The following is an 891,567-nucleotide window of genomic DNA, read 5'->3' as shown; positions in this document are numbered from 1 at the left end:
GCCGCACTAGGTGCGAAATTATAAACAGCGGAGGAATAGGTCGGTACGCCCATAGCGCGATAAGACGGTGCGTAGATTTCCGCCGTTGGCATTCCGTTTAGAAAGACCAGCCGCCCGGACAATGCTGTCCGCATCGTCCAGAGATCCTCGGCATCGCCGACGCCGTCCTTCAACGCGATGAGGTTGGGGCATTGGTCAGCTAGTTTCGCTAACGTGGGTGGTCGAACGCGACCGTTAGCCCGGCTGTAGACGATGACACCAAGCGAGGTGCTCCGGCAGATAGCCGAAATATGAGCAAACAAGCCATCCTGAGATACCTCCGCCAGATAGGGCGGCAGCAACAGGATGCCATCAGCGCCGGCCCGCTCGGCAAGGCGGATTTGCTCGATCGCATCTCTTGTCGATCCGCCTGCCGCACCGAGAACCGGGACGCCTTCGGGGCGGGCAGCAACTGCTGTTTCAATCAAGGCTGCGTATTCGTCGCGGGTTAAAGAAAAGAATTCACCAGCCGCGCTTGCGACAAACAAGGCCGCGCAACCTTGGGCTCCCAGGAAGCGAACGCGGTCACCGAATGGCTGGGCCGCAAAACTGTCATCGGCCGCAAAGTCAGTCAGCGGGAAACCGAGCAGCCCGCAGGCGAGCGACGCCTTCAGGGCGTCGCAAGAAAGGGATGTGGTCACAACTGGCTCCACGTTTTCAGAAGGATGCCCTCCCGAGGATCACGCCCCCGGGAGGTTCGAACCGATCAGATCAGGGCTTCAGCCGGCCTGTCTTTATGTAGAAGGCGCGCTCACGCTCAGCCTCGGCATTCAAAGCCTCAGCGATATTGGTAGCCTTTTCGAGTGCGGGATCGAAATAGACGCCGAGCTTGGCGTATTCATCACGCAGGCTTTGCTCTTTCATTGCCGCCTTCACCATCGCGCCCAGATAGGCCTTGCGATCAGCCGGCGTTGCTTTTGGGACAACAACGAAACGGACCAGTGTCCAAAGATAGTCCTTGGCACCGAGTCCCTCGTTCAAGGTCGGGACATCCTTGAGATGAGCGAGCCGCTCTTCGGCCGCGACGCCAACACCGCGAACCTTGCCGGCATCCATATGCGGCTTCGCCTCCGCGTAAAATCCAAGGGCAACGTCAACATTATTGCCGAGCAGACCGACAACGCCCGCGCCACCGCTTTGGAAGGGAACGCGGAGGAATTTGGCGCCGGTGTTCGCCTCTACCTGCTCGATATTGTAGTCCCACATGCTACCGGGCACCGTCGCAACTCGGATCGTGCCAGGCTTTTCTTTGGCAGCTTCGACGATCTGCTTGATCGTCGCTCCTTTGAATGGGCCATCGCTCGTGACGAACCAGACCATTGGATCGCTGTTGAGATAACCGACCGGCTCGAGATCGGTGTGTGTCCAGCGACCCTGCGAACGCAGCATCGAGTCGCCCCAGACCAGATTGACCAGCATGCCGATGGCATAACCGTCAGCAGGCGCCTGGGTTGCCAGCCAGGCGTGGCCGACCATGCCGGCGCCGCCTGTCCGGTTATTGACGAGGACACGGCTGCCCGAGATCTGCTCCATCGTCTTGCCGAGGAGGCGAGCCGTCAGATCTGCACCGCCGCCGGCAGGATACACCACCGTCATCTCGATCGGCTGCGTCGGGAAATTAGCCGGCTTGCTTTTGACAAGATCAGCGTTGGTACCTTGCGCCAGAACCTGTCCGGCAACAGCCGACAAGCCGAGCGCCGCGGCGAACGCTATGCCTTTACTGATGAACTTCATCAAGAATTCCTCCCGTTTTGCGAGGCTTCAGGCCTCTTTTGATCATCAACGCCACGAGAACAAAGCAGATGGCGATGAGTCCGGCAGCGATGGGCCTTTGGATCATGATCATGATTCCGTCAGGCGACATCACCAGCGACTGGCGCAGCGACTGCTCGAGCAAGGGGGCGAGCACGAAGGCGATGAGAAATGGTGCAAGATCGTATTCGAGCTTACGCAAAACATAACCTGAGATGCCGAAGAACAGCATCACCCAGAGATCGAAAACGTTCTTGTTTGCCGAATAGGTTCCGACGACCGACAGCATCAGAACGATTGGGAACAGCACACGATAGGGCACGCGCAGCAACTGAACCCATAGACCCACCAGCGGTAAGTTTAGGATCAACAGGAAGACGTTGCCGATATACATGCTGGCAATGATCCCCCAGAACAAATCCGGGCGCTGCTGCATGAACAGTGGGCCGGGCTGGATCCCCTGGATGACAAGCGCACCAAGCAGAAGCGCCGTGACTGGCGTGCCGGGGATACCCAGCGAGAGAACTGGGATCATGCCGCCACCGACAGCGGCGTTGTTTGCCGCTTCAGGCCCGGCCACGCCCTCGATGGCGCCCTTGCCAAAGCGGCTTGGATCCTTTGCAAGACGTTGCTCGACCGCATAGGAAATGAACGATGCCGTGATCGGGCCCCCACCGGGCACGATACCGAGCAGGAAGCCGAGCCCGCTGCCCCGCAACATCGGCGCGAACGACGCTTTCCAATCTTCTCGGGTCGGGAATAGCCCTTTTATTTTTTCGGCGAGTAGAGTGTTTTTTGTGATCTTCTCGACGTTGGTCAAAATCTCCGAGACGCCGAACAAACCAATGACGATTGCAAGCAGATCAAGCCCACCGGAAAGATTGATGGAGCCAAAGGTGAATCGCTCTTGGCCATTGACGACGTCGATGCCGATCATCGCCAGCAGGACGCCAAGCGCGATCATCGTCAGCCCCTTCAACGTCGAGCCGCTGATCATATAAAGTGTGCAGACGAGGCCGAGCAGCATAAGCGCGACGTTCTCGGGCGGCCCGAAGCGCAACGCTATAGTGCCCAATATGGGCGCAAAGAATGTTAGCGCGATCACGCTGAGCGTACCGGCAACGAACGAGCCGAAGGCTGCGACGCCCAGCGCGGCGCCGGCACGACCCTGCTTGGCCATCTGATAGCCGTCGCGGCAGGTAACCACCGATGCGGCTTCCCCTGGAATGTTAAGCAGGATCGACGTGGTCGAGCCGCCATACATGGCGCCATAAAAAATCGCGGCGAGCATCACGACGCCTGCAACAGGCGGCAGGGAGAACGTGACGGGGAGGAGCAGTGCCAGCGCAGCCAGCGGACCTATGCCTGGCAGAACGCCGATCATCGTGCCAACAAAGCTGCCCAGCAGACAGAGCATCAAATTGCTCGGCGTCAGGATGACGCCAAATCCGGTCATGAGGCCCGAGATCGCTTCCATGGCATCAGAACCCCCAGGGTCCGCGCGGTAGCTGCAACTCAAGCAGATAACCGAACAAAAATAGTGTCACTGCGACGGAGACTACGGCGAGGAGGATGGATGATCCCCAGCCGCTCCGTTCCACGGTGCGCAAAAGGATCACCATCGTTATCACGCCGGCGACGGCGAAACCGAGGTAAGGGATTGCCGCCGACATAAATGCCAGCCCGGCGATCACCCCGGCGATGCGTTTCCAGCCGGTGCGGTCGGGCCATTCCAGGCCCGCGGCAGTATTGCCCTTGATCAACATCAGACCAACGCCACCCAGGCAGACCAGAATGCCGGCGACGAATGGAAAGAGGCCCGAATCCGGGCCGTACTGGCCGGTCAAGCCAATGCGCCAGGACAATGCGGCGGCACCCGCTCCCAGCAGGATCCACGTCAGATTGACCAGCCTCTCGATCATGATGGGCGACGACCGTGATAAGCGTCGTCAAGTAGAGCTTCCACGTCCTCGCGTGTAACCGGCCCTGGATTGAGCCCGTTGTCTGTCTCGACGGTTATTGCGGCAGCCCGTCCAATGTCGCTCTTTGCAAAGCCCACTTCTGCCAGGCTTTTCGGAAGCCCCGTTTTTTCAAGCAGATCGAAAAGGGATCTGCCGAGATTGGTAACGCCCATGGCCTGGGCCAGCCGTTCCAACTCTCTTGGCGCATGTCGCATGTTGTAAGCGGCAACATGCGGCAGCACGAGCGCATGGGAGGTGCCATGCGCGATGCCGAAAGAGCCGCCCAGCGTGTGTGCCACGCCGTGCTGGAAAGCAAAACCGCCGGTAAGCGCTGCCCCGGCCAGATACGCACCGTAAAGCAGGTCGGTTCGAGCCACGAGGTCGTCTGGTGCCGCGGCAACGCGAGGCATCGCACCGATCAGCACCGCCGCGCCTTCATGAGCGGCGGCCAGAATGATCGGGCTGATCGTTGAGACGTAGACGGAATCGACGCAGTGGGCGAGCGCGTTCATCGCACTTGCCATGCTGACATCGACCGGCAGACCGACGGAGAGTTCGGGGTCGTAGATCACGGTCCCAGCGAGCATGTTCAGGCTAGTATGCATACGCTTCACACCGTCGATGGTGATGCCGCAGAAGCCCGTCATCTCCGACCCGGAGTAGGTGGTAGGTATGGCAATGATAGGCTTGGCATATTCAAGCCCGATCCCCTTGCCGAGCCCGATCGATGCGCCCCCGCCCACACTGACGATGCAATCGGCCTCCATCTCGGCAGCCAATCTCCGACCCCGGCGGGCAAGTTCGATCGGAACCTGCGAAACGGCTTCAGGAATGACACCGCAGCAACGATCGCCCAGCAGGTTCACGACGCGCTGTGCCAGATCCTGTCGACCCGGCGTCGATACAACGACGGCACGTTTGGCACCGTGAGCGTCGACGGCCTCGACGACGCGGGTCAAGCTTCCGGCGCCGAAAATGATCCTCGAAGGCGTGGCGTTGTAAACCCCGCCCGGCGTTGCAAAGACGCGACGATTAGAGAGTGCTCGGTTCGTCATCGTCATCACCAGTCCACCACGGTACCATCGGGCAAGACTGCCGAGGCTGTGTGGATCACCTCTTGCTTGAAGGGGTGCTTGGCGGCCTCGCGCTCATTGACCTCCACCCCCAGCCCGGGGCCTTCGGGCACCGCCCAGGAACTGCCCGTGCGCTTCATCGGGACCGTGACGACGTCGTCATACCAGGGCACGGCGCCGCTCATTTCTTCCTGGATCACGAAATTTGGCGTCGAAACATCGAAGTGCAGCGCAGCCGCGCCCGCGAGCGGACCATTGGGGTTATGCGGCGCAACACCCATGAAAGCCTGTTCTGCAGCGGCCGCGATGCGCTTGCCCTCGAGGATGCCGCCAGTGTGGTTCAGGTCGGGCTGAACGATGTGGCAAGCCTTGGCAGCAAACAGCGGCTCAAATTCCTTGAACCCAACCAGCCGCTCGCCAGTCGCGATCGGGCAGCCGGCCCGCTCGGTGACGAGGCGCATAGCCTCGGTGTCGCCTGGAATGACCGGCTCCTCGCAGAACATCGGGTTGTACGGCGCCAGTTCCTCGATGAACTGGAGAGCGCCCGCGATCGAAGCCGGACGGCCATGGAAGTCGATCATGATGTCGACGCCGTCGCCAACCGCGTCGCGAAGCGTCCGCATGAGCCTGCCGACATGCTTGCGGGCCGGGATACCGACCGAGAAATGCGCGTAGGGAATGAACACGACCTTGAGCGCGTCGTAGCCTTGCTCGACCACTGCCAGCGCCTTCTCGCGTAGGGCGCCCTCGTCGAAGGTCTCGTAGACCGATTTCATATCGCCAAGGCCAAGATGCGTGTAGACCCGGACGCTCTCGCGGGTCTTGCCGCCCAGCAGACGCCAAACCGGCACATCAAGGCTTTTGCCGAAAATATCCCATAACGCGTGCTCGATACCGCTGATCGCCGTGGCACCAATGATCCCGAGCTTGTAATAGCTATGCTTGTTCAGGATGCGAACGATCTGTTCGATATCGCGTGGGTCTTTGCCGATCAGGAGAGGCTTCAGATCCTCGACTGCTCCGGTAACGGAGCGCGTCTTCCAGTTGAGGCTGGCTTCTCCCCAGCCATAAAGCCCGTCCTGATCCGTAATGACTTTGACGAAAATCCAGTTACGCATCTCGGCATTGACGACGAGAGTCTGGATGTCGACGATTTTGATAGGCTCGTTCACGATGTTTGTTTCCGGTTGGTGATCTCGGCCTCAGGCCAGACCTGATTGAGCAGCGGCTCGCCCGAAGCGAGACGACGAATGTTTTCGGCAATGATGCTGTAGCGTCGGCCGGGAAGAGCCGTCGTCCAGGCCGAAGAATGCGGCGTCGCCACTACGTTCGGCAGTTCGAGCAATGGGAACGCCGCTGGCTCGGGATTGTCGTCGGCCCCGACGGGATAGCGGTACCAAACATCCAGGATGGCGCCCCCGATCTCACCCTCTGCCAGCGCATTGTAGAGGGCAGCTTCGTCGACAATCTCGGCCCGCGATATGTTGATCAACACACTGGAGGGACGCATCGCGGCAAGTTCTGTGTTAGTGATCAGCCCGCGTGTGCTCTCATTCAGAGGGCAGGTCAGCGCGACATAATCGGACATGGCAAGGAGACGATGCAGCTGGTCAGGAGCGATCCGCTCGTCGACGAGCGCTCCGTGCTGTCCGATCGAGCGATCAAGCGTAGCGATACGCATACCGAAAGCACGGGCTCGCTCGGCGAGCGCCCGACCGATCCTACCGAAACCGACAATTGCCAGCGTCTTTCCCGCCAGTTCGCCATGCGGTTTCCGATTCCGATGCGCCTCACCCCAACCCTCTGCAGTGAACTGCATCTCCTTGGGGCGTATTTCCCATCCAAGCATGCTGTGGAGCACATACTCGGCGATTGGAATTTCGTGCTCGAATACATTGCAGACCTTGCAGCCCGCCGAGAGACTCGCCAGATCGACCCCATCAAGGCCGGCACCAGGCACGTGAAGTAGCGCAAACCGCGGAGCGCCTTGGGGCCTCCGGAATCGCAAGCTCACCACAACGTCGTCTTCGGCAATCTCCGCATCGAAATCATCCGAGGTAGCGGCCTCGCGAGGTAACGTGACGATCGACACGTTTGGTAGGAGCGGGGCAAGCACGGTCTTCTGGCGCCCTGCATCTCCGACTAAAACAACCTTCACGAGATGGGCTCCTTCGACAGGAGCGTCGAACAGCCGAACATGATCTGCGGACGGCGCTGCGAAACACCCATGACACTTTCCTTCCTTGGCGCGGCTCGACCGGCGATCGCCGGAATCTGAGCAGCTCCTCCATTCTCTCCTAAATCACTAGGACGCATCGGATCATTTAATGCCCGATGTTTCGTGCATAATGCACGATCCAGGTATCTGATCAATCCCTTTTTGTTGATTGCCAAGCCCCTAATATGCAAGGATTGTTTCGAGATAGGATCGTGCACGATCAGCGAGGGGCTTCAGGATGACGGTAAAAACGCTTCCACGCGTTCTGGTGAGGACGACCGTCTCCGAGCAGACCTATGAAGATATCAAAGCGCGCATTATCGACAGGGAGTTACCCCCCGGCGCTCGTCTGAACATCGATGCTTTGGCGCGGGAACTTAGTGTGAGCTCGACCCCGATACGTGAGGCTCTAGCGCGTCTTGAAAGAGAGCAATTGGTGTCGCTCGAACTGTATGCGGGCTATTCGGTTTTACCGCCGCCTAGTCCGGAGTATCTGGCAGGATTGATGGAGTTTCGCATTCTCTGGGAGGGGCACTGTGCGCTGGTCGGCGCGCCAAAAATGAAGTCAGAAACGCTCCGGTCGATGGAGCAATCTTTTCGGAAAATGAGTGGTATCCGGCGACTTGGCACAAAATATCGAGATTATCGAAAATTTACCGACGAAGATGCGCGTTTTCATCAAGCGATAATCGACAGTGCCGAAAATCCGGCTATGACTAAAATCTATGCGAACCTACACATTATCCTGCTTCAATCACGACTTTACTTGACAAGAAGCGCCAGCGGAGCTCCGTCGAAAGAAGTTTTATCAGAGCACGAAGCGATCCTATCGGCTTTCCTCACCGGCGACGGTATAGCAGCACAAAAGGCAATCTCTGATCACTTGCGGGGCGGAGGCCGGCGCCTTCAAGCAGTTCGCGCTTCGACCCCGCAAGCAATCGCCGACCCGAGAGTTCGCACAACGGTTTCCCTGTAAAGCGGCTTTGGGTGCAATGGCACAACGGCAAGATTGCGCCCAGCATGACCAATGCATACGCTCCCTCGGCACAGCACGCCTTTCGCTAAACTGACTGGAACACCTAATCGTTGAACCCGTGACTTCGAACGACGGCTCTGATCGCATCCGTTGTAACGGTGACGGCCAAGTCCAATACGCCTAGCGGCAGCGCGACAAAAATGTCTTGCGGGTTCACCGGCGCGAGGTGGTCAAGATGGCAGAGCCTGCCGGCTGCCAGGGCGTCATCGACAAGTTTAAGGGGCATAATGCCGACGCCAGCGCCCGCAGTTACCAATCGCACGATGGCAGACATGCTGTTGCACATGCTGAAGGAGGGCGGCTCTAACCCACACTCTTTGAACCACGTCGCGGTAATCGTTCCCAGGTTGGATGGGGGAGGTGTTATAAAAATCCGCTGTTCGGCGATGTTCTGTGGTTTGTGTAGCGAGTTCGCGACAGAAGGTGCGCTGATCCAGCCTACGCTTTGTCCCCCAAGCCTATCATAACGTAGACCCGGTAGGATCGGTGGGCTGGAGACCACGGCGACGTCTAGCTCGCCGGCGTCCAGCTTCAATGTCAGAGTGTGGCTGAGATCGACTACGACCGAGACCTCGAGGTCGGGATGGCGTTCCGCAAGGCTGCGCAAAAGTTCCGGAAGGCAAACGGCGGCAAAAGCATCCATGACGCCTAGCCGCAAGAGGCCTGTTACCTCCTGGCCGGCCCGCATCTGATGCTGCATCTCCTGCGCTAGCGTCAACAAGCGCTCGGCATTGACGAAGAAGGCCTGGCCAACCGGCGTCATACGCACTGGCTGGCTGCTTCGCGTCAGCAACGAACGACCAAGTTGTCGCTCCAGCTCTTTGACACGATACGTCACAGTCGGCTGTGCGAGCCGCATGCGGTCCGCCGCGGCGTGAAAATTGCGGAGCTTCGCCACCCAATAGAATGCCTCGATGAGCTTAAGGTTCAGCATGCATTGCCCGATCAAGTTTCTTGATCAAGCTAGGGATATTTTCGATTGGAATCCAGCCGATCACTGCGACTAGGCTTGCAGGATTGCCCTTATCTGATCGAGGTTTTCTGTGCCAAGCCTGCCCTTAGCCGAACTTGATGATGTCTCCGCGACCGTGCGCGCCTCCATCCTCGAAGATCTTCCGGAGATCGCCGGGATCGTCGACGACGGATTGCGTGAGAAGGTGATCAAGGCGTGGGCACTGTCGTTACGGGACTCATCATTCACACGCATTTCAGATATTCCGGGCGAGGGCGCGCCTAATCACTTTGTGCTGAAGACCGGAAGCCAAGAACTCCATCTGCGCGGCGTGGCTAGGCTGGCCGTGAACACCGTCGACGAGTTCCGCCGAACTTTCCCGCATGTCGAGGTCGACCGCGACATTGTTCTGGCCGGAGCCCTCTGCCATGACATCGGCAAGTGTTGGGAATGCGATCCTGTCAATCTAGAACGTTGGCAAGCCAGACCTGACCGGACCGGCTATCCGTCCCTGCGCCACTCCGTATATGGCGCACATATTTGTCTCGCCGCCGGACTGCCTGAAGCCATCGCTCATATCGCGCTGGGTCATTCTATGGAGGGCCAGCACATTAAGCTGAGCACCGAGTGCATGATCGTCCGCTGGGCGGACAACACCTGGTGGTACAGCGCGGCGACGTTGGGGTTGTGCCATTCCGATAGCCTCGCCGCTGCAGGCACCATGATGACGCCACGACCCCTGATGTGAAGCGGGATCTATGATCGATTATACCCTTACATTTGGTCCGGTCCTGCAGCGCTGGCCCCTGCTGCTGGAGGGGCTAACGCTTACTCTTCTCCTCACCGTGATCGGTGTTGTGGCGGGCACCGGCTTTGGCCTGATGCTGGCCTTAGCCCGTCGGGCGAAGGCCTGGCCGCTGCGATGGCTTTCGCGGGCTTATGTCGAGATCTTCCGCAACACTCCATTGCTCGTCCAGCTTTTCGTGGTCTTCCTGGGTCTGCCTTCGATCGGGATTCGGCTGTCGCCGGTCACGGCAGCCGCCCTTACCCTCGTGCTGAATAACGCCGCCTACACCTGCGAAATCATCCGAGCAGGGCTTGCGGCGACGCCAATTGGGCAGATCGAAGCTGCCAAGAGCCTGGCACTCCGGCCCTGGCAGACCTTGGCCCTCGTAGTACTGCCTCCTGCATTGGCGCGCATCTACCCGGCCTTAGTGAGTCAGAACGTGTTGCTGATGCTCTCAACGGGTATCACGTCAGCGATCGGCGCTCAGGAACTCACAGCTGCCGCGTCCGATATCAACTCTGACACATTCCGGAGCATTGAAGCTTTTGCGCTGGCTGCCGCCTTCTACCTGGCCCTGAATTATCTGCAGCGCCTGCTACTCTGGGCTCTGGGGCGCCCATTGTTCCGAAGCACAAGGTGGGCCTGACATGCGCAGCTTTGGCCCTAATGAAATGTTCTACATCGTCCTTGCGGCACGCTGGACGCTCCTTCTTGCGGCGTCGGCCTTGGCCGGCGGCGTCTTGTTTGGCGCCCTGCTCACGGCAATAGGGCTTGCCCGGAACGCCATTGCCCGCCACGGCGTGACCATCTTCGTCCAGTTCGTGCAAGGGACGCCGCTATTGATCGTATTGTTGCTCACCTATTTTGGGCTGAGCGCCTTAGGCTTTGATCTTGGAGCACTCCTATCCAGCGCGCTTGCCCTGACGCTTTATGCCGGCGCCTATTTCTCGACGATCTGGCGAGGCGCGATCGGCGCGGTGGGATCCGGGCAATGGGAAGGCGCTGCGGCGCTCGGGCTCAATCGCTGGTTTTCCTTCCGCTTTGTGATCTTTCCACAAGCACTGCGGATGGCCTTGGCTCCAACATGCGGCTTCACGGTCCAGCTGATCAAGAATACCTCGCTCGCCGCTCTTGTTGGGTTCGTCGAGCTCACCCGAGCCGGCCAGATCGCCAGCAATGCCACCTTCCAGCCACTTCTCGCCTTTGGCGTCGTGGCAGTCGCCTATTTCGTGATGTGCCTGCCATTCACGCTGCTGTCCGAATGGCTGGAGCATCGACATGCCCACCCTTAAAAAACGGAGAGCCATTCGATGACGAACGCCTTTGGAAGACCCATGCGCTCCATTGCAGCTGCGCTCCTTTTACTTGCCTCCGGCACCTTAACCACGAACGCGCAGACACTCGATGCGGTGCTGAAGCGCGGAAAGATACTGGTTGGAGTGAACATCGCATCACCGCCGTTTGGCACAACTGACGCTAAAATGGAGCCTGACGGCTACGACGTGGATATCGCCAAGATGCTGGCCAAGGACCTCGGCGTTGCGCTCGAGATCGTTTCGGTTACGAATGAGAACCGCATTCCGACGCTGCTGACGGGGAAGGCTGATGTAATCGCCGCGACCCTGCAGATCACCCCCGAGCGGGCGAAGTCAGTCCTCTTCACCTCGCCCTACGGCATGCACCAATCGATGGTAATTGGCCCGCCAGAGCTCAAGATCGCAAGTCTTGCTGAGCTCGCTGGCAAGCGCGTCGGCGTTGCGCGCGGCTCTGCTTACGCCAACATTCTTGCCCAAGCGAATATCCCGGGAATGCAGCTTATTCAATTCGCGGACGATAGTGCCAATCTCAACGCACTTGTCGCCGGTCAGGTCGATGCTGCCGGAACGGTCTCTTATCTCGCAGCCGAGTTGAAGAAGCGGTACCCGGAAAAAGGCTTCGATCAGAAGATCAAGCTTACCGACAACGTCTATGCGATGGGCGTTCGCCGCGGTGACCTCGACTTTCAACGCTGGGTGAACACTTTTCTGTTCGTGAACATCTTGAATGGCAAGATCGGGCAAACCTACGAGAAGTGGATGGGCGATGCCTGGAAGCCATTGCCGGCGTTTTAGTTCAGACTCGCTGCTGCCGTGGAGCCGACGAGCGCCGCCGCATCTATCAACCCGACGAGCAAGGCCTCAGAACAGCCCTTGCTCAGAATGTCGGAATGCCTGGCGGCGTTGGGGGCAGCGGTTCTGCATCCTTATTAGTGGCGGCCTCTTCGCCCGCATGCGGGTCGACCGAGATCGTGTTGAGGGAGGCGTCCGCAGGCTTTACTTCAGCGGACTTCACCTTCTCGACCTCGGCATCGGATAACTTGTTTCCTTCACCATCGCGCAGGACATGTTCCTTCTAGCTGCCTGCTGAACGAACCCGCGGGTCATAGAAGTTGTTCCAGCGCGGAGACCGTGGAGCGGCCATCCCTCTGGTTTGAGATCAGTAAGTGCCTTGCAACTTTCGTCCATCGCTATCTGATAGGACGAGTGCTCATGAACGATGCGCCAGCGGCTAACCGTGTCGTCAGGAGCCAGCTTTGCAGCCCGGCGATGGTTGCGAGATTGCCCATCGAACTCACTGTGATCCATGTTGCGTGTCGGACAACCCGACATTAAACTCAGGTTGTGCTGCGCCGATTTCAGCCGAGGCGCGCGATCGAGCGGAGTGACGGATGACCGAGGTTTTCATTGTAGCGGGTCAACGTACCGCAATCGGCGCCTTCGCCGGTGCGCTAAAGGACATCGCGCCGGCCGAACTGGCGAGCACGGTGGTCAAGGCGGCGATGGCGCGCAGCGGGACCGCCGCCGACGAGGTCGGGCATGTCGCCTGGGGCCAGGTCATCCAGACGGAGCCGCGGGACGCCTATATCGCCCGCGTCGCGGCCGTGAACGGGGGCATTCCGATCGAGACGCCGGCATTCACAGTGAACCGACTTTGCGGATCGGGGCTGCAGGCCGTCATTTCTGCGGCACAGACGATCTTGCTCGGCGATACAGATGTCGCTCTCTGCGGCGGCTCCGAAAGCATGAGCCGCGCGCCGTTTCTGTCGCAGGCCATGCGATGGGGCGTGAAGATGGGCGATACGGCGATGGTCGACATGCTCGACGGGGCGCTGCGCGATCCCTTCGGACGGATCCTGATGGGCGTGACGGCCGAGAATGTCGCCGCGCGCTATGCCGTCAGCCGCGAGGCTCAGGACGCACTCGCGGTCGAGAGCCATCGCCGCGCCTCGCATGCGATAAGGGAGGGTCGGTTCAGGGATCAGATCGTCGGCGTCGACATCAAGACCCGGTCCGGCCCCGTTGTTTTCGCAGAGGACGAGCATGTCCGCCACGATGTGAAGGAAGCTGATCTCGCCGGTCTTCGCACGATCTTCAAAAAAGAGGCCGGCTCCGTCACCGCAGGCAACGCCTCGGGCATCAATGACGGCGCCGCCGCGATCGTGTTGGCAAGCGCCGAGGCGGTCCGGCGCAGCGGCGCCACGCCGCTGGCGCGGCTCGTCGCCTATGGCCACGCCGGAGTCGATCCGAACTATATGGGCATCGGCCCTGTTCCGGCGACACGCGCGGCCTTGGCCAGGGCGGGGCTGACTGTTCGCGATCTCGACGTGATCGAGTCGAACGAGGCCTTCGCGGCACAGGCCTGCGCGGTGTCCCGCGAACTCGATTTCGATCCCGCCATCGTCAACCCCAATGGCAGCGGCATCTCGCTGGGTCACCCCGTGGGTGCGACGGGCGCGATCAACGTCGTCAAGGCAGTGCACGAACTGCGGCGCAGCGGCGGTCGCTATGCGCTTGTCACGATGTGCATCGGCGGCGGCCAGGGAATCTCGGCGATCTTCGAGCGCGTCTGAAACCCCTCGCAGAAGCCGAATAATCCAGCGGACGCATCTTCAATCTCTTGATCGTGCCGCAGGCAGATGGTAGCCTCGTCTCTGTCGGACAAGCGGACAATTGGCTCGAAGCGGATGTTAGCGAAAAGCGATGCGTCGATGACGGAAGACCGCAATGTCAGGCTGGAGCGATCCGGCGGGCATGTCCGGCTGTCGCTCATGCGCGAAGACAAGCTGAACCCTCTCGACTGGACGACAGTTCGCGAGCTCAAGCAGTCCGTCGAAGCGATCGAGGCCATGCCCGATGTCTTCGTCGTCAGCATCATCGGCAGCGGCCGCAGTTTTTCGGCAGGCGGCGATCTCGACGGCTATCTCAAACTCTACCGCGAGCCGGCGCAGTTCGCGGGTTTTCTGGACGATTTCTTCGCGATGCTGGCCGGCATCGAGAGCTCGCAGAAGATTTATGTCGCACTGATCAATGGCGTCTGCGTCGCAGGCGGGCTCGAACTGCTGCTGGCTTGCGACATCGTGCTGGCGGCTGATACGGCTCGGATCGGCGATGGGCACCTCAATTTCGGACAGTTGCCCGGAGCAGGCGGTTCGCAGCGCCTGCCACGTGCGATCGGCCTGCTGCGCGCCAAACACCTGATGCTCACCGGACAAATGCTCAGCGCCGCGGAAGCCCGCGAGATCGGGCTGGTCAACGAGGTCGTGCCCCATGCAGAACTCGAGCAGGCATTCGACCGGCTCATCGCGAAGCTCGCCGACAAGAGCCGTGTCGGCCTGGCATCGGCCAAGCATCTCGTCAACAAGACGCTGACGACGGATCTCGAGACCGGTCTGCGCTACGAGATAGACTTCGTGCTGAACTACGCGACGACGGTGCCGGACGCGACCGAGGGGCTGCTCGCCTTCAAGGAGAAGCGCAAGCCGTCCTATCGAACGTGACTGACAGCCGCGTTTGCGCCAGGCTTCGATGCTGGCGGCGCGGCCACCGAGAACCGACTTTGAAGGCCCGGGTACGGCGCAGCCGCACGACAAGAGGCCGATGACTGGGAAGGAAATGCCGATGAGCGATGATCGTCGCCATGAGAGCCGTTCTGACGACGAGCACGCGATTCTCATCCGCATGCTTGCCGATGCCGAACGGCTGTGCCGCACCGACGACCCGCTGCTTTGCGGGCAGGCGGCGCAGTTGCGCGGCCGCATCGCGGCCATGGTCGAGATCACCGAGCCACCGGCGACCCGGATCTCCGGTGCGAGCGCATGACGGGCCGACTGCAAGGCAGGGTCGCGTTGATCACCGGCGCCGGGTCCGGACTCGGCAGGGCCGTCGCGCAGCGCTTCGCGGCGGAAGGCGCGCGGGTCGTGGTGACGGACATAGCCGACGAAGCCGGCCGCAGCGTAGCGGCCGGGATCGGCGAGGCGGCGGCCTTCTGTCATTGCGACCACACTTCGAGCGACGACTGCAACCACGCGGTGACCTTCGCGCTGGAGCGCTTCGGCGCGCTCGATGTCCTGCACAACAATGCCGGCGGCCCGTTTACCGGCAGCTTCGAGACGATCGACGACGAGATGATGGAGCGCGTGCTGCGGGTCAATCTCGTCGGCGTGCTCAAGATGACACGCGCGGCGCTGCCGGCACTGCGCCAGAGCGCCTCGGGTAATCCCGCTGGCGCCTCGCTGCTCTTCACCTCCTCGCTTCAGGGTCTCAAGGCGAAGCCGAATTTCAGCCTCTATACGGTCGCCAAGCACGGCATCGTCGGGCTCGTGCGCAGCCTCGCGCTGGAGCTCGCGCCTCAAAACATCCGCGTCAATGCGATCTGCCCGACCGTTACGGAAACGCCGATGCTTTCGGCCTTCCTGCCCGGCATGGCGAATGACCGCGACGAGGCAATAAAGCGGTTCCGCGCGACGATTCCGCTCGGCCGCATGCCGGAGCCCGAGGATATTGCGGCGGCCGCCCTATTCCTCGCCTCCGACGAGGCCCGCGTCGTCACCGGTATCGCCCTGCCGGTCGATGGCGGCCAGATGGCGATGTGAGCAGTCCATGGCCATGAAATCAGACCCATTTCGCCTCGAAGGCCTCGCGGCGGTCGTTACCGGCGGCAGCGGCGGCATTGGCTCCGCCGCGGCCCAGGCCTTGGCCGAGGCAGGCGCAGATGTCGCTGTAATCGGCCGCAACCGGGTCAAGCTCGAGCACACGGCGAAGGCAGTGGAGGCGACGGGACGGCGCGCGCTCGTCGTGGAGGCCGACGTTACCGACGAGAACGCCGTCGCTGCCGCGCGGGACGCCGTCGTCGCTGCCTTCGGTCGGGTCGACATCCTGTTCAACAATGCTGGCGTCACCTCACCGAAGCTACTCGCCGAGACCTCCCTGTCGGAATGGCGCGATGTTGTCGACGTCAGCCTGACCGGCGCATTCCTGTGCTCGCGCGCCTTCGCTCCGGTGATGACCGGCAATGCCTATGGCCGCATCATCAATATGGGCTCGATCCTGTCGGGACGGGGCATGGCCAACCGCACGGCCTATTGCGCCGCCAAGGCCGGGCTCGCTAATTTCGGCGCGGCCATGGCCTTCGAACTCGGCCGTGAGGGCATCACGGTCAACACCGTCGGCGCCACCGTCATCGTCACCGATCTCAACCGCGATCTGATCCGCACCCAGCCGCAGCTGTACGACAAGGTCCTGTCACGCTCGGCGATAGGACGTCTCGGCGAGGTGGACGACGTCACGGGCCTGATCGTTTTCCTGGCGTCCCGTGCCGCCTCCTACATCACCGGCCAGACCATCTACGTCGATGGCGGCTATACGGCGGGATAGACGCATGGCGATCCAGCTTCTCAACGGCGTGGTCTATGGCGGTCTGCTCTATCTGCTGGCGGTCGGCCTCGTTTTGATCTTCGGTCTACGCGAGGTGGTGAACTTCGCTCATGGCGCGCTGTTCATGCTCGGCTCCTATATCGGCTACACGCTGGCCGCGTCGGGCCAATGGTGGCTTGGCCTCCTCGTCTCCGTCGTGGTCATGGCCGCTGTTGGCTGCATACTCGACGTGCTCGTCTTCCGCAGCCTCCGCAAGCACGACCATATCGTCACCGTATTGATCACCTTTGGCCTGCTGCTGATCCTCGAGACGGTCGTTACCGTCACCTGGGGCAAGGCATATCTGAGCTACCCCGTGCCGAGGCTGCTAGCGGGCACTATCGAGATCGCTGGGTCGCCGTTCCCGATCTACCGGCTCTTCATCATCGCCGTCAGTCTGATGGTCGCGATAGGCCTCGCGGCGTGGCTGCGCTTCACGCGGATGGGCCTCTATGTCCGCGCCGCCAGCACAAACGCGCATGTCACGTCGATACAGGGCATCGATGTCGACCGGCTGAGTCTTATCGTCGTCGGGCTCGGCACGGCGCTGGCGGGACTGTCTGGCGTGGTGGCCGGACCGCTCCTGACCCTGTCGCCGACAATGGGCAACTATATCCTGATCGATTCCTTCATCGTCGTCGTCATCGGCGGGCTCGGCAGCTTCGGTGGCGCCTTTATCGCGGCACTACTGATCGGCCAAATTCATAACCTTGGCGCGATCTACCTGCCCTGGGCCGCGACGATGCTGCCCTTCATGCTGATGATCGGAATCCTGATCTGGCGACCCACTGGCTTCGCGGGGTCGCGGACATGAGCCCGGTTGCCGACACGCCCGCGCTCAGCGGAGCCCGGCCCATGCCCAGGACGGCATGGATCGTCGGCGTAGCCGCACTGGCACTGGCTTTGGGCGTCGCCACGCCCTGGCTCGTCGCCTCGAAGCTCACGCTCTCGCTGACGACGCAGGCGATTTTCGATGCCCTGCTCGCCACCAGCGTCGGCTTCCTCATCCTTCAGAACGGGCGTGTGAGTTTCGGCCAGGCGGCGTTCTTCGGGCTCGGCGGCTATGCCTTCGGCGTCCTGGTGGCACGCCAGGCGATGGCGCCTGAGCTTGCCTTCGTGCTCGCGCTCGCCCTGCCGACGCTGGTCGCCTTTCTGCTCGGCATCGTCTTCGCGCGCATCACCGGCGTCGCCCATGCCATGCTAACGCTCGCGGTCGGCCAGGCCTTCTACGAAATTGCATTCCGCTGGCGCGAACTCGCCAAAGGCGATGACGGCATGTCCTTCGACCTGCCGCAACGCATCTTTGGCTTCGCCTCGAATTCCCTGCAGAACCCCGCCGTGATGGTCGTTATTTCTTGGTCGATCCTGGTACTGTCGCTTGCGGGGCTCGCGCTCTTCGCCAACAGCCGGATGGGGCAGATCGCCGCTGCCGTGCGCGACAACGAGGAGCGGGCACGGTTCATCGGTCACGACACCACGATCCCACCCGCGATCGTCTATGCGATTTCGGCATTCCTTGCCGCCATAGCCGGCCTGCTGCAGGCGACCTACAATGGCTACATCGCGCCGCAGATGTTCCACTGGAGCCTGTCGGGATCGGCGCTGATCATGGCGGTCGTGGGCGGCGCGCAGTTCATCATCGGCCCGGCTTTCGGAGCGGTCTGCTTCTTCTTCCTCAAGGACTTCGCCGGCCGCTTCGCCGAGTACTGGCCGGCGATCGTCGGCAGCGTCCTCGTCGCCGTCACACTTCTGATGCCGCAGGGCATTGTCGGACTGGCCTCCCGGGCCTGGACCCGACAGCGGAGCCGGTCATGAGCGAGAGCTTCGCGATCCAGGGCATCGGCGTCGAGCGGCGTTATGGCGGTTTCCGCGCCCTGAAGGACGTGGACATCGCCGTAAAGCGCGGCGAGATTCGGGGGCTGATCGGCCCCAACGGCGCCGGAAAGTCGACGCTGATCGATGTGCTCTCCGGCCGAGTGCGCGGCCAACCGGGCAAGGTGCTGCTCGACGGGCGCGACATCTCCACTCTGAAACCGCAGGAACGGCGCCGGCTCGGTCTCGCCAGATCGTTCCAGCGCACCAACATCTTCCCGGCGCTCACCGTCGAGCAGCAGTTGCGCATCGCCTCCTGGGCCGTGACCGATGCCGGCGTCGAGGAGGTCATGGCCGAACTCGATCTCACGGCGCTGGCAAGGATGCCGGCCGCGGAGATCAGCTATGGCGACCAGCGCCGTCTCGACCTTGCGCTCGCACTGGTCGGGCGCCCCAGCGTGTTGCTTCTCGACGAGCCGGCCGCGGGCCTCACCGTAGAGGAATCGCATGGGCTGGCGACGATCCTGCGCGACCTCGCCAATCGCTGGAACGTCACGGTGCTGCTCGTCGAGCACGACATGCAGGTGGTCTTCAGCATCTGCGACGCGATCACCGTGCTCCATCTCGGCGAGATGCTCGCCGAAGGCAGTGTGGCGGAGATTCGTGCCGACCAGCGCGTCGTCACGGCCTATCTCGGGACGGAGGCGTGATGTCGCTGCTCTCCTTCCATGATGTCCATGCCCTCTACGGCCAGGCCCGCATCCTCAATGGCGTCTCGTTCGACATCGCCGCAGGCGAGCGCGTCGCGCTCGTCGGGCGCAACGGCGTCGGCAAGACAACGGTTGTCAACACGCTCTGCGGGGTCACGCGAATTGAGCGAGGGCATGTCGCGATCCGCGGTAAGCCGATGCGCAACCTGCAGCGCTATACGGCTGCGCAGAACGGCATCTCGGTCGTGCTGCAAGGACGCGGAATCATCACCAACCTTACGGTCGAGGAAAATCTTTTGCTAGGTGCCGCCACCGGGCGGCGCGGCGCCTGGTCACTTGCGAGCGTCAAGGCGCTGTTCCCGATCCTTGAGGAACGCAAGGCGAGCCTGGGCCTCGCACTCAGCGGCGGCCAGCAGCAGATGCTGGCAATCGGCCGCGCGCTGATGGCCAATCCCGACCTGCTCATCCTCGACGAACCGAGCGAGGGGCTTGCTCCCGTAATCGTCGACGAGCTTGCCGACCTCCTCGTGCGCCTCGGCAATGACGGGATGGCCATCCTGCTGATCGAGCAGAGCGTCGGTCTGATCCGGCGCGTCGCCGAGCGCTTCTACGTGCTGTCCAAAGGTGCGGTCGCCGCCTCCGGCCCGCTCGCTGACGTGGGAGCGGAGGAGTTTCAGCAGCATATCGCGATCTAGCCAACCCGTCGAAGACACGGGCGAACACGGGCCCAACCGAGGCCGAACCCCTGGGAGGAATGAAAACATGTCCAAGACAGTGATGACTACAGGCCTGGCGCTCGCCGCCGCCCTGGCGGCGGCGAGCGCGGCAAGCGCGGCCGACCCGCTGAAAATCGGCGTTGCGACCGATATGTCGGGCACCTATGCCTCGCTCGGCGAGGAAGTGATGCGGGCGACCCGCTTTGCCATTGACGAGGCGAATGCCGCCGGCGGCGTCGACGGCCGCAAGGTCGAGTTCAAATCCTACGACACCGAGGCCAAGCCCGATCTCGCCCGCCGACAGGTCGAGAAACTAGTGATGGAGGGCTACCCCGTCGTCACCGGCATGATCGCCTCCGGCGAGGGGCTCGCCATCGCGCCGCTGATGGAACGCTGGGGCTCGATCTACATCTCGGTTGTCAACAAGGCCGACGAGCTGACCGGCGCCAACTGCGTCAAGCGCGTCTTCCGCGTCAACACTCAGTCGGCGATGGACGCCGCAACCGTGAAGCCCTGGCTGAAGGAGCGCAAGGAGAAGAAATGGGCGGTTGTCGCCATCGACATCGCCTGGGGTCGCGGCTCGGCGACGCTGTTCTCGGAAGCCGTCAAGTCAACAGGCAAGGAGCTGGTGGCGGAGCTTTTCCCGCCGGCCAACACCAACGACTTCGCGCCCTATATTGAGCAGATAAAGAAGGCTGGCGCCGAGGGGGTCTGGGTCGTTCTCGCAGGGCGCGACGCCATCAACTTCGCCCAGCAGTCGAAGCAGTTCGGCCTGACCGACGCGATCACCGTCGCTGGCGTCAGCTTCACCACGGACGGCACGGTGAAGACGCTGGGCGACGCCGCCAAGGGCGTCTTCGGCATCATCAACTACAGCTCGACGCTCGACACGCCGGAAAACAAGGCCTTCGTCAAGGCATGGACTGACAAGTACAAGGTCCCGCCGACCAATTTCGAGGGCGAGGCCTATCTTGGCTACCAGGTCCTCTTCCAGGCCGTGAAGGAGGCGAAGAGCGTCAAGACCGACGACATCGCCAAGGCGCTGCCCGGCAAGACCTATGACACGATCATGGGCAAGCTCGTCATGCGCGCCGAGGATCGCCAGTTGCTGAAGCCGAATTATTTCGGCGTGGTGGAAGCCGTCAACGGCGAGTTGCGGCCGGTGGTCAAGACGACGGTGAGCGCAGCCGATGTCGCACCGGCGGTGACCTGCAAGGCGAACTGACGGTCCATATTGCCGAAGAAGGCCGGGGCTTGCCCGGCCTTCTTGTCGTGCCGAACTTGGCGCAGTCGCCTCTAGCTGCACTCAGAACTCGTCTAGCGGCATCAGACCTGCTGTCGCGTTAAGCGTGGCGACGAACGCGAGCTGCTGTTTCGCCTTGGGCAGTTCGGCCTCGAAGAAATAACGGCAGGCCCGGAGCTTGCCGCGCAAGAACGCATCCGGCCCGTGGCCGCCGGCCCTGATCGTGCAGGCCTGATCGAGCCAAAGCCAACCGACCACGACATGCCCGAAGGCCGAGAGGAAGGTCGACGCGTTTATCAGCGCTCTGGCCGGATCGTCGAGCGCCGCGAGCAGAGCGATCGTCGCTTCCACCTCGCTCCAGAGTTGGCGTAGCGCGCCCGCGAGGTCTGTGAGATCGGGATAGCTGGCGGCTCTGCCTGCGGTGCGCTCGATCTCGCCCGCAAGCTGAACAAGTGCCTGCTCTCGATCGCGCAGGATCTTGCGACCGAGAAGGTCGATGGCCTGGATTCCGTGCGTGCCCTCGTGGATCGGATTGAGGCGGTTGTCGCGATAGATCTGCTCGACGTCAAAATCGCGAGTATAGCCGTAGCCGCCATGGATCTGGATCGCCATGTCGTTGGCGGCGAGGCCGAATTCGGAGGGCCAGCTCTTGGCGACCGGCGTGAGCAGGCCGAGAAGCGCCACGGCGCGCGCCTTGTCCTCGGCAGTCGCGGCGGTCGTCTCCTGGTCGATCAGCTCGGCGCAATACAGAATCAGCGCGAGCGCACCCTCGGCGTAGCTCTTCTGGGCGAGCAGCATGCGCCGCACATCGGCATGCTCGACGATCGGCCGCTGCTTCGCGGCCGGGACCTTGCTGCCGCCGACGAGCGGGCGCCCCTGCGGGCGCTCCCGGGCATAGGCGAGCGACTGGCGGTAGCCTCGCACGGCCAGCGCCGCCGCGCCGAGGCCGACCGAGATCCGCGCTTCGTTCATCATCTGGAACATCAGGGCCAATCCGCTCCCGGCCTCGCCGATTCGGTAGCCAATCGCACCTGCCTCGCCGCCCGGCCGATGGCGCGTACCTTCGCCGAAATTCAGCAAGCAGTTGGTCGTACCGCGATAGCCCATCTTGTGGTTGAGCCCGGCGACGGCAATGTCGTTGCGCGTTCCATCGGGCAGGAATTTCGGCACGGCGAAGAGCGAGATGCCGCCGACGCCAGGCAAGAGCGCGCCGGAGGCGTCGGGGATCTTCGCCAGCACGAGATGCACGATGTTGTCGGAGATGTTCTGGTCGCCGCCCGAGATCCACATCTTCGAACCCGACATCCGGTAGCGCGGCCCGAGATCGTCCTCGCCATCGACAACCGCGCGCGTCGTGATGTCGGCCAGCGAGGAGCCGGCCTGCGGTTCGGACAGGCACATCGTGCCGAGCCAGCGGCCTTCGATCTGCGGCAGGGCGAAGGTCTCGATCTGCGCCGACGTACCGAAGGCACAGAGCAGCCGCGCATTTGCCGTCGTCAGCATGACATAGGCGGCAGTCGCGATGTTCGCCGCCATGAAATGTGCCATCGAAGCCGTCTGAACGACTTTGGGCAGTTGCAATCCGCCGACCCCGCTGGCGAAATCGACGGCGAACAACCCCATCTCGGCCGCCGCCTTCAGCGACTGCCCAATCTCCGGAATGACGTGGACCGTCTCGCCCTCCAGCACCGGCTCGGTCTGGTCGGCCTTCTTGTAATGCGTCGCGAAATGCGAGGCTGCGAGCCTGGCGCTGACATCGAGCACCGCGTCGAAGGTCTCGCGCGAATGCTCGGCGAAGTGGGCGTGGGCGGTCAGCCGCTGTGCACCTAGCCAGTCATAAAGCAGGAAAGCGAGGTCGCGCTCGTCAAGATAACCCATATGCCGCCCTCACCTGTGCTGCCGGCCCCGGTCGAAGTCCGCGAAGCCCCTGCCTGTCTCGGCTAGTTCCTTCAGCAGCGGAGCGGGCGTCCAGTTGGCGTCGCCGTCGCGGCTGAAGGCGACGATCTCACGATAGATCTCGTTCAGGCCGACCGTATCGGCCCAGAACATCGGCCCACCAAGTGCCGCCGGGAAACCCATTCCCTGCGTGTAGGCGACGTCGATGTCGCCGGCGCGCTGCACCGTGCCGTCGGCCAGCGCGAAAGCGCCTTCGTTGACGATCGCATAGAGCGCCCGCTTGACGATCTCTTCGTCCGATATGACGCGGCGCACGATGCCTAACCGGGTCGACTCCGCGAAAATCATAGCCTCGACGACAGGATCGCTTTCCTTCTGCCGGCCGCCGGCCGCGTAGCGATACCAGCCAGCTCCCGTTTTTGAGCCGAGGCGACCCTTCTCGACGAGAAGGTCGGCGAGGCGCGAATAGCGCATCGCCGGGTTCCAGTCCATTAACTGGCGCTGGCGGACATGCGCAGCGACATCCTGTCCCGCCATGTCGATCATGGCGCAGGGGCCCATGGCGAGGCCGAAACCAGTCAGAGCCTTGTCGATCTGCTCGGGGAGGGCACCCTCTTCCAGCATCAGATCGACCTGGCGCAGATAAGGGTAGAGCAGCCGATTGGCGAGAAAGCCGTCGCAGACGCCGACGACGACTGGCGTCTTGCCGACCTGCCGGGCGAGCTTGATCGCCGTCGCCAGAACCTCGACATCGGTCGCGTCGGCCCGGACGACCTCCAGCAGCCGCATGACATGCGCGGGGCTGAAGAAATGCAGGCCCAGCACATCGGCCGGCCGCGAGGTCGCGCGCGCGATGACATTGACGTCGAGTGCGGAGGTATTGCTGGCGAGGATGGCGCCCGGTTTCGCGACCCGATCGAGCTCTGCGAAGATCGAGAGCTTGACCTCCATCTCCTCGAAAACCGCCTCGATGATCAGGTCTGCGGCCGCGAGCGCGGACATGTCGGTTCGCCCGGCGATTCGCGCCCGCCGTGACGCGGCCTCCGCCGGAGTCAGATCACCCTTCGTGACGGCACGGTCATAGACATCGCCTATCCGCTTCAGCCCGCGTTCGAGGGCCGATGCGTCACGCTCGATCAGCGTGACCGGCAAGCCTGCATTGGCGAAGACCATCGCGATGCCCGAACCCATCGTCCCTGCACCGATGACACCGACGGCCTCGATCGGGCGCGACTTCGTCCCCTTGCCGACGCCAGGTGCGTTGGCGGCCGCACGCTCGGCGAAGAAAAGATGCCTGAGCGCGCGCGAAGGCACGGAGGCCATCAGACGCAGAAAGAGGCTGCGCTCCTGCGTCAGCGCCTCGGCGAATGGCACCGAAGTTGCGCCTGCCATGCTGTCCAGCGCCGTCCGCGAGGCTTCCCCATGCGGACTTTTCGGCGAGATGCCTCGGCGAGCGGTCTCGATCGCTGCTGAAAGCCCCTGGGGTACCGGGCGCCTGGAGGTCGCTGTCAGCGCCGACGCGGCCAATGCATCGATCAGCGCCAGCGCCTCAGCGACGACATCTGCGCCGACGCGATCGACGAGACCAGCTTGAAACGCGTCGGTTGCATGGAGCGTACTGCCGGCGGCGATCATCTTCGCGGCCACATCTGGCTCGGCCACACGCGGCAGGCGCTGCGTCCCGCCGCCACCGGGCAGGATTCCGAGCTTGACCTCCGGCAGGCCTATGCGCGCAGTCTCGTCGGCCACCCGGCCATGACAGGCCAGCGCCAGTTCGAAGCCGCCGCCGAGAGCCGCCCCTCGCAGCGCGGCGACCACCGGGACGGGCGAGGCCTCGATGGCGGCATGGACGTCATTGGGATCGGGCGCCGTCGGGTCGAGACCGGCATCGAATTCCTGGATGTCGGCGCCGCCCGAGAAATTGGCGCCTGCACCCGTGACTACGACACCGGTGACGCCATTGATGACAGCGCGAGACAGCGCCGCGACGAGATCGCGGCGAACGCCGGCGCTCAGGCTGTTCACCGGAGGATGGGCAATGGTCAAGATGGCGATCGTGCCGGAGAGGTCCGTGCGGACGAGGCTGGGAGAAGTCATCTGGTATCGTCCCTCACCAGGCCCATAGGTCGGCTTGCTTGGCCAGCTCGAGGCGGGCAATCTGGTCGATATGAACCTCGTCAGGACCGTCGGCGAGCCGCAGCGTGCGGGCCAGCGCCCAGCTTTCCGCAAGCCCAAAGTCGCCGCTGACGCCACCGCCGCCATGGATCTGGATCGCCCGGTCCAGCACCGCCTGGGCCATGCGCGGCGCGACGACCTTGATCATCGCGATCTCGGCGCGGGCCGCCTTGTTGCCGACCGTGTCCATCATGTAGGCAGCCCTGAGCGTTAAAAGCCGCGCCTGTTCGATTTCCATCCGGCTTTGGGCGACCGCGTCACGCAGCATGCCCTGCTCGGCAATGGCCTTTCCGAAGGCGACGCGGCTGCGGGCTCGCGCGACCATCGATTCCAGCGCCCGTTCCGCCAGCCCGATAGCGCGCATGCAGTGGTGGATGCGCCCCGGCCCGAGTCTACCCTGCGCGATCTCGAAGCCGCGCCCCTCGCCCAGCAGCATGTTGGAGGCTGGCACCCGTACATCGGTGAAGGTGATCTCAAAATGGCCGTGCGGCGCATGATCGTAGCCGAATACGGTGAGCGGCCGCACGAGTTCGACGCCAGGCGTGTGGAGGGGCACCAGGATCATCGACTGGCGCCTGAACGGCTCAACATTTGGATCGGTCAGACCCATAAAAATAAGGATCTTGCAGCGGCGATCCCCAGCCCCGGAGGTCCACCACTTACGGCCATTGATGACATAGTCGTCACCGTCGCGAACGATGCGCGAGGTGATGTTGCGGGCGTCCGAAGACGCCACCTGCGGCTCCGTCATCGCGAAGCCGGAACGGATTTCGCCTGCCAGCAGCGGCTCGAGCCATAGCGTCTTCTGTTCGGCGGAGCCGTAGCGCGCCAGCACCTCCATATTGCCGGTATCGGGCGCGCTGCAGTTGAAGACCTCCGCCGCGATCGGCGAGCGCCCCATGATTTCACAGAGCGGCGCATATTCGAGGTTGGACAATCCGGCGCCACCGCCATGGTCGGGCAGAAAGAGGTTCCATAGACCCTTTGCCCGCGCCTTTGCTTTCAGCTCCTCCATGATCGGAGGGGAGACCCATCGGTCCTGACTCGAGGCTACCTGATCGAAATAGACGCGCTCGTTGGGATAGACGAATTCGGCCATGAAGGCGCCGAGCCGCGCGAGAAGGTCTTTCACTTTCGGGGAATGATCGAAATCCATCGCTCTCTACTCCGCTGGGCCCTCACATCCCTAGCTGATGTCGCCTTGTCGGACAATACAACAGAGACACGTCGCACAGCGCCGCGCGAGCGAACAAGCGAGTTTCCATCATAAATCTCTGATATATTTTGCTAATTAGCTGATTTTGACCTCCTTTTTGGCTGACATGGCTAGGCCTGCGGTGTTGTTGAGGGACTTGCTATCTGTCCGGTTGTCGGGCAGAAGACAGGTGTGGATCGCTGCAGGGCGCTTCACCACAGCGGCAAGGCGCGAGGGGTTCCGCGCCCTTTCAGGCGAAGGCAAGTCATGGGATCGGCTCGCAAATCCGCGTATGCGCTCAAGGACAAATACGCGATCGTCGGCATCGGCACGACCGACTACTCGGCAAATTCCGGCCGCACCGTCCGCGCGCTCGCCATCGAGGCCTCCGCCAACGCAATCGCAGATGCGGGGCTGAAACCCGCCGATATCGACGGCATCGTCAGTTACAACTTCAACGACTCGGCGCCCGCGATCGCGGTTGCGACCGGGCTCGACATCCCCAATGCCGGCTATGCGGTCGATTTCCTGGCAGGCGGCAACGCCGCCAATCTCATTGTCCTGTCGGCGGTCGCCGCCATCGAGGCTGGACTTGCCGACACAGTCGTCTGCTACCGGGCGATGAACGGGCGATCCGGCTTCCGGCTCGGCGGCGGGCGCGAATTCCGGGCGCTCGGACCAACGCAATACACCGCGCCCTTCGGTTGGATCACCTATCCCCAGGCAATGGCAATGTGGTGCCGCCGCTACCAGATCGAATACGGACTGACGCCCGAGCAACTCGGCAATGTCGCCGTAACACTGCGCGAGAACGCCGTCCTCAATCCGCGCGCCATGCAGCGCAAGCCGATGACGATGGACGACTATCTTGCCTCGCGTCCAATCGTCGACCCCTTCCGCATGTTCGACATCTGTCTGGAGACGGACGGTGCCTGCGCCGTCGTCGTGACCTCTGCCGAGCGCGCTCGAGACATGAAGCAGAAGCCGGTCTACATCATGGGCGGAGCGTATGGCGGCGGGCCGCAGCAGGGCGACGACCTGTTCGACTGCATTCGGTGGCCCGACCACTCCAAGAACTACAGCCACTACATCGCGGACGATCTCTGGCGCAGCGCCGGCATCGCGCCAAAGGACGTTGACGTCGCCGAAATCTATGACTGCTTCACCTACAGCATCCTGATGCAACTCGAGGGGCTGGGCTTCTGCGGACTCGGCGAGGCTGGCAGCTTTATTGCTGACGGCCACATCCGGCGCGACGGCAAGCTCCCGGTCAATACCCATGGCGGCCTCCTCTCGGAGGGCTACATCCATGGCTTCAACCATGTGATCGAGGCCGTGGAGCAATTGCGCGGCCAATCCGGCCCGCGGCAGGTCGCGGATGCGGAAATAGCCTTGACCACAGCGGGCGCCATGACCTGCGGCAGCGCGATGATCCTGAGGAGATAGGGCGATGTCGTCGGTCGAAGCCTATGAGAAGCCGATTCCCGTTCCTGATCCGGATTCGGCGCCGTTCTGGGCCGGCTGCCGCGAGAGCCGGCTGCTGATCCAGCATTGCGAGGCCTGCGGGCAAAATCAGTTCCCGCCGAGCAATCTCTGCGCCCATTGCGGCTCGCGCGGCTTGTCCTGGAAGCAGGCCTCCGGCAACGGCAAGGTCTTCAGTTGGATCGTGGTGCGGCACCCCGTGCCCAAGCCGGTCTATGCGCAGGACGTGCCCTACGTCGTCGCGCTTGTGGAACTTGCCGAAGGCGTGCGGATGCCCTCCAACATCGTCGGCTGCCCGGTCGATGATGTGGTTGCGGACATGCCCGTCAAGGTCATCTTCCGGCAGGTGACCGACGAGGTCGTCCTGCCGTTGTTCGAGCCTGCCTGAACGGGCCGGCTAACGGATGGCGGGCGAGGCGAGGACATCGCCCGTCCTCGAGCTTTGCGGGATACGGAAACGTAGCGGAACGAAGGCGATGAACTCCACCTCCGCCATCATCGCGCGCATGGGCGCACTCAGCCGCGAGGAAGTGCAGGCTCTGCAGCTCAGCAAGCTTCAGCGGCAGGTCGAGCGGCTTCACGCCGGGAGCGGCTTCTACCGCGAGCGTTGGGAGAAGGCCGGCCTGCACCCGCAGGATATCCGCTCGCTGGCGGACCTTCGGCGCATCCCGACGATGACCAAGGCCGATTGCCTGGCCGACCAGAACGAGCACCCTCCCTTCGGCCGCCGCCTCGGTATCGCGCGCGAGGACGTTGCGCTCGTCTGCATGACGGGCGGCACCTCGGGCCAGGGGCAGGAACTCTATGGCCGCTCGCAGCGCGACCTCGTCATGCAGGGCTATTTCCACCAACTCCCCTGGCACATCGTCGGGCTTCGACAGGGTGAGGTCGGACTGAACTGCGTCCCGTCCGGCGGATTGACGACCGGCGGGTGGGGACCCACCGAGGGCTTTCGCGCCGCGGGCGCGCTACCACTCACCGTCGGTGGCACGATGGGCACCGATGCCAAGATCGACCTGATGTGCCGCTTCGGCGAGGTCCATTTCGTCTATGCCTCGACCAACTATCTCCACACTCTGACAGAGGCGCTGCGGCGTCGCGGCATCGACCCGCGCAAGCAGTTCCCGACGATGAAGGCTCTCTTCATCGCTGCGGAGGGTTATCCGGTCGAATGGGCCCTCCAGATCCAGGACTTCTGGGGCGCCAAGCTGCATGAAGGCTACGGCAGCACGCAGGGTGCGGGTTTCATCTGCTCGACCGGTGAACAGGGCGTCGTCGCCTCCGACGGAAGCCGCGCGCCGATGCAGTGCTTCGACTGGCACGTGATCGTCGAGGTGATCGATCCCGACACAGACGAGCCGGTCAGGGAGGGCGAGTTCGGCGAGGTCGTTCTGACCAATCTCGACATCGAAGGCTCGGCCGTCATGCGCTTCCGGACGCGCGATCGGGTCCGCCTCCTGCCGCTGGCCTCCGCTGCCAACGGCCGCGCCTGGACATGCATCGAGAGCGGCACGATCGGCCGCTACGACGACATGATGAAGATCCGCGGCAACAATGTCTGGCCTTCCGCCGTCGATCTCGCCGTATTCGCCCATCACGAAGTGGCCGAGTATGTCGGCAGCGTCTTCGTCGACGAGAAGGGACGTACCGAAGTCCTGGTGAAGATAGGGCTCAAGCCCGAACATGCCGCGCTTGGCGACGAGGAACGCGCGGCAACTCTCAGGCGCATCCAGGCAGCAATCAAGGAACGCACCAACGTCCTGATGAAGACGGTCGAGGTCCCCCGCGCCGAATTGCCTTTCTTCGAGAACAAGGCACGACGCTGGAAGGACGAGCGTTCCAACGGCTACCAGTTCGCCGACAAGGCATCCTGACGCTATGACCGACAGCGCATCAGCCGCCACAACCGAGAGAGCGACATTCGAGGCGGCACTGCCCAGGTTGCGCGACGTGCTGCGTGACGCCGGCCTGCTCGCGGCGAATGACGCACTGGCAATAGAGCGCCAGTTCGCGGCCGGCCAGTCGAACCCGACCTATCTGCTGCGCGCCGGCGAACGACAGCTCGTCCTGCGCAAGCAGCCCTATGGCCATCTGCTGCCGCGCGCCCATGACGTCATCCGCGAGCACAACATCATCAAGGCGCTGCATGAGGCCGGCTATGCGACGCCGCGCCCGCTGTTCGCCGGCGATGACAGGGAGACCATCGGCACCAGCTTCTTCGTCATGGATTATGTCGCGGGCGCGGTGCATTCCGATCCCGCGCTGCCAGGGCATTCGCCGGCCGACAGGGCGTCCGTCTACCGCGCCATGGCCGAAGCCATGGCAGCGCTGCATCGCCTCGACCCGGAGGTCCTAGCGCCGGCAGGGGTCCGGCCGCGCGGCGATTTCATCGGCAGGCAGATCGGCGTCTGGCGCGGGGCCTATCTTGCCGCGCAGACGGAACCGGACAGCCGTATCGAGGCAGTCGGCCAATGGCTGCTCGACAACAAGCCGGCGGCTGAGAACATCCGCATCGTGCATGGCGACTATCGGATCGAGAACCTGATCTTCCAGGGCAGCGGGGTCGCGGCCGTGCTCGACTGGGAACTCTGCACGGTCGGCGAACCCTTGGCAGACCTCGCCTATTGCTGCATCTGGCACCACTTGCCGCACGACGTTTTGAACGGCCTCGCCGATCTCGACCTGCCGCGCCTCGGTATTCCGGACGAAGCGCAGTTCCTCGATGCCTACACCCATTCATCGGGCCTCGATGCCCGGAAGACGCATCGTTATTTCCTGGCCTTCGCTTTCTATCGGCTCGCCGCCATCCTGCAGGGCGTGTTCAAACGCGCGCTCGACGGAAATGCCGCCTCGCCGCAGGCGCTGGCGCGCGGCAAGGTGGCGGAACTCTGCCTGACGAGGGCGGCGGGGTTCGCGGAGCGCTCCTGATGGTCGAAGCCGGCCAACGCCGCGTCAGATCGCGGTGAAGCCGCCGTCGATCGCCAAGATCTGGCCGTTGACATGGGCGCCGGCATCGCTCGCGAAGAGCAGTGCTGCGCCCTTCAGATCATGCGGCCCTCCGAGCCGACCACGCGGCGTATGCGCCACGAGCTGCGCCTCGTGCTGTCCGAGCGTCGCGGCGGTGAGTTTCGAAGGGAAATAGCCCGGCGCCAGTGCGTTGACCGTGATGCCGAGCGGACCCCATTCGGCGGCGAGCGCGCGGGTGAAGTTGATCAGGCCACCCTTCGCGGTGTTGTAGCCGATCGTTCCAACGAGATCGGGATGATGGCCGCGCAGCCCCTCGATTGAGGCTACGTTGACGATCCGGCCGCGCTGCGCCGGGACCATCCAACGTTTCGCCACGGCTTGCGTCAGGAGGAATATCCCGGTGAGGTTGATCGCCATCACCTTCTGCCAGCCTTCAAGGGGATGATCGACGGTCGGTGCGCCCCAGGATGTCCCAGCATTGTTGACGAGGATATCGACTCGGCTATAGCGATTCGCGACCCAGTCGCAGAGCGTTGCTACGCCCTCGGCATGCGACAGGTCGCAGGCAAAAGCGGACGCTTCGGTGCCTTGCGCTTTGAGAGTGGCGACCGCTGTTTCAAGCTCGGCCGCCTTCCGCGCTACTAGAACGACCTGCGCACCGAACTCCCCGAACGCCTCGGCGATTTGCAGGCCAAGTCCGCGCGAACCGCCTGTGACAATGGCGACCCGGCCGGTCAGGTCGAGCAGGTCGTGGAGGGGACTAGACGACATGGTGGATGCTTTCGGCCCGGGTCCAGAGTGCACACGGCCCGCGTGTTGACCCCCGTGCATTTCTGTTGGACAAGTCAATAACCCGACATTGATCGAAAGCAAGCCCCGAGCGCTGCTACGGAATGGTGATGACGAAGCCGGACACACAGCGAGGCTTGGCCTTGGCGGACACCGTCGATGGCTGGCGCGTGCCATTCGTCATCGGGCAGGAACTGACCGCCGAAATCGCCTTCACGCCGCAATCGGTACGGGCATTCGCGACGTTGACGAACGACACCAACCCGCTCCATCACGACGCGGCCCAAGCTGCGAACACTCGGTTCGGTGGCCTAATCGCAAGCGGAACCCAAACGACTGGCCTGTTACTGGGCAGCCTTGCCAACCACATCTTTCCCGACAACGCCTCGCTCGGCCTCGGTTGCTCGTTCCAGCTCAAAAAAGCCGTGCCGGCCGATGCGATCATGACGGCGCGCTGGATCGTGCGGACAATCACACCAAAGCCGTCGCTGTCTGGCGTGATCATGACCCTAGATGGTGGCCTGTTGGGCGAGACCGGAGTTGCGTTCGTCGAAGCAACAGCAACGATCGCGGTTATGCCGCACGAGGCGTTACGTCGCGACCGGAATCGCGGGGCAGCCTAGAGGGTGCCTACTGCATCATTGCCGGCAGCGCGCGGATGCAGCGAAGGGGTCCGGGTTCGCATTGCCCGATCTTCCCTCGGCGAAAGACGTGCTATGGCGGGTTCCGAAACTCTCGCCGATCCTCGATAACCATGCCTAGTGATGGTAACGCCGTGACAAACCAGACCTTTAAGAAGCTCGACACCGCACCGGTCTACCGGCTGGTTTTCGACACGATCGAACAGCGGATCGTCAAAGGCGAGCTGAAACCAGGCGTCCTGCTGCCGACTGAAACGCATCTCGCCGAGCAATTCGGCGTCAATCGCTCGACGGTACGCGAGGGCATCCGCATGCTGGAGGAAAGCGGTCTCGTCCAGCGCAAATCGGGCCAGCGGCTGCAGGTCACCCTGCCGCACATCAACGCGACTGCGGCGCGTACGAGCCGCCTGCTGCGCCTGCATGAAGTCACGTTCCGAGAACTCTGGGAGGCCTCGATCGCGATTGAACCGGTCGTGGCCCGCTATGCGGCCGAACGCATCACGGCGCCCGAACTTGTCCAGCTCCAGCAAAATGTCGCGGAAATGGAAAAGGCGATCAACGACCATGTCGAAGTCGTCCGGCTAGACATCGTCTTCCACGACTTGATCGCCCTCGCGGCACGCAACCGCGCGCTTGGCCTCGCGCGGGAGCCGATCAGCCAGCTCTTCATGCCTGCGGGCAAGGCGATCCTGCCGCGTCTCAAAACACAGAAGCGCATTATCGACGCCCATCACGCTCTGCTGAAGGCGCTTAGGGAGCGCGATGCCGACGAGGCCGCTGCTTGGATGCATCGCCATATCGCAGACTTCAAGCGAGGCTTCGAACAGACGGGTCTCGATATCGACAGACCGCTCGAGAGTTTCTGAAGTTCCGGCATCAGTCAAAATTGCGCGGTTAGATCCTCATTCTTGACGCGCTTTTGAACTGCCTGAATCGAGTATATCGCCGCTCGGCCTTGCCGAAGCTGCGGGTCGCTGAGGCACCAGCCGTCCCGCCCTACTGCGCCGCCGTACCGAGCCGTCATACTGATCCGCACGCTTTCGCCGCAGCTGCGCGGGCCCGCGCGACGTGTCTGGATACCGCACTGCGCTGCGCATACCATGCCGCGCCTTCAGACTCGAACCTGTGACCTCTGCCTTCGGAGAGCAAAGTAGTGAATTGCTTAAGGGCCTTTTTCCACAAAGGCCCTGAGCTGAACTTGATGGGCTCGGTATCTTCGGTTCTCGCTCAACGCGAAGATGTGGCCCATAGCCGACGTCTGAAATGTCTGCTTGTGGGCAGTCGGTGAACCTGCTCCTCTCGGCGGCGTTTCCCACACGAGAGTGGGCCTATGCCTATCCCGTCGTTCCGCTCTCCCGGCGTCCTGGATTCATAGGAGTTCCTCGTCTCCGAGGCGATCCTTGCTCGGGCGTGGGGGACGTTAGCCTACGACAATGCGATCGCCGGCACGGATGAGGATGCCGCAAACGCGCACCTCGGCGGGATGTTGGCACGCCTATTGTCGGACCGCTCTAACTCGATAGACGACCTGTCGACGGCTGCGGTCGACGCGTTCCGGGCAATTAAGCAACTCAGGTAACCGGCCAGATCGGTAAAATGATACCGATCACATCCGAATCGAAAAAAGCTCCACGAGGCCTCTTGATCCTCCCCATGGATTGTATAATAAAATACAATCCATGTTACAGATCGTGACTTATCCCGGTTTAGGCGACGGGCCAAACCCCATGGGACCTGCGCCGCTTTCGCCGGCACGCTGGGGCGGCGACCATCTTTATATCTCCGGTCAGGTCGGGATCGTGCCGCAGACAGGGCAGGTCGTCGGGACAACGGCCGTGGAACAGGCGCGGCAAGCTCTCGCCAACCTTCGTTCCCTCGTTGAAGCCGCCGGATTGACGATGGCGGACGTCGTCAAGACCACGATATTCCTCGTCGATCTCGATGCCTTCCCGGACGTCAACGCCGTCTACCGCAAGTTTTTCCTTGCGCCCTATCCGGCGCGTTCGACGGTCGGCGTCATCCTGACGCCGCCTTCGCTGCTGTTCGAGATCGAAGCGGTCGCGGTGCGGCCCGGGTCCCAGCATCGGTGACGCGAACCCTCCACATCCACATCCAAGATGATTGCAGTCTCGAAGCGGGCCTGCGCGTCTCCGAAACGCAGATACGCGGGGCCCTTGCGGCCGCCGGCCTTGCCGAGGCGGCGGACTGGCCCTTGACCGTCGCCGAGGGGGCGGGCCCTCTCCCCGGCAATGCGAGCGATGCCGAGGTGCTGTTCACCACCACGAAGCTCGATTTTTCGAAGAGCGCCACGCTTGCGCCGAAACTAAAGCTCGTGCAGACGATCTCGGCAGGGGTCGAAGCCTATCTGAAGACCCTGCCAGCCGGCGTGACCTTGTGCAATGCTTCGGGCGTGCACGGTGCCAAGGGTGCGGAATTCATCCTCGCTGCGCTTCTGATGCTGAATTTCGACATTCCCCGTTTCGCCGACGACAAGGCCGTGCGCCTCTAGAAGCCCAGCTTCGGCCCGCCGATCGCCGGCAAGCGAGTGACAATGCTCGGTGTCGGAGCGATCGGGACAGCCGCCGCGCGCCGTCTGCAAGGCTTTGGCCTGTCGGTGACCGGCGTCACGCGCAGCGGCATGAGCGATGCGCCATTGAATCGCTGCGTTCCCGTCGCGAGCCTCGATACGGTCCTGTCGGAAACCGATTATCTGGTGTCGAGTCTGCCACTGACCGCGGCGACCGCCGGGCTGGTCAGCCGCCCGCGCCTCGCGATGCTGCCGGCGGGCGCCGGGATCGTCAGCGTCGGCCGGGCCAACGTCTTCGACTGCGACGCCCTGCTCGAGGCTCTCCACAGCGGGCATCTCGGAGGCGCCGTCCTCGATGTCTTTCCGTTCGAGCCGCTGCCCTCAGACAGCCGGTTCTGGACCGCGCCGCGGACGATCATCACGCCGCATTGCAGCCTGGACGACCATGTCGCCTATCGCGACGCCTGCCTGTCCATCTTCGCCGACAATGTCCGGCGCTATGTCGAAGGGACGCCGCTGCGCAACGTCGTCGATCCCGCCCTGGGCTATTGAGGGCGGCCGGCTTTACCCGGCTTCCGTCACTGGGACCAGCTGATCGGCACTGATGCCGTCGAGCGAGGCAGACCCCATCCAAGCCAGCATGGCCGCCAGTTCGTCGACCCATCGCAGCAGCAGATCCCGGGCGCGAGGCGCGCCCCCGCTCGCCAGCGCGGCCACTAGCGGCCGGGTGACAACCGCCAGCGACGCACCTGCCATGCAGGCGACGAGCACGTCGGTCCCGCTGCGCACGCCACCGTCCAGCAGCAGCGGCAGGCCGCCCTGCAGCGCGTCCCTGATCGCGGGCATCTGATCGAGACCTGTAACCCAGCGCGAAGATTGCCGCAGCCCGATATTCGAGACCACGACCGCCGCGGCCCCGGCATCGCGCGCCCGCACGGCATCCTCTGGATGCAGGATGCCCTTCAGGATCAGCGGCAGGCCGCGTTCGCGGCACAGCATCGCGACGGCGGCGATATCGCTCCAGCCCCATTGCGGGAAGGCCGGCAGCGCGGCGATGCCGGCGCCGGCCGATCCGATCGTGGACAGCTCCCGCCTCATCAGCTCCTCGCCGATGCTGAAGCCGCCGGGATAGAGCCCCGGCCTCGGATGGACAGGCGCCAGCACGGTCAGGACGAGCGCCGCGATGCCCGCTTCCGCGCTGCTGGAGGCCAGATCGAGAACCCGCTGCAGGGGCCCGGCGGCGCGCAGTTGCAGCCAGCACAGGTCGTGGACCCCGGTCAGGGCCTTCAGCGGCGTGACGGCCTCCTCCGATACCAGTAGCGGCAGGCGCAGGGCGTTCAGCACCGGCGCCAGGGCCGCGATGCCGCCTTCGCTGAACACCGTGTCTCCGGCATAGGCCCCCGCGACGATGGGCGCGCCATAGGCTTTTCCGAAGAGGACGACGGAGAGGTCGGGCGCGCCGGACCCGGTCATCACCCGCGGCAGCAGCCGGTAGCGGCGAAACGCCCGTTCGTTGGCATCCTCCTCGCCGGGCTGCGCATCGCGGGCGCGGCCGACCAGATAGGCGTAGACGGCCTCGCCCAATGCGGCCCTCGTCTCGTCGGCAAACGGCAAGGGCATCGTCACGCCTCCGGCAGCTCGAACTCGTCCTGCTGGCGTTCCTGGCGCAGATAGGCCTGGAAGGCAGGCGTCTGCGGATCGACGATGATCGAGGGCGGCCCCTGCTCGATCAGGGCGCCATCCTGCAGGAAGACAATATGGTCCGCCACCTTCGCGGCGAAGTCGATGTCATGGGTGCTGATGACCATCGTCATGCCGCTGCGGGCCAGTTGGCGGATGGTGGCGTTCACTTCGCGCACCAGCTCGGGATCCAGCGCGGAGGTCGGCTCGTCGAAGAGCAGGAGGTGCGGCTGGCCTGCCAAAGCGCGCGCGATCGCCACGCGTTGCTGCTGGCCGCCGGACAATTCATGGGGCAGGCGATCGGCAAATCCGCCGAGGCCGACCGTCTGCAGGGCGGCGTAGGCCTTGTCGCGGGCAAGCGCACGGCTTTCGCCCTGCACGATGGTCGGGATGCTCATCACATTCTCCAGCGCCGACATATGGTCGAACAGCGCGAAATGCTGGAACACGATGCCGACGCGGGATGCAGCCCTGTTGGCCGGCAGGGCACGGGCGGAGAGGGCATGCCCCCTGGGATCGGTGCCGATCCTGTGGCCGCTGACGGTGATCGACCCATTTTTGACGGGGCTGAGCGCGACGATCGACTTCAGCAAGGTGCTCTTGCCGGAACCGGACCGGCCGAGCAGGGCGACGACCTGGCCGCGCGGCACGGTGAGCGACAGGTCCTTGAGCACCGGCTTGGCGCCATAGGCCACTTCGAGGCCCGCGACATCCAGCACCGGCAGCGCGCTTTCGCTCTTGCCGACCCGCAGGGAGGCGAACAGGTCGAAGGGGCGCGGCTTCGGCTCGCGCAGCATGCGGCGCTTGGCCCGCCGGGCGCGGAATTCCAGCCCGAACCGGCTCTCCAGCCACCACTGCACGCACGCCAGCCCCGCCGACATCAGGATATAGATGCCGCCCGAGGCAGCGAGCACCGGGATGAACAGGAAGTTCTGCGAGACGATGGTCTGGCTGCGCATCGTCAACTCATTGACGCCGACCACCGAGGCGAGCGCGGTCGATTTCAGCAGGCCCACCGCCTCGTTGCCCAGCGTCGGCAGGATGGCACGCAAAGCCTGCGGGATGACGACGTGGAGCATCTCGTCACGCCGCGAGAAGCCGAAGGCCTGCGCTGCGAAACGCTGGTTGCGATCCACCGACGTGATGCCGCCGCGCATGATCTCGGCGCAATAGGCCGTCTCGTTGATCATCAGCGCCAGCAGCGCGCTGGCGAAGGGCGACAGCCGCAGGCCGAATTGCGGCAACACGTTATAGAGCAGGATGAGCTGCAGGAGCACCGGCGTGCCGCGCAGGATGTAGATATAGGTCTGGACCGGGAGGCGGATGAACCAGTGCGGCGAGAGGCTGGCCAGCGACAGAAAGAAGCCGATGAGCAGCCCGCCCGTCAGCGCGCCGACCATCAGCTGGATCGCGACGAGCGCGCCCTGCCAGAGGAAGGGCAGCGTCAGATACTGAAGAAACGGCTCCATCGGTCGGGCCAGCCCTCTCGTCCTGTCAGGTCCGTTACCGGTCAGCCCATATTTTCCACGGGCCGCTGGGCCTTGGCGCCCTGGCCCCATTTCTCGAGCAGCTTCTCATGGGCGCCGCTCGACTGGAGCACCTTGAAGGCATCGAGGATCGCAGACCGCATCAGGGCGTTGTCCTTGGCGATGGGGTAACCGTTGCGGATAGGCAGATCGACCGTGAAGGCCTCCTCCAGCTTCGGATCGAGCCTGGCCAAATTGCGCGCCACCGGTTTGGCCGTCATGTGGATGTCGGCCCGGCCACTCTGAACCGCCAGGATCGCGTTGTCGGTGTTCTGCACCAGCAGGACCTCGACCTTGGGCTTGCCGTCCGCCTCGCATTTCGCGCTCTGCTCGGGCGCAACATTATTGGCTTCATAGGTGCCGGCCGCTGCGGCGATGGTTACGCCACAGAGGGAGTCGAGCCCGGTGAGCTTTTTGGGGTTGCCCTTAAGCACGACCGAACCGTTGATGACCTGGTAGGACGAGATGAAGGCGACCTGCGCGATCCGCTGATCGGTGACGTAGATCGACGGGCCGATGTCGTAGCGCCCGCCCATGACCGAGGTCACCAGCACGTTGAAGGCGCCGAGCTGGAACTCGTAGGTGAAGCCGAGGCAGGCGCCCAGACGATCGAAGGTGTCGGGGTCCAGCCCTTCGAGCTTGGCCGGATCGGCAGCGCTGGGCGACTGGAAGCCCATATTGTAGCCACCGAGCCCGATCGTCAGCTTCTTGCCGACGAGCGAGGGATATTTCGCCTGCAGCGCCTTGCATTCCGGCATGGCGGCGAAGGCTTTCGCATCCGGCATGACGGGGCTGTCCGTTGGCACGTTCTGCGAATGGGCGTTGCCGATTCCAAGACTCATCAGCAGTGTGAATGGAACGAGACGGGAGGGGGACGGCATCGCTGATCTCCTCGGCGGGGTCGGTTCGGCGACAGGTGCTTCCGTCGCCTGCAAACATTCAGGGGATCGATCGAAGCGACCGCTATTCCCTTGACGCATTGTAAGATTGTATATAATCTTACAGCTGTCAATGAAGCGCCTGCTGAAATTCGCGCCATGATTAGGTTCGAGGCAGCAGGGCGACGACGAATCGCCCAGCAGGCCGACGCGACGATGCCGCGGCGCGCTAGCCGGGTGCGACGAGGCCAGGAACCGGCGCTTCGCCGACGCGGATCTGTGCGCGGCGACGCGTACGCGAAGAGACAAAAGGCAGGCATGTCGAACCCGATGATGAAAGATGCTGCAGGCCTCGCCCCCGACGAGTTCTCGTTCGAAGTCGGCACCTGGGAGGCGCCGCGCCCGAAGACGCTGGCAGACCATGCCTGCGAGGTCATTCTGGCCGCGGCCGTGCGTGGCGTGCTTCTCCCCGGGGACCGCCTCGTCGAGAAGGATCTCTGCAACATGCTCGGTATGAGCCGGGTGCCGGTCCGCGAGGCTCTGCGCACCCTCGAAAGCCAGGGCATCGTCACGAGCGAGCCCTATCGCGGCATTCGCCTGATGTCCGTCAGCCACGAGAAGCTCAACCAGATCCTCGACGTTCGCGCCGCGCTCGAAAGCCTGGCGTGCCGACGGGCGATCGAGGCCGGGTGCAACGACGCGCAAGGAGCTGCCCGGCTGCAACGGGCCGTCGACGAACTGCGCGCAGCGGGAGAGCGCGGCGATGTCTACGGCTTCGCCAAGGCCGACACCAATTTCCACCGGACGCTCTGCTCGCTGGCGGAGAACCCCATCCTCTCGGCCCAGTGGGAGACGCTGGCGCGCCAGCTCACGATCGTCTTCGGACTGTCGACGCTCGGCAAGCCGGTCGGGACCATCGTCGAAGAGCATCTCCTGCTGCTCAGCGTGTTCCGGTCCGGCAACCTCGCGGCGATCGAGGAGGCCGTGCGCCAGCACATTCTCGTCCAGCCGCACGAGGTCGATTTCGACAAGGTCATCGCGGAGCGCAGGCAGGCGCGGCAGAGCCGGCCCTCCGCCTGAACGATCCAGGCCGCTGCGGCCTCCCATTTCCTCATCGAAAGGCCCCGCCATGAAGATCGTCGACGTCGAAGCGTTCTACCTCAAGCTGCCCGTCATCGAGGAGCGCTCGGATTCGTCGCAGGACGCGCTGATCGTCCGGATCACCACCGATGCCGGCATCGTCGGCTGGGGCGAAGTGGATGGTTGCCCCTCGGTCGTCAAGGCGATCATCGAGGCCCCCTATTCCAGCACGTTGGTCACGGGCTTGCGGCAGGTCCTCATCGGCGAGAACCCGCTGGAGACGACACGCCTCTGGGAGAAGATGTACCGCGCGACGATCTTCTACGGTCGCGGCGGTGCGGTGTCTCAGGCGATGGCCGGCATCGACATCGCGCTGTGGGACATCAAGGGCAAGGCGCTGGGTCAGCCCATCGTGCAATTGCTCGGGGGCGCGATGCGCGACCGGATGCGCGTCTATTCCTCGAACATGTTCCAGTTCACCGTCGAGGACACGGTGGCGCGCGCCAAGGCGGCGATCGATACCGGCCATACCGGTGTCAAATTCGGCTGGGAGCCGTTCGGGCAGGACGAGCGGATGGATCTCGCCTATGTCGAGGCGATCCGTGCGGCTATCGGCGACGACAACGACTTCATGCTCGATATCGGGATGGTCTGGGATGCCAAGACCTGCATCCGGCGCGCACAGCTGTTCGAGCCCTATCGGCTGTTCTGGATCGAGGAGCCGCTGCACCCCGACGACTACAAGGGTTACGGGCGTGTCTCGGCCGCCTGCAGCCAGCATATCGCGGCGGGCGAGGAGGAGAGCTCGGTGACCGGGTTCGAGCGCCTGATCGATGAAGGCGGGATCGATATCGTGCAGATCGATCTGACCCGCTGCGGTTTTACCCAGGCGATCCGCATTGCCGACTATGCCGCCTCGCGCGGCCGCAAGGTCTGCAACCACAATTTCTCGACGGACATCAACACCGCCGCCTCGCTCCATTTCCTCTGCGCGATCAAGAACGCGCTCGTCATGGAATATTGCGTCGAGCCCGGCGAGATCTCGAGCAAGCTGGCACGCAATCCCGTTCGCATCGCCGACGGCTATGCGCATCTGCCGACGGAGCCCGGCCTCGGTGTCGAGCCGGACATGGATGTGATCGAGCGCTTCCTCGTCAGGGCTTAGACCGGCGCCTGGTATCGACCATAGCCTGGGAAGGCCGCTACCCGCCCCCGGTTCCAGACCGTCTGGCCGCGGACCAGGGTCCTGACGGGCCGGCCTGTGCAGGCCATGCCCTCGAAGGCCGTCCATTTCGCCTGGCCATGCAGGTCGCGGCCATGCACGGTCCAGCGCTCGGCCGGGTCGAACAGGCAGACGTCGGCGTCGAAGCCCGGAGCAATCGCGCCTTTTCGTGGATAGAGCCCGAAGCGCCGGGCCGGCGCCGTCGCGATGAGCCTGGCGAAATCGACCAGGGACATTCCCCGCTCGGCGACGAGATGGCTGAAGCTCATCGGCACCAAGGTCTCGATGCCGGTCAGCCCCATTCCGGCTTCCCAGATCGATGCATCGCCCGCGCGCTTCTGCTCGGGAAGATAGGGGCAGTGGTCGGAGGCCAGTATGTCGAGCGCGCCCTCGACGACGAAGCGGTTCAGCGCATCGACATTGGCGCGCGGCCGCAGCGGCGGACCGCAGCGGGCGTCGGCGCCGATCCGCACCAAGTCTTCCTCGTCGAGGATGAGATAATGCGGACAGGTCTCGGCGGTGACATCGACCGAGCCTCGCGCCTGCGCGATCAGGGCTGCGGCTCGCGCCGAGCTCAGATGGACGATATGGCAGGGCGCATTTAGCTCGCGGGCGAGAGCGATCACGCGGGCCACGGCCTCGACCTCAGCCAGCTCCGGCCCGGCCTGCGCATGGGCTCGGACATCGTGACGTCCCGCGGCCTTGAGCCGCGCGATGGCGCCATGAAGCATCGCCTGGTTTTCCGCATGGATGCCGATGACCGCGCGCAGCGGGCCCAGCAGCCTCATCGCTCGGGCCAGACCGTCATCGTCCAGCATTGGCAGGCCGCGATGGTCGGGCGCCTCGCCGCTGGCCGAACCGCTGCACAGGAAGGCTTTGAAGCCGAGCGCGCCGGCTTCGCGCAGGGCGACGAATTCCCCGTCATTGGTGCCGTCGAGGCCGGCCCACAACCCGAAGTCGACGACGCTGTTGCGGGCGATGAGATCGCGCTTGGCAAGGAAGGCCGCCAGTGTCGTCGCGGGCGGCGCGGAATGCGGCATTTCCAGGAAGGTCGTGACTCCGCCGGCTGCGGCGCCGAGGCTGCCATTCCGCAATTCTTCCGCCGAATCGTCTTGCGAGCCGGTGAAATGGACATGGACGTCGATCGCGCCAGGCAGCGCGACCAGGCCGCCGGCATCGATGCGCTCCGTCGCCGAGCCCGCGGCAGCGCCATGGCCGAGCGCCGCGGTCCGGCCGTCGCGAATGCCGATGAAGCCGGTGAAGCTCGCCGTCTCGGTGACGATCCGGGCGTTCTCGATCAGGACATCGAAGTCGCTCATGCCGCGATCTCCGCTGCCAGCAAGGTGTCGGGGGAAGGCTTGGTGCCGAGCCAGCCGGCCCGCTGCATGATGTCGGCAAAGGCGATCATGTCCGCCCGGGCGATCTGCGGCGTTGGGGAAAAGCAGCCCCAGCTTCGATAGGCATCGATGACATCAGTGAGCGCCCCGATCTCATAGCCGGGATAATCGTCGCCGACGAGATCCGCGATGCGCTCGGCCGGCAGCGTCGCGATATCACGCAGCGCGGCGGCGATGCCGTCGCGAAACCGCCGGAACAGATCGGGCTCGGCCGCCAACCGGTCGCTGCGCGCGATATAGGCGCTCCACGGCACGGCCGGCGTGATCTTTGCCATCGGATCGACGATCGTCAGGCGGCCGGCCGCCCTATCGGGGCCGAGCGCGTGCAGCGAATGGTGGATCACGATCGAGGGATCACCTTCGGCCCTCGCGATATCGTCGTCGAGGCACCCGCTTCCGGCCTCGATCGCGACCGCCGATTCGAGCCCGGCGACACGCAGGGCTTCGCGCAGGCACAACGTCGCGGTGATGACGTTGCCCGAATCGATCACCGTCTTGCCGGCAAGGCCGGAAAAGCCGCCGGCCACGGGGGCCGCGGCCGCCACGACCCATGGATTGGCCCGCACGAGGCCGCAGAAGCTAACGATGCCGTCCACCCCGTCTTCCAGCAGCTTCATCGTCACCATCGGTCCGCCGACGCAGGCATCCGCGAAACCATCAACCACCGGCCCGATCTGCCCGCCCATCGCGGTATGCCCGCCGGTCTGCGATTCGACGAAGGCGACGGCGATGTCCTCACGGCTGAAATATCCCGCGCGTGCGGCGAGATAGTGAGGCAGGTAGTAGACGCGCGCCTCGCTGGCGTCGCCAATGTTCAAACGCAGGGACTGCATCGCCGTCTCCATATCAATTGTATAATTGTATTCTATTTTAGGGCAATCGGAATACATTTTTGCAAGGCGAGATTTGTAGGGTAAGTGGAACGAGGCCCCGCGCGAAAGCCTTGGTTAGCGTCTGCCTCGATGCCGGCAAGGCGGCGGACGGATGACCCCGTCACGCACTCGCCTCGCGGGCTCAGGCGGGTGTCAGTCCCCGGAGGGCTTGCCGTCAGCCCGGTTGGACGATGGTCGTGACGACTAATTTGGAGCGCAGCGATTTGCCCTCCGCGATCCGCGCCAGACCTTTTTCTAATCGCTCAAGCTGATGCGGCTTGACCCACAGAGCGGCGCTCTGACGCAGGTCGGCGACTTTCCCCATGACGGCATGCTTTGGAATTCGGACACGCGGCCGACGTCTAAGATGGATCGGGAATGGCCCATTGCGGAACTTGGGAACGTCTGGTCACGGGCACTTCAACCAAGATTAATCCGGGTGACCGATTCTGCCCTGCCCAGCTTGCCAACACGCGGATTAGTGCCCCGGAATCAAAAAGCTAACGCAGTTTCCGAATTGAGACGCCTAAAATGGCGCGTATCGTTCGAGACATTTGGGGCACTCCTTCAAACCCCGCTGCAATCGCTGCGTCTTGAGGAGAGCGTCCGGCCTTGAGTTCTGCTATGGCCACCTCGCTCCGGAATTCCAGCAGTGACCGATAGGGTGTCCGTCCAGTTGCCGCGCGAAAGCAGCGCGTAAAATGGAACTTGCTCAGGCCGACGACGGATGCCATTTCGTCCAAGCGTATATCGCGCGCGATATTGTCCCGCAGAAACTGGCGCAAGCGCCGGATGTCATCTGGATGAAGCTGGCGCTCGTTAATTCTCGTCACATTCGCCGATTGGTACGCGGCAAGCTCCAAGAGGGCGACGTGCCCGAGCATGTCGATTACGAATTCGAGAAATGGTGGTGACTGGCGTATCGCGTTGGCGATTTTTCCAAAGGTCTGACCAAGTTGTTCGGACCGAAAATAAACGATCGGATTTTTAAGAAAATGGTCAATTTGAAGCGATTGGGGAATTGCTTTAGTATCAAGATATAAAGCGGTAAAAGATTGATCGCCTTTAGCAGGTTTGCACCAGCCGCGAGCAGGCGTTCCAGCCGGCAGGAACGTAAGAGTATTACGGAGATCTTGCGATCTATAAGATCGATCGCCATCCACCTGCATCAAGCCATCTTCAAATATAAGGCCGTGAAGGGCCAGGTAATGCGCGTCACCCTTGACGGCAAATTCATAATCCGCCGGGTCCTGCGCCTCCACATAGTCGGCTGTCAGGGCGGCGGATGGCACGGACACGCGGGACACGCGGCGCGCGCTCTCCAAGGTGAGGTCAATGAGAGTGCGGGTCTGCAAATAGAAGCGCGCTCCCTTCCGATCGGTGATCCAGAGTGGAGGATTCTTCGTACATTGACAACTTAAACAATTTCTGCCGGAAAGTTGACATAAATTGCGCTACGCCTTACCTAGCGAAAGACGTGCTATAATACCGTATTATCGTTTTATTTTCAGTAATATACACTAATTATAGTCCCATTTGGGACTATAATTTTCATCATACTTGATGGGCCTAAGTTTAATATTGTTATACTTTCTATTTGCTGCTTGCACTCAGTGGCGCATTTCCGACAGCTCCGAACGTTTATCTGCAAATTCGCGCATGTTCATTCTAAGTTAACCCGTTGTACATATGAATCGGCAGTAAGCGGTTGATCTCCCAAACGAGATCAGCTGTGTGATGACAGAAATTGCGGCTTGCAGGCGCCTCTCGCGGGTTGGCGCCTTCGAGATGCATGTTGCCGAAACGGGAAAGCACGAGATGTCGATCCGGAACTTCATCAATTTTGGCGTGCACACCGCCGAGGCCGAGGCCATAAGACGGACTCAGGCCGTCATCGAGTTTGAGCCGTCAGGGAAGATTATTTCGGCCAACGAGATGTTCCTCGGTTGCATCGGTTACAAGCTCAGTGAAATCAAAGGTCAGCACCATTCGATGTTCGTCGATCCGGGCGAACGAAATGGTACCGCTTACAATACGTTCTGGTCCGAATTGGCGGCCGGGAACTCTAAACAGGCCGAGTTCCTGCGCATTGGCAAAGGGGGTCGGCGTCTTTGGCTGCAGGCCATTTACATGCCCATCGTGGACTCGTCTGGGCGCGTGACCAAAGTGATCAAGTTCGCCACGGACATCACCGCGAACAAGACCAAGATCGCCAATCTGGAAGGTCAGCTGGCGGCGATCAACAAGTCCCAGGCCGTGATCGAATTTGACCTGAATGGCAAAATTCTACATGCGAACACCAATTTTCTGGCGTTGACTGGTTACTCGGCAGGCGAGATCGAAGGCCAGCATCATCGCATCTTCGTCAGCGACGACGATCGTGCGTCGCCGGCCTATGCACAACTCTGGGAAAAGCTACGCCGGGGAGAATTCGACGAAGGGCGTTATCGTCGCATCGGTAAAGGCGGCAAGGCTGTCTGGATCCAGGCGAGCTACAATCCTATACTCGACGCTCTCGGCAGTCCGTGGAAGGTCGTGAAGTACGCCACGGACATAACGGCTGGGAAAGAGAACGAAGACCAGATGACGTTTGCGATCGAACAGGTCGCGACGGTTGTCGAGGCTGCGAAAGACCGCGACCTGACGCGGCGGATCTCGTTGGCGAATCTCAACGTCGCCAACCAAGCGCTTTGCGGTGGCGTCAATGAGCTGATCGGAACCTTGTCGAGCATCGTGGGAGAGGTCGCTGTCGCCGCAGATGGGATCGATACTGCAGCCCGAGAAATCACTGCCGGCGCTGATGACCTGTCGAAGCGGACCGAGGAGCAAGCCTCCAGCCTGGAGGAAACGGCTGCAACGACCGAAGAACTTGCTGCGAGCGTCAAGGCCTCAGCGATGAACGCTCGTAACGCCGCGACGCTCGCCGAGGCGGCGACGAATGCGGCGCAGTCCGGCGGCGACATCGCCATGGAGGCTGTCAGAGCAATGGCGCGGATCGAGGATGCCTCGCAAAAGATCCAGGCCATCACGCGGGTCATTGATGACATTGCATTCCAGACGAACCTGCTTGCGCTCAACGCGGCGGTGGAAGCCGCTCGCGCAGGTGACGCAGGCAAGGGGTTTGCTGTGGTGGCAAGCGAGGTGCGTACGCTAGCTCAGCGGTCAGGTGAGGCTGCAAAAGATATCTCGGCTCTCATTTCGTCCTCAAATGTCGAAGTCAGCGACGGCGTCAAGCTGGTGCGCAAGGCGGGAGACGCTCTGACGATTATTCTCGAGACGTCGCAAAAAGTAGCCTCGACCATCGCAGATATTTCAGCCGCGAGCAGCGAGCAGGCGAATGGCATCGACGAGATGAGCCAGACGGTTGCGCATCTAGACGAGATGACCCAGTCGAACGCAGCTCTGGCGGAGGAAAGTGCCGCATCTGCCAACGCTTTGGCAGACCGTATCGCCCAGCTGAATCTCCTCGTCGCGGGATACCGCACCGAGGCGTCCGATGGGTCGGCATCGCAAGCTCCCCATCGCCTTCGTAAGCAGGTCGAGGCCGCGTTCTCGAAACCAACAGCGGCCAAAACACAGCAGCGCGGAACGGGTCAGCCGTCGAGAAAGGTTGTCAACTCGCGCGGAGCATCCGGATGGGATGAGTTCTGACAAGAACCCGCCTTAATCGATGACATCTCGCCTTGAGGAGCAACTTTGTGTTGAGAAGCGAACTCCTGCCCGAAATTTCTGGCGGGTTAGCGAATATGCCTCATGGCGACGCCTTTTCTCTACTGGTTCGTCTGGCCTCTGCAATGTTGGCGGGCGTCATTCTTTCATCCGCCAGGCGGGATCCCTCGCATCCTGTCCGGCGGTGCGCTGATGAACTAACAAAGCTCGGCTTTGCTGAACGGGTTCCGAACAGCTCCATAGAAGAGCTCGTTCAGCTCACTCAAGAGGTCGGTGCGCAGATCTGGCGGTTGATAGAGTTTCAATCAGATCCTGAACTGCGAGAAAACCTCTTGAGATTGGTGATGCCGATTTGCCTGCCGGCGGCCAGGCTCATTTAGCGTTTATCACGGGAGTTGCTTCGTCTCGCGCTCCACGACAATCGCGCGAGATTGGCTAAGGGCGACCGCCCGAAGCAAGATGTCGCACGGCCTAGTTAAGTTTCCGAAACGCCTCTCAAGGAAAAATTAAGGCTCGCGACCGAAGGGAGATATTGGGGATTTCGTACGCAGCTATTGGAGCCGACGTGAGCGCCTACCAATTGGTCTATTATTCCCGCAATACGATCGCCTCCGCATCCATGAGTCCATTGGACGCGCTGCGCAGCATCGTTACGGTATCGCAGGCGAACAACAAGAACGACGGTATCACCGGATACCTGATCTTTGACCGGACTTGCTTCCTCCAGATCCTCGAGGGCGAAAAGGCGCAGGTCTACTCGACGTTCCGGCGCATCGAGGCCGACCCCCGCCATCGCGACGTCGTTGTCATGGGCGCCCGAGAGGTGCCGGCCCGGCTTTTCCCGAACTGGACGATGGCCGGCGCCGTGCGCACGCTCGACCAGGACGAGATCTTCATGCGCTATGGCATTGGAAAGACGATCGTGCCGTCCAGGCTGAAGGCCGACACCGTTGTCGCGCTGGCTCAGGACCTTCTGGAATTCCACGCCGAGACCAAGGCTCGGGCGAGCGCCTGATTTGGTTGCTTGAGCGCCGTCGTGAACCTCGACCGGCCCAACGATGAACGTCTGGTTTTCGGCAAGCCCCCAAGGTCGGGAGCTGGCGCGGCGCGCCCCTCGAGCCCCTCTGCAGCTGTTTGTGGGTAATCTCATCGCCCCTGACTACGCCGCGTTATCGTTCGGCATTGCCTGACAGGGTCTTGGGCTCGCGCCGCCGCCCGATCGCCTGTTTGCTCCGCGACGGGACCTACCGGCCGTAATCTACAAGTAACCTCGGCAGCCAGAGCACCGTCGCCGGAAACAGCGAAATGATCACCAGCACGATGAAACCGGCGCCGAGGAACGGACCCAGTTCCCGGCTCTCCTCCTCGAGCGTCACATTGGCGAAGTTGGCGCAGATGTAGAGCAGGATGCCCACGGGGGGCGTGATCAGCCCCAGGCAGAGGTTGAACACCATCACCAGCCCGAAATGGACGAGGTCGATGCCCACCGCCTGCACCACCGGCACCAGCACCGGGATCAGGATGAACATCGCCGGCAGCGGCTCCATGAAGATGCCGATGATCAGCAGGAAGACGTTGATCATCATCAGGATGATCGTCGGATCCGAGGAGACCGAGGCGATCCAGCTCGCAATGGCGCGCGGCGTGCCCGAGACCGCCAGAAGCCAGCCGAAGCCCGACGACAGGGCGATGATGAACATCACCAGCGCCGTATCGAGCGCTGTCTGGACCAGGATCGGCCAGATCGTCTTGATGCTGAGTTCCTTGTAGACGAAGAAGCCGATGAAAGCGGCATAGACCACGGCGATGGTCGCGCTCTCGGTGACCGTGACGACGCCGCCGGTGACGCCGATCAGGATGATCACCGGCATCATCAAAGCCCAGCTCGCCGGGAGGATCAGGCGGGGAATCTGGCGAACCGGCACCGATTCCGAGACGGGATAGTTGCGCTTCACGGAAATCCAGTAGGCCGCGACCATCAGCGAGAGTGCCAGCAGCACGCCCGGCACGATGCCGCCGAGGAACAAGGCGATGATCGAGACGCCCTTGCCCGCCGACAGCCCGTAGATGACGAGCGGGATCGAGGGCGGGATGATCGGCCCGTTGACGCAGGCCGAAGCCATCAGCGCGGCGGCGAAGCCGCCGCCATAGCCCTGCTTCTTCATCGCCGGGATCAGGACCTTGCCGAGCGCCGAGGCGTCGGCCGCAGCCGATCCCGAGAGCCCTGAGAAGATCATCGCCGCCGTCACCGAGGTCAGCGCCAGCCCGCCGCGGAACCGGCCGACCATGGCATTGGCGAGATTGATGATCTGGTGGGTGATGCCGCCGCCATTCATCAGGTTGCCGGCCAGGATGAAGAACGGAATCGCCAGCAGCGCATAGGAATCGGCGCCGACGAGCGTGCGCTGCGCCAGGATCGACATCGGCAGCGAGCCATGCGCCATGATCGCGGCGATGGTGGCCAGCCCCATCGCGAACGCGATCGGGACAGAGAGCGCCAGCAGCAGGAAGAAGCTGCCGATCAGGATCGTGCTCATCGTCAGAATTCCCCCGCGACGCCGACAGGCTGCCTTTTCGAGGGATCGACGATCTTCTCGACGAAATAGAGCATCATCATCGCGCAGGAGACCGGCGCGGAGACGTAGAACCAGGCCGGAGTGATATCGAGCGCGCCATAGGTGTTGGGCAGGACGTCGATCGAGAGCTTCACGCTGTAGATGAACAGCACCGTGATGAAGATCAGGTTGGAGATCTCGATCAGCCAGAACATCACCTCCTGGGCGCGGCCCTTCAGCATGCCGATGAACATGTCGACGCCGATATGCAGCTTCTGGCGGTAGAGCACCGCGGCGCCGATGAAGGTGATCCAGATGAACAGGATGTTCGAGACCTGCTCGATCCACGCGATCGGCGCGTTGACGACATAGCGCCACCACACCGCCGCCAGCGTGATCAACACGATCGCCGCGACGCAGAGGCCGAGCGCGAATTTGGCGGTCTCGGTGACGATGTCCGATAGCCTGCCGATGAGCGCCTTCATGGAGAGCTCCGCTGTCTTGCCGGGTGGGCGTCGCGACGCGCTCGCGCGCTGCCCCGGCAAGAAGCCGAGGCGGCGCGCAGGCGGCATCGGGCTCTGGTCAGGCGATCTGGCCGATGCGGTCGGCCCATTTCTTGCCGGCAGGGAACTCGGTGGTCAGGTTCTTCACCGTTGCGGTGAAGGCCGCCTTGTCGACCTCGGAGATCACGATCTTCTTGGCCTTGATCAGCTCCAGGATGCGGACATCGTCGGCGATCACCTTCGGCCGCATCTCGGCCTCCATGTCGCGCGCCGCCTGGTCGACGGCCTTGCGCAGCTCCGGCGTCAGCTTCTGATAGGCTTGGTCGCCCATCAGGATGCAGTTGTCCTGCATCATGTGCTCGGTCAGCGAGAGATGCGTGTTGGCGTCGAAGATGCCGGAGTTGAAGGTCAGGCCCATCGGGTTCTCCTGGCCGTCGATCACGCTCGACTTCAGCGCCTGGAAGACCTCGGGGAAGGGCAGGGGTGTCGGCGAGGCCCCGAAGAGCTCGAAGGTGCGGCGCCACAGCGCCGTTTCCGGCACGCGGATCTTCAGCCCCATCATGTCGGCCGGGACCTTCACGACCCGGTTGCAGGAGAGCATGCGCGGCATGCGCGGGATCGCCCCCAGCGGCCTGAGCTTGCCGGCCTTGGCGATGTCCTCCTGGTATTCGGCCCGCATCGTGTCCCAGACGCGATCCTTGTGGGCGACATCCTTGAACAGATAGGGGTGGGTCCAGACCTCGGCCGGGCGATACCAGCCGGCGACGACGCCCTGGCCCGGTGTCGCGATCTGGATCGCGCCCTGCAGGACGGCCTCGACATGCTCGCGCTCGCCGCCGAGCGCGCCGCCATGATGGCTGGCGACATCGATCTGGCCCTTGCTGAGCTCGCCCAGGCGCTTGCCGAAGAAGTCGAGGCTGACGCCGATGAAATCCTGCTGCGAGGCGGCGTTGGCGCCGATCCAGCTGATCTTCTGGGCCCTGAGCACGCCCGGCATGGCGATCAGCGAAGCGCCTGCGGCAAGCCCGCGCAGTGCCGCGCGGCGTGTCGGAAAGAATCGTCCCTTGGTGGTCATGGTGTTTCCTCCTCTGTTGTCGTTCGGCCCGTTATCGGGCTCTGGGGTGTCGTGACGGGGCGCAGATGCGCGCCCCGTCACGGAATCGCTCACGCCGCCTAGGTATTGGGGCGTGCGAAGGCTGCCTCCATTTCACGCCGGACCTTCACGGCGGTATTGGCCGGGTCGTAGGCGACATCGCTCCATTTCAGGCGCTGGCCCTCGGCGATGTCGGTCTTGAGCTTGACGTTATGGGCCAGGCCAAGCGGCAGATAGCCCTGGTCGAGCGAGGCCGTAGCCGGGGTCTGCTTGCCCCAGACGCAGAACCCGCCTTCGCCGTCGAGCATCTCTCCGGCCTTGAGCGCACGCTTGGCGGTGGCGACGACGTCGGAGTTGAACATGATGGGAGCGCCGGTCGCTTCCTTGCGCAGGGCAGCCGACGCGACCGAGATGCCGAGCTCGAGCCCGATCATGTGGATCGGCCGGTAGAGGCAGGAATACTTGCCGCTCTTGTCGGGCAGCATGCTGTATTCGCGGAAGCACTCCTCGCTATAGGCGCTGTCGCTCTCGAACACGACATAGGTGCCCATTACCAGCGAATGCGGCACGTCCGTGCCGTCGCGATAGACCGAGGAGGTCACCTCGGTGACGCCCGCCCGTTCGAGCACGCCGCCATCGGCCTTGGGCTTGCAGATCTCGGCATGCTCGAAGCGCGTCGCCGGCGGGAACGAGAGCCCCTCGGCCTGCGAGTGCAGGCCCGTCGCGTTGCAAACCGCCGTCATCTCGATGCCAGACTTCGTGCCGTCGACGAAGGAATTGAACATCTTGGGATTGATCGAATTGCGATCCTTGATCTTCATGTATTTGTCGAGGATGTCCCAGACCGTATCGGGCGTCGACTGGTGGTAGGTCGGGTGGTAGCGCGTGCCCTTGCCGGCGCTGACGACCTTGAAGCCCGCCGCGCGAGCCCAGTCGACATGGTCGGCGATCAGGGCCGGCTGGTCGCCCCAGGCCAGCGAATAGACGACGCCGGCGGCCTTCGCCTTTCGCGCCAGGATCGGGCCGGCGACCGCGTCGGCCTCGACATTGACCATGATGATGTGCTTGCCGTGCTCGATCGCCTTGAGCGCGAAGGCGATGCCGGCGCCGGGATCGCCGGTCGCCTCGATGATCACCTCCACGGCGGGATGCGTGATCAGGCTGTCGGCATTGTCGGTGATGAGCGTAGCGCCGTTCTTGAGCGCGTCGTCGATCGTGGCGGCCGCGTACTGCGCGTCGGACCAGCAGGCGAGCTTGAGCTGGGACCGGGCTCGATTGGTGTTGAGATCCGCAACACCGACGATATGCATGCCGTCGGTATTGCGGGCCTGCGAGAGGAACATCGTTCCGAACTTTCCGGCGCCGATGATGGCGACCGTGACCGGCTTCCCGGCAGCCTTCCGTTCGAGCAGCATGCGATGCAGGTTCATGTCGTCTCAAGCCTTCCGCCCTGGGCCGATCGGGGATCGGCCAGCCTCATCGAGCGAGAAACCGACGAACGGGAAAAGCGTGCCGAGCCGCCATGGGCGGCCGGTCGCGACTGACGGGCGGACGTGACGTCGTCCGCCGATCTCCGCCTCCCGCCTGTCGCGGGCGACGTCTTCTCCCTGTCGTCAGCAGCTTCTTTTGGTGAGCTGCATTCCTCATTGACGAGTGCTAGCATGGCGGAATAAGCGAGCAATAACGAATAAGGATGCCGGTATCGATGAGCTGCATTCGCTGATGATCGGTGGATTGCCGCCTCTGCAGTGGCTCTCGACCTTCCGGGCCGTGATGGAGGCCGGCAGCTTTGCCGGTGCGGCCAAGCTCCTGAGCCTGACGCCGTCGGCGATCAGCCACCAGATGCGAGCGCTGGAAGGCATGCTGGGCCGCCAGCTCTTCCTGCGCGTCAAGCGCAGCGTCGTGCCGACCGAGGAAGCGCTGACCTACAGCGCCTCCATCGGGGAGAGTTTTGCCAGGCTCGTGACCGCGACCAGCCGCGTCGCATCGGGCGCCGGCGTGCGCCGCCTGCCGATCCACTGCTCGCCGAGCTTTGCGACATTGTGGCTGGTGCCGCGGCTCGGGCAGTTTCTGCGCGAGCACCCGGCGATCGACATCGCGCTCTACGCCAGCCATGAGCCGGCGCGGCTTGGCCAGGACGGTATCCTCGTCGACATCCAGTATGCGCGCCCGGTGCCGGAATCCTGCGAGGCGGTGCCGCTGGCCGAGGAGTTGATCGTGCCGATGGCGTCCGCGGGCTTCATCGCCGAGCACCGGCTGACGAACCCCGCCGACATCGCCCGCGTCCCGCTGATCCATTCACTGCGCTGCGTGGTGCCATGGGACCAGTGGTCGGCGCGGCACGCGCCGCTGGTGCCGCTCAACCCGCGCGGCCTGCAGTTCGACCGCGCCCATCTCGCGCTCACGGTCGCTGCGGATGGTCTTGGTCTCGCGCTCGAATCGACCTTGCAGGCGCACGACCATCTGCGTCGCGGCACGCTGGTTATGCCGTTCGGGGCGCTTGGGATTTCCGCGATAGCACATCGCCTGCTCTATCGCCGGGAAGATCGCACCAATTCCGACATCATCGCCTTCGTCGACTGGATCACTGGCATGCTGGCGCCTGAACGCCTACGGATCAGCGCGAACGTCCTATGACGGCGCGGGATCGGATTGCGTATCGTTCAGGCGGACTAGTTGAGACGCTATCTTGGTAGGGCTGGCGAGCGGCCGACCGTCTCCTTGTCGGTAAGGCATTGCAACTGCTTGCGGGGCGTTTGAGCGGAGCCAGGAATTGTCCGCGCCAGTACAATCTGTGTTTGGATGTCTGCTCTGCAGCAGGCTGCCAGAGTCAGCTTATGGCGCATTTCGCCGTTCTTCACTAACTATCAAATAAGAAATTTTAGCGCTTCGGCGACGGCCTTGTCTGCTGACATCCAGCGGCTGGATGGGTAGGGGCGGTCGCCCGGCGCTCAGCTCAAGATGATCGGCGATGAGGCACATCCCCCTCAGGCTGCTGCCGTGTGTGCCAAACAGCTCCCATAGCGGCCCGAAGGCCGTATCGGCCGCGTTGGTGGCCTCGCGATTGCCGGTCAGGGCGCGCGTCAGGCGCAGCGCTTTCACTGGCAGAAGGCCTGCGATGACTCTGTACCAGGCGTCCGCGCCCCGACAGCCATGGTTCCGATCACGCCATGAGCCTAGCTCGATCACGCTGCGGCGGGTTCCGTATCGCCGCGGTGCGTCCAATTGCCATGGATCGGAACAGAAGCAGAGGCGGGCCGTTCGCTGATGATCTGACCCACACGCCGTTAAGGAGCGATCTCATGGCCATGACCCTCAAGGACATCTCCGAGAAGATGCAGGACATCGACTTCTGCATGCTTTCGACGAAGACGACCGGGGGAGAGTTGGCCAGCCGGCCGATGAGCAATAATGGCGAAGTGGAATATGACGGCGATTCCTGGTTCTTTGCCTATGAGACGGCGGCTTTCGTCGGTGAGATCGCAAGCGATCCGAAAGTCGGCCTGACCTTTTCGGCCGGCAAGAGCCTGCTCGGGAAACCGGGCATCTTCATCAGCGTCGGCGGCGAAGCGAGCCTCGTTCGCGACAAGGCAGAGTTCGCGGCGCATTGGGTCGATGATCTCGAGCGCTGGTTTCCGGACGGGATCGAGACCCCGGGCATGATTATGCTGAAGGTCCGTGCGAGCCACATCCATTACTGGGACGGCGAGGACCAGGGCGAGGTCATGTTCTAGAACGCGGCGAACCCGATGAGGTACTAGCGCTCTTCTTGGCTCTCGGAATGCTGGTCGATCCTAAGAATGCGTTTTGACGGCCGCAGGTCGGAATCGATCGCCAGCTCACACCGATCTAGAACGTCCGCTTTTAGCGGCGAGCCAGGGTCCGCTAGTGACGCGAGGCGGCCTCGAGGCTCTCCACCACGAGAATGACCGGCTCCCTAAACCGAGCCGCAGAGGCTGCTTACGGTCAGCGTTCACGCCGGTAGTGCATAGCGACCGCGCCGTTGCGGAGCGGCTTCGCCGAGACCAGTCCTAGCCGTCGCGTACTGGGCAGCCCGCCCTCGTAGAGCGTCGTGCCATGGCCCGCGATCCTGGAAGAGGAGCCTGTACTCGTCGATCAGGTCCAACTGGTCCAGCGCGCGGTAGCGAGCTGGCCGCTCCCGAGCAGGACGCCCGCCGGGTCGCATCCTTGAGCCTCTGCACACCGAGCCGCAGGTCGCCGGCGACGTGATGGCTGTTGGTCCAAGAGAAGTCTTTGCGCGTCGCAGACACCACGAATTCGACTTCGCCTCCAGCTTCACCGCCCACTCACGGATCGCCGGCGGCGCCTCTACGTCGCCGCGAGCGACGGCCGGCCAGTAGCTCTCCATCATTTCATAGGTAACGCGGCCCCAAAGCATTGCCCGCCTTCATCCATGAGGCGAGTGAAGAACGCATGCGTCTCGTCGTCGGCGATGCCCTCCCGATGATCGACGCAGCCGTCCAGGGTGACGTTTATGCTGAAGGTCAAGAGTCCCATGCGACAAGCCTAAGCCATCCGCTCACACAGGGATATCGCTCGCGGCAACGTTCACCGCCGCCATGAACAAGAACAGCTTCCTACCAGGGCGCGGTGAAAAGCCGTGGCTGACCAGCACACACGGCCTTGGTGTCGCGGCAGAGGCGTCGCAGCCGAACGGCATCGGCCAGCCAGGAGTCGCTCAGGTTGTCGGTTGAGGAAGTCAGGCTCAATCCTGAGCGTCTGGCTTGAGGCGGACCAGGAATTGCCGCATTCTCCAATGGGCCCTGCATGAAACTCGGATCGAGGTCCATAGTTACGCTTTTCCCACGGAAGGTCGTCGCATGGTCAAATTTGCCCTCATTCTTATCAACCGAGAGCTGCACAGATTGCCGACGTGAATTCAGTCTGGCTTCGATGAAATCAGAGCTGTCGCCACATCCCAAAGCCGACGCGCGTTTGCTGCGTCGATGGCGTAAGGCGCAACGCCGCCGCTGAAATCCGTTGGCCGCCGCGAGACGACGGGAGCCTCGTTGCAGTCTTCGAAGTAGCGCCCACCGACGCCCTGGAGCAGGGGCGATGCCGCCAGCAGGACGGACGTCGAAGCGCCCTGCTGGGGCGTCTTCTGTAAAGCGGGCGGCGTCCTGAGTCCGCCGGTGTGCTTTTGCAGATTGGTCGCGATGGCGCCGGGGTTGAGGGCGTTGGCGAGGATACCGTCCTCTCTCCATCGACGCGTCGCTTCGACGGCAAGGAGCACGCATGCCGTCTTGGCCTGTCCATAGGCCACGAATGGCGCATAAGGCATAAAATCGAAGTGTAGATCGTCGAAGATGACGGGTGCGAACATGTTGGCGCTGGAACTGAGCGATACGATGCGCGCGTGACCTGCGGCGCGCATCGCCGGATGCAGTCCTAGGGTCAGCGCGAAATGCCCCAGGAAATTCGTGGCGAACTGCATCTCCCATCCCTGTGGTGTGCGTTCGAGTTCTGGGAGCGCCATGATCCCGGCATTGTTGACGAGAATGTCGAGCGGTCCTTGCCAAGCCGCGATGAACGCCTGGATCGACAGCGGATCGACAAGGTCGAGCGGAGCGACATGGACCCGCCGGTTTTGCGTCGACTGCCGGATCTCCTCGGCGATGAGCTCGCTGTCTTGTGGACGGCGGACTGCAAGCGTGACCTCTGCGCCCACGCTTGCAAGCGCGCGCGCTGTCTCGATGCCGATGCCGGAAGCGCCGCCCGTGACGATGGCGCGCTTGCCGGTCAGATCGACGCCCGCGACGACATCACTTGCGGTTGTCTGAAAGCCGAACGGGGTGGTGATGAGATCCATGATGGCGACCTTCGGTCAAGGAATTGAGGTTCAGCCTGCGACGCCAGTCGCGGTTCGCAGGCGGGCATTCTCGGCTTCGAGCGCCGCCATCCTGGCCTTGACCGGTTCCAGCATCGCGGCGATCTCGGCTTCGGTGAAACGCGGCGTGATGTGCTGCGGGCAGTTCCAGTCGAAGGCTTCGACCGAGATCGAGACGGCTCGCTCGACAGTTGCCGGGTAGTCGGCAAGGCCCAGGCGGGCTGCAAGATCCGGATCATCATTCGCATCGACGAGCCGCATGCGGCCAAAGATTTTCAGCCGCCGCCGATGCGCATAGTCCATCAGGAACAGTGAGACACGGTCGTTGCCGGCAACATTGCCGGTGGTGACGTATTGTCGGTTGCCGCGGAAGTCAGCGAAGCCAAGCGTGGTCTCGTCGAGGACCCTCAGGAAGCCTGCAGGCCCCCCGCGGAACTGGACATAGGGCCATCCCGTTTCCGAGACCGAGGCGAGATAGAATCCGTCTCGCGCCGTGATGAAGTCCGCCTCGTCGGGCCCGATCCGGTCGTTGCGAGGCGCGCCTTGCGGATCGAGCGTGCCATCGATCCGGGCGTATTGGGCAGCGCTTCCAAAGTGCCGGCGCGCGGCCTTCACAGCTGGGGTCGAGGCGATCTCCAGATATTTGTGCAGCATAACGGCCTCCTGAGAAGGGGTAGACCGGCGGCACCACCGGCCCGAGAAAGCATGTCCTTCGAAACCAACGGCGATCGGGAGGTTCAGCCCTGATGCGCCCATTCGGCGGCTAGCCAGCGCATCTGCCCGCCGTCGGAGACGATGTGGCCGAGGCCGGGAAACGGCATATGCGTCGCTGCGATCAGGGCTTTCTCCTCCGCTGCGCGCGGGAAGAAGCGCGCCCTCGTCGCCCGCGCAGCACTGGGGTCCTGTTCGAAGACGAAGCCGATATCGGCTGAGACCGGATGGAGAGAGGGATGGAAGAGCATGTCCGAAACCATCAGCAGGCTTTTGCCGCCGTCCTCGACGCGCACCCCGATATGACCGGGCGTATGCCCCGTAAGGTCGATGATCGAGACCCCGCGCACGATCTCACGCTCGCCATCGATCGCCTGCAATTTCGGGTAGAGGCGCACCAGATCGGCCGAGGCGTCAAAGCTGCTCTTCAGGAAATCCGGCGCGGCCGAGCGCTTGGCGGGGTCAGTCCAGTACGCGACATCGCGACGGTCGACGTAGATCTCGGCTTTCGCGAAATTGCGCCTGCCTCCCGCCACCAGGCCGCCAAGATGGTCGACATGCATATGCGTGACGATGACGGCGTCGATCATGTCGCGTGTGATGCCAATCGACTGCAGCGCCGAGGGCAGGTCGCCGGTCTTGCCGAATGCCCCGGCAGGCCCGGTATCGACGAGAATCCGGCGCTCGCCGTCCTCGATCAGGTACTGGTTGAAGACAGCCGGATGCCGCCGGGCTTGGCGGCGAACTGCGCATTAGCCGCCTGCTCGATCTCTCGCGGCGTGCGGCCTGTGAAAAAGGCGAAGGGCATATCCGCGAACCCGTCCGCAAGCGCAGTCACCGTGAAGCGACCAAGCTTGATCTGGGCGAGAGGCATGGCCGCCTTGCTGTCGACAGAGGCCTGACGGGCAAAAGCGCCCCCGACGGGCACGGCCACACCGGCTGCAAGCGAGAGTGCGGGAAGGGAGAAGGCAAAGGCGCGTCGGGACAGATCGGTCATCGGTGGCTCCTGCTGAAAAGGACTGGAAGTGTTCGGCTAAGCAAGAATCTAGACGTTCCTAATTTGCTGGAGTATCCTGAGAAATCGGAACGTTTCCTCCCGTATTATGAAAGGCTTCATGGATCGGCTGGACGCCATGTCCGTGCTGCTCGCCGTCGTCCAGGAGGGCAGCCTCTCGGCCGGGGCGCGCCGTCTGCGTGCGCCGCTCGCGACGGTCAGCCGCAAGGTCCAGGACCTCGAACAGCATCTGGGCACGCGCCTGCTGGTCCGAACCAGCAGGCGGGTTGAGTTGACGGACGCCGGTCGTGGCTATGTCGCGGCATCCCAGCGCATCCTGGAGCAGGTCGATGAGGCGGAACGCGCCGCGGCGGGAGAGTTCCGCGAGCCGCGCGGCGAGCTGGCCGTGACCGCGCCGGTCGTCTTCGGGCGTCGCCACCTCCTGCCAATCGCGGTGAAGTTCCTGTCCGAATACCCGAAGATCGATCTTCGCCTGCAGCTCAGCGACCGGCACGTCAACCTGATCGAGGAGCATCTCGATGTCGGCATCCGGCTCGGCCATCTAGAGGACAGCAGCCTGATGGCGACACGGGTCGGGCAGGTCCGTCGGTTGATCTGCGCCAGCCCGGATTACCTGGCGCGCCGGGGAACACCCGTCTCACCGGACGATCTGAAGGACCATGACGGCATCACCTTTCGCGGCTTCTCGGTTTCGCCGGAATGGCGCTACCGGGGCGACAACCCGCTGCTGTCGGTCGAGCCGTATCCGCGGCTTGCGGTCAACTCGATCGAAGCGGCAGTCGACGCGGCCGTCGCCGGGCTCGGGATCGCCCGCGTGCTTTCCTATCAGATCGTCGACGAGCTTCGATCGGGCGCGCTCGTGCCTCTCCTCGAGGAGTTCGCGCCGGAGCCGATACCCGTCCAGCTCGTATATGCGAGCCAGGGGCAAATCCCCGTCAAGATCCGGGCGTTCCTGGACTGGGCGGCGCCGCGTCTGAGGGACAGACTGACGCGCCTGTTGATCGCTGGGGTTCCAAGATAGGGTCCTCGTTGGTCGCAAAACCGGTAGTAGGTGAAGCGGCGGCCGTGCTTTTCAGGCCCGAGGCCCTTCTATTCTCTTAAGTGCGCGGTTGAGCGGTGTTCTTGAAATCATCGACATCGGTATGTCTGCTTGCGGGCAAAGACCCAATGTCAGGAAGTGGCGCAACGCGTCAAAACTCTGGCCGCCCGCGAAGCAATTTATCGCGCGGTCGTGCGGCGCGCCCTTATCTCAAGCCGCCGGCCAATGAAATTCAGCACGTAGCACATCAGAAAATAGACTGTGCCAGCGAAGAAATATCCTTCCCAGAGGACATTTCCCCACGAAACGTCACCAATGGCGAGCTGCGTCGATCCCAGCAGGTCGTGGACGCCAACGATGATCACGAGCGAGGTGTCCTTCGCCAGCGCGACCATCGTGTTGATCAGTCCGGGAAGCGAAATCGTCAGCGCCTGAGGGAACACGACGAGCTTCTGCGTGTTCCAGCGCGACAGTCCCAGAGCGTAGGCCGCCTCCCGACTGCCGGTCGGAACCGCATCTAGGCCGGCGCGAATGGCTTCGGCCATGTAGGACGAAGTGTAGAGGCAGATCCCGACTACGATCCGGAGGAACAGATTGGCGTCAGCGCCAGAGGGCAGGAATAGAGGTAGAAGGATCACGGCCACGAAGAGGATCGCGATCAACGGCACGCCACGCATGAACTCGACATAGACGGAAGCGATAGAACGGATCAGCGGCTTATCGGACCTGCGCCCCATGGCGAGCAGGCCCCCGAACAGAAAAGAGACGCCCACGCCAATTCCGAACAGTAACAGCGTGAGGGTGAGGCCGCCCCACTTCTCGACAGGCACGGCGGTCATGCCCGGAAGCCGACCACCGAAGACTGTAAAGCTCATGCTGACCGAGAGGGCGTAGATGGCACCAGCCAGCGCGATCTGATAACGTTGAGCTGCGGCGAAGGCACCGATGAGTCCGAGCGCGGTGACGACCATCGAGGCATTGACTTGCCATCGCAGCTCTTGCGGATAGAAGCCGTAGAAGAGCTGCCCGGCCTTCTGAGAAATGAAGACCCAGCAGGCCCCCACGCGCCGACAATCGGCGGGAGCGCTCCCGACGAAATCGGCGTTGAACAATGCCCAGTTCAGCAGCGGAATCCCGCCCCCGATCAGTACCACCAGAGCCAGGATCGTGACCAGGCTGGTAGGGCCGTCGGAAAAGCTGCGCCGAACGAAATCCACCATAGGATTTGGTGACGGCGGCCTGTGCACATTCATCAGCCCAGGCTGAACGGTCATCTGCCTTGCCCCGCCGCTTTCAGCCTGCCGGCATAGAGATGCATCAGTCCCGCCGCCGCCAGGCTGATGACGAGATAGACCGACGTCACGATGATAAGCGACTCGATCGCCTGTCCGGTCTGGGTGAGAACCGTCTTGCCCATGATCAGCATTAGGTCGGGAAAGGCGATCGCGGCGACGATGGCAGTCTGCTTGACCATGTTGACGTATTGATTGGTGAGCGGCGGGATCACCACCTTGATCGCCTGGGGCAGTATCACCAGCCTGGAGATCGCTCGCTCATTCAAACCAAGTGCCTGACCTGCTTCGGTTTGGCCACGGTCGATGCCCTCGATAGCGCCGCGCAGAAGCTCGGCGATGAAGGCGGAGGAATAGGTGCACATCGCGACGATCACGGCCATGAGCTCGGGGATGACCAGGCCGCCCCCCCTCATGCCGAGCCCGGCGCGCACCGGAACCTCCCACCGCGGAGCAGCGCTCACAACGAAGGCCATGAAGAGGATCAGGCCCGCGGCGAGAGCCAGATCCGTGCGTGCGAAAGCCGAAGTCGGACGCTGCCTGCGAACCCTACGCGATGCGATGATTGGGAGTGTTCCGACTGCGCACGCGACCAGCCATCCCCACCAGGCGAGTTCGGGCCAGGGCGTGAAGAGACCGCGATTGTTCAAGAACACCGCATTGTCGACTACGAAGCCGTTGCGGGCGTTAGGCATCGCCGAGAAAACGGCGAAGTACCAGAACAGCAGGTGCAAAAGGATCGGCGTGTTGCGGAACAGGCCGATATAGCCGGCAGCCAGATGGGCGGCCAAGGGGCTCTTCGAAAGGCGAAACGAGACGACCACTAGCGCAAGAAGCGTCCCGAGTACCATTCCGGTGACGGCGAGGAAGAGGGTGTTGGTGATCCCAACCAGCAATGCCATCCATAACGGGCTGGCGGAACTAAAGGGCAGGAGCGAGAAGGCGACGTCGAAACCGGCCGGGCGCGACAAGAAGGCGAAGCCCGTCGTGATCCCTCGGGCGCTGAGATTGCCCATCGTCGTCGACACGATGGACCAACTTCCGAACGCCAGGCCGCAGATGAGCGCGATCTGGACGAGCGTGCCGACCAGGTCGCCGTTCGAGCGCGTAACGCGCAGCCGGCTGGTCCTCGGCGCCGTGGCTTCGAGGCGCGCCTCCATATCGTTCACCAGCGATCGCGATGTTACTGGAAGGAAGGCGCGATTAGAGCGCCACCGTTTTTCCAGAGAGCATTCAAGGTCTTCTCGCGAGGAATGCTGAACTTGCCGCCGGAGCCGATATGGCGGTCGTAGATTTCTCCGTAGTTCCCGAGGGTCTTAATGATCCGATAGCCCCAGTCGTCGGACAAGCCGAGCATCTGGCCGAAGCCTCCCTCGGCACCCAGCATGCGGCGGACTTCGGCCGGCGCATTGGGATCGGCCTTCATCGCATCGACGTTCTTCGAGGTGACGCCGAATTCCTCGGCGGCGATCAGGACATAACCCGTCCAGCGCACAATATCGGCCCAGTTGTTATCGCCGTGACGCACGGTCGGGCCGTTCAGGGACTTGGAGATCGACTCTTCGAGGACGACGAAACCATCGGGATTCGAAAGCGCCGCCCGGTAAGCGAACAGGGTCGAACGATCGGAAGAGAACACGTCACAACGCCCCTTCTCAAAGGCGGCGAGGGCCTGGTCTCGCGCATCGAAGACCACGGGCTTGTAGGTCATCTTGTTTGACTTGAAATAGTCGGCAACGATTACTTCGGTCGACAGGCCAGTCTGCGTGCAGACGTTCGCACCGTCGAGATCCTTCGCGGATTTAGCGCCAAGCGATTTCGCCACCATCAGCGCGTGGCCGTCATAAAAGGTGAAGATCGGAAAATCGAGCCCGAGGCTGGCGTCGCGCGAGAAGGTGTCGGTGACGGCGCGAGAGAGAATATCGACCTGACCCGATTGCAATTGCGGGAAGCGCGCGGAGGGCGTTGCAGGGAGGAACTTGACCTTCTGAGCATCGCCCAGGGCGGCGGCGGCAACGGCATGGCAAAAATCGACATCGAACCCAGTGTATTTGCCCGCGGCGTCCGGTGAAAAGAAGCCGGCGAAATTCTCGCCGACGCCGCACAAAAGTTCGCCCCGAGCCTTGACGGCCGCAAGTGTCGTCTGCGCCTGGGCGCTACAATTCCATGAAACCAGCGTTCCGATGACGGCTGCGAAAAGACCATGACGCATGACAACTATCCCCTCTTCTGAAGGCACGAGGTGCCTTCGGCGTGCCTGATCCCGTACCAGAGCACTTCCGACCGTGCCCGTCACGATCGAAAACCTCCAGCCGATATGTCATGAGAACATGAAGGAACGGGCAGTTCGTTCGGCCTGGCAGTTGCTCAGAGACGCTTCATGACCGGATCGCGATAGCTATAGCCTGATGACAACGGCCAGCACCGTATTGGAATTCGCTGGCCAGCCGGCCGCGGTGCACATTGCGCCCCGAGCGCCTCCGTATCGCCCCGCGAGACTGAAGGCGAATACAGGGGTTAAGATGAGCGTGGCGACATCCTTATTTGAATGCGACGTGGCCATCGTCGGCGCCGGCTCGGCGGGCATTGCTGCCGCCATCGGAGCATCGAATGTCGGCGCGCGGACGATCCTGATCGAGCGCTATGGCTTCGCCGGCGGGGCCGCTACGACATCGTCCGTGCTCGCCTATTGCGGCTTGTTCGCAAACACTCAGGAGGCCACGCCGGTGGTGGGGGGCGCCGCCCTCGACGTTCTGAATGCGCTCGAGAGACTTGGCGTGGACGTAAGTCCTCGCCGCATCAAGTCGACAGGCAACTGGATCATTCCGCTGAATCCGGAAGCCCTCAAGATTGCCATCGACCGCGCGGCAGCCCGGCATGGCATCCAGATCCTCTATCGCGCCTCGCTTTGCGATGTCGCCGTCGCCGGCGGCAGGATCGAATCGATCGCGGTCGGAGGCGACTTTGGAGTGGCGCGCATCGAGGCCAAGGCTTTCATCGACGCATCCGGAGAAGGCAATCTCTGGCATCTTGCCGGACCTTCGCGACGCGGCGCTATTCTGAGAATGCAGCCGGCTTCCCTGCCCGTCAGGGTCGGCGGGGTCGATCGAGACTGGCAGACGTCCCGCGATGCGTTTCGGACGGCGTGCGGCTTCTACAACGCACAGGATCCGCTGATCCGGGCCCGCGACAATGGCGGTGTCGTGCTGGACATTCCCGGAAGTACGGAGGTCTGGTGGATGGCGCTGGATTTCGAGACCGACCCCACGGATGCGGTCGGGATCGGACAGAGCGAGATCGCGGCGCGCGAAGCGTCTTGGCATCTGGTGTCGGCGCTTCGGCACGTAGGCGGCCCGTTCCGGAACGCCTATGTCGCCTCGACCGGCCCGCAGATCGGGATCAGGGAATCCCGCAGGCCGACAACCGTAGGCCGCGTCGCTGCCGAAGAGATCGTGGCGGGCAGCGTTCCCGACGACACGGTCGCGCTCGGTGGCTGGCCGATGGAAATCCACCATTCTCCGGGCGTGCAGGAATATATCCATGTCGGCGGCAAGGGCTTCTTCGGGATAGCTCTGGACGCGCTGCGCGTGGCCGGCATCGCCAACCTACTGGTAGCCGGTCGCCTGATCGGGGCTGACAGCAAAGCCTTCGGCTCGATCCGAGTCATGGGCACGGCATTCGCGACCGGGCAGGCGGCCGGAGTGTCCGCAGCACAGATGGCGTCATCTTCCGAAGTGTTTTGTCTTCAGGACGTCAGAAGCGCACTGACCGCTCAGGGCGCCATACTGCTCGGCTGATCCCGATTGCCCGCAGATGTCGCATTCGCGAACCGGGAGAGCTCGCCCTCCACCTCGGCTCTCACCGCCTCCTTCAGCATCCGCCCGAAGGAGGACAGCCCGCGTTCGACATGGACATGGACGAAGACGTTCATTCTCGGCGCGTCCGGCAGTTTTCTGATCGCGAAACCCGCCCATTCGAAGCTCGCCGCGGTGAAGCTGTCGACGAAAGCGAAGCCCAGCCCGACTTGAACCATCTGGCAGGCTGCCTCGGCGAAGCGAACGATCGTGTCGGGTTCGTACCGAATGCCACGCGCCGCTAGATATTCCGAGATTGCTTGCCCATGCGGGGTGGTCGGTTCAAAACCTATCAGGCTGCCACGCAAGAGATCGGCGACATCGCTGACCGCATCGGCTGGATAGGCAGCGGCCTGGCCCTCCGGCAGGACGGCGACGATCTCGCCGGAACCCAGCAGCTGCGTCGACAGTGCGGGGTGATCCTGCTTAAAGAGGCCGACGACCATCTCGCCTTCCCCAAAGAGGAGATAGTCGTTCACCTGCGCCACCGACAAGGTATCGAGGCGCATGATGAGCTTGGGGTAACGCTTTCTCAACTTCAGCATGGCGCGCGGAACGATGCGGGCGGCCAGACTCGGAGACGATCCGATCCGCAGCGTCATGTCGTCTCCAGCCGACATCCTCGCCATGGAATGCTGCAGATTCTGGATGCTTTTGAAGATCGAGGCGACTTCGCCGTAGAGGATCGTCGAATTGTAGGTGGGCTGCAGCCTGCCTTTCGACCTTTCGAAAAGCGGCATTCTGGCCTGATCCTCCAAATGCCTGAGGACACGACTGACCACCGGCTGCGACACGTTCAGGACTTTTGCGGCACCGATGACCGAGCCGGTTTGCATCACGGCATTAAAGACTTCGATCTGTCGAAGGGTGAACATGCGCGCCGGCCTCGAAATGTCCCGAAGACATACGGTAGAGCGGAGAAGGTCGTTGTCAACGCCTTGCCTGCCGCCTAGGAAATCCGGACTCGAATGACGGAACCGGCCCTTGGCTTACTCGCAGATCACTGCCATCCAGCAGAACATTGCTCTCGATACGACAGCATTGGCCGCTTTGGACAGGGGCGCCCTGGTCCGATCGCATTTCTGCATGCAGCGCTCGGCCGGTAGCGGTTCCGAACCCGCATTCAGCTATTACGGGCTCGAGGTCGAAGCCATCAAATACGAAACGGCTGCGCGTTATGTCGGCGACAGCCATGATTTGCCGGGCTTGCCGCGTGACCTACCCTTTGGCGGGGGCGTATTCGCCTACTTCCCCTATGAATTCGACGGCAAGCAGCCGGATAGTTCCGGAGCAATTTTCTGGTTCGTACGCACGCTTCTGGTGATCGACCACGGGGGTGGCAAGGCAGTTCTGGTTCGCCTGATGTCCGGTGAATTCGACGATGCGGCGGAGCGACGCAAGCTCGTCGAGCTGTTTTCGACAATATCGTCTTCGGTGGTCGCCTCGCGTGCTCGCCCGGCGAATCAAGCTCCTCTTGACTGGCAAATCGACATCGCTGCCGCCGACTACTTCATTGCGGTGGGCAAGGTACAGGACGCAATCAAGCGAAACGAGATCTCGCAAGCTATCCTCTCCATCGGTTTGTCGAAATCGACGACAAGCTCGGTCGAGGAGGTTTTTGACGCTCTGCGCAAGCGACGCCCATCCCCGCATGTGTTCATGGTCAAATCGGAGTATCTCTCCCTCGTGGGCGCCTCTCCGGCGATGCATCTGCTGAAGCAGGGCGACACGCTGACCATCGAAACCGATGCGGGCACGCGCCAGATCGGGCAGAGCGCCGAAGAGACGGAAGCGATCAAGAACGAGTTGTTCGCATCGACCAAGGATCGCGAAGAGCAGAAGATGCTCGTGGACGAAACCTTGATGGACCTACGGGCGATCGCGATCGGCGGCAAGGTGTCGATGCCCGTTGAACTGGAAGTCCGGCAACTGGGCAACGTGATGCATCTTTTCACGGTTCTCGAGGCGCAATGTTCGCCGCGCCTGGGCGCTCTCGAAGCCATCACCGCATGCCTGCCGGCGGCGGCTGTCACCGGCGCGCCCAGGAAGGGAGCGATGGCCACCGTCCGGGCGGTCGAATCCAAGGACCGGGGTCCCTATGGCGGTGTTGTCGGCTTGATCGGCTTTAACGGCTCCGTCGATTCCGCCATCATCCTGCGCTCGGCCTGGCTCCGGAACGGCACGATATCGATGCGCTGCGGCGGCGGCATCACGCACGCATCCATCGCGATCGACGAATATAACGAGTGCCACAACAAGGCGCGCGCGATGATGGATGCCGTCGCAGAGGCTGAGCGCGGCTAAGCGCCTCCCCGAAAACGCATCGCGACCCGTAGAACAAGTTCCGAAGCGCGTTTTCGCGGGCGCTGGGCGATCTGGCCTGCCTATCAGCGTCCAACCCAGGAGAGGGACCATGCGGCAGATCGCGATTTCCGGCGCGACCCGGCTGAACCTGATCATCGGCGACCCGATCGTCCAAGTAAAATCGCCAGCGGGTCTTTCAAGAGCATTCGCGGCCGCCAGCCGCGAAGCGATCGTGGCTCCGGCGCAGATCGGCTCTGCGCAACTGGATGCGTTTATGGAGGCCCTTACCGCGATGGGAAATCTCGACGGCATCGTCGTCACCTTGCCCCATAAATTCGCCTGCTTGGCCCATTGCAGCACCATGAGCGACCGTGCCCGCCATCTTCAGGCCGTCAATGTCATGCGGCGGAACCCCGATCGCCGCTGGCATGGTGACATGCTCGACGGCCTGGGCTTCGTCGAGGCCGCGATCCGCAAGGGGTTCGATTTCGCCGGCCGCAGAGGCATTCTCGTCGGCGCCGGTGGCGCGGGCTCCGCGATCGGCCTCGCCTTGCTGGAGGCCGGCCTTTCTTCGCTCTCCGTCCATGACAGTGACACCGGCAAGCGCGACGTTCTCATTGCGAAGCTCGGCTCGCTCTCGCCGCATGTAGGCGCCGGTAGCGATGATGCGACAGGCTACGATGTCATCGTGAATGCCTCGCCCGCCGGCATGAAAGGTTTCGAGGCGACGGCTGTCGATATTGCGACAGTCGCGTCACATGCCTTCGTCGGATGCGTCGTGACGGAACCTGAGGTCACCCCGCTGATTGACCATGCAAGAAAACTCGGCTGCACGACGGTCACGGGCAGCGACATGTACGAAGCGCTCGAGGGGCGGATGCTGCGGTTCCTGATCGGCGAAGAGCCATAAAGGCACATAGGCCGCAAGGCTCCGAAAGGGCTGAGCCGAAGGCTCAAGGCGCAGGTTCGGGTACCACCCGCGCCTTGTCTCGGTTCAGCTGCCCGAAGACGTTTGCCTCGCCAACTTTCCAACGACGTTGTCGACGATCAACTGTCCGGCGCCCTGCCCAAGCGTCATGATCGACTCCGGGTGAAACTGGACTGCGGCCACTGGCTCGCTCTCGTGTTCGATCGCCATGACTACGCCATCCTCGGACATGGCGGTCACGATCAGTTCGCGCGGCAGCGCGTCCCTTTCGACATGGAGCGAGTGATAGCGGCCGACCGTCGCGTGATCGGGCAGACCCTGGAAGAGCCGTCCCTGTTTCAGGATAGCCATTCGCGACGGCTTTCCGTGCACGGGAACGGGCAGTTCTTCCAGTTTACCGCCGTAGGCCTCCGCCAGCGCCTGAAGACCTAGGCAGACGCCGAAGATCGGAATGCCACGGCTGCGTGCTTTGTCGATCGTGGCTGCGCAATCGAAGTCGCTCGGCCGTCCCGGACCGGGCGAAAGGACGAGCAGATCCGGGGCGATCCGATCGAGCTGCGCATCCGCGACCGGGGTGCGGACCGTAAACACGGTCGCTCCCGTCTGTCGAAAATAGTTGCCGAGCGTATGGACGAACGAATCCTCGTGGTCCACCAGAAGGACCGACAATCCCGCGCCCGGCAGCGACGTTCTCGCCCCAGAGGGCGCGTCTCTGGCGGTCTTCGCTTCCCTGATCGCCGCGATCATCGCGGACGCCTTCAGCTCGGTTTCGGCCTCCTCATCGGCGGGGTCGGAGTCGAAGAGGAGCGTCGCGCCCGCGCGGACCTCCGCGACACCGTCCTTGATGCGAACCGTGCGCAAAGTTAGCCCGGTATTCATGTCGCCGTTAAAGAACATCATGCCGACTGCGCCGCCATACCAGGCCCGCGCGCTCTTCTCGTTCTCCTCGATAAACCGCATGGCCCAGAGCTTGGGCGCTCCCGTTACCGTGACTGCCCACGCATGGCTTAGGAAGCCGTCGAAGGCATCCATGCCGTCCCGCAGCCTGCCCTCGATATGGTCAACGGTGTGGATCAGGCGGGAATACATCTCAATCTGGCGCCTCCCGATCACGCGGACCGAGCCGGGCTCGCAGATGCGACTCTTGTCGTTTCGGTCGACATCCGAGCACATCGTCAGCTCGGCTTCGTCCTTCTTCGAGTTCAACAGCTTGATGACCTGCTCGGAGTCCGAAATCGCATCCTGGCTGCGCTTGATCGTCCCTGCGATGGGGCAGGTCTCAATGCGCCGGCCGGTCACGCGCACGAACATCTCCGGCGAGGCACCCACCAGGTACTCGGCCTCCCCGAGATTGATAAAGAACGAATAGGGCGATGGGTTCGTAGCAGCCAGGTGGCGAAAGATGGCTGAGGGCGGGGTGTCGCATCGCTCGTAGAAGATCTGCCCCGGAACGACTTCAAAAAGGTCTCCACGCTTGAAGCTGCCCTTGGCCCGTTCGACCAGGCGCGCATATTCCCCCGGCTCGTGATCGCCCCGGGGCAGCTTCTTCGTGGATGGCGCGAAGGCGCGGGGCGGCGTGCCGCGGGACAGCCCGACAGTGCTCTCGCCATAACTGAACTCGTAGCGATCGACCCAGGCCCTCGCCGTGTAGTGATCGACCACGCAGATCTCATCGGGAATGAACAGCACCAGATCACGCTGCTCAGCAGGGCGAGCGAGCGTCAGCTCAATCGGATCGAACTGGAAGGCGAGATCGTAGCCGAACGCCCCGTAGAGGCCGAGATTGGAATCCTCCTTGGAAGAAAAGAGGGCGACCACCGCCCTCAGAACGGTAAACACGGAAGGGATGCGGGAACGGTCCTCTTCCGAGAACTCCTGATCGGGAACGGCAACCGTCAGCTCCAGCCGCTGCCCGTCGCAGCGCAAAACACGCACCTCGGAAAGTTTGCGCAGCGCCTCAACGATCGGGCGCAGCAGGATCTCGCCCCGTTGGTTCAGCGCTTCAAAGCACATGTCGCGCTGACGCACCGTAATCACGAGGGGAGGATCGACGATCGCCGTGTCCCACCGACGATAGCGGCCCGGAAACTCGTAGTTCGACGAAAAGATCGCGCCGCGACGTGTGTCCAGAGCGTCAACATAATCACTGATCGCCGTGGCATAGCCGATTTCACGCCGCGACCGATCGACGTTTACCCCGCCGGCCGAGCGATATCGCAGAGCTTCGCCTTCGATAACTTCATGGTCCATTTTGATGTCCTAGCGGTATGGAAGGCTGGGCGTTCCGGATGTTTCAGGCGCCGCTCTGGATCACCGAACAAAAAAGCCGCTCGGTAATCCCGGCGGCTCATCTTCCTCGACACAAGACGAAATGACGCACGGGCCGCCTGTTAGGGCCGCCACCAAAATCCATCGACGACATGGTTGGATATGCTCATGACATATGAGGCTAGCGCCGACATCCGGGCTTCGCAACTCGATGTCCGGCATCCCAATGCATTCAGCACCCGCGTCCCGACCAGATGAAAAATCCAAACAAGAGGGGCGTCTCGCGGCATGCCAATGTCCGGAATTTGGTCATTGGGTAAGGTCAGCTATTGGGGCAATTCATCTAGACTAGCCGATCCGGTTTTTTCGGATCGATCGAGATCGCACCGGCCAGCTTTGTAGGGCCCGTGTCACTAAAGCACCTCGCAACCCTTGTCGCTCACGCCGTCCCTGCGTTGTTCACGAACCTGGCGAGCAGCTGTATGAGGTCCACCTTCTGCCTCTTTGGCCCGACGATGAACTTGACCGAGTTACGACTCTTGCCCTCGCCTTGGCTAGTGATCCCCAGCATGCCCTCGGCCACCAGCTGTCGCTTCAGGCGCTTGGCATCGGCAGAACTTCCGACGATCGACACCATCATTTTCACTGTCAGCAGCAGGTTACCTCGCGCATCAAGGAAGGCGCCTTCGTGTTGAATGCGCTCGGCGGTCAAAGCCTGATCGAATGCGGGAAATTTTCCCGCTCTCTCCCTGATGAATTGCTTGAGCCGCTCCTCAGGGGAAAGCGGCGGGCCAACCGGAGTGGCGGTCGATTGCTGTCGGCGGAGGTAGGCTAAGCATTGGGTCAAAACCGCCTGGCCAAGGGTTGCGCGGCTCAGGGTGATGATCCCAAACCTACGGGCTAGGTCGATGGCGGCAAAGGCACGGCCGAAGGATCTCAAGGGGCGCTCGAACTCTGCACTTACCGGCCTCTTCATCGCACTGAGCAGCTTATCACGAAACAGTTTTTCCCGAGCTTCGACGTCTTTTTTGACCGCACGCGGATCCGTTCGGTGGGCTGTAATCAGCTTCCGTACAAATTCCGCCCCTGCCACCCCGTGATTCTTAGACGTGATTTTGTCCATCAATTGGAAAGTCTCGCCCAGCCCTCGCCCATGCAGGTCATCGAATACGCCGCTGTCACGATCCGGGACCTCAAGATCGATCATCCGATCGTAATGTTGGCGACCAAAGGGCTGACGCGCATGGGCTGACAGCTCAGGCATCGCATGGTTGGCTGTGATCAACACGACCGTGGAGAGATCAAGGGGGGCCTCCGATTCCGTCATGCGGCGCTTCGAACTACCCCCCTCGAATCTGAAGGCGATGTTGGCGATGAGCTCGCTGAGTTTGCGCAGGTCGCCTCCCGCGTGATGACTGGCCTCGTCGAGGAAGGCCAACATGTGTCGCCGCGTCGCCACCATCGGCTCCTGGCTGTTATCCGTGGCGTTGAGAGACATGCCGTATCCCAAGCGCGATGAAGCGTCGTCTTCTGCGTCCCATCCCCAGACCGCGCCGATAATTCTGCATATCGCGGTCTTGCCCGATCCGGCTTTTCCCGAGAGCAGGAAACTGGAGTTCGCCTGCCCACAGATCGCGTTAATTGGCCCGACGAACGCCAACGCCAGCAGAAAGATGAACAGCCGATTGCCTTCAGCGAAAGCCTCCAATTGCTGCCAACCTTGGAGGCTACCGGAGCGCCGGCATTGTCGCAGCAGATCTTCGGGCAGCCGCGCATCAATCCAGACCTGAGCGTCGGATGCCTTGGTCGCCACCACATCGTCCCCATTTCGAACGAAATGCCGGAAGTCGGGGCTGAAGCCAGGTCGCGAGAGAATGCGAATGGTGGGCTCCACTTTGGCGACGGTCTCGCAATCCTTCACGAACTTATTCCGGCTCGCTAGCGAAAGCAGTCCTGCTCCAAGGTTGTTCAGTCGCCCGACGACGCTAGGTAGATCCGCCACCGGACCGAACACGGGTCTGCTAGGGTCCTTCGTGGCGATAGCGACAAACCGATGTCGGCTCTCATCGACCGCAACTGCAAATGGTGTAAACGGTGTATTGACCGTTCGACGAAGCGGGGGCTCCTTTGATGGTTTTTTGTGATCGAGATTTTGCGATTTTATTCCATGCTTTGCATTTTTCATTGAACGTTTTGGCGTAACACTAACTCTTGTCGCGCATTTGAGGGATTTACTCATTTTATCTCCTTTCAAAGAACAATAAACAGAACTGTGTATACGGTGTATACGGTGTATTAGGTGTGAGGTAACGTAGTGGATTTCGTTGTGGCTTTTTGGCTGATCGATATTTTCTGTGTTTGCTGACTATTCGGGGCTCTCCTCCGTCAATGCCGGCGCGGGTGCGGGAACTGCGGCGCGATCGCGACGCTTTTCCTAGCGAGCCGGAGAGGGCGATGCGGGCAAGATTTCGCGCGACCGTTGAGCCGCAGCCCCCATCGCGACCGGGCGTGCACCGCAGGACAGGGGCAGATCGGGCCGCATTCCAGCAGCGCGGGAATCGACAGCTTCTGGCGATCGCGAACTGACGAGGCTGCGCGCCATCGCCACGGTCGGCTCTGCTCGCCACCGACCATGCCATCAGGCGCCACGATCGCTTCTGACTTTGGTTGGGGCTAGCGCGAGTTTGCGGCCGGCCCATCGGAGCCTCTGGAGAAACACGAACTCTTTAGGATCATGCCGACTCAGCCAGGCCAGCAGCTCTGACAGCGCGGCCTTCGGGATGGAATAGGCGCGGGCTCTGCGCGCGCCACCTTTTCCGGGCCGGTGATACAAGGGAAATTTGAGGCAATAGGAAAATTGCCGAAGCGGGTTCGTCACCTTCTCAATCTTGAGAGCTCCATCTCCGCCTGCTTTCCAAGCTTTGTCATCCAACAAGGCCAGGCTAGCTGCAGATGGGTCTCGAAGGATTAGGTGCGCATGCAGTAGCCAGCGCTTCGTCCTCGCGATGTAGGCAACCTCGACGTTGCCGAAAACAACCGTCGACGCCATGCCGGCACGTCGCAGATCCATCCGTAGTGCGTGGTTTTTCTTCTTCAGGTCGACCGAGGACAGCTGTCCTGTGGCGATTTCGGCGATATAGATCGTCGCAAATTTCAATTTTGGTGGGCCGATCTGGGCCGGCGCCGCAACTACGCTCACTGCCGCCGGCAATATCTTGCGGCGAAATAACCCTGTGCAGACAGCGCAGTAGGATTTTCCGCAGTGATCGGCGCTCGTGCACGACTCGAGATCCTCGCAGTAGCAAGCGAAGCCGGAACCGTGCTTCTTCCAACGCGCAACATTCTCGGCATTCTGCTTGATGCATTTTGCCCGACTCCGGAGTCTGAATGGCCGCGCCGAAGGGGGGATAGGGGCACTGTGCGCGTGACCGTTCAGATGCTCGTCACCGGGACACATCTTTGGCCTCACCAGCATCCGGCAATTCGTTCAGGAAGCGCTGCAGTTCAGACATAAGAATGAGGGTGCGTGCGCCGCACTTGCGGGGGCGAATGTCGCCTGCCCGGATGAGCCGATATACAGTGGCTCGACTAAGTGCACACGCGCGGGCGGCCGCTGGAACCGATAGCGCCAGCGACGCTGGGACGGGTGCGGTTGAGCACTCTTTGCTCACTGAAGTTTTTAGCGCAGTCGGCATACTGGCAAGATGAGCGCGCCAAAGCCGCGATACAACAAAAGAGAAAACTCAATTGCAATTCAGGAAAACTATTTCGCACGCTTCAAGTGCAAATCTTTGTATAAATCTGCGACTCTTCGCTCTATAATTTTGCGATCATATTTCCATTTGCTCTCGTCTGGTTCTGAAATTGAATATAAATCACAAATATTGTTGCTAATATATTTAATCGATAGTTCAGGGTTTTTAACATTCAATGCTAAGAATAGATAATCGTAAAACTCATCGTCGAATATCTTTGGTTTCTTTCCAGGCTTAGATTTTGTTGGCTCAATCAAAAGGACTTCCTTCAGGAAGGCTGCGTCACAGTTTGTCAATTCAACGCGAAAATCCCTGTTATAATTGCGTAATATCTTCCTCATTAACGTGTATATATCTCTTCTTTTGAAATTTCCGCCTCGCATTCCATCATCATTCAATTCGATGAGTTGTTTTAAAACAGGAAAACCTTCATTTAACTCATCAGATTTATAGCTATAGGAAAAGTCAACTGAATCGATCTCTGCTGAAATTGCCTCGATAACTGGAGATAATGTAAAAATTTTGACAGTTCTATTTCGATTGCTTGATGCATCAAATCGGCGTAAAACAATATTATTATTTATCGGTATTCTTACTCCGATTGATTGCTGTGTATTTAATGATAATTGAATTTTCTTTTCAAAAATCAACAGCATAGCACGCCTTCTTTTCGCGACAGAAATGCCTGAAAGTAGGCGATCAACCGTCTGATAGCCCGGAGTTGGCATGCTATATTCCTTCGCGTTCTGAGAAACAGAAGTTCTCCCAAGCTATCATGAGCTCGCGGCGCCGCTCAAACATGTCTCCTCGCCGATACGCGGCTTCGACTTTGTTCAGGATCGTGTGCGCCAAAGCCATCTCGGCAAGCTCCTGTGGAAACGATGTTTGCTCAGCGACCCAGTCTCGGAATGTGGACCGGAAGCCGTGGGGCGTGATATCGGCCCTTTTCCATCGCTTCAGCAGCGCAAGCATGGCGAAGTTCGACATCGGACTGTCGCTTTTCCCGGAATGGAATAGCGGAAAACGAGCCTTGTTTCCGGGGCCGAGGATCGCCAGAGCTTCCGGACCGAGTGGAATTCTGTGCTCGCGAGCTGCCTTCATTCGATCGGGGGGAATAGTCCACGTCGATTTCTCGTTATCAATCTCGATCCATGTCGCCCCAACCACCTCTCCGGTGCGCGCCGCTGTAAGGATCGTGAAGAGAAGGGCGCGGGCAGCCGTTGCGTCTGACGCCAGCAACTGCCTGACGAAGGCCGGGAGATCGGCATATGGTAGGGCGGGGTGATGCCTCACCTTTCGGACTTTGGTGCGCACCGGCAGCAACGCGTCGAGATGGCCGCGCCAACGGGCAGGGTTGTCGCCGCTGCGATAGCCCCGCACCGTTGCCCAGTTCAAAACCGCTTCGATCCGGCCCCGTACGCGACTGGCCGTCTCCGTCTTCGTCGGCCAAATTGGCTCCAGGACGCGCATGACCAGTTCAACATCGATCAGATCGACGGGCTTGTCGCCGAAAACCGGTCCTGCGTACCTGTCGAGCGTGCTTGTCCATTGGGCGCGGTGCTTGGGATTCTTCCACCCATGCTCATGGGCGGCGAGGAACAATTGCGTGCAGGCATTGAAAGTGGGCTGTGATGAAGTCGTCGGGCTGAACCTAGCCTTTCGCTCTTCAATCGGATCTCGACCATCCAAGAGTTCCTTCCGGCATGCCAAGGCGGCCTGGCGGGCTTCAGCGAGGCCGATAGTATGCAGAGGCCCTAACCCCATCGCGCGTGCCTTGCCTCGGCGCATAAAACGAAACAGCCAAGACTTCGCTCCGGTCGGTCCGATCTGTAGGTATAATCCTGCACCGTCTCCGTAGATCCCAGGCTCGCGCAGATTCTTGATGGCGATCGAGGTCAAGATTCCGATGCGCCTTGCCATATCATGACCCGCAAAATGACCCACAAACAACGATGAGATGTAGCGCGACACAATGAGACGTGTCGAGCCAAAATTGCAGGAACTTGGCCCGACATCGCCGATTTTGAGACAGACTGAGACGAGCTGAGATGGCGGAGGCGGCCTCCCTGTCCGCCATCATCCCGCTAAGGGTTTGATCCCAGCTTCCCCCATTCTTGTGCGGACTGCACCGGCTCTCTCGCCGTGTCGCCGCGCTATCAGGCCGGAAATCGTCTGCTCAGATAAGGCGAGCCCTTCAGCCCGAAACGCCATGGCTGTTCACGGGCTTTGCTGATTCCGACGCGTGGACCGGTGACGACCTCAGCTGCATAGGCGCGATCCTTCATGCAGAAGGGCTTTTTACTTACCGAAAGACCATCATGGCCGGCGTCGATCCCAAGCGCCTGGGTTAGGCGTCCGGGGCCTGTGCACAGGGCTTGCGCGCGGCCGCGCCTTCCAACCATATCGCCGAGGCCGGCAGTCGGCTCGAGCGCGCGCAGCAGGACGGCGCCGCCATCCTTCGCCACGATGTTGAAACACCAGTGAAGCCCATAAGACCGGTATACATACGCGGTACCTGCCTGGCCGAACATCGCGGCGTTTCGCGACGTCGGTCCCGCAAAGCTGTGCGACGCCGGGTCGTCGCGCGTATACGCCTCCGTTTCCACGATGACGCCGCCTACTCCTGCCACGAAGATGGAGACCCCGATCAAGCGGACAGCGAGTTCGGGCGCTGACTGATCGAAGGCCTCGACCGGAAACGGCGGCGGGGAGCGGTCGCTGTGGGGACCAGGTGTCATTGTATTCAGTCCACATTGCCACAGCGGCGCGATGTTCAAGGCGGCGTTACAGGCTTCTGCTTGCCTTGACCGCGCTCGACCATGCGATGAATGCCGGGATATGAGATTCGGCCCCGGTGTTCACGAAAGATCGCTCTCCTACGCGGAATCGCCTTCCCATCGGTCGCGCAGAACGTTCAGGCTCGATGCTGACACGGCGCCGTTTTAAATCACCCAACTTGCTGGGCTTCATCGACAGCTGCGACCGCCTTCCCGCCGGAATTGGTCTCAAGTTCCGGCGTCAGCCGCGATGATCGATTACTGTACGCCTGTGGCATTCTCAGGTAGCCGTGGACGAAAGAGTTCTCCTGCTCTTTAGTGATAGCGGATGCGACAGGGATAGATCATGAATATACATTCCGACAAGACCACGAACGGCGAGGCCGCCGCCAGGGCTTCGCTCGCCGGCTAAACGCCGATGCTTCGTGTCTTTTGCTTGCCACCGACATCCGAGACATCGGGTGTCGGCGAGCGGGGCAAAACCTCGAAGCCTTGGTGTGATCGGGGCGCTTGATCTGAAGGGCCCATTGCCCGATCTCGGTCAGATATCTCTTCAGTTTGTCGCCGCGTTGCTGCCACGGGCCATCGGCTCAGCGAACGCGGGCCGAAGGGCCGAAGGGCGTGCGCTCGAAAACGCATCCGCCTCGGCTCGCCTCGCTTGCTCAACGCTTCTGGTTGTAGACGTCGAGGCACACCGCGCCGAGCAGGACCAGGCCCTTGATCACCTGCTGGTAGTCGATGCCGATGCCCAGGATCGACATGCCGTTGTTCATCACACCCATGATGAGCGCCCCGATCACAGCGCCGGAGACCCGGCCAACGCCGCCATAGGCCGAGGCCCCGCCGATGAAGCAGGCGGCGATCACGTCGAGCTCGAAGCCCAGTCCCGCCTTCGGGGTCGCCGTGTTGAGGCGCGCTGCGAAGACGAGCCCCGCCAGCGCCGCCAGCACGCCCATGTTGACGAAGGTCAGGAAGGTCAGCCACTCGGTGCGCACACCCGAGAGCTTGGCGGCGCGCGCATTGCCGCCGACCGCGTAGATCTGCCGGCCGATGCTGGTCCGTGTCGTCACGAAGGCATAGAGCGCGATCAGCAGCCCCATCACCACCAGCACGTTCGGCAGGCCGCGATAGGAAGCGATGAGATAGGTCGCGTAGAGGATGATCGCGGCGAAGGCGAGGTTCTTGGCGACGAAGAAGCCCTGCGGCTCGACCGGGATGCCATGGCCCTGCTGGCGCGCGCGGCTCTTGAGATTGAGCACCACGAGCAGGATCGCGAGCGCGGCCCCGATCGCCAGCGAGGTCGGGTAGAGCGCGCCCGCTTCCGGCAGCAATTCGGGGATGAAGCCCGAGGACAGCTTCTGGAAGGTCGGCGGGAACGGCCCCAGCGACTGGCCTTGCAGGATCGCCAGCGCCAGGCCCTTGAAGACGAGCATGCCCGCCAGCGTCACGATGAAGGACGGGATCTTGAAATAGGCGACCCAGTAGCCCTGCGCCGCGCCGATCAGGGCGCCCAGCGCCAGGCAGATCAGGGCGGCCGGCACGAAATGCATCTCGTAGCGCACCATCAGTACGGCCGCGACCGCGCCGACCGCGCCCGCCACCGAACCGACCGAAAGGTCGATATGGCCGGTGACGATGACCATCAGCATGCCCAGCGCCATGATGACGATGAAGCTGTTCTGCAGGACGAGGTTGGTCAGGTTCAGCGGCCGAAGCAGCGTACCCCCCGTGACGACCTGGAAGAACAGCATGATCGCCACCAGCGACATCAGCATGCCGTAGTCGCGCAGGCCCGTTTTCAGGTGGCTTCCGGCCGGCCTCACAGGGCCCCCGCTCAAGGTTTCACTGCTCATGCTCTTGCCTCCCGTTGCGCATAATGGCGCGCATGATCTTTTCCTGGCTCGCATCGGCGGCCGCGAATTCGCCGACGAAGGCGCCGTCATTCATCACGCAGATGCGGTCGCAGATGCCCAGCAGTTCCGGCATTTCCGACGAGATCATGATGACGCCGCGGCCTGAATCCGCCAGCTCGTTGATGATGCAGTAGATTTCGTATTTGGCCCCGATGTCGATTCCGCGCGTCGGCTCGTCCAGGATCAGGACCTTGGGCTCGGTGAAGAGCCATTTTGACAGCACGACCTTCTGCTGATTGCCGCCCGAAAGCTGGCCGGCCTCCTGGTAGACGCTGGAGCTGCGGATACCCATCCGCGCGCGGTAGCCCTGCGCGACCTTGAGCTCGGCCATGTCGTCGACGACGCCGCCGGGCGCGACAGCCGCGAGATTGGCCAGCGTCATGTTCTTGCGGATGTCCTCCGCCAAGATGAGTCCGAGTTCCTTGCGGTCCTCAGTGACATAAGCGAGCCCGGCATCGACGGCCCGCCTCACGGTCGAGAGATCGACGTCGCGGCCCTCCAGCGTCGCCGTCCCGCTGATCTGGCGGCCATAGGAGCGGCCAAAGACGCTCATCGCAAATTCGGTCCGGCCCGCGCCCATCAGCCCGGCGATGCCGACGATCTCGCCGCGCCGGACATGGAAGTCGATACCCTTGATCATGCGCCGGCCGGCATCCTGCGGATGAAAGACGCTCCAGTCTTTGACCTGGAAAATGACTTCCCCGATCTTCGGCTCGCGCTTGGGATAGCGATGCTCGAGATCGCGATCGACCATGCTACGGATGATGCGGTCTTCCTCGACCGGGCCGGCGCGGCAGTCGAGCGTGTCGACGCTGCGCCCGTCGCGCAGCACGGTGATATGGTCGGCGACGCGCGCGACCTCGTTGAGCTTGTGCGAGATCAGGATCGAGGAGATGCCCTGCGTCCGCAGTTCGACGAGAAGATCGAGCAGCGCTTCGCTGTCGCGTTCGTTGAGGCTCGCGGTCGGCTCGTCCAGGATCAGCAGGCGGACATCCTTGGACAGCGCCTTGGCGATCTCGACGAGCTGCTGCTTGCCGACACCGAGATCGATGACGCGGGTGTCGGGCGCCTCGTTCAGCCCGACTTTGGCCAGCAGCGCCAGCGCGCCGCGATAGACGGCTCCCCGGTCAATCACCCCGAATGCGGTGGGTGGATTGGAGAGATAGATGTTCTCGGCGATCGACAGGAGCGGGATCAGCGCCAGCTCCTGATGGATGATGATGATGCCGAGCGCCTCGGAATCGTTGATGTCGCGGAAGCGTCGCTCCTCACCGTCGAAGACGATCGCGCCGTCATAGGAGCCGTGCGGATAGACGCCGCTGAGCACCTTCATCAGGGTCGACTTGCCGGCGCCGTTCTCGCCGACGACAGCGTGGATTTCGCCGGGTTCGACCGAAAACGAGACGTCGCTCAGGGCCTTCACCCCCGCGAACGCCTTGCTGATGCCCTGCATGGCCAGGATCGAGTTCATCATTATGCTCCGCCAAGTGACGGATCGGCGGCCCCGCCGGAAGCGGGACCGCGCGACCGCGGCACTTACTTGATCTGGCCGGCCTTGTAGTAGCCCGACGCGATCAGGATCGTTTCCCAGTTCGACTTGTCGACGGCGACCGGTGTCAGCAGGAAGGACGGCACGGTCTTGCGGCCGTTGTTGTAGGTCTTGGTGTCGTTGACCGACACCTCCTTGCCGCTGAGCATGGCATCGACCATGTCGGCGGTGACCTTGGCGAGTTCGCGGGTGTCCTTGAAGATGGTCGAATACTGCTCGCCTGCGACGATCGACTTGACCGAGGGCACTTCGGCGTCCTGGCCGGAGACGAACGGCATCTTCATCGAGCCCGAGCCGTAGCCGACGCCCTTGAGCGACGACAGGATGCCGATCGAGATGCCGTCATAAGGCGAGAGCACCGCGTCGATGCGCTTGTTGTTGTAGTAGGCGCTGAGCAGGTTATCCATGCGCGCCTGGGCGGTGGCTCCGTCCCAACGTAGCGTCGAGACCTTGTCCATGCCCATCTGGCCGCTGGCGACGACGACCTGCTTTGAGTCGATGAGCGGCTTCAGCACCGACATCGCGCCGTCATAGAAGAAGTAGGCGTTGTTGTCGTCGGGCGAGCCGCCGAAGAGTTCGATGTTGAACGGCCCCTTCGCCTCGGGCAGACCCAGCCCCTTCACCAGCGTCTGCGCCTGCAGGACGCCGACCTTGAAGTTGTCGAAGGTCGCATAATAATCGACATTCGGTGAGTTCCGGATCAGGCGGTCATAAGCGATCACCTTGGTGCCGGCAGCGGCCGCCTGCTGCAGGATGTCGGACAGGGTGGTGCCATCGATCGCTGCGATCACCAAAACCTTGGACCCCTTGGTGACCATGTTCTCGATCTGAGAGAGCTGGTTGGGGATGTCGTCCTCGGCATATTGCAGATCGGTGTTGTAGCCGCGTTCTTTCAGCACCTTCACGATGTTGTCGCCGTCCGCGATCCAGCGGGCGGATGATTTTGTCGGCATGGCGATGCCGACGGTGGGCTTGGATTGGGCCAGCGCAGGCCCCGCAAAGGCAAGCGCGCCCAGCGCGAGAGCGGAAAGTAGTGTCGTGATCCTGGGTGTCATCGTTTTCTCCTTGGGTTGAACTCATCGCCGCTTGATCGCGGTCTTGGTCGGGTTTTCATGGTCGCTGCGCGACTTTCAATGCGCCCCCAGCCTGACGCGCGGCTGAGCTCTTCCGACCGCGCCGGGCGTGAGTACGAAGGTCGCGCCGCCCTGCGGATCAGCGGCGCGTGCGGCTTCATCCTGCCCCTCCTGCGCGCTCGTGACCATAAGACGATCGAAGGCCCTGCCGACGAAGACCGGACAGCTCGGTTGGCGTGCCGGCACGGCCAGGCTACGCACGATCTCGCCCTGGCCGGTCAAGGCGTCGATGCGCGAGCCTCCCCAGCGCGCGACCCAGATCAGCCCCTCGGAATCCATCGCCGCACCATCCAGGCCTTCGCCGCCATCCGAAAGGCGCAAGGGCGTGGGCGCATCCGTAGGCAGTCCGGACATAGGATCGAGCGGCACCCGATAGAGCGCTTTCCGGGCCGTGTCGGAGAAGAACCCCTGCGTGCCGTCGGCCGAAAAGCAGATTGTGTTGGGGATCGTCAGCCCCTCGAAAAGCAGCACGACCTGGCCGCCCGACAGCGCATAGATCGACGCGGCGCCGTGCTCGGCCGTCTTGCTCATCATGCTGAACCAGAAGGCGCCGCCAGGATGCACGCCTGCATCGTTCGAGCGGGTCGTCGCGTCGTCGGCTTGGACGCCGCGAAACAACGTAAGCGCGCCGTCGCGGCGTTCACGCAAATAGAGGCCGCTCTCAGTGGCGACGATCTGTCGGTTCTCGTCGATGGCGGCCAGCGCCGAGGCCATCAGTGGTAGCTCATGGGTCGCAACGGCGCCGATTCCGAAATCGACCTCGAACAGCCTGCGCTCCAGAATGTCGAACCAGAAGGCAGTATCGGTCGCTGCATCATAGGCCGGGCCTTCGCCGAGATGGCAGCGCGTCTCGCCCAGCAGCACGGGAGCGGGCAAGACTGCCTGTGTTGCGTTCACCATGTGAAAGCCTCCACGCCCCGGCGCTTACCCAGCAGAAACGCATCTGCCACCAACTGCAGCGGCGCCAGGTCGACATCGCTCTCCCGCTGCGAAACGAGATGGACGAAACGGCGATAGAGCGCCGGATACTCCGCCTCCGGTTCGTCGACGAGCGCGCGGCCATCATGGTCGAGCTTCGCGCCGCCCGCCGAAAGCATCAGCGTTCCGCCTTCCGTCTCGATGCGCATGTCCCAGCTTTGCGGCCCGCTCTGCAGGAAATCGAACTCCGCCCGGATCGGCAGGCCGGTCTCGTCGGCAAGGTCGAGTTCGGCCGCGATCGGCGCCTCGCGGTTGGCGGGAAAGGCGAGCCCGGCAGCCCGGAGGAACACCGGGCGCGGCAGGATGCGGGTCAGGATTGACAGCGCGTTGATGCCGGGATCGAACACGCCGAGCCCGCCGGCCTCGAAGATCCAGTCCTGACCGGGATGCCAGACCCGCACATCCTCGCGCCAGTCGATCTTGACCGACAGTGGCCGGTTCGCGGCGAGAAGGGCGCGTGCCGGTTCGACGGCCGGCGCATGGCGGGAATGCCAGGTCGCAAACAGCGTCAGGCCCCTGCCTCGCGCGGTGGCGATCAGCGGCGCAAGCTCGCTGACCGTCGCGCCGGGCGGCTTTTCCAGCATGACATGCTTGCCGGCCGCCAGAGCGAGCGCGGCCTGTGCCCGGCGCACCTGCGGCGGGGTGCAGAGCGCCACCGCATCGACCGCGATATTGGAGGCAAATAGCTCTTCGAGCGTCTCAAAACACGGCACGCCGTCCAGCGTCGCATTGCGGCTGACGACGGCGGCGATCGCGATATCGCGCAGGCCCGCAACCGCGGGCAGATGCTGGTCGCGGGCGATCTTGCCCAATCCGACGATGGCGAGCCGCAGCATGGTCACTTGCCCCAGCGGAGAACGGCGGCATCGAGGCTTTTTGCAATCTCGATCAGCCCGGCCTGCGTCGCAGGGTGAGGCAATTCGAGCGGATGACGCAAGGCGGCCGATCCGATAATCCCGCCTTCCTTCATCAGGATCTTCGCAGCCGACAGGCCGGTCTGGCGATTCTCGTAGTTGATCAGCGGCAGCCAGCGCGCGTAAGCGGCAACCGCTTCGTCCCGGCGCCCTGCGAAATAGGGATCGACGATCTGGCGGATGCCGTCGGGATAGCCGCCGCCGGTCATCGCGCCGGTCGCGCCGGCATCGAGATCGGCCATCAGCGTGATCGCCTCCTCGCCATCCCAGGGCCCTTCGATCGTCTCGCCGCCCAGTTCGAGCAGCGTGCGCAGCTTGGCTGCGGCTTGCGCGACCTCGATCTTGAAATACGAGACGTTCTCGATCTCGCGGGCGAGTTTCGCCAGGAAGACGGGCGAGAGCGGCGTGCCGGCCACCGGCGCGTCCTGGATCATGATCGGGATCGAGATCGCATCCGAGACGCGGCGGAAGAAGGCCTCGATCGCCGCCTCGCCGACCCGGAAGGTCGCTCCGTGATAGGGCGGCATGATCATCACCATGGCCGCGCCCTTGTCCTGGGCCCGGCGCGAGCGCTCGGCGCAGACCGCGCTGCCGAAATGCGTCGTCGTCACGATGACCGGCACCCGGCCTGCGACATGGTCGAGCGCGGCGTCCATCACCGTATCGCGTTCGGCATCGGTCAGCACGAACTGCTCGGAGAAGTTCGCCAGAATGCACAGTCCGTCCGAGCCCGCCCCGATCATGAAGTCCAGGCAGCGGCGCTGGCCTTCGAGATCGAGTGTGCCGTCGTCGTGGAAGATGGTCGGCACGACGGGGAAGACGCCGCGATAGGGTCGGGAGGCTGCAGGCATGGCCGGGCTCAATCCTGGTTTGTGAGAAGGTGGGACGGGGCGACGAGACGATGCGGCCCGGGGAGCCGTCCGGAAGCATCGGTATGCGTCGCGCCGTGGCGGCGCAATCCATTGAAGATGACGCCGACCATGGCGTCGGCCGCACCCTCGATGTTGCGGGCCGCGATAGCGTCGACGATCTTCTTGTGCGCGATGATGACGATGTCCCGCTCGGGTTCCTCGACCGGCGCGCTCAGCAGAAAGGAGGCCCGCAGCGCAACGTCGATGACGCCGCCGACCGAGCGCATGAACGGATTGCCCGAGGCATTGGCGACCGCCACATGAAGCGCGAGATCGGCATCGGCGAACGCCACGGAATCGGACGGTTCGCGCTGCATCGCGGTCAGGCCCGCGCGCATCGCGGCGAGATCAGCCTCGGTCCTGCGCTCTGCGGCCAGGGCCGCCGCGCGCGGCTCGACCGCCAGCCGGATTTCGGCAAGATCGTCGAGGAAACGGCGGTCGATGCCGGCCTGAAGGTGCCAGGCCAGTAGATCGCTGTCGAACATGTTCCAGGCGGCCCGCTCTCGCACCACCGTGCCCACTCGTGCCTTGGTGGTGAGCAGGCCCTTGGCGACGAGCGTCTTCACGCTTTCGCGGAGCACGGGACGCGAGACGCCGAAGCGCAGCATCAGTTCGGCGTCGCCGGCGAGCTTGGAACCTTCCCTGGCGCGGCCGGCGATGATGTCCATCGCAACCATCCGTGCCACCTCGGCGTGGTTGGAGTGCTCCCGCCGTTCGGGAACCGCGACGATTCCGGGTTTCATGGCGTGGTCCCCTTTGCAGTGGCGCCCCGAACGGAACGGCGAGCGAGGGCCAGCGTCGCCTGCTGGAAAGCGATGAAGGAAAACAGCAGGACGCCGGTGACGATCTTGGTCCACCAGCTCGACAAACTGCCATCGAAATTGATGTAGGTCTGGATCAGCCCCTGCATGAGCACGCCCAGGAACGTCCCCACCATGAAGCCGTGCCCGCCTGTCAGCAGCGTGCCGCCGATCACCACCGCCGCGATCGTGTCGAGTTCGACGCCGACCGCCGAAAGCGAATAGCCCGACGAGGTGTAGAGCGAGAAGACGATGCCCGACAGCCCTGCCAGGAAGCTCGACAGGGCATAGATCGCAACCGTATGGCGCCCCACCGTGATCCCCATCAGCCCGGTCGAGACCCGGCTGCCGCCGAGCGCATAGACATTGGTCCCGAAGCGCGTCAGGTGCAGCACGATGCCGCCGGCCAGGAAAACCGCGAGCATGACCATGCCCACCACGCTCAGGCGGCCGCCGCCCGGCAAGCGGAACGCGAAATCGGAGATCGCACTGTAGAGGGGCGCCGTGACGGGGATCGACTCCGTAGACAACAGGAAGCTCGCGCCACGCGCCAGGAACATCCCCGCCAGCGTCACGATGAAGGGCGGCATGTCGAAGTGCTGGATCAGCGCCCCCATCGCGGCGCCAAACAGCGTCGCGACGAACAGCACGAGAATGAAGGCCGCGAGCGGCGGAATACCCCATGTCTCGATCGCCAGCGCGAGGAAGACCGTTGTGAACCCCACCACCGAACCGACCGACAGGTCGATGCCGCCCGAGATGATGACGAAGGTCATGCCCACCGCCAGAATGCCGAGGAAGGCGTTGTCGGTCAGCAGATTCGCGACCACGCGCGTCGACAGGAAGGCCGGGAACTGGAGCGCGCAGATCGCATAGCCGAGCGCGAAGACGCAGGCGGTGACGACGACGGGAAGATACCGCGTCATGCCGGCCTCCGGGACAGCAGCACGCCGATGCCCGACAGGCGCGGCGATTGCGCCAGCAAGACCAGCAGCACGACGACCGCCTTCACCACAAGGTTGAATTCGGGCCTGAAGCCGGCCAGCAGGATGCCGGTGTTCATCGCCTGGATGATCAGCGCGCCCAGCACGGCGAGAGGCAGGCTGAAGCGGCCGCCCAGCAACGAGCTGCCGGCGATCACGACCGCCAGGATGGCATCGAGCTCGAGCCAGAGCCCGGCATTGTTGGCATCGGCGCCCAGGATGTCGGCGGCGGCGACGATCCCCGCCAGCGCGGCGCAGAAACCGCTCCAGACATAGACGGCGATGGTGGTGAAGCGCGTCTCGATGCCGGCGAGCGTGCTGGCGCGTGCATTGGCGCCCGTCGCCTCGATCAGCAGGCCCAGCGCGGTGCCGCGCACCGCGATCACCGCCAATGCCAGCACGGACGCCGTCAGCACCACCGGCACCGGCAGGCCCAGGATCGCGCCCCCGCCGAACCAGGCGAGATCCGGCGACGTGAAGGTGACGATCCTTCCCTCGGTGATGAGCTGCGCGATGCCGCGCCCGGCGACCATCAGGATCAGCGTCGCGATGATCGGCTGGATGCCGAGCACGGCGACGAGGATGCCATTCCAGAGCCCGCAGAGCAGCCCGGCGCCCAGAGCCGCCAGCAGCACAACCGGCAGAGAATGCGTGTCGGCCAGTGTCGCCGCGATCGCGCCCGAGATCGCCATCACCGCACCGACCGAGAGGTCGATGCCGCGCGCCGCCACCACCAGCACCATGCCAAGGGACAAGAGCGCTACGGGCGCGCCGCGGTTGAAGACGTCGACGAAGCTGCCGAACAGGCGGCCGTCCTGCAAGCGCAGGTCGAAGAACTGCGGCGAGACCGCGAAATTAATCAGCAGAACGAGGATGAATGCCGCGATCTGCGGCAGCCCCTTGCCAGGCAGGCTGAGCTTCATCGGGATCGCTTCCTCACGCCGCGAGCAAGGGCGCATCGGCCGCGATCGCCTGCAGGATGGCGGTCACATTCACGGCCTCGCCCTCTAGCGCGGCGATCTGCCTGCGGTCGCGCATCACGATAACCCTGTCGGCATAGCTCACGATCTCCTCCAGCTCCGACGAGATGACGACGAGGGCGAGGCCTTCCCCACAGAGCTGCCGGATCAGGCGGATGATCTCGGCATGGGCGCCGACATCGATGCCGCGCGTCGGTTCGTCCAGGATGAGCAGGCGCGGCTCCGTCGCCAGCCAGCGCGCCAGCAGCGCCTTCTGCTGGTTGCCGCCCGAAAGCAGTCCGATCGGGCGCTCGGGGTCGGGCGGGCGGATGTCGAGCATGGTGATGAAACGCCGTGCGATCTCGTCCTGCTCGCGCCGCGAAAGCGGGTGCATAGCGCCGCGTCGCGCCTGCAGGGCCAGCACGATGTTCTCGCGAACTGTGAGTTCGGCGACGATGCCCTCGGTCTTGCGTTCCTCGGGGCAGTATCCAAAACGCTGCCTGATGGCGTCGCGCGGCGAGGCCAGGCGCACGGTCTCACCGTCGATCGTGAGGCCACCGCTATCGGCACGTTCGGCGCCGAAGAGCAGGCGCGCCGTCTCCGTGCGGCCGGACCCGAGCAGCCCCGCCAGGGCCACCACCTCGCCGCTCGCCAGAGCGAGGTCGAAGGGCGCGACATAGCCGGCCTTGCCGAAGCCCTCAAACCGGATCGCACCGCGCGCTTCGGGCGCGGCCTCAATGGCGGTTTTGGTGGCGCTCCTGGCCGGATGCTCCGACGCGGCCTCACTCAGCTCGCGGCCCAGCATCATCCTGATCAGCTCCATGCGCGGCAGCTGGGCCGTCTCGCGCTCGCCAACGAGCCTGCCGTTGCGCAGCACCGTGATGCGATCGGTGATCGCATAGACCTGATCAAGGAAATGGGTGACGAAGAGGATGCCGAGGCCCTTGCCGGCAAGGCCGCGCATGACGCCGAACAGGATATCGACCTCGTGCGCGTCGAGGCTGGCCGTCGGCTCGTCGAGGATAAGGAGACGCGCCGACATATCGACGGCGCGTGCGATCGCCACCAGATGCTGCACGGCGACCGAATAGTCGCCCAGCGGCGCGCCGACATCGATATCGAGGCCGAAATCGGCCAACAGCGCGACTGAGCGTCGCCGCATCTCGGCCTCGCGCACCAGCCCGAAGCGCGTCGGCTGTCGGCCCAGAAACAGGTTCTGCGCCACCGTCAGGTTCGGCAGCAGGTTGACCTCCTGATAGACCGTGGCGATGCCCGCCTTCAATGCCTCGTCGGCCGAACGCGGCGCGACCGCCGCGCCGTTCAGCGTCACCGTGCCGGCATCCCGTGTGACGACACCGGTGATGGCTTTGATGAAGGTCGACTTGCCGGCGCCGTTCTCGCCGAGCAGCGCATGGATTTCGCCGTGCCGCAGCGTGACGTCGACGCCGTCGAGCGCCGGGAAGCCCGCGAAGCTCTTTGAAAGACCACGCACGGCCAGGAGCGGCGCGGCATCGGTCGGCGACAGGGACATGGGCGCAGAACTCCACGGAGGCCGCGCCAATGGCGCGGCCGTGGGAAGAGGCTCAGGAGAGGGGCGTGCGCCCTCAGTAGCCGAGGTTCTTCTTGGAGTCGTAGACCTTCTGCGGATTGTCGGCGGCCGTGTAGAGCCTGGATTCGGTCTGGATCCATTTGGGCGGGATGGTGCCCTTGGCCTTGTAGGCGGTCAGCGCGTCGAAGGCGGGGCCCGCCATGTCGGGCGTCAGCTCGACCGTGGCATTAGCCTCGCCAGCCGCGATCGCCTTGAAGATGTCGGGCACCGCGTCGATCGAGACGGTCATGATGTCCTTGCCCGGCTTGAGGCCGGCTTCCTTCATGGCCTGGATCGCGCCGACCATCATGTCGTCGTTATGTGCATAGACGGCGCAGATCGACTTGCCGCCGCCCTCGGCCTTGATGAAGCTCTCCATCACCTCCTTGCCCTTGGCGCGGGTGAAGTCGCCGGTCTGGCTGCGGACGACCTTGATGTTGGAGGCCGAGGCGATCGCGGTGTCGAAGCCCTTCTTGCGGTTGGTCGCGACGCTGGCACCGACCGTGCCCTGAAGCTCGACGACGTTGCAGGGCTTGGAACCGACCGTCTTGGCGAGCCACTTGCCGGCGACCTCGCCCTCATGGACGCTGTCGGAGGTCACGGCCGTCAGATAAAGGTCCTTGCCTGCCGGATCGATATCGCGATCGAGCAGGATGACCGGGATCTTGGCTTCCTTGGCTTCCTTCAGCACGGCATCCCAGCCGGTCGCGACGACGGGAGCCAGGAAGATCGCGTCGACGCCCTGCGCGACGAAAGAGCGGATCGCCTTGATCTGGTTCTCCTGCTTCTGCTGCGCATCAGCGATCTTGAGGTTGATTTTGCGCTTCTTGGCCTCGCTCTTCGAGACCGACGTCTCGGCTGCGCGCCAGCCCGATTCCGAGCCGATCTGCGAAAAACCGACGGTGAGTTCCGCCGCGCTTGCGGCATTGAGACCGCCGGCCAGCGTGGTCGCGGCAAGCAGCGTTGTCATGAATGAAAAACGGCGCATGAGCTTCTCCCGGAAGATTATTGATCGAGGCGCCTCTATGTGCGCACCTCTGTTCTACCGGAGTCTTTTGAGCGTGTAAATAGTCATACTATCTTACTAATACGGCATTGGCATGGAACTGCGTCGGGCCGTGAAGAGCGCGCATACGATGATGGTGGGGCCCGAGCGGTCACAAATGCGCCGGCACCGCTCATACCCGCGGCCCCTTACCCTGGGAGACGGCGCCCATAGCTAGAAACGCCCGCAAATAGCGCGTCGGATCCCATATCGGTCATATCCGGCACGGCTTCCCCGGTGCCGGCCGCCTATGGGTCGGCGACGGCCGAATGCGAGCATGGGCTGAGCTATCGCAATACCCTTCAGATTATCGCTTTATCCTCGCGCCGTGACTTGCCCGACAAGTCCAAGACCGAGCCACTCAATCGCCCGCAACGACTAGCCTAGCCAAGGTCAAGCTTGTCGTCCGGTGATGAGCGATGTCCGCTATCGCGCATGATATTTGTTTCGTTCGACCTGCTTGGGCCGGTTCACAAAAATCTTCGATACGTTGGCAAATGTCTTTAATCGCCTCAAACTGAGAAAGGATTTGAATTCAGCGATCGGCAGAGCGGGGCTGAAATAATAGCCCTGCGCCACATTGGCCCCCTCATCGATCATGAAGTTCAAATCCGCGATCTTTTCAACACCCTCCACGACGGTAGAGAAGCCGAGGGCGCGTGCGAGTGACAAGATTGTCCGGACGATGGCCTGCTGCTCCGGGCTGGTCGCAACGTCGTGGACAAGGGATCGGTCGATCTTGAGCGTATCCACGCGCAACCGGGCCAAGGAGGACAGGTTCGAATAGCCAGTCCCGAAATCGTCGATCGCGAAGCGGATGCCCGATGAGCGCAGCTGGGACAGTTGTTGTTGAACGAGATGCGAGGACCGCATCGCTACCGTCTCCGTGATCTCCAGTTCCAGAAGCGAAGGTGCCAGGCCGGCTTCGGTGAGCAGAGCCTGAACGGTGGAACTGAACGTCGGGTCCTCCATTTGCAGGACCGACACATTCACCGCGATCCTGATCGGTGTTCCCGCGGCGGCCAGATCGCGCGCTTCGTTGACCGCACGCGTCAGGACGAAGAGTCCGAGTTCGCGAATCAGCCCAGCGTCTTCAGCAATGCCGATGAATCTCGAGGGCGCGATATCGCCTCGTTCCGGATGCGTCCAGCGCACCAGAGCTTCGGCTGCCTCGACGGCGCCGTCGGCAAGCGAAACCATGGGTTGGTAAGAGACGTGCAGAGCTCCCTGCTTCAGAGCGGCGCGCAAATCCTGCTCGATAGTCAGCCGCTCCTGCATGGCATCAGCGGCCTGCGCGGTGAAAAAGGCGTATGAACCCCGGCCCTGACGCTTGGCTTGGTACATCGCCATGTCGGCCTTGATCAGCAGATCGTCATAATCACGACCGTCCTGGCCAGACATTGCGATACCGATGCTCGTTCCTACGGTCATATGCGCGCTGCCGATAACATAGACGGCATCCAGCCGCCTGATGAGTGCTTCGGTACAGTCGCGTGCGGCGTCCGCGCCCCCCGCACTGCCGACGATTATGAGGAACTCGTCGCCTCCGAGGCGTCCTAGCCAGAACCGGTCGATCTCACCGCTCTGCTGACGTCGCTCAAAAAAATGGCTGAGGCGGGAAGCAAGCTGCCGCAGAAGCATGTCGCCCGTCTTATGGCCAAAGCTGTCATTGATCGCCTTGAACCGATCGAGATCGAGAAACAGGAAGGCGAGTCTGCCATCGTCGGACGCAAGCGCGGCGCTGCCATCGAGACGCATCTTCTCTCGATTGGACAGTCCCGTAACCTGATCGACGAAGGCCAGCTGCCCGATGCGACCCAGGCTCTCGCGCAGATTGGAGAGCATGACCTCGAACGCGAGACCAAGACTGCGCACCTCGCCGATACCTGTGGCGGTGAAGGGAATCTCGAGATCTCCATGCGTGACGGACGTTGCGGCCGAGGCAAGCTGCGGCAGGCCGCGGGTGACGCGCCTTACGCTCAACAAGACCACACCGACAAGGACGCCCAGAGATACTGCGGCCAAGATCAGGAACCAACGAAACAGGCTGTGGGCCTGCCGTTCGCTGATCGCCAACATCTCCCGTTGTGTTTCTTCGACCTCCGATGCCTCGACATGGGCGCAAATACGCAGACCGAGCAGGCTGGCCACACAGCGGGCAACGCGCTTGCTGCTTTCGTCCACGATCAGATGGTTTCCTCTCGTGTCGGACATCGGGGTGAGTTGAAGGCTGATCGGCCCCCCTGCAGAGACGATCCGGTTACTATCGAACACAACGACGCCAGCTCCGACGATGCCCGCGAACGATTCGAACGTCCTCTCAGAAGGAGCCAGCGTCCGCAATCCTATCAAAGCCCCGGTGACATCGCCAAAATCATCGAAAACCGGCTCGATCGCGAGATGGGCAATCGTGCGCCCCTTCGGCATTTCCAAAGCCTGTGTGAAACCCTCCGGGATCCGGTAGGTCGCGTAGATGGCACGGGGATCGTTTCGCCGATTATCGTCGAAGACTGACAAGATCGCTGGCTTCAGTCCCAATTTTTCCATGGCTTCAGACGCGGCCAGCAGATCCATGGCTCGGCTTGCGCCCGTTACAGTACCGGTGGCATTCGCCACGAGCACGGCGTGCAGTTCACCGGTTGCGCTGGCGGGGGCCAGAATGGCCTCGATCGCGACAGTGTTCGACGAGGCGACGGCCTTTACGATGTCCAGGCGCTGCGAGAGATAGCGTGTCTGGCGGTTGGCTTCGTTGAACAAAATGTTCAGCCGCGCTTCGGCGAGCCGTGCCTCGGCGTCAAGGCGCGTCGCGATCTGTTGGCGCGACATCTGGGCCACGGCGCTGCCTTGTTCGGCAGCGTCCTGCCTGAGGCGGACCCAGGACACGGCACCGATAAGCGTAAAGGTCAACACGCCCGTCAAAAGGACGATCCAAGCGAGGTGAACGCCGATATTGGTCCGTGTGACTCTGTCGCCCCACGCCGAGCGGACGCTGCGGGCGCGTTCGACCACTGGCGTCAAAACTGCTCGCAGCCAGACCGCGCCGCTCTTTTGAAAGGTGACGCGGGATCCCTTGGCGCTGAACCCGTCTTCTGGCACGAACCGCTCTCTGTTGAACGCAACATCCCATTCTCTAAAAGCCAAGGCTGAAATCTGCGTAAATTAATTGCGCAAAGAAAAAGGAAACAATGGCCGCTTCACTAGGGGGAATTAATTTACGCAGCTGTGCCAAGACTCTCGAAGTGCCCTAACGATGCGAGTTCCGCTGATGCGCTGCCTTGCTGTTCTTGTGCTCATTGGGTTTGCAACCGTTTGTCGTCCTGCAGGGGCCGGCGAACTTGTCGTCGTCGGTACCGGTGACGGCGTCGAGATGCTCCAGGCCATCGCTGAGAGCTTTCGGAAGGTCGAGCCGACGATCGCCGTCAAGGTGCCTCCGAGCATCGGGTCAGGCGGCGGCATTACCGCGGTCGGGTCGGGATCCGCAGCGCTTGCCCGTGTCGCCCGTGTTTTGACGGAGGCGGAGCGGGCGCGCGGACTGATCTATACGCCGGTCGCACGGGTGCCCAGTGCGATCTACGTCCATCCCGCAGCGGCGATCACGCAGCTCAGCTCACAACAACTCGCGGCGATCTACGCCGGCCGCATTGCCAACTGGAAGGACGTCGGCGGCGTCGATCAGCGCATCCGCGTCGTCAGGCGCGAAGAGGCCGACAGTACGCTGGTTGTCCTGCGTGCCACCATGCCGGGCTGGAAGAATCTCGAATTTACGGAGCGCTCGAAGATGGCGGTTTCCACGCAGGAATCGGTCGAGACGGTTCGCTTGACTGAAGGGGCCATCGGCTTTGGCCCCTATAGTCGGGCTCTCGATATCGGGACCAGGGTGGTGCTGATCGATGGGCTTCACCCTTCCGATCCCCGCTATCCCAGCAGCGTCGAGTTCGCCTATGTTCACAAGCAGGACGAGATCACGCCGGATGCTGCGAAGTTCATCGCCTTCACCACGAGCCCCGATATGACGCAGTTGATCCGCAGCTTCGGAGCAATCCCGGCGCAGCAGTGACCGCGATCCAACTCAAGACGAAGCCGGTCGCGAAGGGGCATCCCCAGAGTTGCGGCCCGAGAACAGCCCAAGAAACTTGTCCTTGAAGGATCGCTTCGTCGCCGACGCGACGAAGGCATCGGCATGGCAGGTTGCGCCTGCCGCCTCACAAAGCATCTGAACCGCGGCCACCATCTCGGGCGAGCCGGCGACATGAACCGTATCGTCAGCCCGCAACGCAGGCAGATGATCGGTCGGACGGCCGACCATGACACCCTCAAGCGTTGCGCCGGTGGCGGTGGCCACGACGTGTCCGACGCCGGTTCCAGCCAGCCAGGCCAGTGCGTCGGTCATATACAGATTGCGCGGGTCGCGGGCGCCTGCAATTACAACCATTTCCCGGGCCGGCTCGCGATATCGGGAAGCGCGGGCAATGGCCCAAATCGGCGCCCAACCTGTACCGGTCGAGATCAGGATGATGCGGCCGTTCCCGGGACGATGGAATGCGCTGCCGAAAGGACCGTGTATCGAAATCTTGTGGCCGACGGCGATGCTGCCGCCAAGATCCGCGGAGACGACACCGTCATCCAGCCGTCTGATCTGCAAGATGAGCTCGTTGCGCTCGCCCGTTCCGTCGTTGCGCAAGGTTGGACTGTAGTCGCGTGCGGGATAGCCGGCGAAGGTGCATTTGACGTATTGGCCAGGCAGATAGGCAAAGTCCCGCGCCAACGACAATGTCACTTCGAGAATGTCAGACGAGAGGGGCAGGATCGCGGTGACCCGGCCGGAAAGTTTGATCGGCTCTGGGACGGCGTCGAACTCGATCACCGCATTGCCGGAGATCCGGGCCTGGCAGGCCAGCACGGTATCGCCGCGCTGCGTGCCTCTGGCATCGATTTCGCCGTCATAGACCCGCACGCGGCAGGTCTCGCACTGTCCGGTGCTGCAGTCGTGCGGGATGGAGATGCCGGCGCCCATCACGGCCTCCAGCAGGACATCGCCGTGCGCGACGCGGATAGGCTTTCCATTGACGACGAGAGATGCCGGGGTGGCCATGCGGAAAGCCCTCGCTCTGCGCTCAGCGCGCCGGCTGCAGATCAGCGCAGTTCGAGAGTGATCGGCCGCGGATGCCGCGTATGGCGAGTCTGGGTATGGTCGAAAACGGAGACCCAGACATAAATCGGTGCCCCCGTTTCAAAATCGATATCGTAGCGGCTCCCGGTCTTGAGGTCCCGCGATGCCTCGAGTGTCCAGTAGCCGTCCATCCAGCGTGCCGCTGCCCGAATCTGGGCGCGGTCACCCTCATAATCCCCCATGATGATGACACCAGGCATCACCGTTCCCACCGGGATACGCTCATCGGCAGCTTCGCTGTAGGGCGCGCTGGTCGCCTCGGTCAGCCACCACACCGTGCCCTCCGCATGAATTGCGTCGGGGTTCTTCTCGTCGAAGGGTCCCAGCTTGGTCATGGTGGCGGCGGCGTCCAGCGGCAGGCGCCGCGGCTTGACGGGCCCCGCATACCCGCCCGGTCCCTCGAAGCCGAAGTTGTAGCTGTAGAAGGCCTTTCCGGGATCGTTCCAATAGCCGCCCTGGTAGCGGGCCCGCTGGGACGCCTCATCGGCAGTCGCTTCACGAGGGGGGCCGATATATTGGTCGTCCATGTAGCCCAGCAGGCCGCCTCGCGATGCCTTCCACTGCCACATGTCGATGACCGAACCGTCGGTGGTGTAGTGCAGCCCGCGCTGATTGAGTGAAGACGGCTTGTCCTCCAGCGGCTTCGGGCCAAAATGGGTTGCGCCGCCGCCGCCCAGGGCGTTCGAGCGGGAGAAGATAACGGCGAACTTGTCTTCGTAAAAATCAACGACATCCGCCTTGCCGGCATTCTCGCCGACGACATGCCAGCCATCCTGGCGCTTGACCAGAGGCAGGCGCGCCAATGAACGCGTCGGATCGTACCAGCGGAAGGCGAAGTGAATTTTGCTTCCGTCGTGGACGGCCCGGATCTCGACGGTCGATTCACCTTGGCCGCCGAGATTGGCGCCCTGCTGCGTTCTGACCCGAACGGGCCTGGCGTTACGCCAGACGGCATCGTCCAGCACGCCGTCGAGAACGGGGCCCGCCTCGGCTTTTGCCACCACCAGCGTATCGCGCGAGGTGTAGTCGAGGCCAGCCACGGCCACCGCAGCCGGCAACGCGACGATGCTCGCTATCAACAGGGGCCGCCGGCTGCGTTGGGCAATCGTGGGGACCAGCGCAGCCGGCCTGAAGATGCGCAGGAGCTGACGCCAGCCGCCATAGCCGAAATGGGCGACAATATGCGCCAGGGTATAGGCCAACATGCCGACCGCAGCGGCGAGATGGATCGACACCACCCATCCGCCAAATCCGAGATAAAGCAGCACGCCTGTCGTCGTCAGTACCACCACGAGGCCATAGAGCAGCCAGTGGAGCATGACGTTGATGCCGAGCCAGCGCGTCTTCCAGGACGGCAGCCGGATTGCCTTGATGCGGCGCCACTCTATCCGTCCGCCAAGGCCGCTCAGCCCCATATAAACCAAGTAGCCCGTTGCGGCGCCGAAGAGCGTCAAGCCGGCAAGGATGTGCACGCTCCAAATCTCGCCCTGCGGTAGTATCGGCGCCATCCATCGCGAAAACACGGCGTCCAGCGCGTCAGCTGAAATGCGCAAGCCTGTCGCAAGGCTGACCGTTGCGGCGATGGCGGCGATCCAGTGCAACACAACCGTACCGACATCGCTGGACGGCAACGCCTTTCTTGGCGCCATATCGCCGGCCGAGGCCTTACCCTCGGCGCGGTGGGACAGTCTGGCCGAAGAAGGGCCTGGTGATGGGGTTGGCCGCTCCGGCGAGTTCGTGATCTCGGTCATATGTCGCCTTGAAGCTGCAGCCAGACCGCAGCACATGGCGCGTCCATATCGGCAATAACCTCAACCGCCGATGCTGCACAAGCTCTCTGTTTCGATGATCGGCACCGCTCTATCACGGGCTGTGTATACCCCCGCGGATATGCATTCCAAGGCGCAGCGGTGAAGAGCGGTTCCCATAGGTCATCCTCTCGCTGACAACCCGGGGTTGATGATGCCCCGTCAGATTCCGGGACTACACCGCTGGCGCTCTTCGAGTGACAGACACGTAAGCGACAAAGGCTGTTCTCACGATTGATAGCGGGGTGCGGCATCCTCCGCCGCACCCCGCGCTTATCGCATCACGCCTGCGCTTTAGTCCCACTCAGCCCTTCTTCGGCGGCGAGGCGGGCCAGCTTTTGATCAGAGTGTCGTAATCGATCGTCTCACCTTTCGGCTTCTCGTTGGCGAGCTTGCGCTGGGGCGCCAGCGTGCCCGCCTTCTCGGCCTTGGCGAACCATTCCTCGGCCGTGGTGCGCGGGTTGAGCTTGGGGCCGCAATCGCCCTGCACGCCCGAGCGCTCGAGCCGCTCCATCACCGAATCCTGGGCGGCTGCGAGCGCGTCCATCGCCGCCTGCGGCGTCTTCGCGCCCGAGGAGGCGTCGCCAATGTTCTGCCACCAGAGCTGCGCGAGACGCGGGTAGTCCGGCACGTTGTTGCCGGTCGGGGTCCACTGCACGCGCGCCGGCGAGCGGTAGAATTCGACCAGGCCGCCGAGTGCGGGCGCGCGCTCGGTGAAGCTCTTGTCCCAGATATCGGTCTCGCGGATGAAGGTCAGGCCGACATGGCTCTTCTTCAGGCTGACCGTCTTGGAGACGATGAACTGGAGATAGAGCCAGGCCGCCTTGCGGCGCTCGACCGGGGTCGAGTTCAGCAGGGTGGCCGAGCCTGCGTCCTGGTAGCCGAGCTTCATGCCGTCCTTCCAGTAGGCGCCTTTGGGGGAGGGGGCCATACGCCATTTCGGCTTGCCGTCGGCGCTCATCACCGGCAGGCCGGGCTTGACCATGTCGGCGGTGAAGGCGGTGTACCAGAACATCTGCTGGGCGATCGAGCCCTGCGCCGGCACCGGGCCGGATTCGCCGAAGGTCATGCCTTGCGCCTGGGGCGGGGCGTATTTCTTCAGCCAGTCGACATACTTCACGATCGAGTAGACCGCCGCCGGACCGTTGGTGTCGCCGCCGCGCTCGATCGCCGAGCCGACCGGCCGGCAGCCCTCCATGCGGATGCCCCATTCATCGACAGGCAGGCCGTTGGGGATGCCCCTGTCGCCATTACCGGCCATGGAGAGCCAGGCGTCGGTGAAACGCCAGCCGAGGGAAGGGTCCTTCTTGCCATAGTCCATATGGCCGAAGACCTTGGTACCGTCGATTTCCTTGACGTCGTTGGTGAAGAACTCGGCGATGTCCTCATAGGCCGACCAGTTCACCGGCACGCCAAGCTCGTAGCCGTATTTGGCCTTGAACTTCTCCTTCAGGTCGGCGCGCTGGAACCAGTCGTAGCGGAACCAGTAGAGGTTCGCGAATTGCTGGACCGGGAGTTGGTAGAGCTTGCCGTCGGGGCCGGTGCCGAAGGATTTGCCGATGAAATCATCGACATCGAGGCCTGGATTGGTGACGTCCTTGCCGGGCCCCGCCATCCAGTCGGTCAGGTTCGTCGCCTGCTTGTAGCGGAAATGCGTGCCGATCAGGTCGGAATCGTTGATCCAGCCATCATAGATGTTCTTGCCGGACTGCATCTGCGTCTGGATCTTCTCGACCACGTCGCCTTCCTGGATCAGGTCGTGCGTCAGCTTGATGCCGGTGATCTCGCTGAAGGCCTTGGCCAGCACCTTGGCCTCGTATTCATGGGTGGTGATCGTCTCCGAGACGATGTTGATCTCCATGCCGGCGAAGGGTTTCGCCGCGTTGATGAACCATTCCATCTCCTTGAGCTGGGCGGCCTTGTCCAGCGTCGAGGGCTGGAACTCGCTGTCGATCCATTTGCGAGCCTCCTCGGGACCGGCCATGGCCGGTCCGGCGGCAAGCGTCAGCGCAAACAGGCTGGCGCCAGCCAAGCGGTGAAGATTTGTCCTGAGCGTCGTCATCATATCCTCCGGTGGTTTTGTGCGTTGCCGTCCCTTTTCGGGTTCGGTCGTTTCTTGTTGTTGGGCCTGTCCTCATACCCAGCGGAACACCGCTGCGGCATAGAGGAGCGCAAGGCCGGAAGCCCACCCCAGGGCCGGACCGACGAGGCCGAGCCAGGCGAGGTGAATGAAGGCGCTGCCGAGCAGCGAGATGAAGAGCCGGTCGCCACGGGTGGTGGCGATGCCCAGCGCGCCGACGCGCTCGGTCTCGGGGCGCCAGATCGCCAGCAGCGTCAGCAGGACGAGCAGCGAGGCGATGCCGGCGAAGAACAGACCGGTCTGCCAGGTCCAGGCCATCCAGGCGAGATCCATCACACCCTCCCCAGGGCGAAGCCCTTGGCGATGTAGTTGCGCACGAACCAGATCACGAGCGCGCCGGGGATCAGCGTCAAAACGCCTGCCGCCGCGAGCACGCCCCAGTCCATGCCGGCGGCCGAGACGGTGCGCGTCATGGTGGCGGCGATCGGCTTGGCGCTGACGCTGGTCAGGGTGCGTGCCAGCAAGAGTTCGACCCAGGAGAACATGAAGCAGAAGAAGGCCGCGACCCCGACGCCGGAGGCGATCAGCGGCAGGAAGATCTTCACGAAGAAGCGCGGAAATGAATAGCCGTCGATCGCCGCCGTCTCGTCGATCTCGCGCGGCACGCCGGACATGAAGCCCTCGAGGATCCAGACCGCGAGCGGCACGTTGAACAGGCAATGCGCCAGCGCCACGGCCCAGGGCGTGTCGAACAGGCCGATCGCCGAATAGAGGTTGAAGAAGGGCAGCGCGAACACCGCCGGCGGCGCCATCCGGTTCGAAAGCAGCCAGAAGAACAGATGCTTGTCGCCGAGGAAACGGTAGCGCGAGAAGGCGTAAGCCGCCGGCAGGGCGAAGGAAATCGAGAGCAGCGTGTTCAGCGCCACGTATTTCAGCGAGTTGAGATAGCCGTTATACCAGCTCGGGTCGGTGAAGATCTTGCGGTAGTTGTCGAAGGTGAAAACCTGCGGCCAGAGCGTCAGCGCGTTGGTGATCTCGGTGTTGGTCTTGAAGCTCATGTTGACGAGCCAGTAGATCGGCAGCATCAGCCCGACGAGGTAGAGGACGAGAATAAGACGACCGCCGCGCATCAGGCCCTCCCCGCGTTCGCGTCGGCCCTGGCGTCGGCCGCGGTCATGACCGTGTAGAAGACCCAGCACACGGCCAGAATGATCAGGTTGTAGACGATCGAGAGCGCCGCGGCCTTGCCGAGGTCGAACTGCCCGAGCGCGAGCTTGACCAGTTCGATCGACAGGAAAGTGGTGGAATTGCCCGGGCCGCCGCCGGTGACGACGAAGGGCTCGGTATAGATCATGAAGGAATCCATGAAGCGCAGCAGAACGGCGATGAGCAGGACGCGGCTCATCTTCGGCAGCTGGATGGTGCGGAACACGGCCCAGCGCGAGGCGCCGTCGATGCGGGCGGCTTGGTAATAGGCGTCGGGGATCGATTTCAGGCCGGCGTAGCAGAGCAGCGCCACCAGCGAGGTCCAATGCCAGACATCCATGATGATGATGGTGAACCAGGCCGCGATCGGGTCGGAAACATAGTTGTAGCGGATGCCGAGCCCGTTCACGGCGGCGCCGAACAGGCCGATATCGCCGCGGGCGAAGATCTGCCAGATCGTGCCGACGACGTTCCACGGGATCAGCAGCGGCAGCGCCATCAGCACCAGCGTCACCGAGACCTGCCAGCCCTCGCGCGGCATCGACAGCGCCACGACGATGCCGAGCGGAATCTGGATCGCCAGGATGATTCCCGAGAAGGCGAGGTTGCGCCAGAGCGAGTCGTAAAAGCGCGAGCCGAGGTCGCTCTTGGGGTCGAGCAGTTCGGAAAACCAGCCGACGCCGTTCCAGAAGAACTGGTTGTTGCCGAAGGAATCCTGCGTCGAATAATTGACCACGGTCATCAGCGGGATCACGGCCGAGAAGGCCACGATCAGCAGCACCGGCAGCACCAGGAACCAGGCCTTCTGGTTGACGGGCTTGCGCATGCTCAGACACCCTCCGTGGCTGGCGAAGCGGCATGGAGGGGCTGGCCCTGCACGAGATGCCCGTCGCAATAGATGTGGATCTGGTTCGGATCGAGGGCGAGCGCGGCCGAGTCGCCGTCGAAATTCGCCTCGTCGGGCACTGTCGCCGCCAGCGCCAGGCCATCCAGCTCGACGCGGGCGATGCGGACGCGGCCGATATCGTCGATCCGGCGGATCCGCACCGGCAGACCCTCGCCGCGCGGACGCAGAAGCGCGTATTCCGGCCGGATGCCGAGTTCGATCCGGCCGGCGTCGAGCGCGGGATAGGCCCGCACCAGCGCGATCGTCTGGCCGGCGAGGCTGGCGAGCGCGCCCGAAACCGCGCAGGGCAGGACGTTCATGCCCGGCGAGCCGATGAAATGGCCGACGAAGGTGTGGGCCGGATGCTGGAACAGTTCCTCCGGCGTGCCGGTCTGGACCACGCCGCCCTCATGCATGACCACGACCGTGTCGGCGAAGGTCAACGCCTCGGTCTGGTCGTGGGTGACGTAGATCATGGTCAGATCGAGCTTGCGGTGCAGTTCCTTCAGCATCGAGCGCAACTGCCATTTCAGATGCGGGTCGATCACCGTCAGCGGCTCGTCGAACAGGATCGCCGCCACATCGGGGCGCACCAGCCCGCGTCCGAGCGAGATCTTCTGCTTGGCGTCGGCGCCGAGATGGCTTGCCTTGCGATCGAGCACGCCGGTCAGGTCGAGCAGGCCGGCGATCTCGGCGACGCGGGCCTCGATCAGCTTGCGCTCGACGCCGCGGTTCTTCAGCGGAAAGGCCAGGTTCTCGCGGACCGTCATGGTGTCGTAGACGACCGGGAACTGGAAGACCTGGGCGATGTTGCGTGCCTCGGTCGGCAGCCTCGTGACGTCGACGCCGTCGAACAGGATGCGCCCGCGCGTCGGCACGACGAGGCCGGAAATGATGTTGAGCAGTGTGGTCTTGCCGCAGCCGGACGGACCGAGCAGGGCATAGGCCCCGCCCTGGCGCCAGACATGGTCGACTTCGGTCAGGGCATAGTCCTGCGGACCCTGCGGATTGGGCTTGTAGGCATGGGCGAGCTTGTCGAGCGTGATCTGGGCCATGGCGCTCTCACGCGGCCTTCGCGACAGCGCTGGCGGCAAGCGCCCCGCTCTCGTCGAACAGGAAGATACGGCGCGGATCGAGCCAGGCCGTCACGGCCGAGCCCGGCTCCAGCCGGCGCACGCCCGGAACCAGCGCAACGAGACGATGCGCGCCGAGATCGAGATGGACATAGCTTTCCGAGCCGGTGATCTCGGAAACCGAGACGGTGGCGGAGAGCGCGATCGCCGGAGCCGGCAAGGGATCGAGCGCCAGATGATGGGCGCGGAAGCCGATGCTATAGCGCCCGTCGGGCACCGCAGCGAAGGCGCCGGCGGCCGGCACGCTCGCGCCGGTGGCCAGCGTGACCTCGCCGCCGTGCTTGCGCCCGGACAGGACGTTCAGCGGCGGATCGGAGAAGACCTGCGCCGTCACCAGGTCATGCGGCTGGCGGTAGACCTGCGCGGTCGGGCCGAACTGCGTCACCTCGCCCTGGAACAGGGTCGCGGTCGCGCCGCCGAGCAGGAGCGCCTCGCTCGGCTCGGTGGTGGCATAGACGAAGATCGCGCCCGATTCGGCGAAGATGCGCGGCAGTTCCTCGCGCAGTTCCTCGCGCAGCTTGTAGTCGAGATTGGCGAGCGGCTCGTCGAGCAGCACCAGCTCGGCCCGCTTCACCAGCGCGCGCGCGATTGCGGTGCGCTGCTGCTGGCCGCCCGAAAGTTCCAGCGGCTTGCGCTGCAGATAGGGCTCGAGCCTGAGCAGGCCGGCGGCGGCCCTGACCCGCGCTGCGATCTCGTCGGCCCCGAGCCGGGCGACCCGCAGAGGCGAGGCGATGTTCTCGTAGACGCTCAGCGAGGGGTAGTTGATGAACTGCTGGTAGACCATGGCGACATCGCGCTTCTGCACCGGCAGGCCGGTAACGTCGCGCCCGCCGACGAGCACGCGGCCGGTCGTCGGCGCGTCGAGCCCGGCCATCAGCCGCATCAGCGAGGTCTTGCCCGCGAGCGTCGCGCCGAGCAGGACGTTGAGCGAGCCTTTCTCCAGCGTCAGCGAGATGTCGCGGAGTTGGCTCTCGCCGCCGCGCTCCAGGCCGACATGCTCCAGCGTCAGGCTCATGACCGGCTCTCCGCCTGCAAGGCCCGCGACGCGTCTTGGCCCGCCGGGGGATGGCGCATAAAGGCGTCGAGCGCCTCCCGCTCGGCCGGCGACAGCCGCAAGCCGAGCTTGCTACGCCTGAACAGCACATCATGGGCGCTCGCCGCCCATTCCTGCGCCATCAGATAGACGACCTCGCGCTCGGTCAGATCGGCTCCGAAAACGCGGCCGAGATCGGCCATGCCGGTCGCGCCGTCGAGAATGCGTTCCGCGCGCGTACCATAGGCGCGCACCAGCCGGCGCGCCAGATCGCGATCGAGCCAGGGGCGCCGGGCGCAGGTCTCGGCGACCAGCGCCTTGAACCCGTCGGGGGGGAAATCGCCGCCCGGAAGTGTCGCGGCCGCGGTCCAGGGCGCCGCGCGCAAAGTCGGCAGGGCAGCGGCGGATCTGGCGCCGGCGAGCTTGGCCACGGCGGCTTCGGCAAGGCGGCGCGAGGTCGTGATCTTGCCGCCGAAAACCGAGAGCATCGGGGCTCCGCCGTCCGGCTCGTCCAGCGTCAGCACATAGTCGCGCGTGGCTTCCTGCGCCTTGCTGGCGCCGTCGTCATAGAGCGGGCGCACGCCGGAATAGGTCCAGACCACATCCTCGCGCGTGATCGGGTGGCGGAAATAATCGCTCGCCGCGGCGCAGAGATAGGCGATCTCGTCCTCACCGGCCGCGACCTCAGCCGGATCGCCCTCGTAGTCCTTGTCGGTCGTGCCGATCAGGGTGAGGTCGTTCTCGTAGGGGATGGCGAAGACGATGCGCCCATCGGCGTTCTGGAAGATGTAGCAGCGCTCATGCTCGAACAGCCGGCGCACGACGATATGGCTGCCCTGGACCAGCCGGACCGAGGCCGGCCGGTTGCTCGGCACGATGCCGTTCAGCACATCGGCGACCCAGGGGCCGGCGGCATTGACGAGCGCGCGGGCGCGGATCGTGACCTCGGCACCGTCGGGGCCTTGGGAGGTGACCAGCCAATGCCCGGCCTCGCGGCGGGCCGAGATTACCTTGGTGCGCGGCAGTATGGTCGCGCCATGCTCGGCCGCATCGCGCGCATTGAGTACGACGAGGCGCGAATCCTCGACCCAGCAATCGGAATATTCAAAGGCCCTGGTGAAGCGCGGCTTCAGCGCTTCGCCCGCGGCATCGCGGCTGAGATCGAGCGAGCGAGCGGCCGGCAGCAGGCGGCGGCCGCCGAGATGGTCATAGAGGAAGAGGCCGAGCCGCAGGATCCACCAGGGCCGCAGGCCATCATGATGCGGCAGCACGAAACGCAGCGGCCAGACGATATGGGGCGCTGCCCGCCACATCACCTCGCGCTCGGCCAGCGCCTCGCGCACCAGCCGAAACTCGTAATGCTCGAGATAGCGCAGGCCGCCATGGATCAGCTTGGTCGAGGCCGAGGAGGTCGCGCTGGCGAGATCGCCCTGCTCGAACAGCACGATGGAAGCGCCGCGCCCGGCCGCATCGCGCGCGATGCTGCAGCCATTCACCCCGCCGCCGATGATGGCGATGTCGTAGACCGGACCCGTCACGCATTTCCTCCAGGCAGGCGGCTTCAGCGCCCTTCCTGAATCAGAAGCTAGCCAGTGTTTTCCTTGCGGGCAATGACAAAACGAAAGTGAAAACGAAAGTTCAACCTTCGTTTTCGATTGGTGCCTCCGGTCCAACGGTCTCAATCACGGAAATCCCGGTGACACGGCACAGTTCGCGCAGAGGTTCCGAGCTCATGCGGTCCGTGACGAAGACGTCGATATCGCGCAGATGGCCGATGCGGATCGGGGCGGAGCGCTCGAGCTTGAGGCTGTCGGCGACAAGTACGCATTGACGGGCGTTCTCGATGATCGCCTGCGAGACGCGAACCTCGCGATAGTCGAAATCAAGCAGGGCTCCGTCCGGGTCGATCGCGGAGGTGCCGATGACGGCGTAGTCGACCTTGAACTGGCGGATCAGATCGACCGCAGCCGAGCCGACGACACCGCCGTCGGAGCGCCGCACCGGGCCGCCAGCGATAATGACCTCGATGCGAGGATGCGGGTAGAGCAAGGTCGCGACATGCAGGTTGTTGGTGATGACGAGCAGGCCGCTATGGTCGGCGAGCGCACGAGCGACCTCTTCCGTGGTCGTGCCGATATTGATGAAGAGCGAGGCGTCGTTGGGGATCAGCGCCGCAGCGGCGCGACCGATCGCGATCTTCTCATCACGAGCAATGAAGCGCCTCGCCTCGTATGCAAGGTTCTCGACGCTGGAGGCCACGACAGCGCCGCCATGGACGCGCGACATGATGCGGTGCTCGCAGAGCTGATTGAGGTCCTTGCGGATGGTCTGCGCGCTGACATCGTAGCGCGCCGCCAAGTCCTCGACAGCGACGCGCCCCTGGCTGCGCGCCAGCGTCACGATTTCGCGCTGACGTGGCGTGATGGTCTCCATGGCAGGCTCCGGTTGGCAGGCGGCAGGCTGGCGGCAAGGAGGGTCTGCGTCAATCGTCAAGGCCGGGAGCGGCCAGACATTGCGGAGTTCCGCCAAGGTGAGGTTGCCCCCTGTTTTATTCAGCGCTGAGTCGTACCAAGCGCTTTTGGAGCCTGTTCGGAAGCCGTGGCGAAGGCCGTGGCGTCTGGCAGCCGAGTTGGGAGTAAGGGCGCGCGGTGCTGTCGTCGGTGCGCGAGTTGGCCCATGCGGTTCGGGCCTGCGCCAGGAACGAGAAGGGCGTCTCGTTCAGCAGTTCGTCACCCAAGCGGCCCTTGCAGCTTTCGATGCGCTTCTGCATCGGCTTGCCGGGCGCGATGGCGGGCCACTCGACGGGGGGCGACGTGCAAAACGCAGTAGCGCCAGGCTGGATTGGAAGCGGAGCGACGGCCCTTGTGAAGGGGTTCGAACCTCCGACCCGCGGTTCCGGAAGCCGCCTGCGCGGCAAGGCTCAGGGCTCAGAGGCTGATCGCCCGGGCACCAAAAACGGTGCCTATCCGGTATTTCTCCGGGCGGCAGTGGAGGACCTGCCGGCTTCTTGTCGTAAGTCTATGTTTTATTTAGAAAATGGCGCGCCCGAAAGGATTCGAACCTCTGACCCTCAGATTCGTAGTTTGAGGGCGGACGTTTCCGCAGCTTTTCCTTCGCCTTTGTATCTTTCCCAATTCGTTGATTTACAGCCGCTTATTTCATACCATGTATCCGTTGGCCCTCTCGGGCATGACGCAAGTGTGGCGACCCGGTGGCGACCCGTTAGTTTGGGAGGGCGATATGACAGCTGTGAAACTGACCAAACGTCTGGTCGATGCGTCCGAACCTCGCACGACTCGCTATGTCGTCTTCGATAGCGAAATCCGCGGCTTTGGACTGCGGGTATTCCCGTCCGGTAACAAATCCTGGATTTTCGAGTACCGAGCAGGAGACGGTGGCCGCCGCGCAGCCAAGAAGCGCATGACGATCGGGGCGGCTCACGAGTTCACACCGGACGAAGCCCGTAAAATCGCCGACAAGTTGCGGTCACGAGCAAAGGTGGGTGAGGATCCCGCCAAGGCCAAAAGTGATCACCGCGCGGCGCTGACGATCGCAGAGGTATCGGCTATTTTCCTACGCGACCATGTCGCGGCCAAGCGCAAAAGCCGGACTGAAGCGCACTACGCGGACATCCTGAACCGTATTGTCGTGCCTGCGATTGGGTCTTTTAAGGCAAAAGATGTGACGCGGGCCGATATCGCTCGACTGCATCTTTCGTGGAAGCGCACGAAATTCCAGGCCAATAGAATGCTGGCGGTGGTGGGCTCGATGTTCAGCTTCGCATCGAGCACTGGCCTACTACCTCAAGGCACAAACCCGGTTCAAGGTGTCGAGAAATACCCTGAGCATCGGCGAGAACGCTTCCTGTCGTCGCTCGAGCTCGCTCGCTTGGGCGATGCCATCCGTGAGGCCGAGACTTCCGGGATCCCATGGCAGGTCGATCCAGACAAGCAGGCTAAACATCTGCCGAAGGAGCAACGCGCGACTGTGATCGGCGAGCACGCGGCAGCGGCTATCCGACTCCTCCTTTTCACCGGCGCCCGTTTGAGAGAAGTGCTGCACCTTGAGTGGCAGCATGTTGACGCCGAGCGCGGGCTCCTGCTGCTGCCCGATTCCAAGACCGGCCAGAAGGCTGTTGTGTTGAATGCCCCCGCGATGGCCGTGCTGACAAAGCTCAAGCGCGTCGGACGATATGTGATCGCTAGCGAGAGCGCGGGGGCGGAGGATGAGAAGCCGCGTTCGGATTTGAAGCGCCCATGGACAGCAGTGTCTAAGCGGGCGGGACTGACCGGCGTTCGGATCCACGACATCCGCCACACCTTCGCATCATTCGGAGCGGGCGGAGGTCTTGGGCTTCCAATCATTGGAAAGCTCTTAGGCCACGTCGAGGCGCGCACGACCCAGCGCTACGCCCATTTGGACAATGACCCGTTGCGGCGCGCTGCCAATTCCATTGGCGCTTCTGTCGCAAATGCACTTGGCGAGAGCAACAACGGCGCGCATGTCGTGCCATTCCCCCAACGCGCGTCGCCGTGAGCGGTTCTCGTGACATCGCACGACGGGCCTGGTGGACCCGCTACCAGGCCCTTGCTTGGGTTATGCATCGCACCGAAGCCGCCGTTGGGCGAGACGGCCCATTCGGCGCGGAGCATGAGGGCGTCGCGCTACCTCCTATCGATGCCGGAGCACTCACGGCACTGACAGAGGCACTTGACCGGCCCTACCCGCGATATGGACGTTTCATCGTTGAGCCGGTCGACGCGGTGGCAGCGCTCGACGCGGCAATCGCATGTCGACATGTCCGCGAAAGCTCGCGCGGCGAACTTCGCAGCGCAGACATTCGGACGCTCTGGCCCAGCGCGGGGCCTGGCAATGCCCATAAGCGTCATCTGGAGCAGGCGCATGTCGATAGGCTCGCCCGGGCGATGCGTCAGAAACCAAAGCCAATCTCGGACCATCCGCGAATTGATCTGCTCAAAGCGCTAGCCATAGGCATAGGGTCTGAAGACCGTGAGCCTATCGTAAGTCGTCTCTTCGCCGAGGGACGCGATGTAGCCATTGGATCGATTGCGCTTATCTGCTGCACCTGTTCAAGGGACGTCAGATCGGATTGCGGCGCTGCCGAATTGTGCATTTCTGTCGAAGAGGCAGACAGGCAGCGGTGGAATGTTGGAACCTGGTTCAAAGTGGGCCGCCCGCGGACGCGGTGAGCCTGCCAATTGAAGTCGGCAATTTCCGGCTGCCGCCTGGTGTCTCCTTTGAATGCGCGCTGTCTCCCGGCGCCCGTTCACAGGAGAGCGACATTGAATACCAACTCCGACTATCTCGACACGCGATCAGCCGCCGCCTTTGTATCGATGGGCGAAAGCACTCTTGAGAAACTCCGTCTGACTGGCGGTGGCCCGAGCTACTGCAAAGTTGGCCGGCGGGTTCTCTATGAGATTGCGGACCTGCGCGCTTGGCTAGCGGCCAGTAAACGCCGGTCGACGTCCGACCACGCGCTTGAAGCAGCCTGATCCGTCCCCGTCACCTGCCCGCCGGAGCAAAAATGCCCGGCGCCGCCAGCACGCGGACACCGGGCAAAATTTAGGCTTTGCAGATGAACGATAAACCAGATTTGCCCTCTTCGGCAACTATAATTCCCTATCGTAAAAGCTTTTTATCGAGCGGTAGCGATGAGAGTGCAGTCGCGATGGCGCTCTATGAGCAATCATTGCTCTTGGCTTCCTGGGGGCTACCTGTGTTTCCGCTAAAGTTCGGCGCGAAGACACCAGCCATACAGAATTTTAGCTCAAGAGCGAGCCGCTCCCCTGCTGCCATTAGGAACATGTGGTTCCCGCCGATGGAAGACAGCCCCGCGCCTTTCAATATCGGCATCGCGACGGGTAATGGTCTATTTGTCGTCGATATTGATGACAAGAACGGTAAGGAGGGGAGCGCCACTTGGGCCGCCTTGGAAGCACTACACGGCGCGGCGCCCCCCACCTTTACCGTAAAAACACCGTCCGGCGGCCGCCATCTATACTTCAGAGTTGATCCGAGCGTCTGGATTCCGAACTCGGCCGGGAAACTCGGCATCGGTATCGATATTCGTGGTGATGGCGGATACGTCGTCGGGCCAGGCTCCGTCCTCAACGGCCGTCAATATGTTCGGGAGCCTAGCTGATGGTTCCTCAAGATGCGGCGGAACCGCGTATGGCCGTTCCGGCGCCAGGGTGGCTTTTGCCAGTGGTGGCTGGTGCCAGACCGGTAAGGTTCGATAGCGTCGAGGCACTCGAAGGCGTCGACCAGGACATCGCCATCGCAAGGGCCGACGACTGGTTACGGAAACACGCGCCATTATCGATCGAAGGCGACGGTGGCGACGCCACGGCGTATCGTGTCGCCGCTAAGGTGATGGACTTTGGGCTTAGCCCCGACGACACGCTCGACCTGATGCTCGGCTGGTGGAACGACCAGTGTCAGCCGCCGTGGGAAGACGAACGGTTAGGCGTCATCGTCAATAACGCGGCGCAGTACAGGCACAGCCCGATCGGCTCGAGCAGCGCCGATGTCGAGTTCGACCATGTCGAGCTGGCAACTACTTCCGAATCGGAAGCTGTTCAAAACGATGACGACATGCCCGTCACGTCAGGCAACAACCCGTTCGAATACCAGAGCGCAGCAGAGGCGTCGGCCATGGCGCTCACGCAGTCAGCCAAACCCCTCATCCGAGGGCTGCTCGACCAAGGCGCTATGAGCATCCTTTTTGCGCCGCCTGGCACCGGCAAGACGTTCGTTACCATAGACCTGCTCTACCACATCGCCGCGGGCAAGGAATGGGCGGGCAGAAAGGTCACGAAAGGCCTCGCGGTCCACCTGGCGGCCGAAGGAGGCGGCGGCGTGCGCAAGCGGTACAAGGCTTACGATGTGACCTATGGCTGCGCCGAGGATCTGCCGCTTGTGCTGATCTCGGTCTCCGCGGACCTCAGGTCAAATAAAGTCGATTGCAAAAGGCTGATCGCCACCATCAGGGCGGCCGAGGAGCGCTTTGACCAGCCCTGCAGCATCCTCGCGATCGACACGCTCTCCAGGGTGCTCGCCGGCGGCGACGAGAACAGCTCGGTTGATGGCGGCGCGCTTGTGAAGAACGTCGACGAGGTCAGAGAGGCATTAGGCGCACATATCATGTTGATCCACCATACCGGCAAAGATGCCAGCCGTGGCGGGCGAGGATGGTCGGGGTTTAAAGGCGCGGTGGATACGGAGATAGAAATCAAGGACGGGGCGATCCATGTGGACAAGCAGCGCGACAGCGAAAAGCCCAAGCCGATCCGCTTTCATTTGGAAAGCGTCGCGCTTGGGCTCGACACCGACGGCAACGCGGTATCGTCGGCAATAGCTCGGGTGGAAGCGTCGCGCGATGACGATTTTGCCGACGTTCTTACCCCAGCGCAGGAACGCATGTTGGCCGCGTTTAAATCCGCGGCGGCCAACAAGTACGGCGATCGCTATAGGCCAGGGGACGACGCTTTCGTGCTGTCATCGAAGGAATGGGACGCCAAATTTGACGAGGTGGGCTCTCGTCTTTCGCCAATTGGCGGGCGGTCCAGGCAGACTCTCGATACGCATCGGCTGGCGCTTTTGGAGAAATGTCTCGTCAAAAAAATCAAGCGTGCTCAGTGGGTTGCGACCCAATGACGAGAATGACGAGAAATGACGAGATTGATTTGAACTCTCCGAATGAAATGACGAGAGTTTCGGCCACCCTTAAGGGGGCCGAAACGTCGTCATTCGGGGTTCCGGGTAGCAAGCCGGATGCTTTAGCCCTTCACCCTGGTCGTGAGGCCCCGCCAGCCAAACCCCAAAAGACCATGTCGCGCGCCCTGCGGAATCGTACCCGTCACTTCATCAAGGGTGAGCGTTTCCTGTCAGTCGGGCGGGTGGTCATCGTACGTGGCAGTGACCTCGAGCCCACGAATATGGGCTTTCGGATCCGCCACTACCGCCTGGCGATGAAGTGCGAAGATTGCGAACTTCCCTTCCAGCAGTTGGCAACGCGCGCTGCGATCCGGCGCGACCAGCTCCGCCGCCGCTGCGAAAGGTGCAAGGCGCCCGGCAAGCCCACTCGCGCCGGTGCATTCTTGGCTCGCGAACGGCGCCGTCAGAAGGCCGCAGAGGCGGAGAGGCTCCGCCTGGACGCGTTGTACCTGCGCCGGATCCAGAAGCTCTCCGTGGCGATGGGGCAGCCTGTGCCGCAAGACATCAGCCTCGGCGACCTCCTACAGGCGGAGCAGCGCCAAATCCGCAAGACGCGGCAGGCTCTCCAGCGAACGGCCTGGCTGCTCGGCGTTCCGATGGCTGAAGTTCTCGCAATGGAGGTCGAGCGGCAGCAACGCCTTCGGCAACAGACCTTCTGATTCCTACCAGAACCGGCTGCCTGGACTCCCCTTGAATGGTCCGGCCACATGAGGCGTGATCCACCCGCCATAGAAGCCGCCAGGCTGCGGCGTCACTCGGCGGCCGTCGACCAGGCATTCATCGAACGGCTCGGCATAGAACGCGATGAAGTTGGCGAGGAGCTGGAATGCGGGCGTCGGCGACGGATACAGCCAGCCGACCTGCCGAAGCATTTCGCTTCCGATCTCGAGATCGACATAGCTGGCTTGCCCCTTCCATTCGCAGATGGAGCGATGTGGCGATGGTATGAGCCGCGCGTTGGCGATGCTGTCGGGCGGGAGATAGTAAGTCGGCGGATGGCTCGTCTCGATGACGCGAACCGAGTCCCTGGCCTCCGCGATCGTCTCGCCGCGATGACGGATCAAGATGTGGTGTGAGCACGCTTCTGCGACTGCCGGCCGCGGGAATGACCAGACGCTCTCCTGGCCTGGCCCGGTTGGTTCGGGGGTAACGTTCATTGGGGAAGCCCTCCAATCCACCAGGTAGGTAGGGCCGGCGCATGGGATGGAAAGCTCCTCGGCCGTCTCTGTATCGACGAGCGGACCCCTTGAAGCCGCACGCCGTCCCGGCCAGTCTACTCAGGCATGGCCGTCTCATACGATCTCAACCGCTTCGTCGCTGCGCAGGCTGATGTCATCGCCGACGCCCTGACGGAACTGCACGCCGGCCAGAAGCGCAGCCATTGGATGTGGTTCGTATTCCCGCAGTTGCGCGGGTTGGGCATGTCCCCGACGGCGCAGCGTTACGGGATCGCGGATCTCGACGAGGCCAATGCTTATCTCGCGCACCCGCTGCTCGGCCGCCGGCTCTTCGCATGCACGGACATCGTGCTTTCCATCGAGCGACGGACGCTCCAGCAGATATTCGGCTCGCCGGACGATATGAAGTTCATCTCCTGCATGACGCTCTTCGCCCTGGCCTCCAGAAACCCCCAAAGCGCATTCCGTGTCGCCCTCGACCGTTATGGCGGCGGGGCGCTGGATCAGCGTACGGTCGATATGTTGTCGGCCTGACCACGTCGGAATCCAAAAGTTTTGGAGTGAGCGCGGGAGCGGCCGCGCGCTCCAAACACCCCTTTTCAGCTCATTAGGACGGTCCGGCTCAAGGGTAGTTCTGGCCAAATCGTTTCGGATCCGTTATGATTTAACCTTGTGGTTAAGTATCTAATCCGGAGATCCGAAAAATGCCCCGTCCACCGAGCCGAACCGGCCTCGACGATGCAACGCAGCGAGAGCTCTGCTGGTGGATCGCCAAGGGCTGCAGCCCGGAGGAAGCCTCAAAGCGAGCAGGCCTTCCCAACTCGGTTCGAACCTATAACTTCGCCAAGACGCAGGAGTTTTCCCTCGTCCTGCGGCAGTCGCTGTCGAAGTATCTGGCCGACGACCTGGCGCCGAAAGCCATCAAGGTGCTGAGCGAGATCATGCTCGATGAAAAGGTGGCCGGCCGCGTGCGCGTGGACGCTGCCAAGGCCGTGCTCGATCGCGCTGGCTTCTCCTCCGCGGCCAAGCCGTCAGGCCCTGACGACCGGCTGCTGAGCCAGTACACCGTTGAAGAACTCGAGCGCCTGGTGGCCACGCTCGAGGAGAAGCGCGCCCTGGAGGAGGGCAAGCAGATCGACGGCGTGGTGGTCGAGGAGGAAGAGGCCGAAGAGGGAGAGGAGCTCGACCCATTAGCCTAATCATAAACGGGCGCTTTCCAGACCCATTACAAACTGCTTAATGGTCAAATGCGGTAACTTTCGAGGCTTCCTATGCGTAGCGTTTTCGGAGCCCTGCTGGCGATGACCTTGGCCTCCGCCTCCGCCTCAGTGCAGGCCGCGACACTGAAAAGCCTGACAACAAAGGAAGGCCGCGACGTCATAATTCTCGAGGGCGAAATTGCCGTCGGCGACACAGACTCGTTACAGCGGCTAATTAAGGCAGCAAACGACGCTGGCCGGACAGTATCAGGTATACGACTCAGCTCTCCAGGCGGTGATTTGGCCGAGGGGACCAAACTAGCAGACGCCGTGAAATTTGCGAAGATCGCATCTGTTGTAGCAAGCACGAAGAAGTGTGCGTCCGCTTGTTTTCTCATTTTCGCGGCGGGCAATGAGAAATTCGCAAGCTATACAAGCGAGGTTGGCGTTCACGGCGCCTCCGACCAAAACGGCAAAGAAACGGTTGGGTCGAACGCTGCAACTGTTACCATGGCTCGGATTGCCAGGGAGTTAGGCGTTCCTCACTCGATAATCGGTAAAATGGTGGTCACACCACCGACCGAGATGGTGTGGCTAACACTCGAAGACTTTCGATCAATGGGCACGACGATGACTGGCAAGCCACTTCAAGCTCGCCCTGACGCGCAAAGCAATGGTCAAGTGTCAGGAGATGGCTCGCGCGCATCGCTGCCACAGCAAACAAACCCTACTTCAACCACAAATAAAAAGCCGACTTGGGGCGAGCTGATCGAGATGGTCGTTGCTATTTCCAGTCAACAAAATGGGGGAAAGCCGGTAAAAAATCGGGTTTGCCAACCCGAGATCAAGTCATGCAGCACGGCCGTTTTCTATAAAAAGTCGGATGGATCGGATGCAATGATTAGGCAGGTGGAAAATGTTGCGGGATCAATCTTAAAAAGAGATATGTGCAGATTCAATACGTTTGGGGACATTAGAGTTTGCGTCGATTTTGATAGCAGTTCGGAAAGCACGAGCATGAAAGACGAAAAGGGCAATTGGCGCGGCGTCGATTAAGATCCCCGCGGACGGCAATGGGACGAGTAGGACCGAAACTTAAACTTCGTCACCTCGTGCCAATGGTCGGCGACCCCTGCTGTGAACGCAGTATCAAGGCCGCCTTATGCAACGAACAGGTCACTCACCGATGGCTCCTAATCGGATGCGGCGGACGCCGCCAACGCGGCCATGCGCGGCATGGATGCGACGAAGCAAGAGAAGGCCACCCGCCGCGGCTCGCTGACCGACGAGCCAGGGTGATTGGCCGGGCGCGTGGCAAAGGACGAGGGTGATGCCCGAACAACCGCGCGGACAGGAATGGGAGTATCACTGCGACCCGCTGTTCCTGGCGGATGTATCTGCAATGAGCCGCATCTTGAACACGGCAGCGCGCGACGGGTGGGAGCTTGTGTCGATCACGCCGCTTCCAACCAAGGACCCCGATCTGCCTTGGTCTGTGGCCGTCTATAAGCGCCCTTTGTAGGGGCGCGACAGCAAGGCTATGTTTCTTCTACATGGAGCCGCCGAGCATAGCTCTCGTCTTTCGTCTGAACAGGTTTTCCACATCCCCTTAGGACGATCTGGTTATGGCCTGCGGGTGTATCAAATTTGTGGAAGGCTTCAAATGCAAGTTGGCGGCGGCACAGCGCTGAGCGGACGGAAGAGGCGGATATGAAAGTTTTCATTAGCTGGTCCGGACCTAGCAGTAAGGCAATTGCCGAACTTTTGGCAGACACTCTTCCCGTAATCATCCAGACCGTAAAACCGTTTATATCTGTAGAAGATCTCCGCAAAGGTGGCCGCTGGCAGCTTGAACTTTCCGATGCTCTGGAAAGTACCGGCGTAGGGATCATCTGTATGACGCGCTCAAACCTCGAGGCGCCTTGGATCATGTTTGAGGCCGGAGCGCTTTCTAAGTCTGTTGCAGATAGCTGCGTGATGCCTCTCCTTCTCGGCTTAAGCCCAGCCGATATCCGCCCTCCGCTCAGTCAGTTCAACTTGACCAGAGCAGAGCATGACGATTTTCTACGTCTGGTCAAAACTATCAATGACCTAATGGGTGACTTGTCTCTGCCAGAGAAAGTGCTCATCAAATCGTTCGAACAGGCTTGGCCGGGGCTGAAGGAAGCGTTTGACGAGATCAGCGCGCAGGAAGAGATCATCAATCATAATGATGGGACGGTTCCTGCAAATCCTCTCGATGTCATCAGAGAATCGATGGATGAAATTCTGACCCTCGTACGTTCGCAAGCAAGCACGGCCTCAACCGCCGTCGATGCCGCTGCCATGCATAGGAAATTAGCAGCGAGCCGTGGTCATGCCGCGGATATCGGCGCCGATATTGTTTCTGCTCTAGCGATTTCAGGAAAAACTATCGTCGATCTGGAGGCTCGCCGCCGAAAAATCCTGACTCTACTGGTTCAGCTCGAAAACGCAGGGAAGCTGATCGTCGATGCCGCGGCTGCGCACCAGATCACGAACCTCACACATGAGATCAGCAGGACGCTCCATCCGATCTTCCGTGATCTGCTGGGCTCGACAGACGCCGATCTCTTAGCGGCCACCCACCGCACGTTGGGTAGGTAGACGGACGCAGAAGTCGCCAGAATGCCCCACGATCCGATAACGGGCGAGAGGAAGTAGGCTCGTTTGGGCCGCGGCAAGTATGGCTGCGGGTACGCGGGCCCTTCTCGCCCGCCTGTGAGCCGGCCAAAGCGCAGCGCAGACTGAGCGAGCATAGGGGCGGAAGGCACGAAGAGGTCGGCCGTCTCGATCCCCGTCTTGATCTTACGAACGCCGGTCCATTGAGGCGTCCAGATCCCGGCGAAGAACGCCAGCGGCCGGCTCTGGTCGAGTGCGAACCAAACATCCTGCTTCGTCGCGTGGTCGAATTCCGAAAAGCTCGTCAGCGGCACGACGCAGCGGTTCGCGATGCCGAGCCAGGGCTTCCAATGGGCCGACGTCGTATTGCGGACGTTAGTCGTGCCGCCGTCGGGCTCCATGCGAAGGAGCTCGTCAAAGTCTACCGCCTTGCCTTTGGCCCGGAGCTTGTCCGCGCGCTTGGTTGCTGCGTCGTATATCGCCCGCTTCGACGACGGCATTCCCCATCGCACCATGGCGAGCTCACGGACGCCGTCAGAGGCATTGCGCACGATCGGAGCGGGATAGTCAGGGAAGATGCCCGGCAGCGGCGGCAGGTTGCCGGTGGTGTCGCGCATAGCCCTGGCAAGTTCGCGGATCGCCTGCTGGCCCTTGGTCATGCTGTAGAGGTTGCACATGCGAGGTAAGCCTAACGATTATTATGAACTTGGGGATGGAATTGACCCGATGTTTGCAGTCGATCACATCGGTGTATGTTCGGTCTTACGTCAAAAATACTTGCCAAACGAAGGGCCTGGAAAAGCGCGGTCTCGCTGTCCGCGGGCATACTCATCCGCGACGAGGGCGACGGCGCATACTTTGCGGCCAGAAGGCTCAGTCGCAAAGCCCGCACAGAGCGGAATGAAAAGGCTGACCGCTTTTGGGGTGCTGTTGCCCGCGAGATCGCCGCACGGACAGGTAAAGTGATCGGCATGTAGGGCGGGCCGGAAACGGATTGATTGGCGTTCACTCGGCGTCGTGGTCCGGCAAGCTCATGACGGCTTTGGTCAGCAGGGTCGATAAGGACGACAGCCCGACTCGAATCGTTGCGTCCGTATATGTCGCGTCGCCAGATATCATGGTGCAGTGGATTATGACCACGCCATCATATCGAGTCATCTTGCCAATCTTAAATTTGGACCCGTAGGATCTTTGGCCCTTCGATGACAACTCAATGGTAATCGACGCAGTGTCGTTGCCAGCTGCATTTTGGGTTATCATCTCGAAACCTCATGTTTGTTGGGCTTCGGGATCGTAATCGCACGGAAATCAGACGCAACGGGTTCACACGAATATAGGATCAGGCCTGAAAATCGTATTCGTTGGCCAGCCGGTCGTAAGCGTCCTCCGCATCGGCATCGGCTCCCATTGCCCGGTTCACGTCGTCGATCGGAACCACGGCCCCGCCGAATTGCGAGTGAAACGCCCTGGCGTAGCGTGGGTCTTCGAAAGCTACTCGCACGGTGCGGTCGAGTGTCTGCAATATCCGGAACCCGAGCTGCCATTCCGTGCACCAGCTTTCGACTCGGCTTAGTCGTTCACCGTCTGCCGTTGGATCAAGTTTCAATTCCACTTGGTACGCAAACGTCATCACGCCCTCCCTACGACTGGCACTTCCTCGAGCCGCGTCGTGTATCGCGGCGAACGCATCTCGAACTTCGTGATCCATGCCTTGCGCTGGCGGGCAATGCCGGCAGCGGCCGAGAACACAGCGCCCGTGCCGTGCCTAGCATTGCAGGCGTCGAGGGCGTTCATGAGGCGGCTGCTTTTCTCTCGATCGAGCGCACCGATCAACGCACGCTGCGAAGCCTCGAGCGGCACGATGTCCACCGTCATCAGGCCGGCCTTGGCGTAACGATAGCCGCTTTTCCAAATGCGGCGGGCGCCCCACTTCGCCGCCCGGACCAGAACCAGCGTGTCATTGCTGGCTTCGGGGAAATCGACCGTCGTCGAGACAGATCGCGCCGGCCCTCGATCGTGCGGAGAGGTGTGGAAGAACACCGTCACATGATCCGTCGCCAAGCCGTGATGGCGAAGCTTCTCACCCAGCCGGGTCGCGTGAGCGGCGATTGCCTCCTGCATCATGTCCAGACACTCGACGCGGCCGGCGAACGACCGGGTTACCGCGCAACCCTTCCGCGTCGGCGCGACGGTCTCCAGGTCGATGCAGGGCTGCCCTCGCAGTTCATGGATGATCCGCTCGCCGACGACGGTCAGCGTCTTCCTGGCAAGCTTAGGGTCGAGCCGGGCGACGTCTGCAGCGGTCTTGCAGCCGAAGGCGTTTAGCTTGGCCTGGCTGGCCCTCCCGATGCCCCATACGTCCTCCAGGGCGACGAGAGGCAGCCACTCGCGCCGGCCCTCGTCGCTCGTCAGGTCGCAGACACCGCCGAGCTGCGGGGTGCTCTTGGCGATCTTGTTGGCGAGCTTGGCCAACGTCTTCGTTGGCCCAATGCCAACGCAGGTCGGGACGCCCGTCCAGGTCGAGACGGTCGTTCGCAGGTCGCGGCCGAGCTCTTCGCGATGTTGTGGCGCAACGGGCGTCAGATCGAGGAAGCTCTCGTCGATCGAGTAGACCTCAATGTCGGGAGCGAACCCCTCGTAGACCCGGTTCATCCGCCGGCTCATGTCGCCATAGAGCGTGTAGTTCGACGAGAACACGACCACGCCCTCGCGCTTGCAGAGGTCGCGAATCGTAAACATGGGCGCGCCCATCTTGATCCCGAGCGCCTTCGCCTCCGCAGTCCTGGCGACCGCGCAGCCGTCGTTGTTCGACAGGACGATGACGGGCCGGCGCCGGAGCTTGGGATCGAACACACGCTCGCATGAGCAATAGAAGCTGTTGCCGTCGATGAGGGCGAAGCTCCGGCTCATCGCCGGAAGCGCCGCACCGTGTTCGTCACGACGCCGAAAATATCGATCTCGGCATCAGCCCCTGGCTCGTACTCGGGATAGCGCCGGTTCCCGAAGGTAAGCGACGACCGCCCGCCGGCAATCCGGAATATCTTGATCGAGCGCTCGCCGTTCACATCCACAACCACCACATCGCCATCCCGCGGGACCAGGCTGCGATCGACGGTGATGAGGCTACCATCGAATATACCGACGTCGATCGCGCTGTCGCCGGCCACAGTCATGATGAAGGTGGCTGGCGCGTTCTGGATAAGGGCGCGTGACAAATCGATGGGCTGATCCTGGTAATCATCCGCCGGCGAGGGGAAGCCGGCTCGCACCGCGCGCAGGTAAACCGGAAGCAACATGGGCGGCCCGAGCCTGACGGGCGCTGCGGTCCATGGCTTCGCCATCGTCTCTACGCGATCCCCGTCGGTCGTGTGTCGAAGGGTTTGAGCAGACATCGATTGCGTTCCCCGAAATGAGAACGTAATGAGAACATAGCCGGCCGGGGAGTCAAGCCATGAACGTCGATACCTTCTTTCTGCAGCCCTTCAAGACGCACCGAAAGCGGCTAGTCCCGAGCCAGCGCGTGGCGTCCAAAACGAAGCATCACGCCCTACGGGACGGCGAGCGCCTCGGCCGCACGGCGGAGGGGTTGGCGGTCGTTCACGTCGTTGCAGATGACGACACCGGGGAAGTCAGCTCGATCGAAGTCCTGGCGCGCCATGGGCTGATCCCGGAGGAATTCGAAGAGCAGATCCGGGCGCTCTGAAAATGCGGACGGACCGCCAGTCGGGGCGGGAGGAAGACGCTTCTGGTGCTGCTTAGAAGCTGATCTCGAACGGTCAGACGGATCGCCGCCAGCGGAGGCCTCTCTCCGCTGGCGACTATTCCGCGAGACCCTGGGGTTCAGGCCCGCCGCAGCGTCCTGGAAAAATGCGCATCGGTTGTGATTCGAGCAAGGGGGCCGTCGCCTAGAGAAGGGCAACTAGCTTTTCGAATCGAGCGTTTGCGACCTGGACCTTTAACTTTGTCGCGCCGTTGATCGCCGAGACAATTGATCGCCGAGTATTTGTAGCGGCTTCCACCTGTAGGGACGTTGCCTTGGTCGATATGCAGACGACCTCACAAACGGCCAGCATGAGCGCAAGGTCTCCGCGAGCAAGCTCAGCGGTTGAAACCAAGTTGTCGTTCCGCATGGCCGTCTACCGATACCCTCGCCAGGAGATCGATCAATCGAGGACGGCGGGCGGAGTTCCGCAATTACCTTTGACAAGTGGTCTCGCGTCAGGTCGCGAGGATGAATATCTCCCCGGCATCCGCATCGTCGCGCACACCCTGAAACGATGCGTGCCGGAGCTTGCCCCTGTTTGGCGAAGGCTCGCCACCTAATCGACCCGTGCGACGGGCCGCTGTTGCCTCCAGTCCCGTATCGGCTATAGGCACACTCTATAGAGATTCTAAGAAGCATCGTCGGGGTTGACCGAATGAGCACGCCTACCGGGGGGAAGAGCGTTCTCGTCCTCGAAGATGAGACCATCATCGCGATGGACTTGGAAGGCATCCTGACGGACGCCGGCCTGGTGGTTAAGGCAACCTTGGCGACGTGCGCGGCTGCACTGGAATGGCTCGGCACGTACCACGCCGACGTTGCCCTCCTCGACATGCACCTGCTGGACGGATCGTGCGAGCCGGTGGCCAAGCGGCTGGTCGAGCTGGGTATCCCGTTCGTAATCTTCTCGGGTGGCTCGGATACCGACGAGACCCTCGACCCGATCTTTGCCAACGGAATCTGGCTGGAGAAGCCGGCGCCAGGCCAGAGGATCGTGACGGCTGTCTCTGAAGCGTTGTCTAGGCGGCCGCTTCCAACGCTTTCAGGAGATCTCGTTCCGCATACGGCTTCCTAAGGAAGGCGGTATCCCGCGGCATGTCCTCGATGTGCGGCATGATGCGGCCAGATGCCAGAATCAGGACCGCCGGTGGCCAGCGCCTCCGGATGGTGTGGATCAGCTTCAGGCCATCCATCGATCCGGGCATCTCGATGTCTGAGAAGACAACACGAATCTCGGGACGGGCTTCCAGGAGCAGGATGGCATCGTCTGCGTTCGAGACATCGACGACCTCGTAGCCCGCGTCCTCTACCATCGCGACCGTGTTCATGCGGATGATGGGCTCGTCTTCGACGACTAGGACCAGGATTGCCATAGCGAACTTCCGGTTGTGACAGTTAGCCAACTACCGCCGGAGATAGTTGTTGCCTGCCGATAGAAAGAATTGTCCGGGTTATCCTTAGCTCTCCGTTAATCGTCGCCCCCTGTGAAAGGCCGCTCGAATTCCGCTCACGCCCTCGTGTTTGGAATGGAACCAATCTGAGCAAGTGCCGTTTTCCCGGGCATCGCGGCACAGCCGCAACCCCATCGGGAGACCACCATGAAAAAGCTGATCATCGCTTCGTTGATCGCCACCGCGACCTCCTTCGGCGCCGTGGCCCAGACGTCTACGACCGCACCGACGCCGACCTCGCCGGTAGATGCCAATGCCCCGCTGCCGGGCGCCAACAGCTTCACCGAGGGCCAGGCGAAGAGCCGGCTGGAGGCCAACGGCTACACCAACGTGACCGGCCTGACGAAGGACGACAATGGCGTCTGGAAGGGCAAGGCCACCAACGCCGGCACCGAGGTTAACGTCTCGGTCGATTACCGCGGCAACATCGTCAAGAACTGACGGATGCCCCTCTCACCTAGACCTTTGGAGACCAACATGACCCGCACGCTTACTCGGTCCTACGGCGACTACGAAACCGCCCGCTCAGTTGTCGAGCGGCTTGAGGAAGCCGGCATTTCCAGCAGCAACGTCAGCATCGTCGGCCGCAATGGCGACGGTGAGACCAATGCCGAGGAAGGTGCCGGCATTGGCGCGGGCGTTGGTGGCGCAGCCGGCCTTCTTACCGGTCTGGGCCTGCTGGCCATTCCCGGCGTCGGCCCTGTCGTCGCGGCCGGTTGGCTCGCTGCAACCGCAGTCGGCGCAGTCGCGGGTGCAGCTGCGGGCGGCCTAGTCGGCTCCTTCATCAAGGAAGGCCACGACGAGGACGAAGCAAACTATTACGCCGAGACCGTCCGTCGCGGCGGCTCGGTCGTATCCGTCCGTGCAGAGGCCGATCAAGTGTTGAACGTCGAGGCGATTCTTGACGGAGCGAAACCGATCGATCGCACCGAGCGGACAGCTCAGTATCGCCAGGAGGGCTGGTCGCGCTTTGACGAAAACGCCGATCCCTACGATCGCGAGGCAACCGCGTCCGGCCGTATGACGCCGCCAGTCGTCTGATCTTCAACGCCTACGGACACCGAAGCCTCCGGAGAAATCCGGGGGCCTTTTCATGCTCCCCGCAAGCAGAGAAAAAGCGTAACGCTGGACTGAGTTGCGGGTCGATGCTTTCCGTCCCAGACCGGCGCCTGCATGTGAGCCGAGACCAACGGCTGTCCGATATCAGGCGCCGGGGCTGATCGGATCAAGCGCGTAGATCTGGCCGACGTCAGCATCGTCGCGCACGCTTTTGAACGATGCGTGCCGGAGCTTTCCGTCACCCGTCCAGGCCCTGAAATCGACCTCGGCGGCGAGCGTCGGTTCGACCCAACGCATTCCTTTGGTGGTCACGCCTGCAACTGCTGATTTCTCGATCAGGACGCTCATCAGGCGGCGCTTGAGCTCGGTCGCCGTCTTGGTTGTGAAGCCCGTCCCAACGCTCCCCACATATGCCAGCGTCTTGCCCTTCCGCGCTGCCAAGAGCAGGCGCCCGATGCCGCCGAGCGCCGCTGCAGATGGCTCGTAGCCGATGATCAGGAAAGTCTCAGACTGGACGCACTTGATCTTGAGCCAGTCCCCGCCCCGGCCGGACCTGTAGGGCGCGTCCAGACGCTTGGCGATGATTCCCTCAAGGCCCAGCTCGCAGGCGAGCTTCAGGAAGGGCGCGCCCTCGGAATCTACCTCTTCGCTCATTCTGATCGACGAGTGCTGCTTCCCGATCAGGTCTTCGAGCATGGCGCGCCGGTCCGCCAGCGGCATGGATCGAAGGTCGTGCCCGTTCAGATAGAGCAGATCAAAGGCATAGAGCAGCGCCGACGCTGAAGACCGCCTTCCACCTCGACCGCCAAGGGCCTGCTGCAGCGCGCCGAAGTCTGAGGCCCCCCGATCGTCCAGGACGACCGCCTCGCCGTCGAGAATGGCGCTGTCGACTTTCAGGTCTCGCATATCGTGAGCGATGGTCGGAAGCTTGGACGCTAACCGCTGTGGCGGCTCCGGCGGCGAATAAGCCAACCACACAATCTCTCTGACGGACGGAGCTCACTCGGTAGCCTCGGACCAACGCTCCTTTGCTTCGGCCGCTGGAACAATCAACTTCAACGTCTCGTCATCAAGGGCCACGACCAGCCCGATATCAAGGTAGTGATGCGATCCGCCTGATTCCGGGTCATTCTTTTTCAGCTTCAACAACTGCCCACTAAGACCATCGACAGTACCGACATGAGCACCGTCCGAGCCTACAACCTTCTGACCCTCTTTGATCTGTTCGACGAACATCATGACCGGTTCCTCCTCTGTTAAGCAAAGCGGCAACGGGAGGGAGGTGTGGAAGTTCCGCTGCGGGGGCGGGCCACGGAGGCCTTATTCCGGAAGTGGCGCGTTGCCGAGGCCAAGAAGTCCGCTGCTGGGGCAGTTTTCCGTAAATAGACATCTTTATACGAGCGGGCACGTGCTACCGAACGCATGCGCCTTGCGGACGCCGGCCAACGAACCTGTAAAAAGTTCGTCACGGGTTCAACAGGTGTAGTTCAGTGCGGCCCTGCCGCCATCGACATAGATCGTCTCGCCGGTGATGTAAGCGGCCTTCTCGCTGGCGAGAAAGGCGACGACGTCGCCGATTTCGCGCGCTGTGCCCAGGCGTTGCAGCGGCGTGCGCGACATCACGGTGGCAATTGCCTTCGGGTTGGCATTGACGGCTGCCAGCATGCTCGTGTCGATCGAACCGGGGCCGACGGCGTTTACACGGATGCCATGGGGCGCCAGCGCGAGCGAGGTCGCCTTGGTAAGCTGCATCACGCCGCCCTTGGACGCGCAATAGGCGGCGATCGTCGGGATCGCCAGAACTGCGTTGATCGACGACATGTTGACGATCGATCCCTTTGTGCCATTTGCAACCATCGCCTTCGCTGCGTGTTGGGTCGCCAGGAAGACACCAATCAAATTGATGTCGATGACCTTGCGGAATTGCTCCAGAGACGTCTCCAGGAAATCGCCGGGCAACGCGATGCCGGCATTGTTGACGAGAATCGAGATCGGACCGATCTCCTCGGCAATCCGGGCAAACAGCGCCGCGATCTGCTCGGGTTCAGCCATATCACAGACCATCCCGACGGCGCCGCCGCCCAGCCGCTCTGCAGCAGCCGTGACCCCCTCGGCATTGATGTCGGCGAGCACAAGACGTGCGCCGCTTTCGGCGATGGCTTCGGCGCAGGCATAGCCGATGCCTTGCGCGGCGCCGGTTACCAAGGCGATGGGTCTAGCGGTCATGATCTGTCGTCCTGCTGTTTGGCGTGGAGTTCGTAGTCGGGTTCGGCCGGTGTATTGTGATGTAGCCCGCGGCAAGATCGGCCAGGACGAGGTCGCGTGGCCTAGCATGTGGTTCGCCATACCCGCTGCCAAGGCGCTCTCCTAGGGCGCCACTTGCTGCTGTGGTGGAACGATATGCTCTGGGTCTGGTTCAGCATGACCAGGTAGAGCGCTGCCGGGTCCTGGACTCGCTCCCTCGATAGCATCTCAGCTTTTGCTGCCGCATCACGTCTGGTCGGATCACCTGATTTGGGACTGATGCAGCTACCACATCGTGCCGTTGTCGCGCTGATCGACGGGAAGCATTTCGAGCTTCATCGAGACTTCGCGACCTCGCGAATGAAGCAATGAGCAACTAAGGCGTGGCATTCGAGGCGCCTGCGGAAGCGGCCTGAAACGCTTGTCCCGCCTCCATGCGCGTAACTAGATTTCACACGTTAAGTAGTGCGGCAGCCAACGGGCCGCTATTTCGGTAGCGCCGAATGACGCAAGAGAGGGCAATCCGTCACTAACTGATCTACTCCCTGTCCAGACTCCGTCAGATATCCACGAGAACCCAGAGCACTGCGGCGTCCGTCGGCCCCTTCGAGGTCCACGTGTGCTCGGTCGTGGCATCGTAATAGACCGAGTCGCCCTTGTTGAGCTCGAGCGGCTCGTAGAGGCGGCTGTGAACGATGAGCGTGCCGTCAAGCACCGTAACGAAGATTTCCGCCTCGGACTTCGCCCAAGCCGGATATTCGTCCGGAGAACGCGCCGTCACCGTGGTCAGGATCGGCGTCGCGCGCTTGTTCTTCAGATCCGCGCACAGCAGAACGTTATTGCAGGTGCCCGTCGTGTGGCGGCTGCCGGCCCCAGCCCTGCTTATGCTCCGCCGCCCGCCGACGTTGCCGAGACTGTTGTCTTGATCCGTCAGCAGGGTCACCAATTCGATCCCCAGGCCCTGCGCAATCCGCTGCATGGTCGAGATCGTCGGCGAGAGCTCGTTGCGCTCGATCTTGGAGAACGCCGAAGCTGATACGCCGGTCAGCACGCTGACATCCTGCAAGGTAAGGCGGCGACTCTTACGCAACTTCAACAGCCGCGTGCCGATATCGACGCCGCCGCGCGCATCGACGCCATTGCGGTCATCGACCGTCCGCACCGGGTCGCGCTCGCTGAACGCGACCGTAGAATCGCCCGACATGCCCAACTCGGCAAGCGAAATCTCCGGCATTAATTGCTCCCTCTTCCGCGGCGCGACACGCCACACACTTAGACACGGCTTTCGCCGATGGGAAGTCGTCATGCCTCATGATGCATGAATTATCGGATCGGACAATTTATCCATTTTGATGTTGACAGCGCACTAATGCTGGATGAGGCTCGGCTTCCAATGACGTGCCGGCAAAACTCTGGCAGGGCCGGCGGGTTTCCGTCGCTCGCCAGGAGCGCCGCGCTTTACGCGCCAAGGGAGAACTCGGATGACACTCACGCCGGACCAATTGAGCGGTCTCTACACCGCGATCGTCACGCCGTTGACGCAGGACGGCGCCGTCGACATCACGGGGTTGCAGGCTCTCGTCCGCTTTCAGCTCGCCGCCGGCGCGGCCGGCATCGTGCCGATCGGTGGCACGGGAGAATATCCCGCCTTCTCGCGCAGCGAGCGTCGCAGCATCGTGTCGGCCTGCGTCGAGGCAGCCGCCGGCAAGCCGGTCATCCCAGGGGTGCTATCGACCGGGTTTGAGGACGCACTGGAGGCTGGCCTCGACTTTGCCGAAGCCGGAGCTGCCGCAGTGATGACGGTGACGCCCTACTACGCACCTGGAACCCAGGAGGGCATGCGCGCTTATTTCCGGCGCTACCGCGACGCGCTCGACCTTCCGGTGATGCTCTACCAGATTCCGCGCCGCACCACGGTCGCGGCGTTTGCCGACACAGTGCAAGCAATGGCCGAGGACGGCTCGATCATCGGCATGAAATACTCGTCCTACGACATGCCGGACTTCATCCGTACCGTGAAATACGCCGGCGACAAGATCGCGATTCTAAGTGGTGAGGAGCCGCTCTTCGCCACCCATATCGCGCTGGGCGCCAAGGGCGGCGTCTTGGCTTCGGCGACGATCTACCCGAAAATCTGGCTTGAGATTTTCGAGCTTGCCCGCCAGGGCAAGCTCCGGGAAGCCTTGAAGCTGCAAGACCGGATCGATCCCGTGATCGACTCGATCTATGTCGAAACCAATCCCGGGCCGCTCAAGGCCTATATGGAGCTTGTCGGCAGGCCTGTCGGGGGCGTGCGCCTGCCGCTGCTCGGCCCGAGCCCCGGCACGCTGGAGAAGCTCAAGGCCGCCGCGCAAGGCGCAAAAACCATCGATCTCGCCTGATCTGAAAGGACCCCCGTCGTGCTCGAGCGGCTGCGCGCCATCGTCGGAGAGAAGGGCCTGATCACCGATCCCGGTGAAATGGAACCCTGGCTGACCGACTGGCGTCAGCGCCGCCGCGGCAAGGCGCTGTGTGTCGTCTCTCCAGCGACAACGTCGGAAGTGTCGGCGGTGGTGACGCTGTGTGCCGCTCAGCAGCAGCCGGTCTTTCCGGTCGGCGGCAATACCGGCCTGTGCTTTGGGGCCGTGCCCGAAAGCGACCGGCTGGACAGGATCGGCATTGTGCTGTCGCTGCGCCGGATGAACCGCATTCGGGCGATCGATCGGGCTACAGGCATCGCGACGGTCGATGCCGGTGTTGTCCTCGGCGACCTGCATGAGGCTGCATCGGATGCCGGGCGCCAGTTTCCGCTGCATCTCGGCAGCGAGGGCAGCGCCCAGATAGGCGGCCTGATTTCGACCAATGCCGGTGGCACGGGCGTCGTGCGTTACGGCCCAATGCGAGATCTCGTCGCCGGGATCGAGGTCGTGCTCGCGGACGGGCGCGTGCTCACGGATCTGGCCGCCCTTCGCAAAGACAACACGGGCTATATGCTGCGCCATCTCTTTATCGGCGCGGAAGGCACGCTGGGGATCATCACCGGCGCGGCGCTCAAGCTGCATCCACAAACCCCCAATACGGCGCATGCCTGGGTTTCTGTCGCCGATCCGGCCGCTGCCGTCTTGCTGCTGACAGCGCTGCAGGAGCGCGCCGGCTCTTACATCCTTGCCTTCGAATTGGTATCCGCCTCGCAGTTCGAGCTGGTGCGCCGGCATGTCGAGCGGGTGCGCTTTCCCTTCGGCGAAATCCCGGCCTGGTCGGTGCTGATCGAACTCGGCAGCGAGGACACCACGACGGCGCTGAACGCCATCCTCGAAGAGGTATTGGGCGCCTTCCTCGAAACCAGCGCTATCGAAGATGCCGTCGTGGCCGCATCGGAGCAGCAGGCCGCCGATTTTTGGCATGTCCGACATTCGGTTTCGGAGGCTAACAAGAAAGAGGGCATCGGCATCGTCCACGACGTTGCCGTGCGGACATCTGATGCCGCCGCCTTCATTGCTTCTGCCGACGCCGTCGCCGCCAAGCGCTTCCCGCAGGCCGTGACACAGGTCGTCTGCCATCTTGGCGACGGCAATGTGCACTACATCCTGATGTTCCAGCGTGCGTTCTGGGACAGCTTGAACGACGCCGATGCCTTCGCGCTGGAGGTCGAGCGGGCGATCCATGATGCCGCGGCGGTCTTCGAGGGCACCTTCAGCGCCGAGCATGGCGTCGGCCGCAAGCTGACCGAGGAACTGTCCCGTCTCGCGGACCCGCTCCGCTACGAACTGATGCAGCGGGTCAAGTCGCTCTTCGACCCTCTGAACTTGATGAATCCCGGCGTCCTGCTCGCGGCGAAATCTGCTTGAGCAAGCCGAAAAATGATCCGCTGTCGCCTTCGATGAGGGGGGCGCAGGACCGGAGGCCCGCCAACGCTAGCGGGTGCCTGCCTCACTTCTATGCCGGGGCTCACCTTACATAAATCGGGAGAATGGACATGATTGCACGCAGAGATCTTGCAGGCCTGATCGGGGCCGGAGCAGTGGCAGCCACGGCGCTGACGCTGACCGCCAACAGCGCCAGCGCCCAGAGCGCGACGCAAAACACCTTCGACCGCGTCATGGCCAAGAAGAAGATGCGCCTCGGCGCAGTGACCTCCAGCGCGCCCTGGTTCATGAAGGACCCGGCGACGGGCAAATGGGCCGGCCATTTCTACACGATCGGCGCGGCGCTCGCTGCCGACATGGAGGTCGAGCTGGAACTCGTCGAGACGACCTGGGGCAACGCCGTCCTCGATCTCCAGGCCGACAAGATCGACATCATGTTCGGCCTCAACCCCACGCCGAAACGGGCCATGGCGGTGGACTTCTCCGGCACTGTCTACGACAGCGCGCTGGTCGTCATCGCCAAGCCCGGCTTCGAGCCCAAGAGCTGGGCCGACATGAACAAGCCGGAAATCAAGATCTCCGTCGATGTCGGCTCGGCTCATGACCAGATCGCCTCTCGGCTGTGCCCGAAAGCACAGATCACGCGCTTCAAGACCATCAGCGAGGCCATGCTGGCGCTGCGCAGCGGCCGCGTCGATGCCCAGTGCATCTTCTGGATGGGTGGCGTGCGCGCGGTAAAGGCCGATGCTGCCCTCGGCAAGGTGATCGTGCCCCAGCCCTTCTTCGGGTCGACATCGAACGCCGCGTTCCGTCGGGAATCCGACAAGACCTGGCGCGATTTCGTCAACACCTGGATCGTCTACGCGCGCGGCCTAGGGCTGGTTCGCGAAGCCGTCGTGTCCAGCCTCGAACAGGTCGGCGTGATGCCCGACGATCTGCCCCCGGGCATTACGCTCTGATGGCAGTAGGCTCCCCGCATTTCACGCGGGGAGCCGAACGCTACCATTCTTGGAATGGCACCGCGTAGCGGGCCGAGAGCTGCGCCGCAGCAGATTTGAGCATGGGTAGACGGCATGGCTTACACTTGGCATTTCGATGTGATCTGGGGCTACCGCTGGCTCTTCCTGACCGGCACTGCCGTCACCATCGGCCTGACGATCGCGATCGTCGTGCTCGGCATGGCGGTCGGACTCGTCGCCGGGATCGCCCAGATCTCGCGATCGCCGGTGCTGCGCTGGCTGTCCTGGGCCTATATCGAGATGTTCCGGCTGACGCCGCTGCTGGTGCTGCTGCTCTGGTTCTACTACGCGCTGCCGATCCTGACCGGCATCAAACTCGACGCGCTCTCCGCCGCGATCATCACGCTCTCGCTATATGGCGGATCGTTTTATGCCGAGGTGATACGGGGCGGCATCGTTTCGATCGAACCCGGCCAGAGCGAGGCCGGGCTGGCGCTGGGCATGACGCCGGCACGGGTGATGCGACGCATCGTGCTGCCGCAGGCGATCAAGCGGATGATCCCGCCGCTGATGAACCAGTCGATTATCCAGTTCAAGAACACCTCGCTGGTCTCGGTGCTGGCGGTGCCCGACCTGCTCTATCAGGGCCAGGTTGCGGCGATGGACACCTATCGCGCGCTCGAGGTCTATACCGTCGTCGCCGCGATCTACGTCGCCGTGCTTCTGCCGCTGACGGCAATCGTCAAGCGGGCGGAAAAGCAGCTCGCTCACAGCAACTGAGGCCGCGACGATGACATCAAAAATCGAGGTTTCCGGGCTGCGCAAGAGTTTTGGCGCTCTGACCGTGCTCCGCGACATCAATCTGGCGGTAGAGCCGGGCGCGGTGGTCGCGCTGATCGGTCCGTCGGGCTCCGGCAAATCGACGCTGCTGCGTTGCCTGAACCTGCTGGTGGTCCCCGAGGGCGGCCGGATCCGGATCGGTGAGAGCAGCTTTTCCTTCGGCGACGGCTCGAAGCTGCCCGGCGTGCGCGAACAGGCCCGCTTCCGCTCCAACACCGGCATGGTGTTCCAGCACTTCAACCTGTTCCCGCATATGAGCGTCCTCCAGAACGTCATGGAGGGGCCGCTCTCGGTGAAGAACATGCCGAAGGCCGAGGCACAGGCGCTGGCGCGACGGCTGCTCGCCAAGGTGGGCCTGAGCGACAAGGTCGACGCCTATCCCAACAAGCTCTCCGGCGGCCAGAAGCAGCGCGTCGCCATCGCCCGGGCGCTGGCGATGGAGCCCGAGGTCATGCTCTTCGACGAGGCGACCTCGGCGCTCGACCCCGAACTCGTCGGCGAGGTTCTGGGCGTGATGCGCGATCTCGCCGCCGAGGGCATGACCATGATCATCGTCACCCATGAGATGGGCTTTGCCCGCGAGGTTGCCGACCGCGTCATCTTCATGCGCGACGGCGTGATTGTCGAGGAAGGCCCGGCGCGCGAGATCATCGAGAACCCGACCCAGGACGCGACCCGCGCCTTCCTTAACCATTTCCACACCCGCGGCTGAGGCGGACGGGGGTCGTGACGCGCGAAACGCCCCTAACCGTGGCCGTCATCGGCGCCGGCATCGTCGGCCTCTGCGCGGCGCTGGAAATCCAGCGCGCGGGGCACCGCGTCGTGATCATCGAGCCCGACGAGCCGGGCGGGCGACAGGCCGCGTCCTATGGCAACGGCGCCTGGCTCAGCCCCGCCGCGATCATGCCGATCTCGGTCCCCGGGCTCTGGCGCAAGATCCCGCGGTTCCTGCTCGATCCGACCGGCCCTTTCACGATCGCCTGGCGCGATCTGCCACACCTAGCCTGCTGGCTGACGCGCTTCATACTGGCTGGACGAAGCTGGCGGCGCATCGAGACCTGCGTCGCGGCCCGCTACCCGCTCTGCAAGGGCACGGTGACCGACCATGCCGCGCTCGCCGACGAGGCGGGCGTGCCGCAACTGATCACGCGAGAAGGGCTGATCTTCGTCTATCGCGATCGCGCCGAGTTCCTGGCGGAGGCCCGCGAATGGCGGATGCGCGCCGCGCTCGGCGTGCGCTTCTCCGAGATTGCGGAGGCAGACCTGCGTCGTCTGCTGCCGCAGCTGGGGCCGGCCTATCGCTTTGGCGCGCGGCTCGACGATGGCGGGCAGGTGGCCGATCCCGGCGCCTATTGCCGCGCCCTGGCTGAACTGGCGTTCAAGCGCGGAGCCATGCGCGTCGCCGCAGGCGCGACCGGCTTCACCATCGCCGGCGGCCGGCTGAGCGCCGTCGAGACCGAGGGCGGACCCGTCGCCTGCGACCGGGCCGTGATCGCGGCCGGCATCGGCTCGCGCGCACTCGCCGTTCAAGCCGGCGACGCCGTCCCCCTGATCTCGGAGCGCGGCTATCATGTCGTGATACCCGATCCCGGCATCGCGCTCGCGGCGGGGCTGATGCCGTCCGACGGCAAGATGGCGGTGGTTTCGACACCGCAGGGCCTGCGCGTAGCCGGGCAGGTCGAACTCGCGGCCGTGTCGACGCCTCCGGACTGGCGCCGCGCCGACATCCTGCTCGGTTTCGCCCGCACCATGTTCCCCGCGCTCGCCGAGACCTTCGACAGCGCCACGATCGACCGCTGGATGGGCCACCGGCCCTCGACGCCGGACGGGCTGCCCTGTATCGGAGCAGCCTCCGCATGCCCGGACTTGTTCCACGCTTTCGGTCACGCCCATACCGGACTGATCCAGGCTCCGGCGACGGCCAGGCTGGTCGCGGCCCTGATCGACGGACGCAAACCACCCTTCGATCCCTCACCCTATTGTGCACGGAGATTCGGCGGATGAGCGACGGCCTGCTCTATCTCTCTCGCGGCGATGTCCAGGCGTTGGCGATCGCCCCGTCCGAGGCGCGCGCGGCCGTGCTGCAGGCCTTCCGGGACCATGCCGCCGGGCTGAACCAGAGCCTGCCCAAGAGCGCGCTCGGGCTCGGTCCCGGCCACGGCTTCCAGGCGATGACGGCAGCCTCGTCGGCGCAGGCCATAGCCACGCTGAAATGGGTCGCGATGGCGCCCGTCGCTCCCGACAGCACGGTGCCGGGCATCAATGCGTTGATCTGCGTCAGCGACTACGCCACGGGCGCCCTGCTTGCTGTGCTCGACGGCGACGAGATCACCCTGATCCGCACGGCCGCGCTGTCGGCTGCGGGAGCGTCGCGGCTGGCGCCGCCGGCCCCGCGCATGATCGGCTTCATCGGCTGCGGACTGCAGGCGCATGCCCATCTCGCCGCTTTTCTCGACCTCTACCCCGGGCTGGATTCCGCACTGATGTTCAGCCGCAGCCGCGCCTCGGCGCAGCGTCTCGCCGAGGCTGCTGCCGCGCGAGGCCTCGCCGCAGAGGTGGTCGATGATGTCGATAACCTGCTCGCACGCAGCGACATCGTGATTTCGATGGTTCCCGGCGCACCGGGATTGCGCCCCTTTCTCGATGCCGCGCGCATGAAGCCGGTCTCCTTCGCCTCGGCGGTGGATCTCGGTCGGAGTTGGCGCCCGGAGACGCTGACCGCCTTCGAAGTGCTCGCGACCGACAGCCTCGCCCAATCGAGCGCGCCGTACGACATCGACGGGCAGCCGGTGACGACGGTCCGTTTCCAGCACGATCTCGTCGGGCTGTCCGGCGCAACCCATCCCACGGCACCTGCCGGCCGCTCCCTCTTCTGTTTTCGCGGCTTTGCTCTTGCCGACCTCGCGCTCGCGCATCTGGTCCTCGGCAAGGCGCGCGCCGCAGGCATCGGCACGAGGCTGCCGCGATGACCAGACCTGCCTTCGCCCACATCCTGAACGTCGAGGACGCGCGCCGCGCCGCTAGGCGGCGGCTGCCGCATGGACTGTTCGAATATATCGACCGGGGCAGCGAGGACGAGATCTCGATCGCCGCCAACCGGCAGCGGCTCGACGCGATCCGCCTGTCGCCCTCGGTCCTTGTCGACGTGTCGCAGCGCTCGACCGCCACCGAAATCCTCGGCCAACCGCAGCCGATCCCACTTGTCATCGCCCCCACCGCCGCGGCTGGACTGGTCTGGCACGATGGCGAGATCGCGATCGCCAAGGCTGCCGCCGCCGCCGGCATCCCGTTCTGCGTCTCGACGCAGTCGATCACCTCAATCGAGCGCATCGCGGCGGAATCGGGCGCGAAGCTGTGGTTCCAGCTCTATGTCTGGAAGAACCGACAGCGCATGCTGGCGCTGCTCGACCGGGCCTGGGCGGCAGGCGCCGAGACGCTGGTGCTGACGGTCGATACCGCCGTCGGCCCCAACCGCGAATATAATCAGCGCAACGGCTTCGGCATCCCGCTCAAGGCCTCGGTGCGCGCCGGCGTCGACATGATACTGCATCCGCGCTGGACGGCTTCCGTGATGCTGCGCTCGCTGGTCGCCTCGGGCGTGCCGACCTATGCGCACTACCCCGACGAATTCCGCACCCAGCTTGGACGTACGGCCCTCTCCGACGAGCTGAACCTGGCGACGGACGTGACCTGGGAGGATGTCCGCCTGCTGCGCCAAAGCTGGAAGGGCAAGCTCGTCCTGAAAGGCATCCTACGCGTCCATGATGCCCTGACCGCGCTCTCCCACGGCGTCGATGCGGTCGTCGTTTCCAACCATGGCGCGCGCAATCTTGACTGCGCGCCGGGCCCGACGGAGGTGCTGCCGGCCATAGTCGAGGCGGTCGCCGGACGGATGGAGATCTTGGCCGATAGCGGCGTGCGCCGGGGCTCCGACATCGCTCGCTTTCTCGCGCTCGGCGCGAGCGGCGTCCTGATCGGCCGCGCGACGCTCTATGGCGTGGCGATCGGCGGTGCCGCCGGATCCGGGCGCGTGCTCGATATCCTTGCGCACGAACTCAATGTCACCATGGGCATGCTAGGCGCACACAGACTGGCCGATCTACGATGCTGATTACCGAAGCAGCTCGCTGGTATTCTCTCAAACTCGCGAAATTTTGTCTCCTTTTGGTAGGACTACGGGACGAGTGCAGTATGCCATGACACTGCGAGTAAATTTCGTCCAAAACAGTGCGCTGTGTAGATGCTATGCTCCGCGACACACGTTGGAGCCAAACAATGACGTTCCTGTACAAATCCGAAGTGGCTCGCGGTAATCACTGGAAGTCCATTTTCGCGACACGAGAGCCGAATCTACCCTTTCGGATGTGGCCCGATGTAGGTGATCCCGCGCTGGTTCGGTACATAGCGGCTTGGCTACCGCCAGACGACATTGCAACCGCATATCCAAACCTCGAAGTCTTATTCTCCGTCGGGGCCGGTGTAGACCAACTCGATTTGGACGCTGTGCCGTCGCATGTGAAAGTCGTTAGGATGCTCGATCCGAGCGTCCCTGAGATTATGGCTGAATATGTTGTCACCGCAGTGCTATCCTTGCATTGCGACGTCCTGACCCACGCAGCTCAGCAACAGAGCGGGATATGGAATCCGCTGCCGTCCCGCTCCGCGGGAAGCAGGCGCGTGGGCGTGCTCGGCCTTGGCCAATTGGGCAGACTTGCTTGCAACAAACTGGCTACCGCCGGCTTCCGGGTCGCCGGGTGGAGCCGCTCCCGGCACGAGATAGACAGTATCGAGACGTTTGTAGGGGCGGACGAGTTCGACGCGTTCCTGGGGCGGACCGACATTCTGGTTTGCCTTTTGCCACTGACACCGGCTACCCAAGGCATACTGGGCGGCAGTGTTTTTTCCCGCCTTCCACATGGTGCCATGATTGTGAATGTCGGGCGTGGTGGCCATCTTGATCAGGCCGCACTGTTGGCGGCTCTAGACAGTGGTCAAATTTCCGGAGCCGTGCTCGATGTGACTGATCCTGAGCCACTGCCTTCGAATCACCCAATGTGGCAGCATCCGCGCATTCTGCTCACCCCGCATATCGCGAGTGCCGCACAGCCGGAGACATCCGTAGAGGTTATCTTAGATAACCTTCAATTGCTTCGGGCAGGCAAGGATCCAATCGGATTGATTGATCGACAGCGCGGATACTGACGAAAGCGAGCGCCGTGAAGGTGGTAAGCAGCGTGGCAGCATGCAGTCTGACCTCGTTCTCCGACCGCTTCGTGGTGCAACGATCGCAGCGCTTAAACTCTAACCCAGCGCTGGGCCAGTTGGTATGTTCACCGTGCTAACGTCCCTGCAAACTCAACGTGGCCGTCGTCTCGAGCAATCGAAACCAAATTTAAACCCGATGACGTTGCCCCCGGTTTTTATCCAGCCTTGAGTTCGTTTCCGGCGGTTGTGGAGCCCGTCCGGGCTGGTGAAGCGACGGGCTCTGGCGCTGTGCTTGTCGCATAGCGCGGCGTCAGAGCTCGTCGCGGGGTGAAGGTCGAGGCGAAGACAGACGGCGTCTGCCACCCGAGCTGGGAGTGAGGGCGTTCGGTGTTGTAGTCTGAGCGCCAGTTGGCCAAGGCGGTCCGGGCCTGTGAGAGGGACGAGAACAGCGTCTCGTTCAACAGTTCGTCTCGCAGGCGGCCATTGAAGCTCGCGATGAAGCCGTTCTGCATCGGCTTGCCGGGCGCGATGTAGTGCCATTCGACGCTGGACTGATCCGCCCATGCCAGGATCGCGTTGCTGGTGAACTCGCTGCCATTGTCGCTGACGACCATCTTGGGCCTGCCGCGCCCGGCGATCACACGGTCGAGTTCGCGCGCGACCCGAATCCCCGACAGTGAGGTGTCGGCGAGCAGCGCCACGTTCTCTCGCGTGCAGTCATCCACGATGGCCAGGATCCGGAAGCGGCGGCCATCGGTGAACTGGTCGGAGACGAAGTCGAGAGACCAGCGCTCGTTGGGCCCGAGGGGCACCAGCATCGGCGCTCTGGTGCCGATGGCCCGCTTGCGGCCACCGCGCCGGCGCACCGCCAGCTTCTCCTCCCGATACAGCCGGAAGAGCCGCTTGTGGTACACGACATGGCCTTCGCGTTTGAGCAGGACATGTAGACGCCGATAGCCGAAGCGTCGGCGCTCGCGGGCGATCGCAATCATGCGATCCCGCAGAGCGCGATCGTCAGGGCGCGCGGATTGGTATCGGACGGTCATGCGGCAGCAGCCGATGGCTTTACACGCACGCCGTTCGCTCATCGCGTGATGCTCCACGAGATGCGCGACGGCTTTCCGCTCGGCAGCGGGCGTCACCATTTCTTTCCCAGCAGATCCTTCAGCGCGACATTGTCGAGCATCGCATCGGCCAGCATCCGCTTCAGCTTGGCGTTCTCGTCCTCCAGCGTGCGCAGGCGCCTGGCCTCCGACACGTCCATCCCGCCGAACTTCGCCTTCCACTTGTAAATGCTGGCGTCGCTCACACCGTGCTTGCGGCAGAGATCGGCGACCGAGACACCCGATTCCTGTTCCTTCAGGATCGCGATGATCTGCTCTTCCGAAAAGCGGCTGCGCTTCATGTTCTGGTCCTCTCAAGGGGCCAGAACGAACTTCAAACCGGATCAAGCCCGAGGGGCAACGTCACCGAGCGCATGCGCGCGACCGACTTCTGCGAGCCAAAACCACCGGACGGTCCGTTGTAAGGTTGGATGCTGATCTTCCGGCCGCTCGTCATCTCGGTTCGCCGTTGCGAAGAGCGAACGCAGCAGGTGTGGAACGTTTCGCGGCTTGAGGCGCGGCAAATCGCGCCTCAAGGTCTCGAGGTGTCAACTATCAGAATGTCCGCTGGAGATTCAGCCGCCTGTAAGAGGATTTTGAGTTTGCTTAGGACATATCCTTCGCGCCACAAGTGCGCGCAACTGGCCGAGGTTTTCCTGCGTCTTAACAAGTGGCCAGCCGGCTTCCATCAACAATACCTGCGCAGGAAAGCCGTCCCCTTGTGGCCTCCAATGCTCTTCTGTGTTCGGCCAGCGTCATGCGAGCATGAACTGCGCGGTCAATTGCGGCTCGGCGAAACCCGATAGCTCTGTGACAAGGGCTGCGATCTCATCGATCTGCTTCTCCACAAGATCGAACGGCACGGCCTCGCCGCGCAGTTCGAACTCGGCCTGTACGTCATCGACCGAGTCATGGCGGCGGGGGAACGTATCGAGCCAAGCGTGATAACCGGCGACGAAGAGCGTCGTCAGATCGGCCACCGGCAAAGTTCGAAAACGGCGTCCCCGCAAGGCGTACGCCCGCTGGCGGTCTGTTGCGATGGACATGATCACTCCTCCCCTTCGTTAGTCTGCCGGGCGGCCTCTTCCCAATTCAGGATCTTGCGCATCTTGGAGGCCCAGACCGTCGGGTTCTCCGGAAGCTCCTTCGAGAGGAGATGACGGGCGACTGCCGGATCGACTTGGCTACGTGCCACTAGGTTGACGACCTCGTTGTCGCGGCCCTGCAGCAGCGTGCCGAGCCCGACCTTGATGTTGCGGGCGGTGTTGCCGCCGCGGAAGCCGCCCTGGACCGTACGCAGGCCAAGCTCGAGCACGCGCATCGCAGCAGCCATGTTGCTGGCCGTCGGCGAGCCGGAGGTGCCCTGTACCGTCGCGAGGAACTCCCGCGGTTCCAGGACGCGGCGAGCGCGCTGAAGCGCCTGCATTGCCGACGCGTCGTCCTTCCACGCCGCGGCGATGACGCGATCGAGGTCAGGATCCTTCTCGAGCCCGACAAGCTTGGAGTAGGAGGGAGGCAGGCCACCATCGGTCGTCGCTTGCCGGTTGGTGTTGGTCACGCGATCGGCCAGATAATCGGCCAAGGCACGACGCAGGCTGTCCGTGCCGCCGGGCACCTTCTCGATGCGGGCGGCAAGGTCAGCCATCTGCGCCGGCGGGTTGCGGCTCCCGATGATGGCCTGGACGCCCTTGCGGCCGCTGGTGCCCATCACAGTGGCCAGCGCACTGTCGGCGACCTCGGCGTCGGTAAGCTTCAGCCGCCCCTTCACCGCCTCGACGGCCTGCGTGAAGCCATCCTCCAGCGCTTTGCCGGCGCGGGCGCTGGCGATCATGGAGTCGAACTGCACTTTGCTCTCGGGAGCGTGGGCCAGCACCGGGCCGTACTCGTCGATGAACTTTCCCAGCCGTCTCGGGCTGACTTTGCCGTTCTCGACGATCTTCTGCGCTGCGAGCCCGACGAGGAAGTCTCGACGCGCCTGTACGATTGTCATCGGGTCGCTCGAGGTCTCCATGACGCGGTTGAGCGATTGCATCCCCTGTATGCCGCCCGGCGCCGGCGGCTTGATGAAGCGGCCGGCCGTCTGCTCCGGCGGCGTAAGCGTGCGCCCGGTGAGATCACCGCGCTCCTTGCGCATGTCACCATAGATTTCGACCACCGGGTCGCCGGGACCGGGCGTCCGATAGCGAGCGTTGAACTCGTCTCCGGCCTGCAGTCCCTTCGCCAGGCGCTCCGCCTGCGGCGTCCCGCCTGTCTCCGCATAGCCGCGTAGCTGCTGGTTGATGGCGGTGCGGAGCCCGTCCACAGCTTCGCGCTGCTTGATCGCCGACGTGTTGCCGTTGCCGATCGCCTTCGCGTAGGTGTCCGACAGCTGCGCCAGCTCAGGCCTCAAATCGTTGAGCTCGACGAGGGTCATCTCTGCGATGCCGCGCGTCTCCGTGCGCGTGATCGGGGCGCCGCTGGCGTCCAGGATCGGGCTCTCGACGGTGACGTCGTGCGGGCGCCTGCCGGCGAGCTCCGATGCGCCTGGCACGCGCTTGCGGAAAGCATCAGGCAGGTTCACGCCGGCCGCGAGGGCGCGATCGGCTGCGTCGAAGATCGGGGTTGCGTCGAGCCGAACTTCGTTGGTCGGGTCGATGGTCGAAGAGCGTAGAGCGTCGGCCCGCTTGGTACGCAGGTTCCGCATGTCTCCTGTGATGACGCTGTCCATCTTCTGGCTCGCGGTCGTCTGGCGAGTGGCAGCCCCGTCGGTCAGAGCAGCGCCTTCGGAAAACCGCTGGGCGCCGATGCTTTCCTGGCCAGCTTGCGTGCGGGCAAGGTCGGCCTCGACCGGTCGGCGCATATCCGCAGCGACCTGGCCGGCGGCTTTTGGGAACTGGTTCGGATCGGCGCCATCTGGCCCCATCCCGCGGATCTGCTGACCGGCGTAGGTATTGATCTCACGATCGCGTTCGAAGATTGGCGTCGCTGCCGGAGTGGACGTGTTGCGCACGCCGCGCTCGACCCGCGCCAAGCCAACGTTCTCGGAAATCTGGCCGGTTGTCGGCACGGGCGCGCCCATCGCGACGAACTCGTCGGCGTTGCGGCCGATGGTGTCGGCGGCCTCTCGCGCAGCGGTCGAGCCGCCAGCTTCCGCCTGCAGGAACTTCGCAGCGTCTCGCGACGTCGCCTTGCTGACATAGGAGCCGTCGGGATTGAAAGGGAGGTCGCGATCCGGCCGGCCGGCCGTCGCCCAAGCGTAGGTTGCCTTGGGGCCGAGCGTGAGCGCATCGCTCAGCGAGGTAGCGCCGACGCCGCCAGCCAAGCCGGCGAGCAACGACGTGAACGGCCCGCGATAGTCCTCCGGCAGCATCGTATCTGCTGCAGCCAGGCCGGTGCCGGTTCCAACACCAGCGACGGCATCCCGCGCGACGGCTTTGCTCGCATGCTGCCCTTCATAGGCGTCGAGCAAGGCGTCGGCGATCCGGGGCTTGTCGGACGGTGCGCGCGAGGCGGCGACACTGCGAAGGCCAAGTCCCTGCAGCAAGCCGGCAAGACCGAACCGGGTGGCCTGGTAGGCCGTCTTACCGCGGGCGTCCATGCTGTCATAGTCGAGCGGCTCGACGCCGGCCGCGGTGGCAACCTCCGAAGCGCGATCGGCGATCCAATCGCTGCCACCGACGGGCTTTTCGATGAAAGGCGCGACGTGGTTGCGCGGCTGGCCGGTGATCGCGCTCTTGATCGCGCCAGGGGTGTTGATGATGCCACGAGTGGCATTGTGGAGCGCCGTGGCCAGATCGACGGGCATTCCCGCGAGGTCAGCCGCAGTGCGAGCGCCGCCTTGGATCGCCGCCTCGACCGGCGCATAGCCGCGCTGGTCGAGCGGGACGCTGGACGCCTTGCGAGGGCCTTGGCCTAGCGCCTCGTACTTCGCGTCGTCCTGCCGCGCCTCCTCAGCGCGCTTGGTCGAGTTCTGCCAGAACGGATCCGTCGCACGCTGCTGCGGCGTTGGCCGCGGCGCGAAGTTCGGCGGCTGAAATGCAGCGAGGGGAGCTGACGGGGCTTGCGTGTCAGGAGCGCGCTCAGGCGGACCCCCGTACTCGCGGCGCATGACCGCGGCCATGGCGTCATCGGACATGTCGAGCGGGAACTCGACGATGTCTCCGTTCGGGGCCTGGATTCGCTGAAAGGAGCCTTTCGGGGCGCTCGGCGGAGTCGACAAGATGCTGATGATCTCGTCGTCGGTTGCGTCGCCGGGCACCTGAAGAGTGCGGCCCTCAAACTCGATAAGGCGATCAGGCTTCGCTGCAGCGGCGGTCGCAAAAGGATCGTGATCCACCGGAACATAGGTCGGCTGGCGCGGAGGGACTAGCTGCGTGGAGTTGAAGAGAGGCTGCGTCATCGCGACCTCACGAGCGGTTGTTGTGAGGGGAAGTGACGAACTCCACGTCCAGGGGCACGCCGTAGCCTGTGGCAGCAAAGAAGGCGTTTTCGCTGTTAAAGGGCGCCATCAGCACGTCGCCGTCGTCCATGAGAACGCCGCCATGGCAAGCGCCGCCGCCATAGGTGCCCGGCGTCGACCGCGCGTTGTTGCTGCCAAGGTCGATGATCTTGCCGACGGTGCTCTGGAATGGCACGAGGAAGAATCGACCATCCGGCAGCGCTACACCGCCGGCGAAGTTGGCAACTCCGGCGTCGCCGACATGGGCTGGGAACGGCGTAAGAATATCGGAAACGAAGTCGTAGATTGCGGGCATTCCGTGCTTGTGCGGAAAGAGCATCACCTTCGTGTCGTCGATAAGGGCGCCCCCGAAGAAGCTCTCCGAGGCCGGAAACTGCTGCGCACCCAGGGTCGTCGCGTTTGTGTCGGGATCATAGACCGCCGCTCGACTTGCGCAGTGAGGCACCATGAGCACCTTGCCGTCCGGCAGCGCGACACCGCCGGCGTAGGACATGCCACCACCGATCTCGTCGGAGCCAAAGGACCAGGTCGTCTCGGATTCGAGAAATACGCCTACGCGAGATGCGTTATGCGGGACGAAGACGGCCAGTCCGTTCCTGGTTACGACGACGCCGGTATACGCGCTGTTGCCGGGCAGATCGGTCTTTAGCGTCTCGACCAGCTCCCACGACGGATTGTAGGCGATCAAGCTCGTCGAATTGTGGGGCGCCATCATGATTCGGCCGCTGGGCATCAAGGCGCCGCCATTATGAGCACCAGCCCCGGCATATGCGCCGCCGGGCGTGACGAATTTGCCGGTGCGGGAGCGATAGATCCGGGCGGTGGCGCTTGAATACGGGACCAGAAAATAGCTGCCGCTATCTGGCATTCGGACCACCGCAGAGAACGAGTTGCTGTGAGCTCCAGGCATCGGATCAGGATGGACGAGCTTTGCTGCCGACGGCTTGATCAGATCGGACAGACGTTGGCTCAACCCTTCTTTCGCGGAGGCGTAGGCAGAATAGCCTTCCGCGAAATGTCCGGGCGCCGACGTCCATGGAGGGAACGATGCGCGAGACCCGTCGACCCCTCGGTCGCCCTTCTCGCCCCGCTCCCCCTTCGCGACAACAACGGTCTGCTCAATTTGGCTAGCGACCTCCGCGCTGACGCGGGCGTCGATAATCAAGTCGATGCTGCTCATGCCATGATCTCCTCGAGTGTCAGGGATGATGAAAATCGGCCGATGCCAGCGGCGTCGGTGTCAGTGAGCGTGCGGTTCACATCGAGCCGACCCGGCGACTGGAGGATGAACTGCACCCTGTAGGTTGTGGCGATCGTCGCGCCCGGTGCGTCGATGATCTCGGCGGTGACGACCTGAATGCTGTTGCCGTCCGATACCCGTGTCGTCCCCCCAAAGGCGGAAACGCGGTTCGATGCAGCCGTGCCGCCCCCGACGTTGGCCGACGCGCGCACAAGTGCGAAGGCCGTTGCATTGACGTCGGAGAAGGCTTGTAGGCGAGGGACCGCCCTGATGAGATTGGCGCCGGAGCCAGGAGTAATATCGACCGTCAGACCGGTGACGTCCGTCAGGACTCCGGCAGTCGTGGACGTGAAAGTGCCGGGCAGGACGACATGGCGACGGTTCCCTGTCGGCTCGCCGGGGCGGGCCACGCCGGGGCCGAATAGGACGGTGCGGGTGGGAGCCGAGTTCCAGGAGCCGGCCGTGGTGAGGCCGCTATCCCAATCGGCGAAACCGACCAGGCAGATGAATTTCGAGGTAAAGGCGGTGTCGGAGTAGATCACCTGCGCGCTGTCGGCAGCACCGGCGCCACCCTCCGCCGTGCCCGAGAATGCCGACCACTCCGCCAGCGACATGACATTGGCTGACGTCGCGGAGGTGGCGGTGGTCTTGACGATGCCCAGCCGGACCGCGCCGGCATCATCCGCCGCCACGATCCAGATGCGGAAGGGGGCGCCATTGCTCGCGCCGAGCGTCGAGCCGCTCGACGCCGTGACAGAGAGTGCCGCTGTGACCGTGCGGACGACAAAGCCACCGGTGCCATCCTGGAAGACGAAAAGAGCGGGGTCTGAGGCGGAAGGGTCGCTGCCCGCCAGCGTCTTCAGTGCAAAGGTCTCCGCACCACCGGTGCGTGTCTGAACAATCTTACCATTCAACACGCCCGCCCGCGCAGGCACTGCAGAACTCGCCAGCCTGAGCGCGTCGATATACCCGGCAGCCATTTTGGCTCGGCCCGTAGCGTTGGCGCTCAGCGCGCCATCGGCGATCTTCGCCGTCGTGACGTTAGCATCGACGATCTTCTGCGTGGAGACGGCGCCATCGGCGAGCTTCGCCGTCGTGACCGCGAGGTTCTGGATTGCTGCGGTGCTGACACTATTGGGGCTGATCGCGAGAGGGGTGATGTCTGCGATGGCATCCCAGAAGGTCGCATTCGGCGGTTGATTTGCACCCGATGAGAGGTGCGACGACTTGGCCTTGTAAAAAATCGAGCCGACCGCGACGCCGTCGCTGATGAGGTAGTTGATGCCCGACGCCCACGTTCCGCGGAACGTGAATCCGATCGAAAGCGAATTGGAGAGCGAGTCCTGCGTGACGTTGCCATTCTTCAGCGCGCCATCGTCGCGCTGGATCTTCGCCAGCGCCACCAGCGTCTGGTCGAACGTCAGCTTGACGGCATTCAGCTCGTTGTCGACCTCGTCGCCAGGCAATGGCGACGTCGGCTGCTGCGCCTGATAGTCCTGGAAGTTGAACTGGCGGTTGTAGGGTGTCGGCTGCGCCATAACGGTTCTCGCCTGTAAAATCAGGACCTGGCGCGGCGAAACCAGCGAGAACGCCCACTGTCGCTAGGATAACATGCCTTCCGTGGAGACGAAACTCCCATCCTTCGGAATCTCTGAAGGCGAGGGCAGGAGACAGAACGCTACGCGTTGTCGCCTCTTTAGCCAGTCATATTTCAAGTAAAAATCACTAAAGGAGACAATATAGCCATTTGTAAGCGTGTTGACTCAAAATATCAGAAATACTAGATGAATAAAATCAGAGAAAATCGAGGCAGGGGCGATGAAGCCAGACCAAGATAAGAAGATTGCCAGACTGACAACCAGGGAGGGAAAGTGGTGGAATATACGTTTCTTCGATCGTAGGGTTCACGATTTTGCGCTGATAGATTTGAAAACTGACAATCAGGACGTGGCGAGAAAGCTGTATTATTGGTGGCTCTTTGAGGAATTAGAGCAAGCAACGATTTCTGCGCCGCGGCCTGTCATGGGTATGTCGGTGCACCGAGCCATTTCTGATTTTATGTCTGCGCCCGACATGAAAACTGATAATTCAGATGAAAAAATTGCGATATACTTGAAGTTGATAAATGGGTTTGGCCAAAAATCCTTGCAGGAGATTAGAGATAAAGACTGCCTTTTTTATGCCGAAAGCCGCATTTCAGAACTGGTAAACGACAACACTACTGAGATTCAGCTGCGAGAAATCCACTATCAAATTCGAAAAGAGCTACAATTACTCAGAAAGATCGCGCGATACGCTAGAAGGTGGCAGAGGATAATCGAAAATGACATGCCGGACATCACCTTGAACGTTGACCCGTCACACATGACTTACCGCCAGTTGATGAGGCCGATCCAGACGACGAAATCGAGAAGAAGAGTAGGGGAGCTCGGCCCTTGGGCGTATGTGCAGCGAGCGATGACGCGCCGTTTGATCCTGGCTCGAAAGCTCGGGTAGGAGTTAGCCATCCGAGGTTTTCAAAAATCGGAAAATTTGGCGAGCGGCCTCCGGGCGTCGCGGACCATGTGGGCCGCCCCCTCCCCAGGGGGTGGTATCGCGTTTTAGGGAGCGGGGGTCAGATCGCCTGGCCGCTGGTACCGAACGCCTGCGCCCTTTGCGTCCTCTGGGATGAACTCAAGCCCCGCGACCTCAAGCGCCTGGCCCAGCCGCTCCCATGTATCAGGGTAGCCTTTTGAGCGGCCATTCTCGAAGCGGGTGATCGTCATGGCTGACACCCCTGACATCTCCGCGAGGTCGCGCACGCCGATTTGAAGGGCTGCGCGGGCCATCCGGCATTGGCTAGGCGAGATTTTCATTTCCTACCTGTTGACACGGTAAACATGTTAGAGCATGTTTACAGGGTAATCAGGTTGTCTGATTATCGCAACCCCTAGGGACATACGCCATGACCGCTCAGCTCTCCCTCGCTTCCTTCGCCCCCGTCGCAAACATGACCTCTTCGATGCTCTCCCTGGCAGAAAAGCAGCTGCGCGAGCTGAATTCCGCTCTAGAAGAGACCGGCACAGAGGCTTCTGACGCAATCTGCGATGAGCATTCGGCACTGGTGGAACTGTCGCTGGCACTGCCCGCCGAGACAGATTCCGACCGCGCAGCTCAGGTCCGCATTCTATTGAACCACGTCATGCCGGCAAGCTGGCTCGGTGAAGATGAGGATTTGGATTGGCACAACGCGATGGCCCGTCGCCTTCTGCTGAAGTTTGCAGGCCTCGACCCGATGGTCGATCCTACAGGCGTGTGAGACCACGGTATCAAGCAAAAGGGCCGGTCCGTAAGGGCCGGCCTTTTTCATATCTAGCGACGCATTTTAGCGGGCCGCGGCGACCCCGTGGCGACCCGACCGCAGACACGCAAAAGGCCGCTCTCGCGGCCTAAGCAAATACGACGTAATTTCAGGAAGTTAGTTGGCGCGCCCGAAAGGATTCGAACCTCTGACCCTCAGATTCGTAGTCTGATGCTCTATCCAGCTGAGCTACGGGCGCGTACCGATCGACACGCGCCTTGGCCGCGTCGTTTCGATGGTGGCGGAATAGCTGCTCGCTCTCGACTTGGCAACCCTGAAAAGTCGGTTTCGTCTTCCGGAGCATCCAGAGACTGAAGCATTTTCATGCGAACCTGCCGGCAAGGGATCCGTCCCCGCCGCGGCGGCCTTCAATCGTCTCGTATGATGATCGGCTTTGCCGCCTCGCCCGCGGTGATGTCTTGCCGGGCAAGGCGGGTCCTGCGAATCTTGGGCAGTTTTTCCGCGATTCCATAAAGCTGCTCGCGGCGGTCGATTTCACGCCAGACATCGTCAGGTGCGATGCCGAGTTCGCTCCAGAGGACGACCAGATTGTAGACGAGGTCGGCGCTTTCCAGGATCACACGGCCACGGTCGCCCTGGACTGCTTCGAGACCGACCTCGACGGCTTCCTCGGCCAGCTTCTTGGCCATCTTCGGCACGCCCTCGCTCAGCAGCTTGGCTGTTCGCGAGAAGGCCGGATCGCGTGAGCGGGCGGCAAGGACGGCGGCGTGCAGCCGGTGAATCGAATCAGCCATCTGGCCAGAGTCATCCTGCGACATGAGAGTTTCGTGACGATCGGGCATGGTGGCACGAGTTGGACGCGCCCGGTCAGTCCGCTGCGAAGGGAGCAAAGAACCTTGCGACCTCGGTGTAGACGTCGCGCTTGAACGGGATGATCAATTCAGGCGTCCGCTCCAGCCTGTCCCAGCGCCAGGCATCGAATTCGGCCTTGTGTCCACCTGCCGGACTGAGGATGTCGATCTCCTTTTCGTCGCCCTCGAAGCGGAAGGCGAACCATTTTTGCACCTGGCCGCGCCAACGGCCCCTCCAGGCTTCCTTGCCGATATCGACGGGGAGGTCGTAGCTCAGCCAGCCCGGCGCCTGCGCGAGCAACGTGACGGAGGTGACGTTGGTCTCTTCCTGCAATTCGCGGCGCGCCGCCTCGAGCGGGGTCTCCCCCTTGTCGATGCCGCCCTGCGGCATCTGCCACTCATGGTCGGGGGCGACATGCTCGCGTAGCGCCTTGTTGGCGCGACGGCCCAGGAACACCAGCCCCTGACGATTGAACAGCGCCAGCCCGACGCAGGGGCGATAGCCGTATGGGGGTTTTTCGGTCATGGCAGCGAGCCTGTCTTGCCGGGGTCGCGCAGTCCGCGTGCGGCGCTGACGGGAACGAGTTGCAATCCCTTGCCCTCCAATGTCGCGGCCCAGCGCGCGATCCGTTCGATCGTTACAGGCAGGGCGCTGGCGGCTGCGATGGCGACGCCCCGTTCACGGGCGAGCGCTTCGAGCCTGTCGAGTTCCTTGTCGATCGCGTCGGCGCGCGCGACGCTGTCGATGACGCGGTCGACCTTGAGTGCTGGAATCTGGGCGCGCGCGGCCGAGGCCGCAAGCAGGCTGCGCGAGGAGGAGCCGTCATCGACGACCATCAGCCCGCGCCCGGCGATTTCGCGCAGCACGGGGGACAGCGCGGTCTCGTCGGCGGTCAGGCGGCCGCCGAGGAAATTGACGATGCCGACATAGCCGGTGAAGCGGCCCAGCAGCCATTGCAGCCGTTCGCCGTTTTCGGCCGCCTTGGGACCGGCCAGCAAGGTGTGGGGGCCGGGGTCGTTGTCGGGATAGTCGAAAGGTTCCATCGGAACCTGGAGGAAGACCTCGTGACCGGCGCCGCGGCTGCGCTGGACGGTGCGTTCGAGATCGGCGCCATAGGGCGCAAAGGCGAGCGAGACCGGGCCGGGCAATTTCGCGATCGCGTCTGCGGTGCCGCTCTGGCTGATGCCGAGACCGCCTACAAGCAGCGCGATGCGGCCGGCGGGTCTGGTCGTGGGCTGCGGGCCGAGCGGGCGGGCATAGACCTGCAAAGAGGTCGAGCCGTCGGGGCCGATCCTGGGGAGGATGCCCTGGCGGGTGCGTTCGACGAGGCGGTTGTCGGGGGCAGGGGCGAGCTTGATCACGCCTTCCGCGTCGGGGACGGTGATGACGATGCTGCCCGGCGCTTCGGAGCCCGGCCGGACGACGGTGACGCCCGATTCGGTTTCGAGTTGGCCTGCGCTGGACTGGGAGCGCGGAGCCGGGGCGGGGCCCGGCTGGGGAGCGGAGGCGACCTGCGCCGGCGCGCGCTTCTCGATCGGGGCGCTGGCGATCGGCTCGCCGCCATCGGGATCGCGGCTGACGGCAATGTAGACAACAAGGACCAGAAGTGCTGCCGAGACGATACCGGCGGCGGCGCGGGCGGCCAACCGCAGCCACGGCCTGCCCGGCGTGGCGATACGATCCTGGCCGAGTGGCCGATTGATCTCGGTGAGCGGCATTCCGGCCAAGGGCAGCCGTCCTCAGCTAGTCGAACCGGACCCGAATCAGCGGCCCGCCAACGCTCATCTTGGCGGTTGCGGCGGCCGCCGTCGAGAGCGGCCGCATATTCGGCCTCAGCCTTCAGTTCGGCTTGGGGGCGTCGGTCGTGGGCGCCGGGGCGGCGGCGTCCTTCTTGACGCCGCGCAGCAGGTCGAGCGCCGCGATCAGCTGCGTGTCCTTGGTCGGGTCGTTGGGAACGTAAGAGGCCGAGCCGGACTGTTCGTCCTTGCCGTCGCCGGCCTTGAGATGGCCCTTCAGCGCCGCCTCACCCTTGTTCTCGGTCAGCTTGTCCTTCAGCTCGGCCGGGATGTCCTGGATGACCTCGATATCGGGCGTGATGCCCTTGGCCTGGATCGAGTTGCCCGAGGGGGTGTAGTAGCGCGCCGTGGTCAGGCGCAGGCCGCCATTGCCGCCGAGCGGGATGACCGTCTGGACCGAGCCCTTGCCGAAGGAGCGCGTGCCCATGATGGTGGCGCGCTTATGGTCCTGCAGGGCGCCGGCGACGATCTCGGCCGCCGAGGCCGACGAGCCGTTGATCAGCACGACGACGGGCTTGCCCCGGGTCAGGTCGCCTGCCTTGGCGTTGAAGACCTGGGTCTCCTCGGCGTTCCGGCCGCGCGTCGAGACGATCTTGCCGCGCTCCAGGAAGGCATCGGAGACCAGGACCGACTGATCGAGACGGCCGCCGCGGTTATTGCGCAGATCGATGACATAGCCCTTGACCTTGTCAATGCCGATATCGGCATTGACCTTGTCGATGCCCCTGCGCAGGCCCTCATAGGTCTGCTCGCTGAAGGTGCCGATGCGGACATAGCCGACATCGGCCTCGACACGCTCCTCGACGGCCGGCACGACGATGGTCGAGCGGGTCAGGGTGAATTCGAGCTGGTCGGGCTTGCCCGGCCGCTCGATCTTGAGCTTGACCTGCGTGTTGATCAGGCCGCGCATCTTCTCGACGGCCTGAGTCAGGCTGAGGCCCTTGACCTCGTCGCCGTCGATCTGGCGGATAATGTCGTTGGTCAGGATTCCGGCCTTGGAGGCGGGCGTGTCGCGGATCGGCTTGGCGACCTTGAGGACGCCTTCCTCCATCGTGACCTCGATGCCGAGCCCGCCGAACTGGCCGCGCATGTCGGTGTCCATGTCGCGGAAGCTCTTGGCGTCGAGATAGCCGGAATGGGGATCGAGCGACGAGACCATGCCATTGATGGCGGCCTCGATCAGCTTCTGTTCATCGGGCTTCTCGACATAATCGGTGCGGATCTTCTCGAAGATGTCACCGAAAAGGTTCAGGCTGCGATAGACCTCGGCCGAGGCCGCGACCGCGCTGGTCGAGGAGAACAGGCGCGTCTGTGTGACGACGCCCGTGAGGCTTGCGCCCACCACCGCGCCGGCGAATACGAGAGAAACCTTGCGCATCATCCGCCAGCCTTTTCGCCTTGCGATTTCGTCCACCACGGCGTCGGATCGACCGAAACGCCGTCTTTTCTGAATTCGATATAGAGCACGGGTTGCCCGGCTCCAGAACCCGTTATCGAGGCAGCAGCTTCCGACGTTTCGCCCATCACTGCAACCGGTTCTCCCGCGAGAACGAATTGATTCAGTGAAACATCGATACGCTGCATACCGGCCAACAACATATAGTACCCGCCGCCCGCGTTCAGGATCAAGAGTTGCCCGAAGGAGCGGAACGGACCAGCATAGACCACCCAAGCGTCAGAAGGCGCCGAAACTAGGGCGCCGGGCCGGGTGCTCAGCGAAATCCCGCGCGTCGTGCCGCCGGTTGTGTCGTTTTCGCCAAAGCCACGCAATTGTGAACCCACTGCCGGCAAGGGAAGAAGGCCGCGCGCCTCGGCGAAGGCGATCTTGGGGCCGAGGCGGGCCGGATCCTTGAAGGCGAGCGCCGCCATGCGCTGGCGCTGCTCGCGCGTCTCGGATTCGAGCGCCGTGCGGGCCGAATCGGCGGCGCGGCTGGCGACGGATATCTCCTTCTCCATGCGCTCGACGAAATCGCGCAGGCCCTTGGCCTGGGCGGCGAGTTCGCCGTCGAGCCCGCGCTGGGTCTCGGCATCGCGGGTGGCGCCGGCCTCGCGCTCGCGCCTGGCCTCGACGAGGGAGGCGAGACGCTGGCGCTCGCCGGCGAGGTCCTCCATCTCCGACGACATCGCCTTGCGTTCGCTGGCAATGCCGTCCCGCAGACGAACGAGTTCGCCGAGATCGGTGCCGAGGATCTCGATCTCCTGGCGCAGGTCGGGGACAACGGCGCCGAGCAGCATCGAGGCGCGCACCGCTTCGAGAATGTCCTCGGGCCTGACGAGGACGGCAGGCGGCGGGCGCCTCCCGATGCGCTGCAGCGCGGCGAGGACTTCGGCGATCAGGCCGCGCCGGCCCTCCAGCGAGCGGCGGATCGCGGTCTCGCTCGACTGCAGCAGGCTCAGCCGGGATTCGAGCCCGCTGACCCGCCGTTCGATCGACTGGGTGCGGGAGGTCGTGTCGAGCAGCGCCTTGTTCAGCGCGGCCCGGTCGGCACGGATCGCCGCGATCTCGGCATCGAGCTTGGCGCGGCGCTCGGCATTGCCGGCGAGGCGCTGCTCGATCGCCTTGAGTTCGACCTCGCGCGCCTGCTTCTCGACCCGCTTCTGCTCGGCTTCGCGGGTGAGCTGGTCGGGATCGGGGGAGGGGGATTGGGCGGCCCCCGGTCCGGACGCGAGAAGCACCGCCGTCATTGCGAGCGCAGCGAAGCAATCCAGAGGTATGCGCGAGACGCCTGGATTGTTTCGCTGCGCTCGCAATGACGGCAGGCCGGCAGGGGCAATTGCCAGCCCGTGCCATCTGCGAATCAGGGAGCGCCAGTTCGTCATGCGCGATGATAGGGGTGTCCGGCGCCGATCGTCAGTGCCCGGTAAAGCTGTTCGAGCACCAGCACGCGCACAAGTTGATGCGGAATCGTCAAGGCGCCGAAGGCGAGCGTGATGTCGGCGCGGCTTCGGATCTCGTCGGCGAGGCCATCGGCGCCGCCGATCACGAGGCTGGCTGATGCCGTGCCGGCGTCGCGAGCCGCCGCGATCCTGTCAGCGAAGGCGTCGCTGTTCAGGCTGCGGCCGCGTTCGTCGAGCGCGATCAGCAGACCGGGCTGGAGTTTTGCGAGGATCGCCTCGGCCTCGTCGCGCTTGCGCTCGTCGGGCCGTCGGCCGCGGCTCTCGGTGATCTCGACGATCTCGGGCCCGCTGAAGCCGAGCCCGCGTCCCAGCGCGAGCGCCCGCTCGCGATAGCGCTCGCAGAGCTCGCGCTCGGGTCCATCCTTGAGACGCCCGACAGCGATCAGGGCAAGGCGCATCGCGCGATGCGCTTCAGCTCACGAGCCGCTCATTGGGCCGGTCGGCGCCCCACATCTTCTCCAGATTGTAGAACTGGCGCACTTCCGGACGGAAGATGTGAATGATGATGTCGCCGGTGTCGATCAGCACCCAGTCGCAGGCCGGCATGCCCTCGACCTTGGGCGTGGGCAGGCCGGAGCCCTTGAGGGCTTCGACCAGGCTGTCAGCGATCGAGGCGACGTGACGGTTCACCCGCCCGGACGCGATGATCATGGCGTCGGCCAGAGAGGTTTTTCCGACGAGGTCGATGACGGTGACGTCCTCGGCCTTCATCTCTTCGAGAACATGGATTGCGAGGGCTATGCTGTCGGCGGACGGGTTGTCCGACACAGCAGCCTGGGGAAGCGGCATGGGCTCGGCCTCACCAAGGGTTTGACGGTTCAGTTCCGTATCCTCACATGACGACGCGCTCGGAGCGCGACATCATCAAAATACGCCTGACGGGGCTGAAATTCAATCGGATTTAGCCTGTTGCCGCAATTGGGTGGAGGAGAGCGCCGAGCGCCGCCCATGCAGGACGATCCAGGCCGGTGCGCAGGCGCCGGCAAGCGCCGCCGCCTGGCTTTCCGAGATCCGCCAGCGCGACAGCCAGCCGGCGGCCGGCGAGGCGATGGAGCGATGGGTCGAGCCCGGCCGGTCGATCACCGCGATCGGCATCATCCGGGCGATTGCTCGCCACTCGTTCCAGCGGTGGAAGCTGGCGAGATTGTCGGAGCCCATCACCCAGACGAAGCGCACGCCGGGACAGCGCAGCTTCAGCGCGCGCAGCGTGTCGGCGGTGTAGCGGGTGCGCAGGCGCGCCTCGATGCCGGTGACGTGGATATGGGCATGGTCGGCGACCTCGCGGGCGAAGCCGACGCGCTGCGCGAGCGGGGGAAGGGCGGCATTGTCCTTCAGGGGATTGCCCGGCGTCACCAACCACCAGATCCGGTCGAGCTGGAGCCGTCGCAGCGCGGTCAGGCTCGCCAGGCGGTGGCCGTCATGGGCCGGGTTGAAGCTGCCGCCGAACAGCCCGATGCGCAGGCCCGGCGCATGAGGCGGCAGCCGCAGATATTCCTGCGTCGCAACGGGAGGCTGGCTCACGGCCGGATCTGGCCATCGCCATGGACGCGGTACTTGAAGGAGCAGAGCTGCTCGACACCGACAGGACCGCGCGCATGCATGCGGCCCGTGGCGATGCCGATCTCGGCGCCGAAGCCGAATTCGCCGCCATCGGCGAACTGGGTCGAGGCGTTGTGCAGAACGATCGCGGAATCGACCTCGGCGAGGAATCGGCGGGCCGCCTCGGCATCGGCCGTGATGATCGCCTCGGTGTGGTGCGAGCCGTAGCGCTCGATATGGTCGATCGCCTCGTCGAGCCCGGCCACCAGCTTCACCGCGATGATGCGATCGAGGAATTCGGTCGCCCAGTCCTGCTCCGTCGCAGGCGTGACGCGGGCGTCGACGGCTTGCGTCGCCCCATCGCCGCGCACGGCGCAGCCGGCGTCGAGCAGGGCTTTCACCAGCGACGCGAGATGCGTCGCCGCGCAGGCTTCGTCCACCAGCAGCGTCTCGGCAGAACCGCAGACGCCGGTGCGCCGCAGCTTGGCGTTCAGAACGATCGCCTGGGCCATGTCGAGATCGGCCCGCTCATGGATATAGACATGGCAGTTGCCGTCGAGATGGGCGAAGACCGGCACCCGCGCATCGCTTTGGACGCGGGCAACGAGGCTCTTGCCGCCGCGCGGCACGACGACGTCGATCGCGCCGTCGAGACCTTTCAGGATTTCGCCGACCGCCGCACGGTCGCGCGTCGGCACGAGCTGGATCGCGTCGGCCGGCAGGCCCGCCTCCTCCAGCCCCTGCCGGAGCGCGGCGGCGATTTCGGTCGAGGTGCGGAAGCTGTCGGAGCCTGCTCGCAGGATCGCGGCGTTGCCGCTCTTGAGGCAGAGCGCGCCGGCATCTGCCGTGACGTTTGGCCGGCTCTCGAAGATCACGGCGATGACGCCGAGCGGGGTCGCGACGCGCTCGAAGCGAAGCCCGTTGGAGGCTTGTGTCCACTGCGCCAGCACGCGACCGACGGGGTCGGGCAGCTTTGCGATATCGGCGACGGCGTGAGCGACTTCGGCAAGGCGCTTCTCGTCCAGCATCAGGCGGTCGATGAAGGCGGCGTTCTGGCCGGCGGCCTTCGCCTCGGCGATATCCTGGGCATTGGCGGCGAGGATGGCGGCGGCGCGCGCGGTCAGGGCGTTGCCCATCGCGTGCAGCGCAGCGTCGCGCTGGGCAGCCGGCGCGAGCGCCACGGCACGCGCAGCGGCGCGGGCACGCCGGCCAAGCGCGTGCATCAATGCCCCAACATCGTCCGCATCGTTTGTCGCGACTATGCGGAGCGTCTTATCGCTCGTCATTTGGTGAACCTGCCATTGCCTGATCCACGCAACCTTAGCCGAGCCCGAGCGCCATGTCGTCCCGGTGGATCATCTCGGCGCGGCCGGGATAGCCGAGGATCGCCTCGATGTCGCGCGAAGCCTTGCCGATGACGCGCGCCGCCTCATGCGCATCATAGGCGACGAGCCCCCGGCCGAGCACCGCGCCTGCCGTATCGCGGATCAGGACGGCGTCGCCGCGCGCGAATTCACCCTCGATCCGGCTGACACCGACCGGCAGCAGGCTCGCTCCGCCGCGCAAGGCGCGGGCCGCTCCGACATCGACATGAAGCGAGCCGCGCGGCTCCAGCGAGCCCGCAATCCAGGTCTTGCGCGCCGTGGCGGGCGTGGAGGCGGTCAGGAACCAGGTGCAGCGGGCGCCGGCGTCGATCGCGGCGAGCGGGTTCTTGGCCCGTCCGTCGGCGATCAGCATGTGGGTGCCGCCAGCTGCGGCGATCTTGCCGGCCTCGATCTTAGTGCGCATACCGCCGCGCGAGAGTTCCGACGCCGCACCGCCGGCCATGGCGTCGATCTGCGGCGTAATGCGCTCGACCAGCGGGATATGGCGGGCCGACGGGTCGCTCGCGGGTGGCGCCGTATAGAGCCCGTCGATATCCGAGAAGAGTATCAAGAGGTCGGCGCCGGCCATGGTCGCGACGCGGGCGGCGAGCCGGTCGTTGTCGCCATAGCGGATTTCGGTGGTGGCGACGGTGTCGTTCTCGTTGATCACGGGAATCGCGCGCAGGTCGAGCAGGCGGCCAAGCGTCGCTCGGGCGTTGAGATAGCGCCTGCGTTCCTCGGTGTCGGCGAGCGTCAGCAGGATCTGGCCCGCGGTCAGGCCGTGATGGCCGAGGGCCTCCGACCAGGTCCTGGCCAGCGCGATCTGGCCGACGGCCGCCGCCGCCTGGCTTTCCTCCAGCCGCAGCGGCCCGCCGGGCAGGCCGAGCACGGTGCGGCCGAGCGCGATCGCGCCCGAGGAGACGACGAGCACATCGGCGCCGCGCAGATGGAGATCGGCGAGATCCTCGGCGAGTGCCGCCAGCCAGGCCTGGCGCAGGCGGCCGCGCTGGCGGTCGACGAGGAGGCTGGAGCCGACCTTGACGACGATGCGGCGGAATTGGCTGAGGGACGGCGTTGTCACGAGGCGACCGGTTGGCTTGAGCAGGCGTTATCGCCTTGGCTGTTGGCGAAAACCGGAGCGTTGTAAAGTGTCTGCGCCGTGGTCGCCGGGGCGAGGATCGACGCTCGACAGACGGTTTGGATTGACAAGCGGGTTTCGAGCGCCCATATGACGGCGGTCGATATTTAGGCCGAACGACGTGGCCCCGCGCATGAGAATGCGCCTGCTGACGACCTTCCTGCTCAAAAAATCGAAAACACCGGTGCGTGAGGTTTCACGCACTTCCATTCTACGCAGCGAAGGAATTCGTCATGAGCGTCGGTACAGTCAAGTGGTTCAATTCTACCAAGGGTTTCGGCTTCATTCAGCCGGATGATGGCGGCCAGGACGTGTTCGTCCACATCAGCGCCGTCGAGCGCGCCGGAATGCGCGATCTCAGGGAAGGTCAGAAGATCTCCTTCGAGCTCGTGCAGGACAAGCGCTCGGGCAAGATGTCGGCCGATCAGCTCCGCGCCGAGTGAGGCTTTAAGCCGCTTCGGCGGGCATTGGAATCGGGTTCGGCGACCACGGATGTACTGGCGCTTTACCCCTCTCGCCCTCGACGATGCGGCATGACGAAGGGTCGGGGATCATATCCCGGCCCTTTTTCCGTCATTTGAAACAGGAGACACAGGCATGCAGGTTCTCGTTCGCGACAACAACGTCGACCAGGCCCTTCGGGTTCTGAAGAAGAAGATGCAGCGCGAAGGCGTGTTTCGCGAGATGAAGCGCCGCTCGGCTTATGAGAAGCCTTCCGAGAAGCGCGTCCGCGAGAAGGCCGATGCCATCCGCCGCGCCCGCAAGGTCGCCCGCAAGCAGATGCAGCGCGAAGGTTTGATCGCCGCCCCGAAGGTGAAGCCGAAGCCGGTCCGCGCTGGAAGCCCAGCACCTGCGCGTTGATTTCTATACCATTCCGACGCGATTTGGATTATTGCGCGCTCGCGGGCTGCAAATCCGCCCGTGTGAACCCCTAGAAGGCCGACCTTGAAGAACCCGAACGACCGTAGCTTTACTGATCGCCAGTCCAATTCCGCCGCAGCCAAGAAGGCGCTCCTGGAGCGCTTCAAGTCGCGCCCGGGTCCGGATGACCCGATCATGCAGCAGCGCCGCGCGGAACGCGAGGCCGTCGCCGTCGCGCGTGCCGAGCGCGAGGCCGAAAAGGCAGCCGCCCGCGTCGAGGCCGAACGCCTTGCCGAGATCGAGCGCGTCCGTTTGGTCGAGGAAGAGCGCCTGGCCGAAATCGCCCGCGAGGTCGCCCGCAAGGCCGAACAGGCCAAGCGCGATGCCGAGCGTCCGCGCAAGGTGCTGCTCGAGGCCGTGCAATATGCGCAGCTCCGGGCCGCCGGCAAGGGCGGTCGTCGCTGACCTGCTGAACAAGCCCGGCTGACGGGGTTCTCGCTCGCGCCGACTGGCGGCAGGGAGACTCGGCAGTCTCGACGTTTCCGGCCCGGGGTGTTTTACCTCAGGCCGGCGTGACACGCCTCCTCTCAAACCGTGATCGGAGCGAGCCGCCATGGCGACGCGAGGACTCTCCCCAGACGAGATCAAGCGGCGGGCCCAGATGGCTTTCGACAAGGCCGACGCCCGCAAGCAGGAAGCTTCCCGCGCCATGGAGGCCGAGCAGTCGGCCCGCGACGCGGTGCTGCAGAAGACCGCACGCCTGCGCGCGCAGCGTCTTGCCAAGGAAGCCGCCGAGGCGGAGACGGCCGCGATCGTTGCATCCGAGCAGGCCCAGGCGAAGGCCGAGATCGTCGAGGCGAAGGCCGCCGCAAAGGCCGCCAAAACCAAGACCGCCACGGACAAGGCCGCCAAATCGGCCGAGCGCGTGGCTAAGGCTGCAGAGAAAGCTGAGAAGGCCGCCAAGCGGGCCACAGCCGAGTAATCGGCGGCGACTGCGCCGTCCGCTTCGATACAATTCAGGCGGTGACGAATTTCAGTGCGATGCCGTTGAGGCAGTGACGCTTGCCGGTCGGGGCCGGGCCGTCGTCGAAGATATGGCCGAGATGGCCGCCGCAACGCCGACAATGCACCTCCGTGCGGCTCATGAAGAACGATCTGTCCGTTTTCGTCGCGACCGCATTGTCGAGCGGCGCCCAGAAGCTCGGCCAGCCGGTCCCGCTGTCGAATTTCGTCGTCGAGGCATAGACGGCCAGGTCGCAGGCGGCGCAGTGGAACGTGCCGGCACGCTTCTCCTTGTCGAGCGGGCTCGAACCGGCGCGCTCCGTGCCCTCCCGGCGCAGGACGTCATATTGCGCCGGTGTCAGAAGCCTCTTCCATTCGGCGTCGGTCCTGGTCACCTCGAAGCTGCCCTCGACGGCGGCGGAGGCGTCGAACAGGCCCAGCCCATAGGCGGCCGTGCAGGCGGCGAGCGCCGAGGCCGTCGATAGAAGCAGGTTGCGTCTCGTGATCATGATCGGACTCCAGACCTCTTACCGATAACGCATTGCGGTCAACGGAGATGCAAAGCGGAGCATCACGAGGGCGTTACGCAGGGCGCGGCCGGCTTCAGCGGTCGAGACGCTTGTCCTGCCCGCAGCGGAACGTCCCGCCGTTTTCGTCGGCAAGGCGCCGTGCCTGCGCATTAGCATCCTTGCCGCGGCCATCGACGCTGCCGACGATGCAGGAGACATCGTCCTGGCCGATCCTGTGGACGACAAGCCGGGTCACGTCGAGGTTTCCGATAGTCTTGCCCGCCTTGTAGCGCAGGATCGCGATCTGCGGCCGTCGCCCCTTCGGGCCGCGCCATTCGATCGTGGTTCCGGCCTCGAAGAATTCCAGTCCTTCAAAGAGGGATTCCCCGATCGTCCTCTTGCCAAAATTGACCGATGTCGAATCGGCCTCGGCCGTCCAGACGATCCGGATGCCGGCGGGGCCAATGCAGGTGGTCTCCATCAGGTCGTTTCCGGCGGGAGATTTGCGGCAGGCCTCGTAGTGATGACGCGTGTAGCTGCTCACCATCTCCTGTGCCGCCAGCGGCGAGGCCGTCAGCACACCGGCGAGTGCCGGTCCCGTCCAGCGCAGCGCTGATCCCATTCTCTGTACGTGCCTCGATTGGAGTCGGACGGTCATCAAGCGCGCCTGGTCTCCGATAGGCAAGCGGCACAGTTATTTTCATCGGCGCGTGATTTTTTTCGAGGCGTCCGGCGATTTCGGTTCAGAGCCAACCAAGGCGGAAACATGGCGAATGGGTCGCCGTCCTGGTCAACCGGAGAACGACAATGACACCGATCAAGAAGAGCCTGGCCGTCGCCGTCACCGCCCTCGCCCTGGGCGCTTCCGTCTTCACTTCGAGCACCGCGCAGGCTGGTCCCCGCTACGGCTGGGGCGTCGGAGCTGGCGTCATCGGAGCCCTGGCCGTCGGCGGCATGCTCGCTGCGACTGCACGTCCGGCCTATGGCTACGGCTACGGTCATGGTTACGGCTACCGTCACGGATATTACGGAAACCCGGTCTATGTCAGCGACGGTCCCGCCTATCGCTGCCGCATGGTCGAACGCGTGAACTACTATGGCGAGGTCGTCGGCCACCGCCGGGTCTGCCGCACCTACTACTGAGCGCGACCCCGCTCCATCCCCATCAGATCCGGCCTGTCGGCGCCCCCGGCAGGCCGTTCCTTTTTCAGGTGCCGAGACCTATCAATCGCCTGTCGGCCAGATCAGGTCTTCCAAATCGGTCAATCGATTGATCCGGTGTTCCCAGCCTTCGATGCAGATATGGCGCATGGGATCGCTAGCCCGATGCAGGAAGATCAGCGTCAGCAGGCGCCGCCTGACGATGGGATCGACTGCGTCCCCATAACCGAAGCCCCGTAGCAGGCTGCACACACGCCCCGGCCGTCCCGCCGCCATGAAGGCGCTCGGGCCGAGCAGGTCATATTCGCGCCAGCCCGTCATGACATCGCCGAAGTCGATCAGCCCCGCGAGTCCCCATCGGCCGTTGGTCTTACCGAGAAGGAAGTTTTCAGGGATGTATTCGCCGGTCAGGATGACGGGCGGAGCATCCATCGGAATCAGCGTCGCGGCGTTCTCAAGAAGCGCGTCGAGATCGGCGAGATATTTTTTCGGGAGTCCCAGGCGGACATGGCGCTCGCGGCAGCCCGCGATCTGCCTTTCGATGAATTCAGGCCAGCGGGGCTCGATGCGTGTGAGTTCGCCCAGGGGCACTGAGTGCACCTGCGCGATCGTCTCGCCGATCTGCTGCAGGACGCGCTCCTTCTGCTCTTCGGGAAGGCCACGCCAAGCCTGCGAGCCGAGGATGCCGGCCAACCGCGTGATGACGAGATAGGACCAGTCGTCCGCCCCGCCCTCCGCTACGATCTCGGGGATCGGGAGGTCCAGCTTCCCCCGAAGCTGTCGCAAGGTGGCGCGCTCCGAGACGAACTGGCTGCGATAGATCGGCGGAAAGACCTTCAGGATCAGCGCGTCGTCAAGCGCGATGACGAGGTTCGTGCCGGTCGCAAACGAGAACGGGTTGACCACCGCCAGTCCGTGATGGTTCGCGATGGCTTTGGCGACCGGCAGCCAGTTCGCCCTGTCGGATCTCCAGGTACGGAAGGCGCCGCTGCTCGCCACGGTCGGGAAGATCTGCATGGGTCCGCGTTGGTCCGTGCGCCATGTAAGGCCGATGCTTTAGCCGGGTTCCGGATCGCCGCGGAAGGCAAAAATTTCACCATGACCTTCGCGGCTGCCGCGCCTGCTGCCCAAAACGCGGCATGACGGCGTCGCGCAGCTCCATCCCGCTTGACCTTCGTCGCCGCATCGGACTGATGTCGCGACATGGCCCGGCCAAAACTTCTCTTCGTCGCGACCGAGGACTGGTTCTTCGCCTCGCATTTCCTGCCGATGGCGCGGGCGGCGCGCGAACTCGACTACGAGGTCGTGGTGATCGCCCGCGAACGCCAGCATCGCCGGGTGATCGAGTCTGCCGGCGCCAGGCTGATCGCGCTGGAGGCGGAGCGCCGCAGCCTCGATCCGCGCGCGCTGTTCCGCCAGGTCAGGACGCTGCGGCGCATCATCGCCGCCGAGCGGCCCGATATTTTGCACTGTATCGCGCTGAAGCCTATCGTGCTCGCCGGTCTCGCCGGGAAGCTCGCCGGCATCGAGCGGCGCGTTTATGCGCTGACCGGGCTCGGTTTCCTCGGTGCTAAGCGGGGCGCGCTCGCAAACGCGGCGCGGCTCGGCACGAGGCTTTGGCTGCGGCAGGCGATCGATGGGCCGCAGGTTCGGTTCCTGTTCGAGAATCCGGACGACCCGGCGATGCTTGATCTCAAGCCGCAGCAGGCGACCAAGGTCGTGCTGGTCGGCGGGGCGGGCGTCGATCCGCTGATCCTGATGCCGATGGCGATGCCGCCGTCGCCGCCGCTGAAGATCGCGCTGGTGGCGCGGCTGCTCTGGTCGAAGGGCGTCGATCTGGCGGTCGAAGCGGTTCGGATTGCGCGCAGCCATGGCGTGCGCGTCGAACTCACCATCCATGGCGCGCCCGATTTCTCCAATCCAAGGGCGATTCCTGAAGCGACGCTGACGGAATGGGCGGCTCGGCCCGGGATCACCTGGGCGGGACCGACGCGCGATATCGAGGGCGTCTGGCGCACGCATCATCTGTGCTGCCTGCCGTCGCGGGGCGGGGAGGGGCTGCCGCGCACCATTCTGGAGGCCGCCGCCTGCGGGCGCGGCATCCTGACGACCGACGTGCCGGGCTGTCGCAGCTTCGTGCGCGACGGCATCGACGGGGTCGTGGTGCCGCCGGACGATGCCGCCGCGCTCGCCAAGGTGCTGGTGGCGCTCGCCGGTGCGCCCAATCTGGTCGAGCGCATGGGAGGCAGCGCCCGCGCGCGGCTGCTCGAAGGCTATACCGAGCGCGACGTGATGGATGTGGTGAAGTCGCTCTATCGCGAGCTTCTGGGCAAGCCGACGACGGATCTCGCCGCGTGAGCGCGCCCATGGCGGCGCTCGACCGGCGCGGCTTCATCATGGCCAATACCTGTCTGCTGCCCGTGCCGCACGCGCCGGAGATCAGCCTGCATGTGGCGCAGGAGGCGACGGAGCTGTGGCAGAAGACCGAGGACGAGTTGGCGGTGATCGGACTGCCGCCGCCGTTCTGGGCTTTCGCCTGGGCGGGCGGGCAGGCGCTGGCGCGCTATCTTCTGGACGATCCCGGCGTCGTCGCCGGTAAGCGCGTGCTCGATTTCGCCAGCGGCTCGGGGCTGGTGGCGATCGCGGCGGCGAAGGCGGGCGCGGCCAGCGTCACGGCAAACGATATCGACGCCTTCGCGACGGAGGCGATCGCGCTCAACGCAGACGCGAACGGCGTTGCCGTAGACGTCCTGCTGGACGACATGGTCGGGAGCGACGCCGGCTGGGACGTGATCTGCGCCGGCGATGTCTGCTATGAGCGCGACATGGCAGAGCGCGTCGTCGCCTGGCTTTCGGTCTTGTCGGCGCGTGGGGCCACGGTGCTGATCGGCGATCCCGGCCGGAGTTATCTGCCTCGCGACAGGCTGGTCCCGCTGGCGAGCTACGAGGTGCCGGTGACGCGGTCGCTGGAGGATGCCGAGATCAAGCGCAGCACGGTCTGGCGGCTGATGGTGTGATGCCGCGATGCCGCCTCAGCTGATCGCTTCCTTCAGATCCAGCGTCGCGACCTTTCCGATCGCCTCGTAGTTGCGCTTGAGCCAACGTTTCGCCGCGGCCCGGCCGATGTCGCGCAGGCGGAGCAGGAAGTCCCAGTCGGCGTTCATCCGCGACGACGAGGTCAGTTCCGCCAGCGGCGAGCCGCCGTCGATGCGGTGCATCAGCACGCGCTTGTATTCGTCGGTCGGCAGTTTGCCGGCATCGACGAGGCGGTTGACGAACTCGATCGCGCGCAGCTCGCGCAGCAGCGAGGCATTGAAGGTGATCTCGTTCAGCCGGTCCTGGATGTCCCGCGCCTTCGTGGGCAGATCCTTGCGCTGGAGCGGGTTGATCTGCACCAGCATGATGTCGTCGCAATGAGCCTCGTAGAACAGCGGGAACAGGGCCGGATTGCCCATGTAACCGCCATCCCAATAGGCTTCCTTGCCGATCTCGACCGCCTGGAACAGCATCGGCAGGCAGGCCGATGCCATCAGGTGGTCAGGCGTCATTTCCGGGCCGTTGAAGACCTTGATCCTGCCGGTGCGGACATTTGTGGCGGCGATGAAGAGCTTGACCTCCGCGCAGGCCCGGACCTTGTCGAAATCGATTAGGTCGGCTATCACGCCGCGCAAAGGATTGATGTTGAGCGGGTTGATGTCGTAGGGGCTCGCCACCTTCGAGAACATCTCGAACCAGATCAGGCCCGGCGGCGTGCCGCTGCTGCCCCAGGCGCCGAGCATGGTGTCGATCAGCGAGCGCTCCGAGCCGCCATATTTGCCGTCGACGCTGATGGCGCGCCAGAAGGTCTCCAGTTTCGTCCGGGCTCCATCGGCGCCGCCCTCGATCCAGCCTTCGCATAGCACGACGGCGTTCATGGCTCCGGCGCTGGTGCCCGAGAGCGCCTCGATGGCGAGCCGGCCATCCTCCAGGATGGCGTCGAGCACGCCCCAGGTGAAGGCGCCGTGCGCGCCGCCGCCCTGGAGCGCCAGCGACACCGTCCGCTCGGCTTTCGGGCCGGCGAGGCCCTTGACCGTCTGCGTGCTGGCCTTGCGTCGCCCGGTCATGCCGCAGTCCAGCCGCCATCCATCGGCAGCGTCGTGCCGGTGATCGACTTGGCGGCGTCGGTGCAGAGGAACACGGCGAGCGCCGCCACCTGCTCGACCGTGACGAATTCCTTGGTCGGCTGCGCCGTCAGCAGCACATCGTTGATGACCTGCTCTTTGGTCAGGTTGCGCGCCTTCATGGTGTCGGGAATCTGCTTTTCGACCAGCGGCGTCCAGACATAGCCCGGTGCGATGGCGTTGACCGTGATCCCTTGCGTCGCGACTTCGAGCGCGACCGTCTTGGTGAAACCGGCGATGCCGTGCTTGGCGGAGACATAGGCGCTCTTGAAGGGCGAGGCGACGAAGGCGTGGGCGGATGCCGTGTTGATGATGCGGCCCCAGCCCTTGGCCTTCATCTTCGGCAAAGCGGCGCGGGTGGTATGGAAGGCCGAGGACAGGTTGATCGCGATGATCATGTCCCATTTCTCGATCGGGAACTCGTCGACCGGCGCGACATGCTGGATGCCGGCATTGTTGACGAGGATGTCGATCGCGCCGAATTCGGCTTCGGCCGCCCCGATCATCCCGGCGATCTCGGCGGGCTTGGTCATGTCGGCGGAAGAGAACAGCACCTTGACGCCGAATTCGCCCGCGAGGTCGGCGCGGAGCTTTTCGGCGTCGGCTGGCGGCAGGATCCCGTTGATCACGAGATGGGCGCCTTCGGCGGCGAGTGCGCGGGCATAGGCGAGCCCGATGCCCGAGGTCGAGCCTGTGATGGCGGCGCAGCGGTCTTTGAGGAACATGAGCGTCAAGGCTCCTGACATTGCGAAGAGAAATGCTTAGGTTGGGCGCAAGATGAAGGATAAGCCACCGATCCGAAAGGGTCACGGAACCGTGCCGGGTCTTCTATTGCAACGCAACATGACCGAAATGCAGCCGCACCCGAGCGATCACGATCATGCGCATCATGACGGCCATCGCCATGCCGCCGACGACGGAGAAGCTTGTCGGCACGCGCATGACCACCGCCACCATGCCGCCGAAGCGCTAGCACGGGCCGAGCGTATCTGCGGCGAGCGCGGCCTGCGCCTGACGCCGATCCGCCGTCAGGCCCTGGAGGCGCTGCATGGCGACCATCGGCCGGTCGGGGCCTATGACCTTGCGGACCGCATCTCGCCGCCCGGCGGCCGGCGGCTGGCGCCGATCTCGATCTATCGCGCGCTCGATTTCCTGGTCGAGCAGGGGTTCGTCCACCGGCTCTCCTCGCGCAACGCCTACCTCGCCTGCCTGCATGGCCATGGCGCCGACGAGGTCGTCGCCTTCCTGATCTGCGAGGGTTGCGGCGGTGTCGACGAGGATTCCTCGCCTGCCATGAGGAAGGCGGTCGCGGCCATCACGACGGGCCGCCAGTTCGCGGCTTCGCATCAGGTCGTCGAGATCGTCGGACGGTGCGAGCATTGCCGGAGCGCAAAGCCATGAATGAACGGGTCATGCTCGATTGCCTGCCGGACCAGGCGGGTCCGCAGCCGCGCCGGGCGACGGTTCCGGTCATGGTCGGACACGTGGCCGTCGGCGGGGCTGCGCCGATCGTGGTGCAGTCGATGACCAATACCGATACCGCCGACATCGCCGGCACGGTCGCGCAGGTCGCGGCGCTGGCCCGGCAGGGCTCCGAACTGGTGCGGATCACGGTCGATCGCGACGAGGCCGCCGCCGCCGTGCCGAAAATCCGCGAGCGGCTCGACCGGGTCGGCATCGATGTGCCGCTGGTCGGTGATTTCCACTATATCGGGCACAAGCTGCTGGCCGACCATCCGGCCTGCGCCGAGGCTCTGGCGAAATACCGGATCAACCCCGGCAATGTCGGCTTCAAGGACAAGAAGGACCGCCAGTTCGGCCAGATCGTCGAACTTGCGATCAAGCATGGCAAGGCCGTGCGCATCGGCGCCAACTGGGGTTCGCTCGACCAGGAACTGCTGACCGCGCTGATGAACGAGAACGCCGTCTCGGCCCGGCCGCTCGATGCGCGCACCGTGATGCGCGAGGCGATGGTGCAGTCGGCGCTGCTGTCTGCCGAGCGGGCCGAGGAGATCGGACTGGCGCGGGACCGCATCATCCTCTCGGCGAAGGTGTCGGGTGTTCAGGACCTGATCGCGGTCTATCGAACGCTGGCGAGCCGCGCCGATTATGCCATCCATCTCGGCCTGACCGAGGCCGGCATGGGTTCGAAGGGCATCGTCGCCTCGTCGGCGGCGCTCGGCATCCTGCTGCAGGAGGGGATCGGCGACACGATCCGCTTCTCGCTGACGCCGGAGCCGGGCGGCGACCGAACGCTCGAGGTCAAGGCGGCGCAGGAACTGCTGCAGACGATGGGATTCAGGGCGTTCGTGCCGCTGGTCGCGGCCTGTCCCGGCTGCGGGCGCACGACCTCGACGGTGTTTCAGGAACTGGCGCGCGACATCCAGAGTTGGATCTCGACATCGATGCCGGAGTGGAAGACGCGCTATCCCGGCGTCGAGGCGCTCAACGTCGCGGTGATGGGCTGCATCGTCAACGGGCCGGGCGAATCCAAGCACGCCGATATCGGCATCTCGCTGCCCGGCACGGGCGAGGAGCCGACCGCTCCGGTTTTCGTCGACGGCAGGAAGGTTGCAACTTTGCGGGGACAAGGCATCGCCGCCGAATTCAAGACGATGGTCGACGGCTACATCGAACGGCGCTATGGCAGGCGGGCTGATGCGGCGGAGTAGAATGACTTGTCCTGCAACGAACGCATGGCCGCGCCTTTGCGCGCCGGCCCCGGTGTGCTAGAGGCCCCGGCCTTTCGCTGCACTGCAGCATCCGCGGAGATCCCCTATGGGGCATGACAACCCGAATCCGCCGACCTCGCGGCCGGAGGATTCTCGGTTCGGCCTCGATGACGGCCATGGCCGTTCCGGGCACGGCCACTCGACCAACAGCTACGCCGCGCTGGCGCTCGGGGCGCTGGGCGTCGTCTATGGCGACATCGGCACGAGCCCGCTCTATGCGCTGCGCGAGACCGTGCTGGCGGCGACAGCCGCTCATGGCGGGCTGGGCACCGCGGTCGCCGGCGCGCCGGTGCCGCGCGACATCGTCATCGGCGTGCTGTCGCTGATCCTGTGGTCGCTCGTCATCGTCGTCACGCTGAAATATGTCCTGCTGCTGATGCGGGCCGACAATAATGGCGAAGGCGGCATCCTGACGCTGGTCGCGCTGGCCCAGCGCGGGCTCGGGCGGGCGCGCGGCGGCGTTGTATTGTTCCTCGGCATGGCCGGTGCGGCGCTGTTTTATGGCGACGCGGTGATCACTCCGGCGATCTCGGTGCTGTCGGCCGTCGAGGGCATCAAGCTGGTCACGCCGCTGCTGAACGACTATGTCGTCACCATCGCGTCCGTCATCCTGATCGGCCTGTTCCTGGTCCAGAGCGGCGGCACCGAGAGGGTCGCGAATTTCTTCGGTCCGATCACGTTGGTCTGGTTCTTGGTGCTGGCCGGGCTCGGTATCTACCATATCGCCGATGACATCGGCGTCCTGGCCTCGGTCAACCCGTACTACTGCCTGCGCTTCTTCCTTGACCACCCGACGGTGTCGCTGGCCGTACTCGGCTCGGTCTGCCTGGCGGTGACCGGCGCCGAGGCGCTTTATGCCGATATGGGCCATTTCGGCCGCGGTCCGATCCGAAGCGCCTGGATCTGGGTGGTCTTCCCCTCGCTATGGCTGAACTATCTCGGCCAGGGTGCGCTGATCCTCTCGGATCCGACCGCCATCGACAATCCGTTCTACAAGCTCGCCCCGGACTTCCTGATCCTGCCGCTGGTCATTCTGGCAACGATCGCCACCATCATCGCGAGCCAGGCGGTGATCACCGGCGCCTTCTCGCTGACGCGGCAGGCGGTCCAGCTCGGCCTGCTGCCGCGGCTCGAAATCCGCCACACCTCGGAGCATACCTCCGGCCAGATCTACATACCCCGCATCAACTGGCTGCTGCTGCTGATCGTGCTGCTCTTGGTCTGGTCCTTCCGCTCCTCCTCCAATCTCTCGCATGCCTATGGCATCGCGGTCTTCGGCACGATGGTGGTGAGTTCGCTGCTCGCCTTCATCGTGATCCGCCGCGTCTGGGGCTGGAGTCTGCTCGCGACGGTCGCCCTGATCCTGCCCTTCCTGATCATCGATATCGCCTTCTTCGCCGCCAACATGCTGAAGCTGTTCAGCGGCGGCTACATGCCGGTGCTGCTGGCGATCGCCTTGGTCATGCTGATGTGGACCTGGGTGCGCGGCACCAAGATCCTGTTCGACAAGACGCGCAAGACCGACGTGCCGCTGCTCGAACTCGTCGGCATGCTCTCCAAGAGCCCCCCCGTCCGGGTCAAGGGTATGGCCGTCTTCCTGACGAGCGACCCCGAGACGGCCCCGGCCTCGCTGCTGCACAACCTGAAGCACAACAAGGTGCTGCACGAGCGCAACGTCGTCCTGACCGTGCGCTCCACCGACACGCCCCGCATCGCCGAGGAGGAGCGCGTGCGCCTCTCGCGTATCACCGACGACTTCTGGCGGGTCGATCTGGTCTATGGCTACATGGAGAGCCCCAACGTGCCCAAGGGGCTCGCGATCCTGCGCAAGCAGGGCTTCAAGTTCGACATCATGTCGACCTCGTTCTTCCTCTCGCGCCGCTCGATCAAGGCCTCGCCGCAATCGGGCATGCCGGTCTGGCAGGACAATCTCTACATCTCGCTGACCAAGAGCGCGACGGACGCCACGAGCTTCTTCCAGATCCCGACCGGTCGGGTGGTCGAGGTGGGCACGCAGGTGACGGTGTAAGGAGCGGGCCCGGCGCGTGACGGACGCTCAATCGAGAATGCGCGTCTCGTAGGCGTAGAGCCGGCGGAAGCCGAGGCTTTCATAGAGGCTGATCGCAGGCGTATTGGTCTGTTCGACCTGCAGATACGCGCTCTGCGCTTCCATCGCCCTCGCCCATGCCATCAGGCCCGACACGATGCGCCGGCCAAAACCCTGGCCGCGATGGTCTGCACCGACGACGATTCCGCCGATCTCGGCCATGCCGCGTTCGGCGACGCTCATGCCGTAGGCGATCGGCTCACCGGCCACGAGGAGTGTCGCGAAGGCGGCCGGCAGACGGATCTTCTCGACGATCGCCGCCAGATTGCCGGCATGCGTCTTGACGCCGGTCTGGTTGGCGGCGACGCCGGCAATCCAGTCGGCACTCGGGCCGGCCTCGATCTCGATTTCGGGCTCGATCGTGGGCTCGATGCCGTCGAGGGCGGCGATCATGCCGAACGAGGCATCCTTTATCGTGAAGCCCCGCGCGAGGACGCGCGCGCGTGTTTCGGCTCCCACCAGCGGGGTTAGCCGGATACACGGCTGCAAGCCGTCGGCCCGATAAAGCTCCTCGATCAGCGCGAGCGTGTCGTCGTCCATTTCCGCGCCGGCGGCGATCGGCGAGGCGGAGTTCGCCCGGCCGGAATAGCCGCTGGCGAAGCGCACGACCCAGTCGCCGATCAGCAGCGTCGCGGGTGCGGGCCAGGCGTTGACGATGCGCCGTTCGCAGGCGAGCACCAGAGTTGAATCATCGGGTTGTCCAGACGCCGTCATGGCGTGCCTCCGCTCTTCAGCGTCGTCGTCTTGCGCGGCGTCGGGCGCCAGCCCGGCGGCGCCATCTCGAAACCCGAAAAGGCAAAGCCCGGCGCAACCGTGCACCCGACCAGCGTCCAGGCGCCGAGCGAAGTCGCGCTCTGCCACCAGCCGGCCGGCACCACGAATTGCGGGCGCTGGCCGGTCCGCAGGTCGGTGCCGAGATGATGCGCCGAGGCGTCGTGGCCGTTGGGCGAGACGCTGATGACGAGCGGGGCGCCCGCATAGTGATGCCAGATCTCGGCGGCATCGACCCGGTGCCATTCCGACGTCTCGCCGGTATCGAGCAGATAGTAGATCGCAGTGGAGAAACCGCGCCCTTCCGGGCCGGCCTCGTCGCGGAAGGTCTCGCGATAATGGCCGCCTTCGGGGTGCGGCTTGAGTTCGAGCAGACCGATCACCTCGGCTGCGCTCAGGCCGTCCAGGGACGATGTCATGCGCGATCCCTCACAAAGCCTTCGATCTCAGAACGTGTTCTTGGCTTCGCGCAGGGCCGCGAAGACCTCTCCGGCCGGCGCGCCGACGAGGCCGACGGCTGCCGCCAGCGGGCCTTCTCCGGCGCGGAAGAACGGGTTCGTCGCCTTCTCCTCACCGACCGACGTCAGGGCCCAGAAGTGGCCCTCCGCCTTGGCTGCCTCGGCTTGGGCCAGCCGCGCCGAGAGGGCAGTGTTGGCCGGGTCCATCGCGATGGCGAAGCGGGCATTGGCCAGCGTGTAGTCGTGACCGGCGATCAGGCGGAGATCGTCGGGCAGCATCATGATACGGCTGAGCGAGGCCCACATCGCCTGCATCTGGCCCGGCTGGACACGGCCGCAACCCATGACGAAGACGACGTCGCCGACGAGGGCGAGCTTGCCCTGCTCGCTGACGAAGGTGAGGTGGCCATCGGCGTGGCCGGGCGTATGCCAGACGTCGAAATCGAAGCTGCCGAACCCGACCTTGTCGCCTTCGGCGACGATGCGATCGATCGGGGCCGAATCCTGCGCATCTGCTGGGCCGCAGACGTTTGCGCCGGTCGCCTGTTTGAGTTCGTCGACGCCCTGGGTGTGGTCGAAATGCGCATGGGTGACGATAATGTCGCTGATCGTCCAGCCCTTGGCTTTGGCCGCGGCCAGGACGGGACCGGCATCGGGAACATCGACCGCCGCGCAGGCTTCCGTCGCCGGGTCGTAGATCAGCGCGCCGGCATTATCGCTGAGCGTGCGGAAGATCTGGATGTCGATGGGCATGTCAGGCTCCGGGGGCGGGCAGTCGGCAGTCGGGACTTTACTGAAGCAGCGCCACGATACGATCAAGCACCTTGGCCTCAGGGCACGGACGAACTGCCGATGCCGATGCCCGCCCTTGCGTCGTCGCCTGCCGCACCACATCTTGCGCGGCCATGGCTCTCGATGTCGTCGATCTGCGTGCCTTCTATGCCAGCCCGCTCGGCCATGTGGCACGGCGGTTCGTCGGCGGCGCGATGCTGCGCTTCTGGCCCGATTGCGAGCGTCAGCGCGTTCTCGGAGTGGGCTTCTCGTCGCCTTATCTGTCCGTGCTCGGCGTCGGAGCCGAGCGCGTGCTCGCCTTTATGCCCGCCGCGCAGGGCGTGGTGCACTGGCCATCGGAGGGACCGTCGGCCTCGGCGCTGGTCGAGCCGACGCTGCTGCCCCTACCCACGGCCTCGATCGACCGGGTCGTCCTCGTGCACGCGCTGGAGGAGACCGAGAGCCCCGACGATCTGCTGGAGGAGGTCTCGCGGGTGCTGAGCCCCGGCGGCCGGATGCTGCTCGTCGTCCCCAATCGCGGTGGTTTGTGGGCGCGGATGGATGGTACGCCCTTCGGCCATGGCCGTCCGTTCAGCCGCTCGCAGTTGGAAGCGCTGATGCGCGCGGCCGAGTTTTCGCCGGAGCACTGGGCCGAGGCACTTTATGTGCCGCCGCTTCGGCGCAGGCTGTTCATGCGCTCGGCGCCCGCCTGGGAGCGGATCGGTGCGGGGCTGTCGCTGCCTTTCGCCGGTGTCCATGTCATCGACGCCACCAAGCAGTTCTACCGGCGGGTGCCGTTGCGGGCGACGCGGCGCAGTTTCGCCTTCCGGCCGATTCTGCTGCCACAGCCGACGCCGGCTCCGCGGCTGAGGGACCAACCCGATGCCGGCTCCTCGGGTTGACAAGCACGCGGGCGCGCGGCCAAGGTCCGCCGCTTTTCGCGAGCCGGTCCCTCCCTTTGCCGCCGTGCGGACCCTCACCAGCGGAATCTGAACTGGATCACGATGCGTAGCTACCTTGATTTCGAGAAGCCCGTTGCCGAACTCGAGGCGAAGGCCGACGAACTGCGCGCCCTGGAAGCGAAGGGCGAGGGCTATTCGCTGTCGGAGGAGATCGGCAAGCTCGACGCCAAGGCCAGCCAGGCGCTGAAGGATCTCTATGCCCAGCTTACGCCCTGGCAGAAGACTTTGGTCGCGCGCCATCCGCAGCGGCCGCATTTCAAGGACTACTGCGCCGCGCTGATCGACGAATTCACGCCGATGGCCGGCGACCGTGCCTTCGGGGAGGACGAGGCCATCGTCGGCGGCTTCGGGCGTTTTCGCGGTGAGCCCGTCTGCGTCATCGGCCAGGAGAAGGGCTCGACGACCGAGACCCGCATCCGGCACAATTTCGGCATGGCCAAGCCCGAAGGCTACCGCAAGGCGGTCCGCCTGATGGAACTGGCCGATCGATTCGGCCTGCCTGTGCTGAGCTTCGTCGATACTGCAGGCGCCTATCCCGGCATCGAGGCCGAGGAACGCGGCCAGGCGGAGGCGATCGCGCGCTCGACCGATGCATGCCTTGGCCTGCGCACGCCGAGCGTGGCGCTGGTGATCGGCGAGGGCGGCTCCGGCGGCGCGATCGCGATCGCCGCTGCCAGCCGCGTGATGATGCTGGAACACGCGATCTATTCGGTGATCTCACCCGAAGGCGCGGCCTCGATCCTCTGGCGCGACACGGCCCGGGCGCAGGACGCCGCCACCGGCATGAAGATCACGGCGCAGGATCTGCTGAAATTCGGCGTCATCGACCGGATCGTGACCGAGCCGATGGGTGGCGCGCATCGCGATCCCGATGCTGCGATCGGGCGCGCAAGCGACGCCATTGCGTCGGCGCTTTCGGATTTCGCAGGCGTGGAGCCCGAGGCCATCGTCGCGCGCAGAGCGGAGAAATTCCTGGCGATCGGACGCAATCTGTGATGCCGGCGTGCCACGCCGGCGGATGGCGAACGTCAACGCGTCCTTAACCATATGGCCATCTCGCGGCGGCCTGTGGTAAGGAACGGTCAACGCTAACGCTTCTACAACCTAGCAGCCGGCACAATTTGGCCGTGTTGCATGGTCAAAGCTCGGCTCTCTGGCCGGCCGTTGGATGGGATTGACGACGTGGCATTCAAGCAACTCGCGCTCGTGGCTTTTGTTTCATTGTCCCTGGGCGCCTGCGAGGAAGACCGCTATCGCGGTTCTGCCCGCCACAACATCCCGATCCCGTCGGCGACCTACGCGCTGATGTCCGAGAAGGGCATGAACAAGGATCAGCCGATCCTGATCCGCTCCTACAAGAAGGAATCGGAGCTCGAGGTCTGGAAGCGCAAGGCGAACGGCCAGTACGCGCTGCTCAAGACCTATCCCATGTGCCGCTGGTCGGGTCAGCTCGGCCCGAAGGTCCGCGAGGGCGACCGGATGGCTCCCGAGGGCTTCTACGCCATCACGCCGGCGCAGATGAACCCCAACTCCTCCTATTACGTCTCCTTCAACATGGGCTATCCCAACGCCTATGACCGGGCCCATAACCGCACCGGCGCGCATCTGATGGTTCACGGCGCGTGTTCCTCGGCCGGCTGCTATTCGATGACGGACGACCAGATCGGCGAAATCTATGCGCTGGTCCGCGAGGCGCAGAACGGTGGCCAGAAGGCCATGCAGATGCAGGCGTTGCCGTTCCGGATGACGCCGGAAAATCTCGCCAAGCACCGGCTCGATTCCAACATCGCCTTCTGGAAGAATCTGAAGGAAGGCACTGATTATTTCGACGTGACCGGGGACGAGCCTGCGGTCGCTGTCTCGGGTGGGCGCTACGCCTTCAATAGCGGCGGCGCCGATTCGTCCGTTATCCAGGCCGTGCAGCAGAAGCGCCAGCAGGACGAGATCCAGGTCGCCGCGCTGGTCGCCAAGGGCACGCCCGCCGTCAAGCTGCTCTATGACGACGGCGACAGCCATAGCTCCTTCAAGCAGGCACTGCTCTCCGGCGGCTCGGATTCGCTGAACCGGACAGCGACCTGGGCCTCGCGCGATGTCGGCGTGAGCCGGCCGGATGCGATCTCGGTCGGTCCGCGCGTGGTAGTGCTCGACGACAGCGGCAAGGCGAAGACAACCGTTCGTGCCGATTCGGCCGATAACGACGCCGTGCTTGCAGCGGTCGCGGCTGCTGCCGCAGAGCCGAAGGCGGAGCCGGTCAAGGCTGCTGCACCTGCGGCGTCGGCCGCGACGCAGATGGCCAAGGTCCTTCCCGGCGCCGCTCAGCCTGCTCCAGTCGCTTCCAGCGCCGCTGCTGCGCCAGTCGCGGTCGCGCAGGACGAGCGGCCGTTCTACCAGCGGGCTCTTGGCTTCGTGCCGCTGATCGGCGGTTCTGTTCCGAAGGAGCCGGTCCAGTCGGCACCGATCGCCTCCGTCGGGCCGTCCGCGCCCGCCAATGTGCGCGCTCCGCTGCCGCCGCGTCGTGCCGACAGCTTGCGCACCACGCGTCTCGACGAACGCGCTGCGGCCTTCGCGAGCCAGCCAGCCGCCCGTTGAGGGCATACGCCACGCCGCATATCCGGCGTGGTCGAAATGCAACAATCCCCTGCTTTGTTGGCGTCGCCTATCTGATGGGCGCAAAAATGCCGACCCACTGGGCTTTTGCCTCATTTCTGAGCTGATCGCCTAAAAGCCCGGCTTGCCGAGAATGGCATTTCGCTGGCTTCATTGTGGCGGAAGCGCGGTGGGTCGCGCTGAGTCCTGGCGGAGCTCGATGATGGCTTTTGATTTTTACCGTTCTTCAGTGGCTGGCATTGCCCTGTCGCTTGTCGCGTTCGCGGGAGCTGCGCAGGCTTCGGATCTTCCGAGCAAGAAGGGCGCACCTCTCGCTCCCGTTCCGCCGGCGATCACCTGGATCGATGCGGCGATCAGCATCAAGGGCGTGACCGACTATAACTTCCGCGGTATCTCGCAGACGGATCGCAAGCCCGGCGTGCAGGGTTCGGTCGAACTGCAGTTCTACGACAACCTGTTCTATGCCGGCGTGTTCGGCGCCAATGTCGATCTGGCCACCAGCCCCCCGGCGGAAATCGACTTCTTCGGCGGTATCCGTCCGAAGTTCGGTCCGCTCAGCTTCGATCTCGGCGTGATCCAGTACTACTATCCGAACGAGAAGCAGTATATCGACAACGCGGGCGTGATCTGGACCCCGCGCAACACCGATTTCACCGAACTCGTCGGCAAGGTCTCCTATAACTGGGAAGACAAGGTGACGGTCGGCGCCAACGTCTTCTATGCATGGGATTGGCTCGGTACGGGTGCCAACGGCACCTACGCCTCGGTGACGGCCAAGTACACCCTGCCGTTCCTCGAAGGCCTTGCAGTCTCCGGTGAGTTCGGCCGCTACTGGCTGGGCACCACGGATGCCTATCTCGGCTCGATCCGGCTACCCGATTACAACTACTGGAACGCCGGCCTCTCCTACACCTACAAGAACCTGACGGCCGACCTGCGCTACCACGACACCAACCTGTCGAAGACGAGCTGCTTCCTGCTGACCTCCGACCCTCGCGGCATCACCCGCGGCAATGCCGGCGGCATCTACGGCTCGAAGTGGTGCAACCCGACCGTGGTCGCGACCTTGTCCTTCGACATCACCGCGAGCAGCATCGGCATCTTCGCGCCGAAGTGAGACCGTTCGTTCGGCTCTGAGAACACAAAAGGCCGCTCGCGAGAGCGGCCTTTTTCATGTGACGGGGCGGGCGGTGGCAGACGCCGAACGTCCTTCGTCCTTGCGACTACGTCCAGCCCATAAGTTCGCGCCGCACCGTCGCCTCCAGCGCGTCGATGCCTTCCTGCGAATCGTTCAGGCAGGGCAAATAGGCGAATTTTTCGCCGCCATTGTGCATGAAGAATTCGCGGTTCTCGACGTCGAGCTCCTCGAGCGTTTCCAGGCAGTCGGCCGAGAAGCCAGGGGCGACGATCGCCAGTGATTTCGTGCCGGATTTCGCCAGCGCGATGACGGTTTCGTCGGTATAGGGCTTCAGCCATTCGTCCGGCCCGAAGCGCGACTGGAACGTCAGGCGGAAGCGCTCGGCCGGCAGTCCCAGTTCCTCGCGCAGCAGCCGCCAGGTCTTGGCGCAATGGCAGTGATAGGGGTCGCCCTTGAGCAGATACTCCTTCGGCATGCCATGGAAGGAGCAGAGGATGACCTCCGGATCGAAATCGAGCTTCGCGAGCGAACCGCGCATCGAGTCGGCCAGCGCTTTGATGTAGGCCGGGTCGTCGTGATAGGGCGGGGCGACGCGGACAGCCGGCTGCCAGCGCATCGTCATCAACGCGCGAAACGCCTGGTCGCAGGCGGTCGCCGAGGTTGGGGCGGCATATTGCGGATAGAGCGGCACCAGCAGGATACGGTCGCAACCCTGGTCGAGCAGGGCCTTCAGCCGGCTCTTCACATCGGGGAAGCCATAGCGCATCGCCCAGTCGAAGACGACGCGATCACCCAGCAACGGCTGCAACCGCGCGGCGAGCTGTTCCGTCTGCGAACGGGTAATCGTCTTCAGCGGTCCCTCGTCACGGTCGTTGTTCCAGATCGAGGCGTAGTCCTTGCCTTTCCGGCCGGGCCGCGTCGTCAGGATCACGAGGTTGAGGAGCGGCCACCAGAGCCAGCGCGAGGTCTCGATGACACGGCGGTCGGAGAGGAATTCCCTCAGATAGGCGCGCATGGGCCAATAGCTCGTCCCCTCCGGAGTGCCGAGATTCATCATCAGCACGCCGATGCGTCCGGGCCGGATTTTGGGATGATCCGAAGGGATCCGGACAGCCTGCGTTGCGGCGGCCGGCGTGGTCTCGACTGTCATCGTAGGGCTTTCCATTTCCCTGTGATTTAGAGGAGTTCCGGCTTTCGTCCAGTCATTAGCTGCCTTTCGCGCGGGGGTGCGACATCGTCGAACGGTCGTGGCAACGCGGCCGGCGCGATGGGGCTAGTCTTCGCGTGGCAGGCTTTGCTAGGTTTAGAACACAATCAAACAGAGGCGCGAACCCATGAGCCAGTTGACCCGCCGCAAGGCGCTTGGCGTGCTTGCCGCTCCCGCCGCCATGGCTGCGACGACACCGGTGGCGATGGCGCAGATTCCGGCTCCCGCCTTCACGCTGCTGCTCGTCAACGACATCTACAAGATGGGCGACGACAGGGGCAAAGGCGGCTTCGCACGGGCCGCCGGCATCGCCAGGGCGGAGCGAGCCAAGGGCGTGCCGATGCTGTTCTGCCATGCCGGCGACTGCTACTCGCCCTCGCTGATGTCGGGCTTCGACCAGGGCGCGCATATCGTGGAGATGCAGAACAAGATGGGCATCGACGTGTTCGTGCCCGGCAACCACGAATTCGACTTCGGCAAGGAGAACTATCTCAAGCTCACCGCCGCCCAGACCTATCCGACCTTTGCCGCCAATCTGCGCGATGTGGCGGGCAATGCGCTGCCCGGCCACAAGGATTCGCAGATCTTCGAACTCGGCCCGGTTAAGGTCGGCGTCATCGGCACGACCTACGATCCGACGCCGCAGCTCTCCAATCCCGGCGATCTGAAATTCTCATCGACGATGGAAGCGTTGCGGCGCGAGGCGCGAGCGCTGAAGACGCAAGGGGCCGACATCCTCGTCGCCGTGGTCCATGCCGCCCGCGGCACCGACAACGAGATCGTGCGCTCGCGCCTCGTCGATATCGTGCTGACCGGCCACGATCACGACCTCGCCATCGCCTATGACGGCAAGGTCGTGATGGTGGAGTCCAACGAGGAGGGCAACTACGTCACCGCAATCGACATCGCGGTGACGATCACGGGCGAGGGCGCCGCGCGCCGCGTCGCCTGGACGCCGACCTTTCGCGTCAACGATTCCCGGGCCGCGACGCCCGATCCGGATGTCGCAGCCATCGTGAAGGGCTACGAGACCGAGCTGTCGAAGGAGCTCGACATTGATGTCGCTAAGCTCGCGGCGCCGCTCGATTCGCGCACCGGCGTGATCCGCACGCAGGAAACCGCGATCGGCAACCTCGTCGCCGATGCGATCAGGACCTCGACCGGCGCGCAGCTCGCCATCACCAATGCCGGCGGCATCCGCGCCAACAAGCAATATGCCGCGGGGCAGACGCTGACGCGGCGCGACGTGCTCAGCGAACTCCCGTTCGGCAATGCGACGGTGATGGTCGAGATCACCGGCAAGGACGTCAAAGACGCGATCGAGAATGGGCTGAGGGATGCGCCGCAGGGGGCGGGCCGCTTCCCGGTTGTCTCCGGCCTGAGCTTTGAGGCGGATCTCAAGCAGCCGCAGGGCTCGCGCGTGACCACCGTGACGGTCGATGGCAAGCCGATCGATCCTGCGGGAAAATACACTGTCGCCTCGAACAACTTCATGCTGGAGGGCGGCGACGGCTATGCTGCGCTCGGCCGGGGCAAGACGCTGATCGGCCTGACCGACGGCAAGCTGATGGCCAATGAGGTGATGGTCTATCTGCGCCGGCTCGGCACGGTCGACGCCAGGGTCGAGGGGCGGGCCGTTCTGAAGTGACAGGCCGTCTGAGATGAGCGGCTATGAGGCGGCTCTGGCCGCCTTCCTGTCCTCGCCGGCTTCGCAGGGCTGGCGCGATCTGGCTGTGTTCGCGGATGGCACCGCCGCACGAGCCTGCGCTGCGGCCGACGTGGAACGGGCGGCGGGCCATGTCGTGGCGCCTGCGCCGGACAAGGTCTTCGCAGCGCTTGCGGCGACGCCATTCGATGCCGTGCGCGTCGTCATCCTCGGCCAGGATCCCTATCCGACGCCGGGCCATGCCAATGGACTTGCGTTCTCCTATGTCGGGCCGACGCCGCTCCCGCGCTCGCTGGTCAATATCCGGCGCGAACTGAAGGACGATCTCGGGCTCGCCGCTGCCGCGACCGGCGACCTGACGCGCTGGGCGGTGCAGGGCGTGCTGCTGCTCAACACCGCGCTTACCGTGCGCGAGGGCGCGGCCAAGGCCGGCTCGCATCTGGCGCTGGGCTGGGGCCGGGTCACCGACGCGATCATCGCTGCGGTCTCGGGCAAGCGGCCACATGCCGTGTTCGTGCTTTGGGGCAAACCGGCGCAGGCCAAGCGCGCCTTGATCGAAGAGACGCGGCATCTGGTGATCGCGAGCGCCCATCCGTCGCCGCTCTCGGCCAGACGGGGATTCTTCGGGTCGCGGCCGTTTTCAATGGCGAATGAGTGGCTGGCGGCGCGAGGGGAGAAACCCATAGACTGGTGAGTCGCTGGAAGAACCCCTCTCCCGAAGGGAGAGGGGCAGGGGTGAGGGGATGGCCCATCAACAAGGAAAGCGCAGCCCTAACCGCTCGACAGTTCAGGCAAATCCCGAAACGTCCGTCACCTCCCCCTGCCCCCTCCTTACAGGAGAGGGGTTCCTCGTGCCTCATTCTGATGACGTGTGCCTATCCCACGGGCCTCTCATCCGCGATCACCTTGCCGTCGTTCGGTAAGGCTCCCAGCGGCAGCACCTCGACCGTACCTTTCAGCTTGGTCACCTGCTGCAGGCTCAACGAGACGGCGTCGATCAGCCCGGCCGGCTCGGCATAAATCTCGGCCCGAAGCGTCATCGTATCGACCTCGTCGGCGCGGCCCACGACCAGGCGCAGCTTTGCGATCTCGGCATGGCGCTTTGCGATCTCGGCAACCTGCTCGGGCCTGACAAACATGCCCTTGATCTTGGCGGTCTGGTCGGCCCGGCCCATCCAGCCCTTTATGCGCGTATTGGTGCGGCCGCAGGTGCTGGCGCCGGCGATCACGGCGGTGAGGTCGCCCACGGCGAGCCTGATCTGGGGATGATGCGGATCGAGATTGGTGACCACGATTTCGCCGACCTCGCCCTGCTCCACCGGGTTGCCGGTGCCGGGACGGACGATTTCGACGATCAGGTTCTCGTTCAGAACCATGCCGTCTCGTGCCGAGGTCTCGTAGGCAATCACGCCGACATCGGCCGTCGCATAAAGCTGGTAGGCATCGATGCCATGGTCGCGGACCCAGGCCTGCAGCGACGGCGGGAAGGCCGCGCCCGAGACGACCGCGCGCTTGATGCAGGAGATGTCGATGCCGCGCGACTGCGCCGCTTCGATCAGGATCTTGAGGAAGTCGGGCGTTCCAGCATAGCAGCCCGGCTGGTAGGCGGCGATCACCTCCATCTGCTGCTCGGTGTTGCCGGGGCCGGCCGGGATGACGGCGCAGCCGAGCGCGCGGGCGGCCGAATCCATGATGAAACCGCCGGGCGTGAGATGATAGCCGAAGGTGTTGAGCACCACGTCGCCACGGCGGAAGCCGGCGGCATGGAGCCCGCGGGCCGCGCCCCAGGGATCACTGCTGGTGCCTTCGGGCTCGAAGATCGGGCCCGGAGAGGTGAAGAGCCGGCCAAATGAGCCGAGCGGCGCTGCGACGAAGCCGCCGAAGGGAGGGCTGAGCTTTTGCAGTGCTGGCAGGTCGGCCTTGCGCAGGATCGGCAGCGTCGAGAGGGCGTTGCGATCGGTGATCTGCGCCGGGTCGATGTCCTTGAGATGCGCCGCATAAGCCGGGGCCCTCAGGGCGGCGGCCAGCACGCCCGGCAGGCGGGCGAAAAGGTCCGCCTCGCGCGCCTCGGGCGAGCGGGTTTCGAGATCGTCGTGGTGCTCGGTCATTGCTATCGCCTCTGCGTCACTCAAAACGCTGCTTTCCATTCAGCGTCGTCATTCCGGACAAGCTGCGCAGCCACGCCGATCCGGAATCCATCATCGGGCGTCGCAGCTGAATGGATTCCGGGTCTCCGCTTTGCTGCGCCCGGAATGACGGAGAGGGTCCCAAACCCGTCACGACAGCCAGCGCTTGCGGCGCTTGTAGCTCTTGACCTCGCGGAACGACTTCTTGTTGCCCTCCGCGACACCGAGATAGAATTCCTTCACGTCCTCGTTCTCGCGCAGCATGCTCGCCTGCCCGTCCATGACGATGCGGCCGGTCTCCATGATGTAGCCGTAGGTGGCATAACGCAGGGCCATGTTGGTGTTCTGCTCGGCAACGAGGAAGGAGACGCCCTCGTCGTCGTTGAGCCGGCGAACGATCTCGAAGATTTCCTCGACGATCTGCGGCGCCAGCCCCATCGAGGGCTCGTCGAGCAGGATCATCTTCGGCTTGGACATCATGGCGCGGCCGACGGCACACATCTGCTGCTCGCCGCCCGAGGTGTAGCCGGCCTGCGAGGAACGGCGCTGCTTCAGGCGGGGGAAGAGCTCGTAAATCTTCTCCAGGTCGCGCTTGATCGCGGCGTTGCCGTCGCGGCGGGTGAAGGCGCCGGTCAGCAGGTTTTCTTCGATCGAGAGATGGCCGAAGCAGTGCCGACCCTCCATCACCTGGATGCAGCCGCGGCGGACCAACTCGCTGGGCGACATGCGGTCGACGCGCTCGCCCTCGAACACGATCGAACCTTTCGTGACCTCGCCGCGCTCGGCCTTGAGCAGGTTCGAGATCGCCTTCAGCGTCGTCGTCTTGCCGGCCCCGTTGGCGCCGAGGATCGCGACGATGCCCCTGCGCGGCACATGCAGCGACACCCCCTTCAGCACGAGGATGACGTGATCGTAGATCACCTCGATGTTGTTCAGCGAGAGGATGTTGTCGGTGGTTGTGGCGGCGGCGGTCGGCTGGTCAAGTGTGGTGGTGGACATAGTGCGCTCCTGCCCTTCTCCCCCTGCGGGAGAAGGTGGCTCGGCGAAGCCGAGACGGATGAGGGGTCGCACCGACATCTCCTATTCTGGAGACATCGGCGTTCTGACGCGCAGCGCGACCCCTCATCCGGCGCTGCGCGCCACCTTCTCCCGCAAGGGGAGAAGGGGAGCGTTGGCTGGCGACGCAGCTTACTGCGCCGCCAGTTCATATCAGGACGACTTCTCGCAGGGCTCGGCGCGCTTGGGCCAGTTGCCGGCCTTGTCGGTGTAGTCCTTGGCGTTGGCCTCGATCAGAGGCCGGACCTCGTCCTTGAGGGGCTCCAGCCACTCGCCGGGCTTGGTCCATTTGGTGCCGTCCCACTCCGCGACATAGGCCTTGCTGTGGCCGGAATGGTCGGTGCAGGAGATCGTGGTCGGCGTGGCGAAGCCTTCCATGCCGATTTCCTTCAGGCGGGCCTCGGTGATGTTGAGGCTCTCCAGGCCGCGGCGCATGTCCTCGCCCGTGACGACCTTCTTGCCCGTCAGCTTCTGGGCGTTGCGGATCGCCTCGACGACGAGCATCGAGTTGTAGACGCCGCGGTTGTAGAGGTTCTCGCCGACCTTTTCCTTCGGCGCGAGGCTCTTGCCCTTCTCCACGACGAATTTCTGGATGTCCTGGATGACGGGGAAGTTCGTACCCGCCGCGTTCAGGTTGAGCGACTTGTAGCCCTTCGCCTCCGGTCCGCCGGCGCGCGCGTCGTCGTCGCCACCGGCCCACCAGACGCCGACCAGCTTGTTGATCGGGAAGTTGTTCTTGATCGCCTCCTTGACCGCGGTCGGGTTCATCGCGCCCCAACCCTGGTTGTAGAGGTAGTCGGGCCGGTCGCGGCGGATCGAGAGCCAGAGCGAGCCCTGGTTCTGCATGTCGGCGGCAGCCACGGGATAGAGCTTGAGTTCGAAGCCGTATTTCTTGGCGAGGTTCTCGAGAACCGGGATCGGCTCCTTGCCGAAGGGGGCATCGAGATGGATCAGGCCGAGCTTCTTGCCCTTGAGCTTGTCCATGCCGCCGAGTTCGGCCGCCATGTGCTTCACCATCAGCGAAGCGCCATCCCAGTAGGTGAAGGGCGGGATGAAGACCCAGGGGAAGTTGGTGCCGTCGGCCGAGGCCGAGAGGCCGTAGGCCATCGACAGGATCGGGATCTTGTCGATATGGGCGCGCGGGATGGCGGCCAGCGTCGCACCGGTCGACCAGGGCGAGTAGACGATCGTGTTCTTCGACTTGGCCTGCTCGTAGCACTCGATCGACTTTTTGGTGTCGTAGCCGGTCTCGCATTCCTCATAGACGATCTTGACGCCGCCGACGCCGCCGTCGCGCTCGTTGATCATGGTGATGTAGTCGCGCATACCGTCACCGATCGGGATGCCCGAGCCCGAGAAGGGGCCGGTGCGATAGGCGTTGTTGGCGAAATAGACGCTGTCCTGGGCATTGGCCGGGGTGCTGACGGCACCGGCGGCGAGGAGCGCGCCGAGTGCGGCTCCCTTCAACATGGCGGTCTTCTTCATCTTGCTTCCTCCGTGGTTGCACCGGCTCCTGGCCTGGGGGCCGGCGCCGTCTCCGTTGCGCCTGCGGCATTGTGGTCCGCGCAGGTCGTCTTCCCGGGCCATCTCCATCAATAGGGGAACGGCCACGTCCTCAGTTTCTGCTTCCCGATCTGCCAGAGGCGCGCCAGCCCATGCGGCTCGACGATCAGGAAGGTGATGATCAGCGCGCCGACGAGCATGAAGGTGACGTGCTCGGCTGTGGCGCCCGCCAGCGGAATGCCGATCGCCGGCAGTCCGAATTTCAGGATGGTCGGCAGGCTGGCGATGAAGGCCGCCCCGAAGAAGGAGCCGATCAGGGAGCCTAAGCCCCCGATGATGACCATGAACAGGATGTTGAAGGAGAGGCGGATGTTGAACACGTCGGCTGCTTCGCCTCCGCCATACCAGAGGAAGATCATCATCGCGCCGGCGACGCCGGCGTAGAAGGATGACACGGCGAAGGCGAGCAGCTTGGCGTTGAGCAGCTTGATGCCCATCAGTTCGGCGGCGATGTCCATGTCGCGCACCGCCATCCATGAGCGTCCGAGCTTGCCGTGGACGAGGTTGGAGGCGAACCAGGTCAGCACCACGACGAGGCACAGGCAGACATAGTAGCGGGTCTCGGGCGAAGCGCTGGCGCCGGTGATGGCGATGCCGAAGAGCGTGCGCTGCGGCACTTCGATGGCGCCCGATGCGTTGTAGTTGAACAGCCAGGGCACGCGCACGAAGGCCCATTGCAGGAAGAACTGCGCGGCCAGCGTCGCCACCGCGAGGTAGAAGCCCTTGATCCGCAAGGAGGGCAGGCCGAAGAGCACCCCGATCGCCGCCGAGAACAGGCCCGAAAGCAGGATCAGGACGATGATGTTCACGCCGGGGAAGAACGTCGTCATCTTGTAGCAGGCATAGGCGCCGACCCCCATGAAGGCGGCGGTGCCCAGCGAGATCAGGCCGGTATAGCCCGTCAGGATGTTGAGCCCGATCGCGGCGAGCGAGAACACCAGGAACGGAATCATCACCGACGCGATGACAAAGTCGCTGGCGAAAAGCGGGATGGCGATGAAGGCGACAAGCAGGATAACGGCGATCCCGACCCGGTCCTGCCAGATCGGGAACACCGCCATGTCGGCGGAATAGGTCGATTTGAACTGGCCGGCTTCGCGGTAGAACACGGTGTCAGCCTCTCAGATGCGTTCGATGATCTTGTCGCCGAACAGGCCCTGGGGCCGGAACAGCAGGAAGCCGAGCGCGATGAAATAGGCGAGCCAGCTCTCGATGCCGCCGCCGATCAGCGGCCCCCAGTAGAACTCGCCGAGCTTCTCGCCGATGCCGATGATGAGCCCGCCGATGATGGCGCCGGGGATCGAGGTGAAGCCGCCCAGGATCAGCACGGGCAGCGCCTTCAGCGCGACGATCTCGAGCGCGAAGGAGACGTCGGAGCGCGCGCCCCACATGATGCCGGTGATCAGCGCGACGATGCCGGCGGTGAACCAGACGATGACCCAGATCTGGTTCAGCGAGATGCCGACCGAGAGCGCCGCCTTGTGGCTGTCTGCCACTGCGCGCAGGGCTCTTCCGATGCGGGTGTACTGGAAGAACAAAGCGAGCGCCGCGATCATGACCGAGGCGATGACGGCGGCGGCGATGTCGATCTTCTGCAGCGAGACGAGTCCGCCCAGGATCTTCAGGTCGATCGCGCCGCTGGGCAGATAGAGCTGCTCGGTGATCATGCGCTTGGGATTGCCGCCAAAGACGGCCTCGCCGAAACCGATCAGGAAATAGGTGATCCCGAAGGTCGCCATGAACAGGATGATGTCGGGCTGGTTGACCAGCGGACGCAGCACGACCCGCTCGATCGTCACAGCCAGGACGAACATCACGCCGAGCGTCAGGATGATTGCGAGGAACGCCGGCACGCCCATCTCATGGAGCCCGACCAGCGTCAGGGCCGAGAACACCACCATGATGCCCTGCGCGAAGTTGAACACGCCCGAGGCCTTGAAGATCAGCACGAAGCCGAGCGCGATCAGGGCATAGAGCACGCCGGAGACGAGCCCCTCCCAGACGGTCTGGGCAAGCAGGTCAGGCGCTGCGGCCATCTGGTCGAACGGATCGATGAAGATCTTGTAGAGCGTGCCCGAGCCGTCGAGCCGCGCGCCGAGAATGGCGGCGGCGACGATGGCGGCAAGGATCAGGGCGGTCTTGATCCAGCCATTGGTGAAGAGGTTCGGCACGGGCCGCGCGGCGACGTCGCTCATGGGTTCGCTCCCTTGCGCCCGACACAAAACGCGGCGTCATCCCGGACCAGCCGCGCAGCGGCGCCGATCCGGGATCCATTCCGGAACCCATCCGGAAAGGTTCCGGAATGGATCCTGGGTCTCCGCTTCGCTGCGCCCGGGATGACGGCGGCGGTGGGCCGATATGAGAGGCGAGCGTTCATCAGTGCGCCACCCCCAGATAGGCGTCGATGACCTTCTGGTTCGCCTTGACCTCGTCGGGCGTGCCGTCGGCGATCTTGCGGCCGTATTCGAGCACGACGACGCGGTCGGAGAGGTCCATCACCACGCCCATGTCGTGCTCGATCAAGGCGATCGTCGTGCCGAACTGGTTGTTCACGTCGAGGATGAAGCGGCACATGTCCTCCTTCTCCTCAAGGTTCATGCCGGCCATCGGCTCGTCGAGCAGCAGCAACTCGGGCTCCATGGCGAGCGCGCGGCCGAGTTCGACCCGCTTCTGCAGGCCGTAGGGCAGCTTGCCGACGGGCATCTTGCGGATGTGCTGGATCTGCAGGAAGTCGATGATGTCCTCGACGACCTTGCGATGCTCGATCTCCTCGTTCATCGCCGGGCCGTGGCGCAGTGCCTGCCAGAAGAAATTTCGGTTCATCTTCAGCGTGCGGCCGGTCATGATGTTGTCGAGCGTCGACATGCCCTTGAACAGGGCAACGTTCTGGAAGGTGCGGGCGATGCCGGCGGCGGCGGCGCGATGCGGCTTCATCCGGTCGCGACGCTGGCCCTTATAGGTGATCTGGCCTTCCTGCGGATGGTAGAAGCCGTTGATGCAGTTGAGCATCGAGGTCTTGCCGGCGCCGTTCGGCCCGATGATGGCGCGGACCTCGCCCTTGCGGATGTCGAAGGAAACATCCGAGATCGCCTTCACCCCGCCGAAGCGCAAGCTGATGTTCTCGATCGAGAGCAGGACCTCGCCCTTTGGAGCGCGCAAGGGTTCGCCGGTCACGTTCATGGCTTCCGCGTTCATGCCGCCCTCGCGGGAGTCGGTGCGGTGGCGGGATAGATCGTCGCGTCGCGGACCTTCACATTGGCCGAAATCACGCCCTTGCGGCCATCCTCGAAAGTAACCTCGGTCGAGATGTCGGCCGCCTGCGAGCCGTCATAAAGCGCGTCCACCAGCGGGGCGTAGCGCTCGGCGATGAAGCCGCGCCGGACCTTCTGGGTGCGGGTCAACTCGCCGTCGTCGGCGTCGAGTTCCTTGTGCAGGATCAGGAAGCGACTGATCTGGGCGCCGCCCATCAGCGGCTCGGCAGCGAGCGAGCGGTTCACCTCGTCGATGTGCCTTGCGATCATGTCGTAGACGAGATCGTGGCCGGCGAGCTCCTGATAGGAGGCGTAGACGACATTGTTGCGCTCGGCCCAATTGCCGACCGCCGTCAGGTCGATGTTGACCGCGACGGTGGCGTAGTCGCGGCCCTGGCCGAAAGCGACGACCTCCTTGATGTTGGGATAGAATTTCAGCTTGTTCTCGATGTATTTCGGCGGAAACAGGTCGCCGTTCGAGAGCTTGCCGACATCCTTGGCGCGGTCGATGATCTTGAGATGGCCGGTCTCGTCGAAGAAGCCGGCATCGCCCGAGCGGACATAGCCGTCGGCCGTCATCGTCTCGGCGGTCTTCTCGGGATCCTTGAAATAGCCGCCGAAGATCGAGGGCGAGCGGTAGAGCACCTCGCCATTGTCATCGATGCGGATCTCGACCAGCGGCGCGGGACGGCCGACCGTGTCGGCCTTGATCTCGCCATTGGGCTGCATGGTGATGTAGACGCCGGCTTCGGTCTGGCCGTAGAGCTGCTTCAGGTTGACGCCGATCGAGCGGTAGAACTTGAAGAGTTCGGGGCCGATCGCTTCGCCCGCGGTGTAGCCGACCTTGATGTTGGTCAGGCCGAAGCGATTGCGCAGCGGGCCGTACACAAGGATATCGCCGAGCGTGTAGAGCACGCGCCCGCCGAGCGGCACGCTCTCGCCGTTCAGGATCTTCTCGCCGTATTTTTTCGCGACGCCAAGGAAGTAGTGGAACATCTTGCGCATCAGCGGGCCGGCATCCTCCATGCGCACCATGGTGAGCGTCAGCATGGTCTCGAAGACGCGCGGCGGGGCGAAGGCGTAGGTGGTGCCGACCTCGCGGCGATCGTCGATGACGGTCTCGGGGCCTTCCGGGCAGTTGACGCAGAAGCCGGCGATGATCGCCTGCGCATAGGAGAAGACATGATCGCCGACCCAGGCGATCGGCAGATAGGCGATTATCTCGTCGCTCTCGTTCAGCCCGTCGAACTGGCAGCCGATCTCGGCGGCGGTGATGACGTTGAAATGGCTCAGCATCACGCCCTTGGGGCGACCTGTCGTGCCCGAGGTGTACAGGATGATGCCGAGATCGGAACCGGAGCCCGCATCCTTCTCACGGTCGATCGCAGCGCCGGCCTCGGGGCTCGCGGCGATCGCCTCGCGGCCTGATACGATGACCTTGTCGATCTCGTGCAGCTTGGCGTGGTCGTAGTCGCGCAAGCCCCGCGGCTCGTCATAGAGCATATGGCGCAGGTTCGGCAGGCGCTCAGTAATGGAGAGGATCTTGTCGACCTGCTCCTGGTCCTGCACGCAGGCGAAGACGGCCTCGGCATGATCGAGCACATAGGCCATCTCGTCGGCGACGCTGTCGGCATAGACCGGCACCGGCACTGCGCCCAGCCATTGGGCTGCAGCCATCGACCAATAGAGCTTGGGCCGGTTGTAGCCGATGATCGCGACCTTGTCGCCGCGCTTCAGGCCAAGCAGCTGCAGGCCCTTGGCGTAGGCGCGGACATGCTCGGCGACCTCCGCCCAGTTCCAGCTCTGCCAGATGCCTAGATCCTTGTGCCGGAACGCGACGCGCGCGCCACGCTGCTGCGCGTTGCGGATCAGCAGTTTTGGAAAGGTATCCGGCTGGCCGGCGCTTGCGCTTGCCACGATCGTCCATCTCCACCCTGTCGGGCCGCTGTCGGTGCAGCGACCTCGTTCTGGACCGTTCTCGATCCTTGTCGTTGATGCGAGCCTCGCAGCCGCTCATGACCTTTGCAAGGCAGGGCTTGACAGACAATTGGTCTTTTGGAGACTATTGTCTTGGGGAAGTGGTTTTTGGACGTTTTGCACTTGATCGTGACATCGTCCCCCTCACGCCCCGTAGCGTGCCAGCCGCTCCAGATCCAAAATCGTTACGCTGCCATGGCCGACCTCCAGCAGGCCGAGGCCGGCCAGTTTCTGCAGCCCCTGATTGGCGATCTGGCGTGACATGCCGGCGAGCAGCCCGAGTTCCTCCTGGCTCACCTCCAGCGTCCTGCCCTGGTCGGGATAGAGCGTCGGGTTGAACAGCCAGGCGAGATTGCGGGCGAGGCGGCCGGTCGAATCAAGCGTGCGTTCCGTTTCGGCCAGCGCGATGAACTGGGCCAGCCTCTCGTTGAACTGGTGGACGAGGAAGCGGTTGAAGGCGGCCGAGTGCTCGAACAGCCAGAGGAAGGTCGACCGCCGCATCAAGGCGAGTCTGGTATCGCGCAGGGCGACGAGTTCGTAGCGGCGAGGCTCGGCCTTGATCACGGTCCCCTCGCCGAACCAGGCGCCTGCGCGCATCCCAGCCAGGGTCGCGGACTTGCCGGTCTTCGATGTGGTGGACATCTTGACCAGCCCCTCGGCAATGCCGGTCCAGGATTCGAGCCGATCACCGACATGGCAGATATTGGCGCCCTTGCCATAAGTCTTGAAGGTGATGCCCCGGCGCGCCTCCTCGAACTCGTCCGCCGTCAGGTCGCGCGACCAGGCGGCGATGGCGCGAAGGTCTTCGGGGGTGATCAAGGGCGGGAATGTCCTTCCTGGCTGATATCTCAATATGGAGTGCTGGCATTGCAGAACTCAAGAATCCGCGCCGTTGCCCATTACGTCAAATGTCCCGAATTGCAGGATCGCCCTTGGTCATCGACCATCACGGCGTTCGCTTAGCCCACAGTTCGAAGGAGGGTGCCACGATGATACTTATTGGGGTCAATCGCTCGCCTTACACCCGGCGCGTGGCTATCACGCTCAAAATCTATGATGTCTCGTTCGAACAAAGTGCGCTCTCCGGCTTCGGCAATCGGGCCGAGGTCCGAACAGGTAATCCACTCGGACGCATACCGACCTTGATTCTGGAAGATGGCGAGACACTCGTCGATAGCGGCGCGATCATCGACCATCTCGACGAGGTATATGGTCGAGAGCGTTCATTGACGCCGTCCTCGGGGCCCGATCGCCGCGCCGTATTACGAATGGCGGCGATCATGATGGGTGCGTGCGACAAGGGCCTTCAAGCTGCTTACGAGCGCAACCACCGGCCCTCTGAGAAAGTGCATCAACCCTGGATCGATGACTGCATGGCGCAGATGACAAACGCGCTCGTTGCAGCCGACGCGGTGCTGGCAGGTGGCCAGTCATTCTTACTGCTCGGACGCCTTACTCGGGCGGACGTGGCTGCATTCGTCGCCGAACGGCTCGCGCGCGGCCTTGGTGTCGATACGGAAACGCAAATGCCATCTCCGCGACAGCTCACGAGGCGTCTGTCCGAGGTGCATGCTTTTCGATCGACTGAACCTTGAGGCAAAGGCGCGAAGGTCTTCGGGGGTGATCAAGGGGGGAATGTCCTTGGGTGCAGACCGACACTATAGAGCGCGTTAGCGACTGGATTCGAGATCGGGCGCCTGAGCACGGGGAACCCTCTCCCGTAGAGAGAGGGCAGGGTGAGGGGTCGGGCCTTAGACGCTGCTGCCGTATCCTACCCACCGCTTCCTTGATGTTACTGGTCCAAGGGCCTTCACCTCACCCCTGCCCCTCTCCTTACAGGAGGGGTTCTTCCAGCGCCCTACTCCGCCGCTTTCGGCATCGCCAGCGCCGCGGCCGAGCCGTCGCGGAGCCTCGCCAGCAGTTCGGCCTCCTCGGCCTTGGCGGCCTTGAGGTGGCGCTCCTTGACGTGGCCGAAGCCGCGGATCTTTTCCGGGATCGCGGCCAGCGCAACGCAGAGCGCGTGGTTTTCGGCCGACAGCTTGCCGAGGATGTCTCCGAGCAGTGTCTCGTAGTCGGCGATCAGCCGGCGCTCGGTCTTACGCTCATGGCTGTAGCCGAAGATGTCGAACCTGGTGCCGCGCAGACCCTTCAGCTTCGACAGCATCCCGAAGGCGGTCATCATCCAGGGGCCGAAGCTCATCTTGCGCGGGACGCCGGTGTTGGGATCGACCTTCGCAAGCAACGGAGGGGCGAGATTGAACTCGTAGCGCAGCGGCTTGCCTTCGGCATCGGTCGTCTCGAAGGTCGCCTCGACCTGTTTCTGGAACGCGCCGTCGGCATAGAGCCTGGCGACTTCGTATTCGTCCTTGTAGGCCATCAGCTTGAAGAGATAGCGCGCCACCGTCTCGGCCAAAGCGCTCTGGCCGGGCAGGGCAGCCGCTTCCGCCGTCTGGACGCGGGCGACGAGGTGGCGGTAGCGCGCGGCATAGGCGGCGTTCTGGTAGGCGGTCAGGAACGTCACCCGGCGCGCGATCATCTCGTCGAGCGATTCCGAGATATGGCGCGCCTGCGTCGGGGCCTTGGCCTCGGATAGGGCGGCGAGCAGGGCTGCAGGATCATGCGCGGCGCGGCGGCCGAGTTCGAAGGCCTGCTTGTTCATCGGCACAGCCTCGCCGTTCAGCTCGATGGCGCGCAGCAGCGCCTCGCGCGAAAGCGGCACGCCGCCGAACTGCCAGGCGTAGCCGAGCATGAACATGTTGGCGGCGATGGCATTGCCGAGGAAGGCGACGGCGGCTGCGGTCGCATCGACGAAATGCGTGCGGTCGCGGCCCGAGGCCGAAAGGATCGCGCGCTTCAGCCGCTCCACCGGCAGCGAAAAATCGGCGTCCCGGGTGAAATCGCCGGGCATGTTCTCGGCGGTGTTGACGACGACGGTCGAAGCAGCCGGCTTGATCGAGCCCAGCACCTTCTTGGAGCCGGTAACGGTGAGGTCGCAGCCGAGCACGAGATCAGCTTGTCCGGCCGAGACGCGGATGGCGTGAATCTCCTCGGGCGTCGGAGCTAGCTTGACGTGGCTGAAGACCGCGCCGCCCTTCTGGGCGAGGCCGGCCATGTCGATCATGCCGCAGCCCTTTCCCTCCAGATGGGCCGCCATGCCGAGGATTGCGCCGATCGTGACCACGCCGGTGCCGCCGACGCCGGTGACGACGACGGCGAAGCTGCGGGTCAGAGCCGGCACGATCGGCTCGGGGATTTCGCCCGATCCGAAGGCCGAGGCATCGAGCTTGCGCGGGGCGGCCTTCTTCGGACGTGCACCATGCACGGTGACGAAAGAGGGGCAGAAGCCCTTCACGCAGGAGAAGTCCTTGTTGCAGTTCGACTGGTCGATCTGGCGCTTGCGTCCGAATTCGGTCTCCAGCGGCTGCACCGAGACGCAGTTCGACTGCACGCCGCAATCGCCGCAGCCTTCGCAGACGAGTTCGTTGACGATGACGCGCTTGTCGGGGTCGGGATAGGTGCCGCGCTTGCGGCGGCGGCGCTTTTCGGTGGCGCAGGTCTGGTCGTAGAGCAGCAGCGAGACGCCGGGGACCTGGGCAAGTTCGCGCTGGATCGTGTCGAGATCGTCGCGATGGCTGATCGTGGTGCCGGGCGGCCATTGCGTGCCGGAGGGGTATTTGTCCGGCTCGTCGGTGACGACCGCGATGCGCTGGACACCTTCGCCGGCGATCTGGCGGGCCATCTGGTCGGGGGTGAGGTGGCCTTCGGCCTGCTGGCCGCCGGTCATCGCGACCGCATCGTTGTAGAGCAGCTTGTAGGTGATGTTGACGCCGGCCGCGACCGCCCAGCGGATCGCGAGCGAGCCGGAATGGGTATAGGTGCCGTCGCCAAGATTCTGGAAGACATGGCTGCGGGTGGAGAACGGCGCCTCGCCAATCCAGTTCGCGCCCTCGCCGCCCATCTGGGTGAAGCCCACCGTGTCGCGGTCCATCCACTGCACCATGTAGTGGCAGCCGATGCCGGCATAGGCGCGCGAACCCTTGGGCACGACGGTCGAGGTGTTGTGCGGGCAGCCCGAGCAGTAATAGGGCGTGCGTTTCGCGACTTCCTGCGCCTCGGCCAAACGCCCTTGCGCCTGCGCGATCTCCTCGAGCTTCTCCCGCAGCGCCGGGTCGTCCTGATATTGCAGCAGCCGCGCGCCGAGCGCGATCGCGACGTCGTTGGGGTCGAGCGCGCCATGGACCGGGAACAGCCACTCGCCGTTCTCGTCCTTCTTGCCGATCACCATCGGCTGGTGCTGCGAACCATAAAGCTCCTCGCGGACCTGGACCTCGATCAGCGAGCGCTTTTCCTCGACGACCATGACGAGGTCGAGCCCGGCGACGAAGCTCTTCAGTTCCGAGGGGTCGACCGGCCAGGGGCAAGCGAGCTTGAACAGGCGGATGCCGAGATCGTTGGCGCGGACCTCGTCGATGCCAAGTTCCTCGAAGGCCTGACGCACGTCGAGATAAGATTTGCCGACGGTGATGATGCCGATGCGCGGCTGCCTGCCGCCCGAGGTGATGGTCTGGTTGAGCTTGTTGGCGCGCAGATAGGCCAGCATCGCGGCGCGCTTGTGGATGTGGAGGCGCTTCTCCTGGTCGAGGAAATCGAGTTCCCGGCGGATGCTCAAGCCCCCCGGCGGCACCTCGAAATCATCGGGAATCACGATCTTGACGCGGTCGACCGAGCCATCGACCGAGGCCGTCGACTCGATGTTGTCCTTGACGCATTTGATCCCGACCCAAACCGAGGCGAAGCGCGACAGCGCCAGACCATGGAGCGAATAGTCCATGATCTCCTGAACGCCGGCCGGGTTCAGGATCGGCATCATGCGGTCAACGAAGACGAATTCGGTTTGGTGGGCGTTGGTCGAGCTTTCGGCCGTGTGGTCGTCGCCCATCAGGCAGATCACGCCGCCATGGGGGGAGGTGCCGGCCATGTTGCCGTGGCGGAAGACGTCGCCGGTGCGGTCGACGCCGGGGCCCTTGCCGTACCAGAGCGCGAAGACGCCGTCATATTTGCCTTCGCCCTGGAGCTCCGCCTGCTGCGTGCCCCAGACGGCGGTTGCCGCGAGATCCTCGTTCAGCCCCGGCGTAAAGACGACATCGGCGGCTTTCAGGTGCTTGGCCGCCCGCGTCAACTGCTGGTCGAGGCCGCCGAGGGGCGAGCCGCGATAGCCCGAGACGAAGCCGGCCGTGTTCAGCCCCGCGTGCTTGTCGCGCTCGCGCTGGACCATCAGCATGCGCGCGATCGCCTGCGTGCCGTTCAGGAAAATGCGTTGTTTGGAGAGATCGTATTTGTCGTCGAGCGCGACCTCGCGCAGCCCGTTGGCGCGGTCTTTGCCGTCCGATGTCGCAGCGTGCTGAATCTCGGCCATGGCCGACCTCCCTCGATCGTCGCGTTTCCCAGAATATGGGGCCGGTTGATCCCGCCTCCAAGCTTCACATCGGGCATCGCCAGATACGTCAGTAATGCTGACATATCTCAGAGGCGGGGTCAATCACTCTGGGATCGTTCCAGCCTGGCGCGCATCGACAGCGGCCTGCCGCGATTTGGCCCCGTTTGCGAGAGAAGGCTGGTGGGCGTCACAGCCGGTGCGACGCCCGCATTCACGATGCGTTAACCATGCCCTGCCCAGGCTTTCCGTCTCATGCGAAGGAACCGGCCGTGAAGTGTTGTGCCATCACCGCAGCGCTTATCGCGGGCGTCGGCGCTTTGCCGTTGCTGGCCGGGCCGGCAAGCGCTCACCCTCATGTCTTCGTTTCGGCACGCACCCAGATCATCTACGGAGCTGGCGGCACGGTGACGGCGCTGCAGCATGTCTGGAGCTTTGACGAGGCCTATTCGGCCTACATCACCCAGGGGCTCGACAAGAACGGCGACGGCAAGCTGACGCCCGACGAACTGACGGAACTCGCCAAGGTCAATATCGAATCCCTGCCCGAGGTCGGCTTCTTCACCATCGCCAAGGCCAATGGCAAGGTTCAGGAATTCGGCACGCCGACGCAGGCGAGCCTCGCCTTCGAGAACAAGATTCTGACCCTGACCTACACTCTGCCGCTGAAGACGCCGGCGGTCGCATCCCGCTCCTTCGGCATCGAGATCGGCGATCCGAGCTATTTCGTCGCGTTCGACATCGTCGATGCGCCCGATGCGGTCACCACCCGTGATGCGCCGAAAGGCTGCGTCGTGCGCGTCGCAAGACCGCCCAAGCTCGATCCCGCCACGCAGCAGAAGCTCGCCCAGGAAGACGTCACAGCCACGCCCGACACGAGCGGGCTGCAGGTCACGACGCGCGCGCTGGTGGCATGTCCCTGAGTTTTCCACCACAAACCCAAAGCCCTCATCCTGAGGAGCGGGCGCCAGTCCGCGTCTCGAAGGATGCTCCAGCGCGCTCTGGATCCTTCGAGACGAAGCCTTCGGCTTCTCCTCAGGATGAGGGCTGGTGGGGCCGGGGAGGGCGGTTTCGACGGCTGCTGATCGCCTTGCTCGCGCTCGCTCTCGTCGCCGGCGCGCTGACGCTTGTGGCGATCGTCATCACCAGCGTCAGCCCGCCGCCACCGCCGCCGCCGCGCAATCCCTTCGGGGCCGGACTGCCGCGCGAGGCGCTGCCCTCGACGACGGGGATCGGCGGCGTTCTGCTGGCCTGGCAATCGACCTTCTACCGCGACCTGACCGCCGCGCTGAAGGCGATTGCGCAGAGCCCGGCCGCATTGTGGAGCCTGCTGGGTCTCGCCTTCGGCTATGGCGTCTTCCATGCCGCCGGCCCAGGCCACGGCAAGGCGGTGATCTCGGCGTATATCGTCGCCGACGACCGCAGCTTGTGGCGCGGCGTGGGCCTGAGCTTCGCAGCGGCGATCCTGCAGGCGCTCGTCGCCATCGCGCTGGTCGCGACGCTGACGCTCGCCTTCAGGACAACGGCGCAGACGATGACGATTGCCACCACCGCGATCGAGCAGACGAGCTTTGCGCTCGTGGCGCTGGTCGGGGCCCTTGTGCTCTGGCGCAAGGCCGGCGCGTTGCTGGCGCTCGGAAATGGCGTAGGCGCGCATGATCCGTCCTGCGACCATGTCCATATGCCGACCCCCGATGAGACCGCGCGCCTCGGCGGCTGGCGTGAGATCGCGGGCGTGGTGTTCGCGGCGGGTCTGCGTCCCTGCGCGGGCGCGCTGATCATCCTCGTCTTTTCCGCCTCGCAGGGCCTGCTCTGGGCCGGCATCGCCGCGACCTTCGCCATGGCCCTCGGCACGGCGCTGACCACGGGCGCGCTTGCGGCGCTGGCGGTATTCTTCAAGTTTGCCGCCTTGAGGCTCGCAGGCGGCGGCTCGCTGCGTGGCGCGCGCGTAATCGCAGGGCTCGAGGTACTGGCGGCCGCGTTCGTGGCAGTACTGGGCGCGGCGCTGTACCTGGGCCTATGGATCGGCGGCATGGGGAACTGACGCCGGCTAGCCCGAGCGCCGTCATTCCGGGGCGACCCGAAGGTCGAGCCAGGAACCCATAAACACAGGTCTTGCCAGTCAAGCGCCCGACCTCATCGACTTTTCCGGTATTGGCAGTGCGTATGGGTTCCGGGCTCTTCGCTGCGCGAAGCCCCAGAATGACAGGGGTTCGGCAATGCGCTCCTCAGCGGCCGTGCTTCTCCAGAAACGCCTCGACCGGGAGCGCCCGGAAATCCTCCAGCGCCTCGCGCAGCCTTGCGTGCTCCCAGTCCCACCAGGCCAGCGCCATTAGCCGCTCGGCGATCGGCTCGGGAAAGCGGCGCCTGATCGGCCGGGCCGGATTGCCCCCGACGATGGTGTAGGGCGGTACATCCTTGGTGACGATCGCGCCGCCCGCCACCACCGCGCCGGTGCCGATGCTGCGGCCGGGCAGGATAATGGCGCCATGGCCGATCCAGACGTCGTGGCCGATCGTGACCGGCGTCGAGCGGCGCCAGGCGAAGAACTCCGCATCGTCCTGCGCATCCTCGAAATAGGCCGAGGCGCGGTAGGTGAAATGCGACTGGCTCGCCCGTTGCATCGGGTGGTTGCCGGGGTTGATGCGGGTATGGGCGGCGATCGAGCAGAATTTCCCGATCGTCGTGTAAATGACATTCGCGTCGTTCACGACATAGGAGTAATCGCCCATGGTCGACTCGACGAAGGCGGTGCGCGCGCCGATTTCCGTATAGCGTCCGAGCGTCGCCTGCCGCACCTGCGCGGTCGGGTCGATCACAGGTTCCAGCCCCAGTTTCCTAGCTGCCATGTCGTCAGTCTCTCCCGATCTGTCCGTGAAATACCAGGGCGCGCTCGTGCTGGTCGTCGGCCCGTCCGGGGCCGGCAAGGACACGCTGATGGACGCCGCGCGTGAGGCGCTGGCGGATGATGGCGGTTTCCATTTCGCGCGCCGCCTGATCACGCGGCCGGCGATGGCCGGTGCAGAGGACCATGACAGCTGCGACGAGGCGGGCTTCGCCAGCGCCGAAGCGCGCGGCGAGATGGCGCTGAGCTGGCGGGCGCATGGGTTGTGCTACGGCATCCCCGCCACCGAGCTCGCCGGCATCGCCCAGCGCCAGGTCGTGATCGTCAACGTCTCGCGTGCGGTCATCGCTGCGGCGGAGGCGCTGGCCGAGCGTATCGTGGTGATCGAGATTACCGCGCCCGACGCCGTGCTGGCGAAGCGACTCGCGGCGCGGGGTCGCGAGAGCGAGGCCGATATCGCCGCGCGCCTTGCCCGCGAGGCGCCCTTGCGGACCAAGCAGGCGAAGCTGGTGACGATCCAGAACGACCGGACGGTCGCGGAGGGGGCGGCGGCGTTCGTGGCGGCGGTGCGGGAACTTGCGGGCGTCGAAATCGCCTGAGCGCTTCCCTTGACGATCTGACCTCGTCGGATTGCAGTGGTCACCGGCGATCATTCCCGCACCGTCATTCCGGGCGCAGCGAAGCGGAGACCCGGAATTCATTGTAAGGCACTGCGATGTTCTATGATGGATTCCGGATCGGCGCCGCTTCGCGGCTTGTCCGGAATGACGGCGCGCTGGATATCGTCATCTGTCATCGACATGGTGAAGCTCTTGTCAGCCAGGCCCCTAGACCCGCCCAGGCCGATCCATCAACCCAGCAGGACCGAATCGAGCAGGCGGAAGCGGCTGTCGCGGGTGTCCTGCTTGAATAGGGCGATGCGGTCGATCGCGACCGGGCCTGCCGGTACGCTCGCGGCATAGGCCTGCGCCAGCGCTTGCCGCGTCGGCGCGACGGCGTCCGGCGGCAGCGAGCCCGTCAGCGTCATATGGAAGCGGAAGGCGTCGCCAACATAAGGATAGCCATAGGCTTCGAGATAGGCCCGGTGCGCCGGGGTCAGCGGCGATTTCAGCCGGCGCGCCAGATCGGATTCGCTCAACGGCGCCCGGAAGGGCTCGTAAGCCTGGACCAGCGCGAAGGCGAAGCGCTGCAATGCGTCGCTCTGCTGGACGGGCGTCAGCGCGATGAACGGGCCGAGCGCGGTGACGGTCAAGCCTGAGAGCGGGACGGGGTCGAGGCCCGAGGCGTAGTTGTGCGCGAAGGCACGCAGCTGGCCCTCGCTGCGGCCCGAGGCTAGCTCGAAGGGCGCCTTCAGCGTGCCGTGGAAGCCATACCGGCGGGGCTCCGCCGTCAGGTCGGGCCAGGTTGACGCGTCGCAGCCGGCTGGCACGGCGAAGGGAATGTCCGCACCCGTCAGCGCGTCATAACCCAGGGTCGCGCTGCCGAAGCGCCAGAGCTCGCTGTCGGCGGACGGGGCGTAGTAGACGGCGTAGCGCGGCCCGCTCAAAACGCGCGCTGCCCCTGTGACCAGACGGTGGCGATCACCGGCGTCGGTCCCAGCGCCCTGAAGCGGACGAGGTCTGCGCGCAGCCCAGGCTTGAGATGGCCGCGATCCTTCAGGCCGAGAATATCGGCGACCTTCCAGGTCACCATGCCCATCGCTTCAGGCAGGCCGATGCCGTGGTCGGCATACAGCTTCAGCACGGCCTGAAGCAGGCTGGCGGGGACATAGTCGGAGGAGAGCCCGTCCAGCAGGCCCTTCTCGGCCAGTTCCGAGACCGAGACGCCGCCCGAATGCGAGCCGCCGCGCACGACGTTCGGCGCGCCCGCGACCGTGGCGAGCCCGCGCTGCCTGGCGAAGGCCGCGGCCTCGAGCGTGGTCGGGAATTCCGAGATCACGGCGCCCGAGGCGATGCCGGCCTCGACATGGTCGAGCGTGGTGTCGTCATGGGTCGCGATCGGAATGCCGCGCGAGCCGAACATCTCGACGACCGCGCTCCAGTTGCCGGAGACGTTGGCCGCGCCTTCGGCCTGCCGCAGCACGACATCCTCCTCGAATTCGGACAGCGTCTTGCCGTTGCCGAGCGCGTAGGTCTTCAGGTCCTCGATATTGCGCCATTGGCGCTGGCCCGGCGTGTGGTCCATCAGCGAGACAAGCTGGACCAGTTCGTCGTCCTGGTAGGGCTCGATGTCGCGCAGCAGATCCGGGCTCGTCAGTTCGCAACGCATGTGGATGCGGTGGTCGATGCGGAAGACGTTTTCACGGCGCCCGTCGGCCAGCGCCGTCATCACATCGGCGAAGATGTCCTTGCGGTAGTCCTTGGCCGAGAAGGGCGTGCCGGCACAGATGGCGTCGTAGACCGTGGTGACGCCGGCCGCCGCCATCTGCGCGTCATGGACAAGCGCCGCCGCGAGCCCGTTCGGCCAGAAGACCTTCGGGCGCGGCATGAAGTGCTTTTCCATGTTGTCCGTGTGCATCTCGACGAGGCCCGGCGCGACATAGTCGCCGCCGATGTCGATCGCGCCCGGCAGGCTGGTGCCGCCTTGGTCGACGGCTGCGATGCCGTTTTCGTCGAAGACGATGGTGCCGGTGACGACCTCGTCCTCGAGGATCAGCCTGGCATTGGTGAGAATGGTCTGCATCAGGCGGCCTTCCGGAAATCGGTGATGTCGAGATAGCGCGTCGCGACGGCCTCGCGCACGGCCTCGTCATGGAAGATCCCGACGATGGCCGAGCCCTTCTGACGTGCTTCGGCGATCAGTTCCACCACCACGTCGCGGTTGGCAGCATCGAGCGAGGCGGTGGGCTCGTCGATCAGCATGACGGCCGAGGGATCGACGAAGGAGCGGGCGATGTTGACGCGCTGCTGCTCGCCGCCCGAAAATGTCGCCGGCGCGAGATGCCAGAGCCGCTCGGGCAGGTTCAGCCGGGCGAGCATGGCTTTGGCCCGCTCGCTCGCCTCCTCGGGCGAGACGCCGCGCGCCAGCAGAGGATCGCGCACGATGTCGAGGGCCGAGACGCGCGGAATGACGCGCAGGAATTGCGAGACGAAGCCCAGCGTGCGGCGCCGGATGTCGAGCACGGTGCGCGGCACGGCGGCGACGATGTCGATCGGCCGGCCGGCATGGGTGATGTGGATATGGCCGGAGCTTGGTCGGTAATTGCCGTAGAGGATGCGCAGCAGGCTCGACTTTCCGGCCCCGGAGGCGCCGGCCAGCACCAACGCTTCGCCAGCCGCGACGCTGAAATTGACGTCGTCGAAAACGGGCAGCCGGACGCCGCCCTGATTTTGCAGGGTGAAGGCCTTGGCGACGTTCTCGACGTGAATCATCGTGGTCATGGTGTCAGTGCCTTGTGCCGGCGAGGTGACGCGTGTGTGACGGGGAGCTTGTCATTCCGGGTTCTTCGCGGCGCGAAGCCCCGGAATGACAAGGGGAGATCTCAAACACTCAGCACCGCCGAGGTCAGGAGCTGCGTATAAGCATGATGCGGGTCGTCCAGCACCTGGTCGGTCAAACCCTGCTCGACGACATGACCGTCCTTCATCACCATCAACCGGTCGGTGAGGAGCCGCGCCACGGCAAGGTCGTGGGTGACGATGATCGCGGCCAGACCCAGATCGCGGACCAGCACGCGCAGCAGGTCGAGCAGCTTGGCCTGCACCGAAACATCGAGCCCGCCGGTCGGCTCGTCCATAAAGACCAGCTTCGGCTCCGAGACCAGCACGCGGGCGATCTGCAGGCGCTGCTGCATTCCGCCGGAGAACTGGCGCGGGCCATCGTCGATGCGGCTTTCCGAAATCTCGACGCGGGCGAGCCAGTCCAGCGCTCGCTCGCGGATCTGTCCGTAATGCCGGTCGCCGCGATCCATCAGGCGCTCGCCGACATTGCCGCCGGCCGAGACGTCCATGCGCAGACCGTCGCGCGGGTTCTGGTGGACAATGCCCCAGGCCGTGCGCATCAGGCGGCGGCGCTCCTGCTCGGGCACGGAGTAGATGTCGAGCGGGGTGCCCGAACCCCGGAACAGCACTTCTCCTGCGTCGGGCCTGTCGATGCCGGCGAGGCAGCGCAGCAGCGTCGATTTGCCCGAGCCCGATTCGCCGACGATGCCGAGCACTTCGCCCGGCCAGAGGTCGAAGGAGACATCGGCGCAGCCGATACGCTCGCCATAGAAGCGGCTGACGTCATGGACCGAGAGCAGAGGAGCGGGGTCGAGCGCGGTTTCGGGCGGGGAGATGTGAATGGTCATGGCTTCGCCTCCGTCACCAACCCGCTCGCCGCCGCATCGCCCAGCATTGCGCCGCGATGGCCGGCTTCGCGGCGCGTCTCGCAATGGTGGCTGTCGGAGCAGACGAACATGCGCCCGCCCCGGTCGTCGATCACGACCTCGTCGAGATAACTGTCGCCCGCGCCGCAGAGCCCGCAGGGCTCATTCCAGCTCTGGATGCGGAAGGGATGGTCGTCGAAATCGAGGCTCTTCACGCTGGTATGGGGCGGCAGCGCGTAGATGCGCTTTTCGCGACCGGCTCCGAAGAGCTGCAATGCCGGCGACATGTGCATCTTCGGATTGTCGAATTTCGGGATCGGCGAGGGCGCCATGACATAGCGGCCATTGACCATGACAGGATAGTCGTAGGTCGTCGTCACCTCGCCGAAGCGGGCGATGTTCTCGTAAAGCTTGACCTGCATCAGACCGTATTCGGCCCAGGCGTGCATCTTGCGCGTCTCGGCCTCGTGCGGCTCGAGCTTGCGCAGCGGCTCAGGCATCGGCACCTGATAGACCATGATCTGCCCGGCGCTCAGCGGCGCCTCGGGGATGCGGTGGCGGGTCTGGATGATCGTCGCCTGATTCGTCGCCTCTGTAGTGCGCGCATCGGCGGTGTGCTCGAAAAAGCGCCGAATCGAGACGGCGTTGGTGGTGTCGTCGGCACCCTGGTCGATTACTTTCAGCGTGTCGGCCGGCCCGATGATAGCCGCCGTCACCTGGATGCCGCCGGTGCCCCAGCCACGGGCGAGCGGCATCTCGCGCGAGCCGAACGGCACCTGATAGCCGGGCACCGCCACCGCCTTGAGCAGGGCGCGCCGGATCATCCGCTTGGTCTGTTCGTCGAGATAGGCATAGTTGTAAGCCGGCTTTGTATCGTCGCCGGGCACTGTCTGGTGAAGCGTCATTCGGCTGCCTCCTGCAGGGGCTCGTCCTTCGCCAGCCGCGCTTCCCGCTCGCGGCGGATGCGGCGGATGAGGTCGAGTTCGCCCTGGAAATCGACGTAGTGGGGCAGCTTGAGGTGCTCGACGAAGCCGGCCGCCTCGACATTGTCGGAGTGGTACAGCACGAACTCGTCCTGCTGGGCGGGATAGGTCGCCGCCTCGCCGAACTCGCGGCATTTCAACGCCCGGTCGACCAGTGACATCGACATCGCCTTGCGTTCGGCATGGCCGAAAGCGAGCCCGTAGCCGCGCGTGAACTGCGGCGCGACCTCCTTCGAGCCCTGGAACTGGTTGACCATCTGGCATTCGGTCAGGGTGATCTCGCCGAGATCGACCGCAAAGCCGAGTTCCTCGGGCACGAACTCGACCGAAACCTCGCCGACGCGGATCTCGCCGACGAAAGGGTGGCTGTTGCCGAAGCCGCGCTGGACCGAATAGCCGAGGCCGAGCAGAAAACCCTCGTCGCCGCGCGCCATGGACTGCAGGCGCACATCGCGATCGGCGGGGAAGGAGACCGGCTCGCGGGTGAGGTCGAAGGGACGCGGATCGCCGTCGGGCGGAACTTCCGGCTCCATCAGGCCCTCGGCGCCGAGGATGTCGGGCACGCGGGGCATGTGGGAGGCGAGGGGCTCTTCTCCCTCCCCCCGCTTGCGGTGGGGAGGGCCGGGGTGGGGGGGAGAGTTCACAGGCTTCGACGTTGAGGCAAGTTCTGCACGCCCCCCCATCCCTAACCCTTCCCCACCGCAAGCGGGGGGAAGGGGACTGCCGGCGTCGCGTTCCCCATCCATCAACCCGAAATCGAAGAGCCGATGCGTATAATCATAGGTCGGCCCCAGCACCTGCCCGCCCGGCAGGTCCTTGTAGGTCGCCGAGACGCGGCGGCGGATCGCCATCCGGGCGGTATCGACCGGCTCCGACGAGCCGAAGCGCGGCAGCGTGGTGCGATAGGCCCGCATCAGGAAGGCGGCCTCGATCACGTCGCCCTGCGCCTGCTTCAATGCCAGTGCGGCAAGGTCGGCGTCGTAAAGCGAACCCTCGTTCATGACGCGGGCACAGGCCAGGCCCTGCTGCTCGCGGATTTGCGCGACCGAAATCTCGGGCACGGCCTCGTCGCCGCGACGCGCTTCCGCGACGAGATCATGCGTGGCGAGGATTGCGGCTTCGCCGCCCTTGACCGCGACATACATTACGGAAGCTCCAAAACTTGCGTCGAGCGCGGCAGGCCGATGACGGCGCCGCCATGGCTCAGCACGAGATCGACGCCGAGCGGATAGAGTTCGGCATTGGCCGCGACCTGTTCCCAGAAATCCTGCGGCAGGCCTTGCGGGGCGATCGTACGGCGGCCGGGGATTCCTGGTCCTGCCAACGTCACGGCGTCGCCGCCATCGAGGCCGGCGCACTGCACGATGACCGTGGTCGAGCGGTCGGGGAATTGGTCCGTACCGGGATTGAAGGCCGAAAGAGGCACTTCGTCGCTCGCACCGTCGATGACGGCGAAGCTCGCGGCGGCCGGATCATCGACAAGCGTTGCGCCACAATGGAAGCGCAGCCAGGCGGCCGCCGGGCCATTGCGCAGGATCTCCGGCAACCAGATGGGCGTCTCGTAGTCGGCCAGCGTCAGCAGTGCGATGGCGGTCGCCGCATTCAGGCCGTCGGGCGGGGCGAAGGCGCCGGCGACGTCCTGCGCGAGGCCCGGTTCCGACAGTGCCGAGAGAAGCGCCCGGAAGGCGGCCTGCGACTGGAAGACCGGGTCGGCGAAGCCCGCCGTGATAAGCGTGTCAGTCGTCATCAGGCGCTCCGAACCAGCGTGAAGAAATCGACCTTGGTCGCGGCGGCCTTGCGCGAAGCGAGGTCGCGCGCCGCCATCTGGCGCGCCGCGAGATCGGCGATGCCCCGCGTGAGTTCGCTACCTTGCGCCTCGCGCTGCAGGCGCGCATCGAGGATGGCGGCGAGCCGCGCCTTGCGGCCGTCGCGGCCGAGCGCATAGGAAAAGCCCATCGCGCCGTCGTCGAGCCTGACGACGCAGCGGGTCACCGTGGCCTCGCCTAGGTTGAAGCGCCGGCCGGCGCCGCCAGCGCGTCCCTCGACCATGACGGTGCCGGTCTCCGGTGCTTTAAGCACCTCATGGGCCGGCAGTTCGGGGCCGGCCAGGGCCTCGATCTCGCTGCGCGAGGCGCGCGCGAGGATCGCCATCCAGTGTCGTCGCGCGGTCGTGTCGGACATCGTCATGGGTCGTCTGGTCACTCGTTAATGTCTAGACTATGATAGAGTCGTTGCGAGCAAAGGTCTATACATTTTGCATGAAATTCTGATGACAGCCGATGCTGCCGAGGATCGCGGCACGGCCTGGCGGCGGATCGCCGACGAACTCGAAGCGGCGATCGGGCGGGGCGACTACGCGGTCGGCGATACGCTGCCGGCTTCGGTCGCGCTGGCCGAGCGCTACGGCGTGCATCGTCACACCGTGCGGCAGGCCTTCCGGCATCTGGCCGAGCGGGGGCTGGTGACGGTCGCGCGCGGACGCGGCACGCAGGTCAGCGCACCGCGTATTCCCTATGCGATAGGCCGGCGTGTCAGCATGCGGGCCAATTTTAGTCGGATCGGCATCGCGGCATCGCGCCGGCTGCTGTCGACTGCGCGGATCGAAGGCGATGCCGAGACCTGCGGGGTGCTGGGGCTGCAGGCTGGCTCGCCGCTCTGGCAGACGCAAGGCCTGAGCCTGGCCGACGGCACTCCGATCGGAACAGGGACGCACTGGCTTTCGGTCGCGCGCTTCCCGGATTTCGACGAGGCCTTCGCACAGGCCGGCGCCTCGATGACGGCAGCGCTCAAGGCCTTCGGCGTCGCCGACTATGTCCGCCTTTCGACGCGGCTGACGGCACGGCTCGCCAGCGAGCGCGAGGCGGCGCTGCTGGAGATCGAGCCGGGCAGCGCCGTGATGGTCTCGGCCGCTGTCGATGCCCTGCCGGACCTGACCCCGATCCATCTGGTCAACAGCGTCTTCGCCGGCGAGCGCATGGAGATGGTGGTGGAGCCGTTCAGCGAGGAGGCGCGCTAGCCGCCAAATCGCCCAGCCGCCAAGTTCCGGAGCCGGAGGTTCTTGCGCCGACGGAGGTTCGGCGCGATGCTTCTAACGGGAACACGCGACGCAAGATCGCGCGGAAACTGATCCGAGGAGAACGTCGTCATGATTCATTTCACCAGGCTGCTGCGCGCGGCTGTTCTCGTCGCGTCCTGCGGCATCGCGGGGCTCGCGCTGGCCGCGGATTATCCGGCCCCCAAGCGCGGGGTCTGGATCGCGAAGGACTTCCGCTTCAATACGGGTGAGACCCTGCCGGAGCTGAAGCTCGGCTATGCGACCGTGGGTGAGCCGACGGGCGAGCCGGTCGTGATCCTGCATGGCACGGCGGGCTCAGCGGACAGCATGCTGAGCCCGATCTTCGCCGGCGAGCTGTTCGGGGCCGGCCAGCCGCTCGATGCGAGCAAGTACTATATCATCATTCCCGACGCGGTCGGGGCGGGTGCGTCGTCCAAGCCGTCGGACGGCATGAAGGCGCGGTTTCCGCGCTACAACTACGAGGACATGGTTACGGCGCAGCACAGGCTGGTGAGCGAAGGCCTCGGCATCCGCCATGTCCGGCTCGTGCTCGGCAATTCAATGGGTGGGATGCAGACCTGGATGTGGGGCGTTAAATACCCCGATTTCATGGACGCGCTCGTGCCGATGGCGTCGCAGCCGACGGAAATGTCGAGCCGCAACTGGATGATGCGGCGCATGATCATCGATGCCGTCCGCAACGATCCGGAGTGGAAGGGCGGCGAGTACACGGCCCAGCCGCCGGCGCTCCGGATCGCCAATGTGTTCTTCGGCATCGCGACCAGCGGCGGCACGCTCGCCTTCCAGCAGATGGCGCCGACGCGGGAGGCCGCCGACAAGCTGCTGGACGAGCGGCTGAAGGCGGCTTTCAACGCCGATGCGAACGACTTCCTCTACCAGTGGGATTCCTCGCGCGACTACAATCCCGCGCCCAAGCTGGAGGCGATCAAGGCGCCCGTGCTGGCGATCAACTCCGCCGATGACGAGCGCAACCCGCCTGAGGCCGGCATCATGGAGCGCGAGCTGAAGCGCCTCGGGAATGCCAGGCTGTTGCTGATCCCGGGCAGTGCGGATACGCGCGGCCATGGCACCACGGGGCTTGCCAGGTTCTGGGCGAAGGATTTGGCAGACTGGCTGCCGACCGTGCCAAAGCGGTCGGCCGGCGGCAATTGACGAAGGCTTACCGCTTGCGTCGTCAGACCGCCCGCTGGCCGATGATCGCGAAGCGCAGCTTGCTCGAGAGGAAGTCGATCGCCGTCACGGCCGCCAGGATCAGCAGGATCAGGAAGGAGACCTGCTGCCATTCCAGCGTCCGGATGGTCTCGGCGAGATAGAGCCCGATGCCGCCGGCGCCGACGATGCCGATGATGGTCGAGGAGCGGGTATTGGATTCGATGTAGTAGAGTACCTGGCTCGCGATCACCGGCAGCACCTGCGGGATCAGGCCGAAGCGGATCTCGTGGAGCTTGCCACCGCCAAGCGAGGTCACACCCTCGACCGGCTTGCGGTCGGCCGATTCGATCGCCTCGGAATAGAGCTTGCCGAAGGCGCCGAGATCGCTGGTCATGATCGCGAGCATCCCGGCGAAGGGACCCAAACCCACGACATTGACCCAGATCAACGCCCAGATCAGCGCATCGACGCCGCGCACAGTGTCGAGCGAGCGGCGGGCGAGGAAATGGACGATCTTGTTGGCGACGACGTTGCGGGCGGCGATAAAGCCTAGCGGGAAGGCCAGGATCGCCGCGAGGATGGTGCCCAGGAAGGCGATCGCGATGGTCTCGAACAACGCCTTGACGAAGAGGGTGGCGCGGGCCAGCGAACCGGGATCGGGCGGCAGCATCAGCACAACGAAGGTGCCGAGATTGCCGAGGCCGGCGATGATCCGCGCCAACGAGACTTCGAGCGTGGTCAGGCCGTAGACGAAAAGCCCGAGCAGCCCGGCGACGACTACCAGCGTCACCAGCCGTGTCCGGAGCGAGCCGTCGATGGCGGTCTTGTGGCGAGCGACGAGCGCGGCGCGGTCGCCGGTCGAGAGAGCGAGCGTCATCGGCCGTGCTCCAGGCTCAGCAGCGCATGGCGCAGGCGCTCGGTTCCGTAGTCGATCAGCATCACGGTGACGATGATCAGCAGCAGGATCGCGCTGATGTCGCTGAAGTAGAATTTGCGGATGGCCTCGATCAGGTCCTGGCCGATGCCGCCGGCCCCGACGAAGCCCATGATAGAGGCGCCGCGCACATTGATCTCGAAGCGCAGCAGCGAATAGCTGGCGAAGTTCGACAGCACCTGCGGCACCACGGCGAAGCGGATGGTCTGCCACCAGCCGGCGCCTGTCGCGGTCAGGCCGTCGACCGGCTTCATGTCGATGTTCTCGACCACTTCCGAGAACAGCTTGCCCATGGCGCCCATGGTGTGGATCGCGATGGCGAGCACGCCGGGCAAGGGCCCGAGCCCGAAGGCGATGACGAAGATCAGCGCGAAGACGATTTCGGGAACAGTGCGGCTGAATTCGAGGAAGCGCTTGGTGGCAAAGCGCAGCCAGCCGGATTTGCCGAGATTGGCAGCGGCGACAAAGCAGAGCAGGAAGCCGCCGACCGCGCCGATGATCGTGCCGGTATAGGCGATCAGGATGGTTTGCCAGAGCAGCTTCAGCCAGCCTTTCCAGCCCCAGTACCATTCGGCGAAATCGGCACCCAAGCTGTTCCAGCGAAGGACGGGCATGGTCTCGAGAATGTATTTCGGGAAGCGCCAGGCGTTCTGCGCGAATTTACCGGGATCGACCTCGGAGCCAATCGCTGCGAGCCAGACACAGGCGGCGAAGATCGCAACGCCGATCAGGGTCTGCCGGCGTTTGGCCGACATCGCCTTTCGGTAGGTCTCGGAATGAGCGCGGATTTTGGGATCGGCGCTATCGAGGGCGAGGGTCATTCGGCTGTTGCCTTGCCGCGTGAGGCGCGGGAAACCCCTCTCCTTTAAGGAGAGGGGCAGGGGAGAGGTGACGGCCCTTGGAGCAGAGTGGCTTAGCGGACAGGGACGCTGCGGTCAGGGCGCAGCCCGAACTTCGAGCGGCCTTCGCCTGACCCTGCCCTCTCCCTCCGGGAGAGGGCTCCCCGTGTTTTACTCTGAGAGGGACGTGCTCCTGACTTACGACGCTTTCTTGCGGCGCAGCGCGTCGACGAACTTGTTGAGTTCGATGATCGGCTCATAGGCCTTGTTGTCGATGGCGACGAGCGGGCCCTGCTTGCCTTCATAGATCTTGTCGAAGGCGACCTTGTCCTGGGTGGCGAGGTTCAGGACCGAGTCGCGGATTTTGGCCTTGAGGTCGGTCGGCATGTCCGTGAGATAGGCCATCGGCGAGTTCACGATCTGCTCGGATTTGTAGATGATCCGGAAATCCTCGGCCTTGACCATGTTCTTGCGGGCCATGCGCAGGAGGTTGGATTCCTGCTCGTCGTTCCACCAGTTGGCGGCGACGTCGACCGTGCCCTGACCGAGCGCGATGACGGCGTTCTCGTGGCTGCCTGTATAGACGACCTTGGAGAAATAGGTCTCCGGGTCGATCTTCATGCCGTCGAGCGCAAAGCGCGGCACGTTGTTGCCCGAGGTCGAGTTAGGATCGACGAGGCCGAGATTCTTGCCCTTCAAATCTTCGATCTTCTGGTAGGGCGAATCCTTCTTCACGTAGAAGACCGAGTAGTAGCCCTTGGTGCCGTCGATATTGGTCTCGATGGCGAAGGCGTCGATCTTGGCGCCGGTCATCAGGGCGCGGGCGAAGGAGGAAGGGCCATACATGCCGATATGGATGTTGCCGGCGCGCTGGCCCTCGATCAAAGCGGCATAGTCGCTGGCGATGCGCAGCGTGACCTTGGTGCCGAGCTCCTTGGCGAGGTAGTTGACGAAGGGGGTGTAGCGCTCGACGACGCCCGAGGCGTTCTCGGCCGGGATGATTGCGAAGACGATCTCGGGATATTTCGCCTTCCAGTCCTGGGCAAGGGCGGGGGCCGCAAGCGATGCGGCGAAGCCGGCAGCGGCAAGCGTGAGGGTATGACGACGGGTCAGCATGGTGTGCTCCTGTTGCAGTCGGTTCGTGTTGTGATCTTCAGGCGTTGGCAGAGGCGATAGTCGACTCAGGCGGCATTCTGCTTGGCGCGCCGGGCTTCTTCGCCGGCGATGACGTCGAGCGCGTCGAGTGCTTCGGCGCCGGCATCCCTGGCCTCGATGCCGTAAAGCGCGGCCGCGACCTCACTGGTCAGCTGATGCGGCGGGCCGTCGAAGACGACCTTGCCGGCGGCCATGCCGATCAGCCGGTCGCAGTATTTCGACGCGATATCGAGGTGATGCAGGTTGCAGACGACGGTGATGCCATCCTCGCGATTGATCCGGAATAGCGCGTCCATCACCACCTGAGTATTGCGCGGGTCGAGCGAGGCGATCGGCTCGTCGGCGAGGATGATCTTGGGCTCCTGCACCAGGGCGCGGGCGATGGCAACGCGCTGCTGCTGGCCGCCCGAGAGCGTCTCGGCGCGCTGGGACAGCAGATGGCCCATGTCGAGCCGCTCCAGCGCGGCGATGGCGCGGATCTTGTCGTCTTGCGAGAAATGCTTGACCAGGGTCAGCATGGCGGAGCGGTGGTTCAGCCGGCCGAGCAGGACATTGGTCAGCACGTCGAGGCGGCCGACAAGGTTGAACTGCTGGAAGATCATCGCCGTGTCGCGGCGCCAGGCGCGCAATGCCGCGCCGTGCAGTCCCGTAACGTCGCGATCCTCCGAAAGGATGCGGCCCGCGCTGGGCTCGGCGAGGCGGTTGATCATGCGCAGCAGCGTCGACTTGCCCGCGCCCGAGCGGCCGATGATGCCGACCATCTCGCCTTTGGGGAGGTCGAGCGTGACATTGTCCACGGCAGCCTTATCGCTGAAGCGCTTGGTCAGGCCTTCGATGCGCAGCATGCCGGGGTTCCGCTCGCCTGCCGGGCGCGACATTGCCCGGCGGCTTGTGGCCGGGCGGGGTCGCGCTCCTGAACAGGATGATCAGCTAGACAGAGCAGATGACAGGGTGGTGACAGGGCCGAGCGGCGTCGACATCCATAGCGATGTCAGGCGCCGCGCAGCAGCATGTCGACGCAGGCGCCGACATAGGCCTTTCGCTGCGCGGCCGGGACCGGCTTGACCCCGAGCAATCCGCGAATCTGGTGGAAGCCCCGCAACATTCCGACGAACTGCTCGGCCATGACCCTGGCCTGCTTCGGGCCGACCGGCTGCTTCAGGCCGTCACCGATTTGTGATCGCTGTGTGAGCAGGGTGGCAAGATCGTCGATCATGCGCAGGGCGCCCGCTTCATAGGCGGCGCGGCCGAGTTCCGGGAACTGCGAGGCGGCGCTGACGATGAGCCGGTGCAAGTCAAGCGAGGCGGGGTTTGTCATCATCGCGAGCGCATCCTCGCCGAGGCGCAGCAGGACGCTGCGAAGGTCGCCATGTCCTGCCGGCTGCTTCAGCGGAATCGTCAGCTTTTCGGTGAGTTCGGCCGAAATCGCGCGAAACAGGGCCTTCTTGTCGGCGAAGTGGCTGTAGATGGTCTGCTTGGAGACGCCGGCGCGATGCGCGATCTGGTCGAGGCTGGCGCGCTCGAAGCCCTCCGCCAGGAACATTTCCGACGCGGCCTTGGTAATCGCGTGGTGCTTGTCGGGACGCGATTTCTCCGCTGGCAAGCGCCTTGCTTGCTCTCCGGTCGCGACCGGGTCCCGGAGTGAGGTTGATTCAGCCATGCTTCCGCCCATATGGTCTCTTATCAAACTGGACCGTCCAGTCCAAGTTAGTCACGCTGCCCCGGAGCGTCCAGTCCTATGAAGCGGTTTGCCCTTCTCCTTCTCGTGGCCGGCCTGGCCGGTGGCGGCTATTATGGCTACCGCCATTTCAGGGCCGGTGCGGAGCCGACACAGGCGCGCGCCGCGACGGCACCGCAGACCACGGGCGTGCCCATCGAGATCGGCAAGATCGAGGTCGCGACCGTCAACGAGGAGGTCGAGGCGCTCGGTACCCTTGCGGCGGATGAATCCGTGGTGATTGCGCCGGAGATCGCGGGTCGCGTCATATCGCTCGGCTTCAAGGAAGGCGAGCGTGTCAAAAAGGGACAGGAGCTGGTCAAGCTCGACACAGCCATCCTCGATGCGGAACTCAAGCAAGCCCAGGCGGATCTGAGCCTGGCGCGCGACACCTTCCAGCGCAACCAGTCGCTGGTCCAGCGCGGCGCGGGCACGCAGGTCGCGCTCGAACAGGCCACGGCCCAGCTCGCCTCCAACGAGGCGCGGGTCCAGCTCTCGCAGGCCAAGCTGGCGCAGTCGACGATCGTGGCGCCTTTCCACGGTGTCGTCGGCCTGCGCTCAGTCGGCGTCGGCGATTATGTCTCCGTCGGCAAGACGCTGATCACCCTGACCAATATCGACCCGATCAAGGTCGATTTCCGCGTGCCCGAAATCTTCCTGTCGCGCGTCAAGGTCGGCCAGCCGATCCAGGTCAAGGTCGACGCCGTGCCGGGCCGCGATTTCGAGGGCAAGATCTTCGCGATCGACCCGGTTGTCGACATCAACGGCCGTGCCATCCGGCTGCGCGCCGCGATCCCCAATGCCGATCTGGTGCTGAAGCCCGGCCTGTTCGGGCGCATCGTCATCGTCGTCGATCAGCGCGAAAACGCCCTGATCGTGCCGGAGACTGCGGTGGTGCCCGACGGTACGGGCAAGATCGTCTACATCGTCGAGAACGGCAAGGCCAAGCGCGTGCCCGTCCAGCTCGGGCGACGCCTGCCCGGCAAAGTCGAGATCGTGAAGGGCCTGACAGCGCAGATGCAGCTCGTTAGCGCCGGCCAGATGCGGCTGCGCGACGGCGCGACGGTCTCGATCAAGAACGCGCCGGCGCCGGTGCAGACCAGCGCGCTGCCGGTCGCGCAGCCATGAGCCTGTTCGAGCTCTTCGTCCGCAGGCCGGTCCTCTCGACCGTTCTGAGCCTGCTCGTCGTCCTGATCGGCATCGTCTCCTATGGCCGGCTGACGGTGCGCGAATACCCTAATATCGACGAGCCGATCGTCTCCGTCCGCACGACCTATGTCGGCGCCAGCGCCGAGATCATCGAGACCCAGGTCACCCAGATCCTGGAGAACTCGATCGCCGGCATCGAGGGCATCGAGATCATCTCCTCGACCAGCCGCCAGGAGAGCAGCAACATCTCCGTGCGCTTCCGGCCAGATGTCGACCCCGACGTCGCGGCGTCGGACGTGCGCGACCGGGTCGGCCGCGTGCGCGGCCGCATGCCGACCGAGATCGACGAGCCTATCATCGCCAAGGTCGAGGCCGACGCGCAGCCGATCATGTATCTGTCGCTGACCAGTTCGCGGCACAACCCGCTCGAGCTGACAGACTTCGCCGACCGTTTCATCACAGACCGCGTCCAGAACATCACCGGCGTCGCCGAAGTCCGCATCCAGGGCGAGCGGCGCTACGCCATGCGGATCTGGCTCGATCGCTCGCGCATGGCGGCCTATGCCATCACCGTGCAGGAGATCGAGGCGGCGCTGCGCTCGCAGAACGTCGAGATCCCCTCGGGCCGGATCGAAAGCAACAACCGCGAATTCACCGTGCTGTCGCAGACCAGCCTGACGACGCCCGAGCAGTTCGGCGAGATCGTGGTCAAGGACGTCACTGGCTTCCCGGTGCGGATGCGCGACATTGGCCGGGTCGAACTCGGCGCGCTCGCTGAGCGCAATGCGGCGTGGTTCTCGGGCAAGCCATCGGTCACGATCGGCATCGTCAAGCAGGCCACGGCGAACCCGCTCGACGTGTCGTCGGGCATCACGGCCGCGCTGCCGGGGATCACCGAGGATCTGCCCGACGGCATGAGCATCGCGACCTCCTACGACACCTCGATATTCATCGATCGCTCGATCAAGGCGGTCTACACCACGATCGCCGAGGCCGTCGTGCTCGTCGTGCTGATCATCTTCCTGTTCCTGCGCTCGCTGCGCGCGACGCTGATTCCGCTCGTCACGATCCCGGTCTCGCTGATCGGCGCGTTCGCGCTGATGTATGCCTTCGGCTTCACCGTGAACACGCTGACGCTGCTCTCGATGGTGCTGGCGATCGGGCTCGTGGTCGACGACGCGATCGTGGTTCTGGAAAACGTCCATCGCCATATCGAGGACGGCATGGAGTCGAATGCGGCGGCGATCCGCGGCATCAAGGAGATCGCCTTCGCGGTCATCGCGATGACACTGACGCTGGTTGCCGTCTATGCGCCGATGGCGTTCTCGACGGGTCGTACCGGCAAGCTTTTCGTCGAATTCGCGCTGACGTTGGCGGGCGCCGTGCTGGTCTCGGGCTTCGTGGCGCTGACGCTGACGCCGATGATGTGCGCCAAGCTGCTCAAGCACGAGAGTTCGCATGGCTGGCTCTACAACCTGCTCGAACGCGGCTTCGATGCGATGTCGCGCGGCTACAAGCGGTCCCTGCGCGCGGCGCTGTCGGTGCGCCCGGTGATCGTCGTGCTGGCGCTCGTGGTCGCCGGCGGCAGCTATTTCTTCTTCACAAGCCTGCGCTCCGAGCTCGCGCCGGTGGAGGATCGGGGCACGGTCACGGCCATCGGTGTCGCGCCGGAGGGGGCGACGTTGGCCTTCACCGCCGATTATGCCCGCCGCGTCGAGGATTTCTTCTCGAAGCTGCCGGAGGTGCAGAACTATCTCGTTATCGTCGGTTTTCCTGATGTGACGCGGGCCATCGCCTTCGCCCGGCTGAAGCCGTGGGAGGAGCGCGGCCGCAAGCAGCAGGACATCGTCGCCGATATCAACAAGGGCCTGTCGCAGATTCCCGGCATCCGGCTGTTCGCGACGAACCCGCCTTCGCTCGGCGGTGGCGGCGCCAATACGAAGCCGGTCGAATTCGTGCTGCGCTCGGCCGAGCCCTACGAGCAGATCAAGGGCTATGTCGACCAAGTCCTGGCCGAGGTCTCGGGCTCGCCGGTGCTGACCAATCTCGAATCGAACCTGATCCTCGACAAGCCGCAGCTGAAGGTCTCGATCGACCGGCAGCGCGCTGCCGATCTTGGCGTCGGCGTCGACGTCATCGGACGCACTATGGAGACGCTGCTGGGTGGACGCCAGGTGACGCGCTTCAATATGAACGGCGAGCAATACGACGTCGTCGTTCAGGTCGAGGGTCAGGATCGCAATACGCCCCAGGCGCTGCAGACGATCTATCTGATGGGCCGCAATGGCGCGGTCGTGCAGCTGTCGAGCCTCGTCAAGATCGAGGAGAACGTCGCGCCCAAGGAGCTGATCCGCTTCAACCAGCTGCGTTCGGCGACGATCACGGCGGTGCCAGCGCCCGGCTATTCGCTTGGCGACGCGCTGGCCGTGCTGGAGCGGGCGGCGGCCAAGGTGCTGCCGACCACGGTGCAGATCGACTATTCCGGCCAGAGCCGCGAATTCAAGCAGTCGGGCTCGTCGATCGCGATCGTCTTCCTGCTGGCGCTGGGCTTCATCTATCTGGTCCTGGCGGCGCAGTTCGAGAGCTTCGTGGATCCGATCGTGATCATGGTCTCGGTGCCGCTGTCGCTGACGGGCGCATTGGCGGCGTTGTGGTTCACCGGCGGCACGATGAACGTCTACAGCCAGATCGGCCTGATCACGCTGGTCGGCCTCATCACCAAGCACGGCATCCTGATCCTCGAATTCACCAACCAGCTGCGTGAAGAGGGCAAGGAGATGGTCGATGCGCTCGTCGAGGCGGCGGAACTGCGCCTGCGCCCGATCCTGATGACGACCGGCGCGATGGTGCTGGGCGCGGTGCCGCTGGCGCTGGCCTCGGGTGCCGGCGCCGAAAGCCGCTCGCAGATCGGCTGGGTCATCGTCGGCGGCATGAGCTTCGGCACGCTGCTGACGCTCTATGTGGTGCCGGTCGCCTACACCTATCTCGCGCGCAAGCAGCGGGTGGTGCAAGGCGAGGCGGCCGCACATCAGGCGCATCCGCAACCGGCGGAGTAAGCGCTGTCGTCATTCCGGGGCTTCGCGAAGCGAAGAGCCCGGAACCCATAACCACGACGTTTCTCGATACAACGACGCCGTTGTCGGCTTTTTTGGGGACGGCCGGTGGTTATGGGTTCCGGGCTCAGGCCTGCGGCCTGCCCCGGAATGACGGGATGGTTCTACTGCAGCCGCACCGAGACGCTCTCGCTCGCGCCCGTTCCGTCGATGACCGAGATCCGGACGAAGCCCTTGCCGCCGGGCTGCCAGGTTGCCTCGCGCCGGCGCGTCGGTTCCAGCACCGGGGCGCCGTCAACCAGCCAGGTGTAGGGCGGCGCGCCGCCTGCGACCTTGAGGTTGAGCTGGCCCCTGCCGTCCATTCCCGAGCCGGCGAGGTCGATCCTTGCGCCCTCGGGCGGGAAGGCGAGCCTGAGCGCAGGCGTTGTCATGGCCGCCACCGTCTTGGGCACGTCCTGACGCAGATGGCGCAGCGGCGGCGGCAGATGCGCCGCATTGGAGACGATCGCGTCCGGTGGCTGCGGGAAGGGGCGCGGATCGATGCCGAGCCGCGCGAAGGCGTCGAACAGGATCGGCGCTGCGACGACGCGCCCGACGAGGCCTGGCACCGCGCCGTTGTCGGCCCGGCCGACCCAGACGCCGATGGTGTGCCTGCGGTCGAAACCGACGGCCCAGGCGTCGCGATAGCCGTAGGAGGTGCCGGTCTTGTAGGCGATGCGGCCGGGCACGGCGTTGAGCGGAGCCGGCGCGCCAAGCAGGGTGTCGGCGACGTACCAGGCCGCGACGGGGTCGACGAGACGGGTTGCATCGGTCTCATTCAATGGAACCACGCCGTCATCCCGGGCGGAGCGCAGCGTAGACCCGGGATCCATTCCGGAACGGTTTAGGCATGGATTCCGGGTCTCCCTGCGGTCGCCCGGAATGACGGCGCGGGGACAATTGCCGTCCCTCACCCTGAGCGCCGTCATCCCGCCGCCCCGCGCCAAGCCGACATAGAGCCGCGTCAGGTCCTGCAGCGTGATCCCCAGTCCGCCGAGCCCCACCGCGAGCCCCGGTGCGCCGCCCTCCTTCGGCATGGCGATGGCCGCACCCGCATCGCGCAGGCGCGACAGGAAGCGCTGCGGACCGACCGCCGAGAGCAGCTCGACCGCCGGCACGTTGAGCGAGAGCTGCAGAGCCCGGCGCGCGCTGACCATGCCCTGGAAGGTCATGTCGAAATTCTCGGGGACATAACTGCCATAGCGCGTCGGCCGGTCTTCCAGCATCGTCTCGGGATGGGCGATGCCGTTGTCGAAGGCGAGCGCGTAGATGAAGGGCTTCAGCGCCGAGCCCGGCGAGCGCAAAGCGCGCGTCAGGTCGAGCGAGCCGGCGCGCTCGGCCGCGAAATAGTCGACGCCGCCGACAGAGGCACGGACCTCGCCGGTCTCGTTGTCGACGGCTAGGATCGCGATCGAGAGCTGGGGGCTAAGGTTCTGGGCGCGCTCGCGGGCGAGATTTTCGAGATTGGCCTGCAGCCGCGCATCGATCGTCAGGCGATGGACGGGGTCGCCGTCCGCCTCCGCCACGACCTGTTCGGCGACATGGGGCGCGAGGTTCGGAAACGGTTTTCGCGTGGTCGGGATCGGCTCCTCGCGTGCGGCGGCGACTTCCGATACGGTTGCGAGTCCGGCCGCCTCGACACGGGCGAGCACGCGCTCGCGGGCCTTGCGCGCCGCCTGCTCGAAGCGGTCCGGCCGGCGCGTCTCGGGCGATTGCGGCAGCGCGACGAGGAGCGCGGCCTCGGCGGTCGAGAGGCGCTTGGGCTCCTTGCCGAAATAGGCGAAGCTCGCGGCGCGGACGCCTTCGAGATTACCGCCGAAGGGCGCGAGCGTGAGGTAATGGTCGAGGATCTGCGTCTTGTCGAAGCGCCGTTCGAGTTCGAGCGCGCGCATCGCCTGGCGCAGCTTGGCCGAAGGCGAGCGCTCCTCGCGCGGCTCCAGCAGGCGCGCGACCTGCATGGTCAGCGTCGATCCGCCCGAGACGATCCGGCCGTTCGCCAGCATCTGGCCTGCGGCGCGCAGCATGCCGAGCGGGTCGATGCCGGAATGGCTGTCGAAGCGCCTGTCCTCATAGGCCTTGAGCATGGCGAGATAGCGCGGATCGACGTCCGCGCTCGTGACGGGAAGCTTCCAGCGGCCGTCCTGCGTCAGGAAGGGGCGCAGCAGTTTGCCCTCGCGGTCGAGCACCACGGTCGAGCGTTCGGATGCGGCGGCGAGGTCGAGCGGCGGGAGGGTGGTGGCGTAGTGGTAGAGGGCGGCGGTGGTTGCAGTGACAATCAGAGCGCCGACGGCGACCGCGACCTTCAGTTTGCGTAAGCGTCGGGCGCGTCCTTCTCCCCTCGGGGGAGAAGGTGGCAGCGCGAAGCGCTGACGGATGAGGGAAAGGACGCGCAAATCCGGCAAGGTTTTGCCTTCCCTCACCCCAGCCCTCTCCCCCAAGGGGAGAGGGGGCTCGGTCGAGGCTCGTCGCTCGGTCATCGCTTCAACGCGCCGACGCCACATCCACCGTCCCGAACGCCGTGCGTCCGAAACGATCCGGCCGGTACATGTCCTCGATCACGGCGGCGGGTGCGACATAACGGCCGGGCGAGACGGCCCGGGCGATATAGGCCACCGTGAAGGCAAGCTTCTGGTTGGAGCCGCCGGTGCGGTCGAAGGCCGCGACATAGCGGTCGTCGCGCGCCTCGGTGTGGACCGGAGAGACCTCCTGCTTGAGCCAGTCGAGGCCTGCGACAGAGGCGCCCTCGGTCAGGTTGGCGTTCTCGATCTCGAGCCCGGCGGGCACGGGGTCGACCAGCAGCAGCCGGCCATAGCGGCTGGCGTTTTCGGTGACCGTGAGCGCGATGACATAACGCTCGTTCTGGCGCAGGCGGGCGGGGTCGGCGCGCTCGCCCTTCATCGTGTAGATCACGCGCTCCAGCCCGAAGCCCTGGTTGAGCGCTGGCTCCGCACCGGTCGGGATGCCCGAGACGGTGATCACCGCTTGCGCCGCGGCCGCGCCCGGATTGGCGACGGTGAGCGACTTCGCCTCCAGCGCCTCGGCGGAGATCGTGCGGTAGAGCGGGCCCTTGCGCTCGGTACCATCGACGACGAGGGACATGCCCTCGGCGTCCTTGGCCAGCGCCTGGGCGGCGACGACCATCCACATCTGCTCCTGCGTCGAGGTGTAGCGCGCGCCCTGGCGGGCATTGTCGACGATGGAGGCGGCGCGGGTGATGTCGGCGCGCTCGCCATTGGCCTCCGCGATCAGGGCGAGCACGCCGGCCCCGTCGCGAAGACGGGTGCCGTAATCGGGCCGCGAGAGCCCGTCGTCGCGGACCTCCTGCAGGCTCGAAAGCGCGCTGGCGAAGGCGGCGCGGCCGCGGCCGCGATCGCCCAGCAGCGAGAGCGCCGCGCCGATCTGCCCGCGTGCGAGAGGCGTCGCGAAATCCCGAAGCTTGTTGTCGGCCAGATAGCGCAAATCGCCCATCACCGGCCGGCCGTTGCGGGCCAGCACATAGAGCGCGTAGGCGATGCCGGCGGCCTCCTCCTTGACGATCTCGCTGGTGTTGACGACCTGGTTGCGCAGGCGGTCGAGCGCGAGGTTGAAGGCGATCTGCGGCACGGCGAACTGGCGCTCGCGGGCGCGCGTCAGGAAGTCGACGACGAAGGCGTCGAGCCAGAGATCGTCGCCGCCGACGCCCCAGAGGCCGAAGGAGCCGTTGCCGCCCTGCCTTGCCAGCACACGCTCGATCGCGCCGTTGACGCGCTCGTCGGCGCTGTCGTCGAGCGCGAGGTTCTCCATAGAGGCGAGCTTGTTGACCGAGAGCAGAGGCAAGGCGCGGCTCACGGTCTGCTCGGTGCAGCCATAGGGATAGCGGTCGAGCGCCTTGAGCAAAGCGGGCACGTCGAGCGAGGCCAGCGGCGAGACCGATACCGAGACCTGCCCGGAATTGGGCACGAGATCGGCCATCAGATCCGAGGAGACCGTGATCGCGCCGCCATTGCCAGGGATCGGCCGCACGATCCGCCGCGCGATCGTCGCCGCCGAGGGTTGGACCCTGACGGCGAGGTTCTGCACCGTACTGAGCCCGCCCGGCCCGCTGATGCGGACATCGAACTCGGCCCGACCGAGGCCCGCCGCCGTGACGGGAATCGTCATCTGGGTCTTGGCGCCTGCCGCGAGCTGGATCGTGCGGCGCGTCGCGTCGGCCGCGACCAGCACCGGCCCGCGCACGTCGAGATCGACGACGTATGCGCCCGCCTGTCCCTCGACATTGTCGATCTGGAGATGGAAGCGCGACTGGTCGCCGATGGCGAGGAAGCGCGGCAGCGTTGCCTGCGCCACCACTTGATCACGCACGATCACCTCGGTGCTGGCCTGTCCGGTGCGGCCGGCCGACCAGGCCACCGCCATGACGCGCAGCGAGCCGTTGAAGGCGGGCATATCGAATTCGATCCGCGCCATGCCGTCGGCGCCGACCTTGACCACGCCGGAATAGCGCGCGACCGGCTCCTGCGTCGGCTTTTCGCCGGCGAGCGCGGGTGCCCCGTCGCCGCCGCTGCGGATCGCGCCGCGCACGCCTTGCATGCCGTCGATCAGATAGCCGTAGAGATCGCGCAGCTCATGGCCGATCTGGCGCTGGCCGAAGAAGAACTGGCTCGGATCGGGGCTCTCGAAACGGGTCAGGTTGAGGATGCCGACATCCACGGCGGCGACCGTGACGAAAGCCTCCTCGCCGGCGCGGGCGCCGGTGACCTTGACCGGCAGCGTCAGCTTGGAGAGCGGGCGCACCAGTGGCGGCGCGCCGAGATCGAGCGCCAGCGTGCGGTTCTCCTTGCCGATCTGGAACCAGCTCAGGCCGATGGCGCGGCCGGGCAGGCGCTGGGCGGCGGTGTCCATCGGGCGATGCGCGAGGACGACGAGATAGGCGCTGGCGCCCCATTCGGCCTTGACGGGAATGCTCGCGGTCGCGCCGCCGCCGGCGATATCGATCGTCCTGATCTCGTTGACGCGGTCGCCGATCACGGCGAGCGTCGCCTTGCCGGCAAAGCGCGGCGCGAGGCGTACCTGCATGGTCTCGCCGTCGGCATAGGAGCCCTTGTCCAGCGAGACGTCGAGCACGTCGGGCGTATCGGCGGTCTTGTCGGCTTCGTATCCGACGGTGAATGAGACCGAGGTCTCGGTCGAATCCGGGCCATCGGCCGCAACATCGAGCCGGTAATTGCCCCATTGCACGGCGGCCGAAATCGTGGCGGGCGCATTGGCGCTCACCGCGACCTCCCCATCGGCGACGCGGCGGGTTTGCTTGATGCCCTCATAGTTCCAGCGGCCGTCCTGGAAGAACCACTGGTAGTTGCGCGTGACCTTGGACAGCGTCCATTTCACGCCTGGCCGCGCCAGCCGGCGGCCGTCGCCATTGGCCATGATGACCTCGAAGCCGGCAGTCTGGCCGTTGCCGATCTCGCCCTCCTTGAACAGCTTCCTGACGCCGATCGCCGCGCCCTTGGGCACGATCGGCAACGTCAAGGAGCGGGCGATGGCGCGCCCGCCCGGCTCACCGACGCGGATGGTGAACTCTGCCTCCAGCGGGCGGTTGGTCTCGGGCTGGGCGACCGGGTTGGAAACGGTGACCTTGCCGGCGGCGTCGGTCTTGGCGCTCTCCTCGAAATCGCTCTGGACCGATTGGAACTCCTCGTCGGTGAGGCCGACCTGATAGCCGGCGAAGCCGGGAATCGCGCTCTGGCCCGCAGCCCGGATGGTCATCGAGCCGGTGACGTCGAGCTCGGAGCCCGGCGCGCCGTAGAGATAGCGTGCGGAAACGTCGATCTCGGCCGGCTGGCCGGCCTGCAGCACCGGCGCCTTGGGCGCGAGCGTCAGCTCCAGCCGCTCCGGCACATAATCCTCGACGAGGAAACTGATCTCGCCGATCGCCGGTCCCTTGGGATCGGCATAGGCCTGGACCCGCCAGGTCCCGGTGGCGGCGCCCGCGATCAGCGGGATCGCATGGGCGCGCCCGCCGGCGCCCTGATCCTCGACCTGGCGGCGGCGATATTCGACGCCGTCGGGTCGCTTGACCGCCAGCGTCAGGGCTAAGCCGGTAACGGCCGCGCCCTTGGCGTCGCGCAGCAGGCTGGTCAGGTAGACGGTCTCGCCGCCGCGATAGACGCCGCGTTCGGTGTAGAGAAACGCGTCCAGCCCCTCGGGCGCGACGCGGCCCTTGACGCCGCGGTCGGAGAGATCGAAGGCTGTCTGTTTGAGGTCGAGGAAGCCGTAATCCTCTCCCAGCAGGGCGGTGACGAGGCCCGGCGCATTGCCGCCCTGGCCCTTGCCCAGCCCTGCGTCGAAGCGGGCATAGCCGTTGGCGTCCGAGCGCACCGTGCCGAGGATCTCGTTGTTGCGCGCGACGAGGCGCAGCTCGGCATTCGCCACCGGCGCGGCATCGGCGAGCGAGCGCACCAGCACATGCACGCCGTCGGGGCCGGAGAAGGAGGTCAGGCCAAGGTCGGAGACGACGAACCATTGCGTGGCGCGGGTCGAGCCGTCGTCGTAATCGCCGCCATCGCCGTCCGAGGCGGACGCCGCGACCTTGCCGCCCGAAGGTTTGGCGAACATCACATAGACGCCGGGCTGCAGCCGCCCGACAGCCTCGATCACCGGGAAGGCGGTGATCACGTCCTTGTTCAGCTCGGACTTCACCTCCATCGAGCCCGTCCAGACGGTCTGGCCCTTGTCGCTGGCGATCTGCTTGGACTGGTATGAACCGAGTTGACCGAGAAAATCGTCGGAATGGACCGAATTGATCAGGTTACGGTCGCCGATCCGCATGACTTCGAGATCGAGCCGTTCGGCATTGACCGAAACGACGGGCACGCCCTGCTGGCCGGTGCGCGGCAGCACGTAGTTCTTGCCGGTGAAGCGAACCGAGGGCGTGCGGTCGCGGACATAGACCTCGTAATCGGCCGATTTCGTCAGCTTCTCGTCGGGGATCGCCGAGGGCACGCCCTGGCGGATGACGAAGGCGTAGCGCTCGCCATGGCGCAAGCCATCGACGCAGATCTGCTTGTCCTCGGCGCTGACGGCGAAATCGCCGCGACCGCCGGAGATGGCGACATAGGGCGCGAAATCGATGCGGCCGCGCGCCAAAGGTTCGGAGAACTGAAAGCAGGCGCGGGGGGAGGCGGCGTCGGTATCGACCTTGTTGCCGGTCAGGCGGAAGCCGCGCATCTCGCGCAGGGTCTCGTAGGCCGTGCGCAGGGAGGCATTGTCGGCCAGATCCAGGCTCAGCCGGTAGGTGGTGAGGGCCGGGCGCCAGAGCTCGTTCTTTTCGAAGGTGCGGGCGAGCACGCCCAGCGATGCGGCCTCCTCGGGCCGAGAGGTGGCGCGGGCATAGGCGAGATAGGCGGCCGTGGTCGCGCGCTCGCGCAGCTCCCAGCGCTCGCGATAATCGCGCGGTTCGATCGCGTTGGCGGCGCTGGCCATCAGGCGCCAGCCGGCGGCGTTGTTGGGCTCCGCTACAACGGCGGCATTGGCCTGAGGCAGGGCGGCGCGGGCATCGCCGCGCGCGAGCGCCGCCGTGCCGTCACGCAGGGCGACCGCGGCGGGCCGGCCCGTCGAGACCTCGCGCTTCAGTCGCTCCTCGAGCCGCTGGCCGTCGGCGGCGAGATCGTTGCGGACATAGGCCTTCTGGGCCAGCGCCGGAGACGCCGCGAGCGCAAGGCCGGTCAACAGCGCGAGACGGGCAAGCAAAGTCATGGCGTTCTCCTCCGGACGGTCCGGTCGCGCGGCAGGCTATCACCGGCGTCCGGCGGTGCAATCCGAAAGGTGGTCGCGGATGACCGGGCGAGCCGTTTCTTCCCTTCTCCTCCTGCGGGAGAAGGTGCCCCGAAGGGGCGGATGAGGGGTCGCACTGCGCTGTCCGTCCCGCTGTGCTTGTTCAAACGATCCACGGAAAGGCCAGTGCGACCCCTCACCCCCCCCTCTCCCGCAAGGGGAGAGGGGGCGCGTGGTGGTTGCGGAGCCAGGCGATCTGACGCTCAATGCGGCGTGTTTGGTTCGGGCCGGGGGATGCGTGATGATTGTCGCGAAGGGATATCGTTTCGGGAGCCTCGCCCGATTGCGGCTGTCGCTGGCCGCTCCGATCCTGATTGCGTTGCTCGCTCCCGCCACGGCGCAGCCCGCGCCAAGTCCCCAGATCGCTGTGGCCCAAGCGAGTTTCGAGAGCCTGCCCGAGGCGGAGCGCAAGGCGATCCAGACCGATTTGATCTGGGTCGGGCTGCTCAATTCGGCGGCGAGCGGTGCCTATGGACCGCTGACCTTCCGGGCCATCAACACGGTGAAGGCCGCCTCACGCGGCGTCCCCGACGGGATGCTGACGCCGGGCGAGCGGCGCGTGCTGGCGCAGCAGGCGCAGGCCGCGCGCGACGCGACGGGCTTCAGACTGATCGTCGACGAGCGCACCGGCGTGCGGATCGGCATCCCCGAGAAGGTGCTGCCCCGGCGCGAGGCGACGCCAACCGGCGGCAGCCGCTGGCAGAGCGGCGACGGCCGGGTCACGCTCGATGCGACGACAAGCCCGCCCGGCGAAAGCCTTGAGGCCCTGTTCGAGAAGGCCACTGCCGTCAACGCCAACGTGCCGGGGCGCAAGATCACCTATAAGCTGCTGCGGCCGGACTTCTTCGTCGTTACCGGCGAGACCGCGACCGGCAAATTCTATCGCCGGCTGGCGGCCGGGCCGCAAGGGCTGCGCGGCTTCTCGATCGGCTACGAGAAGACGCTGTCGGCGGCCGTCGATCCGCTGGTGATCGCGATCGCCAGCAGCTTCGAGCCGTTCCCGACCGGTCCCGCGCCGTCTTCGGCTCCTGCGGCGGTCGCCGCTGCGGCAGCGCCGCCGATCGTTGCTGTCGTGGCGCGGCCGATCGAGCGCTTCGGCGTCGCGCTGGCGCTGTCGGACAAGCTCGCGCTGACCGCGATCGTCGCGATCGAGCCCTGCCGGGGCGTGCGCGTCGGCGGACGCCCGGCGCGGCTGCGCTTCAAGGACGATGCGAGCGGGCTGGCCGTGCTCGATCTCGACGCCGGCACGCCCAACCCGGCCCCGGCACTGCGGGCGGAGGCGCTCGGCGAGCGCGAGAGCGTGGTGCTGGTCGCGTTCGGCGACGATGTCGGCAAGCGCGCAGCCCAGGCCCTGCCGGGACAGAGCGTGCGGGTCACGACGGGCTCTGCCGTGTTCGCGCCGCTGCAGCCGGGCCAGGCCGGCAGCCCGGTCTTCGACCGGCAGGGGCGGCTTGCCGGCCTCGTTACCGCCAATCCGTCCGACAAGGTTCTGGTCGCCGGCATCGCGCCGCAGCGGTCCTATACGATCGCCGATACGACCGCGCTGCAGGCTGTGCTTGCGAAGGCGGGCGCGACGCCCGGCAGTGCCACGACCGGGCCAGATCTCAGCACCGGCGCCGTGATCGACAGGGTCGGCAAGGCCGTGCTGCCCGTCTCCTGCGGCCTGTAGAACGAGCCCGAAGGGGAGTTGTCTGGGGCGCCGCAATCGGCTCTGATAACGCGTCCATCAAAGAGCGCCCCGCCATTGGTCGAGGAGCGCTCGAACTTAAATCGATTTAGGGAGAAGACCCATGACGAACGACATCAACAGACGAACGATTCTGAAGGGCGCGGCTGCAGCCGGCGCGACGGGCCTGATCGCCGGCCCGGCCATCGGACAGGCGAAATATCCCAGCCGCCCGGTCACGCTGATTTGCCCCTGGGGAGCGGGCGGCGGCACCGATGCGACGGCGCGCATCGTCGCGCAGCTTCTGGAGAAGGATCTCGGCCAGCCCTTCAACGTGGTCAACAGGACCGGCGGTTCGGGCGTGGTCGGCCATTCGGCGATCGCGACGGCGGCGCCCGACGGCTACAATATCGGGATGCTGACGGTCGAGATTTCGATGATGCATCATCAGGGCCTGACCGAGCTGAAGCCGACGAGCTATGTGCCGCTGGCGCTGATGAACGAGGACCCGCCGGGCGTACAGGTGAACGCCGCCAGCCCGTACAAGGACATCAAGGCGCTGGCGGATGCGATCAAGGCGGCGCCGCACGGCAAGATGAAGGCCTCGGGCACCGGCCAGGGCGGCATCTGGCATCTGGCGTTGATCGGCTGGCTCGTCGCCATGGGGCTGAAGCCTGACCATGTCGGCTGGGTGCCGTCGAACGGCGCCGCGCCCGGCATGCAGGATCTCGCAGCCGGCGGCCTCGACATCGTGACCTGCTCGGTGCCGGAAGCGCGCGCGATGATCGACGCCGGCAAGGCGAAGTCGCTGGCGATCATGGCGACCGAGCGCAACCCGATGTTCAAGGACGTGCCGACGCTGAACGAGACGCTCGGAATCAACTACTCTGTCGGCGCCTGGCGCGGCATCGCCGGCCCGAAGGGCATGCCCGCCGAGATCCAGGCGACGCTGGTCGCTTCGCTGAAGAAGGCCTTCGACTCCAAAGAGTATCAGGACTTCATGAACTCGCGCGGCTTCGGCATGAAGTTCGCCGACCAGGCCGGCTTCACCAAGTTCATGGATGAAGGCGACAAGGCGATGGCCTCGGCCATGAAGGCGGCGGGCCTGGCGAAGGCCTGAGCCGAAGGCTTCGTCCCGGCTTGTCCGGAACGCGTCATTCCGGACAAGCCGCATAGCGGCGCCGATCCGGAATCCATCATAAAGCATAGTGCCTTGTGATGGATTCCGGGTCTCCGCTGCGCTCCGCCCGGAGTGACGGCGCCCTTGGTTCCATCCGCCCCGCGATGGCGCGTGATGCCAGGCCGCTCTCGCAAATCGAGAAGGTTTCCGAATGCAACTGTCCGACCGTATCACCGGTGGCGCGATCGCCACGCTCGGCGCGGCCGCGTTCTTCTATGGCTCGAAGCTGCCGCCGGTGCCCGGCCAGCAGGTCGGGCCGTCGGCCTTTCCCATGGTCGTCGGGGCGGGGCTGGCGCTCTGCGGCGTCCTGATCGTCTTCGGCGTCGGGCGGCATTTCGAGGAGGTGGCCGAGGCCGACGTCGTCAGCCATTCGGCGCCCGAGATGCTCGAGCCCCTGCCGGCCTGGCGCTCATGGCTGGCTCTGCTGCCGCCCGGCCTCGTCTTCTTCTACGCGCTCGCTTCGGAGGCGCTCGGCTTCCTGCCGACGGCGGCGATCATGGTGCTGACGGCCTCCTTCGCCTTCGGAGCGAAGGCGAAGCTCGCCGTGCCCCTGGCGCTGGTCGCGCCGCTCATCGTCAACCTGATCTTCCTCAAGCTGCTGCGCGTGCCCCTGCCTGGCGGCCTGCTGCCTTTTCCGTGGTGACGCGCCGATGACCAACACCATCATCCAGGCCTTCGGGCTCGTTTTTGCGCCCGACGTGCTGATTGCGATCCTGGCATCGGCCATCTACGGGCTGGTAGTCGGCTCGCTGCCCGGCCTTTCGGCGACCATGGCGACGGCGCTGCTGGTGCCTGTCACCTTCTACCTGTCGCCGATCGCGGCAGTGGCGACGATCATCACCGCCTCTGCCATGGCGATCTTTTCGGGTGACATCCCCGGCTGCCTGCTGCGCATTCCCGGCACGCCGGCCTCGGCCGCCTATACCGACGAAGCCTATGCCATGACGCGCAAGGGCCAGGCGGAGACGGCGCTGGGGATCTGCCTGTGGTTTTCTGCGCTGGGCGGCATCGCCGGCACGCTTTCGCTGATGATCCTGGCGCCGGTGCTGGCAGAATTCGCGCTCTCCTTCTCGACCTATGAGAACTTCTGGCTCGCGCTGCTCGGGCTGATGTGCGCCACGCTGGTGGCACGCTCCTCGCCGATCAAGGCGATCGCCTCGATGCTTCTGGGGCTGCTGATAACCTGCATCGGCATCGACAATCCCGGCGGGGTGCCGCGCTTCACCTTCGGCACGGTCGACCTGCTCGGCGGCATCGAGCCGATCCCGGCGCTGGTCGGCGTCTTCGCGCTGGCCGAGGTGATGCGGGCCCTGACCGAGCGCGAACCGCCCAAGCTACCGCATCGCCGGATGGGGAGCATCCTCAAGGGGCAGTGGGAGCTGACCAAGAAATATCCCAAGCAGCAGGCGCGCGGAAACGTCGTCGGCATCATCATCGGCGTGCTGCCGGGTGCGGGCGCCGACATGGCGGCCTGGGTCAGCTACGCCATGGCCAAGCGTTTCTCGAAGACGCCGGAGAAGTTCGGCACCGGCCATCCCGAGGGGCTGATCGAGGCCGGCGCCAGCAACAATGCCTCGCTCGCCTCGGGCTGGGTGCCGGCGCTGCTCTTCGGCATTCCCGGCGACACGATCACCGCGATCGCCATCGGCGTGCTCTACATGAAGGGCCTCAATCCCGGCCCGTCGCTGTTCACCGAGCAGGCGTCGAGCATGTACGCGCTCTACATCATCTTCATCCTGGGCAACATCATCATGATCCCGCTCGGCATCATGATGATCCGGGGCGCGAGCTTCGTGGTCGGTGCGCCGCGCTCGGCGGTCATGCCGGTGATCATGGTGTTCTGCGCGGTCGGCGCCTTCGCCACCGCCGGCAACAACCTGTTCGCGGTCTACTGCGTTGCGTTCTTCGGCCTGCTCGGTTTCACGATGGAGAAGAACGGCTATCCGGTCGCGGCGCTGGTGCTCGGCATCGTCATGGGCACGATGGTGGAACAGAGCTTCGTCACCTCGCTGATCAAGTCGGACGGTTCGATCCTGCCCTTCTTCAGCCGGTCGGTGTCGAGCGTTCTGGCGGCCATGACATTCGCGGCGCTGCTCTGGCCGGTATTCTCCTGGTCGATGGACAAGCTGAGGGCGCGGCGAGTAGCAGCGGCGTGAGGGGGCGAACTGCGCTTTCCGGACTTGATCTGCCGACACCGCCGATGGCGTGTGTGCGACCCTTATCCTGAGAGTCCGTGCGATGAACTGAACGATTTCAGTGATTTCTCATATCGCTTCACGCCGACGGACTGTCATTCCGGACAAGCCGCTTTAGCGGCGCCGATCGAGTATCCATGCCGGAATGGAGGCATCGAGAGGTTCAGGCTGGGGTTCCGGGGCTCCGCTGCGCTGCGCCTGGAACGACGGCACCTGGACGACAAACATTCACGGCGCCGTCATCTGCTGCGCCGCTGGGCGTATCATCAGGGATCAGGTAACGATCAGACGTCACGACACCGATCAGCGCTTCAGGAAGGCGGCGAAGGCGGCCTGGGCCTCCGCCGACAGCAGCCGTTCTCCGAAGAGCCGCCCTTCGGTGGCTATGGTCTCGGCGACGGCCGGCGCCTGGGCGCGCTTCAACAACATCTTGGTCAACGCGACCGACTGTGGCGGAAGGGCCGCGAGCGCTCTTGCTTTCTCGATCGCCAGTGCGAGCGCGCCGCCCTCGGGCGTGACGGCGTTGAGGAGTCCTGCCTCATGGGCAATCTCCGGGCCGAAGGCCTCGCCCAGCATCAGCAGTTCGGCAGCACGCTTGCTGCCTGCGATTAGCGGCAGGAGATAGGAGGAAGCGCCCTCCGGGCTCAGCCCCAGCGCCACGAAAGGCATACGGAAGGATGCGCCCTTGCCGGCGAAGGCGAGGTCGCAATGCAGCAACATGGTCGTGCCGATGCCGACGGCGAAACCCTCGACCGCCGCGACGATCGGCTTCTTCGCCGTCGAGAGGACGCCGAGATAATCCATGGCGACGCGGGGGCCGGTCTCCGCGGCTCCGGCAAAATCCTTGATGTCGTTGCCGCTGGTGAAACAGCCACCGGCGCCGGTCAGCACCATGGCGCGGATGTCCGGGTCGGCTTCGGCGGCGGTGATCGCGTCGATCAGGCCCTGATAGCAGGCGCGATCGAGGGCGTTCTTGCGCTCGGGGCGGTTCATCGTGATCTGGACGATGCCGGGCAGAACGGTTTCCGTCAGGATACTCATCTCGGGTCCCTCGTCAGGATGCGCAAAGCTGCGCCTTGGCCGTGGCGTACTCGGCCTTGAGCCGGTCGATCACGATGGTGACCGGCGGCGCATCGTCGATCAGGCCGACGCCCTGGCCCGAGCCCCAGATGTCGCGCCAGGCCTTGGCCGTGCCCGCGCCGAAGCTCATTTTGGTCTTGTCGGCATGGGGCAGGTTGTCGGGGTTCAGTCCCTGCGCTGCGATCGAGGGCTTGAGGTAGTTGCCGGGCACGCCGGTGAAATAGGGCGTGTAGACGATGTCGGCGGCGCTCGTGCCGACGATCATGTCCTTGTAGCCATCGGCCGCATTGGCTTCTTGAGACGCGATGAAACGCGTGCCGATATAGGCAAGATCGGCGCCCATCGCCTGCGCCGACAGGATGGCCGAGCCGGTCGCGATCGCGCCCGAGAGGACGATCGGGCCATCGAAGAAGCGCCTGACCTCACCGACCAGTGCGAAGGGGCTGAGCGTTCCGGCATGGCCGCCGGCGCCAGCGCAGACCAGGATCAAGCCGTCGACGCCGGCCTCCAGTGCCTTCTGTGCGTGGCGTATCGTGGTGACGTCGTGGAAGACGAGCCCGCCATAGGAGTGGGCGGCCTCGACCACCTCGTTGGGCGCCCGCAGCGAGGTGATGATGATCGGCACCTGATGGCGGACGCAGGCCTCCATGTCGTGGATCAGCCGGTCGTTGGAGGCGTGGACGATCTGGTTGACGGCGAAGGGCGCGATTTTTCGCGTGGGGTCGGCCGCCTTCGCCGCCGCGAGTTCGGCCTTGATGCGGGTGAGCCAGAGGTCGAGCTGGTCGGCCGGGCGCGCGTTCAGCGCCGGAAAGGAACCGACGACGCCGTTGAGGCACTGCGCGATGACGAGCTCCGGCCCCGAAACGATGAACATCGGCGATCCGATGACCGGAAGGGAGAGATTGTCGGAGAGGGAGGCGGGGAGGGCCATGGCGGTCCGTTCCTGGTCAGGCGCATCTCGTCTTGCCCGGATCCCTCCGGCGCGGCATGAGCAGCAGGCTTGCCATGGGGTTTCGCGGCCGGTCAAGGATAGGTCCAGTTTCGTACTGCAGTACGAATGTCCACAACTGGCCTCGCTGTGACGGGGCAACTTGACAATCTCGACCCGGCACACTTCCTAACAATGGCAATGCAGACGCTCGTTCTGCAATGCAGAACAGTTCATGACGAGGAATATGCCCATGGAGATCGCCCGGCTCGCCCTTCGCGGCCCGATCGCGATCGTGACGATCGACAATCCGCCGGTCAATGCGCTGGGCGCCGGCCTGCGCGCCGGACTTGCCGATGTGCTCGCCAAGGCGGCGAGCGATCCAGCGGTCGAGGCGATCGTGATCGCGGCGGCGGGGAAGGCCTTCATCGCCGGGGCCGATATCTCCGAGTTCGGCAAGCCGCCGGCCAAGCCGCTGCTGCCGGATGTTCTCGACGCCATCGAGAACTGCGCCAAGCCGGTCGTCGCCGCGATCCAGGGTGTCGCGCTCGGTGGCGGGCTCGAGGTCGCACTCGCCTGTCACGGCCGGGTGGCCGCGCCTGCCGCCAAACTCGGCCTGCCCGAGATCAAGCTCGGCATCATCCCGGGCGCCGGCGGTACGCAGCGCCTGCCCCGGCTGATCGGCGCGGCTAAGGCCTTCCCGATGATGCTGTCGGGCGAGCCCGTTTCCGCCGACGAGGCCTCGCGCCTCGGGCTCGTCGATATCGTCGCGCTTGGCGACGTGGTCGAGGCGGCGGTCGCGCTGGCACAGGATATGGCGAAGGACGACCCTCGCCGTACGGGCGATCTTGGTGAGGCGTTGACGCCGGCCGATCGGGAGGCGTTCGAGGCAGTGGCGGCCGAAGCGACGAAGAAATCCGGCGACATGCCCAATGCGATGGCATTGATCGAGGCGGTGCGGGCGGTTTTCACGATGCCCTTCGCAGAGGGACTGGCCGTCGAGCGCGCGCTGTTCATGACGCTCGTCGCAGACGACCGCTCGAAGGCGTTGCGCTACGTCTTCTTTGCCGAACGCGACGCCGCCAGGGTGCCCGGCATCGGGGCCGACGTGAAGCCGCGTCCGATCGCGACGGCCGCCGTGATCGGGGCCGGTACGATGGGCGGTGGCATCGCGATGTGCTTCGCCAATGCCGGCATCCCGGTGACGCTGATCGAGACGCAACAGGCGCAGATCGACAACGGTATGAACCGCGTCGCCGCCATCTACGAGATGTCGGTGACGCGTGGTTCGCTGACGCCGACCCTGCGCGACCAGCGGCTCGCGCTGATCACGCCGGCCGTCGGACTTTCGGCGGCGGCGCAGGCCGACATCGTGATCGAGGCCGCCTTCGAGGAGATGGGCATCAAGCAGCAGATCTTCGGCGAACTCGACAGGATCGCCAAGCCCGGAGCGATCCTCGCCAGCAACACCTCCTATCTCGACGTCCCGACGATCGCCGCGGCGACGAAGCGGCCCGCCGACGTGCTCGGAATGCACTTCTTCAGCCCCGCCAATGTCATGAAGCTTCTGGAGATCGTCCGGCCGGCGGGCGTTGCCGACGATGTGGTGGCGACAGCCGTGGCGCTCGGGCGCAAGCTCAACAAGGTCCCGGTCGTGGTCGGCAACGGCTTCGGCTTCGTCGGCAACCGGATGCTGGAGGCGCGCACGCGGGCCGCCGAGCGGCTGCTGATCGCCGGCGCGCTGCCGCATGAGGTCGATGCCGCGCTAACCGGCTTCGGCTTCAAGATGGGCCCGTTCGCGATGTCGGACCTTGCCGGCAACGACATCGGCTGGCGCACGCGGAAGTCGCGCGGCACGAAGGCTGCGGTCGCGGATGCGATCTGCGAATGCGGCTGGTTCGGCCAGAAGACGGGGCGGGGCTATTATCTCTACCCGGAGGGGGCGCGGACAGGCCATCGCGATCCGGAGGTCGAGGGCCTGATCGCGCGGATATCGCAGGAGAAGGGCGTGACGCGGCGCTCCTTCACGCCAGACGAGATTTTGGCTCGACTGCTCGACCCGATGGTCAACGAAGGAGCGCGCATCCTCGAAGAGGGCATCGCGGCGCGGCCGGGCGACATCGATATCATCTGGCTCAACGGCTACAACTGGCCGGCCTGGCGCGGGGGACCGATGCACTGGGCCGACACGGTTGGGCTCGACACGATCGTGAAGCGCCTGGAGGCCCAGGCCGCCGAGAGCGGGGACAAGAGCCTCGAACCGGCGCCGCTGCTGCGCAGGCTCGCCGCCGAGGGCAAAAGCTTTTCGGAGATGAAGGCGCAGGCTGCGTGAAAACGGTTTGACCGGCGCCACACGCCTCTTTCCAGGACAGGACGTTCCACGCTCATGACCGAAGCCGTCATCGTCTCCACCGCCCGCACGCCGATCGGAAAGGCCTATCGCGGGGCCTTCAACCAGACCAAAGGCGCCGACATGGCCGCCCATGCGATCAGGCACGCGATGCTGCGGGCGGGCGTCGAGCCGGATGCGGTCGAGGAGATCGTGCTGGGCTGCGGCTACCCCGAAGCCGCAACCGGCGGCAATGTGGCGCGTCATGCGGCTCTCATCGCGGGGATTCCAGTCCAGTCGGCCGGCGTCACCGTCAGCCGTTTTTGCGCGTCGGGGCTGGAAGCGATCGCCCATGCGGCGCGGCGCGTCGTGATGGACGGCGTGCCGGTCGCGGTCGGCGGCGGCGTCGAGTCGATCTCGCTGGTGCAGCCGGTGGTCAGGCGCGAGCTGACCCAGAACGACTGGCTGATGCAGCACAAGCCCGAGATCTACACCTCGATGATCGAGACGGCCGACAATGTCGCAAGCCGCTACGGCATCTCGCGGCAGGTACAGGACGAATTCTCGCTGGAAAGCCAGCGCCGCACGGCCTCGGCGCAGCAGCGGCGGCTGTTCGACGACGAGATCGTGCCGATGAGCGCGACGATGGCCGTGACCGACAAGGTGACCGGCGACGTCCGGCAGGAGGGGGTGACGCTCGCCAAGGACGAGGGCAACCGGCCCGAGACGACACTGGAGGGGCTGCTCAAGCTGAAGCCCGTGCGCGGCGAGGAGCAGTTCGTCACCGCCGGCAATGCCAGCCAGCTTTCGGACGGGGCCTCGGCCAGCGTGGTGATGTCGGCGCAGGAGGCGGCGCGGCGCGGTTTGTCGCCGCTGGGCATCTTCCGCGGTTTCGCCTCGGCCGGCTGCGAGCCCGACGAGATGGGCATCGGCCCCGTGTTTGCCGTGCCGCGCCTGCTGGAGCGCAACGGCTTGAACGTCTCCGATATCGACCTGTGGGAGCTGAACGAGGCTTTCGCGTCTCAGTCGCTTTATTGCCGCGATCTGCTCGGCATCGATCCCGACAAGGTCAACGTCAATGGCGGTGCAATCTCGATCGGCCATCCCTTCGGCATGAGCGGCGCCCGGCTCGTCGGCCATGCGCTGCTGGAGGGCCGCCGCCGCAAGGCGCGATACGCCGTGGTGACGATGTGCGTCGCCGGCGGCATGGGTTGCGCGGGGCTCTTCGAGATCAACCAGGGCTGATTGGGGCCGCTGATCTTCTCGGGCACGGCTTGGCCGCTCCGGCAAAGTCTACCGCATCGTCATTCTGGCCGCGTCATGATTGTGACGTGGCTCCCGACATAGTTTGCTGCAACGCCGCAACGTGGCTCTGGAGGCCGGCTTTGAGCTCTGGATTGTTTGCCCTGCTCGACGACATCGCCGGCATCGCCAAGGTCGCAGCCTCATCGGTGGACGATGTCGTCGCGCAGGCGACGAAGGCCGGCACCAAGGCCGCCGGCATCGTCATCGACGATGCGGCGGTGACGCCACGCTATGCCGTCGGCTTCGCGGCTGCGCGCGAATTGCCGATCGTTTGGCGGATCGCGCTCGGTTCGCTGAAGAACAAGCTGTTCTTCCTGCTGCCGGGCGCGCTCATCCTCGCGCTCGTCGCGCCCTGGCTGATCACGCCGCTGCTGATGGCCGGGGGCGTCTATCTTTGCTACGAGGGCGCCGAGAAGATCCTCGAACTTGTCGTGCCGCATGCGCATGCGGCACCGACCGATACCGGCGAGGCGGTGCTCGATCCCAAGCTGCTCGAGGAGCAGAAGATTGCCGGGGCGATCAAGACGGATTTCATCCTGTCGGCCGAGATCATGGCGATCACGCTCGCCTCTGTGTCGACCTCCTCCTTCTGGATGCAGGCGGTGGTGCTGGCGGTGGTCGGGGTCGGCATCACCGTCCTTGTCTACGGCGTCGTGGCGCTGATCGTGAAGGCCGACGATGCCGGGCTCGCGCTTGCGCAGCGGCAGTTTGCACCGGTGCGCCTGCTGGGCCGGGGCCTCGTCATCGGCATGCCCTATTTTCTGACCGCGCTCGGCTCGGTCGGCACGGCGGCGATGCTCTGGGTCGGCGGCGGCATCATCATCCACGGACTGGAAGAGTTCGGCTTGACCGCACTCGGCCATGCCAGTCATGAGCTTGCGGTGGCTGCCGGGGCAGCGTTGCCGCTGGGCGGTGCCGTCGAATGGTTCACCGGGGCTGCGCTGTCGGCCGTGTTCGGTCTGATCGTCGGCAGCATCGCGATTGTGGCGATGCATTACCTGGTCGAGCCGCTGCTGAAGCGCGTGCGCAAGACCGGCAAGCCAGCTCAAGCCGCATAGAGCCTCAGTCGAGCCAGGTCGTGAAGCCCTCGACCGGCTCGCGCTCGGGCACCAGCGCGTTGGCCGGCGCGTCGGGATCGGCCTTACCGATGGCGATGCCGCAGACGACGACTTCGCTGTCGGGAATGGCGAGTTCGCGCCGCACCACGGGATGGAAGCGCGCGAAGATCGCCTGCGGGCAGGAGTTCAGGCCGTGGCCCTGGGCGGCGATCAGGATGTTCTGCAGGAACATCCCGAGATCGAGCCAGGAGCCGATTTCGAGATCGCGGTCGATCGTCACCATCATCGCGACCGGCGCGCCGAAGAAGCGCAGATTGGCCGCCGTCTGGCGCTTCATGCCCTCGGTGTCGCCCTTCTTGACGCCGAGGAGGCCGTAAAGGTCCCAGCCGACCTTGCGGCGGCGCGAGAGATATGGCTCGACGAAGGTCTCGGGGTAGTAGCGGTATTCCTCCGCTGGCGGCAGATCGGGCGAATCGAGCGCAGCGATCAAGGCCGGTTCCAGCCGGGCCCGTGTCCGGGGACCGATAACGCGCACCTTCCAGGGCTGCATGTTGGTGCCGCTTGGGGCCTGGGCGGCGACGTCGAGAATGTGGCGGATGAGGGCGGGATCGACCGGATCGGGCAGGAAGGCGCGGATCGCGCGGCGGGAGGTGATGGCGTGATCGACGGCTTGGGCTGGCGTCATGGCTCGTTCTCCTCGGCCGTCGTTCCGGGGCATCGCGAAGCGATGAGCCCGGAACCCATATCCGCCATCGTGATTCATATGCGCACCATCGCTGCCGCCCTATCCTGAACGAACTGCGGAGCGGATATGGGTTCCGGGCTCGGCCCTGCGGGCCGCCCCGGAATGACGGGAGCGCATCATCCCGCCCTGCGCGCCTGGACAAAGGCTGCGTGCTCGCTGACCAGATCTCCGGCCAGCGCCTTGGCGATCAGGGCTCGCGTCTCGGGGATGCCATAGATCGCCACGAAGGAGCCGAAGCGCGGGCCCTGATCCTCGCCGAACAGCACCTGGTAGATCGCCTTCCACCACTCGCCGGAGACGCCGGGACGGTCGGGCGTGGCGTTCTTGGCGGCGAGGTTCTGGTAGCGCGGGATCGCGCGGGCGACGTCGAGCGCGGTGTCCTGGACGGTTTCGGCCGAAGCATCCGTCGGGAGCGCCGCGAGCGCTGCATCCAGAGCGAGGAAAGCTGCCCGCTCGGTCTCGTCGGCAGCGCGATAGTTTTTCGCAGGCTTCACGAAGTCGCGGAAATAGGTGATCGCGTAGCCCACGAGTGCGTCGAGGCGAGGATGGGTGACCGGCGAGATCGACGGTGCGTAGCGCTGCAGGAAGCCCCAGAGGACCGCCTTGTCCTCGGAATTCGCCACCGCGACGAGGTTCATCAGCAGGCCGAAGCTGACCTGCGTCCTGACCGCATTGTCGCCCTCGCCGGAGGCGACGACCTCCGGCTGCGGCGGCTCGCCGCCGTGGATGTGCCAGACTGGGTTGCCGAGACGGTTCTTCCAGTCCTGGCGCTCATAGCCGTTGAGGAACTGCAGATATTCGTCCGCCGCGCGCGGGATGACGTCGAAATGCAGCTTCTTGGCCTCGCGCGGGCGCGAATACATGAACAGCGACAGGCTTTCCTGGCTGGCATAGGTCAGCCACTGGTCGATGGTCAGGCCGTTGCCCTTCGACTTGGAGATCTTCTGGCCGATCTCGTCGAGGAAGAGCTCGTAGACGTAGTGCTGCGGCGCCGGCGCACCCAGGATCTCGCAGATCTTGTCGTAGATCGGCGCGTTGGTCTGGTGGTCCTTGCCGAACATCTCGAAATCGACGCCGAGCGCATACCAGCGCATCCCGAAATCGGGCTTCCATTGCAGCTTCACATGGCCGCCGGTGACCGGCAGCGTCGTTTCGGTGCCGTCTTCATCCGCGAAGGTGATGGTGCCGGCCCTGGCGTCGACCGCCTTCATCGGCACATAGAGCACGCGGCCGGTGGTGGGCGAGATCGGCAGGAAGGGCGAATAGGTCGCCTGGCGTTCTGCGCCCAGCGTCGGGAGCATCACAGCCATGATCCGGTCGTAGCATTCGGCCGCGCGGATCAGTGCGGCGTCGAACCTGCCGGATCTGTAATAGTCGGTGGCGCTGGCGAATTCGTAGTCGAAGCCGAAGGTATCGAGGAAGCGACGCAGCATGGCGTTGTTGTGGTCGCCGAAGCTCTTGTGATCGCCCCCGAACGGGTTGGGCACCGCGGTCAGCGGCTTGTGCAGATGCGGCTCCAGAAACGCTCGATCGGGCACGCCGTCGGGGATCTTGCGCATGCCGTCCATGTCATCGGAAAAGCAGAGCAGCCGTGTCGGGATTGCGTCCTGCGTCAGCACGCGGAAGGCGTGGCGCACCATCGAGGTGCGTGCGACCTCGCCGAAAGTGCCGATGTGCGGCAGGCCCGAGGGTCCGTAGCCGGTCTCGAACAGCACTTCGGTCTTGCCCGATTTCTCGATCCTGGCCACGAGTTTGCGCGCCTCCTCGAACGGCCAGGCGGCCGAACGCTGGGCGGCGTCAACAAGGGCGGGATCGAAGGCGGGCATGACGGGGCTGGTCCTCTCCAGGCAGGAACGACAGAACGATATCGCTCAATTACGAGTTAACGAGGGAGGGGCTTTCGCAGATCGGCAAGGCTGCCGTCAATGCGTGACGACCTGCGCCGGCCGCGGTTGTCGAACCGGCCGGTCGGTATAGGCTGGCATCCGACGATGCCTGAAAGGATACCGCCTTGGATCGCTCTCTTCTCGACCGGCTGACCGTCTGGCGGCGTCATCTGCATGCCCATCCGGAGCTTTCGCTATACGAGACGCAGACCAGCGCCTTCGTGCAGGAGAAACTGGCCGAGATGGGGATTCCGTTCGTCGCAGGCGTCGGCGGCAACGGCGTGGTCGCCACATTGACGCGCGGTACGTCGGACCGCTCGGTCGGACTGCGGGCCGACATGGATGCCCTGCCGATCAATGAGGCCAACGACCTGCCCTATCGATCGGGCACAGCCGACGTGATGCACGCCTGCGGACATGACGGGCACACGGTGTCGCTGCTGGGCGCGGCCGCGCTGCTGGCGAAGGACGAGAGCTGGAGCGGCACCGTGCAGTTCCTGTTCCAGGCCTCCGAGGAGAATGGCGCTGGTGCACGCGCCATGATCGCCGATGGGTTGTTCGAGCGCTTTCCGATGGAGCGCGTCTTCGGACTGCACAACTGGCCGGGACTGGAAGCCGGGACGGTCGCTGTGCATCGCGGACCGGTGATGGCCGAGCCCGGGCGCTTCACCATCACGCTGCACGGGTCGGCGGGACACGCCGCGAAACCCGATCTGACGCGCGACCCGATCGTGGCGATGGGCCATCTGATCGTGGCGCTGCAGACGATCGTCTCGCGCAACATCGATCCGATGGAGAGCGCGGTCGTCTCGATCGGTCAGGTGCATGGCGGGCTGGCACCCAACCAGATTCCGACCAGCGTCTTCATCAACGGCACCTACCGGACCTTCAAGCCTGCGGTACGCGACCGCGTTCTGCAGCGCCTGCAGGCGATAGCCGAGAACATCGCCGCGACTTTCGAGATGCGGGCCGAGGTTGCGTTCATTACGGGTGGTCTAGCGACGATCAATACGCCGCTGGAAGAAGAGGTCGCGGCGACAGCCGGCGCGGTCGCTGGTCTTGCCGTGCGCCGCGACATGCCTGCCAGCAACACCGGCGAAGATTTCGCTCACTATCTCCAGCACCGGCCTGGTGCCTATGTGTGGATCGGCAACGGGCCGGTGAAGGATGGCGGCGAACTGCACAACGACCGCTACGACTTCAACGACGCCATCCTGCCGGCGACCGCGGGGTGGCTTGCCGCCGTGGCGCGACAGGCGCTGGAGGGGGAGCTGTTGAATGTGCAGCCCGTCGGCAGAACGTCAGACGACGAGCGCCGTCCTTCCGGATCGGCGCCGCTTCGCGGCTTGTCCGGAATGACGGCGCGTGGTGTTGGAGATGTTGATGTTGCTGTTCAGAACGGGCTGACCGGGAAGAACCTCAGATAGAGCCTTGTATAGGTGCCGTCGTCCCAGAGCGTCTGGAGGGCGTAGTCGAGGCTGCGCTTCAAAGTGGGATCGTCCTTGCGCAGCAGGAAGGCGACGCCTTCGCCGAAATAGCCGCTTTCGAGGAAGGGGCCGCCGGTGAAGGCGAGTTCGGCGCCGGCGTTGCTGGCGAGCAGCAGCGAGAGCGCGATGCCGTCGGCGAAGACGAATTCGGCCTCGCCGCTGCGCAGGGCTTCGATCGCGCCGGGGAGCGTGCCGGTCTCACGGCGCTGTACGAACGGCATGAGCCGTTCGAGGAAGGCCTGGTGGGCGGTGCCGCCGATGACGGCGACGCGCTTGCCCTGCAGGGTCAGTGGATCGAGCTCGGCCTGGGCGTTGCCGCGCGTGGTGAGCAGGCGGGCGCTGCCGCGGAAATAAAGATGGCTCGCGGCAAAACGGGCGCGCAATTGCGGGTTCAGGTTGATCGCGGCGGCCAGCACGTCGCCGCGCGCCTCGGCGAGCGAATCGAGCAGGGTGTCGAAGCGTCGCGCTTGCACCGTGCAGGTCCAGCCGAGCCGTTCGCAGGCGGCGCGCGCGATCTCCACCGAGAAGCCGGTCAGGGTCCCGTCGGGGGCCGCGAAATGCAGCGGCGGGTATTCGTCGTCGGTCAGGAAGCGCACTACGCGCGGTGGGCCGGGCTCGGGGCGGTCGAGACGGATGCGCTGGTCCCAGAAATTCGGGATGGTGACACGCGATTGCGCCGTGGCGTGGCCGGTGGCCAATGTCGAGAGTGCAATGATGATGAAGGCGAGCCGGCGGATCATGGCCGCATCTGGCGCGAGGTAGCGTGAGCGATCAAGAGGTTTGTCTTAGATCGATATTGCTTCATCGAACGCGGGCGTCATTCCGGGCAAGCGGCGCAGCTCCGGAATCCATCATAAGGTTCCGTCGCTCCCCTACGATGGATTCCGGGTCTGCGCTTCGCTTCGCCCGGAATGACGGCCGGGTTTTATGTCGAGAGGTTGGTTCTACGAAGCCAACCCGGCCGCCGTCGCCTTCGCTCCGTTGTCGAAAAGGGTCGCGAGATGCTGCTGCACGGCCTGAGTGAAGCGCTCCTCGCGCGGCAGATCGGGGCCGAAGATCGCTTCGATGCCGAGCAGGGCCGTGCTCAGCGCGGCAGCGTTGCGTCCCGCGCTCGCCGCGCGCGCGGCGAATTCGGCTGCCAGCGGATCGCGGACGTCGATCGTTGCTCCACTCTCGTCGGTGCCGGAGACGTAAGCCATCCAGGCGGCGACGCCGAGCGCGAGGTGGTCGATCGGGGCGCCGGCCTTCAGGCGCTCGCGGATGGTGCCGAGCAGGCGCTGCGGCAGCTTCTGCGAGCCGTCCATGGCGATCTGCCAGGTGCGATGGCGGATGGCCGGGTTCTGGAAGCGGACGAGCAGTGCGCTCGCATAGTCGGGCAAAGCGACGCCTTGCGGCGCCGGCACGGTGGGCATGATCTCGGCCCAAAGCCCCTGCAGGAAGCGGGGGAAGACCGGGTCGTTGCTGGCATCCGACACGGTTTCGTGCCCGGCGAGATAGCCGAGATAGGCCAGGCTCGAATGGGCGCCGTTGAGCATCCGCAGCTTCATGAACTCGAACGGCGCGACCTCCGAGACCATCTGCGCGCCGACGTCCTCCCATTTCGGGCGGCCGGTGGCAAAAATGTCCTGGATGGCCCATTGGCGGAACGGCTCTCCGATGACGGGGGCTGCGTCCTCTAATCCGATCAGCCCTGCGACCTCCGCGATGTCGGCGTCCGTGGTGGCCGGCACGATGCGGTCGACCATGGTCGCTGGAAAGGCGCCGTTGGCTTCGATCCAGGCGGCGAGGCGGTCGTCGCGCAGCGCCGCGAAGTCGCGCACCAGGCCGGCCAGCACCTTGCCGTTGGCGGGAAGATTGTCGCAGCAAAGCGCGGTGAAGGGTCCGAGACCGGCGGCATGGCGCGCCTTCAGGGCTGCGACGAGCAGACCGATGGCCGAGCGCGGCTTGTCCGGGTTTGCCAGGTCGTGGACGATGTCGGGATGGTCGGCCTTGAGGCGGCCCGTCGCCGGGTCGTGGCAATAGCCCTTCTCGGTCACGGTCAGCGAGACGATGCGGGTCTCGGGCGCAGCCATCCGCGCGATCAGCGCGGCCGGGTCTTCGGGCGCGACCATGATGTCGAGCAGGCAGCTGATAATGCGCAGTTCCGGGCCGGCCGGGCTGCGCTTCAGCAGGGTATAGAGACCGTCCTGCGGTTTCAGCCGGTCACGCTGGTCGGGGCGCTGCAGGCTCGCGCCGACGATGCCCCAGGGGCCGATGCCGCGCTCCAGCACGTCCTCGGTGTATTCGCAGAGGTGGCCGCGCGCGAAGGCGCCGAGCCCGAGATGGACGATGCCGGGCGAAAGGTTCGCGCGGTCATAGGCGGGGCGGCGAACCGCGGCGGGAAGGGAGGACAGCGTCCTCGTCGTCAGTCTCGTCAACGGAATACGCCCGGCAGCCAGAGGGAGAAGGCGGGAACGTAGGTCACGAGCATCAGCACCGCAACGCTCGCGCCGTAGAAGGGCCAGATCGTGCGCATGCTCTCGCTGATCGAGACCTTGCCGATGGCGCAGGCGACGAACTGGACCGAACCGACCGGCGGCGTGTTCAGGCCGATGCCGGCGTTGAGGATCAGGATCACGCCGAAATGCACCGGATCGACGCCGATGGCTTTGACCACCGGCAGGAAGATCGGCGTGCAGATGATGATCATCGGCGCCATGTCCATGAAGGTGCCGAGCACCAGCAGGATGACGTTGATGAGCAGCAGGATCATCAACGGGTTGCTGGAGATCGACTGCATCAGCTCGATGGTCGCCTTTGGGACCTCGAGGAAGGCCATCAGCCAGCCGAAGGAACTCGCCGCGCCGATGACGAGCAGCACCATCGCGGTGGTGCGGACAGCGCCGAGTGTGGCGTGGGTGAAGCCTTTCAGATCGAGCTCGCGGTAGACGAAGATCGTCACCAGCAATGCGTAGATCACCGCGACGCAGGAGGATTCGGTCGCGGTGAAGACGCCCGAGCGCACGCCGCCGAAGATGATGCCGATGAGGAGCAGGCCGGGCACCGCCACGACGAAGAGGCGCGCGACCGTCATGAAACCGGGGAAGGGATCGGCGGGATAGCCGCGCCTGACCGCGACGGCCCAGGCCGCGACCATCAGTGCCAGGCACAGCATCAGCCCCGGCACGACGCCGGCGGTGAAGAGATCGGCGATCGAGATCGTGCCGCCGGCCGCCAGCGAGTAGATGATCATGTTGTGCGAGGGCGGGATCAACAGCGCGATGATCGCGGCGTTGGCCGTGACATTGACGGCATAGTCGGCGGCATAGCCGCGCTTGACCATCTGCGGGATCATGATGCCGCCGACGGCGGAGGCATCCGCCACGGCCGAGCCGGAGATGCCGCCGAAAAGCGTGCAGGTGATGACGTTGACCTGCCCGAGGCCGCCGCGCAGATGACCGACGAGCGAGGAGGCGAACTGGATCAGGCGGTCGGCGATGCCGCCGCGGATCATCAGGTCGCCCGAGTAGATGAAGAACGGGATCGCCAGCATGGCGAATGCATTCATGCCGGTCGACAACTGCTGGAAGACGACGACGGGCGGAATGCCCATGTACAGCACCGTCGCCATCGAGGAGAGGCCGAGGCAGAACGCCACGGGCACACCCATCAGCAGGAGCACGGCGAAGGATGTGAAGAGGATCGTGATGGCCATCGATCAGGCCTCCCCGCCAAGGCCGTTGGCGTTCAGCGGCATGGGAGCGAGTTCCTCTCCCGTGAAGAAGAGGAGCAGCTTCTCGATGGAGAAGAGTGCGATCAGGGCGCCGCCGCCGATGATCGGGACATAGTCCCAGCCCTTGGAGATGCCGATCATCGGCAGCCTGTCACTCCAGACCTTGGCGGCGAGCTCGGTGCCGTACCAGACCATGGCGAAGGCGAAGAGCGTGACCAGCGCCTCGTTGGCGATGACGAGGGCGGCCTTCCACTTGCCACGCGTGTAGTGCAGGCCGACGTCGAACCCCATATGGTCGAGTTCGCGCACGCCCACGGCGCCGCCCAGCAGAATGAACCAGAGCATCAGGAACAGCGAGACCGGCTCGCCCCAGGTCGGCGTGGCGTTCAGGATATAGCGCCCGAACACGGTCCAGGCGACGATGGCCGTCATGGCGATAAGCCCGATCCCGGCGGCGAGCAGCGCGAAAAGGCTCAGGCGCGCATTGATGCGCGTCAGCAGTCGGGCGAGACCGATCATGAAGATGTCCTGACGAGATGAACAGGGAGAGCTAGCCGGGCAACGACCGCAAGGGGCGTGCCCGGCCAGCAAAAGCGGGTTACTTGACGGCCTGGATCTTGGCGACGAGGTCCTTCATCGCGGCATCCGTGACGAACTTGTCGTAGACGGGCTTCATCGCGTCGCTGAATGCCTGCTTGTCGACCGCGTTGACCACGGCGCCGCCGGCCTTGACCTTGGCTTCCGAGGCCTTCTCGCGGGCGTCCCAGAGCTCGCGCATCTTCAGAACCGACTCCTTCGCCGCGACCTTCATGATCTCCTGGTCTTCCTTGGACAGCTTGTCGAAGGAGCGCTTGGAGATGACCAGCACCTCCGGTGAGAGCGAATGCTCGGTCAGCGAGTAGAACTTCGAGACCTCGTAGTGCTTGGTCGATTCATAGGACGGCCAGTTGTTCTCGGCGCCGTCGATGACGCCGGTCTGCAGCGCCGAATAGACCTCGCCGAAAGCCATCGGCGTGGCGTTGGCGCCGAGGGCGGCGACGAGCGCCACGAACATGTCCGACTGCTGGACGCGGATCTTCATGCCCTTCATGTCGGCAGGTGTGTTGATCGGGCGCTTGCCGTTATAGAACGAGCGCGAGCCGGAATCGTAGAAGGCGAGACCGATGAGGTCGTGCTTCTCGAATTCCTTGAGGATCGAGTCGCCGATCGGCCCGTCCATCACCTTCCGCATGTGCTCGACGGAGCGGAAGACGAAGGGCAGCGACGGCACGTTCGTCGCCGGGATCAGGTTGTTGAACGGCCCCATATTGATGCGGTTGATGTCGATCACGCCGAAGCGGGTCTGCTCGATCGTGTCCTTCTCGTTGCCGAGCTGGGCCGAGTGGAAGACGTTGATCTTGAGGCGGCCCTTGGTGCGCTCGTCGAGAAGCTTGCTGAGGTGGCGGACGGCCTCGACGGTCGGATAGTCGGTCGGGTGGATATCGGTCGAGCGCAGCGTGGTTTGTGCGTTCGAGGCCGTGGCGAACGATGCGAAGAAGGCTGCGCCGGCAAGTGCAGCCAATGTGCGTCTGGTCATCATGATGGGTCTCTCCCTCGATTGTTGGCGCCGGCTTATTCCGGTCGTTATTGCCCCGTTCGGGAGCCTTGCCGGCGCTTGCCGGCAGGCTGGTTTCAGAGAAATTCCTTCCGCATGGGCGTGAAGGAATCGATCAACTGGCCGGCCTTAATGGCGACGACGCCGTGGATGAGGTCGGCCGGCACGAAGAAGGTATCGCCCGCCGTCAGGCGTTCGGTCCTGCCGTCGATCGTGACGTCGAAGCTGCCGCTCTCGACGTAGGACGCCTGGCGATGCGGGTGCTGGTGAGCCTTGCCGACCGCGCCGGCCTCGAAGACGACGCGCACCACCATCAGGTCCTCGCCATAGGCCATGATCTTGCGCTTGACGCCGGGTTCGGTCGGTTCCCAGGCGAGTTCGGCATCGTGCTGGAAGAAGGAATCGAGATGGTCGGTCATCGGGCGAGCCAGCCTCCGTCGACGGGGATAATGGCGCCGTGCATGTAGGCTGCGGCGTCGCTTGCGAGGAAAACGGCCGCGCCGCCGATGTCGGACGGCTTGCCCCATCGCGCAGCCGGGATGCGGGCGAGGATCGCGCCGTTGCGGTCGGGGTCGGCACGCAGGGCTTCCGTGTTGTTGCTCTCGATATAGCCGGGCGCGATGGCGTTCACATTGATGCCCTTGCCCGCCCATTCGCAGGCCAGCAGCTTGGTAAGACCGGCCAATCCGCTCTTGCTGGCGGTGTAGGAGGCGACGCGGATGCCGCCCTGGAAGGAGAGCAGCGAGGCGATGTTGACGATGCGGGCGCCGCGGCCCGCCTCCACCGCCGACTTCGCGAAGGCCTGGGCCAGGAAGAACGTCGCCTTGAGGTTGACGTTCATGACCTCGTCCCAGTCGCTTTCGCTGAAGTCGAGCGCATCGGCGCGGCGGATGATGCCGGCGTTGTTGACCAGGATGTCGAGCGGGCCGGCGAGGCCTTGCGCCTGCGCGATCACCTGCGGCGCGATGCCCTGCTGCTGCAGATCGACCTTGAGGGCGAGACTGGCGCCGCGGGCATCCGCGATCAGCGCCAGCGTCTCGCTCATGTCGGAGCGCCCGGCTGCGACGACGGTCGCTCCCGCTTCAGCCAGCGCCAGCGCGATACCCTGGCCGATGCCGGTATTGGCGCCGGTCACCAGGGCGCTGCGGCCGGTGAGGTCGAAGGGCGAGGCCATCATCTCAAGCTGTCCACGGGGGCGGGGTCCATGTCGGTGAACTCGACATTGTCGCCGGCCATGGCCCATACGAAAGCGTAGTTCGAGGTGCCGCAGCCGCAATGGATCGACCAGTTCGGTGCGATCACGGCCTGCTCGTTGGCGACCAGCAAATGTCGCGTCTGCGTCGGCTCGCCCATGAAGTGGAAGACGCGATGGGCCGGATCGAGATTGAAGTAGAGATAGGCTTCCATACGCCGGGTGTGGGTGTGGCAAGGCATCGAGTTCCAGACCGAGCCCGGCTCCAGCGCGGTCATGCCCATCACCAGCTGATTGGTGCCGGTGGTGTTGGGCATGATGTATTGCCGGATGGTGCGCTTGTTGGAGGTCTCCGACGAGCCGAGATGGATGGTATTGGCGTCTGACTGGCGGATGAGCTGGTGGGGCGCCTCGCGATGGGCGGGCGCGCTTGTCAGGTAGAACTTGGCGGGGTTGGCGGCGTCGGCGCTGGCGAAGGAGACGTCTTTGGCGCCTAGGCCGACATAGAGCGCGTCGAGACTCGGCAACTCGAATGTTGTTCCGTCGACCGTGACGCTGCCGGCACCGCCGATATTGATGACGCCGAGCTCGCGCCGCGCCAGGAAGAAGGGAGTGCCGGTCGGTGCGAACGGGTCGAGCGTCAGCGGCTTGGCAGAGGGTGTCGCGCCGCCGACGATCATGCGGTCGTAGTGGCTATAGGTCAGCGTGACCTCGCCGGGCACGAAGATGCGCTCGATCAGGAAATCCTCGCGCAACGTTTCCGTCTCGTAGCGCCGGACATCGCGGGGATGGGCAGCCTGGCGTTCGTCGATCTTGGTACCGGTCACAGGCGATAGGCCTCCTTGGCCAGTCGGTAGGCGAGGTCATGGGCGACTTCGGCGGCCTCGTCCTCGCCCAGCCTGTGCTCGGCGACGAGCTTGGCGAGATAGGCGCAGTCGCAGCGTCGGGCGACGTCGTGGCGGGCGGGGATCGAGAGATAGGCGCGGGTGTCGTCGTTGAAGCCGACGGTGTTGTAGAAGCCGGCGGTTTCCGTGGTCAGTTCGCGGAAGCGCAGCATTGCCTCCGGTGCATCGAGGAACCACCAGCCGGGTCCGAGCTTCAGCGCGGGGTAATGGCCGGCCAGCGGCGCGAGTTCGCGCGAATAGCTGGTCTCGTCGAGGGTGAACGCGATGACGGTGAGGCCGGGTTCGTTGCCGACGGCATCGAGCAGGGGCTTCAGCGCGGTGACGTAATTGGTCTGGCTCGGGATGTCGGCACCCATGTCGCGGCCGAAGGTCTCGAACAGATGTGGATTGTGGTTGCGCGAGGAGCCGGGGTGGATCTGCAGGACGAGCCCGTCGTCGAGGCTCATCTTCGCCATCTCGGTCAGCATCTGGCCGCGGAAGAGATCGGCATCCTCGGGTGTCGCCTTGCCCTGCACGACCTTGGCGAAGATTTGCTCGCACTCGGCTTTCGAAAGGTTCGCGGTTCGGGCGGTGGCGTGGCCGTGGTCGGAGGAGGTCGCGCCGCGCTCCATGAAATAGGCGCGGCGCTGGCGATGGGCGGCGAGATAGCCGGTCCAGCCTGTGACGTCCTCGCCGGTCAGCTCGCCGAACTGGTCGAGATTGGCGGCGAAGCCCTCGAATTCGGGATCGACCACGCTGTCGGGGCGATAGGCGGTGACGACCTTGCCGTCCCACCCCGACGCCTTGATCATGTCGTGCCATTTCAGCGGATCAAGCGCGCCTTCCGTGGTCGAAATCGCTTCGATGTTAAAGCGCTCGAACAGTGCGCGCGGCCGGAATTCGGGCTGCTCCAGCTTCTCGGCGATGCGGTCGTAGATCTTGTCGGCATTGGCCGGGCCCAGCCGCTCATGGATGCCGAAAATCGTCTCGGCCGCGTGCTCGAACCAGAGCCGGGTCGGGGTGCCACGGAACAGAGGCCAGTGGCTGGCGAAGAGCCGCCAGATCGCGCGCGGATCGGTCTCGACCTTGCCGCCGTCCTTGCGGGCGATGCCGAGCTTCTCCAGCGGCACGCCCTGCGAATAGAGCATCCGGAAGATGTAGTGGTCTGGCTTGACAAAGAGCGTCGCGGGATCGGGAAAAGCTTCGTTCTCGGCGAACCAGCGCGGGTCGGTGTGGCCATGCGGCGAAACGATCGGGAGATCGCGGATTCCGGCATAGAGCCGGCGCGCGATTCCCCGCGTCACGGGCTCGGCAGGAAAGAGGCGATCATCGTGCAGCAGCATGGAATGGCATATCCTTTGGCCGCAAGACGGCGCGGCGTAGGCGACTGGGCGCGATGAATATACTAATATACTAGCTTGTCAAAGGGCTGCATGGTAGCGCTTTAGTCGACAGCGACTGTGTTTGTGCGAGGCTGCGTACGAACGAGAATCGCGAGTGGACGGGGCCGAGGCGATGGCGGATCAGATTTTCGGGCAAGAGGCGCCCGGCCCGCTTCGCAGCGAGCGACGCCCCCAGCGCCGGGGCATGGCGGCGCCGACCCGGTCGACGGCAGCTTCCGTCGTGCAGGACGCCTTGCGGCAGGCGATCCTGGCGATGCAGATCCCGCCGGGTTCCGCGCTGGTCGAAAAGGATCTGACCGCGCGATTCGGGCTGAGCCGAACGCCGGTGCGCGAGGCGCTGATCAAGCTGCGCGAGGAGGGGCTGGTCGAGGTGTTCCCGCAGGCCGGGACCTTCGTCGCCCGCATTCCGGTGGAGGCCATTCCAGAGGCCGTGTTCATTCGGCAGGCGCTGGAATGCGCGACGGTCGAGCTGGTCGCCGGGATTGCGACGCCCGAGATCATCGCGGGGCTGGACGCTGTGATCGCGCGCCAGCATGTGGCCTTCGACGACGGCGATCAGGAGCGTTTCCATCTCGAGGACGAAGTCTTCCACGAAACGCTCGCCATGTCGGCCGGCTATCCCGGCATCTGGAAGCTCGCGCAGGCCGCCAAGAGCCAGATCGACCGCTGCCGGCGGATGACGCTGCCGGTTCCTGGCCGCATGGCGATGGTGATCCGCGAGCACCTGTCCATCGTCGATGCGGTGAGGCGGCGGGACGGGCCGGCGGCGCAGGCCGCGATGCGCAAACATCTGGGCACCCTGCTGCCGGACCTTCTGCATCTGCGCGCCACGCATCCCGACTATTTCGCCTGAGCGACCTGCGCGGCGCGCGGCTTGCTAGAGACGCCGACAATGCGTGTTGTGGGCTGCGCGGCGCATCGCGCTTCACCGCTTTCAGGACGAGGCCGACCGATGACCAACCCTGCTGACCTGAGCGCTGCCGAGATGCTCGAGGCCTATCGCAGCAAGGCGCTGTCTCCCGTCGAGGTGACGGACGCGGTCATCGCCCGGATCGAGGCCTGCGAGCCCAAGGTCAAAGCGCTCTACGCCTATGACCCCGTGGCTGCACGTGCCGCGGCGCGGGCATCCGAGGGGCGGTGGTCGAAGGGAGAGGAGCTGCCGCTCGACGGTGTGCCCGGCACGATCAAGGAAAACATCGCAACCAAAGGCACGCCGATGCCGATCGGCACGGCGGCACGCGATCTCGTGCCGATGCCCGAGGATGCGCCCGTCGCGGCTCGGCTGCGTGAAGCGGGTTTCGTCATGCTCGCCAAGACGACGATGCCCGATTACGGGATGCTGTCGTCGGGGCTCTCCAGTTTTCACGAACTCGCGCGCAATCCGTGGGATCTGTCGAAGAATCCGGGCGGGTCATCGGCGGGTGCGGGCGCTGCGGGCGCCGCCGGCTACGGGCCTTTGCATATCGGGACCGATATCGGCGGCTCGGTCCGCCTGCCTGCCGGCTGGTGTGGGCTCGTCGGCCTGAAGCCGAGCTTCGGGCGCGTGCCGATCGATCCGAGCTATTACGGCCGCGTCGCCGGGCCGATGACGCGCACGGTGGCCGATGCGGCGCTGATGATGCGGGAGATTTCAAAGCCGGATTCGCGCGACGGCATGAGCCTGCCGTTTCAGGAGATCGACTGGCTCTCGCTCGATCTCGATCTGAAGGGCGTGACAATCGGCCTACAGCTCGACCCCGGCATCGGCATCGCGGTCGAGCCGGAGACGAGGGCCGCGATCGAGGCGGCGGCGAAGGCCTTCGAGGCGGCTGGCGCCATCGTCGAGGAGGCGCCGGCCTTCCTGACCCGGGAGATGCTGGACGGGCTCGACGATTTCTGGAGCCAGCGCGCCTGGGCCGATATCGGCGCGCTGACGCCGGAGAAGCAGGCCAAGGTGCTGCCCTATATCTTCGAATGGGCGAGGCGCGGCGAGGCGCTTTCGGGCGAGCGCGTGTATCGCGGCATGAGCCAGATGCTGGCCATCAAGGACGCGGCGCTGAAGCAGAGCGCGCCCTTCGATTTCGTGCTGTCGCCGGTGGCGCCGGTGCCGAGCTATCCCGCCGAACTGGCCTCGCCGATCCACGACCCCGACAAGCCGTTCGAGCACATCTGCTTCACGCTGCCTGCCAACATGTCCGACCAGCCGTCGGTCTCGGTCCATGCCGGGCTGACCAAGGGAGGGCTGCCGATCGGCCTGCAGATCACGGGGCGCCGCTTCGACGATCTTGGTGTGCTGCGGATGGCGAAGGCGTGGGAGATGCTGCGCGGCGGCGACGTGCCTTGGCCGCGCTTGGCGTAGTCAGCATGCGTTCTGAATTGGCATATCTCGCCCCGTAAAATGCGCTGTCATCCCCGGGCTTGACCCGGGATTCATTCCGGAACGGTTCCGGCATGGATCCCGGATTTCCGCTTCGCTGCGTCCGGGATGACGGCGTGTTTCGATGGCACAGGCAAAAGCTTCCTGTCGGACGCTAGCCCTTATCGATTCCGACGCTTCAGAACAGGGCCGTCGGCGCCAGCTGGGCGACGAACATCAGGGCCAGGGCGGCCAGACCCAGCACTCCGCCGGTCCAGGCGAGCAGACCGATGCCCGTGATGATCGCGGCCGAGGAGATCACGATCGCGATCTGCAACAGACCGGAGACGATATCGTATTTGTCGTCGCGGGCGCTGGAGATGTCGCGCTGGGCTTCGGCCGCCTTGGCGCGCACGATCAGCTCTTTGCGACCCTCATTGGTCTCGGGCTCGGATTCGTAGCGGGCGATCGTCGCCTTCCAGCCATCGATGCGCTTCTGCAGGCGCTCGCGGCTGGTGGGGTCGGTCGCTGCGGCCAGATCGACCTCCATCGCCTCGGCCGCTGTGCGCAACGTGGTGCCGCGGATGGTCTTGGCCTGGAAGAAGGCCCAGAGATTCGAGGCCTCGACATTCTTGGCCAGTGCATCCTGCTCAGCGTTCTTGCCGCCGATCTCGGAGAAGGCGAGCATCAGCGCGAGCACGGCGATGAGCAGCCCGACGCGCTGGTTGCCGCCTTCGGTGATGTCGGTCGCTGCCGTAGCCATTATCTGATTCGCCCCCTGTAAATCGCAGGGCGGGAATGACCTTGTTGCATGGCGAAATCAAGCGGGGCGAAATCGAGCCAGCGCCTAGTCCGGCGCACTCAACGGCCGGCGCGCGGATGGGCGGCGTCGTACGCCGCCATCAGGCGGGCCGAATCGATCTTCGTGTAGATCTGCGTTGTCGAAAGCGAGGCGTGGCCGAGAAGCTCCTGGATGGCGCGAAGATCGCCGCCGCGTCCGAGCAGATGCGTGGCGAAGGAGTGGCGCAGCGAATGCGGCGTCGCCGATGAGGGCAGGCCGAGTGCGCCGCGCAGGCCCTCGACCGCGAGTTGGATGATGCGTGGCGACAGCTGGCCGCCCTTGACGCCGAGGAAGAGCGGCCCGTCCGGCGGCAGGCGCCAGGGGCAGAGCGCGATGTATTCTGCAATCGCCGTGACGACGGCCGGCAGTACCGGGACCATGCGCGTCTTCTGGCCCTTGCCGATGACGGTCAGCGTATCACCGGCACTGGTCGGAGCCTGTTCACGGGTGAGCGACAGCGCTTCTGAGATGCGCAGGCCGCAGCCATAGAGCAGCGCCAGCACCGCGGCATCGCGAGCCAGGACCCAGGCCTCGCGTTCCTCGCCGGCGCGGATATCGGTCTGCGTGACCGCCTTGGCGGCGCGCGCGTCGAGCGGACGCGGCAGGGATTTGCCGATGCGCGGGCCGCGCGTCGCGGCAAAGGCGGCGGCCGTCAGCTTGCCGGTGCGTTCGCCGAAGCGGGCGAAAGAGCGAAGGCTCGCGAGCTGGCGCATCAGGGTGCGGTTGCCGACACCCTCGCGACGGCGCTGGCCGAGAAAGGCGCGCAGGTCGAAGGGCTTCAGCGCCGCGATGTCGGCGAGCGAGGGTGTGCCGTCGAGATGACCCTCCAGGAAGGCCGTGAACTGGCCGAGATCGCGGCCATAGGCTTCGAGCGTTTTTGGCGAGAGCCGGCGCTCATAAGCGAGATGGGCGAGCCAGTCGCGGCGGAGGGCATCGAGGTCGGTCATGGGCGCGAGCATGACGCTCCTGCCTTAACAGGCTCCGAATCGATGCTAGACACGCGCCATGAGCGAAGCGGAGACATCGACGGAGAGCGGCGACACGGCCGATGTGCTGATCCCGCTCGGGCTCGACCAGGCCTACAGCTATGCCATCCCGCCGGGCATGGCGCTTGCGCGGGGCGATGTCGTGCAGGTGCCGCTCGGGCCTCGCGAGACCGTCGGCGTGGTCTGGAGCCTGGGTTCGGGGCGCGGCGGCAACCTCAAGAAAGTCGTCGGCAAGCTCGACATGCCGCCGCTCGACGCCGCGCTGATGAAGCTGGTCGACTGGGTGGCGTGGTATACGCTGGCGCCGAAGGGCTCCGTGCTGGCGCTGGCTTTGCGCCGCCCGCCCGATGCGACGCCGGAGCGACCGAAGCTCGGCGTCCGGCTGATCGGGCCGCCGCCACAGCGCATGACGCCGGCCCGCGCAAGGGCGATCGCGGCGGCCGAAGGCGGGCTGCTGATCGGAAAATCGGCGCTGGCCGAGGCGGCCTCCGTCGGCACGGCGGTGATCGATTCGCTGGTCGATGCCGGTACCTTCTCGGTCGAGGCGCTGTCCCGCGAGGCCATTGCCGCGATTCCCGATCCCGATCATGCGCAGCCGGCGCTCTCGGACGACCAGTCGGTGGCGGCGGCTGCGCTCGTCGCCTCGGTCAAGGCGGGGATCTATGGCGTCACCCTGCTCGAAGGCGTCACCGGTTCGGGCAAGACCGAGGTCTATTTCGAGGCGGTGGCGCAGGCGATCCGGCAGGGCCGCCAGAGCCTGATCCTGATGCCGGAAATCGCGCTCACCGCGCAGTTCATCGACCGTTTCGAGGCGCGCTTCGGCGTCAGGCCGGGGCTGTGGCATTCGGCGGTGACCGGGCGCAAGCGCGAGCGGCTGCAGGCGGCCATCGCCAGCGGCGAGGCGAAGGTCGTGGCCGGAGCGCGCTCGGCGCTGTTCCTGCCTTACAAGGATCTCGGCCTGATCGTCGTCGATGAGGAGCACGAGGCCGCCTACAAGCAGGAGGACGGCGTCAGCTACCATGCCCGCGACATGGCGGTGGTGCGCGGGCGCATCGAGAATGCGCCTGTCATCCTGACTTCGGCGACGCCCTCGCTGGAGACGCGCGTCAATGCCGAGCGCGGCCGCTACGTCCATCTCAAGCTGCCGGAGCGCTTCGGCGGGCGCACCTTGCCGACGCTCGGGCTGGTCGATCTGCGCCGCGACAAGCCCGAGCGCGGGCGCTGGCTCTCTGGTGCGCTGGTCAAGGCCGTGCAGGACAATCTGGAGGCCGGCGAGCAGTCGTTGCTGTTCCTGAACCGGCGCGGCTATGCGCCGCTGACGCTGTGCCGCGACTGCGGGCACCGCTTCCAGTGCCCCAATTGCTCGGCCTGGCTGGTCGATCACCGCTTCCGGCGGGCTCTGGTCTGCCATCATTGCGGCCATGTCGAGCGCCGCCCGCATGAATGCCCGCAATGCCATGCCGCTGACAGCCTCACCGCCTGCGGGCCGGGCGTCGAGCGGTTGGCCGAGGAGGTGGCGACGCTGTTCCCGCAGGCGCGCTCGATCGTGCTGTCCAGCGATTTTCCCGGCGGCACGGAGCGGCTGAAGACCGAGCTGATGGCAGTGGCGAACGGCGAATTCGACATCGTCATCGGCACGCAGCTCGTGGCCAAGGGCCATAACTTCCCGGGCATGACGCTGGTCGGGGTGATCGATGCCGATCTCGGCCTGACCTCGGGCGATCCGCGCGCGGCCGAACGCACCTTCCAGGTGCTGCGGCAGGTGACGGGCCGAGCCGGACGCGGCGAACGGCCGGGCCGGGCGCTGCTGCAGACGCATGATCCGACGCACCCGGTGCTGAAGGCGCTGATCTCGGGCGATCCCGAGCGCTTCTATGCGGCCGAGACGGCCTCCCGGGAAGCCGCCGGGCTGCCGCCTTTCGGGCGGCTGGCGGCGTTGATCGTCTCCGCCAATACGCAGGCCGAGGCCGAGGGCCATGCCCGCGCGCTGGCGCGCTGCGCCGAGCCGCCGGAGGGCGTGTATGTGCTCGGACCGGCCGAAGCGCCGCTGGCCGTGCTGCGCGGGCGCCACCGCATGAGACTGATCGTCAAGACACCACGCGAGGTGAACCTGCAGGACTATCTGCGGGTCTGGATCAAACGGGCTCCGAAGCCGAAGGGGTCGGTGCGCGTGGCGATCGATGTCGACCCGCAGAGTTTCCTGTAGCAGCCAGCGACATGATGCCGCTCAGGCCAGTTCGAGGCGCAAGGTTCGACCCATAACCCTCGCCGCGCGGCTCAATGTGTCGAGGCCGACGTCGCGCTCGGGATCGAGCACGCGCTCGACCTGCGAGCGGCTGGTGTTCATGCGCCGCGCCAGCTCGGTCTTGGTCAGTCGTTTCATGCGCATCTCCATGTCGAGCTGGAGCGCGATGACGCGCTTGATCGCCCGAAAGGTCACCTCTTGATTGGTCCCTTCCTCGTCGAGCCATTGGTCGAGGGTCGTGAGTTCATCGACGGAGCGTCTGTCGCTGCTCATGATCGCAATCCTTCTCAATCCTGAAATTCGCGCATGCGCTTGCGTGCGAGATCGATGTCGGCAGGAGGGGTCTTCTGCGTCTTCTTGATGAAGCCATGAACGACGACGAGCGCCTTGTATGCACTGGCATGGAAGAAGATCAGCCGCGCCTCGCGTTTCGAGGGGAGGGAGCTTCGAACTTCCCAAAGCCCGGCGCCCAGATTGTCACAGAGCGGCAGGCCTATGGGAAAACCGATCTGGACCATCCGCAGATCTTCACCGATGACCTTTCGATCGGAGAGGTTGAGAGACTTGATCCACTCCAGAACCAATTCACGTCCTGAACCTGTTTTATAAAATCGAACGTTGTGCACGGGTGGAAAGTCCGGCGCTGAATGTCGAGCCTGATATAGTCCAATTCGTACCATATACGGTTCATCGAGACAAGCCGCGTTCAAGAACGCGCATCTTGCGGTTGAGTGATCCGTCATGGCAGCCGACATTGCCTTTCGAGGGTCAGTCAGAGATTTGAACTGACGGGCCTCCCATGGCCGCTTCGGGTTGCGCACCCCCAAACCACATGCTAGTGCACCGCCACATTTCGGACGAAAGGCGCCCTTGCTCGCCTTTTGCTCTACGGGATACATCGCAGCGCCGGGACGATGCACTCCGCCCTCGAAAAGAGGGTCGCCGGTGCGGTTCCTTGAAACGAGAGACGTGACGCGTGGCTGAAGGCGGATCGCAGGATCGGACACTGGTTTCGGGCGTCGCCGGGCGCTACGCCACGGCGCTCTTCGAACTGGCGAGCGAGGCCAACGCCATCGACGCCGTCTCGGCCGATCTCGATACCGTCACCGCCATGCTCGCCGAGAGCGCCGATCTGCGCCGGCTGATCGAAAGCCCCGCCTTTTCGGCCGAGGAGCAGACGGCCGCGATCAACGCCGTGCTGGCGAAGGCCGCGATCGGCGGCTGGGCTGGCAAGTTCATCGGCCTCGTCGCCAGCAAGCGCCGGCTGTTCGCATTGCCGGGTATGATCCAGGGCTACAAGAACCTCGTCGCCGAGGCGCGCGGCATCGTCAGCGCCGAAGTCACCGTCGCCGAGGCGCCGACGCCCAAGCGGCTCGACGAGATCAAGGCTGCGCTCAAGGGCGTCGCCGGCAAGGATGTCGATTTGCGCGTCAAGGTCGATCCGGCGCTGATCGGCGGGCTCGTCGTCAAGATGGGCTCCCGCATGGTCGATGCCTCGCTGAAAACCAAACTCAATTCAATTCGTCTTGCCATGAAAGAGGTCGGCTGATGGAAATCCGCCCCGCTGAAATCTCCGCGATCCTGAAGGCCCAGATTTCGAACTTCGGTTCGGAGGCTTCGGTCACCGAGGTCGGCCAGGTTCTCTCCGTCGGCGACGGTATCGCCCGTGTCTACGGCCTCGACAAGGTTCAGGCCGGCGAGATGGTCGAATTCGAGAGCGGCGTGCGCGGCATGGCGCTCAACCTCGAGAGCGACAATGTCGGCGTCGTGATCTTCGGTTCCGACCGCGAGATCAAGGAAGGCCAGACGGTCAAGCGCACCGGCGCGATCGTCGACGTGCCGGTCGGCAAGGAACTGCTCGGCCGCGTCGTCGATGCGCTCGGCAATCCGATCGACGGCAAGGGCCCGATCAAGGCGACCCAGCGCTCGCGCGTCGACGTCAAGGCGCCCGGCATCATCCCGCGCAAGTCGGTGCATGAGCCGATGGCGACCGGCCTCAAGGCGATCGACGCCCTGATCCCGATCGGCCGCGGCCAGCGCGAGCTGATCATCGGCGACCGCCAGACCGGCAAGACCGCCGTGGCGCTCGACACGATCCTGAACCAGAAGGCCAATAACGAAGGCACCGACGAGAACCAGAAGCTGTATTGCGTCTATGTCGCGATCGGCCAGAAGCGTTCGACCGTCGCCCAGTTCGTGAAGGTGCTCGAAGAGCGCGGCGCGCTGGAATATTCCATCGTCGTCGCTGCGACAGCCTCCGACGCCGCCCCGATGCAGTTCCTGGCGCCCTTCGCCGGCTGCGCCATGGGCGAGTATTTCCGCGACAACGGCATGCATGCCGTGATCATTTATGACGATCTGTCTAAGCAGGCCGTCGCCTATCGCCAGATGTCGCTCTTGCTGCGCCGCCCGCCGGGCCGCGAGGCCTATCCCGGCGACGTGTTCTATCTCCATTCCCGCCTGCTGGAGCGCGCCGCCAAGATGGGCGACGAGGCCGGCAACGGCTCGCTGACCGCGCTGCCGGTCATCGAGACCCAGGCCAATGACGTCTCGGCCTACATCCCGACCAACGTGATCTCGATCACCGACGGCCAGATCTTCCTTGAGACTGACCTGTTCTACCAGGGCATCCGACCGGCCGTGAACGTCGGCCTCTCGGTGTCGCGCGTCGGCTCGGCCGCGCAGACCAAGGCGACCAAGAAGGTCGCCGGCAAGATCAAGGGCGAACTCGCCCAGTATCGCGAAATGGCCGCCTTCGCCCAGTTCGGCTCCGACCTCGACGCGGTCACCCAGCGCCTGCTCAACCGCGGCGCCCGCCTGACCGAACTCCTCAAGCAGGCGCAGTTCTCGCCGCTGAAGATGGAGGAGCAGACGGTCGTGATCTATGCCGGCGTCAACGGCTATCTCGACCCGATTCCGGTCAACAAGGTCCGCGCCTTCGAGGACGGGCTGCTGGCGCTGGTGCGCGGCAAGCATGTCGACCTGCTCAACGAGATCGGCAAGACCAAGGATCTTTCGGACGCGAACGCCGCGAAGCTGAAGGATCTCGTCACGGATTACGCGAAGTCGTTCAGCTGATCGTCATGAGCTGAGCGCAGCGAAGCAATCCAGCCTCGCTGCGCAGACCTTCTGGATTGCTTCGTCGCTGCGCTCCTCGCAATGACGGGTAGGGGATCAAGACCGGATGCCGTCCCTTAAGGACCTACGAAACCGCATCGCTTCCGTGAAGGCGACGCAGAAGATCACCAAGGCCATGCAGATGGTCGCGGCTGCCAAGCTGCGCCGGGCGCAGGCGGCGGCCGAGGCTGCGCGCCCCTATGCCGAGCGCATGGAGACCGTGCTGGCCAATCTCGCGGGCGGCGTCTCGGGTTCCAGTGCGCCGAAGCTGATCTCCGGCACGGGTTCCGACAAGGTGCATCTGCTGGTGGTCTGCACGGCCGAGCGTGGCCTGTGCGGCGCGTTCAACTCGTCGATCGCGCGTCTGGCGCGCGACAAGGCCAATGCGCTGAAGGCCGAAGGCAAGACGGTCAAGATCATCTGCGTCGGCAAGAAGGGCTATGACATCCTGAAGCGCCAGTTCGAGAAGGATATTCTCGAAGTGATCGACCTGCGCGCCTTCAAGCAGGTCGGCTTCGTCAATGCCGAGGGCATCGCCCAGAACATCTTGGCGCGTTTCGCCGCCGGCGAGTTCGACGTCGCGACGCTGTTCTTCTCGCGGTTCAAGTCGGTGATCTCGCAGATCCCGACGGCGCAGCGCATCATTCCCGCCGAGATTCCGGCGGAAGCGCCCAAGACCGACGCGGTCTATGATTACGAGCCCGACGAAGGCGAAATCCTGGAAACGCTGCTGCCGCGCAACCTCACGGTGCAGGTCCTGCGGGCGATCCTGGAGAACGCAGCCTCCGAGCAGGGCGCGCGCATGTCGGCGATGGATTCCGCCACGCGCAATGCCGGCGAGATGATCAAGAAGCAGACGCAGCTCTACAACCGCTCGCGCCAGGCGATGATCACCAAGGAACTGATCGAGATCATCTCCGGCGCGGAAGCGCTCTAGACGCCTTAAACGGCCGGCGCGGCATCAAGCCCGCAGGCCATTTCGACAAGCTGAACGCGCATCGAGGTTTTTGAACCATGGCCAAAGCCGCAACCAAGACCACCAAGACCGACGCCGCCGCTGAGAAGCCCGCCAACACCGGCACCGGCCGCGTTGCGCAGGTCATTGGCGCCGTCGTCGACGTGCAGTTCGACGGCGAACTGCCGGAGATCCTGAACGCGCTCGAGACCAACAATCTCGGCAACCGCCTGGTTCTCGAGGTCGCCCAGCATCTCGGCGAGAACACGGTGCGTACCATCGCGATGGACTCGACCGAGGGTCTGGTCCGCGGCCAGTCGGTCACAGACACCGGCTCTCCGATCATGGTTCCGGTCGGCGACGAGTGCCTCGGCCGCATCATGAACGTCATCGGCGAGCCGGTCGACGAGGCCGGCCCGATCCTGACCACCAACACCCGCGGCATCCACCAGCCGGCCCCGTCCTATGCCGACCAGGCGACGGACGCGCAGATCCTCGTCACCGGCATCAAGGTCGTCGACCTGCTGGCGCCTTACGCCAAGGGCGGCAAGATCGGCCTGTTCGGCGGCGCCGGCGTCGGCAAGACCGTGCTGATCATGGAGCTGATCAACAACGTCGCGAAGGCCCATGGCGGCTATTCGGTGTTCGCCGGCGTCGGCGAGCGCACCCGCGAGGGCAACGACCTCTATCACGAGATGATCGAGTCCGGCGTGAACAAGAAGGGCGGCGGCGAAGGCTCGAAATGCGCCTTGGTCTACGGCCAGATGAACGAGCCTCCGGGCGCCCGTATGCGGGTCGCGCTGTCGGGCCTCACCGTGGCGGAAGACTTCCGCGACAAGGGCCAGGACGTGCTGTTCTTCGTCGACAACATCTTCCGCTTCACGCAGGCGGGCTCGGAAGTGTCGGCGCTGCTTGGGCGCATCCCGTCGGCGGTGGGCTATCAGCCGACGCTCGCCACCGACATGGGCAACCTGCAGGAGCGCATCACCACCACCAACAAGGGCTCGATCACCTCGGTGCAGGCGATCTACGTCCCCGCCGACGATCTGACCGACCCGGCGCCCGCGACCTCCTTCGCTCACCTTGACGCCACGACCGTGCTGTCGCGTTCGATTGCCGAAAAGGGCATCTACCCGGCGGTGGACCCGCTCGACTCGACCTCGCGCATGCTGTCGGCCGCGATCGTCGGCGAGGAGCATTACGCCATCGCCCGCCAGGTTCAGCAGATCCTCCAGCGCTACAAGGCGCTGCAGGACATCATCGCGATCCTGGGAATGGACGAGCTCTCGGAAGAAGACAAGATCTCGGTCGCCCGCGCCCGCAAGATCGAGCGCTTCCTGTCGCAGCCCTTCTTCGTCGCCGAAATCTTCACGGGATCGCCGGGCAAGCTCGTCGCGCTGGAAGACACCATCAAGGGCTTCAAGGGCCTGGTCGAAGGCAAGTACGATCACCTGCCGGAAGCCGCCTTCTACATGGTCGGCTCGATCGACGAAGCCATCGAGAAGGCCCAGCGCCTGGCGGCCGAAGCGGCGTAACAACATACGCCGTCATCCCGGACAAGCGGCGCAGCCGCGCCGATCCGGGATCCATCATAAGGCCGCGCGCTTTACGATGGATTCCGGGTCTTCGCTGCGCTCCGCCCGGAATGACGGTGGAGGGAGACAAAGACGATGGCCACTTTCAAGTTCGAACTCGTCTCGCCCGAGCGCATCCTGTTCTCGGGCGATGTCGTCAGCGTCATCATCCCCTCGATCGAGGGGGAGATGACCATTCTGGCCGGCCATGCGCCGCTGGTCGCGACGCTGAAAGCGGGCATCGTCTTCGCCCAGACCGATGGCAGCAACGGCAAGGAATTCTTCGTCAATGGCGGCCTCGTCGAGGTCAACCAGAGTTCAACGACGATCCTGGCCGAGCAGGGCCGCTTCATCGAGGACGTCGACAACGTCGTGCTCGACGCCGAAATCCTGACCGCCGAAACCAAGCTCGTCGGGGCGCAGGACGAGGAGGAGCGCAAGCGCCTCCACGACGTGCTGGTGCAGCTGCGCGAGTTCAAGGGCGTGTTCGCGGACCGCAAGGCGGCGTAAGCGCATTCTCCCGATCCGGAATTTCAAAGGCCGCGCAAGCGGCCTTTTTCATGCGAACCGTGCGAAGGCCGCCACGACCTGTTCATAGACCGGGCGCTTGAACGGCACGATCCGACCTGGCATCTCAGCCAGCGGAAGCCAGGCCCATTCGCTGAATTCCGCAGGCTCGTCGCCATTGGGTCGGCCGATGTCGACCTCGCTGTCGCAGCCGTCGAAGCGGAAGGCGACCCAGCGCTGCCTCTGGCCTCTGAAGGCGCAGAGGCGGTGCGGCGGACCGGCATAGGGCGGGAAGTCGTAGGCCCACCATTCCCGCGTCGCGGCGAGGAAGAAGGCCTTCTCGATGCCGGTTTCCTCGGCGAGTTCACGCCGCGCGGCGGCGACGATCTCCTCGTCGGCGTCAATGCCCCCTTGTGGCATCTGCCAGTCGAAGCCGGGCTGGATGACCTCGGGGCCGGCACTGTGGGAACGGCCGGCGAAGACCAGCCCGTCCCGGTTGAGCAGGACGATGCCGACATTGGGGCGGTAGGGGAGCGGAGCAGTCATGCTCATCGCCTAACACGTCATTGCGAGCGCAGCGAAGCATCCAGGGGGCGTGGGCCCTGCTTCCCTTGGATTGCTTCGCTGCGTTCGCAATGACGATACTCACTCCCCCATCGCGATCAGGCTGGCATTGCCTCCCGCGGCCGCCGTGTTCACCGTGACCGTCTGCTCTGTCGCAAACCGCATCAGGTAGTTCGGCCCGCCGGCCTTGGGGCCCGTGCCGGAGAGGCCGTGGCCGCCGAAGGGCTGGACGCCCACGACCGCGCCGATGATGTTGCGGTTGACGTAGATGTTGCCGGTCGAGAGCCGCTTCACGACCTCCTCGACGGTCGTCTCGATGCGCGAATGGACGCCGAGCGTCAGTCCGTAGCCGGTTGCCTCGATCGCCTCGATGACCTTGTCGAGCTGCCCGGATTTCCAGCGGACGACATGCAGGATCGGGCCGAAATGTTCCTGGCTCAGCTCCCCGACGGATTTCAGCGAGATGACGTGGGGGGCGACATAGGTGCCGCCGAGCGCAGGAATCTCTCCGGCCCATGCGACGCGGCCGAGCCTGGCCATCGCCGCGACATGGCTGTCGAGCCGGGTCTTTGCCGCCGCGTCGATGACCGGGCCGACATGGGTCTCAATGGCGCGTGGGTCGCCGAGCGTGAGTTCGCGGGCGGCGCCGGTGATCATCTCGACCATCTTGTCGGCGACGTCCTCCTGCACGACGAGCAGGCGCAGCGCCGAGCAGCGCTGCCCGGCCGAGCGGAAGGCCGACATCACGACATCGTCTGCGACCTGCTCTGCGAGCGCGGTCGCATCGACGATCATGGCGTTGAGGCCGCCGGTCTCGGCGATCAGAGGAACGATCGGACCGTCCTTGGCGGCGAGTGCGCGGTTGATGGCGCGCGCCGTCGCGGTCGAGCCGGTGAAGGCGACGCCGGCCACGGCGGGATGGGCGACGAGCGCTGCGCCGAGTGCGCCGTCTCCCGGCGTCAGATGCAGGGCCGAGACCGGCACGCCGGCCTCGTGCAGCAGGCGGACGGCCACCGCCGCAATCAGCGGCGTCTGCGGCGCGGGCTTGGCGACGACGCTGTTGCCGGCGACCAGGGCGGCGGCGATTTGGCCGGCGAAGATCGCCAGTGGGAAGTTCCATGGGGCGATGCACAGGAAGGCCCCGCGCCCGCGCAGGATCAGGCGGTTGTCCTCGCCTGTCGGGCCGGGCAGAGCGATCGCCGCCGCGAATTTGGCTTCCGCCTCGGCGGCGTAGTAGCGGCAGAAATCGACCGCCTCGCGGACTTCCGAAATCGCATCGTCGAGCGTCTTGCCCGCCTCGGCCTGAAGCAAGGCGAGCAGCAGGCCGCGGCGCTCCTCCATCAGGTCCGCCGCCTTGCGCAAGGCGGCGGCACGGGTCCGGGCCGGCGTCGCGTTCCAGGCCGGGAAGCCGGCCTTGGCGGCTTTCATGGCATGGTCTGCGAGCGCGGCGTCGGCGGGAGCGACCGTGCCGATCGTCTTGCCGTCGATCGGCGAGAGGACAGGCTGCGGCTGCCCGCCTGCCGGCTTGCCGTCGATAATGGCGCCGGCAGGCGGGAAGGACTTTTCCGCTGCGGCGGCAACCTCGGCGAGGAGGGCGTCCAGACTCCCGGCATGGCCGAGTTCGACGCCGGCCGAGTTCTTCCGCGATGGGCCGAAGAGATCGGCCGGCAGCGGGATGCGGCGGTGACGGGCTGCGCCGGTATTGCCGATGATATCGGCCGGCGGAACCAGCAGTTCCGCGACGGGCACGTCAGGGTCGCCCGAGACGCTGACGAAGGAGGAGTTGGCGCCGTTCTCGAGCAGGCGGCGTACCAGATAGGCGAGCAGGTCCTGATGCCCGCCGACCGGGGCATAGGTCCGGCAGGCGAAGCCTGCCTTGTCGCCGAGCAGCTTCTCGTAGAGCGCCTCGCCCATGCCGTGCAGGCGCTGAAATTCGTAGTTCTCGGCATCGCCCGCCATCTCTGCGACGGTGGCGACGGTGAGTGCGTTATGGGTGGCGAACTGAGGGATGATGCGCGGACGCAGCGCCAGGAGTTGCGCGGCGCAGGCCTCGTAATTCAAATCGGTCATCGCCTTGCGCGTGAAGACCGGATAATCGGCAAGGCCGCGCTCCTGGGCGCGTTTCAGCTCGGTGTCCCAATAGGCGCCCTTGACGAGGCGCACCATCAGGCGCCGGTCATACTGCTCGGCGAGTGCCGCGATGTGGTCGATCACGGCCGAGGCGCGCTTCTGATAGGCCTGGATCGCCAGCCCGAAACCGTCCCAGCCGGCGAGCGTGCCATCGGCCATCACGGCGGCGATGACGTCGAGCGAGAGCTCGAGCCGGTCGGCCTCCTCGGCATCGATGGTGAAGTTCAGGTCGTATTGCTTCGCCTGCCGGGCGAGCGCGACCACCTTCGGCACGAGTTCGGCAAGGACGCGCTCGCGGTTGGTGGCGTCGTAGCGCGGATGCAGCGCCGAGAGCTTGACCGAGATACCCGGCCGGTTCGGCAGCGGCTCGTTGCCGGCCGAGCGGCCGATGGCGTCGATCGCGGCCGTATAGGAGGCGAGGTAGCGGTCGGCGTCTCCTTGCGTGCGCGCACCCTCGCCGAGCATGTCGAAGGAGTAGCGGAAGAGCTTGCCGCTTTTCGAGCCGGCGCGTTTTAGAGCCTCCTCGATGGTCTGGCCGAGAACGAAATGGTTGCCCATGACGCGCATGGCCTGCCGGGTCGCGGTGCGCACGGTCGGCACGCCCAAGCGCTTGGCCATGCTGCCGATGATGCCGGTTGGCGTTTCGCCCGGCTGGATGACGCGGGCGGTGATGCCGAGCGCCCAGGCCGAGGCCGAAACCAGGAAGGCGTCGGACTTCGATTCGTGATGGGCGAAATCGCCCTGGCCGAGCTTGTCCTCGATCAGCCGATCGGCGGTCGCGGCGTCGGGCACGCGCAGCAGCGCTTCGGCGAGAACCATCAGCGCGAGCCCCTCCTTGGTGGAGAGCGAATACTCGCGCAGCAGTTCCTCGATGCCGCCCAAGCCCACCTTGCGGGTGCGGATCGCCTCGATCAGCCCGGTCGCGCGTGCGTCGATCCGCGCCTTGGCCGCCGGCTCGCGCCGCGCGCCGGCCAAGAGCCTGCCGGCAATCACGCCATCGTCTTCGGCATAGGTGGGACGGAAGGCGGGCGTTGTGGCGGGGACGGCCATGGAGTTGGCTCCGGATCGAACAGCGACGGGATGATCTGAAGCATCAGGCCGATCGGGCCGCATATCAATTGGCTATTTCCGGCAATATGCCTCATAGATCGCTGCATTATCGATTTATGGCAAAGAATTATCCCGTGCTCGACCGAACCGACCGCCGTATCCTCGCCCTTCTGCAGTCCGACGGCCGCATTGCCGGCGTCGAGATGGCCGAGAAGGTCGGGCTGTCGCCGACGGCCGTGGGCGAGCGGCTGAAGCGCCTGACGCGCGAAGGCTACATCACCGGCTATCGCGCGACGCTCGATCCGCTGAAGCTCGGGCTGAACCTGCTCGTCTTCGTCGAGGTCTATCTCGACAAGACCACGCCCGACGCCTTCGAGCGCTTCGCTGCCGCCGTGAAACGCGCGCCCGAGGTGCTGGAATGCCACATGGTCGCCGGCGGGTTCGACTACCTCGTCAAGACGCGGGTCGCCGACATGAACGCTTATCGCCGCTTCCTCGGCGAGGTCCTGCTGGCGCTACCGGCGGTGCGCGAGACGCGGACCTATGCGGTGATGGAGGAGGTCAAGACGGACGGGGCGCTGCCGGTCTGAGAGCGGCGACGATCATGATCCCATGCCGATTTTTCAGGCATATGGCCATTGGCCGCAACGCTTTGCGCTTGACCTGCCGGGATGTTCCTCCAGTCTGGAATTCCTACCGTTCGGCATGATGCTTGCTCGTCCGGTCTCGACAAATCGCGGCCTTGCCGCCCGTCCGGAGTTCGTGATGTTCAAGGTTCTGCAAGCCGTCGCCACATCGTTTTCGAGGCGGGACGTCGTTCGTCTGGCTACGGCATCGGCGCTGACGGCCGCCGCGTCCTTCGCCGGCTTGCAGAATGCGCAGGCCCAGACGCCGGTGCGCTTCACGCTCGACTGGCGTTTCGAGGGGCCGGCCGCGCTGTTCCTGATGGCGTTCGAGAAGGGCTATTTCAAAGCCGAGGGACTCGACGTCACCATCGACACCGGCAACGGCTCGCGCGAGGCGATCCCGCGCGTGGCGTCGGGCACCTACGATGTCGGCTTCGGCGACGTGAACTCGCTGATCCGCTTCCGCGACGAGAACCCAAGCGTCGATCTCAAGGCCGTGATGATGGTCTACGACAAGCCGCCTTTCTCCATCGTCGCGCGCAAGAGCCGCGGCATCACAGCGGATGTTAAGACGCTCGAAGGCAAGAAGTTCGGCGCACCGGCGGCGGATGCGGCCTTCGCGCAATGGCCTATCTTCAAGACGGTCAACAAGCTCGACGACAGCAGGATGAAGCTGGAAAATGTCGGTTTCCCGGTGCGCGAGCCGATGCTGGCCTCGGGCGAAGTCGACGCCGTCTTCGGCTTCGCGCCGTCCTCCTACATCAACCTGAAATCGCGCGGCGTACCGGTCGACGATATCGTGCTGATGCTGATGGCCGATTACGGCGTCGAGCTTTACGGGAACGTCGTGATGGTCTCGCCGAAGTTCATGGCCGAGAAACCCGAAGCGGTACGCGGCCTGCTGCGGGCCATTACCAAGGGCGTCAAGGATACGGTCGCCAATCCCGGCCTCGGCGCGGAACTGGTGATCAAGCGCAACGACGTCGCCAAGGTCGAGGTCGAGCTCGAACGGCTGAAGATGACGCTAGACCAGAACGTGATGACTCCTTACGTCAAGGCGAACGGGTTCGGCGGCATCGACAAGGCGCGCTGGGAGCGCGCGCTTGAACAAATCGCGCTGACCTTCACCTTCAAGGACAAGGACAAGGCGGGCGACGCCTTTGTCGATACCTTTCTGCCTGCCTCTGCGGAACGGGTGTTCTGAGCGCGACGTCTGCCGTCTTGATAAGCCGTCATTCCGGACAAGCCGCGCAGCGGCGCAGTTCCGGAATCCAGCATAGAGCACCATCGCGCCCTACGATGGATTCCGGGTCTCCGCTGTGCTGCGCCCGGAATGACGGCGTTTCCTATGAGAAAGGGCTTTCTTGACCGCCTTCGTCGAACTTCACGAGGTCACCCATGTCTATGGCGGCGGGAACGGGCCGCCGGCGGTCGAGGGGCTGTCGCTGAAGATCAGGGAGGGCGAGTTCGCGGCGATCGTCGGGCCGTCTGGCTGTGGCAAGTCGACGATGATGAAGCTCGCCACCGGGCTGCAGCGGCCGAAATCCGGCACGGTCGTCGTCGCCGGGCGCGAGGTCGTCGAGCCGATCAAGATCACCGGCATGGCCTTCCAGAACCCGGTGATGCTGCCCTGGCGGACGACGCTGCAGAACCTGCTGCTGCCGCTGGAGATCGTGCAGCCGCATCGCTCTCGCCTGCGCCGCCACAAGGCGGAGTATGTCGCACGCGCCGAAATGCTGCTGGAGACGGTCGGGCTGAAGGGCATGGGGGCGAAGTTTCCGTGGCAGCTCTCGGGCGGGATGCAGCAGCGGGCCTCGCTCTGCCGCTCGCTGATCCATGAGCCGAAGCTGCTGATGCTGGACGAGCCCTTCGGAGCGCTCGATGCCTTTACCCGGGAGGAACTCTGGTGCGTCATCCGCGACTTGCATGCGCAGCGCGGCGTCACCGTGATCCTGGTCACTCACGACCTGCGCGAGGCGGTGTTCCTGGCCGACCGGGTCTTCTGCATGTCGGCGCGGCCCGGCCGGATCATCGCGGAGCGCGAGATCGGCTTTGCCCGTCCGCGCGATCTCGACATCACCTATACGCCGGAATTTGCCGGCATCGTGCAGGAACTGCGCGGCCATATCCGCGAGGCGAGGGCGGCGGCGTGAGCGGTTTGACATTGACCCATGCCGTCATCCCCGGCGGAGCGAAGCGCAGACCCGGGATCCATTCCGGAACGCCGATCAATGAGGTTCAAGAATGGATTCCGGGTCTCCCTTCGGTCGCCCGGAACGACGGCAGGCATGTCATTGAGCGCAGGATCGAGCGCCCATGACCCGCTCGACCTGGCTGAAGCTCGCGCCCTATCTCTTCACCATCGCCTTCTTCGCGATCTGGGAGATCGCCTGCAGGGCGCTGTCGATCTCGAGCTTTGTACTGCCGCCGCCCTCGGCGGTGTGGGGCGCGCTGGTGCAGTACCAGAAGCCGCTCTACACCAATGCCTTCCATACGCTCTGGATGACCTCGCTTGGCTTTGGCCTGTCGATCGTGTTCGGGCTGGGGCTCGGCCTGCTGGTCGGCTCATCGAAGCTGATCTATGCTGGCCTCAACCCGCTGCTGGTCGGGTTCAACTCGATCCCCAAGGTCGCCGTGGTACCGATCCTGGTGATCTGGTTCGGCGTCGGCTGGCTGCCGCCGGTGCTGACCGCCTTCGTGATCTCGTTCTTCCCGATCGTGGTCAATGTCGCGACGGGCCTGGCCACGATCGAGCCCGAGACCGAGGATGTGCTCAAGGCGCTTGGTGCCAGCCGCTTCGACATCATGACCAAGGTCGGGATCCCGCGCTCGCTGCCCTATCTGTTCGGGGCGCTGAAGGTCTCGATCACGCTGGCCTATGTCGGCTCGGTGATCGGCGAGCAGAACGCCTCCAATCTCGGCCTTGGCAACCTGATCACGCGGGCCTCGGCCGATTTCAACGTGCCGCTGATCTTCGCCGCCCTGATCGTGCTGGCCGTGCTCGGGGTGTTTCTCGTGGCGATCGTCGACCTCGTCGAAAACCGGATGACCGGCTGGGCCAAGCGTTCGCAGATGGGGAATGTGTGAGGCTTTCGTCATTGCGAGCGCAGCGAAGCAATCCAGAGTCGTAGAGCGAGACCGCTGGATTGCTTCGCTGCGCTCGTAATGACGACGAGGTGACAGAATAGAGCGTCCTGCTTATCGTGCCGCGCCTTTTCCGCCGGACCCGACAGCTTGATCCTTCCCGAATTCCGCGACTACGACGCGCTGCGTGCCCAATTCCACTGGGCCATCCCCGAGCGCTACAACATCGCCGTCGATATCTGCGACCGCTGGGCTGCCATCGACCCTGGGCGCACCGCGATAATCGAGGTGTCGCAGGACTGGCAGGCGACCCCGGTCAGCTTCGGCCATTTGCGCGCGCAGTCGAACCGGCTCGCCAATGCGCTGCGGGCGCACGGCATCGCGCGGGGCGACCGGATCGCGATCCTGCTGCCGCAGGGCAGGGCGGTGCTGACCGCACATCTGGCGGCCTACAAGCTCGGCGCCATCGCCGTGCCGCTGGCGGCCCTGTTCGGCGTCGATGCGCTGGCCTATCGCCTGGGCGATGCCGGGGCGAGGGTGCTGATCACGGATGCGGTCGGGCTAGCCAAGGTCGGGCAGATCACAGAACCGCTGCCTGAGTTGGCGCTGACGGTCTCGACCGACGGCGCGCAAGGGTCGGCGCTCGGCTGGGACAGTCTCCTGTCGGCGGCAAGCCCCGACTTCTCGGCCGTCGATACCAGCCCCGACGATCCGGCGCTGATGATCTACACCTCCGGCACGACCGGCAATCCCAAAGGGGCGCTGCATGGCCACCGCGTGCTGCCGGGCCATCTGCCGGGCGTGCAGATGCCGCACGAGTTCATGCCGCAGCCCGGGGATCTCGCCTGGACGCCGGCGGACTGGGCCTGGGCCGGCGGGCTGCTCAACATGCTGCTGCCCGCCCTGCATTTCGGGATCGCGGTTGTGGCGCGCCCGGTGACGCGCTTCGAGCCGGAGGAGGCGTTCCGGTTAATGGCCCAGATGAGCATCCGCAACGCCTTCGTGCCCCCAACCGCGCTCAGGATGCTGCGCAGCGTCGAGCGGCCGCGCGAGCGCTTCGACCTGAAGCTGCGCACGGTCGCGGCCGCGGGCGAAGCGCTCGGCGCGGAGACGCTGCATTGGGGCCATGAGGCGCTGGGGCTGACCATCAACGAGGCCTATGGCCAGACCGAATGCAATCTCGTGCTGGCCTCCTGCGCGGCGATCGGCGTCAGCCGGCCCGGCTTCATAGGCAAGGCGGTGCCGGGGCATGAGGTGGCGATCATCCGACCGGATGGTTCGGTCTGTGCGCCAGACGAGGAGGGGCAGATCGCGGTGCGCCGCCCCGACCCCGTAATGTTCCTCGGTTATTGGAACCGTCCCGAGGCGACTGCGGAAAAGTTCGTCGGGGACTGGATGACCACCGGCGACCAGGGCGTGCGGGATCGCGACGGATATGTCCGCTTCATCGGCCGCGACGACGACGTCATCACCTCGTCGGGCTATCGGATCGGGCCCGGCGAGATCGAGGACTGCCTGCTGAAGCATCCTGCCGTCTCGCTCGCCGCCGTTGTGGGCAAGCCCGATCCCTTGCGCGCCGAGATCGTCAAGGCCTTCGTCGTGCTTAAGGCGGGTCTTGAGGGCTCGCCGGCGCTGGTAGAGCAGCTGCAGGGTTTCGTGCGGGCACGGCTCTCGGCCCATGAATATCCGCGCGAGATCGCCTTCCGCGACGAGTTGCCGTTGACCACGACGGGGAAGATCATAAGACGCCTGCTGCGCGCCGAGGGGTGAGGGCAGCACAAGGCGTCATTCCGGGGCGGCCCCGGAGAGGCGAGCCCGGAACCCATAAACTCGGATAGTGCCGATGAAGCGCGAGGGGCGCTCGCGTCGTCTTGTGGCCGTCGTGTTTATGGGTTCCGGGCTCTTCGCTGCGCGAAGCCCCGGAATGACGGTTGCATCGTCAAACCCTCTCGGCGAGCCCAGTATCATTGGCGGCAGGGCGATGCGTCTGCCCGAGAAACGCCGCCCAGAGCCGCTGGACCACGGCCGCGTCGATGTCCTTGACGATCAGGACGAGCCGCGAGCGCTCGTCGTCGTCGGGCCAGGCGTCAAGGAGGAGCGGTGGGTGCATGATCTGCTGCACGGCATGGACCAGCAGCGGCTGGCCGGGATGCTCGACCAGCGCCACGAGCCCCTTCAGCCGCAGCAGTTTCGGACCATGGGTCGAGCGCAACAGCGTCCAGAACAGGTCGAAGGTTGCTTGGGCGATGGGGGCGTCGGCGGTCAAAGTGAAAGCGCGGATGCTGTCGTCGTGCCGGTTCACATCGTGATGGTGGCTATGGCCGTGATGGTGATCGTGGCCATCGACGCTGCCCAGGGCCTCATGCGCCAGCCATTGGCTCAGGGCGGCGGGTCGTGAAGCAAGGTCGTAGAGGCCGGCTCCGACGAGCGCCTGCGCCGGTGCATCGGGTGATAGCAGGACGATGCCGGGGTTCAGCGTCTCCAGCCGCTCGCGCAGTTCCGCGACGGCCTTGGCGTCGGAAGCGAGATCGGTCTTGGTCATGACGATGCGATCGGCCGCGATCACCTGCTTTCGCGCCTCGTCATGGGCGTCGAGCGTCGCCATGCCGTTGATGGCATCGACAAGGGTCACCACGCCGTCGAGCCGGAAGCGCATGGCGAGATAGGGGTGGTTGATCAGGACGTTGAGGATCGGCGCGGGATCGGCGAGCCCCGTGGTCTCGATCACGACGCGTTCGAACGGGACGATCCGGCCATTGTCTTGGCGGCGCAGCAGGTCCTCGAGCGTGACGATCAGATCGTCGCGGATGGTGCAGCACAGGCAGCCCGAGGCGAGCAGGATCATGTTCTCCTCGATGCCCTCGATCATCAGGTGGTCGAGCCCGATCTCGCCGAATTCGTTGACGATCACCATGGTCCCGGCGAGCGCGGGATCCTTGAGCAGGCGGTTGAGCAGCGTCGTCTTGCCGGCGCCCAAAAAACCGGTCATCAGAGTAAGCGGAATGGGCTGCGGTCGTGATAGGGGGGCGGTCATCGTCGCGCTTCTCGAAGGTCACGCCGCCGCCAGCGGGCGTCGCTTTTGTTCCAGTATTACATTGGCCATGATCGCCGCGACCACAAGGGCGCCGCCGGCATATTGAGGCGCGCCGACGCGTTCGCCGAGCACGATCGTCGCCAGCAAGACGGCGAAGACGGGCTCGGCGCAGAAGGCTAAGCCCGCCGGGCCGGGAGCGACCCGGGCCAGAGCCATGACCTGCAGAACGAAGCCGATCAGATAGCCGCCGAGCGTTACGGCCACCGGTCCCGGAGCCAAGGCCAAGACGGACGGTGGCAGGAAGCCCCCCGTCAGCAGCAGCACCACGGTCGTGACCGGCAGGATGATCAGATGCGACCAGAACAGTTTCGGCAGCAGCGGCACGCCGGAACTGGCGGAGCCCGCGAAGAACTGGGTTGCGGCGAGGAGGCTGGCGGCCATGGCCAGCGCCAGTCCGCGTGGATCGAGTCCGTTCCAATCCGGCCCGACCACCATCGCCACGCCGATGAAGGCCGCGATTGCGATCAAGAAGCGATCCAGGCGGAAGCGGACCGGTGTCAGCAAAGGCTCGGCGAGTACGATCAGGACAGGGAAGGTGTAGAAGACCACCGCCGCGACGGTTACGGGCAGGAAGGCGACCGACGAAAGATAGGCCGAGCCGACGAGCGCGCTGGTGATGCCGAAAAGGAGCAGCGCCCCGCGCTCTCCACGCGGCGCCGACAGCGTGGCACGCCAGAGCAAGGCAGCGCCCGCGACCAATGCGAGCATGATGAAGACACGATAGAAGACGAGCAGAGGGCCGCTGATCCCGACGGCGCCCGCCAGTTGCGCGCTGACGATGTTGGTGCCGAAGGCGGCCGCCGAGCATAGGGCCAGGGCGATGCCATGCCGCCGCGTCGTGCTGGCCTGCTCCGGGTTCAAGCGGCTGCGCTCAGGCGTCGTCGCTGGGCTTGGATTTTACTTTGGTCTTTACAGCCGGTTTGGCGGCGTGCGGCTTCACGGCTGCCTGCGACGGCTTGGCTTTCACGGGCTCGACCTTCTGCGAGGACGGCTTCGCGAGCAACGGTTTGGCGGGCAGACGGGCCGAGGGCTTGATGCCGGCCGCTGCGCCCGGACGCAGGCTGGTCGTCGTGGCGCCGGACTGCATCGCGCCCTGAAGGCGAAGCGGCGATTCGGATCCAGCGTCCTGCGCCTCGCCTGCGCCCGTGGGCGCGAAGGCCGTGGTCGCACCCGGGATGGCGCCATTGCCCGAGCTGGTGCGCCGCGCGTCGCTGAACAGACCGGGTGCCGTGCCGCCGAACAGGCCGCCGACCACCGGCGCACCCGGTGCGATCACAGGTGTGGCGCCGCCGCGTGCGATCTGGGTATCGGGCTTGCCGGTCACATTGGCGGCCAGCGGCGCGGACGCCGAGCCGGGCGTACGCCCGAAGGCGACCGGAACCGGCATGGTTTCGGCGCGGGGGCCGAGTATGATCCGGCCCGACGGAGAGCGGGTCAGAACGGGACTGGCCACCGGGGTCGCAATGGCTGCAGCCGAGCGCATCCCTCCGTCGTTGGAGTTGCCGCCGATATCGCCGGCCGCCTGATGGGCGATCGGTCCGGAGGTATCGACATCGTCCGCGAGTGCCGCACCGCCGCCCTTGCGCCGGACATCGTCGCACACGCTGTAGGCACGACCGCCCGTGCCGGCGGGCAGGCTGGCGACGCTCGTGCCGAACCCGCCCCATTTGCCGAAGCCGTCATCGAGCAGTTGTGCCGCCTTGACCGTGCGCTCCGCGCCAGAGAGTGCGCCGAGCACGACCGCGATCAGGGTCCGGCCGCCGCGTGTGGCCGTGGCGACGACATTGAAGCCCGAGGCGCAGACGAAGCCAGTCTTGAAGCCGTTGATGCCGGAATAGCGGCCAACGAGCCCGTTGGTGTTGTGCAGAACCTGCTTGCCGAGCTGGACCGAAGCGGTGTTCCAGTAGTCGGCATAATCGGGAAATTCGCGCATCAGCGCCATGGCGAGCACGGCAAGATCGCGCGCGCTGACCTGCTGGTCGGGATGGTGCCAGCCATTGGGATTGACGAAATGGCTGTCGCGCATCCCCAGACGAGCCGCTTCCGCATTCATCATGCCGACGAAAGTCTCGACGTCGCCGCCGACACCTTCGGCGATGACATAGGCGATGTCGTTGGCCGACTTCACCATCATGATGCGCAGCGCGTTATCGAGCGTGATCTCCTGCCCGGCCTTGATGTAGACCTTGACGCGCGGCTGGCTGGCGGCGCGCTTTGAGGCCGGGATCGGGGTCTCGAGTCCGAGACGGCCCTCGCGCACGGCTTTGAGGGCGAGATAGGCCGTCATCATCTTGGTTGTGGAGGCAGGGTGCCAAGCCTGGACCGCGTTTTCGCTGGAAAGAACCTGTCCGCTCGCGGCGTCGACCACCAGGCTGGCGCCGGCCATTGCCGGGGCAGTCGCGGCGAGACCGAAGACAACGGCGGCGGCTAGACGAAATCGGATCATCGGGCTGGTCTTGAACCTGTCTGGGTGAGGCGTCGAACGAGACGGGTTCAACGCGACGCGTGCGGCAATTTCGAGACGGCCGGGACGATCGGTCCAGCCATTGACGCATACCTACCCCCGACGCAGCGATTTGCCTAGCCGGGACGGCAGGTCCAAAAGCCTTGACCACCATTCCTGCGCCCCGTCCGGACCGAAACCCGCGTGAGCCTTGCCCTTCTCTGGATACCCGCGACGATCGCGGCCTCACTGCTGCAGACGGCGCGGAACCTCACGCAGCGCTCGCTGACGGAGGTGATCGGCGTCGTCGGCGCGACGCAGGTTCGCTTCCTGTTCGGCCTGCCCTTCGCGCTGCTGTTCCTGGTGCTGGTGTGCCTGGCGAGCAACCGGGCGCCGCCCCAGATCGGCCAGGGCGCGCTGGCCTTCACGCTCTGGGGCGCGCTGACGCAGATCGCTGCGACGGCCCTGATGCTGGCTGCGATGCGCGAGCGCTCGTTTTCGGTGACGACGGCCTACACCAAGACCGAGCCGGTGCAGGTCGCGATCTTCGGCGCACTGCTGCTGGGTGATGCGCTCAGCCTGCCCAAATTCGCCGCCATCGCGGTCGCGACGGCGGGCGTCGTCGTTGTCTCCTGGAAGCCGGGCGAGAAGCTGACGGCCGCGGGCCTGCGGCCGGCCCTGCTGGGCATCGGGGCCGGCGCCTTCTTCGCGTTCTCGGCGATCGGCTTTCGCGGTGCGATCCAGGCGCTGCCGGAGGGCGGTTTCTTTATCCGTGCCACGACGATCCTGGCGCTCGGCCTGACGTTGCAGACGGTCGTGCTGACGCTCTACATGCTGGTCGCCAACCGGCCGGCGCTGATCCTGAGCCTGCGCAACTGGCGGCGGTCGCTGTCGGCCGGTTTCCTCGGGGCAGCGGCCTCGCAATGCTGGTTCATCGGTTTTTCGCTGACCAGCGCAGCGAATGTCCGCACGCTGGCGCTGATCGAGGTACCGCTCGCGCAGATCGCCTCACGGCGGATCTTTGCCGAGGGGACGAGCCGCCGAGAGATTCTCGGCATGGCGATGATCGTGGGTGGGGTTGGCGCTTTGCTCCTGCTGGCGATCTGAGAGTGGTCCGCATCATGGTCCCTCTTTCCGTGCACTCCGGAAATGCGCAGGTGCCGGCTTGCAGGGCGAGCTTGCGAAGCGCAATTAGACTGAAAAGTTCGGGTTTTAGGGAGAGAAAGCCATGAGCGCTGCGATCGTCGGTTGGGCCCATACGCCGTTCGGCAAGCAGGATGCCGAGACCATCGAGAGCCTGATCGTGCGGGTCGCCACCGAGGCGCTTGTCGATGCCGGCATCACCGCCGACCAAGTCGACGAGATCGTGCTTGGCCACTACAACGCCGGCTTCTCGGCCCAGGATTTCACAGCCTCGCTCGTGCTACAGGCCGATCCGGCGCTACGCTTCAAGCCGACCACCCGCGTCGAGAATGCCTGCGCCACAGGCTCCGCCGCCGTTCATCAGGGCGCACGCGCGATCCGGGCTGGCGATGCCAAGATCGTGCTCGTCGTCGGCGTCGAGCAGATGACGAAGACGCCGTCGGCCGATATCGGCAAATTCCTGCTCAAGGCCTCGTATCTCGCCGAGGACGGCGAGACGATAGGCGGCTTTGCCGGCGTCTTCGGCAACATCGCCGCCTCCTATTTTCAGCGCCATGGCGACCAGTCGGACGCGCTCGCGATGATCGCGGCCAAGAACCACAAGAACGGTGTCGAGAATCCCTATGCGCAGATGCGCAAGGATTTGGGCTTCGAGTTCTGCCGCAACGAGAGCGAAAAGAACCCCTATGTCGCCGGCCCGCTGAAGCGCACCGATTGTTCGCTGGTCTCGGACGGAGCGGCCGCGATCGTGCTCGCTGATACCGAGACCGCGATGGGATTGCGCCGCGCCGTCGGTTTCCGCGGCGCCGCCCATGTCCAGGATTTCCTGCCGATGTCGAAGCGCGACATCCTGAAGTTCGATGGCTGCGCGCTGGCCTGGAAGCAGGCGCTGGGCGAGGCAGGTATCGCACTCGGGGACCTGTCCTTCGTCGAGACGCATGACTGCTTCACCATCGCCGAACTGATCGAATACGAGGCGATGGGCCTGACCAGGGAAGGCGACGGTGCGCGCGCCATCAAGGAAGGCTGGACCCAGAAGGACGGCAAGCTGCCGGTCAACGTCTCGGGGGGACTCAAGGCCAAGGGGCATCCGATCGGCGCGACCGGCGTCTCGATGCATGTGCTCAGCGCCATGCAACTGACGGGTGAGGCGCCCGAGGGGATGCAGGTGCGCGACGCCAGGTTGGGCGGAGTCTTCAACATGGGCGGGGCCGCGGTGGCGAACTATGTTTCCGTGCTCGAGCGGATCAAGTGATGCGCGCGACGTGACCGTCTTCTTCGCGCTGCTGCCGGCCTATTTTCTCTCGATTTTCTACCGGTCGTTTCTGAGCGTCATCGCCGATCCGGTGATGAGCGATCTCGCGATCGGCCCGCGCGAGTTCGGGTTTCTGGGCGCGGCCTGGTTCATCGCCTTCGCGGTTTCGCAGTTCCCGATCGGCTGGGCGCTCGACCGGCTCGGGCCGCGGCGGACGGTTGCGGCGGCGATGGCGATCGGCTCCTTCGGCGCTTTCCTGTTTGCCAGCGCGACGAGTGCTGCGGCCGGCACCCTGGCGATGGCGCTGATCGGTATCGGCTGCGCGCCGATCTTCATGTCGGCGCTGTTCCTGTTTGCGCGGACCACGGCGCCGGCGCGCTTTGCCTTCCTCACCTCGGTCTTCATCGGGCTCGGCTCGCTTGGAAACCTCGTCGGCGCGGCGCCGCTGGCGATCGCGGCAGCGCGTTTCGGTTGGCGGACCTCGATGCTGACGATGGCCACCTGCTTTGCGGCGGCGACGCTGTTGGCGGCGCTGTTGCTGCGCGACCCGCCGCGTGCCGAGCAGGCATCGGGCAAGACCGAGGGGCTGATCGAGGGACTAGCCAGCATCGTGCGCCTTAAGCCGCTCTGGCTGCTCGCGCCGATCACGCTGACGGGCTACGCCGTTCTGGCGACGGTGCGGGGCCTCTGGATCGCGCCGTTCATGAGCAGCGTGCACGGCTTCAACGCCGTCAGCGCCGGCAATGCCGCGACCGCGATGGCGCTGGCCATGGTTGCCGGTGCCTTCTTTTATGGCGGACTGGAAAAGGTCGCGGGGCGGATCAAACCGCTTGTCCTGTGGGGCACGGTTGCGACGGGTTTCGCCTTCGCGCTGCTGGCGCTGGCGGGTTCGGCTTCGGCGGTGTTGGCGATCGTCGTGCTTTCGGCGATCGGCGCGATCGGCTTCACCTATGCCATCCTGATGGCACATGCGCGCCTGTTCTTCCCGCCGCATCTGCTTGGACGCGGCATGACGGCGGTGAATTTCCTGTTCATCGCGGGCGCTGCGCTCGTGCAGTCCGGTTCGGGCTGGTTCATCGCGGCGCAGCGTGGCGCCGGCCTCGACGCGGCGGCGACCTTCGCCAGTCTGCATTGGCTTTTCGCGGCCCTGCTGCTTGTCTCGGCCGCGGTTTATGCGTGGGCGCCCGAGCGAGCGGAGGGCTGAGCACGGAGCCGCTGTTTCTGCCGATCGCGGATAGCCAGGCTTGCGCAAAAGCCGCATAAGTATTACCTTTTTGATCAAGTAATACTGGAGGTGACATGGCAACCACTGTTACAAGCAAGGGTCAGGTTACAATTCCTAAAACAGTGCGGGACCTGCTCGGCATCCAGCCGGGCAACGCAGTGGATTTCCGAATGGAAGCCGATGGTCAGGTCGTGCTGACAAAGGTCACGGGCGCGGCGGCCGTCGATCCGATCGACAAATGGCGCGGCAGCGCCGCGCCGGGACCGAGCACTGACGACATTATGGCGATGTCGCGCGGCGAGCCGTGACGACGACGCTCGTCGATTCAAACGTCTTCCTGGACCTGATTACCAACGATCCGGATTGGGGTGGTTGGTCGACGGGCCGACTGCGCATGGCAATGAAGACCGGCCGATTGGCTATCGTCGATGTCGTATATGCAGAGCTTTCGGTCGGGTTCGACGATGTCGAAACGCTCGATGCGATGCTGGCTGATTTCAAAGTCGCGATCGGTTCGATATCGAAGCCGGCTCTGTTCATGGCAGGCAAAGCGTTCGCCCGCTATCGCGCGGCTGGAGGACTGCGCACCGGTGTCCTCCCCGACTTTTTTATCGGCGCGCAGGCCGTCGAGCTGGGGCTGCCGCTGCTGACGCGCGACGCAAAGCGCTACCGGACCTATTTTCCTTCGATCGTACTGATTACCCCCTGAGATCGGACGCCGTTCAAGCCTCCCCCGGTCCCCGCGCCAGAATCGCGAGCGCGTGCACGCCGTCGGCGAGTTCCTGAGCCAGGGCGGCATTGACGAGGCGGTGGCGCTCCAGGCGGCTCTTGCCGGCAAAGGCCTCGGACACGATATCGACCCTGAAATGGGTTTCGCCGCCTTCGCGCCAGCCGCCATGGCCCTGATGCTGGTGGGATTCGTCTATGACATTCAGGCGCTTCGGCGACAGGGCGGCTTCCAGCTTCTTGATGATCCGTTCAGCCATTCCGGTCATGATCGCGACATTGTCCTGATGATGTTGGCCTGACGAGCGTCGTCCGACGATCGTTCGACCGGCGTCGGCGGGCGGGACATGCGATCTTTGCATGTTGCGCCGCACTTGCCGGTTTCCCCTTCGAGTCTCATAACCGTTCGATCATGAACTTCAACTCGCGCCTGTTCGACCGCATCAGGATCGGCCCTTCCGAGGCGGAAGCGGTCGAGGACATTCCTGCCACGGCCTGCGACCATCCCGGCTGCAAGCGGCCGGGCGAATTCCGCGCGCCCAAGGGGCGGGGCCGGGAGGGCGAGTTCTTCCGGTTCTGCATGGATCATGTGAAGGCCTACAACGCGACCTACAACTATTTCGCCGGGATGGATGACGCGGCGCTGCAGGCTTATGCCAAGGATGATGCGATCGGCCATCGCCCGACCTGGAAGCTCGGCGTGAACTCGAAGGCAGCGCGCATGTCGCAGCGCGGCCGCGTCGCTGGCGGCAAGGAAGAGCCGGACGTCCAGGACGCCTTCAACATATTCGGTGCACGCCGGACACAGGCCGCCGCCAATCCCGAGCCGCGCGTCGGCGTGGTGGCACGCAAGGCGCTCGACACGTTGGGCCTCGACGACACGGCCGATTCGGTGGCGATCAAGGCGCGCTACAAGGAACTGGTGAAGCGCTTTCATCCGGACGCCAATGGCGGCGACCGCTCGCGCGAAGGCACGCTTCAGGAGATTCTGAAGGCGTATGCGCAGTTGAAGTCAGTCGGGATGGCTTAGGATCGCGCTTGTCGTTCCGGGGCGGCTCGAAGAGCCGAACCCGGAACCCACGACCGGGTGATGCCATCCACGCCCAGTCGATCGCGCTCGCCCGGTGGTGGGTTCCGGGTCCTTCGCTGCGCGAAGTCCCGGAATGACAAGCGGGTTACCGCTCTTTCGCCGCCAGCCCCGCGACATCGGCGATGATGCCGTCGAGCTCGAAATTCTTCGGCGTATAAACCGCAGCTACCCCCATGTTGCGTAGCGCGTTCTCGTCGTCGGGCGGGATGATGCCGCCGACCACGACCGGGGTGGTCATGCCCGCGACCCGCAGCCGAGCCGTGACATCGCGTACCAGCGGCAGATGCGAGCCCGACAGGATCGAGAGCCCGATGATGTCGGCTTTCGTCTCCTGCGCCTGGGTGACGATCTCCTCGGGCGTCTGGCGGATGCCGCCATAGCTCACCGCCATGCCGGCATCGCGGGCGCGGACTGCGATCTGCTCGGCGCCGTTGGAATGGCCGTCGAGGCCAGGCTTGCCGACGAGGAAGCGTGGGGGACGGCCGAGCTTTTCGGTCGCGCGGGCGACGGCGGCCTTGACCGTGGCGAGGTCGGAATTGTCGCCGAGCTTGCCGGTATCGACGCCGGTCGGAGCCCGGTACTCGCCGAAAATCTCGCGCAGGGTCTGGGCCCATTCGCCGGTGGTGACGCCGGCCTTGGCGCAGGCGATCGAGGCCGGCATGACGTTTCGCGCTTCCTTCGCCGCAGAGGCGAGTTCGGCGAGCGCGGCTTCCGAGGCCTTGGCGTCTCGGGTCGAGCGCCAGGCCTTGAGCCGGCCGATCGCCTCCAACTCGACTGAATCCGGCACGGTGACGACATTGCCTTCGCCGGCCGAGAGCGGGGAGGGCTCGCTATTGGTGAACTTGTTGACGCCGATGACGATCTGCTCGCCGCGCTCGATCGCCTCGATGCGGCGGGCGCCGTTCTCGACGAGCGCCTGCTTCATGTAGCCGGTCTCGATGGCGGCGAGCGCGCCGCCCATGTCGTCTATCTTCGCCAGTTCTTCCAACGCGGCCGCCTTGAGCTCGGCGACCTTGGCGTCGATCACGGTGGAGCCGTCGAAGATGTCGCCGAATTCGAGCAGGTCGGTCTCGTAGGCCAGCACCTGCTGCATCCGCAGCGACCATTGCTGGTCGAAGGGCCGCGGCAGGCCGAGCGCCTCGTTCCAGGCGGGAAGCTGTACGGCGCGAGCGCGGGCCTTCTTGGAGAGCGTCACCGCCAGCATCTCGATCAGAATGCGATAGACGTTGTTCTCGGGCTGCGGTTCGGTGAGGCCGAGCGAATTGACCTGCACGCCATAGCGAAAGCGGCGCATCGCATCGTCGGCGACGCCGTAGCGGCCAAGCGTGATCTCGTCCCAGAGTTCGACGAACGCGCGCATCTTGCAGAGCTCGGTGACGAAGCGCATGCCCGCATTGACGAAGAAGGAGATGCGCCCGACGACCTCGGGGAATTCCTCGGCCGAGACCTCGGGCCGGGCCCGGATCGAGTCGAGCAGCGCGATCGCGGTCGCAAGCGCGAAGGAGAGTTCCTGCACCGGCGAGGCTCCGGCCTCCTGCAGATGGTAGGAGCAGACGTTGGTCGGGTTCCATTTCGGCAATTCGCGGGCCGTGAACACGACGATGTCGGTGGTCAGCGCCATCGAGGGGCGCGGCGGGAAGACATAGGTCCCACGCGAGAGGTATTCCTTGACGAGGTCGTTCTGGGTCGTGCCCTGCAGAAGGTGGCGCGGCGCGCCCTGCTCGTCGGCGACCGCGATGTAGAGCGAGAGCAGCCAAGCCGCCGTCGCGTTGATCGTCATCGAGGTGTTCATCTGGGCAAGCGGGATATCGGCGAAGAGCGCCCGCATGTCGCCGAGATGGCTTACGGGCACGCCGACCTTGCCGACCTCGCCGCGCGCCAGCACATGGTCGGGGTCGTAGCCGGTCTGCGTCGGCAGGTCGAAGGCGACGGAGAGCCCGGTCTGACCCTTGGCGAGGTTGTTGCGATAGAGCCTGTTGGACTCCGAGGCGTCGGAATGGCCGGCATAGGTGCGGAAGATCCAGGGCTTGTCGCGCGGTGTGGGCTTGTCTCGTGACGCGGATTTGTCGCCGATTGGGCCGATGGCGTTCATGGCCGCTCCCCCTGCCGTTTCACCCTCGAACATATGCAATCTCAATGTTGCACTGCGGGGTCAATAACGCCAGAGCCGGGCGAATGTCGCTTGCGACGTTAGGCTATGGAGACTTGCGCAACAGCTTCAGTTGCGGCCTTCCGGCAGGCGCGGGAGCGGCATGAACTCGACGCCCTCCTCATGCAGCATCCGGGCATCCTCGGGCGTGGCCTCGCCATAGATGGCGCGGCTGTCGCTCTCGCCATGATGGATCTTCAGGGCCTCGTCGGCGAAACGCTTGCCGACGTTTTCCGCGTTCGTGGCGACATGCTGGTGCAGCGCCGCGAGCATGGCGCGCATGGCGACGTCCTTCTCGCTGATCAGGGCGAGGGGAGCCGGCGCCGGGGTGGCCGGGGCCTCCGTCACGGTCGGGCTTTCCTCGGCAGGCGCGGCGATGGCCTGTCTGCCGCGGTCGGTGCGGGCGACGTTGGGCGCCATGATGGCGCGCTCGACCTTGGCGCTGCCGCAGACCGGGCAGGCGACGAGGCCGCGCTTCGCCTGCTCGTCGAAGCCCGCCGAGGTGGAAAACCAGCTTTCGAAATCATGGGTGTGGTCGCAGACCAGGGCGTAGCGGATCATCGCGGTCCAATCGGGCGACTGGCCGCCGCAGTCCCGGCAGATATGTATGTACCGGGCAGGTGCAAGCGCCTCATGCCGCCAGAAGCTTGTCGAGTTCGCCGCGCCTGTCGAGCGCATGGATGTCGTCGCAGCCGCCGACATGCTTGTCGCCGATGAAGATCTGCGGCACCGAGGTGCGCCCGCCGGCCTTTGCGGTCATGGCCCGGCGCAGCTCCGGCTCGCCGTCGACGTCAATCTCGTCATAGGCGGCGCCCTTGCTGTCGAGCAGCGACTTTGCTTCCTTGCAGTAGGGACACCAGGAGGTCGTGTAGATCGTCACCGGAGGCATGGCGGGTTCCGCGATTGTTGCAGCGCACCTCAATATAGGGTGCTGTCATCCATCCGTCACGACCCTCGCGAAGATCAGCACGTCGACAGCGCTTGCGCCTGCCCGCAGCAGGGCGCGGGCGGCGGCGTTGGCGGTCGCGCCCGTCGTCAGCACGTCGTCGACGAGCAGGATGCGGCGACCCTCGATCAGAGGCCGGTTGGGTGGTGGGACCCTGAAGGCGCCCTGCAGGTTGTCGGCGCGCTGGGCCCGCGTCAGGCCGACCTGCTGGCGTGTGCGCTTGACGCGCGACAAGGCGGCCGGCGCGAGCCTGACGCCGCTCTCGCGCGCCACGATGTTGGCCAGCGCCGCCGACTGGTTGAAGCGACGGCTCCACAGGCGGGTGCGGTGAAGCGGCACGGGCACGATCAGGTCGGCCTCGGCCAGCAGTTCGCGCCCTGCCCGGGTCATCATGCGCCCGAGCGTCAGCGCCAGTTCGAGGCGGTCGCCGTATTTCAACCGGTGGACGAGGTCGCGCGCCGTGCCGTCGAAGCGGCAGACCACTCTTGCCCGGGCGAAGACCGGAGGATCGGCGATCGCGGCCGGCGAGACAAGCCCGGCGCCGAGATCGACCGCGAAGGGCGTGCCCAGCCGTTCGCAGTAAGGGCGCTCGATGAAGCCGATGCCGGACCAGCAGGCAGCGCAGAGCGCCTGCGCCTCGCCGGTCGCGGCATGGCAGGCGACGCAGCTCGGTGGATAGATGACCCCGATCGCTGCCTGGAAGCCGTCCCGCAGCATTCGCCTGCCATGGCCAAGCAGGCGGGAGCGCATCGCGGTGTCTGGAAAGAATGACCTCTTCGATGGCATTTCGCCGAGACGGATTATCTTCGCCTGTTCTTCCGTTTGGATCATCCAACCATTCTGATGCAAGCCGCCGTTTGCGACCCTGTCATCTTCGCCGCGGGCTCCTATCTGAGGGCGATGCGAGGCATCACTCGTCATGAGTCCGACCACATATCCGATTGTCCGGCCCACGCCTCGCCGACCGACGCCAGCCGTCATCCGAAGGATCGATCCATGAGCCCATCCGGCGACAAGACCCCCGCTTTATTCACGCCGCTTCGCATCGGCGACATCGAACTCAAGAACCGCGTCGTGATGGCGCCCCTGACGCGCAACCGTGCGACGAAGGGGGATGATGCCCCCAATGCGCTGAATGTCGAGTATTATCGCCAGCGCGCGGGCGCGGGCCTGATCATCACCGAAGGCACGCAGGTCTCGCAGCAAGGCCAGGGCTATGTCTGGACACCAGGCATGTACAGTGAGGCCCAGCTCGCCGGCTGGAAGGCAATCACCGAGGCCGTTCATGCGCAGGGCGGCAAGATCGTCGCTCAGCTCTGGCATGTCGGGCGCGTCAGCCATGTCTCGCTGCAGCCGGACAACGAGGCCCCGGTCGCGCCGTCGGCGCTCCAGGCCAAGACCAAGACCTATATCGAAAGCGGCTTTGCCGAGGTCTCCACCCCGCGCGAACTGGCGAGCGAGGAGATTCCCGCCATCATTGCCGAATTCGTCGAGGCGGCAGAGATCGCCAAGCAGGCCGGGTTCGACGGCGTCGAACTGCACGGCGCCCATGGCTACCTGATCGACCAGTTCCTGCGCGACGATTCCAACACGCGCACCGATGCCTATGGCGGCTCGGTCGAGAACCGCGTGCGCTTCGCCATTGAGGTCGTCGAAGCGGTGGCCAAGGTGTTCGGCAAGGGCCGCGTCGGCATCCGCATCTCGCCCGTGAGCCCGGCCAACGATGCGCGCGACAGCAATCCGCAGGCGCTGTTCCTGCATCTCGTCGAGCGGCTCAACGAGACGGGCATCGCCTTCATCCATGTCGTCGAGGGCGCGACACGCGAGGCGCGCGACTATCTGACCTTCGACTATGCGCCGCTGCGCAAGGCCTTCAAAGGCGTCTATATTGCTAATAACGGCTTTACGCGCGAGCTTGCGATCGAGGCCGTGGAATCCGGCGCCGCCGACGCCGTCGCTTTCGGACGCCTGTTCATCGCCAATCCCGATCTCGTCGAGCGGCTGGAGCAAAACGCGCCGTTGAACACGCCTGTCGTCGAGACCTTCTATGGCGGCGACGCCAAGGGCTACACTGATTATCCTGCGCTCACCGGCTCGGGAGCGACGGCGGCCTGATCGCGCAGCGTCTCGCAGGGGCGGGGATCGCGATCATCCCCGCCTCTTGCCGGCCGGTGCGAAAAAGCGGTTGCGGAGCCGAGCGGCTGCGACTAAAGAAACGCCCTCGACCAGCGCGGACTACCTGCGCTGCGAGTTATGCTCCATTCGTCTATCGGTTAGGACGCTGGCCTCTCACGCCGGAAAGAGCGGTTCGATTCCGCTATGGAGCGCCACAACTGGGCTGTACCGTGATCCGGCCCGCAGTTGTTGCCGGAGGCACTGTCGCCGCTTCAATCTCCCATCCGATGCTCTTGATAATCCGGGTTCACCTGCGCTCGCGCGGTCACGAGAGCCGCCGGTCGCGGAGGTCGAGGATTCTTTCGCAGATGGCGTGATGCTCAGCGAGCAGGGTCTGCAGGGGCGTCTGAGGTCGGAAAGCCCGCGTGTCCTGGTCCCATTCGGATTCTTCGATCCAGGCTTCGATCGCCTCCTGCGCAGCTTTGATATGGATTTCCGCCGGGGCGGCGGCTTCCTCGCCCGACTCCTCCGCGATCCTGAGCGCGATCGCCTGTCGAAGCGTCTGTTCCCGGTCGAGAAGCGGCTCGAGTTCGTTCGTGTATGCCATGGGATCGCGTTCCGGCTGCTGCCGGCATAAAGCGGCTTCCCGCCATCATTGGCCGGTAAGGCTGGCCTTGTCGATGACGTCAGAGGTCAAACATACGACCCCATCCCCTGACCGCGCCGGCGTCGATGCCCGCCGCCTTCAGAGCTGCCCAGACGCCGGCTGCGGTCGAATCGATGACGGGGAGGCCGGTTTCGGCCTCGATCTGCGCGATGGCCGGGGCGCCGTTGAAGTTCGTGCAGAAGATGACGACCGCCTGGGGAGCGCCGTCGCTCGCGGCGGCGCGCGCCATTCCGGCGATCTCGTCGGGGGCCACCGCGCCATAGGAGAAGTTGTCGCTCAAGCCGGCATGGCGCTCGCCGGCGAGTTCAAAGCCCTTTGCGGCGAAGCTCGCGATGCTCCTGGCCTGTCCGTCCTGGGTATAGGGCGTCACCAGCGCGATCCGAGTGACGGAGAGCCGGCGCAGCAGGTCCAGCGTCGCCAGCGCGGCGGTCACGGCGGGAATGCCGGTCTCAGTGGCGATGTCGGCGCAAAGGCGATCGTCAATGTCGAAGCCATGATCGCCGCCCTTGGAGCCGTTCCAGCAGATCGCGCCGGGCTGGGCATGGCTCAGCAGTTGCGCGGCCTGCAGCATGACCGGCCAGTCATAGGGGCCCGCCGCCGCCTTGTCGGGGCTGGTGTCGCCGAAGACCGGGATGCGTGTGAACAGCGGAACGACGCCGGCAAGGTCGGCGCAGATCGCCTGCGTCACCCGCTCGACCGTCCGGTTGCCCGACGGGACGATCGTTGCAATGGCGATTTCGGCTGTCATGTCGGCAGGCTCCAGGTCGGTGCGCGCCATTCAAGATCAGTTCGCCGGGATTCGCGAGGCCTATGGCAGCGGCGCGAGAACTCTTCGAGGTGCCGGTCGTCGGCACGGTGGAAGCGGATATTGCCGCTGTCGGCAGGACGCCGAGGCTGAGGTTTGCCGGCGGTAGGCAGGGCCGGAGCGGCTGGTCGGAGTGTTAGACCCCGACCGAACAGGTCTGCCCGCCATCGACCGGCAGGCAGACCCCGGTGATGAACTTCGCCTCGTCGGAGGCCAGGAAGACCGCTGCGTGGGCGATGTCCCAGGCCGTGCCCATCTTGCCCATGGGCACGAGGGCATCGCGGGCCGCGACCATCTCCTCAGTCGAGGCGTATTGCCCCGAAATCTGTTTGTAGATCATCGGGGTGTCGATCAGGCCCGGCATGATGCAGTTCGCCCTGATGCCCTGCCTTGCATATTGCATGGCGAGCGCGACCGTCGCCTGGTTCACGGCGGCTTTCGTCGCGTAATAGGCGAAATAGGGGTAGCCGACCCAGCGGATCGCGGCGATCGACGAGATGTTGACGATGGCGCCGCCGCCGCCGGCCAGCATATGCGGGATCACCGCTTTCGAGCAGCGGTAGACCGGGCCGAGATTGAGGTCGATCGCCGCCTTGAACTGCTCCTCGGAGAGCTCGACCGGCCCGCCCATATGGGTGACGCCGACATTGTTGTGCAGGATGTTGATCCGGCCGAAGCGCGTCATCGTCGCAGAGACGACGGCGTCGATCGAGGCCTGCTGCGTGACGTCGGCGGCCAGCGCGATGGCGATGCCTCCCTCGCCCTCGATGATCCCGGCGGTCTCATCGGCGGCCGCCTGGCTGATGTCGATGCAGGCGATGCGGGCGCCCTCGCGGGCGAAAGCGACGGCGGCGGCCTTGCCGTTGCCCCAGCCGGCGCCGGAGGAACCGGCACCGAAGACGATGGCGATCTTGCCCTTCAGGCGGTCGGCCATGGTGGTTTTTGCTCCGTCCAATTTCCAGTGTCATTCCGGACAAGCGGCGAAGCCGCGCCGATCCGGAATCCATCGTCAAGCGCCGTGCCCTACGATGGATTTCGGGTCTTCGCTTCGCTGCGCCCGGAATGACGGCGCGTGTTGGAATCGATGAGCCTCAGCTCAGTGTGCTGCCGACTGCCTTCTCCAGGATCGCCCAGGCCTCGTCGCCGTATTTCTTCTTCCAGTCGGCATAGAAGCCGGCCTTGCGCAGCGCCTCGCGGAAGGGGGCGGCGGGCGCCTCGTTGTAGACCATGCCTTTGGCGACGAGGTCGTCCTTGAGGTTGGCGTTGAGCTTGGCCACGTCGGCACGCTCCAGCATCGCGGCGGCGTTGAGGTTCTTTGCGACGATCGCGCGCAGATCCTCCGGAAGGCGCTCCCAGGCGCGCTTGTTGCCGAGGAACCAGAAGCCGTCCCACATGTGGTTCGTGCCCGAGAGGTATTTCTGCACCTCGAACAGTTTTGCCGTCGAGATGATGGCCATCGGGTTTTCCTGCCCGTCGACGATCTTGGTCTGCAGGGCGGTGTAGACCTCCGCAAAATTGATGCTGGCGGGGGCCGACTGGAAGGCAGTGTACATCGAGGTCCAGAGCGGCGAGACCGGCACGCGGATCTTCATGCCCTTGAGATCGTCGGGGGTGGCGATCGGTCCCTTCGAACTCGTGGTCTGGCGGAAGCCGTTGTCCCAGATCTTGTCCATGACGACGAGGTTGGCCTTGGCGATCTGGCCGCGGACATAGGCGCCGAGTTCGCCGTCCATGGCTTTCCAGACGGCGTCGTAGTTCGGGAAGGCAAAGCCGATGCCGCTGACCGAGGCGTTGGGGACGAGCGTCGAAAGGATCAGCGGCGACAGCGTGAAGAACTCGACGCCGCCGGAGCGGACCTGGCTCAGCATGTCGGTGTCGGAGCCGAGCTGGTTGTTCGGGAAGACCTGGATGACGACGCGGCCCTTGGTCTCGTCCTTGATCTTCTCCATCGCCTCGTTTGCGCGGATGTTCATCGGGTGCGCGACAGGCAGGTTGTTGGCGTATTTATAGGTGAATTCGGCGGTCTGGGCCTGCGAGCGGCCGATGCTGAATGTGCCGATGGCGCCAGCGGCGGCGGTCCCCTGCAGCAGGGTGCGGCGTGAGATGGTCATGGTCATTTCTCCCTGGGTCGTTTGTTTTTGGTCGCGTCGAAACGTTTTCAGCTGAACGTCATTCCGTCACCCTCGCCGTCATTCCGGACAAGCCGCAAAGCGGCGCCGATCCGGAATCCATCATAAGGCAAGACGGTGCCTTGCGATGGATTCCGGGTCTCCGCTTCGCTGCGCCCGGAATGACGGATACGGGGGTGTGAAAAGCTGCTGCCATCCCTAAAGCACCCATGTCGATAGGCCGGGGATCACCGCAATGATGACAAGGCCGGCGAGCAGGGCGATCAGATAGGGCCAGATCGCGCCCATCGCGTCGTCGGGCGAGACGTTGCCGATCTTGCAGGCGATGTAGAAGCCGATGCCGATCGGCGGCGTCATCAGGCCGATGTTCATCGCGGTGACCACCACCATCGAATAGTGCACGTCGTTGATGCCGAGATTCTTGGCGATCGGGAACATCAGCGGCGCCATCAGCACGATCGCCGGCAGGCCCTCCAGAACGCAGCCGAGGATCATGAAAACGACGATGGTAACGGCCATGAAGGTGAGCCAGCCGCCGGGCAGGCCGACCATGACATTGGCGAGATCGCGGGCAAAGCCGGTCTGCGTCAGCGCCCAGGCCATGGCGAGCGCGGTGCCAAGGATCATCAGGATCGCGCCCGAGAGCGCGGCCGTCTCGACCAGCATGGCGTAGAACTTCTTCCAGCCGATGCCGCCATAAAGCACGATGCCGACGATCAGCGCGTAGAGCACGGCGATGGTGGAGACTTCGGTCGCGGTTGCGATGCCGCCGCCGACCGCGCTGCGGATGATGAAGGGCAGGATCAGCGCCGGGCCGGCGATCAGCGCGGTCTTGCCGATGAAGGCGGCCGGGGCGCGGCGCACGCCCTTCATGTCCTCCTTGCGCGCTTTCCAGCGCGCCAGCACCGCCAGCGCCAGCAGCAGCACCATGGCGATGGCGAAGCCCGCATTGAACAGGCCCGCGATCGAGACGCCGGCGACCGAGCCGAGCACGATCAGTACGATCGAGGGCGGCACGGTGTCGGCCATCGCCGCGCCCGTCGAGAGCAGCGCGATCAGTTCCTTGGGCTGGTAGCCGCGCCGCTTCATCTCCGGGAAGAGGGCCGGGGCCACGGTCGCCATGTCGGAGACTTTCGAGCCCGAGATGCCGGAGACGAGGAAGAGCGATCCGAGGAGGACATAGGACATGCCGGCGCGGACATGGCCGAGCATCGAGGCGAGGAAATCGACGATCGCCTTGCCCATGCCGGTGGCGTCGAGGATGCAGCCGAGCATGACGAAGATCGGCACCGAGAGCAGGATGATGCTCGACATGCCCTCGTCCATGCGGCCGACCATCACGATCATCGGCACGCTGGTCGAGAAGGCGAGGAAGCAGAGCGTCCCCATCCCGAAGCAGAAGGCGATCGGCACGCCGGCGACGAGGCACAAGGTCACCACGCCGACGAGGAAGATCAGGATGTTGAAGTAGCCGAGCCCCTTCAGCGCCGGCATCAGCAGCCAGAAGGCCCCCGCCGCAACCGCGATGATCGCGGCGGCGAGCAGCAGGTCCGTCAGGCGCGAGGTCCTGACCGCATGGCGCAGCGCCAGCAGCGACATCAGGATGATGCCGACGCTCAGCGCCGAGACGCGCCAGCTGTTGGGGATGTTGAGCGCCGCCGAGGTGACGAAGCTCTCCTCGATCGCATAGTCGATCGCGGGATAGATCATCGCCAGCAGGAAGGTCGCGACCACGAGCAGCGCCAGCGTCTGGACGAATTCGCTCAGGCGCCTGGGCATCATGCCGACGAAGAGGCTGAGCCGCAGATGCTCGTTGCGGTCGATCGCGATGGCCGAGCCGAGCATGGCGAGCCAGAGGAATGAGATCGAGGCGACCTCGTCGATCCAGATCACCGGCAGCGAGAAGACGTAGCGCGAGGTCACGCCCAGCAGCAGGACGCAGATGATCAGCGCAACGAGAGCTGCCGCGACGATCTCGACGGGGCGCATGATGGCGGAGCCCGGACGGACATCCTCCGCACCGATCGCGCCCTGCGGCAAGGCGATGCTGTCGGCAACGTCGACCATGGCGCCGGCCTAGATCCGGCTGGCCGCACAGGCCGCGATTGCGGCGGGCGGCGCAGTCGGATTCGCACCCGCAAGGCGGGTCGCCTGTAACGACATGGTCCTGATCCTCCCATTCGCGCCGATCTTATGCTTGTTGATCAGCTTTCGACGCGGTCCACACTGTGATTGGCATCACGTCCGGACGGGCGGCAGATTACACGAGGCAAACCGCATTGCAATCCGCAAAGGGTGCCACTACGCTTCCTTCCTAAGAATAGGGTCCAGATCATGGACCTGTCGAGGATACCAAGGTGGAGCAACTCCCGGAAGCGCGCGCCGAGCTGTCGGGCTCGCAGAGCGTCGATCGCGCCTTGCAGCTGCTGGCATTGATCGGGCGCGAGCCGACGGGTGGCCTGCCTTTGAGCGCGATCGTCCTGCAGAGCGGGCTCAACAAGCCGACGGCGCGGCGACTGCTGCTGGCGCTGATGCGGGCCGGTCTCGTCGAGCAGGAGCCTGAAACGCGGCAGTACTGCCTTGGCGAGGAGGCCTTCGTGCTCGGCGTACTCGCGGCGCGCCGGCACGGGCTGCTCGAACTCGCCATGGAGAGCCTGCGGCGCCTGTCGGAGGTGACCCGCGATACAAGCTTCCTGTCGGTGCGGCGCGAAACCTATACGGTCTGCCTGCATCGGGAGGAGGGGACCTATCCGGTTCGGACCCATGCCCTCCAGAGCGGCGACCAGCATCCGCTGGGCGTCGGCGCCGGCTCGCTCGCGCTTCTGGCGGCGCTACCCGACGATGATGTGGACCGCGTCATGACCGCCAACGAGCCGACGTTGCTAGCCCGTTATCCCGGTTTCCCGCCGCCGCAGCTGAAGGCCGATATCGCGCTGACCCGCGCGCAGGGCTTCTCGCTCAACCCCGGCCGGCTCGTCGCCAGTTCCTGGGGGATCGGTGCTGCTTTCCGCTATCCCGACGGACACGTCGCCGGTGCTTTCAGCCTGGCGGCGATCGACAGCCGCATGCTGCCGGACCGGCAGAGCGAGCTTGCCGCTCATCTCGCCAAGGAGGTGGCGCGGATGGAGCGGCTGCTGGCGCAGATGTTCGGATCCAAGCGCGTGCCCGGCGAGCGGTCCTTGCCGCCGCTGCGCGCGAATGCCGAAACCAGGAGTGCCTGACGTGACAGCATCCCCATCCAGCGTACCCAAGGGCGGGCTCGCGCCGATGTCGAAGCGGGTGATGAACCTCGCCCATATCGCCAGCCAGAATTCGCGCCGGCATGGCGACAAGCCGGGGTTTATCTGGGGCGAGCGGGTGCTGAGCTGGCGCGAGATCGATGCACGCGTCTCCGCCTTGGCCGCCGGCCTCGCGTTGCGCGGGATCGGCAAGGGCGACCGGATTCTCATCCACTCCAAGAACTGCGACACCATGTTCGTCTCGATGTTCGCCGCCTTCCGGCTGGGGGCAGTGTGGGTGCCGACGAATTTTCGGCTGCTGCCCGACGAGGTCGGCTATCTCGCCACGTCCTCGGGGGCCAGGGCGTTCATCTGCCACGGCGATTTCCCGGCACATGCCGCGGCCGTCGCCGCATCGAGCCCGGCGCCCGACTTCATCTGGCGGATCGGCGACGGGGATTTCGGCGAGGACGATGCCGATGCCGTGATCGCGCGCCATGCCGGCGAGAGCGTCGCCAACGCCGCGGTCGGGCATGACGATCCGTGCTGGTTCTTCTTCACCTCCGGCACGACCGGGCGTTCCAAGGCCGCCGTGCTGACGCATGGCCAGATGGGCTTCGTGGTGACGAACCATCTCGCTGATCTGGTGCCCGGCGCGACCGAGGCCGACGCCTCGCTTGTGGTCGCGCCGCTGTCGCATGGAGCGGGCGTGCACCAGCTGGTGATCGCGGCGCGCGGCGCGCCCTCGATCCTGCTGCCGACCGAGCGCTTCGACATCGACGAGGCCTACCGCCTGATCGCGAAATACCGGATCAGCAACATCTTCACCGTGCCGACGATCCTGAAGATGCTGGTCGAGCATCCTGCCGTCGATGCGCACGACCATTCGAGCCTGCGCTACATCATCTATGCCGGCGCGCCGATGTATCGCGAGGACCAGAAGGCGGCGCTCGCAAAGCTCGGCAAGGTCATCGTGCAGTATTTCGGACTGGGCGAGGTGACCGGCAACATCACCGTGCTGCCGCCAGCGCTGCACGAGCCGGAGGACGGCCCTGATGCCCGCATCGGCACCTGCGGCTACGAGCGCACCGGCATGGAGGTGCAGATCCAGGATGATGACGGCACCGTGGTCGCGCCCGGGGTGCAGGGCGAGATCTGCGTCATCGGTGTCGCCGTCTTCGCCGGCTATTACGACAACCCCGAGGCCAATGCGAAGTCCTTCCGCAATGGCTGGTTCCGCACCGGCGATCTCGGCCACATGGACGAGCAGGGCTTCGTCTACATCACCGGCCGGGCGTCGGACATGTACATCTCCGGCGGCTCGAACATCTATCCGCGCGAGATCGAGGAGAAGATTCTGACCCATCCCGCCATCGCAGAGGTCGCGGTGCTCGGCCTGCCCGATCCGGTCTGGGGCGAGATCGGCGTCGCGGTCTGCGTGCCGCGTGCGGGCGCCACCGCGAGTGAGGCCGAGATCGCCGAATTCCTGTCGGCGAAGATCGCGCGCTACAAGATGCCCAAGCGCTTCTTCTTCTGGGAGGCGCTGCCGAAATCCGGCTATGGCAAGGTGCCCAAGCGCCTGGTGAAAGACGAGCTGGAGGCGCGCGGAGAGCTGGAATGGCTGCGGAGCCCCAAATCGTGAGGCGGATCGCGCAACCTGGACCCGCCGGGCCCGAGCGCATCCAGTGGGTCGAGAGCCATGGCCTGCGCTTCGATATGCAGCTGCAGCCGGGGCTGACGCTGCTGGAATCGGTCCGGCGGAGTTTTGCGGCGGCCGGCTTCACCAGCGGCGTGGTACGGGTCGAGGGGCTGGCGCTCTCGCCCTTCGCCTATGTCATGCCGGCGCTGTCGAAAACGCCCGAGCATGCGGCCTTCTACAGCGACATCTTCCGTCCTGCCGGCATCGCGCGCGTCGAGACCGGCACGATGACCTTCGGCGTGCGCGACGGCGCGCCGTTCTTCCATTGCCATGCGCTCTGGACGGAGGCCTCTGGCAAGCGCAGCGGCGGGCATATCCTGCCCGACGAGACGACGGTGGCGGAGGCGATCACGCTGCCCGCGGTCGGGCTCGACGGGGCGGGTTTTGCCGCGAACCCCGACCCCGAGACCAATTTCAAGCTGTTCGGGCCGGTCCGGGCCGAGCTTCTGGGCGCGACGCGGGAGGGGCGGTTCTTCGCCGTGCGGGTGCTGCCGAACATCGATCTCGCCACGGCGCTGGAGCAGTTCTGCCGCGAGCGCGGCGTGGTGCGCGCCACGATCCATGGCGGCGTCGGCAGTACGATCGGTGCGCGCTTTGACGATGGCAGGGTGGTGGAGAATTTCGCCACGGAGGTCGCGATTGAGGCCGGCCATGTCGTGATCGAGGTAGGGGAGGCTAAGTCGGAGATCGACGTGGCGCTGGTCGATTATACCGGCGCGATGGCGCAGGGCCGGCTGCAGCGCGGCGACAATCCGGTGCTGATGACGTTCGAGCTGGTGCTGGAAGCGGGGTAGCACGCGACTGTGCCGATCCAGACGGCCGTCATTCCGGGCGCAGCGAAGCGGAGACCCGGAATCCATCCTAGAGAACCGAGGGTGCCTTACGATGGATTCCGGATCGGCGCCGCTGTCGCGGCTTGTCCGGAATGACCCGCGTTGAGTCTGATCAAGACTGTCGCTTCCTCGCCACCTCCAGATCGCGCAGATCCTTGCGCCTGATCTTGCCCGTCGCGGTCATCGGCAGTTCGGTGACGAATTCGATCTCGCGAGGATACTGGTAGGCGGCCAGCCGCTCCTTCACGAAGGCCTGGATTTCGGCTGCCAGCGCTTCCGAAGGCTCGCTGCCGGGCTTGGGCAGCACGAAGGCCTTGACCACCTCCGTTCGAACCGGGTCGGGGCTGCCGACGACCGCGACCATCAGCACGGCGGGGTGGCGGATGATGCAGTCCTCGATGTCGCCCGGCCCGATGCGATAGGAGCCCGACGAGATGATGTCGTCGTCGCGACCCTGGAACCAGAAATAGCCGTCTTCGTCGCGCGCGCCGGTGTCGCCGGTGACGAGCCAGTCCCCGACGAATTTCGCCGCGGTCGCCTCCGGCTGGCGCCAGTATTCCAGCATCATGACGGGATCGGGCCTTGCGACCGCGATCAGGCCCTGCTCGCCCGGCGGCAATTCCTTGCCGTCGGGCGAGATCACTGCGACGCGATGGCCCGGCACGGCGCGGCCCATCGAGCCGGGCACCACGGGGAAGAGGCTCGCGCAGTTCGAGACGATCAGGTTCGCCTCGGTCTGGCCGTAAAACTCGTTGACCTCGAAGCCGAAGGTGTCGCGGCTCCAGGCCAGCATATCGGCGCCGAGCGTCTCGCCGCCGGTGCCGATCGAGCGCATGGCGTAGCCGAAGCGCCGGGGGTTCTGGACCTGCCGCATCAGCTTCAGCGCCGTCGGCGGCAGGAAGGCGTTGCGGACCCTGTGGCGGGCCATCAGGTCGAAGGCGGCCTCCGGATCGAATTTGCGGGCGCGCGCGGCCAAAACGGGCACGCCGAAATAGAGGCTCGGCAGCAGCACGTCGAGCAGGCCGCCGGCCCAGGCCCAGTCGGCCGGGGTCCAGAACAGGTCATCCGTCTGAGGGAAGAACTCCTGCGGCAGTTGCACGCCGGGCAGGTGGCCGAGCAGCACGCGATGGGCATGGAGCGCGCCCTTCGGCTTCCCGGTGGTGCCGGAGGTGTAGATGATCAGGGCCGGGTCTTCGGCCCGCGTGTCGGCCGGCGTGAAGTCGTCCGAGGCTTTCGCCATCTCGTTATGCAGATCGAGGTGGCCGGCTCCGCCGATGACGAAGATGCATTTGAGATCGGGCAAAGTGTCGCGGATCGCCTCGACCTTGCCGATGTTCTCCATGTCGGTAATCAGCGCGCTGGCGCCGCTGTGCTGGAGCCGATGTTCGAGCGCGTCGGGTCCGAACTGCGTGAACAGGGGCAAAGCGATGGCCCCCATCTTGTAGATCGCCATATGGGCCATGGCCGTCTCGGGCCGCTGCGGCAGCAGGATGCCGACGCGCTCGCCCGCGGCGATGCCGTGGCCGTGCAGCATGGTAGCGATGCGGTTCGAGCTGCGTTTCAGCGCATCGAAGCTGGTCGTGGCGACTCCTGTGTCAGGGTCGTCGTAGATCAGCGCCAGCCTGCCGCTGCCGTCGGCATGGCGGTCGCAGCAAGCGGTGCCGATGTTGAAGTGCTCGGGGATCCGCCAGGCGAAATGCTCGGCGGTTTCGGCATAGGTCGCACGGCGCTCCAGCATCAGTCCTGCTCCGGCCGGCGCTTCATCAGGAGCTTGAGATGGCCGGTCTGGACCTGCTCGCCACGCTGATTGAAGACGTCGAGTTGGAGCGTCACCACGCCGCGATCGGGTTTTCGGGAAGGCTTCTTGTCCACTGCCTTGACCACCGCATGAACCGTATCGCCGATCCTGACCGGGGCGGCGAAGGACCAGTGCAGGTCGAGCAAGCCCATGGTTGTGGCATCGATCAGATTCTGCTGCGATATCAGGCCGATCGCCATCGCCAGAGTCAGCGGACCATGGGCGATGCGCTCGCCGAATTGCGTGCCGGCGCAGTATTCGGCATCGACATGGAGCGGGTTGAAATCGCCCGACAGTCCGGAAAACAGCGTGATGTCGCCTTCGCCGACGGTGCGGCCGCGCGTGACGATGCTCTGTTCCGGATCGAAATCCTCGAAGTAAAGGCCCATCGTCTCCATCCCGTTTTCTGGTTGCCGCAATTAGGCGCGCGATCGGGCGCTGCTGACAATATCGTCGGCCGGCGTTTTTGCTCACGGCAGGTCTGCGGCAATGGCGAGACGGATGGCTCAGGGGCGGCGAGTAAGAAGGGGCTCGTTCCTGCCGGCAGGGCATAAGGATGACATTGGGCCTCCGTTCGCGTTATACTGTTCGTATAACGGCCAGAGGATTCTGCCATGAGCGAGACTGTAGCGTCGCCGGAAGGCGAACCCGTTTCCGATGTCGTGCAGCTTCGCAAGATCGGGAACTCGGTTGGATTCATCCTTCCCAAGGAATTGCTGGCGCGTCTCGATCTGACGGAGGGCGACAGGTTCACCGTCGTCCGGCAGCCGGACCGCGAGGTGAAGCTCGTGCCGCATGAGGATCTTCATGCACGCACGATGGCGATCGCTCGGGAAGCGATGAAGCAGTATGCTGGCGCTTTGCGTGAGCTGGCCAAGTGAGCGAGCCGACCTGGCTTCTGACGAAGGCCGTGATCGACATCCATACCGAGCAACTTGCGCAGTTTGGCGGGCCTGACGGGGTGCGCGATATCGGCTTGCTCGAATCGGCCCTGGCGCGACCGATCAACCGCCATGCCTATGGCGAAACCGATCTTGCGGCGCTGGCAGCGAGCTATGCTTTCGGTATCGCCCGCAATCATCCCTTCATCGACGGCAACAAGCGCGTTGCGCTTCTGGCCATGGTTACCTTCCTTGGTTTGAACGGCGTCGCGCTTGCTGTCACCAACGAGGCCATTGCCGCCGCCATCCTCGCGCTCGCGGCCGGCGAGGTCGACGAGGATGGGCTCACCCGCTGGATCCGCGACAACTGGCCCAAGGACTGAGCCTGCGTGACCACCCCCATCTGGATCGAGGCCGCGATCAACGGCCCTTGGGGCATAGAGCGCCAGCCGGGAATCCCGTTCACGATTCCCGATATCGTCGCGGACGGCATCGAGGCGGACGAGTGTGGCTGAGGTGAGGGCTGATCTGGCGGCGCGCGGGTGAGGCGATAGGCTGCACTGGCAACGACGCAAGTCCGGCCTACATGCTGTCGAAATCTCGGCCCTAAACCTGAGCGCCCCATGTCCGACCACGACGCCGAAGCCAATCGCTTTTCCGCCCGTGCGGCGCGCTATGCGCGTGTCGGGGCCAATGTCGGCGGGGTCGCGGCGCGGATCGCGGGGGCGCGACTGTTCGGCATCGAGGGGCGCAACGCCTCCAATGCCGAGGCGCTGGCCAAGGCGCTGGGGGGCCTGAAGGGCCCGATCATGAAGGTGGCGCAGCTCGTCGCCACCATCCCCGACGTGGTGCCGCCCGAATATGCCGAGGAGCTGCAGAAGCTGCAGTCGCAGGCGCCGCCGATGGGGGCTGCCTTTGTCAAGCGACGGATGATGGCCGAACTCGGGGCGAACTGGCGCGAGCGCTTCGGCGAGTTCGACCTGAAGCCGGCGGCTGCGGCCTCGCTCGGGCAGGTGCATCGCGCGACCACGACGGAGGGCGTCGCACTCGCCTGCAAGCTGCAATATCCGGATATGGAATCGGCCGTCGAGGCCGACATCTCGCAGCTCGAAATCCTGTTTGCGCTGCACCGGCGCATGGACCCGGTGATCGACACCAGCGAGATCGCCAAAGAGATCGGCGCGCGGGTGCGCGAGGAGCTGGATTACGTCCGCGAGGCGAAGCATGTCGCGCTGTATCAGGATATCCTGAGAGACACGCCTGAGGTACGCGTACCGGCGCTGGAGGCGTCGCTGTCGACCAGGCGCCTGCTGACCATGCACTGGCTCGAGGGCGACCGCATCCTCGACCACAAGCAGGATGCGCAGGAGACCCGCGACCGCATCTCGACGGCGATGTTCAAGGCCTGGTGGCGGCCCTTCAGCCATCACGGCGTGATCCATGGCGACCCGCATCTGGGCAACTACACGGTGTTCTCGGAGGACGGCGCGCCGCAGGGCATCAACCTGCTAGATTATGGCTGCATCCGGATCTTCCCGCCGAGCTTCGTCGGCGGCGTGGTCGATCTCTATCGTGGCATTCTGGAGGGCGACGAGGCGCGCGTCGTCCATGCCTACGAGACCTGGGGCTTCAAGGGCCTGACCAGGGAGCTGGTCGATACGCTGAACATCTGGGCCAAGTTCATCTACGGGCCGCTGCTGGAGGACCGTGTCAGGCGTATCGCCGAAGGGGTCAGCCCGGCGGAATACGGCCGCAGGCAGGCCTTCGAGGTGCACCAGGCCCTGAAGAAACGTGGGCCCGTCAAGGTGCCGCGCGAGTTCGTCTTCATGGACCGGGCCGCGATCGGATTAGGGGGCGTCTTCCTGCATCTGGATGCCGAGCTGAACTTCCACCGGTTGTTCGAAACCGAGATCGAGCACTTCGAAACTGCGGCCGTGGCGAGCCGGCAGCAGGCCCTGCTGGAGAAGAATGGTCTGTCGCGGCCGGAATAAACGGAAGAATTTTGCCGCCTAGGCCGATTTACAGGCAGGGCGGCGTGACATAGCGTCCCCGCGGCTCGCGTTGCGGCAGTTGCCGGTCGCGGGCGGTCTTCCACTCCGTTGCCGACCCGCCAAGGGTGCGCTACAGGGCATGAGACCCAAACGTATCCAGGATATTCTTCATGGCCGACCACGGACACCACGCCGGCGACATTCCGCAGATGGACTACGCCGAGCACGAGCGCACCTATCAGGGCTTCATCCACTTCGCCGAAGTCGGCACCGTGGCCTGCCTTGCTATCGTCGCGGTGCTCGCGGTCGGCGGCACCAAGCACGCCTGGGGCGTGGCGCTCATCGGTACGCTGTTGACCCTGATCACGGCCGGCGTCGGGCTTGCGTCGAAGTCGATCGGCTGGAAAGCTCCGGCGGTTCCGTTCGTCTTGATGATGCTCGCTCTCGTCCTGCTCTGAAGCCTTCGTCTCCACGTCCAGCCTGAGAGGCCCCGCCCCGCCATGCGCATAGCCGTGCCAGCCGAAACGCAAGGGGCGGAGACCCGCGTCGCCGCGACGCCGGAAACCGTCCGCAAGTTCATCGGCCTCGGGGCCGAGGTCGTCGTCGAGACGGGGGCAGGCGTTGCCTCCGGCATCAACGACGCGGATTACGAGGCCGCCGGTGCCACGATCGCGAAAAGCGCGACTGAGGCGCTGGCCGGCGCCGCCATCGTCCTGAAGGTCCGCCGCCCCGGTGAGAGCGAGATCGCCGGCCTGCCGGCGGGCGCGCTCGTGTTCGGCATCATGGATCCCTATGGCAGCGAGCCGGCGGTGGCCGCGCTGGCCAAGGCCAATGTCGCGGCTTTCGCGATGGAGTTCATGCCGCGGATCACTCGCGCCCAGGTGATGGACGTGCTGTCTTCGCAGGCCAATCTCGCGGGCTATCGCGCCGTGATCGACGGTGCAGCCGAATATGGTCGCGCCCTGCCGATGATGATGACCGCGGCGGGCACGGTGCCGGCTGCGCGCATCTTCATCATGGGCGTCGGCGTCGCCGGCCTGCAGGCCATCGCGACCGCGCGCCGCAACGGCGCGATCGTGACCGCGACCGATGTGCGCCCCGCCACCAAGGAGCAGGTCGAATCGCTGGGCGCGAAGTTCCTCGCCGTCGAGGACGACGAGTTCAAGCAGGCGCAGACATCGGGCGGCTACGCCAAGGAAATGTCGAAAGAGTATCAGGCGAAGCAGGCGGAACTGACGGCCAGCCACATCGCCAAGCAGGACATCGTCATCACCACCGCGCTGATCCCCGGTCGTCCGGCTCCGAAGCTGATCTCGGCTGCGATGGTCGAGAGCATGAAGGCGGGCTCGGTGATCGTCGATCTCGCGGTCGAGCGTGGCGGCAATTGCGAACTCGCCAAGCCGGGTGAGGTCTTCGTGACGCCCAACGGCGTCAAGATCGTCGGCCATCTCAACGTGCCCGGCCGCCTGCCGGCGACCTCGTCGCAGCTCTACGCCAAGAACCTGTTCGCCTTCGTCGAGACGCTGATCGACAAGGCCGAAAAGAAGCTCGCGGTGAACTGGGACGACGAACTGGTGAAGGCGACCGCCCTGACCAAAGACGGCGCGGTGGTCCATCCGAATTTCGTGCCCAAGCCCGCACCTGTCGAATCCGCGCCTGCCGTCGAGGGGAGCGTTTAACATGGCCAATCCGACACCCGAACTGGCGGTGGAACAGGCCCGCTCCGCCGCGGCGCTCGCCAGGCAGGCGGCCGAACTCGCCGAGAAATACGCCGAGCAGGCTGCCCATGCGGCAGGAGCCGCGACCGGCGTCGATCCGACGGTCTTCCGGCTCGCGATCTTCGTGCTCGCCGTCTTCGTCGGCTATTACGTCGTCTGGTCCGTGACGCCGGCGCTGCACACGCCGCTGATGTCGGTCACCAATGCGATCTCCTCGGTCATCGTCGTCGGCGCGCTCCTGGCGGTCGGCGTCCAGGCGGCGCCCGCACTCGGCGACGGACCGATCTGGGCGAAAATCTTCGGTTTCGTGGCGCTCGTGCTCGCCTCGGTCAACATCTTCGGCGGCTTTCTCGTCACCGAGCGGATGCTGTCCATGTACAAGAAGAAGGGCTGAGCGCCGATGGCCGCCAATCTCTCCGCCCTGCTGTACGTCGTCTCCGGCGTCCTGTTCATCATGGCCCTGCGCGGGCTGTCGCATCCGACGACGTCGCGCCAGGGCAATTTCTACGGCATGGTGGGCATGGGCATCGCCATCGCCACCACCATCGTGTTCTTCCCGCCGGCCGGTTTCTCGGGCTGGCTGCTGGTCGTGGCGGGCATCGCCATCGGCGGCGGCATCGGCGCGTTCATGGCCAAGCGCGTGCAGATGACGCAGATGCCGCAGCTCGTGGCATTCTTCCATTCTCTGGTGGGTCTCGCGGCCGTGCTGGTGGCAGCGGCTGCGCTTTATGCGCCCGAGGCGTTCGGCATTGGGCTGGTCGGCCATATCAAGGGCGCGAGCCTGTTCGAGATGGGGCTGGGCGTCGCCATCGGCGCGATCACCTTCACCGGCTCTATCATCGCCTTCCTCAAGCTCGACGGGCGGATGAGCGGCAAGCCGATCATGCTGCCGCAGCGCCATGGCATCAATATCGGGCTCGGCGTCGCGCTGGTCGTGCTGCTGCTGCTGTTCATCAAGACAGAGAGCCATGTCGTCTTCTGGCTGATCGTGCTGGTCTCGTTCGCGCTCGGCGTGCTGCTGATCGTTCCGATCGGGGGCGCCGACATGCCCGTCGTCGTCTCGATGCTGAACTCGTATTCGGGCTGGGCTGCGGCTGGCATCGGCTTCACGCTCGGCAACATGGCGCTGATCATCACCGGCGCGCTGGTGGGTTCCTCGGGCGCCATCCTGTCCTACATCATGTGCAAGGCGATGAACCGGAGCTTCATCTCCGTCATCCTCGGCGGCTTCGGCGGCGATACCGCCGCTGCGGCGGATGGCGCGGTCGAGGCGCGGCCTGTCAAGCAGGGCTCGGCCGATGATGCCGCCTACATCATGAAGAATGCCGGCAAGGTCATCATCGTGCCCGGATACGGCATGGCGGTGGCGCAGGCGCAGCACACGCTGCGCGAGATGGCCGACCTGCTCAAGAAGGAAGGCGTCGAGGTCAAATACGCCATTCATCCGGTGGCTGGCCGCATGCCCGGCCACATGAACGTGCTGCTGGCGGAAGCCAACGTGCCCTATGACGAGGTCTTCGAGCTCGAGGACATCAATTCGGAATTCGGCCAGGCCGACGTCGCCTTCGTCATCGGCGCCAACGACGTCACCAACCCGGCCGCCAAGACCGACAAGGCCTCGCCGATCTACGGCATGCCGATCCTGGACGTCGAGAAGGCCAAGACCGTGCTGTTCATCAAGCGCGGCATGGCGGCCGGTTATGCCGGCGTCGAGAACGAGCTGTTCTTCCGGCCCAACACGATGATGCTGTTCGGAGACGCCAAGAAGGTCACCGACGACATCGTCAAGGCCATGGCGCACTGAGCGCCCGCTGTCGTCATTCCCCTGTCGCTAAAGACCGGCTTCGTGCCGGTCTTTTTCGTTTGGAGCTAATTTCGTGACACTGTCGATCCGCTGCATGCAGGCAAACGATCGCGAGGCCGTCATTGGCCTGCTGCTCGAACTCACGGCGCATGAAGCGGCGCTGAGCTATGACCGTACCACCGGGCTCGATACGGCGGCGGCCTGTCTGGACGATGATGCCGATAAGGCGAGCGAGACTGGCGGGGCGCAGTTCGTTGCCGATATCGAGGGCCGCGTTGTTGGTTATCTGGCCTTGCAGCTTGGCCGAGCCGGTCCCTACGTCCAGGAACACTGGCGTGATCATGTTCATATCGAGAATATCGTCGTCGCGAGCGGCCATCGGAAGGCCGGGATCGGCCAGGCGCTGCTGGCCGAGGCAGAGCGCTTCGCCCGCGCCGCTGGCCGCAAGGTTCTTCTGCTTGGCGTGCTTCCGCGCAACGACATCGCACTCGCCGCCTATCGCCGCGCCGGCTTCGGAGAGCTTTCCATCGAAATGGTCAAGGTTCTCGATTGAGCGTCGCGTCTTCGCCATTCTGACGCGCGAGGGTCAGCCATGAAATGGATCGGCCGTCTGCTCTTTTCCGCTATAGCGGTCTATGCTGCAATGCTCGGCCTGCTCTTCGTCAAGCAGCGCGAACTGATGTATCCGCGCAATCCCGTCCGTGCCGAGACGGCCGGGGTCGATCTGCCGGCGCTGGAGGAGACCACGCTGACGGCGGCTGATGGTGAGCGGCTGATCGCCTGGATCGTGCCACCGCGCGCCGGCAGGCCGGTGCTGCTGTTCTTCCATGGCAATGCCGGCAATTTCGCGAGACCTGTCCAGCAGGCGCGCTTCAAGGCGCTGACGGAGGACGGCACGGGGCTGTTCGCGGTGAATTATCGCGGCTATGGCGGCTCGACTGGAACGCCGACCGAGGCCGGCCTGCATCTCGACGCGCGCGCCGCTTATGGCGCAGCCGTGGCGCGCTTCGGCGCGTCAACTCTGATCGGCTATGGCGAATCGCTCGGCACCGGCGTCGTGCTGAAGCTCGCGTCCGAAGTCCCGCTCGTAGCTGTCGTGCTCGAAGCCCCCTATCTTTCGACCGTCGCCGTCGCGCAAGGCGTCTATCCTTTCGTGCCGATCTCGTTCCTGATGCAGGATCAGTTCCGCTCGGATGCGGTGATCAGCCAGGTACGGACGCCGCTGCTGGTGCTGCATGGCGAGCGCGACCGCGTCATTTCGTTCGCGCAGGGGCAGGCGCTTTACGGTCTGGCGAACCCGCCCAAGCGCTTCGTCCGTTTTCCGTCAGGCGATCACGAGAACCTGCCGTCGCACGGTTCGGTTCCCGAGATCAGGCGCTTCCTCGCGCAGGTCGCGGATGGAACGCTGCAGGGCTCGGACGCCGTGACGATCGGCCCCTGAGTGCGGACCGGCTCAGCTGCGGAAGAGGCCGCCGCCGCCGAGACGGCCCTGGCCGGCGCGGGCGGTGGCGTTGCTGCTGTCGATGCTAAGCGCGCGCTGGTAGTTCTCCATCGCCTCGTTCTTCTTGCCGAGCTTTTCGCTCGCCAGGCCGCGCCCGGCCCAAGCCTCGGCGTTGCGGTTGTCGACGTTGAGCGAGGCGGTGAAGTCCTCGATGGCAGCGTCGAACTTGCCGACGGCGATCAGGCTCTGGCCGCGCGCGGTGTAAGGGGGGGCGGTGTAAGGATTGCGGTCGATCACCGAGTCGAAATCGGAGATCGCGTAGCGATGCTGGCCTTCCTTCTGGTAGACCAGCCCGCGCGCATGGAAGGCCTCGGCCGATTCCGGGTTGAGGCGGATCGCGGTGTTGAGGTCGGCCAAAGCCTGCTGGCTGTTGTTCTGGGCGCGCAGCAGGTTGGCGCGGCCGACATAGGCCGGTGCGTAGTTCGGATTGGCCGTGGTCGCGCGGTTGAAGTCTGCGAGCGCGGCATCGTTGCGGCCACTCTGGCGCAGGGCGAGCGCGCGGTTGGTATAGGCCGAGGCGAGATTGGGATCGATCTGCACCGCCTTGGTGAAATCGGCGATGGCATCGGAGAAGCGGCCGACGCGGGCATAAGCGGCGCCGCGCGTGTTGTAGGCGTTCGGGTCGTTGGGATTGCGCGAGATCACCTCGCTCAACGAGCCGATATTGACGCTGGCGTCGGCTGCCGAGTTCATGTCGATCTCGGCTACGCCCTGCTGCGAGGCTGCGCCGGGGACCGTATCGCAGCCCGCGAGAAGGAGCGCCGCGCTCGCCGCCGCGATCAGGCTCGTGCTCCGGATCAGGGTCTTGCCGCGGTTCAGGGTGCCGCGATTGATGCTCTGGATCATGCGTCGTGGTTCCGTGCCTTGACTGTCGCGCGACTCCGTGGCCGTCGCGACGTGATTGCGCTCCCCCGACCGAAAGCGTCTCCGCTGAGAACGCCTGTATCCTGCCAACACTTGGTTAATGGCGCTGAAAAAGCAACAGCGCCCGGAGGGGGCTCCAGGCGCAGTCGGTCTTATCGTCGATTCGCGGAGCCCAAGGGGCTTCCGCGTGTAATCAGGGGCGCTTGGGCTTGGCGACGGGCGCCGGCAGCAGGCCTTCGCGCTGCAGCTTCTTGCGCTGCAGCTTGCGGGCGCGGCGCACGGCCTCGGCCTGCTCGCGAGCCCGCTTCTCGGAGGGCTTCTCGTAATGGCCCCGAAGCTTCATCTCGCGGAAAACGCCCTCGCGCTGGAGCTTCTTCTTGAGAGCGCGGAGAGCCTGATCGACATTGTTGTCGCGAACGAGAACCTGCACGTGAGTGTCCGTCTTTAGCGGGTTGGTCGAAAAAATCGGTCAGCGACACTGCGACGCAGATCGCTCGAAGGATCGTGCGGATAACAGAAATTGTTTTGGCTGTCCACGCCGGAAAGCGTGGAAAATCGCTGAAAACAACGTGCCCGCCAAAGTTCGCCCACAGCCTCAGCCCTGCTCGGGCCAAACTCGCGTGACATGGCCCATCTTGCGGCCGGGCCGGGCCTCGCGCTTGCCGTAGAGATGCAGGTGGGCGCCGGGTTCTGCCAGCAGCTCGCGCCAGCGCAGGGCCGCATCGCCGATCAGGTTTTCCATCTCGACACGACCGCGCCGCTCGGGCGAGCCGAGCGGAAAGCCGCAAACGGCGCGGACGTGCTGATGGAATTGCGAGGTCTGCGCGCCTTCGCTGGTCCAGTGTCCCGAGTTGTGGACGCGCGGGGCGATTTCGTTGACGACGATGCGCTCGCTGTCGCCCTCGCCGACCACGAACAGTTCGACTGCGAAGACGCCGACATAGCCGAGTGCCGCGCCAATCTGCCGCGCTGCCTCGATGGCGGCCCCGCTTGCTGCCGGCGAGACGCGGGCCGGGACACGCGTGAAGGCCAGGATATGGTCGCGGTGCTCGTTCTCGCACAGATCGAAGGCGGCAAAGGCGCCGTCCTTTCCGCGTGCGGCGACGACCGAGACCTCGCGCGAAAACGGCACGAAGCCTTCCAGGATCGCCGGAGAACGGCCGATCTCCTCATAGGCCCGCGCGATGTCGCTGTCCGGCGCGAGCTTGACCTGGCCCTTGCCGTCATAGCCGAAGCGGCGCGTCTTCAGGACCGAGGGTCGGCCGAGTTCGGCCACGGCAACTTCGAGATCTGCAAGCGAATCAACGGCGCGGAATGGCGCGACCTCCAGGCCCAGACCGGCGATGAAGGTCTTTTCGCTGAACCGGTCCTGCGTCACCGCCAAAGCGCGGGCGCCCGGGCGCAATGTCGTGCGCGCGGCGAGGAAGGCCGCGGTCGAGGCCGGAACGTTCTCGAATTCGTAGGTTACGACATCGACGGCATCGGCGAAACCGGCGAGCGCAGCTTCGTCGTCGTAATCGGCGATGGTCTGTGCGGCGGAGACGTCGAAGGCGGGGCTTTCAGGGTCGGGGCAGAAGATATGGACGCGAACGCCGAGATCGGCGGCGGCCAGCGCCAGCATTCGGGCAAGCTGCCCGCCGCCCAGGATGCCGAGTATCGCGCCGGGGCTCAAGCCGGGGAAGTCGTCCGCGCTCATGCCTCGTCCCTGCTGGGCCGATCCGCGATCGCGGCACTCTGGCGGGCGCGCCAGGCATCGAGGCGCCAGGCCAGCGCCTCGTCGCCGAGCGCCAGCACGGCGGCTGCCAGGAGCGCGGCATTGACCGCACCGGCTTTGCCGATGGCAAGCGTGCCGACCGGAATGCCGGCCGGCATCTGAACGATCGAGAGCAGGCTGTCCTGGCCAGACAGGGCCTTGGATTCGACCGGGACACCGAAGACGGGCAGGGGGGTCAGCGAGGCGGTCATGCCCGGCAGATGGGCCGCGCCGCCCGCGCCGGCAATCACCACCTTGAAGCCGTCCGCTTTGGCGCCCTTGGCGAAAGCGACCATGCGATCGGGCGTGCGGTGCGCCGAGACGATGCGCGCGTCATAGGCGATTTCGAGAGCGTCGAGCGTCTCGGCGGCATGGCGCATCGTCGCCCAGTCGGACTGGCTGCCCATGATGATGGCGACGGGCGGGGGAGAGGTGGCCATAAGACGGATCGCTTCCGCGGCTCGGGAGAGGAAGCGCGCGATCTAGACCGCGCAACGCTGCGGAAGCAAGCGGGCAATCGGGATTTTCGCGCTTACGCGATGATATCGGGCGTCAGTGCGTCCTCGATCTGGGCGATGCGGTCCTTGAGGTAGAGCTTCCGCTTCTTCAGGCGCTGGACCTGGATCTGGTTGATCGCGCCGACGCGTTCCAGCGCGTCGATGGCGCTGTCGAGATCGCGATGTTCCTCGCGCAATCGTGCCAGTTCCGTCGTGAAGGCTTCCACCTCCTCCACGCTGAGCTCGAATCCCATAAGCCATCTCATCATCGCCGCGATTGATCATGACTATGCTGAGACGCCGGGCGCCCCGCAAGAGCGCGGAGTGTCCTGCGTAAACGCGACGCGTCATATTCGCGTCTTCTCGACGAGGGCTCGTTCATGATCACGGAAAGTCATGGTGCGGCGCGAGACTGCCCCGCAGACGTGAAGCCGGCTCTGTGTCAGACTTGTCCCCGTCAACCGATCATCAGGAGGATCCAGATGTCGCTGCAGACCCATCTCGTCGAACTCGAACGCAAACACCGCCAACTCGAGGCAGCCATTGCCCAGGCCGTGGCCAGCCCCTCATCGGACGATCTGAACGTGGTCGAGATGAAGCGAAAGAAGCTGCTGCTGAAGGAGGAGATCGAGAGGGTGAGGCAGGCCGTACCCGGCCAGACCTTGCATTGAGGGCGTCACCGGGCTGATGCGGCCCGGATTTTCCATTGCGTTTCGTGAGAATCGGCCGGTCCCGAGAGGGGCCGGTTTTTCGTATGGGGTGAGACGGTGGAGAGGTCCGGGGAGTTTGACATGGCTACGCGGAGAAAATCTCCGTATCGCGAAGGGCCAGTTCAGCTTCCAGCCTCGCTTCAAGCCGAAATGTCGCGGCCTTTTTGCTATCTTTCATGGGCTAAAATTACAATTTTTACTTCCGAAAAAAAGACAAGGTAAATTACTATTTCTGAAGAACGAGCGTCACAGCACGTGCGATGATCAAGGGGTCAGCAAGGAGACACACCGTGAACCTCGCAAATCCAAATCCCCAATTTACCCGACATGCCCTTCGACGCTGTGGTGCACGAAGCATCCCGTTGAATCTGGCTTCCCTTCTCATCGAACATGGCGACATCGCGCATCATGCCGGAGAAGGCGCTGTGACGATACGCATGAGCGGCGACACTGCAATGATGCTCATTGCCGAAGGTTTCGACCCGGATGCAGTCAAGCGAGTTCGGGCGCTTGCCGCCGTCTTGGGTCGAGAGGGAGTCGTTACAGTCCTGCGTCCTGTGGGACGAGCGGGAAGGCGATATCGGCGCCAGTATGCCACGCGCGCCAAAAGGAGCGCAATATGAAGAATGGCGCCGATTTTCCTGATCGACCCGAAACTCAAGAAACTCGTGAGCGCGAAGCAAAAAGACTACGTGAGGTTATTGCGCAGAAGAGGATCAATTTCAGGTCCGGCGAATGCGAACGCGCCGCATATAATCTGGATAAACTTATAACGGAACACGGCAATAGGCGAGGTAGGAAAGGTATTACAGAAATCTGTCGTGAGATCTGGCATGAGCATGAAAATCCAGCTCAACGCCGCAGGGACCTTCGCCAATGCAAGAAGCCGAACAAGATTGCAGAATACGCTAAGAAAATTGCAAACGCCATTTGTGAACCCGAGGACGATATTTTGCTTCTGGCATTCCGTGGCTCCAGTCTTGATGACGCGGTTAGAGCAGGCGAAGTCGAACCGGAACTAAATGTCTTCTGGAGCATGTTATCGGAGACGCTTCAGACTCTCGCTTGTCAGGTCGCACGTGTCGAAAAGCTCCATGCGCACATTGAGTGCATGACCGTTCTCCCAGGACGATATGACCTCGCAGCAGAACAGATCTTTCCGTCATCAAGTTCGCTGCTTAGAGGTCCGCTGGCAAATTGGTTGGAGCATGTGGAAGATTTTCCTCTCATTCCATCCATTGTCTTATTTACTGAGCCTAAATCTATTACGATGCAGTGCATTGTTACTGTCCATATTACAAATCAATCTATCCCCGTTGACTTGACGATTCTGCGTGAGGTGCGTCTAGCCGTTGGCCCAGCTGATGACCGTCACTCTCCCGCAGCCCTATTCGAAATTCGCAGTGTGCTAGAGTTGATCGGCCCGGACGGGCCGCTGCATATCCGTAAACCTTGGCTGTATCTCGATGAGCTGTATGATGAGGTCGAGATCGAGCTCGCTGGGAAATGGCATAGGGTGAACGTGCCATTTATGGAGGGAAATCTTTCGCTGCGCAGCGACGGGCCCTTTGGCCTACGGTTCCCCGCCGAGTTGGAGCCCGATCAGGGTGAGCACAACTATGTCGTTTGGCTTCCTGTAACTGCAGGAACGTGCCGGGAAGTACTCCTTCGCCCATGCGAAGAAGTGGTGCTCGATCCCCAAATGGCGGGGCTGGAAGATAGGCGTTTGGAATCGTTTTTGCCGCCGGGATCAGTTGCTGCGGCGATCGAGGCGGCCCTGCATGTCGATGGGCCTAGCGGGCTACCCGAGCGCCTACGTGCCGACACGGTTCGTATTATTGCAATCGGTCGGGCTTGGGCGAGCTTTCGAACTGATCAGGTTGGCGTCGTACATCGCAATTTGCGCAAAGAGTGGGAAAACTGGTCATGAAGGCGTCGTTCATTAGCGGTTCCGGTCGGTTGAAGACCGCTCTGCGAACTTATGAGCGAGACACCGACGCATTGTTCGTAAGGCTGCTTCGATCCCGCTCGGAGGTCGCCGCTCATTTTTCGAGAGGGGCGTGTGTCCAAGGTATTCTTGGCGTTTGCGATGTAAAAGCGCAGGTGCGTCACGTCGCCGGAACAGGTTCTATCGATATCGTAATGGATTTTCGAGGCGGTCCGTTACTGTTAATCGAGAACAAGATAGACGCTGCTTACAGTATCACCAGAGACGGACATGGCCAGCCCCAACGCTATCAAAGGAGCGTTGCGGCCTATCGAGGCTCCGGTCGCGAGGCCTATTCGGTCCTTCTTGCGCCAGCACGCTATCTGGCCAGCAGCCGGTCCGGCAAGATGTTCGATGTCCGCATTGCCTACGAGGATTTCCTAGAGCATGTTGGCAGTGATGATCGCGTGCTTCTTGAATCGGCGATCCGGCAAGCCGAGGCGCCGTATGAACCAATGCCTAATGCTGGCGCGATCGACTTCTTCGCGGGAATTCGTCAGCTAATTGTTGATCGCTTTCCCGATCTGGCTATGAAGCACAATCCTAACGCTGATGGCGTCAGGCCGGACGCATCACGGACGGTTTATTTCGATGTCCCTCGAACGTTGGTCCAGCACGCAGAGGTCGCGCGCCCCAGGATGTCGCTACAATGCTGGGATAGTTCGGCACGCTCCGCGTCGGTAAAGATCATGTTGACGGGTCGCGCTGCAATGGTGGACTCCCTTGTCGCTCCTCAGAACCTTGTGGACACTGGTGCTTATCTTCGGCGAGCCGGGCACTCTCTAGGCATTGTGATCGATACCCCTCGCCTCGAGACACAGAGGGCGTTTGTTGACCAAGTGGACGATGTTGCAGAAGCTTTGGAAGCCGCTCTCAGATTACAGCGCTGGTGGAATGAGAACGGAAACCAACTAAAGAGATGGGAAGCGGACAAAACGGAGTAGGATTGTGAAAAATGGAATCAAAAGGTATTGAAGCGAACTTCTCCAAACGCACGGCTAAAGCCTAACCGCTTCTGCAGATCTTGAAGTGGCTTAACTTCGGCTCCTCACCCCGAGCCGAATCTCGATCCCGCTCACAACCCCCGCGCCATCTCCCGCAGCCTGAACTTCTGGATCTTCCCCGTCGAGGTTTTCGGCACCTCGGTGAAGACCACCGTGCGCGGGCATTTGAACGAGGCCAGCAGGCCCTTGCACCAGGCGATGATCTCTTCCTCCGTCGCCGTCTTTCCGGGCTTGAGCTCGATGAAGGCGCAAGGGGTTTCGCCCCATTTCTCGTCGGGTTTCGCGACCACGGCGGCGGCCTGCACGGCCGGATGCTTGTAGAGCGCGTCCTCGACCTCGATCGAGGAGATGTTCTCGCCGCCCGAGATGATGATGTCCTTGGAGCGGTCCTTGAGCTGGATGTAGCCGTCGGGATAGCGCACGCCGAGATCGCCGGTGTGGAACCAGCCGCCCTCGAAGGCGGCTTTCGTCGATTTCGGGTTCCCCAGATAGCCCTTCATCACGACATTGCCGCGCATCATCACCTCGCCGAGCGTGGCGCCGTCGCGGGGGACGGGTTGCATCGTGTCGGGGTCAATCACGTCGAGCCCTTCGAGCGCCGGGTAGCGCACGCCCTGGCGGGCCTTCAGCGCGGCCTGCTCGGGGGGCGGCAGCGCGTCCCAGTCGCGGTTCCATTCGTTGACGACGGCGGGTCCGTAAACTTCGGTCAGGCCGTAGAGATGCGTCACCTCGAAGCCGGCCTGCTTCATCGCGCCGAGCACGGCCTCGGGCGGCGGGGCGGCGGCGGTGAAGAAGGCGACTTTCTGGTTGAAGTCGCGCTTTTCCCCGGCAGTCGCGTTGAGCAGCGTCGACATCACGATCGGCGCACCGCACATATGCGTGACGCCATGGTCGGCGAGCGCGTCGTACATCGCCCCGGCCCGGACCTGGCGCAGGCAGACATGGGTGCCCGCCAGCAGCGAGATCGTCCAGGGGAAGCACCAGCCATTGCAGTGGAACATCGGCAGCGTCCAGAGATAGACCGGGTGCCTCGCCATGCCGCCGGTCAGGACGTTGGAGGTCGCCAGCAGATTGGCGCCGCGATGGTGATAGACCACGCCCTTGGGGTCGCCGGTGGTGCCGGAGGTGTAGTTCAGCGCGATCGCGTCCCATTCGTCTGAGGGCATCGCCCAGGCGAAGTCGGGATCTCCCCCAGCGATGAAATCCTCGTATTCGATGTTGCCGAGGCGGTCGCCGGGGCCGTCATAGACAGGGTCGTCGTAATCGATGACGAGGGGCCTGGCCTCGCAGAGCGCCAGCGCCTCGCGCATCGTCTTGGCGAACTCGCGGTCGATGATGACGGCCTTGGCCTGCCCATGGTCGAGCGAGAAGGCGATTATCGCCGCGTCGAGCCTGGTGTTCAGCGTGTTGAGCACGGCGCCGCACATCGGCACGCCGTAATGGCATTCGAGCATAGCCGGCGTATTGGGCAGCATGGCGGCGACGGTGTCGTTCCTGCCGATGCCGTGCTTCGCCAGCGCCGAGGCCAGGCGCCGCGAGCGGGCATAGAACTCGGCATAGCTGCGGCGCAGCGGGCCGTGGATGATGGCAATGTGCTCGGGGAAGACGCTCGCGGCGCGCTCCAGAAAGGGCAGCGGCGTCAGCGGCTGGAAATTCGCCGGGTTGCGGTCGAGATCGGTGTCGTAGGCGCTGGCTGTCACGGATGGCCCCCCAAGGCTGGCGCTTTGGTCTAGCGGCCCTGCGCCTTCCTGGTAATCCATCCTTTTTTCCGAGAGGGCGCAATCCTGGCGTGATTCAGCTGATCAGATGCAAGCCCCGTATGCCGTCGAAGACCAGCTTGGCGCCGACCGCCAGCAGCAGCCAGTAGATGATCGTGTAGAAGCGCTCGGCCGGCACGCGGCGCACCAGCCAGACGCCGGCGAAGGTCGCTGCCACCGCGACCGGTAGCAGAGCAAGCGACGCGGTGAGGTTCTGCGCCGAGAACTGGCCGAGCGCGATATAGGGCCCGACCTTGATCAGGTTGATCATGGCGAAGAAGATCGCGCCCGTGCCGACGAAGACGGCAGGCGGCAGTCGCTGCGGCATGACATAGATCTGGAAGGGCGGGCCGCCGGCATGGGCGATCATGCTGGTGAAGCCGCAGATCGCGCCCCAAAGCGTGCCGGCGCCGAAACCGGCCCGCCTGACCTTGGCCTGCGCACCGGCGAGCCCCAGCAGGTTGCGCATGGCGAAGCCGATCGAAATCATACCGACCGCGAGACCGACCGCCGCGTCCGACACCTTTGCCGCCAGGAGATAGCCGGCGAGGATGCCGATGAGTGCGCCCGGTAACAGCGTCGCAAGGATGCGCCGGTCGAACTCGCGGCGATAAGACCAGACCGTGACGACATCCTGCGAGATCAGCAGCGGCAGCATGATCGCGGCCGCCTGTACCGGCGAAACGACGAGGGCCATCAGCGGCAGCGCCAGCAGGCCAAGTCCGGCGAAGCCGCCCTTGGACAGGCCCATCAGGATTACGGCCGGCACCATCGCGGCGAAGAAGGCGGGATCGAGCAGCATCAGAGCGCGGGAAAGCCGTGCGAAAGTCTGAGGGTGCGGCGCTTGCGCCAGGCGGCCTTAGTGATCACGATCCCGCGCAAAATCCGCCCCCGCCACTGTCGGCCCGATGCGAGGGTTTAGGCCCAAAGCCGGCCAAGAGGAACGCGCATCATGAATGCCGAGCATGCACGCAACGCCCCGCATGCGGGCCGCTATGCCGAGGCTTATGCCCGGTGGCAGGCCGATCCGAAGGGTTTTTGGGCGCAGGCCGCGCAGGCCATCGAATGGATCAAGCCCCCGGCAACGATCTTCGACGCAACTTTGGGCATCTATGGGCGCTGGTTTCCCGATGCGACCTGCAACACCTGCTTCAATGCTCTTGACCGGCATGTGCGCGACGGGCGGGGCAAGCAGCCCGCGCTGATCCATGACAGCCCGGTCACCGGGACCAAGGCCGTCTTCAGCTATGCGCAAATGCTCGACGAGGTCGCGGTGCTGGCGGCTGTGCTGCAAGATCTCGGTGTGGGCAAGGGCGACCGCGTCATCCTCTACATGCCGATGATTCCAGAGGCGGTCTTCGCGATGCTGGCCTGCGCGCGGATCGGGGCGGTGCATTCGGTCGTGTTCGGGGGCTTCGCGGCCAAGGAACTGGCGACGCGGATCGACGATGCCCTGCCGAAGCTGATCCTGGCGGCGTCCTGCGGCATCGAGCCCGCGCGCGTGGTCGAATACAAGCCGCTGCTGGATGCGGCGATCGATCTTGCCGCGCACAAGGCCGATGCCTGCCTCGTGCTGCAGCGGCCACAAGTCGAGGCCTCGATGCATGTCAGGCGCGACCGGAACTGGCGAGCGCTGGTCGCTGCCGCCAAGGCCAATGGGCGCAGGGCGGATTGTGTTGAGGTCGCGGCGACCGACCCGCTCTATGTACTCTACACCTCGGGCACGACAGGCCGGCCCAAGGGCGTGGTGCGCGACAATGGCGGGCACATGGTCGCGCTGAAATGGAGCATGGACAACCTCTACGACGTCAGGCCCGGCGAGGTGATGTTCACAGCGTCCGATGTCGGCTGGGTCGTCGGCCACAGCTACATCGTCTATGGGCCGCTGCTGCAGGGTGCGACGACGATCCTCTACGAGGGCAAGCCGGTCGGCACGCCCGACCCCGGCGCCTATTGGCGCGTCGCGGCCGAGCACAATGCTGTGGCGCTGTTCACCGCGCCGACCGCGTTTCGCGCCATCCGCAAGGAGGATCCGCAGGCGAAGCATCTGGCGGGGCACGACCTGTCGCAGTTTCGGGCGCTGTTCCTGGCCGGGGAGCGGGCCGACCCCGACACGCTGAACTGGGCGGCGGACGTGCTGAAGGTGCCGGTGATCGACCATTGGTGGCAGACCGAGACCGGGTTCTGCATCGTCGGCAATCCGATCGGGCTGGAACGCCTGCCGGTGAAGCCGGGTTCGCCGAGCGTGCCGCTGCCGGGCTGGGAGGTCAGCTGCCTCGACGAGGGCGGCAGGCCCGTGCCGGCAGGAACGATGGGCGCGATCGTGCTCAAACTGCCGCTGCCGCCGGGTGCGCTGCCGACGCTGTGGCAGGCGGATGATCGCTTCGCAGAGGCCTATCTCTCGACCTATCCGGGCTACTACAACACCTCGGATGCGGGCTATATCGACGAAGACGGCTATGTCTTCATCATGGGCCGGACCGACGACATCATCAACGTCGCCGGGCACAGGCTCTCGACCGGCGGGATGGAAGAGGTGCTGGCCTCGCATCCGGCGGTGGCGGAATGCGCCGTGATCGGGATCAGGGACGCGCTCAAGGGCGAGCTGCCTTGCGGCTTCGTGGTGCTGAAGTCCGGCGCCAGCCAGAGCCATGCCGAGATCGAGACGGAACTGGTGGCGCTGGTGCGCGACAGGATCGGGCCCGTGGCCGCCTTCAAGCTGGCCCTGACGGTCGGCCGGCTGCCGAAGACGCGGTCGGGCAAGATCCTGCGGGCGACGATGAAAAAGATCGCCGATGGCGAGGATTACGCTATGCCGGCGACGATCGAGGACGCGACGGTGCTGGACGAGATCGCCGTCGCGCTGAAGGGCAGGGGGCTGGGTTAAAGTCTGCGCCGTTTTCACGGACCCACTTGTCATCCCGGACACGCTGCGCAGCAGCGCCGATCCGGGATCCATCATAGGCAGGACGGCGCTCTATGATGGATCCCGGGTCAAGCCCGGGATGACGATGTGATTGCGTATGCTTCGTCGCTTCTTCGCAAGGGCGAACCTTGCAAGTCGGGTAGCCGCAGGCGACTCAGCCCTCGTCTTCGTCGGCCGGGCGCTTGATCTGCTTGAGCTTGGAAAAGACGGAATCGACGTCGATGGCGGCCTCTTCCTCGCGCTTGGGCTTGCCCATGTCGGCGAAGGTCTGGCTCAGCGGCGCCTGGGCCGGAGCGGTCGTCTCCTCGGCCGAGAGCAGGGTCGAACCGACCTCGACGGTGGCGGCCGGACGGTCCTTGGCGGCGCGGCCGACCTCGAAATCGAGATCGATTTGCGAGCACAGGCCGAGGCTGACCGGATCGATCGGCGACAGCGTCTGGGCGTTCCAATGGGTGCGGTCGCGAATCTGGGCGATGGTCGACTTGGTCGTGCCGATCAGGCGGATGACCTGGGCGTCCTTGAGCTCGGGATGGTTGCGCAGCAGCCAGAGGATCGCGTTGGGGCGGTCCTGGCGCTTGGACACCGGAGTGTAGCGCGGGCCCTTGGACTTCTTCATCTCGGGCACCTTCACCTTGCGCTCGGCGAGCTTGAGGTGGTGGGCCGGGTTGGCGGCGGCGCGCTCCAGCTCCTCGCGGGTAAGCTGTCCCGAATTGATCGGATCGAGGCCCTTGATGCCGGCGGCGACCTCGCCATCGGCGATGCCGCGCACTTCGAGCGGGTGGAGTTTGCAGAACTCGGCGATCTGCTCGAAGGTCAGGGAGGTGTTCTCGACGAGCCAGACCGCGGTGGCTTTCGGCATCAGAGGGGGTAGTGACACGGGAAACTCTCCTGAATCTCGAAAGCCGGTCCGAAGACCGGAGCAGCGTCGCGGACAATAGCTCTCAGGCGCAGACCGGCCTTCCCGGCCGGCCATCCAAATCATCGACGATGAGCGGGATAGCGCGCGTTATAGGCAAGGCGATGGCGGCTGTCCACGGAAAGCGTCGGCCATCAGTATTGTTCGATTGATACCTCTGCCGTCATCCCGGACGGAGCGCAGCGGAGATCCGGGATCCATCATAGAGCACCGTCGGCGCCTTACTATGGATCCCGGATCGGCGCGGCTATGCGGCTTGTCCGGGATGACGGTGGTGGTTCATGAGGCAAGCTTCGGCCATCGGGTCTCAGAGCGTCAGCACGATTTTGCCGATATGGGCGTTGCTTTCCATCAGGGTGTGGGCAGCGGCGGCCTCGGTGAGCGGGAAGGTCTTGAACATCACCGGTCTGCACCGGCCGCTTTCGATCAAGGGCCAGACCTTCGCGTGAAGTTCTGACGCAATCGCGGCCTTTTCGGCGATCGTGCGCGGGCGCAGGGTCGAGCCCGTATGGGTCAGCCGCTTCATCATCAGCCGACGGAAGTCGGCCTCGGCCTTGGGACCGTTGAGGAAGGCGATCTGGACGATGCGGCCACTGTCGGCGGCGGCGTCGTAGTTGCGGTTGATGTAGTCGCCGCCGACCATGTCGAGGATCAGATCGACGCCGCGGCCGCCGGTGGCTTCCTTGGCCGCCTCAGCGAAATCCTGCTCGCGATAGTTGATCGCGTGATCGGCTCCGAGATCAAGGCAGGCCTGGCATTTTTCGGCCGAGCCGGCGGTGGCGATCACGGTCGCACCGAATGCCTTAGCGAGCTGGATCGCCGTGGTGCCGATGCCCGAAGTGCCGCCATGGACCATGAAACTCTCCCCGGATGTCAGGGCGCCGCGCTGGAAGACATTGGTCCAGACGGTGAAATAGGTCTCCGGGATCGCGGCGGCCTCGGTCAGGGACAGCCCGGCAGGGACGGGCAGGGCATTGCTCTCGTGCACGACCGCGTATTGAGCATAGCCGCCGCCGGCGACCAGTCCGCAGACCTTGTCGCCGAGGCTGAAGCGGCTCGTGCCTTCGCCAAGCGAGACGACCTCGCCGGCGATCTCGAGGCCTGGAATGTCGGAGGCTCCGGCAGGCGGCGCGTAGCCGCCCTTGCGCTGCAGCACGTCGGGACGGTTGATGCCGGCGGCCGCCACCGCGACCAGGATCTCGCCGGGACCGGGATGCGGCACGGGCCGGGTCTGCGCGTGCAGGACGTCCGGGCCTCCGGGCGCATCGAAACCGATCGCGGTCATGGTCTGGGGAAGCTGGGTCATGGCGGCCTTCGGTCCTGACGGGTAGTCTGCGAAGAGTGGAGTTGGCGGCGCGAGGCGTCTAGTCTGCCGCCAGCGAAGGCCGAATGTGAGGAAGCCATGTCGATCTTTCCAGATGACGACCGTCCAAAGCCGAAATCCGTGCACGAGATCGGGCAGGATTTGTCGGCGCTGTCGCTCGAAGAGATCGACCTGCGGGTCGCGGCGCTGACGGCGGAAATCGAGCGGCTGAACGAGGCGCGAATCAAGAAGGACGCCTCGCGCTCGGCCGCGGACGCCTTCTTTCGCAAGTCGGGCTGAAGCCCGGCCGCGTAGGCCGTGTCCGGAAAGAAGACAGTGCCGGATCGGCGACTTAACGGTGCCTTAACGATTCCAAAATATGAATCGCATCGTCCGGTTTGTCTGGATGTCGAGTGGCTCCTGCCCACTCTGTTTGACGCCTCCCTGTTGACCTTCGAGCCGCCTCAGGGCGGCTCTTTTTTCGCCTGCTCGGCGCTGTTAAGGTTAACGCGATCTTACCGCAGCGTCGCGGCGTCATCGGCTCTATCCTTGCGACGTTGACGGCATGGTTCGTGGCGGCGTTTCGCCTGCGCACGGTGTTGTGTCGATGAGGAACGTTGCGATGAACGATGTGCTGATGCTCGAACGCCCGGTGGATGAGGGCGCGATCTCCTTCGGCCAGAGCTTCGTCAAATCCGACGCGTTCATGGTGCTGTTTCGCGAGGGGATGGGGCTGGTCGAGCAGACGGCGGCCTATCTCGACGAGACCGGACGGGCGGAGTCGGCGGCGCTGCCGCGCGACGTTGCGCTGACCTATGCGACCGAGAGCATGCGGCTGACGACGCGGCTGATGCAGATCGCGTCCTGGCTGCTGGTTCAGCGGGCCGTGGCCGAAGGCGAGATGACGACCGCCCAGGCCCATGCCGAGAACAACAAGTTCAAGATCAGCGATGCCATGGTCGTGCCGGTGCGCGAGGAGGCGGAGCGCCTGCCGCAGACGCTGCGGGACCTGATGACGCATTCGCTGCGGCTGCAGGAGCGCATCCGCCATCTCGAAAGCCAGATGTCGGGCTCCGCGCGATCGCAGGACAATCCCGTTCAGGACCAGCTGGCCCGCCTGCAGGCGCGGCTCGGCCTCAGCCGCTAAGCGGCTCGTGCGCCGCGGCCAATCGCCGCTTCAACGCAAAAGGCCCGGCCACAGCGGCCGGGCCTTTTGCATGATGGTCGAAGGCGATCGCGACCGATCGCCGCCCAATCACTTCTTGCCGAGAGCGCCGAAGGCACCAAAGCGCGAATTGAAGCGCGAAACGCGGCCGCCGCGGTCGAGCATCGTCTGCGAACCACCGGTCCAGGCCGGGTGGGTCTTGGGATCGATGTCGAGATTGAGGGTGTCGCCCTCCTTGCCGAGCGTCGAACGGGTGAAGTATTCGGTGCCATCGGTCATGACGACCTTGATGGTGTGATATTCGGGATGGATGCCGGTCTTCATGGCGAAATCCTCAATCGGTACAAACGGGCCAGCGGCGTTCGGCGGACAAGATCGCTGCGGGCGTGATGAGCCGGCCCGTCGAATAATTCGTATGAGCCTGTCGTGAAAGTCGCGTGCACATATCGCAGCCGGGCCGACAGCGCAAGCAGGACGGGATAAAGCAGGTGGCCAAGGCCGACACAGACGACACCAAGCCGCGTCCCGATTTCAGCCTGCTTTCCTCGTTCTGGCCCTATGCGCTGGCGCAAAAGGGCCGGATCGGGCTGGCCCTGCTCGCCCTGGTGGTCGCCTCGGCGGCGACGCTGATCCTGCCGCTGGCGGTGAGGCGGGTGATCGATGTCGGCTTCTCCGGCGGCGAGCAGCAGATGGCCAACAGCTATTTCCTCATGCTGGTCGGGATCGTCGCGGTTCTGGCGATCGCGAGTTCGGCGCGGTTTTATCTGGTGATGACGGTGGGCGAGCGCATCGTCGCCGATCTGCGCTCCGACGTCTTCGCGCATCTGACGAAGCTCGAGCCCGCCTTCTTCGATTCGAGCCGGTCGGGCGACCTCGTCTCGCGACTGACGGCCGATACGACACAGATCAAGTCGACCTTCGGCTCGACGGCTTCGATCGCGCTGCGCAACGGCATCATGGTGATCGGCGCGCTGGGGCTGATGGTCTTCACGAGCCCGCAACTCTCGGCCATCGTCATCGGCGCGATCCCGCTGATCGTCGTGCCGCTGGTGCTCTCGGGACGCTCGGTGCGCCGGCGTGCGCGGGCGGCACAGGACCGGCTTGCCGATACCTCCGCCTTCGCCTCCGAGGCCGTGGGCGCGATCCGCACGATGCAGTCCTTCGGCGCTTCGGAACAGACGGCCGCACGGTTTACCGCGGCCTCGAACGAGGCCTTCGACGCTTCGCGCGCGGCGACGGCCTCGCGCGCGCTCCTGTCGGGCGTGGCGATCTTCCTGGTCAGCGCCAGCGTCGTCTGGGTGCTGTGGACGGGCGCGACCGAGGTGTTCGAGGGCCGCATGACCGGCGGGCGGCTGTCGCAGTTCATCCTCTATGCGGTGCTGGCGGCGAGTTCGCTCGGCCAGCTCTCCGAGGTCTATGGCGAGATTTCCGCCGCTGCCGGCGCGGCTGGCCGGCTCGGCGAGATCCTGGCAATGAAGCCTGCCATCGCCGCACCGCCGCGTCCCAGATCGATGCCGCAGCCCTCGCGCGGCGAACTCGCCTTCGAGCAGGTTTCGTTCAGCTATCCGGGGCGGACGGCGTCGGCGCTGTCGGGGCTGAGCTTCACGGTGAGGCCGGGCGAGCGGGTCGCGCTGGTCGGCCCCTCGGGCGCCGGCAAGAGCACGGTGCTGCAGCTGGCGCTGCGCTTCTACGATCCGGCGGCCGGCCGGGTTCTCGTCGACGGAATCGCGGGGCCGGAGGCCGATCCGGAGGTCTGGCGCGAACGCTTCGCGCTGGTGCCACAGGAGCCCACCGTCTTCGGCGTCTCCGTGCGCGACAACATCGCCTATGGGCGGCCGGGCGCGACTCTGGCCGATGTCGAGGATGCGGCGCGGCTGGCCGCCGCCGACGGCTTCATCCGGGCACTTCCCGACGGCTACGACACCATCGTCGGCGAGCGCGGCGTGACGCTATCGGGCGGGCAGCGCCAACGGCTGGCGATCGCGCGGGCGGTGCTGAAGGACGCGCCGATCCTGCTGCTCGACGAGGCGACGAGCGCGCTCGATTCCGAGAGCGAGCGCGCGGTGCAGGATGCGCTCGATGCGCTGATGCAGGGGCGTACGACGCTGGTCGTGGCACACCGGCTCGCGACCATCCTGTCCGCCGACCGGATACTCGTCATGGACGAGGGCCGGGTCGTGGAGGAGGGAACCCATGCCGAACTCAAGGCGCGCGGGGGGCTCTATGCAAGGTTGGCAGCCCTGCAGTTCGGGCTGGAGGCGGCGTAACGCGCTCCGACGGTCATCGGCCTTTCAAGGTGTCGCGCACGATCGGGACGACCTTCGTGCCGTAGAGTTCGATGCATCGCATCATCAGCTCGTGCGGCAGGGAGCCGGCGCTGTATTTCAGCTGGAAGCGGGACAGGCCCAGCGCCCCGACCGTCGCCGCGATCTTGCGCGCGACCGTTTCGGGCGATCCGACATAGAGTGAGCCGCCTGCGATCTCCTGGTCGAACTCGGCCCGGGCCATCGGCCCCCAGCCTCTTTCGCCGCCGATACGGTCACGCATGCGCTTGTAGTGCGGCCAGAATTCCTCGCGGGCCTGCTCGTCGGTATCGGCGACATAGCCGGGCGAATGCACGCCGATGGGCTGGACCTCTGCCTTCATCTGCAGGAAAGCGCGGTTGTAGAGATCGACATAGGGTTTGAAGCGCGCCGGATCGCCGCCGATGATGGCGAGCATCAGCGGCAGTTCGTAGCGCGCGGCGCGGACGACCGATTCCGGGCTGCCGCCGACGCCGATCCAGGTCTTCAGGCGGCCTGTCTCGATCGGCGGGAAGACGCGCTGATCGGTGAGCGGAGGACGCGTCGAGCCCTGCCAGGTCACCGACGGCCGACTGATCAGTTCCGCGAAAAGGTCGAGCTTTTCCTCGAAGAGCGTCTGGTAGTCGGCGAGCGCGAAGCCGAAGAGTGGGAATGATTCGGTGAAGGATCCGCGGCCCAGGATGACCTCGGCCCGCCCCTGCGACACCGCATCGAGCGTCGAGAAGCGCTGGAAGACGCGGATGGGATCGTCGGAGCTCAGCACCGTCACGGCCGATCCGAGATGGATGCGGCTGGTTCTGGCCGCGATCGCCGACAGCACCATTTCCGGAGAGGAGACGGCGAAATCGTCGCGGTGATGTTCGCCGATGCCGAAGAAATCGATGCCGACGCGATCGGCGAGGACGCCTTCCTCGACGAGGTTTCGAATGACGACGGCATGAGGCAGAAGCTCGCCGCCCGTGTCGGCCGTCACGTCGCCGAAGGTGTCGAGGCCGAATTCGAGATGCTGTGTCATGCCCGCGATCTAGCGAGGCGGCATCGACGGTTCAATGGCCTGTTGGGAGGCGGGGATTGCGGGCTCGCCCTAACGCATTGGCAAAGATGCATAGTAGGCTGCCAGCGCCCCGATTTCCTCGATCGACATGGCGCGGGCCATGTAGCGCATCTCCTTGTGGACGCGCTTGCCAGTGCGGAAGGCCACCATCTGGTTGAAGAGATAGCGCTCATTCTGCCCGGCGAGGTGGGGTACTTCGGTGTCGCGGGCGATGCCGTCGAGGCCATGGCAGGCGGCGCAATCCTCGACCGTGGTGCGACGCGGCTCCGCCTGTGCGGCGCCTGAGATCGCGAGGCCGATTATGAATGCGAGAACGCAGGTCGTGGCAAGGTGGGAGCGGCCTGGCTTCATTGCGTTGCCCTGGTCCGAGGCGACTGGCGCCGTCACCGCTCGGTGATCTTGAACTCGATGCGGCGGTTGCGGCGCCAGGCCTCGTCGTTGTTGGCGACATCCAGCGGCTGGAACTCGCCGAAGCCGGTCGCGGCGATGCGGTCGCTGGGAAGGCCGCGCGTGATCAGGTATTCGACGACCGCGATGGCCCGACCGGCCGACAGGCTCCAGTTCGACGGGAATACGGCCGAGCGGATCGGGCGGTTGTCGGTGTGGCCGTCGACGCGCAGGATCCATGGGATGTCCGGCGGCATCTCGCGGGCGAGATCGACGAGGATCGTCGCCAGCTTGTCGAGTTCGGCCCGGCCCTCGGGCTTGAGGACGGCCTGGCCGACATCGAAGAAGACCTCGGACTGGAAGACGAAGCGGTCGCCGACGACGCGGATGTCGGGGCGCGTGCCCAGGACCTGGCGCAGGCGGCCGAAGAAGTCGGAGCGGTAGCGCGCCAGTTCCTGGACGCGCTGGGCCAGCGCGACGTTCAGCCGCGAGCCGAGCTCGGAGATGCGGGTCTGCGATTCCTTGTCGCGTGCTTCGGAGGCGCCGAGCGCCTCTTCGAGCGCGGCGAGTTGGCGGCGCATCGCGACGATCTGCTGGTTGACCATCTCGACGGTCGCCTGCGCGCGGGCCGAGAGCTGCTTTTCGGCCTCGAGCGCCTTCTGGGCCTCGGAAAGCTGGGCCGGGGCGGTGCTGGTCTGCGATTCGAGCAGGCCCTGGATGCGGCCGCGTTCGCCCTGCTCGCGGGTCAGGGTCGACTGCAGCAGGCTCAGGCTTTCCTGCGCCTGGCGGTTCGAGGAGCGCTCAAGCGCCAGCAGATCGGTCAGTTCCGAGATCTGGCGGTTGAGCCGTTCCAGCGCCGTATCCTTGCCGGTCAGCTCCTGCGACAGGAAGAACTGGCCGAGTACGAAAACCGAAAGCAGGAAGACGATGCCGATCAGCATCGTCGAGAGGGCGTCGACGAAGCCCGGCCAGAAATTGACGTCGTCGCGGCGGTGGGCGCGGGAAAGGGCCATCAGATCATGGCTCCGTGACGTGGTAAGCGGCGAGGCGCTCGATCAGGCGCTTCATGTCCTTCTCGCGCGCGGCCTGCGCCTCGACCCAGTCACGGATCAACTGCTGCTCGGAGCGCATGTGCTGGACGAGACCCTGGACGCCCTCCGCAAGATGGGAAAGAGCCTGCGCCGAGGCGCGGTTATTGGCGCTACCCTCCGCCATGGCGGCGCCGAGCTTGTCGAAGCGGTCTCCGAGCATGTCGCCGGCGCCGGTCGGGATGCCCGCGCCGGCGAAGCTTGCGGCTATACCGGTGCGCGTGCCGAGCCAGCTTTCGAGTTCATTGCGGAAACGGCGCTGGGCCTGTGCAACCTGAAGCTCGAGGAAGCCCAGGATCAGCGAGCCGGCGATACCGAAGAGCGAGGAGGAGAAGGACAGGCCCATGCCGGCCAGAGGCGCGGCCAGACCGGCCTTGAGCTCGTCGAAGAGCACGCCGGCTTCTGCGCCGGTGCGCAGCGACTTGATGACGTTGCCGACGGAGGAGACCGTGTCGAGCAGGCCCCAGAAGGTGCCGAGCAGGCCCAGGAACACGAGCAGACCGCCGAGATAGCGCAGCACTTCGCGGCCGTCGTCGAGGCGAACCGCAACCGATTCCAGCACGGTCGCGGCCTGGGCGGGGGCGAGGCTGCGGCTATCGAGCGCCTGGACCACGACGGAGAGCGGGGCGATGACCTGGCGGCGGTCGATCTCGGCCCGCAGCGGGGCGGCGGCGAGCCGCGTGGTTGCGCCGGCCTCGCGATAGAGGCGCCAGAGTTCGGCCAGTGCCAGCAGCACGCCGACGAAGAGCGAGCCGAGGATCAGGCCGTTGAGGCCTGGATTGGTCATGAAGGCAGTGACGAGACCACCCTGCAGGATGAAACCAAGGAAGCCGATCAGCGCCAGAAACAGCAGCGTCCGGATGATGTAGCGCAGCGGACGCGAAAAGCGTGTCTCCTCCCGCGCCGTCGCGACCGTGTCCTCTCCGGCCGCCAGGTCCTCATTCGCCATGCTTCGTGTTCCGTTCGTCTTCCGCCGCGCCGGGGACTGTCGCCTCCGGCGCCGTCATGATCAAGCTTGAATGGTCAAGGATGTGCATCAAGCCGTCTTCAGCGCGGCGCGCAAGGATTGCTCGCCAACTTCGTTACCGCAGATGATGTCCTTCGCCTGTGTCGGCTGCTTGCCGTCGAGCGTGCCGAAGGTGCCGCCGGCCTCGCGGATCATCACGGCACCGGCCGCGAAGTCCCAGGTGTTGAGGTTGCGCTCCCAATAGCCATCGAGGCGCCCGGCTGCGACATAGGCGATATCGAGCGCGGCCGCGCCCATGCGGCGGACATTGGCGAAGCGCGTCATCACCGCCCCCAGTTCGCGCAGGAAGAGCGGGTGGCCGCCCTTGCCGATATGGGGAACGCCCATGCCGATCAGCATGTCGGCGGGCTCGCGGCGCCCAGAGACGCGCATCCGGCGGTTGTTGACATAGGCGCCCTTGCCCTTCTCGGCCATGAACATCTCGTCCTTGGCGGCGTCGTAGATGACGCCGGCGATGAACTGGTTGTCGCGCTCGAGCGCGACCGAGATGTTCCAGTGCGGGATGCCACGGAGGAAATTGTGGGTGCCGTCGAGCGGGTCGATATGCCAGCGATTGCTCTCGTCCGTGCCGGCGACAGTGCCGGCCTCTTCCATGACGAAGCCGTAACCCGGACGCGCCTTCTCCAGCGCCGCACGGATGATCTCCTCGGCCTTGGTGTCGGCCTTGGAGACGAAATCGCCCGGGCCCTTGGCGAGGACCTGCAGGTTCTCGACCTCACCGAAGTCGCGCTTCAGCGAACGCGACGCCTTCATCACGGCGTCCGTCATCACGGTCATCAGGGGGGAGCGGATCATGGATACCTCGTGCGCGCCGGACCGGCGCAATCCCTTCAGCCTCATCCTGAGAAGCAGGGCCTAAGCCCTGCGTTTCGAAGGATGCCCCAGAGTGCGCTGGCGCATCCTTGAGACGGCCGCTGACGCGACCTCCTCAGGATGAGGGCTCTTCATGTCAATCTTTGTTCAGCCGGTCACTTGCTCGTCTGGCTGGGCGCCGTCAAGGCTGCGCCCTCGATCCGCGTGGCCGCGAGCATCGCGGCACGGCCCTGCTGCTCGGGGTTGAGACGGTCGAAAAGCTGCTCCAGGGCCGGGTCGGCGATGCCCTGGGCGCGGGCTGCGAGATACCAGGCCGCAGCCTCGATCGAGTCGGGAGGGATGCCGCGGCCGGTCTGGTAGAGGCGTGCGATGCGGTTCTGCGCGACCGGATTGCCCTTGCCGGCGGCGCGCAGGAACAGCTTGGACGCGGCCGTCTCGTCGATGGCGACGCCGGTGCCGTTGAACAGCATGATGGCGTATTCGATCATTCCGGCGACATTTCCGGCTTGCGCCGCCTGCGCCATCCATTCGGCGGCCTTGGCGTCGCTCTGGGCCATGCCGCGGCCTTGCCTGGCGAGAATGCCGAGCGCGTGCATCGCATCGCCCGTCCCGGCCCTCGCGGCGATCTCGAGGCAGGCGACGGCGCGAATGTCGTCCTGCGTCCGCCCCGTTGCCAGCAGCGTCAAGGCGAGGTTGTAGTTGGCGCCGGCATGGCCGGCTGCGGCGGCGCGTTCCAGCATGGCGCCGGCGCGGGCAGGGTCGGGAGCGCCGTTGCGCGGGTCGAGCAGGGCCATGGCCCAGGCATAGACGGCGTTGATGTCGCCGCGCGCCGCCGCGCGCTCGTACCATTCGGTCGCCGTGCGGGCATTGGGAGCGACGCCGAGGCCCAGGCGATAGATCTCGCCGAGCAGCGTCATGGCGGCCGCATCCGTACTGTCGGCCTCGATCCGCTTCAGCGCTTCGGTCTGGGCGCGGCGATAGTGCCCGGTCTGGTAGGCGGCATAGGCGAGGTCGGTCTCGGCGGCATCTGCCGTCGCGAGCGGGCCGACGACCAGCCCGGCGAGCCAGAGGCTGCGCCAGGGCGTGGTCATGATGCCGCCTTGCGGGCCACGCGCTCGGCGATCGCGGCGTTGGCCTGCTCCACCAAAGCGCGGATGTCCTGCCCGTCGGCGAAGGCCCAGTCGCCGAGCGCGATGAATTCGGCGCCGGTCTCGACCAGAGCCGGGACCGATTCGGCATCGGGCGCATAGGCGACGCATGGGGTCTCGAAGATTTCGGCCCACCAGCCGGCGCGCTCGATGACGGCCGCCAGAGGGGGCATCGAGCCGTCGGCGCGCGGCTCGCCGAACATGACGTAATCGACCCCGGCCTCGCCGACATCCATCGCGTCGTGGCGCGCGCGCAGATGGCCGGCGCCGATGATCCGCTCGTCGCGCAGGCTGGAGCGCGCCTCGGCGATCGCTTCGGGACCCTGCGTCAGGTGCACGCCGTCGGCGCCGCCGCGCGTGGCGACAAGCGCCGTGCCCTCGACCACCAGCGCGACATTGCTCGCCTGGACGGGGCCGGCGAGGCGCTTGACGGCCTCGATGCGGCTGCGGTCGTCGCCCTCGGCGAGGCGCAGCACGACGGCCGCGACATCGCCGCCGGCAAAGGCCTGCATCAGGCGAAAGGACATCGCCTCGGCGTCTGCCACCGGGGGCGTGACGAGCATCAGGCGGGTGCGTGTGGTCTGAGTGGTCATGATTTGCTGCGCAAACGGCCCGCAGCAAAGTCCAATGTCAAGACCGAAAGCCCTGCGACCAGGCTCCAGAAGGCCGAGCCCACCCCGAAAAGCGACAGGCTGGAGGCTGCGACGGCAAAGGCGATGACGGCGGCGAAGCGTTCCCTGTCGGAGGACATGGCCTGGCCGAGCGCTCCGGTGAGCGAGCCGACGAGGCCGAGGCCCGCCACCGCAACAATGAGTGCCTTGGGCATGGCAAAGATGAGCGCGAGCAGGAGCCCGGCGCAGGCGGCGATGGCGAGATAGGCGAGCCCGTAGATTATGCCGGCCTTCCAGCGCTGGGCTGGGTCGGGATGCGTGTCGGGGCCGGTGCAGATCGAGGCGCTGATCGCGGCCATGTTGACCATGTGGGCGCCGAATGGCGCTGTCAGGAGTGAGGCCAGCCCCGTCGCGAACAGGCTGGCTGTGACGGGAGGTGGATAGCCTGCCGCGCGCAGTACGGCAAAGCCCGGCAGGTTCTGCGCTGCCATGGTGACAAGATAGAGCGGGACGCCAACGCCGAGCATGGCTGCCATATCGAGGCGCGGTGTGACGAATTCGAGGCCGCTCAGCGCCAGCGGGCCGGCAGGCCAGCTTGCCAGACCGAGGCCGAAGCTGATCGCGATGCCGGCGATCAACGCAGCGATCACGCCGAGAAACGGGCTGATCAGCCGCGCCACCAGGAAAACCGCGAGCAGGGGCAAGACGAGGCCGGGGGAAAGCCGCATCTCGTCGAAGACGGCGACGACGAAGCGGAAGATCACGCCGGCGAGCATCGCCGAGGCGATGGGCATCGGAATCTTCTCGATCAGCGCACCGAGCGGGCGGAAGGCGGCCGTCAGCATCATCAGCACGGCCGAGAGCAGAAAGGCGCCGACGGCGGACGCCATGTCGAGGCCCGTGGTCGCCGCGATCAGCGCCGCACCCGGCGTGGACCAGGCGCAGATCATCGGCATCCGATAGCGCCAGGACAGCCAGATGCCGGCGCCGGCCTGAGCGATGGCGAGGCCGGCGATCCAGGAGATCGCCTGGCCGGGCGTCGCGCCGACGGCCTGCGTCGCCGCCAGCACGACGGCAACGGAGGCGGCGAAGCCGACGAAGGCTGCGACAAGCGCGGAAAAGACGATCGACATGGGAAGGAGCTGCGACCGGAGGACGGGATGCGCGCTTCAACCAGAAAAACGCTCCTGCTGGAAGGGCTTGCAGGGCAGCCGGCCATGAGTGCGGCGCCTGCCACCGGTCACGAAGGGACAATATGTGGACGAGGTAGCTGTCGCAGCCGGCGTGGCTGCGGCGCCATGATCGTCATGCTCGCCCTTGTGGCGAACATTCCCGTCTTCGTCGCAAATCTCGACGAGCGAAGACGTGGATGGTCGGGACAAGCCCGACCATGACGGAAAACGTTCGTGGCAGCCTTTACGCCGCCTTCTGCGTCCCGAAGGTCGGGTCGAGTTCGCCCTTGGCGTAGCGCTTGGCCATTTCGGCGGTGGTCGCGACGCGCTTGATCTTGCTCGCCTGGCCTGCGGTGTTGAACTCCTGAAGGCGCAGCGAGCAGAGCTTCGTCATCGCCTCCATCGCGGGCTTCAGGTATTTGCGCGGGTCGAACTCGCCGGGATTCTCGGCGAAGATCTTCCGGATCTGACCGGTCATCGCCATGCGGTTGTCGGTGTCGATGTTGATCTTGCGCACGCCGTGCTTGATGCCGCGCTGGATCTCCTCGACCGGCACGCCCCAGGTCTGGGGCATCTTGCCGCCATACTGGTTGATGATGTCCTGAAGGTCCTGCGGGACGCTCGACGAGCCGTGCATGACGAGATGCATGTTGGGCAGCTTGGCGTGGATTTCCTCGATGATGTTCATCGCCAGGATCGCGCCGTCGGGCTTGCGGGTGAACTTGTAGGCGCCATGCGAGGTGCCCATGGCGATGGCAAGCGCATCGACCTTGGTCTCGGCGACGAACTTCACCGCCTCCTCCGGATTGGTCAGGAGCTGGTCGTGGCTGAGCTTGCCCTCGAAGCCGTGGCCGTCCTCCTTCTCGCCCTCGCCGCTTTCGAGCGAACCCAAAACACCGAGCTCGCCCTCGACGGAGATGCCGCCGAGATGGGCCATCTCGACGACCTGCCTGGTCACGCCGACATTGTAGTCCCAGTCGCCGGGGGTCTTGCCGTCGGCATGGAGCGAGCCGTCCATCATCACCGAGGTGAAGCCCGCCTGGATCGCGGTCATGCAGGTCGCGGCTTCGTTGCCGTGGTCGAGATGCACGCAGACGGGGATGTGCGGATAGATCTCGGTGACGGCGTCCATCATGTGCTTGAGCATGATGTCGTTGGCGTAGCTGCGGGCGCCGCGCGAAGCCTGGATGATGACGGGGGCGTCGGTGGCGTCAGCCGCCGCCATGATCGCGAGCGCCTGCTCCATGTTGTTGATGTTGAAGGCGGGCACGCCGTAGTCGTTTTCGGCGGCGTGATCGAGCAGTTGGCGGAGCGTAATACGGGCCACAGGCGGTCCTCCCGGTGTGATTAACGGTTCGGGAAGGATTTAGTGCGGATGCGCCGCGGGCGCAAAGCGAAACCGGCGATCGAGGTGAATCAGCGGACCCGGGCTTCGAGAACGCGCACGCGCTCCTCGACGGCGGCCAGTTCCTCTACTAAATGCTCAGCGTCAGGACGGCGTCTACATGGCGAAGCCTAGCGCCGTCGTTGCATCAGCGCTGCGACACGGTCCCCAAACCGCACAAGGCGATCGATCTCGGGTGCCGTCATCGGCTCCTCGCCGTACCCGTTCCGCATCGCTGCAACCAAAGCCTCGCGCCGTTGGCGTGCCTTAAGCCTGACTGATTCCGGCCAGTGCTCACGCTGGTTCATGCTGTTCAGCTTGGCGCGTCGCAACGCAGCCATCTCTTTCCGGATCGCCGCCCGGATCGGTATGCCGATATCGTCTAACCCGTCGCCCATGGCCGGATCATAATCATGGCCTGCCGCAAGGACAATCTGAAGTTGTGTTCAGCCCTTCCGCAATGCCTCGACACCCGGCAGGGGCTTGCCTTCCATCCATTCGAGGAAGGCGCCGCCCGCCGTCGAGACATAGGTCAGGTCGTCGGCAATGCCGGCATGGTTCATCGCCGCGACCGTGTCGCCACCGCCCGCAATCGCGACCAGTGTGCCGTCCTTGACGCGCTGCGCCGCAGCCTTGGCGACCGTCACGGTCGCAGTGTCGAAGGGCGGCAGTTCGAAGGCGCCGAAGGGGCCGTTCCAGACCAATGTCTTCACGTGGTCGAGCTTGAGCACGACCTCGGCGACGCTGAGCGAGCCGGCGTCCAGGATCATCTCGTCGGCGGCGACGTCGTCGATGGTGACGACGCGGTGGCCAGGATGGGCCTTGAATTCGCGGGCGACCAGCGCATCGACCGGCAGGATGATCTCGCAGCCGGCGGCCTTCGCCTTCTCCTCGATCTCGCGGGCGGTGGCGACGAGGTCATGCTCGCAGAGCGACTTGCCGACATCGACACCGCGGGCGGCGAGGAAGGTGTTGGCCATGCCGCCGCCGATGGCGAGCACGTCGACCTTCTTCACCAGGTTGCCGAGCAGGTCGAGCTTGGTCGAGACCTTCGCGCCGCCGACGATCGCCATGACGGGCCGGGCGGGATTGTCGAGGCCGGCCGAGAGGGCTTCCAGCTCAGCCTGCATCGAGCGGCCGGCATAGGCCGGCAGGACATGGGCGAGCCCTTCCGTCGAGGCGTGGGCGCGGTGGGCGGCGGAGAAGGCGTCGTTGACGTAGAGGTCGCCATTGGCGGCCAGCGCCTGGACGAAGGCGGGGTCGTTCTTCTCGTCGCCGGCATGGAAGCGGGTGTTTTCGAGCAGCAGGACCTCGCCGTTCTTCGCGGCGGCGACGGCCTTGGCAGCGTCGTCGCCGATGCAGTCTTCGACGAAGATCACGGGCTTTTCCAGCGCATGGGCCAGCGCGACCGCGACGGGTTTCAGGCTGTCCTTGGCGTCACGACCCTTGGGCCGGCCGAAATGGGCGAGCAGGACGACCTTGCCGCCCTTCTCCGCGATCTCGCGGATCGTCGGCAGGACACGGTCGATGCGGGTTGCGTCGGTGACCTTGCCGTCCTCCATGGGGACGTTGAGATCGACCCGGACAAGCACGCGCTTGCCGGCGAGATCGGCATCGTCGAGCGTTTTGAAATTCATCGCAGGATAAGTCCCGGAATGACGCCCGGCACGCCATATCGGAGCACGAGCACGGTGAGGATGACGGTGACAACGGCTGTGATCAGCCCGGTCAGGAGCAGGGCGCCGAAGCGCGGCGTGGCATCGACCCGTTCGCGCAAAGCTGCGACCTCGGCCGAGATGCCGGCGAAATCCATCGCGCCGGCGGCGGTTTCGACCTTCTGAGCGCTGCGCTCCAGCGAGGCTTCGGCGCGGGTCAGCACGGCCTCATAGCGGGCGAATTTCTCCTCGATGCGCGCGGCCTTTTCCTCGATGCGGGAGAGCTGGTCGAGCTGGCGCGGCTCTGCGACCGGCTTCGATTCGATCGCGACGGGAGCGCTGGCCGAGGCCGGCGTCGCCGCAGGCACCACGAGAACCGGCTCTGCGGTGCTGGCCGGCGTCTCGACGGTCGGCTCGATTTTGGCCATGGGGTATCCGTTCATGCGAGGAAAACGCGGCAAAGCCGCGCCGTTCGGGCGCGGCTTTGCGATGGCCGTGTCGTCAGAGCAGCTTGCCCATGGCGACTGCGGTGTCGCTCATGCGGTTCGAGAAGCCCCACTCGTTGTCGTACCAGGCGATGACTGAGACGAACTTGTCGTCCATGACCTTGGTCTGGTCGAGCGCGAAGGTCGACGAAGCCGGGTCGTGGTTGAAGTCGATCGAGACGTTGGGCTGGTCGGTGACGGCCAGAATGCCCTTGAGCGGGCCGCGCTTGCTGGCCTTGATGATCGCGTCGTTGACCTTCTCGACCGTGGTCTTGCGCTTGGCGAGGAACTTGAAGTCCACCATCGAGACGTTGGGGGTCGGCACGCGCACCGAGGAGCCGTCGAGACGGCCCTTGAGCTCGGGGATGACGAGGCCGATCGCCTTGGCGGCGCCGGTCGAGGTCGGGATCATCGAGAGGGCTGCGGCGCGGCCGCGATAGAGATCCTTGTGCATCGTGTCCAGCGTCGGCTGGTCGCCGGTATAGGCGTGGATCGTGGTCATGAAGCCCTTGTCGATGCCGACGACGTCATGGAGCACGCGCACGACTGGCGCGAGGCAGTTGGTGGTGCAGGACGCGTTCGAGACCACGACGTGGTCGCTCGTCAGCGCGCCGTCATTGACGCCGAAGACGACGGTGAGATCGGCGCCGTCGCAGGGAGCCGAGACCAGGACGCGCTTGGCGCCGGCCGCGAGATGGGCCGAGGCCTTCTCCTTGGTGGTGAAGATGCCGGTGCATTCCAGCGCGATATCGACGCCGAGCAGCTTGTGCGGCAGATCCTTGGGGTCGCGCACGGCGGTGACCTTGATCGGGCCGCGGCCGACATCGATCGTGTCGCCGGAGACCGTCACCGTGCCGGGAAAGCGGCCATGGACGGAGTCGAAGCGGAAGAGATGGGCGTTGGTCTCGACCGGGCCGAGATCGTTGATCGCCACGACCTCGATGTCCTTGCGCTTGGACTCGATGATCGCACGCAGGACGTTGCGCCCGATACGGCCGAAGCCGTTGATCGCCACCTTGACCGTCATCTCAAACATCTCCTTGCCCGGTTCACGGCGCCTTCGCCGTCATTCACGGGGGAAATCGTCCAGAACGGAGCGCAATGCAAGAGCGCCCCGCGCATATCGGCGGTTATGACGCGTTATGGTTATGGCGCTTCATGGCCGCATCGACGACGGCCTCGGCCGTGATGCCGAAGTGCTTGTAGACATCCTTGTAGGGTCCGCTCGCCCCGAAGGAGTGCATGCCGACGAAGCCGCCGTCATGCCCGATGACCGCATCCCAGCCGAAGCGCACGCCGGCCTCGACCGCGACCTTGATCGGGGCATCGCCGATGATCGCGCTTTGCGTCGCCTCGTCCTGCTCCAGCAGCAGTTCGAGCGAGGGCACCGAGACGACGCGCGCCCTGACGCCCTTTTCGGCCAGCAGCTTGCGGGCGGCGACGGCGAGTTCCAGCTCCGAGCCAGAGGCGAAGAGCGAGACCTGGGCCTTGCCGCCTTCGGCCGCGAGCAGTTCGTAGCCGCCCTTGGCCGAGCGGTTGGTCGCGATGGCGTCCGTGCGTAGCTGGGGGAGATTCTGGCGCGACAAAGCGAGGACCGTCGGCCCGTCCAGGCGCTCCAGCGCGAGCTGCCAGGCCTCGGCGGTCTCGATCGTATCGGCGGGGCGAAAGACGCGCATCTTGGGCATGCTGCGCAGGCTCGCGATCTGCTCGACCGGCTGGTGGGTCGGGCCGTCCTCGCCGAGGCCGATCGAGTCATGGGTCATGACGTAGACGACCGGCAGGCCCATCAGCGCGGCGAGCCGCATCGAGGGGCGGGCATAGTCGGCGAAGACGAGGAAGGTGCCGCCTGCCGTGCGGAAGCCGCCATGCAGCGTGATGCCGTTCATCGCGGCGGCCATGCCGTGCTCGCGGATGCCGTAGCGGACATAGCGGCCCTTGGGCGTCTTCGGCGTAAAGTCCTCTGCCGTCTTGGTGCGGGTGTTGTTGGACGGGGTCAGGTCGGCCGAGCCGATGACGAGTTCCGGCATCAGCGGCACGATGACCTCGAGCGCCAGTTCCGAGGCCTTGCGGGTCGCGACGGTTTGCGGGGCGGCGATGAGCGCCTTCTTATGGGCGAGGATCGCTTTGTCGAGCTTAGCCGGCACTGTGTGAGCGAGGCGGCGGGCGAACTCGTCGCGCTTGCGCTGCGAGAGCGCATCGAAGCGGCTCTGCCAGTCCGTGTGCGCTGCCTTGCCGGCTGCGCCATGACCGCGCCAGGCCTTCAGCACGTCGGCTGCGATCTCGAAGGGACCACCGGTGATGCCCAGCGCCTTCTTGGCCGCGGCGAGTTCCTCGGCGCCCAACGGCTCGCCATGAGCCTTGGAAGTGCCGGCCTTCTTGGGCGCGCCGAAGCCGATCACGGTCTTGCACGCGATCATGGTCGGCTTGTTCGATTTCTGGGCGCGGCGGATCGCGGCTTCGATCGCGTCCGGATCATGGCCATCGACGCGCTCGGAGCGCCAGCCGCAGGCCTTGAAGCGGGCGACCTGGTCGACCGAGTCGGAAATCGTCAGCGGGCCGTCGATCGAGATGCCGTTATCGTCCCACATCACGATCAGCTTGTTGAGCTTGTGGTGGCCGGCGAGCGCGATCGCCTCCTGGCTGATGCCTTCCATCAGGTCGCCGTCGGACGCCAGCACATAGGTGTGGTGGTCGACGACCTTCCTGCCGAATTCGGCGGCGAGCATGCGCTCCGCCATGGCCATGCCGACGGCGGTGGCGAGACCCTGGCCCAGCGGGCCGGTCGTGGTCTCGATGCCGGCGGTCATGAAGTTCTCGGGGTGACCCGGGGTCTTCGATTCGAGCTGGCGGAACTTCTTCAGGTCGTCGAGCTCCATGCCGGGAACACCGGTGAGATAGAGCAGGGCGTAGAGCAGCATCGAACCGTGGCCGGCCGAGAGCACGAAGCGGTCGCGGTCGGGCCAGCGCGGATCGGCGGCATCGTATGTCATGATGCGGGTGAAGAGCACGGTCGCGACGTCGGCTGCGCCCATCGGCAAGCCGGGATGGCCGGACTTCGCCTGCTCGACGCCGTCCATGGCAAGGCTGCGGATGGCGTTGGCCAGCTTGTCGTGCTGGGTGCGGTCGGTCGATGTCATGGCGTCTTCTGGCTCCCGCGGGCGGTTGGGGCAGGGCCGCCATCGGCCCTCGCCCTGGGCGGGTCGAGGGTGGCGGCGCGCCCGATCCGGGCATCAGGTCGATTGGCGGCTGGATTAGGATGCCCGCTCCGCACAAGTCAATTCACTCCGCGCGACGCATTAGCGGGAGTCGTTCCCACCTTCGTCAATGCCAAGCCTGAGCAATCAGGCCCAAGCCTTTGGTATCGGGGCTCCTTGCGGGCCGTGCGATTCACGCTTCGTGGAGAGATGCGTTAAAGGTTTACGAATCGTATGAGCCGGCTTCATTCGAGGGGAGACCGACGATGGCGAGCCTGAAGCTGGAGAGCGCCCTCGCGCGACTCGACGGGGCGCTCGGTCAGCTGGAAGCCGCGGCGCGGCGGCGAACCGAATCCGAGCGCGGCCGGGCCAATCTGGAAACCGAGCTGACCCTGATGCAGGACGACCGGGCACGGCTCGCCGCCGAGCTGGACGGCGCCGTGGCGCGTCTCGGGCATGTCGAGAATGCCGCCGCCGACGTCGATCACCGGCTTGAACGCGCCATGGGCGTGGTCAGCGCCGTGATCGCGCGGGCGCAGGCTGCCGCCGATCCCATCGAGCACTGAGCGGGGAGCGCCATGCCGCAAGTCAACGTCACGATCGCAGGCAAGGCCTACCGCATGGCCTGCGGCGAAGGCGAGGAACAGCACCTCGCAGGACTAGCCCAGCTCTACGACGGCAAGATCGACGAGATGCGTCAGGCCTTCGGCGAGATCGGCGACATGCGCCTGCATGTCATGGCCGCCCTGATGGTCGCCGACGAGGTGTTCGAGCTGAAGCAGCGCGTGGCGACGCTGCAGAACGACATGGCGGCGATCCAGGGCGATGCCGGCGCGGCCGACCAGCGCCTGAGCGAGGTCGAGGACAAGGCGGCCGAGGCGCTGACGGCGGCGGCCGAGCGGATCGAAGGCATCGCGCGCAGCCTGATCCCGAGCCCCGTGGGCTGACGCCTGCCATCCAACCGATGCGAGACCGAACATCCATGACCGACAGATTGCGGGTTGCTGTTCTCCTGGGCGGACAATCCGCCGAGCACGAGGTCTCGCTGCTGTCCGCCGGGAATGTGGTGCGGGCGATCGACAAGGCGAAATACGAGGTGGTGCCGATCCTGATCAGCCGGAGCGGTGAGTGGCGGCTGCTCGAACTGCAGAACGGCGTCCTGCCTGAGCCCATCCCTGAGGTCGGCTCCGAGATCTGCCTGTTGCCCGGTGGACGAGGCCGGCTGCTCAGCCTGCCGAAGGGCGGCAAGCCCGAGGAACTGGCGGCAGTCGATGTCCTGTTTCCGGTCCTGCACGGGCTGAACGGCGAGGACGGCTCGGTCCAGGGACTGGCTGCGGTCGCGGGTGTGCCTCTGGCGGGGTGCGGCATCCTGGGATCGGCTACGGCCATCGACAAGGATATCGCCAAGCGCCTGCTGCGGGAGGCCGGGCTGCTGGTGGCGCGCTCGATCACCGTGCGGCGCGGCGAGACACCGTCCTTCGAGGAGGTCAGCGAGGCGCTCGGCCTGCCGCTCTTCGTCAAGCCCGTCCGGCAGGGCTCGTCGGTCGGGGTCAGCAAGGCGACGACGGCGGACGAATTCCAGGCCGCACTGGCCGAGGGTTTCAAGTTTGACCAGAAGGTACTGGTCGAAGAATTCATCCAGGGGCGCGAGATCGAATGCAGCGTCCTCGAACAGGCCGGGGCTGAGACCATCGTCTCCGTGCCGGGCGAAATCATGCCTGCGGCCAGCCACGGCTTCTACACCTACGAGGCCAAGTATCTCGATGCCGACGGGGCGGAGATCAGCATTCCCGCCGACCTGCCCGACGATGTCGCGGAGCGGATCAGGGGGCTGGCGCTGCAGGCGTTCCATGCACTCGGCTGCGACGGCATGGCCCGCGTCGATTTCTTCGTGCGGCCGGATATGAGCGCCGTGGTCAACGAGATCAACACGATCCCGGGCTTTACCGATATCAGCATGTATCCGAAGGCCTTGGCGGCCAGCGGCATCGCCTATCCGGACCTGATCGACCGGGTGATCCAGCATGGGCTGGCGCGGGCGAGGGCAGCGGAAAGCCCGGCCAGGTCCTGATCGTCCCCAACTCGCCACTGGCGCTTTGCCGGCGTAGTCCTTACATTGGTTGGGCTGGGCTGCCTGGTGCGTGCGAGGAGTGTATTCCCGGGCCCATACGACTCCCTAGGGAGCTGTCCCTGTCTGGGTCCCTGGACCCGGACACACGGCACCCACCTACTTTAGTAGGTGTCCCGGGATCGAAATCTCCACGGCCAAGGTGGCTCAGCACTTTCCATGATCGAGCAGTTTTCCAAGACCGCCGCCAGCCGCAAGGCCGCCTTGCGCGATGCAGCGTTGTCGCGCCGCGATGCGCTGGAGATCGACGACCGGCTGGTCTGGGACCAGGCGATCACGGAGCGGGTGCTGGCTTTGCCGGTCTTCTCCAGCGAGGACATCGTCTCCGCCTATTGGCCGATGCGGTCCGAGGCCGATCCGCGGCCGATCATGGAAGGGCTGCATGAGCGGGGATTGCAGCTTTGCCTGCCCGCGATCGTCGACAGGCGCATGATCTTCCGGCGCTGGGCGCCCTATGAGCCGATCGTGCCCGGCGGGTTCGGGACATTGGTGCCCGAGCCGCACCAGCCCGAGATCGCGCCGACGATCCTGCTCGTGCCGCTGGCCGCCTTCGACCGGCGCGGTTTTCGAATCGGCTACGGCAAGGGCCATTACGACAGCAAGCTCGCCGAACTCGGCCCGGTGACCAGCATCGGGCTCGCCTACGGTGCGCAGGAGATTGCGGCCGTGCCGGACGAGGCGCATGACCGGCGGCTCGACTGGATCCTGACCGAAGGCGAGACCATTCGCTGCGGTTGATTCCAATTGTCATTCGCGCGACGGAAGATTTGTCGCAGCCATCGAGTTTTCTCCCATGCGTTTTCTCTTCCTCGGCGATGTCGTCGGCCGGCCCGGACGGGTCGCCGTGCAGGAGCGCCTGCCGTCGCTGCGTGCTCAGTGGCAGCTCGACTGCGTCGTCATCAACGGCGAGAACGCGGCGGGCGGCTTCGGCATCACCGAGACGATCTGCGACGAACTGCTGGCGGCCGGTGCGGATGCGGTGACGCTCGGCAACCATTCCTGGGACCAGCGCGAGGCGCTGGTCTTCATCGAGCGGCAGCAACGTCTGGTCCGGCCGGCGAATTATCCCGCCGGGACGCCCGGTCGCGGCGCGGCCGTGATCGAGGCCCGCAACGGAGCGCGCGTGCTCGTGGTCAACGTGATGGGGCGCATCTTCATGGACGCGCTCGACGACCCTTTCGCCGCCGTCGAGCGCGAACTCTCCGCCTGTCCGCTCGGCGAAGTGGCCGACGCCGTCATCGTCGACTGTCATGCCGAGGCGACGAGCGAGAAGCAGGCGATGGGCTATTTCCTCGACGGCCGGGCCAGCCTCGTCGTCGGTACGCATACCCACGCGCCGACGGCCGATACGCGCATCCTGCCCGCCGGCACCGCCTTCCAGTCGGATGCCGGCATGTGCGGCGATTATGATTCGGTACTGGGGATGCAGAAAGACGAGCCGGTCCGCCGCTTCCTGCAAAAGACGCCGGGCGCCCGGCTGGAGCCGGCGACAGGCAAGGGCACATTGTCGGGAGTCGCGGTCGAGATCGACGACCGGACGGGCCTGGCGCTCTCGGTCTGGCCGGTCAGGCTAGGACCGCATCTGAGCGAGGCGGTGCCGACGCCCTGGCTTCCGGCCTGACATCGAGCCGGCTTGCCTGCCGGCGAAGGCGACGCCTATAAGGCCGCTCTATCCGTTCCGGGGCATCCGAAGGCGCCGCGGGCGGCGATCCAGCAATACGAGAGCAGAGGCTGAATTCCCATGGCCGGCCATTCCCAATTCAAGAACATCATGCACCGCAAGGGCAAGCAGGACGCCGTGCGCGCCAAGCTGTTCTCGAAACTGGGACGTGAAATCACCGTCGCCGCCAAGATGGGGATGCCCGATCCCGCGATGAATCCGCGCTTGCGCATGGCGGTGCTGGCAGCCCGGGCGGAAAACATGCCCAAGGACAACATCCAGCGCGCCATCAACAAGGCAGCGGTTGGAGAGGGCGACAACTATGACGAGGTTCGCTACGAGGGCTATGGGCCGGGCGGGGCCGCCGTCATCGTCGAGGCGCTGACCGACAACCGCAACCGGACCGCCTCGGCCGTGCGCTCCTATTTCACCAAATCGGGCGGGGCGCTGGGCGAGAGCAATTCGGTCTCGTTCATGTTCAGCCGCGTCGGCGAGATCAGCTATCCGATCGAGACTGGCGACGCCGACAAGCTCATGGAGGCCGCCATCGAGGCCGGGGCCGACGACGTGATCAGCGACGAGAATGGCCATCTCATCCTGTGTGCGTTCGACAGCCTGAACGAGGTCTCGAAGGCGCTGGAGGCAACGCTCGGCGCGCCGGCCTCCGCCAAGCCGGTGTGGCGACCTTCGACGACCGCTCCGCTCGACGAGGAGAAGGCGGCTTCGATGATGCGGCTGATGGAGGCGCTCGACAATGACGACGACGTCCAGAACGTCTTCGCCAATTTCGAGATCGCCGACGATGTGATGGCGAAGCTGGGGGCCTGAGGCGCTTCCCTTTTCGTCATGGTCGGGCTTGTCCCGGCCATCCACGTCTTTGCTGGTCGAGCGCTACGCCCGAGACGTGGATGCTCGCCACAAGGGCGAGCATGACGGCGCGGTCAGCGCCCCACCACCGCATCCCACAGCGGCAGGCTGACCAGCGCGCTGACGAAGATTACCGCATAGGCGATGCGACGAAACGTGATTTCGTTCGCCAGGCGGAAGCCGTGCGTTCCCGCCCACATGCCGGCGCCATAAACCGCCATCAGCGGCAGGGCCATCAGCAGCGCGGTCATCGTCAGGATGCCGTTGCGCCAGAGGATCGCGCCTGAGATCAGCGTCGAGACGCCGAAGAAGGTCTGCAGGTTGGCGCGGGTCTGGTGCCGGTCGTTGCGCTGGGCGCCGAGCCAGAACACGGCCAGCGGCATGCCGCCGATCGAGGCCATGCCGTTGAACAGGCCCGAGAGCACGCCGACGCCGAGCGAGAGGGGGATGCCTGGCCGGCCGTGATAGCGCCAGCCCGAGGCCATCAGCGCGACCGCGGCCAAGATCAGTACGGCCAGAATCCAGCGCATCGTCTCGCGGTCGAGCCAGATCAGCAGCCAGATGCCCGCGGGCAAGGCGAGCGTCGCGGTCAGCAACAGGGGCGCGACCTCGCGCCACTCGGCCTGTCTGGCATTGCCGGCGGCGATCGGCAGGGCGAAGGGCGCATCGATGCACCAGATCAGCCCGAGCGCCGCCACCGGTCCGACGACCATCGAGGCGAGCGGCATGAAGACCATGGCGAAGCCGAAGCCGGTAAAGCCGCGCACCAGTCCGCCCAGCAGGGTCGCCGCCAGCAGAACGGAAATCCCGGCGGACGAGATACCGGGGAAGAGGTCGGTGATGAGAGCGGGCATCGACTCGGGGAACGGGCGCCGGAGGCTGGAAACCTACCATCGGGAAAGCGGGGATCGGATCAAGCCTTTCCTCGTGATGCGACCAATGCGTTCCGCTCATCGATCGTCATGACGGCCATGGAACGGAGCATGTCTGCGAGCTAGGCTCCGCGCGACATGGCAGCTCCGATTCGCATTCTCGGTCTCGACCCCGGCCTCCGCAAGACCGGATGGGGCATCATCCTGTCGGAGGGCAGCAAGCTCGGCTTCGTCGCCTGCGGCTGCGTCGAGAGCGACGAGAAGCGCACGCTGGCCGAGCGGCTACGGCAATTGCACGACGGGCTCGCCGGCGTGATCGCGGCCTGGACGCCCGACGAGGCCGCGGTCGAAGAGACCTTCGTCAATCGTGATCCCCAATCGGCATTGAAGCTCGGCCAGGCGCGCGGCATCGCGCTGGTGGTGCCGGCGCTGGCGGGGCTGAGCGTCGCGGAGTATGCGGCGAACCTCGTCAAGAAGACGGTGGTCGGCGTCGGCCATGCCGACAAGAAACAGGTCCAGATGATGATCCGCGTGCTGCTGCCGAAGGCCGAGACGACGAGCGCCGATGCGGCCGATGCGCTGGCGGTGGCGATCTGCCATGCGCAGCATCGCGGCATGCGCAATCTCGCGGTGCAAATGAGGGCGGGAGGCAGTCCGGTATGATCGGCAAGCTGAAGGGGCTGATCGATTCCTATGGCGAGGATTTCGTCATCGTCGACGTGCAGGGCGTCGGCTATGTCGTGCAGTGCTCGTCGCGGACGCTGCAGCGCCTGCCCAAGCCCGGCGAGGCGGCGGTGCTTTCGATCGAGACGCATGTGCGCGAGGATGCGATCCGGCTCTACGGCTTCATGTCCGACAACGAGCGCGATTGGTTCAGGCTGATGCAGGTGGTGCAGGGCGTCGGCGCCAAGGTGGCGCTCGCCATCCTCTCGACCTTCGAGCCCGGTCAGCTTGCGACCGCGATCGCGACCAACGACAAGGCGGCGGTGGCGCGCGCGCCTGGCGTCGGTCCCAAGCTGGCCCAGCGACTCTGCGCCGAGCTCAAGGACAAGGCGCCGGCCTTCGGGCATATCGATCCGGGCGTCGCGCAGCTGGCCGGCGCGCTGGAGGACCGCAAGCTGCCGCAGCCGGTAGCGGACGCGGTCTCGGCGCTGTCCAATTTGGGTTATCCGCAGGCGCAAGCGGTCGCGGCGGTGGCTGCGGCGGCGCGGGCGGCAGGCGATGGCGCAGGAACGGCGCAGCTGATCAAGCTCGGGCTGAAGGAGCTGGCGAAGTGAGTGACGGCGGCCTGACGATCATGCCGGTCGACGACAAGTCCGAGTTCCTTGCGGTGATGCTGGCGAACTGGGGATCGCACAGCATGATGATCGATTTCACCGTCTATGACTGTGCCACGCTCGATCTGCTCGGCGTGGCTGGCGAGGACGGACGGTTCAAGGCCTATGCGAGCTGGACGATGCGCGACGATGTCGCACTGCTTTGCGCCCTGCATTCGCTCGTGCCGGGACAAGGTGTGGCCGTCACCTTGCTGAAGGCTGTGCAGGACGCGGCGCGGAAACGCGGAGCGACGCGATTGAAGGCGATGCTCACCAACGACAACATGCCCGGACTCGCCTTCTACCAGAAATGCGGATTCCGCTTCTCGCGGCTCCATATCGAAGCGATCGACAATTTCCGGTCGGTGGTTCCGGCCATCATCCGGACGGGCTACATGGATATCCCCATCCATGACGCGCTCGAACTGGAGATCGCGCTTTGAGCGAGCCGCGCCGCCTCGTCACGCCAGAACGCCGCGACGACGACAGCGAGACCTCGCTGCGGCCGCTTTCGCTTGCCGATTTCACCGGGCAGGCGGCGGCGCGGGCTAATCTCCAGGTCTTCATCGAAGCGGCGCGGACGCGGGGCGATGCGCTCGACCATGTCCTGTTCGTCGGGCCGCCGGGCCTGGGCAAGACGACACTGGCGCAGATCGTGGCGCGGGAACTCGGCGTCAATTTCCGCTCGACCTCGGGGCCGGTCATCGCCAAGGCCGGCGATCTCGCGGCGCAGCTGACCAATCTGGAAGAGCGCGACGTGCTCTTCATCGACGAGATCCACCGGCTGAATCCTGCGGTGGAGGAGATCCTCTATCCGGCGATGGAGGACTACCAACTCGACCTGATCATCGGCGAGGGGCCGGCGGCGCGCTCGGTCAAGATCGACCTGCCGAAGTTCACGCTGGTGGGCGCCACGACGCGGGCGGGCCTGCTGACGACGCCGCTGCGCGACCGCTTCGGCATCCCGATCCGGCTGCAGTTCTACACGGTCGAGGAGCTGCAGAGCATCGTGGCGCGCGGGGCGCGCGTGCTCGGCATCGGCATGACCGAGGACGGCGCCAACGAGATTGCGCGGCGGTCGCGGGGGACACCGCGCATCGCGGGACGGCTGCTGCGGCGGGTGCGCGACTTCGCCATCGTCGACGGCGACCCGCAGATCACGCGCGCCGTCGCCGACAAGGCGCTCGGACTGCTCGACGTCGATGCGATCGGGCTCGACCAGATGGACCGGCGTTACCTCACCACGGTGGCGATCAATTTCGGCGGCGGGCCGGTCGGGATCGAGACCATCGCGGCCTCGCTCTCGGAACCGCGTGACGCGATCGAGGAGATCATCGAGCCCTTCCTGCTGCAGCAGGGTTTCATCCAGCGCACCCCGCGCGGGCGGCTTCTGACGCCGCACGCGTTCAGGCATCTCGGGATGCCCGAGCCGAGCCGGGAGGCGGCGCAGTTCGGGCTATTTTCTGATGATGGAGAACAGTTATGAGCGGACCAGAGCTTGGCGTTCTTGAAAGAATTCCGCTCAAATCACTATGGAGCGGAGAGGCTACTGATTTTACCCCTTGGCTGGCACAAAACCTCGATAAGCTAGGCAACCAGATTGGAATGGAGCTAGAACTTGATGGTATAGAGGTCTCTGCTGGCGATTTTTCAGCTGATATTGTTGCCAATGAGATAGCTACAAATAAAAGAGTGATAATTGAAAATCAATTCGGGAGTACAGATCATCGACATTTGGGCCAAATTATTACATATGCATCTATGCTAAATGCATCAGTCATAATTTGGATTGCCGAAAAATTGCGACCAGAACATAAATCTGCAATCGATTTTCTTAATAGTAATTTTAAAGACGGCTTATTATTCTATGCGTTAGAGGCTTCTGTTGTTAGAATTGAAAATTCAAAGCCTGCATTTTTACTTGATCTTGTTTCGGAGCCGGTTCGGCAGAGCCTTGGAGATGGAGCTATCAGTCCGGCAATTTCCGAGACGAGAGAGAAATATAAGCAGTATTTTCAATATTTGATCGATGAACTTAGGGAGAAGCACAAGTTCACAAATGCAAGAGCTGCGCAGCCGCAAAATTGGTATAGCTTCTCGTCTCAGAATTCTCGTCTTTTCAAGTACGGAACTAGCTTCTCGCAAGGTGGAAAAGTGCGCGCTGAGGTCTATCTTGATTGTGACAACAAGGAGCAGAACGAGGCCATTTTTGATTGCCTGTTTGCAAAAAAATCCCAGATCGAACTTAAATTTGGCGCGCCCCTAAATTGGGAAAGACTTGAAAAGAAAAGGGCTTGCAGGATTGCAATTTACCGTGATGGCGATATCGAATCTGATACAGATACGCTTGTTGAAATAAGAAAATGGCGATAGATAATCTATTGAGATTTAAATCTATTTTCCCCGATTTTGTAAGCGCATGTTCGGTTCAGACGGTTAAGCTGGATTCCGATACGCTGAAAGAAGTCAGCGCTTTGCCTCTTGGAGACGTATCATGAGATTGGAGCATCGAGTTCTGATTGAACCCCTGTCGAGAGCAAACGGCAGTGGCTATTTGGCCACCGTTCCCGATCTGCCTGGCTGCATGTCCGATGGCGACACGCCCGAAGAGGCGCTCATCAATGTGCAGGACGCAATCCTGTCCTGGATCGAGGCAGCCACCGAGCTTGGCCGGGAGGTACCCCTGCCGACACGCACGCTGACTGCCGCGGAGTGATCGCCAAAGGCTGGTTCGCGCGATCTACGACAACTCGTCTGCCCGCGAGATCACCTTGCCGAGCAGGCCGTAATCGATCGCCTCGCGGGTGTTGAGCCAGAAGTCGCGCTGCGTGTCGTGCCTGATGCGTTCGGGAGTCTGCCCAGTCGCATCCGCGAAGAGATCGTCGAAGCGTTGACGCATCAATTCAAGCTGGCGGGCCTGGATGCCGATGTCTGAGACCATGCCGCCGACGCCGCCGCTGGGCTGGTGCAGCAGAAAGCGCGTGTTCGGCAGGCAAAAGCGGTTGCTTCTCTCGGCGCCGACGAAGATCAGCGCGCCGGCGCTGGCGACCCAGCCGCTGCCGATGGTGCGCACCTCGGGCTTGATGAACTTGATCACATCATGGACCATGTCGCCTGACTCGACATGACCGCCTGGCGAACTGATGAAGACGTTGATCGGAGCGTCGCCGTCTTCGGCCAAGGCGAGTAGATGCGCGACCGTGTTCCGCGCCAGCTTGTCGTCGATCGTGCCGGTGATCAGAACGTGACGACTCTTGAAGAGCAATTCGGCGATGCCACTCTGGATCGGATCGCCCTGATCCGGCTTCTTCTCGAACATCTGTGCCATAGCTGCATCCCCCTTCTATGACGATGCTACGGTGATTCGACTGGGAAGCAAGGCGCGGCGAGCGCAGATATCGGACTGATGGACTGAATGACCGCCTCACACCTCCTCCCCGTCCGCGTCTATTACGAGGACACGGACTTCTCGGGCGTCGTCTATCACGCCTCCTATCTGCGCTTCATGGAGCGCGGGCGTACCGAGCTGATCCGCTCGCTCGGGGTGGCGCAGCGCGAGCTGTTCGATGGCGAGACGGCGCTGGGCTTTGCCGTGCGCAAGATGACCATCGACTTCCTGAAGCCCGCCGTGATGGACGACCTTTTGACCGTCGAGACCCGCTCAATCGCGGCACGGGGAGCCACGATGGACGTGGTCCAGCGGGTGCTGCGCGGCGAGGAGGTGCTGGTGACGGCGCAGGTTCTGGTCGCCTGCGTCGGCGGCGGCCGGGCGCGGCGCATCCCCGACGGGCTGCGGCGGCGGCTCGGGATGCCGGAATAGGCTATTTCATGTTGGTCTTCAGGAAGAACAGCATGATGGTGAGGATGTACATCAGCGAATTGGCGATGCTCAGGATCGTCGTCTTGAAGGCGGTGGCGGCGTCGATCCGGGCCGAGACGCCGTTGAGGCTCTCCTGAAGCGTGGTGAGCTGCCGGCCGGCGTCGGCGATCATGCCGCTCTCGAAGGACTGGAGCTGCTGAACCATTTCGGGTTGGCCGTATTCCTGCTGGACGAGTTCTTCATAGGGGCTCATGCGCGCCTTCCAGCCATCGGGATAGAGCGTCGCCGCGACACGGCGCATTGAGCCCTGCGCGTTCAGGCGGAACAGCTTGTCGAGCGCGTAGCGCAGCCGCTGATCGCTGTCCTGCCCGGCCATGACGAGCAGGAGCGAAGCGCGGTCGAGCTGGTAGCGTTCGACGTCCCGGGTGAAGAGGTCGAGCTGCCTCGAGGTTTCGGTCATCTTGTCGCGCTGCTGGTTCAGTTCGGCGATCTCGGCATCGACCGATCGCGACATGGCGTAGGAGCCGATCGCGGTCAGGATCGCCGGCGATGAGAGCAGGATCGCGGTCAAGGTGGCGCGGTTCCAGACGAAACGCCTGAAAAAGCTGCGCGCCCGCGCCATCAGCGCCATGCGAAAGCCCCCCTATGCCAACGCCCCAAGAGGCGGACCCATGCCTTCGTGCCAGATTGTCAGCGCAGATGGCCCTCGTCGAGCATGGCGTCGATGGACGAATGTGCGGGACGATGTTAGCGCTCGATACATGAGCTGGAAGCGCAACAACCCCGATCCGCCACGCGGCTATCACCATGGCAATCTCAAGGAAGAGCTGGTCCGGGCCGCGCTCGGGCTGATCGGCGAGAAGGGCCCCAACGGGTTCACCTTCGCGGAAGCCGCGCGCGTCGCGGGCGTTAGCCCCGCCGCACCCTACCGGCATTATCGCGACAAGGATGCGCTGCTGGCCGATGTCGCGGCACGTGGTTTCGAGGTTTTCGAGGCGGCGCTTGCCAAAGCGTGGGATCAGGGCAGGCCTGATCCGGAAACGGCGTTCCAGCGGCTCGGCCGGGCCTATCTCGCCTTCGCCCATGACGAGCCGGCCTATTATTCCGCGATGTTCGAGGCCGGGGTGCCGCTCGACGCCAGTCCGGAGCTTCGCAGTGCTGCTGACCGGGCCTTCCAGAATCTGCGGGCGGCGTCGGAGGCGCTGATCGCGCTGCTGCCTGTGGGCAAACGCCCGCCGGCGCTGATGATGGCGCTGCATGTCTGGTCGATGTCGCATGGCGTGGCGGCGCTGTTTGGCCGGGCCGACGGCGGCAGGCGGCCTTTGCCGATGTCGGCGGCGGAACTGCTGGAGGCGGGGATGCTGATCTATCTGCAGGGGCTCGGGATCGGCGGCGAGAGACGGGGCTGAGTCCGCGCCGTCATTCCGGGGCGACCCGCAGGGTCGAGCCCGGAACCCAGAAGCTCCGGAGCGTTCCGAATAGATGCCACGTCGTCGATGCCCGGTCTGGCCAGGCCTGCGTTTATGGGTTCGCTGCGCGCTGCCCCGGAATGACGGTGTGGTGCCGCCCGAGCCGTGGCCCGATCCGGCATCTTGACAACGCGCCGCCCCACATCCATTTATGTAAATGTGATTTACATTCACGCTTTTCGGGAGAGGGATCGATGCCGATCGTCGCGAAACTGGACGAGTTTGGGAAAGGGGCCTGGATCGCTTTCGCGGTTCTCGGCTTCTTCCTGTTCTGGCCCCTGGGTCTGGCGACCCTGGCCTTCATCATATGGAGTGGACGCATGGGTTGCGGTCATGCCGGCGCCGGCCGGTACGAATACAAGATGAGCCGTCTTCAGGAGAAGATGGAACGCCTGCGCCAGCGCATGGGCGGCCAAGAAGGCGGTCTCGGCGGCGGCTTCGGTGGCGGCGGCTGGCATCGCGGCCCGTCGAGTGGCAACCGCGCCTTCGACGAGTACCGCCAGGAGACTTTGCGCCGTCTGGAGGACGAGCAGCGCGAGTTCCAGGACTTCCTGGGCAAGCTGCGCATGGCCCGCGACAAGGCCGAGTTCGACCAGTTCATGGCCGACCGGCGCAGCGGCGAGGGCACGGTCCAGACCGCCGCCTGATCGTCTCGACTAAGGACCAGCATAATCGTCGCGCCCGCCCCGGATCCTCCGGGGCGGGCGTCGTCATGTCCGGGCTGCGGCGAGCGACCGCATAGCGGGAATGACGGCGTATACCCGGCATTAACCTTGCCGGAGGCTTAACTCGTTACGAACACGCGTTCCGCGTGAAACCCCGTTTGCGCCCATCTTTCGCCGGATTCAGGGGCGATTGAGGGCACTGGCAGTTTCCCCGGATCGCGGATCGGGCGGCGGCGCGGGTTGTCCCGTGACGCGTGCGGCAGGATTGCGCCGTTGCAAAAGCGCAGCGCCTGCCGAGGCAGAAGGACGACGAGATGAATCCCGCCGATGTCGCGCAAGCGGCCCCGCAGATCGACATGTCGTTCTGGACCCTGTTCTGGCACGCCCATATCGTCGTCAAGCTCGTGATGATGGGCCTGCTCGGCGCCTCCGTTTGGTGCTGGTCGATCATCATCGACAAGACATTGCTCTATCGCCGCACGCGCAAGGGCATGGATGCCTTCGAGGAGGTGTTCTGGTCGGGGCGTTCGCTGGAAGAACTTTATCGCGATCTCTCGACCGGCCCTGTCAGCGACATGTCCGCCGTCTTCGTGGCGGCGATGCGCGAATGGAAGCGCTCCTTCGAGAATGGCGGGCGCTCCGTCGCCAGCCTGTCGCAGCGCATCGACAAGGTGCTCGACGTGACGATCCAGCGCGAGACCGAGCGGCTCGAATCGAAGCTGCTCGTGCTCTCGACGGTGGCGTCGGCTGCGCCCTTCATCGGCCTGTTCGGCACGGTCTGGGGCATCATGAACTCGTTCACCGCGATCGCGGTATCGAAGAACTCGTCGCTTGCCGTGGTCGCTCCCGGTATCGCCGAGGCGCTGTTTGCCACCGCGATCGGCCTGTTCGCCGCCATCCCGGCTCTGATGGCCTACAACAAGCTGCAGTCCGAGGTCGCCAAGGCCACGAACCGGCTGGAAGCCTTCGCCGACGAGTTCTCCGCGATCCTGTCGCGGCAGATCGACGAGCGGCTGGCGGCTTGAGGGGCTGATCGCATGGGCATGTCAGCAGCAGCCGGAGCCAAGTCCGGCGGACGACGGGGCCGGCGCCCGCGCCGCCACGGCGCCATCGCAGAGATCAACATGACGCCGTTCATCGACGTCATGCTGGTGCTGCTCATCATCTTCATGGTCGCGGCGCCGCTGATCGCGACCGGCGTGCCGATCGACCTGCCGCAGACCGGCGCCAAGCCGATCAATGTCGATCAGAAGCCGGTGACGATCGCGATCGACGGCAAGGGCCAGATCTTCCTGCAGGACCAGCCGACGCTGGAGCCGGATCTGGTGATGAAGCTGCAGGGCCTGGCCAAGGACGGCTTCGACCAGCGCATCTATGTGCGCGGCGACAAGATGGTCGATTACGGACGCGTCGCATCGGTGATGTCGACGATCACGTCGGCCGGCTTCAAGCGCGTGGCGCTGGTTACAGAGCCTTCGGCGCGCTGACGATTTTGCAAGCGAGAGTGTGCAGGGCGTGAAACTGACGACCTCCGAACCGGGCATGGTGATGTCTGCGCTGGGCCACGTGACGTTCCTCGTCGCGGGGCTGCTGGCGTTTTCGTCGCCGACGCCCCTGCCGGAGAACGAGGAAGCGATCTCGGTCGAGGTCGTCGATCCCTCGGCGCTGAACCAGGTCACGCGCGGCGAGCGCAAGGCCGAGAAGGTCCAGGAGCAGCCGATCCAGCGGGCCGAGCGCAAGTCGGAGATCGTCGAGCGCAAGGAGGCAGGCGAGGCCAAGGTCGATGCGCCGGCGCCGCCGAGCCGCCCCGTCGAACTGAAGACGGCCGACGACAATGCCGCCGCGCCGCTGCCGCCTTCCCGGGCCGCGCTGCTGCCGAAGGCCGAGCCGACACCGAAGCCGCCCGAGCCGGTGAAGCAGCCGCCGCAGAAGAGCGAAGCGCAGGCCCAGGCCGAACAGCGCCGCGAGGAACTGGCGAAGCTCGCCGAGGAGGCCGAGATCGCCTCCAAGGCCAAGCAGGCCGAAGAGCAGGCCAAGGCCGCCGCCAAGGCGAAGTCCGAAGCTGATGCGCAGGCGCGCGCCGAGGCACAGGCCAAAGCCAAGGCCGAAGCTCTGGCCAAGGCCGAGGCTGCCGAAGAGGCCAAGGAGAAAGCCGAAGCGGCTGCCGCGAAGGCGAAATCGGAAGCCGAGGCGAAGGCCAAGATCGCTGCGGCCGCCAAGGCCAAGCAGGAGGCCGAAGCCAAGGCGAAACGTGAGGCCGAGATCGCCAAGAACTTCAACCCGAACGACATCGCCAAGCTGCTTCAATCGAAGGAGCAGGCGCAGTCGACCGGCTCGGCTGCGCCGCAGGTCAACCGCACGGCCTCGCTGGGCACCGAGCGCGGCGCCTCGCAGAAGCTCAGCCCGTCGCTGAGGGCGCAACTCGTCGGCATCATCCAGGACCAGCTGCTGAAGTGCTGGAACGTGCCGATCGCGCTCGCCAATGCGAAGGGCGCCGTGGTGCCGCAGGTCCGGATGAAGCTGAACACCGACGGGTCGCTGGTGGGAACGCCGGGCGTCGTCAACTCGTCGTCGGACCCGCTGTTCAGGGTCGCCGCCGATTCGGCGCTGACCGCGACCCGCCGTTGCGCGCCCCTGCGCATTCCGGCCCAATTCGCCTCCTATTATGACGACTGGCGTGACGTCGTCGTCAACTTCGACGCAAGGGACGTATTGTGACCCAGATCCTCGCTGAGACCCTCACGGCTGAGGGCGTTCGCCCCGTCGCCACCGGGCTGTCGCGACGCCGCGCTCTCGTGCTCGCCGGCGCTGCGCTCATGGTGCCGGCCGCCGCCCGCGCCGAACTCGTCATCGACCTGCGCGGCGGCTCCTTCCAGCCGATGCCGATCGCGGTGGCCGATTTCGCTGGCGACAACGGCGTGCTGGTCTCGGGCGTGATTTCCAACAACCTGAAGCGCTCGGGCTATTTCACGCCGATCGACAAGGCGCGCCATCCCGACCGGAATCCGCCGTTCGATTCGGCGCCGCAGTTCGACGCCTGGAAGGCGGCCGGCGTCCAGGCGCTGGTGACGGGCCGCGTCTCGCGCGACGGCAGCGGGCGGATCAAGGCCGAGTTCCGGCTCTGGGACGTGACCACCGGCACGCAGACCGACGGCCAGCAATATTTCACCGACCCGAACAATACGCGCCGCGTCGGCCACATCATCTCCGACGCGATCTACACTAAGGTCACCGGCGTCGGCGGTTTCTTCGACACGCGAGTCGTCTTCGTCGATGAATCCGGGACCAAGGAGAACCGCCGCAAGCGTCTCGCCATCATGGACCAGGACGGCGCCAATGTGCGCTACCTGACCGATGGCACCGTCTCGGTGGTGACGCCGCGCTATTCCCCGGTCTCGCAGGAGGTCACCTACATGTCGCAGCGTTCGGGCGAGCAGCCGCGCGTGCATGTGCTCAACATCGAGACCGGCCAGCGCCAGATCGTCGGCAACTTCCCGGACATGACCTCGAGCCCCCGCTTCTCGCCCAACGGCGCCCGGATCGCGCTCAGCCTGCAGCAGGGCGGCAACGCCAATCTCTATGCCATCGATATCGGCTCGCGGACGACGACCCGGCTGACTTCGACGGGCGCGATCGACACCTCGCCCTCCTATTCGCCCGACGGCGCGCAGATGGTGTTCGAGAGCGATCGCGGCGGCTCGCAGCAGCTTTATCTGATGGGTGCCGGCGGCGGGGAGGGCAAGCGGCTCTCCTTTGGCCAGGGCTCCTATTCGCAGCCGTCATGGTCGCCGCGCGGCGATCTGATCGCCTTCACCAAGCGCACCAGCGGCGGATTCGCCATCGGCGTGATGCGGGCCGATGGGACGGGCGAGCGCCTGCTGACCGAGGGCTTCCACAACGAGGCGCCGAACTGGGCGCCCAACGGCCAGTATCTGATGTTCTTCCGCGATCCCGGCGGGCAGTCGGGTGGCAAGCTCTACATGGTCGACATCACCGGGCGCGTTGAGGTGCCGGTTCCGACGCCAGCCTTCGCCTCGGACCCGACCTGGTCGCCGCTGCTGACGGCGGCGCGGTGAGGGCGCCGTCATTCTGGGGCTTCGCGCAGCGAAGAGCCTGGAACCCATAAACGCCTACCCTGCGCAATTGGTCGATGTCATCGTCGCACTCAATCCGTTTCGACCGGAGCCTATAGGTTCCGGGCTCAGGGCTGACGGCCTGCCCCGGAATGACGAGGTAGTGGTTCCGACTCACATCCTTCGATGTCGTTCGCACCGCCGTAATGCGCTGCGATGCCAAATTGCAACGCTTTGTTGAAAGCCAGCTTTCGCCATATTTGGTTAACCATACGCCGCAATGCCGCCACTTCGCCTTGATTTGGCAAGGTCTCGTTTAGGTTGATGCATCATTGATGAGGTGTGTCATTTTCATCCGTGAGCCAGTCTCGCAGGATCGATCGTCCCGGAGTCAAACCATGCTCGCCACCCTCTTCGCCAGCGGCCGCGCCGTCCGTTTCGCCGCCGCCATCGCAGCCACGCTCGCGCTCGGCGCCTGCGCCAAGGATCAGAACGCCGACGGTTCGGGCTTCGGGGCCGGCGGCGCCGCCACGCCCGGCAGCGCGCAGGACTTCGTCGTCAATGTCGGCGACCGCGTCTTCTTCGAAACCGACTCCACCGACCTGACATCGACTGCGACCGCAACGCTCGACAAGCAGTCGGGCTGGCTGCAGCGCTATCCGCGCTACACTTTCACGGTCGAAGGCCATGCCGACGAGCGCGGCACGCGCGAATACAACTTCTCGCTCTCGGCGCGCCGCGCCCAGACCGTGCGCGACTATCTCGCCTCGCGCGGCATTCCGGGCAACCGGATGCGCATCGTCTCCTACGGCAAGGAGAGGCCGGTCGCGGTCTGCAACGACATCTCCTGCTGGTCGCAGAACCGCCGCTCGGTGACGGTGCTCGACGGCGCGGGCGGCGTCTGAGTTTTTCCTGCCATAGCTTTCAGAGATTGACCGGGACCGGCGCTTTCCGCAAAGAAAGCGCCGGTCTTTTCATATTTTAGCCGTGGTGGCCGTGTCTTCTGCGACTCTTCTTTTCTGCAACCTGGTTCTTCGATGATGGTTCGATCCTTCCTGTCGCGCGCCGGCCGCCTGATGCGTCTGCCGCTCTGCGCCCTTGCGCTGGTTCTCGTCGCGGGACCGGCAGCGCAGGCACAGGATGCGGCCGACCTCGTGGTGCGGACGTCGCGCATGGAAAACCAGCTGCGCCAGCTTTCGGGCCAGATCGAGCAGCTGCAGTTCGAGAACCGTCGCCTCAGCGAACAGCTGCGCAAGTTCCAGGAGGATGTCGAGTTCCGCCTGAACGAGCGCGGTGGCGGTGCTCGCGCTCCGTCGGCGGCGCCGGCTCCCGGTAATGCGGCTCCTCCGGCCGGGGCGCAGCCTGCGCGTCCGCGCCGTGGCGATGCCTTCGATCCTGCGAATCAGCAAGGCGCCGCCGGCGCGCCGCGCCAGCTCGGTGACCTGATCGACGAAAGCGCTCCGGGGAGCGTCCAGGGGCAGGGCCCGCTCGACCTCCAGGGCGTCGGCCGCAATGTGCCGCAGGGAGCGCTGCCGGCGGGCGCACCGCGCGGACCCAGCGTTGCGGCAGCCGCAGGCGGTCCAGCGTCGGCGAAGGAGGCCTACGACCTGGCCTATGCCTCGATCCTGCGCAAGGAATACGAGCAGGCGGAAATGGGCTTCCGGCAGTTCCTGCAGAGCTATCCGCGTGACCGGCTGGCGGTCGACGCGACGTTCTGGCTGGGCGAGACCTATTTCCAGCGCCAGCGCTTCCGCGAGGCGGCCGAACAGTTCCTGAAGATCTCGCGCGAGAGCCCGCGCACGGCTAAGGCGCCCGACAGCCTGCTGAAGCTCGGCATGTCGCTGAACGGGCTCGGCGCCCGCGACCAGGCCTGCGCCACCTATGCCAAGGTCGGCGTCGATTATCCCGCCGCCTCGAACGCGGTGCGTCAGGGCGTCGAGCGCGAGCGCCGCCGCTCTGGCTGCGCTTGAACGGGGTCGCGCCGGCCGCTTTCGACGAGACGCCGGTTTCGGCTGGCGAGGCCGAGACGCTATTTGCTCCGCTCGAATGTGAGACGGGCCTTCTCGTCGCCGTATCGGGAGGGCCGGATTCCGTCACTCTGTTGGTTTTGCTGGCGGAGTGGGCGCGAGCGTCCGGTCGGCCCAAGCTTCATGCTGCCACTGTCGATCATGGCCTTCGGTCTGAAGCGGCTGACGAGGCGCGGCTAGTCGAAACGCTCTGCCAAGGGCTGGAGGTTTCCCATGACATTCTCAAATGGGAAGGACCGAAGCCCTCGTCGGGCCTGCAGCTTCGTGCCCGCGAGGCACGCTACCGCCTGCTGACGGCGCGGGCGCGGCAGCTGGGCGACGCGGTTCTCGTCACCGCTCATACGCTCGACGATCAGGCCGAGACGATCTTGATGCGGCTGGCGCATGGATCGGGGCCGACGGGCGTTCTCGGAATGCGGGCGCGCAGCCGCAAGGCGGATATCCTGCTGGCCCGGCCGCTGCTTGGGGTATCGAAAGCCCGGCTGCTGGCGACCTTGCGCGAACGCGGGCTGCCCTTCGCCGAAGATCCAAGCAATGAAGATCGCCGTTTCGAGCGGGTGCGCTGGCGTGCGCTGATGCCCTTACTTGCGAGCGAGGGTCTGAGCGCCCGGCGGCTGGCGACCTTCGCTTCGCGGCTGGCACGTCTCGAACAGGCGGTTGAGGCGCGAGCGACAGGGCTTTTCGCGGCGAGTCTTTTGCCTGCTGCACCCCCGAGTGAGGAACTGTGCCTGGACCTTGCGCCTGTCCGCAATGAGCCCGACGAAATCCTGCTTCGGATGCTGGCCATGGCGCTGGCGCGGCTCGATGGTGATGCTGCCGGCTTTGCGCGGCTGGAGCGGCTGGAAACCTGCGGTCTGGCGCTGGCTGCGGCGCTCCGGGCCGGCTTAGCCATGACGCGGACATTATCGGGATATGTCTTGTCCTTGCGTCGCGACGGCGTGCTTCGCTTCCGCCGCGAGGCATTGCGCAGACGCGGCGTTCACCCTGCGTCGTGATGAGTTCGCGCGTTAAGGCTGTTTCCCTTGGCAAGGGGGGCTGTCGCACCTAGATTAGGCTGGTAAACCCTTGGCCCCGACGCTTCGACGGTGGCCCGATCGGACTGGTGATGAATCCGAACTTCCGCAATTTCGCCCTCTGGGTGGTGATCTTCCTGCTCGTTCTGGCGCTTGTGACGCTGTTCCAGAGCCCGAGCCAGCGCGCCAGCACCAACGAGATCCCCTACAGCCAGCTCATCAACGAGTCGGAAGCGGGCCGGATCGCCAATGTCGTGGTGGCGGGGCAGGAGATTTCCGGCACCTTCTCGGATGGCCGCAGCTTCGTGACCTATGCGCCATACGGCGATCCGGCCTTGCTGAAGACGCTGGCCCAGAAGGGCGTGCAGGTCTCTGCCCGCGCCCCTTCGGAAGGCACGCCGTGGTTCATGGCGCTGCTCGTCAATTCGCTGCCCTTCGTGATCTTCATCGGCCTGTGGATATTCATGTCCCGGCAGATGCAGAACGGCGCCGGCCGGGCCATGGGCTTCGGCAAGTCGAAGGCGAAGCTGCTCACCGAGGCGCATGGCCGCGTCACCTTCGAGGATGTCGCCGGCATCGACGAGGCCAAGGAAGACCTCCAGGAAATCGTCGAGTTCCTGCGCGATCCGCAGAAGTTCCAGCGGCTGGGCGGTCGCATCCCGCGCGGCGTGCTGCTGGTCGGCCCTCCGGGCACCGGCAAGACTCTTACGGCGCGCGCCGTCGCCGGTGAAGCCAATGTGCCGTTTTTTACGATCTCGGGTTCGGACTTCGTCGAGATGTTCGTCGGCGTCGGCGCCAGCCGCGTGCGCGACATGTTCGAGCAGGCCAAGAAGAACTCGCCCTGCATCATCTTCATCGACGAAATCGACGCCGTCGGCCGTCATCGCGGCGCCGGTCTCGGCGGCGGCAATGACGAGCGCGAGCAGACGCTGAACCAGCTTCTGGTCGAGATGGACGGCTTCGAGCCGAACGAAGGCGTGATCATCATCGCGGCGACGAACCGGCCCGACGTGCTCGATCCCGCCTTGCTGCGTCCGGGCCGCTTCGACCGGCAGATCGTGGTGCCGAACCCCGATGTCGCCGGCCGCGAGAAGATCCTCAAGGTCCACGTTCGCAAGGTGCCGATCGCTCCCGACGTCGATCTCAAGATCCTGGCGCGCGGTACGCCGGGCTTCTCGGGCGCCGACCTGATGAACCTCGTCAACGAGGCGGCTTTGCTCGCGGCCCGTCGCGGCAAGCGCATGGTGACCCATGCCGAGTTCGAGGATGCCAAGGACAAGGTCATGATGGGCGCCGAGCGCAAATCCATGGCGATGTCCGAGGAAGAGAAAAAGCTGACCGCCTATCACGAGGCCGGCCATGCGATCGTCGGCCTCTACGTCCCGGCCGGCATTCCCGTCCACAAGGCGACGATCATTCCGCGCGGTCGTGCGCTGGGCATGGTCAAGTTCCTGCCGGAGGGCGACCGCTACTCGATGAAGTACAAGGAGTTCACCTCCCAGCTCGCGGTCGCCATGGGCGGACGCGTCGCCGAGGAGATGACCTTCGGCATGGAGAACGTCACCTCGGGCGCGACCGGCGACATCCAGCAGGCGACGAAGATGGCCAAGGCCATGGTCACCCAGATGGGCTACTCGAAGGAACTCGGCATGGTCGCCTATGGCGACAACCAGGAGGAGGTCTTCCTCGGCATGTCGATGGGCCGGACGCAGAGCTTGTCCGAGGCGACCGCGCAGAAGATCGATTCCGAGGTGCGCAAGCTGGTCCACCAGGGTTATCTCGACGCCACCGCGATCCTGACCGAGCATCACGAGCAGTTCGTTTCGGTCGCGGAGGCGCTGCTGGAGTTCGAGACGCTGACAGGCGACGAAATCCGCGACCTGATCGCCGGCAAGCGCCCGGTGCGCGATACCGACGAAACCCCGCACGCTCCGCGTGGCTCGGCCGTGCCGAGCGCCGGCCGCGGCCGCAAGCGCGGCGAGCCGGATGCAGGCCTGGAGCCGCAGCCTCAGGCTTGAAACGCCTCCTGCCAAACGACGTCACGAAAAGCGCCCTCGCGGGCCGCTTTTTTGTTGGAACCCGCTGTTCAGCGGCAGTCCCGGACGGGGGTACGCTTGAGCCGGAAGACGTCGTCGCCCTTGAGCCGGTTGAGGCTGCGGTTGGGGCCGCCGGCACAGCCGCCCGACAGCGTAAAACGCTGGCTGCCGCCCTTCTTGCCAATCAGGATGGTGTCCGCATCCTCCAGCGTGACGGCGAAGCCGCCGCCGTCGCAACTGCTGGCGGAGCAGTAGATCTCGCCGCCCTCGCGCGTGGTGCAGTTCGGTCCGCCTGCGAAGCGTGTGGCCTTGGTGTCGCGGTAGGTGACGATGATGGCGCTGTAGGCCGTGCGCCCGTCCTTGCTTCCATAGCGCCTCGTCCAGTCGTCTTCGAGGCGCAGTATGGGATAGTCTCTTAGCAGCCGGATCGAGGTGACGCTCTGCTGCGGGTTCGCGCGCAAATGGGCCTGATCGTAGAAGCGCGCGTAGCAGATCGGTTCGTCGCGGGGGAAGAGCTTGTCCAGGGGGCCTGAATCGGACTGGGCCAGCGCCGGAGCGGCCAGGGCCGCCACCAGCAAGCCGGCGTATGCCGTTGTTTTCGGAAGCTGCCGCATCATCGGCACTCCTCGACAGGGGCACGTTCGAGCACGAAGACGCGGTCACCGCCTGCATCGCCCAGCCAGACGACATCACTGTCGCTGTCGCAGCGCCGCCCCAGCCCGACGGCATCAGTGATGAAACGACCCTTGACCGTGCCGCCGATGCGCAGCGTCACGCGGTCGGCGCTTTCGATCACGACATCGAGCGAGCCGCGGCCGCAGGTCGAGCCGCATTGCAGGATGGTCTTGCCGTTAGAACCTTCGTCGGCATCGCGCGAATGGCAATCGAGCGCTTCAGGGCCGGCGCCGGCACCTGTTCTGGTGCGGGTGCTCAGGCGCAGGCCGATCTGGGGAGCCTCGGGGCCGTCGATCGCCTCGCGCTTCAGTTCGGTGGGGCCTCGGGAGAGTTCGATGCGGATCACGGTCTGGTCCGGGTTTCGGGCGAGATGGGCGGCATCGTAGACGCGGCGGAAGCAGCCGGCCTTGCCCTTCGGAAGGGCCAGTCGCTTCGTCTCCGTCTGTGCGGCCGCGTCGAGCAGAGGCGTGCCGACAAAGCCAGCAACCATCATCGAAAGAAGGACAAGCCTGCGAATCATGGATGTCGTGCCCGACCCAGAGAACAAGGCTATCATGCTGCTGGCGTTGGGACAGGACATGTTCGGTCACAAATCGTGACGAGCCGGCAAGGAATTGCGGATATAAAGCAGGTTGTATCGCGCCCATGCCGGCGCTTGGACGAACCGACGATGACACGCAAATATTTCGGAACCGACGGAATCCGCGGCCGCGCCAATGGCGTGATCACGCCAGATCTCGCGCTCAAGGTCGGACAGGCGACCGGGCTCGCCTTCCGTCGCGGCGAACATCGCCATCGCGTGGTGATCGGCAAGGATACGCGGCTCTCTGGCTACATGATCGAATACGCCATGGTCGCGGGCTTCACCTCGGTCGGCATGGACGTGATGCTGCTCGGACCGATGCCGACGCCGGCGGTCGCGATGCTGACGCGCTCGATGCGCGCCGATCTCGGCGTGATGATCTCGGCGTCCCACAATCCTTATGAGGATAACGGCATCAAGCTGTTCGGGCCGGACGGCTACAAGCTCAGCGACGAGGTCGAGTCCGAAATCTCCGCGCTGATCGATTCCGATCTGTCGGTGCGGCTGTCGGATTCGCCGACGCTTGGCCGGGCGAAGCGCATCGACAGCGCACAGTCGCGCTATATCGAGTTCGCCAAGCGCACCCTACCGCGCAATATGAGTCTGGAAGGGCTGCGCATCGTGCTCGACTGCGCCAACGGCGCCGGCTACAAGGTCGCGCCCGAAGCGCTCTGGGAGCTCGGGGCCGAAGTCTTCTCGATCGGCGTCGAGCCCGACGGCTTCAACATCAACAAGGATGTCGGCTCGACCGCGCCCGCGGCGCTGAGCCAGAAGGTGCGGGAGCTGCGCGCCGATGTCGGCATCGCGCTCGACGGCGACGCCGACCGCGTCCTGATCGTCGACGAGCAGGGCCAGTCCGTCGATGGCGACCAGCTCATGGCCGTGATCGCGCGCAGCTGGCATGAGGATGGCCGGCTGACGCAGCCCGGCATCGTCGCCACCGTGATGTCTAATCTCGGGCTGGAGCGCTATCTTGCCGGGATCGGGCTGAGCCTGGCTCGCACGGCGGTGGGCGACCGCTATGTGCTGGAGCATATGCGCGCCCATGGCTTCAATCTCGGTGGCGAGCAGTCGGGCCATATCATCCTGTCCGACTATGCGACGACCGGCGACGGGCTGGTGGCTGCGCTGCAGTTGCTGGCCGTGGTCAAGCGGCAGGACCGGCCGGTCTCCGAGGTCTGCCATTGCTTCGAGCCGCTGCCGCAGATCCTGAAGAACGTGCGCTACAAGCAGGGCAAGCCGCTGACCGAAGCGCCGGTGGTGAGCGCGATCGCGGCCGCCAAGCAGATGCTGGGCGAGGGCGGGCGCCTCGTCATTCGCCCGTCGGGCACCGAGCCGGTGATCCGGGTCATGGCCGAGGGCGACGACCGCGATCTGGTCATGCGCGCGGTCGACGACGTCGTCGATGCTGTGACGAAAGCGGCAGCGTAAATATCAGGTCGTCATTCCGCGAACGTCATTCCGGACAAGCCGCGCAGCGGCGCCGATCCGGAATCCATCCTGGGGCGCTGTCGTGCCTTACGATGGATTCCGGGTCTCTGCTTCGCTGCGCCCGGAATGACGTGGTCTTCCCAATGTGAAACGAACTCGACGAGTTCCGCAGTCCGAAGCCCACACCCCCCGATCATGTTTAAGAACTCATTTACCATAATGCCGACCCTTCACACTCTCTTGAGGTTAATTCTTAGGGTTAAGCGTCGTTTAAGAAATCCATGTCACGCTCTGTCCTGTCGGTAACTCGCGCGAGCTGCGTTCTTGCGTCGCGCAAACTCGAAGGACACTGCCATGGGCAGCCTGAAAACTCTCGCGCTCGCAGGCGCCATGGCCGTCGGCGCGTCTGCGCTCGCCAATGCCGCCGATCTCGGCTATCCGCCTCCGCCCCCGCCCGAACCCCTGGGCCTGAAGGGCTCGATCGGCAGCGGCTGGTATCTGCGCGGCGATGTCGGCGTGAGTGCGACGCAAATCGGGAAGTACGAGCAGGAGGAAGTGAGCGCCGTCGGAGGCACATTCTTCGGGGCGACCAAGAATGCCACCGCCTTCTTCGGCGGCGTCGGCATAGGCTATCGATTCAACAACTGGTTTCGCGCCGACATCACCGGCGAGTATCGCGGCGCCGGCTCCATCGGCGTCACTGACAAATTCTTCAATGCAGGCGTCAATGGCGAGCAGACCAATACCTACAAGGGCAATCTGAGCTCGATCGTCACCTTGTTCAACGCCTATGTCGACCTGGGAACATGGAACTGCCTGACGCCCTATCTCGGCGCCGGTATCGGTTATGCCAGCAACTCCGTCTCCGGCCTGACGGATCAAGGCGTGCAGAACGACACGCGATTCCTCAATCTGTATGTTCCGACGCTCGGTGTTGCGAAAACCGGCAGGGAATCGGGCCTAGCCTGGGCGCTGATGGCTGGCGTTGGTTATGAGGTGAACAAGAATCTGACGCTAGAGCTGGGCTATCGCTACCTCAATCTTGGCGATGCAAAATCGGGGAGCATCTACAACGCCTTCAACGGCGAGGTGTCGCGTCCGCTCAAGGTCAAGGATATCGACAGCCACGACTTCCGCATCGGCATGCGCTGGAACTTCGGCGAGCCCGATTGCTGCGGCCCGAAGGAGCCTCCGATGGCGTATGCGCCGCCGGTCGTGCGCAAGTTTTGAGCGATACCGCCTGCAAACAAGAACGGCGCGGGGCGAAAGCTCCGCGCCGTTTTGCTTTGCAATAGCTGGGAACCTCAGCGCAGCAGCGATGTGCCTGTCATCTGCGGCGGCTGTTCAAGCCCCATCAGCGCCAGCAGCGTCGGGGCAACGTCGCCGAGACGGCCGTCCGCGAGGCCAGACGCGCTGCCGCCGATGAGCATGACCGGGACGGGGTTCGTGGTGTGGGCGGTGTGCGGCTCGCCCGTGACGGGATCGACCATCAGTTCGGCATTGCCGTGGTCGGCGGTGACGAGCAGCGCGCCGCCGGCACGGCCGATCGCCTGAGCGATGCGGCCAAGGCCTGCATCGACCGTCTCGACCGCCTTGATCGCAGCTTCCAGAACACCGGTATGGCCGACCATGTCGGGATTGGCGAAGTTGAGGATGACGAGGTCGTAGCGGCCGGAGTCGATCGCCTCGACCGCCTTGTCGGTGAGGTTGGGCGCCGACATTTCAGGTTGCAGGTCGTAGGTCGCGACCTTGGGAGAGGCGGCCATGACGCGTTCCTCTCCTGGATAGGGCGTCTCCTCGCCGCCATTGAAGAAATAGGTGACGTGCGGATATTTCTCCGTCTCGGCAAGGCGGATCTGGCTGAGCCCGGCTTTCGAGACGGTCTCGCCAAGCCCGCCTGCCAGTGTCTGGGGTGCGAACAGCGCCGGCATCAGCGGGTCCAGTTCGGCGCTGTAGGAGGTCATGCTGACGGCGCAGGCGAGAGCGGGGCTGCGCGGGCGGACAAAGCCCGCGAAGTCGGGCTGAAGAATTGCACCGGCGATCTCGCGGATGCGGTCCGAGCGGAAGTTGAAGCTCAGCAGGCCGTCGCCGTCGCACATCCCGGCATAGCCGCCGATCACCGTAGGGACGATGAACTCGTCATTGACCCCGGCGGCATAGGCGCTGGCGATGGCGGCCTGCGCATCGGCGAAAGGCTTGCCCTCGCCGAGCACAATGGCGCGCCAGGCCTGCTCGACGCGCTCCCAGCGGTTGTCGCGGTCAAGCGCGTAATAGCGGCCAGAAAGGCTTGCGATCACCGCCTGCGGCGGCAGGGCAGCCGAGAAGTCGCGGACGAAGCCCGCCGCCGATTGCGGCGGGGTATCGCGGCCATCTGTGAAGACGTGGACGCGCACCGGAATGCCATGAGCGACAAGGATCTTCGCCAGGGCCACTGCATGGTCCTGATGGGCGTGGACGCCGCCCGGGGAGACGAGGCCGAGCAGATGGCAGGCGCCGCCGCTCGCCTTCAGCGCCGCGATCAGGCCGCTGGCCTCGAGGGATTGCGCGATCGAGCCGTCCGCGATCGCCTGGTTGATGCGCGGTAGGTCCTGCATCACCACGCGGCCGGCGCCGAGATTGAGGTGCCCGACCTCGGAATTGCCCATCTGGCCCGGGGGAAGGCCGACGTCGAGCCCCGAGGTCTTCAGGAAGGCGCGCGGCGAGGAGGCCCAGAACCGGTCGAAATTCGGGGTATGGGCGAGGCGCACGGCGTTGTTCTCGCTCTCCTCGCGCCAGCCCCAGCCATCGAGGATCATCAGCATCACGGGGCGGATCGGCATCGGAGTTCCTTCGCGGGCGAAACGGCTGTGCGCTCTGCCCGATATCACGGCGGGAGGGTGTGGGCGAATTGGCTCCGGTTTGCACCGGGATCATGGCGGAAAACACGTTCTTGATGGGCAGTGGTGGCCGGAGGTGCCTATGGTCTGTCATGGCAGGGTCCAAGGTGCTGCCGGCCACCGGAGACGACAACCGTGATCAAGTTCTACTATCACCCCTCGCCGAACCCCGCGAAGATCGCGCTCTTCCTCGAAGAGGCTGGCGTCCCTTATGAATTCGTGCCCGTCGATACCCGCAAGGGCGATCAGTTCAAGCCGGAATTCCTGGCGATCAATCCCAATGCCAAGACGCCGGCGCTGACCGACGGCGACGTCACCATCTTCGACAGCAACGCGATCCTGCTCCATCTCGCCGAGACGACCGGCCAGTTCCTGCCGGAAAACACGCCGAAGGCGCGGGCCGAGATGCTGTCCTGGCTGATGTTCGTGGCCACCGGCATCGGGCCCTATTGCGGGCAGGCAGTGCATTTCTCGCGGTTCGCGCCGGAGAAGGTCCCCTACGCGATCAACCGCTATGCGCGCGAGGCCGAGCGGCACTGGGGCATCATCGACGCGCGGCTGGGCAAGCATCGCTATATGCTCGGCGAGACCTATACGCTGATCGACATGTCCGTCTGGGGCTGGGCGACGAGACTCGCCTTCGCGATCGGTGACGATTGGGCCACGATGTTTCCGAACGTCAAACGGCATCTCGACGAGATCTCGGCGCGGCCCGCCGCGCAGCGTGCGGCCGCGCTGAAGGACAGATTCACCTTCAAGACCGAATTCGACGAAGAGGCGCGGAGAATCCTGTTTCCGCAGAATGCTCATCTCGTCAGCCGACAAGCGTGAGCAGCAAAGTTTCCGCGCGCCGGAGGCTCTACTATCGGAACGACGTCAAGGCGGCGGTCGTCTTAAGATAAATTTAACCAGCAGAGCCGCCGTCCGGGTGTTCGCACGAACCTGATAGAGGATCCGGTACGTCGTAACGATTAACGCAGCTTAACCGTGTGCCGAAACCTCAACGCCCAATGTCGATCACATAAAGTTGATTATACGTAACGCCGGTTGGATCAATTGCAGGCAAGTGTTGCGGGGATGTCATAGCGTAAAGCCTATGGATCATTCACTGAAGACGAACGCGACCAATCCGCCCCGACAGGCGACATACAAGTGATACGGAGTCGATTTCGATGACCAAGGGTATTCTGTCCGCCATCGCGCTGGTGGCTCTGGGTGGCACCGCCTTCGCGGCCGACCTGCCGTCGCGCAAGGGCCCGGTCTATGCGCCGGTCGCCCCGATCTTCACCTGGACCGGCTTTTACGTCGGCGTAAACGCCGGCGCCGCTTTCTCGACGATCGACACCACTCTGTCGGGCACCGCTGCCAACACCATCGGCAACGTCGCCGCGCTGCGTCGTCCGGCTTCGCTTTCGACCGACAAGACCGGCTTCATCGGCGGTGGTCAGATCGGCTACAACTATCAGATCGGCAGCTTCGTCCTCGGCGCCGAGGCCGATTTCCAGTACACCGACCTGAAGGAAACCCGCTCCTTCCTCGGCACCAGCGGCGCCACCTCGGTGTTCCGCAACGAGATGGAGTATCTGGGCACGGTGCGTCTGCGCGCCGGCTACGCGGTCGACCGCTTCCTGGTCTACGCGACCGGTGGTCTCGCCTATGGCGAAGTCAAGAACAACGCGACCTTCTTCAACGCGGCCCTTCCCGGCCAGGTCGACTATCTGGGTTCGCGCAGCGACACGCAGATCGGCTATGCCGTCGGCGGCGGTGTCGAATATGCCTTCAGCAGCAATCTCTCCGCCAAGGCCGAATACCTCTATTACGACCTCGGCAAGAAGAACACCGGCGTCAACCTGACCCCGGTCGGCCCGGCCGGCGGTTCCTATGTCGCGCGCAACGAGACCTCGGGACACATCGTCCGCGCCGGCCTGAACTACCGCTTCAGCACCTATTGAGCCGTCGATCCTTCCAGGACTGACAGAAGGCCCCTGCCAAGGCGGGGGCCTTTTTCGTTCGGGTCATCGTCGGCCGACTCAGTCCGCGTCGTCGCCGTCGCGCAAGGCTTCGAGCGGGGCATCCAGCGTGAAGATCACGCCGCTGGACGGGTAGGCAGTCTCGCTGCGGCCGAGCACGGAGGGGAACGTGCGCTCGATCAGGCGCGAGCCGAAGCCCCGGCGCGTCGGCGTCGTCACCGGCGGGCCGCCCTGTTCCTGCCAGCGCAGGCGGAACTGGCGCTCGCCATCGATGTCGTCGATCCGCCAGGTCAGCGTGATCTGGCCCGATGGGTTCGACAGCGCGCCGTATTTGACCGCGTTGGTGAAGAGCTCGTGCAGGATCAGGCTCAGCGCCAGGGCAGCCTTCGGCCCCAGAACGACATCGGGTCCACGGATGATGAAGCGGTCGGGCTCGCCTTGAATGCCAAGCACGCTGCCGACGATGTCGGCGAGCGCCGCATTGGCCCAGTTGCCACCGACGAGCAGGTCGTGCGCCCGCGACAGCGCGGCCAGGCGACCGCTGAAGATCTCTCCCGCCTGTTCGAGCGAGGTCGCGCTGCGCAGGGTCTGCGAGGCGATGGCCTGCACCATCGCCAGCGAGTTTTTCACCCGATGCGACAGTTCCTGCATCAGGAGACGCTGCTGCGCCTCGGCCTCCTTGCGCTCGGTGATGTCGAGATGGGCGCCGATGAGCCGCAGTGCCTTGCCGGTCTCGTCGCGTTCGATCTGAGCCAACGCCTGGATCCAGCGGACGGCGCTGTCCGAGGGCCGAATGATGCGGTACTCGGCCTGGTAGTCGCGCGCCGTGCCGGCGATGACCTCGCGGAAATGGCTCTCGATCATCGCCCTTTCCTGCGGATGGATGCGGCGCACCCATTCCTCGTGGCTTTCGTTCATCGCCTCGGGTGGCAGACCGTGGATAAGCAGGTATTCGGGCGAACGCCTGTTCCGGAAGCCGTCGCGCAGATCGACCTCAAGTCCGCCGACCTTGCCGATCTTCTGGACGCGCCCCAGTTCCTGCTCGCGCCGACGCAATTCGGCCTCCGCCTCGTCTCGCGCGCGCAGAGCCAATACAGCCGCCGTCGTCTCGGTAACGATGGCGAGGATGCCCTCGACCGTGCCGGCCGCATCGACGACGGGGCTGTAGTCGATCGTCAGCCAGACATCCTCGGCCGCGCCATTGCGTTGCAGCACGAGCGGCAGGTTGCGATAGGACAGGGCCTCGCCGCGATGCAACGTCGCCAGCACCTCGCCGTGAAAATCGGTCAGTTCCGGCCAGGCGTCGAAGATGCTGCGGCCGAGAATGAGCGGATGACGGGAACCGGCGATGACGGCATAGGCGTCATTGTATATCTGGATGCCGGTCTCGCCCCAGGCCAGGGTCATCGGAGCCGGCGACAGCAGGACAATCTGCGCGGCCGCCTTCAACGCATCCGGCCAGCCCGAGGGAGACCCGAGCACGCTCTCTGCGCCGGTCCAGCGACGCAGCAGGCCGCCGACCTCGCCGCCGCCAACCGGCCAATCCTGCCCCGCCATCCGTATCCCCCAACCCAGCCGTCGTCCTGCGCCGGCCATGAGCCCGTCATCACAATGATTGCCATCGCACCGACCGCGCAGCAAGGCCGCCCGCTCCGGACGTTTCCCAACAGAGCCGACTAGCAGAAACGTCCGCTTCCCGATGCATCAAATGACATATGGACCTCCGCCTGCAGGTGCCCGCGCATAGCAGGAAAGCAGTGGCGGTTTCGCCGCTTTCGCGGCAGTCTCGGTGAAACGATTCCGTGCCCGCCTGTCCAGGCTTCGGGGCGCCGCCGAGGGGATGGGATGCCGACCGATATCGAGATTGCACGCGCGGTCAGCTTGCGGCCGATCGCGGCCATTGCCGAGGCCGCCGGAATCCCACAGGACGCTCTCAACCCTTACGGCAAGTTCATCGCGAAGGTCGATACGACTGCGATCCCGGATTTCGCGGTCAGGCCCGACGGCAAGCTGATCCTCGTCACCGCGATCAGCCCGACGCCGGCCGGCGAGGGCAAGACCACGACGACTGTCGGTCTCGGCGACGGGCTCTCGCGCATCGGCAAACGCTGCATGATCGCGCTACGCGAACCTTCGCTGGGTCCCTGCTTCGGCGTGAAGGGCGGGGCTGCCGGCGGCGGCCACGCACAGATCGTGCCGATGGAGCAGATCAATCTGCATTTCACCGGAGATTTCCACGCCATCACCTCGGCGCACAACCTGCTCGCGGCGCTGATCGACAACCATGTCTACTGGGGCAACGGGCTCGGGCTCGATACGCGCCAGATCACCTGGCGCCGCGTCATGGACATGAACGACCGGGCGCTGCGCTCGACCGTGTCCTCGCTCGGCGGCGCCGGCAACGGATTCCCGCGCGAGGACGGCTTCGACATCACGGTCGCCTCGGAGGTGATGGCGATCTTTTGCCTGGCGAAGGATCTCGCCGATCTGGAAGCGCGGCTCGGCCGCATCGTCGTCGGCAGGCGACGCGACAAGACGCCGGTCACCGCCGCCGATCTCAAGGCGACCGGCGCGATGAGCGTGCTGCTCAAGGACGCCGTCATGCCCAATCTGGTGCAAACGCTGGAGGGCACGCCGGCCTTCGTCCATGGCGGGCCGTTCGCCAACATCGCCCATGGCTGCAATTCGGTGATCGCGACCAGGGCCGCGCTCAAGCTCGCCGACTATGTCGTCACCGAAGCCGGCTTTGGAGCCGATCTCGGGGCGGAGAAGTTCTTCGACATCAAGTGCCGCAAGGCGGGTCTGAAGCCCGCGGCCGCGGTCGTCGTCGCGACCGTGCGCGCGCTCAAGATGCATGGCGGCGTCGCCAAGGAGGCGCTGGACCAGGAGAACCTCGCGGCGCTGGAGGCGGGCCTTGCGAACCTTGCCCGCCATGTCGAGAACATCCGGAAATTCGGGGTTCCGCCAATCGTGGCGATCAACAACTTCTCCGGCGACACGGCGGCCGAGCACGCGCTGATCGCAAGCTTCTGCCGCAACCATCTTGGCGTCGAGGCAGTGATCTGCCGGCATTGGGCCGAGGGCGGCGCGGGCACCGAGGATCTGGCCCGCAAGGTCGTGGCTCTGGCCGAGGGCGGCGAGGCCGATTTCGCGCCGCTCTATCCCGATGCGATGCCGCTCTGGGAGAAACTGGAGACGGTGGCACGGGAGATCTATGGCGCGGCGGGGCTGTCGGCGGACGCCAAGGTGCGCGCCCGCTTCGCCGAACTGGAGGCGGCCGGCCATGGCCACCTGCCGGTCTGCGTCGCCAAGACCCAGTACTCCTTCTCGGCCGATCCGACGCTGCGGGGAGCCCCGTCTGGCCATATCGTGCCGGTGCGGGAGCTCAGGCTCTCGGCCGGTGCCGGCTTCGTCGTGGCGATCTGCGGGGACATCATGACGATGCCCGGCCTGCCGCGCGTGCCCGCGGCGGAGCGGATCCATATCGATGCGCAAGGGCGGATCGAGGGGCTGTTCTAGGGCTGGGCTCGGCTCGCTTGAACGCCGCATTGGGGAATTCTTAGAATGTCGGGCAACACATTCAGGGCGAGGCTGCACAGCTTCCAGGAGACACCGAAACGATGACATCCGGCTCGGCAGGGGCAGGGCTGGCGCGTGGCCTCAAGGCCCGTGTGCTCGGCTGGACGCTGGCGATCCTGATCGCCGTCGCGCTCCCCGCAGGAGCCGCCTTCGTCTGGATCGTCGACGGCACGGTCGTGAAGCTCGGCACGCTGTTTGCCGAAAAGCAGATCCTGTTCGACCGCTATCGCGGGCTGGAATCGCTGATGCGCGAGGTCTCCCTGGCAGAGACCGTTGCGCGCGCGCCTGCCATCCTCGAATGGGCGCAGGACGAGAACGACCCCGACAAGGCGCGGCGCGGCCTGGCCGAACTCGAGCATTACCGCCTGTCCTTCAAGGACCAGAGCTATTTCGTGGTGCTCGACGGCTCGGGAAACTACTATTTCAACGATAAGGACAATACTTACGAGCACGACCGCAAGCGCTATACGCTCTCGCGCGAGAAGCCGCGCGACGGCTGGTATTTCAAGACGGCGGCGCTCGGCAGCGGCTGCCATCTCAATGTCGACCATGACGACAATCTCGGTGTCACCAAGGTCTGGATCAACTGCATCATCCGCAGGGCCGACAAGGTGCTGGGCGTCATCGGCACGGGCGTCGATCTGAGCCAGTTCATCCGCGAGGTCGTCGATATTCCGCAAACCGGCGTGCAGAGCATGTTCGTCGACCGGACCGGCGCGGTACAGGCGCATCGCGATCCCAAGCTCGTCGATTTCCACAGCCTGACCAAAGACATCAAGGCGAAGCAGACGATCTTCCGCCTGCTCGACCGCGACAGCGACGCCAAGGCGCTGGCGGCGATGATGGAGCAGGTGGCGCAAGGTGGAGCGCTGGTCCAGTCGCGTTTCATGCAGATCGACGGGCACGAGGTGCTGGTCGGCGTCGGGTATCTCGACCGGCTGGGCTGGTTCAACATCACGCTGATGGATGTCGACAAGATCATCGACCGCAGCCTGTTCGTGCCGATCGCCCTGCTGCTCGGCACCATGCTGCTTGCGGCGGCGGCGCTGATGACCCTGCTGTTCAAGCGCAGCGTGCTCGACCGGCTGGCGCGGGTCGAAGGGGCCGTGCAGCGGGTCAAGGCCGGCCGGTTCGACGATGTCGTGCTCGACCGGGGGGATGACGAGATCGGGCGGCTGTCGCTTGCCCTGGGCGAGATGGCGCAGGCCGTCGGCGACAACACGAGCCGGCTGGAAGAGGCCGTTCGCGAGCGCACCGAGAATTTGGAGCGTCTCGCTCATCTCGATCCGCTGAGCGGCATCTTCAACCGCCGCGGCTTCGAGCAGGCCTTCGCGAGCGAGCAGAACAGGGCCCGGCGCAACGGTCGCCAAACCGGGCTGCTGCTGATCGACCTGGACGAGTTCAAGCCGGTCAACGATGCCCATGGTCACCAGGCCGGCGATGCGGTCATCGTCGAGATCGTGCAGCGCATAACGCGGATCCTGCGCAACTACGACATCTGCGCGCGCTGGGGCGGCGACGAGTTCATCGTGCTGCTCAGCGACACGAGTTTCGCGGCGCTTTCGACGGTCGCCGCCAAAATGGTCGCCGCCGTCAATGCCACGCCGATCGTGCTGGCCGATGGTCAGGCCGTCGCCATGACGGTCAGCGTCGGCGCATGTCTGCTCGCGGCTGACGAATCCCTGACCAGCGGTGCAAGCCGCGCCGACATGGCGCTTTACGTTGCCAAGCAGAGCGGTCGCGACACCTTCACAGTCTATGATCCGGCCCCGCAGGACGAGCGGCGGCAGCCACTGCTGAAAAGCAGCTGACTCAGCCGAAGGCCAGCTGCACCTTCATCGCCTTCGACTTGTCGGCGGCGAGATCGAAGGCCTCGACAGCGCGATCGACGGGAATCGATGCGGTCAGCAGCGGGGACAGGTCGATATCGCCCGAGCCGATCATCGCCACCGCCCAGTCGAATTCCTCGTGGAAGCGAAACGAGCCGCGCAGGTCGAATTCCTTGGCGACGAGCACGTTCATCGGCAGCGTGAAATTGCCGCCGACGCCGATCTGGACGATGATTCCGCCCGAGCGCACGACATCGAAGGCTCCTGTCAGCGCATGCTGGTTGCCCGAGGCTTCGAACATTACGTCGAAGGCGCCTTTTTCCGCGCCGTACTCCGCCTTCAGGCGGTCGGGCTCGGCCATGGTGTTGATCGCGGCGGTCGCGCCCATATCGAGAGCCGTCGGCAGCGGGCCGTCGACGACGTCGGTCGCGACGATCTCCGAGGCGCCAGCCGCCTTGGCCGCGACCACGGCCAGTATGCCGATCGGGCCCGAGCCTGTCACCAGCACGCGCTTGCCGAGCAACGGACCGGCGCGCTTGGCGGCGTGCAGGCAGACCGAGAGCGGCTCGGCGAAGGCTGCCATCGCCGCCGTGACACCTGGCGCTACCTTCACCGCCTGACGCTCCTCGACGACGAGGATGTCGCGGAAGCCGCCCTGGACATGGGGAAAGCGCATCGCCGAGCCGTAGAACAGCATGTCGGTGCAATGCTGCTGCTGGCCCATCTGGCAATAGCGGCAATGGCCGCAGGCGCGGCTGGGATTGACGGCGACGCGGTCGCCCGGCCTGACGCGCGAAACCTCGCCGCCGACCGCCTCGACCGTCCCGGCGATCTCATGGCCGAGGATCAGCGGCTCCCTGACGCGGATCGTGCCGAAACCGCCATGCAGGTAGTAGTGCAGGTCCGAGCCGCAGATGCCGCCGGCCTCGATCCTGACGCGGACATCGAGCGGACCCAGATCCGGGGCGGTCGTCGCCTCGACGCGCAGATCCTTCTCGGCATGGATGACGACGGCACGCATGGCGGTTCTCCCTGCGCAAGGCTTGGCGGTGGTCACGCGCCCTGCGATTGTCTAATCGATTGAAGACTGCTTACCGAAGTCCGGGCTTTGCGCGCAAACGAAACCTGCGCAGGTCCGACCCGCCCGTCATGGAGAGATGCCGATGTCGCTTTCGCTGTTCAGCCTCGAGGGCAAGATTGCGCTGGTCACGGGCTCCGGCCAGGGCATCGGCCTCGCCATCGCGGAGGGCCTGTCGGAGGCCGGCGCACATGTCGTCCTGAACGGGCGCAACCGGGCCAAGCTCGAGGCGGCGCAGACGGTGATCGCGGCCGCCGGCCGCAAGGTTTCGATCGCGCCCTTCGACGTCACCGACCATGCGGCGGTGGAAGCGGGGGTCGCGACGATCGAAGCCGACCTGGGCCCGATCGACATCCTGATCAACAATGCCGGTATGCAGAAGCGCGCGCCGTTCACCGAGTTTCCGGTCGAGGGCTGGCATGAGGTGATGGCGACGAACCTGCACTCGGTGTTCTACGTCACGCAGGCGGTGACGAAGCGGATGGTGCCGCGCAAGCGCGGCAAGGTCGTCAGCATCGGCTCGGTGATGAGCGAGCTCGGCCGCGCCACGATCATTCCCTATACGGCCTCCAAGGGCGCGGTGAAGATGATGACGCGGGGGCTGGCGGCCGAACTCGGCAAGCACAACATCCAGGCCAATGCGATCGGGCCGGGCTATTTCGCGACCGAGATCAACAAGGCGCTGATCGCCGACGAGGCTTTCACGGCCTGGGTCTGCAGCCGCACGCCCGCCGCCCGCTGGGGCGAGACGAAGGAGTTGGTCGGCGCGGCGATCTTCCTGTCCTCGGCGGCCTCGGATTACGTCAACGGCCATCTGCTGATGGTCGATGGCGGCATGACGGCGGTGGTCTGAAGCCTGCGTCAACCGCGCCCTGCCGGGTCCATAGACGGCGTGGTCTCGCCGCCATCGGTGCTTTGGCGCGCCTTGTCGGCACGCTCCTCGAACTCTTGCCGGATCGCCTCGATCTTGTCCTCGTCAAGTTCCTCGAGGTCGAGCAGTTCCTCGCGCGCGCCTTCGAGCCTGACGATCAGCTCGTCGAGCTTGATCTGCATCGCAGCGGTGTCGCGGTTCTGGCTGTTCTGGATGATGAAGACCATCAGGAAGGTCACGATCGTCGTCGAGGTGTTGATCACCAGCTGCCAGGTGTCGTTGAAAGCGAAGAACGGCCCCGATAGGCCCCACAGCACGATGATTGCGAAGGCGCCGCAGAAGGTGACGGGCTTGCCGGCCCAGCGCGCCGTCGCCTGCGACAGCCGGGTGAACAGTGAACGGTCGGTCAAGAGGTCGGAGCGAGATGCCATGGCGGTGTTTCCCCCGGACCCGCCTCGGGTCCGGCAGACCTAACGCCGCCGCAGGGGCTAGCGTTCCGACGCCGTCTCCCGTCAGGCCGTCACGAGCCTTTGCGCGTGCCAGGCGATGTGCTGGGCCATGAAGGTCGAGACGAAATTATAGGAGTGGTCGTAGCCGTCGCGCATGTGGAGCTCGAGCGGAATATCGGCGGCGGCGCAGGCGACTTCGAGCAGCCAGGGGCGCAGGCCCTCCTGAAGAAACCCGTCGGCGCTGCCCTGGTCGACCAGGAGATCGGGCAGGCGATGCCCGTCTGCGATCAGCAGGGTCGAGTCATAGGCCCGCCAGGCCGCTTCGTCGGAGCCGAGATATTTCTCCAGCGCCGGGCGCGACCAGCCCGCCGTCGAGGGCTGGCTGATCGGCGCGAAGGCCGAGACGGAGCTGTAGCGCTGCGGGTTCTTGAGGCCGAGCGTGATGGCGCCATGGCCACCCATGGAATGGCCGAAGATGCCCTGGCGGCCCATGTCGAGCGAGAAATGCTGCGAAACGAGATCGGGCAACTCGTCGCGAATGTAGCTCTCCATGCGGTAGTTCTTCGCATAGGGCTCCTGCGTAGCGTCGAGATAGAAGCCGGCGCCCGAGCCGAACTGCCAGTTGTCCGGCTCGTCTGGAACACCTTCGCCGCGCGGCGATGTGTCGGGGCAGATGATCGCGATGCCGTTTGCGGCGGCCGCGGCGCGGTACTCGCCCTTGTCCACGACGTTCTGATGCGAGCAGGTCAGTCCCGAGAGATACCAGAGCAGCGGAACCGGCCTGTCCTCGATCTGCTGCGGCAGGAAGATCGCGAAGGTCATCGGACAGGCGCATGCCGCGCTGTCATGGCGATAGACCCGCTGCGAGCCGCCAAAGGCCTTCGAGGAGGAGAGGAGTTCCATGCGGTTTCCTTCTGGATGCTGCGCGACGCCTGTCATTCCGGGGTGGCCGAAGGCCAAACCCGGAACCCACGACCGGGCGAGCGTGCTCGATCGCGTTGTCAAAGGTACGACCCAGTCGTGGGTTCCGGGTTCAGCGCTACGCGCTGCCCCGGAATGACACCGGGTGTTGCCTCATCGCTGAGGCCCGAACGCGGCGCTCAATACACCACCACGCTCCTGATCGACTTGCCTTCATGCATCAGATCGAAACCGTGATTGATCTCGTCGAGCGACAGCTTGTGGGTGATCAGGTCGTCGATGTTGATTTTGCCCTCCATGTACCAGTCAACGATCTTTGGCACGTCGGTGCGCCCGCGTGCGCCCCCAAAAGCCGTGCCCTTCCAGACCCGGCCCGTGACCAGCTGGAAGGGACGGGTAGCAATTTCCTTGCCGGCTTCGGCGACGCCGATGACGATCGACTCGCCCCAGCCGCGATGGCAGCATTCGAGCGCCTGGCGCATGACGTCGGTGTTGCCGGTGGCATCGAAGGAGAAATCCGCGCCGCCGCCGGTGAGATCGACGATCGCCTGCACGACCTTGTCGTTGCCGACCTCCTTGGGATTGACGAAGTGGGTCATGCCGAACTTGCGCGCCATCTCCTGCCTGGCAGGATTGATATCAACGCCGATGATCTTGTCGGCGCCGACCATGCGCGCTGCCTGCAGCACGTTGAGGCCGATGCCGCCCAGCCCGAAGACCACGACATTGGCGCCGGGCCAGACTTTCGCAGTGTAGATCACCGCGCCGATGCCGGTGGTGACACCGCAGCCGATGTAGCAGATCTTGTCGAAGGGAGCGTCCTCGCGGACCTTGGCCAGCGCAATCTCGGGCAGGATGGTGAAGTTCGCGAAGGTCGAGCAGCCCATGTAGTGGAAGACCTCACCGCCATCGCAGGAGAAGCGCGAGGTACCGTCCGGCATCACACCCTTGCCTTGCGTGGCGCGGATCGAGGTGCAGAGATTGGTGCGGCGCGAGAGGCAGCTTTTGCACTGGCGGCATTCGGGCGTGTAGAGCGGAATGACATGGTCGCCGGCCTTGAGCGTGGTGACGCCCGCGCCGACCTCGCGCACGATGCCGGCGCCCTCATGGCCCAGGATCGCCGGGAACTTGCCTTCCGAATCCAGTCCTGACAGCGTGTAGGCGTCGGTGTGGCAGATGCCCGTCGCCATGACCTCGACCAGCACCTCACCGGGCTTGGGGCCGCCGATCTCGACGGTTTCGATGGTGAGCGGCTTGCCCGCTTCCCAGGCGACGGCGGCGCGTGTCTTCATCAGTCCAGTCCTTGCAAGATCGGTCGGCACCCAGCAAAGCGCTGCGGTGGCCTATCTAGGGCTGGCCGGGGCTGGATTTGTCAACGCATAGCGTCGTCATGCTCGGGCTTGACCCGGGCATCTTGTGAAGGACGAAGCGCCAGCAGCAGAGTTCTGCTGGAGATTCACGGGTCGGCGCCTTGCGCCGCCCGAGAATGACGGGAGGGGGCTCAGAAGCTATACGCCGCCTTCACCTTGACGAGGTGCTGGCTGAAATTGGTCAGGTCGAGATCGCCGGGCTCGCCCTTGGCCTTCCCGGCGACCTGAATGTTGTAGGCGGCCGAGATCGCGAACTGCTTGGTCGCCTGCCAGAAGACGCCGGGGCCGGCGAAGGTGGCGTAACCGGCCTCCTTGCTGAAGCCGAGCGTGTCGTAGGCGCGTTGATGGCGGACCTCGCCGCTGAGATAGACGCCGTCCAGGACCTGCCAGGCCAGCGAGCCGCCAATGGTGAAGGTCGAGGAGCGCTGGTAGGGATCGGGGCCTGTCCAGGTCAGGTCGTGCGAGAGGTTCAGCGCGGCATAGAGCTTGCCGGGGACCAGCGTCTTGTCGGCGAAAAGGCGCAAGCCCGTGTTGTAGGTCGTGAAGCGGCCGGCTCCCTCGGGGTCGATCCGGTTGAAGCTCGGGTCGATCACGGCGGTCAGGCCGATGCCGTGCAGGTCGCGGCCGAGGATCTTGTACTTGGTCTCGATGCCGGCGCCGATGCTGGTGGAATCGGCGCTGACGCCGCCGAAGGAGGCCTGCGTCGTGTTGCCCAGCAGATAGGGGCCTACCTCGAGGCAGGGCAGCAGGCCGTATGAGCCCTGAAGCTGCGCGCCGTGGCTGTCGAGCCTGCCGCCACGCGTGCCATAGCCGCCGCCATAGGTCAGGCTCGGTCCGAACGAGCCTTTTTCCGCCACGTCCGAGCCGGTGGTGAAGCCGAAGGCGTCGGTCGGGATGCCCTCGCTTTCGCTGCAGGCCGACATCACCGGCGGCGCTATGGGAGCGCCTTTGCGCGACGGCAGATCGGCGGCAAACGCGCCCGATGCGGCGATGGCGGCGAGAACGGCGGGGGCGAGGGATTTGAGCATGGTGTCGATTCCGGGAGGAGCGATGGAGATCATGCCCCGGTTCGCCTGGCACGGCGAGAGCCTGTAGCCGCTCGATAATGTAATAGTGTTTCATGTTGCATTGCCGCAACAGAGCGCTCAGGCGCGGCTAACGGCGGCGAGCCTGTCATAAACGCGCGGGGCGATTTCGCCCAGCTGCGCCACGGGCTTCCAAGCTGCGGCATGGACCTCCTCGATCTGGGCGACGAGCGGCAGGGCCGGGTCGGCGAGGAAGAGATACTGCAGATCATGGTGGACATGGTCGGGTTCGGCGCGAGCCGATTTGCCGGGTACGTCGTGACTTTCGATGGCGAAGGGCAGGTCGCTGCCTCCGTGCCAGGGATGCAGGGCCAAGCCCTGCACGCCGGTCTCCTCGACCGCCTCGCGCGCCGCCGAGAGGTGGAAGGCATCGGCGGATTCCCAGTGACCGCCGGGCTGGAGCCAGCGGCCGATCGTGACATGGTCGATCAGCAGCACCTGGGCATGGTCGGGCGAAAGCACGATCGCGCTGGTGGTGACGTGGCCGGGAAAGGTCGTGCGCAGGTCGAGCGCATGGCCCTGCGCGATCTGCCAGCGCAGCAGCGCGAGATGCTCGCGGGGGCCGGCGACCTCGGCGCGGTAGCGGGCAACCGTATCAGCCAGGCGCGCCAAGAACAGGCCGGTCATGGCGTCCGCAACCTGTAGCGCTCGAAATCGCCGTTCCTGCGGCCGTCATAGCCGATCAGGATCTCGATCCGGCCCGGCGCTTCCGACAGCAGCGTCACGGTCTCCGCCTTGCCGTCGCGGACGCCGCGCAGGGTGCCGAGCGAGGTTGCGGCGTCGGGCCGGGCGGGGTCGAGCAGCAGGAGTTCGTAGGGCAGGTCCTGCTCCTGCGCCGGGCCGACGAGCATGAGCAGGCGGCCGTCGCTGAGCGCTGCGAGATCGCGGATGCCGCGGCCGCGGCCGACGGGACAGGCGACGACGACGGGTGCGGCCGTGGCCGGCTCGGTGCCGGGCGCGAACAAGGCGCTGAGGCTCGCGCCGACGAGGAAGGCGCGGCCGTCGAGCGAGGGCGCGCGCAGGCCGGCCCAGAGCCTGTCGCCGACCACCGCGATGCCCTCGATGTTGAGGCCGTTCTCCTCCATCAGCCGCTTGCCGAAATAGGGCGCGGCCGGCCCGGCCCGGCGCAGCATGTCGCCCAGCCGGTAGCTCAATTCGACGCCGGTGGCCGGCGCGCCCGCGCCGTCGACCCGGACGCGGGCGAGATGGAACGACGAGAGCCGGAACTCGCCCTTGCGGCGCGAGCAGCCATGCGAGCCCGCGACATAGAAGGCGCCATCGGCATAGGCGACGGCCTCGCCGTCCAGTTCCGCGAAGGCGCCGGGCGCGCCGCAGAGCGCTCCCGGCGGGCGGCCGAGCGCCGCAGGCGAGGCAGCCTCGCCCAGGATCGGCAGCGTCGCCCCCGGCGTGATCCGGTTTTCGGCGATCTGGGCGAACTGGGCGAAGCTGCCCTCGTCGTTGATCAACAGGCAGCGCCGCGCGCCGCTGGGGCCGGGCATACAGGCAAGCCCGCTGACATCGGTCGCCGCCTTGCCCTTCTTGCCGGCGAAATCCCCGTTCGCGCTCAGCCGGCCTTCGGGGACCAGCGTCTGGGTGCGCGCCGGCGCGGCGCAGAGCCATGCGGCGATGACGAGGAGAGCGAGGGCTGGCCGCATGATCCGGTTTCCGTGTCGAAGCCGGATAGAGCGCGGTCGCCGGGCGGATGTCAAAGCAGCGTCGCCTTGGTTGGCCTCACCGCGCCCGGCGCCTTGCGAGCAGGCCAAAGCCCCGCCCGCGCTTTGGCGCGTCGGTTGGTGAGGGGCGAGCGGAGCGCCGCGAGGCGCGGGGTAGAGGTCCGCAACCATTGAGCCAGGTCGCGGCGCGGAGGGATTGAGCCACCCTCCGCACGCCCCGTGGCGCTCCGCTCATCGGCGATTTCAGTCTCCGGGCCGCGCTTATTCGGATTTCGGGAGTTCGATCTTCAAGCTCGGGTGCCAGTTCGCCTGAGGCTTGTCGCGACCTTCGCCGTCAATTCGTCGTCCCGTCATCCTTCCAGCGAGCTCCTCGCACAGGGATCGTAGTATCCCCAGGGCGGTGCCCCGAAGCCTCCCGGAAATGGATCGTGACTCCACCCGCAGGCGCCGCCCCCACCCCCACCAACGGCACACCTCCGGATGGCTGCCCCTCGGGGATGAGGTGGTGGGATTATGGATGCAGTGTGGATGCCGGGGATTAATTTGATCCGCCCGCTCGAAGATGAAGCGCGAGGAACCCCTCTCCTGTAAGGAGAGGGGCAGGGGAGAGGTGTCGACCCTTCGACGAGTGAGGCACAATGGCGACCGAGCGACAGGATTTCGCCCGAAAACTCCGCCGGCAATCGACGAAGCCCGAGGACATCCTCTGGAGCCTCCTGCGCGCCCACCGTCTCGACGGGCTGAAGTTCCAGCGACAGGTGCCGCTGCTCGGCTACACCGTCGATTTCCTCTGCTTCCAGCGCAAGCTCGTCGTCGAACTCGACGGCAAGCAGCATGATGCCGAGTGTGATTATGATGCCGCGCGCGCCCAGGAGATCGAGCGCCATGGCTTCATGGTGATCCGCTTCCGCAATGAGCTGGTTTTGAATGACCGCGACGCCGTCGTTACTGCCATCCGAAAAGCCGCTGGAACCTCGACGGAGAACCCTCTGCTGTAAGGAGAGGGCAGGGTGAGGTGTCGGACGTTTTCTGCGTGAAGCTCGGTTTGGTAGCGGTGAGGTTTGTGCCCCACTGGTCCAGGGGCCGACACCTCTCCCCTGCCCCTCTCCTTACAGGAGAGGGGTTCCCCGCACCTTTGCTTAGAACGACTATGTTGGCTGCTAACCCAAGTTGCTCAGGTTTGAGCTCTATGCATACTGCCAAGGGTTGGCTGTGGACGCATCAAAGAATGCGATATCCAGCGGAGACCGCTCATGGCGCATAGCCGCCAAGGACTTTGCCTTCTGGATGATAGCCTTATTTGAATCAGTTTTAACGTCGCCAAACAGGCTAATGTATATCTTTTTGCAGCGCCCGGACCCCAATCTTCGTAAGATATGATCGTCGTTGTCGGCGAGTGAATGGCCTAGAATAAAGAAGCAGTGCCGCCCCTGTTGTGCGTTGGCTGTGAATTGCTTAAATCCTTGGTACAAATATGCATTGTGGCGTATTTTATTTTTCTTCTGAGCGCTCGATCCTTCTGAAACAAAAAGCGGAAATTTGTTGGCGTTCATCGCCTTTCGGGCTTGATCAATAAGTCGATCATTTGTTCTTATCCAAGTAAATTTCTGAAGTTCGTTCCCGGCATCGAACAAGTGCAGGGCGCCATGCAAAAAATGTATCCTTGCGCTGTGCGCGTTGACCTCGCCCTGCCACACTACATAATCAGCCTCTGGGTCATCTTCGTCGTTCCCGAATCCGTCGTTTGTCGACATGTTGACGGGAGTGCCGAATGGGTCGTCTTCGTGCATCAAAGTCCAATACAACAAGAGATCGTAATTCAGGGTGAAAATCTGACCTTCGTTTGGCCGCCCGAGGAAAAGGTCAAGAAACCGACGACACGACCAGAATTTAATATCTGGGATTTCGGCTGGTATGTTAGGGTGGTGGCCTGCGATCGTTGTTAAGAGTATTTCTTTTAGAGCATGGGCATCCGATCGCATTCTTGATGGAGCGTCGATGTGTCCTGGCGTGTATATGCCTGCCAGCAAAGCGCCGGATTCAAGATTTTTAATAGCAAGTTCGAAATCTTGCGTTCCGAGAACCTTGAAAACCTCAGCGAGTTCCGGGTGTTTGGAGAGATTGGCAGCTTTGAACAGAGATCCATAATGAAATATATCGGGACAACAAGCGATACTAAAACCGTTTCCCAAAAGTAGATGGCGCCTAGTGAACTGCATAGAATCGGCTAGGGCCTGCTGGAAACTAATGACATCGACCACGATAATGCCTCGTTGACCGCCATAATAAAAACACCGGAGCCCAAATCGGGATTCAGGTCAACCTATGAGTGTCTCGTTTAACAACAGAAATAACACGAGTGAGACCAACCGGCATCTGCGTGAGGCCGGAGACGAGCCCGGTCGGATGTCGAGGCCAAGCCAGTGAAGGTTCTTCGCCCAAAACAGATAGAGCTTGGCCTCGATGAAAGTAATTTGCCGCCGGTAACATTATAAAAAAGGGCGCCACCTCTTTGGCAGCGCCCTCACACCCTCAAATCCTCAACCCCTCACAACTTCCCATAAGCCGGCACGGTCAAGAACTCCGCGAACTCCGGTGCCAGCGACAGCTTCGAGAACAGCTCGATCGCTTCCGGGAAGCGGCCCTTGGCGTAGGCTTCTGCGCCGACCTCGCCTTTCACCCGCTCCATCTCCTCGGCGAGGCAGCGCTTGAACAGGTCGGGGGTGACCTTGGTGCCGCCATCGACCTCGACGCCGTAGCTGACGAACTGCCAGATCTGGGCGCGGCTGATCTCGGCGGTCGCGGCGTCTTCCATCATGTTGTAGATCGGCACCGCGCCGCGGCCGCGCAGCCAGGCTTCGAGATACTGCACGCCGACGCGGATGTTCTCGCGAAAACCCTCTTCCGAGCGCGTGCCCTCGTGGACCTCCAGCAGGTCCTTGGTGCCGACATTCACGTTCTCGCGCAGCTTGTCGAGCTGGTTTGGCTGCGGCATCAGCCGGTCGAAGACCTCCATGGCGACGGGGACGAGGTCGGGATGGGCGACCCAGGTGCCGTCATGGCCGTTGCCGGCCTCGCGCTCCTTGTCGGCCTTGACCTTGGCGAAGGCGGCGGCATTGGCTTCCGGGTTGTTCTTGACCGGGATCTGGGCTGCCATGCCGCCCATGGCGAAGGCGCCGCGGCGGTGGCAGGTCTTGATCAGCAGCAGCGAATAGGCGTTCAGGAAAGCCTTGGTCATGACGACCTGCGAGCGGTCGGGCAGGACATAGGCCGGGTTGCGGGCGAGCTTCTTGATGAAGGAGAAGATGTAGTCCCAGCGGCCGCAATTCAACCCGGCCATGTGGTCCTTCAGCTCGAACAGGATCTCGTCCATCTCGAAGGCGGCGGGCAGGGTCTCGATCAAGACTGTCGCCTTGATCGTGCCGAGCTTGAGGCCGAGCGCGTTCTGGGCGGCGACGAAGACGTCGTTCCAGAGGCGGGCTTCGAGATGGCTTTCGAGCTTGGGCAGGTAGAAATAGGGACCCGAGCCTGCCGCCAACGCGGCCTTGGCGTTGTGGAAGACATAGAGGCCGAAATCGACCAGGGAGCCTGAAGCCGTCTCGCCGTCGATCTCGATATGGCGCTCGGGCAGATGCCAGCCGCGCGGGCGGATGATCAGAACGGCGGGCTGGGGCTTAAGCTTGTAGGCCTTGCCGGTGGTCTTGTCGGTGAAGTCGATGGCGTTGGCCCAGCGGTCCCTGAGGTTGAGCTGGCCCTCGATCATGTTGGCCCAGACCGGCGAGGAGGCGTCCTCGAAATCGGCCATGAAGACTTTAGCGCCGCAGTTCAGCGCGTTGACGATCATCTTGCGGTCGACGGGGCCGGTGATCTCGACGCGGCGGTCCTGCAGGTCGGCCGGGATCGGGGCGACCTTCCAGTCGCCTTCGCGGATGTGGCGGGTCTCGGCCAGGAAGTCCGGGGTCTCGCCGGCATCGAAGCGCTTCTGGCGCTCGATACGGAGCGCCAGCAGGCGCTTGCGGGTCTCGTTGAAGCGGCGGTGGAGGTCGGCGACGAAGGCCAGCGCGTCAGGGGTGAGGATCTCGTCGAAGCGAGGGCCGAGCGCGCCGGTGATGACGACGCCCTTGGGCAGGGGGCTGGTGGTGGTCTCGACGGCCGACATGCGCGTGCTCCCGGTGATTGGCGTGCTGCTTTGCTGCCCGAGACTATGGCGCAAGCTGATTGGCTTCGGAAGCGCATGGAATGAGGGAGAACCTGTTCCAAATTGGAAACAATCGGTCAGCCGGCGGCGGCTGGCTGTCTATCGCCCTCCGAGTTCGGCGAACCTCTCGATGAATCGGGCTTGCGCTGCTTCCGTCGAGAGCGGTTCGAGCCAGGCGGTCACCGCGCGGGGCAGGGGCTGGGGACGGCCGAAATAGCGCAGGGCTTCCTCGCGGCCGAAGCCGGCGAGTTCGGTAGCCTCCAGGAAGGCGGCGATCTTGTCGGCGTCCTTTGTCTTGCGCCTGAGGATGGCCGGCGTCGTCGCGGGCAGGCCGAAGCGGAGGTGTATCGCGGCCAGCAGGCGCAGTTCGACGCTCTTGTAGGCGTCGCCCATCACCACCTTGAAAGGCGAGATCATGTCGCCGATGACGTATTCCGGGGCATCGTGCAGCAGCGCCATCAGCCGCCAGGCGTCGCTCCAGTCCGGGTTGAGATGGGCGGCGATCGCCTCGACCAGTAGCGAATGCTGGGAAACCGAGAACGAGTGGGCGCCATGGGTCTGGCCGTTCCAGCGCGCGACGCGGGCGAGACCATGGGCGATGTCGGCGATCTCGATGTCGAGCGGAGAGGGGTCGAGCAGATCGAGTCTTCGCCCTGAGAGCATCCGTTGCCAGGCGCGGGGCGGTTCAGGGGTGCGGGCCATGTCAGGCAGCAGGCCGCGTATCGCGTGCGAACTGGGCGCATTCCTGCCAGCGGAAGCAGCCGGTGAGGTGGTCGTTGACCAGGCCGCAGGCTTCCATGAAGGCGTAGACGATGGTCGGGCCGCAGAAGGTGAAGCCGGCGGCTTTTAGCTCCTTGCCCATGGCCTCGGAAATCTTCGTCTTCGTCGGTACTTCCTCGTGGGTGCGAAAGGCGTTCTGCATCACCCGGCCGTCGAGATGCTTCCAGAGGAAGTCGGCGAAGGGCTCGCGCTCGCTGATGGCGAGATAGGCGCGTGCGCTCCTGATCGCGCCCTCGATCTTGCCGCGATGGCGGATGATGCCGGCGTCGCCGAGCAGCCTCTGGACATCGGCCTCGGTGAAGCGGGCGATCGCCTCGGGCTCGAACTGCGCGAAACCGGCGCGGAAGGCGTCCCGCTTTCTCAGGATGGTGATCCAGGACAGGCCGGCCTGGAAGCCGTCGAGGATCAGCTTCTCGAAGAGCGCGCGCGAATCATATTCGGGCACGCCCCATTCGGTGTCGTGATAGGCGAGATAGAGCGGGTCCGTGCCCGGCCAGACGCAGCGGAACTTCCCGTCGGGGCCTTCGATGGCGGCGCGGCCGGTCATGCGGCGGCCCCGAACCCTGCTTCGCCGGGGAAGAGGAAGCGGGCGAAGGCCGGTTTTTCCAGCGCGAAGGCGACGCCGCCACCCAGCAACGGCAGCCCTTCCGCCAGCGCGTCCGCGACGCGGTCCAGCCGCAGCATGGCCAGCCCGCGTCCATCGGCGCAGGAGCCGATGCGGCCGAGCGTTTTCGTGCCCGCCGTCGCCTCGACGCCGTCCTCGGGGACGACGCCGTCCGAAAAGATCACCGGGACGATGCGGGTGCGGGCGGTGCCGCGATGCTGCATGCGCGAGACGACCTCCTGGCCGACATAGCAGCCCTTCTTGAACGAGACGCCGTTGAGCTGGTCGAGCAGCGCCTCGTGTGGAAAGGCGTCGCCATAGACGAAGTCCTTGCCGCCATCGGGTACGCCGAGGGCAATGCGGCGGGCGTGATAGCTGGAGGCGTCATCGCCGGCGATGGCCGCAATGCCGGCGCGGTCGGTGATGGCGCGCTGGCCCAGCGCCGGCAGGCGCGGATCGGTGTAGACGAGCCCGCTCTCGGACGGCAGCAAGCCGCCATCATCGGCGGCGATGACGGCGCTCGCTTCGCTGAGATCGTCGAGCGCCACCTTTGCACGCAGCTTGTAGAGCTTCAGGCGCTTCATCAGGTCGGGAACCAGCAGCAATGGAGTATCGAGCAGGAAGCCGCCGCCCTCGTCTTCGGCGACCGCGACGATCAGGAAATCGCAGATGATCTTGCCCTGTGGTGTCAGGAGCGCGCCATAGCCGGCGCGTTCGGGCGTGATCGTATCGATGTCGCAGGTGATGACGCCTTGCAGGAACTCGCGTGCGTCGGCGCCGCTGACGCGGACGACCCCGCGATCGACCAGTTGGACTGGGGGCATTGGGTTCTGGCTCCACACCGGATTCTGAGGCCGACCCGATAGGTAGGCGGCTCGAGCCGTCTTCTCAACTCGCCTGCGCGCGATCTTTCCGCTAACTCCCTTCTCATCTGCCTCGTGAACCACGCCGTCATCCCGGACGCAGCGAAGCGGAGATCCGGGATCCATCATACAGCGCGACAGTGCCTTACGATGGATCCCGGATCAGCGCGGCTTCGCCGCTTGTCCGGGATGACGACGTGGTTCAGGAGCGAAATCGCCAGCTTCAGGAGACCCGCCATGCCGCAGACCTATGACGTGATCCTCAAGGGCGGCACGGTGGTGAACCATGACGGGCGCGTTCAGCGCGACCTCGGCATCAGCAAGGGCAAGATCGTTGTGCTCGGCGATCTGTCGCGTGCATCGGCGGGCGAGACGGTCGATTGCACCGGCCTGCATATCCTGCCCGGCGTGATCGACAGCCAGGTGCATTTCCGCGAGCCGGGGCTCGACCATAAGGAGGATCTGGAGAGCGGTTCGCGCGCGGCCGTGATGGGCGGCGTCACCACCGTCTTCGAGATGCCCAACACCATCCCGCAGACGACGACGCCCGACGCGCTCGCCGACAAGATCCGGCGCGGGCGGCACCGGATGCATTGCGATTTCGCCTTCTGGGTCGGCGGCACGCATGAGAACGTCCGTGATGTGCCGGAGCTGGAGCGGTTGCCGGGCGCGGCCGGCATCAAGGTGTTCATGGGCTCGTCTACCGGCGACCTGCTGGTGGAGGACGATGCCGGGGTGGCGGAGATCCTGAAGCGGACGCGCCGGCGCGCCGCCTTCCACTCCGAGGACGAGGGCATGCTGCGCGAGCGCATGGGCCTGCGGGTCGAAGGCGATCCGTCGAGCCATCCGGTCTGGCGCTCGCCCGAGGTAGCGCTGACCTGCACCAAGCGGCTGGTCAGGATCGCGCGGGAGACGGGCGCGCGGGTGCATATCCTGCACATCTCGACCGGGGACGAGATGGAGTTCCTCAGGGATCACAAGGATGTCGCGACCGTCGAGGTGCTGCCCAACCACCTGACGCTGGTCGCGCCCGACTGCTATGAGCGGCTCGGAACCTATGCCCAGATGAACCCGCCGATCCGCGACGACGGTCATCGCCAGCGCATCTGGTGGGGGGTCGAGCAGGGCATCGTCGATGTGCTCGGCTCGGACCATGCGCCCCATACGCATGAGGAGAAGCACCACGCCTATCCGGCAAGCCATTCCGGTATGCCCGGCGTGCAGACGCTGGTGCCGATCATGCTCGACCATGTGAATGCGGGCAGGCTGACGCTGGAGCGTTTCGTCGATCTCTCCAGCCATGGCCCGCAGCGCATCTTCGGGCTTGAGGGCAAGGGCCGGATCGCGGCCGGCTACGATGCCGACCTGACCATCGTCGACCTGAAGCGCCGCGAGACGATCACCAACGCCTGGGGTGCGTCGAAATGCGGCTGGACACCCTATGACGGGGTCAGCGTCACGGGATGGCCGATCGGGACCTATGTGCGCGGCGCCAAAGTGATGTGGGAGGGCGAGCTGGCGACGCCGTCCCGAGGCGAGCCGGCGCGCTTCCTGGAAGCGCTGCCGCGGGGCTGACCTACACGGCTCTGACCGGCGACGCGTTCTGCCCCAGATGCGCGATCGCGGCTGCAACTCCGCCTGCGCCATGGGACACGTCGAGCGCCTGCAGGGCCATCTCGAGCGCGCCCAGCGTGCCGAGCACCATCGGCGCGTTGACGTGACCCATATGGGCGATGCGGAAGCCCTTTCCGGTCAGGTCGCCGATCGCGGCGCCGAGCGTGACGCCGCAGACCGCTTGGACATAATCCGTGATCGCGCTCGCCTCGACACCATGGGTGAGGACCGGCGTGACCGAGACTGCGCGCTGAGCCGGCTCGACGACGTTGAAGGACAGCGCGCCGCCCTCGGCCCAGCGCGAAACGGCGGCGTGGGTCGCGCCCGCCAGCAAGGCGTGGCGATGCCAGATCGCCTCCAGCCCTTCCTCGAAGATCATGTCGAGCGCCGCGCGCAGGGCAAACAGCAGGTGCTCGGGCGGCGTGCCGCAATGCTTGAGATAGTGCATCTCGCCGAGCCGGCTCGTCCAATCCCAGTAGAGCGTCTTTAGATCGGCGCTCTGGTGAACCCGCATCGCCTTGTCGTTGGCCGCCACGAAAGCGAGGCCCGGCGGAGTCATCAGCCCCTTCTGCGCCGCGGACATGGCGACGTCGATGCCCCAGTCATCCATCTCGAAGGGCATGCAGGCGACGGATGCTACGCCATCGACCATGAACAGGGCTGGATGCCCGGCGGCGTCGATCGCCTTGCGGATGGCGGGGATGTCGTTGGCGACGCCCGACGCCGTGTCGATCTGCACGACCAGCACGGCCTTGATGGCGTGACCGGTGTCGCGGCGCAGGCGCTCCGCGACGGCGGCGGGATCGACCGAAGCGCGCCAGGAACCCGTCATGACCTCGACATCGACGCCCATGAAGCGGGCCATCTCGCCCCAGCCGATGGCGAAGCGGCCGCTGGCCAGCACGAGGACCTTGTCGCCGCGCGAGAGCACGTTGGTCAGTGCCGCCTCCCAGCCGCCATGGCCGTTGGCAGCGTAGATGAAGGTCTGGCCCTTCGTCCGGAAGACGCGCTTGAGATCGCCCAGGAGCCCGTCGGTCAGCGCGATCATGCCGGGATCGTTGAGTTCCTCGGCCGGCCGCATCATCGCCTGGAGTACGCGATCGGGAATATTGGTCGGGCCGGGAATGGCCAGCAGGGCGCGACCGTTGGCGACGCTCATGAAAGACTCCTGTTGCGGGTTCGCCCGGGGGGGTGAAGCGGCATGGCCGAACGCCAGCGCGCCTGAATGGGCCGGACGCGCGCATTCGTAAAGACGCCGGCCTCGACTTGCGGACGCCTTTTTTACCGGCTCGGGCCGGCGCGCCCGGAAACCTCGCCAAGGACGGGTTCCGGCAAGCGTCGTGGCGGATGATCAGCGGCTCGCCGATCCGCTCGCGATATCGTAACGTCAGCCTGTCTGGAACTTGCGAGGGGCCGATGTCCGAGATCGAGTTTGATCCCGCCGCTCTGTTTCAGGATGTGGCCGGTCGGGCCACTTCCTTCCGTCGAGCGATCGGCGGGAGCCCGCAGCGCCCCCTGGCGAACTACCGCGAGATGACCGCGATCTTCGAGGGGCCGACGCCCGAGCAGGGCGCCGAAGCGGAGCAGGTGATCGACGAACTCGCGCGCAAGGCCGAGCCGGGCCTGCACGCCACGACCGGCCCGCGCTTCTTCGGCTGGGTCATCGGGGCGTCGCATCCGGTCGGCGTCGCGGCCGACTGGCTGACCAGCGCCTGGGGCCAGAACTGCGGCAACCACCAGGCCGCTCCGGCCGCCGCCGCGGCCGAGGCAGCCGCTGCCGCCTGGCTGCTCGATATCCTCGCCTTGCCGGATGACTGCTCCGTCGGCTTCGTGACGGGTGCGACGGTCGCCAATTTCGTCTGCCTCGGCGCCGCGCGCGGCGAGGTGCTGCGCCGTGCCGGCTGGGATGTCGAGGCGGCCGGCCTGTTCGGCGCGCCGCCGATCCATGTCCTGATCGGAGACGACGCCCACACGACGGTGTTCTCGGCGCTGCAACTGCTCGGGCTGGGTCATGACCGCGTGATCCGCGTCGCGACCGACGAGGCCGGGCGCATGAAGGTCGAGGCCTTCGCCGAGGCGATGGCTGGTTGCGACGGCCCGATCATCGTCCTGCTTCAGGCAGGACAGATCAACACCGGGGCCTTCGATCCGTTTCCGGAGATCATCCGCATCGCACATGCCAGGAGCGCCTGGGTCCATATCGACGGAGCCTTCGGACTATGGGCGCGCGCCTGTCCCGAGGTTTCAGCGCTGGCGACGGGGGCGGACCTTGCCGATTCCTGGGCGACCGACGGGCATAAATGGCTCCAGACGCCCTATGATTGCGGCTATGCGATCGTGCGCGACAGCCGCGCCCATCGCCGGGCCATGACGGCGAGCGCGAGCTATCTGCCCGAGGTCGCGGCCGGCGAGCGCGATCCGTCGCATTTCGTACCGGAACTGTCGCGCCGGGCCCGTGGCTTCGCGACCTGGGCGATGATCCGCCATCTCGGCCGCAGTGGCATCGCCGCGATGGTCGCCCGGCATTGCGCGCTCGCGCGCCACATGGCGGCGCGGCTGGGGGGCGAACCCGGCATCGCTGTCCTCAACGATGTCGTGCTGAACCAGATCATCGTGCGCTTCGGCGCGGACGAGACGCCTGAGCGCGGCGACGCCCTGACGCAAGCCGTGATCGCGCGCGTCCAATCTGACGCGGAGTGCTTCGCCGGTGGAGCGCGCTGGCGCGGCCGCTGGGTGATGCGGCTCTCGGTGATCTCCTGGCCGACCGGCATCGACGACGCCGACCGCACGGTCGATGCCATCATCGCCGCGTGGCGCGCTTGCAAGGGGGGCTGAACCGAAGCGTCCGAACGTTTTTCAGAGTGCTGTCGTGGGCGGTGCTATCAATCCGAGGAAATGACGGGCCGCATGGCTTTCGTAAGCGTCGCGGCGGCGGATGAAGAGGGTTTGCACGATGCCGTCGCCGTCTTCGATCGGATGCCAGCGCAAACCGTCGCGCTGGGCGGCCTGCAGGACCACGGCGCGGGGCAGGAGCGTGATGCCGACGCCCGCGGCGACGCAGCCGAGGATGCCGTCGAGCGTGCCGAATTCGAGGCGGGCATAGGCCGGCAGGCCAAGCCGGGCCATGACCTGTTCGAGGCGCTGGCGATAGGAGCAGCCGGTCTTGAAACTGAGCACGGTCAGGCCGGCCGCCGCGCCCTCGCGCAGGCCGGCGAGATCGGCGATCGCAGCGGGCGTGACCAGCCCAAGCCGCTCCTCGAAGGCGGGCGTCGCGACTATGTCGGCATGATCGATCGGGCCGGAGACGAAGGCGCCGTCGATCTCGCGCTTCGCCACGGCCTGCAGAAGATCGGCCGTGGGACCTGTGCGCAGGCTCAGTTTCACCTCCGGATAGGCCTTGTGGTATTCCGCCAGGAGCGGCGGCAGACGGACAGCGGCCGTGGTCTCCATCGCGCCGAGATGCAGGGTGCCGCGTGCTCCCAGATCGTCGCGCGCGGCGACTTTCGCCTCGGCGAGCAAGGAGAGCACGCGTTCGGCATAGGGCAGCAGACGCTCGCCGGCCTCGGTCATCGACATGCCGCGGCTGTGGCGCTCGAACAGCGGCAGGCCGATCTCGTCCTCGAGCGTGCGGATGCGCATGGTCACGTTGGACTGAACGGTATGGATTTCACGCGCGGCCGCGGTGATGCCGCCACTCCGTGCGACGGCCATGAAGGTGGTCAGCTCGGTGACGTCCATTGCCGGCGTTCTCTATTATGGATCGATCCTATCTCGATATATCATTTTTCGCGAATGAGGAAAGACGCTAGTCTGCGCGCGATCTCGATACCCCAGGAGCCATGCCATGACGATCACGACTCGCCTGACCCGCCTGCTCGGCGTGACGCATCCCGTGATGCTCGCGGCTATGGACGTCGTCGCTGATGCGAGGCTGACCTTGGCCGTTTCGGAAGCCGGCGGCTTCGGAATCCTGGGCGGTGGCTATGGCGATGCCGGGTGGCTGGAGGCCGAACTGCCGGTGCTGGTTGCGGGCCGGGCCTCATCAGGTCTGCGCTTCGGCATTGGCTTCATCACCTGGAGCCTGGCGAAGCAGCCGCACCTGCTGGACATCGCGCTCGACGCGAAGCCCGACGCGGTCTGGCTCTCCTTCGGCGATCCGGAGCCTTTCGCCGGCAGGATCAAGGCGGCCGGCGCGCTGGTGATCTGCCAGATACAGTCGGTGGCGATGGCGCGCGATGCCGTGGCGAAGGGGGCCGACATCGTCGTGGCCCAGGGTGCGGAAGCTGGAGGGCATGGCGCGTCGCGCGGCACCTTCGCGCTGGTGCCGGCGGTGGCCGATGCGGTCGGCGACAAGGCGGTCGTCGTCGCGGCGGGCGGCGTCGCCGAGGGGCGCGGGCTCGCGGCAGCACTGATGCTGGGGGCGGAGGGTGTCGTGGTCGGCACGCGCCTCTATGCCAGCCTGGAGGCGGCGGGCCATGGCGCGGCGAAGGAGCGGATCGTGGCCGCCTCGGGCGACGACACCGTCCGGGGACTGGTCTTCGACATCTCGCGGCAGAATGTCTGGCCGGCTCCGTTCACCGGGCGCTGCCTCGTCAACGATCATTCCAGGCGCTGGACCGGGCGCGAGGTCGAGTTGATGCAGAACGTCGCGAGCGAGATGCCGCGCTATCTGGCCGCCCGCGCAGCCGGAGATTTCGATACCGCCGCCGTCATCGCGGGCGAGAGCGTAGCGCTGGTACACGACATCGCGCCGGCGGGCGTGATCGTGAGGGAGATGGTCGAGAAGGCGGAGGCGCTGCTGGCCGTCGGTCAGGGCGGTTCGGTCAGGGTCGGGGCCTGACGCTTCTCAGTGGCGGGTGCCGGCGCTGAAGGCGCCGCCGCGCAGCTTGCCGGGCAAGGCTTCGGCGAAGACGGCGGCCGCCTCCTCGCCATAGGTCTCGACGAGGGTCCGGAAAGCGACGAAGAGCGCGGCGTGAGCAAGCGCATCGCTGTCGAGCCCGTCCTGCTGGGCTTCGGCGAAGGCGTCCTCGACATAGCCATAGGCGACCCGTCGCGCGTCGCCGTAGTCGTACGACAGGCTGGGGTCGAGCAACTGGTCGTCGGAGAGGAAGGACATGAAGGCAAAGACTCTGCGGCGTGGTGCATAGGGCCGACGCAACCCACCCTCGCGGGTGCGCTCCGCAGCGATCGAAGGCCACCGATTCATAAATGTCATGAACGGTCCGCGCCAGCGCCGCCTTTAAGAAAGGTTAATTTGGTGGGGAGAATGCGGGCGCTGTCCGTGCTCAGCCGCCATAGCGTCCGGCGAGCGTCCGGGCCAGGCGTTCTCCCTCGGCTGCGAGACGGCTCGAAGCCTCCTGACTGCCATCGGTGCAGGCGCGGTGAGTCGCGGCATAGGCCCGGAAGCCCCGGTTGTAGGCGCTGGTCAGGCGGTCGCGCCGCATCGGGGTGCGTCCCTCGGCTTCGAGTAGCGCAGCCATGCGCTGGCGCCAGTTCTCGGCCTCAGGCGCTGCGCAGAGTGTGCGCAGATAGGCCAGCGAGCCCATGATCTCGGCGAGCTTGAGCAGTTGCGGCTCATAGGGCGGGGGCGGGGGCTCCGGCGGCGGTGCGGGCGGCTGCGCCGGGGCTGCTGGACGCTGTGTCTGCGCCTGGGCGGCGGCGAGCGGCGCCACGAGCGACAGCGCAAGCAGGGTCGCGAGCCATCGCGTCCTGGACGGGAGGATGCCGCGCGCCATCAGGCCTCCGGCGTCCCCGTTCCGGACAGGATCGCGGCGGCACGGCGCAGCACGTCGCCGAGTTCGCGTGTGGTCGGCAGGCCGCCGAGGCTCAGCGGGTCGGCCCACATCACGGCGCCGGCCTCGGGACCAGGCCTCGGCTCGCCCGAAAGCCATTCGCCGACAAAGGAGGCGACGACGAAATGATGCGTGACGGCATCACCGGCGTCCCGACCGAAGATCTCGACATGGCGGTTGAAGCCGACGATGCGGGCTTTTACGCCGACCTCTTCCTCAAGCTCGCGCAAGGCGGCCTGTTCCAGCGTCTCGCCGGCCTCGACCTTGCCGCCCGGCAGCGACCAGAGCCGATCGGCCGGCGGCTTGGTGCGGGTGGCGAGCAGCACCTTGCCGTCGCGGAACACGGCGATCGACGCTGCCAGCACGGGGCGCGTGGGTGCCTTGCCGGCAGCGGGAAAACGGATGACCCGGCCAGTTTCGTTCATCGCGGCAGGCTCCCGCTCACACGTGCTGCCCGCCATTGATATGAAGCTCCGAGCCCGTGACGTAGCTCGATGCGTCGGTGCAGAGGAAGTAGATGGCCTTGGCGACCTCGTCGGTCTTGCCCAGCCGCCCGAGCGGCAGGGTCGCGACGATCTTCTCGGTGCCGGGCGAGAGGATGGCCGTATCGATTTCTCCTGGAGAAATCGAGTTCACCCGGATGCCGAGCGGGCCGAAATCGGCGGCCATCTCGCGGGTGAGGCTGGCGAGCGCAGCCTTGGAGGTGGCGTAGGCGGCCCCTGCAAAGGGGTGGACCCGGGAGCCCGCGATCGAGGTGACGTTGACGATAGCGCCCTTGGCGAGTGTCAGTTCGTCTAGTAGGCCGCGCGCGAGCATGATCGGCGCAAAGAAATTGACTTGGAAGACCTTGTGCCAGTCGTTGAAGGAGGTCGTCGCCGCTCCCAGCCGTCCGCCCTTGGGGCCCTTGGGCGAGATGCCAGCATTATTGACCAGCGCGTTGAGCTTGCCGCCCTCGGCCGCCAGCCGCTTCTTGATCTCGGCGATGCCGCGCATCGTGTCCTCGGGGTCGCCGAGGTCGATCTGGACATGGTCGTCGGCGCCCGAGGGCCAGGGGCATTTGTCCGAGAAGGCCTGGCGGGAGCAGGACAGGATGCGCCAGCCGGCCATGGCGAACTGCATGACGGTGGCATGGCCGATGCCGCGGCTCGCCCCGGTCAGCAGCATGACCGGGCGCTTGCCGGCTTCGGTCTTGGGGAAATCGAATTTCGGCATCGCCATCGGAGCGGTCCTCAAGGATAAAGCCGCGTCCGCGTCCACGGTTCACCGGGCGCGGGACGACGGAACACGACGCGATCGTGCAGACGGAACGCGCCGTCGCGCCAGAATTCGAGATAGACGGGCGCGATCCTGAAGCCGGTCCAGTGGGGCGGGCGCGGAATCTCGCCGAGCCCGAACTTCGCGGCGTGGATGGCGACGGCCTTCTCCAGCGCGAAGCGGCTTTCCAGCGGCCGCGACTGCTGCGAGGCCCAGGCTCCGATCCGGCTGTCACGCGGGCGCGACCTGAAATAGGCGTCGGCCTCGGCATCGCTGACCACCGAGACCGGGCCGCGGATACGGACCTGACGGCGCAGACTCTTCCAATGGAACAGGCCCGCCGCCTTGCCCTGGCCGAGCAGTTCCTCGCCCTTCTGACTCTTGGTGTTGGTGTAGAAGACGAAGCCCTCGGTATCGAAGTCCTTCAGCAGCACCATGCGGACATTGGGCAGCCCCTCCGAATCGACGGTCGAAAGCGCCATGCCGTTGGGGTCGTTGGGCTCGGAGTGCTTCGCTTCCTCGAGCCATGCCTGAAACAGCGCAAAGGGCTCGTCGGCCTCGGTGAAGTCACCGGTCGTTAACCGTTCCACGTGTCTAATCCTCGATGAATTCGATGAGCGTCGGGCGAGCGCGAGCGGTGTTGGGCGAGTGACGGCAATCCTATATAGGTCAACGGCAAAGCCGATCCAAAGCCTTCATCGACGGTGCGTCCCCATGCGCCTGTCGCGTGTCGCTCTGCTGTGCGGGCTGGGCCTGGCGAGCGCCGGCTGTTCGGTCTCTTTTCCGATTCTGGGTCTGTCGAGCAAGGCCGATGACGAGGTCGTGCAGACGACGGCCTCGACATTGCCTGTGAGCGGGCCTTCCCGTGCCGGCGCGCTCGCGTCGCTGTCGTCCGAGATCGGGCCGGAGGACATGCGTCGCGCCGACGGCGCGATGGCCGTGGCGCTCGATCCGCAGGGGAACGGGGCGGCGGTCTCCTGGGACAACCCGCAAAGCGGCATCAAGGGCGCCTTCACACCGGTCGGCGGGCCGTTCCTGCGCTCCGACGAAATCTGCCGCGCCTTCATCGCCAGCGTCCAGACCCAGACCAGGCCGGTCCGGCTGCAGGGCACGGCCTGCCGGCCGTCGGGTGGCGAATGGGCGGTCAAGGATACGCAGCCGTGGAAGGGCGTCAGCTGAGCTGCGCCTCATCCTCACGGCCTTCTCACGATGTTGAGCCGGGATGTTGCGTTCGGGCCACACCATTCCCAGATATCCAGACTTGAAGTGGGCAGCCGCCCGTCGTGGCGGCTGCACGTCCATGTCGAATGAATGGGGTTGATGAATGCGCGATCCGTATCAGGTCCTCGGCGTCACGCGCGCGGCCAGCGAGGCCGAGATCAAGAAGGCGTATCGCCGCCGCGCCAAGGATCTGCATCCCGACCGCAACCAGGACGATCCGAAGGCGCAGGACCGGTTCTCCGAACTGAACAGCGCCTATGAGGTTCTCGGCGACGACGCCAAGCGCAAGCAGTTCGACCGCGGCGAGATCGACGCCGACGGCAAGCCGAAATTCCAGGGCTTCGAGGGCATGGGCGCCGGTGCCGGTCGCGGTGGTCGGAGCGGAGGCTTCGAATACCATTTCGGCCAAGGCGGCTCGCCCTTCGGCCGCGGTGGCCAGGAGGCCGGGTTCGACCCCTCCGAAATCTTCGGCTCGCTGTTCGGCGAAGCCGCGAAGCGCACCGGCCGGGGGCGTGCGGCGGCTTCCAAGCCGGCCGACCAGAGCTTTACGCTAGAAGTGACGCTGGCCGACGCGACGGCGGGCGCGACCCGGCGGGTCAAGCTGCCCGGCGGCCGCGAGGTCGAGGTCACGATTCCCAAGGGCGTCGGCGACGGCAAGGTGATGCGGCTGCGCGGGCTCGGCCAGAGCGATCCGCAGAGCGGCGAGGTCGGCGACGTGCTGATGACCGTCAAGATCAAGGCGGATCCGCGCTTTGCCATCGAGGGCAACGATCTGCGTACGCGCGTGTCGGTGCCGCTGGCGCGGGCCGTGCTCGGCGGGCCGATCCATGTGCCGACGCTGACGGGCACGGTCGAGATGAACATCCCGCCGCTGACCGGCACGACCAAGCAGTTCCGCCTGCGCGGCAAGGGGCTGAAGGGCGAAACCGGCGAGCAGGGCGATCTCTTCGTTGCGATCGATATCGAGATGCCGGCGGCCGATGCCGAGCTGACGGCGTTGATGAAGGCGCGGGTGGGGTAGGGAGTATGCGGGGACGGCTTACGGCTCGTAGCCGAAGCTCGTCCGATCCGGTCAAGCTCTCACTCTTGGCACTTCCCGGGCCTTGGACGCGGCAGGTTTCGGGGGGTCGAGTACGTGGCGACCTCGGCATGTTGGTGGGGATCCCGATGGCCGGATCCGGTTGCGGATGACCGTCAAGCCGCAGGCACGATCGCTGCTGCGGCGGCACGGGACCAGAGGTCTCGAATGCCCTCTGGGGTCGAGTAAGTTCGCGCGCCGCACCACCTTAAGGGTTAGTTATGCATTGTGCAGTGTTGTAATATGAAAGGCATTTGGGTCGAGGGAGCAGATTATGTCGCAGGCTCAAGGAAGACCAAACTTTCCCGGCCCGGTGCTCGCTCAACGTATATTGATTATTCTAATCGGTATCTGCGCTGCGTTTCTGATTTTTATTTGTGCTGGCGTGTATTGTTGGCGGATTCAGGCAGGGTTGGCCGCTGAATTTCAAGATACTTTTCGTAGCAAAATCGAGCTTGAGCAAACCAGGGGGCTCTTGCACGCCTTCGGGGAGGATATTGTCGCCGCAACCGCTGCTGCTGCCGATGCTGAGGTGGTCGGACGCCATCTTGCCAGGGTCGTAAACAGGGCGCGAGATATACAGGGTCTGGTCAGTTCCTGGTCGAAACCATCGTCCACTTCAACGACCATGGATAGAGCGCTTCGGGAACGCCTGGGCAAGCTTGCCGACCAGCATCTCGACCTCGCGACGCGTGCGCTCGGCAATCTTCGTCTGCCCGTGCCGATCACAGCCGCAATGAAGGCGGAGCGGTTCGACATTCAGGTCCAACTCGACGAATTGATCATGAAGCTCTCCAGACAGGTTTTCACTGTCGAGCGGATGGGCCGGTCGCTTGTCGAGGCCGCCCTGCCGATGTTTCTGGCAGGACTGGCAGGGATTGGCATGGCGGCCGCAGCGACACGACACCTGCTACTCCAGTGGGCTCGCCCGTTCGCAGAGCTCGCAGGACTGGCGTCGCGCGTGACCGAGGAGGATGTGACCGTGCATTTTCCCCATCTGAGGCGAAAAGACGAGATCGGAACCCTGGCCCGGATCGTTGTTCTGCTTCAGGATCTGATTTCCCGGAACTCGGATCTGAAGAAGGCGGCGAAGCTGGCGAACAGGGCGGAGGGACTGGCGACCCAAAGGGAAGCCATAGCCGTCACACGACTGGCGAAACTCAGCGAGAATCTCCCGCACGGCGTTCTGCTGGTCGATCCCAAGGTCGGCATATCCGTCAACAACGTTTACATGCAGATATACGGGCTGCCGGCCGCCATGGCTGGCGGAGGATCGTTCGAGATTTTGCTCGATCACCACGCCAGGCTGGGCCTGCTGTCGGCTCCTGCACTTGCCTACGAAGCCGTTGCGGCAGACCGAATGTCGGCTGGCCGCGCCCTTGTCCATCAGGCGAGGCTGACGGACGGTCGCACCATCAAAATTCGGGAGCGCCCGCTTCCGGGCGGCGGCTGGCTTTCGGTTCACGAGGATTTCACCGAACAAGGCAGGCTTCATCGCCAGCTTGAGCGTGCCGAGCGCTTTCTTGTGCAGGTATCGGACAATATCGGCGAAGCCATTCTGGCGCGCGATCCCCAGACCCGTCAGTACATATTTGCGAACAGGGCGGCGGAGAAGCTGCTTGGCGTCAGACGGGATCTTATCCTGGGCAAGACGGCAAGGGAGGTCCTGGGCGACTCAGCGGCAAGCCGGATCGAGAACGACGACGAATTGCTGATCGGAAAAGTAACCGCCGAAACCGAGGACGAATACTTCATCGAAACGCCGGAAAACGGGAGTCGGAAAGTCGCCGTGCGACGCCTTCGCATGTCGGCGGGCCGGGGCGACGCCGATTGTCTTCTCAGCGTTATCCGGGATCTGGCCCCCGCTGCACTGTCCGCGGCCGAGAAAGCGGCACCGTTCGCGGTCGGGACATTGGAAGCGGCTCGGCAGTAGGCGCAGGACACCCTCGATAGCGCTGATAAAGGCAACGGCGGGGCCGGGCGGCGGCGAAGGGCCACTACGACCCTTTGCGGACCCAATGCTGTTTGGGTTCGTGGCTCATGGTCGCCCTGAATATCAGAGTCTTGTTGTCGCCCAGTCGGTGACAGGCTGGGCACGGCGACAGGTCCGGTCTCGACCAATGCCCTCGCCTGACGGAGCAGGACGACCCCGCCAATTCCGGTTTCCTCTTTTCGGCGTCATGTTCTAAGAGACCGCTCCGCTTCGTCCAGTTCGAAGGTCTCCGATGCCTGACGCCCATACTGCCACAGTTCCGACCGCCAACCTCCTCAAGGGCAAGCGCGGCCTGGTCATGGGCGTCGCGAACAACCGTTCGATCGCCTGGGGCATCGCCAAAGCCGCGGCCGATGCGGGCGCGGAACTCGCCTTTACCTATCAGGGCGATGCGCTGAAGAAGCGCGTCGAGCCGCTGGCCCAGCAGCTCGGCGGCCATGTCGTGGGTCATTGCGACGTCACCGACCCGGCCTCGATCGATGCGGTGTTCGCGGAGATCGAAAGGCTCTGGGGCAAGCTCGACTTCGTCGTCCACTGCATCGCCTTCTCCGACAAGGACGAGCTGACCGGGCGCTATGTCGAGACCAGCGAGGCAAACTTCACCAAGTCGCTGCTGATCTCCTGCTATTCCTTCACCGCCGTGACCCAGCGCGCCGAGAAGCTGATGGGTGACGGCGGCGCGATGCTGACGCTGACCTATTACGGTGCCGAGAAGTGGATGCCGCATTACAACGTCATGGGCGTTGCCAAGGCGGCGCTGGAGGCGAGCGTTCAATATCTCGCGGCCGATCTCGGTCCCTCGAAGATCCGCGTCAACGCGATCTCAGCCGGCCCGATCAAGACGCTGGCGGCCTCGGGCATCGGCGATTTCCGCTACATTCTGCGCTGGAACGAATACAACTCGCCGCTGCGTCGTACGGTGACGATCGAGGAGGTCGGCGAAACCGCCGTGTTCCTGGTTTCCGACATGTCGCGCGGCATCACCGGCGAGATCCTGCATGTCGATGCCGGCTATCATGTGGTGGGCATGAAGGTGCCGACCGCGCCGGATATTACGCTCGACAAGGGCGAGTGAAGCGACCGGCTCGGAGAGCGATCCAAAGTCGGCATCATCCGCGATCAGTTGATCGACTTGATGCTTCCGAAGATAGCGTCGAGTTCGTTGCCGTGGGCCTCGCGCTCTTCGTCCGATCCCCAGACCGTCAGCATGATCACGCGGTTCTCGCCCGCCGGCAGCAGGATGAAATCGACTTTGGTCGGGCCGTTCTCGTCGGTGGTGCGATACTGGAAGACCGTCGCCGGGATGCCGTTCAGGGGCGCATCCGCCTTGATCGGCTCGACCTTCTTGATCTTGTTTTCCTTCATCCAGGCATCGTTGGTCGCCATCATCTTGTCGATGTTGCGGGCGTCGGCGAACTCAACCGAAAAGAAGACCGACTCGTCCTGCGGGCGGGCGGAGTAGCCGTAGCCGATCGCCTGGGTCTTCCAGTCGTTGGGTACGGTGATGGTGACGGCGGGGTTCTTGGTGGGAACCGCGAAGTTCTTGGCGAAGGCTGGCGCGATCATGAGAAGCGCGGCGACGGCCGTGGCGACTGGGCGGGCGATTGTCATGGTCGGGTTCTCTAGGGCCAGGCTCCGTCTGTCACCTGCAGCGCCTTTTTCCTGCGCTCATGAGCGGAGCGGCGCAATCCGGAGCTGCCGAAACGTCAGGTGAGAGTTAATCGTCTCTTCCGCTGCCAAGCGCCTGTCTCAGGCGCTCTGTCGCCCCCGTATCGCGGCGGACCGTCGAGTCTGCGAGGGCGTCGCGAAGGGCGTCCGTGCTGCTGCCGCCGATCGGAAGTGCCGGCGCGATCTCGGCCAGCGGCGCCAGTACGAAGGCGCGCTCGGCGATGCGGGGGTGGGGCAGTTGCAGACCCGGCTCGTCGATGACGGCATCGCCATAGGTCAGGATGTCGATGTCGAGCGTGCGCGGGCCCCAGCGCTCGCCGCGTTCGCGGCCATTGGCGCGTTCGAGTTCCAGGCATAGCGCCAACAGCTCGCGCGCCGCCAGATCCGTCTCGATCAGCACCGCCATATTGAGGAATTCGGGCTGGTCGAGCTTGCCCCAGGGAGCTGTGCGGTAGACGCTAGATGAGCGGACGGAGGCGATCGCGGGGTGCCGTGCCAGCCCCTTCAGCGCGGCGGCGAAAGCGGCGACGGGGTCGCCGAGATTGCCGCCGAGGCCGAGCGCAGCTTCAACCACCACGCCGATAATCCAGCTTGATACCCACGCTGCCCAAGGTCGCATGGATCGGCGGGGCAGGCTTGCGCAGCGTCACCTCGACACGGGTCACCGCCGAAAAACCGTCGAGGACGGCCAGCGCGACGGCGCGCGCAGCGGCTTCCAGCAGGTTGAAGCGGCGGGCGGTGAAAGTTTCCGTGACCACGGCGACGACCGTGCCGTAGTTCACGGTGTCGGCCAGCGCGTCGCTGACCGCGGAAGCACGCAGGTCCGTCTCCAGCACCAGATCGAGCACGAAGCGCTGCCCCAGCCGCTCTTCCTCCGAAAAGAACCCGTGATAGGCGTAGATATCCAGCTTTTCGATCAGGATGCTGCCGGTTTCGCTCATGATGTCACCTTTGCCGGCTCGCGGATGGCGGCCCAGACCTTGAGCGCGTCGGAATGGCCGCGCACGTCATGCGCGCGGATGATGGCTGCGCCCCGGCTGACGCCGAACAGATGGGCTGCGATGCTGCCGGCGACGCGCTCGGCGGGGACAGTCTGGCCGGTGATGCGGCCGATCGTCGATTTGCGCGAGGCGCCGAGGAGGACCGGACAGCCGAGCTCGGCCAGGCGATCGAGGTCGCGTATCAGGGACAGGTTCTGCGTCTGGGTCTTGCCGAAACCGATGCCGGGATCGACGACGATCTGGCTGCGCGGCACGCCGGCTTTCGTGGCGATCACGATCGAGCGTTCAAGGAAACGCAGGACATCGTCGAGGATATCGATGCCGGCGTCGATCGTCTCGCGGTTGTGCATCAGGATCATCGGGGCGCCATGGCGGGCGGCGACGTCGGCGATGGCCGGCTCGCGCTGGCAGCCCCAGACATCGTTGACGATTGCCGCCCCGGCCTTCAATGCGGCGTCGGCAACCTGCGCCTTCGATGTGTCGATCGATATGGGCGCAAAGCTCGACCCGCTCAGGCCCCCGATGACTGGCAATACGCGCGCGATCTCGGTCGCAGCGTCAATGGCGGCATGGCCGGGGCGGGTCGATTCGCCGCCGATGTCGACGATGTCGGCGCCTTCCTCGACCAATGTCCGGGCATGGGCGAGCGCGTCGTCGACGCTCTGCAGCAGCCCGCCGTCGGAAAAGGAGTCGGGGGTTACGTTGACGACGCCCATCAGCAGGGGCCTGGCGTCGAGGTCGAGCCTGCGACCATCTGGCAAGACAAGGGCTGTCAAGACAAGGGCCTGGGCCATTTCAACAATCTGCAGCGGCGGAGTGCCGCCTATACACAGCCACGCGGAGCGGGCCAACCGAAAGCGTCCGCGTCTGGCCCATGGCAGCAACGCATGGCCCATGCACGCGGCCGTGCTTTGACGCCGTGACCGCCAACGTGCATGAGCCCGGCATGGTCCCGATCAGCCTCCCGCACCGCCTTATCCTCGTCCGTCACGGCGAGACCGACTGGAATCGCGAAGGGCGGCTGCAGGGCGGCCAGGACATTCCGCTGAACGATCTCGGACGCCGGCAGGCGGTGGAAGCGGCGCATCGGCTGCGCGAACTCGTGCCCGATTTCGCAGCGCTCGACTTCATTGGCTCGCCGATGCTGCGCGCCCGTGACACCATGGACATCCTGCGCGCCGAACTCGGGCTCCCGGCGGGCGGCTACCGCCTCGACGAGCGCCTGCGCGAGCTGACCTTCGGCGACTGGGAGGGGCGGACCTGGCGCGAAATGCGCAAGACCGACCGCGAGCTCGCCTCGGCGCGGGAGCGCGACAAATGGGGTTTCGTACCGCCGAATGGCGAGAGCTACCGGATGCTGGCCGAGCGAATCAGGCCGGTCCTGACCGAACTGACGGCTGAGACCGTCATCGTCAGCCATGGCGGCGTGGCGCGCGCGGTGCTGGCCCTAGTCGGTGCGGTGTCGCCGCAGAAAGCAGCTCTGGTCGAGATCTGGCAAGGCAAGATCCTCGTCGTCACCGGAAATCGGGCCGAATGGGTCTAGGCGGACATCCGCTGCACGCGACCCGGCGACACCGCGCCTCAGGCGTTCATCGCGGGTTCAGTCGTGCTTTTGCACGAGTGGCGTGCTAGCAGGACGCCGAGCGGCGGCGGCTGGCTCGGCCGGGGGGCACAGCCGGATTTCCGTATCGGAGATGCGGCGTTCCGGATCGAATTGAAGGTGCGGCTCAGCTCGGGAGGTCATGTCGGACGGTCGCACCAGCGGGCGACTCCATGACGCCTCCCGGATGCGGCCGCAGCAGGGCGCATGAACGATATCAGCACCATCCCGGCGACCGGAACGGTTGCGGGCGCGCGCCCGCTGGCGATGCTGGCAGGCGAGAAGCGGCCTGATCTGCTGCGCGACGAGGTGCTGGGCGAAATCCTCGCGGCGAGCGTGGCGGCGCGCGGCGCCCATCCCGCGCTGGTCGATGCCGGACGCAGCCTGAGCTATGACGAGATCTGGGCGCTGGCAGGACGGCAGGCGCGTGGCCTGGCGCGGGCCGGTGTCGGACCTGGCGACATGGTCGGCTTGTGGATGCCGCGCGGCATCGACCTGCTCATCGCCCAGATCGCGATCACCCGGAGTGGTGCCGCCTGGGTGCCCTTCGATGCCGAGGCGCCGGTCGACCGGATCGCGACCTGCCTGATCGATGCCGCCGCCAAGGGCATCGTGACCGCTCCCGAATGGAAGGGCAGGGCGGAGGCGACCGGCTGCACGGTCTGGGCCCCCGACGAGCTCGCCGCCGGCGACGACGGCGCGGCCATGCCGGCAAGGGCTGCTGGGCTGACCCAGCAGCATCCGGCCTATCTGATCTACACCTCCGGCTCGACGGGAACGCCCAAGGCGATCGTCATCAGTCATCGCAACATCTGTCATTTCCTGCGCTCGGGAAACGCCTTCTATGGCGTCGGGCCGGACGACATCGTGTTCCAGGGCGCCTCGGTCGCCTTCGATCTCTCGATGGAAGAAATCTGGACGCCCTATCTCGTCGGCGCGACGCTCTATGTCGCGAGCCCGGAGACGATGGGCGATGCCGAGAGGCTGCCCGGCATCCTGACCGAGGCCGGCGTGACCGTGATCGACACGGTGCCGACACTGCTCGGCATCCTGCCGTCGGATGTGCCGTCGCTGCGGCTGATCCTGCTCGGCGGCGAGGCGCTGCCGCCCGCCATCGTGCAGAAATGGTCGCGTCCCGGCCGGCGCATCCTCAACACCTATGGTCCGACCGAGGCGACCGTCGTCGCGACCGCGGCCGAGGTCCTGCCCGGGGAGGTGGTCACCATCGGCCGGCCGATCGCCAACTACACCGCCTATGTCGTCAGCGAGGGCATGAAGCCGGTGGCGCCCGGCGAGCAGGGCGAGTTGCTGATCGGCGGTCCCGGCGTCGCCAAGGGCTATCATGGACGCCCCGAGCTGACGGCGGAGAAGTTCATCGCCAATCCCTTCGGCGGGATCGACGATCCCGTGCTCTACCGCTCGGGCGATGCGGTCAGCCTCGACGACAATGGCAACATCGTCTTCCACGGTCGCATCGACGACCAGATCAAGATCCGCGGCTTCCGGGTCGAACTCGGCGAGATCGAATCGAAGCTTGCCGACGAGCCGGGCGTCAACCAGGCGGCGGTGGTGATGCGCACCGACGAGGAGATCGAGCGGCTGGTGGCCTTCGTCGTGGCCGAGCCTGGCATCGCGGTGGACGGGGCGGCGTTACGCGCAGCGCTGCGGGACAAGCTGCCGCCCTATATGGTGCCGGCGCATTTCGAGGCGGTCGGGTCGCTGCCGCGCATGGTCTCCGGCAAGATCGACCGCAAGATGCTTAAGGCCGCGCCCCTGACGGCACCTGCGGCCGCCGGCGAGCAGGAGCCGCCGCGCAATGCGACCGAGGCCGCCCTGCTGGAGGCGGCCAAGCGCGTGCTCGGTGCGGCGTCGCTGCCGCTGGAGGCCGATTTCTTCGTCGATCTCGGCGGCCATTCGCTGCTGGCGGCACGCTTTATCTCGATCGTGCGCGAGACGCCGGCCTATGCCGGGATCACGCTGCAGGACGTCTATGGCGCGCGCTCCTTGCGCGGCATGGCGGCATTGCTCGACGGGCGTGGCATCGCCGAGGCGCAGGACCTCTCCTTCACGCCACCGCCCTTCCTGCGGCGTTTCCTGTGCGGGCTGGCGCAGGCTGTGGCGCTGCCGGTGATCATCGGGCTGTCGACCGCGCAATGGCTCGGCATCTTCGTCACCTACATGCTGCTTTCGGGCGAGAACCTGCCGCTGCCCGGCCAGATCGCCGCGCTGCTGGGCGTCTATGTCGCGATCACCATCGTCACCGGCTTCATCGCCATCGCGCTGAAATGGATCGTACTCGGCCGCACCAGGCCTGGTGAGTATCCGCTCTGGGGCGTGTATTATTTCCGCTGGTGGTTTGCGGCGCGCGTCGCCGGGCTGGTGCACATCAAATGGCTGCAGGGCACTCCGGTGATGCGCGTCTACTGGCGCCTGCTCGGCGCCAAGGTCGGGCGCGACGTCATCATTTCCGACTATGAGGCCGGCGCCATCGACCTGATCGAGATCGGGGCCGGCTCGGCCTTCGGGTCCAAGACCACCTTCGCCAATGGCGAGGCGATCGGCGACAAGCTGATCATCAGCAGGATCACGATCGGCAAGGACGTATCGGCCGGCGCCTCCGTCGTCTTCGGCGGCGGCTGCGTCGTCGGCGACCATGCCGAGATCGGCGACCTGACCGCGATCGCGCCGGGCACGCGGATCGGCGAGGCCGAGATCTGGGACGGGTCGCCCGGCCGCAGGATCGGCACCGTCGATCTGGCGTCCCTGCCGCCGCAGGCAGAGGCGAGCCCGCGCCGCCGCGCCGCGATGACGGCGTTCTACGTCTTCATGCTGATCGTCGTGCCGCCGATCAGCCTGCTACCGATCTTCCCGGCCTTCTGGCTGTTCGACCAGATCGACGACTGGATCGCGAGCTGGTCGGAGATCAGCTATCTCTGGTACCTGCCTCTGCTGACCTGGCCGACCGCGATCGGCCTGATCGCCTTCACCGTGCTGCTGATGGCGGGCTTGCGCTGGGCGATCCTGCCGCGCGTGACCTCGGGCTCCTACTCGATCCATTCGGGCTTCTATGCGCGCAAATGGACGGTGGCGCTGGCGACCGAGGTGACGCTGGAGACGCTGTCCTCGCTGTTTGCGACGATCTACATGCGGGCCTGGTATCGCCTGATGGGCGCGCGCATCGGCAGCGGCGCCGAAATCTCGACCAATCTGTCGGGACGCTACGACCTTACCGGCATCGGTGCCGGCAACTTCATCGCCGACGAGGTCGTGTTCGGTGACGAGGACATGCGGCGCGGTTATATGCGCCTCGACATGACACGCACCGGCGAGCAGGTCTTTGTCGGCAACGATGCGGTGGTGCCGCCGGGCGCGATCATCCCCGACCGGGTGCTGATCGGCATCAAGTCGAAGCCGCCGGCCAACGAGCTGATGTCGGCCGGCGACACCTGGTTCGGCTCGCCGCCGATCAGGCTGCCGACGCGGCAGAAGGTCGATCTCGGCGCGGACTGGACCTACAAACCCTCGATGCGCAAGCAGGTGGCGCGGGGGCTGTTCGAGGCGCTGCACACCTCTTTTCCGGCGATGCTGTTCATCACCTTCGGCACGATCGCGGTCGATCTCGTATTGCAGCAGAAGATCAACGAGCAGGACTGGCTTGGGCTCGTGCTGTCCTTCATGGGCGTCGCGGTGCTGATCGCGGTGACGCAGGCGCTGATCTGCGCCGCGATCAAATGGCTGATGATGGGCGTCTACAAACCGGTGATGAAGCCGATGTGGTCGTTCTGGGCGATGCGGACGGAAGCCGTCGCGGTGATGTATTGGGGGCTCGGCGGCAAGGTGCTGTTCGACTATCTGCGCGGCACGCCGTTCCTGCCCTGGTTTCTCAAGCTGTTCGGCGCGAAATACGGCCGCGGCGTCTGGCTCGATTCCACCGACATCACCGAGTTCGACTGCATCGAGGTCGGCGATTTCTGCACCGTCAATGCGCATTCCGCCCTGCAGACGCATCTCTACGAGGACCGCGTCATGAAGGTCGGGCGGGTGAAGCTCGGCCGGGGCGTCTGCGTCGGGGCCGGTGCGACCGTGCTCTACGACACCCATGTCGGCGACTTCGCCCAGATCGGTCTTTTGACCGTGATCATGAAGGGCGAGAACCTGCCGGCGCATACGCGCTGGGAGGGCGCGCCGGCGGTGCCGGCGGCGGCTGCGGTGCATGTGGCGGGGTAGGGCGCGTCGTCATTGCCCTCCGCTTTCGTTGCGGCCCGCTCCCGATGCCGCACCGAGTTCGCTGAAATCATGGGATTGGAGGAACCCGGCCCAGCCGCCGGGCCAGTTCACGGCGGCGGACAGGAGTTGGCTCCATTGCGTGGCAGGGGGCGCGACATGGCCGTTGCCCCAGTTGCCGTGCACGAAGACAGCCCGTGGCGCATCTCCCGGTGGAAGCGCGGCGCGGAATGGTTTCTCCTGCAGTTCGACGTGATCGTCCGTGCTGTTCTGACAATAGATGACGTAGTTCGGCACTCCGCCGGCATAGAGATCGGGCAGAGATGAATCGATCTCAGTCTGCAGGACGCGCTCGACCGCGTCGGCGCCGGATGCGCCGAAGCAGGCTCTGCAATAGGCGGCTACCGCCGCCGGGTTGAAATTGCCGATGATCGTCTGCGGGTTCGACGGCACGCACAGCGAGTCCGGGAAGAAGTAGGAATAATAGAGCGAGGCGAAGCCTCCTCCCGACGGCCCGGTGAAGATCAGCTTCTTCGTCCCGAGGCGCTCGATGATTGTCTTCAGGATCAGAAGCAGGATCGGCTGAACCGGGCAGCCCTTTCGACCGGCAAACCAGGCAAGCGGGACTTTCGCATTCGTGTACAGGGCCGGATCGGACACCAGAATGACGTTCGCATCCGCCCCCGCCAATTTCTGGCCGGCGAAGAAAGGCAGCTTGACGTCGGCCCGATTGGCGATGGCCGCGTGAAACACGACAACCGTGGCGGATGATTTCCGGTCGTCCAACAGCACGTCGAAGAATGTCCGGAGCGCCTTTATCGAATAAATCCCACTGGGGGCGCTTTTAGTCGCGAGGAAATTTTCGAGATTGTCGAAATAGTGGACGGGCCGATTCCAGCGTTTCACATCGCGGAATTGGGACGCATTGTTGGAACTGAACAGTGCGTCACTGATGACCATGGGCCTTGGAAGCAAACAGGTCGTCGCGTAGTCCACAGGCTTGCGTGCGACCAGGCCGCCGAGTGCGATGCGCGCCGGGCCAGCTACCTTCTCGTTGGGTTCTACGCTCAGCGATATGACGCCGTCCTGTACCGCGACCGGCTTCAGCCAGGGGTAGATTCCGAAAATGAAGCGTTTGGGGTCGGCGCCGGAGTAGGCGTTGTTGATATTGAGGCTCGCCGTATCGCCAGATGCGATATCGAGCGTGCCGCTCGTGTTCGCCCAATCCACACCCATGCCGATGATTTCGAGATCGGGGTCGGCGACCCGGCATGGTGTCGTCCCGCGAATATCCGCGACGCCGGCGGCGAAGAGTTTCGTCTTGCGATATCCGATGAGGCTGGGGTCGACCTCGAGTTTGTCGATTCCCAGGTAGCTGTAGGTGAAGCCCGAGCCGATCGCTTGGCGGCCGGGTGCCCTGACACGATGGGCGATGAGCAGCCCCTCAAGGAACGAGGCGGCAAGCGACGCCGCGACATCGCGTGTCAGATGCATATCATCTTTGAACAACGTCGTTATAGGCTGACCGTTCGAATGCACGAAATCAAGATAAGCGTATCCGTCAAAGACAGGCAGATTGAATTTCTTTGATATTTCAAGATATAGATTTCTGATTTCGCTATTTTTTGTTTTATACAGTGACAATACAGGCAGGATAAATAGAGCCGGCAGGCAGTTTTTCTCCAAGATTTTGACAACTGCGTCTTCGACTGCCGTGCGGATTATTTCAGGGGATGAAATTTTTGCCGCCAGTTGGTTGCCATCGTTGACCGCAAAATCGAGAACGCAGATGTCATATTGCGAGAAGTCAATGAGTGGCGCCATCATCGAAAACATGAGACTGGAAGAAAAACCCAGTGCGTGTTTGTCGAATTTTTTGAGATACTTGCTTTCCGAAAACGCGCGGCTGTAGCCGTCAGCGAATACCGCGTTCGATGTTCCGATAAGACAGAGGCGTGGCATTTCAATTCTGTCGGACATATACGATCTTGCCTTGCGAACGGAGGCGGATTTGGTGCGATAGCGCCAAACTTCGTTTATCGCGCAAGGCCGCGAGGTCGTCGAGGCCGGCAACTGCCGCTGATCCGTTAAGGGCCAAGATTGATTATCGAAGCCTTACCGACCGCCGGACCGGAAACGGCGGCTCCCGGACTTTTGCGTGATCGATAAAAATCGAGCCATGCAATGGGCACATGTTTCAGTCATTTATGGGTGACATGATGCAGTCTTAACGAATCGGAGTTTTACCGGATGCCTCGTGCGCGGATCGGATTGGTCGGATATTTCGGCTACGGCAATTACGGGGACGAGCTGTTCCTCGACGTCTATCGAAAGTATTTTTATGATTGCGAGCTGGTCATCATTCAAGATAGCCTGACGCATCCGCATTATACGCAGGCGTCCTACGATAAGATCAAGGGACTCGATGCCATCATCATCGGTGGCGGCGATCTGTTCATTCCGAAATATTTCGCGACGAATTATTTCGATGACCATTTCCTGGAGAAGCCGATCTTTTACCACGGCGTCGGCGTGCCGCTCTGGATCGGCGAAGATCCGCAGGTCATCGAGAAGATGGCCAAGTTCGTGCAGCATCCGAACGTCAAGAAGATCAATGTCCGCGACACCGAGAGCGTCGAGTGGGTCAAGGCCAAGCTGAAGCCGACGGCCCCGATCGACTACAGCGCCGACATGGTGTTCTCGCTGGATTACCCGGTGGTGAAGCGCGACCCGAAGAAGAAGGTCTTCGGCCTGGTCATGCGCAAGCTGACACCCGGGGCGACGCGCTGGGACCATATCGCCCAGCTTTGCGACCGGGCGCGCGGCTTCGGCTACGAGATCCGCAACATCGTGCTCGGCACAGGCATGATCCGCGACGACGATCTCGAGGGGCTGAAGGAATTCGACTATCCGCACATGACGACGGTCGATCCCAACGACCTTGACCAGCTGACCAAGGAGATCGCCGCCTGCGACGTGATCGCGAGCACGAAATTCCATGGCTGCGTCGTCGCGACCGCCTACGGCATTCCGGCGATCACGCTGACCACCACCGACAAGTTCAACAGCCTCTACAAGATGATCGAGCGGCGCGACCTGATCGGCCACTATATCCATCCCGACATCGCCGAGCGGTTGCCGAAATACATGGCGCCGATCCCGCGCGCGACGGTGTCGGCCCTGCGCGGCGCCGCTCACAGCTCGATGATGCGGCTGCGGCGCGAAATGCTGAACGAACTGCGCTGAGCCCGTCGGGCCGCGTACAGGACGAGGAGCGGAATCCTGCGGTTGAAACTTTTACGCGGCGCGATCCTGGCATTAGCCATGGTCGCGTCGGCCTTGCCGGCTTCGGCCCAGGATGCGGCCTGCCGGCTGGATGCGGTCCCCTGCTGCGACTGGCCGGCGAAGACGGTTTCGGCGCAGCCCGCGCCGCCGGCTTTCGGCACACAGGTCTGGCCTGCCACTCTGGTGCAGAGCCCGGCCTCGGTCGACCGGCTGCTCGCGCTGAAGCCGCATCATCTGCGGTTCTCCCTGGGGCCGAGCTGGCGGCGCCAGCCGGCGCTACGGCAGGAGATGAGCGATACCGAGCTCGATATGGCTGTGGCGGCGGGTTTCGCGACCATGACCAATGCGGACAGGCACGCCGCAGTCATGCGCGACATCGTCGCGCGCAGCCGCACAAAGCTGCATCTGATCATCTGGGAACCGCCGCCTTTGCCGGGCGAGCCCGATTTCACCAAGCCCAAGGCGCCGACCTGGCGTGTCATGAAGCCGGAAAACGTGTCGCTGGCGGCGCGCTTCTACGTGGCCCATCTCAAGGCCATCGCGGAGGCGGGTGTGCCGCTGGACGCGGTCGAGCTGTCAAACGAGCCGGACGGTAGCTGGGCCATCAAGATCTTGCCGGCCGATTACCTGGCGCTGGTGCGTGCGGTCCGCGGCGAAGCGAAGCGTCGCGGCGTCGCGCTGCCGCGCATCTTCGGTCCCGGTACGGGCCGGATCGCCGAGGCCCAGCCGTTCTTCCGCGACAAGGCCATCGCGCTCGGCATCCTCGACGCGGTCGACGTGGTCAGCCTGCACGCTTGGGACGATGCGGCAGGCATGGACCGGTCGGCCGAACTCGACAAACTGCTGGCGCGCTTTGCCGAACTGGGGCGCAAGCCCGAGATCGCCATCACCGAATTCGGGGTCGGACGGCCCGACATCCTCGACAAGACCCAGCGCATGAATGCCCGCAACCGGGGCGACGACAATATCGGGCTCACCGAAGCCTATGCCGGTTACAGTACGCGCGACCTGATGCGCCTCTATGCGGGCAAAGTCGGCATTGTGATCCAGTGGGAGTTCCAGGACCAGTCCTGGGGCAAGGGCAGCATGGGCCTGCTCGACGTCAAGGGACAGGAGAAGCCGGTCTACCGCGCCATGCGGACGCTGGCGGAGCGGCTCGACGCCGACCGGCCCGACGCGATCGAGACCAGTCCCGACGGACGCGTCGCCTTGCTGCGCAAGGCGGGGAGGGACAGTCTGATCGTGTCCAATCCCAGCCGGGAACCGCTCGACATCATGCTCGCGAACCGCAAACCGGCAGCGTCCAAGCCGGCGGCCGGGATCGCAACCTGCGCCGGAACCTCGGGAACAGGGCTGCGGTTGCCGGCCGAATCGGTCACGGCGATCCCGCTGGCACCGCATTGAAGCGGCGCCGGCCTCGAAGCGCGGCACGGATGCATCCGGGCAGCCGGAATGTCAGCGATTTCTCAACCCTTATCGAAGCAAGCTGGTCCACTCGGACGGGCAATCGGTATTCCGGCCACATCCGGGGCTTGATCTGGTGATCATAGGACGTAGACACGAATATCTGAATCGAGGCGGATGCTGGCGAGGACTTCGCTCGTTTGGCACCATGTCCCGCGGACGACGCATCGGAGGCTGCTGAGGCAATATGAAGATCTGTATCCTCGGCAACTGCCAGGCACAGCACATGGAAATGATGCTGGCGACGGCGCGGCGCGACATCGAGGTCGTGCGCCTCGACCCCGTCTTCATGATGACCGCCGAGCACAAGGACGGTGTCTATGCCAAACTGGCAGAGGCCGATTTCGTCTTCGCGCAGCGCATCTCCGACGAATTCAAGATGGACTGGCTCTCCAGCGCCGAGATCAAGAAGAGCTTCGGCGACAAGGTGACGATCTGGCCGAACATCTATTTCGACGGCTATTTTCCGGGCGTGCAGTACATCTATCTCGGCGGCTGGGGAAAACTGCTCGGCCCGCTCGGCGACTACCACTTCGAGCAGATTTCCGCTGCGCATCAGCGTGGCGCGACGATCGCCGAGGCGCAGGAGGCGTTTTCCGAGGAGCCGCTGTTCCAGAAGGCGCCCGATCCGTTCGGCCGTTCGCTTGGGCAATTGCGCGCCCGCGAAACCGATGTCGACGTGCCGATCTCGGATTTCATCGGGGATCACCTCGCCGCGCAGCGGTTGTTCTACACACCAAATCACCCCCTGAATGATCTGCTCGGCGAGATGCTGCGCCGGCTGACCGAGCGCGTCGGTCTCGAATTCGAGGTCGACAAGGCGGTGGCTGCGCCCTACCGACTCGACGAGTGCTACATCCCAGCGAGCCCCGCGATCGTGCGCAAGTTCGGGCTGCCCTTCGACGGCGAGCCGGCCTATCGCGGGCGCACCGTGCTCTCGATCGCCGACCACAAGGTCGAACTCGGCGAGATCCAGGTCTATTCCGTCGAGGCGCTGACCGAGGCCTTCTATCGCGTCTACGACGTGGTGCGCGGCCGGGCCTGAACCCCCCATGCCGGGGCGCATCCTGCGCGGGCATTCTCCCGCATATGGCTTGCGCGGAGCTTTTCACACCCTGTGATTGTGTGCACTGCAGCGGGGCTTTGCGGCGCCTGACGTGTCGTATCCGCAGCCGCCTTGCGGCTTTTTGCGTGACGGCCGGCCCGGCGAAGTAAGCGGGAAATCAAGCAACCTCGCAGGATAGCGATGGTCTTGTGCGCCGCACACAGGCCGTTTCGCGTGACTTAAAATGCCGCGAATCACCCCGACGACCCTCTCCTAAACCGCAACCGGCTTGGCCGAACGGGGCCGCCGAGCGCCACGCTCCGGGACCGTTTCAGGTTGCGTGGACAGCCTCGGAGGTTCCCCAAAATGTGCCCAGTTGAGGTTTTTTGGTCACTGAATCTAACGAAAAATACCCTCCGTCGTAAGAATCTGTGGAGAAACTTAGAGTCGAGTCGGGCCTTGCGAAGGGCGCCATCAGCGTTAAAAAAATTTTAACCATATTATTAAAATTTTAACCAAATGTTACGTATCGTCGCTTGGGCGCGCGAATCACTATTGAGTCAAATTCGATAGTATTAGTTTTTATTAAAACTTTTACTTTTTGACTTATACATTGGTTTTTAGGGAAATTTGGGAACCCTAAGGTCAAGAATCGTTAGCCAAGACGTAGCCGTGAGGCGAGTTGTCGCGCCTTAACCCTTTACCGCGACGCACCATGCTGCTACGACGAATTACCAATTTCCCCCGCCGGCCTCGTGCCGATCCGATTTACAAAAAGAGGTGGATGACAGCATGGCGATCTATAACGGCGACGATAGCGGCGAAGACATCATCACCGGCGGCGGCAACGACGTCATCAATGCCAAGGGCGGCGACGATACGGTGTTCGCAGGCTCGGGCGACGATGAGGTCGATGCTGGAAGTGGCGACGATACGGTCTACGGACAGAGTGGCGACGATACGATCACGGGCGGCCAGGGCGCCGACAAGCTGTATGGCGGCTCGGGCGACGATGACCTTTCCGGCGGTCAGGGCACCGACAAGATTTATGGCGGCTCGGGCGATGACGCGCTGACGGGCGGCCAGGGTGCCGATGCTCTGTTCGGCGACTCCGGTGACGACTCGCTGTTCGGCGGCGAGGGCGGCGACGAGTTGAACGGCGGCCAGGGCGACGACGCGCTGTTCGGCGGCCAGGGTGCCGACGTTCTCAATGGCGGCGCCAATGACGGGTCGGATGACATTCTGTCCGGCGGGTCGGGCAGCGACACCTTCGTCTTCGACGGCGACTTTGGCGGCGATATCATCACCGACTTCAGCGCGAACGATAAAATCGATCTCACCAGCTATCTCGGCAGCGATGAGGTCACCTTCGATTCCGATGGCGACAACGTTACCATCACCGTTCCGGGCAAGGGCACCATCACGGTGCTGAACGCCACCTTGGAAGACGTCATCGCGAACACCGAGATCGCCTGCCTGATGCGCGGCACGAGCGTGTCGACGCCGAACGGTGAAGTCGCCGTCGAGCAGCTCGTCGCCGGCGACCTGGTCGTGACCGTCGATGGCGTTTCGGCGCCGGTGAAGTGGATCGGCCGGCGCGCTTATGGCCGGACCTTCGTCGCAGCGGGCAAGAACATCGCCCCCGTGCTGTTCACCGCCGGTTCGCTCGGCGAAAACGTTCCGGTCCGGGACCTGTTCGTCTCGCCGGAACACGCCATGCTGGTCGACGACGTCCTCGTCCCCGCCAAGCTCCTGATCAACGGACATTCGATCCGTCAGGTCGCGGACTTCGACATGGTCGAGTATTTCCATGTCGAACTCGACACCGCCGAGGTGCTGATCACCAACGGCGCTCCGACTGAAAGCTATGTCGAACACGGCAATCGCCGGATGTTCGCCAATTACGACGATTATGTCGCCGCGTTCGGCGACAGCGGCTCGGAAGCACGCAAGTCGCGGCGCTTCTACGAGGTCCATGGCGGGGCTGCGCTCGACGCAATCCGGTCACGCCTGAATGTCGAGGCCTCCGCGGCCGCCTGAACCACCTACATCATCAGCTATGCCGGGGAGAACCCGGCATAGCCAGACACCCGACATCGACATCCCGAGCCGGAGCCCAGCCTCCGGCCCGCAGGCGAACTGCGTCGATTTTTAAGCTCTTACTGATTTGTTGCTGGAAAAGGAGGGTTCGATGAGCGAAGTTTCTGCATTCGGAGGCTCCTTGACCGACACGCGGACCTTGCGCGTCGGCGCCGGACTGTTCGTCCTGCGCTATGTCCGTTCAAGCGCCGGAAGCCAGGCGCCCGCGGTCGCGATTTCCGCTCCTCCGGGATCCAATGTCGATATCCTTGCCGAGAAGAGCTCGAGCGCAGCGTGGCTTGCGAAGGTCGGCGATGCGGTCGTGATCCGCTCCGAGCGTGAATCGTCCATTCTGGCGACGATCGAGCCCTTGCGGCGTGGCGGTAGCCGCGACGCCGAATTTGTTTTCGAACGTCTCCACAATGGATTGCGTCAGCCGCAGGTCAACGGGCTGGCGTCGGACGAACGCCTCGGGTCGCACAGTTTCCGGCCCGACGACATCAGCATCCTGGCGCATGTCGCGCGCCGGGGCGATCTTACCATTCCGGCCGGCGACTGGGTTTGCGGGCCGCAACTGCCAATGGCGATCGAAGGCTTCGAGTTGCGCTGGCGCAACCGACCGGCAGGCGTGGACCTGCTTGCCGGGGCGACCATCAAATCGCGCGAATTGAAGACGATCGCTCCGCTCGGATCCGGCCACTTCGTCGGATCCCGCGGCAAGGCCGCTCCCCTGAGCGGTCTCACCATCGCCCTGACCGGGCCGGACGCAGGCTCCTATGTGCTGCGTTGCGATGCGGTCTTCCTCGGCTCGTCAGTGATTTCGAAATCAGGACGGACCATCGAGCTTTCAGGCCCCACGGGCATGGAGCCTCTCGTCGGGCTTCGCCTCTTCGTGGTGGCGACCAGCGATAATAACGAAACGACTGCAGGGCGGAATCAAATCCCAACCAGCAAAGTCGCATCCATCCGGCCGAGTACGGCCTCATCAAACGATACTGGCGGGTTCGGTTCAGCCGGCCGCGTCCGGGTGTTCCGGACGTCCCGCGCCAGAGCGACGATCTGAAAATCTAGCGACCAAGTTTCTCCGAAAGGACCTTTCTGATGGCGACATACGACTATACCGAGACACAATTCTCCGACCTCCTCGATGATTCGGGCGTTTTCTCCGATGATGCGCGGGCCGGCATTCTGCAGGCGCTCGAGGACGCAGGCGTGTTCGACACGCCCTCGATTGCCGGCGAGGCGGCTCGCACTGACCTCATCGGCGGCGGTGACGGCCCCGATGCGGGTGCCGAGACCAAGGTCTATACCGATCCGACCGATGGGCCGCAGGTTCTCGATCCGACGGCCAAGGGCTTCATCTTCACGACCGATGACGCCGTCGACGCCACTCTCGACGGCAGCGGCGAGAAGGTCATCGCCACCGCCGGTGGCGACGACACGATCCACAGCGACGGCACCAGCAGCGACTACATCGATGCCGGCGACGGCCAGAACACGGTCTATGCCGGCGCCGGCAACGACACCGTGATCGGCGGCGAGGGCGACGACTTCGTCGATGGCGGCACCGGCAACGATTATATCGACGCTGGCGAGGGTGATAACTACCTGCTCGGCGGCACCGGCGCCGATACGATCATCGGCGGCGAGGGCAACGACACGATCCTCGGCGGCAGCGGCAACGACGTCATCAACACCGGTGACGGTGACAACTACGTCGAAGGCGGCTCCGGCGCCGACTCGATCACTGGCGGCTCCGGCGACGACCTGTTCCTCGGCGACTCCGGCGACGACACCATCGTCGGCGGCGGCGGCGACGACACCATGGAAGGCGGCAGCGGCGCGGATGTGTTCTTCGCTGGCGAAGGCAACGACACCGTCATCGGCGGCAGCGGCACCGACACGCTCGACACCGGTCACAGCCTGCAGGACATCACGGATACGGTCGACAACGGTGGCAGCACCACGATCGTGTTCAACGATGGATCCTCGATCACCTACTCGGAAATCGAGACGATCATCTTCCACGAGAACAACACCTGATCGCCGCTTGCGATCTGACGACACCAACGGAGAAAGAGCCCGAAAGGGCTCTTTCTTTTTATGTGGCCACGGTCCGGCCGCCGCTGGCTAGGCCCGTATCGTTCTGAAATACTGCCGCCGATGAGATCATGGTCGGAGCTTTACGAGGATCCGGTGCAGCTCAGCACGCATTGGGGGCACCATCGCATCTTCGCGCCCAATGCCTATCGGATCGTCCGGCAGATGCAGGCGGTGCCGGTGCTGCATACGGAAGCGATTCACCTGGCGACCTGGTTCCCGCTGTGCTGGGCGCGCACCGATGACGGCCCCGTGCTCGTCGCCCTGCGCAGCCTGCTCGATGGCGGGCTCGGCTTCACCTCCGAAAGCCGCAAGAGTTCGGCCTCGCTGCCGATGGCGTTCCAGGCCTTTCCCGTCGCGGTGCCGAGCCCCGACGACATCGCGTCCCAGGTCATCGCGGTCGATCGCGTGATCGCCGACCAGCCGACCGATGCCGGCGCGCCCCTGATCGCCGACAACGGCAAACTCAGCCGTGCCGCGCTGATGCGTGCCGGCACGGCGCTGACGCTCGGCCGAATCCTGCCCTCGACGCTGCGTCTGACGCGGGCGATCGACGAAGCGGGCCTGCTCGAACCCTGGCCGCTGAAGTTTCCGGTGCCCGGCGCGCCCGACATCGTCTTCGACGGTCTGATGGTGATCGCCGCGTCGCGTCTCGACCGCGGCGTCATGTTCAACCTGATCGAGCAGCACGGCCCAACAGCGGGACTGTTCATCGCTGCCCAGCGGATTTCGCTGTTCCAGATCGGCAAGCTGCTGAACTCCGCGAAGATCGCGATCGCCAACCGTCTGCGCGCGGAAAAATCCGTGGCGAAGGCCTGAAGCGCATGGTCGAGATCAAGCCCCCGTCCTCCCATCTGCGCGCATCGGGACGCGTCATGGTCCATGCCGAGCCGGGGCGCCGCCCATGAGCGCGATCGACATCCAGTTCCTGTCGCTCGAGGAAGCGGCGCTGGCGAACTGGCTCAGGCCGGTCCGGTTCGACTTCCTCGATTCGCTGATCATCATTCCGCTCGGCGACACCGAGATCCTGCATCTGTCGCATTACATGCCGATCGCCGTGGCGCTGATGCCGGTGGGGCCGCGCGTCGTCGGCCTGGTGCATTCCGCGCTTCTGACCGGCGCGCTCGTGACGCCGGAATGGCGCTGGCGCGCGCCCTATGTTCCGATGGCGCTGCGCTGCCTGCCGTTTCGCCGGCCTTTCGAAAACGACCATGAGTCCGTCGAGATCGCGCCTTCGCTTGCGCTGGATGCGAGCGGCGACAAGGGCTTCGGCTTTTGGGACGCGCCCGGCAAGCCGCTGCCGGAGTTCGATGCGATCCTGATGATGCTGGATCGGCTGGGGCGCGGCGTGCGGCGGCTGTCCAATACCGCCCGCATGTTGCTGGCGGCCGATGTTCTGACCCCGCTCTCGGTGACGCCCAGCGAACAGATCAGCGCCCTGCTCGTCGCCAGCCGCGAGCGGCTGCTCGCACTGCCGCCGGTCCGCGCCGCCGCGCTGACGGCCGATTCCTGTGCCGGATACGAGCTCGCAACCGCAAGCATCTTCTCGCAGCGCTGGCTGGTGAAGGGCATCATCCAGGACGAACCGATGGTGCCGGCCTCGCCTTATCAGACGCCATTGGAGCCGGCCCACGAGGTCGGATTGCGAACCGGCATCGACCAGCCGATACAGATGGACGATAGTGCCTTGTTCTCGATCGAGGCTTTCCTGGGGACGACAGACCGCTGACCATGATCCCGCTCGACGTCCTATTGATTCACAACAATTTTCCGGGCCAATTCCGCAATCTGACCAAGAGCTTCGCCGAGATGGGCGATGTCCGCGTCAGGACCATCGGCGCGCGCCAGGCACCCGGGCTGCCCGGAATCCCGATCGAGCGCTACAGCTTCGCGGGCACCGAGCTGGGCGGGGTCCATGCCTTCGCGCGGCGATTCGAGATCGAGTGCCGGCGGGCCGAGCAGGTGATCTACGCGGCCAATACGCTCAAGCTGTCGGGATTTTCGCCGAAGCTGATCTATGTGCATCCGGGCTGGGGCGAGGCTCTGCCGCTGCGAGCCCTGTTTCCCGATGCGATCATCGCGGTCTATGCGGAGTTCTTCTACCGGCCGATCGGCACCGATGTCGGCTTCGACAAGGAGTTCGCGCAGTTCGGCATCGACGGCGAGACGCGCGTGATCCTGCGCAATGCGGCGACCCTGCTGGCAATGGCCGACGCCAATTTCGCGATCGCGCCGACACGGTGGCAGCGCAGCGTGTTTCCGGCCGAACTGCATCCGAAGATCAGCATCGTGCATGACGGGATCGATACCGAGGCGCTGCGCCCCGATCCGGGGCCCGCTCCGGCGCAACAGATGCTGGGCGGCCAGAGCTTCGGCGAGGGCGACGAGATCGTGACCTTCGTGGCGCGCAATCTCGAGCCCTATCGCGGCTTCCACATCTTCATGCGCGCCCTGCCGGCGGTGCTTAGAGCCCGACCGAGGGCCCGCGCGGTCATCATCGGCGGCGATCAGATCTCGTATGGTGTGGCGCCTGTCGGTCATACAAACTGGCGCACCGCCATGCTGGCGGAGCTGGATGGCCAGCTGCCGCTCGAACGCATCCACTTCATGGGCAAGATGCCATATGCGGATTATCTGGCGATCCTGCGCCGGTCGTCGGCGCATGTCTATCTGACCTATCCCTTCGTTTTGTCCTGGTCGATGCTGGAGGCGATGGCGCTCGAATGCCTGATCGTCGGCTCCGACACGCCGCCGGTCAGCGAAGTCATCACGAACGAGAGGAACGGGCTGCTGGTACCGTTCTTCGAGCGCGAGGCGCTGTCGGATACGATCGTCGCGGCGCTGGCCCATCCCGAGCGCTATCGCGAGCATCGCAAGCGGGCCCGCCGGACCGTGGTCGAGCGCTACGACTACCAGCAGGTCGCGCTGCCGGCGCATCTGAAGCTGATCCATGAGCATGTCTTCTTCACGCCCTGGGCCAAGGCGAGGGAAGACGAAGCCGAGATCACCTCGCCGCGCTTCGGCTGAGGCGTGCGCCGGCTCTCAGGCGTGCGTGAAGCCCTCCACCCAATCCCAGAGCCGTCTGGCGATCTGGTCCACCGGATCGCTTGGGTTAAGGCGGAGCAGCCGGGCGTCGCTGTCCTGCCCGTCGGGGGCGAGGATCGCGACAGGAAGTCCCGCGGAGAGCCAGGCTTCGAGGCGAGGGTCGCCGAGGCCGAATCGCGTCGTGTTCAGAAACAGAGCGCCAGCCCCCGATCGTGCGAGCCAGCCGTCGAGATCGTCGTCGGGAATCTCGCCGGTGGCGAAAACCGGATGGCCCGCCATCAGCGTCAAGGCATCGGGCGGTTCCTCCAGCAGGCAGAGGCCATGGCCGGTGTTGCGCCGGCGCAGCTCGCTCAGAAGCGCGTCGTGCCGGGTCAGAGCGTCGGCGTCCGGCATCGGCTGGAGAACTGCGAGAAAGCCCTCGCCGGATCGTCGAGGCGCCATGCTGCGTCGCGGCGATGGCAGGCGATGCACCGCCGGACCGGGCAGAATCGTTTCGATGAGCTGCGCCATCCTCTCCGTCGGCGCGATGAGGTCGGCGGCCAAGATGTTGCGGCCTGACGCCTGAGACAAGGGGACTTCCGCCAATACGACCGTTTCGAGCCAGCCGAGCCGCCGTAGCGCCGTTTCGACCGGACCGGGCAGGCTGTGGGGATCGACCGCCATGACGCGTCTGGGCTTCAGGTCGCGGAAATAGCGCTCCAGTTCGAAGACGCGGTCGGGAGCGGAGCCCTCGCCCGGTGCTGATCGGCAGCCTGCGTTTTGGGGAAAGCCGCCATCGGGTGCCGAGAGGTTCACGGCGAAGCCGTCGCCATCAGGCGAGACCGTCGCGACGACGAGGCGGCGATCGGTGTCGGTCAGGCTTGCCGCGATGTGCTCGCGCAGCGCAGCGGGCAGGGGCGGGGTGACCAGCAGGTCGAACTCCGGCCCTTGCGCCAGCCAGGCCTGTTCGAGCCGGCCGATCGCCGGCTTCAGCGGGTCGGCGAGCACAAACTGTTGCGATTGGTGCCGATAGTCAGGATGGGAGCGCGCCAGCAGCGGCAGGTTGCGCCGCACCAGGGCGCGCTTCTCCGATTTGAACGAGAAGGAGCCGTGATGGCCGACATAGACGTCGGTGGCGCAGACATTGCGGAAGCCTTCGGCCGCTGCCTTGAGGCAGAACTCGACATCCTCGTAATAGCCCCGGCCGAAGGCGAGCGAGAGCGGACCGATCCGGTCGAGCACCTCGGATTTCACATAGAGGCAGAAGCCGATGCCATTGGGCATGTCGACATAGCCGCCGCCATTGACGGTGCTCGCGAGCGCATCGAGCGCCGCGATCTCGTCGTCGGACGGCATCGGGTTCGCCCGGAAGCGCCGGGGCAGGCTGGTATCCTCGCCATTGTTGGAGAGCGGGGTCACCGTGCCGATCATGGCATCCGACAGTGCCGCTATGCGCAAGCGGTCGATCGCGCCGGGCGGCACGATGGTGTCGGCATTGAGCAGGAGAACATCTTCGTCGGGGCGCCGGAGCGCGAGGGCGCGATTCACGGAAGCTGCGAAACCGAGATTGAGCGGGTTGCGCAGCAGGGTGATGCGGCCTTCTTCCGCCAGGGCATCGAGCACCGCCGAGACTCCGGGCGTCGGCGCCGCATCGTCGATCGCGACGATGCGGAACGGGAGCGAGGTCGGGGGGCTGCGTCGCAGGCTCTCGAAGCAGGCCGTCACCGCCTCGACCGCGTCATAGACCGGCAGCAGGATCATCAGGCCCGGCTCGGCCGCCGGTCGGGACGATGATACGGCTGTGGGCAATGCCGGCGCCGGTACCACGCGCCTGACGATCGTCGGTTCGACCAAAGCCCGGAGGTTTTCGATCGTGATCGAGACGGCGGTCGCGTCGACCGGCCAGCCGAAGGCGACGGGAGCGGTATGGGCGAAAGGCGCGGCCTCGACATCCGCCTGGGCAGGGACCGACAGGCGGCTCCTGGTCGTGCCGTCGTCGATAGCGAGGGTGACGCGGTCGTCTCCCGTCCAGAACAGGCGGCCGGTCACCCCGTCGCTGCCGGGAGCCAGAATGGCCAGGCAGGAGAAGCCGTCGGCAAGCAGCTGCGCGCCGAGCATGGCGGCATCGACATCACCGGGTTGCCGCAGTAGCGCGCGGACCGCGCGCTCGCGCGCTGCCGGATCGGTACTGCGCAGCCGCGACTGGTTGACCATGCGGTGTTCAGGGTCGGCCAGCGCAGCCGCCTCGAAATCCTGCCGTGCCGCGGCCGGTTCGCCCATCGCGGCAAACGCCGCGCCACGCAGCATCAACGATTGCGCATCGGCGCCTTCGCCGAGGCGGACGAGCCGGTCGGCCAGCATCCAGGCGGCTTTCGCATCTCCGGTCTTTAGGAAAAACAGGGTCTTGCGCGCCAGATCGACGACATGGCCGTCCGGCGTCAGATCGAGGCCCTCGACCAGCCGGTGGATCAGGCTGGCTTGCCGTCGATCGTTCGGGATGCTCATTCCTGGAAGTTCAGCCCGTTCCCGGCGAGCGTGGCGATGCCGGCCTCGACATCGGCTTGCGGCGCGAAGGCGACGGCCCAGAGATCGAAGCCCGGCATACGCTTGGTATAGGCCGCGCCGAAGCCGGCTTCGAGCAGCAGGCGACCGAGGCGCAGATCGGTGAAGCCGGTCTTGTGAGCCATGTATTCGTTGCCACGCGCGACCGAGGCACGGTGGCCAAACAGCATGTCGAGGGGCGTGATCGGGCCGGCCGGCGAGACATAGGCAACGTTTTCGAGCCCGTCCTTCAGCATCGCCTCGGCGACGGCTTCGAGATCAGGGCAACGCATCAGGAAATAACCGTCGGGCCGCAGCACCCGCAGAAACTCCGCAAAGGCCAGCGGCACCTCATGATCGTAGAGGTGCTCGACATTGTGCGAGGACCAGACCGCATCGACGCTGGCGGTGGGTACGGCGCCACGCATGTCGACGGTCGAGCAGATGATGTCGGGCTCGACCTTCTCGTCGACGTCGAGCCGAATCTCATGCCACTGATTCGCATCGCGAAAGGTCTGATGGAGACGGCGGATCGCTTTCCCGCCGCAGCCGACATGGAGCACATGCCGCATTGTCTTGGGCCGATGCTGACGCGAACCCGCAGCCGAGATGGCATTTTCAGACAGGAGGCTCGACACGGACTTCTCCGAAGATATGCGGCGACAACCCCTTCCAAGGGCCGGACACCGTAGACATTCGGCCGCCTGATCGCAAACCGCCGGTCGTTATCCCAATCGACGGGACCCACCGCAAGATCGGGGTCGGTTTCGGGACCGTTTCCGGGGATCGAGAGGTCGGCCGAGACAAGCCTGGTTTGCAGGGCCGCGCCGCCCATTCGCGATATCCGGTGAAATTCGTTAATACTGCGAACACTTTATGGCTGTAATTGAGGGTATCGCCATGGCGCGATGCACCTGCTGATGCGAGATTTTAAGTCATGATCGAGGCCAGACGCCGGGTTTTAAACGGAGTTGCCCGATCGACCCTGCCGGCGCTGCGCCGGGCCTGCCACCTAGGCGCCTTATTTGATGCAGTGCAGCAAACATGCTATTTCACCATGAGAGAAATTCGCCAGCCGGCGTTTCTATGAGCGATTTGAATAAAATCGATTCAGTATGTCGGCGCAGAATGAGAGAACGCAATTAAATGTCTTCAAGAAAAGACAGCGCATTGCGGAGCGAAATTCGGCAGTTTATGCCCGCATTGGGTAGCCTGGTTTTCTTCTCCTTCATCATTACGCTGCTGTGCCTGATTCCTTCTCTTTATATGATTCAGATATTTGACCGTGTCTTGCAGAGCCGGAGCATTTCGACTCTGCTCGCATTGGCTTCGATCGTGATTGTGCTGACCATCATCTGGACCGCACTCGAGATCATCCGCCAGCGCACGCTGCAGCGCATCGCGGTCGCATTGGACGAGAAGATCAGCGCTCGAGTCTTCGACGCGCTGAACCGGCAATCCGATCTTCTGCCCGCGGCCCAACGCAATATCGTGGTGCAGGATCTCAACGTGCTGCGCGACTTCGTCGGCGGCAACCTGGTGATCCAGCTCCTCGATTTCATCTGGGTGCCGATCATTCTGCTGGCGGCCTTCCTGTATCACCCGATGCTTGGGCTCACCGTCCTGGTGCTGACGGTCATCGTGGTCATCCTGGCGCTGCTCAGCCAGAGCCTGGCGCGCGACGACAGCCGTCGCGCCGCCTCTTCGGGGGTCAACGCAGCGGAGTTCGGACGCTCGGTGATGCAGAGCGCCGAGGCGACCCGTGTCATGGGGATGCTGCCGCGCCTGGTCGGGCGCTGGCGCGACCAGCAGCGCGATTCGCTGGGCTGGCAGGCAGCCGCCGTCCAGAGAACCAAAGTCGTTACCGGCATCATGAAGTGGTTCCGGCACATCTACATGCCGGTTCTGCTCACTGTGGGCGCGATCCTGTATCTCAACGAAGAGATCGGAGCCGGCGTGACGATCGCCTCGACGCTGCTCGCGGGGCGCGCGGTTCAGCCGGTCGATTCGATCGCCAGCAGCTGGCGGGTGTTCTGGAACGTCAAGATTTCGGCCGATCGCGTCGATGCGATCCTGGACGTCGCGGCGCGCATGTCGGACAAGATCGTTCTGCCCGATCCTGCCGGCCCGCTGGTCCTGTCGCGCGTGATGGCGACGCCGCATAATCGCGATGTCGTCGTGCTCAGCGATGTTTCGTTTGCAGTCGATCCGGGCCGCGTCGTCGGGGTGGTGGGCGCGAGCGGGGCAGGCAAGTCGTCGCTCGCGCGCGTCCTGACCGGGGGCTGGGGCATCAAGAAGGGCTCGATCAGCCTGGACGGACACCAGCTCTCGCATTGGGATCAGGACCGGCTCGGGCGATTCGTCGGCTATGTGCCGCAAGATGTCGAGATGCTGCCCGGTACGGTGGCGGAGAACATCGCGCGCTTCGAGGCGCTCGGCGGCGACAACGACGCGAAGGTCATCGAGGCGGCGCAAGTCGCCAATATCCAGGACATCATCGGGCGACTGCCGAACGGCTTCAACACCAAGCTCGGTCCCGATGGCCATGTGCTGTCGGGCGGCCAACGCCAACGCGTCGCGCTGGCGCGCGCGGTGTTCGGAAATCCGCGCCTGCTCGTACTCGACGAGCCGAACTCCAACCTCGATTCGATCGGCGAGAAGAGCCTGGGCGAGACGATCATCACGATGCGCGACCGCGGCGCGATCGTCATCCTGATCACGCACCGCATGAACATGCTGACCTATTGCGACGACATTCTCGTGCTCAATGCGGGCACCGTGCACACATTCGGACCCAAGGAACATGTTCTCGACCGCTTGTCGGGTTATCGCCCGGGGAAGGATGCGATCAACGCGATCACGTCGCCGCCGATGATGCAGGCGAGCTGACGATGCGGGTTTTGGGAAACGCTGGTCGCCCTGGCGGACAAGGACGATGAACGTGAAGAACACCGACGGCATGAAAAAGTCCGGTAACGGGCAAGGCAAACGTAGCGGATCGCGCGCGCTGGTCCCGGCCTCGGCACGGGCCGTGTATGCGCGCATCTCGTCGCTGTCCGATTTCATCAAGAGCCAGCGCAGCGCTGCCGATGCGGCGGAGCCGGGCCAGATCGTGCCCATGCGCCCGAAGGGCTCCGCTCCGCCGGCGTCCGCCGAATGGCAGCGCTCGTTGCGCGCGGGTTATTTCGTGATCTTCGGCGGCCTCGGCCTGTTCGTGGTCTGGGCGATGGCGACACGGCTGGACGGCGGCGCGCTGGCCTCGGGCGTTGTCGGCTCCGAAACCAACCGCAAGACGATCCAGCATCTCGAAGGCGGCATCGTGCAGGATGTGCTGGTCCGCGACGGCCAGCAGGTTACGTCGGGACAATTGCTGATCAGGCTCGATCCGACGCGCCTCGACGCGCTGGGCGATCTCTACGAAAACCAGCTCGCCATCATCATGGCGCAGGAGGCGCGGCTGATCGCCGAGTTCGAGAATCGCGACATGGTCGTCTTTCCCGAACTCGTGCTGAAGCGGGCCAATGATCCGGCGGTCATTCCCGTCATCTCCGACCAGAAGCGCCTGTTCGAAAGCCGCCGCAATGCGGTGCAGCGCAACACGATGATCGCCGAATCGCAGATGGCGCAGGCCCGACAGGAGATCGCGCAGGCGGCGATCGACATCGATACCTCAGCCGCCACGCTGACCCAGATCGTCGACGAGCTGGAATCCCTGCGGCCGCTCTTCAAGAAGCAGCTCATCCCGCTGACCCGGATTGCGACGCTCGAGCGCGAGAAGCTGCGGCTGACCGGCGCGGTCAATAACGGCAAGGCGCTGACCCTGAAGCTGAAGGAGCGGCTGGCCGAGGTGGAGCTGAAGCGCCAGCAGGTGCAGCAGGACTACAAGCAGGAGGCCTCGACCCTCCTCATCGACGTGCGGCGTCAACTGAGCGATGTGCGCCAGCAGATCCTGCTGACATCCGACGGCAAGCGCCGCGCCGAAATCCGGGCACCCAACGACGGCACCGTGCAGCAGATGAAGGTCTTCACCGTCGGCGGCGTGGTCAAGCCGGGCGATGCGCTGATGGAAATCGCGCCTGCCAATGACGATCTTGTCATCCGGGCCAAGGTGAACCCCAACGACGCCGACCGCGTCACCATCGGTCTGAACGCGGAGATCCGGTTTCCGGGTTTCCACTACTGGGGCAGCCGGGCCATTCGCGGCGCGGTCCGCTCCGTCTCGCGCGACCGGATTCTCGACGAAAACGGCAGGGACTTCTATTTCGCCGCCGAAGTGCTGGTCGACAAGAAGACCATTCCGTTGGAAGTCGTCAGCAAGCTTTCGGCGGGCATGACCTCGGACGTGATCATCGTCACGGGCGAGCGCACGGTGGCGAGTTATCTCGTCCAGCCGCTGATGGACCGCTTCGCGCGCAGCCTGCGAGAGCGATGAGCGGCATGGCTGGGGATGATGCAAGGCGCAGCCGTCCACGCGCCTCGAAGAAAACCGACATGGCTGCGGCGACGCCAGTTGTGCGCAAGCCGCGGACCGTCAAGGCGAAAGCGTCTGCCGGCAAGGCAAGGCAGGCAATGTCGCAGCCTTTCCTGCCGGTTCGGCTGGCGGCACTTGGCGACGACCAGATCGGTCCCGCCCACGTCGCGCTGAAACGCGACGGCGTAGTCGAGCGGCATTTTCCGCCGTATCGTTTCACGAACTGGCTGCGGATCATGGCCCCCTGGGTCGTGCTGCCCGAAACGCGTGTGTTCGAACTGCCGGGCGCGACCAGCGTCGGCGTAGCCGCCGGGCTTGATCCGGTGCTGGCCCTGGCGGGCAAGATCGATGCGGTGCTGATCTGCGCCGGTCTTCACGATTGCTTTGCCACGATGACGGGAACCGCGCCGCCACCGGCCGAGACGGCAGCGAGTTTCGAAACGGTGGCCACGAAATTGCTCGATCGGGGCATGACGCCGATCTTCGTGGTGCCGCCACCCTGCCCACAATTTGCCAATGGCCTGTTCGCCGATCGCTACATCGCGATCGCCGCGACGCTGCGCCGGCTGGCGCGGCAGGACAAGCGGATCGGACTGATCGACGTGGCGCGCGTGCTGGTCGGCGAGCGCGCCCATGGCCAGGAGCCCGATCCCCGATTCGCCACCGGCGATATGGCGGGTACGTTGACGCCGGCGGGCGCTTTCAGGCTCGCACAGGCGGCGGTCAAGGCTCTGGCCGGGATGTCGCCGCGCCTGTTTCCGGGCAAGGCGTTGCCGGGTACCGCGCCCGAGACGCCGCATGATGCGCTGAACCCCAACCCGACGCTTGCCGGCACCACGGGCACGCTGGCGGGAGAAGGCGTTTCAGGCGTCTGCGCGGATGGCTTCCTGCTGGCGGCACATGGTCTTTCGGGACTGACGCTGTCGGCCGAGTCCGGGGTGTCCGACGCGAGACCTGCCGGCCAGCGCCTGCGCTTCGGCGGGCGCTCTTCCTCGAGCTGGGGGTTGGTCAAGCTGTCCCAGTCGATCGACGGCGCGCAGCTGGCGTCGCTGGCACCTGGCGACGTCATCGACGCGGAATGCGCATTCGCGCTGCAGGCGCCGGTCGAGGGTATCGCCTCGGTCTCGCTCCAGCTGACGCCCGTCTGGCAGAGCGGCTATTGCGCCCATGTTTCCGGGCACTATAGCGGGGATGCGGGACTTCCCGAGGCCCATGCCGGCGTCTTGAGCGTGCCGGGCTTCACCGTGTCGGCGCCGCTGACGAAGCTCGGCATCTCGCTGGTGGTCAACATCCGTCCGGGAGCCGACATTCCCGTTTCCGGTCTTCTCGACGTCAGGCGCATCGTGATACGCAAGAGACTTGCGTCGCAACCGCCAGCGTTCCCGGAAGGCCGTTCCGCCGATCTTCCTTCAACATCGCCATAGGGTGACGATATGCTGGCTCCAACCCTCGAAAAACTGCGGGTCAACGGTGCCGTTTTCCGGGCCCTGCGATTGTCCTGCCTGACCAGCTTCACGATGGACGAGGATGTCGGGGCCTATCTCTGCGGCATCCGGATCGGACTCAGCCGCATCGAGGGCTCCTTCGAACTCGGCGACGTCATCGAGTTCCCGATCGATTATCTGCCCTGGGTCGAGCTGCCGGCCGATATCCGGTTGGTGACGACGCGCGACAATATCGAGATCGCCGGTCCCTATCGGCTTTCGACCCGCGACGAGGCGATCGCGCTCGTCGGGATGGGAGAGGTCAGGGTCGAGAACCTGACGATCGAGCAGGGCATGATCCGCGGCGTCGCGGTGAACCGCGTCAATGGCCTGCTGCATCCGCAGATGTTTGCCCGCATCAACGGGCTGGTGCCGCGCACGATCAGCGTCGAGCCGCCGCGTCTGCTCGACGATGGCGGTGCCTCGTTCCAGTTCGCAGCCCAGCTGCACCCGGCCGATCTCGGCGAGAACGGCCTCACCGCCGAGATCTTCCTGGTCGGGCAGGATGCGGCCCTGACGTCGATCGCCTATCGCCGAGCCGATGTCGACGATCTGACCAAGCGCATCGTCGAGTTCGAGACGCAGCTGTCGCAGGTGACGAAGTCGACCGCCTTCAAGTTCAAGACGCTGAATTCCGACGTGACCGCGCGCATGGACGTGCTGCAGCAGCGAATCGACGCCTTCATCGAATATGCGGCCTCCTTCATGTTCGACCGCGTCGCCGCGACCGAGGTGCCGGTCCAGCCGGGCGCGGCTCCGTTGCCCCCCGAGCTGCGCGCCAAGGTCGATTCCTTCCTCGACACGATCCGGGCCGGCTCGCCCAAGGCGGCCGAACTGGCTGCGGGCGAGGTTGCGCCCAAGACCGTAGCAGTGCCGCTGCGCTCGCCCTCCTATTCCTTCGGCTGGTACGATGTCGAAGAGGAAGGCGGCGTCGAATTCCGCTGGATGGCAGGAGAGGCGATGGTGTTCAATCCGCAGCCGGAGCGGGAGGTCGTCGAGGTCGCGGTCAGTCTCGTGGGCGTCTATGGCGCCGAGAAGCCGCTGATCCGCGCCGCTTTCGACACCAAGGCGGTCAACGTCGTGGCCGAGCGCGGCAAGACCCGCAAGGCGCCATGGCGGCTGCGGCTTTCGGCCGGCGCAAGCCTGCCGGGCCATCCCGGCCTGACCTGCCAGGCGCTGTCGCTGTCGAGCATGTTGACGAGCTCGCCTGCCCATGTCGAAGGCAACAGCGACAGCCGAATGCTCTCGATCGCCGTGTCGGAGGTCGTCTTCACCTACGCCGCCTGATTTGCGACCAGGCACGAGACGCGGGACTTATCCCCGGCGTCTCCGGCGGCCTCATGATGGCTCCAGTCTCATCTGGACCTTCGGGAGGCGACCGGTGCCCAATTCCTACGATCTGCAGAAAGACCCCAACGCGCTGCTCGCGCGCAACGCGATCTCGCCGGCCGGCGACCTCGTGCCGATCACGCCGGCCGACGGCGCCGATCTTGCGATCTATGCCAAGGCTCTCAGGGTCTTCGTGCCGTTCTCGCTGGCCGAGGCCTCGCTGCGCGTCACGCCGGCGCTCGCTGCCGATGATGCCGCCACCGTCACGCTGAAGTTCAGCGCCGGCACCAGCTACGAGCCGCTGAGCGTGCGTCGGGTCTGGTCGACCGGGACGACGCCTGGCCTCGACATTCACGCCTATACGGTGTGACGCCATGACCAGCTTCGGATATGGCCGCGTCAGCCGCTCCGCCCCGACGATGGGCGCGGCTCCCACCATCGCCTTCGCGGGCGACAGCGTCACCTATGCCAGCATCAGCCAGGATACGGCGACGCTGACCGCCAATTTCGTGCAGGGGCCGGGCTTCTGGGTGCCTGCGCTGGCGCATCAGCGCGTGCGGACGCGCAAGGACCTGAATTTCGGCGTCAACGGCGAGACCTCGACGGGGTTGCTGGCGCGGATCGACGCGATCTGTGCCTGCGACGCTGACATCGTCGCGGTCAAGATCGGCACGAACGACGTCAACACCGCCGGCCCTACCACGCTGGCGACCTACAAGAACAACATTACGCAGATCCTGCGGCGGCTGCTGGCGGCGGGAAAGCTCGTCATCGCCATCTGCCCACTCAATCGCAGCCTTGTCAGTGCGACGGCAAGACCGCTGTTGCAGCAGATGATCCGCTGGGTGCGCGAGCTGCAATGGCGCGGCTACCGCAATCTCTACGTGGTCGATCCGAACATCTTCTGGACCGACCCGCTCTCGCCGACGTCCGCGCCGAAGACCTATTACGACTATGACGGGCTGCATCCGCGCGGGCTCGGCAGCTATTTTGTCTGGAAGCCGGTCGCGGATCTGATCCGGACGCTTTATCCGACGGTCGCCGTCAACCCGGTCGTCTCGATCGCCGATGTCTACGAGCCGGACTGGAATCCCTCGGGCAATCTGCTGCCGAACGGGATCATGGATGGATCGGTCGCGGTCAGTGGCAGCGGCGGGCCGACCTTCAACGGCAGCGGCATGGCGGCCAGCACGACGATCCTCGGCAGTGCGGGGACGGGCGGCGTCATCACCGGCCTGACCGTGGCCTGCTCGAAGGCGACGCTCGCCAACGGCCTGCCGGCGCAGCAGATCGCGATCAGCGGCACCGGAACGGGCTCCGGCGCGTCGCCGGGCTCGGGCATCATCGTCCGGCAGAGCGTCGTCTCGCCCGCCACCAAGATGGCTGCCGGAGATACGATCGAAGCGCTGGCGACGATCGAATGGGACGGTGTCGGTTCCCAGAACATCGCCGGTCTCCGCGCGAGGCTGCGCACGGTCGAGGGCGGCACCGCCTATGACGTGGTCGATGGCTGGGATTCGATCGCCGACCTGCTGCCTTCGGTGAACGACAGCTGGACGCTGCGGACGCCGCCGCTACTCCTCACCGCCGCGCCGAGTTCCGTCGAGCTCTCGATCTGGGCGACGCTCAGGAACCAGTCCTCCGCGACCTTCGCCGGCACGTTCCGGGTCGGCGCGCTGCATGTCGGAAAGGTGATCGCGTGATGCTGTTTGCACGAATTCAGGATCAGACCGGACCGTTCGACGGGCTGAATGGCGTCGTCGTCGATATCTGGGAAGCCGAGAGCCGGGAGGAGCTGGAGGCGCGCGTCGGAGCCGAGGTGGCGAGGGAGTTTGTCGAGGCGCCGCATGGGGAGTGTCGCGGGTGGCGGTATGAGGAGGGTGCGTTTGTCGATGCCGACACACTTCGTCATCCCGGACGCAGCGAGGCGGAGATCCGGGATCCATCGTAAAACTCACGGTGCTCGATAATGGACCCCGTATCGGCGCGGCTACGCCGCTTGTCCGGGATGACGTCGCGTTTTCTGGAAGGGCGTTACCGGCTCATGCCGAGAGTTCATTCAGGCTCACGCGCTCACTCGACGACCATCTCGAACCGGATGGAATAATGGTCGATCGTCGCGGGTACCTTGTAGCCTTGGCCGGCGAAGACCGAAGCCTCGCCGCTTGATGCAACCAGTTGCCCCCGGGCGGAAGCCCAGCCCGGCACCGGGGGCTGGCCTTGCGCATAGCGCAGGCGCATGTCGCGGCCGCTCGGGGCGCGGTCCAGCATGATCGTGACCTCCGAGGGGCCGGTGATCGCGACGCTCTCGATTTTCGCGGGGCTGCCGGGATCGACGAAGGCGAAGCCGTAATCGGGCGCGGGCGCAACCCAGCGTTCGTCCCATGACAGGGCTGCGCTGCCCGCCGGACGCTGGAAAGCGAGCGTGATCCTGCGGCCGTCGCGGCGGGCCTGCACCGGGTGGAGCGGCTGGAAGGGCTGACCCGCCAGGACGCGGCGGCGATAGACCTGCGCCAGCACGTCGCCTTGCATCATCCGGCCCTCGGCGGTCTGGTGGATGTTGTCGGATAGAGGGAACTGGTACATCGGGGCGGCCAGCACCGTGTCCTCCGGCCGTGCCGAGGCGACGTCCCATTGCGCCAGTTCGACGCCGTTGGCGACGACCTTGCCGTTGCTGCCGGCGTTGGTCTGCAGCAGCATCGCCAGCGGCGTCCGGTCCTGGCCGGCGGCGTCGCGCAGGGCCGGCAGCACCTCGTCTAGAAAGGCCCCCAGGGCGGCGCGATAGACGTTGCGCGGGCCGGGTCCGGCCTCGCCCTGCACGAAGACCAGTGCCTTGACGCTGCCTCTGTGGCCGGCGCCCTGCAGCACCTGCGGCGCGCGCTGCGCAACCGCCATCAGGTTCTGCCAGGAGGTCGTGCCCTTGACGAAGGCCGGCAGCGGCTGGCCGCCATACCAGACCGTGTGCATGAAGAGACCGGCCGGCGCCGGACCGGCGGCGAGCGCGAACCCCATCGCGGTCGCCGGGAAGGGGGCATAATTCGGGTGGTCGGCGACGGGGCCGAGGCCGGTGAGCTTGCCCGGATCGACGAACGCCGTCCCGTAGAGCTGGCGGCCGCTGGCGAAACTCAGGATGCGCGGACCCGGCGGGTGCGTCAGTACCGATTTCGACGTGCCGCTGGCACCGGCATTGGACTGGCCGTAAAACAGTATGGCATCGAACGTCGTCGCCGCTGGGAGCGTTTGCGCACGGCCCGGCAGCGGGCGCGGCGCCTCCGCCCGCGCAGGGCTCGCCAGCGCGAGGGTGAGGCCCAGCGCAAGCGCGCGGACTGCGAGCAATGGCAGCGAGACCAGGGCTGACGGGATCTTCATCTCAGCTTCGGCTCCGCATCTGCGCGATCTGGTCCAGCCGGGCTGCGACGCCCCGCGCCACCGGGTCGAGCCCATAGGCGGCATCGACGAAGGCGCTGGCGCGGCGGCGCATCGGGCCGTCGGTGGTGAGATTGTCGCGGGCACGGCGAAGCTTGTCGGCTGCGTCCGCGATCGAGGGCTCGGCCCAGCCGCTGCCCTCCCAGAAGACGTATTCGTCGGCCACGACCGGCCGCAGCGCATAATCGACCGGATAACCGCGCGTCGCGTCGAGGAAGGAGCAGTTGCCCGACCAGTTCGTCGCGACCACGGTGGTCTGGAGGAGCATCGCCTCGGCGATCACGCGGCCGAAACCTTCCGAGCGATGCAGCGAAACGAAGCAATCGACGGCGGCGATCAGGCCGCAGACCTCGCCCCGGCTCAAGGGGCCGTCGATCAGGACGTAGCGGTCGTCCTCGCCGAGACGATTTTCCAGTTCGGCGAAGGTCTCTGGATGCGATTCGGCGTTGAGGGTCTTGATCAGCAGGCGCTCCGGGCCGCTGCGGTCGGGGAAAGCCTGCTCGAAGGCGGCGATCGCGGCATGGGGGTTCTTGCGGGCGATGTAGGAGTTGAAGTCGAACATCGTCAGGAAGACGATGTCGTCGGGGTGCAGGCCGAAGCGGGCGAGATCGACCGGCGTGACCTCCGGCGTGTTGAGATAGGGCGGCATCAGGAAGACGGGCTTGTCCGTCAGGCGGCCGTAGACGTCGAGCAGGAATTCGCTCGAGGCCCAGATCTCGTCGACGAGATCGAAGACGAAGCGCCAGTGCTCGGGCAGGCTGGTCAGTTCCCACGGCCAGTAGCCGATGTTGTAGCGGCCATGGAACAGGTTCTCGCCGCGCTCGACATGCAGCCGTGCCGTCTCGAAGGCGGTAAGGGCGAAGATATTGACCGGAAACAGCGGGCGGTCGGTGTAGAGCAATTCGGCGCCGTAGCTGGCAGAGGTCGCCGTCTTTTCCGGCAGCGCGACATTGTAGACGGCGCGCGGCACGCCGGCCCGGTTGACCACGGCGGCCAGCGCACGCGCATCCTCGCCGATCCCCAGCACGCCGTCGCTGAAGCCGATGATGTTGACGCCGTCGAGGTCGGAGCGGTCGGCCAGCGGAGGGACCGGCAGCCAGCCGCCGAACAGGGCGGTGGTCGCCTCCGACAGACTGGTGCGGAACTCGGGCGTCGGACGTTCGCCCTCGGCCTCGAAGCGTCGCCGCAGGGATTTGTCGCGCAGCAAAGCGTAATAGGCGGCGCGGCTGAGCGAGGGGTTCAGGCCGGCGAAGCGCGGATGCGGCTGCAGCAGTTCGCGCTGCTCGCGGGCCGTTATGAACATCGCCAGCCCGTATTCCTTGACCGCGTCGCTGTAATACCAGGCATGGAAGCGGTCGAGGTCGGAGCCGAGCGTTTCGCGCACATCGGCGCGCTGCAGCAGGACATAGGCCGCAAGCCGGCTGACGTAGGGCGGCAACGGCGCCGACAGGAAGGCGAGGAAGGCGGGAGAGATATTGACGTGCTGGTAGGTCCGGCGGCCGTCGAGCGCGAACCAGAGCAGGAAGCGCGCCGCCTTGCTCTCGACCAGCGCCGCCTGGCCGCCGCGGCTCGCATTGCGGAGCAGGAAGATCGCCTTCAGCGCAGGATCGGCCAGAACGATGTCGACTGCGCTCGTCACGGGCGGCGCCCGCCGGGCAATCCCCTGTCAGGCCGCACTCTGTCGAACTGCCTTTGGCGGCTGCTGCGGCCGGCCCGCCCGGATGAGATTTGCAAGTCTGTCATAGTCGCCCGTCACTCCGGCCATGTAGCGCGAGAACACCGTATAGCTCTGGCGTTGCAGCTCGTCGCGCAGCGTTTCCGATTTGACATAGGCGCGCATCGCATCGGCGAATTCCGCGATGCCACTGAGCCGGTGGAAAGGATGGTCGCTGGCAATGCCCTCGAAAGCGTCGGCCGTGCCGATCACGGGCTTGCCATAGGAGAGCGCCTCGATCGTCTTGATCTTCAGGCCGGTGCCGCCGATCATCGGGTTCAGGACGCATTGGACGTTGTCGTAGAAGTCCTCGAGCTTGTCGACCAGGCCCATGCGATAGGGCTTCGAATCGAGCGTCAGGCGCTTGCGCGAGATCGATCCGGCCAGCACCCAGTCCATCGGCTCGCCCTCGCAGAGCGTCTTGTCTAGGGTGACGAGCGAGGTGACGTTGAAGGGGTTGGCGCTGCCGAGATAGCCGAAGGTGAAGGACGGGTCGCTGCGGGGCTGGCGCAGCAGGAAATGCGGCTCGGCGGGGTGACCGACCGTGATGATCTCCCCGGGGACACGGCGCCTGATCGCGGCGGTCTCGTTCTCCTGGATGCCGATGACGACGTCGGCCCGGGCGAAGCCGCGATTCTCCTCCTCCAGCGTGGTGAAGAACCAACGCGGCTCCATCCTGGCCTCCTCGGCGACGCGATGGCGATCACCGAACAGGTCGTGCGTGTCGAGGATCTTGAGCGGCCCATCGAGGCGCTCGAACAGCTTCGACATCCAAACGTAATTGACGATGACGGCGTCGTAGGCGTGGCGTTCGCAGACCGACCTGACCTGCTGGCACAAGGCCTCGGCGCACCAGTCGTCGAGCCCCCAGGTGCGGGCCATGGACGCCTGCTGCAGCGGCAGCGACTTCATGAAGATGAAGCGGTTCCAGAACCGTTTCATCTCCTCGGCCTGGTCGGGGCTCAGCCCTTCCATGCCGTAATAGAAGAAATCGGGGATGATGCCGCGGGCGCGCAGCTGCACCGCGACGGCCTGGATGCGGGCGGCATTGCCCTGCATCGCGGGATGGGACGGGATCGGCGAGACGACGAGGACGGAGCGCTGGGTCATGGCCGGGCGATCATGAGGTCAGGACGATCTTGTCGATGCACAGGCCGAGCAGGCGCCCGCTGTTGCCGTCGGCCACCATCTTCGGCACGAGCAGCGTCAGAATACGGTAGTCCTCGGAGGGCGGCAGGTCGATCACGACCTTGCCGCTGTTCTCGGACCAGCGATCGAGCGCATGGGGGACGTGGCGGCCGTCGATCTGCGTGATCATCGCGTCGATGTTCTGGCGCTCCTCGGTGCGGATGACGAAAATCTCCAATGTGCCGTGCGGCCGGCTGGTCGAACCCGGGATCACCAGGCGGAAATGCGAATCCGGCCCGGTCCAAAGCCAGGAATAGTGCAGATCGCCCTCGCTGGTGTAGCCGCCATCATGAATGAAGGAGCGTGCCGCCAGCGTCATGGTCGACGGGTCGGCGTTCGAGTCGGTGAATTCGCGGGTGATGCCGCCGGGCATCGCCGAGGACGGCCCGGCCTCGGCCGCGCCATCGGTGGCGACGGGCAGGAGCGTATCGGGGACCAGCAGCACGCAGCTCGTCCCGGTGCCGGTATGCTTCAGCAGCGCTGGCGAAAAGCCCCGGAACCCGCCGGACTGGAAGGCGTCCTGCTCGGTCTGGCTGTGCGGGAACGGCACGACCAGGGCCGTCGCCTCCTGCCTCAGCCGTTCGGCGATGCCGGAGGCTTCGGTCGCGCTGTCGAAGAAGGCGACGAGGCTGACGCCGCGCAGGCTCGCATCGAGATGCGAGGGCGGCCAGGAGAAATCGTCGCCCGCCCAGTCGACGACGACCAGCGGATGGTGCCCGCCATGCTGGCGGAACCTCGCCAGGAAATCATGCTCGAGGCGGGAGCGGGGGCCGAGCAGGACCTGGGTCGCGTCGCCGCCTGCGATCGCGATCGAGGTACAGCGCGGAAAACTCAGATCGACGAACTGCACGGGGCCGATCAGCGCCGCGATCGCCTGGACGAGATTCAGCGGTCCGCCAGCCGCGTCCGCGGAGTTTGGCTTCGACTGGAGCTTGTGTTCGAGCGCGCTGGCTTTCCTCATCCGTGCACCGTGCCGCTGATCAAAAGCCCGATCGCGCCGGGGCCGGCCGGCGTGGCCAAGGCGGGGACATAAGCGGCCTTGATGGTGGGCCGGGGTTCGCTTGCGACGAAGCGCACGGATTCGATCGCCAGATGCGGGCCAAGCGCCCGGCGCAGGAAGGAGGGCTGGCGCAGGGCCTCGGAGGCGAACTGATCGGCTGAGGAGAACCACAGGATCAGCTCGAACGGTCCAGGCGATTGCCCGAACAGGGCCGGCAGCGCCGGGACCTGGCCGTCGATGTCGATGGCTATCTTCGCAGCCGGGCGCGGCCGCGCAGGCTCCGAGCTGATGGTGGGCTGTTCCGCATAGCTGGCCTCGATAACGTCGAGATAGCGGCGGGCGACCGATGGAAGCGAGAGCGTCGTCTGCGCGAAAAGGCGCGCCCGTTCCCCGAAAGTCTCGCGAATTTCGCGTGAATCGATCAGGCCGGCCAGTGCACGGACCAGCGCCTCGACCGTGTCGAAGACGGGGATCTGGACTGCGATGTCGCGTGGGATCTCGGCATAGGCGGCGGTGTCGTTGACGACGCAGCAGCGGCCCGCCGAGAAGGCGCGCGCCAACGTGCCCGAGCTTTCGCCGACCGAAGGGAAACGCAGATTGACGACGATGTCGGCGGCGACGATGTGAGTGTCGAGCATGTCCTCGGCGATGTAGCCGGTAATTTTTGAGACCTCTCCCAGTCCCGGCCTGGCCGCGATCGCCGCGCCAAGATCATATTCGGACGGGCGTTCCTCGCCGGCATGGATCCAGCGGAAGGCGCGGCCCTGCTGCCGCAGCTTGTGCAAGGCATCGACGAGCCAGTCGAAGCGCTTGACCTTGGTGGCGAAGCCCGAGGTCAGGATCAGGATCTCATCGGGCGCGATGCCGAGCGCGGCGCGTGCCGCCTCGTGGTCGGTCACCTTCAGCTTCGGGGCGAAGTGGGGGATGACGGAGATTTTGGACGCCGCCTGCGCGCCATGCACCGCTGCGAGTTTGCGGCGGGCATATTCGGAATGGACGATGACGCTGCGGGAGAGTTTCAGAACCTCTCCGACCATGTCGAAGAGGATGTAGTTGGCCGCCGTCTTGACGCCATCCTCCTTCCAATGCCGGGCATAGGTCTCACCGAGTTCGCGTGCCGGATTCTGCATGTGGCGCAGGATCGACTCGAGCCGGGGCGAGGCGAGCTCGTACAAATAGAGCAGGCTGAGATCGTGCAGCGAGACCACGCCGCCATGGCGGCGCAGCGCTTCCAGCACGAAGATGTGCCCGCCATTATTGCCGATCTGGTGCAGGACCGCCGATTGCGGGCCGAAATGACGAAAGGACTGCCGGGGATCGCGCAGTTCGACGCCATCAGGCAGGTCAGGCAGCGGCTCCTGCGAATAGCAGGCGCATGGAACGATCCTGACCATCTCCTCGAGAAGCATGGCCGAATAGTCGGCAATCCCGTTCCGGGCCGGCGGCAGCGGCGTGAACCAGTTCAGAGAGCCGATCATTCTTCAGAAACGCCCTCATCGAATGCCCGGCTGCCGCGATCTATGCTGCAGTGCAGCTTAGGGGAACACCCCGGTCGGTCAAGCCGTCGCGGCTTGCCGGCGACCGGCCGTTCCCAGGACCTGCCTGAGCCGCCGTGCAACGCCCCGGCCGGCCGAATCGCTTCAGCATACTGCCATATATCTGAAGGGCTTGGCTGCATCGCACCCTTGCCTGAGGCGCGTATTTCTGCGTGTGATGGCGGCGCAATCATACCCGGAAGTCTTCCCGGCAGATGCGCGGCGGCGGCGATGCGGACATGGTGATGGCTAACGTGGTTGACGGCGGGTAAATCGCGTAAAAGGGTCTGCGCAGGCGGTGGCGAAGTTGTGTCCGTAAGGAGCAAGGCAAGCAGGGTGGGTGGATGATCGACCTGTATCGGCGCAGCGGGCGCCCTGGCGAGGTTGAACTGGCCCTGCGCTCCTGTGGGCGCTGGTTTGGCGGAGTGGCCCTGTTTTCCGGCCTGGTGAACCTGCTTTATCTGACCGGCTCGCTCTACATGCTGCAGGTCTATGACCGCGTGCTGACAAGCCGTTCGGTCGCGACGCTGGTGGCTTTGTCCCTGATCGCGCTGGCCGCCTTCCTGCTGCAGGGGGGGCTCGACGGGCTGCGCTCGCGGATGCTGGCGCGGATCGGCGCGCGTTTCGACGAGATGCTGGCGCCGCGTGCCTATCAGGTCGTCGCCGACCTGCCGCTGAAAGGCGCGCGCGGGGGCGAGGTCGTCGCGCCGGTGCGCGATCTCGACCAGATTCGCAGCTTTCTCTCCGGATTGGGCCCGACCGCCCTGTTCGACATGCCGTTCATGCCGATCTTCCTGATCGTGACCTTCCTGCTGCATCCCTGGCTCGGCTGGCTGACGGTGTGCGGTGGTGCCGTCATCATCGGGCTGATGCTGCTGACCGAGCGCCGCAGCCAGCCTCCGGCCCAGGCTCTCGCCGATATCGGCGCGCGCCGGCACGGTCTCGTCGAGGCGACCCGACGCAATGCCGAGGTGGTTGCCGCGCTCGGGATGCGCCGGACTTTCCTCGACCGCTATACAAGGATCAGCGAGCGGCATGTCGCCGAGACCCTGCGGGCCAGCGATGTCATCAGCGGGCTCGGCTCGATCGCAAAGGTGTTCCGCCTCGTCCTTCAGTCGGCCGCGCTGGGGCTTGGCGCGTTCCTGGCCATTCGCGGCGAAATCTCGGCCGGCTCGATCATCGCCGCCTCTATCCTGACCTCGCGGGCGCTGGCGCCGATCGAGACGGCGGTCTCGCATTGGAAGGTGTTCGTCGCGGCCCGGCAGGCCTATCATCGGCTGGAGCAGAGTCTCGCGCTTGTGCCGGCGCCCGAGGAACGCCTGCCGCTGCCGCCGCCGGTGAGGTTCGTCGCGATGGAAGACATCGTCGTGGCGCCGCCGGGGCATTCCAAGCCGGTCCTGCTTGGCGTCTCGATGCGGCTGTCGACCGGTGACGCGGTCGGCATCATCGGCCCGACCGGATCGGGAAAATCGACATTGGCGCGTGCGATCGTCGGGGTCTGGCCGCCGCTGAAGGGAAGCGTGCGCATCGACGGCGCCGCGCTCGACCAATGGGGCGACCAACTCGGTGCCCATGTCGGCTACCTGCCGCAGGATGTCGAGCTGTTCGACGGCACGGTGGCCGAGAACATCGCCCGTTTTACCGCCAATCCCAGCGCCGCCTCGATCATCGCAGCAGCCACGTCGGCGGCGGCGCATGAGCTGATCCTCACGCTGCCCAAGGGCTACGATACGCGGATCGGCGAGGGCGGCGCCGCCTTGTCGGGCGGGCAGCGCCAGCGCGTTGGCCTCGCCCGGGCGCTCTATGGCGACCCCTTCCTCGTCGTGCTCGACGAGCCCAATGCCAATCTCGACAGCGAGGGCGACGAGGCGCTGAACGTCGCCATCCGCTCGATCCGCGCCCGCGGCGGAGTCGCGATCGTGATCACGCACCGGCCCTCGGGGCTCGCCGCCGTCAATCTCGTCGCGGTGCTGAAAGAGGGCCGCATCACCGCGTTCGGTCCGCGCGACGAACTGCTGCAGAGCTTCGTCCGGCCAGTCCCGGCCAGCGTCCCGCCGCCCGCGCCCCGCATGGTATCCGCATGAGCGTAACGAATGCCGGATCGCCCGATGCCGCCGTTTCCGGCAAGATCGACTATGCCGAGTCGCTGCGGCAGCAATTGCGCCTCGGTCTCATCGTGATCGGTGTCTTCGTGGGCACGCTCGCGCTCTGGTCGGTGACGACGACCCTGCAGGGCGCGGTCGCCGCCAGTGGGCAGTTCGTCGTCGCCAGCGACGTGAAGAAGGTGCAGCACCCGACCGGCGGCGTCGTCGGCGAACTGCTGGTGCGCGAGGGCCAGCGCGTCAAGGCCGGCGACATCGTGCTGCGGCTCGACGAGACGGTCGTGCGGGCGAACCACCAGATCCTCACCAAGCAGCTCGACGAGTTCTCCGTTCGCTCCTCGCGGCTCGATGCGGAGCGGGACGGGCGCCAGACGCTGACGCTCTCACCGGACATCAAGGCGCGCGCGGGCGAGCCCGACGTCGCGCGGCTGATCGCGGCCGAGACGCGGCTGTTCGAGGTGCGCCGCATGTCCCGCGACGGGCAGCGCGCGCAGCTGCGCAAGCGCGTCGCGCAGCTGCATGACGAGGTCATCGGGCTCGCGGCGCAACAGGGCGCCAAGGAGCGCGAGTCCGAGATCATCAAGATCGAACTCGAGGGCGTGCAGGAGTTGTACAAGCGAAAGCTGATCCAGCTGACGCGGCTCAGCGCCCTGCAGCGCGAGCAGGCCAGCCTCGAAGGCCAGCGCGGGCAATTGATCGCCAACATCGCGCAGGCCGAGGGCAAGATCGCCGAGATCGAGCTCCAGATCATCCAGATCGACGAGGATCAGCGCGCCGAGGTGATGAAGGAGCTCCGTGAGATCCAGGGCCGCGAGGGCGAACTGGTCGAGCGGCGCACCGCCGCGCAGGACCAGCTCAAACGGATCGAGCTGCGCGCGCCCAACAGCGGCACGGTGCACCAGCTCGCGATGCACACCGTCGGCGGGGTGCTGCAGGCGGGCGAGGCGGCCATGCTGATCGTGCCCGGCGACGACGATCTGCAGCTCGAAACCCGGGTTGCGCCCGGCGACATCGACCAGATCAGCCCGGGGCAGATCGTGCGGGTCAAGGTCCAGGCCGGCAACCAATCGACCAATCCCGAACTCACCGGCACCGTCGCCCGCGTCAGCGCCGACACGACCCGCGACGAGCGCCAGGGCCTCGTCTACTACACCGTCCGGGTCGAGATGCCCCGGCAGGAGTTCGAGCGGCTGGCTCCGATCAGGATCATGGCCGGAATGCAGGCCGAGGCGTTCATCGAAACCGTGCAACGTAGTCCGATCGGGTTCCTGATGAAGCCGATCCAGACGCAGATGGGCCGCACCTTCCGCGAGCGCTGAAAATTATCGGCCTCTGATTTTACACCATCCCCTTGCCGGCGTCGGAACCTCGACGCGCCTGTCGCGCCCGCAGCGTCAGGATCGCGGCCAGCGCGAGACCGATGACGAGGAAGGACACAGCCGTCGTGACCGTTCCCAGCGCGTAGATCTCGGGCGTGGTCACGGTCGAGGTCAGGGCCTGCAGTTCGAGCGGCAGGGTGTTCTTCTCACCGATCGCCTGTGAGGAGCGCGCGATCTCGTCCCAGGACAAGGTGAAGCCGAAAAGACCGACGCCGATCAGCGACGGCAGGATCACCGGCAGGATGACATGGGCAAAAGTCTGCCAGGGCGTGGCGCCCTGGTCGCGCGCCGCTTCCTCCAGCCTTCCGTCGAAGCGGTTGAAGATCGCGAACATGATCAGGAGCCCGAAGGGCAGGGCCCAGGTGAGATGGGCGCCGAGACCCGAGGTGAAGATGCCCATGGCGGTGTTGTAGCTGTCGGAGATGAAGGCCGGCGCATGGGCTTTGACCACCTCGTCGAAGAGGCGGAACTGCAGGGCGATGCCGAGCGAGGTCACGATCGAGGGCACGATCAGGCTGGCGATGGTGACGTAGAAGAGCAGGTTCTGGCCGAAGAAGCGCTTGCGGAAGGCGAGGCCCGCCAGCACCGAGAAGACCATGGTGATCACCATCACGGTCAGTCCGAGCTGAAGCGAGCGCCAGAAGGCGGATTTGATATCGACGATGCCGCCGCCCGCCCAGAGCCGTCCGAACCAGTGCAGCGAGACCCCGTTCATCGGGAAGGTCATGCCGCCGGTCGGACCCTGGAAGGAGAGCACGAAGATCGCGATCATCGGGCCGTAGAGGAACAGCACGAAGAGGCCGAAGAAGGCGGCGAGCCAGTAGAAGGAGGCGGGACGTCCCTCGCGCATGGCTCAAAGCTCCTTCCTGATATCGACGAAGCGGTTCAGCGCCGTGATGATCAGAAGGGTGATCGCGAGCAGAATTACGGCGTTGGCGGCGGCGGGCGGGAACTGCAACGCGTTCAGCCGCGTCTCGATGATCTTGCCGGCCGAGGCGATCTGCTGGCCGCCCATGACGCCCACGGTGATGAAATCGCCCATCACGATGGTGACGACGAAGATCGAGCCGATGACGATGCCGGGCTTGGCCAGCGGGATGACGACGTTCCAGAGCGTCTGCCAGCCGCTGGCGCCGGCATCATAGGCCGCCTCGAGCAGGCGCTTGTCGATGCGCGCCATCGAATTGAAGATCGGGATCACCATGAAGAAGGTGAATAGGTGGACGAAGGCGAGCACCACCGAAAACTGCGAGAACAGAAGCCACTCGATCGGCTGCTTGATGATCCCGAGATTGATCAGTGCCGTGTTGACCAGCCCGTTGCGGCCGAGCAGCGGCACCCAGGAGATCATGCGGATGACGTTGGAGGTCCAGAACGGGATCGTGCAGACCAGCGCCAGCGTCATCTGCATCGTGACCGAGTGGACGTGGAAGGCGAGGAAATAGGCGATGGTGAAGCCGATCACCAGCGTCAGCGCCCAGACGATCAGGCAGAACTTCACCGTCGAGAGATATGTGCGCAGGATGGTGCAGAGCTCGGGCAGCTGGTCGAAGCAGCCCTCGAAGGTCTCGACATAGGAGCGCGTCGTGAAGCTCGGGATGATCGCATAGTCGTTGTAGTCCCAGAACGAGACCATCACGACGAAGAGCAGCGGGATGACGAAGAAGAGCGCGAACGCGCCTGCGAAGGGCAGCGCCTGGAGCCAGGCCGGCGGGGCGTAAGCGGATCTGGTTGCTGGCATGAGCTTGGCGGTTCTCGTCCTGGGCTGGTGGTTGCGGGCAGACCTTGCTCCACCCTCCGCGTCATCCCGGACAAGCGGCGTAGCCGCGCCGATCCGGGATCCATCCTAAGGCTTTACGGTGCTCTATGATGGATCCCGGATCTCCGCTTCGCTGCGTCCGGGATGACGGCGCTTTTTCATCAACGGGGAAGCAGGCTCACGCGGCGATGAACTCGTTCCACTTCCTGACCATGTAGTCGTTCTCGTCCATCACCGCGTTCCAGCAGGCGACGTTGCCCATGCGGTCGTCATAGGAGCCGCCGTCGCGGGTCGCGCCGGCCTTTTCCAGAAGCGAGCCGTCGGGGCCCTTGATGTCCTTCTCGGCTGCCTTGCCCTCCATCCAGTAGGCCCACTCATAGGGCTCCATGTTGGCCTTGGCGGTGGAGAGGACGGCGGAATAGTAGCCCTGCCGGTTGAGATAGGCGCCCGCCCAGCCCGACAGGAACCAGTTGACGAATTCATAGGCGAGTTCGGCCTTGCGGCCGGTGACCGACTTGGACAGACAGAAGCCCGAGGCCCAGGAGCGATAGCCCTCCTTCAGCGGCTGGAAGGTGCAGGCGATGCCCTTGGTGCGGACCGCCGTGACGGCCGGCGACCACATCGACTGGATCACCGTCTCGCCCGAGGCCATCAGGTTGACGCTCTCGTTGAAGTCCTTCCAGAAGGCGCGGAACTGGCCGCTCTTCTTGGCCTCCGTCAGCACCTTCATGGTCAGGTCGATCTCGGCCCGGGTCATGTTGCCCTTGTCGGGATATTTGTAGAGGCCGGCGGCCTCGACCACCATGGCGGCATCCATGATGCCGATCGAGGGGATGTTCAGGATCGAGGCCTTGCCCCTGAATTCGGGGTTGAGCAGTTCCTTCCAGCTCTCGATTGGGCGCTTGATCAGGTCCGGCCGGATGCCGAGCGTGTCGGCATTGTAGACCGTCGGGATCAGCGTCACCCATTGCGTGACGCTGGAGGCGAACTTGGTCGAATTCTGGCCCTCGACGAACATCACCTTCTTGGGCGCGGTGCCCTGGTCGCCGATGACCTTGCCGTTGGGCAGCTGGCCCTTGGTGAAGACCGGCGTGATGTTGTCGAATTCCTTGATCTTGCGGGCGTCCATGCCGAGGATGTTGCCCGACGGAACCAGCTTCTTCAGGCTGAAATACTCGGTGTCGAGGACGTCGAACGAGTTCGGCTGAGTGATCACGCGCTTGGTTACGTCGTCGGTCGTGGCCGAGATGTATTCGATGGTGATGCCGGTGTCGGCCTTGACCTTCTTGGTGATGTCGTCGGCCTGGTTCACCGCGGTGCCGAGATAGCGCAGCACCTTCGGCTCCTGCGTCCAGACGGCCGGAAAGCCCGTGATCGCGCCCGAGCCGGCGGCGAAGCCCGCAGTTGCGCCGGCGCCCTTCAGCAGCGTGCGGCGCGAGACGCTTTTCGTATCCTTTGTCGTCCTCGTCATCGTTCTCTCCTCCTCCTTGGTTTGTTCAGGCAGCCGTTGCCAGTCGGTGGATGTCGGCCTCGTTCCAGCTCACGGCGACCATGTCGCCGGGATTGAGCGGCTCGGCGTCGAAGACGGCCTCGCTCAGATTGGCGGTGAGGTCGGAGGCGAAATCCGCCTGCAGCCCGATCTGCACATAGGAGCCCTGGTATTCGACGTCGCTGACGACGGCGGTGCGGGCCGCGCCCTGCACGGCCTTGGTCAGGCGCACCCTGTCGGTCCGGACCGCGATCGAGCCGCTGGCATCCGAGACGATGTTGTGGCCGCCGATGAAGCGGGCGATGAAGGCGGTCGCGGGCGCGTTGAAGACCTCGCGCGGTGTCCCGGCCTGTTCGATCAGCCCCTGGTTCATCACCACCATCAGGTCGGCCAGCGCCATCGCCTCGTCCTCGCCATGGGTGACGTGGATGAAGGTGATGCCGAGTTCCTTCTGCAGCTTCTTCAGCTCGGCGCGCATCTTGATGCGCAGGAACGGGTCGAGCGCTGAGAGCGGCTCGTCGAGCAGCAGGATCTGCGGCTTGGTGATCAGCGCGCGGGCGAGCGCGACGCGCTGCTGCTGGCCGCCGGAAAGCTGGGCCGGCAGGCGCTCGGCGTAGCGCTCCATGGCGACGAGTTCGAGCAGGCGCATTGCCTCCGCCCGGCGCTCGGCCTTGGCAAGGCCGCGCATCTTCAGCGAGAAGGCGACATTGTCGACGCAGGAGAGATGGGGAAAGAGCGCGTAGCTCTGGAACATCATGGCCGTGCCGCGCTGGGCGGGGGCCAAGTCGGTGACGTTGGTGGGACCGAGGATGATGTCCCCCTCGCTGACCGCCTCATGTCCGGCGATCATCCGCAAGGTCGAGGATTTGCCGCAGCCTGACGGGCCGAGCAGGCAGCAATAGGTACCAGCCTTGACGCGCAGATCGATCGCATCGACGGCGACCGTCCCGCCATAGCGCTTGGTGACCTGGACGAGTTCGAGATCTGCGCCGCGCACACGCACCTCCTGGGTGAGGGCAAGCGCCTTACAAGCACCGTGCCAAGGCGGCGTCCGAAGCTGTGAGGCCTCCGCAGGCCCCAGATGGCGGTGAAGCTTTGTCTTGAACGTCTGGCGGCAACAGGCTGCCTGCAAGCCAGGCATCTGCACAAGGAAATTGCATCAAGGCGTTTCGGACGCCCATGCGGGCTGTCCACGGGCTCTTGGTATCAATCCATTCCGATCCATCGCCCCTCACGCGAGGACTGCACGGCCCGTTCGATGAAGCGTACGCCGCGGGCCCCGTCCTCGACGCCGGGATAGTCCGCCTCCAGCGGGTCTGCGATGCGGCCGGGCTGGCGGGCACGGATGTCGGCTACGATGCCGCGATAGACGTTGGCGAAGGCCTCGATGAAGCCTTCCGGGTGGCCGGCCGGGATGCGGCTGGCGTTCTTCGCGGCCGGGCTCAGCCAAGGCGAGCCGCGCGTCAGGATCATTTTTGCACCGTCGAGCCGGTAGTGGACGAGCTGGCTCGGGCGTTCCTGACGCCACTCCAGCGTCCCCAGCGTGCCCGAGACGCGCAGGCGGAGATCGTTCTCCAGCCCGGCATTGATCTGAGAGCAGACCAGCACGCCGCGCGCGCCGCCATGGAAACGCAGCAACATGCTGGCGTCGTCGTCGAGCGCCCGGCCGGGCACGAGGGCGGCGAGATCGGCGACCAGCGCTTCGATCCGAAGCCCGGTCACGGTGGCGACGAGATTTTCGGCATGGGAGCCGATATCGCCGAGCGCGCCGGCCGGGCCGCTGCGAGCGGGGTCGGTGCGCCAGCTCGCCTGCTTCTGGCCGTCGCGCTCCAGCGCGGTGGCGAGCCAGCCCTGATTGTATTCGACGACGACCTTGCGGATCGTGCCGATGGTGCCGTCGCGGACCATGTCGCGCGCCTGCCGGACCATCGGGTAGCCGGTGTAGTTGTAGGTGACGCCAAAGACGGTGCCCTGCGCTGCCACGGCCTTGACGAGCGTGTCAGCCTGCGCGGCCGTGTGGACCAGCGGCTTGTCGCAGACGACGTGGAAGCCGGCCTCGACGAAGGCCTGCGCGACCTCGAAATGAGTGTCGGTCGGCGTGACGATCGAGACGAAATCGACGCGCTCCTCCGGCAGGCGTTTAAGCTCGTCGTTTAACAGATTCTGCCAGCTGCCATGGTTGCGCCCGGTCGCAAGCCCGAGCGCCCGCCCGGAGGCAATGGCACGTTCCGGCGTCGCGGAGAGCGCTCCGGCCGTCAGTTCGCCCAGTCCGTCGAGTGCGATGGCGTGCCTGTGCACCGCGCCGATGAAGGCGTCGCGCCCACCACCGATCATCGCATAGCGCAGCTTGCGCGGGGTATCCTCGCTCATGGGCCGTCCATCGTCAGAGAGCGGCCGCCGCTCAAGCGGCGGCCGCGGGAAAGGCGCGCGTTCAGAACGGCGAGTCGGCGTAGTAGAAGTCCTTGGCGTTGGCCTTGTCGATCAGCACCGAGGGGATGATCGTGGTCGCCGGCAGCTTCTCGCCCTTCAGCCGCGCCTCGGCCGTCAGCTTGATCGCGTCGTAGATGAACTTCGGCGAATAGCTGACATTGGCTCCGATCCGGGGATCGGAGCCGTCGAGGATGACCTTGACCATGTCCTTGGCGCCGGCGCCGCCGAAGATCAGCTTGATGTCCTTGCGGCCGGCCTGCTCGATGGCGCGCATGGCACCGAAGGCCATGTCGTCATCGGCAGCCCAGAAGGCGTCGATCTCCTTGAAGCGGGTGAGGAAGTCCTGCGTCACCTTGAAGGCGTCGTCGCGGTTCCAGTTGGCGAATTTGGCGTCGAGCAGCTTGATGTCGGGATAGGCTTTCAGCACGCCGGTGAAGGCGTCCATCCGCTCGGTGTCGAGCGTTGTCGGAATGCCGCGCAGCGCCACGACATTGCCTTTGCCGCCGAGCGTCTTGGCGATGTACTCGGCCGGAATCTTGCCGAAGGCGGTGTTGTCGCCGGCGACATAGGCGTCCTGCGCTGCGGTGTCGGTCAGGCCGCGATCGACGACCGTGACATAGGCGCCCTTGGCCTTGACGTTGGCGACCGGCCGCGTCAGCGCCGCCGACTCGAAGGGGAAGACCACGAGCGCGTTGATCTTGTTGACCGAGCTCAGATCCTGGAGCTGGTTGGCCTGCTCAGTCGCGTTGGCCGCTGTCCTGATGGTGATCTTCAGGTCCTTGTGCGCGGCTTCGAGATCCTTCTTGGCCTGGTTGGCCCAATAGTTGATGCCGCCCATGAAGCTGTGGGTGGCGGCGGGAATCGAGACGCCGAGATTGACCGGGTCGGCGGCAAACGCGGGGAGTGCCGCCGAGAAGGCCAGCGCTGCGATGGTGGATTTGAGAACGTTACGCCTGTTCATGGACATGTTTCCTCTCCTTTTATCGGATCGCCCTAGCGGCGGCCCTTCTGCAAAAACGCGACTGTGATGATGACGAAGCCCTGCACGGCGGCGTTCAGATAGACGCTGATGATGCTCGTCAGATTGAGGATGTTGCTGATCACCGAGAGCAGGATCGCGCCGATGACGGTGCCGACGATGCTGCCCGAGCCGCCTTTCAGCGCGGCGCCGCCGACGATGACGGAGGCGATCGCCTCCAGCTCCCAGAGCAGGCCTGTCGTCGGCGAGGCCGAGCCGAGGCGCGGCACATAGAGCAGCGTCGCGATGCCGACGCAGGTGCCCAGCAGCATGTAGGTCAGGATCTTGATGCGATCGACATCGACGGCTGCATAGCGCGCGACCGTCTCGTTGGAGCCGATCGCCTGGACATAGCGGCCATAGGCGGTCTTGTTCAGGATCAGCGCGCCGACGAGCGCCACCAGCAGGAAGACCCAGACGGGAACGGGCACGCCGAGCGCGCTGCCGTAATAGACCGGCGCGTAGAGGTCCGCGAGGTTGTTGGAGAGCGTCAGCGCGCCGCCATCGGCGAAATAGGTCAGATAGGCGCGGAATATTCCGAGCGTGCCGAGCGTGACGATGAAGGGCTCGATCCTGCCTTTCGAGATCAGCAGCCCGTGGATCAGCCCGAAGCCGGCGCCGAGCAGCACGGCGAGGCCCGCCCCGAGCAGAACTGCCAGCAGCGGCGAGCCGAGTGCCGGACCGGCCCAGTTCATGAACATGATGACGCAGCCGGCGATCAGCGCCGCCATCGAGCCGACCGAGAGATCGATCCCACCCAGGATGATGACGAAGCACATCCCGACCGCGATGATGCCGATGAAGGCGGTGCGGGTCAGCACGTTCATCAGGTTGTCGGGCGTGGCGAAATCGCCGTTGAGCAGCGTCCCGACGATGCAAAGCATGACGAGACCGACGATCGGGCCGAGGCTGCCGAGCGTTTCCGACCAGGACGCCTTCGCGTCCGTCCGGCGCGATCCGGTCTCGGATGCCGTGGCTTGCGGCTCAGGCTGCGACATGTCGCGTCCCCGTGGCATGAGCGATCATGATGTCTTCCGTGAGTTCGTCGCCGGTGAGGGTCGCGACGATGCGGCCCGCCCGCATCACGGCGACGCGATGGCTGAGCCCGATCAGTTCGAGCAGTTCCGACGAGATGACGATCACCGCCAGCCCCTGCTGGGCGAGACGATTGATCAGGAAGTAGATCTCGCGCTTGGCCCCGACATCGACGCCGCGCGTCGGCTCGTCGAGGATGACGACGCGAGGATCGGGGTGCAGCACCTTGGCGAGCGCGAGCTTCTGCTGGTTTCCGCCCGAGAGCGACGAGGTCCTGACGGTGTGAGAGCCGGCGCGGATGCCGAATTCGTCGATGGCCCTGGCCAGGGCCTGCTTCTCCGCCGAGGGGTCTAGCCATGGCTTGGCATAGCGCTCCAGCGCCATCAGCGTCAGGTTCGGCCGAAGCTGGAAGTCGACATGCAGGCCCTTGCCCTTGCGGTCCTCGCTCAGATAGCTCAGCCCGCGCCGGGTCGCCTCGCGCAGCGAACCGATCGTCAGCGGCCGGCCCTCGATCTCGACCTCGCCCGTCGCCGGGCGCAGGCCGAGGATGCCCTCGAAAAGTTCGGTGCGGCCGGCCCCGACGAGGCCTGCGAAGCCCAGGATCTCGCCGGGCCTGACCTCGAAGCTCGCATCCTGCGCCCAGCCAGGCACGTCGATGTTGCGCGCCCGCATCGCGGGCCCGCGCGTTTCGTCCACCGTCAGCCGCGGCGGGAACAGGTCGGCCATTTCGCGCCCGACCATCATCGTCGCCATGGCGTGGCGCGTGATCGAGGCGGTCTCGGCCCGGCCGACAAGACGGCCGTCGCGCATGACGAGGATCTCGTCGGTGATCGCCTCGACCTCGTCGAGCTTGTGCGAGATGTAGATCACGGTGACGCCGTCTGCGCGCATCTGGCGGATCAGCCCGAACAGGCGGGCGGCTTCGGACGGGGTGAGGGTCGCCGTCGGCTCGTCCATGATCAGCAGGCGCGCCTTGCGGGAGAGGGCCTTGGCGATCTCGACGAGCTGCTTTTCGGCGACGATCAGCCGGCGCACCGGCGTCGCGGGGTCGAGGTCGAGCCCGACCTGCCGCAGTGCGGCCTGCGCCTCGCTGCGCATGGCGCTCTCGTCAAGGAACCAGCCTTTTCGCCGCTCATGGCCGAGGAAGATGTTGCCGGCGACGCTGAGATCCTCGGCAAGGTTGAACTCCTGATGGATCAGCACGATGCCGAGATCTTCGGCGTCGCGGGAGGTCTTGAACGAGACCGGTTGTCCGTCGATGGCGACGCTGCCTTCGCTCGGCTGCTCGTAGCCGGCGAGGATCTTCATCAGGGTCGATTTGCCGGCGCCGTTCTCGCCGAGCAGGCCGTAGACGCGGCCGGGCTCCAATGCGAACGAGACGCCGTGCAGCACCTGCACCGGCCCGAAACGCTTGACGATGTTGTCGAAAGCGACGGCGACGCCGGCGCGGTCCTGCACGGACGGGTTCATGCGGCGGCCCTCCCGTTGCGCAGGGCCTCGCGCATGGCGAGCACGCCTGCCCCGATCAGCCCGGCCTCGTCGCCGAGCGGCGCGTAGGTGACTTCGAGATGGCGCGTCGAGAGTGCGAGCGAGCGCTGGTTCACGCTCTGCCGGATGGCGGCGAGGAACATCGGGCCGATGGCCGAGACGCCGCCGCCGATGAAGATGTGCGAGGGGTTGTAGAAGTTGACCAGCGCCGCCAGCACCTGGCCGATCAGATGGCCGGAGCGCCTGACGACCGCGTCGGCGGCGGCGTCGCCCGCCCGGCTCGCCGCGCCGACATCGACCGCCTCGAGCCTGCCTCCGGATTTCAGCCGGTCCGCGAGCCAGGGACTGTCGCCGGCCTCGACGGCCTCCAGCGCCATCGCGACGATCGCGGGAGCGGCCGCCATCGCCTCGACGCAGCCGCGGTTGCCACAGCGGCAGAGTGGGCCGTCCGGGTCGATGCAGATATGGCCGATATCACCGGCTGAGCCGGTGGCGCCACGATAGAGCTCGCCGTGGCAGACGATGCCGCAGCCGATGCCGGTGCCGATCTTGATGACGAGGAAATTCTCGATCTGCCGGTGCAGCCGCCACAGCGCGCCGAGCGCCATCAGGTTGACGTCGTTGTCGACGAACACCGGAGCCGGCGTGACCTGGCGCATGTCGTCGCGGATCGAGAACGAATCCCAGCCGGGCATCAGCGGCGGATTGACGAGTTGGCCGATGGCGAAGTTGACCGGCCCGGGCACGCCGATGCCGACGGAAAGCACGTCGTCGGGCGAGAGGCCATTATCGGCGAGCATTCTGGGCATCAGCGCCCTGAGCCTGGCCATGATCGGGCCGGGGCCGGCCTGGACGTCGGCCACCTGCGAATGCCTGGCGACGATGGAGAGGTCGGGACGCAGCAGCGCGAGATCGAGGCTGGTCGCGCCGATATCAACGCCGAAGACGATGCCGATGCCGGCGTGGATACGCAAGGTCTCGGGGCGGCGGCCGCCGGTCGAATGCTGGACGCCGACTTCGTCGAGCAGGCCCTGGGCAAGCAGTCCGGCGGTGATCGCATTGGTCTTGCTGCGCGAGAACTGGAGCGTCTCGGCGAGCGTATGGCGCGCGCATCCGCCCGACCAGAAGGTCGCCTCGAGCAGCGTGAGCTCGCTTGGGCTCAGTTGGTGCCAGGGCAGGGCGATGTCCGCCTCCCGATCGTTTCCTCAGGCGGCCTTATCTGGCCGCTCCGTGATCAGGCTAGGCGAAGCGCGTAGCCGGGCTCAAGGCCGAACTTCGACCTATATCAAGCCGAAGAGAGACGAAAGCGAGGCCACCATTCTGTCGATCAAGGGCTGGACGAAGCGCGCGCCTGTGCGCAACGTCCGGCCCGCTCTAATTTTTGAAGAAGGCCATGCCCATGCCCGCGACGATGAAGGGTCCCGCGATTTTTCTCGCCCAGTTTGCCGGCGACGCCGCGCCGTTCTCGTCCTGGGGGGAAATCACCCGCTGGGCGGCCGGATTGGGTTATCGCGGCGTCCAGCTGCCGTCCTGGGATGCGCGCTTCCTCGATCTCGCCAAGGCTGCGGAATCGCAGGATTACTGCGACGAGATCGTCGGGGTCGCGGCCGAGAGCGGCGTCGCGATCACGGAGCTGTCGACGCATCTGCAGGGGCAGCTCGTCGCCGTGAACCCGGTCTATGACGCCGCTTTCGATGCCTTCGCGCCGGCGCATCTGCATGGGAAACCGGCCGCGCGGCAGGAATGGGCGGTGGCGCAGATGCAGCTCGGCGCGGTCGCGGCGCGGCGGCTCGGCCTGAAGGGGACTGTGAGCTTCACCGGCGCGCTGGCATGGCCGTTCGTCTACCCCTGGCCGCAGCGGCCGCCCGGCCTCGCGGATGAGGCCTTCGCCGAGCTGGCGCGGCGCTGGCGCCCGATCCTTGATGCATACGAGACCGAGGGCGTCGATGTCGGCTTCGAGGTGCATCCCGGCGAGGACGTCTTCGACGGCGCGACCTTCGAGCTGTTCCTCGACCGGCTCGACGGTCACCCGCGTTGCCGGATCAACTACGATCCGTCGCATTTCGTGCTGCAGCAGCTCGATCATCTCGCCTTCATCGACATCTATCACGAGCGGATCAGCGCCTTCCACGTCAAGGACGCGGAGTTTCGGCCGACAGGGCGGCAGGGGGTGTATTCCGGCTACGCGCCGTGGATCGACCGTGCCGGGCGGTTCCGCTCGCTCGGCGACGGGCAGGTCGATTTCAAGGGCGTGTTCTCGAAGCTCGCGCAATACGGCTTCGACGGCTGGGCCGTGCTGGAGTGGGAATGCGCGCTGAAGCACCCCGAGGATGGCGCGCGCGAGGGCGCAGCCTTCATCGCCGACCACATCATCCGCGTCACCGAGACGGCCTTCGACGATTTCGCCGGCGGCGGGCAGGACACGGGTCTTGCACGCAGGATGCTGGGGCTGGAGTGACGGGGGCGGCGGCCGTCAGGTCCTGGCCGTCAGGGCTCCGGCGCCCACGGGATCATCTGCAGGATGTTGCCGCCGAGCTGAGCGAAGGCGCGCTGGCGGCATGAGAAGACGATGATCTGCTGATTGCTCGCCTGCCGGTGCAGGGCGTCGAACATGCGCTCGATCCGGTCGTCGTCGGAAAAGACCAGCGCATCGTCGAGAATGACCGGGGCCGGCTGGCCGCCGCCGGCAAGGAGACGGGCGAAGGCCAGCCGCGTCAGAACGGCGAGCTGCTCGCGCATCCCGCCACTCAGGACGCCGACGGGCTCCTCCAGACCGTTGCGGCGGACGGTTTTCGGCAACAATGTCTCCTCGTCGAAGGTGACGGTCGCGTCCTCGAACAGCAGGCCGAGCAAAGGGCGCAATTCGCGCATCACCGGCGCGAAATAATGGTCGCGGGCGTCTGCCTGCGCCGCCTCCAGCACGGCGCGCAGCCGCGTCAGCAGCGCCACCTCCCGTTCGAAACGGGCCACGCGCTCGCCGGCCTCGGCCAGCTTCTCGGCGGCCTCCTGCCAAGCTTCCTCGACGGCCTCGTCGGCGCGGACGCGGATCTGGCCGTTGAGGCCGGCGAGGTCTTCGCGCAACGCGGCGGTCCTCGCCCTGCTGGCCTCGATGACGGATTTCATGCGCGCGAGCTTTGCCTGCGCGGAGGCGAGATCGGCGGCGCCGGCTTGCAGGGCTTCGACGCGCTGCTGCGCCGTCGCGAATTCCTGTTCGGCCATGGCGAGAGCGCTCGCGAGTTCTGCCTCGCGCGCGGCGCGGCCGGCTTCGGCACCCAGCGCGGCGCCGAGACTCGCCAGCTCCGATTGGGCTGCGACAAGAGCGGTTTGCGCCTCGACGAAACCGCTGTCGGCCGCCGCGCGCAGCGGCTGCGCCTCGCGCGCGGCATTGCGGGAGGCCGTCACGCGGGCTTCGGCTGCCGCGAGCGCGGCGCCCGCAGTGACGGGGTCGGCCTTGATCTCGATCGCACCGGCGCTTTCGGCGGAGAGCCGCGCGATCTCCTCGCGCTGTGCGAGCAGGCCGGTCGGCGCCAGCAGGGCGAGTCGCTGCTTTGCGAGTTCGAGGGTGGTCTTGCGCTCACCCGCCGTGGTCGCGCGCCGATGGGCTTCAGCGAGGTTTTCAACGCCGAGCGAGGCCAGCAGCGCGGCGCGTTTCGCCTCGGTAGCCGCCAGCTTGTCGTGCCCGCTCCCGCCTTGCTGCAGCCTGAGCGTGACGCTGCCGATGCCGGCGATTTCCAGCGCCGAGCCGGCGGTCAGAGGTTTTTCCTCGCCGTCGGCGAAAGTCGTGCCATCGAGGCTGACGGCGCCTGTCACGCCATCGCGATAGGCGACGCGGACCAGCGGCGCTCGCATCGCTGCGACGGCGCGCAGGCCGACGATGTCGGTTTCGAGGGCTGCGATCTCGCGCAGGGTGGCGGGCGGCAAGGCGAGCGCCTTCAACTCGGCTTCGATGGTTTCGATTTCCATCCGCGCGGCTTGCGCCTGCGCGTTCGTCGCCTGAAGCGCGGCGAGGCTGGCGCTCGCGGCGCGGGCACGCAATGCCTTGTCGAGCCGCGCCAGCAGGTCGCGCGCCTCGCGTTCCTCGCGTTCGGCGGCCTCGACCGCCTCGGCGGCAGCCTGACTGGCGCGGGCCGTCTCGCCCTGACGCTCAAGCGCCAGATCGCGCCTGCCAGTCGCGTCGCTTTCGAGGTCGCGCAGCGCCGCGAAGCGGGCGAGGCCTTGCCGATAGTTTTCGTGGATCAGGGCCGCCGCATCGCGGCGATTGCGTGCCAATGCGGCCTGCGCCTGCGCCGTCTTGAGGGCGTCGCCATGCGCGCTGGCGGTTTCCCAATCGGCCTGCGCCTGCTTCAGGGCCCCGTGCCGGGCGGCGTCCTCGTCGGGGTTTTCGAGTTCGGCCAGGGCAGTCTTGACGGCGCGGCGCTTGTCGAGCGCGTCGCGAAGATCGCGCATCTCGCTGGCCAGCTGCCGTTCGGTCTCAGTCAGCCGCTCGCGTTCGTCTAGGGCCTGCGCATAAGCGCCGCCCGTCTTAGGCCGGCCGCTGCCCGTCACCAGCCGCGACAGTTCTTCCTCGCATGCCGCCAGCGCCTGCGCCATGCGCCGGCCGCCGGTCAGCGACTCGACCTCGCCCTGGACCGAGGTCAGCACGGATTCGCGGGCGCGCTTCTCTCCGTCCTCGTCGCTCTTGGCGCGTCTCTCGATGCCGGTCACGCCCTGGCGCACCCAGAGCAGGCCGGCGGGACCGGCGGTTCCGCCCTGGACCAGCGAGGCGATGAAGCGCTCCGCCTCGTCGGCCTGCGCGATCAGGCGACCCGAGCCGATCTCCCGCACCATGGCGCGCTTGCCGCCATAGAACTGCTTGGTCAGGCGGAACGGCCCATCCGCGGTCGCGATGTCGGCCTCGACCAGCGGACTGCCGCCGCTATAGGGCCGCAGGGCCTGCACGGCGCCGGGTGTGCCGGAATGGGGCTGGAAGAACAGCGCGTGCAGGGCGTCGAAGCAGGTCGACTTGCCGAACTCGTTGACCGCGCAGAGCACGTTGACGCCGTCGCCGATGCCCTCGACGGCGACGCCGCGGCCGGCGAAGCGCCGGACATTGTGTAGGCGCAGCGCGGTCAGCTTCATGGCTGCATCGCGTCGCAATAGGAGAACAGCCGGATCAGCGCGTCGCTCGCGATCTGGCGTTCGCCGCTCGAACGGTTCTCGTCGCGGCTTTCGGCCAGCAGCAGGTCGGCGGCCTGCCGCAGCGCTCCGGCGCGGTCGATCGCGTCGAGATCGTCGCTCTCGCAGTCCGTCGCCAGCGCCTCGGCCTCTAGCAGCATATGGGCGAATTCCGGCGCGGCGGCGGCAACGGCGCCGTTGAGCGCCGCGCGTGCGGTAGGGCGCGCGCGTCCCGTAGCCACCACGCGCAGGAGGATCTGCCGGCGGGCGGCGCCCGATGGCAGCTGCTGCGCCAGCACTTGGGCCGCATCGTCATTGGAAAGAAGTTCCAGCGGCAGCGTGCGCCAGTCGAAGCTGCCGGTCTCGACGGGCTCGACCTCCGGCAGGGCGCCCGCGCCGGGGAGCGCGACCAGCAGCGCGCGGCCGGGTCCGTCATGCTTGAAGCGGTCTTGCTCGGGCGCGCCGCTGTACCAGCTGCGGGCGTCGATGCGGATCTGGCCGTGCCAGTCGCCGAGCGCCAGATAGTCGAGGCCGGCGCGCGCGGCGCGGTCGGGCGCGATGATCTCGAGCCCGCCGCCTTCCTCCGAAAAGCTCCGGATGGCGCCATGGGCGAGACCGATTCGCAGCGACCCCTCGGCTGTCGCTGCTGCGTCCATCCAGTCGGTCAGGTCGCGGCCGGGACGACGCGTCGTGCAGGGTGCAGGAAGCAGCACGACGCCGGGTGCCAGTTCGATCGGCTCCGGTTCCGTCGCCAGCAGGACATTGCCGGGGAGGGCGGCGCGTGCGGCCGACCACAGTTCGTCGGCGAGCAGCGAATCGTGATTGCCGGGCAGCATGATCCAGCGCAGCGGCGCATGACCCGCCATGGCCGCCAGCGCCTGGCGCAGCATGGCCGGGCTCGGGGTCTCGGTATCGAAGCAGTCTCCGGCCAGCAGTATCGTGCCCGCGCCGCCGGCGCGCGCCTGCGCGGCCAGCCGGTCGAGCACGGTATGGCGCGCATCGCGAAGCCGGCCGCGCAGATCCTCCGGCATGGTGCCGAAGCGCTTGCCGATATGCAGGTCAGAACTGTGGATGAAACGGAACATAGCGTCTTTGATGGGGGCGGGCCAGCCTGCTCGCCTCGGTTCCCCGAACTGATAGACGAAAATGGAGCCTCGTGCGCCTTGCGCGCGCGTTGTCGTGTCAGCTTATACCCATGGTTTTCGAGACCGGACGATGCAAACGGAGAGGTTCAAGAGCCGCTCAATATCAGCGCTTGTTCTGCAAGGCCCGCTTCAGGCCCCTGATCGCAGCCTCCGGCGTGGTCACGACGCGCAGGCCCGTCGCCCGCTCGATGGCGGGCCTGGCACGGGCGAGCGAGAACTGGCCGAGGATCAGCGTGTCGATGCCCGACAGGCGTGCTGCCACCTCCGCCACCAGCCGGTCATGCGTGGTACCATCCCCCGCCTTCAGTGCGGCGAGCGCGCCATCCACGACGACACCGGTGACATCGACGGGCTTGCCGGCCATCTCCTCGAGTTCCCGCGTCAGCGAGGGCAGGGACGGGGCGAAGGTCACGATCAGGCCGATCCGCCCGCCCAGCGCCAGCGCCTCCGCGAAGGCCGATTCATTGGGCCGCAACACGGGGATCGGCAGGTCGCGCTTGACCGCGTCGATGGCCGGGCCAAAGGCGGAACAGGTGAAGAGGATGGCTTTAGCCGGCCCAGCTGTGCCTTCCGTCGCCGCCGCATAACGCCCCAGCGTCAGGAAACGGTCGGTCATCGCCTCATCCAGGCTGCCGCGTGCGGCAAGATCGGTCGCGAGCGAGGTGTCGAGCAGGTCGAACGCCTCGGCTTGCGGCCAATGCGCGGCGAAGGCGGCCCGCGCCGGCAGCACGGATTCTTCCAGCGCATGAACGAGCGCGATGCGGGGTGCAGGCGTGGTAGGTTCAGTCATCCTGTCCAATGCCCTGTCATTCGCTGACGAGCGTGCGTGCCTTCAGCAGCGCAAGCAAGCCCTCGTCGCGGCGCGCCTCCAGATCGGCGATCGAGCGGCCGGCCGCTTCCTCGGCGACGCCGGCGACGATCTTCGCCTGGACCTCCGCATCGAGGGACGGGCTGCCGAGCGATTGCCAGCGCCGCACCTGGCTCGGCCCGAGATGGGCGAGATAGCCGGCGATGCCGCCCTCGCCGCCGCCGAGATGGTAGGTCATGTGCGGCCCCATCAAGGCCCAGCGCAGGCCCGGCCCGTTGCAGAGCGCCGCATCGATGTCGGCGACGCTCGCCACTCCCTGCTCGACCAGATGGACCGCCTCGCGATAGAGCGCCGAGGCCAGCCGGTTGGCGATGTGTCCGGGCATTTCGCGGTTGAGGACGACGGGGCGGCGGCCGAGCGAACGATAGAAGGCTGCCGCCCGCGCGACGACATCAGGGTCGGCGCCGACGATCTCGACCAGCGGGACGAGATGGGGCGGGTTGAAGGGATGGGCCACGACGATCCGCTCCGGCCGCACGCAATCGGTGACGATGGCGCTGCGGACGAGGGCCGAGGTGCTGCTGGCGATGATCGCGTCGGGTGACAGCAGATCGTCGATCTCGGCCAGCAGCTTGCGCTTCACGACCTCGTTCTCCGGCCCGTTCTCCTGGACGAAACCGGCGCCATCGAGCGCCGTAGCGAGGTCGCTGGAGAAGGAGACGTTGCCGGCCCCGGCCAGCCCGAGTTCGGTCAACTGGGTCCGGGCCCGCTCCACATAGGCGAGGAAACGCGCTTCGGCTGCCGGAGCGGGATCGTAGGCCGAGACGGTCACACCATGGGCGCTGGCGAGCGCCGCCCAGCTGGCGCCGATCATGCCGGCGCCGACGATGGCGAGATGCTGGGCGGTGTCGCTCATGGCTTGTTCCCGGCGCTGCGCCGCCTGGTCATTCCGGCTTCAGACCGGTGGCCTTGATCAGGTCGCTCCATTTCTTCATCTCGCTGTCGATCAGGGCCGCCGCCTCAGTCGGCGTGCCGGGCTTGGGCGTGACGCCCTGGAGCTTCATCGCCTCCAGCGCCTTGGGGCTCTTCAGAGCCTTGCCGATCTCGGCATTGAGCTTGTCGATGACGGGCTGGGGCGTGCCTGCGGGCGCCAGCACGCCGAACCAGGAGCCGATCTCGAAATCGGCGAGCCCCTGCGAAATAGCGGTCGGATAAGTCGGCATGAAGGGCGAGGGCTCGCGACCGGTGGTGGCGAGCGCCTTCAGCGTGCCGGCGTTGACGTGCTGCAAAACCGAGGGAATCGTGTCGAACATCACCTTCACCTGACCACCGATCATGTCGGTCATGGCCGGCCCCGAGCCGCGATAGGGCACATGGCCGAGCTTGGTGCCGGCCTTGGCGTTGAACATCTCGCCGGCCAGATGCTGCGGCGAGCCGTTGCCCGAAGAGGCATAGTTGAAATCGTCGGGCTTGGCCTTGGCCAGGGCGATCAGTTCGGGGATCGTTTTGGCCTGGACGGAGGGATGCACGACCAGCGCGAGGCCGACCGTGCCGGCAAGGGTGATCGGCGCGAAGTCCTTCCTTAGGTCGAAGCCGGGCTTGGCCTGCAGCCCCATATTGATCGAGTGGCTGGTGAGTGCGCCCATCAGCAGGAGGTAGCCATCGGCCGGGGCGCGGGCGACGGCGGCGGCTCCAACACTGCCGGCCGCGCCGGCCCGGTTCTCGACCACCACGCGCTGCGGAAGCGTCTGCGAGAGTTCCTCGGCGATCACCCGGCCGATGATGTCGGTCGCGCCGCCAGGCGCATAGGGCACGAGCAGCGTGATCGGCTTTGTCGGATAGGCCTGCGCCAAGGCAGGGCCGGCGAGGGCGAGCGACAAAGCGGCGAGCGCGCCCGTCAGGACAGAACGGTTGAGCATGGACGAAATCCTCCAGTGGGGTGACGGGCCGGTTGGTCCTGCCTCGACGATTCAGGGCCGTGCGGCGGTCGGTCAGCAGAAGTCGAATCGCAGCCCTCATCGGCCTGCAGCACAGTGGTCATGTTTAGATGGCGATACCAGCGCGAAGCTTGCGCGACATGGGCCGGCAGCTGCCACTCGCGTTTGCGTCGTTCCAGTTCGGCGTCGCCGACGAGCCACGCGATCTCGCGCGCCTTGGCGTCGAGCCGAAACGGTCAAAGCAGGGCGCGGAGTTCCTCCTTCTTGACTTTCCCGGTCGCCGTCATGGGCAGTGTCGGCACCAGCCGGATTTCGGGGACCTTGTAGGATGCCATGCGCGCACGGCACCAGGCGCCGAGCGCCGCTTCGTCCAGCTCCGACGCGTCGTCGGCCAGCGCGATGAATGCGACAGGCACCTGCCCGTACTCGGCATCCTCGCGGCCGATCACGCCCGATCCCGCGATGCCGGGATGCTGGCCGAGCAGTGCCTCGAGCTCGGCAGGAAACACGCTCATTCCCTTGACCTTGAGCATCTCCTTGCGCCGGCCAAGGAAGTGCAGATAGCCTTGCTCGTCGATGACGCCGATATCGCCGGTGTGCAGGAAGCCGCCACGGATCGCTTCGGCCGTCGCCTCGGGCCTGTTCCAGTAGCCCTTGAAGAGGGAGGGTGTGCGTACGCAGATTTCGCCCGTTTCGCCGAGGGCTACGAGCGAGCCGCTATCGAAATCGCAAATCTTGAAGTCCGTCCCCGGCACGGGCAGTCCGACGAAGACCGGCTGCGACAGCAGATCGAAATCCGCGTCCTGCATACCGATGGTGAACGTGTCCATGGTGTGCGTCTCGGTCATGCCCCAAGCCGCCTCGATCATGTCGGCGCCTGTGAGAGCGCGCCAGCGGGCTCGGAAATCCGGGTTCAGCTTCTTCACGAAAGACGAGACCCGGACCTTTCGGAGCGAGGTGAGATCGAAGGCGGCCGCCTGTGGATGCTCCAGGATCTCGACGGTGTTGTCGACGAGCAGATAGGCGAAGCTCGCCTTGTAACGCTCGACCGCCGTCATGAAGCCGACCGCGTCCCAGCGCGCCATCAGCACCACCGTGGCGCCCGCGACGATGGGGAACAGCAGCCCGGTATCCTCCCCGGCGATCCAGAAGATCGGCACGAAATTCACGACGACGTCGTCGGGGGAGAGGTCGAAGCTGGCAGCCAGACCAGTGCCGGCGGTGTAGAGCATGTCGCGCTGCGTGTGAACGCAGCCCTTGGGCATACCCGTGGTTCCGCCGGTGTAGTTCAGCGCGGCGACGGCATCGAGATCGGGCTGAACCACCGGAGCCGGTGTGTCCACATCGCCGAGAGCCGGCAGCAGGTCGATCGCATCGTCGCAGGCGATCCGCGGCTGCAACAGAGCCTGCGGCACGGGCATGGTCGGCTTGGCCGGCAGCATCTCGGCGAAGCTCGTGACGAAGACGGTCTCGACCGGGGTGTCCGCCCGGACCCGACGGAGCAGTGGCATCAGGCTGTCGAGGGCGACGATGATCCGCGCCCCGGTGTCGTTAAGTTCGAAGGCGAGCTCAGTCTCGCGAAACAGCGGGTTCACCGGCACATGGACCGCGCCGAGCTTGAGGATCGCGAAGAAGGCGAGCATGAATTGCGGGCTGTTGGGCAGGAACACGGCGATCCGGTCGCCGGGCCTTGCGCCATGGGAATGGAGCAGGGCCGCGAAGCGGTCGCTCAGATCGTCGAGTTCGCGATAGCTGATCTCGCGGCCGTAGAAGATGCAGGCCGGCTTGTCGGGCTGGCGCCTTGCCCATTCGCGCAGATGGTCGCTGATCGCGATCTCGCCGAGCGGGTAGCGCGGAGTTCGCGGCACCCCGGCGGGCCATGCCTTGTCGTGCAGCAGCCGCAGCCTGGCAAAATAGGTCGCTTCATCCATCGCCATGTCCCGCGTTCGCCCGAGGGTTACTATAACCAGTCAACCCAGAGTATCCGCGTTTGTCTGGCATCGCATCGGCAAAGCGATGCTCTGGCACCAGGACCGGACACGGAAGGCGTAGATGTGTTCCGGATGTTTGAGAAACGGGCCATGTCGGCCAGGAGGGCCGCATGTTCCGCCTGAGCTTGGACCCCTGTCTTGCCGAGGAGGAGGGCAACCGCCACTGATCGGCCCAGCCCAACAGATCGCCTTGCGATCGGAGAGGACTATGAGATGCGGGTTGGTCCATTTGTTCGAGGAGGGCGACCGCCTCCCTGCGGATCGTCTCGCGGTGGAGGGGTGCCATGCGATCGAGCGTGCGGTAGGGCATCGCAATTTTCTGCTTATGGTGGCGGACGCAGGTCGTTTCCTCGGCGACCTCCACCATCAGCGCGACGTCGTTATCTGCCATGCCTTCGAGCGAGGAGAGATCGCGACTAAGCTGATCGCCGAGAATGAGGACAAGGGTTTTCATCCTGCTGTCCGCCGGATGCGTTGCGCTTCGTTGCGGCATCGTTCCGAACAGGTCGACATCGTTTCCCAGACGCGCTTCCATTTCTTGCGCCAGGCGAACGGCCGTTGACAGACAACGCAAATCTTCGCCGGCAGGTCACCCTTACGCAGCATCTTCGGCATTATCAGCACAATCCGTTCTGATGCGTTCAGCTCCCAATTCGGAGCTTCCATGCCATCTCATGCGTTGTCGCCGGCAATCGCAGCGATGACGGCGTCGGTGACCTCCCGTGTTGTCGCCTTCCCGCCGAGATCGGGCGTGTGGAAGGCCTGGTTCGCGGTTACGCGCTCGATCGCGCGCATCAGCCGCGCGGACGCCGCCGGCTCGCCCAGATGGTCGAGCATCATCGTCGCGGTCCAGAAGGTGCCGATCGGGTTGGCGATGCCTTTGCCGGCGATATCGAAGGCCGAGCCGTGGATCGGCTCGAACATCGAAGGGAAGGCACGCTCCGGGTTGAGATTGGCCGTAGGCGCAATGCCGAGGGAGCCGGCCAGTGCGGCCGCCAGGTCCGACAGGATATCGGCGTGGAGATTGGTCGCGACGATGGTGTCCAGGCTTTGGGGCTTGATCACCATGCGCATGGTCATCGCATCGACCAGCATCTTGTCCCAGGTCACGTCGGGAAATTCGGTGGCGACTTCCGCGGCGATCTCGTCCCACATCACCATGGCATGGCGCTGCGCGTTCGACTTCGTGACGACGGTCAACAGCTTGCGGGGGCGCGAACGGGCGATGCCGAAGGCGTAGCGGATGATGCGGGCAACGCCCGAACGCGTCATCATCGATACGTCGGTCGCGACCTCCTCGGGAAAGCCCTTGTGGACACGCCCGCCGACGCCGGCATATTCGCCCTCCGAGTTCTCGCGCACGATCAGCCAGTCGAGCTCGGGCCCCGAGACCGAGCGAAGCGGCGAAACGATCCCGGGTAGGACGCGGGTCGGCCGGACATTGGCATACTGGTCGAAGGGCTGGCAGATCGCGAGCCTGAGGCCCCAGAGCGTGACGTGGTCGGGCACGTCAGGGGCGCCGACAGCACCGAAGAAGATCGCGTCGTGGTCCTTGATCTGCTCGCGCCCGTCGGCCGGCATCATCATCCCGGTGCGCTTGTAGTAGTCCGAGCCCCAGTCGAAATGGTCGAAGGCGACGCCGAAGCCACCGTCGCGCGTCGCCAGTGCCTCCAGCACTTCGATGCCGGCTGCGATGACCTCGATGCCGATGCCGTCTCCCGGGATGGCCGCGATCTTGTAAGTCTTCACAGATGCCTCCCGAATGCGCTTCGGCACTTCTTTGCGAGCGAACCAAACGATAGTCAATATTGCATTGCAGCTTCCATGGAAGTTGGTATGTTTGCTATCGAGGAGCCACGGATGGCGGTATTGAAGACAGCCGAGCCGATGATCGAGCGGGCGCCGAGCCTCGTCGAAGGCGCTTATCTCGCATTGAAGGCCGCGATCCGCGACAGCGTCTTTCCCCCGGGCCATCAGGCCTCGGCGGCCGAGCTCGCGCTCAAACTCGGCGTCAGCCGCACCCCGGTGCATGAGGCAGCGCTGCGTTTGCAGGAGGAGGGGCTGGTCCGCATCCTGCCCAAGCGCGGTATCCTGATCTGCGCGCTGGTGCCCGACGATCTGCGGGAAATCTACGAGGTCCTGATCGCGATCGAGGCCAGCGCGGCGGAGTTGGCGGCGCGCTTGCCGGAGGCGGAGCGGGCGTCGCTCGCCGATGCTCTGGCGGCGGCGACGGACGCGATGGCGAACACGCTCGCCGGAGGCGACCTCGGCAGCTGGGGTCATGCCGACGACGCCTTTCACCGGCTTCTTGTCGAGCGCTGCGGGAACAGCCGTTTCCTGCGGATCGTCCAGACCGTCACCGATCAGTCCCATCGCGCCAGGATGGTGACCCTGCGGCTGCGGCCTTCGCTCCCCGTCTCGACGAGCGAGCACGTCGCCATGATCGAGGCGATCCGCGCCGGCCGTTCGGAGGCGGCGCGCGACGCGGCGCGCCATCACCGTGTCAGGGCCAGAGACGAATTGCTGCCTTTGCTTGCGAGCGTCGGCCTGAGACATCTATGAGGCGCAACGACAGACGACCCTAGAGCAGATCGCGGATCACGCGACGCAAACCCGGAGGAAACCATGCTGAGACGATGCCTGATCCTGATCGCGGCACTTGCCGCGCCGCTGGCGCCCGCGCTGGCCCAAACCTATCCAAACCGGGCGATCACGATGATCGTGCCCTTCGCCGCCGGCGGCACGACCGACGTCATCGCCCGCATCGTGTCGGACCATATGGGCCGCACGCTGGGGCAGTCGATCATCGTCGAGAACGTCGCGGGTGCGGGCGGCACGACCGGCTCGCTGCGCGTCGCCCGCGCAGCAGCCGACGGCTACACGCTGATCATGGGCAATCTCGGAACGCATTCGGCCTCGGTGGGCCTCTATCCGAACCTCGCCTATGATCCCCGGACCGATTTCGCGCCGGTCATCAATACGGCGGGCACGCCGATGCTGATCTCGGCACACAAGGATTTTCCGGCCAATACGCTGCAGGAATTCGTGGCCCTGCTGAAGGCCAACCCCGGCAAGTACAATTACGGCCATGGCGGCATCGGTTCGACCTCGCATCTGACCTGCGTCTACTTCCATTACCTGATCAAGGCGCCGGTCCAGCAGGTGCCGTTCAGGGGCTCCGGGCCGGCGATGAACGCGCTGCTGGCCAAGCAGCTCGACTATGTCTGCGACCAGTCCGTTAGTATCGTGCCGCAGCTGACCCAGTTGAAGACCTATGTCGTGGCGACGCCCAAGCGGCTCGACGTGGCCAAGGACGTGCCAACCAGCACGGAAGGCGGCCTGCCCGAATTCCAGGCCGTCGGGTGGAACGCGATCTTCGCGCCCAAAGATACGCCCAAGGAGATCGTCGATCGGCTCAACACGGCCGGCCGGGCAGCTCTTGCCGATGCCGGCGTCCGCGCCAGACTGCTCGAACTCGGCTGCGACATCCCTGATGATGCCGGCCAATCCGCCGCGGCGCTGGGCTCACATGTGCGCGCCGAGGTCGATAAGTGGACACCGATTATCAAGGCCGCGGGCGTGACAGCGCAGTGATGACACCAGATTGATCTCGATGGCCGGGATAAGGGTGGCGTGCCAAGCGCCAGGTGCGTTCGTATCGCGCGTCTCTTGTCAGGCAGAGGCCGCGCGGTAGCTGGGCATCAAACACGCGTCGCCCCGCGGTTGAATGACTTCATCAACGATCGTCTCCAATTTTAGCGTTCGTTGGCACGATGTCGTTCGCATTCGGTCCTAGACCATCGGCACGACCGCCAGATTGCGCAGGTGCCATGTACAGAACACTGTCGTGCTTGACCGATGACCATGCCGCATGGGTGCTTCCCTTGTCGGCGCTGGTTTGCTGGGTGTCGTGCCATACAGCGTTCGGCCTGCTCAAACAGGCACGCGAAAGCACGGGCTGGGCCGCTTTCATCTGGTTGGCCGCCACCGCTGCCGCTGCGGGCGCAGGCATCTGGAGCACGCATTTCATCGCCATGCTCGGCTACGCTCCGCCGCTCAGCATCGGCTATGATGTGGGCCTGACGCTGGCATCACTGGGCGTCGCCATCGCGACCGCTTTCGGCGCCGCAATGGTAATCCGAACTGCTTCCAGTTCCACCGCCATTGTCGCCAGCGGCATCATCCTGACCTCAGGCATCGCCGCGATGCATTTCACCGGGATGGCGGGCGTTCGCATTCCCGGCCGCTTCGTCTGGGACGAGGCGCTCGTCGCGGCGGCGCTCGCATCCGGGACCGTTCTGACCTGCGCGGCACTGTTCGTGTTCACCCGCCGGCCGACCCGCTACCCTCGCGCGGTTGCCGCGACACTTTTGGCCGGCGCCATCGGGACCTTGCACTTCGTGTCGATGGCGGCAGCGCGAGCGGTACCGGACCCGTCGATCGCGGCTCCCGACGACGGGCTCGCACGCGGGGCGCTGGCAGTCGGCATAGCGGCAGTGATGTTGACGATCCTGGCGTTCTCCGCGCTCACCCTGTTCGCCGACCGCCTCAGGCGGGTCAACCGCGCCCTGGCATCGCATGGCGCGGCGCTGCGCGTCAGCGAGGAGCGTCTGGCCCGGGCGCTGGATGCGGGAAGCGACGGCCTGTGGGACTGGAATATCAGCACCGGCCAAACCTGGCTCTCCGACCGCTGGCTGACGATGCTGGGCTACGAGCCGGGAGAACTCGAGGGTCATGTCCGGACCTGGCAGCGCTTGGTCCATCCGCAAGACGAAGCGAAAGCCCTGGAGCTCCTGCAAGCCCATTTCGACGGCCACTCGCCGGTCTACGAGTTCGAGCATCGCTTGCGCCGAAAGGACGGCAGTTGGGGCTGGGTGCTGGCACGCGGAAAGGTCGTAGAACGCGACAATCTTGACCTGCCCCAGCGCATCGTCGGCACGCATATCGATATCGAAGGGCGCAAAATCGCTGAACAGCAGATCGCTCATATGGCGCGTCACGACGGGCTGACAGGTTTGACCAACCGGACCTCCTTCCACGAACTGCTGCGCTTGGCATTGCGCGAGGCTGCCGATGCCGGCGGCGCCTGCGCGGTGATGTGTCTGGACCTCGACGGCTTCAAGATGGTCAATGACACGGTCGGTCACATGGCCGGGGATGAACTGCTGAAGCTTGTCGCTGCCAGGATCGCCGAGCGCATACATCCAGCCGACACGGTGGCGCGACTGGGCGGCGACGAGTTCGCCGTTCTGGTCAAGAGCAACCCGACTAATGAAGGCCTCGGCAGCCTGGCCAAGGAGCTGATTTCGGCCGTAGGAGAACCCTTCGCCTATAGCGGACAGACCATCGAGGTCGGCCTCAGCATCGGCATCGCGCGCGCGCCGCAGGACGGTCTCGTCGAGCAGCTTCTTTTCAGCCGGGCTGATCTCGCACTTTACCAGGCGAAGGCCGAGGGCCGTAATTGCTATCGCATTTTCGACGCCGCGCTGGACGAGGCCATCACGAGGCGACGCGAACTCGAACGCGATCTCCGAATGGTCCTGGCAAACGAGGGGCTGGAACTTCACTATCAGCCGCAGGTGAGGGCCAGTACGCGCGAGCTCGTGGGCTTCGAAGCGCTCGTCCGTTGGCGGCACCCGGCGCGCGGCTCCATACCGCCCAGCGAGTTCATCCCGCTGGCCGAGGAGACCGGTCTGATATCGGCGCTCGGAGAATGGGTCTTGCGGACTGCCTGCAGCGAGGCGGCAGGCTGGGCACGGCCTCTCAAGGTCGCGGTCAATCTGTCTCCCCGCGAGTTCCAGCAGGGCGATCTCCCCGACCTCATCCTGGGAATCCTGACCGAGACCGGTCTGTCGCCGAACCGTCTGGAGATCGAAATCACGGAGACGGCGATCTTCGCCGATATGGGTCGCGCGCTTTCGATCCTGCGGCGGCTGAAGGCGCTCGGAATCAGCATCGCGATGGACGACTTCGGAACGGGCTACGCTTCGCTGGCGACCTTGCAGGCCTTCCCCTTCGACAAGATCAAGATCGACCGCTCTTTCATCGGACAGGTCGAAGTCAGTCCGCAGGCCGCGGTCATCGTTCGCGCCGTCCTGGGACTGGGACGCAGCCTCGGCATCTGCGTCGCCGCGGAAGGGGTCGAGACCATCGACCAGATGCGGTTCCTGGTCGACGAGGAATGCGAGGAGCTTCAAGGCTATTTGTTCGGGAAGCCACAGCCGATCGGGAGCTTCGCGGAAGCCATCGATGGCCGGGAAGCGTTCGAAGGCGCGATCGCACCGGCCCCCGTTCGCTCTGCTGCCGCGCAGATGGCCTTCGCATCGTGAGACGCCGGCAGGTCTGACCACCTTGGGAGAGTTCGGAGTCGCCGCTGTGGGTCGCTCAGGCAAACGCGAGCCGGTGCGAACAACGATGCAGCTCACCCGATACAAGAGTGGAGCCAGCGAAAACACCGCGCAATTGGTTGCGGCCATTGCCCCTCACGGATCCTCCGCCTCGAGGCCGGCCATTCGCGCTCGCAGTCGCGGCACAGCCCAGTCCAGGAAACATCTCACCTTCAGCGGCAGCAACTCGGCCTTCGGATAGACGAGGTTGACCGGCAGCGGCTCCGGCGCGAACTCCGGCAGCAGGACCTGCAATCGGCCGAACCGCAACTCGTCCGCCACCTGATAGGACAGCACGCGGATGATCCCCAGATCGGCCAGGGCTGCCTGGATGGCCGCGTCCGTCGTGTTCACGGCCAGCCTTTGGTGCGGCTCGACCGCGAAGGCCGCACTGTCTCCCCGGTAGCGCCATTCCGGCGATGTGGCGAAGCCCTGGAAGCTTATGCCGTCGTGCCGCGCCAGATCCTCCGGCACGCGCGGAACGCCGTGCCCGGCGAGGTAGGCGGGGCTGGCGCAGATGACCCGGCGCACCGTGCCCACTCGCGTGGCAATCAGTGCGCTGTCCGCCAAATGCCCGATGCGCAGGGCCACATCGACATGCTCGTCCACCAGACTGACCTGCTGGTCCGCTAGCATAAGACGCAAGGTGATCTCCGGCTGCGCCGCCAGGAAGCTCAGCGCGATCGGCATCAGGTGGAGCTGTCCGAAGGCGATCGGCGCGGTGACATGCAGCGCGCCGCGCGGCGCACTGTATTCGCCGGCGGCCTCTCGCTCGGCCTCCTCCAGCTGTCCGAGGATACGCCGTGAGGCGGCGACATAGGCGCGGCCCGTATCGGTCAGGGCAAGCCCCCGGCTGGTGCGTACCACCAGCCGGGTGCCCAAATGCCGTTCGAGTTCCGCCACCTTGCGGCTGACCGTGGCAAGCGGGACGCGCAGGTGCCGCGCGCCGGCTGAGAGGCTGCCCGCTTCGACAACGGCCAGCAGCACCGACATAGCCTCGAACCGGTCCATCGTGCCTTCCATAATGTGGGAGGGTAGCTCCCAAAACCGCAGGATACTGCTTCCGGGATGGAGGTTCTAGACCTGCGGCCAGGCGAGCGGGCCGGTCCTGAGGACGCGCCCCGGGTCGCGTCAGCGGTCAGAAGGAGCAAGTCATGACTAACCTGTCCCGCAGGGCCTTCGCGAGCGGCCTTCCTCTCGGCATCCTCGGCGGCGGTCTCCTGCCACTCCTCGCCCCGACCGGGAGCGCTGCGGCAGTCCCCGCGGCGGCCAGCGTGACGCCCCTGGCGCAAATCCGGATCGGCCGCTTCACCGTGACCGCGCTGACGGATGGCTATGCGGACATGCCCTACAGCTATTTTCCAGGACGCACGGCCGCCCAGGTCGAACAGGCCGCCGCGGCGCAGTTCGTTGCCCGGCCGAGCGGCGTCCGCTTCGTGTTCAACCAGTATCTGATCGAGGACGGTGAGCGCAGGGTGTTGCTCGATGCCGGGCCGGCCGGCTCGATCGGGCAGACGGGCGCGCTGCCGCAGGCGCTTGCCGCGCTCGGCCTGCGCCGCGATCAGATCGACGCGGTGATCGTGACCCACATGCATCAGGACCACATGGGCGGCCTGATCGCCGGCGGGCAGAACAACTTCCCCAATGCCGAACTTTACATCGACCGGCGCGACGTCACCCACTGGACCGACCCGGCGAAGCGCAACGGTGCCCCAGATTATCTGCAGACCAGCTTCCAGATGTCGACGGATGTCGTGCGCCTCTACCCGCGGCTGCAGGCGATCGACGGCGAGCGGGAGATCGCGCGCGGCATCTCCATCATCGATCTGACCGGCCATACGCCCGGCCATATCGGCGTGCGGATCGAGGACGCCGGCCAGAGCCTCATCATGGTGTCCGACATGCTTTTCCCCGTGGTGCACCCGTTCGCCACGGATGTAGGCTTCCTGTTCGAGCAGGACCGCGCGGCGGCACAGGCTATGCGAGACCGCTTTTTTCCGCGCGCCGCGGCGGAAGGCGCGCTGATCGCAGCGACGCATATGCCCTTCCCCGGGCTCGGCCGGGTCGTCTCCGACCGGGGGCAACTGCGCTGGCAGGTAGCGGACTGGGCCTTGCAGAGTTGAGCGGCTGGCTGTGCCGGAGGGCGGCCGCGCGCCACGGTCCGCCCTCCGGCCGCTGCCTGAAAGCTGACATCCGCGCTGCGCGGCCTCGCCTGGTTTCGGCGATCGCTTCTGCTCAGGCAGATTGGCCTGTCACCGGATGTCTACGCGCCGGTCGTCGAGTGAGACGCGTTGACGGGTTTGGATTCGGGAGAGCCCTTCTGGCGTAGGAAAATCGAAAGGACGACGATCACCCCCGTCGACAAAAACTCCGACTGCCAGTTTTGGAAGGACTCAAACCAAAACCTGCTGTCGAGAAGATAGGCGCCTGCCCCCTGAAGCGGCTGGCCATGCAGCAGGGCTTCCGCATTCGCCGCGCGCAGGCTGCCCCAGAAATGGAGCCCGAGGGAAATCACGAATAGCAGCAATAGAACGATGCCCAGCGAGCGCTCATAGAGCGCACGTATCCAACCACCCTGGCGCGCCGCCCAGGGACTGTCAGGCCCCAGCGGGACTTCATCGTCCCCACCCTCGGGGTCCTTCGATTCCGCTGATCCGCGCTGCACCAGCACTGCCGTCAGGATGACGTAGGACGCCATCTGCAGAAACTCGCTTTCCCAGTTCTCGAACAGGGTCGACACGAAGGACCCACTGGTGAGGTACTCCGCGAAGAGTGCCGGCGTCATGTCGTGGCTGAGACGCTCTTGATTGTGGGCGTGCCAACCTGTCCAGGCCATCCCGACAACGCTGATGACGAACAGCACCGTCAACGCGATCGTCAGGCCGTTGTCGCGGAGAGTGATTCCCCTGGAGTGTTGCGGGCGCATTGGCTCTCCTTCCGCGTCGGGCCGCAGGCATCGGCCCTTGTCAATTCGGAACCGAGAGCTGTGTTCCTTCGGCTGCAACCAGGTCATCACCGTCTTAGTCGCCGCGTTGAGTCTGGTGGCCAGACAATACCCGCAGCAGACGACCAAACCGGATCTCCATGTCGGAGTTCGGAAGTGTCGATTGCTGCTCCATTGGTGCTCCTTCGCGCATTCCCCCGACATGCTAGTCTACGAGCCGCGCGCCATTCTGCTCGACGAGCCCCTCTCGAACCTCGATGCGAAACTGCGCGACGAAGCCCGCTATTTCATCCGCAAGCTGATCCTCGATCTCGAGCTCTGCGCGGTCATCGTCACGCATGACCAGAGCGAGGCGCTGGCGATGTCCGACCGGGTGATCCTTCTGAAGGACGGCGCCATTCTCCAGGAGGGCACGCCCATCGAGATCTACGAAAATCCGCGCGACCGCTATGTGGCGGAGTTCCTCGGTTCGAACAACCTGCTTCATGGCAAGGCTCGCACGGAGGCGGGCGGCGCGACCTCCATTCACGGCGCGGACTGGCAGCTGACCGGACGGGCGCAGGACGGCATGGCATCCGAGGCTGCGGTCGCGGTCGTGCGAGTCGACAAGGTGCGTATCGTCGACGGCCCCGGCCAGAATCGCGTTCCCGTCGAAATCGAAGCCCGCATCTATCTCGGGCAGCACTGGGAATATCGGATGACGCTGGGTGACGCGCCTCTGCGCGCCTTCGGGCCGTTATCTAAAGGTGCCGGGCCTGCCTGGTGCGAGTTCCCGTCCGAGAGCGTATGGATATTCGCCGACCGCCCGTCGTCATAAAGCGCACGCTACCGGGCGAAACGCGCCAATTGCGGACGTTGAGACGATGCCAGGAAGCGGACCTTGTCCGCGGGCCGAAAAGCCACGATCCGGTTTCCGTATTGCAGCGTAAGCCGACTGAACAACCACCGGATCATCCTGTCGCCTTCCATCCGACTGCGATATCCTCCCGCTATGAAGCTTAGCCAGAGCATACGGTTCTGCACATCTGCCGACGGCACTCGCATCGCAGTTGCATCGTGCGGGGAGGGACCGGTGATCCTGCGCGCGGCGCATTGGCTGAGCCACGTCGACTACGACCTCGAAAGCCCGGTCTGGCGCCCCTGGCTTCAGGCGCTTTCAGCTCGAAGCCGTTTCGTGAGATACGATCCGCGCGGCAGCGGCCTGTCCGAGCGATATGTCGCCGATCTTTCGATCGAGGCGTGGAACGCGGACCTGGATGCCGTGGCGGAGTCGATCGACGAACCGCGCTTCGTGCTTCTCGGTCTCTCGCAGGGCGGCGCGCTCGCGGTCGCCTATGCACTCCGTCATCCCGAACGCGTATCGCATCTGGTTCTGCTCAACGCGTATGGCCAAGGCGGAAGGGTTCGCGCGCAGACGGAAGCCGAACGACTGGAGGCTGAGACGCTGGTGAATTTCATCCGTATCGGGTGGGGGCGCGACAATCCGGCATTCTGCCAGTTCTTCACCAATCTCTTCATCCCCGACGGAACACCCGAACAGCATCGCTGGTGGGGTGATCTCGAGCGCGTCACCGCGAGCGCGGACGTCGCCGCTCAACTGCTTAGCAATATGCAGGGAATCGATGTGGCCGAACTTTCCAGGACAATCAGCGTCCCGACCTTGGTACTCCACAGCCGCGGCGACATGCGCGTGCCGTTCAGCGAGGGTTGCAAGCTCGCGGCCGCGATCCCTGGCGCGCGCTTCGTGCCGCTCGAGAGCAAGAACCATGTGCTGCTGCCGGATGAGCCGGCCTGGGCGGTGTTTCATGCTCAACTTGCCGCCTTCCTCGGCTGGGATCAGCCTGCACAGCCGCGTGCTATCGTTCAAGCCGGCCTGACGGCTGCCGAGACGGCTATCCTGAAGCTCATCGCAGAGGGGCTCGACAACCGGGCGATCGCGCAGAGGCTCGGCAAGAGTGCCAAAACGGTGCGCAACCAGTTGTCGGTGATCTTCAGCAAGCTCGGCGTGCATAGCCGGTCCCAGGCGATCGTCCTGGCACTCGGCGGCGAGCAACCCTCGACCGGTTGACGCCGAGCGCGGGACATCTGTCCTTCCGATTAGCCGCATTTTTCCGCCCGCGCGGGACCGCGGCCACATGCGCGGCGACCAGATGGCCCTCATCCTCCAAGCCTGCCGGACCCGGCTCAGGGCAAGGAGGATCCGCCATGACCCAACTCGACGAAGCCACCCTCAACGAACTCGTCGGCCGCGTGCTCGGCGATATCGGCGGAGCGGTCAGCGTGCCTCTGGTTCGAATCGGTGACGCGCTCGGTCTCTACAGGACGCTGAAGGAGATCGGCCCGGCGACCGCCGACGAGCTTGCCGAGGCAGCCGGATGCGCCGCCCGCTATGTGCGCGAGTGGCTGTCGGCGCAGGCGGCATCCGGCTATGTGCGCCACGAAGGCGGGTCGTTCTCGCTGACGCCGGAGCAGTCCTTCATCTTCGCGGAGCCCGATAGCCCGGTCCACCTGATCGGTGCGTTCGACACGGCGGCGGCGATGGTCGAGAACCAGCCGAAGGTGCAGGCGGCGTTCAAGACCGGACGCGGCGTCGCCTGGGGCGAGCAGGCGGGCTGCATGTTCTGCGCGGTGGCGCGGCTGTTCCGTCCGGGTTATGTCAACGCCCTCGTGCAGGATTGGCTGCCCGCGCTCAACGGCGTCGTCGACAGGCTGAAGGTAGGCGCGACAGTCGCCGATGTCGGCTGCGGCCACGGGCTCTCGACCATCCTGATGGCGCAGGCGTTCCCGAAATCACACTTCACCGGATACGACTTCCACCCCGCGTCGATCGCGGCCGCCACCGCTCATGCGCTATCGCACGGGCTGACGAATCTGACATTCGAGGTCGGCAGAGCGCAGGACTTCGGCGGCCGCGACTTCGATCTGATCACCTGCTTCGACTGCCTTCACGACATGGGCGATCCGCAAGGCGCCGCGTCGCATATCCGCAAGGCGCTGAAAGCCGGCGGCACATGGATGGTGGTCGAGCCAATGGCTGGCGATGCGCTCGACGACAACATCAATCCGGTCGGACGCATCTACTACTCCGCGTCGACGATGATCTGCGTGCCGACATCACTGGCGCAAGAGACCGGCCTCGCGCTGGGTGCTCAAGCCGGCGAGCAGCGGATCGCCGAGGTGATCCGCTCCGGCGGGTTCGGGCAGGTGCGCCGCGCCGCAGAGACGCCGCTCAACATGGTACTCGAAGCGACCTAGGCCGGTGCGGATGGACGCCGCTCCCCCAGCTTTCTCATCGCTCGCACCATTCCCGGAGCGATCCGATGATGTTTGTGGTTGTGTCAGGGCGGGCCACGCTCGCCATGCCGATGTTTGTCGTCGCCTTCCCGAACTCACTCAGGAGAGTCCGTCATGCTGAGGCGCATAAGATCATGATCGAACAAGGCAGCGCCTGGGCAATACTGGGGCTCAACGACAGGGGCGAGAAGCCGGGAACATCGGCTTTAGGACGTTGGCTGCACGCAGAGAAGGACAGCACGGACGAAGGCAAGATCAGATTCACCAGCGACAGCAAGGAACACCTGTACTGGGAGTGGAAGTCCGAATCGCTGCCACGATGCTGATCGGGTCGAAAATGCTGCGTGCATCACACAAGGCCGGCGAAGAGGAGTATTGCCAGATCCTGATCACCATGGCCGGTATTCGGCTGAATGCGGAGGGCAAGTTCAGGGGCGGCGGCAGCGAGGGCGCCGGTAGCGGAAAGAGCGTCCTGACATACAATGTCAGCCCATACTTCGAGACGGGCGCTACGAATGGACGGTCGTTGCCTACTGAAGCTCAGCGCCCTGGCTGTCAAGAACGCCGCGCAGGATGTGGTAGCGCACGCCGGGCAAATCCTTGCTGGTGCCCTGATGGCATGGCGTAAACGCCGTGTCGCTCCGGCCAACATCTGCACTATGACGACCTGAAGCCCTATTCGAACCACATTGGCACGATGGAAGCGACAAGCAGAAGTCCAAGCACGATGTTTAAAGCACGCCAATGTGCGTCGGACCGCAATAGCTTCCCGAGCACGAGGCCGGCTGCACACCAGAGCATCAGCGAGAGGCTCGACAATACAACGAACACCACGCCAAGCGCCAACGCGAGTTGGGAGGGGGTCTCCGCAAGTGCCGCGTAGGATGCCGCCGCGCTCAGCGTCATCGCCCAGGCCTTGGGATTGATCGCCAGAAGTCCGATGCCGCCGAGAAAGCCGACCGGTTGGGCGACGTTTCGTTCAAGGTCGGGCCGCCCACCTCGTGCCGTTCGCCATGCGAGCCAACCAAGATAGCCCGAGCCGACCGCTTTCATCGCGGTCTGCATGATCGGCTCGCGAAGCAACAAGGTCACTAGGCCAAGTGCGGCAAGGGCCGCCATCGTGCCGAGCCCGACCGAGATGCCTGCCAGCAATGGGATTGATCGAAGGAAGCCGAAATTTGCCCCTGACGCGGTCGCCAGCGCGGTTGCCCCGCCTGGGCTAATCGTCGCAACGAAGACGACGAGCGGCGCGAGGGTGATGAGCATGGGAGCGCTTCCGATGGGGATTCCCGCCACTTACCAGATGCATCATTGCCTCGATATCTAATAGTTGCAATACTAAAAATTAGCGCTCCTAATACTATCATGCGCAACCTCGATATCTCGCTGCTCCGGGTCTTCGTCGCGGTTTCCGAACTTAGGAGCATGACTGCGGCCGCCAATCTCCAGGGAATGACGCAAGGCGCCGTCAGCCAGAAAATGGCGCGGCTCGAAGCCTTAGCGGGTGCGAAGCTCTTAACCCGTGAAAAACGGGGCCTCGTACTCACTCCGGCCGGTGAGCGCCTTCTCGGCAATGCGCGCCGCATGGTCGGTCTCAACGACGAGATGTGGTCGGAAATGACGGGCGGTGTCGTCGAGGGAGCGCTTCGGTTCGGCCTGCCAAACGACCTCGTCGCGTTGTTCGTTCCTCTGCTGAAAGGGCTCGTCGAATCCTATCCCAAGGTCGATCTCCAACTGCATTGCGGCTCCTCCGGCGACCTCAGCCGCCACATGGTGGAAGGGCGGCTGGATCTTGCCGTGCTGGAAGAGCCTCTCGGCAACGCCGGCGGCGAGTGCCTGTGGATCGATCGCCTGGTTTGGGTCGGCAAGGCGGGCGGAACCGCGTCCATGCGCGACCCGCTTCCGATTTCGCTCGTGTCCGAGACCTGCTCGTTTCGGCCCGCCATCCTTGCTGCACTGAAGGCGAGCGACCGCGAGGCCCGCACCGTATTTGAAGGCGGCGGTCTGGACGCCGCTCTTGCGACGATCCGCATGGACATTGCCGTTTCGGCCTGGCTAGCGTCGACGGTGCCGGCCGATCTGCGCGTTCTGGCAGAGGGAGCGGGCCTTCCTGCTCTTCCCTCCTATGCCATCACACTTCATCGAGGCGGCCGCGCGTCTTCCGGGCCCGCGCAAGAACTCGCGCGCCAAATCCGTGACGGCCTCAACCGGCCGCAGCCCGCCTATCTCGCCTGAAACCAAGCGGTGTGCGCCTGGAACGTTGACTCGACTCCGCTGGCATCCGACTCGCCGAACCTATCAGGTTTTGGAAAACGAGCGCGTTTTTGGCTTGGACTCAGCCCGCCGCCCTTGGCGATCTGACCGATCTCAATAGGTGCAAGATCGTCGCGACCGACAATCAGGCCGACGCGGAGGACTCTCAGCGCGCCGTCGCAGGCGAGCGGAACTGGTATGTCGATGATCTCAACTCCAAGCACGATTTCCTGCGCGCGGGCCGATTCCAAGGTCTATCTTCATGATCGGCGCGCCTAGCGGGACATCAACGGCCTGTCCGCTAGCGAGAATCGGATTCCACCGTGAACGCCGACCGCTCGCCGCGACGCTCTCGCCGTCCAAACACGCGAGAACTGCATGGCGACCTATCGGCGGCTGAAGCGTTTCAAGCCTTGACGGTCGGGCCTCGAATCACGGCGTGGCGCGTCTCCATCGCTGCGGATAATTCGCCAGGCGATGGTGAGGTATCCGCGATGTACTCGAGAAGTGCGGGGGTAAAATTCAGATGCTCGGCCATCATCATGGTTGCGCGCTGGCAATCGCGGGCCAGAGTGGCTTCCATCAAAGCTTTATGCTCGGCCTGGATATCGCGCCCGCGTCGGGCAGCCGGGACCGACAGGCGACGATAGCGCTCGGACTGCGCGTAAAGCAGTTCCCGCAGCCGCAGCAGCCAAGGACTGTCGCAACTCGCAACCAGCGCTTCGTGGTATTCGCGGTGAGCGGCCGTCCAATCATCACTGAGACGCTTCTCGTCGCCCGCGACGCGTTCCGGCGTGCGCGAAAGGCGGTGGAATGCCGCGACCACCTGCGTCTCCCATTCGATCCCTCCGCACGCGATGGCGCGTTTCAGGCACAGGCTTTCGATCTCGATGCGCGTTTGCGTCAGATCGCCCAGATCCGCCGCGGACACCGAAGCCACCTTGAAGCCTCTCTGTGCTTCGGCGACTACCAGCCCCTCGGCCGTGAGGGCGGACAGCGCCTCGCGCACGGCCCCGAGGCTGACCCCGAGCCGAGCGCAAAGGTCGTTGACCTTGAGCCTTTCCCCCGGCTCCAGCCGACAGGCGAGGACGTCCGCCCTAAGCGTCTCGTAAACCGCCCTCGTCAGGCTCGGCGCCGCAATTCTGCTCGTCATCGCAATCTCCACGCCCCAAGTTAGAGCAAGATGCATCATTATGCAAAAAATATATTTTTATTGACTCGATGGATTTTGGCTTCTAGCTTCCGTGCAACATCAAAAAGGGGCCGGAGGAAAACATGCGCCTTGCCACCCTCGCCGTTGCCGGACGAACCTTCGTTGCCGCCCGCAAGGGCGACGCCTACATCGATCTGACCGTCGCTGCCCCTGATCTGCCGGCCGATCTCAGCCTGCTGCTCGAGGACTGGGTGCGGACCGCTGCGAAAGTTCGCATCGCCGTCCAGGCGGCGTCGTCCGCCGCGGTCGTCGACACGGCGCGCGCCCGCTTCCTTCCGCTGGTGCCCAATCCCGGGAAGGTGCTCTGCCTCGGTCTCAACTACCTGGACCACGCCGCCGAAAGCCATTTCGACAAGCCGGAATGGCCCGTGGTGTTCGCCCGCTTCATGTCCTCCATTGTCGGGCAGAACGAGCCGTTGGTCGCCCCGTCCGTGTCAGCGCAATTCGACTATGAGGCCGAGTTAGCGGTGGTGATCGGCAAGGCCGGCCGGGCGGTTTCGCGCGAGAACGCCCTGGACCTCGTCGCCGGCTACAGCGTGTTCAACGACGGTTCGATCCGTGACTATCAGTTCAAATCGAACCAGTGGACGGTGGGAAAGAATTTCGACGCGACCGGCGCATTCGGCCCGGAATTGGTCACCGCCGACGAACTGCCGGCAGGCGCGGCGGGGCTGCGCATCTCGACACGGCTCAACGGGCAGGTCGTTCAGGACGCCAATACCTCCGACATGATCTTCGGAGTGGCGGAGACGCTTTCGCTCCTGTCCGAGGCCATGACGCTTCTGCCCGGCGACGTGGTCGTGATGGGAACACCCTCCGGCGTCGGCCTCGCGCGCAAGCCCCCGTTGTGGATGAAGGCGGGCGACATCTGCGAAGTCGAGATCGAGGGTGTCGGCCTACTCTCCAACCCGGTCGTGTCCGAGGCGGACGCCGCGCGCCACGCCGCATAGGAAGACGTTCGATCATCTCAAAGCCGGCCCAGAAACGGCAGATGAAGACATGCGGGCTCAGCCCCAAGGAAGTATTCAATGACGCATCTCATTCGCCAAATGGGCCATGTCGCCTTCTCGACCCCGGACCCCGAGGGCTCGGCGGCCGATCTGGTGGACATCGTCGGCCTCAGGGTTTCCGGTCGGGAGAAGGACCGGGTATTTCTCACCTCCAACCAGCGCCATCACGAGGTGAGCTTCGTCGCCGGCGACATTCCCGGCGTCGTCGCGGTCGGGTTGGAGGCCGTCGATGCCGCCGCGGTGGACGAAGTGGCCCGGCGAGCCCGTATCGAGGGGTTCGACATCCTCGACGATCGTCCGCTAGGCCCGCATATCGAGCGGGCCGTACGCTTCGCGATCCCTTTCGGGCTGGTGCTGGAGGTGCATTCCCCGGTGGCGCGCACCGAACCGCAGCGCCATATCGGCCCCGGCGCCCGCGCCAAGCGCATTGAGCATGTGAACTTCAAGGCTCCCGACGTGCTCGTGATCCGCGACGTGTTCACCAAGCTCCTGGGCATGAAACTGTCGGATCGCACAGCTGGCGACGAGTTCAACTGGTTCCGCTGCCATGACGGCTACCACCACACATTGGCGGTGTTCCGTGGCGAGCCCTCCGTCCATCACTATGCATTCGACTTCCATTCCCTCGAGGACCTCTCGGGCATGGCCGACGGTCTCGTGGTGAAGGACCGATCCTTGCTCTGGGGCCCGGGGCGGCACGGCGCGGGCGGCAACGTCTTCCAATACTACGTCGATCCCAACAATTGCGTGGTCGAGATGTCGGTCGGCATGGACCGGATCGACAGCGACGCCCTGTACGAGGCCCGCACATGGGAGATTTCGCCTAGCCTCGCGGACCGTTGGATCAATCTGTGGGGCTCCCCCCGCCTGCGGCCTTCACCGAACCCGGCCTGCCTTTCGTGACGCCGAAGGCGAGCGCGGTCGCCGCCTGACTCCAAGCCCTGTCCGCGCGGCTGCGGCCGCGCGGAAGACGACCGGTCCCTGGGCCGGAACGACAACGCGCTTCCGGTTGCCGGAGGACGCGAACGAAGCCGCTCAGCGGACGTCGAGGAGGAAATCATGGCCAACATCACCAGACGGACCCTTACGGGCCTCGCCTTGAGCGGGCTCGCGGGTGGGCTTCCGACCCGGGCATTCGCCCAGGCGACGGGATCGCCTGCGCCAGCACCCAGCGGCGAACCGATCCGCATCGGGTATTCCATGTCGTTGACGGGCCCGCTCGCGGGCAACGGCCGCCCTTCGCTTCTCGCTCACCAGATCTGGGCGGAGGACGTGAACGCCCGCGGCGGTCTGCTCGGACGCCCGGTGAAGCTGGTCTATTACGACGACCAGAGCAGCGGCTCCCTAGTCCCGGGCATCTACACCAAGCTGCTCGACGTGGACAAGGTGGACCTGCTCGTGTCCGGCTACGGCACCGCGATGATCGCGCCGGCCATGCCGGTGGTGATGCAGCGCGAAATGGCCTTCGTCGCGCTGCTCGGTTCCGCCGCCAACGACGCCTTCAAATACGACCATACCGTCAACATCAGCCCGGTTGGCGGCAAGATGCAGGAGGACTTCGCCAAGGGGTTCTTCGATGTGGCCGTCACCGCAAGCCCGCGGCCGAAAACCGTCGCGCTCGCCGGTCTGGATGGCGATTTTCCCCAGCGTGCACTGCAAAGCGCCCGGGCGCAGGCCAAGCTGAACGGCATCAAGGTCGTCTACGACCGCTCCTATCCGCCCTCGACCGTGGATTTCTCTCCCATCGTCCGCTCGATCCAGTCGGCGAAGCCCGACATCGTCTTCTTCGCCTCCTATCCCGCGGACACGGTCGGCCTGTTGCGATCGGTGGCGGAACTCAAGCTCGGCGCGACCGTACTCGGCGGCGGCATGATCGGGCTGCAGATTACCGGCATCAAGTCGCAGATGGGCCCGGCGCTCAACAATCTGCTGTGCTGGGACGTCTATGCGCCCGAGCCGACCATGCAGTTCGACGGCATCACCGCTTTCCTGAAACGCTACCGGGAGGTGGCGGTACGCGAGAAGGTCGAGGCCCTGGGCGTTTATGCGCCGCCGCTCGCCTACGCGCAGATGCAGGTGCTGGAGCAGGCGGTACGCCGGGTCGGCAAGATCGACCAGGCGGCCATCGGCGCCGACTTCCACGCGAACGATTTCTCGACCGTCATCGGCGAGCTTTCCTTCGACAAGCTCGGGGAATGGAAGGTCGAGCGGAACCTGTACGTCCAATACCAGGGTGTCCAGGGCAACGACATCGAGCAGTTCAAGCGACCCGGCGTACAGGCGATCCTGTATCCGTCGCACCTGCGCTCGGGCGAACTGCGAACGCCGTTTCCGGCTCCCGCTCCCTGACCCCTTCCATCAGACAAGAACACCAAAGAGGAGGATTCCATGAGCACACCAGTCAGCAGCCCCGTCGTGACGGCCGAGGAATTGGTCGCGATCAGCAAGGAACGCGGCTTCCTCGCCAAGCAGCTCTACGTGGTTTTCACCACTCCCAACCACGGCATGGGCCCGGTGATGGAGAACCTGCAGAACCATCTCGACTACCAAGGCTCCTGGAACGTAAAGGCATCATGTTCGCCGCCGGACCGCACTGGACCGACGACGAACAGCGATGGGACGGCGAGGGCATGGTGGTGGTCCGTGCCGCCTCGCTCGCCGAAGCACAGGCGGTCGCCGCCGCCGACCCGATGCACCAGAGCGGGGCGCGCAGCTACCGTGTCCGCCCCTGGCTGGTGAACGAGGGCACCATCACGGTTCAGCTCGACTTCGCCACCGGCCGCTTCACCTTGACCTGACGGGCGGACCCCAATCATGGAAATGGACTGGTCCCTGATCCTGAACGCCATCGCATCCGGGTTGCTGCTCGGCAGCCTCTACGCAGTGGCGGCCGTCGGCCTTGGCATCTCCTTCGGCATGCTCGACGTGGTAAACATCGCTCATCCGGCGATCATGGTGGCGGGCGCGTTCGCGGTGTCGTTGCTCGCCTCGGCTACGGGGATGGATCCACTGCTCCTGGCACTGGCGCTGTCGCCGGTCTTCTATCTCGCGGGCACGGCGCTCTATCGGACGTATTTCAACCTGTTCGAGCGGCGAGGTGACGAGGCGATCCAGGGGCTCGCCTTCTTCTTCGGTCTCATGTTCATCATCGAGGTGCTGCTGATGATGGGCTTCGGCCCGGACCAGCAGTGGGTCGAGGCGATCTATGCGGCGGGCTCGATCCAGCTCGGTCCGCTGGATCTGCCGCTGCGCATGCTCGTGCCCGCCGCGGTCTCGCTGGCCGTGATCTGCGTGTTGATGGTCTTCCTCAAACTCACCTTTCTCGGTCGTGCCATCGCCGCAGTGGCGCGCGATCCGGAGGCCCTGCGGTTTCTCGGCATCGACCCCATCCGCATCAAGCGCATCGCCTTCGGCCTGTCCATCGCACTAGCCGTCGTCGCGGGCGGGGCCCTGGTGGTCGTTCAGCCGGTCGAGCCATTCACGGGGCATCTCTTCATCGGCCGGGTCTTTGCCATCGTCATCATGGGCGGCATGGGAAGCTTGCCGGGGTGCGTGCTCGCCGCCCTCATCTTCGGCGTGATCGAGAACCTCACTGCCACGCTGCAGGGGCCGTCCTGGTCGCCAGCCGTAGCGTTCGGTTTGCTCCTGCTCGTCCTCGCCTTCCGTCCCCAGGGACTGTTCGGGAGAACAGAATCATGACGAGCCTCAGCCTTCCTGGTCCTGCCATCCAGCCCTGGGGCCGACATCTCGTGTCGTCCGTCCTCGTCCTCGCCCTGCTCACCACGAGCCTTCGCCTCGTCGGCCACGAATACGGCTACTACGCGGGTTATGTGATCCTGCAATATGTGGTCCTGGCGACCGCCTGGAACATTCTCGGCGGCTACGCCGGATACGTGAATTTTGGCGCCGCCGCCTTTTTCGCGGCGGGGGCCTACTCGACGGTCGTGCTGCATAAGGCCTTCGGCCTCGGGCTTCTGCCGTGCATCGTGGGCGGCGGCATCGTCAGCGGCCTGATGGGGCTCGCCACCGGCTATCTCACGCTGCGCCTGCGCGGCGTCTATTTCTCCATCGCCACCCTGTCCCTTGCCGTGCTGCTCCAGACGCTCGTCGTGAACTGGTCGTATGTGGGCGGGGCTAGCGGCACGTACTTGATACGTCCGCGTCAGGTCGCGCCGTTCGTGAGCTATGGCGAATACCTGTTCGTGATCATGTTGGTGATGGCGCTGGCTTCGATAGCGATCGCCTCCACGATCGAGCGTTCGCGGCTCGGCTTGGGACTCGCCACCATCCGCGACGACGAGCGTGCCGCCGAAGCAGCCGGTGTCCCCACGTTGAAACTGAAGCTGGTCGCCACGGTGATCAGCGGCGCCCTCATGGGCATGGCCGGCGCACCACTCCCCTACTACAGTTCCTATCTCAACCCCGAGTCGGCCTTCGCGCTCTCCTATACGGTGAACGCCATGGCTATGCCCCTGATCGGCGGCACCCAGAGTTGGATCGGCCCGGTCATCGGGGCCTTCCTCCTGGGCTCCCTCCAGCAGATCGCCACGGTGACGATCTCGTCGTCAGCCAACATGCTCATCGTCGGCGGCGTACTCGTGGGGTTCGTGGCGCTGGCCCCGCGCGGCATTCTCGGCTGGGTGGCCGGCCGGAGGGCGGCTCGATGACCACCCTCCCGATCCTGCATGTCACCGGACTTGGAAAGCGCTTCGGCGGGTTCGCGGCTCTCGACGGCATCGAGTTCACCGTGGCGCCAGGCGAGCGGGTTGGCCTGATCGGCCCCAACGGCTCCGGCAAGAGCACCTTCGTCAACTGCATCGCGGGTGGATACCCCGCCCACCTGGGCGAAGTGGCGTTCGATGGACGGCCGCTGAACGGGCTTGCGCCGCATGCGCGGGCACATCGCGGCCTCGCGCGCACTTTCCAGCTGCCCCGGCCGTTCCGGAGCCTCGACGTGCTGCAGAATGTCACCGTGCCCCTGCGCTTCTTCGATACGACGCAGACGGAGCGCGCGGCGCGGCAGCGCGCCGAGGAATGCCTGGATCTGGTGGGCCTTGCCGGCAAGCTCGGCAGCATGCCGCGCGATCTCACCCAAGTGGACTTGCGCAAGCTCGAACTGGCACGCGCCTTCGCCGCCAATCCGCGCCTGCTCATCGCCGACGAGGTGATGGCGGGGCTGTCCAACATCGAGGTGGACCAGATTCTCGATCTCCTCCTCCGCCTCAACCGGCAGGGCACCGCCGTTATCCTGATCGAGCACATCATGCGGGCCGTGACCGCATTCTCCGAACGTCTCGTGGTGTTCGTCACCGGCCGCAAGATTGCCGACGGCTTGCCTGTCGACGTCCTCGCGATGCCCCAGGTGGAGGCTGCATATCTTGGAAGCTAGCTCTCTCGAGGTGACAGGCCTGTATGCCGGCTACGGCGCGGTGCACGTGCTCGACGACGTCAGCGTGCGCGTGGACGGTGGCGAGGTGGTCGCACTGCTGGGCACCAACGGTAACGGCAAGACCACCCTCATGCGCTGCATCATGGGCCTGGTGAAGCCGTCGCGCGGTGGCATCGCCGCAAGGATCGACGGCCGCGTCGTCGATCTCGTCGGCCGCGCGCCCGAGGAAATCGTCGAACTCGGCATCTCGCTCGTGCCCGAGGGCCGCCGCCTGTTTTCCGACCTCACGGTCGAGGAGAACCTCGTGCTGGGCGCCTATCGCGCCGAGGCGCGGCGCAAGCTGAGGGCCAATCTCGCATTCTGCTACGAGAGTTTCCCCCGCCTCGAGGAACGCCGCCGCCAGAAGGTCGGCAGCATGAGCGGTGGCGAGCAGCAGATGGTGGCGATCGGCCGCGCCGTGATGTCCGCACCGCGCATCCTGCTGGTGGACGAGCCTTCTGTGGGCCTCGCTCCCGTCATGGTCAAGCAGACGATCGAAAAGATCGGCGAACTGAAGCGACGCCTCGGCCTTACCGTCCTGATGGCGGAGCAGAACTTCACCCAGGCCGTCCGCATCGCAGACCGGGGCTACGTCCTGGTTCATGGCGCGATCGCCTTCGAGGGGATGTCCCCGGAAGCGCTGAGCGACAACCACCTCGTACGCCAATTCTATCTCGGTCTCTGAAGGGAGAAACACATGCTCTTTGCCATACACTGCCTGGATCAGCCGGACGGGCCGGCCTTGCGCAAGGCCCACTACGACGCCCACCAAGCCTATCTGAAGCAAGTTCAGGTGCGCTTAGTCATTGCCGGCCCATTGGAAGACAGTGCCGGAACGACCGCCATCGGCAGCTTCCTGCTCATCGAAGCGAACTCTGTGGAAGATGCGGTCGCCTTCAACCAGGGTGATCCTTTCTTCAAAGCGGGCGTCTGGCAGCGCGTCGACATCAACCGCTTCAACAAGCGTTGGGACGACCGGGCGAACTGAGCCCGGACGTTCCGGTCTGTGCTCGACCCAAGGTGAGGTGACATGACGGAGCGGCTGGATATCGCCTGGGTCGGCCTCGGTGAGATGGGCTCTCGAATGGCGCCCCGCCTCGCGGCGGCCGGTCACCGGACGACGGCGTTCGACGTGAATCCGGCGGCCCTCGGTTCGGCTGCGTCGAGCGGCTTGGTTCCGGCATCCTCCCTGGCCCAGGCGCTCGACGGCAAACAGGTGGCGTTCTCCATGCTTCCCCATGACGGGGCTCTGCTGGAGATCGCCTCGGATGCCTGCGACATGCTCATTGAGGGCGCCGTGTTCATCGACATGAGCACGGTGTCGCCGAGGGTCTCGGCGAAGATCGCTTGCGACCTGGCCGCCCGGGGCATCTCCTATCTGCGCGCGCCGGTTTCGGGCAGCACCGCGCTGGCGGAGGCGGGCAAGCTCACTGTCATGGTCTCGGGCCCGCAGGCGGCGTTCGATCACTGCCGCAGCCTTCTCGATGTTCTCGGTCGTAGCGTGCACTATCTCGGTGGCGCCGACGAAGCGCGCACCGCGAAGCTGGTGATCAACACGGTCGTTGCCGGTCTCAATCAATCGTTGGCGGAGGCGTTGGACCTAGGTCGGCGTGGCGGTCTGGATTGGGCGGACATGCTGGAGATGCTCGGACAGAGTGCGGCGGCCTGCCCCTATGTGTGCTCAAAGCTGGACAAGCTCAAGCGAAGGGAATGGTTGCCAGCTGCGGCTACCATCAATCTTCTTGCGAAGGACGTTCGTCTGATTCTGGATCTTGCTCGCGAGACCGGAACCTATATGCCGGCAACCACCACCGCCGGCTCTGTACTGAGCGCCATGGAAGGGCGGGGCTGTGGCGCCTTGGACATATGCTCGGTCGTGTCCTTCATGGGAGCCATGGATGAGGTGGAGCGCGGCCCCGACTAGCATCGCGTCGGGGCCTTGGAGTGCCGATGTCGTACGTCTAAGTCGTGACCGATTGCGAGTCCGACGGGCCCGTACCAGGTGCGAATTCCATGCTGTCGTTCGGGTCCGTCGCGCTGTCGTGTCAAACGGCACGCAATGTTCGGCGCCGCTCACAGTGTGCCATAAGGGTGCTCCATCGCTGATTGCGGCAACGATGGTACCGGCCTCGTTGCGCCGCCCATAGCTTCTAAGCCGCTCTCGCGGCAGGCGCTGCAGCACGTTCAGCGCTGAGATTTCGCAGGTGACGCGAGTTCGTCTGCAAACGGTGGACAAGCGAGCCGGAACGATTCAGCCTCGATCCAATCCACCAAATGCTGGGACTGAACACCCAGACTAGCATTAGCGGGCGTTCATCGCGGTTTGGATTGCGTTGGACATGATCTCTAGACCGCGATCGATCTCGGCGTCCGAGACCGTCAGCGGCGGGGCGATCCGGAAGACACCTCCCATGCCGGGCAGCTTGACGATGTTCATGCTGAGGCCCAGGCGCATGGCCTCGTCCATGACCCGGGCCCCGAGTTCGAAGCCCGGCGCCTTGGTCTGCCGATCGGTCACGATCTCAAGCCCGAGAAGGAGGCCGCGCCCGCGCACGTCCCCGACGCATTCGAACTTCTGCTGAAGCGACATCAATCCATTCCGAAGCCTCTCGCCGCGCGCGACCGCCTGCGCGACCAGACCGTCGCGTTCGACCACATCGAGCACCGTCACGCCCACCGCGGCCGGCAGAGGGTCGGAAACGTGGGTCGTGTAGAACAGGAACCCGCGCTCATGGGCCTTCTCCTCGATGGCCGCCGTGGTCATGACGGCGGCGAGCGGCAGGCCGGCGCCCAGCGTCTTCGACAATGTCAGGATGTCGGGCGTGACGCCGTCGCGCTGGAACGCGAACATGTCGCCCGTCCGGGCGATCCCTGTCTGCGCCTCGTCGAGGATCAGCAGCATGCCCCGCTCCTGGCATTTGCGCTTCAGCGCGGCGAGATAGCCCAAGGGGAGTTCGAGAATGCCGCCGCTCGACAGGATCGGCTCGGCGATGAACGCTGCAAGGTTGCCGGTCGACTGGCTGTCGATCAGGCAGAAGGCGTCGTCGAGCTCGGCCTGCCAGTCGTTGGAGCCGTCCGGATGCGTGAAGCGCGGGCGGTAGGAATTGGGTGCTGGAATGACGAAGGATCCGGCAGCCGCCGGACCATAGCCTTTCCGGCCGGCGCTGTAGGTCGCCGAGGCCGCCGCGCCCGTCATGCCGTGCCAGCTCTGCGCGAAGGCGACGATTTCATGCCCGCCGGTCACCAGCTTCGCCATGCGAATGGCCGCCTCGTTCGATTCCGCCCCCGTGGTGAGGAGCTGTACCCGCTCGAGTTCGGGAGCCAGCGCGGCCAGGCGCGAGGCCAAATCGACGACCGGGCGCGACAGCATCCCGCTGAAGAGATGGGCGACCGAGCGCATCTGCCGGTCCACCGTCGCGACGATGTCGGGATGGGTATGGCCGAGCACGGCGCTCATCTGGCCCGAGGTGAAGTCCAGGATTGCGCGGTCATCGGCATCGTAGACGAAACTGCCCTGCGCCCGTTCGACGATGATCGATTCAAAATCGGGCCCATAGCGCGTCAGATGCGTGTTCGCGGCAGCCCAGAAGGCGGGATCGGCGTTCAGCGACATGGGATCACCTCGGAAACGGGAATTTTCCATGATTAGTTGCACGTGTTGCACTGCGCAAATTGATAGTCTTTCAAGCGGATATCGATTATTTTGATGGCATGGCCACGCTTGACCTCGCATTGCTGCGGAACTTCGCTGTCATCGCGCGCACGGGCTCGATCAGCGTCGCGTCCTTGCAGATCGGGCGGACGCAGTCGGCCTTGAGCATGCAGATGCAGCGTCTCGAAGCGCTGACCGGCCAACCTCTCCTGCACCGCAGCGGATCGGGCGTGCGGCTGACCACGGCGGGCGAAAAGCTCCTGGCGCATGCCGAGTCTCTCATGGCCAGGCACGACGAAATCCTCGCCGACATGCGGGGAACCGGGCTTAAGGGTTCGGTCAGCCTCGGCTGCCCCGAGGATTACTCGATCGCGTTCCTGCCCGATCTGCTCCGTGACTTTTGTGCCCTGCATCCCGAGGTCGAGTTGCGCATGGTCTGTGCGCCGACCTCGGAACTACGCCCGCTCCTGCATCGGCGGCAGATCGAGCTGGCGCTTGTCTCGCTCCCGGATCCCGCCAGCGCCGAGGCCATCCGCAGGGAAAACTTCGTCTGGGTCGCAAACGAGGCCCAGCCAGACATCCTTGACCAGGCTATCCTCCCCCTGGCGCTTTCCGCGCCGATGACGCTCGATTACCGGGCCGCTTGCGACGCGATGCAGGCCGCCGATCGCCGATACAGGGTCGCCTTTGCCAGCAACAGCCTGGCCGGGCTCATCGCCATTGCCCGCTCAGGGCATGCCATAAGCGTTCTGACCCAGACGGCCGTTCCGCCGGATCTCCATATCGTCACGGTCGGATTGCCGCCGCTTCCCGCGATCGGGATTGCGTTGGAATTCGCCGAGCTGAGGCCGTCTTCCGCAGCAAAAGCGTTGGGCGACCACATTCGAGCCGTGCTGCCCACCCTGCGACGCGATGCTGCCTCGATCTCTCCCTCAGGTTATCCTCTGCCTGAGCCTGCCGTGCTCGGTATGTGAACCAAGCAAAAAGACGGACGAATTATCATCGCCTACCAGCCTGCATCTCGGCTCAGCCCCTCGGCCATGCTCATCGGCTGGTTGCACAGCGTGAGGACCGGCGCGACCACGCCGTATAGGGCAAGACTGATGTAGCCGAGGCTCAGGAAACTCAGCGCGAAGGCCACGATGAAACCCAACAGCAATGCCTTCATCGCCCAGAGCCCGCGGAGGAGCGCCTTCAAACCGCGGCTCCGTATGGCGCGACCAAGGCGCTAATCGAGACTTGGAATCGCATCACAGACGGCGGCAATACAGTCGCCGGTGGCGCGCAGTCCGTTAAACACGACGCTTCCGAGTTCGACAATCTGACCGGGACTGTCAAGCTGCGTGGCAGTGTCGCCAGCGCGGCTTCGGGGCCTGTCAATCGGAGGCAGGTAGGCATTGTGTGGCTGCAGAGACCGTCGTTATCGCTCATTTTTTTATGTTCATTCTGTATCATAAAGAGCATATATTAATGTTCAATATCACTTGATACGCTCATATAGAAATGCTAATTATATTGCCGATAGGACACATATTCATGAAGCTCAACCAAGCCACCTTGGCACGCAAGCAGCTGGAACGACGTGTCGCGCCATTGCGCGACCTCAACGTCGTCGCTCCACCTCGCGGCTGGATGAGAGCCATCCGCGAAGCTCTGGGCATTAGCACACGGCAGCTCGCCGCTCGCATGAAGGCCGCTCCCTCCCGCGTCCCTGCAATCGAGAAGGCGGAAGTCTCCGGCGCGACGACGATAAGGACGCTGCGCGAGGCAGCCGCGGCGATGAACTGCACGTTCGTCTACGCCTTCGTCCCTACCAAGCCCCTCGACGAAATCCTGCGAGACCGCGCCGCTCACAAGGCCGGCCGAGACATCGCACGCCTCGACCACACCATGCGGCTGGAAAACCAGGCACTCCTGAAGTCGGACCTCGATGACGAGCGGCGCCGCATGATCGACGTCATTCTCTCAGGCTCATCTCGTAGCCTTTGGGACGACGACTGATCGCCATGCCCGACCCGCTATTCGAGGAGGACGATGCCGCCAATACGCCGTTGACCGCTGAGGAACGCGAGCAACTCAGCCCAGCCTACATCACGTTGCGACATGAGTTGAACGAGGCCGAGCAGGTCAATATCAGCCACGCGCTGCGCTGGGCCATGTCGCGCAAGCACAATGTTCTTGATCAGGACTTCCTGAGCGACTTGCACAGACGCATGTTCGGCGATGTCTGGCGCTGGGCCGGGCAATATCGCACGACCCCGCGCAATATAGGCGTCGACGCCTATCGCATTGCGATGGACGTCCGGCAGCTCGTCGACGATGCGCGCTATTGGATCGAACAGGGGACCTATCCGCCCGACGAAATCGCCGTACGGTTCAGCCATCGACTCGTCGCCATCCATCCTTTTCCCAATGGCAACGGACGGCTCTCTCGCCTCGTCGGCGACCTCCTTGCTCGCCAACTCGGCCAACCTGTCTTCTCCTGGGGGCGCACGAACTTGATCGACGCAGGCGCGACCCGCGCTGACTATGTCGAGGCGCTGCGGGCGGCCGATAACCACGATATCGACCCGTTGCTTCTCTTCGCCCGCTCCTAGTCTAATGGATTGATCAAAGAGGCCCGGTTGAGATTCCACGTCGGCGCCCCGATGTCTTCTATGAGCTTGCTTTGCACCCATCGGTAGGCCGATATGCAGTCGGCGCCGGGACCTGTCAGGGCTTCACGAAACGATAGGCGAAGCGATCGGTCTCGCCCTTGATCGAAGGGTCGAACACCTTGATCGAGTGCGCATCGTCCTTGTTCGCCATCATGGTGCTCTGCGCATCCAGCAGGAAGCCGGCCGCCTCCACCTCCTCGCGGACGGACGCGGGGTCGATCCGATGCAGCGTCTGGGTATCGCTCGTGCCTGACCCTGCAACGGCGGCGTGGTCGACGATGACGTAAAATCCGCCGGGCTTCAGCCGCTCGTATACGGCACGATTGAAGTCGGCGGCCATCGCGCCCTTGGCCTGGATCAGCGCGGTGTGAAGATCGTGGTAGAACAGGTGCATCCACACGACATCCGCTGGCTGCGTGACGTCGAGCATCGCCACGAGGTTCGCCGACACGGCTTCGACATTCGCTCGGCCCGGCTCCTTCGCCAGTGCCTTCATCTGGCCGACCGGATCGTTCTTGAAGTGGGCGACTTCGGCCGGCACGAAGCTGTAGACCCGTCCTTCGGGTCCCGCGATGTCGGAGAAGAGACGGGTCCAATCGCCGTCGCCGGGGTAAACGTCGATGACGGTGGAGCCCACATCGACGCGCGCGAACTTGATCAACTCGGATAGCTTGGCTTGGTCGTACATCTGGATCTCCATTATGGTTGGCATTCGACGAGCGAGCGGCACGAGGGGGCGATCCACGATCGATCCACAGTTGACCCCGCTCGATGGCCGCTCAAGACCAGCGCTACGGAAGCCCGGACGCGTCCATCTGCGAGGCCCGGGCCAGCGCTTGCGTGTCGATGTACTCCCGGATGCTCGTCAGTCTGCCATCCCGGACCGTGATGGCAAAGATCCAGTCGTCCTGGCACGTCTTGTTCGTAGCTTTGATCTTTCCGCTAGCGAAGCCGACGACCAGGACACGGTCTCCCTGCGCCACGAACTCCCTGGGTTCCGTGGATGTTTCTATCGACCCGGATGCCGTCTCGAGCAAGTCCGCCAGCCCGGCGTGTCCGCGGTGCGTTCCGGCCAACGGCCAGTCCTCGCCCGGAATGATCCACTCGATGTCTTCGGCGACGAGCGCCAGCAGACCCTCCCTATCGCCGCGATCGATCGCGGCGAAGAAGTCCTTCACGGTCTGGACGTTCTGCTCGGTACTCATGGCATTTTTCTCCATCTCTCGGTCGTGGCGTCCTTCAGTCGAACTTGACCAAGTCCTTGAAGATCAGGCGGCCCCAGCTTTTGCCGTGGGCCTGCACGAGCAGCCCACCTTCTGAAAGCGCGCCAAGCTTGATCGGTGCGAAGCCCAAATTTTCCGCGAGCGCGCCGATCTGCGTCGCGGCGTCGTCATCGTCGCTCGTCAGGAACACGACTCGCCTGCCGCCATGCGCGGCCGGATCCTGTTCCAGGACGGCAGCGACCGGATGGTTGAAGCCCTTGACCAGCCTGCCGCCCGCGAAGGCCTCCTCGACGACCTTGGCCGAAGGCCGTCCGCCCAGGTCCTCGGCGGACACGCCGTAGGCATTGGTCACATCGACGATGATCTTGCCCTGCCAGCTCGGCAGCGCCTTCGCGACATCCGCGTGCGATTGGAAACGGACAGCCAGGAAGATGACGTCCGCCCTGACTGCCTCCGCAAGTGTTGTGGGGGTGATCCCAGGTCCGATGGCGGCCGCTGCCGATGTAAAGCTTTCCGGGTCGCGCGTGGTTGCGACGGATACGGCGATGCCGCTTCGGGCGAATGTCCATCCACCGATGGACATTCCGCCGGAATGCGGCGCGTGACTTGCTAAGGTCAGGCGAGATTGAGAGCGGGGTAGTCGATGTAGCCCTCGGCGCCGCCGCCGGCGTAGAACAAGGGCACACGCGGTTCGTTGAGCGGGGCGCCCTGCTTGAGGCGTGCGACGAGGTCGGGATTGGCGAGCGCCATGGTGCCGAGAGCTTCCATGTCGGAGAGACCTGCCGCGACGTCGGCCCCGACCTGCTCGCGCTTGCGGCCCGGGCGGTTGACGATGAGCACGCCTCCGAAGGCCTTACGGATGTCTGCCAGGAGCGCTTCGTTGCCGATGTGCAGGACATGCAGATAAGCGATGCCGAGCTTGTCGAACTCCGCCGCCAGGTAGCGGTAGAGATCGTCGTTCGCGTTCCCTTCCGCGATGCCACCGGTGGGGAGGCCGGGAGACAGCCGGATCGCGGTCTTCTCAGGCCCGACCGCAGCGACGATTGCCTGCACGACCTCGATGGCGAAGCGCGCGCGGTTCTCGAGCGAGCCGCCATAGTCGTCGGTGCGCTCATTGGCGTTCGGCGCCATGAACTGATGCACCAGATATCCGTTCGCGCCATGGACTTCTATGCCGTCCGCACCCGCTTCGATGGCGCGCGCGGCGCCATGAGCGAAGTCGGCGATGGTCTGCCGAACTTCGTCGGTCGTGAGAGCGCGGGGCTCCGGAACCGGCAGCATACCCTTGCTGGTGAACATGTTTTCACCGGGCGCGATCGCCGAAGGAGCGACCGGCTGGCGATGATGCGATGTGTTCTCGGGATGGGATCTGCGGCCGACATGCATGAGCTGGACGAAAAGCTGACCGCCGGCCTCATGGACGGCGTCAGTCACCTTGCGCCATCCGGCAACATGGTCAGCGGTGTAGATTCCGGGCGTGTTCAGATAGCCCTGCCCATCCTGGGACGGCTGGGTGCCTTCGGTGATCAGAAGACCCATCGTTGCTCGCTGTGCGTAATATTCGGGTGCCATGTCGCCGGGCGTGCCATCGGGCCTGGCCCGGCTGCGGGTCATCGGCGCCATGGCGAGGCGATGCGGCAGCTGCGAGGCGCCGATTTTGATGGGGGACCAGACATCGGTCATGGGTGTTCTCCTTGTTACCGGATGATGGGGGAGGCGAGGGTCAGAGCTTGCCCTCAGCGAGCATCGCGCGGGTGCGCTTCAGCGTGGACAAAAGGGCAGCCCTGTACCCCTTGTCGCTGTCGAACTGGGCCTGCTCGGCCTGTTCCTCGGGGCCGTTCGGCGCCTTGTCGCGCAGTCCGAGGTAGCAATAGAATTTCAACTGCAGCGCGCCCGCTTCATCCTCGAACAGCTCGTTGACGATCGCGCCTTCGCGCGGCCCGGTGGCCTGGAAGAAGGTGACCTTGCGCTGCGGCTCGAGCGTGATGATTTCGCGCAGATCGGCGCCGGCGATCGTTGCGTCTCGGACGAAGTGCGTTGCGCTTTCCTCCGTGACGTCGCAGCGGGTGCAGAGGCCGGGCGGGAGGAACAGGCGCGCATCGCGCGCCTTCAGTTCCAGACCCTTCCAGATTTGCTCGCGGGTGAGTGTGGCTTCGCCCTCCGGGTTTACCGGGACGGTGGCGGTCGAATAGATCATGACGATGATCCTTGTCCGTGTGGTTGGAATGGTGGATGTCAGCCGGCGATCTGGGCGACGTAGTCGCGGTAGGAGCGCAAGCGGCGCCCTAGCAGAGTGGTCAGCCGCTCAACGTCGCCGGCATCGGGGAGCATGCCGTCGGTTAGGAAGCGCTCGGCCATCAGGCGCATGTCGAAGGCCATCCAGCTCGGCATGAACTGGCGCAGGTTCTGCTCGAAGCCGGCGGTGTCGTTGCCGGGGAACGCGATCGTGCGGCCGAGGACTTCGCTCCAGATGGCGGCGGCGTCCGTACCGGTCAGCGTATCGGGACCGACCAGATTGATGCGGTTGAGCGGCAGCGGCGTGGCCGACTGCTCGCGGCGGATCAGCTCGATCGCGGCGATCTCGCCGACATCGCGGGCGTCGATCATCGCGAGGCCCTTGTCGCCGATCGGCATCGGGTAGATGCCGTAGCCGGTGACCACGTCCTTGATCGTGATCTCGTTGTCCATGTAGTAGGCCGGCCGCAGGATGGTGGCATTCAGGCCCATCTGCTCGATCATGCGCTCGACGCCGAACTTGCCCGCGAAGTGCGGCACGTTCACGTAGATGTCGCTGTGGATCACCGAGAGGTAGACGATCCGCTCGATCCCGGCTTCGCGGGCGACATTGAGCGCGATCAGCGCCTGGGTGTATTCGTCGGCGACGACCCCGTTCAGCAGGAACAGCGTCGAGACGCCGGAGAAGGCGCTGCGCAGCGAGTCGACGTCGAGCAGGTCACCTTGGACCAGCTCCACACCGGCCGGGAAATTGGCCTTGGACGGGTCGCGGACGAGAGCACGCACATCGGCGCCACGCTGGACGAGCTGTTCGACGACGTTGCGGCCGACATTGCCGGTCGCGCCGGTCACGAGAATGGTCATGGGGTCTCTCCTGGGTTGAGCCATTTGGCTGTCCCGAATTTAGCGATCCACATCCGCGCCAATAGACGCTATATTTGGACAGACCGTCTCGCTGGTGGAACGCATGGACCTCCTCGCCCTCGCCGACTTCAATCTGGTCGCCCGCCACGGAGGGTTCGGGAAAGCCTCCCGAGCCGCGGGGCGTCCAAAGGCGACGCTGTCGCGCCGCGTCGCGGAACTGGAGGCGAGCCTCGACTTGCGCCTGTTCGAGCGTGGCGTGCGCGCCCTGAAGTTGACCGAGGAAGGACGGGCGTTGTCCGAGCGGACGGGCCAGTTGCTGACCGAACTCGACGAGACGGCGGCGGCCATCGCCTCGGGTGGAAACTGTCCGCGCGGCCGGTTGAGGATCAGCGCGCCTTTGCTCTTTTCCCAGACTGCGATGGGCAAGCTCGCCGCAGGCTTTGCGCTGAAATATCCCGAGGTCCGGCTCGAGGTCACGACCGAGGACCGGTCGGTCGACATGATCGAGGAAGCCTATGACCTCGTCATCCGGGTCAACCCGGAGCCGGACGAGAGCCTCGTCGGGCGGGTCTTCCTGCGCGATCGGCTGGTGGTGGTGGCGAGCCCGAAACTGGCGCGGCCTGTCGATGGATCGGCCGTTCCGGTCGTCGTGCGCGGCCCTGCCCGCCAAGGTGAAGTCTGGGACGTGACGACATCAAGCGGGACATCGCGGATCTCGGTCAACCCAATCCTGAGCCTGTCGTCACTCATTATGGTCCGGGACGCGGTGCGAATGGGGGTCGGAGCCGGACGTCTTCCCGTGTCGCTGGTAAGTCACGATCTCGCTGACGGGATGCTGGTCCATTGGGGCGATGTGGGAGGACCGGAGATCGCCCTGTGGACGCTCTATCCGACCCGCCGCCTGCTGAGCGCCCGCGTCTCGGCCTTCCTCGACCATCTGAGGCAGGCATTCCCGAAAGGGACGCCTGACGAGCTGGCTGCCTATGTCGGTAGATGACAGCCCGTTCCGGACAGCGTAGGGCGCAGCAGCTCGCACGGCACGCGCCTCGCCGCGGTCAACCGGCAGGCGCTGCAAACGCCGGCCAGGCCGCCTGACGTGCAACTACGCCGCCGCCGGCAGCGGCTTGGACTCGAACTTATAGCTGCGTTCGTACCGCCCAAAGCTCCGGAAAGAACGAGCGGTCCAGCGCGCTCTTCAGGAAGCCGACGCCGGAGGAGCCGCCCGAACCGCGTTTGAAGCCGATGATCCGCTCCACCGTCTTCATGTGCCGGAAGCGCCATTGCTGGAAGCGGTCCTCGACATCGACGAGCTTCTCGGCAAGCTCGTACATCTCGAAATGGCGCTGCGAGTCGCGATAGATTTCGACCCAGAGGTCGCGAAGCCCCTCATGGAAAACATGCGGCTCGGAGAGGTCGCGCGCCAGCAGTTCGGGCGGCACGGCGAAGCCGCGGCGGGCGAGCAGCGCGAGCGTCTCGTCATAGATGCTGGGCGCGTTCAGCGCCGCCTCGAGCTCGGCATGGATCGCTTGCTCGTGCCGGTGCGGTAGCAGCATCCGCCGGTCCTTGGCGCCGAGCCGGAACTCGACTTTGCGGTAGCGGTAGGACTGGAATCCGGAGGCCTGTCCGAAGGCGCCGCGGAAGACCAGGTAATCGGCCGGCGTCAGGGTCGAGAGCACATCCCAGGCCGAGTTCAGCTGCTCCTGCACGCGGCCGACCCGGGCGAGCGCCTTCAGTGCCGGGCCGGTGTCGTCCGCCCGGATCGAGGCAATGGCGAGATCGAGCTCCTTGTCGATCAGGTGCAACCAGAGCTCCTGGACGTGGTGGATGGTGATGAAGAGATGCTCGTCATGGGCCGTCGTCAGCGGCCGATGGGCCGAAAACAGCGTCGCGAGGTCGAGATAGGAGGCGTAGGTGACGCGATCGGTGAGGTCGACATGGAGGTCGTCGCCGACGCGGCTCTCTGGCTTTTCCGTCATGGTGCGCACTCCCGCAGGCGGGCGAGCAGCGCATCGACATCCTCGGCCGCGTGATAAAGCCCGAAGCCGACCCGCAGCCGCATGCCGCGCACGTCCGTGACGATACCGGCTTCGTGCAGTCGCCGATACCAGCCCTGCGCATCGGGGTGCTCGAACGTCAGGAAGTTTCCGCGCGCTTCTTCTGCAATGGGGACCACGAGGCGGTCGGGCGACAGTGGCCCGACACGTTGCTTTTCCAGCCCGGCAGCGAAGCGCTCCTGCAAGGCGACCGAATGAGCATGTACCGCCGCGGCGTCCAGGCTCTGTTCATCGAGCCAGCGCAGCGAGGCCCGCATGCGGTAGAGGCCGGAGGGATCGAAGGTCGCGCCCATGAAGCGGCTGCCGTCCTCCGCATAGGCCACCGTACCGGGCGCGGCCGACAGCGCGCTGAAACCCGCATACCAGCCAGTATTGCGCGGGCGCGGCGCGAAGCCGGGCGGGCAATGCATGAAGCAGGCGCCCTCTCCGGCCATCGCATATTTATAGCCGCCGGCGACGTAGAAGGCGCGATCGGCGACCGCCGACAGATCGGTCGGGCGGGCCAGATAGCCGTGATAGCCGTCGATCACGACGAGGCGGCCGGGAGCGGACAGCCCGTCGACGAGGCCCACGAGATCCAGCAGCGCGAAGCCCGAGCCGAACAGCACCTGGCTGACGAAGGCGAGGTCGAAATCACCGCTCTTGGCCGCTGCGATCAGCCTGTCGCCGAGCGTCTCGAACGGCTCCGGCGCGATCGCCGTGTGCTCAACCAGCCCGTCCTCGGCGAGCCGCGCAATCTGGCGGCGGAAGGAGTGGAACTCGCCATCCGTCGAGAGGATGCGAACCGGGCGGTCCGGCGGGCAGGCCGAGAGCAGCCGCAGTAGGAATTCATGCGTATTGCCGGCCGAGACCAGCGTCGTCGGGTCGCAGAGGTGGAGGTGTCGCGCGATGCCGGCGGAAACCTCCGACCAGACTGGCCCCAGCACCTCGCTCCATTTGTCGTCGATCAGCCGCGCCGCATCGTCCCAGGCGGCGAGCTGCGCCTCGCGGGTTACGTCCGGCCAGCAATGGTGGCTATGCGCCGCGAAATGCAGGCGCCGCGGATCGGACCGCAGGAAATGCGTGAAATGCGCGCGCAGATCGCGCGGGCCGGTTCCGTTTGCGCTCTGCCCGGCCAGGCTCATGCGGCAAATCCGAGATCGTTCCGATGCAGCCGCCCGCCCTGCATGATCAGACGCAGATTCTCCTCCGGCTTGGACAGCAGCGTGATGTCCTTCAGCGGATTGCCCTCGCAGACGATCATGTCGGCATGGGCGCCGGGCCGGATCGTGCCGAGCCTGCCGCTCTGCTGGAGAATCTCCGCATTGACCGTCGTGGCCGAGCGCAGGATATCGGCCGGCTTCTGGGTCCGGCCTCGAATGGTGAACTCATAGGACTGGGCGTATTCCATCTCGCCCATCAGGTCGGTGCCGAAGCCCATCCGCGTGCCGGCACCGGCGCAGATGTCGAGCATCGCGATGCCGGCTTCGTTCACCATCGCCAGCTTAGCCATGACGACGGGAGAGAGCCCGAGCTTGACGCCATGTTCGGCGGTGACCTCGTAGCAGACAAGGGTCGGCACCACGAAGGCTTCCAGCGACGCGACCAGCTTGGCCGTCTCATGGTCGATGAAATTGGCGTGCTCCACCGTGCGCACGCCAGCCTCGACGGAATGGCGCACAGCCTCGCTGGTATAGGTGTGGGCGCAGACATATTTGCCGTGACGGCGCGCCTCCTGCACCGCCGCGGCAATCTCCTCTCGCGTGAACTGGATGGTTTCCAGCGGATCGCTGGGGGAGCCGACGCCACCGCAGGCCATCACCTTGATGTGGTCGGCACCCTTGCGGAGCTCGTCGCGGGCGACGCGGCGCATCTGCTCGACGCCGTCGGCGATGCGGTGCACGAACATGAAGGCGTTGGCGTTGCGGTCGATATCGTAGCGGTCGTCGGTGCGCCGGCGATGGTCGCCATGCCCCCCGGTCTGGGAGATGCCCGGTCCACCAACGAAGAGGCGCGGGCCCGGAACGAAGCCCTGCGCCACCGCGTCGCGGATGCCGACATCGCCGCCGCCGGTGTCGCGCACCGTGGTGAAGCCACGATCGAGCATCGCCTTGATCCGCGGTACGGCCCGCGCCGTCATCTGGGTCAGGGGCACGACCTCGTTCTTCGAGGCAGCGAGGCTGATCGCGAAGACATGGACATGCGCGTCGATCAGGCCGGGCAGCAGGGTGCGGCCACCGAGATCGATCACCTGGGCGTTCGCCTCCTTGATCGGCGCCTGCTCGACCGCCTCGATCCGGCCGTCCACCACCAGCACCTCGAGCCCGGGCACGGCCTCGTCGCCATGCCCGTCGAAAACCAGGCCGTTACGGAAAAGGGTGGCAGTCATGAGGCGTCTCCGGGGCGTTCAGCGAAGCTTGGGGTCGAGGCTGTCGCGCAGCCGGTCGCCGACGATGTTGATCGAGACCAGCAGCAGGACCAGCGTCAGTGCCGGGAAGATGACGAGATGCCATTCGCCCGAGAAGAGGAAGCCGTATCCGGTGCGGATCAGAGTGCCGAGCGAGGGCTGCGTTGGCGGCAGGCCGAAGCTAAGGAAGGACAGCGTTGCCTCGGCCATGATCGCGAAGGCGATGTCGAGGGTCGCGAGCACGAAGACCGAGTTGAGCACATTGGGCAGGATCTGGCGCAGCATGATCGAGACATGGCCGCGCCCGCCCAGCCGGCAGGCGGCGACATAGTCCTTCTGGCGCTCTGTCAGCACGGCGCCGCGCACGAGGCGGGCGAAATGGGGCCAGTGCGAGATGCCGAGCGCGAGAACGACGATCGGCAGAGCCAGTGCCGCGCGCCTGTCACCCGGCAGCAGCGACTGGCTGACGCCGCCGATCAGCAGCGCCAGCAGCATGGCGGGAAAGGTGAACTGGATATCAGCGATGCGCATGACGATGCTGTCGACCCAGCCGCCGAAATAGCCGCTGACAAGGCCGGCCAGCGTGCCGACGCTAGCCGAGATGGTGACGGCGAGCAGGCCTACGAGCAGCGAGATCCGCACGCCGTAAAGGATCAGCGAGGCGAGATCGGCGCCCTGGCTGTCGGTGCCGAGCAGGAAGCGCGAGTCGCCTCCCGGCATGAAGGCCGGCGGCAGCTGGCTGTCGAGCAGGTCGAGCGCCGCGAGGTCGTAGGGGTTGCTCCGGGCAAGCCAGGGGGCGAACAATGAGGCGAGCACGATCAGAAGCAGTACCAGCGCCGCCAGCGTGGCGACCGGCGAGGCCATGAGCCGCGCAAGAAGCCCGGGGCCGCGCGGCGGGACGGATGCCGTGGGCACGGTGACGATCTCGCTCATCAGCCCGCCCGCTCCGCCACCGACTTGATCCTGAGCCGCGGGTCGGCGGCGGCATAGAGGAGGTCGACGACCAGGTTGATGCTGACGAAGAACAGGCCCGTCACGATCAGGAAGGCCGAGATCAGCGGCACGTCGGTCTGGGCCAGGGCCTGCAGGAATAGCAGCCCCATGCCGGGCCACTGGAAGACCTGCTCGATCACCACCGCGAAGGCGACGAGATAGCCGAGCTGGATGCCGCTGACCGTGATGATCGGGATCAGCGTGTTGCGCAGCGCATGCGAGAAATGCACGCTCCGCTCCGGCAGGCCGCGGGCGCGGGCGAAGCGGATATAATCGGTGCGCAACACGCCCATCATCTCGGCGCGGGTGAGCCTGGCAACGAGCGCTACCTGGCCGAGCGCAAGGCTGACCGCTGGCATGATCAGGGATTTCAGCCCCGACGCGGTCAGCAGCCCCGTGCTCCAGAAGCCGAGCTGCACGACGTCGCCGCGCCCGAAGGATGGCAGCCAGCCAAGCAGCAGCGAGAAGCAGACGATCAGCAGGATGCCGGTGATGAACGTCGGCACCGACACGCCGATGACCGATGAGGTCATGACGACGCGCACCAGCAGGTTCTGCGGATAGGCCGCCGCGAGCACGCCGAGCAGCACGCCAAGCGTGAGCGAGAGCAGCAGCGCCGTCAGCGCCAGCTCGACGGTCGCCGGGATGCGCTCGGCGAGCAGGTCGGCGATGGGACGCTGCGCGCCGTAGGAATTGCCGAAGCGGCCGCCGAGCAGGTCGCCGAGATAATAGACGTACCGCAGGACCAGCGGGTCATCGAGGCGCAACCGCTCGCGCAGCGCGGCGCGGTCGGATTCAGCCGACTCAAGCCCAAGGATGCTGGCGACGGGGTCGCCGACGACATTGCCGAGCAGGAAGGCGAGCACGCTGACCACGAACAGCACGAGCAGCCCGTGGCCCAGCCGGCTTAGCACGAAGGCGATCATCGCGAAAGCGCTCCGGTCGGGAGGGCCGCGGTCGAAGGCCTCTCGCGCGTCACGGCTTGACCACGACGTCCTTGAGCATCACGGCGGAATCGGCGCGGGGAGCCACGGCCACGCTCTTGCGCATGCCCCAGGTCAGCATCGCCTGGTGCAGATAGACCGCGTGGACCTGCTCCTTGCCGATGGTCAGGCCGCGCCGGTAAAGCTCGGTGCGCTTGGCCGGGTCGAAGGTCCGCACCAACTCGTCCGTGACGGTGTCGAACTCGGCATTGCTCCACAGCGCCCAGTTGGTGCCACCGGTACCCTTCTCCTTGTTGCGCGTCGCCATCAGCGACACGAAGGTGTCCTGGGTGTCGCCGGAATTGCCGGCGGCGCCGATGAGGTGAAAAGACGAGCTCGGGCCGTTGACCAGCATCCGGGCGAATTCCGGCCAAGGCATGCCTTTGACTCGGGCCTCGACGCCGATCCGGGCGAGCATGCTGGCGGTAGCGCGGCAGATTTCCTCGGTGTTGACATAGCGCGCCAGAGGGCAGTTGAGCTGGGTCACGAAGCCTTCGGGATAACCGGCCTCGGCGAGCAGCGCCTTGGCCTTGGCGGCGTCGGTCGGCCAGCGGATGTCGAGATCCTTCTGGTAGCCGCCGAAGCCCGCCGCCGAGGCGGTGCCGACCACCACCGCATGGCCGCGCATGATGCGGTCGACGATCAGCCTGGCATCAACCGCCTGGGCGAAGGCTTGGCGCACGCGCAAATCCTTGAACGGGTTGCTCTTCAGGGGCTGACCAGCCTTGTCGAAGGTGTCGAGGGCGACGTCGCGGGTGCCGTCCATTTCTAGCTGCATCACGAGCTGCTGCGGCGCCTCGGCGACCAGAAAGTCCGGCGTCGAGCGCACCCGCTCGACATCCTGCAGCGGGAGGTCGGTGATGAGGTCGAGTTCCTTGGAGAGCAGCGCCGAGACGCGCGTCGGCGCCGACGCGATCGGCGTGTAAATGGCGCGCTCAAGATTACCCGGGAAGCTCCCCCAGAATTTAGGGCTCTTCTCGAAAGTCGTGCGGGTGCCGGGCTCATGCGACACCAACCGCATCGGCCCCGTGCCATTGGCATGGCGCAACGTATGGGCCTCGGTGCCGACGGCGCCGAGATCCGGTACCTTCTCGACATTGTTCTCCCTGGCCCATTTGGCCGACATCACGAAGAGGCGCACCATTTTGCGCGGCAGGATCGGGTCCGGCTGCTGCGAGACAACCTCTACGCTGGTGTCGGAGACCACCTTCGCCTCCTTGATGCCGCCATAGAGCGCCCGGTAGAGCGGGGCCTCCTTCTGCCGCATGATCGAGAAGGCGACGTCCTGCGCCGTTAACAGCGCGCCGTCATGGAAGGTCACGCCCGGCCGGATGGTGAAACGCCAGATGGTCTCGCCCGCCGGCTCCCAGGCCATGGCGATGCCCGGCTCCGGTTCCATCGCGTTGGAAAGGCCGACGAGACTGTCATAGACCTGTCGGACTAGCGAGGCTGTAACGAAGTCGTTCGTCGCGTGCGGGTCCATCGTCAGCGGCGGCGTAGTGCCGCCATAGCGCAGCGTGTTCGCGGTCGCGGCGGCGACCGTCATCGCCAGCAAACAGCAGGCGGTCGCGATGCGGAGAAAGCGCTTCATGCCGAGGCCCCTCTTCTTGATTTTTCAAGATTGACTCCTTTTTTGCCCAGTTCGATCATCGGTGCAACGTTTGAAACATGAGCTATTGTGCGGGGCCGCAATGGGTTGCGAAACTGCCGGGAGTCGATGCCTGATGCGCCACTGCCGATCGATCGTGACAGCGATGGCACGGCGGTGAGCGAGATCGCGCAGGCGCCCGAGGCGTCCCCGGCATTCTCCGCCGATCCAATCCCCCTCGTCAGCGTCCGCGACCTCGTCGTCACCTTGAATTCGGCGGCTCCGGTCCAGCTCGTGCGCGGCGTCAGCTTCGACATGGAGCCTGGCGAGATTCTCGGGGTTGTGGGCGAATCCGGCGCCGGCAAGTCAATGATCGGCACAGCGCTGACCGGGCTCGTCGCCTCGCCGCTGGCGATCACCGGCGGCGAGATCCACTATCGCGGGCGGCGCATCGACGGGCTTCAGGGCGAGGCGATGCGCAAGCTGCGCGGTCGCGAGATCGGCGCGATCTTCCAAGATCCGCTGACAGCGCTGAACCCGGTCTTCACGATCGGCAGCCAGCTCGTCGAGACCATCGGCGAGCATCTCGGCCTGACAGGCCAGGCTGCCCGCGCAGAGGCCATCTCGCTGCTCGCGCAGGTTGGCATTCCGGACCCGCACGGGCGGCTCGACAGCTATCCGCACGAGTTCTCGGGCGGGATGCGCCAGCGCGTCGTCATCGCTCTGGCGCTGGCCGGCCGGCCGAACCTGATCATCGCCGACGAGCCGACGACCGCGCTCGACGTCTCGATCCAGGGCCAGGTCATTGAATTGCTGCGCGATCTCTGCGCCCGGCGCGGCACGGCGGTCATGCTGATCACCCACGATATGGGCGTGATCGCGGCCCTGGCGGACCGGGTTGCGGTACTCTATGCCGGGCGCATCGTCGAGATCGGGCCGGTCGCAGAGGTGATCGACCGCCCGCGCCACCCATACACCCAGGGCCTGATGGATTCTATTCCCGAACTCGGGCGGCGGCTGCCGCGGCTGCGCCAGATCATCGGCGCCATGCCGCGCCCGGACGCGCTGCCGCCAGGCTGCGCCTTCGCGCCGCGCTGCCCGACGGTGATCGAGGCGTGCAACCAGGCGGTTCCGGCCTTCGACGCGGACGGGCCGCATCGAGCCGCCTGCATCCGCACGGATGCGCGGGTGCTGGCGGCATGACGGCCTCCCAGCTGATGGTCGCGGAGCGGCTGTCGCGCCATTTCGACGTCTCGCCTTCGTGGCTGACGCGCAAGCTCGCCGGCACGCCGCGCCGCATCTTGAAGGCGGTGGACGATGTCTCCTTCGCGATACCGAAGGGCGCAACGCTGGCGCTGGTCGGCGAATCCGGCTGCGGCAAGTCGACCGCGGCGCGCTGCATCGCCGGGTTGCTGGCGCCGAGTTCGGGCGCAGCGCGCTATCGCGACACCGACATGCGTGAGGTCGCCAAAGGCCGCGCGGGCTTGCGCCGCGAGGTGCAGATGATCTTCCAGGACCCGTACGGCAGCCTTAATCCGCGGCTCCGGGTCGGCCGGACCATCGCCGATCCGCTGGTCGCGCTCGGGATCGCTGGCTCGCGGGCGGAACGGCGCGAGCGCGTTGGCCAGCTGCTGCGCGAGGTCGGGCTCTCGCCGGCCGATGCGGAGAAGTTCCCGCACGAATTCTCGGGCGGCCAGCGCCAGCGCATCGCCATCGCCCGCGCCCTGGCGAGCAAGCCCGCCTTCGTGATCTGCGACGAGCCGACCTCGGCGCTCGACGTCTCGATCCAGGCGCAGATCCTCAACCTGATGCGCGACCTGCAGGACGAGCATGGGCTGACCTATCTCTTCATCAGCCACAACCTGGCGGTGGTCGACCACATGGCCGACCGGGTGGCGGTGATGTATCTCGGCCGGATCGTCGAGAACACCACGCGCGAGCAGCTCTTTTCGGCGCCTGCCCATCCCTATACGCGCCAGCTGATCGCCGCCTCGCCTTCGGCCGGCGCCATTGGCAAGCGACACGAGCCCATGCGGGGCGAGGTGCCGAACCCGGCCAACCCGCCGGCGGGCTGCAGCTTCCATCCGCGCTGCCCGGCGGCGACCAACATCTGCCGCAGCGAGCGACCGGAACTGCGCTCGCTCGGCGACGCCCGCGAGGCCGCATGCCATCATGCCGAGGCGCTGGCATGAGCGGACGCGGCAGGCAGAAGCGGGCCGCCGGCCCGGCGTGAGACACGGTAGATCGTCAGGCCCCGCCGATCTTCCAGCATCATCAGGGGCGCGAGCATCAGAGACCGTTCATGCCGACCGTACCGGACCGCATTCTCCTCGCCCCCGATCTCGAGATCTCGAGGATCGTGATGGGCCTCTGGCAGGTGGCCGACATCGAGCGCGAAAGCGGGCCGATCGATCCGGATCGCGGCGCCGAGGCGCTGGCCGCCTATGCCGCCGCCGGCTTCGACACCTTCGACATGGCCGATCATTACGGCACCGCCGAGATCCTCACCGGCCGACTCTACGAGCGGGTCGCGGACGGCTCCCTACCGGGACCGCGGCCGCGCGCCTTCACCAAATGGTGCCCAGCGCCTGGTCCGATGACGGCCGAGATCGTGCGCGAGGGCATCCGAAACTCACGCGAACGCATGCGGACCGACCGCATCGACCTAATGCAGTTCCACTGGTGGATGTACGAGCATCCCGGCTATCTCGACGCGCTGATCGAGATGGCGCAGCTGCGCGAGGAAGGGCTGTTCTGGCATATCGGGCTGACGAACTTCAACGCCGACCATCTGCGCCTGCTGCTCAGCCACGGCCTGCCGATCGTCTCGAACCAGGTCTCGTTCTCGCTCCTCGATCGGCGCGCCGCCGGCAATCTCGCTGCGGTCTGCGAGCGCTACGGGGTGAAGCTGCTAGCCTATGGCACGCTCGGCGGCGGCTTCCTGACCGAGCGCTGGCTTGACAAGCCCGAGCCCACCTCCGCCGACATCGCCGACTGGTCCAAGTCCAAATACAAGCGCTTCGTCGATGAGATCGGCGGCTGGCCGGCGCTGCAGGCGATCCTTGGCGCCGCGGGCGCGATCGCGCGCAAGCACGGCGTCTCGATCGCCAATGTCGCGACCCGCTGGGTGCTGGAGCAGCCGACCGTGGCGGCGGTGATCGTCGGTGCGCGGCTGGGCGAGCGCGAGCATCGCGCCGACAATCTCAAGCTCTTCGACTTCGCGCTGGACGAGGAGGATCACGAGCGGCTGAACACCGCCTTTGCCACGACCAGCCATCCGCCCGGCGATTGCGGCGACGAATACCGAAAGCCGCCCTTCCTGACCGCGTCGGGCGATCTCAGCCATCATCTCGACGGGTTTCCGAAGATCTACGCCGCCGCGCCGGTTCCCGGCCGCCCGGATGCCGGGCGCGTCGACACCGGCAGCATCTGGGAGCCTCTCGCGGGATACAGTCGCGCCATGCGCGTCGGCAACCAGATCACGGTTAGCGGCACCACGGCGACCCATGGCAGCGGCATGGTCGTCGCGCCGGGCGATGCCGCCGCGCAGACGGCCTATATCCTCGATAAGATCGCCGCCAGCATCCAGGCGCTCGGCGGCCGCCTCGAGGACGTGGTCCGTACGAGGATCTACCTCACCAATGCCGATGAATGGGAAGACGTCTCGCGCGTCCATGGTCGCTATTTCGGCGAAATCCGCCCAGCCAACACCATGCTTGAAGTATCGCGACTGATTGGCGACGGCTATCGCGTTGAGATCGAAGCCGATGCCGCGCTGCCTGACAGGAGGTGACACGCTGAACATCTGTCACTAGTCGGTATAGGCCAAGCGACGTTTCGGCTAATTCCGAAATGCATCGCCCGAAACCGGAAGCTCTCAATGATCGCAATGGGCCAACTCCGGAAGCTCCACGTCGCTGGATCGAGGTGTGCATCGATCGCTCGCTGGCAGCTTCTCAGCCCCCTCTACAATCGACTGGACTTCACGGGCACGGCACGCATTGGTGTCGCTGGCGGCGCGGAGATCACGCGCTGGTCTTCTGAGGTAACCCTGCCGGCTTAGCGCCGAGGCGGGGTCGCGGTGGTTACGGGGATGACCCTGTCGCGACCGCCAGGAGACCGCCATGTTTCGCCGAACCCGAAAGACCATTAGCGCACCACCCGTAGCCCAGACGATCGCTCCTGAGCCGGTCGCCGTTGAACAGACGGACGAGGCTGCGGGTACGCCTGCCGACGTCGCCTCTGCCGAGGTGGCCCGCCTGCCCGCACCGCCCCGGCGCTATAGCAAGCTCGGCATCGTGCTGGGCCTGCTTCAGGCTGATGGGGGCGTGACCTTGGCCAAGCTGGTCGCAGTGACAGACTGGCAGCCCCACACGACGCGGGCGGCCCTGACGGGCCTGCGCAAGCGCGGATATCCGATCGCCATGGAGAAGGTCGTCGATGCCGATGGCGCCAAACGGTCCATCTACAAGATCACGACGAGCAGGTACGATGAGCACGGTGTCGCGCAAGCGTGGTCCCAAGCCCGTCGTCCGGAACCTGGTCGACGAGGTGGCTGGCCTGATGACGCTCAGCTTCGATGAGCTGCGGGCACGCTTTCGCCGGCTTTATCGGAGAGCGGCTCCCGCCTGCCTGTCACGCGATCTGATCGGACGGCTGGTCGCCCACCGCCTGCAGGAGCAGCAGTTCGGCAAGCTCGATGACGAATTGGCACGTCACTTGGCCAGGCTTGCACGGGGCCACGTGACCCGGCGGCGCATCAAGACCGGATCGGTGCTGGTGCGCGAGCACGACGGCGTCAGCCATGAGGTCGTGATCGTGCCTGGTGGTTTCCTCCGCATGACTGGGCGACCCACCGCATCCTCGTGCACTGACAGCCAGTCGCAACATCCGATCAGCCCGCCGCTCGCCGGCGGGCTTTTTTTGTCTCCCGCGACGAAGTCGAACCGGTCTGGTGGATAGCTGCTGCGAACCGGTCTGCGCCCAATCCCAGCGGACTTTCAAAAGAGGGGGGCCCAGACCGGGCCGGGAGAATCGGCCAGATTTGGCGGATCCGCCAGCCTGATCGGCGCGCAGACCGACCCCGCCCGCTGACCCACGACACCGTCGCAGGAATTGCTCAGGCGTCCAAATCTCTGGTTCAGGCATGATGCGTGGCTGACGACGCAGTCACCGGGCAACCGGTCTGGGCCAATTCGCCATGGCGGCTGGCGTCCAGCTTCACTGCTCTGAGGGAAGTCTGCAGGGAAAACGTGGTTGGAAGCAGGACCTGCTGACCTGACTCGCCCGAAACAAGGAAAGTACTCTCCTTTTGTCATTTATTATCAGGTACTTGCGCGTCTCTCACGCATTCCCTATCTGTCATCCCGTCTAACGGCAGATTCCTTCGGGAGCATTCGAAAGACAGCCCTCGGCCCAATCGGGCCGAACCACCGCGTATCGCGGTGAACGTCGCCGGGATTTCCTCGGTGCGTGGGCTGACCCTTGCTCTGAAGGACCAGCGTTATGAGTGACAACCCCCGTCGTAAACCCCGCATCTCGACGAAGAAAGCCCGCTGCGCGTCTGCGCCGCGTCAGGACTCGATGAAGGCCGCCGAGGCGGCTAAGACGGTCGAGGCGATCTTCCACGATATGAACCTCGCGATCGAGCACGTCCCGATCGGGAGCCTCAAACTCTACAAGCGCGCCTTGCGTGACCACTCGCCCGCCTACATCGACGAGCTGAAGAGCTCGATGAAGACGCTCGGCGTGGTTCAGCCGCTCGTGATCGATGCCGACGGCGAGATCATCGGCGGCAGCGGGCTGTACAAGGCGGCTCGCGCGCTGAACTACAAGACGTTGCCGGTGGTGCGGATCAGCCACCTCGATGACGCGCAGAAGCGCCTCTTGCGCATCGCGCTGGGCCGGCTGGCTGAGAAATCGAAGTGGGACAAGAAGCAGCTCGGTCTGGAGTTCGGCGAACTGATCGAGATCCAGCACACCTTGGAGCTGGATCTGGATCTCGTTGTCACCGGCTTTGGCATGCCCGAGATCGATCAGCTGGTCCAGGTCGCTTTGGTGGGTGGCGAAGACGCGGCGGATGAGGCCATGCCGGCTGAGGTGCCCAAGAACCCGGTCAGCCAGCTCGGCGATATCTGGCTGCTCGATGAGCACCGTTTGATCTGCGGCGATGCGCGTGACCCGGCGGTCTATGAGGCGCTGCTCGGTGACAAGCGCGCCGCGATGGCCATCCAGGACGCCCCCTACGACGTCGCGATCTCGGGGAACGTCGCCAAGTCCGGCAAGCACCGCGAGTTCGTGATGGGCTCGGGCGAACTCGGGGCAAACTTCCTGCCGTTCCTGATCGCCTTCCTGACCGCGAGCACGGCCTTCCTGGTGCCGGGCGGGTATCAGTACTGCTTCATGGACTGGCGCCACATGGCCGAGATGCTCGCAGCCGGGGAGGGGGCTGGCCTAGAGTTGAAGAACCTTTGCGTCTGGAACAAGGGGGCGGGCGCGATGGGCTCGTTCTACCGCTCGCAGCACGAACTCGTCTTCGTGTTCAAGGACCCGCGGCAGTCGGGCGTCAACAATGTCCAGCTCGGTCGCTTCGGTCGGAACCGCACGAATGTCTGGGACTATCCGGGAGCGCCGAGCCTGCGCAAGGAGCTCAAACTCCATCCGACGCCCAAGAACGTCGCGATGATCGCGGACGCGGTTCGCGACGTCACCCACCGCAACGACATCGTTCTCGACAGCTTCTCGGGCTCGGGCACGACGATCATCGCCTGCGCCAAGATCGGACGGTGGGCGCACGTCATCGAGCTCGATCGGGGCTATGTCGATGTCGCTGTGCGCCGCTGGGAGGTTTGGTCGGGCGGCTGCGCCCGCCACGCCACCACCGGCTTGAGCTTCGCCGAGATGGCCGATCTCAGGCGCCGGCAGGTCGCGCCCCCGACGAGGACGGACGCCCCGCCCGCCTTCACGGTGCGCCACCGCTCGCGGCAGGTTGCGTGAGGTGACATGCCATGACCCGCACGATCCCCAAGGCCCCCAAGACCTCCAAAATCCTGAAAATCCCGAAGATCTCCAAGATCCTGAAGACGACTGCCGCGACCGACTATGAGGTCGGTCGCGGCAAGCCGCCCAAGGCCTCCCGGTTCACGAAGGGGCAGTCCGGCAATCCCGGTGGCCGCAAGAAGGGCAGCCTCAATCTCAAGACCATGTTTTGCGAGGCACTCGAGGCCTCCATGGAAATCACTCAGCACGGCAGAAAGCGGACAGCGCCGACGTTAGAGGCTCTCATGCACTGCTACATCCAGGAGGGTTTGCGGGGAGACTGGCGCGCTATCGAGCGTCTGTTTGAGCGCTACAAGGGATACGTTGACGCCGACGTCGAGCAGGTCGAGGAACTGCCGGAGAACGACCTGGTCCTGCTGGAGCATGGTTTTGCGCGGATGGGCCAGTCTCGTGATCACGCCCAGCAGGATGAAGGGCACGATCATGACTGATCGCGCCACTCAGTTGCGGGCGTTCCTGCGTCAGGACCTGACCATCTTCAGCCGGAAGGTGATTGAGACGCTCGAACCGGGCACACCCTACCTGCACAACTGGCACATCGAGCACCTGTGCTGGCAGCTGATGCGGGTCGCGCGTGGCGACCTGCACCGTCTGATCATCAATGTCCCGCCGCGGTCGATGAAGTCGATCACCGTGTCGGTCGGCTTCCCGGCCTGGCTGATGGGTCAGGATCCCACCAAACGCATCATCTGCGTGTCCTACGCCGAGGACCTCGCGCGCAAACTCTCGATCGACACGCGCACGGTGCTTTGCAGCCCCTGGTACAAGAAGACGTATCCGAAAATGCGGCTGGCTGCGAAGCGCCCGCCCAACTTGGAACTGATCACGACACAGCAGGGCTATCGCCTCGCTTCTGGTATCAACGGCTCGATCCTGGGTCGTGGGGCGGACATCATGATCATCGATGACCCGATCAAGGCGACCGATGCGATGTCGGAAAAGGAGCGGCGGCGGGTCAACGAGGCCTTCGACAACACGCTCCAGACCCGGCTCAACGACAAGCGCACCGGTGCGATCGTCATCATCATGCAGCGTCTGCATGAAGACGACCTCACGGGCCATGTCGTTGGCCGGGACGACTGGGAGGTTGTCTCGATCCCCGCGATCGCGACGGAAGCCAAGACCTACCAGCTCAGCGACGGGTCGGGGCACGTCTATGCCAGGCCCGCCGGCGAGGTCCTCCACGCGGCGCGCGAACCTTCGACCGTGCTGGAGCAGATGCGGCGGTCGCAGGGGTCACTCACCTTCTCAGCGCAGTATCAGCAGGCCCCGATCCCGCCCGAAGGAAACATCGTCAAGCGGCAGTGGCTGCGCACCTACACCCAACCACCCAAATCCTTCGACTTCACCGTGGCCAGCTGGGATACCGCCTCGACGCTGTCGGACACGGCGGACTACTCCGTCGGCACCGTCTGGGGTGCAAAGGGGCTCGACTTCTACCTGCTCGATCTCGTGCGCGAGCGTCTCGAAGTGCCCGACCTCAAGCGAGAAATCGTTCGCCTGTCGAAAGCCTGGAAAGCCGATCAGACCGTGATAGAAGACACCGATATCGGCCGCGCAATCTCGCAGGATCTGCGGCGGTTGCGAGAATGCCGTCCCATCCTGATCAAGCCGAGGTACGACAAGCAGACACGCTTCATCATGCAGTCGGCCCGTTTTGAATCCGGCCAGGTTCACGTGCCCGAAGAGGCGCCTTGGCTCGCCGCCTGGCTCAACGAACTGCTCGCGTTCCCCAATGGACGCCACGACGACCAGGTCGACTCCACCAGTCAGGCACTTAGCTATCTCGCTGGGCGCATGCACCCGCTGCACGCTGCCGAGGTGCCGCGACAGCGGCCCCAGAGCGTGCCCAGGCCCGCTGGATATACGCGGGTGGCGCGCACGCCATGATTGGACAGGCTGCAAGTAACCCGTAGGCCCATTCGACGACATCCGTGCCGCGTCGCCTCAGGAATGCTCCCGACAGCAAGGCGCTTGTTTATGGGATCGATTAGCCGGCAGCGGATGAGCGAAGATCACCAAGCGGATTTCGCCGGGTGGAGCCTTATGTCGCGTCCCGCTTCCTTCAGCCCTCGGCGTCCATTGCGTGCAGTTTCTCGACGCGGCGGCGCATATCGACATCCGTCGAGAATTCGGCCGCTAGGAACGAGGCGATCAGGTCGCTCGCCAGCCACGGGCCGATGATCTGCGCGCCGACGCACATGACGTTCACGTCGTCATGCTCCACGCTCTGATGGGCCGAATGGACGTCGTGGCAGACGGCGGCGCGGATGCCCTTCATCTTGTTGGCAGCGATCGAGGCGCCGACGCCGGTGCCGCAGACCATGATGCCGCGCTCGACCTCGCCCGAGGTCACCTTGCGCGCGACCTCGCGCGCAATGTCGGGGAAGTCGACCGGCTTGTCGTCAAAGGAGCCGATATCGACGACCTGGTGCCCGAGCGTCTTGATATGCTCGATGACATGTTTCTTTAGGGACCAGCCGGCGTGGTCCGAACCGATGACAAGGCGCATTGCACTATCCTTTTTTCCGGGGAGGGTGCCGGCGGGCATGAGGACGCGCCGCCGGCAGGTCGTGGGGTCAGCTCCGCATGTTCTCCGGCAGCTCGGTGCCGTGGAATTTCTTGTAGATCGCGTTGAGCTTGCCGTTCTTGAGGTTCTCCTGAACCCAGGCGTCGAGCTTCTCGAGCAGTTTCGGCTCGCCCTTCTTGATGCCGATGGCGAGATCGAAATTGGTGATCGGGACCTTCGGCTCGAAGACGCGGGCGGGGGCCTTAACGCCGATCTGGCTGACGATCGTCGCCGATGTCGCGACGCAATCAGCCTGGCCAGAGATCGCCGCCGTGACCATCGTCGCGTCGTCGTCGTAGCGGGAGAGCTTGAGGTCGCGCTCCTTCATGTTGGTGAGCGTCGTGTCCTGGGTGGTGCCGCGGGAGACGCCGATCGTCTTGCCCTTGAGATCCTCCCAGCTCTTGACCTGTTCCGATTTCAGGCAGCCGACGACGGATTGCAGCGCGGCATATGGCTTCGAAAAATCGACCACCTTGGCGCGCTCGGGCGTCACCGACAGCGTCGAGATGATGATGTCGGCCTTGTTGGTCTGCACGTTGGGGATGCGGGTCGCGCCGGTTGTCTGCACGAATTCGAGCTGGAGGCCCCAATCCTTGGCGAGCAGTTCGGCCGTCTCGACATCCGAGCCGGTTGGCTTCATCGCGCCATCGATCATGCCCGAGGGCGGGATCGCGAGATCGGTCGCGATTCGGATCTTCTTGGCCTTCATGATGTCGTCGAGCAGGTCGGCCCTGGCTGCCTGACAGGACAGCATGGCCAGACCTGCTGCGACCAGCGTGGTGGTGAGCGTATTGCGTGTCATCCTTGGATCTCCCGTGTTTTTGTTGGTCTAGAAGCCCGTTCCGACGAACTGGGCGAGTTCCGGCGTCGCCGGTGCGGCAAGGATCGAGGCTGTTCCCGTCTCGTGAACCCGGCCGGCATGCATGAACACCACCTTGTCGGCGATGCCTTTGGCAAATCCCATCTCGTGCGTGACCATCACCATGGTCATGCCGTCCGCAGCGAGGGCCTCGATGACCCGGAGCACTTCACCGGTCAGTTCCGGATCGAGCGCCGAGGTCACCTCGTCGAACAGCATCACCTTGGGCTGCATGGCCAGCGAACGGGCGATCGCCGCTCGCTGCTGCTGGCCGCCGGAAAGCTGCTCGGGATAGGAATGAAGCTTCTCCGCGAGCCCGACCTGCGCCAGGACCGCCGCGGCGCGTTCGCGGGCCTCGGCCTTCGCTATCCGCTTCACCGAGACCGGTGCCAGCGTGATGTTCTGCTCAATGGTGAGATGGGGGAACAGATTGTAGCTCTGGAAGACGATGCCGACGTCCTGCCGCAGCGCGCGCAGATCGACATCGGGCGCATCGACCCGGTGCCCGCAGACCTCGATCTCGCCGCGGTCGATCGTCTCGAACCGGTCGATGCAGCGCAGAGCGGTGCTCTTGCCCGAGCCGGAGCGACCGATCAGGACAAGCACGTCGCCGCGCTCGACCGAAAATTCGACGCCGTTCAGCACTTTCAGGGAGCCGAAGCTCTTGTGAACGTCCTTCAGGGAGACCACTGGGCGATCCTGCGTCATGGCGTCATCTGCCTCGTCAAGCCGGTATGAGTTTCGTGCGACCATCGCCCATACGGCGCTCGAGGCGACGGCTGAGGAGCGAGATCGGGAAACAGAGGGCGAAATAGATTACCGCGATGATCGCGTAGATCAGGAAGGGCTCGAACAGCGAGTTGTTGATGATCTGGCCGGAACGGGCGAGTTCGACGAAGCCCACCACCGAGGCCAGCGAGGTGTTCTTGATGATCTGCACCATGAAGCCGACGGTCGGCGGCGTCGCGATGCGCATGGCCTGCGGCAGGATGACCTTGAGCATCCTCTGGGTCCGGCTGAGGCCCAGGCCCTCCGCCGCCTCCCATTGCGGTTTGGGGACGGACTGGATGCAGCCGCGCCAGATCTCGCCGAAATAGGCGCCGACATAGATCGTCAGCGAGGCGCCTGCCGCCATCAGGGCCGAGATCGAGAAGCCCAGCGCGGCAAGGCCGAAATAGCCGAGGAACATGATCACCAGGAGCGGCATGCCCTGGATGAGTTGGACATAGGCCCCGCTGGCGAGCCGGATCGCGCGGCTCGGCGAGACGCGAGCGAGCGCGATCAGGAAGCCCAGCAGCCCGCCGCCGATCAGCGCCATGGCGGACAGCCCGATCGTCCACAGCGCGCCATGGCCGAGAAACAGCAGGTGATTGGCATTGAGAGATCCACCCATCGCCGCCTCACAAAGCCGTGCCGAGGCGCCGGCGCCGCGGGAACAGGGCAAGGCCCAGCGCCCAGAAGCAGGCCCTCAACACAAGCGACAGCACGACATAGACGAGCGCGACCAGGATGTAGGTTTCGAAAGCTCGGTAGGTGTCCGACTGCACGTAGTTGGCCACCGCCGTCAGCTCCTCGGCCGAGATCTGGGAGGTGACGGAGGAGGCCAGCATCAGCAGCACGAACTGGCTCGTCAGCGCCGGATAGACCTTCTCGGCAGCCGGCAGCAGGATGACGTGCCAGTAGATCTGGAAGCGCGACAGGGCCAGGCCCTCCGCTGCCTCGATCTGTCCCGTCGGGATCGATTCGAACCCCGCACGCATGATCTCCGCCGTATAGGCTCCGACATTGATGGCGAGCGCGGTGGCTGCGACCGAGAAGGCCGAGAATTTAAAACCGACGCTGGCGAGGCCGAAATAGACCAGGAAGATCTGCACCAGCAGCGGCGTGTTGCGGATCGCCTCGACATAGACGGTACAAAGGCTGGTAATGAGGCGGCTGCGGCTGTTGCGGCCGACCGCGCAAAGCGTGCCGATGACCCCACCCGACACGATCGCCAGAAAGGCCAGCTGCAGCGTCATGATCGCGCCGTCGCGGAACAGCGGCCAGCGCTCGATGACGACGGAGAAGTCAAGATTGAGGCCCATCTCAGCGGCTCCGCCGTCAGGCCCGGTTCGTCATGCGGTCATAGACGCGAAACAGCGCCTGGTTGCCATTCGCCCCCTCGCCATGGGCACGCGCCTCGATGTACTGGCTGGTTACCAGCGCCGTCCCCGGCAAGGGCACGGACAAGGCCTGGGCCTGCTCCTGCACGAGCCGAAGATCCTTCAGCATTAGATCGATCCGGAAACCGGCGCCGACGTCGCCCGCGATCATGGCGGGCCCCAGCTTGTCCAGCATCCAGGATGCAGCCGAGCCGCCGAGCAGGACGTTGCGCAACTGCTCGAGATCGACGCCGGAGGCGCGCCCGAGCGCCATCGCCTCGCAGATTGCCTGGATGTTGATGCCGCAGATCAACTGGTTGCAGAGCTTGACCGCCTGACCGGCCCCTGCCGCGCCGACATGGGTGATCGTCGTCCCCATGGCCCTGAAATAGGGTTCGGCGCGAGCGAAGGCCTCCGGCTCCCCGCCGGCCATGATAGAGAGCGCCGCGTTCTTGGCACCAAGCGGCCCGCCGGACACCGGCGCGTCGACGAAATCGGTGCCTGCCGCCTTGAGGTCGGCATGGATGCGGCGGACCGCGACTGGCGAGATCGTGCTCATGTCGACGATGAGCCGCCCGGCGGGCGGAAATGCCAGCAGCCCCTGCTCGCCATAGATGACCTCTTCGACCTGCGGCGTGTCGGGCAGCATGGTGATGGCGATGTCGGCGCCCTCGGCTGCCTCAGCTGGGTTCGTCGCTGCGGTCGCGCCTGCGGCCACAGCCGCATCGACAGCGCTGCCGACGACGTCGAACGCCGTGACGGCGTATCCCGCCTCGATCAGATTGCGCGCCATCTGGCGCCCCATCGTGCCGAGCCCGATGAAGCCGACGCGTCCCTTGTCATCTCGTCCCATGGTCTTTTCTCTTTTTAACGCTTGAAAGTCGTTGCGCGAAGCGGATGCCGGCTCGCGTGACGCGCCTCCGAGCACGTATCCTAGCTGGCGTTGGCCTCGATCCTGTCTCCGTCCCCGAGCGCCGCGCGGCGCCTGTATTCGTCGCCGATAGCGAAATGCCGCCGCAGTGTGCTCTCGGCGCGATCGGGATCGCGGGCCACAATGGCATCGAAGACCCGCTTGTGGTCGTCGATGAGATAACTCTTCATCGATCCGAACATCTGCACCAGCTCGCGCCGGCTGCGGTGCGAGCGTGTGAGCAGCGCCGCCATCGAGTCGTGCAGGACGCAGAGCGTCTCCGATCGAGAAGCCAAAACGATGGCGCGGTGAAAGTCGAAATCTGCGACGCTGCCGGCATCGGCTTCGTCCATCGTCGCGCCGATCCGCACCAGCGACCGCTGCAGTCGCTCGAAATCAGCGATCATGGCGCGCTCGCAGGCCAGGCGAACCGCTTGGCATTCGATCGCGATGCGAGCTTCCATGACGTCGTCGATGAGATCGGCCTGTTGCGCCAGCGCCAGTGCGAAGAAGTCCTTCAGCATGGAGATGTCGGGTCGCTTGACGACAGTGCCGATGCGATCCCGGATCTCGACGATGCCTAGCATGTGAAGCGCGCGCAGCGCCTCGCGCACAATCGGACGGCTGACGCCGAGCTGCGTCGCGAGCTCACGTTCGGCGATCACCCGGTCGCCTGGCTTTAGGGTGCCATCCAAAAGGCGTTCGCGCAGGAAGGTGAAAACCTTCGCGAACCCCTTCGTTCCCTCGACAGCTTGAACGTCCATCCCAAGCTCACATCTTCTTTTTCTGGTCATACCAATACGATGACCAGAAACTCGCGTCAATTGCATCCCCCATAGCGCAATATCTCCCTGTGCTGAGTGAGTGTGGCTGAGAGCTTGCCGCTCCGGGGCTGCGAAAGCGCACGACGGGAGGCCCACAATTGTGAGGAGGCGCCGAACATTGACCCCGCGAGTTCTGCCTTTAACTCACTGACTTCAATGGCGAATTTGCGTTCGCAAAAGGGTCACGCCCGGCGTCGCGCGTTACCCCTTTCCCAAATAAAATAACCTCATAAATTGAATGACTTAGTTGATATTTTGATGTGGGGTCACGCTTAGGTGCTGAATCACACGATCACCGCCCGGACCATATCCAATCGCGATCAGAAAGGCCTTGCGCGGCAACTGAGCCGCGAAGGCGCCGACGACGGGCGCGACGGTGACGTAGGCGATCATCTTGATCGCGAGCGCCGTGCCAAGCACCGTACCGGCCTTGTAGCCGGCGAGGTTGAAGGGGAGTAGCCCGAGCGCGACCGTCAGCAGCCCCGTGCCCAGCAAAGCGATGACCTGCGCGAGGAAAAGCCGGGCATAGGTGCGGATGGCGAGAACGGCGAGCATGGGCTGCTCCCTCAGAGGCCGGCAGCGCGGGGAAGCGCGAGCCAGCCATGGATGGCGACGTAGAGCCTGACCGCGATGATCAGTCCGCCGGAGAATAAGGCGCGCGCCGGGCGAGCGTGGAAAGCCAGGTGAACCGGCTCGACGCATGGCGCATGCTGATGGTGGCGGCGGCGCCGACTTTGACCAGCGTGATGGCGAGCCCGATCGAGAAGCAGAACACCAGCGCCGCGCCGAGCGTGATCTCCTTGAGCTGCAGGCAGAGCAGCAGCACCGTAATCGCGGCGGGACATGGGATCAGGCCTCCTCGGGCGCCTCGCCGGCGATGCTCTCGATCGCCTCGCGGCGGCGCTTGATGTGCCGGTGCGCCGCCTGTTCGTCGAAGGCGACGGGTGAAACCGTCGGTCGAGCGGGAGAAACGCGTGCGAGCATGTCCACCTGATGCTTCGAAGGCGACACGGACCTTCTCGCCGTTGTCGCAGCCGAGTTCGAAGCCGTCCGAGCACCAGCGCAAGGTTGGATTGATCGACTGCGATGTGGCCATCGTGACGACGCGCCTCGACGCCGCCGGCATGGCGCTGCAGGAGCAGACCGTGGGCCTTCATGAAACACCCAATCTCGGTGTCCACGAAACCGGCAGCAGGCCAGAGCTCAGTCAGCGTGAACGGTAACGTGATCAACTGCCCAGCAAGCGCTTCTGCCTCGGCGAGATGTCCCCGACGCTCCAGTGAAAATGCTGCTTGTGAACGAAGACCCATCCGCCGGTCAGGTGTGTATGCTTGGCTAGCCGCTCCATCCAGGGGCCGGCCTCGTGGTCTCCGACAACGCTTCCTCCTCCCATCAGTGAATAGTATCGACCTAGCGTTTCGCCATATTGCATCCGGTCTAGGACTTTCTTCGGCACGCTGGCGTCTGCTTTCCCCTTCTTAAGCATCGCTTGTCTATCGATGTGCTCAAATACCCGCTGTGTGGGGCCGCGAAGCCAGTGCCCCACCTCGTGCGCAGCAGTGATCTGACCGGTCTTGCCGTCGACGCTTCGTGACTTTCCGAACTTGAATTCCCGATGTGTGAACTGCACGCTTTCGTTCGAGATGCGCGTCATTTGATCGCGAAAACGCGTGCCAGCTCGCTTGAGATTGATCACCTCGATCACCGCTTGAGCCGCCTCAGCGGTCTCCACCAGATCGATCTCTAGCGCCCCCTGAACGTGAGCAGGCATCTTTGGGTTGCCAACAAGCCGTTTGAAGTCCGCATCGCTAAGTTTGCTATCGGCCGAATGCCCTTCTGAGGGGAGAAACAGCATCTGGTTGCCCCAAGCGTTCTCAACCGTATGCTTGAAGCGCCGACGAAACTCGCTCCACTCGCTGAGCAACCATGTCTGGCAATCGACCATGGAGCCATTGGCGTCCATCACTTTGCCATGCTTGCGATTATGAGCCACAGCTGCGAGTTCTCGGGGAGGTAGGGGGCGCAGAGCTGCACCCGGTAGCTGCGCGGCGCGGCTCACCTTCGCCCAACCGGACGTTGGATCAAGTGGAACGAGCCTGACTTTCAAAATAAGCGTCAACCGTGCGGGACGCCCGGCACCTGCGAAATCAAATCGGGTGTCGTAGTTCTTGCCCTTGATGAAAGCCTGGATTGCCATCTAACCAGTTCCCTAGCGCAGACCCTATCGGATCATCAGCCATCTCAGCCTCCCCGCTTGCGCCCGCCACAGGCGCGGAAAATTCGGTTTAGGCTGCGAGAGCGACTCCATCATCATCTAATCGTTGTTGCCTTCGGAGACCTCATTCCGCCGCCCTGCACTCCATCCTGATCATGCTGCCGGGGAGAGCCCTTCAATTGGAGATCTGACGGGCAAGGCCGACGCCATTAAGTGCATCGCGTTAGTCCTCAACGGGGCGTGCCCTTATCATCGAAGTCGACCCATTTTTCCACCACAGCGACGAGGCCTTTCAGTTCTTCCTCCGCTTTGGCGCCACCCGAACTGCTGGCGAGCTCGGCGATGCGCCGTGTCGCGTCTGCATACTCATCCAGCGTGGTGATCGGTTTGAGCTCGTTGGCTTGCGGCATTTCTTCTGGAAGGACCGTTCCAGATATGGGCGTGAACGTGTCCTCCGAAGGCTGCGGCAGGCACTTCGTCTTCCAGATTTCTAACGACTCGACCAACGCAAATAATTCGGCTTCCTCCGAGCTACCTTCGTCGCACCCGGCCAGATCAAAAATGCGCTCTTGAACCCGGTGCGCGTTTAGTTCGTCTTCAATCGGGAGCATCGGGATGGCGACCTCCTCGGCCGGTCTGGACATTCAACGGCTACGCACTGGTCGTGGACCAGGGTCTGACCTGCTCTTACGCCCGAAAGCCTCACGGTCGTCACTCCCATACGGCGCGTCTAGTTCATTGGGTCCTGATGACGACATAACGGGCGACCAAATTGCCGCCGGTCTATGCCACTTGGCGAAAAGCCGAGCCCAAAATGCGACGGGCGTCCGCTTTAATGCATAGGCGGTCATCTGCAGCTCCATCGTGTTTGCGGAACAAACATGAGCGGAGGTCACATGTTCCCGCGCCGGATACCAAGTCGATTGCTGCAAGTTGCGAGGAACAACTTCCAGTGGCGCGCAATGCGGGGACAAGGCGATGCACTGGCCGGTAACGACCGCATTCCGCACTCTTTCGATACTTGAAAACATGCGGGAACCAAGGCCCGTCAAACCTGTTTTCGAACATGCCCATGGGCATGTTCAACGGAGCAGTCAGTATGGCTACGCCCGCACAATCAGCGTTGACAGTTGGTGACTCAGTGGTGCTCCCGTTCGGCGTTAACGACCGTTCTGGCGGCAGCTATTATGACGTCCTGGGCGAATTGCCCCTCTCGGCCGTGGACGGCGAGCGACGATACCAGTTGCGCGGCGCGGATGGGTGCGTGCGAGTGGTTGGAATTAGTTTAATTAAAAAATGCTTGGAGTTTGGTGCAACCAAGATCGAACTTTGACGTTGAAGCTCCGGAATGGAGCCAGGAATGTTAAATACGTTCGATGTGCAGACTGTTGTACGGGTTGTTGGCAGCCCAGACGCGTCGCATACGAACCACGACTCTCGCTTTGTAGAAAACGGCACTTTTAAGCGCCATAGGCGTCGCCACGGTAACCTGGCTTGGTGGGATCGGCTGGCTGCTTTGGTCGCTCGTGCTTTAACTGCGGGTATGCTGATGGCTGGCCGTCGGCTGCAGGCTCGGTCGGGCTAAGCGCTCAAAACTGCACCGATTTAATTTAAAGGGCCGGTAGCGTTCGAAGCGGATATTTGGGCACCTGAGTGGCCGACGCAGAAATCGAAGTGCAGAAAGTCTATGATGCGGATCGCCTTCGTCATTCAATCGCATAAGTGCCTGGTTCAAATCGAGCATCTAGTCCAGCGCCTACAGGGATCATCCCAAAATCATGTCGTCGTCATCAGCCATGACGGCACTTCCGAAGAAGTCGGCCTGCTTTCGCAGCTGAGAGGCGTAACGAAAGCATTTTCGGCAGTGGGCGGCCGGGGAAGTTTCGGATTGGTCGACGGATTTTTAAAAAGCTTACGTTGGCTCTATGAGAATGAGATTGAATACGACTGGTTGGTCATGATGAGTGGCCAAGATTATCTTGTTCGTCCGCTCGCCGATTTGGAATTTAAGCTGTCATCCTCACATAAGGACGGCTATTATTATCATTTCCGTGCTGATGACCTCGACGAAGCGACCTCTGGGATAATGAGTTGGCCGCTCAAGGAAAGCCGCGATCGATATTATTTCCAGTAACAAGCATTGACGCCCGATATAGGAAGGCTAGGGCAAATCCTACTCAAGCTTACAAAAGACGTAATTAATTCATCTCATAACTTTAGGTTGACGACAAGCTATGGTCTCATGCTGGGGCGTCGCGCCCCGCAAACACCATTCGATCATGGTCTCCATTTGATCGGCGGCAGCTTTTGGATGACAATCCGGAGAGCTTGCGCGGAATATCTGCTCCAATTTGTCGAGAGTAATCCAGATATCGTAGCATATTACCAGCGGACGCTCGTGCCTGATGAGTCCTTCGCGCACACAGTCCTGTTTAACAGCAGACTCTTCAATATCTCGAAGGAAGAGCTGCGGTACTATGATTTCTCTCGCAGTCGTCATGGGAGATCGAAGATAATCAACGACAGCGACATTCCGAGCCTGATCCAGTCAGGGTTCTATATTGCTCGGAAATTTGATATTGAAACCCACCCTGGTATTTTGAACCGGGTCGATGTGGCGATTGAGAAATCACAGCTCCGAGTCTTGGCCTGAGTTTCGTTTCGCTCCCGACATTTGGATCCTACTGAATACCCGCGGACTCGTGCCCCCGGTAAATTTGGGTTCAAGCGACACTTGCGCCCCGCGCCGCTGCTGATGCATGCTTCATTAGAATGAATCCAATGAATGTAGTGCTCACAGGTCTTATATGCCTTTCCAAAACCTCTTAGCCGAGCCGGACGTGTTGTCAGCGCTTAAAACCGCATTCGATGAGGCATGGACCGCGATCGAGCTATCCGTTGATCCGTTGGCTCAAGCTAAAGATCGTGAGTATCTGGGCTCAATCATCGTCGGTCTGTGGAAGATGGGCGAGACCGACATGCTCGCAGCCAAAGCTGTCATCAAGTTCCGGGAGACACCGCGCAATTGCATATCAATGCCGACATCAGAAAAGAGCAGGAGTAGCGAGTGAACCCGCCTGGTCTATGGATTGTCGTAGCGATCCCCATACTGCTGACGGTTTTTACGCTCGTGTTGCGACGCGTAACCCGGCGTGATCCACCATCCGAACAGGGCTGGGGCTCGAAGCAAGAAATTGAAGGTACAAAGTCGCGCGACCAGCCGTCTGACTAATTGCCTCGTTCCCGGCCACACCTCTGTCATATGGACCTGCTCATCTAACCGACATATGAATGCCGAGATCGGCGGCTAGCGTGCCACTCTTCCTTCTTTTGTTTTGTTGAAGCGTTGCCGGCCAGCTCGGAGGCTCATTCGACTACGAGGGGTCCCCAGGCGGCCTGATTGTCACGCTCAGACTCTAGGCGGCCAGATTGGCTAACTAAGCGGCGCGCCTGACAGCTGCCATGACCAATGCCTCGGAATACGGTTTGCGGAGGAAAGTGACCTCGCTCGGCATCTCGGACGGTTGAGGCCGAATGCGCCCCGAGGCGATAATCAAAGTTACCCATGGCCAGCGGTTGCGGACAGCGAATGCAAGTTTCAATCCGTTGATGCTCCCGGGCATTTCGATGTCGGTAAAGACGACATTTATCTCGGGATGAGTCTCCAAGATACCAATTGCATCGTCGGCGCTGGTCGCCTCGATGACCTCAATGCCTGCCTCCTCGATGAAACCGGCCGCATCCATACGCAGTATGGGCTCATCTTCCACGATCAGTACGACAGGCTTTGGCATTTTACGGCGCTTTCGGCTGTGAGCCAAATAAACTAGCGCCAGCGTGCGTTAGTTGCATCCAATAGCTAAAATTGCGCCTGTTATCCTTAGCGCTTCGTAAATCACGCCAGAGCGACGGAGCGCCGATCCCGCGTTCCTTTTTTATCCCGGCTCGCACCGCGCTAGAGGGACTGCAGACTGCTTAGTTGTGAAGCGAACTTACGGATCTGGCGGCGGTGGATGAATCGCTAGCCTTGCAAACTGTTGTTTCAACGGTTTCGCCGCGGTCGTTTAGCCGTTTCCAGCGCTTCAGCTCTGACTGAAAATAGTAGGTCGGCATCCCGCTCTGGGTCGCAACGAGCTTCTGGTTGTCGACGATGTAATGCCGCTCCTTGCCTTCGATTTGAACGGTAGCCCGTCCCGTAGTCTCACTATGATTAATCACCACAACACCATCATCGAATTTGCAATTGAAGGTTAGGCTCGTGGCTTCGGAGTGGGTTGCCAGAAAAATCGTGATCGGTATGAGCAGCGCTGCCAGTCTCGGGTTCATAGCGGCCTCCAAACATGCCCAGTGGGATCGATACGTCGTAACCGCAACAAGGTTCCTGGAATCGGCATCTGGCGCGTAAGTAGCGTTAAAGCGCCAAGCCCGCGTCCCCCCATAATGTCGCCAGATCACGCTAACCCCCTCATTATGAACGGCTATTCATGGAACTGACGCTTTGGACCGCAGTTTAGTTTGCGACTGAGGGGCAACATGTCCTCGAAAGGGAGAAGACCATGATCAAGAACATCGCACTTATCGCCGCCCTCGCTCTCGTCCCCGCTTCTGCCTTCGCGCAGTCCAACTCTGGCGCTGCCGGTGGCGCAGCCAGCGGCGCGGCCACTGGTGCTGTCGGCGGTGCCATCGTGGGTGGTCCTGTCGGAGCCGTAGTGGGTGGCGTTGGTGGTGCCGCTGCTGGCGCGATCGTCGGTGGCATCGCAACCGAGAACCGCACCGAGTTCCGCACCTACGTGGAGGAACAGAAGGTGCCTTCGGTAGCGTACCGCGAGAAGGTCGTCGTTGGCGCGACGTTGCCCGACACGGTGACCTATCGCGAAGTCCCGGCCAAGTATGGCAAGACCGAATATCGCTACACCGTGATCAATGACCAGACGGTCCTGGTCGAGCCCAAGACCCGCAAGATCGTTCAGATCATCGAATGATCAAATAGAGCCCGCCCTGGACGGGGTGGCTCCTTTCGGTCGGTTACCTGATCAACCAAGGAGACAACGCCATGTTACGGCCTTTCCTGATCGCCGCTGCCGTTGCGGCTACCGCCGTGTTCAGCGGTCCCGCTCAAGCGCAGGTCCAATTCCAGTTTGGAATCGACCGGCCGGGTTATGATGGTCCGCGCTATCACGAGCCCCGTGGCTACCGCTTTGCCGGGGAACGACGCGGCTTCCGAGGTCCCGTCTTCGACGACGATGACGATTGCCGCATGGTCGTAAAGCGTCGGGTCAATCGCTACGGCGAGGTTGTCGAGCGCCGGATGCGCATCTGCGACTAATACAGCCGTCGGTACAGCGGGTTGGATTTGGGACAGACCTAACCCGCCCGGTCATCAATCCAAACGGCGACTGTTCACGCGGAGATACCAATGCGAAAGTTCGCTCTTGTTGCGGTGGCCATGCTGGGCCTGGGATCGATCACGCCATCGACTTCCCAGGCCACCCCGGTGGCGGGTCTGACAGCCATCGAGATGCTCGACCACGTCGAGCAGATCAAGAAGGATGGCCACAAGTTCAAAGACCACAAGGGTTGGAAGGGCTCGCGGCACTGGAATCGGGGCTATGGGTCCGGTCGATACTACGGCGGTCCCCCGCCGCACGCTCGGGCCTATGGGCGGCGCGCTCGTGACTTCCGTTATTACCGCTATTGAAAAAATTGCCCGCGACAGTCTCGGTCGCCCGAGATCGTCGCTGCGCTAACTTCACATTGAACGGAGTAGCCTATGCCCGAAGGCAGGCAGGCCCTACGGCAGGCGTTCAGGCGATTTGAGCAGGAGGTGCCGCTCTGGGTCGGCGCTGGGCTGCGTTGGCTTCGGCACCCAGCATCGCGCTGGCTCCGTATACCCGCGGGTGGGCTGCTCGTGCTCGGCGGCGTGTTTTCGATTCTGCCGGGGCTTGGCATCTGGATGCTGCCCCTCGGGCTACTGCTCCTCGCCGCTGATATCCCCTTCCTGCAAAAGCCTGTCGCGCGCTTTACCTTGTGGGGCGCTGACAAATGGGCTCGGCTTCGGCATCGGATCGCTCGTAAATAGGCGCGGCGAAACGGCGAAGAGACCTGGAGGCGGCTATGATCTCGGCCTACCGTATCTGCCCAGAAACGGCAGATCACCTCGTTTCAAACACTCTCGCGGGTACCGATCCGATCCTCGAACAACATTCCGTTTGGATCGACCTGTTCAATCCGATCCCGGATGAGGATAAGCTGGTTGAGAAACATCTCGGAATTTCGATTCCGACGCGTGAAGAGATGCACGACCTGGAGCCCTCGGAAATTATCTACACCGAGAACGGCGCTCACTACATGACAGCGCGGGTCATATGCCGGTCAGACACAATTGTCCCGAAGCTCGCAGATGTGACCTTCATCCTGACGGAGAAAAGCTTGGTCACTGTTCGTTACGACGAGCCCGGCGCGTTCGGAATTTTTCTCAACCGCGTTGCCAAGCCCGGCGGAAGCGGGAGTGCACCTGCCGCCGTTTTGGAGGGGCTGATCGAGGCCATTCTCGATCGGGCGACAGAGGTTCTTCGCGGCGTGGGGGATCAGATCGATGTGTCGGCTCGCAGCGTATTCAGCGAAAAAGCGGCGTCAGTGGAGCAGAACGGAGCCTATCAGGGCGTCATCCGCAAAATCGGACAGTACGAACACCTCATCTCGAATGTCAGCGAGAGCATGGTCTCAATCGAACGCGTGCTGCTCTTCTTGTCCGCGAATTTTGTTCGCCCCAAAAAGATTTCAGGCGGGTTTACGCCAGAATGGCGGACGATCATTCGAGATGTCCAAGCCATCGAGGAACACGCGACCTCGCTATCAACAAAACTTCAGTTCATGCTCAACGCCACATTAGGTTTGGTCGGCCTGGAGCAAAATAAGATCATCAAACTCTTTTCCGTCGTTTCGGTCGTCATGATGCCGCCGACGTTGGTTGCTTCGAGTTACGGGATGAATTTCAAGCATATGCCAGAATTGGATTGGCGGCTGGGATACCCCATGGCGCTTGCCATGATGGTCGTCTTCGCGATCCTTCCTTATCTCTTCTTCCGATGGAAAAAATGGCTCTGACACTTGGCCCTGCTACCGCGTCGTGGCTATCGCGGTATCCGGCACAAAGACCGCGTTGGCGAGTTGTTCGACAGGCGCTCATAGAATTGCGTCAGCCGAAAATATGGGAGGATAACCATGCTTGATCCCCAAAAATGGTCGCCTGGCGGGGCAACCGAGTTGGAAAAGGACGCGGTAAAGGCAATGCGGATGAAGGAAGACGCCAGTTCCCCGACGCTCTCGGCGGCGTAAGATTGGCTCGCTGAGGATTTGCATTTAGCTACGGCACATGACTACTTTAGGAAGATCCGAGCAGAGTGGGTAAACAATTTAGGAGATAACATGAGTAATCCTACAGGAGATGCGTTGCTTACTGAAATTAATGCTCTGCGGGAGCGCGTGGTCGAGTTGGAGGGGATCGTTGTGGGTTTTCTACAATGTCCAGAGATTGCCGAGTGCGCGCCCGAGGATAAAGCCTCTGAAACAGATACTCTCGAACGCCGCGCCCGCAGCCTTGGAGTGTCATGATAAACACATCGAGAACCTCGTTCCGTCGTGGCAGATCCTCTAGTCGCAAAGGCTATGCGCCTTAACCGCAGGAGCCATAGGAAGAGCGTGTGCCGGAATTTCATAGCCGCCCAGATAGACGATAACGGCTTTCGGCCTTCCTTTCGAGACCAGTATGCGCAGGCGCGCGCGGGCGCCAACCGCCCCGCCTTATCCTTATGGAGGCGAGGATATGTGTGTTCCTCGCCTGCACCTGCGCCGCGTAGGGATGTTCAGGATATGTCCCCGGACAGACCTGACAAAAACTCACAAAAAATGGCGCGGAGATTGCCGATGCGGTGAGAAAAATCAGGACCAGCGAGGCTTGGGCCGAGCAACCCGACGGCGCGGTTGGCGCTTATTTCGACAGCTGATTTTATTCTTGAAGGTATGACGATCCGACCTCTGAAGCGTCGCGCGTCCTCGGCCCACTGGCCGTCAGCGCTCCGCGCTGCTCCAATCAAGTCGGTCGTTTTGGTCGTGCACGCTCAATCTTTCGACCTTCCCTGCGGCGGCCGGGGAACAGGCGCCATCACGAGGGGTTGGGTCGACTAGCCATGTAACCCCAAGGAACGTTATGAACACCCTCAAAACCGTATCATTGGCTGTGCTCCTGGCGACCAGTGCCATGACACCGACCTTCGCGCAAACGGCAGCGGCCCCCGCTTCGGCGACGATGCCCACTGCGTCCAAGCCCGACGCCGACATGGCGGAGGTTCTTGCAGTACTTGCCGGCCTTGGCGGTAAGCCGATCGAGACCTTGGAGCCGACCGAGGCGCGCAAGCAGCCGACGCCCACCAATGCCGTTATCAAAATCGCTATAGACAAGAAGCTCGGCGTAAAGCCGCACGAAGGTCTCAAGCTTTCTAACAGCAGTTTTGCTGACATGGGCAGTCTAAAGCTGCGCTGGTACGTGCCCGAGAACGCGACGAAGGAATCCAACCTGCCTATCGTCGTTTACTTCCGTGGCGGCGGCTGGGTCATCGCCAATCTTGAAGTCTATGACTCGACGCCGTCCGCACTGGCGAAGAAGACAGGTGCGGCCGTGGTCTCTGTCGATTACCCAATGGGTCCGGAGAACAAGTTCCCGGCCGCACATGACGAGGCGATCAAGGCCTACAAGTACATCCTGAAGAACGCCCAGAGCTGGGGTTACGATGCCAACAAGATTGCATTGGTTGGCGAAAGCGCCGGTGGCAACCTGGCGATCAACACCGCTATCGCCGCCCGCGACCAGAATCTGACCAAGCCGGTTGCCATCGTCGCGGTTTATCCCGTCGCGACAACAAGCCTGGATACGCCCTCCAAGAAAGAACAGGCCAATGCCAAGCCGCTCAACACGCCGATGATGGCCTGGTTTGTGAAGCATATCATCAAGAGCGAGGCCGACACGAAAGACCCGCGCCTCAACCTCATCTTAGCTAACCTGAAGGGCCTGCCGCCGACGACGGTGATCAACGCCGAGATCGACCCGCTGAAGTCGGATGGGGACCTAATCGTGGCGAAGCTGAAGGAAGCCGGCGTCGAGACTACCCATAAGCTCTATACCGGCGTCACGCATGAGTTCTTCGGCATGGATGCCGTGGTCGCCAAGGCAGCCGAGGCGCAAAGCCTCGCGGTCACTCAGATCAAAAAGGGGTTTGGTAGCATGTGACCGCCGATCCCGTCGCTCGATTGCGTCAACGGCCCCAGGTGGGGCCGTTTTCTTTGCGTGCAGACCTGGTGCGTATCTCCCGCATTGCAAATCATCTGCGCCGATCGACCTGTCGCAGTGGCGTCTTTGGTTTGAAGTTTTTTCATTCGTCTGTCAGCGAGCAAAACGCTCTCGACGCCCAACGAGTCGGAACAAAGGCCCTTGTGCGAACTTTCTGACTGCAAGCGTGAGGCGAATCGTCGCTTCGGGCAGATCGAACGCAGGGGCATGATATGGGCATACTTTGGACCATCGTGATTGGTTTCGTAGCCGGCATTGTAGCAAAACTTCTCATGCCCGGATCCAACGAGCCATCAGGCTTTGTATTGACGACCATACTCGGGATTGTCGGTGCCTTCGTCGCTACTTTCTTGGGACAGGCTCTGGGTTGGTACAATCCAGGAGAGGGAGCCGGTCTCCTTGGAGCTGTAATAGGAGCAGTCATAGTGCTCTTTGCCTGGTCGTTCCTCTCCAATCGCAAAAGCGCCGTATAGCCCGCAAGGATAGGAGAACGACTATGAGTAGCAATGGCTTTCCATCAATGACGGCGCTTCTCGGACTTCTGGCGGTTGCTGGATTTCAGAACCGAGACAAGATTTCGGAGTGGTTACAGAACAGCCAGCGTAACCCAGGCCAGCAGCCCAACTCGGATATGCCACGGGAGGCCGGCGGTATACTGGGCGGCCTTGGAGGCTTAGCAGGCGCTGGAGGGGTCGGCGGTCTGCTGTCGGGCGGTTTGGGCGAGCTTATGGATCGGTTCAAACAAGCCGGACAAGGCTCAACGGCCGATTCATGGGTGCAACATGGTTCAAATCAGGAAGTTGCCCCTAATGATCTGGAAAAGGCGATCGGCCCCGATGTCATCGACACCTTGATCCGCCAGACAGGCCTCTCGCGTGATGAGCTATTGGCGAGGCTATCTCGTCAGCTCCCTGATGCGGTTGACCGTTATACTCCCGAGGGGCGTATCAGCACTTCCTAGGCTGAGCCAAGTGGTTCTTTTGGCTGCAAACCGAGTTGGACGCACGCTGAGGCAACGAACTTCTCATTTGCACTAGGGCCGACATTTTTCGCCGGGCGTTACATTAAGCTGGCCTGTGCCGTTAGGAGATTTCAGTATGATCAACAGTCGCTATGTGACTCTCTTCCTTGGCGGGGCCAGCCTCATCGCAAGCGGGCTGATCTACTTCGGTCTGATGAGCAGCTTCCGGCTGATCCCCGTTTTCTTTCTCATCCTGTTTGGCCTGATTGCGATCAATGCAGCCCTGGTCGCAGAGGGACATAAGCACTTAGGCCCGGAGGGGACTGGAGATCATATTTGAACAAAGATGACACACCCATGTCGCAACGGCATCTTGCGTTTTGGGCATCTCGCCGCGCGACGTGCGTGAGCGGAACTCGATGGAATGTCGCCTGCTCGCTCTCGCGATGCTCGGAAGACGCCTGGCAACAATTACGGCTCCCGCACTTCGAAGTTCGCTGCTGACGCCTTCGATGCTGCAACAGTGAGGGAATCGACGCCTTCTGGCTGACCTTCAAAAACTGGATTTGGGACAGAACGGGGTGCCGTTTCGAAGCCAATTCAGCCCGACTTCCGCATAGCGCTCACCGCCACCGAGTATCCCGCTCGACTATCCTCATTTAATATTCTTGCCACCTTTACTAGAAGGAAAGCAGCGCTCCTGTGGGTTCAATGGCTGAACCACCCGAATGTCGCTGGTAACTTCAGGGCGTCGGTGCCGATCCGCGTATCTGACCTGCCACTGCGTTTTTCCTCCACGGCGATTTAGAGTCCGGCCTTTCTCAAGGACGGACAGATGAAGCGAGCACGGTTACGGAAGAGCAGATCATCGCGGTTTTGCGCGAGCATGAGGCCGGGGCGAAGACCGCCGATCTGGCGCGCAAGCACGGTGTCTCCGAGGCGACCCTCTACAACTGGAAAGCGAAGTTCGGAGGGATGGACGTGTCCGAAGCCAAGCGTCTGAAGCAACTTGAGGACGAGAACGCCAAGCTGAATTGTCCCAGCGCTCGCGGCGCAGCAGGACGTGCACGCGTCGGTATCCGTACCGGACACGCGTCTCGCAGATCGCCTTGATGCGGGCAGCGAAGCCGGCCTGATCGGTCTTGCGGGATCGGTAGTGGAAGGTGGACCGGTCGAACTCCAAGGCGCGACAGGCGCGCCGGATCGAGACCGCCCATTCCGTGCTGATCACGCTGACGAGCTTGCGCTTGCGATCAGGCCTTAAAGCTTTCGGCGGATGACATCCTGAAGCATATCGCGATCGAGCGAGAGGTCAGCGACGAGCTTCCTCAGCTTGGTGTTTACAGCGTAAACCCGTTCCGGGTTTATCGCGACGTCCTCGAGTTGCTTCAGCCGCCGCATCTCCGGCGGCAACAGCCCATCATACTTCTTCTTCCAGTTGAAGTAGGTCGCCTGGCTGATCCCGGCCCTGCGGCAGATCTCCGCAACCGGCGTGCCATCGTTGCCTTGCTTGATGATGAACGCCTTCTGCGCGTCCGAGAACTTCGATGCCTTCATCGTCTTCCGCTCCTTCCAGCCGAAGGATTTTGACGCGGAAAACTCCAACTTCAAACGGTCCAGTTTGCGGGGGTCGGATCACAGGATATGGACCATGCGGCGCAGCCGTTTTAGCGAAGATCAGATCATTGTGGCGCTGAAGGAGCACGAGGCTGGGAGGAAGACCCAGGATGTGTGTGCAAGCACGGGATAAGTGACGCGACGTTTTAGAAATGGAAGGCGAAGTATGGATGACCGCCTCGGAGACGCTCAGCGCGGCATTCCTGCCAATCCGCCCTGTCCTACTTCGTCGTGGCTCGATAGGGGTGGGGGCCACACCGGCTGCTCACCGGAGGCCGCCTGCTCCAGGCATGCTTTGCTAGCGCCACGCATGGTGGTCTCGATCCGGTCTGCGAGCGAAACATCGGCCTCGTCAGGCGCTCTCCGCTCAACCGCGAATGCGGCTAGGACGATGGAAGTCGATGGCATCCTTCTTCGCAGGCGTTTGATCGCATAGCGCATATGTGCGCCACTCTGGCTTCCCAGATAACAAAGTCCAACGAGGGCGGGATCCGATTGCGCTAGCGCTGACAGATGCGTGCTCGTTAGGGCGTCGGACGATAGCACGCGGGTCGCCAAGCCATGTTTGCTGAGGATCTGCGACCACATCAACGCCGCCGCTTCATCGAGGCTGGATTGCGCCGCAATCAACACTACACGGCCTTCACCACGGAAGGCGGGTTTCATCTGGGCATCCGTTAGGATCGGAAGATCCGCGGCGCCTTCCGCCTCCTTGGTCTCAGCAACCGCCGCGCCGGCTTCGGCGTCCGTGGTAACCTCACCCGAGGTAGGCGCGCGGTCCTCGTGATCGGCTAAAGTGTCCACGACCTCGCGCACAGTGTCCAGGATTTGCACTTGCCGCTCGATATCGAGGGCGCCGCGCGTGACGTCCGCTGCCGCCAGACGCAGCCCCTCCAACGCGACCTCATCGTAATAGGCCGACAAGGACCGTTCCTTCAGGACCTCCTCGGCCTTGTCGGCGGTTTCTGCGGGATCTCCAGCTAATACGCGCTGGTAGAAGATCTCGGGAGCCGACAATGGCGGGCGGTCGCCCAAAAGTACGTCCAAAAATTCGAGATGTTCGACATGTCGCCCGAGCACCACGAGGCAGACCGTCAATGGCGTAGCAAGGACCAGCCCGATCGGGCCCCACAGCCAGGTCCAGAATGTGGCCGCGACGACGATGGCGACAGGAGAAAGACCAGTTGATCGACCCGTAACGAGCGGCTCGATGACGTGACCTGCAAGAGGCTCCGCGATGAGAAAGAGAGAGGCCGTCCAGGCGAGCATGGTCCAACCAGGATCGACGGCGGCGGCGATCACCATCGGGAAGATCGCCGACAGAATCGCGCCGACGTAGGGGATAAATCTGAGGATAGCGGCGAGGATCCCCCACAGGAGCGCACTGGGAACGCCGATCAGCCACAAGCCCGTTCCGATGAGCAGCCCGAAGCCGGCGTTCAGCAGCAACTGCGTCAGAAACAGCCGGCTCAGCCGCTTAGCGGCGTCGTCGAACGCGGCGGTCGTCTTTTGAAGATCGCTCGTCCCAGTCAGCCGGATGAAGCGGTTCCGCAGGTCCTCACGCTGGAGAAGTATGAACACGACGAAGATCAGCACGATACCGGTCGTGGCGATCGGATGTATGAGCGGCGTCAAGAATGCTCGCAGGGTCGCAAGTGCCCCCGGCGGCGGCTGATGGACTTCGACAGGGATGGGCTTGTTGTCGGGAGGCGTCGACGGCAGGCGAGCTTGTGGCAGGCTCTCGGGCCTATCGAACTCCTTGCCGAGCTCTTGGAGGACGTCGACCGCGCGCGAGAGCACGTCTGTCCCTGGGCCTGCGCCCTTCAGCGAGGCGATCTTCTCTCGCATATTACTTTGATAGATCGGCAAGTCGCCTGCCAATTGCGTGGCTTGACCAACCATCGCCATCGTCAGGCCTGCAACGGTCGCGAACGCGCATGCGACGACGGCGATCACGGCGACCGATCGAGGTAGCCGGATTTTTTGGAGCAGCTTGACGAGAGGCGCGAGGACGAAGCTGAACAGGATGGCGAGGGCCAGTGGCACGAAAACTTCGCGGCCCATATAAAAAACGGCGATAATCAAGGCGCCTGTCGCAACACCTCCTAGTGCTCCCGGCACCGCATCGACATAACGTGGCGCGGCCGCAGGCGACATCTTGAAGCCGTAGGATCGCGTGCTGTAGGTCACAGTGCCGTAGTCCTTTATCACAGGTGATGGGCGGGTCCGGATCGATGGAAATTTCAGACGTAACCAAAGGATAAATGGCTCCGGTCGTCAGAAGCCGGCACAGGATTAGATCTGTGAGACGCTCATCCAGCCCGACAATGGGGGCAACTTCTTGAGACCACGGCTAGTGGCGTCAGCGTCAGGGTGCCCCCAACCGAAAGGAGCCCACCCCGAACGAGGTGGGCTCCATTTGATCATTCGATGATCTGAACAATCTTGCGTGTCTTGGGCTCGACCAGGACGGTCTGGTCGTTGACCACAGTGTAGCGATATTCGGTCTTGCCGTACTTGGCCGGAACCTCGCGATAGGTGACCGTGTCAGGCAGGGTCGCACCGACGACGACCTTCTCCTTATACGGGACAGAAGTGACCTTCTGTTCCTTCACATAGGTGCGGAACTCGGTGCGGTTCTCAGTTGCGATGCCACCGACGATCGCGCCAGCAGCGGCACCACCTACGCCACCGACGACGGCTCCGACAGGCCCCCCGACGATCGCTCCGCCAACAGCACCCGTGGCTGCGCCGCTCGCGGCTCCACCGGCAGCGCCTGAGTTCGACTGCGAGAATGCAGTTGCGGGAACGATGGCGAGGGCGGCGATAAGAACGATATTCTTGATCATGGTATTTCTCCCTTTGTGAGCATGTTGCCCCTCAGTCGCAATCTAAACTGCAGACCAAAGCACCAGTTCCATGAATAACCGTTCATAATGAGTGGGTTAGCGCTGCTGCGGTGGCTTTGCCTTCGTCCAAGGGAAGACAATCGACTGCTTGATGCACACGCATTTAAAGGGTGGCCACTCAGAGGAACCTTTGAGGTAGGCGAGGCTTATCGCACTGACTGCTACCCTTTGGAGGCAACATGATCTCACATATCGCGGTTCTATTACTGCCACTTGGCCTAGCGCTGGTCGCTGAGACGGACCCCGTCCCGCACCCGGTTTACACTTGTAAATTCGAAGCCGGGCAAATCGTCATCGAGCAAGCCGAGCCGTCGGGGAATGTAACCGTCGAAGTGAATGGGCAAGCTCGTCAATACGTCATGGACAAGCTGAAACTTGTCCCGCGCGACCAGGGCTTGCCTTCATTCCTTTTCCAACCGGATTTGAAGCGTTGGCAGTGGCTCAACGATCAAGGCGAGCCGATCGAGAGCACGACGTGCGCCGAGAAACCCGCGCTCAAGGCAGGCTAATAAATAACAAAAGCAAGAGCCCGTCCATACTGCATGTCGCCAGAATGCGTCCCCATGAACCGAGACGATACATCTATCTATCGCAGGGCGCCGCCTACAAATGGGCCCGCAGAGAGTTGGGATCGGCTATGATCGGCCATAACCTTGGCGCCTTGGTCCGTGCGCCGGGGCAGTAGACACTATTTATCAACGCCCGAGGCGAATTCCCGCGAAAGACGCGGGTATCACCGGTGTTTGAACCGACGGGAGCAGTTGCGGCATCATGGCGGCTTAATCTGCTGCGGACCTGCGCGTCATCATTCTGTGACCAATAACAAAACTGAGAGCGATTACGCCTCCTACGACCGGAACATTCCAATTCGCTGCCGAACCGGCCAGTGAGGCGGCCTGTCGTGATCTTGAAAGCTTGGCGATGATTGGGGCTGACACCAATGCCGCCTGCGCCCACGGGACGGGCGGGGACGGACGTGGTTTCTTGCCAATGTAGACAGCTACCCCACCGCAAATTATTGCGACAACCAAGAGGCCTCCTGCAACCCACCAGCTGGCCGCGACCGCACCCTGTGAAGACATCAGGTAGCTGTAAAGGGCATTGAGGCCGTAGCCCGCCGCGCAGATGACCATCAGCGCGGCGAACACGTAGAGACCGGCAATCGTGGCAGTGCGCCTCACGACATCCGAAATCCTCATTGTGATGTTTTCCCCGATTGACGCGAACATGGCTTAGCGAGCCGCCACAATACCGACGAAAAAGCCGACCGCCATCGCGATGCCAAGGGCACGAATGGGCCGGTCGTTGATCTCGTCGGCAATAAGGTCGCTTAGCTTGTCGGTGTCGACGCCAACGGTGCGCCGCTTATCGTCGATGCTGGTGACAACCTCCTTCGCCCCACGCGTAAGGCTAGCGGTCGTTTCCTCGGCGTGATCAATGAGCTTGTCGGTAGTTGAGGTTGCCGAGCCGCCAGCTTGGTCTCGGTCGTCCTGACGCGGCTGGGGCTGCGGAGTAAAGGGATATGCGTTCGACATACTGAAGACCTTTGGCTCAATGGCCGTAAATTCGAGAAAGTCTCGCTCGAGCTGCCCTTTGACCTGGTGAAGGCTTGGGTTAGGCCGATCAGTTCGGGTAGATCGTCTAAACGCATACGGCACAGGCCACGGCGACGAAGATCCGGTCCCCATATTGCGAGCAATCGGTCTATCGCGACGCCAAGAACCCGAGAATAGCGCCCGCGGCCAGAGCCCAGGAGACAGCTATCAACGGCCGCGCGCGGATTTCGTCTGCCAGCATGTGCTGGAGTTCCGTCACGCGCTCGCCGGCTGATTCCGCTATCTCCTCAGTTTCATCAACAACCCACTCCGCAAGAGAACTGCTGCCTGCCGTCACAGGGGCTTGAACGGACACAGGGTCGCTGGCCGGAAATGTGCCCTCTAGAGCTGCGCTGAGTTCGGCGTCTGGGTCCCTGTGCAAAGCAGCATGGCGTTGCGCGCGCTGCTCCAGTTCCAAACTCTCTTTGGCGGGGTTATCCGATGGCATGTGCTGTCTTTCGATTACTGGTCCTGCCCGATAACGAAGACACTTGGGAGTAGTTCCCGAGGGTGCCGTTACCCAAGTCGATAGATGTCGCTCCGGTTGCCAAAGGCCGTCCTACCCCTTGCGGTCCGCAGCATCAGCGCCCCGCATACCAACCGGCATGGGAGCGCCTTTTGTCGTATCGCGATCCGTCTGGCGCTCTGCTTCCGAGTTCAGCTCCGCGCCGACAAGAACGATGGTTGCCGACAACCACATCCACGTCAGAAGGCCGATGACGGCGCCGACGGTGCCGTAGGTCTTATTGTAATCCTCGAAATTCGCGACGTACCAAGAGAACAACATCGAGGCGACGAGCCACCCCACGCCGGCAAAAAGTGCTCCAGGGCTGACCCACGCCCATTGCGCCTTGTCGCGGCTCGGCCCGTAACGATACAGCACCGCCAGCCCGAGCAGCAGAATGCCGATCAGAACGGGCCAGCGCCCGACTGCAATCAACCACTCTGCGGCGCCGCCTAGATAAAGGTAATCCAGCACAACCGGGATGACAGCGATTGCGCCGATGGCGCCAAGCAGGAAGAACAGGATGCCAAGCGTGAACGCGAGCGACACCAGGTTCAACTTGATGAAGCCGCGCTTCTCATCCTCGCCATAGGCGACATTGAGCGCGTCGAAGATTGCCTTTACGCCCGCGTTGGCGCTCCAGACTGCCAATGTCAGGCTGATCAGAAGCGCGATGCTGAGCTTTGTGTCACCGCCGGCCGCGATACGTCCGATCTGCTCTCGCAGGAAATCCGTCGCACCAGCCGGCAGGAAGCCTTCGATCGATGCGAGCTGATCAGTGATGGTCCCAAGATCGGCAACGAGCCCATATAGAGAAACAAACGCGGTCAGTGCCGGAAACAGCGCCAGAAGGGCGTAAAAGGTCACCCCGGCTGCGACCGCGCGGACCCGGTCTTGATTGACCTCGTGATAGGTGCGGCGAGCAATCTCCCACCAGCCCTTGGCAGGGATTTCGGTCGGCGCTTCGGCGTCGGACCCTAGCTGGGTGCGATGCGCCGTTTTCGCTGCATGTTTGTCGTCTCGTGGACTTCCGCTCGTCCGACCCAAACGGGAAACCACATAAGCCGACGCAACACCGAGAGCGGCAGCCAACCCCAAATCCCTGATCCATAGACTTTTGCGCACGACCGGCCCTCCGTGCCGGGGCAAACGCCAAACCGGAAGAATGGTTGCTGCTAAGTTCGAAACGACGGGCGTAGCTTCCGACAACACGTCAGCTACTGGTTATGAGTGACGTGCTCCCGATTTTCCCGCCGGTCATAAGTTAGGTCCGGCTTCGTTTTGGCCCTGTCGGGGCCGGGTTGCGAACATCGATGGCGCGAGGCCGCCGAGGCTCGAATGGGGTCGATGACCGAGGCCAGCGAAGCGGAGCCAGCTGCCTATCCACCTGGCAAATGCTAGTTTGATTCAGCAGCGCCCGGATTTTCAGCGGGCCTAGCTGCCGCATCAATCTTATTGGCAGTCAGGTTTAGAGCGCGTGCCATCTCTGACCCGCTTTCGTTTTCTGCAGCTACAGTGCGTACTACGGCGGCCAGCCGCCGTAGTAGCTCCGCTTTGTCGTCGGGCGCGGCGGACATGGCCCTACCAAGCGCCCATCCGAACATCTCGAAGACGCATTTTGACCGTTTCGCCCGATAGCTGGTCGTCTCGGTTATCAGTCATCATACTGAACCTTCCCGGCAACCGCGCAGGTCCGAGGGACCAAGATCACCCAACAAGAGCGAAAAGGCCGATGGCGATGCCGGCAATTCCGAGGAACATCGACCAAACGGCAATCCAAGCCGGAATGTGGATCGCGGGATCGGCATTCCCAAAATACCACCGGAGCTTTCCCGCCAGCCCTGCACGCTCAATCACCAGCTCAATCTTTTGACCCTTGGAAACGCCGAGCTCGGTCCGCACTTCGTAGTCCAGCAAAATTAAGTTTTGATCCAGCTCATGCCCAAGTACGAAACGAGAACCGACTTACCGGATGCGGCGGTTAGAACAACGATGCCGGGTCGACGACTGACGCCCGAGCGCTTCTTATGATGCACCCGAACGCGCCCGCGGCCGATATCGCCTTCTTGAGCCGGGCCTACTTCAAAACTGGTTGGACCGCTCATTCCCATTTCCTAAACCGCACGCCCGATCGGGGTCTCCTAATATCGGTTTTACGGCGCTCATCCCAAGCCATATCGACCCGCATGGCACCTTCCCGGATCACGTGGCGGCGACAACGTCTTGCTGTCCAGCCTCATAAACGTAGTCGCGGATTACGAACTCGCGGAACAGCCGCATCATTTCGAGCGTCATCGGCTGATCGCCGGCAACCAGTGCTTTGATATACTCGATACCCTCGCGATGACCAACCCACCGTGCCGTTGACTGTTCCGGTGAACTCACCTGGGACGTTCCGGCGCGGCTAGGCTGCGGGACGCGCCCGCACTAAACTAACGGGCGAGAGCGAGAAGAAGTTGGGGGTGGCAATCGAGTGACAGCCACGCTGCCAGCAAAGAAGCTACAGCATCACGTCCTGCGTCACGGTCGAATTCAGTGCTGCTGATCAAGCTACGAGACGCCCTCGGCGCCACCCTTGCAAACATGCCGGTCGCCGAGCTTGTGTTCGCATCGATAGCCGTCTGCTTTGTTCTGTGGGGTCTATCGGACGTTTTGGGATTCATCCGCTATGACGGCAAGCGATCCACGGTCGTCACCGCTGGGGCAGGTAAAATAGCACTCGGCGCGGTGGCGTTGGCGATGCTCACACCCTATGTTTGGCCGTCGATTTGATCAACGCGAACCCAGCTCACTGCTGCAAAACTTGGTCGAACCCACGCAAAATTGGACGACAGTCTATTAGTTCGGATGGATCGTCTAGACGCAGGTCAACAAGTGTTTCGTTATTCGGGGCCGGCAACGTTTGACGTGCAGATCTTACTGCGGTTTCAGTCGGGGATCTTCGAAGCCCTTTTGAACGGTCCCCCTCCGCGCAGATAATCCACGACATGAAACCCTGTTGACTAATGAAATCCTCGATTTGGCAAAAAATAACGGCGTTCAAAATAATCGCGGGCCCAGGACAGACGCCGGCGAAGCCTCCTACCGATGCGGCCAGCGGCCATTGAGGAAAACCGCAGTTGCCTTGGAAACACGCGCTTATAAGCGTTAATCCACATCTACGCCGGGGCCGGCAGCTTTAATGCTGGTGAAGGCTGCTCCAGGTGCCTCGAAAATGCAGCTGAAGCCTTCCGCGCCGTAGCGCATCTGAGCCTTGCCGCCCAGCTCTCCCGCCAATACCCGCTCTATCATCCGCGAGCCGAATCCTTGTCGGTTTGGCGGACTTGCAGGCGGCCCCCCACGTTCGACCCAGCGGAGCCTGAACATGCCTTCCGAGAGGCCCCAATCCACCTCGACAACGCCGTCCGGTACGCTCAAAGCTCCATACTTCACGGCATTGGTGCATAGCTCATGGGTAGCCATGGCGAGACTGAGCGCCGCCTCCGAACTCAAAGCGATCGGCGGACCGTTGAGCCTGAACCGGGCTCCGCGGTCCGCCTCGAAAACGCTGGTTGCACTCGACAGAGCCTCCATTACGGTGGCTGCGTCTGCCCGGTCCAGCACTAGCAGTGCCTGGGCATTGCCCAACGCCGTCAGTCGTTCGTTGAACGTCGCCAAGCTAAGCTTGAAGTCACTTCCGCTTCGGAAGGTTTGACTGGCGATTGCCTGGACCGTGGCCAAGAGATTCTTCACCCGATGAGAGAGCTCGTGCGTGAGCATAGTGCGGTGTTGCTCGCCCTGTTCACGTTCGACCCGCGCCCGGTTTAACTCGTCCATGTAGGCATCTATTTCCGCGCCTAGCGCCTCGATGTCGCCCTGATCCGCGGTCATCTGCGTACGAAGATCTTCATTTCCTGCCCGACGGCCGGCAATCGTTTCAGAAATTCGCAGCACAGGCCCTCGAAGAAGGCGGTTTCCAAGCAGCCAGCCGAGCAGGATCGAGACCCCACCCGCGCATAAGCCGATAAGCAGGTTGCGGCGCGTGGCGGTGTTGACCGCCGCGAATGCGTCGTTCCGTGAGATGCCGGCGCTGACGTACAAGCCTGTCGGCGCCTCTGATACCGGCACATAGCCTAGGACGCGATCGGTCCCATCCTGACTCCTAACGTTTACAGTGCCAGCTGTATCGGCCGTCAGTAGGGATTTGAACTGGTCAGGGATTTTGTTGCCAACAAATCGATGCGGCTGTGGCTCGCGCGCGAGTATGGTGCCGTTACGGTCGGCTATTGTCAGCGAAGCATTGTCCGCTAGTTTGCGGGCCCGCAAGCTCGCCCCGAGCCAATCGAGGTCGATCGCGGAAACAACTACCCCCACGGCATTATCGCCTGCCATGATAGCAAGGGCGAACGGAAGTGACGGTTTTCCGGTAACACGACTGACCGTATATTCGCCGATGACCATATGGCCTTTGGCAGCGAGCGCGTCCTGAAAATACCTGCGGTCACCAAAAGATGTCGTGGTAACGAGACCATCCGATCGGCAACGCGAGTATCCGTCCTTATCGAACACTCCGATGGCCGTGAAGTGGGGTAGGGTTGGTTTGAGTTCACCAAGGTACCGTGTGCAAAGCTCCTCGTTCAGGCTGGTAACTACTGGAGCTTTTGCGATGGCTTGCAGGACCCCCTCTGCGCCGGCGGCGAGTCGGTCCAATTCGATAGCGGCCTGCCGCGCCACGCTCAGGGCAAGCTGTTCGACTTCACGCTGCCGGCTATCCCGCAGCGTGTATTCGGAATAGGCGAGCACGCCTAGTACCGGCAGCAACGTCGCCCCCGTGATAGCCAGCGTGCGCAGGCCCAGCGATAACCTCACCTGTAACTTCCCCGCCGCCGATACATCTAGTGCGGTTCAAGTAGCACTGGCAGGTCCGGTGGCAAAGCGTCATCGGCCAAACCTGCCGTGAAGCAGCGAGCGCGCAGGATCTTGATAATTGGGACGCGTTGACGATCATCCCGGTGCCCTGTTGTCAACGTAAAGGCTTAGCTGGTATTCACGCAGACTGCGAACTGAGCCGCCCGGGACGTCCGATTACCTAGAGTTGAGACAAGCATGACGTCGATAGCTTTGCTACTCGTGGAGGACGAGACCCTGATCGCGCTCGACCTGGAAGATGCTCTCACCCACGCAGGATTCGAATGCGTCGTCACCAGTTCCGGCCAAAAAGCCCTTGATGAGCTCGAAAAAGACGCGAGCCGGTTCAAAGGAGTACTGACGGATATCCGGCTCGGCCAAGGTCCCAGCGGCTGGGATGTAGGCCAACGCGCCCGCGAGCTGGTGGCGGAGATGCCCCTAGTTTACATGAGCGGGGACAGCTCCGGAGAGTGGGCCTCAAAAGGCGTCCCGAACAGCCTGATGATCCAGAAACCCTACGCGCTGACACAGGTCATCACCGCCATATCGCAGCTCATCACCGCAGCGGGCATGAGCAAAGCCGGCGCGCCGCCTGCCTAGATAGCTGATCGTCAGTGCCGCTATACAAGGTCGCAGATATGAAGATCAGAGCCGCGCGGCGATATATCTCTCACGATGCAGTCTATGTTGGCGTTTAAATGCGCCAGGATTACCTGGCCTTTTCTTGTTAATGCGAACGCGGGCCTGGCGGTGACGATGTACAACTTTCTCCGACAAAGCCTTGATTCGGACATTTGATCAAAATCAGCCAAATCGGGCATGCGGCGGTTGAGCAAAGGTCGACATTCGAGCCTGTGGCCGTCACACGACGTCGATCGCGGCTTATGGCCTATTCTTTTAATTCGGAAGACCAGCCGAAATCGACGAAATCGGACCGATCATCATAGCAATTATTGCCATAGGCTCGCAAATAGGCATTGCGGCGAGCTTGGTCGTAAAAAACTGCGGCAGGATCGGCGGTATCACGCTCGAACCGGCTCTGAGTTTCCCGGGAGACCAGGCTCGGCAGGATATCAAGACCTTGCGGCACCGATCTTCCCTCTAACCAATCGGCGGCGTGTTGAGCTAGAGCATAGCCAAAGATGGGCGAAGCCAAGCTGACGCTGGCCTTATAAGGCCCGCCTTTTTGCATCTCTGCGAAGGCTTCTGGCTCGCCGTCGATGCCGCCGATGAACTGGTCGTCACGTGCGAGACGCGCTTCGCGCAGCGCCGCTAACGCCCCAAGAACGACGGTGTCGGCTCCAAGAACGACATCGACGCGCGAATGCGCAAGCAAGATTGTCCGCATGGTCGCCTGTCCGCCATCTTTATCGACGGTCTTCGGCGAAATGTCAGCGATGACGCGCGCCCCGGGGACAGACTTCAGAGCGGCGCGGATCGCCACAAAGCGCTGCGCGAGGAACTGGTTCGAATCATGCGTCAAAAGGACGACCCGAGCTTCGCCGCCCAATCGGGTCCGAATGTAAGCCGCAGCGGCATCTCCGAGCGCCTTGCCGGTCGCCAATTGAGGTGCATTGAGAATCGTCGTCGCCGGAGGTGGCACGATCGATCCGACATATCCCCCTTGCGCGATGAACTCCCTGATCACGGGCGCAAGAGTGGCGACGTTGATTGGAGCCGCAATCAGTGCACCGACACGATCGGCGAGCGCCCGGCGAACGTGCCCGACCATAGCGTTTGGATCGTTGTCGGCTAGAGCGATCTCAAATGCGAGACCCCGTTGCTTGGCGGCCAGTGCCATCCCGCGCGCCGCGCCTTGGACAAATTGGCGCTGATTGTCCTGCGCGAACACCAAGACCTTACTGAGCCCAGGCGGGACCGTGCACCTCGGAGCATCAGGGTTGAAGTTGCCGAATTTTTTCGGCGTGGTGATGCCGCGAGGTGCCTCTTGCGATCTCCCTATGGACGGAAACGTGGGACCCAGCCCCAGCGCCCCTAAAACCGCCCTGCGCGAGAGTGTCATGCAAATGCTCCGACGAGTCCTGGGGTGGCGCCGCCGCGCTAGGCGGGTTCGACAGACATCACGAGACGGGCTTCCGTTCCCGGATTGCGGCTAACATAATCGACCTCTGCCTTGAGCGACCGCGCGATGGTCGTGACGATCTTGGAGCCCACGCCGGTGCCTCGCGTCGGTCCGCCGGTCGACATGCCGATACCATCATCTTCGACCGCGACGAGGAGCTTGTCATCGAGCTTACGCGCGAGCACCCGAACTTCGCCAGTCTGCCCGCCATAGGCGTATTTGAACGCATTGGTGACCCATTCGGTGATGATGATGCCTAAGCTGATACTAGCATTGGTCGAAACGCGGACCGGTTCGATCTCATGTCTGATCGAAGCGCCAAATCCTCCTGAAGCAAGTGTTTGCTCGAGCTGCGCCAACAGCGCGGTCATGTAGGTATCCAGTGCAACCGACGTGACGTCCCCGGACGTGTAGAGGTGCTTGTGAATCTCTGCGATGGCCTGGATGCGGGAGCCAGTCTCATCCAAGGCGTCCTTGGCGGCTTTGTCCGGGATCGCCTGGCGTTGCAGGCGGATGAGAGCGCTGACGAAAGACAGGTTGTTGGCAACGCGGTGATTGACCTCCGTCAGAAGAACCTCAGCCCGATCTCTTGCCCGAACGAGATCGTCGGTTCGCTCCGCCACCTTGAATTCGAGGCTGGAATTCGCCCTTGAAAGCTCATCGCGGGCCTGCACGATCTCGCGGGTATAGCGCGTGAAGGTGACGACAACCCCGATGACCACTCCTAGGATCAAGAGGCTCGCCAGAATTGTCCCGACGCGAAGCGCCAGGATATTTGTAGTCTGAGTGCCCAGGCGGTCGGTCAGGGCATCTTCGGCTTCGATCACGATGGCGGAAAGAAAGACTTCAACCTCATCCATCAAGGCCTTTCCTTGATTGGTCGCGATGGTTGTCGACGCCTCAGCGACGGTGCCCGCATTTTTGGCCCGCATTGTGCTGTCGAGATCACCGATCCTCTGATCGACCAAAGCCTTCAGCCGCGGCAACATGGCCTGGAAGCGGCCGCTCGAAGCAAGATCTTTCGTCAGCCTCGCAATTTCCTCTTGCGCCACGAGCTTGGCGTTCTCGTACGGCGCCAGGTAGATTTCATTGCTCGTAAGCACGTAGCCTCTTTGGCTTGACTCCGCGGCGAGCAGGGCCTCTCGCACACCGACAGCGCGATTGCGGAGCAAACGCTGGTCATCAACAATCGCAGCGTCGGTCTGGGCTCGCTGGCTTAGCCAGACGGTTGCGCCGACGAGACACAACAGGGCGGCCGCCGCGGTGAGCAGAAAAATCAGAGTGGACGTGACGAGAAATCGTTGTGAGATCGGCATTCCGTCGCGCCTCAAATCCAAGCGCGGCTATCCCGAATAGCAAAACGAGGGTTCATTCGTTCCCACGATCAACAGCGCCGCGGGACTGTAGCGAGAACGGGGCAGCGAGCAATGCCATTTCAACGCATACGCCTGCCGCAGCCTTATTAATCAATCCGGTACCAATGCCGCTTGAAGGCATTGTCACGGGAATGGGCGAATTGAGCCTGGCCGGTTAGGGTAGGGGGCATGCAGCCGAATTCTTACGCCCGTCACCAGTTCCCGCCTGAGATTATCAGGCACGCCGTGTGGCTCTACCTGCGGTTCACCTTGAGCTACCGCGATGTCGAGGAGTTGCGGCGGACACTCTTCGCTGATGCTTGGCGGAACCTATCCACCTTTGCGCTGGAACATCTCCTATGACCCGCTGGTTCGCGCAGCATGCAGTTAGAAGGACCATGTCATGCGCGACGGTGAAGGAAACAAGTTATCGGATGCCGAGGTCGAGAAGGTGAAATCCGCTGAGGTAAAGCCTGCGGATGGCTCGCTCAACAAGGTCTCGGTAGATCTGCAGGTGGGCGAAAAGGCAGCGACCAATACGGACGCGGAGCCTATGCCCCCGACGCCGCCAGGGATTCCGACATTCTGAGCAAGTGAGACCAACTGCCCCGTCGTGTTGCCCTCGGCACGGCGGGGTTTCTGTTCAATGTCGCCACTGTGCATCCATGCAGGGTGAGCCGTAGCGCGGAGAGGCGGAAGCAGCCCGCGCGGTTCCCCTAGTCAAGCTTTCCTCCCAATGATCGGATTGGAGCGTCCCAAGCTTCGCAGGACATGCAGGGCATCAAGCGCTGCTATGTCTTAAGACATGGCGTTGATGCGCCCGTGTTGTTTATCGACCCTAGACGCCACAAGCGTTAGGGTTGGGCAAGGCGGCGCTTCAACAGCTCGTCTCGTTCGGGTCGTCGATGACCTTGGACTACGGCGGGAGCCCAGTGTGACTGAGCCATTGGACAAGCAGGCCCTGACAGGCGTTATCGGGTTGGACGACGTTCTTGGGGGCGGGTTGGAAAGGCGGCGCCTGTTCCTTCTTGAAGGCAACCCTGGTACGGGCAAGACTACCGTTTCGATCCAATTTTTGTCGGCCGGGGCAAAGGCGGGCGAACGCTCGCTCTACATCACGTTGGCTGAAACCGAGGAGGAATTGCGCGCCGGCGCCGCCTCGCACGGGCTGGATATGGCCGGCATCGACATCTTCGAACTCGTACCCCCCGAGATCCTCCTCGACGAGGATCAACAGCAGAGCCTCCTCTATTCTTCGGACCTGGAACTTGGCGAGACCACGAAACGCATCTTTGAAGCGTTCGAGCAGGTCCGGCCCGACCGTGTGGTGCTGGATAGCCTCTCTGAGATTCGACTACTTGCCCAGAGTTCGCTGCGTTACCGACGCCAGATCCTGGCGCTCAAGCATTACTTCGCCAGACAGGGGGCGACTGTGCTGATGCTCGATGACCTCACCACCGACGTCAACGACAAGACGGTGCACAGCGTCGCCCATGGCGTGATCCGCCTTGAAGAGACGTCGCCCGAATACGGGGCGGACCGCCGTCGCCTTCGCGTCACAAAATATCGTGGCCGGCGCTATCGCGGCGGCTATCACGATTTCTCCATCCTCACTGGCGGCGTGCGCGTGTTCCCGCGTCTCGTTTCTGCTGAGCACAAGACGAAGTTCGTCCGCGACGTACTGAAGAGCGGCTCACCCGAACTCGATGCATTGTTAGGTGGCGGCATCGAGCGCGGATCAAGCGTGCTAGTGCTCGGCCCTGCGGGCACGGGAAAGTCGCTCCTCGGCCTTACCTTCATCCAAGGCGCCGTGGCTCGCGGCGAGAGCGCGGCCTTGTTCGTTTTCGACGAAGAGCTCGGGCTTCTGTTTGATCGCGCCAAGAACCTTGGCATCGATCTGCAGGGAATGGTCGATGGGGGCCAATTGTTCGTCGAGCAGGTGGATGCCGCCGAGCTGAGCCCGGGCGAATTCTCCGAGAAAGTGCGCCGATGTGTGGACGAGCATGGCGTCAGGACGGTGATCGTCGATAGCTTGAACGGATATCAGGCCGCCATGCCGCACGAGCAAGCCCTTGTTCTGCATATCCACGAGCTACTTCAATACTTAAACAGACAAGGCGCGACAACCTTCCTCACCGTCGCCCAGCACGGGCTCGTCGGGGACATGAAGTCGCCTGTGGATGTCACATACTTGGCTGACACGGTGATCCTGATGCGTTATTTCGAGGCTCTCGGGCGGGTGCGAAGAGCAATCTCTGTTGTTAAGAAGCGCACGGGCAAGCATGAGGACACTATCCGCGAATACCGAATCGGCGGTCACGGGATCACCCTCGGCGAGCCCCTGGTCAACTTCCAAGGCGTGCTGCGGGGCGTGCCGACCTTGGTTGGCGATAATGCAGCGCAGGCCCAGGTAGACCAGGCGTGAAGCGGTCGACTTCTTCAGAACGTGCGCTGGTGCTGGCTCCCCGTGGGCGGGACGCGGCCATCGCCGTTGCCATGCTAGGTGAGGCGGGCACGGACGCCAAGGCCTGCGTCTCGCTTCCGGATCTCGTCGCGGAACTCGACGTCGGCGCGGCAGTCGTAGTGGTCACGGAGGAGGCGCTGGCGACCGCCGATCTCAATCCCCTCGCCGCGTGGATCGCGGACCAGCAGGAATGGTCGGACCTCCCCTTTGTGCTCCTGACGGCCCAAGGGGGTGGGTTGGAGCGCAACCCGGCCGCGCACCGTTACCTCGACTTGCTCGGCAATACGACATTTCTGGAGCGCCCGTTTCACCCCACGACCTTGGTAAGCCTGGTTCGCGCCGCTCTTCGCGGTCGGAGGAGGCAGTATGAGGCACGGGCGCGAGTCGAAGAGCTTCGCTTCTTGAGTCAGCTGGACGAGGCAATGCGAGGCGCAAGCGACGCGCCAGCCGCAATGCTGACGGCGGCTACGCTGCTTGCAGATCGCCTTGGCGCTTCCCGATGCGCTTACGCCGACGTTGACTCTGACAACGACCGCTTTTTCATTCGCAACGATTACGCTGCACCGGGAATCGCGAGTTCGGCCGGAACGTACAGTCTTGACCTGTTCGGTCCCCGCGCTGCGGCCGAGATGCGTGGCGGGCACAGGCTGGTGGTCCGCGATGTCGCTGCCGAACTCGCTTTAGGCGAGGGACGCGAGATGTTCCTGGCGATCGGCATCTGCGCAGTCGTTTGCTGTCCGCTGGTGAAGGACGGTCGCCTGGTCGCAATGATGGCGCTCCATCAAAGTAATCCGCGCGACTGGCAAACGAGCGAACTGGCCCTTGTGCAAACCATTGTGGACCGCTGCTGGTCGCACGTCGAACGGGTCGGCGCTGAGGCCCGCCTTCGCGAAAGCGAGGAACGGTTGCGACTTGCGACGGAACATGCCGATATCGGCTTCTGGGACGTGGACCCCATCCACGACCAGCTCGTTTGGCCTGCCCGTGTGAAGGCCCTTTTTGGAATCTCCGCGGACGTTCCCGTGTCCATGCAGGATTTCTACGACGGCCTGCACCCGGACGACAGGGAGGCAACGAGCGCGGCCTACGCCGCTGCAGCGGATTCGACACGACGCGCGCTTTACGACGTGGAGTATCGGACTATCGGTAAAGAGGACGGGGCGCTGCGATGGGTGGCAGCCAAGGGCCGCGGCGTCTTCGAAGGCGACCGCTGCATCCGGCTCCTCGGCACGGCCATCGACGTGACCGCGCGCAAGGCTGTCGAGGAGCAATTACGCCACCTAAACGAGACCCTGGAGCAGCGGGTTATGGACGAGGTGGCCGAGCGGACCAAGGCTGAGGATGCGCTTCGCCAGGCGCAGAAGATGGAAGCTGTTGGGCAGCTTACGGGCGGAGTCGCCCACGACTTCAATAACCTGCTCACGATCATCAAAAGCTCGACCGACCTACTCCGACGACCAGGTCTCGCCGAGGAGCGGAAAAGTCGTTATGTCGACGCAATCTCAGAAACGGTCGACCGCGCCTCCCGGCTTACGGGCCAGCTGCTCGCCTTCGCACGCCGACAGCCGCTCAAGCGTGAGGTTTTCGACGCTTCGGAGCGCGTTGGCGCCATCGTCGACATGCTGAACACGGTCGTGGGTTCGCGCATCCGCATCGCTACGGAACTCGGTGCCCAGGCGTGCTTCGTAGAAACGGACGCGAGCCAGTTCGAGACGGCCCTGGTCAACATGGCAGTCAATGCCCGTGACGCCATGCAGGAGGAAGGCACGCTTTCCATACGGGTATGGCGTGCCGCGAGACTGCCCACCGTCACACGAAAAACCGCCCCTTCCGAAGACCACGTCGCCGTCTCGATCACCGATACCGGCCACGGCATACCGCCCGAGAAACTGGATCAGATCTTCGAACCCTTTTACACGACCAAGGAAGTCGGCAGAGGCACGGGTCTCGGGCTTTCCCAAGCCTACGGTTTCGCCAAGCAGTCCGGCGGCACCCTTGCAGTTGAGAGCGAGGTAGGGCGCGGCACCACATTCACCCTATACCTTCCTCTGGTAAAGCGTCCGGCCGTAATTGCCGAGCGATCAGTGGCCGCTGATGCCGAGGCGCCTAAGAAGGGCTATGGACGCCGCGTGCTGGTGGTGGAGGACAATGTCCAGGTCGGCACCTTCTCGACCCAGCTTTTACAGGACCTCGGGTACGAAACCACGTGGGCGGCGGACGCTAACGAGGCGCTTCGACTGATCGAGGAAGTCGATGAATTCGACGCCGTTTTTTCCGACGTGGTGATGCCGGGAATGAGCGGCGTCCAGTTGGGCCAGGAAATCCGGCGCCGCCGTCCGGGCCTGCCCGTCGTGCTCACGTCCGGCTACAGCCATGTCTTGGCAGAAGAAGGTCGACATGGCTTCGAGCTATTGCAAAAGCCATATGCTGCCGAGGAACTGTCCCGTGTTTTACGCCGGGCGACGCGTCGGGGGCAGCGTTAGGGCACGGAAGACGCAGCTACGAAGCGAGGCATTCTTTCAGCGCCTGTTCGACGTTTTGTATCGCATAGGGTTTTGGGAGCACCACACATCCTGTCGGCAGTTCGGCTGAAGTTGCATAGTTGCCGTAGCCTGTCGCGACCACGACAGGTACCCCTCTTTCGCGAAGGGGAAGCGATCAATGGATGCGCCAGCGCCGCCAGGCCGTCGAAGCCCTTGCGCATATCGGTCGGCCCCATGGCGAGATAGACCCGCATCCCGGCGGGGATCGCGATCATCGCCGGTCCAGCACGTCGAGCACCCGCCGCAGCGCGTCCGCGTCGACATCGCGATCGACCCGTAGCCTACGGCCAGAACCGAGCGCGATCTCGATGATGCCGGACGAACGACGGCTCCGGCGCGCGGGCTCCGCGACAGCGACATCGGAAACCGGCGTGGGCGTCACGTCGGTCACGACAGGAGCCAGTTCGACCGGCAGCAGAAGCGGCGCCGGGCTGTCACCGCCCAACTGCCCCAGCTTCGCCTGACGCCGCCATGTGAAAACCAAGCTCGCCGCGACGCCGTTGCGCCGCGCGACATCCGTCACCGTCACGCCAGCGGCGAAACTCTCCTCGACGATCCGGACCTTGTCCTCATAGTGCCAGCGCCGCCGCCGCTCGATCGTGCCCAGAACCTCCGCCCGAACCATCGCCATGACCTTAAAGCTAGACTTAAGGTCGCACCGTTCGGGAAATGCCACCCACCGCGCAAGGCGGCCGAGACCGGACGGTTACCTCCTCAGCCTGGTGTAGTGGTCTGTAGGCGCGAGCCGTTCGGTCTCGCCAGTCCGCATTCGAATTCGGCGCGCTCCTCGAAACGTATTGCATAGCCACGAGGTCGATCGCGGCTGCGAAATTGTTCTGCGCGTTAGAAGTCTCCGAAGCCCTGATGAGCGTCGAGCCAGGCGCAGTGGTCCAGGTGGCTCTGCCAGCCTTGTTGGCCGACATGGGCTAGGCAACGCTCGAAGGCCGGCGGAAGGCGGTCAGCGCCTGCTCGGGAGTACTGGCCCAGCCCGGCTGTCCTGGCGGCTTAGGATCAGGGTCATCGTCACAGCCTTCAGTTTCGGCAGCCAGGATTTTATACCACACCGCCTTTCCGAGGCGTCAGTCTGACTCATTTTGCCGCAGGAACTATCGCTCTCAATTATTGTTCACCTCGGCGATTCGAGGCTGACAACACGACATGGCGAGCAGCAATGACCGATAGCGATGAATTGAGCCTTGCTGAGTTGTCGGCGATTGTGCGCGCTCAGATAGCCAGCATCGAGGCTCTGACAGCGAGCCTGGACGCTGTTTCCGGCCTTGCGTTGGCATTGCAGCAGGGCAAAGCGACCAACGGGTCTGAGCAGTCCTTCCTGCAAGTGCGCACAAGCCATGCACGGGTCGAACGGTCTGGCAGCGATGCTGACTTCCTCGACACCGTAAAATTTGTTTGGTGACGTGCAGCCGATCCAAACCAGGCCCGGCCATCGACCGCGCAATGAGCGTTGCGCATTACCAGCCTGACCATCTCGTTGCCCGAAGATCGGCCAGCGCATGGTCAAGCGATCGAGGTCTGCACGCGACCGAGCAGTCACTAGCGGTCTGCGCTGCCTAGGCATCTCCCCGATTATCGGGACGCAATTTCTGATGCCGGTGTGACCTATCTGCACTGTCGCAGAGGCATCAAAAGGACAAAAACTCCTGACAATGGCAACGCCGTGCTGAAAAGCCGAAAAAGCACGCGATTTCGCGCGTGGGTCGGCGGCGTTTAGTCCGTAGACAGGAGGCTAGTCCGAATGTTGATGTACATCACCCGTTTCAACCTGGCTCTCGCGAAGCTTGGCATCCCTCCAGAAGCGCTCCCTTGCGACAAGCGAGTCGAATTCCAGAGCGCTGGCATCAAAGCGGGCCGGACACCGCATGAAGCAGCTCTCGTCCTGCTTGCCGATTTGTCAGAAACCATCCGAGCTGGAGCCACTCCTGCCCCGATCCCGAGATGGGTGAAACGAGGCAAAGTTGATCTCGCCGACGCCGCGATAGAGACCGCGATTGGCGATATCGGGTGGGATCCAGTGGCCCTGCGCGCTTGCACGCATCGAGTGATGCAACACAGTTGAACTTGGCGATACAAAGTGCAGTCGCAGTAGGACGCAGGGCATCGTCGGGGGGCGCCGGCCATCGGCAGCGCCCAGTTGGCTCTAAACATGTCGCCGAAGGAAATTTTGGGTCCGACTGACCGCATCCGCCAGCGATACGAGCGAAAGTCCATGCCCCTCCCCGGAATAGATATGGCTATCTACGAGCCCGCCTTGCGACTTGATTAAACGCTCGATCGACGCTGCGTTCGACGCGGGGACGATACGGTCAGCATCGCCGTGAAGGATGAGAGTTGGAGGAAGTTTGTTGCCGTCTTCCAAGTCTGCCGGTTGGAAACCAAAATACTCTACGACCGCGCGTATTCTGGTGGATCGAGCTGCAAGCCCAAGGGCCAATGCGCCCCCCAGGGAAAACCCAACCAGGCCGATGCGTCCCGACGCTGGCTGCTCATCCAAAATAGATTCGATCGCTTGTCTCCAAACGACGAACTTTGTGCGGATCTCGCTAAATCGAGCACGGCTATCCCCGGTTGCCTCAAAATAGCGCGGCACGAGGACGGTATATCCAGCCGAGACAATGGTCTGCGCGGCGAACTCGTAGCGGCCGCTGTTCGTCAGGCCATCCGACCCATAAAGCAGGATGATTGTCGGCCGTGAACCGCCTCCTTGTCCGAAGCGGTCCACCGTAATGCCAGGTTGGGCTTTGACCGCTGTGACGGCTCCGGCGGCAGATAGGCCAACCACGAAATCCCTCCGGCGCACGTTGCTCATTCGGCAGCCCAACGCTCCTTCGCCTCGGCCGAAGGCAGCCGCCAAGCGTGCGCGGACAGCAACGACCTGGCTGTCCGCTTTTGGAAGGCTGTAGAGCGAGAAATTTCAAGCAGGACGGCGCCGGACATCTGACGGATCGTATTCAATTCCGCTTTACGGCAATGGTGATTGCCTGCGATCTCGACAGGAAGAAGCTGCTTCATCCGTCGCATCTCGCAGCCTGCCGTTATGGTAGGCTCACAATAGGCATCCGCTTCCTAAACGGTAACGGTGGTTGGAGGCTCATTTCGGTCGATCGCTAGCGGCCCAGGATATCCGTCATCGAAGATTCGAATCGCGCGACCAGTCCACCCGGCAGCCAGCGTTTATCCACGCCGCCCTTGCCGATTAGCCCCATCTGAATCAGCCGGGAACCGAAGCTGCGCTTGGTCGGCTCGCTCACGGTCGGGCCACCTGTTTCCTCCCAAGTAACCCGCAGCGCAGGCTGGACGCCTTCTGTGTCGATCGTCCATAATAGGTCGACCTTGCCATCAGGAACGGAGAGGGCTCCGTACTTGGCGGCGTTCGTCGCCAGCTCATGCAGCAGCAGGGATATCGACACAGTTGCTTTAGGGCCGAGCTCGACAGCGGGGCCATACGCGGAGATCCGTCCGCCATCGCCATGGAGGTCGAGCATTGGGCCCACGACCTTGAACAGCGACGCCGCCGCCCAATCCTGTTGAAGCAGCTGGTCGTGGGCAACGCCCATTGCCCCGATCCTTCTGGCGAAGGCTTCCACCGCATCACGCTCGGTTACGCCCTTCAGCGTCTGGCTTGCGATGGCCTGCACCATAGCCAGCGTGTTCTTCATCCGATGGGTGTGCAGGGCGGTGACAAAACCATCCATTGGAGCGCCGCCGTTTGTGGTCGCGCGGGCGGCGTAAAAGTCGGCCACTGGATAGGCTGATCCCTTTTGGGGTTGGCGGGGATGTTCGCTGTGGAGGTCTACGCGGCGGTTCGTGATTTTGTTTTCATTCAGGGGAAGAGCCGTCGCGAGGCGGCGCGTGTTTTTGGTCTGAGCCGCGAGACGATCGCAAAGATGTGCCGGTTTTCGCTGCCGCCGGGGTACACGCGAACGAAGCCTGCCGAGAAGCCGAAGCTCGGCCCGCTACTGCCGGTGATCGACGCGATCCTGGAGGCTGACCGGGGCGCGCCGGTGAAGCAGCGCCACACGGCGAAGCGGATCTTCGAGCGCTTGCGCGACGATCATGGCTTTGCTGGCGGCTACACCGTGGTGAAGGATTATGTGCGGGTCGGCCGGGCGCGAGGGCGCGAGACCTTCGTGCCGCTGGCGCATCCGCCCGGGCACGCTCAGGTCGATTTCGGCGAGGCGATCGCCGTGATCGGCGGGGTCCGGCAGAAGATCCATTTCTTTTGCATGGACCTTCCGCAGTCGGATGCCTGCTTCGTGAAGGCCTATCCCCGCGAGACAACGGAAGCGTTCCTGGACGGGCACGTCTCGGCGTTTTGCTTCTTCGATGGGGTGCCGCTGTCGATCCTGTACGACAACACGCGCATCGCGGTGGCGAAGATCTGCGGCGACGGCAAGCGCGAGCGAACTCGCGCCTTCACCGAACTGGTCAGCCATTACCTGTTCCGGGACCGCTTCGGCCGTCCCGGCAAGGGCAACGACAAGGGCAAGGTCGAGGGGCTGGTGAAGTACGCCCGCTCGAACTTCATGACGCCGATCCCGGTGGTGGCGAGCTTCGAGGCGCTGAACGCCAGACTGGCCGAGCAATGCCGCCTCCGGCAGGGCGAACGCGCCGGACGGCATGCCGGGACGATCGGGGAACGGCTTGTCGCCGATCTGGCGGGGTTGCGCGACCTGCCGGCCGTGCCGCTGGAACCGTGCGAGAAGCGCAGCGGCCGGGTCTCATCGACCGCATTGGTCCGCTACCGCTCCAACGATTACTCGGTGCCGACCGCTTATGGCTTCCAGGACGTCATGGTGAAGGGCTTCGTCGACGCGGTCGTGATCCTGTGCCGCGGGGCCGAGATTGCCCGTCACCCGCGCTGCTACGGCGAAGGCGTGTTCGTCTCCAACCCGCTGCATTATCTCGCTCTGATCGAGACCAAGCCCAATGCACTCGACCAGGCGGCGGCGCTGCAAGACTGGGCTCTGCCCGAGGTCTTCCAGCATCTGCGCCATCTGCTGGAGGCGCGTATGGGCAATCGCGGCAAGCGCGAGTTCATCCAGGTGCTGCGGCTGCTGGAGGCGTTGCCGCTTGAGGTCGTGACGTTCGCCGTGACCGAGGCGATCACGCTCGGCGCCATCGGCTTCGACGCGGTCAAGCTGATCGCGCTGGCGCGGATCGAGCGCAGGCCAGCTCGTCTCGACCTGTCGGCCTATCCTCATCTGCCCAGGACGACGGTGAGGACGACCTCGGCTGCCGACTATGCCGTGCTCCTGCCGGAGGAAGCGGCATGACCGGCACCACCAGCGACGCGATGCCAACGGGAACGACCAGCAGCACGCCCCAGGTCCTCCTGGCCCACCATCTCAAGCAGCTCAAACTGCCGACGGTGCTGCGCGAGTATGACAAGGTTGCCCGCGAATGCGCGCGTGATGGTGTCGATCATCCCCGCTATCTGCTGCGCCTGATCGAGCTCGAACTCCTTGATCGCGAGCGCCGCACGGTCGAGCGGCGCATCCGGGCAGCGCGGTTCCCGGCGGTGAAGAGCTTCGACACCTTCGACTTCGCCGCCATCCCTGGCCTCAACAAGATGCTCGTGCTGGAGCTGGCGCGCTGCGGTTATCTCCTGCGCCGTGAGAACATCATCGCGCTCGGCAACAGCGGTACCGGCAAAACCCATGTCGCGCTGGCGCTTGGGCTGGCGGCTTGCCAGAAGGGCTTCTCCGTCACGTTCACGACGGCGGCCTCGCTGGTCAACCAGTTGCTGGAGGCCCGCGACGAGAGACGCCTGCTCAAGCTTCAGCGCGATCTGCAGGCGGTCAAGCTGCTGATCGTCGACGAGCTCGGCTATGTACCGTTGTCGCCGACCGGGGCCGAACTCCTGTTCGAGACGTTCTCGCAGCGCTATGAGCGCGGCTCGACCATCGTGACCTCGAACCTACCATTCGAGGACTGGACCTCGATCCTGGGATCGGAGCGTCTCACAGGCGCGCTGCTCGACCGGCTCACCCACCACGTCAGCATCCTGGCAATGAACGGCGACAGCTATCGGCTGAAGCAATCTGCCGGCCGACGGCGCAGCCTCGCCGTGGCGGAGCAAAACCAGGCCACTGCTGAGCACGTCGATCCCGAAACCGGAGAGATCACCACAGGCTAATCAGAAACGAGCACGACGATATGCAAAGGGCCCCGATCGGGGCCCTTTGCATATCGTCCGCCCGCGCCGCCACTGGCCTGCTTTGACTCCGCCCCGATGGCCTGGAATCCGACCGCCGTTGACACATGAAGCTGTGATGAGTCCGTCACATTGCCGAACATTTTGGAATGCATGGCCGGGCTTGATGCGTAGATCACATAGTGAGACTGTGGCGTCGCTTGACGAAGGTGATTTCCAACGAGGGCCGGCATCGTGACTTTGATCGAAGAGATGGCCGGCATCCGACCTCAATCGCCACTGGCGGAGGCGCTGGCGTCCCGCGCCGACATCCTGCGGCTGAGCCAGGCGAGCCATGACGCGGTCCTGTTGCCGAAGGATTCCGGCGGTATCAGTCACGGATTGCGTGCAGCGCTCGCCGCCCGCATGGCGCGCCAGAATGATCAGACCCCCTTGGCCGCGCATTACGACGATCTGCTGCGCCGTAGCGGCGAGATCGAAGCGAGCCCGGTTTCCGCGGCCGATCAGCGGCGCGTCGCCGTGATCGTGGCGCATGCCGATCTGCTGACGCTGCGCCCGCGCGAGGCGACGCGGCGCGACATCGAAGCGCTGACGGAAGCCGGCATCGAAGACCCCGACATCGTGCGGCTCGCGGAACTGGCCGCTTTCGTCAACTACCAGGCCCGCGTCATCAAGGGTCTTCAGGTCCTGCGAGGCGTCAAGTGACCCGCATCCTGCACAAGTTCACCGTCAAGGTCCCGGTCTGGTCGCCCTATATCGTCCCGGTGGATCTCGCATCCGCCACGCCCGAGCAGAAGGCGGCGATGCAGGTCACGCCCTCGAACAAGGGCGTCTCGACATATGTCCTGACGCTGGCGCACGACCCGGAATCGCTTGCAGTCCGTTCGCCGCTCTTCAACCAGATCATGTACGGCAAGGACGGCCTGTCCTCCGCGGAGCGGGAGCTCGGCGCCGTCGCCGCGTCCGTCGTCAACCGTTGCATTTATTGCGCGGCCGTCCACGCATCGCGCTTCAACGGCCTGACCAAGCGCCCCGACGTGATGGACGCCATCTTCAAGGATGAGCGCGACGCCAAGCTGGAACCGCGAGAGCAGGCGCTATTCGATTTCGCGGCCCGGCTCTCTGAAACGCCTGCCGCCCTCGACGATTCAGCGGCAGCCCAGCTGCAGGAGGCCGGGCTGAGCCCGCTGGAAGCCGTGGACCTCGTCTTCTCGGCCGCGATCTTCGGCTGGGCCAACCGCCTGATGCATACGCTGGGCGAGCCGACCGAGCCTTGACGCTTTGGCGTTGGTCTCGAGCCGGCTTAGCCCGTGTGCGTGACGGGGCTGGACGACGAGATCGACCTTACGATGTCGATCACATTAGACGAGTCGATGGCTAGCCACATGGATCTGAGACAACTCGAGGCCTTCGCCGCCGTCATGTCCGCTGGGAGCATCACCGGCGCTGCACGTCTGCTCGGACGGTCGCAGCCTGCGTTGACGCGTCTGATCCAGGACCTCGAAGCCTCCCTCGGCTTCGACCTGCTTCATCGGTCCGGTCCGCGGGTTACGACGACCGAGAAAGGCTTGCGCTTCTATCAGGAGGTGGAGCCGGTCATGGCCTGGCTTCGGCAGCTGCGCGAACGGGCCGAATCCATCGCGCTCGACAAGCCGCGCTCGCTGTCGATCGCCTCGATCGCCTCCTTCGCCGTCGGGATGCTGCCGGCCGTGCTCAGGCGTCTCGACGCGGCCGGACTGCCTGACCAGGTCCACATCCGGACGTCGATCGCCGAGCAGGTCGTGCACAACGTCGCGACGCAGGTGTCGGAGATCGGCATCACGAGCCTTCCCGTCGACCATCCAGCTCTGGAAATCCACTGGATCGGCGAGGCCCCCTGCGTGGCTGCCGTCGCCGCGGACGACCCTCTCGCCCAGGCGGATCGGATTCCGCTGGCGGCCCTGAACGGCCGGCGCCTGATCACCATGGCTAACCCGTTCCGCTGGCGCAGGCGGGTCGATCTCGCGCTGCGCCGACAGGGCGTGACACCGGCGGCCATTCTCGACACCAACACATCCAACACCGCCATCATGTCGGCGCGCGCAGGGCTGGGCATCGCGATCGTCGAGCCGGTAATCGCCTATGGGATGCCGGTGGAGGGTATCGTGATCCGGCCGATCGACGTCACGATCTCCTTTCTGTGGGCAGTGGTCACGCCAAACGGACGCCCTCTCACCCCGCTCGTCTCGGGCCTGATCGACGGGCTGGCCGAAATTTCGCGCGAGACCATCCCTGGCTTCGTCATGCACCCCGCAACCGCGCGCGACAGGCTGACCGCCGACGTGTTCGGCTCGGCCGAGGCCGTCGTCGATGGGCCTTGATCGAGCCGCCGGGCGGATCATGCGGTGCGGTCGACCGTCCCCATCTGACATGAAGGCGTTTTGTCCATGCGCGTAGGCATTCTCGGCGCCGGCGGCGCGGCATTCGGTGCCGCAGCCCAGCTCTCTCTCGGGGGGCACCGGCCGACGCTGTGGTCCCCGTCGGGGCGCGGGACGGCCGAACTGGCGGCGGGTGCGCCGCTGCGCGCCACGATGGCGATCGAGACGAGCTTCCATCCCGGTGTCGCCCACAGCGCCCGGGAGGCCATCACCGGGTCGGACGTCGTGATCCTGGCAATGCCGGCCAACGCTCACAAGATGGCGCTCGAGGCCGTAGCCGAGCACCTGCGGGACGGGCAGGCGGTCATCATCAGTTCTCACGCCTCGTTCGGTGCGCTCTATCTCTCGAAACTGCTCGCGCAACGCCGGATCCGGGCGCCGATCATCGCCTGGAGCACCACCTTGACCACCGGTCGCAAGACCTCGCTGGCCGAGGTCAAGGTCAATTCCCTGCGCTCCAGGATCGACATGGCGACGGTTCCCGAAACGGCGCTCGACGAGGGCCACGCGCTATGCACGCAGCTGTTCGGTGATCGCTTCGTCATTCGCGACGGTCTGCTTGCGATCGCGCTGAGCAATCTCAACCCGCAGAACCATCTCGCGATCGCGCTCTTCAATCTGACGCGGATGGAGCATGGAGAGGTCTGGGGTCAGGCGCAGAACGTCACGCCTGCCGTGGGCCGGGTCATGGAGCAACTTGATGGCGAGAGGCTTGCGATCGCCGACGCGTTCGGGCTGACCGTACGCACCATCCGAGAGCACTACGCGTTTTCATATCAGCTGCCAGTCGCGGGCATCGCCGAGATGAACGCGGAACTGCACAGGCGCGGCCAAGGCGGATTTGGTCCCGCAACGCCCGACAGTCGTTATGTCCTAGAGGATGCGCCTTTCGGGTTGTGGCCGACGATTTTGCTCGGCCGCCTCGTGGGGCAGCCGGCCACGCTCCACGAAGCTGGTTTGACAATGCTCTCTGGGGCGTATGGCCGTAATCTTGCTGAGGAGAACGACCTCCTGCCAGAACTCCGCTTCGCACAAATGTCCCGCGAGGCACTTCAGGAAAGAGCGCGGTCCGGCTTCTAAAGCTCGTCCCGGTCGTAGAGGCCTTGGAGTATCCGAGCGACCTGAGGCCAAACTGCGCGGTCGAGCGAGGCGTCTCACTCCTATCGCCAAACCGTTATTTTAGTCACTACCAGGAAGCAGACGTTTCGGAGGTCCGCAAAGGGCCAACTCCAGAAGCGCCGGGCGCTGGATCGAGACGCGATCGACGCTTGCTGGCAACTTTGACTACCCCCGACAATCGACTGGACTTCACGGGCACGGCACGCATTGGTGTCGCTGGCGGCGCGGAGATCACGCGCGGGTCTTCCAAGAGTACCCTGCCGGCTTGGCGCCGAGGCGGGGTCGCGGTGGTGACGGGGTGAGCCCGTCGCGACCGCCAGGAGACCGCCATGTTTCGCAAAATCCGGAAGACCTTCAGCGTACCATCCGTTGCCCAACCCACTGATCCTGAGCCGGTCGCCGTTGAACAGACGGACGAGGCTGCAGCTACGCCTGCCGACGTCGCCTCAACCGAGGTATCCCGCCTGTCGTCAGCTCCTCGGCGGGACAGCAAGCTCGGCATAGTGCTGGGGCTGCTCCAGGCCGATGAGGGCGTGACCCTGGCCAAGCTGGTCGCCGTGACAGACTGGCAGCCGCATACGATGCGGGCAGCGCTGACCGGTTTGCGCAAGCGCGGATATCTGATCGCCATAGAGAAGGTCGTCGATGCCGATGGCGCCAAGCGCTCCGTGTACCGGATCACTGAGGGGCAGGTGCAATGAGCATGGTGCTGCGCAATCATGGGACCAAGCTTGCCGTCCCTGGCCTGGCTGACGAGGTGGCAGGCCTGGCTGCGCTCAGCTTCGATGAACTGAGGGCACGCTATCGCCGGCTGTATCGCAGGGCTGCTCCGGCTGGCCTGTCACGCGATCTGATTGGACGGCTGGTCGCCCATCGCCTGCAAGAGCAGCTGCTCGGCAAGCTCGATGACGAGCTCGCCCGGCACCTGGCCAAGCTGGCGCGAGGCCACGTGACAAGGCGGCGCATCAAGACAGGCTCGGTGCTGGTACGCGAGCACGATGGCGTCAGCCATGAGGTCGTGATCGTGCCGGGCGGCTTCCTCTGGAACGGCGAGACGCATCCTAGCCTCTCGACGCTGGCCAAGCGCATCACCGGCACAACCTGGAACGGTCCACGCTTCTTTGGCCTGCGGCAGCCGCAGGCGGCGAGGGTCGCACCATGATCCGCGAACCCGCAACCAAGCCGCAGCGCTGCGCGATCTACACGCGCAAGTCGACCGAGCATAATCTCGATCTCGCCTTCAACTCGCTCGATGCCCAGCGAGAGGCCTGCGAGGCCTATATCAAGAGCCAGGCCCATGAGGGCTGGAGCTTGGTCGAGGACCGCTTCGACGATGGCGGCTTGTCTGGCGCCTCCTTGGACCGCGCAGCCCTGCAGCAGCTTCTGGATGCGGTGCGCGCCAGGCGCATCGACATCATCGTCGTCTACAAGGTCGATCGCCTGACGCGCTCGCTTGCCGACTTCGCCAAGCTTGTCGAACTCTTCGACGAGCAAGGCGTCTCCTTCGTCTCGGTGACCCAATCCTTCAACACCACGACGAGCATGGGCCGGCTCACACTCAACGTGCTGCTCTCCTTTGCCCAGTTCGAGCGGGAGGTCATCGGCGAGCGCGTCCGCGACAAGATTGCAGCATCCAAGACCAAGGGGCTTTGGGTCGGTGGCCCAATCCCGCTGGGCTATCGCAGCGAGAAGAAGCAACTCGTCATCGTAGAAAAGGATGCTGCGCTGGTGCGGCGGATCTTCCAGCTCTATCTCGACCTCGGCTCGGTCGGCGCCGTCGCCGAGACCCTTGACCGAGAGGGCATTCGCACCAGGCTGGGACATGGTTTCCGGGTCGGCATGCTCGCCCATCTGCTCAAGAACCGCTTCTACCTTGGCGAGATCGTCTGGCGCGAGGTCTCCCATCGTGGTGCCCATACCCCGATCGTCGCCCCCGAAGTGTTCGAGGCCGTGCAACGTGGTCTCCACACTGCGGCCGTCGCGCGAAAGGGCAGGGCGGCCAACACCGTCTTCACCCTCGCAGGTTTGCTTCATGACGATGCAGGACACCGCATGAGCCCGAGCCACTCCCGCAAGAAGGGCGCGCGCTACCGCTACTATGTCTCGCAGGCGCTGCTCCAGCATCGCAAGGCCGAGGCTGGATCGATCGCCCGCATCTCGGCCCCGGAGATCGAAGCTGTGGTACTTTCTGCCAGCCCACGCCTCGACGAGATCGCAAAGGTATCCCTGCACCGCGATTGTCTGGTCATCGAGCTCCTGTCACCCGGCAACGCCGGTACGAGCGCCATCACAGTGCCGTTCGCCTGGCAACCGCAGGGTCGGCGCAAGGGTGTCGCACATGAGTCTGCGCAAAAGCCTCGCCTCGATCATGACTCCGCGGAGGCAGTCCTCACCGCGATCGCCCAGGCGAAGCGCTGGATGACACAGCTGATCGACGGCTCGGTCGCCTCAACCGATGAGATCGCCACTCGTGAGGGAGTCGGCGAACGCAATATCCGCAAGCTGCTGCCGCTCGCCTGCCTCTCGCCCAACATCATTCGCGCGATAGCCGATGGCACTGCTCCGGCCAATCTCACCATCAGTCGGCTTTCCGCAGCCTTGCCGCATGATTGGGCGACCCAAGAACACCGCATCCTCGTGCACTGACAGTCATCGCAAAGCCGATTAGCCCGCCGCTTGCCGCCGGGCTTTTTCGTCTCCCGCGACGAAGTCGAACCGGTCTGGCGTAAAGCTGCTGCGAACCGGTCTGCGCTCAATCCCCGCGGACTTTGAAAAGGGGGGTGCCCAGACCGGGCCGCGAGAATCGGTCGAATCTCGCGGATCCGGCAGCCTGACCGGCGCGCGCAGACCGACCCCGCCCGCTAACCCCCGACACCGTCGCAGGAATTGCTCAGCCGTCCAAATCTCTGGTTTAGGCATGATGCGTGGCTGGGGCGGGAGGATTCGAACCTCCGAATGGCGGTACCAAAAACCGCTGCCTTACCACTTGGCGACGCCCCAACGCGCCGCTGCCTTCTAGTGCGCGTCGTGGCGGCGCGCAACCTGTCGTGACGGGCTATGGCGAAGGGCGTCTGCAGGGAAATCGGCAGGACAGGCTGCGCGCGCTGTTGCATCGCCGCGATGCGCTGGCTATAAGCCGGCCACCAGTTGATCGGAGTGTAGCGCAGTCTGGTAGCGCACTACGTTCGGGACGTAGGGGTCGCAGGTTCAAATCCTGCCACTCCGACCATTGGTCTAAAGAGGGCAGGCGTTTCCCGAAGAACGCTTGCGCACCCGAACGCCGACGATTCCGTCGGATTTTTCGACCTTCATGAAAACGCGTTTCGTCGATGGTCCGGCCGTCTGGACAGATGCAAAGCCGTGTTTCCCTTTCGCGCGGCGTGCTCTACCGTCCCGCCTCCGGCAGCATCGGTGCAGCGCATGAAACGAATCGTCATCATCCTCGGACTTCTCGGGCTCGCGACGAGCCTCAGCGCCTGCGACAAATGCGGCGACTCGGTCAAATTCTTCCAGGGGCCGAGCACGAGCTGCGGCGATACCAAGCCGGCCAGCTGATCGCGCCAATGGTTGCAAGGCATGAAAAAGCCGGGGTCGCAGCCCCGGCTTTTTCGCGTTCGGAAGGTTGTTGGAAGCTCAGCCGCGGCGGCCGAGCACCGACCAGCCTGCGCCGACCATGCAGGCCGCGAGCGCGACCTTGACCGCGTCGCCGATCAGGAAGGGCTGGACACCGTAGGCAAAGGCCTTGGCGAAGCCGATGCCTGTGACGCCGCCGGCCATCTGGGCGCCGAGGCCGAGCCAGAGGAAGCCGAGGGCCAGCATCGTGACCTCGGCGGCGACCAGCCCCGTCACCAGACGCAACAGCGAGGCGCCGCGCGCCGCGGCCCAGCCGGCGATGGCTGCTGCGGCGACGAAGCCGAGGAGAAAGCCACCGGTCGGTCCCACGAGATAGAGCGGGCCGGCGGCGACAGGGGGCGTGTTGGTGAAGACAGGCAGGCCGGCGAGGCCATAGGCGATGTAGAGTGCGACGGTCGCCGCGCCGAGTCGCGAGCCGAAGGCTGCGCCCAGGCCGAGCACTGCCAGCGTCTGCAGCGTCATCGGCACGGGCCAGAACGGCACCTTGACCTTGGCAGCGGCGACCATCAGCAGGCTGCCGGCGATGGCGAGCGCGACATTGCGGGCGAGGACGGCGCGGCGATCCGTCATGGCTGGCAGCAGCGCATCGACAAGGGTCGGAGCGTCGAGGGATTGCGTCTGGGCCATTGGCGTTCGTCCTGTTCCGGGGTCGCGCGACGCGACCGACTGTCTCCAGTCTATAGAAAATGCGGCCATGCCCGACAAGCCGCTCCCGTTCCCGCCGCGTAGGGCTTTTCCCAAAACCGGTTCCCACTTCCACGCTTCATGCTTTAGGGGTGCCGGAACAGGCAGACGGCAGGTAAGCACGGCATGAGCGACGAAATCGCATTCGACCGCAGCACGACGACGGTTCCAGCCGGCGCGGTCGTTCAGCTTTCGCCGCTCGTCCGGCGCGTCATCGCCGGCAACGGCGGCCCGATGACGTTCACCGGAACCTGTACCTACATCATCGGGCGCGGCACGGTCGCGATCCTCGATCCCGGGCCCGACGATCCGGTTCATATCGGCCGCGTGCTCGCGGCGGTGGCGGGAGAGACGGTGAGCCATGTCGTCGTGACGCATACCCATCGCGATCATTCGCCGGCCGTACCGGCGATCAAGCTCGCGACAGGCGCGCTCGTCGCCGGCTGCGGGCCGCACCGGCCGGCGCGCGAACTGGCGCTCGGCGAGACCAACCCGCTCGATGCCGCCGCCGACCGCGACTATGCGCCCGATCTCCCGATGGCTGAGGGCGATGCGATCGAAGGGCCGGGCTGGCGGCTGGAGGCGATCGAGACGCCCGGCCATACCGCCAACCATGTCGCCTTCGCACTGCCACAGGAGGAGAGCCTGTTTTCCGGCGACCATGTCATGGCGTGGTCGACCACGATCGTGGCGCCGCCCGACGGGTCCATGGCGGCCTATATGGCCTCGATCGAGAAGCTGCGCGGGCTGGAGCATCGGCTGTACTGGCCAGGCCATGGCGGGCCCGTGACCGAGCCGCAGCGTTTCCTGCGCGGGCTGGTGCAGCATCGGCGCCAGCGCGAAGCGGCGATCCTCAGCCGGCTCGCGGCCGGGGACGAGCGGATCGCGGAGATGGTGCCGCCAATCTATCAGGGGCTGCCGCCGGCGTTGCATCGTGCGGCTGCGCTGTCCGTGCTGGCGCAGCTGGAGGATCTGGTCTCGCGCGGGCTGGTGCTCTGCGACGATGCGCTACCCTTGCCGGACAGCCGCTACCGCCGGGCGTGACCCTCAGCGGGCGTCGTTCAGCAGATCGACCTCCTCGGCGAAGGTGGCGATCCGGGCGGCGTTGGCGCCCAGATCATGGCTGCCGATGCGCGAGGCCGAGCGGATGTCGATGCGGCTGCCGTCGGCGCGCGGGCGTATCCGGATGGTGATGTCGTCGGCGAAGCGTAGGATGCGGGTGCGTGCGACCGCCTCGATGCGGCCGGCCCCCGTGCGGCCGCCGGGACGCGTTGATTCCAGCACCTGCCAGCCCTGGGCCAGCGCGGCGCGCCTCGCGATGTCGAAAGCGATGTCTGCGGTGACCTCCAGCACGATCGGCAGGGTTTTGGGATAGGCCTGTCGCTGCAGGCGGCGGCGTTCGGCCGGCATGTCGGGCGGCAGCAATCCCCTGCGGGCGTCGAGCGCGACACGCGAGCGGCTGAAGGCCGGTGGATCGTCGATATCGGTCGAGATGTCGTTCAGCGCCGGCAGCGTCGCAAGCTTGAAGGCGCCAAAAGCGGCCGGAGCCAGCATCAGCAGCGCCAGCACGAAGGCCTGCGCTGCCATGCCGACGCCGCGATGCCCGGCTTGCCAGATCCGGACGAAGGCCATGATCGCCATCAGCAGCGCGAGCAGCACGAGCCCATAAGCGCCCGCGACCGGCACCAGTCCCTGCACGCTGGGCTGGGACAGCCGGAACACCAGCAGCGAGAGCAGCAGCATGGCGAGCGCGAACCAGGCCAGCCGCCGGCTCCACATAGCGGCGCGCGAGACAGGTTCCTCGAAGACGAGACGGCGATGCATGGCTCATTCAGTGGCGTGCGGTGAGGGGGAAGGCAAGCGGGGCGAGTGCCTAGCGAGGGTGCTCGGCTTGAGGACCCTGAGGGGTGAGCCGGCTTGTGCGCAAACCAGACGTGCGCCTGGCGCACGAGGCCTCGGGAGGTTGTGTCAAAGTCCATTGACTGTCGTCGATGAGCGCTTCTGCAGCCTTGTCTCGCGACGGGCCCGCTCCGATGTCCAGCACAATTTCGAGATCATAATGGTCGGGAACAGGATCCGGCGGATGGAACCATCCATCGGCCCTGCGCAAATGCTGATCGCGCATCGATGTCGGGGCGATCTCGCTCCTCCGGCCGCTTCGATCCACAACCAGCACCTGAATCGTCAGCCGCAACCAAAAGTATTCCACCAAACGCGATTCCAGACTGCCGGAAGGGGAAAGGCGGCTTCCTAACTATTCTTTGTTCATCCGGTTTTTGGGTTGCAAAGGTATTGTTAACGATCGCGCGTCCTGCCACAGATTGTGCATGGCGGGGGTCAGCACGAACGTTGCGCGGCTCTGTTCCCACGCGAAATCGCATGGCTGCAGGCCGAGTCGGACAACAGGACTATACAGCTTTCTGGTTGCCGCCCTTGGGCGGAAACTTCCAATCTCAATCAAAAAGGGCAGACCTATGCTGTATCGGCCGCCGGAAAATTTTGATTTTAACAATAATCGCTTTCGCAGGGCGCGCTTCGCGCGATTTATGAAGTTGGTAGAAGCCGTAAACGCTTCAGGTAATCATTGTAAAATCATCGATGTAGGCGGGGTCCCGGAGTATTGGGAAACTTTCCACGAAAGTTGGAAAAATAACAATGTCAGTATCGAAGTTCTGAACATCGTTCAACTTCACTCGAACCATCCAGCGATCAAGTGTGTTGTTGGAGACGGTTGTAGTATGCCTGAATTTTTGGATGGTCAATTCGATGTTGCTCATTCTAATTCAGTTATCGAACACGTTGGAAGTTGGGAGAATCAGAAGAGAATGGCTTCTGAAATCTCACGCATTGCGAAGAGATACTTTGTCCAAACGCCGAATATCTGGTTTCCTGTTGAGCCGCATTTTCGGGCTCCGATTATCCATTGGCTGCCCGAGCAGATGCGTGCTTGGATCATCATGCGACGAGCTTTAGGTTTCCATAAGAAGGCGAGTTCGATGGATGAAGCAATGGCTTCGGTGAATGACGCGAAACTGCTTGGCCGCAGTCAACTGCAGGCGCTCTTTCCAAATGCTTCGATTCAAAACGAAAACCTGCTGTTCTTTGTGAAATCGATAATCGCGGTTCGAGATTAGGATGCGTCCTCTTCAGTAGCACTCGTCGTGTCGATCAGGTTGTGCAGCTGCTTCCGGAGGGCTACACTGGCCGTCATACGATCTGAGCTACGTGATCGACTTTGCATTTTTGCTGTCGATGATCGGAGGCACGCTGTGAACGGCGCTAAGGGAACGGATCGACTCCCGCGACGCATTCCGCAACAGAAAGCGGACTGGCACGTTCATACTATCGCGCAATTGCACGGAGATCTGGATTCGCACCTGCGGGGCTATCTGGCCTATTTTTTGGAGAAGGCTGCTCGCAAATCCTTACTTTCGACTCCGTCGAGCAACCAGAAAAGTCCGGACGAGCGTCATTCACCTGGGAATTTGTCTTGGCGCTGTAAACTGCGCCGGGTTTTTCAGAGGCTCTGAATATGTGGAGCCCTTCTGGAAGATCATCGACGTATTTCTGCGGGCTCGCGATGCGCCGGTCCCGCTGCCGGCCCAGCACCAGTTCGACATCCTCGATAGTCGGGGATCGGCGCGCGCAGAACCAGCGATAAACGGTGATTCTGCCCGATGGCTGCGGGTCATCTCGAAGGCCCCATAAGCTGCTGGAGGCTTTGGCAGCATATTTTGTCGCCCGCATTCGATCATTCTCGTCTGCGCGTTCGTCGTCTGCGTGATCGTCCGCGCCGTTCCATTGGCGGCTGCCGAGTGGTCCCAGCCGGCTATCCGCATCGTGTTTCGGTACCGCCAGTTCGATGTCCGGCTCGCCGACCGCAGGGCGAACAGCTTTCGCGTCGAGATCGACGGCAAAGCACGGCGGCTCCACACAGCGGCGCGCGAGACAGGCTCCTCGAAGACGAGCCGGCGATGCATGGCTCATTCAGTGGCGTGCGATGAGGGGGAGGGCAAGCGGGGGGCGGGTGTTTGCCTGCCGATGTCAAGCGGCTCCGGGCCCAGTGTCTGCATTAACCGATACCGCATCTGTTCTGCCGAAATACTCGCGCAGACGGGTGAATTTCGGTACGATTCTTCATGGGCATCGAACTGCCCCGCGATCATTTCTCGACCTAGAAAGCCGGCCTCATATGGTTGTAACCATACAGTATCTTCGCGGCCTGGCGGCGCTTTTGGTCGTTTACACGCATCTGAGCACGCAATTGAGCCGTTTCCCCGGGCGTGCGGGCCTGCCAAGCGTCGAAGTCGGCTATTGGGGCGTGGATATCTTCTTCGTCATAAGCGGCTTCATCATGTACATCACGGCGATTCATATCGATGAATCGCCGAAACGCTTCCTGCTCAAGCGGGCCGTTCGCATCATTCCGCTCTATTGGGCGGTGACGTTGTTTCTCATCGTCTGTGCATTTCTCGTCCCCAATGCGTTGTCGACGGTGAAGCTGGATCTGAAACACGTCATCGCGTCGTTCCTGTTCATACCGTGGCCCAATCCGGGTTATGCAGGGTATTGGCCGGTCCTGATCCCGGGGTGGACGCTAAATTACGAGATGTTCTTTTATCTGATCGTTGCCGTCAGCCTCCTTCTCGTCAAAGATCTGAGAGTTCTGTTTGTCCTCATTTCGATCTCGGCCATTGTTTGCGCCGGTATGATCGTCAACGAGGGTGGCATCTTCTCGTTTTACGCGCACAATATCATCCTGGAATTCGCGCTGGGTGTGGTCGTCGGCTATGTTTTCAAACGTCAATGGCGTCTGGGATTGCTTGCGGGTGCGTTGTGCGTCGCGGCCTCCTTCATGATGGTCTTCCATCTGGCCGATTCGAAGGAGATTCCCAGGATCATATCCTACGGTCTACCCGCCGTTCTGCTCGTCATTGGGTTTCTGGAGTTCGAGACCCTGGCGAAAGCTCATATCGTCAGGCCCGCCGTCTATCTCGGCGACATTTCGTATTCTCTATATTTGACCCATGTTATCGCCCTGCCTGTGCTGACCGCGGTGTTCCTGCAGGTCCTGAACCGCTTTCACTATGATCTGTCAGCGATATACCTGCCAGTGGCGGTGCTGGTTGCCGTGATGGCTGGCGGCCTTACATATGCGCTCGTGGAGATGCCGCTGACGCGTCTTCTGCAGGCTCGGCTAAGAACCCGCAGCGTTCGACAAGAGGTCTAGAATAATGTCCTGCCTGCCTCGACTTCGATCGGTGACGCCCTATGCGATCGCCCTGATGCTCGTCTGCTTCCCTTACGCCCAAGGCGCCGGCGCTGCCGAGTGGAAGCAGCCGGGCGTCGAGATCGTCGGGCGGTATGCTCTCGATGCCGACGGGAAGCCGCGCTTCGGCTGGCCGGGCACCGCCATCCGTATCCAGTTTCGCGGCAGCAAGCTCGATGTCACATTGTCGGACGACGGGAAGAACAGCTATCGCGTCGAGGTGGATGGCAAGGACGCGACGCTTCAGCTGAAGAATGGCAGTCATGCGTACCGGCTTGTCGATGAGGGTGTCGAGGCGGTCCATCATGTCAGGCTGACGCGGCGGACCGAGGGATATGAGGGCAGCACGACCCTGGTCGGAGCCTCTACCGATGGGTCTTTTCTGGATCTGGACAGGACCATCCGAAAGATCACCGTCATCGGCGACTCGATCTCGGCCGGTTTCGGTGTTGATGGGGCGGGCCCCGAGTGCGAGGCCGGGGCCGCCAATGGCAATCAGACCGCGACCTATGCGGCGCTCGCGGCGCGCGACCTGAAGGCGGACCTGCTCGCCCTGGCCTGGTCGGGGCGCGGCCTTACGCAGAATTACGATCGCTCGAAGACGCAGGTCATGCCGGACTTTATCGAGCAGCTGGTGCCGGGCGAGCCGGCGCGTGCGGTGCTGGCCGATGAGCAGCCCGATGTCCTGATCGTCCATCTCGGTTCGAACGATTATGCGCGTGGCGCGCCCGAGGGGGATTTCCGGCAGGCCTATGTGAGCTTCCTGGAGCGCATCCGCAGGTCCTTTCCAAAAGCGCAGATCTATGGCGCGATAGGGCCGATGCTGGCGCCCGAGATGCTTCAACTCGCCAGATCCGCGATCGAAAGCGCCGTCGCCAGCCGCGTCGCGGCGGGCGATACGAAGGTGGGCGCGCTCTTCTTTCCCAGTGAGACGATCGCGCAAAGCTGGGGTTGCAGCTGGCATCCCGGAAAGGCCGCCCAACAGCGGATGGGCGCGCAGCTTTCGGAGCGGATCAAGCGGGATATGAAGTGGTAGGCTGTGGGCGGGCCCTCTGGCGTGCCTGCTGCTCCCCGCGTCCCGACGGCAGCCTTGCCCGACGGCCGACGGTCTTGTTACGGCTCTCTTGACGCTATCGCTAAAGCTTGCCGACGCGGTCTATATGGCTTCCACCAACGCGCGCCGAGTGCTCTCCGCCTGCGCTTGGGATGAAAAACTCGCGCAGCGCTACACAATCGGCTAGTTCCAGATCACGACGTTACGAGAGCGCCAGCCTGTGTCCACCTCGAATCCCGCCCCGGGCGCCGAACTCGTCGATCCCGATCGTGTCTGGTTCCGCTTCATGCGGCTGCATCAGCGGCTGCTCGGCCAGATGACCGGCCGTATCCGCGCACTGGGGTTGTCGATCCCGCAATTCGACCTGCTCTCGACGCTGACCGAGCGCGAGGGCATCAGCCAGAGCGAGTTGGCCGAGCGGCTCTACGTCACCAAGGGCAATGTTTCCGGGCTCGTCGATCGCATGGTGCAGTCAGGCCTGGTCGAGCGACGGGCGATCGCGGGCGACCGCCGATCCTATGCCATGCATCTGACGCCAGAGGGACGGCGGCTCGCCGAGGCCGGCATCGCGGCGCAACGCGACTTCGTCGCCGGCACGTTGGGACAGGTGCCGGGGCGGGATCTGGAAGAACTTAACCGTCTCGTGCTGGTCTGGCGCGATCTCTCGCGTGCCTTGGACAAAGGCTAGCAAGACACCCGCAGCTGGTCGATCGCCCTCGCGCCGCTGGCGCCGTGACGACGTAGCCGAAAATGGTGCGCCGGTGAGGGTCCTGCGCCAGAGTCTGCAGCGATCTGCAGGAAAATCGCTCAGCGCTTGCGCGGAGGGCGGTCTATGCTCGCATAAGCCAGCCATAACGACCGGAGCCGAGCCATGCTGTCCAACCTAGCCGTTCGCGATATCGAGACCCTCGTCCATCCCTATACCAATCTGGCGACGCATCGGGAGGTCGGCCCGCTCGTGATCGAGAGCGGCAAGGGCGTCTATGTCTACGATTCCAGTGGCAAGGAATACATTGAGGGCATGGCGGGCCTCTGGTGCACGGCGCTGGGCTATTCCAACCAGGAACTGGCCGAGACCGCCTATGAGCAGATGAAGAAGCTGCCCTTTACCCATATCTTCGGCGGCCGCAGCAACGATCCCGCGATCGAACTAGCCGAGAAGCTGAAGGAGATCGCGCCGGTCCCGATCTCGAAGGTGTTCTACGGGGCTTCGGGCTCTGACGCCAACGATACGCAGGTCAAGATCGTCTGGTACATGAACAATGCGCTGGGCCGGCCGCAGAAGAAGAAGATCATTTCGCGGCTGAAGGGCTATCACGGCGTCACCGTCGCCTCGGCCTCGCTGACCGGCCTGCCCAACAACCATATCGACTTCGACCTGCCGCTGCCCGGCATCCTGCACACCTCCTGCCCGCATCACTACCGCTTCGCCGAGCCCGGAGAGAGCGAGCAGGACTTCTCGTCTCGGCTCGCAGCCGAACTCGAGGAGATGATCCTGCGCGAGGGGCCCGATACGGTCGCCGCCTTCATCGCCGAACCGGTGATGGGCGCCGGCGGTGCGATTACCCCGCCTGAAGGCTATTTCGAAAAGATCAACGCGATCCTGGCGAAGTACGACATCCTGTTCATCGCCGACGAAGTCATCACCGGCTTCGGCCGCACCGGCAACATGTTCGGCACGACGACCTATGGCCTGAGCGCCGACACCATCTCCTGCGCAAAGCAGATCACCTCGGCCTATTTCCCGCTCAGCGCCGTGATGATGAACGAGAAGGTCTATGAGGTTCTCGTCGATCAGAGCCGCAAGATCGGGACTTTCGGCCATGGCAACACCTATGCCGGCCACCCGGTGGGCTGTGCGATCGCGGTCAAGACGCTGGAGATCTACCAGCGCGATAAGATCGTCGAGCATGTCCGGGCCGTCGAACCCACCTTCCTGCGTCGCCTTGATAAGCTGGCCGAGCACCCGCTCGTCGGCGAGGCACGCGGCGTCGGTCTTATCGGCGCGGTCGAACTCGTCAAGGACAAGCAGACCAAGGCCTCCTTCGAGATCAAGAAGGGCGTTGGTGCCAAATCGGTCGCCTTCGCGCTCGAGGAGGGGCTGATCCTCCGGGCCATGGGCGACCGCGTGGCGTTCTGCCCGCCGATGATCATCACCGAGGCCGAACTCGACGAGATGTTCGACCGTTACGAGCGCGCGCTGAACAAGACGCTGAACTGGGCCAAGACCGAGGGGCTGCTGGTCGCCTGAATCATAGTCTTACCTCCAGCAATATGCCGGTGGTCAGCGCCACAAAGAGTCCTTGATCGCGCCGCTCCGGCGTCCAGATCGGCGGGCACATTGGCTTCGCCTGAGGGGAACGGAAACTTGCCGGTCGCTTCGGGTTGCGTGAATTTACGGCCTGACCCGTCCGACCGATTGATGAAAAGGCCCGTGGAACAAGATTCATATCCACGGCGTTGTATGAGCGCCTGAAGGATCAACCATCCCGGCTTGCCGGTGTCCTTCGGAACAGCTTGGCCTACCGCTCTTCGTAGAACCTTCGACGAGACCCTTGATATCCGACCGGCGCAGAGTCCTCCAACTCTCGCCGGTCTTTTTTGTCTACCGTCGATTCAGGTGACGATGACCTTCGTCCCCACGGGCACGCGGTTGAACAACTCGATCACGTCGATGTTGCGCATCCGGATGCAGCCCGACGAAGCTGAGCGGCCGATCGTCTCGGGTTCGTTCGTGCCGTGGATGCGATAGAGCGTGTCGTGGCCGTTCTGGTAGAGATAGAGCGCGCGGGCGCCGAGGGGATTGTCGGGGCCGCCTTCCATGCCGCCGGCGCGGGGCGCCAGATGCGGCCAGCGCGCGAGCATCTCGGCCGGCGGGGTCCAGCGCGGCCACTCGGCCTTGCGCTGAATCACGGCCTCGCCCGTCCAGCCAAAGGCCTCGTCGCCGGTCGCGACGCCGTATCGGATCGCCTTCTTGTTCGGCAGCACGTAATAGAGAAACTTCGCCTTGGTATCGACGACGATCGTGCCGGGCGCCTGGCCGGTGGGGTCGGAAATCTCGTAGGGCAGAAAGGGAAGATGGACGTCGAAGTTCGGGACCAGCGCGATGTACTCAGCGTCGCGCGCCGAAAGCGAGGGCGCGTTCACGGTCTTGTATTGGCAGGCGCCCAGAAGGGTCGACACGGCCAACGCAACCATCACAGTCTGTTTCATGACTTCACACCAGAGCGGCCCGAGGGCGACCTTTATGATGAATCCGGGGTTAACGCTTCGTATCAGCCCGAAATCAACGCGATACAGCGCGCTTTCCGAAGCTCTAGGGCCGAAACGAGTAGGGCGCAATCGCGTTCCCTTTGTGGCGGCTGATTTGCGCGGTTGTGCCGCAATAGTGGCAAAGCAGATACGTCGGTTCACGCAAGCCACGCGCCCCAAGGACGTGTTTCAGTGACGACCCTGCTTGTTACCCATGCCGCCAGCCTGCGCCACGCGACGCCTCCGGGGCATCCCGAACGTGCCGATCGGCTGCGAATCATCGAACAGGTGCTGGAGGACGAGCGTTTCGCCGGCCTAGGCCGTATCGACGCGCCGCTGGGCACGCTCGAACAGGTGACGCTGTGCCACCCACGCGACTTCGCCGAAGCGATCGTGGCGGCCTCGCCGGAGAGCGGGCTGGTCGCTTTCGATGCCGATACGCTGATGTCTCCCGGTACGGTGGAGGCGGCGCTGCGCGGGGTCGGCGGCGCGACCCACGCGGTCGACGAGGTGATGCGGGGCAGGGCGGCCAACGCCTTCTGCGCGCTGCGACCGCCCGGACACCATGCCGAAAGCAGCAAGGCGATGGGGTTCTGCTTCTTCAACAGCGCCGCCATCGCCGCCCGCCACGCGCAGACGATCCACGGCGCCGAGCGCGTGGCGATCGTCGATTGGGACGTGCATCACGGCAACGGCACGCAGGAGATATTCTGGGACGATCCGAGCGTGCTCTACGCCTCGACGCATGAGATGCCGCTCTATCCCGGCACAGGCGCGGCCTCCGAACGCGGGGCGTATGGTACCATCGTCAACGCGCCGCTGCGGGCCGGCGACGGCTCGGAGGTGTTTCGCGAGGCCTTCGAGAGCGCGCTGCTGCCGCGCATCGAGAGCTTCCAGCCCGACCTGATCATCATTTCAGCAGGCTTCGACGCACATTGGCGCGATCCGCTCGCCAACATCAACCTGAAGGAGACCGACTTCGCCTGGGCGACGCAGAAGCTGATGGCGATCGCCGACCGGCATTCCGGCGGGCGCGTCGTCTCGGTGCTGGAGGGGGGCTACGATCTGGAAGGGTTGTCGAAATCGGTCGCGGCGCATGTCATGGCGCTGATGCGGGGACAGATCACCAGAGGGATCACGATCGAAGACTGCGAATCATAACTTTGATTTGCAATCCGCTTAGCGCCGGCTTCCTGCATAATGGCAATTCGTTTATGCTTGGGTCGCATGAACCTGCAAGATATTCGAGCCTTCGTGGCGGCTGCTGAGACCGGCTCGGTTAACCGGGCGGCCACACGGCTAAACCTGACGCAGCCGGCGACTACCCGGCGGATCCAGAACTTTGAGGCTGCGATCGGAGACGATCCTCTGTTCGATCGCTCGGTAAAGCCGGCAGCGTTGACGGCGCTCGGCAACCATGTGCTCGAGCATTGCAGGCGCGTTCTCGCAGCAGTCGCCGAGTTGGAAGCCTGCGCGACGCGCACGGCCGACCCTGCCGGCGAGTTGAGAATAGGCGTCGCCCATGGGCTGGGCGAGATGGTCCTGACGACACCGCTCGATGCCTTGCGCCGGAGCTTTCCACGCATTCGGCTGCAGGTCGGCTCGAACTGGAGCTCAGCACTCATTGAAGACATACGCGGCGGTGCGCTCGATTGCGCCGTGGGGTTGTTGACGGAGGCCCACACCGTTCCAGCCGGCCTCCTACGGATTTCGCTCGGAGCCGAGCACGTGGTCATCGTTTCAGCCTCCAGATCTCAGACCCGGCGGGACGGCAGCCCTTGGCGGCTGCGCGATCTGTCGGGAGAAAGCTGGTTCCTTAATCCCCCGGGCTGCGGGTGCCGTGCGGCGCTGGTCAGATCCTTCGATCGGCAACAACTACCGCTGCAGATCGGAGCTGAAATCTTCGGGGAAGACCTTCAACTGTCGCTACTCTCCCACAGCGGTGGCTTGGGCCTCGTGCCACGCCGGCAGCTCGAGGACAGCCCACACCGTCACGGTCTGCACATCCTCGATGTGAAGGATTTCGCCTTGCCGGCGACGGTGACGTTGATCCGCAATGCAATACCGGGACGTTTCGATCCTGCGATCGAATTGCTGACAGAGGCGATGAAAGCCAAACTCGACCATCGATCAAATCTGGCATAATCATAATTTTATATATGCATTTGATTTATATTATGGTGAGGCGCACCTTCCGCTGACATCGCGAGCGCTGGCCCAACGAGCCGCGATCCCGTTCCGCTTGCAGAGGTTCTTGCCGTCATGATCGTCACTATATTCCGCTCTCGCCTCAACCCGGGCGTTCAAGACGAATACGGCCCAGTGGCCAAGAGCATGAGCGAACTCGCCCGGGGCATTTCCGGCTACGTCTCTCACAAAGGCTTTGTCGCTGAGGACGGCGAAAGGGTGACGATCGTGGAGTTCGATTCCGAGGAGGCGCTCAGGGCGTGGCGCGTTCACCCAGAGCATGCAAAGGCCAAAAGGCGCGGGATCGAAAGCTTTTTCAGCGACTACAGATTCCAGATCTGCAGTGTTATTCGGGGTCGCGCATGGTCCGCCAAAGTGGCGGACGCGAAATGACAAACCGACCCATCGTCACGTCGGAGTTGATCGCTCGCCATCGCCATATTGCCCATACACTGCGCAATGCCGCGATCCGCACGGCGATATTATATGCTCTTAACGCCTCTCTGAGGCTACTCGTCCGGTCGGGGACTAATCATGGCGCCGTATTCAAAGCCATCGCGAGCGGGCTTATTCCAGCGGCTCCGTCCCTGCGATCTCGATGCCGAAGCCGCTTAGTCCCACGAAGGAGCGGGCCGAGGCGGCGAGGTTGACGATCGAGCCGACGCCGAGGTCGCGCAAGATCTGGGCGCCCAGGCCGATCTCGCGCCATTGCTGGGAGCGTTGCGCGTCCGAGCCGTCCTCGACGCTCTTGATCGGCACGCCGGCCGAGCCGTCGCGCAGATAGATCAGCACGCCGCGTCCGTCCTGCTGGAAGCGCTTCAGCGCGCACTGGATCGAACTTGCGCCGCCGAGCACGTCGGAGACCACATCGGCCCGGTGCAGCCGGGCCGGCACCTTCTCGCCATCGCCGATCTTGCCCATGACGAAGGCAAAATGCTGCGTGTCCTCGAAGGGGGTGATGTAGACATGGCCCGTCATCTCGCCGAAGGCGGTCTTGACCGGGAAGGAATGCACCCGCTCGACCAGCTTCTCGCGGGCCTGACGATAGGCGATCAGATCGGCGACGGTAATCTGCTGCAGCCCGTGCTTCTGGGCGAAGGCCGTGATCTGCGGCCCCTTCATCACCGTGCCGTCGTCATTGGCGAGTTCGCAGATGACGCCGACCTGCGGCAGCTCGGCGAGCTTGCAGAGATCGACGGCGGCCTCCGTATGGCCCGAGCGCATCAACACGCCGCCATCCTTCGCGATCAGCGGGAAGACATGGCCGGGCCGGACGAAATCGGCCGCGCCCATATTGCCGTTGGCGAGTGCGCGCACGGTGTTGCAGCGCTGCTCGGCCGAGATGCCGGTGGTGAGCCCGTGCTTGACGTCGACGGTGACGGTGAAGGCGGTGCCGAGCGGAGCGTCGTTGCTCGACACCATCGGATCGAGCCGCAGCCGGCGCGCCTCACCCGAGGTCAGCGGCGCGCAGACGATGCCGCAGGTGTTGCGGATGATGAAGGCCATCTTCTCGGGCGTGCAGAGCGAGGCAGCGACGATCAGGTCGCCCTCGTTCTCGCGATCGTCGTCGTCGGTGACGATGACGATCTCGCCGCGGGCGAAGGCTTCGATGGTTTTCGTGACGTTGCTGGACATGACGGCCTCGCGCGGCCCGACAAGGCCGAGAAAATCATTGGGGGTGACGGCGCCGCCCGTTGCTGCGGCGATGCGCTCGGCGCTTTCGCGCGAGATCCAGGCGCTCTGGTCGTTGCAGAGCGCCGTGACGCTGGCCGGCGACAGCCCGACCTGCCGCGCAAAGGCGCTGCGGCCGGTCTTGTTCTGGGTGAGCCAGGCGTCGAGTTTCATGGGAGGAAGCTAATGCGACGACGTTTCAGTTGCAATGAAGGATTCTCAAAATTTTGGTGTGGCTGAATATCTCTGTCATGATCATCCTCATCGCTTGGGACGACGTGTTCGTCACAAGACGTAGGGTTCGCGTATTCCCGGATCGTCCGCTGGGAAGTCCTTGGTGTTGCGGGTCACAAGCAGACGTCCGGTGGTCTGAGCCGTGGCCCAGATCACCGCATCGGGTAGTTTGATCCGGTGCGTTCGTCGCAGCGCCACCGCACGGCCGGCGATCTGATCGTCAAGAGCGATGACTTTGAAGCCTTCGAGAAAACGCCGGGTCGGATCGACCAGATCGGTACCCGCCCCGACCATCACCTCCATCCAGGTGATGATGCTGACGGCCCGGCTTTCGAAGCGCTCGATTTCCTCGCGGGCCTGGGGGACGGCATTCAGGTGATCGATCAGGATATTGGTGTCGAACAACGCGCCTACCATTCGCGACGCGCCTCCTCCTGATAAGCCAGGCCGTCAACCTTGCGCTGACCCCACAGACCAAAGCCGTCCTCGACCTGTTCACGATGATGGCGGTCGAGATAATCGTCGATCGCGGCCCTGATCAGGGCCGCACGGGATAGCCGCACCCGTCTCGCGATGGTGTCGAGGGCTTCGACCTGAGCATCGTTCATATCGATCAAGGCACGCATCGGGTACTCCAATGATATGCCATACGCATATCATATATCGCGATGCTTTTGAAAGAAATAAAGACTGCTTCAGAACGTCAATCCTGAAACGGCCAACGCGGCTCCACGACACCCACCTGCGCGCGATGGCGCATGAAATGGTCCGCCAGGACGCAGGCCACCATCGCCTCGCCGACCGGTACGGCGCGGATGCCGACGCAGGGGTCGTGGCGGCCCTTGGTGAACATATCGGCCTCGCCGCCCGTCCGCGTCACCGTCGCGCGGGTCGCAAGAATCGAGGAGGTCGGCTTGACGGCGAAGCGCGCCACGATGGGCTGGCCGGTGGAGATGCCGCCCAGGATGCCGCCTGCATGGTTCGACAGGAAGAGCGGCGCGCCGTCATTGCCGGCCCGCATCTCGTCGGCGTTCTGCTCCCCCGCAAGCTCGGCTGCGCCGAAGCCGTCGCCGATCTCGACGCCTTTGACGGCATTGATGCTCATCAAAGCGGCGGCGATCTCGGCGTCGAGCTTGCCATAGATCGGCGCGCCCAGGCCAGCTGGCACGCCCTCGGCGACGATCTCCAGCACGGCGCCGATCGAGGAGCCGGATTTGCGGATGCCGTCGAGATAGGCCTCGAACAGCTTTGCGGCTTTAGCGTCCGGGCAGAAGAACGGGTTGCTGGCGACCTCGTCCCAGTCCCAGTTGGTGCGATCGATCCTGTGCGGTCCCATCTGGACGAGCGCGCCACGCACGACCATGCCGGGCACGACCTTGCGCGCGATGGCGCCGGCCGCGACCCGCATCGCGGTCTCGCGCGCCGAGGAACGCCCGCCGCCGCGATAATCGCGGATGCCGTATTTCACGTCATAGGTGAAATCGGCGTGACCGGGTCGGTACTTGTCCTTGATCTCGGAATAGTCCTTCGAGCGCTGGTCGACATTGTCGATCATCAGCCCGATCGAGGTGCCGGTCGTCACCTGCACGCCGTCGCTTTCACGTCCGAAGACGCCCGAGACGATCCGAACCTGGTCGGGCTCCTGCCGCTGCGTGGTGAAGCGCGACTGGCCGGGTCGCCTGCGGTCGAGTTCGACCTGGATATCGGCCTCGCTCAGCGGCAGCAGCGGCGGGCAGCCATCGACGACGCAGCCGATCGCGGGACCGTGGCTCTCGCCGAAGGTGGTGACGCGGAAGAGATGGCCGAAGCTGTTATGGGACATGGGAGCCGGATGCGGTTGGACCGCTGCCTCTTAAGCGCTATCGCGCGGCTAAGAAACCCTCCGCGTTCGCGAAGCCGGCTTGCCAGACCTCACACAGCGTTGCGATAGGCCTTCCGGCTGATCACGGTCCGCACGAGGATCGCGATGTCGAGCCAGAACGACCAGTTGTCGATGTACCAGTGGTCGTAGGCGATGCGCCTGGCCATCTTGTCGTCGGTGTCGGTTTCGCCGCGCAGGCCGTTGACCTGGGCCCAACCGGTGATGCCGGGCTTGACGTTGTGGCGGCGGGCATAGAGCGCGATCTTGCGCTGGAACTCGTGATCATGGGCGAGCGCATGGGGCCGCGGCCCGACCAGCGACATCTGGCCGGCGATGACGTTCAGCAATTGCGGCAGTTCGTCGAGATTGAAGCGCCTCAAGACCTTCCCGATGCGGGTGATGCGGACGTCGTTCTGCGTCGCCTGACGGATCACGTCGCCGTCGTCGGTCGTCGTCATGCTGCGGAACTTGAAGATCCGGAAGGTCTGCTGGTTGAAGCCGTGGCGGCGCTGCTGGAACAGCACGGGTCCCGCCGAGTCGAGCTTGATCAGGACCGCGATCAGCGCGAGCACGGGCGCAATGACGATGAGCAGGGCGGTCGCCGCCACGACGTCGAAGATGCGCTTGGCTGCAACCTCCAGTCCCGACAGCGCCGGCCGCGTCAGACGCAGACTGGCGAGCGAGCCGACGCGCACGATATGGGGATTGTCGAAGCGGTCCATGATCCGCTCGGGCGCCAGGTGGATGGCGACCGGAAGGTTCATGAAGGCGTCGATGCAGGCGTCGATGGTCTCCTGGTCGGACCAGGGCAAGGCGATGAAGACGGCGTCGGGGCGCAACTGCCGGCAGCGGGTGGCGGCGGCGGCGAGATCTGCCGCAAGCGCGGCGGCGGGGTCGTTGATGCGGCGGGCATCGTTGCTGCGAAGCAGGGCAACGTCGGCGATGGCGAAGCCGATGTTCCAGGGTTGATGGCGCGAGACGAAGGACATCACGTCCGGCTCGCGACCGATCAGGAAGATCCGCTCCGTGGTGATGCGCCCGGTCTTGCTCGCCATCGAGATGGTGCGGACCATGACGCTGCGCGCCAGGGCGACGAGCGGAACGCCGGATAGATAGGTCGCCAGCACGACGGCGCGGGAATACTGGTCGATCTTGGCCAGGAAGATGATGGCGACGAAGGCGACCATGGTGACTGTCCAGACGAAGAAGGCCGAAGCGATCTGCCCCTTGGTCGAGAGGTAGTGAGTGAGCTGGTAGCGCCCCTGCATCACGTTGGTGAAGACGAAGATGGCGGTGATCATGACCGCGAGTTCGGACGTAATCCGAAGATCGACGGCGGCCTCATAAGCGACGAGGTGATAGACGAGCGAGGTCGCGAACACGATCGTCAGCACCGTGACGGCATCCGTCAGGCCGATGATCACGCCAAACCAGTGACGCCACAGATTGGCGCGCTCCTCGCGGGTGGAAGCGGCGCCAAATGTCCGCTCGTCGAAACTCAGAGCCATTCAAACCACTCCTGCGACGCCGGCGCTCCGGAACGAAACAGGTTCGCTCGTCCAGACGCCTTGCGAGGGTGAAATGGCAAGGCCTATGCCCGCATCGGATGCGCCGAAATCGGCCAACAGAGCCTGGAATGCCGCAGAATCGGGGTGTTTTCGGGCTCACGGCTCTGCCGTGCCGGATAGCCGAAATAAAGGCATGGTGCCTTTATGGGACATCTGGCGTGGCCGTGCCGCCCGGCGCGTTATCGCTTTGACCAATCCCAGCGGTTATGCTTGAGCCGCCGCCTCGCGACGAGGGCGAATCTCTTGGAGCCGCATGGCGTGTTTTTGAAGTTTCTGGTTACGGGCGGGGCGGGTTTCATCGGCTCGGCGGTGGTGCGCAAGTTGATCGGGGAGACGGCTCACAGCGTCTGCGTGGTCGACAAGCTGACCTATGCCGGCAATCTCGCTTCGCTGGCGTTGGTGTCAGGCAGCAACCGCTTTCGCTTCGAGCAGGCCGATATCTGCGATGCTGCGGCCATGCAGGCGCTGTTTGCTGATTTCGCTCCCGACGTCGTCATGCATCTGGCTGCCGAGAGCCATGTCGATCGCTCGATCGACGGGCCGGACGACTTCATCCAGACCAATATCGTCGGCACCTTCGCGCTGCTGCAGGAGGCGCTGCGGTATTGGCGGGGGTTGGCGGAGGATCGGAAGGTGGCCTTCCGTTTCCATCATATCTCGACCGACGAGGTCTTCGGCTCGCTGGGCGACGAGGGGCTCTTCCGCGAGGACACGGCCTATCAGCCGAACTCGCCCTATTCGGCCTCGAAGGCGGCCTCGGACCATCTCGTGCGGGCCTGGCACCACACCTATGGCCTGCCCACGGTGATGACCAACTGCTCGAACAATTACGGGCCGTATCACTTCCCCGAGAAGCTGATCCCGCTGATGATCATCAATGCGCTGGAGGGCAAGCCGCTGCCCGTCTACGGCTCCGGCCAGAACGTGCGCGACTGGCTCTTCGTCGACGATCACGCCGATGCGCTGCTGCTGGTGGCGCAGAAGGGCGTTCTCGGCGAGACCTACAATATCGGCGGGCACAACGAGATGGCCAATATCGAGGTGGTGCGCGCGATCTGCGCGATCCTCGACGAGTTGCGGCCCGATCCGGCGGGGCCGCGAGAGCGGCTGATCGCCTACGTCACCGACCGGCCGGGCCATGATGCGCGCTATGCGATCGACGCCGGCAAGATCGGCCGCGAGCTCGGCTGGACGCCGAAGGAGACCTTTGAGACAGGCTTGCGCCGGACGGTGGCCTGGTATCTCGACAATCCGTCCTGGTGGGGCGACATCCGGTCGGGCGTCTATCGCGGCGAGCGGCTCGGCTCCGGCTGAGCCCGCTACCCGAGCCCGCCCTTCCAAACGAAAGCGATCCACCATGCTCAGCGTCGAAGCCACGGCCCTGCCGGATGTGAAGATCATCCAGCCCAGGAAGTTCGGCGACCATCGCGGTTTCTTCTCCGAGGTCTACAACCGGCAGGCCTTCGCCGCGGCCGGGATCGCGCTGGAGTTCGTGCAGGACAACCATTCGCTGTCGGGTGCGGTCGGCACGCTGCGGGGCTTGCATTTCCAGTCGCCGCCCTTCGCGCAGGACAAGCTGGTGCGGGTCACCCATGGCCGCATCCTCGACATCGCCGTCGATATCCGCCGGTCGTCGCCGACGTTCGGGCAGCATGTATCGATCGAGCTGTCGCGCGAGAACTGGCGGCAGATGCTGGTTCCGGCCGGTTTCGCCCATGGCTTCGTCACGCTCGAGCCCGATACCGAGGTGATCTACAAGGTGACGAGCCTCTATTCGGCCGCCGACGATCACGGACTCGCCTTCGACGATCCGGCGCTGCAGATCGACTGGATGCTTTCCCATGACGGACTGACGCTGTCCGACAAGGACAGGACGCATCCGCGGCTCGCCGACCTGCCGCGCTATTTCGACTGAGAGGATGCTGGGGCCCGTCATGAGAGTTGTCGTCACCGGACAGAACGGACAGGTCGCGCTGGCGCTCGCCGAGCGGGCCGCGGCGTCGGGCATCGATCTCGTCGCGCTGGGACGTCCCGCATTCGATCTGGAGCGGCTTGAGACGATCGCGCCCGCGCTCACGGCGGCAAAGCCCGACGTGATCGTCAATGCCGCGGCCTACACCGCTGTCGATCTCGCCGAGAGCGAGAGCGGGACGGCGCACAGGGTCAATGCGGAGGCGGCCGGCATCGTCGCTGCGACCGCCGCCCGACTCGGCGTGCCGGTGATCCAGATCTCGACCGACTATGTCTTCGACGGGTCGCTCGACCGGCCCTATCGCGAGGACGACCGGACCGGGCCGGTCTCGGCCTATGGCCGCTCCAAGCTCGGGGGCGAGCAGGCCGTGATCGCGGCGACCGACAACCATGCGATCCTGCGCACGGCCTGGGTCTACAGCCCCTTCGGCAAGAACTTCGTGCGGACCATGCTGCGGCTCGGCGCCGATCGCGACGAGGTCGGCGTCGTCGCCGACCAGGCCGGCTCGCCGACGAACGCGCTCGACATCGCCGATGCGGTGCTCGGCGTCGCCCGCAATCTTGTGGAGCGTCCAGGCGATCCAGCGCTGCGCGGCATCTTCCATATGGCGGCGCAGGGCGAGGCCGTCTGGGCCGATGTCGCGGAGACCGTTTTCGCGGTCGCGACCGCGGCTGGCAGGACGCCCGTGCGGGTGACGCGCATCGCGACGCGGGACTACCCGACGCCGGCGCGGCGACCGGCCAATTCGCGGCTGGATTCATCCAAACTCGCCCAAGCCCATGGCGTGGCCCTGCCCGAGTGGCGCGGCTCGCTGCGGGCCTGCGCGGAGCGGCTCATCGCCGCGGAACAGACAGGACGGATATCATGAAGGGCATCATTCTGGCCGGCGGCTCCGGCACGCGGCTGCATCCGATGACGCTGGCGATGTCGAAGCAGCTGCTGCCGGTCTACGACAAGCCGATGATCTACTACCCGCTGACGACGCTGATGCTGGCGGGCATCCGCGAGATCCTGATCATCTCGACGCCGCACGACGTGCCGCATTTCCAGCGGCTGCTCGGCGACGGCTCCGAATGGGGGCTCGACCTCGCCTACGCCGAGCAGCCGACGCCGGCGGGCCTGGCGCAGGCCTATATCATCGGGGCGGATTTCGTCGGGTCGCAGCCCTCCGTCCTGATCCTCGGCGACAACCTGTTCTACGGCCACGGCCTGCCGGAGCGGATGCAGGCGGCCGGCGCCCGGGCGACCGGTGCGACGGTCTTCGCCTATCATGTGCGCGATCCGGAACGCTACGGCGTGGTTTCGTTCGACAAGGCCGGCAAGGCGATCTCGATCGAAGAAAAGCCCAAGGCGCCGAAATCGAACTGGGCGGTGACCGGGCTCTACTTCTTCGACGCCCAGGTGATCGACATCGCCGCCAACCTCAAGCCCTCGGGGCGCGGCGAACTCGAGATCACCGACGTCAACCGCGTCTATCTGGAGCGCGGCCAACTCTCGGTCGAGACCATGGGCCGCGGCTTCGCCTGGCTCGACACCGGCACCCCCGACAGCCTGCTCGAAGCCGGAGAATTCGTCCGCACGCTCGAGAGCCGCCAGGATCTGCGCATCGCCTGCCCGGAGGAAATCGCCGCCCGGCAGGGCTGGATCTCGCCAGCGCAGCTGGAGGTCGTCGGAGCAAAGCTCGCCAAGAGCGAGTACGGCCAATATCTGTTGCGCATCGCCAGAGAGCTGTCGCGATAGGGCCGACCGGCCGACTTATCCCCGGCGCGTTCGGTCGGGCCGATACTGGCTTCGCATGTCGCGCCACCATGGTGCGGCCAACCCTTGCGAGGCCCCATGACCGCAACCGCGCGGCTCGACCTGCCCCTGCTTGCCGCAGGGCAGGCACAAAAACACGTCACCCATAACGATGCGCTGATCCGGCTCGATGCGTTGGTGCATCTCTCCGTCACGAGCCGCACGGAAACGGGCCCGCCTGCCGTGCCGAGCGAGACCTCGGCGTACATCGTGCCGGCTGCCGCAACCGGTGTTTTCGCCGGGCATGAGGATGAGGTCGCACTTTTCGAGGATGGCGGCTGGAGCTTTCTCGAACCGCGACCGGGCTGGCAGGCCTGGGTCGCCGACGAGGCCGAGGAGCAGATCTGGACCGGGACGATCTGGCGTCGGGCAAGCCCGATCAGCAGCGAGGGCGCCGAACTCTGGGGCGTGAACGCGACCGCCGATGCGGCGAACCGGCTGGCGGTGGCGTCGCCGGCGAGCCTGTTCAATCATGACGGCGCCGGCCATCGCCTGACGATCAACAAAGCCGCGGCTGGGCAGACTGCGAGCTTCGTCCTGCAGGACGGTTTTTCGGGCCGGGCCGAGATCGGGCTTGCCGGCGACGACGATCTCCATCTCAAGGTCAGCGCCGACGGATCGAGCTGGACAGAGGCGCTGATGGTCGATCGCTCCAACGGGCAGGTCTCGCTGCCGGCGACGCCATGGGCGGCGCAGCCCAATCTGCTGGTGAATGGTGACATGACCATCAACCAGCGCGGCTTTTCCGGCGGCGCGCTGGGTTCCGGGGCCTATGGCTTCGACCGCTGGAAGGCCGATGCGGCTGGAACCAGCCTGTCCGTCAGTGGGTTTTCGATCACGCTGAGTTCAGGTGCGATCGTGCAGATTGTCGAGCCGCTTCTGTGGGGCATCGCATCCTTTGCCGGCGTCCCGCTGACGCTCTCGGTTGAGGGCTTGAGCGGCGGCAACCTGACGGTCGGGATCGGCAGCGTCTCCGGCGCGATAACGGCCGGAAGCGGTCGGCGCTCCGTGACGTTGACGCCGGCCGTCGGCGATACCGTGCGGCTGGCACCGGCGGCGGGCGCGGTCGCGTTCCAGCGCATCAAGCTCGAATTCGGGCGGCATGCGACGCCGTGGCAGGCCCGGCCGCTGCCTCAGGAGCAGGCGCTGGCACGGCGCTATCACTGGCGCGTCGAAGGCACCTATCTGTTCGATGGCTATCAGGCGGCGGGGCAGGCCGTGACCGAGTTGATCGTGCTGCCGACATCGATGCGGGCAGTGCCGAGCGCGTCGTTCTCCGTCGTCTCGCAGGGCAACATCAACGGCGGCGGCACCGACCGCGGCATCGACACTCTGACCGCCGGCTCCGCCCGGATGCGGATGGCCGCGGCGGCGACGGGACGGGTGTTCGCGGAGTTCTCCGATATCGTCTTCGACGCGGAACTGTAGGTCTCCGCTCACGCCTTGAAGACGGTGTCCGCCGTCAGTCCGTTGCGGGCGCAGACATTGCGTGTATCGACGACGAGCCGGGCGTGGCACACGACGAGGCTGTAATCGACGTCGTCATGATCGGTCGCGATCAGGACGGCGTCGTAGTCGGCCAGAGTCTCTGCAGTCAGGGGCTGGCTCTGGCGGCCGGTCAGTCCGGCATGCTCGCGGGTCGGCCGGATCGTCGGGATGTGCGGATCGTGATAGGTGGTCGTCGCGCCGCGCTTCTCGATCAGCTCGATCAGTTTGAGCGAGGGGCTCTCGCGCATGTCCTCGATGTTCTTCTTGTAGGCGATGCCGAGCACCAGGATTTTCGCCTCGCTGAAGGCTTTGCGCAGCTGGGTGTCGACGAGCTCGGCGAGCCGGTCGACGACGAGATAGGGCATGTGGGTGTTGATCTGCCCGGCGAGCTCGATGAAGCGGGTGGCGATGTCGAATTCACGCGCCTTCCAGGTCAGGTAGAACGGGTCGATCGGGATGCAGTGCCCGCCGAGACCGGGGCCCGGATAGAACGGCATGTAGCCGAAGGGCTTGGTCTTGGCGGCCTCGATTACTTCCCAGATGTCGATGCCCATCGCGGCGTAGACCTGCTTCAGCTCGTTGACGAGCGCGATGTTGACCGATCGGAAGATGTTCTCGGTCAGCTTCACTGCCTCGGCCGTCGCGGTCGAGGAGACCGGCACCGTCGAAACCACGAGCGCCGAATAGAGCGCGTCCGCCATGGCCAGCGCATCGCCGCCGTCGCCGCCGACTACCTTGGGGATATCGGAGGTGCCGAAGCTGGCATTGCCGGGGTCCTCGCGCTCGGGCGAGTAGGCGAGGTGGAAGTCCTCGCCGCTCTTCAGGCCGCTGGCGCGTTCGAGGATCGGCCGCATCAGCTCCTGCGTCGTGCCGGGATAGGTCGTTGATTCGAGCACGACGAGCTGGCCCGCCCGCAGCGTCGCCGCGATCGCCTGCGTCGTGGCGACGACGAAGGACATGTCGGGCTCGCGATGACGGTTGAGGGGCGTCGGGACTGCGATCAGCAGGGCGTCGGGCTCACCGAGCCGAGCGAAATCGGCGGTCGCTTCGAAGCGGCCGACGGCGACCGCATCGCGGATCGGCTCCGACGGGATGTGCTTGATCGCACTCCGGCCGGCATTGACCAGCCCGACGCGGTTCTCGTCGATATCGAAGCCGACGACGCGAAAGCCCTGACGCAGCGCGGTCAGCACCAGCGGCAGTCCGACATAGCCGAGGCCGACGACGCCGATCACCAGCGAGCTGTCGCGGACCTTGTCGATGAAGCGCGTCGCGGTCTCGGAGGGCATGGCATCACCGGTTGGGCTGTCGGGGCGAGCGACCGGATGTTTCAGATGCGACTTGGGGCGTCAACCGATTGCGGGATCGCTCGAGCGTGGGATCAGCCGGCTCGGTCAATCGCGATAGACGCTTTTCACATGAGCGTTGATCGCAACGATGTCGGGCAGGGCGCCACCATTGCGGGCGGCGAGATGACCCTCATGCCAGTACCAGTCGTCGAAGCCGACATTCAGCCGTTGGTAGCCGGCCTCTGCCAGCAGAGTGTGCATCTGTTCGCGACGCGGCTCGACGAAATTGTGCTCGATCGTGAAGAGCGCAATCGGATGGCGGGCGAGGTCGATGCTGCGCAGGATGTCGAGCTCGGAGCCTTCGGTATCGAGCGAGACATAGTCGAAGCCGGTTCCTGCGGCTGCGTCCATCGTCGCCATCTCGTCGAAGGTGACGGTCTCGACGGTGATCAGTCCTCCCGTACTGATCGCGTTGCGGCGGTCTTTTGCATAGCCGTCGGCCTCGGCGTATTCGGCGAGCGTGCCGATCTCCTCGGATGCGACGAAGGAAAGCCGTTGTCCGCTCTCGCGATAGACAGCCTTCTCCAGGCAGAGCGCCGTGCGGCTGGCCTTCAGCTTCGTGAACAGCAGCGGATTGGGCTCGACCAGCACGCCGCTCCAGCCATGGTCGGTCTCCAGGAAATAGGTGTTGCTGTGCAGGACGCCGTCGAAGGCGCCGATCTCTGCGAAGCGCCCATCGCGGCGGCCCATGCACATGGCCAGCACCCAGCGCTCCTGCTCGATCTGCGAGTTCGTGGGGGCGTCGAAGGCGTCGCGCCAGTGCGGGCGGGGCAGCGAAGATGGCGTTTGCGGCAAGGAGACGGTTCTCGCGGGATGCGGATCGGAGCGGGGTCGGGACCATGCCTCGCGCGATGTCTGCGGTCGAGGGTGGCTCGCGCGGTTTTGAGACCCTCGCGGCCGCAGTGGCTGGCCCGCTTCTTGCTGAGATTTTCGTGCCGGCCTGTCGATAGCGGCAGCGCGTGCGGACCGAACTTTGGAGGGCAAGATGGGCGTTCAGGACGACATGGCTTCCACTCAAGGCGTAGAGTTGCAGGATCAGGGCTTGAGCCTCGAGCGGCGCAGCCTGTTCGGGCTCGGTCTCGCGGGGGCTGCGATCGGCGGCGCCGCGGCCGCCAGCCTGCTCGCGCCTTCGGCCGCGCTTGCGCAGACGGTGACCAAGAGCAAGCTCTACACCATCAAGGAGCGCGGCAAGCTCATCGTCGGCACGGGCAGCACCAATCCGCCCTGGCACTTCCAGGATGCCAGCGGCAAGCTCGTCGGCATGGACATCGATCTCGCCAGGCTTCTGGCGAAGGGTCTGTTCGACGACTACGAAAAGGTCGAGTTCGTGCTGCAGGGCTCGGATGCCCGCATCCCGAGCCTCGTCACCGACAAGGTCGATATCGTCGTGCAATGGATGACCGTGACGGCGGGCCGGGCCCAGCAGGTCGACTTCACCATTCCCTACTACCGCGAGGGCGTCGGCCTGATGCTGCTGGCGCGCGGCGGCAAGTACAAGGACTATGCCGAGATGAAGGCGGCCGGCAAGGCGGTCACCGTTGGCGGCATGCAGAACGTCTTCCTCGAGCAGTGGATCCATATGGCGCTGCCGGAAGCCAAGGTCGACGCCTTCGACAGCCCGGATTCGGCGATGCAGGCGCTGAACGCGCGTCGAGTCGATGCCTCGATGCAGGACCAGTCGGCCATGCGCTGGCTGATGCAGCAGGCGCCTGGTCGGTTTGCGGATTCAGGCTTCGGCTGGATGCCCAATTCCTACGCCTCCGCTGTCAAGCCCGGCGACCCGACCTGGCTGAACTGGGTCAACACGGTCTACAAGGAGGCGATGCTGGGGGTCGATTTCGACTATTTCGCCGCGTCCTACAAGAAATGGTTCGGCATCGAGCTTCCGATTCCCAAGGTCGGTTTCCCGCAAGAATTCGCCTGATGGCTCTGGCCAAGCCGGGTCTGGTCGGCGCTTGCGCCGGCCGGCCCGGTGCCGCACTGCGTCGGGAACAGTCACGGCCATCATGATCGACTACCATTTCGACTGGTCCGTCATCGCGCGAAACTCCGGCAAGCTGGGCGATGCCCTGCTGCTGGGCTTAGGTCTCGCGGTCGTCTCGCTTCTGATCGGCTGCGTGATAGGGCTGCTGGCGGCTTACGCGCGCGTCTCGGGCAAAAGATGGCTCTCGGCGCCGGTCTGGGCCTATGTCGAGTTCATCCGCTGCACGCCGCTGCTGCTGCTGATCTTCTTTTTGTATTTCGGCCTCCCCGAGTTCGACATCAGCTTCCTCGACAAGACGCAGAGCTTCGTGTTGTCGCTGTCGCTCTATGCGGGGGCCTATATGTGCGAGGTCTTCCGCGCGGGCCTGGCCTCGATCCCGAAGCAATATGTCGAGGCCGCGAAGGCGATCGGGATGCGGCCCGTGCAGCGCCAGGTCTATGTCGTGCTGCCGGTGATGTTTCGCATCACGCTGCCCTCGATCGGCAACAACCTGATCTCGCTGTTCAAGGATACGTCGCTGGCGGCCGCGATCGCCGTGCCGGAGCTGACCTTCACGGCGCGGCAGATCAACGCCAACACCTTCCGCGTGATGGAGGTCTGGCTGACCGCGAGCGCGCTCTATCTCGCCAGCGCCTATCTCATCGCCATGGTTCTGCGGCTGCTCGAGCGCCGCTACGCGTCGATCCGCTGAGGTAGCCATGGATTTTTCGATGGCACCCGGCACTTTCCTGTTCGAGGCCTGGCAGGCCCGGCAATCGCTTTTGTCGGGGCTGGGAGTCACCCTGCTGAGCTCGGCCCTGAGCATCGTCATGGCGACGGTGCTGGGGCTCGCTATGGGCGTGGCGCTGACTTTCGGCTGGTGGTGGCTCAGGCCGCTGGCGCGGCTCTATGTCGACGTGATGCGCGGCCTGCCGTTGCTCGTGCTGATCCTGTTCACCTATTACGGACTGGCGCTGTTCGGCATCAACGTGCCGGCCTTCTGGGCCGGCGTGATCGCGCTCGGCGCCTTCGCCACGGCCCATGTCGCCGAAAACTTCAGGGGTGCGGTCCAGTCGGTTCCGGCCGGGCAGATGGAAGCGGCCAAGGCGATCGGTCTGACCTTCGGCAAGCGGCTGACCTATGTGATCCTGCCGCAGGCGGTGCGGCGGATGCTGCCGCCCTGGGTCAACACCGCGCTGGAGATCGTCAAGGGGACGACACTGCTCTCGATCATCGGCGTCGTCGAACTGCTGCTTTCGGCGCAGCAGGCGATGGCGCGCAATTACATGATCATCGATTTCTACCTGCTGACCGCGGCCCTCTACGTCGCGATCAACTTCACGCTCGCCCAGCTCGGCGCCACGCTGGAGCGCCGCTTCTCCTATCTGCGCTATTGAGACAGGACGCGCCTGCGATGACAGAGCCAGCCCTTCTGCAAGCCCGGGAGGTACGCAAAACCTTCGGTCAGATCGAGGTGCTGAAGGGCATCGACCTCACCGTTCGGCAGGGGCAGGTGGTCTCGCTGATCGGGGCCTCCGGCTCGGGCAAGACGACCTTCCTGCGCTGCATCAACCTGCTGGAGGAACATGATGGCGGCGAGATCCTGCTCGACGGCGATCCGGTCGGCTACACCATGGCCGGCACGCGCCGGAAACGGCTGAGCGAGACGAAGATCTCGGCACAGCGGGCGCGGCTCGGCATGGTGTTCCAGCAGTTCAACCTGTTCCCGCATCTGAGCGCGATCGACAACGTCATGCTCGGCCTGACCAAGGTGCAGGGCAAGAGCCAGTCCGAGGCAAAAGACATCGCGCAGCACTGGCTCGGGCGCGTCGGGCTGGCCGACCGGGGTGGGCACTATCCCTATCAGCTATCGGGCGGTCAGCAGCAGCGCGTCGCGATCGCGCGGGCCGTGGCGATGCAGCCGCGCCTGCTGCTGTTCGACGAGGTGACCTCGGCGCTCGACCCCGAACTCGTCGCAGAAGTGTTGAGCGTGATGCAGGGGCTGGCCGAGTCGGGCATGACGATGCTGCTCGTCAGCCACGAGATGATGTTCGTGCGCGACGTCTCCAACCACGTCGTCTTCCTCGACCAGGGGAAGGTGGCCGAGGCCGGGGCGCCGGCCGAGATCTTCGGCAATCCGCAGAACGACCGGCTGAAAAGCTTCCTCGGTCGCTTCCACGGGTTGTTCGGGCGGGGCTAAGGGGCGCCTTGCTCAGGCCGCCACATCGGGCGGGCAGGGGGGCATCTCGCGCAGGAATTTGTAGCGGCCGTTCTGCTTGATTGCGTCCAGTTCATGAGAGATCAGCCCCGAAGGCTGGATCTTCTCGACGGCGATCTCGTCGGCATCGAGGCTCAGGACGAGAAAGGCGCAGGCTGGGTCGCCCGTATGGCCATGGCTGCCGGCAAAGGCCAGGGCCGGCGCCCAGAGATGGCGCACGCCATCGACGATGCGATCCCGATGCGTGTGAAGATGGCCGCTGACGATGAGCCGGAGATCGGCGCCACGCAGGCGTTTCATCAGCTCCTGCCTTGGCGCGGGCCCCATCGATGCGATGGTCGGGACCGTTTCGTCCGGACTTTCGACGAAGAGCGGCTTGTGCAGGAACAGTGCGATGCGGCTGCCGACGCTCTCCGCCAGCGCCGCATCGAGCCAAGCGTTCTGCTCTGCTTCGCGCGCCAGCCCCGAGCCGAAGAGCTGGGCGTTGAGGCCAAGCAGCGTCCAGCCATCGAGGGGCTTCATCCAGCGATCGGGGCCGATGGCGGCGTCCCAGCGGGCGAGCCGGGGCTCGTTGACGATCTGCTTCAGGTCCTGGCCGGGCGGTTCGTCTCCGACGTCGTGATTGCCCGGCAGCGGCAGTACGGTTCCCGGCAGGCCGCGCAGCGCCGCCGCGGCGAAGGCCATCTCCGCGTCGCTGTCGGGGCCGTCGATGCAGAGGTCGCCATTGACCACGGTGCAGGCGGCGTCGATCCGCGCGGCGGAATCGCGCGCCAGAAGCCAGTTGTCCCAGAAGAAGCCGTGCGTCGGCGAGAGGTGCGGGTCGGAGAGAACGATGACGCGGTTCATGCGGGCCTCAGGCGAAGTCGAGGTTGAAGGCGCGGAAGTCCATGTAATAGAGCGGATAGTGCGTCCATTTCACGCTGCGGCGCTTGGCGAAATACTCGCGCACGGGATAGAGGATCAGGGCCGGGGCTTCAGCCTCGTACTCGTCCATGAGGCGCAGCCAGAGCCGCTTGCGCTCGGCCGGATCGGTTGCGAGGCGCAACTCGTCGCTGATGGCGTTGAAGGTCGTCGGTTGCCAGAAGCCCGATTTCTGCAGGAAGTAGTCCTTCGACAGATGGACCAGAAGCCCGCCGCCGAGCGGGTCCGGAAAGCGGAAGGCAATCGAGGTCGGCCGCACGTCGGCGCCCGGATTGACCAGCTGCGCCAGGTTCTCGATCGTCTCGAGGCGGCTCTTGACGCCGACGGCCTCCCACATCTGCTGGATGACCTGGACGGCGAGCAGCATCTGCAGATAGTAGCCCGGCGTGATCCGGATGACGATTTCCTCGCCCTTGTAGCCGGCCTGGCGCAGCAGTTGGCGGGCACGCTCGGGATCGTGGGTAAAGCCGCGACGATCGCCGTCGTAGAGCGGGCCGAAGGAGGGCGTCTGCAGCGCCGCCATGCGCTGGAAGCCGGCACCCCAGAGCGACTGGCCGATCGTATCATAGTCGACGGCGTAGTTCAGGGCCTGACGAATACGGGCATCCCGCAGGACCGGGTTGCGCGTGTCGTAATAGAGGATGTGGGCGAATTCGAGCGGCACGTCGACGGCCTCGAACGTCTTGTTGCCTGATAGCGTCTGCGCCTGCTCGGGGAGCAGGTTGGTGATCAGGTCGAAATCGCCGGCATGGAGCCCGGCCAGCCGGCTCGACGCCTCTGGAACAACCGTGAAGACGATCTGCCGGGCCTTGGGACGTCCCATCCAATAGTCGTCATGGCTTTCAAGAACGGCGCGCTGATCGCGCTGGAAGGAGGCGACGCGGTAGGGTCCGCTACCGATCGGCTTCTGGCGGAGGCCGGCGATGCCCTGTTCGCCATAGGCCCTGGCCGAATGGATCCAGCCGCCATAGGCGGCCAGACGCTGCGGCATCACCACATCGGGCGTCTTGGTGCGCAGAATGACGGTGTCACGCCCTTCTGCCTCGACCGAGGCGAGATGCCCGAAATTGACCCGCCCCTCATGGTGCTGAACCTGCGCCCCATACATTCGCTCCGGCGAGAAGGTGGAAAGCACGTCGTCGGCGCTTAGCACGGTCTCGTCATGCATCCGCACGCCCTGGCGAAGCTTGACCTCCCAGGTCAGCGGGTCGCGCTGGCGCAGCGAAGTGGCGAGATGGGGCACGAGCTTCTGCCCGCCCTCGTCCGCCTCGCGCAGGAAGTCGCGGCGCCACAGGGTGTCGAAGACGTTGTAGGAGATGCGCAGGCCGACATTGGAGATCGATTCGAGCGGCTCCAGCGTCGGCGGCAGAGCCTGGACGGCAACGCGCAGGATCGGCCGCGTGTCGCTTTGGGCCCTCACGAGCCGGGGCAGCAGGGCCGGGGCGGCGATGCCTGCGGCCAGCAGATGACGACGGGTGACCATGGCTTGGCTCCTTGCGGGAGCGGCAAACTGGTCGCCAGCGTTGACAGTGAGATGACGGATTCTAGTGAATTTCCGGCTCGGGGATTTTGGCGGTGCCCTCGAGATAGTCGAAGTCGCAGCCCTTGTCGGCCTGGCGGATATGAGCGGCCGACATCTTGCCGTAGCCGCGGGGATAGTCGCGGTCGGGCGGCGACCATGTCGCTAGTCGCGCTGCGATTTCGGCGTCGGTCAGGTTCACCGAGATGGTTCGCGCCTCGACATCGACGCTGATGACGTCGCCGGTTCTAACCGCCGCGAGCGGGCCCTTGACGTAGGCTTCAGGCGCGACGTGGAGCACGCAGGCGCCGTAGCTGGTGCCCGACATGCGCGCGTCCGAGATGCGCAGCATGTCGCGCACGCCCTGCTTCAGCAGCTTGCGCGGGATCGGCATCATGCCCCATTCCGGCATGCCGGGACCGCCGACGGGGCCGCAATTCTTCAGCACCATGATGTGGTCGCGCGTGACGTCCGTATCCTCATCATTCACGGCCCGCATCATCGCGTCGTAGTCCTCGAACACGATCGCCGGACCCGAATGCTTCAATAGATGAGGCTCGGCGGCCGAGGGCTTGATGACGCAGCCATCGGGCGCGATGTTGCCCTTGAGGACGGCAAGGCCGTTGGCGGTCGAGACAGCCTTGTCGAGCGGGCGGATGACGTTGTCGTCATAGACGGTGGCGAGCGCGATGGTTTCCGCAAGCGGCTTGCCGGTGACGGTCATGGCGTCGGTGTGGAGCTTGCTTTCGAGCTGCTTCAGCAAGGCGGGCAGGCCGCCGGCATAGAAGAAATCCTCCATCAGGAATTCGCCCGAGGGCCGCAGATTGGCGATCACCGGGACTGTGCGGGAGAAAGCATCGAAATCGTCGGGCGTCAGGCTCACGCCGGCACGGCCGGCCATGGCGATCAGGTGGATGATGGCGTTGGTCGAGCCGGCCACCGCCATATGCACGGTCAGGGCGTTCTCGAAGCTCTCGCGCGTGAGGATGCGGTCGGGCGTCAAATCCTCCCAGACCATCTCGACGATGCGCTTGCCGCTGGCTGCCGCCATGCGGGGATGGGCGGCGTCTGCGGCCGGAATGGCGGAGGCGCCGGGCAGGGTCAGGCCCAGCACCTCGGCATGGCTCATCATGGTCGCGGCGGTGCCCATCGTCATGCAGGTGCCGTGCGAGCGGGCGATGCCACTCTCCATGTCCTTCCACTGGTCGTCGGTGATGTTGCCGGCTTCCTTCTCGGCCCAGTATTTCCAGACGTCGGCGCCCGAGCCTAGCACCTTGCCGGCCCAGTTGCCGCGTAGCATCGGGCCTGCCGGCACGAAGATGAAGGGCAGGCCGGCGCTGCAGGCACCCATGATCAGCGCCGGGGTGGACTTGTCGCAGCCGCCGAGCAGCACCGCGCCGTCGAGCGGGTGGGAGCGGATCGATTCCTCGGTCTCCATCGCCAGGAAGTTGCGATAGAGCATGGTGGTGGGCTTCTGGTACTGCTCCGAGACCGACATCACCGGGATCTCGACGGGGAAGCCTCCGCTCGCCCAGACGGCGCGCTTCACCGCATCGGCGCGGTCGCGCAGATGGGTGTGGCAGGGGTTGATCTCGGACCAGGTGTTGATGATGCCGATGACCGGCTTGCCCATGAACTCGTCATGGCCGAAGCCCATCTGCAAGGCCCGCGAACGATGGCCGAAGGAGCGCAGATCGCTGGCGCCGAACCAGCGCTTCGAGCGCAGGGTGTCGGGCGTCTTGCGGGGGTGGGTGGTCATGGCGTGTCCTCGGGTGGTTTTTTGTCGTTCAAAACGATGTGTCATTCCGGGGCGGCCCATAGGGCCGAACCCGGAACCCACGACCGGGTGAGACGTCCTGACGGGGCTGAAGGGCTCGCCCGGTCGTGGGTTCCGGGTTCATCGCTGCGCGATGCCCCGGAACGACAGCGGTATCACTCCGCCGCGATGCGGACCGGGTTCCAGCCGGAGACGATCTGGCGCAGTTCAGCCTTCTCGGCGGCGTTCAGCTCCGGCAGGCCGGGCAGGCGCACCGGGCCGACATCGGTTCCGAGCAGGCCGAGCGCTTCCTTCACCACGGTGACGTTGGCGCCGTTGCCGTATTTCGTACGCAGGGTCTCGAAACCGGCGATGGCGTCGACCTCGATCCGGGCGGCTGCGTAGTCGCCGGTCTCCAGCGCGTGCCAGACGGCCAGCGAGCGCTCCGGTGCGACATTGATCAGGCCGGAGGTGAAGCCGCGCGCGCCGAGCGCATAGAAGGGCGCGGCCCAGCCCTCGGCGAGCCCGCAGATCCAGTTGGCGGACGTCCCTTGCGTGGCGCGCACGCATTCGGCCAACAGCATCATGTTGCTGGAGGCGAATTTGACGCCCGCGACATTGGGATGTGTCGCGACGCGAACCAGATCCTTCACGCCGATCGCGTCGGAGCGGATATAGGCCACGAGCGGGATCGTCAGCGCCTCGGCGATTGCGATGATGTAGTCGGCCTGCGATTGCGGCGCGGCGAAGGGGTCGAGCGGGTGGTGGACCATCACCGCGTCGCAACCGGCACCGGCCGCGAGCTTCCCGGTCGAGACCGCCTCGCGCAGCGAACGGCCGATGCCGGCTGTGACCAGCGCCTTGCCGGCTGCCGCTTCGGCTGCCACCGCATGGCTGCGCACGACCTCGTCGGTCGTCATCGGGTAGAACTCGCCGGTGTTGCCGGCCGAGACGATGTTGTGAATGCCGGCCTGCGCGATGCGGGCGACGATCCTGCCCGTCACCGCCCAATCGGCCTCGCCATCGGCGCTCCAGGCCGTGACATGCACGCCCGAGATGCCGCGCAAGGCGCTGCGAACCTTGCCGTGGTTTTCCTGGTCATTCGTCATAGCTTAGTCCCTCCGCATCGGCGCCGAACACCTGCCGCACATGGCTTTTGGCCGAGCGGACGATGTGGCGGCGCATTCGTTGTTCGGCCAGCGCCGGCTCGCGTGCCCTGAGCGCATCATAGATCGATCGGTGTTCCTCGAAACCCTGCTCGCGCTCGGCCGGTTCCGAGAGCAGCGCGATGCGCTGGGCATGGTCGTACATGCGCTGGCCGTCTAGGCGGCGTTCGAGATAGGTGCAGCCGGAGATGCGATGGATCGCACCGTGATAGGCCTCGTTCAGTGTGACGAGGTCTTCCAGCGCGCTGTGGGCCGTCGCGTGCTGCATTTCCTCGATCAGCCGGGCCATCCCGGCGATGTCGGGCGCGCCGATCCGGTTGGCGGCGATATGGGTCATGACACTTTCGAGCGCGGCACGCCCCAACGCCATCTCCAGGGCCTGCCGGGCCGAGAACTCGACGAAGACACCGCGCCGCGCCTCGGTGCGGACCAGCCCCTCGCTCTCCAGCTTGCGGATCGCGTCCTTCACCGGCGTCGTGCTGACGCCGAGCATCTCGGCGAGATGGCGCTCGTTCAGCCGCTCGCCATTCCTGAAGCGTCCCGCGACGATCGTCCGGCGCAGGCGCTCATGCACATGCTCGCGCAAGGAGCGCAGCAGATGGGGAGCGACAGGCTCTATGGCGCCGAATTCGGACATACGCGTTCCAGGACGATGTGACGGCCGGCCGATGACATCCTGGCGGACGCCCGGTCAAGCTTGGTCGCCGCATCAAACACCACAAACTGCAAGAATCGGCAAGTCTGAAATTTCAGATTTCAATTGGTTTTGGACGTGCTATGTCGATGGTCGAGAGGCCCGAGCAGGGCCCATACGAAAGGTGGCCGGCCAAAGAGCCGGTCTGGAAACGCAAATGGAGGATAGCCTGATGATTTCGAGCCGTCGCAGACTGCTTGCCGCCGCCGCCTGCCTGGCTGTTCCGCTGGCGATGCCCGCCCTGGCCCAGCCGGCCTACCCGTCCAGGGTCGTTACGATCGTAGTGCCCTTCGCGGCGGGCGGGACGACCGACATCCTCGGCCGGTTACTGGCCGAGCGCCTCGGCGCGCGGATGGGCGGGCGCTTCATCGTCGAAAACCGCGCCGGAGCCGGCGGCAACACCGGCGTCGCCGCCGTGGCGCGCTCGGACCCCGACGGCTACACGCTGACCATGGGGACTGTCTCGACCCATGCGATCAATCCCGGCGTCTACACCAAGATGCCCTACGACCACATCAAGGACTTCGCGCCGATCTCGCAGGTCGCGAGCGTGCCGAACATCCTGATGGTCAATCTCGATCTGCCGGCCAAGACGGTGCCGGAACTGATCGAACTCCTGAAGAAGAATCCCGGCAAATACTCCTTCGGCTCCTCTGGCGCCGGGACTTCGACACATATGGCGGCGGAGTTGTTCAAGGTCTCGACCGGCACCGATATGGCGCATGTGCCATACCGCTCGAGCGCGCAGGTGACGCAGGATTTGTTGTCGGGCCAGATCCAGGTCTCCTTCGACAACATCACCATCGCCTGGCCGCATGTCGAGGCCGGCAAGATCCGGGCGCTCGCCACCGCGACGCCGGAGCGGCTCGCCGTCGCCAAGGATCTGCCGGCCCTGGCAGAGTTCATTCCGGGCTATGCCGCAACCTCCTGGCACGGCTTCTTCTCGCCCTCGGGCGTGCCCAAGGACATCGTCGCGAAACTGTCGACCGAGACGCAGGCGATCATGCGCGAGCCCGCCGTGATCGAGCAGATGAAGAAGCTCGGTGTGGATCCCGTCGGCTCGACGCAGGAACAGTTCGCGGCGCACATCGCGGCCGAGACCAAGCGCTGGGCCGAGGTGGCGCAGAAGGCCAATGTCAAGATCGAATGATCGACATAACCAGCGTCTGGAAAGTGCGCTGTCATCCCGGGCGCAGCGAAGCGGAGACCCGGGATCCATGCCGGAATCGTTCAGGAATGGATCCCGGATCGGCGCGGCTGACGCCGCTTGTCCGGGATGACGGCGATGAATGTTGACGTATTGCAGACAAGGACCGCGCCCAGCATGACCATCCTTACCGACGAAAACCGCACGAAACTCAAGCGCGTCTCGACCGCGACGCTGACAACCGCCCTGTTCAAGCGCGGCTTCCGCAACGTCTTCATCCAGGATGTGAGGCCGCTGGGCCTGAAGGACGGGTCGATGGTCGGAGAAGCGTTCACGCTGCGCTACATCCCGGCGCGCGAGGATCTCGACCATCTGGGCATGTTCGAGGGGACGCAGCATCCGCAGCGCCGCGCGGTCGAGGATTGCCCGCCCGGCCATGTCATGGTGATCGACAGCCGCAAGGATGCCAAAGCCGCCTCTGCCGGCGGTATCCTGGTCTCGCGGCTGATGCAGCGGGGCGTCGCCGGGATCGTTACGGATGGCGGCTTTCGTGACAGCCCGGAGATCGCCGGCATGGCGATCCCGGCCTATCACAATCGCCCGAGCGCGCCGACCAACCTGATCCGCCATCACGCGCTCGACATCAACGCTCCGATCGCCTGCGGCGATGTCGCGGTCTATCCCGGCGACATCATGGTCGGCGACGGTGAAGGGGTCTGCGTCATCCCGGCCCATCTCGCCAACGAGGTCGCGCCGGAGGTCTACGAGCAGACGGCCTATGAAGACTTCGTCGCCGAGCGCGTGCGGGGTGGGCAGGGCATCTTCGGGTTGTACCCGGCCAATGCCGAGACCAAGGCGGAATTCGCGAAATGGCGGCCGGGCTGGTCGTGAGCGCAGGCCGGACACTCAACTGAACGACGGCGAAGCCGGCCGCGACACGGGCTGCCAGGGACGCTGCCCATGCGGCGCGTCCCGCCATGACCAGAACGATAAAAAACGTGGAGGGAACAATGGTTGAAACGTCACGTCGTCATCTGCTCGCCGGTGGCCTTGCTGCCGCGGGCTCCGCGCTGGCAGGTCCTGCGTTGGGACAGGCCTTTCCGTTCAAGCCGAACCAGCGCTATCCCGACCCCTCGGTCGAAATCCTCGACCCGAGCTTCGGCAAGTACCGGATCTATTCGAGTTCGGTCGAGCAGCTTGCCACCGGCATGCGCTGGGCCGAGGGGCCGGTCTATTTTCCGGAAGGACGCTACGTCCTCGTTAGCGACATCCCCAACAACCGGATCATGAAGTTCGACGAGGCGAAGAACAGCTTCACGGTTTTCCGCGAGAACGCCAACTTCGCCAACGGCAATGCGCGCGACCGGCAGGGCCGCCTGATCACCTGCGAGCATTCGGTGACACGTCGCGTCACGCGGACCGAGAAGAACGGCAAGATCACCGTGCTGGCCGATGTCTTCGAGGGCAAGCGCCTGAACGCGCCCAACGACATCGTTGTCAAATCCGACGACACGATCTGGTTCACCGATCCGCTGTTCGGCATCAACGGCGAATGGGAGGGCGCGCGCGCCAAGTCCGAGCAGGCGACCACGAACGTCTATCGCATCGGCCCGGACGGCAAACTGAGCGCCGTCGTCACCGACCTGCTCAACCCCAACGGGCTCGCCTTCTCGCCGGACGAAAAGAAGCTCTATGTCGTCGAGTGGCGGGGCACGCCCAACCGCAGCATCTGGAGCTTCGACATCGATGCGCAGGGCAAGGCGTCGAACAAGACGAAGGTGGTCGATGCCGCCGATTTCGGCGCGCTCGACGGCTTCAAGGTCGATCGCGATGGCAATCTCTGGTGCGGCTATGGCAGCAACGGGGCGCTGAACGCGGAAGCTGCCGAGATGGGAGGCCGCAAGGTCTTCGGCCTGAGGGGCAAGCCGGAAGACCTCGATGGCGTCATGGTGTTTAGCTCGGCGGGCAAGCCGCTGGCCTTCATCCGCCTGCCGGAGCGCTGCGCCAATCTGTGTTTTGGCGGCCCCAAGGGCAACCGTCTCTATATGGCGAGCAGCCACTCGCTCTATGCGCTTTATGTCGAGGCGCATGGCGCGGTGTGAGCGGTGCCGATGTCGGCTGCGGCGGCGTCCGCCGCCGCAGCCGACTAGCCATGCCAGCGTTAACCGCCGCTTGAGACCTCTCTGCAAGGGTTGCAACTCACCCATGCGTTGGAGTTGAGCGTGGCCATGACAGAGCAGACCCTCCGGCCATGATTGCCGGCGCGACCTGGCCGACACGCTATGACGCCTGGGTCAACCGTCAATTCGGGATGCCCCGGCTCGACGACGCCGATGCGGCTGCGCTGCGCATGGCGCAGGCGGAGATCTTCGCGCGCGTTCTTCCCGCCATCCTGATGTCCAATCTGCTCTCGGCTGTCGTCGTCGCGATCGTCGCTATGTTTCATGGCTGGCTGTGGTTTCCGCTTGCGTGGAGCGCCTGCGTGATCGCCGGCGGCCTGCTCGGCATCCTGCGAATCTCGAAGATCAAGCAACGCAAGCGCGAGGATGCGCCATCGGCAAGGTTCAACGACCGGATCCTGGCCGACTCCGCTCTCATGGCCGCCCCTTGGTTAGTGATGGCAGTCGTCATCAATCCGACCGCCGTGCCACAGATGGAGGTGCTGACGTCAACCCTGCTGGCAGGGGTGGTCTGCGCCGGTACCTTAACCATGGCGAGCATGCCATCTGCCGCGCTCCTCTTCGCGGTTTTGATCCTGGGAGCGCGCATCGTTCATATCGCGCTGGCGCCGCTCGACCACATGATAGAAAATCTGATGTTACAGGTGATCTATGGCTCGGTTATGCTGGTTTCCCTACGCAGCATGGGGCAGATCTTCATCGATCGCGTCCGCGCCATCCACAGCGCGCAGGCGCTCGGGTTGGAGGCGCAGGCTCAGGGGCGTGTCGAAGAGGCGCGGCGCGAAGCCGTAGAGCAGCAAGCCGAGACGTTCCGGCGCGAAATCGGCGCTATTCTGCAGCCCGTCTTCCAGTCCGTCGGTCACATGAATGGCGCCGCCGAGCAACTCGTCGCAATCTCGCGACGTTCGCAGGATCAACTCGCCGGCGTGCTGACGACGGTCGGCGAGGCCAGGACCGACATCGCCTCGGTCGAACTCTGCTCGTGTCGTCTCACCGATACGATCTCCCTGATCCGCAACGAGGCCGACCGGACCACGCAGTTGGTACGAACGGCCGCTGCGGATGTCGCGGCCTCCGTGGCCGTCAAGGCGCAGCTCACGCAGGCGGTGCGCGATATCGGCGAGGTGTCGGAACTGATCCGGAAAATCGCGGCCCAGACGAATCTGCTGGCCCTCAACGCCACGATCGAAGCGGCGCGGGCCGGTCTTGCGGGGCGCGGCTTTGCGGTCGTCGCGACTGAAGTGAAGGGGCTGGCTGCCCGAACGGAAGCGGCGACGAAGGAGATTTCGGAGCGCATCGCGGAAGTCCGGGGCGCGACCGAGCGGTCGATGGCCGCCGTCATGAACATCAGCGTCTCGACCGAAGCGATCGTGGGGGCGACCGGCGGCATCGTCGTGGCTGTCGATCAGCAGGCCGAGGCGATCCGCACCATGGTGGATTTGCTTTCGCGTACCGTCAGGGAAACGGAGCAAGCGGCCGGTGCTATCGATATCGTCGTAGCCGATGCGGCGCGCATCATGGGCAATGGCAGGCAGGTGTCCGAGGCGGCGGCGGAGGTCGATGTCTCCGCGCGACGGCTCGACGAATCCGTCGCCCGGTTCTCGCGCGACGTCGTCCGGGGCTGATCAGCCGGGCGTCCCGACGCCGTAGAATTCGCGATACCAGGCAACGAAGCGTCCGATGCCGGTCTCGATTGGCGTGTCCGGCCGGAAATCCACCCGCGCCGTCAGGTCGGCGACGTCGGCATAGGTCGCCGGCACGTCGCCGGCCTGCATCGGCTGATGCCGTTTGATCGCGGGCTTGCCGCAGGCGGCCTCGATCACCGCGATGAAGCGGTCGAGCCGGACCGGCGTGTGGTTGCCGATGTTGTAGATGCGCCAGGGCGCAGCGGCCGTCGCCGGGTCGGGCCGCGCCTGATCGAAGGACGCGCCGGGCTCGGGCGGCATCGAGGCGAGCCGGACGATCGCCTCGCTGACATCGTCGACATAGGTGAAGTCGCGGCTCATCTGCGCCTCGGCATAGACGTCGATCGGACTGCCTTCGAGGATCGCCTTGGTGAACTTGAAATAAGCCATGTCAGGCCGGCCCCAGGGGCCGTAGACCGTGAAGAAGCGCAGGGCCGTCGCCGGAATGCCGTAGAGATGGGCGTAGGAGTGCGCCATCAGCTCGTTGGCGCGCTTGGTGGCGGCGTAGAGCGAGACCGGATGGTCGGCGCCATCATGCTCGCTGAACGGCGTCCTGGCATTCGTGCCATAGACCGAACTCGACGAGGCATAGATCAGGTGGCCGACCGGGTTGTGCCGGCAAGCCTCCAGCACCGAGAGGAAGCCGTCGAGGTTCGAGCGCGCATAGGCGCGGGGATTGTCGAGCGAATAGCGCACGCCGGCCTGTGCGGCGAGGTGGATCACGACGTCGGGCCTGTAGGCGGCAAAGCTCGCCTGCAGCGCGTCGTAATCGGCGATGTCGAGCTTCTCGAAGGAAAAGCCGTTGCGCGGGGCGAGCCGGTCGAGCCGGGCCTGCTTCAGGGTGGGGTCATAGTAAGGGGTCAGGTTGTCGATGCCGAGAACCTGGACGCCGCGTTCCAGCAGAGCCTGCGTGACATGGAAGCCGATGAAGCCAGCAGCGCCGGTCAGCAGAATCCGTTGTGGTGAAACTGTCGTGATCAAACCGGCAGCCTGCGCCCGATGGACGCTTCAGGGCTCTTCCCGGGCTCGGATTCCGGAGCGGAAGAGCGTGACAGCGACAACTCCCGAGCCAGCGAGGGAATGTGACAGATCGCCGGCCTTGTCAATGAATCGGGCGGCTGCGAAAGCTGCCGCCCGTCTGTCCGCAGGAGGCTGAATCGTGTCGCCCGTCCCGACCGCTCCGCTCCCATCGCGAGGTGCGGGGGCGCTGCCTCTCATCGCCGCACTCGGCGTGACCCAGGTGATCGGCTATGGCGCGCTCTATTATGCCTTTGCGGTTCTGGCGCCACGCATGACCGCGAGCTTCGGCTGGGCCCCGGAATGGACCTATGGCGGCCTGGCTTTGGGCCTTCTCGCCGGCGGCATAGCCGCGCCGACGACCGGCCGCCTGATCGATCGCCATGGCACGCGCCTCGTGATGAGCATCGGTTCGGCGTTGGCGGGGCTTTCGCTGCTGGCGCTGGCGGAGGCACGCGGCCCGGTCGGCTATTTCTCGGCAATGATCGCGCTGGAGGTCGTGTCGACCATGGTGCTCTACGATGCGGCCTTCGCGGCCCTGACGCAGGCCCGGGGAGCGGGTGCGCGCCGGGCGATCAGCCAGCTTACGCTGATCGGGGGCTTTGCATCGACGCTGTTCTGGCCGTTGACGACCACGCTGCTCAGCCAGTTCGACTGGCGGGATATCTACCGGACCTATGCCGTGTTCCAGTTCGGACTGTGCGTGCCGTTGCATCTGTTCCTGCTGCCTGGCCAAGCGCGCCGTTCCGCGAGCGCGGCGCCGCCGCGGCCATTGGGCGGTGGGGCTCCTCGCATGTATCTGGAAGGGGACGCGCGCCGCTCCGCCTTCCTGCTGCTGGCGCTCGCCTTTTCGCTGCAGGGCTTCGTCGTCTCGGCATTGTCGATCCACATGTTGACGATGCTGCAGGGTCTTGGTCTGAGCGCTGCCGTCGCCGTGACGATCGGCGCGATGGTCGGCCCTTCCCAGGTCGCCGGGCGGCTGGTCGAGATGCTGTTTGGTGCAGCTCTGGAGCCGGTGACGACGGCCTGGACCTCGGCCGTGCTGATGCCGCTCGGCCTCCTCCTTCTGCTGTTTGGCGGCACGACGCCGACGCTGGCCGGGCTCTTCGCCATCGCCTTCGGGATAAGCATGGGGCTGGCCTCGATCGTGCGCGGAACGGTGCCTCTGCAGCTCTTCGGCCCGGCCGGCTATGGCGCGATGCTGGGCAAGCTGTCGGCTCCGGGGCTGGCGGTGAGGGCAGCCGCGCCGCTCGTCTTCGCCGTGCTGATCGAGCGGGCCGGGCACTCGCCCAGCATCCTGCTGCTCGTGGTCATGTCGGCGCTTGCGGCCGTTGCTTTGTTCGCGCTTTCGCGGAAGCTCGCCTGACGGCAGGTGTTTCGAAACAACCGTCCTTATGACCGAAGCGCGGCCTCAACGCCTGCCGAGATGGCGAAAAGCGCCCGGTCGCCGCCGGTCTCGCCAGTCAGCATCAGCCCGACCGGCGCTTCGCCTACCGCATGGCATGGCAGGCTGATCGAGCAGCGATCGAGGAAATTGCCGAGGCTCGGATTGCGCAGCAGCAGCCCGTTGAGGCGGAAATATTCGGCGTCCTGCTCCAGTTCGTCGAGACGCGGCGCGACGACGGGACAGGTCGGCATCAGCAGCGCATCATAGCCGGCTGTCGCGGCATCCATTGCCGCGATGATCTCGCGGCGTGCCTTGATGAGGTCGAGATAGTCGGCGGCTGGAACCTGCGCGCCGAGCGCGATCCGGCTGGCGACGCGCGGATCGTAGAGCTCCTGCTTCGCCGCCAGAAGTTCCCGGTGCCAGGCAAAGGCCTCGGGCGCGGCGAAGCCGCCCTTGCTCGTCGCGCGCCCGATGGCGTCGAGTGGCGCGAAATCAACATCGGTGATGATCGCTCCGAGCCGGCTCAGTCTGCCGATCGCCTTGTCGAAGGCAGCCGCGACCGTCGGATCCATACCGTCACGCACGATTTGGGCGGGGATCGCGAGACGCAGCCCGGCAACGAGGCGTGCCGCCGGAGGGGAGGGCAACTCGCCAGCCAGCACGCCATCGACGATGGCGCAGCAGGCGACGCTGGGCGCCAGCGGGCCGAGTGAATCGAGACTTCCCGACAGAGGCACGACGCCGTCGAGCGGCACGCGCCGGGCCGTGGGCTTGTAGCCGACGATGCCGCAGAGTGCGGCGGGTATGCGGCACGAGCCGCCGGTGTCGCTGCCGAGCCCGACCAGCGCCATGCCGTCCGCAACCGCCACGGCCGAACCTGAGGAGGAACCGCCGGGGATGCGTTTCGAAGCCCGGTCCCAGGGGCTGAGCGGGGTGCCGTAATGCGGGTTCGCGCCGATGCCGGAATAGGCGAATTCCGTCATGTTGGCGCGGCCGATGGGAATGAAGCCCGCTGCCAGCATCCGCGCGATCGTGGGCGCGTGGGCTTTTGCCGGCGCTGCGTCGGCCAGCGCGCGCGAGCCCGCCATCGTGCGTTCGCCGGCCACGTCGTAGAGGTCCTTCACCGCGAAGGGGATGCCGGCGAAAGGGCCGGGCGCTCGGCCGGCGCGGCGCAGCGCGTCGTGTGCGTCAGCCGAGGCACGCGCGGCGTCTGCCGAGACCGAGATGAAGGCGCGCGAGCCTTCACCGGCCGGATCGGCGATCTTGGCGAGGCAGTCTTCGACGAGGGACCGTGCTGTGAAGGTGCCGTCCGCAAGAGCTTCGGCACAGTGCTGCAGCGTGTGCATGATCGTCGTCTTCCCGGCGTGACTCGAACTCTCGGCTTATCGCCGCGTGGCCGAGAAATCCATGCACGCCGGTGCATGCGCCGAACTCGCGAAAAAGGGAGAGCGGACGATGATCCGCTCTCCCTTGCGTGTATCAGGAGCCGTCAGCCTTTGACGAAGGCGAGCAGGTCGGGATTGATCACCTCTGCATGGGTGGTCAGCATCCCATGGGGGAAGCCCGGATAGGTCTTCAGCGTGCCCTTGGCGAGCAGCTTGACCGAAAGCCGGCCGCTGTCGTCGATCGGGACGATCTGGTCGTCCTCGCCGTGGAGCACGAGGGTCGGCACGGTGATCGCCTTAAGATCTTCTGTCTGGTCGGTTTCCGAGAAGGCCTTGATGCCCTCGTAATGAGCCAGCGCGCCGCCGATCATGCCCTGGCGCCACCAATTCTGGATCACACCCTGAGAGATTTTCGCGCCCGGCCGGTTGAAGCCGTAGAAGGGACCCGACGCGACGTCGAGATAGAACTGCGCGCGATTGTCGGCGAGCGCCTTGCGGAGGCCGTCGAACACTTCGATTGGCAGACCGCCGGGGTTTTTCTCGGTCTTGAGCATCAGCGGAGGAACGGCGCTGACGAGCACGGCCTTGGCGACGCGACCCTGGGGCTGGCCGTGTTTGGCGACATAGCGCGCCACTTCGCCGCCGCCGGTCGAATGGCCGATATGGACCGCGTTGCGCAGATCGAGATGCTCGAAAACGTCCGACGCATCGGCGGCATACTGGTCCATGGTGTTGCCGGTGCTGACCTGTGTCGAGCGGCCATGGCCGCGCCGGTCATGGGCGACGACGCGGTAGCCGTTGGCGAGGAAGAACAGCATCTGCGCGTCCCAGTCGTCCGAGGACAGCGGCCAGCCATGGTGGAAAACGATCGGCTGGGCCGTCTTGGGGCCCCAGTCCTTGTAGAAGATCTCGGTGCCGTCCTTGGTCTTCACGAAACCGCTGCTCATTTTCGTCTCTCCTCTTGAAAGCTGGTGGGGTGGTTGGTTCTGGGCAAAGGCCTCTGACGGAAGCCACGTCGCGGCAGCGATGCCGGCGACTCCGGCGACGATGTCGCGCCGCGTGAGATTGGGATTGGGGTCCAGATTCGACATGGCCGACCTAGCGTGCCCTGGCGATGGCCGGCCGCTCGGCGCTGGTGCGGCTCATCGGGCCGAAGCTTCTCGTTCCGCAGTCCCGGTCAAACGTCCCGAGGCATTTCGTCGTCTTGATCGTGCTCATTCTTGTCTCCAGAGCGGGTTGACGATGAAAGCTAGGATGATGGTTCGCGATCGAACATCCTACGTTCGCTTCGGTGGCCTATACGAAGGTGTTGTGTCAGCTTGACTGCGGGGGCGCTTGCAATGCGCGGCTGTGATCGAGCGCAGCCGCAAGGTAGCGGGCGATGGCATCGCCGTCAGCGGGCTTGTCGAGATAGGCGCAGGCGCCCGCCGCCATGACGCGGCTTCGCGTTGCTTCGGTCGGGAAGGCTGTCATGAAGATCATCGGGAAGCTGCGGCCGGCTGCGATCAGTTCGGCCTGCAGCTCGTCCCCCGTCATCTGCGGCATCTGGATGTCGGATATCATGCAGTCGGGGTCGCCGATCTCCCGATCGTTCAGGAATGCGGGCGCCGAGGCATAGCTGCGGACGTCGTAGCCGAGCGAGCGCACGAGGCTGGCGAGCGAGGTGCGAACCCCGTCGTCATCGTCGATGATCGCGATCGTGGGAGAGCCGGTCATAGGCAAAATCCTTCGCGCGTTTAAGTCGCCCGAAGGGAGCGTCCGATGCGCGGCTGCGATCCTGTATGGACCCCTGCCGCGACCCTGGAAATCATACACTGGTTTGGAGGCGACACCCCTCAAGGTCGGGAAATGCCGAGCGCTTCCGCCTTGCGCACGAGATCGGCGAGCGAACGCACCCCCATCTTCCGCATGACGTTGCCGCGATGGATCTTCACCGTGATCTCGCTCAGGCCGATCATGCCGGCGACCTGCTTGTTCATCAGCCCCGACACGACATGGGCCAGGACCTCACGCTCGCGCGGCGTCAGCGTCTCATATTCGGCGCGAAGGTGATTCTTCGCGTCGGCCTGCGTCCGTCTTTGCTTGTCGCGCTCGATCGCTGCGGTCACCGCGTCGAGCATGTCCTGATCCCGGAACGGTTTGGACAGGAAATCGACGGCGCCGGCCTTCATCGCCCGCACCGTCATCGGGATATCGCCATGACCGGTCATGAAGATGATCGGCAGGTCGATGCCGTGCCTGGCGAGCTGATCGTGAAAATCCAGCCCGCTGATGCCCGGGAGGCGTACGTCGAGAATCATGCAGCCCGGCAAGTCCGGAAGCGAACCCTGAAGAAGTTCTGCCGGCGATCCGAAGAGCCGGGTCTGAATGCCGATGGACCGGAACAGGCTGTCGAGGGATTCGCGAACGGCAAGGTCGTCATCGACGACGATGACGACGGGCTGACTTGGGGGTGTGGAGGCGGCGGCCCTCGCCGATGTCTGCCTGATCATGGTGTCATGCCGTCCTGCGATACCGGGAGCGTGACCTGGAAGGTCGCGCCCTGGCCCGGCGCGCTCTCGACAGAGAGTTTGCCGCCATGAGCTTCCGTCGTCGTCCGGCAGATCGCAAGCCCCATGCCCATCCCCTGCTGCTTGGTCGTGAAGAAGGGGTCGAACAGGCGAGCCAGATCGCCTTCGGCGATGCCGGGTCCGGAATCGCGGATCGTGACCGTAAGACTGTCGGGGGTCGAGCGTGTCGCACCGATCGAAAGCAGGCGCGGCCCCGCCTGGTCGGCCATCGCCTGTCCGGCATTTACCATGAGGTTGACCAGAACCTGCTGGAGCTGAATCCGGTCGCCCATGATCGCCGGCAGTCCGGACTCGATCTCGATGCGCAGTTCGACGCGTTCGCGCGTGAGTTCGCGCTGCACGAGCTGGCTCGCCTCCTCGATGATCGCGGCTATGCCGAGCTCGCTTTGCTGTGCCGGTGCCTTCTTGAGGAAAGCGCGAATGCGCTTGACGATCTCGCTGGCCCTGCGTCCTTCCGAGACGATGCGTCCGATTGCCGTTTCGACCTCGTGCAGATCGGGCGTTTCGCGGCGCAGCCAACGCATCCCGGCCTCGCCGCTGGTCACGACCGCCATCAGCGGCTGGTTGACCTCATGGGCGATAGAGGCCGTGAGTTCGCCCAGCGTCGCGACGCGGGCGGCATGGGCGAGCTCGGCCTGCGCTGCGAGTACGGCATCCTGGGCCTGCTTGCGCTCGGTGTTGTCGATGACGAAAACGAGGACGTTGCCGTCGCCGTCATCGACGCCGGGAAAGGTGATCGCAAAGAGCACCGGGACGCGGCGCCCGTCGATCCCGACAAGTTCGGTCTCGCCCTCGTGGAAGGCATCGCCTCGGGCGAATGCCGCCAGCGCTGCGGCGAAAGTCCTGTCGGTTTCACACAGGATATTGTCGACCGATTCAAGAAAGCGGGATGAACTGTCTGCCGCAACCATCGAAAGAAATGCGGGGTTCACATCGACGATCTTCGTCAGCTTGCGGGCACGTTCGATAAAGTCCGGATGGCTGGCGAGATGCGCTCCGAGCGCCGTCGCGTTCGCAAGGCCAAGGGCGTTCAGTTCGGCCCTGATGTCGCTCCAGTCCTCCTGGACGACGCCGATCCGGCTGGCGTCGAACATGCGGCGGTAGCGCCGCTCGCTCTGGACGAGGGCGGCATGGGCTGCCTGGCGACTGGTGACATCGGTGTGCGTTTCGAGCACGCCCATGGGCCGGCCGAGCTGGTCGCGCTGCACGGCCCAGCGGCTCTCGACGATCAGGGTGCTGCCGGTCCTGGTCCGCTGTTCGAGGGTGCCGTCCCAGCGCCCCGTCCCGAGCAGGGCTGCCTCGATCGTCTCGCGTCGCTCGGCATAGCGTGTCTCGAGCAGTTCATCCGCCACCCGGCCGACCGCCTCGCGAGACCGCCAGCCATAGACCTCCTCGGCCGTGCTGTTCCAGAACGTGATCACGCCGAAACTGTCTCTCACGAAGATCATGTCATGCGAGAGGTTCAGCAGCCTGGCCTGAGCGGAGAGCATATCCGTCGCGCGCTGGTTCTGGAGCGCGAGAGCAGCGGTGATGCCGATCGCCGACAGACTGACGAGCGCTCGCAAGGTCGGCGAGCCGGCATGGGTCAGTCCGTGGCTGTCGACATAGGCCGCGACGGTGAGCAGGATGCTACCGGCGGCGGCTACGACAATGTCGCCACGCCGCGATGTCCGCGCGGCGAGCAGGACAACGACGACATAGAGAACGGCCACCGCGCCTTCGAGCGGGGTCAGCGTATCGATCAGGAAGATCCCGAGCGCGAGCAGCGCGGCTGCGACGCGTAATGCGGTACGCGTCATGCGCGATCCCGATGTCGAGCCCACCTTTCCGGCCTTGCGTGGCGAAGGCGGACGCGGCGGTCGCGGATCGACGAGCGCAAGAGACGACATAAACAGAATCTGCCTTGGAGCGTGGGAGCTTCCCAAGCTGGAACGTAGGTCATCGTGCCCGCCCGCGCTTGAACATTTTCGTCATCCTTGGCCGGAATTCGTCAGCCGGGACGTTCTGACCGACCCGGGCGGCCGGGAACATCATACAGGGGTTTAGACTGCATGGCGGCACTGCCGGCCGGGATTGCGACATGCGCCTCGGCGACGGCCTTACGGGCGCCGGGACTAAACCGACGTATGAGGCAACGAAACGATCGGCCGATACAGGCGAGCCACGCACCCCCTTATTCTCCACTCCATCGGGCCATCAGGCCCGGTCCTCCGGAGAGCCTCTTCCCGGTGGTCCGCAACCGTCGCGGCAGCCTCCACCATGGCCCGCCGGGTTCAGGAGATCCCTCATGACCGATCTTTCCCTTCAGCTTCGTAGAACCGCTGCCCTGCGCACGCCGACCGATCTCGGTGCGCAGGCAACGACGGACATCGCCGCTTCGCTGACCGGCCTGCTCGCCGACATGTTCGCGCTTTATCTCAAGACCAAGAACTTCCACTGGCATCTCTCGGGGCCGCATTTCCGTGACTACCACCTGATGCTCGACGAACAGGGCGACCAGATCTTCTCGACGACGGACGCCATCGCCGAACGGGCCCGCAAGGTCGGCGGCACCACCCTGCGCTCGATCGGCCAAATCAACCGCATCCAGCGCCTGCTCGACAACGATGCCGATTATGTCACGCCGCAGGACATGCTGGCCGAGCTCGCCGACGACAATCGTCGGCTGACCGGCTTCCTGCGTGCGACCCATGGCGTCTGCGAGAGCCACAACGACGTCGCCTCGACAAGCCTGATCGAAGTCTGGATCGACGAGGCCGAGCGTCGCAGCTGGTTCCTCTACGAGATCACACGCCCGGCGCGCTGAGCTCGGCCGTCCCATCTCGCAATTCCATTCGATCGCTCGAGAAGGCTTGCCATGTCCCAGTCGTACCCCGCAACGGCGCTGCCCCCCGGAAGCGCCGCCCCGGCCTTCAATCTGCCGGTGACGCCGGACCAGAAGGTCTCGCTCGACGATCTGCGCGGCAAGCCGGCGATCCTCGCCTTCTACCCGGCCGACTGGAGTCCGGTCTGCGGCGACCAGATGGCGCTCTACAACGAGATTCTTCCCGAATTTCACCGTTTAGGGGCCCAGCTCGTCGGCATTTCGGTCGATGGCGTCTGGTGCCATGCGGCCTTCGCCGAACAGCGCAAGCTGCATTTCCCCCTGCTTGCCGATTTCGAACCCAAGGGCGCGGTGGCGCGAAGCTACGGCGTCTACCGGGACGGGGAGGGGACGACCGAGCGGGCGCTGTTCGTCCTCGACGCCAAGGGCGTCATCGCCTGGAGTTTCGTCTCGCCCCTCGGCATCAATCCCGGCGCCGACGGCATTCTCGATGCGCTGGACAAGCTCGCCTCACCATCACTTTCCCAGGGAGTTCAATCATGAGCCGCCTCTCCATTCCCGTCGGCCCGCAGGATCACGCGCAGGGCCCGGCCGATGCTCCCGTGACTCTTGTCGAGTACGGCGACTACGAATGCCCCTTTTGCGGAGAGGCCTACCCGGTCATGAAAGCCGTCCAGCAGGCCATGGGCCAGGAGATGCGTTTCGTTTTCCGCAATTTCCCCATCGCCGAACTGCATCCTCATGCCGTTCGCGCCGCCGAGTTCGCCGAGGCGGCGGCGGGGATCGGCAAGTTCTGGGAAGCTCACGACATGCTGTACGAGAACCAGACCGCCCTGAGCGACGACGACCTCCTCGCTTACGGAGTCCGGCTCGGCCTCGATGCCGCCGCGGTCGCGGAAGGGTTCGACGGCCGCTTCGACCAGAAGATCAAAGGCGATTTCATGGGCGGCGTCCGAAGCGGCGTGAATGGAACGCCGACACTCTTCATCAACGGCTTGCGCTACGACGGCGATCGCGATGTCGAGAGCCTGGTGGAAGCCCTGGGCCAGGCCGTGCACGCCGGCGAGCGGCCAGCAACGTCCCGCCGATAAAAGCCGAACCGGTCGCAACGCGAGCGTGGCGGGGCTGGCGGCGAAGGATCTTGCGCCGCCGGCCTTGCCTTTATGCGTTTTCCGGGCGGGCAGCCGACATAACTGCCGGCAGGGGTGTGTGCTCGGTCTATCGCTGCAGCCTCATGCCGCCGGGGCCCTGCCTGTCCGGGACGACCGCGTCGGCGGATTGAGATAGAGGAAGTGCCGCACGACCGGGCCGTTCTCTCCGGCATGGAAGCGCGCGAGCCGCTTCTGCAGGTCGGCGTCCGCCCTGGAGACGCGTTTGTGCTGGCGCAAATGCTCGGCCCAGGAGGAGACTATGAACCATTCCACCAGCTTCTCGGGGTCGGCGGTGTCCTCCGTGACGCCCCAGTCATAGGCGCCGTCGCGACGGCGTTCGACCGATAGTTCGTGGATCGCCTTGACGAAGTCGTCGCGGTCGGCGGCGGGCACATGATATTCGATCAGGATCAGGACGGGCCCCCGGTCGTGTTCGACGGCGGCGGCGACGAGCGGCTCGGGCCAATGGTTCGATGGCGCCAGATCGGCTTCGCCGGTGGGAAGCTTGACGCGGTGCATGACGAAGGCAGCGACCAGAAGCGCCGCTGCACCGATAAAAAGGGTTCCGCTGATGCCTGCGGCTTCGGCCACGGCGCCCCAGCCGAGGCTGCCGGCCGTCATCGCGCCGTTGAAGACGGTCAGGTAGACGGCAAGAGCGCGGCCGCGCACCCAGTTGGGCAGGATTGCCTGAGCCACGCCGTTCAGCGTCGTCAGCGCGATGATCCAGGCCGCCCCGAGCAGCAGTAGGATCATGACCGCCAGCCATTGCGGCGGCCCGAAGGCGAGGGCGGTCATCACCGCCGCGGTCACGATGCCCGACAGCAGCAGCAGGCCATCGGCGTCGAGCCGGGCGCGCAGGCGTGGCAGCTGCAGCGCGCCGATGATGGCACCCGCTCCGACCGCTCCGAGCAGCACGCCATAGAATCCGGCACCGCCACCAAGCAGGTTGCGCGCGACCAGCGGCAGCAACGCCCAGACCGCACTGGCGCAGGTGAAGAAGATCGCGGCGCGTAACAACACGACATGGAGTTCGCGGCTCGCCTTCGCATAGCGCAGGCCGGCGACGAAGGCCCCGGTGAAACGCTCTGTCAGTGCATCGTCGGCATTGGGCGCGCGCTTCCACCAGATCAGCGCGCCGATGACGACGACATAGCTCAGGACGTCGGCGCCATAGGTGAAGCCGGCGCCGAGCCCCGCAAGGATCAGCCCGCCGAGTGCAGGGCCGATGGCGCGGGAGATGTTGATGCCGAGCGAGTTGAGCGCGACCGCGCTCTTCAGATTGGGCTTCTCGACCAGTTCGGGAACGATCGCCTGCCAGGTCGGTGCCATCAGCGCGGCGCCAATGCCGCCAAGGAAGGTCAGGCCCACCAGCGAACTGACGCTCAGGAGCCCGGCGGTGGACAACAGCATCAGCGAGAGGCTGACGCAGCCCAGCAAAATCTGGATCGCGATGAGGAATTTGCGGCGGTCGAGAATATCGGAGAGAACGCCAGCGGGAATCGCGAGCAGGAAGATCGGCAGCGTCGCCGCCGCCTGGACAAGGGCCACGGCGGCCGGTGCGCCCGAGAGGTCCGTCACCAGCCAGGCGCTGGCGACGTCGCGCATGAAGCTGCCGACATTGCCGATGATCGTCGCAGCCCACAGCACGGCGAAAACGCGCCGACGCAGCGGCGCAAAGCTGGAGGCGGGCGCCGGCTTGGTCTCTGGCGCGTTCATGGGCTGGCCTCGTCACGCAGATCGTGCCAGGCGACAAGCAGGAAGCTGCCGATCAGCCCGAGATGCTCGAAGAAGGCGTTTGTCGCCATCATCCGCTCTTGGCCGATCGGCATCTCCCAGAAGCGCAACGCCACGAAGGTCGCCATCAGCGTAAAGCCTGCCAGGCCAAGCGCCGCGAGCCAGCGCAGGATGCCGGCAAGGATCAGGGCCGAGGCCGCGAGCTCGAAGGCGATCACGGCGACTGCGAAGACGGGCGCGGGCGAGAGGCCGAAATGGGTCATCTCGGCGATCGCGCCGTTGAAATCGAGGATCTTCGTAACCGGACCCTGGATATAGGCAGCGCAGAGAAGGAGCAGCGCGAGCCAGCGGACCGACGGCGTCGTGAGCGCGGCGGCGGATTGTCTGAACGCTGTCACCTTCAGACCGCCCAGCAGGCGCAGCCGAGCGCGCCCCAGAAGCTCTTGAGATCGGCGATGGGCAGCTTTCTGGCCCAGGCGCCGGCATGGTCGTGGCCATGCACGCCGCAGTCGGTGGCACAGCCGCAGGAGTTCATCGCGGTGCGGCGCAGGGAGTTCTTGCCGGCACCGTCCGGCTCACCCCAGGCGCCGTAGCCCTTGAAGGTCCGGACCGGCGACCAGTCTGGCATGGCGGGCGGCGGGGCGCTCTCGTCGAGCTTGGCGAAGTCGCCCGCGCCGTAGACGACCTTGCCGCCGACGACGGTCAAAAGGGCCGAGATGTAGGAGATCTCATCATCCGGGCAGGAGAAGAAGTCGCGGTCGGGCACGATCAGATCGGCGAGCTGGCCGACCGCGACGCGGCCCTTCTTGCCCTCTTCGTTGGAGAACCAGGTGACGTTCTCGGTCCACATCCTGAGCGCCGTCTCGCGGTCGAGGCAGTTACGTTCCGGCGTGAGGCGCAGGCCCCCCACGGTGCGCCCGGTGATCAGCCAGGACAGCGAGACCCACGGGTTGTAGGAAGCGACGCGGGTGGCGTCCGTGCCGGCCGACGTTTTGATGCCCTTCTCCAGCATGCGGGCGACCGGCGGGGTCGCCTCGGCGGCTCCCAGCCCGTAGCGCTCGACGAAGTATTCGCCTTGGAAGGCCATGCGATGCTGCACGGCGACGCCGCCACCCAGCGCCGCGATCCGGTCGATCGAGCGCTCCGAGATCGTCTCGGCATGGTCGAAGAACCAGTTTAGGCCCTTGAGGGATACGTCCTGGTCGACCTTCTCGAACACGTCGAGGGCGCGCGAGATCGTCTCGTCATAGGTGGCGTGCATGCGCCAGGGCCAGCGGTTCTCGGCCAGGATGCGCACCACGCCTTCGAGATCGTCCTCCATCTCGGCGGGCATATCGGGGCGTGGCTCTCGGAAATCCTCGAAATCGGCGGCGGAGAAGACCAGCATTTCGCCGGCGCCGTTATGGCGGAAATAGTCGTCGCCTTGCTTGTACTTGGAGGTCTTCGTCCAGTTGAGGAAGTCGTCCTTCTCGTGCTTCGGCTTCTGCGTGAACAGGTTGTAGGCGAGGCGGACGGTAAGGTGGTTCTCGTCGGCGAGCTTCTGGATGACGGCGTAGTCGTCGGGGTAGTTCTGGAAGCCGCCGCCGGCATCGATCGCGCCGGTAACGCCAAGCCGGTTCAACTCACGCATAAAATGGCGCGTCGAGTTGACCTGATAGTCGAAGGGCAGCTTCGGTCCCTTGGCGAGCGTGGCATAGAGGATGCCGGCATTGGGCTTTGCGAGCAAAAGCCCGGTCGGGTTGCCGTTGGCGTCGTGCGTGATCTCGCCGCCCGGCGGGTTCGGCGTATCCCTGGTGTAGCCCACGGCCCGAAGCGCAGCGCCGTTCAGCAAGGCGCGATCATAGAGATGCAGCAGGAAGACCGGCGTGTCAGGCGCCACCGCGTTGATCTCGTCGATCGTCGGCAGGCGCTTTTCGGCGAACTGATGCTCGGTGAAGCCGCCGACGACGCGCACCCATTGCGGCGGCGGCGTCACCGCGACCTGGCGCTTGAGCATGTTCATCGCATCAGCCAGCGAGCGCACGCCGTCCCAGCGCAGCTCCATGTTGAAGTTCAGCCCGCCGCGGATGATGTGGAGATGGTTGTCGATCAGGCCGGGCAGCGCGCGCTTGCCCTTCAGGTCGATGATTTTCGTCTCCGGGCCGGCATGTGCCATGACCTCGGCCTGGCCGCCGACGGCGATGAACCGGCCGTCCTTGATCGCGACCGCGCTTGCCGTCGGGTTCGAGCGATCGAGCGTGGTGATCAGTCCGCTGTGGAAGATGAGATCGGCGGTCATGATGTCGGTAGTCATGGGCTTGTCTCCAGTCGTCGAAGCGGGCCCCGCGGTGGGGGCAGAGGAGGTAGGGCCAGACAAAGCGAGGTCGCCGAGAACTGCGCGGCGTGTGGGCATCAGCCGCGCTCCTCGGAGCGGGTGTCATCGCGATCTGGCTTCGCGCCCTTCGGCAAATCGCCGAACATGTGCGGCTTGACCTGATGCAGCCAGGACTGCGCCGGCGGCTCCTTGCCCCAGAGGCTTTTCACCAATGGCGGCAACTGCTCGCCCAACAGGATGCCGAGCAGGCCGACCAGCGCCACGACCGGCGGCGCTGGCGAGCGCACATTGATCAGGGCGTAGATGACGCCGACCAGAAGGCCGGCGCCGAGGGAGAGCATGTACATCTTCAACGTGATCTCCCTGGTCGCCGCCGCGAAGGGCAGTCAGGCCTCATGCGCGTTGAACATCGACTTTGCGTAGATGATGCCGAGGCCGTAGGCGCCGCCGACCTTCTTGGCGATGCCGGTGGTCATCTCATAGGTCTCGGTGCGGGCCCAGTCGCGCTGCAGTTCGAGCAGGTATTGCAGTGCCGTCATCGGCCGTGCGCCGGCCTGGATCATGCGGTCGATCGCGCATGTGTGCGCCTCGTCCGAAATGTCTCCGCAAGCGTCGGCAATGAAGTAGACCTCATAGCCCTGCGCCAGCGCCGACAATGCCGGCCCGACGATGCAGACGCTCGTCCACAGGCCGGCGAGCACGATGCGATCCTTGCCGATCTCGTTGACGCGGGCGATGACGTTGGCGTCTTCCCAGGTGTTCATCGAGGTGCGGTCGATCAGCTTCTGGCCGGGGAAGGCGCTGGTGATCTCCTCGTACATCGGACCGGAGAAGCTCTTCTCGGCGACGGTCGTCAGGATGGTCGAGACGCCGAAACCGGTTGCCGCCTGCGAGACCAGCGCGGCGTTGTTGCGCAGCAGCGTCGCATCGATCGACTTCGTCGCGAAGGACATCTGCGACTGGAAGTCGATCATGATCAGCGTGTGATCCTTGGGGCTGACCAGCGTCGGGCCGGGGGTGGGTGTCGCCTTGATTGCCATGGTAAGTCCTGCCTTGCCGAAGATGGATTTCGCGCCGGCAAGGTGCTGTCTGCCAGCCCGCCCGTCTTGTCTGATCGAACGATCTTTTGACGATTGGCGCGATGGCGTCGGTCGACAGCGTTGCCAGCTGCTGCGGTCACGGTCGCGCGCAGGTCCAAATTCCCGCGACTTTATCCAAGACAGGCAAGGCGATCCGGTAGTCCGCTGCGATCGGCAGGGGAGATCGCTATGTTACGAGTTGATGTTGCAGAAGCGGCCCTGCGTAACCCATCGCGTTTCGGTTGAGGCGCATATCGGCAATGCCTGGACGAGGCCTCCACCACATAACGGCCGTCTCCGCGAACATGTCGCGCAACATGGCCTTCTACACCGGCGTTCTGGGGCTGCGACTGGTAAAGCGGACCGTGGCGCACGAGGACCCCGGCGCGCATCACCTCTTCTACGGAGGGCGGACCGGCGCTCCGGGCACGTTGCTGTCGTTCTTCTCATGGTCCGGCGCGACGGCTGGCCTGCGCGGGGCAGGCGAGGCCGAGCAGATCGACTTCAGCGTCGGGCCTGATAGCCTGTCCTGGTGGGAGGCGCGGCTGGCTGCAGCGTCGATCGGCTCCAGGCGGGAGCGCTCCTCTTTCGGAGAGGACAGCCTCGTCCTGGCGGACCCGGACGGGACGCCGCTCGCGCTCGTTGCTTCCTCCGTCCCGGATGACATGCGGTGGGAGCATCCCGAGATCCCGGCGGAGTGCCGTATCCATGGCGTCGGAGGGCTGATCCTGAATGTGCGGAGCATGCCCGAAATGGCCGCGATCCTGGTCGATGTGCTCGGCTTTTCCGAACTGGCGCGCGCGGGCGGGCAGGTCGCGCTTGCGGCGCATCCAAACTCCGGCGGCCGGATCTGTCTCCGTGAGGCCGGCGTGAAGACACGGGGCCGGGCAGGGGCTGGAACCGTTCACCACGTCGCCTTCCGAGCCCGCGATGCGTTCGATCAAGCGAGAATGGCCGAACGGCTCCGCTCGCATTTCGGTATAGCGGTCAACCCCGGCAAGGACCGATCCTACTACCAGTCGATCCATTTTCGGGGTCCGGACGGCACCCTCATCGAGATCGCCACGGACGGACCCGGCTTCCTCATCGACGAGGACCTTGATGTGCTGGGCGAGCGCTTGGTCCTGCCCGCCTTCCTGGAGCCCCGCAGAGGCGAGCTGGAGGACCTTCTGCCGCCGTTGCAGGGCGCGCCCGGAGACGAGGAGGGCGAAGATCCTTGAGCAGGGCTAGGCGGGTCCGCTCGCTCTTAATGCGGCGGGCAACCGCTCGGCCATGAAATCGAGGAAGGCCGAGAGTTTTTGCGACGGTCCACGGCCAGATGGCCAGACGGCCGAGACGCCGCGTTCATTGCGTGTCTCTTCGGCCAGGATCTGCCGGAGCGTCCCTGATATCAGGTGCTCATGCGCCCAGAAGCCGGGTACGCAGGCGATGCCATGTCCGTGCAGCGCCGCGGCGATCAGCATGGCATTGTGATCGACCACGAGCGTGTCGGTCAGTCTTGCGCTGCGCTCGGCGGCGTCCGGACCCAGAGGCCAGTCATAGAGCCGGCATGTCGAAGCGTTGCGGCTGCGCAGACAGGCATGGCTCTCGAGAGCATCGAGAGTGTCCGGCGTATCGCGGCGAAGGAGGTAATCCGGCGACGCGGCAAGGACGAGGCGGAACGTCCCGAGGCGCCTTGCCCGCAGGCGGGAATCCTGAAGCTCGCCGATCCTGAGAACGACGTCGAAGCCTTCCTCGACGAGATCGACCACCCGGTTGGTATAGCTGAGTTCGAGCGAGACCAGCGGGAAAGCCTGGATGAAATCGAGAAGGACGCGGTTCCACTGCTCGCTGACCAGCGGCAGGCTGACCCGCAATTTGCCCTGCGGGGCTTGCGTCGATCGGGAGAGGTCGGCCTCCGCTTCTGCCACCTCGCTCACTGCCGTGCGGCACCGTTCGAGGAAGCGAAGGCCCTCGGCGGTCACGCTGATGTTGCGATTGTCACGGTGGAAAAGCCGCACGCCGAGACGCTCTTCCAGCCGGAGGACGGCCTTTCCGACCGCCGAGGGGGACAGTCCCAGCACGCGAGCGGCTGCACCGTAGCTGCCCGAGTCCGCGACCTGAACGAAGACAGTGATGCCCGAGAACAGATCCATGCGGAATTTCCTTCCGTGTCATGCGGCATGGCCGGGCGTTTCGTGCCGCTCTTCAGTCCGCTAGACTAAAGTCTAATGGAGGTGAAGAGAATGCCCCGCGCGCTGCCGGCTTCACACGACCCGAAACAAGAGGCGAGCGGCTTCTTCGGCCGGCGCATAGCCGATCATCTCGAGATGCCGGGCGACCAGATCGTCGATTTCAGGCCGCAAGGCGAGCTTGCGCTCGCCGTGACGCGTCTCTCCTGTGCCCGGCAGCGCCGCGAACGGACGGCGCCCGTTGCCATGGAGGCCGCCTTCTCGATCCTCCACCAGCTCGACGATCTCGACCGGCATTCCTGCTGGCTCGGCGGGAGGCAGCGCTATTCCGACGCGTTCGGTGCAGGCACGGTCAGCGTGATCGATCTGCGCGACGGGCCTCAATGCGAGTTTGGCGGCCAGTTCGACGCACTTCAGTTCTATGTACCCGCACAGGCCCTGAACGATATCGCCGACCAACACGGGGCTCCCGCGATCTCGACGTTACGATGGAAGCGGGACGTGCCCGACTCCATCGTGACCGGGCTTTCCCATGCGCTCATCCAGGCGACGGCCGAGCCGGGCGCCAACAGCCTTCTGGTCGATCAGCTGTCTCTCAGCCTGCTCACGCATTTTGCCGAAAGCTATGGCGGATTGCGGCGAATCAGGCTGCCGGAGAACGGTGGACTGGCGATGTGGCAGGAGCGGCGGGCCAGGGAGATCATGCAGGCGCGGCTGTCGTCGGAGCTGACGATCGCGCAGGTCGCTCAGGAATGCCGGCTGACGCCCAGCCATTTCGCGCGTGCCTTCCGGCGCAGCATGGGCCTGGCTCCCCACCGCTATCTGATGGAACTGAGGGTGGACGAAGCGAAAAGGCTTCTGGCCCAGCCGCATCTGCCCCTCGCCGACATCGCGCTGATCTGCGGCTTCGGCGACCAGAGCCATTTTACGCGGGTCTTCCGCCAGGTGACCGGCGCGAGCCCCGGAGCCTGGCGCCGGGCCAGGGAGGTCGGATAGCCAGGCCGGCGGCGCGCGGGTTCCGGACCCACGCAATCAGACCGATCGCAGGTTCCCGTCAGCGTGTCGCTTCGACCGGTCTCGGTTCCGGCGGTTCGAAAGCCTGGATGGGCGGCAGGTTTCCGTCGAAGCGCTCGACCTGGACCGTCGTCAGCTGCCCGGTGCAACCCTGTGCGAGAGCCGAGGTGCCGACGTCTCGCGTAAGGACGTTTGGATTGCCGTGCACGCAGAGCGGCTTGTCCTCGTCGGGATCGACGGGATCATACCAGGCCCCCGTGGGTAGCTGGATTACGCCCCGGCGGATGCCTTCGGTTACGATAACCGCCGCGAGACAGGCGCCGCGGTCGTTCGAGATGCGGATGATGTCGCCGTCGCCGACGCCACGCGCGGCCGCATCTTCGGGATGCATCCGCGCGACCTCGCGGCACCGGTGCTTGGCGTCGCTGCTATGGCCACCGAAATCGAGCTGGCTGTGCAACCGCGTGCGCGGCTGGTTCGCGACGAGGATGAAGGGCGATGCCGCGTCGGGCACATTCGTCGCCCCGAGCCAGGTGGGGTGGCCCGGGCAGTCCGCCTCGCCGAAACTGGCGATCGTTTCGGAATGGATTTCCAGCTTGCCGCTCGGCGTCGGCAGGGGACGGCCCGTCGGATCGTCGCGAAAGGCGTGCAGGCGACCGCCATCGTCGGGCTGCTGCGGCAGTTCGTAGCCTTCGCTTGCCCAGAACTCGGCGAAGCTTGGTGCCGGCAGGCCCTGCTGTGCGAGCGCTGCCCGTGTCGGCTCGTAGAGATGCTCCAGCCATTGGCGCACCGAACGGCCTTCGGTGAAGGCCTGCGCCGTGCCCAGTCGCTCGGCGAGGCCGGCGAAGATCGCGTAGTCGTCGCGTGCCTCGCCATAAGGTTCGGCCACGGGATGCATCGGCACGAGCAGCGGATCGTTCGAGTTGCCGCCGATGTCCTCGCGCTCCAGCGTCATCGTGCAGGGCAGAACGATATCGGCGTGACGGGCGGTCGCGGTCCAGGCGAGTTCGTGGACGACGAGGGTGTCGATCTTCGCGAAGGCCTGCCGGAGGCGGTTGAGATCCTGGTGGTGATGGAAGGGATTGCCGCCGGCCCAGTAGACCAGCCTGATATCGGGATAGGTCCGGGTCTGGCCGTTGTAGCGGTATTGCGTACCGGGGTTCAGCAGCATGTCCGAGATGCGCGCGACCGGAATGAAATCGGCGACGGCGTTGCGCCCTTGCGAGAAGGTCGGAATTGGGGCGGCGTTGTAGCGCCGTCCGTAATAGGCGATGGCGCCCAGCCCATAGCCATAGCCTCCGCCGGGGAGGCCGATCTGGCCGAGCGCAGCAGCCAGGACCATGCCCATCCAGACCGGCTGCTCGCCATGCTCGGCGCGTTGGAGCGCGTGCGCCACGACAACGAGCGCGCGTTTGCCGTGGAGCCGCTTTGCAAGCGCCGTGATCGTATCGGCCGACACGCCTGTGATGCTCGCGGCCCATGCCGCGTCCTTGGGTTGCCCGTCGCTCTCCCCGAGCAGGTAGCGCTCGAAGATCGGCCAGCCGACCGTGTAGCGTTCGAGGAAGTCTCGATCGTGCAGGCCGTTCACGACGAGCGTGTGGACCAGCGCCATCATCAGCGCGGTGTCGGTGCCGGGGATGCTGGAGACCCATTCGGCGCCGGCCTCCTCGGGCAGGTCCCCGCGCAGCGGGCCGACCAGCACGAATTCGCAGCCCCTGGCCCGCGCGCGATCCATCGCGCCGCGCTCGACATGCTTGCTGATGCTGCCGCCGGCGACCATGCTGTTCTTCAGCGCCATGCCGCCGAAGGCGATCACGATCTCGCTGTGATCGGCGATCTGCTCCCAGGAGACGTTGCGCTTCACCAGATCCTCGTAGTCGCCGATGATGTGCGGCACGAGGACGGCGGAGGCGCCCGACGAATAGCTGTTGACCGAGCGGACATAGCCGCCGGTCGAGGTGTTCAGGAAGCGGTGGATCTGGCTCTGCGCATGGTGGAAGCGGCCGGCGCTCGCCCAGCCATAGGATCCCCCGAAGATCGCGCCGGGTCCGTGATCGTCGCGCACGCGGCTGAGTTCGGCGCCCAGCAGATCGAGCACGGCGTTCCACGACATCGCGACATAGTCGTCGCGGCCGCGCCGGTCGTCGGGACCCGGACCGCGCTCCAGCCAACCACGGCGCACCATGGGCTGCGCGATCCGTGCGCGGTGACGCAATGCGGCGGGGAAATTCTGGATGATCTCGTTGGGATCCGGGTCGCCTTGATGCGGGCGGACTTCGAGCTGGCCGTCCTGCATCCGCGCCGAGAACACGCCCCAATGGGACGTGTGGGGCCGGAAGGTTTGCTCGGGGGCAGGGTCGCTGGCATCGAGCGTGGTGCTCATGGCGTCATCTCCGATACCGGCGCGTTATGGCGAAGGGCGGCTGATCCCAAGCCCGTTCCGAACGCAAGGCTCATGAACCGGAAGCCGGCTGATGTGTAGGCCGATAATCGCTGCGGTGCATTGCAAAATCCTGAGCCTATCTCACGCGCCAGGCTCAGGCTTCGTTCGGCGTCACGAGTTGGCAACGGGCGGCGGCGGAATCTCGCTGCCGCCAGAGTAGCCGGTGGATGAAGCCATCGGAAGCGAGGGACTTCGTTTGGCGCTACGTCGCGCCACGTGTGTTGACGTAGAGTCCATAGAGCGACTGGCTTGCCGCCATGAACAGGCGGTTGCGCTTCGCGCCGCCAAAGCAAAGGTTCGCACAGCGCTCCGGCAGGCGGATGCGCCCGATCGCCGTGCCCGCCGGGGTGAAGATCATGACCCCGTCCAGATCCTCGCGGCCCATCCCCCAGCCGCACCAGAGATTGCCGTCGACATCGAGCCGGAACCCGTCCGGCGTGCCGGGGCCTGCGTCGATGAAGGGGCGGCGGTTGGCAAGCGTGTCGCCCTCGACGTCGAAGGCGAGGATCAGCCGGTTCGGCACCGCGCGTGATTCGACGATGTAGAGGATGCTCTCGTCGGGAGAAAAGGCGAGCCCGTTCGGGCCGCGCAGATCTTCGGCAACCACAGAAAGCGTACCGGTCGCGCCATCGATGCGATAGACGTTCTGTAGCAATTCGGGCTCGGCGCGGTCGCCTTCATAGTCGCCGGCAATGCCGAAGACAGGATCGCTGAACCAGATCGAGCCGTCCGATTTCACCACGACGTCATTGGGCGAATTCAGGCGCTTTCCCTCGTGCCGATCCGCCAGAATGGTGATCGCTCCGTCGAGTTCGGTGCGGGTGACGCGACGCCCGCCATGCTCGCAGGTCACGAGCCGGCCCTGCCGGTCACGCGTATTGCCGTTGGCGAAATTCGACGGCTTGCGGAAGGTCGAGACGTTGCCGCTCTCTTCGTCCCATTTCAGGATGCGGTTATTGGGAATGTCGCTCCAGAGCAGATGGCGGGCATCGCCGAACCAGACCGGCCCTTCGCCCCAGCGGCAGCCGGTCGCAAGGCGTTCGACGGCGGCGCTGAACAGGCGATAGCGGTCGAAGGAGGGATCGAGGCTCTCGATACGGATGTCGGGATAACGTTCCGCCTGCTGCCAGCTCATCGGGACATCGCTTCCAACAAGAATCAGGGTTGCTTGTCTTCTGGTAGCATGAAGTCGAAATCGCAGCCCTGGTCGGCTTGCGTGATCGTATCGTGGAACAGGCGGGCATAACCGCGCCTGGCCCAGTCGGGCCGGCCCGGGACCACGAGGGCGGCATTGCGGCGTGCCAGTTCCGCCTCGTCGACGAGCAGGTCTATCCGCCTTGCCGGCACGTCGAGCCTGATACGGTCGCCGGTCTGGACCAGAGCGAGCGGGCCGCCGACGGCCGATTCCGGCGTGATGTGCAGCACGATGGTGCCGAAAGCCGTGCCGCTCATGCGCGCATCCGAGATCCGCACCATATCCTTGACGCCCTGGCGGCCGAGCTTCTTGGGGATCGGCAGGTAGCCGGCTTCCGGCATCCCCGGTGCCCCTTTGGGCCCGGCGTTCCGCAGGACAAGAATGTCGTCGGGGCCGACATCGAGATCGGGATCGTCGATACGCGCGGCCATGTCGGTGACGGAATCGAAGACCATCGCGCGGCCCTCATGCGTCAGCAGGCGCGGGGTTGCGGCCGAATGCTTGATCAGCGCCCCGCGCGGGGCAAGGTTGCCGCGCAGGACTGCCATGGCGCCCGTCGGCTTGATCGGCGACAAGGGCGAGCGAATCACGGTCTGGCCCGGCACGTCTTCGGCAGCCGCGACGACATCGCGTAGCGTGCCGCCTGCCACGGTCGGCGCATCGAGGTCGATCAGGTCGCCGAGCTCGCGCAGCAGCCTGGGCATTCCGCCAGCATGGTGGAAATGCTCCATGTAGTGGTCGCCCGAGGGCTTGAGGTCGATCAGCACCGGCACGGCGCGGCCGGTTTCGTCGAAGGCCTCCAGATCGATCTCGACGGAGACGCGGTTCGCCATCGCGGTCAGGTGGATCAGCCCGTTGGTCGAGCCGCCGATCGCCTGCAGCACGACCTGCGCGTTGCGGAAGGCGGCAGGCGTCATCAGTTCGCTCGGACGCGGACCGCCTGATACGGCGATTTCGGCAGCGCGCTTGCCGCTCGCTTCGGCCAACCGGAAGCGTTCGGCATGAGGCGCGGGGATGGTCGCGCTCATCGGCAGCGACAGCCCCATCGTCTCGGTGATGCAGGCCATCGTCGAGGCCGTGCCCATCACCATGCAGGTGCCGACCGACGGCGCCAGCCGCCCGTTGACGATCTCGATCTCGGCCTCGTCGATCTCGCCGGCGCGATGCGCGCTCCACAGTCGCCGGCAGTCGGTGCAGGCGCCCAGCACTTCGCCCTTGTGATGACCGACGACCATCGGGCCGACCGGAATGACGACTGTCGGCATATCGACGCTGGCGGCCGCCATGATCTGGGCCGGCAGGGTCTTGTCGCAGCCGCCGATGATGATGACCGCATCCATCGGCTGAGCCCGGATCATCTCCTCGGTGTCCATCGCCATCAGGTTGCGCAGATACATCGAGGTCGGGTGGGCGAAGCTCTCATGGATCGAGATCGTCGGGAACACCATCGGCATGGCGCCGGCCAGCATGACGCCGCGCTTGGCCGCCTCGATCAGCTGCGGGGCGTTGCCGTGGCAGGGATTGTAGTCGCTGTAGGTGTTGGTGATGCCGACGATCGGCCGGTTCAACGCATCGTCGGAATAGCCCATCGCCTTGATGAAGGCCTTGCGCAGGAACAGGGAAAACCCGGCATCGCCATAGCTGGTCAGCCCCTTGCGCAACCCCTTGGCCATGTCCCGTCTCCTCCGCGGCCGATCCACGCCAGCCTTTCTTCTCGTTTGACCATAGCCTGCCAGATTGTCAATAACCTATGGAGACTTGCCATCACATGAGCGATCCAAGCGCCGATTTCTGGATTCTGCTACCATAGTTATTGACAATTGATGCTTCCGCTGTTTCATTCCGCGCAATCAAAAAATGAAACCGGAGGAGGATCGCGATGACCAGGGGAAGTCTGTCTGCCATCATGTTGGGGGCCGCGCTGCTGGCCGGCACCGCCGCCGGCGCGCAGGAGCCAAAGCAGATCACGATGTGGTCGAACTGGCCCGACGAGCCGGCCAAGAAGGACTGGGTCTCGGCCCGGGTTAAGGACTTCGAGGCCGCCAACAAGGCCTGTTCGGTGAAGCTCAGCTTCATTCCAAAAGCCGACATCTACACCCAGGCGAAATCGGCCGTCCGCACCGGCCAGGCGCCCGACATCTTCTACATGGAGCCCGACCAGCCGGAATTCCTGGCCGGCGGCTTCCTCGAGCCGCTCGACGATCATATCGACCTGAAGGGGCTGGAAGACTGGGCCAAGCCGGCCTGGACGTCGAAAGGCAAAGTCTACGGCCTGCCGGTCGAGGCCTATACGGTCGAGCTCTACTACAACAAGGATCAGGTCAAGAAGGTCGGCGTCGAGGTGCCCGCCTCGTCCCAGCTGACACAGGCGGGCTTTCTCGACCTCGTCAAGAAGGGCGCAGCGGCCGGCATCACCCCGGTCTCGCAAGGCGTCGGCGACCGTCCGTTTCCCGGCGCGCTGCTGACCTACGAGTCCCTGCTGCGCAAGCTCGGCAAGGACGACTACGGCAAGCTCATGGCCGGCGAGCTCTCCTACAAGGATCCGCGCATCGCCGAGGTCATGGGGTGGATGAAAGAGCTCGTCGACGCCGGCGCCTATCCCAAGAGCTTCGCGACGCTGAAGCTCGGCGAGTCGCATTATTATTTCTACCAGAAGCCCGGCGCGCTGACCTTCCCCGATCCGAGCTGGTTCACCGGCCGTGCCTTTGCCCCGGCCGAGAGCGGGGGTATGCCAACGGATTTCCCGCTCGGCATCATGCAGTTCCCGGCGATGGACAAGGGGGCCTGCCCGACCTGCAAGACGCTCGCGGTCGCCGGCAGCTACGTCCTCTATTCCAAGAGCAAGAACAAGGACTGCGCCGGCGCGCTGCTCAAGTCGATGGCAACGGTCGAGAACGGCACGAAATGGATGGAGCAGGTCTCGCTGCAGACCGGTCTCAAATCCGATCCGGCCAAGATCAAGTCGCCGCGCGAGGCCTATTTCAAGGAGCTGAACGCGCGCAACGAAGGCGTCGACTACTTCTTCGGCACGCCGCTGTTCCACTACCGGGCCAAATGCGCGGAGACCTTCACCCAGGTGATGAACAACGCGTTCCCGGCCGGGCTGATCAGCGTCAAGGACGCCGCCGAGAAGATGGACGCGGCCTGCCTGAAGGGCTGACTCGGACATGACCGACGTGGCCACCATCGAGGCTCCAGCGACGGCGCGCGCCCCAGGCGCGCCGTCGGGAGCGCGAGCCTCCGACCCCAGGCGCACAAGCTGGCCCGTCCTGGTCGTCTTCGTCGCGCCCGCTCTGCTCGTCTATTTCGGGCTGACGGCCTATCCCGCCTTCCGGACGATCTATGACAGCTTCTTCACGATCGAGGGGCTGGAGCGGATTCCCGTCGGGCTCGCCAACTACAACGCCCTGCTGCAGGACGAGACCTTCTGGGTCGCGGTCCGCAACACCTTCGTCTGGGCCTTCGTCGCGCCGGTGCTCGACGTCGCGACCGGCCTGCTTCTGGCGCTGGCGCTCTATGCCGGCGTTCCCGGCGCCCGCTTCCTGCGCATCGCCTGGTTCACGCCGGTGCTGCTCTCCTATGTCGTCGTCGCGATCCTGTGGATGTGGATCTACAATTACGACTGGGGCGTGGTGAACGTCGGCCTTCGCGCTGTCGGGCTCGACAGCCTGACGAAATCCTGGCTCGGCGACCCGAACTTCGCGCTCGCCGCCGTCATCGTCACCCATGCCTGGAAATGGGCCGGGTTCAATATGGTGGTCTGTCTGGCGGCGATCCACTCGCTGCCGTCCGAGGTGCTGGAGGCGAGCGAACTCGACAATTGCGGCTGGGCCGCCAAGCTCAGGCACATCATCGTGCCGATGCTCAAACCCACGCTGCTGAACCTCTACGTGCTCGCCTTCATAGGCAAGATGAAGGTCTTCGACCTCGTCTGGATCATGACCGGCGGCGGCCCGCTCTGGGCGACCGAAACCGTCTCGACCTATGTCTACAAGCGCGCCTTCAACTGGAACACCTTCGATCTCGGCTACCCGTCCGCGATCGCGACCGTCTGGTTCGGCGTCGTCTGCGCGGCGGTGATCCTGCTCAACCGGGTCTTCCGATCCAAAGACCGTCTGGAGTATTGACCGTGCGCGTCTCCCCGATGATGCCGCGCCTGTTCGGGCGCGGGGCGCTCACCCTCGTGATCGTCGCCTATACGGTCTACACGCTGGGTCCGTTCCTGTGGCTCGCCACCATGTCGGTGCGCACCACCGGCGAGATATCGGCCGACCATTACGCCTGGCCCCGGGTCTTCCACTGGGAGCAGTTCCGGATCGCCTGGGTCGATTCCGACTTCGCGACCTATTTCTGGAATTCCGCCATCGTCGTGATCAGCGCGGTGGCGGTGGTGACGCTGGTGGGAGCCGCCGCCGCGCATGCGCTGGCGCGCTACCGCTTTCGCGGCAACCGCCTGATCTACGGCATCCTGTTCTCGTCGATCATCTTCCCGCCGCAGATCACCCTGATCTCGCTCTACCAGATCCTGGTCGACTACAACCTCTACAACAGCCTGATCGGGCTGACGCTGGTCTACATCTCGCTGCAGCTGCCGCTGACGGTGTATCTGCTGGAAGGCTTCTTCGCCCGCATTCCGCAGGATCTGTTCGACGCGGCCAAGATGGACGGCTACGGCGACATCGAAATCTTCCGCCGCATCGTCCTGCCGATCGGCATGCCGGCGATCGCGACGACGCTGATCCTGAACTTCATCCAGCTCTGGAACGAGTTCCTGTTCGCGGTCGTGCTGATCACCGATCCCGACAAGCGCACCTTGCCGATCGGCATCCGCGCCTTCATGGGCGACCATTTCCAGGACATCGGCATGATCGCGGCCGGCGTGATGATCTCGGTCATCCCGGTGATCCTGGCCTACGCATTCTTCTCGGAAAAGCTCATCCGCGGCATGACCGCCGGTGCGGTCAAGTAGAGGTCATCATGGCAGTCGTGCAGCTCAGCAACATCTGCAAGCGCTATGGCGGGAGTGGACCCGTGGCGGTCGACAATGTCGACGTCACCATCGGCCATGGCGAGTTCATGGTGCTGCTCGGTCCTTCGGGTTGCGGGAAATCCACAACCTTGCGCATGATCGCGGGGCTGGAGACGATCTCGTCAGGCACGCTCTCGATCGACGGGCGCGTCGTCAACGAGGTCGCTGCCAAGGACCGAGACATCGCCATGGTGTTCCAGTCCTACGCGCTTTATCCGCACATGACCGTTGCCGAGAACCTCTCCTTCGGGCTGCGCCGCCGCAACATCGACCGGGCCGAGATCGACAAGCGAGTCAAGGAAACGGCCGGCATGCTGGGCCTGGACACCCTGCTGGAGCGCAAGCCCAATGCGCTCTCGGGCGGGCAGCGCCAGCGCGTGGCGCTCGGCCGGGCCATGGTGCGCGAGCCGATCGTCTTCCTGTTCGACGAGCCCTTGTCCAATCTCGATGCGGCCTTGCGCGTCAACACCCGCAACGAGCTGATCCGGCAGCATCACCGCCTCGGCGCGACGATGATCTACGTCACGCATGACCAGGTCGAGGCGATGACGATGGGCACGCGGATCTGCGTGATGAACGGCGGCAAGGTCGCCCAGATCGGCGCGCCGCTCGATGTCTATTGGCAGCCGGCCGACACCTTCGTGGCACGCTTCCTCGGCTCGCCGCCGATGAACCTGCTGACCCTTCGCGCGGGCTCCGATGCACGCATCGACAGCCAGGCCGTGCAGGCCCCGCTGGCGCGCTGGTCGCCGGCGGCCCTCGCACCGCTCGCCGGCCAGGATGTCGTCTTCGGCGTCCGGGCGGAGGATTTGCATCTGCAGGCCGAGGCCACCGGCCCCGACCACGGCCGCATTCGCGGCAAGGTCTTCGCGGTCGAGCCGCTCGGGGCCGAGACGCTGCTCGCGCTCGAAGTCGAGGGCGGCTTCGAATGCACCGCCCGCCTGCCGCGCGACACCCGCGCCGATATCGGCGACGTCGTCGATCTCTACTTCAAGCGAGAGGCGAGCTATCTCTTCGACGCCGCGACCGGCAAGGCGATCGCGCCGATGCAGACCGCGATCGTCGACGATGCCCGCCGCCGCCAGAACCAGGGCGTCCATTGACCGCCCCTTTGCGCATCGGGCTCGTTGGAGCCGGCTGGGTGACGCAGCATCATCTGCGCGCCTGGCAGACGCTAGCCGGCCGCGCCGAAGTCGTGGCGATCGCCGACCCCTCGGCGCCGGCCCGCGAGGCCCGCGCCGAAGCTTTCGCCATCCCCAAGACCTATGCCGACGCCGCCGCGATGCTTTCGGCCGAGCGGCTCGACGCTGTCGATATCGCGGCGCCCCGCGCGGTCCATGCCGATCTCGTGCGTCTCGCCGCCGCCCATGGTGTGGCCTGCCTGTGCCAGAAGCCGCTGGCGCCGACGTATGACAAGGCACGCGACCTGGTCACGGAGATTGACGGCCGGATCCGGCTGATGGTCCATGAGAACTGGCGCTTCCGTGCCTGGTATCGCGAGATCGCCGGCTGGCTCGCAGCCGGCAGGATCGGTGCGCCCTTCGCCGCACGGCTGTCTTTCGTCACCAGCGGCACCTTGCCCGATCTCGATGGCCGCTATCCGGCTCTGGAGCGCCAGCCTTTCATGCGCGGCGAGGTGCGGATGCTGGTCTCGGAAGTCCTGATCCATCAGATCGACACGCTGCGCATGCTGCTGGGGCCGCTAGAAGTCGTGGCCTGCACGATGAACCGCATCTGCACCGCTCTCGTCGGTGAGGACACCGCGATCATCCAAATGCAAGGTCGCAACGGGCTCGGCATCCAGATATTTGCGACCTTCGCCGCCCATGGCCACCCTGCCGTCGCCGCCGACAGGCTCGAGATTCTCGGACCCAAGGGTTCGATCAGGCTGGATGGCGGCGCTCTCTCGCTTGCGGGAGCTGATGCAACGACGCAGAGTTTCGATCCGGACGCGACCTACCAGGGCTCATATGACGCGACGATCGCCCATTTCGTCGATCGGCTCGATGACGGGCAGCCATTCGAGACCGCGCCAGAGGACAATCTTCAAACACTGCGCCTGGTCGAGGACTGCTATCGCCTCGCCGGGCGCCTGGAGGCCCGCTGATGTCGGAGATGGACGTCCAGGGTGTCGCGACGCTGCGCCGCGACGATGTCGACAAGGTGATCGCGTGTCTCGAGGAGGACATCATCTTCGGGCGGCTTGAACCCGGCCTGCGACTGACCGAGGACATGCTGATGGCGCGCTACGAAGCGTCCCGGCATTTCGTGCGGCAGTCGCTGGTCGAGATGGAACGGCGCGGGATCGTCCGGCGCGAGAAGAACATCGGCGCGACCGTCCGCTCCTATTCGCAGGCCGAGGTCCGGCAGATCTACGACGTGCGGGAGATGCTGACGCGGCAGGCCGCTTTGATGGTCGAGCTGCCGGCATCCCGGAGCCTGCTGGACGAACTGCGGCGGCTTCAGGACATCTATCGAAAGCGCGCCGAGGAGGGCGATCTTCGCGGCGTTCATGACGCCAACGACGCCTTCCACATCGCGCTCTTCGAGGCTTGCGGCAATCCCTATCTGGTCAGGACGCTGCAGGACTATATGGACCTGACGCTGACCATGCGCGCCAAGAACCTGGCGAACGCCGACGGCCTGCGCCTGTCGATCAGCCAGCACGAGCTGATGATCGAACTTCTGCGCGGTCGCGACGCCTGGGCGTTCGCGCAGCTCTGTGTCGATCACATGCAGACCAGCAAGGCGGACTATCTGCGGCGCGTGGCCGTGGCGGACGAATATGACGGCGATGCCGTCCGGTACCGCCATAACGGATGAGGCGGCAATTGGGTTCGGATTGAAAAGATCTCGGCCCTGCGCAGGTTCCAGGTCGAGGTAGCTTGCGTCCGCTCTCGATCCTGACCGGCAATGGAGGCCTGTTCCTCGGTTTCGAGATGGAGCGCGGCGCCGACGGAGCGTCCAAACCGGCTTCATCGAGAAGGTTTCTCCGATCCAACTCAAAATGCGAAAAACGCAAAGATGATCCAATGCAGGGGCCGGCGGCACGGCTAATGTCATGCGCCTTTCCAGGAGCCCCGCATGTCCCCGACGATCGAACGCGTCAACAGCAGTGAGCGCCTGCCGACCGAAGCCGACGTCGTGGTGATCGGCGGTGGTATCGTCGGTGCTTCGGCTGCCTATTTTCTGGCGAAACGAGGCCATTCCGTCGCGCTCGTCGAAAAGGGCATCGTCGGCGGCGAACAGTCGAGCCGGAACTGGGGCTGGTGCCGCAAGCAGAACCGCGATGCGCGGGAATTGCCGCTCGCCCTGCGCGCGATGGAACTGTGGGACAGGTTGGGCGGAGAGATCGGGCGCGACGTCGGCTTTCGCCGCAGCGGGCTTGTCTATGTCAGCAACGACGCTGCCCAAATCGCCCAGTGGGACAAGTGGCGCGAGATCGCGCGGCAGTTCGATATCGATACCCGCATGCTCTCGGGCGGCCAGATCGCGGCCATGGCCGGCATTGCCAGCAAAAGCTGGCTCGGTGGCGTCCATTCCGTGACGGACGGCAAGGCGGAGCCGGCGCTTGCCGCGCCCATCATAGCCGATGGCGCGCGCCTGAACGGGGCAACGCTCCATCAGGGCTGTGCGGCGCGTGGCATCGACATCAGCAATGGTGCGGTCGCGGGCGTCATCACGGAAAAAGGCACGATCAGGACCCGCTCGGTCATTCTCTCCGGCGGCGCCTGGGCATCGACCTTCTGTCGCCGTCACGGGATTGCCTTCCCGCAGGCGAGCGTCGTCCAGACGATCCTGCGTACGGAGATCGCGCCGCAGTTCATGGACGCGTTGTATACGCCCGACTGTGCACTGACGCGCCGGCTCGACGGCAGCTACACGATAGCAATCAGCGGCAAGGCCAAGCTGGAAGTCACGCCGCAAGGCCTGCGCTATGCCCGCGACTTCCTGCCCATGTTCGTCCGGCGGCTGAAGGCACTGGAGCTCGGCATCGGATCGTCGTTCTTCAAGGGTCCCGAAGCCATGGGAAGCTGGGCCTTCGACCAGGAGACACCTTTCGAACGCATCCGCATACTCGACCCGGCTCCCAACCGCAGCACCGTCACCCAGACGATGACACGGGCGCGCGCGCTCTATCCGGCCCTCCAGGATGTGGCCATTCGCGAAAGCTGGAGTGGGTGCGTCGATTCGACACCGGATGCGGTGCCCGTGATTTCGCCTGTCGCCGGGCTGAGAGGCTTCGTCCTGGCCGCCGGCTTCAGCGGCCACGGTTTCGGGCTCGGGCCGGCAGGAGGGCATCTGGCCGCGGACCTCGCCGTCAACGATACGCCAATCGTCGATCCCTATCCCTTCCGGCATTCGCGCCTGCTCGATGGGAGCCGGGGAGAGATCGGGGAGTTTTGAGCGTTTGGCGTCTCGGTCATGCGATTCCGGTGGGGTCATCGCGCCTAAACGAAACATCGCGCACTCAAGTCAAGGTTGAACAGATGAAGCCTTCGATCCTCGTTCTGGCCCGGGCCGGCGGTAACCCCGTCGCGACTCGCTTCACCAAAGGCGGACTTTCGGCACAGGACCCATTCGCCGACATCCGCGAGATCGCCTGGAGCGACGAAGGTGGCATCGCGGCCGGGCGCGTGCCGTTGGAAAGCAGGCGCGACGTGCGCGATTTCCCGCATATCGAAATGCTGGTGGTCGAGACCGGGTCGCTGACGCTGACAAGCGGTGCGACCGCGCTGGTGATCGGCCCCGGTCGCGGCGCCGTGATTGCGCCAGGTACGGATTTCACAGCGGAAGGCACACCCGGTACGCGCTTCAGCTTCTGCAGCGCTGCCGTCCCGGCGGAGCTGCCGGCTGGTATCTTCGAGCTGGGGCCCGATGCGCCGCTCGCGCCGTCGAAGCCGCCGCCGGCCGACATGCTCGAAAGCGAGATGCCGCAATGCCGCAGCTCGCGGAAGTTCGACGACACGCGCGCGGGCTTCATCGCCGGAACCTGGGATTCGACCGCGTACCAGCGCAAGATCCGCCCGCATCCCGTCCATGAACTGATGCATCTGATCGAGGGCTCGGTCGAGCTGACCGGCAGCGATGGCGAAGTCACAAGGCTCGATGCCGGCGATTGCGGTTTCATCGCGCGCGGTGCCGATAACCGCTGGGACAGCCGCGGCAAGGTGGCGAAGTTCTACGCGGTGCAGGGGTAGGGCATCGCGCTGTCCGCGCTGGGCTTCGGCGGCGAAACGTCCGTCGTCAGCGTGGCAGGGACAGTGTTTTGTTCCTGGCGCTCAGCCTGGCACGACGGCAACGGCGTCGATCTCCACCAGGAAGCCATGGTGGAGATCGGTCACGGGTACGACGGTGCGGGCCGGGCGCGCATCGCCGAGCAAACCGGCATAGACCGCGTTGAAACGCGGCCAGTTGGCCACGCCGACGATATAGGCGGTGACCTTGACAAGATGCTGCGGCCCGCCGCCGGCGGCTTTCAGGATCGCCAGCATGTTGGCGATCGCCTGCGTGGCCTGCGCCTCGAAATCCTCACCGAGGCAAGGACTTCCATCTGCCCTGATCGGAAGCTGCCCGGAGACATAGAGGTGCCCTCCTGCGACGACGCCTTGCGAGTAATGGCCGGCGGGGGCCGGGGCGAAATCCGTCGAGATCGTGACGATTGAAGGGCTCATCGCGGTCACCAGCCCCCGAACCGCTGCCATCGCGCCTCGACGATATCTGAAGCGCCGCGCACCACATGATAGGCCTGGTGCTGGGCCGAGGTCGCGCAGGCGTGGTTGGGAAGAATCCGTACCCGGTCTCCAAGGCTCAGCTCCGGCAGCACGCCGTCCGATCCCGGCCGAACCGCGACGATGCCATGTTCCTGGTTCGCGCCCGTCACGATGACGTCCGCATAAGGCACACCCGCGATGTCGCAGACGATGCCATAGCCCTGATTGACGGCCTGCCTGGAGGTGCCGCGATCCTGCGACATGGCCATCCAGCCGGCATCGATTACGATCCAGCCCTTGTCGCGCTGATGGCCGATCACAGTGGCCAGGACGGAAACGGCGATATCCTCGACCTTGCAGACGCCGATGCCGGTCATCACCAGATCGAAGAAGACGAACACGCCGGCGCGCATCTCGGTGACGCCGCTCAAATCCTCGGCGAAAAAGGCCGTCGGCGTCGAGCCGACGCTGACGACGGGGCAGGGCAAACCCGCCTCGCGGAGGATCGCGGCGGCATTCACCACCGCACGGCGCTCCTCTTCCGCGCATCGGCGCAGGGCCTCGGCGCCGCGTGCGGAGTAGCTCTCGCCGGCATGGGTCAGCACCCCGCGCAACTCGGCGCCCTCGGCCAGCGCCCGTCCAATCCCGACGAGCAGCGCCGCGTCCGTCGGCAGCACGCCCGAGCGATGGCCGTCGCAGTCGATCTCGATCAACGCCGGAATCGCGCTCCCGGCCTGCCGCGAGGCAGTCGCGACCGCTTGCGCCTGTTCGATCGAGTCGAGCACGACGACGATATCGACGCCCTTGGCGCGCAAGGCGAGAATCTGCGGCAGCTTCGAGGGTGCGATGCCGACGGCATAGATCAGATCCGTCACCCCGCCATCGGCGAACTGCGTCGCCTCCTTCAGCGTCGAGACGGTCGCCGGACCTGCCGGAGATGTCATGACACGGCGCGCCGCTTCGATCGACTTCGACGTCTTGAGATGCGGGCGCAACGAGACGCCCAGTCGATGCAGCCGCTCTCGCAGCCTTGCGACATTGGCGTCCATCCGCTCGAGGTCGAGGACGAGACAGGGTGTCTCCACGTTCCGCAGCGTCGCCGACGCCCCCTCCTTCGTATCTATCCAGCCGATCGTCGCGGCATCGTCCATCGTCTGGGTCTCCACATGCATCGCCACGTCAGGTCGTTGCCGCCGCTGGGACGGCCCGTGTTTCATGTCGGCGCGCCCTGGCAAGGCCGCGCCCCAAGCGAGGGTCAGGCGCCGTAACCGACGATCGCCTTCGTCTCGAGATATTCCTCGAAGCCGGAAGTGCCGTATTCGCGCCCGTTACCGGACTGCTTGTAGCCGCCGAAGGCCGCATGACCGTCCCAAGCCGGATAGTTGATATGAACCTGGCCGGCCCGGATTCGTGCCGCGAACCGTCTCGCGCGCTCCAGGTCCGCGGACTGAACGTGCGAGCCGAGACCATAGACGGTGTCGTTGGCGATCCTCAGAGCTTCCTCTTCGTCGCTATAGGGAATGATTGTCAGGACAGGACCGAAAATCTCCTCGCGGGCGATCCGCATGTCCGGGCGGACTTCCGAGAAGATCGTCGGCCGGGCAAAATAGCCCCGGCTGAGATGGGCCGGCCGGCCGAGGCCGCCGGCCACCAGCTTGGCGCCTTCGGCAATGCCTGCTGCGATCATCGCCTGAACGCGGCCATATTGCGCTTCGTTGGCGATCGGCCCCATCGTCGTCGTCTCGGCGCGGGGATCGCCGACCTGGATATCGGCCGCTGCCGCAGCCGCCAGGGCCTCCACCTCCCCGAGGCGCGCCACCGGGACGATCATCCGCGTCGGCGCGCTGCAGGACTGGCCGACATTTCGCATGCCTGCAAGCACGCCCTTGCCGACACCGATGGCGAAATCGGCATCGTCCAGAAAGACGTTGGGCGACTTGCCGCCGAGCTCCTGCACCACCCTTTTGACCGTCGGCGCGGCGGACTGCGCGACCAGAATGCCGGCCCGAGTCGATCCCGTGATGGAGATCATGTCCACCTGGGGATGAGCGGAGAGCGCGGCGCCCACGGATTCGCCCGTGCCATTGACGAGGTTGAAGACGCCCGGCGGCACGCCGGCGTCATGGATGACGTCGGCGAAGAGAAGCGCGCTGTATGGCGAGAGTTCGCTCGGCTTCAGGACGACCGTGCAGCCAGCTGCGATCGCGGGCGCAACCTTGGCCGTAATCTGGTAAAGTGGCCAGTTCCACGGCGTGATGAGCGCGCAGACTCCGATAGGCTCCTTGGCGGTGGCCGTCGTGCCGTTGAGCGACCGGAACCGGTATGAGCGCAGCACGTCCATCGCGACGCGAACGTGCTCGATGGCATAATGCACCTGCGTCGCGCGCGCGAAGCCGATGGCCGCGCCCATCTCCATCACCAGCGCGTTGGCGAAGAGATCCGCCCGCTGCTCGATGAGATCCAGAATTCGGCCGAGAAGACCTAGCCGCTCCTCCACCGACGATTGCGAGAAGGAGGCGAAAGCCCGGCGGGCGGCCTCGACGGCGAGGTCCACATCGTCGGGGCCGCCGAGCGCGATCTGGCCGATCATGTCTTCTGTAGCGGGATCGACGACGGCCCGCGTCAGGGCGAGCGTCGATGCGCGCCAGACGCCGTCGATATAGAACTGGTCGGCATGGCGGATGGGCATGGCGGCTGTGCCTTTCCAGTTTGGGCTTCTGGATGTTGGTCGGGGCCTGCGGGAGGGCGCTAGCCCAAAGCCTGGCTGACCAGCGTGAAGGACTTCGCCGCGCTCGCCTGCCGGTCCGCGCCCCGGGTCATCTCGACGCTGCGATCGACATTGTGAAGGCCGGAGCCTTCCAGGAAGTCGGCGAAGACGCCTTCCGCCCTGGGAGTATCCATACGCAGGAAACCGCCGGCGTGTGCCTGCACATGCGGGCTCGCCAAGCCGATGGCTTCGGCGTCGCTCGCGCAGACGATCGGACCGACGACATGGCCCCGGCCGAAGCGTCTGCAGATCGAGAAGCCCGAGACTTTCCCCGCCTTTTCCCTGACGAACGCCGTCCCGATCTGTTTGAGGGCGGTCAGCAGCACGGTGCGGTCGCCGCACGTCGCCTCTGCGTCAAGCGCGATGATCGCCGGCCAGTCCTCGTCGCGGGCGGCTCTGACCGTCGGATCGAGTGCGACTGCGTTGGATGTCGCGATGCCCTGGTGCTGGGTGACCGACCCGGTGACACGAAAGCCCATCTGCTCGTAGAGCGGGCGACCTGCTTGCGTCGCCGTCAGGCGTATCGTCCTGTCGCCGGCGAAGGCGATCAACTCGGCCATCATCCGCCGTCCGGTGCCTTTTCCCTGCTGGTTGGGCATGACGATGACCATGCCGATCGTCGCAAGCTGCCCGCCATAGGGCCACCACATCGCAGACCCAACCACTTCGCCTTCGGGATTCATTGCGACGAGGCCTTGGCCGACCTTGTGGAACAGTTGCCAGTCCTCCAATCGGTGCGGCCAGCGCACTTCGACGGACAAGGCATGACAGGCCTGGATATCGGCCGCTTCCATCGGGCGAAGTGTGGCCGGGTCCATCGGGACTTCCATTGTCGTCGCTTCGGCAGATCCTCCAGCGCTCATAGGCCGAGCAGTCCGGGGAGGGCGCGGATATCGGCAATCTCGTGAGTCGAATAGAAGGGGTTGGATGGCTCGTGGCCGCGATTGACGAAGACCCGGGTGCCGAAGTGCATGTCGTGGGCCGTCATCAGGTCATAGCGGAATGAGGAGGAGCAATGCATCACCTCCTCGGGACGGGCGCCGAGCACGTCGAGCATGAACTCGAACCCCTGCATCTGCGGCTTGTAGGCGCCGGTCTCCTCGGCGGTGATCACCTTGTGGAAGGGGCAGCCGATCTTCTCGATCGAGGGCGGTATCAGATCGACCATGGAATTGGTCAGCCCGACGATCGGAAACGCCTTGGCGACGCGAGCCAGCGCTTCGGGAACGTCGGGATGGGGACCCCAGGTCGGAACGGCGGCATAGACAGCGTCGGCGTCGCTCTCGCGATAGGCGATGCCGTGCGCCCTGGTGGTGCGGATCAGCGCGTTGGCGACCACGTCCCTGTAGGGCTTGAAGGCGCCGAGCACCTCATCGAGGCGATAGGAGGAAAAATCGGCGATGAAGGCGTCCATCTTCTCTTGCGGGACGCGGTCCGCATAAAGCCGGCGCGCGACCGGCGCCATCTCGAAATAGATCAGGGTGCCGTAGCAATCGAAGGTGATGAATTTCGGTCGAAGCGTGGCCATCGAGATCTCCGGTCATCACGGACGAGGTGTCTCGTCTCGCTCGACGCGATAATACCGGCCTGTCGCCACAGTCTCATCCTGAATGCAGGTCCTTCCGGACTGCAATCCTGTGGTTCGAGCCACCGCTTTCGGCAGAATTTGCCGTCGGCCCGCGCCCCCGGCGCCGACGGGGGTAGCACGTCCCCACGACGTCACGCAGCGTCGGCTTCCATTTTCCGCCGGAGAGCGTTGGCCTTTTCCAGCGTACGGACGGGATCCCCGAAATGGCGTTCCAGTTCGGCGAGAGCCGCCTTGGCATCCTGACCGGCGATGAGATCGGCCAGAAGCTGGTGCTCGTCCAGCAGTGCGGCGTTCTCGCGATAGCCGCCCATCAGCATCTGGAGACAAAGGCGCGTTTCGGCCTGAAGCGTCGCGAAGGAGCGCGACAACCGCTCGCTGCCCGCAGCGTCTACGATAAGGCGATGGAACTGCATGTCGAGTTCGGCCAGCAGGGGCCATTCCCTGCGTTTCATCGCCACCTTCATCTGCTTGACGATGGCTTTGAGGCCGTTGACCACGACGGTCCGGTCCGGCATCCGCATGACACGCGCCATCGCCAGGAGTTCGAGGGATTTCCTGACGAAATAGATGTCGATGAGGTCATCCGTCGAAAGCTCTGGCACGAAGACGCCGCGATGCGGCTCGGAACGGAGCAGCCCCTCCTGTATCAGGCGCTGGATCGCCTCCCGCACAGGGCCACGGCTGACGCCGTACGAGCTGGCCAGTTCCATCTCGTTGAGCTGCGCGCCGAGGGGAAAGGTTCCGTCGATGATCGATGCGCGGATCTGCGCTGCGGTCTGTCCCGACAACGTGGTCCTTACCAGCGTCTTCGTAGCCCTGGGGTTCTTGTTCGCCGCTGTGCCCGCCATCATTCCTGCCTGTCGCATCCCAGTTCTACAATCCTAGTGTAGGACGTCCTGAATTCGATAGTAGGCACCCACAAAGGGCAGGAACCAGGGCGAACCGAAATGGCCTGGAATGGCTTTCCATTCCAGGCCGGCGAAGGGGTTGTTCTGTACCCGCCCGTCGAGCACCTCGGCCATCACGGTCCCCATATGGGTCGCCATTTGCGTGCCGTGCCCGCTGTATCCCATGGAGTAGAAAACCCCGTCGCGCTCGCCTGCGCGTGGCAGCCGGTCCGATGTCATATCGACGACCCCGCCCCAGCAATAGTCGATCCGCGCATCCGCAAGTTCGGGGAACACCCGGGCGAGCTCACGACGCAGGACCTTGCCGCTCTTCTGGTCGGACAAGGGATTGGAGACTGCGAACCGGGCACGGCCTCCAAATAGCAGGCGATCGTCCGGCGTTATCCGGAAATAGGTGCCGACGTTCTTGGAATCGGTCGCCATGCGCCGGGTCGGCATGAGCTTTTCGATCGTGTCCGGGGGCAGCGGCTCGGTGACGATGATAAAGGAGCCGATCGGAACGACACGCCGCCGGATCCAGCCGAACGGCCCGCTGTCGGAGACGCCCGTGGCGAGCAGCACCTGTCCCGCGCGGAGCGAGCCTCGCGGAGTGCTTATCTCGTGGGCGGTGCCTGCCAGGCGCTTCATCTTCGTGACCATGGCGTGCTCGAAGATATCGGCTCCGCGCGAAGCGGCAGCCTTGCCAAGGCCGCGCGCAAACCGGCCGACATGCATCCCTGCGCTCTTCTTGAAGACCAGCCCGCCATGGAAGGCGTTCGATCCCACCTCCGCGCGCAACGCATCCGGCCGCACCAGCATGGTGTCTGGATCGGCGTGTTTCGAGAGCACCTCGAAGGTTCGCTGCAGCTTGTCGAAATGCTCGGGCTTGGCTGCGAGCTTGAGTTTGCCGGTCCGCCTGAAATCGCAATCGATGCCTTCCTCCGCGACCAGCCGTTCGACGGTATCCACGGCCGTGTCGTAGGCGTGGTAGAGCGCGGTGGCGCGTTCCGCGCCAAGCGACGCCATCGCGGATCGAAAATCCAGTGCGAAGCCGTTGTTGCATTGCCCGCCATTGCGGCCGGATGCTGCCCCTCCGATGTCACCGGCCTCCAGAAGCGCAACGCGCGCGCCTTTCCGGGCAAGGCTCAACGCCGCCGAAAGGCCGGTGAAACCACCTCCGACGACCGCCACGTCATAGTTTCCGGTCACGGGGCCCGCGACGCCGGCTGTGAAAGCCGGGGCCGTATCCATCCAGTAGGATGCTAGCTTCATATGTCGCCTATCAGTGGGTGGTGATGTGGCCGAGGCCGGAGAGGCTGCCGCCATCACCGGCCGTTACGTGTTCTCGCCGATGCACGAAACTAGCACTCTGTATGATTGTTGACAATCAGAACGAAATGGTGATTGTGGTTTTTGGTGGGACGGGCGTTCGTAAACGAGCGGCATTGCAGCATTTCGTGCGCAGCAGCAGGAGCGTGCGACCCCGTTCGATAACCGCCGGTCAAGGGCGGATGGAGCCAATCAGTCAGGGGAACGACGATGCCAAACAGAGATGCGGACGCCTTCGAGGCGCTCCACCCAAGCGACCGCCGCAGGCTTCTCGAGAGCATCAGGCACGGCGCCAACCGGCGTGACGTCCTCGCCATGCTCGGCTTCGGCGGGATGGGCCTGGCCATGTCCGGCGCCGTCCTCGGCGGCGCGACGCGTGCTTTCGCGGCTGAACCCAAGCGCGGCGGCTCGATCCGCGTCTCCGGCTATGCCTCCTCGACGGCCGACACGCTCGACCCGGCCAAGACGTCCAACGCCACGGACTATGTCCGCTGCAATTTGTTCTACAACGGCCTCACCCGCATCGACGAGACCGGTACGCCGCGGTCGGCCCTCGCGGAAAGCTTCGAATCCAACGATGCCAAGGTCTGGCTGTTCAAGCTGCGCAAGGGCGTCACCTTCCATGACGGCAAATCGCTGACGTCCAAGGATGTGCTTTTCTCGCTCAAACGGCACGCCGACCCGTCGGTGGGCTCGAAGGCGCAGAAGCTCGCCTCGCAGATGGCCGAAATCGTCGCGAAGAGCGGCGACGAAATCCAGATCACGCTGACCGGCCCGAATGCCGATTTTCCGGCTATTCTCGGCACCAGCCAGTTCCTCATCGTCCAAGATGGGACGACCGATTTCGCCAAGGGGGTTGGGACCGGGCCGTTCAAACTTGCCGATTTCCGGCCGGGTGTCCGCTCGCTGGCTGTGCGCAACCAGAACTACTGGAGCAATAACGGCCCCTATCTCGATCAGATCGAGTTCTTCGGCATTGCCGACGAGCAGGCCCGCGTCAACGCGCTGATGTCGGGCGACGTGCAACTGGCCTCCGCGATCAACCCGCGGTCCTTCGCCGCGCTCAAGGGTGCTGGTGCTTTCGAACTGCTCGAGACCAACGCAGGCAACTACACCAATCTGATCATGCGTCTCGACGAAGGGCCGGGCAAGAACCCCGATTTCGTCCTCGGCATGAAGTACCTGATGAACCGCGAGTTGATCCGCTCCGCCGTCTATCGCGGCTATGCCGAGATTGCCAACGACCAACCGATCCCGGCTTCCAACCGGTTTCACGCTGCCCTGCCGCAGCGCCCCTTCGATCCGGAGAAGGCGAAATTCCATTTCGGGAAGGCCGGTGTCATCGGCTCGACGATCCCCGTCGTGGCCTCGACCGCCGCCGACAATTCGGTCGAGATGGCGACGCTGATGCAGCAGGAGGCCCGCAAGATGGGCGTCACGCTCGAGGTGCAGCGCGTCCCGTCCGACGGGTACTGGTCGAACTACTGGATGAAGTCGCCGGTGGGCTTCGGCAACATCAACCCGCGCCCGACCGCAGATCTGCTCCTCAGCCAGTTCTATCTGTCGGGTGCCGACTGGAACGAGTCGCGCTGGAAGAACGAGAAGTTCGACGGCCTCGTCGTTGCCGCGCGCGCCGAGCGAGACGAGGCAAAGCGCAAGCAGATCTATCATGACGCCCAGGAACTCATCCACGCCGAGTCCGGCGTCGCCATCCCTGTCTTCAACACCAATATCGACGTTCATTCGAAGGCGTTGAAGGGGCTGAAGCCGATGACGACAGGTCCCCTGATGGGCTACGCCTTCGGCGAGCACGTCTGGCTCGACGCCTGATCCGGGCACGGGAGCGGAATGGCAGCAGCAGAGTGCCATTCCGCTCGGCCTGGTCGGACGCGCCAGGTCTGACCGAGGCGTAGCGCGTCTACGGGATCCCGGTGGGTCGATTGGCTGGATTGCAAGGAACAGCCTCATGAACAGTCGGATGGGCCGGCTCATCGCCAATCGCCTGCTCGTATCGGTGGCGACGCTGCTCTTCGTATCCATCGTCGTCTTCGGTGCGACGCAGCTTCTGCCCGGCGACGTCGCGCAGGCGATCCTCGGCCAAAGCGCAACGCCTGAAGCGGTGGCCGGGCTCCGCACGGCTCTGGGCCTCGATCAGCCTGCGTTCCAGCGGTTCGTCTTCTGGCTCGCCAATCTCGTCACAGGCGATGCGGGCATCTCGCTGGTCAATCGGCAGCCCATCGGCGACCTCATCTGGAAGCGCTTGTCGAGTTCGCTCACTCTTGCCGGCATCGTCGCCGTGTTTGCCGTACCGATCGCGCTCTTTCTCGGCATCACCTCGGCCGTGTGGCGCGGGTCGATCTACGACCGGCTCGTCGGGATCGTGACCGTTTCCATCGTCTCGGTGCCCGAGTTCCTGGTCGCGACGCTGGCCGTGCTGGTCTTCGCCGTGCACCTGCAATGGCTGCCGGCGCTCTCGTTTCTCCCCGCCTCGGCGACATGGCCGCAGTTCCTGCGCGCGGTCGCGATGCCGGTGATGACCCTGTCCTTCGTCGTCATCGCGCAGATGGCGCGCATGACGCGCGCCGCCGTGACCGATGCGCTCCGCTCTCCCTATGTCGAGATGGCGGCGCTGAAGGGCGCCAGCCCGGCGCGTATCGTCATGCGCCACGCGCTGCCCAATACGGTCGGCGCTATTGCCAACGCGACAGCCCTCAGCCTGTCCTATCTGCTCGGCGGCGTCATTATCGCGGAGACGATCTTCAACTATCCCGGCATCGCCAAGCTGATGGTCGATAGCGTGGCCATGCGCGACATGCCCGTGGTCCAGGCCTGCGCGATGGTGTTCTGCGCGGTCTATCTCCTGCTGGTGACGACGGCCGACATCGTCGCGATCCTGTCCAACCCGAGGCTGCGGCACCCATGAGCGACATTGCTCACGATCCTCTTGAGCCGGCTCCGCGAACGGCGCCACGCCCCGGTTTCCGCATCAATGCAACCGGCGCGTTCGGAGCCGTCATCCTGGTCTTCGCCGCCGGCGTCGCGCTCTTCGGCGGCCTGGTCGCGCCGTATGACGCCGGTGAGGTCGTCAATTTCGAGGCCTTCGGTCCGATCAGCGGGCAATTTCCGCTCGGCACCGATTATCTCGGGCGCGACATGCTGAGCCGCGTCCTGCTCGGGGCGCGCTACACCGTCGGCATCGCCACGCTCTCGACCACGCTCGCCTGTTCCTGCGGTATCCTGCTCGGCCTGCTCGCAGCCGTCATCGGGGGCTTCGGCGACGCCGCCCTGTCGCGGACGCTCGATGCGCTGACCTCGATCCCTTCGAAGATGATGGCGCTGGTCCTGGTCGCCGGCCTGGGTTCGTCCATGCCGGTCCTGATCCTGACGCTCGCCTTCATCTATGTGCCTGGCTGCTTCCGGATCACGCGCGCGCTTGCCGTCAACATCGCGGCCGAAGACTTCGTGCTGGCAGCCAGGGCGCGGGGCGAGCGCCGGGGCTACATCATGCTGCGCGAGGTGTTGCCGAACATGACGGGGCCGCTCCTGGCCGATTTCGGCCTGCGTTTCGTCTTCGTCGTCCTGCTGCTGTCGAGCCTGTCCTTCCTCGGCCTCGGCGTTCAGCCGCCGCAAGCGGACTGGGGCTCGCTCGTGCGCGAGAATATCGGCGGTCTGCCCTATGGCGCTCCGGCGGTCGTCATGCCCGCCGTCGCCATCGCGGTGCTGACGATCGCGGTCAATCTCCTCGTCGACAATCTTCCCGGCCGCCGTCAGGCGGGAGCGGAAAAGGCCTGACATGACGAAGACCTCCACGACCGATCGCGTCAGCGTCAGGGGACTGCGCGTCGTCGTTGATGCCCCCGGCGGCGGCGAGACGGCGATCGTCGACGGCGTCGATTTCGAGATCCCGCGCGGCGAGGTCCTGGCCCTCATCGGCGAATCCGGCTCGGGCAAGACTACGATCGCGCTGGCCACGATGGGGTATGCCCGCAGCGGCTGCCGCATCCATTCCGGTTCGATCGACGTGTTCGGCACGCAAATCATCGGCCTTCCGCAGTCGGAGCTCCGACGGCTGCGCGGCAATCGTATCGCCTATATCGCACAAAGCGCGGCCGCCTCCTTCAATCCCGCGCGCACCATCATGGCGCAGGTTATCGAGAGCGCCCTGATCCACCGATCGATGACGGCCGACGCCGCCCGGGCCAAGGCGCGTGCGCTATTCGCCGAACTCGCATTGCCTGACCCGGACACGATCGGCGATCGCTTCCCGCATCAGGTCTCGGGCGGCCAGCTCCAGCGGCTTCTGGCCGCGATGGCATTGCTCAACGATCCCGATCTGGTCATCTTCGACGAACCGACCACGGCGCTGGACGTCACGACGCAGATCGAAGTTCTGCGTTCCTTCAAGAAGGCGGTGCGCGACCGCGGGTCGACCGGGATCTACGTCTCGCATGACCTCGCGGTCGTCGCTCAGATGGCCGACCGCATCGCCGTGCTGCGGGACGGCCGGCTCCAGGAGGTCGGCGATGTCGCGCAGATCGTCTCCGCGCCTACCCATCCCTATACGCGCCAGCTGCTCGCCGCAGCCGAGCCGGCCAGCCGCAAGGCGCCTGTGTCCGGCGGCGTGACAGCCAGTCCGGCCGAGCCGATCCTGGAGGCAACCGGCATCGTCGCGGGCTACGGGCCGCCCGGTCGCGGCGGGATTCCCGTCGTCAAGGCTCTCGACAATGTCGGCTTCCGTCTCGCCCGAGGCAAGACGCTCGGCATCATCGGCGAGTCCGGTTCGGGCAAGTCGACACTTGCGCGGGTCGTGTCTGGCATCTTCCCACCGGCCCGCGGGACCGTGAAGCTTGGCGGCAGGGAACTCCCGAAGGATCTCGCGCAGCGCTCGCTCGACGACCTGCGCCGAGTCCAGATCGTATTCCAGAACGCCGACACTGCGCTCAATCCCGCACAGACGATCGGCCAGATCATGGAACGACCGTTGCTCTTCTACCATCGCATGGCAGGGGTCGAGCGCACCAGACGCCTCGCCGAGCTCCTCGACATGGTGCGTCTGCCTGCCGCCGTCGCCGGCCGCCTGCCGAGGGAATTGTCGGGCGGACAGAAGCAGAGGGCCAGCCTTGCCAGGGCGCTGGCAGCCGAGCCCGACGTCATCCTCTGCGACGAGGTGACCTCGGCGCTCGACACGGTGGTTGCCGAGACCGTTCTCGATCTTCTTGCCGAGCTTCAACGCGAGTTGCAGGTCTCCTACGTCTTCATCAGCCACGATCTGGGCGTCGTCCGTGCGATCAGCGACGAGGTTCTCGTGCTCCAGCACGGGCGCATCGTCGAGACCGGCCCGACCGAGACGCTGCTGGCCGATCCGCGTGAAGACTACACGAAGCTGTTGCTCTCCTCGGTGCCGGAACTGCGCACCGGCTGGCTGGACGACGTCACCGCAAAGCGCACGCCAGCAATGCTTCAGACCACTCAGGGCGCCCCAGCGCATAGCTGACGGCACTACGGGTGACCATACGACGCGCCGGTCGGCCTCGGCGACCCTGGGGATATCGACTCCCAGCCCCAGCGCGGCCATCGACATCACCGTCAAGGCCTTGCGGCCGCCGCGATCCCCGGTAGCAGATCGGCGGGTGGCGCCGGCCGGCAGCACGATATGCCGTTGCCCCATGCCAATAGGGCAGGGCGTGTCATCCGCGCCTGCCATGCGATGCCGACAGCATTGTTGCCTGACTCTAGGCTGTTGCGACGCGGGCTACGCCGCCAGCAAGCCGGAGCCTAGTTGATGCAAGAACCAGTTTGCCATCCCGGTGCCATGCCGGGCCGCAGGGTCACTCCCGGCATTGCGCGCGCGCTCGGTCATATCGAACGGAATTTCACAGATAGCGTCTATCTCGAAGAGCTCGCCGCGCTGGCGGGCTTGAGCGTCTGCCGTTTCGTCACGGTGTTCAGGATGCAGGTCGGCCTGACCCCGCATCGCTTCATCTGCCATCGCCGCATCCGCTATGCGAAGGCGCTGCTGCGCGAAGGCGTGCCGATGGCGCAGGTGGCATTCGACGTCGGCTTCTTCGACCAGAGCCATCTCTCGCGCCATTTCAAGAACATTTGCGGCATCACGCCGGGCCGCTATCTCCGCGAGCTTGGTGGCGCGTCCCAGCACCGGGGGGCCTCGCGGCGCGGTTATCCCTACACCGCGATGCTCCGTCCGGACGATGCCTTTTCCAGCCGTTCTGCTCAGACCAAGGCCTCCCTGCCATGACCGTCAACTCGCTCGAAGCCCTCGACCGCAAGCACTGGGTTCACCCCGTCGCCTCCTGGGCGGGCCATGAGAAGCGTGGCGTCACCATCATGAAATCGGCCAAGGGGGCCTTCATCACCGATGCCGACGGCCACGAGTTGATCGACGGCTTTGCCGGGCTCTGGTGCGTCAATGTCGGCTATGGCCATGAGAGCATCGTGCAGGCGGCCGCGACGCAGATGCGCGAACTGCCCTACGCCACCGGCTATTTCAGCTTCGGCAGCGAGCCTGCGATCCGGCTGGCCGCAAAGCTCGGCGAACTGACGCCCGGCGACCTCAACCACATCTATTTCACGCTCGGCGGCTCGGACGCCATCGACAGCGCGCTGCGCCTGATCCGCTATTACTACAACGTCACCGGGCGCCCGGCGAAGAAGCAGATCATCTCGCTGGAGCGCGGCTATCACGGTTCGAGCTCGACGGGCGCCGGCGTGACCGCGCTGCCGGCCTTCCATCTAAATTTCGACCTGCCGGCCGAGGGGCAGCACTACATCGCCTCGCCTTATCCCTATCGCAATCCGGCGGGTTCTGATGACGCCGCCGTCATCGCGTCGAGCGTCGCGGCATTGCGTGCCAAGGTCGCTGAGATCGGTGCCGACAACGTCGCGGCCTTCTTCTGCGAGCCGGTGCAGGGTTCGGGTGGCGTCGTCGTGCCGCCGCGCGGCTGGCTGAAGGCGATGCGCGATACGGCGACCGAACTCGATATCCTGTTCGTGGCCGACGAGGTGATCACCGGCTTTGGCCGCACCGGCCCGATGTTCGCCTGCGAGGCCGAGGGCGTCGTTCCCGACATGATGAGCATGGCCAAGGGCCTGACCTCGGGCTACGCGCCGCTCGGCGCACTCGCGATCAGCGAGCGCATCTTTCGCGCGATCGCCGACAATGCCCCGGCCGGCGCGCCGATCGGCCATGGCTACACCTATTCCGGTCACCCCGTCAGCGCGGCGGTCGGGCTCGAAGTGCTGCGGCTCTATGAGGAGGGCGGCATTCTGGCGAATGGCCAGCGTTCGGGCGCTCATTTCGAGGAACGTCTCGCCGCGCTGGCCGACCATCCGCTCGTCGGTGAAGTCAGGTCTCGCGGACTTCTCGCCGGCGTCGAACTCGTTGCGGACAAGGCGACCAAGGCCAAATTCTCCCGCGAGGCGAAACTTTCCGAGCATCTCTTCGCGCGCGGCTATGCCAATGGCGTGATCTTCCGGGCTTTCGCCGACGACATCATTGGTCTGGCTCCGCCCCTGTGCTGCAGCGAAAGCGAGATCGATCTGATCGTCGATCGCCTGCGCCAGACGCTCGACGAGGTTTTCGCACTGCCGGAGGTCAAGGCGGAACTGCGTTGAACCGGATCCTTCCGGCATGATCCGCGCTTTGCTCCGCTGCGCCGAACCGTCTAAGCTCATGGAGTTGGCGGCACGGCGGCGCGGAACTATCGCAGTGATGAGGATATCGTCGTGACACCGGGCGTGCGGCTCGACCGCATCGACATGAAGATCCTGGTCGAGCTCCAGAACAACGGCCGGATGACCAACGTCACGCTGGCCGATGCGGTGGGGCTTTCGCCGAGCCCCTGCCTTCTGCGCGTGAAGCGGCTCGAGCAGGCAGGTTACATTTCCGGCTATGGCGCCACGATCAATCTGCAGAAGCTCGGCGAGACGATCACCGTCTTCACCGAAATCACGCTCGCCGACCATACCAAGGAATATTTCATTCGCTTCGAGACCGCCCTGCGTCGCGTCGACGAGGTGGTCGAGTGCCACATGGTCAGCGGCGGCTACGATTATCTCGTGAAGTTCGTTACGCGCGGGCTGACGCATTATCAGTCGCTGATCGAGACGATGCTCGACCGCAATATCGGAATCTCGAAATATTTCAGCTACATCGTCATCAAGACGCCGATCCAGAAACCGGGTTACCCGCTGCCGGCGCTGTTCGACACCTAAGCTAAGCGCCTCGCCTGCAGTGCCTCACCCCAGCGCCTGATTCACCACCCCGAACGTCCGGACATCGCCCTGCGCGCCGTGGCTGCGGCCACGGATCATCGTGGTGACGCTGTCGAAGATCGGCATCCCGCAGTCTTCGAGAAAGGCGCCGAACAGACCCTGCTCCTGCGTGGTATCGACCCGCAGGAACGCGCCCTCATGCGCCTCGACATGAGGGCGTGTCAGCGTGATCGCCATCGCATCGTCCTGCGCGACGATCGGTCCCACGACATGACCGCGCCCGAAGCGGCGGCACATCGCAAAGCCGACGGGTTTTTCGTTACGCTCCATGATCGTAACGGATGACTGGGCCAGCAGGGCTTCGATCACCCGCGTTCGATCGGCGCCATAGGCGAGCCGGTCGAGCGCTACGATCGCGTCGAGATCGCCGGGCGCGGCGATGCGCACGGGCTCGGTCGGCCCGGGCAGCGGCTTGGCCGGTTGGACGCGGCCCTGGTGTTGGAATATCCGCCCGACCGGCTCGAAGCCGAGCGATCGGTAAAGCCGATACCCGGCCTTCGTCGCGTTGAGGCGCAAATCGCGCGGGCCGGTCTGCGTGAAGATGGTGTCCATCAGCTGCCGGCCGGCACCCTGCGCCTGCAGGCGCGGCGAGGTGATCACCATGCCCACCGTCGCAAAATGCTCGCCGAAAGGCCACCACATCGCCGAGCCTAAAGCGCGGCCGATGGTGTCGCAGGCCACGAAACCGTGCCCGACCGAGAAGACGAAGCGCCAATCCTCCGGTCGATGCGGCCAGGCGACGCCGACCGAAAGCTGATGTGCCTGCCCCAGATCGGCCTCGGTCATCGGCCTGATGGCGTAGTCGTAGTCCAGTCGTCGCTTGGGCGTTCTGTAAGCCACCGCTGCGGGCCTCATCTGGAATAGAAGCTCAATATAGGTCGGGCGGCAGCTTTCGAGAATAGTAAAATTCATACAATACAGCAGCTTAAAACGATGCAAGCTGGCGGTGCGGGGTACGTTGCCGGTCGCGCCGGGGCCGACGCAGTTGGATGCGGGGGCCAGCCAAACTCTCGGCCGAGCGACAGGGGTAGACATGGCACTGCTTTACAAATCCGATCCGGCACGCGGCATCGAATGGGCGAATATTCTGGCGCAAAAGGCTCCGGAGCTGTCGTTTCGGATCTGGCCCGAGATTGGCGACCCTGCCGAGATCCGCTATTTCGTCGCCTGGATGCCGCCAGACGATCTGGCGACGCGGTTTCCGAATCTGGAGCTGCTGATCTCGGTCGGCGCCGGGGTCGATCATCTCGACCTGTCGAAGCTGCCGCCCGACCTGCCGGTCGCGCGCATGGTCGAGTCCGGCATCGTCGATGGCATGGTCGAATATGTCTCCATGGCCGTGCTTGGGCTGCACCGCGACCTGATCGACTATATCGCCCAGCAGCGGGATGAGGTCTGGAAGCAGATCCGGGTCCGCCCGGCCTTGACGCGACGCGTCGCCGTGCTCGGGCTCGGCATGCTCGGCGAGGCCTCCTGCCGGATGCTCAAAAATTTCGGTTTCCAGGTTGCCGGCTGGAGCCGCTCGCGCCGAGAGATCGAGGGCGTGACCTGCTTTGCCGGCCCTGAGGAACTGCCGGACTTCCTCGCTCGCGCCGACATCCTGGTCTGCCTGCTACCGCTGACCGACGAGACACGCGGAATGCTCGATGCCGAACTCTTCGCGCAACTGCCGAAGGGGGCCAAATTGGTGAACACTGGCCGTGGCGGGCATCTCGACCAGGATGCGCTGCTGGCGGCTCTGGACAGCGGCCAGATTTCGGCGGCGGTTCTCGATGTGGCGACGCCCGAGCCTCTGACCGAGGGCCACCCGCTCTGGCACCATCCGCGCGTGCTGATCACGCCGCATATCGCCAGCATGACGCAGCCGGAGACCGCGGTCGAGGCCGTGCTGGAAAACCTGCGGCGCCATCAGGCGGGCGAGCCGCTGCTGGGCCAGGTCGACCGGAAACGGGGCTACTGACGCCAGCCTTCGCATCCCCATGTCACAGCAACCGAAAATAGCGCAGCCTTCCACTATCGTGGCAGTATCAGGCGACCTCGCCCACGACCCAATCCGCAAGCACCGTGCAGGCGTCGAGGAAATCGTCGATCTCCATCGCTTCCAGCGGGTTGTGGCTGCCATGCTCATTACGCACGAACAGCATGGCGATGGGCACGCCCGCCGCCGCGAAGGCTGCGCAATCATGCGAGGCGGGGCTGCCGAGCCGCATCGTTGGGATGCCGTGGCGTCTGGCCGCGCTCTCGAATTCGGCCGCGATCCCCGGATCGACGGGCCCGACGGCGGCGCTGGCGCGGGCACCGAGCGCGAAGGTGACGCGCCGACGCGTCTCGATCTCGGCGATGGCGTCGAGCATCCGTCGTTCGACGCGTTCGAGCACGGCCGGGTCGTAGGCGCGCACGTCGAGGCTGAAGGCGAAGGCGCCCGGCACCGTCGTCATGCCGTGGAGGGCGGGATCGGTGTGGAAGCGCCCGAAGGTCACGGCGAGCGGTACCCCGGCCGCCTCCTCCTCTTCCCAGATCCGGTCGAGCGTCATGGCCAGTTCCGCCCCCGCCATCGCGGCATCGCGGCGGAAGCGTCGCGGCGTGCCGACATGGTCGTGCCGGCCGATGATGCAAGCGTCGGGATAGCGGAAATTGCCGGGAACGCCGCTGCAGATCGCCACGGGCAGCTTCGACGCGACCAGGCTCGGGGCCTGCTCGATATGGACCTCGAGGAAGGCGCGGATCGAGGCGGGGTCGAGATGGCGCTCGCGGCGCCGGATCGCATCCGGGTCGCCGCCGCAGGCGGCGATGCTGTCGGCAAGCACACGGCCGTCATCGATGCGCTTCGACGACAAGGCGCCTTCAGGAAGCGTGCCCAGCGCTGAGCGGCTGCCGATATACGAGACCTGGAACCAGACGCTCTCCTCGGCGCGCACGCCCATCGCCGTCACGTCGCAACGCGGCTGGAGGCCGAGCGCTCGCAGCGCATCGATGACGACGAGCCCCGCAATGACGCCGGCGGCACCGTCGAAATTACCGCCATGGGGGACGCTGTCGAGATGCGAACCCATCAGGATGCGGGGCGCTGCAGGGTTGCTGCCGCGCAGCGTGACATAGGTGTTGGCTGCGAAGTCACGCGTGACGTCGAGCCCCCGCGCCTGCACGTGCTCGGCGAGCAGGCGATGGCCGAAATTCTCGCCCTCGCCATAGGTGTCGCGCATGATGCCGGGATCGCCACGGCTGCCAGCGGCCAGATCGTCGAAGAACCGTTCGATCCAGGGACGCTGGGCTGCGATGGCGGCCCTTAGGGCGTCTGATGTGGCGGCAGGCATGGTCGGTCCATCGATGACATGGCGACGGTTGTGCCTGGCGCTGTCTTGGACGATCACGCGGCCAGCGTCGGGACCATGGGACTGTCTGTCAGCCCGCCTCCCTGCACAATGGCAGGCGCTATGCTGAATTCCGGGGTGACATTTGCTCGTTGAATACTGCCGCCGAATCCTCCGCGCAGCCAAGCTTGGTCGCGGTCTCGGCTGCGATCAGGCGGACCTCGCGCAGGAAAGCGTCCGCCGCGCGCGAAATCGGGCGCTTGCGCGAGCGAATGACCGAGGCCGTGATCTGCGAGGCCGGCGTGAAGCGGCGGATAGCGAGATTCTGGTGGCTGCTGAAGCCGGGCGACAGAGGATCGACGATCGCGACGCCTACGCCGCTCTCGGCCAGCACGCAGGCTGTGTTGCAGTAGCGTACTTCGACGGAGAACCGGAACGGCTCGCCCGCATCGGCGAAGGCCTTGCGCAGGATCGTGCCCATGCGCGTGCCCTGCTCGAGCGCGATGAAGTGCGACTCGCGCAGATCCTGCGGCGTGATCATCGTCTTGGCGGCGAGCGGGTGGTCGCGGCGCATGACGCAGACCATGTCGCCGGAGAAGAAGGTCTCCGCGTCAAGGCCGCGGTCGTCGCCAAGGCCCATGACGAAGCCGAGTTCCGCGATGCCGGTCTCGACGCTCTCGACGACGTTCTCGAAGCGCCTGATGTCGAAGGAGACGCGCACCTTCGGGCGCTTGGCCAGGAAGTTGCGCAGGGCCGGCGGAATGACGCCGTAGCCGAGCGGTGGCGTGGCGATGATGCGAACATGCCCGGCGCGGTTTTCCTTCAGATCCTGCACCTTCGCCTCGAAAGCGGCATGAAGCATGAAGATCGGGTCGGAATCCTGGCATAAGCCGCGCGCTTCGGCGGTCGGAAACAGCCGGTTGTTGATCCGCTCGAACAGCGGAAACCCGACCTGGCTCTCGAGATGCTTGATCGCATTGCTGACCGCCGGTTGGGAGAGGCCGAGTTCGTGGGCGGCTCTGACCGTGGTCTCGCAGCGAACGACGGCGCGCAGCAACTCGATCTGGCGAAGATTCATTATGTGCGCCCCGAATAGAGTCAGTCGACCCTATTCGATCAGCAAATCATGTGCCAGTTTCGACAGCGGCGTAGGGCGAACGCATGCTCAGGCTTCGCCGAGCAACTCGTGCAAGAAAGTCTCGGATTCGTGCTCGGCGTCGACCGGGGAATGACAGTCTCAAGCCCAGGGCAGGCTCGGCGGCGAGAGCTCGTCCACGGAGCGGCCGGCCCAATCGAGTGACGACGCCTTGGCCAACGCCCGGCGCTGCGCTTCCTCCAGACCGGCCGATGCCGCCTGGTAGTCCATCGTCGCGACCTTGCCGCTGGCCACGACCTGCCTGCCCTGGACGAAAACATGGGCGACGGCGCGGTCGGCGGCGGCGTTGATCAGGCTCTTCAGCGGATCGCGCGTCGGGCGCATCATCGGATGGGTCAGGTCGACCATGACCAGATCGGCCTGGGCGCCCTTGGCGATGCGGCCGATGTCGCTGCGGCCGAGCAGTTTCGCGCCCCCCAGCGTCGCCGCGCGGAAGACCTGTCCGGTGGTGACGACGGCATGGCTTTCGCCGGCGATGCGGGCGTAGACGCCGGCATGGCGAAGCTCCTCCAGCATGTTGTGCGGGAAGCTGTCGGTGCCGATGCCGATATTGACGCCGGCTTTCAGGTAGCGGCCGAGGTCGCGCAGCGTGAAGCCGCGCCGCCCGAACACCGTCGGGCAATGCGCGACGGAGGTGCCCGTCTCGGCCAGCCGACCGAGATCGGTGCGCGTCGGCCAGCGCACCCAGGGGTGGTCGTCGAGGAAGATGGCGTGAGCGATGGAGGCGTTGGCGCCGAGGAAGCCGACGCTGTCGAGCCATTGGATCGGCGAGAGGCCGCTGCGGCGGACCATCTCGTGGAATTCGGTGATCGACTGCCCCGCATGGGTCTGGATCGGAATGCCGCGTTCGGCTGCGGCCGCGATCGAGGCGCGGAACAGGTCTTCCGTGCAGGTGTCGATCTGGGCGGGGCAGGCCATGCCGGAAAGCCTGCCGGAGTCATGCGCCAGTGCCGCGTCGATGACCTGGAAGGCCTCTTCCATCGCCTTGCGTCCCGCCAGGTCGTCGAGTTCGTATTCGACGGTGTAGCCGTTGCGGGTGAACCAGCGACCGTTGCGGTACATCGGCGCCATCACCATGCGCAGTCCAGAAGCCGCGGCGCGGTCGAGCCAGCCCTCGCTCGGGAATGAGAGATCGACCAGCGTGGTGACGCCCGACATCAACAGTTCCGACCATGCGACATGGTTGAGATGGGGGATGCCTTCGGCATCGGCGCGGAAGAGCCAGAGGAATTCGTAGAGCGAGGAGTTGTAGAGCCTGGGCGTGCCGACCTCGTCGGTCATGCCCTTGTTGCCGGGCTCGCTCGACGGGTGGGAGTGGATGTCGACGAGGCCGGGCATGACCATGAAGCCACGCCCGTCGATCTCGCGATCGGCTTCGCCTGCGAACCCTTCGCCGACGTGGAGAATGCCGCTCTCGTCGAAGACGACGTCGAGATCGCGGCGATAGACATGGTCGTCCGCCGCAGGATCATAGGTGATGGCGACATCGGCGTGGCTGATGCGGGTGGTCATGATCGGGCGATCCTCAGGGACGTCAGCCGGTCTATGGAAAGGCGTCGTGCTCGGGGTTGACCCCGCTGCAGAAGGACTGAATGGCTTAGAGCCCTGCCGCCTTTTCCTGCGCGACGAAATGCTCGGCGATCTCCTTGCCGGTCGCGATCCAGACGTCGCCGTAGTCGCGGGCGCGCGCCAGGAAGTCGCGCATGATGCCCAGCCGCATCGGCCGGCCGGAGACCTGCGGATGCATCACCATCGAGACGAGGCCACCCCATTCGCGCGTCTGGTCGAGTTCGTCGTTCCAGATCGAGAGCACGTGCTCCTTGGGAAACATCGGGCGCGGCGAGAAGCGCTGCGAAAGCCCATAGAGCCAGTCGTCGAAGGACATGTTGACGGGCAGTTCGACCGGGCCCTTCGAGCCGTCGCGTAGCGTGTGGCGATAGGGGCGGATGTCGTCGCGGAACGACGAAGAGTAGGCGATGCCCTTGTCTCGGAGATAGGCGAGGAGTTCGTCATAGTTCTCGCCCGACGGCGCGCGATAGCCGACCGGTACGACGCCCAGTATGCGCCTGAAGGACTCGAACGTCTTGTCGATCTCCTCCTTGTCGACGGAGAAATCGTCGGGGTCCGGGCGCTTGTGCGAATAGCCGTGATGGCCGACCTCATGGCCGTCCTTGACGATCGCCTCGCACATCTTCGGGTGGACGTCGACGACCCAGCCCGGGATGAAGAAGGTCGCCTTGATCTCGACCGAGCGCAGGTAGTCTAGGATCTTGGGAACGCCGACACGCTCCTCGTAGCCGCCGAAGGAGAGCGTCACCAGCCGATCGGTATTCTTTGGGTCGTATTGCAGCCAGGCTGTCTCGGCATCGACGTCGAAAGCAGGGAAGACCGCACATCTGTTGCCGTTGGGCCAGGGAAATTCGGGCGCGGGATCGGAGAGGTTGGCGATGCGGTGGGGGAAATCGGTGGCCATCGTTTCGTCTTTCAAAAGAAAGGCCGCCGAACGGGACCGTCCGGCGGCTCATATGTCGATCCGATTCAGGGCTTGGCAGCGCCGTTGATCATGAGCTTGTCGACCTTGGCCTCCGACAGCTCCCACTTCTTCAGGACTGCGGCGTAGCTGCCATCCGCGAGCATCTCCGTGAACGCCTTGGCGACGGCGTCGCGCAACTCGGTGTCCTTCTTGGCGAAGGCGATGCCCTGGTACACCGTGGTGAAGGGCGTGCCGAGGATGGCGTAGACGCCCTTCTCCTGGTCCATCAGATAGGGCAGCGTCTCGCTGCCCTGCACCGCCGCGTCGAGCCGCTTCTGGCGCAGCTGGGTGCGGGCATCGGCGGAACCTTCCGTCCCGACGACCTCGAGCGCGGGCTTGCCCTTGTCCTCGCAGGTTTCCTTGCTCCATTTGGCCATCTCGCCGGGGAAAGAGGTGCGGCGGCTCGCGCCGACCTTCTTGCCGCAGAGCGCGGCAAGGTCCTTGAACTCGTCCTTGCGGTCGGCGTTCGTGTAGAACTGAGCGCCCGAGGCCAGGTAATCGACGAAATCGAGGGTTTCGCGGCGGGCCGGCAGGTCGCTCATGCCGCTCAGGATCATGTCGACGCGACCGGTCGTCAGTGCCGGGATCATGCCCTCGAAGCTGATCTCCTCCCACTTGATCTCGACGCCCAGCTTCTTGGCGAGCGCGTTGCCGAGGTCGATATCGAGACCGGTCAGCGTGCCGGTCTTGGGATCCTTGAATTCCAGCGGCGGATAATTCGGGACGTTGGCGACGGCGATCGTCTTCTTGTCGAGGATGCGCGCGGGCAGGGCCTGGGCGGATACCGCGGAGACGCTGGCCAGAAGGGCGGCGGCGGAGGCCGCGAGGAGGGTGGATTTCAGCATGGTGTTCACCTGTTTCTAGTGCCGGACGGCGTTGATGAAGGCTTTCGTTCTCGGCTCTCGCGGGTTGGCGAGAATATCGGCGGGTTTTCCGATCTCGACGATCTGTCCCTGATCCATGAAGGCGACGCGGTGTCCGACATCGCGGGCGAAGCCGAGTTCATGCGTGACGCAAACCATGGTCATCCCGGTCCCGGCGAGGTCGCGCATCACCTTGAGAACCTCGGCGACGAGTTCCGGATCGAGGGCGGAGGTCGGTTCGTCGAAGAGCAGCAGTTCGGGGCGCATGGCCAGCGAACGCGCGATCGCGACGCGCTGCTGCTGGCCGCCCGAGAGCTGGGCGGGATAGGCGTCGCGCTTGTCGGCGAGGCCGACGCGCTCCAGCAGCGACAGCGCATGTTCGCGCGCCTTGCCCGGGTTTTCCTTCAGGACCTGGACCGGGCCTTCGGTGATGTTCTGCAGCGCGGTCAAATGGGGGAACAGGTTGAAGCGCTGGAAGACCATGCCGATCGAGCGCCTCTGGCGTGCGATGGCGCTGTCATCGAGTTCGTAGAGCTTGTTTCCTTCGCGGTGATAGCCGACGCGCTCGCCCGAGACGAAGAGCGCGCCGCCGTCGATGCGTTCGAGCTGGTTGATGCAGCGCAGGAAGGTGCTCTTGCCCGAGCCGGAGGGGCCGATGATGCAGACAACCTCGCCCTTGTGGATGGCGAGGTCGATGCCCTTGAGAACCTTGAGCGTGCCGAACTGCTTCTCGACCTTCTGGGCGAGAACGAGCGGAGCGCCTGCGAGATGATCGGCGTCGATGGCGACGGCGGGGATGGAGGCGGGAACGGCGATCGTGGTCATGGGCCTCTCCTCAGCGCCCCGGCGAGCGGGCGACGCCGCGCTCGAAATACGCCTCGACCCGGCCCTGGATCAGGCTCAGCACCGTGACCACGATGAGGTACCAGAAGGCGGCGACGATCAGCAGTTCGATGACGCGCGAATTGGCATAGTAGATGTTCTGGGCGCTGTGCAGGACCTCGGCATACTGGATCACGCTGGCGAGCGAGGTCAGCTTGACCATGCCGATGAATTCGTTGCCGACCGGCGGCACGATCACGCGCATCGCTTGGGGCATGATGATCCGGCGCAGGAGCTGCAGCCGCGTCATGCCGATCGTCTGCGCCGCTTCGTATTGTCCCTGATCGACCGAGAGCAGGCCGGCGCGCACGACCTCGGCCGTGAACGCGCCCTGCTGGATGCCCAGGCCGAGCAGCGCCGCGACGAAGGGTGTCATTACCTCCACGGTCTTGACGGAAAACAGGCCGGGAATGCCCATGGTGGGAAAGATCAGCGCCAAGTTGAACCAGAGCAGCAGTTGAAGCAGCGCCGGCACGCCGCGAAACAGCCAGATGTAGCCGAGCGCCGTCGTCGACAGCACGGGGTTGCTGGAGAGCCGCATCACGGCGAAGACGACGCCCAGCGTGATCCCGACCAGCATCGCCAGAATGGCCATGACGATGGTGTTGACCAGTCCCTTCATGATCACCGGAACGGTCAGGAATTCGGCGACGTAATTCCACTCGATCTGCCCGACGACAAAAGCGTGGACGATCGCGGCGAGCGCCAGGCAGACGAAGGCAGCGCCGACCATCCGGCCATAGTGACGGCGCGGGACGACGACGAGGGTTTCAAGCTCTGCGGTCATTCTGCCTCGAACGGTGATGGGGCCAACCCTCGGTCTTGTCAGGCCAGAACCGGCTTGATGCCGAGCCGCGATCATATCGAATGATCCGCCGCAGGCGAGCGGCCAGCGGCGGGAGCGCTATGATTTATCGGCGCCGTCTATTCGCCGACTGAATAAAACATGCCGGGCCCTCTCTGCGCGAGGGCTCCGTCTCACTGGCCGGCGTCGATTGAGACCTCCGAGAGTGTCTGTCGTTCGAGACCGTAGGTCTTCAGTGCCTTGGCATAAGCGCCGTTCTTCATCGTTGCGGTCGTCGCCTTGGCGACGGCGTCGCGCAATTCGGTCTGCGCCTTGGTGAAGGCAAAGCCGAAGAGCGTCTTGTTGAGGGTATCGCCGATGAGGGCGTAGGCGCCGGGCTCGTCGGTCATCAGATAGGCGACGTATTCCGGCCCGAGTACGGCGGCGTCGAGGCGACCCTGCTTGAGGTCGAGGCGGGTCGCCGACGCGCCCGCCGTGCCGCTCATGGCGATGGCGGGCTTGCCGGCGGCGACGCAGTTCTTCTCGCTCCAGGCCGTGGTGACCGGCATGTAGCTCGTGGTGCGCGGGGCTCCGACGGTTTTGCCGCAGAGGTCGGCGCTGCTCTTCAGTTCACCGGTCTTGGTCGCCAAGCTGAAGGGCTGAGCGCCGGTGGCCAGATAGTCGACGAAAGTGAGTTTTTCGCGCCGTGACGGCAGGTCGCTGATCGCGGTACCGATCATGTCGATGCGCCCCGTGGTCAGCGATGTCATCAACTGTTCGAAGCTCATCTCCTCCCATTTCACGGGGATGCCGAGTTCCTTGGCGATTGCGGTGACGAGTTCGACGTTGAAGCCGACGCGCTCGTTCGTCTTGGGGTCGCGATAGGCCATCGGCGGGTAGGTGGATTCGATCCCGACGACGATGTGCCCGGCTGTCTTGATCGCAGCGGGCAGGGCGATGCCATTGTCTTGGGCGAGGCCGCCGCCTTGCAAGGCGATGGCGGCACCGAGAGTCAGGGCGCCGGTCGAAAGCCATTTGAACATGCTTTTGGCTGTCATGATCGTTCCCACATTTTTCGCTTCAGCTTGAAAGACCTGCGAGCACTTGAGGCGTCTCGACGGTGCTCGTCTCGCAAACGATCATAGTTGGCATTTGGCGAGCCACGAGCCGAAGCGATGCTGCTCGGCTATTATATTTATTCTGCCGATATTCAGCGCTCTTATATCCGGCCGGTCGGAATGACGCTCTCTCACGGGCGGTGCGCGAGCATGAGGGGCCGTGCATCCAGCCTGCATGCGAGTACGGTCCAACAATCCATTCGGGTCGGATCGCCGGGGCAAAAACCGTCATCGAGACTAGAGCCGGCACGGCAACACGCAGCGCCCGCGCTCGACTAAGAATCTGATTTACTTGAAGAAAAATGATGGTAGCGGGAGTGCGTAGCAACCAAAATAGCTACACCGGAACGGACCAAGATTTACGTATTGTTTCCGTGGGTTCGTGGGATGCATCGCTTGCAGCTTGACGTCGATTGGCCCCGTGCTTCGAAGGCGCGGTGCGAGCCCTCTGGATCAATCCGGCGTCAGCGGACGTTTTTTCCAAAGCGCCAGCCAACCCAAATCGCCAAGATCATGATCCCGGTTACGGTGAGAAGCAGCACCCGAACAGTCCTTCAGCTGCACCTCGATACTCCTGTTTCGAGATGCAGCTCAATCTGTGCGAGTGGGATTAGTAAAGGCTGTGTAACGGGGGTCGTCGAAAGCACGGCCTTGTTGATCGGCGTAGAGTTGCGACGAGGTCGTTTACTCCGGCTCGATGTGGCCAACGCAGACCAATTCCAACTCAGCGAGCACCATGTATTTCTGTTTGGACGACGGCGCGAGGGCGAGCTTGGACCTATCACTACGGCCGTCATGAGTGGTCTGGAAATCCCACAGAACGCTTGGTTGCTTGTTCTCGCGCTCGAACAATTGCCGCGCGCGCGTCTCGATTGTCGAATGCCGTGTCGCCATTTGAAATTCCGCCATCAGAAAGGCTTGCGTCGCAATTCTGCCGTAATTGAAACTTGTCGCTGGAGCAATTCAATTTCTTTGATGCCGCCTCGATGCGGCGATTGTCGGCGCTTATGTCGCAAAAATGCGACGACGGGCTGAAGCACGTTCATCGCCGATACTTGCACTGTCACCCCGATGACGAGCGGGACCCGAACCGCCGCCGCATCAATAAGGCGGCCGAGATCGCATTTTTTGCTCAAAGGTAGCGGAATGCGTGCTCTGAGTTGTTGGACCGCAGAACGAGCGATGCGCGGCCGCCAATCCACACTTTCATGCCGACCGATACTGGTGCCGCACTGATGGCCGCGCCGCCCGAGGACGATCCATTTAGAATGCGCGCCACATAGCAGGTGCCGTCCGCCAGAACGATCTCGGTCTTGTCGTGCCTAGCAGGCTTGCGAGGCTCCTCTCGCTGCTCCCCGATCTCAAGGTCCGCGCGGTTCGCTTGAAAGGTGAGCGTTGCGGCCAAATCCTCTCGCTTGCGTGGAGTGGCAGTTATCGACATGGCAAAACCCCCCTTAGTCCGTCGTGCCACGAACCCTTCCACGCGCCCGATCTCGTCGATGTAGGCCACAATACGCTCGCCGCGCTTCACCTCGACGTTTGCATGCAAGCTAAGCCCGCCGGGGGACATGTCTATTACGGAGCATGGGACTTCCTCACGGGTCGTAAGCATCAGGCGACCTCCGAGGTTGATCGGTACGCGGCGATGCCTTCGCTTATCGTCGCTCTTTGGAAACTGTTCCATCGGACCATTATTCCGATGACGAGTTATCGTTACGTAAACTGCGCTCGAACCCGCGTTGGCCCGCCGGCGTTCGATGCCAAGCGCATGCGCTGATGCGCTAGTCGATCTCAAAGACCGCATTCTGCGAGGTCGGGGGCACAGGACGCTGCGGCGGCACTAACCGCCTAGGTGGAGCCTTCCGCCAGTGTGTTGGCGGCCATCCTAGCGGGTCCCCGGCCTCGGTGAACCAGCCTCCCATTGGCTCTAGATCGTGCGGCTTGTGGTAGCGCGCTCGGGCCCTCTGATTGCCGTCCGTGACCTCTACGACATCACTGAGCGCCTTGCGGTCTTGCGGGGCTCCTAGGCTCCATCCAGTCGTCATCCATTCCCCCAGGCATATCCATCGCGTCGAAGCGCGCTTTCCAAATGCCGATCTGGAGCACATGTTCCGTAAGGACAAGGGCGCCCACGACAGCCAGATCGCGGCGGCGCATCGGTTTCAGGCTGACGCATTGGAGATCGAGGCCGCAGCCAAGCGCCGCCTCGCTGATGAAGTTGATGCAGGTCAGGAGCGCGGGGAAGTCGCTAAGGCCGGGCAGCCAAGTATTATTCCTGAACAGAATAATACTCCCACCAAGCTCACGGACATCGGGATAACGGCGGCCAAAATTCACGAGGCCCGCATCTTCCGAGACGCGGAGCTGGCCGAGCCGGGCATCACCAAGAAGACGGTGACGCAGCTCCTCGACGAGGGCACGAGCTGACCAAGGCGGCGGTCAGGCAGGCTCTTCAGCAGTCATTAACCTTCCAACCGCATTCTCTAGCTTCTCCCGAGACCAACTACCCCGTCGTGCACCCCTGCGCGGCGGGGACTTGCCTTGCTGCTCCTGCTTGTCAGGTTGCGCCTATGCACCGGCGCTGGATACTCTTCGATCTGGCAAAGTTTCGTAAGCGGGCACATCAGACGGGATCACAACCCACCGGTGTTTGCTGCGCACTAAAAAATGGGCGTCGGGTTGCAATTGGCTACCGTCGTCGAGCGTGCCGACGCGAACAAACCTCATGTCGGGGAAGGCTGGATGGTCTGCATAAAGCAGCACTTTGCATTCAGCGCATTGCCATTTCCGATCTCCAGGGGGAGTGCCACTTCGATCCGCATCTGACCACGATGCCCCACGTTCTTTGACCTCACTCGCGTTGAACATAGCGTTGACGGCAAATGCCGAGCCCGTAAGGCGCTGGCAATCACGGCAATGGCAGGCGTTCACGGCAAGAGGCCGGCCTTCGATCGAGTAGCGCAATCTTCCGCATAATCAGCCACCGTCGAGAACTTGGCTCATGTCAGAACTCCATCGACATCATCAGGCGATCATGCCTGCAAAAACGCCAGATCGCCGCTAGGCGACCGCGCCAATCGTTGCGGCGGCGCAAGACCACTCTTAAGGTTCGCCGCCAGCGGGAGCCTCTCCCCGCCGGCGACTGCTCTGCGCTTAGGGTCTCAGCCTGCGCAGCATTCCGCACATCAACTATGTATCGATCAACGCTCCTCTCTCCGTGGTGGTTCCCAAACGTCATCACCATCAGGAACGACAGCGGGGAGGCCCTTGTGGCCTCCCCTGATGAGCAGCTCGAAGCCATCGCTCGCGATGTCGAGAGGACCTTTGCCGTCAGTGCATGGAGTATCGGTGAGCGCCTTGCGGAAGCGCGGGCTTTGTATCGTTACCACCGCGAGGAGGGTGGTTTCGGAGGGTGGGCTGAGAAGCGGCTCGGGATGTCTGATCGCCGTGCGCGAGAGTTCATCAACATCTTTGAGAACATCGGCATTGAAAAGTCGGCGCAATTGCGCCGGCTTTCTACCCGCGCCCTGATTGATCTTGCCTCTCCCAGCACCACGGAAGCAACACGGACAGAAGTCGAGGAGCTTCTGGCGAAGGGCGACAAGGTCACGGCGCAGACCATCAAGGAGATTGCCGAACGGGCGAAGCTTGATGCCGCGCTGATCGAGGCGGCCAAGCACGAGAAGGCTGCGCTGATCGAGAGTGGCCAGCGCGAGCGGGGCGCGTTGCAGGAGACCATCAGCAAGGTCGAGATGGAGAGAGCGCAAGTGCCGAAGCGCGGAGGCTCGGTATCTCCCGCGCTGCCCTCTACCGTCAGCGCAAGCGTGATGCCGAGAATGCCGGTGTCACCGCCCCGGACAGGTCCGTTGCACCTATAGGAACTGCCTTAAGTTATACTTGCAACGGACCTATCCGGGGGAGGGCGGCGGCTCAAGCCGCCTGCCCCGTCCCCAAGGTCGAGGCCATCCTGATCCCGGCCGATCCTGCCCAAGTCCGGTTCAGTTGGTCTCCCCGCATCGTCCCGGCAAACTCCAATCCGGATATCGCCCGGCTCGGGGCAGTGGTCGCCGCGCACGCGGCGGCTCACCGTCTCGCAAACCACTTCAGGAGAGCAGCATGATCACGACCACAGCATCGCGGGCGAACACCTCTATCGACGCACTCCGCGCGATGGTCGAGCCGCACAAGGAGAGCCGCGCCGACGACCTGCCCTTCATGACGGTTGAGGACATCGACGTCAGACTGACCTCCCTCATGCATCAGGGTGCAATGCCGGCATTCGCCGCCATGGTTCGCCGCGTCGGCATCAGGCGCGATCCGAGCTGGGTCTCTCACGCGGTCATGATAGCCGCGCTGGAAGCGATGCATCACCACCGCGCCCGGTCGGAATGGCGCGAGCCTGCCCTCGCCGATGTGAAGAAGCAGGTCACGATGCTCGACCGGGCTGCTGATGCCCTTGCCGAGCTGGCCCATGTGCAGAAGACGCGCGGCCTTAGATGCAGCGCGGTCGCCCAGACCATCAACCCGCATGAGGCATCCGATCCTCTCTTGTCCGTTGATCTCCTTCGCCAGATCGAACAGGAACGCGACCGCCTGCTGAACGAGGCCGCCGCACTGGACGGACGCTGCCGCCCTATGAGCCGCGCCCGCTTGTTCGCCGACGCCTTGTGGCCGCTGTTCCTGTCCTTGACTGACGGCGTACGCGGTCACCGGACAGGGTTCACCGACTTTGTGAGGCATTCATGCCTCGTCGTGACAGATCACATGCCGTCTGAGACGCTGATCCGTAGTGTTGTGACGAAGCGCACAAAATAAAGCCAGATGTAGCGCTCTGTTATTCCACTTGGCGCTCAAGTCATGACGCCGCACAGTGCCGCATCGCCCCCCATTCAGCGAGACGGCAATGAACCCCGACGACCTCCTCTCCCCCGAAGACGCTGGCTTGTACTTGAACAAGAGCGCGAAGACACTTGAGCGCTGGCGCTCGCTCGGTTCAGGCCCTGCGTTCCATAGGATCGGAAATACGGTGGTCTATCGCCGTAGCGACCTCGATGCGTACTTCCTCGCAGCCCGCGTTGAGCCGGCCATGACTGGCCGGGTCGAACGCGTCGTCAGGAGCGCGTGATGCCGGTCCTGATGTGCGGCAATGGCTCGACGGCAAGGGCGTATCGGGCGACCGCGCATCGCGTTCGTGGCAGCTCCCGCGTCGAGATCGAGATCGATCTTGGGCTGATCGGCACCGGCGATGTCTTGGTCTCCATGCAGGCTGACGTCGCCCGTGATCTGGCACGCGAGATCAATCGCCGTCTGGACGAGATGCCCATGACCGAGCGCGGATCGCGTTGGCTCGATGGTGCCCGGTCGGCGCTCCTTGGTCGGGGGCGCTGATGGTCATGCCCTTGCTCATCGAGCGTATGCAAGTCCAGCCCGATGTCGCACGTAGCGGGCAGCGTGCGGTGTCGCTGACCCTGATCGGGGGCACAGGCGGGCAGGTGCGGGCTATGTTGTCGCGTGCGCAGGCGGCTGACCTTGCCAAGATGATCCGAGACGCGCTGGCGCGGGAAACGCGGTGATGCGGTCCCTGGGCACCAGCCCTAAGGAGCCGCCACAGCGGCGTCCTTCGGCAAGGCTAGCCAGCCCGCCTCCCGCCTTGCGGCGGCCCCTGTCGCCCGCGCTGCTGCCCCTGTCCGTGCCCTGTCGCTGGAGGCCCCCCCGGCCTCGGGGCCTTCTGGCGACTGGTTTCCCCTGCGCCGCCGAGGCCCCGGAATTTGCGCGTTTCTCGACTTTCTCAATTCCCGTTTCTCTTTTGTGAATTAGGCTCCTGATGTCCTCCGCCACATCTCCCGATCCCGAGCCGAAAGCTGGCACTATCTCCGCCGAGCAGGCTGCCGCTTTGCTGACGATCACCCCCGAGCGGCTGCGCCAGCTCGTGCGTGCCGGTCATCTTCCAAAGGCGCAACGCAACCAGTACGCGCTGGTGCCGGTGGTGCAGGGCTATCTCAATTTTTTGCGCGATCCGGCCCGAAACGGGCGCACCGCAGCGGACAGGCGCCTGACCGAGGCTCGCGTCCGCCAGATCGATGCAAGCATGGCCCGCGAGGCGGCAGAGCTTGTCCCGGCCGAGGAGGCCATTGCCTTCGCCCGGCTCTTTTGCGCTGAGCTGCTCGGTCGCGTTGAGGAGTACGCGGCGACCTACGACGAGCCGATGGCCAGCCGGATGATCGCCGGCGTCGATGCCATCCGCGCGAATTGCGAGCGGCTCATCGTCGAGTTTGACGAGAGCCGGGGAGACTTCGCATGACCGAGGTATCCTTCTACTCCTGCTGCGCCGAAAGCCCGCTCGTGGGCGCTGCGGACGACGAGCCCGGCCCCAGCCTGAGCCTCAAGTCGGCAGAAGAGAGCCGGGCGGACACGCTTCTCGGCCCCGTCGTCACCGGCCGGACATTGCTGCCCCCAACACGCCGCATCGCCGTGCACGAGGGCGGGCACGCCTGCGCCCGGCTCGCGATTGGGGGCACTGTCGCGTCGGTAACGGTCGATGGACAGCCCCACATGGCCGGCGGCGTAGAAGACGATCTCGATCAGCATTCCCGCATGGTGATGACGCTTGGCCGACGCCGACCTCCTTTCATCGAGGAGGTCTGAACGCTGCCATGGTCTATCGCAAGGGCGAGCTGTCGACGTCGCAGATCAACGTTCAATGGCCGCATCAGGTCGCGCTGCGGGCGCTTGATACCCGTGAGCAGTATCTCCGGCAGGAGGCGATCGAAGAGGCGTGCAAGGACCGCTCGCACTCGCCGCGTGGCCATTCCGTGGTCTATGACGGGGACTGGTGGAATGTGCACTGTTTCGCCGATCCAGCGGACGCCGCATGGTTCATAGCGACATTCGGCGGCGAGCCATTCGATCCTCGTGATCGGGGCACGGGCCACAGCTGGACGCTGTGGGACAAGGGCAAGGCCGCCGCGCGTGATGCGGCCCGGCGGCGGCGATAGCGCCGTTGCCTTGATAGACGCGGGGAAGGCGGACATGGTCTCAATGAGCGCAGAGCAGGGTGGTGTCAGACGGACTTCTTACGCGTCGGCTTGGCGGCTGGCGCTGACGGCTTTTTCCCCAGACGCATGTTCTTCGCCAGCTTCGAGCGCTGCTCGGCATAGTTCGGCGCGACCATCGGATAGTCCGGCGGAAGGCCCCACTTCGCGCGGTACTGAGCGGGGGTCATGTCGAAGCTCGCCATCAGGTGGCGCTTCAGCGATTTGAACCGCTTGCCGTCTTCGAGGCAGACGATGAAATCGGGGGTAACCGACTTCCTGATCGATATGGCTGGGATCGGGGCAGCCTCAGCAGGCACCGCTTCTGCCGGCTCTCCGAGCTTGGCGAGCGCTGCATAGGTGTTTTTGATCAGCTCCGGCAGGTCGGCTGCGGTGACGCTATTATGCTCGACGTACGAGGCAACGATGCCCGCTGCGAGCTCGATCAGCGATGATTGATCTTCTGTCATTTGTGGTCCTCCTGTCTTTGGTGGACCACCGGCAATAGAGCCTGTCAATGCGCGCCGCACGGATACTGCATATCTTGAAGAATTATGATCGACGACGCACTGGTTACACCATCACTCGACAGCTCTAGAAGCCACACGGAGCACCTGATGTTGCCCGATTGCCCTCTCAAGGCCGTCATTGCCCCTAACGCGGTATTGCGCCCCGCCATCGACCGCCGGAGGCATAATCCGGATTATCTCAAACTCACCGGCACCGTTCCGGTCCAGCGCCAAGAACACGCGGTCGCCTATTGCGAGGTCTGGGGGTGGCTGGTTAGGCCTCATAGCCGTCCGGACCAGAGGTAAAATCGCGCGGATCGGCCAAGTATTTTGCTATTGCGCGGCTTGCCAATTCTTCCGTGCCATCCTCTTGCCAGAGCCCCAAGATGATAGCGCCGAGATGCTCTCGTGCTGCTTCCCTGAAATGGCGGGGAACCCGGGGTCCAATTTGGACCCATGCTGTGTCGAAGGCTGCTGACAAAGCTAGCAGCTCGTCCGGCTCGGCCAAGAGTGTTCGGAAAGGCATGGGGACGCACGTTCGTCATCGCTGGTTACTCCAGCCACTTCATCCTGCGACAAGTTGGGGTGCGGCGGCAATAGCGTGATCCCTTCGATCACTCTGGCCGCCTTTAAACGACGCGAAGTATTTGCCGGAGGCCGCTTGCCCTCTCCTAGCCATCGTTGCCGCGCGCGCAACAGGCCCGATCTCCCTGTCCCTTATCAGGTTTCGTGACCAATTCTTAACCGGTCGGACGGAGGCTGAAAGGTAGGTCAACGACGAAACGTGCCGCGTCACAATCTTCATTACCCAGAAGAGGGTGAAAACAATGGGCATGCATTCCCGCCTCGTTACCGGGCTGGCCGTAATCCTATGCCTCGGAGGGCTGATGCTCTTGCTAAATTCTCGCGTTCCAACGTTTGATCAGATCATGGCTTCCTGCTTAGCCGTAGAAGCCAGCTCGGCCGCAGGGCACAGAGCCGCGACCTGCCTTTGCATGGTAGAGAAGCAGCAAAGTTGGACTTGGTCCCTTGTCGAGATCGCTGCGCCCGCCGGTCTATGCAGAGATATGGAAGCTGCTGAGAGAGGCGTCTGCCGGTCGGCTTATTTTGCTGTGTAGTGTCGCACATCGAATGCGGACATGATCGTGCGGTTTGCTATCGGGCGGCAACGCGCCGACCGCGTCAGTGGCACTCAGGCCTTGTCGCGCTCTATGCCCATGATAGGCAATACGGGCTCCCGCCGATATTTCACTAGCGCCTTGCTCACGAGGTTGTCAGCGGCTGCCAAATACCCATGATGACAGCGCCGAGATACTCCCGAGCCGCTGCTTGCGACAACGGCGGGATACTTGGGCCGATCTCGGTCCACGTGGCATCAAACGCGGCAGATAGTTCGCTGAGCACGTCGGGCTCAGCGACAATTTTTCGGAATGGCATGCATCGAACCGCAGGGCAGAGCCACTGGTCGGTCGCAGGTCCAGCAATTCAGCCTGCGCACGGGCGAAAACAATCCGCAAGCGCTCCATCGTCGCAGGTCCCGGAACTTGCGACTGCTCCTTCGGTTGCAGAACGACGAACCGGAGATCGAGCTATGCCAAAGTTCTATTTCACGACCGACAATGGGAAGGTTGTCGATGCCGACGATGAGGGGGTGGAGTTGCCTGACTACATCGCCGCGAAAGACGAGGCGCAGAATGCGCTCGTCGATATCATCCGGGAGCGCTTGCCGAATGGCGAGCATGCCGACTTCAAGGTCGAGGTGCAGGACGAGACCGGCGATGCGATCTATCTCGCGTTGATGAAGTTTGAGGCTGGCAATCCGAAAGAGAAAGCAACGATGGATCAGCAAGCGATAGACGAGGCCGTGGCCGATGTCGCCGCTGCCATTAATTCGATGGGCCAGTCCGCGTTGCGGTGAGGCCCTCGATCACTCTGCCCGCTTGTGGGCGACGCCAAGTATCTGCCGGTGCCCTATAGCGCGCTCGTAGCCGTCGTCGCCTCGCACCCGGTACTGGACCTCGCCATCAACCGCCGGCGGCAGAATGCGCAGCACCTCGTAGTTGCCGCTACCCACGTGGTCGACGAAGCCGAACGAAAGCGTGACGCGGTCGCCGACTTTCAGCCCGTTTAATTCAATGATGGATGCCATAGACTTTGCTCCGTGAAGTGCTTCTTAGACGCGGTGATGGCGCGCATCAGCGGCGCGGTGAGCTAGATGACCACTCCGCGCCCGGAACGACGGCAGGACCTCGCCATTGATGTGCCAATCCAAGGTAGGCGAATGCCGCGATGGTGACGGCCACACCCATCCAGATGAGCAAGTCGGTCCAGTGCTGGCGTGGTGGTAGGTCCGACATCTCAGGCTCCATCGGGCGGGCCGCCGGCAACGCAACAATCCGGCATAGGACAAGCCAGACGAGGCGGTCATTGTTCCCGTCCTCTATCGAACCCGGCTCCCGCTCGTTGTCGCGGAACGAGTACATCGCCGCAACGGAGCTGCGCAGCTTGGAAAGCGAAGGGCCGGGCACGGGAGAACAGATGCCGGAGGCCGCTGTATTCGGGCACAGCAGGCCAAGCAGCGGCATTGACCCGAGCCCCGCTAGGGTAGTAGCCGCCGAAGCAAACATCCTCCTGCGAGCGCTGTATAGCCGTTTCGAATTCTTGGGGGTAGGCGTAAAAAACTACGCATCGTTGACTAGAATGTCAATCGCCTCATCCGCTAAGCTAAGGGCAAATGGCAGGAGAAGCCCGATGCTGAATTCGTCACCGCTGCATGATCTGATCGAGGCACTTGCGGAGTGCGCCGCCCACCGTCCGCCTTCGAGCTTCCGTCTTGGTGATCCCGAGCAGGTCGCGTTTATGCGGCCCATGTTCCAGCTGGACGGGGCTCGGCGCTCCGGCCGGGCAGGGCGGCGGTCATGAAGCGCGCTGCCCTCTATGCCCGGTACTCGACCGAGAACCAGAACGACAAATCCATCGACGACCAACTGGCGCTTTGCGACGAGTATGCGGTCAAGAACGGCTATCAGGTCGTCCGCCGGTTCGGCGATGCCGCCCGCTCGGGCGGCTCAATGCTCAATCGAGATGGCCTGATCGACCTCATTGCCTCGGCTGGCCGCAAGGAGTTCGACGTCGTCATCGTCGAGGCTCTCGACCGCCTTTCGCGCGACATGGAAGACCTCGCCGGCCTCCACAAGCGGTTCAAGTTCGCCGGCATCGACCTCATTGCCGTGCACGAGGGCAAGGCCAGCACGGTCCTCGTCGGTCTCAGGGGCCTTGTGGGTCAGCTCTTCCGCGAGGATGGCGCTGAGAAGGTCCGCAGAGGCATGACCGGCGTCCTGCGCAGTGGCAGGAGCCCCGGCGGCAGGAGCTACGGCTATCGGCCTGTGCTCGGCCGACCGGGCGAGCTTGCTATTGAGCCGGACGAGGCTGCGATCATCCTCCGCATCTTCACCGAGTATGCCGAGGGCACCTCGCCACGCGACATCGCCGCCGGCCTGAACCGCGACGCGGTCATGCCGCCGCGCGGCACGCGCTGGAACGCCAGCACGATCAACGGCAATGCGACGCGCGGTCATGGCATCCTGCTCAACCCGATCTACGGCGGAACGATGCTCTGGAACCGGGTCACCATGGTCCGCCATCCCGAGACGGGGAAGCGGGTAAGTCGGCCGAACCCCGAGAGCGAGTGGCAGCGGCAGGATCGCCCGGACCTGCGGATCGTTCCGCCTGACCTCTTCGAGGTCGCCACCGCGCGGAAGAATAGGTTCAAGGCGAAGGAGGGGCTCAGGGCTCCCTACACACCGCGCGCGACGCGGCTGCTGTCCGGGCTCCTGCGCTGCGGTCACTGCGGCGGCGGCATGCGCATTGACGGCAAGCAGCGTGGCAGGGTGCTGATCGCCTGTAGCGCCGCACGCGAGAGCGGCACATGCCAAGCGCCGGGTCTTCGTCGATGCCATCGAGCAGACCGTCATCAAGGGAATGCGGGAGCAGCTCTCGAACCCCGAGGCGATGGCGCGCTACATCGCCACCTTCAATGAGAAGAGGAACAAGGAGGCAGACGGGCAGACCCGCGAACGCAGCAAGATCGAGCGCCGCATTGCCGAGATAGAGCGCGACATCGACCGGATCGTTGATGCTATCGGCTCAGGCGTCTTGAGCCACGAAGATGCGACCCGCCGCATGCCGCCATTGCGCACCGAGCGCGCTGAGCTGAAGCAGCGGCTGGAGTTCTTGGAAGGCGAGCGGAAGGTCACGACGCTGCATCCTGCCGCCATCGAGGCCTATCAGCGCGACATGGTCCTGCTGGGCAGCGCATTGAGCGAGGCGATGAAAGAGAGCGCCAAGGCCCGCAAAGCCTTCCGAGCGATCATCGAAAGCGTCGTCGTCACCATCGGTGAGCGCTATAAGCCTGCGAAAGTCGAGGTGAGAAGCTGGCTTGCCGCCCTTATCGGCGCTCCTGCCGATGTATCTAGGGCCGTGGTAGCGGGAGACCGTTCTGGTCGGGAAGCATACCCGTACCCGGTTCGTTTCCTTCTGAGCGCATGAAGGCGTCGCCGGTGTTAAAGACCTGATGACGCGCCTCCTTTGCTTCCATGGCATCGCGCTGTGGTCGGCATTCGGCCGAATTGGCCGACGGGGTCTACTGATGATCGATAAAGCCGCCCACCTGATGCTCGCAATCGGCTATCTTATATTGTTCTGGTACCACTAGAGCCAAGGCTGCCCGCCGCTTCTACAGGGGCGGCGGGTTCGCCAAGATGCCGATGGATCCAGGAGTAATCGAGCAATGGCCCATCCGAAAATCATCGACGGCGGCGCGAAAGTCGCCAGCGAGGGCTCACATGACGAGCGCAAGATCGCGATGGCGGCCGTCAACGCGTATGGGATAGAAGCGATCAAGGCCACTTTTCTGCTCAACGGCGGAGCGATCATTGCACTTCTCGCGTTGCTGAGCGCCCTCTATGCCAAGGACAGCGCCTATGTCGCCGGGGCCGCTCGGCTGCTGACGAAATCGCTTATCCCAGCCTTTAAGTTCTTCATCGGCGGCGTGGTAAGCGCCGCTATGATTGCGGGGATAGGCTACTTGAACTGGTCGATCTTGGCGCAGGCATACTGGCAACCAGCGGACTGGCACAACTTTGTCGAGCGAGCCGAATGGGCAACGATCCCCCGTTGGTACAATCCACTTATCGAGACGACCCGCGCGATCGCAATCGTCTGCTTTTTCTTATCTCTGTTCTGCTTCTGCCGCGGAGCTTGGATCGTCGCCAAAGCCTTTCTCAAAGTTCATCTCTGACGCTCCGGGAAGGCTCAATATGGATCTGACGCATGCTATTGCCGCTGCCGCGCAGGCGTTGGCCCTGGTGAAGGGGCTTCGTGAGATCGACGCAGGACTGAGCCACGGCGAACTGAAAGCCAAAATGGCCGATCTCTATGCGACGATGGCAGACGTCAAGATGACGCTCGCCGATGCCAAGGAAGCGATGAGGCAGAAGGACGCCGAGATCGCTGAGCTCACCAAAAGGCTGTCCGGCAGGCAGGAACTCGTTGAGCACGGCGGCTACTTCTACGCCAAGAACTCTACCGGCCAGCCGTCGGGGGTTCCGTTTTGCTCAAACTGCCTCGAAAAAAGCGGCACGCAACTTCGGCCCGCTCATCAACTGATGAACGTTTACAAGTGCCCGCGATGCAGCGCTCATTTTAGTGACCTCGTGAAGCTGCCCTGAACTGGCCTTTGAGACAATTCGCGGATGGTAGGAGAGCGTATGTCCGATTCACCTAAAATCGTCGCACATCACGCTATGGCCAGCGATGAACTGGAACTTATGCGGGCTTACGTCCAAAATGGGCGGCGGTGGCGCAGGGTGCTTGAAAGCGAACTTCGATCGCTGTTCATTCTCCACTTTGCAGAGTGGGAGGCCGCACCGCTGACGAAGCCGGTCCAATTGAATGACGTGATCTGCGAATACAAATTGCGCGGTCTCGCGCCGCCTTATGACGACGTCAAAGACGATCTTAACGCGATAACGAAGGCCATCGCAGCAGCTGTCGCAAATCTGCCTGCGGATGAGCATGACCGGATCAATCAAAGCCTGATCGACGACTTTGTAATGTCGACGAAAAATAAACAGTAGCCCGAATTGGCAACCGCTCCCGATCAATAGTTATCACCGCAGCGCGCGCTCCATTTCGTGCAGGATGCGCTTTGGCAGCTCGGCCTCGACGATGCCTTGAAGGTCGCGCGGTGGCGCACTGGACCATCTTGACGTGAAAAGCCTCCCAAGAGCGCTGGCGAGGTGTAGCGGCCGGCGCCGTTGACGAAGCGCTGAGCAGTGCGGATGCTACCGAGCAAGAGAACGCGGAACGCCGGCGCACACTAACGGATGAGCCGGCGGTGATCGACCAGGCGCGGGGCAAGGGACTCAAGCAATGATCGACGAAATTCCCGATATCGAGCACTCGCCTTTGTGCGGAAAGGTTTCACGCGACGGTGAGACGGTCGACGTTCAAATCTATCGGATGGCCGATGGCGATGAAAGCTGGTCGTTGGAGGTGGTTGACGACGACGGAGGCTCGACGGTTTGGAACGACCTGTTTGAGACGGACCAAGCGGCCTACGCTGAGTTTTTCACGACGCTAGAGCGTGAAGGCATAGCCTGCTTCCGGCAGGCGCCCACCGATACGCACCTAAACTAAAGATGGCGAGGGCATGCGTTGCGCGTGAGGAAAGTTGAATGAGCGGTCCGACAAACTTTGAAGTGGGCCAGGCTCAAGAGGGTGACATCGGACGCAGGCGCGTCAGGGTGCATTATAAGAAGCGCTCCGGCAGCAGCCGTCATGGCATCGTTGTTCTGACCGCGGCATCCGGCAAGTCTGTTCTCGCTTCAGTGCTCGGGCATGAGCTCGATCAAAACTTGATCCTGATGGATTACGATGTGAGAGCCGAACTCGGCGTTTCCAAAGGGCAGAAGATCGAGTTGATAATTGAGCGCGCAGGGCTGCTGGGCAAACTCCGTTGGTACCTGGGGAACGCGGATCCGGCTGTTCACATCCCAGCGTGGATTGCGATCTGGTCGCTGTTCCTGGGAATTGCCGGCATTGCCATCGGCCTATACCCGCTGGTCAAATGATCACGGCGCCTTTCGCCGCCACCCGCGATGAAAAGGCCGAGCGCCGCTGTGCCCTAACTGACGAGCCGGCTGTGATCGGCCGAGCGCAAGAGAAGATGCGGCCTTGAATGATTGACGAACCGCAGCTTGCACCACGGGCCTTCTCCGCTTGGCGGATCTACTTGGGCATCGCCATCATTGTTGCTGCAATCGCCGGCGTGATTTTATATCTGCTGTCGCTCGCGCTAGAGACCAAGACACCGGTCACTGCTCCGGCGCCGGTGGTCCCCACTCCTCAACAGCCACCATTGCCGCCATCGACGCCACCACGCGTAGTCCCGATCGAACCAGTCGTTCCACCCCCTGCGCCAGTTATCGAGACAATCATGGCGCCTCTGCCACCGCCGCGACCGGCGAATCTCAGACTAGCGCCTCGCCCAGCTGCCCCTCGCTAACCGACCCGCTTAGTGGCCATGCCAAGACCAAGACGGGAACGAAATAGCATTTGCGTTTGAAGTGCTGTTGACGACGGGGACTAAGCCGGCCGCGGCAGGAAGGGAGTGGTCGCCTCTCTTCCCGGTCCGGCCAGAGGTTGAATTTCAGGCCGCACGCGACGGTGTCGCGGAGCGGTCTGATCCCTTTTCGTTCAGGTTTTCCACATCTGAGGTTGTGGACACCCATGCCGCACTGGACGCGATAGTGACGGTGCGTCACGATTGCGCGAATCGAGCGAGGTTGACATGAAGACGCCCGTCAAAGACGCCGCATCTGCGGCAAATGCCGCCGCTTATCAGTTGGAGATGGAACTGGTGCAGTTCCGCCTTGGTGACCAAAGCATCCAGTTCAATATCGATCTGACTGCGGAAACGGTTTGGGCCACCCAACAGCAGATTGCCGATCTGTACGAAAAATCTCGCCCGACGATCGTCGGCCATGTCCAGAACATATTTTCAGAAGGCGAACTGGTGGAAGCGTCAGTTAGTCAGGTTTTCCGACAGACTGCCGCCGACGGTAAGAGTTACGACGTCACGCACTACAATCTCGATATGATCCTGTCCGTCGGATACCGGGTCAGCGGGCCGAAAGCCACAAAGTTCCGCCAGTGGGCAACAGCCACCCTGCGGTCCTATATCGTCGATGGCTACGCGCTGAATGAACGCCGCCTCAAAGACGCTCCGCACAACCTAGCAAAGCTCGCAGCCGATGTGCGGGCCCTCCGGGCAGATGAGAAAAACATTTACGCGTCGGTGCGCGATTGCTTCAAAGTTGGGTCGAGCGACTATGACGCGCAATCGCCTGCCTGCCGTTCGTTCTATGCGCGTCTGCAGGACAAGTTCCATTTTGCCGTGACTGGCAAGACAGCTTCTCAGATCATCCTCGATCGCGCGAAGCACACCGAGCCGAACATGGGCATACAGGCGTTCGAAGGTAACCGGCCGACCATCGACGAGGCCAAGATCGGTAAGAACTATCTCGACGGGGAAGAGCTGTACCGGCTGCACATCTTGTGCGAGCAGTTTTTGCTTTTCGTTGAATCTGCGGCCCTCCGCGGGCGGCAGCTCACGATGGGGCAGCTTGAACAGAAGTTCGACAGTCTCATGGTGATGAGCGACTATCCTGTCTTCCAAGGGTACAAGGATTTTCTCCGAGAGAGAGCTGTCAAGCATGCTCAGGCTGAGTACGCGCGCTGGCTAGTGCGGCTCAAGCAGGATGATGTCGTGCGAATACCTAGAGCGCGTTCCTAACCCCTAAGGGCGAACGGGCGATATCGGGCAAGATTCGATCATTCAGCCACCGAGCTCCTCGCGCTGCGCGATCAGCCTCCGCACGACCTCCCGGGTCACCCTGAGCCAGTGATACATGGCGACGTCATTATCAGCCGCCTTCGCCTCCCGAACGCCGTCAGCGCAATAGTCGATCGCCGCCTCCTGATACTCGTCAACCAGCTCGGTAGCCGCATCCTCGGGCGACACATCAGGAAGGGGTGCGTTGGGATCGCTTTGATCGGACATGGTTGCTCCCGAGCTCTCGCTTGTCCTTAGGCCGCGCCGTCGCGCTCTTGGATCTCCTGCTGCTTAAGAAGCGCATTCAACCGGTCCTGCTGCTCGTTGAGCCTGGCGGCGATGCTTTCCTCTGCCGCGGCGCCCGACGCTCCGGTAGCCTGCGCCGTCAGGTCTTCGATGTTGCGGCGTGCCATCGCGATCCGGTCTTCGAGGTTGTCGACTGCATCAGCCATTTCCAGCTCCATCCAATTTCACACCGCGCGCAACCGAGGGCGCCGTCGCGCAAAGGACGCTGATGGGCTGAAGCTTGTTCCCAATGCGCCGTCATCCACATCTCGAGCTCGTCGGGCTGCCGCAGAATTCCCGGCCTTCCAATTGATCGCGATGACCTCTGAGGGCGGACATGGGAACGTCCCGGCGGGGGAGCCGGAGCGCTATGGTGGCCCTACCAGTGCGGCGCGATGGAGATCCAGGCAATGCCGCCGAGGATGACAGCTAGGCACAGGCCCCATAGGATGATTGACGTCGACATGGCGCTACAAGCGGCAATCAGTCGACGGGTAGATCTGAGAATTCGTTCGAGCCGGAAAGAGCGAGCAATATCAGGACAAACGCGAGGCCTGCCCACATCCGCTTGTGCATCCGCGCGGGCGGCGAGTTAGGCAAAGTCGATTCGGCCATAGGTAGTCGTCCTTTAGGTGGTCGGCTTCCGTCGCCAACGCACAACTTTCTGGATTCCATCAAGTTCCCAGGAAAAGCGCCGCCGGCGGAGGCCTCTCTCCGCCGGCGACTATTCCGCGAGACCCTGGGGTTCAGGCCCGCCGCAGCGTCTTTGGAGAATGATTAGGCCGGTCGATTCGGGCAACGTCCAAGCTCGGTGGATCGACTGTCAGTCCACCGAGGGGTTTCGGGCGAAAACTTCCGACATGGCACAGACACCCCGCGGCGATAGCGATCACGGATTTCGATTCCATCCTGGAACCTTCCTCGCGCACTGCACAGGAAAGATTGGACGCATTGCAAGGCATGGCATAACGCAGGGTCAGGTTCGTCAGGTCCATTGGAGAGCGGCGATGACAGCGATATGGAGCATGGGCGTGCCGCAAGTCAGAAAAGACGTCAGCGACGTCGTCGAGGTTACAGACGGCACTATGCTCGCCCGCGCGCGCTATCGCCCCGCCGGGCAAATCTGGGAAACCGCTGCTTGGGTACACGAGGATGGCAAGGTGGCCCTGATGTGGCGTCCGACTCACTGGCGAACGGCGCCACCAATTCCCAAACCGCCGGCGCCATCTGACCTGGTTTTCGAAATTGACTAGGAAGTTCCCACCCTTGGCGCTGAGGCGCTTGCGACGAGAGCGTGGTTCCAGCAATTAGGCATGCATCTCCAATCAGCTTGACGTCACCCTTGTCATCGTCCCTTTTTGTTGACGACGCGGGTGTAGCTCAATGGCAGAGCAGCAGCTTCCAAGCTGAAGACGAAGGTTCGATCCCTTACGCCCGCTCCAAACCGTCGGATCGCGGAAGTACAATGCCAAAACAGGTGACGCTGCGAAGCGGCCGACATTTCAAATCAATAACGGCCGCCAAGGCGCACTTTTGTGGTCTTAGGGAAAAAACGCATCTCGAAGCACGGCTTCCTGAGCCCCACAAATCTGATGCGATCGATGTGTACGAGCGCTACTGCGCAGTGACGGGATGGCCAGCCGAAGATGCCGTCGATGTGACCGTGACCTGGGATAATAAGGAACGCCCGGCAGGGCCCTACGCGCCGACCAAGGCGTACGCTATTATCACTGGCTCCGGATCCACTTCAGTCTTCAGCATGGACAGGGCGCTTCGCGCGATTGCCGACTGAAACCATTTAACCTCTTGTGACAGAGGCCGCGGCGCTCATCGTTCACCTCGGCGGCTAGCATCGGCTCGCGCGCCTAAGATGCCACCTTGGGCTTCATCAACAAGAAGGGGACCGGCGGTCGAGGATTCCATTTCGGGGGTTGTTCGTAACCGTTCTTCCAGCCGCCCATGAGCGCGATCGTGGCGCTGTAGATGACGACGCGCTGAGCGTTGCTGATGACGACGCCGAAGGTGCGATGGTCGCCCTCCGCGATCTTGTCGCGAGCCATGTCCGGCAGGGTGTCCAGGCCGTGCCAGCGAGCGGCTGCGTCGTCCGGTAGGTCTCGACCGGCCAGATCGATCACTGGTTCGGAGCCGTTGTCGGTGTCGAAGAAGTAGCGGGGCATCGAGCCCTCCGGACGCGGGAACGAGCGCGCCGGGCCACCACGCAGGTCCCAGAGGATGTTTCAAGCGGCACTGGCGGATCACCGCGTCGCAGACCTTCGCCCGCATGGCCCACATCGACTCTCCTGAGATAACGTGACTATCTTAGCGGATTAGACGGCCATAGCCGTGACAGGCGATTTGGAACCCAGCAAATGCAATCGATGCAGCCCCGGTCGAGGGTGCTCATCCTCGAAGACGAGACGATCATCGCACTGGACGTCGAAGGTATTTTGGTCGACGCCGGGTTCGAGATCGTCGGCATCCTGTCGACATGCGCCAGTGCAATCGAATGGCTGCAGGCTGACCGCCCCGACGTCGCGCTTCTCGACATCGATCTTCATGATGGATCGTGCGAGCACGTTGCGCAGCGCCTCTACGACCTCGGCGTCCCATTCGTGGTGTTCTCGGGAAGCGAGCCGACCGAGGACACGATCGATCCCGTATTCCTTAGGGGCGGGTGGCTGGAGAAGCCGGCGCCAGGCCAGAGGATCGTGGCGGCTGTCTCTGAAGCGTTGTCTAGGCGGCCGCTTCCAACGCTTTAAGGAGATCTCGTTCCGCATACGGCTTCCTGAGGAAGGCGGTATCCCGCGGCATGTCCTCGATGTGCGGCATGATGCGGCCAGATGCTAGAATCAGGACCGCCGGTGGCCAGCGCCTGCGGATGGCGTGGATCAGCTTCAGGCCATCCATCGATCCCGGCATCTCGATGTCGGAGAAGACGGCCGCGATGCCCGGGCGAGATTCCATGAGCGCCATAGCGTCGTCGGCGTTCGTTGCCTCGACAACGTTGTAGCCTGCGTCCTCGGCGATCGCGACGGCGTTCATGCGGACGATGGTTTCATCTTCGACGATCAGAACGAGCTTGGTCATTGCGATACTTTCGACTGGGACAGTTAGCCAACTGCCGCCGAAGCTCGTTGTTGCTCCCCGATAGAAAGAATTGTCCGGGTCATCCTTAGCGACGCGTTAATTGTCGCGAAGAAACAAGAACGCCGTCCCAATCGCCGCCGCAACCCATATGATCACGACGAATGCTAAGCCCGCACGACTGACCGGACGCTCAAGGCGCTCACCCGCGGCCTCTCGGAACTCGATCATAAGCGCCGGCGGGATCTGCTTGACCGCTAGCATGATGCCCAGCGGCACGATCAGAAGGTCGTCGAGGTAGCCGAGCACCGGAATGAAATCGGGGATTAGATCAATCGGGCTAAGTGCATAGGCAGCTACGGCACCAGCCGCCACTTTCGCAAACAACGGTACACGAGGGTCGCGCGCGGCTATCCACAACGCAACCACGTCGCGCTTGATCGTTCGCGCCCATCGTTTGGCAGAGTCGATAAAAGTCAAACTGCAACTCGCTTCGGCGTTCGGGTAGTTTCTGATTTTGAGATTCAGAGCGTTTCACGCCCGCAACACCGTGGCCGGAACCCATGCTATGTTAACCGGCAAGCATGGGGGCAACGATGCCGAGAGACCGCAAGGATGAAGCATTTCAGCGAGCAATGGAATTAGCCAAATCTAGCAAATTTTCTAGCGCCGACAGCGTCCGAGACCAATTGCGCGCAGAGGGTTTTTCCGCCGAGGTTGACGACTGCGCGGCAAGTTTGAACACGAGCGCTTGAAGCAGTTGCCGTGACGCGAGGGAGGCAGGCGACGATGCTTAAAAGCACCAAAGGCGAAAAGCGCCCCGCCGACGTGATCGGCAATGCTGTCCACATCATCCGCAAAGTGTGATGCACCATGGATCAGGGCAAAACTTCAGTCGAACGCGCCTTTGAAATCGCCAGGTCGGGCGCATGCTGGAAATTAGACCAGATCAAACAGCAGTTAAGGGTCGAGGGTTATGACGCACAACAGGTCTCGGGACGCCTGTTATGCCAGCAGTTGAACGGTCTCATGCGTAGAACGACCATCGCGGCAGACGCATCTGATACCATGCCGAGGGCGAGACGAACGCGTTGACGTGCTTCGAGCAGTCGCCACCGGCGGAGGCCTGGTGCCCTCCGCCGGTGGCGGCTCTACGCTCCATGGGATGAAAGCGCAGCATCCTGCCGGTCCTCCGTAACGCTGCGTCGAAGCCGTTGACCAAACCGATTGCTTTCACCGGGCAACAAAGCCATGCCCTGCAGCACACATTAGGAACGAAATCAAATTATGGCGCATATTCCCGAAGCCACGGACGGCAAAAACAAGCGCATCGGCCTGCTGATCGCCGTCTTGGCGCTGGCTCTCGCTTTCTCCGAGATCGGCGGCAAGAATGCCGAGCAGGATGCGCTCGCCAAGAATGTCGAGGCCTCGAACCTCTGGGCGTTCTTCCAGGCCAAGACGATCCGCGGCACAACGCTTCGTACGGCGGCGGAGGCGATGGAGGTCGATCTGGCAGGGGTGACCGACGCTGCGAGCCGTGATCGCATGCAGAAGCGCATTGCCTCCTGGCAATCGACCGTGGCGCGCTACGAGAGCGAGCCTGAGACGAACGAGGGGCGCAAGGAGCTGATGGTCCGTGCCAAGGCGGCCGAGGCCCAACGCGACATCTCCTCAGCGCGCGATGACAAATACGATGTCGTCTCCGGCCTGTTTCAAATCGCGATTGTGGTCTCGTCGGCTGCAATCATCACCGGCGTGACCATGCTCGCCTTCACCGGCGCAGGGCTTGGCGTGCTTGGGCTCGCACTGATGGCGGTTGCGCATTTCGCCCCTACGGCGCTGTTCTGAGCCAGGTTCCGCACCGAGTGTCAGCCGTCGAGCCCGTTTAGACAGCGAGAATTCCGCCACAATCGGCGCCATGGTTCCCGCAACAACTCGGGAGGACGTCTATGATTCGAAGAGTTTTAATTGCGGTGGCGACGGCGATTGCGTTCTCGCCGCTGACCTTAGCCAATGCGCAGACGATCGAGCTCGGACCGAATGGGCTACGGGTCAACCCTCCTGAGCCGATCATCGAGTTTCCCGACCGTCCTCCGCCACGATTTGAAGAGGAAGGTATCTCTGAGTTCGACGCTGTCCGCATTGCCAGGCGCGAAGGATTGGAACGTGTCGAACGCGTGCGTCAGGGCCGGCGAGGCTGGGTAGTCGTTGGCATCGACGTGAATGGCGACGATATGCGCGTGATCATCAGGCGCGACGGGGAGGTTATAGACGTCCAGCGGGAGTAAGTTGCTCGCCTGCTCAGGATCGGCAGCACATCCCTGATCAGGCTGTCTGCAGCGAGGTGCCGAATACTCCAACCGGCCACCGCTCGCGCCAGTACATCCGTGGTCGCGAGCGGGGTTTGGAGACCAATGCCGTCTATCGAACGATGACGCCGACAATGAGGCCCAGCGAGGCTAGCAGCAGCGCCAGGCCAACTGCAGGACGCATCAGTCGAGCGAAGCGTTCGCGCGGGCTGTCGCGGCTTTCCACCCTTTGGCGGCGGTCGTCGGCGATGTCGGGCCGGCAGCCGGCTCCTTGTCCTCAACGAAGCCGTTGCCAACGTTGATGCACGCGGTGGCTTTCTTCCAGCCTTGGGCGATGGCAGCGGCGGACGCGGTTCTGCGATCGCTGCCGGACTCCTGCAGAATGGCAGCGACGCTGCGCTCGGCCGCCTCACGCGTTCCGATCACGCTGTCGGCGGCACGGCGCTTGGCGTAGGCCTCGGCGTCCGGCCGACCACGCTCCATCTTGCCGGTTTCCTTGGACACGATCGAGACCTCAAGAATGGCCTTGGCCTCGTCGGGCGACATCCGGGTATCGAAGGCGAGATACTCGGCCAACGTACTGTTTCCCACCGTCCCGCCTTCCGCGAGGATGTCCCGTATGCGGTTCGTCTCGGCGGCGAAGCCTTCCTCGTAGGCCGCCTGCGCGGCCGGGGATCGTTTCGTCATGCTGCATTCCTTTCGATGGTGGGCCTCAGTTCGCGATAGGTTGATCGTGCTGCGTCGAGCATTGCCTTTAGCAGCGCCTGATCATCGATCCTGATCGAGCCGGATCGGCTTCCGGGTTGCCCGACACCCTTGGGCGGCCAGATTTTGCGACGGTCACGCTGCGTCGATATCACCAACGCGCAGCCGATCATCGTGAAGCCGCGAGCGGTGCAATTGAACTTGGCCAGTACGATCGAACCGCCGGCATTCGGCTTGGGCTGCTCGACGATCTCCATGCCGATGATCTGGACGGCGGTCATTGCGGCGCCTCCGCCGACAACTCCGTCAGCACCGCGTTGACCTTGTCGGCAAGCAGCTCCTGGATTTCTGGCGCCTGCTTGCCGGCCAGGAGCGGCGCGACATCCGGGATCGTCCGGAAGGCGGCGCGAACGATCCCGTATTCCTTCGCCACTGCTGCAGCGGCTTCGTCGATCGGGGCCAGCTCCGCTGATCGTGCAGCAAGATCCATCTCCATGCGGCTGGCTATTGCTGCCGTGCTGCGGGTTCGCAGATGCTCCATCTCGCGAGCGTCATTATCGCCCTGCGCGGCCCTCGCGACCCGATCGAGACGCCAGTTGATGACCGCCGCGCTGTCATAGGCGTGCGAGTGCCCGTTTTTGCCGCGATCAAGCACGGGGCAGCCCTTGCGCTGCCAATCCCGGATCGTGGCAACCGACAAACCCAGAAGGCCCGCCAGTTCTCGCTGCGAGACCCGAATTCCTTGCAATTTCACAGACATGCGGCCTCCGACCGGACAAGCGAAATGCGTTTTTGCAATACTGGACCTAGCCATATGCCGGGGGCTTGCGTCCGTGCCGCCCATCGCAGGCCAACACGGTCCCTAAAGTGGGGGGTGGGGCTGGGCTGGCTCATCGGTTCACCAGGTGGCCCATGCTGGCGCCGACGGAAGCCCGCACGTTACCGGAGTCTGACGCTGTCATGCCGGTGACGGTGACGCCCTCGGCTTTCACACGAACCTCGATCAGTGCCTTGCTGCTCGGGTCCATACCGACCGTGCCGGTGACGTCGACCTTCACGGGATCGACGACCTTGGCCGTGATGTCGGCCGGGCGCGATGGTGGGAACGGCGCCTTCATCTCCCGGTTGATGGCCCGGTCGAGTGCTTCGGTGGCAGACTTCAGTGAGGCGGTGGCGCTATCGCTATCAAGGCCCTGAACCGGCGCCATGATGGTGCCGCCGATCCCGGCCGGACGAGCGGGCGGCAGCTTGGCGTTCTTCACTGTCTTGACCTGGCTCTGCCTGATCCTGTCGTCCATGCGATCACGGGCGTCGGCCGGGCGCCTGGGATCGACCAGATAGGGATCGAGGCCCGTGAGGTAGGACGGCGCATCCGGAATAGGGATCGCCTTGGCGAAGTTGAGGATCCGGTTTTGCAGTGCGCCCTTGCGCTTCATGAGCGCGTCGGTCTCGGCATTGAATTCACCGCGACGCGAGGGATGCACGCGGCTCTCGATATCTGCGATCTGCTTTTCGAGCGCGCCGATCTCCGATTTGACCTCTCGCCATTCGTCGGCATCGACCGGCGCCTCGTTCTTGCCACCTACGATGTCGCCGAACCCCTTGATGGCATCCTTGACCGAGTTGCCTTTGCTCTTGGGAACGATGGTGCCGAGCGCGGAGTCGATGTTTTTTACGACCGAGAGGAGCTTGTCGGCTGCCGTTCCGGCCCGCTCGAAATCATCGACAAGCCGATTCACCCAAGCCGCGCTTTCGCCGGCCGCGATCTTGAAGCCACCGCCGATGCGGGCCATCAGCACATCGATAGCTTGGTTGGCCCGATCTAGCCGGTTGAAGTCCTGCTCCGTCAGGATGGCGGCCTGACCCCGCACCGAGCCCAGCACGCGCTTCTTGTCCGCGGCGATGGTCAGTAGTTCGTTGAGGCGCCCAACGCTGCCGGTGAGGCGGCCGATGTCATCGGCATATTCGAGGCCAAAGAGATCCTTCAGCACGGCCATCTTCTTGGTGCCCTGGAGCTTATCGAGAGCCTTCAGCAACGTGAGGATGGCGCCGGTCGCGTCTTTCTCGACCGCCTTGCGGAATTTCTTGGCGTCCAGTCCGGCCGCTTTCAGTCCGTCGTCAAAGCCATCGTCGGGGACGCTGATCTTGGTCATGAGGGCGTTGACGCCAGTCGCCGCGACCTCGCTCTGGACGCCGATTTCCTTCAGCGACGCGCCCAGCGCGAGCATGTTCTCTGCCGAGATTCCGAGCATCTTGCCGGTGCCGCCGGTGCGGCGGAGAAAGTCGAGCAGATCGGTCTCCTTCGAAGCGCTGCTGTCGGCAACGGTGTTGATGGCGTCGCCAATTTCCTCGATGCGCTTTTGGTTCGCCTGATAGATGTTGCCGAGTTCGGCGAGCGCCTGGCCAGTTTCTGCAGCGGATGTTCCCCATGCGCCAGTGGCCGCGATGGCATAATCCGTGAACTGCATAAGCTCCTGCTTTGGGCGGCCGGCGAAGGCGGCGCCGGCCAAAATCCCGGCAACTTCTTCTTTCGCTTTGCCCGAGCTGCGCGCGAGATCGAGCACCTTGGTCTCGTAGGCCTTCAGCCCGTCCCCAGTTTCATCCGTCGCCTTTCTGACGCCGAACATCGCCTTTTCAAGTGACAGGGCGCTGGTGGCGGCCTTCATGACGACCGCGCCGGCGGCCAGCGTTCCGCCCGCGCCATATCCGATCCGGCCACCGATGCCGCCACCGATGCTCTGCATACGGCTCAGTGAGCGGCTCTGCGTTTCCATGCGACGCGCTGTCTGGGCGCCCATGCGAGCGGTCGCGTATGACGTCTGCGCCGCAGCCTTGGAGATCAGACCCATCCGACGGGCGATCTTTTCAAAGACGCCCTGGGTGCGGTCTTCGGCGCTGATGACCGCCCGGGCTCTCATATCGACCATGCTATGGTCTCCTTCCTGCCTTGCGTTCGAAGTGCTCCAGGAAGGCGAGCTTCCATCCCGTGAGCTCGCTCATGGTCATGTCGGCGATGTCGCTCAGGCCGACGCCGCATTCGACGACGAGCTCGACTGCGATCCGACGGTAGAGCCCGCGTTCGCCGCGCGGGCCTCCCGAAAAAAATCGCCGATGGCCTCGTGAACCCGCAACACATCCTGGAGGGGCAGCATCAGCAGCAGCGGGAAGTTCTCCAGCGGCTGGATCGTCCGCTCCGCATACTGGCTGACGATGGCCGGGAAAGTCGTCACGCTCAGCATATCGCCGCTGCGCATCAACTGATCAGGCGGGCCGAGCTCTTCGACGTCCTTCCATTTCGGCTCGGCGAAGGTCAGTTCGCGGATGCTTTTGTCGTGGAACAGGATCGGCGCACTGAGGGTGACGCTCTTCGTATTTTTCATGTCGATCTCCTGGGTCGGTTATTGGAGGGCACTCGTCAGCCGAGCGCCGATCAGGCTGCTTCGTCCGACTCGGCGTCGGAAACCGGCGTCATGCGCTCGACCTGGTTCCGAGGACTGGTTCTGCTGTTGAGTTCGGCGAGCTGTTCGTTCAGCCGGGTGACTGCTTGCTCGATCGCGTCAACGCTGAGACGATGAGGGCTCGCGTTCAAGATCGGCGAGTGGCCGGCGCCGAGGCCAGGCAACGCGAGCTTCGTGACCCACGGCTCGATGTAGGTCGACGTCGCATCGCGCTCGAAGACGACCTCCTTGCGGAAGCGCTTCTCCCGGATCTCCATCTGGTGGTTGCTGTTCCAGGCTCGGCCCATGTTGAGCACGTCCGGCGGCGCCTCAAGGTAATGCCCAGCGCCATCGCGCTTGATCTGATTGCTGGAAGGCTGGGGGGAAACGATGTTGCCGTTGCGATCGGTCCAGAGGGTCACGATCTTGCTGGAGATCAGCTCTTCCCTGGCGGCCCACTCGCGGATCCGTGCGGCCGATTCGATGGAAGGAGGCGCCTCGATGCCGCCCTCGTTGGCGATGGCTGCGAGGTTCTGATCGACCTTGGCCATATCTTGGAGCAGATCGAGCATCGAGCGGCAGACGTCTGTGTACCGGGACATCAGGTTCCCCCGTTCACTCTCGATCAGCTCTGCGACCGCGAGATGGGCAGCATCTGCCGCCGCAGCCTTGGCGAGTTCCTCGGCTTCCGTGAGCCGTCGTTCGGCAACAGCCAGGCGATCGGCCGTGCGAAGTACTGTGACCTCGGCTGCTTTGATCGCCTCGTCGAGCGCATCGAGCGTTGCGTCGTCGGCTTCCATGTTAGCGAGGCGGGCGGCCTGGGCCGCAGTGACGGCCTCATCGGCCTGCACGCGCTCGCTGCGGCGCTGTTCGACCAGGCTGCGCTGCTCCTCCAGCCGCTGCTTTGTCGACGTGACCTTGTCGCCGCCAAGGGCGGTTTTCACTCTCTCGATCAGACGGTTTGGGCGCTTCGACATTTGGGGCTCCGGCAGTGCTGGTGCTGGAGACCGTGCCGGACATGGCCGGGAAGTTCGCGCATGAAATAATTCCCGCGCTGATTTTTCGATCGATCAGATTGACGGTGTCTGCCCAGCCCAGGGACATGAGCCGCTCCGTCGCCGGCGCGCACGCTTCGGCCGATGAGCACGTCATCATGAAGACGAGCGTCGTCATGCTGTCGCTCATCCACAGCCTCTCGGACGACGAGTATGCCCCGTTCGTCAGGCGATCGAAGATCAGCGAGACCTTCGCACTGAGCGCATTGACGCGGGACAGGGGGAACGTCGTCTGCGTACCCCAGAACATGGCGATGTCCAGGCCGCTGACCTCGGGCCCGTCCATAACGCGGCTGATCTCAAGACGGGCTCTGGGATCTGGATCGAGCAGGAAGCTCACGATCCGGGCTCGCGTTCGCTGAGGATCCGGACATCCCGGCAGGAACTTCAGCGCGGCCACGATCGCCACTGCAAAGCGATCGCGATCCTGCAGCAGTGGCACGATCCCCGGTGGCCGGCCGGGGCGGCGGTTCGGAAGGTAATGCGCAGGCGGGCCTCTATGTCGCTTCATGCGCGATCTCCCCTGGAGCTGCTGATTGTCGGCATGGACCCGGAACGAGGCATGGCGCGTTCTCGACTTCGAAGCCGCCCCGGCGCGGCATAGGAGATCCGCAGATGTTCGGACTGTTCGAAGCCTTCAGCACCCGCGTCGAAGAGCAAACCCGCGAGTTTGAAGCTGCCGTAGGGCGCGTTGCTTCTCGCCGGCTCGCGACCCTGACGACTGCTACGACAGCGGCTCCCGTCGTTCCCATGGAGCCGAGTGGCATCAAGCCTGCGAGGGCCGAGGTTGTCCCACCGCCGCTGAAGCGGGAGCGTCGCTCTTCGGTGGTTAGCCTGAAAGCGGGCAAGGCGGCTCGGCCTAAGCGCGTCAAGCCGGCGCTGAACTTCGCCTGAGCTGGAGACTTCCGCATGACCACTGATGCTGCTTTCGACACCCTGCGCGAACACGGCGCAACCGAATGCACCGCGCAGTTTTGGGTATCTGACACGCCCGCCCGGAGCTTCACGACATTGCGGGAATGCCTGCACTATCTCGGCGCTCGCGCGACTGACGAGCCAATGCCGGACGTCCATGTCCATGCTGCGACCGGCGAGCTCGCCATCAATGGCGAGGAACTCGAACACCTGATCGCTGCAGCGAAGGCGACGCGGCCGGCAATTTAAGGCCGGCGACGGCCTAGCGAACCTCACTGCGATGGCTCCCCAAACCGGAGACGCAACGACTCTCGGAGCGTGTCGAAATCGGTGGCGCCAGGAGCATCGAGCGACAGTTCTTCCAACGCCAACACGACCTCGGCGTCGATCATCGCCTTGATCTCTTCAGCGGACCTCATGACCGCGATCCGAGGTGCCACTTTGGAGCCGATATTCAGCAGCTTGTTTCGGACCAGGGAGAGTTCCGTCGCGACTGCTATCGCCACGTCCTCGATCTCGGCGACGAGGCCGCTCTCGCGATCGTAGTCGAGCTGCCGGAGCTTGGCGGCGTAGTTCTCTTTGACCCGCTCAGCTTCAGGCTTCGACCACGGTACGCCCTCGGCGATGACGATGCGGGCAGCGGCTTCTTCCAGGGTCTCCGTGTCCCCAGGAACTGTCCCCAATGGCGGCAACGGGGACACCCCGATCCTCCAGTCCATGTCGACGTGGCGGGGATCAACCGTCCCGTCGGAAAACACAGGCAGGTGCCCGCTTTTCACCTTCCGCTGCACGGCAACTTTGTCGCAACCAGCACGGCGAGCGAACTCCCGAACTGAGATGCTTTTTAGGGGTGGGGACACCATTTCGATTCCTTCATCTACAGACATGGCGGGGGCTTGCGTCCGTGGCGGCCAGCGCCAGGGCAGACGGTCCCTGAGGTGGGGGGGCAGGGCGGGGTCCGCCCGGTCAGCGGCTGGGTCACGGGTTGGCGCAGTCCCGATCGCCTCGACGACGGCCCGCTCGAATGCGTCAGCTCTCAGCAGGATGGAGGCGCGTGCGATCTCTCCCGAGTTCGCTGCATCCTTCGTGCGATAGCAGGCTATCCATGGCTGTCCGCCTTCGTCCTGCCACGGCTGGCACCATAGCCAGGCGGTCCCGATCGGCATGGTGATGCGGTGCCAGCCGGGGACGAGAGGGCTGGTCACAATCGGCCACCCCATTAGCCGACCCTCGAAAGAGGCGCGCCGTCACCACCGGGATCAGGCGGCCGGCCGCGCGGGGCGAAGGGCAGGATCGGTGCTGGTGGGATCTCGCCTTCCTTGCGGGCGAACCAGAGATCGAACGCGATCAGATCGCGGCGCCCGCCCAGAATCCAGCGAGCCAAGGTCGGCCGCTTGGTGAGGAAATCGACGACTGGCGCCGGCTCGCGTGTCGACGCTGCTGCAGGCTCCGCCGGAACAGGTTTGCGCTTCGCCCGACGCACCTTCGCAGGCGCCTCCGGGATGTCCGACGCCACGGGCTGCGCGTCCGCCCAGGCAAACATGTCCGGACCCTGATCAACGCTTCTGCGCTTCATGGCTTCACCATCAGTTTGAGGGGTTCTTCGGTGGCAGAGGCTTCTCGCGCGGCGGCCGCACGAGCCATCCGCGCCATCGTCAGGATCGCGTCAGAGCTGGAGTCGATGCCAGCGGCCGCGACCGCGGCGACGAGATGAGCCATGGCCTTTTCGGGGACGAACTCAGCGAGCAAGCGACCGCGACGCAGATCGCCGGCCGCCAGCTGGGCAATCACCTCTTCACGGACAGCCATGTCGTCATCGTCGCGGGTGACATCCGGCCCCTCCGGCGCCGCCGCTGACGCGGCCGGATCATGCTCGCCAGAATGAGACCGCTTACCACCGGAAAGCCTCTGAGGGCGCGAAGCGCCGCCAGCGCTGAGGCTGGGGCAACTCGACGGTCCCGTGCGCTGCACGCTCGACCTCTGAGCGGGGCCCACACCGTTCGGCGATTTGCTCTGAGCGAGTGTCGTGGCACTGCCGCGTCGCGGATGTTCTATAAGAGATGTCCGCGACGCGGCAGTGCCACGTGAGGAAGTCTGCGACGCGGCAGTGCCACTGCAAGATGCTGCGGACAAATCAGTCTCAAGGCATGTTGCTGCGGACACACCTGTCTCAATGGCGGAGGGGTCGATCGCTGCGAAAACCCCGCAATGTGAGGAAGCCGGCGACGCGGCAGTGCCAACTTCTGAGCCGTCGGACTTCTGACGTCGGAACCATGTTCTGCGGCTCATCCCTAGAGCTTCCCACGGCCGCTGCATCTCGATGGATATGACAGGCTTCGCGGTGATCCCGGCTTCGCGCCGGCGGGCTTGCTGTCTCTCGCGATCGCGGTCCCGTTTCTCGGTAGCCTTTCGTTCTCGGCGTGCCTCAGCGGGCTCGTCTACGGCTTCGATGGCCGTGATCCCCAGCCCAGTCCGCTCGTCTCTCAGCAACTGAAGCAGCGAGCCGGCGATGGCGTCGGTCATTACGAATGGGCGTTCGCCTTCGCGGGAGCGAGAGATGTCAGAAATGATCGACATCGCATCGGTTTCACTGATCGTCAGCGACACGTTCGCCAAGAACTGGCTGGCTGTCAGGTAATCGAGGCCTGGGTGCTTCGGCCGGCCGGCCAAGCGCAAACCCTCAAGGCTCGCTATCGCATGGCCAGCGACCGTTAGAGCTGACCTCGGGCATGTGTGTTTGCTTTGGCTGTTGCGCCAGATGATAAGGCGCTCGACCTCACGCCGGCGAAGCATGGGCCGGACGTACGAGGCAGGAAGAGCGCGGCCGCCGCCCATGTTCAGGCCGCCGACTGCTCAGTGCGGATCGGCGCAGGCTCGTCGCGTGGATACAGGTCCGGGCGCAAGTCGCATCGCGAAACGCCAGTGCATCGCTCGACAGCGATGACGCGTGCCCCCGGCACACGCTTCCATTGCGATAGAGCTTGGGGCGTAACGCCCAGCCAACCCGCTAGAGTTTTCGCGCTGCCGGCGATCGCTACAGCTCGATCAAGGGGTGAAATGCGCTTTCCCATTCGGCCACTTAAGGCTCGCTGATTTAGAAAATCAAGCAAAAATCAACCATCTCGGTTGGTGTTGGCTTAAATTATCTGCATGTATGATTGCGCATGGACAGACAATATCGCGCGATGGGCGAGCGCATTCGACAGGCCCGTAGATCGAAAAACCTCACTCAGCAGGATGTAGCTGACGCGCTGAACGTCAGCGTTCAGTCGGTTTCGCAATGGGAGACTGGGCGAACCCGGGCTGAACCGGATCGTCTTTTAACGTTGGCTAAGCTGATAGACAGCGACTGGGAGTTTCTCGCCGACGGCAAGCCCTCATTGGTCTCTTCTTCGGGCCTTATGGCGGCGAGCGAGCTGAATGTATTAAATGGCTACGCAGAGCGGTTAGCTCGCTTAGTGACGTTTCAGGATCTTGGCGAACTTGATCTTCTGCCTGTTCAGCATCCATACCCTAACGCTGTCGATGATAACACTATTGTCGTCCGATATGCTGGATCCGGTCGACTCTTTGCGTTTGAGGTGACTGAAGACGACAACGAACCCCTATTCAAAATTGGTGATCTTGTCGTAATCGACACCGGCATCTCCATTCGAGTGGGCGACTATGTTGTCGCTCTGGAGATGGAGGAATATCTGAAAAATCGCAATACGGGTGTCTTCCTTCGCCAGGTGCGGGGCATCAAGCTCGACCTTGAAGATAAGACTTTGATCGAGCTACACGCAGTCGACGACTTCAATCACAAGCCGAAACTGATGAAGCTCGACGCTGATTACGATCGGATAATCGGCACTGTGGTAGAGCATCGCAAACTGCGGCGACGCTAGGAAAAATAAAGCAGCACTTTACAAACTCAAGTCGCAGTGCCAGCATTGTCCCCGCACCCAACGCGGAGAGACAGACATGGCATATCTGCATCTTGAAGATCGACAGCAGGGCGTTGCGGCCGCCCTCATTGTGTCGCCGGACGATCGCCGGCTCGCTGAGGCCTTTCGCAGCCAGGAGCACATGGTTGCGCTTCTGGCCGGTGCCTCTGCCCTGATGAACGTCGCGATCGGCGTCACCATCGGCACGCACGATCGAGCACTGTTCGAGGCCGCCGGCCTTCGCAAGGATCAGATGCCGGGTTGGCATCTGTATGCGCTCACACCCGAACGGGCCGAGGCGCTGCATCACGCGCTCAACCACGTCCAGGACGTGATCGGGGAATTTCAGCGTCAGTATTTGGCAGACCTTGAGCTCGACGAGGTGACGTCATGAACGCGTCCCCTTTCCAAGGCTACTCCGGTGCTGGCAGCTATCGGTTGGACACCGGTTCAGGCGCTGAGGTGTTCTACTGCACCGAGAGCGACGTCGAAGATTGCTACGGCCACTGGATCCTCATTTTTCAGCGCGAGGCCGACGCGAGCACCGGCGCCCGCCCGCTGATTAACATGTCCCAGCATTGGTTCAATGACCTCGTGATCGGCCGCGTGGAAGCGGAGGCCAGCCATGCACGTTGAACCGATGCCCGACGATGCACCGCGTCCGCCTATGACGCGTGAGAAGGCTGCCGCCATCATGGCGCAGCTCGATATCCGCGGCGCGACCTACAGGGCCTGCGAAGGCGACGACGGATGGTTTCTCTACGGCTGGTACGAGGCCAACTGGTTCGAGCCCAGCATGGGGGAATTCTGGCACCAGGCCTGCCACATGGATCATCCGCGGGATCAAGCCCTCGCGCTGGCCTTCAAGGCGCGGGTTGATCGGCAGACGCCCGATCAGGCGGCCGCTGCGGTGCAGATGAAAGAGGCCAGCGACATGGCTTGGGGCCGGACTGTCGGGAAGGCGGTGTCGGCATGACGGACAAAATGACCCGTCAGGAGCGGAGCGACTTGTCAGCGCTGATCCGAAAGCGCGAGCGCGTGCTGAAGGCTGCCGCCGCCGAGCGGGCGGCAGCGATGCGCGCCGAGTTCGAAAAGCAATGCGCCTCGATCTACAGCTTCGACGACGACGAGGTCTGGAAGCAGGCCATGGCAGAGGTCGACAAGGTCGTCGCCGACGCTCACGCTATTATCGCCGCCCGATGCGCTGAGCTCGGCATTCCGAAGGAGTTCGCGCCCGGCTTGTCCGTGGGCTGGTACGGGCGAGGACAGAACGCGGTTAAGAGCCGGCGCGCTGAGCTTCGTGAGGTCGCAAAGTCGCGGATCGAAGCGATCCAAAAGGAGGCGGCTACCAAAATCGAGAGAACCAGCCTGGAAGCTCAAAGCGAGGTTCTGGTTAGCGGTCTCGAAAGCGATGCGGCGAAGCTCTTCCTTTCGAAAATGACGCCTATCGATGAGCTGATGCCGGCGATCGGCATGGAGGAGGTCACTCTCCTGTTGTCGACAACTGGAGCACGCTTGTGACGGGCGTGCGCGTACTCTTCATCCCAGCAGCCGAGGCCTGTTTCGCGGAGACGGTCTATCGGCTCGCGACCTCCGGCGAGATCCCGCTGGCCGACGCGATCCGATCGCTCGCCGGTTGCCGGGCGATGGTCGCATCCTTCGGGCCGGACATTCGCCAGCGGCTGACGATCTGGCGTGTCGCAGAGCGCTTTGGGCCCGACGGGCTGATGGTTGTCGCGGAGGCGGTGACCGACAACGTCGTGGCGATCCGTCGGCCGGCCGCCGGCTGATGATGCGCGCAGCCGCCATTCTGCACAGGAAACCCGACGAAGCGGTCCTCCGCATCGTGCGGGCCCTTGCGCGACAGGCGGCGCGAGAGGACCATGCGCGCGATCTAGCCCTGCGGGAGCAGCACCATGCGAGCGGCGATATACGCCAGGTTCTCAACCGACCTGCAGAATGAGCGGTCGGTCGATGACCAGATCGCGTTGTGCCGCGCTTACGCCGGACGCGAGGGCCTGACGGTCGTCGACACCTTCAGCGATAGCGCGCGATCGGGCGCATCGATCTTCGGTCGCGAGGGGCTGATCCAGCTGCTTGCCCAGGCGACGAAGCAGCCCAGGTCCTTCGATGTCCTCTTAGTCGAGCACAGCGACCGCCTCAGCCGATCCATGAAGGATCTCGCCGGCATCCACGAGAACCTGACCTTCGCCGGCATCACGATCCGCGCCGTCCACAGCGGCGAGATGAACACGGCCATGATCGGCCTGTTCGGGCTTGTCGGCCAGATGCAGCGCGAGGATGGCGCCAGGAAGACGCACCGAGGGCTTGCGGGCGTCGTGAGGGCAGGGCGCTCGGCCGGCGGGCGGGCCTATGGCTATCGGCCAGTTGCAGGCCAGCCTGGCGAGCTTGAGATCGTCCCGGCCGAGGCCGATGTCGTCCGCCGCATCATGAGCCTCTACGCCGGCGGCATGGCGCCGCGGTCGATCGCCCACGAATTGAACCGCGAGGGCGTATCACCGCCGCGCGGGGGGCGCTGGAACGCCTCAACGATCAACGGCAACGGCCAGCGCGGCAGCGGCATCCTGCTGAACGAGCTCTATGCCGGCCGGATCGTCTGGAACAAGGTTCGGATGATCAAGGACCCCGCAACGGGGCGGCGTGTCTCCCGACCGAACGCGCCGGATGAATGGCAGTCCGTCGAGCGCCCGGACCTGGCCATCATCGACCGCGATCTATTCGATGCCGTGGCGGCCCGGAAAGGCGTGCGCTCGATCGAGCATGGCGAGCGCAAGCCGGCGCCGCGCCACCTGCTGTCCGGCCTACTGCGCTGCGGCTCTTGCGGTGCGGGCATGTCTCGCTGCGGTCGGGACAAATCCGGCCGCACCCGGATTCGCTGCTCAGCAGCGACAGAGAGCGGCGTCTGCCCGGAGCCGAAGACGTTCTATCTCGACGTTGTCGAGCAGGCGGTCCTGGCCGGATTGAAGGCCGAGCTCCGTGCGCCCGAGGTGCTGGCCGAGTATGTCCGCGCCTATCATGCCGAGCGCCAGCGGCTCGCTGGGGACGTGGCCAAGACCAGGGCAAAGATCGCGCGCCAGATCGCGGAGCAAGAGCGCGTCATTCGGCGAACGATGGACATGCTGTTGCGCGAAGTGGGAATCGAGGCTGACCTCAGCGCTCAACAGAAGGCTGCGGGCGCCGCAAGAGACGCCCTGCGTGCCGAGCTGGGAACCATCGCCGAGCCGCCGAAGACGATCGCACTGCATCCCCAGGTGCTGGCCCGCTATGAGCAGCAGGTCGCCCGGCTCGGCTCAGCTTTGTCCGAAGGGATCAACCGCGGGGACGGTGACGGCGCGACCGCGCTGCGCGACCTGGTCGATTCGGTGACGGTCTATCGGGACAAGTCCAGGTCGGATGGTATCTCGATCGAGATCGCCGGGCGCCTCAACGCGCTGCTCGGCGAGGAGGCCTACCCCAACGCAGTATGCTTTGGGATGGTAGCGGGAGAGGGACTCGAACCCCCGACACGCGGATTATGATTCCGCTGCTCTAACCAGCTGAGCTACCCCGCCGCACCAACGGGTCCGCCGACGAAGGGCGTTCCGATGTGAGGGCGCGATATAGGCGGCGGGGCAGCGGCTCGTCAAGCCTTGCCGGGCGTCATGTGGCGGATGCGCGCTTGCGCAGCCTGACGACCTTGAAATAACCCCGGCCGACATGGACCGTCTCGTAACGGCCGGTACGCTCAGCCCAGGCAGTGAGACGGCTGACCTTGAAGTCCGAGCTCCAGCCGACGGCCTTGGCCAGCGGCGCCAGCGCCGCCCAGAACGGCGCGAGCAGGCCACCATCGTCGACGAGGCGGCTGGAAATGACGATCTCGCCGCCGGGCTTCAGCACCCTGTCCATTTCGGTCAGGGCCTGTTCCGGGTCGGGCACCAGCGTGATGACGAATTGCGCGGTCACCGCGTCAAAACGCTCGGCCTCGAAGCCGAGCCGGCAGGCGTCCATCACCATCAGCCCCCGGACATGGTCGAGGCCCTGGGTCGCGACCTTGCGGTTGGCGACCTTGAGCATGTCGAGCGAGAGATCGGCGCCCAGCACGCGCGTCTCGCGGGTGAAATAAGGCAGCGTCAGGCCGGTGCCGACCCCGATCTCGAGGATGTCGGTGCCGCAGGCGCAGGCTGCCGCGACGGCCTCGCGCTGCGGGCGCGCCAACATGCGCTGATAGACCCGGTCGTAGAATTTCGCCCAGACGGCGTAGACGCGCCTCTGGCCATCGAGATCATAGGTGACGGGCATGTGGCTCGCTCGGTCGATCAGGGATGGGCGAGCGCGAAGGCGGGCTTCGCCTCCGCCACGGCCAGGGCAGGCCGCAGGATCGTGCCACCGCCGAGCACACGGGAATCCGGTCCGGCATGGTCGTAGATCACGCAGGCCTGGCCGGGCGAGACGCCCTCTTCCTCGCCCGCGAGCACGATCTTCAGGCCGTCCGCGTCACGAACCAGCCTGGCCTCGCGCGGCGCACGCGTCGAGCGGACGCGGACGGCGACGTCGAGGCCGTCGGCGGGAAGAGCGTCGAGCGATATGTCGCCGAGCCAGTTGACGTCGCGCAGCCTGACCTCACGGATGCCGAGTGCCTCGCGCGGACCGACGACGACGCGGGCGGCGTCGGCGTCGAGGCGCAGGACGTAGAGCGGCTCGGCTGCGCTGAGGCCCAGGCCCTTGCGCTGGCCGACGGTGTAGCGGAGCACGCCCTCATGCCGGCCGAGCACGCGGCCGTCGAGATGGACGATGTCGCCGGGGCGCGAGGCGCCGGGCTTGAGCCGCTCGATCACGTCGGCATAGCGGCCATTGGGCACGAAGCAGATGTCCTGGCTGTCGGGCTTGTCGGCGATGGCGAGATCGAGTTCGGCGGCGAGCGCGCGGGTCTGCGCCTTGTCGATGCCCCCCAGCGGAAAGCGCAACAGGTCGAGCTGTTCCTGCGTCGTCGCGTAGAGAAAGTAGCTCTGGTCGCGGGCGGAATCGGCGGCGCGGAACAGGCCGCGATGGCCATCGCCGAGATCGCGGCTGACGACGTAGTGGCCGGTCGCGAGCGCGTCGGCGCCGAGTTCGCGGGCGAGGCCGAGAAGGTCGCGGAATTTGACCGTGCGGTTGCATTCGACGCAGGGGATCGGTGTCTCGCCGGCGAGATAGCTTTCGGCGAAGCGCTCGATCACGGCGTCGCGGAAGCGGCTTTCATAGTCGAGAACATAATGCGGGATGCCGATCGCCTCAGCGACGCGGCGCGCATCGTGGATGTCCTGGCCGGCGCAGCAGGCTCCGGCGCGATGCACAGCCGCGCCATGGTCGTAGAGCTGCAGCGTGACGCCGACGACGTCATAGCCCTCGCGCTTCAGCAGCGCGGCCACGACGGAGGAATCGACGCCGCCCGACATCGCCGCGACGACGCGCGTCGCCGCGGGCGGCTTGGCGATGTCGAGCGAGTTCAATGGAATTGTCATGGGTCTGGTGATGGGTCCGGGGAGCGCCGATGCGATTGGCGGTTCTATACCGGCTTTGGAGGTCCACTGCCAGCCGGCGCCCGGCAAATCCTGCCGGCTGGAAGCCGCCGCCGGGCGGTTCTTGCCTGAGGAGCCAATGCATTTCTTTTCTAAGTATCTGAAAAACAGGTCATATCGGTCTGGCTCGGGACTTGCTGACCGTCATGCGGGGCACCATGCCGCTCCGAACCGGAATTGCGTTGATGTCGGTCCAGTCGCTTTCGCTACCGTCTGCCGCTCCCGAGCCCCTGGCCGCACGTCGTCGCGCGCCGGAGCAGGATGACGGCCGCGAAGCCGCGACCTTCACCCTGCCGGAAGAGACGAGGCCGGACAGGCCCGCGCCTGCCGCCACCGCGCGGGAGCCGGCCGAGCCGAGGCCTGCAGACGAGGCTGCGCCCAGGCGCGAGGCGAAGGCGGACGAGGGCAAATCCGACAAGGCTACCCCCGATAAGACCGCCGCAGACACCACGAAGGCAGCCGACAAGCCGAAAGCTCCGGCCAAGCCTGCAGAAACCGCGACTGCCGTCGCCACGCCGGCTGCACCTGTGGTGCCTGCCCCCGGCGGAGACCTATCAAAGCTCGATACAGCTGCAATCGTCGCGATCGCAGCCGCAGGTCAGGTTGTGCCCGGCAAGGCGCAGGGTGCGACCGAAGCCAACGGCGAGACCTCAAAAGAGAAGAAGGAGGGCGAGCCCGCCGTCGCCAGCGAGGCAAAACCAGTCGATCCTTCTGTGATCCTGCCGGCTGCGCCAGTGGTGATCGAGGCTGCCCCGACAGCGGCCGGAATGGCTCCGGCGATTGCGGCCGGCGCTTCCGATGGGCAAGGCGAGGCAGCGGCGTTGGCCGGCATCGCAGCGGCTGCGGCCGGCTCAACTGCCGTCAACCCGGCCGATACGGCCCCCGGCCAACCCGGACAGGTCGTTCAGGCTGCGTCACCGCAGCCAAAGGCGCCGGCGCCACAGACCGCAGCCGCATCGACGGATATCGCGGCGAAGACCGAGACCGGCCCTGACACCGACAAGCCCGTCGCGAGTGGCGAGGCGGCGGTCTCACCCGTGGCCAAGGAGGCGATGCTGGACCGGCTTGGCCAGGCGGTGGCACCCGCCAGTTTTGCCGACGCCCTCAAGTCTGCCGAGACCGCGCCGCAGGCGCAGGCGCCGATCGATCTGTCGGCAATCGTTCCGCCCCGCACCGGCAAGGTCGAGGGCCTTCCGGGCCTCGACGCCCTCGCGCAGGCGACGGCGCAGCAGGCACCCTCCTTGCCTGGCCACGGCACAAGCGCCGGGCCGGCGACACCGCTTCATGTCGTTCCGATCGAGATCGGGCTGCGGGCGCTTGCCGGTTCGCGGAGCTTCGATATCAGGCTCGACCCTGCGGAACTCGGCCGCATCGACGTCAATCTCGACATTTCCGACAAGGGCGAAGTCAACGCCCGGCTCGTCGTCGACCGGGTCGAGACGCTGCATCTGCTGCAGCGCGATTCGCGCACCCTGGAGCGCGCCTTCGAGCAGGCCGGCCTGAAACCGTCCGATGCCGGCGTCGACATCGCGCTGCGCGATCCGTCGGACCAGTCAGGCTTCCGGCAGAGCCGCCAGGATCAGGAGGCGTCGCGCCAGGCGCGCGCTGGTTCCGATGCCGGCGAAGCCGATCCCGTCATTCTCGCGCAGCCCGCGACCGTCCGCCGCCTCGTCAGGCTCGGCGGCGTCGATCTCAGCATCTGAGGAAAGGAAGGCAGCCATGGCCGTCTCCAACACATCCAGCACGAGCAATGTCGCGGGCTTCACCAATCCGCCTGCGAACGGCACGAGCAGTTCGACGAGCGTGACCGGCGCCTCGACCTCGATCGCCAACAACTTCGACCAGTTCCTGACGCTGCTGACGACGCAGCTCAAGAACCAGAGCCCGCTCGATCCGCTCGACACCAACCAGTTCACGGCGCAGCTCGTGCAGTTCGCCGGCGTCGAGCAGCAGCTCAAGACCAACGACACGCTGAGCACGCTGCTGACGCTCAACAAGGCGGCGACCACGACGCAGGCGGTCGGCTTCATCGGTTCGACGATTACGGCCGACGGCACGACCTCGCAGCTCTCTGGAGGCGCCGCGGAATGGAAGGTCAACATGCCGCGCGGCGGCAGTGCCAACATCACGATCAAGAATGCCAGCGGCGCGGTGGTGCAGACCTATACGACGGGCCTTACAGCCGGCGACCAGACCTATGTCTGGGATGGCACGACTTCCGTCGGCACCAAGGCGCCCGACGGCCAGTACAGCATCACGATCGATGCCAGGGACATCTCCGGACAGCAGATCACCGCCAAGACGGAGATCAAGGGCGTGGTCGACGGCATCGACCTCTCCGGCGACACGCCGATGCTCAAGATCGGCGGAATCAGCGTCGCCATCGACAAGGTGAAGACCGTCATCCGCGCCCAGAAGGACGCCTGAGCAAGATGCTGAAAGCCATCGCTTTCGCTTTAGGCAATTCTTAAAGCAGCGGCCCTATGCTCACGATCAGTAGCTCTGTTGAGTTGTGTGAGTGTTTCATGACCGAGCCTTTGCGACCGCGGGTAAAGTACGTGATCGGACCGGACGGAAGTCCGCTGACGATCGCCGATCTGCCGCCGATGAATACGCGCCGCTGGGTCATCCGGCGCAAGGCCGAGGTGGTCGCTGCCGTACGCGGCGGACTTCTCAGCCTTGAGGAGGCGTGCCAGCGTTACACGCTGACCGTCGATGAATTCCTGAGCTGGCAGATGTCGATCGACCAGCACGGCCTCGCCGGTCTGAGGACGACCCGCATCCAGCACTACCGGCAATAGGGCGGTCCAACTTCCCAAGATCTGGTCAAAGGCGCTGGTCCGCAGGGGCCGGCGCCTTTCGGCGTTTTGGCCACATGAGGGGCCAATCTCACATTCGTTAACCGCACGCTAACCATGCACCGGGAAAAACTTGCCTAGTGAGCCGTGCTTCGTGTCCGGCTGCGGTGGCTTTGTGGAACGGATGGCGGCGTGAACGGCATCGTCGGTCAGTTTACGAAATTCGGAGCGGCGCGCCTGGCGGCGATGCTGGCGGTCACGCTCGCGCTGGTGGGCTTCTTCGGCTTCGTCATGCTGCGGATGTCGCAGCCGGCGATGAGCGTGCTGTTCTCGGACCTGTCGCAACAGGACGTCAGCACGATCCTGAAGGATCTCGACACCAAGGGAATCAAATACGAGCTGCGCGGCGACGGGCAGACGGTGCTGGTCGAGAAGACCGCCGTGCCGCGCCTGCGGCTCGACCTCGCGGCCAAGGGCATCCCGGCCGGCGGCGGCGTCGGCTACGAGATCTTCGACAAGGGCGATGCCTTCTCCTCGACAAGCTTCGTCCAGAACATCAATCATCTTCGGGCGCTCGAAGGCGAGCTGTCGCGCACGATCCGCTCGATCAGCCGGGTCCAGTCTGCGCGCGTGCATCTCGTCATTCCCGAGAAGCGCCTGTTCGAGCGCGACCGCGAGCCGCCCCGCGCCTCCATCGCGCTGAAGCTCGCGGGTGAGCTCGACCAGAGCCAGGTGCGGGCCGTGCGCCACCTCGTCTCGTCGGCCGTCGACGGGCTGAAGCCCGAGCGCGTCTCGATCGTCGACGAGCGCGGCCGGCTTCTGGCCGATGGTGCTCAAGGCGAGCAGGGCATGGTCGGGCTCGGCATGGACGAGCGCCAGACCGCGATCGAGAAGCGCATCAAGACCCAGATCGAGGACATCGTCGCCAGCGTGGTGGGGCAGGGCAGGGCGCGCATCCAGGTCTCGGCCCTGCTCGACAGCAACCGGATCGAAAGCCGGTCGGAGACCTACGATCCCGAAAGCAAGGTGATCCGGTCGAGCCAGAACCGCACCGAGAACGCGCAAACCACGGACGCCGCCAACGGCGCCGTCACCGTCGGCAACGAATTGCCCGGCGCTCAGCAGACGCAACCTGGCGCGCAGCAGAACCAGAAGGATGCCTCGTCGAAGAACGAGGAGGTCGTCAATTACGAGATATCCAAGACGACGCGGGTCGAGGTGCTCGAAGGCGGGCGGGTGAAGAAGCTCTCGGTCGCCGTGCTGGTCGATGGAACCTATACCCGCACGACGGCGGGAGAGCTCAGCTATCAGCCGCGCGGTGCGGAGGACATCGACCGCATCGGCCAGCTGGTGCGCTCGGCCATGGGCTTCGATCCGGCGCGCGGCGACAAGGTCGAGGTCATCAATCTGCGCTTCGCCGAGGCGCCGCCAGCCATCGTCGATCTGCCCGAGCAGACGCTGATGCAGCAGCTGCTGTCCTTCACCAAGGAGGACATTGTCCGCTTTGCGGAGCTGGGCGTCATCTCCCTGCTGACGCTGATCGTTTTGATGGTCGTGGTCCGTCCGCTGCTGAAGCAGGTTCTGGCGACCGAGAGCGGCCAGCGCCAGCTGCCGTCCTTCATGCGAAACGCTATGGTTGCCGTCGAAAATGGTACGGGCGATCCTGCGAGTCCGGTCGGCCTGCCCGTCGACGCGGCCTCGCTGGGGCTTGAGGCGCCGTCCGAAAAGATGCTGGCGGTTGCGCAGATCAAGGGCCAGCTCAAAGCCCAGTCCGTCGAGAAGATCGGCCAGCTGGTCTCGCAGAATCCCGCCGATTCGGTGGCGGTGCTGCGTGGCTGGATCCACGAAAAAGCTCCGGCATGACGGAGTTCTGAGCCATGGCCGCGGAAGGCTCCATCGCGAAACGCAATTCGGCTGGGCGGGATACCGACTCGCCTTACGGCGGCGTCACCACGATCGCCGAGATGAACGGTCCGCAGCGCGCGGCCGTGATCCTGCTCGTGCTCGGCGAGGATCACGGCCGCACGATCTGGCAGCAATTCGACGACGAGGAAATCCGCATCATCACCCGCGCCATGGCCGAGCTCGGGACGGTCGACGCCGACGAGGTCGAGCGGCTGATGCTGGACTTCGTCGGCAAGCTGTCGAGTGCGGGTGCCGTTACCGGGTCGTTCGACCGTACGATCTCGCTGCTGGAGAAGATTCTGCCGACCGACCAGGTCGCGCTGATCATGGAGGAGATCCGCGGGCCGGCCGGCCGCAACATGTGGCAGAAGCTCGGCAATATCGACGCAATGGTGCTGGCGAACTTCCTGAAGAACGAATACCCGCAGACCATCGCGGTGATCCTCTCGAAGATCCGGGCCGAACATGCGGCCAATGTGCTGCGCAACCTGCCCAACGACCTGTCGATCGAGGTGGTCAGTCGGATGCTGCGGATGGAAGCTGTGCAGAAGGATGCGCTCGACCATATCGAGAACACGCTGCGCTCGGAATTCGTCTCGACGCTGACGCAGACACGCCGCCGCGACCCTCATGAGATGATGGCCGAGATCTTCAACGGCTTCGACCGCCAGACCGAAATCCGGTTCCTCTCGGCACTCGACGCCTCGAACCAGGATGCGGCTGCGCGCATCCGCGCGCTGATGTTCACCTTCGAGGATCTCTCCAAGCTCGATCCCGCCGGCTTGCAGACGCTGATGCGCCAGGTCGACAAGGATACGCTCACCCGCTCGCTGAAGGGCGCGAGCGAGGAGATGCGCGCCTTCTTCTTCGGCGCGATGTCGCAGCGCGCGGCCAAGAACATGACGGACGACATGCAGGGGCTCGGCCCGCTGCGGCTCAAGGAGGTCGACGAAGCCCAGATGAAGATGGTCAACCTGACGAAGGAACTCGCCGAGAAGGGCGAGATCGTCCTCTCCAAGGGCAACGCCGACGATGAGTTGGTCTACTGAAGATGAGCACTGCCAAGAAATTCATGTTCGGGACGGATTTCCGCGAAGGCGGACGGCGCGCTCATGACGAGGCCGACATCGCGGCCGCGCGGGCCGAGGGCTTCGCGGCAGGCGCGGCCCAGGCCCGCCAGGAGGCGGACGTCCAGATTAACAGCCTTGCGATGCAGATCGCACGCTCGGCCGAACGTCTGCTGGCGCAGGACGAGGCGCGTGCGGCCGCGATCGAGGGGCAGGCCGCCCAGGTCGCCATCGCGGCGGCGCAGGGGCTCGCCCGGGCGGCCCTAGCCGAGAAGCCCCTTGCCGAGATCGAACGCGTCGTGCGCGAATGCCTGTCCCATGCGCGGCTGGCGCCGCATCTGCTGGTGCGCGTGCATGAGGGATCGATCGAGGCGGTCGAGGGCCTGATCAAGCGGCTGGCACATGAGAACGGCTTCGCCGGGCGCCTCGTCGTGCTCGGAGACCCGGAGATCGCGCTCGGCGACGGGCGCATCGAATGGGCCGATGGCGGCTTTTCGGTCGATTCCGAGCGGATGGCGCAGCTGGTCCGGCAGGCCGTCCAGAGCGTCTTCCCCAGCCATCCTTCCAATCCGGCAGAGTGAGGGCGCAGCATGAGCCAGAACAACGATCTCAACCTGCCGCCGCTGAATACGTCGGATTTCTCCTTCGATTCGAACGCCGGCTCGGTCGCGCGCTCGGGGCCGGTTCCGGTCAAGACCGCAGAGGATCTGGAACAGGTCTTCGACGTGCCCGTCACGGTCTCGGCGGTGCTTGGCTCGTCGAAGATCGCGATCGGCGACCTGCTGCAAATCGTGCCGGGCGCCGTGCTCGAACTCGACCGGCGCGTCGGCGAGGCGATCGACATCTTCGTCAACGACCGGCTGGTGGCGCGCGGCGAGGTCGTTGTCGTCGAGGACCGGCTCGGCGTGACCATGACCGAAATCATCAAGGCCGACCGGGGATGACCGGACGGCACGCCAAGACTTCAAGCGGAAAGGCCTGAGCCATGCGCCTCATTATCGTCGGCGGTCTCAAGGGACAACTCATCGCGGCGGCCAAGATCGCGATGGCGCACGGCGCCAACGTGACCCACACCGAGAGCCTGGAGCAGACGCTCGCCGTGCTGCGCTCCAAGGGCGCCGATCTGTTGATGATCGACGTCGTGCAGCCGATCGCGGCCTATGTCGCGGCGCTGGAGGCCGAGCGTATCCGCACGCCGATCGTGGCCTGCGGCACCTCGACCGATGCGCGCGCGGCCGTGGCCGCGATCCAGGCCGGGGCGCGCGAATATGTGCCGCTACCGCCCGATCCCGAGCTGATCGCGGCGGTGCTAGAGGCGGTCGCCGCAGACCAGACCAGCCTGATCTGGCGTGATCCGGCGATGGAGCGCGTGGTCCAGCTTGCGGTCCAGATCGCGCGCTCGGATGCGCCGGTGCTCGTCACCGGCGAGAGCGGCACCGGCAAGGAGGTGATCGCGCGCCATCTCCACCAGAAGTCGCTGCGCAAGGACAAACCGTTCGTGGCCGTGAACTGCGCCGCGATCCCCGATAACCTGCTCGAATCCGAGCTGTTTGGACATGAGAAGGGCGCCTTCACCGGCGCGATCGCGCGCCGCATCGGCAAGTTCGAGGAGGCGAGCGGCGGCACGCTGCTGCTCGACGAAATCTCCGAAATGGATGTCCGGCTGCAGGCCAAGCTGCTGCGCGCGCTACAGGAGCGAATGATCGATCGCGTCGGCGGCACGCAGCCGGTCAAGGTCGATCTGCGCATCATTGCGACCTCGAACCGCAATCTGGGCGACGCCGTGCGCGACGGCTTGTTCCGCGAGGATCTGTTCTACCGGCTGAACGTGGTGCACCTGCGCCTGCCGGCGCTGCGCGAGCGGCCGGGCGACATCCTGGCGCTGGCCGACCATTTCGCCAAGAAATACGCCGATATCAACGGCATGCCGCTGCGTCCGATCGCGGCGGCGGCGCGCAAGGTGCTGCTGGCCAATTCATGGCGCGGCAATGTGCGCGAACTGGAGAATACGGTGCATCGCGCCGTTTTGCTGGCGCAGGGCGTCGAGATCGGCGCCGAGGCGATGCTGACGCCCGAGGGCGAGACGCTGGGCCCGGCCTCGGGCCGAGACCCGGCGGCGCGTGCGGCTCAGACGGCCGAGGCCGTGACGCGGTCGCTGGTCGGGCACACGGTCGCCGATGTCGAGCGCGAGCTGATCTTGGACACACTCGACCATTGCCTCGGCAACCGCACCCATGCGGCCAAGATACTCGGAATTTCGATCCGCACGCTCCGCAACAAGCTGGGCGAATACACAGCTTCGGGCATTGCCGTGGCGGAGCCGGGCCAGGCGCGCGTTAGCGCCTCCTGACCCGGTCGTTGTCAGGCCGTCAGTAGAAATAGACGCGACGGCGCGGGCGGGCATAGTAGCGTGGGCGCGCATAGTAGCGCGGGCGGTAGTAGCGCCTGCGGACGACGTAACGCGGCCGGCGGCGATAATAATAGTACTGGCTGAAATCGGCGTCGGCCTTGTCTAGCGCGTCCTTCGTCTCGGCCGCGAGTTGGTCGTCGGCCTTGGCCGGCTCCGGTGTGGGCATCGGCACGGGTTTGGGTGCCGCCGCCTCGACGGCCGCGACGCCGCCGATGCTGGCTGCGGCCATGCCGCCGATCAGGGTCATGATAAACGAGCGTCTGTCCACGACGTCCTCCAAGCTTGTTTCGATGCCGTTCCGCGCCCGCACCCACAGCGTCGAGATGGCACGGAACGATAACTCAGTTTTCGGGGCTTTGGTCCCTGGGTGCGAATATCTTTCCTCATATGGCTAAGGCGCCGTCGGCACCCGCTCACTCGATGGCATTGAGAGGTTTAGAGATGCTTTCGAGCGGCTGTCGCTCGGCTTTTACGGCGTAGCGCGCCGCGACGATGGCGGCGCCCAGCATCAGCGCTGCGCCGAAGAGGTAGCCGGCGAAGACACTGCCGCGCAAGCCGGTGTCGATCAGGATGCCGAAGAGCCATGGCCCTGCCACCCCGCCGGCGCCGGTGCCCACCGCGTAGAAAGCCGCGATAGCGAGCGCGCGCATTTCGACCGGGAAGGTTTCGCTGACCGTCAGATAGGCCGAACTCGCCGCGGCCGAGGCGAAGAAGAAGACGACGCTCCAGCAGAATGTGAGCTGTTGCGCCGTCAGCAGGTTCTGCCAGAAGAGATAGCCGGTGCCGGTGAGCAGCAGGGCCGACATGGCATAGGTAAAGGCGATCATCGGGCGACGGCCGATGGAATCGAAGAAGCGGCCCAGGACAAGCGGTCCGAGGAAATTGCCGGCCGCGAAGGGCAGGATGAACCAGCCGATCGCCTGCGACGGCACCTTGTAGAAATCCGTCAGGATCAGCGCGTAGGTGAAGAAGATCGCGTTGTAGAAGAAAGCCTGGGACACCATCAAGGCTAGGCCGACCAGAGCGCGGTCGCGGTGGACGACGAAGAGGGCGCGGAAGACCTCGCCCAGCGGCGTATGGCTGCGCGGCCGCAGGCGGGTCAGCGGCAGGTTCTCGGTCTCTGAGTAGGTCACGCCGGCGCGTGCCTCGATGCCCTGGACAATGGCAAGCGCCTCTTCGGGGCGGCCATGGCTGATCAGCCAGCGCGGACTTTCGGGAATCCATTGCCGCAGCACCAGGATGATCAGGCCGAGCGCCGCGCCGATGAAGAAGGCGAGCCGCCAGCCGCGTTCCGGGTCGATATGGGCGGGGTCGAGCAGCACGATCGCGCCGACCGCTCCCAGCGCGGCGCCGACCCAGAACGAGCCGTTGATGACGAGATCGACCCAGCCGCGCACGCGTGCCGGCACGAGTTCCTGAATGGTCGAGTTGATCGCGGTGTATTCGCCGCCGATGCCCATCCCCGTGAAGAATCGGAATACGATGAAGCTCGCGAAGCTCCAGGAGAAGGCGGTCGCAGCGGTCGCGATGAGATAGACGAAGAGCGTGATGGTGAAGAGCTTCTTGCGGCCGAGACGGTCGGTCAGCCAGCCGAAGAACAGGGCCCCGAATACGGCGCCGGCGAGATAGGCCGCGCCGGCAATGCCGATCTCGGTGTTGGTGAAGCGAAGGACCGGGCTTTCCTTGAGCGCTCCGGACACCGAACCTGCAAGCGTTACCTCGAGACCGTCGAGGATCCAGGTCACGCCGAGTGCGACCACGACGAGCGTATGGAAGCGCGACCACGGCATGCGGTCGAGTCGTGCGGGGATATCGGTCGCGATTGTGGGGCGCAGGCCCATCTCCGGCGCTGTCATGCCGGCATCCTCCCGTTTGTTGCGCCGTCCTCGTTGGGGCGGCGTCGTTATCGAAGAGCGGCGCCGCGAGGGCGCCGCTCCATCGTCAGGCAATTCAGATCAACGCACGATCACGCGACGGCGGATGACGCGGCGCGGACGGCGCACGACGACACGGCGACGAACCACGACCGGCCGGCGGCGATAAGGCCCCCGTTCATAAGGGCCGCGGCGGCGCACGACGCGCTCACGGATTACGACCTGATTGAAATCTGCATCGGCCTGATCGAGCCCGGCTTTGGTAGCGGTATTGATCGCACCAGCCGCGGGGGCTGCAGGGGCCGGGTCGGATTTCGGGGTGGCGGCCTGAGCGATCGAGGCGCCACCGAGCCCGGCAACGGCCAGACCACCGAAAAGGCTCACTACAAACGAACGTCTATCCACGAGTTTCTCCAAATATTGCGGTTGTTCAGAACCAGTATTGTCGACCCGCTCCGAGTTGAGTGGCGCAATGCGGCTACAACGCGGCAGAAGGATAACAGTCCGTTCAGGGAAAGGTTCCCCACGCAGGTTTTTCAGCCTTCTTAACCACTCGTTCACCATGAGCCCGGCAAGAATTGCCGGGTTCGCCCTGTGCGGGCGGCGTGGAGCAGGCTGGTCGATGACGGATGTGACGGCAGGGGCGGCAAAGGCGAGCGCCGGCTTCGACATGAGTCGCGGGGGCATGGAAAAGCTCCTCAACCGGCCTGACCTGTTCCTCGCGATCGGCGTCATGGGCATCCTCGTGGTGCTCATCTTCCCGCTGCCGGCGCTGCTGCTCGACCTGCTGCTGGCGCTCTCGATCATCCTGTCGGTGCTCGTGCTGATGACCGCGCTCTTCATCGAGGAGCCGCTGGAGTTCTCGGCCTTCCCGACGGTTCTGCTGATCGTCACGATGTTCCGGCTGGCGCTGAACATGGCCTCGACGCGCCTGATCCTGTCGCATGGGCATGAGGGCGGCGCGGCCGCCGGCCATGTCATCGAGGCCTTCGCCAATTTCGTGATGGGCGGTAATTTCGTGATCGGGGTGATCGTCTTCACCATCCTGATCATCGTGAACTTCGTCGTCATCACCAAGGGTTCGGGCCGTATCGCGGAGGTCGCGGCGCGGTTTGCGCTCGATGCCATGCCCGGCAAGCAGATGGCGATCGATGCCGACCTGTCGGCCGGTCTGATCGACCAGGAGGTCGCCAAGGTCCGCCGCAAGGCGCTGGAGGACGAGGCGAACTTCTTCGGCTCGATGGACGGTGCCTCGAAATTTGTGCGCGGCGATGCGATCGCGGCCCTGTTGATCACCTTCATCAACGTTCTCGGCGGGATTATCATCGGTGTCGCCCAGCAGGGCATGAGCTTCGGCGACGCGGCGCATAACTACACGATGCTCACGGTCGGCGACGGGCTCGTCAGCCAAATTCCGGCGCTGATCGTCTCGACGGCGGCGGGCCTGCTCGTCTCCAAGTCCGGCGTGCGTGGCGCCGCCGACAAGGCGCTCGGCAAGCAGCTTTCGGGCTACCCCAAGGCGCTCGGCATGTCGGCCGCCGTCATGCTGCTGATCGCGATCCTGCCCGGCATTCCGATGCTGCCCTTCCTGGCGCTGGCGGGCGGTTCGGCCTGGCTCGCGCGCCATTTCGGCAAACTCGCCAAGGCCCGCGAGGTCGAGGCCGCCAATGTCGCGCAGGAAGCCTCGCCGCTGTCCGCCGACGGCACGCCGAAGGAGGAGACGCTCAACGACCTGCTCAAGCTCGACGAACTGAAGATCGAGATCGGGTACGGGCTCCTGCCGCTGGTCAATGCTGCTGCGGGGCAGGACAGGCTGACCGACCAGGTCCGTGCCCTGCGCCGGCAGCTGGCAGCCGAGCTCGGCTTCGTCATGCCGGCCGTGCGGATCGTCGACAACGTCCAGCTCGAGGCGAACCACTACTACATCAAGATCAAGGAGATCGATGCCGGTCACGGCATCGTCTATGCTGGCCAGTTCATGGCGATGGACCCGATGGGCGGCTCGGTGAACCTGCCCGGCCATAATGTCCTGGAGCCGACCTTCGGCCTGCCCGCGACCTGGATCGACGCGGCTCTGCAGGACGAGGCGCAGCTGCGCGGGTTCACGGTGGTGGATGCCGCCACAGTGATCTCGACGCATCTGACCGAGGTGCTGAAGTCGCACATGCCCGAGCTGCTGTCGCATGGCGAGGTGCAGAAGCTGCTGCGCGAGCTGTCGAAGGACCATTCCGATCTGGTCAAGGAGATCGTGCCGAGCCAGATCTCGACCACCGGCATCCAGCGCGTGCTGCAGCTCCTGCTCTCGGAGCGCATCTCGATCCGCGATCTGGCGACGATCATCGAGGGCATCGCCGAGGTAGCCGGGCATCTCAAGAATCCGCGCGACATCGCCGAACATGTCCGGATGCGGCTTGCGCGCCAGATCTGCGCGCAGTTCTCGAACGGGCAGGGCAGCCTGCCGATCATCACGATGTCGCCGGCCTGGGAAAGCGTCTTTGCCGAATCGATCGTCGGGCAGGGCGACGAGCGCCACCTCGCCATGCAGCCCTCGCGGCTGCAGGAGTTCGTGCATCAGGTCCGCGAGAAATTCGAGGACGCAGCGCGGATCGGCGAGATGCCGGCTCTGGTCACTTCCGGACTGGCGCGACCCTTCGTGCGCCAGATCATCGAGCGCTTCCGGCGCGAGACGCCCGTGCTCTCGCAGGCCGAAATCCACCCGCGTGTACGGTTGAAGACGGTCGGGAGCGTGTAAGCGGCGTCAGGGGGCTGCGCCGGAGCGGCTGCGTTTAGGCCGCCAGTTCGTAGGGGGTTACCAAGGCATCCGCGGGGATGCGCCATTCGTGGCTGAGCCTGAAGACCATCTCCATCGTCAGCGCGCGCTTGCGACGCAGAATTTCCGAGGCCCGCGACTTCGACCCGATAAGTGCAGCGAGGTCGCCTTGGCTCAAACCGCGCATCGCCATCCAATGCTTGAGCGTTTCGATCGGATCTGGCGCCCCGACGGGGTGATGCGCATCCTCATAGACTTTCAGGAGGTCTGCCAGAACGTCGAAGCGCGCCGCTTCGGGCGTGCCGGCTGCGGGCTGGCGCTCAAAGTACTGCTCTATCTCCGCGAGCGCCCAGTCGTAGTCGGCTTCGTTGCGGATCGCCCGTACATCCATCTGCATCACACGGTCTCCGGATCGATTCTGTCGTAGTTGCGATGAGTTCCGATGAATTTGATCAGCACGCGCCGATAAGCATAAGCGACGTGGACGACCAGCCTGTATTTGTTGCCGCCAATATCGAATATGACGCGGTTGTCGCCGACGAAATCCACCGTGGTTCCGAATTGATCCTTCAGTTCGGCGGGTCCCGTCCATTCCGCCCTGCTGACGATCGCATACCAGGTTCGTAATGGCAGCTCGGCACGTGGCTCGCTCTCCCAGAACGTTCTCAGCGAGCGGCGCGCGATCACTTGCATATCTGGGCAGTAGCATTTTCCCAAAACGGGAACAAGACAATTCCCCGGATGGGAACATGTGTAATCGCGGCAATCGGCGCGTGCCGAACGCGACAGGGTGCGATCTTGCTCGTCCCGCAGCCGGCCCATGCCACCATACTCGCTGCGCAATGGCGCCGGCCCGCTTCAGCCGCTAAGCCCGTTGCATGTCCCGCAACGCCGTCCTGTTCGCTCTCATGTGCCTCGTCTGGGGGCTGACCTTCATGCCGGTCAAGGTCGGGTCCGCGCATGTGCCGCCGATCTTTCTGGCAGCGGTGCGGTTCTGGATCGCCGGGCTGCTGATGCTGCTCTGGGCCGGACGGGACGTGCCGAAGGTGCCCGCCGAGGCGCGCTGGCGGCTGATCGTGACGGCTCTGCTGGTCAATACCGGCAACTATGCCTTCCTGTTCTGGGGCACGGCGCAGGCGCCGTCGGGGCTGTCGGCCATCGTCAATTTCGCGACGATCCCGATCTATTCGCTGCTGGCGAGCCGCGTGATCGAGGGGCAGGCAATCAGCCGGCGCCGGGTCATAGCGATCCTTGTCGGCATGGTCGGACTCGGCTTCCTGTTCGCGACGCGGAGCTTTGGGGGCTTGAGCGCCGCTCAGGGGAACCCGCTCGAGGTTTGGGGGCTGGCCGCGGTCGCTTTCGGCACGCTGCTCTATTGCGTCGGCGCCGTGCTGTCGCGGCGGATCGCCGGCACGATGCCGACGCTGACGCTGGCAGGATGGCAGACGCTGATCGGTGGCGCCGGGCTCACGGTGATCGCGCTGGCCCTTGAAGACATTGGGCCGGCGCAGTTCGCTGCCCTGATATCGTGGCCGGTCGCGCCGGCGCTGGCGACCCTGGTAATCGGAGGCTCGCTGATGGGTTTCACCATCTATCTGCGGCTGCTGCGCGACTGGGGCGCCTTCCGGGCGGGGCTTTACGCCTTCGTCAGTCCCGTCATCGCCGTCACGGCCGGTGTGATCGTGCTTGACGAGCCGTTCGGCTGGGCCGAGGCCGTCGGTGCCGTGCTGATGTTCGGGGCTGCCGCGATCGCGCTCAGGCGCTAACTTTCGTCAGGGTGGCGGCGCGATGCGGGTGTTGCGCCTGAGCTGCGCGCGTTCGAACGCAAGCACCACCGGCAGCGAGATCACCAGCGGCAGGATCAGGTAGAACAGCCGCCAGATCAAAAGCGCTGCGAAGACCGCAGGCGCCGGGACACCGGGCATCACCGCCAGGAACACGGCCTCCATAACGCCGACGCCGCCCGGGACCTGGCTCAGAAGCCCGGCCGAGAAGGAGAGCAGGAAGGCGCCGAGCACGATCAGGAAGCCCGGATTGCCCTGGTCGGGCAGCGCGAAATAGATGATGCCGGCTGCGCCCGCGAGCTCGAGCGGCGCGGCAAGATATTGCCGCGCTACGATCGGCAGGCGGGGATAGATGACCTCGAACTTGCCGATTTTCAGTGGCTTGAATTTCAGCCAGGCGCCGACGGTGTAGAGCGCGACGAAGGCCAGCATGCCAATGCCGATCATGCGTGCCGTGCCGTCGCCGATTCGAAACCAGGTCGAGAGCCGGCCGAGCGGACGCAGGATTTCCGGTTCGTAGAGCAGCACCAGTCCCATCAGCAGGATCGTGCCGAAGGCGAAGGTGAAGGAGCAGAGCGCGACGAGCACGGCGACGTCGGCCGCCGACAATCCCTTGGCGGTATAGGCGCGATAGCGGACCATGCCGCCGGAGAACACCGAAGCGCCGATGTTGTGCGACAGCGCATAGGTCACGAAGGAGCATAGCGAGATGTAGAGCCAGGAGATGCCCTTTTCCTTGCCGATATGCAGCAGTGCGATGCGGTCGTACCAGGCGAGCGCGGCATAGGCGACAAGGGTGGCGAGCGCGGCATGCAGGAAGGCGTCGGTGGGGATGACCGCGATCTTCTGGCCGATGCGGCTCGCGACGATCCTGAGATTATCCCAGAAGCTGCCCTGTTCGAGCAGGGTCTGGATCGCGGCGTCGGTGCCGGCCTCCGCCTTGAGCTTGTCCCAGAGCAGATCGACAGACCAGACGACCGCGACGAGTCCGATGATCGGCCAGAGATAATCGAGGTATTTTTTCATGAGACCCGCGGGCTGCGAGGAGGCGGAGTGCTATGCGTCGATCGCCCGCCGACCATGCAAAGATGCAGGGTCGGCGGGCGCAACCTCTCTGCCAGCGGGCGCAGACAAGGGCAAGCGGCGGTTTGCCGCTTGCCCCGTACGTCGTCGCCAGCGCCTACTTGCCGTTCGTCTTGAGCCAGGCGCGCATCTGGGCGATCTCCTTTTCCTGATCGGCGATGATGCTCGTCGCGAGCGCCTTCAGGGCCGGGTCCTTGCCATGGGCGAGCATGATCCTGGCCATGTCGATGGCGCCCTGATGATGCGGGATCATGCCGCGAACGAAATCGGCGTCGGGATCGCCGGTGAAGGCGATGTCCATGTCCTTGTGCATCTTCATGTTGGCTGCCTTGAACGCCGTGGTGGAGGCGGAGTCCTTTGCAGATGCGCCAGGCATGCCATGGCCCTGATGCTGCTGGGCAAGAACTGGTCCCGCAACGGCGAGAGTGCCGGCGAGCAAAGCAGCGAGTGCGGTCGAGGTAAGGTGTTTCATAGCGATATCCTTGAGATTTCAACGACGTCGGCTGGCCGGTCGGCCTCAACGCTGCGCCGTTCTGTTTTCAGATGGATTTGGCAGACAGGTATGCGCCCTGGCGCGGCGGCCGCTCGGCCGGCTCGATGATGGCGCCTACCCCCGTCCTGTCAGGATCTGACGGACGCGTTCGCCATTGCGCGATGCGCGGTGCGGCCGGCGATTGCGGCGCGACTGCCAGCAGGCCGCAGCCGAGGATGCAGCAGGGTGGCATGATGTGCGTGGCGGCGGGGGCCGGTTCGCCGTCGTCATGGCAAGGACGCGTGTCGGATGCGGTGGCGGTCGCGTGGTGGTCGCCGGACACGGCCGCAGGGACCGTCGCCATGTGGATCGCCGAGGCTGCGAGCGTCGCGTGCGGCAGCACGGCGAACAGCATGACGGCCATCGCAAACAGCCAGCGCAGCCGTTCCGGCGCGGTCCAGCCGATCCTTGTCGAACGTGCAGGTGTGCGTCCAGTCGGCATCATCGACGTGATCTTTCAGCTGCGATCATGTCAGGATCGCGGCATCATACACGTTGCGATGTTTTGATTCCTGCGAAAGCGCCATGCCTGACACCCTGACCATCAGCCTTGCAGGCACCACGGACCTGCCGCCCGGCAAGATCGCGGCCATCGTCACGTCGCTGGAGATGGTCGCGCCGCCTCCGGTCCGGCCTGACCCGCCGTGTCTCGAGGGTTTCTCGCTGGAGCGCATCGGCGCCCGGGAGATCGCGCGCTACCTCGCGCTCTATCGCCTGATCGGGGAGCGCTGGATGTGGTTCAGCCGGCTGGTCAAACCTGTGGGCGAGGTCGAGGCCATTCTGGCAGATCCGGGCGTCGAGACTTTCCTCGTCCGCCATGCGGATGAGGATGTCGGGCTGCTCGAACTCGATTTCAGGATCGCGGGCGAAGGAGAATTGGCTTTCTTCGGCCTGAGCGAAAAAGCGCTCGGGAAGGGAGCGGGACGGTGGCTGATGAACCGCGCGCTGGCCTTCGCCTGGGCGAAACCGATCTCACGCTTCTGGGTGCATACCTGCACGCTGGATCATCCCGGTGCCCCGGAATTCTATCAGCGCTCCGGGTTCGTCGCCTTCAAGCGTAGCATCGAGGTCGATGACGACCCACGGCTCAGCGGCCATCTCCCACGTGGCTCGACTGGCTACCATCCCGTGATCGGATAACGGATCGCCCCGCCTCCGCCAGGGCTTCAGACGCTGGCGCGCGAGCGCAGGCCGATCGAATCCATCATCGCCTGGTCGCGTGCGGCTTCGGCGGCGCGCTCGGTGGCGCGTTCGCGATCGTCGAGGATCTCGACCTTCTTCATGTCCTCGAAGGCTTCCTGCAGCGCCGCCTTGGCGTCGTCGAGCTGGCCCTTCAGATTGTCGGCCGACTGGCGAAGATTGTCGCGGCGGCCGAGCGCGGCCTTGGCGTAGGTCGGGTAGGCGAAATGGCCCGGGTCGGAGATGCCGGCGCGGGTCTCCTCGCTCTGGATCTCGCGATCAAGGTCGCTCGCCATGCGGTTGAATTCGGCGATCATCATCTCGATCTGGGCTACCCGGCGACGCTTTTCGTCCACCTGGAAGCGCTTGAGACGCAAAAGTGTGTCTCGCGACTTCATGTCGTGTCCAACTCCTGATTACGCAGTGGGCATGTGCCGACCCCTCGGCGCGTGCCCGGAACTCCATCCGCGAGACGAAAACCACAATGGAGCAAGGAGGTTGACCGTTCCTTACCGAAAATCACCGCATCCGACGCATGGTGGGAGCGTTGCTACTGACGCATCGAGGCGGGGCGTCTTGTCACTTTCGCCTGCAAGAGACTCGCTGCATCGTTCAGTGCCCATTGGTGGATCGCTCCTTTGCCTGCCCTTCCGCGCCTTCCGGAACATGGACTGCTGATCTGCGGTCTCGTCGTCACGCGCATCATCGGCTGGGGCTCGACATTCTACGCGCTGTCTGTTCTGGCGCGAGACATCGAGCGGGATCTCGGGCTGGACGTCACCGTGGTCTTCGGCGGCATCACCATCCTGCTGGTGACCGGGGCGGCGCTCGCGCCTGCCGTGGGCCGGCATCTCGACCGAGAGGGCACCCGCCGGGCGATGTGCATTGGTGCCGTGGTCTGCGCGCTCGGGCTTGCGCTGCTGAGCGCGGCGCAGGGGCCCGTCAGCTACCTCGCGAGTTGGGTCGTCATTGGGGTCGGCCATGCCTTTTCGCTGGCGAATGTCGGCAGCGTCACCGTCGCCGATCTGATGGGGCCGCGTACCAGCCGGGTCATCGGCCTGATGATGCTTGCGACTGGGCTCTCCTCGGCCGTGTTCTGGCCGCTCGCGGCCGTACTCACCGACACTTATGGCTGGCGGGCAACATGGTGGATCTTCGGCGCGCTGCAGATCGTCGTCGTGTTTCCGATCTACGCTGCCATTCCACGCCGTCGGTTCGCGACCCCGGCTGCCGCAACGGAGCCACTTGCCGGCGACCTCGCCGACGGGCGTGTCCCGCCCGTCCACCGCCGCGTGGCATTCTGGCTCGTCGCGCTCGTCTTTTCCGCGAGCGGGCTGGTATCGTGGGGACTGCCGCTGCATCTGATCGATCTGCTGCGGAACTCCGGCCTCGGCCAGGCCGAGGCCGTCGGCATCGCCGCACTCGGCGGGCCCGCGACGCTGCTGGCGCGATTGGTCGATGCGACGATCGGGGAGAGGGTGCCGGTCGAGCGGACGGCCTTGGCTGGCCTGGTGCTGGGGCCGTTGTCGTGCTTCCTGCTCGTGCTCGCGCCGGGGTCGCCGCTTTCGGCTGCCGCATTCGTGCTGTGCTTCAGTGCGGCGATGGGCGTCATCTCGGTCGCCCGCGCCACGCTGCCGCTGGCCCTGTTCGGCCGCGCCGGCTTCGGCGCCATGCTGGGCCGGCTGACCGTGCCTCAGAATCTCGCCTTCGCCGCGGCACCCTTGCTGTTCGCGTTCATGATCGAGCGATTCGGGCGGGACCTGGCCCTGGTCGGTTCGGCCGCGATCCAGGTCTTAGCCCTGCTGGCCATGCTGGCGCTGGTGCGCCTGCTGGCACGGCCCTGACGCTCAACCGTTCATGATCGCAGCCAGCCTCGCATAGCAGTCCGGGAGGGAGGTGGATTCGTCCTTGGCCTGCTTCAGGAACCCTTCCAGCGCCGGGTTGAGCCGGATCGCTTCGTCCACTTCCTCCGAGGCGCCCTGGCGATAGGCTCCGAGCCGAATCAGTTCCTCCATATCGGCATAGGTCGCGAGCGTTGCGCGCGCCTTCTGGACGACGGGATAGAAGGCCGGGTCGCAGGCGCGCGGCATGGTTCTGGAAACCGATTTCAGGACGTTGATCGCCGGGTAGCGCCCACGTTCGGCGATCGAGCGCTCCATCACGATATGGCCGTCGAGGATGCCGCGCACCGCGTCGGCCACCGGCTCGTCATGGTCGCCGCCGTCGACCAGCACGGTGAACAGACCCGTGATCGCGCCGTCGCCGACGCCCGGCCCGGCGCGTTCGAGCAGCCGCGGCAGTTCGGCGAAGACGGTCGGCGTATAGCCCTTTGTGGTGGGCGGTTCGCCGGCGGCCAGCCCGATCTCGCGCATCGCCATGGCGAAACGTGTCACCGAATCCATCAGGCACATCACCTGCCGGCCCTGATCGCGGAAATACTCGGCGAGCGTCAGCGTCGTCATCGCGGCCTGCTTGCGCATCAGCGCCGGCTCGTCGGAGGTCGCGACCACGACGACCGAGCGAGCGAGGCCCTCGGGGCCGAGGTCGTCCTGCAGGAACTCCTGGACCTCACGGCCGCGTTCGCCAACGAGTCCGATGACATTGACGTCGGCCCTGGCGTAACGCGCCAGCATCGAGAGCAGCACCGATTTGCCGACGCCGGAGCCGGCGAAGATGCCCATGCGCTGGCCGAGGCAGCAGGTCAGGAAGGCATTGAGCGCGCGCACGCCGAGATCGAGCGGGGGACCGACGCGGCGCCTGGAATGGGCCGGGGGCGGATCGTTGCGGAAGGTACAAAGCCTGTCGCCCTCGGGCAGAGGCGGACCGCCATCGACGGGGCGGCCGAGCGCATCGACGACGCGGCCGAGCCAAGCGGAGGTCGGCCTGATACCGGGCTGTGCCTTGTCGACATAGGCCGGGCAGCCGCGACGCACACCGTCGAGCCCGCCATAGGGCATGACCAAAGCCTTCTCGCCCGAGAAGCCGATGACTTCGCAGGGAACGCGCGTGCCCGGCGCGATCTCGATCTCGATGCGTCCGCCCAGGCTCATCGCCCCGATCGGTCCCGCGATCTCGACGAGCAGCCCCTTCACGGCCACGACCCGGCCATACATCGTAACACCGTCGAGACCGGCGATGGCGTTTGCGAGGCTGGCCAAGCGTTCGGAGCTACGAAAGGGGCTGTTCATAAGTGTTTCCGTCAACCTTTCGTTTACCTGTGTGATTAACACTAAGCGTCGAGGCTGCTTCGTGTCGCCGGGTGTTTTGGCCCGGTTCCGTGGAGCGGATCTCCGCGAAAGGCGATTTCGCGGGCGAGGGCTTTCCGATCCGTGTCAATTTCGACTCACCTCGACAAGGATCGTGTCTTTCTCCCAAGAAGCGCTTGCGCACGGGAATCACGGTTTGTTAACCATTTTCCCGGTAGCGTGTCGCGTGGCGTTTCATCGGGCAAGCGCGTCGTCGTCCAGGGTCATGAGGGCCCGGACGGGAAGCACGCATAGCTTGTCCGCGGGCGAAATTGGGGACGTGACATGCGGGTTCTGCTGATCGAAGACGATAGCGCGACCGCCCAGAGCATCGAACTGATGCTGAAGTCCGAAAGCTTCAACGTCTATACGACGGATCTGGGTGAAGAGGGCGTCGATCTCGGCAAACTCTATGATTACGACATCATCCTGCTCGACCTGAACCTGCCCGACATGTCCGGCTACGAGGTCCTGCGCTCGCTTCGGGTCGCCAAGGTCAAGACGCCGATCCTGATCCTGTCGGGCCTCGCGGGCATCGAGGACAAGGTCAAGGGCCTCGGCTTCGGCGCCGACGACTACCTGACCAAGCCTTTCCACAAGGACGAACTGGTCGCCCGCATCCATGCGATCGTGCGCCGCTCGAAGGGCCACGCCCAGTCGGTCATCACCACGGGCGACCTCGTCGTCAATCTCGACACCAAGACCGTGGAAGTCGACGCCGCCCGCGTCCACCTCACCGGCAAGGAATACCAGATGCTGGAGCTGCTTTCGCTCCGCAAGGGTACGACGCTGACCAAGGAGATGTTCCTCAACCATCTCTATGGCGGCATGGACGAGCCCGAACTCAAGATCATCGACGTGTTCATCTGCAAGCTGCGCAAGAAGCTCGCCAACGCGTCGGACGGCAAGAACTATATCGAGACCGTCTGGGGCCGCGGCTATGTGCTGCGGGAGCCCAACGAGGTCGAGCAGCGCATCCCGGCCTGATGCCGGCCGATCGGGGCCGTCACGCTTCGGTCACGACGATATGCGACATGATCCATCGACCTGATCGTCGGATGTACACGACAGGTCTACGGGGACCCCGCCGAGAGGCGGGGTTTTTGTTGTCGGATGGTGCGTAGGGTGTGCCTGTCCTCGCCACCATCAGGGCAAGGATAAATCAGCCGTGTCGGCCACCGGCGGCGATCGGCCTCGGGCGATCGAAGGGCAGGCTCAGGCTGGCCGGCTGGGCCTTGGTGGAATGGCTGCTGCGATAGAGTCCGCGGTGATCCTTGTCGGGGACGATTGTCGTGGTGATGCCGATCACGGTCTCGGCCGCTCCCAGAACGAAGGCTCCGTCCTGCGTCAGGCGCTGGGCGAGCGCGGCCATCACCCTGGCCTTCGTCGGCACGTCGAAATAAATCAGGACGTTGCGGCAGAAGATCACGTCGAATTGGCCGAGATGGCTGGCAGGTTCGAGCAGGTTATGGAAGCGCAGGTCGACCATGGCGCGGATGCGGTCCGAGACTTCCCATTTGTCGCCTTGCTGGCGGAAATAGCGCAGCAGCAATTGCACTGGCAGCCCGCGCTGGACTTCGAACTGGCTGTAGAGGCCCGCTTTGGCCTTTTCGAGTACGTCTGTCGAGATGTCGGTGCCGATGATCTCGACTTTCCACCCCGTCAGGCGGGCGGCCATGTCATCGAGGATCATGGCGAGCGAATAGGCCTCCTGTCCGCTGGAAACGGCCGCGCACCAGATGCGCAGGCTGCGGCTAGCGGCATTGGAAGCAAGTTTTTCAGGCAGGATCACATCGCGGAAGAGATCGAAAGGGGTGCGATCGCGGAAGAACAGCGTCTCGTTGGTCGTCATGGCCTCGATGACGGCGGCTTCGAGGCTCGGATCGGCCTTCAGGCGCAGCTTCTGCACGAGCTCGGACAATCCGTCGAAGCCACGGCGCCGACACAGGATGCCAAGACGGCTCTCCGCCAGATAGCGCTTGTCGAGACTGAGCGAGAGCCCCGAGCGAAAATGCAGCATCGTGCGCAAAAAATCGAAGTCCGCCTCGGTCATCCAGCCTGACCTCCGCGCACGAGATTGCGGATGGCAAGGCCGATTTCGGCGAGCGGAATCACCGCGCTGGCATGGCGGGCGCGCACGACCGAGCCGGGCATACCCCAGATCGTGCTGGACAATTCGTCCTGCGCGATGACGGCGGCGCCTGCCTGCCGCAGCGCGCCGGCGCCGTCCGTGCCGTCGCTGCCCATGCCTGTGAGGACGAGGCCGAGCGCGGCGGGACCGAGATGACGGGCCCCTGTGCTGAACAGCACATCGACAGCTGGCCGACAGAAGCGGACCGGGGGACCGTCGCCGATGCTGGCGACGAGGTGCCCGAGCTTGCGATCTACGCCGAGATGCCGGCCACCCGGGGCGATGTAGATGGTGCCGGGGCAGAGCCGCTCGCCGTCATAGGGTTCGCGGGTCGGCAGTCCGATCTGGGCCGCCACCTGCTCGGCGAAGGACGCCGTGAAGACAGGCGGCATATGCTGGACGACGAGGGTGGTGAGATCCCTCAGGCTGTCGCCTATGTCGAACAGGACCTTGGCGACGGCCCTGGGACCCCCGGTCGATGCACCGATCAGCAGATAGCGCGGCATGACCGAGACCAGCGGCTTCAGATTGGTCTGGCCCTGTGCGGCGAAATCGATGTCCATCTCGGCCGGCAGCATACCGGGCTGGTGGCGCGACTGAGCGATGTGGCCGAGCTTGAGCAAAAATTCCGCACGAAAATCGAGCGACAGCGTCATGCCGCTGCGGCTGTCGGGCTTCGAGACGACATCCATCGCGCCCTTCGTCATGCATTCGAGCGCCAGGCGGGCATTGCGCTCGTTGAGGGTCGTGGCGAGCAGCACCGCCGTTCTGGGGCTCTCCTTGACGATCAACGGGAGCGCGGTGACGCCATCGACGCCGGGCATGTCGAGATCGAGCACCATCAGGTCGGGCTGGAAGCGTGTCGCATGAGCGATGGCTGTTTCCCCGTCACCTGCAACGGCGACGACGTGAAATTGCCCGCTTTCGCCAAGCCAGCGCGCGAAAAGGCCGCGCACCACGACGGAATCATCGGCGATGACCACCGTCTTGGGCTGCGATCTCGCGACGCCCTGGGCTATCGACAGGCTCATTTTCGGCTACGCGGTCCTGACGACGGGAGGCATGGCGAAGTGCAGGCGGTTCACAGCAGGCCGACCTGATGGAATTTGGAGGCGACGATTTCCTTGTCGAAGGGCTTCATGATGTATTCGTCGGCGCCGGCGTGCATGGCGCGGGCGATATGGGCGATGTCGTTCTCCGTCGTGCAGAAAACCACCTTGGGCCGTCGGCCGCCCGGCATCTGGCGCAGCGTGCGCAGGAAATCGTAGCCGTCCATGATCGGCATGTTCCAGTCGAGCAGCACGGCGTCGGGCATCTCGCCCTTGCAGGCATCGATCGCGCGCGCGCCATCCTCGGCTTCCGCGATGCGGAACTGGAGGCCTTCCAGGATGCGGCGGGCGACCTTTCGGATCACGGCAGAGTCATCGACGACGAGACAATATTTCATGGTCATCTCCAAAAGTGTGCAAGCGTGGCTCAGGCGGCCACGGGAAGGTCGATTTTCAGGACGGCGTCCATGTCCAGGACGACGAGCAGACGATCGTCGAGGCGATGCACGCCGGTCGCGAGCGCGCTCCAGCTGCGATCGAGATGGGCCGGCAGGGTCTCCAGCGTCGACCGGTCGAGCCGCATGACCTCGCCGACGGCGTCGACGATCAGCGCATAGGCTTCACCTTCATGGTCGATGCCGACCGCAGTGAGTTCCAGCTTTTCGTTGCAGTCGGCCGCTTCGACGACCGATCGGCCCAGCCGCTTGCGCAGGCAGATCGCTGTGACGACCCGGCCGCGCAAATTGAGCAGACCGACGATCTCGGACGGCGCGCGCGGAACGCGGGTGATCCGATTGGCGATGAAGACGTCGTGGACGCGCCCGATCGGGAGCCCGAGCATCTGCTCTCCGATCATGATCGTGACGTAGTCGAGCGATTCCTCGTAGCCGTGGATGCTGTCCGGGAGATCGCTCTGGGGGGCACGTTGGGTCATGCCGCCTGCCTCATGCTTGGTTTGCGGTCGGCCAATTCGGCGAGGATCGCACGGCGGTCGAATTTGGCGATGATCTCGTCGAGCCCTGCTTTGGCAGCGCTGACATGCAGCGCCGGCGTCGTCAGGGTCGTGAGACCGAGAATGCGGATGCTGTCGCCACGCGCGCTGGCGCGCATCATGGCGGCGAAGGCGAAGGCCGCTTCGGGGGCCCGGTCGAGATCGACGAGGACGGTCCCCGTGATGTGCGTCGCCACCTGTTTGCGGGCGCTCTCGAAATCAGCGGCGAGGGCGACCTGCTGGCCCGAGGCCTTCAGCACCGGACTCAACATCTCGCGCAGGAAATCTGATGGCTCGACCAGGAGAACCTGCGCCGCCACCGCGACACCCTCGTGCCCGCGGGCCCGCAGCCAGCTCGGATCGCCAAGCGGGAGATAGTGGGCGAGGTCGAGGATTTCGGTGGCGCGACCGCGAATCACCGCAGAACCGATCACCCCCTTGTCCGAGGCCGACTGCAGCTCGACATCGAGCGCCTCATCGACGATGTCGACGATCGAGTCGACGGCCAGACCCATGGTCATGTCGCCTTCGGAGATGATCACCAAAGGCTGCAGGCCCTCGGTCCGGAGTCTGGCGTCGCCGACCATCACGATCGGCATGAGACGGTTGCGATAGTGCAGCAGCACGCGGCCGCTGCCGGTCTGGAAGAGCGCCGAATCGACCTCTTCGAGCCTGGTCACCAGCGACAGCGGCACAGCCTTGAGGCCATCGGATCCGGCCGTGAACACCAGCATCGTGGTGCGCTCGCCGGAGGGGTCGCGGCCGCTTGCCGGCGTCGCAATGCGCGGTTCGCCCGGCGATGCCGCCGCCCCTACGAGCTGGGCGATGCCGTTGGGATCGACGATCAGGACGACGGCGCCGTCTCCGAGAATGGTGTTGCCGGAGAAGATCGGGATGTGTCGCAGTTTGGTCGACATCGGCTTCACGACGATCTCTTCGGTGTGGAAGACGCCGTCGACGAGGATGCCGAACTGCCTTTCGCCGATCTGGGTGACGACGATGAAGCCGTCGTCCATCGCGGGAGCAGGTGCCCCCATGAGCCCGGCCAGCGAGATGATCGGCAGCAACTGGTCGCGCAACCGCAGGACCGACGCGCCGTTGATCTGTTCGATGCGCTGGTCGGCGCCTGATTTCACGCGAACGAGTTCGCGCACGACGATCTGCGGGATGGCGTAACGCTGGCCGCCGGCCTCGACGATCAGCGCCGAAACGATCGCCAGTGTGAGCGGGATCTTGATCGTGATGGACGTACCGAGGCCGGCGGTGCTGACGATGTCGATAAGGCCGCCGATCGCATCGACATTGGCCTTGACGACGTCCATGCCGACGCCGCGTCCCGAGACCGCAGTGACGGTCTCGGCGGTCGAGAAGCCGGGGTGGAAGATGAAGCGGCCGAGCTGCTTATCGCTCATGCGCTCGATTTCAGCTTCGCTGGCGAGGTTCTGCTGCAGCGCCTTGCGGCGGATGCTCTCGATATCGAGCCCGCGTCCGTCGTCGGACACCGCGATCGTGACCGAGCCGCCCTCGTGATAGGCGGCGAGCCGGATCGTGCCGTGCTCGGGCTTGCCGGCAGCAAGGCGCTCGGCCGGGAACTCAATCGCATGGTCGGCGCAGTTGCGGACCATATGGGTGAGAGGATCCTTGATCAGATCGAGGATCTGCCGGTCGAGTTCGGTCTCGGCTCCGTCCGTCACGAGTTCGATGCGCTTGCCGAGTTCGCCGCTGAGGTCGCGGACGATCCGCGGCAACTTCGACCACGCATTGCCGATCGGCTGCATACGGGTCTTCATGACCCCGTCCTGCAGTTCCGCCGTGATCAGCGAGAGCCGCTGCAGCGGCGCTTTGAGTGCGGCATCGTTCTGCTTGCGCGAAATGTCGAGGAGCTGGTTACGGGTCAGAACCAGCTCCGACACCATCGTCAGGAGATGCTCGATCGTATCGACATTGACCCGCAGCGTCGCAGGGCCGGTCGGACGCCGGTCGCGCGAACGGGTTTCCTCGTCGGTGCGGCCGCCGGTGTCGATGCGGCCGTCACGCCCTCGTTCGGGACCCGGGGCGCTGCGGAAGACGAGATCGAGTTCCTGGTCCGTCAGGTTCGTGCCGTGACGGGCGAGATAGGTTGCGACCGGATCGTCGGAGGGGATGCCGGGCTTCTTTGCCTGCGCGAGTTCGAGCTTCGCCCGTTCAGCCAGCCCCTGGAGCTCCCCGATAAGCGTCTCGTCGGTGCCGGGAGGTTCCTGACCCTTGTCCGCGAGTTCGGCCAGGATCTCCTTGACGCGGTCGATCGTCTCCAGAATGGCGGTGACGGCGATGGGGTTGACCGTGGCCCCGTCGCGGAACTGGCCTATGACGGATTCGGCGGCATGGGTCAGCGCTTCCAGCCGCGGCAGGCCGATGAAGCCGCACGTGCCCTTGACGGTGTGGACGAGCCTGAAGATCGTCCGCAGAATGCTCTGATCGTTGGGATCCTGCTCGAAGCGCACGAGTTCCCGATCGACCGTGTCGAGGTGCTCGCCGGTCTCGCCCAGAAACTCTTGCAGCAGCTCGTCCATGCAGAGGACCATCACCCACGCCAAACCCCAGCGACGATCTAAGCATCAGAAGGGTTTATGATCGGTTGAGATCATGGAGAGGCCGCGATTCGGCCTTGCCTGCCGTGGGGTGCCCTGTTCAGGCGACCTTGTCGGCCGTGATGGTGACGGTATCGCCGTCGATCGCGAAGGTGATCGACATGCCGGCGGCGCGCGCGACCATGCCTGCATAAAGCGGCTGGACGGCGTGGGCATCGATGGTGCCGGTCTCCGACTGGCCGGCCAGCAGCTCCTCGACATGGGCGGGAATGCGGGCATGCGAGCCCGTCGCCGTGATCTTGAACGAGCCCTGCTCGCCCTCCACCACAGCGCGCGAGACCAGCTTGCCGCCGCGTGGAACGGCCTGAGTCGCAATGATCAGCAGGTTCAGCAGCAGCTTGACCTGATTCTTGGGCAGGAGTGCGCGTGGCGCCTCCCAGTCCAGCGAGAGCTTTTCGTCGTTCAGGAAGCCGTTGGCGACGTTGCCGGCGTCGCCGAGATCGATCATGGCGCCGGCCGAACCCGCCGCGCCAAAGGCGAGCCGCGCGAATTGAAGGCGCGAGGAGGCATTGCGCGCGCTCTTCTTGATCAGGTCGAGCGCGAAGTCGCGCATCGACGGATCGTCTTCCTCGAGGACCTCCAGCGCGTTGACAATGGCGCCGACGGGGCTGATCACATCATGACAGACGCGGCTGCAAAGAAGCGCGGCCAGATCGAGCGGCTCTAGCGAGATGGCGGTCATGATATCTATCCCGAGATCAGCGTGGCGGGGCGCTCGAAGCTCGCGAGACGCCAGATAGAGCAAGATATGGTGCCATCTTGGTTTGCATGTGGTTAACCCTGTTATGTGCGAAGCGGAAATCGGGAGGCGTGTCTTGACGCCGATCGCAGCTGACGATCCGCGCCTGATTGACCGCGACGGCCTGGCGCGCTGCCTGGCGGAGGCCGCCCGTGTCAGCGCGGCCGTGCTGATGCGGATGCGCGCTGCCCGCGATGTGCGGCTCAAGGCCGATGGCTCCCCGGTCTGCTCTGCGGATATCGCCGCCGACCGGGCCGCGAAGGACGCGCTGGCTCGCCTGCTGCCGGATTTTCCGGTGATCAGCGAGGAGAGCGCCGAAGCGGACAAGACAGCGCCTGTCTTCATTCTGCTCGACCCTCTCGACGGTACGCGCGAATTCCTGGCCGGCGGCGACAGCTATTGCGTCGCCATCGCCGTCATCGTCGGGGACAGGCCGATCGCGGGTGCGATCGCCGCGCCGCAACTCGGCCGGCTCTGGTTCGCCGGCCAGCGTGCCTTCGAGTCCAAGCTGGGCCCCGATGGCGCCGCATCCGGCGATGCCCTGCCGATCGCGGTGCGGGCCGTGGGGGAGGAGGGGCCTGTCACGCTGGTCAGCCGATTCCATGGCGATGCCCTGAGCGACGGGGTCGCGGCGGCGATGGGGTCGAGTGCGAAAATCCCCGTGTCGTCGGCGGTCAAGTTCGGGTTGATCGCAGCTGGCGAGGCGGATCTCCACATCCGGGGTGGCCAGACCATGGAGTGGGATATCGCGGCGGGCGATGCGATTCTGCGGGCGGCGGGGGGCGTCGTCATGCTGATCGACGGTAGCCTGCCGCGCTATGGCGACAGCGGGCGCGGTTTCCGTAACCCGCCCTTCGTGGCGGCCAGCCATGATGCCCTGGCCGAGCGGGCCGTTGCGGCGGCAGCGGATCTGTCGCAACCGGACTGAAGCCGGTCAGCGGTGGGCGATAAGCTGGCTCACCGCGCCCCAGCTGTTCTCCGCGAGGCGCCGCAGAGAGGTGTTTTCCAGGAAAGCGTTGCGGCTGGCGGCGGTGCGGAACAGGAACAGGCGCTGTTCGACCACGGCGAAGAGCCTTGGATCGGTATCGACTGCCAGCCCCTCGGCTACGCCCGTTGCATCATAGGCTTCGTAGGCAGGCTCATAACTGTCAGGTGCCTCGAGAAAGGCGGCGCGATTGGCCGCCGAGGCGAAACGCCAGACGTCACCGCGATGGGTGATCTCGAATTCGGCGCGGCCGGCCGTGGCGCGCGCCTCGACGTGATAGGCGACCGGGTCGAACCCGCCCAGCGCGAGACCCGAACGGGTATCGCGCTGCATCGTCTCGCCGATTGCGGGCAGTGGGGGCAGGCCGTCGGGCAGTCCCTTCGCTTCAGTAGGCGTGGGCGGCATGAGGCCAAAGCCTGCGAGGGCCAGCACGCGCATGGTCGCCGCGAAGGCGATCCGCCTGCGCCATGTTGTGGCCTTCATCGCGGGCAAATCCTTTGCCTATTCGCAGGGCTCCGTCCGGAGCCTGAATCTTCACGGGTTGGATACACTTGCAGCGTATCAAACTGGTTACCGAACTGGCGTGCATTTGCGCTATGTCGTCGGTTTCGCCGCATTCGGATCGTTCAGATCCGGATAGGCCGTCAGAATGACGCCCGCAGCGGCCGGCATGAGACCCACCTCCTCGTCGCGGCCGGGAAGATCGCGTCGCCGAGCCGTACAAGACCCTGGATTCAGCGCCCAAGCCCGGAGATCCAAGCCATGAACCCATCCCGCCGCAGCATCGTCACCGGCGGTCTCGCCTTGGCCGGCAGCGCGATCGCGACCGTCCCCGGGCCGGCACTCGCCCAGCAATCCTATGGAAAGGCGCAGTCCTTCTCGCAGAACGAACTCGTCGGCTCGGGCCACCAGTTCTTCGGCAACGTTTCGCGGGGCCTTGCCCTGACGATCGAGGAGGCCGTCAGGCGCTGGGGCGAGCCCAATGGCTATGTGCTCGGCCAGGAGGCGTCGGGCGCCTTCGTCGGCGGTCTGCGTTATGGCGAGGGCACGCTGTTCACCCGCAATGCGGGCGACCGCAAGGTGTTCTGGCAGGGCCCGTCGGTCGGTTTCGATTTCGGCGGCGAAGGCGCGCGCACGATGATGCTGGTCTACAATCTGCCGAGCGTCGATACGCTGTATCAGCGCTTCGTCGGCGTCGATGGCTCGGTCTATTTCATTGGTGGATTCGGCTTCACCGCGATGGCGGCCGAAGGCATCACCGTGGTGCCGATCCGCACCGGCGTCGGCTGGCGGCTCGGCGTCAATCTGGGCTATCTGAAGTTCACGCCGCAGGCGACCTGGAACCCCTTCTGAGCACGACTGGGGTGAATTGCTGGCCATGGCGGCGTCGTCGTGGCAGAAATGGCGCTCTCAGATCGCCGTGCCACGGAGCCGCATCCCTTGATCGAAGCCGCCATGTTCATTGTGCTCGGCTTCCTGTCTGCCAGCCTGATGGCACTGGCGGCGGTCCCGGCCCTGTCGCGACGGGCCGACCGTCTGGCACGGCGCCGGGCGGAGGCGGCGTTCCCTCTGTCCCTGGCCGAGATCGCGGCCGACCGCGACCATCTGCGCGCCGAACTCGCCATGCGCGAGCGCGCACTGGAACTGCGGGCCGAAAGCGGTTTTGCCGCCAAGGCGGGTGCGATGGAGGAGATCGGCCGGCGTGACATGACGATCGGCCGGCTCGAGCGCGATCTGCGCGAGCGCGAGTCGCGCATCGCGGTCCTGGTCGGCGACCTCTCCGAAACCCGTGCCGATCTCGAGGGGACGCAGGCTGCGCTCGCTGCGGAAAAAGCCGGCCATGCCGAGACCTCGGAGCGGCTGGACAGGCGCGTCGCGGACCTCGCCAGCGTCGAGCACAGTCTGGCCGAGACGCGCGCGGCGCTGACCGGCACCAGCGCCGACCTCGATTCGCGTAGCAACGAACTTGCCCAGGAGCGCGCGACACTCGGCCGGGTCGAGGCCATCTTGGCAGAGCGTGAGCAAGATCTGGCGAAGCTGCGCTCCGATGCGGACGCGCTGCGTGTCGTCCAGGTCGAGAATCGCACCCAAATCCTGGTGCTCGAAGGCAAGCGCGACGAACTCGCCAGCCGCCTGACCTCGATGGAGCAGCATCTGGAGGAGGCGCTGGTCTCGCTCCGGGGAATGACGGTCGATCGTGACAGCGAACGGCTGCGGGCCGATACGCTGGCAGCACGCGCGATGCAGGCCGAGACCGAGCTTGCCGCAGCAGAGGTCCGGACGACGGCGGCTTTGGCCGAGGTCGAGCGGACGGCGGCGCAGCTCTCGCTGCGGGCGGCCGCGATCGAGACGGAACGGCTCGCGAAAGAGGAACTGGAGCAGCGGGCGGGATCGGAGCAGTCCGCCTGGCAGGATGAGCGCTTACGCCTGACCGAGGAGCTGGCGGCGCTGCACGCTGATCTGCGCGAGCGGGAGGGTCGGCTGGAAGTCGTCCACGCCGAGGCGCTGACCTTGCAGGGCTCGCTCGCCCAGGCGCGGGCTGACCGTGCAAGGCTGAAGCGCGAGGTTGCCGAGCTGCGCCGGCAGCCGGCTGGCGCCACGGGCGACAATGCGGCGCTGCGCCAGGAAATCCTGCGGGTGGCGGAGCGGCTGATGGCGTTGCCGCCGGCGCAGGAGGCGGCGGAATAGGGCGGCGAAGGCGACGGCCCGCCCAAAACCCTTTCCCCCGGGAAGCATCCTGTTCTAGGAAGGCGCGCTGGCGTGTTGCCGCCATGCCCGTGATGGCCCGCGCGAGATGGTTCCCGACCCGTGAGCGAAACTGCGATCGACATCCTCTGCATCGGCGAGCCGCTGGGCGAGTTCAACGCCACGCGGGCCGAGTCCGGCGCCTTCCAGTTCGGCCATGGCGGCGACACCTCCAACTGTGCGGTCGCTGCTGCCCGGCAGGGCGCATCGGTCGCCTATGCGGGCGCTCTGGGCAATGACATGGCCGGCCGCTCGATCCGCGAGCTATGGGCGCGCGAAGGGGTGGACGACCGCCATGTCGCAACGCATCCGAGCGCTCCGACGGGGCTCTATTTCGTCGATCATGGCCCCGCCGGCCATGTCTTCTCCTATCTCCGGGCGGGATCGGCTGCGAGCCTCTACGGGCCGGGCGACCTGCCGCGCGAGCTGATCGCCCGCGCCTGCGTGGTCCAGGCATCGGGCATCAGCCAGGCGATCGCCGGCAGCGCTGCCGACGCCGTGTTCGAGGCCTTCGCGATCGCGCGCGAGGCGGGCGTACTGACCGCATACGACACCAATCTGCGGCTCAAGCTCTGGCCGCTGGCGCGGGCGAGGGCGATCATCCATGCCGCCTGCGCGATGGCCGATATCGTCCTGCCGGGCCTCGACGATGCGAAGCTGTTGACCGGGCTCGACGAGCCCGACGCCATCGCCGACCTCTATCTGCGCATGGGCGCCAAGGTGGTGGCGCTGACGCTCGGCCATGAGGGATCGCTGGTGGCGACGCCCGAGCGGCGGCTGCGGCTGGTGCCGATCAAGGTCAACGCGATCGATGCCACCGGCGCCGGCGATTGCTATGACGGCGCCTTCCTGTCCGAATTCGTGCGCACGGGCGATGCCTTCGCGGCCGGAGCCTATGCCAATGTCGCGGCCGCGCTCTCGACGCTGGGCTATGGCGCCGTCGCGCCGCTGCCGCGCCGGGCCGATGTCGAGGCCCGAATGACGCAAGAAGCGAGAGCCGCGATCTGATGAGCATTCCAGTTCTGGCCGAGGCGGGCGCGCTGCTCGCCCGCTACGACGTGCTCATCAGCGATGTCTGGGGGGTCGTGCATGACGGATTGTGGGCGCTGGAGCCGGCCTGCGCCGCGCTGAGCGCCTATCGCGAGGCCGGCGGCGTGGTCGTGCTGCTGTCGAATGCGCCCGGTCCGTCGGAGCAGGTCGCGGGAGTGATCGACAAGAAGCGCGTGCCCCGCACCGCGTGGGACGCGCTGGTCACTTCGGGCGACGTCACGAAATCGCTGATTGCCGAGAGCCTCCATCGGAAGGTCTTCCATATCGGCTGGCAGGACGACCGCGCGATCTTCGATGGTATCGATGTCGAAGTGGTCGGGGAGGAGGAGGCCGACCTCGTCGTCGCGACCGAACTCAACGATTACCGCACCGAGACGCCCGATCAGTACCGTCCTCTGCTGACACGCTTCGCCAAGCGCGGGCTGCCCTTCATCTGCGGCAATCCCGATCTCGTCGTGCATGTCGGCGAGCATCTGCTGCCCTGCGCCGGCTCGCTCGCCCTGATCTACGAGCAACTCGGTGGAGCGGTCGCCTGGGCTGGAAAGCCGTATCGGCCGGCCTATGATCTTGCGCTGGCGGCGGCCGAAGCGGCGCGTGGCGGCCGGGCGGTCGACGCAAGCCGCGTGCTGGTGATCGGAGACGCAGTTCGTACCGATCTCGCCGGGGCGCAGATGATGGGCTTCGACAGCCTGTTCATCGCAGGCGGCATCCATCGCGAGGAGACGATGCGGGATGGCGTTATCGACCCCGAGGGGCTGGCGGCGGTGCTGGCCGGGCAGAAGGCCCGGCCCGTCGCGGCGATGGGTGCGCTGGCGTAGCAGGCCTATGCGGCTGCTCTTGCCCCGGCTGCCGGGAAAATAACCTTCCTGAAGGCGAACACGAGCGCGGCGTCGAGCTTGCCGCCCATCCGCAGCAAGGTGTCGTAGGCCTTTTCCGGCGGCATCGGCGGCTTGTACGACCTCCGCTCGATCAGCGCGGCGTAGATGTCGCAGATCGTGATCATCCGCACGATATCGGGAATCTGGTCGGCACGGAGCCCGTCCGGGTAGCCCGATCCATCAAGATACTCATGATGCGAGCGAACCACCTGGACAATCTCCTTGGCGAAAGCTCCCGATCTCTGCAGCATCTCGAAGCCGATTCCGGGATGCTGGCGCATCTGGGTCGCTTCGTCCGGGGTCAGCTTTCCCGGCTTGTGCAGGATCGCCAGCGGTATCCTCACTTTGCCGATGTCGTGCAGCACGGCCGCGCAGGTCAAGAGCTTGCGATCCCGCCCCGAAAATCCGAGCTGCCGCCCGAAGGCGGCGGCCAGGCCGGCGACCAGAAGGCAGTGCTGATAGGTCAGGTCGTCATGGTTCCAGACGACATCGAGCCAGGAGCCGATATCGGCCTTGTCTGCGGCCTGATTGATCGAGGCGACGCCGTCGTTGATCGCCCGCAGCGGCAGTGCGCGCCCGTTCTCCGCGGCGTCGAGCATGTCGGCGAGGGCGGCGGTCGCGGCGATGAAATGGCCGTGGATACTCGGCGGTCCGTCCGATGCCGCTTCCGATGTATCGTTGCCATGCAGGATCTGGCTGATGCTCTTCAGCAATTCGCCTGCCGGCATCTGGGCGGACAGGATGCTGGTAGCTCCGATCGCGTTGGCCTGGATCGTGGCACGAGGCGACTGGTCTTTCAGCAGGCAAAGGTAGGGCGTTCCGGCGTTTCGATGTCGTGCCAGGGCAGCCCGTATTCCCTCGACAGCCGCTCGGTTCGACAGCTCGACGTTCGTCACCACCAGCCGCAGGGATCTGCACGTCGCGATCCTGCCGGCGTCGTTCACGTGGACGACGGTGCATGGCCCCCACAGGGCAAGCATACGCTCCAGCTGCCGGCTCTGTTCGATTCGATCGGTAATCAGCAGCACGACGACGTTGGCCCTCGCTCAAGCGACCATGTTGCGCAGATTTCCTGAATTTTCGTGAATAGACTGCATAAAGCAGCGGCTTGTGCGCCTTTTGTCTAGCTGAACGGCAAGTGAGCTGATGGCCGGCACCAAGCTCAGACCGGCGGCGCGCCGCGCATGGCGCGCAGCCGCCTGCCGACATCCTCGAACAATCCCTCGAACGGGCGGAAGACGAAGCGCACCGTCGAGCGGCCCGGTGGCACGGCGACGGCACGGAAGAGCACGTTGGCACGCAGCAGTTCGGCCGGCTTGCCGTCGATCTCGACCTGCCACCAATGATGCCAGGTGTCGTTGAGAACGACGAAGCCGCCGCGCGGGGCATCCACGGCGAGGCTGACCTGCGTCGTGCCGTAGTCGGTGATGCGGACGGAGCCGGGCTGCCCCAGACCGGCTTGCGTGGCTGCTGGCAACGGCACGGTGCGGTCGAGCAGCACGGTCCGGCGCGGGTCGAAGCCCTGGGGCCACTGCCCGCTGGTCAGGATGGTGTCGAAATCCGCCTTTTCGGCGTTCGGCACTAGCAGGACGCGCGGCAGGGCCCGGGGGTTCTCGTAGATATAGGCGTCCTTGGTGCGGGCGATCTGGACCAGGTCGCCCGGCTTCAGGTTTCTGTCGATCTGCTCGGCGGGGACGCCGGTGGCGATGAAACGCAGACCCAGCATGTCGGCAAGCAGCGAGCGATAGCCTGGCATCAGCGCCGAGAATTTGCGCTGGTCCGGCAGTGCGACATGGTCCTCGGCGCCGGTTGCCTTGCTGTAGAGGCCAAGTCGGAGCGGGTTGTAGCCAAGCGTGTTGTCGAGTTCGTGGACGAGGCTGGCATTGGGCCAGTGGAAGTCGATACCGGCGAGCTCGATGCGGTCGCGGCGATCGGGCCCCGCAGTGCGGGCGGTTTCCCGCTTCAGGATCGCGATCGTCTCGTTGGCGCTGTCGGCGCGCAGCACGTCGTACATCTGCGAGGGCAGGGCAGTGGATTCGCTGGGGCCATTGTTGACGGAAAGGTCGATGGTCATGGCGCAGGCGAGCACGATGGCGGCCGCGAGGCCCGAACCGCGCAGGGACAGTCCGCGCGCGGCAATGAGCGCGCCGATGGCGATGACGGCACACAGCAAGGACGTGATCAGCGGCAGGGCCGCCACGTGGAGGCGGCCCACCGTCCAGGCAAGCCACAGGGCCGCGCCCAGCGCGCCGAGCAGGAGCGTGGCTTCGAGAGCGATCTGCCACCATCGGCCACGCGGAGCTGCGTCGGTCACGACGAGATGGGTCAGGTAGCCACCGAGAATGGCGAGCAGTGCGCCGAGGATGAAGAGTGCGTCGGCCGGCCTGCGATAGAGAGGAATGCCAGGCAAGAGCTCGAACAGCAGACGGAAGCCCGGAGTATAGCGCCCCAGCGCATAGATCAGCACGATTAGGGCTGCGACCGTCAGGGCGACGATCTCGCGCCGCCAGAGCGCGCCGCGCACCAGCCCGAGCGTCAGCACCAGCAGCATCGGCAGGAAGCCGAGATAGAGCTGGCTCATATTGCGGGCGAGATAGAGCTGTAGCGGGCCGAAGCGCTGTTCCCAGGCCGGGCTCGGCGGCCCCCAGAAATTGTCGAGCGGGCCGGCCGCGCCATAGAGATTGGCGAAGAGGCCGGTCAGCAGCGAGGCGGGGTGGAGCGAGCCCTTGCCGGCTTCGATCAGGTCGATCGTCGGCCGGTTGGATTCCTGGGCCAGGAATGCCGTCAGCAGGATCGGCACGGCCGCGACCAGCGCGGCTCCGATCACGCCGGCGATGAGAGGCAGGATGCTGCCGCGCAAGGCCCGCCATGGCCGTGGCGCCATGGCGATGGCGGCCAGCACCAGCCCGGCCAGGACGTAGACGCCGATCAGTGCGACCTGGTCGCGGCCCAGCACCATGAAACCTGCGAAGAGCCCCGCCGCGAAGCCGTACAGCACAGAGCCGCGTTCGAGCGCGCGCGAGATCAGCAGCAGCGTGACGGCGAAATAGCCGAGGCTCAGGACCTGACCGACATGCTGGATGCGCCAGGCCGCCGAGGCGCCGAAGGCGAAGGCGAGCGCGGCGACGACAGCGCCGGCGGGATGCCAGCCCCGGTCGCGGAACAGCAGCACGATCGCGAGCGCACCCAGCAGCAAGGTGCCGAGCACGGCGCCGTCGCTCCAGCGGAAATCTGGCGAGGGGTTCAGCGCCGCGATCAGCGCGAAGGATGGCGAGAAGATCAGCGATTGCGGATCGGCGACCTGCGGCGAGCCCGAGAAGACGTAAGGCGTCCAGAACGGCGACAGGCCCTTGTGCCAGCTGCTCGCCAGGAACTGTAGCTGCGGGTGGAAATGTGCCTTGGCGTCCCACGGTATCGTGAGTGCGCCCGAGAGCCAGGGCCAGGACAAAACGAGCCAGGCGACGGCCACGATGCAAAACACGCTGGCGAGAGGCCAGCGTGTTTGAGGAAGGTCAGCCTGTCGATCTGTCGAGCCGGACATCAGGCCGATTTGTCCCAACCGCCGATGGCGATCAATCCTTAGGCGCGGCGCGGGCCATCAGCGCATCCATGTCGATGACATGGCCGGCCCGATCGCGCTTGGAGGTGAGGTAGCGAACATTGTGGACGTTGGGCCGGCCCAGCACGCGCTGCGTCGCTGCGACCTCCAGGCCGGCGGCCTTGATGGCGCTGACCTTGAGCGGGTTGTTGGTCAGGGCCGTGACGCGGCTGATGCCGAGCTGCTTCAACATCGTGGCGGCGAAGTCGAAATGGCGCTGGTCGAGATCGAAACCCAACACCTCGTCGGCGTCGTAGGTGTCCCAGCCCTGGCTCTGCAGCCGGTAGGCGCGCATCTTGTTGGAGATGCCGTTGCCGCGGCCTTCCTGGTCCAGATACAGCAGCACCCCGCCCTCGTTATCGGCCATCCATTGCACGGTTTCGCGCAGCTGGTCGCCGCAATCACATTTCAGCGAGCCGAACAGGTCGCCGGTCAGGCAGGCCGAATGCAGGCGCACCGGCACAGCATCCGCAAGATCGGGCTTGCCGACGATGATCGCAACCTGGTCGCGCAGGCCTTCACCGCCACGGAAGACGACGAACTCGGTTTCCGGCGCGCCTTCGAGGGGCACCGGGGCGCGGCCAACGATCGTGAGCGAGGCGGCACGGGTCGCGCGGTAGGCCATGACGGCATCCAGCGTAACCTCGACCAAAGGTTCGCCGGCAACAGCTTCGGCGGTGACCGGCACCAGGACCGCGGCAGGGATGACGAGCGAGAGACGCGCGAGTTCGAGCGCTGCATCGGCCAGCGGCGACGTGGGAGCCACGGGAGCATCGACCTTCGCGTCGATTTTCAGGGCCAGAGTCTCGATCCGGGCCAAATCGATGGTCGGCATCGCAAAAATGCCGGTTTCGCTCCGGTTCTTCGCACCGAGGCGTCGCAGGCGCGCGGCGCTCAGCACGAGATAAGCACGGCCCTGAGCGAGTTCGTCGAGACGTTGAGCAAGTTCGCCTTCGGCCAGTTCGGCCGAGAACGCCAGCGCCAGTTCGCCATGATCGCGCAACAGCACCGGGCGGCCGGCCCGAAATTCCGAGATGGCGCGTTCGACCGTCACCAGATTGGTCTCTTGCGGGCGTCCGAAGAGCGTACGCGACTTGGGCATCGGGGTGTCCGTCAGATTGCGCCGAAGGAGGGCGTCGGGGAAATGTAGTCTTTTACGTTCGGAAGGGCGATATGGATCTTACCACCGGTTCCGGGGGACAAACGTTCCGCTCGCAACTCAGTTCCGCAGTCGCTGTCGCCTCGCGAATGACTCTACAGACATCCAATCTGTTGCCATCGCTCGTATAAGAACGCCAGATTGAATGCCAGATGAATGGTGCGGAGGCTTGTTTGATGGGCGATCATGACCCGGCGACGACAGAAATCTACAGCGGCACTGCGCGCCATCTGCATTGGGTGACGGCAGCGGCGGTGTTCGTGATGATCCCGCTCGGCTTCGCCATGACCTATCGCGGCAACACCTTGAACATCTGGGACGGAGTGACCGATGCGCTGTTCAGCACGCACAAGCTGATCGGCTTCCTGCTGCTCTGGCTGATCGTCGGGCGGTTCGCCTACCGCCTGATCCATGGCGCGCCGAAGGACGAACCGACGCTGCTGTGGTGGCAGAAGGCGGCCTCGCATCTGGTGCACTGGTTGCTCTACGGGCTTTTGCTCGTGGTGCCGGCCCTGGGCTGGATCGGTGTGTCGCTCTATCCCTCGCTCGGGATCTTCGGCCTGTTCAATCTGCCGGCGCTCGTCAAACCAGACCAGGCGCTGGCGGAGGCTGTCCTGCAAGTGCACGGCAACCTGGCGATCCTGATCGCGCTGCTGGTCGGCGGCCATATCGCGGCGGCGCTGTACCACCACCTGATCCGCAAGGACGGCGTGCTGCGACGGATGCTGCCGGGGCTCGGGCGGTAGAGCCTCAGACCGGTCTCGCCCAGAGATCGTGATGGCCGATGCGGCCCGATGCCGCCCTTGCCCTGGCTTCTAGCCAGTCCGCGATGGTCGCCGCATCGACATGGCCCGTCTGCGCGACGGCGTCGGCGATGCCCCTGGTCAGCGCCAGCGCGAGCTCCTTTTGGTCGCCGTCGAGCAGCCAGGGGCTATCGCCGGTCGAAACGGCGAAGCCCGATTTGCGGAACGCCTCAGCCATGATGTCGGTGGCCTCGGGGCCGGCAGCCGGACCAAAGCCCTTGTCGGTCTTCTGATGGTGCGTGAAGGCGGCGAACATGCGCGCATCGGCAGGATGAGGCGGCTGCCATTTCTCGCGCCCGTCATAGGTCAGCACGGTGTAGAGCGGCAGGCGCTGGCTGGTCAGGGCGGCGACGAAGCGTTCGAGCCAGCGCTTCGAGGCGAGGTCGAACAAAGCGGCGGCGGTGACGAGATCGGGCTGCCAGCCGAGAACCCATTCGAGGTCCTTGGTAAGGTCCGCCTGGCGGAAATCGACGGTGAGCGCCTTGCCGTCCTTCGACAGCACGATCTCCTCGCCCTGTTCGCGCGCCTCGTCGGCCCAGGCGACCAGGCTGTTGCGCGCGGCGTCGAGAAGGCGCTGGTCATGGTCGACCAGCGTCCAGTGCTGGCGATCGGGGAGGGCAGCGAAGGTACCGCGCAGGTTGGAACCGGCGCCGCAGCCGAGATCGACGATGGTCATCGAGGATTTCGACGAGAAGTGCGTCCCGACCGCCGCGAGCATGTGCGGGTTGCGGGCGGCATGGTCCGCAGGCTCCCGCAAGATCAACCAATCAGGTGAAAAACCGCTCATAACCTTACTTTCCGGCAGATTTCGGCGACGATTGCCGCCGTTTCGCGCCAACGCGGCAGCGTTGCCGCCGCTGCCCAGGCCGCGTCCGCCATGCCTGCACGACGGTCCTTATCATCAATCAGCGCCGTCAGGGCTTTTGCAAGCGCAGCGGCGTCGCCGGGCGGCACCTTGACGGCTGCGGCGTCCGGGACCGTCTCTGCGGCAGCACCGCCGGTGGTGCACAGGATCGGCAGGCCGCGCGCCAGCGCCTCGGTCAGCACCATGCCATAGCCCTCATAGAGCGAGGGCATGACGAAAAGGCCTGCGCCGTCATAGGCCCGCGCCAGCGTCGGCGTGTCGGCGGCACCCGTGAGCGCGATCCGATCGCTCAATCCGGCCGCCGCGATCTGGGCCTCCAGCGCGCGCGCCGTGCCGGGGGCGCGATCGGTCGCGCCGATGATCGTCAGCCGCCAGTCCCGATGCTTCAGGGTTTCGAGCGCCTCGACCAGCACGTCATAGGCCTTGCGCGGGATGAGCGAGCCGACAGCGAGCAGGTCCAGCGGCCCCGCCGTCGGTCCACCGGCCGCTCGGGCGGCGGCATCGACGCCGGGCACCGCGACCGCGATACGGTTTTCGTCCACTGCGAAATCCGCAACGAGGAGGCGCTTCGTCGTCGGGCTCGTGACCACGATCTCCCTGGCATAACGCAGAGCTGCGATCTCCCGCGCGATCAGGCTGTCCGCCTGGTTTGGCGTCAAGCCTGTCTCCAGACCGAGCGGGTGATGGACGAGTGCGACGACGCGCCCCGCAAGTCCCGCGGCGATGCTCTCGGGAAAGGCGCCATAGGCGAGGCCGTCGATCAGCAGCACGCTGTCGAAGGGCTGCGACACGATCAGCCGGCCGGTCTCGGCGAGATCGTCCGGCGTCGGGTTCGGGAACGAGCGGGGCAGAGCGAGGTGGCGCGCCGGGATACCGGCCGCCCGCCATTCCGCCAGCAAACGGCGGTCATAGGCATAGCCGCCGGTCGGCAGGTCGATGTCGCCGGGTATGGCGAAGACGATCTCGCTCACGCGAGAGAGCCCTCATAGCTGGCGCGCGCCAGATCGGTCTCGTGCAGAGTGACGCGAATTTTGGCGAGGCCCGAGCCGTCTTCGCCCAGCGCGCCGGATTTGGCCGCAGCAGCTATGGCATTGAAGACGTATTTGCACAGGAATTCGGTTGTGGTCAGAACGCCCTCGAATTGCGGCAGTATGTCGAGATTCTGGTAGTTCAGCGGCTTCAGCGTGCGGTTGAGCACGTCGAGCGCCGCCCCGATATCGACCACGACGTTCTGCGCCGTCAGCGTCTCGCGAAAGAAGGCGACATCGACCACGAAGGTTGCACCGTGCATGTTCTGCGCCGGGCCGAAGAACGGGTCGGGCAGGGAATGGCCGATCATGATGCGGTCACGGACTTCGACGGAAAACATGCGGAGGTTCCTGATTGTTTGTCGACGCTACGGCGGATGCTCAGCTTGACGACAGCGGCCGCTGGCCGAGCGATTGCGACAGACGCAGCAGATAGCCGTCGGGATCCTGGACGAGGAACTGACGCACGCCGGTCTCGTAACTGTCGACCCGATACCAGCGTTCCTCGGGTCCGAAGAAGATAGGCCAGCCTGCCGTGCCTAACGATGTCAGCAGGATATCGAGATCAGCGACGGTGATCTCGAAGTTGATGCCGCGGCCATATGGCCTCTCGCGTGCGCCGGTCGTCCAGATGCCGAGCCGTTCGTCCGGGCCGGTATCGTATTCCTCCAGCATGAATTCGACGCCGTCTCGCTCGATGGCTGCGAAGCCCTGTTCGGGCCGATCGTAGAGGACACGGAAGCCGAGGAGGTCGCGCCAGAAGACGAGGCTTTCCGGAAGCGAGGTGATGTTGAGTTCCGGCACGAGAGCGGGGCGCGGATGTGAGCGGGGGGCGTTCATGGCCATCCTCAATAGCGCAAGACAGCCGTAAGGCCAGCAGCACCCGGCGCGAACAGCGCCGGCATGTGCGCTGGGGCCTCTGCGAAGGCAACCTCCTCGGTGATCAGCGCGTCGAGCCGGTCGTCGGCAAGGAGCGCCATAGCGACCTGGCTGCGGCGGGCATAACCCCAGCGCGATCGGCGGGAGGGTGCGATCTGGCCGACCTGCGAGGAGATAAGCTGCAACCTTTTCGCATGGAAGGCGCCGCCGAGCGGAGCCTGGACCGTGCCTTCGCCATACCAGCTCAATTCGACGATGCGGGCCTCGAAGCCGGCGGCCGCGATCGCGGTGGCGAGGCCGGCGGCCGAGGCGCTAGTGTGGAAGACGATGTCGGCATCGCCGGGCGCGTCGGCAGGCAAGGCGAAGGCGAAGCCGAGATTTTTCGCGAGTTCGGCCCGGGCCGGATCGATATCGACCAGTGTCACCTCCGCGCCCGGCAATCTCGCCGCCAGCCAGGCAACGAGCAGGCCGAGCACGCCGCCGCCGACCACGATGATGCGGTCTCCCGGACCGGAGCCTGCGTCCCAGTGGGCGTTCAGCGCGGTCTCCATGTTCGCCGCCAGCACGGCCCGGCGTGCCGGTACGGCTTCGGGCACGATCGTCAGGCGGTCGCGGGGTACGACGAAACGGTCCTGATGTGGGTGGAGGCAGAAGACGGTCTTGCCTATTATATCGGTCGGTCCCGCATCCACGCGCCCGACCGCGCAGTAGCCGTACTTCACCGGAAAGGGGAACGCGCCGTCCTGAAAGGGGGCCCGCATACGCTCATATTCGCTTTCGGGAACGCGGCCCTCGAAGACGAGGCGCTCGGTGCCGCGGCTGATGCCGCTCCAAAGCGTCTCGACCAGGCAGTCGTCCGGGCCCGCCTGCGGCAATTCGAGAGCGTTCAGCGCGCATTCACCCTGGCCGACATACCAGAGCGCGGTCGCCTTGAGACTTGCTCCCTGGATCATTGCCGGCTTTACCTCCCGCGCCATCCCGAGTCGTTTCCCGTCCTCGACCATCCCGCCGCGCCCGATCGCATGACCGAGACAGCCATGAACGAGCGCACCGCTCCGACCACGTTCCCGCTACCGGCGCAAGAGGCTACGGTATCGCGCGATCTGACACCGGCCGGCGTGCAGACGACCGCGATGCTGAGCGCGCGGCGCTGGCTCGTGCTGGCGCTCAACCTCCTGACGCTGGGCGCGCTGCTGCTGGGGCTGGCGCAGGTTCTGGGTGCGGGCGGCTGGACCGTAACCGATGTCGTGATCTTCGTCGCTTTCCTGTTCGGCGCGCCCTGGACCGTGCTGGGTTTCTGGAACGCCGTGATCGGGCTCTGGCTGCTGCATGGTGCGGATGACGGCATCGAGCAGGTTGCGCCCTTCATGGCCGATGGCGAGGTCGCGACACCGATCGCGATCCGCACCGCGGTCCTGATGACGCTTCGCAACGAGGATCCGGCGCGCGCCTTCGCGCGGCTGCGCGTCGTCAAGGACAGTCTCGACGCGACGGGCGAGGGCGCCTGGTTCGACTATTTCATCCTCTCCGACAGCAACGATCCGGTGGTCGCGGCCTCGGAAGAACTGTTGGCGGCGGAGTGGGCACGCGAGATCGGGGAGGGCGCGCGCGTCACCTATCGCCGCCGCACCGACAATGCCGGCTTCAAGGCCGGCAATGTCCGCGAGTTCTGCGAGCGCTGGGGCGAGCGTTACGAGGTCATGTTGCCGCTCGACGCCGACAGCGTGATGTCGGGCGAGGCGATCGTGAAGTTGACCCGGATGATGCAGGCGCATCCGAAGCTCGGCATCCTGCAGAGCCTCGTCGTGGGGATGCCGAGCCAATCCGCGTTTGCGCGCATCTTCCAGTTCGGCATGCGCCACGGCATGCGGCCCTACACGATGGGCTCGGCCTGGTGGATCGGCGAATGCGGGCCGTTCTGGGGGCACAATGCCTGCGTCCGGATCGCGCCGTTCCGCGACGGCTGTCATCTTCCCGTGTTGCCCGGCGCCGGACCGCTGGGCGGGGCGGTGATGAGCCATGACCAGGTCGAGGCGACGCTGATGCGCCGGGCCGGCTATGAGGTCCGCGTGATGCCCGTCGAGATGGGCAGCTGGGAGGAAAACCCGCCGACCATGCTCGAATTCGCCAAGCGCGACCTGCGCTGGTGCCTCGGCAACCTGCAATATCTCAAGCTGCTCGATCTGCCCGGCCTGAAGGCGATGAGCCGTTTCCAGCTTATCTGGGCGGTCCTGATGTTTCTGGGCCTGCCGGCCTGGACGCTGATGATCGCGCTGCTGCCGGTCAAGGTGATCGAGGATGCCGGGATTGCGGGCTATCCCTCGGGGCTGGCCGCCTCACTCTATGTGCTGTTCTTCGCGATGTACCTGTCTCCCAAGCTCGCCGGCTTTGCCGACATCTTGCTGAGCAAGGGCGGCACTCTGCGCTATGGCGGCACAGGCCGGTTCGTCGCGTCTGCGTTGATAGAAGTGGTCTTCGCCTTCCTGCAGGGCGCGGTCTCGACCTTCCGGACGACTTTGTTCATGATCGGCCTCGTCTTCGGCCGCGCAAAGATCGGCTGGAATGGACAGTCGCGCGACGCGCATGCGCTGTCCTTCGCCACCGCCTTTGCCGGCCTGTGGCCGCATCTGCTGTTCGGGATCTACATCTTTGCCAGCCTTCTCGTGCTGTCGCCGACCGTGCTGCTCTGGTCGCTGCCGCTGACGGCCGGCTATGTGTTGGCGATCCCGTTTGCGATGGTCACGGCCCTGCCGGCGGTCGGGCGCTGGTTCGCGCGGCGGGGGCTGTGCGGCATCCCGGAGGATTTCGATCCGCCAGCCGTGCTGAGCGCGATCCAGAGCGTGGCCGCACGATGAGCGCCGTGGCCTATCCGAAGGGGACGGCCAAGGCGGTTTCGCGCTCCCTGCGCGTCTATCACGGCAACGCCGCGCGGAACGCGGCGATGGATGCGCTCTACGGCCAATTCATCAAGGCGGGCGATCTCGCCTTTGACATCGGTGCCCATGTCGGCGACCGAGTCTCGTCGTTCCGTCGCTTGGGTGCGCGCGTCGTGGCGCTGGAGCCCCAGCCCGGGCCGGCGCGCGCCATCCGCCTGATCCATGGCCGAGACCCGCAGGTCACGCTGGTCCAGGCCGCCTGCGGTGACCGGGAGGGCTCGGTGACGCTGAGGATCAATAGCGCAAACCCCACGGTCTCGACAGCCTCGGACGCTTTCGTCGGCGCGGCGCGCGGGGCAGAGGGATGGGACGATCAGGTCTGGGACCACGAGATCGATGTGCCCTGCACCACGCTCGATCATCTGATCGCGCGCCATGGTATGCCGGCGCTGGTCAAGATCGACGTCGAAGGGTTTGAGGCGCATGTGCTGGCCGGGCTCACCAAAGCGGTGCCGGTGGTCTCCTTCGAGTTCACCACGATCCAGCGCGATGTGGCCGAGGCCTGCCTGGCGCTTCTGGAAATGCTCGGTCCCTACCGCTTCAACGTCGCGCTGGGGGAGAGCCAGGTGCTGGAACTGGTCCAGCCGATCGGCGCCGAGGCGATGGGCCGGTATCTGCGCGATCTGCCACATGAGGCGAATTCGGGCGATGTGTATGCGGTGCTGGAGCAGGGATGAGCCGCTCAGCGCACCGGACTCGAACCGATGTCGCTTGCCGTATGTCGCACAGCGACGATAACGATGTCGGTGGCAGTTACCCGATAATACAGGGCATAAGGATACGGGCTGGCGAAGATCTGCCGGACGCCCATTATTGCTGTCATTGGGCCGGCCAACGGGTGTTTCCGAAGAAGCGACGTTTTGGCCTTGATCCGGCGTTGGACCTGACGCGCACCACGCGGCGACTGACCGGCGATAAAATCGAGCGTAGCGTCAAGCTCTTGCAAAGCCTCGGTCGTATAGCGAAGCTTCACAGCCCGTGCTTGCGCCAGACTGCGGCCACTTCTTCGTCTGTTGCGAATGCTCCGCAGTCGGCCTGTTCGAGCGACTTTCTGAGCGAAGCAATGAAATCGAGTGACAAAGCGGCAGGCTTCTGCCCGCCATCGGTTGCGGCGATAATCAAGTGTGCGAGTTCATCCTGCCGCTCCGGCGGCAACGCACGGGCGGCCTCGACCGCAAATTTGAAAAGCTCCGTCATCCACTTACTTTAAACGAGGATTGCGGTTTGCGCCAATATCCCACTTCCCTGCTCGTCATCGAATAAGCCTTTCAAGGACAGATCATGGCCTTCTCCCTTCGTATCGTCAGCTTGGTCCTCGCGTTTGTCGCCTCGCCCGCCCTCGCCGCCAGCGATGTCGCCGTCGAGGTGAAGAACGAGTCCGAGCCGGTGACTTGCGCCGAGAAGGACAACGTCACCATCAAGGCGATCTCGCCCGAGGTTCGGCGCTTCCAGATCGAGGCGGCCCATCCGGCCTATATCGCCGGCCTCGTGCGCGACAACTGGGACGCCGACTGGGCGAACTGCGACATGACGGGCGATCCCGTATTCGCCGCACCGGTGCCGCCGCGCCGCGTGACCTTCTACGAGAGCATCGACTACTGGCTGGTCGGCTACACCTTCCCGACCTTCTGGCGTCCGGCCGACACGACCTTCAAGGTCGGCGACAGGGTCGAGAAGGGGCTGCATCTCGTGCAGCTCTGGAAGCTCGGCAAGGACAAGTCCTACGAGGTGCTGGTGGTCTATCCGCAGGACGGCTACTGGCGCGCCCGGCCGATGCCGCCGCAGCATCTGGGCTTCTCCTCCTATGGTTCGTCCTTCCTGTTCGGGCCGATCGAGCAGGATGGCGCCCGGCCGGTGGTGAACATCAGGGAGATCGAGTTCGACCCGAAGACGACCTCGTTCAAGATGAACTTCAAGGACGGCTCGGCGGGCACGCTGACGATGGCCGATGTCGATGAGAACCGCATGGTGCTGGACGCCGTGCTCGACAAGACCGTCACCGGCGGCAAGGGCTTCCTGGCGCTGCGCTCGATGTATGTCACCGAGTTCAACAACGATGTGGCCCGCATCGCCATTCGCGAGCCCGGCGCCAAGGGCTGGCGCGAGGAGCCGCTGATGCCGTTCTCCGGTGGCAAGGCGACCGATGTCTGGATGGGCCGCACCACGCATTCGCGCCACAACACCTCCTCGCCCGACATGGTCTTCCGCAACTTCTCGAAAGACCCCAATCCGCCGGCGAAGCCTGAGAAGAAGTGAGGCGAAGCACTACGAATGGTCGTCATTCCGGATCGGCGCGGCTTTGCCGCTTGTCCGGAATGACGCCGCGAGGCGATCCGGAGGAACGCGATCCCGCTTTCATGCGTTCGGCCATGACGGCCGGCACTCTTCGCGCTAGCCTGCCCGTCCTGTTCCAGCTTCGAGGCCGCCATGCCGCGCTTTGCCGCAAATCTGTCGATGATGTTCACCGAATGGGAGTTTCTGGACCGGTTCAAGGCCGCATCGAATGCGGGCTTCGAGGCCGCGGAGTTTCTGTTCCCCTATGAGCATCCGCCGGAAAAGGTCGGCCTTGCACTCGTCGGTGCCGAGCTCGAACAGGCGCTGTTCAACCTGCCGCCGGGCGATTTCGCCAAGGGCGAGCGCGGCATCGCGGCGCTTGCCGGTCGCGAGGAGGAGTTCCGTGCCGGGATCGACACGGCGCTGGCCTATGTGCATGAGACCGGGGTCAAGCGGCTGCACATGATGGCGGGGCTGGCCGATCCCGCCGACGTCAGCGCGCAGGCGATCTATCGCGCCTCGATCGCCTACGCCGCCGACAGGCTGGCCGAGCACGGCATCGACCTGCTGCTGGAACCGATCAACGGCAGGGACATGCCGGGCTATTTCCTCAACGATTTCGACCAGGCTGCCGCCTATGTCCGCGAATCCGGGCGGCCGAACGTCAAGCTGCAGTTCGACATGTATCATTGCGAACTGATCCATGGCGACGTTTCGGGCAAGCTGAAGGCCCTGTTCCCACTCGTGGGCCATGTCCAGATCGCCCGCGCCGCTGGGCGCCACGAACCCGACGCCTCGGGACCGGACTATCCGCTCCTGTTCGCCGAACTCGATGGACTCGGCTATGACGGCTTCGTCGGCTGCGAATACCGGCCGCAGGCCGGCACGCTGGAAGGGCTCGGCTGGTTCTCGGACTACCGCAAGCCCGACCTGCACAAGCCCGACATCCGGGACATCGTCTGATGGCAGACTTCGTCTATCCGGTTCTGGTCGCCGATATCGGTGGCACGAATTGTCGTCTCTCGCTGGTGCCCGAGGCTGGCGCGCCGCACGAATCGCTGGCGCGGATCGGCACGGGCTCACACGCCACGCCTGAAGCGGCGTTCGAATCGGTGCTTTCGACGCTTTCGGAGCGTCCTCGCTCCGCGGTGCTGGCCGTGGCAGGCCCACTCGACGGGCGTAGCGCGCAGCTGACTAATGCCGGCTGGCATTTCGACGGGGCCGCGATAGCAAGCGCGCTCTCGCTGGAACAGGGACTGCTGGTCAATGATTTCGAGGCGCTGGCGGCTTCGCTTGCCGTGCTTGGCGAAAAGGATGTCACGACGCTGGTGCCCGGCCGCCCCGAAGCCGAGGGCCTGCGCCTCGTGCTCGGACCCGGCACCGGGTTCGGGGCGGCGGCGCTGCTGCGGCGCGGCGACAGGGGCGTTCTGGTTCCGACCGAGTCCGGCCATATCGGCGTCGGGCCCGAAGACCCGACCGAGGAGAAGATCTGGCCGGCGCTTGCCGCCGACCTGCCGCGCGTCACGGTCGAAAGCCTGCTCAGTGGGGATGGGCTGGTGCGCTTTCACCGCGCGGTCGCCAGCCAGTCGCGGATGCTCGAGCCCGATGTCAGTGCAGCCGACGTGACGACCCTGGCGCTCGACGGCGATCCTGTGGCGCTGATGGCGGTGGTCTGTTTCTGGCGGCTGCTGGCGCGTGTCGCGGGCGATCTGGCGCTCGCCTTCAAGGCCACGGGCGGCGTCTATATCGCCGGCGGGATCGTGCCCCGCCTGCTCCCGCTTGCCGATCCGGCGACGATCCGGGCCGTATTCTGCGGCAAGCCGCCGATGGAAGATCTTACCTCGCGCTTCGCGCTTCACGTCATCACGGCGCACGACGCGGCCGAACAAGGGCTGGCGGCGATCGCGGCCGCGCCGGAGCGTTTCGGACTGGACGACCCCGCGCGGCTATGGTCTGCGTGAGCGCCTGAGCTCCAGCACGCCAAAGGCCTCCTCCCGCTTGTTCCAGCTCCATGGCATCCAAGCGCTGCGCGCCATCGCGGCCTTCATGGTCGCGGTGCATCACGTCCAGTACGATGCGACGGCGTTGGCGCAGCGCGCCGGAACAACTTTCTCGCCGTCGACCGTGCTACCCTGGATGGCCGGGGTCGACATCTTCTTCGTCGTCTCCGGCTTCATCATGGTCCATGCCTCGGCCGGGCTGTCTGGCAAGCCGGGCGGCGCGAGGCTTTTCATGGAGCGGCGGCTCGCGCGCATCGTGCCGCTCTACTGGGCCGCGACGACGCTGTTCCTGCTGATCGGGCTCATCCTGCCCGGCGCCCTGAACTCCAGCGTACCCAATGGAGGGCAGGTCGCCGCCTCCTATCTGTTCTGGCCGAGCGTCTCGACGGTCGGGCTCGTCCAGCCGGTCTATTCGCTGGGCTGGACGCTCAACTACGAGATGCTGTTCTACGCACTGTTCGCCGCAGGGCTTGCGTTGCCGGCCGGCTGGTCTCTGCCGGCCATCGGGGCGGCGCTTGCGATTCTGGTCGGGGCCGAGGCGCTCGCCGGGCCGCTGCCCTTGCCGTTCGGATTCTGGGGCCAGCCGATCGTGCTTGAATTCGCCATTGGCATGGGGTTGGCGCTGCTCTGGCGAGGGGGGCTGCGGCTGCGGCAACCGCTTCGCCTTGCCGTTGCGACCGGCGGAGCTGCGCTCCTGGTTGCCGGACAATATGCGCCGTGGAGCGGTGTGTGGAGCAGTTTTGCCCTGCATGGCTCGGCCGCGGCATTGCTCGTCCTGGCGGCAGCGTCCGGCGAGGCACGCTTTGAGCCGTCCTTGCTGATGCGTGTGCTGGGGTCGGTCGGCGATGCGTCCTATGCGCTCTATCTCGTCCACCCTTTCGTGATCCGGGGCCTGCGCGAGGTTTTCGTGCATTCGGGCTTCGGCTCACCTGTGGTTTTCATCGCGCTGGCGCTCGCAGGCTCGGTCATGGCTGCGCTTGCCGTGCACCACGGCTTCGAGCGACCGGCGACGCGCTGGATCAGGCAAAAGCTCGACGCCTGACGCTAGCGCAACCGCAATCCCTTCAGCGACTGCCCGACCACGCCGCCGGCCTTGCGGCGCTCGCCGCGTTTGGCCTTGATCGCGGCGACATCCTCGGGCTGCGGGTAGCGGCCGCGCTCCAGCAGTTCGAGCGTGTATTCCTCATAGGTCAGGCCGAGTTCCTCGGCGCGCTCCTGGCGGCGCAGCGCGATTGCCGGCGGCTTGCGCCAGGCGCGGCGATGGGCGCTGCGCCATTCGAAATAGCGGTCGATCTCGCCCTTGCCCCATTCCGGCTCGTGCGGCGGCTCCTCCAGCGGCGGGCCGCCATTGCCGCCGATGCCGGCACGATCCTGGTTGCGGGTGCGGGGCCGTCTGCTCACGGGCGGATCGCCTGAATGGGGATGTCGGCACCATCATAGCGTTGATGCTGCGTCGCACCAGATGGCAGCAAGCGCAGCGCAATGCGTGACAGCAGGGCCGCTACGGGCTATCCCGCCACCTCCTCCACACGGATACGTCATGGCCCCCTTGCTCCATCTGCGCGATGTCGCGCTCACCTTCGGCGGACAGCCGCTGCTCGAAGCAGCCGAGATCGCGGTCTCGGCCGGCGAGCGCGTCTGCCTCGTCGGGCGCAACGGTTCTGGCAAATCGACGCTGCTGAAGATTGCGGCGGGCCTCGTCGATCCCGACAAGGCGGAGCGTTTCGTGCAGCCGGGCTCGACCATCCAGTACCTGCCGCAGGAGCCGGACTTCACCGGCTACAAGACCTCGCTCGCCTATGTCGAGGCGGGCCTGGGACCCGGCGACGACCACTATCGCGCGCAGTATCTCGTCTCCGAACTCGGCCTGACCGGCGAGGAGGACCCCGCCACCATGTCGGGCGGTGAATCGCGCCGGGCGGCGCTGGCGCGCGTGCTGGCGCCCGAGCCCGACATCCTGCTGCTCGACGAGCCGACCAACCATCTCGACCTGCCCGTGATCGAATGGCTGGAGCAGGAGCTGAAATCGCTGCGCTCGGCGATGGTCCTGATCAGCCATGACAGGCGCTTTCTCACCTCGCTGTCGCGGGCGACGATCTGGCTCGATCGCGGCCTGACCCGGCGCATGGACAAGGGTTTTGGCGAGTTCGAGGCCTGGCGCGACGAGGTTCTGGCCCAGGAGGAGCTCGACCGGCACAAGCTCGACCGCAAGATCGCACGCGAGGAAGACTGGCTGCGCTACGGCGTCAGCGCGCGGCGGACGCGCAACCAGCGGCGGCTCGGCGAACTGCACGGCCTGCGCGAACAGCGCCGCACGGCGCGCAGTTCCGTCGGCAATGTCAGGCTGGAGGCCAGCGACGCGCAGACCTCGGGCAAGCTGGTGATCGAGGCGGTCAACGTCGCAAAAGCCTTCGGCTCGAACGTCGTGATCAAGGATCTCTCGCTGCGCGTCGCGCGGGGCGACCGGATCGGCATCGTCGGCCCCAACGGTGCGGGCAAGACGACACTGATCAACCTGCTGACCGGTGCGCTCGCGCCCGATTCCGGCACGGTGAAGCTCGGTGTCTCGCTCAACATGGTGACGCTGGACCAGCGCCGCGAAAGTCTCGATCCGGCGACGCCGCTCGGCGATGCTCTGACAGGCGGCGGCTCCGATCAGGTCATGGTCGGCGACACGCCGCGCCATGTCATCGCCTATATGAAGGACTTCCTGTTCCAGCCGCTGCAGCGGCGCACGCCGGTCGGCGCGCTGTCTGGCGGCGAGCGCGGCCGGCTGATGCTGGCGCGGGCGCTGGCTAAACCCTCCAACCTGCTGGTGCTGGACGAGCCGACCAACGATCTCGACCTGGAGACGCTCGACCTGCTGCAGGAACTGCTGGCCGATTATCAGGGCACCGTGCTGCTGGTCAGCCATGATCGCGACTTCATCGACCGTGTCGTCTCGGCGACGCTGATCTCCGATGGCGACGGCGTCTGGACCGAATTCGCCGGAGGTTACACCGACATGATAGCCCAGCGCGGGCGCGGCGTGGGTGCCAAGGCGCGGGTCGTTGCAGGCAAGGGCGCCGTCGAAGAGGCCATGCCGACGATCGCGGCGCCGGCCCTGGTCAACAAGCGCAAGCTCTCCTTCAATGAGAAGCACGCGCTGGAGACGCTGCCCAAGCGCATCGAGGTGCTGCAGGCCGAGGCCGCCAAGCTGAGTGCGGCGATGGCAGGCGATCTCTACACCCGCGACCCGAAGCTGTTCGCCAAGGCGACGACCCGGCTGGAAGAGGTGACGCGCGAGATCGGGCAGGCGGAGGAGCGCTGGCTGGCGCTGGAGATGCTCAGCGAGGAGATAGGGGCCTGATCGCAGGTGAGTCCGGGCGCGGGGAACCCTCTCCCGGAGGGAGAGGGCAGGGTGAGGGGTCGGCCCTTCAACGCCGCTGCCGTGACCTCACCGCTGCCTCGTCCTGGTATCTGCGCCTTGCTGGTTCAACGTCCGTCACCTCACCCCTGCCCCTCTCCTTACAGGAGAAGGGTTCTTCCAGTGCCTGACACAACCAGCCCGCCATACGATTTCCGTCTCGAGCCGATCGCGAAAACGCATTTGTTGATGCGGCGGAATCTCCGCAAAGATCGCCGCACAACAAAAGGCGAGGATACGCGATGAGACTGAAGGGCAAGACGGCGCTGATCACCGGCGCGGCGCAGGGGTTCGGCTTCGGCATCGCCGAAACCTTCGTGCGCGAGGGCGCGCGGGTCGCGGTGCTCGACCTGAACGGCGAGAAGGCCAAGGAAGCGGCGAAGGCGATCGGGCGCAAGGCGTTCGCCGTCACCTGCGACGTCGGCAAGGGCAAGAGCGTCGACAAGGCCGTCGAGAAGGTGATCGCGAAGTTCGGCCGGCTCGATATCGTCGTCAACAATGCCGGCACCACGCATCGTAACAAGCCGATGATCGAGGTGACCGAAGAGGAATTCGACCGCGTCTTCGACGTCAATGTGAAGGCGATCTACCTGATGGCGAAGGCGACCATCCCGCATTTTCGCGAGCATGGCGGTGGCGTCGTCCTGAACATCGGCTCGACGGCCGGCCTGCGGCCGCGCCCGGGCCTGACCTGGTACAACGGCTCGAAGGCCGCGGCGAACCTGATCTCGCAGTCGATGGCTGTCGAACTCGCGCCCGACCGCATCCGCGTCAACGCGATCGCGCCGGTGGCGGGCGAGACGCCGCTGCTGGCGACCTTCATGGGCGAGGACACGCCCGAGAAACGGGCGCAGTTCAAGAGCGTCATTCCGTGGGGCCGCTTCTCGACGCCGCAGGACATCGCCAATGCGGCGCTGTTCCTGTGTTCCGACGAGGCCGAAATGGTGACGGGGTCGGTGTTGGCGGTGGATGGCGGGCGCTGCGTCTGAGAGCGCTGTCATCCCGTGCGCGCTGCGGCACGCAGTGACGCTGCGCAGACACGGGACCGCGAGACGAGATCGCGCGATTCTCACTTCGGCCGCGGCAGAGGGAGCCTCTTGCTGACGACGGTCCCGCATCTGCGCAGCGTCACTGCGTGCCGCAGCGCGTGCGGGATGACACCCCTCACACCGGCTTCGTGTGAAGCGCGATTTCCTGGCGAAGTATCACCGTGCCGTCGGGCTCGAAGGCGCGCTGCTCGACGCTGATGTGCGGCGTGGCGCCGTCACCCTCGATCTTGAAGAGATGCCAGGCCGCCATCTCGCCATGACCCAGGGGACCGATCGAGGCCGAGGGGACGCCGACGATCGGGATGTCGCGCGCCGGCCCCGGCCGCCAGGCCAGGGAGAAGCGGTGGTTGTGGCCGTGCAGGATGAGATCGGCACCCTTGCGCTTCAGCATGGCCTCGAAGGCCTCGGCATCGACCAGTTCGCGCGAGCGGCGCGCACCGCCGACATAAGGGGGATGGTGGATCAGGATGACGCGGATCAGCCCCTCGTCGCGGGCGCGGTCGAGCAGGGCCTCGGTCTTGACCATCTGGGTGCGGCCGACGCGGCCCGTGGCCATCAGCGGCAAGGTCGGTACGCCGGTGTTGAGGCCGATGAGCGCTACCGGGCCGCTGCGGCGATACCAGGGATAGCCGGGTACGCCGTCATCGCCGCTGCACCAGGGGCCGAGATAATGGGCGACCGACTTGAGGGATGAGCGGGTATAGGCGTCGTGATTGCCGGGCACGAAGCTCACCGCCGCGCGCTCGCCCAGCGTGTCGAGGAAGGTGACGGCTGTCTTGAACTCGTTGGGCAGGCCGAGATGCGACACGTCGCCGGTGCAGGCCACGTGATCAGGGCTCTGGCCACGCAGATCGGCGACGATCAGCGCCAGGATCGCCATGTCATGCGCGTGCCGGCGGTTGCGCCGCCAGTTCACATAACCGGTGGCGCGCTTGCCCAGCAGATGATGCAGCGAGAACCGCGCGAGCGGGCCCAGATGCGGGTCGGACAGATGCGCGAGCTTGAACACGATCCTGCGTGCCCTCGCGATGCCCGTCCCGTCAAGCGCGGAGATGCGTCGTTGGCGACGCAGTCTCGCAAAGCGCCTGTCGAAGGCTCAGTTGGCGGCGCCGGTCAGTTCCGACACGATACGCGAATCGGTCAGGGTAAGAGCGGGCTTCCAGACATAGGCAGGCTTGGCCTGGAACCAGGCGGTGATGAAAGAGAGCAGCATGACGGTATTCCCCAGCAGTGAGGCTGGCCTTATCGGCCCGGTTTGCGGCGCGTTTGTGACGTAACGGAACCTAGAATGGGCCTCCGCCATGCGCCAATTGCATAGGCAATTCAGAGTTTTTTAGGATTTGGGCCTGAGATGCCGAAAAATCGACCGCCCGGAGCGGCGAACGACCCCCTAATCCGCGTTCGGTTGCGTGAGAGGGCGCTGAGGCGGCTGTTTCACCTCTATTTCCGCCTTTCGCGCGGCATGACGTTGGGCGTTCGCGGGGCCGTCCTGAACGAGGCCGGACAAGTCTTCCTCGTGCGTCACACTTATGTCGCGGGCTGGCATCTTCCGGGCGGCGGCGTCGAGGTCGGGGAGACGCTGGAGGACGCGCTCGCCAAGGAGCTGCGCGAAGAGGGGCTGATCCGCCTGACGGGGCCGGCAATGCTGCATGGCGTGTTCTTCAACCGCAAGATGTCGCGGCGCGACCATGTCGCGGTGTTCGTGGTGCGGGCGTTCGTGGTGGATGGCATCAAGCAGGCCGATCGCGAGATCGCGGAGGCAGGGTGGTTTTCGCTCGATGACCTGCCGGAGGGGACGACGGGCGCAACGCGGCGGCGGCTGGATGAGGTGACCGGGAGGGATGCGGTCGCCGCCGACTGGTGAGGCGCTGCCGTACCACGCCGGGAGCACTTTGTGTGGCGCGGGCCCTGCAATTGCTCTAACCTTTCTCATGCTGGGCTTGGGGGCTTGCCTGCCATGAGAGTTGCTCTGCTGTCGTTGGGAGCGGCATTTCTGGAGCCTGCCGCGGCGGGGCAGCTCGATTGCCTGATTGCGGCCCGCTATGAATGCTCGCAATCGGACTGCGCCGCGATCAAGGTCGAGCATGTCCACTTTGTCGATGAAGCGTCTGGCTTCTATTCGCGGTGCAACGCCTTGCAATGCGAGACGCTGCGCTTTTCTCCCCGCCGGACGGGATCGCGGCTGAGCATCGTCATGCCGGAGCAGGGCATCTTTGCCGATCTCGATCTCGGGACGATGACCTTCACCGAGATTCAACGTCACGACGATGCGGTATCGATCAGTTTCGGCCGTTGCGGGATACCGCAATAGCGATCTGCGCCACCGACGGCCGGACGTTGATCGGCGCGCGGGTGCCATGGACGCTCGCCCTATGCTCTGCTAGAGCCGCACCGTCATGACCAACGGGCAACAGCTTCTCCTGCGACGACCGGCGCGCTGAACGCACTTTCCGGCATGGCTGCTCGCGCGCCGTGCTCTCGCTTTCGCAGTCTTGCCCGTTCGCTGGTGCTTCACCCGTCATGACCTCCTTGCCCCTGACCATCCGCCGTGAGCTTCCCGCCGATTCCGCCGCGATCGAGCGGTTGCATGAGCGTGCCTTCGGGCCCGGCCGCTTCGCCCGCACCGCCTTCCGGCTGCGGGAGGGCGTGCCGCCCGATCCGAGGCTGAGTTTCGCGGCCCATGTCGGGACCTTCCTCGTCGGCTCGATCCGGGTCACGCCGGTTTCGGCCGGGGGGCATCAGGCGCTGATGCTCGGGCCGCTGACGGTCGATCCGGCCTTCGAGGGACGCGGCATCGGGGCCGCGCTGATGAACAGCTCGATCGATGCGGCGCGCGCGGCGGGGTACGACCTGATCCTGCTGGTGGGCGACGCGCCCTATTATGCCCGCTTCGGCTTCAGGCCGATCGTGCCCGGACAGCTCGTGCTGCCGGGGCCGGCCGATCCGGCGCGGTTCCTGGCGCTGGAACTGGTCGAGGGCGTGCTGGCGCAGCGCAGCGGGGCGGTGACGGCGATCCGGTGACGCGCTTTGTCATTCCGGGGCGCTGCGCAGCAGCGAACCCGGAACCCACGACGGGGAGAGCCCCTTCGAGACCCCACGGCAAGTGTATCGCCCGATCGTGGGTTCCGGGTTCTTCGCTTTGCGAAGCCCCGGAATGACAGAGGGGTCAGGCCTCGCTCTTCCGGTTGAACCTGCGGCCGCTCTCTCCGAGCCAGCCGGCGACGAGTGCGCCAAACAACAGGGCCAGCCCGATCAGGCCGATGAAGAGCGGCGAGACCGAGACGCCGCGCACGATGCCGGAATCACTGATGCGCAGGCCGATCCAATCCGCGCCGGAGAAGCCCGTACCCGCGCGTACCGGTACGATGCGGGGCACGCTGACGCCGGAGCCGATCTCCTGGCCGATGCGGCGCGAGGAGCCGCCGGTGGCCTCGGCGAGCGCCTGAAGCTGGCTCGGATTGCTGACCACCTCCATCATCTCGCGCGGGTTCTCCGGGCCGACGCTGGCGAAGGCGGTGAGGTTGTCGGCCGAGATGCGGTGCAAGCCGAATTCGCCGCTGGGAATGCGCGCGGTGAACAGGCCCGGCCGGCCGGGCTCCAGCGGCACGGAGCGCGACTGCCCATCGGGGCCGGTCAGGGTCAGCGCCGAGGGGGTGTCGCTCAAGGTCTGGCGTTCCACTTCGATGACGCCATTGCGCACCGAGGCGCGCAGGGCCTCCTCCTCAAGATCGGGCTCCTTCATCAGCCAGTGGCCGAGCCGGCGCAGCAGATCGAGATGTGGGCCGCCGTCGCGAAAACCGCGCGCCCAGAGCCAGGCATGGTCGGAGAGGAACAGAGCGACGCGGCCCTTCTGCTCGCGCGCCAGCATCAGCAGCGGCCGGTCGCCGGGGCCGGTCATGACGGGAGAGCCTGTCCGGGCCCGCGCCCCGACCATGCGCAGCCATTCGCCCCAGCGCGGCGGCTCCACCTCGGAGCCCGGCAGGTCGCGGGTCACAGGGTGGCGCTTGCCGGGCTCGCTGACGCGGGCGCGATAGGCCTCGTCGATCACCGTGCCGTCCGGCGCGGCGGGCAGGATCTGGCTGAGCGGCGTGCGCGAGAGCGACTGCGAGCCGGCATATTCCGGCCCCGCCGCGATCAGCAGAGCGCCGCCCTCGCGGACATAGCGGACGATGTTGTCGAAATAGACCAGCGGCAGGATCGACTGGTTCGCGTAGCGGTCGAAGATGATCAGGTCGAATTCCTTGATCTTGACCTGGAACAGCTCGCGCGTCGGAAAGGCGATCAGCGAGAGTTCGTTGATCGGCGTGCCGTCCTGCTTCTCCGGCGGTCGCAGGATGGTGAAGTGGACCAGGTCGATATTGGCGTCGGCCTTGAGCAGGTTGCGCCAGGTGCGCTCGCCGGGATGCGGCTCGCCCGAGACCAGCAGGACGCGCAACTTGTCGCGGACGCCGTCGATCGTCACGACAGCGCGATTGTTGACCAGCGTCAGCTCGTTGTCGAGCGGAGCGGCCTCGATCTCGACGACGTTGGGGCCGCCGCGGTCGATCCGGACCGGCACCGAGACGGTCTCGCCGGCGGTGACCTCGCGGCGTGCGATGATTTCGCCGTCGCGGCGGACGGTCAGCCCGGCGCGGCCCGGCCCGCCCTTCTCGATGACGCGCAGCCTTATGGTCTGGTCCTTACCGACGATGCCGAAGCGCGGCGAATCGACCAGCACGATGCGGCGGTCGATCTCGGCCTGGCGCCCGGTGGTCAGCACGTGCAGCGGCGCGCGCAACCCCATGGCCTCGGCATTGGGCGGGGCGTCATGCGCCAGCCCGTCGGTGATGACGATGGCGCCGGCGACACGCTCGGAGGGCAAGTCGGCGAGGCTCGCCGCCACCGCCTCGAACAGGCGTGTGCCGTCGCCGGACCCTTGTGCATCGCGGACCTCGACGATGCGGGATTCGACATTGGTGAGCCCGCGCAACTGGCGCTCGACCTCGGCTTGCGCGGCTTGGGTCTGCGCCGTGCGGTCGCCGAGCCGGTTCGAGGCCGAGCGATCGATCACCACCGAGACGACGTCCTTGACCGGCTCGCGATCCTCGAAGACGAGCGAGGGGTCGGCGAGCGTCAGCGTCAGCACGACGAGCGCGAACGCACGCAGGATCGCACTCTTGCCGGCAAGCACGATCGCCGCGCCGGCCGCCAGCGCCGCCAGCACGGCCAAGCCGATCAGCAGCGGCAGCGGGACGAGCGGCGCGAAGGAAAGGCTCCACATCAGATCATTGTCCCAGGCGTTCGAGCAGGGCCGGGACGTGGACCTGGTCGGCCTTGTAGTTGCCGGTGAGGGCGTACATCACGAGGTTGACGCCGGCCCGCAGCGCCATTTCGCGCTGGCGCGGATCGGAGCCCGACAACGGCACCATGGCCTCGCCGCGCCGGCCGACGGCCCAGGCCGAGGCGAGATCGTTGGAGGTGATGACGATGGGCGAGACGTTGTCGCCCGCGCGCGCCGGGCGGCGTCCATCCTCGCCGGCGGGCGGCAGGATCTCGACCCAGGTCGTGCCGGTGTCGTAGCGCCCGACGAAGCCGTCGAGGATGTAGAAGGTCTTGGTCAGGACGTGGTCGCGCGGCAGCGGCTCGAGCTCGGGGATGTCGAGCGTCTGCAGCATGCGGCGCAGCTGCTCGCCCTCGGGCGTCGAGGAGCCGGCGCCCGGGCGGACGCTGAGCGCGTCGCGGGTGTCGAAGATCACCAGCCCGCCGCCTTTCATATAGGCTTCGAGCTTGCGCAGCGTCTCGGGCGCCGGCACCGGGCGCCCGGCGACGATCGGCCAGTAGAGCACCGGGAAGAAGGCGAGTTCGTCGCGGTCGGCATTGACGCCGACGGCCTCGCCGGGTTCGAGGGCGGTGCGCGCGCCGAGCACGATGTTGAGGCCGGCCAATCCCGCCTTCGACATGTCGTCGACGGCCTTGTCGCCGGTGACGACATAGGCGAGCCGCGTGACCGCACCAGCCGCGAAGAGTTCGCGGGGGATCGGCGGGCGCTCGTCGGCGGGTGCTGCGGGTGGCGGCGTTGCCTGAGCGCGGGCGGCATCCGGCACCATGGCGGTGCCAGCGAGCGCCAGAGCGAGCAGGATCGCTGCGGGCGCGGCGCGTCCCGTGCGGCGGGCGAGGTTCAGCCTGCCGCCGAGCCAGAGCGTCGCCAGCGTGTCGGCGATCAGCAGCAGCAGCGCCAGCACCAGCAGTTGCGGACGAATGTCGAGTGCGACCGGCTTGTCGACGGGGAGGATCGGTGCGCCGAGCGCGGCAAGGTCGATGGCGGACAGCTTGTCGGTCGGATTCAGCGCGTTGACCGCGAGCGAACCGTCGGCCGGGCCGTAGATGCCCGGCGGGTGGGCGAGCGTGGCGCGCGCCGTGAAGGTCCGGGGGACGGGCTGGGCGGTGGCAGGCGGGCTGCGGAAGGCGCCGCGTCCGTCGAGCACGCGGGTCGGCGACAGGGTTTCCACGCGCGCATCCTCCCCTTGAGCCTCCGCAGGCCCGGTTCCGGCAAGGGCGACGACCTTGCGCAGCATTTCGACGAACAGCCCCGACAGCGGCAGGTTCGACCAGGTGGTATCGGCGGTGACATGCATCATCGCGATCATGCCGTCGCCGCGGCGTTCGCCGGTGACGACGGGCGTGCCGTCCTCCAGTGCCGCCCAGGTTTTTTTGGACAGATCCGCCTCGGGCTCGGCCAGGATCTGTCTGGAGACGCGGACGTCATCGTTGATCTGCGTGCCGAAGAACGGGCTTTCACGGGTGAAGGGCGCGAGTTTGCGCGGCGTCTCCCAGGAGAGCCCGCCGCCGAGCGTGCGGCCGCCCCGGCGCAGGCGCACCGGCGTCAGGTCGTCGGAAGCCGCAGCCAGCCGCGCACCGGCGAAGCGCAGCAGCACGCCGCCGCGCTGGATGAAGCCGTTGATCTTCGTCACCGTGTCGCCGTCGAGCGCGCCGATATCGGCGAGTACGAGCACGGAGAGGTTCTGCGCCAGAAGCTCGCCGACCGGGTCGGTCGAGCCGGCGCGGGGTTCCCGGATCTCGGCGAAGGGCGAGAGCGCGCGCGAGACGTAATAGGTCGGGGAGAGCAGCGGCTGGGCGGTGTCGGTGGTGGCGCCCGAAACGACGCCGACGCGCCGGCGCTTGGCGCGATCGTCGAGCAGCGCGACGGCCGCCGAGGAGCGCTCGCCGACGATCTCCAGCCGCGAGACGGCATTGCGCACCTCGATCGGCAGGGTCAGCCTTGCGCTGGTCTGCAGGGCCGAGCCCTCGAAGACGAAGGGCGCCTCGCCGAGCGGCAGGCCCTTGAGGTCTAGCGCGCGGACCTGGCCGCTGGCGGCCGCCGCTGCGGTCGGGCGCAGCACCGTGACGGCGAGCGCACCGGCAAGGTTTTCGGGATTGGCCAAGGCGAGCTGGTCGGCGGGGCTGGTGTGGATCGACAGTCGCCTGGCGTCCGCTTCCGGCTTCAGGCGGGCGATGAAGGTGCTGTCGTCGCCGACGGCGAGGCCATCGGCGATCCAGACGAGTTCGGCGTCCGGCGCCGTGCGCAGGAAGGCCTCGATGCGCTGGAGATGGGCGGCGCGGTCGGGCGCGTGCGGCTGGAGCGGCAAGGCGCGCAGGCGGTCGAGCGCCGCGCGCGGCTCCGACAGCGCGATTTCGGCGGGCAACTCGGCGAGGCCGACCAGCGCGACGGGGCGGCCCTCGCGGCCGGCTGCGGCGACGCGGGATTCGGCTATGGCGAGGCGCTCGGGCCAGTCCGTCGCTGCCCCAAAACCGTTGTCGATCAGCAGCAGCATCGGGCCGCGTAGCGGGCCGGCCTCGCGCGGCGGGTTCCAGACGGGACCGGCGACGGCGAGGATCGCGAGCGCCGCCACGGCCATGCGAAGCGCCAGCAGCCACCAGGGGGTGTGGGCCGGCATTTCGCGCTTGGCGACGAGGTCGGCCATGATCTTGAGCGGCGGGAAATCGATCCGGCGCGGGCGAGGCGGCGTCACCCGCAGGATCAGCCAGAGCGCCGGCAGCAGCGCGAGCGCGGTCAAGGCGAGCGGGGCGGAGAAGGCGAAGGGCAGGGAGCTCAGCATGGGTGACGGCGCTTCCTATCGTTGGCCCGTTTCGCACGGAAACACGCCGTCATCCCGGACGCAGCGAAGCGGAGATCCGGGATCCATCGTAGAGCACCGTCGTGCCCTATGATGGATCCCGGATCGACGCGGCTTGTCCGGGATGACGCAGTGGTTCCGAGCAAAACATCCATCCTCAGCGCCCTCCGCCCGCGCCGCGAGAGGCGGCAATCAGGCTCGCCACCCGCAGGACGCCTTCGCTGGCGGGGCGGTCGGTGCGGTGCAGGGTCAGCGTCCAGCCGGCGCGGCGGCAGGCCTCGCGGATCGCGTCGCGATGGGCTTCGAGCCGCTGGCGGTATTCGGCGCCCCAGGAGCCGGCATCGCCGACACGTAGGGAGAGCCCGTCCTCGAGGTCAAAGAGTTCGGCCTGTCCGGTGAAGGGAAACGTCTCCTCGATCGGGTCGGCGATCAGCAAGATATGGCCGCGCGCGCCATTGCCCGCCATGGTGGCGATGCGTTTGGCGAGCGAGGCCGCGGGCGAGAGCCCGTCGGTGATGATGATGGCGTCGGCCAGCCGCGGCAGGGGTGCGTCGGGCGGCAGGTCGGCGGTCTCGCCCTTGCTGTCGACCAGAATCGCCTGCGCCAGCGTCTCGACGATGCGGCGCGAGGCGAGCGCCCGCGTCAGGCCGAGATGGCCGACCCGCTCGCCACCATCGACCAGCGATTCGGCCAGCGCGAAGCCGGCGATCAGGGCGCGATCGACTTTTGAGGCCAGAGCGAGCGAGGAGGAGAAGCCCATCGAGGCCGAGCGGTCGATCCAGAGCCAGATCGCATGCGAGGCCTCCCATTCGCGCTCGCGGACGAAGAGATGACCGTCGCGGGCGGAGCGGCGCCAATCGATGCGCGAGGAGGATTCGCCGGTGACGAGCGGGCGATACTGCCAGAAGGTCTCGCCGGGGCCGGCGCGCCTGCGCCCATGGATGCCGTGCACGCTCGCCGAGACCCGTCTCGCCTCCAGGATCAGCCGCGGCAGACGCGCGGCAAGATCGAGCGAGGCGGTGACGACCGGCCGGGCCGGCTGGCGTTCGGTGGTCCCGAAAACGCGCGTGCGCAACATCTGCGTTTCGTCTCCTATCCCAACCGTTCCACGAGCTTGCGGATGACGCCCTCGACGGTCTCGCCGTCGGCGCGGGCCGCGAAGGTCAGCGCGATCCGGTGCTTGAGCACGGGGATGGCGAGCGCCGCGACATCGTCGACCGAGGGCGCGAGCCGGCCCTCGACCAGCGCGCGCGCCCGGCATGCCAGCGTCAGCGACTGGCTGGCGCGGGGGCCAGGGCCCCAGGCGAGCTTGTCGGTGATCGCGCCATCGCCATCGCCCGGACGGGCGGAGCGGACGAGGTCGAGGATGGCGTCCACCACGGTCTCGCCGACCGGCAGGCGGCGCACGAGGCGCTGCGTCGACATCAGCGTCTCGGCCGTCATCGCCTGGACGGGCTTGTGTTCGTCCGAGCCGGTGGTCTCCAGCAGGATGCGGCGCTCGGCCTCGCGGTCGGGATAATCGACGTCGATCTCGAGCAGGAAGCGGTCGAGCTGCGCCTCGGGCAGGGGGTAGGTACCCTCCTGCTCGATCGGGTTCTGGGTCGCCAGCACATGGAAAGGTGCGGGCAGATCGTAGCGCTCGCCGCCGACCGTGACATGGTGCTCCTGCATCGCCTGCAGCAGCGCCGATTGGGTGCGCGGCGAGGCACGGTTGATTTCGTCCGCCATCAGCAACTGGGCGAAGACCGGGCCCTTGATGAAGCGGAAATGGCGCTTGCCGTCGGCGGTCTCGTCCAGCACCTCGGAGCCGAGGATGTCGGAGGGCATCAGGTCGGGCGTGAACTGGACGCGGCGGGCCGAGAGGCCGAGCACCGTCCCCATCGCCTCGACCAGCTTGGTCTTGGCGAGGCCCGGCACGCCGACGAGCAGGCCGTGGCCGCCTGCGAGCAATGTGATCAGCGACAGGTCGACGACCTTCTGCTGGCCGAAGATGACGCGGCCGATCTCGGTGCGGGCAGCGCCGATGGCTCCCAGCGCGGCTTCGGCCGCCTCGACGATGCCGGTGTCGAGATTGATCGGAGGGTTGGTGTCGCCCTTGGTCTCAACCGCCCGGACTTGCGCCGCCATGTCGATCTCCTTCACCTTCTCGCCGCACCTGGCCTTAGCCGACCAGTCCATGCGGCTCCCGAGACAGGAGAGTGTGGACGTGCTGTCCTGTCTCCTCAAGGGCCGATGGCAAGGTGCACATGAACTCGGCTTCACGATTATGTGGAGTTCAAGGCGGAGACGACGATGCAACCAATATGCCGCAGCCGACTGGCACTGGGCTTTCGATGAGTAGCGAGGCTCCCGCCATGGAGCGTCTGCTGTCGGCGCTGGGCGACGGCAAGACGCGCGGCCTGCCGCCCGTGGAGCGCTGGAATCCGTCGTTTTGCGGCGATATCGACATGCGGATCGCCGCGGACGGGACCTGGTTCTATCTCGGCACGCCGATCGGCAGGCCCTCTCTGGTCAAGCTTTTCTCCTCGGTTCTGCGCAAGGACGGCGACGATTACGTTCTCGTGACCCCGGTCGAAAAGCTCGGGATCACCGTCGAGGATGCGCCGTTCCAGGCCGTCGAGATGGCGGTGGACGGCGAGGGCGCTGCCCGCTCTCTGGCGTTCCGGACGCAGGTCGACGATGTCGTGAGCGCGGGGCCCGACCATCCGATTCGGTTCGAACGGGCGGATAAGGGCGGGCTGAAGCCCTATGTCCATGTCCGTCGCGATCTCTGGGCAAGGGTGACGCGGGCCGTGACCTACGATCTTCTGGCGCTGGGCGAGGTCCGCGATATCGACGGAGTCGCCATGTTCGGCGTGGCGGCGGCCGGCGCGTTCTATCCGGCGGTGCCGGCAGCGGAGATCGAGGACGAGGTCGAGCGATAGCGATGCAGGCGTTGACGTTGAGTGCCGACGCGTTCGTCGCACTGGCACAGAAAAGACTGAGAGCCGAGCCGCCGGCGCTCGGCGATCTGATCGCGCGTCCGCGCGGCGATCACGAGTTTCAGCCGGAGCCGATGGCGCAGCCCGACGAGCAAGCGGCCGTGCAGGCCGCCGTGCTGATCGGGATCGTGCCGCGTCCGGAGGGGCCGACCGTGCTGCTGACCCAGCGCTCGGCGGCGTTGCGCAGCCATTCGGCACAGGTCGCGTTTCCGGGCGGGCGGGTCGATGCGGTCGATGGCTCGCCGGTCATCACGGCGCTGCGCGAGACCGAGGAGGAGATCGGGCTGTCGCGAGAGCGCATCCGGACGCTGGGTTTTCTCGATGCCTATCTGACGGGCACGGGCTACCGCATCGTTCCGGTCGTGGCGCTGGTCGAACCGCCGTTCTCGCTGACGATCAATGCACATGAGGTCGACGAGGCCTTCGAGACGCCGCTCGCCTTCCTGCTCGACCCGGCCAATCATCGCCGCGAGGGACGTGAGTGGAAGGGTCGCTACCGGACCTACTATGCGATTCCGTTCGGCGATCGCTATATCTGGGGCGCAACCGCCGGCATGATCCGCAATCTCTACGAGCGGCTGGCCGGCTGACCTGAATGGGATAACGCGCCGATGCTGCGCTCGATCATCGAAGAGGTTCTGCTCTTCGTGCTGCCTTTCTGCCTGTTCGCGGGCTATCTGATCGTCAAGCGGCGCAATCCGCTCGATGTCGAGCACTGGAGCCAGCATCTCTTCGTGCTGTCGGCCTGCGGGCTCGCGCTTGCGGTCGCGGTCTTCGCCTTCACCGCTTTAAATGCGCCGCGCAGCCAGGGCGCCTATGAGCCGCCGCATATGGAGAACGGGCAGCTGGTGCCCGGCCGTTTCAAATGACGCCCGGCCAGCGCGCGCGGGTCGCCGCCTTTCTGGCGCGTCCGGCGCTCGATGGCGTGCTCGCGGCGCTGAACGGCGAGGGCGAGGAGACCCGCGTCGTCGGCGGGGCGGTCCGCGACCTGCTGCTCGATGCTCCCGTGGGCGACGTCGATCTCGCCACCACCGCGCTGCCGGCAGAGACGATCAGGCGCGCCAGGGCGGCTGGCTTCAAATCGGTCCCGACCGGGATCGAGCATGGCACGGTGACGCTGCTGCGCAATGGCGCGACCTTCGAGGTCACGACCCTGCGCAGCGATATCGAGACCGATGGCCGACGCGCCAAGGTCGTGTTCGGGCGCGATTTTGTGGCTGATGCCAAACGGCGCGACTTCACCATCAACGCGATGTCGCTCGACCGGCAGGGCGCTCTGTTCGACGTCTGCGACGGCCTGTCGGATTTGGCAGCGCGCCGGATCCGCTTCATCGGCGATCCGGCGGGGCGGATCACCGAGGATTACCTGCGCATCCTGCGTTTCTTCCGGTTCCATGCCCGCTATGGGGACGGGCCGCTCGATCCCGCCGGGCTGGCGGCCTGCATCGCCGGGCGGGCGGGGCTCGAACGCCTGTCGCGCGAGCGTGTGCGGGCCGAGATGCTGAAGCTCGTGGTTGCACCCGGCGCGGTCGCGGCGATCGAGGCGATGGCCGGCGCGGGGCTGCTGATGCCGGTGCTGGGCTGTGTGCCGCGCCTGGCGCGCTTTGCGGCGGTCGCCGAAGGCGAGGGCGGCGAGCAGGTCTATCCGGCCTTTCGTCTGGCAGCGCTTGGCGTTGCGGTGAGCGAGGACGCGGTGCGGCTGCGCGAAGCCTTGAGGCTCTCCAATGACGAGTTCGACAGGATTTCGCGGCTGGCCATGGCGATGGAGGCGCTGTCGGGCCGTGCGACGGTGCCCTCGATTGCGGTACTGCGCCATCTCGCCCACCGCGTCGGGGGCGATGCCGTTGCCGGGGGGCTCGTCCTGCTGACGGCGGGAGCCGACGAGAGCCGCAAGCGCGAGACCCATGGGCTGATCGCCGAGCTCGGCCGGACACCTTCGTTCTTGCCGACTGGGCGCGACGTGGTTGCGCTCGGGCTGGCCCCTGGACGGACCATCGGCCTTGTTCTGGAGCAGGCGCGCGCCGACTGGATCGAAGCAGGCTGTCCTGCCGGCGAGGCCGATCAGGCGGCTTTCATCGCGCAGGCCGTCGCGCGGCTCACGGCCATCTGACGGTCGGCGGCATCGAGGACAGGATCGAGGCGACATTGCCGCCCGTCCTGAGACCGAAGATGGTGCCACGGTCGTAGAGCAGGTTGAACTCGACATAGCGGCCGCGCCTGACCTGCTGCTCGTAGCGGTCTTCCTCGGTCCATGCCGTGCCCATGTTGGCGCGCATGATCTGCGGATAAATGTTCAGGAACGCTTCGCCGACAGCCTGCGTGAAGGCGAAATCGCCCTCCGGTTCGCCCGACCAGAGATAATCGTAGAAAATGCCGCCGATGCCGCGCGGCTCGCCGCGGTGCTTGAGGAAAAAGTACTCCTCGCACCATTGTTTGTAGCGGTCATAGTCGGCGACCGGCGCGAAGCGCTCGCAGGGGCCACGCATTGCGGCGTGGAAGGCGATCGCATCGGGATCGTCCTGGCTTCGCCTGCGCACCAGCACCGGCGTCAGGTCGGCGCCACCGCCGAACCAGGGCTTCGTCGTCACGACGAAGCGGGTGTTCATATGGACGGTCGGCGCGTTCGGGTTCCAGGGATGGGCGATCAGCGAGATGCCGGTCGCATGGAAGCGCGGGTCTTCGGCCGCGCCCGGGATCTGGCCGGCGAATTCGGGCTGGAAAGTGCCGTGCACGGTCGAGACATGGACGCCGACCTTCTCGAAGACGCGACCCGCCATCATCGACATCACGCCACCGCCGCCCTCGGCACCGTCATGGTTGGTACGGCTCCATGGCGTGCGGACGAAACGGCCGGGCGCGGCGGCTTCCGGTGGGAAGGGGCCGGCGGCCTCGTCTTCCAGGGCTTCCAGCGACGCGCAGATGCGGTCGCGCAGGGACGCGAACCAGACCGCGGCGCGGGGCTTCATGGTTTCCGCGAGGTCGAGATTGGCTGGGGCCGTTGCTTGGGCCGTATGGTCGTTCATCCCAATCTCCTGGCGCTTGTCTTCAAAGGCTAAGCGCGGGGAACCCTTCTCCCGGAGGGAGAGGGGCAGGGGTGAGGGGAAGGCCCTTCAACCAGCAAGGCAACATCCTATCCGCGCGTCCGTTCAGGCCAATCGCGAAACGTCCGTCACCTGACCCCTGCCCCTCTCCTTACAGGAGAGGGGTTCCCCGTGCTTCTCCGTCAAACGGCAGCCTAAACCCGCCCATCTGCCGCAAGGCTTCGCCCAGAACGATCGCCGCCGCAACCGAGACATTGAGCGAGCGCAAGCCCGGCCGCATCGGCACATGCACGGTCGCATCCGCAGCCGCATAGACCTCGGGCAGGACGCCAGCCGATTCGCGGCCGACCATGACGATGTCGCCCGGCTGAAACGCGAAATCGACATGCGCTGTGGCCCCATCCGTCTCCGCCACAATCAGGCGGTGGCCGGCGGCGCGGCGCCAGTCCTCGAAGGCGCCGAAGCCGTCATGGCGCGTCACCGCGGCACGCTCCAGATAATCCATGCCCGAGCGTCGAAAATGCCGGTCGGAGACATCGAAGGCAGCGGGCTCGACGATGTCGACCGCGATGCCCAGGCAAGCGCAGAGCCTGATCATCGTGCCTGCGTTCTGGGGGATGTCGGGCTGGTAGAGGGCAAGGCGCAGCATGGGCTGCTGTCATGGGACGGCATGCCGGCATGCGTCAAGAACGCTGGCCTTTCGGCGACATGCGCCCCATATCGCGCCGAGAAGCGATGCCAAGCCGGTCCGAAGGAGGGCGGTCACGATGTTTTCCGCCCTGTTCCGCACACTCGAACGTCAGATCGACGTGTTCGCTCCATTCGACGAGCGCGAGACGCCGCCGCGCGGGGTCTGGCCCTTCATGTGGCACCACATCAAGGGCGCGAAGGGCTGGATGGCCCTGATCATGCTGACGGGCTTAGGCTTCAGCGGCATCGAGGCGGCGATGTATCTGATGGTCGGCTGGTTCGTCGACCTGCTCGCGACGCAGTCCCCGCAGACGATCTGGCAGGAGCATGGCTGGCTTCTGGCGGGCGCGGCCTTCCTGCTCGTGGTAGTCCGGCCGCTGATCTATTTCGCCAACCACGCCATCGTCGACCAGGTCGTGGTGCCGCAGATCACCAACCAGATCCGCTGGCGCAACCATGTCTACACGCTGGGCCACGCACTCGGCTATTTCCAGAACGATTTCGCCGGGCGGCTGTCGGCCCGCGTCATCCAGGCCGGGCAGTCGATCCGGGGCGCGACAATCGAGATCATCGACGACCTCTGGTATGCGCTGATCTTCGTGACCGTGGCGCTCGGCTTCTTCGGCTCGACAAGCCTGTGGCTGGCCTTCCCGGTTCTCGTCTGGCTCGCAGCCTATGTCGCGCTGCTGAGCTATTTCGTGCCGCGCGCCAGGCAGCGCTCGGAGGCGAATTCGCTCGGGCGGTCCTCGACGACCGGCCGCATCGTCGATTCCTACACCAACATCCTGACGGTCAAGCTCTTCGCCCGCGCCGATGCCGAGCGCTCGGCCGTGCGCGATGCGCTGACGCGCTGGAACGCGTCCTTCCTGCATTTGTCGCGGCTGATCACCGGCGTCAGCGTCATCCTGCAGACGATGAACAGCCTGCTCGTGGTGGTGACGGCGTGGCTGTGCCTGTGGCTGTGGAGTCAAGGGTCGATGACGCCAGGCGCTGTCGCCGCCTCGATCGGGCTGGTGCTGCGGCTGGTGCAGATGTCGACCTGGCTGATCCATCTGGTGCGCGGCGTGTTCGAGAATATCGGTTCGGTGCAGGAGAGCATGGAGACGATCGCCAAGCCGCACGACCTGACCGATGCGCGCGACGCGGCGCCGCTGGTGGTGGAGCGGGGTGGTATCCACTTCGAGGGCGTCCGCTTCAACTACGGCAAGGGTGCGGGGCTGTTCGAGGGTCTCGACCTCGATATCGCGCCGGGCGAAAAGATCGGGCTTGTCGGGCCTTCGGGCGCCGGCAAGTCGACGCTGGTAAACCTGCTGCTGCGGCTCTATCCGCTGGAGGGCGGCCGTATCCTGATCGACGGGCAGGACATCGCCCATGTCACGCAGGACTCGCTTCGAGCCCAGATCGGCATGGTGACGCAGGACAATTCGCTGCTGCACCGCTCGATCGGCGACAACATCGCCTATGGCCGCATCGGGGCGACGGAAGCGCAGATCGCCGCTGCCGCCCGGCAGGCCTCTGCCCACGAGTTCGTGGAGGGCCTGTCCGATCAGGACGGACGCTCCGGCTTCGCGTCGCGAGTCGGCGAACGCGGAGTAAAGCTCTCCGGCGGCCAGCGCCAGCGCATCGCGATCGCCCGTGTTCTCCTGAAGGACGCACCGATCCTGGTCCTCGACGAGGCAACTTCGGCGCTGGACTCGGAGGTCGAGGCGACGATTCAGGAGCAACTCAGCGTGCTGATGCAGGGCAAGACTGTGATCGCCATCGCGCACCGGCTCTCGACCATCGCGGCGCTCGACCGGCTGGTGGTGCTCGATCAGGGTCGCATCGTCGACAGCGGCAGCCATGCCGAACTCGTGGCGCGCGGCGGGCTCTATGCGCGGCTATGGTCGCGTCAGTCGGGCGGGTTTCTCGCCGCGACCGATCCGGAAACCGCTCCGGCCTGAGGGCTGTGCAATCGCGTCGTGCGACGGCCCTCATGCGGCCCAGAACAGTAGACTTCGTCCAAACTGCATGTCAAAGAGCCGCCAGTGACGCGCCGCCGCATTGCGGCTGCGAAACCACGCTCCTACAGAGGAGCATCGAGTTGGAATTGATAGCCTTCCAGGCTTGAGCGAGAGCAGAGGATTGGATCGTGGCGCACGCGACCGATACGACACCCACCGAAACCACAAGACGCGATTTCCTGATGCTGGCGACCGGCGCCGCCGGCGTCGTGGGTGGTGCACTCGTGGTTTGGCCGCTCGTGAGCCAACTCGCCCCGGATGCGCAGACCATCGCCGCCGGCGCTCCGATCGACGTCGATCTGGCCCCGGTCGCCGAAGGCCAGGGCATCAAGCTGACCTGGCGCGGGCAGATCATCTTCATCCGCAACCGGACGAAGAAGGAGATCGACGAGGCGCGTGCCGTCGATGTCGCGACATTGCGCGATCCCCAAACCGATCAGGCGCGCATCAAGGCGGGCCATGACAAGTTCCTCGTGCTCTACGGAAAGTGCACCCATCTCGGCTGCATTCCCTCGGGCACCGCAGCCGGCGAGCCGAAAGGCGACTATGACGGCTGGGTCTGCCCCTGCCACGGTTCGCACTACGACTCGTCTGGACGTATCCGCAGGGGGCCGGCGCCGCTCAATCTGGGCATCCCGCCCTATGCCTTCACCTCGGACACCAAGATCAAGATCGGCTGAGACATGCTGGTTCCCGCCATCGCCGGTCGCGCGATCTTTCGCGAACATGAGACAGCCCTGAGGCATTCGTCATGAGTGGTCACAGCTCCTACAATCCCAAGACCGGCATCGAGCGCTGGCTCGACGCGCGCCTGCCGATCGTCCGGCTGGTGCACGATTCGGCGGTGTCCTACCCGGTGCCGCGCAACCTGAATTATTTCTGGACCTTCGGCGGCATCCTGACCTTCATGCTGGTCGCGCAGATCGTCACGGGCATCATCCTGGCGATGCATTACACGCCGCTCTCGACCGTCGCCTTCAACTCCGTCGAGCACATCATGCGCGACGTGAACTATGGCTGGCTGCTGCGCTACCTGCACGCCAACGGCGCCTCGATGTTCTTCGTCGCGGTCTATGTCCACATGTTCCGCGGGCTCTATTACGGCTCCTACAAGGCGCCGCGCGAGGTTCTCTGGATCCTCGGCGTCGTCATCTTCCTGTTGATGATGGCCGCTGCCTTCATGGGCTACGTCCTGCCCTGGGGCCAGATGTCGTTCTGGGGCGCGACCGTCATCACCAACCTGTTCTCGGCGCTGCCGGTGATCGGCGAGACGATCGTCACCTTCCTGTGGGGCGGCTACTCGGTCGACAACCCGACGCTGAACCGCTTCTTCTCGCTGCACTATCTGCTGCCGTTCATGATCTTCGGCGTGGTGATCCTGCACATCTGGGCGCTGCACCATGTCGGGCAGAACAACCCGACCGGCGTCGAGGTCAAGAACGTGCAGAAGGACACCGTGCCGTTCACGCCCTATGCGACGATCAAGGACCTGTTCGCGATGGTGTGCTTCACCTTCGTGTTCTCGTATTTCGTCTTCTACCAGCCGAACTTTATGGGCCATGCCGACAACTACATCCCGGCCAACCCGTCGGTCACGCCCCAGCACATCGTGCCGGAATGGTACTTCCTGCCGTTCTACGCGATCCTGCGCGCCATTCCCGACAAGCTCGGCGGCGTGCTTGCGATGGGCGCGGCCATCGTCGTGCTCGCCTTCCTGCCCTGGATCGACTCGTCCAAGGTCAGGTCGATGAACTATCGCCCGGTCGCCAAGATCCTGTTCTGGGCCTTCGTCGCGGTCTGCATCGGCCTTGGCTATCTGGGTGCCATGCCGGCCGAGGGCGGTTATGTCACCGCCTCGCAGATCTTCACGGCGCTCTATTTCGGCTACTTCGTCGCGCTGTTCGTGATCGGCCTGTTCGAGAAGCCGCTGACGATGCCGAGCTCGATCGCGGATTCGGTGCTGGGCGCCATGAAGGGCGGCTCCGGCGCGCGCCTGGCGACCGCCACTGCAGCAGAACCGAACGCTAAGGGCTGACGAGAATGACGATGCTTCCGTTTCGCCTGGCGCTGGCCGGGCTCGCCGCCGGGTTCTCGCTGTCGCTTGGGGTTTCCGGCGCGCTGGCCGCCGAAGGCCGCGTCATACCGCCGGCGCAGAGCTGGAGCTTCTCGGGTCCGTTCGGAAAGTTCGATCGGGCGCAGCTGCAACGCGGCTACAAGGTGACGAAGGAAGTCTGCGCCAACTGCCATTCGATGTCGCTGCTGCGCTTCCGCAACCTGTCGCAGCCGGGCGGTCCAGAGTTCAGTACCGGGCAGGTTCTGGCCCTGGCCGCGACCTACCAGATCAAGGACGGCCCCAACGAGCAGGGCGAGATGTTCGACCGGCCGGGCCGGCCGGCCGACGCCGTCCCGGCGCCGTTTCCCAATGAACAGGCCGCGCGCGCGGCCAATGGCGGCGCCTATCCGCCCGACATGTCCGTGCTGGCCAAGGCTCGCACCTATGAGCGCGGCTTCCCCCGCTTCATCTTCGACATCTTCACTCAGTATCAGGAGCAGGGGCCCGACTATATCCACGCCCTGCTCGGCGGCTATCACGAGAAGCCTCCGGAAGGCTTCCCGTCGCTGCAGCCGGGCCAGTACTACAACGAGTACATGCCGGGTCATCTGATCGCGATGCCCAAGCCGATCTCGGACGGGCAGGTCGAGTACCCCAAGGGGCCGGACGGCAAATCGCCGGTGCCCGAGACTGTCGATCAGTACGGCAAGGACGTCGCCGCCTTCATGGTCTGGATGGCCGAGCCGCATCTGGAAGCGCGCAAGCGCACAGGCCTGATGTGGATGCCGTTCCTCATCATCCTCGGCGGCCTGCTCTACTACACCAAGAAAAAGGTCTGGGCCCGGATGCCGGACGGTTCACCGTTGCACTGAAGCGGCTGAGAGATTGAAAGGGCCCCAGCGATGGGGCCTTTTTCGCGAGAGGCGGGGCGATGACCGAGGCTGTTGACGATGTCGATGCGAAGCGCATCATCCTCGTTCGCAACGAACGGCTCAAATTGGCTGCGACATATTTGAATGGAATTGCCATCGCTACCTTGGCGGTTGGAGGCATCGGCCCCTTCGTTGCGGGGTTCGTGGCGAACGCTCCGGGACATTTTTCGTTGTCGAGCGGGTTAGTGGTAGTTTGCACAATCACCAGCGCGACCTTACATCTTGCGGCGTGGCGCGTTCTCGGAGGCTTGCGAGTATGAGCGTTCAATTCCTCAACCTGCTTGTATTCCCGGTCTGTGCCCTGCTGGCCGGAGGCTTCGCCTACTGGGTCAACATTCGCTTCAATCGATGACCAAAGCCGTTCTGGGTATCATCGGCGGCTCGGGCATCTACGACCTGCCGGGTCTCACCGACCTGCGCGAGGAGCGCATCGCGAGCCCATGGGGCGAGCCCTCGGACGCCCTGCGCATCGGCCGCATCGGCGGGACGAAAATCGTCTTCCTGCCGCGCCACGGCCGGGGCCATGCGATCCCGCCCTCCGAGATCAACTACCGCGCCAATATCGACGTGCTGAAGCGGGCGGGCGTCACGGACCTCGTCTCGCTCTCGGCCTGCGGCTCCTATCGCTCGGAGCTCTATCCCGGCCTGTTCGTACTGATCGACCAATTCGTCGACCGCACCGTAAAGCGGGAGAGCTCCTTCTTCGGCCGAGGATGCGTCGCCCATGTCTCCTTCGGCCACCCGGTCGGTCCGCGCCTGCAGCAAAGGCTGGCGGACGCGGCGAAGGCCGAGGACATAGCCTTCGTCAAGGGCGGCACCCTGGTGGCGATGGAAGGGCCTCAGTTCTCCAGCCTGGCCGAATCCCTGACCTACAAATCTCTCGGCTACGATCTGATCGGCATGACCGCGATGCCCGAGGCCAAGCTCGCCCGCGAGGCCGAGATCACCTATGCGACCGTCGGCATGGTGACGGACTATGATTGCTGGCACGAGGATCATGGCGCGGTCGATGTCGCGACCGTCGTGAAGGTGCTCCACGGCAATGCCGAGACGGCCAAGCGCCTCGTCGCGCGGCTTGCCGCCGATTTCCCGCCCGAGCGCGAGCCCTGTCCCGCAGGGTCGCACAACGCGCTCGACAATGCGATCATCACGGCACCCGAATACCGCGATGCCGCCCTGCTGGCGAAGCTCGACGCCGTCGCCGGCCGGGTGCTGAAGGCGGCTTGACGTGGCGCGGGCCAGGCCCGACCAAGATGGCCACGGTCCTTCCAGCGAAACGCCGCCATGAACCTCGCCGACAGCATCCGCGCGATCGCGGACTATCCCAAGCCCGGCATCGTCTTCCGTGACATCACCACGCTGCTGGGCGATGCGCGCGCGTTTCGGCGGGCGGTCGACGAACTGGTGCAGCCTTTCGCGGGCCTGAAGATCGACAAGATCGCCGGTATCGAGGCGCGCGGCTTCATTCTGGGCGGCGCCGTGGCGCACCAGCTTTCGGCCGGCTTCGTGCCGGTGCGCAAGAAGGGCAAGCTGCCGCATGAGACGGTGAGCGCGACCTATCTGCTCGAATACGGCACCGACGAGATCGAGGTGCACAAGGACGCCGTCATGCGTGGCGAGCGTGTGCTGCTCGTCGACGATCTGGTCGCAACCGGCGGCACGGCCGAGGCTGCCGTCGATCTGCTGTCGCAATTGGGGGCCGAGGTCGTCGCGGCCTGCTTCATCGTGGATCTACCGGAACTCGGCGGCGCCGACAGGATCAGGCGGCTCGGCGTCCCGGTGCGGACGCTGGTTTCCTTCGACGGGCATTGAGGATCGCAAGATGAAGATCGGGGGACAGCCCTACCGGACGATCTGGCTGGCGCAGGATGGCGGCTCCGTCTGCGTCATCGACCAGACCAGGCTACCCTTCCGCTTCGAGACCGTGACGCTAACGACGGTCGAACAGGCGGCCGAGGCCATCCGCAGCATGATCGTCCGCGGTGCTCCCCTGATCGGTGCGACGGCGGCCTATGGCGTGGCGTTGGCGCTGCGCGAGGATCCCTCAGATGCGGCGCTGGACGCCGCGCTGGTGCTGCTCGGCGCGACGCGGCCGACGGCGGTGAACCTCCACTGGGCGCTGGCGCGCATGAACCGGCGGGTCGCCGGTCTGAAGCTGCGGGTGCGGGCGCAGGCGGCCTATGCCGAGGCCGCTCTGATCTGCGACGAGGATGTGGCGCTGTGCCGGGCCATCGGCGAGCATGGCCTGCCGCTGATCCGCGCGATCGCGGCGCGCAAGCCCGCGGGCGAGCCCGTCAACATCCTGACCCATTGCAATGCCGGCTGGCTCGCCACGGTCGATTGGGGCACGGCGCTGGCGCCGATCTACCTCGCTCATGATGCGGGCATTCCCATCCACGTCTGGGTCGACGAGACGCGGCCGCGCAATCAGGGCGCGGCTCTGACCGCCTACGAGCTTGGCGCCCATGGCGTGCCGCATACCGTGATCGTCGACAATGCCGGCGGACATCTGATGCAGCGGGGCGCGGTCGACATGGTGATCGTCGGCACCGACCGGACGACGGCGACCGGCGACGTCGCCAACAAGATCGGCACCTATCTCAAGGCGCTCGCCGCGCATGACAACGGCGTGCCGTTCTATGTGGCGCTGCCATCGCCGACGATCGACTGGAGCCTGGAGGACGGCCTGCGCGATATCCCGATCGAGGAGCGGTCGGCGAAAGAGGTCACGCATCTGACAGGCATGAGCGAAGCGGGGGCGGGCGAGTCCTTTCAAGTCGCAGCGCCAGGCAGTCCGGCCGCCAATCCGGCTTTCGACGTGACACCGGCGCGGCTCGTCACCGGCCTGATCACCGAGCGCGGCATCTCGCCTGCGACGCGCGCGGGGCTGGCCGGCCTGTTTCCCGAAATGGCGCACGGAGCGGCGGCATGAGCGAAGCGACCTTGCGGGCCGATATCGTCGCGGTCGCCCAGGCGATCGACCGGGCCGGCTTCTGCCCGTCCAAATCGGGCAATGTCTCGGCGCGCTTCGATGGCGGGCTGCTGATCACGCCATCGGGGCTTCCCTATGCCCAGACGCAACCCGAAGACCTGATCCATCTGTCGCTGGATGGGTCCGTGCTGGGCGGCACGCGCGAGCCGTCATCGGAATGGCCGTTCCATGTCGCAATCTACAAGGCGCGTCCCGACGCGCAGGCGATCGTCCATACGCATTCGCCCCGCGCAACCGCGCTGGCCAGCACGCGGCGCGGCATTCCGGCTTTCCATTACATGATTGCGCTGTGCGGTGGGGCGGATGTGCGCTGCGCGGAGTATGCGACATTCGGCACGCCGGAGCTCGCGCGCAACGCCGTCGAGGCGCTCGAGGGCCGCAAGGCTGTCCTGCTCGCCAATCACGGCGTCATCGCGCTCGGCGGCTCGCTGGCGGGCGCGCACCAGATCGTGGCGGAGGTCGAAAACCTGGCCGGGCAGTATCTCGATATCCTGGCGGCCGGACTCAAGCCTGTCGTCCTGGACGAGGCCGAGATGGTGCGGGTCAGCGCGCGGTTCGCCGGCTACGGCAAGGTCGGGTAACGAAGACAGCCGAATCGCGCGCAGCGTCTTACGCGTTGTTAATCCCCTTGGCCTAACCAAGGGGAATGATCGTTTCGCGCTATCTTCACGATTCGCTCGACATGCTCGGCATCGCCGCTTGCGAATACGATGCGGGCCTGAAGGCTGTTGGCTGGAACCGGACATTCCTGCAGCTCTTTCCCGAGCATGATGGCGCAATCGTGCAGGGCGAGCCCTACCGCGACAATCTCAGGCGCTTCTATCGCGGAAGGCTTTCGGCCGATGAGATGCCGGAGATCGAACGCTATATTGCCGAGGGCGTCGCGCGCCATGACAACCAGACGCAGCCTTTCGAGTTCATCCATCGCGGCCGGCTGCTGCGTGCCTCCTCGCTGCGCGATCCCGATGGCGGCCGGGTGAGGATGTGGCAGAGGCTGGACGCCGACGCCAGGGCGGAAACCGCGCTGGGAGTCGCGCTGCCCGTCTTCGATGCGCTCTCCTTCATTCCCGATGGCGCGACCATTCTCGACGCCGACGACCGGATCATCGCCGCAAACGATGCTTTCCGCCGGCTCTATGACGTCGCGGCCGATCGCGCGGTCGTGGGCATCAGCCTCGACGAGATCATCGCCGAAAGCTGGAGGGCGTCTTCGCCTGCCGATGCCCGTCGCGGCACGATCCGAAATGGGCTGCGCTATGACGGCGCGCCCGTCGAAGTCGAACTTCCTGGACAGAGATGGCGGCGTGTCATTGCCAGGCACAGCGTCGATGGTATCGGCTGTTTTACCCATGCCGACATCACCGCCGCGAAGCGCCAGCAGATGGAGCTACTGAAGACCCAGGAGGCGCTGCGACAGGCTAATGCCGAACTCGCAAAGCTCGCCGAGACGGACGGGCTGACCGGTCTCGCCAATCACCGGCGCTATATGCGGTTCCTGGCGGAGCAGGCCACAGGAACAAGCGCCCTGACCGTGATGATGATCGATGCCGACCACTTCAAGACGGTCAACGATCGCTTCGGCCATCTCGTCGGGGACCATTGCCTCAAGCTGATCGCCAGTACCATCGCGGAGGAGGTGCCTGCGGCCGCGCTCGTGGCGCGTGTCGGCGGGGAAGAATTCGGCGTCGTGCTGGGCGGCGTCGGGCAGGCGGAGGCGATGCGGGTCGCCAGGGCGATCAGATATGCGATCGCCCGGGCACCATGGCACGTCGTTCATTCCGAACTTGGGGCAACGACGGTCTCGATCGGGATTTGCTCGGGATATGGTCCGCTCGATGGCGATGTGCTGCACGCCCGCGCAGATGATGCGCTTTATGCCGCCAAGCGCAACGGCCGCAATCGCATCGAGGTGCTGCCGATGCCGGTCACGGCCACGCGCCGCAGTGCCTGATCAGGTGCGGCGTTCGACGAAGACGCAGCCGTCGAAGCTGAAGACCTCCTCGCCATGCTGGTTCACGCCGGTATTGCGATGGAAGAACAGGCCCCATTGCGGGCGCGAGGCGCTGGCCCGCTTGTCCGTGATCGTCGAGTGGTAGGTTATGCGGTCGCCAGCGAAAACCGGCTTCGACCAGCGCAGGTTCCTGAAGCCGGGCGAGGGGCCGAGGCGGGGTGCGGGCGCCGATCCCAGCGCCGCGATCTGGCGCTTGCGATGCGACACCATCGCCGCCATCCAGACCGATGCCGTGTGCCAGCCCGAGGCCGCCAGCCGGCCGAAAGCGCTGTCGCGTGCGGCGGCCTCGTCCATATGGAAAGGCTGCGGATCGAAGCTGCGCGCGAAGGCGATGATCTCGTCGGCGGTGAAGACGAGGCTACCGAGTTCGAAAGCGGCGCCGATCTTCATCTCCTCGAAGAAGAGCGCCGGCTCGGGCGCTTCTGAAGGCGGCTCGAGCGGACTCTGGGTCGTGGGCGGGGCATAGCGCGGGGAATGCGCGAGCCAGTCGCCGACATGGGGCAGGATGGCGGCGCCACGCCTGCCGAACATGATCCAGTTGATCTGTTCCAGCACCGGCTCGTCATGCTGGTTCAGCAATTCGAAGCGAAAGCGCACCAGCCCCATTTCGGGACGAGACCGTGAGGCTTTCGTCTCCAGAACGGTGCGGCGGGCGGCCAGCGTGTCGTCCGGTTTGACCGGGCGCAGCCATTTGACCTCTTCGACGCCCGGCGCGCCCATGCCGGCGGAGTCGAGGATGAAGGTTTCGCAGATCAACCGCATCAGGAGCGAGCAGCTATGCCAGCCCGACGCGATCAGCGTACCGACGAAGCTCTCCTGAGCGGCCTTTGGGTCGGTGTGAAAATCCTGAGCATCGAAGCGATCGGCATAGGCGAGAATATCGGCCTGGCCGACCAAGATGCGGCCTGCCTGGACAGTGTCGCCGACGATGAAATCCTCGAAGAACAGCACCTGAACCGCTCAGTTCGCGAAGCGGAAATGCAGCACGTCGCCGTCGGCGACGACATACTCCTTGCCTTCGAGCCGGAATTTGCCGGCGTCCCGTGCGCCGGACTCGCCCTTGTTTGCGATGTAGTCCGGGTAGGCGATCGTTTCGGCGCGGATATAGCCCTTCTCGAAATCGCTATGGATCACGCCGGCGGCGGCCGGACCCTTGGTGCCCTTCTCGATCGTCCAGGCACGGGCCTCCTTGGGGCCGACGGTGAAGTAGGTGACGAGGTCGAGCAGGGTGTAGCCGGCGCGAATGACGCGGTTGAGGCCGGGCTCTTCCAGGCCGACGGCCTCGAGGTAGTCCTTCTGGTCGGCAGCCGGCAGCACTGCGATCTCGCTCTCGATCTTGGCGGAGACGACCACCGCGACGGCGTTCTCCTCGGCCGCGCGCGTCTTCACCAGTTCAGAGAAGGCGTTGCCCTTGTCGGCGCTCGCTTCCTCGACATTGCAGACATAAAGCACCGGCTTGGACGAGAGCAGGCCCAGCGTCTCGAAGGTGCGGCGCTCGTCGGCCGCAACCTGGACGAGGCGGGCCGGCTTGCCCTCCCGCAGCAGGACGAGGCAGCGGTTCATCAGGTCGGCCAGTTCCTTGGCCTCCTTGTCGCCGGTCTTTGCCTTCTTCTCCAGCGGCAGCACGCGCTTCTCAAGGCTTTCGAGATCGGCCAGCATCAGCTCGGTCTCGATGATCTCGATATCGTCGATGGGCGAGACCTTGCCTTCGACATGGGTAATGTCGCCATCCTCGAAGCAGCGCACGACATGGGCGATGGCGTCGCATTCGCGGATATTGGCGAGGAACTGGTTGCCGAGGCCTTCGCCCTTGGAGGCGCCGCGCACGAGACCGGCGATGTCGACGAAGGTCAGCCGCGTCGGGATGATCTCCTTGGAGCCGGCGATGGCTGCGAGCTTCTCCAGCCGGTCGTCGGGCACGGCAACGTCGCCGACATTGGGCTCGATCGTGCAGAAGGGATAATTTGCGGCTTGTGCCGCCGCTGTCTGCGTGAGCGCGTTGAACAGGGTCGACTTGCCGACATTCGGCAGGCCGACGATACCGCATTTGAAACCCATGGTGGTCAGTTCGCTTTGAAGAAGGCGTCTGGATCGACGCGGAAAGGGTTGATGATGGTGAGATCGCCATATCGCGTCTCGTGACCCATGTCTTCCGAGAGGAAGTAGCGGCAGCCTTCGGCAGATGCAAAGGCGATGAGTAGGCAGTCGAACCATTGATAGCCGAGCCGCTCGCGCACGGACCAGGCGTTGGCCGTATGGATGGCTTGCAATCCGGCGTCGCCGAAGCGGCGCAGTTCGTCGATGCGGGTTCGCGCAATATCGAGCGGGACCGCCTCGTTGCGAAGAACCCAGCGGGTCAGTTCGTTAAGGACCTGGAGGTTGATCAGAATTCGACCCTGCATAACAAGTCGCCTGAGCCATAGCGCTGCAACATCGCGCTTTTCTGCAGCGGCTCCGTCACGGGCATAAATCAGCACGTTCGTGTCGACGAATATCCGGGAGTCAGCGGTCATAAATCTGATCGCGTGTCGGAGCCTTGCCGTTTTCGTCCGTGAGATCCCACAGAGGGCCGGCCAGAAACCGCTCCATCGCTTCGATCTGCGATGTGTGATCGACGGAGCCGATCTGCCGCTCGACCAATGTCCCGACGAACTTCGACATGCTCTTGCCATCTCGGGCCGCAGCCATACGCAAACGTGCGAAGGTGTCGTCGGGCAGGGTCAGTGTCAGGTTTTTCATGGTCCCTCCGGCTCGATCGATATCGTGTTTCCGTGTTTTCGTGTCAAGCGAAGCGTGGCGGCGTGCATGGCGGCCGGCTTCGTCGTTCACACGAACGTGCGTGGCACGGGTACGAGGGCAGGCGCACCACTGCGGTCGCGACCTCTCAACCGATCCGGATAATCCTATGCGCTCCTTTTCCGCCGCCCTGCTTGTCATTGGTCTTGCGCTTCCAGGTCTTGCGCTTCCAGGTCTCGCTTGTGCACAAACGCCGCAAACCCGCATTCGTGGCGAGGTCGAGAAAGTCGAGGGCAACATGTTGACCATCAAGACGATGGAGGGGACTGAAGCCAAGGTCGCGCTCGCGCCGAACTATTCGGTCGGCAGCGTCGTCAAGGCCACAACGGCCGATATCAAGAAGGGCGGCTTCATCGGCGTCGGCGCACGGCCGCAGGCCGGTGGCACACTGATGGCGGTGCAGGTCTTCATCTTTCCCGAGACGATGCGCGGCACAGGCGAGGGGCATCGCCCATGGGGCGTTCTGCCGGATTCCACGATGACCAATGCGACGGTGGCCGAAACCGTTACGCGCGTCGATGGCGCCAGCGTGATGCTGACCTATCCGGGCGGCGAGCAGAAGGTGACGATCACGCCCGACGCCAACATCATCATGGCCGCGCCGGCCCAGCCCTCCGAACTCGTTGCCGGTGCACAGGTCGCAATGTCGGCGGCGAAACAGCCGGACGGCAGCTTCACGGCAAGCCGCGTGACCATTGCCAAGGCCGGCGCTCAGCTGCCTTACTGAAGGAACTGCGTCAGTCCGGGGACTTCTCGCCCAGCCGCTTCACGGCGGCATGGCCGCGCGCATCCATGAAGAGATGTACCCTGTTCTGGAACCCGGCGTCGTCATGGGCTGCAAGCAGCGCGGCGTTGTCGGCGCTGGCGGTGCAGAGATCTTCGACCCAAGGCCCCTCCGCCTTGCCGAAATCGCTCAGCACATAGCCGTGGACGAGTTCCTTCAGGCCGGGATGGCCGATCCCCATCCGGACCCGGCGATACTCGTTGCCGATGAAGGCCGTGGTCGAGCGCAGGCCGTTATGGCCGGCGTTGCCGCCGCCGAGCTTCACCCTGAGCTTCGCGGGAGCGAGATCGAGCTCGTCATGGAAGACGATCACCTCGGCCGGCTCGACCTTGAAGAAACGGGCGGCCTCGCCGATCGCGCGGCCGGAGTCGTTCATGAAGGTCTGCGGCTTGAGCAGGATGACCTTCTCGCCGCCGATCGTCGCTTCGCAGGCCTCGCTCTGGAAGCGGGCACGCCAGGGCGATGCCCGATGGGCGCGGGCAATCGCCTCCAGCGCCATGAAGCCGATATTGTGACGGTTGCGGGCGTAGCGCGAGCCTGGATTGCCGAGACCGGCGAAGATCAGCATGAGGCGCTCCGGCACAAAGCAAGACGGCCGGGAAACCCCGGCCGTCTCTCGTTCGCGATCGTGGACAAGCGTCGAGAGGACGCTCGCAGCTCAGGCCTTGGCTTCGGCCGCAGGAGCCTCGGCTGCAGCTTCAGCCGGCTCGTCGATCTCTTCGGCCATCGGCGGCACGATGGTGACGATCGTGGCGTCCGCGCCGATCGTCAGCTTGGCGCCCTTGGGTAGCTTGATGACGCCGGCTTCCAGCGAGTCGCCGATTTCGAGGCCGGCAACCGAGACCTCGAAGGCCTCCGGAATGTTCTCGGGCTCGATCGTGATCTCAAGCGCGTGCTCGACGAGCTGGACCGAGCCGCCGTTCTTCACGCCGGGGCAGGTATCCTGGTCGATGACATGGACTGGAACCTCGACCGTGACCGTCTGGCCCTTGGCGACCCGCAGGAAGTCGACGTGGATCGGGAAGTCCTTGACCGGGTCGAGCTGATAGTCGCGCGGGATGACGCGGGTCTTCTTGCCATCGACGCTGACTTCGAACAGCGTGGTCAGGAAATGGCCGCCATAGATCAGGAGGCGGGTCTTGTTGGCGTCGAGCGCGATCGCTTCGGGAGCGGCGCCCCCGCCATAGATCACGGCTGGTGTCAGGCCTTGACGACGTACTGCCCGGGCGGCCCCCTTGCCGACCTGGGCGCGCGCCGAAGCCTCGATTTGCTTCACGGCGGTCATGGTAGTTCCTTGCTTCAAATGACAAGGCCGCCTCAAGGCGGCCGTTTCGGTTCGCGCCCTTGCCTCCAAGGGTGTCAGTCGGGCGCTGGCAGGCTCATAGGGGAAAAGCGGGGGTAGGACAAGCCTCGCAGCGTTCCGTCCTATGCAGCCACCAGACCCAGCCGCTCGTCCCGACGCCGCAGCAGGTGCATCAGCGGCAGTGCCAGCAGCACCATCCAGGCCTTGCCGATGATCTGGCCGGAGAGGAAGTCCAGGCTGCCGAAGGCGAGCTGCAGGAAGACGATGCTGTCGACGACGAGGCCGAGGACACTGGAGGCGGCCACGGCTGCGACGAAATTGCGGCGCTGCAGCGGGGTGTAGACCGCGAAATCGGCGAGTTCCGAGAGCAGGAAGGCTGCGACCGAAGCGAGCACGATCGCCGGGGGGGCAAGGAAGCCCGAAATCGCCGCGCCGACCGCGATGGCGCCAAGGCCTGCGAGCGCGCCGAGCCTGCGCTGCACGATGTCGCGAAGCACGAGCGCCAGCCCGATCATCAGAACGCCGCTCGGCGCCTTGATGCCGGGCCAGACCGGAACGAGGCAAGGCCCGTTTGGAACGCAGACGGTGCCGGCGTTGCCGATCAGCCAGTTCGCGGCTGGGATGGTCAGGGCGAACAGGGCAAGCGCGATCAGCCCTTCGGTGCGGCGCTGGCGGTCAAGATTCATGGGATGGTCCGGTGTCGTCTGGAGCTGCGAGATAGGCGGCGTAGCCTTTCGCACGAAGCTCGCAGGCCGGACAATGGCCGCAGCCGAAGCCCCAGCCATGCCGCTGCGTCCTGTCGCCGAGATAGCAGCTGTGGCTGTCCTCGATCACGAGGTCGAGCAGGGGCTTTCCGCCGAGCGCGTGGGCGAGCGCGAAGGTCTGCGCCTTGTCGCGCCACATCAGCGGCGTGTGCAGCACGAGGCGGCGGTCGAGCCCGAGCCCCAGCGCGACCTGCATTGCCTTGATGGTGTCGTCGCGGCAGTCGGGATAGCCGGAATAGTCGGTCTCGCAGACGCCGAGCACGATGTGCTTTGCGTTCCGACGATAGGCGACCGCCGCGGCGAAGCTCAGGAAGATCAGGTTGCGGCCGGGTACGAAGGTGGTCGGCAGACCGGTCTCGGCGAAGGCGATCTCGCTCTCGCGGGTCAAAGCTGTGTCGGAGATCGCGCCGAGCGCGCTCAGGTCGACGAGATGGTCCGGGCCGAGCCGCGCCTTGTAGAGAGGCGAGAGCGCAGGCAGCCTGTCGCGGATCGTCAGCCGGCACTCCAGCTCGATGCGGTGGCGCTGGCCGTAGTCGAAACCGATCGTCTCGACGCTGTCGAACCGCTCCAGCGCCCAGGCGAGCGCGACGGTCGAATCCTGGCCGCCGGAGAAGAGGACAAGCGCGCGGGAGGTGGTCATCTCTGTTCCGTCAAAACACCCGCGTCGTCATCCCGGGCGTAGCGAAGCGCAGACCCGGGATCCATGCCTGAGCCGTTCCGGAATGGATCCCGGATCGGCGCCGCTGCGCGGCTTGTCCGGGATGACAACGCGATTTGGGTACTATCGTCAAACCAGCTGGGGATCTTCTCAATCGAACAGGCTCGACACGCTCGATTCGGCCGCCGTGCGCTCGATCGCCTCGCCCATCAATTGCGCGATGGAGATGACGCGGATGTTGCGGGCGACCTTCACGGCTTCCGTCGGCATGATCGAGTCGGTGATCACCAGTTCCTTGAGCTTGGAATTGGCGATGCGCGCCACCGCGCCGCCCGAGAGCACGCCATGAGTGATGTAGGCGTAGACCTCGCGCGCGCCCTGGTCGAGCAGCGCCTCGGCTGCGTTGACCAGGGTGCCGCCGGAATCGACGATGTCGTCGAGCAGGATGCAGGAGCGGCCCTCGACCGAGCCGATGATGTTCATCACCTCGGATTCGCCGGGCCGGTCGCGGCGCTTGTCGACGATGGCGAGCGAGGCGTCGATGCGCTTGGCGAGCGCGCGTGCGCGCACCACGCCGCCGACATCGGGCGACACCACCATGGCGTTCTTCCAGTCGAGCCGCTCCTTGATGTCGCGCGACATCAGCGGAGCGCCGAAGAGGTTGTCGGTGGGTATGTCGAAGAAGCCCTGGATCTGGCCGGCGTGCAAGTCGAGCGTCAGCACGCGGTCGACGCCGGCATGGGTGATCAGATTGGCGACGAGTTTTGCCGAGATCGGCGTGCGGCCCGAGGCGCGACGATCCTGGCGCGCATAGCCGAAATACGGGATCACCGCCGTGATGCGGCGCGCCGAGGAGCGGCGCAATGCGTCGGTGATGATCAGCAGTTCCATCAGATGGTCGTTGGTCGGAAACGAGGTCGACTGGATGATGAAGACATCCTGGCCGCGGACGTTCTCCTGGATCTCGACGAAAACCTCCATGTCGGCGAAGCGCCGGACCGAGGCCTTGGCGAGCGGAATGCCGAGATGGGCGCAGATCGCTTCCGCGAGCGGCCGGTTCGAATTGCCTGCGACGACTTTGAACGAAGAAGGCATGCCGGGTCGCACCGTTTTGGTCTGGCTGGGCGTGAGCAGCCTGAAGCTGGCTCAGTTCGCAGGGCTCATAACAGCGGCATGACGACGAGTCGACCGCTGCACTGCGAAAGGGCAGTGCAAAAGGCGATGAGGTGTGCCAAGCCGCTCGCCGGGTTGCGCGAAGCCGCAAAGCCCGATCGCGCTGCGACACCAGCGCGTCCCGGATCGGCGCAGCTAAGCGGCTTGTCCAGGATGACGGAGCGTTACCGAGGGTAGAGCCGATGGCTTGTGGGCGCGCCTCAGAGTCGCTTGCCAGTAGCGGCGGCGGCCGTCTTTGTTCCCGCGGCCTTGGTCTTGTCACCCGGATTGACGGTCTCGACGGCCGGCGTGGTGACCAGAAAACCCGCAATGGCGTCCATCGATTCCGAGGCCGCCTTGGCGACGACGGTCTGGTCGATTCCCGACCACGGGTCGGCGCCGCCGCCGCTCCGGCCGAAGCTCTCGCCCTGGACGCGCTGGGCGCGCTTCTTGCTCTCGTCATAGACGTCCCAGACGAAGGCGAGCGAGGTCTGGCCGTCGACGGTCGGCTGAGCGGTCAGATAGCCCCGGACCCGGAAGCGCGCCGGCTTGTCGCCCGCGACGATCTCCATCTTGCGTTCGGCGGCGGCCTCGCCGAGCAGGCTGGCGAAATTGGTCGTCACCGAGTCGGGTGCACCGGAAATGCTCTGCACCGACACCGGGACGCCAGGCGCATCGACGCGCTGGCGCGCGACGGTCGTGGTTTCCTGACAGCCCGCCAGCGCGAGCGCGGCGAGCGGAATTAAAACGAGGCCGTTTAGGTGTCTGGTCATGACGCTTCCCGCCTTGTTGTCGTACGGGTCCGGACTTCTTTACAAATCGTTGCCGGCCTTTCTAGGCTCAACGGATCGCAAGGTCCAGATCGGGCAGGTTGACGGGTTCGGCCGCCGTTTCGCCGACGATATAGGTCCGGCCCAGGCACATCGCCGTCTCTGATGCGGAATCCATCAGGATCATGTGCGCGAACATCACCATGCCCGCTTCGAGCGGCCAGTCATTGGCCTCGTAGAACATCGGCCAGTCCATCCAGGACGGCGTGAACTTGGCGCCGAGCGAGTAGCCGCAGGCGTTGAGGCGGTGCTGGGAGAGTCCATGCTCGTCGAGCACGCGGGCATGGGCCGCGAAGACGTCGCCGGCCGTGCGGCCGGGCTTCAGCTCCGCCTCGCAGGCGAGCAGTGCGGCCTTGGCGGCGGCGTGATAACGCCGGTGCAGGGGTTTTGGCTCGCCGACCACGACGGTGCGCATAATCGCTGCATGGTAGTGGCGGTCGACGCCGGCGAATTCCAGCGTGATCTGGTCGTCAGCGTCGAGCCTGCGCCGGCCGGATTTGTAGCGGCAGAGCAGGGCGTCGGCGCCGGAGCCGATGATGAACTCGTTGGCGGGATAGTCGCCGCCGCCCGAGAAGATGGCATCGTGCTGGGCGGCCAGGATGTCGCCTTCGTCGGCGCCGGCGCGGATGGCGTCGAGGCCGGCCTTGTCGGCCGCGTCGGAGAGCGCCGCTGCGCGCCGGACATAGACGATTTCCTCGGCCGACTTCACGGAGCGCAGGCGCGTGACGATGGTCGAGGCATCGATGAGATCGCTGACGCCTGCGAAGGCCGCGTCGAGCTTGCGGCCATTGGCAGCCACGAGACCATAGGATTCGTATTCGACGCCGATGCGCTTGCCCGCAAGACCGAGATCGCGCGCCAGCGCCAGCAGGTCGAGCGCCGGGTTGGCGTCGCGGCCGTCCTTCCAGATGCGGATGTCGCTCAGGTTGGAGGTCTGCTGCGCCTGGCGGTAGTCGGCCGAGCGGGTGAGAAGAGCCATGGTGCCGTCGGCCTTCACGGCCAGACACTGGAAGAAGCAGAAGCCGAAGGTGTCGTAGCCGGTCAGCCAGAACATCGATTCCTGCTGGAACAGGAAGAGCGCATCGAGCCCGTCGCGCTGCATGGCGGTCAGAAGCGCGTCGCGGCGGCGGGCGAATTCGGGCGTGGTGAAATGCAGGGCCATCGGCTGAGATCCGGCTTCGAGTTTCCGCTTCTGCATAGCGTGCAAACGGCATGGGTTGAACAGCGCCATGCGATCATGCGTCGGCGCTCACGATTGCGCGGCTCGGGCTTCGCCCCCATATCTGGGTCAGCAAGGCGCAACGCCGCCGTTCCGGAGAGCCCCATGGTCACGACCTCCAGCCGCATCCTCGACGACATCGCTCGCCTCGCCACCGATGCCGCTGGCGCGGCGCAAGGGGTGCGCCGCGAGGTCGAGACCGTCGTCAAGACGCAGATCGAGCGGCTGCTGCGCGACATGGACGTGGTCACGCGCGAGGAGTTCGAGGCGGTGCGCGAGATGGCACTGCTGGCGCGCGAGGAGAACGACAAGCTCGCAGCGCGGTTGGCAGCGCTGGAAGGCGCGAAGACTGGCAGCTGAGTGCTGCTCGGCATTTTCACGCCGTCATCTCTTTCCGTCAGAATGAGGGCTGTGGGCTGCAGCCAGTGGCCTGGCTGCGTCCTCCACAGCCATGTGCTGTGGACAGCGGCGTGCGGGGATTGAGCCCCGCCCCCGAATCCGGGGAGCGTGCAGCCGTGTTGGGAGCGTCACAGCGCCTGCGCTATCGTCGATGGAAGGTGATTCGTCGGCGGGCCTGTCCAAAAGGCCTGCCGGAGGATGTGAAGGCCGTCTTAATCTTTGGCCGCCACAGTCTTGTTGCGTATCTTTGCTTTCCGTCGCCGTGTTCCCGTTCTCGAACGCGCCGCATCTGCGCCAGCAGGTGCCGGCAGTTGGACCCTAGGGCATGATGGACCTCGATCTGGACGCCGATATCGACCGGCCCTCCAATCCCCTCGACCTCATCGAACGGCTGGCCGCTCTCAACAACTGGACCTTCGACCGTGACAGCGACGACGAATTGTCGGTCGCGGTCACCGGCGGCTGGTCGGACTATCATGTCGCGATCACCTGGCTCGAGGAGGTCGAGGCGATCCATATCGCCTGCGCCTTCGACCTGAAGGTGCCGGAGCGGCGGCGCGGCGAGGTGCTGCAACTCGTCAGCCTCGTCAACGAGCAGCTCTGGCTCGGCCATTTCGACCTGTGGAGCAGCGAGAACGTGGTGATGTACCGCCACGCTCTGCTGCTCTCGGGCGGTGCCGAGCCGACCGACGAACAGGCCGCCGCGCTGATCAAGGCGGCGATCGATGCCTGCGAGCGCTATTTCCAGGCGTTCCAGTTCGTCGTCTGGGCCGGCAAGACGGCCAAGGAAGGGCTCGAAGGCGCGATGCTGGAGACGGTTGGAGAGGCGTGAGCCAATCGCGGGCGTCATGGTCGGGCTTGACCCGACCATCTCATGACGAGAAGGCTTTCTTCTGAGAGATTCTCGGGGCGAGCCCGAGAATGACGTTCTGCCAGCGAGACCAAAGCCCATGACCAGACCCCTGCCGCAATCGCTCGTTCTCATCGGCGCGGGCAAGATGGGAGGGGCGATGCTGGAGGGCTGGCTGCGCATCGGCATGAACCCGGCCGGGATCAGCCTTATCGATCCGCATCCGTCCGACGAGATGGCCGCACTGGCGAGAGAGAAGGGCACGCGGCTGAACCCGGCGCCCGAGACCGTGGGACCCGTCGATGTCCTTGTGCTCGCGACCAAACCGCAGATGCTCGATACCGCCGCGCCCGCCGTTCAAGCTTTCATCCGCCCGCAGACGCTGCTGATCTCGGTGCTGGCCGGCAAGACGCTGGGGGATCTGTCGGCGCGGCTGCCCAACGCGACGGCGCTGATCCGGGCGATGCCGAACCTGCCGGCAGCGGTCCAGCGCGGCGTCACGGCGGCCGCGCCCGGCCCCGGCGTCAGCGCCGCCCAGCGGGCGATGACCGATGCGCTGCTCGGCAGCATCGGCAAGGTCGAGTGGCTCGACGACGAGAACCTGATCGACGCGGTCACGGCGGTGTCCGGCTCCGGGCCGGCCTATGTCTTTCACCTGGTCGAATGCCTTGCGGCGGCCGGCGCGGCGGTTGGACTGCCGGCGGATGTGGCGGAGAGGCTGGCGCGCGCCACGATCGAGGGCGCGGGCGAATTGCTGTTCCAGTCGCCGCTGTCGCCTGCGACGCTGCGCCAGAACGTGACCTCGCCGGCCGGCACCACGGCGGCGGGCCTTTCTGTTCTCATGGCCGATGACGGCCTGAAGCCGCTGATGATGCGAACCGTGGCTGCTGCCAAACGTCGCGCCGAGGAGCTTTCCGGCTGAGCGGCCTTTCAACGGTCGCGATCGAGGCCTAGCTTCTCCTCATCGCGTCGCGAGAGGAGAACTCACATGGCCCCCGAACCCGTTCCCCCGATTGCCGAACCCGCCGCCCCGGCCGCGCCGACCGATCCGCGCAAGCAGGCGATCGAGGCTCTCATGCGGCTTGCCGCCGGCCGCCCCTGGAGCGACATCGAACTCGGCGACATCGCGGCCGAGGCCGGGTTGTCTCTCTCGGCGTTGCGTAGCCTGTTTCCCTCGAAACTCGCCATGCTCGGTGGGCTGACGCGGCTGGTCGACGACGCCGTGCTAGCGGGCGCCTCCGACGATCTGGCGGGCGAGCCCATGCGCGAGCGCATGTTCGACCTCGTGATGCGCCGGCTCGATGCGATGTCGCCCTACAAGGAAGCCTTGCGCCGCATCATGCCGGTGATCCGACGCGATCCGCTGACGCTCGCCGCGCTCAATCGCGGGGCGGTGAATTCCTGGCGCTACATGCTGGCCTCGGCCGGCATTCCAACCGAGGATGCGCTCGGCGGCCTGCGTGTGCAGGGCGCGGTGCTGCTGATGGCGCGCGTCGGCGAGACCTGGCTCGGCGACGACGAGCCTGACCTCTCCCGCACCATGGCGAGGCTCGATCGCGAACTGAAGACCGCCGGCAGGATCATGGCCCGGGCCGAGGATTTGCACAGGCTGACCGCGCCGCTGCGCGGACTGGCGCGGGCGCTGTGCTCGGGGCGACGGCCTGGCGTGCGCCGGCGCGAGCGCGGCGAGGAACGACCGCGCGACGAGGACTACGTGCCGGCGATCTGACAACATCGGCAGTTCGGGCGCCCTGCCGCATCATTAAGCAGACCTTAGCCAATTTGCGCGAATGTGAGGAATCTCATTTGCGCGGGGGCTGACGTGTCGCTCATCAAGAAATTCGCTACCCTGTCGATCGGGCGCTCGTTCGGGCTGATTGCCGTGCTTGCCGTGCTCCTCGCGGTCGGCGGGGTCGGCTACACCCTCGACGCGGCGCATAAGGAGATGATCACTCTCAAGCGCGCCGAGATCAAGAATGTCGTCGAAGCAGCGGCGTCGACCGTCAACAGCTATCTTGCACGTGCCGAAGCCGGCGAGTTGAAGGACGCAGACGCCAGGAAGATGGCGATCGATGCACTTAAAAACGCTCGCTTCGATGGTGGGAATTATTATTTCATCATCGATTTCGACGGTAATTTTCCGCTCCATGCGAACAAGGCATTGGAAAAAACAAATCAGATTTCGTTGAAAGACAAGGACGGCCGGTTCTTCCTTAAAGAGATGGTCGATCTCGGTAAGGCCAAAGGCTCAGGATTCATCGACTATCTGTGGATCAAGCCTGGAGACGCGGAGCCCAGTCTGAAAATCTCTCATGTGATCGCGGTGCCAAAATGGCAATGGGTCGTCGGTGCCGGGCTGCACGTCCACGATGTCAATTCGGCATTTCTCAGCATGATGGCTGATGTCGCCAAGGTGCTGGTCCCGCTCGGCCTGCTGATGCTTGGCCTCGTCATCCTGCTGAGCCGCCGCGCTTCGGGAATGCTGACCTCGCTTTCGGGTACGATGAACGGCCTCGCCGCCGGTGACCTCAACGCCGAGATCGCACATCAGGAGCGCTCCGACGAGATCGGTTCGATGGCCCGGTCGCTCGTGGTCTTCCGCGATGCCGCGCTGGCGAAGGTCGAGATGGAAGCCGACAAGTCCCGCGTCGAGGCGCAGGCAAATACCGCCCGCGACGCCGCAGATGGCGAACGCCGCCGCAACGAGGCCGACCGCGCCGAGCAGTCGCGGATTCAGGAAAGCGTCGTCCATGCGCTTGGAAACGGCCTCGAGCGTCTGTCCGAGGGCGACCTGACCTATCGCATCGACGAGCCGTTCAGCGCCGAATACGCCAAGCTGAAGGATGATTTCAACGGCGCGATCGCCAAGCTGCAGGAGACGATGCGGCAGATCGCGACGAACACCGAAAGCATGAAGGCGGGCTCGGGCGAGATCAGTCAGGCCGCCGACGATCTCGCCGGCCGCACCGAGCAGCAGGCCTCCTCGGTCGAGGAGACCGCGACGGCGCTCGACGAACTGACCGCGACGGTGCGCCAGACGGCTGAAAGCGCCCGTCAGGCAAGCCAGGCGACCGGTCAGGTCAAGACCGAGGCCGAGCAGTCGACGACGATCGTGCGCGACGCGGTCGCGGCGATGGGAGGTATCGAGAAATCGGCCGACGAGATCTCGCAGATCGTCGGCGTGATCGACGAGATCGCCTTCCAGACCAATCTGCTGGCGCTGAACGCCAGCGTCGAGGCGGCCCGCGCCGGCGACGCCGGCAAGGGCTTCGCAGTGGTCGCATCCGAGGTGCGGGCGCTGGCGCAGCGCTCGGCCGAGGCGGCCAAGGAGATCAAGGCGCTGATCGCGGCTTCGACGGTCGAGGTCGACAAGGGCGTGGCGCTGGTCGGCCAGACCGGCAGCGCGCTGCAGCGCATGGCCGAGCAGATCAACCTCGTGACCGGGCTCGTGGCCGAGATCGCGGGTGCGGCACAAGAGCAGGCAGCCGGCCTCCAGGAGGTCAACACCGCCGTTAACGAGATGGACCAGGCGACGCAGCAGAATGCCGCGATGGCCGAGGAATCGACGGCCGCCGCGCATTCCCTGACGCAGGAGGCCGACAGGCTTGCAGCGCTGGTCGCCCGCTTCCAGCTCGGCGGCGATGTCGGTGGTCTCAGGACGATGGCGCAGACCATGCGCGCCGCCGTCGCGCCGGCTCCGCGCCCCGCCGCGCCACGCGCGAAGGCCTCGGCTTATTCCGGAGGCGGCGCGGCCGCGCGCAAGCTCGATCCGGCCGCCCATGACAAGGGCTGGTCGGAGTTTTGAGCGCGCCTGCCGAACCCTCCGCTCCGATCGGCTTCGACGATTTCCTCAAGGTCGATATCCGCGTCGGCACCATCGTCGAGGCCGCTCCCTATCCGGAGGCGCGCAAGCCGGCGATCAAGCTGGTGATCGATTTCGGCGGCACGATCGGCCTCAGGAAATCCTCCGCGCAGATCACGAAGCACTACACGCCGGAGGATCTGCCGGGCCGGCAGGTTCTGGCGGTGGTCAATTTCCCGCCGCGCCAGATCGGCAAGTTCATGTCCGAGGTGCTGACGCTAGGCATGCCGGACGCCGAGGGCGAAGTCGTGCTGATCTCGCCGGGGCTGCCGGTGCCGGATGGCGGGCGGATGTTCTAGCCGCCTCCACTTCATGCCATGGCGTCGGTATCCCACACGCCCGTCTGCAAGGTCGTCGCGGCCGGTTCGACGGGAGACCAGGCGAAGGGCAGGGCGCCCCTGCGCCGCCAGCCGGCGGTAATGGCAATCCGCAGCAGGCGCTCTGCTCCGACGACATGTGAGAGCGTCTCGCCGTCCCAGATGATCTGCGCAGTCCCCTGCAATTGCAGCAGAGAACCGTCAGCGAAATCGACGAAAAGCAATCCCGCGCGCGGGTCGCTCAGCAGGTTCCCGAAGCTGTTGAAATAGTTGTTGCCGGCGAAATCAGGCACCAGCAGCGTGTCGCCGTCGATCGCGACGAAGCCCGGCCTGCCGCCGCGATGCGACATGTCGAGGCCGCCATGGGCCGGATCGGCGCTCTGGCTGGCGAGGAAGAAGGTGTCGGCTGCTGCGATCTGGCTGCGTGCGCCCTCGTCGAGCGCGCCGAGCATTTCGACGGTTTCCGTGTTCCTCCCGGCTATCGGGACCGGCGTTCGGGCCTGGATGTATTTCGCGCAATTGCCGAAGCTCTGCCGGACCGAGACCGAAAAGCCGCCGGCGTCACGCGTCGTGACAACGCCATTGGCGCGGTTGCGGCGTCGTGACGGAAATTCCAGTCCGAGCAGGCCGATCGGCCGGTCTGGCTGCAGATGCACTGCCGCCGGATCGCTCTGTGGGGGCAGGGCGCGGACCGACAGCGTCGTCGGCGTCGGGCTTTGCACGAAGCCGGGCTCGCCGCTGACGAGGGTCGCCAGGGGATGGCCGCCGGCATCCGCGACGGAGGCGAAGAGGATCGGCAGTTGGCCGAAGAAACCTCGGTGCTGATCGGGCATCGCATCGCGGATGCCGGCGCCGCGTGAAAGCGCCCCCGCGCGGGCCTGGGCCGCCAGTTCGTCGGGATGGAAAGGGGACGGGTCCACTGGGCTCACTCCGCTTTGGACAAAGGCGCGCCCGGCATCGCCTTGAAGAAGGGCAGCGCCTCGATGCGTGCGATCCAGGCGCGCAGATGGGCATAGGGCGCGAGCGGCACGCCGCCCTCTGGGGCGTGGGCAACATAGGAGTAGCAGGCGAGATCGGCGATGGTGGGGTGGTCGGCGGCGAGAAAGACACGGGTCGCGAGGTGCTCGTCCATGAAGGCGAGCAGCTTGGCGGCGATCCGGCCCGCACGCTCGATATCGTCGTCGATGCCGAACTGGACGATGAGCCGTGCCGTGGCGGGACCATGCATGACCTCGCCGGCCGCGCTCGAGAGCCAGCGCTGCACGCGTGCGGCCGCGACAGGCTCTTCAGGCAGCCAGTTCGTGCCCTCGCCATAGCGCTTGGCGAGATAGACCAGGATCGCATTGCTGTCGGCGAGGATGAGGTCGCCGTCCACCAGCACGGGGACCTCCTGCAGCGCGTTCAGCGCCCGGAAGGCGTCCGTGCGCCTGACCGCGACCGGCGCGGCCTGGAGCTGGTGGGGCAGGCCGAGTGCGAGCAGCAGCAGCTCGACCCGATGCGCGTGTCCGGAGCGCGGCGTTCCGTGCAGGACGATCTGTGGTGCGGTCATGGCAAGCCTCCCGAGGATGAGGCCGCCAAAATGGGCGTTCCGGATTTGAGACGAAAGATGCTATGCTTTGACTTCAGAATTCCAATTTCTGGAATGATCCATGGACCGTCTGGACGAACTCGCGATCTTCGTCGCCATCGTCGATGCCGGCAGCCTGGCGGGTGCATCGCGCCGGCTCAGGCGGTCGCGGCCGGCGATCACGCGGGGGCTCGCGTCTTTGGAGGAGCGGGCCGGCGGTCGCCTGATCGCGCGCACGACGCGGCAACTGACGACGACCGACGCCGGACGCGAGCTGGCGGTCCGGGCACGCCGGCTGCTCGCCGATTACGAGGCTTCGCTGCGCGACGTCGCCGGCCAGCCCGTGCGGGGGCTTTTGCGCATCACCGCGCCTTTGGCCTTCGGGCGGCGCCATGTCACGCCGCTGGTCACGGCCTATCTGGCGCGCTACCCGGAGACTCAGGTCGAACTCCTGCTGGCCGACCGCAATCTCGATCTGATCGAGGAGGAGCTGCATCTGGCACTCCGGATCGGCCCGATGCCGGATTCCGGCATGGTGGCGCGGCGTCTCGGCAGCGTACGGCGGATCACCGTCGCGCCGCCGGGCTATCTCGAACGGCGAGGACTGCCGGGCCGACCGGCCCATCTCGCCGGGCATGACACGATCGCGAGCGTCGCGGCGGGACAGACGCTGGTGTGGCGCTTCGGCAGCGGGCGGGGGACGCGGATCACGGTGGCGCCGCGGCTGATCGTCAACGAGGTCGAGGCGGTTCTGGTCGCGGCGCGTGCCGGGCAGGGGATCGCCAGGCTGTTATCCTATCAAGCCGCCGACGACCTCGCCGCAGGCACGCTGCTGCGCATCCTGCCCGAACACGAGCCACCGCCGTTGCCGGTGCAGCTCGTCACGACGGCCGGTCTCCAGATGTCGCCGAAGGTTCGCGCCTTCATCGACCTTGCCGTCGCGTATTTGCCCGAGAACGCGCCGATCGGCGACGACGCCTGATCTCACACAGGCAGCCGCACCGTCGCCCGCAAGCCGCCGAGAGGCGAGTCGGCCAGGATGATGTCGCCGCCATGGGCGCGGGCGATGTCGCGGGCGATGGCGAGGCCCAGGCCGGTGCCCCCCGCATCGACGTTGCGTGCCTCGTCGAGCCGGAAGAAGGGACGGAACACCTCCTCGCGCTGCTCGGCGGGGATGCCGGGGCCGTCGTCGTCGATCATCACGATCAGGTAGCGCGCGTCATGGGTGGCGCGGATCGCGATGCGGTCGCCATAGCGGGCGGCGTTGGAGACGAGGTTGGTGAGCAGGCGGCGGAAGGCGTCGGGCCTGATGACGACCAGCGGATCGCCGACGACCTCGAGCCCGGTCTGGTGGCCTTGCCGTTCGGCATCGGCCTTCAGCTCCTCGAGCAGCGCACGAATATCGGTCTCGACGGCGGCTTCGCCGGCATCGCCGCGCGCGAAGGCGAGGTAGTCCTCCAGCATGCGGGTCATCTCGTCGACGTCCTTTTCCAGGGCGTCGATCTCGGAGGAGCGCTCGAACAGGGCCAGCGACAGCTTGAAGCGCGTCAGGATGGTGCGCAGATCGTGGCTGACGCCGTTCAGCATGGTGGTGCGCTCGCCAACCGAGCGCTCGACGCGGCGCTTCATCTCGATGAAGGCGTTGCCGGCGCGGCGGACCTCGCGGGCGCCGCGCGGCCGGAAATCCGCGTCGCGGCCCTTGCCGAAGGCCTCGGCCGCGTCGGCCAGCCGCAGGATCGGCCTGATCTGGTTGCGCAGGAACAGCACGGCGATGGTCAGCAGGATCAGCGAGGTGCCGAGCATCCAGACCAGGAAGATGTGGCTGTTGGAGGCATAGGCCTGGTTGCGCCGCGTCAGCACGCGCATCACGTCCTTGCCGAGCTTGATCCGGATTTCGATCAGGCTGGAGCGCCCGACCGTGTCGAGCCAGAAGGGCCGCGCGACCTGCTGGCTGAGCTCGGTCGAGAGTGCGCTGTCGAGCAGCGAGAAGAAGGGGCGGGGGCCGGGTGCGGGCAGGTCGGAATCGGGGATGATGTCGAGATCCATGCCCAGCCGCTCCTGCGCGATGCGCGAGATCGTCGCGAACTGGACATCCTGCGGATAGCTCTCATAGACGTCGATCATCGCCGCGATGTCGGCCGAGACGGCCGAGGACAGGCGCTGCGTTACCGTCTGCCAGTGCCGCTCCATGAAGACATAGGCGATCACGGATTGCAGCAGGACCACCGGCGCGATGACGATGACCAGCGCGCGGGGATAGAGCCCCTTCGGCATGTAGCGGGCGATGACGCGCAAAGGCCCGTTGACGATCCGGCGCATCGGCTTCAGCGCATCGAGGCCGCGCGTCAGACCGGCCTGGATGCGGCCGAGGCCCAACCCGATCGCCTGGGGCATCCGCAACCGTCTGGCGCCGTTCGACACCCGTCAGACCCGATCCGTGACGAGCCGGTAGCCGACGCCGCGCACCGTCTGGAGATAGAGCGGATCGGCCTGGTCGCGCTCGATCTTGCGGCGCAGGCGGTTCATCTGGACATCGACCGTGCGGTCGTTGGCGGCTGTCCCTTGCGCCGCCAGTTCCTCGCGCGGCACGACTTCGCCGGCCCGCTCTGCCAGCGCGGTCAGAATCTCGCGCTCGCGCTCGGTCAGGCGGATCGTCTCCTCGCCCTTGTGCAGTTCGCCGCGCGCCAGCCCGTAGATGAACGGGCCGAAACGCACGAAATCGGGCCGCGTGCCCGACTGGGCCGTATCGACGATGATGGTGCGCTTGAGGATGTTGCCCAGCCGCAGCAGCAATTCGCGCGGCTCGAAGGGTTTCGCGAGATAGTCGTCGACGCCAAGTTCGAGACCGTTGATCCGGTCCTTGCCGTCGGCGCGGGCGGTGAGCATCAGGATCGGCAAAGCGGATCCTTCGCGGAAGCGTTTCGCGAAATCGAAGCCGTTCTCGCCCGGCATCATGATGTCGAGCACGATGGCGTCGAAGACGAGTTGGCCCAGCCGCGTATCGGCCTCGCGCGCATTCGCCGCCGTGGTCACGCGGTAGCCGTTGTCGCCGAGGAACCGCGCCAAGAGGTCGCGCAGGCGGCGGTCGTCATCGACCACGAGGATGTGCGGCGCCTCGTCGGGCAGCGGTTTGCGCTGTGCTTGTGCGGCCATGGCGTGCCCCTTTGGATCGAGCGCACTATGGCATGGCCGCGCGTCGTTTCCGTGTCCGGCCCGCAACAGATCGGGTTCGATCGAACGCCTGGTTCGCCCTTGTCAGTCGCGGCTGGCCTGTGGCGGGGCAGGGCTTTGGAGAAAGCCCAGGACCTTATTGCGCTCGGATGCGTCGATCAAACCCGACAAATAGCGCGCGACGGCCTGCCCGCCGTCCGGGCCTAAGCCCTCCAGAGCCGATGAAATCCGTGTCGCCTGAAGCTGCACGAGCCGCATGGCGAGGTCCTGACCGGCCGGGGTGGTGTGCAGCTTGCGCTGGCGCTTGTCCTGCGTGCCCGTGCGCTGCTCGACGAAACCGGTCTCGACCAACTCCTTCAGCACGCGGTTGAGGCTCTGCTTGGTGATCTGCAGGATGTCGAGCAATTCGGCGATGGTCAGCCCCGGCCGGCGCTGGACGAAATGCAGGACGCGGTGATGGGCGCGGCCGAAGCCGTAATCGGCCAGGATGCGGTCCGGATCGCTGACAAAATCGCGATAGGCGAAAAACAGCAGCTCGATCAGGTCGTAAGGCACCGCCCCGGCGCGAGCGGAGTCCGGTCTTGCCTCGATCGATTCAGGCTGCATATCCGACACCTGCGATAACCTCTCGAAAATTTATGTCAGTGTTATTGACATATCTCAGACGCAAGATTACCGGTCAAGGCCGCCGGACGACGGAATATGTCGCAAGATGCCGTCGCGGCGCATTTTTCGGTCCGGGCTTGCGCACCGCGCGTCGCTTTGGCGATGTTCGGCCAGGCCGGTTTTGAGTGAAGAGGATAGTCCCATGTCAGTCATTCCTTTCGACCAGCGCGACGGCGTCATCTGGTTCGACGGCAGGCTCGTGCCGTGGAAGGACGCGAAGATTCACGTACTGACCCATGGGCTGCATTACGGCTCCTGCGTGTTCGAGGGCGAGCGCGCCTATGACGGCGTGATCTACAAGGGCACCGAGCATTCGAAGCGCTTCCACAAGTCCGCCGAGATCATGGATTTCACGATCCCTTGGTCGGTTGCGGAGCTTGATGCCGCGAAAGAGCTCTGCCTGCAGGAGAACGGGCTCAAGGACGCCTATATCCGCCCGGTCGCCTGGCGCGGCTCGGAGATGATGGCGGTTTCCGGCATCAACAACACGATCCATACCGCGATCGCGGTCTGGGAATGGCCGAGCATGTTCGACATGGCGCAGAAGCTGAAGGGCGTGCGCCTCGACGTCGCCGAATACCGCCGGCCCGATCCGGCCTGCGCACCGGTCCATGCCAAGGCGGCGGGGCTCTACATGATCTGCTCGCTGTCCAAGCACAAGGCGGAGCGTGGGGGCTACGCCGACGCGATGATGCTCGACTGGGAAGGCAATGTCGCCGAATGCACCGGCGCCAACATCTTCTTCATCAAGGACGGCGTGATTCACACCCCGCTTGCCGACCGCTTCCTCAACGGGCTGACGCGCCAGTCGGTGATCGACCAGTGCAAGAAGCGCGGTTTCGAGGTGATCGAGCGCCGCATCCGCCCCGAGGAGTTGGAGAGCTTCAACGAGTGCTTCATAACCGGCTCGGCGGCGGAAGTGACGCTGGTCTCGGAGATCGGACCCTACTCCTTCATCACCGGCAATATGGGTAAGGTGATCATGGAGGATTACTCGGATGCGGTGAGGGCGAAGGCGGCTTGAGGGAGGGCGCATGCCCGACACCGAGATTGTCATGATTCTCGTGGCGGCATGCCTTCATTGCGGCCGGTTATCTGGCTCCGGCCTTCCCGCAATCGCTCCCGCACATTTGCTATCAGACGATTGGTCAGCGATTGCGACAGTTGTCCGTAGACAAAGCCGCGCCCGGCGCGGTTATGCGTGACCGGGCGGATATCGGGTCCGGGCCAGGTAAAATAGTTCAGGTCATTCGTGATGACCCATGATGGCTCGACGTCGAGCCCAAGGCGAGCCTTCGCGGCCGCCGGGATTTCGATGCCAACGCTGGGATCGCGCGGTCGTGCATGCGTGATGGGCGCGACGACAACCACCGTCTTGTCATTCGCGCGTTTCGTCGTCAGCACGACCGCGCATGGCCGGTCTTTCGACGCTTCGACGCGGCCAGAAGCGGCTTGATCTCGCCACAGATAGGCATAGCGAATGACAAGCCCCGGCTCCGGCGCCACGATAGACATGCGCGTTTATTCGCATTCGTGATTGAATTGCGCCGATTCCGATGGCGCCTCGGCATGTTCCAGAGCCTCGATTAGATCATCGGGTAGTTCCCAAGGGTAGACAGCCTTCCGGTCGTCGAAATATTTCAGCCGCTCGTATTCCTCCGCCGAGATCAGCACGAGGCTGTCCCGGCCGTGGTGGGTGATCGCCACGGGTTGGCGAATCGCAGCCTCGCGATAGCGGCCGAACTGCTTCTGCAACTGTGCGGCAGTGACTTTGAGCATGGGAGGCTCCTTCCGGATTATCCGGATAATATGGAAGCTTCCGCCTGTCGCGTCAATTTCCGGGTGGCGACGCGCTACCACCGCCCCGCAGCGGCGTCGTCGTCCGCCTTCGCCTCGACCCAGCCGCCGGTGGTGCCGTCTGTGAGGTGCTCGCGCTTCCAGAACGGGGCGCGAGTCTTGAGGTAGTCCATCAGGAATTCGGCGGCCTCGAAGGCGGCGCGGCGATGGGCGGACGTTGTGACGACCAGCACGATCTGCTCGCCGGGAGCGACCAATCCGTAGCGGTGGATTGCGACCAGCCCCGACAGCGGCCAGCGCGCGGCCGCCTCCTCTGCGACGAGGCCGATCTCGGCCTCGGCCATGCCAGGATAATGCTCCAGTTCTAGCGCACGCAAGGTGCCGCCCTCGTCGCGGCAGAGCCCGGCGAAGGTGACCACGGCACCGATATCGGCGCGGCCGGCGGTCAGCGCGGCGACCTCGGCGGCGAGGTCGAAATCCTCGCGCTGGATGCGGATGATCGGGGTCATGACCACAGCGTCATTCCGGGGCGTGCCGCAGGCGCGAACCCGGAACCCACGACCGAGTGCGACGGCAAAGCAAGTATGTCCATCGCTCACCCTGTCGTGGGTTCCGGGTTCCGCGCTGTGCGCGGCCCCGGAATGACATCGCTGGGGTCATCACCCCCCCGTCATTGGCGGGAAGAAGGCGATCTCGCGGGCTCCGGCGATGCTGGCCATCGGTTTCACATGGCGGTGGTCGATCGCGGCGCGCACGATCGCCTCGTTGTCGAAAGCGGCCTGATAGCCTTCGTCGCGGCTCTTCAGCCAGCGCACCAGATCGGCGATGGTGGTGGTGCCGGGCGGGGGCGTGACGGTCTCATCGGCCAGCCCGACGCGCTCGCGCACCCAGGCGAAATAGACCAGCTTGAGCGTCTGCGTCGTCGCGATCGTGTCGGTCATGGCGCGCGCTCGTCCTCGTCAACGAGATGGCGGATGCCGGCGTTGAGATAATCCCAGCCGGTATAGATGGTCAGGACGGCGGCGACCCAGAGCATGACGATGCCGATCAGCGTGTTGTGGGGCAGGACCTTGTCGCCCGCCGGTCCGGCCACGAGGAAGCCGAGCGCGAGCAGTTGCGCCGTCGTCTTCCATTTCGCGACCTTGCTGACTGGCACGCTCACCTTGAGTTCGGCGAGGAACTCGCGCAGGCCCGAGACCAGGATTTCGCGACAGAGGATGACGATGGCCGCCCAGATCGCCCAGCCCTTGATGGTTTCGGTATGGACCAGCATCAGCAGCAGGGCGCAGACCAGCAGCTTGTCGGCGATCGGATCGAGCATCCGGCCGATTGCCGATTGCTGGCTCCAGGCGCGGGCGATCCAGCCATCGAGGTAGTCGGTAACGGCGGCGAGGACATAGACGCCGAGCGCGATCCAGCGCACCCAGTCGTCGCGAGGCCAGAACAACAGGCCGACCACGGCCGGAATCGCGAGGATGCGGCCGTAGGTCAGGAGGTTCGGCAGCGACCATGGGCCACGTCGCCGGATGGCGTCTGGAAATATCGTCACGCCGACCACCCAAACAGCGTGGCCGCTACAGCGTCAACACGCAAAGCCACGACAGCCGCAAATACGGGCATGCGTCGGACGCGCTCACCCCTCATGGAAAAACGCGTGCACGGCCTTTGCCGTCGCGGCGTTGACGCCGGGCGTATCCATCAGGTCGTCGAGTTTTGCGCGCTGGATCGCCTTTACGGTCCCGAAATGCAGCAGCAGCGCGCGCTTTCGCGACGGGCCGATGCCGGGAATTTCGTCGAGCGGGTTCTTCATCGTGTCCTTCTTGCGCCTTGCCCGATGGGTGCCGATGGCGAAGCGGTGGGCCTCGTCGCGCAGGCGCTGGATGAAATAGAGCGCCGGATCGCGCGGCTGCAGCTTGAACGGTTCGCGGCCGGCCATGTGGAAGGTCTCGCGCATGGCGTTGCGGTCGACGCCCTTGGCGATGGCGACGAGGGGGATGTCGCTTGCGCCGCATTCGGCCATGATCTTTCGCGCCGCCTCGAACTGGCCCTTGCCGCCATCGACGATGACGAGGTCGGGGCGGGAGGGGAAGGCGGCGTCGTCGGGCTCGTCGGTTGCAAGATGCGGCTCAACGCTAGCCCTCCCCCCGCTTGCGGTGGGGAGGGTTGGGTGGGGGGGAGAGTCGCCGAGACGATCGGTTTCGCCATTTTCTGCACGCCCCCCCATCCCTAACCCTTCCCCACCGCAAGCGGGGGGAAGGGGACCGGTCGAGGCTCCAGCGCCCTCTGGAGCATCCTTCGAGACGGCCGCTTGCGCGGCCTCGTCAGGATGAGGGCTCGGCGGGAGAGGCGTGATGCTGCCGTTCTCCTTTGCCAGCCTTGCAAACCGCCGCTGCAGCACCTCGCGCATCATGCCGAAATCATCGCCGGCGATGGTGTCGGTCGAGATGTTGAAGGTGCGGTAATGGCTCTTCATGAAACCGTCCTTGCCGGCCACGACCATGCCGCCCACCGCATTGGTGCCCATGATGTGCGAGTTGTCGTAGACCTCGACGCGGCGCGGGGCGCGCGCGACGCCGAAGGCCGCGCCCAGCGCCGCCAGCAGCGATTGCTGCCCGGCATTGTCGGCGAGCTTTCGCGAGAGCGCCTCGCGGGCGTTGCGCAGGGCGTGCGACATCAGATCGTGGCGCTCGCCGCGCTTGGGGTTGGCGACCTCGACCTTGCGGCCGGCGCGGGCTGATAGGGCGGCGGCGATCAGCTCGATCTCCTCGACCGGATGCGAAAGCAGCACGAGGCGGGGCGGCGGCTTGTCGTCGTAGAATTGCGTCACCACCGAGGCGAGCACCTCGGCCGGCGTCAGCGAGCGGTCGGCGCGGGGAAACAGCGCCCGGTTGCCCCAGTTCTGGTGATTGCGGAAAAAGAAGATCTCGACGCAGAACTGCCCGGCCTGCTCGTCGATGGCGAAGACGTCGGCCTCCTCGACCCCTTGCGTGTTGATGTCCTGCCCGGCCGCTACGGCCGACAGCGCTGCCAACCGGTCGCGATAACGCGCCGCCTTCTCGAATTCGAGTTCCTCGGCCGCCGCCTGCATCCGGGCCGACAGCGTCCGCTTCACATCTGAGGAGCGGCCGGCCAGGAAGTCGCGCGCCTGGCCGACCAAGCCCTGATAGTCGGGGATTGAGATTTCGCCGGTGCAGGGGCCGGCGCAGCGCTTGATCTGGAAGAGCAGGCAGGGTCGCGTGCGGTTCTCGTAGAACGAGTCGGTGCAGGAGCGCAGCAAAAACGCCTTCTGCAACGCGTCGATGGTGCGCTTCACCGCCCAGACCGAGGCGAAGGGGCCGTAATAGTCGCCCTTGCGTTGCCGCGAACCGCGATGTTTCGCGATCTGCGGCGCCTCGTGATCGCCGGTCAGCAGGATGTAGGGGAAGCTCTTGTCGTCGCGCAGCAGCACGTTGTAGCGCGGCCTGAGCTGCTTGATCAGGTTGGATTCGAGCAGCAGAGCCTCGGTCTCGGTGCCGGTGGTGACGAACTCCATATTCGCCGTCTCGGCGATCATGCGCGCGACCGCATTGGTATGGGCCATGCCGCGCGCATAGGCCGTTACCCGGTTCTTCAGGTTCTTGGCCTTGCCGACATAGAGCACCTCGCCCGCGCGATCGAACATGCGGTAGACGCCGGGCTTGTTCGGCAGGTGCTTCGCGAAGCCGGCGATAACCTCGATGCCGTGCTTCAACGCGCCCGGCGCGGCCTCGCCGAGATCGAGCGGGGGGCTGAGGAGGGTGTCCTCCTCGTCCTCGATGTCGTCTTCGGGAATGTCGTCGGGCCGTTCGCGAGTCATGGCACGCATGTAGGATGCGCGAGGCGTTTCGTCATGTCAGGAGTGTAGCCGTCGTGGCAGGGGCTTCAGAGATCGCATGATGGCTGACTTTTCGCCGCCGGTCGGAAAAATGATCCTGCTCAACGGAGCCTCGTCGAGCGGCAAGTCGTCCCTCGCCAAAGCGATTCAGGCGCGGATCGACCAGCCGTTCTGGCATATTTCGATCGATCATCTCCGCGATTCCGGCGTGTTGCCCTCGGCTCGCATCAAGAGCGGCGAGTTCGACTGGCGTGCGATGCGCGAGCCGTTCTTCATCGGGTTCGAGGAGTCGCTGCTGGCCTATCTTCGGGCCGGCAACAGCCTGATCGTCGAGCACATCATGGAAAGCGAAGCCTGGCTGCACCGGCTCGTCGGCATCCTGTCGGGGCAGGATGTGTTCTTCGTCGGCGTGCAGTGCGATCTGGTCGAGTTGGAGCGGCGCGAGCTTGCGCGCGGTGACCGGCCGATCGGCGATGCGCGGCGCGATTTCCACCGAATTCACAGCTATTGCCGCTATGATCTCGAGGTCGACGGCGTGAGCCCGGCGGATGAGAACGCCGAACGGGTCATCGCGGCCTGGCACAGACGCGCGACACCATCCGTCTTCGCCAGGCTGGCGCAGGCGTAAGCCGGAAGCGAGAATAGGCCGTCGCCCGGGCCTATGCCGTCCAGGGGTCGATAACCGTCAGGCCGGCTGCGATGAACGGGCCGGTGTCGCGCGTCGCCACAGTCAGTTGGTGAGCCTCTGCTATAGCTGCAATGTAACCATCGACCGTCTCGATGGCTTTGCCTGTTGCCCTGCCGTGTGCGCGAATACGCGCATAGGCTTCGGCTGCCGCAGCATCGAAATGCAGTATACGCCCCTCGAAGACCGGCAAGACGACGCGACGCAAATTGTCTTCGAGCGCGCGCTTGCGGCGGCCTTCCGGCAAGATGGCAATGCCGAACAAAAGCTCGGCAACGGTTATCGCCGACAAATACAAAGTCTCGGCGATTTGGGCGTCGAGCCACGCCCTGACGTCTGGATGCCCGACGGGCTTTGAGGCTTCCGACACCACATTGGTGTCCAGCAGAATCACTCGAAACTCACCGGCTCGGAAATCGTTTTGTCTCGAAGACCATCTGTTTCAAAACCACCAGTTTCCTGCCCGATCTTCGCTAACAGCGAACCTAGCTTGATGCGGCCAGGCGGATTCACCGCAGCCTCGATGATGTGTCGGATCTCGGCTTCGGTGCTGCGGCCATGATGTGTCGCGCGGGCCTTGAGAGCCCGATGCGTCTCGTCGGAAATCTTTCGAACGGTGACTGAAGCCATCTCACCCTCATAAAATCGAATGAAGCGATGATATCACATTGGAGCCAACGCTATCAATCTTCATCGTAAAGAGTTTGTCGGCCCTTGACCCCGCAGCCGTTCAACGCTCATCACCTCCCGCCCGCCACCGGACCAGACCGCCCATGCCAACCTTCGCCATTTCCTTCCCGATGATCGACCCGGTCGCGCTGTCGCTCGGGCCGCTTTCGGTGAAATGGTATGGGCTGGCCTATGTCGCCGGGCTGCTCGGCGGCTGGTGGTATGCGCGCAAGCTGGTCGCGGCCGATGGCCTGTGGGCCGGGCGGGCGCGGCCCAAGGCCGAAGAACTCGACGACATGCTGCTGTTCGTGGCGGCCGGGGTGGTGCTCGGCGGGCGGCTCGGCTTCGTGCTGTTCTACGATCTGGCGCGCTATATCGAGCGGCCGCAGGACATTCTCGCGATCTGGCAGGGGGGCATGTCCTTTCATGGCGGGCTGATCGGCGCTGCGACGGGCCTGTGGCTGTTCGCGCGGCGGCGGGGCTATCCGGCGTTGAGCGTGTTCGATCTCGCCTCGGCCGTGGTGCCGATCGGGCTCGGCCTCGGGCGCATCGCCAATTTCATCAATGCAGAGCTTTGGGGCCGGCCGGCGCCGGAGGTGCCCTGGGCGATGGTGTTCCCCAATGGCGGGCCGCTGCCGCGCCATCCGAGCCAGCTCTACGAGGCGTTTTCCGAAGGGCTGCTGCTCTTCATCCTGCTCGCGATCGTGGTCAGGCTCGGCGGCCTGAAACGGCCCGGCCTCGTCGCCGGCGTGTTCGGCATGGCCTATGCGGTGGCGCGCATCGTCTGCGAATTCTTCCGCGAGCCTGATGCTCAACTCGGCTTCCTGTTCGGCCGGAATGTCGATGCGCTCTCAGGCGGCGTCACCATGGGCATGCTGCTGTCGCTGCCGTTGTTCGTCGCCGGGCTCGTTCTGGTGCTGCGCGCAAGGCGCGCGGCGTGAGCGGGCTGAAGGCGGAACTGGTCCGCCAGATCCGCGACGAGGGGCCGCTGCCGGTCTCGCGCTACATGGCGCTCTGCCTCGGCCATCCGCGCCATGGCTACTACATCATGCGCGACCCCTTCGGCGCGCAGGGCGATTTCACCACCGCGCCCGAGATCAGCCAGATGTTCGGCGAATTGATCGGGCTGTGGGTGGCGAGCGTCTGGCAGGCGATGGGCTCGCCTTCACGCCTGCGGCTGATCGAGCTCGGGCCGGGGCGCGGCACGCTGATGGCGGATCTGCTGCGCGCGGCGAAAGTGGTTCCCGGCCTGCGCGAGGCGCTCTCGATGCATCTGGTCGAGACCAGCCCGGTGCTGCGCGGGGTGCAGGCCAAGACGCTGGCCGGCGTGGAGCCGGTCTGGCACGACACGATCGCGACGGCGCTGGACGGCCCGGCGATCGTCCTCGCCAACGAGTTCCTCGACGCACTGCCGCTCGACCAGTTCGTGATGACGCCGCAGGGCTGGCGCGAGCGGCTGGTCGGGCTCGACGAGGCGGGCGAACTGGCATTCGGGCTGTCTGGCGAGCGGTCTCTTCTCCTTCCCCCCGCTTGCGGTGGGGAGGGCTGGGGTGGGGGGGAAAGTCAAGTCGCGCCTCCGACAATGGCCGCGCCATATTCTGCGCGCCCCCCCATCCCTAACCCTTCCCCACCGCAAGCGGGGGGAAGGGGACAGGTCGCGCCTGCCGGCTCGGTCTTCGAGCAGCCGACGGCGGCGCTCGACATCGTCGCGACCATCGCCGGTCACATCGCGCGTCATGGCGGAGCCGCGCTGTTCATCGACTACGGCTCGGTTCGCTCCGGCTTCGGCGATACGCTGCAGGCGATGAAGGCGCATGGCTTCGTGGCGCCTCTGGCGGAGCCTGGCGAGGCGGATCTGACGGTGCATGTCGATTTCGCCCGCATGAAGCAGGCTGGTTTGTCACGAGGCGCTGCGGTCCATGGCCCTGCGACGCAGGCCGATTTCCTGCTGGAACTCGGGTTGGCGGCGCGTGCGCAGGCCTTGTCGGCCAAGGCGAGCCCGGAGCAGGCCGCCGCGATCGCCTCGGCCTTCGACCGGCTGACGCAGCCCGGCGCGACGGGAATGGGCGAGTTGTTCAAGGTGCTGGCGCTGACGCATCCGGATCTGGCAGCGCCGCCCGGATTTAACCTTCATCGCCTGCCAGAGCAGGGCTGAGCCACGCCCCAACCAAAGCCCTCGCGATACGGGCCGAACCGGACGACATCATGGTCATCACCTCTCCCGATCTTGCCGCCGAGCTCGGCATCCGGCACGCCTTCTTCACCAGGCAGGGCGGCGCATCGAGCGGCATCTACGCCTCGCTCAATGGCGGGCTCGGCTCGGCCGATGATCCGGCGGCGATCGTGGAAAACCGGGCACGCATGGCACGCCATCTCGAGGTTGCGCCGGAAAACCTGGTCAGCCTGTATCAGGTGCATTCTGCCGATGTGGAGATCGTCGGCGGCCCTTGGCAAGGCGACCGGCCCAAGGCCGACGCCATGGTGACGACGGCTCCCGGCATCGCGCTCGGCGTCTCCACCGCTGATTGCGGACCGATCCTGTTCGCCGATGCCGAGGGGGGCGTCATCGGCGCGGCGCATTCGGGCTGGAAGGGCGCCTTCACCGGCGTCATCGCCTCGACCGTGACCGCGATGGAGAAGCTCGGCGCGCGTCGCGAGCGCATCCTCGCGGTGCTCGGCCCCACCATCAGTGCCAAGGCCTATGAGGTCGGGCCTGAATTCGTCGAGCGCTTCAAATCGGGCAATCCAACCTATGCGCGCTTCTTCACCGCCTCCGAGCGGGCAGCCCATGCGATGTTCGACCTGCCGGCCTTCATTGCCCTGCGCGCGCAGGAAGCCGGCATCGGGCGCTTCGTCGATCTGGGGCTATGCACCTATGGCGACGAGGAGCGCTTCTTCAGCTACCGGCGCACGACCCATCGCGGCGAGCCGGATTATGGTCGGCTGATCTCGGCGATCGTGCTGGGGTGACATTGTCAGCGCAATATCCGCGAGGCGTTGCGGCGCTGGTGCAGGACACGGACGATATCGATTTGACGGCTGGACACCCTGTAGAAGATGGCGTGAGACCCGATGAGTAGCCGTTGATAATTAGCACGAACATGTTCGAAAACGGCGCCGCTGCCGGGGGTATCCGCGAGACGCGCGAACGCTGATCGTAGCGATTCCAAATACAGGTCTGCCTGCCGCGCGCCCCACTCGCTCTTAGAGAAGCGCCATATGTCTTCGAGATCGGCCACGGCTTTCGGCCGGACGAGGATTCGAAGCGTCATCCCTGTTCATGCTCGGCGTGCATTCTGGCGATGAAAGCCTCGAAGTCGAACTCCTCGGCATCGCCGCTCTCTTCGCCTTCTATCAAGGCTGCCTGCAGGGCCGCGATCTCCGCCTCATTCTCTTCCAGCAATTGCAACGCGGCCCTGACGACCTCGCTTGCGGAGACATAACGTCCCTCGGCCACTTGCTTGTCGATGAAAGCGACGAAATGGTCGCCCAGGCTGATCGACGTGTTCTCGCCCATGTCCCGACTCCGCTCGTTACCAATATTTGGTATAGTCGCGTGCCTCCGTCATGTCATCGTGACACAGCGTTCCCGTGGTATTTGCCCCTCGCCGGCACGGACGCAATTCGGTTGTAGATACCGCGCGAGGGTTGCACCGAGGGATGGGTAGAGTCATCGTCCCATGGTCACATCACGTGACTTTGGGGGCGGATATGGAACAGATTCTGATGAATCTCATTGCCGGCGCGATCGGCGGCAATGCGGCGGGCAAGACGTCTCCGACCTTCGACCTGGGGACGCTTGGAAATACCATCGCAGGCCTCGTCGGCGGCGGCGTGCTCGGTCAACTCGTGCCGCTCGTTCTGCCAGCCATCGCGGCCGCCGCGCAGGGCGGCAATCTGAGCATCGGCGGGATCTTGTCCAATCTGATCGCCGGCGGAGCCGGTGGGGCCATCCTGACCGCCATCATCGGCGCGGTGAAGAACAAGGCTGCCTGATCGACACGACTTTGGGTCAAGGACTTTGGGGTCAAGGCGGCGGCAGGAGCAAGCCGCCGCCGTTGGCAAGCCTTTCGTTTCCGAGCGCAATATCACTCGTGAGCTGACGTGGCTGAACGGCGCTGATCGCGTTATGGCTGGGTGCCGCGCTTTCCCCACGCCTGAGATCCCCCCATGCCCCGCCAGATCGACTACTACTTCTCGCTTCACTCGCCCTGGACCTATCTCGGCCACGCGACCTTTCTCGACATCGCGGCCCGGCACGGCTGCATCGTCGTCTACCGGCCCGTGCCGCTGCGGGCCGTCTTCGACGAGACCGGCGGCCTGCCCTTGCCCAAGCGCCATCCGGTGCGCCAGCGCTACCGGCTAATGGACCTCCAGCGCTGGCGCGAGCGCCGCAATGTGCCGCTGGTGCTGCAGCCCAAGCATTTCCCGCTCGATCCTTCGCTGGCGGATCGCTTTCTCATCGCGATCGTCGAGGCTGGCGGCGATCCCGGCCGGTTCATGGCAGAGATCATGGCCGGCGTCTGGGCGCGCGAAGACGACATGACCCGGCCCGAGGCTGTCGCGGCCGTGGCTCAGGCAACCGGGTTCGACGCGCAGGCACTGGCTGCTGCGGCCGAAAGCGAAGCGGTGCGCCAGCGCTATGACAGCACGATCGGTGCTGCGATCGAGGCCGGCGTCTTCGGTGCGCCGAGCTATGTGCTCGACGGCGAGGTGTTCTGGGGACAGGACCGGCTCGAACTGCTGGACAGTGCGCTCGCCAGCGGCCGGGCGCCCTATCGCGCGGAAGCGAACGCCTGAGGCTTGGGCGTCAGCCGACGACGTCGGGCGTGCGCCAGCCGAGATGCTGGCCGGCGTCGACAGCGATCATCTGGCCGGTGACCGAACAGGCGCGGGCGAGATAAAGCACCGCCTCGGCGATTTCGGCCGCGTCGACCTTGCGGCCTAGCAGGGTGCCGGCAACCTCCGCATCCATGGCCGCGGCACCGTCATGCGGATTCGGCAGCGTCGGGCCGGGGCCGACGGCGTTCACCCTGATCCGCGGCGCCAGCGCCTGCGCCATGGTCTGCGTCGCGGTCAGCAGAGCGGCCTTGGTCAGGGTGTAGGAGTAATATTGCGGCGTCAGCTTCCAGACGCGCTGGTCGATGATGTTGACGATGGCGCCATCGCGGGCCTCGGGCAGGCGATTGGCCATCGCTCCCGCCAGCACCGATGGCGCACGCAGGTTGATCGAGAACTGCCGGTCCCAGTTCGCAACGTCCAGCGACCGGATGTCGTCGAGCAGGAAGCTCGAGGCATTGTTGACGAGCAGCGTGACCGGGCCGAGCGCCGCCTCGACGGCGGGGATGATGGTATCGACGGCGGCGGCCTCGGCGAGGTCGGCAGCGATGACGAAGGTCGTTGCGCCGTCCTGCCGCAATGCGTCGGCCAATGCCTCGGCCTCCGGCTTTGAGGCGCTGCTGGAATGGACGGCGACGGCATAGCCGGATCGGGCCAGCACCTCGACGATAGCCCGGCCGATGCGTCGTGCGCCGCCCGTGACGAGCGCAACTTCAGTCATCGCCGCGGTCCGGCGGCTTGACCGCATTGCCGCGGCTCAGCCGCCGTTCCCAATGCTTGGCGACGCGCAGATAGCGGTAGAAGGCGTAGTTCATCGCAGTCATGAAGCCGTAGACGCCGCGCAGAGCATGGCGGCGGCCGATATAGGCCTTGAGGAAATTGGCCGGAAATTCAGCCACCAGCCGGAAGACCGAAAGCGACAGGCCACGCTTGTCGAGATCGTCGGCCTGCGCGTCGCTATAGGCATTGAGCTTGTCGATCTGTTCGCCGAGGGAACGGACTGAGTAATGATGCACTGTGCCCTTGAGCCGGCCGATGCAAGCGCCGGGAACCAGTTCGACCCGGTCATGCACCGGCGAAGGCGAATAGCGCCCCTTGTCACGACGATAGAGCCGCACCGGCGGAAGTGCATAGGCGAAGCGGTGGGGGGCAGCCTCGCCGGGAAAAATCTCCGCGATTCTCATCTTGTAGGCGTCGGCGCCCGGTTCTCCCTGCGCGAAGAGCGCAGCGATCTCCGCGACAAGCCCGGGTGGAACGACTTCGTCGGCGTCGATGTTGAGCAGCCAGTCGTGGCGGCACTGGTCCTCGGCAAAGCGCTTCTGCTGGCCGTAGCCGGGCCACGGATTGAAGATCACGCGGGCTCCCGCTCCTTCGGCGATCGCCTGCGTGTCATCCGTCGAGCCGGAATCGACGACTACGATGTCGTCGCTGAGGGATGAGACCGCCGCGATCGTGCGCCCGATGCGGTCGGCCTCGTCGCGCGCGATGATGAAGATGGAAAGGGGCGGCACCGGTTGCGTCTCGTTCCTAGCCTGATCGCATCCGGCTAAAGCACGCGGGGTCAGGAGCCGCAAGCGGCGCGCGCGCAGATTGGTTTGCCAGGCACGGAACCTTACGACAGGTCCGGCGTTAAGCAGCGGCGAGGGTCAAGGCGGGTCGGGTTCTATTAGTATTCGATTTGCTCACCAGCGTGCTTTAGCGATGATTAACGGGATTTAACGTTTTCGCCTCAGTCATCCAATTCGTGCCGCATTTCTGCCGCGCTCTGCATAGGCGATGTGCTTCAAGTGCAACAGACAAACGCCTGTATTGGTCTTATATCACTGCAATCGAATTCACCCCGCCGGGCAGACCCGGCGATAGCGACGACTAAGGAGTTCAACATGAAGAAGTATCTGCTTTCGGGCGTCGCGGCGCTTGGCCTCATCGCAGCCGGTTCGGCTTCGGCCGCCGACCTGCCTTCGCGCAAGGGCCCCGTTGCGGCTCCGATCTATGCTCCGATCTTCACCTGGACCGGCTTCTATGTCGGCGCCAACGCCGGCTATGCCTGGGGTCAGATCGACTCCACCAACCTCGGCGTCATCGGCGGCGGCGCCCCGGGCGTTTTCGGCTTCGACGATCCCGATGGCTTCATCGGTGGTGGCCAGGTCGGCTACAACTACCAGATCGGCCAGTGGGTCATCGGCGCCGAGGCCGACTTCCAGGGTTCGGATCTGAAGGCTGTCGCCACCAACCCGGCTCTCGGCCTGCGTGCTTCGAACGAGATCAACTATTTCGGCACCGTTCGCGCCCGCGTCGGCTACGCCTTCGATCGGTTCCTGCCTTACGTCACCGGTGGTTTCGCCTACGGCAACGTGAAGAACAAGCTCACCGCCCCGGGCTTCGCCTTCTCGGATGACAACACCCAGTACGGCTGGACCGTCGGTGGCGGTCTGGAATACGCCTTCACCAACAACCTGTCGGCCAAGGTCGAATACCTCTACGTCAACCTCGACAAGGAGTCGTATCGGATCCCGGGCGCCACGCTCAACACCGACGTCGAGACCAAGTTCTCGGTCGTCCGCGCCGGCCTGAACTACAAGTTCTAGTCTGCTCCCCTTCATTGGGGAATCAAGCAACCCGGTGGCTTCGGCCACCGGGTTTTTTGTTGTTTGCGAGATGATTCATAGTGCGCCGTCATTCCGGACCAGCCGCGAAGCGGCGCCGATCCGGAATCCATCATAGGGCAACGCCTTACCTTACGATGGATTCCGGGTCTGCGCTTCGCTTGCCCGGAATGACGGAGGGGCCGACGAACACCCCAGTGCCAGGTTCAACCTTTGAAGCGCGTCACTTCGAAAGCCGGTACCTTGGCTGCGAAGGCATCGAGCCAGGCGACGAGGTTCGGGTGGTTCGTGCGCCAGGCGCCGTGGAAACGCAGATCGAGATAGCCGAGCGCACAAGCCAGCGCGATGTCGCCGATGCGCGGCTTGTCGAAATCCGCCGGCGGCGCGACCTCCAGCGCAATCAAAGCGCGCTCGACCTTGCCGGCCTGGTTGGCGACCCAGTTGGCGTCGCGGTTGCCCTCGGGTCGAAAGCGCACTTCGTAGACCTGGAGCAGGGCCGCATCGCAAAGCCCGTCCGCAAGTGCCTGAAGGCGCAGCTGCGCAAAGCGCGACTCGCCCTCGGGAAACAGGATCCCGCCGCCGGCGAGATGGTCGAGATATTCGGCGATGACGCGCGAATCGAACAGCGTCGTGCCGTTCTGCAGCACGAGCGTCGGAATCTTGCCGAGCGGGTTCTGCTGGCGCAGCGGCTCGGCGGGATCATTGGTATCGGCTGCGACGATCTCGATCCTGTCCATCAGGCCGAGGACGATCGCGGCGATCTTGACCTTGCGGCCGAAGGGCGAGGCGGGGGAGGAGCGCAACGTAAGCATAGCGGGGGCCTTGGCAGACGGGGTTGAACGGGCGGCATCAGCCGTCGGGACGGATCGCCTCGCATCGATAGCGCGGGTTTGGCCCCTGCGCGAGCCTTTCGACCAGCGCCGGCAGCAGGATGCCGGCTTCCTGCGCGAGCAGCCAGGGCGGGTTGACCACAAGCAGGCCGGTCGCGCTCAGGCCGCCGGCGGCTTCCGGTCGGTCGACGTCGATCTCGAGCCGCAGCAGCTTGCCGATTCCGGCCGCCGTGATCCCGGAAAGCAGGTTCTCGACCGCGAGGCGATCCTTGACCGGGTACCAGAGCGCATAGATGCCGGTCGGCCATTTGCGGTGGGCGGCGATCAGTTCCGCTTCCAGAGTGGCGAATTCGTCCTTTTCCTCGAAAGGCGGATCGATCAGCACGAGCCCGCGCCGCTCCTTGGGCGGAACATTGCCGCGCAGCGCGTTCCAGCCGTCGATCGCCAGCGCCTTGCAGCGCGGGTCGGAGCCGAGGACGGCGGCGAGCTTTTTGTGCGTCTGGGGGTGGAGTTCGGCGGCGATCAGGCGGTCGTCGGGGCGCATCGCCTGTCGGCACAGCCAGGGCGAGCCGGGATAGGCGTCGGGCCCGTAGAGCGCGCGCGCGCCAGACAGGGCATCGCGCCAGGGCTTCAGCAGCGCCTCGACGGCTGGCGCGAGGGGCGAGCGGTCGAGCCGCGCGACGCCGTCCTTCCACTCATGTGTCCGCAGCGCCTCGTCCGAGCCGAGATCGTAGCGGCCGGCGCCGGCATGGGTGTCGACGATGCGATAGGGCGTGTCCTTGGCGCCGAGATGCAGGAGAATCCGCATCAGGACCGAATGCTTCAGGACGTCTGCGAAATTGCCGGCGTGAAAGCCGTGACGATAGTTCATCGCGCGCTCTTACGCGGGTTTGCCGCTCGTGTCAGCGCGGCGCGACGACCGTGATGTCCCGCGCCCGGCAGCCGGAGCGATCGACCTGCTGGCAGGTTCGGAAATCGCGCAGGTCCTTGCTGAAACAGATGCGGACCTCCTGCAGGACCTCGCGCTTGCAGGCGACCGAGATCATGTCGGTGCGCAGGCCCGGATTGGCGGCCACAAAAGCGCGTTCGAGATCGATCGCGGTCCATGTCTGGTCGCGCTCGGCCTTCGCCAGTTGCGGCGGGATGACGATCTTCTCGCGGGCGCGGCGGACATCGGCGAAATAGTCGCTCGGGCTCGATCCCGAGCAGGTGCCGTGCTTGCGCCATTCGTAGCGGGCAAGTCCTTCGCTCGGAAACAACCCTTGCGCCTGTTCCAGCGCGATCCGAGACGGGGTCCGGCCGGCCGGGCCGCATTCGCTGGGATAGCCGCGCTCGTTCTGCGGCCAGAGGCCATGCACGACGAAGCGCAGGCCGGCGCCGTCGGCGCATTGCTCGCTGTTGCGGCCGCGGCCGCCGTCGAGTTCGCAGAAACCCGGCGACCAGGACAGCGCCAGCACATAGAAGTCGAAATCGCCCGGCGTGCCGCCGCGCTCATAGCGGCCCTGCGCCTTGGCCGGGCCGAGAATCGCAGCTATGCCGGCCGCAACGATCAGCCAGGAGCGGATCAATCCCGGCAAGGGTCGGCGGCTCAGGGGCGCGCCATCTTGCAGTCGGGCGCATAGGCGCGATGGCGGTCGAGGCCGCTGACGCACCAGTTGACGTTCCAGCCGAAGCCGAACAGGCCCAGATTCTCGCGGACCGAGTAGTCGATGCGGTGCACGGTGCCGTCGTTCAGCGTGACGCGGCCGGTGCAGAAGCGGCGCGGGATGAAGTCGTCGCCCAGCGGCCGGTAGCCGATCGACTGGATGCGGTCATAGCCCACAGCCTGCAGCGGGCCCCAAAATTTGGCCTCGCGCGAGTTGAACCAGCTGGTGACCTCGCCGAGCACGGAGGGATCCTCGCAGCCCGGCAGGTTGCCGTACATCGGGATGATGCGCTCTTCGGCGCGGTCGCGCGGATCGACATGGCGGCGGTTCATCGCCTCCGCGGAGACGGTGGCGGTCAGGCAGGCGAACGACAGAAGGGCGGTTCGCAGCAAAGCGCGGCGCATGGGTCAAGCCTCGTGAACGATGGTCGGCGATCGTGCGGCACGATGGCGGCTGGTAGCGCGCGGGTCAAGGCGCGGCGGCGCTTGCAGGCGCATAACGATGGGGAATGTGGCTTTTCGACCGCTCAGCCGGGCTCAGCCATCGGCGCCGGCCGGTCCGACCATGCGCTCCAGCAGCGGCAGGGCGATGCCGGCGGCCACGATCAGTCCGGCGCCTGCCAGCATCGCCGGCGTCGGCCAGTCGCCGAAGACGAGCCAGCCGAAGATCAGCGCCCAGACGATCAGCGTATATTGATAGGGCGCGACGACCGACGCCTCGGCCAGCTTCAGCGAGCGCGTGACGCAGAGATGCCCCGCCATGGCGGCGATGCCGAGCAAAGCGAGAAGGGCCGTATCGACCAGCGTCGGCGTCACCCAGCCGAAGGGAAGCAGGGCCAGGCCGACGATCAGGGTGCCGAAGGTCTGCCAGCTGACGAGCGTGACGTCGGGCGTACCGCGCAGATAGCGCCCGGCGATCATCATGATCGCGAAGAGCAGGCTGCCGAGCAGCGCCAGCAGGGCTGGCAGGGAGATGCTCGCACCGGTGGGTGCCAGCGTAACGATCACGCCGACGAAGCCTGCGAGTACCGCGAGCCAGCGGCCGGGCGAAACCTTCTCGCCGAGCAGCAGGGCTGCCAGCATCACGACCCAGACCGGCGCCGCCATCCACAGCGTCATGATGTCGGCGAGCGGCAGGTAGAACACCGCGAAATAGAACAGCGCCGTCTCCGAGGCGCCGAGTACGACGCGCAGGAACTGCAGACCTGGCCGCTGCGGCCTGAGCGTTCGCGTCACGCCCTGCCTGACGATGAAGGGCGCCAGCACCGCCAGCGCGGCGGCGCTGCGGATCAGCAGCAGCTGCCCGACCGTATAGGTCGCGACCAGCCATTTCCCCATCGCGTCGTTGAGGGAGAACAGCAGGATGCCGAACAGCATCAGGCCGATGCCGGCGAGGGTCGCGTTGCGGGTCGGCATGGGCTGTTGGCGAGGTGCTTTCGGAGCGGGGCCGCTGCTTTGGCGCAGAGCGGGGCGCGAGGCAAGGGCTCCCATGTCATGTGCGATAACACCCGGCCCATCCAGCCGTCATTCCGGACAAGCCGCGCAGCGGCGCCGATCCGGAATCCATCATAGAGCACCGCAGTGCCTTACGATGGATTCCGGGTCTGCGCTTCGCTGCGCCCGGAATGACGGCGGCGTGTCCACCATCTATAATTCGCGATTGACTTAATTAAGTAAATAACGAATTATCTGCCCATGGATCGTTTCGCCGCCCTCGCCGAACCCACCCGCCGCAGCATCGTCGAGATGCTGGGGCAGGGCGAATTGTCGGCCGGGGAGATCGGGGCGCGGTTCAGCATCAGCGCTCCGGCGATCTCGCAGCATCTCAAGGTGCTGAAGGAGGCAGGGCTGGTGCGGGTCACGGTCGAGGGCCAGCGCCGGATCTACCGGCTCGATCCCGAAGGGCTCGACGCCTTCGATGCCTGGGTGCGCAAGGTCCGCGGCTTCTGGGGCTTGAGGCTCGACGATCTGGAACAAGAACTGGCGAAAGCCGAACAACGGGATGGAGAGCGCGATGCCGATGGCGACGAGTGAGTATGGCGTGGTTCTGGAAAGCGGCGCGGTGCGCTTCGAGCGGCTGCTGCCGGGGCCGATCGAGCGGGTCTGGTCCTATCTGGTCGAGGGCGAGAAGCGCGCGACCTGGTTCTGCGGCGGCGAAACCGAGCCGCGCATCGGCGGGCATGTCGCGCTGTTCTTCAAGCATTCGCTGATCACCAGCGAGCCGCCGCCCGAGGGCGCCCGCAAGATGAACGACGAGGGCGCGCTGATGGGCGGCACGGTCACGGCCTACGAGCCGCCGCACCGCTTCGCCTTCAACTGGGTCGGCATGGGCGAGCCCGATTCCGACATCGAGTTCGTGCTGACGCCGGCGGGCGAAAAAGTCCGCCTCGTGCTGACGCATCGCAGGCTGGTGACGAAGGACCGGATGGCGATGGTCTCCAGCGGCTGGCACCTACATCTGGGCCTGCTGGAGGACCAGCTGACGGGGCAGAAGCCGCGCGGGTTCTGGTCGGTGCATGAGGGGCTGAAGACGGAGTATGTCGAGAGGCAGAAGGGGGAGGCGGTTTAGGCTGCCGTAAAGTTCAGGATCGAAGGGCCCGGCGAGATGCCGGGCTTTCGGTTTTGGGTGCGACCCCTCTTGGACTCTGCGGCCGCTTCCATCGGACACCTGTTCGCCGAATGTCCATTATGGAATGGTCGTGGACGTCCGAGATCGGCCGATTGTGTTGAAGAAGTCGGCGCTGGGTCGGCTGCCGATTGGGGCTGAACGGATCGCTGAGAGGGCGTTCGCCCTCATGCCGCCAGAGGCGGTGCTCCGGCCGGCATCAGTTTCGCCATTTTCCTGAGGTTCTGGGCGGTGGCGGCAAGGAGGAACTCGTCGCGGGCCCCACTCGGTCCTCGCAATCGCAAGCGGTCGAGCTTGAGGATGCGCTTCAGGTGCGCAAACAGCATCTCGACCTTTTTCCGCTCGCGGCGGGAAGTTACGTAGGCATAGGTGGCGGCGATGTCGCGCGCCATGTCGCGGGCGCCTTCGTGGATGGAGCGGAGGATCTTGCGAGCAGGATCTTTCGGGCAGCACTGCGGCTTCAGGGAACAGGCGTCGCAGTCGCGCTTAATCGCCCGGTAGCGCATGAGGCCGTCGGGATCGATACCGTCGCGCGGCACCGCGAAGGGCCGGCGGAACTGCCGCAGTTCCTTGCCGTCCGGGCAGATGTAGAGATCGCGATCGTGATCATAGGCGAAGTCGGAGCGGCTGAAGGTGCCGTCCCGGCGTCGGGATTTGTCGAACACCGGAATATGCGGCTCGATACCGCGCTCGTGCACCAGCCAGGCTAGGTTCTCGGCCGAGCCATAGGCGGCGTCCGCGACCAGTTTCTCGGGCCAGGTGCCAAACTTGTCTTGGGTTCGCTCGATCATGGTTCGCGCGGCGCCGACCTCGGCCTGCCGCACGGCCGTCGTCGCCTCGACGTCCATGATGACGGCGTGCTTCAGATCGATCAGATAGTTCGTCGCATAGGCGAAGAAGGCCTGCCCGCCATGGGCGGCCGTCCAGCGTGCGGCCGGGTCGGCGGGCGAGATGAACTTCGGCACGACCGGCGTCGCTGCGCCGAACGCGGCATCGTCCAGCACGGCCAGATACTCGCGCACCGCATGGTTCGCGCCCTCGGGTGCCAACCCGTCCTTGCCGGGCACGCCGCTTTGGCGGTTGGCATCGGCCTTGATCAGGCTGGCATCGACCGCAAATCCCTCGCCACCGACCAGCCCCTCCGCCATGCAGCGCCGGACCGTCGTCTCGAAGACCTCGCGCAGCAGATCGCTATCGCGGAAGCGACCGTGCCGGTTCTTCGAGAAGGTGGAATGGTCGGGCACATCGCCCTCCAGGCCGAGCCGGCAGAACCAGCGATAGGCCAGGTTCAGATGGACCTCATCGCAAAGCCTGCGCTCGGAGCGGATGCCGAAGCAGTAGCCGACGATCAGCATTCGGATCATTAACTCGGGATCGATCGAGGGCCGGCCGGTGTCGCTGTAGAACGGGCGCAAATGCGCACGAATGCCGGACAGATCGACAAAGCGATCAATGGCGCGCAGCAGATGATTGGCCGGGACGTGCCGTTCCAGGCTGAACTCGTAGAACAGTGCCTCCTGCGCAACCGTCCGCTCGCCCATCATCGCGCCGCCCTCCGCAGCGACGACTGAATCAGAACCTCAAGCCCCCAGCAACACCGACTTCTTCAACACAATCGGTCGGAAGCGGACGCCGCAAGCTCGTTCAAAAATCAAGAGTTATGCACGCTCTTGATGTGTTGAGGATACCAGCCGGTGAATTTAAACGCTCCGACGAGTGCCAGCACGATCGCAATCACGCCGACCTGTTGCGGGAGGCCGGGCACGTAGAGCAGAACGAGTTCCGCAATCACCATCACGCCAAAGGCCAATGCCCAAGCACCCGTGATGACATAGTTGGTGCGGATGAACCGAGGGCTGTCCCATAATGACGGGTCCACGTTCTCTCGCGCGTATTGTTGCGTGAACGGGCGTCCGACGATCATCGACACAAGAACTATCAGAAGCAGCCCGGCATCGACCCAAAGCCTGACGCCGGTTACCGACCAAGTCCGTCCCACCATGATCGTATAGGCGGCCAGTCCGGCGAATAGGAGCGCCGTGCCGACCTCCAGGATCTTGGGAGAGTTTCGGAGTAGGACGACATCGCGCACCAACAGGATCACTGAAGTCGCGGCAGCGGCGACCAGTCCTGCCGTTGCGCCAAATATCCGATCGACGATCGCAAATACGATGAAGGGCATGAAGGCGATAAGCATGGTGTTGATCCTTCGGTCAGCTCACGTTTGCGGAAATTGCTCAACATGGGTCTCGGCGGTGCGACCGAAGTAGACCGCACGGCGACCGCTGAACGAGACGATGTAACCGGCGCACCCGGCCGCCATGACCTTCGCGCAGAAGCCCGCGTAGGTGTAACCGGGAACTGCTTGCTGGGCCTCCTCGATGGCCGCCTGCACGGCGACGGTATCCAACACAGTTGCAATGGCACCGCTGCCATGACTCTTCGTCGGCAGCGCCACGCTCTCGCCGTCCGGCAGATAGTAGGTCGCGGTCGCCCCCCGATAGTCGATCATGTAGCTTTCAAAGCCTTCCTGCATCAGCTTTCCGACGATCTGCGGGAAAGCCATGGTGTTGTTTTCGGCGGCGTCCAGGCAGGTCTGTGCAATTGCGGTCAGGCGCGTATCCATGGTGGCTCTCCTTGAGTTTTGGTTCGCGGACGTCAGGCAACCGGCATGGCGGTAAGGCCAAGCTGGGTGACCGTGAGTTTCAGGATGCGATGCAGGGAATCGCGATCCCTGTCAGACAAGTGGGCGAAACATTCGGCTTCGTTCCGGTCTGCCAATGCCGCCAGTTCGGGGACAAGCTCCACCCCCTGAGGCGTCAGGCATAGGGTCTGTGACCGCCCGTCGTCGGGGTTGGCCTCGCGGACGATCAGAGATTTCGCAGTGAGCCGATCAGCCAGCTTCGTGATCGCGCCTCGGGTCATACCCATGTCGTCAGCCACCTGGCTGGGCGATGTCGGCTCCCTGCCGTAGAGTACGCGCATCAGCACCCATTCCGCGACGGTCACGTCCTTGGCGGCGAGCTTGCGCGCAAAGGCGTGCGACACGTGGTTGGAAACGTGCCGCAGCCAGTAGCCAAGGTGAGCGGTCAATTCTGGAACGTCCGGGGGCATGGCACACTCATTGGTTGACTAGTCAATTATAATGTAAAAGTTTCCTAGTCAACTGTTTGTTTGGCTTGTCTGGGTTCATAAATCAAGTTTTTTGCATCATCGGGAAACGCGAGCGATATCAAGGTTATCTGTGGCGCATAAATCAGGTGCGAATGTCCGCCCGCTGCCCGGCGCGAGGCTGGCCGGGCTCGCGCCGGGCTATCCTGCCGCAAATCCAGCGCGTCAGAATAGCCAAGCCACAATGTAATCCCCGGCACTCCGACCCGCCCCTATTCTCCCCCCATTCCGCCCGACCAAGGGGGCTGTCGCGAGGTGTCGTGCGGCCGGGCGGAGTTGCGGTGTTCATGGTCGCGGCCGTCACGGGTCGATGACCATGGAGGTGCCGTTCGTCGCCTGGGCCTTCAGCAATCCCGGTCATGCCCGACCTCAATTGGCGATGACGGACCCCCAGAGAACCGCGCGCGGGACGGTCGGGGCGGCCTTTGACGCTGCTCGACATCGGCTCGACTTCGACATCGGCTCGCAGCCGTCGACTGCGACGCCCCAATCGTCCCGCGCATCCCTCCGGGTTCAGCGGAAAACCCTCGCGGCGTCGCCGGCGGGGTTTTTCGTGCGGCGTTTGCCGCGTGTGGCGCTGGAAGAACCCCTCTCCCGCCTCTAAGTCGGGTATACCCGACTTAGACACTCCGAATGCTGAACTCGGGCAGGCCCGAGTTCAGTGAGATGGGCAGGGGTGAGGGGCCGCCGCTGGTGGCTGAAACGCGACGGCGCCGTTGCGCATTCTGGCCCGGTGGCAGGCCCTCATCCGGCGCTCTGCGCCACCTTCTCCCATCCGGGAGAAGGGAAGAGGCGGCGGCGCTACAGGCTCGCCGCCGCCCTTGCCGCCTGGTCGTAATGGCCCGAGAGCGAGCGCATCATCGCGGCGATTTCGGAGAGGCGGGCGGGGTCGGTGCCGGTTCCGAGCACGGATTTGACCAGAAGCTGCTCGCGGATGCGGGCATAGGCCCGGCAGGCCTCCTCGCCTCCTTGAGTCACCGCGACGGTCTTCTCCTTGCCCTTGCGGCCGCCCTTCAGCAGCTTCAGGCGCTCGAGCTTCTTCAGCGAGTAGTTCACGACATGGGTGTCCTCGATGTTGAGGACGAGGCAGATGTCGGCGAGGCGCTTTGGCTTGCCGCGATGGTTGACGTTGTGCAGCACCAGCACGTCGAGCGGCGAGAGATCGGGCAGGCCGGCGACCGCCATGCAGCGCACCGCCCAGCGGTGGAAGGCATGGACCGTCATGCTCAACGCGAACTCGAACTCCGACAGAGCCGGCATCGCGCCCGAGGCGAGATGGCCGGAGGAGACGATCGGGCCGAGGTCGTTATTTGTCGGAGACACAGGCACCTTCGCAATCCGAGTGAGGCGCTGGAAGAACCCCTCTCCTGTAAGGAGAGGGGCAGGGGTGAGGTGAAGGACGTGTGACCAGTGAGGCGCCGAATTTAGGAATGCTGCGGTGAGGTCACGCCCCTTGCGGAGAACGTCCGACCCCTCACCCTGCCCTCTCCCTCCGGGAGGGGGTTCCCCGCGCCTTCATCCCAAGGGATAGATCCCTTGAGACCTCACATCTTCTTGTAGGCATCCACGATGGCCTGGCCGTCGGCGCCGGCCTTCTTCAGCCAGTCGGCGGTCAGGGTCTCGCCGGCCTTCTTGAAGCCGGCAGCGAGCTCGGGGCTCGGCGCCTGGACCTTCATGCCCTTGGCCTTGAGCTGGTCGAGATACCAGCCGGCCTTCTCCTCCCACATCTTCCAGCCGCGCTCCTCGGCCGTGGCGGCGGACTTCAGGATCGCGTCCTTGGTCGGAGCGTCGAGCGCCTCGAAGGCGGCCTTGTTGACGAAGGTCGCATTCTTGGGGATCCAGGCCTTGGTGTCGTAGAAATGCGTCAGCGACTCCCAGACCTTCGAATCATAGCCCGTGCCGCCCGACGACATGAAGGAGTTGACGACGCCGGTCGCCAGCGCCTGCGGCAGTTCCGCGGCCTGGATGGTGACCGATTGCATGCCGAGCAGTTCGCCCAGCCGCGTGGTGCCGACATTGTAGGAGCGCCATTTCAGCCCCTTCATGTCCTCGACCGTGTTGATGTCCTTTTTGGCGTAGACGCCCTGCGGCGCCCAGGGGACCATGAACAGCAGCTTGACACCCTGCGCGTCGAGCTTCTTTTCCACGGCCGCCTTCGAGGCCGCATAGAGCTTCTTCGATTCCGCGAAGGAGGCGGCGAGGAAGGGCACGACGTCGATGCCGTAGACCGGGTCCTCGTTCTCATGGATCGACATCAGGACCTCGCCCATCTGGGCCTGCCCGGTCTGGACGGCGCGCTTGATCTCGGGCGCCTTGAACAGCGAGGCGCCGGCATGGACGGTGATCGAGAGCTTGCCGCCCGTCGCGGCCTCGACGTCCTTGGCGAAGGCGGCGAGGTTTTCACTGTGGGGATTGTCGGCCGGGTAGGCGGCGGGCAGGTTCCATTTGGTCTGGGCGCTGGCGCCGGTGGTGGCGAGCGCCAGGGTCCCGGCGGCGACGCCGATGGCGAGGAGGCTCTTGATGAAATCGGTGCGCGTCATGTTTTTCTCCGTTCCCTGTTTTTGATGTCGTCTATTGCGGCGGAAAGGCCATCTCCGGAAGGATCATCACGATCTGCGGGAAGATCGTAATGATCGCGACGGCGGCGACCAGCAGAAAAAAGAAGGGCAGGGCGGCGAGCGCGACCGTGTTGGAATCCTTGCCCGACATGGTCTGCAGCACGAAGAGGTTGAAGCCGACCGGCGGCGAGACCTCGGCCATTTCGACGATCAGGACGAGGAAGATGCCGAACCAGACGAGATCGAAGCCGGCGGTCTTGATCATCGGGATGACGATCGCGGTGGTCAGCACGATCATCGAGATGCCGTCGAGCGCTGTGCCCAGGATGATATACATCACCGTCAGCGCCGCGATCAGCGCATAGGGCGAGAGGTGCAGACCGTCGACCCAGGCGGCGAGTGCCAGCGGGATGCCGGTATAGGCCATCGAGGTCGACATGAAGGAGGCGCCGGCGAGGATCAGCATGATCATGCAGGTGATCCGGGTCGTGCCCATCACGCTCTGCCAGAAGGCCTCTTTCGTGAGCGTGCCCGACCACCAGGCGATGCCGAAGGAGCCCAGAACGCCCCAGGCGGCGCATTCGGTCGCGGTCGCCCACCCCAGCAGCAGCGACAGAAAGACGAGTGCGATCAAGAGCATGCAGGGAATCAGCTGCGCCGATTCCTGCAGCTTCATGCGGAAAGACATGGCGGGCTCGGGCGGCGGCGCCTTGTCGGGGTTCAGGATGTGCCAGATCGCGATGTAACCGGAATAGAGCACCATCACGAGCAGGCCGGGCAGGAAACCGGCGAGGAATATCTGGATGATCGAGACGTTGGCGGCGACCGCATAGACCACCATGGTGATCGAAGGCGGGATCAAGATGCCGAGCGTGCCAGCGCCTGCGAGCGAGCCGAGCGCCAGCTTCTCGTCATAGCCGCGCTTCTTGAGTTCGGGCAGGGCGATCTTGGCGACGGTGGCGCAGGTCGCCGCCGACGAGCCCGAAACCGAGCCGAAGATGCCGCATGCGAGCACGTTGACATGCATCAGTCGGCCGGGAAGCCAATTGAGCCACGGGGCGAGGCCGCGGAACATCTCCTCGGAGAGTTTCGTCCGGTAGAGGATTTCGCCCATCCAGATGAAGAGCGGCAGGGCTGCCAGCGTCCAGGAGGCGCTGTTGCCCCATATCGTGGTGGCGAGCACGGAGCCCGCCGGGATGCCGCCCGCGACGAACTGCATCGCGACCCAGCCGCATGCCATCAGCGAGATGGCGATCCAGACGCCGCCGGCGAGGAAGACGATCAGCAGGAGGAGCAGAAGCCCCGAGATTTCGATCATCGCCATGACGTCAGACTCCGCTCGCCATGGCACGCTCGACGATTTCCTCGTCGGATTGCGCGGGCGGCTTCTCGTAGCGGGGCGGCTGGCCGCGCAACACGACATGGACGAACTCGTCGACGAAGGCGATGAATAGGATCACGAGACCGCCGGAATAGCCGAGCTGCGGGATCCACATCGGCATCGCCACGACGCCGCCGGCGACGTCGTTGAAGGCGTAGGACTGCCAGGTCATGACGACGGCGTGCCAGGCGAAGAAGCCGACGAAGCCGAGACCCAGCACCAGCGAGAAGACCTCGAAGACCCAGCGCGTGCGGCCCTGGAAGCGGTCGATCAGGAGGCCGACGCGGATCATGTCGCCGGATTTGAAGGTGTGGGCGAGGCCGAGGAACGCCATCGCCGCCATGCACCAGGAAGCGAAATCGTCGCCGGCGGGAATGTTGAAGCCGACCTCGCGGCCGAGCGACAGGCTCATCATCAGCACGAAGATGATGACGAGGAAGGCGCCCGCCGCGTAGCCGGCCCAGAGATAGAGCGCGTCGAGGCTGCGGCGGATCATGACTGGGCTCCGGATGCCGTCATTGCGCGGCTCTGGATTGCTTCTCTGCGCTCGCAATGACGGAGTACCGCCATAGCCAAGACTGATCCGCTCATCGCATCCTCCTCTTGACCGGCCCGGCCCCTCAGCCATGTTCCGGTCACAATCGAACCTACCCGGCGAAATCCGCTTGTCAACGTTTCATCGACAATTTATCGATGAAACGTCGGTGAGCTTTTGGCTCGGCCGGTCTTGACGGGGGAGGCTTTCATGACGACGGGTCGCTGGGATTTCTGGATCGACCGTGGCGGCACCTTCACCGACGTGATCGGCCGCGATCCCTCTGGCAAGCTCCATGCCAGAAAGCTCCTGTCGGAGAATCCCGGTGCCTATCGCGACGCGGCCGTACAGGGCATCCGCGACCATCTCGGGCTGAAGGCGGGCGAGGCGATCCCGGCCGGGCTCGTGGACGAGGTCCGCATGGGCACGACGGTCGCGACCAACGCGCTGCTGGAGCGCAAGGGCGACCGCACGCTGCTGGTCATCACCAAAGGTTTTCGCGACGCGCTGCGGATCGGCTACCAGGCCCGGCCCGACATCTTCGCCAAGGAGATCATCAAGCCCGAGCAGCTCTACGATGCGGTCGTCGAGGTCGATGAGCGCGTCCTGGCCGATGGCGCGGTCGAGCGCGCGCCCGACGAGGCGGCGATCCGGGCCGATCTGCAGGCGCAGTACGAGGCCGGTTTCCGGGCGGTCGCGATCGTGTTCATGCATGCCTATCGCTATCCCGCCCATGAGCAGGTCGCAGCCCGCATCGCGCGCGAGATCGGCTTCCCGCAGGTCTCGGTCAGTCATGAGGTCTCGCCGCTGATCAAGCTGGTCGGGCGCGGCGATACGGCCGTGGTCGATGCCTATCTGTCGCCGATCCTGAGCCGCTATGTCGCGCAGGTCTCGGAGGAACTCGACATCGCCCGTACGGGCGTACGCCTGATGTTCATGATGTCATCGGGCGGTCTGACCGCCGCCGAGTTGTTCCAGGGCAAGGACGCGATCCTGTCGGGTCCGGCCGGCGGTGTCGTCGGCCTGGCCGAGACCGGCCGCTCGGCCGGGTTCGACAAGGTCATCGGCTTCGACATGGGCGGCACCTCGACCGATGTGGCGCATTTCGACGGCGAGTACGAGCGCGCCTTCGAGACGGAGGTGGCAGGCGTCAGGATGCGCGCCCCGATGATGCTGATCCACACGGTGGCGGCCGGTGGTGGGTCCATTCTGCATTATGACGGCGCACGCTTCCGGGTCGGGCCGGATTCCGCCGGAGCCAATCCGGGGCCGGCAGCCTATCGCCGCGGCGGGCCGCTCGCGGTGACCGACGCCAACGTCATGGTCGGCAAGCTGATCCCGGCCTATTTTCCGCCGATCTTTGGCGAGACCCGCGACCAGCCGCTCGATGTCGAGACCGTGCGCCAGAAGTTCGCGGCGCTGGCCGCAGAGGTCGGCGACGGGCGCTCGCCGGAAGAGGTCGCCGACGGCTTCATCCAGATCGCGGTCGCCAACATGGCCGAGGCGATCAAGAAGATTTCCGTGCAGCGCGGCTACGACATCACCCGCTATGCGCTGAATTCCTTCGGCGGCGCGGGCGGGCAACATGCCTGTCTGGTGGCCGATGCGCTCGGCATCAAGACGGTGCTGCTGCACCCGTTCTCCGGGCTGCTTTCCGCCTATGGCATGGGGCTCGCCGAAATCCGCTCGACGCGGACGGCGGCGCTGGATGCCGCCCTCGACGAAGGAGCGCCGGCCGCTATCGCGACCGTGTCTGACAGGCTCGCTGCCGAGACCCGCGCCGAATTGACGGGGCAGGGTGTGCCCGAAGCCGAGATCACGGTCCTGACCCGCGCCCATATCCGCTATGCCGGGACGGATACCGCGATCGCGATCGCGGCGGGGACGACGGATGCGATGCGCGACGCCTTCCAGGCCGCGCACAAGGCGCGCTTCGGCTTCATGGACGAGACCAAGGCGCTGGTCGTCGAGGCGGTCGAGGTCGAGGCCATCGGCGGCGGCGCGAAGTTCGAGGAGGCCTCCGCGCCCGAAAACGCCGGCGAGCCGGCGGCGGCCGAGCGCACGCGCCTGTTCTCGAAAGGCCAGTGGCACGAGGCGGCCGTGGTGCGGCGCGAGGCGATCTCGCCCGGCCAGCAGATCGCGGGGCCGGCCATCATCATCGAGCCCAACCAGACCGTCGTGGTCGAGGATGGCTGGTCGGCGAAGCTGACGCCCAAGGACCATCTCGTGCTGGTACGCTCCAGGGCGCTGGTCCAGAATTCCGCGATCGGCACCAGGGCCGATCCGGTGATGCTGGAGATCTTCAACAACCTGTTCATGTCGATCGCCGAGCAGATGGGCGTGACGCTGCAGAACACTGCCTATTCGGTGAACATCAAGGAGCGGCTCGACTTCTCCTGCGCCGTCTTCGACCAGACCGCTGCGCTGGTGGCGAACGCGCCGCATATGCCGGTGCATCTCGGCTCGATGGACAAGTCGGTCGAGACGGTGATCGCCAACAACGCGGTGATCCGCCCCGGCGACGTCTACTGCCTGAACGCGCCCTATAATGGCGGCACGCATCTGCCCGACATCACGGTCTGCACCCCGGTCTTCGACGAGGCCAACGAGACGATCCTGTTCTGGGTCGCCAGCCGCGGCCACCATGCCGATGTCGGCGGCGTCGCGCCGGGCTCGATGTCGCCGCTGGCGACGCATATCGAGGAGGAGGGGGTCTATATCGACAACTTCAAGATCGTCGATCAGGGCCGCTTCTGCGAGGACGAACTCGTCGCGCTGCTGACGGGCGCGCGCTATCCGGTCCGCAACGTCGTGCAAAACGTCAACGACCTGAAGGCGCAGATCGCGGCCAACGAGAAGGGCGTCGCCGAACTGCGCAAGATGATCGCATCCTTCGGGCTGCCGGTGGTGCAGGCCTATATGGGCCATGTCCAGGACAATGCCGCCGAGAGCGTGGCGCGGCTGCTGACCCGCCTGCATGATTGCGAGTTCACCTATCCGATGGACCAGGGCTGCGCGATCAAGGTCAGGATCACGATCGACCGCGACAGGCGTGAGGCGACCGTCGATTTCACCGGGACTTCGCCGCAGCGCGAGGACAATTTCAACGCGCCTGCGCCGGTGACGCGAGCGGCCGTGCTCTATGTCTTCCGGGTGATGGTCGACGACGCTATCCCGATGAATGCCGGCTGCCTGCGGCCGATCAGAATCGTCATTCCCGAGGGCTCGATGCTGGCGCCGCGCTATCCCGCCGCCGTGGTCGCGGGCAATGTCGAGGTCAGCCAAGCGGTGACGAACACGCTGTTTGGCGCGCTCGAAGCCATGTCGTCCTCGCAAGGGACGATGAACAACCTGACCTTCGGCAACGACGAATACCAGTATTACGAGACGATCTGCTCGGGCTCTCCGGCGGGGCCGGGGTTCCACGGCACCTCGGGCGTGCATGTCCACATGACGAATTCGCGCCTGACCGATCCCGAGATCCTGGAGACACGCTTCCCCGTCGTGCTGGAGGATTTTCACATCCGCGCCGGCTCGGGCGGCAAGGGGCAGTGGAACGCCGGCGACGGCACCAGCCGCACGATCCGCTTCGCCAAGACGATGGACTGCGCGATCCTGGCCTCACACCGCAAGGTCCGTCCCTTCGGCATGAAGGGTGGCGAGCCGGGGCAGGTCGGCAAGACGCTGGTGCGGCGGCTCTCGGGCGCAGTCGAGGAACTGAAGCCCTCGGACCAGACGCTGCTGCAGGCGGGCGAGGCCGTGACGGTGATCACGCCGACGGCCGGGGGGTATGGCAAGGCGGAGGGGTGAACGTAGAGTTCAGGCTGCCTTGCGCGGTCGTACGGAGATAGAAACCTCCACCTGCTGACCTAGCTTGCCCAGAATCGTGATCATGCGGTCGATGGTAAAGCGGTCGAGCTTGACGTTGCGGATGCGCGAGAATTCCGACGCCGCCACGCCGGTCAGCGTTGCCGCCGCCTGAACGCCGAGCTTGTTGTCATCGAGTACGGCGATGATCTTCGCGGCAAGCAGCGCCCTTGCCTGTTCGAGATCGGCATCAGGCGAGCCAAGATCGCGGAAGACATTGCCGCTGCCATGATCCAGTTCGATGTCGTCACTCATGGCAGCATATCCTTCAGTCGTTTCAGCCGGTCGAGTATGAGATCGATATCCGCTCTCGACGTCTTGATGCCGGAGGTCGATTTCTTCTGGAACGCGTGGACGACCCATAATGCGTCGCCAATCTTTACGGCGTAAACCACGCGGAACGCATCTCCGCGTGAGCGCAACGCAATCTCGAAGATGCCGCTGCCGAGGCGGTGAAGCGGCTTTGCGATGCCGGCCATGCCGCCCTCGGCCGCAACCGTCAGCGCCCGCAGAAGCATCGCGCTGGGCCGCCTCAGGGAAATCCAGAAAATCCTTCCGTGCGGCCTTGATCCACGATATCGGCCGCGTGTCTCTCATCTGTGGATTTTGACATATTCGTCAAAAATCACAAGAGGGCGTCTTCTGTCCCGCGCCAGAACATGTGTGCCATGCTTTGCTTGCGGCTGTGCCCTATGGCTTCGGGGCCTGCGACACCCTAGCTCGAGCCTCCATAACGGAGATACCCCATGCCCCAAACCTGGATGATCACCGGCGCCAATCGCGGCATCGGGCTGGCGCTGACCATGGAACTGCTGCGCAAGGGCGAGCATGTCGTTGCCGCCGCGCGCAACCCTTACGGCGGTGTGCTGGCGGAACTCGCGGCCGAGCATCCGGCTGCTCTGATCCCGCTCGAACTCGACGTGACCTCGGACGAAAGCGTGGCGGCTGCGAAGGCGGCACTCGCCGGCAAGCCGATCGATGTTCTTCTGAACAATGCCGGCGTTCTCGGTGTGCGTGGCGACGAAACGGCGCTGGCGATGGATTTTGCGATGTGGCGCGAGGTCTTCGAGGTCAATGTCTATGCGCCGCTGCGTGTCGCGCAGGCGTTCCTGCCCAATGTCGAGGCCGGTTCAGGCCGCAAGATCGCGACGATCACCAGCCGCATGGGCTCGATCGGACTGAACCCCTCCGGCTCGTTGCCCTATCGTTCGTCGAAGGCGGCGGTCAACATGACGATGGTCGTGTTCGGCAACGCCGTGCGCGAACGCGGCGTCAGCGTGCTGCTGTTTCATCCCGGCTGGGTGAAGACCGACATGGGCGGCGTCGGCGCCGACATTACGCCGGCGCAAAGTGCCTCCGGGCTGATCGCGACGATCGACGCCTCCGGGATGGCCGATACTAACAGTTTCCGGACCTGGAATGGCGAGACGATTCCCTGGTAGCCGACATGCGCCCAAGGCGGATGGACCGCGTCGCGCCCCCGTCCTAATCGTTTGACCCCATCGTCCTCAGGAGCCTCCCATGATCCGCATCACGCTCGCCGGCTGCACCGGCTGGGTCGGCAAGGCGCTCGTCGCCGCGATTTCCGACGCGCCCGATCTCGAACTCGTCGCGGGCATCTCGCGCAAGGCGGCTGGGCGCGATCTCGGCGAGGCGGCTGGGCTGCCGGCCAACGGGCTGCCGGTGTTCCCGACCATGGCCGAGGCGCTTTTCGTGCCGTCGGATGTGGTGATCGACTACACCAAGCCTGACAGCGTGAAGGCCAATGTGCTTGGCGCCATCGCCGGCGGGCGCCATGTCGTTGTCGGGGCGTCGGGCATGATGGGCGAGGATTATGCCGAGATCGATGCGGCGGCGAAGTCGGCCGGCGTCGGCGTGCTCGCCGCCGGGAATTTCTCGATCACGGCGACGCTGCTGCGGCGTTTCGCCCGCGAGGCGGTGAAGTATGTGCCCGATGTCGAGATCATCGATTATGCCTATCCCTTCAAGCCCGACACGCCGTCGGGCACCGGGCGCGAACTCGCCGAGACGCTCGCGGTCGAGCGGATGGCGGCGACCTCCAAGCCTGTCGCCGAACTCGGCGGCGTCAGGGAGACGCGGGGAGGCGCGATCGGCGCGCCCCATCCCGTTCAGGTGCATTCGGTGCGGATGCCGGGCTTCGTCCTGTCCTGCGAGGCGGTGTTCGGCCTGCCCGACGAGCGGCTGGTGATCCGGCACGATGCCGGCAGTTCGGCTGCGCCTTATGTCGGCGGGACGCTGCTGGCAGCGCGGCGGGTCTCCGACCAGACCGGCCTGCGGCGCGGGCTCGACAGCCTGATGGCATGAAAACGGCTTGCAACGGGCCGCGGTTTGCGGCTTTGTGGCCGAATATGTTCACGCTCCGTACCCATCGATGAACTGGTCTCCGCAGCAGGACGCGGCGCTGACGTCCGTCGCGCGCTGGCTCCAGGGCGGCAAGCCGCAGGTGTTCCGGCTGTTCGGCTATGCCGGCACGGGCAAGACGACGCTGGCGCGCCATATCGCCGAGGCGGTCGATGGCGACGTCGTCTTCGCGGCCTTCACGGGCAAGGCCGCTCTCGTGCTGCGCAACAAGGGCTGTACGGGCGCGCAGACGATCCATTCGCTGATCTACCGCTCGCGCGGCGTCGAGGAGGAAAGCCCGACCTTCGTGCTCAACCGCGAGAGCACGGCCGCCAAGGCCAAGCTGATCATCATCGACGAATGCTCGATGGTCGACGAGGACCTCGGCAAGGATTTGCTCTCGTTCGGGACGCCGGTGCTGGTGCTGGGCGATCCGGCCCAGCTGCCGCCGGTTAAGGGCGGCGGCTTCTTCACCGAAGCCGAGCCCGACGTGATGCTGACCGAGGTGCACCGGCAGGCGGCCGACAACCCGATCGTGCGGATGTCGATGATCATCCGCGAGGGCGGGCGGCTCGATGTCGGCGAATACGGCCAGAGCAGGGTGATCAGGCGCGATGCGATCACGCCCGAGATCGTGCTCGGTGCCGACCAGGTTCTCGTCGGGATGAACAAGACGCGGCGCAGCTACAATGCCCGCATGCGCCAGCTGATGGGCCGGACCGAGACCGTGCCGGTGGCGGGCGAGAAGCTGGTCTGCCTGCGCAACGACAAGAGCAAGGGTCTGCTCAACGGCGGATCATGGATCGTGCAGGAGCTCAAGACTTCGAAGAAGGGCCTCGTCACGATGCGCGTGACGCCGGAGGACGACACGGCCGCCAAGCCCGTCAAGGTCTCGGTGCTGCCGAATTTCTTCGACGGGACGGAGGACGAAGTGCCCTGGGAGCTGCGCAAGCACACCGACGAGTTCACCTTCGGCTACGCTCTGACGGTCCACAAGGCGCAGGGCTCGCAATGGAACGACATCGTTCTGTTCGACGAAGCTTTCGCGTTTCGCGAGCACCGGGCGCGGTGGCTTTACACGGGGCTGACGCGGGCTGCGGAGATGATTACGGTGGTGGTGTGATAAGGTCGTCTTCGCGCGGAGGTGACGATGTCGGAGCCGGATGAAAGCGAAGCGGGTGGCGAGCCGATTGATGCCGAAGACGCCGTTTATCTGCGGCTCGTAGAATCGTTGTTCTGCGAATGGCGCAGCGCCGCCGATGCGGCGGCTTATGATGATCTCTTGGATCGCCAGACCTCGGTCACCCCCGCGCCGTCATCCCGGGCTTGACCCGGGATCCATCATAAGGCTGGCCGTCGCCTTATGATGGATCCCGGATCGGCACGGCTTCGCCGCTTGTCCGGGATGACGGAAGCCTTTTTCCTCACAACGCCTGCGACGTCGTTCCCTTCGCCACGATCGGTCCTGTCGGGCGGCCGGTCGGCGAGCCTTTCGAATCCTCGATGGTGATCTCGAAGAGCTGGTCGCGGCCGAGCGGGAGCTGGTCGAGCCTGAGCGGCGTGGTGCGGGCGCGGTCGATCAGGCCGACGGAGCGCGGCCCCACGGCGCGGTCCCACAGCGTCCAGATTTCCAGCGCCTTGCCCTCGGGCACCGCGATGTTCTGCAGCGGCACCATCTCGACCCGGCCATCGGCGAAGGTGTTGACGACGGCCGCCGCGATGCTCGCCTCGGTCAGCAGCACGGCGACCATGACGGGCTGGCGCTTCGCGCGGTCGAGTGCGCCGACGAGGCCGATCGCGAGGATGATGGCGGCCAGCGCGCCGGCGAGCGCCGCGCCGCGCCAGACCAGGAGACTGTCCCACCAGCCGGCCAGCACGGAGCCGGTCGCGCCGGCTTTGGCCGGTGCGGGGCGGGTGCCTGCGGGCGCACGGGCCGCAGGCGCGCGCGCGGCTGTCTGGGCGATGGCCGCGATGTCGGATTCGATGCGCGGCCACAGACCGGGAGAGGGCGGGATCGGTGTCGCTGTCGCATCGATCGCAGCGAAATGGCCGCGCCAGCGCTCGACGGCCTCAATGAGCGGGCGGTCGCTCTCGAGCCGCCGCACGAAGGCGACGAGGTCGCTGCCTTCGATCAGGCCCAGCACATATTCGCCTGCGAGGCCGTCGCGCTCGTTGGGCGTCAGGGGCATGTCTGCGGTCGGGCTCATCCGAGGCACTCCTTGAGCGTCATCAGCGAGCGGCGGATCCAGGATTTCACGGTGCCGATCGGCATCTGCAGTCGCCCCGCGATCTCGCCATGCGTCAGGCCCTGGACGAAGGCGAGCAGCACGATGCCACGCCTCTGGGCTGGAAGCGTTTCCAGGCAGGCGCGCAGGGCCTTGGCGTCGGACAGCTTCGACATGACCGTCTCGGGATCGTCCTCTTCGCTCGCCGTTTCCTCGGCGACGGGGGTGTCACTTGTTTCCGTGCGCTTCTCGTCCCGCAGGATCGAGAGCGAGCGGTTGCGCAGGATCGCGTAAATCCAGGTCAGACCGCTGCCGCGCTCCGGATCGAAGCGCGCCGCGTGCCGCCAGATCAGCACGAAGGCATCCTGCACGGCCTCCTCAGCCACGGCGCGACGCTTCAGAAGACGCTGCGCCACACCAAGCATACGCGGCGACTCGGCATCGTAGATGCGCCGGAGCGCCGATTTATCGCCGGAGGCACAGGCAAGCAGCGCGGATTCGATTTCTTTTGCCTTCGCCGGCTGCGTGGCGTCGCTCGCCATCCCTGGTCTCTCCCTGTCCGGCTCGGCGTCCGTCCGAGCGCAGGCCAGCACCTTGTTACATGGCTTGCGAAGCTGCGGATGCAGCAGGATTTTTTATTTTTTGCGACGCATCCGCAAGCCGCCGGCCACGTTACCCCCTGAAGAATGCGGAGGCCGACAATGTGGCCCACCCTGCATCCAGACAATCAACAGGAGGAACAGGCCATGACCCGGACAACCCGCATCGCATTGCTAAGCTCGACCGTGCTTGGCCTTGCCGCCGCCCCGCTCGCCGCACAGGCCGGCATGTTGGCTGCACTCAGCGGCGACAACACGCTGACCATGATCGATACCGGCACGATGAAGGCCGGCAAGTCGATGAAGGTCACGGGCATCACCGGCAAGATCGCCGGGATCGACGTCCGTCCCGCCGACGGCATGCTCTATGCGCTCGGCACCGACGGCACGATCTACATGGTCGACTCCGTCGGCAAGGCGACGATGAAGTCGAAGATGGACACCGTGCTCGACAAGAGCGCCATTGCGACGGTCGACTTCAACCCGGCCGCGGATCGGCTGCGCGTGATCGGCTCCGACGGCACCAACCTGCGGGTCAATGTCGACGACGGCAAGACCACCGTCGACGGCAAGCTGAAATTCGCCGAGGCCGACATGCACAAGGGCGAGATGCCGATGATCGTGGCCGGCGCCTACACGAATTCCGTCAAGGGCACGAAGGAAACCGCGCTCTACGACATCGACTCAAAGATCGGGGGCCTGATCAAGCAGGCTCCGCCCAATGACGGCGTCCTTGGCGCCGTCGGCAAGCTCGGCGTGATGCCGAAGGCGATCGCCTTCGACATCGAGGCGGGCGCCGACGGATCGAATACCGGATGGCTCGTGGCCGACCGTGCGCTGCACAAGGTCGACCTCGCCACCGGAAAGGCCTCGATGGTTGGCAAGATTACCGGGCTGAAGGCGTCGGTGCGTGATGTCGCGGCGCTCCCGGCGTCCTAAGTCCGAGACGATCTGCTAACCTGTCGGGAGGGCCGTCGCCTTGCAAAGGGCGGCGGCCCAATTCTTTTGATTTCGTAGCGTAATCCACCCTCGTCCCGCCGTGCTTTTCGACGATAGCGCCAATTGCCGCTTTCCGGTTCGGTTTTTCGCCATAGTTGTCGTGCCACTTCGAAGCCGTCTATCCGCGTTCGACCGCTTTCGGAGAGCTTTGCATGGCAAGCCCTGCTGATCTTCGTGCCAACAGAGTGGGCCTCCAGCGCTTCGGGCTCGGCTTTCGGCTGGGGCAGCCTGCCGAGATCGTCGAGCGTGCCCGGGAAATCCTGATCGCCGAGGTCAGGCCGGGCGGGGTCGCCCAGCCGTCCGGCGTGCCCTTCTCCGGTGCGGCCGAGACGGGCGCTGCGCTCTACGCTTTCGAGGATCAGGAGCGCGTCGAGCGCGAGGCGAGGCGGGTCGCGGCTCTTCCGGGGCAGCCCGTGCAGGTCGCTGCCGCACCACCTGCGGCGAACCAGAACCAGATGGCGCAGCCCGCCAAGGCGCCCAACCAGCCCGCTCTGCCCTATCGGACCTATCGCGACGAGGTCATGGCGCGGACGCGGCTGGCGCTCGATGCCGAGACGGGCTTTGGCGAGCGGATGGTGCAGTTCTGGTCCAACCATTTCTGCATCGGCGCGACCAAGAGCAACATGACCCGGATCATGGCCGGCGCCTATGAGCGCGAGGCGATCCGCCCGCATGTCTTCGGACGGTTCGAGGACATGCTGGTCGCCGCCGAGAGCCATCCGGCGATGCTCGACTTCCTCGACAACCGGCTTTCGATTGGACCGGGATCGCCGGCCGGGAAGCGGCGCGGGCGCGGGCTGAACGAGAATCTGGCGCGCGAGATTCTGGAGTTGCATACGCTCGGCGTCTCGGGCGGTTATGCCCAGGCCGACGTCACCAATCTCGCCCGCATCATCACCGGCTGGACCGTGGTCGGGCGCGAGGCCGTGCTCGGCTTTCCCGGTTCCTTCGCCTTCAATGCCGGGCTGCACGAGCCCGGTCCGCAGCCTTTGCTCGACAAGCGCTACGAGCAGCCGGGCAAGGCGCAGGGTCTGGCGGCATTGGGCGACCTCGCGCGGCATCCCGCGACGGCCCGCTTCATCGCGCTGAAGCTGGCGCGGGCCTTCGTGGCGGACGAGCCTCCGTCAGCGGTGGTCGGCAGGCTGGAGAGTGTGTTTCGCGAAACGGACGGCGATCTCGCGGCCGTCTCGTTGGCGCTGCTGCAATCCAACGAGGCCTGGTCCGCGCCGCCGACCAAGATCCGGACGCCGCAGGATTTCCTGCTTGCGTCCTGTCGCGCCTTGGGGCGCAAGCCCGATTTCGGCCAGGTGGTCGGGCCGCTGACGGCGATGGGGCAGCCCTTCTGGCAGCCGGGCGGCCCCAACGGCTATCCCGACAGCAACGATGCCTGGGCCTCGGCCGAAGGGATCAAGACCCGGATCGACGTCGCCGCCGGATGGGGCCGGCAGGCGGCCGGCAGCGTGCCCGACCCGCGGGCGCTGACCGAGGAGATTCTGGGGCCGCTCGCCTCGGCCGAGACGCGGGCTGCGGTCGCGCGGGCCGAGAGCAAGCCGCAGGCGCTGGCGCTGCTGCTGATGTCGCCCGAATTCCAGCGGAGGTGAGGCCGATGTCCGATGCCGACGACGACTGTGAACGGATGACGCCCTCGCGCCGGGCCGTGCTGGGCGCTGCCGGTGCGCTGTTCGCCTGGTCCTTCGTGCCGAAATTCGCCTATGCGGCGGCGGGGGCGCGCGATCCGCGCTTCGTGCTGGTGGTGCTGCGCGGGGCGCTGGACGGACTTTCGGCCGTGCCGCCGATCGGCGATCCCGATTATGCGGGCCTGCGTGAGGATATCGCGCTGACGAAGGACGGGGCGGATGCGGCGCTGCCGCTCGACGGCTTCTTCTACCTGCATCCTGCGATGCCGAACCTGGCGCGGCTCTATGCGGCCGGGCAGGCCAGCATCGTGCACGCGGCAGCGACGGGCTATCGCGAGCGCTCGCATTTCGACGGACAGGACGTGCTCGAAAGCGGGCAGGGCGGTCCCGGCAAGACCGAGAGCGGCTGGCTCAACCGGCTGATCGCCAATCTGCCGCCCGGCGAGACCGTGTCGCGGCGCGGCGTGCTCGGCGTCGGCGTGGTGCCGCCGCTGGTGGTGCGCGGCGAGGCTCCGATCCTGGGCTGGGCGCCACCGCGGATGCCGCGCGCCGGTGCCGATCTGATGACGCGGCTGTCGGATCTCTACGGGCAGCGCGACCCAGGCCTTGCACGCGCGCTGGCGCAGGCGATCGAGACCGAGGGCATCGCCGCGCGCCGCGGCATGAGCGGCGAGGTCCGCGGCGGGCAGGGGCCCGACAGCGCCGAGGGGATGAAGCGAATCGCCGAGGGCGCGGCCGGGCTGGTCGGCGCCGATGACGGCCCGCGCATCGCCGCGCTCGCCTTCGAGGGCTGGGATACCCATGCCAACGAGGGTGGCGCCAAGGGGCGGCTGGCGCAGCTTCTCGGCGGGCTCGACGGCGCGCTGGCAACCTTCGAGCAGGGGCTGGCCCCGGTCTGGAAGGATACGGTGGTGATGGTCGTCACCGAGTTCGGCCGGACCGCCAAGGTCAACGGCACGGTCGGCACCGACCACGGCACCGGCACGGTCGCGTTCCTGGTAGGCGGCGCGGTCAAGGGCGGGCGGATGATCGCCGACTGGCCGGGTCTGAAGCCCGAGCAGCTGTTCGAGAAGCGCGACCTCAAGCCGACGACCGACATCCGCGCCGTAGCCAAGGGCGTGGTCTCCGAGCTGTTCGGGCTATCGGGGCCGGTGCTGGCGGAAAAGGTGTTCCCGGGGAGTGGGGGTCTGGCGCCGATCGGCGGGCTGGTGGGGTAGGGCGTTCTACCTTCTCCCCTCGGGGGAGAAGGGGTTAGGCCCACTCCCTTTGCGCGAGCCTGGCCTCGAAGGCTTCGATCTTCGGGGCTTTTTCCATGGTCAGGCCGATGTCGTCGAGGCCGTTGATCAGGCAGTGCTTGCGGAAGGGGTCGATGTCGAAGGTGACCGTGCCACCGTCGGGGCCGGTGATCTCCTGCTTTGCGAGATCGACCGTCAGCGTGGCGTTGGAGCCGCGGTCGGCGTCGTCGAAGAGCTTTTCGAGGTCCTCATGGCTGACCACGATCGGCAGGATGCCGTTCTTGAAGCAGTTGTTGTAGAAAATATCGGCGAAGCTCGTCGAGATCACGCAGCGGATGCCGAAATCCAGCAGCGCCCAGGGCGCGTGCTCGCGCGACGAGCCGCAGCCGAAATTGTCGCCTGCGACCAGGATCTCGGATTTGCGGTAGGCTGGCTGGTTCAGCACGAAATCGGGGTTTTCCGAGCCGTCCTCCTTGTAGCGCATCTCCGCGAACAGCGCGGTGCCCAAGCCCGTGCGCTTGATCGTCTTGAGGTACTGCTTTGGGATGATCATGTCGGTGTCGACATTGATCACCTTCAATGGCGCGGGGGTCGAGGTCAGCGTGGTGAAGGGCTGCATGGGAAACTCCTGATCGACAGTCCTTTAGCCGAACTCGGGGGCTCCGCAAAGATGGCGCAAGGCCCTGACGGCGTTGCGCTCGCGTCAATGCGCTGCCGTCAGATATAGGCGATGTAGCGCCCGGCTGCCGCGACGCCGAGCCAGATCACCAGCGAGAGCGCGGCCGGCACCCGCGCGGCGCGCGCCGTCATGCCGGGATAGCCGCGCTTCAGCGCGTGCTCGAGCCAGAGCACGTTCAGCAGCCCTATGGCGATTAAAGCGAGCTTGATCTGGAAGGAGGGGTTCCTGATGATCGCGCTCGCCTCGGGCGTGAACAGCACGAGACCTGAGACAACCAGCACGCAGAAGGCGCCGATCGCGACGGGGCGGAAGCGGCGGATGACGGCCCCCGTGGCGTCCTCGCGGAGCGCGCCGAGGACGCGCAGATCCATGATCGCGACACTGGCGAAGAAGACCAGCACGGCCAGGACATGCACGACGTTGGCGACGGGATAGATCAGCACGGCGTCACGGATCAGGAGGCCGAAGCCCGAGCGTTCGAGCCAAAGCAACGGATTGGGAATGCCGTGCTCCACCGGCTCATCTCAACTCGTAGCGCTTGCCGGCGACCTCGATCCATTCCGCCCGCATCTCGCCCGGCTTCACGCGGCTGGGGTAGCCATAGGCCGTGATCGTGGTGCCGATCTTGATCAGGCTCTCGATGGCGCCGCGCGACTGCATTCGCGAAGGCGGGGCGAAGGTCAGCTCCCAGTCCTTGCCGTCGGCGGCGGTGAGATCGACATGAACGTGGGGATTGACGAATTCGAGCGTCTTGACCAGCCCGGTCAGCGTCACCGGGTTTTGGGCGTCATAGGAGCCCCAGCCGTGATGGGCGAGGGCCGCGGCGGGGAGGGCAAGAGCAGCAGCGGCGAGGGCAAGGCGGCGCATGGGGCGTCTCCGGTTCGGGGCGGCGTCTGCTGCAGTAGAAGCGGCGATGGCGACTTCACTATGGCCGGACAAGCGGTCCCATCGTCGCTGCGTCTCACATTTGCGTCGTAAGCAGCTTGAAGCTTGCGAAGGCGAAGAAGGCGGCGAGGCATGCTTCCGCTCGCCGCCGAATCCTGCGGTAGCCCGCGATCATGGATGCCGTCGAAAACAGCACGGCATAGCCCTGATTGATGACGAGCGAGATCAGCGCGCAGCCGACGATGATGGCGCAGACGACCGATACCGGCGCATCGGGGCGCAGGCCGAGCGCGATGATCGCCGTCCAGCTCAGGATCGCCTTCGGGTTGGTCAGATGCATGAGAAGGCCGCGCAGCCAGGTGCGCCGGCCCGAGGCGACGGCCTGAACCGGAGGCGCCTCGTTCCGCATCGCCGAACGGGCGGAGCGCCAGGCGAGATACAGCAGATAGAGCCCGCCGAGGATCTTGATGCCGTAGAGCGCTTCGGGATGGGCGACGATCAGGCTCGACATGCCGATGGCGGCCAGGATGCCCCAGGTCAGGGAGCCCGTGGTGACGCCGAGACCGAGGATCATGCCGGCGCGGCGTCCGCGTTCCATCGAGGTCGCCATGATGACGAGATTGCTCGGCCCGGGACTGGCGACCGCGACGATGAAGGCGGAATAGACCAGTGCCAGCTGGGGCCAGTGCCGCATGAGTTCGTCCAGCATAATCAGTCTATCGCTCCGCGGCCGCTTCGATCGCTTCCATGTCCTCGTCGGAAAAGCCGAAATGGTGGCCGATCTCGTGGACGAGCACATGGGTGACGATGTCGCCCAGGCTTTCTTCGTTTTCCGCCCAGTAGTCGAGAATCGGGCGGCGGTAGAGGTGTATCATGTTGGGCATCTGGCCCGTCTGCGGGCCGGAGCCCTGCTGGGGCAGGCCGATGCCGGAGAAAAGGCCGAGGATGTCGAATGGGCTCTCGGCTTCGAGTTCCTTCAGCACGTCGTCCTCCGGAAACTCCGTGACGTTGAAGACGACGTCGCTGCAGAGCGCCTGGAATTCGGCTGGCAGCCGGTCGAAGGCGGCCTGGGCGAGGATTTCGAACTGTTCAGCGCCGGGCGCCTTCGCCTCGTCCCAGGCGACGGAGGGCGAGGACTGCGCGTGGGCCGATGCGCTGGCCGATGCGGAAACGGAGGGTACCGAGCCCATCACCAGACCTTCAGTTGATGGCCGAGCCACCAGGCCAGCACGATGACGCCCAGCAGAGACAGAGAGCGGCCGATGCGCCGGCCCCAGAGCTCGATCTTGTCGCCCTCGGGCGCGTCGCCGCCGGCGAAATGGTCGGCGGCGCGGCCCATCGATGAGCCCAGGAAGCTCTCGTCGTCGCGCTTGACGCGATCGAGCGCGGCCTTGGCCTCGGCAGCGCGGGCGGCTTCGCGGGGGTCTGTCGACATGTTTGCTACCCCCGCCTGCCTTTTCTCACCCCATCGTCCTGACATCGACGAAGTGGCCCACCAGAGCGGCGGCCGCCGCCATCTGCGGCGAGACGAGATGCGTGCGACCCTTGAAGCCCTGGCGGCCCTCGAAATTGCGGTTCGAGGTCGAGGCGGCGCGCTGGCCCGGCTTGAGCTGGTCGGGGTTCATCGCAAGACACATCGAGCAGCCCGGCTCGCGCCATTCGAAGCCGGCCGCGAGGAAGATCTTGTCCAGCCCCTCGGCCTCGGCCTGCTGCTTCACGAGGCCAGAGCCCGGCACGATCATGGCGTAGTCGAGCGAGCCTGCGATGGTCTTGCCCTCGACGATCTTTGCGACCGCGCGCAGATCCTCGATGCGGCCATTGGTGCAGGAGCCGATCCAGATCACGTCGAGCGGGATATCGACCATCTTCGTGCCGGCCTTGAGGCCCATATAGTCGAGCGCGCGCTGCTTGGAGCTGCGCTTGGTCTCGTCCTCGATCAGAGCGGGGTCCGGCACGGCGCCTGCGACCGAGATCACGTCCTCCGGGCTCGTGCCCCAGGACACGATCGGCGGCAGGTTGTTGGCGTCGAGCTTCACGATTCGGTCGAAATAGGAGCCCTCGTCGGAGGCCAGCGTCTCCCAATAGCGGACGGCAGCATCCCAGGCGTCGCCCTTGGGCGATTTGGGGCGGCCCTTGAGATAGGCATAGGCCTTCTCGTCGGGCGCGACCATGCCGGCGCGGGCGCCGCCCTCGATCGACATGTTGCAGAGCGTCATGCGGCCTTCCATCGAGAGCGCGCGGATCGCCTCGCCGGCATATTCGATGACTGAGCCGGTGCCGCCGGCGGTGCCGATCTCGCCGATGATGGCCAGCGTGATGTCCTTGGCGGTGACGCCTGAGGCCAGCGTGCCGTCCACCTGGACGAGCATGTTCTTCGCCTTCTTCTGGATCAGCGTCTGGGTGGCGAGCACATGCTCGACCTCCGAGGTGCCGATGCCATGTGCCAGCGCGCCGAAGGCGCCGTGGGTCGAAGTGTGGCTGTCGCCGCAGACGATTGTCGTGCCGGGCAAGGTGAAGCCCTGCTCGGGGCCGACGATGTGGACGATGCCCTGGCGAATATCGAGCTCGTTGAAATACTCGACGCCGAAATCCTTGGCATTCTTCGCCAGCGCCTCGACCTGGATGCGGCTCTCCTCCTCGACTATGCCCTTCGAGCGGTCGGTGGTGGGGATGTTGTGGTCGACGACGGCCAGCGTCTTGTGGGGAGCATGGACCTTGCGGCCCGTCATACGCAGGCCCTCGAAAGCCTGAGGGCTCGTGACCTCATGGACGAGGTGGCGATCGATGTAGAGCAGGCAGGTACCGTCCTCTTGCCGGTCGACGATGTGGTCGTCGAAGATCTTGTCGTAGAGGGTGCGGGGAGTTGCGGAAGAGGTCATGGCTTGGATGCCTTTTGGCGGGTCGAGACGAAATCGAGTGGGCCGGCACGGGTCCGGCGGCGCGCTGCAACAGCCTGTCGCCGGCCGGAGGGCCGGTCTCAGGCGCTGGTAAGGCCTGCGGCGATCGACGCGGTGAAGCGGCCGAAAAAGCGCCAGGGCAAGCGGGCATGATCATGCAGCGCGGCGAACCCTTGAGTCGTTGGCAGGCGCAGGTTCACCTCGCGGCGCACGGCGCAGCGGCGGCTCCTCTCGACTGGTCGCGGTCTCGTCATGGCGGGGTTCTAACAGTTCCAGACTGCAGCGGCAACGAAGCCGATGCGTCCTGCGCGGGCTGCTGCTATGCAGGCAGTGGCGCGGCTCGCGCCTTGCAACGAGACGGATGAGACGATGCTGCGGTTCTTTCCCTTCATGGTGCTGGCGGTCGTCGCCTATGCCGTCGCGGTCACCGTGATGGGCCTGCCGCTCGGGCGCGAGATCGTGAGTTTCCCTCTGCCCTCGACCTCGCATTTCTCGCTGACCGTCAGCGAGCTCCTGCTGGCGATCTCGACCATCGTGCTGTTCTTCGAGATCATGAACGCAACCAGCGCCCGGTCGAGCTCGATCGTCAACCACGGCCTCTCGATGCTGGTCTTCATCGTCAGCTTCGTCGGGTTCCTGCTGATCCCCGGTTTCGGCACCGGCACCTTCCTGATCATCACGCTGATGGCGCTCGTCGATGTGGTGGCGGGCTATTCGATCAGCATCCTGACGGCGCGCCGCGACATGACGTTTGGCGGGCAGGAGTGAGCGGCACGGCGCTCAGAGCTTGAGCCTCGACATGCTTCGATTGTGAACGATCCGCAGGATGGAGACGCCGTCGCGGCTTGGCCTGTAGAGTACGATATGCGCACCATGCTCGTGCCGGCGGACGCCTTCGCCGATCATAGACGCAGCGCGGCCCATGTGCGGGCTGTCCGCGAGCAATTGAAAGACGTGGTGGAGACGCTCGGCATAGGCTTCCGCCTGCGCGACGCCGAACTGCTCGTAGCCATAGAGAAAAATCTGATAGAGGTCGTCCGTGGCCCGCTTGCTCAGGCCGTAGCGTGTCACGCGACGTCGCTGCGAATTTTTGCGGCGGCTTTCGCGCGCGCCAGGATGCCCGGGATCGTCTCGTCACTGATCCCGCCGGCGTCGGCCTCCGCGACAAGCCGCTGCAGATCCTCAAGCGAGTATTCGAACACGTCGCGGCGCTGGCGATCCTGCCGGATCAATTCGCTGACATAGTCGCTGGTGCTGGCGATGGAGCCCTGCTCAATCTGTGTGTCGATCCACCTCTTGTGGTGATCCGGCATCGAGATGGTGAGCGTGACCATGGCTTCGTCTCCCTGATCGAAAGCTAGAGGCTGCGCCGGGTGATCGCAAGGCAGCCCGTCTGATCCTGCAGGCGAGCGCAACCACAAAAAACGCGGCCCCGAGGGACCGCGTTGAAACTTCCTCGCACTAAAGCCCGAAGCTTACTTCGCGACGACCTTGGTGCCCTTGGGCGGACGGGCCTCGACGCGCTCGGCGATGCGGGCCGACTTGCCGCGGCGATCGCGCAGATAATACAGCTTGGCGCGGCGCACCTTGCCCTTGCGGATGACCTTGATGGAATCGATGTTGGGCGAATAGAGCGGGAAGACGCGCTCGACGCCCTCGCCATAGGAGATCTTGCGGACCGTGAAGGCCTGGTTCAGACCGCCGCCATTGCGCGCGATGCAGACGCCTTCATAGGCCTGGACGCGGCTGCGCTCGCCTTCCTTGACCTTGACGTTGACCTGCACGGTGTCGCCCGGCTGGAAATGCGGAATCTCGCGGCCTTCGCTGAGCCTGGCGACCTGCTCCTGGTCAAGCTGTTCGATGATGTTCATGGTTCTCTCCATGGCCGTTGTCGCGTGTGTTCACGCGGGCGTTACGGCGCGCTGTTTTCAGTTGAAGCGCGGGCCATACAGGAGGCGGGGGCGTTTGTCGAGCGTGCTCGCGTGCGCTGCGGGCTTGGCCGGCACTACGCCGCCATGCCATAGGCTTGCGGCAACGAAAAAGACATCCAGGGACGAACCGTCATGCCTTCGACTGCCAGCAAGGTCGCGCTCATCACCGGAGCTGCGCGCGGCATCGGGCTCGCCACGGCGAAGCGCTTTTTGGCCGAGGGCTGGCGGGTGGCGCTGCTCGATATCGAGGCTGAGACGCTGGTACAGGCGATGGAAGAACTGGCGCAGCCCGAGGCGACGCTGGCGCTGCCCTGCGACATCTCCGATCCCGCCGCGATCATCGATGCCTTTGCGGCGCTCATCGCGCGGTTCGGACGTCTCGATGCGCTTGTCAACAATGCCGGCACTGCCGTGTTCAAGCCGCTGCTGGAAACCAGCCATGAGGAGTGGAACCGGGTGCTCGCGGTCAACCTGACCGGGCCCTTCCTGACGACGCAGTCGGCGGCGCCGCTCATGGCCGATACGGGTGGTGGCGCGATCGTCAACATCACCTCGATTTCGGGGCTGCGGGCATCGACGCTGCGCGTCGCCTACGGCACCTCGAAGGCGGCGCTCGCCCATCTCACCAAGCAGCAGGCGGCCGAACTCGCCTCGCTCGGCATCCGGGTCAATGCGGTCGCGCCGGGGCCGGTCGATACCGCCATGGCCAAGGCGGTGCATTCGCCCGAGATCAGGGCCGATTATCGCGACGCCATCCCGCTTGCCCGCTATGGGCTCGAGGAGGAACTCGCTGAGGCGATCTTCTTCCTGTGCAGCGACAAGGCGAGCTACATCACCGGCCAGATTCTTGCCGTGGATGGCGGCTTCGACGCAGCCGGCATCGGGCTTGCCACCCTGCGCGGCGAGCGCCGCAATCTTTGAGCAGGACGTGCGCGTGCGGTCACTGCCCTTTGGCGCCATTCCGAAGTTTTCGCGCAAAAGTTCATAACTAAACTTTATCACAATTATCGCCTCGAGCGCTTGCACCCTTCGCCGCCCTTCCGCAGTGTATGATCGGGAAAAAGCCCGCTGCTTCGCTCGACGGAGCCAATGAAGGGCGAGTTGGGAGGCGATCATGACTGCGACAGGCGCCGCTCAGGCGAAACACGACGCGCGCCCGTGGCTGGCGCATTATCCTCCGGCGGTTCCGCCTCGAATCGACGAGACCAAGGTCGGTACGCTCGCGGCCCTGATCGGTTCCGCTTGCGAGACCTATGCCGCGCGCCCGGCCTTCGAGAGTTTCGGCGCCACGATCAGCTTCGCGGAGACCGGCCGGGCTGCGCAGGCCTTCGCGGCCTGGCTTCAGGCAAAAGGCTTCCAGAAGGGCGACCGGGTCGCCTTGATGATGCCCAATATCCTGGCCTATCCGGCGACGATCTTCGGGGCGCTGATCGGCGGCTTCACCGTCGTCAACGTCAATCCGCTCTACACGGCCCGGGAGCTGACGCATCAGCTCAACGATTCCGGCGCGCGCGCGCTGGTGGTGATCGAGAATTTCGCCCATGTCGTCGAGGAGGCGCGGTCCGGGCTGAAGCTCGATACAATCATCGTCGCCACCGCCGGCGACCTGATGGGCTTCAAGGGCTCGATCGTGAACTTCGTCGCCCGCAGGATAAAGAAGGTCGTCAAGCCGTTCCATCTGCCAGGTTTCGTGACGCTCAAGGCGATCCTGGCCGGCCATGGCACGATGACGCCGGTGACCGTCCTGCCCGACGACGTCGCCTTCCTGCAATATACCGGCGGAACCACGGGCGTCGCCAAGGCCGCAACGCTGACGCATCGCAACGTCGCCTCGAATGTCGAGCAATCCGGCCTCTGGCTCGGCTGGGCGCTGGAGCCGCCGCTCGGCCGCAGCGACTACCAGCATGTCATGATCACCGCGCTGCCGCTGTATCATATCTTCGCGCTGACATGCTGCTGCATGTTCATGTTGCGCATCGGCGCCAAGGGGCTGCTGATCGCCAATCCGCGCGACATCTCCGGCTTCGTCAAGACGCTGAAGGCGAGCCGCTTCACGCTGATGTCGGGCGTCAATACGCTCTACAACGCGCTCGCCAACCATCCCGATTTCAAGAGCGTCGATTTCTCCGAATTGCGCTTTTCGGTGGCGGGCGGCATGGCCACGCAGGCTGCCGTCGCCAAGCGCTGGAAGGACGTCACCGGCAAGCCGATCGTCGAGGGCTACGGGCTTTCGGAGACCTCGCCGGTCGCCTCGATCAACCGGCCCGACATCGCCGAGTTCACCGGGACGATCGGCTTTCCGCTGCCCTCGACCGACATCGCCATCCGCGACGCCGAGGGCAACGACATGGCTTTGGGAGAAGCAGGCGAGATCTGCATCCGCGGCCCGCAGGTCATGGCGGGCTACTGGAACCGCCCCGACGAAACCGCCAAGGTGATGACGCCGGACGGCTTTTTCCGCTCCGGGGATGTCGGCGTGATGCTGCCGGACGGCCAGATCAAGATCGTCGACCGGATGAAGGACATGGTCCTGGTCTCGGGCTTCAACGTCTATCCCAACGAGGTCGAGGACGTGCTCGCCTTGCATCCGGGCGTTCTGGAGGCGGCGGTGGTCGGCTTGCCTGACGAACATTCGGGCGAGGCCGTCACCGCCTTCGTCGTCAAGCGTGATGAGGCGCTGACCGCCGAGGCTTTGCGCGCCTTCTGCAAGGACAACCTGACCGGCTACAAGGTGCCCAAGCAGATCGTCTTCCGCGAGAACCTGCCGAAGACCAATGTCGGCAAGGTCCTGCGCCGCGCGCTGCGCGAGGAGGCGGCGGTCAAGCGCTGAGCTTGATCGCCGCGACAGGGCTGCTAGCTTCCGGTTCGTGCGGCGCGCGTCGCGATCCCTTTGGTCGATCTACAAGGTTGCTTTTGCCCCATCGTCTCGCTGAACTGCCTTTGCTTCGCCGCCTCAAGCCGGGACTCCATGTCCATGACGAGGAAGCGCTGAACGCAGAGCCGGGGCTGGATCTGCTCGACGAGGCGATCACGCCGGTCGACGCCTTCTTCATCCGCAACAACGGGGCGCTGCCGGAGATCGGACCGGTCGAGGACTGGCGGCTGACGATAGACGGCGAGGTCGAGCGGCCGATGGTCTGGTCGGTCGCGGCATTGCGCGAGCGCTTCGAGACCGTCACGCTGACCGCCGTACTCGAATGCGCCGGCAACGGCCGGTCGCAGTTTTCGCCTGCGACGGATGGCCTGCCTTGGCGGCTCGGAGCCGTCGGCTGCGCGCGCTGGACCGGAGTGCGGCTGCGCGACGTGCTGGGCGAGGCAGGCGTCAAGCCCAGCGCCGTCTATACCGGCCACTACGCGCCTGACCGGCAGATCGCCGCTCCCGAGAAGGCCGCCCTCTCTCGCGGCCTGCCGATCGCCAAGGCGCTCAACCCTGAGACGCTGATCGCCTTCGCGATGAATGGCGAGCCGCTGGCGCCTTTGCATGGTGCGCCGCTGCGCATCGTTGCGCCGGGTTTTCCGGGCTCGGCCTGGCAGAAATGGCTCGACAGGATCACGCTACGTGACCGTGAGCATGACGGTGAGAAGATGTCCGGGACGAATTACCGTCTGCCGGTTTCTCCAGTGAAGCCCGGCGAGGCGATCGACCCTGCGCAGTTTGCGGTGATCACCGACATGCCGGTCAAGTCGGTGATCACCATGCCCGTGCACGGATTTTCGGCGCAGGCCGGCACGAGGCTGAAGGTGGCGGGCTTCGCCTGGAGTGGGTCGATTCCGGTCGAGGGGGTACGGGTGTCCGGTGATGCCGGTGAGAACTGGGTGGAGGCCGCGCTGGAAGACGGGGAGGGGCCTTTCGCCTGGCGGCGTTTCGAGGCGCATGTGCCGATCGCGCAGGCCGGGCCACTCTCGGTGATCGCGCAGGCGCGCGATGTCGACGGTCATGTGCAGCCGCTGGACGTGGCGCCGTGGAACCCGCGCGGCTACTGCAACAACCAGGCGCAGAGGGTGAGCGGGGCGGCGCGCGGCGCCTGAATTGCTGCCATTGTTGAAAGACGTTGATGGTGAGTGTCGCGGATCGAACGATGAAATTGGTACCGCTTCATTTAGCGAAGGCTCAATTCTCCCGTCTCGTCGATGAGCAGCGGGCGGTGATCAACGGCTCTCGAGCTTTATCCCGTCGTAGCGAGCGCAGCGAAGTAATCCAGTGTGGCGCGACGCTGCTGGATTGCTTCGGAGCTCAAGCTCCTCGCAATGACGGTGAGTCCATGAACCGACGCGTTTTTCTGTCCGGCGCCGCAGCGCTCCTGTCTTCGACGGGAGCGTTAGCCCAATTCACGCCACCAGCACTCTCGGCACACGAAGCCCATGAGCAGGCGCAGACCGGCAAGCTCCTTCTGATCGATATCCGCACGCCTGCCGAATGGACCGACACCGGCATCCCGCAAGGTGCGATCAGGCTCGACGCGGAAAGCGCCGGCTTCGAGATCAGATTGGCAGGCCTGCGCCTCGACAACCCCGGCCGCCGCATCGCCCTGATCGATCGCACCGGCGGCCTCTCTGTCTCGGTCCAGCAGCGATTCGCGGGCAGAGGCTGGCGCGATCTGCTGGCGGTTCGCGGCGGCATGCTGGGAGCACCTGGCGTCAAGGGCTGGCTGGCGGAGGCGCTGCCCGTGACGGGCTATCCATAAGACAGCAGCAATCATCAGTGATTGATGGCGGCCATGAATCTGATATGGTCATCTCAGTTGACCATATGGAGTGACCATGGCCGCGTTTCGATCGATCAGCGCCTCGGAGTTCAAGGCGACATGCCTGGACGTGCTGAAGCAGTTCGACGAGCGCAAGCTTGATCAGGTGACGATCACCCGGCGTGGCAAGCCCGTCGCGATCCTGACGCCCACGAACTCGATCGCGGCCGATGTGGAGGGTCTGCACGGTTTCATGCGAGGCACCTTCAGCTTCCCCGAAGACGCCGATTTGACCGCCCCTACTCTCGAAGAGCCTTTCGACGCAGAGGATGGCGTTTTGCATCGATGAACCCGCATCGGGACGCCGTCCTGCTCGACACCTGCGCCGTTCTTTGGCTCGCGAATGGCAGTCCGATGTTGGCTTCGGCCCTGCGTGCGATCAGCGCCGCAGGGCTTGCAAATGCGATCCATGTCTCGCCGATATCGGCTTGGGAAGTCGGCCTGCTGAGCCGGACGCGCTCGGGCAGGCCCGTCGAATTCGACTTCCGACCGGATCCGAAAAGCTGGTTTGCAGCCTTCATGTCCGGGCCGGGTATCCGCGCCGCGGCATTCGACGCCGACATCGCCATCGGCGCCTCGCATCTGCCCGGCGAGCTTCATGGCGATCCAGCCGACCGGATGATCATCGCGACAGCCCGCCAACTCGGACTGCCGATCGTGACGCGCGACCGCAAGATCATCGCTTATGCGGAGGCGGGCTTCGTCGAAGCCATTCCCTGCTGAAGCAAATCCGGCCGCCTCTCCTGCGTAATCCGCTCCGCTTCCGACCGCCGCCATTTCGCGATGCGGGCATGGTCGCCTGACAGCAGCGCCTCGGGCAGGCCCCGGCCCTCCCATTCGCGCGGCCGGGTGTAGTGCGGATATTCGAGCAGGCCGTTCTCGAAGCTCTCGTCCTGGCCCGACAGCTCCTTGCCCATCACGCCGGGGATCAACCGGACGCAGGCGTCGAGCAGCACGAGCGCCGCCATCTCGCCGCCCGACAGGATGTAGTCGCCGACCGAGATCTCGGTTAGGCCGCGCCCCTCGATCACGCGCTCATCGACGCCCTCGAACCGGCCGCAGACGATCACGACACCCTCGCCCATCACCCAGTCGCGCACCTGCTTCTGCGCCAGTGGCCGCCCGCGCGGCGACATCAGCAGCTTCGGCCGCCGGTCCTCGGCGGGCACGGCGGCATCGATCGCCGCCGCCAGCACGTCGCAGCGCAGCACCATTCCGGCTCCGCCGCCCGCCGGGTTGTCGTCCACGTTGCGGTGCCGGCCGATGCCGTGGTCACGGATCTGATGGGTCTCCAGCGTCCACAGGCCCTTGCGCAACCCCTCTCCCGCCAGCGAAACGCCGAGCGGACCCGGAAACATCTCGGGATAGAGCGTCAGGACGGAGGCGCGGAACGGCATGTGTGAGCCTGTCTGATACCAAGACAAAACGCGACGTCATTCCGGGCGAGCGAAGCGAAGACCCGGAATCCATCGTAAGGCGCGACGGTGCCCGACGATGGATTCCGGAGCGGCGCGGCTTCGCCGCTTGTCCGGAATGACGCGGTGCTTGTTTACAGGGTGATCGGCTTTAACCGAAGCGCAGCGCCGGCAGCCCGTCCAGCGCAGTGAAATCCTTCGCGCTGGCGATGACGTTGTCGAAGCTGGTGAAGGCCTCCGCGCCGAGCATGGTCAGGATCGCGATCGCGCGCATGCCGGCGCGGCGCGCCGCCTCGATGCCGTTGGGCGCATCCTCGAAGACGATGCAGGTTTCCGGCGCGACCTTCATGCGTTCGGCCGCGCCGAGGAACAGGTCCGGATTGGGCTTGCCGCGAAAACCCTGCGAGGGCGCGATGATGGTGGCGAAGCGCGGGCGCAGGCCCAGCGCGTCGATCACCACGTCGATGTTGCCCGGAGGCGCCGCCGAGGCCAGCGCCATCGGCACGCCGGCGGCATCCGCGCGCGCCATCAGGTCGAGCAGGCCCGCAAGGGCCGCCACATGCGGCCGATAGGCCTCGCGATAGAGGAGCTCCTTGTCCTTGCCGAGTTTGGCGATCTCTTCGGGACCCGCATTCGGAAACAGCGGCCTGAGGATCTCATCGGACGCCATTCCGGCCGTATTGGCGAAGAAGCTGGCCGGATCGAAGGGGAGGCCGTGCTCCGACAGCAGCCGCCCCCAGGCATCCTCGTGGAAGCGCATGTTATCGACGATCGTGCCGTCCATGTCGAAGATCAGCGCATGGACCGGAGCAGCGCTATGGGGTGTCGTCGGCATCGAACAATCCTTCCGGCGGAACCGCCTCGATCCGCCGGGCGGCGATGTCGATGCGCGGCGCGAAGGCCTTGGTGAACGGCATCAGCACCGACCGCCCATCGACCAGGGCGATGTCGAGCAGATCGCCGGCGCCGTAATTGGCGACCGTCGTGACGGTGCCCAGCGCCTCCCCGCCGGGACCGACGACGGTGCAGCCGATCAGGTCGGCCTGCAGGAACTCGTCCTCGTCCTCGGGGGCGGGAATCCTGTCGCGCGCGACGAAGAGCTGGACGCCGTTGAGGCTTTCGGCGGCCTCGCGGCTGGCGATGCCCTTCAGGCGGGCCACCACCACCTCCTTGGAGGGCCGTATCTCGGCGATCTCGAACAGACGCCCCTTGTCGTCGGACAAGGGGCCGTATTCGGCGATCGCCAGCGGATCGCCGGTGAAGGCCTTGATCCGGACCTCCCCCTTGATGCCGTGGGCAGCGCCTATGACGCCGAGCAGGACGAGGCTGTCGTTGCTCATCGGAAGAACTCTGGAAGCGCGACCACACTCCCTCCCCCCGCTTGCGGTGGGGAGGGTTGGGGTGGGGGGGAGATTCGACGGGGCCTGACGGCAAGCCTTGTCCTGCACGCCCCCCCATCCCTAACCCTTCCCCACCGCAAGCGGGGGGAAGGGGACAGGTCGAGCGTCGGCACGCTCACGCCTCGGCTTCGGCTTCGGCCGGTGCAGCGCTCTTGGCGGCGTTCTTCTCGGCGCGCTCCTTGGCCTTCTCGCCGGGAACCGCCTTGTTGGGGTTGTTGCGGGCGGGGCGCTTGACGACGCCGGCGGCGTCCAGGAAGCGCAGCACGCGGTCGGTAGGCTGGGCGCCCTTGGCGATCCAGTCCTTGGCCTTTTCGAGGTCGAGCACGACGCGCTCGGGCGAATCCTTCGCCTTCATCGGGTCATAGGAGCCGATCTTCTCGATGAAGCGGCCATCGCGCGGCGCGCGAGCATCGGCAACGACGATGCGGTAATAGGGGCGCTTCTTGGCGCCGCCACGGGTCAGGCGGATCTTGAGGGACATTCTGGTTCTTCCTTACTGTTCGTTTTCGCGTTTCACATCGGCGATCGCTGCTGCCAGCTCCGCCTCTCCATCCATCGACACCGACTTGAACACTTCAAAGTCGATGCTTCCGTCCTCACAGACATCGATCTCCCACTTCTCTCCAGGAAGATTCGCCACGATCGAAATCGCGTCGTCCCGGTAGATCGTGGGGGAATGGTCGATACCCGCATCTTCCAGCTGCTTCTGGATCGCCCAGATCTTCGCCAGCATCTCTTCGGCACTGAAACTCATGGTGTCGCTCAAGCCTTGTTGTCGTCGACCAGTTGGTCGATCATCGCCCAGGGATCGTCCTTCATGCCGGTCGACGTGAAGACTTCGAGATCGATGGAGCCGTCCTCGAGAACGTCGATTTCCCAGTATTCCCCGGGCGCATGCACGAAGAAGGAGAAGGCGTCGTCCCGGTAGGATGAGGTTTCATAGGACAGGTTGGCGTCGTCGAGACGGGCCTTGACCTGCTTGAACACGTCGAACATGCCGACGCGCATTTCGGTCGGTTTGGTCATTTCTTCTTGCCTCCGAAGGGATTGTTGCGCCCAAGCCCCGGAAGACCACTTCCCAGCCCCGGCAGCCGCGGCATCATTCCGGCAGGTGGTGTGACGCCCTTGGGCAGGCCGGGAAAACCGCCCGGCGACAGGCCGGGCATACCGCCGCCCGCGCCGCCCATCTGCTTCTGCAGTTCGGCGAGCTGGGCGGGGTCCATCTTGGAGGGGTCGAAACCGGCCGGCATGCCGGGCATGCCGCCGCCGCCGATCCCGAACATCTGGCCGAGCTTGCCGAGCATCCCGCCCTTCTGCTTGCTCATGGCCTTCATCATGTCGGCCATGCCGCGATGCATCTTGAGCAGCTTGTTGATCGCTTCGGGCGTCGTGCCGGAGCCCGCCGCGATGCGCTTCTTGCGGCTGTTCTTCAGCAGATCGGGATTCTTGCGCTCCGCCGCCGTCATCGAATCGATGATCGCGATCTGACGCTTCAGCATCTTGTCGTTCATGCCGGCATTGGCGAGCTGGCCCTGCGCCTGCTTCATGCCGGGCAGCATCCCCATCACGCTGCCGAGGCCGCCCATCTTCTCCATCTGCTGGAGCTGCATCCGCATGTCGGCGAGGTCGAAATTGCCCTTGGCCAGGCGCTGGGCCAGAGCCTGCGCCTTCTCGACATCGACATTCTCGGCCGCGCGCTCGACCAGACCGACGATGTCGCCCATGCCCAAAATGCGGTTGGCGACGCGCGAGGGGTGGAAATCCTCCAGCGCATCGACCTTCTCGCCCGTGCCGACGAGCTTGATCGGCTTGCCGGTGACGGCGCGCATCGACAGGGCCGCGCCGCCGCGGCCGTCACCGTCCATGCGGGTCAGCACGATGCCGGTCAGCCCTACGCGGGCATCGAAGGCGCGCGCGGTGTTGACCGCGTCCTGGCCGGTCAGCGCGTCGGCGACGAGCAGCACCTCGTGCGGGTTCGTCGCCGCCTTCACCTCGGCGACTTCCGCCATCAGCGTGTCGTCGAGCGTGACGCGGCCCGCCGTGTCGAGCATGACGACGTCGTAGCCGCCGAGCTTGCCCGCTTCGATCGCACGGCGCGCGATCTGCACGGCGGACTGGCCGGCGACGATCGGCAGCGTCTCGACGCCGACCTGCTTGCCCAGAATCGCAAGCTGCTCCATCGCGGCCGGACGACGCGTGTCGAGCGAGGCCATCAGGACGCGCTTCTTGTTGCGGTCGGTCAGGCGCTTGGCGATCTTGGCCGTCGAGGTCGTCTTGCCCGAGCCCTGCAGGCCGACCATCAGGATCGGCACCGGCGGCACGGCGTCGAGCGTGATGCCCTCGCCCTCGCCGCCGAGCATGTCGATCAGCGCGTCGTTGACGATCTTGATGACCTGCTGGCCGGGGGTGATCGACTTCAGAACTTCGGAGCCGACAGCCCGCTCGCGCACCTTGTCCGTGAAGGAGCGCACGACTTCGAGCGCGACGTCGGCCTCGAGCAGCGCCTTGCGCACCTCGCGAAGCGCGGCGTTGACGTCCTCCTCGGTCAGCGAGCCCCTGCGGGTGAGCCCGGAGAGGATGCCTGACAGCCTGTCGCTCAGAGTACCGAACATGCGGACCTGCTTGCTTGCCTTCAGGGACCGGCAGCGCGAAGCCTCATCGCCAAACGGTTTTGCGCCCGAGGGCGCGGACGCGCTGTCGGGCGTTGACCTCCGGGCTCGTGATGCGCGCTGGCGCGGCCCGGTCGGCGGATGGGGTCTCGACGATGTCGGCGAAACGAATGCGCGGGTTAAAGCGGCAGATTGTGGGGAAAGTCAAGTTTGCCGCGACACCGACCACCGGCCGCATAACGGCCCTGATTGCCGGGCAGAGGCTGCCGGCCTTCCGCAAATCGAGGACGACATGCCAGGTCAGGGTTGCCGCAATCTCGCCGCCTTCGCGCTCCTGCTGCTCATCGCCGGCTGTGCTGGAGAGCCGCGCCGCACGACTCCGCTCGCCCCGAAGGCCGCCGAGCGTCTGGCGACCGTCCGCGTCGATCCGGCCGCCGCCGCCCGCATTCTTAACGACTACCGCAGGGGCCGGGGCCTGAGCCCCGTCACGCTCGACCCCGCCCTCAGCGCCATGGCCCAGCGCCAGGCCGACGCCATGGTCGCCTCGAACACGCTTTCGCACGATACCGGCGGCAGCTTCGGCGCGCGGGTCCACGCGGCGGGACTCGACGCTTCGCGCGCGGCCGAGAACCTGGGCGCGGGCTACTATTCGACCGAGGAGGCCTTCGCCGGCTGGAAAACATCCTCCGGTCACGACGCCAATCTGCGCATGGCGGAAGCGACTCGCTTCGGCATCGCGCTGGCGAAGGATCCCGGCACACGATACGGCGCCTGGTGGGCCTTCGTAATCGCCGGCGAGCCGTAGAGGCGACGCGAGATGTCCGCCGCGCCGGTGGGCTGGTTCGGGTCGAACAGATATCGCTGACGGCATCGCTGACGCCGGCGGTGGCGAATTCGCCCCGTCACCCCGGCTCGGGTGCGGGTAACGCCGGCTGCGCGGCAATCCACGCCATGAACGACCGTAGCGGCCGTCGCGCCTCTGCGCCCTGTCGCAGGACGAGCCAGTAGGCGAGCCCGAGTTCGACCGCCTCGCTGAAGGGATGGACCAGCCTGCCGCTGGCAAGCCAGGCTTCCGACAGGCGTTCTCGCGCCAGGGCAACGCCCTGCCCGTCGGTCGCTGCTCGCAGAAGAAGGGCGGAGCTGGCAAAGCGCGAGCCCGCTGCGATTCCGATCCCCTGGGGCGCGAATTCGTCCAGCCAGCGGCTCCACTGCGCATTCGGATCGCCGTCGTGAAGCAGGGGCACCGTCGCCAGGTCCCCGAGGCATTGCAAGGCCGAGGCTAATCCCGGCGAACAGACCGGCCGAAGCCTGTCGCTCATCAGCGGAACGGCACTGACGCCGGGCCATGGACCGGCTCCCATCCGGATCGCGAGATCGCAGCCCCCCGATCGCGGATCGACGATCCCCTTGCCCTCATCGAGCCAGATATCGATCTGCGGATGAAGCGACTGGAAACGCGGCAGACGCGGCATCAGCCATTCGGACGCGAACGAGGCCGTCGTGCTGACACGCACGACGTGATCGCTGACCTCGGTCAGACCGTGCGTTCCATCATGGAGGAGATCGAGCGCACGCCCTGCGATCTCGGCATAAGCCGCGCCGGCCTCGGTCACGACCAGCCGCCCTCCGAGGCGCTGGAACAACGGCCTTCCGATCCACGCTTCGAGCTGCTTGATCTGACGGCTCACGGCGCCATGGGTCACGCCGAGTTCCGCCGCGGCAGCCAGCGTCGTGCCATGGCGAACCGCCGCCTCGAAGGCCTTGACGGAATTGAGCGGCGGTAATGTTCGCGACACTGTCGAGCCTGTGACTTTTTCGCACACGATATCGAAAATTGCGCATTTCGATCCGCCCGACAACCATGGCAGACGATGGATCTCACGGAGAGAGACCAGCATGAACGATCGCATCGCCCCCACGAGCCATCCGATAGACCCTGCGCTGGCCGCGCGCTGGAGCCCACGCGCATTTGCATCGAGATCGATCGAGGCCCCCATCGTCGCCTCGCTGTTCGAAGCCGCACGCTGGGCACCGTCGGCCAGCAACCTCCAGCCCTGGGCCTTCATCCACGCATCCCGCGGGACGTCCGATTTCGATCGGCTGCACGGCTGCCTGAACGCGGGCAATGCGGCGTGGGCGGGGCATGCGGCCCTCCTGGTGCTGGCCATCGCACAAACGATGAAGGCGGACGGCAGCAGCAACGCCTTTGCCCGCTACGATCTGGGCCAAGCCGTCGCGCATTTGACGTTTCAGGCCATGGCCTCGGGCCTCCACGTCCACCAGATGGCCGGCTTCGATGCCGAGAGGGCGCGATCGGAGACCGGCATACCACCCGGTTACGAGGCCGTGAGCGCGATCGCCATCGGTTATCTCGGCGATCCCACCGGCCTGCCGGACCCGTTTCAGGACAGGGAGCGGGCCCCACGCGTCAGGAAGCCCGCAGACACTGTCCACTTCGTCGGTCGCTGGCCGGGACAGGGCGGGTAGGGCTCGCCTCCGGCTCCTCCCACCGTCCCCGGGAAAACCTTGGGCATGGCAGCCCTCTTTACAAACCGCCGCAGCTAGGGATGGCTCGCATCATCGCCACCGGAACCAGCTGCCATGACCTTCGAAACCTGGGCCGCCTTCGCCGCCGCCACCGCCGTCCTGCTGGTCATCCCCGGCCCGACGATCCTGCTCGTCATCTCCTATGCGCTCGGCCAGGGCTGGCGCACCGCATTCCCGATGTCGGTCGGCGTCGCGCTCGGCGATTTCACCGCGATGACGCTGTCCATGCTCGGCGTCGGCGCGCTTTTGGCAACGTCGGCGACCGTCTTCACGGCGCTGAAATGGGTCGGCGCGGCCTATCTGATCTATCTCGGCATAAAACTCTTCCGCGCCGGCGGCAGCCTCGATGCCCAGCCGCGCAAGGATGCCGCCTCGGCCTGGAAGATGCTCGGCCATGCCTGGCTGGTGACGGCGCTGAACCCCAAGGGCATCACCTTCTTCGTCGCCTTCCTGCCGCAGTTTCTCGATGCGAAGGCCGATTTCTGGACGCAGATGCTGATCTTCGAGGCGACCTTCATCACGCTCGCCTTCGCCAACGCACTCGGCTACGCGCTGATCGCATCCCGTGCGCGGTCCGTGGTCGCCAACCCGCGCGCGATCGGCCTGTTCAACAAGGCGGGCGGCACGCTGCTGGTCGGAGCGGGCATCGCAACGGTCGCGGTGCGCTCGGGGCAGGGCTGAGCGAGCCGGGCCTCGACGCGTGACGAGTCCTCACGAACGCGCGAGCCTCTTGACGGGCCCCTAACCCATCCCACCTTCAGCGTCATGACACGCCGCAAGCTTCTGGCTCTCCTCGGCCTTCCCGCCCTCCTCGCCTCGGGCGGCGTCGCCTGGGCGTCCTTCGCCCGCTCGCGCAATCCCTATTACCAGGGCCCGGTCACCGGAAACTTCGACGGTTTGCGCTTTACCGACGGCCGCGCGGTCAACAAGGGCCTGCTCGACGTGCTGAAATGGCAGACCGCCGGGCGCGACCGCGAGGCCTTCCCGGCCCGCTACCCGACCCCGCCGCAGGACAAGCCGCCGGCCCGCGTCGAGGGCGTCCGCATCGTCCATCTCGGCCATGCCTCGTTTCTCTATCAGGTCGCGGGACTGAACCTGCTGATCGACCCGGTCTACTCGCAACGCGCCAGCCCGCTCTCCTTCCTCGGTCCGATGCGCGTCAACGAGCCGGGTATTTCCTTCGACGATCTGCCGCCGATCGACGCCGTTCTGATCACGCACAACCATTACGACCATCTCGACCTCGCGACGCTGGAGCGTCTGCACCGGCGCGACAAGCCGCTGATGATCATGCCGCTGGGCAACGACACCATCGTCAAGGCGCGTATTCCCGACGCACGGACGCAGGCGCATGACTGGAGCGCCCGCATCGCATTGTCGGACGCGGTCTCCGTGACGCTGGTCCCGTCCTATCACTGGTCGGCGCGCGGTGCGCTCGATAGGCGCATGGCGCTGTGGTGCTCCTTCATCGTCGAGGCGGCGGGCACGAAGATCTTCCACATCGGCGACACCGGCTATCACGACGGCTCGCTCTACGACCGGCTGGGACAGCAATACGGCCCGTTCCGCCTCGCGGTTCTGCCGATCGGCGCCTACGAGCCGCGCTGGTTCATGTCGGACAACCACATGAACCCGGAAGAGGCGGTCAAGGTCATGGCCTCATTGCGCGCGGGAGAGGCAATCGGCCATCACTGGGGCACCTTCCAGCTCACAGACGAGGGCATCGAACGGCCCGTCGAGGCGCTGAAGCTCGCGCTGGATCAGGCCGGTTTGCCGCCGGAGCGCTTCAAGCCGATGCGTCCGGGACTGAGCTGGACCGTGTGAAATCGGCACAATTCTACTGCTTTTTCACCCACAGGCCTCATCCTGAGGAGCGAGCCGAAGGCTTGCGTCTCGAAGGATGCTCGAGATGGTTCGGAAGCTGGCTGGAGCATCCTTCGAGACGCCGCTGCGCGGCTCCTCAGGATGAGGGCTTATGTGAATGTACGCCCAGCCTCACTTCGGCTGGACGTACACGTTGATCTCCAGATTCGGGTCCCCGGGGTCTGTCAATTCGCTGACATACTCCTCCAGGAAGGCGTCCTTCACGACGATGCTCTTGGCCTCCAGATAGGCGGTGATCGTCTCATAGGTCGAATCGATGTCGTCATAGGGCGCCACGTGCACGAAGCGCAGAGACGGCCCGGCCGGCGACACACCGGCGCGGATGCCGTTCGTCGTCGGTGTCCTGTCGGGCGTGCGATCGACAGGCAGCATGGCCTCGAAGCGAAAACCGTTGTCGTCGGTCTCGACGAACAGCGACAGCGGCCGGCCCGCAATCGCTAGGCCCGACCGGGCCGCCTCCTCGCGCAGGACGCGGAAGCTCTCCGTCAGCCGCTGGAAACCCTGATCCCAGCTTGACTGGCCCGAAATCATCAGCACTGGCTTGCCCACGAGCACGACAGGATCGACATCGCTCGGATCGCCCGCACGCCCTGCGAGCGTCGAATTGGGATCGGGTATGCCTGTCCGCTGCTGCGGCGTCACGGGCGGCGCCGGCAATAGCTGGCCCGGAGGCGGCAGCGTCGGCGGCGGTTGAACCGGCTGGGGCTCGAGCGGAACGGTCGGCGCCGGCGCGGGCTGCACCGGCTGCGGCGTCACCGGCAGTTGCGGAGCCGGCGGCGGCTGCACCGGCTGGGGTTCGGCCGGCAGGGCCGGCTGCGCCTGCACAGGGACGGCACCCGGCGGCGGCGCCAGCGGAGCCGATTCGACCGGGCTCGGCGGTGCAACGCGTGTCTGGGCGCTGGCCAGTGAGGCCGAGCCCGCCATTACGACGACCGCCAGAACGCCAATCCAAAAGTGCCGCATCATCATGGTCCTGATCAAACAGATCGATTCGCGCCCTTGCAGCGCAGCATAGAATGTCCATCTCGTCGCAGGAACGGCCCCGAGGGTGGCTTTTTCACGTCGGCTCCCTCATAGGACCGTCATCGCTCGGGCAGATGACAGATGAACGTTTTGGCGCAGCGCCGGTTCCTGAAGATGAATGGTCTCGGCAACGAGATCACCGTGCTCGACCTGCGCGGAACCAGGCTGCGTGTCGAAGCGGACGACGCGCGCGCCATCGCAGCCCAGCCCGGCGCCCGCTTCGACCAGCTCATGGTGCTGCACGATGCGTGCACGCCAGGGACCGACGCCTTCATCCGCATCTACAACACCGACGGCTCGGAGGCCGGCGCCTGCGGCAACGGAACGCGCTGCGTCGTCTGGGCGATGATGGCCGATCCCGTCATGGGCGACCCCAGCCGGACCAGCCTGACGCTGGAGACCAAGGCCGGCATTCTGCCCGCGCGGCGCGACAGCGACCTCGTCTTCACGGTCGACATGGGCGTGCCGAAGCTGGCCTGGAACGAGATTCCGCTGGCCGACCCGTTCCACGACACCAGCCGATTCGAGCTGCAGATCGGCCCGATCGACGATCCGATCCTGCACACGCCCTGCGCGGTCAACATGGGCAATCCTCACGCCGTCTTCTTCGTCGACGACCCCTGTGCCTACAATCTCGAGCAGATCGGGCCGCTGCTGGAGAGCCATCCGATCTTCCCCGACCGCGCCAACATCGAGCTGGCCTCCGTGAAGGCCCCCGATCACATCGTGCTGCGCGTCTGGGAGCGCGGTGCCGGCATCACCCGGGCCTGCGGCTCGGGCGCCTGCGCGGCGCTGGTTGCGGCCGTGCGGCGCGAACTCTCGGAGCGCAAGGCCATCGTCAGCCTACCGGGCGGCGACCTGACCATCGAATGGCGCGAGCGCGACGACCATGTCCTGATGACCGGGCCGGTCGAATTCGAGCATGAGGGTGTGCTGGAGGCCGGCTGGTTCGAGGCCGCCGCCTGATGGCGCTGGAGGTCGTCACCTTCGGCTGCAGGCTCAACATCGTCGAGGGCGAGGCGCTGCGCACCCTCGCCGAGGCGGCGGGGCTCGACGACCTCGCCGTGGTCAACACCTGCGCTGTGACGAACGAGGCGATGCGCCAGGCGAGGCAGGCGATCCGCAGGCTCAAGCGCGCAAACCCGGACCGGCCGGTTGTGGTCACAGGCTGCGCCGCGCAGATCGACCCTCACGCCTTCGCCGCCATGCCGGAGACGGCCCGCATCCTCGGCAATGCCGAAAAGCTGGAGGCTAAAAGCTGGAACGCTCTGGCCGGCTCCAACAGCCTGAACGCCTCGGGCAACACGCCCGCCGACAAGATCGCGGTCGGCGATATCATGGCACGGGCGACGCTCGCTTTGCCGCCGACGGGCCGCGCCAGCCGCCAGACGCGCGGCTTCGTCCAGGTCCAGAACGGTTGCGACCACCGCTGCACCTTCTGCGTCATCCCCTTCGGGCGCGGCAATTCGCGCTCGGTCGCGCCCGCTGCCGCCATCGCGCAATGCCGACGCCTGGTCGAGGTCGGCGCCCGCGAGATCGTCCTGACCGGCGTCGACCTGACGAGCTATGGCCGTGATCTGCCGGACACGCTGAGCCTGGGCTCGCTCGTATTGGCGATCCTGCGGGAATTGCCGGAACTGCCGCGCCTGCGCCTCTCCTCAATCGACGCCGTCGAGGTCGACGACGAGCTGCGCGAGGCGATCGCGAGCGAGCTGCGCCTGATGCCGCATCTGCATCTCTCGCTGCAGGCCGGCGACGATCTGATCCTGAAGCGAATGAAGCGCCGGCACGGCCGCGACGACGCGATCCGCTTCTGCGCCGACATGCGAAAGCTTCGCCCCGACATCGTCTTCGGAGCCGACCTGATCGCCGGATTCCCGACTGAGGACGAGGCGATGTTTGCCCGCTCGCTCGACCTGATCGACGCCTGCGGCCTGAGCTTCGTCCACGTCTTCCCTTATTCGGCGAGGCCCGGAACCCCGGCAGTACGGATGCCTCAGCTGCCGGGCGAGATCGTTTCGGAGCGCGCCGGACGCCTGCGCGCGGCCGCCAGCGCCGCCCACGACCGCCACCTCGACGACCGCCTCGGCCGTCCGCTCTCCGTCCTGACCGAGCGCGGCAACACCGGCCGCGCCGAGGATTTCACGCTGGTGCGGTTCAGGAGCGACGTCCCGGCGGGAGAGATCGTGAACGTGACGGCGGATCGAGCGGGCGAGCGGGCGCTCATAGCTGCCTGATCAGACGGCCATTGAGACCGACCGTACATCCCTGCACCATCATTGCTGCGATGAGCGATAGCGACGAAGCGATCCAGCGGGCGTCGTGCCACTCTGGATTGCTTCGCTGCTCGCAATGACGGGTCGGAGTCTCAGCGCAGTTCGGCGCAGAAGCGCTGGATGCGGCGGCAGGCTTCTTCCAGTTTCTCGTCCGAGGTCGCATAGGAGATGCGGAGGTTCGGACCGAGGCCGAAGGCGGTGCCATGGACGGCCGCCACGGCTTCTGATTCGAGCAATCCGATGACGAAATCCTCGTCGGTCTCGATCGTCTTGCCGTTAGGCAGCGTCTTGCCGATCAGCCCCGAGCAGTCCGGATAGACGTAGAAGGCGCCTTCCGGTGTCGGGCATTTCAGGCCGCGAGTCTGGTTCAGCATCGAGACGACGAGGTCGCGCCGGCGCTCGAAGGCCTTGCGGAAGACCGGAATGTGCTCCTGCGTGCCGTCCAGCGCCTCGACCGCGGCCCATTGCGAGATCGCCGAGGTGCCCGAGGTCTGCTGGCCCTGGACCAGGTCCATCGCGTTGATCAGATGCTGCGGTCCCGCCGCGTAGCCGATGCGCCAGCCGGTCATGGCATAGGACTTCGAGACGCCGTTCATGGTCAGCGTGCGCTCGTAGAGCGCCGGCTCGACCTGGGCAGGGGTGACGAATTTGAAGTCGCCATAGACGAGATGCTCGTACATGTCGTCGGTCAGCACCCAGACATGGGGGTGACGCATCAGCACGTCGGTCAGCGCCTTCATCTCGGCGTGGGTGTAGGCGGCGCCCGACGGGTTCGACGGCGAGTTCAGGATCAGCCACTTGGTCTTCGGCGTGATCGCGGCCTCGAGATCGGCCGGCTGGAGCTTGAAATTGTTCTCGATCGTCGCTTCGCAGAAGGTCGCCGTGCCGCCGCAGAGCGCCACCATCTCGGGATAGCTGACCCAATAGGGCGCGACGCAGATGACCTCGTCGCCGGGGTTCAGCGTGGCGAGCAGGGCGTTGTAGATGACATGCTTGCCGCCGGTCGAGACGATGGTCTGGCTCGCCTTGTAGTCGAGCTCGTTCTCACGCTTGAGCTTGCGGGTGATCGCCTCGCGCAGCTGCGGGATGCCGGGCACCGGCGTGTACTTCGTCTCGCCGCGGCGGATGGCGGCGATGGCCGCTTCCTTGATGTTGTCTGGCGTGTCGAAATCGGGTTCGCCGACGGAGAGCGAGATCACGTCCTTGCCCAGCGCTTTCAGGTCGCGCGCCTTCTGCGTGATGGTGATGGTCGCAGACGGCTTCACGCGCTTCAGGGCGTCGGCAAGAAAGGCCATGGGATTGTTCTCCGGATGTGCGGATCGATGAGCGCCGGCAGGCGCGCGGGTGGTTTAGGACTCCGGAGCCGGCATCGCAAGCCAGAGTGCTTGATCATTGGCAGAAGCAGCGTGAATTCGTAGGCACCCAGTGTCTCCGGGTTCGTCGTATCGCCCTGCTGGCCAGAAACGTGCATGGTGGGGGGACAGGCTGAGGGGCCACCCACCACAAGCGCGCTCGGCCGCGCGGAGAGCAATCCTTTGAAACTCAGGATCGGCTACGAACTCGACTACGACTTTCCGCAGCCCACTCCCGTCATCCTGATGCTGCATGTGCATTTCAGCCGGGTCTCCGATCTCGCCGAGCCCGACCATATGCGGATCAGTCCCTCGGTTCCCGTCAGCGCCTATCGCGACAGCTTCGGCAACTGGTGCACCCGGTTGCTGGCGCCGCAGGGTGCCATGCGCATCACGGCCGACGCCGTGATTTGCGACAGCGGCCTGCCCGAGAGCTTCGACCGCAGCGCCGGACAGGTTCCAGTCGAGCATCTGCCGGAAGAGTGCCTCGTCTTCCTGCTCGCGAGTCGTTTTTGCGACTCCGACAGGCTGCTGGATCTCGCCTGGCAGCTGTTCGGGCATACGCTGCCGGGTGCGCCGCGCGTTCAGGCGATCTGCGATTTCGTCAACCAGCGCATCGCCTTCAACTACAACGACGCCAGCGTGACGCGCACGGCGTCCGACGCCTACGCGGAAGGCCGTGGCGTCTGCCGCGATTATGCGCATCTCGCCATCGCCTTCTGCCGGGCGATGAACATTCCGGCACGTTACTGCACCTGCTATCTCGGCGATGTCGGCACGCCGCCGCCCTATCCGCCAGGCGATTTCGCGGCGTCCTTCGAGGCCTATGTCCAGGGCGGCTGGCAGATGTTCGACCCGCGCAACAACGTGCCACGTATCGGGCGTGTGCTGATCGCGCGTGGACGGGATGCGGCCGACGTGGCGATCGCCACGACGTTCGGGCCGAATATTCTGACGGGGTTCAGGGTCTGGACCGACGAGGTGGTGGAGGCGTAGCGGGCCTCGGGAGGCCGGTCTTGGGAGTGCGCGGGGGCTTGCCGTCATTCCGGACAAGCCGCGCAGCGGCGTCGATCCGGAATCCATCGTCGAGCACCGCAGTGCCTTACGATGGATTCCGGGTCTCCGCTTCGCTGCGCCCGGAATGACAGCGCTTTATCTTGATCACGCCTAGCTAGTCGCGAAACAGCCGGGCCGAGTCCGGCTTCTTGGCCCGCAGCGGTGTCTTGCGGGTCAGTCCCTTGGCAGCCGGGGTGCCTTCACCTTCGTCGGCCGAGGCCTCCGGCGTGACGACGGGCGCGGGTGCGGCAGGCTTCGGGGCGGTCTTTTCGACTTCGGCCGGGTCGATCGTCTTGAAGCGGATCATTTCTTCTTCGGTCCGCCCGCTGCCTTGGCGACAACAGCTGCGAAGGTCGAGGGCGCTGCGGCCGAGACCTTGGGCTTTTCCTTCTTCGGCTTCTTGGCTTCGCGATTGCCACGCTGTTCTTTCGCCATCGTCGGGCTCCTGGTGTGGAGGGCTGCGGGTCGCGGCCCCTTGCTATCGTGCGGAGGCATGGACCCGGTCTTCGCGACTTGGTCCCTGCGTCGATCGGCTATCGGGTTGTAGGCTTCGCCATGGGCTGCCGGCATTCGCCTGCCGCGGCCGGGCCCGGCGGAATCCGGGCCTCGTCATGGTCGAAGCAGGCTACGAGTCTAGGACAGCCGCGCGCCGGGCGCACGCGCTTTCTTGACGCGGCACGCAAGACGTTCAGCGAATACCCAAGCCGAAGCTCGGCTCGACCGCGTTGGGCGACAGCATCACCGCATTGGCATGCCCGCCCTCGAACAGGGCGAAGCGCACGGCGTCCTTCCTGTCGCGAAAGATGCCTTCGGCTCGGCCTTCGAGATCACGCGCTACCCAGAAGCCGCCTTTCGACTGTCCGACCAGAAAGAGGTGACTCGCGGCATCGAGCGGCGGGTGGAATGGCTTGGATTGGCCCATGTCCAGTCTCTTCAGTTCGCCAGCGCGAACCAGGCGCGCAGCCCGATGAAGCCGGCGATCGCCAGCGTGATCAGTGCGAGGACGCCGAGTTCGGCGGCGATCAGGCCGATCATCGGTCGCCTGCCGCGCAATGTGCCGTAGACGGCTTGGGCGCGGCGCTGCTGCGAGGTGTGGGCGGAGTGGGTCTGCATGGTCATCGTCGTCTCCATCGATGCCGCAGATGTAGGTGCCGCGCCCGTAAACTTGCGATGTCGAAGATGCCTGCCGTGCATAAAGCCGGCGTAAAGGCCGGGCTTGCGCCGGTCCTGCTTCCCTGCGAAGGGCTGCCGCCATGGACAGCCCGAAGCCGATCGCGATCTATGTCGATGCCGATGCCTGCCCGGTGAAACCGGAGATCTACAAGGTCGCCGAGCGCCATCGGCTCCGCGTCTTCGTCGTCGCCAACAGCTTTATGGCCGTGCCGCGCGAGCCCTGGATCGAGCGCGTCATCGTCTCCGACGGCTTCGACGCCGCCGACAACTGGATCGCCGACAGGGTTTCGCGCGGAGCGATTGTGATCACCTCGGACATTCCGCTGGCCGATCGCTGCATCAAGGCCGGCGCCGACGTCATCGGCCCAACGGGCAAGCCTTTCACCGAGGCCTCGATCGGAATGGCGTTGGCGACGCGCGACATGATGGAGGATCTGCGGGCGATGGGGACGGCGACCGGCGGCCCGAAGCCGTTTTCGCCTCGCGATCGCTCGGCCTTCCTGCAGGCGCTCGACGTGGCGATCCAACGCCTGAAGCGCGCGGGGTTCGGCTGACATCATCGTGAGGTGGAGCGCTGCTACGGCGCGCCTCCGGCTCTGGACGCATCGCGGCTTTGTCCGTAATCCTCGCCGGATCAAGACCTTCTCGAAGAAGGGGCCTCCGGGAGGATATTCATGTCGCTGACCCGCCGTTCCACGCTCGCCCTGTTGGCGGGCGCCGCCCTCACGCCGTCCGTCGTGCGGGCGCAGAGCTTCCCCGCGAGGACGATCAGCCTCGTCGTGCCCTATCCGGCGGGCGGCCCGACCGACGCCATCGCGCGCTTCGTGGCGCAGGACCTGACGACTTCGCTCGGTCACGCCGTCGTCGTCGACAACCGGGCCGGAGCCTCGGGAGCGGTCGGTACCCGGGCCGTGGCCCATGGTCCGGCCGATGGCTACACCATCATCTTCGGCAACAACCAGACGCATGGGAACAACATGTTCCTGCTGAAGGAGCCGGGCTACGATGCGGTCAAGGATTTTGCGCCGCTTGCCGGCGTCGGCGCCTTCGAGCACGCCTTCGTGGTGCGCAAGGACCTGCCGGCCAAGGACATCAAGGAGCTGATCGCGCTTGCCAAGGCCGATCCCGACAAGCTCAACTACGGCTCGACCGGTGCCGGTTCCGGTTCGCATCTGGCCATGGAACTGTTCATGGCCCGCACCGGCATCAGGATGACGCATGTGCCGTTCCGCGGTGCGGCGCCTCTCGTGCAGGAAATCATCGGCGGGCGCATCGACATCGCCAATTCGACGCTTCCAAGCGTGCTCGAACAGATCAATGCTGGCAATCTTCGCGCGCTCGCCTTGGCGAGCCCAGAGCGCAACCCGCGCGCCAAGGATATCCCGACCCTGCGCGAGCAGGGCGTCAGCAATGCCGACGCCGATTCCTGGGCGGCCTTCTTCGCGCCGGCCGCCACGCCCGCGCCCGTGCTGGAGGCGCTGTCCAAGGCGATCCTGGCCTCGCTCGCCAAGCCGACCGTAACCGAGCAGATCCTCAAGCTCGGCTTCACGATGAAGTTACGCGATCCGGCCGCATTCAAGCCCTATCATCTCCAAGAAATCGCGACCTGGGAAAACATCATCAAGGCTGCCGGGGTCAAGCCCGAGTAAGCCCGGGAGAGGTTGAAGGCATGGCCGGACGGATCATCGGACGGCGCCTCATCCTCCTCTGCGCGCTGCTGCTTATCGCGGTTCCTGCACTGGGCAGCGAGGCGGACCGGGAGACGCTTTGGTCGACGCTTTCAAAACCCGGCCATGTCGTGCTGATGCGCCATGCCGACGCGCCGGGCACGGGGGATCCGGCTTCGTTCCGGATCGGCGACTGTGCGACCCAACGCAATCTCGGTGAACGCGGCCGTGCCCAGTCTCGTCATCTCGGTGAGGAGTTCCGCCGGCGCGGCATCACGGTCTCCCTCGTCCTGACCAGTCAATGGTGCCGGGCGCGCGAGACCGCCAGGCTGATGGACGTCGGGCCTGTCGAGGACGAGCCGGTTGCGCTCAATTCGTTCTTCGGACGAGCGGGCGAGCGCGAGGCGGCCACCGCCGCGCTGCGCCGCAGGCTCGCCACCCTCCCGTCCCAGGCCTCGACCGTCGTCATGATCAGCCATCAGGTCAATATCACCGCCCTGACCGGTATGTTCCCGGCGTCGGGCGAGATGATCGTTCTGCGCCGGGCCGCAAGCGGCGAGTTCAGCGTGATCGGACGCCTGCCGTCGCCATGAGCGGAGCCGGGTAAGTCACGTCGGCGTGACCGGCCGGCAACCCACTGGCGCCCGGCGCCGTTGTCTCTATCTCTGAAACGACGCCTGATCGGGAGACGACAATGCGCCGGCATCTCTATGCCATCGGCCTCTTGGCCTCATCGATTCTTCTAGCGCCCGCCGCCGACGCGCAAGCACAGCGGCGCTTTCCATCAAGCGCGGGCGAGCTTGCAGTCGATACGGTTACGAGCGGGCTGGAGAATCCGTGGGGGCTGGCTTTCCTGCCCGATGGCGCGATGCTGGTGACGGAACGTCCGGGCCGGCTGCGGCTGGTCGCCAAGGACGGCAAGCTCTCGGCTCCGATCACCGGCGTGCCCAGCGTCATGGCGCGCGGGCAGGGCGGCCTGCTCGATGTCGTTCTCGACCCGAATTTCGCGCAGAATCGCCTGATCTACCTGTCGTTTGCTGAGCCGCGGGCCGGTGGCAACGGCACCAGCGTCGCCCGTGCCCGGCTGAACGAGCGCGCCACCGCACTGGAGGGGCTGACCGTCATCTTCCAGCAGATGCCGACGATCAGCAGCAATATGCATTTCGGCTCGCGGCTGGTCTTCGATCGCGCCGGCGCGCTCTTCGTCACGGTCGGCGACCGCTACGGCCAGCGCGACCAGGCGCAGAACCCGGGCAATCATATCGGCAAGGTGATGCGCATCCGCCCGGAGGGCGGGGCGCCGGCCGGCAATCCCAAGAAAGACGGCTGGCAGCCCGAGATATGGTCGATTGGCCATCGCAACGTGCAAAGCGCGGCGCTTCACCCCGAGACCGGCCAACTCTGTACGGCCGAGCATGGCGCGCGCGGCGGCGACGAGGTCAACACACCCAAGGCCGGGCTGAATTATGGCTGGCCGGTGATCAGCTATGGCATCGACTATTCCGGCGCCAAGCTCGGCGAGGGAACGGCCAAGGCCGGCATGGAGCAGCCGCTGTTCTACTGGGATCCGTCGATCGCGCCGTCGGGCGCGGCGTTCTACACGGGCGCGGCCTGGCCGGCCTGGAAGAACTCGCTCTTCGTCGGGGCGCTTGCCGGCCAGATGCTGGTGCGGCTGTCGACCAATGGCGAGAGCGTCACCGGCGAGGAGCGGCTGCTGACGACGATCGGCGAGCGCATCCGCGACGTCCGACAGGGGCCCGACGGCTTCATCTACCTGCTCAGCGACGATGCAAACGGCAAGGTGCTGCGGGTCCGTCCGGCGCGGTAGGCGCGCTTACGGCCCGCAATCCCATTCGTTCTCGATGACGAAGACGTTGCGCTGGCTCAGGCTGCCGTCTGCGGCGTAGAGATCGCCGACATAGTAGGCGGTGCCGGCGCCGTCGCGGGTGCTCCGATCGACCTGCAAGGACCAGCCATAGCCGACATGTTTGCCGCTGCGCCAGTCGCGATGGATGGCTCCAGGCGAGGCCGAGGAGAGGATGCGGGCAGTGTCGTCGCTCGGGCTGCAGGTCGGACCGGCAAGAACGGGCGCGCCGGTGATGGTCGCAAGGCAGCAGGCAATCAGGGCAGGCTTCAGCAAGGCTCGTCTCTCTCGTTCTGTTCGACGCGACTCAGGTGATCGCGGCCAGCCGGGTGTCTTGCGACAGAACAAGGCACCAATGCGGCTCGAAATCGGCCCCGAGCGGCCAGACCTGATCCTTGAAGATGTCCAGCATCGCGGCCTGGTAGCGCTCGAACCAGCTTTTCTGGCAGAGGACGAATTTGGTTGCGGCGACGATGGTTTCGCGGTCGATCACGCAGAGCGGAACGATATCGGGATTGGCCTCCAGATAGGCCTGTACCGCGACCATCAGGGTCGGGTAGCCGGGATGGAGCATGTCGTCGAGGACGATCAGCCCGCCATCCTTCAGGCAGGCGGTGGCGAGCGCCAGATCCTTAAGCAGGGCGGCGCGCGAATGCTCTCCGTCGATATGGATGAAGCGCAACTTGGCGCCCTTCGCATGGGCCAGCAGGTCGGCGGGCGCCATTGCGCCGGCGTCGGCCTTCACGGTGACGCGGCGATCGGGGCCGATGCCATGCTTCAGGCAGTTGGCCTCGAAGCGGTCCTTCACCTCCGGGTTCGGCCAGGAGAAGATGTCGATGCCGAGCGCGAGTTCGCCCGGCTCCAGCGCATGGGCGAGCGCGATGAAGAAGCGACCCTCGAAGGCGCCGATCTCGGCGATGGGGCCGCCGATGCCCTGCTCGGTCTGGAGGCGCAGCAGCCGGGCGCTGATCGCGGCGGCGAAGCGCGAGGACATGCCCGGTACGCTGTCATAGCCCTCGGCAAGATAGGCGGCGACCGCTGGATGGCCGGGCGAGGGGACAGGTTGCATCGCACTCATGCCTTGGCTTGGAAGATGAAGAAGGCGCCAGCCGCAATCAGCGCGAAGCCGATGGCATGGTTCCAGGTCAAGGATTCCTTGAGCCAGAACACCGAGAAGCCCGCGAAGACGGTCAGGGTGATCACTTCCTGCATGGTTTTGAGTTCCGCCGCGGAATAGACGGCGGAGCCGATGCGGTTGGCCGGCACCGCCAGCATATATTCGGGCAGTGCGATCATCCAGCTGGCGAGGATGGCGAGCCAGATCGCCGTGCTTTTGTAGCTGAGATGGCCGTACCAGGCGAAGGTCATGAAGACGTTCGAGCCCACCAGCATGACTATGGGCAGGATGTGGGCTGACGAGATGGCTGGCATGGCGCGAAACGTTCCGATATGGGGCCGAGCTGGAGCCTAGCCCGGTATAGGAGGCGACGGCAGGGAGAACGCCTCAACCGAAGCGGAGTTTCAGCGCCAGGATCGACAGCACCAGAACCAGCGTCAGCGTGTTCGCCACGACGACGGGCCAGGACGAGATCATCAGGCCATAGGTCAGCCACATCGCGGTGCCGGCGGCAAAGAGAACCTGCATCCAGAGCGATATCGAACGCGTGTCGCGAGTGCGAATGGTGCGCCAGGCCTGCGGTACCCAACTTCCCGTCGTGAGAAGCGCTGCGACGAAGCCGATGATCTCGATGGTGGAGAGCGTCATGGTTTTGCGGTTCCAGGAAGGCGCAGGGCGACATAGCCCGATTCGGGCATGCGACGTTCATAGCGAGCATGGTTAACCTCCGTTAACTCGCCCGCCCTAGTTTCGCTTCACCTTTGCGATTCGGTGAACCCATGCGCGCGCTTCATCTGGCCTTGCCTCTCGTCCTGATCGCTTCGGCGGCACAAGCGGATTTCCAGTCCTGCCTGTCGGGCCTGCGTTCCGACGCTGCCGCCAAAGGCGTCTCGGGCACGACGTTCGACCGGGCGATGGCGGGCGTTCAGCCCGACATGAAGGTGATCGAGGCGATGAACAACCAGCCGGAGTTCAAGACTCCGATCTGGGACTATCTCGGCACGCTCGTGGACGACGAGAAGGTGGCAGAGGGCCGCGCCATGCTGCGCCAGCACGCCTCGACGCTGGCGGCAGCCGAGCAGCGCTTCGGCGTCGATCGCCACACCATCGCGGCTGTCTGGGGCGTCGAGAGCGATTTCGGCAAGGCACGCGGAAAAATGCCGCTGGTGCAGGCGCTCTCGACCGGGGCCTGCCTGGCGCCCCGCCGAAACGCCTTCTTCAAGGGCGAGTTGCTGGCGACACTGCAGATCATCCAACGCGGCGACGTCGCCGCCGACCGGCTGTTCGGCTCCTGGGCGGGCGCGTTCGGGCATACCCAGTTCATCCCCTCAACCTATCTCAGGCTCGCCGTCGACGGCGACGGCGACGGCCGGCGTGACCTCGTCGATTCGATCCCCGACGCGCTGCATTCGACCGCCAATTTCATGGACAAGGCCGGCTGGGTCACCGGCGCGACGTGGGGCTACGAGGTCCGTGTTCCCAACGGCTATTCCGGCCCGACGGGGCGCAGTCCCAAGCAGCCGGTCTCGAGCTGGGCCGCGCGCGGCATCGTCAGATTCGACGGCTCTGCGCTGAGCGGTTCCGGCAATGCCGGGCTGCTGATGCCGGCTGGACGCGAGGGGCCGGCCTTCCTCGTCTTCAAGAACTACGACGCCGCCTACAGCTACAACGGCGCCGATTCTTATGCGCTCGCCATTTCGCTCCTGTCGGACCGCCTGCGCGGCCGGCCGGGCGTGCAGGGTCAGTGGCCGACCGACGACCTGCCGCTTTCACGCGAGCAGCGTCGCGAACTGCAGCGTCTGCTGATCGGGCGCGGCTACAATGTCGGCGAGCCCGACGGCGCGGTCGGTGCGCTGACACGGACAGCGATCAAGGAGATCGAGGCCAAGCTCGGCATGGCGCAGACCGGGCGGCCGGGCGAGAAGGTACTGCGGGCGCTGAAGGGCGGGCGGGTTTGAGCTTCTCTCTGCACGGTCGCTTGGTTCATGATATGCTGGGGCGAGAGGAGCAGCAGTCATGCAAGCTGTCGTCGATGATGCCGGCCAGATCATTCTCCCCAAGGACGTGAGAGACAAGCTCGGTCTGAAGCCGGGAAACGTCGTCGATGTCGTCGCCGACGATGAGGGCGCTGCCGTCATCCGGAAGGTTTCGGGTGTGCAGAATGTGGAGCCCGATCGCTTCGAGCGTATGCGCGGATCGTTGAATCTGGGAATGACGACGGATGAGTTCATGGCGCTGATACGAGGCGAGGATTGACGACACTCGTCGATACCAACGTCCTGATCGATATCATTCTCGACGACCCGATATGGGCCGAGAGTTCCTTGTGAGAGATCAGGGCCGCATCGGATCGAGGCGATTTGACGATCAATCTTATCGTCTATGCCGAACTCGCGGCAGGATACAGCCAGCTCGAACAACTGGACGAACTGCTCGCGGTACGGCGCATCGGCATCACGGACGTTCCGAAACAGGCAGCCTTTCTAGCCGGCAAGGCGTTCAAACGCTATCGTGCGGCAGGGGGCTCACGAACCGGCGTCTTGCCGGACTTCTTCATCGGCGCGCATGCCCAAATTGAACGGTTCCCGCTTCGGACCCGCGATCCGCGTCGCTACCGAACCTATTTCCCTTCGGTCGAATTGATCGTGCCCTCGCACTGAGCGCTTCGATCGCTTTACGACCTTTCCCTTGCCTGGAACACCTTCATGCGCCGCCTGATCTCCACCGGTTCCCCCTTCGAGACTGCCTTCGGCTATTCGCGTGCCGTGATCGATGGCGATCTCGTCTTCGTTTCGGGCACCACCGGATACGACTACGTCACCATGACCCTGCCGGAGGAGGCCGCCGAGCAGGCGCGCAACATCTTCCGGACGGTGGAAGCCGTGCTGAGCGAGGCCGGATCGTCGCTTTCGCGCGTGGTGCGGGCGCAGTATTTCGTCACCGACCGGAGCTATTGCGAGCCGGTGCTGGCGGTCTGCGGCGAGATCTTCGGTGCCATTCGGCCCGCGGCAGGCATCTATGTGGTCGCAGGCCTGCTGAAACCGGAGATGAAGGTCGAGATCGAGATCACGGCACGGTTGCCGACGGTGTCGGCCGAATCCTGATGGGTCGGCCCGGCCGATACCGTGGCGACGGTTGACGTCTGGTATATCTCTTGCTTGAGTTGGCGCAGCCATCGCCGCCCTGGGGCCAGAAGGAGACACTGCCATGCCGATCGACCGCCGCAAGGTTCTGCAGGGAGCGACCGCGCTTGCCGCGTCCGGCTTCATGCCCAGCCGTAGCTTTTCGCAGTCGCGAGCGGCTGCCTTGCGCTTCATTCCCTCGACGCCGCTGCCCTCGCTCGATCCGATCACGGCAACGAGCTATGTCATCCGCAATCACGGATACCTGATATATGACACCCTGTTTGCCACCGATGCGCAGTTCCAGATCAAGCCGCAGATGGTCGAGGCCTGGGAAACATCGCCGGACGGCTTGAAGTGGAGCTTCCGCCTGCGCGACGGGTTGGCCTTCCACGACGACGAGCCGGTGCGGGCCCAGGACTGCATCGCCTCGATCGCGCGCTGGTCGAAGCGCGACGCCTTCGGCCAGACCTTCGCGACCTTCGTCGAGGGCTACGACGTCATCGACCAGCGCAGCTTCGCGATCCGGCTGAAGAAGCCCTTCCCGATGATGACGGCGGCGCTTGGCAAGCTTTCGTCCAACGTGCCGTTCATCATGCCCGAGCGCGTCGCGGCGACCGACCATCTGAAGAACATCACCGAGGCGGTCGGTTCCGGCCCGTGGCGGTTCATGGACAAGCAGTGGATCCCCGGCCAGAACGCGATCTACGAGCGCTTCGCCAAGTACAAGCCCCGCGAGGAGGCGCCGTCCTGGGCGGCCGGCGGCAAGGTCGCCAAGATCGACCGGATCGAGTGGCTGGCGCTGACCGAGCCCGCCGCGGCCGTGGGCGCGTTGATGCAGGGCGAGGTCGACTGGTACGAGCAGCCGCCGGTCGATCTGCTGCCCGTGCTCAAGGGCAACAAGGACGTCGCCATCGAGAACGTGCCGCTCGGCCTGTTCCTGCTGATGCGCTTCAACCAGATGCAGCCGCCCTTCAACAATCCCGGCATCCGCCGCGCCATCATGATGGCGGTCAACCAGACCGACTACATGGAGGCCGTCGTCGGCAACAAGGAATACTACAGCGAGGCCAAGACCTTCTTCTCGCCGGGCTCGCCGATGTCGACCGGCGCCGGTGGCGCGGAGGCGATGCAGGGCAATCTCGAGAAGGCCAAGGCCATGCTCAAGGAGGCCGGCTACAAGGGCGAGAAGGTCGTCCTGCTCGCGCCGGCCGACCAGCCGATCGCCTATCAGCAGTGCCTCGTGACCGAGGACCTGTTCAAGAAGCTCGGGATCAATGCGGAACTGGTCGCCACCGACTGGGCGAGCTTCATCGGCCGGCGCGCCAATCGCGGCGCGCCCGATGCCGGCGGCTGGTCGGTCTTCCACACGCTGTGGTCTTGCGCCGATACGCTGAACCCGGCCCTGCATCCGCTGATGCGGGCCAATGGCGGCGCGGCCTGGTTCGGCTGGCCGGAGGATACGCAGATGGAAGGTCTGCGCGACGAATGGATCGCGACGCCGGATGCGGCCAAGCAGAAGGAGATCGCGGCCTCGATCGAGAAGCGCGCCTTCGAGTTCGTGCCTTACGTTCCCGCCGGCCACGTGCAGCAGCCCATGGCTTATCGCAAGAGCTTGACCGGCATGGTGCTGTCGCCGGTGCAGTTCTTCTGGAACATGGAAAAGAAGGCCTGAGGACGCAGCTTCTCTCGTCGGACTTGGACGCCGGCCCTCGCGGGCCGGCGTAAAATCGGTTATCGTGTCGGCATGAACGATATTGATGCCCGTCTCTCTCCGGACGAGGTCGCGCAAGCCCGCGAGCGCCGGCTCGTGGCCATGCATCTGCAGGAGATCGAAGGCAATCCGCTCGATGCCGACGACATCGCGATGTTCGAGATGTTCGAGCGTGAAGGGTGGTCGCATGAGCGCTGCCGCGCTCACATCATGGAACGGGCGGCCATCGCAAAGTCTGCCCGTGCCGCCGAATGAGCGATCAGGTTTATTGCTACCCGCCTGATTTTACCGTTCTGATCAACAAGCTCGATGTGCAAGATGGCGGACGGCTCGATGCGATCGAACGTGCTTTCGTCGTTCAGCGAATGCGCGAAGCCATCCCCACCGGCAACTTCAACCTTACCCATCTGCGCGCCATCCACCGCCATCTCTTCCAGGACGTCTATGACTGGGCGGGCGAGTTGCGCAGCGTCGAGATAGCCAAGGGCAAGAGCCAGTTCCAGTTTCGCCGCTATATCGAGACCGGCATGGCCGATGTGCACCGGCGCCTCGTCGGCTGGCGCTACCTGCAGGGGCTCGATACCGAGACGTTCGCTGTGCGGGCCGGCGAGATCATCGGCGACCTCAACTATGTCCATCCCTTTCGCGAGGGCAACGGCCGGACGCAGGCGCTCTATCTGGCGCAGCTCGCCGCGCAGGCCGGCCACCCCCTCGATCTGCGCCTGATCGTGCGGGCCGAATGGCTGGCGGCCTCGATCGCGGCGCATCGCAGCGACTATCAGCCCTTCGCGGCCTGCATTCTGGCGGCGCTTGCGCCCGGCCCCCCATCCCCCTAATCAGCCTCGCGAGGACAACGCGACAGACGAGGCGACACCATGGCGACCCACAAGCTTCTGCTCCTGCCCGGCGACGGCATCGGCCCCGAGGTGATGGGCCAGGTCGAGACCGTGGTGTCCTGGTTCGAGAAGCAGGGGCTGGCCTCCTTCGCGATCGAGAAGGGTCTGGTCGGCGGCTGCGCCTACGATGCCCACAAGCAGGCGATCTCGGAAGGCGACATGAAGCTCGCGCAGGATGCCGATGCCGTGCTGTTCGGCGCGGTCGGCGGGCCGAAATGGGCCGATGTGCCCTATCAGCACCGTCCCGAGGCCGGCCTGCTGCGGCTGCGCAAGGATCTCGGCCTTTTCGCCAATCTGCGCCCTGCGATCTGCTATCCGGCGCTGGCCTCAGCCTCGTCGCTGAAGCCCGAGGTGGTCGAGGGGCTCGACATCCTGATCGTGCGCGAGCTCACCGGCGGCGTCTATTTCGGCGAGCCAAAGGAGATCGTGACGCTGGAGGACGGCTCCAAGCGCGGCGTCGATACGCAAATCTACACCACGCCCGAGATCGAGCGCATCTGCGCGGTCGCCTTCGAGCTGGCACGCACCCGCCGCAACAAGGTCTCCTCGGCCGAAAAGCACAACGTCATGAAGACCGGCGTGCTCTGGAAGCAGACGGTCACGGCCCAGCACGCCAGGGATTATTCGGATGTCGAGCTGGAGCATGTCCTCGCCGACAATTGCGCCATGCAGCTGGTGCGCTGGCCCAAGCAGTACGACGTGATCGTCACCGACAACCTGTTCGGCGACATTCTGTCGGACGTGGCGGCGATGCTGACGGGCTCGCTCGGCATGCTGCCCTCGGCCTCGCTCGGCGCCGAGGACGCCACCACTGGCAAGCGCAAGGCGCTCTACGAGCCCGTCCATGGCTCGGCGCCCGACATTGCCGGCAAGGGGCTGGCGAACCCGATCGCGATGATCGGCTCCTTTGCGATGGCGCTGCGTTATTCCTTCGGGGCGATCGAGGCCGCCGACCGGCTGGAGGGCGCGATCGCCGACGTGCTCGGCTCGGGCACGCGCACCAAGGACATCGCGGCGCCGGGAGCGAATGCGGTCTCGACCAGCGAGATGGGGGCTGCCATCGTCAAGGCGCTGGAGGCGCGGGGGTAGGCTCTGCCCTTCTCCCCTTGCGGGAGAAGGTGGCTCGGCGAAGCCGAGACGGATGAGGGGTCGCGCGACTTTTCGAGCCGCATGAGGTGACGGACGCTAGCGACGAGCGGGGGTGCGACCCCTCATCCGGCGCTGCGCGCCACCTTCTCCCGCAAGGGGAGAAGGGAAGGCCTCTCCCCCTCGTGAATTGCGCGTGACAGCCCGGCGTGCGCTAGACTGTTGGCTTCCGAAACGGAGCATGTCCGTCCGATGCTGATCAAACGCCGCGCTGGCTGGGAGATGCCCGAGAGCCAGGCCACTCCCGAATCCGTGTTCATGAACCGGCGCAGTTTCATGGGCGCCGGCGCCGGCCTCGTCGCGAGCGCGGCGCTGCCGCAGATCGCCGCCGCGCAGGGAGCCGATCCGACGCTCGATCTGTACCCGGCGAAGAAGAATGCGGGCTACGCGCTCGACCGGCCGGTGACGGAGGAGGATCTGGCCGCGAACTACAATAATTTCTACGAATTCGGCACGTCCAAGGACATCGTCGGCGCGTCGAAGAAGCTCGTCACGCGGCCCTGGATGATCTCGATCGACGGCATGGTCGAGAAGCCGATGGAGATCGGCGTCGACGACCTGATCCGCAAGATGACGCTGGAAGAGCGGCTCTACCGATTCCGCTGCGTCGAAACCTGGTCGATGGCGGTGCCCTGGACCGGATTCACGGTCAAGTCGCTGGTCGAGTTCGCAAAACCGTTGGCGAGCGCGAAATATGTGAAGTTCGAGACCTTCATGAATCCGAAGGTCGCGCCGGGCCAGTCGCAGCGCTGGTATCCGTGGCCCTATACGGAGGGGCTGACCATTGCCGAGGCGACCAACGACCTGCCGCTGATGGTGACCGGCATCTACGGCAAGCCGATCCCGACCCAGCATGGCGCGCCCTTGCGGCTGATCACGCCGTGGAAATACGGCTTCAAATCGGTGAAATCGATCAGCAAGATCTCCTTCGTCGCCGAGCGCCCAAAGACCTTCTGGGAGGGGCTGCAGGCGTCTGAATACGGCTTCTGGGCCAATGTGAACCCGGAGGTTTCCCATCCGCGCTGGAGCCAGGCGAGCGAGCAGGTGCTGGGCTCACGCGAGCGACGGCCGACGCTGCTGTTCAACGGCTATGCCGAGCAGGTCGCGGGACTGTATAAGGGGCTCGAAGGCGAGAAGCTCTATATGTGAGGCTCTCGCCGCAGGGCGAAATCATGCAGCAATATTGCCTTTTCGAGACCGCGATCGGCTCTTGCGCGCTTGTCTGGCAGGGCGAGCGCATCATCGGCGCGCAGTTGCCCGAACGCGACGAGGAGACTGCGCGGCGCCGGCTGGTCAAACGCTTTGCCGAAGCGGACGAGGCCAAGCCCGTTCCGTTCATCGCGGCGGCGATCGCCGATATCGTGGCGCTGCTGGATGGCGAGCCGCGCGACCTGTCGCATCTGCCGATCGCGCTCGACCTGACGTCCGCGTTTAATCGAAAAGTCTATGACGTCGCGCTGACGATCCCGCCGGGCGAAACGCTGACCTATGGCGAGGTCGCCGCCCGGATCGGCGAGCCCGGCGCGGCGCGCGCGGTCGGGGTCGCGCTTGGACAAAACCCGTTCGCGCCGATCGTGCCCTGCCATCGTGTGCTGGCGGCGGGCGGCCGGACCGGCGGATTCTCGGCCGATGGCGGCGTCGAGACCAAGCTGAAAATGCTGACGATCGAGAAGGCCCGCACCAGCGCCGAGCCCGGCCTGTTCGAGGCGCTGCCGTTGGAGGCGCGGCGGCGCTGACCGTGACGGAGTCTTGCTCTCGCCCGTGAGGCACTTCTAAGAGGATGTCGGATCGTTCTCCCCATCCCGTTTCGCCTTACAGGAATATCTCATGGCCAAGTTCAAGCTCGCCGTCATCACCGGCAGCAACCGCAGTGCCTCGATCAATCGGAAGGTCGCGCTGGCGCTCGCCAAGCTCGGCGCCGCCTCCTTCGAGATGCATGTCGTGCGGATCGACGACCTTCCGATGTACAATCAGGATTTGGAGGGTGCAGCCTGGCCACAGGCCGCGACCCGGCTGAAGGACGAGATCGCTTCGGCCGATGCCGTGCTGGTGGTAACGCCCGAGCATAACCGCTCGATCCCGGCGGTCCTGAAGAATGCGATCGACTGGGCGGCGCGCCCGTCCGGCAAGGGCGTCTGGTCCGGCAAGCCGATCGCCATCACCGGCACGAGCCCGGGCGCCATTGGCACCGCGCTAGCGCAGCAGCATTTGCGCGACATCCTCGGCAATCAGGGCGCGCTCGTCATGGGCGGACCGGTTTTCCTGACCTACAAGCAGGGCCTCGTCGACGACGCCCATGATGTCACCGATGCCGGCACGCGCGAGTTTCTGCAGGGCTTCATCGATCGCTTCGCGAGCCTCGTCGCCAAGCTCGCGGCTTGAAGACTTATCAAAAAAAAGCCGGCGTCCCCAAAGGGAGCCGGCTTTTGAAGTTTGAAATGCATGGCGCAAGCGCCAAACATTTCAGAGGGGAACGGCTGCAACGAACTCGACGCCGGGAGGAGTTAGCGGAGCCCGTTGCGAACAACCGTGTTTGCTATATCGGGCAGCACCTGCCTTTTTGCAATGCAGCATTGCCTGGGGCAGACATGCGTCCAGCGCATGAGTCTTGGGTATTTCAGTCAAATTAGCCGATAACGCGTTGTGAAATATGCGTGCAACGCGCTACGGCGCCCATCGGGCCGCCGTAGCGCTGCACATTCAGTAGGTCCAGCGCTGGGCCTTCTGGATCAGGAAATCGCGGAAGACCTGGACGCGGGCGACCGATTTCATCTCTTCCGGATAGACGAGATAGCTTTCGAGCTGCGGCATCTCGGTCTCGCGCATCAGCTGCACGAGCGGGGAGCCGGTCTCGATCAGGTAATCGGGCAGAACCGCGATGCCGGCGCCGGAATCCACGGCGCGCTTCATCGCCGTGATGTTGTTCACGGTCAGATGGATCGGGCGCGGGTTGCGCTGGTCGCGGCCGAGCGTGCCGAGCCAGTGCACGGCCGTCAGATAGGACGGGGATGTGCCCCCGAAGGAGAGGATGCGGTGATTGTCCAGCTCCTCATAGCTCTTGGGCTCGCCGAAGCGCTTCACATAGGCCGGCGATCCGTAGACGTGGAAATGCACGGTGAAGAGCTTGCGCTGGATCAGGTCGGGCTGCTGCGGCTGGCGCAGGCGGATGGCGATATCGGCCTCGCGCATCGAGAGATCGAGTTCCTCGTCGGTGAGAATCAGGTCGACCTTGATGTCGGGGTAGAGGTCGAGGAACTCGGCCAGACGCGGTGTCAGCCAGTGGCCGCCGAGGCCGCGCGTCGCCGTGACCTTGAGCTCTCCCGAGGGATGCTCGCGGGTCTCCGAGAGCTGGGCACGGGTGCGCTCCAGCCGCTGCGTCATCTCGCGCGCGGCGCGCCAAAGAAGCTCGCCCTGCTCGGTGAGAATCAGCCCGCGCGTGTGCCTGTGGAACAGGGGCGCGCGCAATTCGCGCTCCAGCGCGCCGATCTGGCGGCTGACCGCAGACTGACTCAGGCCCAGAACGTCTCCCGCCTTGGTAAAGCTGCCGGATTCAGCGACGGTATAAAAAATCCTGATGCGGTCCCAATCCACCGCTATCCCCCCTGTTATGCGTTTAACGCATGTTGGGGTGCAAAACCCTTGCGCGTCAATGTCTGCAAGACATCAAGCTGCATTTTCCACACTGAATCTGGTGACAAAATCCATCAGCATTGGTGATGCATCATCAGATGTGGACTACTCCGCCGCTTCCAGCCGTTCCAGCTCGTTGGCCTGCAACCAGCGCTCGGCGTCCAGCGCCGCCATGCAGCCCAGCCCGGCGGCGGTGACGGCCTGACGGTAGTGTTCGTCGGTGACATCGCCCGCGGCGAAAACGCCGGGAATGTTGGTATTCGTCGTGCCCGGCGTCACATCGAGATAGCCGGACTCGTTCACCGCAAGCTGGCCGATGAAGAGGTCGGTCGCCGGCTTGTGACCGATGGCAATGAAGACGCCGTCGGTCCTGAGCTCGCTCTCGACGCCGGTCTTGAGATTGCGGAGGCGCAGATGGGTGACGTTTGGCGGCTGCGTGCCGCCGCAGATTTCCGCGATCTCGCTGTCCCAGACCACCTCGATCTTCGGGTGCTTGAACAGCCGGTGCTGCATGACCCGTTCGGCCCGCAGCGAATCGCGGCGGTGGACCAGCGTGACCTTGCTGGCGAGGTTGGCGAGGTAGAGCGCTTCCTCGACCGCCGTATTGCCGCCGCCGACGACCACGACCTCCTTGTTGCGGAAGAAGAAGCCGTCGCAGGTGGCGCAGGCCGAGACGCCGAAACCCTGGAAGGTCTGCTCGGAGGGCAGGCCGAGCCATTTCGCTTGCGCGCCGGTCGCGATGATCAGCGCGTCGCAGGAATAGGTCTCGTTGCCGTCACCCCAGAGCCGGAAGGGGCGTTGCGAGAGATCGACGCGGGCGATGTGGTCGGAGACCATCTTCGTGCCCATGTGCTGCGCCTGCGCGCGCATCTGCGCCATCAGCCAGGGGCCCTGAACGACGTCGGCGAAGCCGGGATAGTTCTCGACATCGGTGGTTATCATGAGCTGGCCGCCGGCCTGCAGGCCAGAGATCATTACCGGTTCCATCATGGCGCGGGCGGCATAGATCGCGGCGGTGTAACCGGCGGGGCCGGAGCCGACGATCATCACACGGGCATGGGTATGGGCCATCGTCTTCGATCCTGTTGGCGCGGTTCGAGCCGCGTCGTGTCCGTCAGATATGAACGATTTGGCTTCAACCAAATGCGCTCGGATCAATCCTAACTTTCATCCCGGACAAGCGGCGCAGCCGCGCCGATCCGGGATCCATGCCGGAACTATTCCGACATGCGTTCTGGCGTGGATCCCGGGTCTCCGCTTCGCTACGCTCGGGATGACGGCATAGTCGGGTTGTCATTTGAGGCCCAGTTCGGTCCGGTGCCGGAGCCAGCCCTCGCGCACCGCCGCTGCGATGACATCGGTCGAGTCTACAGGCTCGTACCGCGCCCCTTCAAGCCGGCCGTCGAAGTGATGCACAGCCCCCTGTCGCTTGAGCGCTTCCAGGAACTTCGCCAGCTTGCCATGGCCGCCATGGGGCTCGAAGACCAGGATCGGCACGCCGGTCGCGGTCGCTTCGCCGATCATGTTGGTCGAATCGGCGGTGGCGACGACGGCGTCGGCATTGGCGAGCAGCGCGATATAGGGGTTGTCGCCGGTCCCGTCCCACCACCAGCCCTTATGGCGGGCGAAGACCTCCGCCACCGCGCTGTCTAGGGCGGGCGTGGTGCGGCGCGAGCGAGAGCCCATCAGTGCGACGCCGGAGCTTGCAAACTGGTCGAGCAGTTCGGCGAAGCGGGCGATGTCCTGGGGACGGAAACGATGGTGCCGGCTATCGCCGCCGACCAGCACTGCTGCGCGCGGTGAGGGCAGGGCGGCGATTGCGGCTGGCGGGTCGTTGCGAGCCTTTTCGAGTTGCACGAGGCTGAGCCGGTGCGGCGAGGTCGTGGTGACGAGGACGTTGTCGCCGCGCAGGCGGTCATGCTCGGCGACCCAGATGAAATCGGCAGCGTCCGTCCCCGTGCGAGGATCCTTCAGGATGACGGTGAAGGTTCGCCCGTTCGACGCCTTCTTGACGGCCCGGACATATGGGATGGCGCGCCGGCCTGAGGCGATGACGATATCGGGGAAGGGCGGGCGGATCGGGCTGCCGTCCCGATCGGGGCCCTCATGCGGATCGATCGGCCCGCGCGGCATCAGCCATGTCCAGGGCTTTCGCGGCGCGACGCGGCGGATGTCCGGTACGACGCCAAGCCGTTCGGCGACGCCGATGCATTGCGGCTCGTCGCCTGCCTTGCCGTCGGTCAAGGTCCAGATGGTTGGGATGGGGTGGTCGGCAGGCAAGGCGATCTCCAGTCGCGGCACGCGCCTTGTATCGCCTGTCGCCTGCGTCTACACCAGCGCGACCTTTTCCGGGGCCTTTCGTGCGATCGAAACTCGACGACATCGACCTGCGCATCCTGCGCGAGCTCCAGGGCGATGGCCGCATGACCAATGTCGAGCTGGCGAGCCGGGTCGGGATTTCGCCGCCGCCCTGCCTGCGGCGCGTGAGGGCGCTGGAGGAGGCCGGGCTGATCACCGGCTACCGCGCCTTGCTCGACGAGCGAAAACTCGGGCTCGAGGTCGTCTGCTTCGCCTTCGTCCATCTCGCCAGTCAGGCCGAAGCCGATCTGGAGGCCTTCCAGGCGCGCATCCGGTCCTGGGACGCGGTGCGCGAATGCTGGAAGCTCTCGGGCGACATCGATTTCGTTCTGAAATGCGTTGCGCCGGACCTGAAGGCCTTCCAGGAGTTCGTCGGCGACCTGACGGCGCTGCCCAATGTCCGCAATGTTCGCACGGCGCTCGCGCTCGACCGGGTCAAAGACGAGCCGATCGTGCCGCTGGGCTGAGCGAGAGACGATGATGGATGCCGTCATCCGCAAGGCCGTCGTCGAAGATCTGCCGGCGATCCTCGCGCTCTACGCGCAGCTCAGCCCTGGAGATCTGCTGCCGGAGCCAACGGAAGCCGGCGAGACGTGGCGCCGCATTCTCGCCAGCGAGATGATGACGGTTCATGTCGCCGAACATGAGGGGCGGGCAGTGGCGACCTGCGTCTTGCTGATCGTGCCCAATCTGACGCGCGAACAGAGACCTTTCGCAATCATCGAGAACGTCGTCAGCGATCGATCCGTCCGGGGTCTCGGCTTCGGGAAGCGCGTCATTCAGGCAGCGATCGACCAGTCGTGGTCCGAAGGCTGCTACAAGATGCTCATGACCGGCCGGACCGATGCCGCCGTTCTTGCCTTTTATGAAGCCTGCGGCTTTCAGCGCGGCAAGACGGCCTTCCAGATCAGGAGGCCTGCGAATGCGTCTGCCCCGGCTCAGCCCAGGACGTAGCGCCTGATCCAGAGCGCGTTGTTCTCGATCAGGGCCGCGATGCGGCGCTGATCGACATCTGGCCTATACCAGGGGCCGCCCGAACCCGACGAGATGGTCGAAAGGACGGGGTAGCTGCCCAGGATGCGGCCGCCGGAGCCGATGAGCGTCGTCTCGCTGTCGAAATTGTCATTGCTGGAGCCGCCGTCGCGGGGTTTGCTGCCACCGCCGCCGCCCGCATAGCTCGCGAGCCAAACGCCGCGCACGACGACCTGCAGGGTGGGGCCGGCGCCGGGCTGGTAGGCCGGGCCTAGTATCGTGGCGAGCTTGCGCTCCATGGCGAGCTGGATATTGCGGGCGTTCTCGCCCCAGCCCTGAGCGGCGATGCGCGAAACATCGACGCGGATGGCGCCGATCCGTGTGCCAGCAGGCTGCAGCGCGGAGCGTGGCTGACATGCCGCCAGCATCGTCAGGGCCGAGCCGGCCAGTGCCAGAGCGAAAAATTTCCGACGCGTCGTCATCGGCTGTCTCCGGTGATCATGAGGGAAATGTAGTGCGCCGCGACGGCTTGGCCAAGCCGGGTCGAGTGGAAGGCTGTGGTTGGGGCGTTGCCACCCGTCGTGCTTAATGGATCTATCACTGGCGGGGGCCGCGCGTCGCATGTTCACGGAGTTCGTCAAGCTCTGGGTCGTCATCGACCCGATCGGCACACTGCCGGTCTTCCTGGCCGTCACGGCCGGAATGAGTGCTGCCGCAGCGCGGGCCGTCGCGATCCGCGGGACGCTGGTCGCCTTTGGTGTGCTGGTGTTCTTCGTGGTCGCCGGTCAGGTGCTGCTGACAGCGATGGAGATCGCGCTGACCTCGTTCGAGATCGCCGGCAACATCGTGCTCTTCCTGTTCGCGCTGACGATGATCTTCGGCGAATCGAAGCTGGAGGAGGACCAGAAGCTGATGCGTTCATCGGATCTGGAGCGCGCGGTCTACCCGCTGGCGATCCCGAGCATCGCCAGCCCTGGCGCCATGCTGACGGTGATGACGGTGACCGACAATTCCCGCTTCAGCCTGCGCGAGCAGGCGGAGACGGTGGTGGAGATCGTGGTGATCCTCGCGATCACGCTTGTGCTGATGTTCGGCGCGTCCCGCATCATCGCGCTGATCGGGAATGCCGGCGCCAGCGTGATCAGCCGCGTGATGGGGCTGGTCCTGGCGAGCGTCGCGGTGGACGGGATCGTGAGGGCGCTGCGGGTGGTGATTGCGGGTTAGGCGACGGCCGGCGAATTAGCGTCATTCTCGGGCGGAGCGAAGCTTCGACCCGAGCATCTCATGACGAGAAGGCGCTGGTTTCCGAGATGGTCGGGGCAAGCCCGACCATGACGCTCCGATCAGCGGAAAACGACGCTGACCACCTCGTAGGACTTGCCGCCGCCGGGCGTGTTGACCTGCACCGAGTCGCCTACCTTCTTGCCGATCAGGGCGCGTGCGATCGGCGAGCCGATCGAGACCTTGCCCGAGCGCACATCGGCCTCCGGCTCGCCGACGATCTGGTAGCTCTTCTTCTCTTCGGTATCGTCGTCGATCAGCTGGACCGTAGCGCCGAACTTGATCGTGTCGCTTCCGGCGAGCTTGGAGATGTCGATGATATCGGCCCGGCCGATCAGCGATTCGAGTTCCTGGATGCGGCCTTCGTTGAGAGCCTGCGACTCCTTGGCAGCGTGATATTCGGCATTCTCCGAGAGATCGCCATGCGCGCGCGCTTCCGAGATCGCATGGATGATGCGCTGCCGCTGCACCTGCTGGCGGTCCTTCAGCTCCGCCTCCAGCGCGGCGAACCCGCCCGCGGTCATAGGTACCTTTTCCATCGTCCCGTCCCAGTTGTCGAAAGCGATGAGCCGCCGGCCGCTTTTGGCGCGGCCTGCGTCCCGGCTTCCGATCGTTTTTGTAAACTGCCTCGCCGCGCCGCTATCAGGCGGCACTTGCGAAGTAGGATTGCAGCGATCGTACTTCGAGATCGCCGCTGCAATAGGCCTTGATGCCTTCGGCCGCTGCGATCGCTCCCGCCAAGGTGGTATAATAGGGCACCTTGTGCAAGAGGGCCGTGCGACGGAGTGAACGGGAGTCCGTCAGCGCCTGTGGGCCGTCGGTGGTGTTGAAGACGAGCTGGATTTCGCCGTTCTTGATCGCATCGACGACATGCGGCCGGCCTTCCAGCACCTTGTTGATCTTGACGGCGCTGATGCCTTCGTCCTGCAGCAGGCGCAGCGTGCCGCCGGTTGCGAGAACGCGGAAGCCGAGATTGGCGAGGATGCGGATCGAGGGCACGATGCGCGGCTTGTCCTCGTCGCGCACCGAGACGAAGACCGTGCCCTTGACCGGCACCTTCGAGCCGGCGCCGAGCTGGCTTTTGGCGAAGGCGATGTCGAATGAGCGGTCGAGGCCAATGACCTCGCCGGTCGAGCGCATTTCGGGGCCGAGCAGCACGTCGACGCCGGGGAAGCGCGCGAAGGGGAAGACCGCTTCCTTGACGCCGACATGGTCAAGCTCCGGAGTCTTCAGATCGAAGCTTGCCAAGCTCTCGCCGGCCATGATGCGGGCGGCGATCTTGGCGACCGGGATGCCGACGACCTTGGCGACGAAAGGCACGGTGCGGGAGGCGCGCGGATTGACCTCCAGAACGTAGATGACGCCGTTCTGGATGGCGTATTGCACGTTCATCAGCCCACCGACGTCGAGCGCCAGCGCCATGGCCTTCGTCTGGCGCTCCAGTTCGGCGATGGTCTCGGGGCTGAGCGAGCGCGGCGGCAGCGAGCAGGCGGAATCGCCGGAATGAATGCCGGCCTCCTCGATATGCTCCATGATGCCGGCGATGAAGGCGTCCTTGCCGTCGCTGAGGCAGTCGACGTCGACCTCGATGGCGTCCGACAGGTAGCGGTCGAACAGCAGAGGGTTCTTGCCGAGCACGGTGTTGATCTGGCCGGTCTTGTCGTTGGGGTATTTGGCCTTGACCTCGGAGGGGATCAGGCTCGGCAGCGTGCCGAGCAGATAGTCCTCGAACATCACCTCGTCGCGAATGATCGCCATGGCGCGCCCGCCCAGCACATAGGATGGCCGGACCACGAAGGGCAGGCCGAGTTCGCCCGCGATCATGCGGGCCTGCTCGACCGAATAGGCGATGCCGTTCTTGGGCTGCTTGAGGTGTAGCTTGTCGAGCAGGCGCTTGAAGCGGTCGCGATCCTCAGCGAGGTCGATCGCGTCGGGCGTGGTGCCCAGGATCGGGATGCCGGCCGCCTCCAGCGCGTTCGCGAGCTTGAGCGGGGTCTGGCCGCCGAACTGGACGATCACGCCGTGGAGTGTGCCGTTCTGCTGCTCGGTCTCGAGGATTTCGAGCACGTCCTCCGCGGTCAGCGGCTCGAAATAGAGCCGGTCGGAGGTGTCGTAGTCGGTCGAGACCGTCTCGGGGTTGCAGTTGACCATGATGGTCTCGTAGCCGGCGTCGCGCAGGGCGTAGCAGGCATGGCAGCAGCAATAGTCGAACTCGATGCCCTGGCCGATGCGGTTGGGTCCGCCGCCGAGGATGACGACCTTCTTCCGGTCCGAGGGGCGCGATTCGTCATCGGCCTTGCCGGCGAAGGGCATGGCGTAGGTCGAGTACATGTAGGCGGTCGGCGAGGCGAACTCGGCGGCGCAGGTGTCGATGCGCTTGTAGACCGGGCGCACGTCGAGCGAGCGTCTGAGCGTCCTGACCTCTTCCTCGGTCTTGCCCGCGACGGCCGCGAGGCGCTTGTCCGAAAAACCCATCGCCTTGACCTGGCGGAAGGCGCCGGGCGTCTGCGGCAGGCCGAATTTGCGGACCTTCTCCTCGGTATCGACGATCTGGCGCATCTGCTCCAGGAACCAGGGATCGATCTTGCAGCTCTCGTGGATCTGCTCATCGGTGAAGCCGAAACGCATGGCCTGGGCGACATGCAGGATGCGGTCGGGCGTCGGGGTCGAGAGCGCGGCCTTGATCGCGTTCCTGTCGTCGCCCTTGCCCATGCCCTCGACCTCTATCTCGTCGAGGCCGTCGAGACCGGTCTCCAGCGAGCGCAGGGCCTTCTGGAGCGATTCCTGGAAGGTCCGGCCGATCGCCATCGCCTCGCCGACCGACTTCATCGCGGTCGTCAGGGTGGGCTCGGCGCCAGGGAATTTTTCGAAGGCGAAGCGCGGGATTTTTGTGACGACATAGTCGATCGTCGGCTCGAACGAGGCCGGGGTCGCGCCGCCGGTGATGTCGTTCTCGATCTCGTCGAGGGTGTAGCCGACGGCCAGACGCGCCGCGACCTTGGCGATCGGGAAGCCGGTCGCCTTGGAGGCCAGCGCCGAGGAACGCGAGACGCGCGGGTTCATCTCGATGACGATCATCCGGCCGGTGGCGGGATCGACCGCGAACTGCACGTTGCTGCCGCCGGTCTCGACGCCGATCTCGCGCAGCACCGCCAGCGAGGCGTCGCGCATGATCTGGTATTCCTTGTCGGTCAACGTCAGTGCCGGGGCGACGGTGATCGAATCGCCGGTGTGAACGCCCATCGGATCGATGTTCTCGATCGAGCAGACGATGATGCAGTTGTCGTTCTTGTCGCGAACGACCTCCATCTCGTACTCTTTCCAGCCGAGCACGCTCTCCTCGATCAGGACCTCGCTCGTGGGGGAGGCGTCCATGCCGCGCTCGACGATGTCGATGAACTCGCCCTTGTTGTAGGCGATGCCGCCGCCGGTACCGCCCATGGTGAAGGAGGGGCGGATGATCGCCGGCAGGCCGATGTCCTCCAGCGCATCGAGCGCCTGGCCGAGCGTCTTGATCTGGTGCGAGCGCGGCGTGTCGAGGCCGATCTTGGTCATCGCGTCGCGGAAGAGCTCGCGGTCCTCGGCCTTGTCGATCGCCTCGGCGGTCGCACCGATCATCTCGACGTCGAACTTCTCCAGCACGCTGATCTTGCTGCCGTCGGGCTGCACGATCGACTTCTTGTTCAGCGAGAGCGCGCAGTTCAGCGCGGTCTGTCCGCCCATGGTCGGGAGCAGAGCGAAACCGCCGGGCAGGACGTTGCGCTCCTTCTCGATGATTTTTGCGACCACCTCGGGCGTGATCGGCTCGACATAGGTCGCGTCCGCCAGGTCGGGATCGGTCATGATCGTCGCCGGGTTCGAGTTGACCAGCACGATGCGGTAGCCCTCGGCCTTCAGCGTCTTGCAGGCCTGGGTGCCGGAATAGTCGAACTCGCAGGCCTGGCCGATGATGATGGGGCCGGCGCCGATGATCAGGATGGTCTTGATGTCTGTGCGCTTGGGCATGGGCTCGGCTTTGTCTCGCGAGGGCGCGCGTAGCCCCTGTCCGATCGAGCGAGCGGAACCGGGCGAGCGCCTGAATGAATGCTAGGCGCTCGCTATAGAGGTGAGGAGCGGCGGGGGAAAGCGGAAAGCGTCATCGGTCCACCGGCCATGGACAAGCCGGCCGGCTTGCGCCTTAAGGTCGCCGCCATGCCGCTTCGCCGCTACCCTCGCCAGTTCCGCCAGCTCATGGCCTATATCGTCGCCGGCGGCATCACGGCTGTCGCGCACTATGCGACGCTGATCGGGCTGGTCGAGCTTGCGCATATCGATCCGGTGCCGGCGACGCTGGCGGGCTTCGTGCTCGGCGCGGTGGTCTCCTATTTGCTGAACCGATGGCTGACCTTCGATGCGACACATAGCCATGCGCAGGCGAGCTGGCGCTTCGCCCTGATCGCGCTTGGTGGTTTCGTGCTGACCGGCGCGCTGATGCATGTCTTCGTCGCGAGAGCCGGCCTGCCCTATCTACCGATGCAGTTCGTCACGACCGGGATCGTGATGGTGTTCTCGTTTCTAGGACACAAGTTCTTCAGTTTTGCCGACCGAAAAAGCTGAATGTCGGGCGTGGGAGCGGCTCAGGCCGGCTTTTTGGCCGCAAACGTCATCCGATGCGCGTTGTGGCCGAAATTCGGCTGGCGGCCGATCGTGTCGTATCCGGCTTCAGCCATTATCGCGATGATCTGTGCGTCGGTATAGGTCGATAAGCCGTATTGCGCCCTGAGCTTGCGGTAGTCCGAGAAGGCGGTTCGCACCAGACCCGTCAACGCGGCGCCCAGGAAGCCGCCGCGCCAGGCGAAGGCCAGCAGCTGCGAAGCGTCCGTTAGCGGGCTGATGTCGGGCGGGATCACGTCGGCGACGACGAGCTTCCCGCCGGGCTTCAGCTTGGCGAGCCATACATGCAGGACGGATACGAGTTCCTCGCGGCCCAGATACTGGATCAGCGAATTGGCGACGACGAGGTCGAGCGTGGCGTCCGGAAGGGCCTCGACCTCGTCTGGCGAGACGATCTCGACATGGCCGAGCCTGCCGAACATGGCGCGCAGCCGGTCGCGGACGCTGGGGGCGGCCTCGCAGAGATAGAGACGAGCGCAGGTGGCGGCGACCAGATCGGCGCTCAGCGCCTCGCCGCAGCCGACATCGAGGACGGTCGCGTTCGAGGCCGGGATGTGGGCGACGATGTCGCGGGCGATCTGACGGTAATGCAGCGCCTTGTGGCGCGGCGAGACATAGATGGAGTGCTCGCCGTTCCAGAAATCGCGCCAGGACATGAGTTCCGCCGTCAGCTCCAGTCGGCGCCGTGCCGCCGGGAGCAAAGCACTACGCCGAGGCCGGCCGGTCGCGCAACCGTCAGCCGGGCGTCTGGAAACGGATGCCGATCAGTCCGTCGCGCACCCAGACGATGCTGGCGGGCAAAACCTCGTCGGTCTCGTGCCCGAGGTAGTTCACCTGCACGGGCAGGGGCCGCACGCTGTCGGGCTTCAGCTTTGCGCCCATTCGGGACTTGTCGAGCACCCGGCATTCGACCAGGAGCTGTCCCTTGCCGTCCAGAAGGCTGGCGGAGCGCAGGCGCGCTCGCCAGCGCTCAGCTGCGCGATTCTCCATAGATGTTCCGCCTTCAAAACGTTGCGAGTCGGCTGACAAGGCTGGATGATGAAGGTTGAGCGAGGCTGACTTCGTCGCAGTCGCACTCCTGCCCGATAGACTGGACCTGCCGATGTTTCTCCTGCCCCGGCTCCTGAAACGTTCGATACGCAAGGGCCGGCTCACCGTCGTGACGTCCGACGGCCAGCGGCACGTCTTCGGCCCTGGCCGCACCGAGCTGGTCTTTGCCGGCAAGCCGGTCGTCGCCGGAGAGGTCACCGTGCGCTTCCACGACGAGCGGATCGAGCGCGAGCTCTTCCTCAACCCGGAACTGGCGCTGGCCGAAGGCTACATGGACGGGCGGATCGATTTCGAGGACGGCTCAACCATCCACGATCTGCTGACGCTGTTCTGGCTGCAGCGCAGCGAGGTCAGGAAGCACCCGCTGCAGAAGGCGCTCCGGGCCGTGCGCTTCCGCATCCGGCGCCTGCGGATGCACAATCCGCTCGGCGTCGCGGGCAAGAAGGTCAAGAGCCACTATGATATCCCGACGGAGTTCTACAGGCTCTGGCTCGACGAGACGATGACCTATTCCTGCGCCTACTGGCACTCGCCCGATGCCGGGCTCGAGGCCGCTCAGAAGGCAAAGCTCCGGCACATCGCGGCCAAGCTCAAGATCGAACCGGGCATGAGCGTGCTCGACATCGGCTCGGGCTGGGGCGAGCTGGCAATCTATCTGGCGCGGGCCTGCGGCGCGAAGGTGACCGGGCTCAACGTCTCGCCCGACCAGATGGCGGCTGCGCAGAAACGGGCCGAGGCTGCCGGCGTCGGGGACAGCGTCAGTTTCGTGAACAAGGACTATCGCGAGTTGACGGGGTCTTTCGACCGGGTCGTCTCGGTCGGCATGATGGAGCATGTCGGCGTCGCGCATTATCTCGACTATTTCGAGACGATCCGCGATCTGCTGACGCCGGACGGCATCGCGCTGGTGCATTGCATCGGGCGTGTCGGCCCACCCGGTTTCACCGGCCCGTTCTTCGACAAATACATCTTTCCCGGCGGCTATGCGCCGGCGCTGTCGGAGGTTTTCGCGGCCGTCGAGCAGACCGGGTTGTGGTCGTCGGATTGCGAGTTCTGGCGGCGGCACTATCACTGGACGCTGGCCGCCTGGCGCGAGCGATTCATGGCGCGTCGGCCCGAGGTCGTCGCGATGATGGGCGAGCGCTTCGCGCGGATGTGGGAGTTCTACCTGTCGGCTTGCGAAACCTCCTTCGACATCGGCGGCGATATGGTGTTCCAGCTCCTGCTCGGGCCGCATAAGAGCGCGGTTCCGGTGGTGCGGGATTATATCGGCGAGGCGGAAAAGGCGCTGGAGGCGCGGGGGTTTTAGCGCGGCCGGACAGGAGCGGAGTCCAAGTCATGACGGGGCTGTCGAAGGGCGCTCGCGGTGATGTTCTAGTTGCTGGCTTGCCCGGAAAAATCCAGCGCGATCAGCGCTTCGTCGTGGAACACCCCGTCGACCCGTAGCGCCTTTGCCTCGATGCCATAATCGCGAAAGCCCAGCCGCTGATAGAGCCGGCGCGCCGCGACGTTCGTCGTCACCACGCGCGCCTGCAAGACCAGCACATGAGCGCCGGCATGGGCGATGACGGCTTCGATCAAGCCAGCAGCTTGTCCGTACCCGCGCTGCTCGGGGACGAGGTAGACACCCCAGAGCGTTCCGCGATGGCTGGTCTTCTCGGAGGCTCCTACGAGGAAGCCGGCCATGCCGACCAGTTGGTCGCTCGCGAACGTACCGAAGACGCAGCCCGGCGGTGGTGGGGCGATGCGTTCGGCGAAGGCTGCGAGGGGTCTTGCGGCTTCGTCGGCAAGGCTCGCGCCGAAGGCTTCCGGGGCATTTGCAAGCGCGCTCAGGCGCAGTGCGCGGTAGGCCGGCGCGTCGGCTGCGGCAAGTGGCCTGATGGCTGGAGCGGATGTCATGTCGGCGACAGGAAACCACGTTCCGCCGCCGCGATTCAATCCGCGATTGCCCGGCTCAGCGTCTGAGATTGACCACCACGACGCCGCCAAGAGCCATCGCTCCGCCCAGAATGCCGAGCAGAGAAGGCACCTCGCCGAGCCAGACAAAACTGATCAGCGTCGCCACCGGCGGAGCGGCATAGAGCAGGTTCGAGGCGCGCGCGGCGGGCAGGCGCGAGAGCAGCGTCGTCCAGGTGGCGTAGGTGATCAGGCTCGGCACGATGGCGAGATAGAACATGGCGTAGAGGCTTTCGCTTGAGGCTACCTGCGCCTGCGCGATGCCGCTGGGCAGGAAGGGCGTCAGCAGGAGCCCGCCGACGACCATGTTCCAGGCGGTGACGGTCAGGGGCTTGTGGCGGGCGAAAAGCGGCTTCTGGACGATGGTGGTGAGCGAGTTGCAGAGCGCCGCGCCGAGCACCAGCAGAACGCCGACGCCGAGGTCGACCGCGGCCCCATTCTGGCCAAGCGCGATCAGCCCGACGCCCGACAGCGAAATCGCGCTGCCGAGCCACTGGCTGCCGGTGAAGCGCTCGCCCAGCACGATCATCGCCAGGGCCGCCGTGATCATCGGGTTGATGTTGATGATGAAGCTCGCCGCGCCGGCCGAGACCGTCTGCTGGCCAAGATTGAGCAGGACCGTATAGCCGGCGACGAAGACGAGGCCGCCGAAGCCGAAGCGCCAGGCGTCGTGCCAGTCGGGCAGCTTGGGACGCATCATGGCAAGAAAGAGTGCGGCGGGCACGCCGGCGATGGCGAAGCGCACCGCGCCGAGTTCGAGCGCACCGAAACCGCCGAGCGCGGCGCGGATCGCCGGGAAGGCCGAGGCCCAGGCGATGATGGTGAAGATCGCAAGGGCCAAGGTGGTCGAGTCGAAACCGGGTCTGGCGGGCAGCGATGTCGTAGCAGCGGCGGTGGTCATGGCTTACCTCGTTGGAAGAGCATGACCCCTCATAGATACCCGGCCCGGATGATTGACAAACGACGAATTCGCGCATGAGCTGTGACGATGGATCACAGCTTCAACCTACCGCCGCTCGACACATTGCGAGCCTTCGAGGCCGCCGCGCGCACCGGGAGCTTCTCGGCAGCGGCCGAGGCGCTGAACCTGACGCATGGCGCGATCAGCCGGCAGGTGGCGCGGCTGGAGCACTGGCTGGGCCTGCGCGTCTTCCTGCGCCAGGCGCGCGGTGTCGCCCTGACCTCGGAGGGGCAGCATCTGCTTCAGCGCACGCAGGAGGCCTTCGCGCTGATCGCGGACACCTCGGATCGCTGGCGCGAGCAGCGCGGCGCGGCGGTGGTGCGTGTCAGCGCGCCGCCCTCGGTCTGTTCGCTGTGGCTGATGCCGCGTCTGGCAGCTCTAGAAGGGCAGGAGCCGGCTCTGCGCGTGGTGCTGCAGGCCGAGCATCGCCGGGTGGATTTCGAGGAGGAGGGCGTCGATCTCGGCATCCGCTGCGGACGGGGCAGCGCACCGGGGCGGATCTCGCTGAAGCTGTTCGAGGAGTGGTGCTTTCCGATCGCCTCGCCCGGGCTTGCGGCGGCGATCGGGGAGGGCGATCCAGACCGTCTGCTGGCGCATCCGCTGATCCATGATTCGGATGCCGCGGGCTGGAAGGCCTGGTTTTCGGCGCAGGGGCTGGATTATCGCCCGCGCCCGCAGGATCGCCGCTTCGACGACTACAACATCGTGCTCGATGCCGCGGCCCATGGGCTCGGCATCGCGCTTGCCCGGCCGCCTTTGGCGCAGGAGCAGGTCGCAAGCGGCCGGCTGGTCCGGGTCGA

General features: G+C 64.9%; 900 protein-coding genes, 6 tRNA genes, 1 other RNA gene and 10 pseudogenes (2 of these 917 running past the window's edge). 443 read left to right on the top strand and 474 right to left on the bottom strand.

Annotated elements, in window-relative coordinates; all coding sequences use genetic code 11:
* The 7 genes from AXW83_RS15400 to AXW83_RS15370 form a co-directional block, all read right to left on the bottom strand.
* Positions 1-680 carry the 5' portion of a 5-dehydro-4-deoxyglucarate dehydratase gene (locus AXW83_RS15400; RefSeq protein WP_066614955.1) on the bottom strand. Its footprint begins 271 nt before the window's first position, so 680 of the gene's 951 nt are visible here — the first part of the coding sequence; it begins with the start codon at positions 678-680; its stop codon lies off the left edge, out of view.
* Between the two features lie 70 nt (positions 681-750).
* Positions 751-1,773 (bottom strand): tripartite tricarboxylate transporter substrate binding protein, encoded by a 1,023-nt coding sequence (locus tag AXW83_RS15395; protein ID WP_066614954.1) that lies wholly within the window; start codon positions 1,771-1,773, stop codon positions 751-753.
* Positions 1,757-3,268 (bottom strand): tripartite tricarboxylate transporter permease, encoded by a 1,512-nt coding sequence (locus AXW83_RS15390; protein ID WP_066614953.1) that lies wholly within the window; start codon positions 3,266-3,268, stop codon positions 1,757-1,759. The genes AXW83_RS15395 and AXW83_RS15390 overlap by 17 nt, the downstream gene beginning before the upstream one ends.
* Before the next feature lie 4 nt (positions 3,269-3,272).
* Positions 3,273-3,713, bottom strand: coding sequence for a tripartite tricarboxylate transporter TctB family protein (locus tag AXW83_RS15385; RefSeq protein ID WP_066614951.1), 441 nt, complete (start codon positions 3,711-3,713; stop codon positions 3,273-3,275).
* Complete coding sequence (locus AXW83_RS15380; protein ID WP_066614946.1) at positions 3,710-4,813, bottom strand: maleylacetate reductase; 1,104 nt, start codon at positions 4,811-4,813, stop codon at positions 3,710-3,712. The genes AXW83_RS15385 and AXW83_RS15380 overlap by 4 nt, the downstream gene beginning before the upstream one ends.
* Positions 4,813-5,997 carry an enolase C-terminal domain-like protein gene (locus AXW83_RS15375; RefSeq protein ID WP_236841681.1) on the bottom strand — a complete coding sequence of 395 codons (1,185 nt, stop codon included), beginning with the start codon at positions 5,995-5,997 and terminating at the stop codon, positions 4,813-4,815. Before AXW83_RS15375 ends, AXW83_RS15380 begins: the two co-directional genes overlap by 1 nt.
* Complete coding sequence (locus AXW83_RS15370; RefSeq protein ID WP_066614944.1) at positions 5,994-6,983, bottom strand: 2-hydroxyacid dehydrogenase; 990 nt, start codon at positions 6,981-6,983, stop codon at positions 5,994-5,996. Before AXW83_RS15370 ends, AXW83_RS15375 begins: the two co-directional genes overlap by 4 nt.
* Before the next feature lie 298 nt (positions 6,984-7,281).
* Between AXW83_RS15370 and AXW83_RS26605 the strand changes: the two genes are divergently transcribed.
* On the top strand, positions 7,282-8,019 hold the full coding sequence (locus AXW83_RS26605; protein ID WP_082767159.1) for a GntR family transcriptional regulator: 738 nt from the start codon (positions 7,282-7,284) through the stop codon (positions 8,017-8,019).
* Between the two features lie 103 nt (positions 8,020-8,122).
* Here the strand turns inward: AXW83_RS26605 and AXW83_RS15365 are convergent, their stop codons facing one another.
* The gene (locus tag AXW83_RS15365; RefSeq protein WP_066614942.1) at positions 8,123-9,013 is read right to left on the bottom strand and encodes a LysR family transcriptional regulator; all 891 of its coding nucleotides are present in this window, start codon (positions 9,011-9,013) and stop codon (positions 8,123-8,125) included.
* Positions 9,014-9,122: 109 nt separating this feature from the next.
* On the opposite strand from AXW83_RS15365, the gene AXW83_RS15360 reads away from it, so the two are divergent.
* From AXW83_RS15360 to AXW83_RS15295, 14 genes are all read left to right on the top strand, one after another.
* On the top strand, positions 9,123-9,779 hold the full coding sequence (locus AXW83_RS15360) for an HD domain-containing protein (protein ID WP_236841680.1): 657 nt from the start codon (positions 9,123-9,125) through the stop codon (positions 9,777-9,779).
* A gap of 10 nt (positions 9,780-9,789) precedes the next feature.
* Positions 9,790-10,464 carry an amino acid ABC transporter permease gene (locus AXW83_RS15355; RefSeq protein ID WP_066614940.1) on the top strand — a complete coding sequence of 225 codons (675 nt, stop codon included), beginning with the start codon at positions 9,790-9,792 and terminating at the stop codon, positions 10,462-10,464.
* A gap of 1 nt (position 10,465) precedes the next feature.
* Positions 10,466-11,110, top strand: coding sequence for an amino acid ABC transporter permease (locus AXW83_RS15350; RefSeq protein WP_066614939.1), 645 nt, complete (start codon positions 10,466-10,468; stop codon positions 11,108-11,110).
* An 18-nt stretch (positions 11,111-11,128) separates the two neighbouring features.
* Positions 11,129-11,929 carry a transporter substrate-binding domain-containing protein gene (locus tag AXW83_RS15345; protein WP_156640084.1) on the top strand — a complete coding sequence of 267 codons (801 nt, stop codon included), beginning with the start codon at positions 11,129-11,131 and terminating at the stop codon, positions 11,927-11,929.
* A gap of 596 nt (positions 11,930-12,525) precedes the next feature.
* Entirely contained in the window at positions 12,526-13,707 is a 1,182-nt protein-coding gene (locus AXW83_RS15340) for an acetyl-CoA C-acyltransferase family protein (protein ID WP_066614934.1), read from the top strand.
* Positions 13,708-13,845: 138 nt separating this feature from the next.
* A complete protein-coding gene (locus AXW83_RS15335; RefSeq protein ID WP_066614932.1) occupies positions 13,846-14,634 on the top strand; it encodes an enoyl-CoA hydratase/isomerase family protein in 789 nt (262 codons plus the stop codon).
* A 121-nt stretch (positions 14,635-14,755) separates the two neighbouring features.
* A complete protein-coding gene (locus AXW83_RS15330; protein WP_066614930.1) occupies positions 14,756-14,956 on the top strand; it encodes a hypothetical protein in 201 nt (66 codons plus the stop codon).
* Complete coding sequence (locus AXW83_RS15325) at positions 14,953-15,729, top strand: SDR family NAD(P)-dependent oxidoreductase (RefSeq protein WP_066614929.1); 777 nt, start codon at positions 14,953-14,955, stop codon at positions 15,727-15,729. The genes AXW83_RS15330 and AXW83_RS15325 overlap by 4 nt, the downstream gene beginning before the upstream one ends.
* 13 nt (positions 15,730-15,742) lie before the next feature.
* A complete protein-coding gene (locus tag AXW83_RS15320; RefSeq protein ID WP_168166102.1) occupies positions 15,743-16,510 on the top strand; it encodes an SDR family NAD(P)-dependent oxidoreductase in 768 nt (255 codons plus the stop codon).
* 4 nt (positions 16,511-16,514) lie between these two features.
* Positions 16,515-17,363, top strand: coding sequence for a branched-chain amino acid ABC transporter permease (locus AXW83_RS15315; RefSeq protein ID WP_066614923.1), 849 nt, complete (start codon positions 16,515-16,517; stop codon positions 17,361-17,363).
* A gap of 41 nt (positions 17,364-17,404) precedes the next feature.
* Complete coding sequence (locus AXW83_RS15310; protein ID WP_066614921.1) at positions 17,405-18,364, top strand: branched-chain amino acid ABC transporter permease; 960 nt, start codon at positions 17,405-17,407, stop codon at positions 18,362-18,364.
* Positions 18,361-19,071, top strand: a complete 711-nt coding sequence (locus AXW83_RS15305; RefSeq protein ID WP_066614919.1) for an ABC transporter ATP-binding protein — start codon at positions 18,361-18,363, stop codon at positions 19,069-19,071. The genes AXW83_RS15310 and AXW83_RS15305 overlap by 4 nt, the downstream gene beginning before the upstream one ends.
* Positions 19,071-19,766 carry an ABC transporter ATP-binding protein gene (locus tag AXW83_RS15300; protein ID WP_066614917.1) on the top strand — a complete coding sequence of 232 codons (696 nt, stop codon included), beginning with the start codon at positions 19,071-19,073 and terminating at the stop codon, positions 19,764-19,766. Before AXW83_RS15305 ends, AXW83_RS15300 begins: the two co-directional genes overlap by 1 nt.
* 67 nt (positions 19,767-19,833) lie before the next feature.
* Positions 19,834-21,012: an ABC transporter substrate-binding protein gene (locus AXW83_RS15295; protein WP_066614915.1), complete on the top strand. Its 1,179-nt coding sequence runs from the start codon at positions 19,834-19,836 to the stop codon at positions 21,010-21,012.
* Positions 21,013-21,093: 81 nt separating this feature from the next.
* On the opposite strand, the gene AXW83_RS15290 is transcribed toward AXW83_RS15295, so the two are convergent.
* Genes AXW83_RS15290 through AXW83_RS15280 form a run of 3 tightly spaced genes read right to left on the bottom strand, consistent with a single transcriptional unit; the run spans position 21,094 to position 26,257 of the window.
* Complete coding sequence (locus AXW83_RS15290) at positions 21,094-22,908, bottom strand: acyl-CoA dehydrogenase (protein ID WP_066614913.1); 1,815 nt, start codon at positions 22,906-22,908, stop codon at positions 21,094-21,096.
* Positions 22,909-22,917: 9 nt separating this feature from the next.
* A complete protein-coding gene (locus AXW83_RS15285; RefSeq protein WP_066614911.1) occupies positions 22,918-25,023 on the bottom strand; it encodes a 3-hydroxyacyl-CoA dehydrogenase NAD-binding domain-containing protein in 2,106 nt (701 codons plus the stop codon).
* Between the two features lie 13 nt (positions 25,024-25,036).
* Entirely contained in the window at positions 25,037-26,257 is a 1,221-nt protein-coding gene (locus tag AXW83_RS15280) for an acyl-CoA dehydrogenase family protein (RefSeq protein WP_066614909.1), read from the bottom strand.
* A 306-nt stretch (positions 26,258-26,563) separates the two neighbouring features.
* Here AXW83_RS15280 and AXW83_RS15275 point away from each other — a divergent pair, with 306 nt between their 5' ends.
* From AXW83_RS15275 to AXW83_RS15260, 4 genes are all read left to right on the top strand, one after another.
* Positions 26,564-27,742, top strand: a complete 1,179-nt coding sequence (locus AXW83_RS15275; protein WP_066614907.1) for a thiolase C-terminal domain-containing protein — start codon at positions 26,564-26,566, stop codon at positions 27,740-27,742.
* 4 nt (positions 27,743-27,746) lie between these two features.
* Positions 27,747-28,166, top strand: coding sequence for a Zn-ribbon domain-containing OB-fold protein (locus AXW83_RS15270; protein ID WP_066614905.1), 420 nt, complete (start codon positions 27,747-27,749; stop codon positions 28,164-28,166).
* Between the two features lie 88 nt (positions 28,167-28,254).
* Positions 28,255-29,652: a phenylacetate--CoA ligase family protein gene (locus AXW83_RS15265; protein ID WP_066614903.1), complete on the top strand. Its 1,398-nt coding sequence runs from the start codon at positions 28,255-28,257 to the stop codon at positions 29,650-29,652.
* Positions 29,653-29,656: 4 nt separating this feature from the next.
* Entirely contained in the window at positions 29,657-30,706 is a 1,050-nt protein-coding gene (locus AXW83_RS15260; protein ID WP_066614901.1) for a phosphotransferase family protein, read from the top strand.
* 24 nt (positions 30,707-30,730) lie between these two features.
* Here AXW83_RS15260 and AXW83_RS15255 read toward each other — a convergent pair whose 3' ends face one another.
* Complete coding sequence (locus AXW83_RS15255; protein ID WP_066614899.1) at positions 30,731-31,516, bottom strand: SDR family oxidoreductase; 786 nt, start codon at positions 31,514-31,516, stop codon at positions 30,731-30,733.
* 161 nt (positions 31,517-31,677) lie between these two features.
* Here AXW83_RS15255 and AXW83_RS15250 point away from each other — a divergent pair, with 161 nt between their 5' ends.
* The 5 genes from AXW83_RS15250 to AXW83_RS27135 all read left to right on the top strand — a co-directional run bounded on the left by AXW83_RS15250 (position 31,678) and on the right by AXW83_RS27135 (position 35,254).
* Complete coding sequence (locus AXW83_RS15250; protein ID WP_168166101.1) at positions 31,678-32,157, top strand: MaoC family dehydratase; 480 nt, start codon at positions 31,678-31,680, stop codon at positions 32,155-32,157.
* A gap of 152 nt (positions 32,158-32,309) precedes the next feature.
* Entirely contained in the window at positions 32,310-33,041 is a 732-nt protein-coding gene (locus AXW83_RS15245; protein WP_210179603.1) for a FadR/GntR family transcriptional regulator, read from the top strand.
* 861 nt (positions 33,042-33,902) lie between these two features.
* The gene (locus tag AXW83_RS15240) at positions 33,903-34,265 is read left to right on the top strand and encodes a RidA family protein (protein ID WP_066614893.1); all 363 of its coding nucleotides are present in this window, start codon (positions 33,903-33,905) and stop codon (positions 34,263-34,265) included.
* Positions 34,262-34,684 (top strand): Rossmann-fold NAD(P)-binding domain-containing protein, encoded by a 423-nt coding sequence (locus AXW83_RS27140; protein WP_066614891.1) that lies wholly within the window; start codon positions 34,262-34,264, stop codon positions 34,682-34,684. The genes AXW83_RS15240 and AXW83_RS27140 overlap by 4 nt, the downstream gene beginning before the upstream one ends.
* Positions 34,685-34,726: 42 nt before the next feature.
* Positions 34,727-35,254 carry an NAD(P)-dependent oxidoreductase gene (locus tag AXW83_RS27135; protein ID WP_066614886.1) on the top strand — a complete coding sequence of 176 codons (528 nt, stop codon included), beginning with the start codon at positions 34,727-34,729 and terminating at the stop codon, positions 35,252-35,254.
* A gap of 12 nt (positions 35,255-35,266) precedes the next feature.
* Here AXW83_RS27135 and AXW83_RS15225 read toward each other — a convergent pair whose 3' ends face one another.
* Genes AXW83_RS15225 through AXW83_RS15215 form a run of 3 tightly spaced genes read right to left on the bottom strand, consistent with a single transcriptional unit; the run spans position 35,267 to position 38,789 of the window.
* The gene (locus AXW83_RS15225) at positions 35,267-36,322 is read right to left on the bottom strand and encodes an alpha-hydroxy acid oxidase (RefSeq protein WP_066614884.1); all 1,056 of its coding nucleotides are present in this window, start codon (positions 36,320-36,322) and stop codon (positions 35,267-35,269) included.
* A gap of 2 nt (positions 36,323-36,324) precedes the next feature.
* The gene (locus tag AXW83_RS15220) at positions 36,325-37,851 is read right to left on the bottom strand and encodes an amino acid ABC transporter permease/ATP-binding protein (RefSeq protein ID WP_066614881.1); all 1,527 of its coding nucleotides are present in this window, start codon (positions 37,849-37,851) and stop codon (positions 36,325-36,327) included.
* 41 nt (positions 37,852-37,892) lie between these two features.
* A complete protein-coding gene (locus AXW83_RS15215) occupies positions 37,893-38,789 on the bottom strand; it encodes a transporter substrate-binding domain-containing protein (RefSeq protein ID WP_066614879.1) in 897 nt (298 codons plus the stop codon).
* 315 nt (positions 38,790-39,104) lie between these two features.
* Here AXW83_RS15215 and AXW83_RS15210 point away from each other — a divergent pair, with 315 nt between their 5' ends.
* Together AXW83_RS15210 and AXW83_RS15205 are read left to right on the top strand one after the other, a co-directional pair.
* A complete protein-coding gene (locus AXW83_RS15210) occupies positions 39,105-39,866 on the top strand; it encodes a GntR family transcriptional regulator (protein ID WP_066614877.1) in 762 nt (253 codons plus the stop codon).
* 49 nt (positions 39,867-39,915) lie between these two features.
* A complete protein-coding gene (locus AXW83_RS15205) occupies positions 39,916-41,031 on the top strand; it encodes a mandelate racemase/muconate lactonizing enzyme family protein (RefSeq protein WP_066614875.1) in 1,116 nt (371 codons plus the stop codon).
* Here AXW83_RS15205 and AXW83_RS15200 read toward each other — a convergent pair.
* The 4 genes from AXW83_RS15200 to AXW83_RS26595 form a co-directional block, all read right to left on the bottom strand.
* Positions 41,028-42,407 carry a dihydroorotase gene (locus AXW83_RS15200; protein ID WP_066614873.1) on the bottom strand — a complete coding sequence of 460 codons (1,380 nt, stop codon included), beginning with the start codon at positions 42,405-42,407 and terminating at the stop codon, positions 41,028-41,030. The two genes, AXW83_RS15205 and AXW83_RS15200, sit on opposite strands and share 4 nt — an antisense overlap.
* A complete protein-coding gene (locus AXW83_RS15195; protein WP_168166100.1) occupies positions 42,404-43,318 on the bottom strand; it encodes an ABC transporter substrate-binding protein in 915 nt (304 codons plus the stop codon). The genes AXW83_RS15200 and AXW83_RS15195 overlap by 4 nt, the downstream gene beginning before the upstream one ends.
* Before the next feature lie 214 nt (positions 43,319-43,532).
* Positions 43,533-43,682, bottom strand: coding sequence for a hypothetical protein (locus AXW83_RS27130; RefSeq protein WP_156640076.1), 150 nt, complete (start codon positions 43,680-43,682; stop codon positions 43,533-43,535).
* Between the two features lie 175 nt (positions 43,683-43,857).
* A complete protein-coding gene (locus AXW83_RS26595) occupies positions 43,858-44,712 on the bottom strand; it encodes a helix-turn-helix domain-containing protein (protein WP_082767154.1) in 855 nt (284 codons plus the stop codon).
* A 382-nt stretch (positions 44,713-45,094) separates the two neighbouring features.
* On the opposite strand from AXW83_RS26595, the gene AXW83_RS15185 reads away from it, so the two are divergent.
* The 3 genes from AXW83_RS15185 to AXW83_RS15180 all read left to right on the top strand — a co-directional run bounded on the left by AXW83_RS15185 (position 45,095) and on the right by AXW83_RS15180 (position 48,041).
* On the top strand, positions 45,095-47,008 hold the full coding sequence (locus tag AXW83_RS15185; protein ID WP_066614867.1) for a methyl-accepting chemotaxis protein: 1,914 nt from the start codon (positions 45,095-45,097) through the stop codon (positions 47,006-47,008).
* 50 nt (positions 47,009-47,058) lie between these two features.
* Positions 47,059-47,406 carry a hypothetical protein gene (locus tag AXW83_RS27125; RefSeq protein ID WP_156640074.1) on the top strand — a complete coding sequence of 116 codons (348 nt, stop codon included), beginning with the start codon at positions 47,059-47,061 and terminating at the stop codon, positions 47,404-47,406.
* Positions 47,407-47,591: 185 nt separating this feature from the next.
* Positions 47,592-48,041, top strand: a complete 450-nt coding sequence (locus AXW83_RS15180) for a BLUF domain-containing protein (RefSeq protein ID WP_156640072.1) — start codon at positions 47,592-47,594, stop codon at positions 48,039-48,041.
* Positions 48,042-48,270: 229 nt separating this feature from the next.
* On the opposite strand, the gene AXW83_RS15175 is transcribed toward AXW83_RS15180, so the two are convergent.
* The 4 genes from AXW83_RS15175 to AXW83_RS15160 all read right to left on the bottom strand — a co-directional run bounded on the left by AXW83_RS15175 (position 48,271) and on the right by AXW83_RS15160 (position 52,607).
* On the bottom strand, positions 48,271-49,563 hold the full coding sequence (locus AXW83_RS15175; protein WP_066614865.1) for a TRAP transporter large permease: 1,293 nt from the start codon (positions 49,561-49,563) through the stop codon (positions 48,271-48,273).
* 2 nt (positions 49,564-49,565) lie between these two features.
* Entirely contained in the window at positions 49,566-50,066 is a 501-nt protein-coding gene (locus AXW83_RS15170; protein WP_066614863.1) for a TRAP transporter small permease, read from the bottom strand.
* A gap of 97 nt (positions 50,067-50,163) precedes the next feature.
* The gene (locus AXW83_RS15165) at positions 50,164-51,159 is read right to left on the bottom strand and encodes a TRAP transporter substrate-binding protein (RefSeq protein ID WP_066614861.1); all 996 of its coding nucleotides are present in this window, start codon (positions 51,157-51,159) and stop codon (positions 50,164-50,166) included.
* A 98-nt stretch (positions 51,160-51,257) separates the two neighbouring features.
* Complete coding sequence (locus AXW83_RS15160; protein ID WP_066614859.1) at positions 51,258-52,607, bottom strand: NAD(P)H-dependent oxidoreductase; 1,350 nt, start codon at positions 52,605-52,607, stop codon at positions 51,258-51,260.
* 292 nt (positions 52,608-52,899) lie between these two features.
* Between AXW83_RS15160 and AXW83_RS15155 the strand changes: the two genes are divergently transcribed.
* Positions 52,900-53,814 (top strand): LysR substrate-binding domain-containing protein, encoded by a 915-nt coding sequence (locus AXW83_RS15155; RefSeq protein ID WP_066614857.1) that lies wholly within the window; start codon positions 52,900-52,902, stop codon positions 53,812-53,814.
* Positions 53,815-54,479: 665 nt separating this feature from the next.
* The gene (locus tag AXW83_RS15150) at positions 54,480-54,911 is read left to right on the top strand and encodes a pyridoxamine 5'-phosphate oxidase family protein (RefSeq protein WP_066614855.1); all 432 of its coding nucleotides are present in this window, start codon (positions 54,480-54,482) and stop codon (positions 54,909-54,911) included.
* Between the two features lie 634 nt (positions 54,912-55,545).
* On the opposite strand, the gene AXW83_RS27835 is transcribed toward AXW83_RS15150, so the two are convergent.
* From AXW83_RS27835 to AXW83_RS15130, 4 genes and pseudogenes are all read right to left on the bottom strand, one after another.
* Positions 55,546-55,695 carry a hypothetical protein gene (locus AXW83_RS27835; RefSeq protein ID WP_236841679.1) on the bottom strand — a complete coding sequence of 50 codons (150 nt, stop codon included), beginning with the start codon at positions 55,693-55,695 and terminating at the stop codon, positions 55,546-55,548.
* A gap of 382 nt (positions 55,696-56,077) precedes the next feature.
* Positions 56,078-57,007, bottom strand: a complete 930-nt coding sequence (locus AXW83_RS15140) for an SDR family NAD(P)-dependent oxidoreductase (RefSeq protein WP_066614853.1) — start codon at positions 57,005-57,007, stop codon at positions 56,078-56,080.
* A gap of 30 nt (positions 57,008-57,037) precedes the next feature.
* A complete protein-coding gene (locus AXW83_RS15135) occupies positions 57,038-57,679 on the bottom strand; it encodes a pyridoxamine 5'-phosphate oxidase family protein (RefSeq protein ID WP_066614846.1) in 642 nt (213 codons plus the stop codon).
* Between the two features lie 83 nt (positions 57,680-57,762).
* A pseudogene (locus AXW83_RS15130) lies at positions 57,763-58,733 on the bottom strand (MBL fold metallo-hydrolase).
* 118 nt (positions 58,734-58,851) lie between these two features.
* On the opposite strand from AXW83_RS15130, the gene AXW83_RS15125 reads away from it, so the two are divergent.
* On the top strand, positions 58,852-59,772 hold the full coding sequence (locus AXW83_RS15125; protein WP_082767152.1) for a LysR family transcriptional regulator: 921 nt from the start codon (positions 58,852-58,854) through the stop codon (positions 59,770-59,772).
* Between the two features lie 197 nt (positions 59,773-59,969).
* Here AXW83_RS15125 and AXW83_RS15120 read toward each other — a convergent pair whose 3' ends face one another.
* Genes AXW83_RS15120 through AXW83_RS15110 form a run of 3 tightly spaced genes read right to left on the bottom strand, consistent with a single transcriptional unit; the run spans position 59,970 to position 63,294 of the window.
* Positions 59,970-61,064, bottom strand: coding sequence for an amino acid ABC transporter permease (locus AXW83_RS15120; protein ID WP_082767151.1), 1,095 nt, complete (start codon positions 61,062-61,064; stop codon positions 59,970-59,972).
* A complete protein-coding gene (locus AXW83_RS15115) occupies positions 61,061-62,242 on the bottom strand; it encodes an amino acid ABC transporter permease (RefSeq protein WP_066614838.1) in 1,182 nt (393 codons plus the stop codon). The genes AXW83_RS15120 and AXW83_RS15115 overlap by 4 nt, the downstream gene beginning before the upstream one ends.
* A gap of 23 nt (positions 62,243-62,265) precedes the next feature.
* Positions 62,266-63,294, bottom strand: coding sequence for an amino acid ABC transporter substrate-binding protein (locus AXW83_RS15110; protein ID WP_066614836.1), 1,029 nt, complete (start codon positions 63,292-63,294; stop codon positions 62,266-62,268).
* Between the two features lie 343 nt (positions 63,295-63,637).
* Here AXW83_RS15110 and AXW83_RS15105 point away from each other — a divergent pair, with 343 nt between their 5' ends.
* On the top strand, positions 63,638-64,879 hold the full coding sequence (locus AXW83_RS15105; protein WP_066614835.1) for an FAD-dependent oxidoreductase: 1,242 nt from the start codon (positions 63,638-63,640) through the stop codon (positions 64,877-64,879).
* Here AXW83_RS15105 and AXW83_RS15100 read toward each other — a convergent pair.
* Both AXW83_RS15100 and AXW83_RS28265 read right to left on the bottom strand, forming a co-directional pair.
* Complete coding sequence (locus AXW83_RS15100; RefSeq protein ID WP_236841677.1) at positions 64,855-65,676, bottom strand: LysR substrate-binding domain-containing protein; 822 nt, start codon at positions 65,674-65,676, stop codon at positions 64,855-64,857. The two genes, AXW83_RS15105 and AXW83_RS15100, sit on opposite strands and share 25 nt — an antisense overlap.
* 18 nt (positions 65,677-65,694) lie before the next feature.
* Positions 65,695-65,772 (bottom strand): annotated as a pseudogene (locus AXW83_RS28265) (hypothetical protein); the annotation flags it as partial.
* A gap of 148 nt (positions 65,773-65,920) precedes the next feature.
* On the opposite strand from AXW83_RS28265, the gene AXW83_RS15095 reads away from it, so the two are divergent.
* On the top strand, positions 65,921-67,240 hold the full coding sequence (locus tag AXW83_RS15095) for a chorismate-binding protein (RefSeq protein ID WP_066614832.1): 1,320 nt from the start codon (positions 65,921-65,923) through the stop codon (positions 67,238-67,240).
* A 109-nt stretch (positions 67,241-67,349) separates the two neighbouring features.
* A complete protein-coding gene (locus AXW83_RS15090; protein WP_066614830.1) occupies positions 67,350-68,150 on the top strand; it encodes a shikimate dehydrogenase family protein in 801 nt (266 codons plus the stop codon).
* Between the two features lie 84 nt (positions 68,151-68,234).
* Here the strand turns inward: AXW83_RS15090 and AXW83_RS15085 are convergent, their stop codons facing one another.
* The 19 genes from AXW83_RS15085 to AXW83_RS28105 form a co-directional block, all read right to left on the bottom strand.
* Positions 68,235-70,418, bottom strand: coding sequence for an anthranilate synthase (locus AXW83_RS15085; protein ID WP_066614828.1), 2,184 nt, complete (start codon positions 70,416-70,418; stop codon positions 68,235-68,237).
* A gap of 457 nt (positions 70,419-70,875) precedes the next feature.
* The gene (locus AXW83_RS15080) at positions 70,876-72,675 is read right to left on the bottom strand and encodes a DUF927 domain-containing protein (RefSeq protein ID WP_082767149.1); all 1,800 of its coding nucleotides are present in this window, start codon (positions 72,673-72,675) and stop codon (positions 70,876-70,878) included.
* Positions 72,676-73,074: 399 nt separating this feature from the next.
* Entirely contained in the window at positions 73,075-73,635 is a 561-nt protein-coding gene (locus AXW83_RS15075; protein WP_082767148.1) for a hypothetical protein, read from the bottom strand.
* Between the two features lie 244 nt (positions 73,636-73,879).
* Entirely contained in the window at positions 73,880-74,131 is a 252-nt protein-coding gene (locus AXW83_RS28260) for a helix-turn-helix domain-containing protein (RefSeq protein ID WP_082767147.1), read from the bottom strand.
* Positions 74,132-74,199: 68 nt separating this feature from the next.
* A complete protein-coding gene (locus AXW83_RS27120; protein ID WP_156640069.1) occupies positions 74,200-74,919 on the bottom strand; it encodes a hypothetical protein in 720 nt (239 codons plus the stop codon).
* 1 nt (position 74,920) lies between these two features.
* Positions 74,921-76,090 carry a tyrosine-type recombinase/integrase gene (locus tag AXW83_RS15070; RefSeq protein WP_335339318.1) on the bottom strand — a complete coding sequence of 390 codons (1,170 nt, stop codon included), beginning with the start codon at positions 76,088-76,090 and terminating at the stop codon, positions 74,921-74,923.
* A gap of 257 nt (positions 76,091-76,347) precedes the next feature.
* Positions 76,348-76,929: a DNA-3-methyladenine glycosylase gene (locus tag AXW83_RS15065; RefSeq protein WP_066614819.1), complete on the bottom strand. Its 582-nt coding sequence runs from the start codon at positions 76,927-76,929 to the stop codon at positions 76,348-76,350.
* A 701-nt stretch (positions 76,930-77,630) separates the two neighbouring features.
* On the bottom strand, positions 77,631-78,821 hold the full coding sequence (mmsB, locus tag AXW83_RS15060; protein ID WP_066614818.1) for a multiple monosaccharide ABC transporter permease: 1,191 nt from the start codon (positions 78,819-78,821) through the stop codon (positions 77,631-77,633).
* Complete coding sequence (mmsA, locus tag AXW83_RS15055) at positions 78,811-80,352, bottom strand: multiple monosaccharide ABC transporter ATP-binding protein (RefSeq protein WP_066614815.1); 1,542 nt, start codon at positions 80,350-80,352, stop codon at positions 78,811-78,813. The genes mmsB and mmsA overlap by 11 nt, the downstream gene beginning before the upstream one ends.
* Before the next feature lie 65 nt (positions 80,353-80,417).
* Positions 80,418-81,485 (bottom strand): multiple monosaccharide ABC transporter substrate-binding protein, encoded by a 1,068-nt coding sequence (chvE, locus tag AXW83_RS15050; protein WP_066614813.1) that lies wholly within the window; start codon positions 81,483-81,485, stop codon positions 80,418-80,420.
* Between the two features lie 75 nt (positions 81,486-81,560).
* Positions 81,561-82,463 (bottom strand): SMP-30/gluconolactonase/LRE family protein, encoded by a 903-nt coding sequence (locus AXW83_RS15045; protein ID WP_066614811.1) that lies wholly within the window; start codon positions 82,461-82,463, stop codon positions 81,561-81,563.
* On the bottom strand, positions 82,457-83,383 hold the full coding sequence (locus tag AXW83_RS15040; RefSeq protein WP_066614809.1) for a Gfo/Idh/MocA family protein: 927 nt from the start codon (positions 83,381-83,383) through the stop codon (positions 82,457-82,459). Before AXW83_RS15040 ends, AXW83_RS15045 begins: the two co-directional genes overlap by 7 nt.
* A complete protein-coding gene (locus AXW83_RS15035; protein ID WP_066614807.1) occupies positions 83,380-84,306 on the bottom strand; it encodes a dihydrodipicolinate synthase family protein in 927 nt (308 codons plus the stop codon). The genes AXW83_RS15040 and AXW83_RS15035 overlap by 4 nt, the downstream gene beginning before the upstream one ends.
* An 8-nt stretch (positions 84,307-84,314) precedes the next feature.
* Entirely contained in the window at positions 84,315-85,109 is a 795-nt protein-coding gene (locus tag AXW83_RS15030) for a FadR/GntR family transcriptional regulator (protein ID WP_082767146.1), read from the bottom strand.
* Complete coding sequence (yjfF, locus tag AXW83_RS15025; RefSeq protein WP_066614805.1) at positions 85,106-86,092, bottom strand: galactofuranose ABC transporter, permease protein YjfF; 987 nt, start codon at positions 86,090-86,092, stop codon at positions 85,106-85,108. The genes AXW83_RS15030 and yjfF overlap by 4 nt, the downstream gene beginning before the upstream one ends.
* On the bottom strand, positions 86,089-87,072 hold the full coding sequence (locus tag AXW83_RS15020) for an ABC transporter permease (protein ID WP_066614803.1): 984 nt from the start codon (positions 87,070-87,072) through the stop codon (positions 86,089-86,091). Before AXW83_RS15020 ends, yjfF begins: the two co-directional genes overlap by 4 nt.
* A gap of 13 nt (positions 87,073-87,085) precedes the next feature.
* The gene (locus AXW83_RS15015; protein WP_066614801.1) at positions 87,086-88,639 is read right to left on the bottom strand and encodes a sugar ABC transporter ATP-binding protein; all 1,554 of its coding nucleotides are present in this window, start codon (positions 88,637-88,639) and stop codon (positions 87,086-87,088) included.
* Positions 88,640-88,712: 73 nt separating this feature from the next.
* Positions 88,713-89,666: a galactofuranose ABC transporter, galactofuranose-binding protein YtfQ gene (gene ytfQ, locus AXW83_RS15010; protein WP_066620555.1), complete on the bottom strand. Its 954-nt coding sequence runs from the start codon at positions 89,664-89,666 to the stop codon at positions 88,713-88,715.
* A 501-nt stretch (positions 89,667-90,167) separates the two neighbouring features.
* Positions 90,168-92,882, bottom strand: coding sequence for a bifunctional diguanylate cyclase/phosphodiesterase (locus tag AXW83_RS28105; RefSeq protein WP_156640067.1), 2,715 nt, complete (start codon positions 92,880-92,882; stop codon positions 90,168-90,170).
* Between the two features lie 226 nt (positions 92,883-93,108).
* Between AXW83_RS28105 and AXW83_RS15000 the strand changes: the two genes are divergently transcribed.
* Positions 93,109-93,798: a PstS family phosphate ABC transporter substrate-binding protein gene (locus AXW83_RS15000; protein WP_236841676.1), complete on the top strand. Its 690-nt coding sequence runs from the start codon at positions 93,109-93,111 to the stop codon at positions 93,796-93,798.
* Between the two features lie 12 nt (positions 93,799-93,810).
* Here AXW83_RS15000 and AXW83_RS14995 read toward each other — a convergent pair whose 3' ends face one another.
* From AXW83_RS14995 to AXW83_RS14945, 11 genes are all read right to left on the bottom strand, one after another.
* On the bottom strand, positions 93,811-94,833 hold the full coding sequence (locus AXW83_RS14995) for a 2Fe-2S iron-sulfur cluster-binding protein (RefSeq protein WP_066614793.1): 1,023 nt from the start codon (positions 94,831-94,833) through the stop codon (positions 93,811-93,813).
* A 41-nt stretch (positions 94,834-94,874) separates the two neighbouring features.
* A complete protein-coding gene (locus AXW83_RS14990) occupies positions 94,875-96,662 on the bottom strand; it encodes an ethylbenzene dehydrogenase-related protein (protein WP_066614791.1) in 1,788 nt (595 codons plus the stop codon).
* 361 nt (positions 96,663-97,023) lie between these two features.
* The gene (locus AXW83_RS14985; protein WP_236841956.1) at positions 97,024-98,703 is read right to left on the bottom strand and encodes an ABC transporter substrate-binding protein; all 1,680 of its coding nucleotides are present in this window, start codon (positions 98,701-98,703) and stop codon (positions 97,024-97,026) included.
* A gap of 150 nt (positions 98,704-98,853) precedes the next feature.
* Complete coding sequence (locus tag AXW83_RS14980; protein ID WP_066614787.1) at positions 98,854-99,132, bottom strand: DUF2160 domain-containing protein; 279 nt, start codon at positions 99,130-99,132, stop codon at positions 98,854-98,856.
* Positions 99,132-99,929, bottom strand: a complete 798-nt coding sequence (locus AXW83_RS14975; RefSeq protein ID WP_066614785.1) for a carbohydrate ABC transporter permease — start codon at positions 99,927-99,929, stop codon at positions 99,132-99,134. The genes AXW83_RS14980 and AXW83_RS14975 overlap by 1 nt, the downstream gene beginning before the upstream one ends.
* Positions 99,929-100,831: a carbohydrate ABC transporter permease gene (locus AXW83_RS14970; protein ID WP_066614782.1), complete on the bottom strand. Its 903-nt coding sequence runs from the start codon at positions 100,829-100,831 to the stop codon at positions 99,929-99,931. The genes AXW83_RS14975 and AXW83_RS14970 overlap by 1 nt, the downstream gene beginning before the upstream one ends.
* 2 nt (positions 100,832-100,833) lie before the next feature.
* Complete coding sequence (locus tag AXW83_RS14965; RefSeq protein WP_066614780.1) at positions 100,834-101,946, bottom strand: ABC transporter ATP-binding protein; 1,113 nt, start codon at positions 101,944-101,946, stop codon at positions 100,834-100,836.
* 7 nt (positions 101,947-101,953) lie between these two features.
* A complete protein-coding gene (locus AXW83_RS14960) occupies positions 101,954-103,039 on the bottom strand; it encodes an ABC transporter ATP-binding protein (RefSeq protein ID WP_066614779.1) in 1,086 nt (361 codons plus the stop codon).
* Positions 103,036-104,595 carry a glycerol-3-phosphate dehydrogenase gene (gene glpD, locus AXW83_RS14955; RefSeq protein ID WP_066614778.1) on the bottom strand — a complete coding sequence of 520 codons (1,560 nt, stop codon included), beginning with the start codon at positions 104,593-104,595 and terminating at the stop codon, positions 103,036-103,038. The genes AXW83_RS14960 and glpD overlap by 4 nt, the downstream gene beginning before the upstream one ends.
* Positions 104,596-104,695: 100 nt before the next feature.
* A complete protein-coding gene (locus AXW83_RS14950; RefSeq protein ID WP_066614776.1) occupies positions 104,696-105,490 on the bottom strand; it encodes a DeoR/GlpR family DNA-binding transcription regulator in 795 nt (264 codons plus the stop codon).
* A gap of 115 nt (positions 105,491-105,605) precedes the next feature.
* Positions 105,606-105,827 carry an integrase core domain-containing protein gene (locus tag AXW83_RS14945; protein ID WP_066614774.1) on the bottom strand — a complete coding sequence of 74 codons (222 nt, stop codon included), beginning with the start codon at positions 105,825-105,827 and terminating at the stop codon, positions 105,606-105,608.
* Positions 105,828-106,297: 470 nt separating this feature from the next.
* On the opposite strand from AXW83_RS14945, the gene AXW83_RS14940 reads away from it, so the two are divergent.
* The 5 genes from AXW83_RS14940 to AXW83_RS14920 all read left to right on the top strand — a co-directional run bounded on the left by AXW83_RS14940 (position 106,298) and on the right by AXW83_RS14920 (position 111,456).
* A complete protein-coding gene (locus AXW83_RS14940; RefSeq protein ID WP_066620552.1) occupies positions 106,298-107,593 on the top strand; it encodes a tyrosine-type recombinase/integrase in 1,296 nt (431 codons plus the stop codon).
* Between the two features lie 821 nt (positions 107,594-108,414).
* Positions 108,415-108,573 (top strand): hypothetical protein, encoded by a 159-nt coding sequence (locus AXW83_RS28155; protein ID WP_335339355.1) that lies wholly within the window; start codon positions 108,415-108,417, stop codon positions 108,571-108,573.
* Between the two features lie 83 nt (positions 108,574-108,656).
* Positions 108,657-109,223, top strand: a complete 567-nt coding sequence (locus AXW83_RS14930) for a bifunctional DNA primase/polymerase (protein ID WP_082767144.1) — start codon at positions 108,657-108,659, stop codon at positions 109,221-109,223.
* On the top strand, positions 109,223-110,737 hold the full coding sequence (locus AXW83_RS14925) for an AAA family ATPase (protein ID WP_082767143.1): 1,515 nt from the start codon (positions 109,223-109,225) through the stop codon (positions 110,735-110,737). Before AXW83_RS14930 ends, AXW83_RS14925 begins: the two co-directional genes overlap by 1 nt.
* A 173-nt stretch (positions 110,738-110,910) precedes the next feature.
* Positions 110,911-111,456 (top strand): hypothetical protein, encoded by a 546-nt coding sequence (locus AXW83_RS14920; protein WP_066614770.1) that lies wholly within the window; start codon positions 110,911-110,913, stop codon positions 111,454-111,456.
* A 3-nt stretch (positions 111,457-111,459) separates the two neighbouring features.
* Here the strand turns inward: AXW83_RS14920 and AXW83_RS14915 are convergent, their stop codons facing one another.
* The gene (locus AXW83_RS14915; protein WP_335339317.1) at positions 111,460-111,861 is read right to left on the bottom strand and encodes a DUF427 domain-containing protein; all 402 of its coding nucleotides are present in this window, start codon (positions 111,859-111,861) and stop codon (positions 111,460-111,462) included.
* A gap of 219 nt (positions 111,862-112,080) precedes the next feature.
* Between AXW83_RS14915 and AXW83_RS14910 the strand changes: the two genes are divergently transcribed.
* The 4 genes and pseudogenes from AXW83_RS14910 to AXW83_RS27815 all read left to right on the top strand — a co-directional run.
* Complete coding sequence (locus AXW83_RS14910; protein ID WP_066614765.1) at positions 112,081-112,509, top strand: DUF1810 domain-containing protein; 429 nt, start codon at positions 112,081-112,083, stop codon at positions 112,507-112,509.
* 170 nt (positions 112,510-112,679) lie between these two features.
* Positions 112,680-113,174 carry a hypothetical protein gene (locus tag AXW83_RS14905; RefSeq protein WP_066614764.1) on the top strand — a complete coding sequence of 165 codons (495 nt, stop codon included), beginning with the start codon at positions 112,680-112,682 and terminating at the stop codon, positions 113,172-113,174.
* Positions 113,175-113,246: 72 nt separating this feature from the next.
* Positions 113,247-114,230: a COG3904 family protein gene (locus AXW83_RS27115; protein ID WP_156640063.1), complete on the top strand. Its 984-nt coding sequence runs from the start codon at positions 113,247-113,249 to the stop codon at positions 114,228-114,230.
* Between the two features lie 654 nt (positions 114,231-114,884).
* Positions 114,885-115,157, top strand: a pseudogene (locus AXW83_RS27815) (toll/interleukin-1 receptor domain-containing protein); the annotation flags it as partial.
* 476 nt (positions 115,158-115,633) lie between these two features.
* Here AXW83_RS27815 and AXW83_RS27810 read toward each other — a convergent pair.
* The 4 genes from AXW83_RS27810 to AXW83_RS14870 all read right to left on the bottom strand — a co-directional run bounded on the left by AXW83_RS27810 (position 115,634) and on the right by AXW83_RS14870 (position 119,206).
* Positions 115,634-116,491: an SOS response-associated peptidase family protein gene (locus AXW83_RS27810; RefSeq protein WP_066614760.1), complete on the bottom strand. Its 858-nt coding sequence runs from the start codon at positions 116,489-116,491 to the stop codon at positions 115,634-115,636.
* Between the two features lie 662 nt (positions 116,492-117,153).
* Positions 117,154-117,444, bottom strand: coding sequence for a hypothetical protein (locus tag AXW83_RS14880; RefSeq protein ID WP_066614756.1), 291 nt, complete (start codon positions 117,442-117,444; stop codon positions 117,154-117,156).
* The gene (locus tag AXW83_RS14875) at positions 117,444-118,724 is read right to left on the bottom strand and encodes a Y-family DNA polymerase (protein WP_066614754.1); all 1,281 of its coding nucleotides are present in this window, start codon (positions 118,722-118,724) and stop codon (positions 117,444-117,446) included. The genes AXW83_RS14880 and AXW83_RS14875 overlap by 1 nt, the downstream gene beginning before the upstream one ends.
* On the bottom strand, positions 118,721-119,206 hold the full coding sequence (locus AXW83_RS14870) for a LexA family protein (RefSeq protein ID WP_335339316.1): 486 nt from the start codon (positions 119,204-119,206) through the stop codon (positions 118,721-118,723). The genes AXW83_RS14875 and AXW83_RS14870 overlap by 4 nt, the downstream gene beginning before the upstream one ends.
* A 59-nt stretch (positions 119,207-119,265) precedes the next feature.
* On the opposite strand from AXW83_RS14870, the gene AXW83_RS14865 reads away from it, so the two are divergent.
* The gene (locus AXW83_RS14865; RefSeq protein ID WP_066614750.1) at positions 119,266-119,517 is read left to right on the top strand and encodes a hypothetical protein; all 252 of its coding nucleotides are present in this window, start codon (positions 119,266-119,268) and stop codon (positions 119,515-119,517) included.
* Between the two features lie 715 nt (positions 119,518-120,232).
* Positions 120,233-120,652 (top strand): response regulator, encoded by a 420-nt coding sequence (locus AXW83_RS26575; RefSeq protein ID WP_082767141.1) that lies wholly within the window; start codon positions 120,233-120,235, stop codon positions 120,650-120,652.
* On the opposite strand, the gene AXW83_RS14855 is transcribed toward AXW83_RS26575, so the two are convergent.
* Positions 120,597-120,905, bottom strand: coding sequence for a response regulator (locus AXW83_RS14855; RefSeq protein WP_236841675.1), 309 nt, complete (start codon positions 120,903-120,905; stop codon positions 120,597-120,599). The genes AXW83_RS26575 and AXW83_RS14855 overlap by 56 nt on opposite strands.
* Positions 120,906-121,175: 270 nt before the next feature.
* Between AXW83_RS14855 and AXW83_RS14850 the strand changes: the two genes are divergently transcribed.
* Positions 121,176-121,469 carry a hypothetical protein gene (locus AXW83_RS14850; RefSeq protein WP_066614745.1) on the top strand — a complete coding sequence of 98 codons (294 nt, stop codon included), beginning with the start codon at positions 121,176-121,178 and terminating at the stop codon, positions 121,467-121,469.
* Between the two features lie 36 nt (positions 121,470-121,505).
* Positions 121,506-122,069, top strand: a complete 564-nt coding sequence (locus AXW83_RS14845) for a hypothetical protein (RefSeq protein WP_066614743.1) — start codon at positions 121,506-121,508, stop codon at positions 122,067-122,069.
* Between the two features lie 162 nt (positions 122,070-122,231).
* On the opposite strand, the gene ligD is transcribed toward AXW83_RS14845, so the two are convergent.
* The 4 genes from ligD to AXW83_RS14825 form a co-directional block, all read right to left on the bottom strand.
* Positions 122,232-123,059 carry a non-homologous end-joining DNA ligase gene (ligD, locus tag AXW83_RS14840; RefSeq protein ID WP_236841674.1) on the bottom strand — a complete coding sequence of 276 codons (828 nt, stop codon included), beginning with the start codon at positions 123,057-123,059 and terminating at the stop codon, positions 122,232-122,234.
* A gap of 27 nt (positions 123,060-123,086) precedes the next feature.
* Positions 123,087-123,326: a DUF2171 domain-containing protein gene (locus AXW83_RS14835; RefSeq protein WP_066614738.1), complete on the bottom strand. Its 240-nt coding sequence runs from the start codon at positions 123,324-123,326 to the stop codon at positions 123,087-123,089.
* A gap of 234 nt (positions 123,327-123,560) precedes the next feature.
* Positions 123,561-124,313, bottom strand: a complete 753-nt coding sequence (locus tag AXW83_RS14830) for an SDR family NAD(P)-dependent oxidoreductase (RefSeq protein ID WP_066614737.1) — start codon at positions 124,311-124,313, stop codon at positions 123,561-123,563.
* A 577-nt stretch (positions 124,314-124,890) separates the two neighbouring features.
* A complete protein-coding gene (locus AXW83_RS14825) occupies positions 124,891-125,565 on the bottom strand; it encodes a helix-turn-helix domain-containing protein (RefSeq protein ID WP_236841673.1) in 675 nt (224 codons plus the stop codon).
* Between the two features lie 247 nt (positions 125,566-125,812).
* Here AXW83_RS14825 and dapA point away from each other — a divergent pair, with 247 nt between their 5' ends.
* From dapA to AXW83_RS14780, 9 genes are all read left to right on the top strand, one after another.
* The gene (gene dapA / locus AXW83_RS14820) at positions 125,813-126,712 is read left to right on the top strand and encodes a 4-hydroxy-tetrahydrodipicolinate synthase (RefSeq protein WP_066614732.1); all 900 of its coding nucleotides are present in this window, start codon (positions 125,813-125,815) and stop codon (positions 126,710-126,712) included.
* Positions 126,713-126,730: 18 nt separating this feature from the next.
* Positions 126,731-128,158, top strand: a complete 1,428-nt coding sequence (locus AXW83_RS14815) for an FAD-binding oxidoreductase (RefSeq protein ID WP_066614730.1) — start codon at positions 126,731-126,733, stop codon at positions 128,156-128,158.
* Between the two features lie 128 nt (positions 128,159-128,286).
* Positions 128,287-129,135 carry a transporter substrate-binding domain-containing protein gene (locus tag AXW83_RS14810; protein WP_066620547.1) on the top strand — a complete coding sequence of 283 codons (849 nt, stop codon included), beginning with the start codon at positions 128,287-128,289 and terminating at the stop codon, positions 129,133-129,135.
* Positions 129,136-129,249: 114 nt separating this feature from the next.
* Positions 129,250-129,915 carry an amino acid ABC transporter permease gene (locus tag AXW83_RS14805; protein ID WP_066614728.1) on the top strand — a complete coding sequence of 222 codons (666 nt, stop codon included), beginning with the start codon at positions 129,250-129,252 and terminating at the stop codon, positions 129,913-129,915.
* A gap of 10 nt (positions 129,916-129,925) precedes the next feature.
* Positions 129,926-130,687 carry an amino acid ABC transporter ATP-binding protein gene (locus AXW83_RS14800; protein WP_066614726.1) on the top strand — a complete coding sequence of 254 codons (762 nt, stop codon included), beginning with the start codon at positions 129,926-129,928 and terminating at the stop codon, positions 130,685-130,687.
* A 14-nt stretch (positions 130,688-130,701) separates the two neighbouring features.
* A complete protein-coding gene (locus AXW83_RS14795; RefSeq protein ID WP_066614725.1) occupies positions 130,702-131,979 on the top strand; it encodes an NAD(P)/FAD-dependent oxidoreductase in 1,278 nt (425 codons plus the stop codon).
* A complete protein-coding gene (locus tag AXW83_RS14790; protein ID WP_066614724.1) occupies positions 131,976-132,944 on the top strand; it encodes a hypothetical protein in 969 nt (322 codons plus the stop codon). The genes AXW83_RS14795 and AXW83_RS14790 overlap by 4 nt, the downstream gene beginning before the upstream one ends.
* Complete coding sequence (locus AXW83_RS14785; RefSeq protein ID WP_066614723.1) at positions 132,941-134,086, top strand: alpha-hydroxy acid oxidase; 1,146 nt, start codon at positions 132,941-132,943, stop codon at positions 134,084-134,086. Before AXW83_RS14790 ends, AXW83_RS14785 begins: the two co-directional genes overlap by 4 nt.
* Before the next feature lie 164 nt (positions 134,087-134,250).
* Positions 134,251-135,177 (top strand): 2-hydroxyacid dehydrogenase, encoded by a 927-nt coding sequence (locus AXW83_RS14780; protein WP_066614722.1) that lies wholly within the window; start codon positions 134,251-134,253, stop codon positions 135,175-135,177.
* Between the two features lie 218 nt (positions 135,178-135,395).
* Here the strand turns inward: AXW83_RS14780 and AXW83_RS14775 are convergent.
* From AXW83_RS14775 to AXW83_RS14750, 5 genes are all read right to left on the bottom strand, one after another.
* Positions 135,396-136,585 (bottom strand): IS3 family transposase gene (locus tag AXW83_RS14775; protein WP_442855192.1). Its coding sequence is split into 2 segments (ribosomal slippage): positions 135,396-136,336 and positions 136,336-136,585, totalling 1,191 coding nucleotides; the frame shifts between segments, so codons are not numbered across the junction.
* A gap of 453 nt (positions 136,586-137,038) precedes the next feature.
* Positions 137,039-137,335, bottom strand: a complete 297-nt coding sequence (locus AXW83_RS14765) for a hypothetical protein (RefSeq protein WP_156640059.1) — start codon at positions 137,333-137,335, stop codon at positions 137,039-137,041.
* A complete protein-coding gene (locus AXW83_RS14760; RefSeq protein WP_066614714.1) occupies positions 137,332-140,661 on the bottom strand; it encodes a hypothetical protein in 3,330 nt (1,109 codons plus the stop codon). Before AXW83_RS14760 ends, AXW83_RS14765 begins: the two co-directional genes overlap by 4 nt.
* Positions 140,662-140,668: 7 nt before the next feature.
* Positions 140,669-141,901: a hypothetical protein gene (locus tag AXW83_RS14755; protein WP_066614712.1), complete on the bottom strand. Its 1,233-nt coding sequence runs from the start codon at positions 141,899-141,901 to the stop codon at positions 140,669-140,671.
* Complete coding sequence (locus AXW83_RS14750) at positions 141,898-143,499, bottom strand: hypothetical protein (protein WP_066614710.1); 1,602 nt, start codon at positions 143,497-143,499, stop codon at positions 141,898-141,900. Before AXW83_RS14750 ends, AXW83_RS14755 begins: the two co-directional genes overlap by 4 nt.
* 280 nt (positions 143,500-143,779) lie before the next feature.
* Here AXW83_RS14750 and AXW83_RS14745 point away from each other — a divergent pair, with 280 nt between their 5' ends.
* Complete coding sequence (locus tag AXW83_RS14745; RefSeq protein ID WP_066614709.1) at positions 143,780-144,457, top strand: hypothetical protein; 678 nt, start codon at positions 143,780-143,782, stop codon at positions 144,455-144,457.
* A gap of 104 nt (positions 144,458-144,561) precedes the next feature.
* Here AXW83_RS14745 and AXW83_RS14740 read toward each other — a convergent pair whose 3' ends face one another.
* Positions 144,562-144,744: a helix-turn-helix domain-containing protein gene (locus AXW83_RS14740; RefSeq protein ID WP_236841955.1), complete on the bottom strand. Its 183-nt coding sequence runs from the start codon at positions 144,742-144,744 to the stop codon at positions 144,562-144,564.
* Between the two features lie 161 nt (positions 144,745-144,905).
* On the opposite strand from AXW83_RS14740, the gene AXW83_RS14735 reads away from it, so the two are divergent.
* The gene (locus AXW83_RS14735) at positions 144,906-145,259 is read left to right on the top strand and encodes a hypothetical protein (protein ID WP_066614706.1); all 354 of its coding nucleotides are present in this window, start codon (positions 144,906-144,908) and stop codon (positions 145,257-145,259) included.
* A 164-nt stretch (positions 145,260-145,423) separates the two neighbouring features.
* Here AXW83_RS14735 and AXW83_RS14730 read toward each other — a convergent pair.
* The 11 genes from AXW83_RS14730 to proB all read right to left on the bottom strand — a co-directional run bounded on the left by AXW83_RS14730 (position 145,424) and on the right by proB (position 154,792).
* Positions 145,424-145,500: transfer RNA gene (locus AXW83_RS14730), tRNA-Arg, on the bottom strand.
* A 169-nt stretch (positions 145,501-145,669) separates the two neighbouring features.
* The gene (gene hisE, locus AXW83_RS14725) at positions 145,670-146,056 is read right to left on the bottom strand and encodes a phosphoribosyl-ATP diphosphatase (RefSeq protein ID WP_066620545.1); all 387 of its coding nucleotides are present in this window, start codon (positions 146,054-146,056) and stop codon (positions 145,670-145,672) included.
* Positions 146,057-146,129: 73 nt separating this feature from the next.
* Positions 146,130-146,639: an RNA pyrophosphohydrolase gene (locus tag AXW83_RS14720; RefSeq protein ID WP_066614705.1), complete on the bottom strand. Its 510-nt coding sequence runs from the start codon at positions 146,637-146,639 to the stop codon at positions 146,130-146,132.
* Positions 146,636-147,832 carry a divergent polysaccharide deacetylase family protein gene (locus AXW83_RS14715; RefSeq protein ID WP_066614701.1) on the bottom strand — a complete coding sequence of 399 codons (1,197 nt, stop codon included), beginning with the start codon at positions 147,830-147,832 and terminating at the stop codon, positions 146,636-146,638. The genes AXW83_RS14720 and AXW83_RS14715 overlap by 4 nt, the downstream gene beginning before the upstream one ends.
* 121 nt (positions 147,833-147,953) lie before the next feature.
* Positions 147,954-149,288 carry a S41 family peptidase gene (locus AXW83_RS14710; RefSeq protein WP_066620542.1) on the bottom strand — a complete coding sequence of 445 codons (1,335 nt, stop codon included), beginning with the start codon at positions 149,286-149,288 and terminating at the stop codon, positions 147,954-147,956.
* Complete coding sequence (locus AXW83_RS14705; RefSeq protein ID WP_236841672.1) at positions 149,288-150,595, bottom strand: murein hydrolase activator EnvC family protein; 1,308 nt, start codon at positions 150,593-150,595, stop codon at positions 149,288-149,290. The genes AXW83_RS14710 and AXW83_RS14705 overlap by 1 nt, the downstream gene beginning before the upstream one ends.
* Before the next feature lie 131 nt (positions 150,596-150,726).
* Complete coding sequence (gene rlmH, locus AXW83_RS14700; RefSeq protein WP_066614699.1) at positions 150,727-151,206, bottom strand: 23S rRNA (pseudouridine(1915)-N(3))-methyltransferase RlmH; 480 nt, start codon at positions 151,204-151,206, stop codon at positions 150,727-150,729.
* A 13-nt stretch (positions 151,207-151,219) separates the two neighbouring features.
* Positions 151,220-151,597, bottom strand: a complete 378-nt coding sequence (gene rsfS, locus AXW83_RS14695) for a ribosome silencing factor (protein ID WP_066614697.1) — start codon at positions 151,595-151,597, stop codon at positions 151,220-151,222.
* Positions 151,598-151,699: 102 nt separating this feature from the next.
* On the bottom strand, positions 151,700-152,329 hold the full coding sequence (locus tag AXW83_RS14690; protein WP_066614696.1) for a nicotinate-nucleotide adenylyltransferase: 630 nt from the start codon (positions 152,327-152,329) through the stop codon (positions 151,700-151,702).
* Positions 152,326-153,633 (bottom strand): glutamate-5-semialdehyde dehydrogenase, encoded by a 1,308-nt coding sequence (locus AXW83_RS14685; protein ID WP_066614695.1) that lies wholly within the window; start codon positions 153,631-153,633, stop codon positions 152,326-152,328. Before AXW83_RS14685 ends, AXW83_RS14690 begins: the two co-directional genes overlap by 4 nt.
* 34 nt (positions 153,634-153,667) lie before the next feature.
* Entirely contained in the window at positions 153,668-154,792 is a 1,125-nt protein-coding gene (gene proB / locus AXW83_RS14680) for a glutamate 5-kinase (RefSeq protein WP_066614693.1), read from the bottom strand.
* A gap of 290 nt (positions 154,793-155,082) precedes the next feature.
* Here proB and AXW83_RS14675 point away from each other — a divergent pair, with 290 nt between their 5' ends.
* From AXW83_RS14675 to AXW83_RS14660, 4 genes are all read left to right on the top strand, one after another.
* Positions 155,083-155,292 carry a cold-shock protein gene (locus AXW83_RS14675; protein ID WP_056715847.1) on the top strand — a complete coding sequence of 70 codons (210 nt, stop codon included), beginning with the start codon at positions 155,083-155,085 and terminating at the stop codon, positions 155,290-155,292.
* Positions 155,293-155,446: 154 nt separating this feature from the next.
* Positions 155,447-155,710: a 30S ribosomal protein S21 gene (rpsU, locus tag AXW83_RS14670; RefSeq protein WP_066614691.1), complete on the top strand. Its 264-nt coding sequence runs from the start codon at positions 155,447-155,449 to the stop codon at positions 155,708-155,710.
* Between the two features lie 84 nt (positions 155,711-155,794).
* Complete coding sequence (locus AXW83_RS14665; protein ID WP_066614689.1) at positions 155,795-156,175, top strand: DUF6481 family protein; 381 nt, start codon at positions 155,795-155,797, stop codon at positions 156,173-156,175.
* A 148-nt stretch (positions 156,176-156,323) separates the two neighbouring features.
* Positions 156,324-156,692, top strand: a complete 369-nt coding sequence (locus AXW83_RS14660) for a hypothetical protein (protein WP_156640057.1) — start codon at positions 156,324-156,326, stop codon at positions 156,690-156,692.
* Between the two features lie 34 nt (positions 156,693-156,726).
* On the opposite strand, the gene msrB is transcribed toward AXW83_RS14660, so the two are convergent.
* A complete protein-coding gene (gene msrB, locus AXW83_RS14655; RefSeq protein ID WP_066614685.1) occupies positions 156,727-157,221 on the bottom strand; it encodes a peptide-methionine (R)-S-oxide reductase MsrB in 495 nt (164 codons plus the stop codon).
* 94 nt (positions 157,222-157,315) lie between these two features.
* Complete coding sequence (locus tag AXW83_RS14650) at positions 157,316-157,843, bottom strand: hypothetical protein (protein ID WP_066614684.1); 528 nt, start codon at positions 157,841-157,843, stop codon at positions 157,316-157,318.
* A 185-nt stretch (positions 157,844-158,028) separates the two neighbouring features.
* Here AXW83_RS14650 and AXW83_RS14645 point away from each other — a divergent pair, with 185 nt between their 5' ends.
* Entirely contained in the window at positions 158,029-158,364 is a 336-nt protein-coding gene (locus AXW83_RS14645; RefSeq protein ID WP_066614680.1) for a hypothetical protein, read from the top strand.
* An 81-nt stretch (positions 158,365-158,445) separates the two neighbouring features.
* Here the strand turns inward: AXW83_RS14645 and AXW83_RS14640 are convergent, their stop codons facing one another.
* A complete protein-coding gene (locus tag AXW83_RS14640; RefSeq protein WP_066614678.1) occupies positions 158,446-159,399 on the bottom strand; it encodes an aminoglycoside phosphotransferase family protein in 954 nt (317 codons plus the stop codon).
* A 186-nt stretch (positions 159,400-159,585) separates the two neighbouring features.
* Between AXW83_RS14640 and AXW83_RS14635 the strand changes: the two genes are divergently transcribed.
* Positions 159,586-160,740: a glycosyltransferase family 4 protein gene (locus AXW83_RS14635; protein WP_066614676.1), complete on the top strand. Its 1,155-nt coding sequence runs from the start codon at positions 159,586-159,588 to the stop codon at positions 160,738-160,740.
* A gap of 8 nt (positions 160,741-160,748) precedes the next feature.
* Positions 160,749-161,399 carry a class I SAM-dependent methyltransferase gene (locus tag AXW83_RS14630; RefSeq protein ID WP_066614674.1) on the top strand — a complete coding sequence of 217 codons (651 nt, stop codon included), beginning with the start codon at positions 160,749-160,751 and terminating at the stop codon, positions 161,397-161,399.
* A 15-nt stretch (positions 161,400-161,414) separates the two neighbouring features.
* Here AXW83_RS14630 and AXW83_RS14625 read toward each other — a convergent pair whose 3' ends face one another.
* Positions 161,415-162,485, bottom strand: a complete 1,071-nt coding sequence (locus AXW83_RS14625) for a patatin-like phospholipase family protein (protein ID WP_066614672.1) — start codon at positions 162,483-162,485, stop codon at positions 161,415-161,417.
* Positions 162,482-163,267, bottom strand: coding sequence for a 3-hydroxybutyrate dehydrogenase (locus tag AXW83_RS14620; RefSeq protein WP_066614670.1), 786 nt, complete (start codon positions 163,265-163,267; stop codon positions 162,482-162,484). The genes AXW83_RS14625 and AXW83_RS14620 overlap by 4 nt, the downstream gene beginning before the upstream one ends.
* Before the next feature lie 118 nt (positions 163,268-163,385).
* Here AXW83_RS14620 and AXW83_RS14615 point away from each other — a divergent pair, with 118 nt between their 5' ends.
* The 3 genes from AXW83_RS14615 (at position 163,386) to AXW83_RS14605 (ending at position 167,303) form a co-directional block, all read left to right on the top strand.
* Positions 163,386-163,943 (top strand): transcriptional repressor, encoded by a 558-nt coding sequence (locus AXW83_RS14615; RefSeq protein ID WP_236841671.1) that lies wholly within the window; start codon positions 163,386-163,388, stop codon positions 163,941-163,943.
* Positions 163,940-165,214 (top strand): flavodoxin-dependent (E)-4-hydroxy-3-methylbut-2-enyl-diphosphate synthase, encoded by a 1,275-nt coding sequence (ispG, locus tag AXW83_RS14610; RefSeq protein WP_236841670.1) that lies wholly within the window; start codon positions 163,940-163,942, stop codon positions 165,212-165,214. The genes AXW83_RS14615 and ispG overlap by 4 nt, the downstream gene beginning before the upstream one ends.
* Positions 165,215-165,320: 106 nt before the next feature.
* Positions 165,321-167,303: a potassium transporter Kup gene (locus AXW83_RS14605; RefSeq protein ID WP_082767139.1), complete on the top strand. Its 1,983-nt coding sequence runs from the start codon at positions 165,321-165,323 to the stop codon at positions 167,301-167,303.
* A gap of 27 nt (positions 167,304-167,330) precedes the next feature.
* On the opposite strand, the gene AXW83_RS14600 is transcribed toward AXW83_RS14605, so the two are convergent.
* From AXW83_RS14600 to gloB, 3 genes are read right to left on the bottom strand one after another with little or no spacing between them, the layout of a single operon-like run.
* Positions 167,331-168,095: a GNAT family N-acetyltransferase gene (locus AXW83_RS14600; protein ID WP_082767138.1), complete on the bottom strand. Its 765-nt coding sequence runs from the start codon at positions 168,093-168,095 to the stop codon at positions 167,331-167,333.
* On the bottom strand, positions 168,092-168,571 hold the full coding sequence (locus AXW83_RS14595; protein WP_066614664.1) for a cupin domain-containing protein: 480 nt from the start codon (positions 168,569-168,571) through the stop codon (positions 168,092-168,094). The genes AXW83_RS14600 and AXW83_RS14595 overlap by 4 nt, the downstream gene beginning before the upstream one ends.
* Positions 168,572-168,598: 27 nt before the next feature.
* Positions 168,599-169,363, bottom strand: a complete 765-nt coding sequence (gene gloB, locus AXW83_RS14590; RefSeq protein ID WP_066614662.1) for a hydroxyacylglutathione hydrolase — start codon at positions 169,361-169,363, stop codon at positions 168,599-168,601.
* Positions 169,364-169,515: 152 nt separating this feature from the next.
* On the opposite strand from gloB, the gene AXW83_RS14585 reads away from it, so the two are divergent.
* From AXW83_RS14585 to AXW83_RS14570, 4 genes are all read left to right on the top strand, one after another.
* Complete coding sequence (locus AXW83_RS14585) at positions 169,516-170,283, top strand: class I SAM-dependent methyltransferase (protein WP_066614660.1); 768 nt, start codon at positions 169,516-169,518, stop codon at positions 170,281-170,283.
* A 102-nt stretch (positions 170,284-170,385) separates the two neighbouring features.
* Complete coding sequence (locus AXW83_RS14580; RefSeq protein ID WP_066614658.1) at positions 170,386-171,339, top strand: acetyl-CoA carboxylase carboxyltransferase subunit alpha; 954 nt, start codon at positions 170,386-170,388, stop codon at positions 171,337-171,339.
* 186 nt (positions 171,340-171,525) lie between these two features.
* The gene (locus tag AXW83_RS14575; RefSeq protein ID WP_236841669.1) at positions 171,526-172,932 is read left to right on the top strand and encodes a L,D-transpeptidase family protein; all 1,407 of its coding nucleotides are present in this window, start codon (positions 171,526-171,528) and stop codon (positions 172,930-172,932) included.
* A gap of 220 nt (positions 172,933-173,152) precedes the next feature.
* Positions 173,153-174,067: a TorF family putative porin gene (locus AXW83_RS14570; RefSeq protein ID WP_168166099.1), complete on the top strand. Its 915-nt coding sequence runs from the start codon at positions 173,153-173,155 to the stop codon at positions 174,065-174,067.
* A gap of 106 nt (positions 174,068-174,173) precedes the next feature.
* On the opposite strand, the gene hemH is transcribed toward AXW83_RS14570, so the two are convergent.
* Positions 174,174-175,238: a ferrochelatase gene (gene hemH, locus AXW83_RS14565; protein WP_236841668.1), complete on the bottom strand. Its 1,065-nt coding sequence runs from the start codon at positions 175,236-175,238 to the stop codon at positions 174,174-174,176.
* Positions 175,239-175,422: 184 nt separating this feature from the next.
* Here hemH and AXW83_RS14560 point away from each other — a divergent pair, with 184 nt between their 5' ends.
* The gene (locus AXW83_RS14560; RefSeq protein ID WP_066614650.1) at positions 175,423-176,943 is read left to right on the top strand and encodes a bifunctional metallophosphatase/5'-nucleotidase; all 1,521 of its coding nucleotides are present in this window, start codon (positions 175,423-175,425) and stop codon (positions 176,941-176,943) included.
* A 13-nt stretch (positions 176,944-176,956) separates the two neighbouring features.
* The gene (gene ung, locus AXW83_RS14555) at positions 176,957-177,655 is read left to right on the top strand and encodes a uracil-DNA glycosylase (protein ID WP_066614646.1); all 699 of its coding nucleotides are present in this window, start codon (positions 176,957-176,959) and stop codon (positions 177,653-177,655) included.
* A gap of 181 nt (positions 177,656-177,836) precedes the next feature.
* Here the strand turns inward: ung and AXW83_RS14550 are convergent, their stop codons facing one another.
* The 8 genes from AXW83_RS14550 to AXW83_RS14515 form a co-directional block, all read right to left on the bottom strand.
* Positions 177,837-179,069: a phenylacetate--CoA ligase family protein gene (locus AXW83_RS14550; RefSeq protein WP_066614643.1), complete on the bottom strand. Its 1,233-nt coding sequence runs from the start codon at positions 179,067-179,069 to the stop codon at positions 177,837-177,839.
* Positions 179,070-179,237: 168 nt separating this feature from the next.
* Complete coding sequence (locus AXW83_RS14545) at positions 179,238-180,086, bottom strand: ABC transporter ATP-binding protein (RefSeq protein ID WP_066614641.1); 849 nt, start codon at positions 180,084-180,086, stop codon at positions 179,238-179,240.
* Between the two features lie 210 nt (positions 180,087-180,296).
* Positions 180,297-181,628, bottom strand: coding sequence for an ABC transporter substrate-binding protein (locus AXW83_RS14540; protein WP_066614639.1), 1,332 nt, complete (start codon positions 181,626-181,628; stop codon positions 180,297-180,299).
* 107 nt (positions 181,629-181,735) lie between these two features.
* Positions 181,736-182,815 carry a branched-chain amino acid ABC transporter permease gene (locus tag AXW83_RS14535; protein ID WP_066614635.1) on the bottom strand — a complete coding sequence of 360 codons (1,080 nt, stop codon included), beginning with the start codon at positions 182,813-182,815 and terminating at the stop codon, positions 181,736-181,738.
* A gap of 12 nt (positions 182,816-182,827) precedes the next feature.
* A complete protein-coding gene (locus tag AXW83_RS14530) occupies positions 182,828-183,742 on the bottom strand; it encodes a branched-chain amino acid ABC transporter permease (protein WP_066620529.1) in 915 nt (304 codons plus the stop codon).
* Positions 183,743-184,082: 340 nt separating this feature from the next.
* The gene (locus AXW83_RS14525) at positions 184,083-184,901 is read right to left on the bottom strand and encodes an ABC transporter ATP-binding protein (protein WP_066614634.1); all 819 of its coding nucleotides are present in this window, start codon (positions 184,899-184,901) and stop codon (positions 184,083-184,085) included.
* Positions 184,898-186,874: an AMP-dependent synthetase/ligase gene (locus AXW83_RS14520; RefSeq protein WP_066614633.1), complete on the bottom strand. Its 1,977-nt coding sequence runs from the start codon at positions 186,872-186,874 to the stop codon at positions 184,898-184,900. The genes AXW83_RS14525 and AXW83_RS14520 overlap by 4 nt, the downstream gene beginning before the upstream one ends.
* 204 nt (positions 186,875-187,078) lie before the next feature.
* Positions 187,079-187,753 carry a Crp/Fnr family transcriptional regulator gene (locus AXW83_RS14515; protein WP_066614632.1) on the bottom strand — a complete coding sequence of 225 codons (675 nt, stop codon included), beginning with the start codon at positions 187,751-187,753 and terminating at the stop codon, positions 187,079-187,081.
* 113 nt (positions 187,754-187,866) lie between these two features.
* Here AXW83_RS14515 and AXW83_RS14510 point away from each other — a divergent pair, with 113 nt between their 5' ends.
* Positions 187,867-188,529 (top strand): glutathione S-transferase family protein, encoded by a 663-nt coding sequence (locus AXW83_RS14510; protein ID WP_066614630.1) that lies wholly within the window; start codon positions 187,867-187,869, stop codon positions 188,527-188,529.
* 263 nt (positions 188,530-188,792) lie between these two features.
* Here AXW83_RS14510 and AXW83_RS14505 read toward each other — a convergent pair whose 3' ends face one another.
* Positions 188,793-192,350, bottom strand: coding sequence for an indolepyruvate ferredoxin oxidoreductase family protein (locus tag AXW83_RS14505; protein ID WP_066614628.1), 3,558 nt, complete (start codon positions 192,348-192,350; stop codon positions 188,793-188,795).
* Positions 192,351-192,640: 290 nt separating this feature from the next.
* Between AXW83_RS14505 and AXW83_RS14500 the strand changes: the two genes are divergently transcribed.
* Both AXW83_RS14500 and AXW83_RS14495 read left to right on the top strand, forming a co-directional pair.
* Positions 192,641-193,291, top strand: a complete 651-nt coding sequence (locus tag AXW83_RS14500) for a DUF1007 family protein (protein ID WP_066614626.1) — start codon at positions 192,641-192,643, stop codon at positions 193,289-193,291.
* 167 nt (positions 193,292-193,458) lie between these two features.
* Positions 193,459-194,412 carry a nickel/cobalt transporter gene (locus tag AXW83_RS14495; RefSeq protein ID WP_236841667.1) on the top strand — a complete coding sequence of 318 codons (954 nt, stop codon included), beginning with the start codon at positions 193,459-193,461 and terminating at the stop codon, positions 194,410-194,412.
* A 184-nt stretch (positions 194,413-194,596) separates the two neighbouring features.
* On the opposite strand, the gene AXW83_RS14490 is transcribed toward AXW83_RS14495, so the two are convergent.
* The gene (locus tag AXW83_RS14490; protein WP_066614624.1) at positions 194,597-195,217 is read right to left on the bottom strand and encodes a transferase hexapeptide repeat family protein; all 621 of its coding nucleotides are present in this window, start codon (positions 195,215-195,217) and stop codon (positions 194,597-194,599) included.
* Between the two features lie 88 nt (positions 195,218-195,305).
* On the opposite strand from AXW83_RS14490, the gene AXW83_RS14485 reads away from it, so the two are divergent.
* The gene (locus AXW83_RS14485) at positions 195,306-195,812 is read left to right on the top strand and encodes a phosphonate metabolism protein/1,5-bisphosphokinase (PRPP-forming) PhnN (protein WP_442855250.1); all 507 of its coding nucleotides are present in this window, start codon (positions 195,306-195,308) and stop codon (positions 195,810-195,812) included.
* A 251-nt stretch (positions 195,813-196,063) separates the two neighbouring features.
* Here the strand turns inward: AXW83_RS14485 and AXW83_RS14480 are convergent, their stop codons facing one another.
* The 8 genes from AXW83_RS14480 to phnG all read right to left on the bottom strand — a co-directional run bounded on the left by AXW83_RS14480 (position 196,064) and on the right by phnG (position 202,683).
* Complete coding sequence (locus AXW83_RS14480) at positions 196,064-196,759, bottom strand: DUF1045 domain-containing protein (RefSeq protein ID WP_236841665.1); 696 nt, start codon at positions 196,757-196,759, stop codon at positions 196,064-196,066.
* Entirely contained in the window at positions 196,756-197,895 is a 1,140-nt protein-coding gene (locus tag AXW83_RS14475) for an alpha-D-ribose 1-methylphosphonate 5-triphosphate diphosphatase (protein ID WP_066614613.1), read from the bottom strand. Before AXW83_RS14475 ends, AXW83_RS14480 begins: the two co-directional genes overlap by 4 nt.
* Positions 197,895-198,593 (bottom strand): phosphonate C-P lyase system protein PhnL, encoded by a 699-nt coding sequence (gene phnL, locus AXW83_RS14470; RefSeq protein WP_066614611.1) that lies wholly within the window; start codon positions 198,591-198,593, stop codon positions 197,895-197,897. The genes AXW83_RS14475 and phnL overlap by 1 nt, the downstream gene beginning before the upstream one ends.
* A 101-nt stretch (positions 198,594-198,694) precedes the next feature.
* The gene (gene phnK / locus AXW83_RS14465; RefSeq protein ID WP_066614608.1) at positions 198,695-199,501 is read right to left on the bottom strand and encodes a phosphonate C-P lyase system protein PhnK; all 807 of its coding nucleotides are present in this window, start codon (positions 199,499-199,501) and stop codon (positions 198,695-198,697) included.
* On the bottom strand, positions 199,498-200,424 hold the full coding sequence (locus AXW83_RS14460) for an alpha-D-ribose 1-methylphosphonate 5-phosphate C-P-lyase PhnJ (protein ID WP_066614606.1): 927 nt from the start codon (positions 200,422-200,424) through the stop codon (positions 199,498-199,500). The genes phnK and AXW83_RS14460 overlap by 4 nt, the downstream gene beginning before the upstream one ends.
* Positions 200,421-201,647, bottom strand: coding sequence for a carbon-phosphorus lyase complex subunit (locus AXW83_RS14455; protein WP_066614604.1), 1,227 nt, complete (start codon positions 201,645-201,647; stop codon positions 200,421-200,423). The genes AXW83_RS14460 and AXW83_RS14455 overlap by 4 nt, the downstream gene beginning before the upstream one ends.
* Positions 201,647-202,249, bottom strand: coding sequence for a phosphonate C-P lyase system protein PhnH (gene phnH / locus AXW83_RS14450; protein WP_066614601.1), 603 nt, complete (start codon positions 202,247-202,249; stop codon positions 201,647-201,649). The genes AXW83_RS14455 and phnH overlap by 1 nt, the downstream gene beginning before the upstream one ends.
* A complete protein-coding gene (gene phnG / locus AXW83_RS14445; RefSeq protein WP_066620527.1) occupies positions 202,249-202,683 on the bottom strand; it encodes a phosphonate C-P lyase system protein PhnG in 435 nt (144 codons plus the stop codon). Before phnG ends, phnH begins: the two co-directional genes overlap by 1 nt.
* 88 nt (positions 202,684-202,771) lie before the next feature.
* Here phnG and phnF point away from each other — a divergent pair, with 88 nt between their 5' ends.
* Positions 202,772-203,518, top strand: a complete 747-nt coding sequence (gene phnF / locus AXW83_RS14440) for a phosphonate metabolism transcriptional regulator PhnF (RefSeq protein ID WP_066614600.1) — start codon at positions 202,772-202,774, stop codon at positions 203,516-203,518.
* A 129-nt stretch (positions 203,519-203,647) separates the two neighbouring features.
* The gene (locus tag AXW83_RS14435) at positions 203,648-204,730 is read left to right on the top strand and encodes an alpha/beta fold hydrolase (RefSeq protein WP_066614599.1); all 1,083 of its coding nucleotides are present in this window, start codon (positions 203,648-203,650) and stop codon (positions 204,728-204,730) included.
* A 22-nt stretch (positions 204,731-204,752) separates the two neighbouring features.
* On the opposite strand, the gene phnE (AXW83_RS14430) is transcribed toward AXW83_RS14435, so the two are convergent.
* From phnE (AXW83_RS14430) to AXW83_RS14410, 5 genes are all read right to left on the bottom strand, one after another.
* Positions 204,753-205,607, bottom strand: coding sequence for a phosphonate ABC transporter, permease protein PhnE (phnE, locus tag AXW83_RS14430; protein ID WP_066614598.1), 855 nt, complete (start codon positions 205,605-205,607; stop codon positions 204,753-204,755).
* Entirely contained in the window at positions 205,604-206,485 is an 882-nt protein-coding gene (phnE, locus tag AXW83_RS14425) for a phosphonate ABC transporter, permease protein PhnE (protein WP_066614597.1), read from the bottom strand. Before phnE (AXW83_RS14425) ends, phnE (AXW83_RS14430) begins: the two co-directional genes overlap by 4 nt.
* 216 nt (positions 206,486-206,701) lie before the next feature.
* Positions 206,702-207,619 carry a phosphonate ABC transporter substrate-binding protein gene (phnD, locus tag AXW83_RS14420; protein WP_066614595.1) on the bottom strand — a complete coding sequence of 306 codons (918 nt, stop codon included), beginning with the start codon at positions 207,617-207,619 and terminating at the stop codon, positions 206,702-206,704.
* 65 nt (positions 207,620-207,684) lie between these two features.
* Positions 207,685-208,503 carry a phosphonate ABC transporter ATP-binding protein gene (phnC, locus tag AXW83_RS14415; RefSeq protein WP_066620526.1) on the bottom strand — a complete coding sequence of 273 codons (819 nt, stop codon included), beginning with the start codon at positions 208,501-208,503 and terminating at the stop codon, positions 207,685-207,687.
* Between the two features lie 146 nt (positions 208,504-208,649).
* Positions 208,650-209,261 (bottom strand): TetR/AcrR family transcriptional regulator, encoded by a 612-nt coding sequence (locus tag AXW83_RS14410; RefSeq protein WP_066614593.1) that lies wholly within the window; start codon positions 209,259-209,261, stop codon positions 208,650-208,652.
* Between the two features lie 135 nt (positions 209,262-209,396).
* Between AXW83_RS14410 and AXW83_RS14405 the strand changes: the two genes are divergently transcribed.
* Positions 209,397-210,503, top strand: coding sequence for an efflux RND transporter periplasmic adaptor subunit (locus tag AXW83_RS14405; RefSeq protein ID WP_066614590.1), 1,107 nt, complete (start codon positions 209,397-209,399; stop codon positions 210,501-210,503).
* The gene (locus tag AXW83_RS14400) at positions 210,500-213,580 is read left to right on the top strand and encodes an efflux RND transporter permease subunit (protein ID WP_066614588.1); all 3,081 of its coding nucleotides are present in this window, start codon (positions 210,500-210,502) and stop codon (positions 213,578-213,580) included. The genes AXW83_RS14405 and AXW83_RS14400 overlap by 4 nt, the downstream gene beginning before the upstream one ends.
* Positions 213,581-213,741: 161 nt before the next feature.
* On the opposite strand, the gene pbpC is transcribed toward AXW83_RS14400, so the two are convergent.
* Together pbpC and AXW83_RS14390 are read right to left on the bottom strand one after the other, a co-directional pair.
* Positions 213,742-216,036 (bottom strand): penicillin-binding protein 1C, encoded by a 2,295-nt coding sequence (gene pbpC / locus AXW83_RS14395; protein WP_442855191.1) that lies wholly within the window; start codon positions 216,034-216,036, stop codon positions 213,742-213,744.
* Positions 216,037-216,097: 61 nt separating this feature from the next.
* Positions 216,098-221,350 carry an alpha-2-macroglobulin family protein gene (locus AXW83_RS14390; RefSeq protein WP_066614586.1) on the bottom strand — a complete coding sequence of 1,751 codons (5,253 nt, stop codon included), beginning with the start codon at positions 221,348-221,350 and terminating at the stop codon, positions 216,098-216,100.
* A 319-nt stretch (positions 221,351-221,669) separates the two neighbouring features.
* On the opposite strand from AXW83_RS14390, the gene AXW83_RS14385 reads away from it, so the two are divergent.
* The 4 genes from AXW83_RS14385 (at position 221,670) to AXW83_RS14370 (ending at position 226,430) form a co-directional block, all read left to right on the top strand.
* Positions 221,670-223,097, top strand: a complete 1,428-nt coding sequence (locus AXW83_RS14385) for a serine protease family protein (protein ID WP_066614584.1) — start codon at positions 221,670-221,672, stop codon at positions 223,095-223,097.
* Positions 223,098-223,218: 121 nt separating this feature from the next.
* Positions 223,219-224,214 carry a tripartite tricarboxylate transporter substrate binding protein gene (locus AXW83_RS14380; RefSeq protein WP_066614582.1) on the top strand — a complete coding sequence of 332 codons (996 nt, stop codon included), beginning with the start codon at positions 223,219-223,221 and terminating at the stop codon, positions 224,212-224,214.
* 211 nt (positions 224,215-224,425) lie between these two features.
* Positions 224,426-224,917: a tripartite tricarboxylate transporter TctB family protein gene (locus AXW83_RS14375; RefSeq protein ID WP_066614580.1), complete on the top strand. Its 492-nt coding sequence runs from the start codon at positions 224,426-224,428 to the stop codon at positions 224,915-224,917.
* A gap of 7 nt (positions 224,918-224,924) precedes the next feature.
* Entirely contained in the window at positions 224,925-226,430 is a 1,506-nt protein-coding gene (locus tag AXW83_RS14370) for a tripartite tricarboxylate transporter permease (protein WP_066614578.1), read from the top strand.
* Between the two features lie 342 nt (positions 226,431-226,772).
* On the opposite strand, the gene AXW83_RS14365 is transcribed toward AXW83_RS14370, so the two are convergent.
* Positions 226,773-227,510, bottom strand: coding sequence for an enoyl-CoA hydratase-related protein (locus tag AXW83_RS14365; RefSeq protein ID WP_066614576.1), 738 nt, complete (start codon positions 227,508-227,510; stop codon positions 226,773-226,775).
* 13 nt (positions 227,511-227,523) lie between these two features.
* A complete protein-coding gene (locus AXW83_RS14360) occupies positions 227,524-228,480 on the bottom strand; it encodes an NAD(P)H-dependent flavin oxidoreductase (RefSeq protein ID WP_066614575.1) in 957 nt (318 codons plus the stop codon).
* Between the two features lie 244 nt (positions 228,481-228,724).
* On the opposite strand from AXW83_RS14360, the gene AXW83_RS14355 reads away from it, so the two are divergent.
* The 3 genes from AXW83_RS14355 (at position 228,725) to AXW83_RS14345 (ending at position 233,169) form a co-directional block, all read left to right on the top strand.
* Entirely contained in the window at positions 228,725-230,809 is a 2,085-nt protein-coding gene (locus AXW83_RS14355) for a 3-hydroxyacyl-CoA dehydrogenase NAD-binding domain-containing protein (protein WP_066614574.1), read from the top strand.
* 54 nt (positions 230,810-230,863) lie between these two features.
* On the top strand, positions 230,864-232,051 hold the full coding sequence (locus tag AXW83_RS14350; protein ID WP_066614573.1) for an acetyl-CoA C-acyltransferase: 1,188 nt from the start codon (positions 230,864-230,866) through the stop codon (positions 232,049-232,051).
* A 140-nt stretch (positions 232,052-232,191) separates the two neighbouring features.
* The gene (locus AXW83_RS14345) at positions 232,192-233,169 is read left to right on the top strand and encodes a DUF808 domain-containing protein (RefSeq protein ID WP_066614571.1); all 978 of its coding nucleotides are present in this window, start codon (positions 232,192-232,194) and stop codon (positions 233,167-233,169) included.
* Between the two features lie 4 nt (positions 233,170-233,173).
* On the opposite strand, the gene AXW83_RS14340 is transcribed toward AXW83_RS14345, so the two are convergent.
* Both AXW83_RS14340 and AXW83_RS14335 read right to left on the bottom strand, forming a co-directional pair.
* Complete coding sequence (locus tag AXW83_RS14340) at positions 233,174-233,854, bottom strand: nitroreductase (protein WP_066614569.1); 681 nt, start codon at positions 233,852-233,854, stop codon at positions 233,174-233,176.
* Positions 233,855-234,030: 176 nt separating this feature from the next.
* Positions 234,031-235,740, bottom strand: coding sequence for a lysine--tRNA ligase (locus AXW83_RS14335; protein ID WP_066614567.1), 1,710 nt, complete (start codon positions 235,738-235,740; stop codon positions 234,031-234,033).
* A gap of 185 nt (positions 235,741-235,925) precedes the next feature.
* Between AXW83_RS14335 and AXW83_RS14330 the strand changes: the two genes are divergently transcribed.
* Complete coding sequence (locus tag AXW83_RS14330) at positions 235,926-237,227, top strand: amidohydrolase (RefSeq protein ID WP_082767132.1); 1,302 nt, start codon at positions 235,926-235,928, stop codon at positions 237,225-237,227.
* Here the strand turns inward: AXW83_RS14330 and AXW83_RS14325 are convergent.
* The 9 genes from AXW83_RS14325 to uxaC all read right to left on the bottom strand — a co-directional run bounded on the left by AXW83_RS14325 (position 237,194) and on the right by uxaC (position 246,012).
* The gene (locus tag AXW83_RS14325; RefSeq protein ID WP_066614566.1) at positions 237,194-238,027 is read right to left on the bottom strand and encodes a transporter substrate-binding domain-containing protein; all 834 of its coding nucleotides are present in this window, start codon (positions 238,025-238,027) and stop codon (positions 237,194-237,196) included. The genes AXW83_RS14330 and AXW83_RS14325 overlap by 34 nt on opposite strands.
* A gap of 204 nt (positions 238,028-238,231) precedes the next feature.
* Positions 238,232-239,704, bottom strand: a complete 1,473-nt coding sequence (locus tag AXW83_RS14320; RefSeq protein ID WP_066614564.1) for a mannitol dehydrogenase family protein — start codon at positions 239,702-239,704, stop codon at positions 238,232-238,234.
* Positions 239,701-240,981, bottom strand: coding sequence for a TRAP transporter large permease (locus AXW83_RS14315; protein WP_066614561.1), 1,281 nt, complete (start codon positions 240,979-240,981; stop codon positions 239,701-239,703). Before AXW83_RS14315 ends, AXW83_RS14320 begins: the two co-directional genes overlap by 4 nt.
* A gap of 3 nt (positions 240,982-240,984) precedes the next feature.
* Positions 240,985-241,518, bottom strand: coding sequence for a TRAP transporter small permease (locus AXW83_RS14310; protein ID WP_066614559.1), 534 nt, complete (start codon positions 241,516-241,518; stop codon positions 240,985-240,987).
* Between the two features lie 79 nt (positions 241,519-241,597).
* Positions 241,598-242,578, bottom strand: coding sequence for a TRAP transporter substrate-binding protein (locus tag AXW83_RS14305; RefSeq protein ID WP_066614556.1), 981 nt, complete (start codon positions 242,576-242,578; stop codon positions 241,598-241,600).
* A gap of 92 nt (positions 242,579-242,670) precedes the next feature.
* Complete coding sequence (locus tag AXW83_RS14300; RefSeq protein WP_066614554.1) at positions 242,671-243,012, bottom strand: cupin domain-containing protein; 342 nt, start codon at positions 243,010-243,012, stop codon at positions 242,671-242,673.
* The gene (kduD, locus tag AXW83_RS14295; RefSeq protein ID WP_066620521.1) at positions 243,009-243,767 is read right to left on the bottom strand and encodes a 2-dehydro-3-deoxy-D-gluconate 5-dehydrogenase KduD; all 759 of its coding nucleotides are present in this window, start codon (positions 243,765-243,767) and stop codon (positions 243,009-243,011) included. Before kduD ends, AXW83_RS14300 begins: the two co-directional genes overlap by 4 nt.
* On the bottom strand, positions 243,767-244,612 hold the full coding sequence (kduI, locus tag AXW83_RS14290) for a 5-dehydro-4-deoxy-D-glucuronate isomerase (RefSeq protein WP_210179600.1): 846 nt from the start codon (positions 244,610-244,612) through the stop codon (positions 243,767-243,769). The genes kduD and kduI overlap by 1 nt, the downstream gene beginning before the upstream one ends.
* A complete protein-coding gene (gene uxaC / locus AXW83_RS14285; protein ID WP_066614551.1) occupies positions 244,609-246,012 on the bottom strand; it encodes a glucuronate isomerase in 1,404 nt (467 codons plus the stop codon). The genes kduI and uxaC overlap by 4 nt, the downstream gene beginning before the upstream one ends.
* A 172-nt stretch (positions 246,013-246,184) precedes the next feature.
* Between uxaC and AXW83_RS14280 the strand changes: the two genes are divergently transcribed.
* Together AXW83_RS14280 and AXW83_RS14275 are read left to right on the top strand one after the other, a co-directional pair.
* Positions 246,185-246,925 carry a GntR family transcriptional regulator gene (locus AXW83_RS14280; protein WP_236841664.1) on the top strand — a complete coding sequence of 247 codons (741 nt, stop codon included), beginning with the start codon at positions 246,185-246,187 and terminating at the stop codon, positions 246,923-246,925.
* Positions 246,926-247,024: 99 nt separating this feature from the next.
* Complete coding sequence (locus tag AXW83_RS14275) at positions 247,025-248,410, top strand: amidase (protein ID WP_066614550.1); 1,386 nt, start codon at positions 247,025-247,027, stop codon at positions 248,408-248,410.
* A gap of 196 nt (positions 248,411-248,606) precedes the next feature.
* Here AXW83_RS14275 and AXW83_RS14270 read toward each other — a convergent pair whose 3' ends face one another.
* Both AXW83_RS14270 and AXW83_RS14265 read right to left on the bottom strand, forming a co-directional pair.
* Positions 248,607-249,170: a DUF4337 domain-containing protein gene (locus tag AXW83_RS14270; RefSeq protein WP_066614547.1), complete on the bottom strand. Its 564-nt coding sequence runs from the start codon at positions 249,168-249,170 to the stop codon at positions 248,607-248,609.
* Positions 249,171-249,268: 98 nt separating this feature from the next.
* Complete coding sequence (locus AXW83_RS14265; protein ID WP_236841663.1) at positions 249,269-250,207, bottom strand: tyrosine recombinase XerC; 939 nt, start codon at positions 250,205-250,207, stop codon at positions 249,269-249,271.
* 46 nt (positions 250,208-250,253) lie between these two features.
* On the opposite strand from AXW83_RS14265, the gene AXW83_RS14260 reads away from it, so the two are divergent.
* The gene (locus AXW83_RS14260) at positions 250,254-252,440 is read left to right on the top strand and encodes a primosomal protein N' (protein ID WP_066614545.1); all 2,187 of its coding nucleotides are present in this window, start codon (positions 250,254-250,256) and stop codon (positions 252,438-252,440) included.
* Positions 252,441-252,461: 21 nt separating this feature from the next.
* Here AXW83_RS14260 and AXW83_RS14255 read toward each other — a convergent pair whose 3' ends face one another.
* Entirely contained in the window at positions 252,462-252,752 is a 291-nt protein-coding gene (locus tag AXW83_RS14255) for a helix-turn-helix domain-containing protein (RefSeq protein WP_066614544.1), read from the bottom strand.
* A 14-nt stretch (positions 252,753-252,766) separates the two neighbouring features.
* Entirely contained in the window at positions 252,767-253,105 is a 339-nt protein-coding gene (locus tag AXW83_RS14250) for a type II toxin-antitoxin system RelE/ParE family toxin (RefSeq protein WP_066614542.1), read from the bottom strand.
* A 350-nt stretch (positions 253,106-253,455) separates the two neighbouring features.
* On the opposite strand from AXW83_RS14250, the gene AXW83_RS14245 reads away from it, so the two are divergent.
* The 5 genes from AXW83_RS14245 (at position 253,456) to AXW83_RS14225 (ending at position 258,635) form a co-directional block, all read left to right on the top strand.
* Positions 253,456-254,028, top strand: a complete 573-nt coding sequence (locus tag AXW83_RS14245; RefSeq protein ID WP_066614539.1) for a F0F1 ATP synthase subunit delta — start codon at positions 253,456-253,458, stop codon at positions 254,026-254,028.
* Positions 254,028-255,557, top strand: coding sequence for a F0F1 ATP synthase subunit alpha (atpA, locus tag AXW83_RS14240; RefSeq protein ID WP_066614537.1), 1,530 nt, complete (start codon positions 254,028-254,030; stop codon positions 255,555-255,557). Before AXW83_RS14245 ends, atpA begins: the two co-directional genes overlap by 1 nt.
* Positions 255,558-255,663: 106 nt before the next feature.
* Positions 255,664-256,533: a F0F1 ATP synthase subunit gamma gene (locus AXW83_RS14235; protein WP_066614535.1), complete on the top strand. Its 870-nt coding sequence runs from the start codon at positions 255,664-255,666 to the stop codon at positions 256,531-256,533.
* Positions 256,534-256,610: 77 nt separating this feature from the next.
* Complete coding sequence (gene atpD / locus AXW83_RS14230; RefSeq protein WP_066614534.1) at positions 256,611-258,086, top strand: F0F1 ATP synthase subunit beta; 1,476 nt, start codon at positions 256,611-256,613, stop codon at positions 258,084-258,086.
* A 135-nt stretch (positions 258,087-258,221) separates the two neighbouring features.
* Complete coding sequence (locus tag AXW83_RS14225) at positions 258,222-258,635, top strand: F0F1 ATP synthase subunit epsilon (protein ID WP_066614533.1); 414 nt, start codon at positions 258,222-258,224, stop codon at positions 258,633-258,635.
* Positions 258,636-258,683: 48 nt separating this feature from the next.
* On the opposite strand, the gene AXW83_RS14220 is transcribed toward AXW83_RS14225, so the two are convergent.
* Both AXW83_RS14220 and putA read right to left on the bottom strand, forming a co-directional pair.
* Positions 258,684-259,178, bottom strand: coding sequence for an RNA pyrophosphohydrolase (locus tag AXW83_RS14220; protein ID WP_066620511.1), 495 nt, complete (start codon positions 259,176-259,178; stop codon positions 258,684-258,686).
* Positions 259,179-259,277: 99 nt separating this feature from the next.
* A complete protein-coding gene (putA, locus tag AXW83_RS14215) occupies positions 259,278-262,376 on the bottom strand; it encodes a bifunctional proline dehydrogenase/L-glutamate gamma-semialdehyde dehydrogenase PutA (protein ID WP_066614532.1) in 3,099 nt (1,032 codons plus the stop codon).
* Between the two features lie 116 nt (positions 262,377-262,492).
* Here putA and AXW83_RS14210 point away from each other — a divergent pair, with 116 nt between their 5' ends.
* From AXW83_RS14210 to AXW83_RS14190, 5 genes are all read left to right on the top strand, one after another.
* Positions 262,493-262,966 (top strand): Lrp/AsnC ligand binding domain-containing protein, encoded by a 474-nt coding sequence (locus AXW83_RS14210; RefSeq protein ID WP_066614526.1) that lies wholly within the window; start codon positions 262,493-262,495, stop codon positions 262,964-262,966.
* Positions 262,967-263,141: 175 nt separating this feature from the next.
* Positions 263,142-264,206: an ABC transporter substrate-binding protein gene (locus AXW83_RS14205; protein ID WP_066620509.1), complete on the top strand. Its 1,065-nt coding sequence runs from the start codon at positions 263,142-263,144 to the stop codon at positions 264,204-264,206.
* A 160-nt stretch (positions 264,207-264,366) separates the two neighbouring features.
* Positions 264,367-265,155, top strand: a complete 789-nt coding sequence (locus AXW83_RS14200; RefSeq protein ID WP_066614524.1) for an ABC transporter ATP-binding protein — start codon at positions 264,367-264,369, stop codon at positions 265,153-265,155.
* Between the two features lie 163 nt (positions 265,156-265,318).
* Positions 265,319-266,089: an ABC transporter permease gene (locus AXW83_RS14195; RefSeq protein ID WP_066614522.1), complete on the top strand. Its 771-nt coding sequence runs from the start codon at positions 265,319-265,321 to the stop codon at positions 266,087-266,089.
* A gap of 150 nt (positions 266,090-266,239) precedes the next feature.
* Positions 266,240-267,856: an AMP-binding protein gene (locus AXW83_RS14190; protein ID WP_066620507.1), complete on the top strand. Its 1,617-nt coding sequence runs from the start codon at positions 266,240-266,242 to the stop codon at positions 267,854-267,856.
* Between the two features lie 169 nt (positions 267,857-268,025).
* On the opposite strand, the gene AXW83_RS14185 is transcribed toward AXW83_RS14190, so the two are convergent.
* Genes AXW83_RS14185 through AXW83_RS14175 form a run of 3 tightly spaced genes read right to left on the bottom strand, consistent with a single transcriptional unit; the run spans position 268,026 to position 271,626 of the window.
* Positions 268,026-269,120: a CobW family GTP-binding protein gene (locus AXW83_RS14185; RefSeq protein ID WP_066614520.1), complete on the bottom strand. Its 1,095-nt coding sequence runs from the start codon at positions 269,118-269,120 to the stop codon at positions 268,026-268,028.
* Positions 269,121-269,138: 18 nt separating this feature from the next.
* Positions 269,139-270,041: an EamA family transporter gene (locus tag AXW83_RS14180; protein WP_066614519.1), complete on the bottom strand. Its 903-nt coding sequence runs from the start codon at positions 270,039-270,041 to the stop codon at positions 269,139-269,141.
* 10 nt (positions 270,042-270,051) lie between these two features.
* A complete protein-coding gene (locus AXW83_RS14175; protein WP_082767130.1) occupies positions 270,052-271,626 on the bottom strand; it encodes a D-alanyl-D-alanine carboxypeptidase family protein in 1,575 nt (524 codons plus the stop codon).
* 201 nt (positions 271,627-271,827) lie between these two features.
* On the opposite strand from AXW83_RS14175, the gene AXW83_RS14170 reads away from it, so the two are divergent.
* From AXW83_RS14170 to AXW83_RS14155, 5 genes are all read left to right on the top strand, one after another.
* Positions 271,828-272,730, top strand: coding sequence for a DMT family transporter (locus tag AXW83_RS14170; RefSeq protein WP_066614517.1), 903 nt, complete (start codon positions 271,828-271,830; stop codon positions 272,728-272,730).
* A gap of 121 nt (positions 272,731-272,851) precedes the next feature.
* Complete coding sequence (locus tag AXW83_RS14165; RefSeq protein ID WP_066614516.1) at positions 272,852-274,021, top strand: acetyl-CoA acetyltransferase; 1,170 nt, start codon at positions 272,852-272,854, stop codon at positions 274,019-274,021.
* A 10-nt stretch (positions 274,022-274,031) separates the two neighbouring features.
* Complete coding sequence (locus tag AXW83_RS14160; RefSeq protein ID WP_066614515.1) at positions 274,032-275,225, top strand: MFS transporter; 1,194 nt, start codon at positions 274,032-274,034, stop codon at positions 275,223-275,225.
* Between the two features lie 95 nt (positions 275,226-275,320).
* Complete coding sequence (locus AXW83_RS26570; RefSeq protein ID WP_082767128.1) at positions 275,321-275,554, top strand: AbrB/MazE/SpoVT family DNA-binding domain-containing protein; 234 nt, start codon at positions 275,321-275,323, stop codon at positions 275,552-275,554.
* Complete coding sequence (locus AXW83_RS14155) at positions 275,551-275,955, top strand: type II toxin-antitoxin system VapC family toxin (RefSeq protein ID WP_066614514.1); 405 nt, start codon at positions 275,551-275,553, stop codon at positions 275,953-275,955. The genes AXW83_RS26570 and AXW83_RS14155 overlap by 4 nt, the downstream gene beginning before the upstream one ends.
* A gap of 13 nt (positions 275,956-275,968) precedes the next feature.
* Here the strand turns inward: AXW83_RS14155 and AXW83_RS14150 are convergent, their stop codons facing one another.
* Positions 275,969-276,232 (bottom strand): BolA family protein, encoded by a 264-nt coding sequence (locus tag AXW83_RS14150; RefSeq protein WP_066620505.1) that lies wholly within the window; start codon positions 276,230-276,232, stop codon positions 275,969-275,971.
* A gap of 152 nt (positions 276,233-276,384) precedes the next feature.
* Here AXW83_RS14150 and AXW83_RS14145 point away from each other — a divergent pair, with 152 nt between their 5' ends.
* Complete coding sequence (locus AXW83_RS14145; protein WP_066614512.1) at positions 276,385-277,002, top strand: DnaJ domain-containing protein; 618 nt, start codon at positions 276,385-276,387, stop codon at positions 277,000-277,002.
* Positions 277,003-277,147: 145 nt separating this feature from the next.
* On the opposite strand, the gene AXW83_RS14140 is transcribed toward AXW83_RS14145, so the two are convergent.
* The 4 genes from AXW83_RS14140 to AXW83_RS14125 all read right to left on the bottom strand — a co-directional run bounded on the left by AXW83_RS14140 (position 277,148) and on the right by AXW83_RS14125 (position 280,907).
* Positions 277,148-279,154 carry a protein meaA gene (locus AXW83_RS14140; protein WP_066620503.1) on the bottom strand — a complete coding sequence of 669 codons (2,007 nt, stop codon included), beginning with the start codon at positions 279,152-279,154 and terminating at the stop codon, positions 277,148-277,150.
* A 126-nt stretch (positions 279,155-279,280) separates the two neighbouring features.
* Complete coding sequence (locus AXW83_RS14135; RefSeq protein WP_066614511.1) at positions 279,281-279,772, bottom strand: DUF1178 family protein; 492 nt, start codon at positions 279,770-279,772, stop codon at positions 279,281-279,283.
* 70 nt (positions 279,773-279,842) lie between these two features.
* Positions 279,843-280,100 carry a glutaredoxin 3 gene (grxC, locus tag AXW83_RS14130; RefSeq protein WP_066614506.1) on the bottom strand — a complete coding sequence of 86 codons (258 nt, stop codon included), beginning with the start codon at positions 280,098-280,100 and terminating at the stop codon, positions 279,843-279,845.
* Between the two features lie 45 nt (positions 280,101-280,145).
* Positions 280,146-280,907 (bottom strand): ComF family protein, encoded by a 762-nt coding sequence (locus AXW83_RS14125; RefSeq protein WP_066620501.1) that lies wholly within the window; start codon positions 280,905-280,907, stop codon positions 280,146-280,148.
* A 246-nt stretch (positions 280,908-281,153) separates the two neighbouring features.
* Between AXW83_RS14125 and AXW83_RS14120 the strand changes: the two genes are divergently transcribed.
* Both AXW83_RS14120 and AXW83_RS14115 read left to right on the top strand, forming a co-directional pair.
* Positions 281,154-282,272, top strand: a complete 1,119-nt coding sequence (locus AXW83_RS14120; protein WP_066614504.1) for an alkene reductase — start codon at positions 281,154-281,156, stop codon at positions 282,270-282,272.
* Positions 282,273-282,412: 140 nt separating this feature from the next.
* Positions 282,413-282,487, top strand: a tRNA-Glu gene (locus AXW83_RS14115).
* A gap of 110 nt (positions 282,488-282,597) precedes the next feature.
* Here AXW83_RS14115 and AXW83_RS14110 read toward each other — a convergent pair.
* From AXW83_RS14110 to AXW83_RS14090, 5 genes are all read right to left on the bottom strand, one after another.
* On the bottom strand, positions 282,598-282,879 hold the full coding sequence (locus AXW83_RS14110) for a hypothetical protein (protein ID WP_066614502.1): 282 nt from the start codon (positions 282,877-282,879) through the stop codon (positions 282,598-282,600).
* 79 nt (positions 282,880-282,958) lie between these two features.
* Positions 282,959-283,687: a maleate cis-trans isomerase family protein gene (locus AXW83_RS14105; RefSeq protein WP_156640053.1), complete on the bottom strand. Its 729-nt coding sequence runs from the start codon at positions 283,685-283,687 to the stop codon at positions 282,959-282,961.
* A 193-nt stretch (positions 283,688-283,880) separates the two neighbouring features.
* A complete protein-coding gene (locus tag AXW83_RS14100; RefSeq protein ID WP_066614499.1) occupies positions 283,881-284,678 on the bottom strand; it encodes an SDR family NAD(P)-dependent oxidoreductase in 798 nt (265 codons plus the stop codon).
* Positions 284,679-284,835: 157 nt separating this feature from the next.
* The gene (locus AXW83_RS14095; protein ID WP_066620499.1) at positions 284,836-285,855 is read right to left on the bottom strand and encodes a TRAP transporter substrate-binding protein; all 1,020 of its coding nucleotides are present in this window, start codon (positions 285,853-285,855) and stop codon (positions 284,836-284,838) included.
* A 216-nt stretch (positions 285,856-286,071) separates the two neighbouring features.
* Complete coding sequence (locus AXW83_RS14090) at positions 286,072-287,940, bottom strand: TRAP transporter large permease (protein ID WP_082767127.1); 1,869 nt, start codon at positions 287,938-287,940, stop codon at positions 286,072-286,074.
* Between the two features lie 290 nt (positions 287,941-288,230).
* Here AXW83_RS14090 and AXW83_RS14085 point away from each other — a divergent pair, with 290 nt between their 5' ends.
* The 3 genes from AXW83_RS14085 to AXW83_RS14075 are packed head-to-tail and all read left to right on the top strand — an operon-like array spanning position 288,231 to position 291,584.
* On the top strand, positions 288,231-289,094 hold the full coding sequence (locus tag AXW83_RS14085) for an IclR family transcriptional regulator (RefSeq protein ID WP_066614497.1): 864 nt from the start codon (positions 288,231-288,233) through the stop codon (positions 289,092-289,094).
* A 46-nt stretch (positions 289,095-289,140) separates the two neighbouring features.
* Positions 289,141-290,733, top strand: coding sequence for an acyl-CoA synthetase (locus tag AXW83_RS14080; RefSeq protein ID WP_066614496.1), 1,593 nt, complete (start codon positions 289,141-289,143; stop codon positions 290,731-290,733).
* A complete protein-coding gene (locus AXW83_RS14075; protein WP_066620495.1) occupies positions 290,730-291,584 on the top strand; it encodes a PPC domain-containing DNA-binding protein in 855 nt (284 codons plus the stop codon). Before AXW83_RS14080 ends, AXW83_RS14075 begins: the two co-directional genes overlap by 4 nt.
* Before the next feature lie 151 nt (positions 291,585-291,735).
* Here the strand turns inward: AXW83_RS14075 and AXW83_RS14070 are convergent, their stop codons facing one another.
* Both AXW83_RS14070 and AXW83_RS14065 read right to left on the bottom strand, forming a co-directional pair.
* Positions 291,736-293,361, bottom strand: a complete 1,626-nt coding sequence (locus AXW83_RS14070) for an acyl-CoA synthetase (protein ID WP_066614494.1) — start codon at positions 293,359-293,361, stop codon at positions 291,736-291,738.
* A complete protein-coding gene (locus AXW83_RS14065) occupies positions 293,361-293,810 on the bottom strand; it encodes a MaoC/PaaZ C-terminal domain-containing protein (protein ID WP_168166097.1) in 450 nt (149 codons plus the stop codon). The genes AXW83_RS14070 and AXW83_RS14065 overlap by 1 nt, the downstream gene beginning before the upstream one ends.
* A gap of 225 nt (positions 293,811-294,035) precedes the next feature.
* On the opposite strand from AXW83_RS14065, the gene AXW83_RS14060 reads away from it, so the two are divergent.
* The 10 genes from AXW83_RS14060 to AXW83_RS14020 all read left to right on the top strand — a co-directional run bounded on the left by AXW83_RS14060 (position 294,036) and on the right by AXW83_RS14020 (position 301,256).
* The gene (locus tag AXW83_RS14060; protein WP_066614490.1) at positions 294,036-294,302 is read left to right on the top strand and encodes an AbrB/MazE/SpoVT family DNA-binding domain-containing protein; all 267 of its coding nucleotides are present in this window, start codon (positions 294,036-294,038) and stop codon (positions 294,300-294,302) included.
* Entirely contained in the window at positions 294,299-294,685 is a 387-nt protein-coding gene (locus tag AXW83_RS14055; protein WP_066614488.1) for a type II toxin-antitoxin system death-on-curing family toxin, read from the top strand. The genes AXW83_RS14060 and AXW83_RS14055 overlap by 4 nt, the downstream gene beginning before the upstream one ends.
* A gap of 6 nt (positions 294,686-294,691) precedes the next feature.
* Complete coding sequence (locus tag AXW83_RS28050; protein ID WP_257722102.1) at positions 294,692-294,817, top strand: hypothetical protein; 126 nt, start codon at positions 294,692-294,694, stop codon at positions 294,815-294,817.
* Between the two features lie 108 nt (positions 294,818-294,925).
* A complete protein-coding gene (locus tag AXW83_RS14050) occupies positions 294,926-296,293 on the top strand; it encodes an ABC1 kinase family protein (RefSeq protein ID WP_066614486.1) in 1,368 nt (455 codons plus the stop codon).
* 170 nt (positions 296,294-296,463) lie between these two features.
* Positions 296,464-296,751 (top strand): aa3-type cytochrome c oxidase subunit IV, encoded by a 288-nt coding sequence (locus AXW83_RS14045; RefSeq protein ID WP_066614485.1) that lies wholly within the window; start codon positions 296,464-296,466, stop codon positions 296,749-296,751.
* A gap of 42 nt (positions 296,752-296,793) precedes the next feature.
* A complete protein-coding gene (locus AXW83_RS14040) occupies positions 296,794-297,972 on the top strand; it encodes a Re/Si-specific NAD(P)(+) transhydrogenase subunit alpha (protein WP_066614484.1) in 1,179 nt (392 codons plus the stop codon).
* 1 nt (position 297,973) lies between these two features.
* The gene (locus AXW83_RS14035) at positions 297,974-298,405 is read left to right on the top strand and encodes an NAD(P) transhydrogenase subunit alpha part 2 (RefSeq protein ID WP_066614482.1); all 432 of its coding nucleotides are present in this window, start codon (positions 297,974-297,976) and stop codon (positions 298,403-298,405) included.
* A 6-nt stretch (positions 298,406-298,411) separates the two neighbouring features.
* On the top strand, positions 298,412-299,815 hold the full coding sequence (locus AXW83_RS14030; RefSeq protein WP_066614479.1) for an NAD(P)(+) transhydrogenase (Re/Si-specific) subunit beta: 1,404 nt from the start codon (positions 298,412-298,414) through the stop codon (positions 299,813-299,815).
* Between the two features lie 73 nt (positions 299,816-299,888).
* Positions 299,889-300,368 carry a GNAT family N-acetyltransferase gene (locus tag AXW83_RS14025; protein WP_156640051.1) on the top strand — a complete coding sequence of 160 codons (480 nt, stop codon included), beginning with the start codon at positions 299,889-299,891 and terminating at the stop codon, positions 300,366-300,368.
* A 39-nt stretch (positions 300,369-300,407) separates the two neighbouring features.
* Positions 300,408-301,256 carry an alpha/beta hydrolase gene (locus tag AXW83_RS14020; protein ID WP_066614475.1) on the top strand — a complete coding sequence of 283 codons (849 nt, stop codon included), beginning with the start codon at positions 300,408-300,410 and terminating at the stop codon, positions 301,254-301,256.
* Positions 301,257-301,268: 12 nt separating this feature from the next.
* Here the strand turns inward: AXW83_RS14020 and AXW83_RS14015 are convergent, their stop codons facing one another.
* The 5 genes from AXW83_RS14015 to AXW83_RS13995 form a co-directional block, all read right to left on the bottom strand.
* Complete coding sequence (locus AXW83_RS14015; protein ID WP_082767125.1) at positions 301,269-302,162, bottom strand: tetratricopeptide repeat protein; 894 nt, start codon at positions 302,160-302,162, stop codon at positions 301,269-301,271.
* A 211-nt stretch (positions 302,163-302,373) separates the two neighbouring features.
* Positions 302,374-302,610 (bottom strand): 30S ribosomal protein S21, encoded by a 237-nt coding sequence (rpsU, locus tag AXW83_RS14010; RefSeq protein ID WP_066614474.1) that lies wholly within the window; start codon positions 302,608-302,610, stop codon positions 302,374-302,376.
* Positions 302,611-302,775: 165 nt separating this feature from the next.
* A complete protein-coding gene (locus AXW83_RS14005) occupies positions 302,776-303,876 on the bottom strand; it encodes a 5-(carboxyamino)imidazole ribonucleotide synthase (RefSeq protein ID WP_066614473.1) in 1,101 nt (366 codons plus the stop codon).
* Complete coding sequence (purE, locus tag AXW83_RS14000; protein ID WP_066614472.1) at positions 303,873-304,373, bottom strand: 5-(carboxyamino)imidazole ribonucleotide mutase; 501 nt, start codon at positions 304,371-304,373, stop codon at positions 303,873-303,875. Before purE ends, AXW83_RS14005 begins: the two co-directional genes overlap by 4 nt.
* Positions 304,374-304,465: 92 nt before the next feature.
* The gene (locus tag AXW83_RS13995; protein ID WP_066614471.1) at positions 304,466-304,684 is read right to left on the bottom strand and encodes a YdcH family protein; all 219 of its coding nucleotides are present in this window, start codon (positions 304,682-304,684) and stop codon (positions 304,466-304,468) included.
* A gap of 228 nt (positions 304,685-304,912) precedes the next feature.
* Between AXW83_RS13995 and AXW83_RS13990 the strand changes: the two genes are divergently transcribed.
* From AXW83_RS13990 to AXW83_RS13985, 3 genes are all read left to right on the top strand, one after another.
* A complete protein-coding gene (locus AXW83_RS13990; RefSeq protein WP_066614470.1) occupies positions 304,913-305,101 on the top strand; it encodes a YdcH family protein in 189 nt (62 codons plus the stop codon).
* Positions 305,102-305,759: 658 nt separating this feature from the next.
* Positions 305,760-307,070 carry a hypothetical protein gene (locus tag AXW83_RS27100; protein WP_156640049.1) on the top strand — a complete coding sequence of 437 codons (1,311 nt, stop codon included), beginning with the start codon at positions 305,760-305,762 and terminating at the stop codon, positions 307,068-307,070.
* Complete coding sequence (locus AXW83_RS13985) at positions 307,067-308,071, top strand: hypothetical protein (protein ID WP_156640048.1); 1,005 nt, start codon at positions 307,067-307,069, stop codon at positions 308,069-308,071. The genes AXW83_RS27100 and AXW83_RS13985 overlap by 4 nt, the downstream gene beginning before the upstream one ends.
* Positions 308,072-308,202: 131 nt before the next feature.
* On the opposite strand, the gene AXW83_RS13980 is transcribed toward AXW83_RS13985, so the two are convergent.
* Positions 308,203-309,831, bottom strand: a complete 1,629-nt coding sequence (locus AXW83_RS13980; protein ID WP_066620490.1) for an acyl-CoA synthetase — start codon at positions 309,829-309,831, stop codon at positions 308,203-308,205.
* A gap of 94 nt (positions 309,832-309,925) precedes the next feature.
* Positions 309,926-310,690 (bottom strand): sulfite exporter TauE/SafE family protein, encoded by a 765-nt coding sequence (locus AXW83_RS13975; protein ID WP_066614466.1) that lies wholly within the window; start codon positions 310,688-310,690, stop codon positions 309,926-309,928.
* Between the two features lie 150 nt (positions 310,691-310,840).
* Between AXW83_RS13975 and AXW83_RS13970 the strand changes: the two genes are divergently transcribed.
* A complete protein-coding gene (locus AXW83_RS13970) occupies positions 310,841-312,775 on the top strand; it encodes a propionyl-CoA synthetase (protein ID WP_066614465.1) in 1,935 nt (644 codons plus the stop codon).
* Between the two features lie 193 nt (positions 312,776-312,968).
* Here the strand turns inward: AXW83_RS13970 and AXW83_RS13965 are convergent, their stop codons facing one another.
* Together AXW83_RS13965 and AXW83_RS13960 are read right to left on the bottom strand one after the other, a co-directional pair.
* On the bottom strand, positions 312,969-313,691 hold the full coding sequence (locus AXW83_RS13965; protein WP_066614463.1) for a DUF1013 domain-containing protein: 723 nt from the start codon (positions 313,689-313,691) through the stop codon (positions 312,969-312,971).
* A gap of 346 nt (positions 313,692-314,037) precedes the next feature.
* Complete coding sequence (locus tag AXW83_RS13960; protein WP_066614461.1) at positions 314,038-315,036, bottom strand: NAD(P)H-quinone oxidoreductase; 999 nt, start codon at positions 315,034-315,036, stop codon at positions 314,038-314,040.
* A gap of 96 nt (positions 315,037-315,132) precedes the next feature.
* On the opposite strand from AXW83_RS13960, the gene AXW83_RS13955 reads away from it, so the two are divergent.
* Positions 315,133-315,333, top strand: coding sequence for a DUF1192 domain-containing protein (locus AXW83_RS13955; protein WP_066614459.1), 201 nt, complete (start codon positions 315,133-315,135; stop codon positions 315,331-315,333).
* Between the two features lie 322 nt (positions 315,334-315,655).
* Positions 315,656-316,180: a protease adaptor protein RcdA gene (rcdA, locus tag AXW83_RS13950; RefSeq protein ID WP_269465419.1), complete on the top strand. Its 525-nt coding sequence runs from the start codon at positions 315,656-315,658 to the stop codon at positions 316,178-316,180.
* Between the two features lie 108 nt (positions 316,181-316,288).
* On the opposite strand, the gene rpmE is transcribed toward rcdA, so the two are convergent.
* Positions 316,289-316,522, bottom strand: a complete 234-nt coding sequence (gene rpmE / locus AXW83_RS13945; protein ID WP_066614458.1) for a 50S ribosomal protein L31 — start codon at positions 316,520-316,522, stop codon at positions 316,289-316,291.
* A gap of 164 nt (positions 316,523-316,686) precedes the next feature.
* On the opposite strand from rpmE, the gene AXW83_RS13940 reads away from it, so the two are divergent.
* Positions 316,687-318,465 carry an ABC transporter transmembrane domain-containing protein gene (locus tag AXW83_RS13940; RefSeq protein ID WP_442855190.1) on the top strand — a complete coding sequence of 593 codons (1,779 nt, stop codon included), beginning with the start codon at positions 316,687-316,689 and terminating at the stop codon, positions 318,463-318,465.
* A gap of 13 nt (positions 318,466-318,478) precedes the next feature.
* Here the strand turns inward: AXW83_RS13940 and AXW83_RS13935 are convergent, their stop codons facing one another.
* The 13 genes from AXW83_RS13935 to tkt all read right to left on the bottom strand — a co-directional run bounded on the left by AXW83_RS13935 (position 318,479) and on the right by tkt (position 332,462).
* Entirely contained in the window at positions 318,479-319,516 is a 1,038-nt protein-coding gene (locus tag AXW83_RS13935) for an LLM class flavin-dependent oxidoreductase (RefSeq protein ID WP_066614456.1), read from the bottom strand.
* Positions 319,517-319,585: 69 nt separating this feature from the next.
* A complete protein-coding gene (locus tag AXW83_RS13930; RefSeq protein ID WP_236841661.1) occupies positions 319,586-319,942 on the bottom strand; it encodes a c-type cytochrome in 357 nt (118 codons plus the stop codon).
* Positions 319,939-320,955, bottom strand: a complete 1,017-nt coding sequence (locus AXW83_RS13925; protein WP_066614455.1) for a peptidoglycan -binding protein — start codon at positions 320,953-320,955, stop codon at positions 319,939-319,941. The genes AXW83_RS13930 and AXW83_RS13925 overlap by 4 nt, the downstream gene beginning before the upstream one ends.
* Before the next feature lie 4 nt (positions 320,956-320,959).
* A complete protein-coding gene (locus AXW83_RS13920; protein ID WP_236841660.1) occupies positions 320,960-321,979 on the bottom strand; it encodes a flagellar motor protein MotA in 1,020 nt (339 codons plus the stop codon).
* Between the two features lie 87 nt (positions 321,980-322,066).
* Positions 322,067-322,852, bottom strand: a complete 786-nt coding sequence (locus AXW83_RS13915) for an inositol monophosphatase family protein (protein WP_066614454.1) — start codon at positions 322,850-322,852, stop codon at positions 322,067-322,069.
* A 173-nt stretch (positions 322,853-323,025) separates the two neighbouring features.
* Positions 323,026-323,961: a tetratricopeptide repeat protein gene (locus AXW83_RS13910; RefSeq protein WP_066614453.1), complete on the bottom strand. Its 936-nt coding sequence runs from the start codon at positions 323,959-323,961 to the stop codon at positions 323,026-323,028.
* Entirely contained in the window at positions 323,958-324,611 is a 654-nt protein-coding gene (locus AXW83_RS13905) for a thiamine phosphate synthase (RefSeq protein ID WP_066614452.1), read from the bottom strand. The genes AXW83_RS13910 and AXW83_RS13905 overlap by 4 nt, the downstream gene beginning before the upstream one ends.
* Complete coding sequence (locus tag AXW83_RS13900; protein WP_066614450.1) at positions 324,608-325,762, bottom strand: benzoate/H(+) symporter BenE family transporter; 1,155 nt, start codon at positions 325,760-325,762, stop codon at positions 324,608-324,610. The genes AXW83_RS13905 and AXW83_RS13900 overlap by 4 nt, the downstream gene beginning before the upstream one ends.
* Before the next feature lie 283 nt (positions 325,763-326,045).
* On the bottom strand, positions 326,046-327,128 hold the full coding sequence (fba, locus tag AXW83_RS13895; protein WP_066614448.1) for a class II fructose-bisphosphate aldolase: 1,083 nt from the start codon (positions 327,126-327,128) through the stop codon (positions 326,046-326,048).
* A gap of 503 nt (positions 327,129-327,631) precedes the next feature.
* A complete protein-coding gene (locus tag AXW83_RS13885; RefSeq protein WP_066614443.1) occupies positions 327,632-328,822 on the bottom strand; it encodes a phosphoglycerate kinase in 1,191 nt (396 codons plus the stop codon).
* On the bottom strand, positions 328,819-329,268 hold the full coding sequence (locus tag AXW83_RS13880; RefSeq protein ID WP_066614441.1) for a hypothetical protein: 450 nt from the start codon (positions 329,266-329,268) through the stop codon (positions 328,819-328,821). The genes AXW83_RS13885 and AXW83_RS13880 overlap by 4 nt, the downstream gene beginning before the upstream one ends.
* Positions 329,269-329,341: 73 nt before the next feature.
* On the bottom strand, positions 329,342-330,352 hold the full coding sequence (gap, locus tag AXW83_RS13875) for a type I glyceraldehyde-3-phosphate dehydrogenase (protein ID WP_066614440.1): 1,011 nt from the start codon (positions 330,350-330,352) through the stop codon (positions 329,342-329,344).
* Between the two features lie 103 nt (positions 330,353-330,455).
* On the bottom strand, positions 330,456-332,462 hold the full coding sequence (gene tkt, locus AXW83_RS13870; protein ID WP_066614439.1) for a transketolase: 2,007 nt from the start codon (positions 332,460-332,462) through the stop codon (positions 330,456-330,458).
* Between the two features lie 323 nt (positions 332,463-332,785).
* On the opposite strand from tkt, the gene AXW83_RS13865 reads away from it, so the two are divergent.
* The 7 genes from AXW83_RS13865 (at position 332,786) to AXW83_RS13835 (ending at position 337,135) form a co-directional block, all read left to right on the top strand.
* On the top strand, positions 332,786-333,085 hold the full coding sequence (locus AXW83_RS13865; RefSeq protein ID WP_066614438.1) for a DUF4164 family protein: 300 nt from the start codon (positions 332,786-332,788) through the stop codon (positions 333,083-333,085).
* 12 nt (positions 333,086-333,097) lie between these two features.
* On the top strand, positions 333,098-333,466 hold the full coding sequence (locus AXW83_RS13860) for a cell division protein ZapA (protein ID WP_066614437.1): 369 nt from the start codon (positions 333,098-333,100) through the stop codon (positions 333,464-333,466).
* A 35-nt stretch (positions 333,467-333,501) separates the two neighbouring features.
* The gene (locus tag AXW83_RS13855; RefSeq protein WP_066614436.1) at positions 333,502-334,590 is read left to right on the top strand and encodes a D-alanine--D-alanine ligase family protein; all 1,089 of its coding nucleotides are present in this window, start codon (positions 333,502-333,504) and stop codon (positions 334,588-334,590) included.
* A gap of 53 nt (positions 334,591-334,643) precedes the next feature.
* Positions 334,644-334,800, top strand: a non-coding RNA gene (ssrS, locus tag AXW83_RS13850) — 6S RNA.
* A 6-nt stretch (positions 334,801-334,806) separates the two neighbouring features.
* Complete coding sequence (locus tag AXW83_RS13845) at positions 334,807-335,385, top strand: 5-formyltetrahydrofolate cyclo-ligase (protein ID WP_066614434.1); 579 nt, start codon at positions 334,807-334,809, stop codon at positions 335,383-335,385.
* 55 nt (positions 335,386-335,440) lie between these two features.
* Entirely contained in the window at positions 335,441-336,268 is an 828-nt protein-coding gene (locus tag AXW83_RS13840; protein WP_066614433.1) for a TIGR00282 family metallophosphoesterase, read from the top strand.
* Between the two features lie 120 nt (positions 336,269-336,388).
* Positions 336,389-337,135 carry a YebC/PmpR family DNA-binding transcriptional regulator gene (locus AXW83_RS13835; protein ID WP_066614432.1) on the top strand — a complete coding sequence of 249 codons (747 nt, stop codon included), beginning with the start codon at positions 336,389-336,391 and terminating at the stop codon, positions 337,133-337,135.
* 113 nt (positions 337,136-337,248) lie between these two features.
* On the opposite strand, the gene AXW83_RS13830 is transcribed toward AXW83_RS13835, so the two are convergent.
* Entirely contained in the window at positions 337,249-338,028 is a 780-nt protein-coding gene (locus tag AXW83_RS13830) for a sulfite exporter TauE/SafE family protein (protein WP_066614431.1), read from the bottom strand.
* Between the two features lie 156 nt (positions 338,029-338,184).
* Here AXW83_RS13830 and ruvC point away from each other — a divergent pair, with 156 nt between their 5' ends.
* The 6 genes from ruvC (at position 338,185) to AXW83_RS13805 (ending at position 342,078) form a co-directional block, all read left to right on the top strand.
* Positions 338,185-338,709 carry a crossover junction endodeoxyribonuclease RuvC gene (gene ruvC / locus AXW83_RS13825; protein WP_066614430.1) on the top strand — a complete coding sequence of 175 codons (525 nt, stop codon included), beginning with the start codon at positions 338,185-338,187 and terminating at the stop codon, positions 338,707-338,709.
* A complete protein-coding gene (ruvA, locus tag AXW83_RS13820; protein ID WP_066614427.1) occupies positions 338,706-339,323 on the top strand; it encodes a Holliday junction branch migration protein RuvA in 618 nt (205 codons plus the stop codon). The genes ruvC and ruvA overlap by 4 nt, the downstream gene beginning before the upstream one ends.
* Complete coding sequence (locus AXW83_RS13815) at positions 339,320-339,805, top strand: GNAT family N-acetyltransferase (protein WP_066614423.1); 486 nt, start codon at positions 339,320-339,322, stop codon at positions 339,803-339,805. The genes ruvA and AXW83_RS13815 overlap by 4 nt, the downstream gene beginning before the upstream one ends.
* Positions 339,802-340,848 (top strand): Holliday junction branch migration DNA helicase RuvB, encoded by a 1,047-nt coding sequence (gene ruvB, locus AXW83_RS13810; protein ID WP_066614421.1) that lies wholly within the window; start codon positions 339,802-339,804, stop codon positions 340,846-340,848. Before AXW83_RS13815 ends, ruvB begins: the two co-directional genes overlap by 4 nt.
* The gene (locus AXW83_RS26565; protein WP_082767123.1) at positions 340,845-341,735 is read left to right on the top strand and encodes a DUF4268 domain-containing protein; all 891 of its coding nucleotides are present in this window, start codon (positions 340,845-340,847) and stop codon (positions 341,733-341,735) included. Before ruvB ends, AXW83_RS26565 begins: the two co-directional genes overlap by 4 nt.
* A gap of 121 nt (positions 341,736-341,856) precedes the next feature.
* Positions 341,857-342,078 (top strand): type II toxin-antitoxin system HicB family antitoxin, encoded by a 222-nt coding sequence (locus AXW83_RS13805; protein ID WP_066614419.1) that lies wholly within the window; start codon positions 341,857-341,859, stop codon positions 342,076-342,078.
* A 24-nt stretch (positions 342,079-342,102) separates the two neighbouring features.
* Here the strand turns inward: AXW83_RS13805 and AXW83_RS13800 are convergent, their stop codons facing one another.
* Positions 342,103-342,690 carry an ATP-dependent Clp protease proteolytic subunit gene (locus AXW83_RS13800; RefSeq protein WP_156640046.1) on the bottom strand — a complete coding sequence of 196 codons (588 nt, stop codon included), beginning with the start codon at positions 342,688-342,690 and terminating at the stop codon, positions 342,103-342,105.
* Between the two features lie 87 nt (positions 342,691-342,777).
* On the opposite strand from AXW83_RS13800, the gene ybgC reads away from it, so the two are divergent.
* Positions 342,778-343,182 carry a tol-pal system-associated acyl-CoA thioesterase gene (gene ybgC, locus AXW83_RS13795; protein ID WP_066614417.1) on the top strand — a complete coding sequence of 135 codons (405 nt, stop codon included), beginning with the start codon at positions 342,778-342,780 and terminating at the stop codon, positions 343,180-343,182.
* Position 343,183: 1 nt separating this feature from the next.
* Here ybgC and AXW83_RS13790 read toward each other — a convergent pair whose 3' ends face one another.
* The gene (locus AXW83_RS13790; protein ID WP_066614415.1) at positions 343,184-343,813 is read right to left on the bottom strand and encodes a hypothetical protein; all 630 of its coding nucleotides are present in this window, start codon (positions 343,811-343,813) and stop codon (positions 343,184-343,186) included.
* A 130-nt stretch (positions 343,814-343,943) separates the two neighbouring features.
* Between AXW83_RS13790 and AXW83_RS13785 the strand changes: the two genes are divergently transcribed.
* From AXW83_RS13785 to ftsH, 10 genes are all read left to right on the top strand, one after another.
* Positions 343,944-344,591, top strand: coding sequence for a TetR/AcrR family transcriptional regulator (locus AXW83_RS13785; protein ID WP_066614413.1), 648 nt, complete (start codon positions 343,944-343,946; stop codon positions 344,589-344,591).
* Between the two features lie 254 nt (positions 344,592-344,845).
* Positions 344,846-345,298, top strand: coding sequence for a DUF2852 domain-containing protein (locus AXW83_RS13780; RefSeq protein WP_066614411.1), 453 nt, complete (start codon positions 344,846-344,848; stop codon positions 345,296-345,298).
* 332 nt (positions 345,299-345,630) lie between these two features.
* Entirely contained in the window at positions 345,631-346,341 is a 711-nt protein-coding gene (gene tolQ / locus AXW83_RS13775) for a protein TolQ (protein ID WP_066620469.1), read from the top strand.
* Positions 346,342-346,353: 12 nt separating this feature from the next.
* Complete coding sequence (locus tag AXW83_RS13770) at positions 346,354-346,803, top strand: ExbD/TolR family protein (RefSeq protein ID WP_066614409.1); 450 nt, start codon at positions 346,354-346,356, stop codon at positions 346,801-346,803.
* Between the two features lie 28 nt (positions 346,804-346,831).
* The gene (gene tolA / locus AXW83_RS13765; RefSeq protein ID WP_156640042.1) at positions 346,832-348,034 is read left to right on the top strand and encodes a cell envelope integrity protein TolA; all 1,203 of its coding nucleotides are present in this window, start codon (positions 346,832-346,834) and stop codon (positions 348,032-348,034) included.
* A gap of 98 nt (positions 348,035-348,132) precedes the next feature.
* Positions 348,133-349,392, top strand: a complete 1,260-nt coding sequence (tolB, locus tag AXW83_RS13760; RefSeq protein ID WP_082767501.1) for a Tol-Pal system beta propeller repeat protein TolB — start codon at positions 348,133-348,135, stop codon at positions 349,390-349,392.
* A gap of 395 nt (positions 349,393-349,787) precedes the next feature.
* Positions 349,788-350,294, top strand: coding sequence for a peptidoglycan-associated lipoprotein Pal (gene pal / locus AXW83_RS13755; protein ID WP_066614405.1), 507 nt, complete (start codon positions 349,788-349,790; stop codon positions 350,292-350,294).
* Positions 350,295-350,429: 135 nt separating this feature from the next.
* On the top strand, positions 350,430-351,359 hold the full coding sequence (ybgF, locus tag AXW83_RS13750; protein ID WP_210179704.1) for a tol-pal system protein YbgF: 930 nt from the start codon (positions 350,430-350,432) through the stop codon (positions 351,357-351,359).
* A complete protein-coding gene (tilS, locus tag AXW83_RS13745) occupies positions 351,356-352,411 on the top strand; it encodes a tRNA lysidine(34) synthetase TilS (RefSeq protein ID WP_066614404.1) in 1,056 nt (351 codons plus the stop codon). Before ybgF ends, tilS begins: the two co-directional genes overlap by 4 nt.
* A gap of 110 nt (positions 352,412-352,521) precedes the next feature.
* Positions 352,522-354,447: an ATP-dependent zinc metalloprotease FtsH gene (gene ftsH / locus AXW83_RS13740; RefSeq protein ID WP_066614399.1), complete on the top strand. Its 1,926-nt coding sequence runs from the start codon at positions 352,522-352,524 to the stop codon at positions 354,445-354,447.
* Between the two features lie 68 nt (positions 354,448-354,515).
* Here ftsH and AXW83_RS13735 read toward each other — a convergent pair whose 3' ends face one another.
* Positions 354,516-355,082 carry a hypothetical protein gene (locus tag AXW83_RS13735; RefSeq protein ID WP_066614397.1) on the bottom strand — a complete coding sequence of 189 codons (567 nt, stop codon included), beginning with the start codon at positions 355,080-355,082 and terminating at the stop codon, positions 354,516-354,518.
* Positions 355,079-355,633: a hypothetical protein gene (locus AXW83_RS13730; RefSeq protein WP_168166096.1), complete on the bottom strand. Its 555-nt coding sequence runs from the start codon at positions 355,631-355,633 to the stop codon at positions 355,079-355,081. The genes AXW83_RS13735 and AXW83_RS13730 overlap by 4 nt, the downstream gene beginning before the upstream one ends.
* Positions 355,634-355,810: 177 nt before the next feature.
* On the opposite strand from AXW83_RS13730, the gene glmM reads away from it, so the two are divergent.
* Positions 355,811-357,154 (top strand): phosphoglucosamine mutase, encoded by a 1,344-nt coding sequence (gene glmM / locus AXW83_RS13725; RefSeq protein ID WP_066614388.1) that lies wholly within the window; start codon positions 355,811-355,813, stop codon positions 357,152-357,154.
* Between the two features lie 354 nt (positions 357,155-357,508).
* Entirely contained in the window at positions 357,509-358,384 is an 876-nt protein-coding gene (locus AXW83_RS13720) for an outer membrane protein (RefSeq protein ID WP_066614386.1), read from the top strand.
* A gap of 74 nt (positions 358,385-358,458) precedes the next feature.
* On the opposite strand, the gene gpmI is transcribed toward AXW83_RS13720, so the two are convergent.
* On the bottom strand, positions 358,459-359,973 hold the full coding sequence (gene gpmI / locus AXW83_RS13715; RefSeq protein WP_066614385.1) for a 2,3-bisphosphoglycerate-independent phosphoglycerate mutase: 1,515 nt from the start codon (positions 359,971-359,973) through the stop codon (positions 358,459-358,461).
* A 192-nt stretch (positions 359,974-360,165) separates the two neighbouring features.
* Between gpmI and AXW83_RS13710 the strand changes: the two genes are divergently transcribed.
* Both AXW83_RS13710 and AXW83_RS13705 read left to right on the top strand, forming a co-directional pair.
* Entirely contained in the window at positions 360,166-360,861 is a 696-nt protein-coding gene (locus AXW83_RS13710) for a glutathione S-transferase family protein (RefSeq protein WP_066614383.1), read from the top strand.
* A gap of 341 nt (positions 360,862-361,202) precedes the next feature.
* Positions 361,203-361,982 (top strand): outer membrane protein, encoded by a 780-nt coding sequence (locus AXW83_RS13705; RefSeq protein WP_066614381.1) that lies wholly within the window; start codon positions 361,203-361,205, stop codon positions 361,980-361,982.
* A gap of 78 nt (positions 361,983-362,060) precedes the next feature.
* Here the strand turns inward: AXW83_RS13705 and AXW83_RS13700 are convergent, their stop codons facing one another.
* The gene (locus tag AXW83_RS13700; RefSeq protein WP_066614379.1) at positions 362,061-363,557 is read right to left on the bottom strand and encodes a sensor histidine kinase; all 1,497 of its coding nucleotides are present in this window, start codon (positions 363,555-363,557) and stop codon (positions 362,061-362,063) included.
* 288 nt (positions 363,558-363,845) lie between these two features.
* On the opposite strand from AXW83_RS13700, the gene AXW83_RS13695 reads away from it, so the two are divergent.
* Positions 363,846-365,519, top strand: coding sequence for a formate--tetrahydrofolate ligase (locus AXW83_RS13695; protein WP_066614377.1), 1,674 nt, complete (start codon positions 363,846-363,848; stop codon positions 365,517-365,519).
* Between the two features lie 101 nt (positions 365,520-365,620).
* Positions 365,621-367,390, top strand: coding sequence for a sensor domain-containing diguanylate cyclase (locus tag AXW83_RS13690; RefSeq protein ID WP_066614374.1), 1,770 nt, complete (start codon positions 365,621-365,623; stop codon positions 367,388-367,390).
* A 1-nt stretch (position 367,391) separates the two neighbouring features.
* Here the strand turns inward: AXW83_RS13690 and AXW83_RS13685 are convergent, their stop codons facing one another.
* Positions 367,392-368,429, bottom strand: coding sequence for an L-idonate 5-dehydrogenase (locus AXW83_RS13685; RefSeq protein WP_066614372.1), 1,038 nt, complete (start codon positions 368,427-368,429; stop codon positions 367,392-367,394).
* Positions 368,430-368,571: 142 nt separating this feature from the next.
* Between AXW83_RS13685 and AXW83_RS13680 the strand changes: the two genes are divergently transcribed.
* Entirely contained in the window at positions 368,572-369,339 is a 768-nt protein-coding gene (locus tag AXW83_RS13680; RefSeq protein ID WP_066620465.1) for an SDR family NAD(P)-dependent oxidoreductase, read from the top strand.
* A gap of 8 nt (positions 369,340-369,347) precedes the next feature.
* Here AXW83_RS13680 and AXW83_RS13675 read toward each other — a convergent pair whose 3' ends face one another.
* From AXW83_RS13675 to AXW83_RS13650, 6 genes are all read right to left on the bottom strand, one after another.
* The gene (locus AXW83_RS13675) at positions 369,348-369,788 is read right to left on the bottom strand and encodes a low affinity iron permease family protein (protein WP_066614370.1); all 441 of its coding nucleotides are present in this window, start codon (positions 369,786-369,788) and stop codon (positions 369,348-369,350) included.
* An 81-nt stretch (positions 369,789-369,869) separates the two neighbouring features.
* Positions 369,870-370,709, bottom strand: a complete 840-nt coding sequence (fghA, locus tag AXW83_RS13670) for an S-formylglutathione hydrolase (RefSeq protein WP_066614368.1) — start codon at positions 370,707-370,709, stop codon at positions 369,870-369,872.
* A 197-nt stretch (positions 370,710-370,906) separates the two neighbouring features.
* Positions 370,907-372,019, bottom strand: coding sequence for an S-(hydroxymethyl)glutathione dehydrogenase/class III alcohol dehydrogenase (locus tag AXW83_RS13665; protein WP_066614366.1), 1,113 nt, complete (start codon positions 372,017-372,019; stop codon positions 370,907-370,909).
* A 209-nt stretch (positions 372,020-372,228) separates the two neighbouring features.
* Positions 372,229-373,125 (bottom strand): hypothetical protein, encoded by an 897-nt coding sequence (locus tag AXW83_RS13660; RefSeq protein ID WP_168166095.1) that lies wholly within the window; start codon positions 373,123-373,125, stop codon positions 372,229-372,231.
* 117 nt (positions 373,126-373,242) lie between these two features.
* Positions 373,243-373,809, bottom strand: coding sequence for an NUDIX hydrolase (locus AXW83_RS13655; RefSeq protein ID WP_066614362.1), 567 nt, complete (start codon positions 373,807-373,809; stop codon positions 373,243-373,245).
* Positions 373,806-374,837, bottom strand: coding sequence for a DUF3616 domain-containing protein (locus AXW83_RS13650; protein WP_082767120.1), 1,032 nt, complete (start codon positions 374,835-374,837; stop codon positions 373,806-373,808). The genes AXW83_RS13655 and AXW83_RS13650 overlap by 4 nt, the downstream gene beginning before the upstream one ends.
* 656 nt (positions 374,838-375,493) lie before the next feature.
* On the opposite strand from AXW83_RS13650, the gene AXW83_RS13645 reads away from it, so the two are divergent.
* Positions 375,494-375,853 carry an endonuclease domain-containing protein gene (locus tag AXW83_RS13645; RefSeq protein ID WP_066614360.1) on the top strand — a complete coding sequence of 120 codons (360 nt, stop codon included), beginning with the start codon at positions 375,494-375,496 and terminating at the stop codon, positions 375,851-375,853.
* A 189-nt stretch (positions 375,854-376,042) separates the two neighbouring features.
* On the opposite strand, the gene AXW83_RS13640 is transcribed toward AXW83_RS13645, so the two are convergent.
* From AXW83_RS13640 to ygfZ, 5 genes are all read right to left on the bottom strand, one after another.
* A complete protein-coding gene (locus AXW83_RS13640) occupies positions 376,043-377,116 on the bottom strand; it encodes a DUF4917 family protein (protein ID WP_082767119.1) in 1,074 nt (357 codons plus the stop codon).
* Between the two features lie 287 nt (positions 377,117-377,403).
* A complete protein-coding gene (gene aceB, locus AXW83_RS13635) occupies positions 377,404-379,014 on the bottom strand; it encodes a malate synthase A (RefSeq protein WP_066614358.1) in 1,611 nt (536 codons plus the stop codon).
* Positions 379,015-379,152: 138 nt separating this feature from the next.
* The gene (locus AXW83_RS13630; protein ID WP_066614356.1) at positions 379,153-379,755 is read right to left on the bottom strand and encodes a YfbR-like 5'-deoxynucleotidase; all 603 of its coding nucleotides are present in this window, start codon (positions 379,753-379,755) and stop codon (positions 379,153-379,155) included.
* Position 379,756: 1 nt separating this feature from the next.
* The gene (locus AXW83_RS13625) at positions 379,757-380,380 is read right to left on the bottom strand and encodes a DNA-3-methyladenine glycosylase I (protein WP_066614354.1); all 624 of its coding nucleotides are present in this window, start codon (positions 380,378-380,380) and stop codon (positions 379,757-379,759) included.
* The gene (ygfZ, locus tag AXW83_RS13620; RefSeq protein WP_066614352.1) at positions 380,377-381,261 is read right to left on the bottom strand and encodes a CAF17-like 4Fe-4S cluster assembly/insertion protein YgfZ; all 885 of its coding nucleotides are present in this window, start codon (positions 381,259-381,261) and stop codon (positions 380,377-380,379) included. Before ygfZ ends, AXW83_RS13625 begins: the two co-directional genes overlap by 4 nt.
* A 276-nt stretch (positions 381,262-381,537) precedes the next feature.
* On the opposite strand from ygfZ, the gene AXW83_RS13615 reads away from it, so the two are divergent.
* Positions 381,538-382,875 carry a dihydroorotase gene (locus tag AXW83_RS13615; RefSeq protein WP_066614350.1) on the top strand — a complete coding sequence of 446 codons (1,338 nt, stop codon included), beginning with the start codon at positions 381,538-381,540 and terminating at the stop codon, positions 382,873-382,875.
* Position 382,876: 1 nt separating this feature from the next.
* On the opposite strand, the gene AXW83_RS13610 is transcribed toward AXW83_RS13615, so the two are convergent.
* The gene (locus AXW83_RS13610; protein ID WP_066614348.1) at positions 382,877-384,073 is read right to left on the bottom strand and encodes a pyridoxal-phosphate-dependent aminotransferase family protein; all 1,197 of its coding nucleotides are present in this window, start codon (positions 384,071-384,073) and stop codon (positions 382,877-382,879) included.
* Between the two features lie 257 nt (positions 384,074-384,330).
* On the opposite strand from AXW83_RS13610, the gene AXW83_RS13605 reads away from it, so the two are divergent.
* Positions 384,331-385,749, top strand: a complete 1,419-nt coding sequence (locus tag AXW83_RS13605; protein WP_066614346.1) for a pyridoxal phosphate-dependent decarboxylase family protein — start codon at positions 384,331-384,333, stop codon at positions 385,747-385,749.
* Positions 385,750-385,770: 21 nt separating this feature from the next.
* On the opposite strand, the gene AXW83_RS13600 is transcribed toward AXW83_RS13605, so the two are convergent.
* The gene (locus AXW83_RS13600) at positions 385,771-386,652 is read right to left on the bottom strand and encodes a LysR family transcriptional regulator (protein WP_066614344.1); all 882 of its coding nucleotides are present in this window, start codon (positions 386,650-386,652) and stop codon (positions 385,771-385,773) included.
* Between the two features lie 106 nt (positions 386,653-386,758).
* Here AXW83_RS13600 and AXW83_RS13595 point away from each other — a divergent pair, with 106 nt between their 5' ends.
* Complete coding sequence (locus tag AXW83_RS13595) at positions 386,759-387,754, top strand: NAD(P)H-dependent flavin oxidoreductase (RefSeq protein ID WP_066614342.1); 996 nt, start codon at positions 386,759-386,761, stop codon at positions 387,752-387,754.
* Between the two features lie 6 nt (positions 387,755-387,760).
* Here the strand turns inward: AXW83_RS13595 and AXW83_RS13590 are convergent, their stop codons facing one another.
* The 5 genes from AXW83_RS13590 to pdxH all read right to left on the bottom strand — a co-directional run bounded on the left by AXW83_RS13590 (position 387,761) and on the right by pdxH (position 390,550).
* On the bottom strand, positions 387,761-388,030 hold the full coding sequence (locus tag AXW83_RS13590) for a hypothetical protein (protein WP_066614337.1): 270 nt from the start codon (positions 388,028-388,030) through the stop codon (positions 387,761-387,763).
* 169 nt (positions 388,031-388,199) lie between these two features.
* The gene (locus AXW83_RS13585) at positions 388,200-388,649 is read right to left on the bottom strand and encodes a TIGR02301 family protein (protein ID WP_066614335.1); all 450 of its coding nucleotides are present in this window, start codon (positions 388,647-388,649) and stop codon (positions 388,200-388,202) included.
* On the bottom strand, positions 388,649-389,131 hold the full coding sequence (locus AXW83_RS13580) for an NUDIX hydrolase (protein ID WP_066614333.1): 483 nt from the start codon (positions 389,129-389,131) through the stop codon (positions 388,649-388,651). The genes AXW83_RS13585 and AXW83_RS13580 overlap by 1 nt, the downstream gene beginning before the upstream one ends.
* A 16-nt stretch (positions 389,132-389,147) precedes the next feature.
* A complete protein-coding gene (locus tag AXW83_RS13575) occupies positions 389,148-389,870 on the bottom strand; it encodes an SDR family NAD(P)-dependent oxidoreductase (protein ID WP_082767499.1) in 723 nt (240 codons plus the stop codon).
* A 65-nt stretch (positions 389,871-389,935) separates the two neighbouring features.
* On the bottom strand, positions 389,936-390,550 hold the full coding sequence (pdxH, locus tag AXW83_RS13570; RefSeq protein WP_066614320.1) for a pyridoxamine 5'-phosphate oxidase: 615 nt from the start codon (positions 390,548-390,550) through the stop codon (positions 389,936-389,938).
* A gap of 124 nt (positions 390,551-390,674) precedes the next feature.
* Between pdxH and AXW83_RS13565 the strand changes: the two genes are divergently transcribed.
* From AXW83_RS13565 to fabI, 4 genes are all read left to right on the top strand, one after another.
* Positions 390,675-391,139, top strand: a complete 465-nt coding sequence (locus AXW83_RS13565) for an RT0821/Lpp0805 family surface protein (RefSeq protein WP_066614319.1) — start codon at positions 390,675-390,677, stop codon at positions 391,137-391,139.
* Between the two features lie 145 nt (positions 391,140-391,284).
* A complete protein-coding gene (locus tag AXW83_RS13560) occupies positions 391,285-392,202 on the top strand; it encodes a DnaJ C-terminal domain-containing protein (RefSeq protein ID WP_066614318.1) in 918 nt (305 codons plus the stop codon).
* 331 nt (positions 392,203-392,533) lie between these two features.
* Positions 392,534-394,192 (top strand): PAS-domain containing protein, encoded by a 1,659-nt coding sequence (locus AXW83_RS13555; protein ID WP_082767118.1) that lies wholly within the window; start codon positions 392,534-392,536, stop codon positions 394,190-394,192.
* Positions 394,193-394,484: 292 nt separating this feature from the next.
* Positions 394,485-395,327 carry an enoyl-ACP reductase FabI gene (fabI, locus tag AXW83_RS13550; RefSeq protein WP_066614316.1) on the top strand — a complete coding sequence of 281 codons (843 nt, stop codon included), beginning with the start codon at positions 394,485-394,487 and terminating at the stop codon, positions 395,325-395,327.
* A gap of 44 nt (positions 395,328-395,371) precedes the next feature.
* On the opposite strand, the gene AXW83_RS13545 is transcribed toward fabI, so the two are convergent.
* The 4 genes from AXW83_RS13545 to folP all read right to left on the bottom strand — a co-directional run bounded on the left by AXW83_RS13545 (position 395,372) and on the right by folP (position 397,715).
* Positions 395,372-395,863, bottom strand: coding sequence for a hypothetical protein (locus tag AXW83_RS13545; protein ID WP_066614314.1), 492 nt, complete (start codon positions 395,861-395,863; stop codon positions 395,372-395,374).
* 106 nt (positions 395,864-395,969) lie between these two features.
* A complete protein-coding gene (folK, locus tag AXW83_RS13540; protein ID WP_082767117.1) occupies positions 395,970-396,539 on the bottom strand; it encodes a 2-amino-4-hydroxy-6-hydroxymethyldihydropteridine diphosphokinase in 570 nt (189 codons plus the stop codon).
* Complete coding sequence (gene folB / locus AXW83_RS13535) at positions 396,487-396,861, bottom strand: dihydroneopterin aldolase (protein ID WP_066614302.1); 375 nt, start codon at positions 396,859-396,861, stop codon at positions 396,487-396,489. Before folB ends, folK begins: the two co-directional genes overlap by 53 nt.
* Positions 396,858-397,715, bottom strand: coding sequence for a dihydropteroate synthase (gene folP, locus AXW83_RS13530; protein ID WP_066614300.1), 858 nt, complete (start codon positions 397,713-397,715; stop codon positions 396,858-396,860). The genes folB and folP overlap by 4 nt, the downstream gene beginning before the upstream one ends.
* Before the next feature lie 152 nt (positions 397,716-397,867).
* Here folP and AXW83_RS13525 point away from each other — a divergent pair, with 152 nt between their 5' ends.
* Positions 397,868-398,464: a histidine phosphatase family protein gene (locus tag AXW83_RS13525; RefSeq protein ID WP_066614298.1), complete on the top strand. Its 597-nt coding sequence runs from the start codon at positions 397,868-397,870 to the stop codon at positions 398,462-398,464.
* Positions 398,465-398,728: 264 nt separating this feature from the next.
* Entirely contained in the window at positions 398,729-402,748 is a 4,020-nt protein-coding gene (locus tag AXW83_RS13520) for a Pls/PosA family non-ribosomal peptide synthetase (RefSeq protein WP_066614296.1), read from the top strand.
* A 9-nt stretch (positions 402,749-402,757) separates the two neighbouring features.
* Here the strand turns inward: AXW83_RS13520 and AXW83_RS13515 are convergent, their stop codons facing one another.
* Positions 402,758-404,725 carry a hypothetical protein gene (locus AXW83_RS13515; RefSeq protein ID WP_156640040.1) on the bottom strand — a complete coding sequence of 656 codons (1,968 nt, stop codon included), beginning with the start codon at positions 404,723-404,725 and terminating at the stop codon, positions 402,758-402,760.
* Positions 404,726-404,995: 270 nt separating this feature from the next.
* On the opposite strand from AXW83_RS13515, the gene AXW83_RS13510 reads away from it, so the two are divergent.
* The 9 genes from AXW83_RS13510 (at position 404,996) to AXW83_RS13470 (ending at position 415,745) form a co-directional block, all read left to right on the top strand.
* A complete protein-coding gene (locus AXW83_RS13510; RefSeq protein WP_066614291.1) occupies positions 404,996-405,991 on the top strand; it encodes a polysaccharide pyruvyl transferase family protein in 996 nt (331 codons plus the stop codon).
* Between the two features lie 42 nt (positions 405,992-406,033).
* Positions 406,034-407,434, top strand: coding sequence for a hypothetical protein (locus AXW83_RS13505; RefSeq protein WP_156640038.1), 1,401 nt, complete (start codon positions 406,034-406,036; stop codon positions 407,432-407,434).
* A 247-nt stretch (positions 407,435-407,681) separates the two neighbouring features.
* Positions 407,682-408,539, top strand: coding sequence for a WcbI family polysaccharide biosynthesis putative acetyltransferase (locus AXW83_RS13500; RefSeq protein ID WP_066614284.1), 858 nt, complete (start codon positions 407,682-407,684; stop codon positions 408,537-408,539).
* Between the two features lie 792 nt (positions 408,540-409,331).
* Entirely contained in the window at positions 409,332-410,579 is a 1,248-nt protein-coding gene (locus AXW83_RS28090) for a Hint domain-containing protein (RefSeq protein ID WP_066614278.1), read from the top strand.
* 127 nt (positions 410,580-410,706) lie between these two features.
* Positions 410,707-411,681, top strand: a complete 975-nt coding sequence (locus AXW83_RS13490) for a hypothetical protein (protein WP_156640036.1) — start codon at positions 410,707-410,709, stop codon at positions 411,679-411,681.
* A 38-nt stretch (positions 411,682-411,719) separates the two neighbouring features.
* Positions 411,720-412,661 carry a calcium-binding protein gene (locus tag AXW83_RS13485; protein ID WP_066614276.1) on the top strand — a complete coding sequence of 314 codons (942 nt, stop codon included), beginning with the start codon at positions 411,720-411,722 and terminating at the stop codon, positions 412,659-412,661.
* A 120-nt stretch (positions 412,662-412,781) separates the two neighbouring features.
* Positions 412,782-413,537, top strand: a complete 756-nt coding sequence (locus AXW83_RS13480; RefSeq protein ID WP_066614274.1) for a SapC family protein — start codon at positions 412,782-412,784, stop codon at positions 413,535-413,537.
* An 85-nt stretch (positions 413,538-413,622) separates the two neighbouring features.
* Entirely contained in the window at positions 413,623-414,447 is an 825-nt protein-coding gene (locus AXW83_RS13475) for a SapC family protein (protein ID WP_066614272.1), read from the top strand.
* Positions 414,448-414,449: 2 nt separating this feature from the next.
* Positions 414,450-415,745 (top strand): glycosyltransferase, encoded by a 1,296-nt coding sequence (locus tag AXW83_RS13470; protein ID WP_066614270.1) that lies wholly within the window; start codon positions 414,450-414,452, stop codon positions 415,743-415,745.
* 15 nt (positions 415,746-415,760) lie between these two features.
* Here the strand turns inward: AXW83_RS13470 and AXW83_RS13465 are convergent, their stop codons facing one another.
* A complete protein-coding gene (locus AXW83_RS13465) occupies positions 415,761-418,247 on the bottom strand; it encodes a glycosyltransferase family 2 protein (protein ID WP_066614268.1) in 2,487 nt (828 codons plus the stop codon).
* The gene (locus AXW83_RS13460; protein ID WP_210179599.1) at positions 418,244-418,921 is read right to left on the bottom strand and encodes a class I SAM-dependent methyltransferase; all 678 of its coding nucleotides are present in this window, start codon (positions 418,919-418,921) and stop codon (positions 418,244-418,246) included. Before AXW83_RS13460 ends, AXW83_RS13465 begins: the two co-directional genes overlap by 4 nt.
* A gap of 508 nt (positions 418,922-419,429) precedes the next feature.
* Here AXW83_RS13460 and AXW83_RS13455 point away from each other — a divergent pair.
* From AXW83_RS13455 to AXW83_RS13425, 7 genes are all read left to right on the top strand, one after another.
* Positions 419,430-421,172 carry a type I secretion system permease/ATPase gene (locus tag AXW83_RS13455; RefSeq protein ID WP_082767115.1) on the top strand — a complete coding sequence of 581 codons (1,743 nt, stop codon included), beginning with the start codon at positions 419,430-419,432 and terminating at the stop codon, positions 421,170-421,172.
* Positions 421,173-421,218: 46 nt separating this feature from the next.
* Positions 421,219-422,715 (top strand): HlyD family type I secretion periplasmic adaptor subunit, encoded by a 1,497-nt coding sequence (locus AXW83_RS13450; protein WP_066614264.1) that lies wholly within the window; start codon positions 421,219-421,221, stop codon positions 422,713-422,715.
* A gap of 5 nt (positions 422,716-422,720) precedes the next feature.
* Entirely contained in the window at positions 422,721-424,178 is a 1,458-nt protein-coding gene (locus AXW83_RS13445; RefSeq protein WP_156640034.1) for an SGNH/GDSL hydrolase family protein, read from the top strand.
* A 9-nt stretch (positions 424,179-424,187) separates the two neighbouring features.
* Complete coding sequence (locus AXW83_RS13440) at positions 424,188-425,525, top strand: hypothetical protein (protein WP_066614261.1); 1,338 nt, start codon at positions 424,188-424,190, stop codon at positions 425,523-425,525.
* 94 nt (positions 425,526-425,619) lie between these two features.
* Complete coding sequence (locus AXW83_RS13435) at positions 425,620-425,937, top strand: spike base protein, RCAP_Rcc01079 family (protein ID WP_066614260.1); 318 nt, start codon at positions 425,620-425,622, stop codon at positions 425,935-425,937.
* A gap of 4 nt (positions 425,938-425,941) precedes the next feature.
* Positions 425,942-427,270: an SGNH/GDSL hydrolase family protein gene (locus tag AXW83_RS13430; RefSeq protein ID WP_066614259.1), complete on the top strand. Its 1,329-nt coding sequence runs from the start codon at positions 425,942-425,944 to the stop codon at positions 427,268-427,270.
* The gene (locus AXW83_RS13425) at positions 427,270-427,518 is read left to right on the top strand and encodes a hypothetical protein (protein WP_066614258.1); all 249 of its coding nucleotides are present in this window, start codon (positions 427,270-427,272) and stop codon (positions 427,516-427,518) included. The genes AXW83_RS13430 and AXW83_RS13425 overlap by 1 nt, the downstream gene beginning before the upstream one ends.
* Positions 427,519-427,640: 122 nt before the next feature.
* Here the strand turns inward: AXW83_RS13425 and AXW83_RS13420 are convergent, their stop codons facing one another.
* The 5 genes from AXW83_RS13420 to AXW83_RS13400 are packed head-to-tail and all read right to left on the bottom strand — an operon-like array spanning position 427,641 to position 434,373.
* Complete coding sequence (locus AXW83_RS13420; RefSeq protein ID WP_066614257.1) at positions 427,641-428,936, bottom strand: hypothetical protein; 1,296 nt, start codon at positions 428,934-428,936, stop codon at positions 427,641-427,643.
* Between the two features lies 1 nt (position 428,937).
* Positions 428,938-430,632, bottom strand: coding sequence for a glycosyltransferase (locus tag AXW83_RS13415; RefSeq protein WP_066614256.1), 1,695 nt, complete (start codon positions 430,630-430,632; stop codon positions 428,938-428,940).
* Positions 430,633-430,659: 27 nt separating this feature from the next.
* Positions 430,660-431,817: a glycosyltransferase gene (locus AXW83_RS13410; protein WP_066614254.1), complete on the bottom strand. Its 1,158-nt coding sequence runs from the start codon at positions 431,815-431,817 to the stop codon at positions 430,660-430,662.
* A 10-nt stretch (positions 431,818-431,827) separates the two neighbouring features.
* Positions 431,828-432,856: a hypothetical protein gene (locus AXW83_RS13405; RefSeq protein ID WP_066614252.1), complete on the bottom strand. Its 1,029-nt coding sequence runs from the start codon at positions 432,854-432,856 to the stop codon at positions 431,828-431,830.
* Positions 432,853-434,373: a glycosyltransferase family 4 protein gene (locus tag AXW83_RS13400; RefSeq protein ID WP_066614251.1), complete on the bottom strand. Its 1,521-nt coding sequence runs from the start codon at positions 434,371-434,373 to the stop codon at positions 432,853-432,855. The genes AXW83_RS13405 and AXW83_RS13400 overlap by 4 nt, the downstream gene beginning before the upstream one ends.
* Before the next feature lie 401 nt (positions 434,374-434,774).
* Here AXW83_RS13400 and AXW83_RS13395 point away from each other — a divergent pair, with 401 nt between their 5' ends.
* Both AXW83_RS13395 and AXW83_RS13390 read left to right on the top strand, forming a co-directional pair.
* Positions 434,775-436,514 carry a type I secretion system permease/ATPase gene (locus AXW83_RS13395; RefSeq protein ID WP_066614249.1) on the top strand — a complete coding sequence of 580 codons (1,740 nt, stop codon included), beginning with the start codon at positions 434,775-434,777 and terminating at the stop codon, positions 436,512-436,514.
* Positions 436,511-437,851 carry an HlyD family type I secretion periplasmic adaptor subunit gene (locus AXW83_RS13390; RefSeq protein ID WP_066614247.1) on the top strand — a complete coding sequence of 447 codons (1,341 nt, stop codon included), beginning with the start codon at positions 436,511-436,513 and terminating at the stop codon, positions 437,849-437,851. The genes AXW83_RS13395 and AXW83_RS13390 overlap by 4 nt, the downstream gene beginning before the upstream one ends.
* Before the next feature lie 19 nt (positions 437,852-437,870).
* On the opposite strand, the gene AXW83_RS13385 is transcribed toward AXW83_RS13390, so the two are convergent.
* The 9 genes from AXW83_RS13385 to AXW83_RS13345 all read right to left on the bottom strand — a co-directional run bounded on the left by AXW83_RS13385 (position 437,871) and on the right by AXW83_RS13345 (position 448,104).
* Complete coding sequence (locus AXW83_RS13385) at positions 437,871-438,761, bottom strand: ABC transporter permease (RefSeq protein ID WP_066614246.1); 891 nt, start codon at positions 438,759-438,761, stop codon at positions 437,871-437,873.
* A 3-nt stretch (positions 438,762-438,764) separates the two neighbouring features.
* Positions 438,765-439,652, bottom strand: coding sequence for an ABC transporter permease (locus AXW83_RS13380; RefSeq protein ID WP_066614245.1), 888 nt, complete (start codon positions 439,650-439,652; stop codon positions 438,765-438,767).
* A gap of 196 nt (positions 439,653-439,848) precedes the next feature.
* Positions 439,849-441,141 (bottom strand): ABC transporter substrate-binding protein, encoded by a 1,293-nt coding sequence (locus AXW83_RS13375; RefSeq protein ID WP_066614244.1) that lies wholly within the window; start codon positions 441,139-441,141, stop codon positions 439,849-439,851.
* 25 nt (positions 441,142-441,166) lie between these two features.
* Positions 441,167-442,162, bottom strand: coding sequence for an ABC transporter ATP-binding protein (locus AXW83_RS13370; protein ID WP_442855189.1), 996 nt, complete (start codon positions 442,160-442,162; stop codon positions 441,167-441,169).
* 203 nt (positions 442,163-442,365) lie between these two features.
* Complete coding sequence (locus tag AXW83_RS13365; RefSeq protein ID WP_066614240.1) at positions 442,366-443,529, bottom strand: Gfo/Idh/MocA family protein; 1,164 nt, start codon at positions 443,527-443,529, stop codon at positions 442,366-442,368.
* Between the two features lie 61 nt (positions 443,530-443,590).
* Positions 443,591-444,550, bottom strand: a complete 960-nt coding sequence (locus tag AXW83_RS13360) for a substrate-binding domain-containing protein (protein WP_210179598.1) — start codon at positions 444,548-444,550, stop codon at positions 443,591-443,593.
* A 32-nt stretch (positions 444,551-444,582) separates the two neighbouring features.
* Positions 444,583-445,605 carry an ABC transporter permease gene (locus AXW83_RS13355; RefSeq protein ID WP_066614236.1) on the bottom strand — a complete coding sequence of 341 codons (1,023 nt, stop codon included), beginning with the start codon at positions 445,603-445,605 and terminating at the stop codon, positions 444,583-444,585.
* Positions 445,592-447,112: a sugar ABC transporter ATP-binding protein gene (locus AXW83_RS13350; protein WP_066614235.1), complete on the bottom strand. Its 1,521-nt coding sequence runs from the start codon at positions 447,110-447,112 to the stop codon at positions 445,592-445,594. Before AXW83_RS13350 ends, AXW83_RS13355 begins: the two co-directional genes overlap by 14 nt.
* Positions 447,109-448,104, bottom strand: coding sequence for an ROK family protein (locus AXW83_RS13345; protein WP_210179597.1), 996 nt, complete (start codon positions 448,102-448,104; stop codon positions 447,109-447,111). Before AXW83_RS13345 ends, AXW83_RS13350 begins: the two co-directional genes overlap by 4 nt.
* 425 nt (positions 448,105-448,529) lie before the next feature.
* Between AXW83_RS13345 and AXW83_RS13340 the strand changes: the two genes are divergently transcribed.
* On the top strand, positions 448,530-449,588 hold the full coding sequence (locus AXW83_RS13340) for a sugar phosphate isomerase/epimerase family protein (RefSeq protein ID WP_066620456.1): 1,059 nt from the start codon (positions 448,530-448,532) through the stop codon (positions 449,586-449,588).
* Positions 449,589-449,617: 29 nt separating this feature from the next.
* Here the strand turns inward: AXW83_RS13340 and AXW83_RS13335 are convergent, their stop codons facing one another.
* The 9 genes from AXW83_RS13335 to AXW83_RS13300 form a co-directional block, all read right to left on the bottom strand.
* The gene (locus AXW83_RS13335) at positions 449,618-452,248 is read right to left on the bottom strand and encodes an AAA family ATPase (RefSeq protein ID WP_066614226.1); all 2,631 of its coding nucleotides are present in this window, start codon (positions 452,246-452,248) and stop codon (positions 449,618-449,620) included.
* Positions 452,245-453,369, bottom strand: a complete 1,125-nt coding sequence (locus tag AXW83_RS13330; protein WP_066614223.1) for a metallophosphoesterase family protein — start codon at positions 453,367-453,369, stop codon at positions 452,245-452,247. The genes AXW83_RS13335 and AXW83_RS13330 overlap by 4 nt, the downstream gene beginning before the upstream one ends.
* A 163-nt stretch (positions 453,370-453,532) precedes the next feature.
* On the bottom strand, positions 453,533-454,219 hold the full coding sequence (locus AXW83_RS13325) for an aspartate/glutamate racemase family protein (RefSeq protein ID WP_066614221.1): 687 nt from the start codon (positions 454,217-454,219) through the stop codon (positions 453,533-453,535).
* 16 nt (positions 454,220-454,235) lie between these two features.
* Positions 454,236-455,153, bottom strand: a complete 918-nt coding sequence (locus AXW83_RS13320) for a 3-hydroxyacyl-CoA dehydrogenase NAD-binding domain-containing protein (RefSeq protein ID WP_066614219.1) — start codon at positions 455,151-455,153, stop codon at positions 454,236-454,238.
* A 28-nt stretch (positions 455,154-455,181) separates the two neighbouring features.
* Entirely contained in the window at positions 455,182-456,156 is a 975-nt protein-coding gene (locus AXW83_RS13315; protein WP_066614218.1) for a tripartite tricarboxylate transporter substrate binding protein, read from the bottom strand.
* A 254-nt stretch (positions 456,157-456,410) separates the two neighbouring features.
* The gene (locus tag AXW83_RS13310; protein WP_156640032.1) at positions 456,411-458,105 is read right to left on the bottom strand and encodes an AMP-binding protein; all 1,695 of its coding nucleotides are present in this window, start codon (positions 458,103-458,105) and stop codon (positions 456,411-456,413) included.
* Positions 458,098-458,556 carry a hypothetical protein gene (locus tag AXW83_RS26560; RefSeq protein WP_236841951.1) on the bottom strand — a complete coding sequence of 153 codons (459 nt, stop codon included), beginning with the start codon at positions 458,554-458,556 and terminating at the stop codon, positions 458,098-458,100. Before AXW83_RS26560 ends, AXW83_RS13310 begins: the two co-directional genes overlap by 8 nt.
* A gap of 59 nt (positions 458,557-458,615) precedes the next feature.
* Entirely contained in the window at positions 458,616-458,771 is a 156-nt protein-coding gene (locus AXW83_RS26555; RefSeq protein WP_082767498.1) for a DUF2256 domain-containing protein, read from the bottom strand.
* Between the two features lie 66 nt (positions 458,772-458,837).
* Positions 458,838-459,914, bottom strand: a complete 1,077-nt coding sequence (locus AXW83_RS13300) for a tartrate dehydrogenase (RefSeq protein ID WP_066614213.1) — start codon at positions 459,912-459,914, stop codon at positions 458,838-458,840.
* 111 nt (positions 459,915-460,025) lie between these two features.
* On the opposite strand from AXW83_RS13300, the gene AXW83_RS13295 reads away from it, so the two are divergent.
* The 3 genes from AXW83_RS13295 to AXW83_RS13285 all read left to right on the top strand — a co-directional run bounded on the left by AXW83_RS13295 (position 460,026) and on the right by AXW83_RS13285 (position 464,494).
* Positions 460,026-460,727, top strand: coding sequence for a GntR family transcriptional regulator (locus AXW83_RS13295; RefSeq protein ID WP_066614212.1), 702 nt, complete (start codon positions 460,026-460,028; stop codon positions 460,725-460,727).
* Between the two features lie 63 nt (positions 460,728-460,790).
* Positions 460,791-461,759, top strand: a complete 969-nt coding sequence (locus AXW83_RS13290) for a tripartite tricarboxylate transporter substrate-binding protein (protein ID WP_066614211.1) — start codon at positions 460,791-460,793, stop codon at positions 461,757-461,759.
* Between the two features lie 311 nt (positions 461,760-462,070).
* Complete coding sequence (locus AXW83_RS13285) at positions 462,071-464,494, top strand: bifunctional diguanylate cyclase/phosphodiesterase (protein ID WP_335339349.1); 2,424 nt, start codon at positions 462,071-462,073, stop codon at positions 464,492-464,494.
* 153 nt (positions 464,495-464,647) lie between these two features.
* On the opposite strand, the gene AXW83_RS13280 is transcribed toward AXW83_RS13285, so the two are convergent.
* Positions 464,648-465,562: a LysR family transcriptional regulator gene (locus AXW83_RS13280; RefSeq protein ID WP_066614208.1), complete on the bottom strand. Its 915-nt coding sequence runs from the start codon at positions 465,560-465,562 to the stop codon at positions 464,648-464,650.
* A 143-nt stretch (positions 465,563-465,705) separates the two neighbouring features.
* Here AXW83_RS13280 and AXW83_RS13275 point away from each other — a divergent pair, with 143 nt between their 5' ends.
* Positions 465,706-466,674, top strand: a complete 969-nt coding sequence (locus tag AXW83_RS13275) for an MBL fold metallo-hydrolase (protein ID WP_066614207.1) — start codon at positions 465,706-465,708, stop codon at positions 466,672-466,674.
* Between the two features lie 140 nt (positions 466,675-466,814).
* Here AXW83_RS13275 and AXW83_RS13270 read toward each other — a convergent pair whose 3' ends face one another.
* Positions 466,815-467,477, bottom strand: a complete 663-nt coding sequence (locus AXW83_RS13270) for a DUF6766 family protein (protein WP_066614206.1) — start codon at positions 467,475-467,477, stop codon at positions 466,815-466,817.
* A 181-nt stretch (positions 467,478-467,658) separates the two neighbouring features.
* Between AXW83_RS13270 and AXW83_RS13265 the strand changes: the two genes are divergently transcribed.
* The 4 genes from AXW83_RS13265 to AXW83_RS13250 all read left to right on the top strand — a co-directional run bounded on the left by AXW83_RS13265 (position 467,659) and on the right by AXW83_RS13250 (position 471,115).
* Positions 467,659-468,312: an ABC transporter ATP-binding protein gene (locus AXW83_RS13265; protein WP_066614200.1), complete on the top strand. Its 654-nt coding sequence runs from the start codon at positions 467,659-467,661 to the stop codon at positions 468,310-468,312.
* A 174-nt stretch (positions 468,313-468,486) separates the two neighbouring features.
* Positions 468,487-469,563, top strand: coding sequence for an alpha/beta fold hydrolase (locus AXW83_RS13260; RefSeq protein ID WP_066614199.1), 1,077 nt, complete (start codon positions 468,487-468,489; stop codon positions 469,561-469,563).
* 137 nt (positions 469,564-469,700) lie between these two features.
* A complete protein-coding gene (locus AXW83_RS13255) occupies positions 469,701-470,750 on the top strand; it encodes a class I SAM-dependent methyltransferase (protein ID WP_066614198.1) in 1,050 nt (349 codons plus the stop codon).
* A 65-nt stretch (positions 470,751-470,815) separates the two neighbouring features.
* Positions 470,816-471,115 (top strand): hypothetical protein, encoded by a 300-nt coding sequence (locus AXW83_RS13250; protein ID WP_066614195.1) that lies wholly within the window; start codon positions 470,816-470,818, stop codon positions 471,113-471,115.
* A 349-nt stretch (positions 471,116-471,464) separates the two neighbouring features.
* Here AXW83_RS13250 and AXW83_RS13245 read toward each other — a convergent pair whose 3' ends face one another.
* Positions 471,465-472,055, bottom strand: coding sequence for a LysE family translocator (locus AXW83_RS13245; protein ID WP_066614189.1), 591 nt, complete (start codon positions 472,053-472,055; stop codon positions 471,465-471,467).
* 99 nt (positions 472,056-472,154) lie between these two features.
* On the opposite strand from AXW83_RS13245, the gene AXW83_RS13240 reads away from it, so the two are divergent.
* On the top strand, positions 472,155-473,024 hold the full coding sequence (locus tag AXW83_RS13240) for a LysR family transcriptional regulator (RefSeq protein WP_066614188.1): 870 nt from the start codon (positions 472,155-472,157) through the stop codon (positions 473,022-473,024).
* Here AXW83_RS13240 and AXW83_RS27095 read toward each other — a convergent pair.
* Together AXW83_RS27095 and AXW83_RS13230 are read right to left on the bottom strand one after the other, a co-directional pair.
* A complete protein-coding gene (locus AXW83_RS27095; protein ID WP_156640030.1) occupies positions 473,012-473,293 on the bottom strand; it encodes a hypothetical protein in 282 nt (93 codons plus the stop codon). The genes AXW83_RS13240 and AXW83_RS27095 overlap by 13 nt on opposite strands.
* 155 nt (positions 473,294-473,448) lie before the next feature.
* Entirely contained in the window at positions 473,449-474,195 is a 747-nt protein-coding gene (locus tag AXW83_RS13230; protein ID WP_082767110.1) for a GntR family transcriptional regulator, read from the bottom strand.
* A gap of 122 nt (positions 474,196-474,317) precedes the next feature.
* Between AXW83_RS13230 and AXW83_RS13225 the strand changes: the two genes are divergently transcribed.
* The 10 genes from AXW83_RS13225 (at position 474,318) to AXW83_RS13180 (ending at position 482,617) form a co-directional block, all read left to right on the top strand.
* Positions 474,318-475,205 (top strand): fumarylacetoacetate hydrolase family protein, encoded by an 888-nt coding sequence (locus AXW83_RS13225; protein WP_066614184.1) that lies wholly within the window; start codon positions 474,318-474,320, stop codon positions 475,203-475,205.
* A gap of 78 nt (positions 475,206-475,283) precedes the next feature.
* Positions 475,284-476,168, top strand: coding sequence for a VOC family protein (locus AXW83_RS13220; protein ID WP_156640028.1), 885 nt, complete (start codon positions 475,284-475,286; stop codon positions 476,166-476,168).
* A 156-nt stretch (positions 476,169-476,324) separates the two neighbouring features.
* Positions 476,325-477,614 (top strand): amino acid ABC transporter substrate-binding protein, encoded by a 1,290-nt coding sequence (locus tag AXW83_RS13215; protein WP_066614183.1) that lies wholly within the window; start codon positions 476,325-476,327, stop codon positions 477,612-477,614.
* Positions 477,615-477,838: 224 nt separating this feature from the next.
* Positions 477,839-478,063: a YciI family protein gene (locus AXW83_RS27795; protein WP_236841900.1), complete on the top strand. Its 225-nt coding sequence runs from the start codon at positions 477,839-477,841 to the stop codon at positions 478,061-478,063.
* 85 nt (positions 478,064-478,148) lie between these two features.
* Positions 478,149-478,964 (top strand): branched-chain amino acid ABC transporter permease, encoded by an 816-nt coding sequence (locus tag AXW83_RS13205; RefSeq protein WP_210179670.1) that lies wholly within the window; start codon positions 478,149-478,151, stop codon positions 478,962-478,964.
* A complete protein-coding gene (locus AXW83_RS13200; protein WP_066614179.1) occupies positions 478,961-479,932 on the top strand; it encodes a branched-chain amino acid ABC transporter permease in 972 nt (323 codons plus the stop codon). The genes AXW83_RS13205 and AXW83_RS13200 overlap by 4 nt, the downstream gene beginning before the upstream one ends.
* Entirely contained in the window at positions 479,929-480,654 is a 726-nt protein-coding gene (locus AXW83_RS13195; RefSeq protein ID WP_066614177.1) for an ABC transporter ATP-binding protein, read from the top strand. The genes AXW83_RS13200 and AXW83_RS13195 overlap by 4 nt, the downstream gene beginning before the upstream one ends.
* Positions 480,644-481,378 carry an ABC transporter ATP-binding protein gene (locus AXW83_RS13190; RefSeq protein WP_066614175.1) on the top strand — a complete coding sequence of 245 codons (735 nt, stop codon included), beginning with the start codon at positions 480,644-480,646 and terminating at the stop codon, positions 481,376-481,378. Before AXW83_RS13195 ends, AXW83_RS13190 begins: the two co-directional genes overlap by 11 nt.
* Positions 481,379-481,390: 12 nt before the next feature.
* Positions 481,391-481,681, top strand: a complete 291-nt coding sequence (locus tag AXW83_RS13185) for a YciI family protein (RefSeq protein ID WP_066614173.1) — start codon at positions 481,391-481,393, stop codon at positions 481,679-481,681.
* A 42-nt stretch (positions 481,682-481,723) separates the two neighbouring features.
* Positions 481,724-482,617, top strand: coding sequence for an NAD(P)-dependent oxidoreductase (locus AXW83_RS13180; protein WP_066614171.1), 894 nt, complete (start codon positions 481,724-481,726; stop codon positions 482,615-482,617).
* A gap of 378 nt (positions 482,618-482,995) precedes the next feature.
* Here AXW83_RS13180 and AXW83_RS13175 read toward each other — a convergent pair whose 3' ends face one another.
* The gene (locus tag AXW83_RS13175; RefSeq protein WP_156640026.1) at positions 482,996-484,306 is read right to left on the bottom strand and encodes an aspartate aminotransferase family protein; all 1,311 of its coding nucleotides are present in this window, start codon (positions 484,304-484,306) and stop codon (positions 482,996-482,998) included.
* A gap of 98 nt (positions 484,307-484,404) precedes the next feature.
* Here AXW83_RS13175 and AXW83_RS13170 point away from each other — a divergent pair, with 98 nt between their 5' ends.
* Positions 484,405-485,319, top strand: coding sequence for a LysR substrate-binding domain-containing protein (locus AXW83_RS13170; RefSeq protein ID WP_066614168.1), 915 nt, complete (start codon positions 484,405-484,407; stop codon positions 485,317-485,319).
* A 32-nt stretch (positions 485,320-485,351) separates the two neighbouring features.
* On the opposite strand, the gene AXW83_RS13165 is transcribed toward AXW83_RS13170, so the two are convergent.
* Complete coding sequence (locus tag AXW83_RS13165; RefSeq protein ID WP_066614166.1) at positions 485,352-485,543, bottom strand: hypothetical protein; 192 nt, start codon at positions 485,541-485,543, stop codon at positions 485,352-485,354.
* Between the two features lie 338 nt (positions 485,544-485,881).
* Here AXW83_RS13165 and AXW83_RS13160 point away from each other — a divergent pair, with 338 nt between their 5' ends.
* Positions 485,882-486,346, top strand: coding sequence for a mobile mystery protein A (locus AXW83_RS13160; RefSeq protein ID WP_236841899.1), 465 nt, complete (start codon positions 485,882-485,884; stop codon positions 486,344-486,346).
* Positions 486,347-486,351: 5 nt separating this feature from the next.
* Complete coding sequence (locus AXW83_RS13155) at positions 486,352-486,942, top strand: mobile mystery protein B (protein WP_066614162.1); 591 nt, start codon at positions 486,352-486,354, stop codon at positions 486,940-486,942.
* A 115-nt stretch (positions 486,943-487,057) separates the two neighbouring features.
* Here the strand turns inward: AXW83_RS13155 and AXW83_RS13150 are convergent, their stop codons facing one another.
* From AXW83_RS13150 to AXW83_RS13125, 6 genes are all read right to left on the bottom strand, one after another.
* Positions 487,058-487,690 carry a class I SAM-dependent methyltransferase gene (locus tag AXW83_RS13150; RefSeq protein ID WP_066620453.1) on the bottom strand — a complete coding sequence of 211 codons (633 nt, stop codon included), beginning with the start codon at positions 487,688-487,690 and terminating at the stop codon, positions 487,058-487,060.
* A gap of 103 nt (positions 487,691-487,793) precedes the next feature.
* A complete protein-coding gene (locus tag AXW83_RS13145; RefSeq protein WP_066614160.1) occupies positions 487,794-488,207 on the bottom strand; it encodes a nuclear transport factor 2 family protein in 414 nt (137 codons plus the stop codon).
* A gap of 34 nt (positions 488,208-488,241) precedes the next feature.
* On the bottom strand, positions 488,242-488,808 hold the full coding sequence (locus AXW83_RS13140) for an NADPH-dependent F420 reductase (RefSeq protein ID WP_066614158.1): 567 nt from the start codon (positions 488,806-488,808) through the stop codon (positions 488,242-488,244).
* A 32-nt stretch (positions 488,809-488,840) separates the two neighbouring features.
* A complete protein-coding gene (locus AXW83_RS13135; RefSeq protein ID WP_066614157.1) occupies positions 488,841-489,908 on the bottom strand; it encodes an alkene reductase in 1,068 nt (355 codons plus the stop codon).
* 40 nt (positions 489,909-489,948) lie between these two features.
* Positions 489,949-490,422, bottom strand: coding sequence for an SRPBCC family protein (locus AXW83_RS13130; RefSeq protein WP_066614155.1), 474 nt, complete (start codon positions 490,420-490,422; stop codon positions 489,949-489,951).
* 38 nt (positions 490,423-490,460) lie between these two features.
* The gene (locus AXW83_RS13125) at positions 490,461-491,324 is read right to left on the bottom strand and encodes an SDR family oxidoreductase (protein WP_066614154.1); all 864 of its coding nucleotides are present in this window, start codon (positions 491,322-491,324) and stop codon (positions 490,461-490,463) included.
* 103 nt (positions 491,325-491,427) lie between these two features.
* Between AXW83_RS13125 and AXW83_RS13120 the strand changes: the two genes are divergently transcribed.
* Complete coding sequence (locus tag AXW83_RS13120) at positions 491,428-492,321, top strand: LysR family transcriptional regulator (protein ID WP_066614153.1); 894 nt, start codon at positions 491,428-491,430, stop codon at positions 492,319-492,321.
* A 139-nt stretch (positions 492,322-492,460) separates the two neighbouring features.
* Here the strand turns inward: AXW83_RS13120 and AXW83_RS13115 are convergent, their stop codons facing one another.
* Genes AXW83_RS13115 through AXW83_RS13090 form a run of 6 tightly spaced genes read right to left on the bottom strand, consistent with a single transcriptional unit; the run spans position 492,461 to position 499,331 of the window.
* Entirely contained in the window at positions 492,461-493,300 is an 840-nt protein-coding gene (locus tag AXW83_RS13115) for a tryptophan 2,3-dioxygenase (protein WP_066614151.1), read from the bottom strand.
* Complete coding sequence (locus AXW83_RS13110; protein WP_066614149.1) at positions 493,297-494,502, bottom strand: kynureninase/PvdN C-terminal domain-containing protein; 1,206 nt, start codon at positions 494,500-494,502, stop codon at positions 493,297-493,299. The genes AXW83_RS13115 and AXW83_RS13110 overlap by 4 nt, the downstream gene beginning before the upstream one ends.
* Positions 494,499-495,746, bottom strand: a complete 1,248-nt coding sequence (locus tag AXW83_RS13105; RefSeq protein ID WP_066614148.1) for a metal-dependent hydrolase family protein — start codon at positions 495,744-495,746, stop codon at positions 494,499-494,501. The genes AXW83_RS13110 and AXW83_RS13105 overlap by 4 nt, the downstream gene beginning before the upstream one ends.
* An 18-nt stretch (positions 495,747-495,764) precedes the next feature.
* Positions 495,765-496,697 (bottom strand): ABC transporter permease, encoded by a 933-nt coding sequence (locus tag AXW83_RS13100; protein WP_082767109.1) that lies wholly within the window; start codon positions 496,695-496,697, stop codon positions 495,765-495,767.
* Entirely contained in the window at positions 496,697-497,683 is a 987-nt protein-coding gene (locus tag AXW83_RS13095; RefSeq protein WP_066614147.1) for an ABC transporter permease, read from the bottom strand. The genes AXW83_RS13100 and AXW83_RS13095 overlap by 1 nt, the downstream gene beginning before the upstream one ends.
* 49 nt (positions 497,684-497,732) lie before the next feature.
* Positions 497,733-499,331 (bottom strand): ABC transporter substrate-binding protein, encoded by a 1,599-nt coding sequence (locus AXW83_RS13090; protein WP_066614145.1) that lies wholly within the window; start codon positions 499,329-499,331, stop codon positions 497,733-497,735.
* Between the two features lie 126 nt (positions 499,332-499,457).
* On the opposite strand from AXW83_RS13090, the gene AXW83_RS13085 reads away from it, so the two are divergent.
* The 8 genes from AXW83_RS13085 to terL all read left to right on the top strand — a co-directional run bounded on the left by AXW83_RS13085 (position 499,458) and on the right by terL (position 508,277).
* Entirely contained in the window at positions 499,458-500,531 is a 1,074-nt protein-coding gene (locus AXW83_RS13085; protein WP_082767108.1) for an ABC transporter ATP-binding protein, read from the top strand.
* Complete coding sequence (locus tag AXW83_RS13080) at positions 500,528-501,520, top strand: ABC transporter ATP-binding protein (protein ID WP_066614143.1); 993 nt, start codon at positions 500,528-500,530, stop codon at positions 501,518-501,520. The genes AXW83_RS13085 and AXW83_RS13080 overlap by 4 nt, the downstream gene beginning before the upstream one ends.
* Before the next feature lie 110 nt (positions 501,521-501,630).
* The gene (locus tag AXW83_RS13075) at positions 501,631-503,121 is read left to right on the top strand and encodes an aldo/keto reductase (protein ID WP_066614140.1); all 1,491 of its coding nucleotides are present in this window, start codon (positions 501,631-501,633) and stop codon (positions 503,119-503,121) included.
* A 331-nt stretch (positions 503,122-503,452) separates the two neighbouring features.
* Positions 503,453-503,911, top strand: coding sequence for a DUF3489 domain-containing protein (locus tag AXW83_RS13065; protein ID WP_066614136.1), 459 nt, complete (start codon positions 503,453-503,455; stop codon positions 503,909-503,911).
* Positions 503,820-504,290, top strand: a complete 471-nt coding sequence (locus AXW83_RS26550; RefSeq protein WP_168166094.1) for a DUF2924 domain-containing protein — start codon at positions 503,820-503,822, stop codon at positions 504,288-504,290. The genes AXW83_RS13065 and AXW83_RS26550 overlap by 92 nt, the downstream gene beginning before the upstream one ends.
* 543 nt (positions 504,291-504,833) lie before the next feature.
* The gene (locus AXW83_RS13060) at positions 504,834-506,324 is read left to right on the top strand and encodes a site-specific DNA-methyltransferase (protein ID WP_082767106.1); all 1,491 of its coding nucleotides are present in this window, start codon (positions 504,834-504,836) and stop codon (positions 506,322-506,324) included.
* Positions 506,325-506,335: 11 nt separating this feature from the next.
* Positions 506,336-506,818 carry a DUF5681 domain-containing protein gene (locus tag AXW83_RS13055; RefSeq protein ID WP_066614132.1) on the top strand — a complete coding sequence of 161 codons (483 nt, stop codon included), beginning with the start codon at positions 506,336-506,338 and terminating at the stop codon, positions 506,816-506,818.
* Entirely contained in the window at positions 506,778-508,277 is a 1,500-nt protein-coding gene (terL, locus tag AXW83_RS13050) for a phage terminase large subunit (RefSeq protein WP_168166093.1), read from the top strand. Before AXW83_RS13055 ends, terL begins: the two co-directional genes overlap by 41 nt.
* Positions 508,278-508,452: 175 nt before the next feature.
* Here terL and rpiB read toward each other — a convergent pair whose 3' ends face one another.
* The 13 genes and pseudogenes from rpiB to AXW83_RS12990 all read right to left on the bottom strand — a co-directional run bounded on the left by rpiB (position 508,453) and on the right by AXW83_RS12990 (position 516,516).
* Positions 508,453-508,899 (bottom strand): ribose 5-phosphate isomerase B, encoded by a 447-nt coding sequence (rpiB, locus tag AXW83_RS13045; protein WP_066614128.1) that lies wholly within the window; start codon positions 508,897-508,899, stop codon positions 508,453-508,455.
* 67 nt (positions 508,900-508,966) lie between these two features.
* Positions 508,967-509,758, bottom strand: coding sequence for a transporter substrate-binding domain-containing protein (locus AXW83_RS13040; protein ID WP_066614126.1), 792 nt, complete (start codon positions 509,756-509,758; stop codon positions 508,967-508,969).
* A gap of 27 nt (positions 509,759-509,785) precedes the next feature.
* Positions 509,786-510,523: an amino acid ABC transporter ATP-binding protein gene (locus AXW83_RS13035; RefSeq protein WP_066614124.1), complete on the bottom strand. Its 738-nt coding sequence runs from the start codon at positions 510,521-510,523 to the stop codon at positions 509,786-509,788.
* A gap of 16 nt (positions 510,524-510,539) precedes the next feature.
* Positions 510,540-511,208: an amino acid ABC transporter permease gene (locus AXW83_RS13030; protein WP_066614122.1), complete on the bottom strand. Its 669-nt coding sequence runs from the start codon at positions 511,206-511,208 to the stop codon at positions 510,540-510,542.
* 7 nt (positions 511,209-511,215) lie between these two features.
* Positions 511,216-511,899 (bottom strand): amino acid ABC transporter permease, encoded by a 684-nt coding sequence (locus AXW83_RS13025; RefSeq protein ID WP_066614120.1) that lies wholly within the window; start codon positions 511,897-511,899, stop codon positions 511,216-511,218.
* A gap of 16 nt (positions 511,900-511,915) precedes the next feature.
* Positions 511,916-512,809, bottom strand: a complete 894-nt coding sequence (locus AXW83_RS13020; protein ID WP_066614118.1) for an NAD(P)-dependent oxidoreductase — start codon at positions 512,807-512,809, stop codon at positions 511,916-511,918.
* 80 nt (positions 512,810-512,889) lie between these two features.
* On the bottom strand, positions 512,890-513,630 hold the full coding sequence (locus AXW83_RS13015; RefSeq protein ID WP_066614116.1) for a FadR/GntR family transcriptional regulator: 741 nt from the start codon (positions 513,628-513,630) through the stop codon (positions 512,890-512,892).
* A 303-nt stretch (positions 513,631-513,933) separates the two neighbouring features.
* A complete protein-coding gene (locus AXW83_RS13010; protein ID WP_066614114.1) occupies positions 513,934-514,245 on the bottom strand; it encodes a hypothetical protein in 312 nt (103 codons plus the stop codon).
* 79 nt (positions 514,246-514,324) lie between these two features.
* On the bottom strand, positions 514,325-514,540 hold the full coding sequence (locus AXW83_RS13005; RefSeq protein ID WP_442855249.1) for a HoxN/HupN/NixA family nickel/cobalt transporter: 216 nt from the start codon (positions 514,538-514,540) through the stop codon (positions 514,325-514,327).
* The gene (locus tag AXW83_RS27550; RefSeq protein WP_168166033.1) at positions 514,540-514,701 is read right to left on the bottom strand and encodes a hypothetical protein; all 162 of its coding nucleotides are present in this window, start codon (positions 514,699-514,701) and stop codon (positions 514,540-514,542) included. The genes AXW83_RS13005 and AXW83_RS27550 overlap by 1 nt, the downstream gene beginning before the upstream one ends.
* A pseudogene (locus AXW83_RS28255) lies at positions 514,691-514,847 on the bottom strand (IS3 family transposase); the annotation flags it as partial. The gene AXW83_RS27550 and the pseudogene AXW83_RS28255, both read right to left, overlap by 11 nt.
* Before the next feature lie 71 nt (positions 514,848-514,918).
* Positions 514,919-515,887, bottom strand: a complete 969-nt coding sequence (locus tag AXW83_RS12995; protein WP_156640024.1) for a hypothetical protein — start codon at positions 515,885-515,887, stop codon at positions 514,919-514,921.
* 248 nt (positions 515,888-516,135) lie between these two features.
* Positions 516,136-516,516 carry a hypothetical protein gene (locus AXW83_RS12990; RefSeq protein WP_156640023.1) on the bottom strand — a complete coding sequence of 127 codons (381 nt, stop codon included), beginning with the start codon at positions 516,514-516,516 and terminating at the stop codon, positions 516,136-516,138.
* A gap of 461 nt (positions 516,517-516,977) precedes the next feature.
* On the opposite strand from AXW83_RS12990, the gene AXW83_RS27085 reads away from it, so the two are divergent.
* The 4 genes from AXW83_RS27085 (at position 516,978) to AXW83_RS12975 (ending at position 518,976) form a co-directional block, all read left to right on the top strand.
* Entirely contained in the window at positions 516,978-517,238 is a 261-nt protein-coding gene (locus tag AXW83_RS27085; protein ID WP_156640020.1) for a hypothetical protein, read from the top strand.
* A 354-nt stretch (positions 517,239-517,592) separates the two neighbouring features.
* Positions 517,593-518,039, top strand: coding sequence for a glycosyltransferase family protein (locus tag AXW83_RS12985; RefSeq protein ID WP_066614104.1), 447 nt, complete (start codon positions 517,593-517,595; stop codon positions 518,037-518,039).
* A gap of 108 nt (positions 518,040-518,147) precedes the next feature.
* Positions 518,148-518,558 (top strand): beta-1,6-N-acetylglucosaminyltransferase, encoded by a 411-nt coding sequence (locus tag AXW83_RS12980; RefSeq protein WP_156640018.1) that lies wholly within the window; start codon positions 518,148-518,150, stop codon positions 518,556-518,558.
* A gap of 154 nt (positions 518,559-518,712) precedes the next feature.
* Positions 518,713-518,976 carry a hypothetical protein gene (locus AXW83_RS12975; protein ID WP_066614100.1) on the top strand — a complete coding sequence of 88 codons (264 nt, stop codon included), beginning with the start codon at positions 518,713-518,715 and terminating at the stop codon, positions 518,974-518,976.
* A gap of 366 nt (positions 518,977-519,342) precedes the next feature.
* On the opposite strand, the gene AXW83_RS12970 is transcribed toward AXW83_RS12975, so the two are convergent.
* Positions 519,343-519,699, bottom strand: coding sequence for a response regulator (locus tag AXW83_RS12970; protein ID WP_066614098.1), 357 nt, complete (start codon positions 519,697-519,699; stop codon positions 519,343-519,345).
* 181 nt (positions 519,700-519,880) lie between these two features.
* Positions 519,881-520,231, bottom strand: coding sequence for a hypothetical protein (locus AXW83_RS12965; RefSeq protein WP_066614097.1), 351 nt, complete (start codon positions 520,229-520,231; stop codon positions 519,881-519,883).
* A gap of 230 nt (positions 520,232-520,461) precedes the next feature.
* Here AXW83_RS12965 and AXW83_RS12960 point away from each other — a divergent pair, with 230 nt between their 5' ends.
* From AXW83_RS12960 to AXW83_RS26540, 10 genes and pseudogenes are all read left to right on the top strand, one after another.
* Positions 520,462-520,887, top strand: a complete 426-nt coding sequence (locus tag AXW83_RS12960) for a DUF1236 domain-containing protein (RefSeq protein ID WP_066614095.1) — start codon at positions 520,462-520,464, stop codon at positions 520,885-520,887.
* Positions 520,888-520,958: 71 nt separating this feature from the next.
* On the top strand, positions 520,959-521,231 hold the full coding sequence (locus AXW83_RS12955) for a hypothetical protein (RefSeq protein ID WP_066614094.1): 273 nt from the start codon (positions 520,959-520,961) through the stop codon (positions 521,229-521,231).
* Between the two features lie 90 nt (positions 521,232-521,321).
* Complete coding sequence (locus AXW83_RS12950; RefSeq protein ID WP_066614093.1) at positions 521,322-521,603, top strand: hypothetical protein; 282 nt, start codon at positions 521,322-521,324, stop codon at positions 521,601-521,603.
* 416 nt (positions 521,604-522,019) lie between these two features.
* A complete protein-coding gene (locus AXW83_RS12940) occupies positions 522,020-523,012 on the top strand; it encodes a magnesium transporter CorA family protein (protein WP_066614087.1) in 993 nt (330 codons plus the stop codon).
* A gap of 321 nt (positions 523,013-523,333) precedes the next feature.
* Positions 523,334-523,519 (top strand): hypothetical protein, encoded by a 186-nt coding sequence (locus AXW83_RS27080; RefSeq protein ID WP_156640017.1) that lies wholly within the window; start codon positions 523,334-523,336, stop codon positions 523,517-523,519.
* Between the two features lie 595 nt (positions 523,520-524,114).
* The gene (locus AXW83_RS12935; protein ID WP_210179669.1) at positions 524,115-525,191 is read left to right on the top strand and encodes an alpha/beta hydrolase; all 1,077 of its coding nucleotides are present in this window, start codon (positions 524,115-524,117) and stop codon (positions 525,189-525,191) included.
* A 272-nt stretch (positions 525,192-525,463) separates the two neighbouring features.
* Positions 525,464-525,724: a GlsB/YeaQ/YmgE family stress response membrane protein gene (locus AXW83_RS26545; RefSeq protein WP_082767104.1), complete on the top strand. Its 261-nt coding sequence runs from the start codon at positions 525,464-525,466 to the stop codon at positions 525,722-525,724.
* A 23-nt stretch (positions 525,725-525,747) separates the two neighbouring features.
* On the top strand, positions 525,748-526,212 hold the full coding sequence (locus AXW83_RS12930; RefSeq protein ID WP_066614085.1) for a YidB family protein: 465 nt from the start codon (positions 525,748-525,750) through the stop codon (positions 526,210-526,212).
* A 136-nt stretch (positions 526,213-526,348) separates the two neighbouring features.
* Entirely contained in the window at positions 526,349-526,552 is a 204-nt protein-coding gene (locus AXW83_RS12925; protein WP_066614083.1) for a hypothetical protein, read from the top strand.
* A gap of 495 nt (positions 526,553-527,047) precedes the next feature.
* Positions 527,048-527,244: pseudogene (locus AXW83_RS26540) on the top strand (transposase); the annotation flags it as partial.
* On the opposite strand, the pseudogene AXW83_RS26535 reads toward AXW83_RS26540, so the two are convergent.
* A pseudogene (locus tag AXW83_RS26535) lies at positions 527,240-527,769 on the bottom strand (transposase); the annotation flags it as partial. The pseudogenes AXW83_RS26540 and AXW83_RS26535 sit on opposite strands and share 5 nt — an antisense overlap.
* 94 nt (positions 527,770-527,863) lie before the next feature.
* On the opposite strand from AXW83_RS26535, the pseudogene AXW83_RS27075 reads away from it, so the two are divergent.
* Positions 527,864-527,976: pseudogene (locus AXW83_RS27075) on the top strand (transposase); the annotation flags it as partial.
* A gap of 42 nt (positions 527,977-528,018) precedes the next feature.
* Here the strand turns inward: AXW83_RS27075 and AXW83_RS12905 are convergent.
* Positions 528,019-530,019, bottom strand: a complete 2,001-nt coding sequence (locus AXW83_RS12905; protein ID WP_156640015.1) for an AI-2E family transporter — start codon at positions 530,017-530,019, stop codon at positions 528,019-528,021.
* Positions 530,020-530,252: 233 nt separating this feature from the next.
* Positions 530,253-530,678 (bottom strand): DUF1236 domain-containing protein, encoded by a 426-nt coding sequence (locus AXW83_RS12900; RefSeq protein ID WP_066614077.1) that lies wholly within the window; start codon positions 530,676-530,678, stop codon positions 530,253-530,255.
* A 239-nt stretch (positions 530,679-530,917) separates the two neighbouring features.
* Between AXW83_RS12900 and AXW83_RS12895 the strand changes: the two genes are divergently transcribed.
* Positions 530,918-531,247: a hypothetical protein gene (locus AXW83_RS12895; RefSeq protein ID WP_066614075.1), complete on the top strand. Its 330-nt coding sequence runs from the start codon at positions 530,918-530,920 to the stop codon at positions 531,245-531,247.
* Between the two features lie 723 nt (positions 531,248-531,970).
* Here AXW83_RS12895 and AXW83_RS12885 read toward each other — a convergent pair.
* From AXW83_RS12885 to AXW83_RS27070, 4 genes are all read right to left on the bottom strand, one after another.
* Positions 531,971-532,273 (bottom strand): hypothetical protein, encoded by a 303-nt coding sequence (locus AXW83_RS12885; protein ID WP_066614071.1) that lies wholly within the window; start codon positions 532,271-532,273, stop codon positions 531,971-531,973.
* 619 nt (positions 532,274-532,892) lie between these two features.
* Complete coding sequence (locus AXW83_RS12875; RefSeq protein ID WP_236841898.1) at positions 532,893-533,930, bottom strand: YihY/virulence factor BrkB family protein; 1,038 nt, start codon at positions 533,928-533,930, stop codon at positions 532,893-532,895.
* 615 nt (positions 533,931-534,545) lie between these two features.
* On the bottom strand, positions 534,546-534,755 hold the full coding sequence (locus AXW83_RS12870; protein WP_066614065.1) for a hypothetical protein: 210 nt from the start codon (positions 534,753-534,755) through the stop codon (positions 534,546-534,548).
* A 285-nt stretch (positions 534,756-535,040) separates the two neighbouring features.
* The gene (locus AXW83_RS27070) at positions 535,041-535,223 is read right to left on the bottom strand and encodes a hypothetical protein (RefSeq protein WP_156640011.1); all 183 of its coding nucleotides are present in this window, start codon (positions 535,221-535,223) and stop codon (positions 535,041-535,043) included.
* A 150-nt stretch (positions 535,224-535,373) separates the two neighbouring features.
* On the opposite strand from AXW83_RS27070, the gene AXW83_RS12865 reads away from it, so the two are divergent.
* The gene (locus AXW83_RS12865; protein ID WP_066614063.1) at positions 535,374-535,610 is read left to right on the top strand and encodes a hypothetical protein; all 237 of its coding nucleotides are present in this window, start codon (positions 535,374-535,376) and stop codon (positions 535,608-535,610) included.
* A 375-nt stretch (positions 535,611-535,985) separates the two neighbouring features.
* Here the strand turns inward: AXW83_RS12865 and AXW83_RS12860 are convergent, their stop codons facing one another.
* Positions 535,986-537,686 carry a sensor histidine kinase gene (locus AXW83_RS12860; RefSeq protein ID WP_066614061.1) on the bottom strand — a complete coding sequence of 567 codons (1,701 nt, stop codon included), beginning with the start codon at positions 537,684-537,686 and terminating at the stop codon, positions 535,986-535,988.
* A 237-nt stretch (positions 537,687-537,923) separates the two neighbouring features.
* Here AXW83_RS12860 and AXW83_RS12855 point away from each other — a divergent pair, with 237 nt between their 5' ends.
* On the top strand, positions 537,924-538,325 hold the full coding sequence (locus AXW83_RS12855) for a response regulator (RefSeq protein ID WP_066614059.1): 402 nt from the start codon (positions 537,924-537,926) through the stop codon (positions 538,323-538,325).
* A gap of 289 nt (positions 538,326-538,614) precedes the next feature.
* Here AXW83_RS12855 and AXW83_RS12850 read toward each other — a convergent pair whose 3' ends face one another.
* Positions 538,615-539,748, bottom strand: a complete 1,134-nt coding sequence (locus tag AXW83_RS12850) for a sugar ABC transporter substrate-binding protein (protein WP_082767101.1) — start codon at positions 539,746-539,748, stop codon at positions 538,615-538,617.
* A gap of 38 nt (positions 539,749-539,786) precedes the next feature.
* Complete coding sequence (locus AXW83_RS12845; protein WP_066614057.1) at positions 539,787-541,124, bottom strand: sensor histidine kinase; 1,338 nt, start codon at positions 541,122-541,124, stop codon at positions 539,787-539,789.
* 228 nt (positions 541,125-541,352) lie between these two features.
* Here AXW83_RS12845 and AXW83_RS27065 point away from each other — a divergent pair.
* The 4 genes and pseudogenes from AXW83_RS27065 to AXW83_RS12830 all read left to right on the top strand — a co-directional run.
* Positions 541,353-541,460, top strand: a pseudogene (locus AXW83_RS27065) (IS6 family transposase); the annotation flags it as partial.
* 106 nt (positions 541,461-541,566) lie between these two features.
* Positions 541,567-541,752, top strand: coding sequence for a hypothetical protein (locus AXW83_RS12840; protein ID WP_066614055.1), 186 nt, complete (start codon positions 541,567-541,569; stop codon positions 541,750-541,752).
* A 345-nt stretch (positions 541,753-542,097) separates the two neighbouring features.
* Positions 542,098-543,588: an ATPase domain-containing protein gene (locus tag AXW83_RS12835; RefSeq protein WP_066614053.1), complete on the top strand. Its 1,491-nt coding sequence runs from the start codon at positions 542,098-542,100 to the stop codon at positions 543,586-543,588.
* The gene (locus AXW83_RS12830) at positions 543,585-546,110 is read left to right on the top strand and encodes an ATP-binding protein (protein ID WP_066614050.1); all 2,526 of its coding nucleotides are present in this window, start codon (positions 543,585-543,587) and stop codon (positions 546,108-546,110) included. Before AXW83_RS12835 ends, AXW83_RS12830 begins: the two co-directional genes overlap by 4 nt.
* A gap of 271 nt (positions 546,111-546,381) precedes the next feature.
* Here AXW83_RS12830 and tnpA read toward each other — a convergent pair whose 3' ends face one another.
* Complete coding sequence (tnpA, locus tag AXW83_RS12825) at positions 546,382-546,801, bottom strand: IS66-like element accessory protein TnpA (RefSeq protein WP_082767100.1); 420 nt, start codon at positions 546,799-546,801, stop codon at positions 546,382-546,384.
* A 540-nt stretch (positions 546,802-547,341) separates the two neighbouring features.
* Between tnpA and AXW83_RS12820 the strand changes: the two genes are divergently transcribed.
* Entirely contained in the window at positions 547,342-547,584 is a 243-nt protein-coding gene (locus AXW83_RS12820) for a hypothetical protein (RefSeq protein WP_066614048.1), read from the top strand.
* Positions 547,585-547,923: 339 nt separating this feature from the next.
* Positions 547,924-548,244: a hypothetical protein gene (locus AXW83_RS12815; protein WP_066614046.1), complete on the top strand. Its 321-nt coding sequence runs from the start codon at positions 547,924-547,926 to the stop codon at positions 548,242-548,244.
* An 81-nt stretch (positions 548,245-548,325) separates the two neighbouring features.
* On the opposite strand, the gene AXW83_RS12810 is transcribed toward AXW83_RS12815, so the two are convergent.
* The 3 genes from AXW83_RS12810 to AXW83_RS12805 form a co-directional block, all read right to left on the bottom strand.
* Complete coding sequence (locus AXW83_RS12810) at positions 548,326-548,994, bottom strand: dienelactone hydrolase family protein (protein WP_066614045.1); 669 nt, start codon at positions 548,992-548,994, stop codon at positions 548,326-548,328.
* Positions 548,991-549,197, bottom strand: coding sequence for a hypothetical protein (locus AXW83_RS27060; RefSeq protein ID WP_156640009.1), 207 nt, complete (start codon positions 549,195-549,197; stop codon positions 548,991-548,993). Before AXW83_RS27060 ends, AXW83_RS12810 begins: the two co-directional genes overlap by 4 nt.
* A 95-nt stretch (positions 549,198-549,292) precedes the next feature.
* Positions 549,293-549,928, bottom strand: a complete 636-nt coding sequence (locus AXW83_RS12805) for a sensor histidine kinase (protein ID WP_066614044.1) — start codon at positions 549,926-549,928, stop codon at positions 549,293-549,295.
* Positions 549,929-549,961: 33 nt separating this feature from the next.
* Here AXW83_RS12805 and istA point away from each other — a divergent pair, with 33 nt between their 5' ends.
* The 9 genes from istA (at position 549,962) to AXW83_RS12760 (ending at position 558,524) form a co-directional block, all read left to right on the top strand.
* The gene (istA, locus tag AXW83_RS12800) at positions 549,962-551,461 is read left to right on the top strand and encodes an IS21 family transposase (protein WP_066614042.1); all 1,500 of its coding nucleotides are present in this window, start codon (positions 549,962-549,964) and stop codon (positions 551,459-551,461) included.
* A 20-nt stretch (positions 551,462-551,481) separates the two neighbouring features.
* Complete coding sequence (gene istB / locus AXW83_RS12795; RefSeq protein ID WP_066620442.1) at positions 551,482-552,324, top strand: IS21-like element helper ATPase IstB; 843 nt, start codon at positions 551,482-551,484, stop codon at positions 552,322-552,324.
* A 252-nt stretch (positions 552,325-552,576) separates the two neighbouring features.
* On the top strand, positions 552,577-553,047 hold the full coding sequence (locus tag AXW83_RS12790) for a CMD domain-containing protein (RefSeq protein WP_066614039.1): 471 nt from the start codon (positions 552,577-552,579) through the stop codon (positions 553,045-553,047).
* A complete protein-coding gene (locus AXW83_RS12785; protein ID WP_066614038.1) occupies positions 553,044-553,619 on the top strand; it encodes a peroxidase-related enzyme in 576 nt (191 codons plus the stop codon). Before AXW83_RS12790 ends, AXW83_RS12785 begins: the two co-directional genes overlap by 4 nt.
* Positions 553,620-553,727: 108 nt before the next feature.
* On the top strand, positions 553,728-554,702 hold the full coding sequence (locus AXW83_RS12780) for a LysR family transcriptional regulator (protein WP_168166092.1): 975 nt from the start codon (positions 553,728-553,730) through the stop codon (positions 554,700-554,702).
* Positions 554,703-554,768: 66 nt separating this feature from the next.
* Positions 554,769-555,839: an NAD/NADP octopine/nopaline dehydrogenase family protein gene (locus tag AXW83_RS12775; RefSeq protein WP_066614036.1), complete on the top strand. Its 1,071-nt coding sequence runs from the start codon at positions 554,769-554,771 to the stop codon at positions 555,837-555,839.
* Positions 555,840-556,207: 368 nt separating this feature from the next.
* A complete protein-coding gene (locus AXW83_RS12770; protein ID WP_066614035.1) occupies positions 556,208-556,579 on the top strand; it encodes a DUF3489 domain-containing protein in 372 nt (123 codons plus the stop codon).
* The gene (locus tag AXW83_RS12765; protein ID WP_082767099.1) at positions 556,576-557,040 is read left to right on the top strand and encodes a DUF2924 domain-containing protein; all 465 of its coding nucleotides are present in this window, start codon (positions 556,576-556,578) and stop codon (positions 557,038-557,040) included. Before AXW83_RS12770 ends, AXW83_RS12765 begins: the two co-directional genes overlap by 4 nt.
* Entirely contained in the window at positions 557,037-558,524 is a 1,488-nt protein-coding gene (locus AXW83_RS12760) for a recombinase family protein (RefSeq protein WP_082767098.1), read from the top strand. The genes AXW83_RS12765 and AXW83_RS12760 overlap by 4 nt, the downstream gene beginning before the upstream one ends.
* A gap of 279 nt (positions 558,525-558,803) precedes the next feature.
* Here the strand turns inward: AXW83_RS12760 and AXW83_RS12755 are convergent.
* Positions 558,804-558,878, bottom strand: a tRNA-Gln gene (locus AXW83_RS12755).
* Positions 558,879-559,030: 152 nt separating this feature from the next.
* Between AXW83_RS12755 and AXW83_RS12750 the strand changes: the two genes are divergently transcribed.
* Positions 559,031-559,107 (top strand) — tRNA-Pro (locus AXW83_RS12750).
* Positions 559,108-559,298: 191 nt separating this feature from the next.
* Complete coding sequence (locus AXW83_RS28045; RefSeq protein ID WP_257722119.1) at positions 559,299-559,433, top strand: hypothetical protein; 135 nt, start codon at positions 559,299-559,301, stop codon at positions 559,431-559,433.
* Between the two features lie 78 nt (positions 559,434-559,511).
* On the opposite strand, the gene AXW83_RS12745 is transcribed toward AXW83_RS28045, so the two are convergent.
* The gene (locus AXW83_RS12745) at positions 559,512-560,138 is read right to left on the bottom strand and encodes a biotin transporter BioY (protein WP_082767097.1); all 627 of its coding nucleotides are present in this window, start codon (positions 560,136-560,138) and stop codon (positions 559,512-559,514) included.
* 183 nt (positions 560,139-560,321) lie between these two features.
* On the opposite strand from AXW83_RS12745, the gene AXW83_RS12740 reads away from it, so the two are divergent.
* Positions 560,322-561,239, top strand: coding sequence for an MBL fold metallo-hydrolase (locus AXW83_RS12740; RefSeq protein ID WP_066614033.1), 918 nt, complete (start codon positions 560,322-560,324; stop codon positions 561,237-561,239).
* A gap of 3 nt (positions 561,240-561,242) precedes the next feature.
* Here the strand turns inward: AXW83_RS12740 and AXW83_RS12735 are convergent, their stop codons facing one another.
* A complete protein-coding gene (locus AXW83_RS12735; protein ID WP_066614032.1) occupies positions 561,243-562,019 on the bottom strand; it encodes a DUF1499 domain-containing protein in 777 nt (258 codons plus the stop codon).
* A 650-nt stretch (positions 562,020-562,669) separates the two neighbouring features.
* Here AXW83_RS12735 and AXW83_RS26525 point away from each other — a divergent pair.
* Entirely contained in the window at positions 562,670-563,329 is a 660-nt protein-coding gene (locus tag AXW83_RS26525) for a methyltransferase domain-containing protein (protein WP_236841897.1), read from the top strand.
* 208 nt (positions 563,330-563,537) lie between these two features.
* On the opposite strand, the gene AXW83_RS27525 is transcribed toward AXW83_RS26525, so the two are convergent.
* Positions 563,538-564,182, bottom strand: a complete 645-nt coding sequence (locus AXW83_RS27525) for a hypothetical protein (RefSeq protein ID WP_168166091.1) — start codon at positions 564,180-564,182, stop codon at positions 563,538-563,540.
* 205 nt (positions 564,183-564,387) lie between these two features.
* Here AXW83_RS27525 and AXW83_RS12725 point away from each other — a divergent pair, with 205 nt between their 5' ends.
* From AXW83_RS12725 to AXW83_RS12710, 4 genes are all read left to right on the top strand, one after another.
* Positions 564,388-565,425 carry an acyltransferase family protein gene (locus AXW83_RS12725; protein ID WP_066614028.1) on the top strand — a complete coding sequence of 346 codons (1,038 nt, stop codon included), beginning with the start codon at positions 564,388-564,390 and terminating at the stop codon, positions 565,423-565,425.
* 31 nt (positions 565,426-565,456) lie between these two features.
* Positions 565,457-566,500, top strand: coding sequence for an SGNH/GDSL hydrolase family protein (locus AXW83_RS12720; protein WP_066614026.1), 1,044 nt, complete (start codon positions 565,457-565,459; stop codon positions 566,498-566,500).
* Between the two features lie 238 nt (positions 566,501-566,738).
* Positions 566,739-567,206, top strand: a complete 468-nt coding sequence (locus AXW83_RS12715; protein ID WP_066614024.1) for a MarR family winged helix-turn-helix transcriptional regulator — start codon at positions 566,739-566,741, stop codon at positions 567,204-567,206.
* A gap of 183 nt (positions 567,207-567,389) precedes the next feature.
* A complete protein-coding gene (locus AXW83_RS12710; protein ID WP_066614023.1) occupies positions 567,390-568,769 on the top strand; it encodes an aspartate aminotransferase family protein in 1,380 nt (459 codons plus the stop codon).
* 365 nt (positions 568,770-569,134) lie between these two features.
* Here AXW83_RS12710 and AXW83_RS12705 read toward each other — a convergent pair whose 3' ends face one another.
* The gene (locus tag AXW83_RS12705; protein WP_066614022.1) at positions 569,135-569,731 is read right to left on the bottom strand and encodes a L,D-transpeptidase; all 597 of its coding nucleotides are present in this window, start codon (positions 569,729-569,731) and stop codon (positions 569,135-569,137) included.
* Positions 569,732-569,962: 231 nt separating this feature from the next.
* Between AXW83_RS12705 and AXW83_RS12700 the strand changes: the two genes are divergently transcribed.
* From AXW83_RS12700 to AXW83_RS12690, 3 genes are all read left to right on the top strand, one after another.
* Positions 569,963-570,931: a histone deacetylase family protein gene (locus AXW83_RS12700; RefSeq protein WP_066614021.1), complete on the top strand. Its 969-nt coding sequence runs from the start codon at positions 569,963-569,965 to the stop codon at positions 570,929-570,931.
* A 66-nt stretch (positions 570,932-570,997) separates the two neighbouring features.
* On the top strand, positions 570,998-571,915 hold the full coding sequence (locus AXW83_RS12695; RefSeq protein WP_066614019.1) for a LysR family transcriptional regulator: 918 nt from the start codon (positions 570,998-571,000) through the stop codon (positions 571,913-571,915).
* A gap of 117 nt (positions 571,916-572,032) precedes the next feature.
* Positions 572,033-572,350, top strand: coding sequence for an antibiotic biosynthesis monooxygenase family protein (locus AXW83_RS12690; protein WP_066614017.1), 318 nt, complete (start codon positions 572,033-572,035; stop codon positions 572,348-572,350).
* Positions 572,351-572,524: 174 nt separating this feature from the next.
* Here AXW83_RS12690 and ribB read toward each other — a convergent pair whose 3' ends face one another.
* The 5 genes from ribB to AXW83_RS12665 form a co-directional block, all read right to left on the bottom strand.
* Complete coding sequence (ribB, locus tag AXW83_RS12685) at positions 572,525-573,802, bottom strand: 3,4-dihydroxy-2-butanone-4-phosphate synthase (RefSeq protein ID WP_082767093.1); 1,278 nt, start codon at positions 573,800-573,802, stop codon at positions 572,525-572,527.
* A gap of 111 nt (positions 573,803-573,913) precedes the next feature.
* Positions 573,914-574,279, bottom strand: a complete 366-nt coding sequence (locus AXW83_RS12680; RefSeq protein WP_066614015.1) for a type II toxin-antitoxin system VapC family toxin — start codon at positions 574,277-574,279, stop codon at positions 573,914-573,916.
* Positions 574,273-574,488, bottom strand: coding sequence for a ribbon-helix-helix protein, CopG family (locus AXW83_RS12675; RefSeq protein WP_066614013.1), 216 nt, complete (start codon positions 574,486-574,488; stop codon positions 574,273-574,275). Before AXW83_RS12675 ends, AXW83_RS12680 begins: the two co-directional genes overlap by 7 nt.
* Before the next feature lie 77 nt (positions 574,489-574,565).
* The gene (aroC, locus tag AXW83_RS12670; RefSeq protein ID WP_066614011.1) at positions 574,566-575,684 is read right to left on the bottom strand and encodes a chorismate synthase; all 1,119 of its coding nucleotides are present in this window, start codon (positions 575,682-575,684) and stop codon (positions 574,566-574,568) included.
* Positions 575,685-575,773: 89 nt separating this feature from the next.
* Positions 575,774-577,231 (bottom strand): undecaprenyl-phosphate glucose phosphotransferase, encoded by a 1,458-nt coding sequence (locus AXW83_RS12665; RefSeq protein WP_066614009.1) that lies wholly within the window; start codon positions 577,229-577,231, stop codon positions 575,774-575,776.
* A 318-nt stretch (positions 577,232-577,549) separates the two neighbouring features.
* Between AXW83_RS12665 and rfbB the strand changes: the two genes are divergently transcribed.
* The 5 genes from rfbB to AXW83_RS12640 all read left to right on the top strand — a co-directional run bounded on the left by rfbB (position 577,550) and on the right by AXW83_RS12640 (position 582,488).
* The gene (gene rfbB, locus AXW83_RS12660; RefSeq protein ID WP_156640007.1) at positions 577,550-578,605 is read left to right on the top strand and encodes a dTDP-glucose 4,6-dehydratase; all 1,056 of its coding nucleotides are present in this window, start codon (positions 577,550-577,552) and stop codon (positions 578,603-578,605) included.
* 43 nt (positions 578,606-578,648) lie between these two features.
* Positions 578,649-579,206, top strand: coding sequence for a dTDP-4-dehydrorhamnose 3,5-epimerase (rfbC, locus tag AXW83_RS12655; protein WP_066614007.1), 558 nt, complete (start codon positions 578,649-578,651; stop codon positions 579,204-579,206).
* Positions 579,207-579,225: 19 nt separating this feature from the next.
* Positions 579,226-580,131 carry a dTDP-4-dehydrorhamnose reductase gene (gene rfbD, locus AXW83_RS12650; protein ID WP_066620428.1) on the top strand — a complete coding sequence of 302 codons (906 nt, stop codon included), beginning with the start codon at positions 579,226-579,228 and terminating at the stop codon, positions 580,129-580,131.
* Entirely contained in the window at positions 580,128-581,003 is an 876-nt protein-coding gene (gene rfbA / locus AXW83_RS12645; RefSeq protein ID WP_066614005.1) for a glucose-1-phosphate thymidylyltransferase RfbA, read from the top strand. Before rfbD ends, rfbA begins: the two co-directional genes overlap by 4 nt.
* Positions 581,004-581,099: 96 nt before the next feature.
* The gene (locus AXW83_RS12640) at positions 581,100-582,488 is read left to right on the top strand and encodes a DUF2793 domain-containing protein (protein ID WP_066614003.1); all 1,389 of its coding nucleotides are present in this window, start codon (positions 581,100-581,102) and stop codon (positions 582,486-582,488) included.
* An 8-nt stretch (positions 582,489-582,496) separates the two neighbouring features.
* Here AXW83_RS12640 and AXW83_RS12635 read toward each other — a convergent pair whose 3' ends face one another.
* Together AXW83_RS12635 and AXW83_RS12630 are read right to left on the bottom strand one after the other, a co-directional pair.
* Positions 582,497-583,837: a nucleotide sugar dehydrogenase gene (locus AXW83_RS12635; protein ID WP_066614001.1), complete on the bottom strand. Its 1,341-nt coding sequence runs from the start codon at positions 583,835-583,837 to the stop codon at positions 582,497-582,499.
* Positions 583,838-583,942: 105 nt separating this feature from the next.
* Positions 583,943-584,692 carry an FkbM family methyltransferase gene (locus AXW83_RS12630; RefSeq protein WP_066613999.1) on the bottom strand — a complete coding sequence of 250 codons (750 nt, stop codon included), beginning with the start codon at positions 584,690-584,692 and terminating at the stop codon, positions 583,943-583,945.
* Positions 584,693-584,882: 190 nt separating this feature from the next.
* Between AXW83_RS12630 and AXW83_RS12625 the strand changes: the two genes are divergently transcribed.
* From AXW83_RS12625 to AXW83_RS12610, 4 genes are all read left to right on the top strand, one after another.
* Positions 584,883-585,821, top strand: a complete 939-nt coding sequence (locus AXW83_RS12625) for a transporter substrate-binding domain-containing protein (RefSeq protein WP_236841896.1) — start codon at positions 584,883-584,885, stop codon at positions 585,819-585,821.
* Positions 585,822-585,906: 85 nt separating this feature from the next.
* Positions 585,907-586,572 (top strand): amino acid ABC transporter permease, encoded by a 666-nt coding sequence (locus tag AXW83_RS12620; RefSeq protein ID WP_066620426.1) that lies wholly within the window; start codon positions 585,907-585,909, stop codon positions 586,570-586,572.
* A gap of 7 nt (positions 586,573-586,579) precedes the next feature.
* On the top strand, positions 586,580-587,257 hold the full coding sequence (locus AXW83_RS12615; RefSeq protein WP_066613998.1) for an amino acid ABC transporter permease: 678 nt from the start codon (positions 586,580-586,582) through the stop codon (positions 587,255-587,257).
* 17 nt (positions 587,258-587,274) lie between these two features.
* Positions 587,275-588,060: an amino acid ABC transporter ATP-binding protein gene (locus tag AXW83_RS12610; RefSeq protein ID WP_066613996.1), complete on the top strand. Its 786-nt coding sequence runs from the start codon at positions 587,275-587,277 to the stop codon at positions 588,058-588,060.
* A 12-nt stretch (positions 588,061-588,072) separates the two neighbouring features.
* Here the strand turns inward: AXW83_RS12610 and AXW83_RS12605 are convergent, their stop codons facing one another.
* The 5 genes from AXW83_RS12605 to AXW83_RS12585 all read right to left on the bottom strand — a co-directional run bounded on the left by AXW83_RS12605 (position 588,073) and on the right by AXW83_RS12585 (position 594,077).
* Positions 588,073-588,924, bottom strand: coding sequence for a metallophosphoesterase family protein (locus AXW83_RS12605; RefSeq protein WP_066613994.1), 852 nt, complete (start codon positions 588,922-588,924; stop codon positions 588,073-588,075).
* Positions 588,925-588,931: 7 nt separating this feature from the next.
* A complete protein-coding gene (locus AXW83_RS12600; protein WP_066613992.1) occupies positions 588,932-590,482 on the bottom strand; it encodes an ABC transporter substrate-binding protein in 1,551 nt (516 codons plus the stop codon).
* Between the two features lie 61 nt (positions 590,483-590,543).
* A complete protein-coding gene (araD, locus tag AXW83_RS12595; RefSeq protein WP_066613987.1) occupies positions 590,544-592,277 on the bottom strand; it encodes an L-arabinonate dehydratase in 1,734 nt (577 codons plus the stop codon).
* Positions 592,278-592,450: 173 nt separating this feature from the next.
* The gene (locus AXW83_RS12590; protein WP_066613985.1) at positions 592,451-593,383 is read right to left on the bottom strand and encodes a dihydrodipicolinate synthase family protein; all 933 of its coding nucleotides are present in this window, start codon (positions 593,381-593,383) and stop codon (positions 592,451-592,453) included.
* Positions 593,373-594,077, bottom strand: coding sequence for a GntR family transcriptional regulator (locus AXW83_RS12585; RefSeq protein WP_236841895.1), 705 nt, complete (start codon positions 594,075-594,077; stop codon positions 593,373-593,375). Before AXW83_RS12585 ends, AXW83_RS12590 begins: the two co-directional genes overlap by 11 nt.
* Before the next feature lie 229 nt (positions 594,078-594,306).
* On the opposite strand from AXW83_RS12585, the gene AXW83_RS12580 reads away from it, so the two are divergent.
* From AXW83_RS12580 to AXW83_RS27645, 4 genes are all read left to right on the top strand, one after another.
* Positions 594,307-595,284, top strand: a complete 978-nt coding sequence (locus tag AXW83_RS12580; protein ID WP_066620420.1) for a Bug family tripartite tricarboxylate transporter substrate binding protein — start codon at positions 594,307-594,309, stop codon at positions 595,282-595,284.
* A gap of 174 nt (positions 595,285-595,458) precedes the next feature.
* Complete coding sequence (locus AXW83_RS12575; RefSeq protein WP_066620418.1) at positions 595,459-596,172, top strand: ribonuclease activity regulator RraA; 714 nt, start codon at positions 595,459-595,461, stop codon at positions 596,170-596,172.
* 119 nt (positions 596,173-596,291) lie between these two features.
* A complete protein-coding gene (locus tag AXW83_RS12570; RefSeq protein WP_066613980.1) occupies positions 596,292-597,383 on the top strand; it encodes an SMP-30/gluconolactonase/LRE family protein in 1,092 nt (363 codons plus the stop codon).
* A 149-nt stretch (positions 597,384-597,532) separates the two neighbouring features.
* Positions 597,533-599,086, top strand: coding sequence for a methyl-accepting chemotaxis protein (locus AXW83_RS27645; RefSeq protein WP_066613974.1), 1,554 nt, complete (start codon positions 597,533-597,535; stop codon positions 599,084-599,086).
* Here AXW83_RS27645 and AXW83_RS12560 read toward each other — a convergent pair whose 3' ends face one another.
* Positions 599,087-600,127, bottom strand: coding sequence for an NAD-dependent epimerase (locus AXW83_RS12560; RefSeq protein WP_156640002.1), 1,041 nt, complete (start codon positions 600,125-600,127; stop codon positions 599,087-599,089).
* 178 nt (positions 600,128-600,305) lie between these two features.
* Here AXW83_RS12560 and AXW83_RS12555 point away from each other — a divergent pair, with 178 nt between their 5' ends.
* Positions 600,306-601,529: an MFS transporter gene (locus tag AXW83_RS12555; RefSeq protein WP_066613973.1), complete on the top strand. Its 1,224-nt coding sequence runs from the start codon at positions 600,306-600,308 to the stop codon at positions 601,527-601,529.
* 26 nt (positions 601,530-601,555) lie between these two features.
* Here AXW83_RS12555 and AXW83_RS12550 read toward each other — a convergent pair whose 3' ends face one another.
* The 5 genes from AXW83_RS12550 to AXW83_RS12530 all read right to left on the bottom strand — a co-directional run bounded on the left by AXW83_RS12550 (position 601,556) and on the right by AXW83_RS12530 (position 607,304).
* A complete protein-coding gene (locus tag AXW83_RS12550; RefSeq protein ID WP_066613972.1) occupies positions 601,556-602,896 on the bottom strand; it encodes an amidase in 1,341 nt (446 codons plus the stop codon).
* A 143-nt stretch (positions 602,897-603,039) separates the two neighbouring features.
* Positions 603,040-603,882 (bottom strand): alpha/beta fold hydrolase, encoded by an 843-nt coding sequence (locus tag AXW83_RS12545; RefSeq protein ID WP_066620414.1) that lies wholly within the window; start codon positions 603,880-603,882, stop codon positions 603,040-603,042.
* 367 nt (positions 603,883-604,249) lie between these two features.
* A complete protein-coding gene (locus tag AXW83_RS12540; protein WP_066613965.1) occupies positions 604,250-604,651 on the bottom strand; it encodes a response regulator transcription factor in 402 nt (133 codons plus the stop codon).
* A gap of 119 nt (positions 604,652-604,770) precedes the next feature.
* Entirely contained in the window at positions 604,771-605,427 is a 657-nt protein-coding gene (locus tag AXW83_RS12535) for a response regulator transcription factor (protein ID WP_066613963.1), read from the bottom strand.
* The gene (locus AXW83_RS12530; protein WP_066613961.1) at positions 605,424-607,304 is read right to left on the bottom strand and encodes a sensor histidine kinase; all 1,881 of its coding nucleotides are present in this window, start codon (positions 607,302-607,304) and stop codon (positions 605,424-605,426) included. The genes AXW83_RS12535 and AXW83_RS12530 overlap by 4 nt, the downstream gene beginning before the upstream one ends.
* 488 nt (positions 607,305-607,792) lie before the next feature.
* On the opposite strand from AXW83_RS12530, the gene AXW83_RS12525 reads away from it, so the two are divergent.
* Genes AXW83_RS12525 through AXW83_RS12515 form a run of 3 tightly spaced genes read left to right on the top strand, consistent with a single transcriptional unit; the run spans position 607,793 to position 609,420 of the window.
* Positions 607,793-608,311 (top strand): Dps family protein, encoded by a 519-nt coding sequence (locus AXW83_RS12525; protein WP_066613959.1) that lies wholly within the window; start codon positions 607,793-607,795, stop codon positions 608,309-608,311.
* A 51-nt stretch (positions 608,312-608,362) separates the two neighbouring features.
* Positions 608,363-608,872, top strand: coding sequence for a redoxin domain-containing protein (locus tag AXW83_RS12520; RefSeq protein ID WP_066613957.1), 510 nt, complete (start codon positions 608,363-608,365; stop codon positions 608,870-608,872).
* Positions 608,869-609,420: a DsbA family protein gene (locus tag AXW83_RS12515; protein WP_066613956.1), complete on the top strand. Its 552-nt coding sequence runs from the start codon at positions 608,869-608,871 to the stop codon at positions 609,418-609,420. The genes AXW83_RS12520 and AXW83_RS12515 overlap by 4 nt, the downstream gene beginning before the upstream one ends.
* A gap of 141 nt (positions 609,421-609,561) precedes the next feature.
* Here the strand turns inward: AXW83_RS12515 and AXW83_RS12510 are convergent, their stop codons facing one another.
* From AXW83_RS12510 to AXW83_RS12490, 5 genes are read right to left on the bottom strand one after another with little or no spacing between them, the layout of a single operon-like run.
* Positions 609,562-611,196 carry an MFS transporter gene (locus tag AXW83_RS12510; RefSeq protein WP_066613955.1) on the bottom strand — a complete coding sequence of 545 codons (1,635 nt, stop codon included), beginning with the start codon at positions 611,194-611,196 and terminating at the stop codon, positions 609,562-609,564.
* Entirely contained in the window at positions 611,193-611,612 is a 420-nt protein-coding gene (locus tag AXW83_RS12505; protein ID WP_066613954.1) for a DoxX family protein, read from the bottom strand. Before AXW83_RS12505 ends, AXW83_RS12510 begins: the two co-directional genes overlap by 4 nt.
* A gap of 2 nt (positions 611,613-611,614) precedes the next feature.
* Positions 611,615-613,606 carry an amidohydrolase gene (locus AXW83_RS12500; RefSeq protein ID WP_156639995.1) on the bottom strand — a complete coding sequence of 664 codons (1,992 nt, stop codon included), beginning with the start codon at positions 613,604-613,606 and terminating at the stop codon, positions 611,615-611,617.
* On the bottom strand, positions 613,606-613,881 hold the full coding sequence (locus tag AXW83_RS12495; RefSeq protein ID WP_066613952.1) for a DUF1427 family protein: 276 nt from the start codon (positions 613,879-613,881) through the stop codon (positions 613,606-613,608). The genes AXW83_RS12500 and AXW83_RS12495 overlap by 1 nt, the downstream gene beginning before the upstream one ends.
* 33 nt (positions 613,882-613,914) lie before the next feature.
* Positions 613,915-614,562 carry a hydrolase gene (locus tag AXW83_RS12490; protein ID WP_210179702.1) on the bottom strand — a complete coding sequence of 216 codons (648 nt, stop codon included), beginning with the start codon at positions 614,560-614,562 and terminating at the stop codon, positions 613,915-613,917.
* Positions 614,563-614,912: 350 nt separating this feature from the next.
* On the opposite strand from AXW83_RS12490, the gene AXW83_RS12485 reads away from it, so the two are divergent.
* Positions 614,913-615,827: a VOC family protein gene (locus tag AXW83_RS12485; protein ID WP_066613950.1), complete on the top strand. Its 915-nt coding sequence runs from the start codon at positions 614,913-614,915 to the stop codon at positions 615,825-615,827.
* A gap of 6 nt (positions 615,828-615,833) precedes the next feature.
* Here AXW83_RS12485 and AXW83_RS12480 read toward each other — a convergent pair whose 3' ends face one another.
* Positions 615,834-616,742 (bottom strand): LysR family transcriptional regulator, encoded by a 909-nt coding sequence (locus AXW83_RS12480; RefSeq protein WP_066613949.1) that lies wholly within the window; start codon positions 616,740-616,742, stop codon positions 615,834-615,836.
* Positions 616,743-616,832: 90 nt separating this feature from the next.
* On the opposite strand from AXW83_RS12480, the gene AXW83_RS12475 reads away from it, so the two are divergent.
* Positions 616,833-617,774, top strand: a complete 942-nt coding sequence (locus AXW83_RS12475) for an AraC family transcriptional regulator (RefSeq protein WP_066613948.1) — start codon at positions 616,833-616,835, stop codon at positions 617,772-617,774.
* 58 nt (positions 617,775-617,832) lie between these two features.
* On the opposite strand, the gene AXW83_RS12470 is transcribed toward AXW83_RS12475, so the two are convergent.
* The 3 genes from AXW83_RS12470 to AXW83_RS12460 form a co-directional block, all read right to left on the bottom strand.
* Positions 617,833-620,175 (bottom strand): molybdopterin guanine dinucleotide-containing S/N-oxide reductase, encoded by a 2,343-nt coding sequence (locus AXW83_RS12470; RefSeq protein ID WP_066613946.1) that lies wholly within the window; start codon positions 620,173-620,175, stop codon positions 617,833-617,835.
* A gap of 262 nt (positions 620,176-620,437) precedes the next feature.
* Complete coding sequence (locus AXW83_RS12465; RefSeq protein WP_066613944.1) at positions 620,438-621,370, bottom strand: SMP-30/gluconolactonase/LRE family protein; 933 nt, start codon at positions 621,368-621,370, stop codon at positions 620,438-620,440.
* Positions 621,371-621,393: 23 nt separating this feature from the next.
* The gene (locus AXW83_RS12460) at positions 621,394-623,103 is read right to left on the bottom strand and encodes an IlvD/Edd family dehydratase (protein WP_066613937.1); all 1,710 of its coding nucleotides are present in this window, start codon (positions 623,101-623,103) and stop codon (positions 621,394-621,396) included.
* A 206-nt stretch (positions 623,104-623,309) separates the two neighbouring features.
* Between AXW83_RS12460 and AXW83_RS12455 the strand changes: the two genes are divergently transcribed.
* From AXW83_RS12455 to AXW83_RS12420, 9 genes and pseudogenes are all read left to right on the top strand, one after another.
* Positions 623,310-624,590 carry an ABC transporter substrate-binding protein gene (locus AXW83_RS12455; RefSeq protein WP_066613935.1) on the top strand — a complete coding sequence of 427 codons (1,281 nt, stop codon included), beginning with the start codon at positions 623,310-623,312 and terminating at the stop codon, positions 624,588-624,590.
* A gap of 7 nt (positions 624,591-624,597) precedes the next feature.
* On the top strand, positions 624,598-625,557 hold the full coding sequence (locus tag AXW83_RS12450; RefSeq protein WP_066613933.1) for a carbohydrate ABC transporter permease: 960 nt from the start codon (positions 624,598-624,600) through the stop codon (positions 625,555-625,557).
* Positions 625,558-625,559: 2 nt separating this feature from the next.
* Entirely contained in the window at positions 625,560-626,399 is an 840-nt protein-coding gene (locus AXW83_RS12445; RefSeq protein WP_236841894.1) for a carbohydrate ABC transporter permease, read from the top strand.
* 8 nt (positions 626,400-626,407) lie between these two features.
* Complete coding sequence (locus AXW83_RS12440; protein WP_066613931.1) at positions 626,408-627,562, top strand: ABC transporter ATP-binding protein; 1,155 nt, start codon at positions 626,408-626,410, stop codon at positions 627,560-627,562.
* Between the two features lie 38 nt (positions 627,563-627,600).
* Positions 627,601-628,566, top strand: a complete 966-nt coding sequence (locus tag AXW83_RS12435; protein WP_168166032.1) for a Gfo/Idh/MocA family protein — start codon at positions 627,601-627,603, stop codon at positions 628,564-628,566.
* Complete coding sequence (locus AXW83_RS12430; RefSeq protein ID WP_066613927.1) at positions 628,566-629,282, top strand: GntR family transcriptional regulator; 717 nt, start codon at positions 628,566-628,568, stop codon at positions 629,280-629,282. Before AXW83_RS12435 ends, AXW83_RS12430 begins: the two co-directional genes overlap by 1 nt.
* Before the next feature lie 6 nt (positions 629,283-629,288).
* Positions 629,289-629,422, top strand: a pseudogene (locus AXW83_RS28250) (dihydrodipicolinate synthase family protein); the annotation flags it as partial.
* Between the two features lie 121 nt (positions 629,423-629,543).
* Entirely contained in the window at positions 629,544-630,866 is a 1,323-nt protein-coding gene (locus tag AXW83_RS12425; RefSeq protein ID WP_066613925.1) for an NAD(P)/FAD-dependent oxidoreductase, read from the top strand.
* An 83-nt stretch (positions 630,867-630,949) separates the two neighbouring features.
* Complete coding sequence (locus AXW83_RS12420) at positions 630,950-631,660, top strand: cupin domain-containing protein (RefSeq protein WP_066613923.1); 711 nt, start codon at positions 630,950-630,952, stop codon at positions 631,658-631,660.
* Between the two features lie 81 nt (positions 631,661-631,741).
* Here AXW83_RS12420 and AXW83_RS12415 read toward each other — a convergent pair whose 3' ends face one another.
* The 7 genes from AXW83_RS12415 to AXW83_RS12385 form a co-directional block, all read right to left on the bottom strand.
* Positions 631,742-632,134, bottom strand: coding sequence for a RidA family protein (locus AXW83_RS12415; protein WP_066620400.1), 393 nt, complete (start codon positions 632,132-632,134; stop codon positions 631,742-631,744).
* Positions 632,135-632,139: 5 nt separating this feature from the next.
* The gene (locus AXW83_RS12410; protein WP_442855248.1) at positions 632,140-633,345 is read right to left on the bottom strand and encodes a DSD1 family PLP-dependent enzyme; all 1,206 of its coding nucleotides are present in this window, start codon (positions 633,343-633,345) and stop codon (positions 632,140-632,142) included.
* A gap of 83 nt (positions 633,346-633,428) precedes the next feature.
* Positions 633,429-634,862 carry an aldehyde dehydrogenase family protein gene (locus AXW83_RS12405; RefSeq protein ID WP_066613921.1) on the bottom strand — a complete coding sequence of 478 codons (1,434 nt, stop codon included), beginning with the start codon at positions 634,860-634,862 and terminating at the stop codon, positions 633,429-633,431.
* Between the two features lie 59 nt (positions 634,863-634,921).
* Positions 634,922-635,758 (bottom strand): GNAT family N-acetyltransferase, encoded by an 837-nt coding sequence (locus tag AXW83_RS12400; RefSeq protein WP_066613918.1) that lies wholly within the window; start codon positions 635,756-635,758, stop codon positions 634,922-634,924.
* A 41-nt stretch (positions 635,759-635,799) separates the two neighbouring features.
* Complete coding sequence (locus AXW83_RS12395) at positions 635,800-636,468, bottom strand: haloacid dehalogenase type II (protein ID WP_066613917.1); 669 nt, start codon at positions 636,466-636,468, stop codon at positions 635,800-635,802.
* Positions 636,469-636,659: 191 nt separating this feature from the next.
* Positions 636,660-637,394 carry a GntR family transcriptional regulator gene (locus AXW83_RS12390; RefSeq protein ID WP_236841893.1) on the bottom strand — a complete coding sequence of 245 codons (735 nt, stop codon included), beginning with the start codon at positions 637,392-637,394 and terminating at the stop codon, positions 636,660-636,662.
* Positions 637,395-637,409: 15 nt separating this feature from the next.
* Positions 637,410-638,687 carry an NAD(P)/FAD-dependent oxidoreductase gene (locus AXW83_RS12385; RefSeq protein ID WP_066613916.1) on the bottom strand — a complete coding sequence of 426 codons (1,278 nt, stop codon included), beginning with the start codon at positions 638,685-638,687 and terminating at the stop codon, positions 637,410-637,412.
* A gap of 267 nt (positions 638,688-638,954) precedes the next feature.
* Here AXW83_RS12385 and AXW83_RS12380 point away from each other — a divergent pair, with 267 nt between their 5' ends.
* From AXW83_RS12380 to AXW83_RS12350, 7 genes are all read left to right on the top strand, one after another.
* Entirely contained in the window at positions 638,955-640,574 is a 1,620-nt protein-coding gene (locus AXW83_RS12380; RefSeq protein ID WP_066613912.1) for an ABC transporter substrate-binding protein, read from the top strand.
* Positions 640,575-640,710: 136 nt separating this feature from the next.
* Positions 640,711-641,667, top strand: coding sequence for an ABC transporter permease (locus AXW83_RS12375; protein ID WP_066613911.1), 957 nt, complete (start codon positions 640,711-640,713; stop codon positions 641,665-641,667).
* Positions 641,664-642,536, top strand: a complete 873-nt coding sequence (locus AXW83_RS12370) for an ABC transporter permease (protein ID WP_066613910.1) — start codon at positions 641,664-641,666, stop codon at positions 642,534-642,536. The genes AXW83_RS12375 and AXW83_RS12370 overlap by 4 nt, the downstream gene beginning before the upstream one ends.
* 1 nt (position 642,537) lies before the next feature.
* Positions 642,538-644,238 carry an ATP-binding cassette domain-containing protein gene (locus tag AXW83_RS12365; protein ID WP_066613908.1) on the top strand — a complete coding sequence of 567 codons (1,701 nt, stop codon included), beginning with the start codon at positions 642,538-642,540 and terminating at the stop codon, positions 644,236-644,238.
* 288 nt (positions 644,239-644,526) lie between these two features.
* Positions 644,527-645,000 carry a helix-turn-helix transcriptional regulator gene (locus AXW83_RS12360; RefSeq protein ID WP_210179667.1) on the top strand — a complete coding sequence of 158 codons (474 nt, stop codon included), beginning with the start codon at positions 644,527-644,529 and terminating at the stop codon, positions 644,998-645,000.
* Positions 644,997-646,376: an aminotransferase class III-fold pyridoxal phosphate-dependent enzyme gene (locus tag AXW83_RS12355; protein ID WP_066613906.1), complete on the top strand. Its 1,380-nt coding sequence runs from the start codon at positions 644,997-644,999 to the stop codon at positions 646,374-646,376. The genes AXW83_RS12360 and AXW83_RS12355 overlap by 4 nt, the downstream gene beginning before the upstream one ends.
* 123 nt (positions 646,377-646,499) lie before the next feature.
* Positions 646,500-646,976: an Lrp/AsnC family transcriptional regulator gene (locus tag AXW83_RS12350; protein ID WP_210179701.1), complete on the top strand. Its 477-nt coding sequence runs from the start codon at positions 646,500-646,502 to the stop codon at positions 646,974-646,976.
* Between the two features lie 24 nt (positions 646,977-647,000).
* Here AXW83_RS12350 and AXW83_RS12345 read toward each other — a convergent pair whose 3' ends face one another.
* The gene (locus AXW83_RS12345; protein WP_210179666.1) at positions 647,001-647,975 is read right to left on the bottom strand and encodes a GNAT family N-acetyltransferase; all 975 of its coding nucleotides are present in this window, start codon (positions 647,973-647,975) and stop codon (positions 647,001-647,003) included.
* A 94-nt stretch (positions 647,976-648,069) separates the two neighbouring features.
* Between AXW83_RS12345 and AXW83_RS12340 the strand changes: the two genes are divergently transcribed.
* Positions 648,070-648,996 carry a 2-hydroxyacid dehydrogenase gene (locus AXW83_RS12340; RefSeq protein WP_066613900.1) on the top strand — a complete coding sequence of 309 codons (927 nt, stop codon included), beginning with the start codon at positions 648,070-648,072 and terminating at the stop codon, positions 648,994-648,996.
* Between the two features lie 67 nt (positions 648,997-649,063).
* Here the strand turns inward: AXW83_RS12340 and AXW83_RS12335 are convergent, their stop codons facing one another.
* The 10 genes from AXW83_RS12335 to AXW83_RS12290 all read right to left on the bottom strand — a co-directional run bounded on the left by AXW83_RS12335 (position 649,064) and on the right by AXW83_RS12290 (position 659,295).
* A complete protein-coding gene (locus tag AXW83_RS12335) occupies positions 649,064-650,350 on the bottom strand; it encodes a Zn-dependent hydrolase (RefSeq protein ID WP_066620394.1) in 1,287 nt (428 codons plus the stop codon).
* A 118-nt stretch (positions 650,351-650,468) separates the two neighbouring features.
* Positions 650,469-651,425, bottom strand: a complete 957-nt coding sequence (locus tag AXW83_RS12330) for a LysR family transcriptional regulator (protein WP_066613898.1) — start codon at positions 651,423-651,425, stop codon at positions 650,469-650,471.
* Between the two features lie 159 nt (positions 651,426-651,584).
* Positions 651,585-653,015, bottom strand: coding sequence for an amidohydrolase family protein (locus AXW83_RS12325; RefSeq protein ID WP_210179665.1), 1,431 nt, complete (start codon positions 653,013-653,015; stop codon positions 651,585-651,587).
* An 85-nt stretch (positions 653,016-653,100) separates the two neighbouring features.
* The gene (locus tag AXW83_RS12320) at positions 653,101-653,976 is read right to left on the bottom strand and encodes a polysaccharide deacetylase family protein (RefSeq protein WP_066613894.1); all 876 of its coding nucleotides are present in this window, start codon (positions 653,974-653,976) and stop codon (positions 653,101-653,103) included.
* Between the two features lie 65 nt (positions 653,977-654,041).
* Entirely contained in the window at positions 654,042-654,881 is an 840-nt protein-coding gene (locus AXW83_RS12315) for an ABC transporter substrate-binding protein (protein WP_156639991.1), read from the bottom strand.
* Between the two features lie 15 nt (positions 654,882-654,896).
* Positions 654,897-655,724: an amino acid ABC transporter ATP-binding protein gene (locus tag AXW83_RS12310; RefSeq protein WP_082767086.1), complete on the bottom strand. Its 828-nt coding sequence runs from the start codon at positions 655,722-655,724 to the stop codon at positions 654,897-654,899.
* 10 nt (positions 655,725-655,734) lie between these two features.
* A complete protein-coding gene (locus tag AXW83_RS12305; protein WP_066613892.1) occupies positions 655,735-656,568 on the bottom strand; it encodes an amino acid ABC transporter permease in 834 nt (277 codons plus the stop codon).
* Between the two features lie 191 nt (positions 656,569-656,759).
* Positions 656,760-657,623, bottom strand: a complete 864-nt coding sequence (locus AXW83_RS12300) for a transporter substrate-binding domain-containing protein (protein ID WP_082767084.1) — start codon at positions 657,621-657,623, stop codon at positions 656,760-656,762.
* A 744-nt stretch (positions 657,624-658,367) separates the two neighbouring features.
* Positions 658,368-658,577, bottom strand: coding sequence for a hypothetical protein (locus AXW83_RS12295; protein ID WP_156639989.1), 210 nt, complete (start codon positions 658,575-658,577; stop codon positions 658,368-658,370).
* Between the two features lie 238 nt (positions 658,578-658,815).
* Positions 658,816-659,295, bottom strand: a complete 480-nt coding sequence (locus AXW83_RS12290) for a PilZ domain-containing protein (RefSeq protein ID WP_236841946.1) — start codon at positions 659,293-659,295, stop codon at positions 658,816-658,818.
* Positions 659,296-659,789: 494 nt separating this feature from the next.
* Between AXW83_RS12290 and AXW83_RS12285 the strand changes: the two genes are divergently transcribed.
* The gene (locus AXW83_RS12285) at positions 659,790-660,110 is read left to right on the top strand and encodes a hypothetical protein (RefSeq protein WP_066613885.1); all 321 of its coding nucleotides are present in this window, start codon (positions 659,790-659,792) and stop codon (positions 660,108-660,110) included.
* A 141-nt stretch (positions 660,111-660,251) separates the two neighbouring features.
* Here AXW83_RS12285 and AXW83_RS28245 read toward each other — a convergent pair whose 3' ends face one another.
* A complete protein-coding gene (locus AXW83_RS28245) occupies positions 660,252-660,614 on the bottom strand; it encodes a GFA family protein (protein ID WP_442855247.1) in 363 nt (120 codons plus the stop codon).
* A 338-nt stretch (positions 660,615-660,952) separates the two neighbouring features.
* Here AXW83_RS28245 and AXW83_RS12280 point away from each other — a divergent pair, with 338 nt between their 5' ends.
* The 8 genes from AXW83_RS12280 to AXW83_RS12245 all read left to right on the top strand — a co-directional run bounded on the left by AXW83_RS12280 (position 660,953) and on the right by AXW83_RS12245 (position 664,678).
* On the top strand, positions 660,953-661,561 hold the full coding sequence (locus AXW83_RS12280) for a DUF3102 domain-containing protein (RefSeq protein WP_168166090.1): 609 nt from the start codon (positions 660,953-660,955) through the stop codon (positions 661,559-661,561).
* 238 nt (positions 661,562-661,799) lie between these two features.
* Entirely contained in the window at positions 661,800-662,498 is a 699-nt protein-coding gene (locus AXW83_RS12275; protein ID WP_066613883.1) for a hypothetical protein, read from the top strand.
* A gap of 88 nt (positions 662,499-662,586) precedes the next feature.
* Positions 662,587-662,808, top strand: a complete 222-nt coding sequence (locus tag AXW83_RS12270) for a helix-turn-helix transcriptional regulator (RefSeq protein ID WP_066613881.1) — start codon at positions 662,587-662,589, stop codon at positions 662,806-662,808.
* Complete coding sequence (locus AXW83_RS12265; RefSeq protein WP_066613880.1) at positions 662,808-663,071, top strand: hypothetical protein; 264 nt, start codon at positions 662,808-662,810, stop codon at positions 663,069-663,071. The genes AXW83_RS12270 and AXW83_RS12265 overlap by 1 nt, the downstream gene beginning before the upstream one ends.
* 5 nt (positions 663,072-663,076) lie before the next feature.
* Positions 663,077-663,256, top strand: a complete 180-nt coding sequence (locus AXW83_RS12260; RefSeq protein WP_156639986.1) for a hypothetical protein — start codon at positions 663,077-663,079, stop codon at positions 663,254-663,256.
* Positions 663,257-663,576: 320 nt separating this feature from the next.
* Positions 663,577-663,984, top strand: coding sequence for a hypothetical protein (locus AXW83_RS12255; protein WP_066613876.1), 408 nt, complete (start codon positions 663,577-663,579; stop codon positions 663,982-663,984).
* On the top strand, positions 663,981-664,328 hold the full coding sequence (locus AXW83_RS12250) for a hypothetical protein (protein ID WP_066613874.1): 348 nt from the start codon (positions 663,981-663,983) through the stop codon (positions 664,326-664,328). Before AXW83_RS12255 ends, AXW83_RS12250 begins: the two co-directional genes overlap by 4 nt.
* Before the next feature lie 8 nt (positions 664,329-664,336).
* Positions 664,337-664,678, top strand: coding sequence for a hypothetical protein (locus AXW83_RS12245; RefSeq protein ID WP_066613870.1), 342 nt, complete (start codon positions 664,337-664,339; stop codon positions 664,676-664,678).
* A 65-nt stretch (positions 664,679-664,743) separates the two neighbouring features.
* On the opposite strand, the gene AXW83_RS12240 is transcribed toward AXW83_RS12245, so the two are convergent.
* Entirely contained in the window at positions 664,744-665,244 is a 501-nt protein-coding gene (locus AXW83_RS12240) for a Ros/MucR family transcriptional regulator (protein WP_335339347.1), read from the bottom strand.
* A gap of 1,570 nt (positions 665,245-666,814) precedes the next feature.
* Here AXW83_RS12240 and AXW83_RS12230 point away from each other — a divergent pair.
* Positions 666,815-667,141 (top strand): DUF6894 family protein, encoded by a 327-nt coding sequence (locus AXW83_RS12230; RefSeq protein WP_066613863.1) that lies wholly within the window; start codon positions 666,815-666,817, stop codon positions 667,139-667,141.
* Positions 667,142-667,150: 9 nt separating this feature from the next.
* Here the strand turns inward: AXW83_RS12230 and AXW83_RS12225 are convergent, their stop codons facing one another.
* Positions 667,151-667,372, bottom strand: a complete 222-nt coding sequence (locus AXW83_RS12225) for a hypothetical protein (protein ID WP_066613862.1) — start codon at positions 667,370-667,372, stop codon at positions 667,151-667,153.
* 769 nt (positions 667,373-668,141) lie between these two features.
* Here AXW83_RS12225 and AXW83_RS12215 point away from each other — a divergent pair.
* The 8 genes from AXW83_RS12215 to rhuM all read left to right on the top strand — a co-directional run bounded on the left by AXW83_RS12215 (position 668,142) and on the right by rhuM (position 674,080).
* Positions 668,142-669,263: a recombinase family protein gene (locus AXW83_RS12215; protein ID WP_066613858.1), complete on the top strand. Its 1,122-nt coding sequence runs from the start codon at positions 668,142-668,144 to the stop codon at positions 669,261-669,263.
* The gene (locus tag AXW83_RS12210) at positions 669,235-669,771 is read left to right on the top strand and encodes a hypothetical protein (protein ID WP_066613856.1); all 537 of its coding nucleotides are present in this window, start codon (positions 669,235-669,237) and stop codon (positions 669,769-669,771) included. The genes AXW83_RS12215 and AXW83_RS12210 overlap by 29 nt, the downstream gene beginning before the upstream one ends.
* Before the next feature lie 241 nt (positions 669,772-670,012).
* The gene (locus AXW83_RS12205; RefSeq protein WP_066613854.1) at positions 670,013-670,522 is read left to right on the top strand and encodes a hypothetical protein; all 510 of its coding nucleotides are present in this window, start codon (positions 670,013-670,015) and stop codon (positions 670,520-670,522) included.
* A gap of 19 nt (positions 670,523-670,541) precedes the next feature.
* Positions 670,542-670,952, top strand: coding sequence for a hypothetical protein (locus AXW83_RS12200; protein ID WP_066613852.1), 411 nt, complete (start codon positions 670,542-670,544; stop codon positions 670,950-670,952).
* 39 nt (positions 670,953-670,991) lie between these two features.
* Positions 670,992-671,360 (top strand): hypothetical protein, encoded by a 369-nt coding sequence (locus AXW83_RS12195; protein ID WP_066613850.1) that lies wholly within the window; start codon positions 670,992-670,994, stop codon positions 671,358-671,360.
* A gap of 295 nt (positions 671,361-671,655) precedes the next feature.
* Entirely contained in the window at positions 671,656-671,922 is a 267-nt protein-coding gene (locus AXW83_RS12190) for a hypothetical protein (RefSeq protein WP_066613848.1), read from the top strand.
* A 38-nt stretch (positions 671,923-671,960) separates the two neighbouring features.
* Complete coding sequence (locus AXW83_RS12185; protein WP_066613846.1) at positions 671,961-672,356, top strand: hypothetical protein; 396 nt, start codon at positions 671,961-671,963, stop codon at positions 672,354-672,356.
* Between the two features lie 719 nt (positions 672,357-673,075).
* A complete protein-coding gene (gene rhuM / locus AXW83_RS12180; RefSeq protein ID WP_066613844.1) occupies positions 673,076-674,080 on the top strand; it encodes a RhuM family protein in 1,005 nt (334 codons plus the stop codon).
* Positions 674,081-674,122: 42 nt separating this feature from the next.
* On the opposite strand, the gene AXW83_RS12175 is transcribed toward rhuM, so the two are convergent.
* A complete protein-coding gene (locus tag AXW83_RS12175; RefSeq protein ID WP_066613842.1) occupies positions 674,123-674,347 on the bottom strand; it encodes a hypothetical protein in 225 nt (74 codons plus the stop codon).
* 26 nt (positions 674,348-674,373) lie between these two features.
* Entirely contained in the window at positions 674,374-674,583 is a 210-nt protein-coding gene (locus AXW83_RS12170; protein WP_066613840.1) for a hypothetical protein, read from the bottom strand.
* A gap of 828 nt (positions 674,584-675,411) precedes the next feature.
* Between AXW83_RS12170 and AXW83_RS12165 the strand changes: the two genes are divergently transcribed.
* The 3 genes from AXW83_RS12165 (at position 675,412) to AXW83_RS27050 (ending at position 676,196) form a co-directional block, all read left to right on the top strand.
* Complete coding sequence (locus AXW83_RS12165) at positions 675,412-675,657, top strand: hypothetical protein (protein WP_066613839.1); 246 nt, start codon at positions 675,412-675,414, stop codon at positions 675,655-675,657.
* A 116-nt stretch (positions 675,658-675,773) separates the two neighbouring features.
* A tRNA-OTHER gene (locus tag AXW83_RS12160) sits at positions 675,774-675,846 on the top strand.
* Between the two features lie 23 nt (positions 675,847-675,869).
* A complete protein-coding gene (locus tag AXW83_RS27050; RefSeq protein WP_156639984.1) occupies positions 675,870-676,196 on the top strand; it encodes a hypothetical protein in 327 nt (108 codons plus the stop codon).
* Between the two features lie 73 nt (positions 676,197-676,269).
* On the opposite strand, the gene AXW83_RS12155 is transcribed toward AXW83_RS27050, so the two are convergent.
* A complete protein-coding gene (locus AXW83_RS12155; RefSeq protein ID WP_066613838.1) occupies positions 676,270-676,581 on the bottom strand; it encodes a DUF6894 family protein in 312 nt (103 codons plus the stop codon).
* A 192-nt stretch (positions 676,582-676,773) separates the two neighbouring features.
* Between AXW83_RS12155 and AXW83_RS12150 the strand changes: the two genes are divergently transcribed.
* A complete protein-coding gene (locus AXW83_RS12150; RefSeq protein WP_066613837.1) occupies positions 676,774-677,163 on the top strand; it encodes a response regulator in 390 nt (129 codons plus the stop codon).
* Here the strand turns inward: AXW83_RS12150 and AXW83_RS12145 are convergent.
* Both AXW83_RS12145 and AXW83_RS12140 read right to left on the bottom strand, forming a co-directional pair.
* On the bottom strand, positions 677,138-677,491 hold the full coding sequence (locus AXW83_RS12145; RefSeq protein ID WP_066613836.1) for a response regulator: 354 nt from the start codon (positions 677,489-677,491) through the stop codon (positions 677,138-677,140). The two genes, AXW83_RS12150 and AXW83_RS12145, sit on opposite strands and share 26 nt — an antisense overlap.
* Before the next feature lie 96 nt (positions 677,492-677,587).
* Positions 677,588-677,968, bottom strand: coding sequence for a YkvA family protein (locus AXW83_RS12140; RefSeq protein WP_066613831.1), 381 nt, complete (start codon positions 677,966-677,968; stop codon positions 677,588-677,590).
* Between the two features lie 807 nt (positions 677,969-678,775).
* Between AXW83_RS12140 and AXW83_RS12135 the strand changes: the two genes are divergently transcribed.
* Both AXW83_RS12135 and AXW83_RS12130 read left to right on the top strand, forming a co-directional pair.
* Positions 678,776-679,336 (top strand): DUF4337 domain-containing protein, encoded by a 561-nt coding sequence (locus AXW83_RS12135; RefSeq protein ID WP_066610445.1) that lies wholly within the window; start codon positions 678,776-678,778, stop codon positions 679,334-679,336.
* 101 nt (positions 679,337-679,437) lie between these two features.
* On the top strand, positions 679,438-679,776 hold the full coding sequence (locus tag AXW83_RS12130; protein WP_066613829.1) for a hypothetical protein: 339 nt from the start codon (positions 679,438-679,440) through the stop codon (positions 679,774-679,776).
* 204 nt (positions 679,777-679,980) lie between these two features.
* Here the strand turns inward: AXW83_RS12130 and AXW83_RS12125 are convergent, their stop codons facing one another.
* The 6 genes from AXW83_RS12125 to AXW83_RS12100 form a co-directional block, all read right to left on the bottom strand.
* On the bottom strand, positions 679,981-680,373 hold the full coding sequence (locus AXW83_RS12125; RefSeq protein ID WP_156639982.1) for a hypothetical protein: 393 nt from the start codon (positions 680,371-680,373) through the stop codon (positions 679,981-679,983).
* A gap of 107 nt (positions 680,374-680,480) precedes the next feature.
* Positions 680,481-680,759, bottom strand: a complete 279-nt coding sequence (locus AXW83_RS12120) for a hypothetical protein (RefSeq protein ID WP_156639980.1) — start codon at positions 680,757-680,759, stop codon at positions 680,481-680,483.
* Between the two features lie 20 nt (positions 680,760-680,779).
* Positions 680,780-681,346, bottom strand: a complete 567-nt coding sequence (locus tag AXW83_RS12115) for a terminase small subunit (RefSeq protein WP_082767081.1) — start codon at positions 681,344-681,346, stop codon at positions 680,780-680,782.
* A gap of 46 nt (positions 681,347-681,392) precedes the next feature.
* The gene (locus AXW83_RS12110; protein WP_066613823.1) at positions 681,393-683,429 is read right to left on the bottom strand and encodes a phage tail tape measure protein; all 2,037 of its coding nucleotides are present in this window, start codon (positions 683,427-683,429) and stop codon (positions 681,393-681,395) included.
* Between the two features lie 93 nt (positions 683,430-683,522).
* Positions 683,523-683,882, bottom strand: a complete 360-nt coding sequence (locus tag AXW83_RS12105; protein ID WP_066613822.1) for a phage tail assembly protein — start codon at positions 683,880-683,882, stop codon at positions 683,523-683,525.
* A 50-nt stretch (positions 683,883-683,932) separates the two neighbouring features.
* Entirely contained in the window at positions 683,933-684,916 is a 984-nt protein-coding gene (locus AXW83_RS12100; protein ID WP_066613821.1) for a hypothetical protein, read from the bottom strand.
* 693 nt (positions 684,917-685,609) lie between these two features.
* Here AXW83_RS12100 and AXW83_RS12090 point away from each other — a divergent pair.
* Positions 685,610-685,888: a hypothetical protein gene (locus AXW83_RS12090; protein ID WP_066613817.1), complete on the top strand. Its 279-nt coding sequence runs from the start codon at positions 685,610-685,612 to the stop codon at positions 685,886-685,888.
* A 15-nt stretch (positions 685,889-685,903) separates the two neighbouring features.
* Positions 685,904-686,158 carry a hypothetical protein gene (locus tag AXW83_RS12085; RefSeq protein WP_066613814.1) on the top strand — a complete coding sequence of 85 codons (255 nt, stop codon included), beginning with the start codon at positions 685,904-685,906 and terminating at the stop codon, positions 686,156-686,158.
* A gap of 23 nt (positions 686,159-686,181) precedes the next feature.
* Here the strand turns inward: AXW83_RS12085 and AXW83_RS27045 are convergent, their stop codons facing one another.
* The 4 genes from AXW83_RS27045 to AXW83_RS26515 form a co-directional block, all read right to left on the bottom strand.
* Positions 686,182-686,796, bottom strand: a complete 615-nt coding sequence (locus tag AXW83_RS27045) for a hypothetical protein (RefSeq protein WP_156639978.1) — start codon at positions 686,794-686,796, stop codon at positions 686,182-686,184.
* Between the two features lie 332 nt (positions 686,797-687,128).
* Positions 687,129-687,452 (bottom strand): hypothetical protein, encoded by a 324-nt coding sequence (locus tag AXW83_RS12075; RefSeq protein WP_066613810.1) that lies wholly within the window; start codon positions 687,450-687,452, stop codon positions 687,129-687,131.
* A 29-nt stretch (positions 687,453-687,481) separates the two neighbouring features.
* The gene (locus AXW83_RS12070; RefSeq protein WP_066613808.1) at positions 687,482-687,718 is read right to left on the bottom strand and encodes a hypothetical protein; all 237 of its coding nucleotides are present in this window, start codon (positions 687,716-687,718) and stop codon (positions 687,482-687,484) included.
* Positions 687,719-688,746: 1,028 nt separating this feature from the next.
* The gene (locus tag AXW83_RS26515; protein ID WP_236841945.1) at positions 688,747-688,980 is read right to left on the bottom strand and encodes a transcriptional regulator; all 234 of its coding nucleotides are present in this window, start codon (positions 688,978-688,980) and stop codon (positions 688,747-688,749) included.
* 93 nt (positions 688,981-689,073) lie between these two features.
* Here AXW83_RS26515 and AXW83_RS12065 point away from each other — a divergent pair, with 93 nt between their 5' ends.
* The 7 genes from AXW83_RS12065 (at position 689,074) to AXW83_RS12035 (ending at position 693,374) form a co-directional block, all read left to right on the top strand.
* On the top strand, positions 689,074-689,796 hold the full coding sequence (locus AXW83_RS12065; RefSeq protein WP_066613805.1) for a LexA family transcriptional regulator: 723 nt from the start codon (positions 689,074-689,076) through the stop codon (positions 689,794-689,796).
* 76 nt (positions 689,797-689,872) lie between these two features.
* Positions 689,873-690,229 (top strand): hypothetical protein, encoded by a 357-nt coding sequence (locus AXW83_RS12060; RefSeq protein ID WP_066613803.1) that lies wholly within the window; start codon positions 689,873-689,875, stop codon positions 690,227-690,229.
* Complete coding sequence (locus AXW83_RS12055; protein ID WP_066613802.1) at positions 690,226-690,471, top strand: hypothetical protein; 246 nt, start codon at positions 690,226-690,228, stop codon at positions 690,469-690,471. Before AXW83_RS12060 ends, AXW83_RS12055 begins: the two co-directional genes overlap by 4 nt.
* A 58-nt stretch (positions 690,472-690,529) precedes the next feature.
* Positions 690,530-690,811 carry a hypothetical protein gene (locus AXW83_RS12050; protein WP_156639975.1) on the top strand — a complete coding sequence of 94 codons (282 nt, stop codon included), beginning with the start codon at positions 690,530-690,532 and terminating at the stop codon, positions 690,809-690,811.
* Positions 690,808-691,356 carry a hypothetical protein gene (locus tag AXW83_RS12045; RefSeq protein ID WP_066613800.1) on the top strand — a complete coding sequence of 183 codons (549 nt, stop codon included), beginning with the start codon at positions 690,808-690,810 and terminating at the stop codon, positions 691,354-691,356. Before AXW83_RS12050 ends, AXW83_RS12045 begins: the two co-directional genes overlap by 4 nt.
* Positions 691,353-691,625 carry a hypothetical protein gene (locus AXW83_RS12040; protein WP_066613799.1) on the top strand — a complete coding sequence of 91 codons (273 nt, stop codon included), beginning with the start codon at positions 691,353-691,355 and terminating at the stop codon, positions 691,623-691,625. The genes AXW83_RS12045 and AXW83_RS12040 overlap by 4 nt, the downstream gene beginning before the upstream one ends.
* A 126-nt stretch (positions 691,626-691,751) precedes the next feature.
* Positions 691,752-693,374, top strand: coding sequence for a recombinase family protein (locus AXW83_RS12035; RefSeq protein WP_082767490.1), 1,623 nt, complete (start codon positions 691,752-691,754; stop codon positions 693,372-693,374).
* Here AXW83_RS12035 and AXW83_RS12030 read toward each other — a convergent pair.
* From AXW83_RS12030 to mnmA, 3 genes are all read right to left on the bottom strand, one after another.
* A tRNA-Met gene (locus AXW83_RS12030) sits at positions 693,331-693,407 on the bottom strand. The genes AXW83_RS12035 and AXW83_RS12030 overlap by 44 nt on opposite strands.
* Before the next feature lie 88 nt (positions 693,408-693,495).
* Positions 693,496-694,134, bottom strand: coding sequence for a class I SAM-dependent methyltransferase (locus AXW83_RS12025; protein ID WP_066613798.1), 639 nt, complete (start codon positions 694,132-694,134; stop codon positions 693,496-693,498).
* A 17-nt stretch (positions 694,135-694,151) separates the two neighbouring features.
* Positions 694,152-695,324 carry a tRNA 2-thiouridine(34) synthase MnmA gene (gene mnmA, locus AXW83_RS12020; protein WP_066613796.1) on the bottom strand — a complete coding sequence of 391 codons (1,173 nt, stop codon included), beginning with the start codon at positions 695,322-695,324 and terminating at the stop codon, positions 694,152-694,154.
* Between the two features lie 254 nt (positions 695,325-695,578).
* Here mnmA and AXW83_RS12015 point away from each other — a divergent pair, with 254 nt between their 5' ends.
* The 8 genes from AXW83_RS12015 (at position 695,579) to flbD (ending at position 703,513) form a co-directional block, all read left to right on the top strand.
* Entirely contained in the window at positions 695,579-697,096 is a 1,518-nt protein-coding gene (locus AXW83_RS12015) for a flagellar hook-length control protein FliK (RefSeq protein ID WP_066613795.1), read from the top strand.
* 16 nt (positions 697,097-697,112) lie between these two features.
* A complete protein-coding gene (locus AXW83_RS12010) occupies positions 697,113-697,820 on the top strand; it encodes a flagellar hook assembly protein FlgD (RefSeq protein ID WP_066613793.1) in 708 nt (235 codons plus the stop codon).
* Positions 697,821-697,918: 98 nt separating this feature from the next.
* Positions 697,919-698,194 carry a CtrA inhibitor SciP gene (gene sciP, locus AXW83_RS12005; RefSeq protein ID WP_038359348.1) on the top strand — a complete coding sequence of 92 codons (276 nt, stop codon included), beginning with the start codon at positions 697,919-697,921 and terminating at the stop codon, positions 698,192-698,194.
* A 189-nt stretch (positions 698,195-698,383) separates the two neighbouring features.
* Complete coding sequence (gene fliF / locus AXW83_RS12000) at positions 698,384-700,054, top strand: flagellar basal-body MS-ring/collar protein FliF (protein ID WP_082767079.1); 1,671 nt, start codon at positions 698,384-698,386, stop codon at positions 700,052-700,054.
* A gap of 101 nt (positions 700,055-700,155) precedes the next feature.
* A complete protein-coding gene (gene fliG, locus AXW83_RS11995) occupies positions 700,156-701,145 on the top strand; it encodes a flagellar motor switch protein FliG (RefSeq protein ID WP_236841944.1) in 990 nt (329 codons plus the stop codon).
* A gap of 2 nt (positions 701,146-701,147) precedes the next feature.
* Positions 701,148-701,744, top strand: a complete 597-nt coding sequence (locus AXW83_RS11990) for a FliH/SctL family protein (protein ID WP_066613791.1) — start codon at positions 701,148-701,150, stop codon at positions 701,742-701,744.
* 9 nt (positions 701,745-701,753) lie between these two features.
* Positions 701,754-702,107 carry a flagellar motor switch protein FliN gene (gene fliN, locus AXW83_RS11985; RefSeq protein ID WP_066613787.1) on the top strand — a complete coding sequence of 118 codons (354 nt, stop codon included), beginning with the start codon at positions 701,754-701,756 and terminating at the stop codon, positions 702,105-702,107.
* Between the two features lie 41 nt (positions 702,108-702,148).
* Entirely contained in the window at positions 702,149-703,513 is a 1,365-nt protein-coding gene (flbD, locus tag AXW83_RS11980) for a sigma-54-dependent transcriptional regulator FlbD (RefSeq protein WP_066613785.1), read from the top strand.
* 19 nt (positions 703,514-703,532) lie between these two features.
* Here the strand turns inward: flbD and AXW83_RS11975 are convergent, their stop codons facing one another.
* The 3 genes from AXW83_RS11975 to AXW83_RS27040 all read right to left on the bottom strand — a co-directional run bounded on the left by AXW83_RS11975 (position 703,533) and on the right by AXW83_RS27040 (position 706,134).
* Complete coding sequence (locus tag AXW83_RS11975) at positions 703,533-703,841, bottom strand: hypothetical protein (RefSeq protein ID WP_156639973.1); 309 nt, start codon at positions 703,839-703,841, stop codon at positions 703,533-703,535.
* A 145-nt stretch (positions 703,842-703,986) separates the two neighbouring features.
* Positions 703,987-705,429, bottom strand: a complete 1,443-nt coding sequence (locus AXW83_RS11970; protein WP_066613781.1) for an MFS transporter — start codon at positions 705,427-705,429, stop codon at positions 703,987-703,989.
* A 99-nt stretch (positions 705,430-705,528) separates the two neighbouring features.
* Positions 705,529-706,134, bottom strand: a complete 606-nt coding sequence (locus AXW83_RS27040; protein ID WP_168166031.1) for a hypothetical protein — start codon at positions 706,132-706,134, stop codon at positions 705,529-705,531.
* Between AXW83_RS27040 and flhA the strand changes: the two genes are divergently transcribed.
* On the top strand, positions 706,118-708,199 hold the full coding sequence (gene flhA, locus AXW83_RS11960; protein WP_236841892.1) for a flagellar biosynthesis protein FlhA: 2,082 nt from the start codon (positions 706,118-706,120) through the stop codon (positions 708,197-708,199). The two genes, AXW83_RS27040 and flhA, sit on opposite strands and share 17 nt — an antisense overlap.
* A 34-nt stretch (positions 708,200-708,233) precedes the next feature.
* Here flhA and AXW83_RS11955 read toward each other — a convergent pair whose 3' ends face one another.
* Together AXW83_RS11955 and AXW83_RS11950 are read right to left on the bottom strand one after the other, a co-directional pair.
* Complete coding sequence (locus tag AXW83_RS11955) at positions 708,234-708,608, bottom strand: helix-turn-helix domain-containing protein (RefSeq protein ID WP_066620372.1); 375 nt, start codon at positions 708,606-708,608, stop codon at positions 708,234-708,236.
* A 5-nt stretch (positions 708,609-708,613) separates the two neighbouring features.
* Entirely contained in the window at positions 708,614-708,910 is a 297-nt protein-coding gene (locus AXW83_RS11950) for a type II toxin-antitoxin system HigB family toxin (RefSeq protein ID WP_066613770.1), read from the bottom strand.
* A gap of 185 nt (positions 708,911-709,095) precedes the next feature.
* On the opposite strand from AXW83_RS11950, the gene AXW83_RS11945 reads away from it, so the two are divergent.
* Positions 709,096-709,983: a DMT family transporter gene (locus AXW83_RS11945; RefSeq protein WP_236841891.1), complete on the top strand. Its 888-nt coding sequence runs from the start codon at positions 709,096-709,098 to the stop codon at positions 709,981-709,983.
* Positions 709,984-709,989: 6 nt separating this feature from the next.
* Here AXW83_RS11945 and AXW83_RS11940 read toward each other — a convergent pair whose 3' ends face one another.
* The 3 genes from AXW83_RS11940 to AXW83_RS11930 all read right to left on the bottom strand — a co-directional run bounded on the left by AXW83_RS11940 (position 709,990) and on the right by AXW83_RS11930 (position 711,971).
* Complete coding sequence (locus tag AXW83_RS11940; RefSeq protein WP_066613768.1) at positions 709,990-711,027, bottom strand: lysylphosphatidylglycerol synthase transmembrane domain-containing protein; 1,038 nt, start codon at positions 711,025-711,027, stop codon at positions 709,990-709,992.
* A 154-nt stretch (positions 711,028-711,181) separates the two neighbouring features.
* Complete coding sequence (gene copM / locus AXW83_RS11935) at positions 711,182-711,556, bottom strand: CopM family metallochaperone (RefSeq protein WP_442855236.1); 375 nt, start codon at positions 711,554-711,556, stop codon at positions 711,182-711,184.
* Positions 711,557-711,623: 67 nt separating this feature from the next.
* Positions 711,624-711,971 (bottom strand): hypothetical protein, encoded by a 348-nt coding sequence (locus tag AXW83_RS11930; protein ID WP_156639969.1) that lies wholly within the window; start codon positions 711,969-711,971, stop codon positions 711,624-711,626.
* Here AXW83_RS11930 and AXW83_RS27035 point away from each other — a divergent pair.
* Together AXW83_RS27035 and AXW83_RS11925 are read left to right on the top strand one after the other, a co-directional pair.
* Positions 711,970-712,125 carry a hypothetical protein gene (locus tag AXW83_RS27035; RefSeq protein ID WP_156639967.1) on the top strand — a complete coding sequence of 52 codons (156 nt, stop codon included), beginning with the start codon at positions 711,970-711,972 and terminating at the stop codon, positions 712,123-712,125. The two genes, AXW83_RS11930 and AXW83_RS27035, sit on opposite strands and share 2 nt — an antisense overlap.
* A gap of 16 nt (positions 712,126-712,141) precedes the next feature.
* Entirely contained in the window at positions 712,142-712,756 is a 615-nt protein-coding gene (locus AXW83_RS11925; protein WP_066613765.1) for a GNAT family N-acetyltransferase, read from the top strand.
* 26 nt (positions 712,757-712,782) lie between these two features.
* Here AXW83_RS11925 and fliJ read toward each other — a convergent pair whose 3' ends face one another.
* Complete coding sequence (gene fliJ, locus AXW83_RS11920; RefSeq protein ID WP_066613764.1) at positions 712,783-713,193, bottom strand: flagellar export protein FliJ; 411 nt, start codon at positions 713,191-713,193, stop codon at positions 712,783-712,785.
* Between the two features lie 240 nt (positions 713,194-713,433).
* Here fliJ and AXW83_RS11915 point away from each other — a divergent pair, with 240 nt between their 5' ends.
* The gene (locus AXW83_RS11915; RefSeq protein WP_066613763.1) at positions 713,434-714,639 is read left to right on the top strand and encodes an MFS transporter; all 1,206 of its coding nucleotides are present in this window, start codon (positions 713,434-713,436) and stop codon (positions 714,637-714,639) included.
* Positions 714,640-714,642: 3 nt separating this feature from the next.
* Here AXW83_RS11915 and fliI read toward each other — a convergent pair whose 3' ends face one another.
* The gene (gene fliI / locus AXW83_RS11910) at positions 714,643-715,953 is read right to left on the bottom strand and encodes a flagellar protein export ATPase FliI (RefSeq protein WP_066620367.1); all 1,311 of its coding nucleotides are present in this window, start codon (positions 715,951-715,953) and stop codon (positions 714,643-714,645) included.
* Positions 715,954-716,325: 372 nt separating this feature from the next.
* Here fliI and ctrA point away from each other — a divergent pair, with 372 nt between their 5' ends.
* On the top strand, positions 716,326-717,027 hold the full coding sequence (gene ctrA, locus AXW83_RS11905; protein ID WP_066613761.1) for a response regulator transcription factor CtrA: 702 nt from the start codon (positions 716,326-716,328) through the stop codon (positions 717,025-717,027).
* A gap of 175 nt (positions 717,028-717,202) precedes the next feature.
* On the opposite strand, the gene AXW83_RS11900 is transcribed toward ctrA, so the two are convergent.
* From AXW83_RS11900 to chpT, 6 genes are all read right to left on the bottom strand, one after another.
* Entirely contained in the window at positions 717,203-718,093 is an 891-nt protein-coding gene (locus tag AXW83_RS11900) for a CheR family methyltransferase (protein WP_066613760.1), read from the bottom strand.
* Positions 718,090-719,202, bottom strand: a complete 1,113-nt coding sequence (cheB, locus tag AXW83_RS11895; protein ID WP_066613759.1) for a chemotaxis-specific protein-glutamate methyltransferase CheB — start codon at positions 719,200-719,202, stop codon at positions 718,090-718,092. Before cheB ends, AXW83_RS11900 begins: the two co-directional genes overlap by 4 nt.
* A 50-nt stretch (positions 719,203-719,252) precedes the next feature.
* The gene (locus AXW83_RS11890) at positions 719,253-719,618 is read right to left on the bottom strand and encodes a response regulator (protein WP_066613758.1); all 366 of its coding nucleotides are present in this window, start codon (positions 719,616-719,618) and stop codon (positions 719,253-719,255) included.
* 29 nt (positions 719,619-719,647) lie between these two features.
* A complete protein-coding gene (locus AXW83_RS11885; RefSeq protein ID WP_066613756.1) occupies positions 719,648-720,154 on the bottom strand; it encodes a chemotaxis protein CheW in 507 nt (168 codons plus the stop codon).
* The gene (locus AXW83_RS11880; RefSeq protein ID WP_066620365.1) at positions 720,151-722,763 is read right to left on the bottom strand and encodes a chemotaxis protein CheA; all 2,613 of its coding nucleotides are present in this window, start codon (positions 722,761-722,763) and stop codon (positions 720,151-720,153) included. The genes AXW83_RS11885 and AXW83_RS11880 overlap by 4 nt, the downstream gene beginning before the upstream one ends.
* Positions 722,764-722,881: 118 nt before the next feature.
* Positions 722,882-723,523, bottom strand: coding sequence for a histidine phosphotransferase ChpT (gene chpT, locus AXW83_RS11875; RefSeq protein ID WP_066613754.1), 642 nt, complete (start codon positions 723,521-723,523; stop codon positions 722,882-722,884).
* Between the two features lie 133 nt (positions 723,524-723,656).
* Here chpT and AXW83_RS11870 point away from each other — a divergent pair, with 133 nt between their 5' ends.
* The gene (locus tag AXW83_RS11870) at positions 723,657-724,508 is read left to right on the top strand and encodes a 3'(2'),5'-bisphosphate nucleotidase CysQ family protein (protein ID WP_066613753.1); all 852 of its coding nucleotides are present in this window, start codon (positions 723,657-723,659) and stop codon (positions 724,506-724,508) included.
* A gap of 6 nt (positions 724,509-724,514) precedes the next feature.
* On the opposite strand, the gene AXW83_RS11865 is transcribed toward AXW83_RS11870, so the two are convergent.
* Complete coding sequence (locus AXW83_RS11865) at positions 724,515-725,048, bottom strand: YHS domain-containing (seleno)protein (protein ID WP_066613752.1); 534 nt, start codon at positions 725,046-725,048, stop codon at positions 724,515-724,517.
* A gap of 279 nt (positions 725,049-725,327) precedes the next feature.
* On the opposite strand from AXW83_RS11865, the gene AXW83_RS11860 reads away from it, so the two are divergent.
* The 4 genes from AXW83_RS11860 (at position 725,328) to AXW83_RS11845 (ending at position 729,178) form a co-directional block, all read left to right on the top strand.
* On the top strand, positions 725,328-725,918 hold the full coding sequence (locus AXW83_RS11860) for a DUF1134 domain-containing protein (protein ID WP_066613750.1): 591 nt from the start codon (positions 725,328-725,330) through the stop codon (positions 725,916-725,918).
* A gap of 87 nt (positions 725,919-726,005) precedes the next feature.
* Positions 726,006-727,253: a coiled-coil domain-containing protein gene (locus AXW83_RS11855; protein WP_156639963.1), complete on the top strand. Its 1,248-nt coding sequence runs from the start codon at positions 726,006-726,008 to the stop codon at positions 727,251-727,253.
* A gap of 120 nt (positions 727,254-727,373) precedes the next feature.
* The gene (locus tag AXW83_RS11850; RefSeq protein WP_210179664.1) at positions 727,374-728,318 is read left to right on the top strand and encodes a sugar kinase; all 945 of its coding nucleotides are present in this window, start codon (positions 727,374-727,376) and stop codon (positions 728,316-728,318) included.
* On the top strand, positions 728,318-729,178 hold the full coding sequence (locus tag AXW83_RS11845) for a TIGR01459 family HAD-type hydrolase (RefSeq protein WP_066613746.1): 861 nt from the start codon (positions 728,318-728,320) through the stop codon (positions 729,176-729,178). Before AXW83_RS11850 ends, AXW83_RS11845 begins: the two co-directional genes overlap by 1 nt.
* A 5-nt stretch (positions 729,179-729,183) precedes the next feature.
* On the opposite strand, the gene AXW83_RS11840 is transcribed toward AXW83_RS11845, so the two are convergent.
* From AXW83_RS11840 to ribA, 3 genes are all read right to left on the bottom strand, one after another.
* Positions 729,184-730,266 carry an HD-GYP domain-containing protein gene (locus tag AXW83_RS11840; protein WP_066613744.1) on the bottom strand — a complete coding sequence of 361 codons (1,083 nt, stop codon included), beginning with the start codon at positions 730,264-730,266 and terminating at the stop codon, positions 729,184-729,186.
* 134 nt (positions 730,267-730,400) lie between these two features.
* Positions 730,401-732,707, bottom strand: coding sequence for a hypothetical protein (locus AXW83_RS11835; RefSeq protein WP_236841890.1), 2,307 nt, complete (start codon positions 732,705-732,707; stop codon positions 730,401-730,403).
* A gap of 103 nt (positions 732,708-732,810) precedes the next feature.
* Entirely contained in the window at positions 732,811-733,938 is a 1,128-nt protein-coding gene (gene ribA / locus AXW83_RS11830; protein ID WP_066613739.1) for a GTP cyclohydrolase II RibA, read from the bottom strand.
* Positions 733,939-734,171: 233 nt separating this feature from the next.
* On the opposite strand from ribA, the gene AXW83_RS11825 reads away from it, so the two are divergent.
* The gene (locus tag AXW83_RS11825; RefSeq protein ID WP_066613736.1) at positions 734,172-734,741 is read left to right on the top strand and encodes a cytochrome b; all 570 of its coding nucleotides are present in this window, start codon (positions 734,172-734,174) and stop codon (positions 734,739-734,741) included.
* A gap of 4 nt (positions 734,742-734,745) precedes the next feature.
* Here AXW83_RS11825 and AXW83_RS11820 read toward each other — a convergent pair whose 3' ends face one another.
* The 5 genes from AXW83_RS11820 to AXW83_RS11800 are packed head-to-tail and all read right to left on the bottom strand — an operon-like array spanning position 734,746 to position 738,523.
* Positions 734,746-735,555, bottom strand: a complete 810-nt coding sequence (locus AXW83_RS11820) for a class I SAM-dependent methyltransferase (protein WP_236841889.1) — start codon at positions 735,553-735,555, stop codon at positions 734,746-734,748.
* Between the two features lie 26 nt (positions 735,556-735,581).
* Positions 735,582-736,634 (bottom strand): glycosyltransferase family 4 protein, encoded by a 1,053-nt coding sequence (locus AXW83_RS11815; protein ID WP_066613729.1) that lies wholly within the window; start codon positions 736,632-736,634, stop codon positions 735,582-735,584.
* Positions 736,631-737,032, bottom strand: coding sequence for a 6-pyruvoyl trahydropterin synthase family protein (locus AXW83_RS11810; RefSeq protein WP_066613725.1), 402 nt, complete (start codon positions 737,030-737,032; stop codon positions 736,631-736,633). Before AXW83_RS11810 ends, AXW83_RS11815 begins: the two co-directional genes overlap by 4 nt.
* Positions 737,033-737,072: 40 nt before the next feature.
* Positions 737,073-737,531 carry a bleomycin resistance protein gene (locus AXW83_RS11805; protein WP_066620359.1) on the bottom strand — a complete coding sequence of 153 codons (459 nt, stop codon included), beginning with the start codon at positions 737,529-737,531 and terminating at the stop codon, positions 737,073-737,075.
* A gap of 8 nt (positions 737,532-737,539) precedes the next feature.
* Entirely contained in the window at positions 737,540-738,523 is a 984-nt protein-coding gene (locus tag AXW83_RS11800) for a zinc-dependent alcohol dehydrogenase (RefSeq protein WP_066613723.1), read from the bottom strand.
* An 84-nt stretch (positions 738,524-738,607) separates the two neighbouring features.
* Here AXW83_RS11800 and mdoH point away from each other — a divergent pair, with 84 nt between their 5' ends.
* Together mdoH and AXW83_RS11790 are read left to right on the top strand one after the other, a co-directional pair.
* Positions 738,608-740,425: a glucans biosynthesis glucosyltransferase MdoH gene (gene mdoH / locus AXW83_RS11795; RefSeq protein ID WP_066620358.1), complete on the top strand. Its 1,818-nt coding sequence runs from the start codon at positions 738,608-738,610 to the stop codon at positions 740,423-740,425.
* A 5-nt stretch (positions 740,426-740,430) separates the two neighbouring features.
* A complete protein-coding gene (locus tag AXW83_RS11790) occupies positions 740,431-741,183 on the top strand; it encodes an FkbM family methyltransferase (protein ID WP_236841888.1) in 753 nt (250 codons plus the stop codon).
* A 5-nt stretch (positions 741,184-741,188) separates the two neighbouring features.
* Here AXW83_RS11790 and AXW83_RS11785 read toward each other — a convergent pair whose 3' ends face one another.
* Together AXW83_RS11785 and AXW83_RS11780 are read right to left on the bottom strand one after the other, a co-directional pair.
* Positions 741,189-741,479: a type II toxin-antitoxin system RelE/ParE family toxin gene (locus tag AXW83_RS11785; protein WP_066613720.1), complete on the bottom strand. Its 291-nt coding sequence runs from the start codon at positions 741,477-741,479 to the stop codon at positions 741,189-741,191.
* Positions 741,476-741,703 carry a hypothetical protein gene (locus AXW83_RS11780; RefSeq protein WP_066613719.1) on the bottom strand — a complete coding sequence of 76 codons (228 nt, stop codon included), beginning with the start codon at positions 741,701-741,703 and terminating at the stop codon, positions 741,476-741,478. The genes AXW83_RS11785 and AXW83_RS11780 overlap by 4 nt, the downstream gene beginning before the upstream one ends.
* Positions 741,704-741,787: 84 nt before the next feature.
* On the opposite strand from AXW83_RS11780, the gene AXW83_RS11775 reads away from it, so the two are divergent.
* The 4 genes from AXW83_RS11775 (at position 741,788) to AXW83_RS11760 (ending at position 745,822) form a co-directional block, all read left to right on the top strand.
* Positions 741,788-742,762, top strand: coding sequence for a hypothetical protein (locus AXW83_RS11775; RefSeq protein ID WP_066613718.1), 975 nt, complete (start codon positions 741,788-741,790; stop codon positions 742,760-742,762).
* 171 nt (positions 742,763-742,933) lie between these two features.
* Positions 742,934-743,743, top strand: coding sequence for a 2-oxo-tetronate isomerase (gene otnI, locus AXW83_RS11770; protein ID WP_066613716.1), 810 nt, complete (start codon positions 742,934-742,936; stop codon positions 743,741-743,743).
* A complete protein-coding gene (locus AXW83_RS11765) occupies positions 743,743-744,741 on the top strand; it encodes a glucokinase (RefSeq protein WP_066613713.1) in 999 nt (332 codons plus the stop codon). The genes otnI and AXW83_RS11765 overlap by 1 nt, the downstream gene beginning before the upstream one ends.
* Before the next feature lie 37 nt (positions 744,742-744,778).
* Entirely contained in the window at positions 744,779-745,822 is a 1,044-nt protein-coding gene (locus AXW83_RS11760; RefSeq protein ID WP_236841887.1) for an acyltransferase family protein, read from the top strand.
* Between the two features lie 2 nt (positions 745,823-745,824).
* On the opposite strand, the gene AXW83_RS11755 is transcribed toward AXW83_RS11760, so the two are convergent.
* On the bottom strand, positions 745,825-746,181 hold the full coding sequence (locus AXW83_RS11755) for a hypothetical protein (RefSeq protein WP_066613711.1): 357 nt from the start codon (positions 746,179-746,181) through the stop codon (positions 745,825-745,827).
* A 139-nt stretch (positions 746,182-746,320) separates the two neighbouring features.
* Between AXW83_RS11755 and AXW83_RS11750 the strand changes: the two genes are divergently transcribed.
* A complete protein-coding gene (locus AXW83_RS11750; protein WP_066613709.1) occupies positions 746,321-748,129 on the top strand; it encodes an ABC-F family ATP-binding cassette domain-containing protein in 1,809 nt (602 codons plus the stop codon).
* Positions 748,130-748,428: 299 nt separating this feature from the next.
* The gene (locus AXW83_RS11745; RefSeq protein WP_066613707.1) at positions 748,429-749,175 is read left to right on the top strand and encodes a glucose 1-dehydrogenase; all 747 of its coding nucleotides are present in this window, start codon (positions 748,429-748,431) and stop codon (positions 749,173-749,175) included.
* A gap of 175 nt (positions 749,176-749,350) precedes the next feature.
* On the opposite strand, the gene AXW83_RS11740 is transcribed toward AXW83_RS11745, so the two are convergent.
* On the bottom strand, positions 749,351-750,244 hold the full coding sequence (locus AXW83_RS11740) for a metallophosphoesterase family protein (RefSeq protein WP_168166089.1): 894 nt from the start codon (positions 750,242-750,244) through the stop codon (positions 749,351-749,353).
* Between the two features lie 342 nt (positions 750,245-750,586).
* Here AXW83_RS11740 and AXW83_RS11735 point away from each other — a divergent pair, with 342 nt between their 5' ends.
* From AXW83_RS11735 to AXW83_RS11725, 3 genes are all read left to right on the top strand, one after another.
* On the top strand, positions 750,587-751,099 hold the full coding sequence (locus tag AXW83_RS11735; protein WP_066613703.1) for an NUDIX domain-containing protein: 513 nt from the start codon (positions 750,587-750,589) through the stop codon (positions 751,097-751,099).
* 93 nt (positions 751,100-751,192) lie between these two features.
* Positions 751,193-751,546, top strand: a complete 354-nt coding sequence (locus tag AXW83_RS11730) for a hypothetical protein (protein WP_156639955.1) — start codon at positions 751,193-751,195, stop codon at positions 751,544-751,546.
* 209 nt (positions 751,547-751,755) lie between these two features.
* Positions 751,756-752,256 (top strand): GNAT family N-acetyltransferase, encoded by a 501-nt coding sequence (locus AXW83_RS11725; protein WP_066613701.1) that lies wholly within the window; start codon positions 751,756-751,758, stop codon positions 752,254-752,256.
* 145 nt (positions 752,257-752,401) lie between these two features.
* On the opposite strand, the gene AXW83_RS11720 is transcribed toward AXW83_RS11725, so the two are convergent.
* The 4 genes from AXW83_RS11720 to AXW83_RS11705 all read right to left on the bottom strand — a co-directional run bounded on the left by AXW83_RS11720 (position 752,402) and on the right by AXW83_RS11705 (position 759,476).
* Positions 752,402-754,495 carry a hypothetical protein gene (locus AXW83_RS11720; RefSeq protein WP_066613700.1) on the bottom strand — a complete coding sequence of 698 codons (2,094 nt, stop codon included), beginning with the start codon at positions 754,493-754,495 and terminating at the stop codon, positions 752,402-752,404.
* Positions 754,496-754,499: 4 nt separating this feature from the next.
* Positions 754,500-757,328, bottom strand: coding sequence for a DUF4159 domain-containing protein (locus AXW83_RS11715; RefSeq protein ID WP_442855246.1), 2,829 nt, complete (start codon positions 757,326-757,328; stop codon positions 754,500-754,502).
* A gap of 178 nt (positions 757,329-757,506) precedes the next feature.
* Positions 757,507-758,427, bottom strand: coding sequence for a DUF58 domain-containing protein (locus AXW83_RS11710; RefSeq protein WP_066613697.1), 921 nt, complete (start codon positions 758,425-758,427; stop codon positions 757,507-757,509).
* Between the two features lie 14 nt (positions 758,428-758,441).
* Positions 758,442-759,476, bottom strand: coding sequence for an AAA family ATPase (locus tag AXW83_RS11705; protein ID WP_066620356.1), 1,035 nt, complete (start codon positions 759,474-759,476; stop codon positions 758,442-758,444).
* Between the two features lie 206 nt (positions 759,477-759,682).
* On the opposite strand from AXW83_RS11705, the gene AXW83_RS11700 reads away from it, so the two are divergent.
* The 4 genes from AXW83_RS11700 to AXW83_RS11685 are packed head-to-tail and all read left to right on the top strand — an operon-like array spanning position 759,683 to position 762,440.
* Entirely contained in the window at positions 759,683-760,273 is a 591-nt protein-coding gene (locus tag AXW83_RS11700; RefSeq protein WP_210179663.1) for a DUF1285 domain-containing protein, read from the top strand.
* Between the two features lie 17 nt (positions 760,274-760,290).
* Positions 760,291-760,920 (top strand): CoA pyrophosphatase, encoded by a 630-nt coding sequence (locus AXW83_RS11695; RefSeq protein WP_236841885.1) that lies wholly within the window; start codon positions 760,291-760,293, stop codon positions 760,918-760,920.
* 21 nt (positions 760,921-760,941) lie between these two features.
* Positions 760,942-761,199: a DUF6111 family protein gene (locus AXW83_RS11690; RefSeq protein ID WP_066613690.1), complete on the top strand. Its 258-nt coding sequence runs from the start codon at positions 760,942-760,944 to the stop codon at positions 761,197-761,199.
* The gene (locus AXW83_RS11685) at positions 761,196-762,440 is read left to right on the top strand and encodes a CCA tRNA nucleotidyltransferase (protein ID WP_066613687.1); all 1,245 of its coding nucleotides are present in this window, start codon (positions 761,196-761,198) and stop codon (positions 762,438-762,440) included. Before AXW83_RS11690 ends, AXW83_RS11685 begins: the two co-directional genes overlap by 4 nt.
* Here the strand turns inward: AXW83_RS11685 and hemF are convergent.
* Together hemF and AXW83_RS11675 are read right to left on the bottom strand one after the other, a co-directional pair.
* The gene (gene hemF, locus AXW83_RS11680; protein WP_066613684.1) at positions 762,427-763,353 is read right to left on the bottom strand and encodes an oxygen-dependent coproporphyrinogen oxidase; all 927 of its coding nucleotides are present in this window, start codon (positions 763,351-763,353) and stop codon (positions 762,427-762,429) included. The genes AXW83_RS11685 and hemF overlap by 14 nt on opposite strands.
* Before the next feature lie 169 nt (positions 763,354-763,522).
* Entirely contained in the window at positions 763,523-764,020 is a 498-nt protein-coding gene (locus AXW83_RS11675; RefSeq protein ID WP_066613681.1) for a tRNA (cytidine(34)-2'-O)-methyltransferase, read from the bottom strand.
* A 118-nt stretch (positions 764,021-764,138) separates the two neighbouring features.
* On the opposite strand from AXW83_RS11675, the gene AXW83_RS11670 reads away from it, so the two are divergent.
* The 10 genes from AXW83_RS11670 (at position 764,139) to AXW83_RS11625 (ending at position 773,992) form a co-directional block, all read left to right on the top strand.
* Positions 764,139-766,004 carry an ABC transporter ATP-binding protein gene (locus tag AXW83_RS11670; RefSeq protein WP_066613679.1) on the top strand — a complete coding sequence of 622 codons (1,866 nt, stop codon included), beginning with the start codon at positions 764,139-764,141 and terminating at the stop codon, positions 766,002-766,004.
* Between the two features lie 242 nt (positions 766,005-766,246).
* Positions 766,247-766,744, top strand: coding sequence for a ubiquinol-cytochrome c reductase iron-sulfur subunit (petA, locus tag AXW83_RS11665; protein ID WP_066620354.1), 498 nt, complete (start codon positions 766,247-766,249; stop codon positions 766,742-766,744).
* Between the two features lie 71 nt (positions 766,745-766,815).
* The gene (locus AXW83_RS11660) at positions 766,816-768,099 is read left to right on the top strand and encodes a cytochrome b (RefSeq protein WP_066613677.1); all 1,284 of its coding nucleotides are present in this window, start codon (positions 766,816-766,818) and stop codon (positions 768,097-768,099) included.
* Between the two features lie 11 nt (positions 768,100-768,110).
* On the top strand, positions 768,111-768,989 hold the full coding sequence (locus AXW83_RS11655; RefSeq protein WP_082767488.1) for a cytochrome c1: 879 nt from the start codon (positions 768,111-768,113) through the stop codon (positions 768,987-768,989).
* Positions 768,990-769,048: 59 nt separating this feature from the next.
* Positions 769,049-769,309: a hypothetical protein gene (locus AXW83_RS11650; RefSeq protein WP_066613667.1), complete on the top strand. Its 261-nt coding sequence runs from the start codon at positions 769,049-769,051 to the stop codon at positions 769,307-769,309.
* Between the two features lie 88 nt (positions 769,310-769,397).
* The gene (locus AXW83_RS11645) at positions 769,398-770,276 is read left to right on the top strand and encodes an S-methyl-5'-thioadenosine phosphorylase (protein ID WP_066613665.1); all 879 of its coding nucleotides are present in this window, start codon (positions 769,398-769,400) and stop codon (positions 770,274-770,276) included.
* A gap of 57 nt (positions 770,277-770,333) precedes the next feature.
* On the top strand, positions 770,334-770,861 hold the full coding sequence (locus tag AXW83_RS11640) for an adenine phosphoribosyltransferase (RefSeq protein ID WP_066613663.1): 528 nt from the start codon (positions 770,334-770,336) through the stop codon (positions 770,859-770,861).
* A 10-nt stretch (positions 770,862-770,871) separates the two neighbouring features.
* Entirely contained in the window at positions 770,872-771,981 is a 1,110-nt protein-coding gene (gene mtnA, locus AXW83_RS11635; RefSeq protein ID WP_066613660.1) for an S-methyl-5-thioribose-1-phosphate isomerase, read from the top strand.
* On the top strand, positions 771,978-772,622 hold the full coding sequence (locus AXW83_RS11630) for a class II aldolase/adducin family protein (protein WP_066613657.1): 645 nt from the start codon (positions 771,978-771,980) through the stop codon (positions 772,620-772,622). Before mtnA ends, AXW83_RS11630 begins: the two co-directional genes overlap by 4 nt.
* A gap of 65 nt (positions 772,623-772,687) precedes the next feature.
* Positions 772,688-773,992 (top strand): sensor domain-containing diguanylate cyclase, encoded by a 1,305-nt coding sequence (locus AXW83_RS11625; protein WP_066613653.1) that lies wholly within the window; start codon positions 772,688-772,690, stop codon positions 773,990-773,992.
* On the opposite strand, the gene AXW83_RS11620 is transcribed toward AXW83_RS11625, so the two are convergent.
* From AXW83_RS11620 to AXW83_RS11605, 4 genes are read right to left on the bottom strand one after another with little or no spacing between them, the layout of a single operon-like run.
* Complete coding sequence (locus AXW83_RS11620) at positions 773,993-775,003, bottom strand: MaoC family dehydratase (protein WP_066613650.1); 1,011 nt, start codon at positions 775,001-775,003, stop codon at positions 773,993-773,995. It abuts the gene before it with no gap.
* 9 nt (positions 775,004-775,012) lie between these two features.
* On the bottom strand, positions 775,013-776,110 hold the full coding sequence (gene ychF, locus AXW83_RS11615; RefSeq protein ID WP_066613647.1) for a redox-regulated ATPase YchF: 1,098 nt from the start codon (positions 776,108-776,110) through the stop codon (positions 775,013-775,015).
* Positions 776,111-776,115: 5 nt separating this feature from the next.
* Positions 776,116-776,565 carry a PIN domain-containing protein gene (locus AXW83_RS11610; RefSeq protein ID WP_066613644.1) on the bottom strand — a complete coding sequence of 150 codons (450 nt, stop codon included), beginning with the start codon at positions 776,563-776,565 and terminating at the stop codon, positions 776,116-776,118.
* The gene (locus tag AXW83_RS11605; RefSeq protein ID WP_236841884.1) at positions 776,555-776,881 is read right to left on the bottom strand and encodes a hypothetical protein; all 327 of its coding nucleotides are present in this window, start codon (positions 776,879-776,881) and stop codon (positions 776,555-776,557) included. Before AXW83_RS11605 ends, AXW83_RS11610 begins: the two co-directional genes overlap by 11 nt.
* Positions 776,882-776,957: 76 nt before the next feature.
* Between AXW83_RS11605 and AXW83_RS11600 the strand changes: the two genes are divergently transcribed.
* On the top strand, positions 776,958-777,575 hold the full coding sequence (locus AXW83_RS11600; RefSeq protein ID WP_066613640.1) for a DUF5666 domain-containing protein: 618 nt from the start codon (positions 776,958-776,960) through the stop codon (positions 777,573-777,575).
* Between the two features lie 10 nt (positions 777,576-777,585).
* Here the strand turns inward: AXW83_RS11600 and pth are convergent, their stop codons facing one another.
* From pth to AXW83_RS11565, 7 genes are all read right to left on the bottom strand, one after another.
* A complete protein-coding gene (gene pth / locus AXW83_RS11595; protein WP_066613638.1) occupies positions 777,586-778,200 on the bottom strand; it encodes an aminoacyl-tRNA hydrolase in 615 nt (204 codons plus the stop codon).
* Positions 778,201-778,290: 90 nt separating this feature from the next.
* Positions 778,291-778,917: a 50S ribosomal protein L25/general stress protein Ctc gene (locus tag AXW83_RS11590; protein ID WP_066613636.1), complete on the bottom strand. Its 627-nt coding sequence runs from the start codon at positions 778,915-778,917 to the stop codon at positions 778,291-778,293.
* 140 nt (positions 778,918-779,057) lie between these two features.
* Positions 779,058-779,621, bottom strand: coding sequence for a VUT family protein (locus AXW83_RS11585; protein ID WP_066613629.1), 564 nt, complete (start codon positions 779,619-779,621; stop codon positions 779,058-779,060).
* Entirely contained in the window at positions 779,611-780,339 is a 729-nt protein-coding gene (gene queC / locus AXW83_RS11580; protein WP_066613626.1) for a 7-cyano-7-deazaguanine synthase QueC, read from the bottom strand. Before queC ends, AXW83_RS11585 begins: the two co-directional genes overlap by 11 nt.
* Before the next feature lie 168 nt (positions 780,340-780,507).
* Positions 780,508-781,452: a ribose-phosphate pyrophosphokinase gene (locus tag AXW83_RS11575; RefSeq protein WP_066613622.1), complete on the bottom strand. Its 945-nt coding sequence runs from the start codon at positions 781,450-781,452 to the stop codon at positions 780,508-780,510.
* A gap of 278 nt (positions 781,453-781,730) precedes the next feature.
* Complete coding sequence (locus AXW83_RS11570) at positions 781,731-782,282, bottom strand: hypothetical protein (RefSeq protein WP_066613619.1); 552 nt, start codon at positions 782,280-782,282, stop codon at positions 781,731-781,733.
* Between the two features lie 67 nt (positions 782,283-782,349).
* On the bottom strand, positions 782,350-783,501 hold the full coding sequence (locus AXW83_RS11565; RefSeq protein ID WP_066613616.1) for a M24 family metallopeptidase: 1,152 nt from the start codon (positions 783,499-783,501) through the stop codon (positions 782,350-782,352).
* A 162-nt stretch (positions 783,502-783,663) separates the two neighbouring features.
* On the opposite strand from AXW83_RS11565, the gene AXW83_RS11560 reads away from it, so the two are divergent.
* The 6 genes from AXW83_RS11560 to AXW83_RS11535 all read left to right on the top strand — a co-directional run bounded on the left by AXW83_RS11560 (position 783,664) and on the right by AXW83_RS11535 (position 788,968).
* The gene (locus AXW83_RS11560; RefSeq protein WP_066613614.1) at positions 783,664-783,918 is read left to right on the top strand and encodes an accessory factor UbiK family protein; all 255 of its coding nucleotides are present in this window, start codon (positions 783,664-783,666) and stop codon (positions 783,916-783,918) included.
* 364 nt (positions 783,919-784,282) lie between these two features.
* On the top strand, positions 784,283-784,789 hold the full coding sequence (locus AXW83_RS11555) for a type III secretion system chaperone family protein (protein WP_066613612.1): 507 nt from the start codon (positions 784,283-784,285) through the stop codon (positions 784,787-784,789).
* A 118-nt stretch (positions 784,790-784,907) separates the two neighbouring features.
* On the top strand, positions 784,908-785,729 hold the full coding sequence (gene proC / locus AXW83_RS11550; RefSeq protein WP_066613610.1) for a pyrroline-5-carboxylate reductase: 822 nt from the start codon (positions 784,908-784,910) through the stop codon (positions 785,727-785,729).
* 66 nt (positions 785,730-785,795) lie between these two features.
* Positions 785,796-786,536, top strand: coding sequence for a TetR/AcrR family transcriptional regulator (locus AXW83_RS11545; protein ID WP_156639952.1), 741 nt, complete (start codon positions 785,796-785,798; stop codon positions 786,534-786,536).
* 93 nt (positions 786,537-786,629) lie between these two features.
* A complete protein-coding gene (locus AXW83_RS11540; RefSeq protein WP_066613608.1) occupies positions 786,630-788,612 on the top strand; it encodes a methyl-accepting chemotaxis protein in 1,983 nt (660 codons plus the stop codon).
* Complete coding sequence (locus AXW83_RS11535; protein ID WP_066613606.1) at positions 788,609-788,968, top strand: tRNA-binding protein; 360 nt, start codon at positions 788,609-788,611, stop codon at positions 788,966-788,968. Before AXW83_RS11540 ends, AXW83_RS11535 begins: the two co-directional genes overlap by 4 nt.
* A gap of 11 nt (positions 788,969-788,979) precedes the next feature.
* Here AXW83_RS11535 and AXW83_RS11530 read toward each other — a convergent pair whose 3' ends face one another.
* Complete coding sequence (locus tag AXW83_RS11530) at positions 788,980-789,906, bottom strand: pyridoxamine 5'-phosphate oxidase family protein (protein WP_066613604.1); 927 nt, start codon at positions 789,904-789,906, stop codon at positions 788,980-788,982.
* A gap of 5 nt (positions 789,907-789,911) precedes the next feature.
* Entirely contained in the window at positions 789,912-790,535 is a 624-nt protein-coding gene (locus AXW83_RS11525) for a glutathione S-transferase (RefSeq protein WP_066613602.1), read from the bottom strand.
* Positions 790,536-790,635: 100 nt separating this feature from the next.
* On the opposite strand from AXW83_RS11525, the gene AXW83_RS11520 reads away from it, so the two are divergent.
* The gene (locus AXW83_RS11520; protein WP_066613596.1) at positions 790,636-791,535 is read left to right on the top strand and encodes a LysR family transcriptional regulator; all 900 of its coding nucleotides are present in this window, start codon (positions 790,636-790,638) and stop codon (positions 791,533-791,535) included.
* A gap of 2 nt (positions 791,536-791,537) precedes the next feature.
* Here AXW83_RS11520 and AXW83_RS11515 read toward each other — a convergent pair whose 3' ends face one another.
* From AXW83_RS11515 to AXW83_RS11505, 3 genes are all read right to left on the bottom strand, one after another.
* Positions 791,538-792,872 carry an ATP-binding protein gene (locus AXW83_RS11515; RefSeq protein WP_066620351.1) on the bottom strand — a complete coding sequence of 445 codons (1,335 nt, stop codon included), beginning with the start codon at positions 792,870-792,872 and terminating at the stop codon, positions 791,538-791,540.
* A 105-nt stretch (positions 792,873-792,977) separates the two neighbouring features.
* Complete coding sequence (locus tag AXW83_RS11510; RefSeq protein WP_066613593.1) at positions 792,978-793,706, bottom strand: response regulator; 729 nt, start codon at positions 793,704-793,706, stop codon at positions 792,978-792,980.
* A 102-nt stretch (positions 793,707-793,808) separates the two neighbouring features.
* A complete protein-coding gene (locus tag AXW83_RS11505; RefSeq protein WP_066613586.1) occupies positions 793,809-794,330 on the bottom strand; it encodes a MarR family winged helix-turn-helix transcriptional regulator in 522 nt (173 codons plus the stop codon).
* Between the two features lie 202 nt (positions 794,331-794,532).
* On the opposite strand from AXW83_RS11505, the gene AXW83_RS11500 reads away from it, so the two are divergent.
* Positions 794,533-795,414 (top strand): branched-chain amino acid aminotransferase, encoded by an 882-nt coding sequence (locus tag AXW83_RS11500; RefSeq protein ID WP_066613584.1) that lies wholly within the window; start codon positions 794,533-794,535, stop codon positions 795,412-795,414.
* A 29-nt stretch (positions 795,415-795,443) separates the two neighbouring features.
* Here the strand turns inward: AXW83_RS11500 and AXW83_RS11495 are convergent, their stop codons facing one another.
* From AXW83_RS11495 to uvrC, 6 genes are all read right to left on the bottom strand, one after another.
* Entirely contained in the window at positions 795,444-795,905 is a 462-nt protein-coding gene (locus AXW83_RS11495) for a type II toxin-antitoxin system PemK/MazF family toxin (RefSeq protein WP_066613581.1), read from the bottom strand.
* 6 nt (positions 795,906-795,911) lie between these two features.
* Positions 795,912-796,169 carry a type II toxin-antitoxin system Phd/YefM family antitoxin gene (locus AXW83_RS11490; protein WP_066613578.1) on the bottom strand — a complete coding sequence of 86 codons (258 nt, stop codon included), beginning with the start codon at positions 796,167-796,169 and terminating at the stop codon, positions 795,912-795,914.
* A gap of 74 nt (positions 796,170-796,243) precedes the next feature.
* Positions 796,244-796,696, bottom strand: a complete 453-nt coding sequence (locus tag AXW83_RS11485; protein WP_066620348.1) for a molybdenum cofactor biosynthesis protein MoaE — start codon at positions 796,694-796,696, stop codon at positions 796,244-796,246.
* 150 nt (positions 796,697-796,846) lie between these two features.
* Positions 796,847-797,128, bottom strand: a complete 282-nt coding sequence (gene moaD, locus AXW83_RS11480; protein ID WP_066613576.1) for a molybdopterin converting factor subunit 1 — start codon at positions 797,126-797,128, stop codon at positions 796,847-796,849.
* Positions 797,125-797,736, bottom strand: a complete 612-nt coding sequence (gene pgsA / locus AXW83_RS11475; RefSeq protein ID WP_066620345.1) for a CDP-diacylglycerol--glycerol-3-phosphate 3-phosphatidyltransferase — start codon at positions 797,734-797,736, stop codon at positions 797,125-797,127. The genes moaD and pgsA overlap by 4 nt, the downstream gene beginning before the upstream one ends.
* Positions 797,737-797,820: 84 nt before the next feature.
* Positions 797,821-800,022, bottom strand: coding sequence for an excinuclease ABC subunit UvrC (gene uvrC, locus AXW83_RS11470; RefSeq protein WP_066613573.1), 2,202 nt, complete (start codon positions 800,020-800,022; stop codon positions 797,821-797,823).
* 79 nt (positions 800,023-800,101) lie between these two features.
* Here uvrC and AXW83_RS11465 point away from each other — a divergent pair, with 79 nt between their 5' ends.
* On the top strand, positions 800,102-800,668 hold the full coding sequence (locus AXW83_RS11465) for a chloramphenicol phosphotransferase CPT family protein (protein WP_066620342.1): 567 nt from the start codon (positions 800,102-800,104) through the stop codon (positions 800,666-800,668).
* Positions 800,669-800,699: 31 nt separating this feature from the next.
* Here the strand turns inward: AXW83_RS11465 and AXW83_RS11460 are convergent, their stop codons facing one another.
* Positions 800,700-801,119, bottom strand: a complete 420-nt coding sequence (locus tag AXW83_RS11460) for a type II toxin-antitoxin system VapC family toxin (protein ID WP_066613570.1) — start codon at positions 801,117-801,119, stop codon at positions 800,700-800,702.
* Positions 801,116-801,355 (bottom strand): FitA-like ribbon-helix-helix domain-containing protein, encoded by a 240-nt coding sequence (locus AXW83_RS11455; protein WP_066613566.1) that lies wholly within the window; start codon positions 801,353-801,355, stop codon positions 801,116-801,118. The genes AXW83_RS11460 and AXW83_RS11455 overlap by 4 nt, the downstream gene beginning before the upstream one ends.
* Positions 801,356-801,498: 143 nt before the next feature.
* Here AXW83_RS11455 and lgt point away from each other — a divergent pair, with 143 nt between their 5' ends.
* Genes lgt through pgeF form a run of 3 tightly spaced genes read left to right on the top strand, consistent with a single transcriptional unit; the run spans position 801,499 to position 804,364 of the window.
* A complete protein-coding gene (gene lgt, locus AXW83_RS11450; protein ID WP_066613564.1) occupies positions 801,499-802,335 on the top strand; it encodes a prolipoprotein diacylglyceryl transferase in 837 nt (278 codons plus the stop codon).
* On the top strand, positions 802,332-803,549 hold the full coding sequence (locus tag AXW83_RS11445) for a class I SAM-dependent methyltransferase (protein WP_066613562.1): 1,218 nt from the start codon (positions 802,332-802,334) through the stop codon (positions 803,547-803,549). Before lgt ends, AXW83_RS11445 begins: the two co-directional genes overlap by 4 nt.
* A gap of 50 nt (positions 803,550-803,599) precedes the next feature.
* On the top strand, positions 803,600-804,364 hold the full coding sequence (gene pgeF / locus AXW83_RS11440) for a peptidoglycan editing factor PgeF (protein WP_066613560.1): 765 nt from the start codon (positions 803,600-803,602) through the stop codon (positions 804,362-804,364).
* Between the two features lie 5 nt (positions 804,365-804,369).
* Here the strand turns inward: pgeF and AXW83_RS11435 are convergent, their stop codons facing one another.
* Together AXW83_RS11435 and AXW83_RS11430 are read right to left on the bottom strand one after the other, a co-directional pair.
* A complete protein-coding gene (locus AXW83_RS11435; protein ID WP_066613558.1) occupies positions 804,370-804,666 on the bottom strand; it encodes a type II toxin-antitoxin system RelE/ParE family toxin in 297 nt (98 codons plus the stop codon).
* The gene (locus AXW83_RS11430) at positions 804,663-804,911 is read right to left on the bottom strand and encodes a type II toxin-antitoxin system ParD family antitoxin (RefSeq protein WP_066613552.1); all 249 of its coding nucleotides are present in this window, start codon (positions 804,909-804,911) and stop codon (positions 804,663-804,665) included. The genes AXW83_RS11435 and AXW83_RS11430 overlap by 4 nt, the downstream gene beginning before the upstream one ends.
* Positions 804,912-805,120: 209 nt before the next feature.
* On the opposite strand from AXW83_RS11430, the gene AXW83_RS11425 reads away from it, so the two are divergent.
* Positions 805,121-805,390, top strand: a complete 270-nt coding sequence (locus AXW83_RS11425; RefSeq protein ID WP_335339346.1) for a hypothetical protein — start codon at positions 805,121-805,123, stop codon at positions 805,388-805,390.
* Between the two features lie 174 nt (positions 805,391-805,564).
* Positions 805,565-806,194: a 2-hydroxychromene-2-carboxylate isomerase gene (locus AXW83_RS11420; protein ID WP_066613549.1), complete on the top strand. Its 630-nt coding sequence runs from the start codon at positions 805,565-805,567 to the stop codon at positions 806,192-806,194.
* A 10-nt stretch (positions 806,195-806,204) separates the two neighbouring features.
* Here the strand turns inward: AXW83_RS11420 and AXW83_RS11415 are convergent, their stop codons facing one another.
* Positions 806,205-806,954 (bottom strand): SDR family oxidoreductase, encoded by a 750-nt coding sequence (locus AXW83_RS11415; protein WP_236841883.1) that lies wholly within the window; start codon positions 806,952-806,954, stop codon positions 806,205-806,207.
* Positions 806,947-807,744: a glycosyltransferase family 2 protein gene (locus AXW83_RS11410; protein WP_082767073.1), complete on the bottom strand. Its 798-nt coding sequence runs from the start codon at positions 807,742-807,744 to the stop codon at positions 806,947-806,949. Before AXW83_RS11410 ends, AXW83_RS11415 begins: the two co-directional genes overlap by 8 nt.
* Positions 807,745-808,116: 372 nt before the next feature.
* Here AXW83_RS11410 and AXW83_RS11405 point away from each other — a divergent pair, with 372 nt between their 5' ends.
* Positions 808,117-808,821, top strand: coding sequence for an outer membrane protein (locus AXW83_RS11405; RefSeq protein ID WP_066613544.1), 705 nt, complete (start codon positions 808,117-808,119; stop codon positions 808,819-808,821).
* Between the two features lie 224 nt (positions 808,822-809,045).
* Here the strand turns inward: AXW83_RS11405 and AXW83_RS11400 are convergent, their stop codons facing one another.
* From AXW83_RS11400 to AXW83_RS11380, 5 genes are all read right to left on the bottom strand, one after another.
* Positions 809,046-809,651 (bottom strand): glutathione S-transferase, encoded by a 606-nt coding sequence (locus AXW83_RS11400; protein WP_066613542.1) that lies wholly within the window; start codon positions 809,649-809,651, stop codon positions 809,046-809,048.
* A 37-nt stretch (positions 809,652-809,688) separates the two neighbouring features.
* Positions 809,689-810,540 (bottom strand): 23S rRNA (adenine(2030)-N(6))-methyltransferase RlmJ, encoded by an 852-nt coding sequence (locus tag AXW83_RS11395; protein ID WP_066613540.1) that lies wholly within the window; start codon positions 810,538-810,540, stop codon positions 809,689-809,691.
* A 31-nt stretch (positions 810,541-810,571) separates the two neighbouring features.
* A complete protein-coding gene (locus AXW83_RS11390; RefSeq protein WP_082767072.1) occupies positions 810,572-811,246 on the bottom strand; it encodes a ribonuclease T2 family protein in 675 nt (224 codons plus the stop codon).
* A gap of 11 nt (positions 811,247-811,257) precedes the next feature.
* Positions 811,258-811,719: a hypothetical protein gene (locus AXW83_RS11385; RefSeq protein WP_066613529.1), complete on the bottom strand. Its 462-nt coding sequence runs from the start codon at positions 811,717-811,719 to the stop codon at positions 811,258-811,260.
* A 132-nt stretch (positions 811,720-811,851) separates the two neighbouring features.
* Positions 811,852-812,730: a DMT family transporter gene (locus AXW83_RS11380; RefSeq protein ID WP_066613526.1), complete on the bottom strand. Its 879-nt coding sequence runs from the start codon at positions 812,728-812,730 to the stop codon at positions 811,852-811,854.
* A 279-nt stretch (positions 812,731-813,009) separates the two neighbouring features.
* Between AXW83_RS11380 and AXW83_RS11375 the strand changes: the two genes are divergently transcribed.
* Together AXW83_RS11375 and AXW83_RS11370 are read left to right on the top strand one after the other, a co-directional pair.
* Positions 813,010-813,348: an ArsR/SmtB family transcription factor gene (locus tag AXW83_RS11375; protein WP_066613524.1), complete on the top strand. Its 339-nt coding sequence runs from the start codon at positions 813,010-813,012 to the stop codon at positions 813,346-813,348.
* Positions 813,329-813,883 (top strand): SRPBCC family protein, encoded by a 555-nt coding sequence (locus AXW83_RS11370; RefSeq protein WP_082767071.1) that lies wholly within the window; start codon positions 813,329-813,331, stop codon positions 813,881-813,883. The genes AXW83_RS11375 and AXW83_RS11370 overlap by 20 nt, the downstream gene beginning before the upstream one ends.
* Positions 813,884-814,107: 224 nt before the next feature.
* Here AXW83_RS11370 and AXW83_RS11365 read toward each other — a convergent pair whose 3' ends face one another.
* The 8 genes from AXW83_RS11365 to AXW83_RS11325 all read right to left on the bottom strand — a co-directional run bounded on the left by AXW83_RS11365 (position 814,108) and on the right by AXW83_RS11325 (position 821,546).
* Complete coding sequence (locus AXW83_RS11365; RefSeq protein WP_066613522.1) at positions 814,108-815,484, bottom strand: IS1182 family transposase; 1,377 nt, start codon at positions 815,482-815,484, stop codon at positions 814,108-814,110.
* 107 nt (positions 815,485-815,591) lie between these two features.
* Entirely contained in the window at positions 815,592-816,137 is a 546-nt protein-coding gene (locus AXW83_RS11360) for a hypothetical protein (RefSeq protein ID WP_066613520.1), read from the bottom strand.
* 21 nt (positions 816,138-816,158) lie between these two features.
* A complete protein-coding gene (locus tag AXW83_RS11355) occupies positions 816,159-816,566 on the bottom strand; it encodes a DUF1398 domain-containing protein (protein ID WP_066613517.1) in 408 nt (135 codons plus the stop codon).
* 32 nt (positions 816,567-816,598) lie between these two features.
* Positions 816,599-817,054, bottom strand: coding sequence for a MarR family winged helix-turn-helix transcriptional regulator (locus tag AXW83_RS11350; RefSeq protein ID WP_066613514.1), 456 nt, complete (start codon positions 817,052-817,054; stop codon positions 816,599-816,601).
* A gap of 858 nt (positions 817,055-817,912) precedes the next feature.
* Positions 817,913-818,440, bottom strand: coding sequence for a winged helix DNA-binding protein (locus AXW83_RS11340; protein ID WP_442855233.1), 528 nt, complete (start codon positions 818,438-818,440; stop codon positions 817,913-817,915).
* Between the two features lie 215 nt (positions 818,441-818,655).
* Positions 818,656-819,651: a TRAP transporter substrate-binding protein gene (locus AXW83_RS11335; protein ID WP_066613508.1), complete on the bottom strand. Its 996-nt coding sequence runs from the start codon at positions 819,649-819,651 to the stop codon at positions 818,656-818,658.
* A gap of 31 nt (positions 819,652-819,682) precedes the next feature.
* Complete coding sequence (locus AXW83_RS11330; RefSeq protein WP_066613507.1) at positions 819,683-820,993, bottom strand: TRAP transporter large permease; 1,311 nt, start codon at positions 820,991-820,993, stop codon at positions 819,683-819,685.
* 4 nt (positions 820,994-820,997) lie between these two features.
* A complete protein-coding gene (locus AXW83_RS11325; protein ID WP_066613506.1) occupies positions 820,998-821,546 on the bottom strand; it encodes a TRAP transporter small permease in 549 nt (182 codons plus the stop codon).
* Between the two features lie 249 nt (positions 821,547-821,795).
* Here AXW83_RS11325 and AXW83_RS11320 point away from each other — a divergent pair, with 249 nt between their 5' ends.
* Positions 821,796-825,395, top strand: a complete 3,600-nt coding sequence (locus AXW83_RS11320; protein ID WP_066613505.1) for a hydantoinase B/oxoprolinase family protein — start codon at positions 821,796-821,798, stop codon at positions 825,393-825,395.
* Between the two features lie 9 nt (positions 825,396-825,404).
* On the opposite strand, the gene AXW83_RS11315 is transcribed toward AXW83_RS11320, so the two are convergent.
* Both AXW83_RS11315 and AXW83_RS11310 read right to left on the bottom strand, forming a co-directional pair.
* Positions 825,405-825,707, bottom strand: a complete 303-nt coding sequence (locus AXW83_RS11315; protein ID WP_066613503.1) for a helix-turn-helix domain-containing protein — start codon at positions 825,705-825,707, stop codon at positions 825,405-825,407.
* Entirely contained in the window at positions 825,704-825,931 is a 228-nt protein-coding gene (locus AXW83_RS11310; protein ID WP_236841882.1) for a type II toxin-antitoxin system RelE/ParE family toxin, read from the bottom strand. Before AXW83_RS11310 ends, AXW83_RS11315 begins: the two co-directional genes overlap by 4 nt.
* Before the next feature lie 267 nt (positions 825,932-826,198).
* Between AXW83_RS11310 and AXW83_RS11305 the strand changes: the two genes are divergently transcribed.
* The 4 genes from AXW83_RS11305 to AXW83_RS11290 all read left to right on the top strand — a co-directional run bounded on the left by AXW83_RS11305 (position 826,199) and on the right by AXW83_RS11290 (position 829,143).
* Positions 826,199-826,894 (top strand): SDR family oxidoreductase, encoded by a 696-nt coding sequence (locus tag AXW83_RS11305; protein WP_066613491.1) that lies wholly within the window; start codon positions 826,199-826,201, stop codon positions 826,892-826,894.
* 79 nt (positions 826,895-826,973) lie between these two features.
* Positions 826,974-827,777, top strand: a complete 804-nt coding sequence (dapB, locus tag AXW83_RS11300; protein WP_066613487.1) for a 4-hydroxy-tetrahydrodipicolinate reductase — start codon at positions 826,974-826,976, stop codon at positions 827,775-827,777.
* Positions 827,778-827,844: 67 nt separating this feature from the next.
* Complete coding sequence (locus AXW83_RS11295; RefSeq protein WP_066613478.1) at positions 827,845-828,936, top strand: ATP-dependent DNA helicase; 1,092 nt, start codon at positions 827,845-827,847, stop codon at positions 828,934-828,936.
* A gap of 27 nt (positions 828,937-828,963) precedes the next feature.
* A complete protein-coding gene (locus AXW83_RS11290) occupies positions 828,964-829,143 on the top strand; it encodes a hypothetical protein (protein WP_066613476.1) in 180 nt (59 codons plus the stop codon).
* Positions 829,144-829,237: 94 nt separating this feature from the next.
* Here the strand turns inward: AXW83_RS11290 and AXW83_RS11285 are convergent, their stop codons facing one another.
* The gene (locus AXW83_RS11285; RefSeq protein WP_066613473.1) at positions 829,238-830,020 is read right to left on the bottom strand and encodes an anti-sigma factor; all 783 of its coding nucleotides are present in this window, start codon (positions 830,018-830,020) and stop codon (positions 829,238-829,240) included.
* On the bottom strand, positions 830,017-830,580 hold the full coding sequence (locus AXW83_RS11280) for a sigma-70 family RNA polymerase sigma factor (protein ID WP_066613470.1): 564 nt from the start codon (positions 830,578-830,580) through the stop codon (positions 830,017-830,019). The genes AXW83_RS11285 and AXW83_RS11280 overlap by 4 nt, the downstream gene beginning before the upstream one ends.
* Before the next feature lie 204 nt (positions 830,581-830,784).
* Here AXW83_RS11280 and AXW83_RS11275 point away from each other — a divergent pair, with 204 nt between their 5' ends.
* The 3 genes from AXW83_RS11275 (at position 830,785) to AXW83_RS11265 (ending at position 834,490) form a co-directional block, all read left to right on the top strand.
* Positions 830,785-831,576 (top strand): DUF4394 domain-containing protein, encoded by a 792-nt coding sequence (locus AXW83_RS11275; RefSeq protein WP_066620333.1) that lies wholly within the window; start codon positions 830,785-830,787, stop codon positions 831,574-831,576.
* Positions 831,577-831,788: 212 nt separating this feature from the next.
* Positions 831,789-833,237, top strand: coding sequence for a DUF1800 domain-containing protein (locus tag AXW83_RS11270; RefSeq protein WP_066613467.1), 1,449 nt, complete (start codon positions 831,789-831,791; stop codon positions 833,235-833,237).
* A 5-nt stretch (positions 833,238-833,242) separates the two neighbouring features.
* A complete protein-coding gene (locus AXW83_RS11265; RefSeq protein WP_066613465.1) occupies positions 833,243-834,490 on the top strand; it encodes a DUF1501 domain-containing protein in 1,248 nt (415 codons plus the stop codon).
* A 34-nt stretch (positions 834,491-834,524) separates the two neighbouring features.
* On the opposite strand, the gene leuD is transcribed toward AXW83_RS11265, so the two are convergent.
* The 8 genes from leuD to AXW83_RS28040 all read right to left on the bottom strand — a co-directional run bounded on the left by leuD (position 834,525) and on the right by AXW83_RS28040 (position 839,181).
* Positions 834,525-835,127, bottom strand: coding sequence for a 3-isopropylmalate dehydratase small subunit (leuD, locus tag AXW83_RS11260; protein WP_066613463.1), 603 nt, complete (start codon positions 835,125-835,127; stop codon positions 834,525-834,527).
* Positions 835,128-835,225: 98 nt separating this feature from the next.
* On the bottom strand, positions 835,226-835,702 hold the full coding sequence (locus AXW83_RS11255; RefSeq protein WP_066613461.1) for a DUF6644 family protein: 477 nt from the start codon (positions 835,700-835,702) through the stop codon (positions 835,226-835,228).
* Between the two features lie 4 nt (positions 835,703-835,706).
* Positions 835,707-836,054, bottom strand: coding sequence for a DUF6152 family protein (locus tag AXW83_RS11250; RefSeq protein ID WP_066613459.1), 348 nt, complete (start codon positions 836,052-836,054; stop codon positions 835,707-835,709).
* 94 nt (positions 836,055-836,148) lie between these two features.
* Complete coding sequence (locus tag AXW83_RS11245) at positions 836,149-836,781, bottom strand: LysE family translocator (protein WP_236841881.1); 633 nt, start codon at positions 836,779-836,781, stop codon at positions 836,149-836,151.
* 7 nt (positions 836,782-836,788) lie between these two features.
* Positions 836,789-837,262 carry a metallopeptidase family protein gene (locus AXW83_RS11240; protein WP_082767070.1) on the bottom strand — a complete coding sequence of 158 codons (474 nt, stop codon included), beginning with the start codon at positions 837,260-837,262 and terminating at the stop codon, positions 836,789-836,791.
* On the bottom strand, positions 837,262-837,507 hold the full coding sequence (locus tag AXW83_RS11235) for a hypothetical protein (protein WP_066613457.1): 246 nt from the start codon (positions 837,505-837,507) through the stop codon (positions 837,262-837,264). Before AXW83_RS11235 ends, AXW83_RS11240 begins: the two co-directional genes overlap by 1 nt.
* A gap of 25 nt (positions 837,508-837,532) precedes the next feature.
* On the bottom strand, positions 837,533-838,951 hold the full coding sequence (gene leuC, locus AXW83_RS11230) for a 3-isopropylmalate dehydratase large subunit (protein ID WP_066613455.1): 1,419 nt from the start codon (positions 838,949-838,951) through the stop codon (positions 837,533-837,535).
* 98 nt (positions 838,952-839,049) lie between these two features.
* Positions 839,050-839,181 (bottom strand): hypothetical protein, encoded by a 132-nt coding sequence (locus tag AXW83_RS28040; RefSeq protein ID WP_257722118.1) that lies wholly within the window; start codon positions 839,179-839,181, stop codon positions 839,050-839,052.
* A gap of 157 nt (positions 839,182-839,338) precedes the next feature.
* Here AXW83_RS28040 and AXW83_RS11225 point away from each other — a divergent pair, with 157 nt between their 5' ends.
* Complete coding sequence (locus AXW83_RS11225; RefSeq protein ID WP_156639950.1) at positions 839,339-839,737, top strand: hypothetical protein; 399 nt, start codon at positions 839,339-839,341, stop codon at positions 839,735-839,737.
* A 12-nt stretch (positions 839,738-839,749) separates the two neighbouring features.
* On the opposite strand, the gene AXW83_RS11220 is transcribed toward AXW83_RS11225, so the two are convergent.
* The 3 genes from AXW83_RS11220 to rplS form a co-directional block, all read right to left on the bottom strand.
* Positions 839,750-840,040, bottom strand: coding sequence for a type II toxin-antitoxin system RelE/ParE family toxin (locus AXW83_RS11220; protein WP_066613451.1), 291 nt, complete (start codon positions 840,038-840,040; stop codon positions 839,750-839,752).
* Positions 840,037-840,303: a ribbon-helix-helix domain-containing protein gene (locus AXW83_RS11215; protein ID WP_066613449.1), complete on the bottom strand. Its 267-nt coding sequence runs from the start codon at positions 840,301-840,303 to the stop codon at positions 840,037-840,039. The genes AXW83_RS11220 and AXW83_RS11215 overlap by 4 nt, the downstream gene beginning before the upstream one ends.
* A 141-nt stretch (positions 840,304-840,444) precedes the next feature.
* The gene (gene rplS / locus AXW83_RS11210) at positions 840,445-840,840 is read right to left on the bottom strand and encodes a 50S ribosomal protein L19 (RefSeq protein ID WP_066613447.1); all 396 of its coding nucleotides are present in this window, start codon (positions 840,838-840,840) and stop codon (positions 840,445-840,447) included.
* Between the two features lie 192 nt (positions 840,841-841,032).
* On the opposite strand from rplS, the gene AXW83_RS11205 reads away from it, so the two are divergent.
* From AXW83_RS11205 to AXW83_RS11180, 6 genes are all read left to right on the top strand, one after another.
* Positions 841,033-841,821: an SDR family NAD(P)-dependent oxidoreductase gene (locus AXW83_RS11205; RefSeq protein WP_066613446.1), complete on the top strand. Its 789-nt coding sequence runs from the start codon at positions 841,033-841,035 to the stop codon at positions 841,819-841,821.
* Between the two features lie 193 nt (positions 841,822-842,014).
* Positions 842,015-843,730, top strand: coding sequence for an AMP-binding protein (locus AXW83_RS11200; RefSeq protein ID WP_066613444.1), 1,716 nt, complete (start codon positions 842,015-842,017; stop codon positions 843,728-843,730).
* Between the two features lie 110 nt (positions 843,731-843,840).
* On the top strand, positions 843,841-844,929 hold the full coding sequence (locus AXW83_RS11195) for a sulfite oxidase (RefSeq protein ID WP_066613442.1): 1,089 nt from the start codon (positions 843,841-843,843) through the stop codon (positions 844,927-844,929).
* A gap of 26 nt (positions 844,930-844,955) precedes the next feature.
* On the top strand, positions 844,956-845,585 hold the full coding sequence (locus AXW83_RS11190; protein WP_156639948.1) for a rhodanese-like domain-containing protein: 630 nt from the start codon (positions 844,956-844,958) through the stop codon (positions 845,583-845,585).
* Between the two features lie 76 nt (positions 845,586-845,661).
* Positions 845,662-845,934: a type II toxin-antitoxin system Phd/YefM family antitoxin gene (locus tag AXW83_RS11185; RefSeq protein ID WP_066613436.1), complete on the top strand. Its 273-nt coding sequence runs from the start codon at positions 845,662-845,664 to the stop codon at positions 845,932-845,934.
* Entirely contained in the window at positions 845,931-846,368 is a 438-nt protein-coding gene (locus AXW83_RS11180) for a type II toxin-antitoxin system VapC family toxin (protein WP_066613434.1), read from the top strand. Before AXW83_RS11185 ends, AXW83_RS11180 begins: the two co-directional genes overlap by 4 nt.
* Here the strand turns inward: AXW83_RS11180 and trmD are convergent.
* From trmD to ffh, 7 genes are all read right to left on the bottom strand, one after another.
* The gene (gene trmD, locus AXW83_RS11175) at positions 846,329-847,042 is read right to left on the bottom strand and encodes a tRNA (guanosine(37)-N1)-methyltransferase TrmD (protein ID WP_066613425.1); all 714 of its coding nucleotides are present in this window, start codon (positions 847,040-847,042) and stop codon (positions 846,329-846,331) included. The two genes, AXW83_RS11180 and trmD, sit on opposite strands and share 40 nt — an antisense overlap.
* 169 nt (positions 847,043-847,211) lie before the next feature.
* Positions 847,212-847,895: an HAD family hydrolase gene (locus AXW83_RS11170; RefSeq protein WP_066613423.1), complete on the bottom strand. Its 684-nt coding sequence runs from the start codon at positions 847,893-847,895 to the stop codon at positions 847,212-847,214.
* Complete coding sequence (gene rimM, locus AXW83_RS11165; protein WP_210179662.1) at positions 847,876-848,400, bottom strand: ribosome maturation factor RimM; 525 nt, start codon at positions 848,398-848,400, stop codon at positions 847,876-847,878. The genes AXW83_RS11170 and rimM overlap by 20 nt, the downstream gene beginning before the upstream one ends.
* 175 nt (positions 848,401-848,575) lie before the next feature.
* Positions 848,576-848,941 carry a 30S ribosomal protein S16 gene (rpsP, locus tag AXW83_RS11160; protein ID WP_066613419.1) on the bottom strand — a complete coding sequence of 122 codons (366 nt, stop codon included), beginning with the start codon at positions 848,939-848,941 and terminating at the stop codon, positions 848,576-848,578.
* Between the two features lie 12 nt (positions 848,942-848,953).
* On the bottom strand, positions 848,954-849,226 hold the full coding sequence (locus AXW83_RS11155) for a hypothetical protein (protein ID WP_156639945.1): 273 nt from the start codon (positions 849,224-849,226) through the stop codon (positions 848,954-848,956).
* A complete protein-coding gene (locus AXW83_RS11150) occupies positions 849,223-849,486 on the bottom strand; it encodes a hypothetical protein (protein WP_066613406.1) in 264 nt (87 codons plus the stop codon). Before AXW83_RS11150 ends, AXW83_RS11155 begins: the two co-directional genes overlap by 4 nt.
* A complete protein-coding gene (gene ffh / locus AXW83_RS11145; RefSeq protein ID WP_066613403.1) occupies positions 849,483-851,072 on the bottom strand; it encodes a signal recognition particle protein in 1,590 nt (529 codons plus the stop codon). Before ffh ends, AXW83_RS11150 begins: the two co-directional genes overlap by 4 nt.
* Before the next feature lie 289 nt (positions 851,073-851,361).
* Here ffh and AXW83_RS27515 point away from each other — a divergent pair, with 289 nt between their 5' ends.
* Positions 851,362-851,874: a CAP domain-containing protein gene (locus AXW83_RS27515; RefSeq protein WP_066613400.1), complete on the top strand. Its 513-nt coding sequence runs from the start codon at positions 851,362-851,364 to the stop codon at positions 851,872-851,874.
* A gap of 97 nt (positions 851,875-851,971) precedes the next feature.
* On the opposite strand, the gene AXW83_RS11135 is transcribed toward AXW83_RS27515, so the two are convergent.
* Positions 851,972-852,865 carry a LysR substrate-binding domain-containing protein gene (locus tag AXW83_RS11135; protein ID WP_168166088.1) on the bottom strand — a complete coding sequence of 298 codons (894 nt, stop codon included), beginning with the start codon at positions 852,863-852,865 and terminating at the stop codon, positions 851,972-851,974.
* Positions 852,866-852,965: 100 nt separating this feature from the next.
* Between AXW83_RS11135 and AXW83_RS11130 the strand changes: the two genes are divergently transcribed.
* The 3 genes from AXW83_RS11130 to AXW83_RS11120 all read left to right on the top strand — a co-directional run bounded on the left by AXW83_RS11130 (position 852,966) and on the right by AXW83_RS11120 (position 855,440).
* Entirely contained in the window at positions 852,966-853,556 is a 591-nt protein-coding gene (locus tag AXW83_RS11130; protein ID WP_066613397.1) for a nitroreductase family protein, read from the top strand.
* 114 nt (positions 853,557-853,670) lie between these two features.
* Positions 853,671-854,297 carry a LysE family translocator gene (locus tag AXW83_RS11125; RefSeq protein WP_066613396.1) on the top strand — a complete coding sequence of 209 codons (627 nt, stop codon included), beginning with the start codon at positions 853,671-853,673 and terminating at the stop codon, positions 854,295-854,297.
* Positions 854,298-854,381: 84 nt separating this feature from the next.
* Entirely contained in the window at positions 854,382-855,440 is a 1,059-nt protein-coding gene (locus AXW83_RS11120; protein WP_066613395.1) for an MBL fold metallo-hydrolase, read from the top strand.
* Between the two features lie 171 nt (positions 855,441-855,611).
* Here the strand turns inward: AXW83_RS11120 and AXW83_RS11115 are convergent, their stop codons facing one another.
* On the bottom strand, positions 855,612-856,463 hold the full coding sequence (locus AXW83_RS11115) for a GyrI-like domain-containing protein (RefSeq protein ID WP_156639939.1): 852 nt from the start codon (positions 856,461-856,463) through the stop codon (positions 855,612-855,614).
* Between the two features lie 141 nt (positions 856,464-856,604).
* On the opposite strand from AXW83_RS11115, the gene dapF reads away from it, so the two are divergent.
* Together dapF and mtaB are read left to right on the top strand one after the other, a co-directional pair.
* Positions 856,605-857,489, top strand: coding sequence for a diaminopimelate epimerase (dapF, locus tag AXW83_RS11110; RefSeq protein WP_066613392.1), 885 nt, complete (start codon positions 856,605-856,607; stop codon positions 857,487-857,489).
* The gene (gene mtaB, locus AXW83_RS11105) at positions 857,489-858,760 is read left to right on the top strand and encodes a tRNA (N(6)-L-threonylcarbamoyladenosine(37)-C(2))-methylthiotransferase MtaB (RefSeq protein ID WP_066613390.1); all 1,272 of its coding nucleotides are present in this window, start codon (positions 857,489-857,491) and stop codon (positions 858,758-858,760) included. Before dapF ends, mtaB begins: the two co-directional genes overlap by 1 nt.
* Before the next feature lie 131 nt (positions 858,761-858,891).
* Here mtaB and AXW83_RS11100 read toward each other — a convergent pair whose 3' ends face one another.
* On the bottom strand, positions 858,892-860,094 hold the full coding sequence (locus tag AXW83_RS11100; RefSeq protein ID WP_066613388.1) for a pyridoxal phosphate-dependent aminotransferase: 1,203 nt from the start codon (positions 860,092-860,094) through the stop codon (positions 858,892-858,894).
* A gap of 240 nt (positions 860,095-860,334) precedes the next feature.
* On the opposite strand from AXW83_RS11100, the gene AXW83_RS11095 reads away from it, so the two are divergent.
* Positions 860,335-861,147 carry a transglutaminase-like domain-containing protein gene (locus tag AXW83_RS11095; RefSeq protein ID WP_066613384.1) on the top strand — a complete coding sequence of 271 codons (813 nt, stop codon included), beginning with the start codon at positions 860,335-860,337 and terminating at the stop codon, positions 861,145-861,147.
* A 175-nt stretch (positions 861,148-861,322) separates the two neighbouring features.
* Here AXW83_RS11095 and AXW83_RS11090 read toward each other — a convergent pair whose 3' ends face one another.
* The 4 genes from AXW83_RS11090 to AXW83_RS11080 all read right to left on the bottom strand — a co-directional run bounded on the left by AXW83_RS11090 (position 861,323) and on the right by AXW83_RS11080 (position 862,326).
* The gene (locus AXW83_RS11090; protein ID WP_066613382.1) at positions 861,323-861,514 is read right to left on the bottom strand and encodes a hypothetical protein; all 192 of its coding nucleotides are present in this window, start codon (positions 861,512-861,514) and stop codon (positions 861,323-861,325) included.
* The gene (locus AXW83_RS28035) at positions 861,511-861,642 is read right to left on the bottom strand and encodes a hypothetical protein (protein ID WP_257722117.1); all 132 of its coding nucleotides are present in this window, start codon (positions 861,640-861,642) and stop codon (positions 861,511-861,513) included. Before AXW83_RS28035 ends, AXW83_RS11090 begins: the two co-directional genes overlap by 4 nt.
* Before the next feature lie 253 nt (positions 861,643-861,895).
* Positions 861,896-862,129: a hypothetical protein gene (locus tag AXW83_RS11085; RefSeq protein WP_066613380.1), complete on the bottom strand. Its 234-nt coding sequence runs from the start codon at positions 862,127-862,129 to the stop codon at positions 861,896-861,898.
* A gap of 11 nt (positions 862,130-862,140) precedes the next feature.
* Entirely contained in the window at positions 862,141-862,326 is a 186-nt protein-coding gene (locus tag AXW83_RS11080; protein WP_066613378.1) for a hypothetical protein, read from the bottom strand.
* A gap of 134 nt (positions 862,327-862,460) precedes the next feature.
* Between AXW83_RS11080 and AXW83_RS11075 the strand changes: the two genes are divergently transcribed.
* The 4 genes from AXW83_RS11075 to AXW83_RS11060 all read left to right on the top strand — a co-directional run bounded on the left by AXW83_RS11075 (position 862,461) and on the right by AXW83_RS11060 (position 865,875).
* Complete coding sequence (locus tag AXW83_RS11075) at positions 862,461-862,934, top strand: YaiI/YqxD family protein (protein WP_066613374.1); 474 nt, start codon at positions 862,461-862,463, stop codon at positions 862,932-862,934.
* A 120-nt stretch (positions 862,935-863,054) separates the two neighbouring features.
* A complete protein-coding gene (locus tag AXW83_RS11070) occupies positions 863,055-864,029 on the top strand; it encodes a Bug family tripartite tricarboxylate transporter substrate binding protein (RefSeq protein WP_066613368.1) in 975 nt (324 codons plus the stop codon).
* Positions 864,030-864,049: 20 nt separating this feature from the next.
* A complete protein-coding gene (locus AXW83_RS11065; RefSeq protein ID WP_066613365.1) occupies positions 864,050-864,640 on the top strand; it encodes a histidine phosphatase family protein in 591 nt (196 codons plus the stop codon).
* 101 nt (positions 864,641-864,741) lie between these two features.
* Entirely contained in the window at positions 864,742-865,875 is a 1,134-nt protein-coding gene (locus tag AXW83_RS11060; RefSeq protein ID WP_066613362.1) for a PQQ-dependent sugar dehydrogenase, read from the top strand.
* 6 nt (positions 865,876-865,881) lie between these two features.
* Here AXW83_RS11060 and AXW83_RS11055 read toward each other — a convergent pair whose 3' ends face one another.
* From AXW83_RS11055 to AXW83_RS11040, 4 genes are all read right to left on the bottom strand, one after another.
* Entirely contained in the window at positions 865,882-866,187 is a 306-nt protein-coding gene (locus AXW83_RS11055; protein ID WP_066613360.1) for a hypothetical protein, read from the bottom strand.
* 31 nt (positions 866,188-866,218) lie between these two features.
* The gene (locus tag AXW83_RS11050; protein ID WP_082767067.1) at positions 866,219-866,989 is read right to left on the bottom strand and encodes a class I SAM-dependent methyltransferase; all 771 of its coding nucleotides are present in this window, start codon (positions 866,987-866,989) and stop codon (positions 866,219-866,221) included.
* Positions 866,986-867,342, bottom strand: a complete 357-nt coding sequence (locus AXW83_RS11045) for a DMT family protein (protein ID WP_066613356.1) — start codon at positions 867,340-867,342, stop codon at positions 866,986-866,988. Before AXW83_RS11045 ends, AXW83_RS11050 begins: the two co-directional genes overlap by 4 nt.
* 73 nt (positions 867,343-867,415) lie before the next feature.
* Positions 867,416-867,676: a SemiSWEET family sugar transporter gene (locus AXW83_RS11040; RefSeq protein WP_066613354.1), complete on the bottom strand. Its 261-nt coding sequence runs from the start codon at positions 867,674-867,676 to the stop codon at positions 867,416-867,418.
* A gap of 131 nt (positions 867,677-867,807) precedes the next feature.
* Here AXW83_RS11040 and AXW83_RS11035 point away from each other — a divergent pair, with 131 nt between their 5' ends.
* The 11 genes and pseudogenes from AXW83_RS11035 to AXW83_RS10985 all read left to right on the top strand — a co-directional run bounded on the left by AXW83_RS11035 (position 867,808) and on the right by AXW83_RS10985 (position 876,288).
* On the top strand, positions 867,808-868,986 hold the full coding sequence (locus AXW83_RS11035) for a lytic murein transglycosylase (protein ID WP_066613352.1): 1,179 nt from the start codon (positions 867,808-867,810) through the stop codon (positions 868,984-868,986).
* 58 nt (positions 868,987-869,044) lie between these two features.
* Positions 869,045-869,284, top strand: coding sequence for an AbrB/MazE/SpoVT family DNA-binding domain-containing protein (locus tag AXW83_RS11030; protein ID WP_066613349.1), 240 nt, complete (start codon positions 869,045-869,047; stop codon positions 869,282-869,284).
* Positions 869,281-869,688 (top strand): annotated as a pseudogene (locus tag AXW83_RS11025) (type II toxin-antitoxin system VapC family toxin). Before AXW83_RS11030 ends, AXW83_RS11025 begins: the two are co-directional and overlap by 4 nt.
* Before the next feature lie 45 nt (positions 869,689-869,733).
* On the top strand, positions 869,734-870,132 hold the full coding sequence (locus AXW83_RS11020; protein WP_066613346.1) for a RidA family protein: 399 nt from the start codon (positions 869,734-869,736) through the stop codon (positions 870,130-870,132).
* Between the two features lie 103 nt (positions 870,133-870,235).
* On the top strand, positions 870,236-871,825 hold the full coding sequence (locus AXW83_RS11015; protein WP_066613343.1) for an ABC transporter substrate-binding protein: 1,590 nt from the start codon (positions 870,236-870,238) through the stop codon (positions 871,823-871,825).
* A gap of 72 nt (positions 871,826-871,897) precedes the next feature.
* Entirely contained in the window at positions 871,898-872,119 is a 222-nt protein-coding gene (locus AXW83_RS11010; RefSeq protein WP_066613337.1) for a hypothetical protein, read from the top strand.
* Positions 872,116-872,700, top strand: coding sequence for a Fic/DOC family protein (locus AXW83_RS11005; RefSeq protein ID WP_066613335.1), 585 nt, complete (start codon positions 872,116-872,118; stop codon positions 872,698-872,700). Before AXW83_RS11010 ends, AXW83_RS11005 begins: the two co-directional genes overlap by 4 nt.
* Before the next feature lie 39 nt (positions 872,701-872,739).
* Positions 872,740-873,849, top strand: coding sequence for a 3-isopropylmalate dehydrogenase (gene leuB / locus AXW83_RS11000; RefSeq protein WP_066613333.1), 1,110 nt, complete (start codon positions 872,740-872,742; stop codon positions 873,847-873,849).
* Between the two features lie 249 nt (positions 873,850-874,098).
* Positions 874,099-875,055 carry a protein-methionine-sulfoxide reductase catalytic subunit MsrP gene (gene msrP, locus AXW83_RS10995; RefSeq protein ID WP_066613324.1) on the top strand — a complete coding sequence of 319 codons (957 nt, stop codon included), beginning with the start codon at positions 874,099-874,101 and terminating at the stop codon, positions 875,053-875,055.
* Positions 875,056-875,078: 23 nt separating this feature from the next.
* The gene (locus AXW83_RS10990) at positions 875,079-875,642 is read left to right on the top strand and encodes a methylated-DNA--[protein]-cysteine S-methyltransferase (RefSeq protein WP_066620324.1); all 564 of its coding nucleotides are present in this window, start codon (positions 875,079-875,081) and stop codon (positions 875,640-875,642) included.
* A gap of 91 nt (positions 875,643-875,733) precedes the next feature.
* On the top strand, positions 875,734-876,288 hold the full coding sequence (locus AXW83_RS10985) for an NADPH-dependent FMN reductase (RefSeq protein WP_066613321.1): 555 nt from the start codon (positions 875,734-875,736) through the stop codon (positions 876,286-876,288).
* A gap of 318 nt (positions 876,289-876,606) precedes the next feature.
* Here the strand turns inward: AXW83_RS10985 and AXW83_RS10980 are convergent, their stop codons facing one another.
* The 3 genes from AXW83_RS10980 to AXW83_RS10970 form a co-directional block, all read right to left on the bottom strand.
* Positions 876,607-877,497, bottom strand: a complete 891-nt coding sequence (locus AXW83_RS10980) for a LysR family transcriptional regulator (RefSeq protein WP_066613314.1) — start codon at positions 877,495-877,497, stop codon at positions 876,607-876,609.
* Positions 877,498-877,641: 144 nt separating this feature from the next.
* A complete protein-coding gene (gene trxB / locus AXW83_RS10975) occupies positions 877,642-878,607 on the bottom strand; it encodes a thioredoxin-disulfide reductase (RefSeq protein WP_066613312.1) in 966 nt (321 codons plus the stop codon).
* A gap of 222 nt (positions 878,608-878,829) precedes the next feature.
* Positions 878,830-879,837: a mitochondrial fission ELM1 family protein gene (locus AXW83_RS10970; RefSeq protein WP_066613310.1), complete on the bottom strand. Its 1,008-nt coding sequence runs from the start codon at positions 879,835-879,837 to the stop codon at positions 878,830-878,832.
* Positions 879,838-879,896: 59 nt separating this feature from the next.
* Between AXW83_RS10970 and AXW83_RS10965 the strand changes: the two genes are divergently transcribed.
* Entirely contained in the window at positions 879,897-880,361 is a 465-nt protein-coding gene (locus AXW83_RS10965) for an Lrp/AsnC family transcriptional regulator (protein ID WP_066613308.1), read from the top strand.
* Positions 880,362-880,371: 10 nt separating this feature from the next.
* Positions 880,372-880,848: a GNAT family N-acetyltransferase gene (locus AXW83_RS10960; RefSeq protein WP_066613306.1), complete on the top strand. Its 477-nt coding sequence runs from the start codon at positions 880,372-880,374 to the stop codon at positions 880,846-880,848.
* Here the strand turns inward: AXW83_RS10960 and AXW83_RS10955 are convergent.
* Positions 880,833-881,348, bottom strand: coding sequence for a hypothetical protein (locus AXW83_RS10955; protein WP_066613299.1), 516 nt, complete (start codon positions 881,346-881,348; stop codon positions 880,833-880,835). The two genes, AXW83_RS10960 and AXW83_RS10955, sit on opposite strands and share 16 nt — an antisense overlap.
* A gap of 139 nt (positions 881,349-881,487) precedes the next feature.
* Between AXW83_RS10955 and AXW83_RS10950 the strand changes: the two genes are divergently transcribed.
* Positions 881,488-882,090, top strand: a complete 603-nt coding sequence (locus AXW83_RS10950) for a MarC family protein (protein WP_066613298.1) — start codon at positions 881,488-881,490, stop codon at positions 882,088-882,090.
* Positions 882,091-882,209: 119 nt separating this feature from the next.
* On the opposite strand, the gene greA is transcribed toward AXW83_RS10950, so the two are convergent.
* Both greA and carB read right to left on the bottom strand, forming a co-directional pair.
* Positions 882,210-882,686, bottom strand: coding sequence for a transcription elongation factor GreA (gene greA, locus AXW83_RS10945; protein ID WP_066620323.1), 477 nt, complete (start codon positions 882,684-882,686; stop codon positions 882,210-882,212).
* Between the two features lie 103 nt (positions 882,687-882,789).
* Positions 882,790-886,152 (bottom strand): carbamoyl-phosphate synthase large subunit, encoded by a 3,363-nt coding sequence (gene carB, locus AXW83_RS10940; protein ID WP_066613296.1) that lies wholly within the window; start codon positions 886,150-886,152, stop codon positions 882,790-882,792.
* 147 nt (positions 886,153-886,299) lie between these two features.
* Between carB and AXW83_RS10935 the strand changes: the two genes are divergently transcribed.
* Positions 886,300-886,743, top strand: a complete 444-nt coding sequence (locus AXW83_RS10935; RefSeq protein WP_236841880.1) for a GtrA family protein — start codon at positions 886,300-886,302, stop codon at positions 886,741-886,743.
* Positions 886,744-886,763: 20 nt separating this feature from the next.
* On the opposite strand, the gene AXW83_RS10930 is transcribed toward AXW83_RS10935, so the two are convergent.
* Both AXW83_RS10930 and AXW83_RS10925 read right to left on the bottom strand, forming a co-directional pair.
* Complete coding sequence (locus AXW83_RS10930; protein WP_066613293.1) at positions 886,764-887,456, bottom strand: class I SAM-dependent methyltransferase; 693 nt, start codon at positions 887,454-887,456, stop codon at positions 886,764-886,766.
* Positions 887,457-887,535: 79 nt separating this feature from the next.
* A complete protein-coding gene (locus tag AXW83_RS10925; protein WP_066613290.1) occupies positions 887,536-887,790 on the bottom strand; it encodes a hypothetical protein in 255 nt (84 codons plus the stop codon).
* Between the two features lie 112 nt (positions 887,791-887,902).
* Between AXW83_RS10925 and AXW83_RS10920 the strand changes: the two genes are divergently transcribed.
* The gene (locus AXW83_RS10920) at positions 887,903-889,159 is read left to right on the top strand and encodes an SAM-dependent methyltransferase (protein WP_066620319.1); all 1,257 of its coding nucleotides are present in this window, start codon (positions 887,903-887,905) and stop codon (positions 889,157-889,159) included.
* A gap of 65 nt (positions 889,160-889,224) precedes the next feature.
* Here AXW83_RS10920 and AXW83_RS10915 read toward each other — a convergent pair whose 3' ends face one another.
* A complete protein-coding gene (locus tag AXW83_RS10915; RefSeq protein WP_066613287.1) occupies positions 889,225-889,749 on the bottom strand; it encodes a GNAT family N-acetyltransferase in 525 nt (174 codons plus the stop codon).
* Positions 889,750-889,804: 55 nt separating this feature from the next.
* Positions 889,805-890,707: a DMT family transporter gene (locus tag AXW83_RS10910; protein WP_066613285.1), complete on the bottom strand. Its 903-nt coding sequence runs from the start codon at positions 890,705-890,707 to the stop codon at positions 889,805-889,807.
* An 87-nt stretch (positions 890,708-890,794) separates the two neighbouring features.
* On the opposite strand from AXW83_RS10910, the gene AXW83_RS10905 reads away from it, so the two are divergent.
* A protein-coding gene (locus AXW83_RS10905; protein WP_066613284.1) for a LysR substrate-binding domain-containing protein crosses the window boundary here: on the top strand, positions 890,795-891,567 show its 5' portion. The gene runs 160 nt beyond the window's last position; the window shows 773 of its 933 coding nt (coding positions 1-773); its start codon is at positions 890,795-890,797; the stop codon falls past the right edge of the window.

This window comes from Bosea sp. PAMC 26642 (genome assembly GCF_001562255.1).
Taxonomy (GTDB): Bacteria; Pseudomonadota; Alphaproteobacteria; order Rhizobiales; family Beijerinckiaceae; genus Allobosea.
The sequence above is the reverse complement of the archived record's forward strand: the minus strand, read 5'-3'. Positions and strand labels throughout refer to the sequence as shown.

Bases quoted from the DNA above. Each gene is read 5' to 3' on its own strand.
- AXW83_RS15395 (WP_066614954.1), bottom strand. From the start codon at position 1,773: ATGAAGTTCATCAGTAAAGGCATAGCGTTCGCCGCGGCGCTCGGCTTG.
- AXW83_RS15390 (WP_066614953.1), bottom strand. From the start codon at position 3,268: ATGGAAGCGATCTCGGGCCTCATGACCGGATTTGGCGTCATCCTGACG.
- AXW83_RS15385 (WP_066614951.1), bottom strand. From the start codon at position 3,713: ATGATCGAGAGGCTGGTCAATCTGACGTGGATCCTGCTGGGAGCGGGT.
- AXW83_RS15380 (WP_066614946.1), bottom strand. From the start codon at position 4,813: ATGACGATGACGAACCGAGCACTCTCTAATCGTCGCGTCTTTGCAACG.
- AXW83_RS26605 (WP_082767159.1), top strand. From the start codon at position 7,282: ATGACGGTAAAAACGCTTCCACGCGTTCTGGTGAGGACGACCGTCTCC.
- AXW83_RS15365 (WP_066614942.1), bottom strand. From the start codon at position 9,013: ATGCTGAACCTTAAGCTCATCGAGGCATTCTATTGGGTGGCGAAGCTC.
- AXW83_RS15355 (WP_066614940.1), top strand. From the start codon at position 9,790: ATGATCGATTATACCCTTACATTTGGTCCGGTCCTGCAGCGCTGGCCC.
- AXW83_RS15350 (WP_066614939.1), top strand. From the start codon at position 10,466: ATGCGCAGCTTTGGCCCTAATGAAATGTTCTACATCGTCCTTGCGGCA.
- AXW83_RS15345 (WP_156640084.1), top strand. From the start codon at position 11,129: ATGACGAACGCCTTTGGAAGACCCATGCGCTCCATTGCAGCTGCGCTC.
- AXW83_RS15340 (WP_066614934.1), top strand. From the start codon at position 12,526: ATGACCGAGGTTTTCATTGTAGCGGGTCAACGTACCGCAATCGGCGCC.
- AXW83_RS15335 (WP_066614932.1), top strand. From the start codon at position 13,846: ATGACGGAAGACCGCAATGTCAGGCTGGAGCGATCCGGCGGGCATGTC.
- AXW83_RS15330 (WP_066614930.1), top strand. From the start codon at position 14,756: ATGAGCGATGATCGTCGCCATGAGAGCCGTTCTGACGACGAGCACGCG.
- AXW83_RS15325 (WP_066614929.1), top strand. From the start codon at position 14,953: ATGACGGGCCGACTGCAAGGCAGGGTCGCGTTGATCACCGGCGCCGGG.
- AXW83_RS15320 (WP_168166102.1), top strand. From the start codon at position 15,743: ATGAAATCAGACCCATTTCGCCTCGAAGGCCTCGCGGCGGTCGTTACC.
- AXW83_RS15315 (WP_066614923.1), top strand. From the start codon at position 16,515: ATGGCGATCCAGCTTCTCAACGGCGTGGTCTATGGCGGTCTGCTCTAT.
- AXW83_RS15310 (WP_066614921.1), top strand. From the start codon at position 17,405: ATGCCCAGGACGGCATGGATCGTCGGCGTAGCCGCACTGGCACTGGCT.
- AXW83_RS15305 (WP_066614919.1), top strand. From the start codon at position 18,361: ATGAGCGAGAGCTTCGCGATCCAGGGCATCGGCGTCGAGCGGCGTTAT.
- AXW83_RS15300 (WP_066614917.1), top strand. From the start codon at position 19,071: ATGTCGCTGCTCTCCTTCCATGATGTCCATGCCCTCTACGGCCAGGCC.
- AXW83_RS15295 (WP_066614915.1), top strand. From the start codon at position 19,834: ATGTCCAAGACAGTGATGACTACAGGCCTGGCGCTCGCCGCCGCCCTG.
- AXW83_RS15290 (WP_066614913.1), bottom strand. From the start codon at position 22,908: ATGGGTTATCTTGACGAGCGCGACCTCGCTTTCCTGCTTTATGACTGG.
- AXW83_RS15285 (WP_066614911.1), bottom strand. From the start codon at position 25,023: ATGACTTCTCCCAGCCTCGTCCGCACGGACCTCTCCGGCACGATCGCC.
- AXW83_RS15280 (WP_066614909.1), bottom strand. From the start codon at position 26,257: ATGGATTTCGATCATTCCCCGAAAGTGAAAGACCTTCTCGCGCGGCTC.
- AXW83_RS15275 (WP_066614907.1), top strand. From the start codon at position 26,564: ATGGGATCGGCTCGCAAATCCGCGTATGCGCTCAAGGACAAATACGCG.
- AXW83_RS15270 (WP_066614905.1), top strand. From the start codon at position 27,747: ATGTCGTCGGTCGAAGCCTATGAGAAGCCGATTCCCGTTCCTGATCCG.
- AXW83_RS15265 (WP_066614903.1), top strand. From the start codon at position 28,255: ATGAACTCCACCTCCGCCATCATCGCGCGCATGGGCGCACTCAGCCGC.
- AXW83_RS15260 (WP_066614901.1), top strand. From the start codon at position 29,657: ATGACCGACAGCGCATCAGCCGCCACAACCGAGAGAGCGACATTCGAG.
- AXW83_RS15255 (WP_066614899.1), bottom strand. From the start codon at position 31,516: ATGTCGTCTAGTCCCCTCCACGACCTGCTCGACCTGACCGGCCGGGTC.
- AXW83_RS15240 (WP_066614893.1), top strand. From the start codon at position 33,903: ATGGGACCTGCGCCGCTTTCGCCGGCACGCTGGGGCGGCGACCATCTT.
- AXW83_RS27135 (WP_066614886.1), top strand. From the start codon at position 34,727: ATGCTCGGTGTCGGAGCGATCGGGACAGCCGCCGCGCGCCGTCTGCAA.
- AXW83_RS15225 (WP_066614884.1), bottom strand. From the start codon at position 36,322: ATGCCCTTGCCGTTTGCCGACGAGACGAGGGCCGCATTGGGCGAGGCC.
- AXW83_RS15220 (WP_066614881.1), bottom strand. From the start codon at position 37,851: ATGGAGCCGTTTCTTCAGTATCTGACGCTGCCCTTCCTCTGGCAGGGC.
- AXW83_RS15215 (WP_066614879.1), bottom strand. From the start codon at position 38,789: ATGCCGTCCCCCTCCCGTCTCGTTCCATTCACACTGCTGATGAGTCTT.
- AXW83_RS15210 (WP_066614877.1), top strand. From the start codon at position 39,105: ATGTCGAACCCGATGATGAAAGATGCTGCAGGCCTCGCCCCCGACGAG.
- AXW83_RS15205 (WP_066614875.1), top strand. From the start codon at position 39,916: ATGAAGATCGTCGACGTCGAAGCGTTCTACCTCAAGCTGCCCGTCATC.
- AXW83_RS15200 (WP_066614873.1), bottom strand. From the start codon at position 42,407: ATGAGCGACTTCGATGTCCTGATCGAGAACGCCCGGATCGTCACCGAG.
- AXW83_RS15195 (WP_168166100.1), bottom strand. From the start codon at position 43,318: ATGCAGTCCCTGCGTTTGAACATTGGCGACGCCAGCGAGGCGCGCGTC.
- AXW83_RS27130 (WP_156640076.1), bottom strand. From the start codon at position 43,682: ATGGGGAAAGTCGCCGACCTGCGTCAGAGCGCCGCTCTGTGGGTCAAG.
- AXW83_RS15185 (WP_066614867.1), top strand. From the start codon at position 45,095: ATGACAGAAATTGCGGCTTGCAGGCGCCTCTCGCGGGTTGGCGCCTTC.
- AXW83_RS15175 (WP_066614865.1), bottom strand. From the start codon at position 49,563: ATGAGCACGATCCTGATCGGCAGCTTCTTCCTGCTGCTGGCGCTCTCT.
- AXW83_RS15170 (WP_066614863.1), bottom strand. From the start codon at position 50,066: ATGAAGGCGCTCATCGGCAGGCTATCGGACATCGTCACCGAGACCGCC.
- AXW83_RS15165 (WP_066614861.1), bottom strand. From the start codon at position 51,159: ATGACCACCAAGGGACGATTCTTTCCGACACGCCGCGCGGCACTGCGC.
- AXW83_RS15160 (WP_066614859.1), bottom strand. From the start codon at position 52,607: ATGAACCTGCATCGCATGCTGCTCGAACGGAAGGCTGCCGGGAAGCCG.
- AXW83_RS15155 (WP_066614857.1), top strand. From the start codon at position 52,900: ATGATCGGTGGATTGCCGCCTCTGCAGTGGCTCTCGACCTTCCGGGCC.
- AXW83_RS15150 (WP_066614855.1), top strand. From the start codon at position 54,480: ATGGCCATGACCCTCAAGGACATCTCCGAGAAGATGCAGGACATCGAC.
- AXW83_RS27835 (WP_236841679.1), bottom strand. From the start codon at position 55,695: ATGGGACTCTTGACCTTCAGCATAAACGTCACCCTGGACGGCTGCGTC.
- AXW83_RS15140 (WP_066614853.1), bottom strand. From the start codon at position 57,007: ATGGATCTCATCACCACCCCGTTCGGCTTTCAGACAACCGCAAGTGAT.
- AXW83_RS15135 (WP_066614846.1), bottom strand. From the start codon at position 57,679: ATGCTGCACAAATATCTGGAGATCGCCTCGACCCCAGCTGTGAAGGCC.
- AXW83_RS15125 (WP_082767152.1), top strand. From the start codon at position 58,852: ATGGATCGGCTGGACGCCATGTCCGTGCTGCTCGCCGTCGTCCAGGAG.
- AXW83_RS15120 (WP_082767151.1), bottom strand. From the start codon at position 61,064: ATGACCGTTCAGCCTGGGCTGATGAATGTGCACAGGCCGCCGTCACCA.
- AXW83_RS15115 (WP_066614838.1), bottom strand. From the start codon at position 62,242: ATGGAGGCGCGCCTCGAAGCCACGGCGCCGAGGACCAGCCGGCTGCGC.
- AXW83_RS15110 (WP_066614836.1), bottom strand. From the start codon at position 63,294: ATGCGTCATGGTCTTTTCGCAGCCGTCATCGGAACGCTGGTTTCATGG.
- AXW83_RS15100 (WP_236841677.1), bottom strand. From the start codon at position 65,676: ATGCCGCTTTTCGAAAGGTCGAAAGGCAGGCTGCAGCCCACCTACAAT.
- AXW83_RS15090 (WP_066614830.1), top strand. From the start codon at position 67,350: ATGCGGCAGATCGCGATTTCCGGCGCGACCCGGCTGAACCTGATCATC.
- AXW83_RS15085 (WP_066614828.1), bottom strand. From the start codon at position 70,418: ATGGACCATGAAGTTATCGAAGGCGAAGCTCTGCGATATCGCTCGGCC.
- AXW83_RS15080 (WP_082767149.1), bottom strand. From the start codon at position 72,675: ATGAGTAAATCCCTCAAATGCGCGACAAGAGTTAGTGTTACGCCAAAA.
- AXW83_RS28260 (WP_082767147.1), bottom strand. From the start codon at position 74,131: ATGCCGACTGCGCTAAAAACTTCAGTGAGCAAAGAGTGCTCAACCGCA.
- AXW83_RS27120 (WP_156640069.1), bottom strand. From the start codon at position 74,919: ATGCCAACTCCGGGCTATCAGACGGTTGATCGCCTACTTTCAGGCATT.
- AXW83_RS15065 (WP_066614819.1), bottom strand. From the start codon at position 76,929: ATGACACCTGGTCCCCACAGCGACCGCTCCCCGCCGCCGTTTCCGGTC.
- mmsB (WP_066614818.1), bottom strand. From the start codon at position 78,821: ATGAGCAGTGAAACCTTGAGCGGGGGCCCTGTGAGGCCGGCCGGAAGC.
- mmsA (WP_066614815.1), bottom strand. From the start codon at position 80,352: ATGAACTCGATCCTGGCCATGCAGGGCATCAGCAAGGCGTTCGCGGGG.
- chvE (WP_066614813.1), bottom strand. From the start codon at position 81,485: ATGACACCCAGGATCACGACACTACTTTCCGCTCTCGCGCTGGGCGCG.
- AXW83_RS15045 (WP_066614811.1), bottom strand. From the start codon at position 82,463: ATGGTGAACGCAACACAGGCAGTCTTGCCCGCTCCCGTGCTGCTGGGC.
- AXW83_RS15035 (WP_066614807.1), bottom strand. From the start codon at position 84,306: ATGCCTGCAGCCTCCCGACCCTATCGCGGCGTCTTCCCCGTCGTGCCG.
- AXW83_RS15030 (WP_082767146.1), bottom strand. From the start codon at position 85,109: ATGAAACCCGGAATCGTCGCGGTTCCCGAACGGCGGGAGCACTCCAAC.
- yjfF (WP_066614805.1), bottom strand. From the start codon at position 86,092: ATGACGCGGTATCTTCCCGTCGTCGTCACCGCCTGCGTCTTCGCGCTC.
- AXW83_RS15020 (WP_066614803.1), bottom strand. From the start codon at position 87,072: ATGAAGCTCAGCCTGCCTGGCAAGGGGCTGCCGCAGATCGCGGCATTC.
- AXW83_RS15015 (WP_066614801.1), bottom strand. From the start codon at position 88,639: ATGTCCCTGTCGCCGACCGATGCCGCGCCGCTCCTGGCCGTGCGTGGT.
- ytfQ (WP_066620555.1), bottom strand. From the start codon at position 89,666: ATGACAACGCTGCTTGCCGCGACCACGCTGGCCGGCGGTCTCAATGCC.
- AXW83_RS15000 (WP_236841676.1), top strand. From the start codon at position 93,109: ATGCTCCAGGCCATCGCTGAGAGCTTTCGGAAGGTCGAGCCGACGATC.
- AXW83_RS14995 (WP_066614793.1), bottom strand. From the start codon at position 94,833: ATGGCCACCCCGGCATCTCTCGTCGTCAATGGAAAGCCTATCCGCGTC.
- AXW83_RS14990 (WP_066614791.1), bottom strand. From the start codon at position 96,662: ATGACCGAGATCACGAACTCGCCGGAGCGGCCAACCCCATCACCAGGC.
- AXW83_RS14985 (WP_236841956.1), bottom strand. From the start codon at position 98,703: ATGGCCGGTCCCGAGGAGGCTCGCAAATGGATCGACAGCGAGTTCCAG.
- AXW83_RS14980 (WP_066614787.1), bottom strand. From the start codon at position 99,132: ATGGATCTCGCCTGGATGGCCTGGACCTGGCAGACCGGTCTGTTCTTC.
- AXW83_RS14975 (WP_066614785.1), bottom strand. From the start codon at position 99,929: ATGCGCGGCGGTCGTCTTATTCTCGTCCTCTACCTCGTCGGGCTGATG.
- AXW83_RS14970 (WP_066614782.1), bottom strand. From the start codon at position 100,831: ATGCGCAAGCCCGTCAACCAGAAGGCCTGGTTCCTGGTGCTGCCGGTG.
- AXW83_RS14965 (WP_066614780.1), bottom strand. From the start codon at position 101,946: ATGGCCCAGATCACGCTCGACAAGCTCGCCCATGCCTACAAGCCCAAT.
- AXW83_RS14960 (WP_066614779.1), bottom strand. From the start codon at position 103,039: ATGAGCCTGACGCTGGAGCATGTCGGCCTGGAGCGCGGCGGCGAGAGC.
- AXW83_RS14950 (WP_066614776.1), bottom strand. From the start codon at position 105,490: ATGGAGACCATCACGCCACGTCAGCGCGAAATCGTGACGCTGGCGCGC.
- AXW83_RS14945 (WP_066614774.1), bottom strand. From the start codon at position 105,827: ATGCAGAAGCGCATCGAAAGCTGCAAGGGCCGCTTGGGTGACGAACTG.
- AXW83_RS14940 (WP_066620552.1), top strand. From the start codon at position 106,298: ATGACAGCTGTGAAACTGACCAAACGTCTGGTCGATGCGTCCGAACCT.
- AXW83_RS28155 (WP_335339355.1), top strand. From the start codon at position 108,415: ATGGGCGAAAGCACTCTTGAGAAACTCCGTCTGACTGGCGGTGGCCCG.
- AXW83_RS14930 (WP_082767144.1), top strand. From the start codon at position 108,657: ATGAACGATAAACCAGATTTGCCCTCTTCGGCAACTATAATTCCCTAT.
- AXW83_RS14925 (WP_082767143.1), top strand. From the start codon at position 109,223: ATGGTTCCTCAAGATGCGGCGGAACCGCGTATGGCCGTTCCGGCGCCA.
- AXW83_RS14920 (WP_066614770.1), top strand. From the start codon at position 110,911: ATGTCGCGCGCCCTGCGGAATCGTACCCGTCACTTCATCAAGGGTGAG.
- AXW83_RS14910 (WP_066614765.1), top strand. From the start codon at position 112,081: ATGGCCGTCTCATACGATCTCAACCGCTTCGTCGCTGCGCAGGCTGAT.
- AXW83_RS14905 (WP_066614764.1), top strand. From the start codon at position 112,680: ATGCCCCGTCCACCGAGCCGAACCGGCCTCGACGATGCAACGCAGCGA.
- AXW83_RS27115 (WP_156640063.1), top strand. From the start codon at position 113,247: ATGCGTAGCGTTTTCGGAGCCCTGCTGGCGATGACCTTGGCCTCCGCC.
- AXW83_RS27810 (WP_066614760.1), bottom strand. From the start codon at position 116,491: ATGTGCAACCTCTACAGCATGACCAAGGGCCAGCAGGCGATCCGCGAA.
- AXW83_RS14880 (WP_066614756.1), bottom strand. From the start codon at position 117,444: ATGACGTTTGCGTACCAAGTGGAATTGAAACTTGATCCAACGGCAGAC.
- AXW83_RS14875 (WP_066614754.1), bottom strand. From the start codon at position 118,724: ATGAGCCGGAGCTTCGCCCTCATCGACGGCAACAGCTTCTATTGCTCA.
- AXW83_RS14870 (WP_335339316.1), bottom strand. From the start codon at position 119,206: ATGTCTGCTCAAACCCTTCGACACACGACCGACGGGGATCGCGTAGAG.
- AXW83_RS14865 (WP_066614750.1), top strand. From the start codon at position 119,266: ATGAACGTCGATACCTTCTTTCTGCAGCCCTTCAAGACGCACCGAAAG.
- AXW83_RS26575 (WP_082767141.1), top strand. From the start codon at position 120,233: ATGAGCACGCCTACCGGGGGGAAGAGCGTTCTCGTCCTCGAAGATGAG.
- AXW83_RS14855 (WP_236841675.1), bottom strand. From the start codon at position 120,905: ATGAACACGGTCGCGATGGTAGAGGACGCGGGCTACGAGGTCGTCGAT.
- AXW83_RS14850 (WP_066614745.1), top strand. From the start codon at position 121,176: ATGAAAAAGCTGATCATCGCTTCGTTGATCGCCACCGCGACCTCCTTC.
- AXW83_RS14845 (WP_066614743.1), top strand. From the start codon at position 121,506: ATGACCCGCACGCTTACTCGGTCCTACGGCGACTACGAAACCGCCCGC.
- AXW83_RS14835 (WP_066614738.1), bottom strand. From the start codon at position 123,326: ATGATGTTCGTCGAACAGATCAAAGAGGGTCAGAAGGTTGTAGGCTCG.
- AXW83_RS14830 (WP_066614737.1), bottom strand. From the start codon at position 124,313: ATGACCGCTAGACCCATCGCCTTGGTAACCGGCGCCGCGCAAGGCATC.
- AXW83_RS14825 (WP_236841673.1), bottom strand. From the start codon at position 125,565: ATGCCGGAGATTTCGCTTGCCGAGTTGGGCATGTCGGGCGATTCTACG.
- dapA (WP_066614732.1), top strand. From the start codon at position 125,813: ATGACACTCACGCCGGACCAATTGAGCGGTCTCTACACCGCGATCGTC.
- AXW83_RS14810 (WP_066620547.1), top strand. From the start codon at position 128,287: ATGATTGCACGCAGAGATCTTGCAGGCCTGATCGGGGCCGGAGCAGTG.
- AXW83_RS14805 (WP_066614728.1), top strand. From the start codon at position 129,250: ATGGCTTACACTTGGCATTTCGATGTGATCTGGGGCTACCGCTGGCTC.
- AXW83_RS14800 (WP_066614726.1), top strand. From the start codon at position 129,926: ATGACATCAAAAATCGAGGTTTCCGGGCTGCGCAAGAGTTTTGGCGCT.
- AXW83_RS14790 (WP_066614724.1), top strand. From the start codon at position 131,976: ATGAGCGACGGCCTGCTCTATCTCTCTCGCGGCGATGTCCAGGCGTTG.
- AXW83_RS14785 (WP_066614723.1), top strand. From the start codon at position 132,941: ATGACCAGACCTGCCTTCGCCCACATCCTGAACGTCGAGGACGCGCGC.
- AXW83_RS14780 (WP_066614722.1), top strand. From the start codon at position 134,251: ATGACGTTCCTGTACAAATCCGAAGTGGCTCGCGGTAATCACTGGAAG.
- AXW83_RS14760 (WP_066614714.1), bottom strand. From the start codon at position 140,661: ATGACGCAGCCTCTCTTCAACTCCACGCAGCTAGTCCCTCCGCGCCAG.
- AXW83_RS14755 (WP_066614712.1), bottom strand. From the start codon at position 141,901: ATGAGCAGCATCGACTTGATTATCGACGCCCGCGTCAGCGCGGAGGTC.
- AXW83_RS14750 (WP_066614710.1), bottom strand. From the start codon at position 143,499: ATGGCGCAGCCGACACCCTACAACCGCCAGTTCAACTTCCAGGACTAT.
- AXW83_RS14745 (WP_066614709.1), top strand. From the start codon at position 143,780: ATGAAGCCAGACCAAGATAAGAAGATTGCCAGACTGACAACCAGGGAG.
- AXW83_RS14740 (WP_236841955.1), bottom strand. From the start codon at position 144,744: ATGTCAGGGGTGTCAGCCATGACGATCACCCGCTTCGAGAATGGCCGC.
- AXW83_RS14735 (WP_066614706.1), top strand. From the start codon at position 144,906: ATGACCGCTCAGCTCTCCCTCGCTTCCTTCGCCCCCGTCGCAAACATG.
- hisE (WP_066620545.1), bottom strand. From the start codon at position 146,056: ATGGCTGATTCGATTCACCGGCTGCACGCCGCCGTCCTTGCCGCCCGC.
- AXW83_RS14720 (WP_066614705.1), bottom strand. From the start codon at position 146,639: ATGACCGAAAAACCCCCATACGGCTATCGCCCCTGCGTCGGGCTGGCG.
- AXW83_RS14715 (WP_066614701.1), bottom strand. From the start codon at position 147,832: ATGCCGCTCACCGAGATCAATCGGCCACTCGGCCAGGATCGTATCGCC.
- AXW83_RS14710 (WP_066620542.1), bottom strand. From the start codon at position 149,288: ATGCGCAAGGTTTCTCTCGTATTCGCCGGCGCGGTGGTGGGCGCAAGC.
- AXW83_RS14705 (WP_236841672.1), bottom strand. From the start codon at position 150,595: ATGACGGCGGTGCTTCTCGCGTCCGGACCGGGGGCCGCCCAATCCCCC.
- rlmH (WP_066614699.1), bottom strand. From the start codon at position 151,206: ATGCGCCTTGCCCTGATCGCTGTCGGGCGTCTCAAGGATGGACCCGAG.
- rsfS (WP_066614697.1), bottom strand. From the start codon at position 151,597: ATGCCGCTTCCCCAGGCTGCTGTGTCGGACAACCCGTCCGCCGACAGC.
- AXW83_RS14685 (WP_066614695.1), bottom strand. From the start codon at position 153,633: ATGACGAGCGATAAGACGCTCCGCATAGTCGCGACAAACGATGCGGAC.
- AXW83_RS14675 (WP_056715847.1), top strand. From the start codon at position 155,083: ATGAGCGTCGGTACAGTCAAGTGGTTCAATTCTACCAAGGGTTTCGGC.
- rpsU (WP_066614691.1), top strand. From the start codon at position 155,447: ATGCAGGTTCTCGTTCGCGACAACAACGTCGACCAGGCCCTTCGGGTT.
- AXW83_RS14660 (WP_156640057.1), top strand. From the start codon at position 156,324: ATGGCGACGCGAGGACTCTCCCCAGACGAGATCAAGCGGCGGGCCCAG.
- msrB (WP_066614685.1), bottom strand. From the start codon at position 157,221: ATGATCACGAGACGCAACCTGCTTCTATCGACGGCCTCGGCGCTCGCC.
- AXW83_RS14650 (WP_066614684.1), bottom strand. From the start codon at position 157,843: ATGGGATCAGCGCTGCGCTGGACGGGACCGGCACTCGCCGGTGTGCTG.
- AXW83_RS14645 (WP_066614680.1), top strand. From the start codon at position 158,029: ATGACACCGATCAAGAAGAGCCTGGCCGTCGCCGTCACCGCCCTCGCC.
- AXW83_RS14640 (WP_066614678.1), bottom strand. From the start codon at position 159,399: ATGCAGATCTTCCCGACCGTGGCGAGCAGCGGCGCCTTCCGTACCTGG.
- AXW83_RS14635 (WP_066614676.1), top strand. From the start codon at position 159,586: ATGGCCCGGCCAAAACTTCTCTTCGTCGCGACCGAGGACTGGTTCTTC.
- AXW83_RS14630 (WP_066614674.1), top strand. From the start codon at position 160,749: ATGGCGGCGCTCGACCGGCGCGGCTTCATCATGGCCAATACCTGTCTG.
- AXW83_RS14625 (WP_066614672.1), bottom strand. From the start codon at position 162,485: ATGACCGGGCGACGCAAGGCCAGCACGCAGACGGTCAAGGGCCTCGCC.
- AXW83_RS14620 (WP_066614670.1), bottom strand. From the start codon at position 163,267: ATGTTCCTCAAAGACCGCTGCGCCGCCATCACAGGCTCGACCTCGGGC.
- AXW83_RS14615 (WP_236841671.1), top strand. From the start codon at position 163,386: ATGACCGAAATGCAGCCGCACCCGAGCGATCACGATCATGCGCATCAT.
- ispG (WP_236841670.1), top strand. From the start codon at position 163,940: ATGAATGAACGGGTCATGCTCGATTGCCTGCCGGACCAGGCGGGTCCG.
- AXW83_RS14605 (WP_082767139.1), top strand. From the start codon at position 165,321: ATGGGGCATGACAACCCGAATCCGCCGACCTCGCGGCCGGAGGATTCT.
- AXW83_RS14600 (WP_082767138.1), bottom strand. From the start codon at position 168,095: ATGACGGCGTCTGGACAACCCGATGATTCAACTCTGGTGCTCGCCTGC.
- AXW83_RS14595 (WP_066614664.1), bottom strand. From the start codon at position 168,571: ATGACATCGTCCCTGGACGGCCTGAGCGCAGCCGAGGTGATCGGTCTG.
- gloB (WP_066614662.1), bottom strand. From the start codon at position 169,363: ATGCCCATCGACATCCAGATCTTCCGCACGCTCAGCGATAATGCCGGC.
- AXW83_RS14585 (WP_066614660.1), top strand. From the start codon at position 169,516: ATGGCTCTCGATGTCGTCGATCTGCGTGCCTTCTATGCCAGCCCGCTC.
- AXW83_RS14580 (WP_066614658.1), top strand. From the start codon at position 170,386: ATGCGTAGCTACCTTGATTTCGAGAAGCCCGTTGCCGAACTCGAGGCG.
- AXW83_RS14570 (WP_168166099.1), top strand. From the start codon at position 173,153: ATGGCTTTTGATTTTTACCGTTCTTCAGTGGCTGGCATTGCCCTGTCG.
- hemH (WP_236841668.1), bottom strand. From the start codon at position 175,238: ATGACAGTCGAGACCACGCCGGCCGCCGCAACGCAGGCTGTCCGGATC.
- AXW83_RS14560 (WP_066614650.1), top strand. From the start codon at position 175,423: ATGAGCCAGTTGACCCGCCGCAAGGCGCTTGGCGTGCTTGCCGCTCCC.
- ung (WP_066614646.1), top strand. From the start codon at position 176,957: ATGAGCGGCTATGAGGCGGCTCTGGCCGCCTTCCTGTCCTCGCCGGCT.
- AXW83_RS14550 (WP_066614643.1), bottom strand. From the start codon at position 179,069: ATGACCGAGCACCACGACGATCTCGAAACCCGCTCGCCCGAGGCGCGC.
- AXW83_RS14545 (WP_066614641.1), bottom strand. From the start codon at position 180,086: ATGTCCACCACCACACTTGACCAGCCGACCGCCGCCGCCACAACCACC.
- AXW83_RS14540 (WP_066614639.1), bottom strand. From the start codon at position 181,628: ATGAAGAAGACCGCCATGTTGAAGGGAGCCGCACTCGGCGCGCTCCTC.
- AXW83_RS14530 (WP_066620529.1), bottom strand. From the start codon at position 183,742: ATGGCCGCAGCGCCTGACCTGCTTGCCCAGACCGTCTGGGAGGGGCTC.
- AXW83_RS14525 (WP_066614634.1), bottom strand. From the start codon at position 184,901: ATGAACGCGGAAGCCATGAACGTGACCGGCGAACCCTTGCGCGCTCCA.
- AXW83_RS14505 (WP_066614628.1), bottom strand. From the start codon at position 192,350: ATGGCCGAGATTCAGCACGCTGCGACATCGGACGGCAAAGACCGCGCC.
- AXW83_RS14490 (WP_066614624.1), bottom strand. From the start codon at position 195,217: ATGGCAGCTAGGAAACTGGGGCTGGAACCTGTGATCGACCCGACCGCG.
- AXW83_RS14485 (WP_442855250.1), top strand. From the start codon at position 195,306: ATGGACGCCGCGCGTGAGGCGCTGGCGGATGATGGCGGTTTCCATTTC.
- AXW83_RS14475 (WP_066614613.1), bottom strand. From the start codon at position 197,895: ATGCAGACCATTCTCACCAATGCCAGGCTGATCCTCGAGGACGAGGTC.
- phnL (WP_066614611.1), bottom strand. From the start codon at position 198,593: ATGACCACGATGATTCACGTCGAGAACGTCGCCAAGGCCTTCACCCTG.
- phnK (WP_066614608.1), bottom strand. From the start codon at position 199,501: ATGACCATTCACATCTCCCCGCCCGAAACCGCGCTCGACCCCGCTCCT.
- AXW83_RS14460 (WP_066614606.1), bottom strand. From the start codon at position 200,424: ATGACGCTTCACCAGACAGTGCCCGGCGACGATACAAAGCCGGCTTAC.
- AXW83_RS14455 (WP_066614604.1), bottom strand. From the start codon at position 201,647: ATGTATGTCGCGGTCAAGGGCGGCGAAGCCGCAATCCTCGCCACGCAT.
- phnH (WP_066614601.1), bottom strand. From the start codon at position 202,249: ATGACGACTGACACGCTTATCACGGCGGGCTTCGCCGACCCGGTCTTC.
- phnG (WP_066620527.1), bottom strand. From the start codon at position 202,683: ATGTCCGACACGACCGCGCGACGACACTGGATGGCGATCCTCGCGCGC.
- phnF (WP_066614600.1), top strand. From the start codon at position 202,772: ATGACAGCCGATGCTGCCGAGGATCGCGGCACGGCCTGGCGGCGGATC.
- AXW83_RS14435 (WP_066614599.1), top strand. From the start codon at position 203,648: ATGATTCATTTCACCAGGCTGCTGCGCGCGGCTGTTCTCGTCGCGTCC.
- phnE (WP_066614598.1), bottom strand. From the start codon at position 205,607: ATGACGCTCGCTCTCTCGACCGGCGACCGCGCCGCGCTCGTCGCTCGC.
- phnE (WP_066614597.1), bottom strand. From the start codon at position 206,485: ATGACCCTCGCCCTCGATAGCGCCGATCCCAAAATCCGCGCTCATTCC.
- phnD (WP_066614595.1), bottom strand. From the start codon at position 207,619: ATGCTGACCCGTCGTCATACCCTCACGCTTGCCGCTGCCGGCTTCGCC.
- phnC (WP_066620526.1), bottom strand. From the start codon at position 208,503: ATGCTGCGCATCGAAGGCCTGACCAAGCGCTTCAGCGATAAGGCTGCC.
- AXW83_RS14405 (WP_066614590.1), top strand. From the start codon at position 209,397: ATGAAGCGGTTTGCCCTTCTCCTTCTCGTGGCCGGCCTGGCCGGTGGC.
- AXW83_RS14400 (WP_066614588.1), top strand. From the start codon at position 210,500: ATGAGCCTGTTCGAGCTCTTCGTCCGCAGGCCGGTCCTCTCGACCGTT.
- AXW83_RS14390 (WP_066614586.1), bottom strand. From the start codon at position 221,350: ATGACTTTGCTTGCCCGTCTCGCGCTGTTGACCGGCCTTGCGCTCGCG.
- AXW83_RS14385 (WP_066614584.1), top strand. From the start codon at position 221,670: ATGATTGTCGCGAAGGGATATCGTTTCGGGAGCCTCGCCCGATTGCGG.
- AXW83_RS14380 (WP_066614582.1), top strand. From the start codon at position 223,219: ATGACGAACGACATCAACAGACGAACGATTCTGAAGGGCGCGGCTGCA.
- AXW83_RS14375 (WP_066614580.1), top strand. From the start codon at position 224,426: ATGCAACTGTCCGACCGTATCACCGGTGGCGCGATCGCCACGCTCGGC.
- AXW83_RS14370 (WP_066614578.1), top strand. From the start codon at position 224,925: ATGACCAACACCATCATCCAGGCCTTCGGGCTCGTTTTTGCGCCCGAC.
- AXW83_RS14365 (WP_066614576.1), bottom strand. From the start codon at position 227,510: ATGAGTATCCTGACGGAAACCGTTCTGCCCGGCATCGTCCAGATCACG.
- AXW83_RS14360 (WP_066614575.1), bottom strand. From the start codon at position 228,480: ATGGCCCTCCCCGCCTCCCTCTCCGACAATCTCTCCCTTCCGGTCATC.
- AXW83_RS14355 (WP_066614574.1), top strand. From the start codon at position 228,725: ATGCCCATGGAGATCGCCCGGCTCGCCCTTCGCGGCCCGATCGCGATC.
- AXW83_RS14350 (WP_066614573.1), top strand. From the start codon at position 230,864: ATGACCGAAGCCGTCATCGTCTCCACCGCCCGCACGCCGATCGGAAAG.
- AXW83_RS14340 (WP_066614569.1), bottom strand. From the start codon at position 233,854: ATGACGCCAGCCCAAGCCGTCGATCACGCCATCACCTCCCGCCGCGCG.
- AXW83_RS14335 (WP_066614567.1), bottom strand. From the start codon at position 235,740: ATGCCCGCCTTCGATCCCGCCCTTGTTGACGCCGCCCAGCGTTCGGCC.
- AXW83_RS14325 (WP_066614566.1), bottom strand. From the start codon at position 238,027: ATGATCCGCCGGCTCGCCTTCATCATCATTGCACTCTCGACATTGGCC.
- AXW83_RS14315 (WP_066614561.1), bottom strand. From the start codon at position 240,981: ATGGCCATCACGATCCTCTTCACATCCTTCGCCGTGCTCCTGCTGATG.
- AXW83_RS14310 (WP_066614559.1), bottom strand. From the start codon at position 241,518: ATGATCGGTCTCGCCCGACTGCTGACGCGCATCAATGCGCGCCTGAGC.
- AXW83_RS14305 (WP_066614556.1), bottom strand. From the start codon at position 242,578: ATGATGACCAGACGCACATTGGCTGCACTTGCCGGCGCAGCCTTCTTC.
- AXW83_RS14300 (WP_066614554.1), bottom strand. From the start codon at position 243,012: ATGACCGACCATCTCGATTCCTTCTTCCAGCACGATGCCGAACTCGCC.
- kduD (WP_066620521.1), bottom strand. From the start codon at position 243,767: ATGGCCTCGCCCTTCGACCTCACCGGCCGCAGCGCCCTGGTGACCGGC.
- uxaC (WP_066614551.1), bottom strand. From the start codon at position 246,012: ATGCTGCTGCACGATGATCGCCTCTTTCCTGCCGAGCCCGTGACGCGG.
- AXW83_RS14280 (WP_236841664.1), top strand. From the start codon at position 246,185: ATGGCGGATCAGATTTTCGGGCAAGAGGCGCCCGGCCCGCTTCGCAGC.
- AXW83_RS14275 (WP_066614550.1), top strand. From the start codon at position 247,025: ATGACCAACCCTGCTGACCTGAGCGCTGCCGAGATGCTCGAGGCCTAT.
- AXW83_RS14270 (WP_066614547.1), bottom strand. From the start codon at position 249,170: ATGGCTACGGCAGCGACCGACATCACCGAAGGCGGCAACCAGCGCGTC.
- AXW83_RS14265 (WP_236841663.1), bottom strand. From the start codon at position 250,207: ATGCTCGCGCCCATGACCGACCTCGATGCCCTCCGCCGCGACTGGCTC.
- AXW83_RS14260 (WP_066614545.1), top strand. From the start codon at position 250,254: ATGAGCGAAGCGGAGACATCGACGGAGAGCGGCGACACGGCCGATGTG.
- AXW83_RS14255 (WP_066614544.1), bottom strand. From the start codon at position 252,752: ATGAGCAGCGACAGACGCTCCGTCGATGAACTCACGACCCTCGACCAA.
- atpA (WP_066614537.1), top strand. From the start codon at position 254,028: ATGGAAATCCGCCCCGCTGAAATCTCCGCGATCCTGAAGGCCCAGATT.
- AXW83_RS14235 (WP_066614535.1), top strand. From the start codon at position 255,664: ATGCCGTCCCTTAAGGACCTACGAAACCGCATCGCTTCCGTGAAGGCG.
- atpD (WP_066614534.1), top strand. From the start codon at position 256,611: ATGGCCAAAGCCGCAACCAAGACCACCAAGACCGACGCCGCCGCTGAG.
- AXW83_RS14225 (WP_066614533.1), top strand. From the start codon at position 258,222: ATGGCCACTTTCAAGTTCGAACTCGTCTCGCCCGAGCGCATCCTGTTC.
- AXW83_RS14220 (WP_066620511.1), bottom strand. From the start codon at position 259,178: ATGACTGCTCCGCTCCCCTACCGCCCCAATGTCGGCATCGTCCTGCTC.
- putA (WP_066614532.1), bottom strand. From the start codon at position 262,376: ATGGCCGTCCCCGCCACAACGCCCGCCTTCCGTCCCACCTATGCCGAA.
- AXW83_RS14210 (WP_066614526.1), top strand. From the start codon at position 262,493: ATGGCAAAGAATTATCCCGTGCTCGACCGAACCGACCGCCGTATCCTC.
- AXW83_RS14205 (WP_066620509.1), top strand. From the start codon at position 263,142: ATGTTCAAGGTTCTGCAAGCCGTCGCCACATCGTTTTCGAGGCGGGAC.
- AXW83_RS14195 (WP_066614522.1), top strand. From the start codon at position 265,319: ATGACCCGCTCGACCTGGCTGAAGCTCGCGCCCTATCTCTTCACCATC.
- AXW83_RS14185 (WP_066614520.1), bottom strand. From the start codon at position 269,120: ATGACCGCCCCCCTATCACGACCGCAGCCCATTCCGCTTACTCTGATG.
- AXW83_RS14175 (WP_082767130.1), bottom strand. From the start codon at position 271,626: ATGATCCGATTTCGTCTAGCCGCCGCCGTTGTCTTCGGTCTCGCCGCG.
- AXW83_RS14165 (WP_066614516.1), top strand. From the start codon at position 272,852: ATGAGCGCTGCGATCGTCGGTTGGGCCCATACGCCGTTCGGCAAGCAG.
- AXW83_RS26570 (WP_082767128.1), top strand. From the start codon at position 275,321: ATGGCAACCACTGTTACAAGCAAGGGTCAGGTTACAATTCCTAAAACA.
- AXW83_RS14150 (WP_066620505.1), bottom strand. From the start codon at position 276,232: ATGGCTGAACGGATCATCAAGAAGCTGGAAGCCGCCCTGTCGCCGAAG.
- AXW83_RS14145 (WP_066614512.1), top strand. From the start codon at position 276,385: ATGAACTTCAACTCGCGCCTGTTCGACCGCATCAGGATCGGCCCTTCC.
- AXW83_RS14140 (WP_066620503.1), bottom strand. From the start codon at position 279,154: ATGAACGCCATCGGCCCAATCGGCGACAAATCCGCGTCACGAGACAAG.
- AXW83_RS14135 (WP_066614511.1), bottom strand. From the start codon at position 279,772: ATGATCCGCTACGCCCTGGTCTGCGACCACACCCATGATTTCGAAAGC.
- grxC (WP_066614506.1), bottom strand. From the start codon at position 280,100: ATGCCTCCGGTGACGATCTACACGACCTCCTGGTGTCCCTACTGCAAG.
- AXW83_RS14125 (WP_066620501.1), bottom strand. From the start codon at position 280,907: ATGCGCTCCCGCCTGCTTGGCCATGGCAGGCGAATGCTGCGGGACGGC.
- AXW83_RS14120 (WP_066614504.1), top strand. From the start codon at position 281,154: ATGAGCCCATCCGGCGACAAGACCCCCGCTTTATTCACGCCGCTTCGC.
- AXW83_RS14110 (WP_066614502.1), bottom strand. From the start codon at position 282,879: ATGGCATACACGAACGAACTCGAGCCGCTTCTCGACCGGGAACAGACG.
- AXW83_RS14105 (WP_156640053.1), bottom strand. From the start codon at position 283,687: ATGACAGCCGAAATCGCCATTGCAACGATCGTCCCGTCGGGCAACCGG.
- AXW83_RS14100 (WP_066614499.1), bottom strand. From the start codon at position 284,678: ATGGCCGACCGCCTGAAGGGCAAGATCGCCATCGTCTTCGGTGCCGGT.
- AXW83_RS14095 (WP_066620499.1), bottom strand. From the start codon at position 285,855: ATGACCATCTCACGCCGCACCCTGCTGCAGGGGACCGCCGCCGCTGGC.
- AXW83_RS14090 (WP_082767127.1), bottom strand. From the start codon at position 287,940: ATGGTCGACGTTGCCGACAGCATCGCCTTGCCGCAGGGCGCGATCGGT.
- AXW83_RS14080 (WP_066614496.1), top strand. From the start codon at position 289,141: ATGTCGAAGCGGGTGATGAACCTCGCCCATATCGCCAGCCAGAATTCG.
- AXW83_RS14070 (WP_066614494.1), bottom strand. From the start codon at position 293,361: ATGCTGGAGCGCCGTGCGACCTATGCCGAAACCGCCGAGCATTTCGCC.
- AXW83_RS14065 (WP_168166097.1), bottom strand. From the start codon at position 293,810: ATGGGCCTTTACTTCGAGGATTTCGATCCGGAACAGAGCATCGTCACG.
- AXW83_RS14060 (WP_066614490.1), top strand. From the start codon at position 294,036: ATGAGCGAGACTGTAGCGTCGCCGGAAGGCGAACCCGTTTCCGATGTC.
- AXW83_RS14050 (WP_066614486.1), top strand. From the start codon at position 294,926: ATGTCCGACCACGACGCCGAAGCCAATCGCTTTTCCGCCCGTGCGGCG.
- AXW83_RS14045 (WP_066614485.1), top strand. From the start codon at position 296,464: ATGGCCGACCACGGACACCACGCCGGCGACATTCCGCAGATGGACTAC.
- AXW83_RS14040 (WP_066614484.1), top strand. From the start codon at position 296,794: ATGCGCATAGCCGTGCCAGCCGAAACGCAAGGGGCGGAGACCCGCGTC.
- AXW83_RS14035 (WP_066614482.1), top strand. From the start codon at position 297,974: ATGGCCAATCCGACACCCGAACTGGCGGTGGAACAGGCCCGCTCCGCC.
- AXW83_RS14030 (WP_066614479.1), top strand. From the start codon at position 298,412: ATGGCCGCCAATCTCTCCGCCCTGCTGTACGTCGTCTCCGGCGTCCTG.
- AXW83_RS14020 (WP_066614475.1), top strand. From the start codon at position 300,408: ATGAAATGGATCGGCCGTCTGCTCTTTTCCGCTATAGCGGTCTATGCT.
- AXW83_RS14015 (WP_082767125.1), bottom strand. From the start codon at position 302,162: ATGATCCAGAGCATCAATCGCGGCACCCTGAACCGCGGCAAGACCCTG.
- AXW83_RS14005 (WP_066614473.1), bottom strand. From the start codon at position 303,876: ATGAGCGCGGACGACTTCCCCGGCTTGAGCCCCGGCGCGATACTCGGC.
- purE (WP_066614472.1), bottom strand. From the start codon at position 304,373: ATGGCCACCTCTCCCCCGCCCGTCGCCATCATCATGGGCAGCCAGTCC.
- AXW83_RS13995 (WP_066614471.1), bottom strand. From the start codon at position 304,684: ATGGGATTCGAGCTCAGCGTGGAGGAGGTGGAAGCCTTCACGACGGAA.
- AXW83_RS13990 (WP_066614470.1), top strand. From the start codon at position 304,913: ATGTCGCTGCAGACCCATCTCGTCGAACTCGAACGCAAACACCGCCAA.
- AXW83_RS27100 (WP_156640049.1), top strand. From the start codon at position 305,760: ATGAAGAATGGCGCCGATTTTCCTGATCGACCCGAAACTCAAGAAACT.
- AXW83_RS13985 (WP_156640048.1), top strand. From the start codon at position 307,067: ATGAAGGCGTCGTTCATTAGCGGTTCCGGTCGGTTGAAGACCGCTCTG.
- AXW83_RS13975 (WP_066614466.1), bottom strand. From the start codon at position 310,690: ATGCTGCTCGATCCCGCCTTCTTCGCCGCGATGGTGCCGGCCGTAATC.
- AXW83_RS13970 (WP_066614465.1), top strand. From the start codon at position 310,841: ATGAATGCCGAGCATGCACGCAACGCCCCGCATGCGGGCCGCTATGCC.
- AXW83_RS13960 (WP_066614461.1), bottom strand. From the start codon at position 315,036: ATGACCCAGCTTCCCCAGACCATGACCGCGATCGGTTTCGATGCGCCC.
- AXW83_RS13955 (WP_066614459.1), top strand. From the start codon at position 315,133: ATGTCGATCTTTCCAGATGACGACCGTCCAAAGCCGAAATCCGTGCAC.
- rcdA (WP_269465419.1), top strand. From the start codon at position 315,656: ATGAACGATGTGCTGATGCTCGAACGCCCGGTGGATGAGGGCGCGATC.
- rpmE (WP_066614458.1), bottom strand. From the start codon at position 316,522: ATGAAGACCGGCATCCATCCCGAATATCACACCATCAAGGTCGTCATG.
- AXW83_RS13935 (WP_066614456.1), bottom strand. From the start codon at position 319,516: ATGACACAGCATCTCGAATTCGGCCTCGACACCTTCGGCGACGTGACG.
- AXW83_RS13925 (WP_066614455.1), bottom strand. From the start codon at position 320,955: ATGGCCCTTTCCCGCGCCCACCGCCGCGACGACGTCAATTTCTGGCCG.
- AXW83_RS13920 (WP_236841660.1), bottom strand. From the start codon at position 321,979: ATGGCGAATGAGGACCTGGCGGCCGGAGAGGACACGGTCGCGACGGCG.
- AXW83_RS13915 (WP_066614454.1), bottom strand. From the start codon at position 322,852: ATGATCCGCTCCCCCCTGATGACCGTGATGACGGACGCCGTGATGAAG.
- AXW83_RS13910 (WP_066614453.1), bottom strand. From the start codon at position 323,961: ATGACCACGCCCTGGCGCAGCCTCTGGCTCGCCGGGCTGGTCGTCGGC.
- AXW83_RS13905 (WP_066614452.1), bottom strand. From the start codon at position 324,611: ATGACCACTCAGACCACACGCACCCGCCTGATGCTCGTCACGCCCCCG.
- AXW83_RS13900 (WP_066614450.1), bottom strand. From the start codon at position 325,762: ATGTCGATCGTCTTTTCCGCGCTTGTCGCAGCCTTCGTCGGCTTCGCC.
- AXW83_RS13885 (WP_066614443.1), bottom strand. From the start codon at position 328,822: ATGAATTTCAAAACGCTCGACGATGCCGATCTCGCCGGCAAGCGCGTG.
- AXW83_RS13880 (WP_066614441.1), bottom strand. From the start codon at position 329,268: ATGGCCAAAATCGAGCCGACCGTCGAGACGCCGGCCAGCACCGCAGAG.
- gap (WP_066614440.1), bottom strand. From the start codon at position 330,352: ATGACGGTCAAGGTGGCGATCAACGGCTTCGGCCGTATCGGGCGCAAC.
- tkt (WP_066614439.1), bottom strand. From the start codon at position 332,462: ATGACATCGACCGACCGCACCCAGCACGACAAGCTGGCCAACGCCATC.
- AXW83_RS13865 (WP_066614438.1), top strand. From the start codon at position 332,786: ATGGCGAGCCTGAAGCTGGAGAGCGCCCTCGCGCGACTCGACGGGGCG.
- AXW83_RS13860 (WP_066614437.1), top strand. From the start codon at position 333,098: ATGCCGCAAGTCAACGTCACGATCGCAGGCAAGGCCTACCGCATGGCC.
- AXW83_RS13855 (WP_066614436.1), top strand. From the start codon at position 333,502: ATGACCGACAGATTGCGGGTTGCTGTTCTCCTGGGCGGACAATCCGCC.
- AXW83_RS13845 (WP_066614434.1), top strand. From the start codon at position 334,807: ATGATCGAGCAGTTTTCCAAGACCGCCGCCAGCCGCAAGGCCGCCTTG.
- AXW83_RS13840 (WP_066614433.1), top strand. From the start codon at position 335,441: ATGCGTTTTCTCTTCCTCGGCGATGTCGTCGGCCGGCCCGGACGGGTC.
- AXW83_RS13835 (WP_066614432.1), top strand. From the start codon at position 336,389: ATGGCCGGCCATTCCCAATTCAAGAACATCATGCACCGCAAGGGCAAG.
- AXW83_RS13830 (WP_066614431.1), bottom strand. From the start codon at position 338,028: ATGCCCGCTCTCATCACCGACCTCTTCCCCGGTATCTCGTCCGCCGGG.
- ruvC (WP_066614430.1), top strand. From the start codon at position 338,185: ATGGCAGCTCCGATTCGCATTCTCGGTCTCGACCCCGGCCTCCGCAAG.
- ruvA (WP_066614427.1), top strand. From the start codon at position 338,706: ATGATCGGCAAGCTGAAGGGGCTGATCGATTCCTATGGCGAGGATTTC.
- AXW83_RS26565 (WP_082767123.1), top strand. From the start codon at position 340,845: ATGAGCGGACCAGAGCTTGGCGTTCTTGAAAGAATTCCGCTCAAATCA.
- AXW83_RS13805 (WP_066614419.1), top strand. From the start codon at position 341,857: ATGAGATTGGAGCATCGAGTTCTGATTGAACCCCTGTCGAGAGCAAAC.
- AXW83_RS13800 (WP_156640046.1), bottom strand. From the start codon at position 342,690: ATGGCACAGATGTTCGAGAAGAAGCCGGATCAGGGCGATCCGATCCAG.
- ybgC (WP_066614417.1), top strand. From the start codon at position 342,778: ATGACCGCCTCACACCTCCTCCCCGTCCGCGTCTATTACGAGGACACG.
- AXW83_RS13790 (WP_066614415.1), bottom strand. From the start codon at position 343,813: ATGGCGCTGATGGCGCGGGCGCGCAGCTTTTTCAGGCGTTTCGTCTGG.
- AXW83_RS13785 (WP_066614413.1), top strand. From the start codon at position 343,944: ATGAGCTGGAAGCGCAACAACCCCGATCCGCCACGCGGCTATCACCAT.
- AXW83_RS13780 (WP_066614411.1), top strand. From the start codon at position 344,846: ATGCCGATCGTCGCGAAACTGGACGAGTTTGGGAAAGGGGCCTGGATC.
- tolQ (WP_066620469.1), top strand. From the start codon at position 345,631: ATGAATCCCGCCGATGTCGCGCAAGCGGCCCCGCAGATCGACATGTCG.
- AXW83_RS13770 (WP_066614409.1), top strand. From the start codon at position 346,354: ATGGGCATGTCAGCAGCAGCCGGAGCCAAGTCCGGCGGACGACGGGGC.
- tolB (WP_082767501.1), top strand. From the start codon at position 348,133: ATGGTGCCGGCCGCCGCCCGCGCCGAACTCGTCATCGACCTGCGCGGC.
- pal (WP_066614405.1), top strand. From the start codon at position 349,788: ATGCTCGCCACCCTCTTCGCCAGCGGCCGCGCCGTCCGTTTCGCCGCC.
- ybgF (WP_210179704.1), top strand. From the start codon at position 350,430: ATGGTTCGATCCTTCCTGTCGCGCGCCGGCCGCCTGATGCGTCTGCCG.
- ftsH (WP_066614399.1), top strand. From the start codon at position 352,522: ATGAATCCGAACTTCCGCAATTTCGCCCTCTGGGTGGTGATCTTCCTG.
- AXW83_RS13735 (WP_066614397.1), bottom strand. From the start codon at position 355,082: ATGATGCGGCAGCTTCCGAAAACAACGGCATACGCCGGCTTGCTGGTG.
- AXW83_RS13730 (WP_168166096.1), bottom strand. From the start codon at position 355,633: ATGATGGTTGCTGGCTTTGTCGGCACGCCTCTGCTCGACGCGGCCGCA.
- glmM (WP_066614388.1), top strand. From the start codon at position 355,811: ATGACACGCAAATATTTCGGAACCGACGGAATCCGCGGCCGCGCCAAT.
- AXW83_RS13720 (WP_066614386.1), top strand. From the start codon at position 357,509: ATGGGCAGCCTGAAAACTCTCGCGCTCGCAGGCGCCATGGCCGTCGGC.
- gpmI (WP_066614385.1), bottom strand. From the start codon at position 359,973: ATGCCGATCCGCCCCGTGATGCTGATGATCCTCGATGGCTGGGGCTGG.
- AXW83_RS13705 (WP_066614381.1), top strand. From the start codon at position 361,203: ATGACCAAGGGTATTCTGTCCGCCATCGCGCTGGTGGCTCTGGGTGGC.
- AXW83_RS13700 (WP_066614379.1), bottom strand. From the start codon at position 363,557: ATGGCGGGGCAGGATTGGCCGGTTGGCGGCGGCGAGGTCGGCGGCCTG.
- AXW83_RS13695 (WP_066614377.1), top strand. From the start codon at position 363,846: ATGCCGACCGATATCGAGATTGCACGCGCGGTCAGCTTGCGGCCGATC.
- AXW83_RS13690 (WP_066614374.1), top strand. From the start codon at position 365,621: ATGACATCCGGCTCGGCAGGGGCAGGGCTGGCGCGTGGCCTCAAGGCC.
- AXW83_RS13685 (WP_066614372.1), bottom strand. From the start codon at position 368,429: ATGCGTGCCGTCGTCATCCATGCCGAGAAGGATCTGCGCGTCGAGGCG.
- AXW83_RS13680 (WP_066620465.1), top strand. From the start codon at position 368,572: ATGTCGCTTTCGCTGTTCAGCCTCGAGGGCAAGATTGCGCTGGTCACG.
- AXW83_RS13675 (WP_066614370.1), bottom strand. From the start codon at position 369,788: ATGGCATCTCGCTCCGACCTCTTGACCGACCGTTCACTGTTCACCCGG.
- fghA (WP_066614368.1), bottom strand. From the start codon at position 370,709: ATGGAACTCCTCTCCTCCTCGAAGGCCTTTGGCGGCTCGCAGCGGGTC.
- AXW83_RS13665 (WP_066614366.1), bottom strand. From the start codon at position 372,019: ATGAAGACACGCGCCGCCGTCGCCTGGGAAGCGGGCAAGCCGCTCACC.
- AXW83_RS13660 (WP_168166095.1), bottom strand. From the start codon at position 373,125: ATGCTCAAATCCCTCGCCCCCGCCGTTCTCGCCGCCATCGCCGCATCG.
- AXW83_RS13655 (WP_066614362.1), bottom strand. From the start codon at position 373,809: ATGACCGGCCTGTTCTTGGCGCGCCTGGCTGATACGGTTGCCCGCTAC.
- AXW83_RS13650 (WP_082767120.1), bottom strand. From the start codon at position 374,837: ATGCGGCCAGCCCTCGCTCTCCTCGTCATCGCCGCATGGCTCTGCGCC.
- AXW83_RS13645 (WP_066614360.1), top strand. From the start codon at position 375,494: ATGGCGACCGAGCGACAGGATTTCGCCCGAAAACTCCGCCGGCAATCG.
- aceB (WP_066614358.1), bottom strand. From the start codon at position 379,014: ATGTCGGCCGTCGAGACCACCACCAGCCCCCTGCCCAAGGGCGTCGTC.
- AXW83_RS13630 (WP_066614356.1), bottom strand. From the start codon at position 379,755: ATGGCCCGCACCCCTGAACCGCCCCGCGCCTGGCAACGGATGCTCTCA.
- AXW83_RS13625 (WP_066614354.1), bottom strand. From the start codon at position 380,380: ATGACCGGCCGCGCCGCCATCGAAGGCCCCGACGGGAAGTTCCGCTGC.
- ygfZ (WP_066614352.1), bottom strand. From the start codon at position 381,261: ATGCCCCCAGTCCAACTGGTCGATCGCGGGGTCGTCCGCGTCAGCGGC.
- AXW83_RS13615 (WP_066614350.1), top strand. From the start codon at position 381,538: ATGCCGCAGACCTATGACGTGATCCTCAAGGGCGGCACGGTGGTGAAC.
- AXW83_RS13610 (WP_066614348.1), bottom strand. From the start codon at position 384,073: ATGAGCGTCGCCAACGGTCGCGCCCTGCTGGCCATTCCCGGCCCGACC.
- AXW83_RS13605 (WP_066614346.1), top strand. From the start codon at position 384,331: ATGTCCGAGATCGAGTTTGATCCCGCCGCTCTGTTTCAGGATGTGGCC.
- AXW83_RS13600 (WP_066614344.1), bottom strand. From the start codon at position 386,652: ATGGACGTCACCGAGCTGACCACCTTCATGGCCGTCGCACGGAGTGGC.
- AXW83_RS13595 (WP_066614342.1), top strand. From the start codon at position 386,759: ATGACGATCACGACTCGCCTGACCCGCCTGCTCGGCGTGACGCATCCC.
- AXW83_RS13590 (WP_066614337.1), bottom strand. From the start codon at position 388,030: ATGTCCTTCCTCTCCGACGACCAGTTGCTCGACCCCAGCCTGTCGTAC.
- AXW83_RS13585 (WP_066614335.1), bottom strand. From the start codon at position 388,649: ATGGCGCGCGGCATCCTCCCGTCCAGGACGCGATGGCTCGCGACCCTG.
- AXW83_RS13580 (WP_066614333.1), bottom strand. From the start codon at position 389,131: ATGAACGAAACTGGCCGGGTCATCCGTTTTCCCGCTGCCGGCAAGGCA.
- AXW83_RS13575 (WP_082767499.1), bottom strand. From the start codon at position 389,870: ATGCTGCTGACCGGGGCGAGCCGCGGCATCGGCCATGCCACCGTCATG.
- AXW83_RS13565 (WP_066614319.1), top strand. From the start codon at position 390,675: ATGCGCCTGTCGCGTGTCGCTCTGCTGTGCGGGCTGGGCCTGGCGAGC.
- AXW83_RS13560 (WP_066614318.1), top strand. From the start codon at position 391,285: ATGCGCGATCCGTATCAGGTCCTCGGCGTCACGCGCGCGGCCAGCGAG.
- AXW83_RS13555 (WP_082767118.1), top strand. From the start codon at position 392,534: ATGTCGCAGGCTCAAGGAAGACCAAACTTTCCCGGCCCGGTGCTCGCT.
- fabI (WP_066614316.1), top strand. From the start codon at position 394,485: ATGCCTGACGCCCATACTGCCACAGTTCCGACCGCCAACCTCCTCAAG.
- AXW83_RS13545 (WP_066614314.1), bottom strand. From the start codon at position 395,863: ATGACAATCGCCCGCCCAGTCGCCACGGCCGTCGCCGCGCTTCTCATG.
- folK (WP_082767117.1), bottom strand. From the start codon at position 396,539: ATGCGACCTTGGGCAGCGTGGGTATCAAGCTGGATTATCGGCGTGGTG.
- folB (WP_066614302.1), bottom strand. From the start codon at position 396,861: ATGAGCGAAACCGGCAGCATCCTGATCGAAAAGCTGGATATCTACGCC.
- folP (WP_066614300.1), bottom strand. From the start codon at position 397,715: ATGGCCCAGGCCCTTGTCTTGACAGCCCTTGTCTTGCCAGATGGTCGC.
- AXW83_RS13525 (WP_066614298.1), top strand. From the start codon at position 397,868: ATGGTCCCGATCAGCCTCCCGCACCGCCTTATCCTCGTCCGTCACGGC.
- AXW83_RS13520 (WP_066614296.1), top strand. From the start codon at position 398,729: ATGAACGATATCAGCACCATCCCGGCGACCGGAACGGTTGCGGGCGCG.
- AXW83_RS13515 (WP_156640040.1), bottom strand. From the start codon at position 404,725: ATGTCCGACAGAATTGAAATGCCACGCCTCTGTCTTATCGGAACATCG.
- AXW83_RS13510 (WP_066614291.1), top strand. From the start codon at position 404,996: ATGCCTCGTGCGCGGATCGGATTGGTCGGATATTTCGGCTACGGCAAT.
- AXW83_RS13500 (WP_066614284.1), top strand. From the start codon at position 407,682: ATGAAGATCTGTATCCTCGGCAACTGCCAGGCACAGCACATGGAAATG.
- AXW83_RS28090 (WP_066614278.1), top strand. From the start codon at position 409,332: ATGGCGATCTATAACGGCGACGATAGCGGCGAAGACATCATCACCGGC.
- AXW83_RS13485 (WP_066614276.1), top strand. From the start codon at position 411,720: ATGGCGACATACGACTATACCGAGACACAATTCTCCGACCTCCTCGAT.
- AXW83_RS13480 (WP_066614274.1), top strand. From the start codon at position 412,782: ATGAGATCATGGTCGGAGCTTTACGAGGATCCGGTGCAGCTCAGCACG.
- AXW83_RS13475 (WP_066614272.1), top strand. From the start codon at position 413,623: ATGAGCGCGATCGACATCCAGTTCCTGTCGCTCGAGGAAGCGGCGCTG.
- AXW83_RS13470 (WP_066614270.1), top strand. From the start codon at position 414,450: ATGATCCCGCTCGACGTCCTATTGATTCACAACAATTTTCCGGGCCAA.
- AXW83_RS13465 (WP_066614268.1), bottom strand. From the start codon at position 418,247: ATGAGCATCCCGAACGATCGACGGCAAGCCAGCCTGATCCACCGGCTG.
- AXW83_RS13455 (WP_082767115.1), top strand. From the start codon at position 419,430: ATGTCTTCAAGAAAAGACAGCGCATTGCGGAGCGAAATTCGGCAGTTT.
- AXW83_RS13450 (WP_066614264.1), top strand. From the start codon at position 421,219: ATGAACGTGAAGAACACCGACGGCATGAAAAAGTCCGGTAACGGGCAA.
- AXW83_RS13445 (WP_156640034.1), top strand. From the start codon at position 422,721: ATGGCTGGGGATGATGCAAGGCGCAGCCGTCCACGCGCCTCGAAGAAA.
- AXW83_RS13440 (WP_066614261.1), top strand. From the start codon at position 424,188: ATGCTGGCTCCAACCCTCGAAAAACTGCGGGTCAACGGTGCCGTTTTC.
- AXW83_RS13430 (WP_066614259.1), top strand. From the start codon at position 425,942: ATGACCAGCTTCGGATATGGCCGCGTCAGCCGCTCCGCCCCGACGATG.
- AXW83_RS13425 (WP_066614258.1), top strand. From the start codon at position 427,270: ATGCTGTTTGCACGAATTCAGGATCAGACCGGACCGTTCGACGGGCTG.
- AXW83_RS13420 (WP_066614257.1), bottom strand. From the start codon at position 428,936: ATGAAGATCCCGTCAGCCCTGGTCTCGCTGCCATTGCTCGCAGTCCGC.
- AXW83_RS13410 (WP_066614254.1), bottom strand. From the start codon at position 431,817: ATGACCCAGCGCTCCGTCCTCGTCGTCTCGCCGATCCCGTCCCATCCC.
- AXW83_RS13405 (WP_066614252.1), bottom strand. From the start codon at position 432,856: ATGAGGAAAGCCAGCGCGCTCGAACACAAGCTCCAGTCGAAGCCAAAC.
- AXW83_RS13400 (WP_066614251.1), bottom strand. From the start codon at position 434,373: ATGATCGGCTCTCTGAACTGGTTCACGCCGCTGCCGCCGGCCCGGAAC.
- AXW83_RS13395 (WP_066614249.1), top strand. From the start codon at position 434,775: ATGATCGACCTGTATCGGCGCAGCGGGCGCCCTGGCGAGGTTGAACTG.
- AXW83_RS13390 (WP_066614247.1), top strand. From the start codon at position 436,511: ATGAGCGTAACGAATGCCGGATCGCCCGATGCCGCCGTTTCCGGCAAG.
- AXW83_RS13385 (WP_066614246.1), bottom strand. From the start codon at position 438,761: ATGCGCGAGGGACGTCCCGCCTCCTTCTACTGGCTCGCCGCCTTCTTC.
- AXW83_RS13380 (WP_066614245.1), bottom strand. From the start codon at position 439,652: ATGCCAGCAACCAGATCCGCTTACGCCCCGCCGGCCTGGCTCCAGGCG.
- AXW83_RS13375 (WP_066614244.1), bottom strand. From the start codon at position 441,141: ATGACGAGGACGACAAAGGATACGAAAAGCGTCTCGCGCCGCACGCTG.
- AXW83_RS13365 (WP_066614240.1), bottom strand. From the start codon at position 443,529: ATGAGCGAGGATACCCCGCGCAAGCTGCGCTATGCGATGATCGGTGGT.
- AXW83_RS13360 (WP_210179598.1), bottom strand. From the start codon at position 444,550: ATGAACAGGCGTAACGTTCTCAAATCCACCATCGCAGCGCTGGCCTTC.
- AXW83_RS13355 (WP_066614236.1), bottom strand. From the start codon at position 445,605: ATGTCGCAGCCTGAGCCGCAAGCCACGGCATCCGAGACCGGATCGCGC.
- AXW83_RS13350 (WP_066614235.1), bottom strand. From the start codon at position 447,112: ATGAACCCGTCCGTGCAGGACCGCGCCGGCGTCGCCGTCGCTTTCGAC.
- AXW83_RS13340 (WP_066620456.1), top strand. From the start codon at position 448,530: ATGCCCGCGACGATGAAGGGTCCCGCGATTTTTCTCGCCCAGTTTGCC.
- AXW83_RS13335 (WP_066614226.1), bottom strand. From the start codon at position 452,248: ATGAAGCTGACCGCGCTGCGCCTACACAATGTCCGGCGCTTCGCCGGC.
- AXW83_RS13330 (WP_066614223.1), bottom strand. From the start codon at position 453,369: ATGTTCCGTTTCATCCACAGTTCTGACCTGCATATCGGCAAGCGCTTC.
- AXW83_RS13325 (WP_066614221.1), bottom strand. From the start codon at position 454,219: ATGACTGAACCTACCACGCCTGCACCCCGCATCGCGCTCGTTCATGCG.
- AXW83_RS13320 (WP_066614219.1), bottom strand. From the start codon at position 455,153: ATGAGCGACACCGCCCAGCATCTCGCCATCGTCGGCGCCGGCATGATC.
- AXW83_RS13315 (WP_066614218.1), bottom strand. From the start codon at position 456,156: ATGCTCAACCGTTCTGTCCTGACGGGCGCGCTCGCCGCTTTGTCGCTC.
- AXW83_RS13310 (WP_156640032.1), bottom strand. From the start codon at position 458,105: ATGGATGAAGCGACCTATTTTGCCAGGCTGCGGCTGCTGCACGACAAG.
- AXW83_RS26560 (WP_236841951.1), bottom strand. From the start codon at position 458,556: ATGGCAGATAACGACGTCGCGCTGATGGTGGAGGTCGCCGAGGAAACG.
- AXW83_RS26555 (WP_082767498.1), bottom strand. From the start codon at position 458,771: ATGCTGCGTAAGGGTGACCTGCCGGCGAAGATTTGCGTTGTCTGTCAA.
- AXW83_RS13295 (WP_066614212.1), top strand. From the start codon at position 460,026: ATGGCGGTATTGAAGACAGCCGAGCCGATGATCGAGCGGGCGCCGAGC.
- AXW83_RS13290 (WP_066614211.1), top strand. From the start codon at position 460,791: ATGCTGAGACGATGCCTGATCCTGATCGCGGCACTTGCCGCGCCGCTG.
- AXW83_RS13280 (WP_066614208.1), bottom strand. From the start codon at position 465,562: ATGGACCGGTTCGAGGCTATGTCGGTGCTGCTGGCCGTTGTCGAAGCG.
- AXW83_RS13275 (WP_066614207.1), top strand. From the start codon at position 465,706: ATGACTAACCTGTCCCGCAGGGCCTTCGCGAGCGGCCTTCCTCTCGGC.
- AXW83_RS13270 (WP_066614206.1), bottom strand. From the start codon at position 467,477: ATGCGCCCGCAACACTCCAGGGGAATCACTCTCCGCGACAACGGCCTG.
- AXW83_RS13260 (WP_066614199.1), top strand. From the start codon at position 468,487: ATGAAGCTTAGCCAGAGCATACGGTTCTGCACATCTGCCGACGGCACT.
- AXW83_RS13255 (WP_066614198.1), top strand. From the start codon at position 469,701: ATGACCCAACTCGACGAAGCCACCCTCAACGAACTCGTCGGCCGCGTG.
- AXW83_RS13250 (WP_066614195.1), top strand. From the start codon at position 470,816: ATGATGTTTGTGGTTGTGTCAGGGCGGGCCACGCTCGCCATGCCGATG.
- AXW83_RS13245 (WP_066614189.1), bottom strand. From the start codon at position 472,055: ATGCTCATCACCCTCGCGCCGCTCGTCGTCTTCGTTGCGACGATTAGC.
- AXW83_RS13240 (WP_066614188.1), top strand. From the start codon at position 472,155: ATGCGCAACCTCGATATCTCGCTGCTCCGGGTCTTCGTCGCGGTTTCC.
- AXW83_RS13230 (WP_082767110.1), bottom strand. From the start codon at position 474,195: ATGACGAGCAGAATTGCGGCGCCGAGCCTGACGAGGGCGGTTTACGAG.
- AXW83_RS13225 (WP_066614184.1), top strand. From the start codon at position 474,318: ATGCGCCTTGCCACCCTCGCCGTTGCCGGACGAACCTTCGTTGCCGCC.
- AXW83_RS13220 (WP_156640028.1), top strand. From the start codon at position 475,284: ATGACGCATCTCATTCGCCAAATGGGCCATGTCGCCTTCTCGACCCCG.
- AXW83_RS13215 (WP_066614183.1), top strand. From the start codon at position 476,325: ATGGCCAACATCACCAGACGGACCCTTACGGGCCTCGCCTTGAGCGGG.
- AXW83_RS27795 (WP_236841900.1), top strand. From the start codon at position 477,839: ATGTTCGCCGCCGGACCGCACTGGACCGACGACGAACAGCGATGGGAC.
- AXW83_RS13200 (WP_066614179.1), top strand. From the start codon at position 478,961: ATGACGAGCCTCAGCCTTCCTGGTCCTGCCATCCAGCCCTGGGGCCGA.
- AXW83_RS13195 (WP_066614177.1), top strand. From the start codon at position 479,929: ATGACCACCCTCCCGATCCTGCATGTCACCGGACTTGGAAAGCGCTTC.
- AXW83_RS13185 (WP_066614173.1), top strand. From the start codon at position 481,391: ATGCTCTTTGCCATACACTGCCTGGATCAGCCGGACGGGCCGGCCTTG.
- AXW83_RS13180 (WP_066614171.1), top strand. From the start codon at position 481,724: ATGACGGAGCGGCTGGATATCGCCTGGGTCGGCCTCGGTGAGATGGGC.
- AXW83_RS13175 (WP_156640026.1), bottom strand. From the start codon at position 484,306: ATGTCGCTGAACGCCGATCCCGCCTTCTGGGCTGCCGCGAACACGCAT.
- AXW83_RS13170 (WP_066614168.1), top strand. From the start codon at position 484,405: ATGGCCACGCTTGACCTCGCATTGCTGCGGAACTTCGCTGTCATCGCG.
- AXW83_RS13160 (WP_236841899.1), top strand. From the start codon at position 485,882: ATGAAGCTCAACCAAGCCACCTTGGCACGCAAGCAGCTGGAACGACGT.
- AXW83_RS13155 (WP_066614162.1), top strand. From the start codon at position 486,352: ATGCCCGACCCGCTATTCGAGGAGGACGATGCCGCCAATACGCCGTTG.
- AXW83_RS13150 (WP_066620453.1), bottom strand. From the start codon at position 487,690: ATGTACGACCAAGCCAAGCTATCCGAGTTGATCAAGTTCGCGCGCGTC.
- AXW83_RS13145 (WP_066614160.1), bottom strand. From the start codon at position 488,207: ATGAGTACCGAGCAGAACGTCCAGACCGTGAAGGACTTCTTCGCCGCG.
- AXW83_RS13140 (WP_066614158.1), bottom strand. From the start codon at position 488,808: ATGTCCATCGGTGGATGGACATTCGCCCGAAGCGGCATCGCCGTATCC.
- AXW83_RS13135 (WP_066614157.1), bottom strand. From the start codon at position 489,908: ATGACCGATGTCTGGTCCCCCATCAAAATCGGCGCCTCGCAGCTGCCG.
- AXW83_RS13130 (WP_066614155.1), bottom strand. From the start codon at position 490,422: ATGATCTATTCGACCGCCACCGTCCCGGTAAACCCGGAGGGCGAAGCC.
- AXW83_RS13125 (WP_066614154.1), bottom strand. From the start codon at position 491,324: ATGACCATTCTCGTGACCGGCGCGACCGGCAATGTCGGCCGCAACGTC.
- AXW83_RS13120 (WP_066614153.1), top strand. From the start codon at position 491,428: ATGGACCTCCTCGCCCTCGCCGACTTCAATCTGGTCGCCCGCCACGGA.
- AXW83_RS13115 (WP_066614151.1), bottom strand. From the start codon at position 493,300: ATGACGGAAAAGCCAGAGAGCCGCGTCGGCGACGACCTCCATGTCGAC.
- AXW83_RS13110 (WP_066614149.1), bottom strand. From the start codon at position 494,502: ATGAGCCTGGCCGGGCAGAGCGCAAACGGAACCGGCCCGCGCGATCTG.
- AXW83_RS13105 (WP_066614148.1), bottom strand. From the start codon at position 495,746: ATGACTGCCACCCTTTTCCGTAACGGCCTGGTTTTCGACGGGCATGGC.
- AXW83_RS13100 (WP_082767109.1), bottom strand. From the start codon at position 496,697: ATGAGCGAGATCGTCACCGTGCCCACGGCATCCGTCCCGCCGCGCGGC.
- AXW83_RS13095 (WP_066614147.1), bottom strand. From the start codon at position 497,683: ATGATCGCCTTCGTGCTAAGCCGGCTGGGCCACGGGCTGCTCGTGCTG.
- AXW83_RS13090 (WP_066614145.1), bottom strand. From the start codon at position 499,331: ATGAAGCGCTTTCTCCGCATCGCGACCGCCTGCTGTTTGCTGGCGATG.
- AXW83_RS13085 (WP_082767108.1), top strand. From the start codon at position 499,458: ATGCCTGATGCGCCACTGCCGATCGATCGTGACAGCGATGGCACGGCG.
- AXW83_RS13080 (WP_066614143.1), top strand. From the start codon at position 500,528: ATGACGGCCTCCCAGCTGATGGTCGCGGAGCGGCTGTCGCGCCATTTC.
- AXW83_RS13075 (WP_066614140.1), top strand. From the start codon at position 501,631: ATGCCGACCGTACCGGACCGCATTCTCCTCGCCCCCGATCTCGAGATC.
- AXW83_RS13065 (WP_066614136.1), top strand. From the start codon at position 503,453: ATGTTTCGCCGAACCCGAAAGACCATTAGCGCACCACCCGTAGCCCAG.
- AXW83_RS26550 (WP_168166094.1), top strand. From the start codon at position 503,820: ATGAGCACGGTGTCGCGCAAGCGTGGTCCCAAGCCCGTCGTCCGGAAC.
- AXW83_RS13060 (WP_082767106.1), top strand. From the start codon at position 504,834: ATGAGTGACAACCCCCGTCGTAAACCCCGCATCTCGACGAAGAAAGCC.
- AXW83_RS13055 (WP_066614132.1), top strand. From the start codon at position 506,336: ATGACCCGCACGATCCCCAAGGCCCCCAAGACCTCCAAAATCCTGAAA.
- rpiB (WP_066614128.1), bottom strand. From the start codon at position 508,899: ATGCGCCTTGTCATCGGTTCGGACCACGCCGGCTGGTCCCTAAAGAAA.
- AXW83_RS13040 (WP_066614126.1), bottom strand. From the start codon at position 509,758: ATGACACGCAATACGCTCACCACCACGCTGGTCGCAGCAGGTCTGGCC.
- AXW83_RS13035 (WP_066614124.1), bottom strand. From the start codon at position 510,523: ATGACGCAGGATCGCCCAGTGGTCTCCCTGAAGGACGTTCACAAGAGC.
- AXW83_RS13030 (WP_066614122.1), bottom strand. From the start codon at position 511,208: ATGGGTGGATCTCTCAATGCCAATCACCTGCTGTTTCTCGGCCATGGC.
- AXW83_RS13025 (WP_066614120.1), bottom strand. From the start codon at position 511,899: ATGGGCCTCAATCTTGACTTCTCCGTCGTCATCGAGCGCTGGCCGCTG.
- AXW83_RS13020 (WP_066614118.1), bottom strand. From the start codon at position 512,809: ATGGGACGAGATGACAAGGGACGCGTCGGCTTCATCGGGCTCGGCACG.
- AXW83_RS13015 (WP_066614116.1), bottom strand. From the start codon at position 513,630: ATGGACGTTCAAGCTGTCGAGGGAACGAAGGGGTTCGCGAAGGTTTTC.
- AXW83_RS13010 (WP_066614114.1), bottom strand. From the start codon at position 514,245: ATGCTCGCCGTTCTCGCCATCCGCACCTATGCCCGGCTTTTCCTCGCG.
- AXW83_RS12995 (WP_156640024.1), bottom strand. From the start codon at position 515,887: ATGGCAATCCAGGCTTTCATCAAGGGCAAGAACTACGACACCCGATTT.
- AXW83_RS12990 (WP_156640023.1), bottom strand. From the start codon at position 516,516: ATGCTCCCGATTGAAGACGAACTAAACGCGCACCGGGTTCAAGAGCGC.
- AXW83_RS27085 (WP_156640020.1), top strand. From the start codon at position 516,978: ATGGGCATGTTCAACGGAGCAGTCAGTATGGCTACGCCCGCACAATCA.
- AXW83_RS12985 (WP_066614104.1), top strand. From the start codon at position 517,593: ATGATGCGGATCGCCTTCGTCATTCAATCGCATAAGTGCCTGGTTCAA.
- AXW83_RS12980 (WP_156640018.1), top strand. From the start codon at position 518,148: ATGCTGGGGCGTCGCGCCCCGCAAACACCATTCGATCATGGTCTCCAT.
- AXW83_RS12975 (WP_066614100.1), top strand. From the start codon at position 518,713: ATGCCTTTCCAAAACCTCTTAGCCGAGCCGGACGTGTTGTCAGCGCTT.
- AXW83_RS12970 (WP_066614098.1), bottom strand. From the start codon at position 519,699: ATGCCAAAGCCTGTCGTACTGATCGTGGAAGATGAGCCCATACTGCGT.
- AXW83_RS12965 (WP_066614097.1), bottom strand. From the start codon at position 520,231: ATGAACCCGAGACTGGCAGCGCTGCTCATACCGATCACGATTTTTCTG.
- AXW83_RS12960 (WP_066614095.1), top strand. From the start codon at position 520,462: ATGATCAAGAACATCGCACTTATCGCCGCCCTCGCTCTCGTCCCCGCT.
- AXW83_RS12955 (WP_066614094.1), top strand. From the start codon at position 520,959: ATGTTACGGCCTTTCCTGATCGCCGCTGCCGTTGCGGCTACCGCCGTG.
- AXW83_RS12950 (WP_066614093.1), top strand. From the start codon at position 521,322: ATGCGAAAGTTCGCTCTTGTTGCGGTGGCCATGCTGGGCCTGGGATCG.
- AXW83_RS12940 (WP_066614087.1), top strand. From the start codon at position 522,020: ATGATCTCGGCCTACCGTATCTGCCCAGAAACGGCAGATCACCTCGTT.
- AXW83_RS27080 (WP_156640017.1), top strand. From the start codon at position 523,334: ATGAGTAATCCTACAGGAGATGCGTTGCTTACTGAAATTAATGCTCTG.
- AXW83_RS12935 (WP_210179669.1), top strand. From the start codon at position 524,115: ATGAACACCCTCAAAACCGTATCATTGGCTGTGCTCCTGGCGACCAGT.
- AXW83_RS26545 (WP_082767104.1), top strand. From the start codon at position 525,464: ATGGGCATACTTTGGACCATCGTGATTGGTTTCGTAGCCGGCATTGTA.
- AXW83_RS12930 (WP_066614085.1), top strand. From the start codon at position 525,748: ATGAGTAGCAATGGCTTTCCATCAATGACGGCGCTTCTCGGACTTCTG.
- AXW83_RS12925 (WP_066614083.1), top strand. From the start codon at position 526,349: ATGATCAACAGTCGCTATGTGACTCTCTTCCTTGGCGGGGCCAGCCTC.
- AXW83_RS12900 (WP_066614077.1), bottom strand. From the start codon at position 530,678: ATGATCAAGAATATCGTTCTTATCGCCGCCCTCGCCATCGTTCCCGCA.
- AXW83_RS12895 (WP_066614075.1), top strand. From the start codon at position 530,918: ATGATCTCACATATCGCGGTTCTATTACTGCCACTTGGCCTAGCGCTG.
- AXW83_RS12885 (WP_066614071.1), bottom strand. From the start codon at position 532,273: ATGTCGAACGCATATCCCTTTACTCCGCAGCCCCAGCCGCGTCAGGAC.
- AXW83_RS12855 (WP_066614059.1), top strand. From the start codon at position 537,924: ATGACGTCGATAGCTTTGCTACTCGTGGAGGACGAGACCCTGATCGCG.
- AXW83_RS12850 (WP_082767101.1), bottom strand. From the start codon at position 539,748: ATGACACTCTCGCGCAGGGCGGTTTTAGGGGCGCTGGGGCTGGGTCCC.
- AXW83_RS12845 (WP_066614057.1), bottom strand. From the start codon at position 541,124: ATGCCGATCTCACAACGATTTCTCGTCACGTCCACTCTGATTTTTCTG.
- AXW83_RS12840 (WP_066614055.1), top strand. From the start codon at position 541,567: ATGCGCGACGGTGAAGGAAACAAGTTATCGGATGCCGAGGTCGAGAAG.
- tnpA (WP_082767100.1), bottom strand. From the start codon at position 546,801: ATGGCGATGGTTCGGGCGGAGGTTCTGGGCACGATCGAGCGGCGGCGG.
- AXW83_RS12820 (WP_066614048.1), top strand. From the start codon at position 547,342: ATGACCGATAGCGATGAATTGAGCCTTGCTGAGTTGTCGGCGATTGTG.
- AXW83_RS12815 (WP_066614046.1), top strand. From the start codon at position 547,924: ATGTTGATGTACATCACCCGTTTCAACCTGGCTCTCGCGAAGCTTGGC.
- AXW83_RS12810 (WP_066614045.1), bottom strand. From the start codon at position 548,994: ATGAGCAACGTGCGCCGGAGGGATTTCGTGGTTGGCCTATCTGCCGCC.
- AXW83_RS27060 (WP_156640009.1), bottom strand. From the start codon at position 549,197: ATGAAGCAGCTTCTTCCTGTCGAGATCGCAGGCAATCACCATTGCCGT.
- istA (WP_066614042.1), top strand. From the start codon at position 549,962: ATGTTCGCTGTGGAGGTCTACGCGGCGGTTCGTGATTTTGTTTTCATT.
- istB (WP_066620442.1), top strand. From the start codon at position 551,482: ATGCCAACGGGAACGACCAGCAGCACGCCCCAGGTCCTCCTGGCCCAC.
- AXW83_RS12780 (WP_168166092.1), top strand. From the start codon at position 553,728: ATGGATCTGAGACAACTCGAGGCCTTCGCCGCCGTCATGTCCGCTGGG.
- AXW83_RS12775 (WP_066614036.1), top strand. From the start codon at position 554,769: ATGCGCGTAGGCATTCTCGGCGCCGGCGGCGCGGCATTCGGTGCCGCA.
- AXW83_RS12770 (WP_066614035.1), top strand. From the start codon at position 556,208: ATGTTTCGCAAAATCCGGAAGACCTTCAGCGTACCATCCGTTGCCCAA.
- AXW83_RS12765 (WP_082767099.1), top strand. From the start codon at position 556,576: ATGAGCATGGTGCTGCGCAATCATGGGACCAAGCTTGCCGTCCCTGGC.
- AXW83_RS12760 (WP_082767098.1), top strand. From the start codon at position 557,037: ATGATCCGCGAACCCGCAACCAAGCCGCAGCGCTGCGCGATCTACACG.
- AXW83_RS28045 (WP_257722119.1), top strand. From the start codon at position 559,299: ATGAAACGAATCGTCATCATCCTCGGACTTCTCGGGCTCGCGACGAGC.
- AXW83_RS12745 (WP_082767097.1), bottom strand. From the start codon at position 560,138: ATGGCCCAGACGCAATCCCTCGACGCTCCGACCCTTGTCGATGCGCTG.
- AXW83_RS12740 (WP_066614033.1), top strand. From the start codon at position 560,322: ATGAGCGACGAAATCGCATTCGACCGCAGCACGACGACGGTTCCAGCC.
- AXW83_RS12735 (WP_066614032.1), bottom strand. From the start codon at position 562,019: ATGCATCGCCGTCTCGTCTTCGAGGAACCTGTCTCGCGCGCCGCTATG.
- AXW83_RS26525 (WP_236841897.1), top strand. From the start codon at position 562,670: ATGCTGTATCGGCCGCCGGAAAATTTTGATTTTAACAATAATCGCTTT.
- AXW83_RS27525 (WP_168166091.1), bottom strand. From the start codon at position 564,182: ATGAGCCATGCATCGCCGGCTCGTCTTCGAGGAGCCTGTCTCGCGCGC.
- AXW83_RS12725 (WP_066614028.1), top strand. From the start codon at position 564,388: ATGGTTGTAACCATACAGTATCTTCGCGGCCTGGCGGCGCTTTTGGTC.
- AXW83_RS12710 (WP_066614023.1), top strand. From the start codon at position 567,390: ATGCTGTCCAACCTAGCCGTTCGCGATATCGAGACCCTCGTCCATCCC.
- AXW83_RS12705 (WP_066614022.1), bottom strand. From the start codon at position 569,731: ATGAAACAGACTGTGATGGTTGCGTTGGCCGTGTCGACCCTTCTGGGC.
- AXW83_RS12695 (WP_066614019.1), top strand. From the start codon at position 570,998: ATGAACCTGCAAGATATTCGAGCCTTCGTGGCGGCTGCTGAGACCGGC.
- AXW83_RS12690 (WP_066614017.1), top strand. From the start codon at position 572,033: ATGATCGTCACTATATTCCGCTCTCGCCTCAACCCGGGCGTTCAAGAC.
- ribB (WP_082767093.1), bottom strand. From the start codon at position 573,802: ATGAAACTCGACGCCTGGCTCACCCAGAACAAGACCGGCCGCAGCGCC.
- AXW83_RS12680 (WP_066614015.1), bottom strand. From the start codon at position 574,279: ATGGTAGGCGCGTTGTTCGACACCAATATCCTGATCGATCACCTGAAT.
- AXW83_RS12675 (WP_066614013.1), bottom strand. From the start codon at position 574,488: ATGCGTGCCTTGATCGATATGAACGATGCTCAGGTCGAAGCCCTCGAC.
- aroC (WP_066614011.1), bottom strand. From the start codon at position 575,684: ATGTCCCATAACAGCTTCGGCCATCTCTTCCGCGTCACCACCTTCGGC.
- AXW83_RS12665 (WP_066614009.1), bottom strand. From the start codon at position 577,231: ATGGCTCTGAGTTTCGACGAGCGGACATTTGGCGCCGCTTCCACCCGC.
- rfbC (WP_066614007.1), top strand. From the start codon at position 578,649: ATGCTCAGCGTCGAAGCCACGGCCCTGCCGGATGTGAAGATCATCCAG.
- rfbD (WP_066620428.1), top strand. From the start codon at position 579,226: ATGAGAGTTGTCGTCACCGGACAGAACGGACAGGTCGCGCTGGCGCTC.
- rfbA (WP_066614005.1), top strand. From the start codon at position 580,128: ATGAAGGGCATCATTCTGGCCGGCGGCTCCGGCACGCGGCTGCATCCG.
- AXW83_RS12640 (WP_066614003.1), top strand. From the start codon at position 581,100: ATGACCGCAACCGCGCGGCTCGACCTGCCCCTGCTTGCCGCAGGGCAG.
- AXW83_RS12635 (WP_066614001.1), bottom strand. From the start codon at position 583,837: ATGCCCTCCGAGACCGCGACGCGCTTCATCGACAAGGTCCGCGACAGC.
- AXW83_RS12625 (WP_236841896.1), top strand. From the start codon at position 584,883: ATGGGCGTTCAGGACGACATGGCTTCCACTCAAGGCGTAGAGTTGCAG.
- AXW83_RS12615 (WP_066613998.1), top strand. From the start codon at position 586,580: ATGGATTTTTCGATGGCACCCGGCACTTTCCTGTTCGAGGCCTGGCAG.
- AXW83_RS12610 (WP_066613996.1), top strand. From the start codon at position 587,275: ATGACAGAGCCAGCCCTTCTGCAAGCCCGGGAGGTACGCAAAACCTTC.
- AXW83_RS12605 (WP_066613994.1), bottom strand. From the start codon at position 588,924: ATGAACCGCGTCATCGTTCTCTCCGACCCGCACCTCTCGCCGACGCAC.
- AXW83_RS12600 (WP_066613992.1), bottom strand. From the start codon at position 590,482: ATGGTCACCCGTCGTCATCTGCTGGCCGCAGGCATCGCCGCCCCGGCC.
- araD (WP_066613987.1), bottom strand. From the start codon at position 592,277: ATGACCACCCACCCCCGCAAGACGCCCGACACCCTGCGCTCGAAGCGC.
- AXW83_RS12590 (WP_066613985.1), bottom strand. From the start codon at position 593,383: ATGACGAATGACCAGGAAAACCACGGCAAGGTTCGCAGCGCCTTGCGC.
- AXW83_RS12585 (WP_236841895.1), bottom strand. From the start codon at position 594,077: ATGTCCGAATTCGGCGCCATAGAGCCTGTCGCTCCCCATCTGCTGCGC.
- AXW83_RS12580 (WP_066620420.1), top strand. From the start codon at position 594,307: ATGATTTCGAGCCGTCGCAGACTGCTTGCCGCCGCCGCCTGCCTGGCT.
- AXW83_RS12575 (WP_066620418.1), top strand. From the start codon at position 595,459: ATGACCATCCTTACCGACGAAAACCGCACGAAACTCAAGCGCGTCTCG.
- AXW83_RS12570 (WP_066613980.1), top strand. From the start codon at position 596,292: ATGGTTGAAACGTCACGTCGTCATCTGCTCGCCGGTGGCCTTGCTGCC.
- AXW83_RS27645 (WP_066613974.1), top strand. From the start codon at position 597,533: ATGATTGCCGGCGCGACCTGGCCGACACGCTATGACGCCTGGGTCAAC.
- AXW83_RS12550 (WP_066613972.1), bottom strand. From the start codon at position 602,896: ATGCACACGCTGCAGCACTGTGCCGAAGCTCTTGCGGACGGCACCTTC.
- AXW83_RS12545 (WP_066620414.1), bottom strand. From the start codon at position 603,882: ATGAGCAGCGGTTTCGTGAAGACCAAGGACGGCACCGAGATCTTCTAC.
- AXW83_RS12540 (WP_066613965.1), bottom strand. From the start codon at position 604,651: ATGACCGGCTCTCCCACGATCGCGATCATCGACGATGACGACGGGGTT.
- AXW83_RS12535 (WP_066613963.1), bottom strand. From the start codon at position 605,427: ATGATCAGGCAGACATCGGCGAGGGCCGCCGCCTCCACACCCCCAAGT.
- AXW83_RS12530 (WP_066613961.1), bottom strand. From the start codon at position 607,304: ATGACGCGTACCGCATTACGCGTCGCAGCCGCGCTGCTCGCGCTCGGG.
- AXW83_RS12525 (WP_066613959.1), top strand. From the start codon at position 607,793: ATGACCGATCTTTCCCTTCAGCTTCGTAGAACCGCTGCCCTGCGCACG.
- AXW83_RS12520 (WP_066613957.1), top strand. From the start codon at position 608,363: ATGTCCCAGTCGTACCCCGCAACGGCGCTGCCCCCCGGAAGCGCCGCC.
- AXW83_RS12515 (WP_066613956.1), top strand. From the start codon at position 608,869: ATGAGCCGCCTCTCCATTCCCGTCGGCCCGCAGGATCACGCGCAGGGC.
- AXW83_RS12510 (WP_066613955.1), bottom strand. From the start codon at position 611,196: ATGAACGCGCCAGAGACCAAGCCGGCGCCCGCCTCCAGCTTTGCGCCG.
- AXW83_RS12500 (WP_156639995.1), bottom strand. From the start codon at position 613,606: ATGCCCACACGCCGCGCAGTTCTCGGCGACCTCGCTTTGTCTGGCCCT.
- AXW83_RS12485 (WP_066613950.1), top strand. From the start codon at position 614,913: ATGTCGCGCAACATGGCCTTCTACACCGGCGTTCTGGGGCTGCGACTG.
- AXW83_RS12480 (WP_066613949.1), bottom strand. From the start codon at position 616,742: ATGGATCTGTTCTCGGGCATCACTGTCTTCGTTCAGGTCGCGGACTCG.
- AXW83_RS12475 (WP_066613948.1), top strand. From the start codon at position 616,833: ATGCCCCGCGCGCTGCCGGCTTCACACGACCCGAAACAAGAGGCGAGC.
- AXW83_RS12470 (WP_066613946.1), bottom strand. From the start codon at position 620,175: ATGAGCACCACGCTCGATGCCAGCGACCCTGCCCCCGAGCAAACCTTC.
- AXW83_RS12465 (WP_066613944.1), bottom strand. From the start codon at position 621,370: ATGAGCTGGCAGCAGGCGGAACGTTATCCCGACATCCGTATCGAGAGC.
- AXW83_RS12460 (WP_066613937.1), bottom strand. From the start codon at position 623,103: ATGGCCAAGGGGTTGCGCAAGGGGCTGACCAGCTATGGCGATGCCGGG.
- AXW83_RS12455 (WP_066613935.1), top strand. From the start codon at position 623,310: ATGACCAGGGGAAGTCTGTCTGCCATCATGTTGGGGGCCGCGCTGCTG.
- AXW83_RS12450 (WP_066613933.1), top strand. From the start codon at position 624,598: ATGACCGACGTGGCCACCATCGAGGCTCCAGCGACGGCGCGCGCCCCA.
- AXW83_RS12440 (WP_066613931.1), top strand. From the start codon at position 626,408: ATGGCAGTCGTGCAGCTCAGCAACATCTGCAAGCGCTATGGCGGGAGT.
- AXW83_RS12430 (WP_066613927.1), top strand. From the start codon at position 628,566: ATGTCGGAGATGGACGTCCAGGGTGTCGCGACGCTGCGCCGCGACGAT.
- AXW83_RS12425 (WP_066613925.1), top strand. From the start codon at position 629,544: ATGTCCCCGACGATCGAACGCGTCAACAGCAGTGAGCGCCTGCCGACC.
- AXW83_RS12420 (WP_066613923.1), top strand. From the start codon at position 630,950: ATGAAGCCTTCGATCCTCGTTCTGGCCCGGGCCGGCGGTAACCCCGTC.
- AXW83_RS12415 (WP_066620400.1), bottom strand. From the start codon at position 632,134: ATGAGCCCTTCAATCGTCACGATCTCGACGGATTTCGCCCCGGCCCCC.
- AXW83_RS12410 (WP_442855248.1), bottom strand. From the start codon at position 633,345: ATGCATGTGGAGACCCAGACGATGGACGATGCCGCGACGATCGGCTGG.
- AXW83_RS12405 (WP_066613921.1), bottom strand. From the start codon at position 634,862: ATGCCCATCCGCCATGCCGACCAGTTCTATATCGACGGCGTCTGGCGC.
- AXW83_RS12400 (WP_066613918.1), bottom strand. From the start codon at position 635,758: ATGGACCCGGCCACACTTCGCCCGATGGAAGCGGCCGATATCCAGGCC.
- AXW83_RS12395 (WP_066613917.1), bottom strand. From the start codon at position 636,468: ATGGCCACGCTTCGACCGAAATTCATCACCTTCGATTGCTACGGCACC.
- AXW83_RS12390 (WP_236841893.1), bottom strand. From the start codon at position 637,394: ATGCGACAGGCAGGAATGATGGCGGGCACAGCGGCGAACAAGAACCCC.
- AXW83_RS12385 (WP_066613916.1), bottom strand. From the start codon at position 638,687: ATGAAGCTAGCATCCTACTGGATGGATACGGCCCCGGCTTTCACAGCC.
- AXW83_RS12380 (WP_066613912.1), top strand. From the start codon at position 638,955: ATGCCAAACAGAGATGCGGACGCCTTCGAGGCGCTCCACCCAAGCGAC.
- AXW83_RS12375 (WP_066613911.1), top strand. From the start codon at position 640,711: ATGAACAGTCGGATGGGCCGGCTCATCGCCAATCGCCTGCTCGTATCG.
- AXW83_RS12370 (WP_066613910.1), top strand. From the start codon at position 641,664: ATGAGCGACATTGCTCACGATCCTCTTGAGCCGGCTCCGCGAACGGCG.
- AXW83_RS12365 (WP_066613908.1), top strand. From the start codon at position 642,538: ATGACGAAGACCTCCACGACCGATCGCGTCAGCGTCAGGGGACTGCGC.
- AXW83_RS12360 (WP_210179667.1), top strand. From the start codon at position 644,527: ATGCAAGAACCAGTTTGCCATCCCGGTGCCATGCCGGGCCGCAGGGTC.
- AXW83_RS12355 (WP_066613906.1), top strand. From the start codon at position 644,997: ATGACCGTCAACTCGCTCGAAGCCCTCGACCGCAAGCACTGGGTTCAC.
- AXW83_RS12340 (WP_066613900.1), top strand. From the start codon at position 648,070: ATGGCACTGCTTTACAAATCCGATCCGGCACGCGGCATCGAATGGGCG.
- AXW83_RS12335 (WP_066620394.1), bottom strand. From the start codon at position 650,350: ATGCCTGCCGCCACATCAGACGCCCTAAGGGCCGCCATCGCAGCCCAG.
- AXW83_RS12330 (WP_066613898.1), bottom strand. From the start codon at position 651,425: ATGAATCTTCGCCAGATCGAGTTGCTGCGCGCCGTCGTTCGCTGCGAG.
- AXW83_RS12325 (WP_210179665.1), bottom strand. From the start codon at position 653,015: ATGACCACCCGCATCAGCCACGCCGATGTCGCCATCACCTATGATCCT.
- AXW83_RS12320 (WP_066613894.1), bottom strand. From the start codon at position 653,976: ATGGCCACCGATTTCCCCCACCGCATCGCCAACCTCTCCGATCCCGCG.
- AXW83_RS12315 (WP_156639991.1), bottom strand. From the start codon at position 654,881: ATGCTGAAATCCACCCTCCTCGCGGCCTCCGCCGCCGCCCTTCTGGCC.
- AXW83_RS12310 (WP_082767086.1), bottom strand. From the start codon at position 655,724: ATGACCACGATCGCCGTTCCCGCCTCCATCCCCGCCGTCGCCATCGAC.
- AXW83_RS12305 (WP_066613892.1), bottom strand. From the start codon at position 656,568: ATGACCGCAGAGCTTGAAACCCTCGTCGTCGTCCCGCGCCGTCACTAT.
- AXW83_RS12300 (WP_082767084.1), bottom strand. From the start codon at position 657,623: ATGACAGCCAAAAGCATGTTCAAATGGCTTTCGACCGGCGCCCTGACT.
- AXW83_RS12295 (WP_156639989.1), bottom strand. From the start codon at position 658,577: ATGGCGACACGGCATTCGACAATCGAGACGCGCGCGCGGCAATTGTTC.
- AXW83_RS12290 (WP_236841946.1), bottom strand. From the start codon at position 659,295: ATGCTTACGACCCGTGAGGAAGTCCCATGCTCCGTAATAGACATGTCC.
- AXW83_RS12285 (WP_066613885.1), top strand. From the start codon at position 659,790: ATGTTCCGTAAGGACAAGGGCGCCCACGACAGCCAGATCGCGGCGGCG.
- AXW83_RS12275 (WP_066613883.1), top strand. From the start codon at position 661,800: ATGATCACGACCACAGCATCGCGGGCGAACACCTCTATCGACGCACTC.
- AXW83_RS12270 (WP_066613881.1), top strand. From the start codon at position 662,587: ATGAACCCCGACGACCTCCTCTCCCCCGAAGACGCTGGCTTGTACTTG.
- AXW83_RS12265 (WP_066613880.1), top strand. From the start codon at position 662,808: ATGCCGGTCCTGATGTGCGGCAATGGCTCGACGGCAAGGGCGTATCGG.
- AXW83_RS12260 (WP_156639986.1), top strand. From the start codon at position 663,077: ATGCCCTTGCTCATCGAGCGTATGCAAGTCCAGCCCGATGTCGCACGT.
- AXW83_RS12250 (WP_066613874.1), top strand. From the start codon at position 663,981: ATGACCGAGGTATCCTTCTACTCCTGCTGCGCCGAAAGCCCGCTCGTG.
- AXW83_RS12245 (WP_066613870.1), top strand. From the start codon at position 664,337: ATGGTCTATCGCAAGGGCGAGCTGTCGACGTCGCAGATCAACGTTCAA.
- AXW83_RS12230 (WP_066613863.1), top strand. From the start codon at position 666,815: ATGCCAAAGTTCTATTTCACGACCGACAATGGGAAGGTTGTCGATGCC.
- AXW83_RS12225 (WP_066613862.1), bottom strand. From the start codon at position 667,372: ATGGCATCCATCATTGAATTAAACGGGCTGAAAGTCGGCGACCGCGTC.
- AXW83_RS12215 (WP_066613858.1), top strand. From the start codon at position 668,142: ATGAAGCGCGCTGCCCTCTATGCCCGGTACTCGACCGAGAACCAGAAC.
- AXW83_RS12210 (WP_066613856.1), top strand. From the start codon at position 669,235: ATGGCGCGCTACATCGCCACCTTCAATGAGAAGAGGAACAAGGAGGCA.
- AXW83_RS12205 (WP_066613854.1), top strand. From the start codon at position 670,013: ATGGCCCATCCGAAAATCATCGACGGCGGCGCGAAAGTCGCCAGCGAG.
- AXW83_RS12200 (WP_066613852.1), top strand. From the start codon at position 670,542: ATGGATCTGACGCATGCTATTGCCGCTGCCGCGCAGGCGTTGGCCCTG.
- AXW83_RS12195 (WP_066613850.1), top strand. From the start codon at position 670,992: ATGTCCGATTCACCTAAAATCGTCGCACATCACGCTATGGCCAGCGAT.
- AXW83_RS12190 (WP_066613848.1), top strand. From the start codon at position 671,656: ATGATCGACGAAATTCCCGATATCGAGCACTCGCCTTTGTGCGGAAAG.
- AXW83_RS12185 (WP_066613846.1), top strand. From the start codon at position 671,961: ATGAGCGGTCCGACAAACTTTGAAGTGGGCCAGGCTCAAGAGGGTGAC.
- rhuM (WP_066613844.1), top strand. From the start codon at position 673,076: ATGAAGACGCCCGTCAAAGACGCCGCATCTGCGGCAAATGCCGCCGCT.
- AXW83_RS12175 (WP_066613842.1), bottom strand. From the start codon at position 674,347: ATGTCCGATCAAAGCGATCCCAACGCACCCCTTCCTGATGTGTCGCCC.
- AXW83_RS12170 (WP_066613840.1), bottom strand. From the start codon at position 674,583: ATGGAGCTGGAAATGGCTGATGCAGTCGACAACCTCGAAGACCGGATC.
- AXW83_RS12165 (WP_066613839.1), top strand. From the start codon at position 675,412: ATGACAGCGATATGGAGCATGGGCGTGCCGCAAGTCAGAAAAGACGTC.
- AXW83_RS27050 (WP_156639984.1), top strand. From the start codon at position 675,870: ATGCCAAAACAGGTGACGCTGCGAAGCGGCCGACATTTCAAATCAATA.
- AXW83_RS12155 (WP_066613838.1), bottom strand. From the start codon at position 676,581: ATGCCCCGCTACTTCTTCGACACCGACAACGGCTCCGAACCAGTGATC.
- AXW83_RS12150 (WP_066613837.1), top strand. From the start codon at position 676,774: ATGCAATCGATGCAGCCCCGGTCGAGGGTGCTCATCCTCGAAGACGAG.
- AXW83_RS12145 (WP_066613836.1), bottom strand. From the start codon at position 677,491: ATGACCAAGCTCGTTCTGATCGTCGAAGATGAAACCATCGTCCGCATG.
- AXW83_RS12135 (WP_066610445.1), top strand. From the start codon at position 678,776: ATGGCGCATATTCCCGAAGCCACGGACGGCAAAAACAAGCGCATCGGC.
- AXW83_RS12130 (WP_066613829.1), top strand. From the start codon at position 679,438: ATGATTCGAAGAGTTTTAATTGCGGTGGCGACGGCGATTGCGTTCTCG.
- AXW83_RS12120 (WP_156639980.1), bottom strand. From the start codon at position 680,759: ATGGAGATCGTCGAGCAGCCCAAGCCGAATGCCGGCGGTTCGATCGTA.
- AXW83_RS12115 (WP_082767081.1), bottom strand. From the start codon at position 681,346: ATGGGCGGCACGGACGCAAGCCCCCGGCATATGGCTAGGTCCAGTATT.
- AXW83_RS12110 (WP_066613823.1), bottom strand. From the start codon at position 683,429: ATGGTCGATATGAGAGCCCGGGCGGTCATCAGCGCCGAAGACCGCACC.
- AXW83_RS12105 (WP_066613822.1), bottom strand. From the start codon at position 683,882: ATGAAAAATACGAAGAGCGTCACCCTCAGTGCGCCGATCCTGTTCCAC.
- AXW83_RS12100 (WP_066613821.1), bottom strand. From the start codon at position 684,916: ATGTCGAAGCGCCCAAACCGTCTGATCGAGAGAGTGAAAACCGCCCTT.
- AXW83_RS12090 (WP_066613817.1), top strand. From the start codon at position 685,610: ATGTTCGGACTGTTCGAAGCCTTCAGCACCCGCGTCGAAGAGCAAACC.
- AXW83_RS12085 (WP_066613814.1), top strand. From the start codon at position 685,904: ATGACCACTGATGCTGCTTTCGACACCCTGCGCGAACACGGCGCAACC.
- AXW83_RS27045 (WP_156639978.1), bottom strand. From the start codon at position 686,796: ATGTCTGTAGATGAAGGAATCGAAATGGTGTCCCCACCCCTAAAAAGC.
- AXW83_RS12075 (WP_066613810.1), bottom strand. From the start codon at position 687,452: ATGTTTGCCTGGGCGGACGCGCAGCCCGTGGCGTCGGACATCCCGGAG.
- AXW83_RS12070 (WP_066613808.1), bottom strand. From the start codon at position 687,718: ATGGCTGTCCGTGAAGAGGTGATTGCCCAGCTGGCGGCCGGCGATCTG.
- AXW83_RS26515 (WP_236841945.1), bottom strand. From the start codon at position 688,980: ATGGGAAAGCGCATTTCACCCCTTGATCGAGCTGTAGCGATCGCCGGC.
- AXW83_RS12065 (WP_066613805.1), top strand. From the start codon at position 689,074: ATGGACAGACAATATCGCGCGATGGGCGAGCGCATTCGACAGGCCCGT.
- AXW83_RS12060 (WP_066613803.1), top strand. From the start codon at position 689,873: ATGGCATATCTGCATCTTGAAGATCGACAGCAGGGCGTTGCGGCCGCC.
- AXW83_RS12055 (WP_066613802.1), top strand. From the start codon at position 690,226: ATGAACGCGTCCCCTTTCCAAGGCTACTCCGGTGCTGGCAGCTATCGG.
- AXW83_RS12050 (WP_156639975.1), top strand. From the start codon at position 690,530: ATGGCGCAGCTCGATATCCGCGGCGCGACCTACAGGGCCTGCGAAGGC.
- AXW83_RS12045 (WP_066613800.1), top strand. From the start codon at position 690,808: ATGACGGACAAAATGACCCGTCAGGAGCGGAGCGACTTGTCAGCGCTG.
- AXW83_RS12035 (WP_082767490.1), top strand. From the start codon at position 691,752: ATGCGAGCGGCGATATACGCCAGGTTCTCAACCGACCTGCAGAATGAG.
- AXW83_RS12025 (WP_066613798.1), bottom strand. From the start codon at position 694,134: ATGCCCGTCACCTATGATCTCGATGGCCAGAGGCGCGTCTACGCCGTC.
- AXW83_RS12015 (WP_066613795.1), top strand. From the start codon at position 695,579: ATGTCGGTCCAGTCGCTTTCGCTACCGTCTGCCGCTCCCGAGCCCCTG.
- AXW83_RS12010 (WP_066613793.1), top strand. From the start codon at position 697,113: ATGGCCGTCTCCAACACATCCAGCACGAGCAATGTCGCGGGCTTCACC.
- sciP (WP_038359348.1), top strand. From the start codon at position 697,919: ATGACCGAGCCTTTGCGACCGCGGGTAAAGTACGTGATCGGACCGGAC.
- fliG (WP_236841944.1), top strand. From the start codon at position 700,156: ATGAACGGTCCGCAGCGCGCGGCCGTGATCCTGCTCGTGCTCGGCGAG.
- AXW83_RS11990 (WP_066613791.1), top strand. From the start codon at position 701,148: ATGAGCACTGCCAAGAAATTCATGTTCGGGACGGATTTCCGCGAAGGC.
- fliN (WP_066613787.1), top strand. From the start codon at position 701,754: ATGAGCCAGAACAACGATCTCAACCTGCCGCCGCTGAATACGTCGGAT.
- flbD (WP_066613785.1), top strand. From the start codon at position 702,149: ATGCGCCTCATTATCGTCGGCGGTCTCAAGGGACAACTCATCGCGGCG.
- AXW83_RS11970 (WP_066613781.1), bottom strand. From the start codon at position 705,429: ATGACAGCGCCGGAGATGGGCCTGCGCCCCACAATCGCGACCGATATC.
- flhA (WP_236841892.1), top strand. From the start codon at position 706,118: ATGAGTCGCGGGGGCATGGAAAAGCTCCTCAACCGGCCTGACCTGTTC.
- AXW83_RS27040 (WP_168166031.1), bottom strand. From the start codon at position 706,134: ATGCCCCCGCGACTCATGTCGAAGCCGGCGCTCGCCTTTGCCGCCCCT.
- AXW83_RS11955 (WP_066620372.1), bottom strand. From the start codon at position 708,608: ATGGATGTACGGGCGATCCGCAACGAAGCCGACTACGACTGGGCGCTC.
- AXW83_RS11950 (WP_066613770.1), bottom strand. From the start codon at position 708,910: ATGCAAGTGATCGCGCGCCGCTCGCTGAGAACGTTCTGGGAGAGCGAG.
- AXW83_RS11945 (WP_236841891.1), top strand. From the start codon at position 709,096: ATGTCCCGCAACGCCGTCCTGTTCGCTCTCATGTGCCTCGTCTGGGGG.
- AXW83_RS11940 (WP_066613768.1), bottom strand. From the start codon at position 711,027: ATGAAAAAATACCTCGATTATCTCTGGCCGATCATCGGACTCGTCGCG.
- copM (WP_442855236.1), bottom strand. From the start codon at position 711,556: ATGAAACACCTTACCTCGACCGCACTCGCTGCTTTGCTCGCCGGCACT.
- AXW83_RS27035 (WP_156639967.1), top strand. From the start codon at position 711,970: ATGACGGCCATCGCAAACAGCCAGCGCAGCCGTTCCGGCGCGGTCCAG.
- AXW83_RS11930 (WP_156639969.1), bottom strand. From the start codon at position 711,971: ATGCTGTTCGCCGTGCTGCCGCACGCGACGCTCGCAGCCTCGGCGATC.
- AXW83_RS11925 (WP_066613765.1), top strand. From the start codon at position 712,142: ATGCCTGACACCCTGACCATCAGCCTTGCAGGCACCACGGACCTGCCG.
- fliJ (WP_066613764.1), bottom strand. From the start codon at position 713,193: ATGAAGTCGCGAGACACACTTTTGCGTCTCAAGCGCTTCCAGGTGGAC.
- ctrA (WP_066613761.1), top strand. From the start codon at position 716,326: ATGCGGGTTCTGCTGATCGAAGACGATAGCGCGACCGCCCAGAGCATC.
- AXW83_RS11900 (WP_066613760.1), bottom strand. From the start codon at position 718,093: ATGACCGAGGCGGACTTCGATTTTTTGCGCACGATGCTGCATTTTCGC.
- cheB (WP_066613759.1), bottom strand. From the start codon at position 719,202: ATGAGCCTGTCGATAGCCCAGGGCGTCGCGAGATCGCAGCCCAAGACG.
- AXW83_RS11890 (WP_066613758.1), bottom strand. From the start codon at position 719,618: ATGAAATATTGTCTCGTCGTCGATGACTCTGCCGTGATCCGAAAGGTC.
- AXW83_RS11885 (WP_066613756.1), bottom strand. From the start codon at position 720,154: ATGACCCAACGTGCCCCCCAGAGCGATCTCCCGGACAGCATCCACGGC.
- AXW83_RS11880 (WP_066620365.1), bottom strand. From the start codon at position 722,763: ATGGACGAGCTGCTGCAAGAGTTTCTGGGCGAGACCGGCGAGCACCTC.
- chpT (WP_066613754.1), bottom strand. From the start codon at position 723,523: ATGACCGCCATCTCGCTAGAGCCGCTCGATCTGGCCGCGCTTCTTTGC.
- AXW83_RS11865 (WP_066613752.1), bottom strand. From the start codon at position 725,048: ATGAAGGCCACAACATGGCGCAGGCGGATCGCCTTCGCGGCGACCATG.
- AXW83_RS11860 (WP_066613750.1), top strand. From the start codon at position 725,328: ATGAACCCATCCCGCCGCAGCATCGTCACCGGCGGTCTCGCCTTGGCC.
- AXW83_RS11845 (WP_066613746.1), top strand. From the start codon at position 728,318: ATGAGCATTCCAGTTCTGGCCGAGGCGGGCGCGCTGCTCGCCCGCTAC.
- ribA (WP_066613739.1), bottom strand. From the start codon at position 733,938: ATGCCCAAGTCGCGTACGCTCTTCGGACGCCCGCAAGAGACCAATCTG.
- AXW83_RS11825 (WP_066613736.1), top strand. From the start codon at position 734,172: ATGGGCGATCATGACCCGGCGACGACAGAAATCTACAGCGGCACTGCG.
- AXW83_RS11810 (WP_066613725.1), bottom strand. From the start codon at position 737,032: ATGTTTTCCGTCGAAGTCCGTGACCGCATCATGATCGGCCATTCCCTG.
- AXW83_RS11805 (WP_066620359.1), bottom strand. From the start codon at position 737,531: ATGAACGCCCCCCGCTCACATCCGCGCCCCGCTCTCGTGCCGGAACTC.
- AXW83_RS11800 (WP_066613723.1), bottom strand. From the start codon at position 738,523: ATGATCCAGGGAGCAAGTCTCAAGGCGACCGCGCTCTGGTATGTCGGC.
- mdoH (WP_066620358.1), top strand. From the start codon at position 738,608: ATGAACGAGCGCACCGCTCCGACCACGTTCCCGCTACCGGCGCAAGAG.
- AXW83_RS11780 (WP_066613719.1), bottom strand. From the start codon at position 741,703: ATGACGGAGCTTTTCAAATTTGCGGTCGAGGCCGCCCGTGCGTTGCCG.
- AXW83_RS11775 (WP_066613718.1), top strand. From the start codon at position 741,788: ATGGCCTTCTCCCTTCGTATCGTCAGCTTGGTCCTCGCGTTTGTCGCC.
- otnI (WP_066613716.1), top strand. From the start codon at position 742,934: ATGCCGCGCTTTGCCGCAAATCTGTCGATGATGTTCACCGAATGGGAG.
- AXW83_RS11765 (WP_066613713.1), top strand. From the start codon at position 743,743: ATGGCAGACTTCGTCTATCCGGTTCTGGTCGCCGATATCGGTGGCACG.
- AXW83_RS11750 (WP_066613709.1), top strand. From the start codon at position 746,321: ATGGCCCCCTTGCTCCATCTGCGCGATGTCGCGCTCACCTTCGGCGGA.
- AXW83_RS11745 (WP_066613707.1), top strand. From the start codon at position 748,429: ATGAGACTGAAGGGCAAGACGGCGCTGATCACCGGCGCGGCGCAGGGG.
- AXW83_RS11735 (WP_066613703.1), top strand. From the start codon at position 750,587: ATGCCGAAAAATCGACCGCCCGGAGCGGCGAACGACCCCCTAATCCGC.
- AXW83_RS11730 (WP_156639955.1), top strand. From the start codon at position 751,193: ATGAGAGTTGCTCTGCTGTCGTTGGGAGCGGCATTTCTGGAGCCTGCC.
- AXW83_RS11725 (WP_066613701.1), top strand. From the start codon at position 751,756: ATGACCTCCTTGCCCCTGACCATCCGCCGTGAGCTTCCCGCCGATTCC.
- AXW83_RS11720 (WP_066613700.1), bottom strand. From the start codon at position 754,495: ATGTGGAGCCTTTCCTTCGCGCCGCTCGTCCCGCTGCCGCTGCTGATC.
- AXW83_RS11710 (WP_066613697.1), bottom strand. From the start codon at position 758,427: ATGTTGCGCACGCGCGTTTTCGGGACCACCGAACGCCAGCCGGCCCGG.
- AXW83_RS11705 (WP_066620356.1), bottom strand. From the start codon at position 759,476: ATGGCGGCGCAAGTCCGGGCGGTTGAGACCAAGGGCGACACCAACCCT.
- AXW83_RS11700 (WP_210179663.1), top strand. From the start codon at position 759,683: ATGAGTAGCGAGGCTCCCGCCATGGAGCGTCTGCTGTCGGCGCTGGGC.
- AXW83_RS11690 (WP_066613690.1), top strand. From the start codon at position 760,942: ATGCTGCGCTCGATCATCGAAGAGGTTCTGCTCTTCGTGCTGCCTTTC.
- AXW83_RS11685 (WP_066613687.1), top strand. From the start codon at position 761,196: ATGACGCCCGGCCAGCGCGCGCGGGTCGCCGCCTTTCTGGCGCGTCCG.
- hemF (WP_066613684.1), bottom strand. From the start codon at position 763,353: ATGAACGACCATACGGCCCAAGCAACGGCCCCAGCCAATCTCGACCTC.
- AXW83_RS11675 (WP_066613681.1), bottom strand. From the start codon at position 764,020: ATGCTGCGCCTTGCCCTCTACCAGCCCGACATCCCCCAGAACGCAGGC.
- AXW83_RS11670 (WP_066613679.1), top strand. From the start codon at position 764,139: ATGTTTTCCGCCCTGTTCCGCACACTCGAACGTCAGATCGACGTGTTC.
- petA (WP_066620354.1), top strand. From the start codon at position 766,247: ATGCTGGCGACCGGCGCCGCCGGCGTCGTGGGTGGTGCACTCGTGGTT.
- AXW83_RS11660 (WP_066613677.1), top strand. From the start codon at position 766,816: ATGAGTGGTCACAGCTCCTACAATCCCAAGACCGGCATCGAGCGCTGG.
- AXW83_RS11655 (WP_082767488.1), top strand. From the start codon at position 768,111: ATGCTTCCGTTTCGCCTGGCGCTGGCCGGGCTCGCCGCCGGGTTCTCG.
- AXW83_RS11650 (WP_066613667.1), top strand. From the start codon at position 769,049: ATGACCGAGGCTGTTGACGATGTCGATGCGAAGCGCATCATCCTCGTT.
- AXW83_RS11645 (WP_066613665.1), top strand. From the start codon at position 769,398: ATGACCAAAGCCGTTCTGGGTATCATCGGCGGCTCGGGCATCTACGAC.
- AXW83_RS11640 (WP_066613663.1), top strand. From the start codon at position 770,334: ATGAACCTCGCCGACAGCATCCGCGCGATCGCGGACTATCCCAAGCCC.
- mtnA (WP_066613660.1), top strand. From the start codon at position 770,872: ATGAAGATCGGGGGACAGCCCTACCGGACGATCTGGCTGGCGCAGGAT.
- AXW83_RS11630 (WP_066613657.1), top strand. From the start codon at position 771,978: ATGAGCGAAGCGACCTTGCGGGCCGATATCGTCGCGGTCGCCCAGGCG.
- AXW83_RS11625 (WP_066613653.1), top strand. From the start codon at position 772,688: ATGATCGTTTCGCGCTATCTTCACGATTCGCTCGACATGCTCGGCATC.
- ychF (WP_066613647.1), bottom strand. From the start codon at position 776,110: ATGGGTTTCAAATGCGGTATCGTCGGCCTGCCGAATGTCGGCAAGTCG.
- AXW83_RS11610 (WP_066613644.1), bottom strand. From the start codon at position 776,565: ATGACCGCTGACTCCCGGATATTCGTCGACACGAACGTGCTGATTTAT.
- AXW83_RS11600 (WP_066613640.1), top strand. From the start codon at position 776,958: ATGCGCTCCTTTTCCGCCGCCCTGCTTGTCATTGGTCTTGCGCTTCCA.
- pth (WP_066613638.1), bottom strand. From the start codon at position 778,200: ATGCTGATCTTCGCCGGTCTCGGCAATCCAGGCTCGCGCTACGCCCGC.
- AXW83_RS11590 (WP_066613636.1), bottom strand. From the start codon at position 778,917: ATGACCGCCGTGAAGCAAATCGAGGCTTCGGCGCGCGCCCAGGTCGGC.
- AXW83_RS11585 (WP_066613629.1), bottom strand. From the start codon at position 779,621: ATGAATCTTGACCGCCAGCGCCGCACCGAAGGGCTGATCGCGCTTGCC.
- queC (WP_066613626.1), bottom strand. From the start codon at position 780,339: ATGACCACCTCCCGCGCGCTTGTCCTCTTCTCCGGCGGCCAGGATTCG.
- AXW83_RS11575 (WP_066613622.1), bottom strand. From the start codon at position 781,452: ATGCCTTCTTCGTTCAAAGTCGTCGCAGGCAATTCGAACCGGCCGCTC.
- AXW83_RS11570 (WP_066613619.1), bottom strand. From the start codon at position 782,282: ATGACCAGACACCTAAACGGCCTCGTTTTAATTCCGCTCGCCGCGCTC.
- AXW83_RS11565 (WP_066613616.1), bottom strand. From the start codon at position 783,501: ATGGCCCTGCATTTCACCACGCCCGAATTCGCCCGCCGCCGCGACGCG.
- AXW83_RS11560 (WP_066613614.1), top strand. From the start codon at position 783,664: ATGGTCACGACCTCCAGCCGCATCCTCGACGACATCGCTCGCCTCGCC.
- AXW83_RS11555 (WP_066613612.1), top strand. From the start codon at position 784,283: ATGATGGACCTCGATCTGGACGCCGATATCGACCGGCCCTCCAATCCC.
- proC (WP_066613610.1), top strand. From the start codon at position 784,908: ATGACCAGACCCCTGCCGCAATCGCTCGTTCTCATCGGCGCGGGCAAG.
- AXW83_RS11545 (WP_156639952.1), top strand. From the start codon at position 785,796: ATGGCCCCCGAACCCGTTCCCCCGATTGCCGAACCCGCCGCCCCGGCC.
- AXW83_RS11525 (WP_066613602.1), bottom strand. From the start codon at position 790,535: ATGACCGCACCACAGATCGTCCTGCACGGAACGCCGCGCTCCGGACAC.
- AXW83_RS11520 (WP_066613596.1), top strand. From the start codon at position 790,636: ATGGACCGTCTGGACGAACTCGCGATCTTCGTCGCCATCGTCGATGCC.
- AXW83_RS11515 (WP_066620351.1), bottom strand. From the start codon at position 792,872: ATGCGCCGGATCGTCAACGGGCCTTTGCGCGTCATCGCCCGCTACATG.
- AXW83_RS11510 (WP_066613593.1), bottom strand. From the start codon at position 793,706: ATGGCCGCACAAGCACAGCGCAAACCGCTGCCCGACGAGGCGCCGCAC.
- AXW83_RS11505 (WP_066613586.1), bottom strand. From the start codon at position 794,330: ATGCAGCCTGAATCGATCGAGGCAAGACCGGACTCCGCTCGCGCCGGG.
- AXW83_RS11500 (WP_066613584.1), top strand. From the start codon at position 794,533: ATGTCAGTCATTCCTTTCGACCAGCGCGACGGCGTCATCTGGTTCGAC.
- AXW83_RS11495 (WP_066613581.1), bottom strand. From the start codon at position 795,905: ATGTCTATCGTGGCGCCGGAGCCGGGGCTTGTCATTCGCTATGCCTAT.
- AXW83_RS11490 (WP_066613578.1), bottom strand. From the start codon at position 796,169: ATGCTCAAAGTCACTGCCGCACAGTTGCAGAAGCAGTTCGGCCGCTAT.
- AXW83_RS11485 (WP_066620348.1), bottom strand. From the start codon at position 796,696: ATGACCCCGATCATCCGCATCCAGCGCGAGGATTTCGACCTCGCCGCC.
- moaD (WP_066613576.1), bottom strand. From the start codon at position 797,128: ATGACCGACACGATCGCGACGACGCAGACGCTCAAGCTGGTCTATTTC.
- uvrC (WP_066613573.1), bottom strand. From the start codon at position 800,022: ATGACTCGCGAACGGCCCGACGACATTCCCGAAGACGACATCGAGGAC.
- AXW83_RS11465 (WP_066620342.1), top strand. From the start codon at position 800,102: ATGGCTGACTTTTCGCCGCCGGTCGGAAAAATGATCCTGCTCAACGGA.
- AXW83_RS11455 (WP_066613566.1), bottom strand. From the start codon at position 801,355: ATGGCTTCAGTCACCGTTCGAAAGATTTCCGACGAGACGCATCGGGCT.
- lgt (WP_066613564.1), top strand. From the start codon at position 801,499: ATGCCAACCTTCGCCATTTCCTTCCCGATGATCGACCCGGTCGCGCTG.
- pgeF (WP_066613560.1), top strand. From the start codon at position 803,600: ATGGTCATCACCTCTCCCGATCTTGCCGCCGAGCTCGGCATCCGGCAC.
- AXW83_RS11435 (WP_066613558.1), bottom strand. From the start codon at position 804,666: ATGACGCTTCGAATCCTCGTCCGGCCGAAAGCCGTGGCCGATCTCGAA.
- AXW83_RS11430 (WP_066613552.1), bottom strand. From the start codon at position 804,911: ATGGGCGAGAACACGTCGATCAGCCTGGGCGACCATTTCGTCGCTTTC.
- AXW83_RS11425 (WP_335339346.1), top strand. From the start codon at position 805,121: ATGAATCTCATTGCCGGCGCGATCGGCGGCAATGCGGCGGGCAAGACG.
- AXW83_RS11420 (WP_066613549.1), top strand. From the start codon at position 805,565: ATGCCCCGCCAGATCGACTACTACTTCTCGCTTCACTCGCCCTGGACC.
- AXW83_RS11415 (WP_236841883.1), bottom strand. From the start codon at position 806,954: ATGACTGAAGTTGCGCTCGTCACGGGCGGCGCACGACGCATCGGCCGG.
- AXW83_RS11405 (WP_066613544.1), top strand. From the start codon at position 808,117: ATGAAGAAGTATCTGCTTTCGGGCGTCGCGGCGCTTGGCCTCATCGCA.
- AXW83_RS11400 (WP_066613542.1), bottom strand. From the start codon at position 809,651: ATGCTTACGTTGCGCTCCTCCCCCGCCTCGCCCTTCGGCCGCAAGGTC.
- AXW83_RS11395 (WP_066613540.1), bottom strand. From the start codon at position 810,540: ATGAACTATCGTCACGGCTTTCACGCCGGCAATTTCGCAGACGTCCTG.
- AXW83_RS11385 (WP_066613529.1), bottom strand. From the start codon at position 811,719: ATGCGCCGCGCTTTGCTGCGAACCGCCCTTCTGTCGTTCGCCTGCCTG.
- AXW83_RS11380 (WP_066613526.1), bottom strand. From the start codon at position 812,730: ATGCCGACCCGCAACGCGACCCTCGCCGGCATCGGCCTGATGCTGTTC.
- AXW83_RS11375 (WP_066613524.1), top strand. From the start codon at position 813,010: ATGGATCGTTTCGCCGCCCTCGCCGAACCCACCCGCCGCAGCATCGTC.
- AXW83_RS11370 (WP_082767071.1), top strand. From the start codon at position 813,329: ATGCCGATGGCGACGAGTGAGTATGGCGTGGTTCTGGAAAGCGGCGCG.
- AXW83_RS11365 (WP_066613522.1), bottom strand. From the start codon at position 815,484: ATGATGGGCGAGCGGACGGTTGCGCAGGAGGCACTGTTCTACGAGTTC.
- AXW83_RS11360 (WP_066613520.1), bottom strand. From the start codon at position 816,137: ATGCTTATCGCCTTCATGCCCTTCATCGTATTTGCGATCGTCGATCGG.
- AXW83_RS11355 (WP_066613517.1), bottom strand. From the start codon at position 816,566: ATGGATACGCGCCTGACCGCAATTGCACAGACCTGCCTGGACGCCGCC.
- AXW83_RS11350 (WP_066613514.1), bottom strand. From the start codon at position 817,054: ATGCCCCCGGACGTTCCAGAATTGACCGCTCACCTTGGCTACTGGCTG.
- AXW83_RS11335 (WP_066613508.1), bottom strand. From the start codon at position 819,651: ATGACGCGCACCGATTTCATCAAGAGCCTCCTCGCCATCGGCGTCGCC.
- AXW83_RS11330 (WP_066613507.1), bottom strand. From the start codon at position 820,993: ATGGCGATGATCGAAATCTCGGGGCTTCTGCTCCTCCTGCTGATCGTC.
- AXW83_RS11325 (WP_066613506.1), bottom strand. From the start codon at position 821,546: ATGATCCGCCGCAGCCTCGACGCGCTCTATCTCTGGGCCGGCTACGCG.
- AXW83_RS11320 (WP_066613505.1), top strand. From the start codon at position 821,796: ATGACGACGGGTCGCTGGGATTTCTGGATCGACCGTGGCGGCACCTTC.
- AXW83_RS11315 (WP_066613503.1), bottom strand. From the start codon at position 825,707: ATGAGTGACGACATCGAACTGGATCATGGCAGCGGCAATGTCTTCCGC.
- AXW83_RS11310 (WP_236841882.1), bottom strand. From the start codon at position 825,931: ATGGCCGGCATCGCAAAGCCGCTTCACCGCCTCGGCAGCGGCATCTTC.
- AXW83_RS11305 (WP_066613491.1), top strand. From the start codon at position 826,199: ATGCCCCAAACCTGGATGATCACCGGCGCCAATCGCGGCATCGGGCTG.
- dapB (WP_066613487.1), top strand. From the start codon at position 826,974: ATGATCCGCATCACGCTCGCCGGCTGCACCGGCTGGGTCGGCAAGGCG.
- AXW83_RS11295 (WP_066613478.1), top strand. From the start codon at position 827,845: ATGAACTGGTCTCCGCAGCAGGACGCGGCGCTGACGTCCGTCGCGCGC.
- AXW83_RS11290 (WP_066613476.1), top strand. From the start codon at position 828,964: ATGTCGGAGCCGGATGAAAGCGAAGCGGGTGGCGAGCCGATTGATGCC.
- AXW83_RS11285 (WP_066613473.1), bottom strand. From the start codon at position 830,020: ATGAGCCCGACCGCAGACATGCCCCTGACGCCCAACGAGCGCGACGGC.
- AXW83_RS11280 (WP_066613470.1), bottom strand. From the start codon at position 830,580: ATGGCGAGCGACGCCACGCAGCCGGCGAAGGCAAAAGAAATCGAATCC.
- AXW83_RS11275 (WP_066620333.1), top strand. From the start codon at position 830,785: ATGACCCGGACAACCCGCATCGCATTGCTAAGCTCGACCGTGCTTGGC.
- AXW83_RS11270 (WP_066613467.1), top strand. From the start codon at position 831,789: ATGGCAAGCCCTGCTGATCTTCGTGCCAACAGAGTGGGCCTCCAGCGC.
- AXW83_RS11265 (WP_066613465.1), top strand. From the start codon at position 833,243: ATGTCCGATGCCGACGACGACTGTGAACGGATGACGCCCTCGCGCCGG.
- leuD (WP_066613463.1), bottom strand. From the start codon at position 835,127: ATGCAGCCCTTCACCACGCTGACCTCGACCCCCGCGCCATTGAAGGTG.
- AXW83_RS11250 (WP_066613459.1), bottom strand. From the start codon at position 836,054: ATGCGCCGCCTTGCCCTCGCCGCTGCTGCTCTTGCCCTCCCCGCCGCG.
- AXW83_RS11245 (WP_236841881.1), bottom strand. From the start codon at position 836,781: ATGCTGGACGAACTCATGCGGCACTGGCCCCAGCTGGCACTGGTCTAT.
- AXW83_RS11240 (WP_082767070.1), bottom strand. From the start codon at position 837,262: ATGGGCTCGGTACCCTCCGTTTCCGCATCGGCCAGCGCATCGGCCCAC.
- AXW83_RS11235 (WP_066613457.1), bottom strand. From the start codon at position 837,507: ATGTCGACAGACCCCCGCGAAGCCGCCCGCGCTGCCGAGGCCAAGGCC.
- leuC (WP_066613455.1), bottom strand. From the start codon at position 838,951: ATGACCTCTTCCGCAACTCCCCGCACCCTCTACGACAAGATCTTCGAC.
- AXW83_RS11225 (WP_156639950.1), top strand. From the start codon at position 839,339: ATGCTGCGGTTCTTTCCCTTCATGGTGCTGGCGGTCGTCGCCTATGCC.
- AXW83_RS11215 (WP_066613449.1), bottom strand. From the start codon at position 840,303: ATGGTCACGCTCACCATCTCGATGCCGGATCACCACAAGAGGTGGATC.
- rplS (WP_066613447.1), bottom strand. From the start codon at position 840,840: ATGAACATCATCGAACAGCTTGACCAGGAGCAGGTCGCCAGGCTCAGC.
- AXW83_RS11205 (WP_066613446.1), top strand. From the start codon at position 841,033: ATGCCTTCGACTGCCAGCAAGGTCGCGCTCATCACCGGAGCTGCGCGC.
- AXW83_RS11200 (WP_066613444.1), top strand. From the start codon at position 842,015: ATGACTGCGACAGGCGCCGCTCAGGCGAAACACGACGCGCGCCCGTGG.
- AXW83_RS11190 (WP_156639948.1), top strand. From the start codon at position 844,956: ATGGTGAGTGTCGCGGATCGAACGATGAAATTGGTACCGCTTCATTTA.
- AXW83_RS11185 (WP_066613436.1), top strand. From the start codon at position 845,662: ATGGCCGCGTTTCGATCGATCAGCGCCTCGGAGTTCAAGGCGACATGC.
- AXW83_RS11180 (WP_066613434.1), top strand. From the start codon at position 845,931: ATGAACCCGCATCGGGACGCCGTCCTGCTCGACACCTGCGCCGTTCTT.
- trmD (WP_066613425.1), bottom strand. From the start codon at position 847,042: ATGCCGTTCCGCGCCTCCGTCCTGACGCTCTATCCCGAGATGTTTCCG.
- AXW83_RS11170 (WP_066613423.1), bottom strand. From the start codon at position 847,895: ATGCCGACGACACCCCATAGCGCTGCTCCGGTCCATGCGCTGATCTTC.
- rimM (WP_210179662.1), bottom strand. From the start codon at position 848,400: ATGAGCAACGACAGCCTCGTCCTGCTCGGCGTCATAGGCGCTGCCCAC.
- rpsP (WP_066613419.1), bottom strand. From the start codon at position 848,941: ATGTCCCTCAAGATCCGCCTGACCCGTGGCGGCGCCAAGAAGCGCCCC.
- AXW83_RS11150 (WP_066613406.1), bottom strand. From the start codon at position 849,486: ATGACCAAACCGACCGAAATGCGCGTCGGCATGTTCGACGTGTTCAAG.
- ffh (WP_066613403.1), bottom strand. From the start codon at position 851,072: ATGTTCGGTACTCTGAGCGACAGGCTGTCAGGCATCCTCTCCGGGCTC.
- AXW83_RS27515 (WP_066613400.1), top strand. From the start codon at position 851,362: ATGCCAGGTCAGGGTTGCCGCAATCTCGCCGCCTTCGCGCTCCTGCTG.
- AXW83_RS11130 (WP_066613397.1), top strand. From the start codon at position 852,966: ATGAACGATCGCATCGCCCCCACGAGCCATCCGATAGACCCTGCGCTG.
- AXW83_RS11125 (WP_066613396.1), top strand. From the start codon at position 853,671: ATGACCTTCGAAACCTGGGCCGCCTTCGCCGCCGCCACCGCCGTCCTG.
- AXW83_RS11120 (WP_066613395.1), top strand. From the start codon at position 854,382: ATGACACGCCGCAAGCTTCTGGCTCTCCTCGGCCTTCCCGCCCTCCTC.
- AXW83_RS11115 (WP_156639939.1), bottom strand. From the start codon at position 856,463: ATGCGGCACTTTTGGATTGGCGTTCTGGCGGTCGTCGTAATGGCGGGC.
- dapF (WP_066613392.1), top strand. From the start codon at position 856,605: ATGAACGTTTTGGCGCAGCGCCGGTTCCTGAAGATGAATGGTCTCGGC.
- mtaB (WP_066613390.1), top strand. From the start codon at position 857,489: ATGGCGCTGGAGGTCGTCACCTTCGGCTGCAGGCTCAACATCGTCGAG.
- AXW83_RS11100 (WP_066613388.1), bottom strand. From the start codon at position 860,094: ATGGCCTTTCTTGCCGACGCCCTGAAGCGCGTGAAGCCGTCTGCGACC.
- AXW83_RS11090 (WP_066613382.1), bottom strand. From the start codon at position 861,514: ATGATCCGCTTCAAGACGATCGACCCGGCCGAAGTCGAAAAGACCGCC.
- AXW83_RS28035 (WP_257722117.1), bottom strand. From the start codon at position 861,642: ATGGCGAAAGAACAGCGTGGCAATCGCGAAGCCAAGAAGCCGAAGAAG.
- AXW83_RS11085 (WP_066613380.1), bottom strand. From the start codon at position 862,129: ATGGGCCAATCCAAGCCATTCCACCCGCCGCTCGATGCCGCGAGTCAC.
- AXW83_RS11080 (WP_066613378.1), bottom strand. From the start codon at position 862,326: ATGACCATGCAGACCCACTCCGCCCACACCTCGCAGCAGCGCCGCGCC.
- AXW83_RS11075 (WP_066613374.1), top strand. From the start codon at position 862,461: ATGGACAGCCCGAAGCCGATCGCGATCTATGTCGATGCCGATGCCTGC.
- AXW83_RS11070 (WP_066613368.1), top strand. From the start codon at position 863,055: ATGTCGCTGACCCGCCGTTCCACGCTCGCCCTGTTGGCGGGCGCCGCC.
- AXW83_RS11065 (WP_066613365.1), top strand. From the start codon at position 864,050: ATGGCCGGACGGATCATCGGACGGCGCCTCATCCTCCTCTGCGCGCTG.
- AXW83_RS11060 (WP_066613362.1), top strand. From the start codon at position 864,742: ATGCGCCGGCATCTCTATGCCATCGGCCTCTTGGCCTCATCGATTCTT.
- AXW83_RS11050 (WP_082767067.1), bottom strand. From the start codon at position 866,989: ATGAGTGCGATGCAACCTGTCCCCTCGCCCGGCCATCCAGCGGTCGCC.
- AXW83_RS11045 (WP_066613356.1), bottom strand. From the start codon at position 867,342: ATGCCAGCCATCTCGTCAGCCCACATCCTGCCCATAGTCATGCTGGTG.
- AXW83_RS11040 (WP_066613354.1), bottom strand. From the start codon at position 867,676: ATGACGCTCTCCACCATCGAGATCATCGGCTTCGTCGCAGCGCTTCTC.
- AXW83_RS11035 (WP_066613352.1), top strand. From the start codon at position 867,808: ATGCGCGCGCTTCATCTGGCCTTGCCTCTCGTCCTGATCGCTTCGGCG.
- AXW83_RS11030 (WP_066613349.1), top strand. From the start codon at position 869,045: ATGCAAGCTGTCGTCGATGATGCCGGCCAGATCATTCTCCCCAAGGAC.
- AXW83_RS11020 (WP_066613346.1), top strand. From the start codon at position 869,734: ATGCGCCGCCTGATCTCCACCGGTTCCCCCTTCGAGACTGCCTTCGGC.
- AXW83_RS11015 (WP_066613343.1), top strand. From the start codon at position 870,236: ATGCCGATCGACCGCCGCAAGGTTCTGCAGGGAGCGACCGCGCTTGCC.
- AXW83_RS11010 (WP_066613337.1), top strand. From the start codon at position 871,898: ATGAACGATATTGATGCCCGTCTCTCTCCGGACGAGGTCGCGCAAGCC.
- AXW83_RS11005 (WP_066613335.1), top strand. From the start codon at position 872,116: ATGAGCGATCAGGTTTATTGCTACCCGCCTGATTTTACCGTTCTGATC.
- leuB (WP_066613333.1), top strand. From the start codon at position 872,740: ATGGCGACCCACAAGCTTCTGCTCCTGCCCGGCGACGGCATCGGCCCC.
- msrP (WP_066613324.1), top strand. From the start codon at position 874,099: ATGCTGATCAAACGCCGCGCTGGCTGGGAGATGCCCGAGAGCCAGGCC.
- AXW83_RS10990 (WP_066620324.1), top strand. From the start codon at position 875,079: ATGCAGCAATATTGCCTTTTCGAGACCGCGATCGGCTCTTGCGCGCTT.
- AXW83_RS10985 (WP_066613321.1), top strand. From the start codon at position 875,734: ATGGCCAAGTTCAAGCTCGCCGTCATCACCGGCAGCAACCGCAGTGCC.
- trxB (WP_066613312.1), bottom strand. From the start codon at position 878,607: ATGGCCCATACCCATGCCCGTGTGATGATCGTCGGCTCCGGCCCCGCC.
- AXW83_RS10960 (WP_066613306.1), top strand. From the start codon at position 880,372: ATGATGGATGCCGTCATCCGCAAGGCCGTCGTCGAAGATCTGCCGGCG.
- AXW83_RS10955 (WP_066613299.1), bottom strand. From the start codon at position 881,348: ATGACGACGCGTCGGAAATTTTTCGCTCTGGCACTGGCCGGCTCGGCC.
- AXW83_RS10950 (WP_066613298.1), top strand. From the start codon at position 881,488: ATGTTCACGGAGTTCGTCAAGCTCTGGGTCGTCATCGACCCGATCGGC.
- greA (WP_066620323.1), bottom strand. From the start codon at position 882,686: ATGGAAAAGGTACCTATGACCGCGGGCGGGTTCGCCGCGCTGGAGGCG.
- carB (WP_066613296.1), bottom strand. From the start codon at position 886,152: ATGCCCAAGCGCACAGACATCAAGACCATCCTGATCATCGGCGCCGGC.
- AXW83_RS10935 (WP_236841880.1), top strand. From the start codon at position 886,300: ATGGACAAGCCGGCCGGCTTGCGCCTTAAGGTCGCCGCCATGCCGCTT.
- AXW83_RS10930 (WP_066613293.1), bottom strand. From the start codon at position 887,456: ATGTCCTGGCGCGATTTCTGGAACGGCGAGCACTCCATCTATGTCTCG.
- AXW83_RS10925 (WP_066613290.1), bottom strand. From the start codon at position 887,790: ATGGAGAATCGCGCAGCTGAGCGCTGGCGAGCGCGCCTGCGCTCCGCC.
- AXW83_RS10920 (WP_066620319.1), top strand. From the start codon at position 887,903: ATGTTTCTCCTGCCCCGGCTCCTGAAACGTTCGATACGCAAGGGCCGG.
- AXW83_RS10915 (WP_066613287.1), bottom strand. From the start codon at position 889,749: ATGACATCCGCTCCAGCCATCAGGCCACTTGCCGCAGCCGACGCGCCG.
- AXW83_RS10910 (WP_066613285.1), bottom strand. From the start codon at position 890,707: ATGACCACCGCCGCTGCTACGACATCGCTGCCCGCCAGACCCGGTTTC.